This is a genomic window from Mycobacterium sp. RTGN5, from assembly GCF_033804465.1.
In the GTDB taxonomy this organism is placed as follows: Bacteria; Actinomycetota; Actinomycetes; order Mycobacteriales; family Mycobacteriaceae; genus Mycobacterium.
The window spans coordinates 1-865751 of record NZ_JAPZLA010000002.1; the positions used below are offsets into that span (position 1 = coordinate 1).

Genomic DNA, 865751 nt, shown 5'->3' on the forward strand with positions numbered 1-865751 from the left:
CACCTGGTCGGGATTGACCACCCGGTTGACGCGGTAAATACCCGCCTCGACCGGCACCCAGCTCAGCAGGTGCAGCAGAAACCGGGGGGTGATCGTCTCCAGCTGGGGGACAGTCTTAGTGGCATTGGCAAGCTGCCGGGCAGCCGCACCACCAAGAGCCTGCGATTCATTCTCGGCCGACGTCATGGGTCCTCCACTTCTTGGGGTCGGCGCCAATCATCGTCGGTATTTCCGCGGCGTGCACAGGGTTGGACGTCAGCGTGATGCGAAGTCGGTTGCGAGTTTGACAGCAGGGTGCCGTATGGTATTGGCATGCAACAGCCCGCATCGCCGCGCCTCGGTTACACGCGCTGCTTTGATGTGCGCTTCTGTTGTTGTTGATTCTTCTGACGCCGTAACTCCCTGCGCTCAGCCCGCCGCCTTCTCGGCGTGATCGCCTGTGCGCTTCGACGTACTCAGAGAGATCAACCCCGATGTCATCCCTGTCTTTGTTTGCACCCGCACCCGCGCACGTTGCTGTCCGAGGTCGGACGCAGCCGGCCCCGGCCAACCTGTCGCGAATGACCCGCTACCGGGGCGGCACCTACTCGCACACCGTCGACACCATCGTGTTCGCCGACGGCACGACGGCGCGTACCGACCTGATCCGCCTCAACCCCAACATCGAGGCGTACTCCCTGGACTTCGCCGGCATCGCGCCCACCAGGCCGTCGCGCTACCGCGCCGATACCTGGGCGGCCGTGCCGCACCTGCGGGCCCGCGCCTACGAGGCCGAAGTCGCCTGGATCCTGCGCAATTCCTACCCGGCCATCTCGACCACGCAGCTCAGCCGTGACCTCAGGGCGGCCGGCTACGCGCTGGGCTCACGCAACATCAGTGAGCACGAGGCGATCGCCGGCACCCAGGCCGCGATTTGGTACCTCACGAACGGGCTGGAACTGGACAATCGGCCGCTGAACATCCCGGCCCGCACCACCGAGCGCGCCGGCGAGGTGCGCGTCGAGTTCGAGGGGGAGCGCCAGCTCGCCGGGTACGCGGCCGATGTCGTGAGCGCCTCGGGCGCGGTGCTGACCCTGCAGAAGTCCCGTGACGGCGAGGTGTGGGACGACGTCGCGGCTTCCCGGGTGACGTTGCCGGCCGGCGGCGGCCGAATCAGCAAGTCGCTGGGCGTCGGCGCCACCGTCGCTCACCACCGCCACGGACGTCCGGGCGGGGGCTATCGGCACTACCGGCTGGTCGTCGAGGGCGATGCCACCCTCACCGACCTGACCTTCCGGCTCGCGGATTCAGGCCTGTACCGCAACGCCGCACCGGTCGTCCACCTCTACGACTACCTGCTCGCCGGTGCCCGCGCGGCGCGGCGGGCGGCGGTCGCCCCGTCATTGGTCGCCTCCGACGCTGTCGTTGAGGCGGGGTTGGTCGGTCCGTTCGAATTGATCACCGCCGATGCCGCCACGGTCACGGTCGGCGAAGGGCACAGTGTCGTCGATTCCGATGGCGCAGTGATCGTCAAACCTGTTGTGCCGCATCAGCAATTCTTTGTACGGGTGGCGTCCGGCGCCGGCACCACCACGCTGACCATTGAGATCCCTGGCGATCCACGGGGTTTCGGTGGGCGAGTGGTGACCGGGGTGGCCCGCGACGAGGTCGCCGACACCTTCACCCCACTGGCACTCGCGGTTCCGGTCCAGCAGGTCGTCGAGTTCGAGATCGAATGGGCCGGTTGATTATGCCGCGGCGGCCTTGACGGCCCTGCTGACTTCCTGGCGCAGCCGCACGTACTCGGCACTGCGGCGTAGTTCGTCGGGGTCGATGCCGGTACGCGGCAGGTCGACCGAGAGGTCAAGGGCGACTTGGCCCGGACGGTGGGTCAACACCACGATGCGTGATCCCAGGAACGCGGCCTCGTCAGCGCTGTGGGTGACGAACACGGTGGTCCGCCCCGACTCCGCACTCACCTCGCGAATGTCTTCTTGCAGGCGCTCTCTGGTGAGTGCGTCCAACGCGGCGAACGGCTCATCGAGCAGCAGCAGGGAGGTCTCCGGCCGCTCGGATGCCAGTGCCCGCGCGATCGCGACGCGCTGCTGCTGACCGCCGCTGATCTCCCAGATCTTGCGGTGGGCAATATCTTCCAACCCGACCCGGTGCAGAAGTTCGTCGCGTCGCGACGCCCGGCGCTCCCGCGGAGTGCCTGCGTACTTCAGCGCCAGTTCTACGTTGCCGCCGACATTGCGCCACGGGAACAGCCGGGGCTGCTGGAACACCACTCCCGCGGTCTGGCCGGGAACCGGTCGCCGGCCCGACACCGTGATCTCGCCGTCGCTGGGTGATTCGAATCCCGCGATCAACCGCAGCAGTGTGCTCTTGCCGCAGCCCGATGCGCCGACCAGGACCAGGAACGAGCCAGGCTCGACATCGAGATCCACCGGTCCCAGCGCCGTCGTCGAGCCGTAGCGGTGCTCGACATGCCGGATCTGGATACCGCCGTCCTTGTGCGCCCCCGATACCGGGGACGCTTCATCGGCAGCTGCCTTACTGGGTGATGACATCGGGCAAGCCCTGGGTATAGATGGCGTCCTGGAATGTCTTGAGCGGGGCGGCCGTCGGGATCTGCTTCTGGTCGGCGAGGAACTGCGACGCGCTCTGCAGGTTGGCCGCGAGATTGCCGGGGCTGCCCTGGCTGCCCAGCCACTGCGGCGAGGCCACCTCTTGCGGCGTCAGGTAGACGCCCTGCTTGAGCTGCCCCTCGACATCGGCTGGCGACAAACCGATTTCGGCGGCGATCGCCTTGGCCGCCGCGGCGGGGTCGCTGTGGATGACCGTCAGTGCCCTGGCCTGCTGCTTGCGCCAGACGTCGACGACCTCGGGGTGGTCCTTGGCGAATGAGTTCGCCACCGCAGCCAGATCGAGGGTCGGCTTGCCGTCCTTGGCCAGCTGGCGGCTGGTGATCAGGTCCTTACCGGTCTTGCGCAGCTGGTCCAGCGTCGGCAGCCAGGTGTAGGCGGCCGCGATGTCACCGCGATCCCAGGCCGCCAGGATCGCCTGCGGCTGCAGGTCGATCAGCTGAACATCGCTGGGCGACAACCCGTTCTGGGCCAGTGCGGCGAGCAGACTGTAGTGCGCGGTCGACGCGAACGGGGTGGCCACCCGCTTGCCCTTCAGGTCGGCAATGGAGTTGATGCCACTGTCGTTACGGGCGACGAGCGCCTCGTTGTCACCGGCGACGTCGAGCACGAACGCGACGCTGTAGGGGATGTTCAACGGGGCCGACAGTCCGCGGGCGACCGGGCTCGAGCCGAGGCTGCCGAAGTCGAGTTCCTTGGCGATGAACGCGGTGTTGACGTCGGCCCCGGAGTCGAACTTGACCCACTTGATGTTGTAGTCGGGCAACGCGTCTTCCAGCCACCGGTTGTTCTTGACGATCAGGTCGCCGCTGGGGAAGGTCTGGTACCCGATGCGCAGCGTCGGCTTGCCCGCCTGCGAATTCGAGTGATCGACCGAGCAGCCGGCCATGCCGATCATGGTGATGGCGGCGGCAGCCACGGCGATGAGCTTCCTCAGGTTCATACCTTTCCTCTCCAAGGGACGGCGCGACGCTCGACTGAGCGGAGCAGACCGTCGATCACGAGCCCCGAGATACCGATCGCGAAGATGCCGACGAGTACGACGGGGGTGTTGTTGTAATTGCTTGCGTCCTTGACCAGGCCGCCGACACCGGGAATGCCGTTGAACAGCTCGGCGGCGACCACCGAGGAGTAGGCCATGCCGACGGCCAGTCGGATACCGGTGAACGTCTCCGGGAGGGCCGAGGGAATCACGATGTCGCGCACCACATCACGGCGCGAGGCGCCCAATGCTCGGGCCGCCTCGACCAGGCTGACCGGCACGGCCACGACGGCCGCGGTGGTGGCCACCGCGGCGGGAGGCAGCGCCGCCAGCGCCAGCAGAGTGACCTTGGGCGCCTCATCGATACCGAGCCAGATGACCAGCAGGAAGAAGTACGCCAGCGGCGGCAACGCCCGCAGGAAGGTCAGCCACGGCTCCAGCACGCTGCGGAACCACGGGATCGAGCCCATTAACAAGCCGAGTACGACGCCGCCGGCAACACCGATCACGACGCCGGCGAACACCCGGCGCAGGGTCATGTACAGGTGCTCCCAGAGCAGGTAGCCGGCGTATCCGCGCACACCGTCATGCGTGGTCGATACGTCGATGAACGCCCGCCACACCGTGCCCGGATAGGGCACGAAGGTCTGGTTCCAGATCCCGCTCGCCGCGGCCAGCTGCCAGACGATGAAGAACACCAGTAGCGAGAGCAGGGGAAGCGCGACGCGGGTCAGCCACCCCGGAAACCTGCTCGCGCCCGGTGGGCGGGTGGCACCGGGAGGCGCAACGTCGACGAATACGGACACCGCAATACCTTTGCCTGGGCGTTAACCGGCTGTGAATGTCTACGCTCAACGAGAATCAAACTCTGCGCAGGTAGTTGCGCTCACGCCGACGCTAAACCTTTTTCTCCCGTCGGCTCGCGGGAGAGAGTGTTGGCCACCCGTCCCTTTTTCTCACGTCCCAGGAGGCCCTGACCGTGACGCAGGTGCATGATGCCGAGTCCGAGCTGCTGGGGCGCCTGCATGACGGCTCGCTGACCGAGATTGAGGTGGCCTGGAGCGACCCCTTCGGCCACGCCGCCGGAAAACGGATCCCCGCAAAGCAATTCATCGACCGTGCCAAGCACGGATTCGGGTTCTGCGAGGCGGCCTTGGGATGGAACACTGACGGTACCGTGATCGACGGCTTGCGGCTGACCAACTGGGACGACGGCTATCCCGACGTCCTCGCGATCCCCGATTTCTCGACGTACAAACCACTGCCGTGGCGGGCCGGTGTCGGCCACGTGATTTCGGACATCGTCCGCCCCGACGGGACGCCGTCGCTGCTCGACCCGCGTGGGGTGCTGCGCCGGGTGATCGCGCGGCTGGGTTCGTTGGGTTTCACCGCAAAGGTGGGCGTCGAGTTCGAGTTCTATCTACTTCAGCCTGACGGCTCACCCATCCAGAACGACATCCACGCCTATTCGTTGGAGAACGCCAACGGGTTGGATCCGTTGATCTCTGACATTCACGACACCCTCGGCGCCTTCACCCGGCTGGAGGGCGTGCAGACCGAGTACGGCCCGGGTCAGGTGGAGACCAACCTGGTGTACACCGACGCGCTGGCCGCCGCCGACGACGGCGCGCGACTGAAGTATGCCGCCAAGCAGGTCGCCCGCAAGCACGGCAAGGTGGCCAGCTTCATGCCCAAGCCGTTCTCCGAGCACTCGGGAAGCTCGGCGCACCTGCATATTTCGCTATGGCGCGGTGACGAACCCGCGTTCGCCCCAGCGGATGGCGAAGAGGGCGAGCTGACTCTGCTCGCCATTGCCGGCCTGCTCGAGCACCTTCCGTCGATCACCTTGTTCGGGGCGCACTCGGTGAACGCCTACCGGCGCTACACACCGGACTCGTTCGCCCCCGACACGGTGAACTGGAGCCGGGACAACCGCAGCGCGGCCATCCGGTCGCTGGTGGAGGAATCGCCGAGTGCGTCTCGCATCGAATTGCGTTCGGGTGCTTCGGATGCCAACCCGTACTGGCTGATCGCGTCGGCGCTGGCCGCGGTGGTTGCGGGCCTGGAGGCCGGCCGTCCGCCGGCGCCCGCCGGAACGGGCAACCTGTATGGCAAGGGCTCACCGCTGCCGGACTCGCTGGGCACCGCGCTGGCGCTGGCCGAACAGGACGACACGATCCTGGAGATCCTCGGCCGGGATTCGGTGCTCGACTTCGTCGCCATCGCCCGCAGCGAATGGCAGGCCTACACCAGTCATGTCAGTGACTGGGAGCGGCACCGCTACCTGACCACGTCATGAGCGGACCACGGTTTGGGGTGTGGGCCCCGGTCTACGGCAACCACGGCGCCCGCCTGCATCCGGACGATCGGCCGGACGCCAGCTACCGGCGCACCCGCGATCTGCTTGTGCGTGCCGAGAGTCTGGGCTATGACGCGACATTGGTCGCCCAGCACGTGATCCATCCCAGCGACACCGAGAACGACGTCCTGGAAACGTGGTCCACCCTTGCCGCACTCGCCGAAGCCACCGAGCGGATCGAGCTGATCGGGGCGATCAAGCCACTGCTGTTCAATCCGCTGGTGTTCGCCAAGGTGGCGGCCAACATCGCCGACATCTCCGGCGGCCGGTTGTCCATCAACGTGGTCAGCGGCTGGTTCCTGCCCGAACTCGAGGCACTGGGTATCGATGCGCTGGCCCACGACGACCGTTACGCCTACACCCAGGAGTGGCTGCAGACCATTCTGGACCTGTGGAGCGGTAAGCATGTCGACATCGCTGGACACGGGGGACAGCAGGCCTTGGTGCGGCCGGTCCCGACGCATGTCCCACCGGTATACGTCGGCGGCGAATCGGAGCCGGGCCGGGCGCTGGGCGCCTCGCACGGCGACGTGTATTTCATCAACGGAAGGCCTCTTGCCGACACCACCGCGCTCATCGAGGACCTGCGGGCCCGGCCGCGCGACCGCGGGCAGCTGCGATTCGGCTTGTCGGCCTTCGTGATTGCGCGCCCCACCGAAGCCGAGGCAAAGGCCGAGGAGGCACACCTGCAGGCGCTGATCGATGCCGAATCGCGGCCCGAGATCTCCAGCGGCACCGACCCGAACACCGCCATGTACAAGGTGCTCGCCAATACGCAACGGGTCGGTTCCAACGGCGGCACACTCGCCGGCCTGGTCGGCAGTTACGAGCAGGTGATCGAGCGGATCGACGCCTTCCACGCGGCCGGGATCGAATTGTTCATGCTGCAGTTCCAGCCGATCGAGTCCGAGCTGGACCGCTTCGCCGACCACATCATCAGCCATTACCGCTGAAAGGCTGTCAAACGCCCATGACCGCACAGACTTCTGAAGCATCCCGGCCGGTGGCGCCGCGTCCGAGGTTCACCAGTGAGCCGCTGGACGGGACGCCGGCCGAGCGTCTGGACCGGCTCACCGCGGTGGTCGAGGACCTGCGCCAGAGCGATGCCGCCGCCGAACGGGACCGGGTGCTGCAGTACGACGCCGTCGAGGCGATCCGCCGCACCGGTGCGCTGACCCTTCGGGTGCCGGCCCGCTACGGCGGCCCAGGTGGCTCGGTGCGTGATGTGCTGACCGCGGTCATCCGGATCGCGCGCGGCAGTTCCAATGTGGCGCAGGCACTTCGGCCGCACTTTGGGTTCGCCGAGCGCCTGCTGAGCAACCGCGCCACCGAAGCCGAGCGCGAGGAATGGTTCCCGCGGGTCAACGCCGGAGTGATCCTTGGCAACGCGATCACCGACGCGAAGGGCAAGTCGCCTGCGGGTGCGGACACCACACTGCTGGCCGACGGCGCCGGCGTGCTGCGGCTCAACGGTTACAAGTTCTATTCCACCGGAACGCTTTTCGCCGACCTGATCGCGGTCTCGGCCAGCGACGCCGAGGGCAGGGACCTGCAGGCGATCGTCCCGGTCGACCGCGCCGGGGTCGAACTGTTCGACGACTGGGAGGGCTTTGGCCAGCGCACCACCGCCAGCGGTGGCACCCGGTTCACCAATGTCGAGGTCCGCCCGCACGAGGTGACCACCGTGTCCGACGGCAAGCACCTGGGCCACAGCACCGCGTTCCTGCAGCTGTATCTGGCCGCGGTGGCCGCCGGTATCGCGGCGGCCGCCCGTGACGACGCCGTCTGGTACGTGCAGAACAAGGCGCGGCCGGCATCGCATTCGCTGTCCGACACCGCCGCCGGTGATCCGTTCACATTGCAGGCGGTCGGCGAGATCGCCGCGAACGCGTCCGCCGCCGAGGCGCTGGTACTCACCGCTGCCGACGCGCTCGACGCGGTGGTGGACTCCGGTCGTACCGGCGATGGCGACGAACTTGCCCGGGTGGCGATCGTCGTCGCCGAAGCGCAGCTGATCGCCGAGAGGCTGACCCTGGCCGCGGCCGAGCGGCTCTTCGACACCGGCGGGGCGTCGGCCACGGCGCGCTCGCTCAACCTCGATCGGCACTGGCGCAACGTCCGCACGGTCGCCACCCACAGTCCGCTGGCCTACAAGGCCCACGCGGCGGGCAACTACGTGGTCAACGGCGCGTGGCCGCCGGCCAACGGCTACTTCTGATCACAGGCTGCCGATGTCGTCGGGCACGTCGACGGCATACTCCTGCAACGTCTCCAGCGGGACAACCTCCAGGGTCCGTTCGTGGGTGCAGGCCAGCACCACCGGCGCGGCATGGCCGTCGGTGTGGGCGCGCAGCCAGTTCAGCGCCGTGACGCACCACCGGTCGCCCGGCGTCAGACCGGGGAACCGGTACTGCGGCATCGGGGTCGCCAAGTCGTTGCCGATCGAGCGCTGGTGCTCGAGGAACTCGGCGGTCACGACCGCACAGATCGTGTGCCGGCCGGCATCCTCCGGGCCCGTCGAACAGCAGCCGTCGCGATAGAAGCCCGTCATCGGCTCGGTTCCGCACGGTTCGAGGGGACCGCCCAGCACGTTGCGATCAGCCATGGCGTCAGTATCCCGTGCTGCGGGAAGCGATGCGGCTCGTCAGCGGTTATTAACGGCAATGGTCAATGTCCTGAGGGGCCGAGATGGCGAACTGACCGCCGTGGCGTCATTGCTGCGGCGGGCCAGTGGCGAGGGCCGAGGCGCGGTGATCTGCCTACGCGGTCAAGCCGGCATCGGGAAGACCGCCCTGGTACAGGCCATCTCCACCCAGGCGGCCGACGCCGGCTTCGCCGTCGGATTCGGCAAGGCCGAGGAACTCCATCAGATCGCGGCGGGTGCGCCGCTGCTGGTTGCGCTGCGTTCGGGGCCGAACCCATTGCTGGACGCCGATGGTTTCGCCGACCTCGCGCCACTGCACCACCAGCCGTTGTGGCTCGTCGACCGCATCGCCTCGCTGCTCGCTGATGTCTCCGCGCGCACACCCGTCCTGATCGTGATCGACGACGTCCAGTGGGCGGACCCGGTAACCCGCTTCGCCCTCGACACATTGCCGAGCAGGCTGACCGGATCCCCGGTGGTGTGGCTGGTCGTGAGCCGCGACGTCGCAGACACCGGGGCCGACACCGTCGACGGCGTCGAACGGCATCGGCTGGTGCTTGGCCCGCTGAGCGACGTCGCCCTCGACGTGCTCGCTCACGACTACCTCGGTGGCCCGGCCGAGGGCGTGACCCGTAGGCGCTTGCATGCCGTGGGCGGTAACCCGTTCCTGGCGGTGCAGCTGCTGACGGGAGCGGCGGCCGCGCGTGCTGCCGGGTTGGCCGCCGACGACATTCCGGCCTCCTTTGCGGCCGCGATCGACGCTCGGCTGCGCTCGCTCGGTGGGCGCACTGGTGAGTTGGTGGAGCTGGCCGCAATCTGGGGCCGGCCGCTGGACCTCTCCGACGCGGCCGAATTGCTCGGCGAATCCGCCATCATGGTGATCGCTGCGTTGCGCAGGGAAGCCCATGCCCGCGGCTTGCTGGGCGACGATCGCGACCACATCGTCTTCGCGCACGACCTGATTCGCGAAGCGGCGTATCAGAATGTGCCCGCGTCGGCGCGCCGTGAGCTGCATCTGCGGTGCGCCAAATATCTGGTGGCGTCGGGCAAGGGCGTGGTGGCCGCCGCGCCGCACGCGCGCGCCGGGGCCAGGTTCGGGGATCTCGAGGTAGTCGAGATTCTTCGCGGTGCCGCCGCCCAGACCTCGCTGACCATGCCGGCGGTGGCCGCGCCGCTGATCGTCGAGGCCTTCTCCTTGCTCGGCCCTGAGCACACGCAGCGATTGGAGATCGGCGAGCAGTGCGCCGAGATCCTGATCCGCGCCCAGCGCGGAAATGACGCCGTCGCCGTCATCGACACGCTGCTCACCGCGACATTCGACACCGATGCCCGGGCTCACCTGCAATCACTTGCTGCCCAAGCACTTTGGTTGACAGGTCAGCTGGGCGAGATTGACCGGCGCCTCGTCGACGCGAGGGCTCGGCCCGCGTTGTCCCCGCGCCTTCACGCCCGTCTTGCGGCGGTCGAGGCGCTGGTGCTCACTCGTGCCGGCACCGCGCAAGAGGCCACTGCGGCCGCCGAGGCGGCGCTGTTGCGGGGACGTGCTCTCGGTGACGAACGCACCCAACTTCTGGCCTTGCAGGCACTGGCCGAGGCGGGCACCGCGGAAGGCAGGCACGCGTCTGCGCGCGGGCACTACCGGGCGCTGCGCGCGCTGGGCGGCACCACGTATCTGGCCGGTGAGATCTTGGCGTTGCAGCAGCTTGATCGCTTCGCCGAAGCCGAAGAGCTGCTGACCCGGGCCGATCAAGGCGAGCACGGGAGTCCCGGCGAGTACGGCCTGCCGTCGCTGGTGTTCGCTCAACTGTTGCAGGACTTCAAGCTTGGACGGCTGGCGGAAGCCGAAGCCGGCGCCCTGACGGTGATCCACCTGTGCGACGAGATCGGCACCTACGTCCACAAATTCGAGGCGTGGCTGATCGCCAGCATCGTGGCGGTCATCCGCGGCGATCTGGCCTTGGCGCGGCAACGGCTGCACTCGGCCGAGGAGGCCGGACCCACCGACGATGCCGTGCGCCAACCGCCGGTGCTGTTGATCAAAGCCCGCATCGCCGGTGCGGAAGGCCGGTTCGAGGAGAGTGTGCGAATCTTCAAGCCGCTGATGGCAGCACTGGCACAGTCCCGGTCGTGGTGGCCGAGGAATCCGGAGCTGCTGCGCGTGCAGGCCGGTATCGCCGTCGCCGCAGGCGACCACGAATTCGCCCGCGAGACAGTCGAACGCGCGAAGCTCGCGGCCGAGCGCAACCCCGGTGTCGCCAGTTTCGAGGGAGTGGCACTGCATGTCGAAGGATTCGTCGCGCGCGACCCGGCCACCCTGCGCAGCGCGGTCAAGATCCTGCGCGAGTCGCCGCGGTCGCTGCTGTTGGCCGGAGCGCTGGCCGACTACGGCGCCCTGCTGGTCGACAAGGGCGACCGGCACACCGGAGTCGCGGTGTTATCGGAGGCACACGACGTTTTCGCCGGGCTCGGTGCGCACCACTACCTCCGCGGTGTCGAACGGAATCTGAGCCGGGCCGGCGCGCCCGCCGACGAGCGGGAGGCCCTGACCAAGGCGGAAGAGCGGGTGGCGCAGCTGGTGAGTGAGGGCCACACCAACCAATCCGTGGCCTCCACACTCGGTGTATCGGTCCACACCGTCAACACCCATCTACGTGCGGTCTTCCGCAAAATGGGGGTTCGGTCGCGGGTGCAGCTCGCCAACGCGATGAGCACCAAGACGTCCCGAGGCCACTGATTCCGTAGCGGCTGCTCGCTGACGATCTCATCAATTCGTGCGATGGTCAGGCAAACTTACCCGGCAGTAGGTTCCGATTGTCAGTACAAACCTCAACATTTCGGGACCCCTCATGCAACGTGTTGTTCGTTCCTCCGTCACGGCTGGCGTGGCGCTCCTCGGTGCCGGCGTCATTGCCGCCTCGCCGATCGCGCCACCGGTGCCTAACCTCCACCTGCCGGCGATCCACTTCGACGCGACGACGCTCGCGGCGGCGGTCAGCCCGATCGACGCCTACAAGGCGGTGTTCCAGGCCGCGGCCGCCAACCTCCAGGCTCTCGCCGACGCAGGCGATCCCGGCGAGGTGATCAAGCAGATCGCCGCCAATCAGGTGGCCAGCCTGACCGACCTTGGGACGGCACTGGGCGCCCTAGGTACCGGTCTGTTCACGGCACTCTCGGCCACCACCCCCGAGCTGTTGAAGACGGTGGTCACGTCGCTTGCCGCGGGCAATGTCGAAGCGGCGACCAACGCCCTGCTCACTGTCCCGCTGGCAGTCGGCCTGCCGCTGATCAACTTCCTGCCTGCCGTCGAGAAGTTCATCACCCAGCCATTCCAGAACCTGCTCAACGTGGCCGGGGTTTTCCGTGATCCACTCCAGGATGGCCTCTACGTCGTCGGCCTACTCGGACCGGTCATCACCGGTCTCAGTGCCACCGGCGCGGCCATGCAGAACGTGATCGATGCAGTGCACGCCGGCGATCCGCAACAAGTCGTGAACGCGCTCCTCACCGGCCCGGCGACGATCATCGGCGGCATACTCAACGGCGGGTTCGGCCCCGACCTGGGCCCGCTGGTCGGCAGTGACTTCCCCGTGCTGGCCGGTGGCCTGTTCAGCCTCGGCGGGTTGGATCTCTCGAACGGCATCGTGCTCAACGTGGGCGGCCCGATCGCAGCCCTGCAGACGCTGGCACACCAGATCGCCAACGCGCTGAAGCCGCCGGCAGCCGTCACCGCGGCAGCGGTCCACACCAAGGCCCTGCCCGCCGCGTCGACGACGACCGAGACGCCGGCGAAGACCGACACCTCGGCGACGACTGACACGCCTGCCAAGGCTGACACGCCTGCCAAGACCGACACGCCTGCCAAGACCGACACACCGGCCAAGGCTGACGATGACGCAACGGCCACGCCGAGTGTTACGCCCGCTGCGGCGGCAAAGCCAGTGCGGCACAAGCCCTCTGCGACCTCCGCGACCTCGGCTGCCAACGACGGCAACGACGGCAACGGCGGTAACGGTGACTCGGCCAGCGGCCCGAAGCACCCGCACAAGGCAGACCACCACAGTCACAAGGCCCACTAGACGCCAGGGGGCAGGGGGTCCCTCCTCACTCAGTGGGGAGGGACCCGCTGTCCCGGCCACGCCGCCATCCGCGATACCCGCGGTGCGCGGCGAATGCCCCGATGATCGCGGTGATGCACCAGACCCCGAGCGCGACGTAGGCCAGCGGTGAGGACAGATCCGAGATCGACGACCCCAGTGCGGTGTAGACGAACGCCCGGGGTGCCGAGCCGATAAAGGCCCCGATCGCCATCTGCCACAACGGCATTCCAAAAGCGCCGAACGCGTAGGACGCCATCGCGTCGGAGATGCCCGGCACGAACCGCTGGCCCACGACCGCCCATAAGCCACGGCGCTGGATCTGGCCGTCGATGCGCGCCGACCAGTCCGGCCCGAGCAGGACCCGTGCACTATCCCGCCCGGCACGCCTGCCGAGCAGCGCGGCGATCAGCGCCGTCGTCACCGCCGAACCCAAAGTCACGAACGTGCCGAGCAGCGGACCGAAGAGCACGCCGCTGCCGGCGGCCAGCAGCGGGCCAGGGACGAACACCGCGGCCAGGAGCGCCGAAACCGCCAGGTAGACCAGGGGAGCCAGCGGCCCGGTCGCGGCCACCGCATCACGAACCTGCCCCACGTCGATCACCCGGGACACCGCTACCAGGTAGAACAGTCCCAGCAGGAACGCGACGAAAAGCCCAAGCCGCAGGATGTGAGGCCACCGGCGGGCTACCGGCGGATCGGCGTTTTCGGCCATTCAGTCTTTGTAGTAGACGATTTGGTGACTGGTGGCCAGTAGCCGCGCGTCGCGACCCCAAATCTGCGCGGTCTGGTCGAAGTAGCCGCGCGCATAGCGTTGGGCGTGCGCAGTGGCCAGGAGGTAATCGGTGCCCTGGGCGGCCAGTTCCGCACCGTCGACATGGAAGTAGGTCGTCAGCGAGATCGTGCCGGCCGGCAGCATTCGCCCGCGGCGCAGAAACACCCTCGGGTAGAACACGTCGCTGAGCGCGGTGAGCGCGGCGAAGTCGAGCGCCCGGGCCGGACGTTGGCGCACCCACAGCGTTGTGGTGGACGACGTACTCTCGGCGGGCTCGGTCGGCAGTCCACCGTCCACATAGCGCATGTCGTAGTTACGCATCCACGGAACGGGCCCGGGAAGCGTTGCGTGCGCCATGGTTTCGGGGTCCGGCGCGGACGGCATCGTGGCCTCGGTGTCGGACCAGGCGTCTCGGCGGACGCCGAAGACGGCGGTCGCGGTGGTGGTCAGCCCGTGCCCTTGGGCCACCTCGGCGGTCCAGTGCTGATTGGACCGGTTGGTCCGCGCCGCGCGCACGGTGACGTCGAAACTGCCGTCGGTGACCGGGGCCAGGTAGTTGACCGTCAATGCGACGGGCTCACCGATCCGCTCGGGGTGCCGCTCGATCGCGCGGATGATCGCCGCGGCCGTCACCCCGCCGAACGGGCCGACCATGTTCGCGTACTCCGGGGTGGTCTGGCCGACGTACTGTCCGATCCCGTTGTCGGCCAGGTCGATTGCGGAATCGAACGAATGCAGGGTGGTGGTCATCGCATCTTCTTTTCGGGGATCGTCTTTCCGGTCTCGGCAAGTCGTGCGCCCGGCCCGGGTCGGGGCTCGGTGTCGTAGGCGGTCAACGGGGTCTGATCGGCGCGACATCGCAGCGTCAGTTCGACGGGATGCCCGCAATCCCGGTGCACGACCTCAACCGGGGGGCCTGCGGAGTCGGCCTCCCATTTGTCGCCCCACTGCATCAACGCGATCACCGCGGGCAGCAGATCGCGGCCCTTCTCGGTCAGCCGGTACTCGTGGCGTTCCCGTTGGCCGGGTTCCTGATACGGGACCTTCCGCAGCACGCCGGCGGCGACGAGGGTGCTGAGCCGGTCGGTCAAGACTTGGCGGGGGCAGCCGATGCGGGTCTGGAACCGCTCGAAGCGCCGCGCGCCGTAGAACGCCTCACGCAGGACAAGAAGTGCCCATTTTTCGCCGACGACGTCCAGTGCCCGCTTGACCGAACAGTTTTCGGTGCTGATCTGGTCGCGGACGGCGGACATGACCGCGAGCCTAGCAGAGTCTGAATTACAGACTTAGATGACCTGTGAACGTCACTCACGACGTTCGAGGTGGGACTAGACCAGCGTGGACTTCAGCGAGGATAGGTCGGTCTTCATCAGGATGACGTTGTAGTCGCCCCAGATCGACATGTTCCAGTACAGGTTGCTGTCGTCGGGATTGCCGTTGTTGTCGACCAACTTTCCGGTGCCCGACCACGGGTGGATCATCGGCGCGTACAGCCCCGGGTACGCCGCGGAGGTCGCCACCGTGATCGGCGTGGACCACTGGCCGTTGGGCTCGTCGGCATAGCGCAGCTTGACGTTGTTATTGCCGTCGCCGTACATCATCACGTACTTGCCCAGGTAATCGTTGTACTGGACGGACATCTCGCTGACATTGCCGCCGGTCTTGGCGCCGAAGAGGCCGCCGAGCATTCCGCCCAACACGTTGGGATTGTTGGCCCAGTCGATGATGGGTCCGAAAAGGCCTGCGGAATGGGTGGAATCGCCGATGATCGGGGTTGCGGCGACGGGCTTGCCGGTCACCCAATCGTTTCCGTTCCAGTACTGGTACTTGGCGAGATTGTCGACGTCGTCGACCCCGACCCGGGACAGGTATGCCGAGCCGGCGCGTCCCGACGGCGTGCCGAATGCGTACAGGTACTGGGTGTCTCCCTCGGCGACCTGGTCGGCGGGCTCAAGGACGTAGGCCGACTGCTGGAAGTTCTGGTTGCCCGGGACGTAGGCCCTCGACGAGCCGAACCAGCTCGCCGACCGGATCGTCGAGGGCAGCAGGGTCCACTTGTCGGTGGCGGCGTCGTACGTCGAGATCGCCGCGTAGTTGGTGGTCCATCGGCCCGGGGTGTCCCAGGACTTGACCGACATGTAGCTGACGTACTGCTGGTTCTTCACCGAGATCGCCGAGGTCGGGATGATCGTCACCTCGGAACCGAAGAACGGGGACAACGCACCCCTGGAACTCGGGATGAACTGGTAGGCGTAACCGGTCGGCAACAGGGTCAGGCCGTTGGACAGGTTCTTGTCGGTGCTGAGCAGCAACACGTTGGAGCGCCAGTCGCCGGTCATGTTCGGCCCGCTGAAGGTGTCGCCGAACGCCAGCTGGATCTTGCCGGTCAGCCCGTTCTCCCACATGACGCCCACGTCGGTGCCGTAGATCCCGAAGCCGGCGGTGTTGTTGGTCTGGGGCCACCGCGTGTTGTTGGCCTGTCCCGTCACCCAGCCGACCGGGGCCGAGCTGATACTGCTCGGCTGAGAAGTCACCACGGCGGCGGCCGGTCTGGTGGCCGCTGCGGGCGCGGTCTCGCGGCGGCCCGATGTCGCCACGGCCGACAGGGCGGCTACGGCGGGGGAGTCCGTGACAGGGGAGTCCGTCTCAGGGGAGTCCGGGGACGGGAGCTTGGTGACCGCCCGCGGCGCCGTGGGCTTCGCGCTGCGCGCGGGGGCCTTGTTCGAGGTTCGTGCCGACGATGCCGCAGGCTTGCTCGACTTCGCCGATGAGCTGTGCGCCGACGAGCTATGCGTCGCTGAGCCCGAGTCACCGGAACCGGAGCTGTCCGCCCAGGCCGCACCGGCACCGGCGAGGATCGCCACGCCTACTCCCAGGCCCACCGCCAAGCCGCCGATCCGACCCACATACGCCGAGGCATTATTCGTCGAACTCATCACTATCTCCCCTTGGTAATGAGCTGACGGTACCCCATCTGGCAAACCTCATGGCTCACTCTGGCCACGAGCCTGCAAACAAATTCCCCGGTCAAACGATTGCGAGAAGCCAGTGCGGCTATACGATCACGGTCCACTGGGCCCGACGTCGGCGAATCGTGACGTGACTGTGATTTCGCCGCGAGGAAACTCCGCTGATTGCCATTTCTGTGAATACCTGGCACGATCTCGTTTGAACAGGCATTCAAGCCTATCTAAGGCCCCCGGCGAGGGCGAGTTCGCCGCTTCTGAAAAGGAACCTCATGACTTCGCCCTCCCTTCGTACCCGTATCGCCGCAGTTGTCGGCGGCGCCGCACTCATCACGATGGCTTCGTTCGTCGCGTCGTGCAGCAAGAGCGAGGACAAGACGCCTCCCTCCACCACGACGACGACCGTCTCAACGACGCCGTCAAGCAGCCCGTCGGCAACGCCCACCGAGAAGGTGCTGAGCCCCACCGATGGCAACAAGTTCTCACCCTCGGTGCTCGCGCCGCCGGCGCCGACCCAGGACGGTGGCAACCACCATCACGGCCTCAACTGATTGAGGTGAGCTCCCGCGCGATCGCGGCGTGATAGCGATCGATGTTGGCGGGGTTGACGATTCGGAAGAATCCGTCGGGCATCGGCGCGTCCTTCGGCGCCTCGATGGTCATCGTTCGGGTGAACAACGTGATGCCCTCGCCGGGCGTCGTGAAGTGGTACTGGACGGTGATCCGCCCGTCCATGCCGCCGTTGCCCTCGCGATCGTGGCCGAGCCGGCCCACCGAGTTGAACACCCACAGTTTGGGCCGCACGGCGATGGCCAGATGCCAGGTGAAGATGCGGTCCCCGTCGGGGCCGCCCTCTTCCCAGGTGTCGCCGATCGCCAGCGGCAGCGTGTCGAGCTTGCCCACGTAGTTGCTTCCGGGATACGTCTTGGTCCAGTTCGCCGGATTGGTGACGAAGTCGTAGAGCGTCTCCGATGACTGGCTGAAGGCCGTCTCCGAGCTCGTGGTCACGATGCCCAATTGCGTTGCCTTTCTTGTCTGCTGTGTGGGCAGTTTACACATTCACACAGATTTGTAACTGTGCGGTAGGCGCTGGCGGTATGGTCCAACGGTGCGTTCGGCTATGCGCTTCGGCGCCCATGTAGGCCGCGGTGTGCGGCGCCTTGCCCTCGACAGTGCATTGGGGGCCACGAGGTCGTTCCCGCGGCGGATCGGAGACCTCACGCCTGAGGCGCTATCGACGATCCTCGGTCGGCGGGTCGATGAGGTGACGCACCTCGACGGTGCGGCAGGAACGTCGAGCCGGGCGCGGCTCGGGCTCAGCGGCGATGGCCTTCCGCCATCGGTGTTCGTGAAGATGTCGGCCGCGGGTGCGGGTATCAGGATGCTGGGCGAGCTGGCCGGTCTGGGGGAGACGGAGGCGCGGTTCTACCGCGAGCTGGCACCCGAACTCGGTGCAGGCGTTCCGCGCTCGTATGGCTCGGCGTTCGACAGCCTGACGGGTCGCTTCGTCGTCGTCCTCGAGGACATGACCACCTCGCCGTGCCAGTTCCCGGACACCCTGCACCCGCTGGCAGGCGATCAGATGGCACAACTCGTCGAAGTCTTGGCCGGACTGCACGCGACGTTCTGGGGTCGATTGCCGCAAAAGCGCGGCGGCGGTGGGCAATTCGGCTGGCTGCTGGCCCCCTCGGACGATCCGGCCAATCTCATGACGCCGTCGGTGATGCGGCTCTCGGCACGCAGACTAGCGGACGTGACCGCGATACCGGTGGGCGCGGGCCGCTACATCTGGGAGAACTTTGCCGCCGCCACCGCTGCGATCGACAGCGGGCCGCACACGGTCTTGCACGGCGACTCTCACCCAGGGAACACCTACTTCCGCGACGGCCGGGCAGGCCTGCTGGACTGGCAGGTCGTCCGGCGCGGCCATCCCGCCCGCGATCTCGCCTACGCGATCGTCCTCGGCACGCCGGTCAGTGACCGGGGAGGTGTCGAACGCGATCTACTCGACGTCTATCGCGGCGCACTGGCCGCCCTCGGCGGCCCGGAGCTGGATCGTGACGAACTGTGGACGCGCTACCGGCAAGCCGTTGTGCACCCGTATGTTTCGGGCTTGGCAACCGCGGGCCTTGGTGGGATGCAGGACGACGGTGTCGCCCTCGAGGGCTTACGGAGAGCGGTGACGGCGCTAGAGGAAATCGATACCGTCGCCGCGCTGCAAGAAGTGCGCTGAGGCTACTTGGAGCAGTTGATCGTGACGTAGGCGATCCCCTGGCTGCCTGCCGACCCCTGGGTGTTGATGTCGGTCACGGTGCACTGCGACAGCCCGCCGTTGGGGACGCCGTTCTCGTACTGCAGCGAGACATCGAAACCCGCGGCGTCGAGGTCACGGATAGTGGCGGCAGCCGACTCCGAGCCAGGCTCGGGGATGCTGGGTGGATCGGCAACGGCCAACGGGGCCAGCACAATCGACGCTCCGATACCAAGCAGCAGCGGTGCGACGTAGCGCAGTTCGAGCGACATCAGGGTCCTTCCTGGACGGCCGGCCTACAGGGCTGTCGTCAAGGATGACAGCAAAGTCATGGCCGGACTTGCCACTGTGCGAACGGGAGCTGAACAGGTTCCGAACAGCCGACGACCCGTCCGGTCAGGTTGGCTGCGACGGCGGCGGCGAACCACCAGGCGCGCCGGCGTCCACCGACGGCCGCTCCGCCGATTCCGCTGGCGACGGCCACGGTTGCGGCAGCGGGCGCTGACGCACCCGCTGGGGCCACCAGAACCACTTCCCGAGCAGGGCCGCGATGGACGGTGTCATGAAGGAGCGGACCACCAGCGTGTCGAACAACAGGCCAAGGGCGATCGTCGTTCCCACCTGGCCACCGACCCGCAGCGGGCTGGCTGACATCGAGGCCATGGTGAAGGCGAACACCAAGCCTGCCGACGTCACCACCGAACCACTGCCGGCCATCGCCCGGATGATTCCGGTGTTCAGCCCCGCATGGATCTCTTCCTTGAATCGGGCCACCAGTAGCAGGTTGTAGTCCGAGCCCACCGCAAGCAGGATGATCACCGCCATCGCGAGCACCAGCCAGTGCAGCGGTTGACCGAGTATGTGCTGCCAGAGCAGCACCGAGAGTCCGAACGACGCGCCAAGCGATAGCACCACCGTGCCCACGATCACCCCGGCGGCCACCACACTTCGGGTGATCACCAACATGATGATGAAGATCAGGCACAGCGCCGAGATCCCGGCGATCATCAGGTCGTAGTTGGCGCCCTGCTGCATGTCCTTGTAGACCGACGCGGTGCCGCCCAGGAAGACCTTCGAGCCCTCGAGCGGGGTGCCCTTGATCGCTTCGAATGCGGCGTTCTTGATCTTGTCGATGTGCGAGATGCCTTCTGGCGTCGCGGGGTCTCCTTCATGGGAGATGATGAACCGCACCGCTTTTCCGTCCGGCGAGACGAACATCTTCAGGCCGCGCTTGAACTCCGGATTATCGAACACCTCGGGCGGCAGGTAGAACGAATCGTCGTTCTTCGACGCGTCGTACGCCTGCCCCAACGCGGTCGCGTTCTGCTGCATGGCGTCCATCTGATCCTGCAGGCCACCCATCGTGGACTGCATCGTCAGCATGGTGGCCTTCATGGTCTTCATAGTCGCGATCATCGGCGGCATGACCTGGACCATCTTCGGCATCAGGACGTCGAGCTTGTCCATGTCGACGACGAGTGCCCCGAGATCGTCACTGAGAGTGTCGATTCCGTCGAGCGAATCGAAGATGGACCGCATCGCCTGGCAGAGCGGGATGTCGTAGCAGTGCGGTTCCCAGTACAGGTAATTGCGGATCGGCCGGAAGAAATCGTCGAAATTGGAGATGTTGTCGCGGATTTGGTTGGTGTCGGCGACCATCTGCTTGGTCTTGCCGACCATGCTGTGCGTGATACCGACCATCTCTTTGGTCAGCGCGAGCATGCGCTCCATGGTGTCGATGGTGACCTGTAGCTCGTCACCCATCTTCAACATGTCCTTCATCCGATCTTGGAGATAGGACATGTTCATCGTCTGGTTGGTGCCCTGCATGCTGATGATGAAGGGGATCGAGGTGTGCTCGATCGGGGTGCCAAGCGGGCGGGTGATCGTCTGTACCCGACCGATGCCGGGAATATGGAAGATCGATCTGGCGACTCGGTCGACCACCAGCATGTCGGAGGGGTTCCGCACATCATGGTCGGTTTCGATGAGTAGCAGCTCGGGATTCATCCGGGCTTGGGGGAAGTGCCGATCTGCGGCCGCGTAGCCCTGGTTGGCGGGGATGTCGCCGGGCAGGTAGTAGCGGTCGTTGTAGTTGGTCTTGTATGTCGGCAGCGCCAGCAGACCGATCAAGGACAATGCGATCGAGGCGACGAGAATCGGTCCGGGCCAACGGACTACCGCGGCTCCGACGCGCCGCCACGTGTGGGTGTTCATCTTCCGCTTCGGTTCGAACATTCCGAACCGGGCGCCGATCGAGATCACGGCGGCGCCAAGGGTCAGTGCCGCAAACACCACGACCAACATGCCGATGGCCAATGGGAAGCCGAGCGATTGGAAGTAGGGCAGTCGGGTGAAGTGCAGGCAGAAGGTAGCGCCCGCGATCGTCAGGCCCGAGCCCAGAATCACGTGCGCCGTGCCGTGATACATGGAGTAGAAGGCCGTCTCGCGGTCCTCGCCGGAAAGCCTGGCCTCGTGGTAGCGGCCTATGAGGAATATCGCGTAGTCGGTGGCCGCCGCTATCGCCAGAGTCGCCAGCAGATTGACCGCGAATGTCGACAGGCCGATGAGCTCGTAGTGGCCGAGGAAGGCGATGACGCCCCGGGCCGCGGTGAGTTCGGTGAACACCATGACCAACACGAGGATCACCGTCGTGATGGACCGGTAGACCAGGAGCAGCATCACGAAGATCACCGCGATCGTGATGCCCTCGATCATCTTGACGGCCGAGTCGCCCGCGTTGTGCTGATCGTGACTCAATGCCGTTGGGCCGGTGACGAAGACCTTGATTCCGGCCGGTGGCGGATTGGCATTGACGATCTTGGTGACCGCGTCGATCGATTCGTTGGCCAGGGCCTCGCCCTGATTGCCCGCCAGATAAATCTGGACGTAGGCGGCCTTGCCATCGGCACTCTGAGAACCGGCGGCGGTCAGCGGATCGCCCCAGAAATCCTGGATGTGCTCGACGTGCTTGGCATCCTCGCGAAGCTTCTGGATCAAGGTGTCGTAGTAGTGATGCGCCTCGGGGCCCAGCTCCTGGTCGCTTTCCAGCAGGACCATCGCGCTGCTGTTGGAGTCGAACTCCTGGAAGGTCTTGCCGACCTGCTTCATCGCCAGCATCGATGGCGCGTCCTCGGGAGCCAACGACACGGTGTGCTCTTGGCTGACCTGCTCCAGCGAGGGCACGGCAACGCTCAGGACGACGACGAGCCCGAGCCAGAGCAGCACGATCGGTACCGAGAACGCCCGGACGAACCGGGGGATGAGTGGGTTCTTCTTGGGCGGGGCCTGGAGGTCGGTCATGCGGACTTCACCAGGCAGAAGGTCTGGGCGTTGACACCGCTTGAGGTCTTCTCATCCTTGAGCACGTCGTCGACCAGGATGCGGCAGCCGATGGTGTCGGTGTCGCCTTGGGCGACGATGTTGGCGCTGGCAGCCGGGGCGGTTGTGGTCAGCGTGAGCGACCACGGCAGCGTGACGTCGCGGGCGATCTGCGGCTGAGCGTCGAGGTCGAGGTAGTTAATCGTTGCCACCGCGCCCTCGGGGCCGAAGATCTGATACGTCACCTCTTTGGGATTGAACGGCTTGGTGTCGTTGGCCAGGCCGCTGCCGGGACGGGTGAGTTCGGTCTTGCCGAAGACGCCGTGCAGCCGGAGGACGCCGAACGCGGCGAGGGCTACCACGAGCACGATGACCAGCGGGATCCACGCCCGCTTCAATGCCTTGACCATTGGACTCCCCGACGAGACTACGAGGCCGACACGGACAGCGCGATAACTCCTTCAGCGCTGTTCGTGAGCGCGGCCGTCCGTCTCATCTCAACCCCATTTTCTTCGTGTCTGGTCGCGACAGCTTAGCTGATTTAACTGAGAGATTAGCTCACTTAACTGTTCGGGACGATACCCCCCGCCAGCTTCGGCAATCGACTCCCCTCGGCGGTTCGTGCCCGAGGTCACATCATCCCCGAAGTGAGATTCGGACGTCACCCCGGGCGAATCTGAGGGATGCCGCTTGCGGTGGTGCTTAGCTGTCCTACAATCTTGCCCATGAACGTTACGAGGCTTGCCATGGCCGCCGTTGCGGCCGTCGCGGCGCCGATCGTCCTGGCCGCGCCGTCGCACGCCGATCCCGACACCGATTTCGCCAACACGCTGCACACCTTCGGGATCTACGGGCCTCGTGACTACAACGCGTGGATCGGCAAGATCACCTGCAAGCGCCTGGCCACCGGCCTGGACAAAGACACCTACACGTCCGCCAAGTTCATCCTGACCAACCTGCCGTTGGGCAGCGACCAGGGTCAGGCGATCCAGTTCCTCGGCGCAGCGATCGCCACGTACTGCCCGGATCAGGTCGGCGTCCTGCAGCGGGCGGCCGTTCAGTAGTTCGCGATGGCCGGCCCCGTCGATCGCGTCCTCAGCGAGGACGTGCCCGGCGCCCCCGACGACGTTCGGGCCCACTACGTCGATCTGAACAACATCAAGGACGTCCACCCGTTGGTGGTGTCGGTCGAGAGCCTCTCGCGGACCGATACCGGTGACGGCTATGTCCAGGTTTATCGCGTGCGTGACCGCATCCCACTGGGTGCGCTGACGCTGCCGATCACCTACACGGCGCGCCTGGAGGTGCCCTCAACCGGCCCGGTGCTGACGCAAGCCCGCCAGTTCCCGGCGGTTCAGCTGGACTCGGTGGTCTCCTTCGAGCCGATACCGGGCGGAACCCGGCTGACCGAACGCATCCGGTTCGCTGCGCCGTGGCCACTGCTGGCTGTCACCGTCCGCCAAGCAGTGGACGCGCACAAAGAGATGCTGGCCGGCATCCGCCGGCATTTTGAGGCTGCCGGCTAGCCTGCGGTTTTGCCGTTGTCGACGTTGTAGACCGAGCCGTGGATGGTGACGGCGTCGTCGCTGGCCAGGAACGCGATCACCTTGGCGACGTCGACCGGCGCCATCATCCCGCGGGGCGCGGCGATCCGCATGATCAGGTTCCAGTCCGCGTCGTCGGGGGTCTTGAACTCGGTCACCTGCGGAGTCAGCATCCCGCCCGGACAGATCACGTTCACCCGCAGCTGTTCCTTGGTGTACTCGATCGCCAGGGCCTTGGTCATGCCGACCAGTCCGTGTTTGGCGGCGCAGTACGCCGCCGAGTAGACCTCGCCCTCGATGCCGGCGATCGACGCCACGTTGACGATATTTCCGCCGACCTCAAGCAGGTGCGGCAGCGCCGCCCGGATCAGGTAGAACGGGCCGTTGAGGTTGACCGCGAGGTCGTAGTCCCAGTCCTCATCGGTGACCGATGTGGTGTTCCGCATCTGGTGAAAGCCTGCCGCGTTCACCAGCACGTCGAGCCTGCCGAATCGCTCGATGCACTGGGCGACGGCGTCCTTGCAGGCCTGCGCGCTGGTGATGTCGACCGACGCGTACGCCCCGCCGGGAACCGATTCGAACACCGTCGCCATCCGGTCGGTGTCGCGCGCGATGCCGAATACGGTGGCGCCCCGCTCGGCGAACAGCTGCGCCGTCGCGGCCCCGAGGCCCGACGATGCGCCCGTCACCAGCGCGACTTTTCCATCCAACTGTGTCAAGGCCCGACCCTTTCTCAAGGGGCTAGGCGTGTACGTCCTTGAGCCCCACTGCGTTGCGCACTCCCGAGCAGTTGTAGCACCCGACACATCCCACGCAGTCAGTGCATCGGGCGCAGCCGATGCAACCCGCGCAGCGACGGCACGCGAAACATGCCAGGCAGCCCACACACTCACGCAACCGCACCGAAAAGACGGTGAGCGCGCTGCCCGCGACGACGGCGCTGCCCGCGGTGGCGACCGACCCGGCGACGACGGCGCTGCCCGCGGTGGCGACCGACCCGGCGACGACGGCACTACCCGCGGTCGCGATCGCTCCGGCGATGAACGCACTCCCGACAGTGGCGATCGAGGTGCTGACCGCGGCGCTGTCGAACGTGCTGATGGATCCGGCGACCACCGCGCTCCGCACGGTGGTGATCGATCCGGCGACGACCGAACTGTCGGCGGTCGAGACCGAGCCGGCAATCCCCGGCGATTCGAGTGGATACGTGGCGAGTGATTTCACGGGTCGAGCATGTCAGCTCGCGCGCGGTCGCGCCGGTGGTACGGCCGCCCGGACCGTTGATTGCAAGAGCATCCTGCTGGGTATCTCCAGCGGGTGCCCCGTAGACCGATGCGTACCGTCCCGGGCGCCGCCGACCACGTCGTGGTGGTCGGTGCCGGTTTGTCCGGGCTGTCGGCCGCACTCCACCTGGCCGGCCGAGGCCGCTCGGTCACCGTGGTCGAGCGCCATTCGTTCCCGGGCGGACGCATGGGCCAGGCCGATATCGCCGGCTATCGGATCGACACCGGGCCGACCGTGCTGACCATGCCCGACATCATCTCCGAAGCGTTCGCCGCGGTCGGGGCATCGATGACCGACCATCTGGACCTCATGCCCGTCGAGCCCGCCTACCGGGCCACCTTCGCCGACGGCAGCGCGCTGGACGTGCACCCCGACGCCGCCGCGATGGCCACCGCAATCGAAGACTTCGCCGGTCCCGAGCAGGCCGCCGGTTATCTGCGGCTGCGCGACTGGCTCACCGAGCTATACCGGCTGGAATTCGACGGGTTCATCGCCGACAACTTTGACTCCCCACTGTCGCTGCTGACCCCGCAGCTGGCCCGCCTGGCTGCCATCGGCGGCTTCCGCGGCTGGGCGCGGATGGTCAGCAAGTTCATCACCGATGAACGGGTGCAGCGGATCTTCACCTTCCAGGCGCTGTACGCCGGTGTGCCGCCGCAACGGGCGTTGGCCGCGTACGCGGTGATCGCCTACATGGACACCGTTGCCGGCGTGTACTTTCCGCGCGGAGGTATGCGCGCGGTGCCCGAGGCGATGGCGGCTGTGGCCGCGGAGGCGGGAGTGACGTTCTGTTACGGCGCGGGCGTGACCGCGCTGGAGCGCACCGGCTCGCGGGTGACCGCGGTGCGCGTGGGAGATGACCGAATTGCCTGTGACGCCGTGATTCTCACGACCGAACTGCCGTTGACCTATCAGTTGTTGGGGCGCACACCGCGGCGCGCGATCAAGGTGCGCCCGGCGCCGTCGGCGGTGGTGGCTCACGTCGGCGTGCCTGCGGTCGGCGAGCGGCTCGCGCATCACAACATCAGCTTCGGGGGCAAGTGGGCAGGCACGTTCGACGAGATCATTCGGGATGGGGTGCTGATGAGCGACCCGTCGCTGCTGGTGACCCGGCCGACCGCGGGGGATCCGAGCCTGGCTCCGCCAGGGCGTGACCTGCTCTATATTCTGGCGCCCACACCGAATCTTGAAGTGGGCGTGGTTGATTGGGATTCGATTGGGCAGGCCTATGCCCATGAGGTGGTGGCCACCGCAACCGCACGGCTGCTGCCCGGGGTGGACGCCGAGATTCTCGAGGTCGTCACACCCGCCGACTGGGCCCGCCAGGGCATGGTCGCGGGCACCCCGTTTGCGCTGGCGCACACGTTCGCCCAGACCGGTCCGTTCCGGCCCGCCAACACGGTTCGCGGCATCGACAACGCCGTGCTGGCCGGCGGATCGACGGTGCCGGGTGTGGGCATGCCCACCGCGTTGATCTCCGGACGGTTGGCCGCCGACCGGGTCACCGGGGTCGTTCCCGAACACTCCGGCAAGCGCACGATCGTCAACTCCGAAAGTAGATAGCGATGATCCATACCGAGTTGCACGCCGCCGGGATCGACGATGTCCAACTGTGCGAGTCCTACCGGTACTGCCGGCGTCTCAACGCCGAGCACGGCCGGACCTACTTCCTGGCCACCCGGCTGCTGGCGCCATCGCAGCGGCCGGCGGTGCACGCGCTGTACGGGTTCGCCCGTTACGCCGACGACATCCTCGACGATATGGACGGCGCCAGCACGGCCGACCGCGAGCAGCGACTTGACCGGTTGTCGGCCAAGTTCTTCAGCGGTACGGCCGACGAGACCGAGCCGGTGCTGGCCGCGGTGCTGCATACCGCGCGCACCTACCGGATCCCACTGGATCTGTTCGACGATTTCTTGACGTCGATGCGGATGGACCTGACCGTCACCGACTATCCTGACCGTGCGGCGCTGAACCACTACATGCGCGGCTCGGCCGCCGTCATCGGTTTGGAGATGCTGCCGATCCTCGGAACGGTCGGGGCCGCGGGCGAAGCCGCACCGTACGCCGAAGCACTGGGCCGGGCTTTCCAGTTGACCAACTTTCTGCGCGATGTCGACGAGGATTTGGAACGCGACCGGGTCTATCTGCCGGCCGACGAACTGGCCGCGTTCGATGTGGACCGCGACGTGCTGATGTGGTGCCACGAACACCGCCAGACCGATGTCAAGGTCCGGCGTGCCCTGTCCGCCCAGCACGACGTCGCCCGCGCCGTCTACCGGGAGGCCCGCAAGGGCATCGCATTGCTCGCACCGCAGTCGAGACCCTGTGTGGCAACAGCGTTCACGCTCTACTCGGAAATCCTCGACCGCATCGAGGCCATCGACTTCGCGGTGTTCAGCCAGCGCGCCTCGGTGGGCGTCGGACGGCGGCTGCGGGTCTTCGGCTCCGGCCTGATCCGGGCCCGTCGTGCCCGCGGATACGGTGCGGCCGCCTGATGGATCGCTGGCAGTACCTGATCGTGCTGGGCGCCTGCCTGCTGATCACCGCACCGTTGGAGATCTTCGGCTCCGGGGTTTACCGCCAACCGCGGCGGCTGCTGTTGTCGGTCGGCCCGGTGGCGCTGGTGTTCGTCGTCTGGGATGCGATCGCGATCGCCGGGCACGTGTGGACCTACAACCCGCGCTATATCAGCGGCATCGACGTCGGGTTCTCGATTCCGTTGGAGGAGCTGCTGTTCTTCATTGTGATCCCGGTGTGCGGCCTGCTGACCTATTCGGCGGTCAGCGCGATGCTCGCGACGTTGCGCGGGCGCCGATGACCGGGCTCGGCTACACACTGCCCGCCGTCGTCGCGGTCGTCGTCGTGGTCGCGGCGGAGCTGGCGGTCTTGCGCACCGGACTGTTCGGCAAGGTCGAATACTGGATCTCGATGGCCATCGTGGTGGGATTCCAGGTGATTGTCGACGGATGGCTGACGAAGTTGTCGGCACCGATCGTCGTCTACAACGAGCAGCACAGCATCGGGGTGCGGTTCCCGTGGGACATCCCGGTGGAGGACTTCCTGTTCGGCTGGGCGATGGTCACCGCTGTGCTGCTGCTGTGGGAACGGCAGCGGCCCCGCCCCAACAACGACGATCGGGATCGACGATGTCGCTAGACGTTCCCGGTGCGTTCGACATCGGAGCCCACGCCTACGACAAGCTGGTCGGCGCAAATCCGGGCTATCACGACCACCTGCGAATCTCGGCGCGGCGGATGCGAATTCCACACGGCGGCCAGGGGATTCGTCTGCTCGATGCCGGCTGCGGGACAGGGGCGTCGACGGCCGCACTACTGGAAGTGGCGCCGCACGCCGAGATCATCGCCGTCGACGCCTCGGCGGGCATGCTGGCCGAGGCGGCCGCGAAGCCCTGGCCCGAGACGGTCCGGTTCGTGCACAGCTCGATCGAGGCCATCACCGAGGCCGGGGTGCACGGCCCGTTCGACGGCATTCTCGCCGCGTATCTGTTGCGCAACCTCGCCGACGCCGACGCTCAACTGCTGGCGTTTCGTCAACTCCTTCGTCCGGGCGGGACGCTGGCCGTACATGAGTACTCGGTGCGGGATTCGCGTGCCGCCACGGCGATCTGGAATGCGGTCTGCTGGGGAATCATCATTCCGTCCGGCTGGCGGCAGACCCGGGACAGCACGCTCTACCGACACCTGTGGCGCAGCGTGAACAACTTCGACGGAGTCGGGTCCTTCCAACGGCGCCTGGCCGCAGCGGGTTTCACCGGTGTGCACAGCGAGACGATGAGTGGGTGGCAGCGCGACATCGTGCACACTTTTTTGGCGGACGTACCGCGATGATCGACGGCCGCCGCGTCACGCACCCGGGCCCCAGCGGGGAGTCCCACACCAGGGCTCTCCCGCGCAAGCCGCATGTCGTTGTCGTGGGGGCGGGCATCGCGGGGCTGGCAGCGGCGACCGGGCTCGCCGAACGCGGTGTGTCCGTTGAGGTCCTGGAACGCCAGGAGTATCTCGGTGGACGGGTCGGTGGCTGGACCGATCAGCTGGGTGACGGCACGCTGGTGGCGAACAACCGCGGCTTTCACGCCTTCTTCCGCCAGTACTACAACCTGCGCGCGCTGTTGCGCCGCGCCGACCCCAACCTCGACCGGCTGCGGGCGGTTGAGGACTACCCGCTCATCGACGGCCACGGTCGTCGTGACACCTTCCGGGGGTTGCCGAAGACCCCGCCGTGGAACGCGCTGGCCTTCGCGCTGCGCAGCCCCACGTTCCGGGTGCGCGACCTGGTGCGGATCAACGCCGTCGCGGCCGCCCCACTGGCCGCGGTGTCGGTCCCCGAGATCTACCAACAACTCGACGACCTGGACGCCGAAACGTTCTTGACCGACATCAACTTTCCGGCCGCCGCCCGCCACCTCGCCTTCGAGGTGTTTGCGCGTAGCTTCTTCGCCAAACCTGAGCGGCTCTCGGCTGCCGAGTTGGCGACCATGTTCCATATCTACTTCCTCGGTTCCAGCGAAGGTCTGGTCTTCGACGTCGCCGAGTCGAACTTCGACACCGCACTGTGGGAACCGTTGGGCCAGTATCTGATCGGCCAGCGGGTGCGGTTGCGCACCGAAGTATCCGCGGAATCGGTGAGTGTCGGCGGAACCAGGGTGCTGCAGGTGCACGACTCGACCGGACGGACCATCGACGCCGACGGCGTGGTGCTGGCCACCGATATCGCGGCGCTGCAAAAAATCGTGGCTGCCTCGCCCGGGCTGGGCGACGACGGCTGGCGCAGACAGGTGTGGCGGTTGCGGACCGCGCCGCCCTTCGTCGTACAGCGGCTCTGGCTGGACCGACCGGTCGACGCCGGCCGGCCGGCATTCCTCGGGACTGGTGGCCTTGAGCCGATCGACAACATCAGCGTGGTCAGTAGCTACGAGTCCCAGGCCGCGGAATGGGCGCGCGCACACCATGGTTCGGTGCTCGAGGTGCACTCGTACTCGGTGGGCGAACCCCCCGACGTCGAGGAGCTGCGTCAGCGCATGATGACCCGGCTGCACCAGCTGTACCCGGAGACCGCGACGGCAGCCATCGTGGGGGAGACGATGTTGGTTCGCGAGGACTGCCCGCTGTTCAGCCCGGGCGCTTTCGCCGACCGGCCGACGGTCGATACCCCGGTCGCCGGTTTGATGCTGGCCGGCGATGGGATCCGAATCGACCTGCCGGTGGCGTTGATGGAGCGCGCGGCCACCACGGGTTGGTCGGCGGCGAACCGATTGCTGGCCGGCTGGGGGCTGGGCGGACATACGCTGCACACCGTTCCGGTGCGGGGCCGCTCACCAGTCCTGCGCTGGCTTGCCAGCCGGGAAAGGCGTGCATCATGAGCCTGCGATCTCGGATGAAAACCATTCCGCTGCAAATAATTCCGAAAGCGGACTGGGCGCGCCAACGACCCACCTACCTCGACGCCCAGCCGGCGGTGATCGACGCCGCGCTGCGGCGCGCCGAGGAACGGCCCAGCGGCAATTGGTATGTATTCGCCGCAAGCACCGATATTCGCACCGACCGGCCCTTCGGCATTCGGGTCGGCGGGACGGATGTCGTGGCGTGGCGCGATCAACAGCTGGAGTTGCACGTCGGGCCGGCGACCTGCCCGCATCTCGGCGCCGACCTCGCAGGCGGAAAAGTGGACTGCGGCGCCCTGATCTGCCCGTGGCACGGCCTGCGGCTCGACGGCGGTCGTGAGTTCGGCTGGAAGCCGTTGCCCGCCTTCGACGACGGCGTGCTGGCGTGGGTTCGGCTCGACGCGCTCGGAGGTGAACCGGCACTGGATGCCCCGGTGATCCCGGCCCGCCCCACCGGGGCGCGGCTGGCGGCGGTGGCCCGGGTGGAAGGTGTCTGCGAACCGTCCGACATCATCGCCAACCGACTCGACCCCTGGCATGGCGCATGGTTCCATCCGTATTCGTTCACCCAGCTGGAGGTGCTCAGCGCACCGCCGGTCGATGCCGGCGAGGAGGCCGACCGATTCCTGGTGGCGGTGACCTTTCGGATGGGACGCCTGGGCGTGCCGGTGATCGCCGAATTCACCGCACCGGGACCACGAACCGTCGTCATGCGGATCGTCGACGGCGAGGGCACCGGCAGCGTCGTCGAGACTCACGCCACCCCGGTCGGGCCCGGACGGGACGGGCGCCCGCGAACCGCGGTGATCGAAGCCGTCGTCGCGCAATCCGACCGCACGGGATTCCACCACTCGCTGCGCGCTGCACCCCTGATCACCCCGTTGATGCGCCTGGCGGCCGCCCGGCTGTGGCGCGACGACCTGGCCTACGCCGAGCGTCGATTTGCGCTGCGCGACAGCGCTTCCGGCTAGTCGGTGGGTGTCAGGATCGTCTTGCCGGGCAGGTGGCCCGCGTCGGCGGCGTCGTGTACGGCAGCGATGTCGGACAGCGGTCGGCGCTCCGCGACGTCTATCCGCAGGTGTCCGGCGTCGACGCGGGCGACCAGGCCGGCCAATTGCGCGGCGTCGCTACGGACAAAGATCCGCTGTGCGCGCAGCCCGCGCTGAGGATCTTCGGGGCCCGATGTCATTGTGCCGACGAAGAATCCGCCGTCGGCGACGACGCCTGCCAACGCCGCCGTCTGTTCCGGTGTGGTGCTGACCAAGTTCAGCACCACATCGAAGAGCTGTCCGTCGAGCGTCAGCGGTGTCGCGTCGTAATCGATGTAGTCGATCAGCCGGTCGGCTCCGTCGCGGCGCAGGCGCTCCGCGCTGGACTGCTTCGTTGTCGCGGTGACGATCGCACCCGCTTGCTTGGCGAGTTGGACCGCATAACCGCCGACCGCTCCGCCGGCACCGTTGATCAGGATCGTCTGCCCGGCCGTCACGTTCGCAATGTCGAACAGGGCCTGCCAGGCCGTCAGCCCAACGGTCGGCAACGCCGCGGAATCGGCCAGTGCCACCGTCTGCGGTGCCGGCGCCAGTACCTCGGCCGGAGCCAGTACGTATTCCGCGGCCGCACCGTCCGCGACCATGGGAAGCAACCCCACGACGGCGTCGCCGACATTCCATGTATCGACCCCGTCGCCGAGTTCGACGATGGTGCCCGCGACATCGATGCCCGGCACATGCGGGAAGCTGATCGGGAAAACCTCGGACAGGTAGCCGCCGCGGATACCGGCATCGACCGGGTTGAACGACGTTCCTGCCACCTGCACCAGAACCTGCCCCGCACCGGGCGTGGGGCGCTCGATGTCGGTGTACTCCAGAACATCGCTGCCGCCGTATCGGTGGTAAATCGCTGCTTTCATGATGACCTCCTGAATTGGTTGCTTCGATATCGAAGCAGTTACACAAGCGGTAACTTGCTTCGAGTTCGAAACATTCCCGGGTACCATGAGTGGATGGCCAAGGCACTCCAGCCCTCGCAGATGCGCACGTATTTCGCCCTCACCGAGGCGGCCAGCCTGCTTCAGTACGCGGTCCAACAACAGCTGCAGTGCGAGGGCGGGCTCAGCTACGTGCAGTTCGAGATCTTGGCCAAGCTCGCCGACGCCGACCGGCCGCTCACCATGACCGAGCTGGCCGACGGGGTGGTCTACAGCCGCAGTGGCCTGACGCATCAGGCCGGTCTGCTGGAGTCTGAGGGGCTCATCACCCGGCAGGCCAGTACCGTCGACCAGCGGGCCACCGTCGTCCACATCACCGACACGGGCCGAGCCCGTCTCGCGAAAGTGTTGCCCGGCCATATCGAGGTCGTCCGCGGCCTCTTGTTCGGCTCGTTGTCGGATCGGGATGTGCGTACCCTCGGCGACCTCATGAGCCGCGTTCGAGACCACATGCGCGACGGGCCACCCCGCTCGGCCGCGCCGCGGAAAAGCCGCACTTCCAAGGACCGGGACAAGTGACCTGATGCCGCGCGACGCGCGGTTAGTCTCCAGCCATGGCGAAGCGAATCGTGATCTGGGGTACTGGTTTTGTCGGCCGGATGGTCATTCCCGAAGTCGTGGCGCACCCCGAGTTCGAGCTGGTTGGGGTCGGGGTCAGCAATCCGGCCAAGGTCGGCGTCGATGTCGGGACGATCTGCGATATCCCCGAAATCGGCCTTGCGGCTACCGATGACATCGACGCGCTGATCGCGCTGAAGCCCGATGCGCTGGTGCATTACGGGCCGACCGCGGCGCACGCCGACACCAACATCGACCTGATTTCCCGGTTCCTGCGGGCCGGTATCGACGTGTGCTCGACGGCGATGACGCCGTGGGTGTGGCCGAAGATGCATCTGAATCCGCCGAACTGGATCGACCCGATCACGCAAGCCTGCGAGGCGGGCCAGTCGTCGTGCTTCACCACGGGCATCGATCCCGGCTTCGCCAACGACTTGTTCCCGCTGACGCTGATGGGCCTGACCTCCCAGGTGCGCCTGGTCCGCGCCTCGGAGCTGCTGGACTACACGAACTATGAAGGCGACTACGAGTTCGAGATGGGTATCGGCCGCGAACCTGAGTTCAAGCCGCTGCTGGAGAATTCCGACATCCTGGTGTTCGCCTGGGGTGCGACGGTGCCGATGATCGCCCACGCCGCCGGCATCGAGCTCGACGAGATCACCACCACCTGGGAGAAGTGGGTGACCCCGACCGAGCGCAAGACCGTCAAGGGTGTCATTGCGCCCGGCCACGTCGCGGCGGTGCGGTTCACCATCAATGGCATCTACCAGGGTGAAACCCGGATCCAGCTGGAGCACGTCAACCGCATCGGTCAGGACGCCGCGCCGGACTGGCCGTCGGGCACCCAGGACGACGTCTATCGAGTCGATATCCAGGGCACCCCCAGCATCTTCCAAGAGACGGCGTTTAGGTTCACAGACGGCTCCGGGCGCGACGCCGCGGCCGCGGGCTGCCTGTCGACCGGATTGCGCGCGCTCAACGCGGTCCCGGCCGTCAACGACCTGCCCCCGGGCTGGGTCACCCCGCTGGAACTGCCCCTGATCCCGGGGCGCGGCACGATTCGCTGAGTAACGTCCCGGGCACCCAGACCGACATCTTTGGAGAATCCGAAGAACGGCGCTGGGGCTACCCGCATGCCTACTTTGCAGGCTGGGGGAGCCCGGATTGGACGACATGACAGACCCAACGAGGCCAGCAGTCGGCCTGTCGGTCGGCGCAACCACATTGTCCGCGGTCACACCGGATAATTCAGTCACTCGTGCCCCGGTAGTCACGCTGCCCGGCGGCGTGGTGATCAATGATTTCGTCGACCGCGTCGGTGACCCGGTCGGCATCGTCGCTTCCGACGGATCGGTCCATCACGCGGCGACTTTGCTGGCCGATGCGCTGCGGTCGCTCGCCTACGCCGCGACGTCGGGCCGGCCGCTGCCGCCGGCCGCCGCGATCACCTACCCCGCGCACTGGCGCCCCGCGGCCGTCGAGGCGTTGCGCGCGGCGATCCGGCAGATCCCCGAGTGGGCGACCGACGAGCCGCTGCTGATCCCGGACACCACGGCCGCGCTGACCGCACTGGCCGCCAACCCCGGGCTGCCGACCCGCGGTGTGATCGCGCTGTGCGACTTCGGTGGCAGCGGGACGTCGGTGACCCTGGTCGATGGGGGCACACACATTGCGCCGACGCTGCGCCACCACGACTTCTCCGGGGACCTCGTCGACCAGGGCCTGCTGGCCCACGTGGTCGCGGAGCTCTCCGCCGGCGGAGAGCTCGACGTCACCGGCACCTCGGCGATCGGGTCGCTGACCCGGCTGCGGGCTCAGTGCCGGGCGGCCAAGGAGCGGCTGTCGACTACCACGGTCACCGCCCTGCCCGCCGAATTGCCCAACTTCCGCGGCGACGTCCGGCTCACGCGCACCGAGCTCGACGACGCGATGGGCCGCGCCCTTGGCGAGTTCGTCGCCGTCCTGCAGGACACCTTGGAACGGGCCGGCGTGCGGCCCGCGGACCTGGCCGCGGTCGCCACGTTCGGCGGAGCGGCCGCCATCCCGGTGATCACCACGGCGCTGTCCGAGCACCTGCGGGTTCCGGTGATCACCACCCCGCGCCCGGGCCTCACCGGTGCGATCGGTGGCGCGCTGCGCGCCGCGCGGGGACCGGCCGACGACAGCGCCACCGCGATGGCCCCGGCGCCGGTCGTGCTCGCGGCGCCCGTTGCGCCGTTCGAACAAGCCCCCGCGACCGGTGCCGCCCTGGCCTGGTCGCAGGCGCCCGACGTGCCGGACCTGGCACCGCTGGCTGAGCCGATGCCGGTGAAGGAACCCGTCGCGCCCATCGCCCGACCCATGCTGGATTTCGAGCCCGATCCCGTCGATCCCGCGAGTGCCAAGGAAAGCGCGCCGGCCTGGTATCGGCGGCCGATGCCAGTGGTGGCCGCCGCCCTTGGGGTGATCCTCCTGGCCGGTGCCGGAACGGCGGTGGCGCTCACCGCCGACAGCAGCGTCGCTCCCGTCACGCCCACGCCGAGCATCACCTCCACGCCGCAGGCCGCACCGGCGCAGGCGCCGGCCCCGGCGAGTGGCGACCCGTCCTCGGCACCCGTTTCGAATCAGGCGGTGCAGCAGGCACCCGCAGCACCGGTGCAGCAGGCGCCGGCCCCGGTGACGGTGGTGCAGCAGGCTCCGCCGCCACCGCCGGTCACGGCTGAGGCGCCGCCACCGCCGCCGCCGGTCACCGAGACTCAGACGACGACCGTCGTCACCACCGAGGTGTCCACGCCGCCACCGGTGACCGAAACCCAGACTGTCGCGCCACCGACGTACTCGCAGCCGCCCCAGCAGCCGCGGTTCATCCCGACGATTCCACCGATCCCGACAATTCCGGGTCTGCCGCAGATCTTCGTCCAGCCGCCGTCAGGCTGAGCGGCGCCGCTTGGCCAGGACCACCATGGCCAGCGGGATCGACATCTGGGCGGGTGCCGCCGCCAGCTGCGCGGCCACCGAGGCCTCCAGTTGCTCGACGAACTCTCGGCGTCGCTTGCTGCGCCGGTCGCGCCCCCGGTCGGGGTCGGGGTCCACATCCACCGCGGCAGCCAGGATCGGAAATATCGAAGCACGAAGGAACTCAGCCCAATTCGCGCCGAAGGCTCGTTCGTCCTTGTCGCTCTGGAATTGCGACCAGAACCGGTCGTCGCCGTCCACCATCTCGAGGTGCTCGATTTCGAGGCCTTCGAATCGGCCCGAAGGGGCGAACGGCGCCCGGAAAGCCTTCTCGTCGCGGCCAGTCGACGGCATCGACATCCGGCGCACCTCGTCGGCGGTGACCAGGCCGTCGTCGACGAATTGGGCCAGGGCCGACATGATCGCGTCGAACGCGGCCTTGAATCCCGAACTGCCATCGGGTTCCAAGCCGACGGTCAGCACCACCAACCGGCCCCCTGGCGCCAGTTCACGACCGCGGAACGCGACGAAATCCCGCCAGTCCTCGGCGGCCTGGCGAGCGTAGGCGCGGCGGGCTTCGTCGTCGGTGCTGAAGGAGATCTCCACGTGATCGGGGATCGGCGTGGGCACCTTGCGGAGCCAGTGGATGGCCCATGAACTCCAGCCCAGCGCGATGCTGTCCGAGGGCAGGATCTGGGCGTAGAACGAGCGGCCCACCACCGAGGCGTAGGTCGCGGAGTCCTTCTTGAGGTAGCTGTCCTGGTCATCGGCCAGGGTGGAGAACAGCGTGGTGAAGTCGTTGCCGGGCACATCGGTGTGCGCCACCAGGATGGCGTGGTCGGAGCGAGTGCGCTTGCGGATGGCGGCGATTGCCGCACTGATCGGTAGCAGCGAGTTGTAGCCCGTGGCCGCACCATAGTCGGCAATGGCGATGGGTTGCGGCGCCCGGGGGATGGCGACGTTGCGTGCTGCTTCTTCGAAAAGGATTGTGGCAGGACGCAATCCAGCCGCTTGCAGTCGCGAGGATTCGGTGTAGGTGTGGCTGTCCACCGGTATTGGACGCACCACGATGCTGGACTCGCGCATGTCAGTTCTTGCGACGGCGGTGCAGCAACAGTCCGACCACGATTCCCACGACCAGCATCGCGGTCAGCAACAGCCACATCGGGTATTCGACGCTGATCCACAGGACGTGCACCCGCTGGCGCGCGCGGTTCTGGGCGATGAATATCGCTGCCAGCACCACCAGGGTGATGGCCAGCCAGTAGCGCAGGGCGAAACGTCGCACGCTACCGCCGGTGGGCTTGGCGACTTCCTCTGGCGACATGACAACCTCCCGTTCCGTCAGGAGATTGACGCTAGTCGCTGTCCGCTAATTCGTCGGATAACTCACGCCGGTGAGCTGTTCGGATAATTGCCACAGGCGCCGGCAGTCCTCGGCATTGGCGGCGCGGTCGGTGATCTTCGCCTCGGTGACCCCGCCGCCGGCGAACTCCTGGAAGCCGCGAGGGCCGTAGAACTCGGCCCCGTGGGCCTTCGGGTCGGCGGCCGCATACAGCACCGGCACGATGCCTTCGTCGACCTCCTGCCACATGAATGGCATGTAGCGCCAGCTGAACTGGTAAAAGCGGGCCATTGCCGTCGGCTTCTCGCGACCGTGCGACGGCCCACTGATCTGCAGGTTGGTTTTGCACAGGCCGGGGTGGGCAGCGTTGGACATCAACCCCCATCCGAGCCGGCGGCTGAGCCGGTCGAGTTCGAGCGCGAACATCAGCGTCGCGATCTTGGACTGTCCGTAGGACAGGTTGGCCGAGTAGGTGCGCTCGAAGTTGGGATCGTCGAAGTTGATCCGGCCGAAGCGGGCGGCGAGGCTGCTCAGGGACACCACGCGGGGACTGTCGGCGGCGCGCAGCAGCGGCAACAGATGAGCGGTCAGCGCGAAGTGGCCCAGATGGTTGCTGCCGAATTGCAGCTCGAAACCGTCGGCGGTGGTGTCCCGCTGGGGCGGCTGCATGACGCCGGCGTTGTTGACCAGGATGTCGATCGGCCGCCCTTCAGAGTTGAGTTCTTCGCCGAGCGCGGCGACGCTGGCCAGCGATGACAGGTCGAGGTTCTTGATGGTCAGCTTGGCGTCGGGGACCTGCGCGCGGATCTCGGCGATCGCCGCCTCACCTTTGGTGCGGTTGCGGATCGCCATGACGACATCGGCGCCGGCGGCCGAAAGGCGCTTGGTGACGCCGAGGCCCAGCCCGCTGTTGGAGCCGGTGACGACGGCGAATTTCCCGGAGAGGTCAGGGATGGTCAGGGCGAGATCAGTCATGTGGGCGACGCTAACAGAACAACGGTCTGATAACAAGAGAACGGAGGTCTGCTAAATTGTCGCTGTGAACTCGACGTTCCAGCGCGCCCGGCGACCCGAGCAGTTGGCCGCCCGGCGCTCGGCGATCCTGGCGGCGGCTCGCGGCGCGCTGGCCGAGCGGGGTGTCGACGAGATCACCCTGCGCGATATCAGCGAACGGGTCGGCCTGGCGAAGTCCAATGTGCTGCGCTACTTCGACACCAGGGAAGCGATCTTTCTCGAGGTGCTCGACGAGGAGTGCCGGGGCTGGCTGACCGATCTGGAGAACCGGCTCGGGCCGCCACGAGCACGAAAGTCCGGGTTCACCAACGAGATTCGGATGGCGGACATCCTCACCGACACGCTGGTGGAGCGACGGCTGTTGTGTGAGCTGCTCGGCGCGATGGCCGGTGTGCTGGAACGCAACATCGCGGGGGACTTCGCCCGTGACTTCAAAATCCGGGCCATGGGAAGCATCGCGGCGTTGTCCGATCTGGTGGGTCGCCAGCTGCCGTGGCTGTCCGAGGAATTCGTGGCATTCTTCGGCGAGGGGGCATTGAGCCTGGTGGCTGGCATGTATCCGTTCTCAGTGCCCACCGATGCGGTGCGTCAGGTGATCGGCGAGCTCGGGTTTCCCGATCCGCATGAGCGGTTCGTCGGCGGCCTCCGAACCGGCCTGTCGACCTGGCTGATAGGCGCAGCGGCACAAAGCCCGGCGTGACACACTTTCGGCCATGGCCGGCGCCAGAAGTGTCTCCCGCATCCTGACGATCTCCGGGATTCTCATGATGGTGGTCGGCGGCGCCGGCTTCATCCTGGTGATGATCCTGAACGCCTTTGTGCTCGACGAGTTCGACGCTTACGGCGAGGTGCCCATCCCGGGCTCGGGGCAGGTGCAGCTGCCTGCCGGGCAGGCGCAGATCAGCTTTCACACGTCGGTGACGGGTTCCCCGTCGAGCGGGTTTCCACTACCTGCCCTCAAGCTGAGCATCATCCCGCCCGAGGGCGTCGCCGATCCGGTGCTGACCGAAAACCACGGCACGCTAACGACTATCAACAGCGACACCCACATGCGGATCTGGACCGCGGAGATCCCCGCAGCCGGGACATACAAGATTCGCACCGACGGGCCGGTGGGCGGCTACATCAATCCGCAGCTGGCTTTCGGCAAGGAGGGCGGCAGTGACTATCTGCACTTCGTGTTCTTGGGGGTGCTGGGTCTCGGGCTGCTGGATCTGATCGTGGCACTGTTCCTGCGCAAGAGGAGCGGCGGTGACCGGACCGTGGCGCCCGTGCTGAATGCACCACTCGATGCCTATACGCCCTACACGCCTGCGTCCTACACGCCTGCGTCCTACACACCCACGGACCAGGGTGTTCGCCTGGAGCAGCTGAAAACCATTGCTGCCCTGCGTGATTCAGGAGCTTTGACGCAGGCCGAGTTCGACGCGGAGAAACGCAGGATCCTCGGCGAGTAGGGCGTCTACACTCGGCACACGTGAAGGCTGTCAGCTGTGTGCACGGGACGCTATCGGTGATCGACCTGCCGGCGCCGGAGCCCGCCGAGGGCCAGCTGGTGCTCGATGTCGCGAGTTGTGGCATCTGCGGATCGGACCTGCACGCCAAGGATCATGCCGACGAGCTGGCCGGGGTCACGGCGGAGATGGGCTACCGCGACATGATGCGTAGCGACACCCCCGTGGTGATGGGCCACGAGTTCTCCGGCGAGGTTGCCGAGCGTGGGCGCAAGACACCAAAGGCCTTCAAGGCCGGGACCAGGGTGGTGTCCTTCCCGCTGGTTCGCGCCCATGGCGGCGTGCACCCCACCGGCCTTTCCCCGCGTGCTCCTGGCGGGTACGCCGAGCAGGTTCTGGTCCAGGCGGCCATGACGTTCGCGGTGCCCAACGGTCTGTCCCTGGACGTCGCGGCGCTGACCGAGCCGATGGCAGTCGGGCTGCACGCGGTACGCGTCAGCGAGATCAAGAAGCGTGACACCGCGATCGTGATCGGCTGTGGGCCAGTTGGTTTGGCGATCATCTGCCAACTGAAGACGCTCGGGGTGAGCACCATTGTCGCCAGCGATTTCTCGCCGGGACGGCGGGCGCTGGCCGCCCGCTGCGGCGCGCACGTCGTCGTTGATCCGAAGGTGGACTCGCCGTACGCGAAAGCAGGGTTCCCGCCGGCCGACGCCCCGGCCCTGTACGAGTTCGGTATGAGCGCCATGGAGAAGCTGCGGAAGTTGCCCGGGTGGCAGCACGTCTACCGCGCTGGCGACGCGTTGGGTGCCGCCGGACCGAAGCGGCCCGTCATCTTCGAATGCGTCGGCGTGCCAGGGGTGCTCGACGCGATCATCGCGGCGGCCCCACTGAACTCGAGGGTGCTCGTCGCCGGGGTGTGCATGGGCGCAGACCAGCTGCGGCCATCGATGGCCAATGTCAAAGAGGTCGACCTGCGGTTCGTGTTGGCTTACACCCCACTGGAATTCCGCGACACCCTGTACATGCTCGCCGACGGCAAGCTCGATGCCTCGGCGTTGGTGACCGGCAAGGTCGGGCTTGACGGGGTGGCCGCGGCCTTCGACGCACTCGGTGATCCCGAGGTGCACGCGAAGATCCTCATCGATCCGCGCAGCGCCGCAACGGCGCCTTAGCTGCCCTTTTTCACCCAGTCGTCGTAGTTGACCAGCTCGTCGCCGATACGGGTGGTATCGCCGTGGCCGGTGTAGACGACGGTATCGGCGGGCAGCTTACCCAGCTTGTCCTTGATCGACCCGAGGATGGTCGGGAAGTCGGAGAACGACCGGCCCGTCGCGCCGGGGCCACCCTGGAACAGGGTGTCGCCGGAGAAGACCGCACCCAGCGCCGGGGCGTACAGGCAGGTGGAGCCGGGGGAGTGCCCGGGGGTGGCGATGGCGTGCAGTTCGATACCGTCGGCCTTGAAAATCTGGCCGTCCTCGATGGTGTGGAACGGCTTGTCGCCGTGCGTCATTCGCCACAGCATGTCGTCGGCCGGATTCAGCAGAACCGGGGCGTCGAGATCGGCCGACAGCTGCGGTGCGACGGTGATGTGGTCGTTATGGCCGTGGGTGCACACCACCGCGACGACGTGCCGGTTGCCGACGGCGTCCTCGATGGCCTTGGCGTTGTGGGCGGCGTCGATGACGATCACCTCAGAGTCGTCACCGACGATCCAGATGTTGTTGTCGACTTCCCAACTGCCACCGTCGAGTTCGAAGGTGCCGCTGGTGACCACCCGCTCGATGCCGGCCATCAGAGCACGACCACCGAGCGCAGGACCTCACCGGCGTGCATCTTGTGGAAGGCCTCTTCGATGGCGTCGAGTCCGATGCGTTCGGAGACGAATTTCTCCAGCGGCAGGCGGCCCTCGCGGTACAGGCTGATCAGGGTGGGGAAGTCGCGTTCGGGTAGGCAGTCGCCGTACCAGGAGGACTTCAGCGAGCCGCCGCGGGAGAAGAAGTCCACCAGCGGCATCTCGAGTTTCATGTCGGGGGTTGGAACACCCACCAGGACAACGGTTCCGGCGAGGTCGCGGGCGTAGAACGCCTGCTTCCAGGTCTCGGGCCGTCCGACGGCGTCGATCACCACGTCAGCGCCGTTGCCGTCGGTCAGATCCTGGATGGTCTCGACCACGTCGAACTCTTTGGCGTTGATGGTGTGGGTGGCGCCGAACTCGCGGGCCCAGTTCAGCTTCTGATTGTCGGTGTCGATGGCGATGATCTTCTTCGCCCCGACCAGGGCGGCCCCGGCGATCGCGGCGTCCCCGACGCCGCCGCATCCGATCACGGCGACGGTGTCGTCACGGCCGACGTTGCCGGTGTTGATCGCAGCTCCGAGCCCGGCCATCACGCCGCAGCCGAGCAGCCCAGCCACGGCGGGGTCGGCCTCGGGATCGACCTTGGTGCACTGTCCTTCGTGGACCAGGGTCTTGTCGGCGAAGGCGCCGATGCCCAGTGCGGGTGTCAGTTCGGTGCCGTCAGTCAGCGTCATCTTCTGGGTGGCGTTGTGGGTGTTGAAGCAGTACCAGGGGCGGCCGCGTTTGCAGGCCCGGCACTGACCGCACACCGCGCGCCAGTTCAGGACCACGAAATCACCCGGCTCGACGTTGGTGACACCCGCGCCGATCGACTCGACGGTGCCGGCGGCCTCGTGGCCCAGCAGGAAGGGGTACTCGTCGTTGATGCCGCCCTCGCGGTAGGTCAGGTCGGTATGGCAGACGCCGCACGCGATGACCTTGACCACCACCTCACCGGGACCGGGGTCGGGGATGACGATGTCGACCAACTCGACGGGCTGTTTCTTGGATCGCGAGATCACACCGCGCACTGTCTGGCTCATGGGCCAAACATTAGCGCGACGGATGTGGAATGCGCCGTGCCGGTCTCGGTCGGAAGCTACGGTGAAGGCTTGCTCACCGTGAGGGTAGAAACCCAGACCGACCTGCTGGTCATGGCCCGTGCCGCCCAGCGCGGCGGCGACTTCGAAACCAGCTATGCGGCGTTCTCCCGGGCCGGTGCCGTGGGCCCGCTGGCCGTCGACGATCTGGACGCGCTGGCGATCGCCGCGGGGACGCGCGGCCACAGCCGTGAGGCCATGCGGGTCGGCGAACTCGTCTACGTCCGGCTCACCCGAACCGATCCCAGTGCGGCGGCGGGGAAGGCGGTCGAGCTCGGTGCGGCGTGGTTGTCGCGGGGTGAGTGGGCCGTCGGCCAGAGCTGGATCCGCCGGGCGCGTGGCTTGCTTGCCGGTGCGCCCGAGAGCCCCGTGCTGGTGAAACTGACGTATCTGGAAACCGTGCTGGCGGTGCTCACCGACGACGTCGAGCTCGCGGCGGAGCGCGCGGCGATATTGCGGGACATGTCCCTGGTGGGTAGGCAGACCGCGGCGGCAGGCGAGGCGTACTACCAACTCGGCGAGGTGCGGCGGCGCCGCGGTGACGTCGACGGGGCGTTCGCGGCCTATGCCAGGGCCCATGAGTTGGGGGTCACGCCGCAGCCCGGCGAGGCGTTATTGCGCTGTGCGCTGGGCGATGTGGAGGGGGCGCGTTCCGCGGTGCGGGCGGCGATCGCGGCGGCCGACTCGGGTGATCTGCCCCGGCTCCTGCGGGGTGCGGCCCAGATCGCCTTGGCGGCAGGCGATCTCGACGAGGTCGAGGGCTGTCTGCGGGAGCTGGAGTCCGCCGGTGCCGTCGACAACCTGCTGCGCGGCGCGGTGCTGGTGCGTCGCGGCCGCCACCGCGAGGCGCTGACGGTATTACAGGCGGCGTTGCGGGAGTCGGGGTATGAGAACGCCGAGGCCTACGAGTGGATGGGGCAGGCGCGCCGCGGTCTCGGCACGGCCATCTGAGGCCGGTAGCCTGCTCTGGATGTCCACGCCACTCGATCTGATCGCCGATTGGCCCGTACCTGCGGCAGCTGCTGCGGTGGTGGGCAGCGCCGGAGTGATCGCCGAGTACGGCGACACCGCCGCGCAGTTTCGGCTGGCCTCGGTCACCAAACCCCTCGCGGCGCGCGCGGCTCAGGTGGCTGTCGAAGAGGGTGTGGTGGAGCTGGACACCCCGGCGGGCCCACCGGGCAGCACTGTCCGGCATCTGCTGGCGCATGCCTCGGGGCTCTCGATGCATTCCGCCGAGGTGATGGCCGAACCCGGCAAGCGGCGGGTCTACTCGAACTACGGCTTCCAGGTGTTGGCCGAGGCGATCGAGGCGAATGCGGGCATCGAGTTCGGCCGCTATCTGGCCGAGGCGGTCTTCGAACCGCTGGGCATGGGGGGCTCGCGCTTGGAGGGTGGCGCGGCGGCGGCCGGCTATGGCGGGGTGTCCACGGTGGCCGATCTGGCGGCTTTCGCGCAGGACCTGCTGGCCCCGCGGACGGTGTCGGCGCAGCTGCACGATTGCGCGACCAGTGTGCAGTTTGCGGGTCTGAGTGGGGTGTTGCCGGGATTTGGGGTCCAGAGGCCCAACGACTGGGGTCTGGGCTTCGAGATCCGGGACGGGAAGTCACCGCACTGGACCGGGTTTGCTAACTCACCGGGGACCTACGGTCATTTCGGTCAAGCGGGCACGTTCCTGTGGGTGGACCCGGAGCGGGCATTGTCGCTGGTAGTGCTCACGAACCGGGATTTTGACGAGTGGGCCAAGCCACTCTGGCCGGCGATCTCTGATGAAGTTCTGAGAGTGTACGGAGCGAACTAGCGCAACAGGGGCCCCACAAGGCACAATAAGCACGTACGACACAACCGCATCTTCGGAAACACCAGGTCGTTGGGGAAGACGTCCCTCGTGAAACCGAAGGAGAAGGTTATGCGTGCGTCGAACCAGTTCGCCGATGCGACGACTGGCGTGGTGTACATCCATGCCTCTCCCGCAGCAGTGTGCCCACATGTGGAGTGGGCGCTTTCGTCGACCCTGAATGCCAGGGCGAATCTGAAGTGGACCCCACAGCCGGCCATGCCCGGGCAGTTGCGTGCGGTGACCAATTGGACGGGTCCCGTCGGTACCGGGGCGCGGCTGGCCAATGCGCTGCGCTCGTGGTCGGTCCTGCGGTTCGAGGTCACCGAGGATCCCAGCGCCGGCGTTGACGGTGAGCGGTTCTGCCATACCCCGCAGCTGGGTCTGTGGGCTGGGGCGATGAGCGCCAACGGCGACATCATGGTCGGCGAGATGCGGTTGCGCGACCTGATGGCCTCGGGTGCCGACACGCTGGCGGCCGAGCTGGACTCGGTCCTGGGCACGGCCTGGGACGAAGCGCTCGAGCCCTACCGCGATGGCGGCGACGGCGCCGAGGTCAGCTGGCTGAGCCGGGGAGTCGGCTAGAAACTCTCTCCGCGAGCAGACGCAAACTCGTATGAATCCGGCGCGAATCGTACGAGTTTGTGTCTGCTCGCGGGAGTCGGCTAGTACGTGACGCTGGTATGCGTTTGGTCGATGACCGTTCCGCCGAACCGCTGGATGTCCTTGTTGATGCTCTTGAGCGCGCTGCCCGCCGTCTTCACCAGCGTGTCAAACGATTTCGAGGCTTGTACGTACGTTGCCCCGTCATGATTTCCGACACCAAGAGTGTTTCCCAGTGCCGTGCCGGTCAGTTTGGTATCCGTCCAGGCGATAGCGCCTTTATCGGTGTTGGATGCGTCGTACGACGCCCACGCCGCCTGTTGGGACCAGTTGATGAGTTTGTCGCCCTTGTCGACAATCGCCAGCACGCTCTTTTTGGAGCCAGCCTGCACTCCCAGATCCGAGAGCGTCTTGGACAGCGGTGAACCATAAGTGACGACCGTTGTGACAGCGTCTTTGTGCTTTCCTGTCGCGGCGTAGTTCTGCATTTGAATCCCACCGCCGCTGAACCCGACCAACATGATTTCCGTCGGCTTCCACTCGTCATACATGGTGTCGATGAAGTTAGTGACCCCTGGATTCACGGAACCGAATGCGACGGCGTCAAACGAGGCCGCAAGGTCGGGGCTGTCAAGGTTGATCCCCGACACGTAGACCACCATCCGCTTGGTCTTTTTATCGGAGCCCAAGACCAGCTGCGCACTGATGACATCGCTGCCGTGCATGTTCGTGAACAAGGTTTGGGCACTGGGCGCCAAGGCGATCGGCGCGACCTTTACCGTGACCGGCACGCTCGTGATGCCACCGTGTGCGTCATTGATGGTGACGGTGAAAGCGTCGGTCTTGACTGCCGTGCTCGCATTCGCCGCCCCCGCATCCAGGCGTGCCTGTTCGGTCGGGGTGTAGGTAAACGAGCCGTTCGCGCCCATCACGACGGACCCCTTCAGCGCCCCAGATGCGCTGAAACTCAGGGAGTCTTTGTCGGCGTCGGTGGCAGAGACCGTGACGGTGATCGCCCCGGTGGCCGGATCCGCTGTTCCCAACTTCGGGGTGGCCTTGCTCGGCGCCGTGTTCTTCGGGCTGATGTTCACGGTGATGGGCAACGTGACGGTGTCGCCCAGGCTGCTGGTCATCGTCACCGTGAAGGTGTCGGTCAAGTCGGCCGCGGTCGCGGTTCTCGCCGAGGCGGCGTGCCTGGCGGCCGCGGTGGGGGTGTAGGTGAGTGCGCCGGTGGTCTTGTTGATCGTGACCTTGCCCTTGGCTGGCACCGTCGCCGTGAACGTCAGCTTTGCATTGCCCGGATTGACCACCGTGAACTTGCCCGTGATGGCACCGGTTGTCGCGTTCGGCGCGCTCAGTGCAACCGAGGCGCCGGTGGTTTCGAGCACCACCACCTGATTGCTACTCCAGTTGGCGACGTACACCCGCTTGCCGTCCGGGCTGACTGCCACAGCGGGCAATTGATTGCCTGTGCCGACTGTAAAGCTGTTGGTAACCGCGCTCGTTGCGGTGCTGATCACCGACACCGAATTGGCGTTCTCATTGGCGACGTACACGCGCTTGCCGTCCGCGCTGATCGCCACAGCAGACGGGCTATCGCCGACCGTGATCTTGGTCGCGACGGTGTTGGTCGCGGTGTTGATCACCGATACCGAATCCTCGTCCCAACTGCCGACATACACGCGGGTTCCGTCGGGGCTGACCGCCACACCGGTCGGGACCTTTCCGACCGCGACGGTGGCGGCGACGCCATTGGTGGCGGTGTTGATGACCGAGACCGTGTTGCCGTAGTAATTGGCGACGTACACGCGGGTGCCGTCGCGGCTGACCGCCAAGTCTTGAGGTCGGCTGCCGACCGCGATTGTGGCGACGCCGTTGGTGGCGGTGTTGATGACCGAGACCGTGTTGCTGTTCCAGTTGGCGACGTACACGCGGGACCCGTCGGGGCTGACCACCACCCGCACGGGGTTGTCGCCGACCGGGATCGTGGCGGTGACGGTGTTGGTGGCGGTGTTGATCACCGACACCGCATCGGCGTTTCCGCTGGCGACATAGACGCGGGTGCCGTCCGGGCTGACGGCCAACCCTTCGGAGTGTTGGCCGACTGCGATTCGGGTGACCACAGCATTGGTGGCGGTGTTGATCACCACCACCGAGTCGCCGTAGTAGCCGCTGGTGACGTACAGGCGAGTGCCGTCCGGGCTGACCGCCACACCCGCTGGCATCGAGACCGCGATCGGGGCGATGGGCCCGGTGGGGTTTGCCGCCGCCGCAGTCGGTGTGGCTGCCCGAGTGGCGCGCGCGGACAGCAGAATGGGCGGAGCCGGTTCTGTTGCTGCCGAAAGCTTTTCAGGTATCTGCGTGGTGCGTCGTGCCGACAATCGCGGCGTGGTCGCTGAACTTGATCTGGCAGTCGATGGACGAGCCTTGGCGGACGGCTTCTTATCCGCCGTCGCCGCGTGCGCCGACGTTGTCCTGCTCGACGTCCCGGAGTCACCCTCGTCGGCGTGGGCCATCCCCGTTCCGTTGGCCAACGCAACGCCCATACCGAATGTGATTGCTCCGGCCCCCAGCCAGCGATACGGAATCGCTTTCCGCGGCATACGGCGCTTACCCGACATCGAGTCCCCCAACCCTGATCCAACGGATAGCCGGCGATGCGCCGTTGCTATCGAGTCCATGCAGGAACTTATCAGCTAATCAGCAGGATTGAGGAGTGTGTCAAAGAAGGTTGCTCGGTGTCCGTAGTCGCGGCTACCGCCTAACCTGAAGACATGGTCCATCTCCGCGTCGAGAAAACGATCTACGCGCCGCCCGAAAAAGTCTTCGCCTGGCTGGCTGACCCGGTGAACCTGAAGTCAGCCCCGCTGACCGTCACGGCGGACTGGGCGAAAGACTCGCCGGCTCCAGCGGGCCTGGGTGCCATCCGCACCGGCTTCGCGATCGGCCTCTGGTTTCGCGAGGAGATCACCGCCTACGATCCGCCGCACAGTTACAGCTACCTGATCATCAAATCGGTCCCCGCCTTCGATCATGAGACCGGCACGCTGACCTTCACTCCGGACGGCGACGGCACCCACGTCGACTGGGTGAGCACCTACACCCATCCGGCGAAGGGTGGTGGCAAGGCGATGGAGGCGCTCACCTCACGGCTGCTGCCGTGGAATTTCAACGCGATTCTCGACGGCTGCGCGAAGGCGTTGGAGCGCTAGGCCGTTCGGCCGTCAGTTGTTGGTATCGGGGCAGGACAGGTCGACGTAAACGCTGCCCGGGTTCTGCTGGCCTGCCATCACCATGAGGTGGCCGTCCGACATCATCACGGTGAGGCCGTGGATGCCGCTGACCGTACATCTGTTGAGCGCCATCCCCGACGGCATGTTGTACATCACGTTGTAGCCCTGGTCCTGCAACATCTTGGTGACGTCGGCAGCGTTGGTTGAGTCGGCGACCGCGGTGCCGGCCGCGGCCAGCGTTGCCGCCGTCAGCGCACAGACGACAGCTGCCGTGAGGGTGATTCTCTTCATGCGTCGGGCTCCAATTGTTGGGAAGCGCGGTCGGGCCAGACGGTCAGCCTTCGGCCGAATCGTATCCAGGCAAACGCCGCCCGACGCTCGCAGCGTTGACTGTTAAGACTTCCGTCAGAGTCTCGCCGCTTAGCGCGGCCCAGCTGGCCGGCACAGAATCTTCAATGCACCTGAAACCGCGGAGATCTCGGCGGGAAGCGGGCACACATAGTCGCCGTCGGCGTAGGCGTTGATGCCGGGGGAGTCGACGGTGATCGTGCGGGCCCGGTCGGTGGTCACCTGGGGAAGGTTCACGTGGGTGCCCTTGAAGACCGTCGGGAACAACCGGATCAGCTTCGTGCGCGACGAGGAATGCACCATCGTGATGTCGAGCATTCCGTCGCAGTGATTAGCTCCCGGCGTGATCAACATGCCACCGCCGTAACTGCGAGTGTTGCCGAACGCCGCCAACGTCAGGTCGGTGACGATCTCCCGCTCGCCGTCGAGCACCAGCCGAAATGGCAACGGCCGCAACTGGGAGATCTCCGCGACGAGCGCGACGTTGTAACGCATCCGGCCGTGTGGCCAGCTCATCCGGTTGACGCGATCGCTGACCAGCGAGTCGAATCCGGTCGCGGCCACCGTCCCGAACCAGGTGCTGGACCCGTCGGCGCCCTTGATGAGCCCGAGGTCGACGGTTTCGGTGTGCCCGGCGGCGATGATGTCGACGGCCGCCACCGGATCGGCCGTCGGCAGCCCGTATTCGCGAGCGTGGTCGTTACCGGTCCCGGCCGGTACGATCCCTAGCGGAATGTCGGTGCGCGCCAACGCCTGCAGCGCCAAGCGGATCACTCCGTCACCGCCCACCACGACCAGTGCATCGGTCTCGCGGGTCAGCGCGTCATCGACCAATTCGCGGGCGTGGGCGGCATCGCGGCCGATGATTCCGGTCACGTTGATCCCGAGCTCCTGGAAGCGAGCCACCGCCAGCTCCCCGGCATGCGGCGCGTTGCCGTGACCCGACTTCGGGTTCGTCAGGACGGTGACGTGGGAAATCACGGAATCAGCTTGCCTGGGTTCAGAATCCCCGCCGGGTCGACAGCTTGCTTGACGGCCCGCAGTACCTTCACGCCGAGCTCACCGATCTCCGCGCCCATCCATGGTCGGTGATCAGCCCCGACCGCGTGATGGTGGGTGATGGTGCCGCCGGTGCGCGAAATCGCATCGGAGGCAGCAACTTTAGCGGCCAGCCACTGCGCGGCGACGTCACCGCGCTGGCCGGCCACGACGGTGAAGTACAGCGATGCCCCGGTGGGATACACATGCGAAATGTGGCACATCACCAACGCGGGCGTGCCGCTTTCGGCAAGCGATGAGGTCAGCGCCTCGGTGACCGCGGCTTTCAGCGTGGTCAGGTTGGCCCACGTGGTGGCCGTCTCCAAGGTCTCGCACAATGCGCCGGCGGCCAGCAGGGAATCGCGCAGATACGGTGCGTCGAAACGGCCGTGCTCCCATGCCCGCGCCGGGGCCTCGCCCAGCGAGGTGCCGCCCTGGGCTTCTAACACTGCGCGGGTTTCGGCGTGCCTGCTCTCGGTGTGTGCGGCGCTTCCCTCGAACAAGCTGAGCGCCAGGCACCCGCCGGTGATGCTCTGCTCACCGATGTTCCCGGTGGTCGCCAGGTTCACGCCGGTCTCGGCCTCGTCCGACAACCTCAGCACGGTGGGCCCGGTGCCGATCTGGGTCACAGCGCGAAACGCGGCCGCGCCGGTGGCGAAGTCGGGGAACGACCACGCCTCGTAGCGCACCGTCTCCGGGACCGGATGCACCCGCAGCCGAACCCGGGTGATGACACCGAAGACACCCTCGGACCCGGAGAACAGTTCCCGCAGATCGGGCCCGGCGGCGGTCTCCGGCGCTCGCCCGCCGAGGTTCAGGACGCCGACCGGGGTGACCACCGTCAGCCCCCGAATCATGTCGTTGAACCGGCCATACCCGGCGGAATCCTGCCCCGAGGAGCGGGTGGCTGCGTACCCGCCGATGGTGGCGAACCGGAAGCTCTGCGGGAAGTGCCCCAGCGAGAAGCCGTGCTCACCCAGCAGGCGCTCGGCATCCGGCCCGGTGACGCCGGCACCCAGTTCCGCCTGCATCGACGTCTCGTCCAGCGAATGCAGTGCGTCGAGCCGGCGCAGGTCCAGTGAGATGACGGCGGCGAAATCGCCGCGGATCGGGTCGAGTCCGCCGACCACGCTGGTGCCGCCACCGAACGGCACCACGGCGATGCCGTGCTGCGAGCAGTAGCGCAGCACGGTCGCGATCTCGTCCTCGCTACCCGGAAGCAACACCGCATCCGGCGCATCCTGGTGGGTCTGCTTGCGGCGCAACAGATCCAGTGTCGATTTGCCGCCGGCATACAACAGCCGGCCCTGGTCGTCGGTACGGATGTAGTCGGCACCCACGAATTCCGCGAGTGCATCGCGGTGCACCTCCGCCAATCCCGACGGGCGCACCTGCACCTCGGCGATCGACGGCGCGGGGACCTCATTTACGGTCACGCCGAGTGCCTGCTCGAGCAGTGTCCGAATGCCGTCGGAGAGGGGCTTGGCGGCAGCGGGGTCACCCCAGGCGTTCCAGGCCATCGGGGGAACCAGGGTGCGGGCATCGTTGCTCATGCGTTACAGTATTACAGATGCTGTCAATTAGTAACGACGAATCGGTGGACATCGGCGACCGGATCATGGCCGCCGCGGCCAGCTGTGTCCGCGACTTCGGCGTCGAGCGGGTCACCCTGGCCGAGATCGCCCGACGGGCGGGCGTGAGCCGTCCAACGGTGTATCGCCGCTGGCCAGACACCAATACGATCGTGGCCTCGCTGCTCACCGACCGGATTACCGGCGCCTGGCGCGCGGTCCCGGCGACCACCCCCGGCCGCACCGGCCTGGTCCAGCGGATCGTCGAGGTGGCCCGCCGCCTGCGCGACGACGAACTCATCACCTCGGTTCTGAGATCCGCCCCCGACCTGGCGATGGTCTACATCGCCGGACGCCTGGGCACCAGCCAGCAGATCCTGATCGACCTGCTCGTCGACGCCCTGCGCGTTGCCCAAGTCGACGGCAGCGTCCGGGCCGGCGACGTCCGACGGATGTCGGCGATGGTGCTGCTCATCGGGCAGTCCACGATCCAGTCCGCCCAGATCGTCGAACCCATCCTCGACGGCGACGCACTGAGCGTCGAGCTGTCCCGTGCCCTGAATGGATACCTCGCCCCATGAGTGACCTCACCGCCCTCAGCGCCGCCCGGCGCACCATCGAACTGACCGAGCTGGGTGACGACGGCCGCGTCGACGTCGTCGTCATCGGCGGCGGCATCACCGGGGCCGGCATCGCACTCGACGCCGCCAGCCGCGGCCTGTCCGTGCTGCTGGTCGAGAAGCACGACCTGGCCTTCGGCACCAGCCGCTGGAGCTCCAAGCTGGTCCACGGCGGCCTGCGTTATCTGGCCACCGGCAACGTCGGCATCGCACGGCGCAGCGCGGTCGAGCGTGGCATCCTGATGACCCGCAATGCCCCGCACCTGGTGAGCGCCATGCCGCAGCTGGTTCCGCTGCTACCGTCCATGGGTCGCACTCAAAGAGCTTTGATACGAACCGGTTTCGTGGCCGGTGACGCGCTGCGCGTATTGGCCGGCACCAAGTCCTCGACCCTGCCACGATCCCGGCGCATCGGTGTATCGCAGGCCCTGTCAATGGTGCCGACCGTGCGCCGCGACGGCCTCGACGGCGGCCTGCTCGCCTACGACGGGCAGCTGATCGACGACGCCAGACTGGTCGTCGCGGTCACCCGCACCGCCGCTCAACATGGCGCTCGGATCCTGACTCGGGTGTCCGCGGTGAGCGCCACCGGCACCTCGGTGCGGCTGCGCGACGAGCTGACCGGCGACTCGCTCGAGGTGACCGCCCGCGCGGTCATCAACGCGACCGGCGTGTGGGCCGGCGAGGTCGATCCCGCGATCAAGCTGCGCCCGAGCCGGGGCACCCACCTGGTGTTCGATGCCGCGTCGTTCGGCAATCCGACTGCCGCGCTGACCATTCCGATCCCCGGCGAGATCAACCGGTTCGTGTTCGCGATGCCCGAGCAGCTCGGCCGCGTCTACCTCGGGCTGACCGACGAAGACGCCCCCGGCCCGATTCCCGATGTGCCCGAACCGACTCCCGCCGAGACCAGCTTCCTGCTTGACACCGTCAACACCGCGCTGGGAACCGCGCTGACGAACGCGGATGTCAAGGGTGCGTACGCCGGACTGCGTCCGCTGATCGACACGGGGGAGGGCCGGACGTCAGATCTGTCGCGCGAACACGCCGTCATCGAATCGGATTCCGGGGTGTTCAGCATCGTCGGCGGCAAGCTCACCGAGTACCGGCACATGGCTGAAGATGCCCTCGACCGCGCGCTGACGGCCCGGTCGATCACCGCCCAGCCGTGCCGCACCCGCAATCTGCCGCTGGTTGGTGCGCCCGCCAATCCTGTTGCCACACTGCGTACGACGAGTCATCTGCCCAGTTCTCTGGTCGCCCGATACGGCGCCGAGTCGCCGAACGTCATCGCTTCGGCGCGCTGCGACCGGCCGACCGACCCGGTCGCCGACGGTATTGACGTCACCCGGGCGGAATTCGAGTTCGCCGTGACCCACGAAGGCGCCTTGAGCGCTGACGACATCGTGGACCGGCGCACCCGCATCGGGCTCGTCGAGGCCGACCGGGACCGGGCGCTGGCCGTGGCCGAGGACCTGCTGGCCCGCGCCTGACTCAATACCGGACGGCACTCTGCAGCAGCGGGGGATAGACCGTCGACGGCTCACCGTCCACGGTGGTGCCGGCGAACTGCAGCATCGAGCGGGTCGTCCCGTTCACGTCGGCCGGGTAGTTGAGCGTCGGCGCGGACACCTCGTCGAGCCGACGCACCTGCTCGGGGGTCAGCGTGACGTCGACGGCCGCCAGGTTGTCCTCGAGGTGCGCCATCCGCCGCGCCCCCAGAATCGGTACGACGGTGCCCTGCCGGGCCCGCAGCCAGGCCAGCGCAACCGCGGCCGGCGTGGTGCCGACCTCGTCAGCGACGGCGGTGACCGCCTCGATGACCACGAACTCGTCATCACTGGGGCCGCCGACATAGCTGGCACGGACCGAATCGTCGACGGTCGCTCCGCGGCGGTACTTGCCGGACAGGAACCCGTTCTTCAGCGGACTCCACGGCACCAGCGCCATGCCCTGGTCGAGCGCAAGCGGGGCGAGCTCACCCTCGACGGTGCGGGCCAGAAGCGAATACTCCACCTGCAGGGCGATCAGCGGTGTCCAGCCGCGCAACACGGCCATGGTCTGGGCCTGGGCGGTCACCCAGGCCGGTGTGTTGGAGAAGCCGATGTAGCGAACGGTGCCGGAGCGAACCAAGTCGTCGAGGGTGCGCAGGGTCTCCTCGATGGGTGTGTTGCGATCCCAGTTGTGCAGCCAGTACAGATCCAGATAGTCGGTATTCAAGCGGCGCAACGTTTCTCGCAGCTGGCCGAGGATCGCGGTGCGTCCCGCGCCGCCGCCGTTGGGGTCACCGGGATGCAGATTGGCGAAGAACTTCGAGGCCAGCACGACCCGGTCGCGGCGACCAGGGCGGGCACCGAACCAATCGCCGAGGATCTTTTCCGAGTGGCCGTTGGTATAGAAGTTGGCGGTGTCGACGAAATTGCCGCCGCGGTCCAGGTAGGCGTCGAGGATCCGCTCGGACTCCTCGACGCTGGAGCCGGCGCCCCCGGCGTCTTCGCCGAACGTCATCGCGCCGAGGGCGAACGGGCTGACCCGCAAGCCGGACCGGCCAAGGGTGACGTAGTGATCGAGTGGCATGAATCGCTCCTTGGTAGATGTGTCTGACATATCCATCAAAGGCGAATACACAGCTCAGAGGTAGACCAATGCGATCCAACTCTTGCATGATCCGATTAACTTTGATGGGATCTAGGCATGGATGCCCGTGCGGATCAGTTGGCCGAGATGCGCGCATTGATCGCGGCTCATGTCAGAGCGGACCTGCAGACCCCGATCGACGGGCTGCTGTTATCCGAGGCGGCGGCATCGACAACGCCGGACTATTCGCTGACCGAACCCCTGGTTGTGGTGATGGCTCAGGGCGGCAAGCGCCTGCTGCTCGGCGATGAGGTGTACGAATACCGCGCGGGGCAGTGTCTGGTCGTGACGGCCGATCTGCCGGTGACCGGGCACTTCCTCGACACCGCGGATGGCGCCCCGTCGTTGGGGATGGCGTTGGTGCTGCGGCCCGCTGTGGTCGCCGGGTTGGTGTTGCAGGCCCCGGCCGCGCGCTGGGCCCGTGGCGCGGTCGCGCATTCGGCGATGTCGACCGCCGATGCCGACACCGAGCTACTCGACGCGGTGATTCGGCTGCTGCGACTGCTCGAAAAGCCCTCGGATGCAACGATTCTGGCGCCCCTGATCGAGCGCGAGATCATCTGGCGGCTTCTGACGGGGCCGCAGGGGGAGACCGTGCGGCAGATCGGCTTGGCCGACAGCAACCTGTCTTACGTCAGCCGGGCCATCGGCTGGATCCGGGAGAACTACGCCGAACCGATGCGCATCGATGAGCTGGCCCAGGTGGCCGGGATGAGCCCGTCGACGTTCCACCGGCACTTCCGGGGGGTTACGGCCATGAGCCCCTTGCAATTCCAGAAGCGGATCCGGCTGCAGGAGGCGCGCTCGATGCTCGTCACCGCGCCCGGCGACATCGCGGGCATCGGGCATCGCGTCGGCTATGACAGCCCGTCGCAATTCACCCGCGAGTACCGCAGGCTCTTCGGCGCTCCACCGGGGCAGGACGCCATGCGCATCCGCGCCCACGCCGAAGGCCTACAGCGTGCGGTGATCTAGCCAGCCAACCCAGCGCCGAGATCGACGAAATGGCGCGATCTACTCGCACTTTTCCGCCCAAACGTTGGTTTGGGCGCAACCGAATCAGAGCGGGATGTTCTTGTGCCGTCCGCGCCGGGCCGGAGCCTCGGCGAGCGCCTGGGTCAGCTTGCTGCGAGTGTGCGCCGGGTCGATCTTCTCGTCGACCACACCGATCTCGACCGCACTGTCCACGCCGCCGGCGATCCGCTCGTGTTCGGCGGCCAATTCCTCGTGCAGGGCTTCGCGCTCGTCATCGGGTGCGGCGGCCAGCTTCCTCTTGTGCAGAATGCCGACCGCAGCTTTGGCGCCCATCACGGCAACCTCCGCGTCCGGCCAGGCGAACACCTTCGTGGCGCCCAGCGACCGCGAGTTCATCGCAATGTAGGCCCCGCCGTAGATCTTTCGCGTCACCAGTGTCACCCGCGGAACATTCGCCTCACCGAAGGCGTGCAGCAGCTTGGCGCCACGGCGCACGACCCCGCCCCACTCCTGGTCCACGCCGGGCAGATAACCGGGCACGTCGACGATGACCACCAGCGGGATGCCGAAGGCGTCACACAGGCGCACGAAACGCGCTGACTTCTCCGCGCTTTCAGAGTTCAGGCAGCCGCCAAGACGCAGCGGATTGTTGGCGATGACGCCGACCGTGCGGCCGGACAGCCTGCCCAGACCGACGACGATCGACGGCGCCCACTTGCCCTGGAATTCCTCGAACGGAGTGTCCGCGTCCAGCAGTGCCTCGACCAGCGGGTGCACGTCGTAGGCGCGACGGGGCGACGCCGGCAGCAGCGCGTGCAGGTCGGTGTCGCCGGCCTCGGCCTTATCGCGGTCGAAATGGCCCTGCTGGGAGAACAATCCGATCAACCGGCGAGCGCGCGCGTAGGCGTCCAGCTCGTCGGTGGCGACGATGTGGCACACACCGGACTTCTTGTGGTGGGTGTCCGGACCTCCGAGGGAGGCCATGTCGACGTCCTCACCGGTCACGCTGCGCACCACGTCGGGACCGGTGACGAACACCCGGCCCTCCGCCGCCATGATGACGACGTCGGTCAGCGCGGGACCGTAGGCCGCGCCGCCGGCGGCGAAGCCGACCACGACCGAGATCTGCGGGATGTAGCCCGACGCGCGGATCATGGCCTCGAAGACCAGTCCCACCGCATGCAGCGCCTTGACGCCCTCAGCGAGCCGGGCGCCACCGGAGTGCCAGATGCCCACGATCGGGGCCTGCTCCTCGATGGCGGCGTCGTAGGCATTGACGATGTGCTGGCAGCCCTCGACTCCCATGGCGCCGCCCATGACGGTGCCGTCGGTGCAGAAGGCGATGGTGCGCACGCCGTTGACGGTGCCGGCCGCGGACAGCACACCGGACCGGTCACGCTCGTGCAGCAGCTCCACGCTGCCGTCGTCGAAGAACGTGGACAGCCGCAGCAGCGGGTCACGCGGGTCGAGCGATTCGCCGACCGTCTCAGGGGCGATAGTCGTCATCTGAACCTCCTATGTGCGCACGGGATATCAGTTGGCACTGTCAACACTGTTCGTGTTGTCAGTACTTCCCGAAGGCGATCGCCACATTGTGACCACCGAATCCGAACGAGTTGTTGATCGCATACTGGTAGTTGCCTGGCCGGGGTTCGCCGGCCACCACGTCCAGATCGATCTCCGGATCGAGGTTGCGCAGGTTGAGCGTGGCCGGCACGACGCCGTCCCGCAGTGCCAGCACGGTGAGGATCGACTCCACCGCACCCACGGCACCCACCGAGTGGCCCAGCGCCGATTTGGGCGCGTAGACCGCCGGCCGATGAGTGCCGACCGCATTGTTGATTGCCTTTGCCTCCGCGACATCGCCCACCTGGGTGCCTGTCGCGTGGGCGTTGATGTGGTCGATGTCGGCGGGCTGCAAACCCGCGAGCTGGATTGCCCGCGTCATTGCGTGACCCGCCTGTTCGCCGTTGGGGTCGGGCGCCACGATGTGGTACCCGTCCGAGGTGATGCCCGCGCCCATGATGCGGGCGAGGATGTTGGCCCCGCGCGCCTTGGCGTGTTCCTCGGTCTCGATGACCATCATCGCGCCGCCCTCACCGAAGACGAACCCGTTGCGATCTTTGTCGAACGGCCGGCAGGCGCCGGCCGGGTCGTCGTTGGTGGTGGACAAGACAATTCGCATCTGAGCGAATCCCGCGATCGGCACGGCCTCGATCTTGGTCTCGACGCCACCGCATACCGCGATGTCGGCTTCGCCGAGAACGATCTGTCGCCATGCCTGCGCGATGGCTTCCGATCCGGAGGCGCAAGCCGAGACCGGAGTGATGACCCCGGCCTTCGCCTTGAGCTCCAACCCGACGGCCGCCGCGGCGGCGTTGGGCATGTACATCTGGACTGCCAGCGGTGATACCGCCCGCAGGCCTTTGGCGCGCATCGCTTCGTAGGCGAATAGCAGTTCTTCGGTTGAGCCGATCCCGGTTCCGAGCGACACCATCAACCGTGTGGAATCCACCTCCGGTGAGCCGGCGCTCTGCCAGGCCCGCCGGCTGATGACGGTGGCCATCTTCTGCAGGTAGGACATCCGGCGCAGTTCCACCCGCGTCAGCTCACCGTCGAATTCCTCGAGCAGGTGCCCCCCGATGCGGACTGGCAGGTCGTACATCTCGACGAACTCGTCTTCGAGAAGCCGGATGCCACTTTGACCGTCCAGCAACCGTTTCCAGGTGCCTTCGGCGTCGGATGCCAGGGCGGTCGTCATCGCTACTCCGGTGACGACCACGTCGGGAAAGCCATTCCCCGTTGACAATTGAGTCAACCCTGTCATTGTTTCCTGCTAGTCCTTCCCCCCGGAACGGTGTCAGTAACGCCCGAACGCCAGCGCTACGTTGTGCCCTCCAAACCCGAAGGAGTTGTTGATCGCGTACTGGTAGTCGCCATAGCGCGGTTCGCCCGCGACGACGTCCAGATCGATCTCCGGATCGGGTGTTTCGTAATTCAGTGTGGGCGGGATGACGCCGTCACGCAGGGTCAGCACCGTGAGGATCGACTCCAGCGCACCGACCGCACCGATCGAGTGGCCGAGCGCACCCTTGGGGGCGTACACCGCGGCGTCCGCGACACCGGCGACCCGAAGCGCGTTGGCTTCGGCGGTGTCACCGATGGGAGTGGCTGTTGCGTGGGCGTTGACGTAGCTGATGTCCTTGGGGGACAGGCCTGCCGTCTCCATCGCACGCTTCATGGCCGCCCCGGCCCGGAGGCCGTCCGGCGCCGGCGCCACCATATGGAAGCCGTCCGACGAGATGCCCGCACCGAGCAGCCGGGCTAGCGGCTTGGCGCCGCGGGCCTTGGCGTGCTCTTCGAGCTCGATGACCATCATGGCGCCGGCCTCGCCGAACACGAATCCGTCCCGGTTCTTGTCGAACGGGCGGGACGCGCCTTCGGGATTGTCGTTGTTGGTCGACATGGCCCGCATCATCGAGAACGCCGCGATCGGCAGCGCCTCGATGACACCTTCCACTCCGCCACAGACGGCGAAATCGGCGTCACCCATGACGAGCTGCCGCCAGGCGTGCGCGATGGCCTCCGACCCCGACGAGCACGCCGACACCGGGGTGATGACCCCGGCGCGAGCGCCCAGTTCGAGGCCGACGACCGCGGCGGCACCGTTGGGCATCACCATTTGAACGGCGAGCGGGGACACCTTGCGGGGCCCGCCCTCGTTCATGGCGTCGTACATTTCGACGATTTTCTCGCCGCCGCCGATACCGGTGCCGATCACGACCGAGAACCGGTCGGGATCCACGTCGGGCGTGCCTGCAGCTTCCCAGATTCGCTTGCTGAGGTACTTGCCCATCCGTTGGACATACGACATGCGTCGCAGGTCCAACCTGGTCATCTCGTCGTCGATGGGCTCCTTGAGGTGTCCACCGATTTTCGCGGCCAGGTCCCACTTGTGGACGAATTCGTCATCGAGTGCGCGGATTCCGCTTTCGCCCGCCAGCAGGCCCTTCCACGTGCTCTCGATATCCGACGCGATGGAAGTCGTCGCCGTAACGGCCGTGACTACGACGCTGGGGAAATTGCCGTTAGCAGTGGAAGGCCTGCTCATTCTGCTGTGAACTTATCTCGCAGGGCGGCAGCAGCCTCCGGGTTCTCTTCTTCGAGCTTCTGGATGTAGGAGACGACGTCACCGACGGTGCGCAGACCGGCGAGGTCCTCGTCGGGGATCTTCACGCCGTACTTGTCCTCGGTCTGCACGGCGATCTCCACCATCGACAGCGAGTCGATGTCCAGATCGTCGACGAACGACTTCTCCGGGGTGACCTCGGAGGGCTCGATACCGGTGACTTCTTCGATGATCTCGGCGAGACCGGCGATGATTTCATCCTGAGAGGCGGCCACAGTGGCTCCTTCGTAATTTGTTGTGTTACTGGATAAAACGTGTGTTTTACATGGTTGTCCTGGACGGGCCGGCCCCTCAGAGCTCGGAGAGTCCGTCCAGATCTGCGGGTGTCTTGACGGCACGCGTCGCGACTCCCCGAAGTTCTCGTTTGGCGATCCCGGCCAGAGTTCCCGCGGGCGGGAATTCCACGATCGCCGAGCCCTCTGTGTTCTCAAAGAGCTTCCGCATGGTTTCGGTGCACAGATCCCAACGCACCGGGCGGGTCAATTGCGCGACGAGCTTCTCCATCGCGTCTTGTGCTGAAGCTACCGGCTGGCCGTCGGCGTTGCTCAGCAGTGTGGTGGTCGGTTCGGCGGTAGCGACCTCGGCAGCCGCGGCGGCATAACCGTCGAGTGCGGAGGCCATGTAGTGCGTGTGGAAGGCGCCGGCGGTGGCCAGCTGGCGCACCCGGGCCTTGGCCGGCGGGTCCTCGGCCAGCTTCTCCAGCGCCGCGAGCGCTCCGGCGGCCACGATCTGGCCTGCGGCGTTGCGGTTGGCGGGCACCAGGTCGAGGGCCTCGAGGCGGGCCAGCACCTCGGCCTCGTCGCCGCCAAGGATGGCCGACATGCCGGTCGGCTCGGTGGCGCAGGCCTTGGCCATCTCGGCGCCGCGAACGGCGGCCAGCTTCACCGCGTCGTCGGCGGAGATGACGCCGGCGATCGCGTAGGCCGCGATCTCGCCGACGGAGTGGCCTGCGACGACGGTCGTCTTATCGGCGAGCAGGCCGCGCTTGACCAGTTCGGCGTTGGCGAGCAGCGTGGCCGCCACGACCAGGGGCTGAGTGACCGCGGTGTCGGTGATCTCGTCGGCAGTCGCGGTGGTGCCCAGCTGGGCCAGATCGAGGCCAGCGATGTCAGACCAGGTCTTGATCTGGTCTGAGGCACCAGGCAGCTCGAGCCATTCGGCGAGCATGCCGGGCGTCTGAGATCCCTGGCCTGGAGCCAGCAATGCGATCACGGATTGAGCCACTCTTTAAGAGAACATTGTGAAACCGGTTTTGCACGGTGTAAGAGATTATGAACCTTGTCTTATGTTTTTGTGGGGTCTCCACAAAAGTGCATGTGATGCGACTCCGCCGATACCTTGCCGCGATCTACCTGCGGTCTTAATTGACCCCCGCGGTACCGACCAACGGCGGTGTGAGCTGGGCAACAGAAGTGTTTGCCGTGGTGTGGATGGCCGCTGGGTAACCCAGCCGGCCCACGGTCGACGCCACTCGCAGGACGTACGCATCACGCGGCAGAGTGGGATCACGGCCGGTGAAGTCGGCGATCCGCCGCAGGCGGTAGCGGACCGTATTTGGATGAACGAACAGTTTTCTGGCGCAAGCTTCGATCGCTCCGCCGCTGTCGAGATAGGCGTCCAACGTCTCGGTGAGCGCCGGTCCGGCATCGGCCAGCGGTCGCATGATCTCGGTGTGCAGCGCGGTGATCGCCGAGGGATCGCCCAGAAGTGCGCGCTCGGGCAACAGTTCTCGGGCCAGGACCGGTCGGGGTGCGCCCGTCCAGCCGGCGACGGCGTTCATCCCCGAGATCGCCTCACTGGCGCTGTGGTGGGCGGCGCTGAGCATCGGCGCGGTCGGTCCGATCACCACCGGACTGTCGGCGAAGGCGTTGATCAGGTCGTTGAAAAATCGATCGGTGGGCCCGAGCGGGCCGGAGATGATGCCGATGAGCCAGGTGCCGTGCACGTCGGCCAGCGCGCCCCGGCCGTGCCGCGCGGCGATCTCGCGGACGTCCTCGCTGGCCAGTTCCTCCCGGCCGGGTGGCGGGGTGCCGACCACGACCGTCGCCGGGGCGGTGGTGTCCCAGTTCAGCGCGGCGGCCCGGGATAGCAGTTCCTGCCCGGTGTCGCCGCGGACGACGGCGTCGACGACGCTGGCCTCCATTCGGCTGTCCCATGCGCCGCGAGCCTCAGCGGCGTCGGCGTAGGAGGACGCCGCGGCGAAGGCCAGGTCGCGGCTGTAGCGCAGGATGCCGACCGACAAGGCGATGCGTTGCTCTTCATTACGGCCCAGGGCGGGCACGGCAGCCTCGAAGTTCTCCATGCTCACGCGCACCATGTCGACGGTCTGGGCCAGCGCGATGCGACGGGAAAGTTCCTGGGGGACCAGGGCGAACGCCTCGGCGGTATAGCCGACGTTGCTCTGTGGCTTACGCACCCATTCGGCGAAGTTGACCACCGCGGTTTGCAGCACGAGTTGGACGCTGGCGCGCTGGGAGGCCTCCAGTTCGCTGAAAAACGGCAGGTGCTCGGTCATGGCCGCCACTGCCTCGCTGGCCAGCCGCCCGGAGTGCTGCTTGAGCCGGCGCAGCGTCGACTCCGGCACGGTCTCCAACAACTCCAGGGGAGACCGTGACGGCTCAAGCGGGGTGTTGTCGATCATCCCTAAAAGCTACGCCGGGTTTCTGGATGTTCCCACCAAACGCGCGGGGCGCGAACGCCCCGATTCGGCGGCCTAGGCGCTGCCGGTGTCGACGAACGAGACCTCCGCGGCCAAGACGTCGTCGATCCGGTACTCCTTCGCCGCGGCGATCGCCACCGACGGGTCGATCTCCCCGTCGCGGGCCAGCGCCTCCAGCACCGCCACCACCACCGACTCGGCGTCGGTGTTGAAGTAGCGCCGCGCCGCGGGCCGGGTGTCGGAGAAGCCGAACCCGTCGGTGCCCAGCGTGACGTAGGTGTTGGGCACCCACGCCCGGATCTGCTCGGGTACCGCGCGCATCCAGTCCGATACCGCGACGGCCGGGCCCGCGGTGTCGGCCAGTGCCTGGGTCACGTAGGGCACCCGGGCTTCGCGGTCCGGGTGGCGCAGCAGGTCCTTCTCCACGGCGACCCCGTCGCGGTTGAGTTCACCCCAGCTGGTCACCGACCAGACGTCGGCGGCGACGTCCCAGCGCTCGGCCAGCAGGTCGGCCGCGCGCAGTGCCTCGGGCATCGCCACCCCCGACGCCAGGATCTGCGCGACGCTGCTGCGCTTCTGGGCGGCGGCGCGATAGCGGTAGATGCCCCGCAACAGCCCCTCGGGGTCGAAATCCGCCGGTTCGGCCGGCTGGGCATAGGGCTCGTTGTAGATGGTGACGTAGAAGAAGATGTTCTCCGGGTTCGCGCCGTACATCCGCGCCAGGCCGCTCTCCACGATGTAGGCGATCTCGTAGGCGAATGCCGGGTCGTAGGCCACCACTGCCGGGTTGGTCGACGCCAGCAGCAGCGAGTGCCCGTCGGCGTGCTGGAGGCCCTCACCGGTCAGCGTGGTGCGCCCGGCCGTCGCGCCCAGCACGAAGCCGCGGGCCATCTGGTCGCCGGCCGCCCAGAGCCCGTCGCCGGTGCGCTGGAACCCGAACATCGAATAGAAGATGTAGATCGGGATCATCGGTTCGTTGTGCGTCGAGTACGAGGTGCCGACCGCGGTGAACGACGCCGTCGAGCCGGCCTCGTTGATGCCCTCGTGCAGGATCTGGCCGATTTCACTTTCCTTGTAGGCCAACATCAATTCGGCGTCGACGGCGGTGTAGAGCTGGCCGTTGCGGTTGTAGATCTTCAGGCTCGGGAACCAGGAGTCCATGCCGAAGGTGCGTGCTTCGTCGGGGATGATCGGCACGATCCGGTGCCCGATCTCCTTGTCCCGCAACAGTTCTTTGAAGGTACGCACGGTGGCCATGGTGGTCGCGACCTGTTGCTGGCCGGACCCCTTCTTCAGCGCCTTGTACACGTCGCGCGGCGGCAGGGTCAGCACCTTGGCCTTGGTGCGCCGCTCGGGCACGAAACCGCCGAGCGCGCGGCGCCGGTCGATCAGGTAGCGGATCTCGGGCGCCTCGGGGCCGGGGTGGTAGTACGGCGGCAGGTACGGGTTCTCTTCGAGCTGGGCGTCGCTGACCGGGATCCGGATGGCGTCGCGGAAGTCCCGGAGATCTTGCAGCGCAAGCTTTTTCATCTGATGGGTGGCGTTGCGGCCCTGGAAGTGGGCGCCCAGCGAGTAGCCCTTGATGGTCTTGGCCAGGATCACCGTGGGCTGGCCCTTGTGCTCCGTGGCGGCCCGGTAGGCGGCGTACACCTTGCGGTAGTCGTGGCCGCCGCGCTTGAGGTTCCAGATCTCGCTGTCGGTCATCGGCTCGACGAGCGCCTTGGTGCGTGGGTCGCGGCCGAAGAAGTGGTCGCGCACGTAGGCGCCGTCGTTGGCCTTGTAGGTCTGGTAGTCACCGTCGGGCGTGGTGTTCATCAGGTTCACCAGCGCGCCGTCCTTGTCGGCGTGCAGCAGGGCGTCCCACTCGCGGCCCCAGACCACCTTGATGACGTTCCAGCCGGCACCCCGGAAGAAGGACTCCAGTTCCTGAATGATCTTGCCGTTGCCGCGCACCGGTCCGTCGAGGCGCTGCAGGTTGCAGTTGACGACGAAGGTCAGGTTGTCCAGGGCTTCGTTGGCGGCCACCTGGATCAGGCCGCGGCTTTCCGGCTCGTCCATCTCGCCGTCGCCGAGGAACGCCCACACGTGCTGATCGGCGGTGTCCTTGATGCCGCGGTCCTGCAGGTAGTGGTTGAACCGCGCCTGGTAGATGGCGTTCATCGGGCCCAGGCCCATCGACACCGTCGGGAACTCCCAGAAGTCGGGCATCAGCCGGGGGTGCGGGTAGGACGGCAGCCCGCCGCCGGGATGGCTGTGCTCCTGGCGGAAGCCGTCGAGCTGGTCGGCGGTGAGCCGGCCCTCGAGGAAGGCGCGGGCGTAAATGCCGGGGGAGGCATGGCCCTGGACGAACACCTGGTCGCCGCCGCCCGGGTGGGCCTTGCCGCGGAAGAAGTGGTTGAAGCCGACCTCGTAGAGCGCGGCCGAGGACGCATAGGTGGAGATGTGTCCGCCGACGCCGACGCCGGGGCGCTGCGCGCGGTGCACCATGACCGCGGCGTTCCACCTGATCCAGGCGCGGTAGCGGCGCTCGACGTCTTCGTCGCCGGGGAACCAGGGTTCCAGCTCGGTGGGAATGGTGTTGACGTAGTCGGTTGAGGTCAGCGCGGGGATCGCGACGCGCTGTTCACCGGCGCGCTCCAGCAGGCGCAGCATCAGGTAGCGGGCGCGGGCCGGGCCCGAGCGGGCCAGAAGTTGGTCGAAGGACTCCAGCCACTCGGCGGTCTCCTCGCTGTCGATATCAGGCAGATACGACGCGACGCCTTCGCGGATCACTCGGACTCGATCGGAATCGCTTTGACTGCTTGAGTTTTGAGCCAGATCGTGGCGCGCGAACTCGGTGGTCAACTTCAGCTCCTTAGTAGCTGGTGCAGGTTTTGCACCATCTGCCCCCTATCGTGCCGCACTTGGGGCCCTACCGACGAGTAGTGAAAGTCGGGGCAGGTGAATCTCTTGCACGTGCCGACCGGGGCAGTCACCCGGTAGCCTTCCGACCTGTGCTGATCAGAACTGCCCGCGGGCTGCGGATCGGCGGTCTGCTGGTCGGCAGTGCCGCGGCGGTGATGGCCGCCGTCGTCGGCTGCACCTCCGTCACCGGGGGCCACGGGGGGGTCAATGCCAACGACGCACCCGCCTACCGGACCTCGATGTCGGTGTCGGTCTCGCAGTCGTCGGCATCTTCCAGCGCCCGCGAGTCCGAACGCCAGGCATCGCTGACCACGCAGGCCATGCACGACACCTGCGAGACGTTGTCCACCTCCAGCGCCGATGCCATCGACGCGGTCAACTCGTACGTAAAGGCCTTCAACCAGGCTGCTCCCGAGCTGTCGGGCACCGAGGGTCCGGCGGTGGATTCGCTCAACAAGAGTGCCGATGCCGTCGCCGCCAGCATCACCGACGCCATCCCTGACGAGCTGAAGGCGGCGTTCAAGGACTGGGTCGACGGTGCCCACGCGACGGCCCGCGCGATTCTCGCTCACGCAGGGCCCGGAGAGTTCAACCAGACCATCCAAAGTCTCAACGACACCAGGTCGAATGCACTGAGCTTGTGCGACGCGACGTATTGATTCCTACCGCACGGCGAGTAATCCGCACTGTCGTGCGACGATAGGCCTAGAAAGCCGACCCTGAATTGAAGGAGGTTCCGACGGTGGTCGCGGAGGGTGGCCCCCCGAGCTATGCCCACAAGCTGGGCATCGAAAAAGGTCAGGTCGTTCAGGAGCTGGGCTGGGACGAGGACACCGACGACGACATTCGTGTCGGCGTCGAAGATGCCAGCGGCGGGGAACTGCTCGACGAAGATGCCGACGAGGTCGTTGACGTGGTGCTGCTCTGGTGGCGTGACGATGACGGTGACCTGGTCGATCGACTGATGGACGCGATTACGCCGTTGGCCGAAGATGGCGTCATCTGGGTGCTGACGCCCAAGACCGGTATACCCGGCCACGTGCTTCCCGCCGAGATCGCCGAATCGGCGCCGACCGCGGGATTGATGCAGACGTCCTCGGCGAATCTGGGGGACTGGAGCGCAAGCCGCTTGGTGCAGCCGAAATCGAAGGCGGCCGGGAGGCATTCGTGACAGTTGGGGTCGGATCACCTGCCCCTGACTTCACGCTGAAAGACCAGAACGGTCAGCCCGTCGCGCTCAGCGACTTTCGCGGTGCCAAGAACGTGCTGCTGGTGTTCTTCCCGCTGGCGTTCACCGGGATCTGTCAGGGCGAGCTCAACGAGATTCGCGATCATCTGGCCGTCTACTCCAACGATGACACCGTGACGTTGGCGATCTCCGTCGGCCCGCCGCCGACGCACAAGGTGTGGGCGACGCAGAGCGGGTTCGAGTTCCCGGTGCTCTCCGATTTCTGGCCGCATGGCGCGGTCGCGCAGGCGTACAGGGTGTTCAACGCCGATGCCGGCATTGCCAACCGCGGCACCTTCGTGATCGACCACGCCGGGATCGTGCGGTTCGCCGAGTGCAAGCAGCCTGGTGAGGCGCGCGATCAGGCGGTCTGGGTGCAGGCACTGGCCGCGCTGACGGCCTGACCAGGATTTCCCTGCACCGGCGCCCGCCGTGTAACCTGCCCGGGCACGGGCGCGTAGCTCAGTGGTAGAGCTCTGGTTTTACACACCAGCGGTCGGCGGTTCGATACCGTCCGCGCCCACCATTCTTTCGAGGCGTCCGCTCGGCAACGAGTGCGTCACCTACCGCACAGTGGCCGGCCGAGCTCGCGCCGTTCTAGTGCGCGGTGGTCTTCGCGGTGGTTGCGTTGCAACTCGCACTCGGTGTCCTCCAGCGCGTCCCGCGCGTGGAGAAGTCGCTCCAGCAGATCGTCGATCTCATGTTTGGCTAGGAAGCTCATGATGGGCAAAAAGCTGATCAAGGACAGGACGGTCCACCCGAGGTTGCCGGAATCTGGCGGATGCGGCGTGAGCATTTTCCGGGTGAATTTTGCTAGTCCGGGCCGTCTCCGCAGACAGATTGAATTATTGACCATGTAATCAATTTGCTCATTGGGGACTTAATCTGCCCATTTTGGGACTTCTGTCCCTAACATCGAATTAGCCTGCAGGTGTTCTCTAGAACCGGGTTGGGGCCTCGGAGGAAATCGTGAACGCATCAGCATGCATCGGTCGGATAGGAGGCCTGGCCCTGGCCTTGGGCGTCGGAGCCGTGGTGGCCTCGAGCCAAGGGGTGGCGTGGGCGGTGTCCCCGCCCGACTCCAGTGCCGCGGACTCCCCGCCGTCGGCGCCGGCTACGAAAGCAGGGCCGACCTCGGCGCCGGCCTCGACCGGCACAACGGCCACGACCGGCGCGACCGGCATCGGAAAAAAGGGTGCGTCGTCGGCGACGTCCGAGCGTCAAGCCGGCAGCGGTGCCGCGCTGACCGACTCGGCGGTCAAAGACGCCATGGACCGGTTGTCGCACCTACTCGATGTCCCCGCGCTTCGTGCGCCCAGCCCGCGTACTGAGGCGCGCCGCACGACGTCTCGGCCGGCCAAGCCAACGTCGAAGAACACCAACGCAGAACCGAAGCCGACATCGGCACCGTCGGTGTCGAAGCCTGCTGCTGCGGCCGTGACGGACACGGCTGCGGTCGCGAAGAACGCCGTCGACACGGTCGGTGATGCGGTCACGACGCTCACCAAGCCGGCGGTGACGAAGATGTCGTTGACCGTCGCGTTGCCAACCGGATCGCCGGCCGAATCTGCGGCCCCCGCTCCGGTCGCCCTGAGCGCCCCCGCCGGACAACCGGCTGCGGTGAGCGCGCCGCGGCTGGTCACCGGGTTACTCGCCGCTCTCGGGTTCGGGCCGCTCGCCGGCAACAGCCCACTGGCGCCGGCCCAGCCGCCGGTGTTGTGGGGTCTGCTGGCGTGGGCGCGGCGGGAGTTCACCCAAACCATCACACGCCTCGGCAGCACCACACCGACCAGCAGCACACCGGTGGCTACCGCGGCCTATAGTTCCGCACCGCTGCTTGCGGCGGCCGTGACGGCCCCGGTCACTACCCGGGTCGGCTGGGTGACCGGCCCCAGCAGCCTGAACAACACGCCCACCCGCTTCGGGGTCTACGGCACCGACGTCGGCACCATGTGGGACAACGGCGTCACCGGCGACAACCCGGCCACCACCATCGTCGAGCAGCGCGAGGTTCTCATCGCGTTCGGCGACACGTTTAGCGGCCCCAATATGTCGGGCAACTGGCGGAACAACGTCTTGTTCCGCAGTGCCGACAACGTCCTGTCCAACGGGCTTTATGTGCCGGACGGGATCATCCACGATCCGGGCGCCTACAGCGGCTCGCCGATGACCTACCCCAATTTCTCTCGAGAGATCATCGGCAAGTACGGCTACGCCGTCGGGCCCGAGGTCACGATCATCCCGACAGCGGGCATTTCGGTCCCCGGGGCGGGCGTGAACGGGGCCACCCGGCAGTACGTGAACTTCATGTCCGTGCGGTCGTGGGATTCGCCGGGGCGCTGGACGACGAACTACTCCGGCATCATCTACTCCGACGACAACGGACAGAACTGGACTGTCGTACCGCGGTCATCCATTCGGACGGCGGCATCGGGCCGATCGACGGTCCCGTACGTCTCGGGCAACCAGAACTTCCAGCAGGGCGCCTTCGTCAAGCCGCCCGCGGGATCAGCGGACGCCGTCGCAGGCTACGTCTACTCGTACGGCACCCCCGCGGGACGCGGCGGGACCATCTACCTGTCCCGGGTCAACGAGAAGCAGATCCTTGATCAGACCCAGTACGAGTACTGGAACGGGTCGGGCTGGACTAAGGGCATACCGTCGGCGGCCAAGCCGATCCTGCCCGGGACGACGACCTCGTCGTTCTTCGGATTGTTCAAGACCACAACGTATCCCAGCGCCGGTGAGATGTCGGTGCAGTACAACACGTATCTGAACAAGTATGTGATGCTCTACGCCGATGGGAAAAACAACATCGTGATGCGAACCTCCGACACGCCGCAAGGAGAATGGTCGGCACCGAAGACAGTGGTGACCTCGACGCAGTACCCGGGTCTCTACGCGCCGATGATCCACCCATGGTCGGGCACCAGTCTGTTGTCGAAGCCCGATGGAACACCGGAGGACCCCCAGTACCTCTACTGGAACCTGTCTCAGTGGAACGAGTACAACGTGGCCCTGATGCGCACGGATCTCAGCAGGGTGTAGCCATGCGGCATAAGGCAATTGGTGCTACGGCGGCACTCGCGGTGGTTCCGCTTCTGGTTGCGCCGGCCGGGCACGCGGAGGTGGGTGTGCCGAAACTCGACGGCCCGTGTTCGGCTGAGCAGTCCGGGGCGATGACCGCACTGCCGGACGGCGCGACGTTTCTGTCGTGTCTCGGTGGCGCGGGCGCCGGTTACCGATGGCGGGCGGTTGAGTCGCCCTTCGCGCCCAGCACTCGGTGGTTGAGCTACGGACGGGCGCTGAAGTTACATGGAGAGGGACTGCGGAATCCGCAGATCCAGGCGGGTGATTGGATCGGCGTCCCGCAGGACCCCGACAGCCGGTGCAGGGCGGAGCAGGAAGCCGTCGTCAGCGCGGGCGAGGTGGGACCGGCGCAAGTCGCCACCGGTGAGAGCGGGCAGCCACTGTCGTTGACGGTGGTGCACAGCTTGTTTTCCATAGAGCTGACCGGGAAACTGCTTGTGGACCAAGCAGGCCGGCTGACCCGGTCCCGGGGTCAGTGCAGTCCGAGGTTCACGTTGCCGTCGTCCTCGGCCGACGCATTACGGCTCGGGGCCGCCAGGATCTTCATTGACTACCGCCGAGGCAGCGCCGCCGTCACCAACGACGGCGGTGACGCCGATGCGGTGCGGCTTCAACTCCATGCGCAACGCCTCGGGCAGCCCGAAAGCGCCGAATTTCATTGCGCTGTAAGCACTTAACGCGGTTTGGCCAGCGCCCCCGCGCATCGATTCGATGCCCGCTTTCTTGCGGTCCCTGCTGAGGTTGACCGGATGGTGCTGCGGTTCACCGACGCGCGTGGACAGCGATGGGAACGCACCGGCACTCAGTCGGCGCAGCGCATCGACCCGTAACCCGCACGGACTGAGTTTCAGGCGTTGGCGTGCGGGTATCGACCACCAGAACCACATCCGACCGAGGCGCCCAATCCTTACTTGAACGATCTCAACGCCCTTCGAGGTGCTGCCATTGGAGGTGTCACCTCCACACTCTCCACACTCTCCGGCAACGTCGGCGGCGGCGAGGAACCTGCCGACATCACCTCCGGGCCGACAGGGGCAGGCACCCAACCGAAGCTGCCGCAGTCTTTAATCAGTTCGGGCACCCGGTAATCCCGGCGGCGTGTGGGTCGCCGGCTAGTCGGTGGCACTACCGCGTCAGATCGATGTCCGTACCGATGCCGTGTTCGTGAGCGCGGGCGATGACGAGCCTGGCAGTGACAAGATCTTGCAGTCCGATGCCGACGGATTCGAACAGGGTGATCTGGTCATCGGCGGTGCGGCCGGCAGCCAAGCCGGCGATCACGGCGCCGAGTTCGGTGCTGGCGTCCTCGGCAGTGATCGCGCCCTCGGCGATGGCCAGCAGGACGGCTCCAGATTTGGCCATCACAGTCGGATGGCTGTCCACGACCAGGCGTGCGCGCCGCATGCCGGCCGCATCGACCTCGCGATGGTCGGGCCGCGGCGGCGCACCGACGGCGTTGACATGTTGACCCGCCCGCAGCCAATCTCCCTGCAGGATGGGGTCACGCGATGGCGTCAGGGTGCAGACGATGTCCGCGGCCGCCACCACCACTTCGGGTGACCGGGCTTGGGTGACGGTGACTCCCAGGCCTTCGGTCGCGGCCCGGAAATTCTGCACCGTGGCGTCATTGCGGGACCAGACCACGATTTCCGTGATGTCCCGGACGGCGGCGATGGCGTGTGCGTGTTGGATCGCCAGATTCCCGGCTCCGATCAGACCGAGAACACGTGCAGACCTGGTGGCGAGGTGATCGGTCGCGACGGCGCTCGCCGCTGCCGTGCGTATCGCGGTGATCGCACGCCCGTCGAGGATGGCGACGCACTCACCGGTCACCGCGGAGGTGACCATGATCGTGGAGCGCTGTGTTGGCCTGCCGTGCTGTCGATTTGCGGGCAGATCGCACAGAAGCTTCACCGACACCCGATCTCCCGAGGCGGCCTCCATGGGGATGGCGGTGCCCTCGGATGGCAGGCGCAACGCGTGCGGCGCCGGGTTGAGGCATTCACCGGTTGCCAGTCCGGCGAACGCCATCTCCACCGCTTTGTGCACGTCGGCCCGATCGAGCAGCCCACTGATCTCCGAGTGCGTGAGGATCAGTGTCATCGCGCCGACGCCGTCGCGCCCTGCTCGATGCGGTCGACGATGGCGGTGTCGATCAGCTCAGCGAACGTGGGTGCGCGACGAACCATATTCTCGTCCTGCAGGATTCGCGTCCACCTCTCGGTCGCCCCCGCGTCGATGCGCACGGTGTCCCAGGTGTGGGAGCCGAGCATCCGGCCACACGCCCTGCGCAGCGGTGCCGTCGGCGTCTTGGGCCAGTGCGCCGCCATCAGCGCGTGCAGGTCCGACAGCTCCACCGACTTCATCAGGTCCATCGATTCCTGCAGGGCCGAGGTGAACGCGACCAGCTGCGGCGTCAGCTCCGCGAAACGGTCTGTGCGGCAGTAGTACACGCTGTTGGGGCCCAGGCCACCGGTCTGGGTGTATTCCTCGGCGATGTAGCCGGTGCCCCGCTCGGCGACGATCTCGGCGTTCACCAGATCGAGGACGATCGCGTCACCCACGCCGGCTTCGAAGAGTTCGACGTACATCGGCGACGACAGATCGCGCAGGAACGTGATCGAGGCCGGGTCGACGCCCGCTTCGCGGATCAGTCCCGCGGTGAACGCATACGGGGCGCTGCCGCCGATTCCTGGTGCCAGGACGGTCTTTCCGATCAGGTCGGACCAGGTGAAGTCCTCGGCCGGTCCCCGGGTCACCAGCGCCTTGGGGAACTGGTGGTTGACCTGAGCGAATACCGTCAGCTTCCGCGGGGTGTTCCAATACATGGCAGGCACCCACAGCCCGCCGAGGGCGACATCAGCGGCGCCGCTGTCGAGGTCGTCGAGGACCCCGGTCCAGGGATCACGGGCCGTTGCGGTCAGCGTGAGCCCGCGATCGGCGAACAGACCGAGCGATTCGGCGTAGTACTGGGGCAGGTAGTTGGGTGCGTGTGCGGTGGCGGAGATGTTGAGGTTCAACATGTTCGGCATCCTTTCTGGTGGGGTCCCGTGGGGGGATCAGGCCGCCATGGCAAGGGCGGGCTTTTCGGCAACTGCCTCAAGTGGCTTGCCGAAGGTCTCGGGTCCGAAGCGGGCGGCGACGACGAGCAGGACGTACATGACCGCGATCATGATGAATACCCCTGCGACACCGGCACGGTCGAAGAAGAACAGTGCGGCAAATGGCATGACGGCGCCGGCGACGTTGCCGATCCCGTTGACCACAGAGGTGCCCATGGCGCGCACCGAGGTGGGGAACAGCTCCGGTGACCAGACTGAAAGCATGGTGTTGAGCATCATGGTGAAGAACTGGAAGATCATGCCCAGCACCAGGATCAGCGCGGTGGAATTGGCGAACGACGCGAAGCAGATGGCCGAGATGCAGCCCAGGACGGCGGCGACGCTGACGGTCAATCGTCGCGGAGCCTTGCCCGCCAGGTAGGACGCGGCACAGGCACCGAACAGCGAGCCGATGTTCATGATCATGGTGAACGCCAGCGAGTCCGACAGTGAGTAGCCGCGCGACACGAGCAGGATCGGCATCAGGAAGAGCAGCGTCACCTGAGCTCCGAACGACATCCACGAGGCGGCCCCGATCGCTGCGGTGCGCTTGAGGTTCTGCCCCTTGAACACCTCGATGTAGCTGGACTTGACCCTGGCGGGAATGTCTGCGGCAGTGACGAATTGCTGGGTGATGCCGGGCTTGCGCAGACTCGCGATGCTCCCGCCTGCAAGCCGGGTGAGGCTCTTGTTCGCGTCCTCGACCCGGCCCTTGGACAGCAGGAAGCGCGGCGACTCCGGCAGGTAACGGCGGAAGAAGACGACGAGCAGGGCGGGCACGGCCAGGATGACGTAGGTCCAGCGCCATGAGGTGTCGTTCCCTCCGAGTACTCCGTTGAGCGGTCCCAGCACCAGCCAGAAAAAGCCGAAGGAGGCGATGTTGCCGACGCCGCCGGAGGAGATGTTCAGCGTGGCGAGCAATGAACCGCGGTGACGGGTCGCGACGATCTCCGCGAGAATCGCAAGCCCGACAGTGAATTCGCCACCCAGCCCGATGCCGACGATGAAGCGGCTCGCCAGCAGCATCTCGTAGTTGACCGCCACGGCGCTGATCAGTCCGCCGAGGGTGTAGACCAACAGGTTCAGGCTCAGTGCGGCGCGGCGCCCCCAGCGGTCGGCGATGTAGCCGCCAATGAGGCGCCCGGCCAGGCCACCGAGGACGGTGGCGGTGTTGATCATGGTCAGTTCGGCATTTCCGATCCCGAAGGAATCTTTCAGTAGGGGCCCCATCGCCCCGGTCGAGTTCTGCTCGAGCGAATCGAAGAACAATCCGGCCATCAGCAGCAGGATCAGGGCGGCCTGCACACGGCCGAAGCCGATGCGGTCCAGGGCCGCGGTCAGACCCGGCGATGCGGCGTCGTCCGCGGTGTCAAGGGGGACGGGGGCGGCTGAGCGGGTGAGGGACATGGTGGGCTCCAGGTGTGATCGGTGAGATCATGCTGGAACTCTTTGTATACGAAATCTGTTACGTGACGATTTCCCATCAGGGGATTTTCGTTACGAACACGATAACTTGCCTCAGATTGTAATACAACCCAGGGATTACTAGCCGTCGCCGAACTTCTGCGCGAAGTACGCCTCGTCGCGCTGGAGATGCTCATCCATGAGGTAACCGGCCTGAACCATCGACCCGTTGAGGATTGCGATCACGAGCACCCGGTGGTCACTGATCGATGCGTCTGGGTTGTGGCCCAATCCCCACTGCACCCGGCGGTTCACGCTCGCCAGCATCTCCTCGAGCTGCCGATTACCTGAGGCCGCCGCAACGAGTTCGTGGAACGACCGCCCCGATGCGTGGCCGTCGTGATCGCTTTCCCCTGCGGCGGCCGCCAGCTCGTCGGCGACCGTGCCGCCGCGATTTTTGGCGGCCAACTGAGCGGCGAGAATCTCCAGGCCGCGCCGGATCTGCAACAACTCCTTGCTGTCCTGGACCAACGTCTCCGATACCGTCGCGCCGCGATAGCGCACGATCGTGACGAAACCCTCGGACTGCAGCCGGTTCAGCGCCTCTCGGACGGGAACACGCGACACCCCATACCGTTTGGCGATCGCATCCTCGACCAGACGTTCACCCGGGGCCAGCCGGCCCGCCAGGATTTCTTCCCGCAACTCATGGGCAACCGAATCACCCGTCGACTCCACCCGCACCTCCGAGCTGCTCATGGGCTCGAACTTACAGCGGTAGCATCCGAATCATGCGGCTCGATCACGTGGTGTTGTGGACCAAGGACTCCGCCGCGGCCATGGACTTCTACACGCGGGTGGTCGGACTTGAGCCCGTGCGCTTCGACGAGTTCCGGTCCGGGGAGGCGCCGTTCCCCAGTGTGCGGGTGTCCCAGGATTCGATCATCGACCTGTCGCCGATCGCCAACGCCGCGGGCACCGAGACCATGACCCGCGTCGCCGGCAGCGCCGGGCATCCCGTCAACCACGTGTGCCTGGCGATGACCAAGTCCGAATACGACGCGCTGGATCAGCGCCTGCAGGCCGAGGGGATCGACACCGGTGCCCGGCTGGCGCCCACCTTCGGTGCCCGCGGGTGGGGGCCGGAGGGCCTCTATTTCCCCGACCCGGACGGCAATGTCATCGAGGCCCGTTACTACGACGACTAGTGCCTATACGGCGATGAGCGGGCGAACGATCGTGTCTTCGTCGACCGGCTGGTACGGACCTGGCTTGCGAGCAGGCTTGCCGCCTGGAAAGGCCAACCGCAGGATGGTGCGCTGGACCGAGCCGAGCTGGCGTCCGAACCTGCCGCTGTTGTAAGGCAATTCGTAGCGTTCGCAGAGGTCCTTGACCTTGGGTGCGATCTGGGCGTAGCGGCTCGACGGCATATCCGGGAAGAGGTGGTGCTCGACTTGGTAGCCCAGATTCCCGGACAGGACGTGAAACACCGGCGAGCCTTCGATGTTGGCGGCGCCCAGCAGCTGCCGCAGGTAGAAGTGCCCTTTGGTCTCGTCCTCCACCTCGTCCTTGCTGAAGGTGTAGGTCTGATCGGGAAAGTGGCCGCAAAAGATGATCGAGTACGACCACACGTTGCGGATGATGTTGGCGGTGAAGTTCGCTTTCAGGGTGGACTTAAAGCCTCTTCGGCCCGACAGCGCAGGAAAGGCGATGTAGTCCTTGACGATCTGGCGCCACGCCTTGTGCCCCATACCGCGGAGTTCGCGACGCACCTGTTCCTTGCTCTTGTCGCCAGCCCTGATGGCCTTGTGGTCGAGGTCGTGGGCGGCGACGCCCCACTCGAAGAAGGCGGCGAGAATCACGTTGTAGATCGGCTGGAAAAGATAGACCGGATGCCATTTTTGATGCGGGTCGATCCGCATGATCTCGTAGCCGAGATCCTTGTCCTTGCCGCGAATGTTGGTGAAGGTGTGGTGGACGTAGTTGTGCGAATGCTTCCACGCCTCCGGAGTCGACGCGCTGTCCCAATCCCATGACGCGGAGTTGATATTGGGATCCTGCATCCAATCCCATTGGCCGTGCATGACGTTGTGTCCGATCTCCATGTTCTCCAAGATCTTCGCGATGGAGAGCACGGCGGTGCCCAGCAGCCAGGCAGGCCGATAGCGGGACCCGAGCAGGATCCCGCGCGAGAGCAGTGCCAGTTGGCGGTGCAACGCGATGATGGTGCGTATGTAGTGCGCGTCGCGGTCGCCGAGGCTGTTGAACACCTCGTCGTGGATTGCGTCGAACTCCTTGCCGATCGCCTCGATCTGCTCCTCGCTGAGGTGTGCGATCGGGCTTGCAATCATCGATTCGGGCATTCGAGGCTCCTAGAGGTCGAGGGTGATGTCGCCATCGGGGGCATTCACGCAGGTTCGAATCTCGGTACCCGCTCGGGTGACGTCCCCGGTCCGCAGGTCGCGTACCGAGCCGTCAGTGAGCGTGGCGGTACACGTGTGACAGATCCCCATCCGGCAGCCGTAGGGCAGTACGGCGCCTGCGTTCTCGCCCGCGACGAGAATTGCTGTTGCACCGTCACATTCGGCGCTGATCTCACTGCCGGTGAAGGTGATGTTGCCACCCTCGCCGGTCGCCCCAGTCAGCAGCATGTGCTCGAAAGACTCCATGTGAAGCCGTTCCGGCACGCCCGCGGTGTCGAAGTGCTCCCGGATCGCGTCCAGCATCGCGCCGGGACCGCACGCGTAGGTTTCGCGCTCTCGCCAATCTGGACACACCTCGTCGAGGGACGCGGGCTTCAGCCGGCCCTCTTCGCTGGTCGCTCGCTGGATGACCCGGTAGCCGTCGTGCCGCTCGGCGAGTGCGGCGAGGTCGGCTGCGAAGATTGCCTCGGATTGTGTTCGCGCAGAATGAATGTGGAGCGCATCCGGAAAGTCGCCACTGCGGCTGAGGGAACGCAGCATCGCCATGACCGGCGTGACACCGCTGCCGGCGGTGACGAACAGCAGCTTCGCCGGGCTGGCAGGCAGCGTGAACTCACCTTCGACGCTGCCGAGAGTCACGATCGACCCGGCGGCCTGCGTGCTGCTCAGGAACCTGGAGACGACCCCGTTGTCGGTGCGTTTGACGGTGATCGTGATCTGTCCGTCGGGACGCGCGGCATCGCTGCTCAACGAGTAGGCGCGCCACTGCCGCTTGCCCTCGACGTCGAAGCCGATCCGCACGTACTGCCCTGCCTTGTGGCCCACCCACCGGAACCCCGGGGTGATGAACACCGTCACGGCATCATCGGTCTCCCGATGGACGCGTTCGATGCGGCCGCGCCGTTCGACAACCGACCACAGGGGGGTAATGAGCTCGAGATAGTCGTCGATCTTGAGCGGCCAGGTGAAGTAGCCCAGTCCGCGGACGGCGAGTCGGGCCAGTCGTGGCAACGCAACTTCGGATCCGCGCTCCGGCATGGTGGAGCCTTTCGTGATCGGGTGTCTGACGGCGAGCGTCCCTGGGCAAGAAAGTGCGCCGCGTCACACTGTTACCCGACCGTATAGCAGGCCAAACACCCGAGAGGGCGGTTCGCTACCGTCTGCTCACACCCCGAAGGTCAGTGACCCATTCCCGGCATGTTGGCCGGCATCGGCTGGCCCAGGGTCGGCACGACGGTATTGGCCACATTCGTCGGGTCGACCACGCCGCGGAAGCAGCCCACCGAGTACGGGAACTCGCTGTTGAGTACGTAGTGGTAGATGTTCTGGACCTTGCCGTCCCACAGCACCGGCGACGTCGTCCCGTGGCATTCATCCAGCTGGGCATTGGTGATCTCTTTGCCGTCGGCGCCGCGCGGTCCGAAGATGCCGAACCCGTCCAAGGCGTAGCCGAGCAAGGGGGAGGGGCCGCTGGTCCCATTGGGCAGGCACTTCCACGAGAAGGCGTGCAGATGATATTGCTGGCTGTAGGGGTGCCCGAAGCATTGATCCAGCGGCAAGATCGAAATCGGGTTGTACCAAGCAGTTCCGGAAGCATTCGCGATTTCTGCGTGCCACACCGTGCCGGTGAGCGTGACGCCGGTGATCAAGTACTGGATTGCCTGCGGCGTACTGAGGTACTTGGGCGCGATCGGCACTTTGAGATCGAGGTTGTACGGCGAAACACCAATGGCGGCGGCATTCGGATAGGGCTGCCCAAATCCGGGCGTACCCGGAGTGGTGTTAGTACCGCCCGGTGCTCCCGCGTAATAGGGATAGGCCGGGGTGCCGGATTGAACCGGCCCGAATTTCCCCATCGGGGTGGACGGCAGGCCGTTGCCTTTGAAGTAGCGATAGTTCTTGTCCGAGGTGACCTTGAAAACGCTGCCGCGCGGATCGATATCCTTGGCTGACACCGTTCCCGCCACAGTCGGCAGCTTGGCGACCGCGATCGAATTGTCGGACGCATTCACCCACGGTTGGGTACTGGTCTGCAATGTGGTGCCCGGGGGGATCACCACTGAGAAGAGTTGTCCGCCAACGTAAATTCCGCCCTTTTGCGGGGTGAAGATACTCAGATTGGGGGCGGAATTGCCCAACGTGTTCGGCGCCACGGCCGAGGCCAGCGCGGCCGCCGAGGTGGCCGCCACCAACATTCCGGCGAACAATGCGGCGACCGCGCTCTTACTGCGAATCATCATGTGTTCCTTTCGATTTATTCGCTGATCACCGACACCGCCCCCGACAGGGTGGTGATGTAGACGTTTCCGGCGTTGTCGCCGGTCGGGCTGACCGCCACTCCGTAGGCGAAGGCGCCGAGGTCGATGTTGTTGATGACCACCCCGGCGGGGTTGATCACCGACACCGTGCCGTCTGCGCCGTTGGTCACGTAGACGTAGCCGGCGGAATTGACCGCGACCGCTTGCGGATTGGCGCCGACGGCGATCGTCTTGACGACGTTGCCCGCAGCATTGATCACCGACACCGTGCCGGCGCCGCTGTTGGCGACGTAGCCGTAGCCGGCCGAATCGACCGCCACCCCTTGCGGATTGGCGCCGACGGCAATCGTGTCGACGACCGTCCCGGCGGCGTTGATCACCGACACCGTGCCGCTGGTGTAGTTGGTGACGTAGACAGTGCCGGCTGAACTGATCGCGACCCCACTGGGGCTATCGCCGACGGTGATGGTGTTGACGACGTTGCCTGCGGGGTTGATCACCGAGACCGTGCCGTCCACGTTGTTGGCGACATAGACAAAGCCGGTAGAACTCACGGCCACCGCACTCGGGCTGTTTCCGACCGCGATGGTGTTGATCAGGGCGCCGGTGGAGTCGAGCCACGAGACGCTGTTGTCGCCGCTGTTGGCGACGTAGATGTCGCCGTTACCGCCGACCGCAACCCCATTTGGGCTGTTGCCCACCGTGATACCGGTGACCACGGTGCCGGTCGGGGTGATGTAAGGCAGCATCCCGCCGAAATCGGCGAGGTAGATATTGCCCGCGTTGCCGGCACCGGCACCCGCCGCGCCCACTCCACCGAGGAAGCCACCGACATCGATCGTCGACACCGTGAACGTGGATCCGGCACTACCGTCGGCGCCGCCGCCGCTGCCGCCCGCCCCGACAATCCGGGTGACCTCACCCGCGCTGGAGCCAGCGGCCCCGGCACTACCGCCGTTGCCGCCGGTACCGCCATCGCCGCCCTTACCGCCCGTGCTCACCGACGTGGTCGCGGCGTCGGTGGTGTAGACGCTGCTGTTGCCGCCGTAGCCACCGGCCCCACCGGTGGCGAACGCGCCGCCGGCGCCGCCCTGGCCGCCCGCACCCGCGGTGGCGTTTCCGCCGTCGCCTCCGCCGGTCGAACCGGTGTTGGCGCCGCCGCCGAAGCCACCGTCGCCACCGCTGGCGAACAACGCACCCGAACCGCCCTGCCCACCGGTGCCGCCGATCGCGGCGCCACCGCCATCGGCCTTCGCGCTGCCGGCAATACCGCCTGCGCCGCCGGCACGGCCGAGTGCGCCGGCCTGACCGCCGTCGCCGCCATTACCGCCGGTGGCCGTGGCGGTATCGCTGATCAACGACTCCGCGAAGCCGCCCGCACCACCCGCGCCGCCGCCGGCTCCGATCGATCCGCGACCGCCGTCGCCGCCACTACCGCCCGTCGCGGACTGGTTGGCGACTGCCAAGCCACCGGCTCCGCCGGTCCCGCCCGCGCCACCGGCGAACACGGCGCCGAAGATGCCGCTGCTGCCGCCGTCGCCACCATTGCCGGCAATCGCCACCCCTTCGCCCAGGTTGATCGCGCCGTTCCCCGAGAACGGCAGGTCCGCGTTCCCTCCGGCCCCGCCCGCGCCGGCCCACAGCACCGACCCGCCGCGGCCGCCTGAGCCGCCGGTGGCGGTTCCTGATCCCGTTGTGCCCGTGCCGAATTCGCCGATGTTGGCCGACGCTCCGCCGCCACCGGTTCCGCCCGCGCCGCCGTTGCCCCAGGTGGCGTCGCCGCCGGCCCCGCCGTTGCCCGCGGTAGCGGCGCCGAAGGTGCTGAATACGACGCCCTCCCAGGCGCTTCCGCCGACCCCGCCGCTGCCGGCCAACAAGCCACCCCGGCCGCCGTTGCCGCCGTTGCCGCCGGTCGCGGTGCCCGCCGCCCCGTCGGCATCGACGCCGTCCCAGTTCTGGGTGGCACCGCCGCCGCCACCGCCGGCGCCGCCGTTGCCGAACAGTCCCGTCCGGCCCGCGTTGCCGCCGTTGCCGCCGGTGGCATAGCCGTTGACCCCGAAGGACACATAGCCGCCGACACCGCCGCCACCGCTGTTGCCCGAGAGCAGGCCGCCATTGCCGCCATTACCGCCATTACCGGCTTTCGCCCCAAACCAATTCGCGCTGCCGTTGTCGGCTCCGCCGTACCCGCCGTTGCCGCCGTCGCCCCCCAGTAAGCCGCCATTGCCGCCGCGCCCGCCATTGGTGGCCGCCGACGTCAACAACCCCGTGGTGCTGTCGTAGACGGCATCGGTGCCGTTGCCACCGGCCCCACCGGGACCGAACAGCATGGCACTGCCACCGTGGCCGGCGCTGCAGGCCGGACCCATGCACCCCGCGGCGCCGCCTGCGCCATTGCCGGGTGTGAACACAGTGCCGAAGAACAATCCGGCGTTGCCGCCGTTTCCGCCGTTGTATCCATTACCGCCGGAACCGAGGAGCAGACCGCTATTTCCGCCGTTGCACGAGATCACCCCGGTGCACTGCACATCCGAGGAGCTGTAGCTGTAGCCGTTACCGACCAACAGCCCCGCATTCGGGTGATTGGCGGTGCCATTGGACACGAAGATCGAATAGATGGCGTTCACGATCAAACCCGGTTGCCATGCCGGCAGTGCCGAAGCCGAGGGAGCGCGGAAAACCTTTGGGATGCTCGGCTTTTGGGATGTGATGGTGGACTGTCGCGCCGGACGGCTCATCGAAACCGGTTTTTTACCAGTGGCTTTGGTTGCCGGCTTCGGCTTGGCTGCGTGTGATGTGCGGGCGCTGTCGGCATGAGTGTCAGGGCGAGTGTCTGCGGTGGCGATACCCGCCCCGCCGGTCAGGGCCGCGCCGGCCAACGCCGCGCCGATCCCTAGGCCCAGGGCGCTGGCCCCGAGCCAGGCTCGACGGGTAGCGGGAATGCTGGATTGATCCATGGATGGAGCCTTTCCGGCAACAGCAAATTCACATCTCTTGCACAGATTTTAGGAATTTGCGTGGATGAAAGCCGGAAGCGACGCGCCGTTACTTTGTTCCGCAATGCGGATTAAATCGGAAATGTTCCGTAATGCGGATTTATTTGCACGGGAAATGCATTTGAATTTAAATAGACGGCGCAATGCCTTGTTGTGGTGATGGGTTGCCGCAGCTGTTCGATGGCGTGGTCGACCAGCCCGGTGCGGCAGGATAGCGCGGTGAGCCGCTACGAGCACGACCTGTCGCTCGAACTGGACGGTGCCGTCGAAGTGCCCCCCGCGGGGCGGGTCGCCGCTGGCGCCGTCCTGATCGTCGCGGTCGTGCTCACCGCCCTGAATCTGCGCCCCGCTGTCACCAGCGTCGGGCCGGTCCTCGGCGATATGCAGCGCGCGCTTGGCGCCTCAGCCATCTGGGCCGGTGTCCTGACGACGCTTCCTGGACTGTGTTTTGCGGGTGCGGGATTGGCGGCAGCGAGACTGTCCCGCCGGTTCGGGCTGGGCCGGTCGATCAGCATGGCGCTGGCCGTTCTGATCCTCGGGCTGCTGGTTCGCGTGCTCGACGGCCCCTATGTCGTCATCGGTGGCACGTTGGTGGCGACAGCGGGAATCGCGGTCATCAACGTCCTCATCCCGGTGGTGATCAAGCAGTCGTTCCCCGCTCGACTCGGGTTGATGACAGGCATCTACACGGCGGCGCTGCAGGGTGGCGGCGCGCTGGGTTCGGCGATCACCCCGCCACTCGAGAACGTCTTCGGTGGGTGGCGGCCGGCACTGGTCGCCTGGGCCGCGCTGGCCGTGGTCGCGCTGGTGGCCTGGCTTATCGCCGCGCGTCGCGTCGACGGTGGCACCGAGGATGCGGCGGGTTCGGGGGAGCACCGCTCGCTGTTGCGCAGTCGGCTGGCGTGGACCGTGACGCTGTTCTTCGGGACGCAGTCGATGCTGGCCTACATCATGATGGGCTGGTTGCCGGAAGTGTTCATCGACCACGGCGTGAGCAAGAACTCCGCCGGGCTATTGGTCGGTCTGCTCTCGGTGATCGCCGTGCCCATCAGCCTCATCCTCGCGCCGATGGCGGCTCGTACCACCCACCAGAGTGGCTGGATCGTCGCCCTGGGCGCCTGCGGTGTCGCCGGCGTGGTGGGGCTACTCGTCGCTCCGGACTACAGCCCACTGCTGTGGAGTGTGCTGGTCGGCATTGGCATGAGCGTGTTCTCGCTGGCACTGACCGTGATCGCGTTGCGGTCGCGCACTCCCGAGGACACCGTGCAGTTGTCGGCCATGGCACAGGGCTACGGCTATCTGTTGGCCGGCATCGGCCCATTCCTGTTCGGAACGCTCCACGATGTGACCGGCGGTTGGACGGTGCCATTCATCATGGTGCTGGCCGTCTACGCGGTGCAGATCGTGTTGGGCGTGCTCGCCGGCCGTAACCGCTACGTCTGAGTCACCGCTGTTTTGGGGGTGCGGTCGATCAGCAGGCTCACGAGCTCCGGCCGGTTGTAGTGTCCGCGGGCATCCATCTTCGACTTGCGGGCGTCGATCACGGCGAAATCCAGGTCTGCGATGACGTGGCCTTCACCGCTTCGCAGCGGCTCACCCAATAGCTCACCCTGGGGCGACACGATCGCGGTGAAACTCCCGCCCGAGATGGGGCCGATCGGTGTTCCGGTATCGGCCATGATTTGCGCCTGTTGGTCCGGGTCGAGCCACCCGGTCGCATTGACGACGAATGCGCCCGATTCGAGTGCATGATTTCGGATGCTGACTTCGGCTTGTTGGGCGAACAATTCGCCGCCGAACGATCCGGGGAACATGCTCGAGTGAATCTGCTCGCCGTCGGCGATCAGCGCGTACCGAAACAGCGGGTTGTAGTGCTCCCAACATGCCAGCTGCCCGATGCGGCCGACGGCGCTGTCCATGGCCTCTAGGCCGGATCCATCGCCTTGTCCCCAGATCATCTTTTCGTGATAGGTCGGCGTGAGCTTGCGCCTGCGCTGGATAAGCGTGCCGTCGGAGTCGAACAGCAGCTGGGTGTTGTACAGCGTGCCCTGGTCGCGTTCGGTCACACCGATCGATACCACCATCGCGGCCTGCCTGGCGGCGTCGGCGAGCGCATGGGTGGCGGCCGATGGGATGGTCACCGCCTGCTCCATCAAACGCAGTTGCTCGCGGCCCATTTCGAAGGGCCGCTGCACGAAGGAGAAGTACGGGTAGTACGGCACAATTGTTTCGGGGAAGGTCGCGAACTGCACGCCCAGCGTGCCGAGCTCCTCGATCTTCGCAACGACCTTCTCGACCGTCGCTTCGCGACTGTAGAGCACCGGACTCATTTGTACCGCAGCGGCTTTCACGGTAGTCATCATTGCCGCCTTCCCAGCTGGGTATTGCTTGCTTGACTTAGCTGTCAACATCCAACGTAGTCGCGTTCATTCCGTGACCGCCTGCAAAACCGTGCACAACGTGTCCAGCGCACCCGCCCAGGCGCTGTCCGTCGGGGTCGCGTAGCCGATCACCAAGGCATCGCGTTCGGGCACTTCGGCGCCGCACACGTCGAACCGGAAGTCGGCAAGGCCCTTGATGGCCAATCCTCGTGCGGCGGCTGCCCGTACGGCCGCGATTTCGGTCCCTCGTGGAAGTTCCACTACCGCTTGCAATCCCGCGGCGAGGCCAGTCACCTGCACGCGTGGGGCGCGGTGCGCGAGCGCTGCCACCAATTCGTCGCGGCGGCGTCGGTATCGCAGCCGCGTCGACCGGATGTGACGGTCGTACGCCCCGGTCGAGATGAAGTCGGCGAGGGTCAGCTGCTCGAGTGCGCTGGACCAGTCGACATCTCCCTTGGCTGCCAATATCGCCGGGATCAGTGCTGCGGGCGGCACCATCCATGCGAGTCGAAGCCCGGGCGCCAGTGACTTACTGGCTGATCCGAAGTACACCACCCGGTCCGGATCCAAGCCCTGCAGCGCGCCCACCGGCTCACGGTCGTACCTGAACTCCCCGTCGTAGTCGTCCTCCAACAGCATTGCGTTGGAGTGGCGGGCCCATTCGACGGCCGCGTTACGGCGCTCGGGCTGCAGCGCCACGCCGGTCGGATATTGATGGGCCGGGGTCAACAACACCGCGCCAACTCCGCCGGCGTTGGCAAGGTCGTCGATCCGCGCTCCGTGTTCGTCCACTGAGACGGGTGTGACCGCAAGTCCACTGTCGCGCAAGATTTCCCGGTACATCTCGAAGCCGTATGCCTCGACCGCCACCGCTCGGGTCCGTCGCGCCTTCAGTGCCTGCGCCACGAGCGTCAGCCCCTGGTGGAACCCCGCGCAGATGACCACACCCGCGGGCTCGACGTCTACGCCGCGTGCCCGCGCCAGGTAGTCCGCAAGTGCCGTGCGCAGTTCCAGCCGACCGAGCGGATCGCCGTAGCCGAACGCCTCGTGCGGCGCGGTCGTGAGTGCGCGACGCGCAGCGCTGAGCCACTTCGTGCGGGGGAACTCCGCGAGGTTCGGCGCTCCCGGCAGCAGCCCGTGTGCGGGAAAGCGAAGCGTTGGAACCGCCTCAGTAGCAGCGGGCGTGGCGCGCCGCGGGCGGGCGCGGTTCGCGACGCGGGTCCCCGAGCCCTGGACAGCGACCAGCCATCCCTCCGCGGTCAGATCGGCATACGCGTCGGCGACGGTGTTCCGGGCGACCCCGAGGTCGGCGGCCAATGAACGCGAGGACGGGAGGCGGCTGCCCGGTGCCAACCGCCCTGTCCGCACTGCGTCCCGCAATGCGCGGGTCAGGGCATCCCGCAATCCGGGCCCCGTCACGTCGAGATGCAGGTCGAGGCCGGTTCGAGGGGCCTGGCCGGATCGCAAAGTGGCCCACTGTTCCGTCATGGAAGTGGACTATATCCCTAAGCCAATTGCGCCGTAGCTTTGAAGCATGAGAACCACGCTGATCCACCTGAACGCCATCCTGCTGGCCGCCGTGGCCGCGGGTGCCATCGCTGCCGCGCCGAGCGCGCACGCCGGGCCGCTGCCCGTGTTGTGCGTCATGGGGAACCCGTGCCAGTCGCACGTCAACGCCGAGGTCGTCAACTGGAACGGTGGCTCGCGATGACGCGCATCTTTGTCGCGGGCGCCTCCGGGGTCATCGGCAGCCGAGTCGTCCCGCTGCTCGTCGAAGCCGGCCACACCGTCGGCGCGATGACACGGTCGTCCGCGAAGGCGGACCGGCTCGCGGCACTCGGTGCGCAACCGATCGTGTGCGACGTGTTCGACCGCCCGGCGCTCTTCACCGCCGTGCGCTCGTTTTCGCCCGACGTCCTCCTGCACGAATTGACCGATCTGCCAGACGATCTCGACCAATTACCAGCGGATTCGCTTCTCAACGCGCGGATCCGGTCGGAGGGCACCCGCAATCTGCTCGACGCACTCGACGGGCTGCCCCAGCCGAAAGTCGTGGCTCAAAGCGTCGCGTGGACGATGCGTCCCGGTGCCGAGGCGGACGCGGTTGCCGAACTCGAGCGAGCCGTGCTCGCCGTCAACGGGGTGGTGTTGCGTTACGGCCTGTTGTACGGCCCCCACACGTATTTCGAGGCCGCGCTACCCGATGGTCCGCGGGTGCACATCGACGTGGCGGCGGCTCGCACCGTCGACGCCCTCGACGCCGACACCGGTATCGTGACGATCGTCGAATGAGCCGCCAAGCGGGCGGCGGATGGACATTCGCGAGTGCGGCCCTCACTTTCGGTGCGGTCTATCTCGCCGCGGGGGCACTGATGCCGTTGATGGTGGTGTACCGGGAACGGTGGGCGCTTTCGGCAGCGGCGATGACGCTCGCGTTCGCCGTCTTCGCGGTCGGGTTTCTGGCCGCAATCCTGACTCTTGGATCGCTCTCGGACCGGATCGGGCGGCGTCCCGTGCTGATTGGGGCGCTGCTGATTCAGATCGGGTCGATCGTCATGTTCCTCGTCGCCCCGAGTGTCGGCTGGGTGATCGGTGCGCGCGTCGTGCAGGGCTTCGCCACCGGCGTCGCCACGCCCGCGTTCACCGCCGCGCTCGTCGAACTCGCCCCGTCGGGACGAAAGCCGTTGGGCGCGATGATCGGAAGTGTCAGCTTGACCGGTGGCCTCGCCGTCGGATCCTTGCTGGCCGGCCTCATTGTCCAACTGTCCGCGCATGCGAATGCCGTCATCTTCCTTGCGCTCGCGGTCATCACGGGCGGCGGAATCGGGGCCGTTGCCAGCTGGCGTGAGCCGCTCGCCCGGGCTGCCGGTGTGAAGCGCGAGCGCGGGCCGCGGTTGGCCGTTCCGCATGGTGCGCGAGCCGAATTCACCGCGGCCGTGCCGGTGCTCGCTTCGGTGTGGATGGTCTCTGGTCTGTCCGGAGGTATCGCACCGAGTCTGGTGCGCAGCGTCTTCGGGGTGAACAGCGGTCTGCTCAACGGCTTGTCGGGTTTCGTCGCTCCGGCGGCGTCCGCCGTCGTGGGCGTCGCCGTCGTGCGTGCCGAGCCGCGGCGCGTGATGGTTATCGGCATCCTGACGTCGGTCGTCGGGACCGCAGGGATTGTCGTCGGCGTCTTGACGGGACAACTGGCCACCATGATCGTCGGGCAGGCCATCGCCGGCGTCGGCTTCGGTGCGTCGTTCACCGCCGCCCTGCGATTGATCATGCCGCTGGCGAAGGAGCACGAACGGGCCGGGCTGGCGGCCGCGATCTATCTGGTCTCCTACACGGCGTTCGGCGTACCGATGGTGCTCGCGGGACAGGCGACCAGCGCGTACGGGACGGGGCCGACGATCGTCTGGTTCGGAGTGGTGGCGTGCGCCTTGGCGCTAGTTGGGTTGCGGCACAACGCCAAGTAGCTCGTCGAACGCCCTTTGCATGCAGTCGGCGTAATTGCCAGGGTCGGGCAGCGCGCTGCGGTCGGCGGTCGCGCCGATCGAGATCGTGCCGTTGTAGCTCGCCACGACGTGGAACAAGTTCATACCCCCGATGAGAGGGCCGAGTCCGGTGACGCGATGGAGTCGGGCACCGGCGAAATAGATCGGCTCACGCGGACCCGGCACGTTGCTGACCGTAGTGGCGGCGATGGCCGGTGCGGAGAACGGCAGGGCCGTTGCGGCCTTCACGGTGAGCCCGAGCAGCGTGGTGGGCACCACGCCGACCAGGTCCATCAACCGAGAATCGCCCTCGGGATTCGCATTGTCGCGGAATGTCGACGTCTCCTCGACGATCGTTTCCAATCGTTCCAGCGGGTCTGCGATCGAGGTTCCCAGCGGATGCAACCTGCCGAAAAGCCGGTTGCCACCCGCACCCCGCTCGTCACCGGTCCGAATGGACGCCGGGCACGCCGCGAGGAGGCTTTCGTCGGGCAGTTCACCGTGACCCTGAAGATAGTGGCGAAGCGCGCCGCCGACGTAGGCGAGCGTGACGTCGTTGATTGTTGCCCTGGGCACGCAGGCCTTGATGCGTGTGAAGTCGGCGAAATCGTGGAAGCGAGCCTCGAACACCCGGTGCGGGGTTACCGACCCGTTGAATCGAGTCGCGGGGGAGAGCAGTGAGCCACTTCCCGGTCCCAGTGTCGATGCCACGCCGGACGCCAAAGCGCCGGGCAGGGTATGCAGGCGACGGATCGCCTTGAACGCACTCGGGATCAATACCTTGGTGGCGCGCAGCGGATACAGCGCGACGTTGGTCGCCGTACGAACGATGAGGTCCGACGTCGACGGGAGTGGGCCCGGTTCGAACCGATGAGCCGGCGGTGCAGGGCGCGGGGCATCGGCGGCGAGATCGTGCATGGCGGCCATCAATTCGACGCTTTCCATGCCGTCGACAACGCAGTGATGCAACTTGAGCGAGACGGCGAAAGACCCCTTGGGCACGCCAGGGACGGCATTCAGACCCTCGATGACCGTCATCTCCCACGGCGGGCGGCGGAGATCGATCTGGCGCCCATGGAGACGTGCGACCTGGATGCACAGTTGGCGCCAGTCGCCGGGTTGGGGGAGCGCGATGTGGCGCACGTGGTACTCGAGATCGAAGTCCGGATCATCGACCCAATACGGCATGTGCAGGCCGCCGGGCAGCTCGGTCAGCCGCCGACGGAAGGTCGGCGCAAGGTGCAGTCGGGCGTTGATCTCCTCAAGGATCCGCTTGAAGGTGACCTTGCCGTCCGGCGCGGTCGACTGGTCGTAGATGAGCAGCATTTGAATCTGCATGGGAGTTTCGGGACGTTCGGCGCGCAGCATCATGTCGTCGGTCCAGCTCAACTGCTCCACGGGGCGCCCTTCTGATCGCGCAGTGGTTAGCCAAAACCATCACATTGGAAACAACGGCCAGATCGAAGCCGGCCCGGCCTTACGCTACAGCGATGCGGACAGTGCGGTCCTACGCCCGGTGGGCGATGAGAGCCAAACCAGGTGACTACGTGATCGCGCTCGGCGCCGCGTCGGCGTCGGTTCCGCTCATCGGGCGTCATCTCGAGGTGCTCGCCGGGTTTGCGGCCCTTGGCGTGGGTGGTCGACGCTATGTATCGAGCGTCGGCGCCGGCATGGCACGGGCACGATTGGCCTCTTTCAGCGCAGAGGAGCGAAATGCCCAGCGCACGTTCACACCTGGGCTGTTGAGTGACGCGTTGGACGGTGTCGTCGCCGCTGAGGAGCTTGCCCAACCGTGGCCCGCACACCGGGAGCGCGCACCGTTCTTGAAGGCTGCGGGCCAGCGGCGCTACGTGTACCGCTCGTCGGTGCGTTATGGCGACCACCCAGGTCAGCTCCTCGACGTTTGGCGAAGCCACGATCCGGCCGCCCTCCAGAAACCGGCGCCCGTGCTGGTCTTCGTCCCCGGCGGCGCCTGGGTCTTCGGCCGCCGTGAGCTGCAGGGCCATGCGCTGATGGCGCATCTGGCGCGGCGAGGGTGGGTGTGTCTGTCAATTCAGTACGGGTCGAGCCCCCGACACCGCTGGCCACGCCAGATCACCGACGTCAAAGCCGCAATTGCCTGGGCCCGGGCCAACGCACAGCAGTTCGGGGGTGACCCGAGTTTCGTCGCCGTCGCGGGGTGCTCGGCGGGCGGTCACTTGGCCACCTTGGCCGGTCTGACGAACGGCGACCCGCAGTGGCAAGCCGATCTTCACGCGGACGCCGACACCTCGGTCGATGCTGTGGTCAGCGTGTACGGCCTGTACGACTGGCACGACCGCAGCACGCCCGAGCGCGACCGCTTCTTGGAGTTCCTCGAGCGTGTGGTGGTGCAGCGTTCGCAGGCTCGTCGTCCCGAGGTCTTTCGTGCGGCGTCACCGATGGAGCGCGTGCACTCGTCGGCGCCACCGTTCCTGGCGGTCCACGGGAGCAATGACGGCTTGATCCCCGTCGGAGAGGCTCGCGCCTTCGTCGACCGGCTACGGTCGGTATCCGAGTCATCCGTGTGCTACATCGAATTGCCCGGCGTGGGACACGGTTTCGACCTCGTCGACGGCACGCGCACGGCGCCTGTGGTGGCCGCCATCGGCCGCTTCCTCCACCACGTCCACCAGGACCGAATCGACGGCACGGTCACTTCGGCCATCTGAACGGAGTCTTGGTGGGGGCGTTGTTCACGGAGTGGTCGCGCTCCATCGGTATCGACGTGCCGATCGTCAACGCTCCGATGGGCGGTGTCGCCGGCGGTGCACTGGCCGCGGCGGTCTGCAGGGCCGGCGGCCTTGGCATGATCGGAATGGGCAGTGCCGGTAGCGCCGACCGACTCACCGTGGAGCTTCGCCACGTGTCAAAGCTGGATCTTCCCTTCGGGATTGGTCTGGTGGACTGGGTGGTCGCCAGCCGGCCGGACCTTCTTACGACTGCGCTGGCCGCCGCCCCCACGCTGCTATGCATCAGCTTCGGGGAGACCTGGGGCTGGGTGCGACGCGCACACGATGCGGGCGTGATCGCCGCGACCCAGGTGAGTGATCTGGCCAGCGCCGAACGTGCGGTCGAGGCGGGCGTCGACGTCGTCATCGCCCGCGGGGCCGAAGGCGGTGGTCACGGCCAGCCGCTCGTCGGCGTGTTACCGCTGCTGACTGCGTTGCTCGATGCTGTGCCCGTTCCGGTGTTGGCGGGCGGGGGGATTGGGTCCGGACGCGGGCTGGCCGCTGTTCTCGCGGCAGGTGCATCGGCGGGCTGGCTCGGCACGGCGTTCTGCGCGTGTACCGAATCGCTGCTGTCCGATAAGGCACGCGACGCGATGCTGGCGGCGGCGGACACCGACACCGTGCTCACCCGGGTCTTCGACATCGCCCAGGGATATCCCTGGCCGCCGCAGCTGCCAGAACGCGTGCTGCGGAACAGCTTCAGCGATCGGTGGGACGGTGACGAGCATTCGCTGAGAGTCGATTCCGGCGCAGCCGCGGAGTTGGCACAGGCGATCGCGGCCGAGGATTACACGGAGGCGCCGATCAACGCCGGCCAGGGCGTCGGGTCGCTGACCACCGTCCAATCCGCCGCCGAGGTGATCGACCACCTGAGTTCGGCTGCGGCTGAATGTCTTTCGCGACCACCTACGCCGGGTTGAACGCCCGCTTGGGGATGGTCAGCGGCAACTCCACCGAGCTCACCAGGCCCGGTTCGGCGGCCACCACATAGGGCACCGCGTTGACCACACGCATCGCGGTCGCCACCATCGCGCCGGCGCCTGATGTCATCGATTCGATGCCGGCCTTCTTGCGGTCCCGCAGTGTGACGTCGAACGTGCAATCGATATCCGGTGTGCCGGTGACGACGACGCGATATCCCAAGGCATTGGGCAGCGTCGGCCAGTGCGGCGCGATGTCGGGAGCCAGCCGGGTGACGTGTTCGATGACGATGGCTTCGTGCCCGTCGACGATGCCGATCGCCTGCATCCGCAGCGCGCCGCAGGTGCCTGCCTCGACGGTACCCATCGCGACCTCCAGCGTCCGCTCCGTCACCGCGCGGTCGAATGTCTCACGCACTTCCTGCAATTCGACGCCAAGCGCCTCGGCGACCATGCGGATCTGCCCGTGCCATTCGCCGGCGATCGCACCGGGGAAGCTGATCCACGGCGTGTAGTCCAGCGGCCGGCCGAATCCCAGTGCGTCGCTCATGATGTCGGGCACGCCGTAGTCGTCGTACATGCCGATCTCGTAGCAGTGGATCTTCTCGATCTGTGACGACTGTGTGGTGAGGACCAGCGGCAGATAATCTGCCGCGAACCCGGGCTCGATCCCGGATGCGTACAACGTGACCTGGCCCTGCTTGGCCGCGGCCGCGAGCTGATCGCGCCATTCGGCTGGTTCGTAGGCATGCGGGTTGACCAGCCTGGTGGTGCTCGTCGTGACGACGTTGATTCCGGCGCTGAGCAATTTCACGTAGTCGGGGATATGGCCGGCATCGCGCTCGGGTCCGCTGGCCCCATAGATCACGCAGTCGGGCTTCAGTGCGATCAAGGCATCGGCGTCGGTGGTGACGGCCAGACCGATCGGTTCTCCGTTGGCCAACTCACCGGCATCCATGCCGTCCTTCTCCGGCGAGTGCACCCAGACACCGACGAGGTCGAGGTTGGGGCGTTCGTGGATGGCGCGGATCGCGATCGACCCGATGCCGCCCGTCGACCACACCGCTACCCGGTATTGGCTTTCAGTCACAACGACCTCCGAAACCTAACGTTTGATCCGGAACGTAACAGTCGTCCGCTGGCATGGTCAAGGAAGTGGTCGAACTGTAGCGGCGTGGAACAAAGGTTAGGTTAAAGTGGGTGGCGTCCACTCAGATCGGGAGCAACCCTCGATGTTCACCCTGCGGTTCGACATGCGCACACCGGCCGGTTCTGCGCCTCCCGCTGACCTCTATGCCGCCGCGATCGAGATGTGTGAGTGGGCCGAGGACCGCGGTGCGGTGGTCGCCGTGCTGTCCGAGCATCACGGCACCGAGGACGGCCACCTGCCCGCACCTCAGCTCTTGGCATCGGCGATCGCGGCCCGTACCAAACGGCTCGCGATCCTGCTGGCCGCGGTTCCCATCACGTTCTGGGATCCGGTCCGGCTCGCCGAGGAGGTCAGCGTTCTGGACATCATCAGCAAGGGCCGGGTCTCCTACGCGTTCGGCATCGGTCACCGGACCGAAGAGTACGAACACTTCGGCATCGACCCGCATGGGCGCGGAAAGCTGGCCGATGAGTCACTGGCGCTGCTACGGGCCCTGCTGCAGGGGGATCCCGTCGACCATGACGGCCGACGCATCCACGTGACACCGCCGCCGGCGACGCCGGGCGGTCCCTACATGTGGATCGCCGGTGGCAGCCAGGCGGCAGCGCGGCGGGCGGCACGATACGGGCTCGGTTTCATTTCTCAGACTGCAACGCCCGGGCTCAAGGAATTCTACGAGAACCAGTGCCGAGCAGGAGGATTCGAGCCCGGACCGGCGCAGTTCCCCGTCATCGGGGCACCGACCACCGTCTTCGTCGTCGACGATGTCGACGCCGCGTGGCAGGAGCTGGGTTCGTACCTGTTGCACGACGCGACGATGGCCGCGTCGTACCGCCACGGAGACGACTCGGTGGCCAGCATCTCGCGTGCGGCGACCGTCGCCGAGTTGCGTGAGGCGGGCGGCGCCTACCGGATCATCACGACCGACGAGGCGACCGAGTACGTCCGCGGCGGCCGACCACTTCCGCTGCTGCCGCTGTGCGGTGGAGTGCCGCCGGACGTGGCATGGCCGTATCTCGAGCGCGCCGCGACAGCAAGCCAGCGTGCATGGCCACCGCAGGAGGAGCAGTGAGCGCACCACTGAAAATCGTGGTCTGGTCGACCGGTGGCGTGGGCTCGATCGCCATCGATGCGATTCGGGTCAGGCCCGATCTCGAGCTGGTCGGGGTGTGGGTGCATTCTCCTGAGAAGGTTGGCAAAGATGCGGGGGAGTTGGCCGGTGGCGATCCGATCGGGGTAGCGGCAACCAACGATGCCGCTGAACTCATTGCGCTGCAGCCTGATTGCGTCGTGTACGCCGCGAGTGGCCCCGATCGCGATGCCGGTGCGGTACCCGACTACCTGACGCTGCTCGAGGCCGGCATCAATGTGGTGTCGACGTCGTCGACCAGCCTGGTGTATCCGCCCGCGTATTACTCGCCGGAGTGGCGCGATCAGTTGGAGCGGGCCGCTACGGCCGGCGGCGCGTCGTTCTACGCGTCGGGCATCTTTCCCGGCTTCGGCTCCGATCAGCTGGCGCTGCTGCTGTCGACGCAGTCCAAGACGATCCGGACGGTGACAGTCACCGAGGTGGCGCTCAACGATCACTATCCCGTCGCCGACGTGATGATGAACGGGATGGGCTTCGGCCACCCGCTGGACTTCGAACCTCTGCTCAAGACACCCGGCTTCATCGAGATGGCGTGGCGCGCACCGATCTACCTCATCGCGGCCGGACTGGGTGTCGACGTCGACGAGGTCCGGGGAACGTTGGACCGGCGGCTGACCGACCGCGATATCGAGGTGGCGTTCGGCACCATCAAGGCCGGGACCTGCGGCGCGGTCAGCACCCGGGCGGCCGGCGTGGTCAACGGCCGTGAGGCGATCATCGTCGAGCACATCATCCGGATGGCACGCGATGTCGCGCCCGACTGGCCTGCATCGGAGTTCGACGCCAGCTACCTCGTGGACATCGAGGGCGATCCCGACATCCACTGCTCGATGAACGTCGGTGCCGCAGCAGGCCACGGCGCCGGGCATGCGGCGATGTCGGCAACGGCCATGCGGGTCGTCAACGCGATTCCGTACGTGGTCGCCGCACCCGCGGGTCTCTTGAGCTCACTGGACTTGCCGAACACCCTGCCGCGCCACGCGATCGTTGACGACGGCTGAGGGGCTCGGTAGGGTCTGAACAAAAATTAGGTTTAGCACTCGACGGGCAGAAATAATGGCTGACACACGTTTTGAGCCGAAGATGATGATCGACGGCAAGCTCGTCGACGGCGAGTCCGGCACCTTCGCCAACATCAATCCCGCGACCGAGGAGATCCTCGGGGAGGTGGCCGATGCGTCGTCAGCGGATATGCACCGCGCCATCGACGCGGCGCGGCGGGCCTTCGACGACACCGACTGGGCGACCAACCACGCCTTCCGGCAGAAGTGCCTGCTGCAATTGCAGGAAGCAATCGAGGGCGAACAGGAGGAGTTGCGCGAGGAACTCATCCGCGAGGTCGGTTGCCCGCGGGCCATCACCCACGGACCGCAGCTCGATGCGCCGCTGGCTGATGCGCTGCGGTACCCGGTCCAACTGATCGACGAATACGCCTGGGAGACCTCGTTGGGTGACACCGTCGTGTCGGTCACCGGTGTCAACACCACCCGCAAGGTCTGGCGTGAACCGGTCGGCGTCGTCGGCGCAATCGTCCCGTGGAACTTCCCGTTCGAGGTCACCATCCAGAAGATCGGTCAGGCGCTGGGGACCGGTAACACCATGGTGCTCAAGCCGGCGCCCAACACGCCGTTCAACGCGACCCGGCTGGGCCGCCTGATCGCCGAGAACACCGATATCCCGCCGGGCGTGATCAACGTTGTCACCGCGTCGGATCATTTCGTCGGCGAGGAACTCACGCTGTCGCCGAAGGTCGACATGATCTCGTTCACCGGATCGACGGTGGTGGGCCAGCGGATCATGGAAAAGGGCGCCGCGACGATGAAGCGCCTGTTCCTGGAGCTCGGCGGCAAGTCGGCGACGATCGTTCTGGAAGACGCGGACTTCGCGCTCGGCTGCATGATGGGCATCGCCCCCTGCATGCACGCCGGCCAGGGCTGTGCCAATCCCACCCGGTTGCTGTTGCCCCGATCCCGCTACGACGAGGGCGTGGAGATTCTCCGCGGCATCTACGAAGGCGTCGCCGCCGGCGATCCGCAGGACCCGGGCACACTGTGTGGCCCGGTGATCTCCGATCGGCAGCGCAGCCGCATCCGCGGCTACATCCAGAAGGGTGTCGAGGAGGGCGCAACCCTGCTCGTCGGTGGCGCCGAGGCGCCCGACGGGCTCGACAAGGGATATTTCGTCAGGCCAACGCTTTTCGTCAATGTCGACAACTCCATGACCATCGCGCAGGAAGAGATCTTCGGCCCGGTGCTCTCGGTGATCCCGTTCGACGACGAGGACGACGCGGTCCGCATCGCCAACGACAGCCCGTACGGCCTGGCCGGCAATGTCATGGCGGGCTCCCTTGATCGAGCCCTGTCGGTGGCCAGGCGACTGCGGGCCGGGTTCATCGGCTTGAACGGCACCGCCGGTTATGGCGCCGACACCCCGTTCGGGGGATACAAGGCCAGCGGTGTGGGTCGGCAGAACGGCACCGCTGGCTTCGACCAGTACACCGAGATCAAATCGGTTGCCTACCCAGCGAATTGAGGAGTTCTTGTTTTGACCGATTTCGATGTCGTGGACTTCTTCACCGACGAAACACTGGTACCCGACCCGTATCCGTACTTCGACCACCTGCGGTCGAAATGCCCGGTAACGCCGGCGACCGCCTTCAACGTGCTGGCGGTGACCGGTTACGAGGCCGCGCTGAGTGTGTACAAGAACCCGGCGTTCTCGTCGTGCGTATCGGTCGCGGGACCGTTCTCGGGTATGCCGATCACCCCCGGTGAGACCGATGACGTCACCGAACTGATCGAGCAGCACAGCGCCAACGTGCCGATGGCCGAACACATCACGTCGCAGGACCCGCCGCTGCACACCCGCACCCGCAGCTTGATGAACACCTTGATCACGCCCAAGCGCCTCAAAGAAAACGAAGACTTCATGTGGCGGCTGGCCGATCAGCAGCTGGACACCTTTATCGCCAAGGGGCAGTCTGAATTCCTGGCTGATTTTGCAAAGCCCTTCTCGCTGCTGGTCATTGCCGACCTCCTGGGTGTGCCGGCACAGGACCATGAGGACTTCACCGCAGTATTCGCCAATGAGACCGTCGGTGAAATCGGCAAAGATGCGCCCGCGTCGCACAATCCGCTGGAGTGGCTGAACGAGAGGTTCCACCGCTATCTCGACGAGCGCAGGCGCGCGCCGCGCGAGGATGTGCTGACCGGACTCGCGCTGGCGAAGTACGAAGACGGTTCGACACCCGATCTCGCGGATGTGGTGAATCTCTCGACCTTCCTCTTCGCTGCCGGAAGCGAGACGACGACGAAGCTCGTGAGCTCGGCGGTGCGATTCATCGGTGACAACCCGGGATTCGAAGAATCGCTGCGCGAGGACCGCAGCAAGATCCCCGCGTTCCTCGAAGAGACTCTGCGGATGGAGAGCCCGGTCAAGGCGCACTTCCGGATGGCGCGCACCACCACGACGATCGGAGACGTGACGGTCCCCGCCGGAACGACCGTGATGTTGTTGCCGGGCGCCTGCAACCGGGATGCCGAGAAGTTCGAGCGGCCGCACGAGTTCCGCCCTGACCGGCCGAATGTGCGCGAGCAGATCGCGTTCATCCGCGGCGTGCACTCGTGCCCGGGTGCACCGCTGGCCAGGGCCGAGGGACGAATTTCGCTGAACCGGATCCTGGATCGCATGAAGGACATCAGAATTTCAGAATCCGACCACGGTCCCGCCGAGAACCGGAACTACCAATACGAGCCGACGTTCATCATGCGCGGGCTCAGCGAGCTGCACATCACGTTCACGTCGAGGGAGACAGAATGACCGGAAAGCTAGAAGGCAAGGTCGCATTCATCACTGGCGCGGCCCGCGGGCAGGGCCGGGCGCACGCGATCGCGATGGCCAGGGAAGGTGCCGACATCATCGCTGTCGACATCTGCCGGGACATCCCGTCCAACCCGTACCCATTGGCCACGCCCGACGACCTGGCCGAGACCGAGCGCTCGATCAAGGAGCTCGGCCGTCAGGTCCTGGCCACGGTCGCCGACGTCCGCGAGCGCCACGAACTGCGCGACGCCGTCGAGGCGGGCGTGGCGAGCTTCGGCAAGATCGACATCGTCGTCGCCAACGCCGGAATCCTGCCGATGGCCATGGGACGCCCACACGACGCCATGGCGTTCGTCGACGCCAGCGATGTGGACCTGCTCGGCGTGATGAACACCGTTGCCGTCGCGGTGCCGCACCTTCCCAACGGGGCGTCGGTGATCGTCACGGGCTCGACGGCGGGCATGATCCGGGGAACCACCGACAATCCGAACATGGGACCCGGTGGCCGTGGGTACGGCTGGAGCAAGCGGGTGATCATCGAGTACGTCGAAGAAATGTCACTGGCGCTGGCCGACAGGATGATCCGGGTCAACGCGATCCACCCGACCAACTGCAACACCCATCTGTTGCAGAACGATGGGATGTACAGCATGTTCCGGCCCGACCTGACCCAAGCGGGCAAGCAGGCCACCCGCGAGGACGCCGAGCCGCTGTTCACGCTGTTTCAGGCGATGCCGATTCCGTACATCGAACCCGAGGACATGGCCAACCTCAGTGTGTTCCTCGCCAGCGACGACAGTCGCTACATCACCGGGCAGCAGATCCGGGTGGACGGTGGCTCACTGCTCAAGTGGCCCAACGGCCCAGGCGGATAACAATATCCGGGGGATAACAATATCGGGGGATAGCGGTACTCAGCCGGGCCGGTGCAGAAAGCCGTGCAGGGTCGCCTGCACCAGCTCGTCGATGATCGCCTCCCGCGAAGGAGGCTTGTTCCCGAAGAAGGTCGAGCGCAGTGCGACCATGCCGACGATCATGGCCACGGTCGAGTGCGCCGGCAGATCCGGCTGATTCGACCGCAACCCGCGCAGGCTCATACCTTCGGCGCTGATCTGGCCGAGTACGGACAGTGCCCGCCGGATGTCGGCGATGCCGGCCGCCTCGATGTCCTCCTCGCTGAGCCCTTCGGAGGCCACGAGGGTCAGCACCAGTCCCTGATGCTCGACGAGAACGTCGTAGAGCGGTCCGATGAACTGGCGCGACAGTTCTTCCTCGTCGGTGTCCTCGGGAACCACGGACTGCCAGGTCTGCCGGAACTCGTCGAGGAAGCTCGTGAACGGCACGACGAGGGCTTCCCGGAACAGACCCGCCTTGGAGCCGAAGTGCCGGAACAGCAGATATTCACTGACGCCGGCCGACTCGGCAATTTCCCGGGTGGTGGTCGCGCGATAGTCCTTGCGCGCGAACAGATCACGTGCGGCGTCGAGCAGCAGCCGACGCGCTTCACCGCGCGCCCGCCGGCCGGCCTGGGTCTCGGCGGCGCTCTGCTTCTTGACGGCTTTTTGCTGGGGCACCGGTTTTCACCATAGTCGGGCCTTGACCACTGCCAATGTAATAGTGTCCACTATTACTAACGGTGAAAGGGGCCAATGTGGGCGCCGTAATCATGCTCGGCACGCTGTTGGGTCTGATCGTGCTGATCTTCGGCGTGGTCGTCTACTTGGATCCGGAAGCACGGGATCCGGAAGCACGGGATCCGGAGGCACGGGATCCGGAAGCACGGGACCGATGAACACCGGTCTGACGCCGGTGATGATCGCCGGCCTCTCGTTCGCCTATATCGGCGGCGCGGTGCTGCTGGCCGTTGGTGTCTATTTGAGCGTCCGTCGTGGCCGAATCCACCCGCTGTTGCTGGTCTCGATCTCGGCGATCTCATTTTCGTGGATCGAGGCGCCCTATGACTGGGCGATGTACGCGCAGTTCCCGCCCGCGCTCCCGCGCATGCCCTCGTGGTGGCCGATGAACGTGACCTGGGGTGGCGGATTGCCGTCCTCGGTGCCGATCGGTTACATCTCGTACTTCGTGTTCCCGGCGCTGATCGGCGCCGCCATCGGCCGCTGGCTGGTCGGGCGATTCGGGTGGCGTCGACCGCAGACGCTGCTGATCACCGGCTTCGCGGTCGGGTTCTCCTGGGCACTGTTCTTCAACGCGGTGGTGGGCGCCCAGCTCGGCGTCTTCTACTACGGCTACGTGATTCCCGGGCTGGCGATCTTCGAAGGCACCAAACACCAGTACCCGATCTACGACTCCATCGCGATGGGCATCCAGATGATGGTGTTCGCGTACCTGCTCGGACGTACGGATGACCAGGGCCGCAACGTGATCGAGGTGTGGGCCGACAAGCGCTCGTCGAGCAAGATCGGCGCCGGGGTGCTGTCGGTCGTCGCCGTCGTGATCGTCGGACACCTTCTGTACGGTGCGGTCTTCGCGCCACACCTCGCGACGAAGCTGGGTGGTTACGTGACCGTCGGCCCAACCGAGCAGCTCTTCCCTGGCGTTCCGAATCAACCAAGATAGGTCTGCATCATGAACAGCGAGATAACTGTCGAGTTGTACTATGACCCTTACGATTACACGATCGACGACAACCCGTACCCGGTGTGGCGGCGGATGCGCGAAGAAGCCCCGTTGTACTTCAACGACAAATACGGCTTCTATGCCCTGAGCCGATACGACGACGTGTCGCGTGGCCTGATGGACTGGGAGACCTACCGATCGGGCCGGGGCACGACTCTGGACATCTTGGCGAGCGGCATCGAGGTGCCGCCGGGAATCCTGTTGTTCGAAGACCCGCCGGTACACGATCTGCACCGCCGCCTGCTGTCCCGGGTCTTCACCCCGCGCCGCATGCTCGCCGTCGAAGACATGGTGCGTGAGTTTTGCTCGGGGGCACTCGAGCCCCTCCGGGACAGTGACGGTTTCGACTTCGTCGCCGACCTCGGCGCGTTCATGCCGATGCGGACGATCGGCTATCTGCTCGGCATTCCCGAGGAAGCCCAGCAGGCCATTCGTGACAACAACGACACGTTGATCACTGTGGGTTCCGAATTGGGAGATGTCAGCCCGACGGTCTTCCAGGATGCGATTGCGATGTTCGTCGAGTACATCGAGTGGCGGGCGGCCCATCCCTCCGACGATCTGATGACCGAACTGCTCAACGCCGAGGTCGAGGACCCGGATGGGACCCGACGCCCGCTGGAGCGCACCGAGGTTGTCGCCTACACCGCGATGATCGCCGGCGCGGGTAACGAAACCACCGCCCGGCTGATCGGCGCCATGGGTGAGTTGCTCGGCGAATCCCCCGAGCAGCGGCACGAACTCGTCGCCGATCCGTCGCTGATCCCGTCCGCGGTGGAGGAGGCGCTGCGCTATGAGCCGCCGTCTCCCGTCCAGGCGCGTTACGTGGCAAAAGATGTCGAGCTGTACGGGCAGACGGTGGCCGAGGGGTCACACATGCTGCTGGTCAACGCGTCGGCGAACCGGGACGATTCACGATTCCCCGACCCGGACCGCTTCGACATCCACCGCACGGGTGGGCACCTGAGCTTCGGGCAGGGGCTGCACTTCTGCCTCGGGTCCGCGCTTGCGCGACTCGAAGCGCGGGTGGCCATCGAGGAGGTCCTCAAGAGGTGGACCGACTGGGACGTGGACTACGAGAATGCCAGCAGGGGACGAACATCCAGTGTCCGGGGTTGGGCACGGCTGCCGGTCAGGACACGGTAGCCAGCCGGCGATTGAGCCGCCGTCGTACCGTGAAGAACGGTATCGTCCAGCCGAGCCACGCGCCAAGACCTGCGGCGAACCACAGGTAGTGATCCTTGTTGCCGTCAAAGACGCTGTCCTGCAACGGCTGTAGCGAGATAAAGATGATCGGTGTCCAGATTCGATTGGCGATGATGGACAACGCCAGCGTGGCGCTGAGGATCATCTGACGGCGATGCTCGCGGAATCGGCGCTGCCGTGCCGCGAGGTATCCGGTCGTGGTGAACCACAGCCACAGGCAGGCCAGCATGACGTTGCTCACTGCGAGGAACGGCCCGAACGGGGTTGCCGCTCCGATGACCAGGCCGCAGACGGCTGCCGGGATCGCGCCGAGCACGTACACGCGGCCACACCGGCGGTGCAGGACCGGATGCCGGTCGCGCAATCCGGGCCAGATCTGCACGACGGCCATGATCATCGCCACCGCGGCGAACATCACGTGCCCGACCAGCAGTGGGTAGTGCAGCGCGAACGTTGCCGGCACCCGGGTGTGGCCGGTGAAATAGGGCGGCAGGGAGAACGCGAGGAATGCCACGACGACCAGGGAGAGAACTTTTGCGTATGCCATACGCAAAAGCGTACGCTATACGCATTCGCGATGTCCGTCGGTTAGGCTGACTGCGATGCCCGACCGAAAAGCCCCCCTGAGCCGCGAGCGCATCGTCACCGCCGCGATCGAACTGGCCGATGCCGACGGAATCGGTGCGTTGTCCATGGCCAGGCTTGCCGAGCGCCTTGGCTGCGGCACGATGTCGCTGTACCGGCACATCGCCAACAAAGACGAATTGGTCGTGTTCATGCTCTCAGCCGCATCGGGGCCGCCGCCGACCCTCGCTGATGGCGCGGATTGGCGTGCCGCCCTTAGCGATTGGGCCTGCGGGTTGTGGGACGTCTACCACCGGCATGTGTGGATCCTGGCCGCATCGGCCGGCGGGCCGCCGGCCGACCCTGGCCAGTTGGCCTGGCTTGATGCCGGCCTGGCCGCGCTGAGTAAAACGGGTATGGGTGAGCGCGACAAGCTGGCCGCCGTCCTGGCGGTGCTGCACTTCGTCCGCGGCGCCGCGGCGCTGGCGATCGAGGCACCCACCGAAGGCCCCGACTACCCCGGTCTGTTGCGCAGTGTGATTGACCCGAGCCAGTTGCCCGCGTTGGCGTCGGCGCTGGACGCAGGCGCCTTCGACGACGGCGACGAAAGCCACGTCGGGGAGTTCCGCGCTGGGCTCGGCCAACTCCTCGACGGCATCTCGCTGAAGGCCTGATCAGCCCGCGGGCTGGTAGATCGACTTCAGCTCCAGATAGGCGCCAAGCCCCTCGGGCCCGAGTTCTCGGCCCAGTCCGCTGGCCTTCACACCGCCGAACGGGGCGGTCGGATCGGGCAGGTAATGGTTGATCCCGACGGTCCCCGTGCGCACGCCCTTGGCGACCGCCAACCCACGCTGCGGATCGGTGGTCCACACCGAGCCGCCAAGGCCGTAGGCGTTGGCATTGGCGATGCGCACCGCGTCCTCGTCGTCGTGGTAGCCGATGACCGTGAGCACCGGCCCGAAAATCTCCTCCCGGGCGATCGGGCTGTCGTTGGACACGTCGGCGAAAACCGTAGGCGCGACAAACCATCCGGTGTCCAGCCCGCTCGGGCGGCCGCCGCCGGTGGTGAGCCGCGCCCCACTGTTCTTGGCGGCGGCGATGGCGGATTCGACGCGGTCGCGCTGGCGGGCACTGACCAGCGGCCCGATCTGGGTGGCCGGATCCAGTGAATTGCCGACGGTCAGGGAATCCGCCAACGCCGTCACGACATCGACGACCTCGGCGTAGCGGGACTGCGGCGCAAGGATTCTCGTGCCGATGAAGCAGGTCTGCCCGTTGTTGAGCAGCGTTGCGGCGAACAGCTTCTCGCCGATCACGCCAAGATCCAGGTCGGCGTCGTCGAGGATGATCGCCGCGGACTTGCCGCCGAGTTCCAGCGTCACTCGCCGCAGCAACCCACCGCACACCGTGGCGATCTCCCGACCGACCTGGGTGGACCCGGTGAACGCCACCTTGTCGATGCCGGGGTGCGCCACCAGATAGGCGCCGGTGTCGCGCCCGCCCGGCACCACGTTGATCACCCCGGCCGGGATGTCGGACTCGGCGACCGCCTCGGCGAACAGGACGGCGTCGAAGACTGTCTCGGGCGCGGGCTTGATCACGAACGTGCAGCCCGCGGCGAGCCCGGGGGCGTACTTGAACGCGCTGAGCACCTGCGGGAAATTCCACGGCACAATCGCGCCCACAACGCCCACCGGGGTGCGGGTGATGGTGGTCTGCCCACCGAGCAGCCCGGGACGCTCGGTGCTGAACGGCTCGGTGCGGGCCAGCTGCGCGTAGTAGCGCAGCAGCACCTGGGGGAAGACCGCCTCGAGTTGGCCGGCGATCGCGACCGGCATGCCGTTTTGCGAGCTGACCGCCCGAGCGATCTGCTCACTACGCCGATCGAGGGCGTCGGCAAGGGTTTCCATCGCCGCGGCCCGTTTGTCCGCCGGCCAATTCGGCCAGCCGTCGGGTGCTTCGAAGGCGGCCCGGGCCGCGGCGACCGCGGCATCGATATCGGCGTGGACGCCCGCGGCAACAGTGCCCAGCCGCTGCCCGTCGTTGGGGGAGACCATAACGAGCTCTTCGCTCGAGCTCGGTGTGGTCCACCGGCCGCCGATCAGGAACGTGTCGAAGTGGGTGCTCATAGGGCCACAAGGTATTCACCGCGGTGCTGCAGTGTTATGGCCTTGCCCCGCAATGCGCCCGAACGAGCGCCCGAAATATCCCTTCCGGGAGCCCCGGAAGGGATATGTCGAGTGAGTGTGGCGTTACGGGGCGTAGCAGCGCTCGTCGCCGTTGATGTTGATCCAGCAGTTGGGGCTGATGAAGTGGGCGTTGGGGCCGGGAACGTTCACCACGCAGTTGGGGCCATCGAGGTGGAAGCCGATCCCGCAGCCGTCGGCTGCGCTTGCGGTGGGGGCGAAGCCCAGGCCCAGGGCCAGTCCGCCGGCGGCGACGACACTGGCGAAGAGTCCTGCAGCACGCTTGGTGATTTGTGCAGTCATCATGTCCTCCGAGGTTTTTGGGCCTGCCCTGATTGAGCGAGGCACGAGACGAATACTGCGCTCGCCTACCTGGCTCGTCTGTCCGCCAAGTGGACCGTGTTCCGGCGGAATTGCGCATCCACCGAATGGGGGACGGCATAACATACTTGGGCAGGCGAGCAACGGGGGTGGCCATGCGCACAGCGACTTATATCGGCGGAATCGGTGGCTTTGCCGTGGCACTGGGCGTGGGCGCAGCGGTGACCGCGGGCTGCGGCGTCGCCTCGGCCGATGCGGCTGATTCCGGCCCGTCGGCCAGTCGCACCACGTCGAGCGCCCACTCGGCCGCCAACCGTTCGCCGCGGCCGAAAGCCAAGACTGCGGCACCTAAGACCGCGAAAGCGGTGTCCGACAATGGGTCCCGAACCCGGAAGCTTCCCGCGGTAAGCACAGCCGCCGTCGCCACCGCACCCGTCACCACCAAGGAGGGCTGGGTCACCGGCCCGAACACCCTGACGCCGAGCCGATTCGGCATCTCCGGCACCGACGTCGGCGTCATGTGGGACAACGGCATGACCGGCGCCAACCATCAGGTGCTGATGATCTTCGGTGACACCTTCAGCGGCCCGAGCATGACCGGTGCCTGGCGCTCCAACGTGCTGTTGCGCACCACCGATCCGATCACCCGGACCTTCGCCCCGGGGTCGACGACCAATCCATTCGCCGGATCCCCGTTGAACTCGGCCGGGATGTCCAAGCAGGTGATCCCGGGCAACGCACGGTATCTCGGGCCGTTCGGCTCCGAAGTGACGATCATCCCCACCGCAGCCATCTCCGTGCCCTACGACAATCAGTACGGCGCACGGCAATACGTCAACTTCATGTCGGTGCGGTCGTGGGATTTCGGCGGCGCATGGACCACCAACTACTCGGCGATCGCCTACTCCGATGACAACGGCCAGAACTGGACGGTCGCACCGCAGACCATTCGCGCGGCCAGCTGGCTGCGGTCGAGCACGCCATTCGCATACGGAAATCAGAACTTTCAGCAGGGCGCCTTCGTCAAGCCGCCCCCCGATTCTCCCGACGCCGGATACGTCTACTCCTACGGGACCCCGTCGGGCCGGCTGGGCTCGGCGTACGTCTCCCGGGTCAAGGAGGCCGACATCCTGGACCTGACGAAATACGAGTACTGGGACGGCGGCACGTGGGTGGCCGGTAAGCCCGGCGCCGCGGTCCCGATCCTGCCTGCGACCCGCAGTAACCAGTACGCCGGCGGAATCCTCGGCCAACTGGGCCTGTTCTTCGGCGGCTTTGTGGCCGGCATATTCGGAGTCGGCGGCCCCAGCGGGCACGTCAGCGAGATGTCGGTGCAATACAACACGTATCTGAACAAGTACGTGGCGATGTACTCCAGCAGCGTCGGCAGCGTGGTGATACGCACCGCCGATTCGCCGGAGGGCACCTGGTCGGCCGCGACGACGCTGGTGACGTCGTTGCAGTACCCGGGTCTCTACGCCCCGATGATGGACCCGTTGTCCACCGGCCAGGACATCTACTGGAATTTGTCGATCTGGGGCAACTACAACGTCCAGCTGATGAAGACGACGCTGCCTTAAGCGGCAGGTGGGGCGAAGAACTCCAGCGTGATGCCGTCGGGGTCGCGGAAGCTCAGCCCGGAACCGTAGTGCGCCTCGACGATGCCACCGTGGGCGATGCCCAACTCCTCGAGCCTGGCCTGCCACTGCGCGAGCTCGGTGAGATCCGCGCAGCCGAACCCGATGTGGTCCAGCCCGATGTTGTGCTCACTGAACGGCTGATCCGACGGGGCGGTGGTGTGCTGGTGCAGCCCCAACAGAGTGCCGTTGTCGAGTAAGAACACCGAGTGATGGAACCCGGCGTCGGTGTCCTCGTCGAGCACGGGATCCGAGCCGATGAGCGCGCGGTACCACGGCACGCTGACCGAGAGATCACGCACCGTGACCGCGACGTGGGCAAGGGTGGGAAAGGTCATGGTGGTCCCTATCTGTCTGCCGTATCAAAGTCGAGTACTCGACTACTGGCGGCTAGAGCATCCAGCGCGCCTAGCGTTCGATTATGTCCGACACCAATCCGTCGGGGGACGCATATCAGGAGGGTGGGCTTCGCTCTGTTCGCCGGGGCCGGAATGGCCGCCGCCGACGGACACAACGTGGTCAACCCGGACGGGACGCTTGGGGCCGCCGATGGCAACAACAGCTACGGATATGACATGGCGCCCGTATGACATGGCGCCCGCGGTCCAGTCCCGCGTCTCATCGTCGTTTGGGCCTGGAAGTAACTTGCCGTCGGCTTCGTATCCCGAGGGCGGCTCGTATCCCGAGGGCGCTTCGTACCCGGCTGGCTCGTCGTGGCCGGGCAACGACTGGGGCGCTGGGGACGGGTAGAGCTTGACGTCAACAGCAGGTATGGCGGGGATGATCGGCTAGGTGTGCGTGCTGGCCGGGCTCGGCGCCGCTGACCGCGCCGGTGAACGCGGCCAGATCGATGCGCTCACCGCTGAGCCAGGTACCGCTCACTTGTGCCTTCTCCGCCAGCTCGGTGGGATCCACCGCGTAGGGATCCGCGGTCAGCTCGGTGAAGTCGGCGAGCTTGCCGACCTCCAATGACCCGATCAGCTTGTCCCGGTGCAGGGTTCGCGCCGCGTTGATGGTGTGGGCGCGCAGCGCCTGGTCGAGGGTGATCGCCTGGTCGGCGCCGTGGACGTTGCCGGCCCGGGTCCGTCGCGTCACCGCGGTCTGGATGTTGAGTACCGGCGTGGGCGGTGACACCGACCCGTCGTTGTGCAGTGAGACCACCGCGCCAGAGGCCACCGCGTCGGCGAACGGCGCCCACCGGCTGCCGTGCTCATGGTCGAACATCTGGCCGTCCAGCAGTTCGCCCCAGTAGTAGTACTGGAACGGCGCCATCGAGACGTGCACGCCCAGCCGCGCAGCCCGGTCGAACAGCGAGCGAGTACCCGCCCCAAGATGTTCGAGCCGCCAGCGGTGATCGGTGCCGATCAGGTTGTGCCGCACCAATGCATCCTCGTAGGCGTCCAGGGCCAGCTCGATGGCCAGGTCGCCGTTGGCGTGGAAGGCCATCTGCCAGCCGGTGGGTGCGGCGATGTCGAGGATCGCGTCGAGCTGCTCGCGGCTGTAGTTCATCGACTGCACCCCGCCGGCCACCCTGGGGTCGATGCCTGCGGTCCTGGTGGCCTGGGTGCTCAGGTACGGGAACGAGATGGCGATGTTGCCGATCCACGGCGAGCCGTCGGTCCAGAGTTTGACACCCTGCTTGACCAGTAAAGTCTCTGCGGCAGTGAAGGTTTCCGCATCGTTATAGGTGCCGGTGGTCGACATCTCCCACATGCTGATCCGCAACGGGCAGGACGGTGCGGCGGCCAGCGCCTCATAGGCGGCCTTGAGGTTCGGGTCGTAGGTCATGTCCGACGTCGACGTGTAGCCGCCGCGGGACATCCAGGCGTAGTACTCGGCGGCACTGACCAACGGGTTGCCCAGCTCGGCAAGGATCGGTCCGGCGACGGCGATCAACACCGGCGTCTCGAAGCCCTGGCCGTCGAGGCTTCCGTCGGGGTTGCGGCTGAAGTGACCGCCGGTCGGATCGGCAGGGGGACTGGTGTGCCAACCGTTGCGTTTCATCACCGCGCTGTTGAAATACACACCGTGCCCGGAGTTGTCGGTCACCACCGCGACTCGGTCGCCGAAGATGCGGTCGAGTTCCGGCGCCTTCGGCGACGGGCGCTTGTGCAGCAGTGCGTCGAATCCGGCGAACAGCAGCGGCGTGCTCGGGTCTGTGTTGGCGATGGCGTCGGCGAAGATGGCTTCGACATCCGGCCAGGTCGGGGCGTCCCACGGCGCGATGGAGCGGGCCGGTGGTTGGGTCGCCACCCCACTCATAACCGGATGGCTGTGCGGCTCAACAAGTCCCGGTAGCAGGGCGGCCACGCCGGTATCGATCAGCTCCGCATCGGGGTGATCCTCGCGGCACTCCGCGACCGAACCCACCGCCACGATCCGGCCGTCCGACACTGCGACGGCCTCCGCGCGTGGACGCGCGGGATCCATCGTGATCACTGTCCCGGCCGTCAGAATCTTCGTCGACATGTTCCCCCTCGCAACGACTTCCGGTGTGTCAGACGATCCGCTGACCCCGGCGGGCCCTGGCCCGCATATCCCACAGATACAGCTGATAACCGAAGATCCAGGCCTGGTGCGGGATCAGCTTGTCGGCGAGCCGCAGGGCGGCGAGCAGCCATTCGAACCGGCGCTGTTGGTCGGTGCCCCACGGTAGGCGCATCATCGAGCGGAACTCGGGCGGCAGGAAACCGGTGGTCGCGAACAAGTTGAACCGGCCCAGCGTCGCCCGCACCGGCCAGGGCATAAACGTCATGGCCGCAACGCCTTTGAGATGCTCGCGCACCGGCGGGTCGATCGCCAGGTCGTCAAGGGATCGCTTCCAGTACTCGTCGAAGGCCGTCCGGTCGGCCGGCCACATGCTTTCCCGCACCTGCAGTGTGGTGCCGAGCCGGCTCGCGTCGGCATACACCGCGTCGGCCGCGGCATCATCGAGCGGGCCGTAGAGGTACTCGTGCTGATCGATGTAGTAGCGATACAGGCAGGCCGCCACCCACAGCTGCAGCTGCGGATCGAAGGCGCGGTAGGACACCGGGCTGGCCGGGGTCGAGCGGACCTGAGCATGGGCGGTGTCCACGGCGGACCGGATCAGCGCGCGGTCGGCGTCGGTTCCGATTGTGGCCGCGGCCAGATAGGTGCCCGTGGTGCGCGCTCGTTTGATCGGATGCTTGTAGACGTTGCCGCTGTCGACCGGGCTCTCGAGGACGCCGTAACCGACGCCGGGATGGGCCAGCTGCATAATCACGTTGGCCGCCGGCGCCAGCGCCGCGGCCGGATTAAGCAGGTCGGAGACCCGCGTCGGATGTCGCGTCATCGCGGCCTCATTGGGGCAGTACATCACGTGTGAGAGAGTGCCGGGGTGTTTGCGCGCAGACGGTGGCGGGGTGTCGGCATCCTGGCGGCCCAGCTGGCCGATGTGGCTCTCGGCGACCCGGCACGTGGTCATCCCGTTGCGGGGTTCGGTTGGTGTGCAGCCGCACTCGAACAGCTGACCTACCGCGACAGTCGAGCCGCCGGCGCGTTGCATACCGGTGTGCTGCTTGGCGGGCTTGCCGTCGCCGGTGCGCTGACGCAGCGCGGCGCCACGGGGCCACGACTGGCGGTAGCGACGGCCTCGGCCACCTGGGCGGCACTGGGCGGAACCACGCTCGGCCGCACCGGCGACCGGCTGGCCGACCTGCTGGCCGCCGGTGACATCGATGGTGCCAGGGCGCTGCTGCCGTCGCTGTGCGGCCGCGACCCGTCGGCGCTCGACACCGACGGGCTGGCCAGGGCGGCACTGGAATCGGTGGCCGAGAACACCTCCGACGCGCACGTCGCGCCGCTGCTGTGGGCGGCCGTCGGGGGAGTGCCGGGTGTGATGGTGTACCGCGGCGTCAACACTTTGGACGCGATGATCGGCCATCGCTCTGCGCGCTACGACCGGTTCGGTTGGGCGGCAGCACGTTTGGATGATGTTGCGAACTATGTGGCGGCCCGGGTGGGTGGTGTTCTGGTGGTGATCTGCGCGCCGCTGGTCGGCGGTTCACCGGCCGGCGCGCTACGGGCCTGGCACCGTGACGCGGCGCGGCACCCCAGCCCCAATGCCGGCGTGGTGGAGGCGACCTTCGCCGGAGCGCTCGGGGTGCGCCTCGGCGGCCCGACCCAGTACCACCATCAGCTGGAGATCCGCCCGACGCTCGGGGACGGCCACATTCCCGGCATCGACGACCTGCGCCGCGCGGTGCGGCTCTCGCGGGCCGTTCAGGCCGCCGCGGCGGTGGTGGCGATCGGCCTTACTGCCGTCGGCCGTAGCGGTCGGCGAGCTTGTCCTCGACGGTGACCGGGGCCGATGACGGTTTCTCGGCGGCGGCCGCTGAAGCTGTTGCCTCTCGGCGGCGGGCGCGGATCTCGGAATAGGCGAAGTAGCCCAGCCCGATCGGGGCCACGATCCCGAACGCGATCCACTGGATGCCGTACGACAGGAACGGTCCAGGGTCAAGGTGCGGCATCTCGGCGACACCGAGAACGCCTGGCTGGTTGTCCACCAGCTGCAGATAGGAACCCGCCACCGCGACCCCGGTGGCCGCTGTCACCTCGGCGGTGTCGATGGCATAGACCTGCGTGAAGCCGTCCTCGCGGAACGGCGGCTTGTCGGTCGGCGCGGTCTCCGAATCGCGCAGCAGCGCGGTGATCGTCACCGTCCCGGTCGGCGCCGGTGCGATCTCGGGCACCTTGTTGCCCTGCCTCGGAAGGACGTATCCCCGGTCCACGAGCACCGTTGGACCGCCGTCGACGATGAACGGCATCAGCACGTTGAAGGCGGGTGCGCCGCCGACCACCCGCAACCGGGCGAGTGCCTGGGCGGCTGGCACATAGTGCCCGGTGGCCGTGACCCTGCGCCACTGCGCGTCGGGTGCCGACGAATCTTGATGCGGCAGAACCGTTGTCACCGCGACCGGAGCCGCTTTCAGTGAGTTCTCGATCTGCGAGTTCTCCCGGTTGGTCTTGGTGTTCTTGCCCAGCTGCCACGGCGCCAGCACGGTGAAGCACAGGTAGGCGAATGCCACCACCACCAACGCCAGGGCCAGCCAGCCCGGGCGCAGCAGGAACGTCCACCGTTTCATCAGCCGGTCAGACCTTCGCCGGCCAGCTGCTCGTCGACCCAGGCGTGCAGGCCGGGCAGGGCCGCCTGGATCACGGTGAACGTCTCCTCGAAATCGGCGTGGCTGCCGTAGTACGGGTCTTCGACGTCGTCGGCGTGCTTGCCCGACCGCGGGTCGAACGACCGCAGTAGCCGCACCCGCTCGGGCTCCACCCCGAGGTGGGTCAGCATCCGCACGTGGTTGCGGCCAAGGGCGATCACCAGGTCGGCCGCCAGGTGGTCATCGCCCACCTCCGCTGCCGAGTGATCGGTCGGGTAGCCGTGCTGGCGCAGGACAACGTTGGCTCGCTCGTCGGCTCCATCTCCGACATGCCAGTTGCCGGTGCCGGCGCTGCTCACCCGAACCACGTGGGCGAGGCCGCGCTGGTCGATCTGGTGGGCGAACATCTTCTCGGCCATCGGCGAGCGGCAGATGTTGCCGGAGCACACGAACGTCACATGCACGAGCTGAGTCTCAGACACCGAGCACCTCGCGCAGCGCCGACACCGTCGGCACATGGGCGGCCGCGGCCTCGGCGGCGTGCGGCTCGAGGAAGTCGGTCGCGCCGTAACCCCACCCCACGACGACGGTGTCGATCCCGTGCTCGGCGGCGCCCTCCACGTCGTGGGCGCGATCACCGACCATCAGCACCCGTTCAGGCAGCGGATGCAACTGGCCCAGGGCGTGCGCCACCACGTCGGCCTTACTGGATCGCGTGCCGTCGACACTGGCGCCGGCGATCACGTCGAAGTACCTGGCCAGCCCGAAGTGCTCGAGGATGCGCTGGGCGGTCGGCTCGGCCTTGGAGGTGGCCACCGCAAGCCGCACCCCGGCCGCCTGCAGGTCGCCCAGCAGCTGCGGAATGCCGTCGAACAGGCTGTTCATCGCCCAGCCCCGGCTGGTGTAGTCGGCGCGGTAGGCCGCGATCGCCTCGTCGGCGCGCTCACCCAGACCCAGGCCGGCCAGGGTCTGATGCATCGGTGGGCCGACGATCCGGCCGACCAGGTCACCGGGGGGCACGTCGGCGCCGATCGCGGCTAACGCGTGCCGGAAGCTGGCCACGATGCCCTCGGCCGAGTCGGTGAGGGTGCCGTCGAGATCGAAGATCACCAACTGCGGGCGGGTGGCGGAGGCCGTGCTGGTCACCGCTCCATTGTTGCCGATCGCCGCGCACTACTGTTCTTGGCGTGGTGGTGACGACGCGATGAGCGTGAAACTGGCAGAGGTCATCGCCGTGCTCGACGCCGCCTACCCGCCTGGACTGGCCCACAGCTGGGACTCGGTCGGCCTGGTGTGCGGCGACCCGGACGACGCCGTCGACTCCGTGACCGTGGCCGTCGACGCCACCGCCGAGGTAGCGGCCACGGTCGGACCGCGCGGGCTCCTGCTGGCTCACCACCCGCTGCTGTTGCGCGGGGTGGACACGGTGGCGGCCAGTACCCCGAAAGGCGCGCTGATCCACCGCCTGATCCGCGACGATGCCGCGCTGTTCACCGCCCACACCAACGCTGACTCGGCCAATCCGGGCGTGTCCGACGCGCTGGCCGAGGTACTCGGGCTGACGGTCGACGCCGTGCTCGACCCGGCCGCCGGCCAGGACCTCGACAAATGGGTGATCTTCGTGCCCGTCGCCGACGCCGAGGCGGTCCGCGCGGCCGTGTTCGCCGCGGGCGCGGGTCACATCGGCGACTACTCACACTGCAGCTGGAGCGTCGCCGGCACCGGCCAGTTCCTGCCGCTCGACGGCGCGTCACCGGCCATCGGCGCGGTCGGATCGGTGGAGCGGGTCAGCGAGGACCGCATCGAGGTGGTGGCGCCGGCCCGGCTGCGCGCCCAGGTGCTGGCCGCGATCCGCGCCTCGCACCCGTACGAGGAGCCGGCGTTCGACGTGGTGTCGCTCGCCGCGCTGCCGTCCGGTGTGGGGATCGGCCGGATCGGAACCCTGAACGAACCGCTGCGGTTCGCCGATTTCGTCGCCAAGGTGGGCGCGGTGCTGCCCCAGACCACCTGGGGAGTGCGCGCGGCCGGTGACCCGGATGCCTCGGTGACGCGGGTGGCGGTGTGCGGCGGGGCCGGCGATTCGCTGCTCGGTGCGGCGAGCGCCGCCGGCGTGGACGCCTACGTGACGGCCGACCTGCGCCACCATCCCGCTGACGAGCACCGGCGCGCCAGTGGCGTCGCACTGGTCGACGTCGCACACTGGGCCAGCGAGTATCCGTGGTGCGGGCAAGCCGCCGCGCTGCTGCGGAATCATTTCGGCGCGGCGCTGACGGTCGGTGTTAGCGACCTGCGCACCGACCCGTGGAATATCGATGTTTCGAAAGGCATGCCGTGAAAGCTGAATTGGCACAGCAACGTTCGCTCCTGGAGCTGGCCGAGCTGGATGCCGAGCTGGCCCGGCTGTCCCATCGGGCGGCCAACCTGCCCGAGCAGCAGAGTTACGACACCGTGCGAGCCGACCACCACGAGGCGGCGGACCGGCTGGCCGCACTGGCCATCGCGCTGGAGGATGTCGACGCCCAGGTGACGCGGTTCGAATCCGAGATCGACGGCGTGCGCCAGCGTGAGGACCGTGACCGCAAACTTCTCGATTCCGGCACCACCAATCCCAAGCAGCTCGAGGAACTCCAGCACGAACTGGGGACCCTGGAGCGCAGGCAGTCCAGCCTGGAGGATTCGCTGCTCGAGGTGATGGAGCGCCTCGAACAGCTGGGCGGCGATCAGACCCGTGAAGTGGCGACAATCGATGCCCTGCAGGCTGATCTGACCGCCGCGGAGCGAGCCCGCGACGAGGCCATTGCCGAGATCGAGCGGGTTCGTAACGGGCAGGCAGCCCGTCGGGAGCAGATCGTGGCCTTTCTGGATTCGAGCCTTGTCCAGCTCTACGAACGCCAGCGGAAGGTGTCGGGCGCCGGTGCGGCACGGCTGCTTGGCAGGCGATGTGGGGCGTGCCGCATCGAGCTCGATCGCGGTGAGATGGCCAGGATCTCGGCCGCGCCGGAAGATGACATCATCCGCTGCCCGGAGTGCCAGGCGATCCTGTTGCGTGTCGGCGGGGCATAGGCGTGAAGGTACTCATCGAGGCCGACGGCGGATCTCGGGGTAACCCCGGCCCGGCCGGCTACGGATGTGTGGTCTGGTCGGCCGATCACCAGAACGTGCTGGCCGAGCACGGCGCGGCGATCGGGATCACCACCAACAATGTCGCCGAGTACCGCGGGCTCATCGCGGGACTGGAGGAGGCCCGTGGCCTCGGCGCCAATGAGGTTGGCGTGTCGATGGATTCGAAGCTCGTCGTGGAGCAGATGGCTGGTCGCTGGAAGGTCAAGCACCCTGCGATGGCCGAGCTGCACCAGCAGGCGCGGGCGCTGGCGTCGACCTTCGATTCGGTGACCTACCAGTGGATTCCGCGCGAGCAGAACTCGTATGCCGACCGGCTGGCGAACCAGGCCATGGATGCTGAGGTCGCTGCCGCCGAGCCGACTTCGCACGCGGTCGCCGTGCCGCCCGCGGTCTGGACCGGTAATCAGGGCGCGCCCACTCGCATGCTGCTGTTGCGGCACGGGCAGACCGAATTCTCCCGCGAGCGCCGCTATTCCGGTCGCGGCAATCCCGAACTGACCGAGACCGGTCGCGGCCAAGCCGATGCCGCGGCGCGCTATCTGGCCACGCTCGGCGGCATCGACGCGGTGATCACGTCGCCGCTGCGGCGCGCGCACGACACCGCCGCGGCCGCCGCGAAGGCACTCGGCCTTGACGTCACGGTCGACGACGACCTGATCGAAACGGATTTCGGCGCCTGGGAAGGGCTGACGTTCGGCGAGGCCCGCGAACGCGACCCAGACCTGCACGGGCACTGGCTGCGCGACACCAGCCTGCGCCCGCCGGACGGCGAGAGTTTCGACGATGTGCAGCAACGGGTTCAGCGCTTGCGTGCTCGGATCATTACCGAGCATGCGGGCAGCACGGTGCTGGTGGTGTCGCACGTGACGCCCATCAAGACGCTGCTGCGATTGGCGCTGGACGCCGGCTCCAGCATTCTGTACCGGCTGCACCTGGACCTGGCATCGCTGAGCATCGCGGAGTTCTATCCCGACGGCAATGCTTCGGTGCGCCTGGTGAACCAGACGTCGTATCTGGACTGAGCCCTACTGCCGCAGATGCACTCGTTCGCCGTGTGGGCCGAACAGGATGATCGCCTCCACCGGGCCGTCGACGGTGCCGAACCAGTGCGGCGTCCACGTGCTGAACTCCACCGCCTCGCCGGCGTCGATGACGAAATGCTGCTCGCCCAGGATCAACTGGAGGCGACCGGAGAGCACATAGAGCCACTCCTGGCCCTCATGGGTGGGCAGTTCGGCCGGCGGCGTGCGCCGCCGCGCGCTGATCCGGATCTTGAAAGCTTGCGGCCCGGTCCCGCTGTGACGGGTCAGCGGCCAGTAGGTGACCAGGTGGCGGGTGTGCGACGGGGCGCGCACCCGCGGGTCGACGGTCTCCGGCGCCCCGAGCAGCTCGTCGGTGCTGACCGACAGCGCCGCGGCCAGCCTGGGCAGGTGGTCAAGGGCCAGGCGGCGCTTACCGGACTCCAGCCGACTCAACGTCGACACGTCGATACCGGCGCGGGTTGCGACATCCTCAAGGGTCAGGCAGAGCCGGCCGCGTAGTTCGCGCAGCCGCCTGCGCACCCTCAGATCGACGTCGTCGTTTGCCTGCATGGCAAAAGACCTTGCCACCATGGCCCGGCGTCGGCAAGCTCGGGACATGGACACCGATCACCACACCCACTGGGAAACGCGCTACGCGGAGAAGCCGCGAATCTGGAGCGGACGACCCAACGCCCGCCTCGCCGAGATCGTCGGCGGGCTGACCGGTTCGCGCGCACTCGATGTGGGCTGCGGTGAAGGCGGCGACGCGATGTGGCTGGCCGAGCACGGCTGGCACGTCGTCGCCGTCGACGTCTCCACCACGGCGCTGGCCCGCGCCGCCGAAGACGCCGAATCACGAGGAGTGCTGGGGCGCATCGACTTCCAGCAACACGATCTGACCAAAACCCTGCCGGACGGCCCGTTCGATCTGGTGTCGGCGCACTTCTTCCACACCACCCTGGAGATGGACCGGCTCGCGATCCTGCGCCGCGCCGCCGCCACCCTGACGCCAGGGGGCACGCTGCTGATCGTCGATCACGGGAGCGCCCCGCCCTGGGCGTCGGAAGAGGTACACCACCACGAATTCCCGCCGGCCGACGAGGTACTGGCCGGCCTTGCCCTTGACGACACGCAGTGGGAGACGGTGCGGCTGGGGCCGGTCGAGCGTGACGCGGTCGGGCCCGACGGTCAGCAGGCCAGCATCGCCGACAACGTGATCCAGTTGCGGCGTAAATGAGCTACCGTGTTCAGGCGAACGAGTTGGCCGGGCGGCCGCGGCTCACCTCCGGGTGAGTCGAGGAAAGTCCGGACTTCACAGAGCAGGGTGATTGCTAACGGCAATCCGAGGTGACTCGCGGGACAGTGCCACAGAAAAGAAACCGCCACTCACGCCTGATATTTGGGCCGCGGTGGTAAGGGTGAAACGGTGCGGTAAGAGCGCACCAGCATCCCGGGTGACCGGAATGGCTTGGTAAACCCCACCCGAAGCAAGGCCAAGAGGCCGCACCTGGTGCGGTTGCGCAGGCGTTCGAGGGCTGCTCGCCCGAGCCTGCGGGTAGGCCGCTCGAGGCACCCGGCGACGGTGTGCCCAGATGGATGGTCGCCGCCGCTCTGCCACGGTTACCCGGGGTAGGACGGGACAGAATCCGGCTTACAGGCCAACTCGTTCGCCCATTAGCCGTCTCGACCTACTTGGGCGGGACGGTCGCGTCGTAGATCCGCTCTGCCAGATGCCAGGCGACGCTCTCCAATGTCGTTTTCGTGCGTTCGTCAGCGAAATCCTCAATGGCCTTGACCAAGGTTGTATCAACGGCCTTGGCGAAAGGGATAAAGCCGATCAAGTCGCCACCGAGGTCCTTGAGTTCGTCGTAGATCTGGTGTTTGTTTCTGCTGGCGATCGCGCGACCGAGCTGAGCTAGATCGATGCCGGTGCTTATCGCGGCGAGCCCGTCGCCGACCAGCGGAATCCACCCGAAGTACGTATTGAACTTCTCCCATTGCTTCTCCCAGGAGGAGTCTGCAGCACCGTTCCGATACTCCCATTCGTCTTCTGAGTAAGTAGTGACCCTGAGCGACCTACTGAGCTCACTTGAGTGGTACTCAGCGTCAAGGGCTTTCGCTGTATAGATGTAGGTGACATCGGAATCAAGGTTTTCGTCGGTGAACTCGTCACCGAGGCTATGCAATGTGGCGACCGCTTGGCCGTCGCGGTAGATGAGATAGCTGACGACTCGATTGTCGTGTTTGGCTCTCGTTAATGTGATGACGACCGAGTGATCCGTGATTTTGGTCGAGGTAATCCCCGGTACGGGTAGCGGCGCGACTTCGCCTCCGCCACCACCTGGGGGCGGCTCGCCGCCTCCGCCGCCCGTGGTGCCGGTCGTTGTGACGAGGATGGCGGCACTTTCGTCGCTGTAGTTGCCTGCGGCGTCAAAGGCCTGCGCGCTGTAGGAGTATTCGGTTCCCGGGGTGAGGTCGGTATCGACGAAGCTCTGACCGGCCTTGATGGGTGCGACATTGACCTGTAGGCCGTCTCGGTAGATGTCATAGCCGTCGACCCCGACGTTGTCCGTACTACCGGAGACATGCAACGTCGCAGACGTCGTCGTGATGGTGCTGGCGGTGATGGTCGGCACGGTCGGCGGCTGAGCGTCCGGGGGCGGTATTTTCACCAAAAGTGCTGCACTATCCAAGCTTTCGTGCCCAGCGGCATCGACAGCGCGAGCGGTGTAGACGTAGGTCGTACCTTGTTCGACTGCGGTATCGACGAACGTCGTCCCGGCCGAAACCACCAACCCGTTGGCTTTCCAGATAGTGGTTCCGGCAGGTACTTGACCGTTTTCGTCGGCGGTGACGCGATAGAAGTTGTATCCGACGACCCCGACATCGTCAGTGCTTCCTGACGTTTTCAGCGTAACGCTCGAGGAGGTGAGCTTCGAGGTCGTGAGGGTGGGGGCTTTCGGCGCCGTGATATCGCCACCGGGAAAGACCGGCACGATGTTTTTAGGGAGGATGACGACCGTATACGAACTTTGCCAGCTCGGGTCCGTGGCAGACGGCATCGCAAACGTGAAGCCGCCGTTGCCATCGGGGGCGAGCGCAAAAATGGGGGCGGGGTGGACGATGGCGTCGCCGATGGTGAGCTGTTTCCCGCCGCTGATGGCCGAAGCGTCCGTGGGAGATGTCGCCACCAGGTACGCGGTGTAGTTGGACGGGGCGTAGGTCAGATGCAGCGCTAGAGCCCTGTTTTTCAGCTGAGACTGGACGAACGCGTTTTGTGAGTACGGCGTGGTGTAGGTGTATGCCGTCTGAGTTTCGTCGAAGTTATCGAGATACGTGTTCTTGAACGTCCATGACGTGTCGTCCAGCGTCGCTGGAACATTGCCTTGGAATGTGCCCGCCGTCGGAAGCGAGATGTAGCCGCCGTACTTGGCCACATCAGATACCAGCTGACTCCACGAGCTGACCGTGATCGTCGTCGTGGCGGCTGCCGGGGCCGCTGCCGCAATGCGGTCGCTGTCATCGGTTTGGCGGCGGGCGACGCCCATCAGTGCGAAAAGGGCCGACGATTGAGCGGGGGCGCCAGTGCCGGAAGCCGGCAGTGCGGACACGGCGTTCAGCGCGGTGACGCGTACCACCGCCCGGGCTGCGTTGGGCGCTTGTGACACCGAGATTGATTGTGGAGTGACAGGATCCGCCACACTGGCCGCCGTCACCACGGTGGCGCCGCTGGGCTTCCTCGGTCCCTTGTTCGACTTGACGCTGCCTCCAGCGGGGGTGCGACGCGTGGAGTCAGCGTTGGCTCCATGCCGCGGTCGTGCTCCGGAGGACGAACCGGCCGATGATGACGACCCTGAGGCGGACGAATTCGAAGTCGATGAGCCAGTCCCTGAATCGCCGTCGTTAGCCCACGCCGGAGCCGCTACGACGGTCCCGACCCCCAACATCACGGCCAATACGCCGACGCGACCGACGTAGCGAGAATAGTGCATATTTCCCCCGAAATATTCGTTGCTGTAGTCCGGTCGCCGTGTCGATTCGCAAGGTTCAGCAAACTACGAATCGACGTGCGGCAACCGTGCCAATGCATGGTTGACAGCTGATACTAAGCACAGGAAGCTCACAGCAGAAGGATATATCGACCGGCACGTCAAAACTGCTTGCGTTTGGCGGGTAGGCAATCGCCGAACGTGAGCGTGCATTTGTTCGCTGCGAAGGCCGCTAGTGCGACCTCTTGAACGTCTTCCGCAAGGCGTTCAGCGCGTCGTCGAGCTGTTCGCGGCACCTGTTCGCCAGGTCGTCCTCGAGCTGGTAGAGCAGGCCGTAGGTGAACGTGTCCTCGCCGGCCGCGTGCGCCACCAACGACTGCTGGACGAGGTGAGTCCGGCTGACCGTACTGTCCTGGTGATCGCCGAGCAGGGTCTGGATGGTCTTGGCCCGATCCGACACCTTGGGCTCACCGGTGGCAGCGGCGACATAGCGAAGTCGCTTGGCGCCTTTGCGGATCCGGTGCAGCGCCTCGTCGCGATCCTCGGTGGCCTCCGCGGCGTTCTTCGCGGCCTTGCGCACCCGCTTGTAGGCCGAGTCGATGTTCACCGGCTTCGGCTCTTCGCCCGGCGCGGCTTCCGGCGGCTGCGCGGCCACCAGCGCCTCCAGGGCGTCGAGCAGCCGGAAGTAGCGGGGCGATCGCATCGCGGACAACGAGCGCCGTAGACCGGACTGGTAGTTGCGCTGCGCCCCGTCGACCAGACGCTGGTACACCGGACCGCGGATCAGCTCGTCGGGCAGGTCCTTCAACGTCTTTTCGTAGCGTTCGGCGAGCACCTCGGCGTCGCGGGCGACGCCCAGCACACCGGCCAGCGCACGCAGCTCGTCAAGGATCCAGGCATCGTCGCTCAGCCCGAACGTGTCCTCGGAGGCCTGCAGCAGGCTGCGGATCTTGCGGGTGGTCACCCGCATCTGGTGGACGGAGTCGTAGGTGTCGGCCCGCACGGCGCGATCCCACACCAGCAGCTCGTCCACCTGCTCGGCGACCGCCCGGTGCACCGGATCTGAGGACGCCTCTAGCTCCTCGGGTGGCTCCGGGAGCGCACCGGCGGTGTCGAGCACCTTCGCCAGCTTGGACCCGTGCCCGGCGGGCGCCGCACCGGCGTCCAGCAGCCGGTTGCCGAGCCGCTGGAGCACGTCCCTGGCACCCTCGATCTCGCCGTCGACCAGCTCAAGCTCCCACTCGTGCCAGCGCAGTTCCTCCCCGGCTTCGCCGTCGACCACTCCCAGCGCCCACGCGCTGACCTGGTCGTCGCAGAACTCGGCCAGCCCCGATCCGTCAGTGCCATAGAGCATCACCACGTTGCGGGTCGTGGCGATCCGCGCGACCGGCGCCAGCGGGCGGTCCCGCACGATCGCCAGCACGATGTCGAGCAACTCCTCGGGCACCGCGGTGTCGTCAGCCTCCGCGGAAGTGTCCAGCGGCGCGTGGACCTCGGTTCGGGCGTCGGGCCCGGCGGGCAGTTTCAGATGCCACCCCGCGTCAGGTCCGCCGGTGCGGCGGCGCAGGGTGATCCGGTGATCGGCCAGGTCGCGGTCGGGCGTGTCGAAATACACCGCGTCCAGTGACTGTGCCGGTTGCCGTTCCACTCGAGTTACCGCGGCGAGCCCGTCGAAGGAGGGGAACACCGTGCCCGCGGGGACATCGAACTTGCGCTCCACCTCGACATGGCGATTTCCAGAACCCATTTTCACAGGGTGTCATATCCAGGTGAACATGATGTCGCGGTCGCCTGGTGCTGCGTCGCCGAACCGATCGAGCAGGATCGGAGAAGCGCTCCGTCGGCGCCCGGCCGCGCCGTCAGCTGGCCAGCTGACCGGCGAACTCGCCGGCCTGGTCCCATGCGTGGCGCTCGGCGCTGAATGCCTCGGCCTGCTGGGCCCGGAATTCGGCGATGCCGCCCGCGTTTTGGGTCAGGAATTGCTGGTAGCCCGCCATCGAGAAGGTGCCGTCGGTGATCTCGACGTCGCCGCGGCCCGCGGCCATGTCGGCCCGCAGATCCAGTAGCTCCTCGGCGCTGACCGGATAGAATCCGATCCGGTCGAAATAGCGCAACAGCCAAGGGGTTCCGGGCTCGAAGGAGCGCGAATCCTGCGGATGGCGGTGATTCCACACCTGCGTGGTGCGCCCCACGAACTGGTAGCCGCCCGGACCCTCCATGCCGTAAATGCACAGATATGCGCCGCCGATCCCGACGGCGTTCTCCGGTGTCCAGGTGCGCGCCGGGTTGTATTTGGTGGTCACCAGCCGGTGGCGCGGGTCGAGGGGAGTGGCCACCGGCGCCCCGAGGTAGACGTCGCCGAGGCCGAGCACCAGGTATTGCGCGTCGAAGACGATGTCGTGCACCTGCTCGACGTCGGCCAAACCGTTGATCCGCCGGATGAATTCGATGTTCCACGGGCACCACGGCGCGTCGGCGCGCACCCCGTGGATGTAGCGCTGGATCGCCTCGTGGGTGGCGGGATCGTCCCAGGACAGCGGCAGGCGCACGCTGCGGCTGGGGACGACGAGTTGGTCGGTGGCGGGCAGGGACTCCTCGGTGCGGGCCAGCAGGTCCACCAACTCCGGTGTGCTCAGGACGGCGGGATCGAACTGCACCTGCAGCGAGCGCACCCCGGGGGTCAGCTCGGTGACACCGGGAACCGCACTGGCCGAGAGGGATTCGTAGAGCACATGCACCCGTGCGCGCATGGCCAGGTCGAGCACCATGGGGCCGTACTCGACGAGCACCCCGCCGTCGCCGTCGCGGCGCACGGTCACATCGGTGCCTTCGGTGCCGACGAATCGGGTCAGCACGCCATCGTCGGCGTCGCTGGAGGTGGAGATCACCAGCGGCATCGATGCCCGCCGGTTGGCGTCGATACTGCCCAGCGCCGGCGCGCGGTCCGCGCGGACCGGCACGAATCGGACGGTGTCACCGGGGGCCATCTGCCCGAGCTTCCAGCGATCGCCCCGCACCACGGTGACCGGGCAGACGAACCCGCCGAGGCTGGGCCCGTCGGGACCGAGCAGGATCGGGGTGTCGCCCGTGAAATCCAAAGTGCCGACGCAGTAGGCATTGTCGTGGATGTTCGACGGGTGCAGTCCGGCCTCACCGCCGTCGGTGCGGGCCCACTGCGGCTTGGGGCCCAGCAGCCGCACACCCGTGCGATCGGAGTTGAAGTGCACCGTGTAGTCCGTGCCGACGATCGTCGCCATATCGGCGCGGGTGAAGAATTCCGGTGCGCCGTGCGGGCCTTCGGTGACGGCGACCTGCCAACGGTGGCCGATCGCCGGCTGCTCATCGATGGCGGCGCGGGCCGGCCGGGCCGACGCCGGGCCCGCATCCTCGCCCGCGGCCAGCAGGTCACCCTCACGCAGTGGGCGGCCGTCGTGACCGCCGAAGCAGCCAAGGGTGAACGTCGCTGAACTGCCCAGGTATTCGAGCTCCTGCAGGCCACCGGCGATCAGCACATAGCAGCGCATCCCCGGCCCGGGAACCATACCGACGTCCAGCACGCCGCCGGCGGGAACGGTGATCGACTGCCACATCGGCACCGGCGTCCCATCAACGGTCACGGGGGCGGCCGCACCGGCGACGCAGACCCGGCCACCATCGGGAAACCGCAGTGCCGGACCGGCTTTCGTGCACTCCAGGCCGGCGGCACCCTCGGGGTTGCCGAGCACCCGATTGCCGACCCGGAACGACAGGTCGTCCATCGGCCCCGACGGCGGCACGCCGATATGCCAGTAGCCGACGCGGCCGGGCCAATCCTGAACGGTGGTCAGCATTCCCGGCCGCACCACCTCGACTGATCTCATGAGGCTGTTATCACCATCCGCACCGGAGTGGGGTCGAATCCGTTGCACGGGTTGTTGATTTGGGGGCAGTTGGACACCAGCACCAGAGTGTCGGTATCGGCGCGGACCGTCAGTGACTTGCCCGGCGCCGACAGGCCGTCGACGATCCCGAGTGTGCCGTCGGCCTCGACGGGCACGTTCATGAAGAAGTTGATGTTGGAGACGATGTCGCGCTTGCCCATTCCCCACCTGGCGGCCTCGGCGAGGAAGTTCTCGGCGCAGGCGTGCTGGTGCACGGTGTGGTGGCCGTAGCGCAGCGTGTTGGACTCCTTGGAGCAGGCGCCGGCGATGGTGTCGTGATTGCCCACCTCGTCCGCGACGATCGTCACCAGGGCCCGGCCGTCGGCGGCCCGCAACACCGAGCCGGTGCTGAGGAAGATGTTGCGCTGCGCGGCGATCGTGGCCTGTGCGCTGTAGCGCCCGGTCGGGTCGGCCCGGTCACCGTCGACGGCGTAGAACAAGGTGTCCACCGCCTGGTTGCCGTGCAAGTCGATGATCTGCAGGGACTGGCCGGTGCGCAGGATCGCCGACCACGGTGTGCAGGCCGCGACGACGTCATCGGAAATCATTGTGCCGCCGCCCAAGTGGATTCGGTGTTGAACAGGGCCCGGGAGTATTCCGGGTCGGTGTTGACCGGAACGGACAGTTCCTCGTCGGCCCGCCAGGCCACGATGTCCAGCGCGGTCGTCGCGGGCTCGGGATCAAGCGGATGGGCGGTGTTGACCACCGCGACCACGACGGGCAGATGGATCAGCAGTTCGACGGCGGCTCCCGGCCCGGCCGAGCCGGTGAACGTCAGCGCACCGGAATCCTCGACCCGGACCCCCTTGAGCAGGGTCGCCGACGGTGCGACGTCGCGAATGTCCATGCCGTGCTTGATGACTGCCAGCAGCATCTTCTGTTGGCCGGCCTGCGGCAGGCCGCATAGCAGGTCGTGTTGGCCGGAACTGTCGGCGACGATCGTCGCCAGCAGGCGGCCCTGGTCGGACAGGAGCGGATGGCCCACGCCGAGGTACGCCTGCCATGGCACCTTCATGGTGTCGGCGACATTGAGCCGCTCCCAGGACGCGTCGGCGCGGAACAGCAAGAGGTGCGCGCAGGCGCCGCCATCGGGATCGGACAGCCGCAGGCGGGTGCCCCGCCCGAGCACTCGGGAGACGTAGGACTCGGCAGGCACGGCCTCGGACCAGACCAGGCGGGTGCCGTCGACGCCGTCGGGCAGGGTGGGCACGCGCATGCTGGCGCCGCTCGCCTGAGACCGCGCGTGCGAACGGGCACCGTCGGTTGACGCGGTGGTCATCTCGTCACTCCTGTCCGGGCCGGCGCCCGATTAACTGTCAACTGAAAGTTTTCCCAGGGGGCGTTCCCTGTGGGTGTCGCCGGTGTAACGACTGGGTTGACTGTATTTCTATCAAATGACAGTTATTTGTGCAGCGGGTGACGTGGCTGGTGAATGCGACAATGGCCTATGCGCAGTGCGGGCCACGAGGGGCGGGGCCGTCCCCGGCTCGAACAATCCCGTCGACCAGGAAACACCGCCCGCGAAGAGATCCTGGACGCTGCCGCCGAACTGTTCACCAAGATCGGCTACGCCGGAACCTCGACGCGACGGATCGCGGAAGCCGTTGGCATGCGCCAGGCCTCGCTGTACCACCACTTCGCCACCAAGGACGACATCCTGGATGCATTGCTGGCCGGAACCGTCGACGAGGCGCTGCGACTGGCCGGTGAGCTGCTGGCCCAGGACGGCTCGGCCGGTAAACGACTGCACGCCCTGGTGGTCGCGGATTGCTCGCAGTTGTGTTCCAGCCGCTGGAATCTCGGCGCGCTGTACCTGCTGCCGGAGCTGCGCGTCGACCGGTTCGCGCAGTTTCGCGCCAATCGCGAGGAGTTGCGCCGCCGCTACCGGCAGCTGGCGGCCCAGGTGATCGCGGAGTGCGGCGGGATCCCCGACGCCGACGACCTTCCGTTCCGCCTGGTGGAGTCGGTGATCAACCGCCGTTCCGACGACGAGGCCTGCACACCGGAGACGCCGAGCGTGATCGCCGATGCCGCCCTCCGGATCCTGGGCTGGCATTGCTAACGTTCCGGCCGTGAGCGACTACCAGACCTTGTCCTTCGAGCAGACCGGCCCGATCGCGCGGATCGTGCTGGACCGGCCCGACGCCGCCAACGGCATGAACGACGTGATGACCGCCGAGCTCGCCCAGGTCGCGGAGCGCTGCGATGTCGCCGAGACCAAGGCCGTCGTGCTCACCGGAGCCGGCCGGTTCTTCTGCGCCGGGGGAGACCTCAAGGCGATGGCGACCTCTCCGCTCGGTCCGGGCCGCTTCGTCAAGGGCATCGCCGACGACCTGCACCGTGCCATCTCGATCCTGGCCCGGATGGATGCCGTGCTGATCACCGCGGTCAACGGCGTGGCCGCCGGGGCCGGCTTCAGCCTGGCTGTCGCGGGTGATCTGGTGCTGGCCGCCGACACCGCGTCGTTCACCATGGCCTACACCAAGGCCGGGCTGAGTCCGGACGGCAGCTCGTCGTATTACCTGCCGCGGATCATCGGCGTGCGACGGACTCAGGAACTGATGCTGACCAACCGGACGCTGAAAGCGGCCGAGGCCGCCGACTGGGGGCTGGTCAACGAGGTGGTGCCCGCCGCCGAGCTGGCGACCCGCGCACAGGCGCTGGCCGAGCAATTCGCTTCTGCGGCAAAGGGTTCCAGCGGTGCTGTGAAGAAGCTCATGTTGGCCACGTTCGGCAGCGGTCTCGAGGAGCAGATGGAACTCGAGGGCCAGCTGATCGCGGAGTGCGCCGACAGTGCCGACGGCCGCGAGGGTATCGACGCGTTCCTGAACAAGCGCGCGCCTAAATTTACCTGACGTCGAGATCGACGAAATGGTGCGATCTACTCGCACTTTCGCGCCCATTTGTCGGTTTGGGCGCAGGGGATATTAGAAGCTGTGCTCCTCGGCCGGGAACGTACCGGTCGCCACCTCTTCGGCGTATTGCGTTGCCGCGCGGCGTAATTCGCCGCCGACGTCACCGAATCGTTTGACGAACTTGGCGGTTTTTCCGCTGGTGAGCCCGGCCATGTCCTGCCAGACCAGCACCTGCGCATCGCAATTGGGCCCGGCGCCGATGCCGACGGTCGGAATCGTGAGCTTGCCGGTGATCTGGGTGGCCAGCTCGGCGGGCACCATCTCCATCACCACCGCGATGGCGCCGGCCTCCTGGACCGCGATCGCGTCGTGAATGGTCTGCTCGGCGGCATCGCCACGGCCCTGGACGCGGAAGCCGCCCATGCCGTTGACACTCTGCGGGGTGAACCCGATGTGGGCGACCACCGGAATGCCGGCGGCGCTCAGCGTGGCGATCTGCTCGGCGACCCGTTCGCCGCCCTCGAGCTTGACCGCATGCGCGCCGGTTTCCTTCATGAAGCGGGTCGCGGTTCGCAGCGCTTGCTTGGGCCCTTCTTCATAGGTACCGAACGGCAGGTCGGCGACGACCAGCGCGTGCTCGGCGCCTCGGACCACACCGCGAACCAGGGGGATGAGCTCGTCGATCGAGACCGACAGGGTGGTGTCGTAGCCGTAGACGACGTTGGCGGCGGAATCGCCGACCAGGAGAACCGGAATCCCGGCCTCATCGAAGGCCCGGGCGGTGGAGTAGTCGTAGACCGTGAGCATCGCCCACTTGTGGCCTTCGGATTTCCACTTCAGCAGGTGGTGGGTGCGAACCTTGCTGCGCGAAGCAGTCGGAGTACTACAGCCACCGTAGACAGTCTGTTCAGACATCTTTGTCCCTTGAGTTTGTCTCTGTCGATCCTCGAGGCCCATCCGGGTCCCCGGGTTCGTCTGACGGGTTCAAGTGTGCCACCGCGGGCGGCAAAGGTGAACGGACAGTGAAGTGGACTTTCTCACACCTGTCACACGGCCACCGACATACCATCGGCGGCATGGTGCAACACCTGCAGCGACTCAGCGGACTCGACGCAAGTTTCCTCTACCTCGAAACCCCTTCCCAGCCATTGCATGTGTGTTCGGTACTGGAGCTCGACGCGTCCACGATCCCGGGTGGCTACACCTTCGAACGGCTGCGTGACGAGCTGAGCTTGCGGGTCAAGGCGATACCGAGCTTCCGCGAGCGGCTCGCCAACAGCTTCCTCAACCTCGACCATCCGGTGTGGGTGGAAGACGAGCACTTCGACATCGACCGCCACCTGCACCGCATCGGATTACCGGCGCCGGGCGGTCGCGTGGAGCTCGGCGAGATCTGCGGTCACCTGGCGTCACTGCCCCTGGATCGCCGTTACCCGCTGTGGGAGACCTGGGTCATCGAGGGCGTCGGAGGCACCGACGCCCGCAACGGCGGACGGCTTGCCGTGCTCACCAAGGTTCACCACGCCGCCGTCGACGGAGTGACCGGCGCCAACCTGATGTCGCAGCTGTGCAGCACCGAACCCGATGCACCCGCACCGGAGCCGGTCGACGATGAGTTCGGCGCGACGAACCAGCTGCGCATCGCGCTGGGCGGGCTGGGCAACTTCGTCACCCGGCCCCTGCACCTGGCCACCAAGGTGATTCCCGCAACGGTCAGCACCGTCGTCGACACCGTTCAGCGCGCGGTCGGCGGCCGGGCGATGGCGGCCCCGTTCGCGGCACCGCAGACCAAGTTCAACGCCAGCATCACCGCGCACCGCAACGTCGCGTTCGCCGAACTCGACCTCGAGGACATCAAGACCGTCAAGAACCACTTCGGGGTCAAGGTCAACGATGTGGTGATGGCCCTCGTCGCCGGCGTGCTGCGCCACTACCTTCTCGACCGCGACGAACTGCCCGAGTCGTCACTGGTCGCCATGGTTCCGGTATCGGTGCACGACCGCTCCGACCGGCCCGGCCGCAACCAGGTATCCGGCATGTTCTCCAAACTGGAGACTCAGATCGAGGATCCGGCCGAGCGGATCAGGGCCATCGCGGCGGCGAACACCACCGCCAAGGAGCACAGCTCGGCGATCGGGGCGACCCTGCTGCAGGACTGGAGCCAATTCGCCGGCCCGGCCATCTTCGGCGTCGCGATGCGGGTCTACGCCCGCAGCCGGCTGACCGAGGCCCGGCCGGTGCACAACCTGGTGATCTCCAATGTGCCCGGCCCGCAGATCCCGCTGTACTTCCTGGGCGCCGAAGTGACCGCGATGTACCCGCTCGGGCCGATCTTTCACGGCTCGGGTCTCAACATCACGGTGATGTCACTGAACGGCAAACTCGACGTGGGCCTGATCGCCTGCCCGGAACTGTTGCCGGATCTGTGGGATCTGGCCGACGACTTCGCGGTGGGGATGAAGGAACTGCTCGACGCCACCAAATAGCCGTCCCCGGCGGGTCGGTGTGCGAGGCACCGCAGCCGTACATGGCAGCATGTTTGCCATGAGGCTCTACCACCGACCACGCGCTATCCGCACCGCGCTGGTGCTCCCCGCCGTGGCCGCACTCGTCGCGAGCGCCGGCTGCAGCACCATCGTCGGGGGAACGGCCGCGATGGCCGGACCGCAGATCGGGCAACCGGTGCAGTGGGGTCCGTGCCCGGCAGTCGGCGGCGGTGGTGGTAACTCGTTGCATATCACGAAGGGTGCGCAGTGCGGCAAGATCGCCGTGCCGGTCGACTATGCGAAGCCCGACGGCGACGTCGCCGTCCTCGCGTTGATTCGGTTCCCGGCGACCGGGCCGAAGATCGGCTCGCTGATCATCAACCCCGGCGGTCCCGGCGAGTCGGGTGTCGCGGCTGCCGTCAGCATTGTGGAGAACCTGCCCGCCTCGGTGCGGCAGCACTTCGACATGGTGGGCTTCGACCCGCGCGGGACGGGTTCCTCCACCCCGGCGCTGTGGTGTAACTCCGACGCGGACAACGATCGGCTGCGCGCTGACCCGCAGGTGGACTACAGCCCCGAAGGGGTCGCCCATATCGAGGGCGAGACCAAGGCCTTCATCCAGCGCTGCGTCGACAAGATGGGCAAGGACTTCCTGGAAAATGTCGGCACCGCCAGCGTCGCCAAGGATTTGGACGCGCTGCGCGCGGCCGTCGGCGACGACAAGCTGACCTTCCTCGGCTACTCCTACGGCACCCGGATCGGCTCGACCTACGCCGAGGCCTATCCGGACAAGGTGCGGGCGATGATCCTCGACGGCGCCATCGACCCCAACGCCGATCCGATCCAGGCCGACCTCGACCAGGCCGCGGCCTTCCAGCAGGCCTTCGACAATTACGCCGCCGACTGCGCGAAAGATCCGAGCTGCCCGCTGGGCACCGATCCGGCCAAGGCCGTCGACGTCTACCGCAGCCTGGTCGACCCGCTGGTCGACAAGCCCCTGCCCGCCGCCGACCCGCGCGGTCTTGGCTACAGCGACTCGATCATCGGCACGATCATGGCGCTGTACTCGCCGAACCTGTGGCCGCTCCTGGCGCGGGGCCTGACCGACATGACCAACGGCCGTGGGGATGGCATGCTGACGCTGGCCGATATGTACATGCGCCGCGACCCGCAGGGTCACTACACCAACGCCACCGACGCGCGCATCGGGGTCAATTGCGTCGACCAGCCGCCGATCACCGACCGCGACAAGGTGATCGCCGAAGACAAGAAGATGCGTGAGGTCGCGCCGTTCATGAGCTACGGCGACTTCACCGGACATGCCCCGCTCAGCACCTGCGCGTTCTGGCCGGTGCCGCCGACCAGTACGCCGCACGCGATTAACGCGACTGGTCTTCCGCCGGTGCTCGTGGTGTCCACGACCAACGACCCGGCGACGCCGTATCAGGCGGGGGTGGACCTGGCCAAGCAGCTCGGCGGAGCGCTGCTGACGTACACCGGAACCCAACACACCGTCGTCTTCCAGGGCAACACCTGCGTGGACAATTACGCCGCCGCCTACCTGGTCGATCTGAAGCTGCCCCCACCCGGCGCGACCTGCTGACGCCAAACACTAGGCGCCACAACGCTTCTACGCCGGCGTCACGAATCGTTACCGACGTGGCGTGCATCTGAGATCGGAGTGTGACCGCCTCGCTGCCGCGCCGATCGCGCAGCCATGCGACGATGGCTGCCATGGGACGCGCGAGTCGGATCGGCTCGGCGCTCTTCTTCTGCACCGTGCTGGCGGTCGCTGTCGCGGCCCCGCCGGCCGCTGCCACGCCGAACGCCGGGCCCGGTCAGACGTCGGCGCCGCAGGTCACGTGGGGAAGCTGTCAAGGCTTCCTCGGTGACGGTGCCCGTGACATCCCCACCGCGCAGTGCACGACGGTGCCAGTACCGATCAGCGACGCGGATCCCGCTGGGCCGCAAGCACAGTTGGCCGTCATCAAGATTCCGGCCACCGGCGAGCGCATCGGCGCCCTGTTCGTCAATCCCGGCGGCCCCGGTGCCTCTGCGGTCGACTCGGCCGCCGGCATGAGCTATGCGCTGGCGGGCAGCCCGATCGCCGAACACTTCGACCTCGTCGGGTTCGACCCGCGCGGAGTCGGCTACTCGACGCCATCGGTGCGCTGCCGCACCGATGCCGAGTTCGACGCATGGCGGCGCAACCCGATGGTGGACTACAGCCCCGCCGGGGTGGCCGCGATCGAGAAGATCAACAAGAACTTCGCCAAGGAATGCGCCGACAAGATGGGCGCGGCGTTCCTGGCCGGCGTCGGAACCGATTCGGCCGCAAAGGATATGGACACCGTCCGCCAGGTCCTCGGCGACGACAAGATCAACTACCTCGGGTTCAGCTACGGCACCGAGCTAGGCACCGCGTACATGGAGAAGTTCCCGGACCGGGTGCGCGCGATGGTGCTCGACGGGGCGATCGATCCCGCGCAGGACACCGTGGCATCGATCATCCAGCAGATGACCGGCTTCCAGGTGGTGTTCAACGACTACGCCGCGGACTGCGCGAAATCGGCGGGCTGCCCGCTGGGCACCGACCCGGCGCACTGGGTCGACCGCTTCCATCAGTTGGTCGATCCGCTGGTGACCAAGCCCGGCCCGACGTCGGATCCGCGCGGGCTGGGTTATCAGGACGCGCTCACCGGGACGTTCAACGCCCTCTACACACCGCAGTACTGGAAGTTCCTCACCAGCGGCCTGCTGGGGTTGCAACGCCAGACCGATGCCGGCGACCTGTTGATGCTCGCCGACGAGTACGACGGCCGTAATCCCTACGGGCATTACAGCAACGGGCAGGACGCGTTCAACGCCGTCCGCTGCGTCGACGGCCCGACCCCGACCGATCCGGCGGTGTGGGCCGATATCGACCGGCGTACCCGCGAGCTGGCTCCGTTCCAGGCCTACGGTCAGTTCACCGGTTTCGCGCCGCGCGACCTGTGTGCGTTCTGGCCGGTACCGCCGACGTCGGCGCCGCACCCGGCGGTTCCCGCCCCGCCCGGCAGCGTCGTCGTGGTGTCCACGACGCACGACCCGGCCACTCCGTACGAGGCGGGGGTGAACCTCGCCCGCGAGCTGGGCGCACCGCTGGTCACCTTCGACGGCACCCAGCACACCGCGGTGTTCAACGGCAATGAGTGCATCGACGGGGCGATCGTGAAGTACCTCGTCGACCTGACGGTTCCGGTCAACCTGTCCTGCTGAGTCAGCGGCCGCCCTGCGGAACGACGTACGTGGGTTGGTATGGGTTCTGGCCCGCGTCGATGGCCTTGGCCTTCAGAAAGTCCTCCACCGACGGGAATCCGGCGATCTCGGCTTTTTTCTGCAAGGCCTGCTGTTGGGCCAGCTCGGTCTGGGCCCTCGCGGTTATCACGTCCGCGTCAGCCTTGGCCTTGGCGGCCTCGGCGTCGGCGACCCCCTTGGCGCGGGCCGCGTTCGCCTGGGCGATGGCCTGCTGCTCGGCGACAATGGCCTCTTTGAGTCCCGGGTCCACCGGGTCGGGCTTCATCACCGTCACCGCGAAGTTGGAGAAGTACTCCTGCCCGTTGGTGCGGGCCCGGGTGGCTTGGGGCAGGGTTTCGCGCAGGGCCTTCTGGAACTCCACCCGCACGGCCTCGTCGTTCCAGATCTGCCGCCAGGTGTACTTCTGGGCCACAGACACCAGGGTGTTCTCCAGAGGCTGACCCACCACATAGCTCAGCAGACTCTTCCAGCCCTGACTGACCGTGCCGTCGCTGTTGAGCCAGCCGGAGTATTTGGTGCCGAATTCGCGGTGGAACTCCTTGAGCTTGTCGCAGTCGTTGGTCAGGTCGAACGTGACCGAGACGGGAACCTTCAACTCGGCTGGGGCTGAGGCGTTGGAGACCACCAGCGTCGCAGGGGCCTCCGCGTCGGGCCGGTCGAGGGCATCCCAGGAGATCTGGCGCGACGGGTAGAGGTAGACCTTGAATCCACCCGGCGGGTTGAACTCGGAGGTTTCGGGGCTGATGCAGCCCTCCACCTTCGGGTCGGTGGGGATCATGAAGTAGTCGTCCACCTTGACCGCTGTCGTGCCCGCGCCCACCTGGGTGCTGCAACCGCTCAAGACGATCCCGCCCACGATGATCACCGCCGCCACACCGCCGATGGCGATTAATCGACCTTTCACGTGTCTTCCGCTCCTCGGTTGAAGATGATTTTGTTCAGTCTTTCCTGGTGCTCGGCTTCGTGGCGTTCCTGCTCACGTTTGAGCAAGTCGCGGGCGTGAGCCCTGCGCTCCCGTGTGGAAAGGAATATCAGCGGATTGTCGACGCCGCGCAGTGTCTTCCTGAGTTGGTGGATGTAGAGCCCCATGGCGATGATCACGATGCCGGCGATGAGAAGAATGGGGATGACCGCCTTCATCGGGTCAGTATGTCCGAATGTCGGCAATCGGCCTGCTGATGCGGCTTTTACCGTTTGCGTAACACGGAATTAACACCCGCTGCATACGCTCGCGTCATGGACCGCCAGAAGGAATTTGTGCTGCGCACGCTGGAGGAACGGGATATCCGATTCGTCCGGTTGTGGTTCACCGACGTGCTCGGTTACCTGAAGTCGGTTGCGATCGCTCCCGCCGAGCTTGAGGGCGCCTTCGAAGAGGGGATCGGCTTCGACGGTTCCTCGATCGAGGGCTTCGCGCGCGTCTTCGAATCCGACACCGTCGCCCGCCCGGATCCGTCGACCTTCCAGGTGCTGCCGTGGACCACCAGTGCGGGCCAACAACACTCGGCCCGGATGTTCTGCGACATCACCATGCCCGACGGCTCACCGTCCTGGGCCGATAGCCGCCATGTGCTGCGCCGCCAGCTCGCCAAGGCCAGCGACCTCGGGTTTTCCTGCTACGTGCACCCCGAGATCGAGTTCTTCCTGCTCGAGCCCGGGCCCTACGACGGCTCGGTGCCGGTGCCCGCCGACAACGGCGGCTACTTCGACCAGGCCGTGCACGACTCGGCCCCCAACTTCCGCCGGCATGCCATCGACGCCCTGGAGCAGGTGGGCATCTCGGTCGAATTCAGCCACCACGAGGGTGCGCCCGGCCAGCAGGAGATCGACCTGCGCTACGCCGACGCGTTGTCCATGGCCGACAACGTGATGACGTTCCGCTACATCGTCAAGGAAGTCGCGCTCGCCGAAGGGGTGCGGGCGTCGTTCATGCCCAAGCCGTTCTCCGAATATCCCGGCTCGGCCATGCACACCCACATGAGCCTGTTCGAGGGCGAGACCAACGCGTTCCACGGCCCCGACGATCCGCTGCAGCTTTCCGATGTCGCGAAGTCGTTCATCGCGGGCATCCTGGAGCACGCCAGTGAGATCAGTGCCGTCACCAATCAGTGGGTGAACTCGTACAAGCGGCTGGTGCACGGCGGCGAGGCTCCGACCGCGGCCTCGTGGGGTGCGGCCAACCGCTCGGCGCTGGTGCGGGTGCCGATGTACACCCCGCGCAAGGCCTCCTCACGGCGCATCGAGGTGCGCAGCCCCGACTCGGCATGCAATCCGTATCTGGCGTTCGCGGTTCTGCTGGCGGCCGGGCTGCGCGGCATCGAGAAGAACTATGTGCTGGGCCCACAGGCCGAGGACAACGTGTGGACGTTGACTCCAGAGGAGCGCCGCGCGATGGGCTACAAGGAGCTGCCGTCCAGCTTGGGCATCGCGCTGGCCGAGATGGAGAACTCCGAGTTGGTCGCCGAGGCCTTGGGCGAGCACGTCTTCGACTACTTCCTGCGCAACAAGCGCGCGGAGTGGGAGGAGTACCGCAGCAACGTCACGCCGTACGAGCTGAAGGCCTACCTGTCTCTTTAATAGGCGTGCGCTACCGTCGTGCACGTGGCGAAACCAGCGACGCAACGCCCACGCGTTCCCAGCGTGGGCCGGCTCGGTCTGGTCGAACCCTCCGCCGCCGCTGACCTGACGAGGCTCGGCTGGGACACCGACGCTCACGTGGAACTGCTGTGGTCACTGTCGCGGGCGCCGGACGCCGACGTAGCCCTGCAGACGATGAGCCGGTTGGCCGACGCACTGGGCGGTGACTGGCCGCAGCTGAATTCCGCTCTAGTCAAGGACCGCGGCTTGCGCGGCCGGTTGTTCGCGGTGATCGGCTCGTCGCTGGCCCTTGGCGATCATCTGGTCGCCAACCCGCAGTCATGGCATCTGCTCGAAGGTGCGGTGACACTGCCCGGGCCTGCCGCGCTGCGTGGTCAATTCGACGCCTGCATCGCCGAATTCGGTACCGCCCCAGCTGCGATCATGCCCCGGCTGCGCGTCCTGTACCGCGACCAGCTGTTGGTCCTGGCCGCACTCGACGTGGCGCCGACCGTCGAGAACGAACCGGTGCCTGCGTTCTCCACCATCGGCGAACATCTGTCGGACATCGCCGATGCCGCGCTGGATGCCGCACTGAAGGTGGCGATCGCGACGGTCTGCAAGGAGGGCACGCCGGCCCCGCGCCTCGCGGTGATCGCGATGGGCAAATGCGGTGCGCGGGAACTGAACTATGTCAGCGACGTCGACGTCATCTTCGTCGGCGAGGACGCCGACCCGGTGACCACCCGGGTAGCCGGCGAGATGATGCGGCTGGCGTCGGACACGTTCTTCGAAGTGGACGCCGCGCTGCGCCCCGAAGGCAAGCAGGGCGCCCTGGTGCGGACCCTCGACTCGCACGTCGCGTACTACCAGCGGTGGGCCAAGACGTGGGAATTCCAGGCGCTGTTGAAAGCCAGGCCTGCCGTCGGTGACGCCGAGCTGGGGGAGCAGTACATCGCCGCGCTGATGCCGATGGTGTGGACCGCCTGCGAGCGTGAGGATTTCGTGCCCGAGGTGCAGGCGATGCGCCGCCGGGTGGAAGCGCTGGTGCCGGCCGACGTGCGGGACCGCGAGATCAAGCTCGGCACGGGTGGGCTGCGCGACGTCGAATTCGCTGTCCAGCTCCTGCAATTGGTGCACGGCCGGACCGACGAGTCGCTGCACGTGGCCTCGACGGTCGACGCGCTCGCGGCGCTGGCGGCCGGTGGTTACGTCGGACGTGACGACGCCGCGAACCTGACTGCGTCGTATGAATTCCTCCGACTACTGGAGCATCGGCTGCAATTGCAGCGCCTCAAGCGAACTCACATGCTTCCCCCCGCCGAGGACGAAGAGGGACTGCGCTGGCTGGCCCGCGCGGCGCACATGCGTCCCGACGGCACTCACGACTCGCTCGGCGTGCTGCGCGAGGAGATCAAGCGGCAGAACGTTCGGGTATCGCGGTTGCACGCCAAGCTTTTCTACCAACCGCTGCTGGAGTCCGTCGGCCCGTCGGTCGGGCTCGCACCGGGCCTCACGCCGGCCGCTGCCGAGCGTCAGCTCGCCGCGCTGGGGTACGAAGGTCCGCAGAGTGCGCTGACCCACCTGAGCGCGCTGGTCAACCAGAGCGGCCGCCGCGGTCGAGTCCAGTCGGTGCTGTTGCCCCGGCTGCTGGACTGGCTTTCGGACGCCCCGGACCCGGACAGCGGCCTGCTGGCCTACCGGCGGGTCAGCGAGGCGCTGTCCGAACAACGTTGGTATCTGAGCACTTTGCGCGACGAGAGCGCGGTCGCCAAGCGGCTGATGCAGGTGCTGGGCACCTCGGCCTACGTGCCCGAGCTGTTGATGCGGGCACCGGAGGTGATCCAGCAGTACGCCGACGGTCCTGGTGGCCCCAAGCTGCTCGACGTCGACCCCGACGCCGTTTCCCGGGCGCTGATCGCTTCGACCGTGCGGCACGCCGACCCGGTGCGGGCGATCGCGGCCGCGCGGACCCTGCGTCGTCGGGAACTGGCCCGGGTGGCGTCCGCGGATCTGCTGGGCATGCTGGAGGTCCGCGACGTCTGCAGCGCGCTGACGTCGGTCTGGCTGGCGGTGCTGCAGTCGGCGCTGGACGCGGTGATCCGCGCCAACACCCCCGACGACGGGGTGACGCCCGCGAAGATCGCGGTGATCGGGATGGGCCGGCTCGGCGGTGGGGAGCTGGGGTACGGCTCGGACGCCGATGTCATGTTCGTCTGCGAGCCGAACTCCGGCGTCGAGGAATCACGCGCCGTCAAGTGGTCGGTGACGATCGCCGAACAGGTGCGGACGCTACTCGGAACACCCAGTGCCGACCCGCCTTTGGAGGTCGACACCAATCTGCGCCCCGAGGGTCGTCAGGGTCCATTGGTACGCACCCTGGCTTCGTATGAGGCCTACTACGCGCAGTGGGCCCAGCCGTGGGAGATCCAGGCGTTGTTGCGGGCCCACGCGGTGGCCGGGGACATGGACCTCGGGGACCGCTTCCTGCTGATGGTGGACAAGACGCGATACCCGGCAGGCGGGGTATCCGCCGAAGCGGTGCAGGAAATCCGGCGGATCAAGGCCCGAGTGGATGCCGAGCGGCTGCCCCGCGGCGCCGATCCCAACACCCACACCAAGCTCGGCCGCGGTGGATTGGCCGACATCGAATGGACGGTCCAGCTGCTGCAGCTGCGCCATGCCCACCACGTCCCGTCGCTGCACAACACCTCGACACTGCAGACACTGGACGCCATCGGCGCCGCCGAGCTGCTGGGTGAGGACGATGTCGACCTGCTGCGCCAGGCCTGGCTGACGGCGACGAGCGCGCGTAACGCGCTGGTGCTGGTGCGTGGCAAGCCGACCGACCAGCTGCCCGGTCCCGGGCGTCAGCTCAACGCGGTCGCGGTTGCGGCGGGCTGGCACTGCGACGACGGCGGGGAGTTTCTGGACAACTACCTGCGGGTGACGCGGCGCGCAAAAGCCGTTGTGCTCAAGGTATTCGGAGGTTAGGCAGCGATGGACTTCGAGTTTGGCGTGATCAGCGCCGACGAACACGACCGGATCGGGGCGCTTCACGAGCCGCTCGCCGAGGCGATACGCAGGCTCGTCGACGCCAGCCTGCACAGCGGTGCCGACGAGGAGACGATCATGGCGGCCCGGCAAACCATCGGCGAAGTCACCGAGATGCTGGAGCGCACTCCGACCGACCGGCCACGGGTACTGCGGCACGAGGAAACCGGCCTGCCCGTGGTCTGGCGCAATCCGGCCGTGGGACGGCACAATCCGCTCGCGCCGCCGATGAACACCCACCATGAGGTCGACCGGGTCTGGACTGAGTTCACCCTCGGGCCGGTCTACGAGGGGCCGCCGGGTTTGGTGCACGGCGGCATCTGCGCGCTGCTGCTCGACCAGCTCCTCGGTGAGGTCGCCACCAATCAGCTCAGCAAGCCGAAATTCACCGGCACGATCACGCTGAAGTACCTGCGTGGGACGCCGCTTGGGCCGTTGCGGGGCGACGCCTGGGTAGAGCGCGCCGAGGGTTACAAGACATATGCGCGCGGAACGCTCAGCGACGCACAGGGAATCACCGTAGAAGCAGAAGGAGTTTTCATCATGCCGGCGTGGGCGAGGGACGTTAACCAGTGAAGTTCTATGTCAGTGTTGCGTTCCTGGAGACCAGCGAGATCATCGAGATCGCCAAGGCCGCCGACGAGTTGGGTTACGACGGGCTCGGCATTCCCGACCATGTGGTGAACCTGGAGACCCTGGCCACCCCATACCCGTACACCAAGAACGGCGAGCGGCGCTGGCAGCCGTTCACCGACTGGCCTGACCCATGGGTGTTGGTCGGCGCGCTGGCACAGGCCACGAGTGAGATCAAGTTCGTGACGACGGTGTACATCCCGGGGATGCGCGATCCGTACTCGGCCGCCAAATCGATTGGCACCGCGGCGTATCTGGCCAACGGTCGGGTGGAGCTCGGCATCGGTGTGGGCTGGTGCGAGGAAGAGTTCACCCTGATGGGCCAGCAGTTCGCCAAGCGGGGCAAGCGCACCGACGAGATGATCGAGCTGATGCGGGCGCTCTGGCAGCCGGGCTGGACGGAGTTCAACGGCGAGTTCTATCAGACCCCGCGGCTGGAAATGATGCCGACGCCACCACACATCCCGATCTACAGCGGGGGACTGTCCGATATCGCCCTGCGGCGCGCGGCGCGCCTTGACGGGTGGATCGGCGACTTGATCAGCCTGGACCAGGCCATCCTGCGGGTCGAGAAGCTCCGCGCGCTACGCGCCGAAAGCGGCTTGACGATGGACGGTTTCGAGATCCTGACACCGCTGACCGATGCCTTCACCATCCCGCACTACGAGCGGGCGGCGTCGGCGGGCATCACCGGGATCGTGACGATGCCGTGGATGTTCTACTCCGGCCCGGACGCATCGCTTGCCGAGAAAATCGACGGCATGCGGCGGTTCCGTAAGGATCTGGCGCTGGACGCCTAGCGCCGGCCGCGGGCGGCATCCAGCGCGTAGGCGCCACCGCCGGTGAACACCAGCAGCAGGAATCCGAAGCACAATGCGACGGCCAGCTCGCCGCCGTTGACGATCGGCCAGAAACTGATCTCGATGTGTTGGGTGAAATAGGCGAAAGCCATTTCACCGCACGCGATGAACGCGGCGATCCGGGTGAAGAACCCGACGGTGATCAGCGTGCCGAGGATCAGCTCGATGATGCCGGCGTACCAATAGGGCCACGCACCCACCGGGGCAGGGCCGCCACCGGGTGCGATCGGCCAGCCGAAGATTTTCGAGAGGCCTTCGAACAAGAACAGCAGTCCGAAGATGATCCGGAACAGGCTAAGGGCGGCAGGTGCATTACGGTCGAGGCGCGCGTCGAGTCTCTGCGTCATGGGGCCAACGATACTGTCCGGACCGCGGTCGGAATAGGGTTCGGACCTGCTTCTCTGTGGACCAGCCAGTAGGTGCCTGTGAAGATGCTTGCGGGCGGGTTTGTTGACGCCGGCGGCTATTAGGGTTCAGCCCGTGCCGGGATACACCGTCGCCAGAATGAAGCGACGCATATCAGTTCGCGGCATTGTCATGTTCGTTTTCAGCGCGGTCGTGGTTGGCCTGGCGGTCGCGACATTGCGGTATCACCCCGCCCCGCCCGCCGAGGCGCCCCTGTCGCCACCGCAGATGTCCACGGCCGTCGCGGTTCCGCCTCCGCCGACAATGCATGCTCCCGCCGCGCCGCCGACCGTCAAACCCGTCGCCGGACCGCCACCGACGGCTTATCCCGCAAAGACCAAAACGCCGTAGCACCAACGCTTTCCGCCACAAAGACGAAACCGCCCGCACCGCGTTGCGGCACGGGCGGCGTTGGAAGTTTTGATGACTCCCAGGAGTACGGCGAGCGCGGTAAGGGGCACCCCCCACCCCCTCAAGCGGCCCATGAACTTAGGACCAGTCGCGTTGTTGCGTCAGTCGACAGTGAAGATCCGCGATGCGGTGGGCGATGTCTTCTCGAACCAATCGCATGCGTTCGATGCCGTTGATTCCGCGTTCGGATGGCTCGTCGGTGTCCCAGTTCTCAAATCGGGTTCCAGCGACTGGCTCGACGTGGGCTTCGCGCCCGAGGGTCACCACGATGTCGACGTGGCGGACGAGTTCTGGGTCGATGGGCTGGGGTGTCTCTGCGCTGATGTCAACTCCCACTTCGGCAAGCGACTCGGCGGAGAGTTTGTTGACTTTGCTGCCTGGCTTGGTGCCAGCAGAATGCACGTCCACAGCGTCACCGGCGATCTTGCGCATGAGTCCGGCGGCCATCTGGGACTTGCCCCCGTTCTTGACGCAGACGAACAACACCGACGGCGTGCGCTCGGATGAGGCCATCAGGCAGCGGGGGTGATGCCGAGTTCGGCGAGAAGCTGGCGCACACGCGCTTCGACGGTGTCGCGGATCGGTCGGACGGCGTCGATGCCTTGCCCAGCGGGGTCCGGCAATTCCCAGTTTTCGTAACGCTTTCCGGGGAAGAACGGGCAAGCGTCCCCACACCCCATGGTGACCACAACGTCGGCGGCCTGAACGATCTCGTCGGTCCATGGCTTGGGGAACTCGCGGGTGATGTCGATGCCGATCTCGGCCATGGCGGCCACGGCGGCGGGGTTGATCTCGTTGCCCGGTTCCGATCCGCCCGACCAGGCCACGCCTTGCTCCCCGGCGAGGTGGTTGAAGTATCCGAGCGCCATTTGGGAGCGGCCTGCATTGTGGGTGCACAGGAACAGCACGGTGGGTTTAGTGTCGGTGATCTTGCCTTCGACGCGGGCAAGGGCGGTGAGGCGTTGGCGTGCCCAGCGTTCGGCAAGCAGTGGCAAGAAGTTGGGGATGGTGGCGCGACCGGCGAACTGGTCGTAGGACGAGTGCAGGAATCGTTCGATGGTTTCGATGCCGAAGTGCTCGCCGAAGTCGGTGTGCAGGCGGGTGGCTGCCGTCTTCAATGCACGCTGCTGGTCGATGGACAGGTTGCCGCGAGCGTGGGCGGCCAGGGACGCGGGGCTGTCGGTCATGGTGTGCTCCTATCGTGCGTGGCGGTCGATGATGTTGCCTGGTTAGCGAAGCGGGGTCGTAAGGCAAGGGAGACGTAGACCAGGGCGACGAGGACGGGCACCTCAATCAGCGGGCCGACCACTCCGGCGAGCGCCTGTCCCGAGGTCGCGCCGTAGGTGGCGATTGCGACGGCGATGGCGAGTTCAAAGTTGTTGCCCGCTGCGGTGAATGCCAACGTGGTGGTGCGCTGATAGCCCAGCCCGAGCAGAGCGCCCAGTACGTAGCCGCCGCCCCACATGATCGCGAAATAGGCCAGTAGAGGCAGGGCGATCCGGACAACGTCTAGCGGGCGGCTGGTGATCTGATCCCCTTGCAGTGCAAAAAGAATGACGATGGTGAACAGCAGGCCATAGAGCGCCCACGGTCCGATCCTCGGTAGGAACTTCGCCTCGTACCAGTCGCGGCCTTTTGCTTTCTCCCCGAGCCGTCGGGAGAGGTATCCGGCGAGCAGGGGGATGCCGAGAAAGATGAGCACCGACTTGGCGATCTGCCACGGCGAGGTGCTGATGGTGGTCTGTGACAGGCCGAGCCAGCCGGGCAGCACGGACAGGTAGAACCAACCGAGGACGGCGAACATAACGACCTGGAACACCGAGTTGAGCGCGACGAGGACGGCGGCGGCTTCGCGGTCGCCACAGGCGAGGTCGTTCCAGATGATGACCATCGCGATGCAGCGGGCAAGGCCAACGATGATGAGGCCCGTGCGGTACTCGGGCAGGTCGGGCAGCAACAGCCACGCCAGCGCGAACATCAGCGCGGGACCGAGCACCCAGTTCAACAGCAAGGAGCTAAGGAGCAGCTTGCGGTCGCCGGTGACGGTATCGAGCCGGTCGTAGCGAACCTTGGCCAGGACCGGATACATCATGATCAACAACCCGAGCGCAATCGGCAGCGAGATGCCGTCGACTTGGACCTTGTCCAATGCGGTGTTCAGCCCTGGTACGAGGCGACCCAGAAGTAGACCGACCGCCATGGCGATGCCGATCCACACCGGCAGGAATCGGTCTAGCAGCGAGAGCTTCCCGACGACCGCGGTCTCTACTTCGGTTGCGGCAGGGGAGTTCACGATCTCAGCAGCAGGCGTTAGTAGCGGGTGATTTCTCGGCCTCGGCGTCGGCGGCGGCGGTGCCGCCACAGCAGACGCCACCCTCGGCGGTGCCGCCCTCAGAGTGTTCGGGGCTGTTGCCGAAGGTGTCGGAGTCGGCGAGGACGGTGTAGACCTCCCATTTTTCGCCGGCGGGTCCGGTGACCCACACCTTGTCCTGGGTGGCGAAGCAGCAGGTGGTTCCGATCTCCTCGTCGGTGAACAAACCTGCGTCGGTGAGGCGGGCGATCTCAGCGTGGACGGTCGCACTGGACTCGACCTCGACACCAAGGTGGTTGATGGTGCCGCCCTTGCCGGGGTTCTCTAGCAGGACCAACTTCAACGGCGGCTCGACAATCGCGAAGTTCGCATAACCCGGCTTCACCTTGGCTGGCTCGGTATTGAACAGCTTCGAGTAGAACGTGATGGCTTCGTCCAGGTCATCGACGTTGAGGGCAAGTTGAGCGCGGGACATGACGGCTCCTACCTATGTGGCTTATGTCGAACTATGGATAGCACTGATGATGCCACCTCTTCGATGTATGTCAATACCTGTGGCAAGATGGCAGGTATGCCGAAGACGTTGCCCGTGGTGGATATGTCCGCGCCGGTGTGCTGCTCGCCCATGGCCGCCGGCCCCCTCGACAACGAGGCGGCATTGGAGATCGCATTGCGGCTCAAGGCATTAGCGGACCCCGTTCGGGTCAAGTTGGTCTCGCTGCTGTTCAGTTCAGACGCTGGGGAGGTGTGCAGTCGCGACCTCGCGGCAGCGGTCGAACTAAGCGAATCAACGGTGAGTCACCACCTCACCCAGTTACGAACGGCGGGCCTGGTCGAATCCGAACGTCGGGGGATGAACGTCTACCACCGACCGCGCCGAGAATCGCTTATCGCGCTCTGCACGGTGCTCGACCCCAACTGCTGCCGCTAGGTCACTTCGGCATCCCTCGGCCAACACGCGGTAGACCGTCGCCCGCGATACACGCATCCGCCCGCGCAAACGCTGGACACCTACGGGCACTTGTGGCCCGACGCAGACGAGTCCACCCGCTCGACAATCGGTGGAGTGATTGCCGAACGGATGGACTCGTATCGAACCCCTGCGGACCAACTGCGGACTAGCAGCGCCGATTAAGGCCATATCTGCTGTTCAGCGAGTTAGCCGGCTTAGACGTCGTAGTACAGCGCGAACTCGTACGGGTGAGGCCGGATCTGCACGGGCAGGATCTCGTTCTCACGCTTGTAGGCGATGTAGGTCTCGATGAGATCCTCGGTGAACACGCCACCCTCGGTGAGGTATTCGTGGTCCTCTTCGAGCCGGTCGATGACGGCCGACAGCGAGGTGGGCGCCTGCGGGATCGCGGCGGCCTCGTCCGGCGGCAACTCGTAGAGGTCCTTGTCGACCGGGGTCAGCGGCTCGATCTTCTTCTTGATGCCGTCGATACCGGCCATCAACATCGCCGCGAACGCCAGGTACGGGTTGCCCGAGCTGTCCGGGCAACGGAACTCGAGGCGCTTGGCCTTGGGGTTGTTGCCGGTGATCGGGATACGCACACAGGCAGAGCGGTTGCGCTGGCTGTACACCAGGTTGATCGGAGCCTCGTAGCCAGGCACCAGGCGCTTGTAGGAGTTCACCGTCGCGTTGGTGAACGCCAGCAGTGACGGCGCGTGGTGCAGGATGCCGCCGATGTAGTGCCGGGCGATGTCCGACAGACCCGCGTAGCCGGCCTCGTCGTGGAACAACGGCTTGCCGTCCTTCCACAGCGACTGGTGGGCGTGCATGCCCGAACCGTTGTCGCCGAACAGCGGCTTGGGCATGAAGGTGACCGTCTTGCCGTTGGCCCACGCGGTGTTCTTGATGATGTATTTGAACAGCAGCACATCATCGGCCGCGTGCAGCAGCGTGTTGAACTTGTAGTTGATCTCGGCCTGGCCGGCGGTGCCGACCTCGTGGTGGCCGCGCTCCAGCGTGAAGCCCGCGTTCTGCAGGTTCGTGGCCATCTCGTCGCGCAGATCGACGTAATGGTCGTAGGGAGCGACGGGGAAATAGCCACCCTTCGGGCGGACCTTGTACCCCAGGTTCGGGCTGCCGTCGGCCTCATAGGGCTCGCCGGTGTTCCACCAACCGGACTCGGAGTCGACCTCATAGGAGGTGCCGTTGATCTTCGAGTCGAAGGTCACCGAGTCGAAGATGTAGAACTCTGCCTCGGCACCGAAGTAGCAGGTGTCGGCGATGCCGGTGCTGGTCAGGTAGTTCTCGGCCTTGCGGGCGACGTTGCGCGGGTCGCGCGAGTAGGCCTCGCGGGTGAACGGGTCGTGGACGAAGAACTGGAGGTTCAGCGTCTTCGCCTTGCGGAACGGGTCGATACGCGCGGTCTCGGGGTCCGGCAACAGCATCATGTCGGACTCGTGGATGGACTGGAAGCCGCGCACCGACGAGCCGTCGAACGCGAGGCCGTCCTCGAACACGCTCTCGTCGAACGCGGAGGCGGGGATGGAGAAGTGCTGAACCGAGCCGGGCAGATCGCAGAAGCGGATGTCGACGTACTCGACCTTCTCGTCTTTGATCAGCTTGAACAGGTCGTCAGCGTTCTTTTCTGCCACTTACTAATCTCCTTCGGTGCAGCCGGTTTTTGCGCAGGTCTCGGCAATGGGTTTGTTAACCCGCGGTTGACGCTATGAAGTTGATGTTGCCTGCCCATCAAGCGCATGTTGCGCCGACGTTACGCATCCTAGGTGCAGGCACGACGCTGGGGCCTGCCGCAGGCCCGCATATCCTGGGGCCATGGCGCGTGAGATCGGATCCTGGCTGTCCGGACCGGAAGGGGCAAGCCCCGGAGCCGAGGAGGGATGGCCCGGTCAGGACCTCGGTCTGCCGGAATCCGGTCCGGGTTCGCTGGCCCGGATGGGCCGGCGGTTCCTGGCGCTGCTGATCGACTGGTTCATTGCCTACGGGCTGGCCGCACTGGGCATGACGGTGGGCATCCTCAGCATCTCCACGCTGTCCACGGCGGTGTTGGCGATCTGGTTCGTGCTGGGTGTGCTGTCGCTGCGGCTGTTCGGCTTCACTCCCGGGCAGTACGCGCTCGGCTTGATGGTGGTTCCGGTCGATAACCGCCAGCACGTGGGCAGCGGGCGGGCGATCGTGCGGGGCCTGTTGCTGTCCCTGGTGATTCCCGGGCTGTTCACCGACGCCGACGGCCGCGGCCTGCAGGACAAGTTCACTGCGACGGCGGTCGTTCGCCGCTGAGGTTCGTCGAACTTTAGACCTGGTGGCGGACCTGACCGTTCATCATCGTCATGGTGATGGTGGCCCGGTGGATGTCGTGCGGGTCGACCTCGAAGATGTTGGTATCCAACACGATGAGATCAGCCCGCTTGCCCACCTCGACCGAGCCGACTTTATCGTCGAGCCGGATCTGGTAGGCCGCACCCATGGTGTTGGCATGCACCGCCTCGGCGACGCTGAGTCGCTGATCGGTCGGCGCCAGCACGGGTGCGTTCGCTTCGCCGATCAGCTGACGGGTCACCCCGATCTGGATGGACTCCAGCGGCTTGTAGGTGGAGAAGTACCCCGCCGCCGGCCAGTCGGTCCCCAGTGAAATACGGCCACCGGAGCGCAGGATGTCCTGCGTCCGATAGAACAGATCCTGCCGTGGCTTGCCATAGCGCGCCGCCATGTTCAGCACCGTGTCGGGGTCGGCCGACATCCAGTTCGCCGAAAACTGGCCGATCACACCGAGTTTGCCGAACCGCTGACTGTCGGGATCCTCGACGTACACCAGATGGGCGATCGTATGCCTGCGGTCCCGGGGTGGGTTGGCCGCGATCGCCGCCTCGATGGAATCCAGCGCCGTGCGCGCCGTGTGTTCACCGCACGCATGCACGTGCACGTCGAACCCGGCGGCGTCGACCTCCCGGACCAGTTGGCGCCACTGATCTTCGGTGAACGGGGATGCGCCGATCGAATCCGGCTTGTCCGCATACGGCTCGATGAGCCACGCCGTGTAACCACCTTGCGTGCCGTCACCGATGACCTTCACCACGCCGACGTTGACCAGCTCGGTCGAGATCCGGTTGCGGATATCGGTCAGCTTGGCCACCGCGTCGTCGACCGGCGGGGATTTCACGCTGTAGGACGCGACCACCCGGAACGGCAGCGCCCCGCGCTGCTCCAGGTCGGTGTACAGGCTGATGATGGCGCCCTGGTCCTCACCGATCGGCGGCACCCCGGCATCGAAGACCGAGGTGATCCCCGCGGCCGACGCCTTCGGCAGCCACGTCTCCAGCAGCGTCTGCATCGAATGCGCTGAGATCGGGTCGACGGCGTTGACCAGGCTCAGCACGGCATCGACTTCGAGGATGTAGCCGGTCGGGTCGCCGTGCTCGTCGCGGGCGTAATAACTGAAACCGGGAATCGGATCAGGGGTGTCCCGGCCGACGCCGGCCTTCTCCAACGCCTTGCTGTTGGCCCACATGCTGTGACCGTCGATCGCGAAGAAGAACCCGGGCCGGTCGGGCAGCACCCGGTCCAGCTCGCCGCGGGTAGGCCCGTCGGGCCCGAACATGTCGACGCGCCAACCGAATCCACGCACTGGACCGTCGGGATGTTCCTTCGCGTATGCGGCGATCGCAGCCAGCGCGTCCGCACCCGTGGGCACTTGAAGGTCGACACCGCTGGTCAGGAACGCGCCGAGGAACGGGTGGATGTGACCCTCCACGAACCCCGGCAATAGCAGGTTGCCTTTGAGGTCGACGACGTGCGTGTCGGGGCCTGCGAGCGCCATCGCGCCGGCGTCGTCCCCGACATAGGCGATCGTGTTGCCCGTGACAGCCACCGCCTGCGCCCACGGCTTGGCGGGTGACACGGTGTAGATCCGGCCGCTGCGGAACACGAAGTCGGCGGTTGTGCGGCCCACCGCCGCGGGCGGCTTCGCACACGCCGCACCTGTCGCCGCGACGGCCGTCACCGCCACGGCTCGCAGCGCCGTCCGCCGCGTCAGAACTCCGGAACCGAGAGCGCTGAAGTGCGGCGCCCACTCACATGCAGTACACAAAACGGCCCCCCAAGCCCGTCAGCGTCGCCGCACCGTGCGTGCCACGCCCTTCATCTTCGCCTGCGCGGGCAGCGGCCCCTTCGGCATCGCCGCCGGACCCGCCCGGGTGCCCAGCGCGGCGAGCTTGGACTCCAGCACGTCCATCTGCTTGACGGTGATGTTGGCCGGCAGCTTGGTCAGATGCCGCTCCAGCTTGGACAGCGGCACCTCGCCCTCGCCGTTGCCGACGATCACGTCGTAGATCGGGATGTCACCGACCAGCCGCGCGGTGCGCTTCTTCTCCTGCGCCAGCAGCGGCTTCACCCGCGCCGGGGAACCCTCGGCGACGAAGATCACGCCGGGACGGCCGATCACCCGGTGCACGGCGTCGAAGTGACCGGTGGCCGCGACCCCCGGGGTCACCCGCCACTTGCCGCGCAGGTTGTCCAGGGCCCAGGCCGCCGCACCGGTCTGACCCTCAGCCTTGGTGAACACCGACTTCTGCGCGCGCCGGCCGAAGATGATGAACGCCACCAGCGCGCCCAGCACCACGCCCAGCGGGATCAGCATGTACATGGTGAACCCGCCGACGACAACGCCGGCGGCCACTGATGCTCCCAGGATCAGCACGAACGCACCGATCATGTAGGGCAGCAGCCGCTTGTCTTCCTTGCGCTGCATCTGGAACGCCTGCCACAGCTGCTTGCGGCGCTGCTTGGCAGCGGCCTTGCTGGCAGCCTTTGCCTCGGCCTTGGCTGCCTTGTCTTGCGCAGCGTTGCGGGTTTTCGCCATAACTACCAAGAATACGGGCCCGCGATCAGCGTGACGCCGCGGTCACCGCGTGAGCTTGTGCGCCGCCGCTGCCTGCTGATACAGCCGGCCGGCACGGTAAGAGGAGCGCACCAGCGGTCCGGACAGCACCCCGGCGAATCCCAGCCCCTCGGCGTAGGTGGCCAGGTCGACGAACTCCTCGGGCCTGACCCACCGCTCGACCGGGTGGTGACGCAGCGACGGGCGCAGGTACTGGGTGATCGTGATGATGTCGCATCCCGCGCTGTGCAGATCGGTCAGCGCGGTGTGCACCTCGTCGATGGTCTCGCCCATGCCCAGGATCAGGTTGCTCTTGGTGACCAGTGCGGCCTCGCGGGCGGCGGTCAGCACATCGAGGCTGCGCTGGTAGCGGAAGGCCGGACGGATCCGCTTGAAGATCCGGGGCACCGTTTCCACGTTGTGCGCGAACACTTCCGGCCGCGAGTCGAACACCTCGCGCAGCAGCTCCGGCTCGCCGTTGAAGTCCGGGGCCAACAGCTCCACCCCGGTGGCCGGGTTGAGTTCCTTGATGGCGCGCACCGTTTCGGCGTACAGCCACGCCCCGCCGTCGGGCAGGTCATCGCGGGCCACCCCGGTCACCGTCGCGTAGCGCAAGCCCATCGCGGCGACGCTCTCGGCGACCCGCCGCGGCTCGTCGCGATCGAGCTCCGCGGGCTTGCCGGTGTCGATCTGGCAGAAATCACAGCGCCGGGTGCATTGCTCGCCGCCGATGAGGAATGTCGCCTCGCGGTCTTCCCAGCATTCGAAGATATTGGGACAGCCGGCTTCTTCGCAGACGGTATGCAGACCTTCGCGCTTGACCAGTGCTTTGAGATTCGTGTACTCGGGGCCCATTCGCGCCCGGGTCTTGATCCACGGCGGCTTGCGCTCGATCGGCGTCTCGGCGTTGCGAACCTCCAGGCGCAGCAGTTTGCGGCCTTCCGGAGCCGCTGGGCCGGCGACATCGGACCGAGCGGGAACTGTCACGTGGTCAATGTTACGGGCAGGCGGCCGTCCAGTGCGTCACACACCGTCTCGGCCACTCGGGTACGGACGTCCTCGACACCGACGGGCCGGCCCAGTTCCGCCGTCAGCGAAGTCACCCCGGCGTCGGCGATTCCACACGGCACGATCGTCGAGTACGCCTGCAGGTCGCAGTCGCAGTTCAGGGCGAACCCGTGCAGCGTCGTCCCGCGGGCCACTCGAATGCCGATCGCGGCGATCTTGCGGGCCGGGCGAGCACCCTCGGCAGGCAGCCACACCCCGGAGCGGCCGTCCACCCGACCGGCGTCGACCCCGAAGTCGGCACACACGCGGATCAGCGATTCCTCAAGGCGCCGAACGAAATTCACCACATCCAATGGTTCGGCCAGGCCGATCACCGGATAGCCGACCAGCTGTCCGGGGCCGTGCCAGGTGATCTTGCCGCCGCGATCGGTGTCGATGACGGGTGTGCCGTCCATCGGCCGTTCGTGGGCTTCGGTGCGTTTACCCGCGGTGTAGACCGCGGGATGCTCCAGCAACAGCAGCGTGTCCGGTCCACCGGCCACCCGGGCGTCGGCCACCTCGCGCTGTAATTCCCAGGCCGCCAGGTAGTCGATGGTGCCCAGCTGGCGCACCTGCAGGTCCGCTGAGCTGGATCGGATTGACTGCCGCACCTCCTCGACGCTACTACGCAGAGGTGGACGCGGTCGCGTACGCGAGCGCCTCGCCGATGGTGTTGTGGTGGAAGACGAACCCGGCCCGCTCCAGCGCGGCGGGGATGGCCCGCTGCCCGTCGAGCAGCCCCTCGTCGGCGAACTCGCCGAGCAGAGTGCGCAACGCGAACCCGGGCACCAGCAACGCCGTCGGCCGGTTCAGCGCCCGGCCCAACGCCGCGGTGAACTCCGAATTGGTCACCGGCGCCGGTCCGGTGAAGTTCACCGGACCGGACAGGTCGTCGTTGTTGATCGCGAACAACAGCCCGCGGATCTCGTCCTCGAGGCTGATCCACGGCATGTACTGCCGCCCGCTGCCCAGCCGAGCGCCCAGGCCGAGGCTGAACAGTGGACGCAGCCGAGCCAGCACCCCGCCGCCGGGGGACAGCACCAACCCTGACCGGGCCAGCACCACGCGCGCACCGGCGTCCTCGGCGGCCAGCGCCGCGGACTCCCAGTCGATGCAGAGCCGGGAGAGGAAACCCCCTCCGGCAGGCGCGGTTTCGTCGACGACGCGGCCGCGGGTGTCGCCGTAGTAGCCGACCGCGCTGGCGTTGATGAGCACCGGGACGCCGGCGTCGGCGACGGCGGCGGAGATCACCTCGGTGGGACCGATGCGGCTGTCGCGCAGGCTCTGCTTGAACGCGCCCGACCACCGTTTCTCGCCGACGTTCACCCCGCACAGGTTGATCACGGCGTCGACGCCCTCCAGGCCGGCGGGATCGAACTCGCCGCTGTCGGGATTCCAGTGCAGCTCGTCGCCGTTGGCCGGTGCCCTGCGCACGATGCGCACCACACGGTGGTCGGCGGCACGCAGCGCTGACACCAACGCCGAACCAATGAGGCCGGATGAACCGGCTATCGCAACGACGAGCCCCTCTACCGGTTGGCTCATAGCGTCACAGGCCTAGGTCGGCCTCGAACGCCCCTTCTTCGAGCCGCCGCTTGATGGTGGTCAGGAAGCGGCCGGCGTCCGCGCCGTCGATCAGCCGGTGATCGTAGGTGAGCGGCAGATAGCAGATGGATCGAACACCGATCGACTCGTTGCCGAGGTCGTCGACGATTACCCGGGGCCGTTTCACGATCGCGCCGGTGCCCAGCATCGCGGCCTGCGGCGGCACCAGGATCGGGGTGTCGAACAACGCGCCCTGGCTGCCGATGTTGGTGATCGTGAACGTGCCACCGGAGAGTTCATCGGGTTTGAGGTTGCCGCTGCGGGCCCGGTCGGCGATGTCGTGGATGGCGCGCGCCAGCCCGGCCAGCGAAAGGTCACCGGCGTTGTGCACCACCGGCGAGAGCAGACCCTGCTCGGTGTCCACTGCGAAGCCGAGGTTCTCGGCGTCGTAGTAGGTGATCTCTTTGGTGTCCTCGTTGTAGCTGGCGTTGATGTTCGGATGTGCCTTGAGCGCATCGATCACCGCGCGGGCGATGAACGGCAGGTAGGTCAGGTTGACCCCTTCCTGCTCGGCGAAGGTGGTCTTCGCCTTGGCCCGCAGCGCCACGATCTTGGTCATGTCGACCTCGTGGGTCTGCGTCAACTGCGCAGTGGTCTGCAGCGATTCGCGGGTCTTCTTGGCGGTGATCTGCCGGATCCGGTTGGCCTTTTGCGTGGTGCCGCGCAGATGAGCCAGGGGCGACGGTGCCGCCGAGGCAGCCGGGGCGGCGGCCGCCGGTGCCGCGGCTGCAGGAGCGGCGGCGGGGGCCTTCTTGGCCTCAGCGGCGGCCAGCACATCCTGCTTGCGAATGCGACCGCCGACGCCGGTGCCCTTGACGCTGGTGAGGTCAATCTCGTTCTCGACGGCCAACTTTCGTACCAGCGGGGTGACGTACGGGCTGCCGTCGCCTGCGGCACCCTCGTCAGCGGCCGCCGGCGCCTGCTTGGGCTCGGGCGTGGGTTCCGGCTTGGGCTCGGGCTTCGGTTCGGGCTTGGGCTCGGCCTTCGGTTCCGGTTTGGGTTCGGCCTTCGGCTCGGGTTTAGGTTCCGGCTTCGGTTCGGCCTTGGGTTCCGGCGCGGCACCGGCTTCGCCGACCTTGGCCAGCTCGCCACCGACCGCGACGGTGTCGTCCTCCTCGGCGGTGATGCTGATCAGCGTCCCGGCCACCGGTGAGGGGATCTCGGTGTCGACCTTGTCGGTGGACACCTCGACCAGGGGCTCGTCGACGTCAACCGAGTCGCCGACCTTCTTCAGCCACCGGGTCACGGTGCCCTCGGTGACGGACTCGCCGAGTTCGGGCATCACCACTGAGGTCGAGGACCCCGACGACTCTGCGGCCGGCTGCGCGGCGGGTTCGGGCTCAGGTTCGGATTCGGGCTCGCTCTCTTCGGCGGCCGGCTCCGGCTGGGCGGCTGGCTCCTCGGCGGGCTTCTCCTCGGCAGCCGGGGCGGGCTCCGAGGAGGCCTCCTCGCCGGCTTCCCCGATGATCCCGAGTTCGCCACCGACCTCGACGGTGTCGTCCTCCTGGGCAACGATCTTGGTCAGCACGCCCGACACCGGCGAGGGGATCTCCGTGTCGACCTTGTCGGTCGAGACCTCGAGCAGAGGTTCGTCGACCTCGACGGTATCGCCCTCTTGCTTGAGCCACCGGGTGACGGTCCCCTCGGTGACGCTCTCACCGAGTGCCGGCATCTGGACGGAGACGGCCATTGTGTTGACTCCCTCGAACGGTCAGTCGTGCGGGTCGGGCTTATGGCATACCACAGCGTCGTATACCCATCCTGTCATTGCCGAGCCACTCACATGCACTCAGGGCGAGGTGTGTTTTCTCTGGCACCATCGATGGAAAGAACCACTGAGAGGAGTGCGTGGGAGTTGGGGCTGTTCGACAGGTTCCGGCCCGGTAGCCGGGGCGAATCAGATGTTGCCGCCGACCAAAAGCATCTGCGGGATTGGGCCGCGCTGCGCACCGGGGTCGAGGCATTCGTCGAGCCCAAGACCAGCGTCACGCCGTTGACCATCGTGCTGGTGGCCGCCGACGGTGAGTGGACCCGCCGCCCCGCAGGCGGCCCGGCCGGTGCCCGCAGGCTCGGCGAGCAGCTCGCCATACCCGTGTACGACGTGCAGAAAGTCGGGTATCCGCAGCGGATGCGCGACTATGACGCCCGACGGCGGATCGAACGCCGTCGTGAACGAGATCGAGATCTGGAGTCCTGATGACCATGCGTTATGTCGACAGCAACGACGGAACCCGCCTCGCGGTCTACGAGGAGGGCAACCCGCAGGGACCGACCCTCGTCCTGGTCCACGGCTGGCCCGACTGCCATGCGCTGTGGGATGGCGTGGTGCCGCTGCTGGCCGACAAGTTCCGGATCATCCGCTACGACAACCGGGCCGCGGGCGCGTCCTCGGGACCCAAGTCATTCTCGTATTACACGATGGCCCATCTCGCTGACGACTTCGCCGCCGTGATCGCCGAACTCAGTCCCGGGCAGCCGGTGCACGTGCTGGCCCACGACTGGGGATCGGCCACCATGTGGGAGTACGTGGCCCGCCCCGAGGCCGCCGACCGGGTGGCGTCCTTCACCTCGGTGTCCGGCCCCGGCGCCGATCACTTCAGCCGCTATGTCCGCGACGGCCTCAAGCGGCCGTACCGGCCGAAGTTGTTCGCCCGCGCGCTGTCTCAGGCCGCCCACCTCAGCTACATGTCGGCATTCTCGGTACCGGTGCTGGCCCCCGCGCTGATGCGAGCCGCCGCCGCGCCACTGAAGCTGATGCTGACCCGGGGCATCCCCGTCGAGCAGCGGCACTACGGACAGACCTACACCGCCGATGCCGTCAACGGCTTGAAGATCTACCGCGCCAACTTCTTTCACTCGCTGCTTCGCGTCCGCAACGACCGCTACGTCGAGGTCCCGGTGCAGGTGATCGTCAATCTCGACGACCCGTACGTGCGGCCCCACGTCTATGACGACACCGCCCGCTGGGCGCCGCGCTTGTGGCGCCGCGACATTCGCGCCAAGCATTGGTCGCCGTTCTCCCACCCGCAGGTGCTGGCCGCGGCGGTGACCGAGCTGGCCGAACACCTCGACGGCAAGCCGGCCAGTCGCGCGCTACTGCGCGCCCAGGTCAACCGGCCGCGAAAGCAGTTCGGCGACAAGCTCGTATCGGTCACCGGTGCGGGCAGCGGCATCGGGCGCGAGACGGCGCTGCTGTTCGCCCGGCTGGGTGCCGAGGTGGTGGTCAGTGACCTCAACGAGGCCGGTGTGAAGAAGACCGCCGCGGACATCACCGCAGGCGGCGGCGTCGCGCACTCCTACGTGCTCGACGTCTCGGACGCCGACGCCGTCGAGGAGTTCGCCCAGCGCGTATGCCGTGACCACGGCGTGCCCGACGTCGTGGTGAACAACGCAGGCATCGGCCAGGCGGGCTCATTCCTGGACACCCCCGCGCAGGAGTGGGATCGGGTGCTCGACGTGAACCTCGGCGGCGTCGTCAACGGCTGCCGGTCGTTCGCCCAGCGGATGGTCGACCGCGGTCTCGGCGGGCACGTCGTCAACGTGTCCTCGATGGCGGCGTACGCGCCGCTGCAGGCCATGAACGCGTACTGCACATCGAAAGCGGCGGTGTACATGTTCTCCGATTGCCTGCGCGCCGAATTGGATTCCGCCGGAATCGGATTGACGACCATCTGCCCGGGCGTGATCAACACGAACATCATCCATACCACCCGCTGGGATGCGCCCGAGGGCAAGGCCGGTGCGGTGGCGGCGCGGCAGAAGCAGGTCGCCGCCGGGTTCGACAAGCGCGGCTACGGCCCGGAGAAGGTGGCCAAGGCGATCGTCGACTCCGTCGTGAAGAACAAGGCGGTCCGGCCCGTGGCACCAGAGGCCTACCTGCTGTACGGCACGTCGCGCATCGCCCCGCAGGTGATGCGCAGCACCGCCCGCCAGAAGCTCATCTAACGCTCGCTCTACCAGCTAGCAGGTAGAGCGTTATGGCGGCCTGCGGTGATGCCAGTCGCGAGCTCGGCTGCCAGGGTCGAGCCATGACCGAGACCACGCGCACCCGCTTGGCGCTGCCGTGCTTCGACCTCGACTCCGCGCTGGCCAAAGTGCAGGCCGCCGAGGACTCCTGGAACACCCGCGATCCCTGGCATGTCGCACTGGGCTTTTCGCCGGATTCGGTGTGGCGCTACCGCGACACCTTTGTCACCGGACGTGACCAGATCGTCGACTTCCTGATCGCGAAGTTTCGGCGCGAACACTCCTACGCATTGCGCACGGGACTGTGGGCGTTCCACGACAACCACATTGCCGTGCGGTTCCAGTACGAGTGGCACGACGAGGCCGGGCAGTCGTGGCGCAGCTACGGCAACGAACTGTGGGAATTCGACGCCCACGGTCTCAACTGCCGCCGCGAGGCCTCCATCAACGAGGTGCGCATCGGCGAGGAGGAGCTGCGCATCTTCAGTCCGCGTCCCCCCGCGGAGCACGGTATCGATTTTCCGCTGCACTAGCCGTTGGGACTTCCCGCTGCGCTAGCCGTTGGCGGCAATGTCCTCCAGGACCGCGAACATCGTCCGCGTCGGCACCCCGGTGCCGCCCTTGCCGGTGTATCCCCACGGGCCGGACGTGTTGTACGCCGGCCCGGCGACGTCGATATGCACCCATTGCACGTCTTCGGCGACGAACTCACGCAGGTAGACCCCGGCGACCAGCATGCCGGCGAACCGCTGCGCGCTGACGTTGGCGAGGTCGGCCACAGAGGACTTGAGGTCGTCTTTCAATTCGTCGGGCAGCGGCATCGCCCAGCCGTTCTCGCCCTCGTCCTGCGAGATCCGGGCCACCCGGTCGCGGAAGTCGTCGCTGCCCATCACGCCGGGGATCCTGGCGCCCAGCGCGACGGTCTGGGCGCCGGTCAGCGTCGAGGTCTCGATCAGGTAGTCCGGGTCGTCCTCGCAGGCCCGCACGATGGCGTCGGCCAGGATCAGCCGCCCCTCGGCGTCGGTGTTGAGCACCTCGACGGTGATCCCGCCGTACTGGGTCAGCACGTCACCGGGACGTTGCGCCGTCGATGACGGCATGTTCTCGGCCATCGGCACCGTGGCGATCACGTCGATCGGCAGCCCCTGCTTGGCGGCCAGCACCACCGTGGCGATCACCGCTGCGGCCCCACCCATGTCCGAGGTCATGTGGTGCATCGAGGCGGCCGGCTTGATCGAGATGCCTCCGGTGTCGAATGTGATGCCCTTGCCAACCAGCGCGACGGTTTTGGCCTTCTTGCCCTTACCCCCGCGGTGAGTCAGTCGCACCAGCCGCGGTGGGCGGGACGAGCCCTTGCCCACGCCGATGATGCCGCCGAAGCCGGCCTTGGCCAGCGCCTTGTCATCGAGTACCTCGACCTCCAGGCCGACCGCCTCGCCCAAAGCCTTGGCGCGCTTGGCGAATTCGCCAGGGAACAGGTGGCTCGGCGGGGTGTTGACGAAATCGCGGGCGGTGGCCACTGCGGTCGCGATGTCGGTGGCCCGTGCCGCGTCCTTCTTGGCGCCGGCCGCGGTGCTCAGCGCGACGATCTTGCCAAGGGCCGCTTCCTTCGGCGCGGTCTTGGCGCTGCGGAATTCGGTGAACCGGTAGCTCCCCAGGATCAGCCCCTCGATCGCGGCCTCCAGGTGCAGCTCGGTCAGCGTGGTGATCACGGTCTCCACTCCGGACAGCGACCGGGCCGCCACCCCGGCCGCGCGCCGGATGACGTCGGCCGGCCACTCGTCACGGTCGGCACCGAGCCCGACGGTCAGCACGCTGCCCACCGCGAGCGACGGCACGTGCAGGCGGGTGACCTGCTCGGGGCCGCCCTTGGCGCCCAGGGCCCGCAGGCTCACCTGGATTTCGCCGATGGCCTCGGCGTCGAGGAACGGGCCGCCGACGACCGTGGCGGAGCCGTCGCCGTCGGGGTCGGTCACGACCGGGACGATCAACACCGCACCCAAGGCGCGCTTGGGCAGCGTGGTCGCGACGGTGACGGTGGGGGCTAGGTAGCCGGCTTCAGTGCTCACGAGGATTCACACTAATCGCGGGGGATTAGTGTTGTTGGCCGTGACCGACACATCAGGCCTGCTGCATGGGCCGCTCGACAGTCAGCACCGCGCGCTGGGCGCCACCTTCGCGTCGTTCGGAGGCTGGCTGATGCCGGTGTCCTACGCCGGAACGGTCGGCGAGCACACCGCCACCCGCGAAGCCGTCGGCCTGTTCGACGTCAGCCATCTGGGCAAGGCGCTGGTGGTCGGCCCCGGCGCCGCGGACTTCGTGAACTCCGCCTTGACCAACGACCTGCACCGGATCGGCCCCGGCAAGGCGCAGTACACCCTGTGCTGCACGCCGGACGGCGGGGTGATCGACGACCTCATCGCCTATTACGTCAGCGACGACGAGATCTTCCTGGTGCCCAACGCCGCCAATACCGCCGCCGTGGTCGAGGCCTTGCAAGCGGCTGCGCCACTTGGCATTTCGATCACCAATGAGCATCGCTCGTATGCCGTACTCGCCGTCCAGGGCCCCCGCTCCGCCGATGTGCTCGCCAAGCTTGGCTTGCCCACCGACATGGACTACATGGGCTATGCCGACGCCACGTACTCCGGTGTGCCGGTGCGGGTCTGCCGCACCGGGTACACCGGCGAGCAGGGCTACGAGCTGTTGCCGCCGTGGGACTCCGCGCCGGTGGTGTTCGACGCCCTGGTGGCCGAGGTACAGGGCGCCGGTGGACAACTCGCCGGGCTGGGCGCACGCGACACCCTGCGCACCGAGATGGGCTACCCCCTGCACGGCCACGAGCTGTCACTGGACATTTCGCCGCTGCAGGCCCGCTGCGGCTGGGCGATCGGCTGGAAGAAGGACGCGTTCTGGGGCCGCGAGGCCCTGCTGGCCGAGAAGCAGGCCGGCCCGCGCCGTCTGCTGCGCGGCCTGCGCGCGACCGGCCGGGGCGTGCTGCGTCCCGATCTGAGCGTGCTCAATGGCTCCGAGACGGTGGGCGTCACGACATCGGGCACGTTCTCGCCGACGCTGAAAGTCGGTATCGCGCTTGCCCTCATCGACGCCGACGCCGGAATCGACGACGGTGCCCTGGTCAACGTCGACGTCCGCGGCCGCCCATTGGAGTGCGAGGTGGTCAAGCCGCCTTTCGTCGAGGTCAAAACTCGGTAGCGGCGGGCAGGAGCGAAGCGACCTGGGGAATTGAGTAGCGGCCCGGTCTACAATTTCTGCTATGACAGACGGTCCCCTCGAGTTCACGGTTGAGCGCAACGCGAATCCGGCGAGCGACGAGGTACGGGCTGACATCCTGGCCGATCCAGGCTTTGGCCGGTTCCACACCGACCACATGGTGTCGGTGCTCTACACCGACGAACTGGGGTGGCATGACGCGCGCGTCATGCCGTACGGCCCGATCGAGCTGGATCCGTCGGCCATCGTCCTGCACTACGCGCAGGAGATTTTCGAGGGCCTCAAGGCCTACCGGTGGGCGGACGGAGCGATCGTGTCGTTCCGTCCGGAGGCCAACGCGGCGCGGCTGCGCAGCTCGGCGCGGCGGCTGGCGATCCCGGAGCTGCCCGAGGAGCTGTTCGTCGAATCCCTGCGTCAGCTGATTGCCGTCGACGACCAGTGGGTGCCGCCCGCCGGCGGCGAGGCGTCGCTGTACCTGCGGCCGTTCGTGATCGCCACCGAGCCCGGCCTGGGGGTACGGCCGGCCACCGAATACCGCTACCTGGTCATCGCCTCACCGGCCGGCGCTTACTTCAAGGGCGGGATCAAACCGGTCAGCGTGTGGCTGTCCACCGAATACGTGCGCGCCAGCCCGGGCGGCACCGGTGCGGCAAAATTCGGCGGCAACTATGCCGCCTCGCTGCTGGCGCAAGCCGAAGCGACCGCGCACGGCTGCGATCAGGTGGTGTGGCTCGACGCGATCGAACGCCGCTACATCGAGGAGATGGGCGGGATGAACCTGTTCTTCGTCTTCGGTAGCGGCGGCTCGGCACGGCTGGTCACCCCGGAGCTGTCCGGCTCGCTGCTGCCCGGGATCACCCGTGATTCGCTGCTGCAACTGGCCAGCGACGCCGGCTACGGCGTCGAGGAACGCAAGATCGACGTCGAGGAATGGCGCAAGGGCGCGGCCGCCGGGGAGATCACCGAGGTGTTCGCCTGCGGCACCGCAGCCGTCATCACCCCGGTCTCACACGTCAAGTACGGCGACGGCGACTTCACCATCGCCGACGGGCAGCCCGGTGAGGTGACGATGGCGTTGCGCGACACGCTCACCGGCATCCAGCGCGGCACCTTCGCCGACACACACGGCTGGATGGCCAGGCTCAGCTAGCCAGGCCCGCCCGCACGGTGTTACGTCCCGACCCCTTGGCTGCATAGAGCGCCTCGTCGGCGCGGGCCACCCACGACGTCACATCGTCCTGCCGGGTGGCCTCGGCGACCCCGATGCTCACCGTCACCGCGCCGGCGTCGATGAACGGGGTGTCCGCGATCGTGGCGCGAATGTTTTCGGCGATGCGCACACCATCCGGTAATGCGCAGTTACGCAACAGGATGACGAATTCCTCACCGCCCCAACGGGCCACCATGTCGGTATCTCGACTGACGGCAGCCAGGCGCCGGCCAAACTCGACGAGGACCCGGTCACCGGCCTGATGCCCCCGGGTGTCGTTGATGGTCTTGAAGTTGTCGACGTCGAGCATCAACAGCGACAGCGACTGGCCATCGTCGTGGGACGCGCTCAGGTCGGCGGACAGCAGCTCCTCACCGTGGCGCCGGTTCCACACGCCGGTCACCGGGTCGGTGACGGCCAACCGCCTCAGCTCGGCCTCGAATACCTTGCGTTCCGTGATGTCCCGGGTGACGCCGAGGATTTCCAGGACCCGCCCTTCCTGATCGAGGTGGGGGATGACCTGCATCTCGGCGGACACCTTTGAGCCATTCTTGTGAAAGAACTCGTGTTCCAGACGAAAGGGCGGCAGCTCGGTGCCGTTCTCGGCCGCGGCAAGCGCGCTGCGGAAGTACTTCCGAACGCTGTCGGCGGATTTCGGGGGATAGAACTGCTCGAGTGACTGGGTCATCGTCTCCTCCACGGTGACCCCGCGCAGCCTTTCGATGGCGGGACTGACGTAGGTCACGGTGCCGTTCACCGCCGCTGTCCACACCACGTCCCAGGCGTTTTCGACGAGGAGGCGGTAGCGCTCCTCGGACTGCCGGAGTTCGGCCTCCACGGCATGCAACTGGGTCACGTCGCGGGTCGCGCCCTCCAAGACCACTGAGCCGTCCTCGCGCTGTCGCGACCGGATGAATGTCCGTCCGTAGACCGGGCTCCCGTCTCGGTGTCGCCAGCTCAGTTCGATGTTCGTCTCTTCGCCAGGGGCCAGCGCCAGGAGCTGCTCAAGCAGATCCATCTGTGCGGCGTTGATCCCACCCAGCACGACCTCGGGGTTGGCGGCTGCTTCGGCCGCCGTCCAGCCGAGCAGGTTCTCGGCGGCGCCGTTGAGGTATTCGAAAGCCAGGTCCGGTTTCACTCGCAAGGCGAAGAACACCGTTGCGCTGCTGTTGGCCAACTGCTCGAACCAATGCGAATCGGGCGTCCCGTCCGATATGCCCATTGGCCACCCCCTGCCTATGCCCGAATCTAATTCGGTTTGCTGGCCCCGCGCCGCAATTCGGGCAGATCGCCGTCAGGCACGGGCCACCAGACCGATGATCACCCATGTCGTCGTCAGCTCGATCACCGCGCCCAGCACGTCGCCGGTGATACCGCCGAACCGTCGCACACAATGAGCCACCAGGATTGCGGCCAGCCCCAGCGCGACCAGCACCACCAGCGGTCCCTGCCACACCCTCGGCGTGGCCACCGTCGCGAGCCCGGCCACGAGCAGGCCCCAGACCAGCACAACCGCCAATGGTTGACTGCCCGCGACCTGTTTGCCCAGCACGCTGCCGTCGGCCGCGGGCACTCCGCGCCGGCACGCCAGCACCGCGGCCACCCGCCCGGTAGCCAGCGCGGTCACGACCGCGAGCAGCCCGGTCCAGCTCGACGGTGCCGTGGCGAACGCCAGCGCCTGGGCGGCCACCACCACGACGACGGCCGCGACGCCGAACGGGCCTGCCGTTCCGTCCCGCATCACCTGCAGTGCGCGTTCCGGCGGTCCGTAGCAACCCAATCCATCGATCGTGTCGGCGAGCCCGTCGATGTGCAGGCCCCGGGTGGCGAGCAGCAGCACGGCGACGGCCAGTACCCCGGCCAGTGGGTTGTGCGCACCGAAGGCCCACGCACCGCCCCATAGCGCCGCGGCGGCGAGCGCGCCGAGCGTCGCGCCGACAATCGGCAGCGCCGTCATCGTCGAACGGCCGACCACCTCACCGTGCAGTGGGACCGGCAACACCGTCCCGAAGGCGAAAGCGGTTGCCAGCGAACGAAACACAGTCAGTCCGACGCGCGTTCGGAGACGCCGGCGCCCTCGAAGGTGGCCATCGACGCCAGCGTCGCGACGGCCGCGCGCAGGATCGGCAGCGCCACCGCGGCGCCGGTGCCCTCGCCAAGGCGCAGGCCCAGATCCACGATCGGAACCAAATCCAGATGGGCCAGCGCCAGCGTGTGCGCCGGCTCGGTCGACCGATGCCCGGCCTGCCACCAGGCCCGCGCCCCGGGCGCCATGCGATCGGCGACCAGCGCCGCAGCCGTGACGACCACGCCGTCGAGCAGCAGGGGAGTGCGCCGCACCGCGGCCTGCGCGCAGAACCCGGCCATCGCGGCCAGGTCCGCGCCGCCGCAGGTGCGCAACAGCCCGACCGGATCGGGGCGAAACTGCCTGGCCCTAAACATCGCATCGCGCACCGCCGCCGTCTTGCGCACCCACGCGGCGTCGTCGATACCCGTGCCGCGGCCCACCACCGCCACCGGCTCGGTGTCGGTGAGCGTGGCGATCAACGCCGTCGCGGCGGTGGTGTTCCCGATGCCCATGTCACCGGCGATCAACAGATCCGCACCGGCGTCGACCTCGGCGTCGGCCAGCTGGCGGCCGGCGTCCAGCGCGGCGACAACCTCCTCGGCGCTGAGCGCATCCTCGAGGGCGATGTTGCCGCTGGAACGACGAACCTTGTGCGCGCCGATTGCCTCGGTCAGCGGCTGCTCGCAGTCCACCGCGATGTCGACGACGCGTACCGACGCGCCCGCGATGCCGGCCAGCACGTTGATCGCCGCGCCGCCGGCGTCGATGTTGGCCACCATCTGCGCGGTGACCTCCGGCGGGTAGGCCGACACCCCCGTGCGGGCCACCCCGTGGTCACCGGCGAACACCACCACCCGGGCGTGCTCGAATTGTCTTGGCGGACAGAGTCCTTGGCAGCTGGCCACCCACACCGAGAGATCTTCGAGCCGGCCAAGGGCGCCGGCCGGTTTGGTGAGAATGTCCTGTCTGCGCTGTGCCGCCGCTGCGGCACTGGAGTCTGGCGGTGTGACCGCGGGGAAATCCATCAGTTCAACGCCTTCGTCGGTTTGACCCAGACCGGTAGTCCCGCAACCACCAGGACCACCTGCTCACAGCACTGGGCGAGTCGTTGGTTGAGTGTGCCGAGCTCGTCTGTGAAGCGCCTGGCAGACGCGGTCGCGGCCACCACGGTCAGGCCCACCTCCGGGCTGACCAACGCCAGCGGGGCAGAGAATCCGTCGACGGCGCCGACCAGCTCGTCGACGTCGGCGGCCACCGAACCGCCATCCCACCCGCGGCGGTCCAGCGCGGCGGTCAGCCAGCCGCCCAGATCGTCGACCAGGGTCGCGGTGTGCGGACCGTCGCGCAAAAGTGCCGCCACATCAGTGGTTTCAACGGTGCTCCACGATGCCGGCCGCCGATCGCGATGCTCGGCGACCCGCTGCGCCCAGGCCGGATCGGCGTCGGCGGACGCACCGGTGGCGACATAGCGCACCGAGGACTCGCCGGCCATGATCTCTTCAGCCCATCGTGACTTGCCCGACCTGATTCCGCCGAGCACCAGCGTGCGCACTCCGTCTGGTCGGCTCAGGCGACCTTGGCGCCGCGGTCGACCTGCGGTCGCGGTGCGCGCATACGGCGGATTTGGGAAGCGCGGCCCGCCGCGTACATCCCCAGCTTGAACGAGCCTTCGCTGTTATCCGGGTACTTGGCGTTGACAGCCCTGTTGACCTTGCGGCCCAACAGGACTCCGTCGATCGCCATGACCAACATCAACACCAGCATCGCCGGGGAGATGAACAGCTGGACCTGCGGCACGGCGAGCATCACGAAGATCAGGCCCAGCGCGGCGGGCATGAACAGGCCGAGGACATTGCGCCGCGAGTCGACGATGTCGCGCGCATAGCGTTTCACCGGACCTTGGTCGCGGGGGAGCAGGTAGGCCTCTTCGCCGGCCATCATCCGCTCGCGCCGCTGGTTCATCGCGGTGCGCCGCTGAGCCTTGTCGGCCTGGCGCTCCTCTTTGGTCAGCGTGGCGCGCATCTCCTTGCGACGCTTGCGTGCCTCGCCCGATGTCATCGGTGCCGGGGCGACCGGCCCGCGGCGCTTGGCGGACTCGTTGCGCTTCGGGGTCGGCTTGCCCTTGGGTGCGGTGGTGCCCCCCAATACGACGGGTTCGTCGGCGTCGATTGGTTCGGCGTTGGCGTCGCCATCGTCTTTCTTGCGGCCCAGCAGCTTCACGCGTGCCAGGTTACCCTGCAGGAATGCGGGTGCTGATCGCGCCGGACTGTTACGGCGACAGCCTGACCGCCGTCGAAGCCGCCGAGTCCATCGCCGCGGGTTGGCGCCAAGCCCGGCCGTCCGACGAACTCACCCTGGCGCCGCAGTCCGACGGCGGCCCTGGCTTTGTGGGCGTGCTGGCCAGCCGACTCGGTGAGGTTCACCACACCCGGGTTTCCGGTCCGCTGACCGACGTCGTCGATGCCGAATGGGTGTATGACCACGAGACCTCGACGGCCTACATCGAGTGCGCGCAGGCCTGCGGTCTGGCGCTGCTGGGCGGCCCGCCGACCCCGGACACCGCGGTCGCCGCGCACAGCCACGGGGTGGGCCAGCTCGTCGATGCCGCGCTGGATGCCGGCGCGAACCGGATCGTCGTGGGCCTGGGCGGCAGCTCCTGCACGGACGGCGGGCGCGGGCTCATCGAGGCGCTCGGTGGTCTTGCCCAGGCCAAGGAGAAGCTGACCGGCATCGAGCTGATCGCCGCCACCGACGTCGAACACCCGCTGCTGGGCCCGATGGGCGCGGCGCGGATCTTCGGCCCTCAGAAGGGCGCCGACCCGGCGACCGTGGAGCTCCTCGAGCAGCGGATGACGGCGTGGGGGGCCGAACTCGACGCGCTGGCCGGTGACACGGTCAGCCCGCAACCCGGCGCGGGAGCGGCCGGGGGATTAGGTGCCGCACTGCTGGCACTTGGCGGCCGGCGCGAGTCCGGGGCGGCCGTCATCGCTGAATTCACCGGGCTGGCCGGGGACATCGCTGCCGCCGACATGATCGTCACCGGAGAGGGCCGGTTCGACGACCAGTCCCTGCACGGCAAGGTGGTCAGCGCGCTGGCCGGCGGCGCCCTGACCCGCGGCATCCCGGTGCTGGTGCTCGCCGGGCAGGTCACCCTGGGGCCGGCGGTGCTGGATGAGGCGGGGATCACCGCCGCGCACGCGATCGCCGACTACGCCGGGTCGGTGCAGGTCGCGATCGACGACGCCGCCAACCAGCTCACCGGACTGGCCCGCCGGACCGCAGCCGGGCTCGGGGAAGCCGGGGCCGTCGCATCAACTCGGGAATAGTGCCCGGACAAGGTACCGTTGACCAGGTGGGCTAACACCTCACGGCAACCCACACAGACATCAGCTTTTAGGGAGACGCAATGACTGTTTCCGATCAGTCGACCACGACCGAGACCCACGGCGCGGTCCTGACCGACGCGGCGGCCGCCAAGGCCAAGGCACTGCTGGACCAGGAGGGCCGCGACGACCTGGCGCTGCGGATCGCCGTCCAGCCCGGTGGCTGCGCCGGCCTGCGCTACAACCTGTTCTTCGACGACCGCACCCTCGACGGCGACCTGATCAGCGAGTTCGGCGGCGTCAACCTGACCGTCGATCGGATGAGCGCGCCCTACATCCAGGGCGCCACGATCGACTTCGTCGACACCATCGAGAAGCAGGGCTTCACGATCGACAACCCCCAAGCCACCGGCTCCTGCGCCTGCGGCGACTCGTTCAATTAAGCAGCTCTTCCACTCGCCCCGTTTTTTGCGACGGCCGTCCAGTCAGTACTGGGCGGCCGTTCGCAATAGATACGAGCAGACCAGCAGCTGATTGCCCTGCCGCAGCAACTGCGCCACACCCTGCTCCTCGCCGCGACTGCCGCGTGAGCCCGATGACGCCACCTTGATGGTGAACAACACCTGGGCCTGGTAGTTCGACCACGGCACGATCGAATCGATCGAGGTCACCTCGGCCCCGGAGAACTGCCTGCGGAACGCATCGCTGGCCAACCGCGCCAGCGCCAGATCGGACTTGCGGTCCTTCACCCCGTCGTACATGCCGCACAGGTTGTTGCGTGCGACGGCCTCGGTATCGCCCTTGGACAGCGCGGTCAGGTAGTTCGTGATCGCCGTCTTGGCCGACGCCTCGGTGAATCCGCCGGCCGCCGTCGTGCTCGCCGGCCCGGTGCGGATGAGCAGGACCGCCGCCACGATGACACCCACCAGCACCAGCGCGACCAGGCCCAGCCACAGCCCTAGGCGCCGGCGCGGCTTCGGGTACGCCACCGGTGGCGGCAACGCCCCCGGGTACACGCCGGGGTAGGGGCCTTGGGTGGGCATTCCTGGCCGGCCGTACGGCTCGTCGGGATACGGCTCGGCCCCGACCTGCTGATGCGGCGGAATCGGGCCAGCCATCGATAAGTCTCCCTGGGATCTTCGCGGAGGCCGAAACTTCAAGCACCCGCCGCAGCGGGGCCGATGCCGGGCCATATAGTCGGCTCTTGTACGCAGGCTAGCGCACCGAGCGTGCTAGTCCCACTAGCGAATGAAGGGCGGGCACAACGTGGCGATCGCGGTGACCGGATCCATTGCCACCGACCACCTGATGCGGTTTCCCGGGCGGTTCTCCGAACAGCTCCTGGCAGAGCATCTGCAGAAGGTGTCGCTGAGCTTCCTGGTCGACGATCTGGTGGTGCATCGCGGCGGCGTCGCGGGCAACATGGCCTACGCGATGGGTCTGCTCGGTGGCAACCCGACGCTGGTCGGCGCTGTCGGCTCGGACTTCGACGAGTACCGGCAGTGGCTGGAATCGCACGGTGTGGACACCTCCCACGTGCTGGTGTCGAAGACCGCCTACACCGCGCGGTTTGTCTGCACCACCGATGAGGACATGGCCCAGATCGCGTCGTTCTACCCGGGTGCGATGTCAGAAGCCCGCGATATCAAGCTTGCCGATCTCGTAGAGCGAAGCGGCGCACCGGAATTGGTGATTGTCGGCGCCAACGACCCGGAGGCGATGTTCCTGCACACCGAGGAGTGCCGCAAGCTGGGTCTGGCGTTCGCCGCCGACCCCAGCCAGCAGCTGGCCCGGCTCTCCGGTGACGAGATCCGCCGGCTCATCGACGGCGCCACGTATCTGTTCACCAACGACTACGAGTGGGACCTGTTGCTGCAGAAGTCCGGCTGGTCGGAAGCCGAAGTGATGAGCCAGATTCAGCTGCGCATCACCACGCTGGGCCCCAACGGGGTCGACCTCGTCGGCCGTGACGGCACTTTCATCCACGTCGATGTGGTGCCCGAGACGCAGAAGGACGACCCGACCGGTATCGGCGACGCCTTCCGTGCCGGATTCCTCACCGGCCGCGACGCCGGCCTGAGCCTGGAACGCGCCGCGCAGTTCGCGTCGCTGGTCGCCACCCTGGTGCTGGAAGCGCCGGGTCCGCAGGAGTGGACCTGGGACCGCAACGCCGGGATCGCGCGCATCAGGGACGCCTACGGTGACGAGGCGGCCGACGAGATTGCCGCGGCAATCGCTTAGAGCTGGACGGGGTACTGCGGTTCGCTGATCGTCGGCACCACGCTCTTCTCGACGAAGATCGCGTGCCACAGCATGAAGATCAGCACCGTCCACAGCCGTCGGCTGTGATCGCTGTCCCCGGCGCGGTGCGCATCGAGCATGGCGCGCACCGCGGGGATGTCGACGAGATGGCCGGCCTGCGAGGCGTCGATCATGCCGTAGGCCCAGTCCATCAGCTCGCCCGCGCGCAGCCAGTGCCGGATCGGCACCGGGAAGCCAAGCTTGGCCCGGTTCAGCACGTGCGGCGGCACGATCGGCTCCAGCGCGCGGCGCAGTGCGTACTTGGTGGTGGTGCGGGTGATCTTCTGGTCGTAGGGCAGCCGGGAGGCCACCGCGAACACCTCGGGGTCCAGGAACGGCACCCGCAGTTCCAGCGAGTTGGCCATCGTCATCTTGTCGGCTTTGACCAGGATGTCGCCGCGCAGCCAGGTGAACAGATCGATGTGCTGCATCCGGGCGACCGGGTCCCAGCCGGCCGACTCGGCGTAGACCGGTGCGGTGACGTCGGTGTGCGTCCAGCCCGGATCGAAACCGGGCAGCACAGCGCGCAGCTGCTCGTCGGAGAAGCTGCGGGCGTTGCCGTAATAGCGCTCCTCGAGGGTCAGCGAGCCCCGATGCAGCAGGCTCTTGCCGCGCATGCCTTCCGGCAACGGCCGCGACGCCCGGCCCAGCGACTTGCGGACCGGCCGGGGGAGATAGTCGAAAGGCTTGAGCGACAACGGTTCCCGGTAAATCGTGTACCCGCCGAACAGCTCGTCGGCGCCCTCGCCGCTCAACACCACCTTGACGTGTTTGCGGGCCTCCCTGGCGATGAAGAACAACGGCACCAGCGCCGGGTCGGCAACGGGTTCGTCGAGATACCAGACGATTTCGGGCAGCGCGGCCACGAACTCGGCCTGGCTGACCACCTTGGCCACGTGCCGCGCGCCGATCGCCTCGGCCGACGCGACGGCCACGTCGACCTCGGAGAAGCCTTCCCGCTCGAACCCGGTGGTGAAGGTGATCAGGCGCGGATTGTGCCGGATGGCCAGCGCGGCGATCGCGGTCGAATCGATACCGCCGGACAGGAACGCCCCGACCGTCACATCGGCGCGCATGTGCTTGGCGACCGAGTCCTCCAGGACCGCGGTGATCTCGTCGTAGCGGTCCTGCTCACGCCCCGCCACGAAGGGGGCCGCCGAGAACCGGGGGACAAAGTAGCGGTGGACCCGTGGCTGCTCGCCGGGGCGGATGACCGCGTAGCAGCCCGACTCGAGCCGGCGGATGCCGCGGTGCAGCGTCTCGGGCTCGGGCACATACTGCAGCACCGTGTAGTGCTGCAGCGCCCGCACATCCAGCGACTCGTCGAAGCCGACGTCGGCGGCCAGGCCGAGTAGGCACTTCTTCTCACTGCCGACCGCGGTGCCCGCCGACCCGGTGGCCATGAACAGCGGCTTGATGCCGAATGGGTCGCGGGCGCAGAACAATTCCTGGTTTGTGGTGTCCCACAGCGCGAACGCGAACATGCCGCGCAGCCGGCTCAGCGCCGCGGTGCCCCAGTGGTGATAGGCGGCCACGATCGCCTCGCCGTCGCCGTCGGTCGCGAACACCGCGCCGAACTCGGACTGCAACTCCGCACGCAATTCCAGGTAGTTGTAGATCTCGCCGTTGAACACCAGGACGTAGCGGTCGGGTTCATCCGGCGGACCCCAGCGCAGCGGCTGATGGGAGTGGGCGATGTCGATGATCGAGAGCCGGTTGAACCCGAGCACAACCCGGTCGTCCGACCAGGTTCCGGGCTCGTCGGGCCCCCGGTGGCGCATGAGATGCGACGCGCCCGCCACGGCTTCCACGATGGGCGGGGTGACGGCGACTGCGGGGTCTGTAACCAGGGCCAGCAGTCCGCACACCGGGCCTAGTATGCCGCAACCCAGCGATCAACCGGGCTGGGTGTTCGGGTGTGGTCTACGCTGCGTAGTATTCGTTTCGCGAAAAGTTCCCGCGAGCAGGAGGCGCCTACGTGAAGACCCGCGGTTCCCGAATTCGGGTACTGGCGTTAGCCGTCACCTTCGGTGCGCTGGCGCTCGCTCTCAGCGGGTGCAGCTACGAGGAAGTGTTCGGCCTGGGCTGGCCCAAGGGCATCACCCCCGAGGCGCAGACCAACCGCGACTTGTGGGTCTGGTCGGTCATCGCCGCGTTCGCGGTCGGCATCATCGTGTGGGGCCTGACCTTCTGGGCGATGGCTTTCCACCGCAAGAAGAAGGGGACGCCCGACGACGCGGAGCTGCCTCGCCAGTTCGGCTACAACATGCCGCTGGAGTTGGCGCTCACGATCATCCCGTTCCTGATCATCTCCGTGCTCTTCTACTTCACAGTCGTCGTGCAGGAGAAGATGATGCACCGGGATCCCAATCCCGAGGTCGTCATCGACGTCACGGCCTTCCAGTGGAACTGGAAGTTCGGCTACCAGAAGATCGACTTCAAGGACGGCACGCTCGACTACGACGGTGCCGACGCGGCGCGCAAGGCCGCGATGGTCTCCAAGCCCGAGGGTGTCGACGCCCACGGCGAGGAGAAGGTCGGCGCGGTGCGCGGCCTGAACCCGCAGGACCGCACGTACCTGAACTTCGACAAGGTCGAGACGCTGGGCACCAGCAACGAGATCCCGGTGCTCGTGTTGCCGGCCGGCAAGCGCATCGAGTTCCAGATCGCCTCCGCCGACGTCATCCACTCGTTCTGGGTGCCGGAGTTCCTGTTCAAGCGTGACGTCTTCCCGAACCCGGAAGCCAACCACACCGAGAACAAGTTCCAGGTCGCCGAGATCACCGAGACCGGCGCGTTCGTCGGGCGCTGCGCGGAGATGTGCGGCACGTACCACTCGATGATGAACTTCGAGGTCCGGGTGGTCTCGCCCAACGACTTCAAGGCCTACCTGCAGGCGCGGACCGCCGGCAAGACCAATGCCGAGGCACTGCAGTCGATCAACCAGTCACCGGTGGCCACCACCACCCACCCGTTCGACACCCGTCGGGGCGAGCAAGTGATCCCGCAGGCGAGCAAGTAGGGGACCGCAGATGCATATTGAAGCCAGGCTCTTCGAAATCCTGACCGCCTTTTTCGTCCTCGCGGCGATCGTTTACGGCGTGCTCACCGCGATGTTCCAGTACGGCGGCATCGAGTGGGCCGGCACCACCGGGCTGGTGCTCACCGCCGGTCTGTCGCTGCTCACCGGCACCTTCTTCCGGTTCGTGGCGCGTCGCCTGGACACCCGCCCCGAGGACTACGAGGACGCTGAAATCAGCGACGGCGCAGGGGAGTTGGGTTTCTACGCGCCGCACAGCTGGTGGCCCATCCTGATTGCGCTGTCGTTTTCGACCGCCGCGGTCGGCGCCGCTCTGTGGCTGCCCTGGCTGATCGCGGCCGGTGTGGTCTTCGTGATCGCGGCGGTGTGCGGTCTGGTGTTCGAGTACTACATCGGACCCGAGAAGCACTGAGCGACTCGGCGTAGGTCACAATCGAGATATCACTTCGCGCCAACGGTGTGCTGCTCCCTACCCTGCCTGCCCGGTTGGGTAGGGTCTTGCCAGGGCAACGGGAGCCGTGGGCACGCTACGTGCCAGTCCTTGGCCCGCGTGCCGCGGTGATGTAGTCGAAAGAGGACAGGCGAGCATGAGCGGGCCGAATCCGCCGGATGAGGAGTCGGGCGACCGGGGTGAGACACCCACCGGTACCGGCTTTGAGGCCTATTCCGCGCCGGAATCCGAGCAGTACACCGCCGGTCCCTTCGTCGCGCCCGACCCCGCGCTCTACGACTACGACACCTACGACGCGGGTACCGAGTACCTCGAAGAGGCTCAGCCGCCGAGGTGGCCGTGGGTTGTCGGGATCACCGCGATCGTGGCCGCCGTCGCGCTGGTGGTGTCGGTGTCGCTGCTGGTGACCAGTACAGACAGCAACAAGCTGGCCACCCCGGCGACCACCACGACCGTCAAGCCCCCGCCGGTGCAGGACGAGATCATCACCACCACGCCGCCACCGCCGCCGCCACCCCCGCCGGTGACGACCGAGGAGCCGCCACCGCCGCCCCCTGAGACGGTGACGGTGACCACGGAACCCCCACCACCACCGCCACCACCACCCCCGCCCGCGACGACGGAGGCACCACCACCCGTGACCACGACGACGGCACCGCCGCCCCCGACCACCACGACGGCGCCCGCCGGCCCGCGTCAGGTGACCTACACGGTCACCGGGAGCAAGGCCCCCGGCGACATCATCTCGGTGACTTACGTCGACGCCTCGGGTCGCCAGCGCACCCAGCGCAACGTCTATATCCCGTGGTCACTGACGGTGACACCGATCTCGCAGTCCGATGTCGGCTCGGTCCAAGCGTCCAGTCTGTTCCTGGTCAGCAAGCTGAACTGTTCGATCACGACCAGCGACGGCGTGGTGTTGTCGTCGAATCAGAACAACGCCGCGCAGACTAGTTGCTGATGGCACACGAATCAGAGCTCCCGCTGGCCGGGGCAACGGATGAGGATCGGCGATCACCGGAGACGGTGGACCGCCTGCTGGTGGGTGTGTGTGGCGCAATCTGGCTGGTGCTGCTGGCGGTGACGGTCGTGGCGATCGTCGCGCTGGTCGACATGAGCCGCGGCCACACCGCGGGCAACGACGGCTCGCGCACCCCATGGCTGCTCTACAGCATCATCGCGGTGTCGGCGCTGATCATCGTCGGCGCGATCCCGCTGCTGATCCGGGCCAGGCGCACCGCACTGGCCGATGTGCGGTTCACCCCGCCCAAGCCGCCGGCCCCGGCCGCAGCCGCTCCGGCGGCCCCTGCGCGCGGCAAAGAGGCGCCGACGGAGAAGCTGAAGGTGTTCGGCTCGACGGTGGACCCGTATGAGCGCTATCAGCCCGATTTCGCCCAGTCGTCGGCGTCCCGGCGGGCCGATCCGCTGATTCCGGCCACCGAGCTGGACCGGCTGTGGCTGCGCTGCACGTCCATGCTGGGCGGCGCGATCGGTCTGGCGCTGGTCGGGGTGTCGACCGCAACCTATCTGCTGGCGGTGGACAACGACAGCGCGGCCTGGGTGGCGCTGGGCCTGGCCGCGGTCATCACCATCGCCATGCCTGCTGTCCCGGTGACCTACCTGCGCCAGCTGCACGGCCAGGTGGAGGAGCCGGAGTAGTTTCTGCGCCGAGTGTGCGGCGAGATCGCAATGGCACGTTCGATCGCGATCTGTGTGCACACTCGATGCCTACACAACGAAAGAACCCCCGAGCCTGGCGGCCCGGGGGTTCTTTCGTTGTGTGCCTCTAGTGGTGCTGGCCGTTGCCGTTGCCGTTCGACTCAGCGTCCTGCCATTCGCGCAGTGCGGTGAGCGCCCGGTGCTCGGAGGCGTGTGCGGCCTCGTTGAGCGCAGCATCCTCGGACAAGGGGTCCGCGGTCAGGAAGCTGCCGTGGCCGGTCTGGCCGCCGGAGCCCAGCTTGTTCATCCGCTTGGGCAGTGCCGCCCCCTGGTAATCCAGCGGGATCGGGTGGCCGTGGTCGTCGACCGGGCCCAGCGGCTGGTGCAGCTCGATGTAGGCACCGTGCGGCAGCCGCTTGAGGATGCCGGTCTCGATGCCGTGCTCGAGCACGTCGCGGTCGCTGCGCTGCAGCCCGACTGCCCACCGGTAAGCGATGAAGAAGATCAGCGGCGGCAACACCAGCGAGCCGATGCGGCCGATCCACGTCGTCGCGTTCAGCGAGATATGGAACTTCAGCGCGATGACGTCGTTCATCGCGGCCAGCGTCCAGACCATGTACAGCGAGATGGCCATCGCGCCGATCGCGGTGCGTGTCGGAGCGTCACGCGGGCGCTGCAACAGGTTGTGGTGCGCAGTGTCCCCGGTGAACTTCTTCTCCAGGAACGGGTACGCGATCAGCAGCCCGAACACGATGCCCATGGACATCGCGACCCAGAACGCCGCGGGGATGGTGTGGTGCCAGAAGTACAGCTCCCACGGCGGGAAGATACGGGCCAGGCCTTCCGTCCACATCATGTAGAAGTCGGGCTGGCTGCCGGCCGACACCTGGGACGGCTTGTAGGGGCCGAGTTGCCAGATCGGGTTGATCTGCAGCAGACCGCCCATCAGGCCCAGGATGCCGGTGGTCATCGCGAAGAACGCGCCCGACTTCACCGCGAACACCGGCATGACGCGCACGCCGACGACGTTCTTCTCGGTGCGCCCGGGGCCGGGGAACTGGGTGTGCTTCTGGAACCACACCATCCCCATGTGAACACCGATGAGCGCCAGGATGATGCCCGGGAGCAGCAGGATGTGCAGGGCGTACATCCGGGGGAGCATGGTGCCCACCGTGCTGCACTGGTAGCCGAGTCCGCCGCAGGGGAAGTCGCCACCGAAAAGTGCCCAGTGCAACCAGGTTCCCATGATCGGCACGCTCATCGTGATCGACGAGAGTGCCGCACGCAGGCCGATGCCGGAGAGCAGGTCGTCGGGCAGTGAGTAGCCGAAGTAGCCCTCGAACATGGACAGGATCAGGAGCAGCGAGCCGATCACCCAGTTGGCCTCGCGTGGGCGACGGAACGCGCCGGTGAAGAAGATGCGCGCCAGGTGCACCATGATCGACGCGGAGAACAGCAGCGCCGCCCAGTGGTGGACCTGCCGCACGAACAGGCCACCGCGGACCTCGAAGCTGATGTCGAGGGCGGACGAGAAGGCCTTGGACATCTCCATGCCCCGAAGGGGTTGGTAGACACCCTGATACGTGACTTCGGCCATCGACGGATCGAAGAACAGCGAGAGGTACACGCCGGTCAGCAGCAGCACGATGAAGCTGTACAAGGCGATCTCGCCCAGCAGGAACGACCAGTGCGTGGGGAAGACCTTGTTCAGGATTCCGCGCCGGACCGCCGCCGACGGGTGGTAGCGAGAATCGATCGCGTCGCCCTGCTTGGCCAGGGCATCACCGAGTTTCGGGCTCATGATGTGCGCTCCCAGAATGCGGGTCCGACGGGTTCGGCAAAGTCACCGTTGGCGACCAGATACCCGTCCTCGTTAATCGTGATCGGCAACTGCGCCAGTGCGCGCGCAGCCGGACCGAAGATCGGCCGTGCGAAATGCAGTGCGTCGAACTGCGATTGGTGGCACGGGCACAGGATGCGGTAGGTCTGCTGTTCGTACAGCGAGGCCGGGCAGCCCAGGTGCGAGCAGACCTTCGTGTAGGCGAACAAGTCACCGAAGTTGAAGCTCTCCTGGCCCGCACGCTTGACCACCTTGGCCATGTCGACCGGCTTGATGCGGATCAGCATCACCGGGTTGCGCACGCCCATCGCGATTTCCGAGAGCAGCTCGTGGCTTTCCACGGTGGTGCCGTCGCCGTCGCTCTCGCGCCACGGGAACACCGTCTCCATGCCGCCGGCGTCGACGTCCTCGGGCCGCAGCCTGACGAACGGTGACTGGCCCGGAAGGCCGGTTGACCGAGCGAGGTAGATGGTCTCGCCGGCGTACCGCGGCGTCCAGCCCGAGGTCCACAAGATCGCCTTCTTGCCCTCGGCGGTGGGAACCACCGGCTTCCACGGGTTCTTGATCAGGCCGCCGATGAACGCCACCAGCGTGCCCGCGCCGAACGCGCCGAGCCCGATGCCCAGTGACAGCCCAACCAGCTTGCGCCGCTTGATCGTCGAGCCTTCCAGCCCATCGGTGAGGTTGGCGACCACCGTCTTGCGCTCGATCTCCGGGGAGCTCCCGTCATGGCGGTCCTGGACGGTGATCTCTTCGGGGATGAACCTCTTCTGGAAGAGCACCGCGCCGATGCCGATCGCCAGGATCGACAGGCCGAACGTGAGCCCGTACATCGGGGTGGCGAGGTTGTACCAGAACGCGCCGTCGGAGTCGTCCGGCGTCCATTCCCACGGCCAGAAGATGAACACCACCAGCAGGGCCAGGCCGAACAGGCCGCCCAGCAGCAGCCAGATCGCCACGCCGCGCTCGGCGCGCTTCTCGGCTTTGGTGCCCTCGACCGGCCAGCGCGGCTCCTTGAGGATGATGTCGACGCCGTCGAGCTTGCCGCCGAGCTCGAGGAGCTCCTCGCGTGACATCGCAGCGAGCTGTTCGTCGCTCGGCCGGTTCACGTCACTCATGATGATCTCGCTCCGATCCACAGAGCCACCGCGATCGCGGCGACCATGCCGATAATCCAGATCGCCATACCTTCGGACGACGGTCCGAAGCCACCGAGGCCGTAGCCGCCGGGATCCGGCGCGCGGGTCGCCATGCGGACATAGGCGACGATGTCGCGCTTCTCCTCGGGCGACAGCTGGCGGTCACCGAACTTGGGCATGTTCTGCGGACCGGTCAGCATGGCGGTGTAAATCTGCGCGGGTGTGGCTTCCTCGAGGTCGGGCGCGTACTTGCCCGACGACAGTGCGCCGCCCTTGCCGGTGAAGTTGTGGCACGAGGCGCAGTTGAGCCGGAACAGGTCGCCACCGCGGGCGACGTTGTTGCCGAGCAGCGAATGGTCGGCGACCTGGCCGTTGGCATCCCGCGGAACGAGCGGGCCGCCACCGTTGGCCTGGATGTAGGCGCCGAGCGCGTCGATCTGCGACTCGTCGAAGATCGGGTCCTTGCGCGCGGCCTGGGCTTCGCCGCGCATCGCCGGCATGCGGCCGGTGGAGACCTGGAAGTACACCGCGGCTTCCCCGACGCCGATCAGGCTGGGACCGCGACCCTGCTCACCCTGGAGATTGGCGCCGTGGCAGGTGATGCACGAGGTGTCGAACAACTGCTTACCGGTGCGTAGCAGGGCCGACTGTGATTCGTCGGCGACCGCCACCTGTGGTGTAGGCGTCAGCGTGGCGGCCAGGCCGCCCGCGAGTCCGAGGCCGACCAGCAGCAGCACCCCGCCGGTCAGGCGGCGACGAAGCCGGCGACGCGACTTGTCGCTTATCGGTTCCTTCACCCGCGCCGATCTCTTGAGCATCGAACCCCTTCTCATCGGATGAAGTAGATCGTCGCGAACAGGGCGATCCACACGATGTCGACGAAGTGCCAGTAGTAGGACACGACGATGGCAGCGGTCGCCTGAGCGGGCGTGAACTTGCTCATCTTCGTGCGCAACAGAAGAAGAATGAAGGCGACCAGACCGCCGATGACATGCAGGCCGTGGAAGCCGGTCGCGAGGTAGAACACGCTGCCGTAGGAGCTACCCGGGATGGTCGTGCCGTGAGTGACCAGGTGGTAGTACTCGTAGGCCTGGCCGGCGACGAAGAAGGCGCCCATGAAGAAGGTGATGACGTACCAGCGGCGCAGCCCGTAGACGTCACCGCGCTCGGCTGCGAACACACCCATCTGGCACGTGAACGACGACGCGATCAGCACCAGCGTCACCGGAACCGCCTGATACAGGTTCAGTTCCGTTGGCGGCGGCGGCCATACGCCACCGGACTGGGCACGGGCAGTGAAGTACATCGCGAACAGCCCAGCAAAGAACATCAACTCACTGGAAAGCCACACGATGGTGCCAACACTGACCATGTTCGGCCGGTTCAGCGAATGTACGCGCGATGTGATCGCAGTTCCCGAGGTGCCAACAGCGCTCGTCACATCAAGAAGTATGACGCTTTGTAGTTGTTGAGGTACAGCCAGGGGCCGAATTCGTCAGAACTGTCGGCGAACCGGGCTGTGGAGGGCCCCGTTGGCATGGGAACATCGGCGCGTGACTCTCCGCGTTTCCCAGCCCGGCGCCGACGCGCCGAATTCGTCATGGCCGCAGGTCCTGGACCGGTTGACGGCCAGCCTGGAACTCGAACCGGGGCAGGCGAGCTGGGCGATGGACCAGATCATGACGGGGGTCGCGACACCGGCGCAGATCGCCGCCTTCGGCGTGTCGATGAAGATGAAGCGCCCGACGCCGACCGAGGTGCGTGAGTTGGCCGACACGATGCTGCGTTTCGCGCGCCTGGTGCCGACCGACGTGATCGGCACCGACACCGTCGACATCGTCGGCACCGGCGGCGATCGCGCCAACACCGTGAACCTCTCGACGATGGCGGCGATCGTGGTCGCCGCCGCCGGGGTGCCGGTGGTCAAGCACGGCAACCGCGCCGCGTCGTCGAAGAGCGGCGGGGCCGACATGCTCGAGGCGCTCGGCGTGCGCATCGATCTGGGCCCCGATGAGGTGGCCCGCAGCGTGCAGGAGGTGGGCATCGGGTTCTGCTTCGCGCCGGTGTTCCATCCGTCCTACAAGTTCGCCGGACCGCCGCGCCGCGAGATCGGCGTGCCGACGGTGTTCAATCTGCTTGGGCCGCTGACCAATCCGGCCAGCCCGCGGGCGGGGCTGATCGGTTGTGCGTTCGGCGATCTGGCCGAGGTGATGGCCGGGGTGTTCGCCGCGCGCCGCTGCAGCGTGCTCGTGGTGCACGGCGACGACGGTCTCGACGAGCTGACCACCACGACCACCAGCACCATCTGGCGGGTGCAGGCCGGCACCATCGACAAGCTCACCTTCGACCCGCTGGGATTCGGTTTCGCGCGGGCCCGCATCGAGGAACTGGTCGGCGGGGAGGCCGAGGAGAACGCCCAGGAGGCGCGCAGTGTGCTCGGCGGCGCGCAGGGACCCGTGCGGGACGCGGTGATCCTCAACGCGGCCGGCGCGATGGTCGCCCACGGCGGACTATCCAGCCACGCCGAATGGCTGCCGTGCTGGGAGGACGGGCTGGCCCGCGCAGCCGAGGCGATCGACTCCGGTGCCGCCGAGCAACTCCTGGCGCGTTGGGTGCGGTTCACGCAGCAACTCTGAGTCGAGCTGTTCGGCGGCCAGCCGCGCGGAGCGCGCGGTGGCCGCCCACTGCGCCCACGGTCCTGCTGAGTGCAGCGGTGAGGCCAAACCCGTTGTGGCGCTGACAATGCGAACGCCTGCAGTGTTGAGCCACCGCGCGATCAAGGCAGTCTCCTCGACCAGCGCCCCGCCGAGGGGCGCTGGTCGAGGGAGGATGCTTTGCGCGCAGGTCTGCAGGGCTTCGATCACGGGCATCGGTGGGACGCGGCGTGGGGCGACTCCCGCGGCGGCGAGCTGCCCATGACGCACGATCGCCAGCTGCCAGCCGCCGGCGCCGTCCGGCGCGGCGGCAATGAGCTCTTCGATAGCGGTCAGCGCGCGCAGCCGCTGCCCGCGCCACAGCACGTCGACGCCCGCCGCGATGTGATCGCGCAGCCGCGCGGCGCTTTCATAGCGGGCCCGCCCGGCCAGCTCGGCCACCTGGTCGACCGCCGCGCTCAGCGCGCCGTTGTCCAGCCCGGCGATCAGCGCGGCCGCCCGCAGCGGTGCGGGTGCGTAGTCGGCGGCGGCGATGCCGCGCGGTGCGGGACAGGGGGAGACCTCGCGATCGGGACAGGACGGCCCATGCTCTGCCGCGCGTCCGATGCGTGCGGTGCAGGTGCGCACCCCGGTGAACCGGGCCACCAGCTCGGCGGTGTCGGCGGCGTCGGCCCGCGACCGGAACGGGCCGATCGCGCGATCGTGCCGCGGCTCGCGGACAACCGAGAGCCGGGGGAATGCCTCATCGGTCAGCACCACCCACCACCAGCGGTGCGGGAAGCGGGAGCGGCGGTTGTAGGGCGGGGCGTGCGCGGCCAGCAGCCGCAGCTCGCGCACCCCGGCCTCCAGCGGGTGGGCGCATTCGACGTGGTCGACCTTGGTGGCCAGGCCCACCATCTCCTTCATCCGCCCGCGCGGGTCGGCGCCGGTGAAGTACTGGTTCACCCGGCGGCGCAGATCGGTGGCGGTGCCGACGTAGAGCACCTCGCCGGTCGGCCCGCGGAACAGGTACACCCCCGGCCGCCGCGGCAGGTCGCGGGCCAGAACCCCCTTGCCGCGTTGGGCATTGGAGATGTTGGGCAGGTACCCACGCAGATCGGTGAAGGTGTGCACGCCCTGATTGCCGACCCGTTCGATCAATGCGTGCAGCACGTCGACGGTGGCGCGGGCGTCATCGAGGGCGCGGTGGTTCGGCTGGGTGGCGGAGCCGACGAGGGCGGCCAGCGTGGCCAGCCGCACACTGGGTGCCTCCTCGCGGGTGAGCACGCGACGGGCCAGCTTCACCGTGCACAACACCGGCGGCCGCGGCCATCCGATGCCGCACTGTTCGGCGGCTGAGCGCAGGAAGCCGATGTCGAAGCCGGCGTTGTGCGCGACGAGCACGGCCCCGTGGGCGAACTCCAGGAACATCGGCAGTACCGCGGCGATGGTGGGCGCGTCGTGCACCATCGCGGTGGTGATCCCGGTCAGCTGGACGATCTGCGGCGGGATGGACCGCTGCGGGTCCACCAGGGTGGCGAACTCACCGAGCACCTCGCCGCCGCGGACCTTGACCGCGCCGATCTCGGTGATGGCGTCGCGGGACCCGTCGGCCGATGCGGTGGCGCGCCCGCCGGTGGTCTCCAGGTCGACGACCACGAACGTGACGTCCCGCAACGACACGTCGGCGGTCGGATCGACGTCGGCGAAGCTCAGCTGCGCATCACCCCGGTGCGCAGCACCGGAAACCGCATCAGCAGACCCCACCACAGCTGTTGACGGTAGGCAGCCCCACCGACAGGACGTCGGTGCCGCGCCGACTTGTCGGGGGTCGCAGTTAGCGTGCGGCCAACACGATGAGAGAGGAGACCCGTGATGGAAACAGATCCAACCGAACCGGTTGTCATCGACTGCGACGACTGCGCCGTGCGCGGGCTGGGCTGCCGCGACTGTGTGGTGAGCGTATTGCTCGGAATACCGGAGACTTTGCTGGAAGATGAGCGGGCGGCCCTGGAGGTGCTGGCCGAGGCCGGTTTAGCTCCGCGTTTGAGGCTGGTGCCGATCCACCGGCACGGGGGTTCGGGGCTGGCGAGCTAGGGGCCTGATAGGTTGGATGGCAGGTTGTGACTGGTGAGCCGGGTGAGGCTGAGAGTCTGTTGAGAACTCTGGCCCTGGTTGGACAACGCCGATGCCATTTCGTAACCTGTTCGAGACCTAAGGCACTCGATGCAATAACCATCGACGGCACTTAAAGGATGCGTAATCTTGAGCTTTGACCGCAGGTACCTGACTAAACGCGTTTTCAAACGCCCTCTAGTAGGTGGAATTGCCGGGCTCACGATCTTTGCGACGGTTATCTCCGGCTCGGTGCATGCCGACCCCGCCCAAGACGGTGTGGCAAAGCTGAATGAACTGTCACGACAGGCAGAACAGCTCACGGAGTCGATGCATTCCGCTCAGCTTGATCTTGACAAGAAGCTGCAAGCAGAGGGTGCCGCGGAAAAGAAGCACACCGACGACATCGCCGCCGCTGACGCCGCTAAAACCCAGTTGGCTACCTACCAGGTCGCGGTCGACAAATTTGCTGTCGCGGTTTACATGGGCGGCAGCACGGATGGCCTCAGTGCCATCCTGACCGCTGAGTCGCCACAGGGCCTGATCGACAAGCTGACCGTGCAGCGTGCGATGGCCACCGAGATGTCCGCCCAGATGCAGAACTATCGACGGGCCAACGACGACCTTCGCCAGGCCGAGGCCGCCTCGGCCAAGTCGGCGGCCGACGCCAAGACCGCCGCCGAACAGGCCGCGGCAGTGCGCGCCGACCTGCAGCGCAAGCAATCCCAACTGCAGGTGCAGATCACGGCTGTGAAGTCGCGCTACCAGACTTTGACCCCGGACCAGCGGACCGCGCTGGCCGCTCCCGGACCGGTACCGCCGGCCGACATCGTGGCGCTGGGTGCACCCGCCGGCCTGCCGCCGCTGGCCGACGCGCCACCGCCGCCGCCCGACGCCTTGCCGCTACCCGACGCCCCGCCGCCACCGGACGCAGCCCAGGTCATCCCGATGGCCGCCGTGCCCGTCCCCGAGCCAGGCAGCGACCAGGGTGCCGTCGCGGTGCAGGCCGCCCTCACCCGGATCGGCGATCCCTACGTCTGGGGTGGCTCGGGTCCCAGCCAGTTCGACTGCTCCGGTTTGGTGATGTGGTCCTTCCAGCAGGCCGGCATCTTCCTGCCGCACTCCAGCCAGGCGCTGGCCGCCGGTGGTCAGCCGGTGTCCATGGACCAGATGCAGCCCGGCGATGTCGTCAACTACTACTCGGACGCATCGCACTCGGCGATCTACATCGGTGACGGGATGATGGTCCACGCCTCGACGTTCGGCCAGCCGGTGCGCATCGCCCCGGTGAACAACGCCCCGATCTACAACGTCCGCCGCTACTGACCGACCCCGGCGGCGCCGGCTCACGGCCGTCCTCGCCGCCGTCTTGGTCGCGGAACTGCTCGCCGCATCGGTCCTGATCGCCACGCCGTCGGCGACGGCACCGTCGCCGCCCGTGGCGGTTCCCACGCCGCAAATGGCGGTTCCCGCGCCGGCCCCCCTCGTCGTTGGTGACGGTCGTACCGTGCGGCTGATCAGCCTGGGCGGTGCCCACACCGACGGCCTGCTCACCCGGATCGCCGGCGACATCGGCGGCGCCGTCGGCGCCGTCGAGAAGTTCTGGGGCACCGACTGGGACCGCGAGATCGTGGTGATCGCCACCGACTCCCAAGCGCAGTTCGTCGCGCAGGCCGGCCTCACCCCGAACGGCAACTGGGCGGACATCGCGGCGGTGTCGGTCGCCGACCACGTCGACTTCGAACACCATCACGCCAGCGGGCAGCGGATGGTGTTCGCGCCCGGTGCCGTCACCATGAGCGACGGATCGCTACGAATTGTGTTGACCCACGAACTGTTTCACCTTGCCGCCCGCGCCGACACCGCGCTGGACGCGCCGCGCTGGCTTCTCGAGGGGGTGGCCGATTTCGTGGCACGGCCGCCAACGCCGCTGCCGCCGGACGCCGCGGCGGATACCGCACTGCCCGTCGACGCCGACCTGGACGTGGCCGGAGCGCAGCGCGAGCGGGGCTACGACCGCGCCTGGTGGTTCGCCAGGTTCGTCGCCGACAGCTATGGCACTGACGCGCTGCGCCGGCTGTACGTCGAGGCCTGCGGGCCCGGTCACGGCGACTTCGATACCGCGGTGCACCGCGCACTTGGCACCGACACCGCCGGGCTACGCGCCCGCTGGGCGCAGTGGCTGACCCGCTAGCGTAAGTGGCGATGACGCGAGTCCTGCTGGTCACCAATGACTTTCCGCCCCGCCGTGGCGGCATCCAGTCCTATCTCGAGCAGTTCGTCGGCAGGCTAGCGGACACCGGCGAGCACCAGCTCACCGTCTACGCCCCGCAGTGGAAGGGCGCAGACGACTATGACCGGGCGGCCGGCTACCGGATCGTGCGCCATCCCGGCACGCTGATGCTGCCCGAGCCGGGGGTCGACCGCCGGATGCGGGCCCTGATCGCCGAGCACGGCATCGAAACCGTGTGGTTCGGCGCCGCCGCGCCGCTGGCGCTGCTGGCCAACCGGGCCCGTGGCGCGGGTGCGCGCCGGGTGGTGGCCAGCACCCACGGTCACGAGGTGGGCTGGTCCATGCTGCCCGTCGCGCGCTCGGCGTTGCGGCGGATCGGCGACGACACCGACGTCGTCACGTACATCAGCCACTACACCCGCGGCCGCTTCGCCTCGGCGTTCGGCCCGAATGCCGCCCTGGAACACCTGCCGCCCGGCGTCGACTCCGACCGGTTCCGGCCGAACCCGGCGGTCAGGGCCGAATTGCGCGAGCGTTACGGCCTTGGCCAGCGGCCGACGGTCGTCTGCCTGTCCCGGCTGGTGCCACGCAAGGGCCAGGACATGCTCATCAAGGCGCTGCCCGATATCCGCCGCCGGGTCGACGACGCCGTCCTGGTGATCGTCGGGAGCGGACCCTACGCCGAGGACCTGCACAAGCTGGCCGACAAGGTCGGGGTGCGCGAGCACGTCGTCTTCACCGGAGCGGTGCCGAGCGCCGAACTGGCGGGCCATTACGCGATGGCAGACCTCTTTGCAATGCCTTGCCGCACAAGGGGTTCCGGTCTGGACGTGGAGGGCCTGGGCATCGTGTTCCTGGAAGCGTCGGCCGCCGGGGTGCCGGTGGTCGCCGGTGATTCTGGCGGCGCCCCCGAGGCCGTCAAGCAGGGCGAGACGGGCCGGGTGGTCGACGGCCGGTCGGTCGAGCAGATCGCCGACGCTGTCTCGGGCATCCTCAACGATCCCGCCCTGGCCGCGCGGATGGGGGAGACCGGCAGGGGCTGGGTCGAGACGGACTGGAGCTGGGCCGCGCGCACGGCGCGGCTTTCCGAACTCCTGCGTGCGGTCGATCACACCGTGTGACGATGTGCCGATGAGCTCGACCCGAGTCGCTGCGCTCGGCGGTGTCCTGGCCGCCGTGGCGGCACTGCTCGCCCCGACCGGGGTTGCGCGGGCCGACGACTGCCCTGACGTCGAGGTGATCTTCGCCCGCGGGACCGGCGAGCCGCCCGGCGTCGGGCGGGTGGGCCAGGCTTTCGCGGATGCGCTCGCGCCGCGGCTGGGTGGGCGGACCATGGACACCTACGGGGTGAACTACCCGGCCAGCCTGAATTTCCTCGCGGCGGCATCGGGTGCCAACGACGCGGCTGCCCGCATCGCGGACATGGGCGGCCGGTGCCCGCAGACCACGCTGGTGCTTGGCGGGTTCTCTCAGGGCGCGGCCGCGGTGTCGATGCTCGCCGGGGTGCCACCGGTCGGGCAGCGGATCGGCAGTATCGGCTCAGCGCCGCCGTTGCCGCCGGCCGGCGCCGGTCAGGTCGCCGCGGTCGCGGTGTTCGGCAATCCGGGCGCACGGTTCGGCACACCGCTGTCGACCACCGGTCAGTTCGCCGGCCGCGCCATCGACGTGTGCAGCGGCGGTGACCCGATCTGCTCGCCGGGACGCGATCGCGGTGCTCACAGTGCCTACGAGTTGCCGCCATACCCCGACCAGGCGGCGGGGTTCGTGGCCGGGCTCCTCTAGTGGCCTGACTCTTCTGGGCGGCTCAGCAGTTTCACGGGTTGCCCGGCTACCCTCGCCCGAGTGCTGGCCGGCCCTGACCTCGACCTCCGCGCCGGGGTATCCCGGCCGGTGGGCGGGCGACTCGACTCGCTGACCGGGCTGCGGGCGCTGGCGGCCCTGCTGGTGGTCGGCACTCACGCGGCGTTTGCGACCGGCAAGCTGACCCACGGCTACATCGGCTTGGTGTTGGCACGGCTTGAGGTCGGCGTCTCGATCTTCTTCGCGCTATCCGGCTTCCTCCTGTTTCGCCCGTGGGTCCTCGCGGCGGCCGACCGGACGGCGGCACCGTCGGCGCGGACGTACGCGCGACGCCGGCTGCGCCGGATCATGCCCGCCTACGTGGTGACCGTCTTGCTGGCGTACGGCGTCTACTCGTTCTATTCGACCGGTCCCAACCCCGGCCAGACCCTGGCGGGCCTGATCCGCCATCTCACGCTGACCCAGACCTACACCGACAACTATCTGGTGACCTACCTGCACCGGGGCTTGTCGCAGACCTGGAGCCTGGCCGTGGAGGTGGCGTTCTACGCCGTGCTGCCTCTGCTGGCCCATCTGCTGCTGGTGGTGCTGTGCGGTGATCGGTGGCGCCCGGCCCGGCTGCTGGCCGGTCTGGCCGCGCTGGCCGCCATCAGTCCGCTCTGGCTGATCGTGCTCGACACGACCGATTGGCTACCGAACTCGGCCGGGATGTGGCTGCCGGCGCAGCTGGCCGCGTTCGCGGGCGGGATGGCGGTGGCGGTGCTGAACGTGATGGGGGTGCGCTGGCGCGCCGGGCTCCTCGTGCCCGCCGCGGTGGTGCTCTACCTGGTGGTGTCCACCCCGTTGGCGGGCGCGGTCACGATGGGACCGGTGCCGATGTGGCAGCCGCTGGCCAAGGCGCTGTTCTATGCCGTGATCGCGACGCTGGTCGTGGCGGCGCCGACGCTCGGCGGGCGCGACATGTTCGGCCGGCTGCTGAGTAGTAAGCCCATGGTGTGGCTCGGTGAGATCTCCTACGAGATCTTCCTGCTGCACGTGCTGGTGATGGCGGTCGTGCTGGGCGCGGTGCTGGGCTGGCCGTTGTTCACCGGCTCACTGCCCGGCCTGTACCTGGCGACGCTGGGCGTCACGATCCCGTTGGCCTGGCTGCTGCACCGGCTCACTTCGTATAGATCGCCTCGATATCGGCGGCGAACTTCTCCGCAACCACGTTGCGCTTGACCTTCAGCGTCGGCGTCAGCTCACCGGTCTGGACAGTGAAGTCGCACGGCAGAATCCGGAACTTGCGGATCGACTCCGCATGCGACACATGCTGATTGGCGTTCTTGATGGCCAGTTCGATCTCGGCGACCAGATCGGGATCCTCCCGCAGGTCGGCGACCGAGGCGCCGGCCGGCTTGCCGTGATGGGACTTCCACACGTCGAACGCCTCGGGGTCGATGGCGATCAGCGCGCCGATGAACGGCTGGTTGTCGCCGACGGCCATCGCCTGACTGATGAGCTGATGGGCCCGCAACGCATCTTCGAGCACGGCGGGGGCGACGTTCTTGCCGCCCGCGGTCACGATGATCTCCTTCTTGCGGCCGGTGATCGCCAGGAAGCCGTCGGCGTCCACGCTGGCCAGGTCGCCGGTGTGGAACCAGCCGTCGATGATCGCCTCGGCGGTGGCCTTCTCGTTACGCCAATAGCCGTCGAACACCACGCCACCCTTGACCAGCAGCTCGCCGTCGTCGGCGATCGCCATGGCGTTGCCAGGCACCAGCTTGCCGACGGTGCCCACCTTGAGCTCGCCGATCCGGTTCACCGTGATCGCCGCGCTGGTCTCGGTCAGCCCATAGCCCTCGTAAATCGAGACTCCGACACCGCGGTAGAAGTGACCCAGCCGCTTGCCCAGCGGCGCACCACCGGAGATCGCGGCGTGGCAGTCGCCACCGAGGGCGGCACGCAGCTTGCCGTAGACCAGCCGGTCGAACACGGCGTGCGCGAGCTTGAGCCCCAGATTGGGTGAGCCGGTCGCCAAGGCCTCGCTGTACGCGATCGCCGTCTTGGCGGCGAGCCCGAAGATCCGGTCCTTGCCGCTGTCGCGGGCATTCAACTCCGCTGTGTTGTAAACCTTTTCGAACACCCGCGGCACCGACACCACGATCGTCGGCTTGAACACCTGCAGCATCGGAACCAGGTTCTTGATGTCGCTGGTGTAGCCGAGGGTCACCTTGTTGGCGAAGGCCGTCATCGACAGGGCGCGCGCCAGCACGTGCGCCATCGGCAGGAACACCAGGAGGCGTTCGTTCTGACGCAGCAGCGTCGGGAAACACGTTGTGGCACCGCAGGTTTCGGCAAGCAGGTTGGAGTGGGTCAGCTGGACGCCCTTGGGCCTGCCGGTGGTGCCCGAGGTATAGATCAGCGTCGCCGGATCGGTCGACCGCAGCTGCGCAAGCCGGCGGTTCAGCTCCGCGGGGTCGGCGCCGGCCGCGGCCTCGGCCAGCTCGTCGAGCGCGGTCGGACCCGATGACTCGATGCGCAACGTGGTGCGCAGTGCCGGCAGCGCGTCGCGCAGTTCGGAGACCGTCTGGGCGTGTGCCTCGGTCTCGGTGACCACCAGCACCGCACCGGAATCCTCCAGCACCCAGCGGACCTGCTCAGCTGAGGACGTTTCGTAGATGGGGACGGTGACGCCGCCGACCGACAGGATCGCGTAGTCGAGGATGACCCACTCGTAGCGGGTCGCCGACAGGATCGCCACCCGGTCACCGGCCTGCACACCCGCAGCGATCAATCCCACCGCCGCGGAGCGGATCTGGGCGGCCACCTCGGCGCACGTGACGTCGGTCCAGGCGCCGTCGACGAGGCGCTGCAGGATCACATAATCCGGATCGGTGCGCTCGTGGTCGTACACCGAGCTGACGACATTGTCGTGTTCACCGATGGTGAACGACGCCGGAACGCTGTATTCACGCATGCCAACCAGCGTAGTCAACGGGCGGCCGGGCACCTCGCGGGTCCGATATGTGAAGCTAGTGCCCATGAACAGCATCCAGGTCGCTGACGAGACGTTCGTCGCGGCCGATCCGGCGGCGGTGGGGCGTGCGGTCGCGGATCGGGCGAGCTGGCGGAAATGGTGGCCGGATCTGCGGCTGGAGGTCGTCGAGGACCGCGCCGACAAAGGCTTGCGGTGGACCGTCACCGGTCCGCTGACCGGCACCATGGAAATCTGGCTGGAGCCGGTGCTCGACGGCGTGCTGCTGCACTACTTCCTGCACGCCGAACCGGCCGGCGTCGCGGCCTGGCAACTGGCCAAGATGAACCTGCCCAAGCTGACCCATGAGCGGCGGGTCGCGGGAAAACGGATGGCGTTCGAGGTCAAATCCACGCTGGATGCGGCACGCCCGGTGGGCGTCGCACCCCGGCACTGATATCGGGTCACACCCTCGGCCGGGAGGGTACCGTTTGTGGCCGAGGGAGCGCGATCGTCTCGGGTCGCGCAGCGCAAAGCGACGGGAATTGGCAACAGTGGCTGACAAGACGGCGCAGACCATCTACATCGAGGCGGATCCCCGCACGGTGATGGACGCCATCGCCGACATCGGGGCATACCCGCAATGGGTCTCGGAGTACAAGGAGACCGAGGTTCTCGATTCCGACGAACAGGGTTACCCACTGACCGCCCGGCTGTTGCTGGATGCCGCGGTACTCAAGGACACGATGGTGCTGTCCTACACCTGGCCCGCCGACCGCAAGTCGGTGCGGTGGTCGCTGGTCTCGAGCTCCCTGCTGCGGGCACTCGACGGCGCATACACGTTGGCTCCCAAGGGTTCTGGAACCGATGTCACCTACGAGCTTGCGGTGGACCTGGTCATACCGATGATCGGGCTGCTCAAGCGCAAGGCCGAGCGACGGCTGACCGACACCGCGCTCAAGGACCTGAAGAAATGGGTCGAGGGCTGAGTGACCCCCGGTGACGCCCCCGCCGATGCGGGCCTGACTGGCCAGGCCCGGATCAGCTTCTTCGTCGGCAAGGGCGGGGTGGGCAAGTCGACACTGGCCTCGGCGACGGCGGTGCGCGCGGCGCTGGCCGGCGAACGGGTGCTCGCCGTGTCCACCGATCAGGCCCACTCATTGGGCGACGTCCTCGGTGTTGCGGTACCGCCGACCGGTGCGCGCGCGCCGGTGCGGATTCTCACCGAGGAGGGCACCGACGCCGTCGGCGGCGGCCACCTGGACGCTCTCGCCCTGGACACCCTGGCGTTGCTGGAGGGCAGGTGGCGGGCCATCGCGCCGGTGCTCGCCGCCAGATTCCCGAACTCCGACCTCAAAGATGTTGCCCCGGAAGAACTTTCCGCATTGCCAGGCATTCAGGAGGTGCTGGGCCTTGCCGAGGTGGCCGCATTGGCCGACTCGGGCCGATGGGACTACGTCGTCGTCGACTGTGCCTCGACCGCCGACGCGATGCGGATGCTGACGCTGCCCGCGGCGTTCGCGATGTACCTCGAACGGGCCTGGCCCCGGCATCGCCGGCTCAGTGCGGCCCTCGACAGCGCGCACAGTGCGGCCACGGTAGCGGTGATCGAAGGGATCAGCGGCGGGGTCGAAGGGTTGTCCGCCCTGCTCACCGACGGGCAGCGGGTCACCGCCCATCTGGTGCTCACCGCGGAGCGGGTGGTGGCAGCCGAGGCCGTGCGTACCCTGGGCTCGCTGGTGCTGATGGGCGTGCGGGTGGCCGAGCTCTTCGTCAATCAGGTTCTGGTCCAAGATGATTCATACGAGTACCGCAACCTGCCTGAGCATCCCGCCTTCGACTGGTACTCCGAGCGGATCGTCGAACAGCAGTCGGTGCTCGACGAGCTCACCGCCTCGATCGGCGACATCCAGCTGGTGCTGGCCCCGCACCTGGCCGGCGAGCCGATCGGGGCCAAGGCACTGGGGCAGCTGCTCGACAGTGCACGCCGGCGAGACGGCTCGCCGCCGCCCGGACCGCTGAAGCCCGTGGTGGATCGCGAGTCGGGCTCTGGAGTCGATGCGATCTACCGCATGCGGCTAGAGTTGCCGCAAATCGATCCGGGAACCCTGTCGCTGGGCCGGGTCGACGACGACTTGATCATCGGCGCCGCAGGGATGCGACGCCGCGTGCGACTGGCGTCGGTTCTGCGGCGGTGCATCGTGATGGACGCGGCGCTGCGCGGTACCGAGCTGACCGTGCGCTTTCGACCCAACCCGGAGGTGTGGCCCGCGTGAACGGCGCGCATCCCGACCTGGGGCCCGAACTGCGTGCGCTGGCCCAGGCGATCCTCGACCGTCTGGACCCCGCCGTCCGAGCCGGCGCCGCGATGACCGCAGGCGCCGCGCCGGGCAAATGCCAGCAGGTGTGGTGCCCGGTGTGTGCGCTGGCTGCGCTGGTCAACGGTGAGCAGCATCCGCTGCTGACCGTCGTCGCTGAACACAGCGTTGCGTTGGTGACGATGATCCGGGCGATGGTCGCCGAGGACGGCGCCGGCACGCCAGGGCCAGACGGTGCGCCGCCCGATGAGCCCGGCCCCGCTGAACCTGGCCACGATGGGTCGGGCCCCGGGCCGAGCCGCTACCAACACATCCCGGTCAGCGTCGAGGAGTGACGCTCCGCGGGGCCTAATGATCCGATGTGAACCCGGCGTGAGCTGTGGTCGGTGTCCGCAGGCCTGGGTAGAGTTAGCCCAAAGCGCGTGACCGATCGGGAGGCCCCATGTGGTACTGGCTGTTCAAGTACATCTTCATGGGCCCCTTGCTGGCCTTGCTCGGTAGGCCGAAAATTGAAGGGCTGGAATACGTTCCGAGTTCCGGCCCGGTGATCTTGGCCAGCAATCACCTGGCGGTGGCGGACAGCTTCTACCTGCCGTTGGTGGTCAGCCGGCGGATCACGTTCCTGGCCAAGTCCGAATACTTCACCGGTACCGGCATCAAGGGCTGGTTCATGCGGTGGTTCTACACAGCGGCCGGTCAGGTGCCGATCGACCGTACCGATGCCGACGCCGCCGAGGCCGCGCTGAACACCGCCGAACGAATACTGACTCAAGGCAAGCTGCTCGGCATGTATCCCGAGGGCACCCGCTCACCGGACGGCCGGCTCTACAAGGGCAAGACCGGCCTGGCCCGGCTGGCACTGGAAACTCAGGTTCCGGTGATTCCGGTCGCGATGATCGGAACCGACGTCGTGAACCCGCCCGGATCGAAGATGTGGCGCTTCGGCCGGGTGACAGTGCGCTTCGGCAAGCCGATGGATTTCTCCCGGTTCGACGGCCTGGCCGGCAACCGGTTCATCGAGCGCGCCGTCATCGACGAGGTCATGTACGAACTGATGGAGCTCTCCGGTCAGGAGTACGTCGACATCTACGCCGCGACGCTCAAGAACGCAGACCCTAAGCCGGGTGGACCAGGTCAGCCACCGGCGCGGTTCCCGGAGACCGCCGCGGGCTAGCGCCCGCCCTGACCACGGTCAGCCCCGCGACGACGATCACCGCGAGCGCCCACCACACGTAGGACATCCCGAGTAGCTGGCGCCACCAGGACGCCGTCTCCTCGTGGTGTTTGGGCAGTAACTCCAGCGGGACCCAGATCATCAACACCACGCCGGCGGCAGTGACCAGGCCCAGCGCGATATTGCGGCCGCGGTAGGCGATCACCGCGCCGGTGACGACCGTCGGCAGCGCCCACACCCAGTGGTGCGACCACGACACCGGCGAGACCACCAGCCCGAACAGGGCCACGCACATCAGCGCCAGCGCAGGCTGCTGAGCGATCAGTACCCGCCGGACCGCCCAGATCGTCAGGGCCAGCGCGGCGAAGCACGCCAGCGTCCACAGGACGAAGTGGGTGCTCTTGTCCAGGCCCAGCCGGGCGAGCGCGCCGGCGATGTTCTGGTTGGTGTTCAACGCCGCACTGCCGATGCGGTCGGTGTGAAGGATCGTCTTGGTCCAGTACTCCGCCGAGTCACGCCAGGCCAGTGCGCAGCCCACCAGGCTGGCGGCGACGAACGTGCCGACCGCGGTCAGGGCGGCGCGGCCGTCGCGGCGCAGGAGGAAGTACAGCAGGAACACCGCCGGCGTGAGCTTCAGCGCGATCGCGATACCCAGCAGGATTCCGCGTGGCCAGGGCGTGCGCCGGGGCAGGCAGTCCGCGATGACCAGCGTCATCAGCACCACGTTGATCTGGCCGAAGTCGAAATTGGCGCCGATGGGCTCGAGGTACATCACCGCCAGCGCCACGATGGCGGCCGCCAGCCAGGCGCGACGCAGCCACGCCGGCTCGCGGGTGACCGCCGAGGCCGGCCACACCGCCAGGCGGGTCAGCACGATCCAGGTGGACAGCAGCACCAGGATCACCGTGATGACCGTGATGGCGACACTGGCCACCGGCAGCGACATCCAGGCGAACGGGCTGAACACGATGGCCGCCAGCGGGGGATAGGTGAACGGCAGGTCCAGCCCGGACAGGGTGTGGAACATCGCATCGCCGGCGTACAGCGGCCGTCCGTCCAGCCAGGCCTGCCCGCCCATCCGGTAGACCTCGATGTCGATGCGGTAGGGGATCTTCCCGAACAACAGCCAGCCGGCGTTGAGCAGCAGCGCGACGATCGCGACCTGCGTCACCCGCCACCCAGCGGTCAGCCAGGGCCTCGCCACACTGCCCACAACGGGCAACCGCCGGATACTCATGTCCCGACAAGAGTATCGGGGCCGCCCGACGCGCCGGGCGCTATCCCGGCCGTGCCGCCCCGATCGACGGCCATCGGGCGTATCTTCTGACCCCGTGCCCTTCCACCTGCACTTCGACGTCGTCGCCCCCGGGCGCGTGCCGCTGATGTGGTGTCTGATCGCGTTCATCCTGACGTTCTTCGTCACCCGGACGATCGTGCGGTACATCCGCCACAACGCCGGCAACGTTGGTCCCCGCAAGTGGTGGCAGCCACGCAATATCTCCGGCCACGGCGGACTGCACATCCACCACGTCGTGATCGGCATCGTCTTGGTGATGATCTCCGGGGTCAGCATGGTGACGTTGTCCGTCGACGGTGGAATTGTCGAATTCACCGCTGCGGCAATCATTTTCGGGATCGGCGCGGCCCTGGTTTTGGACGAGTTCGCGTTGATTCTGCATCTGGAGGACGTGTACTGGGCCGAGGATGGCCGCGCGTCGGTGGACGCGGTGTTCGCCGCGGTCGCCGTCGCTGGCTTGTTGATCATGGGGTTCAACCCGTTGTCGTTCTTCGACGTCGGGATCTGGCGCGCGGACAATTCCATCGCAGCCCGCACCGTCGTCGTCGTCCTCGCGGCACTGACCCTGGCGCTGGCGGTGGTCGTGCTGCTCAAGGGCAAGGTCTGGACCGGCCTGGTCGGCATGTTCATCACGCCGCTGCTGTTCGTCGGCGCGATCCGGCTGTCCCGGCCACACGCGCCCTGGGCGCGCTGGCATTACCAGGACAAACCCCGCAAGATGCACCGGGCGCTGGAGCGCGAACGCTATATGCGCAGGCCCGTGGTGCAGGCCAAGCTGTGGCTGCAGCACATCATCGCCGGTGAGCCGACCTTCCCGGCCGATGCCGAGGTGGATGCCGAACTCGACCGCGAGATTCATGCGGCGCCTCCACCGCCTGCTGTTGACGCCGAGCCGCAGGTCTCGACGGGATAGGGTGCGGCAAGTGCGGTTCTTCTACGACACCGAGTTCATCGACAACGGCCGGATCATCGACCTGATCTCGATCGGGGTGGTGGCCGAGGACGGGCGCGAGTTCTACGCGATCTCCACCGAGTTCGACCCCGAGTCGGCGGGCAAGTGGGTGCGCACCAACGTGCTGCCGAAACTGCCGAGCCCGTCGTCGCAGCTGTGGCAGTCGCGGCGCCAGATCCGGGAGAATCTGGAGGAGTTCTTGCGCATCGACGGTGACGAGCCGATCGAGCTGTGGGCCTGGGTGGCCGCCTACGACCACGTCGCGCTGTGCCAGTTGTGGGGACCGATGACGAGCCTGCCGCCCCAGATCCCGCGGTTCACCCGTGAACTGCGCCAGTTCTGGGAAGAGCGCGGCTGCCCGCGGATGCCGCCGCGGCCGCACGACACCCATGATGCGCTCGTCGACGCCCGTCACAACATGCGCCGATATGTGCTGATGACCACCGGCGTTGACCTTGGGGTCGCCTCCACGGACACCACTTCCCGCAGGTAGCCGCTGCGCGCGGGTGTAAAAAGCGCTTTCGCGGCCCGTTACCATAGACGGGTGAACTGGACCGTTGATGTACCCATCGAACAGCTGCCGTCGCTGCCGCCGCTGCCCGCTGATCTGCGCGGACGGCTCGATGCGGCACTGACGAAGCCGGCGCTGCAGCAGCCCAGCTGGGATCCTGAGCAGGCCGCCGCGATGCGTACCGTCCTGGAGAGTGTGCCGCCGGTCACCGTGCCGTCGGAGATCGAGAAGCTGAAGTCGCAGCTGGCCGATGTGGCCCTGGGCAAGGCCTTTCTGCTGCAGGGCGGCGACTGCGCCGAGACCTTCGTCGACAACACCGAACCGCACATCCGGGCCAATATCCGCACGCTGCTGCAGATGGCGGTCGTGCTCACCTACGGCGCCAGCATGCCGGTGGTCAAGGTGGCCCGCATCGCCGGGCAATACGCCAAACCGCGCTCGTCGGACACCGACGCGCTGGGGCTCAAGTCGTACCGCGGCGACATGGTCAACGGTTTTGCACCGGATGCCGCTGTGCGCGATCACGATCCGTCACGGCTGGTGCGGGCCTACGCGAACGCCAGCGCCGCGATGAACCTGGTGCGGGCGCTGACGTCGTCGGGACTGGCGTCGCTGCACGCGGTGCACGACTGGAACAGGGAGTTCGTCCGCACCTCACCGGCGGGTGCCCGCTACGAGACGCTGGCCGGTGAGATCGACCGTGGCCTGCGCTTCATGACGGCCTGCGGTGTCAATGACCGAAACCTGGACACCGCCGAGATCTACGCCAGCCACGAGGCGCTGGTGCTGGACTACGAGCGCGCGATGCTGCGGATGGACGCTGAAGCTGTTGGCGGGCCCAAGCTGTACGACCTGTCGGCGCACTACGTCTGGATCGGGGAGCGCACCCGCCAGCTCGACGGCGCCCACGTGGCCTTCGCCGAGGTGATCGCGAACCCGATCGGCGTCAAGATCGGTCCGACCACCTCACCGGAACTGGCGGTGGAGTACGTCGAGCGGCTCGACCCGAACAACGAGCCCGGTCGGCTCACGCTGGTCAGCCGGATGGGCAACGGCAAGGTGCGCGACGTGCTGCCGCCCATCATCGAGAAGGTCCAGGCCTCCGGCCATCAGGTGATCTGGCAGTGCGATCCGATGCACGGCAACACCCATGAGAGCTCGACGGGCTACAAGACCCGCCACTTCGACCGCATCGTCGACGAGGTGCAGGGCTTTTTCGAGGTGCACCGGGCCTTGGGCACCCATCCCGGTGGCATCCACGTCGAGATCACCGGCGAGAACGTCACCGAATGTCTCGGCGGCGCGCAGGACATCTCCGATTCCGACCTGTCCGGCCGCTACGAGACGGCGTGCGACCCGCGGTTGAACACCCAGCAGAGCCTGGAGTTGGCGTTCTTGGTCGCGGAGATGCTGCGCGACTAACCGATCAGGCCACCCAGGTTGGTCCCCAGCGTCCAGCCTGCGGCGGCCACCCCGCCGGTGAGCAGCAGCACGATCAGCATCCAGAACACCACCGCCCGCCGGGCGCGCTGGCGTTCAAAGATGAATTCGCCGATCTCGATCCCAGCGAATTCACTTGCCGCGACTGGGCTTTCGTCCTCGACCGGAGTGGGCTCCCAGTCTTGCGGATCGCGGACGAGCTGCCGCGTGGGGTTCGGGGGGACCGGTGCGGGCGCGGCGGCGCGATAGTCGTCGGTGGGCCGGCTGTGAAAGGCCGTGGCGGCGGTGTGCTGGGCGGAGTTCTTCGGCGCAGGCACCCGGAACTTCGGTAGGGCCAGTTCGTGGCTGATCGCATCGAGGTCCTCGGCCATCTCCGCGGCGTCGGCGAATCGTTCGTCGGCATTGCGGGCGGTGGCACGCGCGATGAACTCGTCGAACTGGCGCGGCACTCCGCTGATCGCGGTACTGGGCAACGGCACTTCGTTGTCCATCCGCTGATAGGCCACGGTCAGCGGGTTGTCGCCGGTGAATGGTGTTGTGCCGGTGATCAACTCGTAGGCCAGGACCCCGACGGCGTAGACGTCACTACGGGCGTCGGCGGTGCCGCTGCTGACCTGTTCGGGGGACAGGTAGGCCGCGGTGCCTAGGATGACACTGGTCGAGGTGATACCGGCTTCGGCCACCGCGCGCACCAGGCCGAAGTCGACGAGCTTGACCTCGCCGTCGTCGGAGATCAGCACGTTCTCGGGCTTGACGTCGCGGTGCACCAGCCCGGCGTGATGCGCGGTGGCCAGACCGCCGAGCACCGGGCGCAGCACCGCCGCCGCGGCGTGCGGGGGCATCGGGCCACGCTCGCGCAACAGCTCGCGCAGCGTGCCGCCCTCGACCAGCTCCATGACGAGAAACGGATGGCTGCCATCCAGGCCCTGGTCGTAGACGGCGACCAGGCCCGGATCCTTCAACCGGGCCACTGCGCGTGCTTCGCGCTGGAAGCGGGTCAGGAACTGGCTGTCGCTGGCGTAGCGCGCATCCATCACCTTCAGCGCCACCGGCCGGTCCAGGCGGATATCCAAGCCGCGGTACACCGTCGACATTCCGCCGGTGGCGATCTTGGCGTCGACGCGGTACCGGCCTTCCAGCAGCACGCCGTTGAGTGGGTCCGACGTCACCGCCACATGGTATGCCGTGCCAGTCGGCCCTCGGTCTTACACCTGGGGGGGTCTTACACTGGGGGGGTGAGCAGCATTCCGGCCGGCAAGGACGTATTGGATCCCGACGAGCCCGTCTACAACCTTCCCGAAGTCGCCGAGTTGTTGCGCATCCCGGTGACCAAGGTGCACCAGCACTTACGCGAGGGCCATCTGGTCGCGGTGCGACGCGGCGGCGTCCCGGTGATCCCCAAGGCCTTCCTCAACCAGCACGGCGAGGTGGTCAAGAGCCTGCCCGGGTTGCTGGGCGTCCTGCGCGACGGCGGTTTTCACGACACCGAGATCCTGCGCTGGCTGTTCACCGCCGATCCGTCGCTCACGGTGACCCGCGACGGGTCACGTGAGGCGATCAGCAACGCCCGCCCGGTTGATGCGCTGCACGCGCATCAGGCTCGCGAGGTGGTCCGGCGCGCCCAGGCCATGGCTTACTGAGCGAATACCAGGCGGCCACGGCGCAGGCGGTGGCCAGCAGCACGTGGATCCACGAGTACATGCCGTGCGAGCCGTCCGGCTTGAAGATCACCATGATCCAGGTGGAGAACCCCGCGATCAGCGCGATCGCCGCGCGGGACTGGGCCAGTGCCGACATCACCGCCAGCGGCCAGGTGTAGTACCACGGCAGAGCGGCGGGCACGAACAGCACCACCATCAGCATCGCCCATGCGATGCCCATCAGCGCCTCGCGGTCGTCGTGACGAAACCGCCACCACAGCAGCGGAAGTGACACCGCGATGACGATGATCCCGGCGATGCGGGTGACCTCGAGGACGGCGTAGAAGTTCACCGGCACGAACAAGCTGCCAACGGCGTTGGTGAGGTTGGCGATCGCGGTCGGGATGGTCAGCCAGTTGATGATCTTGACCGAGCCGGCCAGCGCTGTCAGCCAGCCCAGACCCACCCCGGCCACCCACGACAGCACCGCGAACACCGCGATGAAGATGGCCACCGATGCCGCCGATGCGGTCGTGAAAGCCCTTATGGCAGAGGGGTCCCCCCGAGACTTTTGCAGGTGTCGCATCCACACCCACACCATGAACGGCAGCGCCAACACGGCGGTGGCTTTCACCGCGACCGCGATGGCGATCAGCGTCGCGCCGGCGGCGTGATGGCGGGCGAAGGTCAGCGCGATGCCGGCCATCATCAGACCGACCATCAGCATCTCGTTGTGTACACCACCCATCAGGTGAATGATCACCAGCGGATTGAGCACGCAAATCCACAGGGCCACCGCGCCATTCGCGCCGATATGACGGGCCACCCGCGGTGCCGCCCAGATCAGCATCGCTAATCCGGGCAGCATGCACAGCCTCAGCAGCATCGTGCCGGCCACCACGTGGTCGCCGACCAGGCTGGTGACGAATCGAGCCACCAGGATGAACGCCGGTCCGTAGGGCGCGGTGGTGGTCGTCCAGATCGGGCTGACGTTGTCCAGCAACGAGTTCTGGTTCTCCACCGGTCCGACGGCGTAGGGGTCGAGGCCGTCGCGCAGCAGCGCGCCCTGCGCCAGATAGGAGTAGGTGTCACGGCTGAACAGCGGAACGCTCAGCAGCAGCGGCGCCAGCCAGAAGCCGGTCGTCGCGATCATCGAGTACTCGCTGACCTCGGCGTCCGGGCTTGACTCATCCCCGGGTCGCTGCGCTCCTGCCCGCCGGCCCACGCGGCGGCCCACCCACAGCCAGGCCACCAGCATCACCACCACGCCGCCCCACAGCAGCACCGACGACACCACAAGGCCGTGGCCGAACCGCAGCCAGGACAAGTGGATCGACTCGAGCAGCGGGTCGTGCTGGCGGGTACTTCCGGCACCCAGCCCGCCGAGCGTGATCAGTATTGCGCCGAGGAAACCGAGCAGGGCAGGCCTGCCCTCGTCGCCGGCGGTGAACGCCGCCAGGCGCGCGAGACCGGCCCGGGGTTTCGGTGGGGTGGGTGCAAAAGCGGACATAGGCCTACGCCGACCGATTCGCGGCCAATCTGGCGAGCTCGGTCAGGCCGGCCTTCGCCGGCGCATTGATCGGTGCGCTCTCCAGCAGGCCAAGTGCGCGGTTGGTGAGCAGTTCGATGCGGGCCTCCACCGCGGCCAGTGCGCCGACCGACTCGATGACATCGCACAGTTGGCGCACCGCGGCGTCGGTGAGCTCGGTACCGATGCCGGCCCGCAACCGCTCGGCGGCGGTCGGGTCGGAGGCGGCGGCCCGCTCAACGGCCTCGGCCAGCAGCACGGTGCGTTTACCGGATCGCAGGTCGTCGCCCGACGGTTTGCCCGTCACGGCGGGATCCCCGAAGACGCCAAGGACGTCGTCGCGCAGCTGGAATGCGACACCCAGGTCGGTGCCCAGCTCGTAGAAGACACGTTGCACGTCGGGCCGGTCGGCGGCGGCCGCGGCGCCCAGCTGCAGTGGACGCGAGATCGTGTACGACGCGGTCTTGAACGTGTTGACGTTCATCGCCGACTCGATCGACTCGGCGCCGCTGGATTCGGCGACGATGTCGAGGTACTGGCCGCCAAGGACCTCGGTACGGATGTCGGACCACACCCGCTGGACGCGGCGCTGGCCGTCGACGGGCAGATCCACCCCGGCGACGATGTCGTCGGCCCACACCAGCGACAGGTCGCCCAGCAGGATGGCCGCCGACCGGCCGAACTGCTCGGGGGAGCCCCGCCAGCCGCGGCTGCGGTGCAGTTCGGTGAAGTGGACATGGGCCGTCGGCCAGCCGCGCCGGGTCGCCGAATCGTCGATGACGTCGTCGTGGACCAGTGCGCAGGCGTGCAGCAGCTCCAGCGCCGAGAACAGCAGCAACATCCCGTCGTCCACGACCGCGTCGGGCTCGGCGGTCACCGCGCGGTAGCCCCAGTATGCGAACGCGGGCCGCACGCGTTTGCCACCGCGCAGGACGAAATCCTCGAGAGCGGCGATGAGCCCGTCGTAGTCGGTGCCGATGTAGGCGGCGTCGGCGCGACGCCCTGCCAGGTAGTCCCGCAGTTGATCGGTGACGGCGCCGGCCAGCTGGCTAGCCGACGGAGCTGTTGCTTCGACGCTCAGCGCGGCGCCCCTTTCTGTGTACGAGGTGGTGGGTTAACCCAGAGTAGAGCGTCGGCTAGCTGTCGACCTGGTCGGAGTTGGCGAATCGCGGTGAGCGATCGCGACTCACCCACGCCAATGTCCCGATGACACTGCAGACCACCAGCGCGCCGAGCCCGAGCCACATCGCCGCGCCGGTGAACGAGCGTGTGCTGGGATCGGTGTAGCGGGCCTGGGCGCTCATCGTCGAAACGACACCCGGCTTGAGCTTCCACTCGACGACATCGGTGTCGATCCGGTCGCCGTTGGTCGAGGTCACCTCGCCGGGGAAGGAGACCGTCAACTCCACGTCGGCGTCGGGGTCGCTGACGCTGGTCAGGTCGACCCGGCCTTCGAGGATCACCAGATTGCCCGCCCGCCGCAGCGAGATGTCCACTCCGGCCGCCTCACGGTTGAGGTTGGCCAGCTGCGGCACCTCGGAGAACGTGAGGTTCGAGAACACCGCCTGGGAGCCGACGAAGTCGTCCGTGTCGTACTTCGACACCGAAATCTTCTGGCTGAAGGGCACATTGAGATCGAACTGGGGTCCCTGATCGTTGGAATCGCGCGGTTTTGCCGCCGCGAGGATCTGCCCGGAGACCTGGTCATCGGGCGACACGGTGATCGAGGCGTGCACGCGCACGCAGCCGACCGCCAGGGGCGCCACGAGGAGCAGCAGCAACGCCACGGCGCGGAAGCGCAGGCGGCGGGATCGGTCGCGCACGTGGGTATCGTGCCAGATTCGGGCTAAAGCGGGAGGCTACGGCCCAGAATGGCGAACGCGCGCGGGTCGCCGGCGAAGTGGTAGCCGCGGATCACGTCATTGAATCCCAGCCGCCGATACAGCCGCCAGGCGCGGTTGGCCTCACCGATGATCTCCGGGGTGGACAGCAGCACGTGGGCTTCGCCGCGGCCGGACAGCAGCCGGCGGGCGAGCGCCTCACCCAGTCCGCGGCCCTGGGCACTCGGGTGGATGTGCAGCTCGGTGAGCTCGAAGTAGTTGCTCATCAACTGGCCGACCTCGTCGGCAGGCATACCGATCCGGTGCAGACCCGCGACCACCTGCTGTTGCCACCACTGGTCGGGGGCACCGCAGTAGCCGTAGGCGATGCCGAGCAGGGGAGCGCCATCGAGTGCCTCGGGGCCGGCCTCCTCGCCGGTGGCGCCGTCTGTCTCGACCGCCGCGACCGCCTTCCAGCCCTGTCGACGGGTGTGTTCGAGCCACATCGCCGCCCGCTGGCCCTCGGTGCCGCGGGGGTAGCGCATGGCGTCGACATACACGGTCAAGGCGTCGTGAAGGCGCTGCGTCATGTCGTTGGGCGACAGATCGATGAGGAAAGTCGCCAACGCGTCGGTGTCCTTCTTCGTCTGGGGATCGGTCATGGGTGTACGGCCATTATCGGGGCAGTCCCGGGCGGCGTTCACAGGTGAGGTGATGACGAGCCCCTTACGTGATGATGGCGGGAACAGAACAACCCCTGGACACAGCTACAATCGGGTGGACCAACTAGGTGGTACGGCGCACCTTCAGCTCGTATCATTTGGTTAGTTGCCCCGGTAATCGCTGGGCAGCCAAGTTTTATCGGAATCGTGACCGGCCGCGTCGGCAAGGAGGGACGAATGCCACTCTCCGATCATGAGCAGCGCATGCTCGATCAGATCGAGAGCGCACTCTATGCCGAGGACCCCAAGTTCGCCTCGAGCGTACGAGGCGGAACTCTGCGGGCTCCCTCCACGCGTAGACGGCTGCAGGGCGCCGGCCTGTTCGTGATTGGCCTGGCGATGCTGGTCGCCGGCGTCGCGTTCCGAGCGACCATGATCGGCAGCTTCCCGATCCTGTCGGTGGTCGGCTTCGTGGTGATGTTCGGTGGCGTGGTGTTCGCGATCACCGGCCCGCGCGTCGCCGGCGGGCGGGACAAGTCCGGCCCGTCCTCCTCGGCCGGCCCGCGTCAACGCAAGGCCAAGGGCGGTGGCGGATCGTTCACCAGCCGCATGGAGGATCGCTTCCGGCGTCGTTTCGACGAGTGAGCGAACACTTTTCGCAGACGGGGTAGCCGAACGGCTGCCCCGTTTTTGTTTGCCTCGACCCGCCGCGCGACGCGCGCAGACCGGGTGTCGATGTGGCACGTCGGGGCAGACGCCCCACCCCGCCCCACTGGTCGTTGACCTGGCGTTTCGTCGATATCGGCGGTCCTTCTGGGGCGCGATGCGCGGTTTTGGTGGCAGAAAGTGGAGGAGACTGCCCGAAACCGGACCGTTATGTGGAGCAAAGTGGGGGATTGTGGGGTAGTGTGGCGTCTAACGGAGCGACGGCTCCAAGGGGCTGGGGCCCCAGTAGGTGCGAAGGGATGTGCACAGCATGTTTCTCGGCACGTACACACCCAAGCTCGATGACAAGGGGCGGTTGACACTGCCCGCCAAGTTCCGCGACGCACTGGCAGGAGGGTTGATGGTCACCAAGAGTCAAGATCACAGCCTTGCCGTCTACCCGCGTGCGGAGTTCGAACAGCTGGCCCGGCGCGCTACGCAGACCTCGCGCAGCAATCCGGAGGCGCGTGCGTTCCTGCGTAACCTCGCGGCCGGCACCGATGAACAGCATCCCGACACACAAGGTCGGATCACGCTGTCCGCGGACCATCGGCGCTACGCCAACCTGTCCAAGGACTGCGTGGTGATCGGTGCTGTCGACTTCCTCGAGATCTGGGACGCCCAGGCCTGGCAGGAATACCAAGAGACCCACGAAGAGAACTTCTCCGCGGCCAGCGATGAAGCACTCAGCGACATCATCTGAGCTGGCCGCCCAGCCGGAGGTAGCCCGTGCACCGTGGCCTCTGCCCGAACCGACCCTGACGTACTTCCCCAACGCCAGGTTCGCCGTCCCGGGCAGGGACCTCGATGCAGGGGCGCACCCTGACCACCAACTCGGAGGTCCCGTCGTGGTTGACGAATCCGACCCCAAATCCGGTCATGGGGGGCACGTCCCCGTCCTGCTGGATCGCTGCGTCGAGATTCTGGCTCCCGCACTGGCCCGACCGGGCGCCGTCCTCGTCGATGGCACCCTTGGCGCAGGCGGGCACGCCGAACGCTTCCTGACTCAATTCCCCGAGCTCCGGCTGATCGGCCTCGACCGTGACCCGGGCGCGCTGGCGATCGCCGGGGCGCGGCTGGCCCCGTTCGCCGATCGAATCACCCTGGTCCACACCCGGTACGACGGCATCGCCGACGCGCTTGCCGAGGCCGGTTGCGCGACAACGGATTCGGTTGACGGCGTGCTGCTCGACCTGGGCGTGTCCTCGATGCAGCTCGACCAGGTCGAGCGCGGATTCGCCTACTCCAAGGACGCTCCACTGGACATGCGGATGGACACCGACGCCCCGCTGACTGCCGCGGTCATCCTCAACACCTACAGCCGCGCCGAATTGACCAACATCCTCCGCCGCTTCGGCGAGGAGAAGTTCGCGCACCGGATCGCGGGCCTGATCGTGCAGCGCCGCGAGCAGGCGCCGCTGTCCACCACCGGCGAGCTCGTCGAGATCATCTACCGCGGGATTCCGGCACCGGCCCGGCGTACCGGTGGCCACCCCGCCAAGCGGACGTTCCAGGCGCTGCGGATCGCGGTCAACGCCGAGCTGGATTCACTGTCCGAGGCCCTGCCCGCCGCGCTGGCCGCGCTGCGCCAGGACGGACGCATCGTGGTGATGGCGTATCAATCGCTGGAGGACCGAATCGTCAAGACCACGTTCGCGGCGGCGACAGCCTCCCGGTCCCCGGAAGGTCTGCCGGTCGAATTACCCGGCTACGAGCCGGAATTCAGCGCGATCATCCGCGGCGCCGAGCGCGCCGACGCGGACGAAATCGAACGTAATCCGCGCAGTGCGCCGGTCCGGCTGCGGGCAGTGCAACGTGTGATGCCGGGCAAGCCGCGACGGGGAGGGAACAGCTGATGAAGGTCGGGCGTAAGCCGGCGGGTCCGGGAGATCGCGGAGCAGCCAAGGGCGAAGTCAAAAAGGACAAGAAGGCGCCTGCGCCGAAGAAGTCCGGCGCCAAGCCGGCGAAGGCGACCGCAGGCACGGCCACGGTGCGGCGCCGCGGCGCCGATACTCCGGCGCGCAGCGGACGCGCGACGGCTCGCCGCCCCCACGAACCGCGCGGGCTGCGGCAAGGCCCGCAGACCGCGCCCGTCGCCCGGCCGGCCGAACGCCCGGCACGGGCCAAGAACGTCAGCCAGGCCAAGGCCCGCGCGAAGGCACGTAAAGCCAAGGCCCCCAAGATTGTTCGGCCGCCATTACGCGATCGGCTGATCGCCCGACTGGCCACCATCGATCTGCGCCCGCAGACGCTGATGGCGAAGGTCCCGTTCGTGGTCCTGGTCATCGGGTCGCTCGGTATCGGGCTGGCCTTCACGCTGTGGCTGTCCACCGCTGCCGCGCAGCGGTCCTATCAGCTTGGCGCCGCCCGCTCTGTCAACGAGGCGCTCTCGCAGCAGAAGGAAGCCCTCGAACGGGACGTGCTTGAAGCCGAATCCGCGCCCGCGCTGGCCGAGTCCGCGCGCAACATGGGCATGATCCCGTCCAAGGACACCGCCCACCTGGTGCAGGACCCGACGGGCAACTGGACCGTGGTCGGCAAGCCCAAGCCCGCCGAGGGCGCGCCGCCGCCGCCGCTGAACAACAAGCTGCCCGACGCCTTGCCGCAGCCCCCCGCCGCGCCGGCGCCGCCCGCTGCCGCCGCACCGAAGCCGGGCAGTTCGCCAGAGGTTCCCGTGCGTGTCGTACCCACACCGCTCGGTGGGCTGCCGTTCAATAGTGCAGTGACCCTGCCACCTGGCGCCCTGACCGTTCCGCCCGGCACGGTTCTGCCGCCGAATGCACTGGCATTGCCCGGTGTGGCGCCGTTGCCCGGCGTGCTGGCGACGGCCCCGCTCGCGGTCCCGCCGGCCGGCGTGCTGGCTGTGCCCGCCCAGGCCCCGGCCGCGCCGGCCGCCCCGGTTGTCGTTCTCCCGCCCGCGCCCGCTCCGGCCGACGCGCCGCCGGCCCTGACGCCTGATCTTGCGCCCGCCGCGCCTGTCGCGCCCGCCGGGATCGGGCAGTGAGCCGTCGGGACAAGTCCGACAAGGCCACCGGACCCGCCAAGGCCACGCGGCCGCGCAGCCGGGTGGTCAAAGCCCAGCCGGATACCGGGCAAGGCCGGTCGGCCAAGGCGCGGCGCACCCGCGAAGCGACTGAAAGCGGCAGCCGGACAGCGTCATTCCTGTTTCGCCATCGGGCAGGCAATATCGTCATCTTCATCGCCCTCGCGGTCGCCGCCGCCCAGCTGTTCAATCTCCAGGTGCCGCAGGCCGCCGGCCTGCGCGCCGAGGCCGCCAGTCAGCTCAAGGTGACCGACGTCGAAAAGGCCGTTCGCGGCAGCATCGTCGACCGCAACCTCGACAAGCTCGCGTTCACCATCGAGGCAAGGGCGCTGACCTTCCAGCCGACCAAGGTGCGCAAGCAGCTGGCTGAGGCCAAGGAGAAGTCGCCCGCCGCACCGGATCCCGACAAGCGCCTGACTCAGATCGCCACCGAGGTCGCGGCCAAGCTCAACAACAAGCCCGACGCGGCCACCCTGCTGAAGAAGTTGCGCAGCAACGAGACCTTCGTCTATCTCGCCCGCGCCGTCGATCCGGCGATCGCCAACGCCATCACCAAGAAGTACCCCGAGATCGGTGCCGAACGCCAGGATCTGCGCCAGTACCCCGGTGGTGCGTTGGCGGCCAACCTCGTCGGCGGCATCGACTGGGACGGCCACGGCCTGCTCGGCCTCGAGGATTCGATGGACTCGAAGCTGTCGGGCACCGACGGCTCGATCACCTACGACCGTGGGTCCGACGGCGTCGTCATTCCCGGCAGCTACCGCAACAAGCACGACGCGGTCAACGGCTCGACCGTTCAGCTCACCATCGACGACGACATCCAGTACTACGTCCAGCAGCAGGTCCAGCTGGCCAAGGACGCCTCCGGCGCCAAGAACGTTTCCGCGGTGGTTCTGGACGCGAAATCCGGTGAAGTGCTGGCCATGTCGAATGACAACACCTTCGACCCCAGCCAGGACATCGGGCGCCAGCAGGACAAGCAGATGGGCAACCTCTCGGTCACGTCGCCCTACGAGCCCGGTTCGGTCAACAAGATCATCACCGCCTCGTCGGTGATCGAGTACGGGCTGTCGAACCCCGACGAGGTGCTGCAGGTTCCCGGGTCGATCAACATGGGCGGCGTCACCGTCGCCGACGCCTGGAACCACGGCGTGATGCCGTACACCACCACCGGCGTGTTCGGGAAGTCCTCCAACGTGGGCACCCTGATGCTGGCCCAGCGCATCGGCCCGGAGCGCTACTACGACATGCTCGGCAAGTTCGGGCTCGGCCAGCGCACCAACGTTGGGCTGCCCGGCGAGAGCCCCGGCCTGGTTCCGCCGATCGACCAGTGGTCAGGCAGCACGTTCTCCAACCTGCCTATCGGCCAAGGTCTTTCGATGACCCTGCTGCAGATGACCGGCATCTATCAGACGATCGCCAATGACGGGGTGCGCATCCCGCCGCGGATTGTCAAGGGCACCGTCGCCTCCGATGGCACCCGCACCGAAGAGCCGCGCCCCGAAGGCATCCGGGTGGTCTCGCCCGACACCGCGCGCACGGTGCGCAACATGTTCCGCGCCATCGTCCAGCGCGACCCGATGGGATACCAGCAGGGCACCGGACCGGCCGCGGCCGTCGACGGCTACCAGATCGCAGGCAAGACCGGCACCGCACAGCAGATCAACCCGGCCTGCGGCTGCTACTACAGCGACGTCTACTGGATCACCTTCGCCGGCATGGCGCCCGCGGACGACCCGCGCTACGTCATCGGCATCATGATGGACGCCCCGCACCGCGCCGCCGACGGCACGCCCGGCTCGTCGGCCGCGCCGCTGTTCCACAACATCGCCGCGTGGCTGCTGCAGCGGCAGAACATCCCGCTGTCGGCTGATCCCGGCGCGCCGCTGATCCTGCAGGCCACATAACCGGTTGGCCCCGGTTGCTCGGTAGGGTTACCACCCGATGACCAATGCCTTGCGGCCCCGCACCACACCGGCGCTGAGCCTGCCGACGCTGGCCGCCCGGGTCGGTGCAGTACCCGTCGCAGGCGGTGTCGCTCCCGAGGTACCGATCACCGGCGTAACCCTGCGCGGCCAGGATGCACTGGCCGGGGACCTGTTCGCTGCTCTGCCCGGCTCGTCGTCGCACGGCGCCGAATACACCGGTACCGCCATCGAGGGTGGCGCCGTCGCGGTACTCACCGACGCCGAAGGCCTGGCCGTCATCCACCGCCGCCTCGGCAACCCCGCGCCGATCCCGGTCCTGGTGCATCCGGCACCCCGCTCGGTGCTCGGTGAACTGGCGGCGGCGGTCTACGACCACCCGTCGGACCGGGTGGTGGTCCTCGGCGTCACCGGCACGTCCGGCAAGACCACCACGAGCCACCTGATCGAGGCCGGTCTGCAGTCGGCCGAACGCACTCCCGGGCTGATCGGCACCGTCGGCGTCCGGATCGCCGGGGCCGATGTCCCGAGCGCGCTGACCACCCCGGAAGCCCCTGCCCTGCAGGCACTCCTGGCCGTGATGGCCGAGCGCGGCGTCGATACCGCGGTGATGGAGGTCTCCAGCCACGCACTCGAACTGGGCCGCACCGACGGAATCCGCTTCGCTGCCGGCGGATTCACCAACCTGTCCCGCGACCACCTCGACTTCCATCCCACGATGGCGGCCTACTTCGAAGCCAAGGCGCGGTTGTTCGACCCGGCCTCACCCGCGCACGCCGCCGTTTCGGTGATCTGTGTCGACGACGACGCCGGCCGCGAGATGGCCCGCCGCGCCGCGGATGCGGTGACGGTGTCGGCCGAGGGCCGCCCGGCGAACTGGCGGGCCGAGGACGTGGTGGTGCTCGACGGCGGCGCGCAGGAGTTCACCGCGGTCGACCCCGCCGGTGTGCACCACCGGCTGCGGATCCGCCTGCCGGGCCGCTACAACGTCGCCAACGCGCTGCTGGCGCTGGCGATGCTGGACGTCGTCGGGGTGTCGCCGGAACAGGCCGCGCCCGGGCTGCGCGACGCCTCGGTGCCGGGCCGGCTGGAACCCGTCGAGCGCGGTCAGGACTTCCTCGCCGTCGTCGACTACGCGCACAAACCCGGCGCCCTGCAGGCGGTGCTGGAGACCCTCAAGCCACCGCAGGGCCGGCTCGCGGTGGTGTTCGGCGCGGGCGGTGACCGTGATCCCGGCAAGCGAGAACCCATGGGCCGCATCGCCGCTGAGCTCGCCGATCTGGTGGTCGTCACCGACGACAACCCCCGCAACGAGAAACCCGACAGCATCCGGGCGGCCATCCTGGCCGGAGCCGGTCTCGCCGAGCGGGCCGAGATCGTCGAGATCGGGGACCGGCGCGCGGCGATCCGGCACGCCGTGGCCTGGGCCCGCGGGGGAGACGTGGTGGTGATCGCGGGCAAGGGGCACGAAAAGGGGCAGACCGCGGCCGGGCAGACCCGGCCGTTCGACGATCGTGCGGAGCTCGCGGCCGCCCTCGATGAGCGGGGTGCGGGCCGATGATCGCGCTGACGGTCGCTCAGATCGCCGAGATCGTCGGGGGAGAGCTGGCCGACATCACCCCCGAGGAGGCCGCCCGGCGCACGGTCACCGGAACCGTCGAGTTCGATTCCCGGGCCGTCACCGCGGGCGGACTGTTTCTGGCGCTGCCCGGCGCGCGCTCCGACGGCCATGATTTCGCCGCGGGTGCCGTCGAGGCCGGGGCCGCGGCCGTGCTCGCCGCGCGGCCCGTGGGAGTGCCCGCGATCGTGGTGCCTCCTGCAGCGGCCACCGACGCCGAGGCCGGGGTGCTCGAGCACGATGTCGACGGCTCGGGCGCGGCCGTGCTGGCCGCGCTGGCCAAACTCGCCGCGGCAGTCGCGACCGAATTGGTCGCCGGCGGGCTGACGATCGTCGGGGTCACCGGATCGTCGGGCAAGACGTCGACGAAGGATCTCATCGCCGCGGTGCTGCGGCCGCTGGGCGAGGCGGTGGCCCCACCGGGCTCGTTCAACAACGAGCTCGGGCATCCGTGGACCGTGCTGCGCGCGACCGAGAACACCGACTATCTGGTGCTGGAGATGTCCGCGCGCCATCCCGGCAATATCGCCGCGCTGGCGGCGATCGCCCCGCCGTCGATCGCGGTGGTGCTCAACGTCGGCACCGCCCACCTCGGGGAGTTCGGTTCGCGCGAGGTCATCGCAGCCACGAAAGGTGAACTGGTAGAAGCGGTTCCAGCCTCAGGGGTAGCGATCCTCAACGCCGACGACCCGATGGTGGCCGCGATGGCGCAGCGCACCGCCGCGCGGGTGGTCCGGGTCGGGCAGTCCGAGAGTGCTGACATCCGCGCCGTCGACGTCGAACTCGACGATCTGGCCCGGCCCCGCTTTCGGTTGGTGAGCGCGGCAGGCACCGCCGATGTGCAGTTGGCCGTGCACGGCGAGCATCAGGTCGGCAATGCGCTGAGCGCGGCCGCGGTGGCGCTCGAATGCGGGGCGACCCCCGAGCAGGTGGCCGCCGCGCTGGCCACCGCCGGCCCGGCATCGCGGCATCGCATGGAAGTGCACACCCGGGCCGACGGCGTGACCGTCGTCAACGACGCCTACAACGCCAATCCCGACTCGATGAAGGCCGGTCTGCAGGCGCTGGCGGTGATGGCGCGGTCCAATGCGAGAAGGCGCAGTTGGGCCGTGCTCGGTGAGATGGCTGAGCTGGGGGACGAGGCGATAACCGAGCATGATCGTGTCGGGCGACTCGCCGTGCGCTTAGATATCAGTCGACTCGTCGTCGTCGGAACCGGGAGGACCATGAACGCCATGCACCACGGGGCGGTCATGGAGGGATCCTGGGGTTCGGAATCCACCATGGTCGACGACGCCGACGCTGCCTTGGCATTGCTGCAGGCCGAGTTGGCGCCCGGTGACGTTGTCTTGGTCAAGGCGTCGAACGCGGCCGGGCTCGGGGCACTGGCCGAAGCGCTGCTGGGTGACCCCTCATGAGACTGATCCTGATTGCCGTCGGCATCGCGCTGGCGGTGTCGATCCTGCTGACCCCGGCGCTGATCAAGCTGTTCACCCGTCAGGGCCTTGGCCACGAGATCCGCGAGGACGGCCCGCCGAGCCACAAGACCAAGCGCGGCACGCCGTCGATGGGCGGCGTGGCGATCCTCGTCGGCATCTGGGCCGGTTATTTCGGTACCCACCTGGTCGGCCTTGCGCTTGGCGGGGACGGTCCCTCGGCCTCCGGGTTGCTGGTGCTCGGCCTGGCCACCGCCCTGGGTGCGGTCGGCTTCGTCGACGACCTGATCAAGATCCGGCGCTCGCGCAACCTCGGCCTGAACAAGACCGCCAAGACCGTCGGGCAGCTCACCGCGGCGGTGCTCTTCGGCATCCTGGTGCTGCAGTTCCGCAACGCCGACGGGCTGACCCCGGGCAGCCCGGAGCTGTCCTATGTGCGGGAGATCGCCACCGTCACCCTGAGTTCGGCGGTGTTCGTCTTGTTCTGCGTGGTCGTGGTCAGCGCGTGGTCCAACGCGGTGAACTTCACCGACGGTCTGGATGGGCTGGCCGGCGGCAGCATGGCCATGGTCAGCGCCGCCTACGTGCTGATCACGTTCTGGCAATACCGCAACGCGTGCGCCACCGCCCCCGGGCTGGGCTGCTACAACGTGCGCGACCCGCTGGACCTGGCGGTGCTGGCCGCCGCGACCGCCGGCGCGTGCATCGGGTTCCTGTGGTGGAACGCCGCACCGGCCAAGATCTTCATGGGCGACACCGGATCGCTGGCGTTGGGCGGCATGATCGCGGGACTGTCGGTCACCAGTCGCACCGAAGTGCTGGCGGTGGTGCTGGGTGCGTTGTTCGTCGCCGAGGTGACCTCGGTGGTGGTGCAGATCCTGGCCTTCCGAACTACCGGGCGCCGGGTCTTCCGGATGGCGCCGTTCCACCACCATTTCGAGCTGGTCGGTTGGGCCGAGACGACCGTGATCATCCGGTTCTGGCTGCTCACCGCCATCGCCTGCGGGCTCGGTGTGGCCTTGTTCTACGGCGAGTGGCTGTCGGCCATCGGCGCCTGACATGCAGCCCGGTCTGCAGGACCTGACCTCGGGGGCGCAGGTGCTGGTGACCGGCGCCCGCGTCACCGGGCGGGCGATCGTGGCGGCGCTGGCCTCCTTTGACGTGCATATCACGGTCTGCGACGACAACCCCGAATTGTTAAAAGCGTTGGCGGTCAACGGTATTCATACACTCACGCCCGCCGAGGCGGTCGCCGCGATGGACGGCTTCACGCTGGTGGTCACCAGCCCCGGTTTCCCGCCGGTCGCGCCGGTACTGGCCGCGGCGGCCGCGACCGGTATCCCGATCTGGGGTGACGTCGAGCTGGCCTGGCGCCTGGACGCGGCGGGCCACTATGGGCCGCCGCGGCGCTGGCTGGTGGTCACCGGCACCAACGGCAAGACCACCACCACCTCGATGCTGCACGCCATGCTGGTCGCCGACGGCCGCCGCGCGGTGTTGTGCGGCAACATCGGTGACCCGGTGCTCGACGTGCTGGCCGAGCCGGCCGACCTGCTGGCCGTGGAACTGTCCAGCTTCCAGCTGTTCTGGGCGCCGTCACTGCGCCCGGAGGCGGGCGCGGTGCTCAACGTCGCCGAAGACCACCTCGACTGGCATGGCGGTTTCGACGCCTACGCCGCGGCCAAGGCCGGGGCCCTGACCGGGCGGGTGGCCGTCGTCGGACTCGACGACGCGCCGGCGGCCGGGCTGCTGCCGGCCGCGCCCGCGCCGGTCAAGGCCGGCTTCCGGCTCGGCGAGCCGGCCGCCGGTGAACTGGGCGTGCATGAGGGGATGCTCGTCGACCGGGCGTTCGCCCGCGACCTCCAACTCGCCCCGATCGCCTCGATCCCGGTCGCCGGCCCGGTTGGGGTGCTCGACGCGCTGGGCGCGGCCGCGCTGGCCCGGGCCGTCGGCGTCGCACCCGCCTCGATCGCGGCGGCGCTGGCCGGCTTCCAGGTCGGCCGGCACCGTGCCGAACGGGTCGCGGTCATCGACGGCGTCACCTACGTCGACGACTCCAAGGCCACCAATCCGCATGCCGCCCAGGCGTCGGTGCTGGCCTACCCGCGGGTGGTCTGGGTGGCCGGCGGCCTGCTCAAGGGCGCTTCTGTCGACGCAATGGTCACCCACGTCGCGGATCGGCTGGTCGGGGCGGTGCTCATCGGCGGCGATCGCGCGGTGGTTGCCGAGGCGTTATCGCGACACGCACCCGATGTCCCCGTCATCGAGGTTGTGACACGAGAGGATGCAGTGGTGCATGAGACCACTGTTACTCATGAGACTCGAGTGGTCGACGCCTCCGGGCCCGGCCTTGGTGCCCGGGTGATGACCGAGGTCGTTGCCGCTGCCGCCAGCCTGGCCCACACCGGTGACACGGTGCTACTGGCTCCTGCCGGCGCATCGTTCGACCAGTTCGCCGGCTACGCCGACCGTGGCGACACGTTCGCCGCCGCCGTGCGCGCCGCGGCCCGGTAGCCGCTGTGGCCAACATGCTGTCCCGGCTGCGCCGTCGCGGCCCGGCCGACACCGCAGACGCAACCGACGCCGCAGACGCCGAGGACGGCGCCGAGGTCGAGGCCACTACCGAGCCCGTCGCCGCCGCGCAGCCCGCCAAATCCCGGTTCCAGGTGCCGCTGAAGTTCGGTGCGTGGCTGGGCCGGCCGATGACGTCGTTCCACCTGATCATCTCGGTGTCGGCGCTACTGGTCACCCTCGGGCTGACCATGGTGTTGTCGGCCTCGGGCGTGCACTCCTACGACGAGGACGGCTCACCCTGGGCGATCTTCGGCCGCCAGGTCCTGTGGACCGTGGTGGGTCTGATCGGATTCTGGGTCGCGCTGCGGGTGCCGGTCAGTTTCCTGCGAAACACCGCGTTCGCCGCGTTCGCCGTCACGATCGTGCTGCTGGTGCTGGTGCTGATCCCCGGCATCGGCCACGAATCCAACGGTTCCCGCGGCTGGTTCGTCTTTTTCGGCCTGTCGATGCAGCCCTCGGAGCTCACCAAGATCGCGTTCGCGATCTGGGGCGCGCACATCTTGGCGACCCGGCGCCTGGAGCGGGCGTCGCTGCGGGAAATGCTGATCCCGCTGATCCCCGCCGCGGTGATCGCCCTGGTGTTGATCGTCGCCCAGCCCGACCTCGGCCAGACCGTGTCGCTGGGCATCATCCTGCTGGCCTTGCTCTGGTATGCGGGTCTGCCGCTGAAGGTGTTCGTGAGCTCGCTACTGGCGGCCGTCGGTGCGGCCGCGGTGCTGGCGGTCTCGGAGGGCTACCGCTCGGACCGGGTGCGGTCCTGGCTGGACCCCGGCGCCGACGCCCAGGGCTCGGGCTACCAGGCTCGGCAGGCCAAGTTCGCGCTGGCCAACGGCGGTGTGTTCGGTGACGGGCTGGGCCAGGGCACCGCGAAATGGAACTACCTGCCCAACGCGCACAACGACTTCATATTCGCGATCATCGGCGAGGAGCTGGGCTACGTCGGTGCCTTCGGGATGCTGGCCCTGTTCGGGCTGTTCGCGTATACCGGCATGCGGATCGCCAAGCGCTCGGCTGACCCGTTCCTGCGGCTGCTGACCGCCGCCGCCACCATGTGGGTGATCGGCCAGGTGTTCATCAACGTCGGCTACGTCATCGGCCTGCTGCCGGTTACGGGTATTCAGCTCCCGCTCATCTCGGCGGGCGGAACATCAACGGCGACAACGCTATTCATGATCGGACTGATGGCCAACGCCGCCCGTCACGAACCTGAGGCGGTGGCCGCCCTGCGCGCCGGCCGCGAGGACCGGGTGAATCGCGTGCTGCGGTTGCCGCTGCCCGAGGCCTACGTGCCCTCGCGGGTGGAGGCGCTGCGCGACCGGATGCGGACCACGGGCGGCAAGCCCGCCCGGCCGGGCGCCAAGGCCGCCAAGAAACCGGCCCGCACATCCCAGCCGACCCGCGAACGTGCGCCTTCAGCTGCCAAAACCGGGAAAGTACCTGCAAAAACCCGGACGGCCCAGCGACCCACCCGGCGCTCAGGGCATCATGGTGACGCTCCGCGTAACAGCGCGCAGCAGCCGAATGAGGGAAGCAGCCGCGCACGGGGCTCCCGCAGATTGGAAGGTCAGCGTTACGGGTGAGTGTCTCGGGGGTCGGCGGCGGTGTGAAACGCGGCGACTCGGGCAGCAAGAGCAGTGATGGGAACGCCTCGGTGTCGGTTGTCCTTGCCGGTGGTGGCACCGCCGGACATATCGAACCCGCCATGGCGGTTGCCGACGCACTGAGGGCGCTGGATCCGACCATCCGCATCACCGCGTTGGGCACCCCGCGCGGGCTGGAGACCCGGCTGGTGCCCGATCGCGGCTACGACTTGGAACTCATCACGCCCGTGCCACTACCGCGCAAACTCAACGTCGACCTCGTGCGCCTGCCGATCCGGGTGCGCCGGGCCGTTCGGGAAACCCGGGCCGTGCTCGACGGCGTCGACGCCGACGTGGTGATCGGCTTCGGCGGTTACGTGGCTGTTCCTGCCTACTTGGCGGCGCGTCGGCGCATTCCGGTCGTCGTGCACGAGGCCAACGCACGCGCCGGTATCGCCAACAAGCTCGGTGCCCGCAGCGCCCGCAGGGTCCTTGCCGCCGTGCCCAACTCGGGATTGCGGCACGCCGAGGTGGTCGGCATGCCGGTGCGGGCATCGATCACCTCGCTGGATCGTGTGGCACTACGGGCCGCCGCCCGCGAGCACTTCGGCTTCGCCGAGGACGCCACGGTGCTGCTGGTGTTCGGCGGCTCGCAGGGCGCCGCCTCGATCAACCGCGCGGTATCGGCCGCCGCTGCCGACCTGGCCGCCGCGGGTGTCTCGGTGCTGCACGCCCACGGTCCCAAGAACACCCTCGACCTGCCGACCCCGCAGCCCGGCGACCCGCCGTACGTCGCGGTGCCCTACCTGGACCGGATGGATTTGGCCTACGCCGCCGCCGACCTGGCGATCTGCCGGTCCGGGGCGATGACGGTGGCCGAAGTGTCCGCGGTGGGACTGCCCGCGGTCTACGTGCCGCTGCCGATCGGCAACGGTGAACAGCGGCTCAATGCGCTGCCGGTGGTCAACCCCGGCGGCGGCCTGCTGGTCGAGGACGCCCAGCTCACCCGGGAGTTCGTCGCCCGCGAGGTGGCCGGGCTGATCACCGATGGAGCACGGCTGCAGGCGATGACGGTGGCCGCCGCGCTGGTCGGCCATCGCGACGCCGCGCAGCGGGTGGCCGAGGTGGCCCTGGACGTGGCGCGCACCAGGAAGCGCCGGCGATGAGCGCGGCGAAGGGACCCAAGGGGTTGCCACCCGAGTTGCAGCGGGTGCACATGGTCGGCATCGGCGGCGCCGGGATGTCCGGTATCGCCCGGATCCTGCTGGACCGCGGGGGCATGGTGTCGGGATCCGACGCCAAGGAGTCCCGCGGAGTGGTGGCGTTGCGGGCGCGGGGCGCCGCGATCAGCATCGGCCACGACGCGGACAATCTCGACCTGCTGCCCGGCGGTGCCACCGCGGTGATCACCACCCACGCCGCGATCCCGAAGACCAACCCCGAGCTGGTCGAGGCGCGCAGGCGCGCGATTCCGGTGATCCTGCGGCCGGTGGTGCTGGCCAAGCTGATGGCCGGCCATCGCACCCTGATGGTCACCGGCACCCACGGCAAGACCACGACGACCTCGATGCTCATCGTCGCGTTGCAGCACGCCGGGCTGGACCCGTCCTTCGCCGTCGGCGGTGACCTGGGGGAAGCCGGCACCAACGCGCACAACGGCAGCGGCGACAGCTTCGTCGCCGAGGCCGACGAGAGCGACGGCTCGCTGCTGGAGTACACGCCCGATGTGGCGGTGGTGACCAACATCGAGGCCGATCATCTGGACTTCTTCGGCAGCGAGGAGGCCTACACCGCGGTGTTCGACGCGTTCGTCGAGCGGCTTTCGCCCGGCGGCGCCCTTGTGGTGTGTGCCGATGATCCCGGTTCGGCCGCCTTGGCGGAACGCAGTGCAGCCCTTGGGGTTCGGGTGCTGCGCTATGGCGAGGGCCCGGGTGGCGACCTGGCCGGCGCATTGGTCGACTGGGAGCAGCACGGCACCGGCGCGGTGGCCCACGTCCAGCTCGCCGGTGAGTCCCACCAGCGGGTGATGCGGCTGGAGGTGCCCGGGCGGCACATGGCGCTCAATGCCTTGGCGGCGCTGCTGGCTGCGGTCGAGGGCGGCGCCCCGGCCGATGCGGTGATCGACGGGCTGGCCGGTTTCGAAGGGGTGCGACGGCGTTTCGAGCTGGTCGGCACCGCCGACGGGGTGCGGGTGTTCGACGACTATGCCCATCACCCCACCGAGGTCAGGGCCGCGTTGACCGCGTTGCGGGCAATCGCCCGCCAGGACCGTACCGGCCACCCCACTGTCACGAGTGCTCGCAGCATCGTCGTGTTTCAGCCGCACTTATATTCGCGGACAAAGACTTTCGCGCGTGAGTTCGGCCATGCACTGGACACTGCGGACGAGGTATTCGTGCTCGACGTGTATGCGGCGCGCGAGCAGCCGCTGGCCGGGATCAGCGGGGCGAGCGTGGCGGAGCATGTCAGCGTGCCGGTGCATTACGTCCCCGACTTCTCGGCGGTGGCCGCGCGGGTTGCGGCTGCGGCCCGTCCGGGTGACGTCGTGGTCACCATGGGTGCCGGCGATGTGACGATGCTCGGCCAGGAAATCCTGACGGCATTGCACGACAAGGGGAACCGATGACTGACGATGGGCCCGAGGGCCCGCCGGAGTCGCCCCCCGAAGAGCCCCCCATCATGCCCAAACCGACAAACGGCAGCGAAAGTGCGAGTGAAGACGTGCAAAACGTCGATCTCGACGACAAAGAAGAAGCAGAACCAGAGGATCCCGAGGGCCCCCGCCGGCGGGAACGCCGCGAGCGCGCCGAGCGGCGCGCGGCACAGACCCGCGCGACGGCGATCGAAGACGCTCGCCGCGAGGCCAAGCGCCAGGTCCGCGGTGCGACGGTAGAGGCCCCGAAGGCCTTGGGCAAGAGGGCAGTTCGCGGCCTGAAGCTGCTTACCTGGCTGATCGTGCTGACCATCGTCAGCGTCGCGCTGGGGTTGATCCTCTATTTCACCCCGGTGATGTCGGCCCGCTCGCTGGTGATCACCGGGATCGGTGCGGTCACCCGCGACGAGGTCGTCGACGCGGCCAAGGTCAAGATCGGCACCCCGTTGCTGCAGATCAACACCGACCAGGTGGCCGACCGGGTGGCCGGCATCCGGCGGGTGGCTAGCGCGCGCGTGCAGCGGGAGTATCCGTCGACACTGCGGATCACCATCGTCGAGCGCATCCCGATCGTGGTGAAGGACTACCCCGACGGTCCACACCTGTTCGACCGCGACGGCGTCGATTTCGCGACCGCACCGCCGCCACCGGGGCTGCCGTATATCGACGTCGACCACCCGGGTCCGACCGACCAGCCGACCAGGGCCGCACTCGAGGTGATGACGGCGTTGCGTCCCGAAGTCGTGGGCCAGGTCAGCAGGGTGGCCGCGCCCTCGGTGGCGTCGGTGACGCTGACGCTGACCGACGGCCGCACGGTGGTGTGGGGGACGACCGACCGCACCGAGGAGAAGGCCGAGAAGCTGGCCGCGCTGCTCACTCAGCCGGGACATACCTACGACGTCTCCAGCCCAGACCTGCCGACCGTCAAGTAGCACGCCGTAACCCGCACGCGCGACAAATTCGCCGCGACACGTCGGCGCGCCTCCCCAATCCAGCACCCGCCGGTCATACCGTTCTGTTTGCGCGGAACTACTTGACATAACTCTAAGCCTCTGGTTGAGGTTGAGGGTTTGCCCAGAAGATCCGCAAGACCCGATCCCCACTTGGGAGGAAGACAGACGATGACCCCCCCGCATAACTACCTCGCCGTCATCAAGGTCGTTGGCATCGGCGGCGGCGGCGTCAACGCCGTCAACCGAATGATCGAGCAGGGCCTCAAGGGCGTGGAGTTCATCGCGATCAACACCGACGCCCAGGCGCTGTTGATGAGCGACGCCGACGTCAAGCTCGACGTCGGTCGTGAATCCACCCGTGGCCTTGGTGCCGGCGCCGACCCTGAGGTCGGTCGCAAGGCCGCCGAGGACGCCAAGGACGAGATCGAGGAGCTGCTCCGCGGCGCCGACATGGTGTTCGTCACCGCAGGTGAGGGCGGCGGTACCGGTACCGGCGGCGCACCCGTGGTGGCCACCATCGCCCGCAAGCTCGGCGCACTGACCGTCGGCGTGGTGACCAGGCCGTTCTCCTTCGAGGGCAAGCGCCGCTCGAATCAGGCCGAGAACGGCATCCAGGCGCTGCGCGAAAGCTGCGACACCCTGATCGTCATCCCGAATGACCGGCTGCTGCAGATGGGCGATGCGCAGGTCTCGTTGATGGACGCCTTCCGCAGCGCTGACGAGGTGCTGCTCAACGGCGTGCAGGGCATCACTGACCTGATCACGACTCCCGGCCTGATCAACGTCGACTTCGCCGACGTCAAGGGCGTCATGAGCGGCGCAGGCACGGCGTTGATGGGTATCGGTTCGGCCCGTGGCGACGGGCGGGCACTCAAGGCCGCCGAGATCGCCATCAACTCCCCGCTGCTCGAGGCCTCGATGGAAGGCGCCCAGGGCGTGCTGCTGTCGGTCGCCGGCGGCAGCGACCTCGGTCTGTTCGAGATCAACGAGGCTGCCTCGCTGGTCCAGGAGGCCGCGCACGCCGAGGCCAACATCATCTTCGGCACCGTGATCGACGATTCGCTCGGCGACGAGGTCCGAGTCACCGTGATCGCCGCCGGCTTCGAGTCGGCCAGCCCGAGCCGCAAGCCAGTGGTTGGCGCAACGTCGGCCGGGGCCAACGGGATCGTTCCCGGCGCGGCCGGCAAGCTCAGCTCCTCGCTCTTCGAACCGATCGATGCCGCGAGCGTGCCGGTGCACACCAATGGCGCGACGGTGAGCATCGGTGGTGGCGGCGACGACGGTATCTCCGACGACGACGTCGACGTGCCGCCGTTCATGCGGCACTGACCTCGCCCTCACTGCGCCGATACTGGGTTTGTGACTGTTCGCATCCGCCGCGTGACCACCACCCGCGCCGGTGGTGTCTCGGTGCCGCCGTTCGACAGGTTCAATCTCGGTGACCACGTTGGCGACGATCCCAAGGCGGTCGCGGCCAACCGCAAGCGGCTGGCCGCCGCGATCGGGCTTGCCGACGACCACGTGATCTGGATGAACCAGGTACACAGCGACCACGTCGTGGTCGTCGACGAACCCCGCACCGACTCTGTCGATGACACCGACGCCCTGGTCACCACCACATCGCGACTGGCACTGGCCGTGGTGACCGCGGATTGTGTTCCGGTGCTGATGGCCGACAGTCGCGCCGGCGTGGTGGCCGCCGTGCATGCCGGCCGGGTCGGCGCCGCCGACGGTGTGGTGCTGCGGACCCTGGAAACCATGCTCGCCAAAGGCGCACGCGCCGCAGATATCTCGGTGCTGCTGGGTCCGGCCGTCAGCGGCGCCAACTATGAGGTGCCCGCGAAGATGGCCGCCGACGTCGAAGTCCGGCTGCCCGGCAGCCGCACGACCACCGCACGTGGCACGCCGGGACTGGACCTGCGGGCCGGACTCGCGCGGCAACTAAAAAGCGCGGGGGTGCAGGCGATCGACGTCGACCCGCGGTGCACGGTGGCCGACAAGAATTTATACAGCCACCGGCGGGCCAACCCGACCGGCCGGCTGGCCTGTCTGGTGTGGATGGAATGACGGACGCGGCGACTCGGGACACCGATCTCGCGACCGCCCTGGCCGCGCTGCGGGACCGGCTGTCGGACGCCGCACAGGCCGCCGGCCGTGACGTCGACGACATCGAGCTGCTGCCGATCACCAAGTTCTTCCCGGTCACCGACGTCGCGATCCTGTGGCGGTTGGGCTGCCGGGCGTTCGGCGAATCCCGCGAACAGGAGGCCTCGGCCAAGATCGCCGAGTTCGGCGAGCTCACCGGCGCGACGGACGTGCGCTGGGACATGGTCGGCCAGATCCAGAGCAACAAGGCTAAAGCCATTGCGGCATGGGCCGATACGGTGCACTCGCTGAGCACTGCCAAGGTGGCGGCCGCACTGGATCGCGGCGCCGCGCAGGCGATCGAGGACGGTATCCGGACCGCACCCGTGCGGGTGTTCGTTCAGATCAGCATCGATGGGGACACCTCACGCGGCGGGGTGGACGTCGGCGATCCGGACGCCGTCGACGCCCTGTGCGCCGAGATCGCCGACGCCGGCGCGCTGAAGTTGGTTGGGCTCATGGCTATCCCGCCGCTGAGTACCGATCCCGACACCGCGTTCGCAGCCCTGGCTGCCGAACATCGCCGTGTTTTGCACAACCACCCCGATGCGACAGAGCTGTCCGCGGGGATGTCCGGTGACCTGGAAGCTGCAGTGCGACACGGTTCGACGTGTGTGCGTGTCGGAACCGCGCTTATGGGACAACGTCCTCTAACGTCTCCCTGAGTAGTCACTCCAGTCACATCTTCATCACAGACACCGAACTTCACGCACATTCAGAAGGGTCCAGGATGAGCACTCTCCACAAGGTCAAGGCCTACTTCGGCATGGCGCCTTCGGACGATTACGACGACGAGTACTACGACGACGACGACCGCGGCGCCGCCCGCGGTTACGCCCGCCGTGAGCGCGTCGCCGACGACGAGTACGAGCGCCCGGGTCGCTACGACGACCGTGAGCCGCGCTTGGCTCGCGAGTACGACGACCCGCGCGACGCCGACTACGCGCCGACCGGTGGCTTCCGCGCCCAGTACGGCGACGAGCCGCGGTTCCGCCCGCGCGAGTTCGAGCACACGCACGACATGCCGCGTGCTTCTCGCTTCGGCGCCCTGCGCGGCTCGACTCGCGGCGCGCTGGCGATGGACCCGCGCCGGATGGCCGAGGTCTTCGAGGCCGGCAGCCCGCTGTCGAAGATCACCACGCTGCGTCCCAAGGATTACAGCGAGGCCCGCACCATCGGCGAGCGTTTCCGCGATGGCCAGCCGGTGATCATGGACCTGGTCTCGATGGACAACGCCGATGCCAAGCGGCTCGTCGACTTCGCCGCCGGCCTGGCCTTCGCCCTGCGCGGGTCCTTCGACAAGGTGGCCACCAAGGTGTTCCTGCTGTCGCCGGCCGACGTCGATGTCAGTGCCGAGGAGCGCCGCCGGATCGCTGAAGCGGGTTTCTACAGCTACCAGTAGCCGGGCTGGCGGCTGCCGGTCGGGACTAATAGGTAGGCTGACGACGTCGCGCTGGGTCCAATCCAGCGATGTCGCCAATGTCACATCCGCTGTTGATTAAGGGCCGGCTCTAGTTGTCGCTGTTCTTCGAAATTCTCGGCTTCGTGCTGTTCGTCTTCTGGCTGCTGCTTATCGCGCGGGTCGTCGTCGAGTTCATCCGCTCGTTCAGCCGAGACTGGCACCCCCGTGGATTCACCGTCGTGGTCCTCGAATTGATCATGACGGTCACCGACCCACCGGTGAAGCTGTTACGTCGACTTATCCCACCGTTGACGATCGGCTCTGTCCGGTTCGACCTGTCGATCATGGTCTTGCTGCTGGTGGCGTTCATCGGAATGCAGCTGGCCTTCGGCGCGGCCGCCTGACACACCGGCAGGCGATCGCAAGAGTCGGCACGGTAACCGATTGAGCCGTGAATCGCGATTAGCCACGCCGCGTACGTGGTATCGAAAGATTGAAATTAGCTCTTAATTATCGGCCTCCGAGGCAACCGACGGTTCTGGTGTGACAGGATGGGCGCCAGTTACAGTACGGAACGAACGTTTGACGCGTTCTACGCTTTGCAGACCGGTTTGACCGCCCAGACCCGAGGGGGCAGATGATGCCGCTTACACCGGCCGACGTGCACAATGTGGCATTCAGCAAGCCGCCCATCGGCAAGCGAGGCTACAACGAGGATGAGGTTGACGCCTTCCTCGATCTGGTGGAGAACGAGCTGACTCGTCTCATCGAAGAGAACTCCGATCTGCGCCAGCGGGTCGCCGAGCTCGATCAGGAGCTGGGCAGCGCACGCGCCGGAGGCGCCGTACCGCAACCCACCCAGGCGATTCCGCTCTACCAGCCGGAGTCGCAGCCGGAACCGGAGCCCACGCCGGCCCCCGCTCCGCAGGCTGCCCCGCAGCCGGCGCCGAGCCCGGCCGCCAGCGAGGAGCAGGCCATCAAGGCCGCTCGGGTGCTGGCCCTGGCCCAGGACACCGCCGACCGGTTGACCGGCACCGCCAAGGCGGAGGCCGACAAACTGCTGGCAGACGCCCGCGCGAACGCCGATCAGATCGTCTCGGAGGCTCGCCACACGGCCGAGACCACGGTTGCCGATGCCAAGCAGCGTTCCGACGCGATGCTCAGCGATGCGCAGACCCGCTCGGAAACCCAGCTGCGGCAGGCGCAGGAGAAGGCCGACGCCCTGCAGGCCGACGCCGAGCGCAAGCACACCGAGATCATGGGCACCATCAACCAGCAGCGCACTGTCCTCGAGGGACGGCTGGAGCAGTTGCGGACGTTCGAGCGCGAATACCGCACCCGGCTCAAGACCTACCTGGAGTCCCAGCTCGAGGAGCTCGGGCAGCGCGGGTCGGCCGCACCGGTCGACTCGGGTGCCAACAGCGACGGCGGCGGGTTCAACCAGTTCAACCGGGGCAACAACTAATCGCTTGTCGACCGGAGGTTGATCGATGCTGATCGTTGCCCTGGTGCTGGCGGTGATCGGCCTCGCAGCCCTGGTCACCGCGGTTGTCACCAGCAATGAGCTGGTCGCGTGGGTGTGTATCGCGGCCAGCGTGATCGGCGTGATCCTGCTGATCGTCGACGCGATCCGGGAGCGGCAAACCCGCCGTGACGCTGAGGCGGGTGCGGAGACGCCGGCGGTGGACCCCGAGACCACCGAATCATCGGCTACTGCCGAGACCACCGCCTATTCGGAAACCGATGAGACGGTCGACTCCACGTACTCGACGTTCGACGCCGACTATCCCGACGACCCGGTCGCCGAAGTACCGGTCGAGGCGGTCGACGAGGATCCGGCCGACGCCGTCGACGACGCAGCCGTTGAGCCCGAGGCGGAGCCCACCGAAGAGCCGAAGGAAGAGCCTTCCGGCGAGTCCGGCTCACGCTGATCTTTTCGTCGCCCCTGCGGGACGCTGCTTCAATTCTTTACCCACGGGTAAAGGGCACCCATGGGCATCCAATACGCCAGCGTCGTCGACCATCCCATCGACGAGGTATTCGCCTGGCACTCCCGTCCCGGCGCCATGCGGCGGCTGATTCCGCCGTGGCAACCGATGCGCGTCGTCGCCGAGACCGAATCGCTGGCCGACGGGCGCGCGGTCCTCGGCCTGCCAGGCGGGTTGCGCTGGGTCGCCCGGCACGATCCGGCCGGCTTCGACCCGCCGCACCAGTTCGTCGATGTGCTGTCCTCAAACGGCGTGATGACCCTGCCGCCACGAATTATCGGCTGGTGGCGCCACACCCACCGGTTCAGTGACGCCGGTGCCGGCACCACGGCGGTGCACGACGAGGTCGACACCACGGTGCCGGGCGCGGCACTGCGCGCGACCTTCGCCTATCGGCATCGCCAGTTGGCCGACGATCTCGCCGCCCACCGGGACGCCGCGCAGGCGGGTGCGAGTGGGTTGGCCGTGGCGATCACCGGCTCGTCCGGTCTGGTCGGGACCGCGCTGACCGCCCTGCTGAGCACCGGCGGCCATCGGGTGATCAAGCTGGTGCGTCACGATCCCGTCCGGCCTGATGAACGGCGTTGGGAGCCAAACGATCCCGCGGCCGACCTCTTCGACGGCATCGATGTCGTCATCCATTTGGCGGGCGCCACCATCGCCGGACGGTTCACCGACGCCCACCGCAGGGCGATCCGCGACTCGCGCATCGAACCGACCCGGCGGCTGGCCGAATTGGCCGGCACGTCGGGCGGCGTGCGCGCGTTCGTCAGTGCCTCGGCGATCGGCATCTACGGCTACGACCGCGGTGACGCTGTGTTGTGCGAGGACAGTGCCCGCGGTGACGGCTTCCTGGCCGACCTGGTCGCGGACTGGGAGGCGGCCAGCGAACCCGCGGCCCGCGCCGGGGTGCGCACCGTCTGCGTGCGCACCGGGATCGTGCAAGCCGCCCGCGGCGGCACCCTGCGGCTGATGCGGCCGTTGTTCGCCGCGGGCCTTGGCGGTCGGCTGGGCAGCGGCCAGCAGTGGCTGTCCTGGATCGGTCTCGATGACCTGCTCGATGTCTACTACCGCGCCGCCTACGACGACAGGCTGACCGGGGCCGTCAACGCCGTCGCGCCAAATCCGGTGCGCAACAGCGGATATACCAAGGCGCTGGCCGCGACGATGCATCGGCCCGCGGTGCTACCGGTGCCGTCGATCGGTCCGCGAATACTGCTGGGCGCCCAGGGTGCACGCGAACTGGCCGAGGCCGATCAACGCGTCCTGCCCACCACACTGCAGCGCCTGGGCCACCGATTCCGGCAACCGATGGTCGAGGACGCACTGGCGCACCAGCTTGGCCACGACCCGAACTGACTAGTCCCGCGCCCAGGTCACCGGCAGGTGCGCGGCCTCGCACAGCCGCGCCGTCTCCTCGGCGGCCAGATCACCGCGGGCGATCATCACCCCGACGCGGCGGCGGCGCATCGCGGTGAGCAACAACTCCGGTAGATCGTCGACCGCATGGCGGGATTCCATGGTGAGCAGCACACCGAGGTCGTGGCCGCCAAGACGGTCCAGCGCGTCGAATACCCGGATGACGTCGGCGGGGTCCCGGACGCACGACAGCGCGACGATGTCGGCGAGCTCGATCGCCACGGCGAGGTCGGCCAGGTCCTCGTCGGTCACCCCCGAAATTGGCAGGTCGGTGTCCGGCGCGGCGATTTCCTTGGCGGCGAACAGCTTTGCGGTGCCGTGCGAGGGGTGGTTGATACGGACGTCGATCCTGGCCGCCTTGACGGCGACCACCTCGCCGCCGAGCACGCCGTCGTCGAACACGATCCGGTGGCCCACTTCGGCGTTGTCGAACAGCTCGGGCAGCGTGCACCCGATCCGGGGCGATCGGTCGTCGTCGACCGGCGCCGGTGTGCAGTCGCGGGTCAGCTGCACGATGTCGCCGGCGGCCAGCAGGATGCTCTGCTCGACGGCGGGTAGCTCGCCGAGCTTGGTGGAGTCCTTTTTCCCGGCCTTCAGCCGGGTCCCAGTGCCCAGGTAGGTGGTTTTCTCGGTGCTGACGACGAATCCGCCGGGGGCGGCCGCGGCGAGCAGCAGCCGCCGCTTGGATCCGCGGGTGTCGCGCAGCGTGAGTTCGTCACCCTCGGTGCGGTGGGCCAGCCACTTGGCGTCGACTGGCAGCGTGGTCAGGCCGGGCTCGGGTGGGCGCGACGGCCGTTTCGTCGAGGTCAGCCAGCCCCGGCCGGCGGCCACCACCTGGCCGTGTGCGTTGCGGGTCGGCTGCAGTCGAACCACGCGCGGACCCGGCGCCAAGGGGCCGGTACGCAAGGTGCGGCCGCCGATCCGGGCGATCCGAGCCCCGGGATCGTCTACCGGCCAGGTTTCCTGGGCGACATCCGCACACCCGGGGTCGGCGACGGTCCAGCCGTGGCCGCGCATCGCCGCGATCGCGGCCGACACCCGCCGCATTGTCGCCTGGATGTGGGCACCGCTGCCCAACGAGGACAGCCCGAATCCCGTCAGCCGATCCTGCACATCCCGAAGGTCGACCTGCCGGAGCGCCCAATAATGGACTAAATTGATTGCACTGCACCGGTTTTCAGCAGCCACCTGGGCCGTCCACGGATGCCATCGGGATTCGGCGTCGGCCAGCCGGGCCATCAGCGCGTCGACTTCACCCTGAAGTCGATCCAAGTGCTGCGCGGCGTCGGGCATGGCGGGCACGCTAGTCACCTGACGTTGCGAGTGGGTGAACGGTTAGGGCCACACGACATGCCCATGCCTGGTGGCGCTGTGCTATCTTCGCCGGATGCATAAGCTGTGCTGTTCAGCGGCAATTGTCATGTTGCTGGTGGCGGGTTGTTCGGGGGCGAAGCACACGGCTGACGCGCCGAAGGCGTCCACCAGCGTGGCGTCGTCGGCGCAGCCCGCGCCCGCCCCCGCGTCGGCATCGGCGCCCGCTCCGGCCCCGGGCAAGCCGGTGTCCAACTGGGGATGCCGTGGGGTGGATCCCGTAGCGCCCGACGTGCTTCCCGCTGCCCCGGTGCGCCCGAAGGCCAAGAACGGATCTGGCTCGACGGGTGAGGTCTTCGGCGACCCGGAGGCCGCCAGCCGCTACTGGGCACAGCAGAGTCAGAGCGATTGCGGTTTGATGGCGACCCGGCTGGCCATTGCCGAGCTCACCGGCGAGGCGCCGACCGAGGCGCAGATGATCGATCTGGCGAAGAAGACCCCGAGCGAGTGCAGCCCGGGTGAGCCGGTCTACGACGACAGCTTCGATCCGTCGGACGGTGGCACCGGGCACGGCACGTGTACGACGGATCTTGCGCTGCTGCTCAAGCATTACGGCGTCGCATCGCAGTACACCAGTGACAGCGATGCCGGCGTTCCCACCGGTCTGAAGGCCCTCGAGGGGTACCTCGGCGACGGCAAGCAGGCCATCGTGTGCGTGAGCTCCGCGGTGATCTGGGATACCGACGGCGACCGCAGCCGGTGCGGGCATCTGGTGACGGTGGCCGCCATCGACACCGGCGAGGACGTCGTCTATCTCGGCGACAGCGGTGGCGACGACACCCAAGGCGAGACCGTCAGCATCAGCACATTCGAAACCGCCTGGGCGACAGGCGGTCACGAGATCCTGCTGGCCGGCTAGCCGGCGACCTTATCGAGGAAGCCCCGCACCAGCAGCCGCAGCCGGCGCGCGGCGTCGTCGACATGGGTGGTGGTGTCCACGCGCAGGTCATCGGCGCGTAGCCCGAGCCGGACGAGATCGCCGCCGTCGCGGTTGCGGTCGTCGTCGATCCACAGCTCCAGCAGCTTGTGGTCGAGTTCGGGGTGGAACTGCAGACCCATCGCCCGCCCCTGGATGAAAGCCTGTGTGGCGCGGTCATTTCGGGCGATCACGGTGGCACCCGGCGGGGGAGTGAAGCGGTCGAAGTGCCACTGGAACCACGGCCCGTCGTCAGGCACCAGATCGGGGTCGCTGCTGTGGACCTGGTGCCAGCCGATCTCCGGGTCGGTGGAGCGAGCCACCGAACCACCAAGCGCGGTGGCCACCAGCTGGCCGCCGAAGCACACGCCGAGCACGCCGACGCCGGCGTCGACCGCGCGACGCACGGTATCGATCTCTCCTGCCACCCACGGCAGCGTTTCGTCGTAGACCGCCCACCGCGAACCCAGCGGCACGATCACGTCGTACCGGGTCGGGTCGGGGAAGGTGACATCGAGCGCCGGGTCGCTGGCTCGCGCCGCCGGAACCACCTCGAATGTGTCCACGTCGAAACCGAGTTCGGTGAACGTCTCGCCGAGCAAGGCCTCGGGCGCGATCGGATCGTTGTAGATGAAAAGGACCTGACGGGGCACCCGATTACGGTACGGCAGGAGTGCCGCTATACGCAGTCCGAGGCGCCGTCGACGACCAGTACCGCGCCGTTGATGTAGCTGCTCTGCGCCGTGCACAGGAACGCGATGGCGGCGGCGACCTCGCCGGGGGTGCCCATCCGCCCCGCGGGGATGTGGGCGATTTCGCTCGCCATGATCTCCGGTACGGCATGCATCGGCGCGGTCATCGCGGTCTCGATGGTGCCCGGCGCGATGGCGTTGATCCGGATTCCGTGCTTGGCCCACTTGACGGCAAGGTTGCGGGTGACGTTGATGACGCCGGACTTGGCGGCCCCGTAACCGGGGACCATGGTGACCGCACGCAGCGCGGACATCGACGCCAGGTTCACCACGCTGGCACCGCCGGCGGCGGTGGACGCCTTCAGCGCGCGGCGCAGCGCCACGGTGAGCCGGTAGGGCCCGGTGAGGTTGAGCGCGACGGAGGCGGCGAACCCGTCGGGCGTTGACTCGTCGAGGCCACCGGGGAAGTTGGCGCCGGCGTTGTTCACCAGGACGTCGAGCGCGGAGATGCTCTGCGCCAGGCTGTCAATGGATGCATTGTCGGTGAGCACAAGTTGCCGATACGTCATCCCGGACAGGTCGGTGTCGTAGTCGGCGGCAGTGGGTTTGGTGCCGGTGACGATGACGTCGGCGCCCGCATCGCGAAACAGCACGGCGAGGGCATGCCCGATGCCGCTGGTCGCCCCGGTGACCAGAGCCTGGGTGCCGGTGAAGTCGAAGCTGAGCTGGGCGGTCATGTGTACCTTTCGATCTGCTTGGTCAGCCAGGCGGTTTCCCAGAAGTTGACGCTGCCCGCGACGAGGTCCTCGTGGGCGGCTTTGAGCACTGCTCGCGCCCCGGCGTTCTCGGGCTCGGCCTGGGCGACGAGCTCGGCGAGGTGGATGGCCTCCAGCGGGCGACCTTGCGCCGCATGGGTTCGGGCGCGTTCGGTCAGGGCGTCGGCGCCGGCCAGCTCCACCAGGTCACTGCTGACGGCTTCTGGTCCTACCGTGTACAACTCGGTGGTCGAACGATGGTGAAACCAGCCGGAGTAATTCTCCCAGATCGCGCGGACATCCCAGGCGAGCTTGCCGTAGCCCTGGCCGACCTCGAGATGCTCGGGCAGCGTGATTTCCCGCATCAGGGTCCGAACGTCCTTGCCGGCGTTCATCCCTGCGATGGTCTCGTCGTGCAGGTACTGCACGGCGTCGCGCAGTCTGGTCAGCTCGGCGTCGATCAGCTCCGCCCCGACAATGGGGTCGAAATGCCCGGTCAATAGCACCTCGGGCCGCAGGGCGCGGACGCGTTCGATGGTGTCGATGACCGTCAGTGCATCCCGATAGCGGTCGCCGCGAATCGTGACGAGGTTCGGGATGTGCCCGAAGACGGGCCCGAAGGTGTTGCTGCACAGGCAGACCCGCTCATCGGGTAGCCAGACCACCATCGAGTCGGTGGTTTCCCCGCCGGGGGTCGCGATCAGCTCGAATCGCCGGTCGCCGACTGTCAGCGACAGCCGGTCGTCGACCACGATGTCGGCGGTCGCGGTGCTCTGTGCGGGCAGCTTCTTGCCGAAGCGCTGCTGGATCGCGGCGATGCCGCCGGCGAGCCTGCCGGAGAAGGCGAAGGCGCTGCGATTGGCGCGGTAGGGCAGCAGCCGCTCGTTGTCGTCGCGCCAGTGTTCCCAATTGGCTTGTGCGACAACCTTGGTATCCGGGTCACGCAGGGTGTCCAGGCCGCCGACGTGGTCGTAGTGGCCCTGGGTGATCAGGATGTAGCGCACCGGCGAGGAGTCGACGGCGTCGAACACGGTCCGGTGCACCTGGCTTTCGAAACCCATGCCGGTGTTGACCACGACGCGGCCGTCCGAGGTGGTCAACAGGTAGGAGTTGGTCAGTCCCGGTGAGCACCAGATCCCGGGTGCGACTTCCTCGGCCCGTTCGGCCGAGGCGGGCTGCATCGCGTCGGCGCCGGGGCGGCTGCGATAGATGGGTTCCACAGTGACCTCTAAATCTCGGGGCGGACGTCGAAACGGTCGAAGTAGAAGGCGAACCGGGAGCGCAACTCCTGCGGCTCGACGCCGAAGTGACGTCTCAGGTCGTAGGGGATACGGCCCTTGGCGCCGCGACGGTTGTCATCGATGTAGGCCTGGAATCGCTTGGCCACCTTGGGCGGAATGTCGATGCCTGCACACTGGTAAAAGTTGGCAAGGACCGGCATCTCGTTGCCGTTGAGGTGATGGAATCCGATGTCGACGCTGCGCTCAGCGGGCACCAGCTCGCGGTCGCGTACACAGGCGCTCAACAGGCGGTGGATCCGGTCACTCCAGTACTCGACCAGCCAGTCCGGGTCGATGCTGGTGCGGCGCAACCGGTCCGAGTACGCCATCATCGTGATGGCGGATTGGATCACCGCGACGGGGTCGCGGTGGGTGAAGGCGACGGTGGCGTCGGGGAACGTGGACATCAGCGGTCCGAGCTGTTCGGCGTGCTGCGGTGATTTGAGCACCCAGGTTCGCGGACCGCGCAGAAACGTCAGCGCCTGTAGAACTTTCTTGAGGTAGGCGTAGTGCCGGGTGTGGTCCAGACCGAGATAGAAGTCGCGCCAGCCAGGAACGCGCGCGTGCCACTCGAGTACGTAACCGGCCATGTCGAGGTCGAGCAGCTCGACCTCCTCCTCGATGGCCTCGGGGAAGCGGTCGTGCATCGCCGCCACGTACGGGGTAGTGGCCATCAGCGCTTCGTGCTCGGCCTTGACCCGGGCGTAGCGGGGGTCGATGCCGAACACGTCGGGTCCCTGCCCGAGCGCTGGAATCGGGTCTTCGCTCTCCCAGTAGGGCAGTGCGCGCCGGCGGGGATCCTCGGCGATCAGGTTCACCAGGTGCGTCGTCCCCGAGCGGGGCATGCCGACCACGATCAGCGGTCGCTCGATCGGGATCGCTTCGATCTCGGGATAGCGCTTGAGTAGATCGGTCAGCGACAGCCGGTTGCGCAGCTTGCGAACCACCCTGGCGCGCAGGCTACTTCGGATGAGTTGGCGCAGTCCGGTGTCGGACTCGATGGCGGCGATGTGCGCGGTCAGCCGGTCGGCGAACCCGTCGTCGTCGGCCAGGTCGTCGGCCCCGGCCGCCTCCACCGCTTCGGCGAGCATGGCGTCGACGTCGAAGGCCACCTCGCGCGACTCGGTGTAGTCGAGGATCTGGCGCTGGGTATCGGTCAGCACCGGGGCAGTCAGGTCATCGAGGTTCAGGGTCTCCATTGATGACTGAGTCGCCACGTCCACGCACCTTGTTTATGTCGAATATTCGACGTACCGTTCGGCAATATGACGCTCAACGTAGACCCTGCCAAGACGGCGGGTCAAGCGTCTTCACCGCCCACCGGGCGGGTGATCGCCGTGATGGAAATGCTCGGCGCCGACCCCGGCCGGCAGTTCTCGCTGGCCGAGATCTCCCGCAGCCTCGACATCAGCCGGGCCACCGGCCACGCCATCCTGGCGACGCTGGTCGCCCACGAGTGGGTGACTCGCGACCCCCGGTCTGCGCGGTATGCCTGGGGGCCGGCCATCGCCAGCCTGGCCAAACCCGCGGATCTGTTCCGCGGGGAACTCGAGGACCTGGCGGCCGCCACCGGCATGCAGGTGTATCTGGCCCGTCGCGAGGCCAACAGCCTGGTCATCATCGACCTCGCAGGCGAGAGCCTGGCGGCGCCCCGGATCGGGCGGGGGACCAGGACGCCGTTCGTCGCACCCTTCGGCCGGGACTACGTGGCCTGGTCGAATCCGGACGCTCAGCAAGCGTGGCTCGAGGCGATCGGCCAGCCCAGCGATGCGCTACGAACGCGAATCTCCGCCGTGCTCAACGAAACTCGTCACCGTGGGTTCGTCGTGGAGCGGCTCACCCGGGAGTATCTGCGGGTCTACTCGGCATTGGAGGCGCTGAGCCGCGACGGCGAGGTGGACGCGATCACCGCGCAGCTAGCCCGGGCGTTCGCCGACCTCAGCGTGATCGACGTTCTGCCAGGCGAATTGGGCAAGGGCGCCACCCACAGCATCGCCACGGTCTCGGCGCCGATCACCAATGCCGACGGCGCGGTGATCATGTCGGTCACCGCCGCGCCGTTCGCCACGCTGGACTCGCGGGCGATCACCCACCTCGGCGAGCGGGTTCGCCTGGCCGCCACCGCGATCGGCGAGCGGCTGAACCGCTACGGCGATCAGGCCTGACGGTTACGCCCAGCCGTCGGCGCGCCAGCACACCCAGTCGATCTCGACGAGTGCGCCCACGGCCAGCCCGGTGGTGCCGACGCAGGTCCGGCTCGGGAGCCGGTCGGGAAACCACGGCGCGTACGCCGCATTGAACGCGGCGTAGTCGGTCCAGTCCATTAAAAATGCCCGGACCGACACCACGTCGGCCAGCCCGCCGCCACACAACTCGGTGACCCGCAGCAGATTGGCCAGCACCTGATCGGTCTGGGTGGCCACCTCGTCACCGACCAGCGACCCGGTCGTATCGGTCGGCATCTGCCCGGTGACATAGAGAGTCTGGCCGGCCGCCGTCGCGTGCGAGAACGGCGCCACGGCTGGCGGGACGCCGTCGGCCGGCGTGAATGTGTAGGCCTTGATACCGCTCATGCCGCTGGATTGTGCCAGCGCGGGAAGCAGCGTTTGTCGATTCGGCCGTGTACGCCCTGACGCTGGTCGACCACCTGGGTGACGGTGAAGTCCACGGCCACCGACATGAACGAGTACGCGTCGGCGCGGGACAAGCCGAAGTGGCGCTCCAGCAGCTGCAGGGTGCGCAGCGTCGCGCACTTCATCGCCGCGTCCAGGCTGTCCCCGAATCCGTGCACCAGCAGCTCGGTCGCGGTCTCCAACACGGGCACCGTGAACGGCATATCGCGGCGAATTGTCAAGCGCAGCAAGCCGTTCAGCGACGATTCCAGCGCGGTCCCGCTGACCTCACCGTCGCCCTGCGAGACGTGCGGATCACCGATCGACAGCAGTGCGCCGGCCACCTGCACCGGGTAGTACATCCGGCCACCGGCACCGATACGCCAGTTGTCGACGTTGCCGCCGTGATCGCCCGGCGGCACCGAGGACACCCGCACCGGATCGGCAGGCGCCACGCCCATGGTGCCGAAATGCGGCCGCAGCGGCACCACAACACCGGGCAGCGCAGGTTCGCGGCGGGCGGGATCGGGCGTGACGATCGTGCCGGGCTCGTTGGCCAGCGGGGTCGCCGTCCAGTCGTAGCCGAACAGCGCGCGCCCCAGCAGCGCCTCGACGTCGAGCTCGTAGACGGTGACCCGCTCGACGGGAATCTCGTTGTACAGGTAGCCCCAATGGCCGGCGAGGTTGGAGCCATACGGCAGGCGCGGGGTGGCCTCCAGGATGTCGACCTGCAGCACGTCACCCGGTCGCGCGCCGGTCACCGCGATCGGCCCGGTGAGGATGTGCGGTCCTGGTCCGCGCTCGTCCACCTCGGCGAACACCCGCGAGATCTGCGCGTCCATCAGCAGGTCGGGGGCGTCACCGGCGTGATGGGTCAGCGTCTCGATCGCCACCAGGTCACCGGAATCGACAGTGAGCGCGGGTGCCTGTCGCGGGTCGAAGTAACCCCAATGCACCGTCTGGGCCGTGGCCGGAAGGTGGTGCACTGTCATAAGCGTCAGATCATGCCAGCGCATCCGGCGCGGCGCGCGGCGAGAATTACCCGGTTCACAAGGCGTGGTAGCGACGCTCGGGCCGCCCCGCCCCGTACTGCAGTCGCAATCCGAGAGCGCCGGTGCTCAAGAAATGCTCGAGATAACGGCGCGCGCTGACCCGGGAGATGCCCACCAGGTCAGCGCATTCGGCTGCCGACACCTCGCCCGCCCCGCGCACCGCGGCGAGCACAAGCTGGCCCGTCTCGGCGCCGAGCCCCTTGGGTAGCGGCGGTGGTTCACCGGGGGCCGATGAGCGCCGGAAGAGCGTATCGACGAAGCTCTGGTCGATGCCGTGGTCGGCGCCAAGCGCATCGGCGCGAGCGGCGAAGGACGCCAATTTCGTGCGCAGCTGTTCGAACTCGAACGGCTTGATCAGATAGTCGGCGGCGCCGCCGTCAAGGGCCCCGCCGACGGTGTCCAATTCCCGTGCCGCGGTGATCATGATGACGCCAACGGGGTCGCCCTCGGCGCGCAACGTCTGCAGCACCTGCAGGCCCGTCATATCGGGAAGGTAGACGTCGAGCAGGATGAGGTCGGGGCGTAGCGTGTGCGCGGCGTCGAGTGCGGCCCCACCGGTATGGGCCACGTCTGCGGTGTGGAATCCGTCGACGCGGTCGACGAAGCGGCGGTGGATGTCGGCGACCATGAAATCGTCGTCGACCACGAGAACCTCACGCATCGGTCACCGACTCGACTCGGGGCAACCGCGCGATGAACACGGCGCCGCCAACGTCGGCGTCGCGGACTTCGGCGGTGCCGCCGTGCTGGGCAGTGATCAGTCTGACCAACGCGAGGCCGATCCCGCGGCCACCGGGGACCTCGGGTTTGGATGTCACACCGCGGGAGAAGATCTGGCTGCGTTGGTCTTGCGGCACACCGGGTCCCGAGTCGGCGACCGTGATGACGAGCCCGTCGGCGTCGTCGACGCGTACCGTCACGCGAGCTGCGGCCGTCCCTTCCGAAGCGTCGACGGCGTTGTCGATCAGATTGCCAAGCACGGTGATGACGTCGGTCGCGAGCGCGGGATTCAGTGCTGCCAGGTGCGATTCGTCGGCCAACTGCAGCGACACGCCGCTCTCGGCGGCCAGTGTCGTCTTGGCGATCAGAAGTGCGGCCACCGCCGGATCTGAAATGCGCTGTGTCACAGCATCACTGATCTCCGCCCGGCGACGGGTCAGCGCACCGACCAAATCGCGCACCGAGTCGTACTCGCCAAGCTGCACCAGCCCGGAGATGGTGTGCAGCTGGTTGGCGAACTCGTGGGTCTGGGCCCGCAGTGTGTCGGTCACGCTCTTGTGCGAGGACAACTGGCCCTGCATGGACGCCAGTTCGGTGCTGTCCCGCATCGTGGTCACCGTCCCGATCCGCTGACCCTGGCTGGTCGCCGCCCGCCGGTTGAGCGCCAGCACCCGGTGCGGGGTGGCGATGACGACGTCGTGCCCATCCTCACCGGAGAGCAGGAAGTCGGCCACCGCCGGGTCGATGCCGGCGTCGCGCACCCTGCGGTGGACGGCGTCGGCGCCTATCCCGAGCAGCTCCTGGGCACTGTCATTGACCACGGTGATCACCCCGTCGGTGTTCACCCCGATCACGCCCTCACGGATGCTGTGCAGCAAGGCTTCCCGATGCTCGGCCAACCCGGCGATCTCGGCGACCTCGAGTCCGCGGGTGTGTCGTTTGATCCGCCGCGACAGCAGCCAGGAAGCGACCAGCCCCAGTGCCGCACCGAGGCCGAGGTAGGCGAGCAACCGCTCACTGGCTCCGCTGAGCTGTTGCCACACCGAGGGATAGGGCTCGCTGACCGATACCACCGACAGCACCCGGCCGTCGGTGGCCAGGATCGGCACCTGACCGACCAGCGCGTGGCGGCCGTCGACGTCGAGGTCGCCGGACCAGGCCCGGCCCTCGACGACCCGGCTGGGACCGAAATCGACCTTCCGCCCGACCCGCGCGGGATCCGACGACACCCGCACCACGCCGGCCGGATCGATCAGCTCGGCCATGCCCGCCCCGGACAGCGCGACCGCACGGTCGACGTCGGGTGCGAGTAGTTGTGCGGCGAACGGGTCGGTGTAGCGATCCCTGACGAGCGGCGTCGAGGCGACGTTCTCGGCGACGGCGATCATGCGCTGCCCGCGCACGTCGCTGAACTCCTTGGTCGACTGGGCGATCGACACCGCCGCCACCGCGATCAGCACGACCGCCACCACGAGCAGTTGGAACACGAGGAACTGGCCCGCGAGGCTTCGGCCGCTACGCACCAGCGATGACCACAACGACCACAACTTCCTCTGCGTCCGAAAGAGTGACTCCCGTCACTTCCTCGACCAGTATTGCTGAACATCACAGGTGGACGACCTTTTCCCACAATGAGACGGAGTCGAGGCGATGGTGCGACGAAGCGCGAAGCGGTTGGCGGTGATCGCCACCGTGCTGGCCATGGCGCTGGTGCTCGCCGGCTGCGGCGTCACCCGAGGCGGTGATCCGTCCGGTCTGCACCGGCTGCGGATGATGGTGCCGAACAGTCCCGGAGGCGGCTACGACCTGACCGCAAGGACGGCGGTGAAGATCATGGAGGACCAGGACATCACCGGCCGCGTCGAGGTGTTCAACGTGCTCGGCGCCGGCGGCACCGTAGCGATGGCCCGGCTCATGAACGAGCGGGGTAACGACGACCTGATGATGACGATGGGTCTGGGCGTCGTCGGCGCCACCTACACCAACGGGTCCAAGATCAAGGCCTCCGATGCGACGGCCATCGCCAAGTTGATCGAGGACCCCGGGGCGATCTTCGTCCCCGCCGATTCGCCGTTCAAAACGGTGGGTGACTTCGTCACGGCGTGGAAAGCCGATCCGAGCAAGGTCACAATTGGCGGGGGCTCCTCACCGGGCGGCCCCGATCACCTGTTCCCGATGGAAGTCGCGAAGAAGGTCGGCGTCGACCCGAAACAGGTCAACTTCATCACCTACGACGGCGGCGGCGACCTGTTGACCGCACTGCTCGGCAAGAAGATCACCGTGGGAACCTCCAGCCCGGGCGAGCTCATCGACCAGATCGAGGCGGGCCAACTGCGGGTGCTCGCGGTGTCCAGCGAGAAGCGAGTGGACGGCATTGATGCGCCGACCCTCAAGGAAGCCGGCATCGACCTCACGTTCGCCAACTGGCGTGGTGTCCTTGCGCCACCCGGTATTTCGGACAATGCCAAGCGCGACATGGTCAAAGCGCTCGAAGACATGCACGGCACGCAGCAGTGGAAAGACGCGTTGGTCAAGAACGGTTGGACAGACGCCTTCGTCACCGGTGCGGACTTCGAACAATTCCTCAAGGACCAGGACAACCGGGTCTCGTCGACTCTGACCGAATTGGGGCTGCTGTGAGCATTGATGACAGACAGACGGAGGAACCGGCGGCGGCGCGCACGGTCGACTACGCGCAGTACATCGTGGTCGCCGTCCTGGTGATCGTCGGCGGATTCCTGGTCTACAGCGGACTGACTCTGGACGAGGGCTTCGCCAAGGTGGATCCCGTTGGGCCCAAGTTCTTTCCGTTGATCATCGGAGGCGCCGCGCTGGCGCTCGCGGTGATCCTGGCGGTCGCGATCCCGCGCGGCAGTATGGGCGAGGCCGACGCCGGTGAGGACATCGATCCCGAGGCGCCGGGGGACTGGCGCACCGTCGGCCTGCTGATCGGGCTGTTCGTCGCAATGATCCTGCTGGTCAATCCGGTGGGCTGGGTGATCATGAGCGCGCTGTTCTTCGCCGGTGCGGCAACGGTTCTGGGCAGCAGGCACTACGTGCGCAACGTCGTCATCGGCGTTGTCCTAGCACTGGCCAGCTTCTACGCGTTCTACTCCGGGCTCGGAATCCCGCTGCCCGCCGGCATCCTGGACGGAATCCTCTGATGGACAACTTCAACTGGCTGATGCAGGGTTTCGCCGAGGCAGCGACCCCGATGAACCTGCTCTACGCCGTGATCGGGGTGCTGCTGGGCACCGCGGTAGGTGTGCTGCCCGGTATCGGACCGGCCATGACGGTGGCGCTGCTGCTTCCCATCACCTACAACGTCAGTCCCAGTGCGGCATTCATCATGTTCGCCGGCATCTTCTACGGCGGCATGTACGGCGGATCCACCACGTCGATCCTGCTGAACACACCGGGGGAGTCGTCGTCGGTGATCACCGCCATCGAGGGCAACAAGATGGCGAAAGCGGGCAGAGCCGCGCAGGCTTTGGCGACCGCGGCCATCGGCTCGTTCGTCGCGGGCACCATCGGCACCGTGCTGCTGGCCGCGTTCGCGCCCGCGATCTCGCGGTTCGCGGTCACCCTTGGCGCGCCGTCGTATCTGGCGATCATGCTCTTCGCGCTGGTGGCGGTCACCGCGGTGCTGGGCTCGTCGAAGTTGCGCGGCGCCATCTCGCTGGTGCTCGGCCTGGCGATCGGCATCGTCGGCATCGACTTCCTGACCGGCCAGCCGCGGGCGACGTTCGGTATCCCACAGCTCTCTGACGGCATCGACATCGTGGTGATCGCGGTCGCGATTTTCGCTGTGGGAGAGGCGCTCTGGGTGGCCGCACACCTGCGCCGGCGCCCGACCGAGGTGATCCCGGTCGGCCGGCCGTGGATGGGTCGCGATGACTGGCGGCGGTCCTGGAAACCGTGGTTGCGTGGCACCGCGTTCGGCTTCCCCTTCGGTGCGCTACCCGCCGGCGGCGCCGAGCTGCCCACGTTTCTGAGCTACATCACCGAGAAGAAGCTGTCCAAGCACCCCGAGGAGTTCGGGCGGGGCGCCATCGAAGGCGTGGCCGGACCCGAGGCGGCCAACAACGCCTCCGCCGCCGGCACCCTGGTGCCGATGCTATCGCTGGGCCTGCCGACCAACGCCACCGCCGCGGTCATGCTCACCGCCTTCGTCTCCTATGGAATCCAGCCCGGCCCAACACTGTTCAGCAAGGAGCCGCTGCTGATCTGGACGCTGATCGCCAGCCTGTTCATCGGCAACTTCCTGCTGTTGGTGCTCAACCTGCCGCTGGCGCCGCTGTGGGCCAAGCTGCTGCGCACGCCGCGGCCGTATCTGTACGCGGGCATCCTGTTCTTCGCCACGCTCGGGGCGTTCGCGGTGAACGTCCAGCCGCTGGATCTCGCACTGCTGCTGCTGTTCGGACTGCTCGGCCTGATGATGCGCCGGTTCGGCCTTCCGGTACTGCCGCTGATCATCGGCGTCATCCTGGGCCCGCGCATCGAACGCCAATTGCGTCAGAGCCTGCAGCTGGGTGGGGGCGAATGGTCAAGCCTGTTCACCGAGCCGGTCGCGATCGTGACCTACGTGTGCATGGCGGTGCTGCTGATCATCCCGCTGGTGCTGCGGCTCATGCACCGCGACGAGGAGACCTTGCTGATCGTCGAGGACGACAAGGATCAGAGAGAGAAGGCACAGACGTCATGATCGTCGTGGGATATACCAACGACCAGTTCGGCATGGCGGCGGTGGACGCCGGTATCGCCGAGGCAGCCCTGCGCGATACCGATCTGCTGGTGGTCAACTCGACACCAGGGGACTCCTACGTCGACGCCGCCTTCGCCCAGCCCCGGCAGGTGCGCCAGATCGAGGAACGCCTGCAGGACTGCGGGGTGCGCTACGAGCTGTCACAGCCGGTCGGGGTGTACGCCGCTGACGCGCTGCTGCAGGCGATGGAGCGCCCCGATGCCGAGCTCCTGGTGATCGGACTCAGACACCGCAATCCCGTCGGCAAACTGCTGCTCGGAAGCGTCGCGCAACAGCTACTGATGGAATGCCCGAAACCTGTGCTCGCGGTCAAGCCTGGCTAATGCCGAATAATGGCGGTCATGAGCGTCTCGTTGCTGGTGTGGGTGGTCACGTGCGCAGTGATTCTCGGGTTGTTCGTCTTCGACTTCTACGCGCATGTCCGCGTCCCGCACGAGCCGACGTTCCGCGAATCGGCCCTCTGGTCCTCGGTGTACATCGGCCTGGCGGTGGTGTTCGGGCTCGTCGTGTGGTGGCTATGGGGTGGCCAATTCGCCGGTGAGTACTTCGCCGGTTACGTCACCGAGAAGGCGCTCAGCGTCGACAACCTGTTCGTCTTCACCGTGATCATGGGGACGTTCGCGGTGCCGCGGGAGTTCCAGCAGAAGCTGCTGCTGCTCGGCATCGTGGCGGCCCTGGTGATGCGGGCCGGGTTCATCGCGGTCGGCGCCGCGGCGATCAGCACGTTCAGCTGGGTGTTCTACCTGTTCGGAATCTTCTTGGTGCTCACCGCAGTCAAGCTCGCGAAGGAGGCCGGTCACGAGAAGGAGGTCGAGGAGAAACGCGACAGCCGGATCATCGCGCTGGTGCGCCGGCTCGTGCCGACGACCGACGACTACGACGGCGACAAGTTCCTCACCACGCTCGACGGCAAGCGGGCCGTCACGCCGATGTTGTTGGCGCTCATCGCCATCGGATTCACCGACGTGCTGTTCGCGCTGGACTCGATCCCGGCGATCTACGGCCTGACCGAAGAGCCCTACATCGTGTTCACCGCCAACGCGTTCGCGTTGATGGGGCTGCGCCAGTTGTACTTCCTGATCGGTGGTCTGCTGGACCGGCTGGTGTACCTGTCCTACGGACTGTCCCTGATCCTGGCGTTCATCGGCGTCAAGCTCGTGCTGCACGCACTGCACGAGAACACCTTGCCGTTCATCAACGGCGGCGAGCACGTTGCGGTGCCGGTGATCTCGACGGGGATGTCGATCGGCGTGATCGGCGTGGTGCTGCTGGTCACCACCGTGGCCAGCCTGGCCAAGACGCGGGGCCGGGCGAGCGCGCCATAACGGCCCTGATCGTCAACGGGTCAGGCCTGCCACCTTGAGCAGTTCCGGGCGACGAAGCACCATCGCGATCCACAGCACGACGCCGAACAGCACGGCGAACATGGTGTGGGTGAGCAATGGCGCCTCGATGCGCATGTTCGCCGTGACCGCCCCACCCAGGTAGGCCGTGATGCCCAGGGCGCCCAACACCGCGGTGCGTGGGATTGCGTACACGATCAGGCATGCGCTCAACACAATTCCCATCACGAGGGCTTGACCGGCGGGGAAGCCCAGCGCCGTGGTGCCCTCCTTGACCTGCGGCAAGCCGGCCAATTTGCCGATGGCATCAAACGCCAGGAAGCCACCGACCAGCACGCTGATCGCGATGCCGAATTTGTTCGCCAGACTGCGTCCGGCTGGCGCACCGGTGACGGGGACGGTGGTGGCGGAACTGACGTTCATGACGAACTCCTGTCTGATGGTGAACTGATACCTTTCAGACCTTCAGCGTGGTGAGAACTCATCGCGGCCGAATGTTCGAGCCACCGGCCAGCCCGATCGAATTGCGTCGGTCAGCGTCCAGAACGAAGCACCCAGCAGCACAATATCCTTCAGAAGAAACTCGGCGAGCAGTGTGATTGCCGGGAAGTCGCCACCCGCGGGCTCGCTGATGCCCGGGGTGGTGAACAGGAAACTGATCGTCGAGACGAACAACACAATCGATAGCAGGCTGCCGAGAATTGAAGTACGCGGCGCGATCGGTTTTATCCCCAGCAGTACCGCCGCACTGACCTCCATGATCCCGAGCAGTACCGAAAAGGTGTACTCGGGAAAGATGCCATAGAGCCAGCCCATGAACGGGCTGTGTGCGACCAGTGGCGCGATCTGGTGAGCCTCGTAGTGGGCGAACTTCAGCGCACCGATCCAGCCGATGACGATGACGAGTCCGTACCGCAGTAGCCCAGCGGCGACGGCGTCTGCCGCGGGGAGCGTGCGCACCGCGGTACGAGCCAGATCTGCTTTGGGAGTGGTCATTTCAGCGTCCTTAAGGTTGATGAGTTCGGTCATGATGAGTTGTGTGTCGGGGCGCGAACGGTTCGATGGGACGACCGGCCCACAATCGCCTGCTAGCGGCCAGCGACCAGATGGCATCGGTCTTGGCCAGGTTCTGAATTCCGGGCAGTGCAACATCTTTCAGCGCACTGACGTGGTGAGGTCTGCCATGCCTTGAATGTATGCTGAGACGACTGGTACAAATAGACGGAAAAGTCTCGTATTTCTGTCTGAAAGTCTCATCATGGATGTGGTCAGTCGCTTGCTGGACCTGGCACAGCTCGGTGCCAGTGTCGATAGGCGCTGTCTGTTGAGCCGCACCACGCGGATGGATGTCGCGCCATACCCCGAGTTGCGGGCACCGTTCCACGTCCTGCTCGAAGGCGAGTGTCAACTGGAGGTCAACTCCACGGTCCTGCAGATGCGGCCGGGAGATGTCGTGCTCATTCCGAGCGGGGCTCCCCACCGCGTGGTTACGCCGGGAGGTGGTCGCCTGCGGGGCACGGTGGAGACCGCCGGTGATGCGCTCATCACAACCCAGAGCGGGCACGGTGGACCCGCAGTCATCGACTTGTTCTGTGGGCATTACACATTCGATGCGGGCGCGGGTGCAGTGTTGTTCCGCAGCCTGCCTGATCCGCTGCACGTCTCCTTGGGCGCCGACAGCGACGAGATGCTGGCGACGGTGAGTGCCATGATGCGCGCAGAGGCGCAGCGCGAAGGGGCGGGCACGGCCGCGATCCTGTCGGCTCTGGCGACGGTGCTCCTGACGATGGTGCTCAGGTCCGCGACGAATGCCACCACGAAGACCGCTCTGTGGACCGCGGTAGCCGATCCGCGTATCGCAGAGACCATCGAGCGCGTTCTCCTGGAGCCGGGTGCCGACTGGACCATCGATCGACTCAGTCGCACGGCCGCCATGTCGCGGGCGACGTTCCTGCGTCACTTCGGACGGGAAACGGGCATGACCGTCGGCGCTTTCCTGGTGCGCGTGCGGGTGATGGCTGCGGCTGAACTCCTCGAGTCCAGCGACGCCACGGTCGCCGCCATCGCCGGTCAGGTCGGCTATCAGTCCGAGTCGGCATTTGCCCGTGCCTTCCGCGCCGAGGTCGCGACGACGCCGGCACGCTTCCGGCGCGATCAACAGCGGCGGCGGCAGGCCAAGCTGACCTAGAGCGCCTGCCGCACACAGTGACGGAGCCAGCGATGCGCCCCGTCGGCGTCGTGCCGAGGATGCCATGCCATGCTGATCGTCAACGGGGGTAGGTCGAGGGGGATCTCAAAACTGGTGAGGCTCAACGCTTCTATCGCGTACCGGCCCAGTCCGGCCGGCATCATGGCGACGAGGTCACTGCTGCGGACGAGGAACAGCCCGCCTGCGGGGGTGGGTGCGCAGACCACGACGCGTCGTTGCAGGCCGTGTTCGGCGAGCAGTTCGTCGACCGGCCCGCGGAGCCGCCCGCGGCGCGAGAACACGACGTGCTCGGCATCGGCGAAGCGTTTGACGGTGATGCGCCGTTTGGGAAGGGGATGCCCGGCGCGGACGACGCCGATCATGCGTTCGGTGACCAGATCCTCGACGCGGATCTCCGGGTCGACGTGATTTGTCTGGCCGACCTCGAGGTCGACGCTGCCGTCGCGCAGCGAGTGGGTGTCCTCGTGGCTTTCGCCGACGAATCGCAGGACCACGTCCGGAGCTTCGGCACGCACTCGTGTCAGTAGCCGCTCGGCGAGAGTGCTGAGCATTCCGATGTCGCCGATCTGCAACGAGAAGGTGCGCGACAACCGGCCAGGCTCGACGGTCTCCGGTGGCGCGAAAAGCGCTCGGGCACGGTCGATCACATCGTGGACGTCGGCCTGCATCGCCAGCGCGCGGGGCGTGGGCACCATCTGCCGACCCGCCCGCACCAGCACGGGATCGTCCAGCCTGCGCCGTAACCGGGCCAGCGTGCGACTCATCGCGGGCGCGGAGGTGTGTAGCCGCTCGGCGGCCAAACCCACACTGCGCAGCTCGAGCAGCGCGTCGAGTGCCAGCAGCAGGTTCATGTCGAGGTCGCTCGTGGATTCCATTTCTGATAACTCCTTCCTATCAATGATGCACTGGAGGTAATCCAGACTCAAGGATACGTTGGGGTCATCACCCTGATTGGAAGGAACCAACTATGACCAATTCCCTCACAACCCGTCCGATTTCCGTTGTCCTGCAACGTCTCCTGTCGACCGAGCAAGCGAATGACGAGGCCGTCGTCGCGGCGGTGCTCGACGGGCCGAGTTCGCCATGGGACCTCGATGCAGGTCAGCGCGCCGAAATATTCAAAGACGTCTACATGTCCGTATCCGGTGTTGGCGGGCAGCTGCTCTACCTGCTGGCCAGAGCGACCGGTGCGCGCAACATCATCGAATACGGCACGTCGTTCGGAGTGTCCACGATCCACCTCGCGAGCGCGGTCCGCGACAACGGCGGCGGCCGGGTCATCACCACCGAACTACAGAAGGACAAGGCCGACGCCGCGCTAGGCAACCTCGCCGATGCCGGTGTCGCCGATCTCATCGAGCTGCGATTGGGCGACGCTCGCGAGACGCTGACCGAAATCCCGCAGGCGCCAGACCTGGTGCTGCTGGACGGCTGGCCCGATCTGGCGCTCGATGTGCTGCGGGTGCTGGAACCGAATCTGCGCGCCGGCACCCTGATCCTGATCGACGACGTGACCGCTGACTTCGGCCGCGACGTGCACGGGGAGCTGCTGGCCTACCTTGCCGATGAAGCGAACGGCTACGCGACGATGACGCTGCCGATCGCCGACGGCATTCAAGTGGCCGTCCGGCTGTAAATGCGGCCGAGCCGGGTTCATCGCGGTCGGCGCCAAACGCGCCGTCACGCCGATGTTGTTGGCGTAACCTCCACCCGTAGTCCTCGGAATGCACGGCACCAAGCTTTGCAACAGGACACTCAGTCCACGGGGAGACTGCGATGGGTTGCTTCACGCATACCAGTCGGTTCAGGGCATTTGCCGTCGTGTTGGGGATATCCGCAGCAATTGCGGCTGCGCCTGCGATTTGCTACGCCGACACACCAGATAAAGCGCCCGGCGGCTCGCCGTCACAATCCGCTGATGCCTCGGCTTCCGCCCCGAAGCCCGCCGGGACAAAATCCGCGCGTGGGTTGACGGGCGCATCGGACGCCTCGTCGAAATCCTCCGTGGCAAAGTCCCCGCGAGGGTCGACCCGCGCGTTGAAGCCCCCCGCGGCAAAGTCCCGAGGTGGGTCGGCCGCGTCGACGTCGTTCGGTGCCCCGGTGACGGATAGCACTGCACCACAAGAGGACACGACGACAGCGGATCCGGGCACCACGCCGTCGGGCGGACAAGGGCGGGCAGTGCCTCGAGCCCTGTCCACGCCGTTGGCGCACCTTCTCTTCGATGCGCCGGCCGCATCCGCGATCAGCGGCAAAGCCTTGGCAGTGCCCGCGGCGGCCGTCCTGGCTCCACCGGTGATAACCGGGATCAAAGAGGGCGTGGCCGCCGTCATCAGTTGGTTGAAACAACGGGTGATCACGCCGATCGCAGAGTTCGTGCAAGGCACGCTACTGCTGGTGCGCCGCTGGTTCGACCACCCCAAGCCGGTCTCCCCGTCGATCGGCGTTGACTTCAGCCTTGGGCTTGCCAGTGACCCCCCCACGTATACGGACGCGGTGAAAGCCCTCAGAGCCCAGGGCATCACGAGCATCCGCATGTACACCATCGACTTACAGGCACTGGCCGCGATCAAACAACTGATCCCCAATGCGAACGTCACGGTCGAAGTCTCCAACCAGGTAGTCGCCCACATGGCGGCCGACCCCACCTACGCCAACTCGGTGCTGGAGACGTTGCAACCCTATAAATCGATCGTTAAGACGATCGTGATCGGCAACGAAGTCGACGCGGTACCGCCAGAAGAATTCGGCGGCCTGCCGACGGTCACACAAGCCGTCATCAACATGCAAAACGCGGTCGCCGCTTACGACCTTCCCTACACCGTGACGTGTTCGTTCACCTACTCCATCATCGCGAATTCCTACCCGCCGTCGGCCAGCATCCTCAACCCGAACATGCCGGGGTTGACCGAGTTGCTCAAGCAGTTGAAGGGCTACGCCGAGCTCGACATCTACCCGATGCTTGTTCTTGCAGCCCAGCCGCAGGACGTCCCCCTGGACTACGCGCTGGGCCAGGCGGCGAACCCGGTGGTCGACCCCGTCAATGGCGTTTCCTACAACAGCCTGTTCTGGGCGCAATACGACGGGGCGAAATGGGCATTCCAGAAAGCGGGCATCAACATACCCATTTATGTAGGGGAAACCGGATGGGCGACAGACGCGACCCCATCCGCTGATTACGCCACCGTCAAAAACGCTCAGACCTACAACCAAAACCTGATCAACACCCTGCTGACCACGGGGTCACCCGCGTTCCATGTGAAGGATTTCCCGACCTATCTCTTCGAGTTCTCAGACGAAGACCTCAAGCCGGGGGGGTCGACCGAAAAATACTTCGGCTGGTACGCGATCGACAACGGCAAACTCGTGCAGAAGTATCCGCTGAACCTGCGGCCCAAGACCAAAGTTGGTGTGTAGGAATTGGTTCGCGCCCCAGCGTGACGTTGCGGAAGCGCACCGGAACGGCTGTCTAGCTGCGGCGACGTGACCGCCTGTAAATAGAGGGTGTCCGAGGGGGGACTTGAACCCCCACGCCCGTTAATAGGGCACTAGCACCTCAAGCTAGCGCGTCTGCCATTCCGCCACTCGGACCTCACCCCTGGGACAGCCCAGGGGCAGCTAAGGCTAACGGATCGAGGTCCCCAGCCCAAAACCAGCCCCAACGGGCTCGAAACCTTCGCCGAACGTAACGCCAGGGTGACGTTCGGCGCCGAATCGCGCCCTGGCGTTACGTTCGGCGCGTGGGAACCTGAACTAGGCCGCGGGCAGCCGTCCGGAGATCTGGCCGGCGATCGCGCTGGCCGCCACCGTCGGGCCGTCCAGGCTGCATGCCTCGACATCCACCGCGACATTGCTGTGCACGGTCAACGCCCGCTGGCACGCCCAGCGCTGCGGGCTCTGCTGCACCCGCGACACCGCCAGCACGTCGTTGTCGGTGCTGGTCTGGCCGACCGACCACACCTGGGGCGGCCCGATCGGCTGCGCGTAGTTCAGCTGCCGGTCGGAGCAGGCCGCCCAGCCCAGCTGCGATGCGGTGAAGAAGTCTGCGGCGGCTTGCGCACTGGGGAACGCCACCACGGCCTGCACGGCGTAGTGGGACCACTCCGGCGCGGTCGGCGGGTCCCGCAGCACCTGGCCGTGAACGGCCGTCGATCCGCTGCTCGCGTAGACGCCCTGCTGCGCGGCACCGGCAATGGCCAGGCAGTTCACGTCGGCGAAGTGGGCACTGTCGTTCCAGGCCTTGCTGACGTCGGTGGTGACGACGACGTCGTCGCTGGACAGTGCCGCACCGACGTCGGGAGCCGACAACAACAACGTCGGCAAGGCGTCCGGGCTGGTCAGCGGCACTTTCCCGGCGGGCATCGCGGTCCCCGTCGTGATGGCTGAACAGCCACTGACCGACAGGCACAGCGCCATGGCGATCACGGGGAAGCGGGGGGTCACCCGGTAAATCAAACCCTATATCGGCGTGTTGCGCGAGTGGTTGAAGGGAAACTTGTGATAATGCCCGACCTCCGCACCCGCGGGCCTGCCGCGCCAGTGGTAAGCATGGGGACTGTGACTCAACCCGTCGACGAGGTGGTCGATCTCGTCAGCTCCCTGATCCGGTTCGACACCTCCAACACCGGTGAGCTGTCGACCACCAAGGGTGAGGCGGAGTGTGCCCTCTGGGTTGCCGAGCAGCTGTCGGCGGTCGGGTATGCCACCGAGTACATCGAGTCCGGCGCACCGGGCCGGGGCAATGTCTTCGCGCGCCTTCCCGGGGCCGACTCCAGCCGCGGCGCGCTGCTGATCCACGGCCACCTCGACGTCGTCCCCGCCGAGCCCGCGGACTGGAGCGTGCATCCCTTCTCCGGCGCCGTCGCCGACGGTTATGTCTGGGGTCGCGGCGCGGTCGACATGAAGGACATGTGCGGCATGATGATCGCCGTCGCCAGACACTTCAAGCGGGAGGGCATCGTCCCACCGCGCGATCTGGTCTTCGCCTTCGTCGCCGACGAGGAGCACGGCGGCACCTACGGCGCGCAGTGGCTGGTGGACAACCGGCCCGACTTGTTCGAGGGCATCACCGAGGCCATCGGCGAGGTGGGCGGCTTCTCACTCACGGTGCCGCACAAGGATGGTGGGGAACGCAGGCTCTACCTGATCGAGACCGCCGAAAAAGGGCTGTCCTGGATGCGGCTGACGGCCCGCGGCCGCGCCGGTCACGGCTCGATGGTGCACGACGACAACGCCGTCACCGCCGTCGCCGAGGCTGTCGCCCGGTTGGGTCGTCACCAATTCCCCTTGGTACTCACCGATTCCGTGGAGCAGTTCCTCACCGCGGTCGCCGAGGAGACCGGCTACAACTTCGACCTGGACTCGCCCGATCTCGACGGCACGATCGCCAAACTCGGTGGTATCGCCCGCATCGTCGGTGCGACGCTGCGCGACACCGCCAATCCCACCATGCTCAAGGCCGGCTACAAGGCCAACGTCATCCCGCAGACCGCCGAGGCCGTCATCGACTGCCGGGTGCTGCCCGGCCGCAAGGAAGCCTTCGAGCGCGAGATCGACGAACTCATCGGCCCCGACGTCACCCGCTCCTGGGAGCGTGACCTGCCGTCCTACGAGACCACGTTCGACGGCGACCTCGTCGACGCGATGAACGACGCACTGCTGGCCGTCGATCCGGAAGCCCGGACCGTGCCGTACATGCTTTCCGGTGGCACCGATGCGAAAGCCTTTGCCCGCCTTGGTATCCGCTGCTTCGGATTCATCCCGCTGCGACTGCCGCCGGAATTGGACTTCGCGGCGCTGTTCCACGGCATCGACGAGCGGGTACCCGTGGACGCGCTGGAATTCGGCGTCCGCGTGCTCGAGCACTTCTTGAAGAACTGCTGACCACCCTACGAAAGGAAGCCCGTCACATGGCATTTCCCTACAACCCCTACGAATTCCTGCCTGAACTGCGCGGTTTCACGCTGACCAGCACCGACTTCGCCGATGGTCAGCCCTGGAGCAACGCTCAGGTCAGCGGGATCATGGGCGCAGGCGGCGAGGACGTCTCGCCGCAGCTGAGCTGGTCGGGCTTCCCGGAGGAGACGCAGAGCTTCGCCGTCACCGTCTACGACCCGGATGCCCCCACCGCCTCCGGCTTCTGGCATTGGGCGGTGGCCAACCTGCCGGCCACCGTCACCGAATTGCCCTCCGGAATCGGTGATGGCTCGCTGCTGCCGGGTGACGCCCTGACGCTGGTCAACGACGCCGGTATCCGCCGCTTCCTCGGCGCCGCCCCGCCCGCCGGACACGGCTATCACCGCTACTACGTGGCTGTGCATGCGGTGAAGGTGCCGAAGCTGGAACTCTCCGAGGATGCCAGCCCGGCCTATCTCGGGTTCAATCTGTTCATGAACTCCATTGCCCGCGCGGTCATTCACGGCACCTACGAACAAAATTAGGCTCGTCGTCGCGTTGGCGGCCATCGCGTTGGTGGCCGGCTGCAGTACGGCGGTCGAGGGGAAGCCTCAAGCGACGACACCGGCACTGGGTCCACCGGCGCCGGTAACGTGGGCGCCCTGCCGCATCCCCGACGGAGCTGCCGACTCGGAAGTTCCGGCTGGTGCCCAATGCGGCGAGGTCGAGGTGCCTGTCGACTACGCAGTAGCGAATGGCGATGTCGCGCGCCTGGCGCTCATTCGGTTTCCTGCGACCGGCCCGAAGGTCGGCTCACTTGTTGTCAATCCGGGCGGGCCGGGAGCCTCAGGTGTCGACGCGGCCATCAAGCTGGTGAAGTCGCTGTCGCCGCAAGTCCGTCAGCGGTTCGATTTTGTCGGATTCGACCCCCGCGGAGTCGGCTCGTCGACTCCGGCGTTGTGGTGCAACTCCGACGCGGACAACGATGCGAATCGTGCCGACCCGCAGGTGGACTACAGCCCCGCGGGTGTCGCCCACGTCGAGAACATCGAGAAACAGTTCGCGGGGCGTTGTTTGGACAAGATGGGCGCGGACTTCCTGGCCAATGTCGGGACACTCAACGTCGCCCGAGATCTCGATCGGATCCGGGTGGCGCTCGGCGACGAGAAGCTGACCTACCTGGGTTATTCGTATGGTACTGAAATCGGCTCGACCTATGCCGAGGCATATCCCGACAAGGTGCGGGCGATGATTCTCGACGGTGCCGTCGACCGCAATGCCGATCCGATCCAGGTCAGCATCGACCAGGCGGCGGCCTTCCAGAAGGCATTCAACGCCTACGTCGCCGATTGCGTCAACGACGCCGGTTGCCCGCTCGGCACAGACCCGGCCACAGCCGCCGACGTCTACCACCACTTGGTGGACCCGCTGGTGGCCAAGGCCGCTGACACCGTCGACCCCCGGGGGCTGGGCTACAGCGATGCGATCACCGGAACGCTGATGGCGCTGTACTCGCCGACGATGTGGTCGACTCTCAGCTACGGGCTGACCGAGCTGGCCGATGGGCGTGGCGACGTGCTCCTCAGACTGGCCGACGCATACTTCAATCGCGACAAGCACGGCCACTACACGAACTCCAATGACGTTCAGAACGCCGTCAATTGCGTCGACGCACCCCCCAACACCGACCGTTCTAAGGCCGTCGACAAAGACCGGCAGCTGCGACAGGTGGCACCCTTCGCCACCTATGGGCAGTTCACCGGCAACGCGCCCCTGGGCATCTGTGCGTTCTGGCCGGTGCCGCCATCCAGCGGCCCGCACGCTGTGTCCGTGCCGGGCCTTCCGCCGGTATTGGTGGTCTCCACCACCGGAGATCCGGCGACGCCGTATCAGGCGGGTGTCGAGCTGGCTGGGGAGCTGGGGGGACGCTTGTTGACCTACGACGGCACGCAACACACTGTGGTCTTTCACCGGCAAGCCTGCGTCGACAATTACGTGGCGGCCTATCTCATCGATCTCGCACTGCCGCCGAAAGACGCCACGTGCTGACCAGGGCACTAGGCCGCCGACCCGACCGCCTCGCCCAGTGAACCGAAGCCGCCGGCGCGCAGCCGCGCGGCGATGCCGTCGTGAATGTTCTTGGCCCACAAGCCACCGCCGTAGATGAACCCGGTATAGCCCTGCAGCAGTGACGCTCCGGCGGTGATGCGCTCCCAGGCGTCGTCGGCGGTTTCGATGCCGCCCACACTGATCAGGACTAGGTCGCCGCCCACCCGGCCGTACAGCCGGCGCAGGACCTCCAGCGCCCGCCGCGCCACCGGCGCGCCCGAGATCCCGCCGGTCCCAAGGTCGTCCACACCGGGCGTGCGCAGACCGGCACGGGAGATCGTGGTGTTGGTCGCCACGATGCCGGCCAGCCCCAGTTCCACGGCCAGGTCCGCGACGGCGTCGACGTCCTCGTCGGACAGGTCGGGAGCGATCTTCACCAGCACCGGGGTCGACGTTTCCGCCAGCACGGCCGACAGGATCGGCCGCAGGGATTCGACCGCCTGCAGGTCGCGCAGTCCTGGGGTGTTGGGGGAGCTGACGTTGACCACCAGGTAGTCGGCCAGCGCGCCGAGAAGCCTTGCGCTGGCACGGTAATCGTCGGCGGCCTGCTCGGGCGGGGTGACCTTGGACTTCCCGATGTTCACCCCGATGGGCGCCTCGGGGTGGTGGCGGGACAGCTGCGCTGCCAGCTGCCCGGCGCCGTGGTTGTTGAACCCCATCCGGTTGAGTAGTGCGCGGTCCTCGGCTAGGCGGAACAGTCGCGGCTGGGGATTGCCCGGCTGCGGCTGGGCGGTCACGGTGCCCACTTCGGCGTAGCCGAATCCGAGTGCGTCCCAGGTGTTCAGGCCCAGGCCGTCCTTGTCGAAGCCGGCGGCCAGCCCGAGCGGACCGGGGAACCGCACGCCGAACACGGTGCTGGCCAGCACCGGATCCTGCGGGGCGAGCCGGCGGCGCAGCGTTCTGCGGGTCAGCGCGGTGGCGGTGGCGGCGCGCAGCGAAGCGAACACCAGCGTGTGGATACGTTCGGGGGGCACCAGGAAGAATGCCCGCCGCAGCGCTGTGTACATCACAGCCCGGGCTGGTCGGCGGTTGGGGTGTTCAGTCGAGATTTCTTGCGCCGCAGCAGAACTCGCCGACTTCCATCGGTGTAGAGCCGCACCCTGGTCAGTTCCCAGCCGCGGTATTCGGCCTCGATGGACAGCCGCGTCGAGGCGGTGACGCGGGTGACGTCCGGCGGCAGCCGCAGGGGGATCCACTCGTAGTCGTCGGACAGGTCGACTTCCCAGCTCGCCGGCATCCGGCCCCGATGCGCCGCACTCACCGGGCACCGGCCGCGTTGCGGATCACCTGCACGCCGGCGCCCGTCGCCGACACGACATACAGAGTGTCGGACGTGTCGTCGAAAGCCAGCGAGTTCGGTTGCTGCACGGTCGGGTAACGCACCTTTTCCACAGGGATACCAGTCGTTAAATCGTAACCAACAACCATGTTCGACGCGGTTTGAGACACCCACGCCAAATTCCGCGACCCGGCCAGACCGTACGGCGTCTGCGGAACCGGGTAGGCCTGCCGCTCGATCAGCGGGTCGACACCGAACACCAGCAACTGGCCACCGCGGGTGTCGGTCACCAATACCCGGCCCATCGGGTCGGCCACCAAACTGGTGGCCCCTTCGCCGGCGCGCAGCGCCTGCTGGGTGTGGCCGTCGCTGTTCAGCGATGTTACCGACGTCTGCCCGCGATCGAGGACGACGGCGTTGTTCCCCTCGGTGACGATGGCGTCGACGCGCGCGAAGATCTTCACCTTCTCGGACACCGCGGTCTCCGAACCCAGCGTGTAGGCGGTGCCGTCGGCGCTGCCGAGGACCAGCCGGCCGTCGGCGCGCCGGGCGATCGCGGTGAAGTCGGTGTCGGTCTCGTCGTTGATCGACACCGGTGTCGCGGCGCCCGCCGCCAAATCGACGGTGAAATAGCCACCCCGGGTCGACAGATAGGCCGACCCCTGGTCGTCACCGGCGAGCGCGGTTGCCGGGCCGGGCAAGGTGAGCTCGCGGGTGCCCCCCGAGACCGCGAACAGGGTCAGTGTCGCCGGCGCTTGCGGGTCGGCACCGGGGGCCAAAACCGCCAATGACCCGGTGCGTTCGTCGAAAATGGCGGCTTCAGGGCGGCCGCCCATCGGCAATAACTCGCCGGCCGGCTGGGTCGCCGGCGGCAGGGACAGCGCTGGAGTGGCTGGCGGGATGGTCTTTGGCGGAGTGGTGAGCGGGTTCGACGAGCAGCTGGCCGTGACCACGGCGAACGCCAGCAGAACCATGGTTGACCTGCGCAAACCGGCTCTGTTTACGAGCATTGTCAACGGGTAGCCCCTGGGCGTGTTCACGATCGAGCGATCAAGTCGCCCCCTGTCGATCAGGAAGTCTAGGCGTGCGGGGTGGAGACAAATTGACTACTTTGTCTTCTCTCGGCCCGTAACCCGCGTTATGGTGTTCTGATGACGTTGGCCGTGTTTCCCGAGTCCGACAGGCGCGAGTTTGCTATCGAGGACATTTCCACTGGCGTATTTGCCAGCGGATTTGGTCACCTCGGCGATGGCCGCAGCTTTTCGTTCCAGGTCCACCGCGGTCAGCTGCTGGTCGAGGTCTACCACCCTCGCCTCGCCGGCCCGGTGCCCCACGAAGAGGACGTGGTAGCGACCGCGTCCCGCAGCCTCGTGGACTTCGATGTCGACGACGAGCGCAGCCTGAGCGCTGCCGTGCGTGATGCCGTGGCGGCCGCCCAGCCGGTGGCCCGCCCGGCGCGCTGAACCGCCAGGACTATCCAGTACGGTCGGCGGCGTGGAGCCGATGTCGTGGTTGCAGGTCGTCGTCCTGTCGATCGTCCAGGGGCTGACGGAGTTCCTGCCCATCTCGTCGTCGAGCCACCTCGCGATCGTCTCGCGGGTGTTCTTCTCCGCTGACGCCGGTGCGTCCTTCACGGCGGTGTCCCAGCTGGGCACCGAAGTTGCGGTCCTGGTGTATTTCGCCCGCGATATCGGGCGGATTCTCAAGGCCTGGTTCAACGGGCTGTTCGTGAAATCCCACCGGGACAACATCGACTACCGGATGGGTTGGTACGTCATCATCGGCACGGTGCCGATTGTGGTGCTCGGTGTGGCGTTCAAGGAGGTCATCCGCGGCGAGATCCGCAACCTGTGGGTGATCGCCACCGCGATGCTGGTGTTCTCCGCCGTCATCGCCGCCGCCGAGTACTTCGGCAAGCAGGCCCGCCACGTCGAGCAACTGACGTGGAAAGACGGGCTGCTCGTCGGTCTGGCGCAGTGTCTGGCCCTGGTCCCCGGGGTATCCCGTTCCGGGTCGACCATCAGCGCCGGCTTGTTCCTGGGGCTCGATCGCGAGCTGGCGGCGAGATTTGGCTTCCTGCTTGGTATTCCGGCTATCTTGGCGTCGGGACTGTTCTCGCTGCCCGACGCCTTCCATCCGGTGACCGAGGGGATGAGCGCCACCGGTGCCCAACTGGTGGTGTCGGTTCTGATCGCGTTCGTCGTGGGCTACGCGGCGATCGCCTGGCTGTTGCGGTTCGTCGCCAACCACGCGATGTACTGGTTCGTCGGCTACCGGGTGGTGCTGGCGCTGGTCGTGATGGCGTTGCTCGCGTCGGGCGTGGTGGCGGCAGCGTGACCGTCATCCTCCTGCGGCACGGCCGCTCGACATCCAACACCGCACACACCCTTGCCGGCCGCACCGAGGGCGTCGAACTCGACGAAAAAGGGCAGGACCAGGCGCAGGCACTGGTCGGGCGGGTCAAGGGCCTGCCGATCAAGGCCGTGGTGCGGTCCCCGCTGCTGCGCTGCCGGCTCACCGTGGAGCCGCTGGCCGCCGAACTCGGCCTGGAGCCGGTGATCGATGAGCGGCTCGTCGAGGTGGACTACGGGCAATGGACGGGTCTTGCGCTCAAGGATCTGATGAAGGAGCCGCTGTGGTCGGTGGTTCAGCAGCAGCCGAGCGCGGCCGTCTTCCCCGGGGGCGAGGGCCTGGCGCAGGTGCAGGCGCGTGCGGTGGCCGCGATCCGCGAGCATGACCGCCGACTCACCGAAGAGCACGGCCACGATGTGCTGTGGATCGCCTGTACGCACGGTGATGTGATCAAGGCGATTGTCGCCGACGCGCTGGGTGCACACCTCGACAGCTTCCAGCGAATCACCGCCGACCCGGCTTCGATGAGCGTGATCCGCTATACGTCGATGCGCCCATATGTGGTGCACGTCAACCACACCGGAGCCGAACTGGCATCGGCGCTGTCCGCGCCACCACCCGCCGCCGACGACAAGTCCGCCGACGACGCCGTCGTGGGCGGGTCAACCGACTGACCGAGCGCTGCTCGCGCCGGATTACGGCTCAGCTGCTTCTGCCGGTATTTTGGAAATAACATGGCCCGCGCAATTCACGTCTTCCGCACACCCGACCGATTCGTCGCCGGGACTGTCGGGCAGCCCGGAAACCGGACCTTCTACCTGCAGGCTGTGCACGACAGCAGGGTGATCTCCGTCATTCTGGAAAAACAGCAGGTCGCGGTGTTGGCCGAGCGGATCGGGGCGCTGCTCGTCGAGATCAACCGCCGGTTCGGCACGCCGCTGCCCCCGGAGGCCGACATCGACGACCTCAGCCCTCTGGTCACTCCGGTCGACGCGGAGTTCCGGGTCGGCACGATGGGGCTGGGCTGGGATTCCGAGGCACAGACCGTCGTTGTCGAACTGCTGGCGGTCTCCGAAACCGAATTCGACGCCTCCGTCGTGCTCGATGACGCCGAGGAAGGCCCGGACGCGGTGCGGGTTTTCCTCACCCCCGAGTCGGCCCGGCAGTTCGCCTCCCGCTCGACCCGCGTCATCTCGGCCGGCCGTCCGCCCTGCCCGCTCTGTGACGAGCCGCTCGATCCCGAGGGGCACATCTGCGTGCGTACCAACGGTTATCGGCGTGGCGCACTGGGCGGCGTGGCCGAAGACGATTTGGACTCGTGACGGGCCCCGACGAGGCGTCGGCCCGCGAGGCGTTGCGCTGCGGTGAACTGACGCTCCTGGGGCGTATCCGCTCGGCGAGCAACGCCACGTTCCTCTGCGAAGCGACCAGCTCCGAGGAGGCCGTGCACTGCGTGTACAAGCCGGTCGCCGGTGAGCAGCCGCTGTGGGACTTCCCGGACGGCACGCTCGCGGGCCGTGAGCTCGCATCCTATCTGGTGTCGACGGCATTGGGCTGGAACATCGTGCCGTACACCATTATTCGCGACGGGCCGGCCGGCCCCGGCATGGTGCAGCTATGGGTCGATCAGCCCGGGGACAGCGACGAGAGCCAACCGGACGGTCCTGATCTGGTCGACATCTGTCCGCCGGAATCGATTCCGCCGGGCTATCTTTCGGTCCTGCACGCCTACGACTACGCAGGCAATGACGTCACGCTGGTGCACGCCGATGATCAGCGGCTACGGCGGATGGCGATCTTCGACGTCATAGTCAACAACGCCGACCGCAAGGGCGGCCACATCCTGACCGGCGTCGACAACCAGGTGTACGGCGTCGACCACGGGGTGACGCTGCACGTCCAGGACAAGCTGCGCACGGTGCTGTGGGGCTGGGCCGGAAAACCGATCGATGACGAGACGCTGGCGTCGGTCGCCGCCCTCGGCGAGCAATTGGCCGGTCCGCTGGGTGACGAGCTGCGTGAACACATCACTGCCGCCGAGGTCGCCGCATTGCGCAAACGCGTCCGCGCGCTGCTGAGCGACCCGGTGATGCCCAGCGCCGATCGGCACCGGCCGATTCCCTGGCCGGCCTTCTGAGCCTCGTCCCGCGGGGCGACCGTCCCCGCTGATCATGATTCGGCGATACTGACCTGATGAGCATGACCGATGCGGCGCTGGCCGCCGACCTCGCCGAGGAGGCCGGCCGGCTGCTGCTATCGGTGCGTGAGGACGTCGGTTTCGACTTTCCGCCCGCGCTGGGCGACGCCGGGGACGTGCGGGCCAATGCGCTGATACTTCGCCGCCTGCGCGCGGAGCGACCGGGCGACGCGGTGCTCTCCGAGGAGGCGTACGACGACCTGAAACGGCTCAACGCCGACCGGGTGTGGATCATCGACCCGCTCGACGGGACGCGTGAGTTCTCGATGCCGGGGCGGCCGGACTGGGCGGTGCATATCGCGCTGTGGCAGCGCACCGGAGCCGCTGGGCCGGCGACATCGGACCTGGGCGGGCCGGACGGCAGCATCACCGACGCCGCAGTCTCGCTGCCGGCGATGGGCGAGCTCTACCGGTCGGACACCGTGACGGCCCCGCCGCCGCCTCTACCCGGACCCATCCGGATCACGGCCAGCTCCAACCGTCCGCCCGCGGTGCTGTGGCGGCTACGGGATCGCCTCGACATCGACTTCATCCGGATCGGCTCAGCCGGTGCGAAGGCGATGGCGGTGGTGCGCGGCGACGCCGACGCCTACATCCACGCCGGCGGTCAGTGGGAGTGGGACTCGGCCGCACCGGCCGGTGTGCTCCAGGCCGCGGGCCTGCACGCGACCCGCATCGACGGGGCCCCGCTGCGGTACAACCAGCCCGATCCCTACCTGCCGGATCTGCTGATGTGCCGGGCGGAAGTGGCCGATCTCCTGCTTGACGCCATGTGGCTGGCCAGTTGAGGGAATGGATCTGCTCACTCCGTTGTCACTGTGTGAGCAGACGGCCCGCCCCCTCACCACCCGGAGTGCAGTGAACAGCGAACCCCTTAGAGTCGAGGCCATGCAGTCGTGGCCGGCCGTCGACACCCCGCAGCTGCCCGGCCGTGGGCCGGCATTGCGTCTCTACGACACCGCTGACCGCCAGGTGCGCCCGACCGCGCCCGGGGAGACCGCGACGATGTACGTCTGCGGGATCACCCCCTACGACGCGACCCATCTGGGCCACGCGGCGACGTATCTGGCCTTCGACCTCGTGCACCGGGTCTGGCTCGACGGCGGCCACCGTGTGCACTACGTGCAGAACATCACCGACGTCGACGACCCGCTGTTCGAGCGGGCCAATCGGGACGGCATCGACTGGCGCGAACTCGGCGCCAGGGAAACCCAGCTCTTCCGCGAGGACATGACCGCGCTGCGAGTGTTGCCGCCACACGACTATGTCGCGGCCACCGACACCATCGGCGAGGTCGTCGAGCTCGTCGAGAAGATGCTGGCTTCCGGGGCGGCCTACTTGGTGGACGACGCCGAGTACCCCGACATCTACTACCGCACCGACGCCACCACCCAATTCGGCTACGAGTCCGGTTACGACCACGAGACCATGACGCGGCTGTTCGCCGAGCGCGGCGGCGACCCGGACCGTCCAGGCAAGGCGGATCCGCTCGACGCGCTGCTGTGGCGGGCGGCCCGCCCCGACGAGCCGAGCTGGCCAGCCTCGTTCGGCCCGGGCAGGCCGGGCTGGCACGTCGAGTGTGCGGCGATTGCGTTGAACCGCATCGGGTTCGGTTTCGACGTGCAGGGTGGCGGTAGCGACCTGGTCTTCCCGCACCACGAATTCTCCGCCGCGCACGCCGAAAGTGTCACGGGTGAACGCAGATTCGCGCGGCACTACGTGCACGCGGGGATGATCGGCTGGGACGGGCACAAGATGTCCAAGAGCCGCGGGAACCTGGTGCTGGTATCGGGCTTACGTGCGCAGGGAGTGGACCCCGCTGCCATCCGGCTGGGCTTGCTGGCCGGGCACTATCGCAGCGACCGGTCCTGGAGTGATGCGGTGCTCGACGAGGCCAACGCACGGCTACACCGCTGGCGGGCCGCTACCGCACTGCGCGCAGGCCCGGATGCCAACGACGTCATCGGACGGCTGCGCCAGTACCTGGCCGACGATCTGGACACTCCCAAAGCGCTTGCCGCCGTTGATGGTTGGGCTACCGACGCACTGGAGTACGGCGGCCACGACGACACCGCGCCCGCCGCGGTCGCAGCGGCCGTCGACGCGTTGCTTGGTGTGCCGCTCTAGGAGCTACAGCGCGACGACGCCGTAGCTGCCCACCTGCTTGCTGAGGAAGCGCAACTGGTCGGTGGCCGAGCCCAGGGTCTGGTCGATGGCTGTCAGTCGCGCGGCGTAGTGCGCGACCGGGTATTCCGCGGTGACGCCGATACCGCCGTGCATCTGGATGGACTCTTGCAGAATGTGGCGTCCCGAGCGTCCGATCTGCAGCTTGGACCGGGCGGCAACCACCGGATCGAGCCGGCCGTCGGTGATGCACATCGCCGCGTAGTAGTTCATGCTGCGGGCCAGTTCCAGCGAGACGTACATATCGGCCGCCCGCTGGGTGAGCGTCTGGAATGTCTTGAGCGGCACGCCGAATTGCTTGCGCGCGTTCAGGTACTCCGTCGTCAGTCGAATGGACTCGTCCATGGCGCCAACGGCTTCGGCACACAGCGCTGAGGAGTACCGAATCAGCGTCGCGTGGATGCGCTCGCTGACGTCGCCGTCGCCGAGCTGTTGTGCGGGGGAGTCGGTGAAATCGATCTCGGCGCCGCGCAGCCCGTCGAACGTCCGATATGTACGGCGCGTGGTTGCCGAGGCATCGACGAGGAAGGCGCCCACGCCGCCATCAGGAAGGCCGGCGGTGACCACGATGACATCGGCGCTGTCGCCGGCCAGCACGGGGTTCTTGCGCCCGGTGATGGTCCAGCTGTCACCGGCTTTGGTTGCACGGGTGGACAACTCGTCCAGTCCACGCAACCCCTTCTCGGCGTGGGCCAACGCGAGCAGCTTCTCGCCTGCGGCGACCTCGTCGAGCAGTGCGCGCTGTTCGTCGGAGCCGAGATCGGCGATCAGGCCGCCCGGGATCAGCGCGGCGGTGGCGACCGGTTCGGGTGCCAGCCGGCGACCGATCTCGGTCATGACGACCATGACCTCGATCTGGCCGGACTCTTCGGGGTCGAACCCGAGGCCGAGGATGCCGATCTCGGCGAGCTGCCGCCACACGTCGCGGCTCCAGCCAAGTTCGGAGTCGACGACCTTGTTGCGGCTCTCGGTGTCATAGGCGCGGGAGAACACCTCGCGAGCGGTGTCGCGCAGGAGTTCCTGTTCGTCGGTCAGATCAAAGTTCACGGCCGGCCCTCACAATCCCAGGATCGTCGAAGAGATGATGGTGCGCTGGACCTCGTTGCTGCCGCCGTAGATCGAGGTCTTGCGGTAGTTCAGGTATTTCGGCGCGGCATGCTGCGCCCAGAGCGGCGATTCGATGTCCGCACCGCCGTCGAACGGCAGCGCATCCGGTCCGGCGACCTCCACCGCCAGCTCGGTGATGGCCTGCTGCAGCTGGCTGCCCCGGAGCTTGAGGATCGAGGACGCGGGGTTCGGCTTGCCGGTCGCTTCGTCGCCGCTGACCCGCAGCTGCGTGAGTTCCAGTGCGAGCAGCTCATTTTCGATCTCGGCGACCTTCGCGGCGAACAGCGCATCTTCGAGCAGGCTGCCGGTGCCGACCTTGGTCTGCGCGGCGTGTTCCTTGACGTCGGCGAGCCACAGCTTGGTGGTGCCGATGCGCGCGATGCCGGTGCGTTCGTTGGACAGCAGGAACTTGGCGTAGGTCCAGCCCTGGTTCTCCTCGCCGACGAGCTGGTTGACCGGCACCCGAACGTCTTCGAAGAAGACTTCGTTGACCTCGTAGCTGCCGTCGATCAGCTTGATCGGCCGGATGGTGATGCCCGGCGTGGACATCTCGACGAGGATGAACGAGATCCCGGCCTGCTTCTTGGGCGCGTCGGGATTGGTGCGGGCCAACACGAAGATCCAGTCGGCGAACTGCCCCAGCGTCGTCCAGGTCTTCTGCCCGTTGATGACGTACTCGTCGCCGTCACGGATCGCGGTGGTCCGCAGCGAGGCGAGATCCGAACCGGCCTCCGGCTCGGAAAAGCCTTGGCACCACCAGATGTCGAGGTTCGCGGTCGGGGGCAGGAAGCGTTCCTTGATCTCCTGCGAGCCGAAGTGGGCGATCACCGGTCCGACCATGCTGGCGTTGAACGCCAGCGGCTCTGGCACGCATGCCAAGCGCATCTCGTCGGCCCAGATCTGGCGCTGCAGTGGCGTCCAGTCCTTACCGCCCCATTCCACAGGCCAGTTCGGCACACCCAGGCCGGCCTCGTTCAGGATCCGCTGCGTCGCGACCGGGTCGTCGGGGTAGCGCATGGTGTCGGTGCGCGCCCGCTCGCGGATCTCGGCTGGGATCTTGGTGGTGAAGAACTCGCGCAACTCGTCGCGGAACTTCGCGTCCTCGTCGCTGAGGGCCAGCTTCACGAGCGCAACCTCGATTCAAGTTGTTACTGGGCAGTATCCACTGCACGTTATCGCAGCCCGACCAACCAGTCGGCAGGACCACCCTTTGACGGGCGATTTGTGTCGGTGGGCCGGGATAGAATTCGAACATGCGTTCGATAGATGCGGCATTGGATGCTCTCGACGCCGCGGTCGAGCTCGTGGGGGCCGCTGATATCGAGGAGCTGCCCGCACCGGAGCGGTTCGCGCCGATCGAACGACTGGAAGGCGCGGTGCGTCGTCTAGTCGCGGTGTCGCACACCCAGATCACCCATCTGGAGCGTTACGAGGGCTGCCCGCCGATCCCGATCGTGTTGGCTGATGTGTTGCGGATCAGCCGGACGGCCGCCAACCGGCGGGTCCGTGATGCTGAACAGTTGACGGCGCGCACCACGTTGACCGGCGACCCGTTACCGGCCTTGCTCCCAAACACCGCCTCGGCGTGGGAGGCCGGGGACCTCGACGGTGAGCATGTGCAGGTGATCCAGAAGTTCTTCCGCGACCTGCCCGACCATGTCGGCCCGGTCGACGTCGACAAGGCCGAGAAGTCCTTGGCCGAGCACGCCCGGACGTTGCGGCCCGATCAGCTGGCGAAGGTCGCCGACCGCCTCGCCACTCACCTCAACCCCGACGGGAAATTCTCCGAGGAAGACCGCGCCCGAAAGCGCGGCTTCCTCTGGTGCGGGGGTCAACGCGCCGATGGCATGAGTGTGGGAAAGCTAACCGCTGCACCCGAACTGCGCGCGATGTTGGATGCGTGGCTGGCGAAGTTCGCCGCACCACAGCCCGACGATCTGCGCAGTCACGCCCAACGCCAACACGACGCACTCTCCGAGCTGGTAGATGGTCGGCTGGGAGATCCGAAACTGGGCCAGCACAACGGGTTACCGGTTACCGTCATCGTCACTACAACCCTGCAGGAATTGCAGGCCGGGGCCGGCCACGCGGTCACTGCGGGCGGTACGTTGGTCCCGATCTCGGACCTGATTCGCATGGCTACTCCGGCGAACCCCTATCTGGCGGTCTTCGACGGTGTCACCGGAAAGTCACTGTGGCTGGGCAGATCCAAACGCTTGGCCTCAGCCGATCAACGCATCATGTTGCTAGCCAAATACCGTGGCTGCACCGCACCCGGCTGCACCGTCAACGGCTATAACAGCCAGGTCCACCACGCCACCAAAGACTGGAAACACGGCGGCACCACCGACATCGACCACCTCACGTTGGCGTGCAAATGCGACAACCTGCTGGTCGAAAACGACGGCTGGACCACTCAACAACTCCCAGGCGGCAACACCCACTGGACTCCACCACCAGGCGTCCCACTGCGCGGCGGCACCAACGACTTCCACCACCCCGAACGCCTACTCGGCGACCAGGACGACCCCTGAGGCTACTGGCCCCGGTAGCCGGGACCGCGCCTGCGCAGGTACCGCTCGAACTCGGCGGCCAGCGTATCCCCGTCCACCTTCGACAACGCCTCGTTCATGTCGACGTCGGCATCTCCGCGCTGCTCGAGGGAGGCCACGTACTCGGCGATCTCCTCGTCGTCGGCGGTCATCTCGGTGACCGCCTGCTCCCACTCCTCGGCCTGGACAGGCAGGTCGGCCAGCGGCACCTCGATGTCGAGCACGTCTTCGACGCGGCGCAGCAGCGCGACGGTGGCCTTCGGATTGGGCGGCTGCGACACGTAGTGCGGCACCGCGGCCCAGAACGTCACCGCCGGGATGCCGGCCGCCACGCAGGCGTCCTGGAACACTCCGGCGATACCCGTCGGACCCTCGTAGCGGGTTTCCTCGAGGCCGAAGAACTTCGCCGACTCGGGGGAGTAGGCCGCCCCCGACACCGGGACGGGCCGAGTGTGCGGGGTATCGGCCAGCAGCGCGCCGAGAATCACGACGGTGTCCACGTTCAGCTTGTCGGCGATCGCCAGCAGTTCCGCACAGAACGTGCGCCACCGCATATTGGGCTCGACCCCGTGCATCAGCACGATGTCGCGGTCCGATCCCGGCGGCCGGCAGTGCGATATCCGCATCGAGGGCCACACCAGTTCGCGCGTCACACCGTCGACCTGCCGGATCACCGGGCGATTCACCTGGTAGTCGTAGTAGGCCTCGTCGTCGATCTCGATGAGCGTCTCGGCTTCCCAGATGGCGTCGAGGTGCTCGAGCGCGTCACTGGCGGCGTCACCGGCGTCGTTCCAGCCTTCGAAGGCCGCGACAATGATCGTGTTCTGCAGTTCGGGCAGATCCGGGCCTTTCGCACCGCTGAAGTTCGACGGGGTCACGCGTTCAGCGTAAGGGGTGATTGGCCGCGACGAGCCTTCTCGGACCGACTGCGCGTCGAGACGAAATACGTGCGGCGGCAATCTGGTTAATCTCCCTGTGGTGGCGTTGACCTAGGCGTCCAGACGTCGATCGGGTGACGACGTAGACTTTTCTGGTCGAGAGGCGTTGCAACGGACATTCTCGGAGGGCCTGGGGCCCTCCCTGGTATCCGCCACGCTCGGCAGAGTTAAGGACGCCTTCCGCTACCTACGGAAGGAGTGCCCTGTGAACGCCGCTAAGCCAGATCTGCCTGGGCCGAATATCCGCCCGGACTGCACCGATGAGCTGACCGCAGCTCTGCGCCAGCGGATCATGGTGATCGACGGCGCGATGGGCACGGCGATCCAGCGGGACCGGCCGGACGAGGACGGATACCGAGGCGACCGGTTCAGCGAGTGGCCGACCGCCCTCCAGGGCAACAACGACCTGCTGACCCTGACGCAGCCGCAGATCATCGAGGGAATCCACCGCGAGTACCTCGAGGCGGGCGCCGACATCCTGGAGACCAACACGTTCAACGCGAACGCGGTCTCACTCTCCGACTACGACATGCACGAACTGGCCTACGAGCTCAACTACGCCGGCGCAGCCCTGGCCCGTAAGGCCGCCGACGAGTTCAGCACCCCGGACAAGCCCCGCTACGTCGCCGGCGCCATCGGGCCGACGACGCGTACCGCGTCGATCTCGCCGGACGTCAACGACCCCGGAGCCCGCAACGTCTCCTACGACCAGCTGGTTGCTGCTTACCTCGAAGCCGCCAACGGCCTGGTCGACGGTGGTGCCGACCTCCTCATCATCGAGACGATCTTCGATTCGCTGAACGCGAAGGCGGCGGTGTTCGCCGTCGAGACGCTGTTCGAGGAGCGTGGACGCCGCTGGCCGCTGATCATCTCGGGAACCATCACCGACGCGTCGGGCCGGACGTTGTCCGGTCAGGTCACCGAAGCGTTCTGGAATGCGATCCGGCACGCGCGGCCGCTCGCGGTCGGCCTCAACTGTGCCCTTGGCGCACCGGAGATGAGGCCCTACATCGCCGAGGTGGCGCGGATCTCCGACACGTTCGTCTCCTGCTACCCGAACGCCGGCCTGCCCAACGCCTTCGGCGAGTACGACGAATCCCCGGAGGCTCAGGCCGGCTACATCGCCGAATTCGCCGAGGCCGGCCTGGTCAACCTGGTCGGCGGGTGCTGCGGAACGGCACCGCCACACATCGCCGAGATCGCGAAGGTCGTCGAGGGCAAGTCACCGCGCGAGCTGCCGGAGATCCCAGTGGCCACCCGACTCTCGGGCCTGGAGCCGCTCAACATCACCGACGATTCGCTGTTCGTGAACATCGGTGAGCGCACCAACATCACCGGCTCCGCCCGGTTCCGCAACCTGATCAAGGCCGAGGACTACGACACCGCCCTGTCGGTGGCCCTGCAGCAGGTCGAGGTCGGTGCGCAGGTCATCGACATCAACATGGACGAGGGCATGATCGACGGCGTCGCCGCGATGGACCGGTTCACCAAGTTGATCGCCTCCGAGCCGGACATCAGCCGCGTCCCGGTGATGATCGACTCCTCCAAGTGGGAGGTCATCGAGGCGGGCCTGAAGAACGTGCAGGGCAAGCCGATCGTCAACTCGATCTCCATGAAGGAGGGCGAGGAGAAGTTCATCCGCGAGGCACGGCTGTGCCGTAAGTACGGCGCCGCCGTCGTCGTGATGGCCTTCGACGAGCAGGGGCAGGCCGACAACCTGGAGCGCCGCAAGGAGATCTGCGGGCGCGCTTACCGGATCCTGACCGAAGAGGTCGGCTTCCCGGCCGAGGACATCATCTTCGACCCGAACTGCTTCGCGCTGGCGACCGGTATCGAGGAGCACGCGACCTACGGGATCGACTTCATCGAGGCCTGCTCCTGGATCAAGGAGAACCTCCCCGGCGTGCACATCTCCGGCGGCATCTCCAACGTGTCGTTCTCGTTCCGGGGCAACAACCCGGTCCGCGAGGCGATCCACGCGGTGTTCCTGTTCCACGCCATCAAGGCCGGTCTGGACATGGGCATCGTCAACGCCGGTGCGCTGGTGCCCTACGACTCGATCGACCCCGAGCTGCGGGAGCGGATCGAGGATGTCGTCCTGAACCGTCGCGAGGACGCGGCCGAACGACTCCTGGAGATCGCGGAACGGTTCAATAGCTCGGAGAAGGCCGACGATCCGGTCGCCGCGGAGTGGCGCAGCCTCCCGGTCCGCGAGCGGATCACGCACGCCCTGGTCAAGGGCATCGACGCGAACGTCGATGCCGACACCGAGGAATTGCGGGCCGAGATCGAGGGCGCCGGTGGTCGCCCGATCGAGGTGATCGAAGGCCCGCTGATGGACGGCATGAACGTCGTCGGAGACCTCTTCGGCGCGGGCAAGATGTTCCTTCCCCAGGTCGTGAAGTCGGCCCGGGTGATGAAAAAGGCTGTCGCGTATCTGCTGCCCTACATCGAGGCGGAGAAGGAGCAGAACGGCACCGCCGCAAGCAAGGACACCAACGGCACGATCATCATGGCGACGGTCAAAGGCGACGTCCACGACATCGGCAAGAACATCGTCGGAGTTGTCCTGCAGTGCAACAACTATGAGGTGATCGACCTCGGTGTGATGGTGCCCGCCCAGAAGATCCTGGACGCGGCCAAGGAGCACAACGCCGACATCATCGGTCTGTCCGGTCTGATCACCCCGTCGCTCGACGAGATGGTCAACTTCGCCGTCGAGATGGAGCGTCAGGGCCTGCAGATCCCGCTGCTGATCGGTGGCGCCACCACCTCGCGCGCGCACACGGCCGTGAAGGTGTCGCCGCGTCGGTCCGGTCCGGTGGTCTGGGTCAAGGACGCGTCCCGCTCGGTTCCGGTCGCTGCCGCGCTGCTCGACGACAAGCAGCGTCCGGCCCTGCTGGAGGCCACCGAGAAGGATTACGCATCCCTTCGTGAACGGCACGCCCAGAAGAGCGAACGGCCGATGCTGACGCTGGAGAAGGCCCGCGCGAACCGCACGCCGATCGAGTGGGACGGCTACACGCCGCCGGTGCCCGCCCAGGGCGTCGGCGTTCGGGAGTTTCTCGACTACGACATCGCGGAGCTGCGCGAGTACATCGACTGGCAGCCATTCTTCAACGCCTGGGAGATGAAGGGCCGCTTCCCCGACATCCTCAACAACCCGGTCTCGGGCGAGACGGCCCGCAAGCTGTACGACGACGCCCAGGAGATGCTCGACACCCTGATCAAGGAGAAGTGGCTGACGGCCAACGGGGTGATCGGGTTCTTCCCCGCGAACGCCGTCGGTGACGACGTCGAGGTCTACACCGACGAGTCCCGCACTGAGGTGCTGCGCACGTTGCGCAACCTGCGCCAGCAGGGCGAGCACCGGGATGGCATCCCGAACCGGTCGCTTGGCGATTTCATCGCCCCCAAAGAAACGGGCCTCCGGGACTACGTCGGCGCCTTCGCGGTCACCTCGGGGCTCGGCAGCGCAGACAAGATCGTCGAGTTCAAGAAGGCCAACGACGACTACAACGCGATCCTGCTGGAGTCGATCGCCGACCGGCTGGCCGAGGCGTTCGCCGAACGGCTGCACCAACGAGTCCGCAAGGAGTTCTGGGGATTTCAGCCCGACGAGCAGCTCGACAACGAGGCGCTCATCGCGGAGAAGTACTTAGGCATCCGCCCAGCTCCGGGCTACCCGGCCTGCCCGGAGCACACCGAGAAGGCGACGCTCTGGGAGTTGATGGACGTCAAGGAGCGCACCGGCATCGAGCTGACCGAGTCGATGGCGATGTGGCCTGGTGCCGCCGTCAGCGGCTGGTACTTCTCGCATCCGCAGTCGCAGTACTTCGTGGTCGGCCGGATAGCCCAGGACCAGGTCGCCGACTACGCGAAGCGCAAGGGCTGGACCCTCAAGGAAGCCGAGCGCTGGCTCGGCCCCAACCTGGGCTACAACCCGGAAGACTAGGTTCTGAAGTACAGCTTTCCGCGGAACTGGAGCAGCAGGGCGATGGTCGCTGTCCAGCCGGTCTGGTGACTGGCTCCCAGCCCCCGGCCGGTGTCCCCGTCGAAGTACTCGTGGAACGGAATCAGATCACGCCAGTGCGGGTCGGTCTGGAAATACTCGTTGTCCCCGAACACCGCTCGCCGGCCAGTCTCGTCGCGGACCAAGAGGCCGCTGAGTTGCCGGGCCAATCGGTCGCCCACTTCGTGCAGGGAAACCTCGTCGGCCGAGCCCGCCGGATCGGGAACGCGGTAGGTGTCGCCGAGGAACCGGGCGTAGGAGTTGAGCGCTTGCACCATAAGGAAATTGGTCGGCAACCAGACCGGCCCGCGCCAATTGGAGTTGCCGCCGAACATCCGGCTGCGTGACTCGGCCGGCTGATAGTTGACGACATAATCCGCACCGTCGGCGTGGTAGGTGTACGGGTGGTCGCGATGATATTGCGACAGAGAGCGAATTCCGTTGGGGGAGAGGAACTGTTCAGGGTCCAGTACCCGCTCCAAGATCTTCGTGAGCCGGTCCTGGTGGACGACGCCGATCATGAGATGCGTGCCGTCACCGCCGCTCATCACCAACTGAACATCGTCGGCGGTGTGCTCGTAGGTTCGCGCCAGCGCTTCCAGACAGTATTCGATAGTCGATACCACTTCAGTCGCACTGAGGGGAATGGCAATCGCCGCGAACAACGGGACGATCGCCTGAATGGAGAACACTTCCAGCGATCTGCTTGTGCCATCCGGCATCTCGATGACGTCGTGGTAAAAGTTTGTGCCGTCGTTCCAGAAACTGACCCGATAGGTGCCCTTCTCCAGCGAGTTGGCGACCAGCCACGCATCCCACACCCACCGGTTGAACATGTCGGTGTAGCTCGGATCCTGGTGGGACAGTTCGATCGCCATCTCCAACAGGTGGAATATCAGTGCCGCCATCCACGCGGTGCCGTCGACCTGAGCGAGTTCACCACCGGTCGGGAGCGGCTCGTCGCGGTCGAACACCCCGATGTTGTCCATGCCGAGGAACCCGCCGCCGAACACGCCCCGGTTCGTGTCGTCCTTCTGATTCAGCCACCACATCGCGTTGAGGGTCGCCGACCGGTATGCGGTGGCCAAGAAATCCCAGTCCCCGACACCCGTGCGCAGTTGGTCGAGTTGGTAGATCTGCCAGGCCGCCCAGGCGTGCACGGGTGGGTTGGTATCGCCGAACTTCCATTCGTACGCCGGGATCTGGCCGTGGGGATGCTGTGCGGTGGAATCGTGCAGCACGAGCACTTGCGCCTTGGCGAACTCCGGATCGATGAGCGCCATGGCGAGGCAGTGGAACGCCAGATCCCAGGCGGCGAACCAGGGATACTCCCACGCGTCGGGCATCAGGATGACATCACTGACGGCAAAGTGTTGCCAGTCCCTGTTGCGGCCGGCCCAGCGTTCACGCGGTGGTTTCGGCTGTGCCGGATCGCCTTTGAGCCAGCGCCGCACGGCATAGTTGTAGAACTGCTTGCACCACAGCAATCCGGCGAATGCCTGACGCTGCACCAGCAGTTCATCGTCGCTCAGGTCCGTTGCGGCGATCTCGAGGTAGAACTCGTCGGCCTCGCGTTGACGGTCTGCCAGCACCACATCGACGCGGCCGGGCGGATCGGCCGCCTCGGTGGCGGCGAAACATACAGTGACGGTCAAGGTTTCGCCCGATTGCAGCGTCGTCGAAACGTGCGCGGCGACCTTGCTGCCCTCGTCCGCGTCGACGGCTTCGGAGATCCCGTTGACGACGTAGTCGTTGATACCGTCCTTGGTGGTGGCCGATGTGTTGGCCGATCCGAACAACAGGCGGTTGTTGGTCTCGTTCTCGCAAAACACCAATCGCGGAGTGTCCTCGGCCGACGTGGTGACCGTGAACCACCGCTGGCCGAGCTTCGGGTGCCAGGTGCGGGCCGCGCCGTCACCGCAGGCGGTGATCCGCGGCCGTAGTTGATCCGGGTCCCACGACCAGGTGTTGCGATACCAGAGCTGGGGAAGCACGTGGATCGGTGCGGCGTCAGGCCCCCGGTTGGTCACCGTGATCCGGCAGTAGACGTCCTCGGGGCCGTCCTTGGCGTAGGCCACGTCGACGTCGAAATAGCGTTGCTCCAGCCATTGTTCGCGCAGTGCGTCGAACAATTCGTACTCGTCATCCTCGGGTCCGCGCTGCTGATTGGTGTGCAGCAGGTCCTCATACGGAAACGGGGCTTGCGGATACTTGTAGACCATGGACGCGTAGGCGTGGGTGGGCAGGTTGTCGGTATAGAACCAATAGTCCTTGACGTCCTCGCCGTGGTTGCCCTCCTCGTTGGCCACCCCGTAGGGCCGCTCCTTGAGGATGGTGTCGCGTCCGTTCCACAGCGCGACACCCAGACAGATGGTCTGCTCGTCATCACACCAGCCCGCGAGGCCGTCCTCACTCCACCGATACGCCCTGCTGTGCGCGTGGTCGAACGGGAAGTACGCCCACGCGTCACCGTCGGCGCTGTAGTCCTCCCGGACTGTGCCCCAGGCGCGCTCGCTCAGGTAGGTTCCCCAGCGGCGCCACGGCGACAGCCCGGCGTTAGCCTCGTCGAGGCGGTTCTGCTCGGCTGTCACTTCTGCGCTGGCAGCCAGGGTTCACGCCAGGCGGGGAATCCGGCGACCAATGCGTTGGCCCCCGACGGTCCCCACGAACCCGGCTGATAGATCTCGACCGGCGGCGGAGATTCCAGTAGCGGCTCCACGACCCGCCAGGTCTCCTCGACGCCGTCCTCCCGGATGAACTGGCTGGAATCGCCATGCATGGCATCCCCGAGCAGACGCTCGTAGGGTTCGGGTGCGTCGGCCATTTCGTCGGCGAACACCAGGCAGAGGTTGACGGCGCGAGTGGCGTCGGCACCGGATTCTTTGGCCTGCAGCACGAAATCCACGCCGGGGCTGGGATCGATCCGGAAGATGAACTCGTTCTGCTCATTGATCTTCGGCAGGAACGGCAGTGCCGGCGGTCGCTTGAAGATGATCCGAATCTCGGTGGCCCGCACCGGAAGCGCCTTGCCTGCCCTGATGAAGAACGGCACACCCGACCAGCGCCAGTTGTCGATATAGAGCTTCAGCGCGGTGAAGGTCTCGGTTTGGGAGTCTGGCGCGACACCGTCGACGTCCAGGTAACCGGCGTACTGGCCGCGCACGTAGTGCTTGGGGTCGACGGGGCGGATCGACTTGAACAGCTCGACCCGTTTGTCCCGGAAGCCATCCGGTCCGCCGCTCGACGGTTCGGCCGCGATCAGCCCGATCAGTTGCAGCAGATGGTTTTGCACGACATCGCGTAACGCGCCGACCGGATCGTAGAAGTGGCCGCGATCGTCGACTCCGAAGTTCTCGGCCATCGTGATCTGCACGGCCTCGATCCGGTCGCGATTCCATATTGGCTCGATGATCGAGTTGGAGAACCGGATGTAGCGGATGTCCATCGCCGGTTCCTTGCCAAGGAAGTGGTCGATGCGGTAGATCTGCCACTCTTGCAGGTGGGCACTCAACTGATCGTTGAGCGCCTTGGCCGACGAAAGGTCATGCCCGAAGGGCTTTTCCACCACCACCCGGGCGTTCGCGGTGAGACCGGCGCCGGCCAGGCCGTCGACTACCCGACCGAACAGGAACGGCGGAATCTCCAGATAGAACACCGGATTCGTGCACCCGGTGATGGCTGCGGCCACCTTGTCGTAGGTCGCCGGCTCGGCGAAATCACCGGACACCATCGACAGCCGGGCCGCGAATCGCGCGAAGACGTCGTCGTCCACCGTCTCGCCGGTGGCCTCGATGGCGGCTCTGGCGTGTTCCCGCAGCGTGTCGGCGGACCAATCGTCAAGCGCCACGCCGACGATCGGGCAGTCGAGCAGTTTGCGCCGCTCCAACCGGTACAGCGACCGGAAGGTCATCTTCCTTGCCAGGTCTCCGGTGATGCCGAAGACCACCAGAACATCGGCGGCAGCGAGCTTTTGAGTGCTCACCGGCATCACTTCTTCTCCGCGTGGCCGCCGAACTCGCTGCGCATGGCCGAACAGATCTGGTCGGTGAACGCGCCGAGCTCGCGGGATTGGAAGCGCTCGTAGAGCGCGGTGGTGATGACCGGGGCGGGGATACCTTCATCGACAGCGGCGAGCACCGTCCACCGTCCTTCGCCGGAATCGGATACCCGGCCCGAGAACTGGTCGAGATCGGGGGAGGCGGCGAACGCGTCTGCGATGAGGTCGACCAGCCAGGATCCCACCACCGATCCGCGGCGCCAGACCTCGGCGACCTCGCCGACGTTCATGTCGTACTGGTAGGCCCAGGGATCGCGCAGCGGGGTGGTCTCGGCGTCGATCACGCGATCCACCTTGCCGGCATTGGCGTGCTTGATGATGCTGAGCCCTTCGGCGATGGCCGCCATCATCCCGTACTCGACACCGTTGTGAACCATCTTCACGAAGTGCCCGGCGCCGTTGGGGCCACAGTGCAGGTAGCCCTCGGGCGCGGTGCCGACCGCGTCCGCCGCCCGGCTCGGGGTGGGTTCAGCGGTGCCGATCCCCGGCGCGATGGTGTTGAAGATCGGATCGAGGCGGTTGACCACGTCGGTCTCTCCGCCGATCATCAGGCAGTAGCCGCGGTCCAGCCCCCACACGCCGCCGCTGGTACCGACATCGACGTAATGCAGACCACTCTCGGCGAGCTTCTGCGCCCGGGTGATGTCGTCGCGGTAGTACGAGTTGCCGCCGTCGATCACGGTGTCCCCGGGCGCCAGCAGCGGGACGAGGGCATCGAGGGTCGAGTCGACGATCGCGGCGGGCAGCATCAGCCAGATGGCACGCGGACCGTCGAGCTTGCCGACGAACTCGTCGAGGGTGGCGGCGCCGGTGGCGCCTTCGGCTGCCAATTCGCTGACTGCTGCGGCGTTCACGTCGTAGACGACGCAACTGTGTCCGTCCCGCATCAGCCGTCGAACCAGGTTCGCCCCCATCCGTCCCAAGCCGATCATGCCGAGTTGCATCGGTGCCGCACTGACCACGTTGTTTCCCCTTAAGTGTGTGGTCGCCACCCTAGTGGAGCAAACTGTCAACGATTCGAAGTCAGCACATGTTGCATGGCACAATCGTGCGGTGCGAGCGGTCTTGTGGGATATGGACGGCACCCTCGTCGACTCCGAAAAGCTGTGGGACGTCGCGATCAACGAGCTGTACTCCCGGTATGGCCGAGTGCTGGCCCCCGAGGTCCGCGATGCCACGGTGGGCGGTTCGGCCGACGGCGTGATCCGAATCGTGTTCGACGATCTGGGTCTGGACCCGGACCCGGAGCGGATGGCCGAGGTTGCCGACTGGATGCACGACTATGTCGGTGAATTGTTCACGACCGGGCTGCCGTGGTGCCCCGGTGCCCGGGAACTGCTCGACGCGCTCCTGGCCGCCGGCGTGCCGATGGCATTGGTGACCAACACCCGCCGAGAACTGACCGAGAACGCGCTGAATAGCATTGGCAGACAATATTTCTCGGTCACCGTCTGCGGTGACGAGGTGCCAGAAGGCAAGCCCGCCCCCGACGTCTACCTGCGTGCAGCCGAACTGCTCGGTGTGCCCGCAGGTGATTGCCTGGCGATCGAGGATTCGGTCACCGGCACCGCGGCCGCCGAAGCGGCGGGCTGCCCGGTGTTGGTGGTGCCCAACGAGGTCGAGGTACCCGACTCCCCGCGCCGGCACCACGCGTCGTCGCTCGCTGAGCTGAGGCTGCCGCAGCTGCGGCAGATCTACGCGGACTTGCAGCTCGGCCTCGGCGAACGCTCGGCCTGAACCGCTGATTTCGTCGGGCGATACTGCCCGATCGCGGCACTCAATTGTGCAATCGTGGAACTCGACAGACAGACCTCACGCAGTGTTGCGAAAGGAAGCCTCATGGCTGGTCAGGGTCCCCCGGCCGACGACTCGACGTCGGTGATTAGCGACGACGATTTCTCGTCGGGCAAGAGCGCCGTCAGGATTGCCTCGGTCGCCGCACTCGGCGGCCTGCTGTTCGGCTACGACAGCGCCGTGATCAACGGCGCGAACGACGCCATCCAGAAGATCTACGGTATCGGTGACATCGAGCTGGGAATCGCCGTGGCTTCCGCGCTTCTCGGCGCCGCTGCGGGCGCGATGACGGCGGGCCGGATCGCCGACCGTATCGGCCGCATCGCGGTGATGAAGATCGCCGCCATCTTCTTCCTGATCAGCGCCATCGGCACCGGTCTGGCTCCAGGGCCGGACTCGATGGGGTCGGCAGGCATCTGGTGGATCGTGGCCTTCCGGGTCATCGGCGGCATCGGCGTCGGCATCGCTTCGGTGATCGCACCCGCTTACATCGCCGAGACCTCCCCGCCCAGTATCAGGGGCCGGCTGGGCTCACTGCAGCAGCTTGCGATCGTGTCCGGCATATTCCTGTCCTTTGCCATCAACTGGGTGCTGCAGCGCATCGCATGTGGATCGGCGAAGGATTGCACTGCGCAGCAAGAACTTTGGCTTGGCATGGGCGCCTGGCGGTGGATGTTCATCGTGATGGCGGTGCCGGCAATCGTCTACGGATTGCTTGCGTTCACCATCCCGGAGTCCCCGCGCTATCTGGTTGCCACTCATAAGATTCCGGAAGCTCGCAAGGTGCTGACCACGCTGCTTGGCGGCAAGAACCTCGAGATCACCATCAGCCGGATCCAGGAGACCCTCGAGCGCGAAGACAAGCCATCGTGGCGTGACCTCAAGAAGCCGACCGGTGGCCTCTACGCCATCGTCTGGGTCGGCCTCGGGCTGTCCGTCTTCCAGCAGTTCGTCGGCATCAACGTGATCTTCTACTACTCCAACGTGCTGTGGCAGGCCGTCGGGTTCAGCCCCGACGATTCGGCGAAGTGGACGGTGATCGGCTCGATCGTGAACGTGGCGACGACGCTGATTGCCATCGCGTTGATCGACAAGATCGGGCGCAAGCCGCTGCTGCTCATCGGTTCGTCGGGTATGGCCGTCACGCTGATCACGATGTCGATCATCTTCGCCAACGCCGTCCTCGGCGCCGATGGAAAGCCGAGCCTTCCGGGTGCCTCCGGCGTGATTGCGTTGATCGCGGCGAACCTGTTCATCGTCGCGTTCGGGATGTCGTGGGGTCCGGTGGTCTGGGTGCTGCTCGGCGAGATGTTCCCCAACCGCATCCGGGCCGCCGCGCTGGGTCTGGCCGCGGCCGGCCAGTGGGCGGCGAACTGGTTGATCACGGTGACGTTCCCCGGACTGCGTGAGCACCTGGGTCTGGCGTACGGCTTCTACGGGCTGTGCGCGATCCTGTCGGGAGTGTTCGTGTGGAAGTGGGTCATGGAGACCAAGGGCGTCTCGCTGGAGGACATGCACGCCGAGGTGCTGCACGTGGACAAATCCGCGCCAGCCTGACCCGCTAGGGCACGTCGGTGTACTGCCAGCTCACCCCGGTGTTCGAGAACGTGAACCCCTTGCCGGTCTGCTCGCTCACACAGGAGATGCCGACGTCCTGCTGAGTGTTGCAGTGGAATCCGGCGGCCGCGAGGATCTTGTTGAACGGCAAGGTCTTCGTCGTCCCCGACGGTTGCTTGACCTGATCGGCGGGCACCGCGGCGAATTGAGGGTCGTCGAGTGTGCGCACCACGATGGAGTTGGGGGCGACGTTCTGCCCGGCCTCGTCGGTCACGGTCTGAGGCGCACCCGTGACGCCGATGCGTCCGGTGCCGGTGCTCGACTGACAGCCGGCCCACGTGCGGGGCACGATCACACAACGCCAGCTGCCGCTCGGGCTGGTGAAGTAGTAGCCCGAGCGGACGTCGTCGGTCCTGGTGTAATAGTCGAACGCATTGACCAATTTGTCGTTGCTGGGCCGCACTAAAGATGTCGTAGGAGTCGCCGACGCCGTTTGCTGGCCGGTCTCGCTGGTGGTGACGATCGGATTCGAGCAGGCGGTGAGTGCGAGGGCGACGGCACCCACCATCGTCGTTGCCCGGGATCCTCGCACGAGACGCCAGACTAGTCCCTGACCGGAAACCGCCGTGACGGCGCGTCGGCCCGCATGGAACAATCGCAGGCCGTGAAGACCTTCGAGGATTTGTTCGCTGAACTGGGGGAGCGTGCCCGCACTCGACCCGCGGGCAGCGCCACCGTCGCCGCGCTCGATGCCGGCGTGCACACCCTCGGGAAGAAGATCCTCGAAGAGGCCGGTGAAGTGTGGCTGGCCGCCGAGCACGAATCCGACGAGGCCCTGGCCGGAGAGATCAGCCAGCTGCTGTATTGGACTCAGGTGCTGATGGTCGCGCGCGGCCTGACCCTCGACGACATCTACCGAAAGCTCTAGGTGACTGCCATGTTGCGTGTTGCCGTCCCCAACAAGGGCGCCCTCTCCGAATCCGCCGCCGAGATCCTGTCGGAGGCCGGCTATCGACGCCGCACCGACCCGAAGGACCTGACCGTCATCGACCCGGTCAATGGGGTCGAGTTTTTCTTCCTGCGGCCCAAGGACATCGCGATCTACGTCGGCTCCGGTCAGCTCGACTTCGGCATCACCGGCCGGGACCTGGCCGCCGAGGCTGACGCCCCGGTGGACGAGCGGCTGGCCCTCGGCTTCGGGTCCTCCACCTTCCGCTACGCCGCCCCGGCCGGCCGGGAGTGGACCGTCGCGGATCTGGCCGGCAAGCGGATTGCCACCGCCTATCCGAACCTGGTCCGGAAAGACTTGGCTAGCAAGGGAATCGAAGCGACGGTCATCCGGCTCGATGGTGCCGTCGAGATCTCGGTGCAGCTGGGTGTGGCTGACGCGATCGCCGACGTGGTGGGCTCCGGACGCACGTTGCGGCTGCACGATCTGGTGGCTTTCGGTGACTCGCTGTGTGATTCGGAAGCGGTGCTGATCGAGCGGGCCGGCAACGGCGACGATCCCAACCGGGCCGCACGCGACCAATTGGCCGCGCGCGTACAGGGTGTGGTGTTCGGCCAGCTGTATCTGATGCTCGACTACGACTGCCCGCGTTCGCTACTCGATCGCGCCACCAAGATCACTCCCGGCCTGGAGTCGCCGACCATCGCGCCGCTGGCCGATCCGGACTGGGTGGCGGTGCGCGCACTGGTGCCGCGGCGTGTGGTGAACGCGATCATGGACGAGCTCGCTGCCATCGGGGCCAAGGCGATTCTGGCTTCCGACATCAGGTTCTGCCGCTTCTGACGTTGGCCCGGCCCGCGGCGCGACTGCGTGTTAGCGTCCCTTTAGTTTCCGCCGGCCCGAAGGACCGCCATGACGCACGTTCTCGTTCTGTTGTTGGCCCTGCTGATCGGCGTGGTCGCCGGTCTCCGTGCCCTGACGGCCCCCGCAGTGGTGGCCTGGGGAGCGTTTCTGGGGTGGATCGACGTCAGCAACAAATGGTCGGAGTGGGTGGCTCACCCGATCACCGTGACGGTGCTGACCGTGCTGCTGTTCGTGGAGCTCGTCACCGATCAGCTGCCCAAGACACCCAGCCGCAAGAGCACTCCCCAGTTCGCCACCCGTCTGCTCACCGGTGCGTTCGCCGGCGCGGTCATCGGCAGTGCCTTCTTTCACACGTTCAGCTCGGTGGGCGCCGGCATCATCGGTGCCGTGCTGGGCACCCTTGGCGGCTATGAAGCACGCTCGCGGCTGGTGGCCGCCAACGGCGGTCGTGACCTGCCGGTCGCGATCGCCGAGGATGTCATCGCGGTGGGCGGTGGATTCCTGGTCGTCTACCTGACCAGCCTGCTGTGACGGCAACCCATTTCGATGCGATCGTCGTCGGCGCGGGGCAGGCCGGTCCGGCACTGGCCGGAAGACTGACGGAGGCGGGCCAGACCGTCGCGGTGATCGAGCGCAAACTCGTGGGCGGAACGTGCGTCAACTCCGGATGCATCCCCACCAAGACGCTGGTCGCCAGTGCGCACACCGCCCACAGTGCACGCCGAGGGGCCGACTACGGGGTGTCGACCGGCGATGTGTCCATCGACATGGCAAAGGTCAAGGCGCGCAAGGACGGAATCGTGCTCGGGGATCGCAGCGGCGTCGAGTCGTGGATCGAAGGGATGCCCGGCGGCACGCTGATCCGCGGCCACGCCCGCTTCGAGGATCCGCACACCATCCGTGTCGGCGACGACGTGCTGACGGCCAACCGGATCTTCCTCAATGTCGGTGGCCGCGCGGTGGTGCCGGATCTGCCCGGCCTGTCCGACATCGACTACCTGACCAATGTCGGCATCCTCGAACTCGACACGGTGCCCGAGCATCTGATCATCGTCGGTGGCAGTTATATCGGACTGGAATTCGCCCAGATGTATCGCCGGTTCGGCGCTCGGGTCACCGTGCTCGAGCGGGGTCCGCGCCTGACGCCACGCGAGGACGCGGACGTCTCGGCGGCCATCGAAGACATCCTCACCGCCGAAGGCATCACCGTCATCACCGGGGCTGACGGTCTGCGATTCACCAAGCGGGACAACGGCTTCGAGGTGACCCCGTCCGACGGTGCGCAGCCCATCGCCGGCTCACACCTGTTGGTGGCCGTGGGGCGTCAGCCCAACACCGATGACCTGGGACTGGAGCTGGCGGGAGTTGAGGTCGACGGCCGTGGTTACATCGTCGTCGACGACCAGTTGCGCACCAGCGCCGAGCACATCTGGGCGATGGGGGACTGCAACGGCAAGGGCGCCTTCACCCACACCTCCTACAACGACTTCGAGATCGTGGCCGCCAACCTGCTCGATGACGACCCGCGGCGGGTCAGCGACCGCGTGCCCACCTATGCCCTCTACATCGACCCGCCGCTGGGCCGCGCCGGCATGACCGTCGCGCAGGTCCGCGCCTCGGGGCGGCGGGCGCTGGTCGGCAAGCGGCCGATGACCAAGGTCGGCCGTGCGGTGGAAAAGGGTGAGACACAAGGCTTTATGCAGATCGTCGTCGACGCCGACACCGAAGAGATCCTCGGTGCGGCCATCCTCGGTGTCGGTGGTGACGAGGTCATTCATTCGATCCTCGACATCATGTCGGCCAAGAGGCCCTACACCGCGATTTCGCGGACCATGCACATCCACCCGACCGTCAGCGAGCTGGTGCCGACGATGCTGCAGGAGATGACCCCGCTCAGCTAGTGGTGCTCGCCGACGCGAGTCCGGCCAGGAGCTGACCCGTCACCGTGGCGACGCGTTGTCCGAGGTGCTCGCAGGTCCGTGCGTCGGCATCGTGCACGGCCGATGAGTCGGCGTCGACGTCGGTCGAGGCCCCGGCACCCAGCCAGAAGCCGAGTCGGTTCAGTTCGAATTCGCTTGCGCCGCTGGTGTTCCACCCCGCCGTCAGGCCAAGGTTGACCCAGTGCATGTGATGTTGGGCGGCGAACACGGCCAGGGCGCTGAGGGTCTGCAGCTTGTCCCCGGCCTTGGAGCCGGAGTTGGTGAAACCAGCGCCGACCTTGTCGCGCCAGGTGCCCTCCATGCAGCGCCTGCCGGTGCGCTCGGCGAAGGCCTGAAAGCCCGCCGACACATTGCCCATGTAGGTGGGGCAGCCGAAGATGATGGCGTCGGCGGCGTCGAGCGCCACCCAATCCCGATCGCCGACGGCGTCGACGGCGATCAGCTGCACGGCCGCGCCGGTCGACTCGGCTCCGCGTCCGACGGCCCGCGCCAGGGTCGCGGTGTGGCCGAAGCCCGAGTGGTATGCCACCACGACCCGGGGCGTCACCATCCTTGCCCGCCGTATGCGCTCTCGGCCACCTCGCGGTACCGCTCTTCCCAGTCGGGTATCTCGGTGGAAGACAGGTGGGCCTCCAGGCGATCCAGATAGGCATGGGTGCCGGGCCGAAAACCGTTGGCGCTACGGACTCCGAGTCCGCGATGACTGAACCGCAACAGGGTGCCCGGGGGATCGGAGTCGTCGGGCTGCAGCTCGTACCGCACGACGCCGGGTTCGACGATCCGCTGATTCCATTCGTGCTCGAATACATGCGGCGGGTCCCAGACCAGAATTCGTCCGGTCATCCGTTTGTTCTCGGCGGGAATCGGCGGTGCGGCGGGCACCATCTCGACGGTGCCGCCTTCGCGGCCGTCGATCGTGGTGTCACCCATCCACTGGCCGCGTTCGGCCGGATCGGTGATGGCTGCCCACACCCGCTCGATGGAATGCGGCAACCGGCGCTCGAAAGTCAGTACGGCCCGATCATTCTCGATGCTGATGCGGCCCTCACGGGTCGTCATGAGTCCTCCTGTGCGTCGTTCAGGTGTCGTTCGAGGGCGTCGAGGTGACTGGTCCAGAACTCGCGGTACTGCTCGATCCAGCTGTCGATGGCGACCAAGCCGTCCGCGCGCAGCGCATAGATCCGGCGCTGGGCATCGGGCCGGACCTCGACGAGGCCGACCTCGCGCAGGATGCGCAGGTGTCGCGACACCGAGGGCTGGGTCAAATCCGGCAGTGCCGCAACGAGTTCACCGGCGGTGCGATCTCCCGACGCCAGGGTGTCCAGCAGCACCCGGCGACTCGGTTCGGCGATCGCCTCAAAGACGTCCACTCCGCCAGTATTACATCTGCCGTATATACGCGCAAGCGAATATTAGCGGCGCTGCACCAACAGGGTCTGCGCGGAGGTACCGATGTACCCGTCGCGGTCGAAGAGCTCGGCCGTTGTCACGCCGATGCCGTCCGGGCCGATCGACCCACGCGCGCGGACGGCAAAATCGCTGCCGGTCGGTGCTCGGTGCAGGTGGACGGCAGTGTCGGTGTTCATGTAGATGAATTTCTGCGGATCAATCGCTGCGCCAATGCCATTGGCGGAATCGACCACCATTGCCAGCCGCTGCAGCGCGGTCGTCGGCTCGTCGTCGACCAGGTTGGCACCGGGCCTTATCCAGTACACCGTTGCCCCTGCGGACTTGTTGTATTGCGGCCGCCACTGCACCGAATCGATGTAGCCGCCGGCATCTTTCCAGTGCAGTTCCAGCGGGGCGGTCGGCCCCTCGACCAGTGGTGGGTAGCGGTCGGTCGCCGCGTCGGCGGTGTCCGAGGTGGCCAGCGCCCATGCGCTGACCCGGGCCACGGCTCGCTGTTGCCCGTCCGGGCGCGCGGCGGACATCTCGGCTGACAGCAGCGCGATACGGCTGCCGGGCCGGTCGACCCTGGCCTGCACCCGCACCTCGGTCACCGGGATGGCGCCAAGGATGTCCAGATTCAGGCGCCCGATGCGCATCCCGTCGCTCATGATCTCTTCGATGGCCTTGGTTAACAACGCCAAAGGTGGTGAGCCGTGCTGGATTTCGGGTGTCCAGTTGCTGCGGGTGTGGTCGGTGGACGCGAAGAGCTGGGCGTCGCCGTCAGTACCCAGTCGCCGGAAATAACTGCTCACGCGGCCGGCTCACCCAGCTCCACGGGCCAGCCCGGGTAGGGCGGCGGTGTGCCGCCGTAGGCCGGGCACAGCGACTGGTGGCTGCACCAGTTGCACAGCCGCGACGGCTTCGGTGGGAAATCTCCTGTGGCGCCGGCGGACTGGATCGCCCGCCAAATCGCCATCAGCGTCTTCTCGAAGCGCAGTAACTCGTCGAGCTCGGGGGTGTAGTCCAGCACCTGGCCGTCAGCCAGGTAGATCAACCGCAACCGGGTCGCCAGCACGTCGCGGGAGCGCAGCAGTGCCACGGCATAGAACTTCATCTGGAACAGTGCCTTGAACTCGGCCATCGCCCACGCCGCGGACGGCGCCTTGCCGGTCTTGTAGTCGACGACCCGGAGCTCGCCCGTGCCGGCCACGTCGATCCGGTCGACGAAGCCACGCAGCAGTGTGCCGTCGGCGAGCTCGACCTCGATGCGCTGCTCGCAACTCTGCGGGTCGAACCGGGTCGGATCTTCGAGCCGGTAGTAGCCGGTCAGCAAGGCCCGCGCCTCGGTCAGCAACGTGGCGCGCTGCTCGTCAGTGAAGCCGTCCGCGAGATCGGGGTGCTCGGCCAGTACCCGGTCGGCGGCCGAATCGACCAGCGACAACGCGGTCTGCGGGCCACGCTCCGCAGCCGGCATGCCGTAGAGCTGCTCAAGGGCGGCGTGCACCACCGATCCACGCAGCTGCGCGGTCGACGGCGGCTCAGGAAGCCGGTCGACCGCCCGGAAGCGGTACAGCAGCGGGCACTGCTTGAAATCGGCGGCCCGCGACGGCGACAGCGCGGGACGCGGTCGATCCGCCTGATCAGACATAAGTCGCAGCTTAAGACGCCTGCCCGACAAGCAGACGGCACGTCGCACGGTGAGTCGGCTGTGGCAGGCTGAACGGCTGTGACCGACGACGCTGCCACTCCGCGAACGACCGGTCCCTTCGTCATCGGGGACCGCGTGCAGCTCACCGACCCCAAGGGGCGTCACTACACGATGCTGCTGAATCCGGGCAGCGAGTTCCACACTCACCGCGGCGCGATCGAGCACGACACGGTGATCGGCCTGCCGGAGGGCAGTGTGGTCAAGTCGACCAACGGCGACGCGTTTCTGGTGCTCCGGCCGTTGCTCATCGACTACGTGCTCTCGATGCCGCGCGGCGCCCAGGTCATCTACCCCAAGGATGCCGCCCAGATCGTCCATGAGGGCGATATCTTCCCCGGCGCCAGGGTCCTGGAGGCCGGAGCCGGTTCGGGGGCACTGACGTGCTCCCTGCTGCGTGCCGTCGGCCCCGGCGGCGAGGTGATTTCGTACGAGGTGCGTGACGACCACGCCGTGCACGCCCAGCGCAACGTTGCGACGTTTTTCGGGCAGCAACCGGAGAACTGGCGATTGATCATCGGCGACATCGTCGACTCCGACCTTGCCGAGGCCTCCGTCGATCGGGTCGTGCTGGACATGCTGGCGCCGTGGGACGTGCTCGACACCGTCGCCCGGCTGTTGATCCCCGGCGGCGTACTGATGATCTACGTGGCGACCGTGACTCAGCTGTCCAAAACCGTTGAGCTGTTGCGCGAACAGCAGTGCTGGACCGAACCGAGGGCCTGGGAGTCGCTGCAGCGCGGCTGGAACGTCGTCGGCCTCGCGGTACGCCCGCAGCACAACATGCGTGGCCACACCGCGTTCCTGATCTCGGCGCGCCGGCTTGCCCCGGGCACGGTCACACCCACCCCGCTACGCCGCAAGCGCCAGGCGCCGGCCTGATAGCCCAGCGCTAGTCGTCGCTGCGGTGTAGCCCGCGCCTCACCGAGAGCAGCTCGACCTCGGGACGCGCGGCCACCAACCGTTCGGCGGCGTCGAGCACTTCGACGACGTGCGCGCGATCGCCGGCCACGACGGCCACCCCGATGCCGGCTCGTCGGTGCAGGTCGGGGGAGCCGGTCTCGGCGGCGGAGAGCGTGAATCGTCGCCGCAGTTCGGCAATGATCGGGCGCACGACGGCCCGTTTGTCCTTCAACGAGTGGACGTCACCGAGCAGGACGTCGAATTCCAGCCAGCCGATCCACATTCAGCGTGGCGGGGTCGGGATCGGGCTGGGGCCGGGCGGGCTGGTGGGACTGGCGCCGCCTCTGGCATTGCCGAAGGCCAGCAGCATGTTCGCCGTCTCGCGCGACAGCTGCCAGGCGCCTTTGTCCTGGCGGAACTCCATCGGGAAGGTGAAGTTGCCGGGGTTGGCGGGATTCGACGTCGTGACGTTGATCGAAGCCAGGGCGTCACCCGGTTGGCGATCCGACCACCGAATTTCGCTGGCGGTGAACGTCAGTGGGCTGAAGCCGCCGTCGCGCAGCGCCGCCGCGAACGTGTCGATGGTCGCGGCATCGTCAGGCGTGGTGGCCTCCACGAGCTGCAGCTTGTCGGAGCCTTTGACCGCCGGATCGGCCATCCGGTAGAGCACGTCGGTCAGCGCGTCGGGACTCGGCAAGGCCGCCGCGGTGGGCTCCGCCGGTGCCAACGACGTCGACGACTGCTCGAACGGGCTCTGAGTCGACTTCGACTCGACGTGCTCAGAACACCCCGAGAGGCTGAGCGCCGCCACGATCGTGACGGCGCTCAGAACTCCGAACGGGGGATAACGCATCCAGTGGCGACTCAGCTGGCGCCGGACATCAGCGCCATGGCCGACTGCTTCGTCAGCTGCCAACCGGTCGGGCTCGGGCCCGTAATGAACTGAATGTTCTGGGTGGCGGTTTGGCCGTTGGCCGCGGTCGCGGTGACGTTAGCCGTCGCGGTCGGGCCTTCCTGATCGATATCCACCACATTGAAGCTCAGCGGGAACAACCCCTTGGCCGAGGCGTTGTTGAACGCCCGGTCTGCGCCGATGCCCTCGATGCGCCCCAGGCCGCCCTGAATGTAGGAGGCCTTGACGCCCGAGAACGATCCGCCGCCCTGGAGGCCGTCGAGGGTGGCTACGAGCTGGCCTTGGAGCTCAGGAGCGGGCGCCTGCGGCAATGGTGCGCCGAAGACGACGGGCTGAACCGCCGGGGCCATCGGCGAGCTAAATGCAACCGACGTCACACCGGCGGCGGCACCGCCGACGATCGCGGCGGCGGCAATGCCCGTGGCTAGCAGTTTTACAGTCACGGCTGTCCTCTCGTTCGACCCGACTCGTTAGAAAGATTAACAGTGTTGCCAGTGTGTCGAAATTCCCCGAACGCACATGATCGAGGATCGGCCGGTAGCGTTGAGGTATCCGCCGCACCAACTCTCGGGTGCGGGAGAGGAGCGCAACATGAGCGAGGCACAAGACCCCCAACTGTCGAGCGAGGATGCTGCCGAACTCGAGGAGCTGCGCCGAGAGGCGTCGGTCCTTCGTGAGCAGCTGGAGAACGCAGTGGGACAAGGCAGCGCCCGCAGTGCTCGTGACGTCCATCAGCTCGAGGCCCGCATCGACTCCCTGGCGGCGCGCAACGCCAAACTCATGGACACCCTCAAAGAAGCCCGCCAACAGTTGCTCGCGCTCCGCGAGGAGGTCGACCGGCTGGGTCAACCGCCGAGCGGATACGGCGTTCTGTTGGTTGCCCACGACGATGACACCGTCGACGTCTTCACCTCGGGCCGCAAGATGCGGCTCACCTGCTCGCCCAATATCGATGTCAAGTCGCTGAAGCAAGGCCAGACGGTCCGCCTCAACGAGGCCCTGACCGTGGTCGAGGCCGGCAACTACGAGTCCGTCGGCGAAATCAGCACCCTGCGCGAAATCCTTGCCGACGGCCACCGCGCGCTGGTGGTCGGCCACGCCGACGAGGAACGCATCGTGTGGCTGGCCGAACCGCTCGTCACCCAGGAAGATCTGCCGCCGGAGATCGCGGCCGGCCTCACTGAAGCCGAGTTGGACAAGCGCCCGCGCAGGCTGCGCCCCGGGGACTCGCTGCTGGTCGACACCAAAGCCGGCTACGCGTTCGAGCGCATCCCCAAGGCCGAGGTGGAGGACTTGGTCCTAGAGGAGGTGCCCGACGTCAGCTACGAGGACATCGGTGGCCTGACCCGGCAGATCGAGCAGATCCGCGACGCCGTGGAACTGCCGTTCCTGCACAAGGACCTCTACCGCGAATACGCGCTTCGCCCGCCCAAGGGTGTGCTGCTCTACGGTCCGCCCGGCTGCGGTAAGACGTTGATCGCCAAGGCTGTTGCCAATTCACTGGCCAAGAAGATGGCCGAGGTGCGTGGCGACGATGCTCGCGAGGCGAAGTCGTACTTCCTCAACATCAAGGGCCCGGAACTGCTGAACAAGTTCGTCGGCGAGACCGAGCGCCACATCCGGCTGATCTTCCAGCGGGCCCGCGAAAAGGCTTCCGAGGGAACGCCGGTCATCGTGTTCTTCGACGAGATGGACTCCATCTTCCGCACCCGGGGTACCGGCGTGAGCTCGGACGTGGAGACGACGGTCGTGCCCCAGCTGCTCTCCGAGATCGACGGCGTGGAGGGGCTGGAGAACGTCATCGTGATCGGTGCCTCCAACCGCGAGGACATGATCGATCCGGCGATCCTGCGGCCCGGCCGCCTGGACGTGAAGATCAAGATCGAGCGGCCGGATGCCGAAGCGGCACTGGACATCTTCAGCAAGTACCTGGTCGAAGATCTGCCGGTGAACGTCGATGATCTGGCCGAATTCGGCGGCGACCGCGGACTGTGCATCAGGGCGATGATCGAGAAGGTCGTCGACCGGATGTACGCCGAGATCGACGACAACCGTTTCCTGGAAGTCACCTACGCCAATGGTGACAAGGAAGTCATGTACTTCAAGGACTTCAACTCGGGTGCGATGATTCAGAACGTCGTGGACCGGGCCAAGAAGTATGCGATCAAGTCAGTCCTGGAGACCGGGCAGAGGGGTCTGCGGATCCAGCACCTGCTCGACTCGATCGTCGACGAGTTCGCCGAGAACGAGGACCTGCCCAACACCACGAATCCTGATGACTGGGCGCGGATCTCGGGCAAGAAGGGCGAGCGGATCGTCTACATCCGCACGCTGGTCACCGGCAAGAGCTCGAGTGCCAGCCGCGCCATCGACACCGAGAGCAACCTGGGCCAGTACCTCTAGGCGCACTGGCCCCAGGTCGCCTCGACGTCAGTGCCCGCAGAGGTTCGTGGCTGCTGCGCTGTAGAAGAACGCGGCATCCTTCGGCTCGACGCCGTCGGTGGTGTTATCCGAGATCGTCTGCATCGTGGTCGCCTGGGGCACGCCGGCGGCGATGTCGCTGCAGATGTGCTGTCCCACGGCCACCGCGGTAGCGGCCGGCCCGGTCCAGCCGTCGTTGGCGAGCACCTTGATGAACGAGTCCTGGTCGGCAGCGGCCGGTGCGGCGAGTGCCATGCCAAGTCCCAGTGCGGCAATACCAGTGATCAGAAATTTCTTCATGTCGGTTTCCTTTACCCCGAAGTTGCGCTTCTGCCGAATCTGGCTGCGCAATATCGCCGCAGTTTATGGGAAGAAACGCCTTACGGGAGCGATATCGTCGTCCGCGTAAGTTTGTTACAGGGCACTATTTGAATTCAAAATTACAGTAATGAATTCAAAATTCAAGCGAGTAGCTGTTGGCGAAATTGTCCTGGGTGACGTGCGCGTCTCGGGTCGTGGTGTCCACCCTGAGCCGCTCCGTCAGCGTGCGGGTTTCATAGCGCCAGCCGTCCGGCAGTGTCAGGCGTGCGGCCAGGTCCGGCAGACTGGCGACGCTGAGGCCGGCGTCGACGCCTTGGCTGTAGGTCTGCATGACCCAGCGCCGCCCCTGCGGGTCGACGAGCTCGAAAACCGGCCGCCCGGCGTCGAAATTGAACACCGTTTTGCGATCCACCTGGTTGACGCTGTACGGAGCGGGACTCATCGACGACAGCTTGACCGTGGCCTGCCGCATCATGTCGATACCGCCGAAGGTCTTGGTGTCCGGCTGTCCCTGCGCATCCTTCTCGATGCTGCTCATCAGCCAGTGCCGCGGTCCGTTCAACAGTGCCGCGATCGCGCCGTGTTCCTTGGCGATCGCCTCGGCGTCGAGCTTGTCCCACAGTTCGGCGGGGCAGTCGTTGAGGGGAAAGCTGCAGTAGACGCTGGCTTCCGGGCCGTCCTCGCCCGCGGTGACCAGCAGCACTTCCCCGTAACGCCGATCGAACACGTCATTGCGCTCTGTCATCGCCTGTCTCCATCTCCAGATACGCGTCGCGGCCGGCCAGGCTCACCGCGACATCGGCGATCAACGGGTCGAAGAACCGCTGCCGGTACAGCGGGTCGACGCTGGTGCTGACGGTGAAGTACAACCCGGACAGCACCGCCACGAACAGTGAAGTGTGCACCACGGTCTGGGGGATCGGGACGTGGATACCGAACCATGTTCCGGCACAGGGCGGTTCGCCAACGGGGCAGGACTGCTCGGACGACCACAACACGGTGACGTCGTCGGGGATCGCGATCGTTCCCAGCGCCAGGAAAAACGCGAACAGCCCGGTGGTGAAGAACACCACCTGGATCGCCTGCGCGACGACCATCACCGCAACGACGTTCGCCTGCTCGGCCAACGACAGTGGCGTGCGGGCCGGGTCGGATTCTCCTGCGAGCGGGGTGTCGGCCAGCAGCGTCGCGGTGTCGCGCTGACCGGAGCGATCATCGCGCAGCGCCTTCACCTCGTCGCGAATCGTCACCACCATGAACACGATTGCCACCAGCGAGAGGAAACCGATTGTCTGCCAGAGTCGTTCGCGGGTCATTCGGGCCGACAACTGCCACAGTTCACCGGTGAAATACACCACAACGGTCAGCATCAGTAGGGGGAGCGCTCGGCTCATCAACGTCCCGAGCGCACCGAACTGCACCCAGGCAAACCGGAACGCCCACAAGACAATCGACCCGATGCCGAGATAGGTCAGCCACACCGCAACGACCGCGACGATGCCGAAACCGGCGACCTCGGCGGCCGTCAGGCCGGTCCACCCGCGGTCGGCCAGCGGGAAGCCGATCACGAACAACGCCATCACGACCAGGGCGGCACTGCGCCGCCCGGCCTCACTGCGCGTCGTTCCCGCCTGGTGCAGCAGGTACAGAACGAAGGGCGCCGCGGTCAGCACCACGGCCATGATCGCCAACCGCACGACGGTGCCGACCTCGGCGCTGCCGTCGCTGAAATCGGCGATCAAGGCCGTCACGGCGATCAACGCTCCGATGCCGCTGACCACCGGCGCCGAGCGCACGATCAAGGCCCGCGAGCGCACCCGTCGGGTCAGCACCAGCGGCAGACCCCGGCCCAGGAACCACTCGTGGACTTCTCGCGTATCGGCGGTCATGTCAGCGGCCCTTGCGGGTCGAGCGGTACCGGTCTCGCGCCACCAATGTGCGGCGCAAATCCGCCAGCAGCGGGTCGAGGAATTGTGAGCGATATTCCTTGTCGGTCACCGCCTTTGCCGCCAAATACATGAATGTGATGGCGGTCAGCATCATCGTCGTTTGAATGAGGGGATCGGGAATGGGCAGTGTCATGCCGAGGATGTGGCCGTCGTTGCTGCCCGCGCCGCGCGTCCACGAATCCAGCAGTGGCGGGCTGACGACGATCAGCCCGAGCACCAGGAAGATCGAGCCGGTGGCCACCGCAACGGTCAGCACCTGACCCACTTGTGAGGCGGCGACGACGAACACCACATTGGCGCGTTCGGTCCGCGACAGCAGATCGGCGCCGGGCTCGTCGGCAATGCCTTCGAATGGCGTGCCGGCCAGGCGATCCTGGTCCTCGATCGGGGGCTCGGGTGCCTCGAGGATCGGGCGGACGCGCTCCAGCGTGCTCGAGATCAGGAATGCCGAGGCGATCAGGAACAGGAAGCCGAGGGCCAGCCACAGTCGTTGGCGGCTGACGATCGCTGCCATCAACCAGACATAGGTGTTGAAGAACACCAGGAACGTGAGCAGCACGACCGGCAACGCCCGGACGAACATGCCGCTGGCCAGCGCGAGGTTCGACATCGTGTCACGGGCTGCCCAGCCCAGAATCGAGCCGACGCCGGAGGCCGTGGCCACCACGATGACGCCGATGGCGATCGCCGACATGACCAGATTCACGAACACCCGCGGGCTGGGACCGCCGAAAACGCAGCCGAGGACGATCACCGCCAGACAGACGTTGGCAGCAGCCACCCGCTTGAGCGGGGTACTGATCCGCGCCACCAGCCAGCCGGCCAGTCCCGCCACCGGAAGCACCAGGACCACCAGCGCGAGCAGGAATCCCTCGGTGACGGTCGGATGGCCGTCGATGTCGATGGTGTGCTTGCCCGACAACGCCACCACCAGAATGGAGTTGGCGGCGATCACCGACAAACCAGCCAGCGCGGGAGCCGAGCGACCCCACACGCGCCGGATCAGGGCGCCGCGGCGCACCACCGCCGGAAGTCCTCGAACCAGAAACCACCGCTCTTCGGCGTAGCGGTCGGGTGATGTCATCGTTGCGTGGCTCCGATGTGGAGACTCTTTCTACGGACGCGGCGGGTGAGGTCACCCTAGCGGGAAGTCTCCTTATCCACGCGCGAGGCGCGCGACACCACCTGTCCCAGGCCCCGTAGGCTGGCGGCCATGCACAGGATCATCGGGACCGAGGTCGAATACGGCATCTCTTCGCCGTCCGATCCGACTGCCAATCCGATCCTGACCTCGACGCAAGCGGTGCTGGCATACGCCGCGGCCGCAGGTATTCAGCGCGCCAAGCGCACCCGTTGGGATTATGAGGTGGAGTCACCGCTGCGCGACGCGCGAGGGTTCGACCTCAGCCGGTCCGCGGGGCCGCCGCCGGTGGTCGACGCCGACGAGGTCGGCGCCGCCAACATGATCCTGACCAACGGCGCCCGGCTCTACGTCGACCATGCTCACCCGGAGTACTCGGCTCCCGAGGTCACCGATCCCATGGACGCGGTGATCTGGGACAAGGCCGGCGAGCGGGTCATGGAGGCCGCGGCCCGGCACGTCGCCAGCGTGCCCGGCGCGGCCAAGCTGCAGTTGTACAAGAACAACGTCGATGGCAAGGGTGCCTCCTACGGCACGCACGAGAACTATCTGATGAGCCGCCAGACACCGTTCTCGGCGATCATCTCGGGGTTCACGCCGTTCCTGGTGTCCCGTCAGGTGGTCTCGGGTTCGGGCCGGGTCGGTATCGGGCCCTCCGGTGACGAGCCCGGTTTCCAGCTATCCCAGCGTGCCGACTACATCGAGGTCGAGGTCGGGCTGGAGACCACCCTCAAGCGCGGCATCATCAACACCCGCGACGAGCCGCATGCCGATGCCGACAAATACCGGCGGCTCCACGTCATCATCGGCGACGCCAACCTCGCTGAGACGTCGACGTATCTGAAGGTGGGCACCGCGTCGCTGGTACTCGATCTGATCGAGGAAGGCCCCCAATTCGGCCTGGATCTCTCGGATCTGGCGCTGGCCCGCCCGGTGCATGCAGTGCACGTGATCAGCAGGGACCCGTCGCTGCGGGCCACGGTGGCGCTGGCCGACGGCCGCGAGCTGACCGCGCTGGCCATGCAGCGCATCTACCTGGAGCGGGTGGCCAAGCTGGTCGACGCCCGGGACCCTGATCCGACCGCCTCGCGGGTCGTCGAAACCTGGGCGCACGTGCTTGACCTGCTGGAACGCGATCCGATGGAGTGTGCGGAGCTGCTGGACTGGCCGGCCAAGCTGCGGCTGCTGGAAGGCTTCCGGCAGCGGGAAAACCTCGGCTGGTCGGCGCCGCGCCTGCATCTGGTCGACCTGCAGTACTCCGATGTACGGCTCGACAAGGGTCTCTACAACCGGCTGGTGGCGCGGGGATCGATGAAACGTCTCGTCACCGAGCAACAGGTGATCGATGCCGTCGACAACCCGCCGACCGACACCCGGGCGTACTTCCGCGGCGAATGCCTGCGCCGGTTCGGTGCGGACATCGCGGCGGCGAGCTGGGACTCGGTGATCTTCGATCTGGGCGGGGATTCGCTGGTGCGCATTCCGACTCTCGAGCCCCTGCGAGGCAGTAAAGCCCACGTGGGTGCCTTGCTCGATTCGGTCGACACCGCAGCGCAACTCGTGGAACAACTCACGACCTGACATTCGTTAGAGGGAGCATTACCGGACTCGACCGGTAGTGTGAAGGGACCGGCGGCCCGGCCGAATGGCACGACACAGTCGCCGATAACGAGCAGGAGGCAGCGATGGCTCAAGAGCAGACCAAGCGCGGGGGCGGTGGCGGCGAGGATGACGACGTCTCCAGCAACGGCGCCGGCGGCCAGGAGCGTCGCGACAAGCTTGCCGAGGAGACCGACGACCTGCTGGACGAGATCGATGATGTCCTGGAGGAGAACGCCGAGGATTTCGTGCGCGCATATGTCCAAAAGGGCGGACAGTGACCTGGCCTTTTTCCGATCGCCTGGCCACTAGTTCACCCCTTACGGATCTATCCTCGTTTTCCGATTTCCTGCGACGGGAAGCTCCGCAGTTGCTGCCGACCAGCACCGGCGCGACCGGTGTGCTGCCCGGTGACGCGCTGCCGCATGGCACCACGATCGTCGCGCTGAAATATCCGGGCGGGGTGCTGATCGCCGGTGATCGCCGCTCGACGCAGGGCAACATGATCGCCGGCCGCGACGTGCAGAAGGTGTACATCACCGACGACTACACAGCCACCGGCATCGCCGGCACTGCGGCCATCGCCGTCGAGTTCGCGCGGCTGTACGCGGTCGAGCTGGAGCACTACGAGAAGGTCGAGGGCGTCCCGCTGACGTTCCCCGGCAAGGTGAACCGACTCTCGACTATGGTGCGCGGCAATCTCGGTGCGGCACTGCAGGGATTCGTCGCACTGCCGCTGCTGGTGGGTTACGACCTCGACGATTCGAACCCGGTGGGCGCGGGGCGGATCGTGTCGTTCGACGCCGCCGGCGGCTGGAACATCGAGGAAGAGGGCTACCACTCGGTCGGCTCCGGCTCGATCTTCGCCAAGTCATCGATCAAGAAGCTGTATTCCGCTGTCACCGATGCTGATTCGGCGTTGCGGGCGGCCGTCGAGGCCCTCTACGACGCCGCCGACGACGACTCCGCGACCGGTGGTCCGGATCTGGTGCGCGGCATCTTCCCGACCGCCGTCACCATCGAGGCCGAAGGCGCCGCCGACGTGCCCGAGCAGCGGATTGCGGCGCTGGCGCGTGAGGTGATCGAAAAGCGTTCCCAGACCAACTCATTCGGGCCCGGCAGTGGCCCCAGCAACGAAGCACCGCGGGTGGACTAAGTGAGCTTCCCATATTTCATCTCGCCTGAGCAGGCGATGCGTGAGCGTTCCGAACTTGCGCGCAAGGGCATTGCCCGGGGCCGCAGCGTGGTCGTGCTCGCTTACGACTCCGGCGTCTTGTTCGTGGCGGAGAACCCATCGCGGTCACTGCAGAAGGTCAGTGAGCTCTATGACCGGATCGGCTTCGCGGCCGTCGGCCGGTTCAACGAGTTCGACAACCTGCGCCGGGGCGGTATTCAATTCGCCGACACCCGCGGCTACGCCTACGACCGTCGCGATGTGACGGGCCGTCAGCTCGCCAACGTCTACGCGCAGACCCTCGGGACGATCTTCACCGAGCAGGCCAAGCCGTACGAGGTGGAACTGTGTGTGGCCGAGGTGGCCCACTACGGCGAAACGAAACCCCCTGAGCTGTACCGCATCACCTATGACGGCTCGATCGCCGACGAACCGCATTTCGTCGTCATGGGCGGCACTACCGAACCGATCATCACCGCGCTCAAGGAGTCCTACACCGAGAATCCCGCACTTGGTGATGCGGTCCGGATCGCCCTCGAAGCGTTGCAGGCAGGCATCAACGGCACCGGCAGCACCAGTAGCGGCAGTAGCGCTACGCCGGCCGCCGAGCCGCGCGTGCTGAGCCCCGCCACACTCGAAGTCGCCATCCTGGACTCCAAGCGGCCGCGACGGGCGTTCCGGCGGATCACCGGCTCGGCGCTCGATGCGCTTCTGCCCAAGGCCGACGCCGCCCCTGCAGATGAGCCTGCCGCAGGGGAAGACTCCTGACTCAACTCGTCATCGGGGCCAGTGGGTTCCTCGGCTCGCATGTGACGCGCCAGCTGGTCGCCAGTGGCGCTGACGTGAGAGTGATGGTCCGCAAGACCAGTTCGACGAAAGGTATCGACGACCTCGACGTCGAACGGCACTACGGCGACATCTTCGACGACGAGGCGCTGCGTTCCGCGATGAACGGCTGCGATGTCGTCTATTACTGCGTGGTCGACGCCAGGATGTGGTTGCGCGATCCGGCCCCGCTGTTCCGGACGAATGTCGAGGGCCTGCGCCACGTGCTGGACGCCGCCGTTGACGCCGGGCTGAGCAAGTTCGTCTTCACCAGCACCACAGGCACATTGGCGATCGGCGACGGTAAGCCCGTCACCGAGGCCGACCCGCACAATTGGACCGGTGGCGGCCCGTACATCGAGGCCCGGGTCCAGGCCGAGGACCTGGTGCTGAGCTACGCCCGCGACAAGGGGTTGCCCGCCGTCGCGCTGTGCATCTCGACCACCTACGGGCCCGGCGACTGGCAGCCGACGCCACACGGCTCGCTCGTCGCGCAGGTCGCTGCCGGTCGCTTCCCGTTCTACCTCGGTTTCTCCTCGGAGGTCGTCGGCATCGAAGATGCCGCGCGCGCAATGCTTCTCGCGGCCGAGCGAGGCCGGGCAGGGGAGCGGTACATCATCTCCGATCGGTACCTGAGCACCCGCGAGGTGCACGAGATCGCCGCTGACGCCGTCGGAGCCACCCGGCCGCGCATCAAGATTCCGTTGCCGCTGCTCTACGCCGGCGCCCACGCCAACGACCTCGCGTCCCGGCTGCTGCGCCGCGACCTGCCCTTCGCGGTGGCCGGAATTCGGATGGCGCAACTGATGTCGCCGCTGGATCACAGCAAGGCCGAGCGTGAACTGGGCTGGCAGCCGGAGCCCGTGGCGGAGTCGATTCGCAGTGCGGCAAGGTTCTTCGTCGAGCATGGGTAGTCGGTTGCGGGCGGCAGCGGTCATGGCGGCGATGGTTGTCGTGCTGGGCGGCTGCGCCGGCAAATCCGATTCGCCGGCTTCCGAGTCACAGGCCACCGTGTCGGTCGCTGAGGCTGAGGCACCGGCCGAGGATTCGCCGGCCAAAGAGTCTGACGCTACCCCGGATCCGGCCGACGCGCCGGTGCCGGACATTGACGAGTCCGCTTATGTCAGTGGTGGATTCGCTGCCGAGGGAGCCGGGGGACTGGGCACCATTGGCTACGGATGGGCCGACGACTCCGGTTCGGTCATCGGCCACCTGACCGTCGACCATCTGGCGCGCGACACCAGCACCCCGGACGCGGTGGAAACCGGTCAGGTGGAATTCACGCCCACCAAGAACTTCCCGATGCCGTCCAACCCGCAGGTTCCGGTGCTGAAGACGACCGGCAACGTCGACGTGGCCGTCATCGGCCCCGTCGACGACAAGCTGGCGCCCGTCGTGGAGCTGTCGGACGGCACCCGGCTGATCGCCACCGATTATGCGGAGGCAGGCGAAATCACGGTGGGACAACGTGTTTGCCACAGTGGGCAGAACGAGCTGACGGCGACGTTGCACGAAGTCTGTGGTCACGTGGTCGATGTCGGTGCGACGTCGCACTGCGCACCCAACAAAGGATCCAGCACCTGCGTGGTGTCGGTGCGTAGCGACCGGTCCGACGGATATCCCGGCGACCATGGCGATTCGGGCGCCGCGGCGTACACGTACAACCCGAACGGGACGATCACCATCGTCGGCACGTACAAGAGCGCGAACGGCGGCGACGGAACCGGACAATTCGAACCGACGTATGCGGCGATCGAATCCTTCGGTGGCCATCCCTACACGACCAGGGATTTGCCCCGCTAGCAAGTGATTTCAGCTGGCTGCCGTCGGGTGGTCGGTAGAAAGTATGCGGATGACGTCCAGCACGTTCGTACCGTCGAGTTGCAGGCTCTTGTCGATGAGTTGGGCGAAAGTGTCCGCAACGTTCTGATCGCTGACCCGCGACGCGAGGATGTCGCCGAGTTCCCGGCCGTTGGCGATCAGGTCGGCGGGTATAGGCGGCGCGGGCGTCGCGCCGGCGGTGGGCTCGAGGGCGGTCGCCTTCGCCACGACGTACGTCACATCCAACACGAATCGGAGAACCCTGCTCCGGAGTTGGTTGTCCTCCTTGAGGATCCGGGTGAGGTCTCGTGTCGCGTCGACATCGAGCTCGTCAAGTGTCCTCGCGATCGGCGAATCGGGGAAGCGACGGTGCATGTTGCAGAGCGGAAAATAGAGAATATTGGCTTCGGTGGAATTCTCGGATGGTTCGTCGGGCGACGACACATGTTCCGTGAACAGCGATTGCATGACCCGAGGTGGTGGCGCACTGGAGGCAGGGGTGACTTCGCCACCCGAACTTCGGCAGGCGATGACGTCCGACATGTCGTACACCCGCATTCCATTCAGCTCGCCGCCTACGCAAATGCCGATGAGCGGTGGTTCGATAGGCATTTCTTGTCCCCCTTCGGTTGTTGTGTGGGTTGTCAGAATCCGAGATTGTCAATGGCTCGCTGTGCCTGCTGGCGGCGGAACTCGCCAATGAACGGCGGGAGCGGATTGACCAGAACCTGGAGTCCGCCCTGCGACGTCGTCAGGACGTCGATGACGTCGACGTTGCCGTTGCCGGTCTGGTCTATCCCCGTCGGAATGCTGGCGATGAACACCGCGCCGTCGGGCACCTCTGGGTGAACGGGGTCGGCGCTCCCGCGCCAGAATGCTGTTGCGAGCCCGTTGTAGACTCCGTTGGCGATCTGGCCGCTGGCAATGCCGCTGGCGGTCACCCGATGCCAGTCCAGAGCTGCGATAAGGGTTTTCGCTGCCGGTGCGGTGAATGCGGGCAGCCAGACCAGACTGAATCGCAGACGCATCGTGATATCGAAATCGGTATCCGGCAACAGTCCGTTGTCGCGGAATCCATGAAGTGCGATCGTCACGAGCCGAGGCGAAGCGGCCCAGAAGCCGTAACTCCACGGTGACACCTCGACGATTTCGGTTTGGGGATGCAGGCCGAGACTCTGCCCCGCCCGGTGAACACCGTCATCGACGAACTTCCGAAACATGGTGCGGAGCCGGTCGGGTGAAAGATTGGCCACTACAGCCTCTTTCACACCGTCGGCAGTGGCGATCATCGCGCCGTTCTGGAACAGCGACCACGCCACTTTGGGATTGTCCGCTGGATAGAGACCCGGGACCCGATAGGTGTCGGCGACAGGGTAGCCGAGCGGGCCGTTTTCCCACCCGGCCGCCGCCCATCGGGCACGGACCAGACCGGTGATGATCATCGGACCGGTATCGGGGGTCCAGTAGATGGAGCCCATCTCAAAGTGGTTGTAGCGGCCAATGCCGTCGGGAGTGCCCGTCTCGTCCGTCGTCGGCAATCCGAGCTGCCCGATACCGTTGGCGGACTTGTATTTGGCCAGAATGTCACCGTGAACTTCGTGTGCTCCAGTCTTATTGCTGAAGTAAATGTTGTGGTCGGCGTAGCGAATGACGAAGCCACTGCCTGCGGTGCGCAATGAACCCCGCGGTGCGCCGGCGCCGATTTCGGCCGCCTTGCGCGTGATCTGCTTCTCGGCTTCCTCGCGGCGCATGGCCTCTTCCAGGAGGCTGCCGACATCGATGGCCTGCTTGAATATCTCGTCCGATGCAGTGAGCCAGGATGGTGAGTCGAGGACTCGGATCCCGCCGCGAACATCGATGTGATCGGTGCCTGCGCCGCCCTCGAGCACGACGGGATCCCGAAAGTCGCGCAATGTCTTGAGATGTGCGGACAGGCCTTCGAAGTGGACGCCTCGGAGTTGATCGCTGAGTTCGACGGCTTCGTGCAGCGTCGAGGCAAGGTCCGCGTCATCGGTGGCGGTCGCGAGGGCGGTCGCGAGAGCCGTTCCTTCGTCGATGAGGCGGTCCGCCGAGACGGAGTCGTCGGCCGTGCCGTCTGCCCGACCGGTCGTTGCCTGCGCCGCCAGCCAGGATGCATCGAGGACGAGCTGAGTGAACTGTGCCTTCAGCTCCGGTGTGCTGTCGAGGATGGGCGCGAGTGCGTCATAGTAGGCGGAATCGAGCTTGTCCAAACATCTGATCAGGTTCGATGCCCGGGCGTCGTCGCGGACTGTGCGTAGCGGCAGTGCCAACAGTGCGGCTGCGACCTCTCCTTGGTCGTGAACGAGTGACGCGGCGGCAGCGAGCGTCAGGCGAAGTCGGCCACCGTTCGACCTCGCGATGCGCACAGAATTGCCTCTTGCCCAACTTGTTTCAGTCGGAACGTTGTTCTTGGCTTCCGTGGTTGTCATCAGATGATGATGGCTCGCATCGGTGGTGGGTCGACAGAGTAGGGGGCTACTCGAATCCTCGGTTCGTCGACTGAGTAGTCGATGTCGGACACCTGATGGAATCAGCTCCTCACGCGAATGCCACGTCGGTCGCCGGTGATGACCGCCAAGATGTTGTGCCACGCGTCGGACGGCTCGTTGATGACGTCGCTGTGTGCCGAGGGCCCGGCCATCGGCGCACCCGTGAGGCGGCGTCCGGTATCCAACTGGATGACCCCGGGCATCTGGTCCGGGTCTGCGCCGTGCGGCCCGAACGGGATGCCCTGCACCAGGGCGATCGGATCGCCGGGCGCCGTCATGGAAAATCGCAGCACCGCGGGGTTGCGGTTGTGCCAGTCCGACGGATCATGAACTCCCACACCGGCTCCGGCGGCCTCGACGTAGACCACCCGATCGGCGGTCAGGCCAAAAAGTTCGGCAGTGCCCAGGATCGACCCGCCGTAGGAGTGCCCAACGTAGGTCACCGGGATTCCCCCCGCCCGTCGTTCCACATCCTCGCTGAACGCCACCAACCGCGGAGCCATCTGCAAGGCATGGCGGGGGTCGGCCGCGTCGGCGACACCGGCGACCAGCGGGCCCGTCGGGAAATGCCCGCCGAGGTAACTGATCATCGCCACGTCGCCGCCGGAGCCGGCGACGAATCGCCGTGCGGTCGCGACATCGTCGGCTGAACCGTCGAAGGTGGTGTTCAGCCCTGGCACCAGCACCGCCAGCGCGTGGGCCCGGCCGAGGTCGCCGGACAACTCGATGAGGGATTCCCGCTCGGGGTCGAACGCCAGGATCTGTCGCGGCACCCGGCGGGCGCGGTCCAGCGGATCGGGGACGTCGGCGAGCAGCGTCTCGTAGTACTCGACGAGGTGGCGGGCGTTGCGGTCATAGCCGGCGATGGTTGCGGCCCGCAGTGCCGGATCGACGTGCATTGTCGCCCAGAGTCGTTCGGCGTCGGCGGGGTCCAGGGTGGGCGCGACGGCGGCGCGTAGCTTCACCTCCTCGGGCGCAGCGAGGGTGCGGCGTTCGTCGAGGATCGCGTTGGCGATGTTGATCCGGTTGGCCGCGATGCGCATCTCCCAAGGCACACCATCGGTGTTGCCGACCTCGTGGGGCCTCTGTTCGATCAGGCGCTGCCGCTGGGCCTCCGACATCGCGGCGATCTGACCGGCGATGCTGTCCTGGCTCATGTGCGGCCAGTCGGCGACCGGATTGCCGGAAGCCCCGGCCGGCCGGACCGCCGCGGGGGCGAGCGCCGCGGCGTCGAACGCCGCGTCGATCGCCCCCGCGGCTTCGGCGTCGGCCGCGCCGAGCGCGCTCAGCGCGCCCTGCAGTACGCGAGTCAGCTCGGCTGCGCGCTCATCGAGCATCGCCAGGGCCGCCGAGTCCGAACCGCCGCTGCAGATCACCAGCAGCCCCGACGATTCCGACGGCCGCCCCACCGTCCCGTCGTCGGCGACCGGGCAGCTTTCGCCGCGAGCATCGGCCAAGACCGCCAGCACCCGGTCCCGGCGGCGACCGATGACGTCGGCAGCGTCCCGGGCTTCCGCGGCGGCCAGGATCAGCGCCCGGCACATCCGGCGCAATCCTGCGGCGGTCGGACCGATGGCGTGGCGGGCCGCAGCCGCGGCGGACCCGGTGAACACTCCAGAGGTGGCGGCCATCGCCTCGTCGACGGCGTCGGCCTGGGCCTGCAGCCGGCCCGCAGCGCTGTCCCACTCGTCGGCCAGTTCGGTCAGCGCCTCCGGTCGCCAGGTGAGCACCTGGGCGACAGTCAGGTGGGTCACTGCGGTGGGAGTCGTTCGGCGCCGGCGATGTCGGCGGCGGCCAGTTCGTCGACCGATCGGCGGGCGGAGCAAACCCAATCCTGTACGGCCGCACCGAGTCGGCGCACTTCAGCGGTGACACGCCGGGGCGTATCCACATTGCCCAGCGCAGAACCCGGTAATGCCTCGAGACCGGGTATCGGGATGGCCGCAAGTTCGTCAGCGCTGCGGGTCAGGCGGTCCGTGAGCGCCCTCAGCGTGGCGATATCGACGGCGACCGGCTCGGGCACGGCTCATGCTGGCACGCCACGCCGAACGGCGTTCTCAACAATCCACAGGCACTCCGAACGCGTTTCGCTGACCGCTTGGCCACCACTGGCGCAAACCAACCAGTAGGCTCGGTGTCGTGCAGCGCAGAATCATGGGCATCGAAACCGAATTCGGTGTCACCTGCACGTTCCACGGCCATCGCCGGCTCAGTCCGGACGAGGTAGCCCGGTATCTGTTCCGCCGGGTGGTGTCGTGGGGCCGCAGCTCGAACGTGTTCCTACGCAACGGTGCGCGGTTGTACCTCGACGTGGGTAGCCACCCGGAGTACGCCACCGCCGAGTGCGACAACCTGATACAGCTGGTCACTCACGACCGCGCTGGTGAACGGGTGCTCGAAGACCTGCTCATCGACGCCGAACAGCGCCTGGCCGACGAGGGCATCGGCGGCGACATCTACCTGTTCAAGAACAACACCGATTCGGCGGGGAACTCCTACGGCTGCCACGAGAACTACCTGATCGTGCGCGCGGGGGAGTTCTCCCGGATTTCCGATGTGCTGTTGCCGTTCCTGGTCACCCGCCAGCTGATCTGCGGCGCCGGCAAGGTGTTGCAGACACCCAAGGCCGCCACGTTCTGCCTGTCACAGCGCGCCGAACACATCTGGGAAGGGGTGTCCAGCGCGACCACCCGATCCCGCCCGATCATCAACACCCGCGACGAACCGCACGCCGATGCCGAGAAGTACCGCCGGCTGCATGTGATCGTCGGCGACTCCAACATGTGCGAGTCCTCGACCATGCTCAAGGTCGGCACCGCCTCGCTGGTGCTGGAGATGATCGAGGCCGGTGTGGCGTTCCGCGATTTCTCGCTGGACAACCCGATCCGCGCCATCCGCGAGGTCAGCCACGACCTGACCGGCCGCAGGCCGGTGCGGCTCGCAGGCGGGCGGCAGGCCAGTGCGCTGGACATCCAGCGCGAGTACTACGCCCGCGCGGTCGAGTACCTGCAGACCCGCGAGCCCAACACCCAGATCGACCAGGTCGTCGACCTGTGGGGGCGTCAGCTCGACGCGGTCGAGAGCCAGGATTTCGCGAAGGTGGACACCGAGATTGACTGGGTGATCAAGCGCAAGCTGTTCCAGCGCTACCAGGATCGCTACAGCATGGAGCTGTCCGACCCCAAGATCAGCCAGCTCGACCTGGCGTACCACGACATCAAGCGCGGCCGCGGCGTGTTCGATCTGCTGCAGCGCAAGGGTCTGGCGACCCGGATTACCACCGACGAGGAGATCGAGGCCGCCGTCGACACCCCGCCGCAGACCACCCGGGCCAAGCTCCGTGGCGAGTTCATCAGCGCCGCTCAGGAGGCCGGCCGCGATTTCACCGTGGACTGGGTGCACCTCAAGCTCAACGACCAGGCGCAGCGCACCGTGTTGTGCAAGGACCCCTTCCGCTCGGTGGACGAGCGGGTCAAGCGGCTCATCGCCAGCATGTGACAAGCGCGCCGCACGAGCGACGCGTTTATCCCGGCTAAGGTCTTCCGAGTGGCGACATCCAAGGTCGAGCGGTTGATGAATCTCGTCATCGCGCTGCTGTCCACTCACGGCTACATCACCGCCGAACGCATCCGCTCTCATGTGGCCGGTTATGCCGAGAGCCCGAGCGACGAAGCGTTCTCCCGGATGTTCGAACGCGACAAAAACGAGCTGCGTGACCTCGGCATCCCGTTGGAGACCGGCAGGGTCTCGGCGTTCGACCCCACCGAGGGATATCGCATCAACCGCGACGCCTACGCGCTGCCCGACGTCGAGCTGACCGACGAGGAGGCGGGCGCCGTGGCGATCGCCACCCAGCTGTGGGAGTCGCCCGAGCTGATCACCGCGACCCAGGGTGCGCTGCTGAAATTGCGTGCCGCCGGCGTCGACGTCGACCCCGATGCCGCCGTCGCGATCACCACCGCCGCGGGCCCGACCGGGCTGCGCGGATCCGAGGATGTGCTGGGAAACCTGTTGGCGGTCATCAATTCCGGCCAGGCGGTGCAATTCCGGCACCGTTCCCTGCCGACCGATCCCTATACCGAGCGCACCGTGGAGCCGTGGGGCGTGGTCACCGACAAGGGCCGCTGGTACTTGGTCGGCCATGACCGGGACCGCAACGCCACCAGGACGTTTCGGTTGTCCCGCATCGACGCCGATATCAAAACCGTTGGGGCGCCGGGATCGGTGACCCGGCCGGACGGCGTCGACCTGCGGGCGATCGTCGCTCAGGTCATCAGCGAGGCGCCCAGCGGGGTGCAGGCTTCGGTGTGGGTGGCCGATGGCCGCGCAACGTCGTTGCGCCGCAACGGCAGATCGGCCGGCGCACGCACTATCGGAGGGCGTGCCGGAGAAGTCATCGAACTCGACATCGGCACCCGCGACCGGCTCGCCCGCGAGGTCGCGGGCTACGGAGCCGACGCCCTGGTGCTGGACCCGGCCGCACTGCGCGACGACGTGGTGGCGCGGCTGCGAGCACAGGCGGGAGAGGGCGCATGACACCGGTTTCCACGCGTTTGGTGCGGCTGCTGAACATGGTGCCGTACCTGAAGGCCAACCCCAGCATCACCTACGACGAGGCCGCCGCCGATCTCGGCGTGAGCCGCAAGCAACTCCAGCAGGACCTCGACCAGCTCTGGATGTGCGGCCTGCCCGGCTACGGCCCAGGTGACCTGATCGACTTCGAATTCTCCGGGGACACCATCAAGGTGACGTTCTCGGCGGGCATGGACGAGCCGCTGCGGCTGACCTCACCGGAGGCCACCGGCCTGCTGGTGGCGCTGCGCGCGCTGATCGACATCCCCGGTGTGGTCGACCCGCAGGCCGCGCTGTCCGCGATCGCCAAAATCGAGTCGGCGGCGGGCACCGTCAGCCACGACCACACCCACGCCGCCGCCGCGGTGCAGGAACGGGCACCCATCGAAAGTGAGACGGCCGCAGCGGTCCGCGCGGCGGTCCGCGACGGTCGCGCGCTGCGCATCGAGTACTACTCGGCGTCGCGGGACACCCTGTCCAGCCGGATCGTCGACCCCATCCGGGTGGTGCTGGTCGGCGATCACAGCTATCTGAACGCCTGGTCACCCGACGCCGACGGGGTGCGACTGTTCCGCTTCGACCGCATCGTCGAGGCGACCGTGCTCGACCAGGCCGCCGTCCCGCCTGAGCCGGCCGTGCAGGCACCGCCGGACACCTCCTTGTTCGACGCCGACCCCTCTCTGCCTGCCGCGACCCTGCTGCTGGCCCCCGCGGCGTCGTGGATGCTCGAGTACTACCCGATGCGGATCGTCGAAGAGCTGCCCGACGGCTACCACAAGGCCGTCATGACCTACGCCTCCGAGGAGTGGATGACCCGGGTGCTGCTGGGATTCGGCGCCGACGTCCGGGTGTTCGAGCCCGAATCGTTGGTGACCCGGGTGCGCCAGGGGGCGGCGTCGGCGCTGGCCGCCTACGCCGAGCTCACCGGCTGACCTGCATCCCGGCTCGTCAGGGGGCCGGTGGGGTAGCATCGAACCAACTTCTGGAGGTGACCAAATTGGGTGCTCTACAACCGTGGCACTGGCTGATTCTCATCGCCGTGGTCGTGCTGCTCTTTGGGTCGAAGCGGTTGCCTGACGCTGCTCGCTCGCTGGGCAAGTCGATGCGCATCTTCAAGTCAGAGGTCAAGGAGCTGCAGGCCGAGGGCAAGACGGATACTCCCGTCACGCCCGCGCAGCCGCCCACCCAGGTTCAGTCCGAGCGCGTCGAGGCACCGGTGACACCGCCGGCCCAGAGCCACACCGACGCCAAACCGGCCTGAATCCGACCACGATCAGGCGCTCGTGCGCCGTAGTTAGACGCTGCCGTGCGCACCCCTAAAATCCTGTCGCGGCTCGACCCGCGACAGCGCAAAAGCCGCACCAATCCCGACGGGACGATGTCGCTTGTCGACCACATCCGGGAGCTGCGGACCCGCCTGCTGATCTCGATCGGCGCCATCGCGCTGACCACCATCATCGGCTTCCTCTGGTACAGCCACGGCTTCCTCGGGGTGGAGAGCCTGGGTGAATGGTTGCGCGAGCCCTACTGCTCGCTGCCGCAGTCGGCGCGTGCCGATATCAGCGCCGACGGCGGCTGCCGGCTGCTGGCGACCGCGCCCTTCGACCAGTTCATGCTGCGACTCAAGGTCGGTCTGACCGCAGGCATCGTGCTGGCCTGCCCGGTGTGGCTGCACCAGTTGTGGTCGTTCATCACCCCCGGCCTATACCGCAATGAGCGCCGCTTCGCGTCGGTGTTCGTCTTCTTCGCGGCACTGCTGTTCATGTCCGGCACGGTGCTGGCCTACTACGTCCTGTCCAAGGCACTGCACTTTCTGCTGACGGTCGGCAGCGACGTTCAGGTCACCGCGCTGTCCGGTGACGAATATTTCGGCTTTCTGATCAACCTGCTGCTGATCTTCGGCGTCAGCTTCGAATTCCCGCTGCTGATCATCATGCTCAATCTGATCGGCATGCTGCCGTACACCAAGCTCAAGTCGTGGCGCCGCGGCCTGATCTTCGGGGTGTTCGTCTTCGCCGCGTTCGCCACGCCCGGCTCCGATCCGTTCTCGATGCTGGCACTCGGCCTGGCGCTGACGGTCCTGCTGGAGTTCGCGATCCAGATCGCCCGTCTCAATGACCGGCGAAAAGCCAAGCGGGAAGCGCAGGCCGAGATTCCCGACGACCAGGCCGCACCCATCGAGGCGCCCACTCCGGTAGCCGCCCCGGCGTCGTTCGCGGCACAGCATGACGACATCACCTGAGTTGGGCTCCCAACTCAGGGAGTTCACCGAGCTGCTGCCGTTTCGGCTCGATCCGTTCCAGTCGCAGGCGTGTGAGGCACTCGAACGCGGCCACGGCGTGCTGGTGTGCGCACCGACCGGTGCGGGCAAGACGGTCGTCGGCGAGTTCGCCGTACATCTGGCGTTGGCGGCGGGCCGAAAGTGCTTCTACACCACGCCGATCAAGGCGCTGAGTAACCAGAAGCACAACGATCTGGTGCGCCGCTACGGCGCGGAGAATATCGGCCTGCTGACCGGTGACCAGTCGATCAACGGCGACGCGCCGGTGGTGGTGATGACCACCGAGGTGCTGCGCAACATGCTGTACGCCGGATCTGATGCGCTGCATGGACTTTCGCATGTGGTGATGGACGAGGTGCACTTCCTGGCCGACCGGATGCGCGGCGCGGTGTGGGAAGAGGTGATTCTGCACCTGCCCGAGGATGTGCGGCTGGTCAGCCTGTCGGCCACGGTCAGCAATGCCGAGGAGTTCGGTGGCTGGATCCAGACCGTGCGCGGCGACACCACTGTCGTCGTCGACGAGCACCGGCCGGTGCCGCTGTGGCAGCACGTGCTGGTCGGCAAGCGGATGTTCGACCTGTTCGATTACGACGGCGAGGGAAAGCAACACCTCGTCGACCCGGACCTGATCCGGCACATCGCGCATCGCCGTGAGGCCGAACGGCTCACCGATTGGGAGCCGCGACGGCGCGGGCAGGGACGGCCGAACGGCCGATCGAGCCTGTATCGCCCGACGGCACGCCCCGATGTGATCGCCTCGCTCGACCGCGAGGGGCTGTTGCCGGCCATCACGTTCATCTTCTCCCGCGCCGGCTGCGATGCCGCGGTCAAGCAGTGCCTGCGCAGCCCGCTGCGGCTGACCAACGACGAGGACCGCAAGCGAATCGCCGAGGTAATCGACCGCCGCTGTGGCGATCTCGCCGTTTCCGACCTGGTGGTGCTCGACTACTACGAATGGCGTGAGGGCCTGCTGCGTGGGCTGGCCGCTCACCACGCCGGCATGCTGCCGGTGTTCCGGCACACCGTCGAGGAGCTGTTCACCGCCGGTCTGGTCAAGGCCGTCTTCGCGACGGAGACGCTGGCGCTGGGCATCAACATGCCGGCCCGCACCGTGGTGCTGGAGAAGCTGATCAAGTTCAACGGCGAACAGCACATGCCGCTGACGCCGGGGGAGTACACGCAGTTGACCGGGCGTGCGGGGCGGCGCGGGATCGATATCGAGGGCCACGCCGTCGTGCTGTGGCACCCGGATGTGGAGCCTGCCGAGGTCGCCGGGCTGGCCTCGACGCGCACGTTCCCGCTGAAGAGTTCGTTCGCGCCGTCGTACAACATGACGATCAACCTGGTGAACCAGATGGGCCCCGAGCAGGCCCACGAGCTGTTGGAGCGATCGTTTGCGCAGTTCCAGGCCGACCGATCGGTCGTCGGGCTGGTCCGCGGTGTCGAGCGCGGCGAGAAGATGCTCGGCGAGATCGCCGCCGAGATGGACTGGGACCGCCGGGCGAAGCCCGACCGCGAGCCGGCCATCCTCGACTACGTCCGGCTGCGGGCCAAGATCAGCGAGCGGGAGCGGGCGCAATCCCGGGCGTCGCGGCTGCAGCGCAGGCAGGTCACCGCCGATGCGCTGGCCGCGTTGCGTCGCGGCGACATCATCAACATCAACCAGGGGCGCCGCGGCGGGTTAGCCGTCGTGCTCGAGCCGGCCAACGACCCGTCCGATCCGCGTCCGCTGGTGTTGACCGAAAACCGTTGGGCCGGAAGGGTTTCCTCTGCTGACTTCGCCGGAATTACGGCACCGCTGGGGTCGATGTCGCTGCCCAAGCGGGTCGAGCATCGCCAGCCGAGGGTGCGCCGGGACCTCGCCTCAGCGTTGCTTTCGGCGTCGACCGGGCTGATGGTGCCGTCCGCCCGTAGACGACGTGGCGAGAGCGACGAGCCGGCCGACCTCGACCCGGAGCTGCTGTCGCTGCGCGAGGCGATGCGCAAGCATTCCGTGCACGGGCTGGCCGACCGGGAAGCCAAGGTGCGCATCGGTGAGCGCTATCTGCGGGTGGAACGCGACAACGAGCAGATCCGCAACAAGGTCACTGCGGCGACCAATTCCCTGGCCCGCACGTTCGACCGGATCGTGGGGCTGCTGACCGAGCGCGGGTTTATTACCTTGGGGCAGGAGCGCAGCGACCCGGGGATGGACGGAGCCAAGGGCGATGGAGATCCAAAGGTGACCGCCGACGGCCGGCTGCTGACGCGGATCTACAACGAGAGCGATCTGCTGGTGGCCGAATGCCTGCGCACCGGAGTCTGGAAGGGGCTGGCACCGGCCGAGTTGGCCGCGGCGCTCTCGGCGATGGTGTTCGAAACCCGGGGCAGCGACGGCCCCACCCCTGCGCACGCGATCGACATGCCCACCCCGAAGGTGCGCCGCGCCCTGGTCGAGACGCGGCGGCTGTCCGCGCAGTTACGCGCCGACGAGAATCGGCACCGGATCACCCAGACCCGCGAGCCCGACGAGGGATTCGTCCCCGCTGTGTACCGCTGGGCGACGACCGGCGACTTGGCTGCCGCCCTGGCCGCCTCCGATGTGGCCGGTGGCGGCACGCCCCTGCCCGCGGGGGACTTCGTGCGGTGGTGCCGCCAGGTGCTCGATCTGCTCGACCAGGTGCGCAACGCCGGGCCGGAAGCCGGTCTGCGGAGCACCGCGAAACGCGCCATTGACGACATCCGGCGCGGCGTCGTTGCTGTTGATGGCGGGTAGGCTCGTGCAAACGCTACGGTGGGAGCGGCGAATCGCTACCAGATCAAGGAGAGACGATGAGCGGACCGCAGGGTTCTGACCCAAACCCCTGGCAGGGCCAGCCCGCCCAGGGTCAGGATCAGCCCGCCCCCGGCTCCGAGCAGCCCACGCCGGCGTGGCAGCAGCCGGATACATCTGGCGGCGAGACCCCGGCCTGGCAGCAGCCGACCGGCGAGCCGCCGGCGTGGCAGCCGCCCGCGTACACCCCGCAGCAGTACCCGCAGTACGGCCAGCAGCCGACGCAGGGGTACCCGCAGCAGCCCTACCAGGCGCCGGCCGAATACAACCCGGGCGCCTACGGCCAGCCGGGCCAGTACGGCCAGCCGGGCCAGCCAGGTCAGCCCGGCCAGTACGGGCAGCCGCAGTACGGCCAGTACCCCCAGCAGCCGGGCCAGTACCCGCAGCAACCGGGCCAGTACCCGCAGCAGCCGGGCGATCCCAACCAGCCCGGGCAGTACGCGCCCTACCCGTCCGGCGGCGAGGAAGCCGCCAAGAAGTCGTCGGCCGTGATCTTCACCGTCATCGGTGTGCTGGCCGCGATCGTCGTTGCCGTCGTGCTGGTGCTCGGCTTCTGGAAGCCCGGCTTCTTCGTCACCACCAAGCTGGACATCGGCAAGGCACAGGGCGGCGTGCAGCAGATCCTCACCGACGAGACCAACGGCTACGGCGCCAAGAACGTCAAGGACGTCAAGTGCAACAACGGCGCGAACCCCACGGTCAAGAAGGGTGACACGTTCACCTGCGAGGTGAGCATCGACGGCACCAAGCGCCAGGTGACGGTGACGTTCCAGGACGACAAGGGCACGTACGAGGTCGGCCGGCCGAAGTAGCTAGTCGGGGAGCGCGTCGAGCGCTTTCTGCAGGCGTCCGATCGACGAACCGACGCCGTACGCGTGGGCCAGTTCGGCAACGCGGGCGGGGTCGGCGGCCGAAAGCGGTAGCCGATCGTCGGCAGTGGACAACTCGACGGGCGCATCGCGGGCCACCAGCACCACCGGACCGGCCGCCTCGATGTATTCGGTGGCGGCCAGCAACTTGGCGCGAAAAGCCTTGGACAGCTTGGATTTCGGGTCGTGCGCGGCCGCCAAGATAGCTTCCAGCGAGCCGTACTGAGCGAGCAGCGTGGCCGCGGTCTTCTCCCCGACACCGGGGACTCCGGGCAGCCCGTCGGACGGATCACCGCGCAGCAGCGCCAGCTCGGCGTAGGCGGGCCCGGCCCGGTGGACCGGCACGCCGTAGCGCTCGGCGACCTCGGCCGGCCCGAACATCGTCGCGTTGGCCAAACCCCGGCCCAGATACAGCACCCGCACCGCGACCGGGTCGTCGCCGACCAGCTGCAGCAGATCGCGGTCACCGCTGACGACCACGACGGGATCGCGTTTTTCGGCAACGGCCAGCGTGCCAAGCACGTCGTCGGCCTCGAAGCCCTCCGCGCCCGCGGTGGCGATCCCGAACGCGTCGAGCAGCTCCATGATCATGTCGACCTGTGGGCTCAGCGCGTCCGGCACTTCCTCCAAATCCGCTTCACCGCTGGGCTTTTCCTGAGCAACCCGATGGGCCTTGTACGAAGGGATCGCGTCCACCCGGAACTGCGGGCGCCAGTCCAGATCCAGGCAGACCACCAGCCGGCCCGGACGTTCCCTGGTGATCAGCGTCGCCACGCTGTCGAGGAAACCGCGCAGGGCATTGACCTGCCTGCCGTCCGGCGCGGTGATCGACGAGGGAACGCCGAAGAACGAACGAAACCACATGCTGGCGCCGTCGAGCAGCAACACCGGTGCAGACATGCCAGCCATCCTGCCAGTAGCGTTGGCGTATGTCGTTCGCCATCGAACGGATCGATCACGTGGTGCTCAACTGTCGTGACGTCGACGCGGTCGCCGACTGGTACGTCCGCGTCCTCGGCATGCGCCGCGAGGTGTTCTCCGGCACCAGGGTGGCACTGCGATTCGGCGATCAAAAGCTCAATCTGCGGCCCACCGGAGCACCGGACTGGCACACCGCGGAGGTGGATGCCCCCGGATCGGTGGATCTGTGTTTCATCACCACGGCCCCACCCGACGACGTCGCGGCTGCGTTGCGTGACGCCGGGGTGGAGATCACCGAGGGTCCGGTCACCAAGAACGGTGCGCTGGGTCCGATGACGTCCTACTATTGCCGCGATCCCGAGGGAAATCTGGTCGAGATCGCGAATTACCCTCGGCCATAACGGAATACATAGGATCCGGCGGTGATCGGTTTGTCGCCTGCGCCTTCGTCATAGATCGTGGCGCGCACCGCGACGGTACCGTCGGCGCCGAGGATCGGATCCGCATCGACGCGGAACGGGCCGAATTTGCCCCGCGCCAGGAACATCACATGCGAGCTGACGCCCTGCAGCTGATCGGTGCCCACCAGCGTGGCCGCTGCGTCCAGGGCGGCGGTCTCCAGCACCACGAACTGCGGTCCGATGTGCAGCGCGGCATCCGGAGAGGCCACCTCGACGGACAATTCGGGCAGTGCCCAGACCCCGCCGGGCCTGCGGGCGGCGCCGAACACCTGCCAGAGCGGCGGCAGGTCAGGGGAGTCGACGACCTCGATGGGGTTGAGTTCCATCTTCCCCAGCCCCTCGGGCGGTACACCGATGCTGATGCCCTGGCCCTCGTTGAGCGCCAGCACCCGAGTCGGGTTGTCGGCGTCCACGATCCGGGACCGGCTGTAGGACATCTGCCTGCCGCGCTTGAGGTCCTCGGACTGGATCTCGATGCGGCGCACGTCGCGGCCGGGATCGAGCACCTGGATGGACACGACGACCGGGTTGGGCACCGCCTCACGATCGGAGACCAGCCCGCTGTCCGGTGAGACGATGCCCAGCACCGCCAGGAACAGCCCGCCCGTCGGATTGCGCATGTCGTGGCGGATCGCGACGGTGTCTTGCGCGCCCACGTCCATCGACGAGTAGCTGCGCCCCAGGTAGCGGTAGCTGAGCAGGCCGCCCCAGCGCCGGTTGAGTTCGGCGGCGTAGGCCGCGGGGTCGTCGGTGAGCTCACGGATGTCGCGCAGCATCGCGTCATCGTATGCCTGCCGCTAGCCTGGCTGGCATGAGCGCGAGCCGTTTCAGCAGCGATGTTTATGCCCGCCGGCTTGCCGCCGCAGCAGCCCTGGCCGCCGATGCCGATCTGGCCGGGCTGGTCATCACTCCCGGCTACGACCTGCGGTACCTCGTCGGCTCGGCGGCCCAGACCTTCGAGCGGCTGACCGCGCTGGTGGTCCCGGCGACCGGCGAGCCGATGATGGTCGTACCCCGCCTCGAGCTGGCCTCGCTGAAGGAATCTGCCGTTCTCGATCTGGGTCTGCTCGTGCAGGACTGGGTGGACGGCGAAAACCCCTACGACATCGTCGCGGTCGCGCTCGGCGGGCACGCCCGCGTCGCGGTCACCGACTCGATGACCGCGCTGCACCTGTTGCCGCTGGCCGAACGATTCGGTTCGACCCCGGTACTGGCCACCGACGTGTTGCGCTCGCTGCGGATGGTCAAGGATCCGGCGGAGATCGACGCGCTGCGCAAGGCGGGTGCGGCGATCGACCGGGTGCACGCCCGGGTGCCGGAATTCTTGGTACCCGGCCGCACCGAAGCCGACGTCGCCGACGATATCGCCAAAGCCATTGTGGCCGAGGGGCATTCATCGGTGGCTTTCATCATCGTCGGCTCCGGTCCGCACGGTGCCGACCCGCACCACGAATGCTCCGAGCGGGTGCTGGAGGCCGGCGACATCGTCGTCGTCGATATCGGCGGGCCCTACGCTCCCGGCTACAACTCCGACTGCACCCGTACCTACAGCCTCGGCGAGCCCAGCGCCGAAATCGCCGAACAGTACGCGGTGTTGCAGCGCGCGCAGGCCGCTGCGGTCGCGGCGGTGCGTCCCGGCGTGACGGCCGAGCAGGTCGATGCGGCCGCCCGAGATGTGCTGGCCGACGCCGGGCTGGCCGAGTACTTCGTGCACCGCACCGGGCATGGCATCGGGCTCTCGGTGCACGAGGAGCCCTACATCGTGGCGGGCAACGATCTGCCGCTGACCGAGGGGATGGCGTTCTCCGTCGAGCCGGGTGTCTATTTCCCGGGCCACTGGGGCGCCCGCATCGAGGACATCGTGATCGTCACCGCCGACGGCGCGCTGGCCGTCAACACCGGCCCGCACGAGCTGACAGTGGTGCCGGTCTAGCTCTTCGAGTGATCCAGCAGCCCCGAGGAGCCGAGCACCCGGGTGACGTGCACCTCGATGACGACACGCTTCGGGTTGACCCGCGGGGTGCGGTAGCGCTGGGCGTACCGCAGCTCGGCGTCGCGGACGGCCCCGGGATCGCGATTCACACTGGCTGTGCCCTCGAGCGATAGCCAGCGTGCGCCGTCGACCTGGGACAGCACGCCGACTGCGGATCGCTCGGCGTTGATGGCCTTTTGCGAGCCGTCGCTGGTGATGACGCGGGCGATGTGGGTTTTGGGATCGAAGGTGAAGCCGACAGCCACCACGTGTGGTGAGGTGTCCGAGCGCAGGGTTGTCAGCATCGCGAGGTGGCGTTCGGTGAGGAAGGCCAGCGCGTCGCTGGTCAGCCGGGTCGTTGAGTTGCCCATCGGAGTCGAGGCTACTGCAGTGAATAATCACAGCCGTGAATGACACGGGGGCCGGTCCGGTCGTGATTTTCGGCGGCCGCAGCGAGATCGGCGTCGAAGTCGCCGAGCGGTTGGCGTCCGGCGCCACCGTGGTGCTTGCTGCCCGGCGTTCCGATCAGCTTGACGAGCAGGTCAGTGCGGTGCGCGCCGCGGGAGCGACGGCGGTGCACGCCGTCGAGTTCGACGCCGACGACCTTGCTTCGCACGGCCCGCTGATCGAGCGGCTGGTGGCCGAGCACGGCGCGATCGGCACCGCTGTGCTGGCGTTCGGGATCCTCGGTGATCAGACCCGCGCCGAAGCCGACGCGGTCCACGCCGTCGCGGTCGTGCACACCGACTACGTGGCTCAGATCAGCCTGCTGACCCACCTGGCGTTGGCCATGCGTGCAGCAGGCGCGGGATCGCTGGTGGTGTTCTCCTCGATCGCCGGGGTGCGTGGGCGGCGCGCCAACTATGTCTACGGCTCGGCTAAGGCCGGGCTCGACGCCTTCGCCAACGGGCTGGCCGACGCGCTGCACGGCAGCGAGGTGCGGCTGCTGGTCGTGAGACCCGGGTTCGTCGTCGGGCGGATGACGCAGGGCATGGACCCGGCGCCGCTGTCCCGCACACCCGCCCAGGTGGCCGACGCGACCGTCCGCGCGCTGCGTAAGGGCCGTCGCCGGGTCTGGGTACCCGCGCCTCTCGCGCTGCTGGCTTTCGCGTTTCGGATGACGCCGCAGTTCGTGTGGCGGAGGATGCCCCGGTGAGCCGGATCATCGTCGTTGGCATCGGCGCCGACGGCATGGCCGGGCTGGCGCCGGTGCCGAGTACCGAATTACGCCGGGCGACAATCATTTACGGATCTCGGCGGCAGCTGGATTTGCTCGATGACACTGTCACCGCGGAACGCAGGGAATGGGGCAGGCCGTTCCTGGACGGGCTGTGTGCGATTCGCGACACCGATGAGGACGTGCACGTGGTGGCCAGCGGCGATCCGATGCTGCACGGCGTCGGCGCCTCACTGATCCGCGTCTGCGGAGCCGATCGGGTGACGGTGCTGCCGCACGTGTCGAGTGTGACGCTGGCCTGCGCCCGGCTGGGTTGGTCGGTCCAGGACACCGAGGTGATCAGCCTGATGAATGCGCGGCCGCACGCCGCGGTGCGCCGCGGCGGCCAGGCGATCGTGCTGTGCCGCGACGGTTCGGAGCCCGGCGCGCTGGCGACCGTGTTCGCCGATGCGGGCCTGGGTGACTCGCGGATGACGGTGTTGGAGCAGCTCGGCGGTCCGGCCGAACGCAGGCGCGACGGCACCGCCCAGGACTGGGCCAGCGCACCGCCCGGCGGCGTCGATGATCTGAACGTGGTCGCCGTCCGCTACCTGCCCGACGAGCGTCTGCTGTCGGTGCTGCCTGACGACGCGTTCGCCCACGACGGGCAGCTCACCAAACAGTCGATGCGCGCGGTCACATTGGCGGCGTTGGCACCCCGCCCCGGGGAGCTGTTGTGGGATGTCGGCGCCGGTTCGGGAAGCATTGCTATCGAGTGGTGTCGAAGTGGATCAGCCTGCGCTGCGGTGGCATTCGAGCGCGATGAGCAGCGGCGTGCCCGGATTGTCGCGAACGCCTTCACGTTCGGGGCGAACGTCGAGGTGCGCGGCGCGGCACCCGAGGCGTTCGCCGACGCCGACTTGACCGACGACGGCGTCACCGGTGTGCCGGATCCGGCGGCGATCTTCATCGGCGGTGGGCTCACGACACCTGGGCTGCTGGACGCGTGCCTGCAGCGACTGCCCAGCGGCGGTCGACTGGTCGTCAACACCGTCACGGCAGAATCCGAAGTCGTTCTTCTGCAATACTATTCGAAGCTCGGCGGCCAGCTGCGACGCTTCCAGCACTATCGTGGCGAGGCGGTGGGTGGCTTCACCGGCTGGCGGCCCGCCATGCCCGTCACCCAGTGGGTGGTACGCAAGCCATGACGGTCTACTTCATCGGCGCCGGGCCTGGCGCGGCTGACCTGATCACCGTGCGTGGTCAGCGACTGCTGCAACGCTGCCGGGTGTGCCTGTACGCCGGCTCGATCATGCCCGAGGACTTGCTGGCCCTGTGCCCCGACGACGCCAAAGTCGTCGACACCGGTCCGCTGACTCTGGAGCAGATCATCTCCGAGCTGGCCGACGCCGACGCCGCCGGCCACGACGTGGCGCGGCTGCACTCCGGGGACCCCTCCATCTACAGCGCGCTGGCCGAGCAGTGCCGCCACCTTGATGCACGCGGCATCGACTACGAAATCGTCCCTGGCGTGCCGGCATTCGCGGCCGCCGCCGCGGCGCTCGGGCGCGAACTCACAGTGCCGGGAGTGGCGCAGACCGTGACGCTGAGCCGGGTATCGACGCTCTCGACCGCGATGCCCGACGGCGAGGATTTGATCACCCTCAGCCAGCCCGGCGCGACGCTGGTGCTGCACCTGGCTGCGCACCGGATCGACGCGATCGTGCCGCAGCTGCTTGAGGGCGGCTACCGGCCGGACACCCCGGTCGCCGTCGTCGCCTTCGCCAGCTGGCCGCGGGAGGTCGTGCTGCGCGGCACGCTGGCCGATATCGCCGGGCAGATGCACGACGCGCAGATCACCAAAACGGCGGTGATCGTCGTCGGCGATGTGCTTGCCGCCGAAGGGTTCACGGACAGTTACCTGTATTCCTCGGGCCGGTCCCGGGGAAGCAGGCACTGATGCGGATCCTGCTGCTGGGCGGCACCGGGGAGGCGCGCGCGCTGGCGACCCGGCTGCACCCGGACTACGACATTGTCAGCTCGCTTGCCGGACGGGTGCCCGACCCAGCGCTGCCGGTCGGACCGGTCCGCGTCGGTGGCTTCGGTGGTGTGGCGGGTCTGCGACAGTGGTTGGACGACAACGAGATCGGTGCCGTCGTCGACGCCACCCACCCGTTCGCGGCGACCATCACCGCACATGCCGCCCAGGCGTGCGCCGAACTGGGAATGCCGCACCTGGTGCTGTCCCGTGCCGCCTGGGAGGCCGCTGGCGCGGTGCGGGTGGCCTCCGACGTCGAGGCCGCGCACGTCGTTGCCGACCAGCACTATTCGCGGGTGTTCCTCACCACCGGGCGCTCCGGGGTGGCCCCGTTCACCTCGAGCCACGCGTGGTTCCTGATCCGGGTGGTGACGCCACCCGATGCGGTGCTGCTGCCGTGCAACCACGAGGTGCTGCTGTCGCGGGGGCCATACGACTACGCCGATGAATGTGCACTGTTGCGGGACAACCGAATCGACGTGCTGGTGACCAAGAACAGCGGGGGAGAGCTGACCGAGGCCAAGCTCAGAGCGGCGGCCGACCTGGGCATTGCCATTGTGATGATCGACCGGCCGCCGCTGCCGACCGGAGTCGACGTGGTCGGCACGGTGGACGAGGCCGTCAACTGGGTACGACGGCTGTCCTAGGCGTCCGACGCGACGTCGGATTCGCGGCTTTTCGACGCCGCGGCGTCGGCTTCGCGGGAGTAATGCGGGTCGGTCGCCAGCCGGCTCTTCCGGCGGCCGTGGATGAAGTAGACCACCAGACCGATCACCATCCAGATGCCGAACCGGATCCACGTCCCAGCCGGCAGGTTCAGCATCAGGTAGAACGCCGTCAGTACGGCGAGCACCGGCACTACGGGCACACCCGGGCACCGGAACGCGCGCTCGAGATCAGGCCGGGTGCGCCGCAACACGATCACGCCGATGGCCACCAGCACGAAGGCGAACAGGGTGCCGATGTTGACCAGTTCGGCCAGCGCCGTCAACGGCACGAAGGTGGAGATCAGGGCGACCACGATGCCGGTCAGCAGGGTGGTGCGCACTGGGGTGCCGAACCGCGGGCTGACTTTCGCGAACGTCGCGGGAAGGAGGCGGTCGCGGCTCATCGCGAAGAACACCCGGCTCTGGCCGAGCATGAGGATCATCATGACCGTCGTCAGCCCGAGCAGGGCGCCGACCGAGATGACGTTGGCGAAGCCGGGATGACCGACCGACCGGAACGCCTCCGCCAGTGGGGCGTCGACCTTGATGTCGGTGTACTTGACCATTCCGGTGACCACCAGCGACACCGCGACGTAGAGGATGGTGCAGATGCCCAGTGAGGCGAAGATGCCGATCGGCATATCGCGCTGCGGCTTCTTGGTCTCCTCAGCCGCGGTGGCGACGATGTCGAATCCGATGAAGGCGAAGAACACCAGCGCGGCGCCGGTGAAGATGCCGCTGATCCCAAACGCACCCGGGGCCAGGCCGATGTCCTGCAGAAGCGACGGGGTGGCCGCGCCGCCTGAGGCCGCCGGCGAGCCGGACGGCGGGATGAACGGCGAGTAATTGGCGGCCTTGATGAAGAACGCGCCGGCCACGATGACCAGCAGGACGATGGCCACCTTGATCACCACAAACACGAGGTTGACCTGTGAGGAGATCTTGATCCCGAGGCAGAGGACAGCGGTGAGGATCAGCACGATGGCCGCAGCGACAAGGTTGTGCCCGTCGCCGTAGGCGAAGTCGGGAATGGTGATCCCGATGCCTTTCATCACGTCGGCGAAGTAACTGGACCAGCCGACGGCCACCGTGCTCGCGCCAAGGCCCAGTTCCAGGATCAGGTCCCAGCCGATGATCCAGGCGACGAGCTCGCCGAGGCTCGCGTAGGAAAAGGTGTATGCCGAGCCCGCGACCGGCACGGTGCTCGCGAATTCGGCGTAGCACAGCGCGGCCAGCGCGCAGGCGATGCCGGCGAACACGAAGGACAGCGCGATGGCCGGGCCGGCTTTCTCGCCGGCGGCTTCTCCGGTGAGGACGAAGATGCCGGTCCCGATGACCACGCCGACGCCGAACACCGTCAGCTGCAGCGGCCCCAGTTCCTTGCGCAGTTGATGTTCGGATTCCTCGGTGTCGGCGATGGACTGTTCGACCGACTTGGTGCGTGTGAGATTCATGGCGCTCCACCCGTTGCGTACGTGCCCCGCTATCCAGGCAACTGACAGGTGGGGCGGCTGGGGGAGAAGTGCCCGTGTTGACGCAGAAGCAAACCGGCCGGGATCGTCAGCTCGGATAGCGCCGCGGGGTGAACACCGTGTCGCCGTACCACTGCGTCTGCGACGAACCGACGATCAGCAGGCATCGCATGTCGACATCGGCCGGATCCAGGTCGCCCAACCGCACGATCTTCACCGATTCGCGCGGCCCGGCGATGTCGCGGCCGATCACCACCGGGGTGCCCGGTTCGCGGTGTTCCAGCAGCAGGTCTCGCATGGCCGCGACCTGCCAGGTGCGGCTCTTCGATGCCGGGTTGTATACCGCCAGAACCAGATCGGCCTGTGCAGCCGCCGATAGCCGGCCCGCGATGACGTCCCACGGCTTGAGCCGGTCCGACAGCGAGATCACCGCATAGTCGTGACCCAGCGGAGCACCGACCCGGCTGGCGACCGCCTGCGCGGCCGTCATCGCCGGGATCACCCGCACCGCAACATCCGGCCACTGTTTGGCTTCCTCGAGCACGGCGGTGGCCATCGCGAACACCCCGGGATCGCCGGAAGAAATGACCGCGACCGCGCGGCCCTGCTCGGCCAGTTCGCACGCCAGCCGCGCCCGCTCCGGTTCGTCGGTGTTGTCGCTGGGATGACGACGCTGCCCTGGCTGCGCGGGCACCCGGTCCAAGTACGGTCCGTAGCCGATCAGGTCGGTGGCCGCCGCCAGCTCCTGGCGGCTCTGCGGCGTCATCCAGTCCACGTCGCCGGGACCAAGGCCCACCACCGCGACGCCACCGATGGCCGGTTTCACGCGACCACTTCTGCCTAATGTCGCCGACCCTCCGGCTCCGCCCGGCAGGATCGCCAGCGAGAAGTACGGCACGCCGGCCGCGTCGACCTCGGCGGCCGGCAGCACCCGCTGCGCGTCGGTGCTGGCGCGTTCGACGTAGAACGCCTCGTCTAGCCGTCCGGCCATCGAAAGCGCTTCCCGCACTTGGGGATATGAGCGGCCGAGTTTGAGTATCACCGCCGCGTCGGCGTCGGCGAGGCGACGGGCCAGCTCGCGCACCGGCATGGTGCCCGGCAAAATCGAGAGCACCTCGTCGCCGGTCACCAGGGGAGTGGCGATCGCCGCCGAGGCGGCGCTGACCGACGTCACGCCAGGGATGATCACCGCGCTGAACCGCTCGGTCAGCCGGGTGTGCATGTGCATGTAGGAGCTGTAGAACAGCGGATCGCCCTCGGCCAGCAACGCGACATCGCGCCCGGCATCCAGATGTGCGGCGATGCGCTCGGCCGACTCCCGGTAGAAACCCTCCATCGCACCCGCGTAGCCGCCGGGGTGCTCGGTGGTCTCGACGGTCACCGGATAGGTCAGGTGTTCCTCGATCTGGCCGGCGCGCAAGTAGGGCTCGGCGATGCGCCGCGCGATGCTGCGGCCGTGCCGGGCGCTGTGATAGGCCACCACGTCGGCGGCGCCGATGATCCGTGCGGCCTTGACCGTCACCAGTTCCGGATCGCCCGGGCCAAGCCCGACGCCGTAGAGAGTCCCAGTCATTCGCGTTCACTCGCAATCGCATTCACCGCGGCGGCGGCCATCGCGCTGCCACCCCGACGACCCGTCACCACCAGGTACTCCATCCCGCGCGGTCGGTCGATCAGCTCCTGCTTGGACTGCGCGGAGCCGACGAACCCGACTGGTCCGCCCAGCACCGAGACCGGCCCGGGCACCCCGTCGTCGATCAGCTCCAGCAGCCGGAACAGCGCGGTCGGCGCGTTGCCCATGGCCACCACCGCTCCGGTAAGCCGGTCGGCCCACAGCTCCACACCCGCCGCCGAGCGGGTGTTGCCGCGGCGCTGGGCCAGCTCGGCCGCCCGCGGATCGGCCACCAGGGACACCACCTCATTGCCCGCAGGCAGGCGTGCGGCGGTGATACCGGCCGCGACCATCGACGAGTCGCACAAGATCGGCGCCCCTGCCAGCAGGGCGGCGTGCGTCGCAGCGACCACGCCGGGCGTGAACGCGACATGCTCGGCGACGTCGACCTGCCCGCAGGTGTGGATCAACCGGACGACCACACGCGCGACATCCTCGGGGAACGCCGTCAGATCGGCTTCGGCGCGAATCGTCGCGAACGACTGCCGGTAGATCTCGGCGGCGTCGCGGATGTAGTCGAGCACGCGATCACCCTACGACCTACCGCGATGCTGGTCGGAACCCCTCCGTGGTCGCCACGAACACCTGCCCGGTCGGCGGGCTGCCGCACGCCCGCTCGCAGCCCACGTAGTGCACGTGCCCGCCCGCCCGTCCATCTACGCCTTCGCTTGCCACCCGGGTCGCCTCGGCCCGCACGTCCGCCAGCGACTTCTCGCATCCTGGGCTGCCCACACAGGAACTGATGTCCAGCCACGGCGAGCTCTCGTCGAATACCAGCCCCATCGGGGCGAGCACCCGCAACGCCGTGTCGGCCACCCCGTCGGACATATCGCACACCAGCAGGGAGCGCCACGGGGTGATGACCACCGGCGCGTCGATGGCGGCAACGAACTCGGCCTGCCGCGCGGTCAGCACGCCCAGGGGGACCGCCGCGCCCAGCGCCACTCCGCCGTCGTCCTGGGCGATCCAGCCGACCGGCGGGCGCACCACCGGCGGGTACGTCGTTCCAGCGGGCGCTGTCACGTCGAAATCCGACACCAGCGCGGATGGATCATCCAATTCCGCTATCCGCCAAGACTTTCCACGGACCTCGACGAACCGGCGGGCGACCGTGAGCAACGCGACGACCACCTCGCTCGTCGCGAGCCGGATTCCGGTGTCGCGTCCTGCCAGGAGCAGCGCCACACCGTCGGGCACCACATGCGCACCGACGTCGGCGCCCAGGCCGGAGATGTCACCGCGGCCGTCGTCGATGCCGAACAGGAACCGGCCCGGTAGACGCGCCAGGTCGGGGTCGGCCCGGATGGCGATGTCCAAATCGGTCACCCACGGCCGCACATCGGCCAGCCCGCCGACCCGGCCGGACAGCGGGGAGGCGACGATATTGCGCACCCGCTCGTGGGTCGGTGAGGGCAGCAGGCCGGCCGCGGCCGCAGCGTCGGCGACCGCCGTCGCGTCCCGCACCCCGCGCAGCTGCAGATTGCCCCGCACAGTCAGCTCCAGCGTGCCGTTACCGAACTCGGTCGCGGTGTGCGCCAGTGCTTCCAGCTGTGCGGCAGTGATCATCCCGCCCGGCAGTCGCAACCGGGCCAGCGCGCCGTCGGCGGCCTGGTGCACCTGCAGCGCACCGGGGCAGGCGTCGTCGTCGCGCATTCGCTCCACCCGTCCACCGTACGGGCGTATGTTCGGGCAATGTCTGGGACCAGGCAGGCGAAGGTGCGGGTGGCCGCACTGGTCACCTCGGTCCTGCTGCTCGGGGTGGCTTTGCGTGGGCGTCTGCCTGGGACGCAACCGGCCCACCGCGAACCACCGACTGACAACACGGCGGGCCTGCTGGGGATGCTGGCCCTGGTGGTCGCCTGCCTTCTGGTGATCATCGTGTCGATCGTGGCGTCGCTGCGCGACCCGCGGCGAGCCAAACAGTCTGCGCGCTACGAGGTCCCGGGCGGTGGGATCGGTGGGGTGCGACGAAGTTGGCGCTTCGTGCTGGTCATCGTCGCCGTGATCCTGGCCTGGCTGCTGGTCGTCGCGCTGCTTGCGCAGCTGCGTCTGCCGCAACTTCAGGGCGACCCGCCGGCGGCGCCGCCAAACGCACCGCCCGGCCCCATGCCGCCGGGTCGGGGGAGCGCCCCGCGTCCACCGGCTCCCGAGCCGGGCGGCCCTGACCCCGTCTACTGGTACCTGATGTTCGCCATGGGCGCCTTGCTGGTGGTGGTCGTCGTGGGCATGGTCGTGCTCCGGGTTCGCGGCCGCCGTGGTGCGGCACCGGCCCCCCTCGTCGCGGGTGACCCAGACCGGGAACCGGTGCCGCCGGGGCCGGGATCGCTTGCGCTGGCCGCCGAGCGAGGTCTGGCCGAGGTCGGTGACCTCAGCCGTGAACCGCGGGAGGCCATCATCGCCTGTTACGCGGCGATGGAACACGCGCTGGCCAGCGCTCCTGGTGCGGCGCCGCAGGAGTCGGACACCCCCTCGGAGGTATTGGCCCGCGCCGTCGAGCATGAAGCGATCCAGGCCGGCAGCGCAACCGAACTCGTCACCCTGTTCGCCGAGGCCCGATTCAGCACCCACGTGATGAACGAGGGGCATCGCGAAGCCGCCGAGCGCGCTCTTCGCCTCGTTCTCGACGAGCTGAGGAGCCCGGTGTGATCAGGCTCGTGGCGGGTGGGCTGTTCCTGGTCGCGGGGGCCGAGGTCCTGGCGCTGGTCCTGGCCGCCGGCAGGTGGGTGCTGCCGTTCGCGGGTTTGGCAGTGGCGGTGTTCCTGCTCGCGGCCCGATTGAGTTTTGAAGGGGCACAACAACGTCCGCTGGCCGAGGGTGGAGCAGACGATCCCGCAGAAGCGTTGCGGCGCTGGCGGTCTCGCACTGAGGCGACGATTCAGTGGGCGGATTCCACCCGGGGCGACTGGGACCGGCACCTGCGGCCCCGGCTGGCGCGCGAGTTCGTGCTGGCCACCCGTCAGCGGGATCCGGTGGCATTACAGGCAACCGGGCGCATCGTGTTCGGCGAGGACCTGTGGGGCTGGGTGGACCCCAACAATGTCGCGCGCGGCGGTGGCCGCGAACCCGGACCGGGGTACGCGACGCTCGAGGAGATCCTGCGACGGATGGAAGACCTATGACGATGCCGGCGCCGGCGATGACGGCCTACTGCGAAGCGGTGCTCGACGAAATCGAGCGTGCGGTGGTCGGCAAGCGCGCCGCGCTCACGCTGATCCTGACCACCGTGCTGGCCGGCGGGCACGTCCTGATCGAGGATCTGCCCGGGATGGGCAAGACACTGATCGCGCGGTCGTTCGCCGCGGCGTTGGGGCTGAACTTCACCCGGGTGCAGTTCACCCCCGACCTGCTGCCCGCCGACCTGCTCGGCTCCACTATCTACGACATGCAGTCCGGCCGTTTCGAGTTCCGGCCCGGCCCGATCTTCACCAATCTGGTGATGGCCGACGAAATCAACCGAACCCCGCCCAAGACGCAGGCCGCACTGCTGGAGGCCATGGCCGAGCGACAGGTCAGCATCGACGGTGAAACCCACCCGCTGCCTTCCCCGTTCATCGTGCTGGCCACCGACAACCCGATCGAGTACGAGGGCACCTACCCGCTGCCGGAAGCTCAGCTCGACCGCTTCGCTGTCAAGGTCGCCCTGAAGTACCTCACCGAAGCGGAGGAGGCGTCGATGTTGCGCCGCCGCATCGAGCGAGGTTCGGCAGAGGCGACGATCAACCAGGTCGTGGACGCCAAAGACCTTCTGGCCATGCGGGAATCGGTGGAACGGGTATCGGTGCACGACGACGTCCTGCACTACGTCGTCTCCGTGGCGACGGCAACTCGCAGCCACCCGCAGGTGGCCGTCGGCGCCAGCCCGCGGGCCGAACTCGACCTGGTCCAGCTGGCCCGCGCTCGCGCGCTGGTGTCCGGCCGGGACTACGTGATCCCCGAGGACGTCAAGGCGCTGGCCGTGCCGGCGATCGCCCATCGGATCAGCCTGCGCCCGGAGATGTGGGTGCGCAGCGTGCACGGCTCCGACGTGGTCGAACAACTGCTGCGGCGGCTGCCGGTACCGCGGGCGCGCGGTCAGGGGCAGTGATGGATTCGGAAATAGATCAAGGCCGCCATACCGAGGCCGTATTGCATTGGAGCGCATCGCCGTTGACCAGGGCGATCGCCACGTGTGCCGGTGTCGCGCTGGCGGTGGCGGTGATCGGGGCACGCTGGCAGCTGGTCGCGTTCGTGGCACCGATGCTCGGTGTGCTGGCCTCGATCGGTTGGCAGCGCAAGCCGTCGACGGCATCGGTGCTGGGCCGCCCGGCGATGACGCGGTGTTTCGAGAACGAGCGGGTGCAGCTGAGCGCGGAGCTGGCCGGGGAGTCGACCGGGGCGGCGGCGACGCTGAAAGTTTGTGCGGTGCCGGGTTTGCAGACGGAGGTGATCGGGGGCGACGACGCCGGCATGACGGTGTCCGCCGAAGCATCGCGCTGGGGGCGTTACCCGCTGAGCACTCGGGTCGACGTTGTCGCGGCCGGCGGGCTTCTCACCGGCGCCGCGATCATCGAGGCCACCGATCTGTTCGTCTTCCCGGTCGCGCCACCGCAGTCGACCGGGATTCCGCGCACCGAACTGCCGGACCGGCTCGGCACCCACCTGACCCGTCATATCGGCCCCGGGGTCGAATTCGCCGACATTCGCCCCTATCTGCCCGGCGATCAGCTCCGCGCGGTGAATTGGGCGGTCAGCGCGCGCCGCGGCAGCCTCCACGTCACCGAACGGCTGACCGACCGCGCCGCCGACGTGGTGGTGCTGGTCGACATGAGTGCCCAACCGGCCGGCCCGGCGACGGCGGTCACCGAGCGGGCGCTGCGCGGCGCCACGCAGGTGGTGCAGACCGCACTGCGCAACGGTGACCGGGCCGGCATCGTCGGGCTCGGTGGTCGTCGACCCCGCTGGCTGGGTGCCGACATCGGCCGTCGCCAGTTCTACCGGATACTCGACGCTGCCCTCGGCGTGGGCCGCGAATACCAGGACACCGCAGGAACATTGGCGCCGCGGGCCGCCGTGCCACCCGGTGCGGTCGTTGTCGGTTTCTCGACGATGCTCGACACCGAGTTCGCACTGGCGCTGATCGACCTGTGCAAGCGGGGACACACCGTCGTGGCAGTCGACGTGCTGGAGGGCTGGCCGTTCCCCGACAGCGACGACCCGATCCTGGAACGGATGTGGGCGCTGCAGCGCTCGGCGATGTACCGCGACATGAAGGTGATCGGCGTCGACGTGGTGTCCTGGCCCGCGGCAGTCACCCTCGATCAGGCGATAAGCCTGGTGCCCGACCGAGCCCGGCGCTCCTCGTGACATCCCGGCGGCTGTTGGCAGCGGGTTTCGGGGTGGTGATGGCCGGTGCGGCCGCCGTGGGCGCCGACGCGCGGGGGCTGATCGCGGTGGCCGTGGCTCTGATCGCGGTGCTGGCCGGGCTCTACCTGCGGGTCGCCGCCACCGCGGCCGTGCTCGCGGTGATCTGCGCGGTCGCGCTCACTGATCCGCAACCGATGGGGGCCGCGGTCTCGGGAGTATGCGCGGCGGCGTACCTGGTGCTGACGCACGCTGCGGTGACGCGACCGACGGCCGTGGGGATCGTCGGCTTCGCGGCTGTCGGGATCGTGGCGACCACGTTGCCGTCGGGGCTGTCGTGGCTACCGCTGCTCGCTCCGGTGGCCGTCGTCGCCGTCATGGGCGTTGCGCTGAGCCCGTTTCTGCGTGCCGAGGACTAGCCGACCGGAACCGGCTGAGCGGCAACCACATCGGCGGCCACCACGTCGGAGTAGTGCGAGGCGTCGCCGGCGATGACCCGGCTGCGCCCGCCGTGAACGTCAACCGGGAGGTCGCCGGCCAGCGTCACCCGGCGCAGGAATCGCGGCTGGTCGTCGTAATCGGCCACCCCGTAGTGCTGGGTGGCACGGTTGTCCCACACCGCGATGTCGCCGAGTTGCCAGTTCCATCGGACAGTGTTCTCCAACCGGGTGATCCGGTTCTGCAGCAGCGCGAACAAGCTCGCCGACTCGCTGCTGCCGAGCCCGACGAACCGTTTGACGAAATGGCCCAGCACCAGCACCCGCCGGCCCGTCTCCGGATGAATCCGCACCACCGGATGCTCGGTCTCGTAATACGCGGACTCGAATTCGTTGCGGTATTCCCGGGTTTCGTCGGACACCGTGTCGCCGTGACCGTCCACGTAGTCGTAGAGGTTGGTGTGGGTGGCCCAGAGGTTCTCGGCGAGCGCCCGCAGCGGCGGGGGCAGCTGGTCGTAGGCGGCCTCGGTGTTTGCCCACACCGTGCTGCCGCCATATGCGGGCAGGGTCACCGCGCGCAGCAGCGATGCCTTGGGCAGCCGGTCGACGAACGTGACGTCGGAGTGCCAGGAGTTGGCCTTGTCGTAGCGCGAATCGATGGGCAGCACGGTGTCGCCGCGTGACGTGACGGTGGGGTGGGCGATCGTCGGCACCCCGAGCAGGCCGGCGAACGCCACCTGGCCGTCGTCGTCGAGGTGATGCTGATCGCGGAAGAAGATGACCTTGTGTTCCAGTAGCGCCGCGCGGATTTCGTCGACGGTGCTGGGGTGCAGATCGCCGCCGAGGCGCACCCCGGAGACCACCGCGCCGATGTTGGCGCCGAGCTTGGAAACGTCGAGGGAGTTGGACATAACGTCGATGGTCTCGGCGCACCGCCGCGCCGTACACCATTGCGCTAGCCACGATCCGAATAGGGCGCGACGCTGGCCATACGGTACGAATGGTGGGTGTCTCCCACCGTGTTGCTGCTGTCGACGTCGGATACCGACCTGATCACCGCCCGCGCCAGCGGCGCGGACTACCGGTGGGCCAACCCCTCGCGGCTGATCGACGGTGAGCTGACAGAGCTGCTCGACGCGGCCGACCTGGTGGTCGTGCGGATTCTGGGCGGCTATCGGGCCTGGCAGGACGGTATCGACGCGGTGGTGGCCAGCGGGCGGCCGACCATCGTCGTGACCGGCGAGCAGGCCCCCGACGCCGACCTCATGGAACGCTCCACGGTGCCCGCCGGCATCGCCGTGCAGACCCACATCTACCTGGCGCAGGGCGGGGTGGAGAACCTGCGCCAGCTGCATGCGTTCGTGTCCGACACCGTGCTGATGACCGGACTCGGCTTCAACCCGCCGTCGGCCACCCCGACCTGGGGGGTACTGGAACGGGCGAGTGACGCCGCCGAGGGGCCGACGGTCGCGGTGCTGTACTACCGGGCCCAGCAGCTGGCCGGCAACACCGGCTACATCGAGGCGCTGTCCGCCGCGATCGAAGAGGCCGGTGGCCGCGCACTCCCGGTGTACTGCACCTCACTGCGGACACCCGAACCCGAACTACTGGAACTGCTCGGCACCGCCGACGCCATGGTGGTCACCGTGCTGGCCGCAGGCGGCGCCCGCCCCGCGACCGTGGGGGCCGGCCACGACGACGACCATTGGAATGTCAAACACCTTGCCGCCCTGGATGTTCCGATCCTTCAGGGATTGTGCCTCACCAGCTCGCGGGCCAACTGGTCGGATAACAACGACGGTATGAGTCCACTGGACGTCGCGACCCAGGTTGCGGTGCCCGAATTCGACGGGCGCATCATCACGGTCCCGTTCTCGTTCAAGGAGATCGACTCCGACGGCCTGATCTCCTATGTACCCGACCCCGAGCGGTGCGCCCGGGTGGCCGGCTTGGCGGTCAAGCACGCCACCCTCCGCCGCGTCGCGCCGGCCGATAAGAGGCTGGCACTGGTGTTTTCGGCCTACCCGACCAAGCATTCGCGGATCGGCAACGCGGTCGGGCTCGACACCCCGGCCAGTGCCGTGGCACTGCTGCATGCGTTGCGCGATGCCGGCTACCGCATCGGCGATATCCCCGGCGTCGACGCCTCCGACGGCGACGCCCTGATGCATGCGCTGATCGAACGCGGTGGCCAGGACCCCGACTGGCTCACCGAGGGCCAGCTGGCAGGCAACCCGATCCGCATCCCGGCCGCGCACTACCGGGAGTGGTTCGCGACGCTGCCCGCCGAGCTGACCGACGCGGTGGTCACCCATTGGGGTCCGGCACCGGGTGAGTTGTTCGTCGACCGCACCCACGACCCGGACGGCGAGATCGTCGTCGCCGCAATCCAATCCGAGAACGTCGTGATCCTGGTCCAGCCGCCGCGCGGGTTCGGTGAGAACCCGGTGGCCATCTACCACGATCCCGATCTGCCCCCGAGTCACCATTACCTGGCGACCTATATGTGGGTGCGACACGGCTTCGGCGCACATGCCGCAGTGCACCTGGGCAAGCACGGCAACCTGGAATGGTTGCCCGGAAAGACGGTCGGCATGTCGGCGGCCTGCGCCACCGACGCCGCACTCGGTGATCTGCCGCTGATCTACCCGTTCCTGGTCAACGACCCGGGGGAGGGCACCCAGGCCAAGCGCCGCGCGCATGCCACCCTGGTCGACCATCTCATCCCGCCGATGGCACGGGCCGAAAGTTACGGCGATATCGCCCGCCTCGAACAGCTTCTCGACGAGCACGCCAACATCGCCGCGCTCGACCCGGGCAAGCTGCCGGCGATTCGTCAGCAGATCTGGACGCTGATGCGTGCGGCCAAGATGGACCACGATCTCGGCCTGGCCGAACGGCCCGAGGACGACTCCTTCGACGACATGCTGCTGCATGTCGACGGCTGGCTCTGTGAGATCAAGGACGTCCAGATCCGCGACGGCCTGCACATCCTCGGTGTCGCTCCGGCCGGTGAGGCGCAGCTCGACCTGGTGCTGGCGATCCTGCGGGCGCGTCAGCTCTTCGCAGGCGAACAGCACCTGCCCGGCCTGCGCCAGGCTCTCGGGCTCGCCGAGGACGGCACCGACGACAGGGTCACCGTCGACGCGGCCGAACAACAGGCCCGCGCCCTGCTGGCCGGGCTTCAGGCCACCGGCTGGGACGCCGGGCGCGTCGCCGAACTGACCGACGACGAGGGCGTCGCGGCGATCCTGCGGTTCGCGGCGACCGAGGTGGTGCCGCGGCTGGCCGGTACGGCCGCGGAGATCGATCAGGTGCTGCGCGCGCTCGACGGCCGGTTCATCCCCGCCGGTCCGTCGGGTTCCCCGCTGCGCGGTCTGATCAACGTGCTGCCCACCGGGCGCAACTTCTACTCCGTCGACCCCAAGGCGGTCCCGTCCCGGCTGGCCTGGGAAACCGGTGTGGCGATGGCTGATTCGCTGCTCGCGCGCTACCGCGCCGACCACGGCGACTGGCCGCGATCGGTCGGCCTGTCGGTGTGGGGCACCTCGGCGATGCGCACCTCGGGCGACGATATCGCCGAAGTCCTTGCGCTGCTGGGTGTCCGGCCGGTGTGGGACGACGCGTCCCGTCGCGTCATCGACCTGGAGGCTATCTCGCTGGCCGAGCTGGACCGCCCCCGTATCGACGTGACGGTCCGGATCTCCGGGTTCTTCCGCGACGCCTTCCCGCATGTCGTGACGATGCTCGATGATGCGGTACGCCTGGTGGCCGGGCTCGACGAACCGGCCGAGCAGAACTTCGTGCGCGCCCACGCCCAGGTGGACCTCGCCGAACACGGTGACGAAAGACGCGCCACCACACGCATTTTCGGCTCCAAGCCCGGTACCTACGGGGCCGGCCTGCTGCAGCTGATCGACAGCCGCAACTGGCGTGACGACGCCGACCTGGCTGCGGTCTACACCGCATGGGGCGGGTTTGCCTACGGGCGCGAACTCGACGGCATACCGGCCGCCGAGGACATGTCCATGCAGTACCGCCGAATCGTGGTGGCCGCCAAGAACACCGACTCTCGCGAGCACGATATCGCCGACTCCGACGACTACTTCCAGTACCACGGCGGCATGGTCGCGACCGTGCGGGCGCTCACCGGTCAGGCGCCGGAGGCCTATATCGGCGACAACACCCGTCCCGACGCGGTGCGTACCCGCACCCTGTCCGAGGAGACCACCCGCGTCTTCCGGGCCCGCGTGGTCAATCCGCGGTGGATGGCCGCGATGCGCAGGCACGGCTACAAGGGCGCCTTCGAGATGGCCGCGACGGTGGACTACCTGTTCGGGTATGACGCCACCGCGGGCGTGATGGCCGACTGGATGTACGAGCAGCTGACCGAGAAGTATGTGCTGGACCCGGAGAACCGCAAGTTTATGGACGAGTCCAATCCCTGGGCGCTGCACGGGATATCGGAGCGGCTGCTCGAGGCCGTCGGCCGCGGCATGTGGGAGAACCCCGATCCGGCCATGCTCGACGGTCTGCGGCAGGTGCTTCTGGAGACCGAGGGCGACCTCGAAGCACGATAGGTTGGCTCCTATGGCACTCACATTCGCCGACGTCGTCAAGGCGAAGTACATCTCACTGACCACGTTCACCAAGGACGGCCGACCCAAGCCCACCGCGATCTGGGTGGTGCGCGACGGGGACGCCGCGCTGGTGATCACCGAGAAGAACGCCTGGAAGGTCAAGCGGATTCGTAATACCCCGCGCGTGACGGTGGCGGTCTGCGATATGCGCGGCAATGTCAAGAGCGACGCCGTCGAGGCGGTGGCGAGTGTGCTCGACGAATCCCAGACCGAACGCGTCTATCAGGCGATCGGCAAGCGCTACGGGATCGTCGGCCACGTCTTCAACTTCTTCAGCAAGCTGCGCGGTGGTGCCAAGCGCACGATCGGCCTGGAATTGCGGGCCGCCTGAGGCTGATGCTTCGAAACGTCAACCAACGGGAACAGGCACGCATGGCCAACACGGTGCTGCCCCCGACCTTCCCCGACGTTTCCCAAGCGAAGTATCTGCTGCTCACCACGTTCACCAAGGACGGCACACCCAAGCCCACGGCCATCTGGGGTGTGCCCGACGGTGACCGTCTGCTGGTGATCACCGACCGGGTGTCCTGGAAGGTCAAGCGGATCCGCAACACCCCGCGGGTCACCATCGCCGAGTCCCATGCGCTGGGAAAGCCGAAGGGCGACGCCGTCGAGGCGACCGCCCGGGTGCTGCCGGATTCGGAGACCCGCGACGTCTACAACATGGTGCTGCGCCGCTACTGGCAACACGCGGCATGGTTCTATCTGCACAGCCTGGTCCGCGGCGGCATCGACAAGGTGCACGTCGCGCTCGAGATCACTACGCCATAGAAACTCACAGGGCCATAGAAACCCACAGGCTGTTATCAGGCTCATCGGAACCGGTGGCCGCGCCGGCTCGTTGCTCTTGCATGGTGATGCGGACGTTTTTCCTCTACGCCGTGGTCGAGCTCGCGGTTCTGGCCGCGTTGACCTGGTCTCTTGGGCTCGGGTGGACGCTGCTGATCCTGCTGGCCACCTCGGTGGTCGGCGTTGCGTTGGCCGGTTCCCAGGTCAAGCGGCAGCTCCTGCGCCTGCAGCGCACCCGCACCGACCCGCAGGGCGCCGTGGCGGACAGCATGCTCCTCGCGTTGGGCACCGTCCTGGTATTCATCCCCGGCCTGGTCAGCACCGCGCTCGGTGCGTTGATGCTGCTGCCGCCGACCCGCAGTGTGGTGCGCCCACTGGCCGGGATGTTGCTGACTCGCGGCATCGCCCGCCGGGTCGCCGTCGTCAACCTGACCGTGCCGGGCTATCCCGGCCGCGGGGACTACATCGACGGTGAGGTCGTCGAGGACCAGGTCTCCGCACCCATTCACGACGCCAACATCGTCCCGCGCCCGACGGCCTATCGCGAGTTCTGACCGGAGTGTTCTGGCCCCGCCAGACCGGGGCAGACTGATCCACCGTGACCACACTGCTGCTGAACGGGCGCATCCATAGCCCGTCGCATCCCGACGCCACCGCGATGGCGGTGCGCGACGGCGTCGTCGCCTGGCTGGGCAGTGACAGCGTGGGAGGTTCGCAGTTCGGTGATGCGCAGGTCGTCGACCTGCAGGGCGCGTTCGTGTCACCCGCTTTCGTCGACAGCCACATCCATCTGACCTCTACCGGCCTGCTCATGACCGGTCTCGACCTGACCTCGGCGACCTCCAAACAGCACTGCCTGACCCTGGTCGCCGAGCACATGGCGGCCCACCCCGGCCAGCCGATCTGGGCGCACGGCTGGGACGACACCGGCTGGGCGCGTGACGACGCCCCGAGCACCGCGGAGCTCGACGCCGTCGCCGGCGCGGCGCCCGCCTACCTGGCCCGCGTCGACGTCCATTCGGCAGTGGCCTCGACCGCGCTGCGTGACCTGGTCCCCGGGTTGCCTGCGGTCGCCGGATACGACCCGCACCGGCCGCTGACGGCCGACGCCCACCACCTGGTCCGCAGCGAAGCCAGGCGGCTGCTCACCGCGCAGCAGCGCACCGACGCCCGGCGGGCCGCACTCGATGCGGTGGCCGCCGCGGGCATCGTCGCCGTGCACGAGTGCGCCGGACCCGACATCGGCGGGACCGACGACTGGCAGGAGCTGCGCGCCACCGAGCACGGCGTCGACGTCATCGGCTACTGGGGCGAAGCGGTCTCCAGCGCTGCCCAGGCCAGGGCGCTCATCGAGGCGACCGGCGCACGGGGATTGGCAGGCGACCTGTTCGTCGACGGCGCGCTGGGCTCACACACTGCGTGGCTGTGCGAGCCGTACACCGACGCGCCGGACAGCACCGGAAACTGCTACCTGGACCCCGACGGCATCACCGACCACCTGACCGCCTGTACCGAGGCCGGGGTGACGGCCGGATTCCACGTGATCGGCGACGCCGCGGTGCGTGCGGTGGCCGACGCCGTGGCCGGTCTCGTCGAGCGGTTCGGTGCGCCCGCCGTCGCCCGCTGCGGGCATCGGCTCGAACATCTGGAGATGGTGACCGCCGAGCAGGCAGCCACGCTCGGCCAGTGCGGGATCACCGCCAGCATGCAGCCTAATTTCGACGCGCTGTGGGGCGGCGGCGACGGCATGTACGCCCGCCGTCTCGGTTCCGGCCGAGCCGCCCTGCTCAACCCGTTCTCGCTGTTAGCATCGGCAGGCGTGCCTATGGCGTTCGGTTCAGATGCCCCGGTGACCAGCATCAATCCCTGGGCAACCGTGCGTGCGGCGAGCCACCATCAGACCCCCGGAAGTGCGATCTCCGTGCGTGCGGCCTTTGCCGCCGCGACCAGAGGTGCGTGGCGGGCCGGCGGTGAGCGCGACGGGATCAGCGGCACGCTGGTGCCCGGCGCCCCGGCGTCGTACGCGGTGTGGGAGGTCCACAATCTCGATGTGACTGCCCCGGCCGACAGCGTCCAGCGGTGGTCCACCGACCCGCGCTCGCGGGTGCCCGCGCTGCCGCGACTGGATCCGGGCGATCCGCTGCCGCACTGCCGGCAGACCGTCCATCGAGGTGTCGTGCTCCATGGCTAGCCGGCTGCTGAAATGGTTCAGCACCGCATTCCCGCCGCGGATGATGCGGCTGCTGTGCGCGGTGACCGCCGGGCTGCTGCTGTGCATCAGCTTCCCGCCGATCGGCTGGTGGTGGTCGGCGGTGGTGAGCTTCGCGATGTTCAGCTGGGTTCTGGTGCACCCCAAGACGACACCGGCCGGCGGGCTGGGCTACGGGTTCCTGTTCGGCCTCGCGTTCTACATCCCGCTCATTCCCTGGATCAGCGGGCTGGTGGGCCCGGTGCCGTGGCTGGCACTGTCCGCCATGGAGGCGCTCTTCCCGGCGTTGTTCGGCCTACTCGCTGTCGTGGTTCGGCGACTGCCGGGCTGGCCACTGTGGCTGGCCCTGATGTGGGCACTGCAGGAGTGGCTGAAATCGACGGTGCCGTTCGGTGGATTCCCTTGGGGCGTAGTCGGTTTCGGGCAAACCAATGGGCCGTTCCTGTCGCTGGTCCAGCTCGGCGGAGTGCCGCTGTTGTCGTTCGGGATCGTCCTGATCGGCGCGTCGCTGGCCGCGCTCACGTTGGAGATCGTGCGCTGGTTGCAGCGCAGCGACGCCACGGAGACGGCCGAGCACGCATCGCTGCCCGGCGTGCTGCTGCCGGGGCTGTGCATCACCGCGGTCCTGCTGACCACCGCGGTCGCCGCCCCGCAGGTACGCCGCGCCGCCGGCGGTGCAGGCAACGAGCCGACGGTCACGGTGGCCGCGATCCAGGGCAACGTCCCGCGACTGGGCCTGGACTTCAACAGTCAGCGTCGCGCCGTCCTGGACAACCACGTCCGTCAGACCGTGCAGTTGGCCGAGGACGTGCACGCAGGAAAGGCGCCGCAGCCGCAGTTCGTGATCTGGCCGGAGAACTCCTCGGATATCGACCCGTTCACCAACTCAGACGCCGCCCAGCAGATCAGTGTGGCCGCGCAGGCGATCGGCGCGCCGATCCTGGTCGGCACCGTCGTCGCCCGCCCGGACTGGACTCCGGAGAACCCGGCGGCGTCGAACACCGCCGTCGTCTGGGATCCGGTCACCGGGCCGGGGGAGCGCCACGACAAGCAGATCATCCAGCCGTTCGGCGAGTACATGCCCTGGCGCGGCTTCTTCCGGCACCTCTCGTCGTTCGCCGATCGCGCCGGCTACTTCGTGCCGGGGACCGGATCGGGCGTCGTGCACGCCGCCGGGGTGCCGGTCGGGGTGGCGACCTGCTGGGAGGTCATCTTCGACCGGGCGCTGCGCGAGTCCGTCCGCAACGGCGCGCAAGTGCTGGCGGTGCCCACCAATAACGCGACCTTCGACGAGAACATGAGCGAACAGCTGCTGGCGTTCGCCCGCGCCCGAGCCGTCGAGCACGACCGGTACGTGGTGGTGGCCGGCACCACAGGGATCAGTGCCGTGATCGCGCCGGACGGCCATGAGGTGGCCCGGACCCAGTTCTTCACGCCGGCCTATCTCGATGTCGCGGTGCGGCTGAAGACCAGCGAAACCCCGGCCACCCGGTGGGGGCCGCTGGTGCAATGGGTGCTGGTCGCGGCCGCTGTTGCCATTTTGATGGCCGCGATACTGCACAATGGTTGGTTCATGCGTCCGATTCGCCGCAGAAATCGGGAACGGGACGCAAGCAGCATGTCCGGGGGCGGAGACGATGACGACAACCCGCCAGAGCAGGGCGAATCATCCTCCGCACTGGCCGGACAGCACGACGAAGGAGAGTCATGACCGACCGGGGCAAAACGGGCGCTGAGCTTCCCAGCCAGCGCACCCTGGTGATCATCCCCACGTTCAACGAGCTGGAGAACCTGCCGCTGATCGTGGGTCGCGTCCACACGGCTCGCCCTGACGTCCACGTGCTGATCGTCGATGACGGCAGCCCCGACGGCACCGGCGAACTCGCCGACGAGCTGTCGCTGGCCGATCCCGACCGGGTGCATGTGATGCACCGCAACGCCAAGGACGGCTTGGGCGCGGCGTACCTCGCCGGGTTCGCCTGGGGACTGGGCCGGCAGTACAGCGTGCTGGTGGAGATGGACGCCGATGGCAGCCACGCTCCCGAACAGCTCTATCGCCTGCTCGACGCGATCGACAATGGCGCCGACCTGGCCATCGGCTCGCGGTATGTCCAGGGCGGAACGGTCCGCAACTGGCCCTACCGGCGGCTGGTGCTGTCCAAGACCGCCAACACCTATTCGCGGGTCCTGCTCGGCGTCGACATCCACGACATCACCGCGGGTTACCGCGCCTACCGGCGCGAGGTGCTGGAGAAGATCGACCTGTCGGCGGTCGACTCCAAGGGCTACTGCTTCCAGATCGATCTCACGTGGCGCACGATCAACAGCGGATTCACCGTCATCGAGGTGCCCATCACCTTCCGCGAGCGCGAACTCGGGGTCTCAAAAATGAGCGGCTCGAACATTCGCGAAGCGATGGTCAAGGTCGCTCAGTGGGGCGTCGGCGGGCGCATGGACCGCGCCCGCGGCGTCGTCCGCTAGATCAGCTTCCGCGGCGCTTGGACTTGATCAGGTCCATACGCTCCTTGAGCAGCTCCTCGAGCTCCTCAACCGAGCGGCGCTCCAGCAGCATGTCCCAGTGGGTGCGGGGCGGCTTGACCTTCTTGGGCTCGGGCAGGTCGCCGTCGATAAGCGTGCCCTCCAGGCCGTTCTTGCAGGGCCAGGAGCCGGGAATCTCGGCGTCGTCGGCGAACGGAACTTCGAATTCCTCGCCGTTGTCGGTGCGGTACCGCGCGATCTGACGCGGCGCCAGGTCGTGGTTGCGGTCGGTCTCGTAGCTCACGGCTCCGAGCCGGCTGCCTCTCAGGACACGATCAGCCATCGTCAACTCTCCTCAGTGTCTATCCAGGGCCGGGGCCCTCTATGAAGTCCGGATAGTGAACGCAAGACCAATCACTGCGGTTCCCGACTCGACCCCCCATGATACCGGGAGCATTGGGTCAAGCCGTCTACAGTCACAAGGCGTGACGCGTCGTACCCGCTCTCAACCGTGCCGGTGGTGCGGCCGCGAGGTGGCCGACGCCGGGATGGGCCGGCGCAGGCAGTACTGCCGGCAGTCGTGCCGGCAGCGCGCATACGAACAGCGCGCCCTGGTCAAGGGCAGCGACATTCCCGAGGACGCGGTGGTGCTCTCCGCCGATGAGGCCGCCGAGCTGTCCGATCGGGTCTATCAGGTGCGGTGCGCCGCCGAGGACGTCGCCACCGCCGTTGACGAGGGCGCGGCCACCCACGAATTGCGCGAATTGTGCGATGCGCTGGTCCAGGCGGCCAAGGCCGCCGACGGGTGGCGCTGACGTTCTAGCGAGGAGTCACACATGTTGGCATCGATCGTGACCGGCCCCGGCACCGCCGAAGTCGTCGACACACCACGCCCGACGGCCGGCCCGGCCGACGTGCTGGTCAGGATGCGCGCCTGCGGCATCTGCGGATCCGACAGCCTCTACATCGCCATCGGCGGCCTTCCGCCCCGGCAGGGACACACTCCGCTCGGCCACGAGCCGGCCGGCGAGATCGTCGAAGTCGGTGCCGACGTCACGGGCTTGCGGGTCGGCGATCACGTCGTGATCAACCCGATGGCTGCGCCGTCCAACATCATCGGCAACGGCGGTGACAGCGGCGCGCTCGCCGATTACCTGCTCATTGAGAACGCCGTCCGGGGCGTGAGCCTTGAGGTGATTCCGGACCACATCCCCTGGGAGGTGGCCGCGCTCAACGAACCGATGGCGGTCGCGCGGCACGCCGCCAACCGCTGCCGACCCAAGCCGACGGACAAGGTCGTGATCTTCGGCGCCGGACCGATCGGCCTTGGCTCGGTGCTGGCCTTCAAAGCGCTGGGGGTCAGCCATATCATCGTCGCCGACGTCATCCCGGCGCGACTGGACACGGCGCTGCAGATCGGCGCCGACGCCGTCATCAACTCCGCCGACGACGACATGCTCGCCAGGCTCGTCGAACTGCACGGCACCGGCGAAGCCATGTTTCCCGGCAAGGCCGGCACCGACATCTACCTCGACGCGGCGGGCGTACCCGCCGTCATCAACACCGCACTGGCCGCCGCCAAGAAAGGCGCCACCCTCGCCGTCGTTGCCGTGCACAAGGAACCGGTGCCCATTGAATTCATCAACGTCATGAGCAACGAGATCACCATCCTCGGCTCGATCGGATACCCCGACGAAATATTCGCCGTGACAAGCGATCTCGTCGCAAACTGGGAGACCTACCGGCTGATTGTCAGTCACACGGTGCCGTTCGGCAACGTCGACGAGGCGCTGAGACTGGCGTCCACCCCGGGCGCGGCGGACAAGGTGGTCGTCACGTTCGGCGATGACGCCTGACGGCGCACAGGGATTTCGCAGCTAAGATCGGGACGTGCCCCCGGAGTCATCTCCATCGGTGCCCGCCGACTCGGGCGTCTGGCGCTTCGACGACTTCGTGCTGGACACCCCCAATTACGAACTCCGTTCCGGCGATACGGTGATCCGGGTCGAACCGCAGGTCTTCGACGTCATGGCGCAGCTGGTCGCCCACCACGAACGGGTGGTCACCAAAGAGGAACTGTTCGATTCGGTGTGGGGCGGCAAGTTCGTCGGTGAGGCGGCGCTGACCAGCCGGATCAAGGCGGCCCGCCGCGCACTCGGTGACGACGGGGAGTCCCAGCGGTACATCCGGACCGTGCGTGGCCGTGGCTATCGCTTCGTCGGGACGGTGGCGACGACGATTGAACCGGCCGTGCCGGTGGTCGCCGCGGCGCCACCCCAGCACATTTCGTTCTGCCGGGCCAGCGACGGTGTGCGGCTGGCCTACGCCACCGCAGGGCAGGGGCCGCCGCTGGTGCGGGCCGCCAACTGGATGACGCATCTGGCCTACGACATCGAAAGCCCGGTGTGGCGGCACTGGGTCAACGACCTGTCCGCGGAGCACACCTTCATCCGCTACGACGAACGCGGCTGCGGACTTTCGGATTGGGAGGTGGGGGAGTTCAGCTTCGAGGACTGGGTCGCCGACCTCGAGTCCGTGGTGGATGCCGTTGGACTGCAAAGCTTTCCGCTTCTGGGGGTGTCGCAGGGCGGCGCGGTGGCGATCGAGTACGCGGCCCGGCATCCGGAAAAGGTGAGCCACCTGGTGCTCTGCAGCGCGTATGCGCGCGGACGTGGAGTGCGCGCGGCCAGCCCCGAAGAGCAACGCGCCGCGGAACTGGACCTCGATCTGGCCCGGGTCGGCTGGGGTCGCGACGATCCCGCGTTCCGCCAGGTTTTCGCCGCCCAGTTCCTGCCCGACGGAAGCCGCGCGGACTGGGCGGACTTCGACCAGTTGCAGCGGCGCACCACCTCGCCGGAGAACGCTGTGCGGTTCCTGACCCAGTTCGCCGGTATCGACGTGCGGGAAGCGGCGCAACAGGTGCGGTGTCCGACGCTGATCATGCATTCGCGCAATGACCACCGGGTGCCGATGCGGTTCGGTGAAGAGCTCGCGGAGTTGATCGCCGGATCCCGGCTGGTGTCGCTGGCCAGCAACAATCACCTGCTGACCGCTGCCGAGCCGGCCTGGCAGGTGTTCTGCGACGAGGTGCGCCGGTTCCTGGCGTCGTGATGGGCACCGTCGATCTCCACCCAATCTCCATACATTCTCCAAGTACCGGAGCGGTCGTTGATCGATGCTGGTGACATGAGAAAACACGTACGCACCCTGTTGGCCGGCGTTGTTGCGGCGGTCGCCCTGGGCACCGTCACCGCCTGCTCCGGCGGGTCCGGCACCACCGCGAACTCCCCGACACCCTCGTCGAGCGCTGCGGTCGTCAAGGACTTCCCCAAGTCCGCGCACTACATCGCCGACATGCCGATGGCCGACGGTCAGACAATGACCATCGGGGTCGCGGTCGAGGGCGACAAGATCGCCGCCTACGCCTGCGACGGCAGCAAGGACGAGGCGTGGTTCTTCGGCACCCAGAAGGACGGCTCGCTGGACATCACCTCGAAGTACCAGGACACGCTGAAGGCGTCGTTCAACGGAACCGCCGTTGTGGGGCAGCTGAACATCGGCGAGGTCAACTACGCCTTCACCGCGGCCTCGGTGCCGTCGCCGTCGGGGATGTACACCGTCGCGGCCAATGGTGTGCGTGCCTCCTGGGTGGTCCGCCCCGATAACACCATCACCGGTGTGCAGTTCAAGAAGTCGAACGATTCCGATACCGCCGACCTGGTCCAGGCCAATGAGCAGCAGTTCCGCGACCAGGTGCGGCAACGGCGCCTGTCCCGGCTGTTGCAGGCTGCTCCGCCGCTGGAGTTCGGCACGTGGCGCTCGACCGTCAACGGCGTCCCCGTGACGGCGACCCTGGTCAACGGGGACACCCGGTTGGGCTGAGGCCGGCGTCGGCCGATGGGCCCGCCCGGGACCTGGTCCTGGGCGGGCCTTCTTTTGGTCACCGCGACTCAAACCCTTAACTGCTTGGCGTCTCGTTCCTAGGGTCGATGGACGCGACAACAGTGCGGTGTCGCATGCCCATCGCCAGCCACCCACGTGCCACCCAGGGGACTCCACATCGTGACCACGCCCGCCACGCCGGTCCTTCCGGTAGGCACCCGCGCGCCGGTGCAGCGGCGACAGCAGCGGACGTGGGCGATCGTGCGGTGGGCCTCGCCGGTGATCTTGCTGGTGCTGTGGCAGGTGGGCAGCGCAGTGGGGCTGATATCCCAGGATGTCCTGCCCGCGCCCTCGCTTATCGCCGAGGCCGGGCTCGAGCTCATCCGCAACGGTCAGCTTGTCGACGCCCTGCACGTCTCCGGCGTGCGGGTGGTGCAGGGGCTGCTGTTGGGCGGGGTGATCGGGATCGGGCTGGGCACGGCGGTGGGCTTGTCGCGATGGACCGAGGCGACCGTCGACCCACCCATGCAGATGCTGCGAGCGTTGCCGCACTTGGGTCTGATCCCGCTGTTCATCCTGTGGTTCGGTATCGGCGAGCTGCCCAAGGTGTTGTTGGTGGCCCTCGGCGTCAGCTTCCCGTTGTACCTCAACACATTCTCGGCGATCCGGCAGGTCGACCCGAAGCTATTCGAAACCGCTGACGTGCTTGGCTTCTCGTTCCGTCAGCGGTTCACTCACATCATCCTGCCCAGCGCGGCCCCGCAGGTGCTGGTGGGCTTCCGCCAATCACTGGCGATCGCCTGGCTGACGTTGATCGTCGCCGAGCAGATCAACGCCGACAAGGGCATCGGCTACCTGATCAACAACGCTCGTGACTTCCTGCGCATCGACATCATCATCTTCGGCCTGATCGTCTATGCGTTGCTTGGCATCACGACCGACGCCGTTGTCCGCGCACTGGAACGTCGAGCATTGAGGTATCGGGCATGACCGTGACATCCGAGCGCACAACCGGGGTGGCCGGCGAGCTTCGACACATCGACAAGTGGTACGGCGAGCAGCACGTGCTGAAGGACGTCTCGCTGACCGTTGGCGCCGGCGAGATCGTTGCACTGGTGGGGCGCAGCGGATCCGGGAAGTCCACGGTGCTGCGCGTGCTGGCCGGGTTGTCGCGCGAGCACTCGGGCGAGCGGCTGGTCGCCGGTGCGCCCGCGCTGGCCTTTCAGGAGCCGCGGCTGTTCCCCTGGCGCACGGTGCGGACCAACGTCGGATACGGGCTGACCCGGTCACGTTTATCCCGCGCTGAGGTGACGGCCCGGGCCGAGCAGGCACTGGCTGATGTCGGGCTGGCCGAACGTGCCGACTCCTGGCCGCTGACGCTGTCCGGTGGTCAGGCGCAACGGGTTTCGCTCGCGCGGGCTTTGGTGGGCGAGCCGCAGCTGCTGCTGCTGGACGAGCCCTTCGGCGCGTTGGACGCGCTCACCCGGCTCAGCATGCACGCGCTGCTGCTCGAGCTGTGGCGCCACCACCGCTTCGGCGTCCTTCTGGTCACCCACGACGTCAATGAAGCTGTCGCACTGGCCGATCGGGTGCTGGTCTTGGACGCCGGCGAAGTCGTGTACCAGACGGACATCACCGATTCGCGGCGGCCGCCGGGCAGCTCGTCGACCGCGACGGACAACCACCGGACCGAGTTGCTTCAGCAACTCGGAGTTCATCTCTGACAGGAGCAAGGTTGAATCTCAGGGTATTTCGCCGCTTATTGGTCGCGCTGGCCGTAGTAGGCCTGCTGCTGACGGGTTGCGTGTCGCGCCAGCAGAACACCGGTGCGTCACAGGCGCCCTCGACGGTGCCGCTGTCCGACCTGTCCGGTCTGGTCCTGCAGGTCGGTGATCAGAAGGGTGGCACGGAGTCCCTGCTGCGTGCCGCCGGCGCGCTGGACAATCTGCCGTACCAGATCGTGTTCTCCACCTTCACTTCCGGGCCGCCGCAGATCGAGGCGGCGACGGCGGGCAAGATCGATTTCGCCATCACCGGCAATACCCCGCCGATCTTCGGCGCCGCGTCGAACGCGAAGGTGAAAGTGGTCTCCGCCTACAACGGTGGTGGCATTGGTGATCAGATTCTGGTGCCCGCGGATTCGCCGATCACCTCGGTGAGCGACCTGCGCGGCAAGAGCATCCTGGTGGGCAAGGGCAGTTCGGCGCACGGCAACGTGCTTGGGCAACTGGACAAGGCGGGCCTGACCCCTGCCGATGTGAAACTGGTGTTCCTGCAACCCGCCGACGCGTTTTCGGCGTTCCAGGCCGGCCAGGGCGACGCGTGGGCGATCTGGGATCCCTTCACCGCGCAGGCCGAGCAGCAGCTGAAGGTCCGGAGCATCGCCCAGGCCAAGGGGGTGACCAACGGGTACTGGTTCGGGGTGGCCTCGGATGCGGCGCTGGCCGATCCGAAGCGCAACAGCGCATTGGCCGACCTGGTGGTCAGGTTCGCGAAGGCTGGTAAGTGGGCTCAGGATCACCCGCAGGAGTGGGCCGAAAAATACGCTGCCGCAGTGGGATTGGATCCGAAGGCCGCCGAGGTATCGCAGGGCAGGAGCCTGCGGTTGGCGACGGCCCTGAGCGACGAAGTGATAGCGTCGGAACAGAAGATTGCGGATCTGTTCGCCAAGTCGGGTCAGATCCAGTCCGCGCCTGATTTCTCGAAATGGGTGGACCGTCGCTATGCCGGCGTGCTCGAGCCCGTTCTCATCAGCGCCAACTAAGGAGGGCGACTTGCCTGCAAAGTTCTTTTGGTTCCTGCCCACCAACGGTGACAGCCGGTCGATCGTTGGCGCGTCGCACGCGTCGGCGCACCACACGATTCCGGACGGGTACCGCGCACCGACCCGGCGGTATCTGGCGGAGGTGGCCAGGGCCGCTGACCGGCTCGGCTTCGAAGGGGTGCTGACGCCGACCGGAACATGGTGCGAGGACGCCTGGTTGACGGCTGCGTCGCTGTTGGCCGAGACCGAGCGACTGAAGTTCCTGGTGGCGTTTCGGCCCGGCCTCGTGCCGCCGACCCTGGCCGCACAGCAGGCCGCGACGCTGCAGCGGTTCTCCGATGGCCGACTGCTGCTCAATATCGTCAGCGGCGGCGACGACGTCGAGCAGCAACGATTCGGCGACTGGCTCGGTCACGACGAGCGCTATGCGCGTACCGGCGAGTTCCTGGAGATCGTCAAATCGGTGTGGAGCCAGGAGTCGTTCGACTTCGACGGAGAGCATTACAAGGTTCGCGACGGTCGGGTATCCGAGCCGCCGAACCCGTTGCCGGCGTTCTACTTTGGCGGCTCGTCGCCCGCGGCACTGCCCATCGCAGCAGAGTATAGCGATGTCTATCTGACCTGGGGTGAGCCACCGCAGGCGGCGGCGGCCAAGATCAACGAGGTACGCAAGCTGGCCGAGGCGCGTGGTCGCAACCTGCGCTTCGGCATCCGGCTGCACACGATCACCCGCGACACGTCGGAGGCTGCGTGGGCGGTGGCCCAGGAGCTGGTGAACGAGCTGTCCCCGGAGCAGATCGAACAGGCCACCAAGTTGCATGCCAGTTCGGAGTCCGAGGGGCAGCGCCGGATGACCGCGCTGCACGGCGGGCGCATCGACAAGCTGGAGATCTATCCGAACCTGTGGGCCGGCGTCGGCCTGGTCCGCGGGGGAGCCGGTACCGCGTTGGTCGGCAGCCACGAAGAGGTCGCCAACTTGATCTATGAGTACCACTCGGTCGGGTTCGACGAGTTCATCCTGTCCGGCTATCCGCACCTGGAAGAGGCCTACTGGTTCGCCGAGGGCGTCTTCCCGATCTTGCGCGCCAAGGGAGTACTCGCCGCCTGAGTCACTCTGTGCGGACCTCGGTCTGGCTACCTGAAGATGCCGAACACCCCGCCGACCGACCCGACCACGGCCGCACCGAGGTGACCGAAAACCGTCATCCCGGCCTTGACGGTTTCCACCAGTGTTTCCCCAGGGTGGGTGGCCGCGTATCTCAACGTTCCGTCGGGGTCACTCCAGTCGGTGTGCGCAGCGAGATTGACGGTATAGGACGACGTGGTTACCGCCGCACCCACGAGATACAGCAGCGGATTACCGCCCTTGGCTGCTGCTGCCATGATCGTGTTTCCGGCCCCTTCTAGCCCCGACAGTGCCAAGTCCCAGACATCCACGTTGTACCCGGAGACGACGGCGCCAAGAAAGTTGATCACCGTCGATAGCGTCTTCACCCCGAGAATGCTCGACAGGTCCGACAGGTTGGTGATGAGCGTCTTGAGCGATTGGCCTTTGAGAATGGCATTGAGCTTGGTAATGAAGGGATTTGCCGATTCATACGTCATCAAAGGAAGCCCGGACGCCCCGGTATCGATCACCGAAACCGTGTCGTCGTCCCAATTTGCGACGTACACACGACCGTCACCCGGGTTGACCACCACACCGAACGGTCCGCGCCCGACGGCGATGGGATCACCGAGCACCGCGCCGGTCGCCGTGTCGATCACGGAAACCGTGCCGTCGCCGGTATTCGCAACGTAGACGCGGCTGCCATCCGTGCTGACGGCCACACCGGACGGTTCGTAACCAACCGGGAAATACGCCACCACGGTGCGGGCGGTCGGGTCGATCACCATCACGTGGCGGGCACCCAAAACCGTGACGTACACGCGTTTACCGTCCGGGCTGACTGCCACACCGCGACCAGCGGGGTTGCCGTAACTTTCCACCATCATGCTGGTGCCCGTGTCGACCACCGAAAGGCCATCGCCACCCATCGACGTGACGTAGATGCGCCCGCCATCTGGGCTCACCGCCACACCGAAGGGATAGTCGCCCACAGCGATTGGATCACCGACGACAGTGTTGGTGGTCGCGTCGATCACCGAGACCGTGTCGCTGCCCCAATTCGCGACGTAGACGCGTGTGCCATCTGGGCTGACTCCCAAACCGGCGGGAGCGTAGCCGACGGCGATGGGTTCGCCGACCACGGTGTTGGTGGTCGCGTTGATCACCGAGACCGTGCCGTCGCCCCAATTCGTGACGTAGACGCGTTTGCCGTCTGGGCTGACTGCCACACCGGATGGTTCGTCGCCCACAGCGATTGGATCACCGACGACAGTGTTGGTGGTCGTGTCGATCACCGAGACGGTGCCGTCGGCCCGATTCGTGACGTAGACGCGTTTGCCGTCTGGGTTGACCGCCACGCTGGATGGTTCGTCGCCGACGGTGATGGGATTGCCGACCACGGTGCTGGTCGCCAATGTCGTCGGGGTACGGGCGCTGTGCGCGGACTGCCGCACGGATGCCGCCAGCACCAACAACGCTGACGCCTGCTTGGGTGCCGCGGGGTTGGGGGCGGGTTGAGGATCCATCGTCTGCACACCTGACGGAGCAACCACGGTCAGGGTCGCGTGCTCGGTCAGAGCCTGAACGGACTCGGCGGCACTGGGCGCGAATGTCGACTGTCTCGAAGCGAGCCTCTGCGTCGGACCACCCGTCGAGGGTTCAGATGACCTTGTGGTGCGGGCGGCAAAGTAGGAATCCCTATGTTTCCCAAGAGGATTCGGCCTTGGTTCGGCTGGTGCGCTCACTACTCCGGCGCCTCGGCGGGAAGCACCGCCGCCGGGCTCCGACGCTTTCCCGCGGTGGGTATCGCCTGGACCTGCATTGCTGGCTGAACCTCTGGAGCTAGGGGAATCCTCCGCGTGAGCGACTCCGGTCCCGCCGGCCAGCGCCACCCCCAACCCCAAAGTGACCGCACCCGCACCGAGCCACTTGTACGGGTCGCGCAATGGCCGACGCGGCTCCTCGCCCCGACCCCTCGACGCCCGCATCTGGCCATTCGGCCGATGTTTGCCCACCCCGGCATCCCCTTTGCAGTCCACCCTGCTACGACGCTGTCAATGCGCTGTGAAACCGCTGAGCGCAGCGTAACTGTATATCAGCAAGCGAATTTATCTGCTCCCGAATGCAGCGCGTTCGTAACCTCCGCTATTATCTGCGTATGAATGCAGATAAGCAGCTGGCTGACGACCACGCTCTTCTGGTCGTGGAGGTCTTCCGGATGCTGGCCGACGCCACCCGCGTGCAGCTGCTCTGGGCGCTGATCGACGGCGAACTCAGCGTCAACGATCTCGCCGAATGCGTTGGCAAGCCACCGCCGTCGGTGTCTCAGCACCTGGCCAAGCTAAGGATGGCCCGGCTGGTGCGCACCCGCCGCGAGGGCACCCAGGTCTTCTATCGGCTAGAGAACGATCACGTCCGCCAACTCGTCGCCGATGCGGTCTACAACGCCGAGCATGCCGCCGGCGGGACTCCCGCCCATCATCGCGGTGTCCGCGAACTGTCGGCCCGGGGGAGCGCCTGATGGGTCACGCGCACGATCACAGCCACGACCATGCCGGCCGCGTCGACGATGCGCTGCGTGACAGCGCGGCAGGCATCCGGGCCGTCAAGATCAGCCTGCTCGCACTCGGCATCACCGCGACGATCCAGGTGGCGATCGTCGTCGTATCGGGATCCGTTGCGCTGCTGGCCGATACGATCCACAATTTCTCCGACGCGCTGACCGCGATCCCGCTCTGGATCGCCTTCTCGCTGAGCCGGCGCAGTGCGTCACGTCGCTACACCTACGGTCTTGGCCGTGCCGAAGACCTGGCCGGTTTGTTCGTCGTCGGCGCCATCGCCGTCTCTGCTGTGGTCGCCGCGGTTCAGGCCATCGACCGGCTGATCCACCCTGCACCGATGTCGCACCTCGGCTGGGTGGCCGCAGCCGGACTTGCGGGATTCATCGGCAACGAGATCGTCGCCGTGTACCGGATGCGGGTCGGCAAGCGGATCGGGTCGGCGGCGCTGCGTGCCGACGGGATGCATGCCCGTGCAGACGGTTTGACCTCGTTGGCCGTGGTGCTCGGGGCAATCGGAGTGGCACTTGGCTTTCCGGCGGCCGACCCGATCATCGGCCTGCTCATCGCCGCGGCGATCCTGTTCGTGATGGTCGTCGCGGCGCGTGACGTGTTCGCGCGGCTGCTCGACAGCGTCGATCCCGAGCTGGTCGACGTCGCGTACCACACGCTGGGTGACCAACCAGGAGTCCTTGGTGTGCAACGTGTTCGGATGCGTTGGGTAGGACTACGGCTCGATGCTGACGTCGAACTCGACGTCGACCCGCAGCTGAGCCTTCGTCAGGCGCACGACCTGGCTCATCACGCCGAGCACGCGCTCACCCACGCCATCCCTAAACTGGACACCGCCGTCGTGCATGCCTACCCCGCGCACACGCACTAGGTCCACGCCATAGAGTCCACCCCATGACGGGAACCGAGACCTCGGGTGTGCGGATAGGGATATTGGGCGCGGCGCACATCGCGCCGATGGCCCTGATCAATCCCGCCAAACAGAACACCGAGGTGGTCGTCGGTGCGGTCGCGGCGCGTAATCCTCAGCGTGCGCGGGCCTTTGCCAAAAAACACGGCATTGCCACGGTGCACGACAGCTACGAGGCGCTGCTCGCCAACCCCGATATCGATGCCATTTACAACCCGCTGCCGAACGCGCTGCACGGCCGCTGGACACGGGCGGCGTTGGCTGCCGGCAAGCACGTGCTGTGTGAGAAGCCGCTGACGGCCAACGCAGCCGAGGCTCGCGAAATCGCTGCGCTGGCAGAAGAATCGGGACTGGTCGTGATGGAGGCCTTCCATTATCGCTATCACCCGCTGACATTGCGGATCGAGGAGATCATCGCCTCGGGGGAGCTGGGCACTCTGACTCGGGTGGAAGCCACCCTGTGCTATCCGCTGCCCAAGTTCTCCGATATCCGCTACGACTACGCACTGGGCGGGGGAGCGATGATGGATGCCGGTTGTTATACGGTGCACATGGCCCGGACGTTCGGTGGGGAGCCGCCGGAAGTCGTTTCGGCACAGGCGAAACTGCATGACCCGCGAATCGACCGCGCCATGACCGCGGAGCTGCGATTCCCCAGCGGTCACACCGGTGGAGTCCATTGTTCGATCTGGTCGTCGGACGTGCTGAGGATGAGCGCCCGGGTGATCGGCGAGCGCGGACACCTGCACGCGATCAATCCGCCGATGCCGCAACTGGGACACTGGCTCTCGGTGCGCGCCAACGGCGCTAGGCGAGCCGAACGATTCGGCCGCCGCACGTCCTACGCCTACCAGCTCGATGCTTTCGCGGCCGCGGTGCTGCGCAAGGGGCCGGTGAAGACGCCACCGCAAGACGCCATCGAGAACATGGCGGTCATCGACGCCATCTACCGCGCCGCCGGCCTTCCGCTGCGGGAGCCTGCCTAGCAGATGTACTGGATACCGATTCCCGGCGGCGGCGTCACCGAACGCGCGCAGGCGTAGGCGTCGACGCCGTCGGCGGACAACCGCACCGCTGATTGCTTGGCGTAGTTCACGCAGAACAACGCGCTCGCATCGGTTCGGCACCGATAGTCACCGAACGACAGTGAAGTGTCCAAGGGCAATTCGCGGCCCTGCCCGTTCGCGAAGCGCCCCGGGTCGCCGTGCGCCGAACCGACCTGAACGCTGCCACCGTCGAAGTCGACCCAGCCGCCCTTCCACTGGCCGTAGACATCCTGCGGCCGCGGCGGAGGATTGGTGAACTCCACCAAGCAGGCCAGCGCCGGGGAACCGTGCTTGGCATCGGTCATGCAGGTCGTGCCGACCGGCGTCGTGAACGCGATGTCATCGCCGAGATCGGTCGTGACCGAGCCGCGCAACGCAATGTGGTACTGAGCGGCATCGATCGGAGGCCCTCCTTCGATCCACTTGATCGCCTCCGCGATCGGCACTCCGCCCGCCGGCGCCGGTGTCGACGAGGTCGCGGGCGGCGTCGACGACGCTGACGTGCTCGCGCGCGACTGGGTGATCGGGGTCAGTTGGGTCTGCTTCGCCTGGCCGCCTGTGGCCCCGGAGCAGCCCGCGACCAGCAGCAACGCGCTGAGCAATACGGCAATCCGCATCACGACAGGCTAGCGGCACCGAGACGTCCCGCTTGTCAGGCACGTCGAGCGGGCAGATGTTCGCTACCGTCGTGTGATGCACGAACACACCGTCCGCGCCACCACCGGCAGCGGCGTCGTCGAGGGCTTCACCCGAAACGGGGTGAACAGGTGGCGTTCGATTCCCTACGCCCGCCCTCCGGTCGCGGCCCTGCGGTTCCGCGCGCCGCAGCCCCCTCAGCCCTGGCGCGGCGTCCGGTACTGCCATGGTTTCGCCAACTGTGCCCCTCAGCAGCGGCGCTACACGATGTTGGGCGTGGGCAAGTACCAGCCGATGGGCGAGGACTGCCTGACGCTCAACGTCGTCACCCCGCAGTGGGCGGGTGCCGAGCCGGATCACGAGCCGCTGCCGGTCATGTTCTTCATCCACGGCGGCGGCTACCTGATGGGCAGCTCGGCCACCCCGCTGTATGACGGCGCCGCGCTGGCCCGCCGTGGCTGCGTCTATGTGTCGGTGAACTATCGGCTTGGCGCGCTGGGCTGCGTGGATCTCTCGGCGCTGTCGACGCCAGACACCCCGATCGACAGCAACCTGTTCCTGCGCGACCTCGTCATGGCCCTGCGTTGGGTGCGCGACAACGTCGGCGCCTTCGGCGGTGACCCCGGCAATGTGACGATCTTCGGCGAGAGCGCGGGCGCGCACGCGGTCGCGACCTTGCTGGCCGTACCGGACGCCGAAGGGCTTTTCGCCCAAGCCATTTCCGAAAGCCCGGCCTCGGGATTGGTCAGTGGCCCGGAGACGGCCGCCAAGATCGCCGGAAAGTTCGCCGCCCTGCTCGGGGCCGGTGCCGACGACGGCGCCGAAACGGTGATGCGGGCCCGGCCCAGGGACCTCGTCGACGCGCTCGACACCCTGCTTGTCCGCAGCCTGGACGATATGGATGGCGCGTTTTCCCTTGGCCCGACCTTCGGTGACGACGTCCTGCCCGACGACCCGGTCGCCGCGATGCGCAGGGGCGCCGCGCACAAGGTACCGCTGATCGTCGGCACCAACGCCGACGAGGGAAAGCTGTTCACCCGATTCATGAAGCTGCTGCCGACCACCGAGCCCGCGATCGAACGGCTGCTGTCGACTGCCGATCCGCAAGCGCGAGAACGGATCACCGCCGCTTACCCGGGCTACCCACGGCCGGCGGCCTGCGTCGCGCTCGGCGGTGACTTCGCTTTCGGGACGGCCGCCTGGCAGATCGCCGAGGCGCACAGTCTCCACGCGCCGACCTACGTATATCGCTACGACTACGCCCCGCGGACCCTGCACTGGTCAGGCCTCGGCGCCACCCACGCGACCGAGCTGCTGGCCGTTTTCGACATCTACCGCACCCGATTCGGGTCGGCGCTGACCGCGGCCATGGACCGGCGCTCGGCGCTGAGGGTCAGCCGCGACGTGCAGACCCGCTGGCGCAGTTTCAGCCGCACCGGCGTGCCGGGCGACGACTGGCCGCGCTACACCGATCCGGAACGCCCGGTGCTGGTGTTCGATCGGCGGACCCGGGTCGAACATGACCCGAACGCCCTTCGCCGCACGGCGTGGGAAGGCTTTTCGCTCGCCAGCCGCTAGCCTGACCAGGCTCAATTGACACCCGTCAAGAAATGGCTGGAAAACCTTTCGTCCGGCCGCCGATCTGACTTAGGTTGGTCGCGTGCAGACCAACGACATCGTCATCGAGCGCCCGAGTGACCTGACCGCAGATTGGCTGGCCGCGGCCCTCGGGGTTCCGGTGACCGGATTCACCGTCGACCGCATCGGTACCGGCCAGATGAGCGAGTGTTATCGGATCGGACTGACCTACGGCGACGGCACCGGCGGTCCCGACTCGGTGGTCCTCAAGGTCGCTGCCACCGATCCGATGAGCAGGCAGACCGGTCTCGCACTGGGGCTCTACGAGCGGGAGGTGAAGTTCTACTCGGACGTGGCGCCACGCCTGGGCGGCCCGGTCGCCGAGTGCTATCACACCGCGTACGACCCCGAGACGGGCATTTTCGCGCTGTTGCTCGACGATGCCGTGCCCGCCGAGGTCGGCGATGAAATCCGTGGTGCCACAATCGATGACGCGGTGCTGGCGCTGACCGCGCTGGGCCGCTTGCACGCCCCGGTGATCGGTAGCGAGAGCCTGGCCGATGCGGAGTGGCTCACCCGTGCGGCACCGCTGAACCAGGCCTTGGTCGGTCAGCTCTATGCCGGCTTCGCTGACCGCTATGGCGATTCGATGACCCCGGATCAGCGGCTGGTGTGTGAACGACTGGTGGCGAGTTTCGACGCCTACCTGGCCGCCGAGTCGGAGTCCGACCGAATCAAGGGCCTGGTGCACGGCGACTACCGGCTGGACAACATGCTGTTCGGCCGCCCCGGGTCCCGGCGCGACCTCACCGTGGTGGACTGGCAGACCGTGACGTGGGGCCCGGCGATGACCGATGTCGCCTATTTCATCGGCTGTGCGGTCGCCATCGAGGACCGTCGCACTCACTACGACGAGCTCTTGCGCGCGTATCACCAAGGGCTTGGCCCTGATTCGCCGGTGACTCTCGACGATGTGCGCGACGGGGTGCGGCACCAGAGCTTCGCCGGCGTGATGATGGCGGTGGTCTCGTCGATGCTCGTCGAGCGCACCGACCGTGGCGATCAGATGTTCTTGACCATGCTCGACCGGCACACCACTCACGTGCTCGACACCGGTGCGCTCGACATCTTGCCCGAGGGAGAGGTTCCGCAGGCGCTGACACCCGACCCGGCCGACGAGGGAGCGCATGAGCCGGGTGACGAACCGCTCTGGAACGAGAGCTGGTACTGGGATTTTGCCGACCCATCGCAAGGTGTCGGCGGCTGGATCCGGCTCGGCCTGGTGCCCAATCAGAACGTCGCGTGGATCAACGCCCTGGTGTGCGGCCCGGACATGCCGACCGTCGCGCTGGTGAATTTCGAGGCGCCGCTGCCCGCCGATCCCGCGGTCGCCAAGGCCGACGGCGCCGAACTGCGCCACGGTGCGATCACTCCGCTGCAGTCCTATCGCGTCGAAGTTCGCGGTACCGCACAGGAATACGACGATCCGTCGGATCTGTTGCTCGACGAGCCGGGCCGGCCGGTGGACCTGGAGATGGACCTGACCTGGACGTCGGTGGGCATCCCGTACGCGTACCGCATCACCACGCGTTACGAAATCCCGTGCACCATCACCGGAAGCGTCACGATCGCCGGGCGTGTCTACGAGTTCGAGGCGGTCCCGGGCCAGCGGGACCACTCCTATGGTGTCCGTGACTGGTGGAGCATGGACTGGGTGTGGAGCGCGCTGCACCTCGAGGACGGGACACACCTCCACGGTGTGGACCTCCGCATCCCGGGCATGGGTCCGATCAGCGTCGGCTACGAGCAGCGCTCCGGCGAGGCTGTCACCGAGACCACGGCCGTCACCGCCGAGGCGACATTCGCCGATGACCACTTACCGGTGACCACCAGCATTGTCTACGAGCCGGGCCCGATTCAGACGACCGTCGACATCCGCGGCCACGCACCCGTTCGGCTGATCGGACCTGAGGGTCAGATCAGCTTGTTCCCGCGGGCCTGGGTCTCCGTCGAGACCGCCGACGGCAGAACTGGCGTCGGCTGGGTGGAGTGGAACCGCAACCTCTGAGGTTCTCCGGTTACAGCCGCGCGGAGTTGTCGTCGAGTTCGTTGCGACGCAAGGCCATCGGGGTGGCCACGGGGAGGTCGCCACCGGCGATGACCTGTCGCGTGATCGGCGTGAGCGACTGGAACAAGCGCTCCACCGCTGCGTCGTCCAAGGCGCTCAACGCGCTCAACGCAATGGTGTCGGTGCGCAGTTCGATGTGATCCTTCAGCGTCCGCCCGGCAGGTGTGAGAGTGCCTGCTGGCGTGAGCAATCCACGTTCGCCGAGGGACTGCACGCATGAATCCCATTCGTCGTCGGAATAGTCACGGGTGCGCTTGATGAAATCGGCCGGTACCGCGCCGGCGGCGACGTGGAAGACATTGGACTCACGGCCGTTGATGCCCTCGCCCACCAGAATCGCCACGTGGCCGTCGCCGCGGTGCTCGCGCAGCAGCGTCGTCGCGTGCCAGAGGCTTGCCAGTGGGGTCTCGGGCCAGGGGAGTGCCAGGTTCGCCGCGAACAGTGGCCGGCCATCCGGCGGTGCGGTGCGGGCTGCCAGGGCCGCGAGTTCAGCGGCCTCGGCCAGACCCGGTGTCTCGTCGCTCAGCCCGTAGCCACGCAGTGCGGCCACTGCGGTGTCCAGCCGCACCTGGACCATGTCGGCCGGCGTGGCGATATCCCAGATCCCGGGCACCGCCTTGTGTACCCGCTCGGCGGAGAAGTTGTAGAACACCGCGGTGACCACGTCGCCCGGCACCGGGCCCAGCGGTGCGGCACGGCCGGCAAAGTACCCGCGCCAGAACCCGACGAATCCCATGGCGTCCAACACGGTTCGCACGCCGGGCGCGAAGTAGGTGATGCCGTGAACCGGTTCATAGCGGTCGAAGAAGCGGCGCGCCAGCTCAGGTGTTCTGCTCACTCTCGTAGTGAACCATCACCGATGAACCCCTGGTGGCGAAGGTCCCTTGGTATCTTGCACGCGGAGTGCGGGAACCCGCAGCGCCGGCACATTCTGGGAGGTCATGATGCTTTCGACAACGGGGCTCCCGCGGCTCGGTGCCGCATTGACGGCGGCGGCCCTAGCCGGCGCGGTGCTGGCCGGTTGCTCGTTTAACGTCAGCACCGGCGTCTCGGTGTCGAAAACCGACCTCGAGAAAGACATCTCGCAGCGGCTGGAAAAGGCCGGGGAGAAGCCGCAGACGGTGACGTGTAAGGACGACCTCAAAGGCGAGGTCGGCAAGACCACCCGCTGCGAGGTGGTGCTCAGCAGCGACAACAGTTTCGAACCCGTCATCACCGTCACCAAGGTCGAGGGCACCACGGTCAGCTACGACATGACGCCGGCGCTGTCGAAGACGCAACTGGAGAAGGGCGTATCCGGTCTCCTGGCCAAGTCCGCCAATGTCGCGGTCGACTCGGTCAACTGTGAGAGCGGCCTGGACGGCAAGGAGGGCACCGAGACCCACTGTGACGTCACGGTCAGCGGCGTCACGACCAAGCGCACTGCCGTCGTCACCAAGGTCGAGGGTCTGATGCTGTACTTCAACGTGCTGCCGATACTGGAGAAGGCTCAGGTCGAGAGCTCGCTGCTGGATCAGCTTGCGACGCAGCTGGGTAGCCGCCCGGATTCCGCGAACTGCACCGGTGACTTGGAGGGCAAGGTGGGCAACTCCGTCACCTGCACGGTGGTGGCCGGCTCGGAGACCCAGGACTTCGCGTTGACCGTTACCGCTGTCAATGGTGACCGGATCGACTTCAACTACAAGCCTGCCGAGTGAGGTCAGGTCGGCCGCGGGGATAGGTCCTCGGCCAGGGCGGCCGCCGCTTCGTCGATGATCGCGCGCATGGCGCGTTCGGCGCCGGCCTCGTCGCGTAATCGGACCGCCCGCGCCACCTCGTCGTGCAGCGCGATCGCAGCCGGGTTGGGCCGGGTCGGCATCATGCCGTGATGGGTTCGCCCGGCGAGCACCTCGGCCACCACGTCGTTGAGCGCACGGAACATCTCATTGCCACTGGCCTCCAACAGTGTCCGATGAAAGACTTTGTCCGCCAACAGGTATGCATCCAAATCGCCCGAGCGACCATGGACCACCATGTCCGATACCGCGGCCGCCATGATTCGACACTGATGCGGGTCGGCACGGCGCGCGGCCAATGCGGCAGCCGCGGGCTCGAAACCGCGCCGCAACTCCGATAACGACATGAGTTGCACGGCACGATCGCCGGCGTCCAGTCGCCAGCGAATCACCCTGGGGTCGAACACGTTCCACTTGACCGCTGGTTGGATCGTGATGCCCACCCGCCGGCGGGGAGCGACCATCCGCATCGACTCCAGCACCCGGATGGCCTCGCGGGCCACCGAACGGGACACGCCGTGGTCGGCACTGACACCGTCGAGCGTCAGCACCTGGCCGGGTTGGTAACGCCCGGAGACGATCGCCTCGCCGAGCGCGGTCAGCACATTGCTGTGCAGTTCGCTCACCATTGGCTCCGATGTCACGGATACATCCTGTCATAGGCATGGCAGGCGGTTTAAAAAACCGATCCATTACGTCAGAGTGTTGCAAAAGTATGATCATTGAGGAATGCTGTGTGGCATGGCCCACAGCAGGGTAGACGCAGGCATGGCCTCACCCATCGTCGTCATGGGGGTGTCCGGCTCGGGGAAATCGACCGTCGGCGCAGCGCTCGCCCAGCGGTTACGCGTCCCCTTCGCCGACGCCGACGACTTCCACCCGCCGGCCAATATCGCCAAGATGACCGACGGCCACGCATTGGATGACGACGACCGCTACCCGTGGCTGGAGGCCATCGGTGCGTGGCTCGCCGACCACCGCGACGGTGGTGTGATGAGCTGCTCGGCACTCAAACGCAAGTACCGCGACCAGCTCGGGCAACACTGTGCCGATGTCAGGTTCCTGCACCTGAGCGGAACCGAGGACGTCATCGCCCGCCGGCAGGCAAGCAGGCCCGGTCATTTCATGCCCGCGGCGTTGCTCACCTCGCAGTTCGACACCCTCGAACCCCTCGACACCGACGAACACGGAATCAGCATCGATGTCGACCAGAGCATCGATGCGATCGTCGACACCTACGTAACCCGGGTTGAAGGAGAAGGACGCCGATGAACCTGAACGCCACCCTGCTGGCCGAAGCGCCCAAGTTAGCGACACCGGTAGCTCCCGGTTGGCAGCTGATCCTGGCGTTCCTCGCGGGCATCGCGGTGATCGTCCTTCTGATCACGCTGGCGCATCTGCACCCGTTCCTGGCGTTGATCTTTGGCGCCTTGACCGTGGGTATCGTCGCCGGCGAGAACCTGGAGAAAGTGCTGAAGTCGTTCTCCGACGGCTTCGGCACCACCGCCGCCGGAGTCGGCATCCTGATCGCACTGGGCGCGATGTTCGCCAAGCTCCTCGCCGATTCGGGTGGCGCTGACGAGATTGTCGACACTATCGTCGGGCACGCCTCGCCGCGGGCCCTGCCATGGGCGATGGCACTGGTGGGCGCCATCATCGGCCTCCCGATGTTCTTCGAGATCGGTCTGGTCCTGCTGATGCCGGTCATCTACCTGGTCTCGCGGCGCTCGCAGCTCTCGCTGATCACGGTCGGAATCCCGGCACTGGCGGGACTTTCCGCAATGCACGGTTTCGTGCCGCCGCACCCGGGGCCGCTGACCGCGATCAGTTTGCTGCACGCCGACCTGGGCTTGACGCTGGCTCTCGGTGTGGCGGTGGCGATTCCGACGATCATCGTGGCCGGACCGTTGTTCGGCAAACTGGCCGGGCGCTGGGTCGTCGTCGAGGCGCCCGACACGTTCGGGTCCGGTTCGGCCGCGCTGGGACCTGAAGGCGAAGTGCTTCCGGACCAGGATCGTGGAGCTCGCCGGCCGTCGTTCGGGGTGACGATGTTCAGCGTGCTGCTGCCCGTCGTGCTGATGCTCGGCAAGGCGCTCGTCGATATCTTCATCGACGACGAGAATCAATGGTTCCGAATCACTTTCGACGTCCTCGGTACGCCGCTGGTGGCGCTGCTGATCGCGGTCATCGTCGGCATCTTCACCCTTGGCGGCGGTTCCGGCATGTCCCGGGCCGCGGTGATGAAATGCGTCGAGTCGGGCCTGCCTCCTGTGGCAGGCATCATCCTGATCGTCGCCGCGGGCGGCGGCTTCAAGCAGGTCCTCGTCGACAGCGGGATCGGCACGCTGCTGGCCGATTGGGCCAAGAGCGCGAACATCTCGGTGATCCTGCTGGCCTGGGTGCTCGCCGTGTTGATCCGGCTGGCGACCGGCTCCGCGACGGTGGCCACCATCACCGCCTCGGCACTGGTGCTCCAGTTGGTGGATGGCCTCAGCAGCGGCCAGGTGTCGCTGGTCGTGCTTGCCGTCGGGGCCGGGTCGCTGTTCTTCTCCCATGTCAACGACGCCGGATTCTGGTTGGTCAACCAGTATTTCCGGATCAGCGTGGGTCAGACCATCAAGACCTGGTCACTGATGGAGACGGTCTTGTCGGTCACAGGTCTGGCCGTCGTGCTGCTGCTCAGTCTCGTGATCTGAGCGCAGCGCTTACCCTTTGACGACCTGTGTGCCGCCGGCCAGTTCGTCGTGCTTGCCCTGCTTGGTCGGGCTGTTGTTGATCGTCACCGCGATGATGATGTAGGCGATCAGCGCCAGCAGGCTACCCAGCCAGGGAATGACCGACAGCAGTGTGAACGAGTTGCGGATTGCTGACTGCTGCAGCGTCGGCTTGGGTGCGCCGCCGGGGCCGTGGACACTGAGACCCAGTATCTTCTTGGCCGGCGTCGCGCCAAGCGTCACCTCGAATGCGACGAAGTAGATGAACGTCAGCAGACCCGAAAACAGGCCTGTGACAAGGATATTGCTCGTCGCGTTGAGAACAAGGGCTAGCAGGAACGCCACGATCGCAACGAGGATCCCGTCGATCAGACGTGCGCCGAAGCGCACCCCCAGTCCGCCGGGCTGGCCACCGGTCGGTACCGGCGGCGGGTAGCCGCCGTACCCCGGCTGGCCGTACGGCTGTGGCGGGGGATAACCGGGCGCACCAGGAGGTGGCGGGGGATAACCGCCGGCCGGACCTGGCGGGGGCGGAGGCGGGTAGCCACCGGCCGGACCTGGCGGTGGTGGCGGATAACCGGGCGGACCCGGCGGCGGAGGGGGATTACCTCCGGGCGGACCGTACGCGTTTGGGTCGTAGTCACCCGTGGTCATAGATCGCTCCTCCCGCTGACGTCAGTCCGGCCAATCTACCCTGGCGGCCGGACCCGGCAGCGGCTTCACCGCGGCGCGATCCGAAAGGTCAGTACTTGGCTAACTTCTTGGCCTGTTTCTTGGCTTGCTTGTTGGCCTTCTTCGCGCGGGCACGCGTGGTATCGACCAATTCGCCGCCTTGATCCCTGGCTACGTCGGCGAATTCGACGCCGCGCTCGCGGGCGACGTCGGCGAATTCCGCCCCGCGCTCGCGGGCCACGTCGGCGAACTCGGCGCCGCGCTCGCGGGCCACCTCGGCCAGCTCCGCCCCTCGTTCGCGGGCGATCTCGGCGAATTCGGCCCCGCGCTTGCGGGCGGTCTCCAGCAGCGGGGCGGTGCGCTCACCGGCAGCCACCGCCAGTTCGCGGCCGCGTTCCGCGCCGACCTGCAGACCGTGGCCGACCTTCGGGCCCACCTTGTCCAGCAGATCGCTGTCCAGCAGGCCATGGCTCGATCCCGGCAGCCCGGCCGAGACAGCATCGCTGACCTTGCGCGCCGCACGGCGTCCACGCCAGCCCAATGACGGTTTGCCTGCGGTGTCGGCCGAGGCGATGATCAGCCCGCCGAGCAGGCTGAGATCGGTCAGGAACGCGCGGCGCTTCTCGGCCTTGAGCTGTTGGTCGGGCTCGTCCCAGAACATGTGCGCGCCGAGGTTGGCCGGAATCACCGTGCCCGCCAACGCCGCCGAGGCAAGCCGGGGCAGTCGTCCGGACGCGAGCAGCAGCCCGCCGCCGATCTGGACCGCCGCAGTGATCCTCGCGAATGTCTCCGGGTCGCTCGGGACGCTGGAGCCGACCGGGTCGGGCAGCTTCTGCAAACCTTCGAGAGCGGGCCGGGCGGCTTCGGCGGCCGGCTTCGGGCTTCTCAACGCTTCGAAACCCTGGCCGATGAATACCGCCGCCAACATGGGTCGGGCAACTCTGCGAATCAACATGGCGGCGGAGTTCCCTACTGACTACGTGGTCAAACCCGACCGCGCCCAGCAACAGCAGGCTGGCCAATGTGGATTGAAACGTCAGGTCAGCAGCAGACGGGCCGAGGCCTCCAGCCTCGTGGCGATCTCGGTGTACGACGCATATCCCATGCCGGCCCGCACCAACGCGCCGGCATAGAGCTGTTCAAGAGACTCAACGACGTTCGAATCGCATTGCGTACCAAGGGCAGAGGTCAGCCGCTGATGGATGTCGCGGCCGATACGGAAGCGCAGGTGTTCGACGTCGGGATCCTTGCCCAGCAGGGCGGTCGTCACGGCGCCGGCAAGTTCGGGCTCATCGGCGACCAGTAGTGCGATGTGCCTGAGCACCGCCACCACGCGCTCGATCGGGTCGGGCGAATCGTCGGGTGGGACCGGCGTCGAGGCCAGCCGGCGCCAGAACACTTCGGCGACCAGATGTTCCTTGGACGAGAAATAGGTGTAGGCGGTTGCTGCGCCTACCCCCGCCTCGGCGGCCACCATCCGGATCGTCAGACCAGAGAATCCTTCTCGGCTCAGCACGTCGACCGCGGCGCGGCCCAAGCGGTCGACCGTAGCGGCCTGCTTTGCTGTCAACCGGCGTCGCGTCGATTCCAGAGCTACCGGATCAGACACATGTCCGGACGCTACTACAACCCACCAGCAGCGACAAGGTGCGCGCTGGCCATGGACCATCCCGACGCGTTAGGTTCGGAACATGAGCCGCACCGACACTACCGCCGCAGCGCAAACTTCCCGCCTTTTCGAATTGGCCGAGCAGATTGTGGGCTTCATGCCTCTCGACGAGGGGGGCGCGCTCTACGACGCGGCCATCCGCTACCTGGACGCCGGGATCGCCGTCGAGATCGGCACGTACTGCGGCAAATCCACCGTCATGCTGGGTGCCGCCGCCGCGGCGACGGGCAGTGTGCTCTACACCGTCGACCATCATCACGGATCCGAGGAGCATCAGGCGGGCTGGGAATTCCACGACACGACGATGGTCGATCCGGTCAGTGGCCGGTTCGACACGCTGCCCACCTTCCGCCGGACGCTGGACGCCGCGGGCCTGGACGACACGATCGTTGCGGTGGTGGGCAAGTCGCCGGTCGTGGCCCGCGGCTGGCAGACCCCGCTGCAGTTTCTCTTCATCGACGGCGGGCACAGTGAGAGTGCCGCGCAGCAGGACCTCGAGGGCTGGGCCAAATGGGTGGCGTCGGGCAGCGCGCTGGTCATCCACGATGTGTTCCCCGACCCCCGCGATGGTGGCCGGCCGCCCTTCAACATCTATTGCCGCGCTGTGGAATCCGGTCATTTCACCGAGGTCAGCTCGATGGGTTCGCTGCGGGTGCTGGAGCGCACTGCCGGAGCGGCGGGCGAGGATCCCTTCAGCGCCTGACGCATTCACAGTCGTAGTTGCCCTCGAGGCCGCGCGGCAGGTCGGCGGAACGGAAGATGGCGCTGCCGCCGGTGGTGACGGACAGCGCGTCGGCGGCGAGGATCACCGCTGCCGCCGTCCACGTGGTCCGCTCGACCGGCCAGCGCTTGCCGTCGGCGAACACCAGCCCGGTCCAGTAGGAGCCGTCCCGCTCGCGCAGGTGTTGCATCGCGGCGAATTGGGTGACGGCTCGCCGCCGATCGCCCATCGCGTCCAGCGCCATGACCAGTTCGCACGTTTCGGCCCCGGTGACCCACGGCCGGTCGTCAACGCAGCGGATGCCCAGGCCGTCGACCACGAAATCGTCCCAGCGCTGGGCGATTCGGGCGGCGGCCGCTGAGCCGCGCAACGCACCACCGAGAATCGGGTAGTACCAGTCCATCGAGTGGTGGGGCTTCTCGGTGAAGGCGTCGGGATGTTCGGCGATGGCGTGGCCGAGTCGGCCCAGCGCCACTTCCCATTCCGGCTGCGGCTCGTCGAGGCGCTCGGCCAGCGCCACCGCACAGCGGATGCTGTGGTACACGCTGGCGCAACCGGTCAGCAATGCCTCCGGAAGAACGCCGGATGGGCTTCGCGCCCAATAGATTTCACCGGTACCGGCCTGCAGGCCGAGGACGAAGTCGATGCCTGCGCGAACCGTTGGCCACATGTGCTCGGCGAACTGCAGATCGCCGGTCACCAGGAAGTGATGCCACACCCCGGCGGCGATGTAGGCACAGAAGTTGCTGTCGCTGTTGGCATCTTCGATCACGCCGCGGCGGTACTGGATGGGCCAGGAGCCATCGGCGCGCTGCTCGCGGCGGCACCATTCGTAGGCCGCGCGGGCGGGTTCACGCAGGCCGGCGGCGGTCAGGGCCATGGCGCACTCGATGTGATCCCACACGTCAGTGTGCCCGGTCTCGGACCACGGGATCTCGCCTGAGGATTCCTGCACGGCCGCAATGGATTCCGCCGTCTGGCGGCATTGCTGCGGCGTGAGGATGCGGGGGACTCCCGGCACACCCTCGAGATCAGACTGGCGGGGCATTCGTGATCGGCTTCTCGAAGTAGAGGGCGACGCTCTTGCCGACCAGCGGATTGAGCGCGGCTTCGGCCACCCTGGTCAGGGCGGGCCGGGACATCATGTCCCACACCAGCAGCTGGTGATACGCCTTGACTGCTGGATGATTGGGCTTCTCCACGCCGACAGCGCATTTCAGCCACCAGAACGGGGAGTGCAGCGCGTGGGCGTGATGGGAGTGGGTGAACGTGAGCCCGCCGCGAACCAGCTTGGCCTGCAACTCGTCGGCCTTGTAGATGCGGATGTGCCCACCCTCGTTGGCGTGGTATTCGTCGGACAGCAGCCAGCAGATCCGTTCGGGCAGCCACCGCGGAACGGTCACCGCCAACTTGCCGCCTGGCTTGAGGACCCGGATCAGCTCGGCGATGGCGGCATCGTCCTCGGGGACGTGCTCGAGGATCTCGGAGGCGATCACGCAGTCGAAGCTCTCGTCCGGATAGGGCAGCGCCAGCGCATCACCGACCACGACCTGCGCCTTGGCTGATTCCGGTGCCTCGCCGGCTTCACCCATCGCCTGCAACAGGGTGTCGACGTCGGCAAGTCCAGCGGCGTCCATATCGAAGGCGATGACGTCGGCGCCCCGTCGATATGCCTCGAAGCTGTGCCGTCCGGCACCGCAGCCGACATCGATGACCGCGGTTCCCGGTCCGACCGCGAGCCGGTCGTAGTCGACGGTCAGCATGACTCGTCCACCGCCTCGACGGCGTCGGTGACGCGGCCGGTTCGCGCGATGGCCTGCTCGTAGACGCGGACGGTCTGGGCGGCGACCGACTCCCAGCTGAACACGTCGAGCGCACGACGCCGGCCGGCGGTCCCGAGCCACTGCCGGCGCTCGGGGGACTCCAGCTGCCTGCCAAGCGCCGCGATCAGCTCGTTGACGTCACCCGGTGTCACCAGATCGGCGCATTCGCCGTCGACGCCAAGCACCTCGGGCAACGCGCCGGCCCGGCTGGCCACGATCGGTGTACCGCTGGCCATGGCCTCGACCGCGGGCAGGGAGAAGCCTTCATAAAGCGATGGAATGCAGGCGATCTCGGCGGAGGCGAACAGCGCCGCCAAGTCTTCGTCGGACAACCCGCTGGTGGTGTGCACGATATCGCTGATACCGAGCTCGGCGATGAGCTTCTCGGTCGGCCCGTTGGGCTCCAGCTTGGCCACCAGCTGCAGCTCCAGGTCGTGCTGGGCGCGCAACTTCGCCACGGCGTGCAGCAGGTGCCCGATGCCCTTGAGCGGGCGGTCCGCGCTGGAAATCGCGATGATGCGGCCCGGGACCCGCGGTCGGTCAGACGGCTTGAACAACTCGGTGTCCACCCCGAGCGGGACGACGCGAAGCTGTTGGGGGCTCACCCCGAAGTCGTCGGCGATGTCGGTGGCTGACGACGTTGACACCGTCAACAGATCCGGAATGTTCTGCGCGACCCTCTTCTGCATCTGTGCAAAGCCATACCACCTGTGCACCAACGGCTTTCGCCACCATTTGGCGGCAGCCAGATCGAGCAGACGGTCGCGGGTGATCGGGTGGTGCACGGTGGCCACGACGGGAAGGCCCATCTCGGCGATCCGCAGCAAGCCGGTGCCCAGGCATTGGTTGTCGTGCACGATGTCGAATTCGTCGAGACGCGCGGACAGCAGCCGGGCGGCCCGCAGGCTGAACGTGCGAGGTTCGGGGAAGCCCGACGTCCACATGGTGGCCAACTCGAGCGCATCGATGCGGTCGCGGATCTCACTCGGTCGCGGCACCCGGAACGGATCGGGCTCACGGTAGAGGTCGAGGCTGGGCACCTCGGTCAGCCGAACCCGCGGGTCGAGGATCTCGGGGTAGGGCTGGCCGGAGAAAACCTCGACGTCGTGGCCCAGTTCCACCAGTCCGCGACTGAGGTGCCGAACGTAGACGCCCTGCCCGCCACAGTGGGTTTTGCTGCGGTAGGACAGCAACGCAATCCGCATCTTCATACTCCTGCAACGTCCATGACCGATACGGCCGAGTAACCCACCGGGCTCGCATATGTCATCGTGAAACTCGCAAATGTCATCGTTAAAAAGGCCGGACACTGTCGGCGAGCTGTCTGGACATGTGTCTGGACTATAATTCGCTTAGCTACATACTGCAACGTAAGTGCCCGGTACCTACCCTATGCCAGGACTCGTTTCTCTGGTCATGCGCTATGGCTGGGAGACATTTTCCGGCCGTGTGTACCGGTGTCGCTGCCGTTCCTCGACGGTACTGTCGGGCTGGTGCACGGCGGTGACAAACCTTTGCTGATTGGTTGTGGCACAACGCTTTCCAAAGCCATGCGCGTCACGGAAGGCGGTCAGATCACTGGCGACCTGGTGATGACACACCATCATTTCGACCACATCCTCGGCTCATCCGGCTTCGGTACGGCCGTCCAATATTCCTCTGCGGCGGTCGCCGAGGGCCTCCGTCAGCCGATTCACCAGCCGGTGGACAGCACCCGGTCGAGCATGTCGACGAAGAAATCGGCTGATTCCCTGGTGATGCACATCGGGGGTTTGACCTTCAGCACGTTCTGCCGGTCGCCGGTCGGCTGGACGATGACACCGAGCTCACGAAGCCGTTCGCAGATCGCCGCCGTCTCCTCGACGGCGGGTTCCAGCGTCGTCCGGTCGCGCACCAGCTCGACGCCCATGTACAACCCGCTGCCGTGCACGGTGCCGATCAGCTCGTGGCGGGTTGCCAGCTCGTCGATACGGGTCTTGAGGTGGTCGCCGACGGTCAGGGCGTTGCGCTGCAGACCCTCCTTCTCGAGCAGGTCGAGCACCGTCAGGCCGACCACGCAGGAGACCGGGCTGCCGCCGGCCGAGGAGAAGAAGTAGCCCTCGGTGCGGTATCTCTCGGCGATCTCGCGGGTGGTGATCACTGCCCCGAGTGGCTGGCCATTGCCCATCGCTTTCGCGACGGTGACGACATCGGGCACCACGTCCTGCTGCTGGAAGCTCCAGAACCACCGGCCGGTGCGGCCGTAGCCGACCTGCACCTCGTCGGCGATGGCCAGGCCGCCGCCGGCACGCACCGCCGCGTAAACGGCTTTGAGATAGCCGTCGGGCAGCGCCATCCCGCCGGCATTGCCGTAGAACGGTTCGCAGATGAACGCCGCGGGCGGATTTCCTTGTGCGGCAAGCTGTTCGATGATCTCGACGGCCTCGGGAGCGTAGCGCGCAGCGTCCGGTCCGCGATGCTCGCCGCGGTAGGCATTGGGCGAGGGGACGGTGTGCACCCACTCCGGCCGGGTGGCCAGTGCGTTCGGGTTGTCGGCCACCGACGTCGACACGGCGTCGGTGGCGTAGGTCCAGCCGTGGTAGGCCTCGGCCACTGCGACCACATCCTGGTGGCCGGTCGTGGCCATCGCCAGCCGCAGCGCCAGATCGACGGCCTCCGAGCCGGAGTTCACCAGGAACACGGTGTCCAGCGGGTCGGGCAGGGTGGCGGCCAGCCGCTCGGAGAGCGCCACGACGGCGCCGTAGTTGAATCGCGAATTGGTGTTGAGTCGACGCCACTGCCGGGCAACTGCGTCCGCGAGCGCCGGATGGCCGTGGCCGACAAGAGCGACGTTGTTGACCATGTCGAGGTAGCTGCGGGCGTCGTTGGCCAGCATGTGCTCGCGCCAGCCGCGCTCGATGCGGGGCGGGTTGAGGTAGTAATGCTCCTGGACGGTGGCGAAGGAGTCCGCGCGGCGGCGCCACAGTGCCTCGCTGTCGTCGGCCGCCGGGGCCTGCGGCGCCAGGCCGAGCAGCACGCCGGGGTCGTCGACCAGGCTCAACCAGCCCGCGGCGTATTCGGCCCGGACGAAGTCGGGAACCATGAGGTCGGGCAGTCTGCGGCACTGGACCCAGACATGGCCCTCGACGGTGCCCAGCCCGGTGCCGGCGGCCACGCTCTGGCCCGGCTGCACGTGCTCGTTGACGCGCAGAGCCCCCCGCAGCTGCAGGGATCCTGCGGTGCCGGTGAGGGTGACGGAGTCGGCGGTGACGGCGTCCACCACACCGCTCCACGGCGCGGCGATCGGCATCGGCGTGGCCGGCCACAGGTCGATGCCGGTGCCGACGGTGGCCGCGGACTGCGGGCTCAGCGGCACCGACCGGGTCAGCCGCGGCTGACCGAACGTGCTGACCACCGCCGCGGCGCCGTCGGCGAGCGCCTCGGCGACAAGGTCGCTCTCGCAGGCGTCCGCCAGCCAGCGGCCACTGTCCATTGCGTCGGATTCGGCGGACAGGTCCAGCCGCGCGACGGAACCGGGTGCCAGCCCGCTGATCAGCGGGGCTTCCACCGGGAGCGGATCAGCGGCATGCGCGGCACCCAGCGCGGCACGGATCTGGGCGGTCATCACCTCGCTGGGCACCTCGATGGCGCGTTCGAAGATCCGCCACTCCCACTCCAGGGCGCTGGTGGCGTAGTCGTTGTCGGCGTCGATCGCGGCTTGGTGGATCCCGCTGACGACCAGCACTGCGGCGCGCAGCACGACCAACGGCCACAGGGCCTCGATCTCTGCCGGACCCAGCGGGCGCACGGCGTGGAACGCGGCGATCGCGGGCAAGGTCGCGGCGGGTTCGCCGCCTTCGTGGCGCAGCAGCGACGAGACCGTGATCGCCAGCTCGCCCACGGTCCAGGACCGGGTCAGGTCGCCGAGGTCGATGACGCCGTCGGGGAACGAGCCGGCGCACACGACGTTGTCGTCGGTGATGTCGCCGTGGATCACCTGGACCGGCAGGTCCTCACTGAGGTCGGCGACCGCCTGCCAGGCCGCCGCTGCCGCGGACTCGACGACATCTCGGCGCGCAATGTCGGTGACGTGCGCGGCGAGCACCTCGACCGTGCGCTGGGCGTGGCGCAAATCCCACTGCAGCACGCGGTCGACGCCGTCGTGCTCGAAGCTCGTCAGGGCGCGGACCGTACGCCCGGCCAGCGCGCCCAGCGCCGCTGCCCGGGCGGGGGTGACGTACTGATCGCCGCTCATGGTGCCGCCGGCCAGGAAGGCGATGATGCGGGCATAGAGCACCGTGCCGTCGTCGCCGCGCAGCTCGGCGATCGGCGCGACCCCGGCGAGCTCGACGTTCGTCGCTGTGCGTACGTCCGGCTCGATCTGCCCGATGTGGGCCGCGGCGGCGTCCTGGGCTTCCAGTTCGATGCGGGAGAAGGCCGGGTTGGCGACCTTGAGCACCCCGATCGGGTCGCCGTCGGGGGTGCTCAGCAGGAAGTTGGCGTCCTGCTGGCTGCCCAGCGGGGCGACCTGCGCGTCGATGCCGAACTGGGTCTTGGCGATGTCGCGGGCCTGCGCCGGGGTGAGCGCCGGCACCGGAAGCTCCTCGGCTTGGAAAAAGTCGAACAGTGTCATGGCGAACTCACTGTACTGCCGGGCGGACCCGGTAGTACGGCGTCGGATCTGCCGATACGGTGGGCTGATGCGGGCGCTGATCGTCGTCGACGTGCAGAACGATTTCTGCGAGGGGGGATCGCTGGCCGTGGCCGGGGCCGGCGCGGTGGTGCGCGCGATCAACGCGTTGTTGGCCGACAACCACGGCTATGACCATGTGGTGGCGACCAAGGACTATCACGTGAACCCTGGGCCGCATTTCGCCGATCAGCCCGACTATGTCGACACCTGGCCGCGGCATTGCGTGGCCGGCACCACCGGTGCCGATTTCCATCCGGAGCTGAACACCGCACCGATCGAAGCGGTGTTCCACAAGGGTGCCTATACCGCCGCCTACAGCGGCTTCGAAGGCGACGCCGACGACACCTCGCTGACCGATTGGTTGCGTGCCCGCGGTGTCGACGAAGTCGATATTGCCGGGATCGCCACCGACTACTGCGTACGCCAGACCGCGGCCGATTCCACCCGTGCCGGTTTCAAAACCCGTGTCCTGGTGGATCTTACGGCCGGGGTGGCACCCGGTTCGACCGCCGACGCGCTGGACGAGATGCGAGGTCGCGGCGTCGAATTGGTGCGCAGCGCGTGATGCCGGAACCGCGCTCGGCTCTGCTCGACGCCGTCGACCGTTCCCCGCTGATGGCGGCCGACCACGACCGTGCGGGCTGGGTGGGCTTGTTCACCGTCGACGGCCAGGTCGAGGATCCGGTCGGCTCCCGGCCGCATGCGGGGCCAGTGCGGATCGGCCGGTTCTACGACACGTTCATCGCACCGCGCCAGATCGTCTTCCGCCATGAGGCCGATATCGTCTCGGACACAACGGTTATCCGCGACGTCGTCCTCGAAGTCGGGATGGGGCCGGTGGTGACGATGCGGATCCCGGCCGTGCTGCGTTACGACCTGCGTGAGGAGGCGACGCAGTGGCGGATCGAGCGTCTGCGCGCCTACTGGGAATTGCCGGCGATGGTGGTGCAATTCGGTGGCAACGGGTTGGCCGCAGGCCCTCAGGCGCTGGAACTGAGCCGCGCCCTGATCCGCAATCAGGGGCTGCGTGGATCGCTGGGATTCGCGGCGGGTTTTCGCGGTGCCCGGTTCCGGGGCAAACGGACGGTGCGAGCGTTTCTCGACGCTGTCGTCGCCGGTGACGAATTGCGGGCCTGGCGGTCGCTGGCGCCGGGTGCGCTGATCACCCGTGGCGAGCGAAACCCGTTGAAATTCGGCACATTCAGTGACGAGTTGACGGGAATGCCCTGGACCAAGCTGATCGGCGCCGGTTCGTCGGTGACCGCGTCGTTGCGCGGACCGCGGCCGGCAGTGCTGATCGCCGAACTCGGTACAGGCGGTCGCGTGATCACCCGGCTTCGCTATTTCGCCGAGTGACTAGCGCAGCATCTCGGCCAGCACGGCTGCCTCGCTGCGGTCGACGTCTTTGGTTGCGGTGAGCAACGTCAAAGTGCCGTGGCCGGCGAACTGGCGCAATTCGTCGAACACTTCCGCGCGCCGAGGGTCGGTCAGCTCCTCGCGATAGCGCCGAGTGAATTCCTCGAACAGCGTCGGATCGTGGTGGTACCAGGTACGAAGTTCGTTCGATGGTGCAACGTCTTTGCACCAACGGTCCAGATGTGCGCGGTCCTTGCTGATACCGCGGGGCCACAGCCGGTCCACGAGCACCCGGGTGCCGTCGGCCGGGGTGGGCTCGTCATAGATCCGCCGAAGCCGCACCTCATTGCCCGCTGCGTTCGCCATGACGACAAGGTTGCGCTACATCCGTGAGAAGCGGGCCAGGACGAAGCAAAAGGCGCCGTAGGCGGCGAAACCAATCGCGGCCATGATCAGCAGTGCCTTGCCGAAGGGTGCCTCGCCCAGGCTCTTGACCGCCGCGTCCAACCCGGCACCTTTGGTGGGGTCCGTGGTCACCGTCGCCACGACCAGCAGAACCCCGGCGCCGCCCAACACGATTCCCTTCGCGGTGTAACCGGCGATGCCCAGTGGAGTGATCAGCGGCCCGCCGCCGGTCACCGTGAGATCCTTCTCGAACTTCGTCGACAACCCCTTGTAGACGTGGTAGCCGCCGACGCCGATGATCACCGCAGCGGCGATCAGCAAAACGCCCTTGCCCCAGCCGGTTTGGAGCAGCCGGGCGGTCAGGCCGGCGTTCTGCTCGCTGTTCGATTGTCCACCGCCGCGGGCAAATCGCACCGCCGCGAGGGCAATGCCCCCGTAGATGACGGCGAGGCCGACCGACTTGGCCCGGTCGAAGACGTCGTGGGCGCCGTTGTGTTCCTGCCCCGGTTCGCTGGGATGCGAGCCGACGACCGCTTCGGCGATTCGCCATAACGCCAGGGCGATCAGGCCGCCCGCGGTCAGCCAGAGCGCGACCGCGCCGGCGGGCTGGGCCGACAACGTCGCCAGCGCACCTGACTGGTCGGCGTTGCCTGCCGAGCCGAAGGCCAACCGCACGATGATGTAGGCGATCAGCAGATGCAGGACGCCGCTGATGCTGTACCCGGCTCGCGCGGCGAGTTCGAATCCTCTACTGCCGGTGGCCGCCCGCACGGCGCCGTGTACCGCATTGTCAGCCATGACGACCGGGCTACCCCGGCGGAGCGACGGGAAAACCCTGCGGAGTGGCACCGGTCACCGGGCACGACCTCCGAGGGCGTACGCCAGGCACCAGCATCGGAACGCTGTTCCGGTAGACCCGGTAGCTGTCGCCCAGTTCCGCAACCAGGTCGCGCTCCTCGAGCTTCAGGGCGATCAGGATGTAGCCCGTTGTGCCGATCGCGAACAGCAGATGACCCGCGGTCATGACCGGCGTCGCCCAGAAGGCGATGAGGAACCCCAGCATCAGCGGGTGACGCACCACGCGGTACAGCAAGGTCGCCCGGAAGCCCGTCGCCCTGCTCGGTGAGCCCAGCCAGGCCGCGAAGACCTGACGCAGCCCGAACAGTTCGAAATGGTTGATCATGAACGTGGCGGCCAATACCGTGGCCCAGCCGGCCGCGAACAGTGCCCACAGCAGCACGCGGACCGCTGGCTGGTCGACCTGCCAAACCACGGCAGCCATCGTTCGCCACTGCCAATACATCAGCAGCAGAACAAGACTCGCCAGCAGGACGTATGTGCTGCGTTCGATGACCGGTGGCACGAACCGGGTCCACCACCGTTTGAAGGCGGGCCTTGCCATCACGCTGTGCTGGATGGCGAACAACCCCAGAAGCGCGGTGTTGATCAGAAGCGCCACCCCGAAGGGGGCGCCGTCGATGCCGTGATCGACGGTGCGCGGCACCACGATGCCGCCGACGAATCCGATGGCGTAGCAGAAGGAGACGAGGAAGACGAGGTAACTCACGACCCCGTAGCCCACGGCCAGGATCCGGAGTGTCCGCGACGACGCGGACGAAGGATTGGTTGTCATACTCTCGATACTTGCTGCGGATGTCCCCGCGATCATGGGGCATCCGCCTCAACTATCGCGCTTCGGTCAGCCCGTGGCGCAGTGCGTACATACTCGCGCCGATGCGGTTGGAGACACCGATCTTGGCGTAGGTCCGTTCGACGTGATTGCGGGCGGTCTTCTCGCTGATCACCAAGGCGGTGGCGATTTCCTTGTTGGAGGCGCCGCGTGCCACTAGGCACAGCACTTCGATCTCGCGGGGTGTCAGGCCGTCGGGTCGGGTCCCGGGGCGCCGTGTTCGGTGGCCGGCAGCATGCAGGACGGCCTCGGCGGCGACCTCGTCGAGCCCGCCATCGCGCACTCGGTCCCGAACTCGCCGCGCGGCCGCAGCCGGATCCATCGCTTCGCGGTACGGCCTTGGCTCCAAAGCTGATTGGTAGGCGACGGCAGCGGCAAGTATCCGGTCGGGCATGCCGAGGGCGGCACCGGGCAGGCTGCGCGGATAGCCTGTGCCGTTCACGCACTCGTGGTGGTTGCCGGCGATCTGGGCGACCTGCTCGAGTCCGTTGATCCGGCTCAGAATGCGGGTGGTGAGGTACGGGTGCAGGCGCATGCGCTCGAATTCGGCCGCCGACAACGCCGACGGCTTGGACCAGACCTGGTTGGAGACACCGATGCGGCCCAGATCGTGCACGTGGCCGGCCCGGCGAACCAGGGTGACCGTCTCGGCGCCCAAGCCGGCCCGCTCGGCGGCGTCGCCGGCCAACTGCGCGACCGCGCGTGAATGGCCAAGTGTGAACGGGCATTTCAGATCGACGAAATCGCCGAGGGCCACCAGCATGTCGTCGAGCGACTGCTGCTGTAGCGGCTGGTGACGGTCTGGGGCGCACGCCAGCGCCGCCTCCCACACCTCACCGGCCTGCGGGCCTGCCAGAATCGCCTCGGCGTCGGCGGTGAAGACGGCGACCACCAACGGGTCGAACTGATGCCCACTGCGTTCGGTGACCATGTCCACCGCGGCGCTCACCCCACCGGTGCGGTGGTGCACCTCGGCCATGTCGGCGAGCTGGGCCACCCGCATTTCGATCGGGATGTCCTCGCCGCGGACACCGCCGGGCAGTCCGCGCCCGTCGTAACGTTCGAAGCTGAACCCCAACGCGTCCTGAACTCCTGACCCGAGACCCATCCGGTCGGCCAGCAGCGCCGCCGAGGTGCAATGCGAATGGATCAGCTGCGACATGTTGCCGCGGGCGTTGACGAACATTGTCGCGATGGAGGTCAGCCGCTGGGTGAGGGGTTCGCCGCGGCCGATGTTGGCGGCCAGGAAGCGAAAGTAGGGCAGCCCCGCCCAGTCCACGTGATACGAGTCCCGGCGCACCGAGATGTCGTCGCCGAACCACTGTGCGAATTCATGGGAATCGGCGTGACAGCCGATCCACATGACCAACGTCGCGTAGTAGATGCAATCGCGTTGATCACGGTCGAGGCCCAGCCGGTCGGCGATGCGGGTTCCGATCAGCGCGGCGCGCAGCATGTGCTCGGCGGGCTGGCCCAGGCCCAGGTCGATCGCCACCGAGAGCGCTGCCAGCAACTCGGCGCGGCTGGGCGCTCGCGGTGGAGGACCGGTTCTCGGCGCTGCCACGCGCTCGATTGTGCTCCCTAACACGCGGCGCGGGGTTCTGTTGCCGCGGTGTGCCGGGCCGATATGTGGCGGCGCGGATCGAAGCTGTCGAAACGCGCGGTACCGATCACGCACAGGCCGCGTTGTGGGAGCCGGAAATCGGCCAGCCGACTCTGAGTGGCCAGTCGGGCGACGGTCCCGAGGCTCGATCCGTCGAGGACGGCCCGTGAACGCCGCACCGCCCAGATTTGGCGCGGCGCGATCCGGAAGCCCTGACCATTGGGGGCGTCGCCCGTCAGCCGCATCCCGCCGGTGCCCAACAACGGACCGGCGACCCGGCCCAGGCCGGCCAGGACGGTCGGGTTGGCCCAGGCCCACTCGGGCAGGGCCTGCCCGATGCGGCTAACCGCCCGGGTGGCCGTAGTACTGCCGATACCCACCGTCCACCGGAGTAGCCCCGGAATGCCGATGGTCAGTGACCACGGATCACTCCACGTCGCGGTGATGTCACACTGCACCGCGGGAACCGTTGTCGCCGAACTGAAGTAACGGGAACAGCTCTGCTCGGCGGGTGTGGTGGCGTAGAACGTCCACCGGCCGTCGGGGTCGCAATGCCAGACCGAGCGGTAGGCGGGGGAGAACGACGACGCGGGGAAGTCGCGGTAGGCCAGATAGTGCCCGGTGTCGAAGGGCAGGCCCATGATGCCGAACCCCCTGACCCGGTCGTCGGTACCGGCAGGCAGGTCCGGTCGAGCGGTGATGGTGCGTACTGCGTCTTGGGGTGTGCTGATCGTTGTCATACCCCAATGCTGGCGTCGGGCACGGGGTCCGGTCATGGGGCAGCTGCCCCAAATCTAGGGCCGACGAGACGGCGTCGGTCGCCGAACGTAACGCCACGGCGGCGCTAGGGCCGATTTTCCGCCCTGTGGTTACGCTCGGCCCCTAGGTCTGCGGCTTTTTGCGCAGGGTCTCCCAATCGTGCTCGTCCTCGAGCTTGGCGATGAGGCCGCGGGTGCGTTCTTTGAGCAGCAGGGTCATCCCGACACCGATGAGGATGGCGACGACCAGCGCGATCCAGGAGAACCGCGATAGCCACTTCTCGGCGGCCAAGCCGAGGTAGTAGACCACCGCGGTGGTGCCGCCTGCCCAGCACAATGCTCCGGATGCGTTGGCGGCCAGGAACTTCGCGTAGGGCATGTGCAGCGCGCCGGCCAGCGGCCCGGCCAGAATCCGCAGCAGCGCGATGAAACGCCCGAAGAACACCGCCCACACGCCCCACCGGTCGAACAGCTGCTTGGCCAATGCCACGTGGCCGGGGCCAAAATGCTTCGGGAAGCGTTTGCCGAGCCGCTCGAACAACCCCATCCCGAATTTTCGGCCGATCGTGTACCCGATCGTGTCACCGATGATCGCACCGATGGTGGCCGACGCACCCACCCACAGCGGGTCGATGTCGAGGGTATGCCGCGAGGCCAGCAGTGCCGCACTCACCAGTGCGATCTCGCCCGGCAACGGAATGCCAAGGCTTTCCAGGCCGATGATCAGGCCGACGACCAGGTACACCGCCAGCGGTGGGATGGATTCCAGTAGCGAGTCGACCGTCACCCGCCAAGAATGCCGTATGGACCGCTGTTACCGGCGCGAACGGACGTGTTCGCGTGTCGGACTCAGGTGACGCGCTTGCGCCGGTACAGCGTTCCGAGGGCCAACAGGATCAGGCTGGCCACCAGGATCGCGGTGGCGAGCACGTTGATCTGAGGTGGCACAGCGGCTTTCACCGCCGCGTTGACGTACAGCGGATAGGTCACCGTCGAGCCGCTGACGAAATAGGTGATGATGAAGTCGTCCAGGGACAGCGCGAACGACAAACACGCGGCAGCGACGATGCCCGGCACGATCAGCGGCAGGGTCACCTTGAAGAAGGTCCGGGTCGGGCCGGAGCCCAGATCCAGTGAGGCATCCTCGAGTGTCCAGTCGAAGCCACGGATCCGTGCCCGCACGGTCATCGCGATGAAGCTGATCTCGAAAGCCACGTGGGCGATCAGGATCGTGACGTAACCGGTGGCCCAGCCCAGGTCGAGAAACAGGGTGAGCAGCGAGGCGCCCATCACGACCTCGGGCGACGTCAGCGGCAGCACGAGGAAGGTGTCGAATGCCTTGCTGCCGCGAAACCGTTGGCGGACAAGAGCAATCGCGACGAGTGTGCCGAGCACGACAGCGATCAGCGTCGAAACCGCGGCGACGTTCAGGCTCAGCTTCAGCGCGTCGGTCAGGGCCGGATACTTGAACGGATCGGCCCAGTTGTCGAGCGTGAAACCCTGCCAGGTGTAGTTGAACTTGCCGGCCGGCTTGTTGAACGAGAAGACGATGATCACCAGGATCGGCAGGAACAGGTAGAGCAGCACCAGCCCGGCGATGAACCGCAGGGCGATATCGCCAAGCTTGAACGTCCCCCGAATATTGCGGCCTGGCTTGGCCAGTCCACCATGATCGAGGGTCTGCGCGATCGCGGCCCCCGCCTCGGTCGTCATACGAGGTCCTCCGTGCCGAGTGCCTTCGTATAGAGCAGGACGCCAACCAGGATCAGTGCCATCAGCACGAAGCTCAGCGCGGCGGCGGCCGGGTAATCCTTGACGACCAAGAACTGCTTCTGAATGACGTTGCCGATCATCCTGGTTTGGGTGCTACCGAGGTAGTCGGCGTTGATGAAGTCGCCGACCGACGGGATGAACACCAGCATGCTGCCCGCCAGAACGCCGGGCATCGCCAGCGGCATGATCACCTTGCCGAACATCCTGCGGTTGGTCCCGTACAGATCGCGGGATGCCTCCAGCAGGCGGGCGTCGATCTTCTCCAGGCTGACGTACAGCGGCAGGATCATGAAGATGATCCAGTTGTAGGTCAGGCCGCCGATGACCGCCCAGCCGGTCGACAGCAGGCGCCCTTCGGACGGCAGCAGCCCGACCGTGCCCAGCGTGTGGACCACCCACCCGTCGTCGGCCAAGATCGTTTTCCACGCCAGCGTGCGGATCAGGAACGTGACGAAGAACGGCAGGATCACCAGACCCAGTAGCAGGTTCTTGTAGCGACCCGCTTTGAAAGCGATCACATACGCCAGCGGGAAAGCCAGCAGCGCACACAACACGGTGGCGGTCAACGCGTAGCCGAAGGAGCGCAGGATCTGCTCCTGGTACGTGCTCAGCGCCTCACCGTAATTGGCGAAATCCCACGCGAACGTGAGCTTGGGCATGTAGATCGAGCCGCCCATGGTCGACAGCGATGTCCGGAACAGCGACACGAACGGCACCACGTAGAAGACCGCGAGGTACGCAAGTGCGGGCAGGATCATCAGGTAGGGAGCGAGTTTGCTCCGCTGCCGGTTGCTACTGGCTACTCCTGCCATCGCGTCAGCCGCCGGTGACTTCGGCGTAAGCCTTGTTGAACTCCGCGGTCTGCTCGTCGGTGAGCGCAGCCCAGGTCTTCAAATTGTCGAGGGTGGACTTCGGCGGGTTGATCAGCGGATTGGCGGCCAGGCCCGGATCGATCTTGTTGAGCTCATCGGTCATGTCCGTCAACACCGGCACGTACTGGGTGTGCGCGATCAGCTTGGCGTAGTTCGCCCGGTCGTAGACGTAGTTGATCCACGCCTCGGCGGCCTTCTGGTTCTGCGTGGTGTACGGGATCACCATGGTGTCGACGAACGTGGTCCCACCGGAGGCAGGCACCACGAACTTGAGGTCCGGGTTGTCCTTCTGCAGCTGGACCACGTCACCCGAATATGCCTGGGCGATAACGACGTTGCCGGAAGCCAAGTCATCGGCGTAGTCGTTGCCGGTGAACCGGCGGATCTGTCCGTTGTCCTTCTGCTGCTTGATCAGACCGACCGCCTTGTTGACGGAATCGCTGGTCGGGTCCTCCACCGAGCCGCCCTGCGAGAGCATGATCATGCCGAGGCCGTCCTGGGTGTCGGCGAGCAGGCTGATCTTGCCCTTGAACGCCGGATCCCACAGGTCGTCGATCTTGGTGATTTCGCGTTTGGTCGCCGCCTGGTTGTAGGCCAGGCCCACCATGCCGGACATGTAGGGCGCGCTGAACTTGCGGCCCGGGTCGGCCTTGGCGTTGAGCAGATCGGGGCGCATGTTCTTCTTGTTGGTCCAACGGCTTTCGCTGATTCCGTTGAGCCAGCCGAGTCCGTTGAGCCGGGCCGCAAGGAACTGGGTGGGTACCACCAGATCGGCGCCGATGTCTTGCTTGCGCGACAGCGGCTCCTTGTTCTTGGCGAACCACTCCTCGTTGTCGTTGAAGTCCTCTTTGTAGTCCACCGTCAGGCCGGTCGCGGTCTGGAACGCGGCGACGAAGCCGTCGGCCATGTACAGCGGCCAGTTAGAGATGCGCAGGTTGCCTTTGGCGGGGGAGCCGTCGTCGGACGGGGCGGCGGGTCCGCTGGAACTGCTGCTCGAGTTGTCCGACTTGCTACACGCGGCGAGGAAGGACGGTCCAAGGACCAGCGCGGCCGCGGCAGCGGCACCGCCACCGATGAACCGGCGTCGGGAGGACAGCGAAGCGAGGATCCGAGGGTCGATCTCTGTGGCCATTTGCCGTAGTGCCTTTCGGTGGGGGAAGTTCGGTGGACGAAGCGGCAGAGCAGGACTACGGGAATGGTCTAGGAGTCGTCGAGCATCTCCTCGAGGTCTTCGGTCGTCGGGATATCGGCCGCAGGCAAGACCAGCGAGGCTTCGGGGGCCCAGGCCACGAACACGTCGTCACCGGGACGCAGCAGGGGCAGATCCTGCTCGGGTCCGACATGGGCCAGGATCGGGGAGCCGTCGGCAGCGGCCAGCGACAGCCGCAGCACCGGTCCCTGGAATGTCAGGTCGACCACCTTGGCGGGGACGGTCGCGACATCGCCGGTCGGCTGGTCCATCGACACCCGGACCCGCTCGGGCCGGACCATCAGCGTGGCCTGACCGCCGGGCTCGATGGTGGTGTCACCGGGGCGGGCCTTGAGGGTGGCGCCGAGCACCTCCACCTCGACGTAGTCGCGGTTGGTGCGGCCGGTCTGGCGACCGTGCCAGAGGTTGGCCTGGCCGATGAAGCCGGCTACGAACACCGTTGCGGGTCGGTCGTAGATCTCGGTCGGGGTACCGATCTGCTCGACATTGCCCTGGTTCATGACCGCGATCCGGTCGCTCATCGTGAGCGCTTCTTCCTGGTCATGGGTCACGTAGACGAACGTGATGCCGACCTCGCGCTGGATGCGCTTGAGCTCGAACTGCATGACATGCCGCAACTTGAGGTCCAGCGCGCCGAGCGGTTCGTCGAGCAGGAGGGCGCTGGGGTAGTTGACCAATGCCCGGGCCAGGGCGACGCGCTGCTGCTGGCCGCCGGAGAGCTGGGCGGGCTTGCGCTTGGCGAAATCGGTGAGCCGAACGATCTCGAGCATCTCGTCGACGCTCTTTTTCACCGTCGCCTTGTCCTTCTTCTGGCTGCGCGGTCCGTAGGCGACGTTGTCCCACACGGTCATGTGGGGGAACAGGGCGTAGTGCTGGAAGACCGTGTTGACGTTGCGTTTGTTCGGCGGCGTCCGCGAAACGTCAACGCCTTCGAGGCGAATCGCGCCTTCGGTGGGCTGCTCGAAGCCCGCGATCATGCGCAGAGTGGTGGTCTTCCCGCAGCCGGATGGGCCGAGCATGGAGAAGAATTCGCCTGCGCCGATGGAGAAGTCGGCGTCGGCGACGGCGATGTAATCCTCGAAGCGCTTGACGACGTGGTCGATCTCGATGACCGGCGCGCCGGTGGTGCGCTTGGATCCGGTTTTTCCGGTGGTCTGCTGGGTGGCGGTGGCGCCGGTCTCGGTCAGGGCCCGTCTCCTTATGTCCCGCGGGCCGACGAGCACTGCGGCCTGACGGCCCCGCCCCTAAACGATCGCGGATTTGCGTGGTCTTCGCAACCGATTCCGCAACGAAATATGAATTTCTCGATGGAATCGCTCGTCACGACCCCGGTTGGGACACGGCTTTCGATTGGACGGGAGCGCCTGAGGGGTGGCTCAGGGCCGTTTCTGGGTCGGATCGTAGCGCCGTTCAGGCCGTCGTGAGCGCTGGCGCGATAATCAGGCCGTCGTGAGCGCCCGCGCGATAACCAGCCGCTGGATTTGGTTGGTTCCTTCGAAGATCTGGGTGATCTTGGCTTCGCGCATGTAGCGCTCGACGCGGTAGTCGCGGGTGTAGCCGACACCGCCGAGCACCTGGACGGCGTCGGTGGTCACCTTCATCGCGGCGTCGGTGGCCACCAGCTTGGCGACGCTGGCCTGCTGTGAGTAGGGCCGGCCGGCATCGCGACGTCGCGCGGCATCCAGATAGGTGGCCCGGGCGCTGGATACCGCGGCGGCCATGTCGGCGAGCAGGAAGCCCAGCCCCTGATGGTCGATGATCTTGCGGCCGAACGTCGTTCGGTCGTTGGCGTAGGCGCAGGCATCGTCGAGTGCGGCTTGCGCAATTCCCACGGCCACGGCCGAGATACCCAACCGGCCCGAGTCCAGTGCGCTGAACGCGATCTGCAGGCCTTGACCCTCGGCCCCGATTCGACGGCCGGCGTCGATCGCGGCGTTGTCGTAGAACGCCGAGGTCGTGGGGATTGCGGCCAGGCCCATCTTCTCCTCGGGCTTGCCGAAGCTCAGCCCCGGTTGGTCGCTCGGCACCAGAAAGCAGGAGATACCTTTTGACCCCTCCCCGGTACGAGCAAAAAGGGTGTAGAAATCCGCCCGCCCGCCATGGGTGATCCACGCCTTCGAGCCGTTGATGACGTAGTTATCCCCGGTCGGGACCGCCGCGCAGCGTAGCGCTGCCGCATCTGAACCGGCCTGGGGCTCGGAGAGGCTGTAGGCGCCCATCTGCTCACCGGAGAGCATTCCCGGCAGCCAGCGTTCGCGCTGTTCGTCGGTGCCGAACGCCAGCAGCGGATGGCACGACAGGCTGTGCACGCTGACCGCCACCGCCACCGCGGCCCAGCTCGCGGCGATCTCCTCGAGGACTTGCAGATAGACCTCGAAGGGCTGACCGCCGCCGCCCCAGTCCGCGGGTTGCGGCAGGCTCAGCAGTCCCGCCGCCCCGAGTTGAGCGAACACACCGTCGGGATAAGTCTCGCTGCGCTCGTGTTCGTCGACGATCGGACTGAGCACCTTGTCGGCGATATCGCGGGTCAGCGCGATGAGATCCGCGGCGTCCTGGTCGGGCAGTAGTCGGTCGACGGGCATGAGCAGCCTCTCGAATCGGTGCTGATTAACGCTGAATAGATACTGAAAATAGTACTGACTTACATCTATCAGTACTATTCGGTGAATGGCCACCCGCAGCTCCCCGGCGTTCGGGACCCGACGCCGCGGCGAGTTGTTCGACGCCTTGTTGGCACTCTTTCTCGCCGAGGGCTTCGCGCACCTGACCCTCGACGACATCGCCGCCCGGCTGCGTTGTTCGAAGGGAACGCTGTACACCCTCGCCGTCAGCAAGGAGCAGCTGGTCCACGCGGTCACCGTGCACTTCTTCCGGGGTGCGACCGACGCTGTCGAGCACCGCGTCGCGCAGGTGAGCGGCGCACGTGAGCGGATCACCGCCTACCTCACCGCCGTCGGCACCGCGCTCGAAGTCGCCTCCGACCGGTTCATGGCGGATCTGGACGCGTTCGCGCCGGCCCGTGCGGTCTACGAGCAGAACACCGCGATCGCAGCCCGTCGCGTCAGTGAATTGATCGCCGAAGGCGTTGTCGCAGAGGAATTCCGGGACGTACACGCGGCGTTCGCGGCGGATCTGGCCGCGGCCATGATGGTGCGTATCCAGCAGGGGATCGTGCGCTCAACCGCCGGTCTGGACGACGCGGCCGCCTACCGAGAACTGGCGGCGATCCTGACCGCAGGCATCAACGCCTGACTGCCACGTGAGCCTGACTGCCACGTGAGCCTGACTGCCACGTGAGCCTGACTCACATGTGGGCGCCGCCGTCGATGCGGACCTCAGTGCCCGAGACGAAGTACGCGTCGGGGCTGCCCAGCATTGCGACGACATTGGCAACCGCATCCGGCTGGGCGAACATCTCGCCCTTGGGCAGCGGCAGCAGTGGTGCGACCCGGCCGAACAAGCTGTAGTCGACATCGTCCGGCAAGCCAGGGCCGACGCTCTGCTTCGACTCGCCGGTCCCGTCCGTCATTCCCGATGAGATCGACCCCGGCTGCACCGAGTTGAAACGGATGCCGTCCTTGGCGAACTCGGCGGCCAACGCGTGCGTCATGGCTTGGACGCCACCCTTCGACGCGGCGTAGGCCGACATATAAGGATGAGCGAAGGCAGCCGATGTCGAGCTGAAGTTCACCACGGCCGGCACAGTGCCGGCGCGCAGCGCCGGAATGGACTCCCGGGTCACCAGGAACGTGCCGACCAGGTTCACCCGCAGCACTTGCTCGAATGAGGCGAGCGTGGTGTCGAGGAAATGGTCCGATCTCAGGATGCCCGCGACATTCACCAGTGTGTCGAGGCCGCCGAGGCTGGAGATCGCTTCACCGACACCGGCTTTCACCGACTCTTCGCTGCCCACATCGATGACCACGGTGCTCAGCCGGTCACCGGCGTCCCCGGCCTTGGCCGTGGTGTCCTTCAAGCCGGACTCGCTGATGTCGGCGGCCACCACCCGGCCGCCTTCGCCGAGAATGCGCAGTACACAGGCCTGGCCGATGCCGGAACCGCCGCCGGTGATCAGCACGCGACGATCGGTGTAACGCTGCAAAGTCGCCATGGCGGGTCAGCTCCTGCTTCGGATCGGGGACAGCGGCCTCGATCATTGTGGGCCGCGGTCATTCGCACATGAGGGTGATCCCGCTGACCGGGAGCCGGCCGCAGTGACCCGTGGGTGGTGCGGTCCACTCTTCCTTCGTGAACGCCGTGCCCGGAATGCTGACTGGCCCAATGGAGTCGACGACCGGGCAGGCAAAAACGAGACACTTCAGCCCAAGTCGTCTCGAAGTAACAGGGCGAATCAAGGACACCACCAGTCACATGTCTCGATTGCCGAGATTCGCTACCGTGCGGGCGGTAAGTGCACTAATCTGCGTTGGCGTCGTTGTAACACGTTCCAGTTTTGGGCTGGTTGGTGCCATGGCGCTGGGTCGATGACCACGACGACGTTGGAGGTTTTTAAAACACCCATGGCGAATCGCACAGCAGATCGGTGGTCGACGGGCATTTCGTTGAAGAGTGCTGCGGGTCCGATGCAGGCTATTGGCGGGTTGTTTGCGATGTCGGCGGACGCGGTGCGGTTTGTGTTCCGGAAGCCGTTTCAGTGGCGGGAGTTTTTGGAGCAGTCGTGGTTTGTGGCGCGGGTGTCGTTGGCGCCGACGTTGTTGGTGGCGATTCCGTTCACGGTGCTCGTCTCGTTCACGCTCAATATTTTGTTGCGGGAGTTGGGTGCTGCTGACCTCTCGGGTGCTGGTGCCGCGTTTGGTGCGGTGACCCAGGTCGGTCCTCTGGTGACGGTGTTGATCGTGGCCGGTGCGGGGGCGACGGCGATGTGTGCGGATTTGGGGTCGCGCACGATCCGTGAAGAGATCGACGCGATGGAAGTTCTGGGGATTAATCCGGTGCAGCGGTTGGTGACCCCGCGGATGCTGGCCTCGGGTCTTGTTGCACTGCTGTTGAATTCTTTGGTGGTGATCATCGGGATTTTGGGTGGTTACGTCTTCTCCGTCTTTGTCCAAGACGTCAATCCCGGTGCGTTCGCCGCGGGGATCACCTTGTTGACCGGGGTGCCCGAGGTCATCATCTCGTGTGTGAAAGCGGCCCTGTTCGGGCTGATCGCCGGGCTGGTGGCCTGCTATCGCGGCCTGACGATCACCGGTGGTGGCGCCAAGGCGGTGGGTAACGCGGTCAACGAGACGGTGGTGTACGCGTTCATGGCCCTGTTTGTGGTCAACGTCGTGGTGACAGCCATCGGCATCCGGATGAGCGCACGGTAGGGCGAGGATCACTAGTGGCGTCGTTGCAGGCTTTGTATCCGCGGATCGCGCGTCAGGCGCGTCGACCGTTGGGGACGTTTGGTCGTATTGGTGACCACACGATTTTTTATGGGCGGGCGATCGCGGGGACGCCGCACGCGACGATCCATTTCCGTAAGGAGATCATCCGTTTGATCGCGGAGATCTCGATGGGTGCGGGCACGTTGGCGATGATCGGCGGCACCGTGGTGATCGTCGGATTTTTGACCCTGGCTGCCGGTGGCACGTTGGCGGTGCAGGGCTACTCCTCGCTGGGCAATATCGGCATCGAAGCGTTGACCGGGTTCTTGGCGGCGTTCATCAATGTGCGCATCAGTGCCCCGGTGGTCGCTGGGATCGGGTTGGCCGCCACCTTCGGCGCCGGGGTGACCGCGCAGCTCGGGGCGATGCGGATCAATGAGGAGATCGACGCCCTGGAATCGATGGGCATCCCACCGGTCGAGTACCTCGTGAGCACACGGTTGGTGGCCGGGATGGTGGCGATCACCCCGTTGTACTCGATCGCGGTGATCCTGAGCTTTGTCGCGTCGCAGTTCACGACGGTGGTGTTGTTCGGTCAGTCCGGCGGCTTGTATGACCATTACTTCAACACGTTTTTGAATCCGATCGACTTGCTGTGGAGTTTCTTGCAGGCGGTGTTGATGGCGATCACGATCTTGTTGATCCACACCTACTTCGGCTACTTCGCCACCGGCGGCCCCTCAGGAGTGGGGGTGGCCGTGGGTAACGCGGTACGGACCTCCCTGATCGTGGTCGTCTCGGTCACCCTGCTGGTCTCCCTGGCCATCTACGGCTCCAACGGCAACTTCAACCTGTCCGGATAGGGAGAAGAGCCCGATGAAATCAGGTAGCGCGCGCATGGTCGCCGGTTTGGCGACCGTGGTAGCCATCGCCGCGATCGTCGCGTTGTCCGTTGGGCTGTTCCAGGACAGCTTCACCAAAACCGTTCCGGTAACGGTGGTCTCCGAGCGTGCCGGCCTGGTGATGAACCCCGACGCGAAGGTCAAGCTCAACGGTGCGCAGGTGGGCAAGGTCTCGTCCATCGAGTTGCTGCCGGACGGCAGAGCCGCGCTGCACCTGGCGTTGAACCCCGGCCGGATCAACGACATCCCCGCCAACGTGACCGCGGACATCACCTCCTCCACGGTGTTCGGTTCGAAGTTCGTCGATCTGAATCCGCCGACTGACGCGTCCCCGAAGAACATCCAGGCCGGGCAGGTGATCGACGGCAAGCACGTCACCGTCGAGGTCAACACCGTGTTCCAGCAGCTGGTTTCGGTGCTCTCGCAGATCGAGCCCACCAAGCTCAACCAGACACTCGGCGCGATCGCCAAATCCCTGGACGGGCGTGGTGACAAGTTCGGCCAGACCCTGGTGGACCTCGATACCGCGCTCGCCAAGCTCAACCCCAGCCTGGACACCCTCAACCATGAATTGGCCGTCGCCCCAAAGGTGTTCGATGCCTACGGCGACGTGTCCAATGACCTGCTGTCAACGGTCAAGAACGCTGCCAAGATCAGCGACACCATCGTCGATCAGGACCAGAATCTGGACGCACTGTTGGTCAGTGCCATCGGCCTGGCTGACGTCGGCACCGAGGTGCTGAGCGAAAACAAGGATCCGCTGGCCAACGTGGTGCATCTGCTGGTGCCCACCACCGACCTGCTCAACAAGTACAGCCCAGCGCTGACGTGCGGTATTGGCGGTCTGGTTCCGCTGGCTACCGGCCCCGGCCTGCCGCTGCCGGGCGCGGTTCTGTTGCAGTCGTTCTTCCTCGGCCGTGAGCGCTACCGGTATCCGGCCAACCTGCCCAAGGTCGCCGCCACCGGTGGCCCGCAATGTACCGACATGCCAAAGGTGCCATTCGAGACCAGCCCGCCGTTCGTGGTCGCCGACATCGGCGCCAACCCCGCCCAATACGGCAACCAGGGCATCTTGCTGAACTCCGACGCACTCAAGCAGGCGCTGTTCGGCCCACTGGACGGGCCGCCGCGCAACACCGCACAGATCGGACAACCGGGATGACCGCGCTGTGGAAGACCTTGGTCAAGGTCGGCGTGTTCGGCGTCGTGATGATCTTGTTCACCGCGGCACTGTTCGCGATCTTCGGCCAGTACCGGTCGGGTTCGGACAACTCCTACTCGGCCGTCTTCGCCGACGCGTCGAGCCTGAAGTCCGGAGATTCGGTGCGGGTGGCCGGTGTTCGCGTCGGCACGGTCAGCGACGTTGCGCTGCAACCGGATAACAAGGTGGTCGTCGATTTCGACGCCGACCGCAAGGTCGTCCTGACCTCGGGGACCAAGGCGACAGTGCGCTACCTCAACCTGGTCGGCGATCGGTATCTGGAACTGGTCGACAGCCCGGGGTCGGCGAAGATCCAGCCGCCGGGAAGCCAGATTCCGCTGGATCGTACCGAGCCCGCGCTGGATCTTGACCTGCTACTGGGTGGCCTCAAACCTGTGGTGCAGGGCCTTAATCCGCAGGATGTCAACGCGCTGACCAACTCAATGATCCAGATCCTGCAGGGCCAGGATGGCAACATCGACTCGTTGTTCTCCAAGACGACGTCGTTCACCACCGCGCTGGCCGATAACAGGCAAAACGTGCAGCAGGTGATCGACAACCTCAACACGGTGGTCACCACCATCAGCAAGGACGGCGACAAGTTCTCCGGGGCCGTCGACAAGCTGGAGAAGCTGATCACCGGGCTGGCCGCGGATAAAGACCCCATCGGGCAGTCGATCACCGCGTTGGACAACGGCACCGCCTCGCTGACCGACCTGCTCACCCAGGCGCGCACACCGCTGGCCGGCACCGTCGACCAGCTCGGCCGGCTCGCTCCGCTGCTGGATCAGGACAAGGAACTGCTGGACATCTCGATCCAGAAGGCGCCGGCGAACTACCGCAAGGTGGTGCGGCTCGGGTCCTACGGCAGCTGGATCAACCAGTACCTCTGTGGCCTGTCCCTGCGCGTCAGTGACCTGCAGGGCCGCACCGCCTACTTCCCCTGGATCATTCAACACTCTGGAAGGTGCGCGGAGCCCTAATGCTCAAATATCGTGGGTCCTCGCTGATCAAGTCGGGCTTTATCGGCCTGGCTCTGATCGTGCTCGTCATCACCATCGGGCTGGCGCCCGAGAAGCTGGTGTCGCTTGCCACGTCGATCCGGCATCAGGCGCTGTTCACCGAAGCCGGTGGACTACAGGCGGGTAATGACGTCAAGGTGTCCGGTGTCAAGGTCGGCACCGTCTCGGATGTGTCCTTGCAGCACGGCAAGGCGCTGGTGACCTTCATGGTCAAAGGCTCCGTTCGGCTTGGCGCCGACAGCAGCGCCCATATCCGTACCGGAACGCTGCTGGGGCAACGGATTCTGACGCTGGAGTCCAGCGGCAAGGGGACACTTCGGGCGGCTGACGTGATCCCGGCGTCGCGTACCGGATCGCCGTACTCGCTGAGCGAGTCGCTGTCCGACTTCGCGGGCAACACCGCCGAAACTGACACCGCGGCGATCAATCAATCGTTGGACACTCTGTCGGACACGCTCGATCGCATCACCCCGCAGCTGGGCCCGACCTTCGACGGGATCAGCAAGTTGTCGCGAATGATCAATGAACGCAACGACTCACTGGGCAACCTTCTCAAGAGTGCGGCCAATGTCACCGGCATCCTCTCGCAGCGCAGCGCACAGGTGAACACCCTGCTGCTCAACGCCAACGACCTGATCGGTGTCCTGCAGCAGCGCCGGTACGCCATCGTGAACCTGCTGGCCAGCACCTCCGCCCTGTCGAGGACGCTGAGCGGGATCGTGGCCGACAACGAGAAGGACCTGGCACCAGCCTTGGAGAAGATCAACTCGGTCACCGCGATGTTGGAGAAGAACAACGACAACATCACCGCGGCGATGAAGGGCCTGGCCAAGTTCCAGCTGACCCAGGCCGAAGCCGTCAACAACGGCTTCTACTACAACGCGTTCGTCGCCAACCTCAGCCCGGCGCAGCTACTTCAGCCCTTCTTCGACTACGCGCTGGGCTTCCGGCGCGGTACCGATGCCGGGCAGCCGGCCGACAATGCCGGACCGCGTGCGGAAATCCCGTTCCCGTACAACGGGGTACCGCAACCTAATGAGCGATGGGGACAACCATGAAGTCTCGCAGGCCGCTGACGGTCATCGTGGCCGCAGTGCTGGCGGTAGTGATTCTCGGTGGAATCGCGCTGCTGGTTCGGCAGGTGTTCTTCAAGCCCAACACCATCACCGCGTACTTCACCAGCGCCACCGCGATCTATCCCGGTGACCAGGTGCGGGTGGCCGGGGTCAGGGTCGGCACGATCGAGTCCATCGACGCCCAGGGCACGAAGGCCAAACTGGTGTTGTCGGTGGATCGGAAAGTGCCCATCCCGGCCAACGCCGAGGCAGTGATCGTCTCGCAGAACCTGGTCGGCGCCCGCTATGTGCAGCTGACCCCGCCCTACGAGGACAAAGGGCCCACCATGGCCGACGGTGCGGTGATCGGTCTTGACCGCACCGCGATCCCGGTGGAGTGGGACGAGATCAAGACCCAGTTGATGCGCCTGGCAACCGATCTCGGGCCGTCCGCCCCCGGGCAGACCACGCCGGTCGGGCGCTTCATCGATACCGCGGCCAACGCCCTGGACGGTAATGGCGAGAAGCTGCGGGACGCGATCGCGCAGCTGTCCGGGGTCAGCAAGGTGCTGGCCGACGGCAGCGGCAACATCGTCGACACCATCAAAAACCTGCAGACGTTCGTGACGGCGTTGCGCGACAGCAACACCCAGATCGTGCAGTTCCAGGACCGCCTGGCGTCCCTGTCCAGCGTGGTCGACGGCAGCCGGTCCGACATCGACGGCGCACTGACCAACCTGTCAAGCGCCGTCGTCGACGTTCAACGATTCATCGCCGGTACGCGCAACCAGACTGCCGAGCAACTGCAGCGGCTGAGTAGCGTGACCAAGAACCTCGCCGACAACAAGCTCGTCGTGGAGAACCTCCTGCACGTGGCACCCAACGCAATTGGCAACGCCTACAACATCTATAACCCCGACTCGCAAAGTGCGTTGGGTGGATTCGCGCTGGCGAACTTCTCCAACCCGCTGCAGGTGGTCTGCTCGGCGATCGGTGCCATTCAGAACGCAACTGCCGATACGACCGGCAAGGAATGCGCCCAATACCTCGGGCCGGCCCTGCGGCTGCTCAACTTCAACTACCTGCCGTTCCCGTTCAACGCCTATCTGGGCAAGTCCACCAGCCCGGACAAGCTGATCTACACCGAGCCAGGGCTGGCCCCCGGCGGTGCTGGTGCGACCCCGCCGGGCTACGAGATTCCGCCCTCGGTGTCGGCATACACGGGCTACAACGGCGACGTGCCGGGGCCGGCCGGCTGGGGTGGCCCGCCGAATACGTACCACGGCTCCTACGCCCCCAACGGTTTGCCTGCTGATCCGTCACCCGGGATCTTCCCCGGCGCGCCGATCCCGCCGGGCGTCCCGGTCGGGCCTGCGGCTCCGACACCATCGAACCTGGATGGCATCCTGCTTCCGGCCGAATCGGCACCTCCGGCGCCGGCTGAAGGGAATCCGCCCTCATGATGCGTCGTGGTTCGGTGCAGCGTCTCCTGGTGACCGCGTCCTGTGTGGCGGTGACGGCGACCGGCTGCAGTTTCGGTGGCCTGAACTCCCTGCCCCTGCCGGGCACCGCCGGCCACGGCAAGGGCTCGAACACGTATCACATCGAGATCGCCAATATCGGTCAGCTGGAATCGAATTCACCGGTGCTGGTTGGCGACGTCGTCGTGGGCAGTGTCGGCGCGCTGTCGGTGGCCGATTGGCATGCCGATGTCGAGGTGTCGGTGGAACCCGGTGTGGTGATCCCGGCCAACGCAGTGGCGTCGGTAGGGCAGACCAGCCTTCTTGGCTCGATGCATCTGGCGCTGAATCCGCCGCTGGGTCAGGCGCCCACCGGAGTTCTGCAGCCGGGAGCGACCCTTGGCCTCAACCGCTCATCGACCTACCCGTCGACCGAGCAGACCCTCTCGGCGCTGTCGGTGGTCGTCAACGGTGGGGGACTGGGCCAGATCGGCGACATCATCCACGAGTTCAGTGCGGCGCTGGGCGGCAGGACGGACCAGGTCCGCGACTTGCTCACGCAGCTCAATGATTTCGTCGGTCTGCTGGCTACTCAGCGCGACAGCATCAACGAGGCGGTCAACTCACTGAACCGGCTGGCCGGCACGTTTGCCGGCCAGCAGGAAGTCCTGACCAACGCGCTCGACCGGATTCCGCCCGCGCTCGATGTCCTGGTGAAGGAGCGTCCGCGCATCACGACCGCGCTGGAGAAGTTCCGCGATTTCTCCAACTTGGCCACCGGCCTGGTCAACGACACCAAGACTGACTTGGTCCGCAACCTGCAGAACCTCGAACCCGCGCTGAAGGCACTGGCTGACGTCGGTCCCAAGTTGGACACCGCGCTGGCCTACCTCCCGACGTTCCCCTACACCCAGCAGGTGATCGACCGCGGTATCCGCGGTGACTACCTCAACCAATTCATCATCTTCGACTTGACCGTGCCGCGGTTGAAGAAGACCCTGATGCTCGGTACGCGGTGGGGCGACGAGAACGCCAAACTCGTTCCGGCACCGGGGGATCCGTGGTACGCGACGTACACCTACGATCCGCTGCACGCTCCGTTCAGCCCCGCGCCGCCGCCGACGCAGGTGGCCGATATCGATACCGGGATGCCCCCAGAGCCGGGCCAACCGGCGTCGCTGGCCGCCGCCACGCAACCGGCGCCGAGTATGGGCTCTGATCCACAGCCGGGCCCGGTCTCCGGTCCACTGCCCGGCCCGGCCCCAGAGCCGGCGCCACAGGACGGGGGTAACTGATGCTGACTCGGTTTGTCCGCAATCAGCTCATCATCTTCACGATCGCGTCGGTGGTCGGTATCGGCGTCATGGTGGTGGCCTACCTGCAGGTGGGGACCTTGCTCGGTATCGGGAAGATGACGGTCACGCTGCAGCTGCCCAGAACCGGTGGGCTCTACCAGTTCTCGAACGTCACCTTCCGCGGTGTCCAGCTGGGCAAGGTCACCGAAGTGCGGCCGACCCGTACCGGTGCCGAAGCCACGCTGTCGCTGGATACCGATCCGAAGGTGCCTGCCGACCTCGAGGCACGGGTGCTCAGCGTGTCGGCGGTCGGTGAGCAGTACGTGGATCTGGTGCCGCACACCGATTCCGGACCGTATTTGCATGATGGATCGGTGATTCCGGTTGCGCAGGCCAGGATTCCGCAGGCCGTCGGCCCGATGCTCGACCAAACCAATACTCTGCTCAAGAGCATCCCGACCGACCGTCTGACCGATCTGCTGAGCAGCGCCTACAAGGGCCTGAACGGCGCCGGTGATGACCTCACCACGCTGAACGATTCCGCGTCACGGCTTGCGGCGGCTTTCAGCAGTAGTGCCGACCAGACCCGCACGTTGGTCGAGGACAGCCGGCCCCTGCTGGACGGTCAGCTGGCCTCCACCGATTCGATCCGTACCTGGGCGCAGAGCCTGGCCGGGATCACCGACCAGCTCAGCACCAACGACCCGCAGTGGCGCGGCATCTTGGCCAACGGCCCCGGTGCGCTCGATGAAGGGTCGGCGTTGCTGAACCAGGTCAAGCCGACGTTGCCGGTGCTGCTGGCCAGCCTCACGACGTTGGGACAGGTGGGGGTGACCTACAACCGGAGCCTGGAACAGTTGCTGGTGTTGCTGCCGCCTTACATCGGCTCGATCCAGGCGGTTGGCTCACCGCTGAACAACCCGACGGGTATGACGTTGGGCGACTTCACGTTGACGATCAGCGATCCGCCGCCCTGCACGGTGGGCTTCCTGCCGCCATCACAGTGGCGTTCACCGGAGGACCTGTCCGACGCCGATACCCCCGACGGGTTGTACTGCAAGCTTCCGCAGGACTCACCGACTGCTGTCCGCGGCGCCCGCAACTACCCGTGCCAGGCCGAGCCCGGTAAGCGTGCTCCCACGGTGGAGATCTGCGATAGCGACAAGCCGTTCGAGCCGCTTGCCATGCGTCAGCACGCGACCGGGCCCAGTCCGATCGACCCGAACCTCATCGCGCAGGGCATCCCGCCCGACGACCGGACCACGTTCCAGGACCACATCTACGGTCCGCTGGCGGGGACGCCGCTGCCGGCCGGACCGGTTCCGGCCCCACCGGCTAATCCAATCCCACCCGTTGGCGGATTCACCGGGCCGGTGGGTGTTCCGAATATCGCGCCGACCGATACCGGTGGCGGCCCGGGCGTCGCGCCGAGCGCCTTCAAGCCGGGCGCGCCCGGTGGGCCATCGGTGGCGATCGCCACCTATGACCCGGCAACGGGGCAGTACTCGACACCGGATGGAAACGTGGCTCGCCAGACCAATCTCGTGCAGTCCGGTGAGGATCGTTCTTGGCAGGATCTGCTGCCGACGACATGACCACAGCTGAGGGGAGAGGCCAGATGCGTACGTCACGAGTGTTGATCAGCGTCGCGGCGCTGACCGCTGCCGCGGTCGTCGGCGTCGTGGACCCTGCGACCGCGAGCGCCTCCGATCGGTGGGCGCTCAACGGTACGTTCGTCGCGACGTCCAACGGCGAGTGGGCCACCAGCAACGATGTCTTCCACGATGAGCGCAGCGTGCGCAGCATCTGGACGATCTCGTCGCAGTGCAGCTATCCCACCGAGTGCACCGGCACCGTCAGCAGCGACGCGGGCTGGACGGCTCCGATCTTCCAGACCGGCGGGGATTGGCGGGTCAAGCGGGTGATCCAGGACTGGATGCCCTGCCAGGACGGCACCAGTGCACCGGGATTACAGGTGATTCGGTTCCACGGCTCCAGTCCCGGCGGCGATCAGACCGATCCCAGCTCCAACATGCTGGTCGGCCAGGACTCGACCACCGGTCAGTCAGGAGCGTGTGGGCACAGCCTGGCGCTGTTCATCAACATGCCGTTCAAGCTGGTCAAGCAGACCTGACGTCGCCGGCCATGTCGAGGGCGGCGAGATGGCTGAACAACATCGACGCGCCGATCGGGTTTCCACCGCCGGGATACGTCGTTCCGCTGACCGCAGCCATGGTGTTGCCCGCCGCATACAGGCCGGGGATCGGCTGACCGGCCTCGTCGAGCACCCGGGCCCTGGCATCGGTGCGCAGACCACCCTTCGTCCCGAGATCGGACAGGCCGAACGTCGCGGCGTGGAAGGGCGGCGTGTCGATCGGAACCATTGGTGATTCGCCCCCGGAAAAGGCCCGGTCGTAGGCTTCGTCGCCGCGGCCGAAATCGGTGTCAGCCCCGCTGGCGACCATCGCGTTGTAGCGGGCGACCGTTTGTTCCAGGCTCTCGGCAGGCACCCCGATCACCTCGGCCAGCTCCGCCAAAGTGTCTGCGCTGCGCCATAATCCGGCGGCACGGTATTCCTCGGTGTCCACCATCGAGACATTGGTCGCCTGAACCGGCGGAACCTCGCCGTCACGATTGTCGTAGACCATCCAGAACGGGACATCGAGCCGGCCGGCCGCCATCTCGGCGATGATCTCCCGGCCGATCCGGTCGTATGCCGCAGACTCGTTGACGAACCGCTGGCCGGCCTGATTGACGAAGATGCCGCCGGTGAACCACAGTGCGAATGCCGAGCGACCGTCGGGGTGGGTCAGGCCCGGCGACCACCACGCCTGATCCATCAGATCGGTGGCCGCACCGGCGCGGATCGCCGCTTCGAGCGCTGCGCCGGTGCTGCCGGGGCCGCCCATGCTGTCGGCGGGCGTGCCGGGCACCCCGTAGGACTCCCGCAGCGCGGGGTTGTGCTCGAATCCGCCTGCCGCCAACAACACTCCGCGCCTGGCGCCGATCCGGACCGGGTTACCGTCGCGCTGCACAACGGCACCGACCACGCGCCCGCCGTCGGTGATGAGGTCGGTCAGCTGGGCGTTGCGGTAGACCGCGGCGTCCGGGTAGCCGGCCAGTGCGGCGAGAAACCGACCGATCAGGGCCCGGCCACCGAACAGCTTTTCCGGTGCAGGTGTGCCGAGGCGGTCGTGGTCGAGTGGCCCGCGCACGAATCCGGCGTAGGGGCCCAACTTCTCACCGCGGACCGGTGCGGCCACGATGTGGCGCATTCCGTCGCCGCGGGAGTCCGGCGCCTTGCCGAAATAGTCCGGCCACGGCAGCACGGAGAAGATGAAATTCTCGTCGCCCTCCAGGTATTCGATCAGGCCCGGGCCCCGGCGAATGTAGGTCTCCTGCAGTTCCAGTGGGGTGCGGTCACCGATGACGGCGTGAAAGTAGTTGAACGCCTTCTCGATCGTGTCGTCGCTGCCCGCGCGCTGCAACACCGGGTTGCACGGGAACCACATGCCGCCGCCGCCCGAGTAGGCGGTCGTCCCGCCGAAGAAGTCGGTCGCCTCCACCAGTGCTACCGACAGGCCCTCGCGGGCGGCGGTGTACGCACCGGTGATGCCGCCGCCGGAGCCGGCCACGATGACGTCAACGGTCTCGTCGAATGAGCTGTCCTGCGGGGTCATCGGCCTCCCTTGGTCTCCTGGCACCTAACTGTTGCCGGTGACCGGGACCGACGCAACAACCACTCCCGGTGAGCGAGTGTCAGAGCGTGACGCGCTCCCGACTGGGTCGGGCGTTGCCCGTATCGGCGTCGAAGAAGTAGGTCCTTTCCGGCGGCAGTTCGAGACCGATACGGCTGCCCGCCGGCAAGTCGGTGCCCGCCGGCGCATGAACGATCACCCGCGTGGTAGCCGCGTCCCTGCTGTCGACGAGCGCGGTCACCAGAACATGACTGCCGAGCGGTTCGATGAAATCGACCCGCGCGGGCAATAGCCCGTCGGCGTCGCGGTTGTGCAGTTGCAGATGCTCTGGACGAACGCCGACTGTCACCGGACCGTCGGGCGTCGATACCGCGATCACGGCCGCGTCCCCGACGTGCAGCACCCCCGATCGCACCTCTGCCGCAATGAGGTTCATCGGGGGACTGCCCATGAACGCCGCGACGAAGGTGTTGGCCGGGCGGTGGTAAATCTCGTCGGGAGTGCCGATCTGTTGAATCTCGCCGCCGGCCATCACACACAGCCGGTCGCCGAGCGTCATCGCCTCGATCTGGTCATGAGTGACATAGATCGAGGTGACGGGCAGTTCACGGTGCAGTCGCTTCAGATCACCGCGGACCTGATTACGTAACTTGGCGTCGAGATTCGACAGCGGTTCGTCGAGCAGGAATGCCTGTGGTTGGCGCACCAGCGCGCGGCCCATGGCGACGCGCTGGCGCTGACCTCCAGAGAGCTGTCCGGGCTTCCGGTCGAGCAGTTTGTCGATCTCGAGGAGCGCGGCTGTCTCGCGGACCCGACGGTCGATCTCGCTACGTGGTGTCTTGCGCTGCCGCAGCCCGTAGGCCAGATTGCGATAGACCGACATGTGTGGATACAACGCATAATTCTGGAACACCATGGCAATGTCACGCTCGCCGGGCGCAAGCCTGTTGACGATCGCATCGCCGATCCGGATCTCTCCGGACGTCGGCTTGTCAAGCCCCGCAAGAAGTCTCAGTGCGGTACTTTTCCCGCACCCCGACGGCCCGACGAGGATCAGGAACTCCCCGTCGGCCACAGTCAGGTTGAATTCTTTGAGGGCATCGACACCGCCCGGATAACGCCGCGTGACGCCGCGGAACTCCACTTCCGCCATGTTCAGCCTTTCAGTCCGGTCGACGCGACCGATTGCACGAAGAAGCGCTGCGCCCCGATGAACACCAGCAGCATCGGCAGCAGGCTCATTACGTTGGCCGCCATCAACATCGGCCACTTGACGTGATGTGCGCCTTGGAAGTAGCTGAGCCCCAAGGGAATTGTCATCTGATCCTGCGAGGTGATGACGATCAACGGCCACAGGAAATCGTTCCACGATGTGAGCACGGTGAGTGCTGCCAACGTCGATAGTGCAGGCAACGACAGTGGCAGGATGATCTTGAACAGCACGCCGATTCGCGACGTCCCATCGACCCGGGCCGCCTCTTCCAACTCGACGGGGACCGTCATGAAGAACTGCCGCAGGAAGAAGATGCCAAAGGCCGTCGCCAGGTTCGGTAGCATCAGCGCACCGATGTGATCGATGCCCAACCCCTCCCAGACGTTGTCACCGAACCACTTGACGATCAGGAAAACCGGAATCATGGTGACCTGGAACGGCACCATCAACGTCGCCATCAGCGTGACGAACAGCGCTCCGCGGCCGAGGAATCGGACCCGCGCGAACGCGTAACCCGCCAGGCTGCACACCACAAGATTGCTCACCAACACCACGGATGTCACCATCGCGCTGTTGATGAAGAAGTGGCCGAACGGCGCCGCGTCCCACGCCTCGATGTAGTTGGAAAGCTGCGGACTGTGCGGGAACAGCACTGGCGGAAAGTGATTCGCCTCGCCTTCGGTCTCCAATGACGTGACGAGCATCCACAACAACGGCACGAGCAGGACGAACGTCAAGGGAATCAGGACCAGATGCCACGGGCTGAACGGCAGCCGCCAACGACGCGCCCGTCCCGGCTCGGCCGTGTCCAGCCGCACGGGAGTGAGAAGGTCGCTCATGAGTGCACATGCCTTCGGGCGAGCCGGAACTGAACAGCCGTGACGATCAGGATGACGACGAACAATGCGTAAGCCATCGCTGCCGCATAGCCGGCGTCGAACTGCACGAACGCTCGGTCCCACAGGTAGTAGACGATCACCGTGGTCGCGCGCAACGGACCGCCCCGCGTCGTCACGTACACCTCGTCGAACAACTGCAGCGCGTTGATCGTCAGCCAGACGACGAGAAAAAGATTTGCAGGCGCGAGCAGCGGCACGGTGATGGTGCGGAACCGGGTGAACGCCGATGCGCCGTCGATAGCGGCCGCTTCATGCAACTCCGCTGGAACACCCTGCAGCGCAGCCAGATACACGATCACCGAGAAGCCGGTCCAGCCCCAGACTGTCATCGCTACGATCACGTACAGCGCCTGTGACGGGGAGGCGAGGAACGGCTGCGACGAGACGCCCACCGCATTCAACGCGGCGTTGACCAGCCCGTAGTCGCGGTCGGTCAGCCACAGGAAGATGATCCCCTGCGAGATCGTCGACACCGCCATCGTGACGTATGCGGCCGTCCGATACACCGAGATGAACCGCACCGAACGGTTCAGCGCCGCTCCGACGAACAGCCCCACCAGCATCGTGCCCGGCACGAACAACGCCGTGTAGATGATGGTGTGCTTGATCGCCTCCACGAAGATCGGATCGTCAGCCAGCTTCTTGTAGTTGTCGAACCCCACCCACGGCGTCTCGGCGCTGAGCAGGTCGGACTTCTGGAACGACAATTGCAGCGACATCAGCACGGGGAGCAGTCCGAAGACCCCGATCAGGATGGCCGCCGGGCTCACCAGCGCCCATCCGGACACGGTATCTGTGCGGCTCAGCCGCCGAAGCAGTGCGGGCATCGACTCCCTACTTCTCTGCCAACTTCGCGTCAGCGGCCTCGGCGGCGGTGTCCAGAGCGGCTTTGGGTTGGTCTTTGCCGAGCATCACAGACACGATCGCCTGGCCCAGCGCCTCCGAGACTGCCGGGTACTGCTCGACTTGCGGTCGCACCTGCTTCACGTTCTTGAGGTTCTCGACGAACGCCGCGGTGCCGGGGAGGTTCTTGTCGAGCCCGTCGAGCACGGCCTTGTCGTCACCGACCGAGGCGCGGATCGGCAGGTCGCCGGTGCCCTCCGAGAACTTCTTGACCTGTTCCGGCGCCGACAACCACTTCAGGAAGTCGATGGCAGCGGCTTTGCGCTTGTCGCCGTTGTTGAACACCACCCAGTTATCGGGGCCGGCGATCGTCTGATGTCCGCCGTTCGAACCGGGATAGGTGGGCATCACCTGCACTCCGTACTCGATGTCGGACAGCTGGGACAGATCCCAAGGGCCGGTCACGAGCATTCCGATCTTGCCGCTGTTCATCAACTTCGGCCCGTTCTCGTTGGTGGTGTCAAGGTACAGCGACTTGTCGGCCACAGCCATCTGCTGCAGTGTCGTCAGCGCCTTGATGCCCGCCTCGGAGTTGAACGTGGCCTTGGTGTTGTCCGGCGAGAGGATATCGCCGCCGGCCTCCCAGAGCATCGGAAGGTAGTGCCACACAGTGTCTTCGCTACCATCGGCGGGGATCAGCCAACCGAACTGTCCCTTGCTCGGGTCGGTCAGCTTGGCGGCCGCGGCCCGAAAGTCGTCCCAGGTCCACTCCGGCGAGGGCGGCGCGACGCCGGCGTCGGCGAAGAGCTTCTTGTTGTAGACGATCGCCAGGTTGTCGACAAGTGCGGGCACGCCGACGACCTTGTCGCCGACGGTCGCCGCCTTGCGTTCGGCCTCGTAGAAATCGTTCCAGTTCCAGTCGGGCTTCTTCACTTCGTCGGCCATGTTGACCAGCGAGGGGATCTTGGCGATGTTCGGCGACCAAGATCCGAACATGTACGCGATGTCCGGTGCGCTGTTACCGCGCACCGCGGTGAGAACCTTTTGCAACACAAGGTCGTTCGACGAGTACAGCTCGGACACCTTGACGTCCGGATGTTCCTTGTTGTACTGGTCGACCAGGCCCTTGAACACCTCGCCCTCGGTGTCCTGGTAGCCGTGCCACACGGCGATCTCGGTGGGGCCCGATGATCCGCCTCCGCCACCGCAGGCGGCGAGGACGCCAACAAGGACGGCGGTCAGGGCGATGCACAACCTACGTCGAATCACGGTGACACTCCTTGATTGGCGGTTTCTCGGGCGGGCGTGGAGCGTAATGCTGGGGGCAGCAGATCGCCGTGGGCGACGGTCAGCTCGTCGCACAGGTTCCAAATCTGATCGACGGTCAGTGTCGCCGCGGTGTTCGGATCGACCATTGCCGCGGCGCGCACCAGGCGCGGATCTTCGTCGACCGCGGCTCGCACGGTGAGATCCACCGGTCCGAGGAAGCCTCGGTTGAGAGCCGCGCACTGCGGAGGGAGGTCGCCCACCTTCATCGGGTGCGCACCGAGCGCGTCGAGAAGTGTCGGCACCTCAACGGCAACCCTGTTGGGCAGGTTGGTGATCAGCCCGTCGTTGACGACGTTGGCGGAGATCACGCGTGGGGTGCCTGTCTCCAGCGAGTGGATGACCTGAGGCGCGTACTCCGTGGAGCTGGTGTCGATGGCAAGCGATTGGGTGTCTGCCAATTCAGCTCGCACGCGGGCGTATTCGGCCAGGTTTGCCTCGCTGATAGCCACGTACTCGCCCACGTTGATGCGCAGCCGTTCAATCTCGGCGGGATCATGCAGATACCAGCCGACGTATTCGCTGCTGTGCTCGCTGGTCTCGGTGGGGTAGTAGCCCAGCCGTCGATACATATCGACGCGCACCCGTCTGAGTAGTTCCGGGTCGGTGGCGATGCGTTCGTCGAGGAGCGGATAGAGGTTCTGGCCGCCGCGTTCCCACCGCAGCACCCACGCCTGGTGGTTCACGCCTGCCGACCAGTACGACACCTCGTCGTAGGGCACGTCGATGAGTTCGCACAGGCCGACCATCGTCCAGTACACCGAATGGCACAGACCGAGGACCTTGAGCTTGGGCGCGACCGCGTGCAGGAACGTTACGTTCATCGCCATCGGGTTGGTGTAGTTCAGCAACCAAGCATCGGGGCACAGCTCGGCCATGTCCCGCGCGATGCCGGCGAGGACCGGGAATGTCCGCAGCCCGCGGAAGATTCCGCCGACGCCGATCGTGTCGCCGATCGTCTGCTTCAATCCGTAGCGTGCCGGTATCTCGAAATCGCGGACGGTGGCTTCGTGCATGCCGACCTGAATGACGTTGATGACGTAGTTCGCCCCGTCGAGGGCGCGGCGGCGGTCGAGGGTGGCGATGATCTCGGGATGGGCGCCGGCCGCGTGGGCGGTCGCGCGGGCGATCGCCTCTGCGGTCTGGAGTCGCTCGCCGTCAATGTCGTGCAGCACGACCCGCGTTGAACCCAACTCCGGGAACGACAGGATGTCACCGAGCAGTTCTCGGGTGAACTCAACGCTGCCTGCGCCGATGATGACGACGGTCGGCTTCACCGGGCGGCCCGACCTTCGGTGCTCGCCGGACGGTCGCCGACCACGGCTTCGGACAGCGCCTCGCCACGCTTCTCGTCGCTGTAGACCATCAGCGTCGAGCCGATCAGGGCCAGCGCGATGCCGATCGCGCCGTAGAGGGTCGGCAGAGTTTGATAGGCGATCAGCGAGATGATCACGGTGAGTGCGGGCGCCAGCGCGTTCGTGGTCGGGGCCACAATCGAGGCCTTGCCCCGGGCGAGCGCCATCACGAGAAACAGCGCGCCGACGGCGTTGAGTACCTGGGTGATCGCGGTCAACGCAGGTGCCTGCCACGGGAAGTCGATGGGGATGCCACCGAGCATGATGAGCGCGACCGGTATCAAAGCGAGGCCGCTGATGGTCATCCAGCCGAACGTGGTGGCTTCGTTGACCCCGATCGTCGCGGTCTTGCGCATGAAGTACGCCTGCACGCCCCAGGCCGCGCAAATCAGGATCGACAGCAGCAGCCACGGTCCCGATGAGTTCTCCGATTCGCCGCCGGTGATGGTGAACATCACGATGGCGGCCAGTGCCAGGATAAGGCCGACCACGGCCAGCGGTGAAATGCGTTCGCGCAGTAGCACCATTGCCATGATGACGGTGATCGCGGGAGAGATCGAGACGATCGGGAAGATGAGGTAGGCCGGTCCCATTGTCAGCGCCTGGAACAGAATCAACTGGCCGCCGGCGCCGGTCAGTCCGATGAGCAGGCCATAGATCGTCGCGGCCGGGCGGCGATCCCACCTCTGACCGCGAAGGATGAACGCAGCGGGAATGATCATCGTCAGCGCCCAGATGCAGTAGATCATCTCGTCGGGATAGCCGTACTTTGACGACGGCAGGGCCGAGAATGCGCCCCAGACACCCCAGAACAGAATGAGCAGGGTCGCGTAGAAGATCCAGCCGCGGGTTCGGGCTGTGGTGGTAGTGGCATTGGTCATGGTGACGTCACCTCGTCGGGTTGTTGTCGGAAAGGTGTTGCACGGCAGCCATACTCAGCGGATGGCCGCTGTGCTTGGCGGCGTAGAGCGCACCGCCGACTGCGGGGTCCAGCCGGGGAGTGTTCAGGTCGTACTTAGCCGACGTGTCCTGCAGTGCGGTGACGAACTGGCGGAGGAAGCCCTCGTTGGAAAACATTCCGCCCGAGTAGGACACCGGGACGGATTCCTGATCGGTGAACCCGATCAGCGTCCGCGTCGTTTCGATCAGCGTGACGAGCTCATCGACCGCCGTCGACAAAACTCGCGACGACGCCTCGTCGCCGGCCTCCGCGGCCTCACAGACCGTCGTGGCCAGTGCGGCGATCTTGCTGCGGTTTCCCTTCCATGTGTCGATCACCAGGCTGACGACATCGAGATCGCCGGTAACCTGCAGGCGCTCCTTCATCAATCCGTGCAGTGGACCTTTCGGCAGCCTGCCGTCGCTCATCCGGGAGAACGTGTTGAGCGCCTGCGCCGCAATCCAATACGCAGATCCCTCGTCGCCGAAGAGTTCACCCCAGCCGCCCACGCGGTGGCCGACGCCCTGGCGTTCGCCGTAGGTCATCGACCCGGTGCCGCTGATGACATTGATGCCGTCCTCGCCGGCGAGCGAGCCGGCCCACCCGCAGACCATGTCGTTGTCGCAGCTGTAGCGATGGTGGCCGAGCACACCGGCGGGCACGGCGTCCAGCGCCGCGATATCACCGCTGGCCTCGCCGTACCCGGGAAGGCCGAAGAAGGCCGCGTCGATTTCGGCGGGCGTGATGCCCGCCTGCGTGCAGATGTCCGTAACACCCTGCGCGAGTGACTTTTCGACGATCTCGAAGCCGTCGTTGAAGTAGTAGGACGTCGGTGCGGTCGCGCGGGCGATGAGGTGCCCGGCGTCGTCGATGAGGGCGAAGGCGGTCTTCGAGCCACCGCCGTCGGCGCCGAGATAGCGGGCCATCGTCATGCTCCGTTCTGTGTCATCGGGTAGATGGTGACACCCTGGACGACCCGGTTGACCTCGCCGGAGGGGAAGGGATTGTCGGGGGTCTTTCCGTGTTCGAGCGCCGTGAACAGCGCAAGGTACTGGGCGAACACCAGAAACGGGAGGGCGGCAAGCGCGTCATCCAAGCCGTCGAGCCCCGGCAGCACGACGGCGGGACCAAGGTGCTCGGGAAGGGGCTCTGTGGTGATCACCATGACGGCGTCCTCGCCGAGCTGGGCGCGGATCTCGGTGACGATGTCAAGGTCGTAGCGGCGGGTGTAGGGGTTACTGGAGACGTACACGACGGCGAGTGTGTCGCCGTCGAGCGCGGACTTCGGTCCGTGCCGAAAACCGAGCGGTGAATCGAAGTACGTGACCACGTCACCGGCGGTCAGTTCCAGCATCTTCAGGGCGGACTCGCGCGCGAGCCCCGCCAGTGCTCCGCTGCCGAGATAGAAAAACCGCTGCTTCTTGGCTCGCGCGAGTGCCGCGATGTCCTGCTGTAGACCGACGACCTGCTCAGCCGCGCCGGCTAGCGCCTCGACGTCGCGGTCGGTCCCGGGCCCGAGCAGCAGCAGACATGTCAGCAGCATCGATGTCAGGCTCGACGTCATCGCGAAACCGGTGTCATTGGTGCGTTCCGGCATGTAGACGACGCGTGAATTGGTGCGGCCGGCGTGCGCCCGGCCCAGCTCGCCGGCGGGGTCGCAGGTCAGGATGAGATGTGCGATGTCATCGACGAGTTCGTCGGCAAGCGCGGTGGTGGCCAGGCTTTCCGGACTGTTGCCCGAGCGGCCGAAGGACACCATCAATGTCGGAGTATGCCGCTCCAGGTGATCGAGCGGGCTGGCGACGATGCTCGTGGTCGGGATCGCTTCGACGCGGCGGCCGAGGTGGCGCCGCACCGCGGCGGCCGCGATCTCGCCGATAAAGGCTGAGCTTCCGGCGCCGGTCAGGATGACCCGGAGGTCGGGACGCGCGGTGACCTCGTTGATGAACTGGGTGACCGCGGGATCGGTGAGCCGGGCGACCTCACGCCATGCGCCCGGCTGTTGTCCGATCTCGAGAATCGTTGCCCCGCCTGCTTCTTGGGCGGGGATGGTTTTCGTCATTCGGTCACTCCACTCACGGCTCGGGCGTAAGGCCGCATCGCGTCGCGGACTCGATCGATCACCAGCGACGACGCGGTCGGATCGAGTTCGCCGGCGCGGATCCGGTCGTACTGATTGGGTAGGAATTGGCTGACGAGCGGCATGGGTATGCCGACGCTGTCGAGGTTGTCCAACAGGGCCCGGCGCGCAGTCTCGACCTCGTCGTCGGCCCAGTAGTAGCGAAGCCGGTCGCTATAGCTGTACCGTCTGGCCGCCTTCTGGCTCTGCGGGTCTCCGTCGTAGTAGCCCTGCCAGTATTCGGGGTTGGCGAGCATACGGCGCTCGATGACCTCGATCAGGTTGGACCGTGCCGGCTGCGGCAGGAGTTCGTCCTCGATGTGGGAGAGCGCGAAGAGCGCCTCGCGCATCGCGAAGGTCAGTGCCGGTCCGACTTTCAGCACGGCCCAGTGGTCTTCGACGAGCTCTCGTAATTGTGCGGGCCGCTGATAATCGGTGGAGTGAGCCTCGAAGACCAGGTGCGGCTCGTCATCGAGGATTCGCCGTAGCGCCACGGTGGCATCGCGCTGGTAGTCGATGACCTGAAGGTGGTCGAACTCGACGCCGGGCTGGACCACCAGTCCTATCACCCTGGGCCACACGTGGTCGAGGCCCGACTCTCGAAACGCCGTGCGATGCGCAGTGATCGTCTGGCGTGCACGATCCGCGGGTGTGGGTGTCAGGGTGGCAAGGGTTTCGTGCGCTCCACCGGGCACCGGCACCTCCGTGCCGATGACGTACATCGGCGGGTCGGAGCCCTTGCGATGCGCGCAGTCCTCGGCCACCCTCATCAGGCGGGAGGCCCGCCGGGCGACGATCTCGTCGTCGAGGACATTCGGGTCGTCGGCGCACGACATGCTGCAGTCGAGGTGGATCTTGTGGTAGCCGGCCTCCACATAGGCGGCGATGAGCGTGTCGGCCTTGGTCATTGCGGCGTCGGCGGTTTCACCTTGCCAGCGGTTCGGGCCGAGATGGTCGCCGCCAAGCACGACGCGTTCGCGTGGGAATCCGCAGCGATCGGCGATGCCGAGAACGACATCGCGGAACTCGGCCGGGCGAAGTCCGGTGTAGCCGCCGAACTGGTCGACCTGATTCGAGGTGGCTTCGATGAGGACATGACTGCCGTCGGAGGCGGCCTGCGCGATGGCCGCCTCGACGACGGTGGGGTGCGCCGAACACACCGAATAGACGCCGACCGCCTCGCCGGATTTATGCCTGCGGATCGCGTCGGCGAGCGAGCTCACCCGGCGCCCGGACATTTGCAACATTGCTCGATCATGGGAAGCTCGCTCAGAGTGCGCAACGCAATGGCGTCAAGTGATCACTAAAACTGATCGTTTGACCAGCGCACCGGCCTGCGAACCGAAGGAGGCAATGCCGTGTCGACCAGGCGCACCGATCGGATGCGTGAGGTGCTGTCACTACTGCGCGAGCGCGGCGAGGTCGACTCGCAGGCGTTACGTGCCGAGTTGCGGGTATCGGCCGCGACGCTGCGGCGCGACCTCTTCGAGCTCGAAGATCAAGGCCTCCTGGTCCGGACGCACGGCGGGGCCCGCGCCCTCGACCCCAGCGACAGCGAGATTCCAGTCCGGTTGCGTGATCACCGGACGATCGCCATCAAACGGCGGATTGCCCAGCATGCCGCCGCGCTGGTGCCTGCCGGTCCGCAGGCGGTGGCGCTGACCGGCGGGATCACGACGGGTGAGGTCGCACGATCGCTGAAAGGCCGGCCCCAGATGACGATCGTCACGAACTCCCTGACGATCGCCGCTGATTGCGCCGTCGACGCGCACATGAAGGTGATTGTGACCGGCGGTCTGGTGCGGGCGAACTCGCTGGAAGCGGTCGGCCCCATGTCTGAGCACGCATTTCAGGTGATCAACGTCGGCACCGCAGTCCTTGGCGCCGATGGGATGTCGGCGGAGGTGGGGGCGACCACGTTCGACGAGGCTGAAGCGCGCACCGCAATGGCCATGGCCGCCAGCGCGCAACAGGTCGTCGTCGCCGTCGACGGCTCCAAGATCGGCAAGGTCACGCTCGCAAAGATGGTGACACTCAACGAGATCGATCACTTGGTGACCGATTCCACCGCCGACCCGGTTCAGCTGGAGCGGATCGTCGCGGCTGGGGTGCACGTACACGTGGTCGAGGTGGGCGACGACTGAGGCGACTATCCGTGGATCGCGGCAATCAGGGCGGACACTGACTCGGCGACCGCATCGCGCGCGGGCGAGAGGTAGCGGCGGGGATCGTTGACCTTCGGGTCGGCGGCCAAGTAGGCGCGCACCGCGTCGGTGAACCGGACGTTGAGCAGCGTGCCCACATTGATCTTGGTGATTCCCGCCTCGACGGCCTTACGTAGATCGGTGTCGGCGACACCTGAAGAGCCGTGCAGCACAAGGGGAACCGATATCGCCGCCCGCAGGCGCTTGATGAGCTCGAAATCCAGGGCGGCACTGCGCTCGGACATCGCGTGGGAGCTGCCGACCGCGACAGCCAACGCATCAACGCCGGTGGCTGCGACGAACTCGGCCGCCTCGTCGGGGTCGGTGCGCACGCCCGGCGCATGCGCACCGTCCTTTCCGCCGACTTCGCCGAGTTCGGCCTCCAGGAACAAGCCCTCTCGATGTGCCCACTGCGCAGCGGCTTTGGTGGCCGCGACGTTGGCGGCATAGTCCAGGGTGGACGCATCGAACATGATCGACGAAGCGCTGGTGGCGGCGCACGCATGCAGAAGCTGTTCATCCTCCACATGGTCGAGATGAACCGATACGTCGACTGCCGCCGCTGCGGCCACGGCGCTGGCAGCAGCGGCGATCGGCGCCAGATTGCCATGGTGGAATTTGACGGCGTTCTCGCTCAGCTGCAGAATCACCGGCCTACCAACGTGTTCGGCTCCGGCGACGATGGCCTCGGCGTGTTCGAGCGTGATGACGTTGCAGGCAAGCACTCCCGATCCTTCGCGGTAAGCGGCGGCGACGAGATCGGCGGTTCGGGCGAGCGGCATCTGCCTGTCCTATCAGCGGGGTGCCCCCGTGTCCAGCACGGAGCCGGGGACGGGCCCGGCGGACGGCGCGTCGCGCGGGTGAATGAACACACCTTCCGCGCGGACGGTAACGCCGTCTGCGGTGACCAATTGCCCGACGGCGTAGGTCTTCGCGCCGTCTACTCGGTCGACGTGAGCCTCGGCCCGCAGCTGCCCGAGTCGCGTCCCCAGCTCGTAGCGCAAAGTGAGCGTTCCGGTGACCGCTGGCCGGCCGGGTTTGTGTGCGGTTGCGCCGAGCACGTGATCCAGCAGTAGCGCGCAGATTCCACCGTGCACATGACCGGGTGGTCCTTCGTAGGCCGCGCCCAGAATGACGTCGGCCCAGACAGTTCCGTCGGCTTCGTGGTGGACCACGAGAGGGGGAGCCAACGCGTTGCGCAGTCCGATGACGGCGTTGCCCCATGCCCGCGGTCGCCCGTCGCTGTCCTGTTGGACGCCGAAAGATCCGGGGATGAGGGTGTCGCTCAATTCATCAGCCGCGGCATCGATTTTCGCTTTCGCCGAGGCGATGCCGTCGGGGCCGGATTGACTGCGGATGGTGACATCGACGAGCCGGCGAACGGAGTCGGTGAGTGCCGCGTAAAGCGCCTCGGGGTGCATCCGCCAAGGTTGGTGGCAGTGCCGGCCGCTGTGCAACGCGGCGTCCCAGCCAGCGGTTGGTAGAGGCGAAACCGTGTGACCTGGATTGATACCCTGAAACGGTGACTGAACCTGAGCCTGCGACCAAGCCGCCGCTGTCGGCGACTGGATGGGCACTGCTCGGGATGCTCTCGTACGAGACCGAACTGTCGGGTTATGACATCCGCAAGTGGATCGACTGGAGCATGCGCTACTACTACGGCAGCCCGGCCTTCAGTCAGATCTATTCCGAGCTGAAAAAACTGGAGAAGCTGGGTCTACTCACCTCGCGGCTGGACGACGCCGCTACGCGTAACCGCCGCCTCTACAAGATCACCGCAACCGGCATGGAGGCTGTCACCCGGTGGGCACGCGAAGCCCCGCTGGAGCCGCCGTCGCTCAAACACCCGGCGATCTTGCGGGTGACGTTGGGACATCTGAGTGATCCCGCCGCGCTCAAGCAGATGCTTCAAGACCACATCGCTTATATCGACGATATGCAACGTAGTGCCGCCAAGGAAGCCCGATGGGCTGCCGCCGATCCGTCATGGGCGTACGCCAAGATCGCGCTGGACTGGGCAGAACGCTACTACGCATCCGAACGTGAGCTCACATTGAGATTGATCAAAGATCTCGACGAGGCGGAGGCCAACTTCCCGAAAGTCGGTGAGGGCGCCAAGATTCCGTGGCCGGATCCGGCCTATTGGTATGAGATCGAGCGGAGAGCCGACGCCGAAGACGTCGACTAGTTCGCCGCGTCGAGGGCGGCGAGGTAGCCGTAAACAAGTCCTTGCGCGATCGTCGCACCAGCGCCGGGGTAGGTCTTTCCGAACGCGTTGGCCGCAGTGTTGCCGATCGCGTACAGCCCATCGATGACAGTCCCGTCTTCACGGAGCACGCGGGCGCGCTCATCGGCACGCAGACCACCGCAGGTACCCAAGTCGCTGAGCACCATCTTGACGGCGTAGAACGGTCCCTTGACCAGCGGCCGCAAATTGGGGTTCGGGGTCACCGTCGGGTCGCCGTAATAGCGGTCGTATGCACTGCGGCCGCGTTCGAAGTCGGGATCCTCGCCGGCGAACGCGTTCTCGTTGAACCGGGCCACCGTCGCGCGGAGGCCATCGACAGGAACACCCATGTTGGTGGCCAGCTCACTGAAATCGTCTGCCCGAACAGCGATTCCGGCGTCATACCATGTGCGCGGGATGGGCATGCGGGGGAACAGTTCCGCGGCGAAGACGTAGCTGTTGCGATACTTCTGGTCGAAGATGATCCACATGTTGTCCACCGGTGTTCCCGCGGCTTCGAGCTGGAGAAGTCGCTGCCCGAAACTCATGTAGTCGGATGATTCGTTGGCGAATCGCTGACCGTTCTGGTCGACGATGAACGATCCGGGCAGTGACCGCTCGGCCAGCATCACCGCCGGGGCCGCACCCGGCAGGGGCGCGACAGCGGGGAACCACCACGACTGATCCATCAGCGCGATGTCCGCGCCCATGTCCTGGCCGATCCGAATCGCATCGCCGGTATTGGATTCCGCACCGAGGCTGAGATTGCTTGCAAGGCTGTCTGATTGGAACTTCCACCGCATGTCCATACTGTGGTCGAAGCCACCAGCGGCGAGCACGACGCCGCGCCGTGCGGTGATGGTGACGGTCTTGCCGCCGTGCTCGACGATTGCGCCGGTGACGCTGGTTCCGTCGGTGACCAACTCGGTAAGGGCGGTGTTGAGCCAGATCGGGATCCCGGCACGAATCGCTCCGGCGAAAAGACCAGCGGCCAAGGCCTGGCCGCCGGCGGCGTAACGCCGGCCGAGTGCCAGGCCCCCGACGCCCTGCGCAAGCCGCTTGACGATGGTGGGCAACCCCTTGCGTGGCACCCGGCTCATGAGGTTCATCCAGCGGTAGTCCGCGCCGGTGGTCGGCATCGGAATGCTGGCCTCCATGATGCCCGGACGTAGATCGGGTAGGTACTCGCCAAGCATCGCGGTGTCCAGCGGACGGCATTCGCACGTCCGGCCGGCGGCCGATCCACCGGGTGCCTCGGGGTGGTAGTCGGAGTAATCCTTGGCCCAGAACAGTTTCATCGGCGTGGTGCGGCGCAGCATGGCGATGGTCGCGGGCAGGCCTTTGACGTAGGCCGTCGAGCGCTCTTGCGGGGCGGAGCCGGCGACGACGGCATCGAGGTAGGTCTGCGCCCGGGCCGCGGAGTCAACGCCACCGCATTCCTCGATCACCGCGCTGGCGGGTAGCCACAGCGCGCCGCCGGATCGGGCTGTTGAGCCGCCGACGTAGGACGACTTCTCGACAACGAGAACGGACAATCCCAGCTCGCGGGCCGCCAGTGCGGCGGCGAGCCCGGTACCTGATCCGACGACGAGAAGGTCCACTTCGGCGTCTGTGATGGCAAGTCCGGCGGGGACGGTGTCGTGGCTGGTGAGGGTCACAATTGCTGACGATAGGGCCGAGTGCCCGGATTTCGATTCCGGCATCCCTTTCAGCGGAACGCGTGCCTCTGTGGCGTCATCATGCGAAGTTCAATGGACATCAGCCCGCGAATCCATCGATCGAAGGACGGACGCACAATGACGACGCATTCTGAGGCCGACGACGTTCGGCTGATCGACGCCGGCTCGGTGCCCACCCGGTTTGCCCGAGGTTGGCATTGCCTCGGCTTGGTCCGGGATTTCGAAGACGGAAAGCCACACCAAATCAATGCTTTCGGTCAGAAGTTGGTGGTGTTTCGTGGCGAGGACGGCGCAATCAGCGTGCTCGACGGGTACTGCCGGCACATGGGCGGCGACTTGTCGCAGGGGACAGTCAAAGGCAATGAGATCGCGTGCCCGTTCCATGACTGGCGTTGGGGAGGCGACGGCCGATGCAAGTTGGTCCCGTACAGCAAGCGGACGCCGCGTTTGGCGCGTACCGCGGCGTGGCCAACCCTGCAGCAGGACGGCATGTTGTTCGTGTGGAACGACCCCGAGCGGAAACCACCGTCAGCGGATGCCACGATCCCACGTATCGCGGGTGCGACGAGCGACGAGTGGACCGATTGGCATTGGTACACAACGGTGGTTAATACGAACTGCCGCGAGATCATCGACAACGTCGTCGACATGGCGCACTTCTTCTACATCCACGGATCGCTGCCAACGCATTTCAAGAACATCTTCGAGGGCCACGTGGCAACGCAGTATATGAACAGCGCGGGCCGTCCCGATATCGGGGAACCTGGTGAAACTCAGATGTTGGGCACGACTTCGGTGGCGTCCTACCACGGTCCGTCGTTCATGATCGACGATTTGACGTATCACTACACCGACGTTGACCATCACACCGTCCTGATCAACTGCCACTATCCCATCGACGCTAATTCCTTTGTGTTGCAATATGGAATCATCGTAAAGAAGTCGACTGAGCTGCCTGATGATCTTGCCATGCAAACAGCGATAGGGCTCGGAGACTTCGTCAAGATGGGCTTCGAGCAGGACGTCGAGATCTGGCGCAACAAGACTCGCATCGACAATCCGCTGCTGGTGGAAGAGGACGGACCGGTGTACCAGCTGCGTCGTTGGTACGAGCAGTTCTATGTGGATGCGGCGGACGTGACGCCAGACATGGTGGACCGCTTCGAATTCGAGCTTGACACCACCCAGCCGACCGCGGCGTGGATGAAGGAAGTGGAAGCTAATATCGCCGCCAGGGCCTCGGCGTCCGGACCGGTGGGATGACGATGGTCATCCGTCCGGATAACCGTCTCGCCGACGCGCCGATGGTCCCGGTCGACTGTCGGCGCTGCGGAGCCGGCGTGCAGGTACGGAAAAGCAGCTGGAATCAGACCAGTGTGCAATGGACAGGCCCCGCGCTGGATCGATGTGAAGAGCGTTGCACTGCAGTCCAATTAGCGGGCGATGGCCGTCACCGTCTCTTTCTGTCCTGCCATGCGCTCAGCGAATCGATTGTTAACGCGGTACGGGCCGGAACCGTCCCGGTGGTCGACCCCTAAGAGTCAAAGATTTCAAGGGGGCCGACGTACCCCCGGTTGGCTTTGATCCGTTCGGCTAGGAGCCAGCGGCCATCGGCGCTTCGGTGCCAGCTGTCGTGGTAGTCGCCCAGCGTGTAGAAACGCACTGACGGGTCGGCAGTCGAATTGAGATGAACGTCGCGGATATAGGCCCTGCTCGTCGCGACGTCACCGGCGACATCGACCACGACATTGCCCAGCAGATGCTGGGTCGGGCCACAGCTGTCGAGATATCCACGGATCAGGCCGATGATCGCGGCGCTGCCCGCCACGCGTCCTGTTCCAAAGTCGCCTTCTGCATCGTCGGTGAGGATCTCGGCCATCGTCGCCCAATCGCGATCGTCCATCGCTCGTGCGAAGAGGATCAGCGCTCGCTCGATATCGCGCTCATCGCGCAACAGTGTCAGCGAATCTGAATTCATATTCGCTTTCCTATCACGCTCAGGCGAACTGAAAGGCGCTCACCGGCGCGTCCTCTGGGTAGCTGGTCGGTCCGCCGAGGTCGTAAGCGGCGTTGAGCGCCCCGATGAACTGTGGATCGTGCAGTGGTTCGCTCGGCACGTCGAGTGTGATGCCCTTGCCTTTGAGGTCGTCGACCATCATGCCGATCGCCCGCTCGATCGTGATGTCGTCGGACCCATCCATGTTCTTCTTGAGTTCATCGAAGTCGCTGAACACTTCTGCCGACCAGTGCACGAGGAACCGTAATTCGTCGGTGCGATGCCGGGCGATGACATCCTCACCGTTCTTCAGCAGCCATTGATCGCGGTCCGCGGGGTCGCCGGCGAACGCGGTGTCGAATGCCAATTTGGCTGGAACTTGTTGATTCAGTGGGCCATTCGCTTCGCCGCGATGCACCATCATCTCGTTCTGCACGATGACGGCCCGGTTGTTGATCGGGGGGAGAACCCGGGCGGGAGGTTTGAGCGGACCGTCGGGCCAGTAGGTGAAACCCGACCCTTCATCGAGCGAGAACCAGGTGATCACCTGCGCCATCTTGATCAGATACTCGGTGAACAGGCCGGACTTTCCCATCACGCTGCACAACCAGGTCGGGGCGTTCTCATGGCGCACCCCGCGGAAGCTGGGGGAGTCGAGGTGGCCTGGGTCGCGGTTGGCGCACGGCCCATTGATGTTGAACAGCATCATCTCTGGCTTGGCGTACTGGGCGTTCCAGTAGCTCTTTGCGTGCTCGATGAAGCCTGCGTTGTAGAAGCAGTCATGCAACTCGGGGTAGAGGACCGTCCCGTAGTTGGCCAGATAGCCGCGGAACGTCGGGGTCAGGAACAGGTCCAGTGACGGAGTAAATCCCTCGGGGAACGCACCGCTCATGGTGGCCATCAATTCGTCGGCCGACGCGAAGTGTTGAGCGATGATGAGTTTCCAAGGGCCCTCGGCGTGTACGACGTCGAGCAGCCGCTGTCGCTGCTCGTCGGTGTAGACATTGCTGATCTCGCGCGGCGGGGCGACGGGACGCAGGACATCGGACAGTTCGAGACGCCGCTCATCGGTCAGCATGGTTCTCTCCTTCAGTGGTGAGGTTGTCGCAGAGTTGGTGGGCGAACTTCGCCCGGAGCAATGCGCCGATCTCGGCCATCGCCAAGCGGCCGCGTGCAGTCGTGTCGGAGCGCATCAGAAAGCCGTGGTACACCCCGGGATAGCGGGTCAGCGTGGTCTGCACACCCGCATCGCGCAACCGGTGTGCATAACGTTCTCCCCAATCCCGGATCGGGTCGCACGCGCCGGTGACGACGATGGCCGGTGGCAGTCCGGTGAGATCGCCGGCATAGGCCGGGATCTGATAGGCATCGTGGGGCGATCCGGCGTGGCCGTCGACCAATTCGTGCATGTACACGATGTCGTCGTGGCGCAGCATCGGCGCATCCGGCATCGAGGTGATCGACGGTGCACTCATGTCCCTGTCCAAGCCGGGGTAGAGCAACACTTGCGCGCAGATTCGGGGTCCGGCGTGATCTCGGGCCGCCAGCGCCACGGCAGCGGCCAGCGAGCCGCCCGCACTGTCGCCCACGATCGCCAGCCGGCGGGTGTCCAGGTCGAGGTCATCGCCACGGTCGGCGACCCATTCGGCGGCCGCGTAGGCATCCTCGAACTGCGCCGGTGGTGGCGACTCTGGCGCCAGGCGGTATTCCACGGCGACGACAGCAGCTCCGCTGGCGTGGGCCAACTCGCGCGCCAGCGGTTCGAACGAGTAATTGCTGCCCATCACCAGCCCGCCGCCGTGCAGGTAAACCAGTACCGGAGAACGGGACTCGGTGGTGGGGCGATAAAGGCGAAGCGGGATCGGGCCAGCGGGTCCCGGTGCGGTCAGGTCGTCAATTCTGACCATTGGCGCCATTTTGGGCCGCGGCGCGGATTCGAGGCCGGCCCGCACGGCGGCCAATCCCCTGGCACGCATCGGAGTTACCTCACCGAAGGACGCGACGCGCTCGGCGGCATCGGGATCGAGTTGGGGGATACGCATGTCAGCTCTGGGTGGGCTCGTACCGGCGTCGAGTACGCAACTGGGGAGCCTCTTGGGTGGTCAGGACGCGTGCCCGCTCCGCCATCGCCGATCCGACGTACTCGGGTTGGGTGAGTAGGTAGAAGCGGCCCTCGGCGGCTTGCTCGAACACGGCTGCGGCGGCGGCCAGCGGGTCCATCGCGTCGGCCTTGATGTCGAGCATGGCGGTGCGTTGGGCTTCGGCGGCGCTGGTGTCTCCGGACTGCACGCCGCCGGCGGACTCGAAGATATTGGACACCACCGCGCCGGGCAGCACCGCCTGAACGTGAATGTGATGATCGTGGCCGGCCGACTGGACTTCGAGATGTAAGCACTCGGTGAGTGCCAGCACGGCATGCTTGCTCACGATGTAGGGCGCCTGCAGGGGAATCACCGCAACCCCGCCGACCGAGGACAGGTTCCACACCCAGGCAGGTGCGCTGGTGGCCATCATCTTGGGGAGAAACGCCCGGATGCCGTGGAAGACGCCGCTGATGTTGATGTCCAGCACCCGTTGCCAATTGGCGACCGGGGTGTCCCAGAGGTAGCCGAACTGTTCGATTCCGGCATTGTTGACCAACAGTCGCACGTCGCCCAGATCGCGGTAGATGTCGTCGGCCAGCGCCTGCACGGCCTCGGCGTCGCGGACGTCGCACACCGCATCGATCGCGGAACCGCCTGCCGCAGTGAGTTCTTCGCGAAGCGCCGCCACTGCCGCAGCATCGACGTCGGCCAGCACCACTGTCATGCCCAGTCGGCTGGCGTGGCGGGCGATCCCGGCACCGATGCCGGCACCGGCACCGGTGATCACCGCGACGCCGCCGGCGAAGGCCTCGCGGGCGTTCACGCCGACTGGGTGCCGGCGGCCGCAGCGGCGTGCTGAGCGAACGGCACCGAATCCTCGGCGTCGAGCACCACGGTCATGGAGGTGAACACAAATCCGTCGGTTGAGCGTCGGATGCCGGCATCGACAACACCGCTGGACACGGCGAACGGGATGTTGTTGGTGATCTGATTGACGAACAGATAGAACCGGACCGTCGTCACGTCACCGTTGGTCCCGGTCCGGAAGATGTTGGTCGCATGGTGACGGCACGGGTATGGGTTTTCGCTGCGATGCTCGATCAGCCAAGCGAGTGTCTCGGCGCCGCCGTGCAACTCGGCAGCCAGCAGATGCTCGAACGGGCAGTTGCCGGAATCCGAGCGGCTCAGATAATCCATCTCGTCGCCGACACGGGCGCCGACCTCGCCGAAGTGGCCCTGGTCGTAGTGAAACCAGAACCCGGCGATGAACTCTTGAACCTCGGACAACGTGATGTCAGCGCTCATACGCGGCAGTCAACCTCGATGAGGCGCCAGCAACACTACTGGTGACCGTTGAGTGGAACATCGGGCAGGCTGAACCGTTCCCGGAGGTCGCGTTTGAGAAGCTTCCCGCTGGGGTTCTTCGGCAACTCGCTGACGAAGAAGATGTGTTTGGGAGTCTTGAACCCGGCCAGGTGCTTCCGGCAGTGGGCAATCACGTCGTCCTCGGTCACCTCGGCGCCCGCGCGGGAAACGACCGCGGCCACCACCGCTTCCACCCACACGGGATGCGGCAACCCGAACACCGCGGCCTCCTCGACGCCGGCGTGCAAGTAGAGCACTTCTTCGACCTCGCGGCTGGCGACATTCTCGCCGCCCGTCTTGATCATGTCCTTCTTCCGGTCCACGACGTGGAGAAACCCGCCGCCGTCGTAGAAGCCGAGGTCTCCCGAGTGGAACCAGCCGCCTCGGAACGCCTCGGCGGATTTGAGCGGGTCATCGAGGTATCCGAGCATGAGATGCGGACTGCGATAGGCGATCTCGCCGATCGTCCCGGCGGGCACGGGTGTGTCGGTCTCGTCCAAGATGACGGTTTCGACGTTGAGCACGGGGTGCCCAGCGGCACCCGCGTGGGTCTCTTGGTCTGCCGGTCCCAGTGCCGAGGCAAGTGGCGCGACTTCGGTTTGTCCGTAGAAGTTCCAGAGCTGGAGGTCGGGTAAGCGATGGCGGATTTCGTGCAGGATCTCCGTTGGCATCGCGGACGCCCCGTAATACCCCTTGCGCAGGCTCGACAGATTCACCTGATCGAACACCGGGCTGCGCAACAGGCTGATCCACACCGTGGGCGGTGCGAAATAGTTGGTCACCGCGTAGCGCTCGATGGTGCGCAACACCAACTCCGGATCGGGGCGGGGGAGCAGGATGCTCGTCGCGCCGAGGTACACGTCGGTCGCGAGGAAGTTGTCCAGCTGTGCGCAGTGGTAGAGCGGCAGCGAGTGGATTTCGACGTCGTCGGCGCTCATGGATCCCGCTGTGATGGTGCTGACGTACTGCCACATCAGACTGCGGCTGGTGTGCATGACGCCCTTGGGCCGTGATTCGGTGCCGCTGGTGTACATCACTCTCAGCAGTTGGTCATCGTGCACCTCGGGCGTCGGTGGCGATGACGTGGTGGCCAGGCACTGTTCGAAGTCGGTCCAGCCGGGTGGCGCCGGCGACTCGGCGGTGGTTATCGCGATGCGCGTCGAGACGTCCCCGCCGTGGCGCATCGCGTCTTCGGCGACGGCGATGAAGTCGGCTTCGACGATGAAACCTGTTGCACGACAGTGATTCAGGATGTACGCGATCTCCTCGGCGGTGAGCATGAAGTTCAAGGGCACGAGTACAACCCCCGCCCGCGCCGTGGCAAAGGCCAGTACCGCATACTGCCAACAATTACGGGCCAGCAGTGCTACCCGGTCACCGGCGCCCAACCCGCTGTCTCCCAATGCCGCCGCGGCCCGGTCGACGAGCTCGTCGAACTCGGCGAACGTCAATGTCACCTCACCGTCGATGATCGCGACCTTGTCGGGTTGGCGGCGAGCGGAGCGCCGCGGAATGTCTCCCAAGCCGTGACTGCGGGCAGAGCGAACGAGGTCCTCGAGGCTCACACCGAGGCCTGGGTTCGCTTGGGGTCCAAGCCAAGATCCCGCCCGATGATCTCCCGCATGATCTCCGAGGTTCCGCCGTACACCCTGGTGACCCGAGCGTCGATGGAAGCGCGAGCAATGGGATATTCGCGCATATAGCCGTAGCCGCCGAACAACTGCTGACAGCCGTCGAGTACCCGAAACTCCATTTCGGTCGCCCACAGTTTGGCCTGTGCGGCGTCGGCAGGAGTCAGCAGGCCGGCGTTGAGCGCGATGACGCAGCGGTCGATGAACGACTCCGCAACCGCAACCTCGGTCGCGGCATCAGCCAACGCGAATCGGGTGTTCTGCAAGGCGCCGATCGGCTTGCCGAAAGCGACGCGCTCGCGAACGTAGTCAATGGTCCACTGCAGCGCTGCGCGGGCACGGCCCAGACTGCCCACCGCGATCTGCATGCGTTCCTGGGGCAGGTTGCGCATCAGGTACTCGAATCCTCGGCCCACTTCTCCGAGAACGTTCGCCTTGGGCACCGCCACGTCGGTGAAGGACAGCTCCGAGGTGTCTTGGCAATGGAGTCCGAGCTTGTCGAGGTTGCGGCCACGTTCGAAACCGGGCATCCCGCGCTCGATGACCATCAACGTCAACCCCGTGTGGCGATCCGGGGACGTGCGCACCGCGGTGATCACCAGATCGGCGTTCTGGCCGTTGGTGATGAACGTCTTTGCACCGTTGACGATGAAGTGATCGCCGGCGTCGACGCCCCTGGTGCTAATGGCGGCGACGTCAGAGCCCGCCCCTGGTTCGGTCATGGCGATCGCGGCGATCGACTCGCCCCGGACGAAGCCGGGCAGCCATCGTTCTCGCTGTGTCGGGTCGCCGACCTCGGCGAGGTAGGGCAGGCAGATGTCGTTGTGCACCGCGAAGCTCAAGCCGACGTTCCCGGCGTGGGCCGCCATGCAGCGCTCGATGAGGATCTGGTTGTAGCGAAAGTCCTTGGTACCCAGGCCGCCGAATTGTTCGGGAGCGGCGAAGCCGAGCAGACCGATGGCGCCTGCGGCCGCAAAGATCTCGCGGGGTGCGATACCGGCGTCTTCCCACGCCTCGATGTGGGGGGCGATCTCCTTGGCGGCGAAGCTGCTGGCCAACTCGCCGAAGGCGAGGTGATCGTCGTCGTAATGCACGCGCTGCATGGGCGGAACCCTAAGCCGGGGGACAGCTGCTGCCGTTCAGTCTCCCGCTGAGTAGACAGGAGGATCGCCGCCGTTGTGCGGCTCTTCGATACTCGAATGTCATGAGCACTGGATCATCGCTGCGGGACCACTTACTGCAGGCCGACCCCGGCGTTCTGGTCGCAGTGCTGGCGCAGATGACCGGCGACGCGTCGGTGATCGACCGGTATGGAACCAAGATCGACCACGTTCCCGACCCGCCGGAAAAAGCCGGTCGGACCGATCAGGTCACGGCGCAGGCGCTGGCGGAGGACATCATGTCCGCGCTCGATGAGCCTCGGCGACCCGACTCACCCGCCACCGACGACCGCGAACTGTTCGCTCGGCTGCTGCCCATTGCGTTGGGCAGCGCCGTCGACGACGAACAGATCGACCTGTTGCTCGAGCAGGGTGGGTTTCGGCCGTCGCAGCCCACACTGCCACGGACGACACCGATTCCAGCCACGACCACGGTGGCGATCATCGGCGCGGGCATCGCCGGTATCGCCGTGGCGCTCGCCGCCGCCGCTGAGGGCGTGCGCTTCGCGATCTTCGACCGCAACGCCGAAGTCGGTGGAACCTGGCTGACCACAACGTATCCGGGTATCGGCGTGGACACCCCCTCGGCCTATTACTCCCTGTCGCGGGAAGTGAACCCGGACTGGTCGAGCTATTATCCGATCGGCGCGGAATACCAGGCCTACCTGGTGGGGTTGGCCGACAAATATGACCTGCGCCGCCACATCAGGTTCGGCACGGAAGTGGAAGCGCTGCACTGGGACGAAGAACGTCAGCAGTGGCAGATCCGGTCCCGTACCGGCGATGGCACCGAGAGCGTCGACTATGCCAGCGTCGTGGTCACCGCGGCCGGGTACCTGAATCGCCCCCGCTTCCCTGATGTGTTGGGCCGCGACACGTTCACCGGCATCAGTGTGCACTCGGCGCACTGGGACCACACCCTCGATCTCGCGGGAAAGAGAGTGGCGGTCATCGGCGCGGGCTGTACCGCCGTGCAGATAGTCGACACCTGCGTCGACGACGTTGACCACCTCACGGTGTTTCAGCGCCAACCGCACTGGGTGGCGCCACGCAAGCGGCTGTCCGATGAGGTCCCCGAGCACCGGCGCTACCTCGGCCGGGTGCTGCCCTTCTACGCGATGTGGCACCGGCTGAAATCGTATTGGGGCACCGCCGACAACAACTACCCGATCATCCTGCAGGACCCCGAGTGGTCCAAGACCCACCTGTCGATCTCGCCGGCCAATGACGTGCTCCTGAAGATGTGCCAGGAGTACATCGACCGGACCTTCGGCGCTGGAACCGAATTGGCGCGCAAGGTCACCCCGGATTTCGCGCCCTATGGCAAGAGGATCATCCGCGATCCCGGCGGTTACTACGCCGCGTTGACCCGTGACCATGTCGACGTGGAAGCCAGTGAACCCGCCGAGGTGAACGCCGACGGCATCGTCACCGCCGACGGCCGGCAGATCGACCTCGACGTCATCATCTATGCCACCGGCTACCACCTGGACTTCCTGTCCACGGTCGACATCCGTGGCCGCGACGGCAAGACGCTTGCGCAGGAATGGGGCGACAGTCCGCGCGCCTACCGCGGCGGCACCGTCGCGGGGTTTCCGAACCTGTTCATCACCTCCGCGCCCAATTACAGTCCTGGCCATGGGGCAGGCGCCAATTTCTCGATGGAGCTACTGGCGCATTTCATCCTGGAGTGTCTCCAACTGATGGCGCTTCGAGGCGCGACCACGATGGAAGTCACCCAGCGCGCCTACGATGACTACGTTGCCGAGGTCGATGAGGCGATGCAACGCACCGTCTGGTGCCACACGCCCAACGCGCACACTTACTACCGGTCGCAATCCGGACGCGTCGTCGTGGCGACCCCGTATCGGCTGGTCGACCTGTGGCAGCAGCACCGGGCCCCGCTCGAAGACGATTTCATCCTTCAATGAGTCGGATCCTCGCCGGGAGAACGGCATTGGTCACCGGAAGCAGCCGGGGGATCGGACGGGCGATCGCTCAACGACTGGCCGCGGAAGGAGCCACAGTCGCGGTGACGGCCCGTGCCAACACGCCCTCGCTCTCGGTACGCTCGGGGGTCAGCGAGGCGGTACCGGGCACCATCGACGAGACAATCGAGCTCATCGAAGGGGCCGGGGGCAACGCCTTCGGGCTGACTGCTGATCTCGAAGACCCCGCGATGCGCGACGGCTTGGTCGACGAGGTCGTGGCGCGCACCGGCCGCATCGACATCGTGGTCAACAACGCCGGCTTTGCCGACTACGGGGTGGTCGAAGACCTGCCCCTGCAGACGTTCGACCGGACCGTCGAGCACTACCTGAAGGTCCCGTTCGTGTTGACGAAAGCCGCAGTGCCACACATGCGTCGACAGGGTGCGGGCTGGATCGTCAACATCGGCTCGGTCACCGGGATAGCCCCTGTCCGGCCTTACCGCGATTACAACAAGACTGCCGGTGACGTGATCTACGCGGCGTGCAAGGCTGCACTGCACCGCTTCACCCAAGGCGTGGCCGCGGAGCTGCTTGACGCCAACATTGCGGTGAACTGTGTCGGCCCGTCGACGGCGGTGCGGACCCCAGGGGCCGCATCACTGATTCCCGACAGCTTTCCGACCGAGCCGGTGGAATACCTGGCCGAGACCGTGTTGGCGATGTGTCATCTGCCGGCCGAGGAACGAACGGGCCTCGTGGCTTTCAGCCTGCACTACCCGTGGTCTCAGCAGCTGCCAGTGCGCTCGCTCGACGGAGTCACGGTGTTACCTCCGTTGGCGCCGCCGGACACGGCGAACCCGAACATCCTGCCCGCTGGAATTTAGGTCCGGCCTGCCAACAGCACCGGATTCGTCAACTCGCAGAAGCTATGACACACCCGGTCCCGGACAATCATCTCGGTGGTTTCGGGGTCAAACCAGCGATCGACCACCGCCCAGTGGACGGGATGCATGAGATAGGGACCCATCAGACCGTCCACATCGGTGAACTCCTGCTCGAAGACATGGGTCCAGCCCGTCGTGCCGACCGGGTCGTCGACTCGGCTCAGCTGCCACGCCACGATCGTCGGCACGTAACGCGGCATCATCGCCAGTTCGCGCTCGAATGCGGCGAGATCGTCGGCGGACACGTCCGGTGGCACGCGTAAGAGCAGCGTTCGGTACACCGTGCCGTTGCCGCGACGCAGCGGTGTTCCCCGGTAGGTCACGCCGTTGACGCGCGTGATCGCCGGGTCGCTCAGCATGTCATCGAAATCGCTTTCATCCCAGGCGCACTGGTCACGAAACCGTAAGTGCACCAGGATATCGCCGCCGTTGCGCGATCCCGGCAACGTTGGTTGCACCAGCGCCTGCAGCGGGGCACTGGCGTCGGCGGCCGTCCGCAGCGCGCTGAGTATGCGCTCCCGTTCGGACTCGACAACATCGAGCAATCGCGTGACGCCCACCACGGCGTTGCCGCTGGGCGCGTCAGGCAGAGGTGCAAGAGGCTCGGCGTCATCCAGGTCGTCGGCGCGCGACGCGACACTGCGGCTGCGCTCGACGACGAGATCTGCGATCTGCTCCCACCATTGAGCCACCGTGGGATCGGGTCGCCCCTGCCAGGTCATCTGCCACCAGGCTTGCGGGCTGGGCAACGACCACGTGATCGTGACGACGTTGGAACGGTCGTCGAACCGGATTGGTGGGCTGACCAGAACATCACGCAGATCCATCCCGCGCTCACGGGCCCCGGGGGCGTAGCCGGACAGGTAGGCGTCGATGAAAGCTTGTGCGCACCCGGGGGCGGTGACCACCCGATCGATGACGAACACCTCAGCCATGGCTGAGCACGTCACCAAGCAAGCTGCTGGCCTCCCGGCGTGCTCGGTGAGCGAGGTCGAGCATCGGCATCGTCATGAAACCGTGCACGCCGCCGTCGAATTCACATCGGGTCGCCGACACCCCGGCGGCAGTCAAGGCGTTTGCGTAGGCGATGCCCTCGTCGCGCAACGGGTCATGTCCTGCGACCACGACGACGGCCGGCGGCAGTCCGGTCAGGTCGGCGTGCAGCGGTGCGGCATACGGATGCCGGCGATCGTCGGCCGCAGGCACGTACTGATCCCAATACCATTGCAGCGCCGGACGCGGGTTGTAGAAACCGTTGCCGAACAGCCGGTAGGAATCGGTGTCGAAATCGGCCGCGATCACCGGGTAGAGCAGCAGTTGGGCGGCGATATGTGGGGCGCCGCGATCGCGTGCCATCACCGTGGTGACTGCCGCGAGGTTGCCGCCGGCACTGTCCCCGCCGATCGCAATTCTGGTGGAATCGCCGCCGAGTTCATCCGCGTGCGCCGCCGTCCACTCCGTGGCGGCTAGGACGTCTTCGGCTGCTGTGGGCCACCGATGCTCGGGCGCGAGCCGGTAGCCAACCGAGACCACCACGGCGGGAATGAGATTGGCCAAGCTGCGGCACAGCCCGTCGTGGCTGTCCAGGTCGCAGAACACGAACCCGCCACCGTGGGCGTAGACGAGTATCGGCAAGGGTTCAGTCGCCGCGGGCCGGTACACCCTGACGTCGATCTTGCCGTCGCTGACATCGACCTGATGGTCGGCGACCTGGGATACCGGCTCGGGGTTCTGGTTGGGCACGAAGCGGGCGCGGATCGCCGCGCGGGCCTCGGCACCGGTCATCGTGTGCACCGGCGGGAAACCCGCGTCGAGGGTCTCGATCAACCCGGCGATCTGAGGGTCGAGGGTCACGCCGGCTGCAGGGTCGCCGAATCCCGCCGCGCGAGCGGGCGCCGCGGTTGCAACGTGGGGGCGACGCGACCGGCCCCCTCGTCAGCGCTTCGCCAGATGCCCATTGCGGTCATCCGCACCGGAGCGACGAGTCTGCGGTCGAAGGCCATCCGATTCATCGGGCCGCACACGGAAACCGCGGCCACCGCGTGACCGGCCGGGCCGATAGGCGCAGCGACACAACCGAACCCGGGCAGTGATTCTTCCCGCTCGAAGGCCGCCCCGTGCGCGCGTACCTTGGCCAGCTCGGCCGCCAGCTGAGCGGTGGAGGCGATCGAGAACCGGGTCCTTCGGTGGGACAGGTCGATCTCCGTGGCGCCGTTGTCGGCCAGGATTGCTTTGCCGACCGCCGTACAATGCGCCGGCTGGCGGCCGCCGACCCGGGTGGGGATCGCCGCTCCCATCTGGTCGCCGATCTTTTCCAGATAGACCACGTCCGAACCATCCAAGACCGCCAGGTGCACCACCAGCCCGGTCGCCCGGTGCAGATCGCGCAATAGCGGTATGGCGGCACGATGAATGCGGTCCTGGTGCAGCGCCAGCGACCCCAACTCGACAAGGCGCATGCCCAACTCGTAATCGCGGCCGTCGCGGCGCAGCCAGCGCAGCGCGACCAGACGCTCGAGCATGCGGTGCGCGGACGACCTTGGCAGCCCGGTGCGGCGGACGATCTGCGCCAGTGTCAACCGGCCGGGTCCGTCGAAGGAATCCAAGACCAGCGAAATCCGATCAATGACGGCGCTGGGCGTCTCGCCCGACTTCTCGACAGCCATTGTCATGAGGGCCTCCTACATCGACAGCATGCCAACCAGGCATATGACTATTAGTAATATAGTTTTAGCACAGTGGTGTGGCCGCTGTCACATGAAACGCAGGGCGAAGTTGGCCGTCGCAGACGGCCGGGAAGGCGAGAGAAGGACTGCGAGTGGAGGCTATGCGTGCGCGGCAGCGCGACCGGCGCGCCGGCCGTAGAAGCTGCCGTCGCCCAGTGAGATGCCACTGGCGTAGCCCCATGCGGCCAGTCCGGCAGTGCAGCGTCCCGCCGCGAACAGCCCGGGGATCGGCTCGCCGTTGACGTGCAGGACCTCACCGTCCAATGAGGTCAGCAGTCCGCCGAGGGTGAAGCCACCGCAGCTCGCCCGCAGGTCGATCGCACCGACCGGGGTGCCGACCGGCTTGATCCACTCCGGCTTCTTGTGCAGCAAGGGATCCTCGCCGCGCGCGGCCGCCTCGTTGTAGGCGCCGATCGTCGCTTGCAGCGAGCCGACCGGCAGGCCGATCTCGGCCTCGAGCTCGGCGATCGTTTCGCATACCCACGTCGCGGGTCTCTTCAGAAACGGCGTGGCCGACGTCGCCGCCATCGCTGCGTCGTGGGCGTCGCTATCGATGATCAGGTAGGCGGTGTCTTCCTGCCGGTACAGCGTCAGTTGCCCGATCCGGCCGGAGTACATGTCCTCGGGGACGTAACGCTGACCGAGGCCGTTGACGAGCACGCCGCGCACGGTCTGTTGGGGATCGATCAGGAATGCCACCTCGGTGGCATCCATGTGCGCGAGATCCGCACCCAGCGCCTGCGCCATTCGGATCGCACGCCCGTCGTGTTGTTCGATCGACGCGGCCGGGCGTCCGGCGATTCCCGGTGCGAACTGCTTGACCATCGACTCGCTGTAGGCGAAGCTGCCCGCGGCCAGCATGACGCCGCGCCTGGCGCGCACCCGCACAGTTTCGCCGTACTGTCGCGCCAGCACTCCCGCCACCCGGCCGTCGGATTCGACGATCAGGGTCTGTGCGCGCACGTCGTAGACGGCTCGCACGCCGAGCGACGTCGCGGTCTCGACCAGTGGCTTCATCAACATGAAGCCACCGCTCTTCTCGCCGGCGACCTTTCCGGTCATCTGCGGAATATGCCCGCGTGGAGCGGGTTCGGCGATCGTATTGAACGGGTAGGCGTTTTCACCGCCGGTGAACATCAGACCCTGGTCTCCCGGTGGCTCCCATCCGGGCTCGCCCCAGAACTCCGGTTTGAACGGCACACCGCAATCCGTGAGCCAGTCGAAGTGCGCGAGACTGCCCTGGCAGTAGTCCGCAATGCGGGCCTCATCGGACCCCGGACCCATCGCGACGTTCAGAAACGCCGCCATGTTCTCAACGGAATCGTGGAAGCCACAAGCCTTCTGGATCGGGGTGCCACCCCCGAGGTAGAGGAACCCGCCCGCCATCGACGCGGCGCCGCCCCACGAGCCGGTGCGCTCGAGAACCAGCACGTCGGCGCCCGCCCGCGCTGATTCCACGGCCGCTGCCGCACCCGCGATGCCGTAGCCGACGATGACCACATCGGCCTCGTGGTCCCACTTCTCGATCGACGATGCGGCAACTGGCGTGACGTCATCCTCGACGGTCATGGGCGCATGGCCGCGGGCAGGTCCGATACCCACTGGTGGCCCCAGTAGCTGTCGGCGGTGATTTCCTCAGCGGTGTAATACGTTTCGTCGACCCGCATTCCTTCGGTGCCGAACTCGATGTCCCAGTCGCCGGGGGAGCGCACGTAGAACGACACCATCTTGTCGTTGGTGTGCCTGCCCAGCGTCGAGGACAGCTGGAAGCCGTCCCTGTTGACGCGGTCCAGCGCCTGGCCCACCGCGTCGAGCGTGTCGACCTCGACCATCATGTGGATCAGGCCAGGGTCACGCAGCGTCATCGCGGGGCACAACGCAAGGCTGTGGTGACGCTCGTTGATACCGAGGAACCGGACCCGAATCGGACCGAACTCCGGCGGGGCCGGCACCCGGAACGCGCCGCGGGATACGAATCCCAATACCTCGGTGTAGAAATCGAACAACCCTGGCACGTCGAGCGCGGGCAGCACGACATGTCCGAGACCCTGCCCTCCGGTGACAAACCTCGCGCCGAACGGCGTCACCACGGGACTGTGGTCGAGGACGGCGCCGTGGAACACCTCGGTCGAGGTGCCCGCCGGATCATCGAATGCGATCACCTCTTCGACCCGGCGTGCATCGGCCTCGGCCTGCGAGAGTTCTTTGACCGGCACGCCCGCCGCGTCCAGCGCCGACTTGACCCGCTGCAACGCCGCGCGGTCGCGGACCTCCCAGCCGACGGTGACGATCCGGTCGGCGTCCCCGGGCACGACGATGATCCGCGCGGCGCGTTCGTCCATCCGCAGATACAGGGCGTCGGCATCAGGGCCGGAGCCTTCGGCGAAGCCGAGTACGTCGAAAGCGAATTGTCGCCACCGCGGGATGTCGGCCGCCGCAATCGTGACGTAACCGAGGCTCTTGAGGTCGCCCATCAGATCATCGTGAGCCGATCCGCCGTGAGCGGCGGTGCCGAATCCCGGTCAGTGGAAAGCTGTTGCGCTGACTGTGTTCAGAACTCGATGTGGAGATCGTCGGAGACGGGCCTGGCCTGGCAGCCCAAGATCAGGCCGTCGGCGAGGTCGTCAGCCTCGAGGATGTCGCAGGATGCCATGTTCACCTCGCCGCGGACCACGGTCGCCGCGCACGACCCGCAATGGCCCTCCTTGCAGGAATGCGGCACATCGATGCCGGCGGCGATCATGGTGTCGACCAGGGTCGCGTGTCTGGGCCACCGCAACCGGTGGCGTGCTCCGTCCAGGTCGATCTGTGCGGTAGCGGCGTCGCTGTCGTATTCGACGTCGGTCATGGCGCAGATTGTGGCGCAGATTTCCCGCCGCCCACGTCGCGGCGCCCGGTGAACGGGAAGCATGCCGCACGGGTGCGGGTGGACCACCTAGCGTTCGGCCCGTGAGCAGTGAATCGAAGACTCATGTCGATGTTGTGGTGGTGGGGGCCGGATTTGGCGGTCTGTATGCCCTGCACAAGTTCCGCTCGCGGGGACTGTCGGTGCTGGTATTCGAGTCCGCGCCCGACGTGGGCGGTACCTGGTACTACAACCGATACCCAGGCGCCCGCTGCGATGTCGAAAGCGTGGACTACTGCTATTCGTTTTCCGATGAGTTGCAACAGGAGTGGACGTGGACCGAGAAATACGCCACTCAACGTGAGATCTTGGCCTACATCAACTGGGTCGCCGACAAGCTTGATCTGCGCCGGGACATCGCCTTCCGCACCCGTGTGACGAGTGCGGTACTCGACGAGCAGACGTTGCGGTGGACCGTCACGACCGACGCCGGAGACAGCGTCGAGGCGACCTTCGTCGTGATGGCCACCGGCCCGCTGTCGGCGGCGATCACTCCCGACTTCACGGGGTTGGACACCTTCGGTGGCGAGATCTACCACACTGCGCACTGGCCGCACGACGGCGTTGATTTCACCGGTAAGCGTGTCGCTGTGATCGGCACCGGATCCTCAGGTGTCCAATCCATTCCGATCATCGCCGAACAAGCCCAACAGCTGTACGTCTTCCAACGGACCCCCAACTACAGCGTGCCGGCAGGCAACCGGCCGTTGACCGCCGATGAGGTCGCCGACATCAAGGCGAATTACGCCGAGCGACGGCGGGTGTCGTGGCGCAGCGGCGGTGGTTCACCGCATGTCGCGCATCCGAAGCTGACGATGGACGCGACGCCGGAGGAGCGGTGGGCAGCGTTCGAAAAGCGTTGGGAACTCGGTGGTGTGCTGTTCTCCAAGACCTTCACCGATCAAATGGTCTCACTGGAAGCCAACGAAGAAGCCCGTAAATTCTACGAAGCCAAGATCCGCTCCGTCATCGACGATCCGAATCTTGCTGAGTTGCTCATCCCGGACGATCATCCGATCGGCACCAAACGAATTTGTACGGACTCCCAGTACTTTGAGACGTTCAACCGACCCAACGTCGAGCTGGTGAGCGTGCGGAAGACGCCGATCGAATCGATCGACCAGACGGGAATCGCTACCTCCGAGGCCCACTTCGACATCGACGCGCTGGTGTTGGCCACGGGCTTCGATGCGATGACCGGCACGCTTGCCAAGATCGACATCGTTGGCCGCGGTGGCCGAAAGTTGGTCGACGACTGGGCCGACGGACCGCGCACCTACCTGGGCCTGGGTACCGACGGATTTCCGAATCTGTTCCTGGTGTCGGGACCGGGTGCGCCTGCGGTCTTGGCGAACATGGTGTTGCATGCCGAGGCACATGTGAATTGGATTGCCGATGCCATCGGCTACGTCGACAACCACGGCTGCGCCGGGATCGAACCGACCGCCGAAGCCGTGGACGCCTGGATCGCCGAATGTGCGCAGCGCGCTGAGGCAACGCTGTTCACACAAGCCAACTCCTGGTACATGGGCGCGAACGTGCCTGGCAAGCCACGGCAGTTCATGCTCTTCATCGGCGGTTTCGGGGTCTATCTCGATATCTGCAACGAGGTGGCTGCCGCCGGATACAAGGGCTTCGAGCTGATCAAGGGCTCGTCATGACGGGCCTGCTGAACAAGGTTGTCCTGGTCACCGGTGCGGGCCGCGGCACGGGTCGAGTGCATTGTGAGCGCTTCGCCGACGCGGGCGCCGACGTCATCATGCTCGACCATGGTGATGCCGCCGACGACCTGCGCGGGGTGGCTGAAGGATTACGGCAGCGGGGCCGGCGCGCCGTCATCGCGACGGCCGACGTCACCGCCCTCGCCGAGGTCGCCGCCGCAGTCGATGCCGGCATCGAACAGCTGGGTCGCCTGGACGTCATCGTGGCCAACGCGGGCATCCACGCTTCCGGCGGACCCGCCTGGCAGATCAGCGCTCAGGAATGGCAGCGCACCATCGACGTCAACCTCACCGGTGTCTGGCACACGGTCAGGGCGGGCGTGCCCCATATCGGCTCCGATGGCGGCTCCGTGGTGATCATCAGTTCCACCAACGGATTACGAGGCGCTGCCGGCACGGCGCACTACACAGCCAGTAAGCACGCCGTGGTGGGGCTGGCCCGCACGCTCGCCAATGAACTGGGGCCCAGAAATATTCGCGTCAACACCGTGCACCCGGGAGCGGTCGCAACCCCAATGGTGCGAAATCCCGCAACATACAAGCGGTTACGGCCCGACCTCCCCAACCCCACCGAGGCCGATGCCGCCGAGGTCCTCACCGCGCGAAATTTGCTCCCCGTGCCGTGGGTGGAGCCCGTCGACGTGGCCAATGCCGTCGTATTCCTGGCATCGGATCACGCCCGCTACATCACCGGCAGTCAACTTGTCGTCGACGCCGGCCTCACTCAGAAGACCACATGACCGGGCGGCTGGCGGGTAAGACCGCATTCATCACCGGGGCGGCCCGCGGCATCGGTCGGGCGCAGGCAGTTCGCTTCGCTGAAGAAGGTGCGGCGATCATCGGCGTGGACGTGTGCGGACCGATCGAGTCGGTCCACGTGCCGGCCAGCACTCCAGCTGACCTCGACGACACCGTGCGGCTCGTGGAGCAGGCCGGGGGACGCATCGCCACCGACATCGTCGATGTGCGCGATCTGGATGGCTTACGAGCAGCTGCCGACCGCGGTGCCGACCGCTTTGGTGGGATCGACATCGTCTGTGCCACAGCGGGAATCACTTCACGCAGCGCCGCAGTTGAGATGACTGAATCAACCTGGCGCACAATGCTTGACGTCAACCTCACCGGAGTGTGGCATACGTGTACGGCCGCCATTCCGCATCTGATCGCCCGCGGCTCGGGTTCGATCGTGATGGTCAACTCGATCGCCGGGTTACGGGGTCTGATGGGTGTCGCCCATTACACCGCTGCCAAACACGGCATGGTCGGGTTGATGCGCAGCTTGGCAATTGAGCTGGCGCCGCATGGGGTCAGAGTCAACTCGGTGCACCCGACCAACGTTGACACACCCTTGATCCAGAACGACGTCGTCCGCGCTGCGTTTCGGCCCGACCTGAGCCGGCCGCCGACCAAAGAGGAATTTGCCGAGGCCGCGACCGGGATGAACATGCTCGCCGTGCCGTGGGTTGATCCTCTGGATGTCGCGAATGCCAGCTTGTTCCTGGCCTCCGACGAGGCCCGCTACATTACCTCTGTCAGCCTTCCAGTCGACGCCGGCAGCACGCAACGCTAGGCGCGGCACCTATCCGAGAGACACGAGATGACTGCACTCGATAGTGACGTGGTGACCTACGAAGTCGTCGGCGGGACGGCGCTGGTGACGATGAACAGACCCCGCTATCGCAATGCCCAGAATTCCGTGATGACCTACGCACTTGATGCGGCGTTCCAACGTGCGGTCTCCGACGATGCCGTGCACGTCATCATCCTCGCCGGTAACGGTGATCATTTCAGCGCCGGGCACGACATCGGCACACCTGACCGCGACCACCACGTCTCCTACGACAACAAGGCAGCGTTGTGGTGGGATCACGTCGACAAAGAGGGCGGCGATATGCGCTATGCCCGCGAAGTCGAGGTCTACCTGGGGATGTGCCGCCGGTGGCGTGAGATTCCCAAGCCCACCATCGCCATGGTTCATGGGGCGTGTATCGCCGGTGGCCTGATGCTGGCCTGGGTCTGCGACATGATCATCGCCTCCGAGGACGCGTTCTTCTCCGACCCTGTGGTGCGGATGGGGATTCCGGGCGTCGAATACTTCGCCCACCCTTGGATTTTGGGTCCTCGCTTCGCCAAGGAGATGCTGTTCACTGGTCAGAAGTTCGGTGCTCAGCGGGCCTATGAGGTCGGGATGGTCAACAGTGTCGTCCCGCGGGAGGAACTTCGGGACGCGACGCTGCAGGTGGCCGAGCGCATCGCGACGATGCCGAGATTCGGTCTCGCGCTTGCTAAGCGGGCGGTGAACCAATGCGAGGACCAAATGGGATTGCGCAACGGCATGGACGCCGTGTTCGGACTTCACCACTTCGCCCACGCGCACAACGCCGAAGTCGGTCAAGACTCCCTTGGCGGCCTCGACGCCAAGGCGATGGCTTCTGATTACCCGCCGGCGGCCGAGCGGCCGGCGCGTCGGCCGTAGAAGCTGCCGTCACCGAGCGAGATCCCGCTGGCGTAACCCCATGCCGCGAGACCGGCGGTGCAGCGCCCGGCCGCGAACAGGCCAGGGATGGGCTCACCGCTGACATGCAACACCTCGGCCGAAAGGCTGGTGCGCAACCCGCCGAGGCTGAAGCCGCCGGTGGCATGCCGCAGATCGATCGCACCGATCGGGCTCCCGAGCGGGCGCAGCCACTGGGGTTTCTTGTGTAGCAACGGGTCCTCGCCGCGGGCTGCGCCTTCGTTGTAGCGCGCCACCGTGTCCTGCAGACTCCCGGTGGGAAAACCCATCTCGGCCTCGAGCTCGGCGACCGTCTCGCACACCCACTTCGGCTTTCGCAGAATCAGCTTCGGCGTCTGTGAGGCCAGGGCCTCTTCCTGGGCCTGCTCATCGATGATCAGGAAGGCTTTGTCGTCCTGGTAGTAGAGCGTGTGCTGGCCTGCGCGGCCCGGGTAGGTGTCCTCGGCGACATAGCGCTGCCCTCGCGCGTTGACGAGGATGCCGCGCACCAGCTGCTGCGGATCGACGAAAAATGCGACCTCGGTGGCATCGGTGTGAGCCAGGTCGGCGCCCAGTGCCTGGGCCATCCGAATGCCCTGTCCATCATGGTGTTCCACTGCAGAGACGGGCCGCCCGGCGATACGGGGTGTGAATCGGGCCATCATCGATTCGTTGTAGGCGAAGCTGCCGGTGGCCAGTACGACGCCGCGGCGAGCGCGGATCGTGATGTCGGTGCCGTACTGGCGTGCGGTGATGCCGACTACTGTGCCGTCGGACTCGACGATCAGTGACTGCACGCGCACGTCGTACACCGAGCGCACACCCAGCTCGATCGCGGTCTCCACGAGCGGCTTCATCAGCATGAATCCGGCGCTTGCCTGGCCCTGCTTCTTGTTGTGCATCTTCGGCACGTGCCCGCGCGGCGCCGGTTCGGCGATGGTGTTGAACGGGTAGGCGTCCTCGCCGCCGCTGTACATCAGTCCCTGGTCGCCCAGCGGCTCCCAGCCGGGCTCGGCGAAGAACTCCGGTTTGAACGGAACGCCGCAGTCCACCAGCCACTCGTAGTGGGCCACACTGCCTGCGCAATAGTCGGCGATGCGCTCCTTGTCGGCGCCCGGGCCCATCGCCACGTTGAGGAAGGCGGCCATGTTTTCCACCGAATCGTGGAAACCGCAGGCCTTTTGCAGCGGTGTGCCGCCGCCAAGATAGATGAAGCCACCGGCCAATGCCGCCGCGCCACCCCAGGCGCCCGATCGCTCGAGCACCAACACGTCGGCGCCCGCGCGCGCGGCCTCGACCGCCGCGGTCGCCCCGGCGATCCCGAAACCGGCGATCACCACGTCGGCCTCGTGATCCCAGCTGGCTACCGAAGCCGCGGGGACGGGGTGGACGTCGGCGCTCACGTCAGGGCCGCATGGCGGCAGGCATGTCGCCTACCCACTTGTGGCCCCAGTAGCTGTCCGCGGTGATTTCCTCAGCGGTGTAATGACTTTCGTCGACCCGCATCCCGCCGGTACCGAATTCGATATCCCAGTCGCCGGGTGCGCGGACGTAGAACGACACCATCTTGTCGTTCGTATGGCGGCCCAGCGTCGACGAGAGCTGGAACCCTTCCGCAGCGATGCGGTCCAGAGCTGCCCCCACCGTGTCGAGCTCGTCGACCTCCACCATCATGTGGATCAGTCCCGGATCACGCTGGTGCATGGCCGGTGCGATCGCCAGGCTGTGATGGCGTTCGTTGATGCCGAGGAAGCGGATCCGGATCGGGCCGAATTCTTTCGGCAGGGGGACCCGGAACGCTCCCCGGGACACGAAACCCAGTACCTCGGTGTAGAAGTCGAACAGACCGGGCGCGTCGAGAGCGGGCAGCACGACGTGACCCAGACCCTGATCGCCGGTGAGGAACCGGGCGCCGAACGGGGTGACGACGGGGCTGTGGTCGAGGACCGCGCCGTGGAACACCTCGAGATGCGTGCCGGCCGGGTCGTCGAACGCCACGACCTCCTCGACCCGGCGGTCGTCGGCTTCGGACTGGGACAGTTGCTTGTACACCACCCCTGCACCGTCGAGGAGCTTCTTGACCTGTTCGAGTGCGGCGTGGTCGCGGACTTCCCAGCCGACGGTGGCGATCCGGTCACCATCGCCGGGTACCACGATGATGCGGGCGGCACGTTCGTCCATCCGCAGGTACAGCGCCGAAGGATCCGGTCCCTTGCCCTCGGCGAATCCCAATACGCCGAAGGCGAATTGGCGCCAGCGGTCGATGTCCGCGGTGTGGATGGTGACGTAGCCGAGGCTCTTGAACAGGCTCACCAATCCGCTCCTGTCAGATCATCGCCCGTAGCGGACCCTGCGGTTCGACGCCGAACGAGCTCAGCGCGGCCGCGTGGTACGTGGTGCCCGGCACGTGGATGGCGTGCGCCATAGCGGTGTGGGCATCGCGCCAGTAGCGCTGCAGCGGCTTGTCCATCCGCATGGCGTTGCCGCCGGAGCGGGCGAAGATCTCGTCCACCGCGCTGACCGCCCGCCACACCGCGCGGACCTGGGTGCGTCGACCCGCCGCACGATCGGCGAACGACACCTCCTGGCCCGAATCCACCATGCCGTAGATCCGGTCCACGTTGGCCAGGAGCTCCTGGCGGGCGGCGTTGATGTCGGCGGCAGCCTCACCGATCGCGTACATCACGTACGGGTCATCCTTGATGGCGGTGCCCGCCGCGCTGACCCGCTCACGCTGGTAGTCCAGATGCGCGGCCAGCGCGCCCTCGCAGATACCGATGGCCGCCGAGGAGATACCCAGCGGGAACATCGTCGACCACGGCATCAGGTAGAGGGTCTCGGTCATCCCGGCCTCGCGCTGGGCCGTGCCGTCCATCACCTTGAACGCGTCCATCACGCGGTAGTCCGGTACGAAGGCGTCCTTGACGATGACGTCCTTGGAGCCGGTGCCACGCAGCCCGACGACGTCCCAGGAATCCTCGACGATGGTGTAGTCCTTGCGCGGCAGGATCATGTGCAGCATCTGCGGCGGCATCTGGATCTTGCCGTCGGCGTCGCTCTTGATCGCGCCGAGGAAGATCCAGTCGCAGTGGTCGGTACCGGAGCTGAACTGCCACCGCCCGTTGAAGATGTAGCCGCCGTCGACCGGCTTGGCGATGCCCTGCGGGGCGTAGGGGGAGGCGACCCAGGTGTTGACGTCGTCGGCCCAGATCTCCTCCGCCACCCGCGGGTCGGCGTAGGCCAGCTGGTAGGGGTGCACCCCGACCACACCGTTGATCCACCCTGCGGCGGGGTCGAGTGCGGCCACCGCCATCACGGTCTCGGCGAACTCGCGCGGATGTACCTCCAAGCCGCCGAACTTCGCGGGCTGAAGCAACCGGATATGGCCGGTGTCCTTCATCGTCTTGACGGTCTGGTCGGTGAGTTTGCCGATCTTCTCGGCCTCAACTGCCTGCTCGCGCAGCTGATCGGCCAGCTGCATTGTCGTGTCGAGCACCGAAGCGGTCATCATCATCCTTAGTCCAGGTCTGGGCTGTTGGTGTCATCCTGACCCCGCGAGACGGTCAGTATCGGGCAATGTCCCGATGAGCGGGGCAATTTAGCCGGTGTCGACCTACGCTGCTGGGCATGAGCGCAGGCGACGATGCACTCGACGTGGTGGTGGTCGGCGCCGGATTCGCCGGGCTGTACGCGCTGCACAGGTTCCGTCAGCAGGGGCTTTCGGCCAGGGTTTTCGAGGCGGCTCCCGATGTGGGCGGCACCTGGTATTTCAACCGGTACCCGGGGGCGCGGTGTGACGTCGAGAGCGTCGACTACAGCTACTCGTTCTCCGACGAGCTGCAGCAGGAATGGACGTGGACCGAGAAGTACGCCGCCCAGCCGGAGATCCTGGCCTATCTCAACTGGGTCGCCGACAAGCTCGACCTGCGTCGTGACATCACATTCCGCACTCGGGTGATATCCGCGGTGCTCGACGAAACCACCCTGCGCTGGTCGGTGACGACGGCGGATGGGCGTGCCGTCACGGCCCGGTTCGTCGTGATGGCCACCGGGGCGTTGTCGTCGGCCATCACACCGGCGTTCGAGGGTCTCGAGAATTTCGGCGGCGAGATCTACCACACCGCGCACTGGCCGCACGAGGGTGTGGATCTCACCGGCAAGCGGGTGGCGGTCATCGGCACGGGTTCCTCAGGCATTCAATCGATTCCGATCTTCGCAGAGCAGGCCGAGCAGCTATACGTTTTCCAGCGCACCCCGAATTACAGCATCCCGGCGGGCAACACCGCGCTGACGCCCGACCAGGTGGCCGAGGTCAAAGCCACCTACCCCGAACGCCGGCGGGTATCGATGCGCAGCGGTGGCGGATCGCCCTATGTCGGCACGACCAAACGGACTTTTGAGGTGTCGGCCGAAGAACGGCGCGATGCCTTCGAGAAGCGTTGGCAGCTGGGCGGTGTGCTGTACTCCAAGACATTTCCCGACCAGTTGACCGATCAGGACGCCAACGACGAGGCGCGCCGGTTCTGGGTCGAGAAGATCCGCGCGGTCATCGACGATCCGCAGGTCGCTGAACTCCTGATCCCCGACGATCACCCGATCGGGTCGAAGCGAATCTGCACCGACTCCAACTACTTTCAGACGTTCAACCGGCCCAACGTGACCTTGATCAGCGTCCGCCGCACCCCGATCGAGTCGATCGACGAGACCGGTATCACCACCTCCGACACCCACGTCGACCTCGACGCGATCGTGTTCGCCACCGGATTTGACGCGCTCACCGGCTCATTGGGCAAGATCGACATCGTCGGGCGCGGGGGAGAGCGGCTGCGCGATGACTGGGCCGAGGGGCCCCGCAGTTATCTCGGGTTGGGCGACGACGGTTTCCCGAACCTCTTCGTGATCACCGGCCCTGGCGCGCCGGCGGTACTGGCCAACATGGTGCTGCATGCCGAGTCGCATGTGGATTGGGTCGCCGACGCCATCGGCTATCTCGACGAACACGGGTACCTCGGCATCGAGGCGACACCGGAGGCCGTCGAGAACTGGCTCGCCGAACTCAATCAGCGCGCCGCGACCACCTTGTTCCCGCGAGCCAACTCCTGGTACCTGGGAGCGAACGTGCCCGGCAAGCCAAGGGTTTTCATGCTGTTCATCGGTGGCTTCGGTGTCTACAACGACATCTGTGCCGAAGTCGCCGCCGCAGGATACAAAGGCTTCGACCTGATCAAAGCCCCTGAGGCAGGTTAGTCCCGCTGCAGGAAGCCCATCACCGTGTTCTCGAAGGCCTGCTTGGCCTCGATCATCACCCAGTGCCCGCAGTTCGGGAACACGTGCAGCTCGGCGTTGGAGATGGTGCGCATCGGGATCAGCGCCATATCCAGTGGGCTGACCCGGTCGTCGCGGCCCCACGTCAGCAGGGTCGGCGCCTTCACCTTGTGCATGGTGGCCCAGGGCAGCGGGAAATCGGCATTGCGCATCATCTTGGTCATCGCCGCGAATGCGGCCTTGCCGTACATGCGGCGTGCGCTGGCCAGGGTCTCGGGGTCGGTGGCCAGCTCCCAGCGCTCCTCGATGAGCTGCTCGGTCACCAATGCGGGGTCGTAGACCATCGAGTTGAGCCAGTCGACGAGCCGCTGCCGAGTGGGGTCCTCGGTGAATTCCTGCAGCAGTCGGATGCCCTCACTCGGGCCAGAGCTGAAGATGTTGGTGCCGATGCCGCCGATGGTCACCAGCTTGCCGATCCGGTCGCGATGATTGATCGCGAAGTTGATGCCGACGCCGCCGCCCATCGAATTGCCGATCACGTCGACTCGGTCCAGGCCCAGGGCGTCGACGAAGGCCGGCACCGCCGCCTGCGCGTCCAGCATCGGGTGCCCGCCGAAATCGTCGCTGACCCCGAAACCTGGGAATTCCAGCACCAGGCACCGGTAGTGCTCGGCGAACAATGCCAGGTTGCCGCGGAAATTGCGCCAACCGGTGACGCCGGGTCCGGAGCCGTGCAGCAGCAGCAGAACGGGGCCCTCGCCCGCCTCGTGGTAGCGCAGAACGCCCTTCTCGGTGGAGATCTCGCGCCGCGTGCCCTCGTAAGTCGTGTCCACGGGTGCTATCCGAACACCGCCGCCGCCGGGATGGCAACCAGACGTACCGGTGGGCGGGCCGCGACATCAACAAATTCACCATTGGCCACAGCAGTCTCATTGGTCACATCGTGCGGTAATCTGCTCGGTGACCCGTGCCTTTCGGGTCGTGGCGGGCGAAGGGATGCCTATGACGCAGATGTCTGAACAAGACGCTGCCGAGGCGCTCACCGAGCAGTCCGCAGTCCCGCCGCGAAAGCGGCTGGAACGTTTCCGCCGTCGCCGACTGCTCGCGCACGTCAGCATCATGTCCAAGCTGATCCTGATGATGGTGCTCTGCAGCATGCTGGCGTCGGCGGTGATCGGTGGCATCGCTTTCCACGCAGGGCGCAGTTCGATACGTGAAGCCGTGTTCAATCGGCTCACGGAAGTCAGGCAATCGCAGACCCGATCTCTCACGGCTCAGGTCTCCGACCTGAGAAATTCTCTGATCATCTACACCCAGGGTGGGGTCGCCCAGAACGCACTGGAGGCGTTCACGGCCGGGTTCAACCAGCTGAACAATGCCGAGGTCAACCCGGCTCAGTGGCAGAGCATCACCGACTACTACAGCAACACCTTCGTCAAAGAGGTTGAGCAATACAGCGGGACCAAACTGGATGCGGGCGCACTGCTGCCGGCAACGCCCGCCGAGCGGTATCTGCAGGCCAACTACACCGCGCTGCGGCAGAACGACGACTACGCGATCTCCATCAACGACGCTCACGACGGCAGTCAGTGGTCGGCCGCAAATGCCCGCTACCAAAACTTCTTTCGGCAGATCGTGACGAGGTTCGAGTTCGAAGACGCGTTGCTCATCGACGACCGCGGCAACGTGGTCTACAGCGCCTACAAGGACGTCGATCTCGGGACGAACATTCTCCGCGGGCCGTATGCCGGCTCCAAACTTCATGAGGCGTACTTGAAAGCTATGTCGGCCAACGCCGTCGACTATGTCGGCTTCACCGACTTCGAGTTATATCAGCCGGCCGAAATGCAGCCGACGGCATGGATGGTGGCGCCGCTGGTCAAGGATGGCCGCTCCGAAGGCGTTCTGGCGCTGCAGTTCCCGATCACCAAGATCAACCGGCTGATGACCTTCGACAAGCAGTGGCAGCAATCGGGTATGGGCGACACCGGGGAGACGGTCTTGGCCGGCCCGGACGACTTGATGCGCTCGGATTCGCGGCTGTTCCTGGAGAATCCCGAGGAATACAAGGCTGCCGTTGTCGCAGCCGGGACCCCGCCGGACGTCGCCGATATGGCGATCCGGCAGGGTGGCACCACGCTGATCCAGAAGATGACGTCGGAGGCCACTGGCAGAGCCCAGCAGGGCGAGACGGGCACCGTCATCACCAAGGACTATCTCGGCCAGGACACACTGCAAGCCTATGCGCCGCTGGTGATCAAGGACTCCGACCTGCACTGGTCCATCGTCGCGAAAGTGACCACAGACGAGGCGTTCGCCCGCGAGTCGACGTTCACCAAAACGATGGTGCTGGTGACGACGGGGATCATCTTCTTGGTCTGCCTACTGGCGATCTACTTGGCGCAGATATTCGTCCGGCCGATCAGACGCCTGGAGGCCGGCGCGCAACGGGTCAGTGCCGGCGATTACAACGTCGCCATCCCGGTTGACACCCGTGATGAAATCGGTGATCTGACACAGGCATTCAATGAGATGGGCCGGAGTCTGACGGTCAAGGAAGACCTGATCAACCAGCAGCGTAAAGAGAACGACGAACTCCTGCACTCGCTGATGCCCAAGGCGCTCGCCGAGCGCTATAAGCAGGGCGAGGAGACCATCTCCGTCGAACATCCGAATGTCACCGTCATCTTCGCCGACATCATCGGGCTCGATCGGCTTCAGGCCGAACTGGCCCGTGAGGAATCGCTGACGCTGGTCAACGAGCTGATCCGCCAGATCGACGCCGCGGCAGACACTCTCGGGATGGAGACGGTCCACACCGTGCGTAACGGTTACCTCGCCAGCTGTGGGCTCACCGTTCCGAGACTGGATAATGTCCGCAGGACAGTGGATTTCGCGTTGGAGTGTCAGCAGATCGTCGAGCGGTTCAACAGCGAGACCGGCAACGACCTGCGGCTGCGTGCTGGCATCGATACCGGCGCTGTCAGCAGTGGGCTCATGGGTCGGCCATCGGTTGTCTACGACATGTGGGGCGCCGTCGTCAATCTCGCACATCAGATCAAAAACGGCTCGCCCCAACCGGGCATCTACGTCACGTCCAGCGTGTACGACGTCCTGCAGGAGTCCATGGGATTCGATTCGGCGGGCAACGTTGTGGTCGACGGTGAGGCGCAACCGATCTGGCGACTGTCGGAGCGGCGCTGATGGCCGAAGTGTTCGCCTCGTCGTGGTTCTACTGGGCGGTCGGCATTGCGTTCGGCCTGCCGCTCGGCTTGGTCGTGCTCACCGAATGGCAACATGCGTTGCAGCGCAGGCAGAGTGCGCTGCTGCGGCCGGTGACGATCCTGCGCAACTATCTTTTCCCATTGGCCGCGCTGCTGTTGTTGATGCTGGAGGCCAATCAGATACCGGCACAGGCCACCTCGGTGCGGGTGGTCGGCACGCTCGTCGCTTTCATGGTGCTCGTGCTGATGCTGTCGGGGGTTAACGCGGCGCTGTTCCAGAGCGCGCCCGACGGATCCTGGCGCAAGCGCATGCCGTCGATCTTCCTCGACGTTCTGCGCTTCGTGTTGATCGCCGTCGGCCTCGCCATGATCTTCGCCTACATCTGGGGCGCCAACGTCAAAGGGTTGTTCACCGCGCTGGGAATCACGTCGATCGTCGTCGGTCTGACGCTGCAGAACTCGGTTGGCCAGATCATCTCCGGGCTGCTGATGCTCTTCGAGCAGCCGTTCAAGATCGGGGACTGGATCGAGACGCCCCAAGCCAAGGGCCGGGTCGTCGAAGTCAACTGGCGCGCCATCCATCTCGAGACCGGCACCGGACTGCAAATCACCCCGAACTCCGTGTTAGCGAGTGCCTCGTTCACCAACCTGAGTCGCCCGGAGGGGAAACACACGGCCGAGGTGATCACCGTGTTCGCCCATGAGGATCCTCCCGAGCGGGTGTGCGCCATGCTGACCCGAGCCGCGTCGGAACTTCCGCTATGCGATCCGGACCGCAGCCCCAAGACTGTGCCGTTCGGTGGACTGCAGTACAAAACAAAGATCCCGCTGAAGTCGCCCGCTGAGGACGGTAAGGCGAAAGCGATGTTCCGGCGCTGGATCTGGTATTCGGCCCGCCGGGAGGGTCTGCATCTTGACGAGGCCGACGACACGTTCTCGTCTCCCGAACTCGTCGATGAGGGCATCACCAGGGTTGTCGGTCCGACCTTGCGGTTGAGTCGTGACGACCATGAGGAGTTGGTCGAGCACGCGCGGATTGAGTTTTACGGCGACGGTGAGCGGATCCAGCGGGCCGGCGAGGTTCCTGGCGGGATGATGTTCGTTCTGTCCGGCACTGTCCAGATGACGGCCAATCTCGACGACGGCTCCGAGGTCATCGCGTGGACTCAAGACGAGGGTTCGTTCATGGGCCAGTCCACGTTGACCCGTCAGCAGGCGCTCGGATCCGCATACGCCGTCGGCGAAGTCGCGGTGGTGTACGTCGGGCGGGACATGATCGCCGATCTGGTGCAGCGCAATCCGCTGCTGCTGCAGGAACTGGGCCGAACCATCGATGAGCGGCGTGCCCACGTGCGTCGGGCGATCGACCAGGCGACCGACGCCGATATCGATTGAGCGCCATGGCTTCTGCCGCCGCGTATGACCTGGTGGTCGTCGGAGCCGGCATCGTCGGTCTGGCGGTGGCCCGGGAGTGGACCATGCGCCGCCCCGCCGACTCGGTGGCCGTCCTCGAGCGCGAGGACGGGCCGGCACGCCACCAGACCGGCCACAACTCCGGGGTGATCCACGGCGGCATCTACTACCAGCCGGGATCGCTCAAGGCCCGGTTGTGCGTCGAGGGCGCCCGCCTGATGTACGAGTACTGCGAGCACAACAGCATCAGCCATGAGCGATGCGGCAAGCTGATCGTCGCGGTGTCTCCCGATGAATTGGGCCGGCTCGACGACCTCCAAGCCCGCGGCATCGCCAACGACGTGCCGGGACTGCGGCGGATCGGGGCGCAGGAGATCGCCGAGATCGAGCCCAATGCCGTTGGGCTGCAGGCACTTCATGCACCCAATACCGGAATTGTCGACTACCCAGCGGTAGCTCGGGCGCTGGCCGGCGAACTCGCGGCGGCGGGCGTCACGGTCCGCTTCGGCACCGCGGTCAACGCGATCGACGGCGCCGAGAACCCGGTCGTCCACACCGCCGAGGGGTCGGTGCGTGCGCGGACCGTCATCGCATGCGCCGGGCTGTGGGCCGATCGACTCGCCCGCCGGGCCGGAGCGCCGCGCGAGCCCCAGATCGTGCCGTTCCGCGGCGCCTACCTCGGGCTCAAACCCACCGAGCAACCGAGGCTGAACGGGATGATCTATCCGGTGCCCAACCCCGAGCTGCCCTTCCTGGGGGTGCACATCACCAAGCACATCACCGGCGATGTGACGCTCGGGCCGACCGCCATGATGGTCGGCGCCCGCGACGCATACGCGTTGCGCCGGTTGAGTGTTCGGGACTCCTGGGAGACGCTGACCTGGCCCGGCACCTGGCGGGTGGCCCGCCGGTACTGGCGGGTGGGCGTCGACGAGGTCCGGATGGCTGCCAGCCGTCGGGCGTTCGTCACCGCGGCCGCACGCTATATGCCGGGCCTGACGCCCGCCGACCTTGACGGCAGTTCGCACGCCGGGGTGCGCGCGCAGGCGGTCGGCCGGGACGGCACGCTGGTCGACGACTTCGTCGTCTCCCGCGACGGCCACATCTCACACGTGCGCAACGCGCCGTCGCCGGCCGCGACCTCGGCGTTTGCGCTGGCCCGCGAACTGGTCGACCGGGTCACCGGCTGATCAGTCGTCGATCGGGGTGACGATCAAATCAGCGACGAAGCGGGTCAGCAAGCGATCGAACTCGTCCAGTTCGGCCGCCGTCCAGCCGGACAGGGCGCGCTGCAGGTGGTCTCTGCGATCGTCGAGCAGTTGTTCGGCGACGCGACGCCCCTGTTTGGTGACAGCGACCAGCGCGACCCGGGCATCGGTCGCGTCCGGCTTGCGCGTCACCAATCCCGCGTCGGCCAGTGCGGTTACCTGCCGCGTCGCCATCCCCACATCCATGTGCGCGCCGCGCGCCAGCGCGCCCATCGGGAGCGGACCGTTGTCGATCAAAACCCGTAGCAGTGTGTAGGTGGGCTGGGTGAGGGCCACACCGGCGGCGGTGGCATGCCGGGCGAACACGGACCTGCTGCTAATCAGGCGCACGGCCTGGGTCAGCGTTCGGCTGATCGAGTCGAGCGCGTTCGCCCCGGGCGAAGAAGTCACAGCGGGTCCGTTTTCTACGAGGGTCAGCAATGTTGATACCAGCCCGGCGGTCCCGCGGCGCGGTTGGTGTCGTTGAATGCCAACCATGACCTCACACCCGGTGCGCCTGGGGGCCGCCCTCTCCGTGGGGTCGATGGCCAGCGCCCAACTCGGCCTTGCGGTCGCGGTGGGGCTGATCGACCGGATCGGGGCCGAGGGAGCCGCGTGGCTGCGCCTGGCCTGGGCGGGGGTGCTGTTCCTGGTGGTGGTGCGTCCGCGGCGCGCCGCGTTCACCCGCACCACGTTCGGGATCTGTGTGCTGCTCGGCATCGTGACGGCCCTGATCAGCATGTTGTTCATGGCCGCGTTGGCCCGGATCCCGATGGGAACTGCCAGCGCGCTGGAGTTTCTCGGCCCGCTGGGGGTGGCGGTGGTCAGCGGCCGTGGCCGGGGCCGCTGGGCGTGGCCGGCGCTGGCCGCCGCGGGTGTCGTGGCGCTGACGCAACCGTGGCAAGGCCGCATCGATGTGGTCGGGGTGGGGTTCGCGCTGACCGCGGCGGTGTGCTGGGCGGCGTACATCCTGTTGACGCAACGCGTTGGCGACGGGGTGAGTGGGCTGCAGGGTCTGGGGGTGTCGATGCCGGTGGCCGCCCTGGTGGCGACCGCAGCGGTCGGTCCCTTCGTGGTGCACCGCATGACCCCGGACATGATTCTCATCGGGCTGGGCCTGGCGCTACTCGTGCCGATCGTGCCGTTCACCCTCGAGCTGCTGGCGCTACGCCGGCTCAACACCGCGGCGTTCGGAACGTTGATGAGCCTTGAACCCGCGTTCGCGCTGCTGATCGGTTTCCTCGTCCTGCATCAGGTCCCCGGCCCGGCGGGAATCGTCGGCGTCGCCCTCGTCGTGGCGGCGGGAATCGGTGCGGCGCGCGGCGGTAGCAGACTGCCGGCGCCCGTTCCTCCCGGATAACGCCTGCGGCTCAACCCCATTCGTGGTTCATCGCGCGGGACTGGGTGACGTCTTCGGAATCCATCGGCCGCAGCGGCGAGCGGGTGACGGCGATCAGCAGCATCGCGGCACCCGCGGTGATCGCGCCGAGCGCGAAGATGATGGTGAAACTGCTTTCCGGGGTGTGACCATGCTGCGACCGGCCCAGCAGCACCGCGACGATCGCCGCGGCGATCGAACTGCCAATGGTGCGCGCGATCGCGTTCATGCTTGTCGCGACACCGGTCTCGTCGGCGTCGACTTCGCGCACCACCAGCGCCGGCAGTGCGCCATAAGCCAGGCTGATGTAGGCGTTGGCCAGCACCCCGGCCGCGATCACCTGCCAGGGTTGATCGTGCAGCGTGGCCAGCAGGACGAACCCGGCGACCCCGGTGGCCGCGCCGACGAGCAGCACCGTGCGGGCGCCGAAGCGGTCGATGTAGCGGCCGCTGGCGACAGCGGTGAGGAAGCCGGCGAGTGCGCCGGGCAACAGGAACACGACACTGGCGCCCAGCACGCTCGCGCCGAACCCGTAGCCACTGCCCGCCGGCGCTTGGACGAAGTCGGTCAGACCCAGGAACGCGAAATACAGACCCGTCCCGACCAGCACGGTCGCCAGGTTGGTCAGCAGGATCGGGCGGCGAGACAGCATCGTCGTCGACACCAACGGCTGGCGGCACCGACGTTCCCACCACCACCAGATACCGAGCACGACCAGACCGCCGCCCAGGCTGCCGATCGTGCCCGCCGAACCCCAACCCCAGGCGTGGCCCTGGGTGATCGCCAGCAGCACTGCGGACAGGCCCAGCGCGAGCCCGGCCGCGCCGGCCCAGTCGACCGTGCCCTCGGTGCTGCGCGGGCGGCCCGGCACGACCAGGAGTACGGCGACGATCACCAGCACGGTGAACGCAGTCGTCAACCAGAACACCCGGCGATAGCCGGCGTCACCGCGCATCAACAGACCGGTGACGACCAGGCCCATGCCGCCGCCGAACCCGAGCGACCCGGACAGCACGGCCATGGCGCGCATCAGCCGGTCTGCGGGCAACTCCTCGCGCATGATGGACACCCCGATCGGGTAGAGGGCGTAGGACGCCCCCTGCAGTACCCGTGCCACGATCAGCAGTGGAAGCGACGATGTCAGCGCGGCCAGCAGCGATCCGCCGAGCACGACCACGAGCACCGCCAACAGCACCCGCTTCTTGCTGTACAGGTCGGCCAGCCGGCCGATCAGCGGTGTGCTGGCCGCGGCGGCCAGCAGGTTGGCGGTCACGGCCCAGCTGACGTCGACGGGGGAGGCGTTCAGCTGCCTGGAGATCACCCCGAGCACCGGCACGACACCGGTCTGAAGGACCGCGACGGTCAGTGCGACGACGCTGAGGGTGGCTATCAGGAGCCCGGGGCGCTGATCGCCGATGCCACGCGTCTCGAGATCCGACACGTGACCTCCGTCCTGATTGCGTGCGCCGACCCGTTGATTATGCGGTCTAAGCATCCCAGTACTGACACCGGACTGCGCTATGCGAGGATGCCCGGATGGCCACCCGACCGGCGCATTTCATTTCCGATCCCGACGGCATGTTTCATCCGACGGAGAACGCGCGAAGCCGTTGGGGTACCGACATGCTCAACGGCCCGGCCGTGGTGGGCCTGGCGGCGTTCAACCTGGAGCAGCGCTTCGGAGTGCCCGAATTTTTGCCGGCTCGCCTCACTGTTGACCTGTTCAAAGCCGCCAAACGGGTTCCGACGATCGTCCAATCGCGGCTGGTCCGTGACGGCCACCGGGTTCGCAACAGCGAGTGCGACGTCATCCAGGGTGACGTGATCGTCGCCCGCGCCACGCTGGTGCAGTACCGCTTGTCCGAACCGCCGGCTGGGGAAGAGTGGGTTGGAGAGGCGTTGTTCACGCCGCCGCCCGAAACCGAGGCGCATGCGTTCATGATCGGCAGCGACGATGTCGGCTGGAGCCCGGGTGGGGGTGTTCACCAGAACACGTCACGCAAGCGCGTCTACCACAGCCCGATCGACGTGGTGGCCGGCCACGACATCACCCCGTTCGTCCGCACCGTCATCGTCGCCGAGGCCACCAGCCTGGTCAGCAACATGGGCACCAAGGGCATCGGCTACATCAACGGTGACCTCACCGTCGCGCTAAGCCGGCTCCCGCAGTCGGAAAGCATTGGTGTGCAAGGCGATTCACACTGGGTATCGGAAGGGGTCTCGGTTGGCACCGGAACGCTCTTCGATGATGCGGGCCCGTTCGGAACCGGTCTGGTCACCGCGATCGCCAACCCGGCGGCTCAGATCGACTTCACCGGCTTTGATGCGATGCCGAAGTTGAGCATCTGACTCAGAGCAGGGTGCGCAACTGATCGTGCGGCAGCGCGGGGGAGCGGTGCCCGTCGCGGCCGACCATGTCGGCGTTGACCACCAATGCGTTGAGCACGGCCTCTTCGACGCTGTGCACGACCGCGGCGTAGATGTCGTCCATCCGTCCCCAGGGTAGAAACGTCAGCCGGCCGAACTCGTCGTCGGCGACCTCGCCGATGGGGAACCGGCTCGCCAGATCCGGGGCGTCGGCGGTGGAGAAAGCCAAGAAGATGTCGCCGGAGAAGTGGCTGCCGGTGGTGCCGGTGCGCGCCAGGCCCAGCGGCACGCGCCGGGCAAGAGCCTTGCACTGGCCGGGCAGCAGCGGTGCGTCGGTGGCGATCACCGCGATCACCGAGCCTGCACCGGGCGGTGGGCGGTTGAGGTCACGTTCGAACCAGTCGCCGTCGAGCGGGTTGTCGGCGGTCAAGTCGGGTCCGACGTGGCGTCCGGCGATGGTAAGTTCTTGGCGCGCACCGAAATTGGCTTGCACGAAGGCGCCGACGGTGAAGGTGTGGCGGCCGTAGCGCACTACGCGAGATGCGGTGCCGTTGCCGCCTTTGAACTCATAGCAATTCATTCCGGTCCCGCCGCCGACCGAACCCTCCGGCACCGGGCCGCCGGTGGCGTTGTCGAGCGCGGCCTCGGCATGTTCGGGCCGCACGTGACCACCGTTGATGTCGTTGAGGTAGCCATCCCAGGTTTCGGCGCACACCGGCAGCAGCCACTGGCGTGCCAGGATCGGGTCCACCCGGTTGATCCAGGCGATGACACCGGTGTGGCAGGCGCCGACGGCGTGCGTATTCGATAGCAGGACAGGCAAATTGAAGGCGCCCGACTCTTCGATCCAGGTTGTTCCGGTCATCTCACCGTTGCCGTTGAGGGAGAACCAGCCTGCCGCACAGGGCGCTCCGAGCCCGGCCCGGCCACGGGGGAGGATTGCCGTCACTCCGGTGCGCACCGGTCCCTGGCCCACCGTCATCGCCCCGTCACCGGTGACCAGCGTGGTCACCCCAACCTCGACGCCGGCCACGTCGGTGATGGCGTTGAGTGGGCCTGGTTCGCCGAGAAACGGGATGCCGAGTCCGCGGGCACGGGGCCGGCCGTCGGCGGTGAATGCCGCTGGGGACGTCATCGGCCGACCCTACTGTCGGTCGGCGGTGGGCTCTACTCCAACCAAAGACCGTCGTGGCCCAGAAAGACAACGGACGCCGGGGAAGGTTTTTGGACCTTCCCCAGCGCCGCCTACGCCCGCACCACACCCCCCAGTAGTGGTGCGAACCATCAGGCGATTCCGGCGCCCCCGCGGAATCCGTGTCTCGACTGATGTTGATGCCAAAACTATCGGGCGCCGGACCACCCGCGCACGCGTAGTGCACTACTCGATTTCAGCCTTTTCTCAGGTTGACTACCTGTCGCAGCGGAGAGTCCGCGACCGGGGCATGATCGTCGGTGGCCGGCAGGGAGACGAACGGAGATCCGATGACAGGGCGCGCGGACGTGTTGATAACAGCCGAGGCGCTGGTCAACCGCTTGGCGGCCGGAGAACCGGTGGCGGTGCTGGACGTGCGCTGGACCCTGAGTGAGCCGGACGGGCGCGACCACTACCTGCAGGGACATCTCCCCGGCGCGGTGTACGTGTCCTTGGACGACGACCTGACCGACCACGAGGTCTCCGGCCGTGGCCGCCACCCATTGCCGTCGGGATCCGCGGTACAGGCAGCCGCCCGGCGCTGGGGGATTCGCAACGGCGTTCCGGTGGTGGTCTACGACGACTGGAACCGGGCAGGTTCCGCGCGAGCCTGGTGGGTGCTGACAGCGGCCGGCCTGACCGACGTACGCATCCTCGACGGCGGCTGGTCGGCGTGGAAGGCCGCCGGCGGCGCCATCGAAACCGGCCCGGTCGACCCGGCCCCTGGCGACGTCACCGTCGTGCACGAGGACCTGTACGCCGGGGCGTTACCGACGTTGACGGCCGACGAACTCGACCGAGGTCCGCTGCTGGACGCCCGAGCACCCGAACGGTTCCGCGGCGAGGTCGAACCGGTCGACCCGCTCGCCGGCCACATACCAGGGGCGCGCAACCTGCCCAGCACGATGCTGCTCGGCGACGACGACACGTTCGTGGCTCAGGCCGCGGTGGACGAGCTGCTCAACGAACGCGGAGTCGACGCCGGCGTCCCGATCGGGGTCTACTGCGGTTCGGGGATCACGGCGGCCGTCGCTGTCGCCGCCCTGACCGCCGCGGGCCGCGATGCTGCGTTGTTCCCGGGTTCCTGGTCGCAGTGGAGCTCCGATCCCGACCGGCCCATCGCAACCGGTGCGCAGTAGCAATGGAGACGCTCCGGGTCTACCTGCGGATTCAGGCGATGTGCCTCATCTTCGGCATCGTTGGCCCCATATTTCTGGGTGTGTACTTCGCCGCCCAGCCAGACCTCTCGCTGAGGTGGATGTATTACTGGGGGCTGGTGATCACCGCGATCGATGTATTGGTGGCGTTGGGCCTCACCGATCAGACCATGCGAGCCCGTGAGGTCACTCGTGAGCAGCAGGAGGCGCGGTCAAAGTGACGAGTCGGGGACCGTTCGACGGCAAGGCCGTGATCACCGGGGCCGGTAAGTCCCAGGTCGGACGGCGGCTGGGCCGCACCGGACTGGAGCTGACGCTGGAAGCGGTGCTGCGCGCGATCGACGACGCCGGTCTGGCCGTCGATGATGTCGACGGCATCGCCAGCTACCCGGGCGCCGTCGCGGGCAACCCGGGATTCTCCGGCGCCAACGTCACCGACGTGCGCACGGCGCTGGGGCTGCGCAGCCGCTGGTACATGGGTGGGCTGGAGACGGCGGGCCAGATCGGACCGGTGATCGAAGCATGTATGGCGGTCACCCTCGGCCTGGCCAACCATGTCGTGGTGTTCCGGTCGGTATGGGAGTCGACGGCGGCGCAGCAGTCCGGTGGCGGCCACGCGTCGGTGCTGCTGGGCGGTGGTGGGAAGTTGCCGCCCCAGATGGAGTGGACCGCGCCGTTCGGCGCGTTGTCGGCGGCCAATTGGCTGGCGATGCCCGCGCAGCGCTACATGCACGACTTCGGGCTCACCCGTGAGCAACTCGGCGCCATCGCGCTGAACGCCCGGCGCAACGCGGGCTTGAATCCCGATGCGGTGTACCGCGACCCGATGACGATGGAGGACTATCTGAACGCGCGGATGATCTCGGAACCGTTGTGTCTCTACGACTGTGACGTGCCCTGCGACGGGGCCACCGCCGTCATCGTGTCCCGCCGGGATGCCACCGGCGGCTTGCCTCGCCACCCGCTGACGGTGGAATCCGTCGGCCCCGGGATGTTCGAAAGGCCAACGTGGGAACAGCGATTCGACCTCACCACGATGGCCGCACACGATTCGGCGGCCACCCTGTGGGAGACCACCCAACTGCGGCCCGGTGACGTCGACATGGCTCAGCTCTACGACGGGTTCAGCTTCCTGACGGTGATGTGGTTGGAGGCGTTGGGATTCTGCGAACACGGCCAGGTGGGTGAGTTCATCGAGGGCGGGGAGCGCATCGCGCTCGACGGGAAGCTGCCGCTGAATACCAGTGGTGGCCAACTGTCGGGCGGTCGTCTGCACGGGATGGGCTTCCTGCACGAGGCCTGCGTGCAGCTCTGGGGAGAGGGCGGCGAGCGCCAGGCTCCTAGCACTCCCGAGGTCGTCGCGGTCGGTGTCGGCGGGGGTCCCGTCGCGGGTTCGATGCTGGTGAGCAGCCGATGAGCTATCAGCGACCGGATTTGCGGCTGGCGCCCAGCCCGACAGCCGAATCGGCGGCGTTCTGGACCGGTGGGCGTGACGGGGATCTGCTGATCTCACGCTGCCACGCGTGCGGGCAGTTCTTTCACCCGCCCGGACCGGCCTGTTGGCGTTGCCGAAGCTTTGATGTGGCCCCCGAGAAGGTGTCCGGGCGGGCAACAGTCGCGGCATTCACCGTCGACCGGCAACCGTGGATTCCGGGATTCGAGCCGCCCTACATCGTCGCGATCGTCGAGATCGCCGAGCAACCCGACGTGCGGCTGACCACCAACGTGGTGGACGTCGAACCGGACGACATGCGCATCGGGCTCGAGGTGGAAGTGTTCTTCGAGGATTGGACGGGGCTATCCGGCGGGGAGGACACCCGCGTGTGGATTCCGTTGTTCCGGCCCGTAACCCGCTGACGGGCCGAGCTTAACCGTTGTCAGACAACGGGATTGGGGTCAGTCGCGAACCCAGACTGAGATGTATCCGAGGGGGATTCCGGTGCGGGTGGCGATGCATTCGCGGGCGGCCAGTTCGACCTTGTCGCGCGCTGTCGCCTCTGCGGCGTCATTGATTTCGGGAATCCGGATCACCCAGCGATTGGTGTCGAAACGGATTTCGATCTCGAAACACTGACCGGCCATCGGCCGCAGTGCGGAATGGGTGCGAAGACCCCGTTGCGGGCGGGTAGAGAAGCCGCGAGTTCTGTAATGAGTACGCATCTTCAGGCTTTCCGGAACGATTCTGGGCCGCGGGAAAAGATACTCTCCACGGCGCGGAATGCAAAATCGCGACAATCTGTGGCCAAGATGGAGAAATGGCGGGGCGTGCCGCCGGGCGATCGATTGTCACGAAGGCGATCACATTGACGAGGATGCGCTGATCGCGCTCATTGATGCGGCGGTGGAATTCAACCTGTCATCGGGATCGCGGTCCCGAAAGCGGGGGTAGGCGCTCGGTCAAGACTCTGGGCCGAGGGGGCGGCCCAAGTGGTAACCGAGGCGCATTTCGTAGTCGCCCGGCTGATTGCGTCCGGCGGCCAGCGCGGCCGCGAGCCGACGCTGGGAGCCCGGCCACTGAAACGAGCTCAGGTAGATCTCGAGCGACGACATCAAGTCCTCCGGCGATGGCGACGTGTAACGGTTGATCTGGCGTTTGACAGCCGCAATGGATTCCTTGTCGTAAGAAGCGATCCGGCTGGCCAGTGTGTCCACCAGCGAATCGAGCTCTGCGTCATCGACGGTCCGGTTGACCCAGCCGTACCGCTCTGCCAAATCGCCCGGGTAGTCGTCGCTGGATAGCGCAACTTCCAGCGCCCGGCCCCTGCCCATCAGGCGGGGAAGGTGTTCCAGGCCGCCGCCGCCGGGCAGATTTCCGCTGGCGGTTTCGGGCTGGCCGAAGAGCGCCCGCTGGCTGGCGAAACGCATGTCCATCGCCAGTGTCAGCTCATTACCGATGCCTCGCACCCGTCCGCGAATCTTCGCGATGGATGCCACAGGCAGGTCCGAAAGGCGGGTGCTGGTGTCGATCGTCAACGGAAACCCGGTAACCCCCAGGCTCTTGGGTGTTTCCGCGACGCGGGAGGTGTCGTAGTGATTCAAGAAGTAGTCAGGATTGGCCGACTCGAACACCACCACCCGCAACTCACTAGCTGCTTGCATCTGATCGATCAGCTCAGGCAGCTCGACGAGCATCTCCGGAGTGACAAGGTTTATCGGTGGGTTGTCGAAGGTGACCCTCCAGAGTCGCTCGCTTTCGACGCCGACCGAAAAATGAGTCCACTGCTGGCTTTTCATCTCGCCACTCGTTTCATTCTGAATGTCTACAGACGGGCTCGGCGGAACACAGCAAGTTCGTCAAATGTGTCCAGATCCAACCCAGGAACTACCCAGGTATCGACCCTACGATTGCGGCCGGTGCCCGCGATCGGCCACCGGCGAGTACGCAGCTTCAGGGGATGCGAAAGCAGGTGTTCGTGGGCAGATTCGTCGGAGTGGGCGCGGCTGCAACCGCGCTTCTGTGCCTGAGCCATGGGGTGGCCGGCGCGGAACCGCTGCCGGTCGGCGATGTCACGCAGTCCACGGATACCGATGACGGTTGGCATTTGAGCGCAACGCTGACCCGAATGACCATCAATTCGGTTCCCAACATGGCCGCGACCGCCTTCACCAGAGAGGGTTTCGTCACCGGAAAGGTGGTGGCGACGATCGGCGGCAACGGGGCGATTCCGGTCAACTCAGGCACCGTCATCCTCGGCCTGCAGCTGGGCTGCCAAGTGGATCTCAGTGAGGGCGGAAGCCTCAATGCCGGTGGGGATATCGGCATCACGCCCGGCTTCAACCATGGCGACCCCTTCGACGACATCGGGCCCTACGCGGACCTCAACGCCGGTGGGTCGATCAATCTGTTGCCCGGCAACATCACGAACATCGGGTTGGGCAAGAAGTCGCTCAAGGGCCGCATCGGCGAGATCGTCGTCAACGATGCCCACGTCAAGGTCGACGGCTGCGGCGGTCCGGTCGCCATCCGCTTCTTCGCGACGGCGATGATCGACACGGACAGGTCCGACGACAGCGTGAACGCCTACGGCGACATCCTGACACTGTGAAACGCCTGCTCGCCGCCCTGTCGCTCGTCGGGTGCCTGGTTGTCGGCCCGGTCGGCCCGGTCGGCCTGGCCCACGCTGACTGCGACACCCCCGGTGACTTCGGAGCGGGGGCCGGGTGCGCGCCGCCCGGGTCCGACTCGTCCGAAGGCGGCAGCAGCACCCAGAGCTGGCCGCCGACGTCGGTCGACTGGCCACCGCAGTTCGACTCCGCCCTTGGCAGCGGGGACAACGAGAAGTCGAAGACGCCGCCGATCGTCATGCCCGACGGGATGGCGGCGCAATCATCGGGCGCGGCGCCGAAGCCGATCGTCGGGGCCGGGTCAGCACCCGAGGCGAGCACGAGCTCGAGCACAAGTACGAGCACCACGCCGACGCCGATCGTGGTGCCGGGCAGTTGACCTCAGCAAACTGAACCCACGGTGGACGATGCATCGATACGCTGCTTGGCTATAGGTGCTCAAACGGGGGCGGGCAATGTCGACAGCACGGTTGGCGGGGTACATCGGGGGCTTGACGGTCGCCCTCGGAGTCGGGCTTGCCATCGGGACCGCGAGTGCGCAGGCCGCGCCGGCGGGTTCGTCGGACAGCGCGAAACCACACAGCGGTGCGGCGACCAGCCCGTCAGGGCCCAAGGTCGCCGTCGCGCGCCGAGCGCCTGCGGCCGGAGTTAATCAGAACCGCACGAAGCGATCAGCGGCAGCGCCGGGTAGACCGGCTGCTGTTGCGCAGACCGCTCGCCGGGAGGGCAAGGCCACTGCGGCTACATCGTCGGCGGCTTCGACGCGACACCCGCTGCGGGACCTGATCGTCACCTTCAAGAACACCCAATTGGCCCTGCCGTTGCAGATGGTCTTCTTCGTCAAACAGGTTGCCGGCAATGCGACATTCACCGAGAACACGGTCTACGACTTACACAATGTCGACCAGTACGACTGGAACAAGCTGACCGGCATCTCGTTCACGTTCTGGCATCCGGACGACAACGCCATCATGATCGCCTGGCGCTACAACGTCGATACCCAGATGTTCGAGATCGGCCCGTACTACAACATGGACTTCGCCAGGATCATGCCGACCGACGACGAGATCATCTCGGTTCCGGTTGATGCGACGTTCACGTTCTCAGCCGACTACCACGGCATCACGCTGCAATACGGAGATACCGTGGTGTACAAGCCGATTCCGGCGGGTCTGCATCCGAATCAATTGTCCGCCTTCCGGATCAACAGCTGGTTCGGCGGGACGAGCCGGGCACCCAGGACCATCTCGTACTACATGCATTTGAAGCCGTGGTGGAAGACCTTGTGATGCGGGCGCGCTCGCTAGTTGCGCGCGCTAGGGGGACAGATCGCGGGCTGCAGTCCTAGCGAGTTGGCCATGGCGTTCTGGTTCTGACACGCGTTCACCCCCGAGTCTGGTGGGCTGTTAGGGCCCTGGCTCGCCGGGCATGTGGTGGGTTGCAGGCCGATGGCGATCGGCATGGCGCTTTGGTTTTGGCAGGCGGTCATTCCGGAATCGGGTGGGGTGATCGCGCCTTGGGTGGTCCGGCATGTGGTGGGTTGCAGGCTGATGGCGATCGGCATGGCGCTTTGGTTTTGGCAGGCGGTCATTCCGGAATCGGGTGGGCTGTTCGGGCCCTGGCTCGCCCGGCACGTGTTCGGCGGCAGGCCCAACGAGCTGGCCATGGCACTTTGGTTCTGGCAGGCGTTGATTCCGGAATCGGCCGGGCTGCTCCCGCCCGGAGCGCTCTCCGACTGGTCCTTGTCCGGCGAGCTCGTCGCGTCCGGAGCGGCACCCGGACTACTGGGGGCCGAGGTGCTCGTCGACCCGGTGTCATCCGGGGCCGCGGTCTGACTGGTGCTGGAGGAGGGGGTGGTGCACGGCGGAGGGTTGTAGCCACCTCGTTGAAAACAGCCGGCCACGGCGGTGCCGGTCGGCGGGACGGCTCCGACGATGCCGCACCCGATCGCGACTGCGGCGATAGCCAACGCAACTGCACACCGACTCCAAAACCGCTGCCGCATCAATGGTGTGGGCAATTATCTAGATGTTGTCGTTGAGGACCCGATAGCGTCGCACGCTGAATCGCCAGACCCCATCGATGCGGCGGAGCTCGTCGTCATAGGCCCCGATCAGCTGACGTGACGTCCCGTCGCGAAGTTGCAGGGTTTCCAGACAATAGGAGCGCGTGGTGGCGGTCGCGCCATCGACGACGATCGACCCAACCTGTGTCATGAACACCATCTGCGACAACATCTTCCAGATGCCGTGCCAGTGCTGCCCCAGTGCTTCGATACCTTCGCATTCGCCGCCGTCACCGAATCGGGCACCGTCTTCGGTCCAGCAATCCAGATAGTCGTCCAGGGCTTGGCGGGTGACCGCGTCGCTGTAGCTGTCGAATCGTTCGCGGATGCTGAGGCGATCCTCAATGGGGCCGCTGAACACGAGGCTGCTCCTTCCGCCGGCCGGGGGATTTAGGTGGCGAGGTGATCGGCCGCGGGCACCTCGGTCCGTTGCATGCTGCGCAGGCTGCTCTTCACGAATTTTCGGAGCACTTCGTGACGTTCGGCATTCGATTCCCGGTTTGTGGTCAGCAGCGCGTAGAGGCCCACGAGAAAGAATGCCGCACTGGAGTAGGCGTCGACGTCGTCGTAGAGTTCGCCGCGGTGTCGCGAGCGCTCGATCTCGGCGGCAAGAAGGACGAAAGTCGGATGTTGTAACCAGTTTTCTTCTTGCGGCAGGGTCGGGGAGAAGTACAGGCCGGTGACATCACGAAAAAGCGCCAAGCCCCATTGCTTTTCGAGGGCCAGGACAAGCCGGATGATCTCGTTGAGTACCGCGGGCAGGTCGTGCGGCGTGTCGAGAAACCGGCTGAGTTCCTCGGCCAGACGATCCTCATCACCACGAATCAGCTCGAGCAGAACGTGTTCCTTGGTCGGGAAGTGGAAGTAGAAGGTACTGCGCGACACACCCGCCGCTTCGACGATGGCGTTGATGTCCGCGGAGCTCGTCCCGGCGCGCTGGAACTCCTCGATGGCGGCGCCGAGCACGCGGGCACGCGTTCTGCGTCGTTGGGCTTCGCGGCCCGTTGAGCTGTCTCGCACCCGACCATTGTGCCGCATTCATTGAACTATGTCACTGAAAAATCCGCCCGACCACGCACGTCATCTGGGGATTATGCGCATTTCGTTGTCAGATGACAGTGAACGTGTTAGACCTAGACGGTGTCGATGAACACCCGAGGTCAACGAATCCTGTTGTGGACGACGCCCCCGGCGGCCGCTCTGCTGTTGCTTGGCTACCTGTTGTTCCCGATCTTCTCGCCGCCGTTGTCACCGACGATGACTCCGGAAGAGGTCGCCGCGTTTTTCCGGGACAACACCACGGGCATCCTCGGCGTCGTGATTCTCTGCAACCTGCTTGCGGCGTCGCTGGTTCCGCTCTTCGCCGTCACCGCCGTGCAGATATCCCGCACCGGAACGTCGAGCAGCGTCTTCACCTATGCCTACATCATCTGCGTCGGAATCGGCACCACGGCATTCATCCTCGCCGACTACTGCTGGGGGGTCGCCGCATTCAGGCCCGACCGCGACCCGCAGCTCATCAGTCTGCTGAACGACATGGCCTGGTTCTTCTTCATCGCACCGGTCGGCACGATCATCGTGCAGAACCTCTGCCTTGCGGTAAGCATCTACCTCGATGAGCGCCCGGACCCCATCTTTCCCCGCTGGATGGCGCATTTCAGTGTCGTCATCGCCGTCCTGCTGATTCCGAGCGCCTTTTCGATTCTCTACAAGTCGGGTCCGCTCGCGTGGAACGGCGCCGTGTCCTTCACGCTGCGGCTTGTCGTGCTGGCGACCTTCGTCGTGGTGACGTTCCTGGTGCTCCTTCGCGTCGTCAATCGCCAGGGTTCCGAGCGCGAGGTCCTTGCGTGAGCGACGGGCGGCGCAAGAACCGGAAACTCGATCAGTGGATTGCCTTTTGGATCGTCCCGTTCTTCTTCAACCTGTTCGGCATCGTGTTTGTCCCGCTGAGTTGGATGATGCCGCCCCGATCGCCGAGTGCCTCCACGCCGCAGATCGTCGAGTTCATGCAGTCGCACAATCTGCTCATCGCGTGCGCAATCTTGACCCTGTCGTTCGGCCTGGCGCCCGTGACGAACGCCGTGTATCTGATCCAGGTCAAGCGCATGTCGGTCAGCCCGGTGTTTCGGTACTCGATGATGGTCGGCTCCATGACGGGCGCCATTGTCGGCATGCTCTTCCCGATGTTCTGTTTCGGTCTCGGCGCATTCCGCTCCGGGTACGCGCCGGCGACGCTGGAAATGCTCTACGACTTCGGCTACCTGGCCTACATCGGATCCCTGGGATGCTTCTGCGTGATGTGGATGTGTTTTGGGCTGGCTATCCTGCTCGACCAGAACAACGTCCTGCCGAAGTGGCTTGGCTATTACACGATTTGGCAGTACGTCACGGAGCTCATTGCGGCGCCAGTCTGGATTTCCAAGTCCGGCCCCTTCGCATGGAACGGGCTGATGACCTTCTGGTTCGCGATGGTGCTCTATGTGTCCTGGCAGATCATCGTTTATGTCTGCATCTACCGAGCCATCAAGAAGCAGCCTGACGAGGAGCTCGAGAACGCCTGGCTTAATGGCGAACTGGTGTCACCGGATCCCCGGCTGGGAGCGCACGCGTGACCGACCTTGCCGAAGGCCCCATCGGGGGCATCGACGCCGCGCAGCCAAACGGTAAAGCGCGCAATCACATTCCTGGCGAGCCCAGCATGTGGTTCTTCGTCATCGGCGACCTGTTTATCTTCGGCGTCTACTTCATCGCCTACATGTACTACCGCCAGCAGGACCACGAGTTGTTCTTGCAGAGCCAGGCGCGGCTGAACCTGGACATCGGCGCGATCAACACCGTCGTCCTGCTCACCAGTTCGCTCTTTGTTGCGCTGGGCACGTCGGCTGCCCGAGCCGGCAAGACGGCGGACGGTGTTCGGCTCTTCGGTATTGCGCTGGCCTTCGGTGCCGCCTTCCCGCTGTTCAAAGTGTTCGAATACGTGCCCGAGATCATTGCCGGCTCGACGCCGGGCACCAACCTGTTCTTCATGTACTACTTCGTGATGACGGGCATGCACCTGTGTCACGTTCTCCTCGGCCTGGTCATCCTCAGCTTCGTCATCCGAAACTTGAAAGGATCTGCACCGCCGAAGATTTCATTTGTGGAGACCGGGGCAACCTACTGGCACATGGTCGACATTCTGTGGCTTGTTCTGTTCGCGTTGCTTTACTTGATGAGGTGATCCGTGACGTCCTACATCCGTAATCCGCTCACGATCGTGTGGGCGTTGCTCACGCTGGTCACCGCCGTGTCATGGTTGACCGCACGCGACGGTGGCGCAGCGCACGTGGTCAACCCGACCGTAACTGTCATCGTGCTGTTGATCGCGGCGGTGAAAACGCAACTGGTGATCTGGCATTTCATGGAAGTGCGACGCGCGCCGGTGTGGTTGCGGGTGACCACGATGAGTTGGCTGGTAGCCCTTTTCGCATTCCTGCTGGGTTTCTACTTCGCGTTCCGGTAGGCAGCCAGCGTTCCTGGGCAGTGTCCCGTTTACTTTTACGGTGCCAAATGTAAATCTGTACGGGTGGAACCACGGTTGACCTTCGGGGATCTCGACGACGATTCCAAACCACTGGCGATACTGGTGCACGGCTTTCCCGACACTCCGCACACCTGGCGGTTCCTGGGGCCCGCGCTGGCCGACGCCGGGTATCGCGTGGTCGCACCGTGGTTGCCTGGATATCGAGAGCCGGCCACAGGCCCGGTCAGCGTCGGAACCTATGTGCGACACGTCTTCACGGTGCGCGGCGACCATCGGGGCGACGAACGGTCAATTCTCGTCGGCCACGACTGGGGCGCCAACGCCGGCTACGGCGCGGTGGTCTGCGAGCCCGCCGCGTTTCGGCGGTTCGTCGCACTCGCGGTCCCGCCAACGGCGGCGCTGGGCAGTGGGCTGTTCAGCTACCGGCAGCTCAGGCGCTCCTTTTACATCTGGTTCATTCAGCAGGTGGGGTTGGCGGAGTTCGCGCTCCTGGAAGCGGGGTTCTGGGAGTCGTTGTGGTCGGACTGGTCACCCGGTTACGCCTGCGAACAGGACATCGCGATGTTGCGCGACTACGTCACCGCTGAGACGATCGGGGGAGTGCTCGGACCCTATCGGGCGTCGTTCAATGCGGACTTCGCCGACGCGGCGACCGTAACCGAGGCCTCAGCGACGATGCAGTCGCCACCGGTTCCGACGTATTACCTACATGGATCCGCCGACGGGGCGATCGGCGCGGAACTTCTCGCCGACGTGGCGGCGCACCTACCGGCACCGGCGTCGAAGTTCGACCTGGTTGATGGTGCGGGGCACTTCCTGCACCTGGAACAGCCAGAGTTGTTGGCGACAAAGATCCTCGCCTGGCTAGCCGACTGAGACCGAAAGTCCACGTTTGCGTTTGACCTCGATCCCGGCGGCGTAACGCAGCTCAGCCAGGAACCGAGCCCTGTCGTGTCCGCGTACGAGGTAGTGGCACACGGCAATCCGAACCACGGCCGCAGCCGCCAGGTCGGCGTCCTTGCCGGTCATGATGTTGCGCATACCTTTCTCCATCATCGGCAGCACCCGCGTCATCTGTCCGATCGAATATTCGGGCTCGAGTTCGACCAATAGCTCATGGGAGTGCGAGAACTGGTAGTCGACGATGAACTGAAGCGCCGCATCCACCCGGTCAGGCCCACGAAGCCCGGCCGTGGCTGCGGCCATCTCGGCTGCGAAGTTGTCCTGCTCGTACAGCGCGAACGCGTCCAGCAGACCTTCCTTCGAGCCGAAGTAGCGGTACACCGTCGGGCGTGACACTCCGGCCTCGGCCGCCACCTCCAGGAGCTGCAGCTTGCTGGCGCCCCGTCGCGACACCACGGCGTAGGTCGCATCGAGGATTCGCTTACGAATCGAGTGCTCACTCTCGGCAGGCACGGGGTTGGCTCCTCATCTGCTTTACACAACATGGTGCAAATGTCACACTAGACCGGGTTAGCTCTGATGTCTCGTTACCGCGTTCGAGAAACCGAACTCACCAATGTTAAGCCGCTTCGGCGCGATGGAGTTGCAACCGCATGACAGACCTGGTCATTCGTAAGATCCGCTGGGACTTCGACGCGACCGTGCCGTTCCTGTGGCAACCGGCCAATCCGAACTTCGGCATGTTCTGCAACGTCTTCACCTTCATCGCTGTGCCCTTCGAGCGGTATCTCATCAAGGCGCTCAGTCAGGGACAGGCCAGATTCGACGAGTCACCCGCCATCGCCGCCGAAGCCGACGGATTTCTGCGCCAGGAAGCACAGCACGCCTCGGCGCACCGCAAGCACATGAATGCCCTCATCGCGCAGTACCCGGGTCTGGAGCGGGCCTACGACGACGCGACCCGCTGCTTCGACGATCTCATCGCTGAGCACCCTGTGGAGTTCCATGCGGCCTACGTCGCCAACCTCGAGGCCACCTTCACGCCGTTGTTCAAAGTGATTCTGGACAACCGGGATTCACTGTTCAGCGGATCCGATCCGCGAGTCGCTTCATTGATGGCGTGGCACTTCGTGGAGGAGATCGAACACCGCAGCTCCGGACTCATCCTGTACCGCCACCTCGGCCCGGATCCGTGGTATCGCGTGCGTCATGTCCGGGCGACGTTTCGCCATATCGGCGAGGTCGCCGCCGCGATCGCGCGGACCGTCGACGACGTCATTCCCGTGGCCGACCGGGTGGTGTCGGCGGAGCAACTGATGTCGGTGGCGCTGCTGGTCGACGAGTTCAAGTACCGCGGACCTGGCGGCCGACGGCGATCGGCGCGGCGCAGCGGACCACCCACGATCTTCAGCGCCGTGCCGACCAATCATCTGGCGAAGATGGTGTGGCGTCTCGCGTTGTCGCAGATGCCGAATCACGACCCCGCCCATCAACCGTTGCCCGGGTGGGCCGACACCTGGATGTCGGAGTACGCCCGGGGGACCGATATGACGGCGTTCACCCCGCGATGACTCGCTTACATTCGAGGAAGACATGATCGGATGTGGTGTTACGCTCGTTTACATATCGCATCCAATATGTCACACATGAAAATCTGGTGGTGAAGCTTGGCGCGGAGAAGGCCGACAGTCGCAGTCATCGGCGCGGGGCCCGGTGGTATCGCGATGGGCACGCTGCTCGCCGAGGGCGGCTACGACTTCACGATCTTTGATCGCAGTGCCGGCTTCGGCGGAACATGGCGCAACAACACCTATCCGGGTGCGGCGTGCGACGTCCCATCGCACTTCTACTCGTACTCCTTTGCGCTCAACCCCAGATGGTCCAAGACCTACGCCAACCAGCCCGAGATCCTGGCCTACCTCGAACGCGTGGCCGCCGCGCACCGACTCGGCGACTATTTCATCGGGAATACGAGGGTGACTACGTTGTCGTGGTCGGACACAGCCAACGAGTGGTCGGTGGTCACCGAGAGCGGCTCCGTCTACACCTTCGACGTCGTGGTCAGTGCCGTCGGGATGCTCGATGTCCCCAACATCCCGGACATTCCGGGTAGGGACGTGTTCGGTGGCCGCGTCTTTCACTCGTCGGCATGGGACCACTCGGCATCGACCGCGGGTGAACGCGTCGCATCAATCGGGACCGGCGCCAGCGCGGTCCAGTATGTTCCGGCCATCGCTGCCGCGACCGCCCATCTCACCGTCTTTCAGCGCACCCCGATCTGGGTGTCACCGCGCTTCGACGAACCATTCACCGATGAGCAACAGAACCTGTTCGAAAGCGACCCCGCCGAGGCGCGCAAGCTACGCGATGCTGCTTTCGAGCAGTACGAGGCGGCCGATTTCGCCGCAGCCGGGCAGCAAACCGAATACTCCACCAACCTGGCTCGCGACTATCTGCACCGGAAAATCACTGATCCGGAACTGCGAGCCAAGTTGACACCCAACTATCCCGTGGGATGTAAGCGCCCGCTGCTCTCGCGGGATTGGCTGCCGACATTCACCCTGCCGAACGTCAGCCTGGAGACCACGCCAATCGAAAGCTTCACCGAGCGCGGCCTGCGCACCGTCGACGGAGTCGAGCATCAGGTCGACACGGTGATATACGGCACCGGCTTTCGTGCCGCCGACTACCTCGCGAGCCTGGAGGTCCACGGACGCGGTGGCAACCGCCTGCACGACGACTGGTGCGACGGTGCGGAGGGTTACCTCGGAAGCGTGGTGCCCGGGTATCCGAATCTGTTCACGCTGTATGGCCCTAACACCAACGGTGTCACGTCGATCATCTACATCTTGGAAGCGCAAACGGCCTACATTAGGCGGCTGTTAGACGTCATGGATAAGCACGGGCTTCGCAGCGTTGAGGTCAAGCGCGAGGTGCACGATCGATACAACGCCGAGATCCAGTCGGCGATGGCCGGCACGGTCTGGCTTGCCAACTGCAACAACTACTACCGGCACCCGAACGGCAAGATCGTCACGCAATTTCCGCACAGCGGAAAGGCGTTCGCTGAACTGCTGGCCAACATACAACTCGAAGACTACGAAATTGTCACTGCCGACACGGCTTTGACCACACATTGATCGAGGACGACAGTGCGCGCAATCCACCACACCGCAATCATCACCACCGATATTGACCAGGCAGTGCGATTCTGGCGAGATGGGCTTGGGCTGACGCCAATGCTCGATTACACCTTCACCGGTGACTGGCCGACCCTGTTCGGCGTTGATGCCAGTGCGTTGCGCTCAATCTTCCTTGGAGATCCGGACAACCCCGATGCGGGGATCGTCGAGCTCGTGCAGTTTGTCGATGCCGAGCTGACCTCAGCCGCATCGGATTCCGCTCCGGGTCCGGGATTCTTCCTGGTGTCCCTACAGCGTGATGTCGAACCGACGCTGGCCGCGCTGGCGGGGCACGGATTCACCGACGGGGTGCGCCGGATCTCGATGCCGGCGCCCGGCGGCAAGAGTGTGGCCATGGCCGTGATCACGGCGCCCGACAATGTCCGCGTCGAGCTGATCGGGGACCCCACGTGACCACAGTGGTGACCGGAGGTGCGTCCGGTATCGGTGCGGCAGTGGTGACACGCTTGCGTTCGGCCGGCGACAAGGTCGTGGTGTGGGATGTGGCCGACGGTGAAATCACCTGTGATATCAGCGATCCCGTGTCGGTCACCGACGCCATGAAGCAAACCATTGCAGATGTCGGCGCCCCCGAGCGTTTCATCAGCTGTGCTGGTATCGGAGCGTCGGGACTGCTGCTGGAGCAGAGCCCCGAGGATTGGCGGCGCGTTCTCGACGTCAACCTGACCGGTACGTGGCTCGCGATGCGGGCCGGCGCAGGCGCAATGATCGAGTCGGGGATCGGCGGCTCGATCGTCGCGGTGTCGAGTATCAGCGGGACCCTTTCCGATCGGGACATGGGCGCCTACTGCGTCTCGAAAGCGGGCATTGACATGTTGATTAGAGTGGCCGCCGCCGAATGGGGGGCATTCGGCATCCGAGTCAACGCGATAGGCCCAGGGGTGACCCGCACCCCGATGCTGGCCAAGCCCGAGGGGCTGCCCGGTTGGGTCGAGGGGCTTACCGAGCGCACCGCCCTCGGACGTCTCGGCGAAGCGGACGATGTCGCGGAGGCGATCGTCGCGCTGTCGGAGATGTCCTGGGTGACAGGGCAAACCCTGTTCGCGGATGGTGGGCTTGCCCTGCAGAGCCCGATCGATGCCTATGGACAAGTGCAACGCCTGAACGCCGGGAGGAACCAATGAGCCATGATGTGGTCATTCGCGGAGGAACCGTTTTCGATGGAACGGGAACTCCTGGGCGCAGCGCTGATGTGGCGATCACCGACGGCGTCATCACCGAGGTCGGTGCCGTGACGGAGCGTGGTCGCCGCGAGATCGATGCCGACGGGGCGATCGTCACGCCTGGGTTCGTCGACATCCACACGCACTACGACGGACAGGTGACGTGGGACAACCGCCTGCAGCCGTCTTCGGCGCACGGTGTCACCACCGCGCTGATGGGCAACTGCGGCATGGGATTTGCTCCGGTGCGCCCGTCCGACCATGGGCAACTGATCGAACTGATGGAAGGCGTCGAAGACCTGCCCGGCCCCGTTCTGCACGAGGGTTTGCCGTGGACGTGGCAGAGTTTCGAGGAGTACCTCGACGCCATCGACAGCCTGCCGCACGACATCGACGTGGCGACCCAGGTCACCCACGATCCGCTCCGGCTGTTTGTGATGGGACAACGTGGCGCCGACCGCGAGGCCGCGACAGTCGACGAGATCACCGAGATGGGCCGGTTGGCGGCGGCGGGAATCCGTGCTGGCGCTTTGGGATTCAGTACCTCGCGCACCGAATGGCACAAGACCAGCCGGGGTGAGCAGACACCGTCGGTACGCGCCGAGATCAATGAGCTCGTTGGCATCGCCAAGGCGATCGGCGCGACCGGAGCCGGTGTGTTCCAGGTGGTGTCCGACCTCAAAGGCTTCGACCACGAGTTTGCGGTGATGTTCGAGATGATGCGGGTGTCGGGGCGACCGCTGTCGCTGTCGGTCATGCAGCACGAGCCGGGGGAGAGCTACCGGCAGACGTTGGCCGCCATCGAGCGGGCCAATGCCGAGGGTCTGTCGATGACCGCCGTCGTCGCACCGAGGGCCATCGGCGTCCTCGTCGACTTCCGCGGCACCTACAACCCCTTCGTCCTGTCGCGGTTCTTTCGCACCGGGCCCGATCTCCATGATCCCGAGGTGAAAAGGCGGATCCTCGCCGAAGTTGCCGAACGTGGTGGTCTGCGCGCGCCGTTGCAGGATATCTTCGAACTCGGCGACCCTCCGCAGTACGAGCCGGCACCCGAAACATCCGTCGCGGCAACGGCGCAACGTGAGGGTCGTGATCCTGCCGAGGTGCTGTACGAGATCATGGTCGAAGGGCCGGCTTACATGCCGGTGTTCAATTACCACGGCGGGAACCTCGATGTGGTGCACGAAATGTTGTCGCACCCCAACGCGTTGCCCGGCCTGAGCGACGGTGGAGCGCATGTGTCGACAATCTGCGATGCGAGCTTCTCGACCACGCTGTTGACCCATTGGGGCCGCGATCGCGGGCACAACCAGTTCGACCTTGCCTGGCTCATTCAGCGCCAGTGCCGGGACACGGCTCATCTGGTCGGGCTGGGCGACCGTGGTGTTCTGGCACCCGGATACAAGGCCGACGTCAACGTGATTGACTTCGAAAATCTCACCGCGCGGGCCCCACGGTTGGTCGCCGATCTGCCGGCCGGCGGACAGCGGGTGCTGCAATCCGCTGATGGGTATCTGCACACATTGGTGAGCGGGGTTGAGACCTACACTCGCGGCGAGCCGACCGGTGAGCTGCCGGGTCGGCTGGTCCGGGGAGCTCGCGGGCAATCGTCACTGTGACGAAATGGGCTGTGCCCGTGGGCTTTTCACGGTTCGATATCAGAGCTGGCTGGCCTCGATGACTGCGCTGGTGAACTCTTGCGGGGCCTCCTGGGGAACGTTGTGGCCGATGCCGGGCAGGATGCGATGGGAATACCTGCCCGAGAACTGATTTCGGTACGACGTGCCGTCGGCAGCGGGACCGTCGAAGTCGCTGGCGACGGTGATGGTCGGCACGGTGATAACCGGCCGTGCAAAGAGGCGCTGCTCCAGTGCGTCGTACTGAGGCTCACCGGCAGCCAGGCTCAGACGCCATCGGTAGTTGTGGACGACGATGGCGACGTGGTCGGGGTTGGTGAACGCTTGGGCGGTGCGGTCGTAGGTGGTGTCGTCGAATTTCCACTTCGGTGAGGCGTTCGTCCACATGAGTTTGTTGAAGTCACGGGTGTTTTGGCGGTAGCCCTCGACGCCACGCTCGGTCGCGAAGTAGTACTGGTACCACCATCCGTACTCGGCCGCTGGCGGGAGTGGCTTGAGGTTGGCCTGCAGATTGGTGATCAGGTATCCACTCACGGCCACTAGTGCTGTGCAGCGCTCTGGCCAGAGTGCCGCGATGATCGCCGCTGTGCGTGAGCCCCAGTCGAAGCCGCCGATGATGGCGCTCGGGATGTGCAGCGCATCCATCAGCGCGATGATATCCAGCGCCACGGCCGATTGCTGTCCGTTGCGAAAAGTGGTGGCTGACTTGAACGTGGTTGTGCCATAGCCCCGGAGATACGGCACTATCACCCGATAGCCTTGGGCGGCAAGCGCCGGAGCGACGTCGACGTAGCTGTGGATGTCGTAGGGCCAGCCGTGCAACAGGATGACCGGCTTACCGTCGGGCGGACCGTCTTCGGCGTAACCGATATTCAGCAGGCCGGCATCGACTTGCTTCAGTGAAGCAAAGGTCGTGTGGCTCGTGGACTTTGACGGGGGAGACGGCTTTGGCGACGCGCATGCACTCAGCGACGCGGTCGCCACCGTGATACCCGCGAGTTGGCCAAATGTCCGACGGCTGATCACGGGCCAAGTCTAGGGCGCGTCGGAAGCCTGGGGGCTGCGCGGTACATAAACGTCACAGTGACGAATTGAGGGCGTGGGGCTGATGTCGGTCCGGGACGGAATCTGCTCTGCCTCATGGCGTTTCGATGAGCCGACCGATGGTGAAGGTGTCGCGGGTTGCCGTTCGGCCAAGCTGGGCGAGGGTTGATCGACCGGCGTCATGTCGACTGACTCCGGCGCCACATCGACGACCCGCAGAATCGCGACAACCGGCGAGCGTTGACTGGCGGAGTGCTGTGGCACGGTGGATCGGCCACTTCGCTAACTCGACGGGGGAACGCCAGGGATTCCTGACGTGCATCACCACGGTGGGCTGGGACGGTATAAAAACGTCACAGTGACGAATTGAGGACGTCGGGCTGGATGCTGACAGGAGCGGAATCAGGCCCCTCTCATAGCCTTTCGATGAGCTAGTCAGTTGCGATGGCTGCCGTGGCGTGGCGTGGCGCATCGGCCGTCCGCGAGCGGCTGCCGATGGCCGCGTCAGCGGTGAATCGGTGAGCCCGTCGGCGCGGGGAGGTGGTCGGCGGCACGAAGTGAACCGACTCGGGTGCGGATCGAGTATCCGCAGGTACATGTTTTGCCGATAAGCCACGTACATGTTTTGCCGATAAGCCACATTATGTCAAGTTGGATGGATTGCAGCGCACCCCCGCTGAACTGGCGTTGTGCGCACGGGTATCTCAGGCATGGTGGCTCGCGGGCCAACGATCCATCAGTTCGGTCATGGGTGCGGACGTCTGCGCGCTCGGCCCGAAGTGGATCGTCACCTCGTCGGCCCCCGCCGACTCGTAGGCGTGCAGGCGATCGAGTAGTTCTGCGACGCTCTCGTGGCTGCTTTCTCGCGAGAGCATGATGCCTGCTGAGATCCGGCGCGGTGCGGACAATCGATCCAATTCCTCGCGCTTGGTGCGGAATTCCTGCGGGGTGAGTCCAAAAGCCTGCCAGCGGTCGGCGACGCGCGCTGCGCGGCGGAACGCGGGTCCGGTCATGCCGCCGACCATGACGGGAACCGGCGCGGTCGGCCGGGGCTCGAAGACACCGGCGCCCGACCCGAAGAACCGGCTCTCCGCAGGCGTCTCGCCCCGATGCAACGCCTGAATCAGGTCGATCGTCTCGTCGGTCCGCGCGCCCCGTTCGGAGAACGGCACACCGAGGGCGTCGAACTCGCTCGCGTCCCAGCCGACGCCGACACCGAAGACGACCCGCCCCGGCGCCAACCGCTCCAGTGTGGACAGCTGCTTGGCCAGTAGGACTGGCTCCCGCAGCGGCACGATGATCACCGTCGTTCCCAACGTCACCCGGCTGGTCACCGCGGCCACGTGGGACAGCAGCATCAAGGCCTCGTACACGCCGCCGTAGACGTCGCCGTATGGCTCCGGCGGCAGCAGGTGGTCGGGCACCCAGACACCGGCGTACCCCAGCTCCTCCGCCAGGCTCGCTTGCGTCGCGATCGACCGGGGGTCGACGCCGGCCTCGTCGTTGGACAGAGCGACGCTCAATTTCATTCCGTGACAACTCCGTTCGGAGTGGACGGGCCGCGACGACGTGGGCTGCGCTGATCTGGTCTCATGCGTCGAATGCTAGAGTCTGACATCTATGTCAAGGTCAACCCCTGCGCCACGGTCGGCGTCAACGGCCATCTCCATTGGTGAGCTGTCGGCGAGGTCGGGCGCTTCTCCACGGATGCTCCGCTACTACGAGCAACAGGGCTTACTGAACCCCGTCCGCGCCGACAACGGCTACCGCCGATATTGCTCGGACGCCGTGACCACAGTGGCCCAAATCCGTGGATTGCTCGACGCAGGCCTCCCCACGGACGCCATCCGTCAGATCCTCCCCTGCGCGCACGGGAGCGAGCCGACGATCGACCCGTGCCCCGAGATCCTGAGCGCACTGGCGCACGAGAGGGAACGGCTCGACGAGCGCATCCGGCACCTGTCCGCGAGCCGGGACACGTTGGACCGCTATCTCACCGCCACCCATGCGGCGCTGCACCAAGACTGAACTCGATGGAGACGAATAGGGTGCTGTCCACGTCGAGGACAACAGCGCACGCTGACCACGGGTGGCCAGGCGAAGATTACCGCACGAACAGCCGACGGACGGTGTTCGGCCCGAGACAGCGTTTAGCGCACCGGTGGAGAGATTCCGGTTGGCGTGCAACAGGTTCGGATCTGCGGACAATCCGTCTGTTGTGCTGCTGCACGGCCGGCCCGGGCACCGCTCGCTCATCGATGCCGCCTACCCACAGGGAACGTCCAAAGCGCACTGCACGTACCGGGCCGTAGACTCCGTTGAATGTTGCGGTACGTGTCGACCCTGGTTGCCGGCGTCGCCCCGCTAGTGCTCGTATCGTGCAGCGGCGCTCAGTACGGCACACCGTCACCGAGCCCCATGGCCGCGTCGAGCGCAGTCGTGCAGTCGACCTCCTTGGGGCCGGCCCCAGGGCAGCCATGCCACCTCGTAGCCGTGCGCGACCTCATCGAGTGGCACGAATCCAGCCACCTGCCTAGCGTTGATGGCTCGACGGGTCCACCACCCTCGGCCGTCAAGTTCGGCAACGTTAATCTCGTGGGCTGCAAAGATTCGCTCGACGGGTGGGTGAAAGAGCACTCAAGCACCGAAGCCGACATCGCAGCAGGGTTTCGGGACTGCTACGAAATTGCGTGGGCTGATGACAATCCCGGTTACGACGTTCACGCCTTGCCGGCGCCGCGTTTGAAGAGTGTTCTTTTGCAGGCGGGCAACGACTGCTAGCCGCCAGCTTGGCGCCTCCTCCCCCGACCACCTGCCACCTCAGGTCCGATGACATCGTCAAAGGTGCCGGATACCCATGACCAGGAACACCGCAGCGGCTGTCCACATGATGAGGGTCAGCATCAACCGGTGGTGGATTTTCACCCACGCGTTGACCCGATCGACAAACGCACGGGTGGCATCCGGCGCCACCCGAAGGCAGGCAAGCGGGATCAGCGCGGCCGAGAATTCGCCCAGGTTGAAGACGATCAAGGCAGCCAGCCGCGGTCCAGCTGCCGCGTCCGCGGCGAAGATCGCCGCCATCGTCGCCAGGTAGTGTGCGCCGGGCAACGCGGTACAGAGCGCCAACGTGACCGGCAGCCACACCGAGTCACCTCGCAGCGTGTTCTGAATTCGATCAGGCAGGCGAGCGAACAACGGCACCTGCGCGAGTCCGTCGATGTCTCCCACCTCGGATGCCGGTTCCGGCGACTTGCCGAACGTGGCCATCAGCCAGCCGCTCAGCGCGGCGATCAAGCCGACGGTGAAGAGGATTCCCGCGACAACGATTTCCGCCTGTCCGGGGATGGTGCGCTGCGTTCCCAACAGCGCTCGACCGCCGGCCAGAACGGCCTCGCCGATAACGATATTGAGCGTGAAACCCACCGCGAAGTAGATGGCAAGCGGCCTCACCGGGCTCGGCCGCGTCAGCAGGAATGCGCCCACGCCGACCCGCAATGGATCGATCGTCCCCACTAATCCCATCAGCAGAACGGTGCTCCACACGGGTTACCCACCTCCTGCCCGCTTGAGCTTGCTGTGGTCGGACCCCGGCGAAGAACCTTAACGCGCGATCCCCCTGCTCCTGCCGTGCCGTGGTATGTCCGAGTCGTACGAGAAGGTTACGGGCGGCTTGCGGTCATGCGCGCACGTGAGTGCGGCTCGCGCGACATCGAGCAGTTGTTCACCGCGACGCTCACCAGGGTGGACACTATGACGTGGCCCTTTCTGCAACAGTGTTCAAAGTCGAACTTGGCGTCTCTGATGTCGATCACGGTTACTACGCCGATCACACGCTGACCGTGGCCCGTCATCCCAGTGAGACCGATGAGCGGATGGTGGTGCGGTTGTTGGCGTTTGGGCTGCGCGCACACCGGCTCAGCGGCGTCGACGGCGAGTTGGCGTTCGGGGCGGGCCTGTCCACCCCTGGTGTACCGGACTTGCGGCTCACGGACTACACGGGCCGGATCCTGGAGTGGATCAACGTTGGCCAGCCTGACGAACGCGCTTTGGGCAAGGCGGCCAGCCAGGCCGACCAGGTGCTGCTGTTCCCGTTCGCCGCCGGCGTGGCCACCTGGTGGCGCACCGTGGGTCCGAAAGTGGCGGGACTGCCGAACCTGTCGGTGTTGCAGATACCGCACGCACCGGTGCAGCAACTGGCGCAGACTGTCGATCGACGGGTCTCCGCACAGGTGATGGTGATGGAAGGTCAGGTCACGATGACCGTGGGCGAAGTCGACGTCACCTTCACGCCCGAGCCGTTGGAGTGAACGTCTGAGCCTGAGATGGCCGACCCCTCCCCTCTCACTACATGGCGGACTGGGGGCTTGCGGGAAGGCCCCGTATCGGCGGCACAATCGTCCGGCCATGAACTTCGACGGACGGAGGACGGTCGTGACGAGCACGCCAACACCATGGAGGGATGATGCCGGAATTGAGCCCCGTCGCCGAATTCGACTTCATCATTGTGGGAGCAGGCAGTGCGGGCTGCCTGCTCGCCAACCGGCTCAGCGCCAACCCTGATCACCGGGTGCTCCTGATTGAGGCAGGCGGAAAAGACAACTACTTCTGGATCAAGATCCCGGTGGGCTACCTGTACACAATTGCCAACCCCCGCACCGACTGGTGCTTCGCGACCGAGGCCGACCCCGGTCTGGCCGACCGCAGCATTCACTACGCGCGGGGCCGCGTGATCGGCGGCAGCTCGTCGATCAACGCCATGATCCATATGCGCGGACAAGCCAGCGATTACGAACTGTGGGCGAAGGCCACCGGTGACGATCGCTGGCTTTGGGATGGCCCGGACGGTGCCGGCCAGACTCTGTCGATCTATAGGGAGTTGGAAGACTACTTCGGCGGAGCCGACGAGTGGCACGGTGTCGGTGGTGAGATCGCTGTCGAGCGACCACGGGTGCGCTGGAAGATCTTGGACGCCTGGCAGGCCGCCGCTGCCCAGGTGGGCATTGCCCCGATCGACGAGTTCAACCGCGGAGACAATTCCGGCAGTGCGTACTTTCATGTCAACCAACGGCGCGGCCGTCGCTGGTCGATGGCGGATGCTTTCCTGCATCCCGTCGCCCACCGACCCAATCTCACCGTCTACACCCACACCCAGGCATTGCAGCTGCTGATGGACGACCAGGTCCACGAAGATCAGCGTCACGGTGCCTGGATCACAGCTCAGCGCCGCGCCACCGGTGTGCGGCTGCTCAAAGATGGCCAGATCTTCGACGTCCAGGCCCGCCGAGAGGTGATCCTGAGCGCCGGAGCGATTGGGTCACCACAGCTCATGCAGGCCTCGGGTCTGGGCCCGGCCGGGCTACTCACCCAGCATCAGGTGCCGGTGGTCGTCGATCTGCCGGGAGTGGGTGAAAACCTGCAGGACCATCTGCAGCTGCGAACGGTCTACCGGGTGCGGGGCGCCCGGACCGTCAACACGCTGTACCGCAATTGGATCACCCGTGCAGGCATGGGACTGCAGTACCTGCTGCTGCGCTCAGGACCCATGACCATGCCGCCCTCCACGCTGGGCGCTTTCGCCAAAAGTGATCCCGCACTGGCCAGTCCCGATTTGGAGTGGCATGTGCAGCCCTTGTCGTTGGCCAAGTTTGGCGAACCGCTGCATCCTTTCGGAGCGATCACTCCCTCAGTCTGCAATCTGCGCCCCAGCTCGCGGGGTCATGTGCGCATCGCCAGCGCGGATCCGTTGACCTACCCGAAGATCCTCTGCAATTACCTGTCCACTGACGCCGATCGTGACGCCGCCGTGTTCGGCCTCCGGATGACCCGGCAGATCATGGCGGCGCCGTCCCTGGCCCGCTACTGCCCAGAAGAGTTGCTTCCTGGCGCGCAACTGGTGAGCGACGAAGACTTGCAGAACGCGGCAAGTGAACTCGGTACGACCATCTTTCATCCGGTGGGCACCTGCGCGATGGGAGCCTTCGATACACACGGCCTGCCGGGGTCGGCCGCCACGGTGCTCGACACCGACTGTCGCGTGTACCGCGTCGCCGGGCTTCGAGTGGCTGACGCGTCGGCGATGCCCACCATCACCTCCGGGAACACCAACGCGCCGGTCATGCTGATCGCCGAACGCGCGGCGCGGGCGATCCTGGGATGAGGCGGTCGGAGACCGGTCAACAGATGCGCGGGAGCTGCTCCCCGAGTTCTCGATCGATGACGCGGGTTGTGCCGAATGGCGTGTTGGTCACGGCCATACCGGGGTGCTCGGCGACGACGCGGCCGATGACCGTCGCGTTCGCCCCCTCTGGCCGAGCCCGCATAGCGGCGAGCACCGCAGCACTGTGCAACGGATCGACGAAGGCCACCATCTTGCCCTCGTTTGCGACCTGAAGGGGATCCAGCCCCAGAAACGAGCACGCCGACGAAACCGTCTCCGGCACCGGTATTTTCACCTCATCTAGTTCCACCCCGACCGATGCGGCTCTCGCGATCTCGACGACCGAGGCGACCAATCCGCCCCGCGTCGGGTCGCGCAGCGCATGCACCGCGCCGGGTGCGCCCGATGCCGCGCAGGCGGCCAGCATCGCCGCGACGAGTCGGTGCAGTGGCGCGCTGTCGGTGGTGACGACGGTGCCGAAGTCGATGCCTTCACGCACGCTCATGATCGCCACACCGTGCTCGCCAAGGTTTCCAGACACGATGATGTGGTCACCCGGGCGCGCCTTCTCGGGCCCGATGTCGACACCCGGTGGCACGACGCCGACACCAGCGGTGTTGACGAAAAGCAAGTCGGCACTGCCCTTCCCGACGACCTTGGTGTCCCCCGTGACGATCGCGACGCCGGCGTTCGACGCAGCCTTGCCCATGGTCTGCGCGACGGCTCCTAGCACCTCGAGCTCGAGCCCCTCCTCGAGGATGAAACCCGCAGTGAGCCCGAGCGGCTGGGCACCGCTGCACGCCAGGTCGTTGATCGTGCCATTGACGGCGAGGTCGCCGATGTTCCCGCCGGGAAAGAACAACGGCTGCACGACATAGGAATCGGTGGTCACCGCGATCCGGCCGGCAGGGACATCCAACAGCGCCGAATCGCGTCCCGCGCCAGCCATCGAGCCAAAGGCGGGCAGGAACAGGTTTTCGATCAGCTCTTCGGAAAGCACACCCCCGCCGCCATGCCCGAGCACGATGCGCTTGGTCTCCCGCAGTGGCAGCGGGCACACCCAGTCCGCCGGGTCGATCGTCACGGGCGACTCAGGCATGTGCCGGTGCCTCCAACCGACGGAACTGGTAATACGCCGCGCACGCGCCCTCACTGGATACCATCGTCGCGCCCAGCGGAGTGCGTGGCGTGCAGGACTTTCCGAACGCCGGGCACTCGTTGGGCTTGAGCAATCCCTGGAGGACCTCGCCGCTGTGGCATTCGGCGGACTCCTCGACCTGCAGGTGCCCGACGCCGAACTCACGTTCCGCGTCGAACGCCGCATACCGGGGTGAGAGCGTCCAGCCCGATTTCGGGATCATCCCGATACCGCGCCAGGGCCGGTCGGTCACGACGAAAACGTCGTCCAGGGTCTGCTGCGCGACCACGTTGCCCGCGTCGTTGACCGCACGTGGATACGCGTTGCGCAGTTCGGCCTTACCATCCTCGAGCAGGTCGACTAGTTGGCGCACTCCTTCGAGCAGATCCAGCGGCTCGAAGCCCGACACCACGATCGGCACGCCGTACTCCTGCACCAGCGGACCGTATGCCGAGGTCCCCATCACCGTGCACACGTGGCCGGCGCCGAGGAAACCCTGCACGCGGTTGGTCGGCGAACTCAGGATCGCCGTCATGGCGGGCGGTACGAGCACGTGGGAGACCAGAAGGTAGAAGTTCGTCAGGCCGAGTCGCTGCGCGTGGACAACCGACATCGCGTTCGCCGGTGCGGTGGTCTCGAAGCCGACGCCGAAGAACACCACTTTCTTGTCCGGGTTGTCGGCGGCAATCCTGGTGGCGTCCAACGGCGAATAGACGATGCGCACATCACCGCCGCGCGCCCGCACGCTGAACAAGTCCTGATGGCTGCCGGGCACCCGGAGCATGTCCCCGAACGAGCAGAAGATCACGTCGTCGCGGCCCGCGATCTCCAGTGCCCGGTCGATCATCTCCAACGGTGTGACACAGACGGGGCAGCCGGGCCCGTGGATGAATTCAACGGCATCGCCGAGCAGCTGATCGATGCCGTTGCGAATGATCGAATGCGTTTGTCCACCACAAACTTCCATGATTGTCCAGGTCCGGGTGGCGCGGCGTTTGATCTGCTCGACCAATGTCCGTGCGGCCACCGGGTCGCGGAATTCGTCCAGATACTTCATGCCGGATCCCTCCTACTCTGTCCGTCTGCACCAGCGAGTTCCTCCTGGAGCACCCCCAGGTCCTCAAACATCTTGAGCGTCGCGTTGGCGGATGCCTCGTCGAGGCGGGTGATTGCGAAACCCGCGTGCACAATCGCGTATTCGCCGATCCGCATGTCCGGCAGATAGGCCAGGCACACTGTTTTCGTGGTGCCGCCGAAGTCGACGGTCGACATTCGGGTACCGGCCTCTTCCCAGATGTCGATCACCTTGCCGGGGATTCCTAGACACATCCGCTGATTCCTTTCTGCCGTGAGCTCGATGTCGCCGCGATAACGGCCTGCCCCAACGCCAACCCACCGTCGTTGCACGGCAGGACGGCATGCGTCAGCACCTCGAACCCGTTGCGGGTCAATGCCTTCCCGAGGCCGTCGAGCAGCAGGCGGTTGACGAACACACCGCCGGTCAGCCCGACGGTGCCGATATCGGCCCGCCCGGCGCACTCGGTCACCGCCGTGACCGTCGCCCGGATCACCGCGTCGTGGAAGCCGGCGGCGAGATCGGCCACCTCGACTCCCCCGCGCAGACCGTCGACGAGGCCTGCGATGACCGGGGCCGGGTCGAGCACACCGGCTTCCACCCCGAAGTCCAATCCCATGGGCCGGCCGCCGCGGGCCACCTGTTCGAGTTCCACGGCCGCTTGACCCTCATAAGTCACCACCTGGCAGACGCCGATCAGGCTGGCCACCGCGTCGAATAGTCGTCCCATGCTGCTCGTCGACACGCATCCAATGCCTCGCGGAAGCTGTTGGCGGAGAATGTGGATGCCGGTATCGCCGACCGCGTTCACCGCGGGCAACCGGTCATCCCAGTCGATCCCGGCGCGGTTGAGCAGGTCCAGTGTTATCCGCGCGGGATGTCGAGTGGCAGCGTCGCCGCCGGGTAACGCGAATGGTTTCACGTGTCCGACCCTGGTGAACGCCGACGGCTCTGAGATCGCGAGAAGCTCACCACCCCAAATGGTTCCGTCGGTGCCATAACCTGTGCCGTCGTAGGCGACGGCCACGATCGGCGTACCGAGGCGGTCGTGCTCGGCCAGCAGCGATACTGCATGGGCGTGGTGATGCTGCACCCGCACGGTTGGACGTCGCTGTCGCAGGGCCCACTTCGTGGTCGCATAGGACGGATGCAGGTCGCAGGCGATCAGATCGGGCCGACGGTCGGTCATGAACGCCAGATGCCGGTAGGCCGATTCGAAGCAGGACTGGGTGCGCGGATTGGCCATGTCGCCGAGGTGGGACGACAGATGTGCGCGACCGTCGGCGGACATCAGGCAGAAGGTGGTCTTGAGGTCTCCCCCGGTCGCCAGCACCACCGCCGGCGACCGGACGCCGCGTACCGTCACGGGCAGCGGCGCGTAGCCACGCGAACGTCGAACCGGGGCCACCGAACCGTCGGCTGCCAACGTCACCACGGAGTCCTCGCACGGCACGTGAATCGGGCGGTCGTGGGTGAGAACGCCGTCGGCCAGCCCATCGATCCAGCGGATATCGCTGTCGCGGTACACGATCGGCGACCCGCCAACATTGGCCGAGGTCATCACCAGCGGGCAGGGACCGAGTCGGTCGAACAGCAGGTGGTGCACCGGCGAATAGGCCAGCATCAGCCCGATATCACGCAACCCGGGTGCGACGGCCGCCAGCACCGCCCCGTCGCGTCCCGGCAGCAGCACGATCGGCGCGGAAGGCGACGACAACTGCTGCCCCGCAGCAGCATTGACCATCGCGAAGTGTCTGCCCGCCGCAAGGTCGGCGACCATCACCGCGAACGGCTTGGCGGGCCGATTCTTTCGCCTGCGCAGCATCGCGACGGCGTCCGCATCGTCGGCGCGGCAGGCCAGGTGATAGCCGCCGATACCCTTGACAGCGACGATCAGGCCGCCATCGAGGGCCGCCGCGGCGGCGGCCAGCGGATCACCCGCGCCTGGCCCCGACCACGACAGCGTCGGACCGCAGTCGTGGCAGGCGATGGTCTGGGCGTGGAACCGGCGGTCGGCGGGGTCGCGGTACTCGGCGGCGCAGGTTGCGCACATGTCGAATTTCGCCATCGTCGTGGTCGGCCGGTCATACGGCAGGTCGGTGATCACCGTGTAACGCGGCCCGCAGTTAGTGCAGGTGATGAAGGGGTGGCCGTAGCGGCGGTCGCCGGGTGCGCGTAGCTCGCGCAGGCAGTCGGCGCAGATCGCGATATCGGGCGGCACCAGCGTGCGCAGCTGCTCGCCGGGGTCGCGGCGGCTGTCGACGATCGCGAAGCCCGGCTCCCCGTTCGGCGCGATTGTCGTCACGGTGACGTCGTCGATACGCGCCATCGGCGGCGGACGGCGGCGGATCGCGGTCACGACGGCATCGACCGCTTCAGCTGCGCCTTCCAACTCGCAGTGCACCGAACCTGCGTCGTTGTAGACGAATCCGTGTACGCCGTGCTCGATCGCCGCGCGGGCGACGGCGGGCCGGAACCCGACGCCCTGCACGACGCCGGTGATGGCGAGCCGTAGTCGCACGCTCGCCGCAGATACGCTCGGACTGCTCCTCATGAACCTCCTGAGCAGCGTTGACCGCCTGCGTCAGATGGGCTGTTGACACGGGCCGGTCAACTCAGGCTAGACCCGACAATCGGTGACGACAATCACCATTCGACGCAGAATGGGGGCAGCATGGCTGTGTGCACGAACTCTCGTTGTGTCAGGCCATCGCCGGTGTGGTCCGCCCACACGCCGTCGGCAGGCACGTCGATATCGTCCGGGTCCAGGTCGGCGCCCTGCGCCAGGTGGTGCCGGAATCGCTGGAATTCTGCTGGTCTCTGCTGCGCGAACACGAAGGCATGCCCGATGCCGAACTCGAACTCGAGTTCGTCGCGGCCGAGGTGGTATGCCGGTCCTGCGGACAACATTGTGAGATCACGTCGAAATGGTCGGTGCTGTGTCCGCTGTGCGACAGCGCCGATGTCGAGGTCGTGCGCGGCAAGGAATTTCAGGTGACGTCACTGGACGTCACCTGATTGAGCGAGAGGTCTCACGGTGGGCAGATTCCATCGCCACGACGACGGCACGACACACAGCCACGAGCACGCTGACGACGGCCACGACCACGACCACGGCGACCACAGTGGTTACTCGACCGGTTCGCAACGGGTCGACGTGCTGGAGTCGATCTTCGCCGAGAACGACGTCAGGGCCGATTTCAACCGGGAAATGTTCGAGACCAACGGTATTCGAGCGCTGAACCTAATGAGCTCACCCGGTTCGGGCAAGACCACCGTGCTGGGTGCGACCCTCGACGAACTCGCCGGACAGCTCGCGGTCGGGATCGTCGAGGGCGATATCGCCACCGACCTGGACGCGGCGAAGCTCGCCGGCCGGGGCGCGCAGATATCGCTGTTGAACACCAACAACGGCTTCGGCGGGGAGTGCCATCTCGACGCGCCGATGGTCAACCGGGCACTGCAGGGCCTCGACCTGCGCGCACTTGACCTGGTGATCATCGAGAACGTCGGCAATCTGGTCTGTCCTGCCGAGTTCGATGTGGGCGAGCACGCTAAGGCGATGGTCTACTCGGTCACCGAAGGGGAGGACAAACCGCTCAAGTATCCGGTGATGTTCCGGTCGGTCGACGTCGTGCTACTCAACAAGATCGACCTGGTGCCCTACCTCGACGCGGACGTCGACCAGTACATCGCCCACGTCCGCGAGGTCAATCCGGCAGTGACCATCCTGCCCGTCAGCGCGCGCACCGGGGCGGGGATGCAGGCGTGGTTCAGCTGGCTGCGCCGGTTCGTCGCTGGCACACCGGTTTAGCGAAATCTGTTGCACACCTTGGCGATAGCACCGCCGGCGGGGCGTCTGCGAAGTGGCCGCCACGTCAATATCGGCGAGCCGCTCCTGAGAAGACAGTTAGACCTTCTGGCACGTCCTCTGGAAGTTATTGACAACGACGTGTGACCTGGGCCACTCTGGAATTTAGCGACGCGCAAGTGGGCCGAAGGGCGACTCCTGCGCCGTAGGGACCCCAGCCCGGTCCCGGGAAGCTTCAGCATGCTTACCGAAGCAGCAATCAAAGCGGAACAGACATTGATCCACGTTCTCTGGATCAACGCCGGACTGAGTTGTGATGGTGATTCGGTCGCACTGACCGCCGCCACTCAGCCCAGCATCGAGGAGATCGCGCTCGGCGCTCTTCCCGGACTCCCCCAGATCGCCGTGCACTGGCCTCTGATCGACTTCGAATGTGGACCCAACGGCGGCTCCGACGATTTCCTGGAGTGGTTCTTCAAGGCCGACCGTGGCGAGCTGGAACCGTTTGTCCTGGTCGTCGAGGGGTCGATACCCAACGAACAGCTGCACAACGAAGGCTATTGGTGCGGATTCGGCAACGACCCCGCGACCGGACAGCCGATGACCACCAGTGAGTGGCTCGATCGACTGGCGCCGAAGGCCACCGCGATCGTCGCGGTCGGCACCTGCGCCACCTACGGCGGAATCCACGCCATGGCGGGGAATCCGACCGGTGCGATGGGTGTCCCGGATTATCTCGGCTGGGACTGGAAGAGCAAGGCGGGCATACCGATTGTCTGCGTGCCCGGCTGTCCGGCCCACCCCGACAATATGGCGGAGACCCTGACCTATCTCCTCTACATGGCCACCGGTCAGGCACCGATGATCCCGCTCGACGAGGCCCTGCGGCCGAAGTGGTTGTTCGGGAACACGGTTCACGAGGGGTGTGACCGGGCCGGCTACTACGAGCAGGGTGATTTCGCGACGGAGTACGGGTCGCCGAAATGCATCGTCAAGCTGGGCTGCTGGGGTCCGGTCGTCAAATGCAATGTGCCCAAACGTGGTTGGATCAACGGCATCGGCGGCTGCCCCAACGTCGGCGGCATCTGCATCGGCTGCACCATGCCCGGTTTCCCGGACAAATTCATGCCCTTCATGGATGAGCCCCCGGGCGGCAAGATCTCGACCACGGCGTCTGGCCTGTACGGGTCGGTGATCCGCAACCTGCGCCACGTGACCGGGCGGACGGTGGACAAAGAGCCTAAGTGGCGCCACAAAGGCCGGGAACTCACCACGGGTGCGCGTCGAACCTGGTAGTTCGCGCTTCTGCCTGCTTTCGAAAGCCCCGCTGGCAGAGGTATTTCAGTAGTCAATAGAGAGCGAAGTCTGATGACAACGATCATCCCCGAACCGTCCCACGTGAAGAGGGATCCCGGTTCCCTGGTCGAAATGGCGTGGGACCCGATCACCCGGATTGTCGGCAGCCTCGGCATCTACACCAAGATCGACTTCGAGAACCGCGAGGTGGTCGAGTGTCACAGCACCTCGTCGATCTTCCGCGGCTATTCGATCTTCATGAAGGGCAAGGATCCGCGCGACGCGCACTTCATCACCAGCCGCATCTGCGGTATCTGCGGTGACAACCACGCCACCTGTTCGTGCTACGCGCAGAACATGGCCTACGGCGTCAAACCCCCTAACCTCGGCGAATGGATCGTCAACCTCGGCGAGGCCGCTGAATACATGTTTGACCACAACATCTTTCAGGAGAATCTGGTCGGGGTGGACTACTGCGAGAAGATGGTGTCCGAGACCAACCCCGCGGTGCTGAAGAAAGCCGAGAACGCCCTGGCGCCCAACTCCGAGGCACACGGGTACCGGACCATCGCCGACATTATGAGATCCCTCAACCCCTTCACTGGTGAGTTCTACCGCGAGGCGCTCCAGGTCAGCCGGTGGACCCGAGAGATGTTCTGCCTCATGGAGGGCAGGCACGTCCACCCGTCGACGCTCTACCCCGGCGGGGTCGGCACCGTCGCGACGATCCAGCTGATGACCGATTACATGACCCGGCTGATGCGCTACGTCGAGTTCATGAAAAAGGTCGTGCCGATGCACGACGACCTCTTCGACTTTTTCTACGAGGCGCTGCCGGGTTACGAGGAGGTCGGCCTGCGACGCACCCTGCTGGGCTGCTGGGGCTCCTTCCAGGATCCTGACGTGTGCAATTTCGCGTACAAGGACATGGAGAAGTGGGGTAACGCCATGTTCGTCACCCCCGGGGTCGTCGTCGACGGCAAGCTGGTGACGCATTCTCTGGTGGACATCAACCTCGGCATCAGGATCCTCTTGGGCAGTTCGTATTACGACGACTGGACCGATCAGGAGATGTTCGTCAAAACCGATCCGCTTGGCAACCCGGTCGACCGCAGGCACCCCTGGAACCAGCACACCAATCCGAAGCCGCAGAAACGCGACATGGACGACAAGTACAGCTGGGTGATGTCACCGCGCTGGTTCGACGGCACCGACCACCTGGCGCTCGACACTGGCGGCGGCCCACTGGCCCGGCTCTGGTCGACGGCGCTGGCGGGCCTGGTCGACATCGGTTACGTGCAGTCCACCGGTCACAGCGTGAAGATCAACCTGCCCAAGACCATCCTCAAGGGCCCGGTCGAGCTGGAATGGAAGATCCCCGAACACGGCAGCAACACGCTGGAACGCAACCGAGCCCGCACCTACTTCCAGGCGTATGCGGCGGCGTGCGCGCTGCATTTCGCCGAGAAGGCGTTGGTGGAGATCCGTGCCGGGCGGACCAAGACGTGGGAGAAGTTCGACGTTCCTGACGAGGCCATCGGCTGCGGATTCACCGAGGCAGTCCGCGGCGTCCTGAGTCATCACATGGTGATCAAGGACGGCAAGATCGCGAACTACCATCCGTATCCGCCCACCCCGTGGAATGCCAACCCGCGTGACAGCTACGGCACACCGGGACCCTATGAAGATGCGGTACAGGGCCAGCCGATCTTCGAGGAGAACGACCGGGAGAACTTCAAGGGCATCGACATCATGCGCACGGTACGAAGTTTCGACCCTTGCCTGCCGTGCGGTGTGCACATGTATCTCGGAGAGGGAAAGTCGCTCGAGAGGCTGCATTCGCCGACCCAGTCGGTCACCGGGGAGTGAACGACGACGCGCGCTGGCGCACCGCCGGCGATCGCATCCAGACCCTCCTCGATGCCAGTGCCGCAGGGGGTCCGGTCGCCCGTGAGCGCGCCGAGCAGTTGGTCCGTGAGATTGTCGACCTTTACGGCGCCGGGCTGGCACGGGTGCTGGAGATCGCGGCACAACGCGATCCCGCAGCGGTGGAACACTGTGCCACCGACGATTTGGTGGCGAGCCTGATGCTCGTGCATGGACTGCATCCGCACGACGTGCACCGCCGGGTCGCCGACGCGCTCGACAGCGTCCGGCCCTATCTCGGTTCGCACGGCGGCGATGTCGACCTGCTCGAGATCACCGGTGCGACGGCGCGGCTCAGATTCACCGGCAGCTGCAAGAGCTGCCCGTCGTCCGCGGTCACGTTGGAGCTGACGGTCGAAGACGCCGTGCGCAGCGCCGCGCCCGAGATCAGCGAGATCGAAGTCGTTGCGGCCGAACCGAGTCCGGTATCGACCGTGATCCCGGCCGAATCCCTGCTCAGCAGGGTGCACGCAGAGGGCCACGCTGGTGCAAGCTGGCATCCGGTGCCCGATCTGGCGGACCTGCACAGCGGCGAAGTCGGCGGGTTCATGGTGGCGGGAACCACCGTTCTCGCCTGCCGGATCGACGACGAACTGTTCGCTTATCACGACCGGTGCGGTAGCTGCAACGCCTCGTTGGCCGGCGCAGCGTTGCACCGGCGGATGGGCGCGGGCATCAGCGGACTGGTGCTGCGATGCCCCCGCTGCCGCGCTCATTTCGACATCGTCCACGCCGGCGCGGGTATCGACGCCGACGCGGGCCCCGAGGTGCATCTTGACCCCATCCCGCTGCTGGTGCGTGACGGCGTGCTGTCGATGGCGGTCCTGGCAACGCCTTCGGCGGTGATGTGATGGACAGCGCGTACGACGTGCTGGCTCGCATCCGGGCCACCAAGGTGCCGCAGCCGGCCGGGGAACGCTGCGAGATGTGTTCGGAGGATATCGCCGACGAACATCAGCACGTCGTGAATGTCGAAGGCCGACAGCTGATGTGCGTGTGCCGCGGCTGCTATCTGTTGTTCACCGACAGCACCGCGCAGTTGCGGTACCGGTCGGTGCCCGATCGCTACCTGCACTTCCCCGATCTCGCGCTGGGACGCCTGGAGTGGGAGGCCCTGCAGATTCCCGTCGGGCTGGCGTTCTTCTTCCGCAACTCGGCGCTGGACAAGACTGTCGGGTTCTATCCGGGACCGGCGGGCGCCACGGAATCCGAACTGGACCTGGACGCCTGGTCGCTGATCACTACCGCGGACACCAGGCTGGCGATGATGGCCGATGACGTCGAGGCGCTGCTGGTGCGGGTGCCCGACGACTCGAGCCGGGACGCGGACCCCGAGTGCTACCTGGTCCCCATCGACGCCTGCTACGAGTTCGTCGGCAGGCTACGGATGCTGTGGCGCGGCTTCGACGGCGGCCAGCAGGCGCGCGCCTACATCGACGAATTCTTCGAGCAGATCACCGCGCGCTGCCGCGAAGTCAGCAGGGAACGCGCGTCGTGACAGAGGTGACGTTCGCAGTACTTGACGTGGCCCCCGAACCGTACGCGGTGAGCCCGCACCTCACCGCGCGGATCACCGTAGTGGCCGACGAGCCCGTGCATGCCGTTGCGTTGCGGTGTCAGGTGCGCATCGAGCCGCTTCGTCGCCCGTACAGCGATGACGAGGCTGCCGGGCTGGCCGATATGTTTGGCCCGCGCGAACGGTGGGCCAACACCCAGCGCACCTTTCTGTGGCAACACACCGCGGCTATGGTGCAGGGTTTCACCGGCAGCACCCAGGTGGCTCTGCCGCTGGAATGCACCTACGACTTCGAGGTGACCGGGTCGAAGTACCTGCACGCGCTGCGCGAGGGAACCATCCCCCTGCAATTCCTGTTCAGCGGCACCATATTCCGCCCACCCCTGGCGAACGGGCAGCGCGGCTTCGCCGTGCAGCAAGTGCCGTGGGACCAGGAAGATCAATACGACATGCCAGTAAGGGTCTGGCACGAGCTCATCCACCAGCATTACCCCAACAGCGGCTGGGTGCGTCTCGGCCATGACACAGTGACCGCTCTGACCGCCTACAAATCCGAGCGGGGCATGCTGGACGTCGATGAGGCGGTCATCTCGCTGCTGGCGGGCGCGCGAGCCGGAGATTTCCGGTGACCGCGGGCTGGGATCGTGCCCGCACCATCGCCGACGCAGTGCTCTACGAGGGGTATCTGCTCTACCCGTATCGAGCGTCGTCAGCCAAGAACCAGTCCCGTTGGCAGTTCGGGGTTTTGGGCCCGCCGGGAGCAGCCGAGGCGGCGTTCGGTGAGGACGACACGCTGTCGGCGCAATTCCTGATCGAGGGCGATGCGACGATCACGCTGGTGGTCAGGTTCCTGCACCTGCAGCGGCGTGCTGTCGAGAAGCACACCGACGACGGGCGTTATGAATCGGTCGATGAATTGACCGGTACCGGAAGCTCCTGGCTGACCTGGGATGAGGCGGTGGAGTCGGAGTTGACCTTCGGGCCGCTCGACCTCGGCGACGGCGGGCAGACGGAGACGTTCCAGGTGGTGGCCCCGGCGGCCAGCGCCATCGAGGAGGTCGACGGTGGCCGGCTCATCCGCTCCCGGCGCGCGCTGCACGGACGCCTCACGGTGACAAGCGAACCCGATGAGGGGTTGTGGCGGGTCACGACCGTGCTGCGCAACACCACCAGGCTGGCAGGCGATGTCGCCTGCGACAAGGACGCCGTTATCGCCGCGTCGATGATCGGCACCCATCTCATCGTCAACGTGGGAGGCGGGCAACTGGTCTCACTGCTCGACCCTCCTGACTCGGCAGCAGCGGCGATCGCGAGGTGTCACCAGCACCGGTGCTTCCCGGTGCTGGCCGGGCCGCCGGGTGACCATGCGCTGCTGCTGATCTCGCCGATCATCCTCTACGACCATCCCGAGATCGCCGAACAGAGCGAGGGCGCCCTCTACGACTCGACCGAGATCGACGAGATCCTCACGCTGCGGGTGATGACGATGACCGACGAGGAGAAGGCACAAGCCCGTGCCACCGACCCGCTGGCTGCCCAGATCATCGACCGCTGCGATGCGATGTCACCTGAGGCGATGCAGCGGTTGCACGGTGTGCTTCGTGACCCGCACGCCGGCCTGATCCCCGAGGTCCCCGAGGGCGTCGACTGGTGGGATCCGATGGCCGACAACGCCGTTGCGCCCGACATCGACGCCGTCCTGGTCAACGGGGTCCGGGTCGCACGCGGCAGCAAGGTACGGCTGCGACCGTCCCGGCGGGCTGACGCCCAGGACATGTTCTTCGCCGGCCGGGTCGCCACCGTCACCTCGGTGCACGAAACCGTCGACGGTGATCAGCAGGTCGGGGTGACGGTCGACGACGACCCGGCGGCCGATCTGCACGACTGGTACGGGCGCTATCTGTACTTCGCGCCCGACGAACTCGAGCCGTTGGAGTCGAGCCTGGAGTCACACAGTGAGAGGAGTTCGACATGGCAACAATAGGGTGGATAGCGACCATCGCGGTCGGCGTCGTCATCGTCGGCGGCGTGGTGGTGGGCGTGGGTTCCGTCCCCGACATCCGCCGCTACCTCAAGATGCGGAGCATGTAGCTACGCCCCGCATCCTCGTCGCCGGTATCGGCAATATCTTCCTCGGAGACGACGGCTTCGGCCCCGAGGTACTGCGGCATGTGGCGGCACACCCGCCCGACGAACGAGTCCGCGTCACCGATTACGGTATCCGCGGCATGCACCTGGCCTATGACCTGCTCGACGGGTGGGATGCGCTGGTGCTGGTCGATGCCATCCCCGACCGCGGCGCGCCGGGCACCGTCCGGGTTTTCGAGGCTGATCACGAAACACTTTCCACCCCCGGTGGTTTCGATGCCCACAGCATGGATCCCGGTGCGGTGTTCGCCAGCCTCGCCGCCCTCGGCGGCACCGCGCCCCGCACCGTGGTGATCGGCTGCGAAGTGCAGAACGTCGAAGACGGGATCGGCTTGAGCGAAGCGGTGAACGCCGCCGTGCCGGAAGCCGTGCGCGCGGTGCAGACTGTGGTGACGATGCTGCGGGAGGGCTGAGCGATGTGCCTGGGAATTCCGGGTCAGGTGATCAGAATGCTGGACGGCTACGGTGATCAATTGGCGCTGGTCGATGTCGCAGGCGAGAACCGCAAGGTCAACATCGGCATGCTGCCCGAAGAGACGTTCCGCCCAGGCGATTGGGTGATCATCCACATGGGTTTCGTGGTCGAGAAGACCGACAGGGCCGGCGCCGACGAGGCGATGGCCGGCCTCCGGCTGATGGGGTCGGGCCTCGACGAACAGGGGCAGCCGTGACCGCGGTGTCCGAAACGCCACTCCCCGGCCGGGAGTTGTTCGCCAGCTATGCCTTTCCGCCCAACGAGCTGGGCTACTGCGGGCCACCCGATTCGTCGGTGCTGCTCAGCGGTCACGGCCCGGCCGCCATCGACCGGCATGCCAAGGGTTTCGACGGCGCCTGGCCCTACCTCGAGCAGATAGCGGCGGCCTCGGGCCGCGACGACCCGCTGGACCAGGAGGTGGTTCGGGCCTACTGGGTCGGCGGCCCACTGCTCGCGCGGGTGGACGGGCACCGCATGCTGGAGCGGTTGCGAACGGCGCTGCCCGGCCAGCCCACCGGTCTGCTCGACGCTATCGATAGCCACTCGGAGGTGTTGGCCCACCACAGTTTCCACGTGTTCGCGGTGTATCCGTGGGTGCGTTTCCTTGATGCCGATCCCAGTCATCCCCTGCGGATTCTGCAGTCCTGCCGGATCCGCTGGGGCGTCGTAGATTCCGTCGATGACGACCATGTCGTCATCACCTCGCCGCCGGTCCGCTACGACCGTGGCCTCCTCGTGCTCGGCGACCCGGTGCCGGAACGGGTCCGGTGGCGCCGCCACGACGGGGTGTCACTGGCACCGCGACCGTCACTGGGTGCGACGGTGACCGCCCACTGGGACTGGGTGTGCGGCACCATCGACGGGCCCGAGCGAGAAGCGCTGGCCGCTGCCACCCGCTCGACCCTGAACCTGGTTAACCGGGTGCGCGGCTAGCGGAGACCACAGCGCATGCGCCACAACAGGAACGAGGACTGACACGATGAGCATCACCCTCCCGGCGTTCACGCCGGCGCAGGAGAGCCTATTTCTCACACTCGGTGGCAGGGCGCTGGACAGCCGCCTGCCTCGCCCGTTTCTCGGTGACACCATGGCCGACGAGATCCTCACTACCGTCGGCTACGACCTTGCTAGGTTCCCGTCACTGAACAACAAGCTGCTGGATGCCAAGTCCAAAGTTTTCGACATCGCCGTGCGAGCCAAGAGACTTGACGAGGTGGTGCGCCGGTTCGTCGTTCAGCACCCGAATGCGATCGTGGTGGATCTGGGCGCGGGCCTAGACAGCAGGGTGTTCCGCGTCGGTCCCCCACCCACGGTCGGGTGGTACGACATCGACTTCCCTGTGGTTGACGGGCTGCGGCGACAACTGCTGCCGCATGCCGCCAACGCCCACAGCCTCGGCGCGGATCTAACCGATCCAGACTGGCTCGACGACATCCCCACCGACCGGCCGGCCGTCATCGTCGCCGACGGCCTCAACGCATTTCTCACCGAGGAAGCCTTCATAACCTTGCTGAACCGACTCATCGGCCACTTTCCCAGCGGAGAGCTGGCATTCAACCTCTACACCACCTACGCCATCTGGGCACTCAAGCACACCCGCGGTCTGGCCGCCATCGCCGACGGTGTCCTCAATCCCGGATTCAACGATCCCCGCCAACCGGAACGCTGGGCAGCTGGACTCAAGCTCGTCGAAGAGATCTTCCTCACCCGTGCCCCCGAAGTCGCAGAGTTGCCGCTGGCCGTCCGGATGACCTCTCGGCTCGCGGCACCGAGCGCGACCGTGTCGCGAATGGTGGGTACGGTAGTGGTCCGTTACAGCTTCTGAGGGTAAGTACGCGAAGCCTTTCCACGCCCGTCGCCCACCGGCCGAGGCACTCAAGAGATTAAGCCCCTGTCAAGCACGACAAACGGCGGGGAACTAGGGCCGCCGCCAAACTTGCGACGCCCGTCTCAGTCGCAGTCCCGGATGCGGCTCTTGGTTAAAGTGCGCCACTCCCCCTGTCGCTCAGGCGTTCTGGTGTGCTTCGTCCCAGGCACCGAAACCGCCCAGGATGTCGCTCACGTCGGCGAAGCCGCGCTGCCGTAACAAGCTGGCCGCCACCGAGGATCGGTAGCCGCCGGCGCAGTACACGACGGTCGGCCTCCCGGCGTCGAGCTCGCGCAGCCGTGCGGGCAGCTGACCCACCGGGATCGCAATCGCATGAGGAATGGAGCCAGCCGCCACTTCGCCGGGGTTACGGACGTCCACGATCTGCAGGTCCGTCATCTGTGCGGCGCGCTCGTCGAATGCCTTGGCCGTCAACCGCGATGCCATCACAACATCGTCCTCGTGGGCGAGCATCGCTCGGTAGGGGTCGACGACGAAGCCGATCACCCGGTCGAAACCGATCCGGGCGAGCCGGTTCTTCCCTTCGAGTTCCTGACCGGGTTCGGTGAACAAGACAACGTCGACATCGGCGGGCAGTACCGAGCCGGCGAACTCGGCGTAGCGGCCGTTGAGGCCGATGTTGATCGCGCTGCGCAGGTGCCCTAGGGCGAACTCCTCGGGGGTACGGCCGTCGACCAGCACGGCGCCGCCGTCGATCGCGACTCGGGCTTGGTCGTAGGTCATCGGCGTCGGCATCTTGGTCTCGTCCAGTAGGTCGCGGTGCTTGCGATTGAGGATGGCGTCGTAGGCGAAATAGCCCGGCGTGGGCGGTTGACCTTCGGTGACGATGTTCAGGAACGTCGCCTTGTCGGGAGCCCGCAGTGCGTAGTTGGTCGCCTTCTGGTCGCCGATCGTCGACCAGAGATCGGTCGACAGATTCTTGCCGCACGCCGATCCTGCCCCGTGGGCCGGATAGACCCGGGTGGCGTCCGGCAACGTCATCAGCTTGTTGTGCAGCGAGTCGTAGAGCTTGTCGGCAAGTTCCTCGCGGCTGAACCCGATCGAGGCCAGCAGGTCGGGGCGACCCACATCGCCGATGAACAGCGTGTCGCCAGTCATCACACCGTAGGGAACGGTATCCCCCGAATGCTCGTAGACCACCACGCTCATCGACTCCGGAGTGTGTCCAGGAGTGTGGCGAAACTCCAGCGCCACCTCGCCCAGTGAATACCGTTCGCCGTCGGCGACACGCATCGACTCGAACTCGGTCTCAGCGACCGAGGAGTAGACGATCCGCGCGCCGGTCGCCTTCGCTAGTTCGAGGTGACCCGACAGGAAGTCGGCGTGGAAGTGGGTCTCGATGACCAGTTCGATGGCCAGGCCCTGGTCCTTGGCATCGTCCACATACTCCGCGACGTCGCGTTGTGGGTCGACAACGACTGCGCGGCCGGTGGTTTCGTCACCAATCAGATAGGACGCGTGCGAAAGGCAGTCCAGGTAGTACTGGTGGAAAATCATCGTCGTTGCCCTCTACTCGTTGTTCGGCAATGCCATCCTGGCATATACCCCCATGGGTATGTCAAGCACCCGCAGGGTTGTCCGTATTCCCGTCTTGACAATACCCACTGGGGTATGTCTAGCATGGCTTGGTATATACCCCCGGTGGTATTCACCTTGGAGGCTTTGGTCACCGCCGCATCGTCGAAAGGGCCTGCCGAATATGATCGCCCTGACAATCGCACTCGCCGTCGTGGTCGGCATCTCGCTGGGATTGCTTGGCGGAGGCGGATCCATCCTGACGGTGCCCTTGCTCGTCTATGTGGCAAGCGTGGAACCCAAGCACGCCATCGCGACATCGCTGTTCGTGGTCGGGGTAACCAGCGCGCTGGCTGCCATCACCCACGCGCGGGCCGGGAGGGTGCGCTGGCGAGTGGCGGTGACCTTCGGTCTGGTAGCCATGGCGGGTGCCTACGGCGGGGGCTTGCTGGCCCGGCTCATCCCTGGAACCGTTCTCCTCGTTGCGTTCGCAGTAATCATGGGCGCGGCGGGTCTTTCGATGCTGCGCGGACGCAAGAACACCGCTCCTACCGACAAGCCCATGCCGGTAATCACGAACGCAGCCCTCGGCATCGTCGTCGGCCTGATCAGCGGACTCGTTGGCGCCGGTGGCGGTTTCCTGCTGGTTCCCGCCCTGGCGCTGCTAGGCGGCTTGTCCATGCCCGTCGCTGTGGGCACCTCTTTGGTGATCATCTCGATGCAATCGTTCGCAGGCTTCGTCGGGCAGCTGTCGACTGAGCACATCGACTGGCGATTGGCCGCTGTCGTCACCGCCGCCGCGGCAGTCGGCGCCCTCGTCGGCGGACGCCTCGTGACTTTCGCCAACCCCACCACGCTGCGCACCATGTTCGGATGGTTCGTCCTGTTCATGGCCTCGCTGATCCTGACCGAAGAGGTCGATCCAACAGTCGGCGCCGGCACGGCGGTCTTGACGCTCGCCGCCGCCGGAACCTCAATGGCCTGCTTGAGATACGGGCACTGTCCGCTACGTCGGATCTTGGGGCGCGAACCTGCTTCCGCCGCCGCAGCTTGAGCGTGGGAATCGGTGGTCATATACCCCGGTGGGTACAGTTGTCATCACTGAAACACTGACGAAAGGACCGTGATGGTTGGCGATGAAGACAGCATCGCGGCAGTACTGAATCGCCTGCGCCGCGCCCAAGGACAGCTCGCTGGTGTCATCTCGATGATTGAGCAGGGCCGCGACTGTAAGGATGTCGTGACTCAGCTCGCCGCGGTGTCGCGCGCGTTGGATCGAGCAGGGTTCAAGATCGTTGCCACCGGCATGCGGGAATGCCTGACGGGCGACACCGCCGACGGCAAGCAACCGCTAACCGAAGCGGAATTGGAAAAGCTATTCATGGCGCTGGCATGATCGGTTAGTCAGCCGCCGGGAGAGTGGGCTTAGGCAAGCCGTTGATGGGCCTCGTGTTCGAGGCGCCATAGCGCGATCCCACGTAAACGTGGGTCAGCCAGAGTGATTCGGAGTTCTTCAACGATGGCCGCGATGGTGTCGCGAGTTACTCCCGGATATGTGATCGTCAGCTGCGTAATCAGCGCGTCGGTCGCCGCGTAGTCGATCGCTTGCACACTGCGGTTGTCGCCTAGGTGTTCGGCCGGATCAGATCCGTGCGCGCCTTGCCTCTGTTCGACGGTGTGCGCATCGTAGGCAGCAATGATGTGCTCAGCAGTGGCGTCAGGATGATGCCGCGCCACCATGCTTATCGCTGCAGAGGTTGCCCGCCCGACTGTCGAACCATCGCCCGGCGGCTGTCCGCACGTCAGGGCGCGATTCAGCAGTAGTTGAAATGCAAGGTCGAGATCGTCGGACGAGTCGGGCACCACAACACAACACTACGGGTCGCTCATTATCGGCACGTGACAGATATGTGCCCGCGCGGGAACGTCAAACAGTCTGTGCTGCAACAGTTGATTTCGCTACATGGAGGTAACGTCGACCCACCTTGATATCGCCCCGTATCTAGCGGCCGGTATCCCCCCAATACCGACATACCGTTGTCGCGACACTGTCTGATGCTGGTGTCATGAACAAAAACGTGAACACGATGGATACGAACTCGGTTGCTGCGGATACGGCACTCGGGCTGTGGTTGGAGATGTGGAACACGGACAGTGAGATCGCGCGCCGGATCTGCAGTGAGGATTTCCGGATTCACTTCTTGATTTCCGAGCCGGATGGGTCGAACCCGGCCGACGACGTGCTGGGCGCCGACAGTTTCGCTCGGTTCTTGGATCGGTATCGCGAGCAGCATCCGGATGTGGTCTTTACCGAGGTCGAGCGGGCCGTGGACGGTGTACACGGCCGGATGCTGTGGAACGTTCAGGATGGGGCGCTTGCCGCGGGCGGGATCGACGTCTTCGACTTCACCGACGATGGGTTGATCCGCGAGGTGTGGTCGACGACCGGGACGCGCCCGCACCTCACCTGAGACCGGGGAGACTCACAGTCATGAGGAGAGCCGAGCGGTTGTACGCGCTGGTGGATCTGCTGCGCGGATCACGCCGGCCGTTGTCGGCCGCTCGGCTCTCCGAAGAATTCGAGGTCTCCAAGCGCACGATTGAGCGTGACATCCAGTCCCTGCAGCTCGCGGGGGTCCCGATCTATGCCGACCACGGGGCGTCGGGCGGGTATTCGATCCTGCGGGAGCATTCCCTGCCACCGCTGAATCTCACGGTGCCGGAGTCACTCGCGGTGCTCGCGGGGCTTGGCTTGCTGGAGAACTCGCCGTATGGTGCGGCGGCGCGTCGGGCGCGCGCGAAAGTTCTCGCGATCAGCCGGGAGGATCAACTCGCGCCGGTCGACGAGGCGTTGGCGTCGATATTCGTCATCGACGCCCAGTCGCCGCCCGAGGCGGCGGTCTCGTTGATTCCCGAGGCGATCGCCGCGCGCCGAGTCGTGCGATTGGACTACACCTCCGAGGACGGCGAGACCCACACCACCCGTGACGTGGAGGCGATGGGTCTGCTGCGCGGAGGTGATTCGTGGATGTTCGTGGGATGGTGTCGGCTGCGCGAGGGCATCCGCGGATTTCACCTCGACCGCGTTCGACACCTGGAGATGACTGGAGAGGTGTTCCCCGAACGCGATTCGGCGGTGCTGGATGCGGATCTCTCGCGGTGGCGCACTCGACGGCTCGGGTGACAGCCCGACTGAGACCGGACACCCACGCTGCCGACGAAACTCGTCGAAGTTCACATCCGTGCGCCAGGATGTATCGGTGAGCGAACGTATCGAGGTTCAACGAATCATCCCCGCGCCTGCCGCGGACATCTTCGCGGTGCTCTGCGATCCGCAAGGTCACGTCGCGATTGACGCCACCGGCATGCTGCAGGACGCAGACGGGCAGTCGGTCCATGCCCAAGGCGACAGCTTCGTCGTGCACATGGACCGCGAATCGCTCAACGATTATCCGTTGGGCAAGTACGACGTCACGGTATCGATCACGCAGTTCGAACAGGACCGGCTGATCGCGTGGACGATCTTCGGCCAACTGAAGCCGAACATCGGGCACGTGTACGGCTACCGGCTAGAGCCCTCGGCTGACGGTACGGAGGTCACGTCGTTCTACGACTGGTCCGATATCGATCAGCATTGGCGCGACGCGAAGATCTTCCCGATCGTCGGCGAGCCGGCACTGCGCGCGACGTTGGGCATCCTCGACCGGGCCGTGCGCCGAGGCTATCCCCTGTCGTCAACCTAGAAGTCTGCTCGCACACCGCCGAGGCTTCGCAAAGATGTCTGGCCTAGCGACTATCCTTTCGGCGGCACACCCGTGCTTGCCGAGTGGGTAGCCGGCGGGGCCTGCGTTTCGGTCCTCCCGTCCCCCGGCCTTGACGACGAAGGACGAGCAGTGAGTTACACCGCGGCTGACATCACCGAACTCGACGATGTCCAGCACACGCGCCTGCGCCCCGCGGTCAACCTCGGGCTGGACGTGCTCAACACCGCGCTGCGCGAGATCGTCGACAACGCGATCGAGGAAGTCGCCGAACCCAGCCACGGTGGGACGTGCGTCACCATCACCTTGCACGCCGACGGCTCGGTCAGCGTCGCCGACGACGGCCGTGGCCTGCCCATCGACTCCGACCCGGTGAACGGGAAGAACGGCATCGTCAAAACGCTGGGGACGGCCCGGGCGGGCGGCAAATTCTCCGTACACACCGACGCCACCAGCACAGGTGCCGGACTGAACGGAATCGGCGCTGCCGCAGCGGTTTTCATCTCCGCGCGAACAGACGTGACGGTGCGCCGGGCCGGCAAGACCTACCTGCAGAGTTTCGGCGGCGGCTACCCCGGGGTGTTCGACGGCAAGGATTTTGACCCGGACGCGCCGTTCACCCGCGCCGACACGCAGAAGCTCCGTGGCGCCGGCAATCGCAAACCCGATGCCCACGGCACCACGGTGCGCATCCTGTTCGACCCAGTCGTGGTGCCGGATTCGACCGTCGACATCAACGAGGTCCTGCTCCGGGCGCACGCCGCTGCGCGGATGTCCCCTGGGGTCCACCTGATTGTCGTCGACGAGGGCTGGCCTGGCGACGTCGTCCGGCCTGAACTGCTCGAACCGTTCAACGGCCCCTGGGGCAGCGAGACTCTCCTGGACCTCATGTGCGCCGCCGTCGGCACTCCCGTCCCCGGCGTGCGTGCCGTGGTGGAGGGCCGCGGCGAGTACACGACCGGCCGTGGCCCTACCCCATTCCGCTGGTCCCTGACTGCCGGGCCCGCCGAACCGGCCACGGTCGCGGCGTTCTGCAACACTGTGCGCACCCCCGGCGGGGGATCCCACCTGACCGCCGCCGTGAAGGGCCTATCCGAAGCACTGGCTGACCGTGCGTCCCGCATCCGCGACCTGGGCCTGGCCAAAGGCGAAGACGGCCCGGAGGCGCAGGATTTTGCGGCGGTGACCGCGCTTGCTGTGGACACTCGCGCGCCCGATGTGTCCTGGGACTCGCAGGCCAAGACTGCGGTGTCGTCGCGCTCACTGAACGTCGCGATGGCCCCGGATGTGGCACGCAGCGTCACGATCTGGGCGGCCAACCCCGGCAACAGTGACGCGGTGTCGCGGTGGACGCAGCTGGCACTGGAGGCCGCCAGGGCGCGGCGCAGCGCCGAGGGTGCCAAGGCTCGATCGCGGGCGGCGTCGAAGGCCAAGGGACTAGGAACGAATCTGTCCTTGCCGCCGAAGCTGCTGCCCAGCCGGGAAAGTGGCCGCGGGTCCGGTGCGGAGCTGTTTCTGTGCGAGGGCGATTCAGCGCTGGGCACCATCAAGGCGGCGCGCGATGCCACCTTCCAGGCGGCCTTCCCGCTGAAAGGCAAGCCGCCCAACGTCTATGGCTTCACTGTGAGCAAGGCGCGGGTCAAGGACGAGTTCGATTCGATCGAACGGATCCTGGGGTGTGGAGTGCGGGACAACTGTGATCCGGAGTCGTGCCGGTACGACCGGATCTTGTTCGCCTCCGACGCCGACCCCGATGGCGGCAACATCAACTCGAGCCTCATCTCGATGTTCCTGGACTTCTATCGGCCGCTCGTCAAGGCCGGCATGGTTTACGTGACCTTGCCGCCACTGTTCGTGGTCAAGGACGGTCAGCAGCGGATCTACTGCCAGGACGAGTCCGAACGTGATGCCGCGGTGGCTCAGATGAAGGCCACCTCCAAGCGCAAGGTCGAGGTGCAGCGGAACAAGGGCCTCGGCGAGATGGACGCCGACGACTTCTGGAATACCGTGCTGGATCCTCAGCGGCGCACCGTGATTCGGGTGCACCTCGATGACGGCGACCCGAAGCTGCACCACACCCTGTTCGGTGGGCCGCCAGAGGGCCGGCGCACGTGGATGGCCGATATCGCCTCCCGCGTGGACATCTCGGCGCTCGACCTCGACTAGGAAGAAAGTACATTGACCGCCACACTGGACCTTCCTGAGCAGAATCCCGACCTGGTCCTCGACCAGAGCGCCGACGACTACTGGAACCACTACCAGCTGACCTTCGCGCTCTACAGCGTCAGCGACCGTGCCATCCCGTCCGCCTTCGACGGACTCAAGCCGGGCCAACGCCGCCTGCTGTACCAGATGTACGACTCCAGATTGCTGCCCGGCAACAAGCCGCAGAAGTCCTCCAAGGTCTGCTCGGCCGTCACCGGCAACCTGCACCCGCACGGCGGCGCCTCGATGTACGGGGCAGCCGCGTTGATGGCCGCCGAGTTCCAGCGCGTGAAAGTCATTGACGGGCAAGGCGCTTTCCCCCGCATCCAAGGCGACATCCCTGCCGCTGACCGCTACACCGAGATGCGGCTGTCGGCACCGGGTGCGGCACTGACCGCCGAGCTTGCCGACCATGCCGTGCCGATGGTCTCGACCTTCGACGGCGAGTGGATCGAGCCGACAATGTTGCCCGCCCAGTGGCCGGTGTTGCTCTGCAACGGTGCGGTCGGCATCGCCGAAGGCTGGGCCACCAAGGTGCCCGCACACAACCCGCGCGAGATCATGGCCGCCTGCCGGGCACTGCTGAAGACCCCGAACATGACCGACGACCGGTTGGTGAAACTCATTCCCGGCCCTGATTGGGGCTGCGGCGCCACCGTGGTCGGCGCGACCGGGTTGCGGGAGTACATCACCACCGGGCGCGGCCAGTTCACGGTGCGTGGCACGGTGTCGGTCGAGGGAAAAAACGTCATCGTCACCGAGCTGCCACCCGGTGTCGCGAGTAACACCGTGCAGGAAAGGATCCGGGCCCTCGTCGAGTCGGGCGAGATGTCCGGGGTGGCAGACATGTCGGACCTGACCGACCGCCGCAACGGGCTGCGCATCGTGGTCACCGCCAAACGCGGCCACGATGCCGAAACGATCCGTGAGCAGCTGCTCGCCCTGACGCCGCTGGAGGGCACGTTTGCCGCCAGTCTGGTCGCGCTCGATGAGGACCGGGTGCCGCGCTGGTGGTCGGTGCGGGAACTGATCGGCGCTTTCCTGCATCTGCGCGATTCGGTGGTGTTGCGGCGCAGCGAGTATCGGCTAGACAAGGTCACCGACCGGCGTCACCTGGTGACCGGCCTGATGCAGATCCACCTCGACATTGATGCTGCCGTCGCGGTCATCCGCGGATCCGACACCGTCGATGAAGCACGCACCGGGCTGCAGGAGCGATTCGGGATCGATGCCGTACAGGCGGATTATGTTCTGGCTCTGCAACTTCGGCGTCTGACGAAGCTCGACGTCATCGAGCTGCGGGCGGAGGCCGAGAAGCTGGACGCCGAATTCCTCGAGCTGACCGAATTGGTGTCGAATCCCGATGCGCGTCGGGTGGTCATCGACAGCGAGCTCGTCGAGACCGCGAAACTGTTCAAAGGCGCCGAATTCGACCGTCGCACGGTGCTGGACTTCGACGCCACCCCGACCGCATCGAGTACCGACGAAGACGGCGTCCGTGAGCGTAAGTCCAACGCCGCGTGGCGACTTGACGATCGCGGCGTGTTCTCCGACAGTCACGGCGAGCTGCTGACCTCGGGACTGGGCTGGGCGGTGTGGACCGACGGGCGAATCAAGTTCACCACCGGCAGCGGTCTGCCCTACAAGATCCGTGACATTCCGGTGGCGCCGGACATCACCGGGCTGGTGCGGTCGGGGGTGCTCGCGCCCGGATCGCATCTTGCCTTGGTGACGCGACGCGGGAAGGTGTTGCGAATCGACCCCGCCGCGGTGAACCCACAAGGCGCGGCGGGCAACGGTGTTGCCGGAGTGAAGTTGGCGGCCGACGGCGACGAAGTGATTGCCGCCTTGCCCCTCACGTGTGAGAACGGTGAGGCCATTCTGTCGATATCCGAAAAGGGCTGGAAGGTAACCGAAGTCGCCGACATCCCGGTCAAGGGCCGCGGCGGCGCCGGCGTCGGCTTCCATCCGTTCGTCAACGGCGAGACTGCGCTGCTTGCGGCAGCGGTCTCCCCCGCCGGGTTCATCCGCGGTAAGAAGGCCGTGCCGGCACAGAAACGCGCCAAGGCATCGGTCAAAGGCTCCGGCAGCGACATAACACCCGCTACATAGTCGGCCGGGCCCCCAGCGGATGCGGCTCGGACGCGAAGATATTCAGCCCGAGCACGCGGGACAGGTAGGCCGTGGCGCGCTGTCCACGCACGCTGTTGCCCGCCACGTCCAGGGGTGGTGAGTAGGTGCCAATGCCCGCCTTGCCGGGTGCGATCGTGACCAGGCCGCCGGCCACCCCGGATTTGCCGGGCAGGCCGATCTCGAAAAGCCATTCCCCGGAACGCTCGTAAGCGCCGTTGGCCGCCAGGATTGCCAGCGTGTCGCGGCATACCCCCGCCGATACCACGCGTCGCCCGGTGAGCGGGTTGACTCCACCGTCGGCCAGGGTTGCACCCATCACCGCCAAGTCCGCAGCGGTTACGCGTAACGCACACTGCCGGGTGTAGACGTCGACGACGGCCAGCGGATCCTTTTCGATGCGTCCATAGCTTTCCAGCAGTCGTGCAATGGCGCGGTTGCGTTGGTTGGTCTCTGATTCCGATTGGTACACCGCCTGATCGAGCTCGAGGGACCGGCCCGCGAACTCCGATAGCCCCGCCACGATGGTGTCCCACTGCTCATCTGGAGTGCTTCCGGGTACCAGCGCGGTCGTTGCGATGGCGCCGGCGTTGACCATCGGATTCATCGGGTGGCCCTCGTTGAGCTCGATGGCGATCACCGAATTGAACGGCAGGCCAGTGTTGTTCACTCCGATCCGATCGGCCACTACCTCGTGGCCGTATGCCTCGCAGACCAGCGCATACACGAACGCCTTGGAAATCGACTGAATGGAGAACTCGACGCCGATGTCACCCGCGGAGTGCACGCCACCATCTGTCTCGACGACACAAACCGCGAACCAGGCCGGATCGGCCTGCGCCAACACCGGAATGTAATCGGCGACCGCCCCGTCAGAGTCCGACTTGCAGCGTTGGTACGCGGCCTCGACCAACGATTGCACCTCGGACCGCGCTGGCAAGTTCCCCGTGTAGGCGTGTTGCGTGACGTCGCCGACCCGGACATCCACCTCCAGGCCCCCTTCCCGTGCCGAGCCGCCAAGAAGCGGACACGACGAAGCCTAGGCACCATCGCACCTAGTGTCTGGAAGACGGCCGTGCCAATCAGCTGGGCTGCACAGGGACGATTTCAGTGCGTGCGACGGCTTGCTCACGATCCACGGACAATGCGGTCCGGCGCGGATCAGCCATATAGCGGTCCACCGCCTCTTGCGACGCCCATTCGAACAGCTGGATCTCCAACGGCCTACCCCCGGCAGCACGCCGGCCAGACTCCCACGGCGGCACACGATCCCGCTGCGCTGGCCTTACTGTGGACGACGTGGATTGGGAGTTCGAGGCCGAGGTGTTCCAGTGGCGTGGTCCTGCCCCGTACTTCTTCGTCGCCACGCCCCCGCACGTCGACGACTTCCTGCGCGCCAACCTCGGCGAGCTGACCTACGGCTGGGGTGTCATCCCCGCCCGGGTACGGATTGGTGACACCGAGGTGACGACATCACTGATCCCGAAGGACGGCGGATATCTGGTACCGCTGAAGCTGGCGATACGCCGTCCCGAAGGTATCGACGACGGCGATGCCGTGCGGGTCCGGCTGCGAGTCGGCCAGTAACCAAGACCTGTCCCACTGCCTACAGTTTCTTCGAGATTGTCGAGACTGACATCGCGCGCTGTCATATGTTGCGACGACGGATAGCAACGACGGCGGAAGACCAAGGGGACATCGATGCTGATGCGTCGTTTCGGGTTGGCCACGGTGGCGCTCGGTGTAGGACTCGCCGCCGCGACTGGGCACACCGTGGCGTGGGCCGACGACGGCCATTCCGATTCGTCGAACCACAGTGTTGGTCATCCGGGTTCGAAACAATCCTCCGCCGGACCCAAAAGGGCGACGAGTGGACATCGTCCGCAGAGCAAGCAGGCGGGAGTCGTACCGCCCGCAGGGTCGGTGTCCGGTGCTTCTGACGGTCGGAAATCCGTTGGCGCCCAGCCGAATGCGATTCTCACGTACCCAAGGGTGGCAGCCACGACTGCGGCGCAAGTCAAGGTTGCCGCGCCCACCACGTCGGCAACACCAAGCCCCCCTGGGCCGGTGTCGCCGATCGCCCAAATCGCTGCCCTCCCGGGCCGCGTCATCAACGCCGTGCTGCAAACGCTGGGCTTCACCATCTCCGCCACGGGCCCGAAGAGCCCGTTCAACTTTGCCCCGCTTGACGACGCGTTGTTCGCAGCATTCCGGAGGTTGGAAGACGCGGCGGGATTGTCCAGGATCCCGACTGTGCAGCCGGTGCTGTTGCACCAGACGTACGACGGTCCCACGGATGCGAAGACGCCAACGGTGGCGCAGTTCCTCAACGCCGCGTCGGCCGAGTACGTGCTGGGCGGCACGCCGGGCGGGTTGCAGCCCTTCACCGTCAACGGTGTCCCGATGAGATCCACCAACCTGCTGTCGGGTGAATCCGCGCAGGTGTGGGTGACGCCGCAGCAGCAGATCATCATCGCGTATCAGGGCACGACGGGCGGCACCAACCTGCTCTTCAATCCGCTCATCGCCATCAGTCAGCTGATCGCCGACACTCAGGTGATCGTCACCCACACCACTCCCCAGGCGTTCACCGACTCGCTGGCCTTCGAGCGACGGGTGGAAGCTGCGGCCGCCGAGCAGGGATACAGCGTCGACGATCTCTTCGTCACCGGGCATTCGCTGGGCGGGTGGGAGGCCGAGTACGTCGCACAGCAGGCGGGCCTGAGCGGCATCGGATTCGAGAGTCCCGGTATCAACACGGTCGTGGCCGGCAATGGCGCTGACTCGGGGTTTGTGAACATCGAGACGTACGGCGATCCGGCGGCATACCTGGCCACCGATCTGCCGGGGTTGCAACCCTTCATGCCCGCCTATCAGGCGGGAGGGGGAAGTAAACCCCACTACGGCTCGATCGTGTTGATCGGCAACCCGGATGCCATCGCGCCGCTGCTCAATTCCTCGGCACTCTGGGGCACTGGTCCTATCGGAGATGCCATCTTCCTGGCCGACTTCTTCGGCAATTTCTTCGAGCACCATCTGCCGGGTATGCAGGCCTACAACCTGGGAGTCAGCCTCGATCCCGGTGTGGTGCCGTGGCTCGGGGCGACGATGGGTCCCGTGCTTGCGTACGAAGACTTGACGATTCCTCAACTAAAGGTCGCGGCCTCACAAGCGGGGCAGTTGATCACGCCGTAGTACGGTTCGGCCAACGGAAACTGGTTTGAAACTGACCAACCCGGTAATTCTCCCGTGTACGGCAGTGCATCAACTGCCCCATACGGATCGGATTGATCATGATTGTTCTTGGCATCGTCCTCCTCCTGATCGGCTACTTCACTGGCATCTCGATCCTGTACACCATCGGCGGCATCCTCGTGTTAGTCGGCGTCGTCTTGTGGATTTTGGGCGCAGTCGGGCGCCCCGTTGGCGGCCGAAAAGTCTGGTTTTAGCGCCGCGCAACGAACAATGCGGGCGTAACTAGCTGAATTGCCCTGGCGCCGAATGGCCGTGTGACTAAGCATGTTTGGTGCTGTGGCATCTGGCGTCAGCAACCGCGCCGCATCCCGCGCAGATGCAAGCAGAGGATGACGGGGCGTGCTGATCCAGGATCATTCACACGACAACCAATAATGGGCGTTCAATCGGCGCCGGCCTCGGGGCCGGCGCCGATTGGGCTCTTCGATCCCTGGCCCACTTCCTGTGCGTCCCTATGTGCGAGCTGTGGCTTGATAAGAGTTCGGTCGCGGCGCCGGGTGTGCTGGGCAAGTCCGCGTAGATTTTAGTTGTGCTTAGTAAGCGCGGCGGGCAGGCCGAGAGGCCTGGGTCGACCACCACTTAAGCATCGAATATCGCGTGGTCGGGAGCGACGCAACCACGGCTTTTGGTCGTTGTCAGGAGGTCGGCATGACGACTCTCAGTCCCCCACCCGTTCGCGAGAACATTCTGCAGTTCGCCGAGGCGGCGGAGCCCGACCCGCCGTCGGGGTGGCGCAGGCTCATCCCCCGCTCGCGCCGCGGCAAGCGGGCCGCCGCGGCCGGATTGGTCGTGGTACTCGTCGCGGGTGTCCTGGGCGCAACGTACGAGACCTCGCCAGGAGGCACTCTCTGGGGTGCCGAGAAGGCGATCTTTCCCGAGCACTCACAAGATGTCGCTCTGGCCGCCGTCGTCAACGATCTGAAGCAGGCACAGGACATCCTCGGCAGCGGGCAGCAACCGACACCCGATCAGCTGACCGGCGCTCGAACCTCACTCAATCACGCCAAACAGGACTTGGACTACCTGTCGCCGTCGCCTGAGCAGGCCAGCCTGCAGAACCTGTATTTGCAACTGACGCAAGAACTTCTGCAGAACACACCCGATTCGGTGCAACAACTTCCCGCGCTGCCTGCACCACCTCCGGTCGCCGACCTGGGCGATCCATCGCAGTTACCGGATGTGGCGCTGACGAGCGCGACCGCACCCAGCTGGGGATACCCGATCTCGGATGAGTCGGGGACCGTCGGACCTGACGACTTCGTCCCGCCACCGCCAGGTGTTCCGGACGCCCCTTTGGGCGACTGGCCGCAGCCCTACGCGCCGCCGCTGACACCGAACCTCCAAGACCTGGGTTACTTCGACCCGTCCTGGGGACAGCTCTACGGATACAACCCCGGCAACTGGTACAACTACGACCTCAGCGGCTACAACCAGTACGGCTACGACTTCCTCGGCTTCGACCGATGGGGCTACGACCGCTGGGGCTATGACAGGTGGGGCTATGACCACCGCGGCTACAACTGGGGTGGCTATAACTGGGCCGGCTACGACCGAAACGGCTGGGATCGCGACGGCCGCAACGACTGGGGCCAACGCCGTGATCACCTCGGTGATCCCCGCGATCAGAACTGGTACAACGGCCACCACCCGTACGAGCAGTACTACCAGTGGAAGTTCCAGAACAACGACCCGGTTTACCACCGCACGCAGTGGGACCAGGCCCACGGATTCAACCCGAACCAGTACCAGAACTGGAACATGAACCGGGACTGGCACAATCCACGCAACCGCGACTGGGCACCGCTGCCGACTAGTAAGTCGATCACCGACGTCGACGTGCGCGCCTCGTCTCCGGTGGTGAACCTGAATGCCTCACTGACACAATTCATCTCCACCGACAAGGTGACGAATTCGGGACCGTCAGTGAAGGACCTCGCGAGCAAATCCACCCGCGACTTCACTCGGGAGCTCGCTCCGCGGGTCACCATCCCGACCGGGTTGCAGCCGGTGTCGCCAGCCATGCAGCGGCTTGCCACACCTGCGCCGGGCCACCAACCATCCATGGCACCACCGGCTTTGACGGCACCCGCACCGGCAGCGCCGCCGTCGAAAGTGTCTCCCGGGTTCACCGCGCCCAAGCTTTCGCCCGTGCCGGCTTACACCCCGCCGAAAGTCGGCCAACCGCAAGGAAGATCCGAGCCCGCACCGGCCAATACAACGCCGGGACGGGGTCCCAATCCGTCCTCGGGACGGACGGCGATCCCGCCCAAGGCTGACTCGCCGAATCCCGCGGCGGCCCCGCCGGCCGACCCAATACCGGCGACCCTCCCTGCCCCGGTGGTGGCTCCTGCACCCGAGGACTCGACGCCGCACCAGGCCAATCAGGTGCCGCGGGCACCGGAATTGCGCGACCGCACAACGACACCGGCGCAAGAAAAGCCACCCCAGCAGCGGGCCGCACCGCAACAACCCGCGCAGGAGGCTCCGGCGCCCCAGGCGCCGGTCCGGCAAGCACCCGTCCACCAAGCTCCTGCGCCGCGGGCGCCGGAGCAACCCGCCCGAGAGGCACCGCCAGCACACGAGGCGCCCGCTCCTGCCCCGCGCCCTGCGCCTGAGCAGCATTCGGCGCCTGCACCGCCGGCGTCCAAGTGCTCAATGCCAATGTGTCGATGACGACACTCCTGCGGCGGTGTACGACCGGAAGGGAGCGATAGCCTGTCTGCAGGAGGTTGAGTCTGATGGAGCCGACACAGAGGCCGCCGAGCGCACCGGTTTTGCTGTACGACGGTGTATGCGGTGTGTGTAACAGCGCCGTGCGCACCATCCTTCGATCCGATCACGACGGATCCATGCGGTTCGCTGCCCTCGACAGTGACTTCGCCCGCGCGACCACCTCTCGCCACCCGGAACTGGTCGGTCTGGATTCCGTCGTCTACGTTCGCAACCCTGGACAACCGGACGAGGTGGTGTACATCCGTTCTGCGGCGCTGTTGCAGGTCGCCAGATACCTCGGTGGCTGGTGGCGACTGACGTTGGCGGCATATGTGATCCCGCCACCGGTGCGCGATTGGCTTTACGACCGGTTCGCAGCTGTGCGCTATCGCATCGGCGGCCGGCACGACACCTGTCCAATTCCGTCAGCCGAAGTCCGAAGCCGATTCCTCGATACCGCCTCCGGCTGACGAGTTAGGCAGCGGTATGACAACATTCGTCATCGATGCGCAGGTGGCCATCGACCTCGCCGCTGGCGGGGCCACTATTCCGCCGGAGCACAGCCTGGTGGCTCCCACGCTGATGCGCTCGCAGGTGCTCGCCCTCGTGTATGGATCGGTGCGCCGCGGCGAGATCGATGAACGCGCCGGCCGGACGATTCTCGACGATTTCCGTGGACTGCGGATCCGGCTCCTCGGTGACCGATCCCTGCAGGACCACGCCTGGCGCATAGCCACCAAGCTGAACTGGCCGGACACCTATCGGGCCGAGTACATCGCCTTGACGCAGCTTCAGGCGGATGCGCTGGCCACCGCGGACACGGAACTCGCCGCTGCGGCGCGCGCCTTCGTCGAAACCGTCTCCCCCGCCGATATTTTGCGGCCATAACGTAACGGTCCGAACTCAGACCGGACACGACCAGCGTGGGAACACTGATACCAGCAGTCACATCGTTAACATCACGCGATGCACGATTGGCCCCCGACTGCCGGCCTCCGGCGATCACGTCCGGTTACCCGGCGTGACGCGCTGCGCTACGCCACGGCGTTGGCCGGTCTGGGTGCGGCGTCGTTGGGTTCCGGCACGCCCACGGCGGCGGCCGCCGCGCCTCCCACGCTGATCGATTTCGCCGCCAAACAGATCCCCGCGCAGGACATCCGCGCTGCCGGCCACTCCGGGGTGGTCAACTACGTGTCCATGTCGCGTCCTGGCTCGACGTTTGGCGCCAAGCCGATCACTTTGCCCTACGCCCAGTCACTGACCGCCGCGGGCTTGGTGATCGTGAGCAACTACCAATACGGCAAGCCAGGAGGGACGGCGCCGTCGGACTTTCTGCGCGGCTATGCCGGTGGGATTGCCGACGCGCGCACGGCCTGGCAGCTGCATACCGCGGCGGGCGGCGGCCAGAGTGCACCGATCTTCTTCACCATCGATGAGGACATCAACCGCGACACGTGGAGCCGCGTTGCGCTGCAGTGGTTTCGCGGAATCAATTCGGTGCTCGGGGTCCAGCGCACGGGGATCTATGCGGGCATCGATGCGTGTGAGTGGGCCGCGGTCGACGGTGTTATCGGGAAGTCGAGCACGCCTGGGCGCTGGTGGGCCTGGCAGACCAAAGCCTGGTCCGGCAATCGGGTCCACCCCGGTGCCGTTCTCTACCAGCGCGTGGTGGCCACGGCGTCGAATCCGGGCCCGCTGGTCGGCGGACTCGAAGTCGATGTCAACGACGTCCTGGCCTCCGATGTCGGCCAGTGGAATCTGCATCGCTGACCGCTAGGCCAGCAGCGCCACCACCGCATCGGCCAACGTCGCACGGGCAATCTCGAGATCCGAGGTGAAGCCGATCTGTCGTTCGTTGCTCAGGCCCCGGATCGCGGCGGGCAGTAGACACCGGACGCGGTACAACTTCTCCGGATCGAGGTCGAGCCCGTCCATCAGGTAGTCGAAGCCCTGAATCCAGTCGAGTTCGCGAGCCGCAAATGCGGCAGCCGTTCGCGGATATTCGACCGCGATATCGGAACGGCGTGCCGGCAACGAGGTACGCAGCGCCGTGAGCGCCCGCCCCTCGGTGGTGTCCAGATAGTTCCAGACTGAATCGATGACAGCGTCCACCCGTTCGCGCAACGTGGGGGTGCGCGTCGGCCGGGTATCCGGATTAGAACTCCAACTGCGGGAATGGATCTCGGTGATCACTGCTACCCACAGGCCGTCGAGGTCGCCGAATTGATGTTGCACCGTTCCCCAGGTGACCTCCGCGTCTTTGGCGATGCGGTTGGCCGACACCGGCTCGCCTCCGCTATCGGCCAGGCAGCGGATAGCGACGTCGAGCAGACGCGCACGGGTCTGGAGGCCGCGCTTGTTCAGCCGGGTGCCCGCCGCCGACTGGGTTACCTCGGAGGGAACCGTGGCTTCCCACTGTTCCCGAGCGCGATCGGCCTGCGCGGCGGCTGATCTGTCAGATCTGGTCAGGCGAACCTCCCCGGATTCGCCGCTACAGCCCGACGCAGCGGCGGGCGCGCGTCCCGGTATGCCTGAACGACGGGTGCGAGCTCGTGCGGACTGGCGCCGTGCATGATGACCGAGTGCACGCCCAAATCGTATTGTCGAGCAATGGTTTTCGCGCAGTCCTGCGGCGATCCCTTGGCCACCGAATCCAGCCAATCGGCGGGGATCAATTCGGCGATTCGCTTCAGCGTATCGACCGACGCGCTGGCATCGATGGGTCCAGCGGTTGCCGCGTCGGTGAATAGCTCGGACTGCCGGATGCCGTCCCACGTCGACCGATCCCAGCCGTTGGCAGACACCAGCACGTCTGGGTAGGCCTGCAAGTACGTCGCCAGCCGGCCGACCCCACGACGCAGCTGGTCTTCCGGCGGCAACGCGTCGGGAACTGTCGCCAGGCACGCCCAGATCCGGACGCTGTCGGGATCCTTGCCCGCGCGTTCGGCTCCCCGGCGCACCGCAGCCACTGACGCCGTCGTTGCCTCATCGGAGAAAAAGGTATGCAGCACAACGAAATCGCCGATCTCACCCGCGAGTTCCATGGTCTTGGGGCCAACCGCGACCAACCCGATGGGTGGTCCGTCGGCCAATCCGCTCACGTGGCGCAGCAGCGGCCACTTCCCTGCTGGGCCGTCGTGGTCGATGATCGTTTCGCCGCCCCAAAGCCGTCGCAGGATCGTGAAGAAGTCGCGTAGCCGAGCCTCGGTCACCACTGGAAGACCGATCGCCTGCCAGTAGGCCGCCATTCCGCGTCCGAACGCCATGGCGAACCGGCCCTCCGTCAGCGCGTGCATCGTTGATCCGACTGTCGCAGTGACGGTGGGATGGCGGGTCTGATAGTTCGTCGACGGGGCGATGCCCAGGGTCGTGCTGCAACCTGCGAGTGCGCCGGACAGCACGCCCGCGTCCTTGACAGTGAACCGTTCACCGATGTGGCAGGAACCCAAACCGAGCGCCTCCGCCGTGCGAGCCTCAGGGAGGACCACCCGGACATCTGCAGGGTGCCTGGTCACGGCGTAATAGCCGAGTTCGTTGAGCTGGCCGCTAGTGCTCATGATTGCCTTCCGTGCGGTGGACGTCTAGCACTCTCACCGCCGAGACGGCAATTGTCAATGAACCTTCTCAATAACTTGTGAGTTCTCACAGCCCACCGATACGCCTCGTCGAGCTACTTGCTAGCTGATCGTCCTACGTTGGGACTACACGGGAAGGCGCAGCGTGAAATCTAGGCAACGAGCGACCAACGTAGCTTTCGTACCGGTCCTGATGTTCGGATTGCTCTGGGGTGCAACAGGAGTGGCGAACGCGGCCCCGAGTAGTTCGGGCTCCTCATCCAGCGGGTCCAGTGGTGGCAGCAGTCCCAGTGGTTCGGGGCCGTCGGCGTCATCGCCAATACTGCCCACCGATTCAGGGCCATCGTTGTCGACGAGTGGGGGTTCGGCACAGAGCGGCGCGTCGCCAGGCTCGGCCAGCGCTCCGGACTCAGCGCCCAGCGGACCTCAAGGGGCGCCAGGCCCAGGCGTGCCTGATGGCGGACCACCCCATGGCGGATACCCGGGGCAACCCGGACGGGGGCCGGGCAACCGCCCGCCGCCCGATCACCTGCCCCAACCGATTGTGGAACCACCGCTGCCGGACATCGACACTCCAGAGGTTCCGCCCACCTGCGACCGCCGGCCCGGGGACGCACCGCCTCCACCCGGCGAGCGGGGTTGTCGGCAATAGCCTCACGCGCTGTAGCGCTCACCCAACTTGGTCAACGTGGCCTCGATGCCGCTCGCATTGCTCTTGGCGAAGCCCGTCCGCTCGTAGTACTTCAACGTGTCTTTGATCGGGCCGGTGTCGCGATAGTCGAACGTCTCCGTCACCCGGGTCAGAGTCGGTGTGAGAGAGGCGAATTCCCACCGCCACCGATGGCCGAATGGGTGGCGCCACTCGAAGAGTTCGTCGGGTTTGACGGCGGTGACGGTGCTCGTGAGCCGGTAGGGCACCCCGTACATCTTCATCGCCGTTGTGAATTTCGTTCCGGTGACTACCTGGTCTGCGCACTTGATGTTGTCGCGGACGGTGCCCGAACCGTCCAACTCGTGGTGGCGGCGAGGATCAGCGACCATGGCGAATAGTTCGGCCGCGGGGGCGTTGACTTCTATCGAGCGGCTGACTTGGTTGGGTCCCGCGTCAACGATGGTGACGGGCATGATCGGCCCTTCTGTTCACGAGCCGTAAGTCGGCGTCGTCGTATGCAAAAGATACTCGCCGCGCACAGAGTCCACCCCACTCTTTGGTGTCGGCTGAGCACTCGCTAGCGTCAGTTGGACATACGAACGGAGGGTCACATGGCCGAGCGCATTCCGATGGTCGACTACCTGGTGCTCGACGATGGTGAACCCCATCTGGTCGCACATGAGTGCGTGGCATGTGGTGCTCGGTTCTTTGACCGGCGCAATGCCTGCGCGAGCTGCTTCGCCACCGAATTCTCGACCGTCCCGGTGGCGACCGAAGGCACCGTCCGAACGTTCACCATCGTCACCTTTGCCGCGCCGGGTGTGCCTGTCCCCTTCGTCGCCTCCGTGGTCGACTGCGACGGCACCCAGGTACGCGCCAACCTCGTCAACATCGAGCCGGACCCCGCACACGTTCAGGACGGTATGAAGGTGCGCCTGAGTACCTACTCGCTCGGCGCCGACGCGAACGGAACCGAGGCAATCGGCTTCGGCTTCGAGCCGGTCGCGTGATGTCCCCACTGTTGAGCCCTGCCAAGGAGATGCGATGAGTGCCAGCGACGAAATCTGGATCCTCGGTATCCGGATGACCAAATTCGGCAAGCACGCCGACAAGGACACCATCGATCTGGCCGCCGAGGCGGCGACAGCTGCCCTCGCCGACGCCGGCGTCACCATGGCGGACATCGGCGTGCTGGCTGCCGGCAACCTGATGAACGCCAGCGCCGGGATCGGCCAGCAGCTGCAGAAGCAAATCGGCCAGACCGGCATCCCGGTGTACAACGTGGCCAACGCGTGCGCCACCGGCGCCACCGCACTGCGGACGGCGATCATGGCGGTCAAGGCCGGCGAGGCGCGCTACGGCATGGCTGTTGGTGTGGAAAAGCTTTCCGGCGCCGGACTTCTCGGTGCGGGTGGCCGAAAGAAGGACGACGCTGATATCTGGTCGCCGGCGGGCCGATTCGGTGCCGTCGCGCCGATCGACGGGCGTATCGGCACGGAGTCCATGCCCGGCGTGTTCGCCCAGATTGGCACGGAGTACGGCCACAAGTACGGCGGCACCAGCTTCGAGCTCTTCGCCAAGATCAGCGAAAAGAACCATGCCCATTCGACATTGAATCCGCTGGCCGCCTACCAGAAGAGGTTCACGCTCGAACAGATCATGAACGACGTGATGATCGCCTACCCGAATACCCGGCCAATGTGTTCGGCCAACTGTGACGGCGCCGCCGCGGCGATCGTGTGCAACGGTGAGACACTCAAATCCTTGTCGCTCGAACAACGTCGGCGTGCGGTCAAGGTATCGGCCTCGGTGCTCACCTCCGACCCCTACGAAGCGGGCTGCCAGGTACTGCCGAACGTCAACACGCTGACGCGCAACGCCGCCGTCACCGCTTACGAGCAGGCCGGCGTGCCGCCCAAGGACCTCGACCTGGTCGAGTTGCACGACTGCTTCGCAACAGCGGAATTGGTCCACTACGACAACCTGATGCTGTGCGAAGAAGGCGGCGCCGCCGACTTCTTCAACTCCGGCGCCACCTGGCGTGACGGCTCGACGCCGGTCAACGTCTCCGGTGGTCTGGAGTCCAAGGGACACCCCATCGCGGCAACCGGCATCGCCAATATCTGGGAGATCTGTCACCACCTGCGCGGTGAGGCCGGCGATCGGCAGATCGAAAACGCCAAGGTCGGCTTGGCCCACGTCATCGGACTCGGATCGGCATGCGGCGTCCACATCTTGGAGAAGTCCGCCGCCTAAGCGGGTACGAATGAGGCATGACATCTGCCAACGCACGCCCCAAGGTACTCATCATCGGTGGCGGGTTTGGTGGCCTGTTCTGTGCCCGGCGGTTCGGCCGCGTCGACGTCGACGTGACGCTGTTGGATCGTTCTGCGTGCCACGTGTTCCAGCCGCTGCTCTATCAGTGCGCGACGGGAACGCTGAGCATCGGTCAGATCAGCCGATCGCTGCGCGAGGAATTGGAGCATCACCGCAACGTCACCACGTTGCTTGGCGAGGCTATCGAGCTCGACCCCGACGCGCGACGCGTCACAGCCCGTCGTCCTGACGAGACGGTTTTCCACCTCGACTACGACTACCTGATCATCGCGGCCGGCATGCGCCAGTCCTACTTCGGCAACGAACATTTCGCCGCCTGGGCACCGGGCATGAAGACGCTCGACGACGCACTCAGCATCCGCCGCCGAGTGTTCGCCGCGTTCGAGATCGCCGAGACCTTGCCGCCCGGTCCCGAGCGGGATCCGTGGCTGACGTTCGCCATCGCCGGCGCGGGTCCCACCGGTGTCGAATTGGCCGGGCAGATCCGGGAATTGGCCACCCGTGCGCTGGCCAACGAGTTCCACAGCATCCAACCGGAGGACGCACGAGTGCTGCTGTTCGACGGCGGCGACCGGGTGCTCAAGGGCTTCTCGTCAGGGCTGTGCAAAGACGCATCGCGGGTGCTCGAAAAATTAGGTGTGGAGCTGAAGCTGGGCACTCATGTGACGGACGTCCGGCGCGATGGTGTGAGTGTGTGCCCCAAGGGCGGTGGGCCCAGCATTGATTACCCCACCCGTACGGTGCTGTGGACCGCCGGTGTCGAAGCCGTGCCTTTCGCGCGGCATGCCGCAGAAGTGTTGGGCGCCAAGAGCGATCGATCGGGGCGCATCGCGGTGGACGCCGACCTTTCGGTGGCGGGGCGCCCCAAGGTGTTCGTCATCGGCGACCTCGCCGGTCGCGATGGGCTACCGGGCGTCGCGGAGAACGCTATGCAGGGTGGCCTGCACGTGGCCGCCTGTATCAAGCGTGATCTCGGCAGCACCACCCGCAAGGCCTACCGCTACCGCGACCTCGGGTCGGCGGCGTACATCAGCCGCGGCCATGCCCTGCTACAGGCCGGGCCGATCAAGCTCACCGGCGTCATCGGGTGGCTGGGTTGGGCGTTCATCCACATCGCGTTCCTCACCGGCGTGCGCAACCGCTTCAGCACCGTCGGCACGTGGATTACGAGCATCGCGCGCGGCGATCGCAGCGATCGGACGTTCATTCTGGGCTCATCCGGGCATCCTCACGAGCCCTACACCTGGGGTCCGATGTCAGGCCTTCCTGACCGGAGACGGCACGGCGAGATCGGTGAGCGCGGAGGCCCGCCCGAATAGGTGGCCTTGCGCCAGTGTGCATCCGGCCATGAAAACCGTCTCGGCCTGCTCGGTGGTTTCGATCCCTTCGGCGATCACGGTGAGGCCCAACGCCTCACACAGGCCGATGACCGAGCGGTACAGCGTGAGGTTTCGCCCGGGCTCGACGCCCATCGCGAGGCCACGGTCGAGTTTCACCACCTGCACCGGCAGCTCGTGCAGGTAGGTCAAGGAGTTGTAACCCGCACCGAAGTCGTCCAAGGCCACTCTCATGCCGAGGTCGGTCAAGCGTCTGATGGCGGCCGCGCCGTCGGCGAGATCAACAATGGGAACCGTCTCGGTGATCTCCAGGACCAGTCGGTGCGCCGGTAGCCCATGCCGGGCGAGTATGCGGCTGACAGCACGTTCGAATTCGACGCTGCCGAGTCGTGCGGCACCGATGTTGATGTGCACGTCCAGATCCAGGCCCGAGGCTTGGATCTGCGAACAGGCTAGATCGAGAACCATGGCATCGAGTTGGGCGCCCATGCCATTTGCTTCGGCCAGTGAGACGAAGGTCTGGGGCGGAATCTGTATGCCACTGGGGGTCTTCCATCGGGCAAGCGCCTCCACCGCGACCGGGATGCCTTGTGGGAGTGTCACTATCGGCTGGTATTTGAGCTCAAACCCGGGCGGGATGCCCCCGTTCGCGTGCCGCAGCGCCGTCGGAAAATCCTCCGACATGCGGAACGTCGGCCGGTAGACCACGGCGGTGTCTTTGCCCAGCCGCTTGCCGGTGTACATCGAGTTGTCAGCCTGCCTGAGCAGATCGTCGGATGTCGGTGGAAAACCGTCAGCCCCGGGACTCACCAAGCCCATGCTGGCACGCACCCGCACGGACGTCCCGTGCACCGAGAACGGACTTCGAAGTGCCACCCGCAGCTGGTCGGCCACGATTTCGGGCGCCCCGACGACACCGGCGATCAGAATGGCGAACTCGTCTCCGCCGATCCGCGCCAGCATGTCGCCCGGTCCAAGACACCCGTCCAGGCGTGCGCTGATCGCGCACAACAGCTCGTCGCCGGCGGCGTGCCCAAACTGATCGTTGACCTCTTTGAAGTCGTCGATGTCGACGAAGATCAAGACGAAGGGTCCGTCGCGGATCGCCTCGTCCAGCCGTTGTCCCAACAACACTCGGTTGGGTAGGCCGGTCAATGCGTCGTGGTGAGCCTGATGGGCCAGCCGGCGCTTGGCGTCGACGAGCTGCGCGGTCAACATCCGCTGGACCCGCATCGCCACCACGTAGCGCGTCGCGACAAGCAATGCCATCGCCAGAAATATGCTGATGAAGATGGGGTCGATGCTGCGCCCGATGAGCACGTGGAACGTGAGCAGTGCGGTGCTGCCCATGAATCCCACATAGGGCAGTGTCAATTGCGCCCAGTTGGTCGGCTGTTCCGTCTCGTCGTGGTCGGGTCGGGTCCGTGGCGGGAATTCGAGCAGACTCAACGTGATCAGCAGCGGAGCGATAACGAATCCGCTGGCGACCCACGGGTCGAGCGCCGTCACCGCGACATTCCGGAAATAGGCGAGCAGCCGGTCCGAGGAAGTCAGGGTCATCACCGCGGCTGCCAGAAACATGTAGTTCGCCCGACCCGGTCGGTACCGCGGATACCACATCGCGAGCAGCACCGCGCCCACCACCACGACGAGCTCGACAGCGGCGATACCGACGACGACGGCGGTGTTGGTGGACCGCGGCAGCGCGGCGCCGTCCATGGCGCCCGACCGGGCGACGTACACCAGATGTGAAAACGCCAGCGCCGCCAGCAAGCCGTCGAGAACGGTGGTGACGACTCCCGGCCATACCCGTACCCGCCTCTTGGTGTTGCCTTGGTGGCCAGAGCGCACAAGAAGCACCATTGCCGTACCGAACAACAGACCGGCGAGAAAGTATCCGGCGACTGCTGCCGCTGGCGCGTCATGGTCGGCCGCGTGACCCAGCCGCGAGAGGAGCTCGGCGGTCAAGAACGCGGCTATCGCGGCGAGTAGGGACACTCGCCACCACCGCGACAGGCCGGTTACTCGGCGCGCGACCACGAGCCCGACAACTAATGCGACAACGCACAGGTTTGCTTCGAGGGCGAACTGAACGCGTTGCGCTGTCTGCTCTCCCCACAGACCGAGCGCGTTCAACCCTGCCGCGGCGACGACGACGGCAGATAGCCCATAACGCAAGCGGCGGCTCTCAGACGACAACGCGCCCCCTCCAGCCCGCGATGTTGACGTCCAAATATCCTGGCAGAAGAGTTTCGCGGCTGGACCGTTATCGCCCAACTAAATACACCCGGTGTTGACGCGGTGCGGTACCAATCTGGGCACTAGCTGGACGAGATGCGAAATCCACTCCCCTGCAACGTTATCCGCTGCGGCGTAGGTATCTCCCGAGTAGGACGACGATTTCGTCTTCGAGTTCGTCGAGATCGACGGGGAGCTCCGTCGTGACGAGTCGGTGTACGAGCGATTCGATCGTGGTCACCACCACGTGTGCGGTGAGGCGGCTGCTGGATGGCACGCTCGGATGCGCTTCGAGCAGAGCGGCGGTGCCCTCGACTGCCTGCCGCTCCAATTCGTGTATGTGGGCCAAGAAGTTCGGCGCGCGCGGCGCTTCCTCGAACAGCACTCGGTGCAGTCGCGGATTGTCGCGGTGGTTGTCGATCGTGGCGCGGACGAATACACGTAGGGCGTCGTCCAGATTCGCGGGCAATCCGGTGAGGGTCCGCTCGGCGATCAAGCGGGCGCCGGCGTCGGCGTGGGCCTGCATCAACGCCCGCAGCACGGCGTCTTTGTTGGGAAAGTATTGGTACAGCGAGCCGATCGACACCTCCGCGCGCTCGGCGATGCGATTGGTGGTCCCCGCGGCGTAGCCGTATTCGGCGAAAACCTGAGCCGCCGCGTCCAGGATGCGCTGCCGGGTCTCGGCGGCCCGACGTTGTTTTGGCTGCTTGCGCTGGCGGAAGCGGTCGGAGGGAGCGATCGTCGGCCTCCCCGGGAAAAGCGAGTAGTCAGCCAGCGTCATCACCGGCAGACTTAGGCTAACCTAACTCGCTCGAAGGAGTGCCGAGAATGCGGACCATTCGCCACGAAACCATCCTGCCAACAACCGCAGAACGGGTGTGGCCGGCCATGCTCTCCCCCACGACGTTCCTCTATGTCTGCAAGGGCCTCTTCGGAGTACCCGCGCTCGCCGGGCGCGCGGAGTCATTCCGCGAAGGTGAACGCGGAACCGCCTGGCTCTTCGCCTTCCATGTCATTCCCGCCTACCGTCACACGATCGAAGTCCTCGATGTCGACGCGGCCTCGCGCACGGTGCGCACCCACGAGCGCGGCGGCCTTCTCGCGGCGTGGAATCACACCCTTCACGTCGAGACCATCGACGACGCCACCTGCCGCTACGTCGACACCGTCGACATCGATGCCGGAAACGTGACGGTCCTGGTGATACCCGTCGCCAATGCGATATTTCGGCACCGCCAACGGCGTTTGCGAAGGCTCGTGCGCCAGCATCTCCTGCCCGAGGGCACCGCCTATGCTCGCCGCGGTGTTGAGCTTTGCTGAGCAGTCGCCTAGCATAGGCACGACGACACGCTCGGTGCGGGGGGCCAGCACTGAGGAGGTTGGTCCGTGAAGCGACTCAACGGCATGGACGCCATGCTGCTCTACAGCGAGACCCCGACCCTGCACACCCATACGTTGAAAGTGGCCATTGTCGACGCCGCCGACTACGACGGGGTGTTCGACTTCGCGGTGTTTCGCCGCACCGTTGAAGAGCGATTGCATCTGCTCGAACCGCTGCGCTATCGGCTACTGGAAACCCCGGGGCGCCTTCACCATCCGATGTGGATGCAGGATTGCGATGTCGACCTGGACTACCACTTGCGCCGGGTCACCGTTGCGGCTCCGGGTGGGCGTCGGGAGTTGGACGCACTGATCGGTGACATTGCCAGCACGCCCTTGGATCGGCGGTACCCGTTGTGGGAGTTCCATTTTGCCGAAGGCATGGCGCGCGGCCGCTACGCCTTGATCGGCAAGGTGCACCACACCCTCGCCGACGGCGTTGCTTCGGCCAATCTCCTGGCGCGGCTGATGGATTTGGCCGGCGAGTCGATTCCGGCGACGCAGCGCTCCCCCGAGTGCGACCCGCCGTCGAACACCGAACTGGTTCAGGCCGCGTTGGGCGATCACTTACACCAAGCGGGCGACCTGCCTGCGCTCATCAAAGACGCCGCAACGGGATTCGCCCGCCTGCGTCGGCGCCAGCGGGAGCGTCGCGGCCAGGTGCAGTTAGCCAAGCCCTTCGCCGCGCCGGTGACGTTCGTCAACCACGTGGTGTCACCGGTACGCACCTTCGCCACCGCCACGCTGGCGCTCGCGCAGATCAAGGAGACCGCCAAGCGGCTCGACGTGACCTTCAATGACATCGTGCTCGCGGTGGCCGCCGGTGGCCTGCGAGAGCTGCTGCTGCGCTACGACGGGGGCGCGGACGAGCCGATCGTGGCGGCGGTTCCCGTGGCAACCGACAAGTCCGCGGACCGGATCACCGGCAACGAGATCGGCGGGCTGTCCGTCTCGCTGCCGGTCCATCTCGCCGATCCGCTCGAGCGGGTGCGGCTCACCGCTGTGGCCAGTCGACGAGCGAAGGAGGACTACGAGCTTCTCGGGCCCTCCGTGCAGGGCCGGATGATGCAATACCTACCAACGGCGTTTGCGCCAGCGGCATTTCGGTGGCAGGCGCGTCGCGCCGCACACAATCGCATCATGAACGTCGCTGTGTCGAATGTGGCGGGTCCGCGCCAGCGCGGCAATATCGGTGGCGCCCCGGTTAGCGAAATCTACTCAGTGGGAGTGCTTTCGGCGGCCAGCGCGTTCAACATGACGGTCTGGAGTTATGTCGACCAGCTCGACATCGCAATCCTGTCAGACGATCAGACCTTCACCGACATTCATGAGGCGACCAACGCGATGGTCCGGGCGTTCGCCGACATCCGCTCCGCCGCTGGCTTCGCCGACGGGGTGTGCACTGTCAGTACGGCGATGCCGCCGGCCACCGTCGCTAGCTAGCCGAGGATCGGCAGCCGCCGTTGTCGCGCAAGCCGTTTGAGCGCCTCAGTCATCACCGATCGCACATGCGCGTCCACCTCGGCGATATCGGGGTCTGACCCGAACTGCGCGGTGATGTCGATCGGTTCGAGCACTTCGGTGACGATTTTGGCCGGCAGCGGCAGATTCGGCGGTATGAGAACGCTGAGGCCGAATGGAAAACCGACGCTCACCGGGAGGATGTCCACGCGTGCCTTTGTCAGGCCCAGCCGCTTGGCTAACCAGTTCCCCCGAGTGAGGAACAACTGGGTCTCCTGGGCGCCGATCGACACCGTCGGCACCAAAGGCACGCCGGTTTCGAGCGCAGTGCGGACGTAGCCGGTGCGGCCGTCGAAGTCGATTTCGTTCTGCGTGAACGTCGGCCGGTACGAGTCGTAATCCCCGCCGGGAAATACCAGCACCACCGCGCCGGAATGCAATGCGGTGGCGGCGTTGTCGCGGCTGGCCTCGATCACGCCCAAGCGGCGCAGCACGCCGTCGAGCGGTCCGATGAACACCCCATAGTGGGCCAGCGTGTAGAGCGGGCGGTCGTAGCCGAATCGGCCGTAGAACTCCGGCGCGAAGATCAGCACATCGGGTGTGAGCATGCCACCGGAATGGTTGGACACCACCAGGGCGCCGCCGGCGGGCGGCATGTTCTCCAACCCGCGCACTTCGGCGCGGAAATACCGCCGCACGATCGGTGACACCACTTTGCTCACCTGCGCGGTGAACGCTGGATCCCATTTGGCGGTCTCGTTGTCGACTGCGTCGTCGCTCATAGCTTCCCCTGGACGGTCTTGTGCCGTTCCCGCTGGTGGCCCGCCTCCCCGCTGGCCACCCGCACCAGCGGATATGTGACTTGCTGAAAGCGAGAATACCATATCCGCTGGTCCAGCCCAAGGTGCGGGCGTTCCGCTTCAGGTCTTGGGGGCGCGGAATGCGGGTACGGGAAGTGCGTCGACCGCCACTTCCTCAACGCGCCCCGTGCGCCCGCGATCGCCGGCGAGGCGAAGTGCACGTCCCTCGGGCTCCTCGTCCGATTTCGGCGTGTCAGCGAAGGCGACTTCTTGATGCACATGGATCAGGTCGCCAGTCTCAGACCGGACGACGAACGCTCGAACGGTTGCTTCGACGCTGTTTGTGGACTCGCTCATTTCGACCTCACCCCCAGGAAAATAGTGTCAGCGTCCCTTCGATGGACGCGTCGTAGGCCCGCGCAGTGGCGATCAGGCCGAGAAACTGCGGCACGAACAGCCGGGCAGCGTAGCTACCGAACGTGTCACCCCCGAAGCTGACGACTTCGAACCGCCCGGAGTCGTCGAACTGAGAGATTTCGGAGACACCGAACTCGGATTGACCGTCGCCCGCGACGTACTTTGTTGTGCACTGGATCCAGACTGCGCTTCCCGACTCCCATGGGTTGGATATCGACTGAGTCCCAGAGTGGTAGCCGGAACCCCCGACGGATAACGTGCCGGGCGAGAAAATATTGCGAACCGTCATGGGAACCCCCTCGGGGAGCCGCTAGTCATGTGGGAGACGATGGATACATCGTCTGCTCAACCCGGCTACTCCACACGAGTAGCGGCATACTGCAATCCTCTCGGCGACTACTCGCATGCCGGCGGCCCGCCCAAGGGGCCGGCTCCAACCGTCAAGAAAGGCAACGGAAATCATTGCCTGAATACCGACATCTGCTCTAGCGCCGCGGATACTCTCGGCGGATGCGCGCCCAGGCATCCACCGCCGCAGTTACGCGCCTGGTGGTAGCGCTGTCGTTTGGCGTCATCGGTGTGACGGTGGTGCAGACGCTGATGTTTCCGCTGCTTCCGGTGCTCCCGGCTTTGTTGAAAACGAGTGCGTCGGACGCGTCATGGGCGATTACGGCGACTCTGCTGACAGCCGCGGTGGCGATGCCGGTTTTCGGGAGGCTCGGTGATCTGTACGGACCCAAACTCATGCTTCTCGTGTGTGCAACCCTGCTCATCGTGGGTTCCGTGGTTGCCGCCCTGGCGAATTCATTGATCCTGCTGGTCCTAGGCCGCGGGCTGCAGGGATGTTCGGTGGCGATTCTTCCCCTCGGTATCAGCGTCATACGGGCAGCGGTACCTCCCCGCTCGGTGGGTTTGGCCATTGGGGTATTCAGCGCATCCGTTGGCATCGGCGGTGCGCTGAATTTGCCGCTGTCGGCGGTGATTGTCGACAACCTCGACTGGCATGCCCTGTTCTGGTTCTCCGGGGCCTTGGGCGTAGTGGCGCTGCTGGGTTTCGCGCTGTTCGTGCCGCGAGTCCCGGCTAGCGCACACAACAAGTTCGACCCCCTGGGCGCCGTTTTGCTCTCTGCTGGTTTGGTGGCGCTACTGTTGCCGGTTTCCAAAGGCGCCAGTTGGGGCTGGACGAGTGGTACCGCTCTGGGGTCATTTGGGGCATCGGCGGCGATCTTTGCGGTCTTCGCGTGGTGGCAGTTGCAGACGTCGTCGCCGTTGGTCGACCTTCGGATGAGCATCCGTCGGCCAGTGCTGATCACGAACGTGGCGACGATTGCGCTCGGCTTCGCCATCGTGTCGATGCTGGTGACCCTGCCGCAACTACTTGAGCTTCCAAGGCAGACGGGCTATGGACTCGGCCAGTCGCTGCTGAACACGGCGCTGGTGATGGCGGTCAACGGAGTCACGATCATGGCCGCCTCACCGATGGCCGCGGTCATTGCGGCGAGATTGAGTGCGAGGGCGGCGCTGGGTATCGGGGCGGCGATCATGGCGGTCAGCTACCTGCTCGCGGCCTGGCTGCTGCACACCGTGTTGCAGGTGCTGCTGTGTACCGCGGTCGCGGGTATCGGGGTCGGACTTTCCTTCGCGGCGTCCGCGATGTTGATCACCGCGGCTGTGCCGGCATCGGAGACGGCCGCTGCCAACGGAATCAACCAATTGGTGCGCATGTGCGGGCAGGCCGCGGGTAGCGCGGTGGCCGGTGCGGTGTTGGCGGCCATGACCATGCCGTTCGCCGGGGCCGAGTTGCCATCGTTGGCGGGGATCCGCACAGCCATGCTGCTTGCCGCGGCCGGCAGCGGGCTAGCCGCAGCGTGCGCAATGCTGATACCGCACGGCAGGCTCCAAAGTCACACCGCGACAGGGAAGATCATCACGTAGGCGGCAAGGCAGGCGATGCTGAAGGGTGGCAGTTTGCGTTGGTGTAGCGCGGTAAATCCAGTATGCATGATCGCGCCGAAGATGAAGGCTGCGTAGTAGATGGGGAGATACGGGGTGGCCAGTCCGATCGGCAGTATCGCTTCGCCCACGATGGTTGCCCACGCGACGACCGCCCATCGGCGTCGGCACACCTCGGGTGGGGCCAGGATGAGATGGTTCACCATCAATTTCGGCAGGTGATACTCCCAGTGCCGCAACAGGGGTCGGTTCAGGTAGAGGGTCCGGCTCAACTTGACCAGCGTGGTGCCCGATCGGAATTGCACCAGGCGCAGCTTGGTATAGGCGCTGGCCCAATACATTTGGGTAAGGACCACCAGCGTTATCCATTTCGGCCACACCCAGGTGGTGGCGGCGTCGACGAGATTGTTGCGGCAGTCGTTCTCGAGCAGGCATGGGAGTTGATCGGGCCGCAGAATGCCACTGGAACCGCCATCGACGCAGAGGATGGCGCACATCAACATCAGGAAGACCGTGTGGTACTTCCAGTCGTAACCGATTTCCAAGGCGAACCATACGGCCAGCACGAGAGCGCAAATCTGTGGTGCGATGCCGAGGAAAAGGCCTGCGGCTGCTACCCATTTGGCTATGTAGGCAACCCGGTAGAAAGTGATGCTGCGAAAAGGCCCACGTGGATGAGCTTTTACATAACAGAACCGTACGTAACTCCCTTCGTCGAGATAGTGCCATGCGCCGCAAAACTGTTCAGAGATGAACTTCCAGAGGACCGCGACCGCAATAGCAATCCGAAAGATGTTGCTGGGGAGAGCGGGTACCCGCATGTCGAATGCTGTGCTGACGGCATCAATCCACCAGATACCCATCGACCACTCTCATCTCGTATGTCCCTTGAGCGTCGTCAATGAACACTCGGCCGTGGACATGCATAGACTTCACGTCGCGCAGATAGTCCAAGAACCGTTGCGCGCCAGCCTGGGTCAGGCTCAGATCCATACTGATCGCGTAATCCCAGAAATTGATCTTCTGCCCTGAACCGGTCGGCGTCTCAGCTGTTAGATCGAAATAGCAGTAGGACGGGTCGGAGAACATCGGCCAGGAAAACACCATGTCACTACGAGTGATAAAACCGGCGATGAACATCCGCACCAGCAGTCCCGCAGTCACGACGCAGGTGACAATGGTGAGTGCCGTCGACATGCTGACGTTCTCTTCCGTTATGGCCGATTCCAGCTGTCCGGGCAGCATATTCCCCGCATACCGCTGGTGAGGGCAATCGTGGTGATCTGATGCTCGCGGTCGGATGGATGCGCGACACTACGTGGCATGGCTGTTGAGCGTCGGCGACGCGGGGTATCGGCATTCGAGTCGGTCGCAGGCAGCTATGCGGCAAGCCGTCCAGGCTATCCCCCGCCTCTGTTCGAGGCGATCGAAGAATTGACCGGCAGCCCGCTGCGCGGCGCTCAGGTCGTAGATGTCGGTGCCGGAACAGGAATCGCGACCGGGCTCTTGTTGGAGCGCGGTGCACGGGTGGTCGCTGTAGAGCCTGGGGCCGCCATGTCCAACCAACTCCACCAGTCGTTGCCCGAGGTTCCCTTAGTGCGAGCAGTCGGCGAAGTGTTGCCGGTCAAGTCCGCGAGCGCCGACATGATCACCTACGCGCAGTCCTGGCATTGGACAGACCCGACGCAATCTGTGCCCGAGGCGGCGCGAGTGTTGCGGCCCGGTGGCGCATTGGTGTTGTTCTGGAACATCATTGATCCCGACGTCGAGTGGGTTGTCGATCAGGAACGGCGGATGCTCGCGTGCGCACCGATTCCCCCGTTCCCGGGAGTGCATCCCGGTTATCTTGCCCCCGGCGTCACGGTCCCCGACGTCCTACGGCGCTGCCATCCGAGTGCGAATCCGCTCAGTCGTCGTCTGCACTGGACCCGGCTCACGTCCCTCGACAATCATGTGACGTACCTGGCCAGTCAGTCGAATATCGCGGGCCTCCCGCCCGACATTCGCCGCCGGTTCATTGACGACGAACGAGACTTGTTGCTCAACGCGTTTCCCGACGGAGTCGTCGAGGAGGCCTACGCGGTGGAGCTGGTCGTCCTCCCTATCTGAGTCTGGCCACGATCAAACTCTGTCCCCCAATCGGTGGACATCCGATTCAGCCCCCGTGGGGGCCATTCGCCCGACAGACGCCAGCCCCGTCTCTTGGCACAGTTATCACCAGGCCGGAGACACCGACCGAGAAACGAAAAGAGAAGAAAATGGCTCACGCCACCAAGATCGTGCTGGCAGTCTTCGGAGTCCGCCAGGGTGCGGCGAACACCGAGCGCCACCAGCTCGCCTGCTCCTAAGCACCGCAGACCAAGCCCCGCTTCGGCGGGGCTTTGTCATGTCAGGGCCGTATCAGGGCATCAGCTAGTACTGACCGAGCGGCCGGCAGACATTGGTTATCGGATTCCAGTACTGGCCGGGGTCGCAGCCCAGTGGCACCGGTGATACCGGCGGCCGGCACACATTGGCGCCCGGGTCCCACCAGTCGCCGTTCTGGCAGTTCAGGGGCACCGGTCCGGCCGGCGGTTGACACACGTTGGCGACCGGATCCCACCACTCCCCGTTCTGACAATTGAGCGGATCCGCCGAACCGGCTGCGGGGGCCACTAATGACAGAGCGGCGATCGGGGCAAATGCGGCCGCCAGGATTGTTGAGCGACGTATGAGCTTCACCATGACCTCAGCCTGCCCCGTTCAGGGCGCTCTCAAACCGCGACATGCAGTCGAAACAACTCGCAGCTACGGTTTGTCTGGACAGTTTCGAGAGGAGTCGGCGATGAGCACGCAGACCCGTGCGACCTATCGCACCATGGCCGAGGGCACCGCGGAAGATTACGCGCTCATCGATCGAGCCGAGGCGGCCAACAACGCAGGCCTGGTGCCCCGCGTCCTCAAACTGGTCGAAGCACTCGCCGACGGCGAACAGGCCTATCCGGTCACTCGGCTGGAGCACACGCTGCAGTCGGCCACCCGGGCCTACGACGACGGCCGCGCTAAGGAGTACATCGTCGCGGCGCTGCTGCACGACATCGGTGACACCTACGCGCCTTTCGCTCATGGCGCTTTCGCATCAGCTGTCATCGCACCGTATGTGTCGGAACGCACGGCCTGGATCGTCAAGGTGCACCCCGAATTTCAGCAGTACTACTACGCGCCGCACTTGGGTGGTGTGCGGGACGCCAGGGACAAGTACCGCGGGCACCCGTGGTTCGACGATGCGGTGGAGTTCTGCGAGAAGTACGACCAGAACTGTTTCGACTCGCGGTTCGAGCACCGGCCGCTTGAGTTCTTCGCTCCGATGGTCGAGGAGATCTTCGCTCGCGAACCCTGGTCGCTAGCGCGCTAGAGCCGCTGAATGGTGATGCGCGCGTTGATGTGCCACACCGAGTTGTTCTCGTTCACCTGTAAGTAGAGACCCTTCACGTCTTCGCCCACCTGGTGCTCGACAACAAGTTTGGCTTCGTCGGTGACGTTCAGGAACGTGTCCATGAAACTCGGGAGTGCATTGGCGTCGCTGCCCGTTCCGACCGAAAGTGCCTTCGAGTTGCTGGCGTTGATCACATCGGCGGTCGGGACGGTATCCGGCGGCAGGGCGTCCTTGAGATAGCGAAGGCGCGCATAACCGGCCGGCGGCGCCAACACCGTCGGGATGACGGTCGGATTCGCCGGGTCGACGTAGTTGACGAGGGACATGGCGGTGACGTGGTAGCGGCCAGGCTTGAGGGTCACAACGCCGGTCTGGTCGTCGAGGCTGATGTTCTTGCCTTCCTCGACTTCCCGCTTGTTGAACACGCGGGTGTTCCAGCCGGCCACCATCGGCTTGCTCGATAGCGAGAACTCCCCGTAGACCGCGTAGTCCAGCGCAGCCGGCTCGTGGCTTCGGCTACACGCCGCGACGCCCACGGCACCTGTGGCTAGGGCGACGACGGACACGATCGAGGCGAGTGAACGGGATCCGATCATCCGGACATGGTGACCGACGTCCAGAGGTGCTGCACTCGATTAAGCAGAAAGCGCTCAGTTGCCCGGATCGACGTTGGCGGCCGCCTGCACCAGCGTGGCCGAGGGTGCGGGCAGGCCCAGCTTGCTCACCACGAAGTCGGCTGCCTGGTCGGCCATGCCATTGGTCTTGTAGGTGCTGTGGGCGGAGCGATCCAGGCCGCCGGGGTAGCAGACCGGGTCGCCGGTCGCGCACAGCTGGATGGTCTTGCCGACATACAAGTCGCCGATCGCGATCGGCGGGGCGCTGCGGTCAGCGAGGCCGAGGAACCAGTCGTCGGGAGTGCCGAAGAGCGCGACGGCGGCAACATGCGAGGCGACGGACGCAGGCAGTGGGCCGGAGATGCTGGCGGGCAACGCGATTCCGGCAGGCACGGTGCTCGACGTCGTGTAACCCGCGACCGCGGCCCCCTGCGAGTAGCCGCCGAGCACGATCTTGGTCGCCGGGCACTCTGCGCTGATCGCCTGAATCTTGTTGGCCGCGTCGGCGACACCGTCCACGGCCTGGCCGAAGTTCAGCGATGCCGGGTAGTTCACCCCGTAGGCCTCGACTGCCTTACCCGGCAACCGCGCGTTCAGAGAATCGACAAAGGACTGTCCGGTGGCACCAACGCCGGGCGCCTCGAAGGTGCCACGGGCGAACACCACCTCGACCGCGGCGCACGAGCCCTCGGCGGCGTTGGCGGTTGCGGCGGGTCCTGCGACGACCCCGATCGACGCGAGTGCGACGAACATCGCCGATTGCATGACCTTCGCGGTGCGGGCCCGTCGTCCTGTGTTCATGCTTGCTATAAGTGAGAAGCCGTGACCTGCGATTCCAGCAATGTCAAGTGATCTATCTCACCCGAGAAAAGGTGCCATCTGGGGATGCTCGGCGCCTCGTGGAGCGTTTGTTTCGGGCCACAACGGGATGCCGGGGATTCAATTAGGTTGGTTTAGTAATCCGCGCGCCCGGGGTAGTCGGTTTGCATGCAAAAAGCGAAGCTCTTGAAGCTCACACCAGTTCTGTTCGCGGGTGTTGCTGCTGCTGGAATCGCAGCTGCGCCCCTGGCTTTCGCCGATCCGGCACCGGGTTGCTACAACCCGGACGGCACGCCGTGTACTCCCTCCGCAGGCCCGCAGGGCGCGGGCGCCGAGATCCCCGGCGGGCCGGGAGCCCAGGCGGGCGCTGACGGCCGTGTCTCTGCCGGAATCCCCAACGGTCCGTGGGCCGTTGCCGGTCCTGGCGGCGGTGTCGCGTGCGTGCCGGGTGGTCCGTGCCGGACCATCAACCTTCCGGGATAGCCACCAAAGCCGTTGAGGCTCTTTCCGATCCGGTCGGGCTAGGAGTCGTACGCCCGCAGCAATGCGCGCGTACGGGCCCGACCCTCGGGGGACGGATCGAACGGCGCGGCAACGTACTCGTCAACACCTGCCGCGCCTAGTTCGTCGAGCCGACCCCGGACGGTGTCCTCGTCGCCGATGATCGCGGCATCCTCCGGACCTGCGTAACCCTCGCGATCCAGCATCGCGCGATAGGACGGCAGGTGGCCGTACATGGCGAACTGTTCGGCTGCCTGCTTGCGCGCGGTGTCGACGTCGTCGGTGACGCTGATCGGCAACGATGCGGCAACGCGCACCGCGCCTTCACGTCCGGCGTCGGCGGCGGCCTGCCGCAGTGCCGGGCCGACATGCTCGGCCAGTGTCTTGGGTCCGGTCATCCAGGTGCAGGTGCCCGACGTGCGTTTCCCGGCGATCTTCAGCAGCTGCGGACCCAGCGCCGCGATATAGACGTCGGGCCGCGGCGCCCCGGCGATCATCAGCGCACCGCGGGTGGTCACCGTCTCCCCTTCCGCCGCGGCGGGCTCACCGGCGAGCAACGGCAACAGCCCGTCCAGATATTCGTTGAGCCTGCGCACCGGCTTGTCCCAGGGGATGCCCCACATCCCCTCGGTGACCGCCTGGTGGGTCATGCCCAGCCCGAGTATGAAGCGGCCACCCGAGGCGAGGCTCACCGTCAGGGCGCGCTGCGCCATCAGCATCGGGTGCAGATTCTGGATCGGCACCACGCCGCTGGCCACCTCGATCGTGTCGACTTCGCGCAACGCGATCGCCAGAACCGTGAGAAGGTCTGGCTCGTAAGGCAATTGGCTCATCCACACGCGTTTGAAGCCTTCGTTGCGCAGCATCGCGAGATTCGCGATCGTCACATCGATCGGCGATCCACTGCCTGACCCGCTGAGTTGCCCAAACATACTGACCTGCATGTCCCCCAGCATGCATCGTGTCGTTTCATTCGTGGTGATTTTCGGCTAGCACGCTGCTCAGCGGGGTTTCACAGCAGAAAGACAACGTTCGTGTGTTTGCTTGGACCTGCTACGGTGCACGCCGCCACCGCACGGCGGGTGCTGGTGCAGAGAGGCCATGACAAGGGCGATGGATATGCAGGACGTGAGTCGGCGTCGGTTGTTGGTGCTCGCCGCGACCGTGGTGGCAGGCGGGGCCGTTACCGCAGCTGACTTCGTCTTTGACCGGCCTGGCCGCGCCAATGCGGGCTCCCCGAGCCCCGCTCCCCGCGTGCTGACCGCGACGGCGCCGGCGGCACCGGCCCCATCGAGACTGCTCCCTCCGCCCGACCCCCGCCACCGGGTGCGTCTCCCCGGCAGTGGTGTGCTGAGCCGACTACCGGCAAACGACAACACCATGGCTCTGACCCTCGACGACGGGGTGAACAGTGAGGTGGTCGCCCGCTACATTCGCTTCGCCAGCGACACCGGGGCTCGGTTGACGTTCTTTCTCAACGGGGTCAACAAGTCCTGGACCGAGAACCGGGGCGCGTTGCGGCCACTGGTCGACTCGGGGCAGATCCAGCTCGGCAACCACACCTGGTCACATCCCGACCTCACCACGGTGTCGGCGTCGCGAATTCGCGACGAACTCAGCCGCAACGATCGCTTCATGAAGGACACCTACGGCGTCGACGCCGCGCCCTACTTCCGGCCGCCCTACGGCAAGCACAACTCCGCGGTCGACGCCGTCGCGGCGGACCTCGGCTACACCGTTCCCACCCTCTGGTCGGGATCGCTGGCCGACTCCACTGTCATCACCGAGGACTACATCGTCACGATGGCCAACCAATACTTCACGCCCCGGGCGATCGTGCTGGGCCATCTCAACCACCTGCCGGTGACCCACGTGTACGGACAACTCGTCGACATCATTCGCGCGCGCAACATCCGGATGGTCACCCTCAACGACGTGTTCCTGCCCCGGGGCTGAGGGCCTAGGCGCTGACGGTCGCCGATCCCACGATCAGGGGGTGCACGATCGCCGGCATCCCTCGCCACACTCGAGCGTCGGCCACGACGGTGAACCCGCAGCCGCGCATCAGCTCCGCGGTCGGGCGGTTGCACACGCACCCGCCCGCGAAGCCGCGCCATGGTTTCAACAGTGCGTCCTGGCACGCCGCCAGAAAACGCGAACTCGCCCGGACGTGCTCGATGAACAACAGCCGCCCGCCGGGGCGCAGGATGCGTGCGATCTCCGCTAGCGCCCGCTCCGGGTTGTCGACCGTACACAACACGAGTGTCGACACGACGGTGTCCACCGACGCGTCGGGGAACGGCAGGCTTTCGGCGGGGGTATCGACGATCCGCGCCGCCAGGCCTCGCCGACTCAGTTTCCTGGTGAGTTTGCGTCGCATACCGGGTTCCGGCTCGGTGAGCACAAGTTCGGTGAGTCCCTCGGGATAGTGCGCCACGTTCAGTCCGGTCCCCGCCCCGATCTCCACCACGCACCCAGACGCGTCGGCCACCAAGGTCCGGCGGCGGCGTCGCATGCCGACCACCTCCCCCAACCAGACAAACGGGTCGTACACCAGCGCCATCACGCGCAACCACGCCGAATACGACGTACTCGACGGCCGGTGAGTGCTTGTTTCGTTAGCAGCGGTCTCGGTCATTCCGGGAACCTACGAGCCCGAGAGCCGTCGGCGCATCCCGCACGGCGGCCATCTTGGCGGGATGGCCCATTCCGGCTATACGAGACCCAGACGCGCGGCCTGGGCCACGGCCGCCGTCCGCGACGTCGCGCCGAGCTTGCGCCGGATGTTCGCGACGTGGCGGTGCACGGTGTGCGGGCTCAGCTGAAGCTGCTGGGCGATTTCGCGGTCGCCGAGACCGTGTGCGACACAGGCGAGGACCTCACGTTCGCGATCCGACAACAGGACCGGTTCGGACGGGTCCGAATCGGTGGCGGGTGGTTGATGCGGTGCCAGCCCCTGGCGGCAGGCACGGACGACGGAATCGACGTCGCCGTGCCACGGGAAGTGCGGGTGGCCGTGCAGTGGGATGAACGTCGCGCCGGGAATCGCGGCTGCGACTTCACGGCCGAGCCGGTAGGGCATGGCACGGTCGTCGCGGCGATGCACGACAGTCGCCGGCGCGCGGACGAGGGGAAGGTGCGCACGAACGTCCAGCCGATAAACCATGTCCAGCATTGCGGCGGCAGTCTCCGCGGTCGCCGACTCGCGCTGCAGCCGGGTGAAGCGATCGTGTTCTGCCGGCTCGGCACTGCCGAGGAAGATGTCGCTGAGCATCCGCGCACCCAGTCCCCAATGGGCGCGAACCGCCCCCACGATCGCGTCTCCGACCCCGGGCGCGGTGATCACGTCGCCGTGGGGGTACGACCCGTACAGCACCAAACGTTCGACGCGCTCCGGGAACGTCGCGGCGAACGCGACGGCCGTGCAACTGCCGGATGAGCCACCGATGAGCGAGACCCGATCGAGCGCGAGCTCATCGAGGAGTGCACTGAGCGTTGCGACGTCACTGTCGAGGGTGAGATCGGAGTCGTGCACGTCGCGGTCCGACATCCCAACCCCGAGCCGGTCGTAGCGGATCAGGGTGTAGCCCTCCGCGATGCCTGCCCAGAATCGCCTGACATCGGCGCTTTGCCAGTCCAGTTCGAGATGACTCACCCACCACGCGGGCGCCACCAAAGGCGGGCCGTCCCCGCGCACCTCGTACGCCAGACGCCGGTCGCCGACGGGCAGGAATCGAATCTCGGACTTGTCGAGCATCGCCTGCGAGCGTACGACGCCGGAGTGGCTGCAGCCCGTGAAACTAGGGCCAGAGCTGCGTGCGGTCCCAGCCGCCGTCGACCCGGCTGTAGGACAGCCGGCGGTGCCGGCGATCCGGTGAGCCCTCCCAGAACTCGACCTCGTCGGGGCGCACCGCGTAGGACGTCCATTCATCCGGAACGTAATCGGGCTCGTCGCTGAGGCGGTGGTGGGCCTTGGCGATTTCGTTGTCGAGTTCGCCGGCGTCATGCATCGGCTGGCTTTGGCGCAGCGTCAACGCCATTGCCCGCGATCCCAAGGGGCGCGCGCGAAAGTCGTCGGCGCTTGCCGCTGCTCCGTCGCTGACGACAGTGCCGACTACCCGGACCTGCCGCACCAGCGCGGGCCAGTAAAAGGTCAGTGCGGCAACGGGATGGGCGGCGAGGTCGCGACCCTTCTGGCTCACCGAGCTGACCGCGAAATGCCACCCGATGTCGTCGACCGCCTTCAGGATGAGCACCCGGGCGCGCGGCATGCCCTGCGCGTCGACGGTCGAGATGGTCATCGCGTGCGGCTCGGGAACTCCCGCGTCGACGGCCGTGCGCAGCCATGCCGTAAACAGCGAAATCGGTTCGGCGGGAGCCTCATCGACCTCGAAACCACGGCCGGTCCCCGACAGGACCGGCAAGGCCCGTAGGTACGCACGTCCGCCGTCGTCATCAGACCAACCGTCGTTGCCCACCGTCTGACCGTAGCGTGCCCTCTGGTGCTCAGGGCAGTGCCCGGAGCCCGGCACCGGTGAGCACATAAGCCGAAGGCAGGGTCGTCGGGTCCGCCTGCACCAGGCTGACCAGCGACGTGCCTGCGATCTCCGGTGTCAGCACCTCGCCCAGCTGCTGGAGGTAGGCCTCTTCGCTCTGGCCGGTGCGGGCGGCGTATCCACGCACTCCTCGCCTGCCGACGTCCCCGTGCGGCGTCATTCGCGGCATCACGGTCGTCACGGTGACGTCCAGGCCCGCAGTCCGGAACTCCTCCTGGGCGTATTCGGCGATGAATCGTTGGGTGGCCTTCGATCCGGCGTATCCGCCGCTCGCAGGCGATCCGTTCAGAGCCGCTCCGCTGCTGATCACCACTACCCGGCTGCCAGCAGGCAATGGCTTCAGCAGGGCTTCGCGCAGCCAGGTGAACGCGATCTTGACATCGCTGTTCCAGTTGACCGAGAACGTTTCCCACGTGTGGTGCTGCAACGGGCGCACCACTGGATTGGCGCCGGCGACAACGACGAGGACGTTCGGCACGTAGCGGTCGAGCAGGTCCCACGCCGCAGTGGGATCCGCGGCGTCGACAACCTCGGCGTGGATGTTGTCGTCAGTGGCCGACAGGTCGGCAAGGGCCGGTCCGCTGCGCGCGACCGCGATCACCGACGCGTCGGCCTGCGCGAAAGCTTGCGCGATTCCCCGACCCAACCCTCGGCTCGCACCGACCACAACGGCCGTCTGGCCTGATAATTCGTTCATTTCTGGTGTCCTCCAATTCGATGTTGGTGCGCTGCTATCGGGCGGGCTCGGTGTTCAACAAGCCCGCGTACTGCCGCTCAAGCTCCTTGGCCACACCCGCGTGCCAGCTCGGCGCAACGGATTGCGACATCGGATCGGGAAAGATCTCCTCAGCGCCCTGATCGACTCCGTCGAAAATGGCCCGCGCCACCGATTTCGCAGATGCCTTCGGTATGTCGAGGCCTCGGGACATGTCGGTGTCGACCGGGCCGGTCAACACTGCGTGAACACGAACCTGACCGTGCAGAAGTGCCCGCAGAGACTGAGTCATGTTGAATGCGGCCGCCTTCGAGATCGAATAGGAGGGAATGAGTGGCATCGGCGCCACTGCGTTCAGTGACAGGTTGTTGACGATGGCTCCCCGCGCATCCGCAAGCAAGGGCAGAAACGCTTGCGTGACGGCATGTGCGCCAAAGAGGTTGACGGCGAGGTGTTCCTCGAGCACGGCGCGGTCGCTCAGATCGTCATAGCGTGCCACACCGGCGTTGTTGACCAAGATGTCGAGAGATCTGACCTCCTCGACGGCGTGCTGGATCTGACCGGCATCGGTCACGTCCAACCGCAGGGGTGTCACCCGCGGGTCCGGGTGCGCCACCGGCTGGCGCGCGGCCGCGTATACCCGCACCGCGCCACGGCTCAGGGCCTCCTCGACCAGCGCTGCACCAATCCCGCGGTTGGCACCGGTCACCAGAACTGTCTTGCCTGAAACGGTCATGCATCCTCCTCGGTTATCTACCTGTCGAAGATGCAGACGCAGCGTTGTCGTGAAATTGGGCCCACATTTAGCGCCCAGTTCGGGACGTTCCCGACGTCCATACTGAAAGGCGCGATGCACAACCGCGCACATACCCGACGAAAGAGTGGTGACACGGGTGGTGACAACCGACCTGATCGCTAAGGCGCGCGCCGGCGACGGCAACGCGTTCCGGGACCTGACCGAGCCGTACCGTCGCGAGCTACAGGTGCACTGCTATCGGATGCTCGGATCGGTGCACGACGCTGAGGATGCGTTGCAGAACACGATGTTGGCCGCCTGGCAAGGTCTCGACCGATTCGAGGGTCGGGCCTCGATACGGACCTGGTTGTACCGAATCGCCACGAACCAGTGCTTGAGCGCGCTTCGTTCGGTCAAAAGACGCCCGGCCAAGGAGTGGAACATTCCGAACATCGAACTGCCCCCACCGACCCAGCTGGGCGAAATCGTATGGCTTGAGCCATATCCTGACGCTCTCCTGCCCGCTGACGCCTTCGTCGCGCCGCTCGGACCGGAGGCCCGCCTTGAACAATCCGAAGCCATCTCACTGGCATTCATCACCGCATTGCAGGTCCTGCCCGCCCGCCAGCGTGCCGTGCTGATTCTTCGCGAGGTTCTCGGCTATCACGCCGTGGAGGTGGCCGACATGCTCGACACGACCACTGAGTCGGTGACCAGTGCCCTCAAACGGGCCCGCGCTGCCCTGCGGCGGCATCTGCCAGCCGAGGACGAACAGCCCGTGGCGCCGGATTCCCCGGCGGAGCGGGCTTTGGTCGCGAACTTCGTCCGCGCATATCAAGCCGGTGATGTCGACGCTCTGGTCGCCCTGCTCACCGAGGACGTCCGACTCTCCATGCCGCCAATCCCGCTCGAATACCACGGCCGCCCAGCCGTGGCCGACTTCTACGCCACCATGTTTCATCGCGGCCGTCGCTACGACCTGATATCGACGCAGGCCAACGGCCAGCCGGCATTCGGGGCCTATCTCCACTCCGGTGACGGTGGCATCCGCCATGGGGCCGGATTGCTGGTCCTCACCCTGCGTAGCAGCCGCATCAGTGCACTGACCCGTTTCGACAACGACATGCTTCCCCTGTGCGGGCTGCCGCACTCCCTCCCGGCCGTGGTTACCGGGGCGGATCGCCCTTCCAGAGAAAGCTGTTGACGTACTTGCCCAGATCCTGGGCGAGTTCGAGATTGGCGCCCGATGGCACCCCGGGCCCGTCGCCGGGGCCGAACTTGCGGTACGGGCCGACGGCGGCGCCGACGAGAGCAAGGTCGTTCTTCACCGCCACCATCACGACAATGCGCGTTCGCGTCACCGATGTGCCGCCCTGCGGGTAGACATCCAGGACCTGACCGAAGCCGAGCTGGTAACCCACTGTGGTGTTGGGCAATACGTAGGCCACCGTCGCGTCGGGTTGTTTGTCTCTGAGAATGTCGTCCATCACGTCCTCGGCCGAGCGGCCCTGGGCGGGAACGCTGAAGAGTTCCATCACCCCGCCGTCGCCGCCCGTGTACGCCGCGGACACGCCGTCGTCCTCCATCGTGACGTTGTAGGCCGAACCTGGTGCCGGGTAGGACACCGAGAACTCGCCATCGGCCGAGACGAAGCGCGGATTGGCCTGCACCGGCATCCCGGCCGGTGGCCGTCCGCAATCCGGTGGGCAGCTGTAGCGAACCGTCGGCCCGGCAGCCACCACCCATGCCGCCGTCGAGGCACCGACCAACACAGTCAGGCTGACGACCAGGGTCAGCATCATCCGGGGCAGCGAGGTGAACCGTTGCGGGCCAGCCGTATACGAGCCGGACTGCACTGAGTAGCCGGGGAAGAGCTCAACGGGCTGCGCTGTGGTGGGGGCGCTCATCGCTCCACCAACTCGATGTGCGGCTGCGGCCGGTCCTGTCGACGGGCCGCTCGCGAGGTCTGCGAGGACGCGTGGGAGGCAACGCCGCACGCAGGACAGAACTTGGTGTCGGGCACCACATGCTGGCACCACATGCACAGGATCGGCAGCTCCGGGTAGGTGACGGCGTGTTCCTCCCGCAACATCATCAGTTGCAGGCCGACGCGTAGCGCGACGAGCGCCGCGACCGCGAACACCACGTGCACCGCGAACTGGACATACGGGGGTAGCCGATAGGCCTCGGCCAGGCCGACGCAGGCGTACGCCGCCGCGCCGACAACCACACCGAGACCGCCGACCGCCAGCACTCCACGGCGATCGGGGCCGTCGCGCCTGGCGTACCACAGGCCGGCGCCGACGAGGCCGCTGAGCGCTAAGCCCGTCAACGGTTCGGTGATGCCCCGAACGCCGGCCTGGAGAAACATTTCCGCGATGGGTAGATCGCCCGTCACCGTGGCATCGCCGATCTGCGGAATCAACCTGGCTATGTCCGTGGCGATCGTGAATGCGGTGGCACCCACTAGGCCAATGACGAAGCCGTGCAGCGATTCTCGGACGGGACTTCTGGCCAGCCGGACGACGATCGCGGGGAGCTGCATCGCCAGCAGCGCCCCGAACGGAATGACCACCGCGTCGAGCACCAGGCGCGTCGTCGGGACTTGGGTACCCAGTCCAAGGCTGTAGGTCTCCTGCACGATGGCATCGGTCAGGGTTACCCAACCCAACCCGGCGGCAACGCCGAGCGCGGCGGTCAGCGCCCAGACCCAGGCCGGCAGATCGGCCAGCAGGCGGGATTCGACCAGGTAGATCGCCACCAGTATCGGTGGCGCGAAGACGGCCAGGGCCAGCATCGGTACGTACCACTGCAGCACGCAGAAGGCGATCAGCACAGCGACGACGAGCAGGAGGCCGAGCCGGAACGCGCGGCGTGAGCGAAGCGGTAGGTGCGGGAACAACGAGCTGACGATCGAGGGCTGTAGGACGTTTTCGCCCGGTGCGGCAGCGTAGGCGCTGACCCGCAGTGGCCCGGGGCGATCACCTGGAGCCAGGGATAGCCGGGCGCCGCAGCGTGCGCAGAATCTGCCGGCCGGGACGTCATGCTGGCACGCCGAGCACGGCATCGTCGCGATGGGAGCCGGGTCGTCAGGATGTTCGGTCATCGCGCACCCCGTTGTGCCTCAAGGATATTGCGGGCCAGGTTGTCGACGTCGGGGCTGCCCAATCCGGTCACCATGTCGTAGCCGGGCTGAGATACCGCGACGGCATTGGTGCCCAACGTGATGTCATGAAACCCGGGTCGGGTCGCACCGGCCTTCAGGCGGTACAGCATCGGGTTAAGCTCGCCCAGCGGTCGGCCGCCATTGGCCACCAGGAACTGGTTCATCACCGCGGCGATGCCGGCCCAGATCGGGGCGGCCTGCGATGTGCCACCGCCGACCACCAGCTGCTGGCGCTGCACGATGATCGCACCGGTCGAGCTGTCGGCAACCGCGGAAATATCGGGCGTCAGCCTGCGTACGGTGTTCGTCGTGCTGGAAATGCCTGCCTGCCAGGGTGGCCGGTCGAAGAGGCTGGAAACCCCACCCCCGCTCCCCTGGGTAAGCGGGCCGTCACTCCAGGCCTGCTCGCTCAGCCACCGGTAGTTCTCGTCGGTCGACAACGTGGTGCCGCCCACGTTGGTCACCTCGGGCAGGGATGCGACGGCGTCGAGCCCGACATCTGCGGGGCCCGGCGGTGCCGACCAGTCGTGCCCCCGTTTGCATTCCAGGCCGGCGAGGTCACCGCTCGCGTCGAATACCGTTGTGCCGTGGGCGAGCGCGGTGGAAATAGCGCTGCGGATCGGGGCGAGGTCGGCAGCGGTGATGAGCCTGTCGCAGCCCCACCCGATCGACAACGTCCATATGGCGCCGGGGAATTGCCGGTCCACCGACTGCATCAGCTCGGCGATCTTGACGTAGGTACTCCCGCCGGCGACGGTTGACCGTGAGTTGACGAGGACCTTGCGGGCGTCCGGCGCTATCGCGTGCGCGACTTGCAGATCCATCGTGGATTCGCCGGTGCGTTGTTCGGGCATGCCGCCGACGATCTCCGGGGTGAATTTCGGCAGTCCAAACGTCGCGGTGAACATGTCGAGGTCCGTCTGATCGAATCCGTCGAACCCGAACACGGCGATCGTGGTGCCCTTGCCGGTGTAGCCGGCTTCGGTCAGTGGTCGCACGTTGTACGTCGTCCGCAGCGAGTCCGGGGGCAGGCTGTGGTCGGGCACGTCCAACGGACGGAACGACGGGCTGTTCGAGTGGTAGGGACTGTAGCTGAGGATCCTGCCCAGTCCCGCGACGGTGTCTGTCAGCGATGCGGGAACGGCGGGCTGTTGGGGCGAGGCGTAGAACACCTGCCCGGCCCGGCCGCGGTAGTCGCGGACGGCCACCCGCAACGCCGCGGCGACGTGGGCGGGCGGCCCCTGCACCACCGCCCACCGATCGCCGGTCTGCCACCGAACAGAGAGGCCATTGGCCGCCGCCCATTCTTCGAGCCGATCGGGCCGCTGCGGACTGTTGAGTTCGGCGGTGAGCTCGACCGTCTGTGCCTGCGAGTCACCAAGATTCGTCGAAATCGCGAGGAGGGTGGCGAATGGACCCGAAATGGGTGGCGGCAGCACCCAATCCGAGTGGGGCCGCAGCTGGAACCCGGCAAAGACAAGTGCTCCAGCGGCTATCAGGGCGAGCGAAACCCGCAGTGGTCGTACGGATCGTCCCATCGGTACGTGTGCTCCCCTCGACACATCGCCGGCCAGTGAGTACGCGAACGAAACTCTAGTCGACGAATTAGCCGGTCAGGCAGCCCAACTCGTACAGTGCGGCGGGAATCTTGGCGTCGGCGGGTGCCGGGGTGGTCGTCGCGTTCGTGCCGCACACCTTCTGCTTGTCCTGATTCACCCACTGGGCGCCTTGCTGCTGGAACACCAGCGTGGTGGGTGCCCCCATCTCGGGATTGGCCTTGCTGGACCACAAGCCGCTCGTCACCGCCCAGCCGTCGGCGCACTTCACGTCGTCGATCCGGTAGATGTTGTCGTTCGCCACGGCCTGTGCGGCTTTGGTGGCGGCGTCGGCAAGTCCGGCCTTCGTGCAGTCGGTCGCCGATGCGGTGCTCGAGGTGACGGGTGCGTTCGACGTGGCCGACGCGGTGACCGTGGGTTTTGTGGAGGTGCTGGTCGCCGATGGCGTATTCGACGCTGATGGGGAGCATCCTGGCAGGCCTGCGGCGGCAATGCCGCCGAGTGCAACGACGACGCCGAGCCGGCGGACAGTACGGTTCACGATTGCGCTCCCCTTGGTATCTGCTGAAATAGCTGACCGCTAGGGACTATAACCACCGGTGCCCAAGATAATTGGAGCATCGCTCCAATTATCTTGGGCACCAAGACAAATTGTCAGGACTGCATCTGGCCGAGGGTGACCTGCACGGTTTGTGATGCCCCCGAGGGGTCGCTGTAGGTCAGCGTGACGTTGTCGCCGGGCGCCTTCGAATGAATCGCGGCGACAAGCGACTCCGGGCCATCGATCACGTGGCTGTCGACCTTGGTGATCACCGCACCCTTCGGCAGGCCCGCCGTCGCCGCCGGGCTGCCGTCCGCAACCCCGGCGATCAGCGCGCCCCTGGCGCTCTCGTCCGAGCTGAGCTGAACGCCCAGCGAGGCGTGCTGGACCGTGCCGGTGGAGATCAGTTCGTCGGCAATGCGTTTGGCCTGATCCACCGGAATGGCGAAGCCAAGCCCGATCGAACCGCTTTGGGCTGCCTGCGAATCCTGCCCGCCGCCAAGGGATGCGATCGCCGAGTTCACACCGATCAGGTCGCCATTCATATCGACCAGCGCGCCACCGGAGTTCCCCGGATTGATCGCCGCATCGGTCTGGATGGCGTTCATCACCGAATGCTGACCGCTCTGTTCGTCACCGGTTGCGACCGGACGGTCCAGCGAGCTGACGATGCCGGTGGTCACGGTGCCCTGCAGGCCCAACGGTGAGCCGACTGCGACGACGTTCTGCCCCACCTTCAGGTCCTTCGAGGAACCGATGGTGATCGGGGTCAGTCCGGACACGCCTTGCGCCCGAACCACCGCGATGTCGTCGGCCGGGTCAGCGCCCACGACGGTGAACGGCACGGTCCGGCCGTCGGAGAACGTCACGGTCGCTTCGACACCGCCGTTGGTCCGGCCAGACGGCCGGGCACTCGGACCGTCCTGGCCGTCATCGCCGGGCCCAACCTCGGCAGGCATCCGACCCTGGCCGCCCGCTGCCTGCGCGGCGGCCGCCACGACATGGTTATTGGTCAAGATCAGCCCGTCGGAACTCAGGACGATCCCGGATCCTTCCTCGCTCTGCTGCCCGCTGCTGATCTGCAGTTTCACCACACTGGGCAGCACCTTGGCGGAGACCTGTTCGACCGATCCGGCGGGCGCCTGGCCGGTTGGCTGGGCAGTGACCGCCCCGGTCGCCGGCGCCGGTGCTCCGGCGGCGATCGGTTTGGGTGCCGCCACTGTGGCGGCCGGCTGCCCGACATGGTCGACCACGACGACGGCGGCGGCGCCGGCAACCATGGCGATAGCAGCCGTCCCGCACACCAACACGCCGGCACGGGATTTCGTCCGTTGCCTCGGATTTTGCTGTGATGCCGGTCTCACAAATTGGCCATGCATATCGGTGTGCGGTCCGTACGCGGGCGGGTACGCCTGGCTTGTATTAGAAGAATTGTAATAATTCTGATAGCTGGACTGATCCCATTGGTTTGAATGTGTGTGGTTCACAGCATCTTTCGGACGCCATTGCTGGTTGTTCTCGTGTGGCGCATTCCCTGACCGGTAGCTCATCGCGTTCGACTTCTCTTTCTCATAACAACTTAATGTTTGCGCCAGTTGCGCCCTAAATGCAGTGTGCCTTCGCCGACTGAGGCTTTGCTGAGAATTAGTTCAACTCTGCCCAAGACTTTTTAGTCGATCAAATATGGGTGCCGGTGAACCGACGTCGGGCAACGCGGCTGTAGCGTGGCGACCGTGAATTCCTCCCGTGTGCCCTCCGCCGTCGCGCTGGCAGCCTGCGCCGCGTCGATCGCCTTGACGCTGGCCGCATGCGGCTCCGACACCAGCACTCCGTCGGCGAGCAAGACCTCCACCGCCCCAGCCGTGGCGTCCTCGGTGACCCAGGCGGCCGGCCCGGATTCCACCTGCCCGACGACACCACCCGCGAATGCGGGCACTCCCGAGTGGACGTTGCCAGGGGCCACCGGCAGCGTCGCGGTCACCGGATCCACCGATACCGCCGCGCCCGTCGTCACGGTGACCGCACCGTTCAGCGTCACCGCGACCCAGGTGCACACGCTGCAGGCCGGCAACGGGCCCGTCGTCGCCCCGACAGCGTCGGTTTCGGTCTGCTACATGGGCGTCAACGGACGCGACGGGACCGTGTTCGACAGCAGCTATCAGCGCGGCGAGCCCGCAGACTTCCCGCTCGACGGGGTTGTGCCGGGCTTCCAGAAGGCCATCGCGGGTCAGAAGGTGGGATCCACAGTCGGTGTCGCCATGGTCTCCGCCGACGGCTACCCGGACGGGCAGCCCAGGGCCGGGATCCTTCCGGGCGACACCCTGGTCTTCGCGATCAAGATCCTCAGCGCCTCATAGCGGGCGGTTACGGCAGGCAGGTTCCCTGCAGGCCGTTCACCAGCGCGTAGATGTCGTCCTTCTTCTGGTCGGCATAGTCGATGGCGGTCCACGTGGACGGTTGCGGCCAGGCGTTGGACACCGTGGGCCCGTAGTTCCCGTAGCCCCCGGAGCCATAGCCATACCCGGAGCCACCGGAAATCACGAAGAGCGCTCCGACGGCGTCGCGCATGTCGTCGGTGGCACGGTGTAGATCGACTAGCGCCGGCGCCAGCCCCGGGACGATGCCGGGGCCGTTGACGTCCTCCATGTAGTGAACGCCATGGCTGATCATGGCGAGTTTCACGTTGGTGTCGCGTTGTTGTGCGGCGCCGCTCGCGTAGGGCGAGCTGATGACGATCCGCACGCCGCCGATGCCGGCGTTGATGTCGTTGTCGAGGCTTTCCCGAACCTGGCCGAGCACGCCGCAGGGCACGCGGACCGGGTCTGCCGCAGCCGCCGGCGCGAAGCCGATCGATGCGCATGACGCGACCGCCACGAGGGCGCCACCGAGGCGCGAGCGGCTATTTACCGTTGATTGTGTTTGCTTCATCTTCCACCTGTGCATCCGGGCATCGTCATTGATGCCTGTATATAGGTGGAATTGACGGCTGTGTTACGCCGCCCAGAAATTAGCTCGGGAGCTACACCCAGTTCCAGATGGACATGTCGCCCTTGGGGTAGTTCATGCAGACGTCGGTGGCCTTGGCGACGACGCCCTTGTTGTTGAAGAACAGCTTGGCCCAGTTGCCCCAGCGGGTCGCGACGAACTCGTAGTAGACGTTGGTCGCGGTGTCCTCGGAGTACTGACGGCGAGCCACCGGATCGAGCGAGAAGAACCAGTGAATGCGGTCGAAGGCGATCTGCTGCACCTCTGGCGGCCGGTTGCTGCGGTCGATCATGTAGCGCTCGAAGTACACCGGGCTGGTGTCGCGTGCCGCGGCCATGTACTGCTCGGTGTCGCACGCAGTGATGATGATGCGATGCGGGATCGGAAAGTCGTCGCTGGCGTCGGCGCCGGCCGGTCCGGCCGAGATCAGACTCGCCGCCGCCACTGCGCTCAACGCCATTCCTGCGAGCTTTGCGCGACGCTTCAAACCGGTCATCGTTCTCCTGCCCTAAACCATTAAGCGGACTAACTATATAGCGGTCCACTGCGCAGTATCCACCCTAGGTCCGCGCCGGACTGTGTTTGTGACGAGTGTGACTTTCGCTGCGGAAAGTGTCAGCCGCCGTTGGTGACCGGGTTCGACGACAGCGTGATGAAGCCGTCGTTGATCCACACGCCCCAGCGGCCGCCCCACATATGGGTCCACACGACGGGGCGCCCGGCCCAGACTTCTGCCGGCTTGCCCGGCGCCCAGTCGGGCGCCACCTCGCCGACATTCTGGTCCGGCGGCGGCGGGTCAGCGCTGGCCGGCGCGATGCCGATCGCGAGTCCAACAGCGAGTGCGCCGACGGCGGTCAAAGCGGTCTTGATCAAGGCCATGAGCCGACTCCCACATTCAGACGTCATCGAAGATACTTAGCAAATATAACCAGCATCAGGCGCGGATAATCCCCTACCCCGCCAAAACGTGGGACGCGGCGTGCCGCTACGGAGTCGGGGCAGGTGTGGCAGTAATCGGGGCCGGCTGCGCGGACCCATTGAATTCGTACCCGGGCGGCGGGGGCCCGCCGATCGAGTAATAGCCCGGCGGCAGGGCGGGAGTCCCGGGCGGCGGGGGCTTACCCGGGCCAAACTCGCTCGGGGGCGCCTCCGAACCAGGCGCGGTGTACGACTTGAATCCGGGCGGTAGCGGCGGCGGGGCGCCCGCCCCCGGCGGCGGCGCGACGGAGCCGCTGGCCGATGCGGACTCGTCGGGCCCGTAATACGGGTCCCGGACGTTATGCCACATGTCTTTGAGCGACCCAAGGACGCCGGGCGTGTTCTGCGAGCCGTAGCCCGGGTTGGCGATCTCGGGCACTGAGGGCGGTGCGCCCGGCGGCGGCAGCGCGGGTGCCGGTGCCGCCGCGGGGTCGACAGGCACGGAGACTGGCTGGCCTGCTGGAACCGCTGCCGGATCCGATGGCACTGGGATGGGTGTCGGTGTCATCGGGTCGGCCGCAGCGGTGGCGGACCCGGCAAATGCGGTGCCGAAGGTCAAGCCTGCGACCAGAAATGCGCGCACGAATGGCGCGGTGCGAAACCCATCAGTCATCAATCCGGCAGTCCTCTCCATCACGCCAGGCGTACGGGCATCGTCGCATATATCGGCGATCGCTGTGCCGGGAGAAAACCCAGTACCTGGAGCAAACCCTGTCTACTCCCGTCCTATCGCCCGCGCGAGCCGGGCCGTTTCAAGGCCCCCTGGGCTCCCCTGCGCTCCCCCGGTGCCCGCCGAATCTCGCCGGGCACCCGGGGACGGCGATCAGACGACCTTGGTGCTTTCGGTGCCGGGGGCGCTTTCGGTGCCGGGGGCACTTTCGGTGCTTGGGGCGCTGCCGGTGGCCGATCCCTTGAGGTGGCGGGTGACGAAGCCGATCGACGTGAGCGCTGCGACGACACCGATCACACCCCACAAGACGATCGGGAACACCAGCGCGCCGAAGACGAAGTCGTAGGTCAGCGCCAGGTAGATCGACCAGATGACCCGGTAGATCGACCAGAACGCCAACAGGCCTGTGCTGATGCCGATGGCCAGGCTGTATTGGCGGTCGACGCGATCGATCTGCTGCGCGATGGGAGTCGGGACGATCTTCATTGGTTCTTCCTCTCGTTACTCGCCGCCTCTGTGGCGTCGTTGCGAGAAGTAAAGAACCGAAGATCGCCTACCGATCCCAACTAGGGGCTTGCTACAGCTCGTCGGAGAAGTCGGCGCTGAGCCAGCGATCCGGACGGAACGTGAACAGCACGTTGACGTGGCCGTCCATGCTCTGAACGAACTGCCGGGCGCCCTCCTCACCGAGGTAACGCACCGCGATCTCCTCGAGAACCTTCGGCGGTGTCGGGTCGGTGACGTCGGCAACCGAGGCTTCGACCACCACGTATTGGTACGGCGGTTCCTCGTTTTGCACTACCAGCGCGACGGCCCCCGCTTGCTTGATCAGCCGTGCCTTTCGGGACGAGCTGCCGGTGGTGATCCGGATGTTCCCACCAGGCGTGTAGTCGTACCAGATCGGCACGCTGGCCGGCGGCCGGCCGTTGGTAGCGGCGACAGACAGGACCGCCACATGTTTGGCGGCCAGGAATTCCTGCCGCTCGGACTCGGTCAATTCTCTGGGCATACAGCGGCAAACCTTTCGCTCCGGCGGCCTATTCCTGATGAACCTAGTGCTGGGGCACCCCGGTGTACTCGGGATTGGGCGGTACCGCGAGCGCGATCCCGATCCGGTTGGTCGCCCCGATGAATGCCGCGATCGAGATCGCCTCAAGGATCAGGTGGTCGTCGAGGCCGAGCCTGCGCAGCGCGTCGAAGTCGTCGTTGCGGATGGACTGTGGGTTGTTGTTCACCGCGATCGCGAGATCGGCCAGCCCACGCTCACGATCGGTCAGTTCGTGCACCTGGTGGTGGTCGATGGCCACCCGCTGGCCGAATGACCAGTCGCCGGCCACCTTGCCCAGCTTGTTCGCGTGATTGGTATGGCAGTACGCGCACCGGTTCTCCCCTGAGACGACCGTCGCGATCACTTCACGTTCGCGTGCGGTCAAGCCGCCGCGTCCGTCGGTGCCAAGCAGCGGAAGCAGATAGCCGTTGAGCCGGCCCAGATCGTCTTCGTTCAAGGAGAGCGCTCGGAACCAGTTCGAGGTCAATCCTTCGTCGCGTTGCTGGTGGGTGAAGAAGCCCTTGACCGCCTGATTGCTCAGTGCGTCGACCTCGGGGACCTCGAGGCGGGAGATTCGCCCCGGGGCGAGGCTGGTTGCAGGGTCAGCGGTAGTCGTCATGGATCGACTGTGCCGTCAACGGCACGGCTGCCCAATCCTTTTGTGAAGGCAGACTCGAACTCTTGCGACATCCCTTCGACCGTTCGCCGGTTTGTCGGGATCGTTCGGTAGGGTCTCGGCGTGACTTCGAGCTCAACCCTCAAATCTGTAAATGCCCGTCTTGCTGAGGAACTCGCGGTGGCCGAGACTCAGGTGATCGCCGCCGTCCGGCTGCTCGACGAGGGGGCGACCGTGCCCTTCATCGCCCGCTACCGCAAGGAAGTCACCGGCAGCCTCGACGACGGACAGCTACGCGACCTTGAGGAGCGGCTGCGGTATCTGCGCGAGCTCGACGAGCGGCGCGACGCGGTGCTGGCTTCCATCCACGAGCAGGGCAAGCTGACCGACGAACTGAGGGCGGCGCTGCTCACGGCCGATACCAAATCCCGGGTCGAGGACATCTACCTGCCGTACAAACCCAAGCGGCGTACCAAAGCTCAGATCGCCCGCGAAGCCGGTCTCGAGCCGCTCGCCGATCGGCTGCTCGCCGACCCAGCCGTCGTCCCCGAAACCGCGGCCGCCGAGTTTCTCAACGCCGATCTCACCGACGCCGCGGCGGCACTCGACGGTGCCCGGCACATCCTCATCGAGCGGGCCGCCGAAGATGCCGAGCTGGTCGGCGCGGTCCGCAGCAAATTCTGGGCCGAAGGCGCGCTGCGGACCGCACCCCACTCCGAGGAGTCTGCGAAAAGCCCAGCGGCACAGAAGTTCCGCGACTACTTCGAGTTCTCCGAGCGGCTCGAGGGTATGCCGTCGCACCGGGTGCTGGCGGTCATGCGCGGCGAGAAAGAGCAGGCCCTTGCGTTGCGCTTCGACGGCGGCAGCGACGATGCCTACGAGGTGATGGTCGCCCAGTCGCTGGGGGTGGACATGTCCGCCAAGGCGGCGGCAACACAGTGGCTGGCCACCACCGTCCGGTTGGCTTGGCGTACCCGGCTGATGATCTCCGGGGCGGTCGACGCGCGGATGCGGTTGCGCCAGCGCGCCGAAGACGACGCGGTGGCGGTGTTCGCCAAGAACCTCAAGGATCTCCTGCTGGCGGCTCCGGCCGGTACTCGCACCACGCTCGGGCTGGACCCCGGCTTCCGCACCGGCGTCAAGGTCGCCGTCGTCGACGGCACCGGCAAGGTGCTCGATACCTGTGCGATCTACCCGCATCAGCCTCAGCGTCAATGGGATTCGGCCAAGGCGGCATTGGCGGCTTTGGTCGCGCGCCACGGCGTCGAGCTGATCGCCATCGGCAACGGAACCGCGTCGCGCGAGACCGACGCACTGGCCACCGAACTCATCGCCGATATCCGTCCGGCCGGTGCGGGGGCGCCGGTGAAGGCGATGGTCAGTGAGGCCGGTGCCTCGGTGTACTCGGCGTCCGCGTACGCCGCCCGAGAGCTGCCGAGTCTGGACGTGACGGTGCGTGGCGCGGTGTCGATCGCACGGCGGTTGCAGGATCCGCTTGCCGAACTGGTGAAGATCGAGCCGAAGTCGATCGGTGTCGGTCAGTATCAGCATGACGTCACCCCGGGCACGCTCGCGCGCAGTCTCGACGCGGTGGTGGAGGATGCCGTCAACGCCGTGGGTGTCGACCTGAACACCGCGTCGGTTCCGTTGCTGGCGAAGGTGTCTGGTGTGTCGGAGTCGTTGGCCGAGGCCATCGTCGCGCACCGGGAGAAGACCGGACCGTTCCGAAGCCGTAGCGCACTGCTGAAGGTTGCGCGGTTGGGCCCCAAGGCTTTTGAACAATGCGCGGGATTCCTGCGGATTCGCGGCGGCGACGACGCGCTCGACGCGTCGGGTGTGCATCCCGAGGCCTATCCGGTGGTCCGCCGAATCCTTGATCGCTCGGGCATCGCACTGGCCGAACTCATCGGCAACGAACGGTCGCTGCGTGCGCTTCGGCCGGCGGACTTCGCCGATGACCGATTCGGGGTGCCGACGGTGACCGACATCCTCGCCGAGCTGGAAAAGCCGGGACGCGATCCACGCCCCGCGTTCTCCACCGCGACGTTCGCCGCCGGCGTGGAGAAGCTGGCCCATCTGAAGGTCGGCATGGTGCTCGAAGGTGTCGTCACCAATGTCGCAGCCTTCGGCGCCTTCGTCGATGTCGGTGTGCACCAGGACGGTCTGGTGCACGTGTCGGCGATGTCGGACAAATTCGTCTCCGACCCACACGAGGTGGTGCGATCCGGTCAGGTGGTGCGGGTCAAGGTCCTCGAGGTCGATGTAGACCGCCAGCGGATCGGGTTGACCCTGCGCCTCGGTGATGAACCAAAGCGCGAGCAGGCCAAGCGCACCGAGCGCCCTGCCGCCACCACCGGCCGCGGTGAGCGCCGCCAACCCGCACGTCGCAACGACGGCGGCAGGCGCGAGAGCACCCCGTCCGCCGGCTCGATGGCGCAGGCACTGCGCGACGCCGGCTTCGGCCGGTAGGGGCCTCTCCCCTGCTAGGTTCGGCTTGGGGAGGCGCCATGAGTGACAAGGTCGCATACGCCAAGAAGACCGTGACGTCCATGGACGGCACCACGATCGGCTTTCGTCAGCTCGGCCAGGGCCCTGCGATCGTGATCCTGCACGGCGGCGCGCTTGCATCGCAGCATTATCTGAAGCTCGGTGCCGCACTGGCCGACAGGTTCACCGTCTGCATTCCCGACCGGCGTGGGCGCGGGATGAGCGGCCCCTACGGCCCGAACTACAGCATCGCCAGTGAGGACGAGGACCTTGCGGCGGTCGTGGCCGAGACCGGCGCCGAGTGTGTATTCGGGACGGCGGACGGCGGGCTGTTCGCGTTGCACGGCTCGGCCTCGATCCCGGCGATCCGCAAGGTGGCCGTGTTCGAGCCCGTCATCTTCGTCGGCCAACCCGACCTGCCGGCGTTCAAGGCCACCATCGGCCGCGGTGAGGCGCTGATAGCCAAGGGCGACGTCGCCGGAGCAATGTCGAGCCTGGCCGTCGATTCGGCCAATGATCCTCGGATGCACACGGTTTCAGCTCCCTACCGGCTGATGAGCCGCGTCCTGGCCGCGCCACTGGTCTGCCGCCTGCTGCTGTCGCTTGATGCACTGGCAGCGCGCGGTGACACCGTCGCGCTGCGCGATCTGGTGCCGGCATTGATCCCCGAGCTGCGGCAGGTCATGGCGACCGAGGGCACCATCGACTTCTACCGCACCGTGACAGCGGAATGTCTGCTGATGTGCGGCAGCGACGCGCCGACTCTGTTCACCGGCACGCTGGACGCTCTAGAGGGCGTGCTGCCGAACGCGCGCCGGGTCGAGCTGGCGGGGCTGAACCACGGGGCGGCACAGGATCAGGCCGGCGACCCCCGCATGATGGCCGACCAACTGCGGCAATTCTTTTCGTAGTCCAGACGAGCGCACGAAATACCGCCGGAAAAAGTTCACCTGTATTAACGATTGCCAGCGTTCCCGCAGCCGATGCGCAATTAGTTGTCAGATTCGCCGGCATTCCTGGGAATTCTCAGGCTCCACTTACGTTGTGCTTCTTAAGTTTTCATACAATCACGACTGACGTGAACTTATACGGATAGCCGTCGATTATTTCATGTTCCTGTGCGATATTTCACGCGCAGGATGAAACGGAATTTTTTTGCGGCCTCCGGTGCGTTACAGCGCGCATGACAGATACAGATTTTTATCGCTCACTGAACTCGATTGGCACCCCTCGACACGGTGATCCCCGTGTCGCGGGTACCGCCGTCGCGTTCACGACCAATCGTTACGACCAGGACGAGGTGGCCAACGCGCTCACCGAGTTCGCCGAACCCGGGTTCGCCCGCTTCGCCCGGACCAGCGGCGTCGAATACCGCAACCTCGCGCTGCCGGTGGACCGCTACCCGAAGCTGGGCGGGTTCACCGAAGCCAATGCGGCGTACCTCGAAGTTGCCGTCGAACTCGGCGAGCAGGCGGTGCGCCGCGCCCTGGACGAAGCGCACCTGCGCCCCGACGAGGTCGACGCCATCCTGACCGTGTCGAGCACCGGTGTGGCGGTGCCGACCATCGATGCCCGCATCGCCTCCAAGCTGGGGCTCCGATCCGACGTCAAGCGCATCCCGCTGTTCGGCCTCGGCTGTGTGGCCGGTGCCGCCGGGATGGCGCGGCTGCACGACTACCTGCGCGGTTTTCCCGACCACGTCGCCGTGTTGCTCTCCGTCGAGCTGTGTTCCCTGACGCTGCAACGTGACGACACATCGATTCCGGCGCTCATCGGCGTCTGCCTGTTCGGCGACGGCGCGGCCGCGGTAGTCGGCACGGGCGCCGATCGGGCTCCTGCCGGACTCCCCCTGCAGCCGGGCCCGCAGATACTGGCGACACGCAGCGCACTGTTGCCCGACACCGTCGAGGTCATGGGATGGAATGTGAGCTCCAGCGGATTTCAGCTCGTCATGTCGCGCGACGTTCCGAAGATGGCCGACGACCATCTCGGCGAGGAGGTCGACCGGTTCCTCGCCGACCACGGGCTGACGACCGCCGACATCACGACCTGGGTGTGTCACCCGGGCGGGCCCAAGGTGCTCGAGTCGATCACCAACGCGGTCGGCATGCCGGCCGAAGCGTTGCGGCACAGCTGGGAATCCATGCGGGACAACGGAAACATGTCGTCCGCGTCGGTGCTCGACGTCTTCAACCGAACTCTCGCGGAAGCTCCTGCGGCGGGCTCGCTGGGAGTGATGCTGGCAATGGGGCCTGGCTTCAGCTTCGAACTGTTGCTGCTGAGCTGGTGAAGGAGATGGCAATGTTTTACTACCTGTTCATTGCTCTGATCGGCGTCGAACGCCTCGTCGAGTTGGTGGTGTCGCGGCGCAACGCCCGATGGTCCTTCGCTCAAGGCGGCCGAGAGTTCGGCCGTGGCCACTATCCGGTGATGGTCGGGATGCACACCCTGCTGCTGGTGTCCTGCATCGTCGAAGTGGCGACGACGCACCGGCCGTTCCTGCCCTGGCTCGGCTGGCCGATGGTCGGCGTGGTGGCGCTCAGCACCGCCCTGCGCTGGTGGTGTGTGTCGACGCTGGGTAAGCACTGGAACCCGCGCCTGATCGTGATCAAGGGTGCGCCCCTGGTCGACGGTGGCCCGTATCGCTGGCTGCACCATCCCAACTACACGGCGGTGGTTGCCGAGGTGGCCGCACTGCCGCTGGTGCACTCCGCCTGGGTGACGGCGATCGTGTTCAGCATCGCCAACGCCTTGGTGCTCACGGTGCGCATCCGTGCCGAGAACGTGGCGCTGGGCTATGCCTGAGAACTAGCTGAAATTGCCCGGCAGGTAAGAGCCCATGGATTGCAACCACTTTCGGCCATAAACGGTGTTACTTTGGCACCCGTTGGACCTGTGCACGGTCACGAGGGGGCTTTCCATGAGCACTGCCGCAGAACGCGCCGATCAGCTGGCGCTGGTTGCCCGGCTCAAGTCGGCCTATCCCGAATTGCCGGACGCTCCCACTCCGGATCTGCTCGATCATGCACGGTTCGTCGCCTACATGAAGCCGGTGCACGACGTCGGCGGCGAGCCGGATGCCCCGATGAAGTACGAGAACAAGGATTACGAGTACTGGGAGCACATGACCTATGTCATTTGCGAGGTACTCGCGTGGCGCGGCATCTGGCTCTCGGAGGAACGGCGACGGATCGGGAACGTCGACGTCCAGCGTGCCGTGTATCTCGGGTTCCCGTACTACGGCCGTTGGCTGCTGTCTGTGGCGCGGGTGCTGATCGAGAAGCATCACATCGGTCTGACCGAACTCACCGAGCGGATGGCCGAGGTCAAGGACCGCTACGCCGGCGGGCTGGAAGGCAAGACCCTCAAAGCCGAGCCGAAGTCCGAGGGCGACGGATCGCAGGTCAAGCGCAACAGCCACATCGTGCACGCGCAGGGCAAGGGCGATCCTCAGGTGTACGCGGGCAAGGCCGGCGCGGCGAAGTTCAAGGTCGGCGACCCGGTCGTCGTCCGCGAACTGCCGGTGCTGTTCTATACCCGCACACCCGAGTACGTCCGTGGGGCCCGGGGTGTCATCGACGCGGTGGCCTACGAGAGTCCGGCCGCCGAGGACGAAACCTGGGACATTCCCGACGCGAAGCCGGAATGGTTCTACGTCGTCAAATTCAGCATGTCCGAGCTGTGGGACGACTTCAACGGTCCCGAGGTCGACAGCCTCCGGACCGAGATTCCCGAGCACTGGCTCCAAGCCGCCCACTGAGCCCGCCGCCCTCACCCCGGAACGGAAGTACATGTCTGCACACGACCACGACCACGACCACGACCACGACCGGACCGTCAAACCGATGGTCGACGAGATCACCGACTTCGAGGTACTCGAGATCGCGTTGCGCGAATTATGTATCGAGAAAGGCATTTTCACCGCCGAAGAGCACCGCCGGTTCACCGAGTTCGCCGAGCAGATCGGCCCGACTCCGGCCGCCCGACTGGTCGCCCGTGCCTGGCTGGATCCCGACTTCAAGGCGCTGGCGCTGCGCGAGCCGATGACGGCCAGCAAGGAAGTCGGCGTCGACTGGCTGGAGCCGACCGGCTTCGGCACCCCCAGCGATTTCACCGCCTTCCAGATCCTCGAGGACACACCGACCCTGCACAACGTGATCGTCTGTGCCCTCTGCTCCTGCTACCCGCGGCCGATCCTCGGCAACTCCCCCGAGTGGTATCGCACGCCCAATTACCGTCGGCGCCTTGTGCGTTGGCCCCGCCAGGTGCTGTCGGAGTTCGGCCTTTACCTCGGCGACGACATCGAAGTCCGGGTCCAGGACTCCAACCAGAAGCACCGGTTCATGGTGATGCCGATGCGCCCCGAGGGCACGGACGGCTGGACCGAAGACCAGCTGACCGAGATCCTCACCCGCGACGCCCTGATCGGCGTCGCCCTGCCGAAACCCGGGGTGACCACCAACGTCATCACCGATACCCGTCCCGCGATGCACCCGGTCGGCGAATGAACCCCGACACGCTGCAGCAGATCGTCGAACGCAATCAGGTGTGGCCCGAGATGGCGGCCAAATACGGGGTGGAAAACCCGGTGCCGCCGTGGAAGACCAGCCTCGACGGGCTGTGTGACGCGCTCGACCACGCCGCCTGTGACGCCGATGTCCCGTCCTTCAAGGAGCGGCGCGACGAGGAAGATGAGCTTTCGGCCACCGTCTACTCCGAGCTTCCTTACCCGGAGAACCAGCTTGTCGCGCTGGCGCATTCACTGCTGGCCAGGGGTGTCATCTCCGAAGATGAACTGCAGCAACGGCTTTCCGTTGTTCGCGCCCGTCTGGAGTCCTGACTCACTGCGCGGGTGTCCCCCAATCGGTGGACACTGCATTCATCCTGTATTCCAGCCGATCGGTGGACAGTCCGCCACGTCGTTGCGCGTCATAGTTGCTGGTGAGCCGTCAAGCAAGCGGCGGCTCCCCAAAACAAAAGGATGGCAACGGTGAACAGCAGCATGGATTTGTCGGAACGTACGGCAGCGGCTTCCGGCGCGATCGGTATCCGCCCGGCATATTTCGTTCAGCAAGCCAACGGGAGCTTCCGGCCGACGACCTCGGCCGCGGCCTCGTGGAGCGACGGTGTGCTCAGCGGTCAGGCGATCGCCGGACTCGCGGCGTCGACGCTGGAGCGCAAATACGGCGCCGTCGGATACCTGCCCGCCCGGCTGACCCTCGATCTGCTCAAGCCGGCCCGAGCCGTCCCGACGCACACCCAGACCCGGCTGATTCGGCACGGGCACCGGATGCGCACGGCCGAATGCGACATCATCCAAGACGATTGGATCGTCGCGAGGGCGACGCTGTTGCAGTATCGCCAGACGAACACGTCGGTCGATGAGCAATGGGAGTCCGCGATGACTGTCATCGCGCCGGATGCGGGAGAAAACTATCCCCTGCATGTCGACGGTGACGGAACCGGTTGGAGCCCGATGGGCTTGCGGCACCAGAGCACTGGGCGCAAGCGTGCCTACTACGGCGGATTGGACGCGGTGGCCGGCCTGGCTGCCACACCGTTTGTGCGGTCCGCGGTCGTCGCCGAAGCGGCCGCCAATCTGGTAACCGACATGGGCGCCAGCGGAATCGGTTACATCAACGGTGACCTGACCGTGGCACTCACACGGCTGCCGCGCGGCGTGTTCATCGGCGTGCAGGCCGACACTCACTTCTCGGAGAATGGGGTGTCCGTGGGTAGCGCGACCCTGTTCGACGACGGCGGGGCATTCGGCAGCAGCATGGTGACCGCGATGGCCAATCCGGCGCCCCGCATGGACATCGGCGGTTAGAGCCGTCCGAGTGAGAGGTTCGTCGAGGCCGCGTCGGGGGCGGCCTCGACGGGCATAACTAGAGTGCAGAAATGAGCCTCGTCACCTACCAGCTGGACGACCACGTCGCCACGATCACCCTCAACCGCCCCGAGGCCCGCAACGCCATCAACGGCCCGCTCCGTCAGGAGATCAACGCCGCATGGGACCGGTTCCGTGACGAGGAGGCGGCCTGGGTCGGAATCCTGACGGCCACCGGTGACGTCTTCTGTGCCGGCGGTGACCTCAAGGACGGCGAAGGCGCGGTAGGGACTTTCGGCGGGACCTTCTGGGAGAAGCCGACCATCAACAGCTTCGAGTCGGGCATGGAGTTGTTCAAGCCGACGATCGCCGCCGTGCACGGGCCGTGTGTCGGCTACGGACTGACCGGAGTGTTGTTCTGCGACTTCGTGATTGCCTCGACCGACGCTACTTTTCACTACCCCGAGGTGACGTTGGGCGTCCCCACCATCGTCGGTGCCGTCCGGCTGCCGCATCGCGTCGGCTGGGCCAACGCCATGGAGCTTCTGCTCACCGGCAAGCCGATCAGCGCCCAGCGCGCCAAGGAGATCGGCTTGGTGTGGAAGCTCGTCGAACCTGAGGACCTCCAGGCAGAAGCGCAGGCGTGGGCCAGGACCCTCACCGAGGCCGCCCCCTTGGCCCAGCGGGCCACCAAGGAAGTGGCCTGGCGTACCGCGAACATGGGCTGGATCGAGTCGGTGCGCTTTGGCGAGGTGATGCGCAAGGTGGCCGGTGCCACCGAGGACGTGGCCGAAGGCTTGCAGGCCTGGCGGGAAAAGCGCAAGCCGCAGTGGCGGGGCCGCTGAGCGCCCCTTACTGGGGTGCCTCGGGTACCGGCGTGTGCAGCCAGCGCTGGTAGATCCCGGCGAACGTGCCGTCATGCAGCGCGCCGGCCAGCCACGAGTCGGTTTGGCCGGCGATGGGACTGCCGTTGGGCAGCAGGTAGGCCTTGGCCTCCGAGGTGAACGGCTGCTCCGGGTGTTCGGCCACCAACCCCGGGTGCAGCGAGGACTGGTAGATCGCTTCCACCGCATCGGTGACCATCACGTCGGCGTTGCCCGCCGCGAGCTGATCGAAGATCGTGGTGTTGTCGGCCCAGATCGCGATCTGAGCATCCGGAAAATTCTTCCGGGCGAATTGTTCGTTGGTGCCGCCGCTGTTCTCGATCACCCGCACGCCGGGCTGGTTGATGTCCTGGATCGACGAGAACCGGCCTGCGTTGGCGGGCGCCACCACCGGGGTCTTTCCGCTGGCCAGGTAGGGCGAGGTGGCGTCGGCGACGCGGCGCCGATCGGGTGTGTCGGTGATCCCGCCCACGGCGATATCGCACATGCCGGGCGAGGTCAGGTCAGCCATGAGCGTCGGCCAGGTGGTCGCAACGAACACCGGCTGTCGCCCGAGATGGGCGGCCAGGTCGTTGGCCATGTCGATGTCGACGCCGCTGTACTGCCCGGTCGCCGGATCGCGGTAGGTCAGCGGCGGGTAGTCGCCGGTGGTGCAGACCTTCAGCGCGTGCGGGTCGCCGCCCGCCGCGGCCGGCGGTGCGACCGCACCGGAGACGGCGATGGCCGTGACGAGAGTCAGTGCGCCAAAGTTCAACGGCCACATGCGGTTCGTGCACCCGCGGTCCATCACCGCAGTGTAGGCGGTTATCGTGAGTGCGATTTCGACCACGACAACCGCGGGGAGAGCATGCCGAGCTGGATCGCGGACTTGGTCCGGCTCGACGGCGGCGGGCAGACATTTCACACCTCGGCGACATTCGGGGTGGGGCCCCGGTTGTACGGCGGGTTGATCGCCGCGCAGGCGCTGGCTGCCGCGGCCGCCACGGTGGATTCGGGCCGCTTGCCGCAATCGCTGCACGCGTACTTCATCAAGGGCGGCCGGATCGGCGTCGACATCGAGTTCACCGTCGAGATCACTCGCGACGGCCGCTCCTTCAACACCCGCCGGGTCACCGCCGTGCAGGACGGCGCGGCGATCTTCGAGATGATGGCGTCATTCCATCAGCCGGAGACCACCACCGACTGGCAGCGGTCAGATCTCCTCGCGGTGGAACTGTCGGACGCGACAATAGTCACAAACCTGCCGGTGCGATGGGCCGATCACTTCGAGATCCGGGTCGCGCCAGGGCAGCACGGTCACGACGACTGGCCGTTCCAACCGTTCTGGTTTCGGACCCGCGAGCCGCTCGAAGACGATCCGATACTGCGGGCGTGCGCGCTGACATTCATCTCTGACCTGGGGCTGGTGTCCTCGGCCCGGCCACCGGGAGGTGGGCGTCCCAGCCCGGGCGGCGCGGCCAGCCTCGACCATGCGCTGTGGCTGCACCGGCCCACCGATCTCCATCACTGGCACCTGTACGACGCTTCTGCGGTAAGTCACAGCGACGCGCGGGGTTTGGCACGGGGGTCAATTCACCGTGGTGACGGTACCCTGATCGCCAGTGTCGCCCAGGAATCGCTTTGGCGAACCTGACGCCTCTGTATTGCGTTGCTATGGCATGGGAACTCGACGGTGGTGTCCGAGTTGGGGCAACAGCTCAGCCACTGGTGAAACAACGGTGTTTAGCCGAGACCCGCTGCGGGAACAAACTCGCATTCGGCCGCGTTGTCGCGACGTCGAGTGCGGTAAGAACGAAAGGCACGGACCATGACGGTTGATTATGACGCCCCTCGCCGGACCCAGGCCGAGCCTGAGGAAGAGTCGCTGGAAGACCTGGCGGGGCGGCGCAAGGATACGGCGACGGCCGTTATCGATGTGGACGAGGCTGAGGCGGCGGACTCCTTCGAGTTGCCGGGCGCAGACCTGTCCGACGAGGAGCTCACTGTTCGGGTGATTCCCAAGCAGGCTGACGAGTTCACCTGCACCAGCTGCTTTCTGGTGCACCACCGAAGCCGGCTTGCCGATGCTTCGAGCATGACCTGCACCGACTGCGCCTGACGGCGGGCTGATCCGACCGCTGTGGTCGGATCAGCCAGTGCAGGAAACCGAGTCGTGCCGGTGATTCCGTGCGCCGCAATTCAGCTGCGCGACAACAACTCTGAACTCGTATCCGCTGCCGCCCACCCCTGAGGGGCGTGCCGCTCGCCGACACATAGTCGACGCGACCAGCACACCCCCGGGGGCTTAGGCGATGACGCGGACGAGGTAGGGAGTCATATCCTTGGCGCGCACTGCGGACACCGCCACGACGGTGTCGGTGACCTCGAGCATCTGCTGGTTGCCGAGGAACATCGCCACGCTCTGGGTGCCGTCGGGTCCATAGAAGATCAGGTCACCCGGCAGCGCCTGGTCGGCGGTCACGTGCTGGCCCACCTTGTACATGTCGCCCGACGAACGCGGCAGCTTGGCGCCGACGCCGGCGAAGATGTACTGGATCAGCCCAGAGGAGTCGAATCCGACCACCGCCGCGCTCGGTCCCTTGCCCAGGGTGGGCCCGTTGATGTCGCCGCCGGCCCAGGCATAGGGCACGCCGCGCTGGGCGAGCCCACGCTGGATCACCAGCTGGACGTACTGATCCCGGCTGACCGGTGCGGCGGTCGCCGCCGGGGCCAGCAGGCCGGGAATGGCGAGCAGCATCATCAGGCTGATCGCCAGGGCATACACGCGCTTCTTCATCATGTTCATTTCCACCTTCCGGGCGCCTCTGAGCAAAGCTCCGTCCCGATCACAGAGGTCACTTCTGTAACTTCTACAGCAAATCGCTGACAGCCGTTGACCACGGTTGAGGCCTGAACAGGGCTTTTAGCCAAACCGTGACGTAACAGTGTCCGAAGTGGTGTGCAAAGTTGCCCGATTGGTTGCGATCGCCGACGCGCGCCAGCAACCTTGCCTGACGTCGGCTTACGGACGGCTCACTGCCGCCGGTCACGCACCCGGTACGTCGACGGCCACGACTTGCGCGAATCGTCGCCAGTCAGCGCGATGCCCATGCCGCCCACCTTGACGTTGTAAGCCTCTTTGCCGGCGCCGACTTCGCGGTTGGCGTGCTCCTGCGCCAGGTAGTACAGCTCGTCGATGGCGGCCTCGCTGTAGGCGACGAATGACGTCTCACGAACCACGTCGTCACTCGGGGTCATCTTGTCGGGCAGGATGCGCGACGCCAGCGCCGCCAGTCCCATGAAGGCGAACGGGATGACCCAGTAACAGACGAACGACAACGGGGTCTTGGTGTCGAGGATGGTCGCGTCGCCCTGCACGATCGGCGGGATCGCCGAGGACACCGTCATACCCGCGAAGGCGGCGATCCAGATCCACGTCAGCAGTGCGGTGATCTTTTTGAACAGATCGCTCTTGATCACCTCGTCGGGGCGACCGGCCGAGGCGAACTCCCGCACGAATGGCTTGCCGACCAGTGCGCCCACCAAGGCAATCAGGAAGATCCCCGCGTTGCTCAGGGGCTGCATCCACTGCTCCATGAATGACTGGCTCGTCACGAAGGTCAGGATCGTCAGTACGGAGAACGTTGCGACAGCGCCGATTTCGAAGGTGAGGCCGGGCGCCTTCTTGGTGCGACCGATCACCAGCCCGATGACGGCGATACCGAGGGCGACCAGCACGGCCGTCTCGAACGGGACGTTACCGACCAGAACCCAATAGACGATCCACGGCGCGAAGCCAACCAGAATGCCCACGGTGGGCCAGTCTATGGCGGCGCGTTGGGCGACTGCTCAGCGGCGCCCCGGTGTTCGGCCTGCTGCCAGCGGGTACCCCGAATCGTGAGCACAACGAGCCAGCGCCAATTGGGTGAGTCCGACAGTCCGATCGAGGACGAGTTGGAAGAGGCGTTCAACCGCATGGTTGACGAGGGCAGCCAGCGCCTTCACCGCAGCTGGCGAGAAGTACTGGTCACCGGGTTCTTCGGCGGTACCGAAGTCGCGATCGGCGTACTGGCCTACCTGTCGGTGTTGAACGAAACCCACAATCAGCTGCTGGCCGGCGTGGCCTTCTCGATCGGCTTCCTGGCCCTGCTGCTCGGTCGCAGCGAGTTGTTCACCGAGGGCTTTCTGGTACCGGTTGCCACCGTGGCTGCCAAGCGCGCCAGCCTCGGCCAGCTGGCGAAACTGTGGAGCGGCACGCTGCTTGCCAACCTCGTCGGCGGCTGGTTGATCATGGCGCTGATCATCACGGCATTGCCCAAGCTGAAAGCGCAAACGATCGAGTCGGCAGAGCATTTCGTCACCGCGCCGCTGTCTGTGCAGAGCCTGGCGCTGGCGGTGCTGGGCGGCATGGTGATCACGTTGATGACGCGCATGCAGCATGGCACCGACTCGGTGCCCGGCAAGATCGCGGCCGCCGTGGCGGGTGCGTTCGTGCTTGCCGGCCTTGCGCTGTTCCACTCGATCTTGGATTCGCTGCTGATTTTCGGCGCGCTCGCCACGGGTGAGGCGCCGTTCGGCTATCTCGACTGGCTGGGTTGGTTCTGGTACACGCTGGTCGGCAACATCGCCGGCGGCCTGGTGTTGGTGACGATGCTTCGGCTGGTGCGGAGCAAGGAGCGAATCAAAGACGAGCGCAAGGACGCTGACGATCCAGCCGCGAGTTGATCGCCCACGAGCTTGCGGTTACTCCCCCGCCGCGTTGAGGATCAGCACCGCGACGTGCAATGACGTCCGCGACTCCGCGTCGTCGAGGTCGAGGCCGATGATGCGCGCGAGAGCGTCCAATCGCGAATACAGGGTCGGCCGTGACATGTGCAGCGTCCTGGCCAGCTCGGCCTTGTTGCCGCCGGCGTCCAGGAAGCGCCGCAACAGATCGAACGCCTCGTCGCCGTGTTTGGCGCGGTAGGCAAGCAGTCCGGCCAGTTCCGTCTCGGCGAAGGCCTGCACGCGTGGATCGGTACGGATCAGTGCCAGCAGACCGCGCAGCCGCACATCTGATGCGCGATGAAATGCCTTGTCATGCAACGGCATCGACATCGCAACCTCGGCGACGTGTCCTGCTTCGCGCAGACCGCCCACCGCATCGACCAGCCTGCTGGACTCCGGTCCCACTCCGATCGTGCAGTCGCCGACGCCATCCAGGCGGATGACTGACTCGCGGATCGCCGCGCACACCTCGTCGAGAGTGCTGGTCCGCTGCGGCGCCAACACCAGGTCGACCTGCCCGTCATCGCGGGTGGCCGCCAGGCCGGTATGCCCGGCGGCGCGCACCGTGTGCATGATCGCGTCCAACGTCCGCACCCGCCGCTGAGCGACCGCGACCTGATCGGCGCCGGCACTTTCGCGAACCCGCACCGCCATCGGCACATACGTCAGTGCCGGGCGTAGTCCGAGTGCGTGGGCGCGGGCGGTCGCCTCGGCTTCGTCGGTGATCCGGCCGCGGCGCAGATCGTCGACAAGGCCGCTCTGGGCGCGAAGTTCGAGCGAGCTGCGGTTCTGCTCGACCATCCGGTGCAGGGCCAGGGCCTGGGCGGCCCGCTCCAACGTCATCACCGCCCGCCCGTCGGTAGCGACAAGCGGGGCGATCAACCGGCCCCATTCCTCGCGATACGGGCCGACCGGGCAGGCCGTCCACGTGTGGCCGGCGGTCAGCCGGGAGCGACGCTCCCAATCCGCCAGCAGGACCGGAGTCGAGACGCCCCAACCGTCGAACGCCAGCACCTGTCGGTTGAGGTCCTCCAGCACCACCGCGGTGCCCAGCATCTCCGCCGCGGCGCTGACGATCTGGTCGACGGAGGCGCGGCGCATGCTCAGCGCGGTGAATGCCTCGTGCACCCGCTGCCCGTACGCCACCTCGGCGTACTGGTCGGCGACGATTCTGCGGTGAACCTCTTCGGTGACGTCAATGAAGCGAACCGGTCGGTGCAGGACGATCACCGGCAGCGAGAGCGTCATGCCGATATCGCGAACCGATTCCGGGAGCGCGTCGATGTGAAGGCCGAGCTCGATCACCACGCCGGTGGCGCCGGCGTCGGCCAACCCGGGCAGGTATCCGTCGCGCCGGGCCGGATCGGCCAACGGCTGGCCGGTGGTCAGGACCAGCTCCCCGCCGGTCAGCAGGCCGGACAGGTCGGCCAGATCGCTGACGTGCACCCAGCGCACCGGTTGATCCATCGGCCCGGTGCACACGACCTCCGGCTCACCACCGCGAATCGATGGCAGCTCGAGGATGTCGGCGAGCGTCAGCTGCATTTACACAGTGTATGAGTACAGCGGTCATTGCTTACACTTCGTCGGTCCTGCGCGGCGCCAACCGCCCGCAGAATCGACGTATGACTCTCACCGCGCCCAACACTCGCGTTCGCACCATCGCCCACTGGGCCGGCGGGAAGAACTTCGCCGGCGGCAGCGATCGCACCGCCCCCGTCACCAACCCGGCCACCGGACAGGTCACCGGTCAGGTCGCACTGGCCGACGTCGCCGACGCCCGCGCTGTCATCGATGCCGCGGCCGCGGCGTTCCCGGCGTGGCGCGACACCTCGCTGGCCAAGCGCACGACGGTGCTCTTCGCGTTCCGTGAGCTGCTCAACGCTCGCAAGGAGGAGCTCGCCGCGATCATCACCGCCGAACACGGCAAGGTGCTCTCCGATGCGCTCGGTGAGGTCAGCCGCGGCCAGGAAGTCGTCGAATTCGCTTGCGGCATATCACATCTGCTCAAGGGCGGAATGACCGAGAACGCCTCGACCAACGTCGACGTCGCCTCGATTCGGCAGCCGCTGGGCCCGGTCGCCGTCATCAGCCCGTTCAACTTCCCCGCGATGGTGCCGATGTGGTTCTTCCCCATCGCCATCGCCGCCGGAAACACTGTGGTGCTCAAGCCTTCTGAGAAGGACCCGTCGGCCGCGCTGTGGATCGCGAATCTGTGGGCCGAGGCCGGGCTTCCGGCCGGCGTCTTCAACGTGCTGCAGGGTGACAAGGTCGCCGTCGACGAGCTGCTGACCAACAAGGCCATCAAGGCCGTCAGCTTCGTCGGCTCGACCCCGATCGCGCAGTACGTCTACTCCACCGGCACCCAGCACGGCAAGCGCGTGCAGGCCCTGGGCGGAGCCAAGAATCACGCGGTGATCCTGCCCGACGCCGACCTGGACCTGGCTGCCGACGCGATGGTCAACGCCGGGTTCGGCTCGGCGGGCGAACGCTGCATGGCGATCTCGGCGGCCGTGGCGGTCGGCCCGATCGCCGATGAGCTGGTCGCCAAGATCGCCGCGCGCACAACGTCGCTGAAGATCGGTGACGGCACCCGCAACACCGACATGGGCCCGCTGGTCACCAAGGCCCACCGGGACAAGGTGGCCTCCTACATCGATGCCGGTGAAGCCGACGGCGCCACCATCGTCGTCGACGGCCGGGAGATCGAAGTTGACGGCGACGGCTCCGGGGGCTTCTGGCTGGGCCCCACCCTGATCGACAACGTCACCCCCGAGATGAGCGTCTACACCGACGAGATCTTCGGCCCGGTGCTCGCGGTGCTGAGGGTGGACACCTACGACGAGGCATTGGCGTTGATCAACTCCAACCCGTACGGCAACGGCACCGCGATCTTCACCAACGACGGTGGCGCCGCCCGGCGTTTCCAGAACGAAGTCGAGGTCGGCATGGTCGGCATCAACGTGCCGATCCCGGTTCCGACCGCCTACTACAGCTTCGGCGGCTGGAAGAGTTCACTGTTCGGTGACACCCATGCGCACGGCACCGAAGGCGTGCACTTCTTCACCCGTGGCAAAGTGGTCACCACGCGGTGGCTCGATCCCTCCCATGGCGGCATCAACCTCGGCTTCCCACAGAACAACTGAGCACAACTGAGCTCGAAAGAGGCACGCATGACGACAACTGCTCCCCACGTCCTCCCCAACGGCCAGGACCTCGACACCGCCCGTGCCGAAGCCGCCAGGGCCTACGAGTTGGATCGTCAGCACGTCTTCCACTCCTGGTCGGCGCAGGCGCAGATCAAGCCAATGACGCTGGTCGCGTCGGAGGGGTCCTACGTCTGGGACGGCGACGGCAACAAGCTGCTCGACTTCTCCTCCCAGCTGGTGTTCACCAATATCGGCCACCAGCATCCGAAGGTCGTCGCCGCGATCGCCGAGCAGGCGGCCAAGCTCTGCACGGTCGCGCCGCAGCACGCCAACGCCGCCCGGTCCGAGGCGGCCCGGCTGATTGCCGAGCGAACCCCCGGTGACCTGAACAGGGTGTTCTTCACCAACGGTGGCGCCGACGCCGTCGAGCACGCGGTCCGGATGGCCCGCCTGCACACCGGCCGCTACAAGGTGCTCTCCCGCTACCGCTCCTATCACGGCGGCACCGACACCGCGATCAACCTCACCGGTGACCCGCGGCGCTACGCCAACGACTACGCCAGTTCCGGCGTGGTGCACTTCAACGGCCCGTTCCTGTACCGGTCGTCGTTCTTCGCCGAGAACGAGCAGCAGGAATCCGAGCGTGCCCTCGACTATCTCGAGCGCCTGATCCAACACGAGGGCCCGGCGACCATCGCCGCGATCATCCTGGAATCGGTGCCGGGCACCGCGGGCATCATGGTGCCCCCGCCCGGGTACATGGCCGGCGTGCGGGAGATCTGTGATCGCCATGGCATCGTGTTCATCGCCGACGAGGTGATGGCCGGGTTCGGCCGGACCGGAAAGTGGTTCGCAATCCAGAACTTTGACGTGGTGCCCGACCTGATCACCTTCGCCAAGGGTGTGACATCCGGGTACGTGCCGCTCGGTGGCGTCGCGATCAACGACGCGATCTATGCGACGTTCGCCGATCGCGCCTACCCCGGTGGGCTGACCTACTCGGGGCACCCGCTGGCCTGCGGCGCCGCGGTGGCGACGATCAACGCCATGGAAGACGAGGGCATGGTGGCCAACGCCGCGCGACTCGGCGAAAAGGTGCTCGGCCCGGGGTTGCAGGAGCTGGCTGCCCGCCACCCGTCGGTGGGCGAGGTCCGCGGACTGGGCGTGTTCTGGGCGCTCGAGCTGGTGGCCAATCAGCAGACCCGCGAACCGCTGGCGCCCTACGGCGGCTCGAGCCCCGCGATGAACGAGGTGCTGGCCGCCTGTAAGTCCGGCGGTCTGCTGCCCTTCGCCAATTTCAACCGGATCCATGCGGTGCCGGCCTGCAACATCAGCGACGACGAGGTGGCCGAGGGCCTGGCGATCCTGGACAAGGCGCTGGACGTCGCCGACTGATACGTGACGGGCTGATTAATACGGGGTCGTGTGCTGGGTCAGGACGAACAGCATCAGCCCCAGGCACAACAGCACGTTGATCGCGATCAGAATCGTGACGACGAGGATGAACCCGCGCACGGCATGTCGTTGTGCGCGGCCACGTTTGGACCGGCGCTTCTCGCTGAGCAGCTGCGTGGCGGTGAGCGCGAAGCTGACGTCGACCAGCTCGTCGTCGGTGGCCGTCCCGCCCATGGCGATCTGCTGCAGACGCTCCGGCGGAATGCCGACCCCGACGCCGGCGAAGTTGCGGCTCATCCGTTTGAGCTGCCGCGGACTGGTCGTTTCAGCGCGAGGAAGCCGAGGATCGGACCAGTCGGTCATAACCTTCGGACTCTAATCCCGGCTACGCCAGAGCGCGCGCGAAATGCCGGGGCCGAGTGCGCCGTTCAGAGTCCGGGCTGATCCTCGATGATGCCCAGCCAGATCTGGGCCACATCCATCGCCACCTTCTCGCTGATGAACGCGTGCTGGGTGCCGGTGTAGATGTCGCGGAACCCGCGCTCCAGGCGGCTGCCCTCCCGGATCGACGTGGTGCCGGCGGCCAGATGCGCCCACTCGGCGGCCTGGCGCGACACGTCGGTCGCGTACACCGCGGCCACGCGCATGTCGGCACGCAGTGCCGGGGTGAGGTCATCTCCGCCGGCCACGGCAGCCTCGGCGGTGCCGAACGCATCCAGCACCAGCAGCCGCGCCGCACGCCACGCGGCGACGTGATGGGCCAGATCCTTCTGGAAGGTCGGCCGGCTGGCCAGTGAGGCCATGTCGCTCATCCGGAACTTGGTGGCGGCCAGCTCCTCGACATCGTCGAGCATGCTCTTGGCGATCCCGAGCGCCCACGATGCATGACCGGCCGCCGTCACCGGCATCAGCCCCATCCGGGTAGCCGGCGAGCTGCCCCGGTACGGGACCCGCGAGAACAGCGGGAACGTCCGGCTGGCGGGCACGAACACGTCGTCGACGCCGTAGTCGTAGGAGCCAGTTCCCTTGAGTCCCTGGACGTGCCAACCGTCCTTGAAGTCGACGTAGGCACGCGGGATCACCGCCACCAGCATCTCGGGCATGCCTTCGGCCGCCCAGCGCATCTCACCGTCGTCCATCGGGAAGAACCCGGCGCAGACGTACTCGGAGTGACCGGTGCCCGACCCGAAACTCCACGAGCCGGTCACCCGGTAGCCGCCGTCGACCGCGGCACCCTGGCCGTTGGGAAAGAACTGCCCGCCCAGCGTGACGCGGTTGTCGTTGGCAGTGAACACCTCCGCGAAACCCTCGTCGGGCAGATAAGCCGCGGCGGCGAACGACGACGGCAGATTGGCGATCCCGATCCACCCGAAGGACCCGTCCTGCCACGCCATCTCGATCCAGGTTTCGATCATCTCGGTGAACGACGGCTCCACGCCGCCCGCCGCGACCGGGTTGAACGACTGCATCAGCCCGCTGGCCCACATCTCTTCGACGACCGCAGGGGCGATGGTGCGCAGCCGCTCGGACTCACCGGCCTGCGCCGCCACCAGCTCGCGCATACCGCGCGCCAATCCGACGAGCTGATCCCCCGATTGCACTGTCGACGTCAATGTCTTTTCCGATCTTGCGGCGGTACGCGGCAGTGAACAACTCCGTAGTGAACACTTTCGAAAGAATGTATAGCCCCGGCTGGGTCGGCGACGACCGTTTACCAAACGACCGCGTTTGCTCGGCGCGCGGCGCACACGTTGATGCGCGATAGTTCACGGGAGCGACTCGTGGACCTCGCCTTGCCGAAATGCGGCGGTGCCAGACTTCGGGTCCTCGTACGGACCGAGAAGCGGTCTGGTCTGGGAGCAGGAGAAACGCAATGACGGATGTCGTGAGCAACGCCCCGGGGGACGTCACCGGCGAGGCCGCCCTGCGACCCCACGAGCACAGCCGCACCGGATTATCGGCGGATGCGTTGCGCCGCGCGATCGCCGATCACCTGGTCTATTCGATCGCCCGGCCGCCGAGCGTGCTGACCACTGAGCACTACTACCGCGCGCTGGCTTTGGCTGTTCGTGACCGGATGCAGCAGCGCTGGATGGCCACCACTCAGGATCTCCTGCACGGCCCGGCCAAGGTGACCTGCTACCTGTCCGCGGAATTCCTGATGGGGCCTCAGCTCGGCAACAACCTGCTCAACCTGCGCATCGAGAAGGAGGCCCGCGAAGCGTTGGCCGCCCTTGGCCAAGACCTCGACGTGATCATGGAGTGTGAGGAGGAGCCCGGTCTGGGCAACGGTGGCCTCGGCCGGCTGGCCGCCTGTTACCTGGACTCGCTGGCCACCCTGCAGCGCCCGTCGATCGGCTACGGAATCCGTTACGAATTCGGCATTTTCGACCAGGAGATCCAGGACGGCTGGCAGGTCGAGAAGACCGACAACTGGCTGGTCGCCGGCAACCCGTGGGAGATCGACAAGCCCGACGCGAGCTACCTGGTGAACTGGGGCGGGCGCACCGAACAGTACGAGGATGTGGCAGGCAATCACCGGGTGCGCTGGATCCCGCGGCGGGTGATCAAGGGCGTCTCCTACGACACCCCGATCCAGGGCTACGGCGTGAACACCTGCAACACGCTGACCCTGTGGAGTGCCCGGTCGATGTCCTCGTTCGCGCTGGACGCGTTCAATACCGGGGATTTCTACAAGGCGGTCGAGGACGAGGTGCTCTCGGAGAAGATCTCAAAGGTCCTCTACCCCAACGACGAACCCGAGGCCGGTAAGCGCCTGCGGCTGCAGCAGCAGTATTTCTTCGTCAGCTCGTCGCTGCAGGACATCCTGCGGATCCACCTCGAGCGGGCCCGGCTGCCGCTGACAGCACTGCCGGACAAGTGGGCGATCCAGCTCAACGACACCCACCCGTCGATCGCGGTGGCCGAACTGATGCGGCTGCTCCTCGACGAATACCACATGGCGTGGGACGAGGCCTGGGAGATCACCGTCGCGACCTTCGCCTATACCAACCACACGCTGCTGCCCGAGGCGCTCGAGACCTGGCCGCTGGGGATCTTCGGTGAATCCCTGCCCAGGCACCTGGAGATCATCTACGAGATCAACGACCGGTTCCTCGACGAGGTCGCGGCCACGTTCCCCGGCGACGAGGACCGGGCCAGGCGGATGTCGCTGATCGGTGAAGACGGCGGCAAGAGTGTGCGGATGGCGCACCTGGCCACCGTGGGCAGCCACGCCGTCAACGGTGTCGCTGCTCTGCACTCAGAATTGCTGAAAGCCAGTGTGCTGAAAGACTTTTACGAGATGTGGCCGGAGCGGTTCGGCAACGTGACCAACGGCGTCACCCCGCGTCGGTTCCTGGGTCTGTCCAATCCGGGGCTGCGCACCCTGCTCGACGAGACCGTCGGCGAAGGGTGGTTGTCCGACCTGGAACAGTTGCGCGGCCTCGAGTCCTACGTTGACGATCCGGCGTTCCGGGAGCGTTGGCGAGATATGAAGCGCGCCAACAAGAGTCGCCTTGCCGAATATGTGCATTCCGCGACCGGCATCGAGCTCGACCCGACGTGGATGTTCGACGTCCAGGTCAAGCGGATCCACGAATACAAGCGCCAGCACCTCAACGTGCTGCACATCATCACGCTCTACAACCGGCTCAAGCGCAATCCGGGATTCGGGATCGCGCCACGTGCGTTCATCTTCGGTGGCAAGGCCGCGCCGGGCTACTTCATCGCCAAACGAATGATCAGGCTGATCACCGCCATCGGCGCCACCATCAACAACGATCCCGACGTGAACCGCTACATGCGGGTGGTGTTCCTGCCGAACTTCAACGTCAAGAACGCCCACCTGATCTATCCGGCGGCCAACCTGTCCGAACAGATCTCCACCGCGGGCAAGGAAGCCTCGGGCACCGGGAACATGAAGTTCATGATCAACGGGGCGTTGACCATCGGGACACTGGATGGCGCCAACGTCGAGATCCGCGAAGAGGCCGGCCCCGAGAACTTCTTCCTCTTCGGCCTCCCCGTCGACGAGGTGGAACAGCTGAAGGCCGACGGATACCGGCCCACCAGCTTCGTCGAGCGCGACCCCGAGCTGGCCGAGGTGCTCGAACTGATCGTGCAGGGCACGTTCACCCACGGCGACACCGAGGTGCTGCGACCACTGGTCGATAACCTGCTGCACCACGACCCGTTCCTGGTGCTTGCCGACTATCGCTCCTACGTGGATTGCCAGGCCAGGGTCAGTGCCGCCTGGGAGGATTCCGACGCCTGGTCGCGGATGTCGATCCTCAACGCGGCGCGCAGCGGCAAGTTCTCCTCCGACCGCGCGATCGCCGAGTACTGCGATGAGATCTGGCACGTCGGCGCGATGCCGGTCAAGCTGTAGCTCCGGACGGACGGGTGCCGGGCGCAAGGTCCTAGTCTGGGGAGATGATCCCCGCCGGCCGCATCACCTCGATTTGGCGCTATCCGGTCAAGTCGATGCTGGGAGAGCAGCTCGCCGAAGCCCAGATCGGCGAGCTCGGTCTGCATGCCGATCGCACCTGGGCCGTGCGTGACGTCGAACTCGACGCGACGACCAGCGCCAAACGGCTGCCCAGTTTGCTCTGGCTGACGGCCCGCTACGCACAGACCCCGCCGCCGGACGCCGGGCCGGGCCACGCGCCAGACGTCGTCATCACCTTCCCCGACGGCACCGAGGCCACGAGCTCCGATCCCGGTGTGCACCAAGCGCTGTCGCGCTACCTGGATCGCGAGGTGGAACTGCACCCGCTGCCGCCGATCGATCGTCGCGACCAATACCGCGGACCGATGGCCACGAAAACCGACCTGCGCACGATCTTCGGCCTCGAGGACGGCGAACCGCTGCCCGACCTGTCGATGTTCCCGGTCCGAAAGCTCGCCGAGATCAGCCGCTACGCCACACCGGTCGGCAGTTACGTCGACGCCTACCCCGTCCACATCATCACCGAGCAGAGCTTGGCCACCATGGCCGGGCTGGCACCGGATTCCGATTTCGACCTCCGGCGATTCCGGCCGACGATCGTGGTGGACTCCCCCGGTACCTCGCCTCATCCGGAGTGGGACTGGTGTGGTGGCATGTTGGCTGCCCCGCACGCCGAACTGCAGCCGCTGATCCCCACGATCCGCTGCGTGATGCCGTCCCACGAACAGCCCGAACTCAAGCGGGACAAAGAGATCACCCGCATCATCGCCGCCCATTCGCGGCGCTGCCTCGGTGTCTACGGCAACATCACCCGAGCTGGCCGCATCGCGGAAGGTGATGCGCTGCAACTGGATCCGCCGAATCGCTCGGCGATCGGCGCCACCGCCGGGTCGGGTGCGACGAAAGTGAAACGAGCCGTCATGCGGGCGGTGTCCGCCGCCATGCCAACCGGGAAAAGGAGCTGACCATGCGTCACGCCGTGGGTGTAGTGGGTGTGCTCGTCGCGCTCTTCGGATCGCTGTGGGCGCTGCAGGGATTCGGTGTGGTTCAGGGCAGCCCGATGAGCAATACCACGACCTGGTCGGTCATCGGACCGATCGCCGCACTGATCGGTGTCGGCCTGGCCGTCTGGGCCTGGCGCCCCCGACGTTAAGCCGCGTTTCTACAGAAGTTGTTGCGCGACACTCAGACGCCGGCGCCACCACGTGATCCGCTCGGCGTCGTCGAGCGAGAACTCCGCGATGCGCGCGGCATCGGGCGCCGGCGCCGTCGGAGCCACCGGCAGATAACCCTCGACCGGAGTCAGCGCCCGGCCCGGCGAGACCATGTCGCCGGCCAACACCGCGGCGGTGCCCAGCCCGCAGGCGAACGGAACCTCAGGCAGCGCACCGGCCAGCGCCAGTCCCCCGGCGAGCCCGATGCTGGTCTCCGACGCCCCGGATGCCGCCGAGACCACGCACGGCAGATCGCAGCGTTCGGCGAACCGCAAAGCCCGCCGCACACCTCCGAGCGGCCCGACGCTCAGGACCGCGATGTCGGCGACCTCTGACAACGCCGGTCCGGTATTGCCGAGGGCGGCCACGTCGACCGCCACCCGCACGTCGACGCGGCCGCGCACCGCCGCCAGCTCCGCGGTCGTCGCGCATGGCTGTTGGACGAACTCCAACCCGCCGGCAGCTGCGTCCAGAACCGGAATCGTCGCGACGGCGGTGTCGACATCCCAGGCTTGCTCGACCAGGCAGCGGATCGCGCCGTCGGGCCCCAGCGCGTCGCGTACCGCCCCGAGTCGAGCCACATCCTCGGGCTGCCCGGTGACGTGAACATCGGCCGCAAGGCAGCCGCTGCCCGCGACGATGGCTGCGGCCTCCTGCGGGTCGACGGCGGGCACCACCACCGCTACCGCGACTCGGCCGCGCACGGGGTCGGGCCAGCCGACGGTGCCGCCCTCGATCGCCGAGGTCAGCCAGCGAGCGGCCGCCAGATCATCGCTCGTGCGGGGCGGGCAAAACTCGCCCCACCCCTGCGGTCCCTCGATCAGCATTCCCTCGCAGGCGGTGAAGCCGCGGTAGGAGTCGCGAACCGGGATGGCGAAGGCTCGTGCGCCCTCGAAATCGATCAGTGCTTTCACTGGATTAGCGGGCGGACCCCGCCGGCGACCAGTAGGCCAGCATCTCCGCGAACGTCTCGAAGGCCGGGCGGGACATGCCGTAGGTCGCCTCGAAGTGGATGCTCAACGGGAACCCGAGATCGGCCACACCGTCGACGACCCGCTTGTACAGATCGACCAGCAGGCGGCGCTTGACGTCGGGTTCGTTGCCCGCCAGCGTGCGCACGAAATCCTGCTCGGCCGCGACGGCCGCGTTGCCCGGGTCCTGGATCAGCCAGTTGATCAGCCCGACCCGGCTCTCGACCTTCGGCACGAAGCCGAACGACAGCAGGATCTCCGGCCGGAATTCGGTGGTCGCGGCGAACTCGGTCAGGAAGCCGACAATCGCGTCGGAGTAGAGCAGCTGGGTCATGCCGTAGGTGGCGCCGCGGCCGCATTTGAAACCGAACCGGCCGGCTTCGCCCTCCCTGGTCGGGATCAGGATCGCCCCTCTGTTGGGCACGACGTCGCGATAAATCGTCAGCGCGTCGGTCGGTGCGACGCCGGCACCCTCGCCGTCGTTCATGGTGCGCGGGACGCCGACGAAGGCGATGCCTTCCATGCCCGCGTCGAGCAGTTCGGTCAACCGTCCGCCCAGCGTCTCTTCATTCAGGAACGCGGTGACTTGGGTGCACAGGCCGCGCACCCCGGGTAGTTCCGGCGTGATGCGCGTCCAGTAGTCGAGCACGTCGAGCTTGGGCTTCATCTCGATCGGCCGGTCGTCGTCCTCTTCGATCATCCCGGGGATCATCACGTGGCCGATGCGGCCCTCCAGGCCGGTCTCCGCGGAGAACTGCACGACCTTGCGCGCCTCCTCCAGAACCTCGTCCGGAGTGCGATCGGTATTGGGCGGCACGAGTTCGAGCGCGACAGTGTTGAGGGGCACGAAACTGCTCCTGACAAGACGACTGGGTCCCCGGGGTGCGAGCCGGGATGGCCGCCGGACGCGATCCGCCGATCACCCTACAGAAAGCCCGGTCGTGGCCCCACGTCGCGCCGAGGGCGCGATCTGCAAAGCGCGTTGCGCAAACCCGTGAGAGGGTAGCTTTCGGTGTGGTATCGCCGTTGTGGCGAGGCCATGGTCGAGGGGTCAGCAATGAGGGGTCGGAATCGAATCCGTGGGATCTGCGCGGTGGCGTTGACCGCCGTCGGCATTGTCATGTTCACCGCGTGTGGCGCCAAGGGCGCCGAGCCTGCCTCCACGACGAGCCCCTCCGTGTCGCCGACGAGCAAGAACACGCTGCCCGGCCCGAACAACTTCAGTCCATCCCCGATTGCGCCGCTGAACCCCACCGCGAGCCCAGGCAGCCAGGTCGCGCCACGCCCTTGAGCAGGCGCTTCCGGCCCACTCTTGACTGATTCCAGAAAAGGGACGACTATCTCATCGTGACCTCCACGTCGGATCTTGCCGACCAGCTGCGGACAGCGCAGCTGCGGGTCACCCGCCCCCGCGTCGCGGTGCTCGAGGCCGTGCATTCCCACCCGCACGCCGACACCGACACGATCTTTTCCGCGGTGCGCGCCGGCCTGCCCGACGTGTCGCGCCAGGCGGTCTACGACGTCCTGCATGCATTGACCGCCGCCGGGTTGGTGCGCCGTATCCAGCCCTCTGGCTCGGTCGCCCGCTACGAATCGCGCGTCGGTGACAACCACCACCACGTGGTCTGCCGATCGTGCGGTGTCATCGGCGACGTCGACTGTGCCGTCGGCGACGCACCGTGTTTGACGCCGTCTGATTACAACGGTTTCGTCCTCGACGAAGCCGAGGTCGTCTATTGGGGCCTGTGCCCTGACTGCACATCGAAGGAACCTTCCTGATCACACACGTGATCACAGCCCAATCACCCAAATGAAATATGGAATGGAAAGGGACAAAGTGTCCGAGAGCGAAAATCCGGTCATCGACGCGCCGCAGCCGAAAGCCCATGGGCCGCGGACCAATCAGGACTGGTGGCCGGATCAGGTCGACGTCTCCAAGCTGCACCCGCACTCCCCGTACTCCAACCCGCTCGGCGACGATTTCGATTACGCCAAGGAGTTCGCCAAGCTCGATCCCGAGGCGGTGAAGGCCGACGTTCTCTCGGTGATCACCACCTCTCAGGACTGGTGGCCCGCCGACTACGGCAGCTACGCCGGCCTGTTCATCCGGTTGAGCTGGCACGCCGCAGGCACCTACCGCATCTTCGACGGTCGCGGTGGCGCCGGGCAGGGCTTGCAGCGCTTCGCCCCGCTGAACAGCTGGCCGGACAACGCCAACCTGGACAAGGCTCGCCGCCTGCTGTGGCCGGTCAAGAAGAAGTACGGCAACAAGCTCTCGTGGGCCGACCTGCTGGTGCTGGCCGGGAACGTCGCGCTGGAGTCCGCAGGCTTCCAGACGTTCGGCTTCGCCTTCGGGCGTCCCGACGTGTGGGAGCCCGAAGAGGTGCTGTTCGGCGAAGAAGACGAGTGGATGGGCACCGACAAGCGCTACTCCGGTGAGCGCGAGCTGGCCGACCCGTACGGCGCCACCACCATGGGCCTGATCTACGTCAATCCGGAAGGGCCCGAAGCCAATCCGGATCCGCTGAAGGCCGCCATCGACATCAAGGAAACCTTCGGCCGGATGGCGATGGACGTCGAGGAGACCGCTGCGCTGATCGTCGGCGGCCACACCCTTGGCAAGACCCACGGTGCCGGCGACGCCGCCCACCTGGTGGGCCCGGAGCCTGAAGGCGCCTCGATCGAGTCGCAGGGCCTTGGCTGGCAGTGCCCGTTTGCGGGCGGCAAGAGCGGCAGCACCGTCACCAGTGGTCTCGAGGTCGTGTGGACGGACAAGCCCACCGAGTGGAGCAACCGCTTTCTCGAGATCCTGTACGGCTACGAGTGGGAACTGGTCAAGAGCCCGGCCGACGCGTGGCAGTTCCAGGCCAAGGATGCCGAAGCGATCATCCCCGATCCGTTCGGCGGCCCGAACCGCAAGCCCACGATGCTGGTCACCGACGTCTCGATGCGGGTCGATCCGGAGTTCGGCGCGATCACCCGCCGCTGGCTGGATCATCCCGAGGAGCTCAACGACGCGTTCGCCAGGGCCTGGTACAAGCTGCTGCACCGCGACCTCGGTCCGATCAGCCGCTACCTCGGTCCGTGGGTTGCCGAGCCGCAGCTGTGGCAGGACCCGGTTCCTGCCGCCACCGGTGGGCTGATCGACGACGCCGACGCCGCCAAGATCAAGAGTGCGGTGCTGGCTGCGGGCCTTTCGGTGCCGCAGTTGGTGAAGGCGGCGTGGGCCTCGGCGTCCAGCTACCGCACCACCGACAAGCGCGGTGGCGCCAACGGTGCGCGGGTTCGCCTTGAGCCGCAGAAGAACTGGGAGGCCAACGAGCCGTCCGAGCTCGCCAAGGTGCTGCCGGCGCTGGAGAAGGTCCAGGCTGACTTCAACGCCGCAGGCGGCAACCAGGTTTCGCTGGCCGATGTCATCGTGCTTGCGGGCAACGCCGCGATCGAGAAGGCCGCCAAGGACGGCGGCGTCGAGGTCACGGTGCCCTTCACCCCGGGCCGCGGCGATGCCTCGCAGGAGGAAACCGATGTGGAGTCGTTCGCGGTTCTCGAACCGCGGGCCGACGGTTTCCGCAACTACGCGCGGGCCGGCGAGAAGCGTCCACTGGAGCAGCTCCTGATCGACAAGGCGACCCTCCTCGGTGTCACCGGCCCCGAGCTGACCGTGCTCATCGGTGGCCTGCGGGTGCTTGGCGCCAACCATGGCGGCACCAAGCACGGGGTGTTCACCGACAAGGTGGGCGTGCTGTCGACCGATTTCTTCAACAACCTGCTCGACATGGGCACGGTGTGGAAGGCGTCGGAGACCTCCGAGAACGTCTACGAGGGCACTGACCGCGCGACGGGTGCTGCCAAGTGGACGGCGACCGCCGCCGATCTGGTGTTCGGCTCGAACTCGATCCTGCGTGCGGTGGCCGAGGTCTACGCCCAGGACGACAACAAGGAGAGGTTCGTCAAGGACTTCGCCAAGGCCTGGGCCAAGGTGGCCAACGCCGACCGGTTCGACATCTGATCTGAGCAGTAAGCGAAACCCCGCGGGCATTGCCCGCGGGGTTTCGTTCGTTCTAGCGGCAGCCGCCGGCGCTGACCCAGCGGCCGTTGTAGCCCACGCAACCGCTGACGGGCGGCGGAGGTGGAGGCGGCGGCGGATAGTCCTCGGGCAGCGGCGCGTAATAGGACGGCGGCGGCACATAGGGCGCCATCACGTCGGACAAGTTGGCGCAGCCACTGACGGAGACCCGCCGGCCCGCCGAGGCGCACACGTCGGCGTGCGCCTCACCACTGGGCGCGACGGTCACAAGCGCGGCGGGAACGCCGGCCAGCGCCAGCACCGCCGCCCCGGCAACACCGTAGGTTCGCATCGAATGTCGTTTCATCCGTGGCTCCCTCCCCTGTTTCGGAGCGTGCAGCGGACTATACCCACGCCCACTACGTGACGACCGCGCTTCAGGGGCGGTGCCGGCGCGCGCGGCGCAGCCTGACCACGGCGGTGGCCGCGATCAGGACCGCCAGCGCGACGACCCAGGGCCAGGCGCTGGTGCGATAGACCCAGCCCGCTACGGTGCCCTGGAGCCGGCCGGCCGCGGCGATGATCGGGTCGGCGGGATTGCCGTCAGCACTGAACAACCGGATCTCGTAGAGGCCGTAGTAGCTGACATAGAGACCCACGGCGATCAGCACCACACCGCTGATCCGGCTGACGTAGGGCAGCAGCTGGCGCATCCGATCGACCAGTGCGGTACTGGTCAGGGCGATCCCGACCGCGAGCACGCCGACCACCAACGCCAGGCCCGCGGCATAGGCCGCGTACACGAGTACGCCGCTGGTCACCGAACCGCTGCGCAGAGTGCTGCCGGTGACCGCGAGAAACGGTCCGATGGTGCACGACAGGGAGGCAATGGCGTAACCCACCCCATAGCCGAACATCGAACCCAGCCGCGCCGTCGGAGCCCACCGCCCGGTGGACCCGACCGGATTCCAGGTCAGTTCGCGGCCGGCCAACAGCCAAATGCCAAGGGCGACAAGGCCGATACCGATGACGATGGTGGCATAGGGCAGGTAGCGCTGCACGACGCTGGCGACCGGCACCGTCAACAGTCCGAACACGCCGAACACCGCGAGGAATCCCAGTGCCATCGCGGCGGTGGCCGCCAGGGCGCGACCCACCGCGGCCGTCCGGCTCGGGTCCGCGCCCTCGCCGCGAACGACGAGTGTCAAGTACGCCGGCAGCATGGCGAATCCGCATGGGTTGAGCGCGGCGACCATCCCCGCGGCCAGTGCCAGCCCGGTCAAGTTTGCATCCACGGGTGGGCTCAGGACGCCAGTGCGTGCACCCGGTCGCTGAGCTCCTGCTCCGACATCGCCGACGTCGGGTTGTTCACGAACGTCGACGTCCCATCGGGACGAAGGAACACATACGCGGGTTGCCACGGCACGTTGAACCGCGCCCAGATCGACCCGTCCGCATCGTTGAGGTTGGTGAAGTTCAGGTTGTACCGCGACACGAAGTTCTCCATCTGCCCCACGTCGGAACGTGCGGCGACCCCGACGAAGGTGACCTTCGGGTTCGCCGCCGCCACCTGGCTGACATTCGGGGCTTCCTGGTTGCAGAACGGGCACCACGGGGTCCAGAACCACAGCACCGCCGGCTTGCCCTGCAGGCTGGCGCCGTTGAACGGGGCTCCGCTCAGGGTTGTGCCGGTGAAGCCCAGCTGGTCCTCGGCGGCGGCGATCGGCGGCGTGGCGACTCCGACGGTGAGCGCGGCCATCAGCACGGCCAGGGCCTGGAACACGCGGTGCAACCAGAGTTTCATGGCATGGCCTCCTGGCCGTCGGGGTGGACTGCTCTTGATGTCACGTTTACCCGAGGCCATCCGGTTCAATCTGGGCCCCTTGACACTTTACGTGACGTAACGGAACATAATGTGCCATGACAGCCCCGGATCGCGGCATCCAGTCGGTAGGTCCGGAGCCCGTGCGCGGTCGCCCCCGAGACCCGCGCACCGACGAAGCGATCATGACGGCCACCCGCCGATTGCTCACCGATGTCGGCTACGACCAGGTGTCGATGGAATCGATCGCACGCGCGGCCGGGGTGAGCCGCCCGACCGTCTACCGGCGTTGGCCGTCCAAGGCGCACGTGGTCTTCGAGGCCGCATTCGGTGCTGACGTCGGCGGTGCCGCGTTGCCACGCTCGGGTGACTTCGAGACCGATCTGCGCGAGTTCGTTCGCGGTGCGGTGACCTTCTGGCGCGAGCCGGTGGTCGAAGCCGCCACCATGGGCATCCTTGCCGAACGCCGCCGTGACGCCGAATTGCACATCCGCACACAGCAATTGCTCGACGACAGGATTCGCGGCGAGCTGGCCGACCTGGTCCGCGCCGGCGCCGAACAAGGCGTGGTGCGCGCCGACATCGACACCGACACGCTGTTCAACGTGCTGGTCGGGACCACTTTCTACGGCGCCCTCGTCGATGGGCGCGACGACACCGACCACCTGGTCGACAAACTCTGCGCCCTGGTCATGCAGGGCGCGCAGGCACGAGAGAAGGAATGACATGTCCCACGACGAACTATCCACGGCCTTTCACGAACTGCTCGACGAGCTCGGCTCGTTCGAGCGCAAGTTCCTGGCCGCCGATCCCCCGCTCGAGGAAGCCGACATCCTCGACGGGTATCGACTGACGTTCAGCCTGCTGCGCGTGGCAGTCGACACCTTCGTGTGGGGTGACACGGCCAATCCCCGGTTCGTCGACGTCATCGGGCCGTATCTGCGGTGGGGCGGCGACAACTCGGATGCGTTTTACCAACTCGCCCCGATCGACCCCAATCGCACCTACCGGGTCACCGGAAACCGGGGTGACTCCGTCTACCTGTCGATCACCGTCTACGGCGGACCGGACGACGGTCACTACAGCGATCGCATCGTCGGCACGATGAACGACCGCTCGCTGGAGTTCGACGACGAGGGCAACTTCGAGTTCATCATCAGCCCCGACCCGCAGCCGGGCGCCTGGCTGAAGCTCGAATCGGATGCCGTTGTCGCGCTGACCCGCGACTACCTGGAGAACCCTGAAACCGACCGGCGGGTGCAGTGGAAGATCGAGGCCGTCGACCCGCCCGCGCGCAGGCAGGACGACAACCGGGCCGACCTCATCCGGCGGCTGCGGTGCGCCAAGACGTGGCTCGCCGATCAGTGCTCCTTCATCCCCGTCCGTGTCGACCCGCCCAACGAGATCGCCGAACCGTATCCGGTGCCCCAGCAGACCTTTGGCTGGGCTGCGGGCGACGCCGCCTACGCGATGGGCGCCTACGAACTTCAGCCCGGCCAGGCGCTGATCATTGACGGCACGTCGCCGGAATGCGTGTTCTGGAACCTGTGCCTGTGGAATCCGTTCCTGCACACCTACGACTACAGCTACGAGCGCGTCACCATCAACTGTGCGCACATCACCTACGAGGACGATGGCTCGTGGCGAATCGTGGTGAGCGACAGCGATCCCGGCCATCCCAACTGGGTATCGACGGCCGGGCGGACCAAGGGGCTGATCTGGCTGCGCTGGTTCCTGCCCGAGGAGACGCCGAAGCGGCCGATCTGCCGGGTCGTCGACATCGCGGAGGTCTCGGCATGACCGCGGGCGTGCAGCGGCCGGCGCCGATCAGGTTCACCGACCTGGCCAACCCGGTGTTCCCCGAGGCGGCCCAGCCGATGCGCGAGGCGCTGGCGGGCTACGGGTCGATCTTGGACTTGACCTCAGAGGCGTTGCTGGCCACAGCAAGTGAGCGCACCGGGCTCGACGGTTGGGGCGACGACAGTTTCCGTGAACGCCTCGACGTCCTGACCGGCTCGCTGCGCGAGGAGACCGGGCTGTCCGACGTCGGTGTCGCCGTGGTCTTCGAACAACTAGTCGGCAATCTGGTCAACCGGCTTCGATTCGAGGCGCTCGTCGCCGAGCATCCCGAGATCGAGGACGTCGAAATCAAGCGGCCGATCATCATCTGCGGTCTGCCCCGCACCGGTACGACTCACCTGCACAACCTCATCGCCGCCGACCCGAACCTGCGCTATCTGTCGTACTGGGAGAGTTTGGAACCCTTCCCCGCCCCGGGCGAAGAGGACTCCGCACGCCGCGATCGATGTTCGACCGGGCTGGATTTGGTCGACACCTCGATGCCCGACTTCAAGCGGATGCACGATATGACCGTCGACCATGCACACGAGGAAATTCAGCTGCTGGCCAACGACATCTCCGGCATGCTCTTCGAAACCACGTACCACATCCCGACATTCGCAGCCCACTACAAATCCCACGACCAGGGACCGTCATACGCCTACCTCAAGCGACAGTTGCAGGCCATGCAGTGGCTGCGGGGCGGCACTCGCTGGGTGCTCAAATCCCCGCAACACCTCGAGCAGTTCCCCACCCTGTACGCCACCTTCCCGGACGCGACATTTGTTGTGACGCATCGTGATCCAGTGGAGGTGACGCGCTCGATGCTCACCATGATCGTCTACGCATCCCGAATGGCCTGCGCGCAGCCCGATCCCGCCAAGATCGCGCGATCCTGGTTCGACCGCGCCGACGACCTGTTCAACGGATGTCTGCGCGACCGCGACGTGCTTCCGGTTGATCAGTCGATCGACGTGCGGTTCACCGACTTCATGGCCGACGAACAGGGCACGCTGTCGGCGATCTACGAACTGGCCGACCAGCCCTACGGCGACGACGTGCGCACCGCGATGGCCGGCTTCATCGCCGCGCATCCGCGCGGACGCTACGGCGAGGTGATCTACGACCTCGCCGACGTGGGACTCGACGCGGGCGAAGTAGCCGAGCGGCTCGGCGCGTACCGGGACCGGTTCATCGGCTGAACGCTCGCAACTCGGCGTAGGCCTCGACCAGTGCCGCGATGGGGAACCGCCGATTACGGCCACTCGGGTTGGGCAGCACCCAAGCCGCAGCACCGGCGACGGTATCGGCTTGCAGCCCCCAATTCACCGTCTTAGTGCCGAGTACAACCGATATCGCCGGCTTTCCCAGGAACGCCAGCACGCGTGGAGAGGCCGCACGCATCTTGGTTTCGAAGGATGAAAGTGCCTGCTGGATCTCGAGTGCGGATACCTCACGTGCCGCTGATGTCGGCCGCATTACGACGGCGGTTATGCCGCAACCGTATTGCAGAAGTCTGCGCTCCTCGGTAGGCGCCAATTGCCGGTCGGTGAAGCCGGCCAGGTGGATGGCCGACCAGAACCGATTGGTGGGACTGGAGAAGTTGTATCCGTCGGACTGCGCCGTCAGCGCCGGATTGATCCCGCAGAAGACGACGTCTAGACCGCTGGCCAGAATGTCTGCCTCATAAGTCCGCATCAACAAGAAGTGAAGCATGCGTTGGACAGGCCCGGGCTCTGGTGCCAGGCTCGAAGTGGATCCAACCGACGACGAACGGAGCACCATGACGGACGCGACGAACGCGGGAGCAGCCGGCACCATCTCTATTGGGGAGCTGACGGTAAACCGACTCGGCTTCGGATCGATGCGGCTCACCGGCAAGGGCGTCTGGGGCCCGCCAGATGATCACGATGAGTCGATTCGCGTGCTGCGTCGCGCGGTCGAACTGGGCGTCAACTTCATCGACACCGCCGACTCCTACGGGCCGTACATCGCCGAGGAGTTGATCCGCGAGGCCCTACATCCCTACCGGGACGACGTCGTGATCGCCACCAAGGCAGGGCTCCTCCGCACGGGGCCGGATGTGTGGATACCGCTCGGCAACCCCAGCTACTTACGGCAAGAAGTCGAAATGAGCCTGCGCCGACTCGGCGTCGATCGCATCGATCTGCATCAGCTGCACCGCATCGACCCGAACTTCCCGCTTGAGGACCAGGTCGGCGAACTCGCTAAGCTGCAGCAGGAGGGCAAGATCCGGCACATCGGACTCTCCGAGGTCGACGTCGACCAACTCAAGGCCGCTCAGAAGGTCGCATCCATCGTCTCGGTGCAAAACCTCTACAACCTCACGACCCGCACGGCCGAAGCCCTGCTCGACGAGGCTGAAGCCCAAGGCATCGCGTTCATTCCGTGGTTCCCGCTTGCTGCCGGTCCACTCGCCGAAACCGACGGTCCCCTCGGCTCGTTGGCGGCCGACCACGGTGCCAGCCCGTCACAACTCGCGCTGGCCTGGCTACTGAAACGCTCGCCGGTGATCGTGCCGATCCCCGGCACTTCACGCGTCGACCACCTCGAACCGAACGTCGCCGCCGCGGGGATCGAGCTGACCGAGGAGGAATTCCAGGCCATCGACGCGGCGACCGCCGGAAAATAGCGCCCTCAGTGTGAGCGGGAGAGCCGGGCCAGCCGCGTGCGATCGACCAGCGTGCAGCCGTGCACCTCGGCGAGTTGTTCGGCGGCCCGGGTGTAGCGGTGGTTGGAGACCACCATCGTCGCGCTGCAATCGTGCACAGCTGCGCCGGCCACCACCTGCTGCACGGCGGCGCCGTTGACCACGCGGCTCTGCCGTTTGCACTGCACTGCGGTGCGGATACCGTCCCTGGTAACGATCAGATCGACGCCGAAATCCCCAGTCGCCCTTGTTAGCTCGACGGCGTAGCCGAGGCCACGCAGTACGGCGGCGACATAGCGCTCGAATTCCACGCCGGTCATGGCATCCACGGTGGCCTGTCCGGTGGCGCGGTACAGCGCATCGCGCCTGGCGCTTCGGCGATGGTCGAGCCAGGCGAGCAGGGCCCGCCACGCGCATACCACTGCGGCCACCGCACTGACGGCGGCCAGCGCCCACGCCACCGTGTTGAGCTGGCCGATGAAGGCCAACAACGCTGTCGTGACAACCCACAGTCCCAGCCACTGCAGTGCCGTCCTGGCCGCGGCCGCCTCTTCGCGCACGGCGCCACCGTAGCGGCGGGCACTGACAGGGAATCGGGCCACCAGGCACAGCGGCCAAATCGTGACCCGTTCGCATCGAGTTTGGCGCAACGGCCGCAATACAGTGCTCAGATGCTCGCGATTCTCCGCTTCAATTTCGCCTCGCCCGGAGGTGAACCCGGTGTGCAGGGTGAATTGCTCTCCGCCGCATTGGAGTTGGCACAGTTCGGCGACCGGCACGGGATCGCCGCGGTCAGCGTCGACGAGCACCATGCCACGGGACACGGCTGGAGTTGCAACCCGGTGATGATCGCGGGGATGTTCCTGGCCCGCACGGCCAACATCTTCGCCAGCATCGACTGTGCGCTGGGGCCGTTGTGGAACCCGGTCCGGATGGCCGAGGACATCGCGCTGATCGACGCGATGAGCCGCGGGCGCCTGCACACCACCGTCGGCCTTGGCTACCGGGAAGTGGAATACGAAGCCCTCGGGGTGGACTTCGCCCGCCGCGGCGAACTGATGGATCAGCTACTGGAAACCATGCTGGCGTCCTGGACCGACGGCTCGGGTGTGGTGTCGGGAACGTGGACCAAGCCGCATCCACCGCTCTATGTCGGCGGCGGAGTGCGGGCCACTGTCCGGCGCGCGGTGCGGTTCGGGTTGCCTCTGAGCCTGCCCGACCACCGGCCCGACCTCGCCGAGTACTACACCGAGCTGTGCCGCGACGCGGGCCAGCGGCCGTTCGTGCTGATGCCGCCCGCGGTCAACCACGGGATGATCTACCTGCATGAAGACCCTGAGCGGGCTTGGGCCGAGCTGGGCGAGCACATTCTGTGGGAGGCGGTCACCTACGGACGGTGGTCTGATGGTCGGTCGCGCTCCCTGATGCATCTGCCCGGAGTGCAGACCCTGGCCGAAGTGCAGGCCTCAGGCAGGTACCGATTCCTGACTCCCGACCAGTTGATCGATGAGGTGCGGGCGTCGGCAAACTACGGCCCGGTCGTCATGCATCCCCTGGTTGGAGGCATGCCAGTAGAGGAGGCATGGAAGTCGGTAACTCTACTTACGGACGAGGTCCTGCCGGCCCTGCGTTAGCCATTTTCGTGGTCGAGGTTGCCCGATTTCGGACTCCGGTCCGAAAGTTGGGTTCTTAACAGAGTTTTAGCCGCAGCTCCCGGTCACCTTAAATTTGCGGCATAGCGTTTGGGTCAGGTTGAGGCAGCCGATAGGCCGCCACACACGCAACAGGACCGAAATGAGGCAGCCCATGACGAGCTTCACGTCGCGGTACGGAAACCCCACCGTCGATTACAAGGGCGCCCATATCCGAGCACACTCCCGCCACGTGGCCACGGTCGTCGCGGTCAGTGGACGCGTCGATTCCGCCAACGTCGACCACATCGCCGATTATGCGAAGAAGCTGGTCCTCGCCGACAAGCCGTTCGTTCTGGACCTGTCCGGCGTGAGCTCGTTCACTCCCGAAGCGATCCGTTTGCTGTGCGACATCGACGACATCTGCAACTCGGTGGGTGTCGAGTGGGCCGCGGTAGGTAGTGACGCGGTGAACCGCCGTCTGCGCCGGGACAGCGACGTCGTCTTCCCTGTCGTCGGCACGGTCGCCGAGGCCGAGCACGAATTCGACGACGCGATCCTCGATCGCCGCCGGTTCCTGCTGCCGCTGCTGAGTAAGACCGCTTAATTGGATTCAGCGTCGACGGTTAGGTCGGCTATGCGTTACCGGGTTACCCTGGTTGACGTGCGTCTATTTACAAGTGTGATCGCCGCCGGTGCGCTGGTTGTTGGAGCCGGCGCGGGTATCGCGGCAGCGGACCCCACCACGACCCCGGTGCCGGCACCGGCGACTTCCGACGCACCCACAGGTCCGGCCCCCGGACCGACCACATCTCCGGCCTCCCCTGCACCGACGTCGTCACCCGCGGCGACGCCGTCACCTGGAGCGACACCGTCCGCGGCTCCGCCGGCCGGCGGGCCCAAGAGCTCGATGGACGCGGACGGCACCTACAAGGTCGGCGTCGACATCGTGGCGGGCACCTATGCCACCGCCGGGCCGGTCGAAGGTAGCGCCTGCTACTGGAAGCGGGTCGGCGGACCCGACGGCCAGACCAACCTGGACAACGGGATTACCAAGAAGCCGCAGATCCAGCAGATCGATCCCGGTGACGCCACGTTCAAGACCGACGGCTGCCAACCGTGGACGCTGACCGATGCCCAGCCGCCCGCTACCCCCGGGCCGCTGATGTCACAACTTCAGCTGCGCCACTATCTCGATCAGCTCAACGGGGCGTCCGGCGCGTCCGGCAACCCGCAGCTGCCGCCTTACTGATTTCACCGTCTCGCTAGGTCGCGCCCACGCCCCAATGCAGCACCCGTGAGGTGACCAGCACCAGCCCGAGCGACACGACGGCCACCACGACCAGGCCGATGACCGCCACCACCAGCGGCCGCCACCCGGTACGGGCCAGCTCGCGGAAGTTGGTGTTGAGCCCGACCCCGGCGAACGTCAGCAGGAACGCCCACTTCGACACATTGCCCAGGTTGGCGACCTGCCCCTTGCTCAGCAAGTGGGCCGTGGCAAGCGCCGACACCGCCAGGAAACCCAGCACGAACTTCGGGAACTTCTCCCAGACGAACTTCGCCTTGGCGCCGAAGCCGGGGGCGATCTGGTCGGCCTCGCCTTTCGAGGCCCAGTACAGCGCGAAGCCCAGCACCACGAACCCGATCAGCGCGTTGCGCACGGACTTCACCAACACCGCGAGCTTGCCGGCCTCGTCGGAGAACAGGTAACCGGTGGCGGTGGTCTCGGCGGTGTTGTCCACGGCCAGACCGGCCCACAATCCGAACTCGTGGTCGGACAGGCCCAGCGCGTGGCCAAGCACCGGCAGTGTGAACAGCGCGACGGCGCCCAGCGCCAGGATCGCCGCGATCGCGTAGCTGACATCGGAGTTGCGGGCCCGGATCGCGCCCTTGGATGCCACGATCGCCGACACCCCGCAGATCGAGGTGCCGATGGCCAGCAGCGAGCCCAACTTGCCGGACAGGCCGAACAGCTTGGCGGCCAGCAGGATGACCCCGCCTGCGATGGTCATGTCCAGCAGGATCTGCACCAACGAGATCCCGCCCAGCTTGACGATGTCCCCCAACACGAAGCGGGCGCCAAGGGCGACGATGCCGATCTTCAACCAGAACTCATAGGTCTGCACGCCCGGCTTGAAGATCCGGTGCACACCGACGGTGTTGGTGATCAACAGGCCGATCACGATGGCCCACAACACGTACTCGATATCGGGAACGGTCCAATGTTCCTTTTTGGCAAGCAGATTCCACCAGATCTGGGCGTACTTCCCCAACAGGCCGATCGCGATCAGCAGCAGTACGCCCGGCACATAGTCGAGCAGGTTGCGGCTGGTGAAGATCGGCTGTTCTTCGTCGGTCTGTACGACGTCAGTTGTGCTCATGCGATCACCACGGAATCTTGGGAAGGACACCTGCGACGGCGAGGACGACGAAAACGCCCGCCACGATGGTTGCCCACCAATCGACGCCAATGCTGAAACGGTCCTGGCTGGTGTCTCCCCCGCCGGGCTCTCTGGATTCGGCCACGGTTATCTCCCCGCTCGTGTGCGCATGTACGTCGCCGATGTTGGCGATTGCGCGCGGGCCTGACCAGCAATGCGCTCGTGATGATTTGAGGTGGCCGCCGCTATTTGGCGGTGGTCGGCGTCGCCGGCAGCGGCGGTGGGCAGGAATCGTGGTCCTGCAGCTCCTCGCCGCCGGCGCCGTTGTCCGCGTCGGCCCGGTCGGCCAGGATGACGAAGCCGGGGCGGCCTGCGGGGTCGGTGGCGCCGACCACTACCAGCGTGTGCGATCCCATGTCGGCACGCGCACCCTCGAGACCGTCGGCGAGCAGAACGAACGGGTCGGCGTCCAGATCGGTGCCGCCAACCGTCATCGCCCAATAGGTGTGGCCGACCAGCGGGACCGGAAGCGGCGCCCACGCCGGCCCGATGGCGCCGGCCGCCGCACGCAGCGCGTCGTGGACGTCGGCACGCAGGCAGTCGATGTGGATGTGCAACTGGTTCTGGGTGCGCGCCACTGCCGAGTTGACCGCCAGGCTCATCCAGTCCCGCGCGATGGTTCCGCCGGCCTTCTGCTCGACGAACGACCGAGCCTGCCAGGCCGCGACGAAGTAGTTCGTCGTTCCGGGGTCCAGCAGCTCGGGGCTCTCGATCCCGGCGATGCGGGCGGTGGGGATCAGCAGATATTGCCGCTCGCCCACCAGATCTTTGAGCACCGCGGACCCGCGCTCTTCGCCACCGCTGATATCGACCCGGGAACACGGCGCCGGGTCGTGCTGCTGCTGTTCGTCGACAACGCACTTGTCGTGGACGATCGTCCACAGAGCATTCGGGTCGGCGTGGGCGGTGGCCGAGCCGAACACACACAGAGCCAGTGCCGCTGCCAGCGGTGCGCTGCCGCGCATGTGTCGCACGGCCACACCCTACGACCGAGGTGCGCTCCCAGCTCGCTGGCGCCCCAAAACCGCATCTGCGGATCTACGCGGGGGTATTGGCCGCAGGTGCGGATCCGATCGGCTACGATTCGGCCGTGCCGATGCTGCGGGTCCGGGAAGCCGCCGAGTTGCTCGGCGTCAGCGACGACACGATCCGGCGGTGGATCGAGGACGGCGACCTCCCTACCGGCAGTGACCAATCCGGTCGTAAGACCGTCGACGGGGCCGCGCTCGCCGCCTACTCCAGCAAGAACGCCGCAGCGGCTCCCAAAGACCCACTGTCCGTTGCTAGCTCGGCGCGCAACCGGTTCGCCGGGCTGGTCACCAGGGTCGTGACCGACACCGTGATGGCCCAGGTGGAGATGCAATGCGGTCCGTTCACCGTCGTCTCGCTGATGAGCACCGAGGCGGTGCGGGAACTGCACCTCGAACCGGGGAGCGTCGCGGTGGCCGTCGTCAAGGCCACCACGGTGATCGTCGAAACGTCAGGAGAATCATGATCAGCAGGTTGATGCCGGTACTGGCCGCCGGTCTCCTCATCGCTGCGAGCGCAGGCTGTGGTTCCTCGTCGCAACCGTCGTCGTCGACGCCGTCACAAGGCCAGCAGAAGATCATGGTGTTCGCCGCCGCGTCGTTGAAACAGACCTTCACCGCGATCGGCGATCAGTTCAGCAAGGACAATCCTGGTGCCTCGGTGGAGTTCTCGTTCGCAGGCTCCTCGGATCTGGTGACCCAGCTGACCCAGGGCGCCCACGCCGACGTCTTCGCCTCCGCCGACACCAAGAACATGGACAAGGCGGCCAAGGCGGGTCTGTTGGCGGGCTCGCCGGTGAACTTCGCGTCCAACACTCTCACGATCGCCGTCGCGCCCGGAAATCCCAAGGGCATCACCGCATTTAGCGATCTGGCCAAGCCGGGCCTCAACGTCGTGGTGTGCGCACCGCAGGTGCCGTGCGGATCGGCCACCCAGACCGTCGAGACCAAGACCGGGGTGAAGCTGACTCCGGTGAGTGAGGAATCTTCGGTCACCGACGTGCTGAACAAGGTGACCAGCGGTCAGGCCGACGCCGGTCTGGTCTATATCACCGATGCCGCGGGCGCCAGCAACAAGGTCACCGCGGTGTCGTTCCCCGAGGCGGCCGGCGCGGTCAACACCTACCCGATCGCCACGCTCAAGCAAGCCGGAAACTCAAGTTTGGCAAGCAAATTCGTCGATCTGGTGACCGGTCCGGCGGGCCAGACGATCCTGACGAAAGCCGGTTTCGGCAAGCCCTGACAGGTCTTGTGGCAGGCTCGAAGCCGTGGACCTGCCGCGCCCTGAGACCGACACTCCGCACCTGGCTGACGTGGTGCCGTCGGTCCTGGCGGCGATGGGGGTTGCCGGATTCGAGCCCCGCATCCCCCTACCTGAGCCCGCGGCCGGGGCCTGCGTCCTGCTGATCGACGGCCTCGGTGCCGAGCTGCTCGACGCCCATGCCGAGGACGCCCCGGTGCTGGCCGGCCTGCGCGGCCGGACCCTGCATGTGGGGTTCCCGTCCACGACCGCAGCCGGGCTCGCCGCGGTGGGCACCGGCCGGACGTCGGGTGGCCACGGCATGGTCGGCCTATCCTTTCGCCTGCCCGACGTCGGCGTCATCAACGCGCTGCGCTGGCGTCCGCACCCGTGGGGCGAGGATCTGCGAGACACGGCGGTACCGGAGGAAATCCAGCCGCTGTCAACCACTTTCGAGCGTGCGGCGTCGGCGGGCGTCGCGGTCAGTGTGGTCTCGGGCGCCGAATTCGCCGGCTCGGGGCTGACCAGGGCGGTGCTCCGTGGCGGACGCTACGCCGGCGTACTCGGGTTGGGTGACCTGGCGGCCGAAGTCGAGGCCGCGGTCGCCGGCGGCGGCTTCTGCTACGGCTACCACGGTGACCTCGACCTGCTGGGCCACCTGTATGGACCGGGCTCGCCGGCCTGGCGGTTGGAGCTGCGGCAGGTGGATCGACTGGTGGAGTCCGTCGTCGACGGTTTGCCGCCCGGCGGCCTGCTCGCTGTGGTGGCCGATCACGGCATGGTGGCCGTCGACGGCGCCGCCACCGTCGACCTCGACAGTGCCGCAGCACTGCTCGACGGCGTGGCCGATATCGGGGGCGAGGCGCGCGCCCGTCACGTCTACGTACGCAACGGCGCCGCCGCCGACGTTCTCGCGGCGTGGCGGGAGTCGCTGGCAGACCATGCCTGGGTGGTATCCCGGGACGAGGCGATCGCCGCCGGCTGGTTCGGCGGCGCCGTCGATGACCGGATACGGCCGCGCATCGGTGACGTCGTGGCCGCCGCCAAAGGCCGGGCCGCGTTGGTACGCCGCACGGTGGAGCCCATGGAGTCCGCGTTGGTCGGCCAGCACGGGTCGTTGACCAGCGCCGAACAGCTCGTGCCGCTGCTGCTGGCCTACGGCTGAGCGGCGTCCTTCGCGGTCAGCAGATCGTCGGCGGGTGTATCCCAGCGGTCGAGGTTGACCGCCGTCGACAGCGGGCGGCGGCGCAGCGGCCCGTGCCTGCCCCGTGGCCAGCCGACGACAACGTGGCCGGCGATCAGCCAGCCGTCGGGCACCCCGACGGCGTCGCGCAGCAGGTCGGCTCCCCCGTACGAAGCCCACGCGGTTGGGCATGCCCCGAGGCCCTGTGCCCGGGCGGCGAGCAGGAAGTTCTGCATCGCCGGGAAAATGGAGCCGCCGAGCAGCAGCTCCGAGGCGGTCGGATAGTGCTGCTGGGCGAACAGCACTGAGGTGAATTCGCCTGCGCGATCATGCAATTCATAGGTGGCACGATTGTTGCGGGCTTGCCTGTCGGTGTCATCGGGTGCGGGCCTGCTCATCCCGTACACCGGCTCGATGACTGCCAGCGCACGCGCCGCCGCTTCGGCGACGACCGCGCGCTGCTCGGGCGAGCGCAGCACCACGAACCGCCAGCCCTGCGCGTTCGCCCCCGAGGGCGCCCACGTGGCGGCTTGCAGGCAGCGGCTCAGCGTCGCGTCGTCGACAGGCTCGGAGGTGAACCGCCTGATGGTTCTGGCGGTCGACATCACGTCCCAGATATCGCTGCTGGTGGCGTTCACCACGCAGACTCGCGAAGCCGGGCCTTGTGCCGATACATGTCAATGTCGGCCTTGCGGATCAGTTCCTCGGCATCGTCGGTCTGGCCCCAGGTCCATCCCATGGATGCGGTGACGTGGAATTTGTTGGCGTTGACGGCGTAGTCACCAGTCATGGCCGAACCGACAGTCGAGGCCAGGTCGGCGACGTCGGCGATGCCAGCTGCGTCGAGGACGAGAACAACGAACTCGTCACCGCCGAGGCGGTACACCGAATTCGGTTCTGGTACAGCGTGACTCATCCGTCGGGCGACTTCGACGAGGACGTCGTCGCCGGCCGCGTGCCCGTGCAGGTCGTTGACCTGTTTGAAGCCGTCGAGGTCCATGAAGATCAGCCCGAGCGGGGCGGCCGGCTCGCTCGCCCGATACCGCTCGACCCGGGTGACCAGGGCGTGCCGGTTGTGCAATCCGGTGAGCCGATCGGTCGCGACCAGCCGGGCGAGCTCGGCTTCGGCCACCCGGCGGGCCGTCACATCCTGGAATTGGGCAATGATCACGTCCTCGACGCCGTATTCATGCCCGGGTGCGAGGACCGCGTTGCGTTGCACCCAGATCGTGGTCCCGTCGGGGCGGACGTAGCGATGCTCAGCCGAGATTTGTGTGACTTCGCCCGCGACGAGCGCCCGGTGTTCCTCGACCGCCGCGTCCAACTCGTCGGGATGGACGAAATCGCGGTAGGTGAAGGCGGCGAGTTGTTCGGCGGTGCAACCGACGAGTTGGCACAGTGCGGGATTCAACATCAACGCTCGGCCGCTGGTGGTCAGGACTGCCTCGCCGAACGGCGCGTTGGCCATCCTGAGTTGGAAGAGCCGTAGCGCCTCGTCGCGGGCCCGCTCGGCCGCGACGCGTGCCGTCACGTCGATGGCCTGGACGATGAAGCCCCGCACCTCGCCGTCGACGACGTCGGGGATATAGGAGGCCTGGAAGTTCCGTCGTGTCCGACGAGTGTCCATCAAGGTGGATTCGAATAGCTGCGGCTCGCCGTTGAGGGCGCCCGTGACATGCGGTTGAATTCGCTCGAACACGGCGTCGCCGACGATGTCGTGCATATGTTTGCCGCGAATTTCCTGGGGCGTGAGGCCGACGTAGTCGAAGTACGCGTGGTTGGCAAAAACGTTGCGCAACTCCAGGTCCCAATAGCCGATCATCGCCGGGAGGCTGTCGAAGAGCAGGCGGAGTCGGCGAAACTCTTCGGCAGTGTCGATCGGTTCGTCAGGCGCCACGACATCCCTCGGGTTGCTGCGCTGTGCGGGAGTGCCTGGATGCGTCAAACACTGGCTGTCCAACTTACCGTGCCGCTTGGTTGCCGAGATCGGCGCATGTCCCGCTACGGTCTGGGTCGTGATCGTTCTGCTTCCGCCGTCGGAGACCAAGCGCACTGGCGGCGACGGACCCCCGCTGCGGTTCGGTGAACTCGGCAGTCCTGCCCTCGACCCGCTACGCCGGGACCTGGTCGACGAGCTCGTCGCGCTGGCCGCCGATCCCGCCGCGTGCCGTCGCGCGTTGGGTATCTCCCCCGCGCAGGATGCCGAGATCGAACGCAATGCCGCCTTACTGGGCTCGCCGACGCTGCCGGCGATCCACCGCTACACCGGCGTGCTCTATGACGCCCTGGACGTGGAGTCGCTCCGGGGCGCCGCCGCTGCCCGCGCGCATGCTCGGCTGGCCGTCGGCTCTGCCCTGTTCGGGCTGCTTCGAGCCGACGACCAGATTCCGGCTTACCGGCTGTCGGCCTCGTCGAAGCTCCCAGGAAGTGCGACCCTGGCATCCCGGTGGCGTCCCGTCCTGGAGCCGGTGCTCGCCGAGCTGGCCGCCAGCGAGCTGGTCGTCGATCTGCGCTCGGGGTCCTACGCCGGGCTGGGCAAACTGCCCGATGCGGTCCGCGTCGACGTCCTCGCCGAGCATCCCGACGGCCGCCGCACCGTCGTCACGCACTTCAACAAGGCCCACAAGGGGCGACTCGCCCGGGTGCTCGCGTCGAGCCGGTCCGAACCCGGCGACGCAGCCGCCGTCGCCACCGTGGCGCGCCGGGCCGGCATGCAGGTCGAACGAAGCGGCAACGAACTCACCGTCATCGTCGCCGCGTGACCGGTGTCAGGATGGTGGGCGTGAACACCCGCTGGCAGAAGTCGACAGCACCGCGCGGCGACGACTACGACGCCCGATGGAAATCGCTGGCCGAGGCCGGCCAGAACATCCACGGTGAGGCGGATCTGGTCGAAAGCCTGCTGCGTGAATCGGGTGGCAAGACGGTCCTCGATGCGGGCTGCGGCACCGGCCGGGTAGCCATCGAACTCGCCAACCGCGGCGTCTCCGTGGTCGGCGTCGACGCCGACGCCGGGATGCTGGCCGCGGCGCGGGCCAAGGCACCCGAGTTGCGTTGGGTCGAGGCGGATCTCGCCGACCTGACGGCGGCGGGAGTCGACCGCGTCAACCTCGTTGTGCTGGCCGGCAACGTGATGATCTTCCTGGAACCGGGCACTGAGGCACGGGTGCTCGCCGGGCTGGCGGGGCGGCTGACACCGGGTGGACTGCTGGTTGCCGGGTTTTCCGTGCGCCCCGATCGCCTGTCGCTGCAGCGGTACGACCAGGCGGCCGAGGAGGCCGGCCTGCTACCGGTGGTGCGCTGGGCGACGTGGGACCGCAAGCCGTTCGACGGCGGCGATTACGCCGTATCGGTGCACCGGTTGCGCCGTTCGCCACGCTGACGGAACTGTCGCGGGCGGAAAAACTGAGAAAACCGGGGGTGGCCAGTGCAGAAAGTGGTCGGTAAGCTCGTTATCCGGCGCCAGTAGCTTCACTACGAATTCTTTGCTGCCGAGTCTGCTCTATCGGTGCGATCAGGGAGGGATTGCTTGATGCGATCGGCGTTCTCGGGCCGTCCCGCGAATCAGTACTACACCCTCACTGCGTTGCTGGCCTCCCGAGGCGCGCAGACCTACACCTCCCGGGTGATCGCCGGGTGCGTCTTCACCCTGGGCCTGGTGACGCTGGGGACGATCGGCAGTTCGGCCAGCCTGCAGTGGCCGAACACCCGGATCCTGCTGGTCGCGGTCGCCATCCTTTGCTTTGTGTCGACGTTCATCTGGCTGCGGCATCGCTGGCCGACCCGGACCGAATCGGGCGTGCTGGTCGCCATCGCGGCGATCGCCATCCCGATCGGGACGATCGCCCCGGTCATCCCGATGTACGGACTGCTCGGTTCGACGTCGTTCGCGTTGGTCATCGGCTACACCGCTCTCTTTCACGGCCCGCGGCTGCTGGCCACCGTCCTGACCATCGCCGTCGCCACCCTGATCTACCTCGGCGCGCGGATGGTCAGAGTGGATCTCCCGCTCGCCCTAGCCGGTGTCGCGTTGATGCTGCTGGTGTACGTTTTCGCCGCGTTCTCGTGCCGGCTGGTGGTCTGGCTGACCGGAACGGAGGACGACGCCGACGCCCTCGAACCGCTCACCGGGCTGTTGAACCGCGACGCCTTCTATCTGCAGACCGCGACGCTGCTGGCCTCCCGTAACCGCGACGACGATCGCTACCTGGTGATCGGCGTCGTCAACATCGACAGCTTCGCGGCCATGGTCTCCGTCGCCGGCAATCGTGGTGGCAACCGGGCGCGGATCGCGGCCGGGCAGGCGCTGCGCGAGACGGTCCGCCGCGATGCGATCGTTGGCCACGTCGGCGACGCGGAATTCTTTGTCGCGGACTGTTTCACCACTCCCGACTCGTCACCGTTGATCGAGCGCATCCGCGGTGCGATCGCGGCGACGCCGGCCGGGATGACGGCCAGCATCGGAGTGGTCAGCACGCCGCTGCGTCCGCTCGTCGAGCATCCACCCAACGAGATCCTCGACGAGATCGTGGCGCTGGCCACCACAGCGATGTACGAAGCGCGCCGGGCCGGTGGCAATCAGGCCCGCTACGTGGTGCGGCCGAGTCTGAGCATCTCCGACGACGAGACCGACGGATACGACACCCCGCTGTTGTGAGCGTCAGCCGGGCGCGGCAGGTGATTCGGGGTCGATCTCCACGCCGTAGGACGTGATCGAGGCGATCTCGGTGCCGGCGAATTGGCAGATGTGGCAACTGGACACGATGGTGATGCCGTCGGGCCGTTGGTATCGGCCGAGTACCTCCACGACGACGGTGTCGTCCTGCTCGACGGTCAGGCACCGGTCCCAGGTCGCGACCGTTGCGGCCAGGCCGCCCGCCGTCTCGCGGCACGTCGCGGTGACCGCGTCGGCACCCTGAAGCACCGAGAAGCCGACGATCGTCCACTGGACGTCACGGGCCAGATGCGGCAGGGCCTCGTCGAATCGGTGCTGTGCGAAGGCGCGCGCGATCTCCGCCCGGTCACCAACCTCGGTCATGTCCGCTCCTGTCCCACACCCTGCTGTCGAGGCTAACGCCAAGCACGCGAAGCTGGCCCACGTCGGCCCGATCGCGGCGGTAGTGTCTGGCCAATGAGCCACGGCCATGACCACAAACCCGAGCGTGAACTCCCACCCGGTATGGCCGAACAGCTGGATCTGCCGTATTCCGGAATGGTCTCGTTCGGGCAGCGTCCCTTCCTGACCGAGGCCGAGCAGCTGGACAGCTGGAAGCCGGATGTGGCGATCGTCGGGGCGCCGTTCGACATCGCCACCACCAACCGGCCCGGCGCCCGGTTCGGCCCGCGGGCAATCCGGTCCACCGCCTACGAACCCGGGACCTATCACATGGATCTCGGGCTGGAGATCTTCGACTGGTTGGAGGTCGTCGACTTCGGCGACGCCCATTGCCCGCACGGCTCCACCGAGGTGTCGCACGCGAATATCAAGGAGCGGGTGCACACCATCGCCTCGCGTGGCATCGTCCCGGTCGTCCTCGGCGGCGACCACTCGATCACCTGGCCGTCGGCCACCGCGGTCGCCGATGTGCATGGCTACGGCAATGTCGGGATCGTGCATTTCGACGCTCATGCCGACACCGCCGACATCATCGACGGGAACCTGGCCAGCCACGGCACGCCGATGCGCCGGCTGATCGAGTCGGGGGCCGTGCCGGGGACGCATTTCGTCCAGGTCGGACTGCGCGGCTACTGGCCGCCGCAGGACACGTTCGAGTGGATGCAGGAACAGGGCATGGTCTGGCACACCATGCAGGAGATCTGGGAGCTGGGCTTCAAAGAAGTGATGAAGCGAGCGGTCGGCGAAGCCCTTGCCAAGGCCGACAAGCTTTACGTGTCAGTCGATATCGACGTTCTCGATCCTGCCCACGCCCCCGGTACCGGCACGCCCGAGCCCGGCGGAATCACCAGCGCCGACCTGCTGCGCATGGTCCGGCAGCTGTGCCATGAGCACGACGTCGTCGGTGTCGACGTCGTCGAGGTCGCCCCGGCCTACGACCACGCCGAGCTGACGGTCAACGCCGCGCACCGGGTGGTCTTCGAGGCACTGGCCGGGATGGCGGCGCGTCGCCGCGACGCGGCGGGCGCCAAACCGGGGCCACCGTCGCCGTTGGCCACGTAGGGGCTCAGTAGTCGGATTCGGCGGCCAGGATCTCGGCCAGGTAGGCGTCGGGTCCCGGTTCGGCCAGCCGGTTGCGGGCGAATAGACGGACCCGCTCGCGGGCTTCGGCGGCCTCGGTGGTCTCGGCCCCCACAACGACGGTGGTCGCCGACCAGTCCTGATCCCACGCATTGGCGATGGCCGCCGGCTGTCCCGTCGCATCGACGAGTTCGACGCTGGCCCGCCCCGATGCGTCGAGCGCGCCGGAAGCGGTAAACCCGTTGCAGCGCAGTGCGATCGGGATTCCATCCGGTGATCCGGGGCCCACTACGGCGACGTGCAGCACGGCTTTGGCTCGATCGCCGTCGGCGGTGACCGCCCAGCTGACGGTGTCCTCCGCGGCATCGAACACGCCGCCGGGAACCGCGGACCAGGCCATCGACGAGACACCTCTGGCGATCAACCCGGCAGGCGCAGGCCCGGTGTCGGTGCCGGCGGCCAGCGCGTAATCGTCGCGGTGCGCGGCGGCCGGCGCCGGTGATGCCGCCAACCCCTCGACCGCGTCGGCCAATTCGGACCAGCCCGGGGCGTCGACGCCGACGTCCTGGGCCAACGCCACGCAGCGGACCACCAGGTCCACCACCCGCGGCTCACCCAGCTGCAGATGCAGGGTCAGCACGGCCGCGTGCGGGGCCAACAGCGCGCCGATATCGGCGTCGAGGGCGTCCTCCCCCACGAACTCCTCGGCACCCCCGGTCGCCAGTGCAATCTCGGCATCGAGCAGCGTCGCGTCCAGACCGGCGATGCCGTCCCGGATGCTGGCCGGCCACCACCGTCGCAGCCAGTGCCCGATGGCGAGCCGGCGCAGCCCGTCCAATGCGCCGTGGTCCACGTTGACATCCGAAAGATCCACTCCGGCAGCCTGTTCCGGCGTGCGTGCCGCGGCGGCGGCTACCGCACGGTGGCCGGACTCGCCCAGTACCCGCCACAGCCAGTCGGCGCGGTCGGCGTCGGTCAGGGTGATCTGGGCCTGCGTCTGGGTTTCGTCGACGGTCCACGCCAGCACCGCGCCGTCGACCTCCACTACCGCCACCAACGGCACCGGGGCAACCGCGGGACCGATGCGCCACAGTCCGGATTCGGCGACCAATCTCATTGCATCACCTGGACTTCCAGCATGGACTTGATCCGTTGGCGATGATCGAGGCTGACTGAACGGGCGACACCCTCCAGCAGGGTGCGCAACTCGTCGACGTCGTCACAGGGTTCCTGCCAGACGTCGCGGCCGTGCAGTCGCGCCCACAGCCGACTCAGGTACGGCCGGGCGAAACTGGCCAGATCGTCGACCACCTGACGCTGGCGCGGATGAAGCGGCGCGGCATCGGCCAAGGCGCGGCGCGCGTGCAGCACGTAGGCCTCCTTGCGCAGCCTGGCCTGAATCGTCGCCGCCAGCTGATACCGGCTCACGGCACGTTCGTCGAGCGGGGCCAGCTGGCCGGCGACCTCGATACCGGCCACCAGTGCGGCCTGCTTGTCTTCGCCGAGGAAACCCCAAGGGGCGCAGGCACGGTCGACCTCTTCGGCGCACAGCAGCGGTACGTCCGGAAGCTCGTCGCGATCCAGCGCTCGCCGCAGCGTCGCGCGGACCCGGTCCACCACGCTGCGGTCCAGCGGTCGGTCACGATCCGATCCCCCGGACAGCGGCGGCGGGCACAGCGGCAATGCCGACGTCAGCCCGAGTTCGCGGATCGACCACGGCAGTGCCGACGGGTGCGTCCGTGCCTGGCTGCCCAGATTGTGCGGGGTCGCGTCGGCGATCAGTGCCGACCACACCCGTTGGCGCGCAACGGTCGCGCGATGGCCCTCGGCGGGGCCCAGCACCGTGGTCAAACCGGCCAGGAAAGGTCCGGTGATGCTGCCGTCGGCGTGCACATCGGCCCAGCTGCGCTGCAATTGCGCGGACAGCACGGCGAGCACCTGCGGTGAGGCCACGAGCTCGTTGAGCACCTCGACACCGGTGCGGTCGCGGTCGTCGTGCACGGCGCGCAGCGTCGCCGACGCCGTCTGAACGCCACCGTCACCGGGCGCGCCGTTGGTAACCGCGAGCTCGAAACAGACAGGGAAATAAAGGTCCTGGGCATTACCGGCGGTGATGCGCAGCCGACGCCGTTCGGCCTTCATCAAGTCAAACCACGCCGCTGTCGAACGCAATCGGTCGGCCTGGCCGCCGATCTCCTCGGCCATCTGGGCGGCCACATCGGTGTCGACGAACGGGGCGGAGTACGCGGGATTGCTGCGCAGCCGCAGGACCAGCGGGTCCAGGATCCGTTTCACCGTGCGGCGTAGCGGGCCGCCGTCGTCGCCGCTGAGGATCTCCACGCCGGGCCCGATCGCCCGCCAGGCACGGTCGATCACCGCCCGCCGCGGCTGCGACGTGCCGACGGCGGTGACCGTGTCCGAGCTGGCGCTCATCCGGTCAGGATAGAGGCACCGCGAAGTTGGGTTCGGTAGCCGGTGACGGTAGGCACGCTGCCCACTATGTCTGATGCACTGCTGGGCGCCATCGCCGTCGTCTCCGCCATCGCCCTCGCCTCGATCATCGTCGCAGCCGGCCTCGCCGGCCAGCCGCCGCGAGCGCCCCGTCCCCGCCGGGCGCGCTGCCCCCGATCGATCGGCGTGGGCACCGTCCAAATGGTGGCCGAGGCCGACGATCCTGTCATCGTCATCGAGGTGGAAAGTGTTGCCGGCCAGCGCTTCACCGGACGGCTGTGCCACGGTCACGATGATCCGGTGGTGTCGGCGCTGCGTCCCGGGGTGATCGTGCTGGTGTCGTTCGACCCGGCCAGCCGCAAAGAGCTCTCGCTGGCCGATGACGCCGTGGCAATGCGGGCCGCTGTCGACCGCACGCTGCTGCGCCAGGGGGTGCTCACCGGTGATCAGCTGGATGTGATCCGGTTCGGTACCCGCTCGTGCGGTGTGGTGACCGGGATGCGGCCCACCGGCCGTGCGCGCGCCGACTACCGCGAGGTTGAACTGGACCTCATGGTCGCCCGCCCGGGCGGGGGCCAGTTCCCGGCCCGCGAAACCACGCTCGTGCCCGAGGCCGCGCTGACCAAGGTCTCCCCCGGCAGCATCATCGACGCCTACTACCTGCCAGAAGATGAGTCCGCGATCGCGGTGTGCCTGCCCCCGGCCTGAGCCGCTCATGGTCACCGGGCACCCCCGACCGCGAACGTGACCACCGCGGCCCAGTACAACGGGCTCGCGGTGGTATCGCCGTCGCGCCAGCGGCGCATCTGCTCGCGCTGCCAGCGGTTCAGGCTCAACACGGCGTCGTCGGCCTCGTGCGCGTCGTCGACGGCGATGACAACCTGTGCCATCGGATCCTCGGTGCGGGCGGTAAACCGGCGGTAGCCGGCGGTCGTCGGCAGTGACCACAGCGTTGCGGTCACCAGTTCGCTCCCGCAGAGCACCATCGCGGCGACCAGTCCGGTCGCCTCGTCGAACTGATAATCGCCGCCGGAGCCGCACGCGAGCAGAGCCACCCGGGGCGGCACCGGCAGCTGTGCGGCCATCAGATCCGAGGCCAGCAGCGGGCGGTGGTCCCCCACCGGTTCGGCGGCGCCATCCGCCGCGGACGTGCACGCCAGATGCAGGGCGGCGCGGTCGGCGTAGCCGTGCGCACGGTCGGCGGCGCTGGCGTGTCCGACGAACAACAATCGGCTCGGGGCGCGCTCAAGAAGCGCGGCCAGCCAGCTCCGGTCGGCATCGCTGCGGCGGAACAAGTCCACGGCGGCGCCGACCTCAGGCAGCACCGGACGGTGTGTGCGGAGCTCGTCGAAATGGCGGGACAGCGTGCTCTCACTCGACGGCCGGCCCAAGACTGAGCCGAGAGGTGAATCCGGTCGCTGACCCGGAACCCGCGGGTCGAGCACGAGAAGTGCTGGAGCGGTGTTCCTTTCACGCCAGCCCGCTGGTGTACGCGGTGCGTGGACGATGTTGGGTGGCACCGCCATCACGACGTCGACCATCTCCATAAGGCGATAACCCTCGGTGACGCTGGCGATGTCGACGAGCTGCCACGGGATGCGCGCGGCGTTGGTCCCTTTGAAGGTGATCGCCGACTTGCGGGCAGCGACCAGTTCCTCGGGACTGGGGCCGGTCAGCGGGAGCGCGAGCAGACCCCACGGGATGCGCGCCAGTCGCGCACTCGGTGAGATGAACAGCACCGGCCGCGGATCGGCAACACAGTCCATTTCCCGGGTCGCTTCGCTCCTGCCCTCCGCTTCGGCGATCAGTTCCCACGCTGGCGCCGATATCAGCAGCACACCCAGGATGTAGGCGAGCGTCAGTTCGCCGTCCGCGGTGGCGAACGGTCCGCGGGTCAGGGCCCGGTCGAGCGCTTCGGTGAGGCTTTCGTCGCCGTCTGGGTCGGGCAGCGCTCCTTGGAGTTCCTCGAGCGCGGCCAGCAGGATTGGCTCGTGCACCACCCAGGTGACCGTGCGATCGGGCTGGCCGACGATGCGCAGGCTGGCATACGTCGCCACCCCGAGATCGGCGAAGCGCAGCACGAATGCGGTTGAGTCGGTGCTCATGGCCACGTCGACCAGACGGGGCCGCCGGACGTGATGGCCTGGCCGTAACGGTTCTGCGCCAGCATCCGGTAGCGCGCCAGGATGGGTGTGCCGCCGGGATCCATCTGCAGGGCAGGAAGCGGACCCAGCGTCGTGAGTGTCAGCGCGTCGACGGAGAGCCCGCCGGCAGCCAGTGCCTCCTCGGCCAGGGTTTCGACGGGAACGGTCACCGTCGCAGGGGCGTCCCATCCGCCGGCTTCGCCATGCGGCTCGTTGGCGAAAGTACCTCGCGCGCAGTGATATTCGATGAGTTCGCTGAGAAGGGCGTCGTTCTCCCACTCCCATGCCACCGAGAAGGCGCCGGCCAGCATGCGCGCTGAAACCTGCGAGGCCCATCGCCAGCGCGCGTCGGCGTCGGTCATCGCGTAGCGCACGGAGTCGACCGCCAGGGCCGCGGGAATCTTGAGTTCGGCGGCCTTCTCCAGCTTGGCCAGGGCGCTGCGGTGGCGTTCGCTCCCGCTGTCGAATCGTGTGACCCCCAGCGAGGTCACCTGGCGTTCCTGGATCTGCTGCCAGCTGTCCGACGGATCGCCGATGCCGTCGAAGTTCAGGTCGGCCAGGGCGTCGGCGCGCCAGATCGAGCCGAGGTGGTCGTCGAGGCGGGCATATTGCAACCAACTCGATCGGGGCCAGCTGTCCAGGAATGTGCGGGCCTCGGCCACCTGTTCGACCGCGTCGGAGAAGCGGCCGCGGAACACCGAGATCCAGCTGCGCTGCATCAAGATGCGGTGGATGTAAAGCGGGCGGCCCAGTTCTCGCCATTGCGTTTCGGCGTGCCCCCAGGATTCGTCGGCTTCGGCCAGCCAGCCGACTCCCAACCGGGTGAGCCCGAAGTACAACCAGCACCGGGCGACGTCGTTGGCGCGGGAGTGCTCGGCGATCACCGGATAGGCGGACCCGACCAGTCGCTCGGTGGACTCGTGGTCGCCCCGCATCCAGGTGGCCGCGGCCGTCTCGAGTTCGGCTCGCGCCCAATACAGTCCCCAGTCCCGGCGTTGCGCCCGGGCGCCCGCCCGATGCAGCCACTGGTCCCCCTCGGCCAGCCGGCCGGTCTCGACACAGAACCGGCCGTACGCGATACCGGCGGCGACCAGTAACTGGTCGGCCTCATCGGTGCCATCGGTCAGTTCGTCGACGATCGGAATGATGTTCTGCCACAACTCCGCTGCCGGAACGTGCAGATCGTCGTCACACAGCGCCGTCGCGCACAGCACGCCCGCCAGGGTCGACAGGTGGCGCTGTTCGGCTTCCAGGTCGCCGAACCGGTGGGCGGCGTCGTCGTCGCGCAGGGCCGTGAGTTCCCGTGCGGCCTCTTCGTGTTCCCCAGCGGCCGCGGCCAGGCCGGTGCGCAGGAAGCGGGCCCGCAGGGTGTAGCGGGCAACCATTTGGTCGACCTCGGCGTACTGGGCCAGGCAATCGGTCATCCGTTGGAGGCACTCGCGGGTGCCGTCGTATGCCGTTCTGGTGAGGTAGATTTCGCCGAGCTGGGCGAAGGCCTCGAGCGCCAGGTCGTCACGATCTTCGCGTTCGATCTCCGGCATCAGCGATAGCAGGAGCTCCTTGGCCGCCTCTTCCTTTGCGGCGAGTGCGAGCTGGCGCGCCCGCTGCAGCTCACCGGTAATGGACACGGCTGGATCATAAGTCGGCTGACGCAGAGGATGGAGATAACGCCGAGACGGCGGACGTGCTCGGCACGTCCGCCGTCCCTTGCCCGGGATGCTGATCACCTCACTTGCAGGTGACGGTGATTTCGAACTTCTTGCTGATCATGCCGGCCATGGGGTTCTTCATGTCGGCGCCGGCGGCTTCACCGGTGATCGTGTAGGTGCTGCCGTCGACCTTCACGTCAGCAGAACCGGTCTTCATGCCCATGTTGTCGCTCACCGCGAGTGCGTTGCCATCGACGACCATCCCCAGGGACTGCAGCTTCGGTGGTTGACCGTCGGTCATGACCACACCGAGCCCCTGCTGACCACCCACCGCCCCGCTGGCGATATTGATCGTCCCGCCCTGCTTCACGCACGTCACGCTGTTGAGGTCCAGGCCCTGTAGGTCGTTTCCCTCGACCTTCACCGAGGTCTTCCCGCCGGAGGCGACGGCGACGCTGGGGGCCGAACCCGTCGCCGAGCTGGTGCCCTTGCTGCTGCTGTTGTTGTCGGAGCAGGCCATCAGCACCATGCTGCAGCCGAGAACGCCGACACCGACCGCGAGAATTCGCTTCACCTGTGTTCCCTTCGTTCGCGCGGCGCCTTGGTGGCACCGTCACGAGCCAAGTACAGGCGGTGGCCGTGGCTACCGATCCCAAACTTTTCGCGCGGAGTCGTCGATTTCGGCGCGCTTTCGTTCGCCCAGCGGCGGTTTGCGCGCCGAAATCAGGCTTTGGCGAGCTGCTTGTCCGCGTAGCGCTGCGCCCATTCCTTGCGGGAGCGGATGGACACGTCGACGTCGGTGGCCTTCGCGCGCAGCGCGGCCACCGTGGCGTCCTTCTTTGCGGTACGGGCGAACGGATCCCAGCCGAAGAACCGGGACGAGTTCTCCCAGGTGATCTTGTTGATATCGGAATCCGAGGCACCCGCGGCGTCCAACTCGGCCAGCACCTGCTCCGGGGCGTCGGGCCAGAAGCAGTCCGAGTGCGGGTAGTCGCACTCCCAGGCGATGATGTCGATCCCGATTTCGTGGCGCAGTTTCAGGGACGTCTTGTCGGTGACGTAGCAGGCCAGCGAATGCTCACGGAACACGTCGCTGGGTAGCTTGTCGCCGAAGTCGCGGCGCAGCCATTTCTGGTTGGAGTAGTGCCGGTCCGAGCGATCCAGGTAGAACGGGATCCAGCCGATGCCGCCCTCGGAGAAGGCGAACTTCAAGTCCGGGTAGTTGCGCATCGCGGGACCCCACAACAGATCCTGCGCGCACATCGCCGAGATCTGGGTGGCCAGGATGATCAGGTTGTCGATCGGCGCATTGGGGGCCATGCTGATCGCCCCGAACCCGGTGCCGATGTGCAGACACATCACCACGTTCTCCTCGGACAGCGTCCGGAACACCGGACCCCAGTACTCGTCGTCGTGGTAACTCGGCAGGCCCTCCAGGTGGGGCAGCTCAGGCATGGTGACCGCACGGCAGCCCTTGGCCGCGACCCGGCGGATCTCGGCGCACATCCCCTCGGGCGTCCACGTCGGCAGGATCGCGATCGGGATGAAGCGGTCCGGGTAGGAACCCGCCCATTCGTCGATGTGCCAGTCGTTGTAGGCCGACACCATCACCAGGGTGACGTCCTCGCGCGTCATGTTGAGGTGCCGCGCGGAGAAGCCGGTGAACGTGGGGAAGCACATCGAGGCCAGGATGCCGTTGCGGTTCATGTCCCGGACCCGCTCGTGCACGTCGTAGACGCCGGGGCGCATCTCAGCGAAACCGGCCGGGTCCCGGCCCCACTCCTCGGGCGGCCAGGACACCACGGCGTTCAGGCCGCTGACGCCCTGCGGGCGGCCCTGGTACATCCACTGGTCGACGCCCTTGTCGTCGGTGACGACGATCGGCGCCTCGGCCTTGTACTTGGCGGGGAGGTGGTTGAGGAACATGTCCGGGGGCTCGACCACGTGGTCATCGATGCTCACCAGGATCAGGTCGTCGACGTTCATGGCTTAAGTTGTACCCTCGATAATCGTGACCGTCTCCGCACATTCGGCCAGAGACTTGGCCCAATCGGCCAACATCGCGCTGGGCGCTCGACCGGCCAACATCGGCCAGGTCGAGCTGCGCCGCGGCGGACGCGTCCTGGCCGGCAGTTATCTCTACGAAGGTGAGCTGCTGGTCACCGGCTGGCATTTTCACGACGTGCACCAAATCGAGTACGCGATCGGCGGGGTGGTCGAGGTCGAGACGGCGTCGGCCCATTACCTGCTGCCGCCCCAGCAGGCGGCCTGGATTCCGGCCGGCCTGGAACACCAGGCGACCATGAATCCGTCCGTCAAGACGCTGGCGGTGATGTTCGACCCGGAGCTCATCCCAGGCGCCGGCGACCGGGCCCGGATCCTGGCGGTGTCTCCGCTGATCCGGGAGATGATGCTGTACGCGCTGCGCTGGCCGATCTCCCGGGCCGACGGTGACGACACCTCCGACTCGTTTTTCCGCACGCTGGCCAATCTGGTGGTCGAGGCGCTGGATCATGAAGCGCCACTGAGTCTTCCGAGTTCGGACGACCCGGTGGTCGCGGCGGCGATGGCCTACACCAAAGAGCACCTGCAGTCGGTCAGCCTGCAAGAGGTCTGCCGGGCGGTGGCAGTCTCCGAACGCACACTGCGTAGGCAATTCCAGAACGAAGCCCAGATATCCTGGCGCACTTATCTTTTACATGCCAGGATGCTGCGGGCGATGGCGCTGTTGGCCGCGCCCACTCAGAGTGTGCAGCAGACCGCCACCGCTGTCGGCTTCGACAGCATGGGCTCGTTCACCCGGGCCTTCAGCCAGTTCTGCGGAGAGACCCCGTCGTCATACCGACGACGCGTCACCAGCACTGGCGTGTGAGTTGACCGCGCTCCGGTCCGAGCGTTCGTGCCAGCGCAGGCGCAACAACAACAACCCGCGGTGCGCTTCGAACCCCAGCGACAACGGGTGTCGCCAAGGGGCCGATCGTGATCGCCGTGTTTGTGTCACGACTCCACTGTGCCAGCCGGCCGGCAGGTGCCGCCGCGCCACACGCCCCGATGTGCCGCTTGTCACCTGAAGTTCGTTGTCTGTCAAGAATCCTCGCCGCCCACAGCCCCGCGGATCTCCTGGCCGGCCCGCTTGGCCGACTCGCCGACGTCACCGCGCGCAGCGACCGCAGTGGCGCGCAGTCCTTCGACATTACGGTCGAACACCTCGCGGACATTGTCACCCTGTGCGGCGGCCGTCGCCACCGCGAACGCGCTGTCGAGGGCCGAACCTGCCACGGTGCCCTGGGCGGAGGCCAGCGAACCCGCGACCTCGCCCGCGTATCCGAGGACCGCGACCGGGAGCGTGGCCTGATGGCCGATGTAGTTGGTGACGGCTGCCCGTAGCCGGCCGCCAGCCTCGCCGAGCACATCCTGCACGCCTGCGCCGGTGCGCTCCCACGCCGACGAGATGGTTTCGCCGGCTTGGATGGCACCCGCGAACGTTGCCGGTGCGTGGACGATCGCGGTGGTGACATCGGTTGCAGCGTCGATCAATTGGCTGCCGAGCGCCTGACCGGCGGCGATCTGGCGCTCGAGAACGTGGCGGATGACGATGTTCATCCGCGGTTCCTCGGCGACCTCGACGGGCGAAGCGGCGGAGACTGTTTCGGACTCGGTCGTGGATTCAGACATGCGCCCAGTCAACTCGCGTGGGCCGACCAGACGATATCGGCGAAGTGACGTACGGGATTCTGACAGGCAAAGAGACGGGAGCCCGGCGTCCGGCGGCTACCAGGATGCAACCAGCTATCCGCCAGCTTGTTGCCAGAATGTGGCCCTATTCTCAGGTTTCGCGTCCCGGCGACTGTGACGCGCCATGTTGGTGCCTGCGCTGGAGGTCACTTTTATGACGAACTTCATTCGAATCGGATTCGGAACCGTCGCCCTTGGTGCGATGTCTCTCACCCTTGGATCCGCGGTGGCGCTGGCCGATGATTACGCCGGAAAGTCGTACGCGGACGCCTCTTCGGCGATCAGCAGCGCCGGGCAAAAGTCCGTCATCGCCACCTCTGTCGGCGACGGAGTCAGCCAGAGCGACTGCGTGGTGACGCACTCGCAGAAGGCGCCCTGGCTCAAGGGCGACAACTTCTCCCCCGTCACCGACACCGTGCTGCTGTACCTGAACTGCGATGCCAAGCTCGCGAAGGCGGGCAAGGCCGGCAACTCGTTGGCCAGCCCCGAGGGCCAGACCGAGAAGGCCGCCGAGGACGAGCAGGCCGCGAAGGATGCCGCCGCAGCGCAGGCCGCCGCCCAGCAGAACGAAGCCACCCAACTGGTTTCACCCGGCGGTAACTGACGATCTCGCGCCCCGGCTTGCCGCCGGGGCTCCCGGCGGCGAGGATTCCGTGGCAATGGATGCCAAACACGCCGCCGAACTCGCCGATCTCGACGCCATCGGGCAGGCGGCGCTGGTCGCTTCCGGGGAACTGTCGGCCGTCGAGCTTCTCGACGCGGCGATCACCCGGACCGAGGCCGCCCGCGGGCTCAACGCCGTCATTACCGACCTCTTCGAACGCGGGCGAGATCAGGCCGCCGCCCTCGATCAGTCCGGAACTCTGCGCGCCGGTGCGGCCGGCCCGGTAGCCGGAGTTCCGTTCCTGCTCAAGGATCTTGGCGCATCGTTGGCCGGCGCGCGGGAGGCAATGGGTTCGCGAGCGCTGCGCAACCACGTGGCGACCCAGACGGCCTGGATCGTCGATCGTTATCTGGCCGCCGGCCTGGTGGTGTTCGGCAAGACCAACACCCCCGAATGGGGCAACCACTGCACCACCGAGCCGGCGTTGTTCGGCCGCACCGCCAATCCGTGGTCGCCGGACATCACGCCGGGCGGTTCGAGCGGCGGGTCGGCTGCTGCGGTGGCCGCCGGCGTCGTGCCTGCGGCCTCCGGTGGCGACGGGACCGGGTCGATCCGGGTGCCCGCGGCCTGCTGTGGTCTGGTCGGGCTCAAGCCGCGGCGGGCGCGCACCTCGTTCGCGCCGTCCGGGCACCTGCTGGAGGGTCTGGCTGTCGAACATGCGCTGACGCGCACGGTCCGCGACAGCGCCGCCCTGCTGGATGCGGTGACCGGCGGCGCCCCAGGCGATCCGTACAACGCTGCGTTACCGGCCCAGTCATTCTTGAGCGCCGTGGGTCAACCGCCGCCACCGCAGCGGATCCTGATCGCAACCCAGTCCCCCTTCCCCGCCCCGCAGACCGATCCACGGGTGGTGGCCGCGGTCGAAACTGCCGGGCGCGCACTGGAATTGATCGGCCATCACGTCGAGCCGGGAGCGCCCGGTTTCGACACCGATGCCGTCGCCAACGCGATCGCGGTACTGCACAACGTCAGCAATGTGCAGCTGTACAACTACGCCACGTCGCACCTGGGTCGTGCGCCGCGCGAGGACGAATTCGAGCCCAGCAGCTGGGTGATGATGCGGGAAGGCTTCAGCACGTCGGGCGTCGACTATGCCGGCGCCATCGACACCATCCATGCCCAGACCCGTCAGTTCGTCGCAGGCATGGCGGCCCACGACGTGCTGCTGGTTCCGACGCTGCTGGCGCCGCCCCCGGCCTATGGCGTTCTGGATCAACCCCGCGGCACCACCCGGGCGTTCTTCGACGTCGAGTTCGCCCACACCGGCTGGACCACGATGGGCAACGTAACCGGCTGGGCGGCCATCTCCCTGCCTCTGGCGGTCACCGAGGACGGCTTGCCGATCGGGGTTCAGTTGCTGGCACCCGACGAGACGGTCCTGCTTCAGCTGGCCAGCCAACTCGAACAGGCCATTCCGTGGGCACAGCGACGACCGCCGGGATGGCTCGGCGCGCCCCTGTCCTGACGGTTGTGCCTTTGGATGAACCGCGCAGTGGCCGTCGACCGCGTGACACACTGTGGCCATGGTTGTCTCTATTGCGCGTCCGAAGCTGGAAGGCAATGTCGCGGTCGGTGAGGACCGTCAGATCGGCTTCGCCGAATTCGGCAGCGCTCAGGGGCGGGCCATTTTCTGGCTACACGGCACCCCGGGGGCCAGGCGCCAGATTCCGATGGAAGCCAGGGTGTTCGCCGAACAGAACCACATTCGGCTGATCGGGATCGACCGGCCGGGGATCGGGTCGTCGACCCCATTCCAATACGAGAACGTCCTGGCCTTCGCCAGTGACTTGGCGATCATTGCCGACATCCTCGGCGTCGACAAGATGGCGGTTGTCGGCCTATCCGGCGGCGGCCCGTACACGCTGGGTTGCGCGACTGCGATGCCTGACCGCATCGTGGCCGCCGCAGTGCTCGGCGGGGTGGCGCCGACCGTCGGTCCGGACGCCATCAGCGGCGGGTTGATGAAGGTGGGCACGGCCGCTGCTCCGCTCATCGAGCTCGCCGGAGCGCCGCTGCGGTTGGCGGCCGTCAGTCTGATCCGGTTGATCAAGCCGGTGGCCGAGCCTGCCCTCTACATCTACGCCGGGATCTCCCCCGAAGGCGACCGCAAAATGCTGGTCCGCCCGGAATTCAAGGCGATGTTCCTCGACGACCTGCTCAACGGCAGTCGCAAGCAGATGGCGGCGCCGTTCGCCGATGTCGTGGTGTTCGCCCGGGACTGGGGGTTCCGGCTCGACGAGGTCAAGGTGCCTATTCAGTGGTGGCACGGCGACCGCGACCACATCGTGCCGTTCGCGCACGGCCAGCACGTGGTCGCCAGGCTGCCCGACGCCGAACTCCACACGCTGACCGGCGAGAGCCACCTCGCGGGTCTTGGCCGCGCCGAGGACATCCTGCGCACCATGCTCGAGCTCTGGGATCGCGCCGAATCCACAACCTAGTGCGGCGAATTCGGTTCGCCGGCTAGTGGGTCTATGCGCCCAGCTGGCTCTTGATCAGCCCGTCCTGCTTCTGGCCGAACTCGGTGACCAAATCATTTGGCACCGGATCCCCGACAGGGCCGGAGAATTCAAGGGCCGAGGCCGCATTGCCCTCGGTGAAATACAGAACACTGAGCGACCGCGTGCCATCCGGTGACTGCCCGGTGATCAGCTGTCCGTTCTGTCCCACCGGAACCGCGACGGTCTTCGAATTGGTGACCGGTGTGGCGGCCTGGGCCGAACTGATGGCACCCGCGGCGGCTCCTGGATCGCCCAGCACCCAGACCGTGTCGGTGATCGTGCGTCCGTCGCGATGGGTGTAGACCGTCGTGGCACCGGGCTGGCCGCCGGGATTGAGGACCGGCGGGGCCGCGGTGTAGGCCAGCGAATCGGTCACCACGTTGGGGTCGATGAGCAAAACGGTGTAGTCACCGGGATCGGCTGCAGCCAGGCCTGCGCCAAGTGACATACCGGCCGAAAGCAGCGCTGCGGTGGTCAAACCGCCGAGACGACGAGAGTTCATAGCGAATCTTCCATTCGGGAAAGTTGTTTACTGGCGGGTCAATTCGTCGGAACGCTCTATCCGCACGGGTAGCAGCCGAAGCCACGCCATCCGTCGCGCCAGAAAAAGCCTGATCCGCAACCCATGTTGCCCGTGCCGCCCTGGCAATCGAGCGCGGAGATAATGGGCGAATTGCTCGGACCAGATGGCGTTGCATTGTTGGTAGAGGCCGCATTAGCGGTGACCGCACCGGAGAGTGAGCCGACGATCATGCTCGCGGCGGCAATACCCATGACGAATTTTCGCATTGAAGCTCCCCCAATTTGGGTCGCGCGGAATGGGACTTTCTCACGCTACGACAGGTCATGAATCCGAACAGCTAATTCGGATGGTTTGTTCGCCACCGTTTCGGCTCCTTGGCCCGTCGGTAATGCCTAATGCCCCCATAGGCGAGGGCCAGAAGTCCCTGTTGGCCGGGTAGTGGCGCGGGAGAAGCTGATTGGCGTAACCGGGGCCACTGAATGCAACTGAATGCCACTGATCGACGCTGACTGCCACTGACCGACACTGAAAGGTCTAGCCATGAATGACACCCTCGCCGAGCGCAGTTACGCCTGGCGGATGATCCGCACCGCGCGGTTGTCCCAATCCACCGCAGTGCATGCCGACGGCGCCGATATCGTCACGGTGCTGAGCGAAGCCCTCGACGCCGGACTGGGCCGGGCCGAGATCATCGTCGAACTGGCCGACCTCGGGGCGCGGATGTTCGCGCTGTGCAATCCGGAGCTGGTCGAGGGCGAAGCCGAAGTCTGCCCGGCCTAACTCGTCAGTCCGAGAAGGGTGCGCCGCAGCAGGTGCATGGCCACCGTGGTGGATCGCTCGCGGATGTCGGCGCGCTCCCCCGGCAGCCGCACCGGCCGGGTCACCGTGGTGCCGTCGGCCAGCATCACGCAAAACCACACGGTCCCCACCGGTTTGTCCTCGGTTCCGCCGCCGGGTCCGGCGATGCCAGTGATCGCAACCGCGGTGTCGGCGCCGAATCGGCGCAACGCCCCCGCAGCCATGGCCTCGGCGACCTCCTGTGACACCGCGCCATTGGCGTCGATCAGGGCCGGATCGACGCCGAGAACGTCCACCTTCGCCTCGTTCGCGTAGGCCACGACCGCGCCCGCGACATATGCCGACGATCCCGGCTGATCGGTGAGGCGAGCCGCCAGCAGGCCGGCGGTGCATGATTCCGCCGTCGCGATGCGCCTGCCCGCCAGCAGTCGGGCGACCTGGTCGTCGATCAGCGAACCATCTTCGGAGAACACCATTTCCCCGTGCCGAGCCCGCACCAGATCCATCAGCTGCTGATAGACCGCGGCGCTGTGCGGCTCGTAGCGGGTGACCATTTCCACTTCGCCGCGGCGTAGGCAGGTGGTGACCTCCAATTCGGTGAAGCCCGGGATGCTCTCGGCCACGCGCAACGTTTCGGCCAGCCCGGACTCGGCGAGGCCGAACATCCGCACAGTGTCCTGGCGATAGACGGTCCGTCCGGCGATCGCCTGCTGGACGGCGTCGTCGGCGATGGCCGCCGGCCACATCGCCTGAAGTTCACGCGGCGGTCCCGGTAGGACCAGCACGGTCGGCGTGCCGGGGACCACGACGCCGGGCGCGGTCCCGACCGGGTCGAGGATGTGAGCGTCGACCGGAACCATGGCCTGCTTGCGGTTGGCCGCGAGCACGGCGTCGAAGTCGACACCGGTGAACCGGGCCATCAGATTCTTCAGGATGGCGGCGATCTTGGCTTCCAGATCGGTGTCGAGTGTCAGGTCGCGACCGCAGAAGCGGGCCACCATCTCGACGGTCATATCGTCGGCAGTGGGTCCCAGTCCCCCGGTCGTGACGATCAGGTCGACGCCCTCGCCGGCCAGGAACCGCAGCTGGGCCTCGATGTCGGCTGCACGGTCACCGCAAATGGTGATGTGTGCCAATTCGACACCCAACTCCAACAGCCGGTCGGCGACCCAGGGGCCGTTGCGGTCCGCGATGCGTCCGGTGAGAACTTCGGTGCCGGTGATGACGATTCCCGCGCGCACACTCATACCGAGCGAGATTACGCAGGGACGCTTTAGGTCACGGGATCGGGACTTAGCCCGGTGGTCTGTCCGAGCGCTTGCAGCCAGGCGTTGGTGTCGTTGACGTAGAAGCCGATCTCGCCGGCCGCGGTACCGATCACCAGGTGTGTCCGGCCGCCCACGACGCTGCCCTTGAAAACCTTCGCCAGGTGCAGCCCGGTGATGGTGTCGAGCGGGACGCTGATCGTCGTTCCGGTCAGGGTCAGGAAGACCAGGCGCCTGCGGGTCAGAGCGATGCGACCGTTGTTCTTCACCCCGGGATAACCGGGAGCTGTCGCACCTCGGTAGTGACCCTTTTCGAGTGGCCGGATGATGGTTTCGGCAGCCAGCTCGGTGTCGAGCTGTCCGGCGCCGGCGCGGTACTTGCCCCAAAAGATGAGCACGATCGGCAGCGCAATGAGCGCAAGCACGACAGCGATGCCGACGACCAGGAGGATGACCTGTATCGCGATGTTCATGTCGTCAGCGCGGCGCCGCGCCGGGAGCCCGGACCACAAGGGGCACAGCAGGGAACGCGGCCGCCATCTCGGAGCGTGCCCTGCGCAGGGCGCTGGTGCCGTAGCCCTTCTTCCGATGATCGGGGTGGATCCAGATCCGGACGTTGACCTCGCCGCCGAGCAGCTCGCCGAAGACCATGCCCACCTTGTCGTCGCCGTCGATGGCGACGAACCAGGCCGCTTCTTCAGCGCTCAAACGGTCACGCGCCGAACCGATTTCGTCATCCAGGTTGCCGGCGGGCGCACCCGAACCGTCACCGGCGGCACCGATTTCCTGGGTGCGGGTGGCGAAGATGTCGCGGTCGGTCTCATCCGAGAACGGCCGAAGCTGCAGGCTCTCGTCCGAGCTGGCCGGGCGTTCCCCGAGCGTGAACGACAGCTGGCTGTTCAGGTCAGAGAGCTCGGCGGTGATGCGGTCGCGGGAATCCTTGGTCACCTGCGCGAAGGACAGCCCCAGGACGGCTTCGGTGCCCAGCTTCGAGGTACCGAGCAGCGTGGTGATGGCGTCCACCGCGGAGGCCCGATCTTCCGAGTCGACGATGACGTCGAGCACTTCGTGGCGGCGTTCGAGCGCGTTGAGCAGAGCATCGGCAATCTCGCGGCGGGCAGCAGCGCGGTCGAGGTCAGTCATGGGAGTAAGCGTAGTTCGGTGGGCTGAGTTCGGCGGGGGTCCGGAGCAAAGTCCGCGATCGACGTGCACCGATCGTCGCCAAGGTGCCGTGCGCGCCCGAAGTGCGCATCATTGAGGGGTCCGCACCCGCGCGGTGCCGGATGCGGCTCGCGCACCGCCGCTCTGCCAAGATGAACGCGCGGCAGATGATCGGTTGCGCTGGGGTGTCCCGTCGCAGATCTCGACAGAGGAGTTTGGGGACGGTGGCGAAGACCTTCGGGACGATCTTCGTCATCCTGCTCTTGCTGGCGTGCGCGGGTGATCTGCGGGTGTTCAGCGGGCCGCAGCCGCAGCCGGCCCAGGACATCGAGCTGGCCGACGGCTGGCGGCTCACCTCGGCACAGGACCTGCCCGACGACGGCGCGGCGATCTCTGCGAATAGCTACGACGCCGCGGCCTGGCACCCGGTACGCCGGATGCCCGCCACCGTCCTGGAGACCCTGCAGGACGACGGGGTCTACCCGAACCTCTACTACGGCAAGAACCTGCTCGAGGACGTCCCGCAGAACCTGTACAAGCAGGACTGGTGGTATCGCACCACGTTCACCGCGCCCGGCGACTACCCCAACTACCTGCTGGACTTCCCAGGGATCAACTATCGCGCCGAGGTCTGGCTCAACGGCCACCGCGTTGCCGACAGCCGACAGGTCGTCGGCATGTACAACGACCACCAACTCGACGTCAGCCACTGGATCAAGCCGGGCCAGCCCAACACCCTGGCCGTGCGGGTCACCCCGGAACGGGCCATCCAGGACGTCAACGGCGTCGAACTTGCCGACAGCTGGTACGACTGGATCAACTGGCGCTACCTGGGCTACCAGGGGCCGGACAAGAACGCCGCCAACGGCAACTCCTTCGTGCCTGACCGCAACGCCGGGATCTGGAAACCGGTGTACCTCAAAACATCCGGGCCGGTGTCGATCGGCGACGCGACGGTCAACACCGAGCTTCCCCTGCCCGACACCGACAGCGCCCGGCTGACGGTCTACGCGCCGTTGCGCAACTACTCCGCCGACAAGGTGCGCGGTGTGCTGCGGGTCACCATCACCCGCGACGGCAAGGCGCCCATCCACGTCGACGAGCCCGTCTCGCTGATGCCCGGCGAGCAGCGTGAGATCACGCTGAGCCCGGATCGGTTCGCGGCGCTGGTCGTCGACCACCCGGACCTGTGGTGGCCCTACACGATGGGCCGGCCCGATCTCTACGACCTGAAGCTGGAGTTCGTCCAGAACGGTACGGCGACAGAGACCTCGAGCATCAAGTTCGGTATCCGCACCATCACCCAGGGTCGCGACTCCGACGACACCTTCGCCGACCTGGGCACCGGCGGCAACTTCTACCTTCAGGTCAACGGCAAGAACTTCCTGGTGCGCGGCGCCACGTACACCCCGGACCTGCTCTACAAATACGACCCCGACCGCGACGCGGCGATCCTCGGCTACGTCAAGGACCTCGGGCTGAACATGCTGCGGCTGGAGTCCAAGATCTCCTCGCAGCGCTTCGTCGAGATGGCCGACGAACTCGGCATCCCGCTGATGTACGGCTGGATGTGCTGCAACCAGTGGGAGAAGTGGCAGCAGTGGGACGACGAGGATCGTCGCGTCTCGCAGGAGAGCATGCGATCGCAGATCGCGATGCTGCGCTCCCACGCCTCAGTGTTCGTGTGGGCCAACGGTAGTGACGGCCGGCCGCCGGCCGAGGTGCTGACCGACTATCACCAGATTCTGTCCGACCTGCACTGGCAGAACGCCACCGTCGACACGGTGTCGTCGCTGAATCGGGACGCCAACGGCCAGCAGCTGTGGGACGGCATCCAGATGGCCGGTCCCTACACGTGGCGTCCGCCGTCGTATTGGTTCAGCGGCCAATACGGGGCGGCCCGCGGATCGTCGGCCGAACAGGGCGACAACGAACACATCCCGCCGTTTGCCAGCCTGCAGAAGTTCATCCCGCCCGACAAGCTGTGGCCGATCAACGACACCTGGTTCTTCCACGCCGGATCGGATCCACAGAACTCACGGCTGGCCAACGTCCAGCGCGTCATCGATCGCCGCTACGGTCCGTCGACCAACGCCAGGATGTTCGCCGACAAGGCTCAACTGGCGCACTACGAGGCCACCCGCGCGCAATTCGAATCCTTCGCCGCCAACGGCTGGGACGGCCACAAGATGACGATCTACTGGATGCTCAACAGCCACTGGCCGTCGTTCTTCGGCAATATCTTCGACTACTACCTGCGGCCCGGCGGCGCCTATTACGGCGCCAAGAAGGGTCTGCAGCCGCTGTCGGTGGTCTTCGACTCCTATGCCACCGGCAATCACCGCCAGGCCAGGGTGACCGTCGTCAACCAGACTCCCGACTCGCGCGAGAATCTGCGCGTGCGGGTGCGCACCTACGACCTGAAGGGCGCCCTGCGCGATGACCGCGCATCCGACGACATCAGCGTCGATCCGGGTGGGGCGGTCGCGGCGATGACCCTGCCGCCCGGGCCGGCCGACTCCCCCGTGTTCTTCGTCCGCGCCGAGCTCCTGGACCCGGCGGGCAATGTCCTGGCCAACAACGTGTACTGGCAGTCCCGGCAGGCCGACGATGTCGGGCCGCCCGCAAACGACGCGGCGTTCAACGCCAATCAGGTCAGTTGGGCCGATATGACCGCACTGAACTCGATGGCCAAGGTGCCGTTGGACGTCACCGCCACCAGCAGTCAGGATGCCGGGCGCGACGTCACCATCAGCCTGCACAACCCGACGCGTGCGATCGCGTTCTTCGAGCGGGCCGAATTGCTGACGAGTCCCCTCGACGACGAGATTCTGCCGATCGAATACGACGACAACTATGTGACCGTGTTCCCCGGCGAGACGGTTCAGATCAAGGGCCGGGTGCCCGACTCAGGACCGGCCCCGAACTGGGTCAGGGTCACCGGATACAACAGCACACCGGTGGTCGTCCAGGTCCGCTAACCCGCAGGCGGCGGGCCACGGGACGATCCCGTTTGCTCGCGTGCCCTACATTCGGTTCTAAGCCGACAGCCCACACATCGGCAGCCTCACCAGAGTTCGGAAGGGACGGATCTTGCTGCAGCACGCGCTCGTCGTGGCAGCCGCCCTTGCCGGTGCGGTGTTCGCCGCCGTCGGCATTGTGGTGCGTCAGCGGGCCACCATGGACGTGCCCCGCGATCAGGGCGTCAGCACCGTGATGTGGTCCACCCTGCTGCGCCGCCCTCTGTGGTGGGCCGGTACCGCCTCGGCGGTAATGGGGTACGCATTCCAGGCGGTCGCGCTGGCCTACGGGTCACTGTTGCTGGTCGCCCCGCTCATGGTGTCGGCGCTGCTGTTCGCGTTGCCGCTCAGCGCCCGGCTGGCCCACCGCCGGGTGTCCCGCGCCGAGTGGGGCTGGGCCTTTCTGCTCACGGTCGCGCTGGGGGTGTTCGTGTCTCTGGCCCGCACCAAGCCCGGCGACTACGACGGTGCGCAGCTGCCGGCCGTGATCGTCGCCGGGATCAGCCTGTTGTTCGTGGCCGGCTGCCTGCTGGTGGCGCTGCGGCTGTCGGACTGGCGGCGCGCGATCCTGCTGGCCGTCGGTGTCGGTGTCTTATTCGGTGTGGTGGCGGTGCTGACCAAACTCGTCATGCACATCGTGCGTGAGGGCGACATGGTGCGGCTGATGACCACGCCGGTGCTGTACGTGGTCATCGCCGTCGGGGTCATCGCCACCCTGCTGCAGCAGTCGGCCTTCCATGCCGGGTCACTGCGCGCCTCGGTCCCGGCGATGCTGGTGCTCGAGCCTTTAGTTGCCGTGTTGCTCGGCGAGGTGGTCCTTGGCGAACATCTGGCGGTCAGCAAGCCGGCCGCGGTGGTGCTGGCCATCGCTGTCGTCACCATGGCTACCGCGACCATCGCACTCGGGCGCGACGAGGGTGCCTGGGAAGAAGAGCTGGAAGCCAAGGCCAAGACCCGGGTTCCCGACGACGGTTAGCCCCGCCCAGCCTTATTCCACCCAGCCTTATCCCACCCAGCCTCAGCCCGCCCACGGGCCGACGCCGCCGACGGAGTCGATCCGCACCCGGGTCAGATACCCCGGCGGTGCGTCATCCGGCGGGAACGGCACGCCCTCGGCCGTGATCATCACCTTGGCGAGTTCCCGCAGAAGCTCGGGTGCGCCGCCTTCGACGATGCGGGCGGTGCCGGTCACCGACAGATATGGCCGCATCACCTGGCCGGGTTCGGTCGACACGATCGTCAGCGCGACGCGCCCGTCCCGGCGCACATTACGGACCTTCTTGTGCTCGCCGAGGTGAGCGGTCACCAGCTCGTCACCGTCCTCGCCGGACTGCAGCACCACCCACACCACCGACACCTGGGGACTGCCGTCCGGGTTGAGAGTGACCAGCGTGGCGTCCGCCCCGGGGCCGATCAATGCGCGAGCCTCTTCGTTGAGCTTCATGTGCCTGTGCAACACCGTTCGACACGAGGCATTCCCGCGCCGCGTGGTTGTATGGCTGCCGTGACGGTCCTTGCCATCGACCAGGGCACCTCGGGCACCAAAGCGATCGTGGTGGACCCGGCCGACGGTCTGGTCGGCCTGGCCGAGGTGGCCGTCCATCCGCGGTACCTGTCGGGTGGCGGTGTCGAGCAGGACCCCGACGAACTGCTGGAGTCGGTGCTGTCGGCCGGGCGTTCGGCCGTCGCGCAGGCGCGCCGGCCCATCGACGCGGTGTCGCTGGCGAATCAGGGTGAAACGGTGCTGGCTTGGGATCCCGGCACGGGCCGGCCGCTGACCTCGGCCATCGTCTGGCAGGACCGTCGCGCCGAGGGGTTGTGCGCCGAGCTCGGTGGGCACGCCGAGACGATCGCCGCCCGAACCGGCCTGGTGCTCGATCCGTACTTCTCGGCGCCCAAGATGAGCTGGCTGCGCCGCAACGTCGAAACCGGCGGCGTCGTCACCACATCCGATGTCTGGCTGCTGCACCGGCTCACCGGAGAGTTCGTCACCGACGCCACCACCGCCAGTCGCTCGTTGCTGGTGGAACTCGGCGGCCGCGACTTCGACGGCGCGCTGCTGAGCCTGTTCGGCCTGGCCGGCGAGCGGCTGCCCAGGATCGTCGCGAACGACGAAATCATCGGTACCACAAGTGCTTTCGGAGGTGATATCCCCGTCGGCGGGGTGGTCGTCGACCAGCAGGCAGCGCTGCTGGCCGAAGGCTGCCTGCAGCCAGGGATGGCCAAGTGCACGTTCGGCACCGGCGCGTTTCTGCTGTCCAATTGCGGTGCCGACCCGGTTCGCTCGTCGTCAGGACTGACCACCTCGGTGGCGTGGCGGATCGGCGGCGCCGACACGTTCTGCGTCGACGGCCAGGTCTACACCGCCGCCTCGGCGGTGCGGTGGCTGTCGTCGCTGGGGGTCATCGCCGGCGCCGAGGAGCTCGACACCGTCGCGGCCCCCGACTCCGACGGCGTGCTGTGTGTGCCCGCGCTGGCGGGTCTGGCCGCGCCGTGGTGGCAATCTGGTGCTACCGCAACGCTTTCGGGCATGACGCTGGCGACGGGCCGCGGACATCTGGTCCTCGCCGTGCTGCAGGGCATCGCCGCGCAGATCGCCGAGCTGGTGGCGGCCATCGGTACCGACACGCGGGCCCCGCTGACCCGGTTGCGTGCCGACGGTGGCCTGACCCAGTCGGTGGTGCTGATGCAGGCCTGCGCCGACATCCTGCAGGTGCCTGTCGATGTCTACCCGTCCGCGCACGCCACCGCGCTGGGCGCGGCCGCGCTGGCCCGGCTGAGCCTTGACCCCACCCAGACGTTGGGCGATGTCGTCGGGCCGTGGCGTGCCGCGGCCAGTTTCGAACCCCGATGGAGCGCTGACCGCGCTGACGAATTCCGTTGTGCCTGGCGGGAACTGGCTGCGACCACCTACCGGGCAACGACATGAGCACCGACTACGACGTGGTGGTGATCGGCGCCGGCATCGTCGGCTCGGCGATCGCCCGTGAACTCGGTGGACGCCGGCTGTCGGTGGCCCTGGTGGAAGCCCGCGACGATGTCGGCGACGGCACCAGCAAGGCCAATACCGCGATCCTGCACACCGGATTCGACGCCAAGCCCGGCACCCTCGAGTCGCGGTTGGTTCGGCGCGGTTACGCACTGCTCTCGGACTACGCCACTGCCACCGGCATCCCGGTCGAGCGCACCGGGGCGATCCTGGTGGCCTGGGACGACGAGCAGCTGGATGTACTGCCCACACTCAAGGCGCAGGCCGAGGCCAACGAGTACCGGCACTGTGAACTCATCGACGCCGCAACGGTATACGAGCGGATACCGAATCTCGGGGCGGGCGCGCTCGGCGGGCTGGCCGTACCCGACGAGTCCATCATCTGCACCTGGACCGTCAACCTCGCGTTGGCGACCGACGCGGTGAATCGTGGTGTGGCACTGCACCGTGGCTGTGCCGTGCAGTCCGTCGATGTCGGCGAGGCCACCACCACGCTGCACACCTCGGCCGGCCCGCTCACGGCGCGATGGGTCATCAACGCGGCCGGACTGGGCGCCGACCTGATCGACGGACAGTTCGGCTTCGACCGGTTCCGCGTCACCCCGCGCCGCGGCGAGCTGATCGTCTACGACAAGCTGGCCCGCCCGCTCGTCGACACCATCGTGCTGCCGGTACCCACCGCACGGGGTAAGGGCGTTCTGGTCAGCCCGACCATCTACGGCAACGTGATGCTGGGCCCGACATCCGAGGACCTGGCCGACCGCACCGCGACCGGCACCAGCCGCGACGGCCTGAAATCGTTGCTGGACAAGGGCAGTCGGCTGATGCCGCGGCTGCTCGACGAGGAGATCACCGCCACCTATGCCGGTCTTCGCGCCGCGATCGACCACAGCGACTACCTCATCGACGCCGACCCGGCGCAACGCTATCTGCTGGTCGGCGGCATCCGCTCCACCGGGCTGACGGCCGGCATGGCCATCGCCGAACATGTGATTGACCTGCTCAGCCAGGCCGGCCTGGGCGCCGATCCCCGAGCCGACATGCCGGATCCGCCCCGGATGCCCAACCTCGGCGAGGCGTTCAAGCGGCCCTACCAAGACGCGCAGGCGATCGCTGCCGACCCCGCCTACGGGCGCGTCGTCTGCTTCTGTGAACGGGTCACCGAAGGCGAGCTGCGCGACGCGTGCCGGTCGGTGATCCCGCCGGCCGGACTCGACGGATTACGCCGACGGACCCGGGTGATGAATGGGCGTTGCCAGGGGTTCTTCTGCGGCGCCGAAGTGCAGCGTCTGTTCGAGGCACTGCGATGACAGTCGGCGTCGTTATCGTCGGCGGCGGCCCGGCCGGACTGACCGCGGCGGCCGCACTCGCCGGCCGTCACAACGTCGTTGTCCTGGAACGGGAATCGGTCGCCGGCGGCATCCCGCGGCACAGCGACCACCTCGGCTACGGCATCCGCGACCTGCGCACTGTGCTGAGCGGCCCGCACTACGCGCGGCGGCTGGTGGCGCAGGCGCTGACCGCGGGTGCCGATATCCGCACCGATGCCATGGTCACCGGCTGGGCGGGTGAGCAGGCGCTGGAGGTGACCTCGCCGCGCGGCCGGGAGGTCATCGAGGCGAGTGCGGTGGTTCTGGCGACCGGCGCGCGTGAAAGACCCAGGCCCGCAAGGCTGATCGCCGGGGACCGGCCGGCCGGGGTCTACACCACCGGACACCTGCAGAACCTGGTCCATCTGCACGGGCGCGGGGTGGGCCGGCGTGCCGTCATCGTCGGCGCCGAACTCGTCAGCTATTCGGCCGTTCTCACCCTGCGCCACGCCGGGTGCCGCACCGTGCTGATGACCACCGAGCATCAGCGCCCGGAGTCCTACCCGGCGTTCACCCTCGCCGCGCGGGCCGGGCTGGGGGTCCGAGTGGCCACCCGCACCAGGGTGACCCGGATCATCGGCGCGCCGACGCTTCGGGCCGTTGAGATCGAGAACGCCGACACCGGGGCGCGGCGAATCATCGACTGCGACACGCTGATTCTGACCGGCGACTGGGTCCCCGACCACGAGCTGGCTCGCTTGGCAGACCTCGATATCGATCCGGTCGGTGGCGCCCCGCTGGTCGATACGGCCTTGCGTACCAACCGAACCGGTGTGTTCGCCATCGGCAATCTGGTGCACCCGGTGGATACCGCCGACGTCGCCGCCCTCGACGGCCGCCACGTTTCCGGTGCGGTCCACGCCTATCTGGCCGGGCACCGCGCACCCCGAGGTGGCGTGCGGCTGGTCGCCGAGGCGCCCCTGCGGTGGATCAGCCCGGGTGTCCTGCGCCCCGGTGACGGCGCTCCCCCGCGTAACCGACTGCTGGCCTGGACCGACACGCTGCTGCGCAGCCCGGTCGTCACCACCCGCCAGGACGGGGCGGTGCTGGCCAGCAGGCGGCTGCCGTGGGCGGCCTCGCCGGGCCGGATGTTCCGCATTCCGGCCGGGATGGTGGCCGGTGCCGCCCGTGACGGCGGACCGGTGACGGTGACGGTGCGCGCTGAGTCGATCCCCGGGTCGCTCCGCTCTCCCCCTCGCCTTCGGCCGGGCGGTACCCCCAGCCCGCCGCCGAAATCGGCATAGTGGTGGGGTGACGTTGTCATCGGATCCACTCGCGCAGATCGCCGGTAGCCCGCCGGGGCCGGCGGTCGGGGCGTTCTTCGACCTCGACGGCACCCTGGTGGCCGGATTCACCGCGACCGCGCACGCCAGTGACCGGGTCCGCCGCGGGCAGGCCAGGGTCGGCGAGATCATGGGCGTGATCGAGGCCTCGCTGCGCTACAAGCTGGGCCGCATGCAGTTCGAGCGGCTCTTGGGCCGCGCAGCGGGTTACCTGCGGGGCGAGTCGCTGGTCGAGCTCGATGAGGTCGGCGAGCGGCTCTACGTCGAACAGGTCGCGGCCCGGGTGTACCCGCTGATGCGCGAGGTCGTGTCCGCCCACCTGGCTCGCGGGCACACCGTCGTGCTCAGCTCGTCGGCCCTGACCATCCACGCCGAGCCGGTGGCCCGTGCGCTGGGCATCAGCCACGTGGTGTGCAACACCTTCGAGCTCGACGCCGACGGTCGGCTCACCGGGGCCATCAACAAGCCCATCGTATGGGGGCGACAGAAAGCCGCTGCGGTGCAACAGTTTTGCGCGGCCAACGAGATCGAGTTGGCGGGCAGCTACTTCTATGCTGACGGAGACGAGGACGGCGCGCTGATGGCGCTGGTCGGCCACCCACGGCCCGTCAACCCGCGGCCGGGCCTGGCGGCGAAGGCCGCCGCCAACGATTGGCCGGTGCTGCGATTGAGCATCCCCGGCCGGCGCAGCGGCGCGGCCCATGTGGTCGGCCACTTCCCCGCGCTGGGCCGAGCCGCCCTAGGGGCGGCATTCGGGTCCCTGGCGCTGCGAGCCCGCAGGCGCGACTAGGCCAACCGGTCTAAGGCATCGCGCGGTGCGGGACGTCGGTGATCAGACCGCCGTCGACGACATACTCCGAACCGGTGGAGAACGACGACTCGTCGCTGGCCAGGAACACAATGAAGGTGGCCACTTCCTCCGGCCTGCCCGGGCGGCCCAGCGGGGCGCTGACCATGTCATCGGGCAGATGCTTGGTCATCGGCGTGCGGATGAAGCCGGGGTGCACCGAGTTGACCCGGATGTTGTCCGGCGCCAGCTCCAGCGCGGCCGATTTCGTCAGTCCGCGGAGGCCCCACTTGGACGCGACATAGGCGTGCACCCAGGAGGCGCCGCGCATGCCCTCGATGGACGACACGTTGATGATCGAGCCGACGCCGGCCTCCTTCATCGACGGCAGCACCGCTTGGATACCCAACAGCGCGCCGGTCAGGTTCACGTCCAGAACCTTCTTCCACCGCTCCACGTCGAGCGACTTCAGCGGCGCCACCTGGACGATGCCCGCGTTGTTCACCAGCACGTTGACCTTGCCGAACTCGGAGATCGCAGTCTCGACGGCGGCCTTCCACTGATCGGCTTCGGTCACGTCGAGATGCACGTAGCGGGCGGCGTCGCCCAGCTCGTCGGCCAGCTCCTTGCCCTTGTCGTCGAGGATGTCCCCGATCAACACCTTGGCGCCCTCGGCGACGAGCATCCGCGCGTCAGCGGCTCCCATCCCCTGTGCGCCGCCGGTGATGATGGCCACTTTGTCGTCTACGCGTCCCATGAGGCGTCAGGCTACCGGTAGCGCCACCCGCGAGGTAGAACCTGTTCCAGTTTCGGCGCCGAATGCGCATACTGATCCCACCGCAGCCCCGAACGTCAGGAGATCTCATGGCCATCCGCGTTGCCCACATCGGCACCGGGAACGTCGGCCGGATAGCGCTGTCCGAGTTGATCGAGAACCCGAGCTTCGAGCTCACCGGGGTGTGCGTGTCCGCTGACGAGAAGGTGGGCAAGGACGCGGGCGAGTTGGCCGGACTGGATGTGAAGACCGGCATCCTCGCCACCAAGGACCTCGACGCCGTGCTGGCCACCGGACCCGAATGCGCCGTCTACTGCGCGATGGGCGACACCCGCATGCCCCAGGCCATGGAGGACGTTCGCAAGATCCTGGCCGCCGGCATCAACGTCGTCGGCTCGGCCCCGGTGGTATTGCAGTTCCCCTGGGGATCGATGCCCGACAAGTACATCGAGCCGCTGGAAGAGGCTGGGCGCCTTGGCAATTCCAGCATCTACATCAACGGGGTCGACCCGGGCTTCGTGACGGATCTGATTCCGCTGGCCATCGCCAGCACCTGCCAGAACATCCAGCAGGTGCGCTGTATGGAGATCGCCGACTACGCCACCTATGACGGCGCCACCGTGATGTTCGACGTCATGGGGTTCGGTAACTCGCTCGACGACGTGCCGATGCTGTTCCTGCCCGGCGTGCTCGGCATCGCCTGGGGCTGCGGCATCCGCCAGCTGGCCGCCGGGCTGAACATCGAGCTGGACTCGATCGCCGAGAGTTACGAACGTGAGCCGGCCCCAGAGGCTTTCGACGTCGCCGCCGGCCACATCCCGAAGGGTGGCGTGGCCGCGGTGCGCTTCGAGATCAAGGGCATGGTCGGTGACCACGCCGCGATCGTCGTCGAGCACGTCACCCGGCTGCGTGAGGATCTGCGCCCGGACTGGGCGCAACCGGCCCAGCCCGGCGGCTCCTACCGGGTGGAGATCACCGGCGAGCCCTCCTACGTCGTCGACATCTGCCCGACGAGCAAGAAGGGCGACCACAACTACGCCGCCATCGCGGCCGGCGCCGGTCGCATCGTGAACGCCATTCCCGCGGTGATCGCCGCCCCGCCTGGCATCCGGACCACGCTGAACCTGCCGCTGGTGTCCGAAGTGGGGTTGTTCACCAAGCCGTAGGGCCGGCGCTCGTGGTAGCGGCCTACGGGCGATAACCCGGGACGATGAGGGTGCCCGGGTAGTTCACGTAGTACGACAGGCAGATCGGGCTGTGCCGGCAGGCGATGAGTGCCCCGGCGTCGGGGGCCGCGCCGATCACCTGAGTCTTGCGCGGCGGCAGGCCGCAGTTCGTCACGTACGGGTTGAGCGGGACGATGCCATTCGTGCAGCCGGGCGCGGCGGCGGCAATCGGCGTGGCGACGGGCGCGAGCGTCATGGTCAGCGCGGCGGCAGTCAACGCTAGCCTCAAGAATTTCATGGCGGACCCCCGCTACGCAGACATCAAACGCTACTCCTGTGCGGGGCCGACGACCGCTACCTCACGGCGGCAGAAGTGCCGAATTTTGGCCGATAGCCATTCGTCAGCTCTCTGATGGTGGATACCTGCAAATCACACATCACCGGCGTACTAAACTAGAACACGTTCCAGTCTGCGCACGCCCCCGCTTGAAGGAGCCGGTTTATGCACACTGCCCTTTGCGACGAGCTCGGTATCGAGTTCCCCATCTTCGCGTTCACCCATTGTCGTGACGTCGTCGTCGCCGTCAGCAAGGCCGGCGGCTTCGGGGTCCTCGGTGCGGTCGGCTTCACGCCCGAGCAGCTCGAGATCGAGTTGAAGTGGATCGACGAGAACATCGGCGACCACCACTACGGCGTCGACATCGTCATCCCCAACAAATACGAGGGGATGGACTCCGGGCTGTCCGCCGACGAGCTGGCCAAGACGCTCGTCGACATGGTGCCGCAGGAGCACCTCGACTTCGCCCGCAAGATCCTGACCGATCACGGCGTCCCGCTCACCGCGGAGGACAACGAGAGCAGCCTTCAGTTGCTCGGCTGGACCGAGGCCACCGCGACCCCACAGGTCGAGGTCGCACTCAAGCACCCCAAGATGACGTTGATCGCCAACGCGCTGGGCACCCCGCCGCCGGACATGATCAAGCACATCCACGCCGAAGGCCGTAAGGTCGCCGCGCTGTGCGGCTCCCCCAGCCAGGCGAAAAAGCACGCCGATGCCGGCGTCGACATCATCATCGCCCAGGGCGGTGAGGCCGGCGGCCACAGCGGCGAGGTCGGCTCGATCGTGCTGTGGCCGCAGGTGGTCAAGGAGGTCGCACCGGTGCCGGTGCTGGCCGCCGGTGGTATCGGTAGTGGTCAGCAGATCGCCGCCGCGCTCGCGCTCGGGACGCAGGGGGCATGGACCGGCTCGCAGTGGCTGATGGTCGAGGAGGCCCACAACACCCCCGTCCAGCAGGCGGCCTACATCAAGGCCGGCAGCCGCGACACGGTGCGCAGCCGCTCGTTCACCGGCAAGCCGGCCCGCATGCTGCGCAACGACTGGACCGAGGCCTGGGAAAACCCGGACAACCCCAAGCCACTCGGAATGCCGTTGCAGTACATGGTTTCCGGGCTCGCGGTCTCGGCGACCAACAAGTATCCGAACGAGACCGTCGACGTCGCGTTCAACCCGGTCGGTCAGGTGGTGGGTCAGTTCACCAAGGTGGAGAAGACCTCGACGGTGATCGAGCGCTGGGTGAACGAGTACCTGGAGGCCACCGGCCGGCTCGAGCAGATCAACGAGGCAGCAGGCGTCTAACCAAACGTAAGTGAGTGTGCCGTCAGGGTTCTCACCCTGGCGGCACTCTTGCGTTTAGCTGGCCGGGTAGAAGTCGTTTCCGTTGCCCCAGTCGCCGGAATGCATGGACCCCGGCTGCCAACCCTGGGCACCAAGGCAGAGCATGGGCAGGCCGTCGGGCGACTGGGCTGCGGCCTGCGACCCGGGACACGGCGAGCCGACGGCTTGCACGCCGTAGATCTTGGGCGACAGCACCCAGAAGCCCACACCTTCGGGCGGCCGGTCCATGCCGATCGGCGACTGCCCCGGAATCCAGTGGCACGCCAACGGCTCGCCACCGGGGCCACGGCCGAACACGAACCGGTCCCACTGATAGCAGGGTGCGCTCAGGTAGGCCTCGTAGTTCATCCCGGGCGGGTCACCCGGGAACGGCCCATGGGGCTCGTCGGCGGCGGCAGTTGGCGCCATCGCGAACGCGGTGCCTGCGACGGTTGCTGCGATGACGAATTCGCGGAGCATGCGCTGAGCCTAACGGCTGTGGCAGGTGTGCTTCGGGGGAAACCGGAAAGGCGCGCGAGTTAGCACCTATTGTGACGGCACCGCAGATTTTGCCCTTTGCTGACCTCTCCGCCCGCACCGAAGCTTGCTAAGCTGCGGCGATTGCGTCGTCGGGGGTGACGAAGACGACGGGAGACGTTCCGTGGCAAGGGCATGTCGTGCCTTTTGTGCTGCCGACTCGATGATGATGACACCGGCCCGCGGGGTCCGGCATAGTGTTGTGCTGACCGCATCGCAGGTTGCCGCCACCGAAATTGGAACCATCGTCGAGAAGCACAAGGAGTTGCGCTGATGGCAGAGGCCCAGTTCCGGGTCGCGGTGGTAGCCGATCGGGAGTCACCGCACGTTGTCGCCTCCGGTGAGATCGACCTGGCCAATGTCGGCGAATTCCAGGACGTGATGTCGAAGGCCGCGGCGGATTCCGCCACGCTGACCGTCGACCTCGCCGACGTCAGCTATTGCGATAGTGCCACGGTGCGCGCTCTGTTCGGCCTGGCCGCCACGACCGAGCTCACGATGATCGTGGCCGCCGACGGGCCGATCAAGACACTGCTGGCGATCTCGGGCCTGGACCGGGTGGCCATCGTCGTCACCAAGGAGTGAGCCGAACACCATGCCAGCCCCCGAGTTCCACCCGCGCGACCTGTCCCAGCAGGGTGAGTTGTTCGAGCGGATCCTCGAACGTGTCCATCTCGACCTGCCGGATGCCATCGGGCTGGCGATCACCGTGCACGACCGGCGCCTCGACGAGGACGAGATGACCGTGCTGGCCGCCCGCGGCTACGGCGGTGAAGTCGCCGAGGCCCAGTTGGCCGGATTCGGTGGTCCGGTCGTCGATGCGTTCATCCATCAGGTGCCGGTGCTGAGCCTGGATCTGTGGGCCGACGAGCGCTGGCCGGGGTTGAGCCTGCCGGCGATGGAGGCCCGGATACCCGAGCACGGTGCGGCCTGGCGGGAGGTCCGCGGCTCGGTCGCGGTGCCCGGAGTGTGGAAGGCCGACGGCACGGTCGTGTTGTCCTGCGTGTTGGATCGGCCGGCCACTGCCGGTACGGTGACCACCCTGATCGGCTACGAACAGCTGGTCTCCGCGGCGATGGTGTCGGCCGGCGCCGAGGACGGCGGTACCGCGACCGCCGACATGCTGGCAGTGCTGCAGTCCCGCGGCGCCATCGAGCAGGCCAAGGGCGCGATCATGGGGCGCTTGGCCTGTGATGCCGATACCGCGTGGGCGACGCTGCGCCGCGCCAGCCACGAATCCAACGTGAAGTTGCGCGCGCTTGCCGTCGCACTGGTGGAGCACATCAGTGGTTCACCGGCCGAGCAGCCGGTGGCCGGGTCACCAATCGTGCCCGATGACCAGGCCAAGCGCGCCGCCGGTCTGTTGTGGGCGGTGCTCACCCACGATTCGACACCGATCGAACCGGTGAGCTAGCGGCGCTGACGCGCATCTAACGGCGATTACTCGCCGAAACGCCGCTGCACCAGCGCCGGAATCGCCGCATGAGGTGGTTCGCTTAGGCCATGTCCGCTCACGATCCGCGCTCCGCCTCACCGTCGTCGAATTTGTTGCCCTGGCTGGGGGTCGGCGGGGTCATCGCGGCGGTCGGGCTGGTGATCGGGGTGACGGTGACAACCGGCGCATCGGACACCCTGCCCGTCGCGCAGGCGGCGCCCACCACCTCGACGACATCCGAGTCGGCTGCCACCACGTCTGCCACTGCCACCTCGTCCGCCACCTCTTCTGCCACGACGTCGGCCACGACAACGACGTCGACTGCGCCCACGTCATATAAGGCCGACTCGCGCGGCTATGTGGATACCCTCGCGCGCTGCGACGACAACCAGACCTTGATGGCCTACGGCCGCACCAGCAAGTCCCTGGTGGTGATCTGCGTGCACGCCGACGGTGGTCTCGAGTACCGCGGCGTGCGGCTGTCCGACAACGCTCCCCTGCATCTGCCGATCACCCGCAGCTCCGACGGCACCCTGGTTGCGTCCAATGACGGTGTCACCTACGCAGTTTCACCCACTCAGATCCTGGTCTCCTCGGGCGACGACGTCATCTACAAGGATTCGTGGATCGAGTTCAAGGAAGCCAGCTTCTCGCAGTCGGGCACCTCGTCGAGCGCGACCACCTCGGGCAGCGCGACGACGACGGTGAGCACGACGACGGTGACGGTGACGACCTCGGCCACCCCGACCACGACAAAGCCGGCTGGCTAACCAACTCGTTAGGTGTTGCGGCCGCCGTTGACGCCGAGGATCTGGCCGGTGATGTAGCTGGCTTCCTCGGAGATGAAGAAGGCGCAGGCCGCGGCGATGTCCTCAGGCCGGCCCATCCGCCGCACCGGGGTGGCGTCGATGGTGGCCTGGATGTCGCCCATGTTCCCGCGGGCTTCGGCCTTGCGCAGCATCGGGGTATCGATAAAGCCCGGCGGGACGGCGTTGACGGTGATACCTGCCGGGCCGTATTCCAGCGCAAGGCTTTTCGTCAGGCCGTTGACACCAGACTTGGCCGCCACGTAGGCCGACATGTACGGAACTCCGGAGTGCGTGCTCGAGGAGGAGATGTTGACGATGCGGCCCCAGCCGGCCTCGATCATGTCGGGCAGGACGGCCTGGATGGTGTGGAAGACCCCGTGCAGATTGATGTCGACAATGTTCTTCCACTGCTCGAAGGACAAATCGAGAAACCGACGAAACGAATCCTTGCCTGCGGCGTTGACCAGGATCGTGACCGGTCCCAGCGCGGCGTGGACTTCGGCGAGCGCGGCGTCGATCTGCGCGCGATCGCTGACGTCAGCAATGTAGGAGAACTCGCCCTCAGCCGGATTCAGGTCGAGGATGGCGACGCGGTAGCCGTCCGAGCGCAGCCGAGCGGCAATGGCCGCACCGATCCCCGAACCGCCACCGGTCACCAATGCCGTCTTCGTGGTGGACACAAGCGTCCCCTTTCCGGCGGCCGCACCGCCTGATGAACCAAAACTGTTGGTATTACGACGTTCGTCGAGGCGTGCGTAGCCCCAGTGCGCGTCGGCCGGCGTCGAGGAGTTGGCCGTGCAGCCACTCGTCGTCGGTTGCGCGTTTGGGATCGGCTGAACCGGCGATCCCGGCGAACACGAATTGCGCCCGGATGAACCCGGCCGGGCCGGGATGGACGTCGGCGAGGAGGGCCATCTGTCGCGAGATGATCTGCGTCCACTCGCGGTTGGCCTTCAACACGGTGTGCACGCTCGGATCGGCCGCCAGGACCGAGACCAGCATCGGACTCTGAACGGCCAGCCGGGCGTAGCCGTTGATCATGCGCTCGGCACGGGCGTGTACCCCCCGCTGCTGCTCGGCGTCATCGACCACCGCGGCCACCTTGTCGATGATCGGCTCGAGGATCGCCGTCAAGAGCTGCTCACGGGTCCGAAAGTGGTGGTAGATAGCGGCTTTGGTGAAGCCGAGCTCGTCGGCGATCATCTGCAGCGACGTGCCGGCGAAGCTGTGCCGGATAAAGAGCGCAATGGCCGCGTCGATGAGCCGTTGCCGGGTGTCGGGGGCGGGCGTCGTGCTGACCGCAGCGATTGCGCTCATCATCAGCTCCCTTCGCCCAGCTTTACGATCGGCTAGTAAACTACCATACGATCGACTAGCATCTCCCTAGCCGATCGTATGGCGGCTTCCGTGCCCTGAAGGGACCCCCAGTGACTGATGTCGACAGTGTGAACTTCTTCAAGGATCGCGATGTGGTCGCCGATCCTTATCCCTACCTGGAAGCTCTCTACGACCGCTGCCCGGTTTCCCGGGAGCCGCATCACGGCGTGTGGATGGTTACCGGCTGGGAAGAGGCCACCGAGGTCGCCGGCGACGCCGACCGCTTTTCGTCCTGCATCGCGGTCACCGGCCCCTTCCCCGGCTTCCCGGTCCCCGTCGAAGGCCGCGACGACGTCGCCGAACTCGTTGCCGCACATCGGGATGAGCTGCCCTTCAACGATCAGTTGCCGGCATTGGATCCCCCCGTGCACACCGATCACCGGGCCCTGCTGATGCGGCTGATCACGCCCAAGCGCCTCAAGGAGAACGAGGACGCGATGTGGACGATGGTCGACCGCTGCCTCGACGATTTCTTGGTCGGTGGGAGCGGGGAGCTGATTTCGGGTTTCGCTCAACCGTTCACGCTGGTGATCATCGCCGACCTGCTGGGTGTGCCCGACAATGACCGCGACGAGTTCGTCAAGGAGATGGCGAGCGGCGCGCACCACGGCGGCGGCATCGGCAGCGTCAAGGGTGAAGCTCTGGCGAAGTCGCCGCTGGAATTCCTCTACGACAAGTTCGTCGACTACATCGAGGACCGTCGTGCGAATCCCCGCGGTGACGTGCTCTCGGAGATGGCCGCGGCGACCTTCCCCGACGGCTCGACGCCCGATCCGGGCGATGTGGCTCGCGTCGCGGCCAACCTCTATTCGGCCGGCCAGGAGACCACGGTGCGGTTGCTCAGTGCCGCGCTGCAGGTTCTGGGCGATCGCCCCGACATTCAGGCGATGCTGCGTGCGGACCGCTCCAAGGTCGGCAACTTCATTGAGGAGTCGCTGCGCTTCGAGGGCCCGGTCAAGGGTGACTTCCGGCTGTCCAAGGTGCCGGTCACTCTCGGCGGGGTCGACGTGCCGTCCGGCTCCACGCTGATGGTCGTCCAGGCCGCGGCCAACCGCGACCCGCGCCGTTTCGCCGATCCCAACACCTTCGACCCGGCGCGGTCGAATGCTCGGCAGCACATCGCCTTTGGCCGTGGTATCCACTCCTGCCCGGGTGCCCCGCTGGCCCGGGCGGAGGCGCGCGTCGCGCTGGAACGGCTGCTGGATCGCACCACCGACATCCGGATCAGCGAGGAACATCACGGCCCCGCCGATGCGCGCCGCTACAACTATGTGCCCACCTACATCCTGCGTGGGCTCACCGAATTGCACCTGGAGTTCGACCTGTCATGAAAGCCAGCATTGACGACGCGCGCTGCCGTGGACACGGCGTGTGCACCACCATCTGCCCGGAAGTCTTCGCCATGACCGACGACGGCTATGCCGAAGCCATCGTCGACGAGGTGCCCGACGAGCTTGCCGACAGCGCCCGGGAGGCGGCCAGCGCCTGCCCGGAGAACGCCGTCGTCCTCGACTAGTAGTTGACGATCGAGCGCCAATAGTCTTCAGGTATCTCGACATTCGCGCGCATGACCATCGCCAGCCCGGTGGCCATCGCGACACCGAGCAGCCCCAGCCACAGCCCGGCCAGCCCGATCACCACCCAGATGGCTACGGTCAGCGCGGGCCAGGGTGACACCAGGGCCAGTAGTGGCGCGAGGAAGAACCCGGTGCCGACGAACCACGACGAGCCGGCGCGGTCGGACTTGAGCACGAAGCGAAGCCAGCTGGGGACCGGGGATGGATCGCTGTTCGTCATGGTGTCCACGCTCCCCCTCAGAGGTAGGCGAAGCAATTACCTCTGAGGTAGTGGCATCGCGCATCGGCGTGGGCGATGCTGGTGCAGTGGGCGGTACGGGGTTCGGTGAACTACTGCGTGGCTGGCGGCGCCGGCGGCGACTCAGTCAACTCGACCTCGCGCTGGAGGCGAACGTGTCGGCTCGGCACGTCAGCTTCGTCGAGAGCGGGCGCTCGGCGCCGAGCCGCGCCATGGTGCTGCGCCTGGCCGACGCGCTGGCGGTACCGCCCCGCGAGCAGAACCAATTGCTGCTCGCCGCCGGATTGGCACCGGCGTACGCCGAACGCGGCGTCGACGATCCCGGGATGGCGGCAGTGCGGGCCGGCATCGACCGGGTGCTGGCCGCCTACGACCCGTACCCGGCTCTGGCCGTCAACCGCGGCTGGGATGTGCTGCACGCGAACCTCGGCACCTCGACCCTGCTGGACGGGGTGGCGGCGCATCTGCTCGAGACACCCAACGCACTGCGCATCGCACTGCACCCCGACGGCCTGGCACCGCGGATTCGCAATCTCGGGCAGTGGCGGCACCATCTGCTGAGCCGGCTGCGCCGCGAGGCCGGCGCCGGTGGTTCCGCGGAGCTGCTGGCCGAGATCGAGTCCTACCCCGGCGGTGAAGACGGATCGACGGACCTCGGCGGGGTCGCGGTGCCGTTGGAGCTCTACCGCCTCGACGGGGTGCTGCTGACGTTCATCTCCATGGTGACGACGTTCGGCACGGCGCTCGACCTGACCGCGGCAGAGCTGAGCATCGAGGCGTTCCTGCCCGCCGACGACGCCACCGCCGACGCGCTGCGGCCGTCGTCAACGCCGTTGTAGAACACGTTTCAGTTATTAGTTTCCGAAAGGTACTGTCGAGCGCTCCGTGCGTGGTGTAGGCATGGATCACCGGGCACTAGATCACGTCGTATGGAGGTCGCTTTTTATGCCAAGTCCGAACCTGCCCCCTGGTTTCGACTTCACCGATCCCGATCTGAACCACGAGCGGCTGCCCGTCGAGGAACTCGCCGAGCTGCGCCGTACTGAGCCGATCTGGTGGAACGAGCAACCGAGAAATGTCGGCGGCTTCGACGACGACGGGTACTGGGTCGTCAGCAAGCACAAGGACGTCAAGGAGATCTCGCGGCGCAGCGACGTGTTCTCCAGCCTGGAGAACACCGCCCTGCCCCGCTACCCGGACAATGCGGCCGTGTCGCACAAGGACACCGGCCAGTTCATCCTGCTGAACATGGATGCGCCGCATCACACCCATCTGCGCCAGATCGTCTCCCGCGCGTTCACCCCACGGGCCGTCGAGACGTTGCGTGAGAATCTGCGAGAGCGCGCCCAGGCGATCGCCAAGGCCGCAGCGGCAGAAGGATCCGGCGACTTCGTCGAGCAGGTTTCCTGCGAGCTGCCACTGCAGGCCATCGCCGACCTCATGGGTGTTCCGCAGGACGAGCGCAAGAAGCTGTTCGACTGGTCCAACCAGATGGTCGGCGAGGCGGATCCCGAGTTCGCCCGCAATGATCCTCTCGGTGCTGCCGGCGAGCTGATCATGTACGGCATGCAGATGGCCGCCGACCGGACCGCCAACCCCCGCGACGATCTGGTGACCAAGCTGGTGCAGGCCGATGTCGAGGGAGGCAGGCTCTCCGATGACGAGTTCGGCTTCTTCGTGATCTTGTTGGCGGTGGCCGGCAACGAGACCACCCGCAACTCGATCACCCACGGCATGACGGCCTTCACCGATTTCCCGGACCAGTGGGAGCTGTACAAAGCGCAGCGCCCGAAGACCGCGGTCGACGAGATCGTCCGATGGGCCACTCCGGTGACGTCATTCCAGCGGACCGCCCTGGAAGACACCGAGCTCAGTGGGGTCGCGATCAAGAAGGGGCAGCGGGTGGTGATGTCCTACCGCTCGGCCAACTTCGACGACGAGGTGTTCGAGGATCCGCTGCGCTTCAACATCTTTCGCGATCCCAATCCCCACGTCGGATTCGGTGGTACGGGTGCGCACTACTGCATCGGCGCCAACCTGGCCAGGATGACGATCGAGCTGATGTTCAACGCGATCGCCGACCACCTGCCCGACCTGACCGCGCTCGCCAAACCGGAGCGGTTGCGGTCGGGCTGGCTCAACGGCATCAAGCACTGGCAGGTCGACTACACGGGAGCGAGCGCCGGCAAGTAGGAGCCGTCGATACAGTCGAGGCGTGACAGACACAGCCTGGACACTGACCGCTGCCGAGGGCGAACTGCAGATACTGACCGGGGTCGGCGGCCCGGCCGCCAAGATGGGGCACCGGCTCACCATCGCCATGGCGTCCTGGCGCGCCGACGTGCAGTGGCGCGGCAAGCAGCCGACCGCCGTTGAGCTGGTGGTCGACGTGGATTCGCTGCAGGTAGTCAAGGGCGAGGGTGGCGTCACGCCGCTGTCCGGGCCGGAGAAGGGCGTGGTCCGCTCGAACGCGCTGAAGGCGCTCAACGTCAAGAAGTATCCGCAGATCACGTTCAGCGCTGAGGACATCAGCCAGACCGCGGCCGGCTACGCCCTGGCCGGCACCGTCGAGATTCACGGCACGTCGCGGCCGCAGACCGTCGACCTGGCGGTCGACGACTCCGGCGGTGTCTGGGTGATGTCGGCGTCAACACCGGTGCTCCAGACGGACTTCGGGGTCAAGCCGTATTCGCTGTTCGTGGGCTCGCTGAAGGTCGCCGACGAGGTGAATGTGCGGTTCACGGCCCGTCACCCCAAGTAAGCCAGCGCCGAGATCGACGAAATGGCGTAAGCCACTCGCAAAAGTGCGCCCGTTTGTCGGTTTGGGCGCTGGATAACTGGTATGACCACTTGACCTCTGGCCGCTGGGTCGGCATGCTGGGGCCATGGCATTGCAGCCGGTGAACCGGCGTTCGGTCCCCGAAGACGTCTTCGAGCAGATCCTCGCCGACGTGCTCAGCGGCGAAATGCAACCTGGTGAGTCACTGCCCTCCGAGCGCAGGCTGTCGGAGGTCCTCGGGGTCTCCCGCCCGGCGGTCCGCGAAGCGCTCAAGCGAGTCGCCGCCGCCGGTCTGGTTGAAGTCCGCCAGGGTGACGCCACCACCGTTCGCGACTTCCGTCGCCACGCCGGACTCGACCTGCTCCCCCAATTACTGCTGCGCAACGGCCAACTCGACGTCTCGGTGGCCCGCAGCATCCTTGAGGCTCGCTTGCACAACGGTCCGAAGGTGGCCGAGCTGGCCGCCGAACGCCGCCCGGCCGAGCTGGCTGACCTGCTCGAGGAATCGATTGCCGCGCTGGCGTCGGCCGAGGATCCGCTCGAGCAGCAGCGGCATGCCCTGACCTTCTGGGATCACGTGGTCGACGGCGCCGACTCGATCGCATTTCGGTTGATGTTCAACACATTACGAGCCGCCTACGAACCGGCGCTGCCTGCGCTGGCCACACTGATGGCCGCCGAGGTCGGGCAGACGCAGGCATACCGCACGCTGGCTCGGGCCATCGTGGCCGGCAAACCGGCGGCCGCGGCCACTGCCGCCCGTCACCTTCTGGAACCTGCGACCACCGCCCTGGTCGCGGCATTGAACGCGCTGGAGGGATAACGATGAGTGCACAGACGAACACCCGCCGCGGCCTCACCCTGACCGATGCCTGCCGCGAGTTCTGGCGACATCCCACGCCCTGGTTATTCGTGGTGGCGTTGACGGCCGCCGTGGCCGCCCGGATCGCAGTGGGCGACTGGCAGCTCACCGATGCGGTGGTGCCGTTCGCGATCGCCGCGGGTTTTCCGTTGTTGGAGTGGACGATTCACGTCTTCATCCTGCATTGGCGGCCGCGCCGGATCGGCAAGATCACGCTCGACACGCTACTCGCCCGCAAGCATCGCGAGCATCACGTCGCCCCGCGTGACGTGGATCTGGTGTTCATCCCGTTGCAGTCGGCGGTCGGCGCGGTGGTGGCGGCGGTGGCCATCGCCCTGTTGGCATTCCCCCGCACCGGTATGGGTCTGACGTTCCTGGTCGTGATGCTGACCCTCGGGCTGGCCTACGAGTGGTGTCATTACCTGGTGCACACCGACTACAAGCCGAAAACCGCTGTCTACCGGGTGATTTGGCGGGACCATCGGCTACACCACTTCAAGAACGAGCACTACTGGTTCGGTGTGACCACACCGGGCACCGCCGACCGGGTGCTGCGAACCTATCCCGATGCAGCGATGGTGCCCGCTTCCCCCACTGCGAAGAACCTGCACGCATGAAAACCCCACGCATGAAAACCCCACGCATGAAAACCTCTGGGGCAGTTAGGCGTTGATGGTGATCGGGTCGCCGATGTGCACCTGGTTGAAGTACCACGAAGCGTTGTCTGGGCTCAGGTTGATGCAGCCGTGGCTGACGTTCGCGTAGCCCTGTGAGCCGACCGACCACGGTGCGGAGTGCACGTACACCCCACCCCAGGTGACCCGAACGGCATCGTTGACGGTGAGCTTGTAGCCCTCCGGATCACTGAGCGGGATGCCGATGGTGCGAGAGTCCATGATTACCGTGGACTGCTTCTCCAGGGCGGTGAAATTCCCCACCGGCGTCTGGTGCTTGGGTTTGCCCATCGACGCGGGCATCTGACGAGCCACCTGGCCGTCGATGCTGACGGTGAACGTGTGCGCCGAGATGTCGGCCACGCCCAGCACGATGGAGCCGGTGCCGAAGGTTCGCGGAATGCCACCGGCCATCATGGTGATCTCCGAATGCGCGGGCCAGTACTGGGACGGCACGAACTGAACCGTCTTGTCGTCGACCCACTCATAACGTCCGGGCACATTGGCCGGCGTCGTGACGGTGATCGATTGCTGGGCGCCCCAGCGATCGATCACCGGCTTGTTGAACGTCACGGTGATCGGCATGGCGACACCCACGACCTGGCCGTTGGTGGGCGCAACGGAGGCGATGGACGCTCCGTCGATCGAGGGGGCGACCGCGGCCACGCTGGTCTGCACCGAAGTCGTCATCGCCAGCACCGCAATCCCTGCGGCGGCAAATGCTCGTCGAACTGCTCTGGCCATGTATACCGTCCTCGCGTGGGCGATCAGCAAAGGCCTAGTCTAAATGGTCGGCACCGATGCGCCCGCCAAACATGCGGGGACGTGAGGGTTATCCGCCGTGCAACCGGTCCCAGATGCGCTCCCGCAGCGACTGCTTGGGTTGCACAGCGGGCGGGGCGGGCGGGTTGATGACGGCAGGAAACGGCGGTGCCACAGCGGCCGGCGGCGCGGCGGCGGGGTCGAGCGGCACATCGGCGGGCGGGGCCTCGGGCGGCGGCATGTTCATCGTCATCGCGACGACCGGCGCTGCGTCGAAGGTCGGTTCGGCTTCCGCCGGCGCGGCAGGCGGGGCCTGTGCTTCGTCGGGGGCCGAGAGCTCGTGTGGGGCCGAGGCAGGAACCGGGGCCTGGGGTGCGGTCTCGGGCCGCAGCGCGGGTGTCTCGGCGGTGTTCACCACGTCACGGTGTTCGGAACGCGTCCCGTGGTTCGGCACCAGTTCCAGACCCACCGCCACTGACGCCGACACTACGAACGCCACCACGCCCCCGGCCAGCAGTGCTGTCGCGCCGCGCATGGCCTTCGATTCGTTCCGGCGGTTGGCCGGTGGGGCCGGCAGGGCGAACAGCGCATCGTCGAACACTCCGATGCCGTTCACCGAGGCCAGGGCCGCACCGCGGGCCAAGGCCAGCTCTGCCTCTGCTGGTGCGAACACCTGGATGCCCAGGATCTCTTCGAGGCGGCGGGCGATCGATTCGAAGCCGTCCCCGGAGCCGAGCAGCACCAGCCCGTCGGGGTGCCATTCGCTGCTGGTCAGCATGTCGGTCAGCCAGCCGATCAGGTCATCGTCGGTTTCCAGGTCGTAGCTGATCGCGGTCTGTACGGCGCCCTCGTGGGCGTCGACGACTAAGGCGACGACGGCATCCGGCTCGACGACGCACACTGCGGTCACGTCAGATCCGATCACCTGCCCGATGCCGCGGGCGAAGGCCTCGGTGGCTTCCGGCAACCGGATGGGGATCACGTTCTCGAATCCGGAGTCGGCCAGCGAGTCGAGCAGCAATGAGGCTTCGACCGAGGCGTCATCGCTCCAGGTCACCCCGATGGACTGCAGACGCTGACCGCCGACGATCGCCTGGGTGCGTGACAGCGCCTCGGCGACGAACTCCGACGTCGTGACCGGGCTGAACCCGCCGCGGCGCACCTCGAACGTGTCGTGCCCCTTCGTGGCGCCGTCGACCCCGTCACCTTGGACAAGAACGAGTCCGACAGTGGTCGGGGTCATCGACAGTCCCAGGACCGTGTCCAACTGAAGTACTCCTCTCCGGTCCTGACTTCGCCGGCCGCACACAGCACGCGCGCAGAGGCATAAACACCTGGTGCGATACGTCGCGCTGGAAGCGCCGGAAGAGAACCGGTACTGCGTGGTCGTCTTCGATCTCCGTGGAGCCTACCCGCAGTCGGCTATACCGGCGAACGAGCACCGTGTGGTCCCGGTCAGGAGACGATCCGATAACGCTCAGTTCTGCCGGGGCGGCAGCGCGGCCACCATCGGGGTGTCCACGCCAACCGGGCCGAGCTCATAGGCCCCGCCCGGGTTCCCGATCGGGGCGTCGCGGCCCGGCAGGATTTCGCTGAAGAAGGCGGCGTTGTCGGCGAGGAACTTCGTCTCGTTTTCAGGCAGGTCGCTATCGAAGTAGATGGCGTCGACCTCGCAGAGGATCGTGCAGGCACCGCATTCCACGCATTCGGTGGGATTGATGTACATGGTGCGGTCGCCCTCGTAAATGCAGTCGACCGGGCATTCCTTCACGCAGGCCTTGTGCTTGATATCGACACACGCACTGCTGATCACGTAGGTCATGTCCGCAGCTTATCTGTGACTCGGCGTACCACACACGAGGGAGAAGGCCCCCGGAACAGGGACCAAAGTCCCCGGCTGGCGGGGACTCGATCGCACTCAGCGCACTGTGGCGGTGACGTCGACCCAACCGGTCGGGTCGGTCCGATGGTCGGTGGTGTCCCGGCATTCGCCGTAGATCTGCATCGTGGCTCGGTCGGTCTGGTCGGTATTGCGGAAGTAGATGGCGGTCACGCCGTCGCGGGTGAAGGCCCGGCCACCGGGGTGACGGTTCGGCGGCATCGCCTCGGTCCAGCCCTTGGCCGTCATCGCCGCCGCGATCGACCCGAAGTACTCCCGCGTGGCCATGACGCCCGGCACATCGAAGTTGAGGTAGACCGCGCCCTGGTAGGGCGGTTCGTCGGCGTTCTTGCACGACATCAGCAGATAGCTTGCGCTGACACCCTTCAGGTTGCCGGCGATCTCCCGGGCCGGCTCGAGGACTTGGCGTTTGGCCTGCTCGTCGGTCAGCGGATGCGCGACCGGATCGACCGCCTCACCGCGCAGATCCCGAAACCGGTGCATCACAACGAAACTCAGCCCGAACACCAGACTGACGAGCAGTGCGGCTGCGATGAGCAGCACTGCGGGTTTGGAGCGAAGGCCGGTCGCGGCAGACATCAGATCAGGACAACGGCGTGCAGCTGTAGGGCCGTTGATCGAAGAAGTGCACGGCGGGCATGCCGTCGACGTAGGTGTATTCCACGCCAGGACCCCAGGTGGTGCCGGGGACCACCCACGGCGGGACACCGGCCGGGTAGGCGACGGTGATATCGGTGAAGAACGCCGCGTTGTCCGGGCAGCCGGCCCGGCCGGGCGCGGGATTCCACGCGCGCACCACGATCGGGTTGTACAGGTGCGGCCCCCGCGCGCAGTTCGGTTGGCACTGAACGGAATTGTCGGTGCTGGCGCCCGTGGCGCCGTCGGCTCCCCATGAACTCCAGGTCATGTCTTCCATGATGCTGGTGGAGTCGCATCCGTAGACCACCCGCTGCGGCTTCTCCTGCAGTGGCTGGCTCGGGTCGTAGCAGCTGCCGAACATGTACACCGTCGCGCCCGGGTCGGCCACTGCAAGGGGGCCGGGGACTCCGGGGACAAACCCCAGGCCGGACGCCATCATCGCCAGTGCCGCGCCACCGATTGACCCTGCGCGCACCATTGCATCTCCTCACCGACACTGACGACGCGCGCATGCTAACACCCAGGTAAGGACCAATGGCCCTACGAGATGTGGGCCTTCGACTCGCGACGCCACCAGGGCAGAGCCCATAACGTCAACGTCGACATCGTGTTTGTGGCGCACACCGGGGGATGCGCCGAGGTGTTACCCGTTCACCCTCAGGTGGTGAGGCGAAGGGCTGGCAGCGAGCTGTCAGCCCTTGGCCAGGGTGAACTGGCAGATGTCGGTATAGCCATCGCGGAACAACTCAGCGCAGCCAGTCAGGTATTTCATGTAGCGGTCGTAGATCTCGCGCGACTGCAGGTCCACGGCCTCTTCCTCGTTGGCCTCCAGCGCCGCGGCCCACAGGTCCAGAGTGCGCGCGTAATGCAGCCGCAGCGGGTGAACCCGATTGACGTTGAAGCCCGCGCGAGCGGCGTGCTCTTCGACATCGGTCACCTTGGGCAACCGGCCGCCGGGGAAGATTTCATCCATGATGAATTTGAAGAACTTCAAGTGCCGCATCGTGATTGGCATTCCGCGCGCGGCGAAATCCTCGTCACTCGGGAGAACGATGGTGTGGAGCAACATCACTCCATCGGCGGGCAATGCCTCGTAGGCCATCTTGAAGAACGCGTTGTAGCGATCGGATCCGAAATGCTCGAACGCACCGATGGAGACGATCCGGTCGACCGGCTCGTCGAACTGCTCCCAGCCTTCCAGCAGGACCCGCTTGGACCGGGTGCTCTCGGACTCGTCGAACAGCTGTTGGACATGCAGCGCCTGGTTCTTGCTGAGCGTCAGCCCGACCACGTTGACGTCGTACTTCTCCAGGGCGCGCATCAACGTGGCGCCCCAACCGCAACCGACATCCAGCAATGTCATGCCCGGCTCGAGGCCCAGCTTGCCCAGTGACAGATCGATCTTGGCGATCTGTGCCTGCTCCAGCGTCACATCATCAGGCTCGAAGTAGGCGCAGCTGTACGTCTGGGTCCTGTCCAGGAAGAGCCGATAGAAGTCGTCGGACAGGTCGTAATGGTGCTGCACGTTGTCGAAACGCGGCTCCATGTACTGGGCTTGTTCGGCGTCAGCCGGTGTCTCTATCAAAATGGCGTCCTGTTCTTGCGTCGCACTCCGGCCCGCCCCCGCAAGACCGGCCACACTCCCCGGGTGACCTAACCCGGGTAGCCTACGTGACTCAACCGCGAAGTCCCCACTTGAGCAAACTGTGAAGCCGCTAAGGGACGACTGTTATGCGGAATTTCCGGCGGCGTCGTCCTTGCCGTAAATGGGTTTGCCTTCGTCGTCGAGCCAATCGTTGATGGCGGTACCGGTAATGGTGTTGTCGGAACCGGGCAAAACGGCGGTAGGCCGGTCCTCGTAGGACTTCATCATTTCTTTCGCCTTGGCCTTCGCACTCTCATCCGGCACCGGCTTCTCGGCCACGCCTTGCTGATCGGGGGCCTGGTCGGAAGGCCTTTCGGAGCTTGCGGGAGTGCTCACGATCGGAGTCCCTTCTCGTCCGGTAGGGCGATGTCGAGGATGGGGTAGAGCAGGTCATTGATGCTGTCGAAGGGACTGCCCAAATGTCAGCTTCACCAAACCGTGATGATCAATCCAGCAACGCGACGAGCGGCGAAAAGGCCGTCCGAGTGCCACTCGCGCCGCTTTTCAGGCAAAGTTGAGCTATGGATGCAAAGCTTCCGCTTCGCCGCGGCCGCCGGCTGATGACCGTGCTGGCGGCCCTTCTGCTGGTGCCGGGTCTGTTGGCAGGTCCCGCGCACGCCACGCCGGCGCTCCTGGGCCCGGCTCCCCTGGCGCCGCTCGACCAGTCCGCGGTGCTCGGGCTGGTCACGCCCGGCCTGGTCGACATCAACACGACGCTGAACTATCAGAGCGCCGTCGGGGCGGGCACGGGCATCGTGCTCGACCCGAATGGTGAGGTGCTGACCAACAACCACGTCATCGAGGGCGCCACCGGGATCACCGCGACCAGCTTGGCCAACGGGCGCACTTACCCCGTGGACGTCATCGGGTATGACCGCACCAGTGACATCGCCCTGGTCCGGTTGCGCGGGGCCAGTGATCTCCCGGTCGCGTCAGTGGGCACCTCGTCGGGCATCGCGGTGGGCGACCCGATCGCGGCGATCGGCAACGCGGGCGGAGCCGGTGGCGCGCCGAGCTTCTCGCCGGGCGACATCACGCAATTGGGCGCCTCGGTGCGCGCCTCCGACGAGTCCGGTGGCGGGACCCGGGAACTCACCGACCTGATCCGGGTGGCCGCCGACGTCCGGCCCGGCGACTCGGGTGGTCCGCTGGTCAACGCGGCCGGCCAGGTGGTCGGGGTCAACGTCGCCGCCACCCTGACCTACCGGATGGGCAACGTCCGCGGCGGCGAGGGCTTTGCCATTCCGATCGACCGGGCACTCGGTATCGCCAATGCGATCCGATCCGGGGGCGGCGCCGGCGTGCACATGGGTGATACCGCCTTCATCGGTGTCGGCATCGCCGACGCGAACGACGGCGGCCCCGCTGGAGCCGTTGTGCGCCAAGTACTTCCGGACACTGCCGCTCGTGGGGTCGGTCTCGCGCCTGGCGACGTCATCACGACGGTGGATGGGGTCGCCATCAATAGCGCCACCGATCTGTCCAACGTCATGGACGCCCACCACCCCGGTGACACCATCCAGCTGAACTGGGTGGACCGTGAGGGTAATCCGCGCAGCGCGCCGGTGGTGCTCGGCGCGGGGCCGGTCGGCTGATCTCAGGTGTGCAGCTCGGCCCGTAGCTGCATGAACCGGAACAGGCCGGGACGTCCCGCCACCGCTTCGTAAGCGCCCACCAACTCGCCGATGAAGTCGGCGCGCTCGGCCTCGGGGACGTGGTCGGTCCAGGCCGTGCAGCCCACCGTGCACCACGCGGTGAATTGCTCGGCGGACTCGAAATCCCACTCGCGATCGCGCACCGTCAGCGAGTCGACCCGAAGGCCGCAGCGCTGCGCCAGCTCACCGAATGCGGCAGGATCGGGATGCACGAACGGCGCGCTGAAGCCGGCGAAGTACGGGGCCCAACGGTGGCCGCGGGCCACCTGCATCGCGGTGGACTCGATGCTGGGGCGCGCACTGCCGCAGACCATCTGGATCAGGGCCCGGCCGCCCGCGCGCAGTGCCCCGGCAATACCGGCGAGCGCGTCGCCGAGCTGTGGAACCCAGTGCAGCGCATTGAACGAGACCACCATGTCGAAGCTGCTGCCGAACGGCAGCCGGCACGCGTCAGCACACACGAACACCGGCCCGGCCGGTGCCGGTGGGTCGGCCTGACCGGCGGTGGCCACCATTCTCGGCGACGCGTCGAGGCCGACGATGTACCCGCGCGGAAGGCGATCGGCGATCTCGCGGGTGAGGAAGCCGTCGCCGCAGCCGATGTCGAGCATCCACTCGCCGCCGTCGACGACGAGTTCGGCAAGGGTCTCGGCGGCCACCGTGCGTTGCAGGCTGCTGACCCGGATGTAGTCCCGGCCGCTCCAGTCCGCCACCGACACAGTTAACGTCAAGGCGGTATCGACGGCAATAGCGAGGATGGAACCCATGACCACTGCCCTGGCGCGCGGCGCCGCAACGATGATGACGATGCTCGCCATCGCGACGGCCGCACCGGCGCGGGCTGATTCACCCGAACCGCTCTACAACCTGGTCGACGCTGCGGCGCAGCGCTTGCAGACCGCTGATGCGGTGGCGGCCAACAAGTGGCTGACCGGCGGCCCGATCACCGACCCCGCCCGCGTCAAGGTGGTGTTGGATGCGGTATCCAAAGACGCCGAAACTCGTGGTGTGACAACCGATTACGCCACCAGTGCGTTCACCAATCAGATCAACGCCACCGAGGCGATCGAGTACGCCCGGTTCGCCGGCTGGAAGTTCGACCCGGCCAGTGCGCCGAGTACGGCGCCGGACCTGTCGGCGTCCCGGTCGGTCATCGACGGGCTCAACCACCAGATCGTCGAGCAGTTCTCGGTGCAGTGGCCGCTACTGAACTCCCCGGGCTGCGGTCCCGCGCTGGCCGCGGCCAAGGGCGTCGTCGCCGGCGAGCGGCAGTTCGACGATCTGTACCGCACGGCGCTGGACGTCGCCACCCGGTCATACTGTCCCGCAAGCTAATTCGCGGGGTGCGGATTGCCGAGATACGGGAAGACGTCGAGTGTGTCGGTGTGCGGAGCGAGCCCACTGGGTGGGCAGTCACCTTTGGTCAGGAACGCCAGCCGGTAGTCGATGACATCGTCGGTGAACACCCGGCCGTTGGGGTATTTCGCCGGCTTGGCCGGGTCGAAGTGGAGCATGTCGGGCAGGGTGCCCTCGCGGTCGATCTCCGCGACGGCTTCCTCGTCGCTGTAGCCGCCGGTGTGCCCCATCAGGTGGACGAACTGTGCCGTCCAACGGTCCCGGTCGTTGACCGGCACGCTGGCGTTGTACTCGAGTTTGGTGTCGTCGGTGTTGAAGAAACTGCTCACCGACGGGTGACCGGCGCGGTCGACGTGGTTCAGTTCGCCGTCCTGCTTCAGGCTGCACCGGCCCCAGATCCGGATGTCGGGGTTGGCGCCGAGTTCGGCGGTCGGCAGTTCGATCGCGATCGAGAACACGTTGGCGCTCAGATTGGAGTCGACGCCGGTCCACGGTGACGTGCCGCCGAGGTGCGGCGCGGTGAAGTTGCGACCGCCGGTGATGTCGAACAGGTTCTTGATGCCGTCGAAGTCGAAGAAGAAAGCGTCGCTGCGCGTACCCGCGGCGAACGTGTAGTCCCCGGACTGATGGACGTTGGCGGTCGGGCCGAATGACACCTCGACAGCGTCGAAGATCTTCTCGCCCACCGGAAGTGGTGATTCCGCCTCGTCGCCGACGACCTTGAACACATCGACGGTCTGGCGCCCGTCCTCGGGTGTCGAGAAGATGAAGCTGAAGGCGATGTTGTTGAGCAGATCCCCGTCGTTGTCGACCGCCAGCCGGTAGATGGCGTCGGGGTGCAGCGCATCGGCGTTCGGGTTGGCGTTGAGGATCAGCACCGTGCGGGTCGGGTCGGCGGGAGCCTGAAACGCATACAGGTCGCACAGATCCAGTCGCTGATCGCCCAGTGGCGGGCCGAGATTCAGGCCGGTGAAATGATTCGACATCGCAAAACTCCTCGGCCACGGGACGTTCGGTATGACATACCTGAGCGGTACTCTGCCGGATCAATTCTGCCGGGGCAACAACTCGTCGATGAAACGGTCGATGAACTCGTCAGTCGGGGTGTCGCCGACGGGCCGGATGACGAACTTGCTGAGCCCCGCGGCGATGAGACCGTCGATCTGCCGGTGCAATTGCGACCAGTCCCCTGCGACGAGTTCGGCCGGATCGACGTCGGGTCTGCGGGTGCGGATGGCGGCGGCGATCTCGTCGCGCAGGCCACCGTCGGCGACACCGAGGCTCAGGCCAAAGTGATCCGGTTCGATCGCACGGCCGGCCTCGGCGGCGGCGGCCTCGATGCTCTCCCTGGCGACACGCGCCTCGGCCGGGGTGAGGAAGCTGCCGAGCCAGCCGTCGGCGAGGCGCCCGATCCGGCGGAACGCCGCCGGCGCTGACCCACCGAGCCAGACGTCGACCGGTACCGGTGGGCGGATGCCCAGCGACACGGCGGTGAGCGCAAAGAACTGGCCGGAGAAGGTCACCTCGTCACCGGTGAGCAGCGCGCGCAGCACTTCCAGTGACTCGTCGAACACCGCGGCGCGCTGGCCGTCGGGGACGGGAAACAGATCCCATTCCGCCGGTGACGCCGGCCGCAGGCCGAACGCGGGCAGCACCCGTTTGGGGCCGAGGGTGGCCAGCGATACCAACGCTTTGGCGACCAGGACCGGGTTGCGGCCGGGCAACACCGCCACCGATGTGCCGACCTTGAGGCGCTCGGTCCGGCCCAGCGTGTAGGCCATGCCCGCGAAGGGGTCGACGGATGGGGTGTAGACCAATTCCGAGAACCAGATTGAGTCGACGCCGGCGGACTCCAGCCGGTCGACGATGCCACCCAGTTCTTCGACTGTGGATCCCAAACTCACGCCGAACCGAATCTTCACGTCGCTCACCCCCGCCACGGTAGCCCTGCCGGAGATCACGACACAGCCACGGATGTGCACGGTTTCGGGGGTTGCGAACCTTAACCTATGGGTGTGACGCATGTTACGGATGTGGCTTCTGGGACCGGCAAGTGGCCGAGGTAACCCGGCGCCAGTTCGTGATCGGACTGCTGGCTTCGGCCAGCCTCGTCGGGACGTCGAGCGCGATCGCGATGTCCCAGACCAATTCGCCGGCGGCAGGTGTCAAGGCTCCCCCGCCGCCGATCGGGGCGGCGCCGCTGCTACCCCCACCCCCGCCGACGGACCGGGTGCCACTGCCCGGCGGCGGTGAGCTCACCAAGCTGCCCGGCAAGGGCGACCTGCTGGCACTCACCGTCGACGACGGGGTGAGCTCCGAGGTGGTCCGGCTCTACACCCAACTCGCCAAGGACACCGGAATCCGGCTGACGTTCTTCGTCAACGGCGTCTACGACTCCTGGCGCGACAACGCCGCGCTGCTACGCCCGCTGGTCGACTCCGGCCAGATCCAACTCGGCAACCACACCTGGTCGCACCCCGACCTGACGACGCTGCCCAAGGATCAGGTTGCCGACCAACTGCGGCGCAACGATCAGTTCCTGCGCAACACGTTCGGTGCCGACGCCACACCGTATTTCCGGCCGCCGTACGGCAGCCACAACGATGACGTGGACAGTGTCGCCGCCGATATGGGGTACCGGGTTCCGACGTTGTGGGCGGGATCGCTGGCCGACTCCACGCCGGTCGCCGAGGACTTCATCGTCAAGATGGCCGACCAGTACTTCATCCAGCAGGCCATCGTGATCGGCCACCTCAACCATCTGCCGGTCACTCACGTCTACCCCGCGCTGGTGGACATCATCCGGTCACGCAATCTGCGCACGGTCACACTCAACGACGTTTTCCTGCAGCCGGAGATCCCGCACGTCACCTCGGCGTAGATTCCCAGTCATGGAAGGCTCCGTGACCGTGCACATTGCTGCACCGGCAGACAAGATCTGGAATCTCATCGCCGACATCACCAAGACCGGCGAGTTTTCGCCCGAGGTGTTCGAGTCCGAATGGCTCGGCGGCGCCACCGGACCGGCACTGGGGGCGAAGTTCCGCGGCCACGTCCGCCGCAACGAGATCGGGCCGGTGTACTGGACCACCTGCCGTGTCACCGCCTGCGAGCCGGGACGCGAATTCGGGTTCGCCGTCCTGGCCGGCGATCGTGCGCTCAACAACTGGCACTACCGTCTCGATGCAAAAGGCGACGGCACCGACGTGACGGAATCGTTCCGGCTCGCCAAGTCTGCGCCGATGCGGGTGTTCTGGTTGTTCGGCGGATATCTGCGGGGCCGGCGCAACCGGCGGGACATGCGCACGACGCTTGAACGAATCAAGAAAGTCGTTGAGAACGACTGAATCTCGGCCACAGCCGCCGACCCGTTTGATACAACCGGTGCATGGGTCGATGGTCACGCGAAGAAATTGAAAAGGCGTTCGAAGAACACAAGCAGGTTGTCGTCGGGATCGGCGAGAGCTGGGACTGGGGTCGGTTCGCCGACCAGTTCACCGAAGACGCCACCTATGTCGAGCACTCCTACGGAACGTTCACGGGGCGTGAAGCGATCCGCAAGTGGATCGTCGGCACCATGAACACTTTTCCTGGCACCGAGATGCCGTTCTTCCCTGCGACCTGGCATTCCATCGATGTCGACAAGGGCTGGGTGATCTGCGAATTCCAGAACCGGATGCGCGATCCCGGCGATGGAAGCATCCACGAGGAGCCGAACCTGTCGGTACTCAAGTACGCGGGTGACGGGCTGTGGAGCTATGAGGAAGATGCCTACAACCCGATGAACTTCATGCCGATGGTGAAGGGCTACATCGAGGCGTCGAAGAAGCTCGGCACCATCTCCGATGACGCGGTGACGTTCGCCAAGAACATGGGCTGGGATCTGGCCTGAGACGGCAAGTCTCACTCACCGGGATGTTTGAGTCCCGCACCGCATAACGGGATCACGACGTCGCCGTTGGCGAGCCGTTCGCGGACGAGCTGCCAGCCCGGCCCCGTTCGGTTCGGGGCGCCTGCCGCCGCGGCGTAACAGACTGCCGCCGTGGGCTCCACGAAAAGGCCTTCGCTTCGTGCCAACGCCCGGCGCCCGGCAATGACGGCGTCGTCGTCGACGGTGACGATCGTGCCCCCGGAGGCCCGCACGGCGGCCAGGATCTGATCGGCGCGCGGCGGTGCGGTGATCGCAATGCCTTCGGCCACCGTTGGCGCGGTGGGGTACTCGGTGCCCTGCCACGCAGCGGCCAGCGGTGCGCAGCCGGCCGCCTGGACTGCCAGTAGTGCCGGCAGCCGCTCGGCCAGTCCGGCCGCGACCAGCTCGCTGAACGCCAGATAGCAGCCCAGCAGCAGTGTCCCGTTACCGACCGGGACCAGCACCGCCGAGGGCAGCGTCTCGCCGCTTTGGCGCCAGATCTCGTAGCCGTAGGCCTTCACTCCGTGCATGAAATACGGGTGATAAACGTGACTGGCATAGAACACCCCGGGCCGATCGGCGATCCGCGCGGCCGCCGCGGCGGCATCGGCACGACTGCCAGGGACCAGGTTCAGCTCGGCGCCGTGGGCCCGGATCTGTGCGAGTTTCTCCGGCGAGGTCGACGCCGGTACGAGCACCTCGCAGTCGATGCCGGCCCTGGCGAAATACGCAGCCGCCGCCGTGCCGGCATTGCCACTGCTGTCGACCACGGCTTTCCCGACCCGAAGCTGTGCGGCCAGCGAAGCCAAGACCGCCGCTCCGCGATCTTTGAAAGATAATGTCGGACTGAAGAATTCGAGCTTGAAGCGGACCGCGGGCAGGGTTTGGGACCGTACGAGCGGGGTGTCGCCCTCACCGAGGGTGATCGATGGGTCGACTACCGGCTGCCACTGCCCGCCGACATCGAACACCCCGCCGCAGGGGCAGCGCCACACCAGCTCCGCGACGTCGAATTCCCGTCCGCACGAACGACATACCAGTGGTGGGAGGTTCACGGCTCGATGCCTTTGCGCTCGTCGATCACGAACATGACCAGCGTGACGAACAGGACGGCGGTCGGCAGCCAGATCGCATGCACGCCCCACGCGTGGGTGGCGAAGGCGCCGACTAGCGCGCCACCGGTGAAGAACAGTGTGAGAGCGGCGTAGATGGTGAAGGCGCGCCGTGCCGTCGCGTCGTGGTCCACGAACCCGGTATAGCCCGACTCCACCAGTCGCATCAGGTTTCCGGTGGTGGCCACCGGCAGGTACACGAAGTCGCCGATAGTGCGGAATAGCCCGATCTGTATTGCCGCGACGAACGAGATCGGGACGGTCACGTAGGTGTGGGCCACCGTCGTCGGTACGAAGCCGATCACGAACAGCACGATGACCTGCAACAGCATGGTCCAGCGCATCGGATGCTTGAGGTGCCGCTCGATCCGGCCCGACTTCAGGTGGGAGGCCAGCCCGACACCGGCGATGAACGCCAGCAGCGGCCAGACATGGGCCAGCGCGCTGGTCAGCTTGCCCTGACTCATGTTGAGCGCGAAGAAGATGACGTTGGCCGTCTGCACGTTCGCGAACACCCCACCGCGGGCCACGTAGGTGTACGCGTCGAGGAACCCGTTGGCCATCGTGAGCAGCAGGCCGAACCGCACTGTCGTCGAGGTGCGCGTCATCGTGTCAGCTAGCTTGCCTGAATCCGGAAACGATGACGACCGTGGGCGACGGACTCTACTGTCGTCGGCATGGGCATCGCCACGCGAGAAAACGGTCAGACGCCACCCGAGATGGCACTCGAGGACATCAATCTGGGCACCTTCGAGTTCTGGATGCTCGACGACGCCGTTCGCGACGGCGCGTTCGCAACCCTGCGTCGCGAGGCCCCGATCAAGTTCTTCAACGAGGTCGCGATGGAGGGGATGGTGCAGGGCCAGGGCCATTGGGCGTTGACGAAGCTCGATGACGTCTTCTATGCCAGCCGCCACCCCGAGATTTTCAGTTCCTACCCCAACATCACCATCGCCGATCAGATCCCGGATGTCGCGGAATACTTTGGCTCGATGATCGCCCTTGACGATCCGCGGCATTCCCGACTGCGCAATATTGTGCGCACCGCGTTCACCCCCAAGGTCGTGGCGCGCACTGAGGAGTCGGTGCGCGAACGCGCCGAGCAGCTGGTGTCGGCGATGCTCGCCAACCATCCCGACGGCAACGCCGAACTGGTCTCGGAGCTGTCCGGGCCGCTGCCCCTTCAGGTCATCTGCGACATGATGGGCATTCCCGAAGAGGACCACGACCGGATCTTTCACTGGACCAACATCATCCTCGGTTTCGGTGACCCCGATCTGACCACCGATTTCGACGAGTTCCTCAAGGTGGCATTGGACATCGGCGCCTATGCAACCGCGCTGGCTGAGGATCGCAGGGCCAACCCCCGCGAGGATCTGACCACCGCGCTGGTGGCGGCCGAGGTCGACGGGGAACGGCTGACGTCGGCCGAGATCGCCTCGTTTTTCATCCTGCTGGCCGTCGCAGGCAACGAGACCACCCGCAACGCGATCAGCCACGGCGTGCTGGCCCTGACGCGCTACCCCGAGCAGCGCCGCATCTGGTGGGGCGACTTCGAGGCAGTCACCGACACCGCTGTCGAGGAGGTGGTGCGATGGGCATCGCCGGTGATCTACATGCGCCGCACCGTCACTCGCGACATCGAGCTCAGCGGGGTCAAGATGGCCGAGGGTGACAAGGTCACCATGTGGTACTCGTCGGCCAACCGCGACGAGGACAAGTTCACCGACCCGTGGCGCTTCGACGTGACCCGCACGCCCAATCACCATGTCGGGTTCGGCGGTGGCGGCGCGCATTTCTGCCTGGGCGCGAACCTGGCCCGCCGCGAGATCGCCGTGGTATTCGAGGAGCTGCACCGCCGGATACCGGATATTCAGGTGACCGAGGAGCCGGCCATGCTGCTCTCGGCGTTCATTCACGGGATCAAACGGCTGCCGGTCAGCTGGGGCTAGCCCTGAGGTGGTGGCGCCGGCGGTGCCGCGCTCGTAGCGTAGGTGAGCATGAGGCAACGGCTGCATTGGCTTGCGATGCACGGGGTGGTCCGCACGGTCGCCAACGTCGCGGCGCGCCGCGGTGATCCGCAAGCCCGGATGGTGGCTGACCCGGCGGTGCGCGCGGACCCGGTGCCGTTCTACACCGAGCTGCGACCGCGGGGGCCGATGATCCGCACCCGCGTTGGCTACCTCACCGTCGATCACGCCGTGGCCCATGAGTTGTTGCGCTCCGACGATTTCCGGGTGATCGTGCTCGGCGGCAATCTGCCTGCGCCGGTGCGCTGGCTGGAGCGGCGAACCCGCGACGATCTGCTGCACCCGCTGCGCCCGCCGTCGCTGTTGGCGGTCGAGCCACCCGAGCACACCCGCTACCGCAAGACCGTCTCGTCGGTGTTCACCAGCCGTGCGGTGAGCGCGTTACGCGATCGGGTCGAGGACAGCGCCGCCGAGTTGCTCGACGGGCTGGCCGCCGGTCCCGGCGTCGTCGACATCGTCGAGCGGTATTGCTCGCAACTGCCGGTCGCGGTGATCGGCGACATCCTCGGTGTGCCCGACGCCGACCGGCCGCGCATTCTGGAGTTCGGTGAGCTTGCCGCTCCGAGTCTCGACGTCGGCCTGTCCTGGCCGCAATACCGGCGAGTGCAGCACGGTCTGGCCGGGTTCAACCGCTGGCTTTCGGCGCACCTGCGGCACCTGCGCGAGCATCCCGGCGACGACTTGATGAGCCAGCTGATCGCGGCATCCGAGGACGGCGCGCACCTGAACGAGGCCGAGCTGCAGGGCGTCGCCGGACTGGTGCTCGCCGCGGGGTTCGAGACCACGGTGAACTTGCTGGGCAGCGGAATTCGGCTGTTGCTTGGGTCCCCCGACCAGCTTGCCCGGCTGGCCGCGGATCCGTCGTTGTGGAGCAACGGCGTCGAGGAGATTCTGCGGCTGGAGTCGCCGGTGCAACTCTCAGCCCGGGTGGCGCTCACCGATACCGAGGTGGCGGGCACACCGGTGAAGGCCGGCGAGATGGTGGTGATCTATCTGGCTGCCGCCAACCGCGACCCCGCGGTGTTCGAGGATCCGGACCGCTTCGATGTCGGCCGATCCAATGCCGGTAAGCACCTTGCCTTTTCGGGCGGCAGGCATTTTTGTCTGGGGGCGGCGCTGGCACGGGCCGAGGGTGAGGTCGGGCTGCGCCGGTTCTTCTCGCACTTCCCCGAGGTGCAGCTGGCCGGGCTCGGTAGCCGGCGCGACACCCGGGTGCTGCGCGGCTGGGCCGAGCTACCGGTCAGCCTCAACTCGGCCTCGTCCCCCGGACGCCCAAACCGACATTTCGCCGAGAAAGTGTGAGCAGATCTCGGCAAAACGTCGGGTTCGGCGAAGGCTAGGACTTGTGCTCGACGTGCTCGACCCGCGGATCGAGCGAGTCAGCCTCTGACCACTTCTCGTCCAGCTCCTCGCGTCGGGTGGATGCCACGTCGCGGTGCTTGGCGGCATTCTCCTGCAGGCGCGCAGCCTCGGCGACCTTGGCCTCGGCTTCGGCTTGGGCCGCACGGGCTTTGGCCTCGGTCTCGTCGGCCAGTGCCTCCCGGCGCTGCACCTTGACATGCTCCTGGCGGACTTCGTCACGGATCTCGTCGGCCTGCGCCGTTCGGCGGCTGATCTGGCGATTACGTCCAACCCAGACCAGCGCTCCGATGACGATCAGTGCCGCAACCACGGCGATGACAATCCACACGGTGTTCGTGGCCATCCTCGGCTCCATTCATTGAGCGGGCCGCCGATGCGGCACCGTCAATTAGCGGCGTTCCCGTCACGGCCGTGCGCCAAACCGCTCAGAGCCGTCAGCATTCCCGCGGCCGCCCGTGGCCAGGTAAATGTCTCGGCCCGCCGCCGCGCCCCGAACCGCCGCTGATGCTCGGGACGGCCCATGACGCCACTGATCGCAGTCGCGATCGCGCGGGGATCGTTATCGGCACACGCCCCGCTATCGGAGGTCAGGATCTCGGTCAGCGCCGAGGTGCGTGACACCACCGCTGGAGTTCCGCACGCCAGCGCTTCCAGTGCGGCCAGGCCGAACGTTTCATGCGGGCCGGGCGCCAATGCGACGTCGGCGGTAGCCAGCAGCGTCGCGACCGCAGTGCGGGATTCGATGAACCCGGTGAAGTCCACCGGCAACCGCGCGGCCTGCCGCTGCAGTCGGCTCCGCATGGGTCCGTCGCCTGCGATCACCAAACGGGCGTCCACACCCGAATTGCGTAGGGCGGCAAGGGCATCGATGCTGCGGTCGGCGCGCTTCTCCACCGACAGCCGGCCGCAGTGCACCAGCAGCGTCTGTTCAGGAGCGGCCCAGCGGCTACGGGTGAGCGTGCAGAACCGGTTGGGGTGAAACATGTCGAGGTCCACACCCAGCGGCACCGTCATCACGTTGGTGGCGCCGATCCGGTCGAACTCTTCACGGGCAAAGCTGGTGGTGCACAGCACCGTGTCGTACATGGCCGCGGTCCGGCGGTTGGCCATGTCCGCGATCCGGCGAGCCAGCCACGTTGGCATGATCTGGCCGGTCAGCCGGTCGAGGCGCTCATGGGAGATCATCACCGTCGTGACGCCCTGCCGTGCTCCCCACCGGCCCAGGGACCGCAGGGTGAACCGGTCGGACACCTCGATCGCGTCGGGCGCCAGCTGCTCCAGCAATGCGGTCACCGGTGCGGGCATCACCGCGCGGTATCCCCCGGTGAACGGAATCTGCCTGGCGGGCATAGTTATTCGCGTGACACCGCTGGGCAGTTCGGTGTGGGCCGCGCCGGACCCCGGAACAATCAGGAAGACTTCGTGTCCGGCGGCGCAGTATTCGGCGCCGAGCCGGTCGACGGCGGTGCGCAGGCCACCCGATCGGGGACCGTAGAAGTTCGCGACTTGCGCGACCCTCATCATGGCCGTATCTGAACCCGTGCCGGTGTGCGCATGGCGACGCCCGCCCCTCGGTGTCCTGAACACGCGGTGAACAGCCACAACTGGACTACCGTTGGTCACGTGCAGATTTCGGCAGTGTTCCAGGCGGCGGCGCGCGCGTTCAACCGGGGTGCCACCACCCTGATCACCTCACCGACGTGGGGCCGCGTCATCGGACTGGGGCTGACCACAATCCGCTACACGGGCCGCCGCAGTGGCCGCACCGTCGAGCTGCCGGTCGGGTATCGCCGCAAAGGCGGGGACATCCTGATCGGGGTGGCCATGCCCGACGGCAAGAAATGGTGGCGGAACTTCACCGGTGAGGGCGCCCCGCTGACCATCCTGCTTGCCGGCACCGAGCGACCCGGTCACGCCGTCGCGACCAGGGACGCCCGTGGCCGCGTGACGGTCACGGTTCGTCTTGCGCCGAGATCGACGTAATGGCGCGATTTACTCGCACTTTCGCGGCCAAACGTCGGTTTGGGCGTAACCGAGGCCGCTAAAGGTTCCGAGAAAACCAGTCCTGCAAGCGAGTCCACGCATCGGCGGCCGCGACCGGGTTGTAGCGCGGCCCGCTGTCGTTGAAGAACGCGTGGTCGGCGTCGGGTTCGACGACGAGGTTGTTGACCGCACCGGCTTGATCCAGCGCTGCCTTGGCGGCCGGCTCGGACGAGGTGACGCGTTGGTCGAGCGCGCCGTACAGGCCGAGCACGGCGGTGTTCTTCGACCCGGCGAAGTCTGGATTGTCGGGCAGCGGACCGTAGAACGGCACCGCCGCCGCCAGCCGTGGCTCACCGGCGGCCAGCAGCCGCCACACCAGCCCACCGCCGAAGCAGAAGCCGACGACCGCCAGCTTCTGGCCCGGCGATCGGCGCGCCAGTTCGTCGAGACCGGATTTGAGATCGGCGATGAACCGCTCAGGCGGGATATTGCCTAACGCGGCGGTCGCCGCAGCCGGGTCGGTGAAGGTAGCGGTGCCACCTTCCTCGGAGAGCAGGTCGATGGCCAGTGCCGAATAGCCGATTCCGGCCAACCGGCCGGCGACCGAACTCACCCAGTCGTTGAGGCCCTTGTTCTCGTGGATGACAAGCACGGCTCCGCGCGGTGTGGCGGCCTGCGCCCAGCTGCCCTGCAGTTGCCCCTTCGGCCCCGTCCAGGTGATCGGTGTGGTCGGAAGCGCGCTGGCCATCCCCGGCGGCGGTGAGGCCGACGTCGGCGCGGACGGTGATGGCGACGGTGAGGACGCCGCGGTCTTGGGTTTGTCGGTGGCGCATGCGGCGATCAACGCGCCGGCCGCGGTGGTACTCACGCCAAGCAATGCCAGGCGCCGCAGTGCTTCTCTGCGGCTCAGCAGGCCGTCGACGTGATCGGTGGCGATCTCTTCGGCGATGTAACGCTGTAGTGGAGTCACCCACGCGAGTATGCGCCAGTTGGGTAAGCGTGAGCTGTAGGCATGATCGTCAAGGGAGGTGGTCGGCATGGCAGAAAACCAGGTACTACCCGGTTCTGAGGCGTTCGAACGGGTGGTCGCGCTGCTGGACTATCCGATGTTCGTCGTGACGACCCGGGTCGGCGATGAGCGTGCCGGCTGCCTGGTCGGGTTCAGCAGCCAGGTGTCGATCAACCCGCCGCGCTTTCTGGTCGGGCTGTCCAAGCGCAACCACACCTACCGGGTCGCCACGGACGGCGCGACGCACCTGGCCGTACACCTGCTGGCCAAAGGACATCGGGAACTCGCACGGCTGTTCGGCGGCCAGACCGGTGACCAGATCGACAAGTTCAGTCGCTGCGAGTGGTCCGACGGCCCGGAGGGGCTGCCGATCCTGACCGACGCCGCCGCCTGGTTCGTCGGCCGCATCCTCGATCGGTTCGATCTGGGCGATCACGTCGGGCACCTGACCGAGCCGATAGCCGGCGCTGCACCCGACCAGTTCGGAGACCTGGTCACGTTCGCCGACGTCAAAGACCTGGAGCCGGGCCACGAGGCCTGACTAGCCTGGGGCTGTGGCGTCGACCGACCGACTGAAGGACCGGATTGCTGTGGTGGCCGGCGCAACCCGCGGCGCCGGCCGCGGAATCGCTGCCGCACTGGGCGAGGCCGGGGCAACCGTCATCTGCACCGGCCGGAGCAGCATGACCGGCCGGGGCGGATCCGACTACGACCGACCCGAAACCATCGAAGGCACCGCCAAAATCGTCGATGAGCTGGGCGGAACCGGCGTGGCCATTCAAGTCGACCACCTAGCCCCCGACCAGGTGCGGGGGCTGGCCGAACGGATCCGGGTCGACTACGGCCGGATCGACGTACTGGTTAACGACATCTGGGGGGCCGAGATTCTCAAGGGTCCCCCACCGACGTGGAATCGCCCGATCTGGGAACACGACATCGACGACGGGCTGCGCATCCTTCGTCTTGGCATCGATACCCACCTGATCACCTCGCACGCCCTACTCCCGCTCCGGGTTATGCGGCCAGGGGGTCTGCTCGTCGAAATCACCGATGGCACAGCCGAATACAACGCGCGCAACTATCGGCTGTCGGCGTTCTATGACTCGGTGAAATCCGCGGTCAACCGGATGGCCTACGCGCTCGGACACGAGCTGACGCCCTACGGCGCGACCGCCGTGGCGGTCACACCGGGGTGGCTGCGCTCGGAGATGATGCTCGAGAACTACCGCGTCGGCGAGCAGAACTGGCAACAGGCGCTGCAACCGGATCGTGCCGACGGAGGACCGACCGCGCCGCCGGGCTTCGCCGAGTCGGAGTCGCCACGCTACGTCGGCCGGGCGGTCGCCGCGATCGCGGCGGATGGGCATCGATCGCGCTGGCATCAGCGCTCGGTCACCGCCGCTGAGCTGGCCCGCGAGTACGGCTTCACCGATATCGACGGCCGGCAGCCGGACTCTTGGTCGCACCCTGAGTAAACAGATCCAAGAAAGTGTCCACTAAATCGTTGACACCTGTCCTGGCGAACGGTTCTATTGACGCTCGTGAGCTACGACACGATCATCCGCAACGGCCGCTGGTTCGACGGGACGGGTGCACCCTCCGGAATCCGGGACATCGGCATCCGGGACGGGCGCGTCGCCGTCGTCAGCCTGCGTCCGCTCGACGTGACCGGCTGCGCCGACGTCGTCGACGCAGGCGGCAAGTGGGTGCTGCCGGGAATGGTCGACATCCACACCCACTACGACGTCGAGGTGCTGGGCGGCCCCGGTCTGACGGAGTCGGTGCGCCACGGCGTCACCACCATCTTTATCGGCTCCTGCTCGCTGTCGACCATCCACGTCGATGGCAGTGAGGCCGGCGATCTGTTCGGCCGGGTCGAGGCGATCCCCCGCGAACACGTCATCGCCGCCGTCGACGGCGCCAAGACGTGGAAGACCGCCGAGCAATATGTCCAGGCATTAGAGGCGCGGGCGCTTGGCCCGAACATCGCGGCCTTCATCGGTCACTCGGATATGCGCACCGCCGTCATGGGATTGGACCGCGCCACCCAGAAAGATGCGCGCCCCAACGCAAGTCAGCAGTTCGAGATGGAACGGATGCTCGCCGAGGCGCTAGACGCCGGCTTCGTCGGGATGTCCTCGATGCAGCTGCTGTTCGACAAGATCGACGGTGAGACCTGCCGCTCGCGCACGCTGCCGTCGACCTACGCCAAGCCGCGCGAGCTGCGCCGGCTCAAGGCGCTGCTGCGCAAGCGCGGCCGGGTTCTGCAGTCCGGTCCGGACATCCAGAACCCGATGAATCTCGTATCCCAAGTGGCACAATCACTTCCGGTTCTGCGGGACAAGCTCAAGACCAGTCTGCTGTCGGCGGCCGACGTCAAGTCCAACCCCTACGCCATCTGGCTCTTGGGCCCGCTTGCCAAGGCGGCCAACAAGTTCGGCGGAGATTTCCGCTGGCAACACCTGCCGGTTCCGTTCGAGGTCTACGCCGACGGTATCGACCTGGTGGTGTTCGAGGAGTTCGGCTCGGGAGCCGCCGCGCTTCATCTGCGTGACGAGGTCGAGCGCAACGCGCTGCTCGCCGACGAGAACTACCGGCGCCAGTTCCGTAAGGACTACGAGACCAAGTACGGGGTGCGGGTCTGGCAGCGCGACTTCTTCGACGCCGAGATCGTCGGCTGCCCTGATGAATCCGTGGTCGGCAAGTCCTTCGGACAGGTCGGCGCGGATCGTGGCGGGGTGCATCCGGTTGATGCGTTCCTGGACCTCGTACTCGAGCACGGCACCAAGCTGCGTTGGCGCACCACCATCTCCAACCACCGCCCCGAGGTGCTCAAGAAGCTGGCCAAGGACCCCGGCATTCAGATGGGCTTCTCCGATGCGGGTGCGCACCTGCGCAATATGGCGTTCTACAACTACGGACTGCGGCTGCTGCGCCACGTGCGCGACGCTCAGCGCAGCGGACGTTCGTTCATGTCCGTCGAGCAGGCGGTGCATCGGATGACCGGCGAGCTGGCCGACTGGTATCAGATCGACGCCGGCCACCTGCGCGTCGGTGACCGCGCCGATCTCGTGGTGGTGAACCCCAATCACCTAGACAGCCACCTCGACGACTACGCCGAGCAATCCGTCGAGCAGTACGGGGGCCTGTCCCGGATGGTCAACCGCAACAACGACGCTGTCGAGCTGGTGCTGATCGGTGGACGTGCGGTGGTCCGCAACGGCGAACCGACCGATGTGCTCGGTGCGCAACGCACCGGAAGTTTCCTGCGGGTGGGCCGGACGACGCCGGCGCCGGCAACGACACCGGCAACGACGACAACGACGGAATCGGAGCTGGCCCATGTCAATTGACACCTCGGCAGTACCCACTGAGGTCGCCCAGACCGTGCTGGGTATGTGGAAGGCGCTGTCCAATCGTGACTGGGAGACGCTCAAGACGTTCCTGTCCGACGACTGCATCTATGTCGACATGCCGGTCGGTCCGATCGCGGCCGCGCGGGGTCCCGAGGACATCGTCAAGCGGCTGAAGATCGGGCTGGAGCCGTTGGCCGGCTACGAGAACCACGACGGTGTTCTGGTCAGCAATGGCGTCGACACGATGTACGAACACTCCGAGACGTGGACGTTCAAGACCGGCGAGCAGGGCGTGCTGAACTTTGTCACGGTGCACAAGGTCGAGGGCGGCAAAATCACGTTGTGGAAGGACTACTGGGACATGAACGGGCTGACGGGCTTCGCCCCGCCCACCTGGCTTGAGGACCTTGCCCAGGCCGACATGTCGTGGATGTTCGACGCCACCGGGTTGATCTGAGACTCAGGGCTTATTGGTCGGGCGCGTCTTCGTCCGCGCCGTGCGGCGCTGCTGCACCGCACGGAAGGAGGCGACGTAATCGACGGCAGCCGTGGCGATGTACCGGAACGGATCAGGACTGCCCGTCGCGTGCGTGAGCATGGTGCCCCCTTGGTGAGCGATGACCAAGACGGCGGACAGGTGACGGGCGTCGGCCGTGTCGATCAACTCACCGCTCTCAATCATGCGGGTCAGACCGGCATGGAACAGCTCCAACCAGCGGTCGTACCCGGAGGCTAGATCGTCGAGCACCCCCTCGTCCGCTTCCAGGAGTTCCCCGGCGAGTGATCCGTACACACACCCGCCGCGCAGGTACACGGTGTCGATATCGGCGATACACGCCTGCGCCCAGGTCTGCAGGGCTGTGATGCTCGACAGCTGGCCGAGCTCCGGTCTGGTGTGCCATGCGACCACGTCGTCGGTGCGGGCGGCGATCACCTGACGGGTCAGATCGCGCTTGTCCGCGAAATAGTGAGCCAACTGCGAGCCGCTTGCACCAACGGCTGTCCGGACGTCGTCCAGGCTTGTGCCGTTGACACCTCGATCGAAGATCAATTCTGCGGCGCCTCGGACGATGCGGGCGCGGGTGGCCAACCCCTTACCCGTGAAGCGGGGAGGACCGGATTCGTCAGACTGCTGTGGTGGTGTCGGGCGGCGGCGCGGCCGCCGCGCTTTACGCACGACCCGTTCTGCTGGGTCGGCGGCGAATAGACGCAGGTAGTTCACCAGGAAGCGGACGGTGTCGGCCAGCGGCCATTCTTGTCGGTAGGCGAACGTCAGGCTTCCCGAGCCTTGATGACCGGCGACGAAGATGTTGGCCAACTGGCGAGGATCTGCGGCGGGCACCAGCGTGCCGCTATCTCTCATTCGGCTGAAAGACTGTTCCAGCAGGTCGATCCAGCGGCCGTAGCCCAGGGCCAAAGCTTCGCGGGTGGACTCATCGGTCTTGGCCAGCTGGCCGGCCAGGGTGTGATAGGTCGGGGTACCGGTGTAACCGATGCGCCGCAGATACTCGACGTTCTGCGTGGCCCAGCGTTCCCAGTCCGCAAAGGTGTCCAGGCCGCCCAGCTTGGGCTGCTGGTGAAAATCCAGCACCACCTCCATCTGGCGGCCGATGACGGCACGAATGAGGGTGGGCTTGTCGGTGAAATAGTGGGTGAGCTGAGACCCGCTCACCCCGGCTGTTTGCCGGACAAGATCGAGGGTCAGGCCTGAGACACCCTGAGCCAGAAGAACATTGGCTGCCGCCTGCAAGATGCGCTCGCGGGTTGCGCGTCCCTTTGCGGTGAAAGCATCCACACCCGTGGCATCTGCACTGGCCATTTGCCAGCAAGATTACTCCGAGGTGCATCGGCTGGTGGTCCACATGGTGTCCCGGGGCAATTCGGCGAGTCGGAGTCGGCCCACGGTGGCCGCCCGCCGTAGCGTGACGGCCACCGTGAACACCCCGGAAACTTAGGCAGCGCCGCGGTGTCGGCCGGAACCGGCCTTGCCGCCGCCCTTTTCGCCATGAGCGCTCGAGGCGCCGCTGGCCTTCTTTCCACTGCTGGTCTTACCGGCTGACGGTGCCTTCGTCGACCCGTGGGCCTTCGGGGTACCAGTCGCAGCACCCGACGACGCTGCTCCATCAGAACCTGCGGTTCCCGCGGTGGAATCATCAGTCTTTGCCGCCAACTTCTTGGCCGCAGCTGCCGCAGGTGGAGTCGGGGCAACGATGGCGTCGGCAATGGCGTCCCGCAACTTCAGCAGCGCCGCGATCGGCCCGCCGCCGCCGACTCCGTCGAGCGGGGTCAGCAGGCCGGGCGTCATGTCATTGCCGTTGAGGAATGCGTTGACCAGCTTTGCCGGTGCATTGATGAATTCGCTTGCCGCCGTCTCGAGATCGCCGGCGCTGGCCGCATCCAACACGGCTTGTGCACTGTCGCCGAACTGCGTGATGGTGGCGTAGATCGGTGAGATCACCGCGATACCGGTCAACAGCAGGTTCACCCCGCCGAGTGCGCCGATGACGTTCGCGACGTTCTGCACGGCGGTCTGGATAATCGGGATCGCCGCGCTGATCGGAATGACCGCCAAAAATACCGGCGGCAGGAGTGCGGTACCCCAGATCGTCTGCACGGCGTCGGCGATATGGCCGGCTGCGACCTGAGTGGCGGCATCGAAGAAGCCCTGCGGAATTGCGGCAAACGTGGACACCGCTTGACCGATGAACGTCGATGCCGTGTCCGCGATCGTGCCGGCGTTCGCCAACAAGTTCGAGGCCAGCTTGCTCAGGATGGGTGTCGGATCGGTCTGCACCTGAGTTCCCAAGGCGCTCAGATTGGTGAAGCTCGTCCCGATGACCTGCACCCATTCTTCGATCGGGTTCACGAACGCCGCCATCTGCACCTCAGCGGACCGAAGCGAGGGTAGCTGGACGGCTGACGAATACGTCACGATCGGAGTCAGCGCGATCGCGCTTGCACCGACGAGAGCGGCTCCCGCGGTGACTGTTCGATTGAGGGCTAGCTGCATGGTGTGCTCCTTCGGGTATTCCACGGACCCCCCAGAGTGGGAACCTACCCGCGAGTAAGTAGGCGAGTTATGTCTTTTTCGAAAAATGGTCGCCCGCGTTCGGCAACTGCTCATATTGTGAATTTGGTGGGGATTGTCTGGGCAAATGCTGTGTACGCCAACCTCATTGAATGCTGTGAGTTGTTAACGCATGCGGCAATTAAATGGCGACAGTGACGGCGCGCATTCACTTGAGTCCCATGGGTAATTAGCTAAATAAATGGGTTCAGTGACGGAATCGCCAGTTCGGATTGACGGGGGTCGCGGCGATCCGGGCGGGGAACTCGTCGACTGCGACCTGCCCTTTCAACCGCCCGGTCGGTAGCCATCGCCGGCGGCCACCGATGGCGGCGCCGCACAGGTAATGAGTTTGCTGTAATGGCGGCTCGGTGGTCGGGACAAACTCAACTCGACAAGGGGGTCGCGGCGCTAGGCTGATCGGGCCGGTAGAGCCGGCCCGATCATCAGGAGACAGAGATGCGGAAGATCGTCATTGCGCCGGCTATCGCGTGCGGACTGCTCAGCGCGACGATCCCGCTCGCCCCGCAGGCGTCAGCCACCTCGTGCCACTCGGCGAGCTGCGTGCCGAATGTGGCGCAGAACGTTGTCGGCGGCACGCCGTGCACGCCGAGCCCCTCATTCGTGTTCGGAATGGACGCACAGAACGGAACGCTGATCTGCGCGGCCAGCGGTGTGTGGGTGCCGACCGGCCCGCTGGTCGGTGAGGCTCAGAATGCGCTGCCCTGCACGACACCCGGTGCCACCGCGCAGGAGCGGATGGCAGCCAATGACCTGCACATCAAAGTGCCTGGCGTACCGCTGCAATGCTCAGGCGCGCCCGGCATTTCGAGATGGATCCACTTCCCCCCTGCCTGATCAACCGAGCCGGTAGATCCGTCGGGCATTGTCACGCCCGATCAGATCGACCACCCGGATCGCGTCGCCTTCGCTCCACTGCCCCCGGGTCACAAACCCGGTCAACACCGCGGCCGTCCCTGCGCGCCACAACGCCGAACCCAGATAGTGCAATTCGGCGGGGCCGAAGGCATCCGAGGAGTAGAGGATCTTGCGAAACGGCGCCAACTCGAGGGTCCGCGCGATGAACGCCTCGGCGCGGGCGCCGAGATGGTTGATGCTCAGGCCGACGTCGAGGTACACGTTGTTGAACGCCTGGGCCAGATAGCCGGCCTCCCGTTCGTAGGGATAGCAGTGCAACAACACGATCGGCGTCGTGCCCGACTGACGCAGAAAGTCCAGCAGCAGCATCGGATTGGTCCGGTGCAGATCGCAGTCGCGATCGCCGAGGCCGACATGGAACTGCAGGGGCTTGCCCAGCCGAAGCGCTTCGTGCATGCCGAATCGCAGGAGAACCCGGTCGGTCAGCCGCACTCCCCCGGTATCGCGCCAGCGGGCCGCGGCGTCGGTGACGGCTCGTTGGTCGGGTTCGGACAGGTCGCCGTCGAACCCACCGCGATACGCCAGCACGGTCTTCGTGGCCACCGCAGTCTTGGTGCGCTCGTGCAGGATCCGTCGGAACGCATCGGCGTAGTCACCCGGGGCTGCCGCTGCCTGCTCGGCCACCTGCTCGAGCCGGACGATCTCGCCGACGGCACCGCCGGATGCGCGCGACACCTCGGGCAGCCCGGCGATCGCACCGGGCAGTCCCGTGTCGACCAGCCAATCACTGACCCCGGCGGCCGGGAGGAATACCCGTGCCAGCTGATCTTCGGTGAATTCGCGGCGGCGTTCCCAATAGCTCTGCGGATCAACATGTACGGGCAAGCCGAGCAGGGGCGCGCAGTGCGCTCGCACCGCGAAGCCGAGCTGAGTGTCGAACCCCGAATCGAAATCGGCCAGCGGCCCGATGTTGGCCTCGTTGAGGCCGTTCTCGAACCGCCGGAGATCACCGGACGTCAGCCAGTAACCGTGTACGTGGTTGTCCACCAGGCGCACACCGCTGATGTGGTCGGCCAGGGCAGACACATCAGCGGACACACACACTCAAATGCTCCATGCCATCCGGAACTTCTCGGTCAGCGCTTCGGGGTCCAGATGCGAGTATGTCTCGTGTTCGTAGCGGCGAACGGCGACCAGCACGTTGACGGCCGCATCGCCGAGGATCGCCCGCAGCCGCGCCGAGCCGTCCAACGCGGCGATCAGCTCGGCCTGGTCGGCGCTGAGCGCCACCGTGCCCGCCACGGCGCGCTCGTCGTCGGACAGGGTGGCCGGATCGACCGGCGTCTCCGGCGGCAGCGCGGCGCTGTTCTCGATCCCGTCGAGCGCCAGCCCCAGGATCGCGGCGGTGGCGAAATACGGGTTGGCCGACGGGTCGACGACCTTGACCTCCACGTTGGCTCCGTACGGGTTGCCGTGCGTGCCACGCACGAAACGCACAGCCGCCTCGCGGTTCTCGGTGCCCCAGCAGGCGTATGCGCCGGCCCAATTGCCCGGCTTCATTCGTAGTCCGGACACGATCGAGCCACAGAAGATCAGCTGCGCCTGCGGCAGTCCACTGATGATCCCCCCGATCGCGCGCTCCCCCTCCGCGGTCATGCCTTGCGCGCCGGTACCGCCGGAAAAAACCGGCGAGTCGTCGCGCAGCAGCGAAAAGTGTTGATGTGCACCTGAACCGACGCTTCCGGCGAAGGGCAGCGGGGACAGGCTCACCCGGAGCCCGTACTTGCGGGCCACCCGGCTGATGATGATCCGGGCCAGGATCAACTGGTCGGCGGCGGCCACGGGAGACCGCGGCGCCAGTGAGATCTCGAACTGATTGATGCCGTACTCGGGATGGAACTGCTCGATGCCCACCCCGGCGGCACCCGCGGCGACGGTCACCTCCCGGATGAAACCCTCGTACTCCAGCACACCGGCGAGGCCGTATTGCGCCCACAGGTTGCCCGGCAACCGGTTGCCGTCGGGATCGACGAGCAAGAACTCGATCTCGTGGCCGACCTCAGCCCGTAGTCCTGCCTGGGCCAACCGGGACTCGATGCGCGTCAGCGTGCCGCGTGCACACGCGGGGATCGGGTTGCCGTCCTGATCGAAGAACGATGCCGGCGCCCACGCCAGACCGTCGCCGATGGTGCGCAGTGCTTCCAGATCGATCCGGATCCGTTGATCACCGACGACGCTGATGCCCTCGGTGAACGCGATCCCGGCGCGATCGATGGCGAATCCGTGGGTGACCGGACTGAATCCCAGCCCCGCATCAGCGAACGCGTTGAGCCGGCGGACCGGCACGGTCTTGGCGTGCGTGAGCCCGGCGGCGGTGACGACCGTCCCGACGACGGTGTCCACGCCATCGATTTCCAGTTGGGCAGCCGGTGTGGTCATGGCAGCTATTCTGCCGACCACACCCCCAAGTTGCGCCCGATAGCCGCTATGCGCGGCTGGGCAGAGTCAGCTTGCAGCTCTGCCCGATGTCCAGCGTGCTGAGCATGCGACCCATGCCGATCCACATCGCGCACGACAACGTCAGGTCGGCCAGCAGCTCGTCGGAGAACTGCGCGTGGGCCCGATCCCAGAAGTCCTCGTCGTACTTGAGGTTCACGTGGTCGGTGCCGAACCGGTGGGCGAACTCGGCGGCGACGCGCTCCTGTTCGCTGTAGCCCGGCCAGGTCTGCCATTCCAGGGCGTGGTCGTAGAGATCCTCGTCGACTCCCGCAGCGGGGCCGTCGGCGTCGCGGGTGTTCTGGCACAAGACGCATTCGTTGTCGTGAGCGATCACCGCGCGGGCGAGCTCCCGCACCCGCATCGGCAGACGGTTCTTGTCGCTGTAGACCGCACCACTGAAGCCGGCCATCGCCGTTCCGATATCCGGGGACTTCACGATCCAGCCAGCGACGTCGTCTTCAGCGAAGTTTCCGATTCGGCTCATGGCGCGATGGTACGCCGGGCAACGCGAATCTGGAACGTGTTCTAGTTTTTTGCGCAGAGGTTTCGGTCAGCTTGGCGGGCGCGACACGCACTGCGCGGAGTACAGCTCGACGCCCAGTTTGTCCATCAGCTCGAGCTGGGTCTCGAGGTAGTCGATGTGGTGCTCCTCGTCGGCCACGATCTCCTCGAAGAGGTTGGCGGTAGTGGAGTCCAGCTTCTCGCGGCACAGGACGATCGCCGGCTTGAGGCGGCCCACCACCTCGTATTCGATCGCCAGATCGCTTTCGAACTGCTCGCGCAGGGTCTGCCCGACGCGAAGCGAGCCCAGCCGCTGATAGTTGGGCAGGCCGTCGAGCAGCAGGATGCGGTCGGTGATGGCCTCGGCGTGCCGCATCTCGTCGAACGACTCGTCCCGGGTGTGCTTGGCCAGCTCGGTGAATCCCCAGTTGTCCTGCATCTTCGAGTGCAGGAAGTACTGATTGATCGCGGTCAATTCGCTGGTGAGCTGCTCGTTGAGCAGGCGAAGAACGTCCGGGTCCCCTTGCATGAAATGAACCCTAATGCAGGGCCGTCACGGGTCTCGCGAACTTTGACCTACCGGGGTGTTGTAGGACGGCCTAACTAAGGTTAGTCTCCACTAACAAGTCCGAGCGGATGCCGTCCTGCGATGAGAGGGAAGCGCTGATGTATGTGTGCCTCTGCGCGGGGGCGACCAGTGCAACCGTCAAAGATGTTGTTGCCGGCGGAGCATCTACGTCCAAGCAGGTCGCCGCCGCCTGTGGCGCCGGCGGCGATTGCGGCCGGTGCCGACGCACCGTGCGAGCCATCATCGAGCAGCACTTCGCCGCAACCGCTGCTGAGGCGCCGTGCCGGCAGTGCACCGGCAATGTTTTCTGCCAGCTGCATACGGCCGGCTCTTCCCGGCGTTCCGCGGCGCGGGCCAGCTGACCGCCCCACCGATCTTTAAGGCTTGCCGCGGTGAAAGTCCGCCAGCGCCTCGGCATTGGCGGCCGCGCCCATCAACTTCTCGAAGAACGCGTTCTCCCGCGCGGTCGCGTCGGCGATCCCTGGACGCAGCGGTTCGACCATTGTCTGTTTGACCGCGATGAGGCTTGAAATAGGCCGGGAGGCAAGGACTTCGGCGTGCTTGCGGGCGTCGGCGAGCAATTCGTCGGGTTCGCTCACCCGCCAGACCAGGCCCATGCGCAGCGCCTCGGCGGCGTCCGCCCACTCCGACGACATCAGCAGCCACGCGGCGTTCTGGCGACCGATCAACTGCGGCAACAGGTATGACGAGGCCGCCTCGGGGGCAACTCCCAGGCTGGTGAAGGGGCACTTCAGTCGCGCCGTCGAAGACATGAACGCCAGGTCCGCGTAGCCGAGGATCGTCGCGCCGATGCCAAGGCCGACACCGTTGATCGCACAGATCAGCGGCTTGGGGAACTGGCTCAGCGCGGTGATGAGGCCGGGGAATCCGTGTGCGCCTTGGACAAAGTCGGGATCGGTGATGCGGGCCTGCATATCGCCAAGATCCTGGCCTGCACTGAACGCGCGACCGGCGCCGGTGATCAGGACGACGGCGACCTCCGGATCGTCAGCCGCGGCCAACAGCGCTTCGGCGGTCGCATCGTAGAGCGCCTCGTTGAACGCGTTGAGGGCCTCCGGGCGATTGAGGGTGATCGTGCGGACCCGGTTCTCGTCTTCGATGAGGAGCGTCACGCGCGGAAGCCTAACCAGGTGACGATGTGCGATGGGCGGAGAGGCCCGGCAGCTGGGACTAGCCGCCTTCGTCGTCTTTCGGCAGGAAGCATTCGGGGTGGTGATAGGTGTTGACGCCGCCGCGGAGCGGCACGCCTGGCGGTGGACTCCATTCGGTGTTGCCGTTGGGCAACTGCTGCGTGGTCCAGCCGTCGTTCTCCACCAAGAGGTTGTCGCATTTACAGGCGAGGGTGAGGTGGTCGATGTCGGTGGTGCCGCCGTGTTTCCAGTCTTTGGTGGCGTGATGGACCTGGCTGTTATAGCCGTTGACGGTGCAGCCGGGTGCGGTGCAGCCACGGTATTTGGCTAGCAACATGATGCGTTGATCGGCTGAGGCCAGCCGTTTCGATCTGCCCAGCCACAGTGACTTTCCGGTGACCCCGTCGAAGACCGCCAGATAAGGGTTCGAGGGCGTAGCCATGCGGATCAGGTCCGAGATCGGGATCAGCGTGCCGCCGGCGGTGACGGCGTGTCCGGCGCCGGCCTGCAGGTCCTGCAGGGTGGTGGTCACGATGACAGTGACGGGTAACCCGTTGTGCTGGCCCAGTTTCGGATCGCCTAGCCGACCACCTACCAGCTCGGCGAGCGCGTCGTGTTGGCGTTGGCTGTGACTGCGTAGATCGTCGGGCTGTGGTGCGGCGAATTTGGCCAGCCAGGCGTCCAGCATTGCGCGCAACTCCGGGGTGGCGGTCAGCTTTCCCACACTCATGCCGTCGGCGCGCTGTCCCCCGCACCAGAGGAAGCCGCGCTTGCGGGCGCGGTCTTCCTCGGAGAACTTCCCGTCGGGGTTGAGGTGGGTGGCGAGGCGGTCGGCGACCTTCTCCAATTGATCGGGCCGCAAGTTCTGGGCGTGCTCGGCCAGGGACTTCTCGGCCTTCTCGATTTCGACCGGGCCGACGTGTTCGGGCAGGTCGCGGAAGAACTTCTGGATCACCTGCACATGCTCACCATCGAGATCGCCGGCCTCCCACGCCTTCGCCGTGTTCGGCAACAGCGGTGGCAGTGCCTGGCCGGTCAAGGTGGTGCGCGGTGTCAGCCGTTCGGCATCACGGACCCGGCGCTTGGCCGCAGGACGGCTGATCCGCAACACATCAGCCAACACGATCGGGATCGGTGGACAACCCTCGTACCGCTCGAGGCGGGTGGTCTGGGAATGCGAGATCGCGACCTGCCGACGGATCGCAGTTTCCAGTCGCCGGAGGGCCTCGAAGCGTTCCGGTGCGGGTAGTTCCTCGATGCCGGTAGCACCCAACAATTCGACCGCGGCGTCGAGCGTATCCAGCGCCGCCGTGATCGAACTCATGTTCGAATTCTATGCCAGGGTGGCGACAAAAAATGATCTCGGCGAGCACTCTGTGGATGAACCCCAGACTGTGGAAAACCCTGCACCGCTTCGGGCTTCGGGCGTGGTCTGCCGACCCTATTGCCAGATAGCCCTACCCGTTGGAGTAGACGCGGGTCGGTGCGACCAGGACAGCGACGCGGCCCTGCTCGGCCATGGTCTGGTCGTATTCGGCCCAGTTGTCATGGGTGCCACCGCAAGCGGTGAACACCTCACGCAGCAGCAGCCGCAACTGGTCTTGGCCGCCCAGCCACCCCGGTCTATCGTCGGGACCCGCCAGCTCGGCGCGGCCCTCCACGGTCGCCCACTGCCAGCCGTCGCGGAAGGTCAGCGTCACCGCCGGCCGCGCCCGCAGATTCGCCAACTTGACCCGCCCGTAGGTGACGAACGCCAGCACCGGCTCGCCGGTGGCCGGGTGCGCCAGGATCCCGGCGTTGATCAGCGAGGCCTGGATGGTGTCGTCGGCGCGCAGGGTGGAGACCACCGCCAGGCCCTGGTCGGCCTGGGCCAGCGCGACGGCCTCGTCCAGCGTGGTCATGCCGGTCCGGCCTGGAATGGGCTCCGGTAGGGGTAGCGGCTGGTGGGCACCGCGTCGATGTTGACGTTGGCCCCGAATGCCGCTGTGCTGGCGACCATCTTCTCCATCCGGTCCTGCAGGTCGGCGTCGTCGGCGGCGCCGAAGAAGGCGTGCAGGCTGCTGACTGCCTCGATCGGGAACAGCTCTTCGACGATCGCGTTGATCACCGGAGCATTTTCGGTGAGCGCGCGCACCACGTAGTTCTGGACGTAGGCGAACGTCGACTGGGTGGCGGTCGCCACCGGTGTGTGGTTGCCGTGCCAGCGGGCCAGCCAGGTCGGCTCGTCCATGTCCGCCGGTCGCCGCAGCAGCGCCATGTTGGCCAGCCCCGGTGCGCGCTCCCCGAGCGGTGTGGGCGGCGGAGGAAGCGGGACCGACTCGGTGACCAGGTAGGCGGCGATCTCCTCGGCCTGGTGGCCGAGCAGTTCCAGCGCCATGAGGACCTGATCGCCGTAGTACTGCTGGGTCCACAAGCTGACCAGCGCCTGCACCGGCGGGTCCAGGACCGTCAACGTCATCATCGAATCGCGGACATCGCGATCGCGGACGTTGATCGTCAGCCCGGGTAGACCCAGGGCGAGCAATTCCTGGGCCACCGGACCACGCAGGTTCTCGGCCCACTCGTCGTCGGCGGCGCTGGTGCGCAGCGTGACAATCACCTTCTCCATGACGCCGAACCTACCCGCCGGCCCGGCGTAGGCTGGCGCGCCTCAGGGGATCGAGAAGTGGTCTCCTCGTGGTCAGGGAGGACCGATGGCGAAATCCTCGCCGCAGCGCAGCAAGGCCAAGTCCCCGAAGACGCCCTCCCCCGGACCCGAGGCGCCGGCAGTGCGCCGCGACGTCCTGCCCATCCCGGACACCCGGCACGTCGGGCTGACCACCTATGACGCCAAGGATCCCGACACCAGCTACCCGCCGATCACCACGCTGGAGCCCCCGAAGGGCGCGCCCAACGTCGTGATCGTGCTCATCGACGACGTCGGCTTCGCCGGTGCCTCCGTCTTCGGCGGTCCCTGCAAAACCCCCGTTGCCGAGCGGCTGGCCGGAAATGGGCTGAAGCTCAACCGGTTTCACACCACGGCATTGTGCTCCCCCACCCGCCAGGCATTGTTGACTGGACGCAACCACCACTCGGTCGGTATGGGCGCCATCACCGAGATGGCCACCTCGGCCCCGGGGAACAGCAGCATCCGTCCCAAAGACAAGGCGCCGATCGCCGAAACCCTTCGGCTCAACGGGTATTCGACCGGGCAGTTCGGCAAGTGCCATGAGGTTCCGGTCTGGGAGGTCTCCCCGGCGGGGCCGTTCCATCAGTGGCCGACCGGTTCGGGCTTCGAGTATTTCTACGGGTTCATCGGCGGCGAGGCCAATCAGTACTACCCGGGCCTGTACGAGGGGACCACGGCGGTGGAGCCGCCGCGCACCCCGGCGGAGGGCTACACCCTCACCGAGGATCTCGCCGACCATGCGATCACCTGGGTGCGCCAGCAGAAGGCGCTCATGCCCGAGAAGCCGTTCTTCATGTACTTCGCCCCCGGCGCCACCCATGCCCCGCACCACGTGCCGGCGGAATGGTCGGACAAGTACCGCGGAAAGTTCGATCAGGGCTGGGATGTGTTGCGGGAAAAGATCTTCGCCCGACAGAAGAAACTGGGCGTGATTCCCAAGACGGCCGAGCTGACCGCCCGCCACGACGAGATCCCCTCCTGGGACGAGATGTCCGACGAGCTCAAACCGGTGCTGGCCAGACAGATGGAGATCTATGCCGGCTTCCTCGAACAGACCGACTACGAAATCGGTCGGGTCGTCGACGCGCTGGAGGACCTCGGCGTGCTCGACGACACGCTGATCTACTACATCATCGGTGACAACGGGGCATCTGCCGAGGGCACACCCGTCGGCTGTTTCAACGAGATGGCCGTCCTCAACGGTATGGCGGGTATCGAGACCACCGAGTTCCTGTTGTCCAAAATCGACGAATTCGGCACCCCGGATGCCTACAACCACTACGCGGTCGGCTGGGCGCATGCCCTGTGCACGCCGTACCAGTGGACCAAGCAGGTGGCGTCACACTGGGGCGGCACCCGCAACGGCACCATCGTGCACTGGCCCAACGGCCTGTCCGACACCGGCGGGCTGCGCAACCAGTTCCACCATGTCATCGACGTCGCACCCACCATCCTTGAGGCCGCTGGAATACCGGCGCCGTTGAGCGTCAACGGTATTGCGCAGGCACCGATGGAAGGGGTGAGCATGCTGGGCACGCTGCGCGACGGCGCAGCGCCGGAATCGCACGTCGTGCAGTACTTCGAGATCATGGGCAACCGCGGCATCTACCACAAGGGCTGGACGGCGGCCACCAAACATCGCACGCCATGGAAGGCCGACACCCCGCCGGCGTTCGACGATGACGTCTGGGAGCTCTACGGTCCCGACGACTGGACCCAGGCCCGCAATCTCGTCGCCGACAACCCGGAGAAACTGGCTGAACTGCAACGGCTTTGGCTCATCGAGGCGGTCAAATACAACGTCGTTCCCCTCGACGACCGGTCCTTCGAACGCATCAACCCCGACATCGCCGGGCGCCCCCAGCTCATCCGCGGCAACAGCCAGTTGCTTTTCAACGGTATGCGGGTCAGTGAAAACTGCGTGCTGAACCTCAAGAACAAGTCGCACTCGGTGACGGCCAATGTCGTCGTCCCCAAGAGCGGCGCCGCCGGGGTGCTCATCACCCAGGGCGGCCAGGTCGGTGGCTGGGCGCTCTACGTGCACGACGGGCGGCTGAAGTACTGCTACAACTTCTTCGGCATCCAATATTTCTACGTCACCGCCGACACGCCGCTGCCGAAGGGCAAGCACCAGGTGCGGATGGAATTCGCCTACGACGGTGGCGGATTGGCCAAGGGGGGCACCGTCACCCTGTACCACGACGGCACGCCGGTCGGCAGTGGCCGGGTGGAGATCACCATCCCGATGGGCTTCTCCGCCGACGAGGCCTGCGACGTCGGGCGGGACACCGGTTCACCGGCTTCGCCCGACTACGGGCCGGCGGGCAACGGCTTCACCGGGCAGATCGACTGGGTGCAGCTCGACATCGGCGACGACAACCACGACCACCTGATCACCGCGGCGGACCGGGTCAAGCTGGCGATGGGCAAGCAGTAATCAGTCGCGCAGCCAACGCGGCGTGATGAAGACGCCCTCGGCCTCCACCGTGATGCCTTCGGCGTCGGAGATATAGCCGGAGGCAAAGGTTTTCACGCCGTCGACGCGGGTGATCTGAGCTTCCGCATGCAGCGGCCCGAGCGGGCAGGCCCGCAGATACCGGACGGTGATGCTGCCGGTGAACCGCGGCTTGCCGTCGGGACTGGCCGCCTCACCGAGCACGTGATCCAGAATCAGCGCCGACACTCCGCCGTGCACATGCCCTGGTGGACCTTCGTAGGCCGCGCCGAGATGGAAGTCGGCCCAGCGCCGGTTGTCCTCGTCGCGGTGGATCACCAGCGGCGGGGCGGTCGGGTTGCGCAGGCCGATGACGGCGTTGCCCCAACTGATGCTCTGTCCCGAGGGGGTCCGTTTCACCCCGAAGGCGCCGTCGATCTGATCGCTGCGAAGCCGGGCCGTCGCCGCGTCGATGTCGGCCTTCACCGCGGCGACAGTCTCGGCGTCCACCTGGGTGCGGATCGTCGCGTCGACCAGCTCACGCACCGAGATGGCCAGCGGCTCATAGATGGCCCGAAGCCGTTCGATGTCCTCAGCGGACAGGTCCTCGACGGTGAATTCCAGCACTCCAGCACTAGAGCACGGGGCCGCCGCGGTGTCGAACCGGGGTCTCGTCGCGCGGCTAACACGATTGACACATAACCGACCTCCAGTTGGAACGCGAGCGTCGACAATCCTCTTAGCGACGGATAAGCGACGGAGTAGTCGGCTCGGGTCGCGCCATGCTGTCCCGACGCGCCAGGAGGCCTGCCGATGAGCACTGACGTCACCGAACCCGCACCACCAGCTCCGAGCGAGTTGAAGATCCCCTGGTGGACTCGTGGTGATCTCAACGCGTTCTTCGGGCTCGGCTTTAACATCCTGGTCAACGTCCTGACCCTGACGACACTGATGATCGGCGTGATCAAGATGCCCGCGGACGACGTGCTGGGCACCGTGCTGCCCGCGCTGGGTGTGGCACTGGTGCTGGGCAACCTCTACTACACGTTCCTGGCGCGACGGCTGGCGCGGCGGGAGAACCGCACCGACGTGACCGCGCTGCCGTACGGCCCCAGCGTGCCGCACATGTTCATCGTGGTCTTCGTCGTCATGCTGCCGGTCTATCTGGCCACCAAGGACCCCATCGAGGCGTGGAAGTCCGGCCTGGCCTGGGCGTTCATGATCGGCATCATCGTCATCATCGGCGGATTCGTCGGTCCCTACATCCGCAAGCTCACCCCGCGCGCGGCGATGCTGGGCACCCTGGCCGGCATCTCGATCACGTTCATCTCGATGCGGCCGGCCGCCCAGATGTGGGAGGCCGCCTGGATCGGCCTGCCGGTGCTGGCGATCATCCTGATCGGTTTCTTTACCGACGTGAAGCTGCCGGGCAACATCCCCGTCGGCCTGGTGGCGTTGTTGGTCGGTACCGCGATCGGGTGGGCCGGCGGGTACATGTCGGCACCCGATGTCGGCCAGGCCGTCTCCGACATCGCGATCGGAATTCCCGACCTTCGGATCGACCTGCTGATGTCCGGGCTGGCGCATCTGGCTCCGCTGCTGGGCACCGCGATTCCGTTGGGCGTCTACAACTTCACCGAGGCCATGAGCAACGTGGAGAGTGCGGCCGCCGCCGGGGACAATTACAACCTGCGCAGCGTGCTGATCGCCGACGGCGCCGGTGCGGTCATCGGGTCGGCGTTCGGCTCGCCGTTCCCGCCCGCGGTCTACATCGGCCATCCCGGGTGGAAGGACGCCGGCGGGCGGGCCGGCTACTCGCTGGCCAGCGGGGTGGTCATCGGCCTGCTGTGCTTCTTAGGTCTTTTCGGGGTGCTGGCCGCGCTGCTGCCGGTGCCTGCGATCGTGCCGATCCTGCTCTACATCGGGCTGCTGATCGGCGCCCAGGCCTTCCAGGCCGTGCCTCGGCTGCATGCGGTGGCGGTGGTGGCCGCGCTGCTGCCCAACCTGGCGCAGTGGGCCAGCGGCCTGATCGACAACGCGCTCAACGCCGCAGGGACATCGGCGTCCAAGGTCGGCCTGGACGCGCTGGGCAACGCCGGTGTGGTCTACGACGGGCTGCAGACCCTCGGCGAGGGCGCCATCCTGGTCGGGCTGCTGCTGGGCACCATGGTGACGTTCATCCTGGAGAAGAAGTTCCGCTACGCCGCGCTGGCCGCGGTGGTGGCCGCGGCGCTGTCGTTTATCGGATTGATTCACGCGCCCGAGATCGGGTGGGCGGCCAATCCGCAAGCGGCGCTTGGCTATCTGTTCTTCGCGGTGGTGTGCCTGGCGTACTCACTGCTGCCCGGCGCCAAGGAGCCGGTCACCGTCGACGAGGCCGATATCGTCGCCGGCCACTAGGCGGGGTCAGTCCGGGACGAAGGGGACGTCGACGCCGTCGGCGAGCACGATGTAGATCCGTCGCCACGGGTCGTCGTCCACCAGGCGCCACTGGTGGCCCGATCCGACGGTGTCCTCGGCCAGCAGCACGTCGCCGGGATTCAAGGTGAACTCCTCGGCATCGCGGGTGGTGAACGTCAAGGTTCCGGCGAGTGTGACGACGAGCTGGCGCACCGGCGCGGTGTGCCAGGCCAGCGTGCCGCCGGTGGCGGTCTCCTCCACTGTCACGTGGACCGAGGACATCGCCGCCGACACCAGGTCGTCGTTGCGGCCCGGCACCAGATCGAGGCGACCGATCTCGATGTGGGATTGCTGATCGGTTCCGGTGAACAAACGCACGCAGCGAATCACGGTGTGCACCCTTTCGTTCGGCTCGGTTGCAACGCTATCCGGACCTGCCGCGCTCACCTAGGGTGTGCAGCATGGCGGTTCCGCTCGGCGACACCGAGCCGTACTACGACCTCGGGGCCTACCACCGGCCCGTCGACACCCCGTCGCCGCAGGCGCAGGTTTGGTTCGACCGCGGACTGGTATGGGCGTACGCCTTCAATCACGAAGAGGCGATCAGCTGCTTCGAGCGGGCGCTGGCACTCGACGCCGACCTCGCGATCGCCCGCTGGGGCATCGCGTATGCCATCGGGCCCAACTACAACAAGGCCTGGGACGCTTTCGACCCCGTCGACCTCGCGGCCTCCCTGGCTCGGGCACGGATGGAACTGGACCTGGCCGCCACGAGCCGTGCCAGCGCCGTCGAGCAGGCCCTGATCGCGGCGCTGGCCACCCGATTTCCCACCGCCGATCCCGACGACGCCGAGGCGCTGGCGGCCGGACATGCCGCCTACGCCGACGCGATGGCCGCCCTGGCGCAGACCTATCCCGACGACGTCGACGTGCTGGCGCTGGCCGCCGACGCGCTGGTGAACCTCACCGCATGGGCGTTGTGGGACACCACAACCGGCGAGCCCGCCCCGGGATCGCGGGTGGTGGAAGCCAAACAGTTGATGGACCAGGCGTTGAGCACCGAGGCGGGCCGCGCGCATCCCTTCGTGCTGCACCTGTACATCCACGCGATGGAGATGTCGGCGCATCCCGAGGACGCGCTGCCCGCCGCCGATCTGCTGCGCGGCCTGGTGCCCGACGCGGGCCACCTGCAGCACATGCCGTCTCACATCGACGTGCTGTGCGGAAACTACCGAGACTCGGTGCTGGCCAACCAAACCGCGGTCGCCGCCGACCGGCGCTTCGTCGAACATGCGGGGCCACTGAACTTCTACTCGCTCTACCGGGCGCACGATCTGCATTTCATCGTCTACTCGGCGATGTTCGCCGGCCAGTCCCAGATCGCGCTGCAGGCCGCCGACGAGTTGTCCGGGCAGTTGAGCCCCGAGCTGCTGGCCATCGAGTCGCCGCCGATGGCCGACTGGTTGGAAGCATTCGTTCCGCTGCGGGTGCACGTGCTGATCCGGTTCGGCCGCTGGGACGAGCTGATCGCCGAGCAACTCCCCCTTGACGCCGAGTTGTATTGCAGTACAACGGCAACCATCCACTACGGGCGTGGCGTCGCGCACGCGGCCAAGGGCCAGTTGGCGCAGGCCGCCGCGGAGCGCAACGCGTTCGTGCAGGCGTACGCCCGCGTCCCGGATTCGCGCTATCTGTTCAACAACACCAGCCGTGACATCCTCGCGGTGGCGGCGGCCATGCTCGACGGTGAAATCGCTTACCGCAACGGCAATTTCGACGACGCATTTGAACATCTGCGGCGCGCGATCGCACTCGACGACGCATTGCCCTATGACGAACCGTGGGGCTGGATGCAGCCCACCCGCCATGCCTACGGCGCGCTGCTGCTGGAGCAGGGTCGGGTCGACGACGCGGCCGCGGTGTACGCCGCCGACCTCGGCCTTGACCCGACGCTGAGCCGGCCGTGTCAGCATCCGGGCAACGTGTGGAGCCTGCACGGCTATCACGAATGCCTGCAGCGGCTGGGGCGCACCGCCGAGGCGGTGATCATCGCGCGGCAGCTCGAACTGGCCAAGGCCCGAGCCGATGTCCCGATCCTGGCGTCGTGCGCATGCCGGCTGGAGGTGCTCGAGATCGCGGCCGACGATTGTTGCCACTGATATCGGCCGACGTAACCTCAACACGTGCACGACGGCTCACCACCCCCCTCGCCGGTCCTTCCGTCGCGCCGCGGCTGGCCGCAGGCCGTCGTGCATTTCGTCGGCACTGCCCCGGTGACGTTCACCTGGCTGGCGGTGCTGTTCCTGACGACACTCGCTCAACATCTACTGCCCCGCTGGCACCTGCTCGAGCTGCTGCGTAAGGACTCGACCAACCTGCACCACCTCGCCTCCGACCCGATCCGCGTCTTGATCACCAGCCTGCTGTGGCTCGACGGCGCCGCCTGGTGGCCTTACCTGGTGATGTTCTGCCTCTTCCTGGCACCGGCCGAGCGGTGGCTCGGCCACCTGCGCTTCGTGATCGCCGGGCTGATCGCCCACATCGTCGCCACCTACGCAAGCGAGGGCTTCCTGTACTGGCAGATTCAGGAGGCGATGATCTCCCCGCGCTACCTCGACGCCCGCGACATCGGGGTCAGCTACTTCGCCGTCGGCATCATCGGCCTGTTGACCTATCGCATTGCGCGTCCGTGGCGCTGGCTGTACCTGATCGTCACACTCGGCTATTGCGTCGCAGCGGTGTTGATCACTCCGAGGTTCACCCCGGTCGGCCACTTGATCGCCCTGCTCATCGGGCTTGCGTGTTACCCGCTGGCCCGCAGTCGTCCCGGCTCGCCGGTGGATCCACTGCGGCTGCTGCGCCTTTGGCGCTTCCGGCATCCGCCGACTCCGGTTGCGTAGAGTGAGACAGCGTGGCGCTCGACGAGCAGGACCTGCGGTGGCTCGGCCGCTGTGTCGAACTCGCCCGCAGCGCACTGCAGGCCGGTGACGAGCCGTTCGGCTCGATCCTTGTCGACGCCGACGGTGCAATCCTGTTCGAGGACCACAATCACGTCGCAGGCGGTGACGCCACCGCCCATCCCGAGCTGGCGATCGCGCAGTGGTCGGTGACCAACCTGTCGCCCGAGCAGCGCGGCCGCGCCACCGTCTACACCTCCGGTGAGCACTGCCCGATGTGTGCGGCCGCACATGCATGGGTTGGCTTGGGCCGCATCGTTTTTGCAGCCTCCGGTGCGGATCTGACCCAGTGGCTGACCGACTGGCATGCGCCGCTACCGCCGGTGGCCGCGCTGCCGATCACCGCGGTCGCCCCGCACCTGACGGTCGACGGTCCGGCGCCGGACTACCGCGACGAGATGATGGCACTCTACGCAGCGAAGTTCCGGCCATGAGCGGGCCGGACTGGGTACGCCACGCGATCTGGTGGCACCTCTACCCCCTGGGATTCGTCGGCGCTTTTCCCAACGACGAACCGCCCGGACCCGGCGAACACCGCCTGCGCCGCATCGTCGACTGGCTCGACTACGCCGTCGAACTCGGCACCTCGGGTATCGCGCTAGGCCCGGTCTTCGCGTCCCGCACCCACGGCTACGACACCACCGACCACTTCCGCATCGACCCACGCCTTGGCGACGACGCCGACTTCGATCACCTCATCGACGAAGCCCACCAGCGCGGGCTGCGGGTGCTGCTCGACGGTGTGTTCAACCATGTCGGAACCGATTTCGGCCGTTACCGCCGTGCCGTCGATGACGAAGATGCCGAGTCGATCGGCTGGTTCCACGGCCGCCCAGGCCGGTTCCACAGCTTCGAGGGCCACGGCGAGCTCGTCACCCTCAACCACGGCAGCCCTGCCGTTGTCGACTACACCGTCGACGTGATGAACCATTGGCTGGGCCGCGGCGCTGACGGCTGGCGCCTCGACGCGGCCTACGCGGTGCCGGAGGCATTCTGGGCGCAGGTGCTTCCCCGGGTCCGCGAAGCCCATCGCGACGCGTGGTTCGTCGCCGAGGTCATTCACGGCGACTACACCGCGTTCGTCGACGGTTCCGGCGTCGACTCAGTGACCCAATATGAGCTGTGGAAGGCGGTCTGGAGCAGCCTCAACGACGGCAATTTCCACGAGCTGGACTGGGCGCTGCAGCGCCACAACGACTTTCTCGCCCGCTTCGCTCCCCTGACGTTCGTCGGCAATCACGACGTCACGCGCATCGCCAGCCAGTTGGAACGCCCCGAGCATGTGACGCACGCGCTGGTGCTGCTGTTCACCACCGGCGGCGTGCCCAGCATCTACGCCGGCGACGAGCTCGGATCCCACGGTGTCAAAGAGGAGCGGGCCGGCGGCGACGACGCGGTCCGGCCCGAGTTCGGCCCGCCGCCGCCGCAGCCGGACGCCGCCGGACGCGAAACCCTGAACCTGCACCAGTATCTGATCGGGTTGCGCCGGCGAAACCCGTGGTTGCAGGAAGCGAAAACCACTGCGCTGCAACTGGACAACCGCACCTATGCTTACGAGACCCGCAACGGTGACGACGCGCTGATCGTCGCACTCAACATCGCCGATTCGCCGATGCGCCTGCCGGTCGCCTCGCTCATCGGCGGACAAGCGCAGCTGGTGGGTGGCACGGCGGCGCCGCCGGAGGAGATCGTCAGCGACGTGGTGGTACCGCCGCAGGGCTGGCTGGTGCTTCGGCCCACTTAGCTGGTGCTGTGTCCCACTTAGCTGGTGCTGTGTCCCACCTAGAGCAGTTCCACGGTCAGCGGGTCTTGCTCGCCGTCGTAGAACTTGTCCAATACCACCAGGAAATCGGCATTGTCGGTGGTGGCCTTGGCGAACAGCGTCATCGACGAACACACCTTCAGGTTGTCCGGCCAGGGGAAGATCTCTTTGATCGAGGCGCCTTCGATGGCGGCCAGCAGTTGGGCGCACTCACGCAGCCGCGCCCCGAGCACCGGATGGGCCAGGTAGGCCTGCGCCTCGGCCATCGATTTGATGCCGTAAAGCCTTGCTGTCGAACTGCTTCCGAGCTCGGCGAGTTGCGGGAAAATGAACCAGATCCAGTGGCTGTGTTTGGTGCCGGCTCGCAGTTCGGCGACAGCCCGGTCGTACATGCGATCCTGGGCGTCGACGAAGCGTTGCAGGTCGAACGGGTCATCCATTCCTCCACCGTATCGTTGCCGGGGCGTGACCGTCCCGTTATTGGCGACTAATTCAAAGTTGTTGGGGTGCACCTAGATCCCGAGTCCGGCACGTCTCCTGATCGTTAGCGAACCGCGACTTGGCGCACCGCGGCGCGTACCGAGTCGGCAGTGCCGTGCGTGTTTAGCTACCTGCGCACAGCACTTCTCCGCTTGTGAAACGCTTATGAAAGGTGATGGTTTCCGTCATGAAGATCGTCGAGATGATGCGAGGCACATGGTTGCGCCGCCTGGCGGCAGCCGTTGCGGCCGCACTCTTTCTACCCGGCCTAATCGGCGTTGTCGGCGGGTCGGCGACAGCGGCCGCCTTCTCCAAGCCCGGACTGCCGGTTCTCTACCTTGATGTCCCGTCGGCCGCAATGGGCCGAAATATCCGAATCCAGTTCCAGGGCGGTGGCCCGCACGCGGTGTACCTGCTCGACGGTCTGCGCGCCCAGGACGACTACAACGGCTGGGACATCAACACCCCGGCGTTCGAGTGGCTGAACGGCTCGGGCCTGTCGACGGTGATGCCGGTCGGTGGCCAGTCGAGCTTCTACACCGACTGGTACCAGCCGTCGCAGGGCAATGGTCAGAACTACACCTACAAGTGGGAAACGTTCATGACCCAGGAACTGCCGGCCTACCTGGCCGCCAACTATGGCGTCGACCCCAACGGCAATGCCGTCGTCGGTCTGTCGATGGCCGGTAGCGCGTCACTGACCTACTCGGTCTACTACCCGCAGAAGTACACCTACGCCGCATCACTGTCGGGCTTCCTGAACCCCTCCGAGGGCTGGTGGCCGATGCTGATCGGTCTGGCGATGAACGACGCGGGCGGTTTCAACGCGCAGAGCATGTGGGGTCCGTCGTCTGACCCGGCATGGCGCCGCAACGACCCGATGGTCAACATCAACCAGCTGGTCGCCAACAACACCCGGGTTTGGATCTACTGCGGCACCGGTACGCCGTCGGATCTGGACACCTCCGGTGGTGGCGGCAACCTGATGGCCGCGCAGTTCCTCGAAGGCTTCACGTTGCGGACCAACAAGACCTTCATGGACAACTACCTCGCGGCTGGTGGACGCAACGGCGTGTTCAACTTCCCGACGAACGGCACGCACAGCTGGGGCTACTGGGGATCGCAGCTGCAGCAGATGATCCCGGATATGCAGCGGGTTCTGGGGGCCACCCCGTCCGCTGGCTGATCCAACGCAACAAACCACAGCGAGCCTGTCGCCACCCCCCCGGCGGCAGGCTCGCTGCTTTGTGTCGCCATCCGCCGAAACGCGGGGAACAAAGCGGCAGGCACCAGGGTTGAGCCCATCAGACTGAACTTTGGAGGACTGATGGCTGAAGCCAAATCTGTGCCGGTGCTTTTTGTCAGCGACCCGATCGTGCTGCCCGGAATGGTGGTTCCGATCACGCTCGACGATGCCGCCCGCGCTGCGGTCGACGCAGCTCAGGCGACCGACTCCGGCCAGCTGCTCATCGCGCCGCGCCTGGACGATCGCTACCCCACGTACGGCGTCTTGGCATCGATCGTGCAGGTGGGCCGGATTCCGGGAGGCGGCGCCGCCGCGGTGGTCCGGGGTGAAAGCCGTGCTCATATCGGGTCGGGCACAACCGGACCCGGTGCGGCGCTGTGGGTCGAGGTGGAGGAAGTGACCGAGGGCGAAATAGCCGAGGACACCAAGACCCTGGCCGGGGAGTACAAGAAGCTCCTGCTGGCGATGCTGCAGCGCCGTGAGGCCTGGCAGATCGTCGACGTGGTCAACAAGATCGCCGATCCGTCGGCGTTGGCCGACACCGCCGGCTACGCCTCGTACCTGACTGACGTGCAGAAGCGTCAGCTGCTGGAGACCGAGGATGTGGCCGAGCGGCTGCGCGTGCTCATCGGCTGGACCGGTGACCTGCTGGCCGAGGTCGAGGTCAACGACAAGATCGCCGAGGACGTCCGCGACGGTATGGAGAAGACGCAGAAGGAATTCCTGCTGCGCCAACAGCTCAATGCCATTCGTAAGGAGCTCGGCGAAGGCGAGCCCGACGGTTCAGATGACTACCGTGCTCGCGTCGAATCTGCTGACCTGCCCGACAACGTCCGCGAGGCGGCGCTGCGTGAGGTCGGCAAGCTGGAACGCTCCAGCGAGCAGAGCCCCGAGGGCGGCTGGATCCGCACCTGGCTGGACACCGTCCTTGACCTGCCGTGGAACTCGCGCACCGAAGACTCGACCGATCTGAAGGCGGCCCGGGAAATCCTCGACGCCGACCACCACGGGCTGGACGACGTCAAGGACCGCATCGTGGAGTACCTGGCCGTGCGTTCCCGTCGTGCCCAACGCGGCCTGCAGGTCGTCGGTGGACGCGGGTCGGGTGCGGTGATGGTGCTGGCCGGCCCGCCAGGAGTCGGTAAGACGTCGCTGGGTGAGAGCGTGGCCCGCGCGCTGGGCCGCAAGTTCGTTCGCGTCGCCCTGGGCGGCGTGCGCGACGAGGCCGAAATCCGCGGTCACCGGCGCACCTACGTCGGCGCGCTGCCCGGCCGGATCGTCCGTGCGATCGGCGAGGCCGGTTCGATGAACCCGGTCGTGCTGCTCGACGAGATCGATAAGGTCGGCTCGGACTACCGTGGCGACCCGTCGGCCGCCCTGCTGGAGGTCCTGGACCCGGCGCAGAACCATACGTTCCGCGACCACTACCTCGACCTGGATCTCGACCTGTCCGACGTGGTGTTCCTGGCCACGGCCAACGTGATCGAGAACATCCCGTCCGCGCTGCTGGACCGCATGGAACTGGTGTCCATCGACGGCTACACCGAGGACGACAAGGTGGACATCGCCCGCGACTACCTGCTGCCACGGCAGCGGGATCGGGCGGCGCTGACCCCCGAGGAGGTCACGGTGACCGACGCGGCACTGCACAAGATCGCCGCGGACTACACCCGGGAACCCGGTGTCCGTCAGTTCGAGCGGCTGCTGGCCAAGGCCATGCGCAAGGTCACCACCAAGTTGGTGGACGGGCTGACCAGCCTCACCATTGATGAGCCCGACCTGGTCGGGTACCTGGGCCGGCCGCGGTTCATGCCGGAGTCGGCCGAGCGCACGGCGGTGCCGGGCGTGGCGACTGGCCTGGCCGTGACGGGACTGGGCGGCGATGTGCTCTACATCGAGGCCGGGTCGACCGAGGGTGAGCCGGGTCTGCAGCTGACCGGTCAGCTGGGCGACGTGATGAAGGAATCGGCGCAGATCGCGCTGTCCTACGTCCGTAGCCACGCTGAGCAGCTGGGTGTGGATCCCAAGGCGCTGAACCGGAAGATCCACGTGCACGTGCCGGCCGGCGCGGTGCCCAAGGACGGTCCGTCCGCCGGTGTGACCATGGTGACCGCGCTGGTGTCCATGGCCACCGGACGGCAGGTTCGCTCGGACGTCGGGATGACCGGCGAGGTCACCCTGAACGGCCGGGTGTTGCCCATCGGCGGCGTCAAGCAGAAGCTGCTCGCCGCTCAACGTGCCGGGCTGTCAACGGTTTTCATCCCGCAGCGCAACGAGGCCGACCTGGACGACGTGCCAGCTGAGGTGCTCGCGGCGCTGACCGTGAGGCCGATGACCGATGTCGCGGAGATCGTGGCACTGGCGCTCGAGCCGGTGGCCGAGGTGGCCGCCGCGTAGCCCGTTCTTGCGATTTCGGCGCGCAAACGTTCGCCTAGCGGCGGTTTGCGCGCCGAAATCGCTAACGTCACCCCATGGCCTACGACGAAGATCTGGCGAACCGGCTGCGTGAACTGCTCGCCACCGAACGCGGCATTGACGAGAAGCGGATGTTCGGCGGCCTGGCCTTTCTGATCAACGGGAACATGGCGGTCGCGGCGAGCGGGCACGGTGGCCTGATGGTGCGGGTGCCGCCCGAGGAGACCGCGGCTCTCGTCGCCCGTGACCACGTCGAACCGATGATCATGGCGGGGCGAGAAACCCGCGGCTGGGTGCGGGTCGGCGACGACGGTGTCCGCACCACCCGGCAATTGACGAGCTGGGTCACCCTCGGCGTCAATTACGCGAAATCCCTGCCGCCGAAATAACCTTCGCTGCACGGCCTGGCCGGAATAAATCGCGCGCCGTCCCGCTTGTCGCCTGCATGACCTTTCCCGTACGCGTTGCCGTTCAGATTCAGCCGGCCGAGACCCCTGACTACGCCACTTGGCGGCAGGCCGTCCTGCGCGCCGAGGAGATCGGGGTGGACGTCATCTTCGGCTACGACCATTTCCATGCGCCGTTCATCGAGTCGATCATCGACGCGAAACCGGTGCTGGCCGAGGTGCAGCCGGATGTGAACAACTTCGAAGGCTGGACCGCGCTGGCATCCTGGGGCGAGATCACCACGCGCGCCGAACTCGGGCTGCTGGTGGCGGGGATCGGCTATCGCAATCCCGACCTGCTCGCGGACATGGCACGCACCGTCGACCACATCAGCGGTGGGCGGGCGATCCTTGGCGTCGGCGCGGGATGGTACGAGAAGGATTACACCACTTACGGTTTCGACTACGGAACGGTCAAATCCCGGGCCGACCTCTTCGACGAGGGACTGCTGCGCATCGAGCACCGGTTCGGGCTGTTGCACCCGGCACCGCTGCGCAAGATCCCGATCCTGATCGGTGGATCCGGGCCCAAGCGCACCTTGCCCGCCGTCGCGCGCCACGCCGACATCTGGCACACCTTCCTGCCCATCGACTCATACCGCGAGGCCAGCGCGCGTGTCGCGGAGCTGGCCGCCGGGTTCGGGCGCGCGGACAGTGACATCGAGCGGTCGACGTTCTGGACCGATCCGCAGTCTGCGGACGACTATTTGGCCGCAGGAGCGACGCTGTTCCACACCGAGGTCCGCGCCTCCGAAGGCAAGTACGACCTCAGCACGGCGGAAAAGATGATCGACTGGCGCGACACAAAGCGCTGATCACAGCGGCGTCAATTTTGCGAGGCCTCGCGGTGAAAACTGACGCCGTTTCACTAAATTGAGCCGGGGGTATCGCCTCGCTGTATGGACGATTGGGAGGCTCGGGATTTCGTACGGCGGCTCCGCAAACATGCGGGCACAACCTATGCCGCCGAAGCCGGAATCACCTTGCGGGACGCCCCGATGCCGTTGTTCCAGTTATTGGTGCTGTGCATGCTTGCCAGTAAGCCGATTGACGCCGGCATCGCGATGCAGGCTGCCAAGGAGCTGTTCGGGGCCGGACTGCGCACTCCGAACTCGGTGCTCACCGCCGACCGGCCGACGATACTCGAGGCATTCGGGCGGGCGCGCTACGTGCGCTACGACGAGAGTTCGGCGACGCGACTGACCGAACTCGCCAACCGGGTCGACAAGGACTATCGCGGTGACCTTCGCATGCTGGCCCGGATCGGCAAGCCCGATGTGCGGGCCGCCAAGGTGTTGCTCAAGCAGTTCACCGGTATCGGCGAGACCGGAGCCGACATCTTCCTGCGCGAGGTGCAGGACGTATGGCCTTGGGTGAGGCCGCATTTCGATAAACGAGCACTGGACACCGCCGGTGAACTCGGACTGCCCCACGATCCTGACGGATTGGCCGCACTCACCGGTCGAGCGATCGCACCGCTAGCCGCCGCGCTGGTGCGTGTCTCCCTTGACGACGATTTGCGTGAGCTGGTCGGCTCGGTGCGCGCGTAGCGGTCACTGGTCGAGGAGTCGCTTTCGGGCCGTGGCGAATTCGGCATCGGTCAGATCACCACGGTCTCGCATGGTCTTCAGCGTGTGCAACCGTTCGGCGACCTCAGGTTCGAGATCGGTGGGCTGTGGCGCGGCCCGCAGTATCGGCTCGTCTTCGATGAGCTCGATGATTTCTGGCCGCTCCGGGTCGATGCGAACCACCACCCGGTCCTCGGACTCGGGGACCTCGCCGAGGATGAACGTTCCGGTCACGCGTGCCTCGTAAGAGGCTGCGCCATCGGATGGTTCGACACTGAGCCGCAGGACGCGGCGGCCGGCGTCCTTGTTGACCACGACGTTGAACACCGGCCTGATGACCTCGAGAACCACACCGGTGCCGCGCACGCCGTCGCGGCGCAGCCGATCCACTTCTGCGGCCCGCAGGACCAGCCACGTTGCATAACCGGCGACCAGCACCGTCCACCCAACCAGCCACCACAGGGACAGCGGCGCTGTCCAGTCGGCAGCCCACGGCACGATCGACGCTATGAACCAGCCGAGCAGCACCGGGCGCGGTGACCGGCGCGAAATCATCAGGAAGACAACGAACTGTGCGACGTACCCGACGAGCCAGACAGCGAGCACCCGTCCCGTGCCCGCCGCGGAACCGATGTGGTCGAGCATGCGGCTACCGATCAGGGCCGGCACCACGATCAGTACGCACCACAGCGCCGAGAGGGTTGCGATCGTCCGCCACATCACCGGGACACGGTATACCTCCGTCACGCCCCCACGACTTCGCAGTCCTTGGCAAGCACGGTGATCAGTCCGGCCGAACCATCCACACGGACCCGCATGCCCGGGCACAGCCGCGCGGAGCCGTCGGCGATATTGGCCACGAACGGCACCCTGAGCTCGGTGGCGGCCCGCGTCACGTCGGCCAGCGTGGCACCGCCGTCGGTGAGCACCGCGGCGGGTGTGCCCAGCAGCGTGACGGATTCGATGTCGGCGGTGGTGATGACGGCGATGTCCTGGGACTGCAGGTCGGCTTCGTCGGCCGAGTCGATCACCCGGATGGTGCCCTCCACGACGCCGGGAAACAGCCCGGTTCCGTGCAGCTCGTCGGCGACTTGGGCGACAACAGGGACGGCCACGGGCATCCACGTCGTGTCGATGACCGCGGGTAATCGCATGGCCTGCAGTCGCTCTCGCTCGGCGATGCGGCGCTTGATGCGCAGCCGGCTGTCGGCGGGCGGGGCAAGGGCTTCCTCGACGGTCAGGTAGAAGACCTCGTCGAGCGAGGCCAGCTTGTCCTCGGCAACCAGCCGGCGGCCCCATTCCCGTACCGCAAGCCGCAGCTGGTGGGTGAAACGCATGGTGGTGTCGTAGGCCAGCGCCCGGCACGCCTGCGCGCCGGGCAGCGTCGGCTCGTCGTCTCGCACCGGTGAACTCGGCACCCGCGCGGCCGCTGCGATCACCGCGTCGGGCCGGTCGGACAGCACCGAGGCCGCCAGCTCGGCCGCACCCGGCCCGCGATGCCCGACGTGGGCAAGGGCGGAGTCGAATGCCGCTGCGAGCATGGGTGCCGCGGTGCGCGCGGCCGCCACGTCGCCGGCTTCCAAGGCGCCCCGCGCATAGGGGTGTGCGCGCAGTACCCGCGCCAGCGAGTCGATCTCGGAGCGGATGCTCGCCGTCTCCCCCGCGACGTCCAATTGCGCCGGTGCCACCTCGGCGAGCAGCACCGCATGCGCCGTCAATACCCAGCCTTCGTGAATTCTGTTGCGCAGAAGACGGATTCGGGCGTCAAGCTGCGCGTCACGGAGCAACGCGAGTTTCGCGGTGTCGCGCCGTTCGGCGTCGAACGCGTCGCGGTAGGCGCGAAAATGTCGGCCGTACATCCGTGCTGAGGACGTCAGGCGGGTCGTCGACTTGGCGCCGGTGATCGACGCCAACAGCCCGGGGGTTGCCGTCGGCTCGTCGGCCCCGCGCAGCCGCTGCGATAAGACGGCAGCGCGGGCGGGAAGTCGAGGTTCGGCCGCGGCGAGCGCCGACGCGCCGAGATAGATCCGATGGCCGAAGACCGCGACCAGCCGGCTTTCCCATTCGGCGGCCACCGGGTCGCGCAGATCCAGCAGCTGGGACAGGGCCCGCCCGGCGGTCCGCAGGCCGGTCAGGTGCAGGTCCAGCGACATCGGGGTGAGGGGCCCGGCGGTGGTCTCGCGCAGCGGGCTGGCGACGAACATCGGGAAGCGTGGGTCGATGCGGTCGTCGAATTCGCCGTCGGCACCCTCGGTTGTGGCGCCGTGCATGTCGTCGGCGCCCGCTCGTGGTACACCCGAGACCGGCATCGGGATTCGACCGGGCGCCGCGACGGCACCATTCGGGCCTACCCTTCGGCCTTGCAGGCCGCGCACGGTATCCATGACGGTTTCAGTGGCACCCCAACCACATTCAAACTTCCACTCCCGGCGGAGTGCGGTCAGATCCAGCGGCGGGCACAGCCGGGGCCAGCCGGGCACACCGCGCACCTTGGGCCGCGGGTCGATGCCGCCGAGGATCCGATGGGCCGAGACCGCGGTGGTGGTGTCGGTGGCCAGGTCGACCACGCCGGTGCGCTCGGTGCCCACGGCGAGGACCAGAAACCGGATCAGGTCGTCGACGTGCAGCACGTGCACCGGCCCGGTGGCGTCGGTGTCCAGCAGTGCGGCCACCGAGCGGCACACCAGCGCATCGGCTTGGCGGCCCAGCGGTGCGGCGATGCGCACCACCAGGTTCGGCGCCCAGCACGTGCTGACGAGGTCCTCGGCCTGCTGCCAGGTGTCCGGTGCGAGCAGCGACGGCGACGGGAAGACGACCCGGGCACCGCCGCGGGCGGCGGCGTCGCAGACCCGGGCGACATCAGCCTGTCGTGTGGTGGCGCGGCCCTCGACCGCCAGGTGGACGACGACGTCGGCCGACTCGGCCAGCCGATACAGGATGGGGTGGGTCAGGGCGGCGCACACGAAGTCGACGCCGGGATCGAGGTCGCGGTGCGGGCGCTCGGCGATGCCGTACACGTCGTGGCCGGCCGCAAGCAAGCTCTGGGCAAGGGCGCGCCCCAGTTCTCCGGTGACCTCTGTCAGCAAGATCTGCATACCAGGCCCTACTTCCCCCCTTGCTTTGACGAGAATAGGCAGGTCCAGGGGAAAATATCGACCTTTGTCAGCTTGCCTAACGAGTCAGGCCAGAGTGGCCCGGCCGTCGGCGTGCACCCGCACCGTGGCGCCCGCGATGTCCTCGACCACGGTCACCGCGGCCGCCGCGGGATCGTCGATGAGGGCCATCGCACGGGCGTCGTCGCTGGTCCGGACCGTCAGGAACGCCTTCTCCGGCTGCCCGTCACGGTCGAACGGCGTGGTCCAGGACTCCACCGTGCCCTCGCCCTCCCATTCGACGAGTGCCGGGCGGGTGGGCTCGCGGTCGACTTCGGCCTGGACATCCTCCCAGCGGAAGGCGGCCGGCGGCGGGGTGGCGCTGTAGACGCCGAAGCTGTGCTTGGTGAGGTAGCCGCCGTTGGCGGTGATCAGGCCGTGGGCGGCGGGGTTGGCGCGCAACAGATCGGCCATCGTGGCGATCGAGTGCATGACGTAGTTGTTCCACGGCCCGCCTGCGAAGGTGAGGCCGCCGGTGACGGTCAACGGCCGCTGCGGGTCGTCGGTGGGCAGGCCGAGTTCATGGGCGGCCACCTGCACCGCCGACGGGAAGCATGAGTAGACGTCGATGTGGGCGAGGTCGTCGACGCCGACGCCGGCCAGTTCGAGGGCGCGTCGGCCGCCGATCCGGATCGCCGGGGAGCGATGCAGTTCGTGGCGTTCGGCCACGGCGTAGGTGTCATGGGAATCCGTCCCGGCGTACGGGAAGACCCACTGATCGCGCGGGATCTGTAGATAGGTGGCCTTCTCCGCCGAGCACAGGATGACCACGGCGGCCTGGTTGACCATGTTGTTGGAGTTCATCAGCTTGGGATAGGGCCAGCTGATCATGCGGTTGTCCGGGCTGGGCTGCCCGATGTGCTCGGCGCTGCGTGCCTCGCGGCTCCACGCGTGCGGATTGCCCGCAGCCACCTCGCTGAATCGTGCCCACAGTGTGGCGATGCGGCGTTGGTGCTCCTCGACGGTCTCACCGTTGGCGATCCGCAGCGCTTGCTCGAAGAGTGGATAGACGAACGAGGGCCGGTCCAGGCCGATGCGCTCTTCGGCCGGGCCGGACATGGGCACGTCCTCGCCGCCAGGGGGCACCGGCACCGTGTCGTCCTGGCGGGTCCAGTCCGGCTTGATTCCCTTGGCGCGCAAGCGCATCCGAGTGCGCCAGGTTTCACCGCCGGCCAGCAAGACGGCATCGGCGCGACCGTTCTGGATGTCCAGGCAGGCCTGGTTCACCAGTGACTGCGGCGTGTTGCCGCCGACCCCGGTGTAGCGAGTGGCGGCCTCGGGCGCACCGATGCGCTGACCTAGCAGCAGACCGGGGTCGCGGTAGCGCCACGACAGCAGGTTGACCACCCGAATCGCGTCGACGGCCTGCAGCACCCGCGGATCGGCGGCTTCCCTGGCCGCGGCGGCGATCAGGTCGACGGGTTCGATGTCGGCGTCGTCGTGTTGGTTGACCTGTCCGGCCCCGACAAGTACCGGCGTCCGAGGATCCATCGACGATCCCTTTCTGTAAACCCGACGCCGCTCTTGACGCCTGTCAAAAGCTAGCATCGTCGCCATGACGGTGGTTCTGGTGCATGGCAATCCGGAGACCGACGCGATCTGGGGACCGTTGGTCGCCGCACTCGGTCGCGACGACGTGGTGCGGTTGTCGCCGCCGGGATTCGGGGCTCCGTTGCCCGCGGATTTCCCGATGACGTTCCTGGCCTACCGGGACTGGCTGGAGACGGAGCTGGAACGTTTCGACACCCCCGTCGACCTGGTCGGCCACGACTGGGGCGGCCTCCACGTGATCAACCTCGTGATGCACCGCCCGGAACTGGTGCGCAGCTGGGCCAGCGATGTGCTGGGCATCCTGCACCCCGACTATGTCTGGCACGACATGGCGCAGGTGTGGCAGACGCCAGAAGCCGGGGAAGAACTTGTCGAGGTCATGATCGGCGGTTCGGTCGAGGACCGGGCCGCGCAGCTCACGATGCTCGGGATTTCCGAGCTCGTCGCCACCGAATTGGCCGTCGCGCAGGGTCCGGAGATGGGCCGGGCCATCCTGGCGCTGTACCGCTCGGCCACCCAGCCGGCGATGGCGGAGGCGGGGTGGTCGCTGGGCAACGCCATGGCCCGGCCCGGGCTGTCGTTACTGGCCACCGACGACACCTACGTCGGCAGCGATGAGCTGCGCCGGGATGCCGCCGCGCAGGCGGGCGCCCGCACCGAGGTGCTCGACGGTCTCGGGCACTGGTGGATGCTCCAGGATCCTGCTCGGGGCGCGCAGGTGCTCACCGATTTCTGGCTCTCGCTGAGCTAAACCCTGGCGCGCCGGGGTTTGGTTAGGGGGACGACGGGTACGTGGAAGTGTCCCCCTAACAAGGAAGTGAGGGCCGCATGCCTCTCGGAGCGAGAACGATTTCCAGGGCCACGATGACGTTGGTCGGCGGGGCCGCAGTGCTGACGTTGGCCGTTGGTTGCGGCGGCAGCGGCGACTCCGGCAAGAGCTCGACATCGACGACAACCACAACGCCGACGACGACGTCATCGCTGGTAACGACCACGACCAGCCCGACCGACACGATGGCTCCCGGCGGCACCGGCACTGCGCCCGGCGGCGTGACGGGCACGGCCCCCGGTGTCGAGGGCGGCGCCGGACCCGGCGGTGTCAGCGGATCGGCCCCAGGTGTCGACGGCGGCGCGGGACCGGGCGGTGTCAGCGGATCGGCCCCAGGTGTCCAGGGCGGCGCGGGACCCGGCGGTGTCAGCGGATCGGCCCCAGGTGTCCAGGGCGGCGCCGGACCCGGCGGTGCCGGCGGTTGCGTCAACGGCGTCGGGTGCATTGGAACCGGCGGCTAATCCCACCTAGATCCAGTGGCCACTTGTGGCGCGTTTCCGACCAAGCGCGTCGCAGGTGGCCACCTCAGGTTTGCGCAGGCCCGACCCGGTAGATCGACTTGAGTTCGAAGAACGCGTCCAGCCCTTCTGGCCCGAGTTCGCGGCCGATGCCGCTGGCCTTCACCCCGCCGAACGGCGCACGGAAATCCAGCTGATAGTCGTTGATTCCGATTGTCCCGGTACGCACCGCCCTGGCGACCTCGGTGGCCCTTTCGTCGTCGGTAGACCACACCGTCCCGGCCAGACCGAACTCGCTGTCGTTGGCCAATGCGATGGCCTCGTCGTCGCCGTCGTACGGGATCACCGCGAGTACCGGGCCGAAGATCTCTTCCTGGGCGATGCGGTCGGCATTGTCGACGTCGGCGAACACCGTCGGCGCGACGAACCAGCCACGCGTCTGGTCGGCCGGAACCGAGCCGCCCGCAACGAGTTTCGCTGAACTGTTCTTGCCTGACTCGATATAGCCCAGTACCCGATCGCGCTGACGGGCGCTGACCAGCGGGCCGATGTCGGTCGAAGTATCCAGCGGGTCACCGACTTTCAGGCCGGCGACCATGTCGGCGAGCGCCTCCAGCACCTCGTCGTAACGTGACCGCGGCGCCAGAATCCGCGAACTGAGGTGGCAGGTCTGCCCGTTGTTGACGAACGAGGCCGTGCGCAGCCCCTTCATGGTGGCGGCCAGATCGGCGTCGTCGAGGATGATCGCCGCTGACTTGCCGCCCAACTCGAGGGTGACCGGCCGCAGCAGCCGCCCGCACACCTCGCCGATGGTGCGCCCGGCCGCCGTCGACCCGGTGAACGTGACCTTGTCGACGCCGGGATGGGCCACCAGGTAGGCGCCTGCGGCGGCACCACCGGGCACGACGTTGAGCACACCCGGGGGCAGCCCGGCCTCCGCGGCGGCCTCGGCGAACACCAGGGCGTCCAACGCCGTTTCGGGGGCGGCCTTGAGCACCACGGGGCACCCGGCCGCCAATGCCGGCGCCAGCTTGAACGCGGCCAGCGCCTGGGGGTAGTTCCACGGCACGATCGCGCCCACCACCCCGATGGCCTCCCGGCGCACCACGGTGTGCCCGATCATGCTCGGGCGGATCTCCTCGATTGGTGTTTCGGTGATCAGCTGGGCGTAGTAGCGCACCAGCGCGGCAGGGAAACGGCCATTGGCCCCGCGGGACAACGACATCGGCATGCCGTTCTCCCTGGTCACCAATTCGTCGGTGCCGCGAGCGCGTTGATCCAGTGCGGCGGCGAATGCGGTCAGCACCTCGGCGCGGTGATTGGGTGAGGCGGACTGCCAGGCGGGCAACGCCGCCCTGGCTGCAGCCACCGCGGCGTCGATCTCGGATTCGGTGGCGCTGGCGCCGTCACCCAGCGCCTCGCCGGTGGCCGCCTCGATCACCGGCTGCGCTGCCTTGGCGATCAGGAATTTGCCGTCGATGAAAACCTGTGCCGCCGTGCTCATCTGGTGACTCCTGTGGTCTCGGGATCGGCGACGGGTACGAATAGCACCCCGTCATCGATCAACTGCTCGATGTCATCGCCGGCCATGCCCAGCACGTCTCGGCACACCTGGCGGGTGTCGGCGCCGGGAAGCGGGGCCGGGCGTTGCGGGGCGGGCGGTATGTGGCGGTAGGGCGCCGGTCCGGCCTCGGTGGGCAGCGGCACGTCGAACAGCGGATGGACCATGTCGCTGAACACATTTCGCAACCGAAGCTGTGGGTCGTCGTGCAGATCGGTGGCCCGGTACATCGGGCCGGCGGGAACACCGGCGGCCTGCAGCGCCTCGGCGGCCTGCACCGGCGACCGATCCCGCACCCACGCCGCCAGCTCGCCCTGGCCGATCAGCGTCTCGACCGCGCGCCGATCGGCATCCGACCGGACGGACACGACACACCATTCGTCGTCGCCGGCGCACGGCAGCACCAGGTGCATGGTGGGATCCGGATCGACCTGCTGCGTGCCGGTGGCCGCCGCGGCCAGCGTGACATACAGCGTGTCGAGCTGGTTGATCACCGCTTCGGCCTGGGACACGTGGATACGCGCACCGATGCCGTCGCGCTCGCGCCGGATCAGCCCGGCCAAGGCGCCGATCGCACTGATCCGCCCCACGACATGATCGGGGAAGATGGTCGTCGCGTCGTAGAACGCGTGCCGCGCGGTGGGCGCGGGCGGCTCCTCCGATGTCCACAGCCGGGTCACCCCGATGGTGGCGCGCACCAGCGGGCCGTAGCCCATGCGCTTACTCCACGGGCCGGTGTCGCCGAACGCGCTGCTTTCGGCGAGCACCAGACCGGGATTGAGCTCCTGCAGCCGGTCGAAGGAAAAGCCCAGTGCGGGCAGGGTTCCCGGCTTGAAGTTGGCGAACACGGCATCCGATGCGGAGACCAGGCGGCTGAACAACTCGGCGCCGGCCGGGCTGCGCAGCTCAAGGCCAAGACCGAGGTTGTTGCGATGCGCACGGGCGAACGACTCGCTGATCTGCTGATCCGGGCCCTTCTGGCGCAGCCCGTCGGGATAGCTCGAGCTCTCGACCTTGATCACCTCGGCGCCCAGGTCGGCGAACAGCCTGCTCAATTCCCCACCCGCGACGATGACGCCAAGGTCCAGGACTCGAATGCCTTCCAGCGGCCGCCCGCCCACCGTCCGGATCGCACGCGGGCTGAATCGTGTTGATTCCCAATGGGTGTCGTCGTCACCGAGCGTGGGTGCCGGAGTGCGGTAGCCCGCGTGGCTGCCGTCGACCACCCAGTAGCCCACCGGCACCCGGGCCGTGACGCCGGGCGCCAACTCGGTATCGACCAAGGCTCCGACCGCGGCGAGGTGCTCGGAACCCAATGCGTGCGACGGGGTCAGCACGGCCGCGATCGGCACTCCGTGTGCCTGGCCCTCGGCCACCAGTTGCTTCATCGTCCGGTCGGCGAACAACGTCGCCATCAATTGGCTCAACTCGCCGAATGCTCTGCTGCGCGCCGCGATCGAGTCGAAGCGAGGATCCTGGAACTGTTCGGGCTCCCCCAGCCAGGCCCGCATGCCGTGCCACTGCCGCGGCGCAAGGACGCACAGCCGCACGTAACCGTCCTGGCAGGCGAAGATCGGGTAGGAGTCCTGGTTTCTGGGCCGGCCCCGCCACCGTTCAGCGGCGTTTCGGGCGGTCGCGGCCTGACCCTGCGTGCCGAATGCCGGATCCAGCGTCACGACCACCGCGTCGAAGCGGGAGAAGTCGATGTAATCGCCTGTTCCACAGCGTAATCGGTTGAAGTATGCGACCAACACGGCCCAGGCCGCCTGCACCGCCGCGGTGGCCGAAGCGATGCCGTCGGGGGGCAGCACCGGGGTACCGGACGCCGGACCCGACCGCGACAGGGCCGACGACATCGCATAGAGCACCGCGTCGGTGGCGTGCCAGGACGCGTGCGGACCCTGCGTCCCGAAATCGGTGACCGACATGGTGACCAACTGCGGAAACTGGTCGGCCAGGGCGGCGCACGACGTGCCGAACGTCGCCGTCAGTCCGGGTGTGCCGCTGTCGATGACGATGTCGGCGCCCGCGACCAGCTCGAAGAACAGCCGGCGGCCGGCATCCCCAGATGGGTCGAGCACAGTGCCGCGCTTGTTCGCGTTGTGCAGAGCGAATGGGACGCTGACCCCGTCCAGGGTGGGCCGGACATGGCGTGCTGGGCTGCCGCCGGGCGGTTCGATCTTGACGACGTCGGCGCCGAGGTCGGCCAGCAGACGGGTGACCCCGTCGCCCGTCTCGTCGCACAGATCCAGCACCCGCACCGAGGAGAGCAACACCCCGCCAGCGTAGTAGAGCGGCCCGTGAACAAATGGTGCCCCGCAGGCACGCCCGCGCCGATCGGAGTTGTATGGGGGCATGGAGTCCACAAGCGAAGAGACGATCGCCCAACTCGACGGCTGGTGGCGCGCCGCCAACTACCTCTCCGTCGGTCAGATCTATCTGCTGGACAACCCGCTGCTGCGCACGCCGCTGAGCCGCGAAGACGTCAAGCCCCGACTGCTCGGGCATTGGGGCACGACCCCGGGATTGAACTTCCTCTACGCGCATCTCAACCGCGCCATCTCGCAGCGCGAGCAGTCGACCATTTACGTCACCGGGCCCGGCCACGGCGGTCCCGGGCTGGTGGCCAACGCCTACCTGGACGGCACCTACTCCGAGACCTACCCGGACATCACCCAGGACGCCGAGGGCCTGCGCCGGCTGTTTCGCCAGTTCTCCTTCCCCGGCGGCATCCCGTCGCACGTCGCGCCCGAAACCCCGGGTTCGATCCACGAAGGCGGTGAGCTCGGCTACGCGCTGTCGCATGCCTACGGCGCGGCCTTCGACAATCCGGACCTGCTGGTGGTCGCCGTGGTCGGTGATGGCGAGGCCGAGACGGGTGCGCTGGCCACCAGCTGGCATTCCAACAAGTTCGTCAACACCGCCAACGACGGCGTGGTGCTGCCGATCCTGCACCTCAACGGCTACAAGATCGCCAATCCGACGGTCCTGGCGCGCATCCCCGAAGACGAATTACGCAGTCTGATGGTCGGATTGGGACATCAGCCCTACTTCTTCGAGGTGCCCGACGACGGTTCGGCCGACCACACCGATGCGCATCGCCGGTTCGCCGCACTGCTGGACGAGGTGCTCGACCGAATCGTCGAGATCAAGTCTTCAGCCGGCGACGAGCGGCCGGCCTGGCCGATGATCGTGTTCCGCACCCCCAAGGGGTGGACGGGTCCCGCCACCATCGACGGCAAGAAGACCACCGGTTCGTGGCGTGCGCATCAGGTCCCGCTGGCCAGCGCCCGCGACACCCCCGAACACCTTCAGGTGCTGGCCGAGTGGCTGGCGTCGTACCGGGCCGAGGAACTGTTCGACGCCGACGGCAAGCTGGATCCGCACATCGCCGCACTGGCGCCGCCCGGTCAGCTGCGGATGAGCGACAACCCGCACACCAATGGTGGCTTGCTGCTCAAGGATCTGCGGCTGCCGGACTTCCGGACCTTCGGCGTGGATGTGCCCGCGCCAGGGGCCACCGTCGCCGAGGCGACCCGCGTGCTCGGACAATGGCTGACCGAGGTGATCCGGCTCAATCCGGACAACTTCCGGATCTTCGGACCCGACGAGACCGCGTCCAATCGCCTCCAGCCCGTCTTCGAGGTGACCGACAAGCAGTGGAACGCCGAGTTCGTCGGCCCCGAGGTCGACGAGCATCTGGCCCGCGCCGGCCGGGTGATGGAGATGCTCTCCGAACACCAGTGCCAGGGCTGGCTCGAGGGGTATCTGCTGACCGGTCGGCACGGGCTGTTCAACTGCTACGAGGCGTTCATCCACATCATCGACTCGATGTTCAACCAGCACGCCAAATGGCTCAAGGTCACCAACCACATTCCGTGGCGACGGCCGGTCGCTAGCCTCAATTATCTTTTGTCCAGCCATGTTTGGCGCCAGGACCACAATGGCTTCAGCCATCAGGACCCGGGTTTCATCGACCACGTCGTCAACAAACGCGCTGAGGTCGTGCGGGTGTACTTGCCGCCGGACGCCAACACCTTGCTCTCGACCTACGACCACTGCCTGCGCTCACGCCAGTACGTCAACGTCGTCGTCGCCGGTAAGCAGCCGGCTCCCACCTTCCTCACCATGGAGGAGGCGATCGCGCACTGCACCCGCGGTCTGGGTATCTGGGAGTGGGCCGGCAACGAGACGGTCGGATCCGAACCCGACGTGGTGATCGCCGCGGCAGGCGACGTGCCGACGCTGGAGGCGCTGGCCGCCGTCGACCTATTGCGTCAGCACCTGCCCGAGCTCCGGGTGCGCTTCGTGAACGTGGTGGACCTGATGCGGCTGCAGGACGAGACCGAGCATCCGCACGGGCTGTCCAACCGGGCGTTCGACGGGATCTTCACCTCGGACAAGCCGGTCATCTTCGCCTATCACGGCTATCCGTGGCTCATCCATCGGCTGACCTACCGCCGCAGCAACGACACCCGCATCCACGTCCGCGGCTACAAGGAGGAGGGCACCACCACCACGCCGTTCGACATGGTGATGCTCAACGATCTGGACCGCTTCCACCTCGTCATCGACGTCGTGGATCGAGTCCCGGGCCTGGGTTCCGCGTGCGCCACCCTGCGCCAGCAGATGGTCGACAAACGGCTGGCCGCCCGCGAGTACACCCGCGCCTACGGCGACGACATCCCTGAGGTGCGCGACTGGGTGTGGCCCGGTGCGCGCGGCGCACAGATAACTGGGTCCGTCGATGCCACCGCTGCCACCGGCGGGGACAACGAATAACAACTGAGCTGGCCATTTGCCAGTCCCAGGTATGCTTGCCCGGTTATGTCCGAGCAGAGCGCGGTGGCCGCGCAGCCCCACTTCGCGCCGCTCGATGTCGCCGGCCTTCCGGCTCCGGTGGCACAGCTGGCCGCACTCCACCATTTTCGGATCTACGCCGACATCGGCATCGTCGTCATCGTGCTGGCGATGACCAACCTGCTCGCGCACTTCACCACGCCGTGGGCCAACGTCGCCGTCGTGCCGGCCGCCGCCGTCGGCCTGGTGTTCCTCGTGCGCTCACGCGGATTGGGCTGGACCGAACTGGGTCTGGGCCGCGAGCACTGGAAGTCGGGCGCCTTCTACGCGCTGGGCGCGGTGCTGTTGGTGCTGACCGTGATCGCGGTGGGCGCGCTGCTGCCCTGGACCCGGCCGATGTTCCTGAACAACCACTACGCCACCCTGTCGGGTGCGCTCGTCGCGTCGATGATCATCATCCCGTTGCAGACTGTGATTCCCGAGGAGCTGGCGTTTCGCGGTGTGCTGCACGGCGCGCTGGACCGGGCCTGGGGCGTTCGCGGGGTGGCGGCCGCCGGGTCGCTGCTGTTCGGCCTGTGGCACGTCGCCACGTCGCTGGGGTTGACCAGCAGCAATGTCGGTTTCACCCGACTCCTGGGCGGCGGCGTGTTCGGCATGATCGCAGGCGTGGTCATGGCGGTGCTGGCCACGGGAGCCGCCGGATTCGTGTTCACCTGGCTGCGGCGCCGCAGCGGCAGCCTGATCGCGCCGATCGCGCTGCACTGGTCGCTGAACGGCCTCGGCGCACTGGCCGCCGCGTTGGTCTGGCACCTGTCGGCGTAAGTCAGCCGCGGCGGCTGCGGCGCGCCCGGAATTCCCGGTTCTTCAGCTTGTTGCCGCACGTGGCCATGTCGCACCAGGTCCCGCCGTGATTGCGGGATCGGTCGTAGAACGCCCACTGGCAGTCCTCGTTGCCGCAAGCCTTGAGATGACTCCAGGTGCCGTCGCGTTGGGCATCGGAGACCACCAGCAGCAGCGAGAGCAGCCGTCCGTCCAGGGAATCGCTGTCGGCCGCCACCTGCAGCGTGCCGTCGGAACCGAGGTGAACCCGGGCGCCGGCCGCACCGGCGAGTTGGCGCAGCGGATTCAGCTGGTCATTGCTCGGCGATGGACCACCCGCGTTGTGCACGAGCAACGCGCGCAGCGCCTCCCGCAGCTCGCGGATGGTGCGTAACTCGTCGGGAGTGGGAACGCCGCCGGGCGGCAGCAGTGCCTGGTCCTGCAGCCAGGGCTGCGCGTCGGTGGCGAGCGCCAACCGATCCGCACCGGACTCCAAGTCGACGGTGTTGACCAGCGCTTGTATCCGAGTCAGCGGCTCGGGTGCGGGCTTGCCCTCGGTATCCCCGAGCCACTCCGCAGGGGCCTGCGTCATGTCAGCCAGCGTAGGAGTTAGTGACCAGTAAATCAACTTGACTGGTCATGCGTGACCGGTGTAGCGTTTTGGTTGGTCATAAGAGAGGGCGACGAGGCCCGTCTCGGAACAGGAAAAGCCCATGGGGCCCAACGAATTTCAAGATAGCATCCGGCTGCCGGGCGGATTCGACGCCCCCACGTCGGCCGACCTCCTCGATAGCGCGGCGCTCAGCTCCCGCGTGAAGGCGCGACTTTTCGCCGGCCGGCTCGACCGCGAAGTCGAAGTGGGCATCGCGCCGCTGCCGGGAAGCTCACTGGCCGTTCACGTCGCGCGCCTGACCTCTGCCGGGGAGCGCGAAGCCCTTGCCCACACACTGATGCAGGCGTTGGCCGAGCTCCGTCGCGATCGTCGGCTCTTCTCCGCGCGGATTCCCGTTCACCCGCAGCGGCTGGCCGGCTGCCGCGGCGTGATCGACGACATCACGTTGCTGCTGCATTCGCCGCGCCCGGTGCGCGCGCGGGGCATGGCCCGGCTGCGGCTACTGCTCTCCGATGGAGCCGGGCCCCTGTACCGCAACGGGCGGGGCAGCCTGGCTGCCGAGCTGCGCGGCGTGCTGGCCGCTCTCTAGGTCGCTACGGCAACAGCACCGCGGCGCCCGCGATGCGCCCCTCGGCCAGGTCGGTCAGAGCCCGATCGGCTTGTGCGAGTGGATATTCCGGAGTGGTCACCTCAATGCGATGACGGCCCGCGAAGGCCAGGAACTCGCGGGCGTCGGCGCGGGTGTTCGATGTCACCGACCGAATCTGGCGTTCCTGGAACAGATGTCGCTGATAGTTCAGCGCTGGGATATCGCTGAGGTGGATGCCCGCGATCGCCAGGGTGCCGCCACGATCGAGTGCCTCCAGCGCAGGCGGCACGAGGTCGCCGACCGGAGCGAACAGGATCGCCGCGTCGAGCTTGACCGGCGGCGGGTCGGCCGCCCCCTGTGCCGAGGCGACGCCCAGGCCCAGCGCGAGTTCGCGGGCATTGGCACCTCGGGTCATGACATGGACCTCGGCGCCCTGCGCCAGCGCGACCTGAGCGGTGATGTGAGCGCTGCCGCCGAACCCGTACAACCCCAGCCGTCCCCCTTCCGGCAACTCGGCACGTAACAGTGACCGGTAGCCGATGATCCCGGCGCACAGCAGCGGCGCCAGCTGGCTGTCGGTGTAGCCGTCGGGCAGCCGGTGCACGAAAGCGGCCGGGACAGTGGTGAAATCGGCGTATCCGCCGTCCGCATCCCAGCCGGTGTAGAGCGAGTTCGGGCACAGATTTTCCGCCCCACGCCGGCAGTAGTCACACACCCCGCAGGTGTGGCGCAGCCAGGCGACGCCGACCCGATCCCCCACCGCGAATTCGTCGCCGGCAGCCGATCCGATCCCGACGACCTCGCCGACGACTTCGTGTCCGGGTGTCACGTGTGGGCGGTGTACCGCGAGGTCTCCCTCGGTGACATGGAGGTCGGTGCGACACACACCGCAGGCGCGCACCGCCACCAGAAGTTCGTCGGGCGCCGGCCGCGGAATCGCTGCGCTGGCGTCCAGCTCCAGCGGCTGAGTGCGCATCGGCCCGGGCCGGCGTACCCGCCAGGCGCGCATCGTTGTCGTGGCCATCTGTCCATCGTGCAACGCGCCCGGGCGGTGCGTCGGGGCGAGCTAGGTCTTGCGGACCTTGGCGACGATCCAGAGCAGGATCACCGATCCGAGGATCGCGGTGAACAGGGTGAACCACCACCCGCCCGCCGCGGTGTCGAGGAAGAAGCTCAGCAGGAACCCGCCGACCAGCGCGCCGATCACCCCGATGACGATGTTCACCAAAATGCCCGAGCCACCGCCCTTGACGATCTTGCCGGCGATCCAGCCCGCAAGGGCGCCGATGATGATGTAGCCGATCCAGCCGACGCTGGTGAGCGTCGTTGAACGGGCGAGGATTTCAGTAGCTGCCACCATGTCCATGACGGTCTCCTCGGTGTCGCTGGCCAGCGTGAATGCTGGCCGCTATCCCTTTGGTATACCGCTGTCAGGTAACAATTGGCCGGTCGATACGGCCACGATCATCTACTGACCGGGTGTCATCCCGGGAACAGGTCCCTCCACCGGGACGGGAACGCCGAGCGGAATCCGGCCACCCGCTGTCGGCGGCGGGGCCACCGGGGCGTTGGGATCGGCGGGCGGCGCCTCCGGCGGAGGCGGCGGGGCGTAGGGCCGGATCGACTCGGCCAGCGCCTTGGCGGCCGCCGGATCGATCGGATCCTTGGCAGTGCCCAGCCAGACCACGAACCAGCGCTGATTGCGCTGATCGCGCGGGGCGTTGGGGACAGTCGTACCGACCACGCCGGCCCAGATCTGGCCGTTGGGCTTGGTGGTGTCGGTGAATTTCACCTCGTAAGAGGAGAAATTGCCCGGCATGTCACCGGCCTGCAGGGCGCCGCTCTGCTGGTTGATCCGGACGCCGGGGAACGGCATGAAGAATTCGCCCATGTCCGAGCTCAGCCGGATCGCGGCCTTGCTGTTGTCCTGCTCGGCACCGGCGAACAGCTTCAGGTCCAGCCGACCGAGGATGACGCTCGTGTCGTTGGCGGTCGGGGCGGGCTGGCCGTTCTCGGCCGGAGCGGTCTGCTTGCTCAGCAGCGCCTGGCCGTAGTTCAGGCGTGACGCATCGGAGACGATCCAGCCCGCAGGAAGCAGGTAGCTGAACCCGCCCGTCGTGTTCGGGACGCGGCCGGGCTCCAGCGGCGGCGGGGCCGGCGGCGCGTTCGGGTCGAGCGGTGGCGGGGGTGGCGCGTTCGGATCCACCGGTGGCGGGGGCGGCGCGTTCGGATCCACCGGTGGCGGAGGCGGCGCGTTGGGATCGAGCGGCGGCGGGGGCGGCGCGTTGGGGTCCACCGGTGGCGGTGGCACCTCGGTGGCCGGCGGGGCGGCGGGGGCCGCCGTCGTGGGTGTCGGCGTCGCGGGATCCGCGAAGGCCAACGGTGATGGCAACGCGATCGTGACGGCGCTGGCGGCGGTCACGGCGGTGACCGCAAACGCCGTCCACCGGCCCGGGCGTCGCGAAATCGGGTCCGACTGCGTCATGGCGATGAACCTACCGTGTTACAGCCGTGACGCAAGTGTGGCCTGCTCACGATGTGGCACCCATGCCGACTGTGGCCGGGTCACAACGTTCCTGTGCGTGCCGCCGCGTGCAAGCCAACCTCCTGCGCCTTGACCGTGAACCACACCTCGTCGCCGGCGGCCAGCCGGAGGCCGGCCGCCGACTCCGCGGTGATGTCGGCGGCCAGTCCGGGCGCGCCGTCGGATTGCTCCGCCGCGCGCACCCGCACTCGCGCGCCGTCAGCGTCCAGCTCCGCGACGCGGATCTGGACACTGTTGCGCGGGCTGCCGTGCGGCAGGTCGCGGTACACCGCGACCGCCGCCGGGGAGAACACCGCGACCAGATCGCCGTCGGCGATCCCGGCCACCGTGTCCAGGGCTTGCCGGCCATGCCACAGCGTGCCGTCGGCGGCCCGCAGGCATTCGGGGCCGCCGCGAACCCCGCGCACCACGTTCACGCCCGCGATGCGGGCGCCGAACATGCTGCGCGGCGCGGCCAGCACGTCGGCGACCGAACCGATCTCGGCGACCTGGCCGTCCTCGAGCACCAGCACCCGGTCGGCCATCGTCAGCACGTCGAGCAGATCGTGGGTGATCAGCACCGTCGCGCGGCCGTCGGCCGAGGACACCCGGCGCAGCAGCGCCCGCACCGAGGCCGCCACCGCAACGTCGAGCCCGGCCAGCGGTTCGTCGAGCAGCAGCACTTCCGGGTCGGACGCGAGCGCCCGGGCGATCGCGACCCGCTGGGCCTGCCCCCCGGACAGCTGCCCCGGTTTACGCCCCGCCAGCTCGGTCAGCCCGACTTCCTCCAGCCAGGTCGAGGCGCTGGCCCGCGCCGCGGCGCGGCCCGCCCCGCGACTGCGTGGCGCGAATTCGATGTTGGCCTGCACGCTCAGATGTGGGAACAGCAGCGGGTCTTGCATCAGCAGGCCGACCCGGCGGTCATGGGTGGCCACCTGGATACCTGCGGCGGTGTCGGTCAGTGCCCGCCCGCCGAGGCGCACCACGCCCGCGTCTGGTGCCAGCAGCCCAGCGATCACGTGCAGCGTCGTCGACTTCCCCGCTCCGTTGGGACCGAGGATCGCCAGCACTTCCCCCGGCGCGACCTCGAAGGACACCTCGAACCCACGCTCGGCCACCGCCGCGTGGAACTGCAGCTCAGCCATCGTTGGTCCAGCCGGACAACCGCCGCACACCGAGCCCGAGGACGACGACCGCGGCGACGGCGACCAACAGAATCGACAGCGCCACCGCCGCGTCCGGGTCGCTCTCGCGCTGCAGATAGATCTCCAGCGGCAACGTCCTGGTGACGCCTTGGCGGGACCCGGCGAAGGTCAGCGTGGCGCCGAACTCCCCCAGCGACCGCGCGAAGGCCAGCACGGATCCCGACACCAGGCCGGGGGCCAGCAGCGGCAGTGTCACCCGCCACCACACGGTTGCCGGTTTGGCCCCCAGCGTCGCCGCTACGACGTCGTAATCGGCCCCGGCGGTGCGAGCCGCACCCTCCAGCGCGATCACCAGGAACGGCAGCGAGACGAACGTCTGGGCCAGCACTACCGCGGTCGTAGTGAAGGCGATCCGGATCCCGGCCGCCTCCAGGTAGCTCCCGAGCAGACCCAGCCGTCCGAACGCGTACAGCAGCGCGATACCGCCGACCACCGGCGGCAACACCAGCGGCAACAAGATCAGCGGGCGCAGCGCCTGCACGATGCGCCCGTCGCTGCGCGCGAGCACCATCGCCATCGGCACGCCGAGGATCAAGCAGAAGGTGGTGCTGGCCGCCGCCGTGCGCAGGCTCAGCAGCAGCGCGGCCTGAGACGGTGTGCTGGTGATCAGCGACCAGAAATGCGTCCAATCGACTTTGACCGCCATGGCCACCAACGGCAGCACCACGAACGCCGCGCCGAGCACGGCCGGTAGGTAGACCCAGCGAGGCAGCGGGGGCTGCGTTCGGTGTGCCCGGCCGCGTCTCACCCGTCACACCCTAGGGCGACGCGACACGCCGTGTCCTGGTCGTGTCGGTACCACATTGGCCGAATTAGCTACCGTCCAGTAACATTTCCCTCCGATCGACACCAACGCGGATGGGATCGCCCCCAGCGGGGTGCACGAGGAGGTCAAAGACGATGGACGTGCTGGTCACTGGTGCTGACACCGAACTGGGGCGCACAGTCGCGGAGGGCTTCCGCGACGCCGGCCACAACGTCGTCATCAGCGGCGCGCGCCGCGACGACCTCGAAGTAGCCGCCAAGGAACTCGATGTCGACGCCATCGTGTGCGACACCACCGACCCCGAGGCCCTGGCCGAGGTGCGACTCCAGTTCGCGCATCACCTGGACACCATCGTTCACGTCCCCGCCCCCGCCTGGATCGGCGGCGACCCCCGCGCCTACACGCTGGCCGACACCGCAAGGGCGTGGCGCACCGGGCTCGACGCCACCGTGCTCTCGGCTGTGCTGCTGGTGCAGAACATCGGTGATCACCTGCGTTCCGGCGGTTCCATCGTGACGGTGGTGCCGGACAACCCGCGCGACGGCGGCGTCGACGCCGCAGTCAAGGCGGCGTTGTCGAATTGGACTGCGGGACAAGCGGATTACTTCGGCACCCGCGGCATCACTGTCAACACGGTGGCCTGTGGACGCAGCGCGGAGCCGTCCTACGACGGGCTGTCCACCACCCCGCCGTCGGTGGCCGCGGAGATCACCCGGCTCTCGCTGTTCCTGACCACGCCGGCCGCCCGGCACATCACCGGCCAGACCGTGCACGTCGGCCGGGGCGCGCTGGCCAACTTCGGCTGACAGCGCTTTACCTGACGTTCGCCGACGGGTACTAACGTCACTTGAGTGACGATTCGACTCGCCCTGCAGATCCCGAATTTCTCGTACGGCACCGGTGTCCCCGAGCTGTTCCCGACCGTTATCGCCCAGGCCCAGGAGGCTGAGGCGGCGGGATTCGACTCCGTCTTCGTGATGGATCACTTCTACCAACTGCCCGCCCTCGGTGCGCCCGAGGAGCCGATGCTGGAGGCCTACACCGCACTTGGCGCGCTGGCCACGGCCACGCAGCGAGTGCAGCTGGGCACGCTGGTCACCGGTAACAGCTATCGCAACCCGACGCTGCTGGCCAAGGCGATCACCACGCTGGACGTGGTGAGCGCCGGCCGGGCCGTTCTTGGCATCGGCACCGGCTGGTTCGAGCTCGAGCACGACTCGCTGGGCTACGAGTTCGGCACGTTCACCGACCGGTTCAACAAGCTCGACGAGGCGCTGGCGATCATCCTGCCGATGCTGAGCGGCGAGCGAGTGACCGTGGACGGCACGTACTACCGCACCAACGAGGCGTTCGCGATCCCGCGCTTCCGCGACCACATCCCGCTGATGATCGGCGGCACCGGCGAGAAAAAGACAATTCCGCTGGCGGCCCGCCATTTCGATCACCTCAACCTCGTCTGCGGATTCGACGAACTGTCCCGCAAGATCGCGGTGGTCAAGGAAAGCTGCGAGGTCATCGGCCGGGACCCGAGCACTCTCGAGACCAGCATGCTCGTCTTCGCGATCGTCGACGAAAACGTCACGGAAGATTTCATCCCGGCCGACGTCAAGCAGCGCATGGTGTACGGCAGCCCGGAGCAGATCACCGAGCAGATCAAGACCAAGGTCCTCGACGCCGGCGTCGACGGCGTCGTCGTCAGTCCGGTCACCAACCTGGACGGCTACCACCCCGGCCGGGTCACCGCGCTTGCCGAGGTCTTACGCCCGGTTCTGGGCGTCTAGCCGCCAGGGGTGGCATACATCACCTGCTCTGCCCGGGGACCGACGCGAAGTCTGTCGGCCGGGCGACTACCGTAGTAAGTGTCCTGTGCATGCTTTGAGGAGCAGAAATGACCCATCCTGGTGCAACTCCAACGGATAAGCACAAGGTCGTCATCATCGGTTCGGGGTTCGGCGGCCTGAATGCCGCGCAGAAGCTCAAGCGAGCCGACGTCGACATCAAGCTGATCGCCAAGACCACCCATCACCTGTTCCAGCCGCTGCTGTACCAGGTGGCGACGGGCATCATCTCCGAAGGCGAGATCGCCCCGCCCACCCGGGTCATCCTGCGCAATCAGGAGAACTGCCAGGTGCTGCTCGGTGAGGTCACCAATATCGACCTGGCGAGCAAGACCGTCGACTCGATCCTGCTGGGCCACACCTACCGGACCCCGTTCGACACCCTGATCGTCGCCGCCGGTGCCGGGCAGTCGTACTTCGGCAACGACCAGTTCGCCGAGTGGGCACCCGGCATGAAGACCATCGACGACGCCCTGGAACTCCGTGGCCGCATCCTCGGCGCATTCGAGCAGGCCGAGCGGTCCAGTGACCCCGAGCGCCGCCAGAAACTGCTGACCTTCGTCGTGGTCGGCGCAGGCCCGACCGGTGTCGAGATGGCCGGGCAGATCGCCGAGCTGGCCGATCACACGCTGCGTGGCGCGTTCCGCCATATCGACTCCACCCGGGCACGGGTGATCCTGCTGGACGCCGCACCCTCGGTGCTGCCGCCGATGGGCGAAAAGCTCGGCAAGAAGGCGCAGGACCGGCTCGAGAAGCTTGGCGTCGAAATCCAGCTCAACGCGATGGTGACCGACGTCGACCGCAACGGGATCACCGTCAAGCGTCCCGACGGCACCATCGACCGCATCGAGGCCGCCACCAAGGTGTGGTCGGCCGGTGTGTCGGCCAGCCCACTCGGCAAGATCATCGCCAACCAGTCCGACGCCGAAATCGACCGCGCCGGACGGGTCAAGGTGGGGCCCGATCTGTCGATTCCCGGGCACCCGAACGTGTTCGTGATCGGCGATATGGCGCTCGTCGACGGTGTCCCCGGCATGGCGCAGGGCGCTATCCAGGGCGCCAAGTACGTGGCCAACCTGGTCAAGTCGGAGCTCAAGGGCGCCGATCCGGCTGCCCGCCAACCGTTCAGCTACTTCGACAAGGGCTCGATGGCGACCGTGTCCCGGTTCAATGCGGTGGCCAAGATCGGCAAGATCGAGTTCGCCGGATTCTTCGCGTGGCTGGCGTGGCTCTTCCTGCACCTGGTCTACCTCGTCGGCTTCAAAACGAAGATCGCGACCATGCTGTCGTGGACCACGACATTCCTGGGCCGCGGCCGCAGTCAGCTGACGATTACCGAGCAGCAGGCGTACGCGCGCACCAGAATTGAGCAGCTGCAGGAAATCGCGGCGACGGTCGAGGACGAGAAAGCCGCCAGCTGACCCAGCGGTGTTGGCTGGGAATCGCCCGTGAGCGGCGCGGAAATCAACGCGTTGGGGCACTGGTGCCCTAGCATGATCAGCGACGACAGTTCCATAACGAGGGGGCCCGAATGACATCCAATCGTTCTGTGCGACGCGCAGCTGCGGCAGCGCTTGGCGCCGCTGCGGTGTTGCTCAGCGTGGCTGGGCCCGCTGCTGCCGACCCGCCGCCCAACTGCACCACCGCAGACATGACCGGAATCATGGCGGGCGTATCGGCGGCGATGTCGGACTATCTGTTCACGCATCCCGACGTCAACGGGTTCTTCAGCGGCCTGCAGGGCCTGCCCAAGGCTCAGGTCACCAGCCAGACCCAGCAGTACCTGAACGCCAACCCGGGCATTCGCGCCGACCTGGAGGGCATCCGCCAGCCGTCGACCGATTTCCGCAGCCGCTGCGGCCTCATCCAGCGTCCGCTGGCCCCGGGCATCGTCTAGCACCGCTTCGGCGTGGCCCGGCGCCGTTTCAGCGGCGCACCCTAAGGTTGTCGGCGTGGTCGTAAAGCCCGACGAGATCGTCTACCGCGTGCTGCAACGACTCCCCACCCGCATGCTTTCGCTGCGCACCATCGTGATCGTCGCGGCGCTGTCCGTGGTGATCCTGGTGCTGACGCTGGGCACCTGGGTGTGGGTGGGTGTCACCAACGACCAGTACAGCCAGCTCGACCGGCGGCTGGATTCCGTCAGCAGCCTTGGCGACGTCAGCTCGCTGCTGACCACCGCAGGGCCCGGCGGGGCCGGCTCGCCCACTCCCGACGGAAACCTGGTGCGCACGATCCGGGTCGGGGCGATGGCGATGTCGGTGCCCACCGACGTGGTACTGCCCGCACTGAGCGACGGCTATGCCAACACCGCCATCGACGGTGTCGAGTACCGGGTGCGCACCTTCTCGGTGGGCGGGGCCACGATCGCCCTGGGCGCCCCACTGGCCGAGACCCAGCGCCGGATCGCCGAACTGCACCTTCGAGTGCTGTTGATCTGTGCCGGGGTGATCGCAGGCACCGTGGTGATCGGCTGGTTGATCTCACTGATCATGATCAACCCCTTCCGGGTGCTGGCCCAGCAGGCCCGCGCGATCAACGCCCAGTCCAACCCCGACGAGGTACAAGTGCGCGGGGTCAAGGAGGCGGTGGAAATCGCCGAGGCCGTCGAGGGCATGCTGGCCCGGATCGGCGACGAACAGGCTCGCACCAAGGCCGCCCTCGAGTCCGCCCGCGACTTTGCCGCCGTGGCTTCCCATGAGCTGCGGACCCCGCTGACCGCCATGCGAACCAACCTCGAGGTGCTCTCCACCCTGGATCTCGGGCCCGAACAGCGCACCGAGGTGATCGGCGACGTCATCCGCACGCAGAGCCGCATCGAGGCCACGCTGACCGCCCTGGAGCGACTCGCCCAGGGCGAGCTGACCACCGCCGACGACTTCGTGCCGTTCGACGTGACTGAACTGCTCGACCGGGCCGCCCACGACGCCGAACGCATCTACCGCGACCTCGAGGTCTCGCTGGTCCCGTCGCCCGCGGTGCTCATGGTGGGCCTACCGGTCGGGCTGCGGCTGGTCATCGACAACGCGATCGCCAACGCCGTCAAACACGGTGCCGCCACCGAAGTCCAGCTGTCGGTGTCCAGCTCCGCCGATGGCGTGCAGATCACGATCGACGACAACGGCAGCGGGGTGCCCGAAGAGGAGCGCGCAGCGGTGTTCGCGCGGTTCTCCCGCGGCTCCACCGCATCGCGGTCGGGATCGGGCCTTGGACTGGCCCTGGTCGCTCAGCAGGCCGAATTGCACGGCGGCACAGCCGCGTTGCACGCCAGCCCGCTCGGCGGTGCCCGGCTGGTGCTCAACCTCGCTGGTTCGCGCGACTAGAGCCGGGCGCCCTGCCAGGTCGAGATGCTGCCGCCGGCGGCCAGTGTCAGGGTGATGCCCGCGGCGTCCTCGGCCGGCTCGGGGTAACGCAGTTCGCTCACGCAGGCCAGCGGAGTGCCAAGCGCGTCGTCGGCCACCGCGCCCGGTCCCAGCTCGACCCGGTGTCGCAGCAGCGGCGTGCCGGCCACGTCGGCCCGCATGGCGCCGCTCCAAAAACCCTCGCGCTCACCGGTTCTGCCGATCTGTACCCGCTCCCGGATCCGCAGCCGGGACGTTTCGGCCAGACAGACCGTGAGCTCACTGAGATGGCGGGCATTGGCGGCCACGACGGTCGGCTCGGGATCGACGTCCAGCTCGCCGTCGGTCTCGATGTGCCAGCATGCCTGCGACTGTGTGGTCGCTGCGCCGGGCAGTGCCACCGTGGCCGCGACACTGCGAAGGCGCAGTCGCGCACCAGGTTCCACGATCAGCCGGATCGAGATGGTGTCCCCACCCAAGGGGGTGGCCGCCGCCGACACCAGGTGCACGGTGTCGGGTTCGGTGTGCCGTGCGGCCAGGCCGCCGCGGCACTCGATGCGGGGCAGCCGCCCGGGCTGGGCCACCACCAGGACGTCGGAACGCATTGCTCAGGCCGGCTGGTCGACGCGCAGTTGCTCGCGCACCCACGACAGGACCGGGGATGCCGCGGGATCCTCGGTCAGTGAGATCAGCACGGTCGGCCTGCCCTCGCGTACCTTGGCCGCGTCGGTGCGCATCACGTCAAGGTCGGCACCGACCAGCGGCGCCAGGTCGGTCTTGTTGACCACCAACAGATCCGAGAACGTGACGCCCGGCCCGCCCTTGCGCGGCACCTTATCCCCGCCGGCCACGTCGACGACGAAGATCTGCACGTCGACAAGTCCGGAGGAGAACGTCGCGGTCAGGTTGTCGCCACCCGACTCGACCAGGATGAGGTCCAGCCGTTCGTGGCCGGCGATCAGGTCGTCGATCGCGTCGAGGTTGGCGGTGATGTCGTCGCGGATCGCGGTGTGCGGGCAGCCGCCGGTTTGCACGGCCGCGATCCGGTCGTCGGGCAGAACCGCATGGCGGCGCAGGAAGTCGGCGTCCTCGGTGGTGTAGATGTCGTTGGTCAACACCGCCAGCGACAGTTCGTCGCGCAGCTGGCGGCACAGCGCAGCCACCAGCGCGGTCTTGCCCGAACCGACCGGGCCACCGATCCCGATGCGCAGCGGTTCCCCAGGCAGGCGGGTGCGCTTCGGCCGGTCGGTATGGGCGTGCGGTTGGCCGTCAATGAAATGTGGAGGCATACAAGCTCTTTCAGGAGACGAACAGGGGACGTTCTCGTTGCGCATGGCGCTGCGCCACTTCATCGAGCAGCGGGTCGGACAGGTCGGCAAGCGCGGTGGCGGCCAGCTCGGCGGTTTCTTCGCACAGCTGCGCCAGATCGAAGGTCAGCACCGCGACATCGGCGGGATCCAGCGCGAGCAGCCGCTGTGCGGCGGTCGCGGAGCCGGTCATCGTGGTGTACACCAGCGACAGCGCGGTCTGCTCGGGCTGCAGTCCACTGGCGGCGCCGACGCGGCCTGCGGTCACCGGCAGATGCGGGCGGGGGCCGAGTGCGTCCCACTGTGCGGCTGGCCAGACGCGACGGGCCAGCCGCAGCAGCCCCCGGCCCTGCGCGCGGGAGGCCTGCCGGGCTGCCGGTGCCGGTGTGCGGGCATCGGTTTCGGCATCGGCGGCGGCCACCGTCAGGTCGCCGCGGTGCACGGCGGCCGCGATGGACGCCGTGACCAGACCGCTGGTGCGGATCCGGCGGCGCAGGTAGGCCTCCAGCGTGGTGAGGTCGGTGACCAGCCCGCTGGTGATCGCCTCCTCCACTCCGCCGGAGTGCACGTGTCCCCCGGTCGGCAACCGCGAGTCGGCGAGGGTCAGCAGTGTGGTCAGGGCGGCCATCAGAACGTCATCAGAACAGGAAGTAACGCTGAGCCATCGGCAGCTCGGTCGCGGGTTGCTCGGCCCAGACCTCGCCGTCGATGCGCACGGTGAAAGTGTCGGGATCGACCTCGATGCGGGGCCGGGCGTCGTTGAGTGGCATCTGCGCCTTGCCGACGGCACGCACGTTGCCCACCGGCACCAGGCGGCGGCTGACCGCGATCCGGTCGGCCAGCCCGTCCTCGATGGCCTGCGGGGCGACGAAGTGCAGCGAGGTGGCCGCTGCCGCGGCGGGTGCCGCCCCGAACATCGGGCGCGGCAACACCGGCTGCGGGGTCGGAATGGAGGCGTTGGCGTCGCCCATCGCGGCCCAGGCGATCATCCCGCCCTTGACTACCGCGTGCGGGCGCACCCCGAAGAACGCCGGTTCCCACAGCACCAAGTCGGCCAGCTTGCCAACCTCGACCGAACCGACCTCGTGGTCGAGACCATGGGCGACGGCCGGGCAGATCGTGTACTTCGCGATATAGCGGCGCACCCGGTGGTTGTCCGCCGCACCGTCGCCCTCCAAGGCTCCACGTCGGCGCTTCATCACGTGCGCGGTCTGCCAGGTGCGCAGCACCACCTCACCGATGCGGCCCATGGCCTGGGCGTCGCTGCCGATCATCGAGATCGCCCCGATGTCGTGCAGCAGGTCCTCGGCGGCGATGGTCGACGGCCTGATGCGGCTCTCGGCGAACGCCAGATCCTCAGGCACGCTGGGGTTCAGGTGATGACAGACCATCAGCATGTCGAGATGTTCGTCGAGGGTGTTGATGGTGTGCGGCCGGGTCGGGTTGGTCGAACTGGGCAACACATAGGACTCGGCCGCGACGGTGATGATGTCCGGTGCGTGCCCCCCGCCCGCCCCCTCGGTGTGATAGGCGTGGATATTGCGGCCCTTGATCGCGGCCAGGGTGTCTTCGACGAAGCCGGCCTCGTTGAGGGTGTCGGTGTGGATGTTGACCTGTACCCCGGCGGCTTCGGCCACCGTCAGGCAGGCGTCGATCGCGGCGGGGGTGGTCCCCCAGTCCTCGTGCAACTTGAAACCCGCTGCTCCCGAACGCAACTGCTCCCACATCGCCTCGTGGCTGACGGTATTGCCCTTGCCCAGTAGCGCGATGTTCAGCGGCCAATGGTCCAGCGCTTCCAACATGCGGGCCAGATGCCATGCACCCGGCGTCACAGTGGTGGCCTTCGAGCCTTCGGCGGGCCCGGTGCCGCCGGCCACGATCGTGGTGATGCCGCCGCCGATGGCCTCCTCCATGATCTGCGGGCAGATCAGGTGCACGTGGCAGTCGATGGCCCCTGCGGTGACGATGCGGCCGTTGCCGGCGATGATCTCCGTCGACGGGCCGATCACCAGATCGGGGTGCACGCCGGACATGATGTCGGGATTGCCGGCCTTGCCGATGCCGACGATGCGGCCATCACGAATGCCGATGTCCGCCTTGATGATTCCCCAGTAATCGATGATCACCGCCCCGGTGATCACGGTGTCGGGTGCGCCGTCGGCGCGGGTGGCCCGGCTCTGGCCCATCGATTCGCGCAGCACCTTGCCGCCACCGAACACCGCCTCGTCGCCGGCCAATCCCGGCCCGCCGCTGCGGTCCTCGGTGATCTCGACGATCAGGTCGGTGTCGGCGAGCCGGATCCGGTCGCCGGTGGTGGGGCCGAACAGCGCGGCGTAGCGGGCCCGGGACAGCTCGGTCATTCAGCATCCAGCTTTCCGGGTGGGTTCAGGCTCAGGCCGTGCACCTCGCGCAGGCCGCCGAGGGGCACCAGGTGAACCCGCTGCGCCACACCGGGTTCGAAGCGCACCGCGGTGCCCGCGGGAATGTCGAAGCGATGCCCGTGGGCGGCCGTGCGGTCGAAGGACAGCGCGGCGTTGGACTGCGGCAGGTGCACATGGCTGCCGACCTGCACCGGCCGGTCGCCGGTGTTGACGATCTCCAGTTCGATGCGTGGAGCGCCGGCATTGATCTCGATGTCGCCGTCGCCGAGGAAGACCTCGCCCGGAATCATGCTGTCTTCCACAAACTCACAGGACGGGGGCTCACGGGATCGGGTGGTGGACGGTGACCAATTTGGTGCCGTCCGGGAACGTCGCCTCGACCTGCACGTCGTGCAGCATCTCCGGCACGCCCTCCATCACGTCGTCGCGGGACAGGACCTCGCGTCCGCTGATCATCAGCTCGGCCACGGTGCGGCCGTCGCGCGCACCCTCCAGGACGTGGTCGGTGATGAGCGCGACCGCTTCGGGATGGTTGAGCCGCAGACCGCGCGCCTGCCGGCGGCGGGAGAGGTCGGCCGCATAGGAGATCAGCAGCCGGTCGGTTTCATGCGGTGAGAGTCGCATAGAGCGCGATCCTGCCATGGCAGGACGGGATCAGCAGGGCGGCGGGCGCCCTTACGCCTGCGGCGGCTCGGGCTCCAGGTTCTGCAGGCGCACCTGGCCGCGGGCGACCAGCCGGTCCTTGTCGTCGCGAATGGTCACCAGCCACAGCTGCTGCCTGCGGCCGCGGTGCACCGGTTCGGTGGCTCCGTAGACGGTGCCGCCGGAGATCGCCCGCAGGAAGTCGGTGTTGTTGTTGACGCCGACGACGTTGCCGCCGCCATTGGCGGCCAGCCAGACGAAGGCCGACGTGCTGGCCATCGACTCGATCATCGAGCAGTACACCCCGCCGTGGACGATGCCCATCGGCTGCAGCAGCTTGGGCTGGACTTCCAGCTGCGCCTTCGCGCCGTCCGGTGTCAGCTCGGTGAACACCAGGCCAAGCTCGTTGTCGAACGGGGCGGAGAAGGCGATCTGCTCGATCGGCGACTGCTCTGATTGCACGCATCTGTGTCTACACCAGGCAGGTGCCTGAGATGAGGGACGGGCCCCGCGCATAAAACGCGGGGCCCGTCCTCAGCACGGACCGTGGTGTCTCTGCAGCCCTCAGGACATCCGGCTCGGTCCGTTCGTCTTTGTTGGTATCACCATAGGCAAGGCTTGCCTAAGTCACAAGACCTACCCCGTTCGGCGCAGTGTTCGCACCGGAAGGCCGAAGCCGCTGAGGGCGTCGAGCACCAACTGGCCGCGGCGCATGCACGTGACCTCGCCACTGCCGGTCAGCACGGGGACCTGGGTGGCGGTGATGACCACCGCCGAACCAACCATCCGCCACATCGCCGCCGGCGTGACCGAGCCACGGCTGAGCTCGTGCAGATACTCGAAGATCGGCTCCAGCGAGCGGTGGGAGCGGTGTGCTGTCCACGTCGCCAGCGCGAGCTCGTTGGGCAGCCGGACCACGCCGGTCAGCGCGGGATCGTCGGGCAGCACCCGAAGCGTCGGGTCCACCACCGCGGTCCAGTCGATCGCGCCCTCGGAGTCGACGTGCATCCAGAGGTTGCCCGGCCCGGTGTCCCATACCCGGCCCTCGAGCACGAAGAGCGTGACCGCCCGGCCCAGCACGGCGTGGGTGAACGTGGCAGCCAGCTGGGTGGCGACGGCGCGGCGGTCGCCCAGCTCGGCGACGGCGGCCTCGAACATGTCGGCCAGCCGGCTCGTTGTCCGCACCGAGTCCAGTGCCCACCAACGGCGTCGGGATACATCGGCCATGACTGCCACCCCGTGCACCCGCGGGGAATCCGGGCTCAGCGCGCGTACGCGGCTGCTGGATTCGTGCAGGGGCAGCATGCGGCGAATGGTCATTCCGTCGATCAACGGGTCAACCACGGCTGTGGTCACGGACACCTCCTCGATTACAGTTAGGTGAGCCTAACCATAAGAGGCGTAGGAAGGTTAGCATTGCCTAATGTGAATGCCGTCACAGTTGGCTCAACGGTTCGGCGGCCTGTCCTGCGGTTACCAGCCCCAGGACCGGGGCGGGGGAACGCATCGGGGCCGCCCGGAGTTGATCCGGAAAGTTACATACGACGCCCGGTAGTAACCGGGAGTACTCTGGCTTCACTGCTACGAAATGAACGGAAATAGCCAAGTTGACTCGTCTCGGCGAACTTGAACGCGCGGTGATGGACCACTTGTGGGCAGCTGGTGAGCCGTTGACGGTTCGTCAGGTCCATGAGGCCCTCTGTACCGAGCGCGATCTCGCCTACACCACGGTGATGACGGTCCTGCAGCGGCTTGCGCGCAAGAACCTGGTATCCCAGATCCGTGATGACCGGGCTCATCAGTACGCACCGGTGCACGGTCGCGACGAACTGGTCGCCGGCCTGCTGGTCGACGCGCTTGATCAGGCATCCGATTCCGGCGACCGGCAGGCGGCGCTGGTGCACTTCGTCGAGCGGGTCGGGGTCGACGAGGCAGACGCCTTGCGCCGCGCGCTGGCGGAATTAGAATCCAGGCACCGTTCAACCTGGCCCGCTGGCGGCGCACCCAGCGTCTGAGGGACACTGTCAGCGTGTCCGCGCTGGCCTTCACCTTCCTCGCCTTGATGCTGGTTGGTCCTGTGCCTGCGCTGCTGGCCCGAGCGTCTTGGCCACTGCGCGCGCCGCGGGCGGCGATCGTGCTGTGGCAGTCGATTGCGGTGGCCGCGGTCCTGTCCGCTTTCAGCGCCGGGCTGTCGATCGCGAGCCGGCTGTTCGTCCCTGGCCCCGATGGGCGCCCGACGGCGACGATCACCAGTGAGATCGCAGTGCTGGGCTGGCCGTTGTGGCTGGCATATGTCCTGGTGTTCGCCGTAACCCTGTTCATCGGTGCCCGGCTGCTGGTCGCCGGCGTTGAGGTTGCGGTAGCCACCCGGCGCCGCCGGGCGCACCACCGGATGGTGGTGGATCTGCTCGGTGAGTGTCGGCACGGTGTGAGCGGGTTGCGGGTGCTGGACGTGGCCGAACCACTGGCCTACTGCCTGCCCGGGGTGCGCAGCCGGGTGGTGCTCAGCGAGGGCACCCTGGCGGCGTTGAGCGACAACGAACTAGCGGCGATCCTCAGCCATGAGCGTGCCCATCTGCGCGCGCGCCACGATCTGGTGCTCGAGGCGTTCATCGCCGTGCATACCGCCTTCCCCCGCTTCGTCCGCAGCGGCAGCGCACTGAACGCGGTGCGGTTACTCGTCGAGTTGCTCGCCGACGACGCGGCGGTGCGGACCGCCGGACCCACTCCCCTGGCCCGCGCCCTGGTGGCCTGCGCGTCGGGACGCACGCCAAAGGGTGCGCTGGCCGCGGGCGGCCCTACGACGGTGATCCGGGTGCGCCGGCTGTGCGGCCGGGGAAACAGTCTGCTGCTGTCGCTGGCCGCCTACGCCACCGCCGCCGCGGTTCTCGTGGTGCCGACGGTCGCGGTCGCGATGCCGTGGCTGACTGAGCTGCATCGGTTGTTTCTGTCTTAAAACTGTTCTGCCACAATAAAATTCACACAATCGAAAGGCGCCAGATGAGCTCACCGCAGACGAACGGTACCGCACAGATCGGTGTTACCGGATTGGCGGTGATGGGCTCCAACATCGCGCGCAACTTCGCCCACCACGGCTACACCGTCGCGTTGCACAACCGGTCGGTCGCCAAGACCGATGCCCTGATCGCCGAGCACGGCTCCGAGGGCAGCTTCGTGCGCGCCGAGACGATGGCCGAATTCGCCGCCGCGCTGGAACGGCCGCGCCGCGCGCTGATCATGGTCAAGGCCGGCGATCCCACCGATGCGGTGATCAACGAACTCTGTGACGTCTTCGAGCCGGGCGACATCATCATCGACGGCGGCAACGCGCTCTACACCGACACCATTCGCCGCGAGAAAGCCGTGCGCGAACGCGGCCTGCACTTCGTCGGCGCGGGCATCTCCGGCGGCGAGGAAGGTGCCCTCAACGGGCCCTCGATCATGCCGGGCGGTCCCGCCGAGTCCTACAAGTCGCTGGGCCCGCTGCTCGAGGAGATCTCCGCGCACGTCGACGGCGTTCCCTGCTGCACCCACATCGGCCCCGACGGCGCCGGCCACTTCGTGAAGATGGTGCACAACGGCATCGAGTACTCCGACATGCAGTTGATCGGCGAGGCCTACCAATTGCTTCGCGACGGGCTCGGCAAGACCGCACCCGAGATCGCCGACATCTTCGCCGAGTGGAACAAGGGCGACCTGGACAGCTACCTCATCGAGATCACCGCCGAGGTGCTCAAGCAGACCGACGCCAAGACCGGCAAACCACTGGTCGACGTCATCCTCGACGAGGCCGAACAGAAGGGCACCGGCCGCTGGACGGTCAAGTCCGCGCTCGACCTCGGGGTGCCGGTGACCGGTATCGCCGAGGCCGTGTTCGCCCGGGCGCTGTCCGGCTCGGTCGCTCAGCGCAAGGCCACCACCCGACTGGCCTCCGGCGACTTGGGTGAACGCCCCACGGACGCAAAGCAATTCATCGACGACGTCAGCAAGGCGCTGTACGCGTCGAAGATCATCGCCTACGCCCAGGGCTTCAACCAGATTCAGGCAGGCAGTGCCGAGTATGACTGGAACATCACGCTCGGCGACATGGCCACCATCTGGCGCGGCGGCTGTATCATCCGGGCCAAGTTCCTCAACCGCATCAAGGAAGCATTCGACGAGGATGCGCAGCTGGCCACGTTGATCTCGGCGCCGTACTTCCGCGACGCCGTCGAGGCAGGCATCGACAGCTGGCGTCGGGTCGTGGTCAAGGCCACCGAACTCGGCATCCCGGTCCCCGGCTTCGCCTCCGCGTTGTCCTACTACGACGCGCTGCGCACCGAGCGGCTGCCCGCGGCACTGACCCAGGGTCTGCGCGACTTCTTCGGCGCGCACACCTACGGCCGGACCGACGCCGATCCCGCCGCGCGCTTCCACACCCTGTGGAGCGGCGACCGCACCGAGGTCCAGGCCTAGCCCCAGTATCCTGAGGTACGTGCAGTTTCTCGACGGCCAGCGGCCCCCGTACGACCTGACCTACGACGACGTCTTCATCGTCCCTAACCGGTCCGACGTCGCCTCCCGGTTCGATGTCGACCTGTCGACCGCCGACGGCACCGGCACGACGATCCCGGTCGTCGTGGCCAACATGACCGCGGTGGCCGGGCGGCGGATGGCTGAGACGGTCGCCCGCCGCGGCGGGATCGTGGTGCTGCCGCAGGACCTGCCGATCGAGGCCGTCAAGCAGACCGTCGACTTCGTCAAGAGTCGCGACCTGGTGGCCGACACCCCCGTCGTCCTTGCGCCCGACGACTCGGTCTCCGATGCCGTCGCGCTGATCCACAAGCGAGCTCACGGCGTCGCGGTGGTGGTGTTCGAGGGCAGGCCCGTCGGCCTGGTCACCGAGGCCGCCACCGCGGGTGTCGACCGGTTCGCCCGGGTGCGTGACATCGCGGTCACCGACTTCGTCAGCGTGCCGGTGCACACCGAACCCCGCCAGGTGTTCGAACTGCTCGAGCACGCGCCGGTGGACGTGGCCGTGCTCACCGACGCCGACGGCGCACTGGCCGGGGTGCTGACCCGCATCGGCGCGGTGCGCGCCGGCATCTACACCCCCGCCGTCGACAGCGCAGGCCGGCTGCGCATCGCCGCGGCGGTGGGGATCAACGGCGACGTGGCCGCCAAGGCGAAGGCGCTGGCCGAGGTCGGCGTCGACGTCCTCGTGGTCGACACCGCCCACGGCCACCAGTTCAAGATGCTCGACGCGATCAAAGCGATTTCGTCGCTGGACCTCGGCATCCCGCTGGCGGCGGGCAACGTCGTCTCCGCCGAAGGTGCCCGCGACCTGATCGGGGCCGGAGCATCGATCGTCAAGGTGGGCGTCGGCCCCGGCGCGATGTGCACCACCAGGATGATGACCGGCGTCGGCCGCCCGCAGTTCTCCGCGGTACTCGAATGTTCCTCAGCTGCACGGGAACTCGGCGGGCACGTGTGGGCCGACGGCGGGGTCCGCCATCCCCGCGACGTGGCATTGGCCCTGGCGGCCGGTGCCTCCAACGTGATGATCGGGTCGTGGTTCGCCGGCACGTACGAATCGCCCGGCGACCTCATGCGCGATCGCGACGGCCGGCCCTACAAAGAGAGCTATGGCATGGCCTCCAAGCGCGCGGTGGCCGCCCGCACCAGCGCCGACGGCGCCTTCGACCGGGCCCGCAAGGCGCTGTTCGAGGAGGGCATCTCGACCTCGAGGATGGCGCTGGATCCCGACCGCGGCGGTGTGGAAGACCTGCTCGACCACATCACCTCCGGGGTCCGCAGCACCTGCACCTACGTGGGCGCGGCCACCATCGCCGAGCTGCACGAGCGGGTGGTGGTGGGCGTGCAGTCGGCGGCCGGCTTCGCCGAAGGGCATCCGCTGCCTGCGGGCTGGTGAGCCGGGGTGCGGCGAGTAAGGGCGCTAACATAGGGATTTGTTTGCCCCATCGAGGAAGGGATCCCGTGCCGCAGGCACCCATCGAGGCCCCCGCGGATCGGGCTGCCTGTGATGAGCGGTTCGCAGACGATTCCCCTGGGGACGATTCCGGGGCAGAACCTTCCACTAGTCGGCCGGGCGCAGGGCCCGGCGAGTTCAAGGCAGTGAGGGCACGCGCCCGGTGACCGTCATGTTCACGTTGTTGAGCGTGTTGGCGATCGTCGTGCTGACGCTCGGAACGGCACTGTTCGTGGCCGCCGAGTTCTCGTTGACCGCCCTGGAGCGCAGCACTGTCGACTCCAACGCCCGCACCGGCGACCGCCGGGACGGCCTCGTTCAGCGCGCCCACCGCACATTGTCGTTCCAGTTGTCCGGCGCGCAGCTCGGGATCTCGATCACCACCCTGGCCACCGGCTACCTCGCCGAACCGGTGCTGGCACGGTTGTTCGACCCGGTTCTGGAGTTCCTTCACGTGCCGGACCGCGCGGCGACGGGGATCGCGCTGGCGCTGGCCATCCTGATCGCCACCTCGCTGTCGATGGTGTTCGGCGAGCTGGTGCCCAAGAATCTGGCGGTGGCGCACGCGGTGCCGACCGCGCGGGCGACAGCCGGATTCCAGCTGGCGTTCTCCACCGTGATGACACCGGCGATCAGGGCCACCAACGGCACCGCCAACTGGATCCTGCGCCGCCTGGGCATCGAACCGGCCGAGGAGCTGCGTTCGGCGCGCTCTCCCGAGGAACTCGGTGCGCTGGTTCGCAGTTCGGCTCAGCACGGTTCACTCGACGAGGCCACCGCGGCGCTGGTCAATCGGTCGTTGCAGTTCGGCTCGCGGATCGCCGAAGAGTTCATGACACCGCGCACCGAGATCGAAGCGCTGGAGTCCGACGACACGGTCAGCGATCTGGTGACGGCCTCGTTCAACACCGGCTTCTCCCGCTTCCCCATCGTCAACGGCGACCTGGACGAGACCATCGGCATCGTGCACGTCAAGCAGGTGTTCAGCGTGCCCGCCGCCCAGCGGGCAACGACGAAATTGATGACGCTGGCGATCCCGGTGCTGACCGTGCCGTCGAGCCTTGACGGTGACGCCCTGATGGCTCAGCTGCGCACCCACGGATTGCAGACCGCGATGGTGGTCGACGAATACGGCGGCACCGCGGGCATGGTCACGGTGGAGGACCTGATCGAGGAGATCGTCGGTGACGTCCGCGACGAGCATGACGACTCCACGCCCGACTTCCAGAAGTCCGGTCTGGGCTGGCAGGTGTCGGGCCTGCTGCGCATCGACGAAGTGGCCGAGGCGACGGGGTTCCGGGCGCCCGAAGGCGAATACGAAACCATCGGCGGACTGGTGCTCGAGAAGCTGGGTCACATCCCCGAGACGGGTGAATCGGTGGAACTGACCGCCTTCGACCCCGACGGCCCGTTCGACGATCCGGTCCGCTGGCGCGCCACCGTCGCCGAGATGGACGGCCGCCGCATCGATCAGCTGGTGCTGACCGACCTGGGACGCCCCAGCGACAGCGGGGAGCACTGATGGGTGCCGACGTCCTGGGTGTACTGCTGACGATCGTGCTGCTGGGCGCCAACGCATTCTTCGTCGGTTCCGAGTTCGCATTGATCTCGGCCCGCCGCGACAAGCTGGAAACCCTTGCCGAACAAGGCAAGCGGAGCGCGGTCACGGTGCTGCGGGCCGGTGAGCAGCTGTCACTGATGCTGGCCGGCGCCCAGCTGGGCATCACGGTGTGCTCGATCCTGTTGGGTCGGGTCGGCGAGCCGGCGGTGGCCGGGTTGCTGGAGGACTCGTTCGATCTGGTCGGGGTGCCCGACGCGCTGCTGCACACGGTGTCATTCGTGGTGGCGCTGGCCGTCGTGGTGATCCTGCACGTCCTGCTCGGCGAGATGGTGCCCAAGAACATCGCGATCGCCGGTCCGGAGAAGACGGCGATGCTGTTGATGCCGGCCTATCTGCTGTACGTGCGATGCGTCCGGCCGTTCATCGGGTTCTACAACTGGGCGGCGAACAGCACGCTGAAGGTGTTCGGTGTCGAAGCCAAGGACGAACTCGACGTCACCGTCTCCACCGTCGAGCTGGCCGAGATGATCGCCGAGTCCCGCTCCGAGGGCTTGCTCGACCCCGAAGAACACATGCGACTGACGCGGGCGCTGCAGATCCGCAACCGTGTCGTCAACGATGTGGCCGTCCCGCTCAGCGAAATCCGCGCGATCCCGGTCGCCGGGCCCGGTCGCGGACCCACGGTCAGCGCGGTCGAGCAGGCGTTGCGCGAGACGGGCTACTCCCGCTTCCCGGTGGTGGGTGCCGACGACAGCCTGATCGGCTATCTGCACATCAAGGATGTGCTCAGCCAGATCGACGACCCCGATTCGGTGATCGACGTCTCGGTGGTGCGTCATCTGCCCCGGGTCGCCGCCGATATGGCGCTGCCCGATGCCCTCTCGCAGCTGCGCCGGGACAACAGTCACCTGGCGCTGGTGACGGGCACCGACGGGGCGGTGTGTGCGATGGTCGCGCTGGAAGATCTCGTCGAGGACCTGGTCGGCACGGTGCGCGACGGGATGCACCGTGACTGACGTGCTCACCGAGCACGAGTGGACGGCCAGGGCGGCGACCCACCGAACCCGGGTCGAGACCTTCACCGGCCCGCACGGCCGTCGGGCGCAGCGTGGTGAGGCGCACCCGGTGTGGGATTTCCTGTTCAGCTACTACAGCCTGCGCCCCCGCCAGCTGCGGGTCTGGCACCCCGGCTACGGCACCACACTCGCGGGATCCGCGGCCGCCGAGTACCTCGACCGCGCGGGCTACACGGCGAGTGCGGACGGCGTCACCGTCAGCGCGGACTACCTGCGTTCGCGGTTGGACACCGTCGGCTTCGTCGCCGACCTGCTGCGGGCCACCGAAGACCGCGCACCACAATTCGGCTGCTTCGGCATGCACGAGTGGGCGATGGTCTACCGCACCGACGCGGTTCGGCACGGCCGGCTGCCGCTGCGGCTGGGCGCGGCCGGCACCGATGCCGTGGTCGAGTCGATGCCGTTGCGCTGCACCCACTTCGACGCGTTCCGGTTCTTCACCGACGCGGCCGCGCCCCGCAACCGCGGCGTGCCGACCCGGGCCGACCAGCGCGACTGGGAACAGCCGGGGTGCCTGCACGCCAACATGGACCTCTACAAGTGGAGCTACAAGCTCGGCCCGCTGGTCGACTCGCAGCTGCTGGTGGACTGTTTGGAACTGGCCGCCGAGGCGCGCGAGCTGGACATGCGCGCCAGCCCCTACGATCTGACGAGCCTCGGATTCGAGCCGATCGCCGTCGAGGAACCCGCCGGACGAGCCGAATACGTGCGTCGCCAGACACTCATCAGCGAACGCGCGGCACCCTTGCGCGCGGCACTGTGGCGGACGTGCGAACGACTGCTGGCCTGTGACCGGCGCAACTGCGCCTACGACAGCTTGTCGGAGGGGTTCCTACCTGCGGGTAAGATGAATTGATTTGCCGTGAGGGAGGACAGATGACCGAACGAGTGTCCGTGGGCAATCTGCGTGTGGCGCAGGTGCTGTACGACTTCATCACCAACGAGGCGCTACCCGGCACCGGGATCGACCCCGACAGCTTCTGGTCCGGTGTGGACAAGGTCGTCGCCGACCTCACTCCCCAGAATCAGGACCTGCTCGCTCGCCGCGACGATCTGCAGGCCCAGATCGACAAGTGGCACCGGCAGCGGATCATCGGCGGTATCGACGCCGGTGAGTACCAGCAGTTCCTGCGCGATATCGGCTATCTGCAACCCGAGCCCGCGGACTTCACCATCACCACCTCCGGTGTCGATGACGAGATCACCACCACCGCGGGGCCGCAGCTGGTGGTTCCGATCCTCAACGCCCGCTTCGCGCTGAACGCGGCGAACGCCCGTTGGGGCTCGTTGTACGACGCGCTCTACGGCACCGACGTGATCAGCACCGACGGCGGCGCCGAACCGGGCAGCAGCTACAACAAGGTCCGCGGCGACAAGGTCATCGACTACGCCCGCAACTTCCTCGACCAAGCGGTGCCGCTGGCCGACGGCTCCTGGGCCGACGCCACCGGAATCAGCGTCACCGAGAGCGCACTCGAAATCGCCTTGGGCGACGGGACATCCACCGGCCTGGTCAGCCCGGAGAAGTTCCTCGGCTACACCGGCGAACTCGGCTCCCCGGCGTGGTCGGTGCTGCTGGTCAACAACGGCCTGCACATCGAGGTCCTGATCGACCCGGAGTCCCCCATCGGCAAGACCGATCGGGCCGGCATCAAGGATGTCGTGCTGGAGTCGGCGATCACCACGATCATGGACTTCGAAGACTCCGTGGCCGCCGTCGACGCCGACGACAAGGTGCTCGGCTACCGCAACTGGCTGGGCCTGAACCGCGGCGATCTGGCCGAAGAGGTCAGCAAGGGCGGCAAGACCTTCACCCGGGTGCTCAACGACGACCGCACCTACAAGACTCCCGACGAGGGTGAATTAACCCTGCCCGGCCGCAGCCTGCTGTTCGTCCGCAACGTTGGACACCTGATGACCAACGACGCGATCGTGGACGCCGACGGCAACGAGATCTACGAGGGCATCCAGGACGCGTTGTTCACCAGCCTGATCGCCAGCCACGGCCTGCGGGCCGAGGACGGCAGCCCGCGCCGGAACAGCCGGACGGGCTCCATTTACATCGTCAAGCCCAAGATGCACGGGCCTGACGAGGTCGCCTTCACCTGCGAACTGTTCAGCCGCGTCGAGGACGTGCTTGGCCTGCCGCAGAACACCATCAAGGTCGGCATCATGGACGAGGAACGCCGCACGTCGGCCAACCTCAAGGCCTGCGTCAAGGCCGCCGCCGACCGGGTGGCGTTCATCAACACTGGCTTCCTGGACCGCACCGGCGACGAGATCCACACCTCGATGGAAGCCGGCCCGATGATCCGCAAGGGCGCCATGAAGACCCAGCCGTGGATCTCGGCCTACGAGGACCAGAACGTCGACGTCGGCCTGGCCACCGGGTTCTCCGGCCGCGCCCAGATCGGCAAGGGCATGTGGGCCATGACCGACCTGATGGCCGACATGGTCGAGCAGAAGATCGGCCAGCCCAAGGCCGGTGCCACCACGGCGTGGGTGCCGTCCCCGACGGCGGCGACGCTGCACGCGATGCACTACCACCTCGTCGACGTCTACAAGGTGCACAAGGAGCTGGCCGGAGAGTCCCGCACCACCCTCGACGAGTTGCTGACGATCCCGCTGGCTCAGGAACTGGCCTGGTCGCCGGAAGAGATCCACGAAGAGGTCGACAACAACTGCCAGTCGATCCTGGGCTACGTGGTGCGCTGGATCGATGCCGGTGTCGGCTGCTCGAAGGTGCCCGACATCCATGACATCGCGCTGATGGAAGACCGTGCCACACTGCGTATCTCCAGCCAGCTGCTGGCGAACTGGTTGCGTCACGGCGTCATCACCTCCGACGATGTTCGGGAGAGCCTGCGCCGGATGGCCGCGGTGGTCGACGAGCAGAATGCTCACGACCCCGAATTCCGCCCGATGGCACCGGATCCCGATGGCAGCATCGCCTTCCAGGCAGCTCAGGAGCTGATCCTGGCCGGCGCCGCGCAGCCCAACGGCTACACCGAGCCGATCCTGCATCGGCGTCGCCGGGAGTACAAGGCCAGCGCCGGCGCCTGACCGCAAGCCCGCACCGCACGACCGTTCGACGAAAGAGGATCAAGCACCGCCATGGGCAGGCACAGCAGACCCGGTCCCGGGGAGTCCTTCGGCGAACAGGACGAGCCTGCTGACGTGCCGGACAGCCCGACGGCCCGATTCGCCCGGCCCGGTGACGATCTCGCCGACGGGGACACGGGCGACGATGCCGGTGATGCCGGCTACGAGCCGTCACCGCTGACCGACACCGCTCGCCGGCGGGCCGCCGTCTTCGAAGGTGGCCACCGCAGCGAGACCGGCCGTCGCGGCGTGAGCCTCAGCGTGATCGCCGCCCTCGTCACCGTGGTGGTGGTCGTCGGCGCGGTGATCCTCTGGCGGTTCTTCGGTGACGCGCTCTCGCACCGCTCGACCGATGCCGCTTCGAAATGCCTGGCCGGCGCCGTCAACGTCGGGGTGGTCGCGGATCCGTCGATCGCCGCCGACGTCAGCAAGTTCGCCGAAAGTTTCAACGCCGTCGTCACCCCGGTCGGCGATCGCTGCGTGAAGATGGTTGTGACGGCGGCCGATTCGGACCGCGTGGTCGACGGGTTTGTCTCCAGTTGGCCCGGTGATCTCGGCGAGCGGCCGGCTCTGTGGATACCTGCCAGTTCCAATGCCGAGGCACGACTGCAGGCCACCGCCGGTAAGGAGGTGGTCAGCGACGCCCGCTCGCTGGCCAGCTCGCCGGTGGTCCTCGCGGTGCGCCCGCAGCTCAAAGACGCGTTGGCTCAACAGAGTTGGGCGGCGTTGCCGGGCCTGCAGAACAACCCCACGGCACTGGACGCGCTGAACCTGCCCGGTTGGGGTTCGCTGCGGCTGGCGCTGCCGACCGCAGGCAACGCCGACGCCACCTATCTGACCGCCGAGGCCGTCGCCTCCGCGTCGGCTCCGGCGAACGCGCCGGCCACCGCGGGCCTTGGTGCCGTCAACGCGCTGGTCGCCGGTCAGCCCAAGCTGGCCGACAACACCGCCGACGCAGCATGGAAGGCGCTACTTGGCGCCGGTGACGCGGCCGGTGCGCCGGTGCATGCCGTGGCGACCACCGAGCAGCAGCTGTTCGGCCGGGCATCGGCACCCGACGCCAAGAACACCGTCGCGGAATGGCTGCCCTCGGGGCCGGTAGCGATCGCCGACTACCCCACCGTGCTGCTGTCCGGAACGTGGCTGTCCAGCGAGCAGGTCAGTGCCGCCAGCGAATTCGCCCGGTTCATGCGCAAACCCGAGCAGCTGACCGCCTTGGCGAAGGCCGGTTTCCGGGCCGAGGGCACCACCCCGCAGGGCAACGACGTCGTCACCTTCCCTCAGCTGGGTGCGCCGGTGTCCATTGGCGACGAGTCCGAGCGGGCCACCCTGGCCGCGGCGCTGTCCAGTCCGGCCACGGGGTCGGCCACCACGATCATGCTGAACCAGGCGATGAGCGCCGACGAGGGCGGAAAGTCACGGCTGGCCAATGTGGTGGCCGCGCTGAACAACCGCATCGGTGCGCTTCCGCCGAACGCCGCCCTAGGGCTGTGGACGTTCAACGGAGTCGAGGGCAAGTCGGTGGTGCCGATGGGACCGCTGACGGACCAGATCGACGGGCAGCCGCGCTCCGCAGCGTTGACCGGCATGTTGGCTGGTCTGTCGCCGTCCGGAAGCGGTGCGGTGTCGTTCACCACGCTGCGCCTGGCTTACGGCGAAGCACTGGCCAACTTCCGTGACGGACAGTCCAATTCGATGCTGGTGATCACCCAGGGTCCGCACAGCGACCAGACGCTGGACGGTCCCGGCCTGGTGCAGTTCGTCAAGTCGGTCGTCAATCCGGCCAAACCGGTGGCGATCAACATCATCGACTTCGGCGACGACTCCGACCGGGCGACCTGGGAGGCGGTTGCGCAGACCTCGGGCGGTGCGTATCAGAACGTCGCCACATCGGACTCGCCGGATTTGGCGAGCGCGGTCAGTCAGCTGCTGTCCTAACTGAGGCGCAGTAACTGCTGTGCGCCGGCGGTGAATTCGTCGGGTACCTCGATCTGCGGGTAGTGGCCGATGCCCGGCAGCTCGATCACCTCGGCGGCGGGCCGCAGCTCGCGCAGGCCGGCCAGCACGTTGGTGGTCGCGACGGGATCACCGGTGGCCCAGAGGAATCCCAACGGCTTGTCCCAGTCACGCACGGCGCCGTGCCAGCGTGGCGCGAAGCGCACCCGCTCGTTGAGGTAGGCGCACAGCAGGTTCAGGATCCGGTGGCCGTCGTCGCGGGCCAGCAGTGCCCACTGGGCCTGTGCCTCATCGTCGGACAGCGGGTGTGCGGCGCTGAACAGTCGGGCGAAGCCGCGCAGGAAGCCCCGTTTATTGGTCAGCCGCGCGAGGATCGGGCCCAACGGGCCGCGCAGGATCTTCTGGCTCGGCCGCAAGCTGGCTCGCTCGATGATCACGCTGCCATTGGTGAGCACAGCCCGCTGAATCTCGAAGGGCAGCACGCCGGAGACGTCACGGGCCAGCAGTTCGGTGGCCACCGAGGTGCCCATGTCATGGGCCAGCAGCACCACCGGGCCGGGTGCGACGTCGGCAACCACCTGCTGCACGATATCGGCCTGCTCGAGCAGGCTGTAGCGATGCGGGCGGGGTTTGTCGGACAAGCCGAAGCCCAGGAAGTCCAGGGTCAGCCAGGCGCGGTCACCGAGACGATCGACGACCCCGCGGAAGTCGTAGGAGCTGGATGGGAAGCCGTGCAGCAGAAGGACAGCCGGTCCCCGACCCGATTGGGATCGGACGAATACCGACCCTGCGCTGGTGGGCAGCATCCGTCCACCCTCTTGCCACTGGCGAACGCTGGCGGGCAGCACGAGGGTGACGCTATCAGCTGTCGGACGAATCCCGTTCGCCGTCAGGCTCTTCGACGTCGTTGCGCCGGCGTCTCCGTGACTGCACGAAAGCGATCACGCCACCGACGGCCAAACCGGCGATCCCCGCGTACAGCATCGATCTCGTGGAGTCCGATCCACCGGATTCCGCCGTGGCGGCGGCCACTGGGCTACCCAACAACCAGAAGGTCAGGGCCGTCAACGTCGTCACGACGACGCGCAGCGTGAGAGTCACCGGGCTCCTTCCATCAGGCCGCAGGCACGGCCGAGTCTACGTTTCGGCGTAACGAATGCCTTTTGTCTTGCGACAATGACCACATGTCAAAGAAATTTGCAGCGATTCTGCTGAGCGTGGCCGCAATGTCGGCAATCCCTGTGGTGATCGCTCCGGCGGCTCAAGCCGATGTATGCGGCGATATCGGTGGACGGCGCGTGAACGTCGGCGGATGCACCCCGGGTATCGCCGGCGACGCCGTCGACGCGGCGGTGGCCGGTGACTGGGTGCGCTACGGCTTCCCGGAAAGCTACGCGTACGCCCTGGTTCCCTCCTTCCCCGGAGAGGCGCCGTGTATCTCGCCGACCGGGCTGGAGTACTACACCCCTGGCGCGGAGCCCTGCTACGCCCCGTAGCTGAATCCCGCCGTGTTCTAGGCGTATGCCTCCACAGGCGGGCATGAGCACACCAGGTTGCGGTCGCCGTACGCGCCATCGATGCGGCGCACCGGCACCCACACCTTCGGGCGGAAGTGCTTACCCAGCGGGTAGGCCGCCTGCTCGCGGGTGTACGGGTGCGTCCACTCGTCGACCAGCAGGCACTCGGCGGTATGCGGCGCATTACGCAACGGGTTGTCCTCAGCCGGCCACTCCCCCGAACCGACCTTGTCGATCTCGGCGCGGATGGCGATCATCGCCTCGCAGAACGCGTCCACCTCGGTCAGGCTCTCGCTCTCGGTCGGCTCGACCATCAGCGTGCCCGCCACTGGGAAACTCATCGTCGGCGCGTGAAAACCGAAGTCCGCCAACCGCTTCGCCACATCGTCGACGGTGACGCCGGTGGCCTTGGTGATGCCCCGCAGATCGAGGATGCACTCGTGAGCCACCATGCCGCTCTCGCCGGTGTACAGCACCGGGTAGTACTCATCGAGGCGACGGGCGATGTAGTTGGCTGACGCGATCGCCGTCAGCGTGGCGTTGCGCAGCCCGTCGCCGCCCATCATCCGGATGTAGGCCCACGTGATCGGCAGGATCGACGCTGAACCATAGGGTGCCGCCGACACCGGGTGCCCCTTCGGCAGCTCCTCGGCCAGCGGGTGCCCCGGTAGGAACGCGGCGAGGTGCGAACGCACCGCCACCGGCCCGACGCCAGGACCACCGCCACCGTGCGGAATGCAGAACGTCTTGTGCAGGTTCAGATGGCTGACGTCGCCGCCGAACTTGCCCGGCCGGGCCAGCCCCACCAGAGCGTTGAGGTTGGCGCCGTCGATGTAGACCTGCCCACCGGCGTCGTGCACCGCCGCGCAGACGTCGGCGATGTCGTGTTCGTACACCCCGTGCGTCGACGGGTAGGTGATCATCAACGCGGCCAGCTTGTCGGCATGCTCGGTCACCTTGGCGCGCAGGTCATCCAGGTCGACGTCGCCGTTCTCCCGGCAGGCCACCACGACTACCCGCATCCCGACCATCGCCGCCGACGCGGCGTTGGTGCCGTGCGCGCTCGACGGGATCAGGCAGACATCGCGGGCGGTGTCGCCGCGGCCCACGTGGTAGTCGCGGATGGCCAGCAGGCCCGCATACTCACCCTGCGATCCCGCGTTGGGCTGCAACGAGATTGCGTCATATCCGGTCAGGCCGGTCAGCCAGGTCTCCAGGTCGGCGATCAGCTTGCGCAGTCCAGGAGTGTCGCCGGCCGGCGCGAACGGGTGCTGGCGGCCGAACTCGGGCCAGGTGACCGACTCCATCTCGGCGGCAGCGTTGAGCTTCATCGTGCAGGAGCCCAGCGGAATCATGCTGCGATCCAGTGCGATGTCCTTGTCGGCCAGCGTGCGCAGGTAGCGCATCATCTCGGTCTCGGTGCGGTACCGGTGGAACGCCGGATGGGTGAGGAATTCGCTTGTCCGCGAATCGATCTCAGGGCCGGTGTACTTCCCGGCGGCGGATGCGCCAAAGGATTCGAGGACCAGTGCGACGTGTGCGGCGGTGGTGGCCTCGTCACAGGTGACCGACACGTGGTCGGCGTCCACCCGCCAGATGTTGATGCCGCGGCCCTTGGCCTCGGCCTGCACCGCGGCGGCCCGGTTCGGGACATGCACCAGCACGGTGTCGAAGAAGCTGTCGTGCACCACGTCGACGCCGGCCGCACCCAGGCCGGCGGCCAGCGACCGGGCATGGCCGTGCACGCGTCGGGCGATCCCGGTCAGTCCTTCCGGACCGTGATAGCTCGCGTACATCGCCGCCATCACCGCCAGCAGCACCTGCGCCGTGCAGATGTTGGACGTCGCCTTATCCCGGCGGATGTGCTGCTCGCGGGTCTGCAGCGACAGCCGGTACGCGGGTGCGCCATCAGCGTCCACCGACACCCCGACCAACCGGCCGGGCAGCTGGCGGGCGTGCTTGGAGTGCACCGCAAGGAAACCGGCGTGCGGACCGCCGAATCCCATTGGCACACCGAATCGTTGGGCACTGCCGAACGCCACGTCGGCGCCGAACTCGCCGGGCGGGGCGATCAGTGTCAGCGCCAGCAGGTCGGTGCCCAGCGCCACCAGCGCGCCGCGCTCGTGGGCCGACTCGACCAGCTTCGACCAGTCGGTCACCCGGCCGCTGGCACCGGGCAGCTGCGCGATGACACCGAAGAATTCACCGTCGGGCAGCCCGTTGCGCAGATCGGTGGTGACGATCTCGATGCCCAGCGGCTCCGCGCGGGTCGCCAGGATCGCCGCGGTCTGGGCGAACAGGTCTTCGTCCACCGCCAGCCGGTTGGCCGGTCCCCGCGTCGCGCGGTGCATCAGGGTCATCGCTTCGGCGGCGGCGGTGGCCTCGTCGAGCATCGAGGCGTTCGCGAGATCCAGCCCGGTGAGGTCGGCGATCATGGTCTGGAAATTCAGCAGCGCCTCGAGCCGGCCCTGGCTGATCTCCGGCTGATACGGCGTATAGGCGGTGTACCAGGCCGGGTTCTCCATGATGTTGCGCAGCAACACCGGCGGAGTCAGCGTGTCGTAGTAGCCCTGCCCGATCATCGAAACGCCGATCGTGTTGGTGTCGGCCAATGCCCGCAGCTCGGCCAACGCCTCATGCTCGCTGGCCGCGGCGGGCAGGTGATCGAGACCGGGTGCCAAGCCATCGGCGAGTGCGTCGAGGATGCCGGCCGGCAATGCCTTGGCCGCCAGCTCGTCGAGTGAGGCGACCCCGATGACCTCAAGCATGGTCGCTAACGCATCGGAATCCGGTCCGATATGACGATCGGCGAACGTGGGCTGGGTGTGATCGGACACTGTGTGATCGGACACTAGGGGGCTCCTGACTCGGGCGGACGCAGCCGTCAGCGGCGTCCTCTCCCTCTGTCGTCCACCCAAAACCGGGCGCCTGAGAGATTCGGCTTTAGGGCCTTTCCCCATGGGCGGGCAACCGAGGTCACCGCTTTCCAGAGGCATCGTGGCCAGGCGCGGTCCTGGGGCCTGAGAGGTTGACGGAGAGGTGTTGCTCCTTCGGCGTTCGTGACTGGCAGCCACGAAGCTCTCCCGCGCGCGGGCGATACGCCGCCGATTCTAGCCGATCTTGCGGTCGCGGCTCTTCCGCCGCGAGGCCAGCTCATCCTCCGGCGAGGCGATCGATTCGCCGCCGTCGGCACGCTCGCCCGGGAAGTCCGCGATCGCGCCGGAGAGCTCGCGCATCGCGCCGCTGACCGCGATACCGAATACGCCCTGCCCACCCTGCAAAAGATCGACGACCTCTTCGGCCGAGGTGCACTCGTAGACCGTTGTGCCGTCAGAGAACAGCGTGATGTTGGCCAGGTCCGAAACACCGCGCTGACGCAGATGGTCGACGGCAACCCGGATGTTGTGCAACGAGATGCCGGTGTCGAGCAGACGCTTGACGATCTTGAGGACCAGGATGTCCTTGAAGGAATACAGCCGCTGGCTGCCGGAGCCGGCTGCGCCGCGAATGGACGGCACCACCAACGAGGTGCGGGCCCAGTAGTCCAACTGGCGGTAGGTGATTCCGGCGATCTGGCAGGCGCTGGGCCCGCGATAGCCGACGAGTTCGTCGGGCACCGAATTATCGGGGAACAGACCGGGCTGGACCGCCTCACCGACCGGTGTGCCGGCGGCTGAATCCGCCTCGAAAGAACCAGACGTCGCGCCGGCAAGGTCTAACTGTCCCTGACGTGGCTGCTCGCCCACGATGCTTCCTCTCGCCGTTCGAACTATGGCCCGTTAACCGCTTCACCAACCGCGTAAGCCCTGCGTCCGAGTTCATCAGCATACGCTTGTCGACGGGCAGTCGTGCTCGTCGTCGTGATGAAAGTATGGCTGCCCTTGGGCGTGCTCCGCGGCATCCGTCGCGCGTGTCGAACCGGTCCCGCCCAAGTGAGACGCATCCGTGATCTTGGTCTTCACCAGCCACGGGTGGGCATACCCGGTCAGGTCGCCTTGAAATCGTCGGGAGAGACGCTGTCGAGAAACTCCTTGAATTTCTCGACTTCGTCCTCGCGGACGGCGCCGGTGGACTCGTCGTCGCCCTCGTCGGGAATCAGCAGCCCGGCCTCGGCCAGCACCGCCTCCTCCACATAGATGGGCACACCCATCCGCAGTGCGATCGCCACCGAGTCCGACGGCCGAGCCGACACCTTGATGTCGCGGTCGAAGATCAGGTCGGCGTAGAACGTGCCTTCCTGCAAATCCACGATGCGCACCTCTTTGAGCGAATGCCCAAGTGCGCCAATGAGATCTCGGATCAGGTCATGGGTGAGCGGCCGCGCCGGCTCGACACCCTGCTGTTCCAGGGCGATCGCGGTGGCTTCGGACTGGCCGATCCAGATGGGCAGGTAACGGTCGCCGTTGGATTCCCGCAGCAGCAAAACCGGCTGGTTCTGGGGCTGCTCAACACGGATGCCGACGACACGAACCTCACCCATTTATGTCTGACCTCCGCGCTCCCGTTGCCGTCATCCGGAGTCTAGTCCTCAGCGGTCGAGAACGTCTCGTACAGCGGACTTGATCAGCGACGTGTGCAAGGTGATGGCCAGGGCCGCCACTTCGCGCGCCAGGTCGTCAGCGCGGTCGCGGGCACCGGTCTTCGTCGCCTTGCCCACCGGGCCGGCGATCTGTGCGATCAGGTCGGATTGCCGGTCGGCCGCCGACCGGAATGCCCGCAGGTGTCGCGGTTCGACGCCGTACTCCCCCAGTGCCCGCGCGCACTGCGCGATGACCACCGAATGCTCGTCGAACAGCCCGCCCGGGCCGGTGGTGATGACGCCCGCCTTGCACAGCGCGACCACCAATTCCTCGTCGACCCCGGATCGCTCCAGCAGATCCTCGCGGCTCAGGCGAACCTGGGTGCGCGCGGCGTCTTCGGCGCCGTCTGATTCATCACCGGAGATCGTCACCAAACGCGGTCCGGCGTAAGGCGATCCGGCGTGCGGCAGTTGGCCGTCCGGTAGCGCGTCGAGCTGCGCCTTGATGACTTTCAGCGGCAGGTAGTTGTCGCGCTGCGCGGTCAGGATGAACCGCAACCTCGCACAGTCGTGGGCGGTGAATCGCCGATATCCCGATGCGCTGCGCTCCGGCGTGACGAGACCTTCGGCTTCCAAGAACCGAATCTTGGAGATCGTCACGTCCGGGAAGTCCGGTCGCAGCAGGTCCAGGACCGCTCCGATAGACATCCCGGCAAGCGCGGGAGTATCGGGCGCGCTCACTAGCTTCCTGGACCGCCTTCGTCGTCGGACGGCTTCGGACCGGTCAGGAACACCAGCCGGAATTTGCCGATCTGTACCTCGTCGCCGTTGGCCAGCGTGGCCGAGTCGACGGGCTCCCGGTTGACGTAGGTGCCGTTGAGGCTGCCGACGTCGACGACCTGGAATTCGTTGCCGTCCAACCGGAACTCGGCGTGCCGACGGCTGACGGTCACGTCATCGAGAAAGATGTCGGAGTCTGGATGGCGGCCGGCCGACGTCGTCGCCTGGTCGAGGAGGAACCGCGAGCCCGCATTCGGTCCGCGCTTGACCACGAGCAGCGCCGAGCCGACCGGGAGGCCTTCGACCCCGGACACCGAGCTATCGCTGCTGGAGCTCGCCGGGGCATCCAGTTCGTTGAGAAAGTCGGCACGGAAGACGGATGTCGTCTCCACGGTGACTTCCTCAGACGCCTGGTCCGCCCCAGAGTTCTGGTCCTTGTCCGTCACCCGCTGCTCCTCACTGGCTGCCGTGGCGATACTTGGCGGGGTGCCCGCACAAGGCGCCCGTCCGCCTCCACCATCACTTACGTCGACCGTACCGCGCAGTGGTCGCCGTTGTGCCCACCACCGCCGGATCGGCGGTTGGCAGGCACCCTAACAATGTCATTCCGTCACTGTGCCCCGATAGGCGTCCGCATCGAGCAGCGCCGCCAACCCCTGGTCGAGCGTATCGCCGTCGACCTGCAAGTCCAACAGCCACCCCTGACCATAGGGATCGGAGTTCACCAACCCGGGGTTTGCCTCCAGATCGCCGTTGACCGCAATCACTTTGGCGGTGACGGGGGCGTAGAGATCCGAGACGGACTTGGTCGACTCGACCTCCCCGAACGACTCGCCGGCCGCGACGTTGCTGTCGACGTCGGGTAGCTGCACGTACACCACATCGCCCAGCGAGGACTGAGCGAAGTCGGTGATGCCGACCCGCACGGTGTTGTCACCGGTGCGCTGCACCCACTCGTGTTCGGCGGTGTAGTGCAGGTCGGCTGGGATTTCGCTCACAGTGCTCCTCGGTGTCGATCGCTATTTGTCGGGCTGCTCATTTGACGGGCTGAGCGTATTGGCGGGCTTTCGGTTGCCGCAAGGTGGTGATCTCCACCCGGTCGGACTGCGAGACGGTCATCTGCCCGCCCACCCGTTCGACGCTGTCGACGGCGCCACCCGGGATATTCATCGCCGCGGCCAGGGTGGGTGGATCACCAATGGCCAGAACAGAATACGGCGGGCTCAAAGTTTGCGCGTCGATCTCCAGTGCGCCTGCGCTGCCGACCACCCAGCTGTCGACGCCGATCCGCACGGCGCGCTGCCCGGAACGGATCTCCATCGCTTCGGCTCCCGCGGCGCGCAGTTCGTTGATGACGTCGAGCATGGTTTCGGGGGCGACGCCGGGTCCGGGATCGGCGATGGTGATGGTGACGCCCGGCCCGCTGGCGCCGACGGTGCCGATCAGGATCGACAGTGCGGCCAGCCTGGCCTGCGCGTTCTGGATGGCCGCCTGGTCGCTGCTGCCCGCGGTCTGCATGGCGGCGAGGTTGCGCTGGAGCTCGGCGACCTCGGTGTTGAGCGCGGCCTCGCGCTGCTGCAGCGAGCCCAGCAGGACCAGCAGATCGGCCGGACGCGCGGTGTCCAGCGCGTCGCCGGACTCGGTTTGCCGGACCTGGGTGGCGATGCCGACGCCGAGCACCACGCACAGCAGCACGCCAAGGACACCGAACACCAGCTGCGTGCGACTTTGGGGCCGTCGCACCGGGGGTGGTGCGGTGCCGGGCAGTTCGTGGCGGCCGTGCTCGGTCGCCCCGTCCTCCCCCGCGTCCTGCCCAGCCTTGTCGGTCACCTCAGGCCCCGAACAGCTTGCGGCGCAATGCCGCGGCATTGCCGAAGATGCGGATGCCCAGCACCACGATGATCGCCGTCGAGAGCTGGGTGCCCACGCCCAGCTGATCGCCCACGTAGACGATCAGCGCGGCGACGAGCACGTTGAACACGAACGAGACGACAAACACCTTGGCGTCGAAGATCTTCTCCAGGTAGGCCCGCAACCCGCCGAACACCGCGTCGAGCGCGGCCACGACGGCGATCGGCAGGTAGGGCTGGACGACCTCGGGGACGCTGGGGTGCAACACCAGGCCCAGCACGATGCCGACGATGAGGGCGGCGATTCCAATCATTGGTGCCGAACCATTCCTTACCTACCTAGGGCCCGATCTGCTTGGCAAATTTAATCTCTCGTACTGCGCCAGCGGGTAACGACAGGCCGTCGCCGTTGACCACGCTCACCCCGACACCGTAGGACGCCTCCAGCAGCCGCAGCCGCTGCAGGCCGCCGCTGTGGTCGAAGGTGTCCCGCATGTCGTTCGGCGGGCCCACCGCGAGAATCGTGTACGGGCTGCTGATCGGATGATTGTCGACCAGGATGGCGCCACCCGCTTGGCGGATCGTCACGTTGGGACCCATCCGCACACCGCCCACCGAGATCGCCTCGGCTCCACTGGCCCACAGCGAGTTCACCACGAGCTGCAGATCGCGATCGAGGATGACCTGGCGGCTGCCCGCCACCCGCTGGTTGGCGACGTCGGACAGACCCCGGCCCATCCCAGGGTCGGTGACCGTGATGGTCAGGCCGGGTCCGATGACGGCGGTGGTGGCTGCCGCCAGACTCAGCGCATCCAGCCGGCTGAGCAGGTCTTGTCCGGTCGCGTCGTCGCGCAACTGACGGCGCTGGATGTCGTCGGCCTGGGTGGCCAGCTCATCGCGACGGCGGGTGAGCCGGTCGGTGGTGCCCTCGGCGGATCGCACGCTGGCGGCGAGCACCTGCTGAGCGGCGTTGACGCCGGGAGCGGTGGTCCGCGCCTGCGCCACCGCGGCGGCGAACACCGCCGCGATCAGCAGGGCGGCCAGGGCCTGCCACGCGTGGGTGGCGACGGGTCGGCGGGAGTGCCCGGCGCGCTCGCGTTCGGCGGCGGCCGCGGCATAGCCGGGGTCGAGGTGGTCGGTCAGCAGCGATCGCAGTAGCCCCGGCAGCGGGATCAGCGTCGGCCGCTTTGTGTGGCGTTCGCTGCGGCCGGCCAGCGGGTCGTAACCGCCCAGCGCGCTGTCAGGCGTGGGCATCGCTGACGCCTGCCTTGGGCAGCGTGGTCACCACCAGGCGTACCTGCAGCAGGTAGAGAACCGCGGACCACAGGTACATGCCCACGCCCCAGATCAGGAATCCCCAGCCGCACGCGCCGATCACCCGGCTCCACAACGCGTCCCACTGCCCCAGCAGCACCAGCGGGAAGCCCGACATCAGCGCGAACGTCGCCGCCTTGCCGATGTAGGTGACCGGCAGTGCTGTCAGCCCGCGGCTGCGGACCACCGGCAGCGTCGCGGCCAGCACCAGGTCGCGCCCGATCAGCGTGCCCACCAGCCACCACGGCACGACGCCTGCCGCGCCGAGGCCCAGTGGAACGGTCACCATGTAGACCCGGTCGACCAGCGGATCGAGCAGCTCGCCCAGCCGCGACGACTGGTTGGCCACCAGCCGCGCGATCTTGCCGTCGGCCCAGTCGGAGAACCCGCCGAACATCAGGATCGCCACGGCCCAGCCGTACGCGTGGGTGACCAGCAGCAGATACAAGAACACCGGCACCAGAACGAGCCGGATCACCGACAGGACGTTCGGGATCGTGAGCACCCGATCGCCAAGCGGCTCCGTCATGAGGAGAACCTAACGGAAAACCCCGGGCAGGCTCAGCGCGGACAACGTGTCGTCGTTGAGCGGGTTGTCGTGGACCATGTAGGTCCATGTCGAGGTCGGGCGGGCCAGTTTCGACAGGTCCAGGCCCTGCTCCTCTTCGAGGATGTTGGCTGTCTCGAACGTCTGCTGGGATGCCTCGATCGCATCGGCGGCCAGGTTCGCGAACGCGTCGACAGCCATCCGGTGGAACTCGTCGAGCGGGTTCTGCCGGCCCAGCGCCCGCAGGTGGATGCTCTCCCGGATATCGGCCAGGTAGGCGAGGTGATCGGCCCAGCCTCGGTCCAGGTGGAAGAGCATGATCTGGCGGCAGATCGTCTCCAGCTGCTCCTCGCTGGATTTCTCGGCCAGCTCCTCGTAGCGGTCCGGCGACAGCTCCTTGAGCTCGTTGCGGGGCGCCGACGTGCTCAGCAGGGTGTTGCGGCGTTCCACGATGATCGCGCGCTGCTGGGCGATGAGCTGGTTGTAGCGCCAGGTGTTGGCGTGCACGTCGAGCAGCCGGCCCTCGGCCACCCGCTGGGCATGGTCGAGCAGGGTGCCGGCCTTGGGGCTGGTGATCTGCCCGGCGTCGTCGGCGTCGGTGGGCAGCTTGCCCGCGTCCAGATGCGCGACGACGACGTCGTCCTCCCAGCTGGCGAAGAACACCGACGAACCGGGGTCGCCCTGGCGTCCGGCCCGGCCGCGCAACTGGTTGTCGAGTCGTTCGGTGAGGTGCCGCCCGGTGCCGATGACGTGCAGCCCGCCGAGCTCGGCGACCTTATCGTGGTCGGTTTCCTCCGACCCGCCCAGGCGAATGTCGGTGCCGCGGCCGGCCATCTGGGTGGAGACGGTGACCGTGCCGAGCTTGCCGGCCTCCGCGATGACGGCGGCCTCTTCCTCGTCGTTCTTGGCGTTGAGCACGACAGCCGGGACGCCGCGGCGGATCAGCCGTTCGTGCAGTTCCTCGGATTCGGCGACGTCATGGGTGCCCACCAGGATCGGCTGGCCGGTGGCGTGCACCTCGATGATGTGCTCCATGATCGCCTCGATCTTGGCCGCCGAGGTGATGTAGACCCGGTCGGCGGCGTCCTCGCGGACAAGGGGCGCATTCGACGGGATCGGTGAGACCCCCAGCTTGTAGAACTGGCGCAGCTGCTCGCCGGCGGCCAGCGCGGTACCGGTCATCCCGCACACCGTCGGGTAGCGGTTGATCAGCGCCTGCACGGTGATGGTGTCGAGGACCTCGCCGGTTTCGGTGGTCTCGATGCCTTCCTTGGCTTCGACCGCCGCCTGCAGGCCGTCGGGCCAGCGCTGCAGCTGCGCGATCCGGCCGCGGGAGGAGTTGATCAGCTGCACCGCGCCGTCGCGGACGATGTAGTGCACGTCACGCAGCAACAGCACATGCGCGTGCAGGGCGACGTTCACCTCGGTCAGCGTGGTGGTGACGTGCTCCTCGGAGTACAGGTCGATGCCGCCGAGAGCGGCTTCAAGTTTCTTGGCACCCTCTTCGGTGAGGTGGACGTTGCGGCTCTCGGCATCGGTGTCGTAGTCGGTACCGGCCGCCAATTCGCCTACCAGGCGGACGATTTCGACCTTCGGGAGCTCGCGGTGTGTGGTCCCGGCCAGCACCAGCGGCACCAGTGCTTCGTCGACGAGCACCGAGTCGGCCTCGTCGATCAGGGCGACATCGGGGTTGGGCGACACCAGATCGGCGTCGTCGGTGACCAGCTGGTCGCGCAGCACGTCGAACCCGATCTCGTTGACCGAGGCGTAGGTGACATCGCATTTGTAGGCCGCGCGGCGCTCGGCGGCCGTCGACTCGGCGGTGATCCAGCCGACGGTCAGACCCATCGCCTCGATCAGCGGAGCCATCCACTCGGCGTCGCGGCGGGCCAGGTAGTCGTTGATGGTGACGACGTGCACGTTGCGCCCGCCCAGCGCGTAGCCGGCGGCGGCGATGGCACCCGAGAGGGTCTTGCCCTCACCGGTGGCCATCTCGACGACATCCCCGGCGAGCATGCGCAGTGCACCGAGCAGCTGTACGTCAAAGGGGCGCAGGGTCGTCGTCCGCTCGGCGGCTTCCCGGGCGATCGCCAGGAACTGCGGGACGTCGGCCGCGGCGGCGAGGTCGCCGAGTTCGAGCAGTTCAGCCGCCTTGAGCAGCTGATCGTCGTCGAGGCCCTTGGCCTTCTCGTCGAACTCGGCCGATGCCGTCACCTCGGCCATCGACTCGGCTTTGGTCTTCTCGGTGCTGGCACCCAGCATGCGCCAGAAGCCCCGGCTGATACGGCCAGGTCCGGCAGTGCTGCTCTTGCGATCTTTTGCCACGGGTCAACGGTACCGTCGGCGCCATGACCGATGTCGACGTGCTCGTCGCCGGTGCCGGACCGATCGGGCTGACCGCGGCCCTTGAGCTCACCCGTCACGGAGTGCACTGCCGGATCGTCGACCCCGTAGTCGAACCGCCGCTGTATGCGAAAGCCATTGGCGTGCAACCTCGTACCCTCGAAATCTTCGAGGGAATGGGCCTGCTGCACCGATTTCTGGACGCGGCGATCCCGCTGTACGGCCAGCTCATCTACGTTAACGGCGCACGGGTGGCCGAACTGGACATGAGCGTGCCCGCCGATGTGCCGTTCGGATTCGTCGGCATCCCGCAGTACGCCACCGAGCACATCCTGGCCGACGAGCTGGCCGCCCTCGGGGTGCAGGTCGAGCGCGGTGTCCGGCTGGACACTTTTGACCAGGACGCCGACGGGGTGACGGCCACGCTGAGCAGCACAGAGACCGTGCGGGTCAAATACCTGATCGGGGCAGACGGCGCACACAGCGCGGTGCGCAAGGCGCTGGGTCTGTCTTTCGAGGGTGGTGCGTTCACCGAGCAGTACATGCTCGGGGACGTCGAGGTCGACTGGTCGCTGCCGCGTGGGCACGTGGTGCGCAGCATGAAGCAGACCGACGGGGTCACCGACGACATCCTGGTGGCGGTTCCGCTGCCCGGCCGTCGGCGCTACCGGGTGACGATGCTGGTGCCCGACGAACTCACCTCCGGTGAGCGCAAGCCCGAACTGCAGCACCTTCAGGCGGTGCTCGACCGGCTGTCGCCGGAGCCGACGACGGCGACCAACCTGCGCTGGTCGTCGGTGTTCGGGATCAGCCACCGCATCGTCGACAGGTACGGCAGCGACCGGGTGTTCGTGGCCGGCGACGCCGCCCACATCCATCCGCCGACCGGCGCGCAGGGCATGAACACCGGCATCCAGGACGCCCATAACCTGGCCTGGAAGCTCGCCCTGGCACTGCAGGGTGTCGCCTCGCCCGGCCTGCTGGCCAGCTATGACGCCGAGCGCAGAGCGGTCGGCGAAGAGGTGGTCGGGCGGACCGTGCGGCACGCCCAGCAGGGCATCGGCGCCGGTGAGGTCGATCCCGACTTCATCTTGCGCCGCGAGGCCCAACTGCTGATCGACTATTCCGACAGCCCGATCGTGGCGGCAACCGAGCGCGCCGATGGTCTGAACGCGGGCCGGCGTGCCCCCGATGCGGCGGGCCTGACCCGGGCGGCGGTGACCGGGCAGGTCCGGCTGTTCGAGGTGTTGGACCGCCGCAGGCACACCACGCTGATCTATGCCGGCGCCGGGGCGGCCGACCTACCCGGGCTCGAAGCCCTCGCGGCGGCTGCGGTCGAGGCGGCACACGGCCGGATGGACGTGTATCTGGTGGCCGACCCGGACGCCGCCGTCGCCGAGACCGAACTCGCGCTGATCCGCGATTCCGCAGGCGAGTTCGCCGCGAGGTACCGGCCGGGCGCCTGCGCGGTCTTCGTTATCAGGCCCGACGGCTATCTTTGCTTCACGGAACGTGACTCATACACCGGCGCGGATCTGAAGGCGGCGGTGAAGCTCACATTTAGCTAGTCATCTGACCCAGGCGCGCGCGTTAGCCGGGATGCAAGGGTAGGTTCGCCGGAAAGCCACACGGATCGGTCGTCGTGCGTGACGCCGACGCAGGAGGAGAAACGCGTTGGAGAAGTTCACCCCGTCCATGGACTGGGGACACGAGCTCGTCCCGTCCCTGATCTGGATTTCCAAGGCGTGGGCGATCAGCGCCGTTCTGACCCTGGTGGTGCTGTTTCTGCTGGCCCGCTACACCGTCTGGGGTCGCCAGTACTGGCGGATCACCGGTGATTACTTCAAGGGCCGGCAGAGCCTCGTGGTCTGGATCTGGCTTGCCGTGGTGTTGCTGTCGACGATCATCTCGGTGCGTCTCGACGTGCTGCTCAGTTACTACAGCAATGACCTGTACACCTCGCTGCAGGTGGCGTTCCAGGGCGCCGGCGGCGGCAATGACGAAGTTCGCCAGTCCGGTATCAAAGGCTTCTGGGCAGCGCTGATCCTGTTCGGCATCCTGGCGACCATCTACATCACCCGGGTGATGCTCGACATCTACCTGATGCAGCGGTTCATCATCCGCTGGCGCGTGTGGCTCACCGACCGGCTCACCTGCGACTGGCTCGACGATCACGCCTACTACCGCACCCGCTTCACCGACAGCGATATCGACAACCCCGACCAGCGGATCCAGTACGACATCGACCTCTTCACCGCCGGGGTGGGCACCTCGCCGAACCAGCCGATGATCGGCAGTTCCAGCACGCTTCTGTTCGGGGCCATCAACTCGTTGGTGACGGTCGTTTCGTTCACCGTGATCCTGTGGAACCTGTCCGGTCCACTGACGTTCCTCGGCGTCACCCTGGGCCACGCCTTGTTCTGGGTGGTGCTGGTCTACGTGGTGTTCGCGACGATCATCGCGTTCTGGATCGGCCGCCCGCTGATCAAGCTGAGTTTCCGCAACGAGCTCACCAACGCCGTATTCCGCTACGCACTGGTCCGGCTGCGTGACGCCGCCGAGGCCGTCGGCTTCTACCGAGGCGAGGATGTCGAGCGAACCCTGCTGCGCACCAAGTTCGCCGCGATCATCGCCAACTACCGCCGGTATGTGAACCGCACCATCGCGCTGACCGGCTGGAACCTGTCGATGAGCCAGATCATCAATCCGCTTCCGCTGGTGATCCAGGCGCCGCGGCTGTTCTCCGGCGCGATCGATCTCGGTGACGTCACCCAGTCGTCCAGCGCATTCGGGTCCATCCACGATTCGCTGTCGTTCTTCCGCAACGCCTACGACTCGTTCGCCGCCTACCGTGCGGCCATCATCCGTCTGCATGGGTTGGTGGACACCAACGCCGAGGCGCGCGAGCTGCCGAAGCTGACCACCGTTGCCAGCCACGACGGCTCGGTGGAGCTGCGGCAGGTGGAGGTTCGCAAACCCGACGGCAGCCAGCTGGTCGACCCGATCGACCTGCGGCTGGAGCCGGGCGAGACCCTGGTGATCACCGGATCCTCGGGGGCGGGCAAGACCACCCTGCTGCGCAGCCTGGCCCAGCTCTGGCCCTACACCTCGGGCACCCTGTGCCGCCCCGACGACCACGACACGATGTTCTTGTCGCAGATGCCGTATGTGCCGTTGGGTGATCTGCGCACGGTGGTGTCGTATCCGGCGGCCACCGGCGATATCAGCGACGACCAGTTGCAGCGGGTGCTGGCCAACGTCGCGTTGTCCCACTTGGCCATCCGCCTCGACGAAGTCCAAGACTGGGCCAAGGTGCTCTCCCCGGGAGAGCAGCAGCGCATCGCGTTCGCTCGCGTGTTGCTGACCCGGCCGAAGGCGGTCTTCCTCGATGAGGCCACCTCCGCGCTCGACGAGGGTCTGGAGTTCGCCCTCTACGAGATGGTCCGCAGTGAACTGCCGAACACCATCCTGGTCAGCGTCAGCCACCGCAGCACCGTTGAGCAGCACCACGCCAAGCATCTCGAACTGCTCGGCGGCGGCGAATGGCGGCTGGGCAACGTCGAAGGCAACGAACCCGTCACGGTGTAGTCGCCGTGACGGGCTAAGGCCTTCTGGCGGTCAGCCTTTCGCGGTCGCGGCGGCGTGCGTTCCGGCGCGGCGACCGAAGAACGAGCCCTCCCCCAACTGGGTGCCGCTCGCGTAGCCCTTGCCGTCCTGGGCGATGTTGGATGCGCAGGCCCCGGCCGCGTACAGACCATGGATCGCGCTGCCGTCGGCGCGCAATACCTCGCCGTTGATATCGGTGGCCAGACCGCCGACGGTGAACCCGGAGTACATCGCCTTGCCCAGTGTCAGGTCGAAGGCGCCCCAGGGTCCCTTGTCTTGCGGCGCAAGGAATTCCGGCTGCTTGTGGAACTCCGGGTCCTCGCCGTTGGCGGCGTGCTTGTTGTAGTTGCTCAGCGTCTCGACCAGATTGCCCGTCGGGATGCCCAGCGCCGCCTCCATCTCTTCGACGGTCTCCCACCCGTCGATGAAGGTGATCAGCGGGATTTCCGGGCGCTGCATGTGCGCCTCGTCGACGATCAGGAACGCCGCGCTGTCCGGCTGGTCCATCACGTAACCCGAAGTGCGCGAATGGTACCCGTCCTCAGTGACGAACCGCTTGCCGAACTTGTTGACGATGATGCCGGTAAGCAGGATGGACGGCGGGTAGACGGGGGCGGTGATGAACACCTGGTCCATATGCTTAGTGGCGCCACCCACCGACTCGCCGAGCCGGATGCCCAGCCCGTCGTCATAGGTGTTGCCAAGCACGAACGGCTTTTCGGCCAGCTTGGGAGTGAACTCGGCGACCATGTCGGGATTCATCACGAACCCGCCGGCCGCGATCACCACCGACTTCGCCCGGATCGACCCCGTCTCGTTGAAGCGCTTCCACGCCACCCCGACGACGGAATCGTTGTCCACGACGAGGTTTGAGGCGCCGGTCTCGTAACGGATCTGGACGCCCAACTCGGCGGCCCGCTTGAGCAACAGGTCGATCACCATGGCCGCGCCCTGGGTGTCACCCGGAACCGGGACCTTGTGACCGCGCGGGGCAGGCACCGCCATGTTCTTGTACGGCCACACCTTCTCGTTGCCGGTGAACATCAAGCCTTCGGTATTCGGCTGAATGACAGCCTTTTCCGGGTAGTAGGTGCGCTCGAAGGCGACCCCGAGCTCTTCGAGCCAGTTGAAGTGGTCGACGCTGCCCTCGCAGTAGGCGCGGATCTTATCGAGTTCGGGTTCGCGGGACACCGCGACGAGGTACTTATACATTTCCTCGACGCTGTCGCTGTGACCGGTGGCCTGCTGCACGGCGGTGCCACCGCCGAGGTAGAAATGCCCGCCCGCCATCGAGGTGGTGCCGCCTGCCACGGCGGCCCGCTCGAGCACCAGAACTCGCGCACCGGCCGCCGCGGCGCTGACCGCAGCACAGCCCCCGCCGATGCCGAACCCGATCACCACGACATCGACGTCGTCGGACCACTCGGTCACTGCTGAGGCGTCGACGGTCGTGGGGATGTCCAGGCCACTCATTGCTGCTCCTTTTTCACATAGTCGTAGAAAGCGCGGATCGTGTCAGAGACGTACGCGATCTCTAGGTAGGGCACCCCGGCGGTCGGGGCGGCCAGGTAGGCGAACAGCATGCCCCCCGGCATCGAGCCGCGGGCGACGACCGGGGCCGTCGCTTCGGCGTCCGCCAGCGCGGCCTCGAAGGCCTCAGCATCGGCAACCTCCACACAGATGTGGTGCAGGCCGGGGCCGCTTTCGTCGAGGAACTCGGTGTAGATGTTCTCACCGCGGGTCGGCGCGATGAGCTCCAGCTGGGTGTCGCCGGCGTAGCTCAGCGAGATGTCGGCGTGGTAGTCGGCGGGCGCGCCGCGGTGCACGCAGGTGTCCGGCCCGAAATGCACGTCGGGCATTCGTATCCATTTCCTGGCCCCGAGCAGCGTCGTCAAGACCGCTTCGGTCGCGTCCAGATCGCGGGTCACCCAGGCGATCTGGACAGGTGTCTGGCTAGTCATCGGTTTGAGGATATCCCCGGCCTGCCGGTGTGGCTAGAACGTGTTCTAGTTTTGCGGTCCCGCCGTCAATAGGTCGAGGGCAAGGCGAATCTGTTCGTCGAACAACGCACCTGTATCGCTGAACGTGTCGGTGCCGTACTGACCGAAGATCTCGAGGCTGACAGCGCCGACCATCAGGGCCCAGACTGCGGTGCATCGGATCACCAACGCGTCGTCGCCGGGGAACCCGAACTCGTCGCGCACCCGGACCAGATCGGCCGACATCGGTTGCGCGGCATGGTGTTCGGTGAGCGCAATGTCTCCGGTGATCACGCCGCTGGCGACCGCGTCGAAGAGCATGCCGATCACCCGGGTGCCCGGTCCGGTAGTCAGTTCGGCAGGGGCCTGGTAGCCGGGCACCGGAGTGCCGTACAGCAGCGCCCAGTCGGCCGGCTGGTCGGTCGCCCACTGCCGCAGCGCGTGGGCGATCGTCGCAACGTCGGCTCGCCAGCCGGCGTCGGTGCCGGCCCGGGCCCGCCCGACGGCGTCGGCCAGGTCGGAGTACGCGTCGACCAGGAGCAGGGTCAGCAGGGCGTCGCGGCTCGCGACGTAGCGGTACACCGCCGACGACACCATGCCCAGTTCGCGGGCGATCGCGCGCACCGACAGCCCGGCCGCGCCGGCCGTGGCCAACTGCTGTCGTCCCAGCTCGACGATCTGCGTCTCGATGCGCTGCCGCGACTCCTCCCGCTTGCCCATGCGCCGAGTCTCGCACATTCGAGATCACCGCTCTTGCTTTTACTGAGCGTGGCTGGCATTCTCAAAACAAGAGCACCGCTCTCCATCCTGAAAGGACCGATCGATGAATCAGCACTACGACCGCCCGAACGCCGCCGCACGTGCCTTCAATGCCGTCATCCGACGGCTCGCCGAGGCGGGCGTCAGCATCGCCGGCACCCGCGCGCTGCGGGTGCGTGGCCGCAAGTCGGGGACATTGCACAGCGTGGTCGTCAACGTGCTGCGTGTCGACGGCACCGACTACCTGGTCTCGCCCCGCGGGAACACCCAGTGGGCGCGCAACGCCAGGGCGGCCGGGACCGTTGAGCTCGGGCCGCGCTGGCGGCACACGCCCGTTGCGCTCACCGAGATCGCAGACGATGACAAGCCGGCACTGCTCAAGCGCTATCTGGATCGGTGGTACTGGGAGGTCAAGGGACACGTCGCCGGTTTGACGCCGGACTCGAGTGCCGATCAGCTGCGTGCGGCTGCCCCGGTGATCCCGGTGTTCGCCCTGGCGGGCTAGTTCGCGTTGGCGTCCTGGGCCGCGGCCACGTTGACCACGCCGATGTCCGCACTGGCCTGCTGGCTGGTGGCCACCCAGGACACCGCCGCGGGGAAGGTGCCCCACGTGCTGTTGAACAGCCCGATGATCACGGCCTTGTTGCCGCCGACCGGCTGGTACACCGGGCCGCCGGAGTCACCCTTCTGGCTCACCACGCCGTTCTCCATCGTGAACCAGCCGTTGTTGACCCGCTCGATCGAGCCGCAGCTCTCGCCGGTGACGACCCCGAAGTGGCAGACCGGCTGGCCGGCGGCCATCGCCGGGGCGGCTTCGGCGACCAACTGACGGCCGCCGGGCAGGATGTTGTTGACCACGACGTCGGCGGCCAGGGTGATCGTCTCGTAGTCCGAGATCACCTGGTCGGTACGCACGACGGTGCCGTCGGGGGTGTTGTCCTGGGACGTCGAGACCGTGCCGATGAAGTGGCCATCGCGGTCGGTGACCGGCCCGTCGGCGCGGCAGTGGCCGGCCGAGTAGGCGATCCGCGCCGCCGGGTCGACGTAACCGAGCGTGCAGACATTACTGGCCTGGCGAATCTCCATCCCGGGCGAGACCACCACGCCGGGCGTCGCCTGAGCCGCCGGTGCCAGCGTCGCGGACACGGCCAGAGCCGCAGCGGCGACGAGAATGCCCCCCTGAGAAAAACGCCTCTGAGAAAAACGCGACACGGTACACCCCGATCGGTCGGCGACACATCAAGGACGCGCCGCGAAAGTATCTCGACTGTGTATCGGCGCCGATTTCAAATCGTTACCAACGAACAAACACGTACCCGGCGTGTCGCCGCGGCAATCCCGTCAGGAGGGGTTAAGAGTCGAACCCCAGGCCCAGCCGGTCGAGGGTGCGCAGGAACACGTTGCGCTTACCGGCGTGGTGATCGGCCTGGTTGAGTGACCACCGGGTGGCCTGAATACCGATGCTGGCCGCCGGTTCGGGCGGGAACGGCAGCGGTTTGCGGTTGACCATTTCCAGCTCGGTGCGCTCGGTGGGATGTCCGTCGAGCAGGTCGAGGCAGACGTCGGCGGCGAAACGGGCCGCCCCGACGCCGAGCCCGGTGAACCCGTTGACGTAGGCGATCCGGCCGCGCCCGGCCAGCCCCCAGTGCGCACAGAACCGGGTGTTGGTGTCGATCGCGCCGGCCCAGCGGTGGCTGAACCGGACATCGTCGAGTTGGGGGAACGTGATGAAGAAGTGCGCGGCGAGCGTGCGGTAGGTCTCGGCCCGGTCCTCATAACTCGGGTCGACGCGACGGCCGAAGTGGTAGACGGCGTCGTAGCCGCCCCAGACGATCCGGTTGTCCGCCGCGAGGCGGTAGTAGTGGAACTGGTTGGCGCTGTCGCCGATCCCCTGCCGGGATCGCCACCCGATGCGGTCCAGCTGATCCGCTGTCAGTGGCTCGGTGGCCAGCACGTAGTCGTACACCGGAATGGTGTGCAGCCGGTTGCGCTTGAGCAGGCTGGGAAAGACGTTGGTGGCCAGCACAACCTGGTCCGCCTCGATCACGCCGGCCCGCGTGCTCACCGCAACGCCGGCGCGCTCACGGTCCACCGACAGCGCCGCGGTGTGCTCGAAGATCTGCACGCCGGCCTGCGCGCACGCGCGGGCAAGCTCGAAGACCAGCCGCGCTGGATGGACGATCGCGCAGGTTTCGGCAGCGAACAGCCCACCCTGATACGTCGGCGAATCCACCTCGGCGCGGACCGCCGCCTGGTCGAGGAACTGTCCGTCGCCATCGTCGGCACCCTCGCGCAACCACTCCACCTGATGCGGTTCGGTGGCCACGGTCAACATTCCGGTGCGTTCCCAGTCCACCGCCATCGCGTACTTCGCGATATCGGCTTGCATACCGTCGAGGTTGGCCAGGCCGAGCTTCTCCAGCTGGTCGAATTCGGTTGGCCAGCGGGATTTTCCGTTCTCCGCGCCGTGGGTGATGCTCGCTTCGACGAAACCGCCGTTGCGTCCGGATGCCGCCCAGCCCACCCGTTCGGCCTCGATCAGTACCACCCGCGCGCCGGGATTGCGTTCGATGGCGTGCAGCGCCGACCACAGGCCGGCATATCCGCCGCCGACCACGAGCAGGTCGCAGCTCAGCCCGCCGGTCAGCGTCGGATATTCGGGGCGGGGGATGTCCAGCCACATCGATCCGAACGACGTCGACTTCAGCGCCCGGGCGATCAGATCGGGGTCGACTCGGCGATCGAATACGGTCTGCACCTTCGCATGGTGCCACGGCACGGCGCGCTACTTGGCGAATCGCGCCAGCAGAGGCCCGACGGTGGCCAACACGAATACGTATGGCGTGGCGATGGATCCGATCGCGGCGACCGACGTGCCGGCCAGCCCGATGATCACCAGGGAGAACTCGCCGCGGGCGATCAGCGCGGTCCCGGCACGCAGCTGGCCGGGCCGCCCCACGCCGTCGCGCCGGGCGGCGTACACCCCGGTCGCCACCTTGGTGACCGCCGTGACCGCGGCGAGCAGCGCGGCCGCGGGCAGCATCGGCACCAGATCTTTGGGGTCCACCGACAATCCGATCGCGAGAAAGAACACCGCCGCGAACAGGTCACGCAGTGGCGTCAGCACGGCGCGGGCCCGTTCGGCGGTCTCCCCCGTCAGCGTCAGCCCGACCAGGAACGCGCCCACCGCCGCCGACGCGTGCAGGTGTTCGGCCAGCGCGGCCACGATCAACGTCAACCCGAGGATGCGCAGCAGCAGCTGCTCGTCGTCCGGGTGAGCGATCAGCCGTCCCACGTGATGGCCCCAGCGGTAGGACGCCACGAACGCCGCGCCCAGCGCGACGACGGCAACGCCCATCGACAGCAGCGCCTGCCACCAGGTGCCGCCGGCCGCCAGCACGGCCAGCAGCGGCAGGTAGGCCGCCATCGCGAAATCCTCGAGCACCAGGACCGACAGCACCGAAGGGGTTTCCCGGTTACCCAGCCGGCCAAGGTCGTTCAGCAGCCGGGCGATCACCCCGGACGAGGAGATGAAGGTGATGCCTGCCATCGCCAGGATGCCGACGAAGTTCAAGCCGAGCAGCCAGCCGGCGACCGCACCCGGGGTGGCATTGAGGACCACGTCGACGCCCGCGGACGGCAGATGGCGCCGCATGCTTGCGGCGAACTCACCGATCGAGAATTCCAGGCCCAGGGTGAGCAGCAGCAGCACGACGCCGATCGAGGCGCCGGTGGATACGAACGCTCCGGCCGCGGGTACCGGTGCGATACCGCCGGTGCCCAGGGCCAGCCCGGCCAGCAGATACAGCGGGATCGGTGACAGCGCGAATCGGCGGGCCAGGGAGCCCAGGATCGTCAGGGCCGTGAGGATGACGCCGAGCTCGAGCAGGAGCGCCACCGACACAGCCACGGGGGTCAGCCTTGGTCGACGATGCGCCGGACGCCGGAGATGCCGTTTTCGGTGCCGATCACCACAAGGACGTCGTCGGCGTGCAGTATCTCCGCGGGTCCCGGTGAGGCCAGTACCTCTTCGTCGCGCACGATCGCCACGATGGACGCGCCGGTGCGGGTTCGGGCCTTGGTATCGCCCAGTGGGCGGTCGACGAACGGCGAGGTCGCCACGATCTCCACCTGACCGGCGTCCAGGCCGGGCACCTCCTTGGTGAGGTCGGCGAAGCGTTCCACCAACCGTGGGGCGCCCAGGATCTGGGCCAGCGCGTCGGCTTCCTCGTCGGTCAGCCGGAACACCGGGCGGGCCTGATCGGGGTCGGCGCCGCCGTAGACGACGACTTCGAAATCACCGCTGCGACGGGCGATCACGCCGATGCGTTTGCCGTCGGCGTTGTCGAACTCGTAGCGCAGCCCGACGCCGGGCAGCAGGACTTCTTTGACCTCCATGGGCTCCATCCTCGATGACGGCACCGCTGTTGGTGACTACCTTGTGGACACCGTAGTGGATTGCGCGGCGACAGTGGGCGCCCAGCCGGGCGGCCCGAAGACGTAACCCATGCGATCGCGCCAGCGGCTTGCCGCGCGCACGTCGTGGGCGATCGCCACGTACTCGCGGGTCTGCAGCTTCCAGATGTTGAACGTGTTGACCGGCTTGGTCAGCCCGTAGTGCGGGCGGAACAGTTCGGCCTGAAACGACCCGAACAGCCGATCCCACAGGATGAAAATGCCACCGTAGTTCTTGTCCAGGTATTCGGGATCCATGCCGTGATGCACCCGGTGGTGCGACGGTGTGTTGAACACGAATTCGTATGCCCGGGGCAGCTTGTCGATGCGCTCGGTGTGCACCCAGAACTGGTAGATCAGGTTGATCGAGAAACCGGTGAACACCATCCACGGCGGAACGCCCAAGAGCGGCAAGGGAATCCAGATGATGATCTCGCCGCTGTTGTTCCACTTCTGGCGCAGCGCGGTCGCGAAGTTGAAATACCGGCTGGAGTGGTGTGCCTGATGGGTGGCCCAGATCAGCCGCACCCGATGCGCGATGCGGTGGTAGGCGTAGAACAGGATGTCCACCCCGACGATCGCGATCACCCAGGTGTACCACTGCGTCGCCGACAGATGCCAGGGTGCGACGTAGGCGTACAGCGCCGCGTAACCGAGCAGGGCCAGGAACTTCCAGGCGCCCATCGTCGCCACCGACACCAGCCCCATCGAGATCGAGTTCCAGGCGTCGCGACTGAGGTAGGAGCCGGACGCGGGCTGGTCGGCCTCGTCGGCCAGCTGCTCGAGCTTGCGTGCGGCGGTCCACTCGATGATCAACAGCAGTAGGAAGAACGGGATCGCGGCCAGCACCGGGTCACGCATCTGCGGCGGTAGAACGGACAACCATTCTCCGATTCGGTCCACTGCATACCTCCGACGTGCAGTCTAACGCCAGGTCAGCGGAAGCTGAGCACCTCATCGCCCCAGGCCAGCCGAATCTGGCGGTCCAGGTCGTCGACGACGCGGTCGTCCCTGTCGATGACCAGTGTCGCGCGGTCGTCGCTGCGGTAGGGCGCCCACTGTGGTTGACCCACCGGCACGTTGGGGTCGCCGGTCGCCGCAAACCTGGTCCACCGGGTACGCATGCGCTCCGACAACGCCTCGCCGGTCTTGAGCCCGCCGAGTTTGAAGGTCACGTCGCGGGAACCGGAAACCAGGTTGCCCCACACATAGATCAGTTCGGTGGCATGCGCTGCGCCGAGCCGGATCATCTTGAAAATCGGTGTAGCCCAATCGAATCGGTACAGATAGACCGGGGCGATGGCGCCGTGCCCTTCGGCGAACCACACCGTGGGCATCCGGAAGCCCATGTCGCTGGCCACGCCAAGGCTGCGGGCACGGGCCCGCCGGGCCGGGTAGGCCGTCCCGATCTGCTCGGGGGTGGGCAGCTGCAGACCGGGCTGGTCATCCGCGATCTCGTTGAACATCGTGCGAATTGCCTTGGGCGCGATGGGCATCAGCGGTGAGCGCATGAACCGGAACAGCGCGGCCTCGTCCTTGTTGGTGCCGATCAACAGCGGCACCGGGTGCGTCTTGCCTGCGCGGGCCAGCGTCACCGGATAGTCCGGGACAAGGTCGCCGTCCACGGTCGGTGCGAACGCCAGCCGTCCCGGCGTGGCTGTCGGGACGTGGTCGAACACCTGCATCGATGCGTCGACCAACGCCTGCACGGGCGCCCGGTGGGCCTCGGCGGCGGTCATGCCGAGACGGTCGAGCAGCATCTGGGCGACCGCACCGGCGCGACTGGTGTCGTAGATCGACGTGGCGGGCGAACTCTGGGCGATCGCGCGCGAGAACAGTCCGGCGGCCTGGGGCACGGCCAGCAGTGTCGTGACGATCCCGGCCCCGGCGGACTCGCCGAACAGCGTCACCCGGTCCGGATCACCGCCGAAGCCGGCGATGTTGTCCTGCACCCAGCGCAGCGCCGCCAGCACGTCGCGCAGTGCGACGTTGCTGTCGAAGCCGGCCGAGGAGAGATCGATGAAGCCCAGTGCGCCGAGCCGGTAGTTGATGGTCACGACGATGACGTCGGAACCCTCGGCCAGCACCGATCCGTCGTAGAGCGGCTGGCTGCCGGAGCCGAAGATGTAGGCCCCGCCGTGCACCCACACCATCACCGGCATGGGCTGGGGGTCAGCAGCGCCACGATCTGATGGCGCCCACACGTTCAGGAACAGGCAGTCCTCGTCGGCGCGGGTACCCAGGCCCATCGGGATGGGGCTGTGCGGCTGCGGGCTCACCGGTCCGAACGCCGTCGCGTCCAGGACCTCGGTCGATGGCTCTGGAGGCACCGGTGCACGCCAGCGCAGGTCCCCGATCGGGGCGGCGGCGTAGCGAATGCCCTTCCACGTCTTGACCTGGCCGTCGTCGGCGCCGCGGACCGGGCCGTAGCTGGTCGCGACGACCGGCCGGTCGACGACCTCCCGAATATTCGCTTCCGTACTCATCCCATCCACGTTACCGACGGGTAACGGCCACCGCCCCGTCACCCTGCTCACCGCGGGCGGCAGCTATGGCGGCGACCACAATCCCCCACCCGGCTATCCTGACCAGGCTGATAGCCGATGGAGGTGCCGAGCGTGCGGAAGTGGGCGCTGCTCCTGGCCGCCATCTGCGTCGAGGTCACCGGCACGTTGTCGCTGCGGGCCTCTCAGGACCACCGGATCTGGCTGATCGTCGTGGCGGTCGGCTATCTCGCCTCGTTCTACTTCCTCGCGCTAGTGCTGCGGGCAGGCATGCCGATCGGGGTGGCCTATGGCGTCTGGGGCGCGGTGGGAACCGCGGCGACGGCGGCGCTGGCCGCGGTGATCTTCGGTGACCCGTTCACCACACCGATCATCGCAGGCATCGGGCTGATCATCGCCGGGGTGCTGTTGGTCGAACTCGGTTCACGGCACCAGGAGACCCCGCCATGATGTGGCTGACGTTGGCGGGCGCCATCCTCGTCGAGGTGTGCGCGACCCTGTCGTTGCGCGCCTCGGACGGCTTCCGCAAAAAGGTGTGGATCGTGCCGATGGCGATCGGCTATCTGGTGTCGTTCACGCTGCTCTCGGTCACGCTCTCGCTGGGCATGCCGGTCGGCGTCGCCTACGGCGTCTGGTCGGCGGCCGGTGTGGCGCTGATCGCCGTGATCGCACGGGCGCTGTTCAAAGAACCGCTGACCCCGCTGATGGTGGCCGGCATCGGGCTGATCATCGCCGGTGTCCTCACGATCGAGCTGACGGGTTCCGCGGGCTGAGCGCCCGCGCCAACGCCACCGCCGCCAGCCCCGCCACCACAACGCTGAGCAGCCCCACCCGCAGTGACACCGCGTCGGCGATCGCGCCGACGATGATCGGTGAGCCCAGGAAACCCACGCGCATCAGCCAGGTCAGCACCGTCAACCCCGTGCCGGGGCGCAGACCCGGAAGCTCGTCGGCGGCGTGCATCGCCCCCGGCACCAAGGTGGCCGAGCCGAATCCGGCCGCGGCGAACCCGGCGATGGTGCCGGGGACGCTGGGGAAGGCCAGCGCGGTCCCCATGCCCAGCGCGATGATCACGCCGCCGGCCCGGGCCACCGCACATTGCCCCCATCGGTCGACCATGCGATCGCCCAACGCCCGGCCGATGAACTGGAAGCCCACGACCGCGACGTAGCCGAGCGCGGCGATCGCGGCGGGAGCCGACAGGGAGTCATGCAAATACAGCGTGGCCCACGAACTACCCCCGTCCTCGACGACGGCGCCCGCGATCGCGACGGCCACCAGCGCGGCGAGCACGAGGTACACGGTGCGGCCGGCTCGGCTGCCCGGCGCGGCCCCGTCGTGCGGATGAGGTTCGGCATGGTCGGCACCGGGCAGCAGGAAGCGGTACCCGATCAGGCAGACCGCGCTGAACAGCAGACCCGACGCGCACAACTGCGCTGACCGGGGAATGCCGAGATAGATTGCGCCCGCGCCGATCAGACCACCCAGCACCGCGCCCGACGACCAGACCGCGTGCAGCGAGTTGATGATGGACCGTCCGTAGGCGCGCTGAAGCCGCAGCCCGTGCACGTTCTGGGCGACGTCGGTCACCGAATCGGCCGCCCCCGCGCAGAACAGCGCCGCCGCCAGCGTCACGCCGCTGGGTGCCAGCCCGGCAGCGAGGACGAACACCGCGATCATCACGCTGCAGGCCACCGCGACCACCGCAGAGCGGTAACGGCGGATCAAGGCGGCCGCGGTGAGACCGGACAGCAGCGCACCCGCCGAGAACGCGGCCACCGCCAGGCCGAAGGCGGTGTTGGACAACCCGAGGTCCGCCTTGATCTCGGGATAGCGCGGCAGCAGGCTGGCGAACAGCGCGCCGTTGGTCAGGAACAGCGCCGCCGTCGCGACCCGGGCTCGGCGGTAGCGCACGTCGAGTTCGGGGGTGCCCACGTGAGGCGAGGTTACGGGTAACCAAGCAAGATGGCAGCCATGACTGACTCGTCGCTCTCCGAACTGGCCCACCGGTTCGGGGTGGCCACCGACTATCACGACTGGACGGGACGGCTCGAGGCGGTCGACGAGGCCACGCTGGTGGCGGTGCTGGCCGCGCTTGGTGTCGACGCCGGCACCGAAGAGGGTCGCGCAGCGGCACTTTCGGCCGAGGACGCCCGGTACTGGTCGCGGTCGCTTCCGCCGACGATCATCGGCCGTGGCGGCACCGAGACGTCGTTCTGGGTTCACGTCAGCCACGGCGAGCCGGCGCACGTCTGGGTTCGGCTCGAGGACGGCACGGTCCGCACCGGCGTGCGGCAGGCCGACAATTGGACGCCGCCATTCGATCTGAACGGCCGGGTGGTGGGTGAGGCGACCTTCGTGCTCCCGGCGGATCTACCGCTGGGCTATCACCAGGTCCATCTGCGCTCGGGCGGTCAGGAGTCCAGCACGCCGCTGATCATCACCCCGGCCTGGCTGGGGCTGCCCGCGCGACTCGGTGCGCGCCGCACCTGGGGGCTGGCCACCCAGCTTTACAGTGTGCGCTCGAAGAACTCGTGGGGTGTCGGGGATCTCGGTGATCTCGCCGATCTGGCGGTCTGGGCCGGGGCACGCCACGGCGCCGGGTACATCCTGGTCAACCCGTTGCAAGCCGCCGCGCCCACCCAACCGATGGAGCCCTCCCCCTACCTGCCGACGTCACGGCGGTTCACCAATCCGCTGTACCTGCGGGTCGAGAACGTCCCCGAATTCGCCTTTCTGCCCAAACGCGGTCGGGTGTGGAAATTGCGTGCCGCGGTCCAGGGGCGCGCGCGCAAGGTCGACACCATCGACCGCGATGCCTCGTGGGCGGCCAAACACGGTGCGCTGAAAGCGATTTACCGAGTACCCCGGTCGGCGGGCCGCCAGCTTGCCTACGAAGCGTTCAAGGAGCGGGAAGGCCGCGCCCTCGACGACTTCGCCACCTGGTCCGCGCTGGCCGAGAAGTACGGCGGCAACTGGCACGAGTGGCCGGAAGCGCTGCGGCACCCGGCCAGCCCCGAGGTACTCGAGTTCGCCGAACGGCACAGCGCCGCCGTCGACTTTCACCGCTGGCTGCAGTGGCAACTCGACGATCAACTCGCCGCCACCCAGTCCCAGGCGGTCCGCACCGGGATGGCGCTGGGCATCATGCACGACCTGGCCGTCGGTGTGCATCCCGACGGTGCCGATGCCTGGGCGTTGCAGGATGTGCTGGCGCTCGGCGTCACCGCGGGCGCGCCGCCCGACGAGTTCAACCAGCTGGGTCAGAACTGGTCACAGCCGCCGTGGCGCCCCGATCAACTCGAAGAGCTTGGCTACCAACCATTCCGGGAGCTGATCCAGACGATCCTGCGGCACGCGGGCGGCGTCCGCATCGACCACATCATCGGGTTGTTCCGGCTGTGGTGGATTCCGGCGGGCGCGTCGCCGACCAAGGGCACCTACGTGCGCTACAACCACGACGCGATGATCGGCATCGTCGCGCTGGAGGCCTACCGGGCCGGCGCAGTCGTCGTCGGCGAGGACTTGGGCACCGTGGAGCCGTGGGTGCGCGACTACCTGCGTGCGCGCGGCGTGCTCGGAACGTCGATCCTGTGGTTCGAGCTGGATCGCGACGGGGGCGGCGGCCCGCTGCAGGCCGAGCGGTGGCGCGAGTTGTGCCTGTCCTCGGTGACCACCCACGACCTGCCGCCGACGCCGGGCTATCTGGCCGGCGAGCACGTACGGCTGCGCGACGAGCTGGGCCTGCTCACCCGGCCCGCGGAGGACGAGCTGGCCGACGACCGGGCCGAGCAGGCGGCGTGGCTGGCCGAACTGCGCCGGGTGGGCCTGCTGGGCGCAGATCCCGACGAGGAACAGGTGATCCTGGGCCTGTACCGGTATCTGGCCCGCACCCCGTCGCGGCTTCTGGCGCTGGCACTGACCGACGCGGTGGGCGATCGCCGCACCCAGAACCAGCCGGGCACCACCAACGAGTATCCGAACTGGCGGGTTCCGCTGACCGGACCGGACGGCGCACCGATGCTGCTGGAGGATGTGCTGACCGACCCGCGGGCGCAGGCGCTGGCCGCCGCCCTGCATGCGGCCACCGTGCCGCGTCCGGAGTAGCGGTGCCGAAATACAGTGCGGGCGTGCTGTTGTACCGGGTCGCCGACGGGGTCACTGAGGTGCTGATCGGCCACCCCGGTGGACCGTTCTGGGCCCGCAAGGACGACGGCTCGTGGTCGATTCCCAAGGGCGAGTACGAGCCCGACGAGGATCCGTGGTCGGCCGCACAACGCGAGTTCGCCGAGGAACTGGGTTGCGCAGTCCCCGACGGTCCCCGGATCGCCTTCGATGCGGTCAAGCAGCCGAGCGGGAAGGTGCTGACGGTGTTCGCCGTAGAAGCCGACCTGGACGTGACCGATGCGCACAGCAACACCTTCACGCTGGAATGGCCCAAGGGGTCGGGACGGCTGCAGGAGTTTCCCGAACTGGATCGGGTGGGCTGGTTCCCGGTGGCGCACGCGCGACGGAAACTACTGAAGGGGCACGTCGTGTTCCTGGACCTATTGATGGCTCAGCTGACGGGACTCAGCGAAGGCGATCCGGGTCCGGAGGGTTAGCCTCACGACGTGAAGTTCGCCGTCGTCGCTCCCGTCGCGGCCGGGGTCACCGCGGACCCGGCGTGGATGGGCGAATTCGCCCGCCATCTCGAGGCGTGTGGTTTCGAGTCGATCGTCGCAGTCGAGCACACGGTGCTGGTGACCCAGTACACCAGCGTGTATCCCTACGATCCGTCCGGACGGGTCGAGCTCACGCCGGCCGGCCCGGTGCCCGATCCGCTGGATCTGCTGGCGTTCCTGGCCGGTCAAACCACGACATTGGGGCTGGCGACCGGCGTGCTGGTGCTGCCCAATCACCATCCGGTGGTGCTGGCCAAGCGGGCCGCGACGGTCGACGTCCTCTCCGGCGGACGGCTGCGACTGTGCGTCGGAGTGGGCTGGCTGCGCGAAGAGGTCGAGGCCTGCGGAGTCGATTTCGACACCCGGGGCCGGCGCGCCGACGAACAGATTCACGTGCTGCGCGAGCTGTGGGCCGATAACCCCGAAGGGATCAGCCACCACGGCGAATTCTTCGACTACGACCACGCCATGTCCTACCCGAAACCGGTTGCCACCCATGGTGTTCCCATCCATGTCGGTGGACACAGCCGGCTCGCCGCACGCCGGGCGGGACGCCTCGGTGACGGCTTTCAGCCGCTCGGGGTGGCCGGCGGGGAGCTCGCGACACTGGTCGAGGTGATGCGGGTGTCAGCCGAGGAGGCGGGCCGCGACCCGGATGCGCTGGAGCTGTCGCTGGGCCACCTGGTCACCAAGGTCGACGCTGACCGCGCGGGCCGGCTGGCCGAGGTCGGTGCGCAGCGGCTGGTGCTGGCGATGCCGTCGGTCGCCGACATCGACGAGGCCAAGGACATGCTGTCGGCGTGCGCGGAGCGACTCGGGTTGCAGCCGTGAGCTTTTCGACAGCGGATCGCTTCGCGCTGTCGGATCTGGTGCATCGGTACGCCGCCGCCGTTGACGATCAGGATGGCGAGACGGTGCTCGGGTTGTTCATCGGCGACGGCGAATTGGTGCTGCCGGACCCGCCGGATGTGCTGACCCCGGTGCGCCGCCACCAAGGACTGGACGCCATCGGAGCAGCGCTGGCCGCAGCGACCAACGTCGGGCGGACACATCACGCCATCGATTCGGAGGTCTACACCGGCGACTCGAATCCCGATCTGGCACAGGGGCGTATCGCGGCAACCGCACATCATTGGAGCCGGCGCGACGAAGGGATCGTCGACCTGGTGTGGTACCTGCGCTACGACGACGAGTACGTGCGCGGCGAGTCGGGTTGGCTGGTGGCCCGACGGGCCCTGACGATCAACGCGATCGAGACGCGTCCCACCCGCCGCCTGCGCTAGCGCGCGTTCCTATCGAACCCCCGCGGCGGCTTCGGCGAGCGCCTCGGTGGCTGCCTTGCGGCGCATCTCGATGACGCCGCCGATCTGGCGTGCCAGCCGCGGATTGTTCTGCACCACCGCGTTCATGGCGTCGCGGGGCACCGACACGATGGTGGTGTCGGTCAGCGCGAACACCCCGGTGATCATCCGCTGGCGGGTCAGCGACGTTCCGCCGATGTACTCCCCCGCGTCGAGGGTGCCCAACGACAGCTCGCGGCCATCCTCGGCGTAGACCATCATCCCGACCGATCCGGCGGTGATGAACCCGACCGCGTCCGGAACGCTGTTGGTCGGCTGGATGATCTCGCCCTCGGCGTACAGCAGCTGGCTGCTTTGTCCCGCCAACGTCGCGACCGCATCCTCCCCCAGTCCCAGCGCGGCCGCGATCCGATGCAGCTGAGCCTCCACGTAGGTCGTGGCGATTGCGGGGTCGGGCCTCGCCTCGTCGAGATGCAGCCCGGCCCGCTGGCCGGCATACCAGGCCCGATGCATCAGCAATGCCTTGGTTCGCCCCTCGTCGGCCGGCGAGAGGATCGGCACTGACACCTTGTACTTGGACTCGCCCAGCGCGACTACTTTGGGCGGCAAACTCGCCAGCCGGGTCGGCAGGCCGTTGGCCACCGACAGCAGCGCCGCCGCCACGTCACCCGGTGCGTCGTCAGGACAGAAGGTCAACGTAGCTGTCGCCTGGTAGGAGGCACCCTGGACCCGGCTGAGGTTGGTGAACGATCCGGTGGCCAGCGTCGCGTTCGGCACGATCTGGATACCATTGCCGGTATCGATATGTGCGGCGCGCCAATTCACTTCCACGACACGGCCTTTGGCCTCATCGGTATCGAGCCAGTCACCGATGCGGAACGGCTGCTCGAACAGCAAGAGCAACCCCGCGATGACCGGGCCGACCGCGGTCTGCACCGCCAGGCCGATCACGATCGACGTCACGCCGACAGCGGCCACCAGCCCGCCGATATTGGCGCCCCAGACCCACGACAGCAGCATTGCGACGCCCAGGATGATGAGCACCAGCCGGCCCAGGTCGATGAAGATCCCCGGCAGGCGTTCGCGCCAGCTGCCGGCCCGCGCCTGTCCGAACAGCGCGGCGTTGGCGCCGGACAAGAGCAACAGCATGATCAGGAAGCCGAAGACCGTCGCGGCGATCTTCGACCACGTGGCGTCGATGTCGGCCTGCTCCAGTTGCGAGATCAGCAGGTAGACCGCACACGCGGGAAGCACCCAGTTACGCAGCAGGGCAACTGGTTTGGCGTAGGAGCTGCCGCGGCGCGCCAGGAACCCCTGCAGTTCGTTGAGCAGCAGCAGGGCCAGCGGTAACCCGATGATGACAACGAGCGCCGGCCAGAACCACGGTTGCGAGGTGAAGGCGTTCATGCCGACTGCCGTGTTCCGACGTCCAGTCGCCATACGGTTTCGTTGCCCTCGGCCCCGCTGAGCGTGCCGGCATCGGTGAACGAGTAGATGCCGACCACCGCTTCGTGCACCCGGTCGCTGACGAACACGCCTGCTGTCTTGGTCGACGCGTGGACTCGGTTGGCCAGGTCGACGGCCTCACCCCACAGCGCGTAGATCTTGGAACGCTGACCGACCAGACCGCTCGTGACGGGTCCGCTGTCGATCCCGGCCCGGACCGCCAGCCGCGCGTCGTGCTGGTCGTTGAAACGGGTGACGATCTCGGTGAGCTCGTTGGCGAAGGCAATCGTGCGGCTGGCGTGGTCGACGCGCGGCACCACGAGACCGCAGGTGGCCAGCAGTCCGTTGTCCTGCATGCTGCGAACCTGCTCGACGCCGTGTCGTTCGGCCGCCCCGTCGAAGGATTCGACCAGCGAATTGAGCATCGCGACCGATTCCCCGGATGGCATCGAGCGGGAGAATTCGTCGAACCCGAGCAACTGGATATAGATCACCGAGACGTCGCGGTAATGCGTGCTGATGTTCTCCTCACCGTCGCGGTAACGCCGCGCGACCGATTCGGGCATGAGGCTGGCGAGCAGGTCGTCGTTCTCGCGCCGCTGCTCGTCGATCAGCAGTTGCTTGGTCTGCAGGCTGGCGCTCATATCGTTGAAAGACGAAGCCAGCTCGCCGATTTCATCTCGGGCGTGGACCGGAACCGATATCCCGAGCTCACCGCCGGCGACCCGGCGCACCGCGGCGCCCAGGCTCTTGATCGGCCGGGTCAGGATCCGGCTGAAGAGCAACGCCAGCAGTGAGACCACCAGAACGATCGCCGCCGTCGACAGTGCGATGTTGCGCGCGAACGTGTCCACCGGCGCCAGTGCCTCGGCTTTGTCGATCTTGGCCACCAGCACCCAGTCCAGACCGGGGATATCCAGCGGTGAGTAGGCGACCAGCGCCTCCGGGCCGATGTAGTCGCGGGCGGTGGTGACCCCGGTCTCGCCGGTCAGCGCGCGGTTGACCGCGTACTTGTCCACCGGCTGCAGCAGCACGCTGCCCTTGACGTCGACCTGGCGTTGGGCGACCTCGTCGGGGGTCCCGTCGGCGATCACCTCTTCGGCGTAGTGCTTGGGGTCGGTCAGCAGCTCCCGGGACACCGACCGCATCAGTTTGTCCGGGCCGGCCAGATACGTCTCACCGGACTGCCCGAGGCCGTCGTCGACCCAGTGGCCCTGCCCGGTCATCACATCGTTGATCGAGTCGAGGGACAGTTGCAGGGCGAGCACGCCGGCGATGACGCCGTCCCGGCCGATCGGCGACAGCACCCATTGCGTCGGTTTCCCGAACGAGGGGGAATATCGCTCGAAGTCGCTGATGAAGGTCTGGTCCACCGAGGTCGCCTGCAGCGCTTGGCGGTAGGTACGCGCAAGGACCGTCGTGCTGTAGGGACCCTTACCCAAGTTCGTGCCGAGGTCGACGCCCTTGTATGCCGTGTAGATGACATTGCCCTGGGCGTCGAGGATCATCGCGTCCTCGAACTTGAATCGCTGGGTCAGGTCAGCGAAGAACGGCTGATAGCGGTCATTGATCGCCGACCAGGCGCTCGAATCACCCGCCGACATCACCTTGATCGCCGCCTCATCGTCGCCCTTGGCCGGAACGGTGTACGCGTTCTGCAAATACGTCGCCGCATTGCTGGTCGGCTGGAACAGGGTGGCGTCCACGGGTTGCCCGGTCTGCTCGGCCAGGGTGGGGCCGAAAATGGTCGAGTAATAATTGGCCACCGCTTGCTGGGCGCCCGGCGGCAGCGGCGTCGTCTGAAGTTCGTTGAACGCCTTGCTGAATTCGTTGGCCGCGGAGATCGTCTGCGTGCCGTGGGTGACGATCGACGCCGCGTCGGTGACCTCCGTGTAGAAGGCCTTGATCTCCCGCGCGCGTGACTCCCGCAACTGGGTCAGTCGCTGGAATTCGGCGTTGCGCAGCGACGTGGTGCCGGAGGCGTATCCGATGGCACCGGCGATCACGACGGAGACGATGCTGACCGCGAGCAACATGATCAGCAACTTCGACTGGAACCCCAGCGATCGCACCCGGCCACCTCGTGACAGCGCACCCGACAGTCGGACCACGTAGGACCCCCACTCGCTAAATACGGCATCGCCGCTGATCGAGCGGATGTTAGCGCATCTAGGGGAACCGAGGAGTCAGTTGCGGGACTGCAGCGCCTGCTGGCCGAACGTGCCGACCTGCGCGGAGCCTTCCGGCAGCACCAGCTCCCCGCTGTCCAGCCGAGACCTCAGGTAGGCGAAGGTCTGTGCGGTCTGAGCGAACAGGTGCTCCCCGGCCACCAGCGCCGCCCGGGCAGGGCCGTCGGCGAACTGTGGCAGCGGCTGCACGACGGTGTGATAGTCGACGTTGAAGAACAACGGGAACGAATAGCGCTCCTCCTTGACCTTGCGCACCCGGTGCGAGGTGGCGACGAACGCGCCGTTGGTCCACAGCTCGAGCAGGTCACCGACGTTGACGACGAACGTGCCGGGGATCGGCGGCACGTCGATCCACTCGCCGGCGCCGTTGAGTACCTCGAGCCCAGGGGCGGTCGGCTTGAGCAAGGTGAAGCACTCGTAGTCGGTGTGCGCCCCGATGCCCTGGGCGTCTTCGGCCTCCGGGTTGTGCGGGTAGTAGATCAGCCGCAGCTGGCTCGGCGTCTTGGTCGCGTGCCGAGTGAAGGTGTCAGGATCTTCCGACAGCGCTACCGCGAACGCCCACAACAGATCCTGGCCGACGTCCAAGACTGCTTGGTAGTACTCGGTGACGGTGTCGGCGAAACCGGGAATGTCGGGCCACACGTTGGGCCCGAGCATCGGGTTGCCGGCCAGATGATCGGGGTCGTCGGCGGGCAGATCCAGCGCGGTGTCGAAAGCCTCCTTGAAGTCCGGCTTGTCGCCGTAGAAACCCTCCTCACCTACCGGCACGTAGCCGCGGTGACAGGTGGACAGCCCGATGTAGGACGCCATCTTCTGATCCGTTGGCAGCGCGAAGAACTGTTTGGTCGCCGACAACAGCTTCTCGAACAAGTCGTCGCTGACGCCGGTGCCGGACACGTAGAAGAACCCGACCTCACGCGCCGCCGCGCCGAGTTCGGCTGCCACCCGGTCCCGCTCGGTGCGATCCGGCGATCGCAAACCACTGATGTCGATGACGGGTACCGATTGGAATGCCCCACTCACAGTGCCACGCTTCCTTCGCTTTCCTTGATCTCCCAGACGATGTCGTCGTCGACTCGTAGCTGCCCTGATGCCAATCGGGGGGCCACAACCGTGCCCACCCGCGACGAATCGGCGGACACCGTTATCCGCCAGGAACTTCCGGTGACCACACCGAGTGAGACGTCCGCTGTGCTGCCCCACCGATAGGCCCAGCCGAAGCGCTCCCCCACCCGCACCAGCACCCCAGCCGCGTCATCGGGGCCCGAAACAACCAACCCCCAGCACGGTTCCACCGGCCCCGACTCACGCTCCCAGTGTTCGCTGTAGTCGGCGTGCACCCCGACCTCCACAAGGGTGTCGCCGGCCCAGCTCATCCGCCCCGCGTCGGGCAGCCCGGGCGGCTGCATGTCCACCAGCCTGGCCCACTCGAAGACGTCGAGGCGCTGGTCGAGCTGGCCGGCGAAGCCCGCGCCGGCGCCACGCACATCGACGAACAGCGAAAGCCCCTGCAGCCAGACAACATTCGTCCCGGTATCACGAGAGCCATCGGCCTCGATCAACAACGTCCGCCGCCACAGCCCGGCGCATTGTGCGATCGCGGGCGTCACAGTGCGGCCTCCCACCGGTCCCGAAGCCGGGCCAGCCCAGCCTCGGTGGGCCGCCCCAACGCCCTCACCCGGGCGATGCCACCGTCGGGGTAGGCCTGCACCCGGATCGCGGTGATCGCGGCCGCGTCCACCACGAAGACCTGGCGGGCGTCCGCGAGGAGCCGGGTTCGGGGCACCACGACCTCGTCGAATGACAATGCCCACCAGGGCCGCCCGGCGCTGGGCCGATCGCGGGTGCCACGCACACACACTTCGCGGGAGGCGTTGAACACGAAATACGACGTGTCGATCTCGACGCGGTCTAGATCGGTTGGCGTCAAGAACGAGATGGTCACCGCGTCGTGGGTATCAGGGCCGATGTCACGCCGGCGCCGGGCCTCCCAGCCCGCCCCCATGTCGTGCGGCCGGTCGGCCGAGATGAGTGCGTGCGCGTCGGAGTAGAACGTGTCGCTGCAATGTTCAAGGCGCCCGCCCTGCTCGGCACCCGACACCTCGACCGTCACACCCGTCCACAAGGCCGGGTCGGGCACGGGATCACCGTGCGCACGCAGCCTGGCCACGCCGCCATCGGAAGCGATCACCAACTTGAGGTGGGTGTACCGCCGAGGGTCGGTGACCGCGATCGGGTTGTGCGCGTCGGCCTTCAGCGGTGTGGCCGGCGCCAGCGGCCGCCAGTCCACGCCCGCATCGCACGGGTCGTCGGCGGCTGCCAGCGTGGCGCCGTACAGCGTGCAACCCGTGGGATGGTTGCCGGTGAAGAAGCGGGTGTCGACGTCGATGGTGCGCAGCCGGCCAGGGACACCGAGCCGGATGATGGCCCAGTCCCCGTGCGGCGCGTGCCTGCGGGTCTCCCAGCCGTCGACCACCTCACCGCGCAGGTCGAACGTTCCGGGCACGAAATTCGGTTCGGCCGGGTCGATCAGGCGTTCCTTGAAACCGAACGATTCATCGCTGGCCGCGACGACGCTGCCGCCGACAGTGCGGCAAGCCAGATCCAGACCTGCATCCCGCTCGATAGTCATAATCCCAACGCTTTCGACAGCGGCCAGTGTGTGCGCGGGTTGTCCGGTCCCGGTGCGAACGTCCCGGTCTTGCTGGTGGACAGACCCAGCCCGACCAGCATCTGGGCCAGGCCAACGGCTGCGGCAACCCCGTCGACGGCGGGCACGCCGAGCGCGTCGGTGATCGCGCCGGTTACCCCGGCCATACCGGCACACCCCAGGCAGATCACGTCGGCGCCGTCCTCGGTCACCGCCCGTTCGGCTTCGGCGACGATCGCCTTGACCGCGCCGTCCGGATCCGCGTCGATCTCCGCGGTGCCCAACCCGCATGCCCGTACCGACGCACAGTGTGCTGCCAGCCCGGCCAGCAGCAGCCGGTCCTCGATCGGGGCGATCGAACGGGCCAGGGTGGTCACCACGGAGAACCGCCGGCCGATCAGATGTGCGACGTGCGCGGCGGATTCGGCGATATCGAGCACCGGAACGTCGAGCATCTCCTGCAGCGCATCCTTGCCGTGCTCGCCGAATCCCGCCAACACCACGGCGTCGGCGTCGAAAGTCCCGCTCGCCAACCGGGCGGCGATGGCGTCCATCACCCCGACCGCGGACAGGTAACTCTCCGCCGCGGAGTCGATCGCGGCCGCTCCGAAAGATGGTTGGGTGGTGAGTATTTCAGTTCCCGGACCGGCGGCGGCCCGGGCTGCGGCGTCGATCTCGGCGCTCATCGTCGCCGACGTGTTGGGATTGAGTACCAGGATCTTCACGCCGGCTCCCGCATTCCCGCGCACAGCAGTTCGCCGTGGGTGTCCTCGTCCATCACCCGGCCGCTGCGCCACATCTGGCGCACCGCGCCGTTCAGCGCGACACCCTCATAGGGCGTGATCGGATGGCGGTGGTGTAGATCGGTGCCGCGCACGATCCAGGCCGCGTCGGGGTCGAACACACAGAAGTCGGCGCGCTTGCCCGGCGCAATGACACCGCGGTCGGTCAGGCCGGCCAACGCGGCGGGTGCCTGCGCCATCCACCGGCACACGTCGGGCAACCCGAACCCGGCGCCAACGGCTTGGGTCCACAACGCGGGCAACGCGATCTGCAGCGAGCTGATCCCGCCGAACGCGCGGCCGAAGTCGCCGCCGTGCAGATCCTTGTGCTGCGGGGCGCACGGCGAGTGGTCGGAGACCACCATGTCCAGGGTGCCGTCGGCCAGGGCCGCCCACAGCAGGGCGCGGTTGTCTTCGCCGCGAATGGGTGGGCACACCGCGAACTCCGTGCCACCGTCCGGAATGCTCTCGGCGGCGAAAGTCAGATAGTGCGGACAGGTTTCGGCGGTGACGGGCAGCCCCGCGCGTTTGGCCTCGGCGATCAGCGGCAGCACCGCCGCGCTGGAGACGTGCACGATGTGGGCCCGCGCGCCGGTATCGGCGACGGCGTCGAGCACGATCCGAACCGCGTCCTGCTCCGCGGCATCGGGACGCGATCGCAGGAAGTCGCCGTAGTCGCGGCCTACCGGTGGTGGGCAGCCGGCCAGCACGCGCGCACTCTCGGCGTGCACCAGCAGCACCGAATCCAGCGCGGCGACAACCGCCATCGCCCCGCGGAATTCGGCCACGTCGAGCGGTGGGAAGTTCGGGTTACCCGACTCGGACAGAAAGCATTTGAACCCGAGCACCCCGGCCGCGGCCAGTTCGCCGAAGGAGCCCAGATTGCCGGGCACGATGCCGCCCCAGAACCCGGTGTCGACGCGGCACACCCCCGCGGCCGCGGCGCGTTTGGCGTCCAGTGCGGCAACCGTCGTCGTCACCGGGTCACTGTCCAGCGGCATGTCCACGACGGTGGTGATACCACCGGCCAGCGCCGCCGCGGTCGCGGTGGCGAATCCCTCCCAGTCGGTGCCCGGATCGTTGATGTGCACGTGGGTGTCCACCAGGCCCGGCAGCAGCACAACGTCGGGTTCCAGGACGGTCTGTTCAACGGAATCGAAAACCGCGTCGATCTCGCGAACGACCCGAATCATGCCGTCCGCCAGGCCGATTGCAGCCGAGCGGACCGTGCCGTCGATCACCGCGCGCCGGGCGCGAAGGACGTGCTCGACGGCGGGCCCGCTCACCGCGGCCGCACCGGCCCGAACCGCTCGTCGAGCCGCTGGGTCAGTTCCGGCCAGACGTGCGGGTCGTGGCCGGGAACCAGCTCGTACCCCAACTCGGCGGCCAGCTTCTTCAGCCGTCGGATCGGCTCTATGGTCTCGGCCGGGTCGACGTCGATGAACCCGCCGATCGGCAGCTCGTGCTCGATGTTCTCGGTGAGATCGGCGGCGTCGAACGCGAACACGAAACCCCCACCGCCCACCGACGGGTCGAGCTCCACGACGAAGCTCTGATGCCCGGGTGTGTGCCCGTAGGTGGGTACCGCGGTGATACCGGGTGCGATCTCGGCTTCACCGTCGGCAAGCACCCAGTCGATACGCGGATCGTCGAAGTCCACCCGGATGATCGCATTGTGTTCGGGCTCAGGATGATTCGACAACCCGTACTCCAGCTCGCGGCGCTGCGCATGCACCGGAACCTTGCCGGCGAACAGCTTCACGCCGCCGGCATGGTCGTGGTGCAGATGCGACAGCGCCACGAGGTGGATGTCGTCGACGTCGATGCCGATGTCGTGCAACGACTCCTCGATCGGCTCGCCCGGTCCTGGGAGCACCGGGATGTACTCGACGGTCGGGAAGAACCGCCGGTACAACGCCGGATCACGGATCAGCGCGGTGTTGAACCCGGTGTCGAGCAACACCCAGCCGCCGTCGGTCTGCAACAGCACGCCCGGCACCGGTTCCCGCATCCGCAGCTCCGGTGGCGACCCGTACACCGACACCGACTTGGGCAATTCCTCCCAGCCGAGAGTCAGCAGGACGATACGGCGAACTTTTCCGTCTCCCAGGACCATTCGGGTCAGCCTACCGACAGCGCGGCCAGCCGAAGCGAGTTCGGATTGGTCACCACGTGGGCCTGTTCGACCCCCTTCAGCCACGGCTGGGCGACCATGAAGTCGTCCACGTCGGCGATGTTGAGCCAGCAGCCCGTTTTGACCGCTTCCTCGCCTGCGGTGGAGAAGTCCGGGTCCGAATCGTTGGGCAGACCCTTGTTCAGAGCCTCGGTGACCGCCGGCGCCGAGCACCCGAAGAAGTTCAGGCCGCCATCGGCATCCCACGAGATATGCCCCCAGGTGTACGGCGACGGCGCATCCGGCCACCCCAGATAGGTCATGATCTCCGGCGCGGACTGCCCGTCGCTGCCGACCCAGCCGTAGATCTCCGACGTCGGATAGGCCTGCACCTTGGCGTTCAGGCCGGCCGCCGCCAACTGCGTCTGAATCAGGTTGCTGATCAACTGGTTATCCGGGTTGCTGGAGTCGTAGCCGATCGTGACGGACTTCTGGTCGGCAGGCAGTCCGCCGGCGACACCGGACAGCACCGACGGATCGTGCGCCACATTCTGCTTGCCGAACTCGGCGGCCATCATGTTCGGCGGGTAGATCTGCTCGGCCGTCTTACCGCGCCCGAAGTACGTCTGCTTGACCAGTTCGTTGGTGTCGATGGCCTGCAATACGGCGGTGCGATTCTTGGGGTCGGTCATCATGCCCTTGCGCGGGTTGATGTACACGTAGTTCGACATCATCGTCGGCAGCGAGTAGTGCGAGTACTTGTTGTCGTTGAGGTACTGCCCCACCGCCGAGGACGGCAGGTCGTGCAGGATCGCGGCGACCTGACCGTTGTTGAACTGCAACTGCTGTGCCGACACGTCGGTGATCACCGGCAGCTCGACCTTCTCGAAATACGGCTTGGTGCCCCAGTAATCGCCGAAGGCGGTCAATTCGTACTTGGAGCCGACCTCGGCGGCGGTCAGCGTGTACGGGCCGGTGCCCAGGTCGTGGTTGGTGAGATAGCCCTGAGCATTGTCGGTGCCGCCGTTCGTCTTCAGGCCTTCCGGGCTGAGGATGCGGGGTCCGTACGGGCACGCCAGGTAGTCCAGGAACGCCGAGTTGGGCGCCTTGAGCGTGACGGTGACGCCGTAATCGCCCTGGGTTGTCACCGAGTCGATGTCGGTGACCATGTACGCCGGGCCCTGGTTCACCGCCGCGCGTCTGTCGAACGAGGCCTTGACGGCGGCGGACGTGAACGGGGTGCCGTCGTGGAACTTGACGCCCTCGCGCAGTTTGAACGTGAACACCTTGTTATCGGGCGAGGCATTCCACTCGGTGGCCAGCAGCGGTTCGAGTACCGGCTTGTCGGTGCCCCCCTTGTACTGCAGCAGGCCCTCGTAGGTGTTCGTGGTCAGCAAGAGCCCCTGGCCGGCGTAGTAGACGTCGGGGTCCGGCGGCTGGCCCGGGTCCTGCAGGAACGACAGGTGCAGCACCTTGTCGGTCGGTGCGGCGTTAGGTGTGCCGCCCGACGAGTTGGATCCGCCACCGCACGCGGAGGCGACGAGCAGGACCGCGGTGCCTGCGGCCAGGACGGCGAATGGGCGGAAACGTTTCATCGGGTGGCTCCTTCGAGGACGGGTGCGCCGAGCTGCTCGAACGCGGCGATGATCTCGTCGCCGGTGCGCATCGCACCGGCCTGTAGGTACTCCATGGCATCCAGCGCGGCATCGTGCCGATAGACCGACGATCCACCGACGCAATCGGTCACCACCCGGACATAGAAGTCCCGCTGGTGCGCGTCGGCGAACGTGTAGTGCACGCAGACGTCGGTCAGGCCGCCGATGAGGATCAGCGTTTCCGCCTTCAGCCCGGACAGCACGATCTCGAATTCCGTTCCGATGAAACCGGAATAGCGCCGCTTGACGAGATGGAACTCGTGGTTGGGGCCGTTGAAATCGGGCAGCAGCCTCGGGTGCAGCGGCGTGCCAGCCCTGCCCTCGACGCAGTGCTCTCCCTCGTCGCCGTCGAGTTCACGGCCGAAGTCGATGCCGCTGGGCCGGTGCACCTCCTGGAAGAACACGATGGGGATTCCCGAGGAGCGGGCGGCGGCGATCAGCCGCTCGGCCAATTCGATCCGGTCGTCATAGCCGGGCATGTGCGCGATGCCGACCTCGGCGGCGGGCATGCCGCCGCTTTCTTGCATGTCGACGACGACCAGAACCGGATTGCCCACGATCAGTGGCTGTTTCGGCACCTACTTATCCTCCTGTTGCTGCGATGCGGGGGTCTGCGGCGGCCTGGAGAAGATCCACGGCCGTATTGATGAAGACGTAGAGGGCGCCGAGCATCAGCGTCACTCCGGCGATCGCCGGGAAGTCGGCGACCGGGATGCTCTGGGCGATGTACTGGCCGATGCCCGGCCAGCCGAAGACCTGCTCGACCACCAGCACGCCGGAGAACATCAGGCCGATCTGCAGGCCGGTCATCGACAACGCTGAGCCGATGCAGTTGCGCAGCACGTGACCGGCCACGATCCTGCTCTCCGACAAGCCTTTTGCCCGTGCGGTGCGTGCATAGTCGCTGTCCATATCGGTCAGCAGGCTCGAGCGCAGCACCCGGCCGATCGCCACCGCCGGGCCAAGCGCCATCACCAGCGCCGGCAGAATCAGGTGGTGCAGCGCATCGGTGACGACGTCGAAGCGACCGCTGAGCAGACCGTCCACCGTCAGCAATCCGGTGGGCCCGGTCGGCGGGTTGCTGATCCCGGTGCGGCCATTGGCCGGCACCCAGCCCAGCTTCTGGTAGAACACGATCAGCCCGAGTATGCCGAGCAGGAACATCGGCGCCGACGCGCCGGTGAACAGGATCGCCCGCAGCACAGCCGATCCCCGCCACTTCAAGGTGGTGCTGAATGCCAGCAGTACGGCCAGCAGCAAAGCGATACCGAGGCCGTAGAGCGCCAGTTCCAGGGTGGCCGGGAAGAAGCTGCCGAGATCGGAGGCGACGGCGTGGCGGGTCCGGTAGGACGTCCCGAGGTCACCGTGCACCGCCCCGGTGAGGTAATGCCAGAACTGGGTGAAGATCGGGTCGTTGAGGCCGAGCGCTTCCCGGCGTGCGGCGACCGCTGATGCCGAAGCCTGTGCGCCCATCTGGGCCTTGACCGGATCCAGCGGCGAAATGTGTTGCAGCACAAACATCACCGCGGTCAGTGCGACGAGGATCGCCGCGGTGGCGCCCAGTCGGGAGACGATGAATGTTCTCATTCCAGGCCTCCTAGCTCGTCTTCATCAGGTTGCGCAGGCTGTCGCCGGCGATGTTGCCGATCACCGCGAGGACCAGCACCCCGAGGCCGGGCATCACCGGAACCCACCACTGCTGCAGGAAATAACTGAGATTGCGTGCGGCGTCGGCACCGAGCTCGGGAGCCGGGGCGGATTGGCCGAGTCCCAGGAACGACAGCGCGGCCAGGGTGAGGATCAGCGTGCCGAGGTCCAGGCTGGCGGCCACCAGTGCGTTGGGTACCGCGCCGGGCAACAGGTGACGCACCGCCACTCGGATCGGTCCTACGCCGGCCAACCGGGCGGCCTCGACGTGCGGTCGCGCGGCCAGCCGGGCGATCTCGCCGCGAACCAACCTGGCGTAGAACGGCCACCACACGACCGACACCGCGATCAACGTGTGGATGAACCCGGGTCCCAACGCGGCGACGACGGCGATCGCGAGGACCGGTGCAGGCAGCGAGAGGAACCCGTCGGTGATGCGCATCAGGGTCGCATCCACCCAGCCGCCGGTGGCCCCGGCGATCAGCCCGACCACGCCGCCGATCAGCAGCCCGACCCCGACCACCACCAGCGCCGCGAACCAGCTGGACCGCACACCGAACAGCACCCGGCTCAGGATGTCGCGCCCCACGCTGTCGGTGCCGAGCAGGAAGCCGTCCTTGCCCGGCGCCTGCAGCGGCATGCCGACCGGAATCAGTGGATCGTGCGGAGAGAGCACGGGCACGGCGACCGCGATCAGGGTCACCAGCAGGATCAGTGACACCCCAAGCCAATTCAGGATCAGCGCACGGTCTCCTGCTAGTGCCGCCATCCGCTTCTCGCGGCTGCGCAGCAGCGCCGGGGCGGGCATCGCGATGGCCATCAACGCGCCTTTCGTTCGATACAGGCGACCTGGTGCGGGCTACCAGGTATGCCTTCCAGCCGCACGTCGAGTTCGGTGTCGCTGCACGTGTCGATCGCGATGGGGCACCTCGGATGGAAGGCGCATCCCGTCGGCGGGGACAGCGGGCTGGCCGGTTCGCCGGCCAGCACCCGGCAGTCGCGGCCCAGGTCGGGGATCGCGTCGACCAGCGCCTGGGTGTACGGGTGGGTCGGGCGCCCGATCACGTCTTCGGCGGGACCGATCTCGACGATGCGGCCCAGGTACATCACCGCGATCCGGTCGGCGACCACCCGCGCCACCGACAGGTCGTGGGTCACGAACACCACCGACATGTCCAGTCCGCGGCGCAATTCGCCGATCAGGTTGAGCACCGAGGCCGCCAGCGACACGTCGAGCGCACTGGTCGGCTCGTCGCACAGCAACACCTGCGGCGGGATCACCGTGGCCCGCGCCAGCGACACCCGCTGGCGTTGGCCGCCGGACAACTGGGCGGCCCGGGATTTGACGATTTCCTGCGGCAGGCCGACCCGTTCGAGCACCGCGGCGACGGCGTCCTTGCGTTCGGCGCGTGACATCGTCGTTCCGCGGAGCCGCTCACCGATCAGCTCACCCACCGACAACCACGGCGTCAGTGACGCGCCGGCGTCCTGAAAGACCATCTGCGGGCGTTGGTTTCCGGCCAAAGCGACCTCGCCGGTGGTCGGCTTCTCCAAGCCGGCGATGATCCGCAGCAGCGTCGACTTGCCCGAGCCGCTCTCCCCCACCAGGGCTACAGATTCGCCGTGCGCGACGGTCAGCGACACACCGCGCAGCGCCTGCAGTTTGCTCTGCCTGGCGCCCGAGCGGTCCAGCCAGCGCCTGCGCACGGTGAATGCCTTGGTGACGGTGCGGGCGTCGACGGCGGCGGGCTGCTCAACGTCTATCTCGGCGCGATCGGCGAATGCTTCGGTCTCGGCGGCGACGATCCCGGCCAGCTGGGCGCGCATCTGCTCGGGGGCAATGATGCAGGCGCTCACCCGATTCCCGGCGACGATCACCGGATCCGGTGGTGTGGCCGAACATTCGGCGTGGGCCAGTGCACACCGCGGCACGAATGCGCAGCCGGGCAGCGGGGTGGTCGGGCTGGGCACCTGGCCGGCCATCGCGGCCAGTGGACGGTCGCGTGCCGTGTCCAACGTCAGCCGCGATTGCAGCAGACCATGCGTGTAGGGGTGCGCGGGCGTGGCAAGAACGTCTGCGGTCGGACCGATCTCGGCGATCCGCCCGGCGTAGAGCACGGCGATGCGGTCGGCGATCTGCGCCGCGACTCCGAGGTCGTGGGTGATCAGCACGATGCTGCAGCCGATCTCGCTGCGCAGCCGCTGCAGCAGGGCCAGCACCTGAGCCTGCACGGTGACGTCGAGTGCGGTGGTCGGCTCGTCGGCGATGATCAGCTCGGGGTCACCGGCCACCGCGATCGCGATCATCACGCGCTGCCGCAGGCCACCGGATAATTCGTGCGGGTAGGCCCGCATCCGCCGCTCGGGCTCCGGGATGCCAACGGCGGTCAGCAGTTTCAGCGCCTCTTCGCTGCTGCCTGCCACCTCTTCGACCTGCTGGCCGATTCGCATGGTGGGGTTCAGCGACGTCATCGGGTCCTGGAACACCGCGCCCAGGTCCAGCCGCCGGACCTTGCGCAGCTGCTTGGCCGCGCCGGTGAGCATGTCGGTTCCGCAGACCTGGACGCTGCCGCCGGTCTTGGCTGCCCCGAGCAGGCCGAGCATGCTGAATCCCAGCACGCTCTTGCCCGATCCGGATTCGCCGACCAGGCCGACGATCTCGCCGGGGGCGATGCTCAGTGACACGCCACGCAGCGCGTGCACGTCCTTGCCATTGCGACGGAACGTGACGCGCAGATCTTCCACCGCCGCGACCACGTCGCCGGCCGGCGTCGTCGCCGGAGCGTCAGGTCGTAGCGCAACACTTGCGGCGCTCGCCATGCGGAATCTCCCCGAGGGTCTCAAAAGGTCACGAGGATGAACTCACCGGTGAGCCATCAGCCTGTCGATTGACAGTTTTGCGGGCGCGATGTCGCGGTGGGTGTCGCTGGCGTAACCAAACCTTGCCGTCGCGTAACCGATAGGTATCGCGCGTTTCTGTCGTGTGACAGAAAATGCCCGGGTCTGTCTTTTCGCAGGTGATGTGGGTCAACATCAGATTCATGGAGACAACGCGGGCGGGCCGTCCGCGCTTGACCGAACGGCGCAGGCCCGGCACGACCGCCCGGGAGGAGATTCTCGACGCCGCGGGGGAACTGTTCACCACCCGCGGTTATGCGAGCACGTCCACCAGGGCGATCGCTGAGGCGGTCGGCATCCGGCAGGCCTCGCTGTACCACTACTTCAAGACCAAGGACGAGCTGCTGTCGGCGCTGCTGCATCAGACCGTCACGCCGACGCTGGCGTTCCTGTCAGCCGTGCAGGAGGCCGACCCGTCGGCAGCGCAGTGCCTGCACGCCCTCGCCGCGTTCGACGGCGCTCAGCTGCTGACATCGCGATGGAACCTGGGCGCCCTCTATCTGCTGCCCGAGCTACGGGAAGCCCGGCTGGCGACGTTCTGGACCGAACGCGAGCGGCTGCGGCTGGCCTACCTCGACGTCAGCCGGACCATCCTTGGCGCGACGGGGGTCGCCAGTGACGCCGCCGACCTGCCGTTCCGCCTGGTCGAGTCGCTGGTGAACATGTGGACGCGGGACCCGCAGCCCGATCACGCCACGCTGGCCGGCCACGTCGCCGACGCCTGTCTGCGGGTACTCGGCGTCACCGACGACGGTCTCGGCGGTCTGCGGGCCAGCACACAGCACTACCTGGCCCGCTACGGCGAGGCCGACGGACGGAAAGACGTGGGAGTGGGCGTCGGCTGACCTCTAGGATCGGGCCATGCCGCTAGCCGAAGGTGAGACATTCGCCGGCTATACGATCATTCGACTTATCGGCGCGGGCGGGATGGGTGAGGTCTACCTGGCCCAGCATCCCCGGTTGCCCCGCCAGGATGCCCTCAAGGTGCTGCCGTCCTCGGTCAGCAGCGACACCGAATACCGCGCCAGGTTCGACCGCGAGGCTGATATCGCGGCAACGCTCTGGCACCCGCACATCGTCGGTGTCCACGACCGCGGCGAGTTCGACGGGCAGCTGTGGATCGCGATGGACTACGTCGACGGCACCGACGCCGCCGAGCTGCTGAAGACCTTTCCCACCGGCTTGCCGCAGCGGGAGGTGCTCAACATCGTCTCCGCGGTCGGCGAGGCGCTGGACTACGCGCATCAACGGCATCTGCTGCACCGCGACGTCAAGCCTGCCAACATCCTTGTGTCGAAGCAGGACACCGGCGAGGAACGAATCCTGTTGGCGGACTTCGGCATTGCCCGCTGGGACAATGACGCCAGCGGGCTCACCCAGACCAATATGACCGTCGGCACCGTGTCCTACGCCGCCCCCGAGCAGCTGATGGGCCGCGACCTGGATGGGCGGGCCGACCAGTACGCGCTGGCCGCCACCGCCTATCACCTGCTCACCGGAAGGCCGCCGTTCCAGCACTCCAACCCCGCGGTGGTGATCAGCCAGCATCTGTCGGCATTGCCGCCCAGCGTGGGCGAGCACCGCCCCGAGCTCGCCAACCTCGACCCGGCGCTGCGCAAGGCGCTGTCCAAGGATCCCGCCGACCGCTTCGACCGGTGTGTGGATTTCGCGCGTGCCCTGGCCCACCACATCACCACGCCGCTGTCCGGTGACGGCCTGACCGACACCGATGCCACCCACCTGACGCCCATCGCCGACGCCGCACCGGGCGGCGGCGAAGCCGGACCACCGGCCCACAAGTCCTGGTTGCGGCCGGCGATCCTGATCCCGGTACTGCTCGTGCTGCTGATCGCGGTGGCCGCGGCGTTCATCGCCGGGCGTGATCGCGGTGAGACGGTCGCCGACGTTCACACCAGCACCACGGTGGCTACGACGACGGCGACCACCAGCGTCGTCCCGCTACCGCCACCGCCGCCGCCTTCCACCACGACGACCACCACGACGGCGACAACCACCAGCACGCCGACCGATACCGTCACCGTCGAGCCGACGCCCACCGCGGTCATCGGGTCGGATTGCACCGAGGCGGGCGCCACCGGCACCACCGCCGACGGGGCCACCGCCTACTGCACGCAGCTGCAATACACCAACCGCTACCTCTGGTCGGTCCATCAGGACGTGATCCCCAACCCCGTGGTGACGTCGTCTCCGACGACCGTCCCGCCGACCGAGGCTGAGTCGCCGGTTCGGGTCTGTATGCAGGAAACCGGGCACTCCCGGTTGCGCTGCGCCGCGGAGATCCTGCGCGGCAACGGCGGCTGATTGATGTGATCTGCGCCCAAACCAACAAACGGGCGCACTTTTGCGAGTGGAACGCACCAAAACGTCGAGTTCGGCGCGCACTGAAACATTCGGAGGCGCTTGTGACGATAGAGGTCGCAAGAGGCTGGTGGGATCCGCTCGAAGAGCGACCTCGAAGGTCCCTGGGCTATGTTCGACCGGAGACACAGACGGAGGTTCGAGTGAAGACGCTCATCCTGGCAGCCGCCGGAGCGCTTGCCGCAGGCTCGGCAGTAGCCGCCCTCAGCATGGGGTCCAGCAACGCCGACCCGAACGCCGGCGGAACGATGAACATCCTCGGCGAACCGTATTACAAGGCGGTCGCCATCCTGCACGCCCAAGGTGTTTCGTCGGTGTTCGGCGGCTCCGTGGGCAGTGATGTGCCCCAGGCTAAATGCATCGTGCAGAGCCAGAAATACCTGGCCAGCGGCAAGATGTCACTGATGCTCAACTGCACGAAGGCCGCCCAGCCCGATGCCCCGCCGCCCGGCTCAGGTGGCGCTTTGCCGTCGGCGCCGATCCCGGCCGACGGCGGCAGCCGCCCGACACCCGGCGCGCCCGGCGTCGTGACAGTGACGCCGACTCAGGTCGGCTGATCACCCCGCTCGGCTAAACTTCCGGACAGCCACTGCCGGGAGGTTCCGCCCATGCTGCGCCCACGTCATTTCGACCATGAGATCGATCCTGGCCGGGTACAGATCCAGGCCCGCAAGGTCGACTTCGACGTCTCCGACGCCCCGTTGCACTGGATTCCCGGCCATCCCGTCGCATCGAATGTGATCGGGCTGCTCAACCTGGTGCTTCCGGTGGCCGAACGCTGGTTCGTCGCCACCTACAACGAGGCGTTGCCGCTGGTGAAGGATCCGCGGCTGGCCGAGGACATGCGCGGGTTCATCGGTCAGGAGGCCACCCACGCGGACGTCCACGAGCAGGTCCTGCAGGAATTGATGGTCGCTCGCGGGGTGGATCCTGAGCCCATCCTGCGCCAGCTCGACTATGTCTTCGGCCAGGTTCTCTCGCCAAGCACGTCGAGTGATCCGCAGCGCCGGCTCAACCACCTGTGTGATCGGCTGTGGCTGATCGCGGCCATCGAGCACTACACCGCCGTGCTCGGCGACTTCGCCCTCAACAGCAGCTGGGACGACTACGGTGCCGATCCCACCCTGGTCGACGTGTTCCGCTGGCACGGCAGCGAAGAGGTCGAGCACCGCAACGTCGCCCACGACGTCGCGGTCTACTTCCACGACAGCTATCTCGACCGGATCCGGTCGATGGGCATGGCGGGGATGTTGATGGCAGGCTTTTTCAACCGCGGCATCTGGTATCTGTGCCGCACCGACCCCAGCCTGAACATGAGCTGGTGGCGGATGCAGCGGCTGCGGGCCAACGACTCCAAGCGCGGTCTGCTGCCCAAGTACCGCAAGCTGTTCGGCTCCACGACGTTGACGTATTTCCGGCCGAACTATTCGCCGGAGGACGTCGGCTCCACGGCACAGGCGGTCGCCTACCTGGCCAGCTCGCCGGCCGCCCGCGCCGCGCACCTGTGAAACCGCTGGCCCGCTTGCGTGCCGTCCCGCCGAGCGCGTCGGGACGGACCCGCCACGACGTTCCCCTCAGCGTCGCCGATGCGGCCATCAGCACGCTGTGGGCGATCAGCGGTGCGATCCGCAAGCCGGCGGCTCCCCCGGGCCGCGACCACACGCTGACGCTGCAGATCGTCGACCGCCACGTGGTCGCCCGCGATCAGAACGTCGTCGCGCTGACACTGGCCGCCCCCGACCGGCAGCCGCTGCCGCCCTGGCATCCCGGAGCACACCTGGACATCCACCTGCCCAGCGGACGGATTCGGCAATACTCGCTGTGCGGCGAGCCGGGCCTGCGCACCTGCTACCGAATTGCGGTGCGGCGCATCCCCGATGGTGGTGGCGGCTCCATCGAGGTGCACGACGGACTCGCCGTCGGAGCGACGGTGACGAGCAGCGGCCCGCGAAATGCGTTCCCGCTCACCGTTCCTGGCTACGGCTCCCCCGCACAGCGCCTCCGGTTCATCGCCGGTGGCATCGGCATCACCCCGATTCTGCCGATGCTCGGGCTCGCCGAGCGCCTCGGTGTCGACTGGTCGATGATCTACGCCGGACGCAGCGAGGAATCGATCCCCTTCCTCGATGAGGTGCGCCGGTTTGGCTCGCGGGTGCAGATTCGCACCGACGACGTGCACGGGGTGCCCACCGCCGCAGACCTGCTGGGCGACTGCCCGGACGGCGTCGGGGTGTACACCTGCGGCCCGGCGCCGATGCTGACCGCCATCCGTGCGGCGCTGGTCGGACGTGACGACGTGGAACTGCATTTCGAGCGGTTCGCCGCCGCGCCGGTGGTCGACGGCACCACCTTCACCGCGACGGTGGCCTCGACAGCGGTGACGGTGACGGTCCGGCCCGACGAGACACTGCTGTCGGCGCTACAGCGTGAACACGTGGCCGCACCGTACTCCTGCCAGCAGGGCTTCTGCGGCACCTGCCGAACTCGGGTGATCAATGGTGTTGTGCAGCACCGGGATACGCTGCTCACCGAGCCGGAACAGGCCGCCGGGATGATGCTGACCTGTGTGTCGCGCGCGCCAGAGGGTGGTCATCTGGAGCTGGACCTGTAGTCAGTCGGGCGAGAACTGCGCATCCGGTTGATTGGCCAGCCCCATCGACACCACGGTGCGCGGGAACATCAGGTCGGTGAGGTAGGCCAGCCCGACCGCCCAGCGGTTGACCGCGCGCGGAATCGCATACAGGTGATAGGCACGGGTGACGACCTTGGCCGGCAGGCCGGACAGCGGGATGTTGAGGGGGTTGGCGACGGCTTTGCGCGGACCGAGGTCGACGACCAGCCCCATGTTGCGGTGCCGGTAGTCCTTCGCGGTGCCGATCCCGAGGCTGGCGGCGACGTTGCGGCCCAGCGCCTTGCCCTGCCGCACCGAATGCTGTGCGGTGGGTGGGGTGATCGTGCCCGGCTGGGTCAGATCGGGGACCGCGGCCGCGTCGCCGGCGGCGAAGACGTCGGGATGGCCCGGCACAGATAGGTCCGCACCGACTTTCAGCCTGCCCTTCTCGGTTGGCAGCCCAAGGGTCGCGATCAACGGCGCGGCGGCCACCCCCGTCACCCACGCCACGGTTCGGGTATTGAGACGCGAATCATCGCTGAGCACAACGTGATCCGCATGCACTTCCTTCAACGTCAAGCCGAGTCGCACCTCGATGCCGCGGGCATGCAGAACTTTCCTCGCGGCCTTGCCGAGTTTCTCGCCCACCTCGGGCATGACCTGCTCGGCCAGGTCCATCAACACGAAGCGCACCGAATCGGCGTCGAATCCCATCTGCTTGGCCGCGGCGTCGGCCAACGCACGCAGCTGCGCCACCAGCTCGGTGCCCGAATACGACGCGCCCACCACCAGGATCGTGCGCCTGCCCGCGGCCACCTCAGGATCGTCGTCGATGCTGGCCAGCTCGAGCTGCTCGAGAACGTGGTCGCGCAGATACAGCGCGTCGGCGGCGGACTTGAGCCCGCGGGCGTAGGTGGTCAGGCCGGGAATGTCGAACACCCGGGTCACGGAGCCGGGGCTGAGCACCAGCCGGTCCCAGGCCACCTCGTGGATGCGGTTCTCCGGATCGGTGTAGCTCAGCGTGTGCGCTGACAGGTCGACGCTGTCCACGCTTCCCCTGATCGCCCGCACCCCGGGCAGCGTGCCCGCCAACGGCACCGTCACGAACCGGGCGTCGACCACACCGCCCGCCACGTCGGGCAGCAGCGGTGTGTACAGCATGTAGTCAATCGGCGAGATGATGGTGACCTTGACGGCACTGTGGTGCCGGCGAAGCTGCCGCTGCAGTCGTCGCGCGCACTCGAAACCGGTGAACCCGCTGCCCACTATCACCACAGACGTCATCAACGTCCATTTATACCCTGGGCCGCGGATTACAAACGTACGCAATGACTCTTGCGCCGCACCGTGCGGACCGAGCAGGATGGGTAGCCCTATGCCACCTTCTTTGGGGCCACGTTCCCTGGGCCTTGCTCGCTGGGATCTCCTGCGGCCACTGGACATGTTGTCCTCGGTGTGGTCGTCGTCGGCCGTGAGCTCCGGGGCCGCGGTGGCGTATCGGACCCTGTTCATGACCGTCAAGCGATTGGTGGTGGGTCGCACCCTGACCGTGCGGCTCGACACCGGGGACATCACGCTGACCGTCACCGAATTCGACTCCCGCCTCGACGTGCGCCGGCTTGCCGTCGGCCAGCTCAACGACGTGCGGCTGGCCGCCACCGATATCCGTTGGGATGAACGGTATTTCGAACGCGCCTCCGTGGTCCTGCACAATGTCCATCTGCAGCCGGGAATGCCACCGGTGTTGGTGGCCGCACCGGTCGAGGTGAGTATGGACGTCTCGACGCATGCACTTGACGAGGTGTTCTCCGACGCGCTGCCCCGCTTGTCGGGCCAGGTGGACGACGACGGCGTCGCCCGGCTGCGGTGGGCTCGTCGCCCCGGACTCGGCAGTGTGGAAGTCGAGGTGGAACTCGACGGCTCCACCCTGTGGCTGCATCCCCGGGCCGTCCGAACCCGCCGGCGCCGATGGCCACTGCCGGCCAAGACACCGGCCTATCCGGTGCGCTTGCCCGAGCTGGCCAGCGGGCTGACCTTGACGAGTCTGTCGTTCGGGCCCGGCGCTCTGCGCCTGACCGGAAGTCTCCCGGAATGGCGCGCCGAGGTCCCTACGGGGCGCATCGAGGACGTCCTCACCCAGCTCAGCGCGGTGGGCCTGCCACTGAATCTCACCGGCAGGCCCCGTCGCGACTAGTCCCAGGCAGACGCGACGGCCTCGACGACGTCGATGACTTTCGCTTTTTGCGCTCCCGGGCTGTCGATCTCGTCGGCGACGTAGGCCGCGACGAAACGGCGGATCTCGGCGTCGACTCCGGCGACGAGCCGAATTATCTCGCCGCGCATCGATTTCGACGTCACGTTGACGGAGATGTCGGAGGACCGCGGCTTGGCGACGTCGATCACCAGCAACAGTGGCTCGGCCGCCCGCGCGGTGGCCCGCAACGCGATGTCACCGTCGACCGTGAACCGCTGCTTGTCCACGCGCAGATCGACGATCAGCTCGATCACCAGCGGGATGCGGACGTTGAAGGTGATGGTGTCCCCCACGCTGCGCCGGGCGACCGGTTGCTGGATCTTCACCTTCGCGGTGACCTTGGCCAGCCCGCCCGGCCCCTGCGCCATCGGGCCCATCTCGAACTCGCCACCGGCGATCTCGGCGAATGCCGCCGCAACACGCTCCTCGGTCACCGCTACCTCGAAGAATCGGCGACCGAATTCCTCGTAGGTGACGAAGCTGTGAGTGTGCATAGAGGTCTACGGTCTCACGCCGGAGGTCGACCGCAGGGCGCGGACCGGTAACGAATCGGCTCAGCGCGCCGCGATCGCGTGCCACGCCAGGTCGGCGATGACGTCGGAGTAGCTCTCTTCGATCGGGTCCTTGGTGTAGAGGGCGCGCACGTTGATCGGCGCCAGCACCAGCTGCATCGCCGCGATCATGTCGATACCCTCCCGAATCTCGCCGCGTTCGGCGGCCCGATCGAACACCGAGCGGATGCCGGCGAACCGCCGCATCCAGAACTCCATCCGGGTGTCGTCGGCGAATGCAGCGCGGTCGTCGACCACCATCGCGCGGAGCAGACTGCGGCCGGTGCCGGTATTGACCTGACGGGCCACGGCGGCGGCCAACGCCCGCAGATCTGTGCGCAGGGATCCGGTGTCGGCCGGGGTGAGAATCTCGTCGCTCCAAAACAGCAGCGCATCGAGGGCAAGCTTGCGGCCATCACCCCAATATCGGGTGACCAGCGCCTCGTCGATCTTGTGGCGAGCGCACATCGTGGGGATGTCGAACCGCTCCAGTCCCCACCGGGTCAGCTCGTCGTAGGCTGCGGCTAATACGGTTCGGCGGACCTCTTCGGGTACATCGGCGGCTACGTATTCCGAATCGGTTCCGATTGCTCAACCTCCTCTTCCGTGCGCCGGGCTCCACTCACCAGTCAACCACTGGCACCTGTGCACCACGACGGGATCACAGGGGTGAACTGGTACGCGCGTGTGCCAGCCGCTCAGAACACCCCGAGGTGCCGAAGGGTGTCGCCGTAGGCGTTGACGTCGGCGGCGAACAGCTCCGGTTGTTCGAATGCGGCGAAGTGTCCCCCGTTGTCCTGCACGCTGTGGTGCACCAGGTTGTAGCGCCGTTCCGCCCACACGCGGGGGGTTTGCAGTAGCTCAAAGGGATACACCGCATAACCCGTTGGGACGTCGACACGCCCATCCCAGTCGCTCAGCGCGGAGGTGCCTGATCGGCTCGCCTCGCAATACAGTCGCGCCGCCGACGTTGCCGTTCCGGTCAGCCAGTACACCATCAGGTTGTCGATGAGCCGATCGGTGCGGATCGGCATTCCCGTGCTGATGTCGCACCAGGCATGGAATTTCTCCAGAATCCAGCCCGCCAAGCCGAGCGGTGAATCGTCGAGTCCGTAGCCAAGCGAATGTGGTCGGGTGGCTTGAATCTGCATGTACGCGGTTCCGTCCGCGATCCGTTCGGCCGACGAAACAATCGCTGCCAGCTCGCTTTCCGTCACTCCATTCATCGCCTCGGCGGGGTCACCGTCGAACGGCGCGAACAGCATGTTGGTGTGGATGGCTGCCACCCGCGGCGCAAAATGCTGCCCGAGATGCCGGACGACGAGTGCGCCCCAGTCGCCGCCTTGCGCGAGGTACCGGTCATAGCCGAGTTGGGACATCACGTCGTCGACAGCGGCGGCGACCTTCGGAACGTCGACGCCGCGTTGTGTCGTCGGACCCGAGAACCCGTAGCCCGGCATCGAGACGACGACCACATGGAAACGGTCGCGCAGCAGCGGTAGTGCATCGAGGAATTCGACGATCGACCCCGGCCACCCGTGCACCAGTGCCAAGGGAATCGCGTCGGCATTTTCCGAGCGCACGTGCAACAGATGCACCCGCTGATCGGCGGCGGTCGCGATATGCGAACCCCAGTGATTGAGCTCGGCTTCCGTCGCCCGCCAGTCATAACCGTCACGCCACCGCTCGACGACGGTCCGCAAAAAGGCCTGCTCGGTTCCGTAATCCCACCCGCATCCCGGCAGCTCAGCCGGCCATCGCGCGCCGTCGAGGCGCCGTCGCAGGTCGTCAAGAACCGACGCGGGCACCGCGATGGGAAACGGCGTCACCGTCGATGTGTTGGTCATCGTGCCTCCAGTGTGTGGCGTGCCCCGTTATCGTGCTGATGACTTCGATTGCGGGAGAACAGACTTTGCCGACCGATGATCACATAGCGAACACATCATCCTTGCGCCGGGTGATCACGGGCGCGTCGATCGGGAACGCCGTGGAGTGGTACGACTTCGCGATCTACGGCTTTCTCGCCACGATCATCTCGGTGAAGTTCTTCCCTACGGGCAATGAGACCGCCGCACTGTTGAACACCTTCGCAATCTTCGCCGCGGCCTTCTTCATGCGGCCGCTGGGCGGCTTCTTCTTCGGCCCGCTCGGTGACCGCATCGGCCGGCAACGGGTCCTGGCCCTGGTGATCCTGCTGATGTCGGGCTCGACGCTGGCGATTGGTCTGCTGCCCACGTATGCCTCCGTCGGCGTGCTGTCCCCGCTGGGACTGTTGCTGCTGCGCTGCCTGCAAGGGTTCTCCGCGGGCGGCGAATACGGCGGCGGCGCGTGCTATCTCGCCGAGTTTTCCGCCGACCGCCGGCGCGGCGTGGTGGTGGCGTTCCTGGTCTGGTCGGCTGTGCTGGGTTTCCTGCTCGGTTCGGTGACCGTGACGCTGCTGACGACCGTCCTTCCCGACGGCGCGATGGAGAGCTACGGATGGCGGATTCCGTTCCTGCTGGCCGGTCCGCTGGGATTGGTCGGCCTCTATATCCGGCTGCGGCTGGAAGACACCCCGGCGTTCGCCGAGCTGTCGGAGGCCGACGAGGTCGCCGCCTCACCGTTGCGGGAGGCCGTCACCACGGCGTGGGTGCCGATCCTTCAGGTGATCGGCTTGATGATCATTCACAACGTCGGCTTCTACGTGGTGTTCACCTATCTACCAACGTATTTCATCAAGACCCTGCATTTCTCCAAGACCGCCTCGTTCGTCTCGATCACCACGGCCAGCGTCGTCGCGCTGGTGCTGATCCTGCCGTTGGGTGCGCTGTCGGACCGGATCGGGCGACGGCCGTTGCTGATCGCCGGGGCGGTCGGTTTCGCGGTGCTGGCGTATCCGGCGTTCCTGCTGCTGAATTCGGGTTCGCTGGTCACCGCAATCCTCGCCCACTGCCTGCTTGCCGCAATCGAAGCGGTGTTCGTCTCGGTGTCGCTGGTCGCCGCCGCCGAACTGTTCGCCACCCGGGTGCGTTACAGCGGACTGTCGATCGGCTACAACGTGTCGGTCGCGGTGTTCGGCGGCACCACACCGTATGTGGTCACGTTGCTGTCCGCACGCACCGGCAACGACTACGCCGCAGGCATTTACGTGGTCATCGCCGCGGTGGTGTCGCTGGTCACGGTGCTGACGCTGCGCGAGACCGCCACCAAACCGCTACAGACCCTGGGAGTTACAGTTCCAGCAGCACCGTGACCGGGCCGTCGTTGACCAACGCGACCTGCATGTCGGCACCGAAGACCCCGGTTTCGACGTGGGCGCCCAGCGCGCGCAGGGTATCGGCGAACACCGTGACCAGCGGCTCGGCCACGACACCCGGCGCGGCCGCGTTCCAGGTCGGCCTTCGCCCCTTCACCGTGTTGGCATACAAGGTGAACTGACTCACCACCAGGATCGGCGCATCGATGTCGGCCGCCGACTTCTCGTCATCGAGAATCCGCAACTGCCACAGCTTTTCACCCAACCGACGGGCAATGTCATCGGTGTCGGAATGGGTGACACCGACCAGAGCCAGCAGGCCCTGGCTCGGTGGCCGGATTTCGCCGACCACCTCGCCACCCACCGACACCGACGCCGACGTCACCCGCTGCACCAGCACTCGCATGAGTGCCGATGTTAACCGCCGCTACTCCGCGGTGGCCGGTGCGTAGCCCAGCACGGACTTGGACTCCAGGAATTCGTCGAACCCCTCTTCGCCCCACTCGCGCCCGTTGCCGCTCTGCTTGAAGCCACCGAACGGCGCACTGATGTCGAACGCGTGGTTGATGGTCACCGCGCCGGCCCGGATCCGCCGCGCCAGAGCCCGCGCCTGGTCGATGTCGGCCCCCGAGACATACCCGTACAGGCCGTAATCGGTGTCGTTGCCGATCTCGATGGCTTGATCCAGGTCGTCGTAACCGAGGATGCACACCACCGGTCCGAAGATCTCCTCGCGGGCGATCGTCATGTCGTTGTTGACATCGGCGAACACCGTCGGGCGCACGTAGTAGCCGGTGGACAACCCGTCCGGGCGGCCGGGGCCGCCGGCGACGACGGTCGCGCCCTCGTCGATACCCTTCTGGATCAGTCCCTGGACTTTGTCGAACTGGGTGCGGGAGGCCACCGGCCCGATCGCCGAATTGTCCGACAGGTCACCCACTTTGACGCCTTCAGCGGTCGCCTTGGCAACCGTCACGGCTTCCTCGAGCCGGGTCTTCGGCACCAGCATCCGCGACGGCGCGTTGCAGCTCTGGCCGGAGTTCACCATCATCACCGCGATGCCGGAGGCGACGCTCTGCGCGAAGGCCTCGTCGTCGAGCACGATGTTCGGGCTCTTGCCACCGAGTTCCTGGGCGACCCGCTTGACCGTCGGTGCGGCGTTGCGGGCGACTTCGATTCCGGCGCGGGTGGACCCGGTGAACGACACCATGTCGATGCCGGGGTGGCTCGACAGCGCCGTGCCCACACCGGGGCCGTCGCCGAAGACCATGTTGTACACACCGGCAGGCAGCCCGGCTGCGTCGACGACCTCGGTGAAGATCTGGCCGGAGAACGGCGCGACCTCGGATGGCTTGAGCACCATGGTGCAGCCCGCGGCCAGCGCCGGGAACACCTTGCAGGCGATCTGGTTGATCGGCCAGTTCCACGGTGTGATGAGCCCGCAGACGCCGATCGGTTCCTTGACTACCATCGTGGCGCCGTGCGGCTCCTCGAAGGAGTAGTTCTTCAGCACGTCGATAGCGGTGGCGAGGTGCGCCACACCCATCATGACCTGCGAGTTGGATGCCAGCGACGGTGGCGCACCCATCTCCTCGTGCACGGCGTCGGCGAGGTCGCCTGCGCGCTTCTGATACTCGGCCAGAATGGCCTGCAGGACGTCGAGGCGTTCCTCGCGAGTGGACTGCGACCAGGCGCCGAACGCCTTGCGGGCGGCCTTGACCGCCTTGTCCACGTCGGCCTCGGAGCCGATGGCGATCTTGCCGGCGACCTGCTCGAGTGTGGGGTTGTCGACGTCGAGCGTCCGCAGCTCGACTGGGTCAACCCACTGGCCATCGATGTAGAACTTCAGGTATTCACGCATGGACACATCTTCCTCAATCTCAGCGGGTTATTGGGTGCCTTCGGCGTACCAAGTCCTGAATCGGTCGTACTTTGGCATTTCCTCGGAGTTGGCCTTCGGGTCGATGCACACGTGCACGACACCGACCTTGCCACTGGCGTAGGCGCGAGCGATCGCCGGGCCTATCTCGTCTTCCTTCTCGACATACTCGCCGTGGCAACCGAAACCCTCGGCGATCTTGTCCATCCGGACGTCCTTGCTCCAGTGCACACCGGGCTGCGGGGACGGCTGTTCGAATGTGCGCTTGTAGACGCCCACTTCGAGGCCCCACTGGTGGTCCACACCCACCACGCACACCAGCGGCAGGTTCAGCCGCGCCGCGGTCTCCAGTTCCGCGATGTGGAACAGGAAGGCCGAGTCACTGGTGAGCAGCATGACCGGGCGCTTGCCGCCCTCGGCGACCGACGCGCCCACCGCGTACGGAAGCCCCGTGCCCAGGTGCCCGAAGTTCTGATTCCAGATCACGTCGCGGGGTTTGGTCTGCGAGTACGTCCACTGGAAGATCACGGTCGCGCCGCCGTCGCGCACCATGATGCCGTCCTCGGTGTACTCGTCGAACGCCTTGGTGGCTTCGACGACGTAGCGCGCCGGGTGGATCGGCGAGCGTCCGGACGGTGCCTCCTCGGCCACCCGCGCCAGCTCGGCGGCGTCGGCCTTCACCAGCGCGTCGAGGTTCGCCGACGGAGCGCGCGGGGTGTCGCGAAGCGCCTCGACCAGCTGCGGCACCACGCCGCGCAGATCGCCGACCAGCGCCACGTCGACCGGCCGGTTGACGCCGATGGCGGTCGGGTCCTGCTCGACGTACACCCATTTGCGGGTCGCGTTGTTGGCCGCCCAATGCTGAGTTCGGCCGTAGTGCATGGGCTCTCCGAGTTCGGTGCCCAGTGCGACGCACAGGTCGGATTGCTCGACGGCCTCGTTGGCGGCCGGCGAGAACAGGTACGGGAAGGTCCGGTCCTGCAGGCCGGGGATGAACGACGTGCCACCGGAGGTCTGGATCACCGGGCAGGCCATCAGCTCGGCCAGCTCCTTGACCTCCTGCTGAGTGCGCGAGGTGTGCACCCCGTGGCCGACCAGCAGCACCGGGCGCTCGGCTTCGCGGATCAGCCGCACGGCCTCGGCCACCTCGCGGCTACCGGCGCCCTGATTGACCAGCCGGTAGCTGGACGGCGCGGGCGCCGCGTCGACGTCGAGTTCTTCGAGGATCACGTGGGACGGGAACTCGACATAGGTCGGACCCGGGGTGCCGGACATCGCCTTGCGGATGGCCTCGTGGATGATCTCGTCGGTCTGATCGGCGTACTCGATCGAGCTGCTGTACTTCACCGATGCCGCGAAAAGCGGCTCCTGCTGGACGAATTGAATGCGGCCACGCCGCACCCGGCGCTCAGTGACGCGGGCCCGCTGGCCGCCGAGGAAGATCACCGGCGAGTTCTCGACGAGTGCGCACTGGATTGCGCCGGCGATGTTGGCCATACCCGGGCCGAGTGTGCCGATGCACAGGCCCGGCTTGCCCGTCATCCGCGACGCCGCCTCGGCCATGAACCCTGCGCTCAACTCGTGGTGCGGTGCCACCACCGACCAGCCGCGTGCGTCGGCTTCGGTGAACATGTGCACAAAGTTCGGGTCAGGAATGCCGAACAATGTATTGACACCCTCGGCCTCGAACAGGTCGAGAATGCGCTTGTAAACGGGTACACCCATGCGAAACTCCTTGATTGCTTTACAGATAACGGTGGGAAAGTTCTTTGCGGTACGAGGCGGGCGAGCCGAACAGCGAACGATTCAGCGCGGCCCGCTTGAGGTAGACGTGGATGTCGCTCTCCCACGTGTAGCCGATGCCACCGTGCAGTTGCATGGCCTTGCCGACGATGTCGACGGCAGCGCTGCAGGTGTACGACTTCGCCATCGCCGCGGCCACACTGGTTTCGGGCCGATCGGCAGCGACGGCTTCGACTGCGGCACTGACCAGTTGGCGCGAGACCGCGATCGCCACATGCATGTCGGCGCAGGCATGCTTGACGGCCTGGAATGACCCGATAGGCCTACCGAACTGCTCGCGCACCTTCACGTAGGCGACTGTCGCGGCGAGCATGGCCTCGGCAACCCCGAGACTGTCGCAGGCCACCGCGACGGCCGCCCGGTCACGCAGGCGGCGGGTCTGGGCGTGCGGATCCCCGGCGAAGCGGTGCACTTCGGCCACCCCGCCTGCGGTCACGGCGGCCAGCCTGCGCGTCTCGTCGAGCACGGGCTGTGGGGTGACCGTCATATGTGCCTCGACCACCGTGTCGCCGTCGATCATCAGGATCCGGTCGGCGCCCTCGGCGTCGGGCACGAACTCGAACGGCGCGAAGGCGACGGCCACCCGGGTGGCGCCGGAGGCGATGTCGGTCAGCAACCTGTCCCGAGTGGCGCTGGGCTGCAAGGCGTTCACCACTCCGACGGCAAGCACGGCACTGCCGAGAAAGCTGTTGGCGCTCGCCGCGCGGCCGATCTCCTCGCAGACGACAGCCACCTCGGCGAAGGTCGCCCCGGCGCCGCCGAGTTGCTCGGGCACCTCGAGCCCGACCCACCCCGCGGCGGCGAGCATCGGCCATGCGACCGACCTGTCCTTGGCGAGCAGGTCACCCGCCACCGAGCGCAGCTCGGCATGGAATTCATCGAATTCTCCTGCCATCAGACTCTGCCTGACTCTCGTGGCAGGCCGAGGCCACGTTCGGCGATGATGGTGCGTTGGATCTCGCTCGCGCCGCCCGGAATGGTCCACTCCCAGGAGCCGATGAAGTCCAGCAGCCACGATCCGGACTCCCAGCCGCTCGAGGCCGGTTTGGTGAGTTGGGTGTGCGCGGCCATGCCACCGATCTCGGTCCCGAAATCGGTCATCCGCTGCAGCAATTCGCTGTAGAACAGTTTGACCACCGAGGCATCGGCCGGGCCGACCGAGCTGGTCTCGCTGCGCTGCACCAACTCCCGGCACAGTCCACGCAGGCCGGCGATCTCGATCTCGAACTGCGCCAGCCGGTCGGCGACCAGCGCATCGTCGATCGGCTGGCAGGCCTGCACGAGCCAGCGGAAGCCCGCATTGCCCAGCCGCTCGGCCAGTTCCAGCATGGTCATTCCCCGCTCGGCACCAAGCGTGGCCTGCGCGACCTGCCAGCCCTGATTCTCCGCGCCGATCAGATTGGCGGCCGGGATTTCCACCCCGTCGAGGAAGATCTCGCAGAAATGCGATTCGCCGACGGCGTTGCGGATCGGTCGCACATCGACGCCCGGGCTGGCCATATCGAGCAGGAAGTACGAGATGCCGTGCCGCTTTGGAGCCTCGGGATCGGTGCGGGCCAGCAGCAGGCACCAATCAGCGTGCAATCCGCCACTGGCCCAGAGCTTCTGCCCATCGACGATGAACGTGTCGCCCACCCGTCGTGCGGTGGTGCGCAGGCTGGCCAGGTCGGATCCGGCCTCGGGCTCGGAGAACCCCTGGACCCAGATCTCGCCGTCGAGGATCGCGGGGAGATGGCGCCGCCGTTGTTCGTCGGTTCCCGCCACCAACAGGGTGGATGCGGCGTGATGGATGCCGACAAACGCCAGCACCAGCCGCGGAGCGTCATGGGCGGCCAGTTCGGAATACAGCACGATCTGCTCATCTACCGGCATGCCGCCGCCCCACTCGGCCGGCCAGTGCGGCACGGCGAAGCCTGCGGCGTGCAATTCGGCGAACCAGCCCTTCTGGAACGCCGCAAATTCCGCATCCGTGGCTCCGGTTTGGGTTTGCCGCCAGTCGGACGGAATGTGCTGCACACACCACGCGCGCACACGCTCGCGAAACTCGTCGAGTGCCGCCGTCATGAGGCCGTGGCCCGCAATTGATCCATCGTCCGTGCGACCGCTACTCCGTCGTCGAACGACGGCGTGATCTGAGTTCCGGTGCGCAGCGCCTCGGCCACCTCAGCCAGAAATGACGACAACGCAGGCGGCGGCGACCGCCGCGGGGCGGGCGGAAATTCGAATGTCTCCGGATCCTCACCGGGCCGGTGGACGACGAGCGTCGTGTCGGCCGTCAACTCGATGGAGCCGGCGCTCCCCGTGAGCGTGGCCCGCGGGGTCGTCGGCACGGCCGCGGCGAAACCGGTGTCATGGGCTGCCGTGCAGCCGTTTTCCAGCACGAACCACGCCGAATACGCGTCCTCAGCGGTCGCCTCGGGCGGCGATCCCTCGATCCGGGTGACTCCCCCGCAGGCGGTGACCTCGCTGGTGAACAGCCACCGGGTGTAGTCGATCAGGTGCGATCCGTAGGCGCCGATCCAGCCGCCCCCGAGTTCGCGGTCGTTGATCCAGCCGTACTTGCGGCCGCGCAGTCCGCTTCCGAAGAAGGTCCAGCTGAGGTGCGCAGGAGTGCCGATCGCCCCGGAATCCGCCAGCTGCTTGGCCCTGGCCCACGACTCGTTGAAACGGAACTCGAAGTTCAGAAAATTCAGGATGCCTGCCTCGTTGGCGCGATCCCGCATGGCAACCGCCTCGTCGGCGTTTCGCCCGAACGGCTTGTCGCATAACACCGGATGCCCATTGTCGATCGCCGCCATCACGTGATCGAGATGCATGAACGGCGGCGAATGCACCGACACCAGGTCGACGTCGGACGCCAGTGCGCCTTTCACTGCCGCATCGTCGCGGGGGCTCACCACCTCGACGTCGAAACCAAGCGCCTGATATGCGGGGGCGGCGGCGTACTTGCCGAACCCGGTGCCAATGACGACGACCCTCATACGAACAGCCCTTTCAGTCCAGCCCCGCCCACGCGTCGGGTCAGCAGATCCCGTGTCGCGGAAAGGCCCAACGGGAGACGCCGCAACGGCTGGCTATAACGCGAGAGCCAAGACAGAGTCGTTTCGTCGCAGAAGCCGACCGCACCGTGCAGCTGGTGGCACACCCGGAAGACGACCTCGGCCGCCTCGATGGCCGACATCCGCAACGCCAGTGCGTCATTCAGCGCATCATTCTGGGCGTCGGCGCCGCCGCTCCCGACGCTCCACAGTGTGTACTTGGCGAGGATGTCCAACCCGCTGCGCTCGACCTCGGCGTCGGTGAGCTGGAACTGCACGCTCTGAAAGTCCGACAGTGTCTTACCGAACTGCTTGCGCAGGCTGACGTGCGCGATCGTCAACTCGATCGCCCGGTCCAGCATGCCGAGCAGCGTCCAGCACTGCAGTGTCAGCGCAAGGGCGATGTCTCCCGCGCCGTTCTTGTCGATCGCCGACAGTTGCAGCTCGGTGACGAATGCCGGCCCCTCCGCGGGGTGGCCGGTCACCCTGCTCCTTGCACCGTCCAGTGTCACAGCGGCCCAGCGGGAGTCGAGTCCGGCCAGCGCGGCCGATGGCCGGGTGTCTGCCACGACCACCAGGCCGTCGACGTCGAGGTCAGTGGGTGCGGCCAGACGCTCGGCCACCGGGTAGGGCAGCGCCCAGTAGCCTGCGCTGCGGCACAGAGCAGCGGCGGCTTCCAGTCCGTCTGCGTCGGTGCGCGGGTCGAGTTCCCATGCGCCGAGTCCGGCGAGGATCGGGCCGACGAGCGACTCCCGGCTGTCGGGCTTGGCCTCGGCCTGCTGCACCAGCTGGTCACCGGCTGCCGCCTCGAAGGCCCGAAGTGCCTGATGCCCAAACTCTTTGGCATCCTCGCTGAGGTCCAGCACCATCCCTGTCATTTCGCGGCCGCGAGGAGTGAGCGGGACAGCAGGATGCGCTGCATCTCGATGCTGCCGGAAGACACGGTCGAGGCCTGCGAGTACTTCCAGTGGTCGTCGACCTCGTCGAGGAACCATCCCGCCCGCGCGTCGTCGTGTGACACCGCGGCGGCGATGTCCATCAAGACCTCTGCGCTGTCCTGATCCAGCTTGGTGACCGCGATCCGGTACGCGGCGGCGTCGCCGGGTTTGACCCGCCCCGTGCTCTGGAGTTCCACGATGCGATAGGCCATCAGACGCGCACGGCGGCAGTGCGTCAACATCCGCACCCAGCGACCGCGCAGTTCGGCGGGCAGTTCGTTCCACCGGTCGCCGAGCACCGTTGGTGCCGCCGCGAGCAGGCGTTCGCACCGTGCGTAACGGGCGATTCCGACCCGCTCGAACGAGGTCACCTCCTGCACGATCGACCAGCCCTCATCGACCGTGCCGAGCACGTCGGCCTCGGTGACCCGCAATTCGTCGAAAAACACCTCGTTGAGGTGGTGCGGGCCCATCATGCAGCGGATGGGTCGGACCTGGATGGCCGGATCGTCCATCGGCACCAGGAAGATCGTCAGACCCTGTTGCTTCTTCTCGCCTCGCGTGGTCCGGGCCAGCAAGAAGCACCACTGCGCCATCGTGGCGTAGGACGTCCAGATCTTCTGACCGCTCACCAACCAGCCGTCACCATCGCGGCGGGCCGTGGTGCGCAATGAGGCCAGGTCGCTGCCTGCCTCCGGTTCGGAGAAGCCCTGGCACCAGATCACTTCGCCACGTGCAATGGGCGGAAGATGCTTACGTTGCTGCTCTTCGGTGCCGTGCCGCATGATGATCGGCCCGACCCAGTTGACGCCCATGTACTGGGCACCGCGCGGCTCGTGATGGGCCCACATCTCCTCGCGAACCACGGTCTGTTCCCACACCGAGGCGCCGCGCCCGCCGAACTCCTGCGGCCACGCCAGGCAGAGCAACTCCTGCTCGGCGAGTGTCCGGCAAAACTGTTGCGCGACTGCCAGATCCGCGGGGTCATCGGTGAACGCCCCGAGAAAGTCGTCGGGCACATGCTGTTTCACCATGTTCCGCAGTTGTGAGCGCAGCGCCGCTGCCGGGGCACCCATGTCGAAGCTTAGGCTCATACGCCGCTCCTCCTCATCGCTCGTGCCTCGCTCTGCATCGGTCGCCGGCGGGCCTCATGCGCTCTCCACGCTCTCCACCTCGGCAAGCCCCAGCTCTGCCAGCACACTTGCGGTGTCGGCTCCGAGTTCAGGGGCGGGCCCCGCGATCCGGCCCGGCGTTCGGGAGAACCAGGTCGGCACACCCGGCATCCGGACCGGGCCCTGCGCGGTGGGCACCGTCTCGAAAAACCCGACGGCATTGAGCTGTTCGTTGTCGAACAATGCCTGCGGCGTATTCAGCGGTGCGGCCGGAATCTCCAGTTCGACGAACAACGTCAGCCACTCCTCGGTGGTCCGTTCGGTCAAGGTCTGCGCGACCAGTGAGTACACGGTGTCGATGTCGGCGGCGCGGGCCTTGAGCGTGGCGTAGCGCTCGATGTTCCAGGCGGGCTGAACCGCTTTGATGAAGCTGGCCCAATGTCTGTCGTTGTAGATCAGCGCCGAGATGTAGCCGTCCTTGGTCCGATACGGCTTGCGGTTGGGTGCCACGGTCCGGTGATACATCGCCGGACCCAGCGGCGGGTCGAACATGGCGCCGTTGGCGTGCTCGACCAGCATGAACGAGGCCATCGTCTCGAACATTGCGACCTCGACCTCCTGGCCCTCACCGGTGCGCTCACGGTGGAACAACGCCATCGTCGTCGCGTACACCGCGGTCAGCCCGGCGACCTTGTCCGCCACGATGGTCGCGACATAGTTTGCCTCACCGGTCAATTCGGCCTGCACCGCAGGCAGGCCGCACTCGGCCTGAATGGTGTCGTCATAGGCGGGGCGGTCGCGGTCGGGCCCGCGCCGGCCGTAGCCGTAGCAGTTGGTGTAGACGATCTCCGGCTTGATGGCGGCGACATCGTCGTAGCCGAACCCGAGTTTCGTGATCGCCTTGGCGCGCATCGAGTGGATGAACACGTCGGCTCCGGCGATCAGCGCTCGCAGCGCGGCCCTACCCTCATCAGACCGAAGGTCCAGCACGACACTGCGTTTGCCGCGGTTGACGTTGACGAATACCCCGCTCATACCCGGCGCCGGACCGACCGACACGTAGCGGGTGTCGTCGCCGGCGGGCGGCTCGATCTTGATGACGTCGGCACCCATATCGGCCATGATCTGGGTGCAGTACGGACCCATCACCATCGCGGTGAGGTCGATCACCCGCACTCCCGTCAGCGGGCCGGTGCTGTTCATGCTCTGCCCCTTGCCATCCCGAAGCTGTGCCCGATGTGAGCACTGTGCCCGTCGGGTACCACCGGGAAGACCCGCTGGTCGCTGATATCGCGGATCTCCTCGATGCGGGCGCCCACCTGGTCGACGGTCCACTCCGGCTGGTAGACGCCGGCGGACTCCACGACGGCCACCCGGGCGACCCGGCCTGCGATGGCGGTGAGGATCTCGCCGGTGACCGAACACGATTCGTGGGCCAGCCAGCCGACCACCGGGGCGACGAGATCGGCACCCATCGGCGGATAAGCGGACGTGTCGATGCCTTCGGCCATCCGGGTCACCGCTGCCGGAACGATGACGTTGCAGCGCACCCCGTGCTCAGCACCCTCCAGTGCGACGACGTTCGACAGCCCGATGACCCCGGCCTTGGCGGCGGCGTAGTTGGCCACCTTGTGGTTGCCGTACAGCCCGCCGATCGACGATGTCAGGACCACCCGGCCGTATCCGGCCTGGCACATCACCGGAAACGCCGCTCGCACAACGTGGAACGCGCCGCGCAGATGGACGTCGAGCACCGCGTCGAAGTCCTCGACGGTCATCTCGGCAAGCGGCGCGTGCCGGACGATCCCGGCATTGTGGATCAACACGTCGATGCGGCCGTACCGATCGGTTGCGGCCGCGACAATCGCCTGGCCGCCGGCCGGCGTCGCCACCGACTCTGTCGATGCGATCGCCTCCCCGCCCGTCGCGATGATCTCGTCGACGACCTGCTGGGCCGGCCCGCTGTCGTCACCGTCGCCGCTCAGCGCTCCGCCAGGGTCGTTGACCACGACGTTGGCTCCGAGCCGAGCGAGCAGCAGCGCGTACTCGCGGCCCAGTCCCCTGCCGGCGCCGGTGACGACGGCGACGCGATCGTCGAATCGTGCCTGCGTCGTGTCGAATCGTGGTCGTGTCATCTAGTGCCCGAGCTCCAGGCCGTCGAGATCGCCCTTGGCGCGCCATTCGGCGATCAGATCCTCGAAGGCGTAGAAGCCGGGCGAATAGAAGTCGCCGAGGAACGACCCGTTGCCTTCCCCGCCGCCGCGGCCCTCGTTGTTGTAATAGCCAGGCGTGCAGGACAGTTCGAACGCCGAATTGTCGATCGACAGTTCGCGAACGGTCGCAATCCAGCCGTCCTGGCCCTCCTGGCTCGGCTCGACGGTGATCGCACCGCGCTTCTGCGCCTCGGCGATGATGTAGGCGATGTGTTTGGCCTGCTGCTCGAACATCGCGGTGGTGTTGGCCGATACACCGCCCTGCAGGAAACCGGTGAAGAACTGGTTGGGGAAGCCGCGGCTGGTCATGCCGTGCAGCGTCTGGTAGTTGTCCTTCCAGTATTCGAAGAGCGACAACCCGTCGCGGCCCTCAATGGTGTCGATTGCGTAGCGCCTGCTGATCTCCGTGGAGATCTCGAAACCGCTCGCAAAAATGACGCAATCAACCTCGTACTCAACGCCGTTGGCGACGATCCCCTTCTCGGTCAGCCGCTCCACACCTTGGGATTCGGCCACGTCGATCAGCGTCACGTTGGACCGGTTGAAGGCGGTCAGATACTCCTCGCTGGAACACGGCCGCTTGCACATGAAGCGGTAGTACGGCTTGAGCGCCTCGGCGGTGTCGGGATCGTCGACCAGGCCTGCGATGCGCTGACGCAGGCGCTCCATGATTTTGTAGTCTTCTTCTTCCCGGAACGCCATGATCTGCTCGATGCCCACCGATGCGGGATCCTCGCTGCCCGCGATGCGCGCGGTGAGGTTGCGTCCGAGTTCGGTCCAGAAATCGCAGACCAGGTCCGGCTCGCCGAACACCACGCCGACGAACGGCGACCAGTTGTGGAAGTTGCGCTTGCGTTCCTCCTGCCAGCCGGGCTGCAGTGAGTCGGCCCACTGCGGATCGGTTGGCGTATTGGCCCGCCCATCGACCGACGACGGTGTGCGCTGGAACACGAAGAGTTGCTTGGCATCTCGACCGAGGTGCGGCACCAGCTGGACCCCGGTGGCCCCGGTGCCGACCAGCGCGACCCGCTTGTCGGCCAGCTTGGCCAGGCCGCCGTCCGCGTCACCGCCGGTGTAGTCGTAATCCCAGCGTGCGGAATGGAACACATGCCCGCCGGCATCGCGATAGGCCTTGATACCGGGGATGTTCGGCAGCTTCGGGCGGTTGTACGAGCCTTGCGCCATCACGACGAACCGGGCCCGGATGTCGTCACCGCGATCGGTGCTGATCCGCCAGCGGTTGAGCTCATCGTCCCAGCGCAGCTCGCGGACCTGCGTGGAGAACAGCGCCCCGTCGTACAGGCCGAAGTGCTTCCCGATATTGCGGCAGTGCGCGAAGATCTCGGCGCCGTCGGCGAACTTCTTCGACGGCATGAAACCGAGCTCTTCGAGCAGCGGGATGTAGCAGTAGGCGTCGTTGTCGCACTGAATCCCCGGGAACCGGTTCCAGTACCACACCCCGCCGAAGTCGCCCGCCATCTCGATGACCCGGACACCCTCGACGCCTGCCTTTTTCAGGTACGCCCCGGTCAGCAGCCCGGCGAACCCACCACCGAGGACTACGACGTCGGCGTCTTCGGCGAGCGGATCACGCGCTGTCACCGTCGTGTAGGGGTCGACCTCGTAGAAGTCCGCATAATCGCCCTCAAGCTCCAGGTACTGCGCGGATCCTTCTGGGCGCAGCCGCTTCTCCCGCTCGACGCGGTACTTCTCCCGCAACGCGTCGATGTCGACATCGGTGGGTGTCTGGGTGGGGCCGCAGTCCGCGGTCATCAATCGTTCTCCTTTGCGAGCGCGCGGGGTGCCCCGGTGCCCATGTACTTCGACAGCTGGTAGTGCAGGTTGACGGTGCTGCGCTCGCGATACGGATTGGGTTGCGTGCCGGGGAAAGCAAACGATTTCATCCCCTGCTGCACCGCCGCCATATTGGAGAAGTCCTGCGGTAGCACGCTGCGCCACCGTGGATCGCCGACCGGGGTGTACTCCCAGTCTGCTTGTGGCTCGGCCCCTTTGGGATAGAGCTCGAACACCGACACCTCGAAGATGCACTTGTCCGGGTCATAGCCCGGGTCGGGGCGCGCGCCGTAGCACAGCGCGCTGGTCAGCCCCTGCCCGATCTGGAAGTTCGGGAACAGCTGCCAGGCGGTTCCGCTCTGGCCGAGGATGTCGGCGGGGATCGTCGGCCACACCACGCCACGGGCCTCGTCGTCGCGGCGCGCCGACGCAAGCCAGTGCTCGAGCACTTTGCCTGCCGGAGTGTCCTCAGGCAGTTCGTCCACCAGTCGCAGCGCGGCGTTCACCAGCGTCTGTGTGGTGGTCGCGTTGGTCTCCTCCATCGTGTACACCTGCATCTCCGCGGTCGAGATGCGCGGGTCGCCGGTGCCGAGTCGGATCTTCGACTTGGTCTCGGCCATCTCCTCGGGTGCGTCATAGCCGATGTTGCTATGCCGGCCCTGTGCCTTGGCCCAGCCCTTGAATTCACCGAACTTGTTGAATTCCGGATGCGTGGTGAAGACGTGGTAGGTCTCGTTGAACGCCTCGAGGGCGACCTTCCAATTGCAGTCGAAATGCACCCATTTGCGCCACTTGCAGCGCATGTTCTCCAGCCCGAACGGATCGAGGATCTTGGCCGCCGGGAAAAGGTAGTCGGCCAGCGGTTCGCAGTCGGGGTCCATGTTGATCCACAGCCAGCCGCCCCAGGTGTCGACCTTCACCGATCGCAGTCGGGTGCTGGCCGGGTTCAGCGCACCCTTCCAGTCGGCTTCCTCACGGATGTGCGTGCAGGCACCGTCCAGATCGTAGGACCAGCCGTGGAATCCACAGACGAATGACTTACGGGCCCGGCCGACAGCCTGTTTCGCGCCGGGCGGGGTGTCGACGAGCCGTCGGCCGCGGTGCATGCAGACGTTGTGGTGAGCCGCAAAGGTGTCCGCGCCCGTCCGCACCACGATGATCGAGTCGTCGAGGATGTCGTAGGTCAGATAACTGCCGACCTCGGGCAGTTCCTCGACCCGGCCGACCTGCTGCCAGACCTTGCGCCACAGCTTGTCGCGTTCGGCGCGGGCGTACTCCGGCGAGATGTACGCCTCCACACCGATGGTCACCGGTTCGGTCAGCTCTTCACTACTGTCCAGATCGCCCATCGCCAACTCCTTTCAGGGTCTTCTGATTTCGTTGCGGAAGTCGCCGTCTTTGAGAAACAGCGACGTGTTGTCCGCGCCGACGTGGCTCCACCGCAGATCCAAACCCCCGTCGACGAGCAGGGTTTGGCCGGTGATGTAGCTCGACAGGTCGGACAAGAGGAACAGGATCGCGCCGGCTTGCTCCTCGGGACGTCCGCGCCGCCCCATGGCGATCGCGGCTTTGTCCCGATCGGCATCGGCGTCGACGTAGGCGTGCGACGCCGCGGTCTCGGTGACCCCGGGCGCGACGGCGTTGACCCGGATATCGTCCAGCGCCAGCTCCAGCGCCATGGTTCGGGTGGCCGCCACGATCGCCGCCTTGGCGGTGCCGTAGGCGATGTGGAAAGGCGCAGTGTTCATCCCGCTGATCGACGACACCGACACGATCGAGCCCGGCCCGCCGGCCGACCGGATCTCGGCGGCCACCGCCTGGCTCATGAAAAACATGGTCTCGAGGTTGGCGGTGAACAGCTCACGCCAGTCGGCGCGGCTGACCCGAGTGGCGGGCATCCACGTCGAGGGCGCCGCACCGCCGGCGATGTTGACCAGTCCGTGCAGCCGCCCCTCGGCCCGGCGCACCGCGTCGAGGACCGTGGCGATCCCGGCATCGGTGGCAGCGTCCGCGGCGACCGGCACGATCGGCAGCCCGCCGTCGACCAGCGGCCCGACGTGTTGGTCGAGGTTGTCTTGTGAGCGGCTGACAGCGACGACGGTGGCGCCGGCCCGGGCCACCATCTCGGTCACGGTCGTTCCGATGCCGCCGCCTCCGGCGCCCGACACCACCACGATGCGGCCGTCGAGTCTCAGGAGATCCGCCATGACCCACTTTCGTTTGCAGCAGTATTGTCCGGACAAATAGTTGGACTCTGCTGACTGGAGAACATGATTCCGCAGCAGTTATAGCACCGTCAAGGGGGTCCATGAAGATAAGTCGAGACTATTGTCTGGACTAGGTCGGCTTGGTACGGTCACGCCAATGACATCGCAGCAGGATGGGCGCTTCACCCTCGCCCAGCCCCCGGTCCTGGCGGACGGGTGGCGGATTGACCGCCGCACAAGGCCAAGCCGGCTCTTCGGCGCCAACGGCCTGCGCACCGGTCCCGACGGCCGCGTGTACATCGCCCAGGTGACCGGCAGCCAGATCAGCGCACTGGACATCGACACCGGCTCGGTCGCCACCATCAGCGCCAAAGGCGGCGACATCATCGCCCCCGACGACGTCGCGTTCGATGACGCCGGAAACCTCTACGCGACCGAGGTGATGGACGGCCGGGTCAGCGTCCGGGCCTCCGACGGAACCACCCGGGTGCTGCGCGACGACCTGCCCTGCGCCAATGGCATCACCGTGCACCGCGGCCGGTTGTTCATCGGCGAGTGCCGCGAGGGCGGCCGGCTGCTGGAGCTGGATCCGGCGAACGGCCAGACCCGCATTCTGCTGGAGAACGTGCCCTCGCCCAACGCCATGGAGGTCGGGCCGGACGGGCTGCTCTATTTCCCCGTGATGGGTGCCAACGAGATCTGGCGCATCGGTCCCGACGGTGGCAGTCCCGATGTGGTGGCGACGGGTCTCGGCGTGCCCGATGCCGTCAAGTTCGACTCCAAGGGGTTCCTGGTCTCCACCCAGGTGCACAGCGGTCAGGTACTGCGGATCGATCCGCGCACCGGCGAGCAGACGGTGTTGGCCAATCTCAGTCCGGGACTGGATAACCTGACCTTCGTCGATGACCGGCTGTTCGTCTCGAACTTCACCGGTGAGATCACCGAGGTCCTCGACGGCCTGCAGACCCGCGCGGCGCTGCCAGGCGGACTGAACTGGCCACTGGATCTCACGGTCGGGCCCGACGGCGAGCTGTACGTCGCCGACGGCACCTATTTCTACGAGCTGCGCACCGACGGCACCCTGCGCACCCTCGGCATGCTGTTCAGCCCCGGTTACCCCGGCTTCATTCGCGGTGTTGCCGCGGCCGGCCCTGGCGAGTTCGTGGTGACGACCTCGGGTGGTCAGGTGGCGCGGTTCCGCCCGGCCGAGGGTGAAAGTGATTTCCTCGCTGACGGATTGGATCAGCTCTACGGCGTCGCGCTGGGCCCGCGGGGAATCGTGGCGGTCGAACAAGGCACCGGCCGGCTGCTGTCGGTGGACGCCGGGCGCACCGAGGTGCTGGCGACCGGCCTGGACACCCCCGTCGGGGTGGCGATCGGACCCGACGGCAACCCGCTGGTCAGCGAGCGCGGCAGGGTCGTCAGGCTCAACGGCGCCACCAATGAGCCCGTGGTCGACGGATTGGGTTGCCCCCAGGGCATTCTGGTCTCCGGCGACCTGCTTTATATCGTCGACACGGACACCAAGTCGCTGATCGAGGTGGATCTCGCCAGCGGGGTCCGCACCACCATCGCCGCAGGCCTTCCGGTCGGCGCGCCGCCCGGGGTCACCCCCAAGCCGCTGCGCGGTATGCCACCGTTCTCGGGGCCGCAGGGCCCGTTCGCGGGGATCGCCGCCGGACCCGACGGCACCTTGTATGTCTCGGCGGATTCGGACGGCAGCGTGCTGGCCTTCCAGCGGACGGGCTGAGATGACGCACGCCGAGTCCGGGGATCACCGCTATATCCAGGTGGCCCGCACGCTACGCAAGGAGATCGTCGACGGCATCTACCCTGTCGGTTCCCAACTGCCCACCGAACACGAGCTGTGCCAACGGTTTTCAGTAAGCCGTTACACCGTTCGGGAAGCGCTGCGCCGCCTGCGCGAAGACAACCTGGTGTCGTCGCGACCGCGGGCGGGCACAATGGTGGTGCCTCGGCCGTCGTCACACTCCTACGTCCAGGACGTCGTGTCGATCAACGACCTGCTGGCCTTTGCCACCGGTGCCCGGTTCGCCATCGAGTCGACCGCGATGGTCACCGTCGATGACGAGCTGGCGCAGCGCAGCGGCCTCAAGGTCGGCGAACAGTGGCTGGCGGTGCGCGGATACCGCCGCGCCGAGGGCGCTGACGCACCGGTTTGCCGGACGGAGTACTACATCAACCGCGCGTTCGCCGCGGTCGGCCGGATGCTGCAGAACCACACCGGGCCGATCTTCCCCCTCATCGAGGATCTGTTCGGAATCAGCATCGTCGAGGTGCGCCAGGAGATCTCGGCCGTGCAGGTCGGGGTTGAGCTGGCGGATGCGCTCAAGGTCGAGCCGGGCACGCCCGCGCTCGAGATGCAGCGCACGTACTCAACCTCGGACGGCGAGATCGCGCAGGTGACGGTGAACACGCACCCCGGCGCCCGGTTCCGCCACTCGATGACGATGCGACGAGTCAAGGGCTAGCGGGCGTGCGTACCGCACAGCGGGATTCCGAGCTGGCCGCCCAGTCCTACGCAAGCGGGCTGTGGGTGCGGGAAACCTTGGCCGACGCCCTGGCCACGGCCGCCCGAGACACCCCGCGCCGGGAGGTCCTCGTCGACGGCTCGGTGCGCCTGAACTGCGAAACGCTGCACACCCGGGCCAACGAGCTGGCCGCCGCGATGTCAGCCCGCATGGCTTCCGGCAGCGTGGTGTCGTTCATGCTGCCCAACTGGCACGAGGCGGCGATCGTCTATCACGCTGCAACGGTGGCCGGCATGGTGGCCAACCCGATCCTGCCATCGCTGCGCGATCACGAGCTGGCCTTCATCCTCGCCGATGCCGACGTCCGAATGATCTTCATCCCCGCCGAATTCGGCGGCCACGACTATGCGGCGATGCTGCAGCGCGTCACGACGGGGATGCCGTCGCCGCCCACGGTCGTCGTGGTGCGTGGTCAGCCACAGTCGGGACAGGTCCGCTTCGACTCGCTCGAGGCTGAGGCGCCCGCGCTGCCCGCCACACTGGACCCCGACGCGGTCCGGATGATCCTCTACACCTCTGGCACCACCGGACGGCCGAAAGGTGTTCTCCACAGCCAGAATTCGATCCATGCGTTGATACGCCAGCTCGGCGAGCAGTGGCGGGTCGAGCCTGGGTCGGTGTATCTGGTGCCCTCCCCCATCGCCCACATCGGCGGGTCGATCTACGCCTTCGAATTCCCGATCCTGCTGGACACGACCGCGGTGCTGATGGACCGCTGGGATCCCGACGCCGCGGTCGCGCTGATGGTCGGTGAGCGGTGCACGCACATGTCCGGCGCGACACCGTTTCTGCAGCATCTGCTGGGCGCCGCCGAGCGGGCCGGCACCCACTTGCCGGACCTGAAGGTGTTCATCTGCGGCGGCGCCTCGGTGCCACCGGCGCTGATCCGCAGCGCCGCCGGCTATTTCGACAGCGCCGTCGTCACCCGCGTGTACGGCTCGACGGAGGTGCCCGTCATCACCGTTGGCGCAGACGGCGACCTCGATCATGCCGCCGACACCGACGGTCGGCCCGGAATCGCCGACGTCGTGATCGCCGGGGACGGCGAAATCCGTGCCCGCGGACCGCAGATGCTGCTGGGCTACCTGCATCCCGAGGATGAGGCCGAAGCGTTCGACGCGGACGGCTACTTCCGAACCGGCGACCTCGGCCACTGGGTGGACGACCATTTTCTCGTCGTCACCGGGCGAGCCAAGGACATCGTGATCCGCAACGGGGAGAACATCGCGCCCAAGGAAGTCGAGGACGTGCTGCTCGGCCACCCCGACATTCGCGAGATCGCGATAGTCGGGATTCCTGATCCGCGTACCGGCGAGCGGGCGTGTGCGGTGGTGGTCGCCGACACTCTGCCGGGGCCGGGCATCGCCGATCTGCGAGACTTCCTGCAGGCCACCGGTGTCGCAAAATTCAAATGGCCCGAACAGGTCGCCGTCTGGGACTCGTTGCCCAAAAATGACGCGGGCAAGATACTCAAACATCGGATCAGAGCAAGGTTGGTCGAGGCGGATGGGTGACATGCAGGTAGCGGTGGTGACCGGCGCGAGCAGCGGAATCGGATTCGCCTGCGCCACACAACTCGCCGGGATGGGAATGGCCGTCGTCGGGACCGGACGCGACACCGAGCGCCTGACCGGACTAGCCGACGCGATCGGTGATCCCGACCGGATCGCCACCCTCGCCGTCGACCTCACGGATGACGATGCCCCACAACGCATTGTCGACCTGGCGGTTTCCCGGTGGGGCCACATCGACTTCCTGATCAACAACGCCGGGCTCGGCAGCCCCAAGCCGTTGCACGAAACCGACGACGAGACACTGGATTACTTCCTCGGTGTGATGCTTCGTGCCCCGTTCCGGCTGGCTCGCGACGTGATCCCGCACATGCGGCCAGGATCGGCGATCATCAACATCACCTCGACCTTCGCGGTGGTCGGCGGCCTTCGCGGTGGCGCCTACTCCGCCGCCAAAGGCGGCCTGACCGCATTGACCACACACATCGCGTGCCAGTACGGCGCACAGGGGATCCGCAGTAACGCGGTTGCCCCCGGGGTGACAGTGACCCCGATGGTCGAGCACCGCCTCGAAGACCCGGGATTCAAGAAAATGCAGACCGAGATGACGCCACACACCCGGTTGGGGCGCGTCGAGGACATCGCCGGCACGGTGGCGTTCCTGTGTTCCCCCGCAGGCAGTTTCATCAACGGGCAGACCATCGTCGTCGACGGCGGCTGGAGCTCCACGAAATACCTGTCAGACTTCGGGCTGTCCTCGGAGTGGGTCGCGCGGTGAACCTGTTCGCCACCCTCGATCAGGCCGCCGCTCGATTCGGAGACCGGGGTGCGGTCTACCGCGGTGAGCAGCAGCTCCACACCTGGGATGAGTTGCGGGAGCGCGCATTGCGGCTGGCTGCCTCATTGCGCCGCACGTACGCACCGGGGCAGCGGATCGCGATCGCCAGCGAGAACCGGGCCGAGATCGTCGAGTTGTTCTACGCGGTGTGGGCCGCCGAGTGCGTCGTCGTCCCGGTCAACTTCAAGCTGCATCCCCGCGAGATGGTGCAGATCCTCGAAGATTCTGGTGCCGCAACCGTATTCGCCTCACCGAAGATCGCAGCCGAGCTGGCGCCGCAGTCCCCCGTCGTCGTCGAGCTGATCGGTGGGCCGGACTACGAGCAGCTCTTCAGCCCGCCGCCCGCGGCGATTCCCTCGACGGACCCCGCCACGCTGGCCTGGCTGTTCTACACCAGTGGTACGACTGGCCGCTCGAAGGGCGCGATGCTGTCGCACCGCAACCTCATCGCGATGGCAGTGTCACACCTGGCCGACATCGACTCTCCCGATGAGAACTGCAGCCTGCTGCACGCCGCCCCGATGTCACACGGGTCGGGGCTCTACATCGTCCCGTATGTCCTGCGCGGTGCCCGCCAAGTGGTGCCCGCATCGGGAGTCTTCGATCCCGACGAGTTCCTCGACCTGTGCGATCTGCATCCGGGATCGTCAGCGTTCCTGGCGCCCACCATGATTCAGCGCCTCGTCGGTACCGGACGCAACGCGCCGGCCGCGCTGCGCACGATCGTCTATGGAGGCGGCCCGATGTACGTCGACGGCCTCAAGAAGGCGATGGCGGCGTTCGGTCCGATTTTCGCCCAGATCTATGGTCAGGGCGAAGCGCCGATGACGATCACCGGACTACGCCGTGCCGATCACGAGTCGGACGACGACGCGGTCCTCGGCTCGGTGGGCTATCCACGCTCCGGGGTCGAGGTGGCGGTGCTTGGCCAGGACGGCGCGCCGGTCGAGCCGGGCCAGATCGGCGAGATCGCCTGCTGTGGCGATGTGGTGATGTCCGGTTACTGGAACAACGCCGACGCGACCCGCGCCACCCTGAAGGATGGCTGGCTCTACACCGGCGACATGGGCTCCTATGACCAGCACGGGTACCTGACGCTGCGGGATCGCTCCAAGGATGTGGTGATCAGCGGCGGCAGCAATATCTACCCGCGGGAGGTCGAAGAGGCGCTGCTGGAGCACCCCGGTGTGACCGAGGCATGTGTGGTCGGCGCCCCGGATCCCGAGTGGGGCGAGGCCGTCGTGGCATTCATCGTGGGCTCGGCCGCCGACGGTGCTCTCGACGCTCACCTGCTGGATCGGATCGCCCGGTTCAAGCGCCCCAAGCGATATGTCTTCGTCGACGAGCTGCCCAAGAACAGCTATGGCAAGGTGCTCAAGCGGGAATTGCGCGCCCGGCTCGGGTAACGACATTCTCCTCTGCATAGAATGCCGCTATGTCCCAGGATTACCGCTTCCTCACCTATGAAGAGCTCGATGACGGCCGCATCGCGCGCATCATGCTCAACCGGCCCGACGCGCGCAACGCTCAGAACCGCGGCCTGCTGGTGGAACTCAACGAAGCGTTCCTGCACGCCGAAGCCGACGACAAGGTCCGAGTGGTCATCCTGGGCGGTCATGGCCCGATGTTCTCCTCCGGCCACGACCTTGGATCCGCGGTGTCGCGCGCCGAGTACACGCCGGGGCCGGACCAGCACCCGAGCTTCCAGGGGAATGGCGCCACCCGCGAGGGTGCGGAGAAACTCATGCTGCAGGAATGGCAGCACTTCTTCACCAACACCCGCCGCTGGCGCGACCTGCGCAAGATCACCGTCGCGCAGGTGCACGGTGACGTCTACGCCGCCGCGCTGATGCTGATGTGGGCGTGTGACCTGATCGTCGCCGCCGAGGGCACCCGATTCGCCGACGTGGTGGGGACCCGGCTGGGCATGTGCGGTGTCGAGTACTTCGCCCACCCGTGGGAGTTCGGCCCCCGCAAGACCAAGGAGCTGATGCTCACCGGTGACGCGATGGAGGTCGACGAGGCCTATCAGCTGGGCATGATCTCGAAGGTTTTCCCGGAGGCCGAACTCGCCGACAAAACGCTGGCATTCGCCCGCCGGATCGCCGAAGTGCCGACCATGGCGGCGCTGCTGGCCAAGGAGGCGGTCAACCAGACCGTCGACAACATGGGCTTCTACAACTCGCTCAATGCCTGTTTCACCCTGCACCAGCTCAACCACTCGCACTGGGCACAGGTGCACGAGGAGGGTTGGCCGGTGGGCCTCGAGGAAGACGGCCTGCCGAACTGGAAAACCGCTCCGCCGATCGTGCCCGCGGTCAAGGATCAGGTCCGCGCCGAGGGCTGAGCTCACCTTCTTTCTTCGCCGGCTGTGCGGTCTCAACCGCGCGGCCGGCGTCGTATTTGCACGCCAGATCGCGATCACGGCAAAGCACCGTTTTCACCTCACCTGAATCGATCAAGTCATTACATACGCATCACGGCTGCGCTCGCGCAGTTCGCCGGCCCACTCGCAGCTGTGTAACGGCTGATAAAGCCGAGTTGCCGAAAGATGCTGGTATAGCGTTTAATTCACAGACCGCGCAAAGCCGCAGCATCCGATTAGCTTCTGATTTCTCACTGAAACTGTTAGGTGCGCCACACCATTTCACGAAAAGTGGTGGAAAGCACAGACTTTGGTATGTGCGCAAATTAGTTGTTAGCTTTTGCCACATGTTTGCAATCGCGACCTTGATGAGTCTGATCAGTCAGGTGTCAGGCACGCCGTACATCCCCGGTGGGGACAGTCCGGCTGGCACCGACTGCTCAGGGCTGGTCTCCTGGGTGTCCAATGCGGCTACCGACAGGCCCGTATTCGGCAGCCGGTTCCACACCGGCAATGAGGAAGCCGCCCTCCTCGCCCGCGGCTTCCACTATGGAACCGCTCCGAACTCGCTCGTGATCGGCTGGAACGGCGGACACACCGCTGCCACCCTGCCCGACGGCACCCCGGTCTCCAGTGGCGAGGGCGGCGGTGTGCGGGTCGGTGGCGGTGGCGCCTATCAGCCGCAGTTCACCCACCACATGTACCTGCCAATGCCGGCCGACGACATGCAGGATCCGCTGGCGCCGCCGCCCGACGCCCCGGCACCGGATGCTCCCCCGCCGGATGCGCCCGTGTTCGTCGACGCCGCGTTCGACGCGCCACCGCCCGCGGATCAGCCGCTCCCGCCTCCCGCCGGTGACATGGTGCCCGCAGGTGCCGAGATGGCACCGCCGGCAGGCGATCCCGTTCCCCAGCCCGCCTAAAAACCCCACGCTTCAGAAGTCTTGCGGCACTCAGGCTTCCGCATCGAGGCTCAATGCCCCCTCCGGGCAGGCGGCCACGCCGTCCCGGGTGCGCTGTTCGTCCCCCGGCGCGACGTCATGGTCGGCGAGGATCGAATAACCCATGTCGTCGATCGGGAACAGATCGGGGTCGACTCCATAGCACTGTGCATGGCCCACGCATCTGGACCTTTCGAGACGGACCCGCATCGGATCAGGCTAGCCGCGATCGTCAGGGGTTGATTGTGTTCTCGCCGACCTGACGGCCCCACACGTATTCGGTGAGCAGCGGCTGGCCGAGTTCGAAGTGGTTGTACGGCGCCAGCGAGGCGCCGTCGTCGACCACCAGGTAAGGCGCCGGCCAGAAATTCCTGTCGACGGTCTGCCAGCACCCTGGTGCACCGCCGGGCCCGCCCCTGCCATTGGTTCGCGGCAGATTGTCCGGATAGACATAAGGATTGGGCGCGCCAAGGATCTCGGTCATCGTGGTGAGCGAGTATCCGTTGCCGCCGAAGGCATCCAGCGCAGCCGGTGACACCTCGGCGATATTGCGGATGCTGCAGAAGAGCTCCGGGCTGTACGTGTCGAGCAGACGGCTACTGGTCACCAGGTCGGCCATTGCGCGCACAAAATAGGGACTGCCCCGTTCGAAGATGTCGGCACCGGTATTGCCGAACCCGATGGAGGCCAGCAGTGCGGCGTCGATGTCCTTCTGCTGGGCGTTCAGCGAGTGCGCGGTGATGACCAGGTTGTCGAGCGCGTTCCACAGGTCCGGGCTGGCCTTGGTGTAGACATCAGCCAGATCGGCCAAGCGCTGGACGTCGCGACGGATCTGCGGCATTTGCGGATTGACGTCGTCGAGCACCGCGTTGCCGTTGACCAGGGATTGCCCGAACTTGGTGCCCAGACCATTCAGTGCCTCGGCGGTCGCCGACAGCGTGAGGTTGAGCTTGACCGGGTCCACCTTTTCGGCGATCGAGGTGACCGTCTCGAACAGCGTATTGAACTCGGTGGTGACCGAGGAGGCATCGATGACGTCGGAACTCGTCAGCCGATTGGTGGCCGGGTTTTTCGGCGTCGACAGCGCTACGTACTTATTTCCGAATACCGTGCTGGCCTTGATGTCGGCGTGCACGTTTGCCGGGATGCTTGCCAGATAGCGGGGGTCGACGTCGAGCGTCACCTTCGCCATCATCTTTCCGTCGCGCTCAGCCGAGGCCACCTTGCCGACGCGGCCGATGATCACGCCGTTGTACGTGACCTTCGATCCCGCATCCATCACCAGGCCCGCCCGGCCGGACATCAGCGTCAGCGCCACCCGCGGGGACAGGTCACCGCGGAATTGCAGATAGATCACCGTGACAACGCCAATGATGAGGGCCAGGAACGCAATGCCTGCGGCCTTGAGCGGGGGCCGGTCGCGCCGCGTGCTCATCGCAGCGCCCAGCTGTCGGGGTCGTCATCGGCCGGCCAACCGCCGGACATATCGCCTCCTTGACCCCGACTCTCGAGTGAAAAGGACCCCCGTCACACTGACCGTTGGTCAGTGACGTGGACCACAGGAATGTACCCGATTTTGTATCCGAGGAGAACGGCATCGGTGCAATTCGCCGCAATGGCGGTTGGGGCCTTAGGCTTTCGCTGCCGTCAATAACCGGACGGCTGCGCGGTAGATCGTGGACCCTGTTGGTGCACAACACATTTCGGAATCAGATCCAAACCACTTCGCCAGCGGCCCAAACGACGCCGCGAGGGGGTCCGCCACATTTGCTGGGTGCTCGGCTCGCACTGCCCCGGCCGCCAGGGTGCGCCAAACCCACTCCAGCCAGCGGCGGAGTCGGGATAATCGAAGTCGCCGCCCGGGGGCTGTCGCCGGCGGGAACCTGCTCAGCGAGGAGCGTGAGATCCATGTCCACCATCGAAGCGGACTCAACGACCCAGTCACCGTTCGACCGTGAGGTCACCGAGGTACAGCGATACTTCGACAGTCCGCGGTTCGAGGGGATCACTCGGCTCTACACCGCACGGCAGGTTGCCGAACAGCGCGGCACGATCCCGGTGGACCAGACCGTCGCTCGCGAGGCCGCCACCGCCTTCCACAAGCGCCTGCGCGAACTGTTCGCCGTCAAGAAGAGCATCACGACCTTCGGCCCGTACTCGCCGGGTCAGGCGGTGACCATGAAGCGGATGGGTATCGAAGGCATCTATCTCGGCGGCTGGGCGACGTCAGCCAAGGGCTCGACCACCGAGGACCCCGGTCCCGACCTCGCGAGCTACCCGTTGAGTCAGGTGCCCGACGAGGCTGCCGGCCTGGTGCGCGCATTGCTGACCGCCGACCGCAACCAGCAGTACCTGCGCCTGCAGATGACCCCTGAGCAACGCGCAGCACAACCCGCTGTCGACTACCGCCCGTTCATCATCGCCGATGCCGACACCGGTCACGGCGGAGATCCGCACGTGCGCAACCTGATTCGGCGGTTCGTGGAGGCCGGTGTGCCCGGCTATCACATCGAGGATCAGCGCCCCGGCACCAAGAAGTGCGGCCATCAGGGCGGCAAGGTGCTGGTGCCGTCCGACGAACAGCTCAAGCGCCTCAACACCGCTCGTTTCCAGCTCGACATCATGAATGTGCCGGGCATCATCGTCGCCCGCACCGATGCCGAGGCGGCCAACCTCATCGACAGCCGGGCCGACGAGCGCGATCAGCCGTTCGTGCTCGGCGCCACCAATCTCAAGGTCCCGCCATACAAGTCCTGCTTCCTGGCCATGGTGCGGCGGTTCTACGAGGCCGGCGTCACCGAGCTCAACGGACATCTGCTCTATGCACTGCCCGACGGCGAATACGCGGTGGCCGACGCGTGGCTACAGCGTCAAGGCATCTTCGATCTGATCGCCGCGCAGGCCGCCGCCTGGGCGGACGGCCAGGAACGTTCGCTTGACGCCCTGTTCGACAAGGTCGAGTCGACGTTCATCGACGCCTGGCAGGACGACGCCGGGCTCGACACGTATGGCGACGCGGTGGCCGAGCTGCTGAAGTTCCGCGAGGGCGAAGGCGAACCGCACGAGATGAGCGCCGCCGATTGGCTCGCGTTCGCCAAGACGGCGTCGCTGTACGCCGCCCGCGAAAAGGCCCGCGAGTTGGGCGTGGATGCGCCGTGGGACCCCGAGCGCGCCAAGACCCCCGAGGGCTACTACCAGGTGCGCGGCGGAATCCCATACGCGATTGCGAAATCCCTTGCGGCAGCGCCCTTTGCGGATCTGCTCTGGATGGAGACCAAGACCGCCGACCTGGCCGACGCCCGCGAGTTCGCCGAAGCGGTCCACGCCGTGTATCCGGAGAAGATGCTGGCCTACAACCTCTCCCCCTCGTTCAACTGGGATACCACCGGGATGAGCGACGAGGAGATGCGCGCCTTCCCAGAAGAGCTGGCCAAGATGGGCTTCGTCTTCAACTTCATGACCTACGGCGGCCACCAGATCGACGGTGTCGCCGCAGAGGAGTTCGCCACCGCCCTGCGCCAGGACGGCATGCTGGCACTGGCCCGCCTGCAGCGCAAGATGCGACTGGTCGAGTCCCCTTATCGCACACCGCAAACCCTGGTCGGCGGTCCGCGCAGTGATGCGGCGCTTGCGGCGTCCTCGGGCCGTACCGCGACCACGAAATCGATGGGCAAGGGCTCCACCCAGCACCAGCATCTGGTGCAGACCGAGGTGCCCAAGAAGCTGCTCGAAGAGTGGCTGGCGCTATGGAGCGAGCACTATCAGCTCGGCGAGAAGCTGCGGGTCCAGCTGCGGCCACGCCGCGCCGGCGGCGAGGTCCTCGAGCTCGGCATCTACGGCGCCAGGGAGGACGGCGGCGAGGAAGAGCTACTGGCCAATGTGCTCGTCGACCCGATCAAGGACCGGCACGGCCGCAGCATTCTCACGGTGCGCGACCAGAACACGTTCGCCGAGAAGCTGCGCCAGAAGCGCCTGATGACGCTGATCCACCTGTGGATGGTGCACCGGTTCAAGGCTGACGCCGTCTATTACGTCACGCCGACCGAGGACAACATCTACCAGGCCGACAAGATGAAGGCGCATGGCATCTTCAGCAATGTCCACAAGGATGTCGGCGAGATCATCGTCGCCGACGTCAACCAGGACCGGATCGCCGAGCTGCTGGAGCCTGACCAGGCCGCACTCAAACGGCTGATCGCCAAAGAGGACTAGCTCGATACGACGAACGTCGAGTTGTTGTTGGGAAATCGGCCGTCGCCCGACAACAACTCGACGCTCGGCGCAGCGAACTGAAAGCCCAACAGTATCGGTACGGATTCGGTTGGGTGAACGGAAAGTGAACACGCAGCTCAGGGCGTTGATTCGGGGTCGATTTCAGTCCCGGCGCAAAGTCTCAGGGCAGGCGCGACAGCAACATCCCATACCGTCGATAGCCCGTCTCACGCCCGGTCCGACACCGGACGGAAGATAGCGAACGGTATTCATTCGCCGGAATTGTCCAGGTAGAGTGCCGCCCGTGGGCAAACACCGGTTAGCCAAGCCTCGGCGCCGTTGGTCGGTCGCCGTGGTCGCGCTCGCCGCACTCCCGGTGGCCGGCATTCTGACCGCCAGCTCCGGCGGGCTGCCCAACAAGGTGGCGCCTGCGAGCCTGGAGTGCTGCGCCGAACTCGTGGCCGCCGGACCTCTCAACCTCGGCGCCGCACCGATCGGCGCGCACTACGTCGTCATGACCCAAGCCGATCTGGTGGCGAGCAGAAGCGCGGTCAATCGCACCACTCTGCATGCGCTGCCGGCGGGCGCCGGTATCGAACAAGGCCTGCAGATCAAGACGATCCTGGCCGAACGTCTCGTCAGCGCCTACTTCCCCGAGATCCACAACATCGGCGGGGTGCGGCCGGACTCCTTGAAGTGGCACCCGATGGGAATGGCCATCGACGTGATGATCCCGAACTATCAAAGCCCGGAAGGGAAAGAGCTGGGCGACCGTATCGCGGCCTTCGCTCTGGACAACGCCGACCGGCTGTCGCTGAATCACGTGATCTGGCGGCGCATCATGTACGACAAGGGTGGGAAGCCCTTCCTGATGGGGAATCTCGGCTCTGACGATGCCAATCACTACACTCATGTGCACATCGCCACCGACGGTGGCGGCTATCCCACCGGTGGCGAGAGTTATTTTGGCTGATCCCAAGCATTTTGGCGCGCTTGCCCTTCTGCTGAGCGGTGCGCTGATCGCAGCGCCGGTCGCACATGCGGACGAAGCATTCTGGGGCGGCACGTACAAGATCACCTTCCACACCGACCAGAAGTCGGGCACCAGCATCGCGGCCTCGCAGCAGGAGACGGCCTACACCTCCTCATACAAGATCACGACGGACTGTTCATCGGGCACCTGCATCGCCTCGTTCCTCGACGGCCCGACACCCAAAGACAATGCCGCGCAATCCACCACGTTCGCGTGGACCGGTTCGCAGTGGACGCGGTCCAACAGTTGGCGCTGGGACTGCACACTGCCGGACGGCACGATCACCTACGACCAGGCCAACTCGGTGACCACCTATCAGCCACAGCCGGACGGTTCGCTGGCGGGGACGTTCCAGACCACCATCGACGATGGTGCTTGCCAGGGCACGGCCATCATCCCGGTGACCGCGACCCCCTCTTCCTCCTGACCTGAAATTCGCATGACGGCAGCACCGCGAGTTGGCTACCGTCGGCGCTCGTGACGGATGTTGTCGAGATTGACGCGAGCCAGACAACTCGGGCGGCGGAAGCAATGTTGACGCTGCGGCCGCGTTGGCAGACCTGCGATGGGTCTGCGCCGAGGCTCAGAAACTGGATTGCGAAGCGATCCACTTGGATTCCGGCGTGGGTGCAGACCGGGCCGCAGCCCATCGTCTGTACATGAGGAATCGTTTCACGATCACCGCGCACCATTTCGCTCGCGAAACCATGACCTAGTCTGTCGTTATGCGCATGCTGAAGGTGTCGACGCTGGTCACGGCGATCGCGGTGGCGGCGACTCCCGGCATCGCGGGAGCCGCACCGAAGAACTACTGCGCCGACCTCAAGGGCGTCGACAATGGCCAGGCCTGCCAGATCCAGCAGACTGACCCCTCCTACCAGGTCAGCATCAGCTTCCCCAGCGGCTACCCGGACCTGAAATCGGTCGCCGATTACGTCAGTCAGACCCGGGACGGGTTCGTCAACGTGGCCAAGAGCTCCAACCCGCTCAACATGCCCTACGAACTGGACATCACCGCGACTAGCTACACCTCGGCGCTCCCGCCCCGTGGCACCCAGTCCGTCGTCCTGCAGAACTACGAGAACATCGGTGGCGCGCACCCGCAGACGTCGTTCAAGGCATTCAACTGGGATCAGACCCTTCGCAAGCCGATCACCTACGACACACTGTGGCAGCCAGGCGCCGATCCGCTGAAGGTGGTCTTCCCGATCGTGATGACCGAGCTGCAGAAGCAGACCGGCCAGCCGATCTTCGTCGACCCGGTCACGGGCATGGACCCGGCCAGCTATCAGGACTTCGCGATCACCAACGACGGGGTGATGTTCTTCTTCAGCCAGGGCCAACTGTTGCCCGAGTCGGCCGGTGCCACCCAGGTGCTGGTTCCCCGCGCGGCGATCGACGCGCTACTGGCGTGAGCTCACCGGTGGCGTGACACACGCCACCGCGCTCCACATCTTGTTGCCCGGATTGCGCGGATCGGGCTGCGGCAAGCGGGCCGCCAGCGCCATCAGTGGCGGCAGTCGGCGAAACCGGCGGGCGGCCGTCATCAGCGATTCCGCTTCGGCGATCGACCAGCCGAGGTCTTCGAAGAAGGCCAGCCCATTCGGCGGGGCGAACTTGATCGGCGCGTTGCGCATCATGCCGGCGGTCCTGTTGTTCATCGTGGTCTTGACGCCTCCAGCGCCGAAATCGAAGGTCCACCAGCCGATCTCGGGTCGCTGAAGCGCGCGGGACAGACCGATGACATCCGCCTCTGCCAGATACATCAGCAGGCCCTCGGTCAGTACGAAGGCCTTGGTGGCACCGGCCAGCGCTTCGTCCAGGAAGGCGTCGCGGGCACTCGGATCGGACAGGTCGACGGCATGACGCGACAACCGGCAGCGTGGGGTCTGGTCGGCCAGTAGCTGCTCTTTCTCGGCGACCAGCGGCGCAAGGTCGGCCTCGACCCAGAGCAGGTCTGCCGGCAGCTCGAGTCGGTAGGGACGGGTGTCGAGACCGGCGGCCAGGTTCAGCACCCGATCGCATCCCTGGCTGATGGCGTGGGCGATGAGGTCGTCGATGATTTTGGTGCGGGCGACCAGCCACCAGCCGTGGCGGATGCTGCGCGGCGCGGCGGCGACGATCGCATGGCCTCGCTCGCCGGCCAGCCGTTGAGCCAGCGGGTCGTGAAACAGGGCGTCGGGTCGTGCCGATTCCGTGGCGCGATGTGCGGTCACCCAGCGGGCGGTGTCGGAGACGTTCGAGACCAGCGAGTCCATAGCCACAGTGTCACAGACCGCCGGCTCAGAAGACCGGCAGGTGCGCCGCGGCCACCAGCGGCAGACGTCCGGCGCTTCGGGTGCGGCCTTCGTCCATCGCGGAGATGCCCCAGAAGGACGCACCATAGGACGCGTCGATCGGGGTCAACGGTGTCGCGCCGCCGAAGCTGCTGCCGGCCCGCTCAAGCCAACGTGTGATTCGAGTCTTCATGGCGAACCTCTTCGTTTCGATGTTGTCGTTGGCACTGACTCTCCTGGGTCGCGAGCCCGGGTGGCATCGGGTGACTGGTGGATGCGCGGGATGAATCGCATGTCCACCGATCGGGGGACTTCGCGCCTGCAGCGGGAAACGATGTTGTGCTGCCATGCTGTTTTCATGCCCCGACTCCCCCGCCGGATCGCATCGGATCTCAACGCGAGGCTGCGCAGCCCCGAGACTGCCGCAGTGGTGGCTGGGCTGGAGAACAAGCTGACCGAGCGGCGCCGCGACTACAAGATGCAGTCCGGGGCATTCCGCGGTGTCCGGGTGGTCGTCTACCGCGGATTCGTGGCCGACGACGTAGCCAAGGTTCGGGTCCGGGTGATCGAGACTCCAGAGCTGCCCGGCGATAGCCGCATCCCGTACTGGGAGGTGGCGCAGAGCAATCTGCGCCGGCACGCCGCGCTGTCGATCGTGGGCGCGGAGGTGGAGTTGCGGGTCGGCCGGCACCGAGCCACCGAGGTCACCGACAGCCACGGCTTCGCAAACTTCTCGCTGCCGGTACCGAAGCTGCGCACCGGTTGGCATGCGGCCGAGGCAGTTGCCGCGGGAGTCGGTGACGACGAGCAGGCCGTCGGTGCCGGATGGGTGGTCAAACCATCGCTGGCCGCGCCGTTCCTGGTGATCTCCGATATCGACGACACGATTCTGCTCACCGGCTTGACTGAGGGCCTGACCATGGTGGCCCGAACACTGCTACGAGATGTGGAGCAGCGCAGCGCGATTCCCGGGATGTCGGCGCTCTACCGCGGACTGGCGCGGGGCATTCCCGGCCGCAGCGGAAAACCCCGCGCGGAGCCGGCGTTCTTCTATGTGTCCACCGGAAGCTGGTCGTTCTACTCGATGTTGGAGCAATTCGTCGAACTGCGCGCCTTCCCGCCGGGGCCGATGTTCCTCACTGACTGGGGTCCGACCGAGCGGTATTTGCGGCGCAGCGGTGCCGAGCACAAACGTGCGGCGGTCCGGCGACTGTTCGAGGCGTATCCAGGCATGCGTTTCGTGCTGATCGGTGACAGCGGCCAGCGCGATCCGCTCATCTATGAGGAGATAGCCCGCGAGTTTCCCGGCCGGGTGCTGCTGGCCATGATCAGACAGGTCGGTACCGCGGCCGACGAGCGCAACACCCTGCTACAGGACCACACCGAAACCCTTCAGGGCGAAGGTATTCCGCTGCATCTGGTGGCCGACGCCGCGCAGGCCGCGCAACTAGCTGCCGACCTCAAGCTCTGCGCTGCGGACACGGTGGCGGACGCCGTGGCTGAGCTGGACGAATCCTGAGCTACCGCGAATTCGCCCACGCGACGGCAAACGCACTCGCCACCGAGATCACCGTCAGGGGAATCCCGAATCGGACGAATGTCCCGATGCTGTAGCCCCCTGGCTTCATCACCATCAGATTGGACTGGTGGCTGAACGGATTGAGGAACGTGAACGAGATGCACGTGCCAATCAGCGTCAGCAACAGAATCGGATCCAGGCCGGTGGCACCGGCCACGGTCAGCGCCACCGGCGTGAGAATCGCCGCGGCCGCCGCGTTGGTGACGACGTTGGTCAACACCGTGGTGACGATGGCGATGACCAAGATCACCAGTGCGGTACTGCCGGTCGAAAGCGTCAGGATCGCCGACGAGATGTGGTTGCCCAGACCGCTGTTCACGACGATCACACCGAGACCGATCGAACCGGCGATGATCGCGAGGATGTTCCAATTCAGTGCCCGCACGGCCGAGCGCGGAGTGAGCACCTTCGTAAGGACCATCAGCGTGGCCCCGGCGACGGCAATCAACTCGATCGGCGCCATGTTGAATGCCGCGGTCGTGATGACACCAAGCAGGATCGCCAGCGCGATCCATGTCTTTGCGGTCTGCGGCGCCGTACCGGCGACCCGCTGCCATAGGCCGACCAGTGGGTGGTCGGCGAGGACATCGGCCGAACTCGTTGTGACAAGGCACATCTCCCCCGGTAACGCCGGTGTGTCGCGCAGCAGTTTGGCCGACTGGGCGGCGACCACCTGCACATCCTCGTCTTCTTCGAGATCGCGTACGCTCGCCGCCTCGTCGGTGGCGATGGAGACCAGGTAGAGAGCCTGCGCGGCGTGGCCGAAACGTGGGCTGGCCCAAAGCATCCGGACACCGGACTCGGTGGCGCGGTAGACGAGCACGTCACCGGTCTGCACGACGCTGTCAGGCCCGACGAAGTCGCCCCAACGCTGAATCTCCACCAACTCGAATTCGGGGGTGTCGCGCACGCCGAGCTCGGCGGCAGTGCGGCCCAGCGCATTGGCGCCTGCGGCGACCGGAATTTCAGCGCGCCAATCCAATTCGGGCTCACCGCGGGTGGCCTGGCCACGCAGCATCAGCGGTGCGGCGATCACCAACACCACCCAACCGACCAATGCCACGGGCACGGCAATCGGGACGAACGAAAACATTTTGAGGTCGACGCCCGCTGGTGCGGCCAACCCGGCGATCAGCAGATTTGAGCTGGTGCCGATCAACGTGGCCGAACCGGCCAGGGTGGTGGCATGCGCGATGGGCAGCAGGACCCCACGCGCGGGCACGCCCGACTGCTGCTCGAGCTCCTTGGTCGCGGGGATCAGCATGGCCACGATCGGGGTGGTGTTGATCAGCGCGGAAACGACCCCGACCGGTGGGATGAGGCGACGCAACACCTGCCCGGCGGACTGCACCCCGGCCAGCAGGCGGTAGGTGACACGGGTGATCACCCCGGTTTGGAGCACACCCTTCGCGATGACGAGCATGGCCGCGATGGTGATCACCCCGCCGTTGCTCAATCCGGCGAACAACTCGCCGGGGGTCGCGATCCCGGCGATGCCAGCAACCACGAGCGCGCAGATCAACGCCAGCACCGCCGGTTGCCGCCCGGTCGTCATCACGATGAGTGTGCAGATAACGATCACCGCGGCGAGGATGGTCATCACTGCATTCTGACGTTTACCACTTCCTGCGGTGTAATCTTCCGTCCATCACTGACGAGAGTGGGGGCACGAAATGTCAGATCCAGATTGGACACAACCCGCGGCATTGGCCATCCCGAAAGAGGGCTACTTCGAGCTGGAACGCGGACGGTACGGGCCGGTCTTTCCCCGGACGCCCGCGTGCTACGGGTTCTCCATCATCGCCAAGGTCAAAGAGGGCCGCGAGGAGGCGCTCCGGGCCTACGGAAATCAGATCCAGGAGACGATCGCCGCCAGCCCCCATGCCCTCGCCCCGCTTCGGCTGCACTATCTGCGGTGGGTTCTGTTCGACGTCGGCTCGGGGTTGCACTTCCAGTACCAGGGCATCTTCGACACCGACTTCGACAAGTACACCGAAGATGCGGTGCAGTTGTTCAGTCAGACCGGTATCACCACAGCGTTCACGAATCTCGAAGGGTTCCCGGAGGATTGGAAGGAGAACCCGGCGTCATTCGTGAAATTCGTGCGTGACCATCAAGTCCCCAGCTTCTTGGAGTACGGCGAATACCCTTACGTCACCGCCGACGAGATCAAAAAGGCGTTGCGGCTCAAGGACGCATTCTCGACGATGCTGGACCAGATGCAATGACCTCGGCGCCGGGGCCAGCGCTGGAACTCGACGACATCCAGCACATCATGTTGACCCGCACGCCGGCCATCACCGGCCGCTACGAGTTCCTGACCTTCGACACAGCGGCCGGCGGCCGGGCCTGGCTGACTGAATTGCTCGACAAGGTGCAATCGGCCGCGGACGTACACGCGACGATGGACAGCTCGGATCGCTGGGTCACGTTGGCCTTCACCTGGACTGGGCTGCGGGCGTTGGGGGTGCCCGAGGAATCGCTGGCGTCCTTCCCCGACGCGTTTCGGGAAGGGATGCCCGCCCGAGCGGGGATCCTCGGTGACACCGGCACCGCTGCGCCGGAGCATTGGGTGGGCGGGTTGGCCGGCGACGATGTGCACGCCATCGCGATCCTGTTCTCCCGCACCGACGAGCAGTGCGCGCGCTCCATCGAGGAACACGACAAGCTGCTTGCACGGACCGAGGGCGTACGGAGCCTGTCGTACCTCGACCTCAACGCCAGCCCGCCATTCAACTACGCCCATGACCACTTCGGCTTTCGCGATCGGCTGTCGCAGCCGGTCATGAAGGGCTCCGGAGAAGAACCGACGCCGGGCTCGGGCGATCCGCTGGAACCAGGTGAGTTCATCCTCGGCTATCCAGACGAGAACGGACCGGTGATCGACCTACCCGGTCCGGAAGTGTTGTCCCGCAACGGAAGTTACATGGCCTACCGGCGACTGGCGGAGCATGTCGGCCTCTTCCGTGACTACCTGCGTGCCAATGCCGACACCCCGGAGGGCGAGGAACTGCTGGCCGCAAAGTTCATGGGCCGCTGGCGCAGCGGTGCGCCCCTGGTGTTGGCGCCGGACAAAGACGATCCCGAGTTGGGTGCCGATCCGATGCGCAACAACGACTACAACTACAAGGAGATGGACCCCCTCGGTTATGCGTGCCCGCTGGGATCCCACGCGCGCAGACTCAATCCACGCGACACCGCCCACTACATGAATCGTCGCCGGATGATCCGGCGCGGTGCGACGTATGGGCCTGCGCTGCCGGACAACGCCCCCGACGACGGAGTGGAACGCGGCATCGCCGCGTTCATCATCTGCGCCGACCTGGTGCGCCAGTTTGAGTTCGCCCAGAACGTCTGGATCAACGACAAGACGTTCCACGAGCTGGGTAACGAGCACGACCCCATCTGCGGAACCCAGGATGGCACACTGGATTTCACCGTCCCCAAACGGCCGATCCGCAAGGTTCACAAAGGCATCCCGGCGTTCACGACGCTGACGGGTGGGGCGTATTTCTTTCTGCCCGGATTGAACGGCCTGCGCTACCTCGCCACACTCGGCACGTAAAGGGGTCATCATGCGGGCACGCACCTACAACCAGAGTCACGTCGCACGCACCCACGATGGGCGCCGCCGAGTCAGCATCTACTGGACCTGGAGCTATCCGTGGGAATCCCAACGGGATCCGGCGGAGATCTACAACCGCTTCTCGACCATCACCGAGGTACGCAACGTCGCCTGGCCCGCGTACGAAACACCCGAGTACGCGGCGGCCAACTTCCTGCAGGGCATCGCCGGAACGCTCGAGCTGTTCCACCGGTCCACGCTGTCGTTCCAGGAGATCGCCGAGGAGGCCACTGGGCATCCCGTGGCGGTGTTCCAGCGCATCGACCAGGCCGGCTACCGGCTGCCGATCGACGAACGCATCCTGGCCGATACCGACACTCTGATGGTGTTCGGGCTCGACCACCTGCTCTCCGAACAGGACGCAGCGCCTGAGGAGATCGCCGCCATCGAGCGTTGGCTGCAGCGGGAGGGCACCTGCCTGGTCCTCGCGCCGCACCACGACGTCGGCTTCACCGACGACTTCGCCCAGCGCCAAATGGAATACGAACACCACGGCGATCGGCTGGTCCCCCGCCAACAACGCTTCAGTCAGTACACCCGCTCACTGATGAAGGCACTGGCGGTGCCGGTGCACAACACCTGGGGTCTGCGTCCCGCAGTGACCGAAGGCACCCAGGAGATCGCACCGCTCACCGGCTTTCGTGATCTCGACTCGTCCCGGCTGCTCGACAACGTGACGACGTTCAACTTCCATCCGCACCTGCCGCACTATGAACTGACCGCACCCGAAGGGCCGGAGCTACGGGTCCTGGGCCGCCAAAAGGTCGACCCGAACCGGCCGCATCCGTTTACCCAAGCGGGCAATTCCGAGTTCAACGCGCTGATCTGGATGCCCCCATCCGGAACGCGCGCCGGCGATATCGTCCTCATCGACTCGACGCACTTCACCACCTTGTTCGGTGGGACGGACAGCCTTCGGAATCTGTGGCACAACCTGGTCACGATGGGCTGATTTCGTCGATTCCAGGAAATTCACAGGCCCGCTGGTAATCTCCGGCCTGAGCCGCCTAATGGGCGCGGCCGGATGGGGAGAGCAACGACATGGACTCTGCACGCACCGGAATGGTCGTCCCACTCACCGCGGCCGCTTTGGCGCTCGGATTGGTCCTCGCCGGCTGCGGTAAGGACGAGTCGTCAACGACGTCATCGGCATCGGCATCGGCATCCACTAGCTCGTCGACGTCCGCCGCCGCCTCGGCGACCAGCAGCGCTTCGAGTGCGCCGGCAACGCCGGGCGCCACACCGAATTATGCGTCGCTGCTGATGAAGGTCGAGGACATTCCGGCCACCCCGGACGGGCCTTTCACAGCCGTTGGCGAGCCGGTGTTGAGCACGGACCAGCCGAAGGACATTTCCCAGACCTTCAAGTCGGGGACCAACGCCATCATGTCGTCGGTCGTCATCAGCGCGACCGCCGCCGACGCCCAGCAGTGGAACAGCGCAGTCCAGGCGAGCCTGCCGACCCACCAGACCGGCACACCGGTGCCGGTGCCCTCGGTCACTCCCGACGCCACCCTCACCAGTGGTACGTCACTGGACGGCAAGAGCGCCAAGGCTGCGCTGCTGTTCACCGTGGACTACACATCGGTGATGATGTTGTTCGCCAGCGCGGACGGTGACACCAACCCGGTACCGCAGGATTTCGCCGAATCCGTCGGCAAGGTCCAGGCTGCGGCGATCCAAGCAGCGCTGCCCGGCCTGAAGTAAAGATCAGAGGTCGCGGCGCAGGAGGACAGCTCCTGCGTTGGCGGAAACGATTTGGACAGAAGCGATTTGGTCGATCGGTATCGAGGTGCTGCCTTCTAACGATGCCGATATGCCGGTGTGCGCCGTCCAGGTTGCCAGCTGGACATGGCTACCGTCGCGCCCCACCGCGATCATCGCCAGCTTGCTGTCGTCACCGTTGTAGTCGGTGTCCGACTGCGCTCCGGTGTAGCTGCAGTTGACGTCGATGCGAGTACCCCATGCGCGGCTGCTGAGAGTGACTGTGGCAGTGAGTGGTACCGGTGCGGTCGCTGTCATCGTGAGTGCCGAGCCCGCGGCTTGCTGGTGCACGGGATCCGTGGCCACCGGGTTGGATCCCATCGCGACGAAGACGCCGATCGCCAGCGCCGCGGCTGCTGCCAGCGTCCAGGTCAGCGCGCGCGAGCGACGCCGGTGCGAATTCACCATGGCCAGTACCTCGTCCCGAAGGGGCGGCAATCCGAGATGAGGCCCGTGCTCATCGATGGTGTCGACGTAGGTGCGGTCGATCTGCGACAGGAGCGCCGGCACACCGCCGAGCTCACCGACAGCGTCGGTGCACGGCTGGCAGGACCGCAGATGTGCCTCATACTCGCGACGTTCTGGAGCCGATAGGGAGCCCAGCACATACGCCGCATCCCACAGTGCGTACCCGTGGGTGCCGCCGGGCGAAGGCGAGCCGTCAAGCGTGGTCATCACGTCACCCTCGACGCCATTCCCTCGATCAGCCGGGTGATCAGCATGAGGACGAAACTGTCGAAGTCGCCGCGGAAGCGCGGAGCATCAGTCACGAACGGACGCTGCATCGACATGCCTAGCAGCACGGTTTCCATCAGCCGCACCGACTCGTCGATCAAGTCGTCTGGCGCGTAGGCGCCGGTAATCGTGCGGAGCAATTCGGCGAATTGCTGACGCTGCGCGTCGCGAAAGTCGAGGTATGCGGTCCGCAGGAAATCGTTGTGGTTGGCCGCGGCCCCGAATTCGACGACAAAGGTGACCGTGTCGAGGTTGTCGATGAACAGGGTGTACAGCAGACCGGCCGCGTCAGCCAGTCCATCGGGCACCGACGCGGCATGCGTCAGTTGGGCTTCGGCCGTGGCGAACAGTTGCTTGGCCACGTCGTTGATGGCCGCGTCGAACAGCTTCTCTTTGGTCTCGAAGTGATAGTGCAGCAGCGTCTGGGACACCTTGGCCGTGGTCGCAATCAGCCGCATCGACGATTTCTCGTACCCGTAGGCACGGAAGCACTCCACAGTCGCCTGCAGAATGCGCTGTCGGGCGTCGGCGGGCGTGACCTCAGGTACCCCGGCACCGTCGTGCGCCGAAACCGCTGGTGTCAACATCGACGCTCCTTGTTCTCCGATGACGTTCTCCCTGATCACTCAGTCAGTGTCCCCCCTAGTGTGAGACACGAGTGACGAGACGGGTTGGTTCAGCAGGAGACCAGGAATCTCACAAGTTCGCAGCGTATTGGCGAATTCCGGCTACGAGGACGATGCGGTCAGCTCGCCGGAATGCAGTTTGAGTACCCGGCGAACCTTGGCGGTACGACGTAGCGTCCTGCCCCAAGCCACCGCGAACGCGGTGAGGACCAGCACCAGCAAGGCCACGAGCCACGGATAGCCGCCGTGCCCGTGCACCCACATGACCACGGTGCTCTGGATCCGCCCGGCGATGGAGATCACCGGGTCATCCGGAGCGGCGGCGCCGTTGAAGATGCGGATCTCATAGACACCGTAGTAAGCGACGTACAGCCCGACGATCAGGACCAGAGCGCCACCGATCCTGTTGGTGTACGGCAGGATTCGGCGCATCCGATACATTCCGATGGGGTTGGCGAACGCGGCGGCGATGGCCAGCACACCGACGATCAGCGACATCCCCGCGGCGTAGACGAGGTAAGTCAGCAGGCCATCGACGATGAGACCGGTGCGGAAGCTCGCCGCGGTAACGGCCAAGAAGGGCCCGATGGTGCAGGACAGCGACGCGATCGCGTAGCCGATCCCATAGCCGAACATGGAGCCACCGCGCACCGTCGGCGCCCATCGGCCACTCCGGATGACCGGATTAAGTCCCGGCAGGTGTCGACCGGCAAGTGACCAGATACCCAGGCCGACGAGCACGACGCCAATCACCACGGTGACGTACGGCAGGTATTGCTGGACGGCCGAGGCGGCGGACACGGTGAGCAGGCCGAAAGCGCCGAACACGGTCATGAAGCCCAACACCATCTCGATGGTGGCCACAACGGCGCGGCGAAGCGCGCTGAGCTGGCCGGTCGCATCGCCGCGCACCACCAGGGTCATGTAGACGGGCAGCATCGCGAAGCCGCACGGATTGAGTACTGCTACCAATCCGGCGCCGAAGGCCAGTCCCATCAGGCTTTGTTCCACGATGCGCGGTGCTCTAGCTCATCCCGATGTCACTCTGCCGGTCTCCGCATCACATGCCCCTATCTCTTGGCGGCCCGGAACGTCGTCTGGGTAAGACACGAGCGAAGGCGCTCACGGGTTCAACGAAGTTTTATTCGGTACAGGTAACGCTCTCGACCTCCAGAAATCATCCATCTACTCCGCTGCCAGCCCCGGGGCGGCACTCGCCCGTAAGGGTCGCTACTCGGCGTCGAGGTACTGGCCCACCCGGGCCAGCGCCTCGGCGAAGGCGTCCACCTTTTCCTCACGCTTCTCGTTGGCGGGCTGGGCAGCACCGCGAGCACCTTCGGCCTCCACTCGGGCCGCACCCTGACGCCGCAACAGGCTGAAGTTCTTCTCTCGCGCTTGCCTGAGGCGACTCTGCAGTTCCTTCAACTGCTTCTCGTCCATGCGAGCCAGCGCATCGGGATCGCTCTCGGCGATCAACGAGTTTTCCTGCGGGGTCAGGTTCACGTGGTGGTTGCTCACCGTAGATACATAGCCTGCGCCGGCCGGGTCTATGCAACGAATCGCCGAGCACCTCGCCGAACCGTCACGACGGAGCCACGTCCAGTTCACGTTGACCGCGGCAGCGACTACATCATTTGACCCATGCCTGCGCGTCGGGACCACATAATTCGCCCGAAGTGCCGCCCCTGGGGGGGCGCCATACGTTGACCACCATGAACACCACGACAACCCTCAAGGGCATCAAGAAGCTCGCCGTTTACAGCGCCCTTTTCGGCGGCGTGGGCGCCGCCGTTCTCGGTGTCGGTTCCGGCCTGGCACACGCCGACTCCGCGCTAGGCTCGGTCGGCGCCGTTCAGATCGTTCAGCAGGCTGAGCCCTCGCGACAGGACGGAGATCAAGAAGTCGTTCGACGGGGCACCGTTATCCCGGTGCACGGAGACGACGAGCACGCTGGGGTCGGCTTTCACATCTCCGCGCCCGCGCGCGCGGCCCACTGAATCGCAGGATGAGACCAATGACAAAAGCACTTGCAACCAATGAGCCCGGTGACGAATTCTGCGAAGACTGCGGCTACGAACCGGAACTGAAGCGAACTCTGAATGGCTTTCAGGTGTTTGCCATTTCGTTCGCTTCCCTATCGGTGGCCGTCGCCATCTTCGCCACCTACGACGACGTGCTGCGCGACTCCGGCCCGGTCGGGATCTGGCTGTTCCCGATCGTTGCGATCGGACAGATTCTGGTGGCGTTGGTGTACGCGCAATTCGCCGCCCGCATACCACTGAGCGGCTCCTCGTATGCGTGGGCGTCGCGACTGGCCAGCCCGAAGGTCGGCTGGGCGTTCGGCTGGCTCGCTGTCCTTGCCGCCGTCGCCGGTCCCGTGACGATCGACAACGCGCTAGCCAGTCAATGTCTGATGCCACTGTTCAACATGGAGCCCAATGAGACCACCGCCCGGGTGATCACCGTGATTGTCTTGGTGATTCAGTTCATCCTTGCGATAGCCGCGACGCGGATCGTCGGTTGGGTTAACTCGCTGTCGGTCGGCGTCGAACTAGCCATCTTGGTGGTGATTGGCGTCGCGTTGACCGTCGCAATTTTGGTGACCGGCCATGGTTCACCGGCCAACCTCTTCTCGCGCGGCATTACCGAAGGCGCCCCAAACTATTTCGCCATCGGCGGCGGTTTGATGGCCGCATCGATCATGGGTCTGTCCACTCTGGTCGGTTTCGAGACGGCGTCGAATATGGCTGAGGAAGCCAAGAATCCGACCCGAAGCGTGCCCCGGGCGATCATCGGATCGGTGACGGCCGCCTCGGTACTGGGGATGCTGTTCGTCATCGTGCTGACCATCTCGATCACCGATATGGCTAAAGTCTCCAACAGCGAATCGCCGGTAGCCGAGATCATGAACCAGCGCTTCGGGGCCGGCTTTGAACGGCCGCTGCTGGCCGCCATCTCGCTCGCGTTCTTCGGAGCCGCTCTGGTCAGTATGGTCTCGGGGGCCCGCTACATCTACGCCATGTCACGCGACGGGCGCTTCCCCGCCTACAAGGTGATGCGCCGGGTCAATTCGCGCACCCGGACACCCATCCCGGCGACAACGGTGGTACTCGCGGTCGGCGTCATCCTCATGGCTCTCATGCCGGGCGGCGCACTGCTGCAACTGATTATGGCCGGCGCGATCGTCACGATCCTGTCCTATCTCCTCACGGTCGTTCTTTACCTGGCGACGCGCCACAAACTCGAACACAAGCCGGGCGGCTTCGACCTCGGACGCTGGGAGTGGCCCGTCGCGATCAGCGCCCTTGCCTGGGCGGTCATTTCGTTGTTCATCGTGATCTCCACCTCCCCGACATTGACGCCCATCGTGTTCGCCTTCGGCCTCTCCGCGGCGGGCGCGCTGTACTTCGTCTACATGTTGAAGTTCAACCCCAAGGTGCTCGAGGACCAGCCCGGCGATGCCAACACGCTCGCCGAGGTGGAGCAATCATGAACACTCAAGCCCTTACCGGCCGGGTGGTTCGTCCCGACGACAGCTACTACCCCGAGGCCAGCCAAGGCTGGAATCACTTCTTCACCCACAAGCCCGCAGCGGTCGTGTTCGCCCATGAGACCCAGGATGTGGTCAACGCCCTGGCGTGGGCGCGCCACAACGGTGTCCCGTTCCGCGTCCGAAGCGGCGGGCACGCCCTAGAGGGGTGGTCCGGCCTCGACGGCGGAATCGTGATCGACGTCAGTGCGCTGAAGTCGGTGACGATCGACGGAGCGGCTCAAACAGCCACCGTCGGCGCGGGACTCAACCAAATGGAGGCGGTCCTCGGGCTGGGCGCGGCGGGATTCGCCGCACCCACCGGAACCGAAGGCAGCGTCGGGCTCGCCGGGGCGACACTCGGCGGAGGTTTCGGCCTGCTCACGCGCAAGTTCGGGATGGCATCGGACAATCTGTTGGCGGCCGAGGTCGTCGTCGCATCGGCCGACGGTGGGGCCGAGGTGGTGACCGCCGATGAGCAGAACAACCCGGACCTACTGTGGGCGTTGCGTGGTGCCGGCAACGGAAACTTCGGCATCGTCACATCACTGACCTACCGGATTTATCCACTGGCACAGGCGGTCTACGTCGTCGCGGAGTGGACCGGGCTCGACGACCTGGACGCGGTATTCGAGGCTTGGCAGCGCTCCGCTCCTTATGTCGACGACCGGCTCACCAGCCAGCTCGAGACCGAGGGGGGCAGATTCGCTCTGCACGCTGCTCTCGCGCCGGGCTCGGAAGACGAAGCACTGCAGTTGCTTTCGCCGATGTTGTCCATTGGAGGTCCCGATGTCGTGGTGCAGGACGGGACGTGGCCCGACATCTACACCGGCTTTCAGATCCCGATCGAGGAAGATCCGGCGAACTGGAAGTTCAATTCGCAGTTCATCACCGAACCGCTGCCGCCCGAAGCGATACGCGTCATCCGTGCGTTCCTGGCGAAGGCGCCGGAGGGGTGCAACTACTTCACCAACGCCTTCGGCGGCGCGGTGCGCACCAGTGAGCCGTCGGGCGGGTCGGCATTCGCGCACCGTGACGCGTTGTACTACGCCGAACCCGGGGCCGGCTGGGGTGTCCGGGGCGGCGAACCCGTGTCCGCCGAGCAGACGGCGTCAGTCCTCGGGTGGGTCGCAGAGTTCTCCGAGGCGATGGGGCCCTACGTCAATGGCGCGTACGTCAACGTGCCCAATGCCGGTATGGCGGACTGGGAGCACGCCTACTGGGGGTCCAACGTCGATCGGCTGCGCAAGATCAAGGCGGCCTACGACCCGGACAACGTGTTCTCCTACGAGCAGAGCGTTCGGCCTGCCTAGCCGCCGTTGACAAGTTCCGCGAGGAACGCGGGCAACCGGCCTGCGCCGAAGTCGTAGAACCGCGCCCAGAGCGGCTCGATCGAGATACGCACCATCTGCGGATAGGTCGATTTCACGCTCTCTTCGAACTCGGCCAGTTCGGCTCCGTCCATCGAATTCCGCGCCGACTCGAGGTACTCCTCGGTGACACCGTCAACGGTCTCCAATGTGGCGAGGCCACGCACCAGCAGTGCCTTGGCCTCTTCCGGAGTGGAGCCGCCGTCGATGGTCAGGGCAACCTGCGGACGGGACGCAAGCGCGCGGGCCTTTGGAGAGGTCGGCGCCGTCGAGACGACGATGCGCTCCCGGGTCCAGTGGAACCCGACCGGAATGACTCGAGGGAAGCCGTCGTGCCCGTTGTAGGCCAGCCGAGCCATCGCGCCAGAGAGCAGCTGCTGTGCGCCTGGGTGGCCAAGCTCGCGAGCCAACTCTTGTGTATCCATCACACCGATACTCCTACCCGAATCGGGCGAGGATCAGTCCGTGGGCTGCAGCGGCCGCGGGCCGTATAGCTTCGCGCGGTAATTCTCGTAGGTGCGACGGCCAACGAGCTGCCAGAGGACTCGTGCGGGCGCAGGCACGCCCGCGAGGAATCGGTCCCGGTCGTGTGCGGACACTCCCTCAAGCAGGAAGCCCGCGAAGGCCAATCCGAGGATGGGATGAGTACGCAGAATTGCCGCACCACGCGCGATGGCCTTGGCCCATTCAGCCGGCGTGACGTATTCCTCGATCAACGGCACAACGTCGCGTTCTTCGTCGTCCAGATGTAGGTCGACAAGTCCAACCAGATCTGCGACAGCCGCCTGTAGTTGTTCCGCCGACTCTGAATCAGCTGCCTTCGCCCACCGCGCACTCGCGGCCTGCGCCGCGGCGACGCCGGCATCGATGTTGCGGTGCTCGTCCTCCATCCGGGTGATGTCGGCGTCATGCATCGGTACGCGAGCGTGCAGCTTCGGCCAGATGAGATCGTCTTCAGCAGCGTGATGGTGGTGCAGCACCGTGACGATGAAGTCCAGATGCACGTCGACGACCGTGGCTCTTTTCGCGTCCCCGTCGCAGACGGCGCTGATCAGCGCTGGGATGTTATGCAATTCGTTGCGGAAGGCGCGGTGCACCATGGGCATGTCGAACGCGACCGTCGAAGTCATGCTGAGTAAGTCTTCGCCGGATGAATGCGCGACACATGCGTAGTCGACTACTTCATTCGTGTTCACAGCGAACAGATAACTTCATCCAATCCAGCTACTAAGAACCAAGCGCCTCATGAGATGCATGACAAACAAACGATTGACCACGTCGGTAATGATGGCCGGGGCTGCGAGCATCGCGGCCCTCGTACTCGGCGGCCACATCATTCCCGTCAACGACGACGACGGGTGGAGCGTCAACGACCAGGGGCAAACCTCCGGCGACACCTTCCTGCAGAATGCGCAGGACCAGAGCACCGCCTGACGTCACGAGCGTGCGACGATCTGGGATATGACGACATCAGATGCGCTACGCCAGTCGCGGATTCCGCTCGCGAACGGGCAAGGGGCCATGCCTGCCGCCGGCTTCGGCACACTCATCCCCGATCTAGCCGACACCAAGAGATCCGTCAAAGATGCTCTTGCAGTTGGCTTCCGACATTTTGACTGCGCCGAGCGCTACCGCAACGAAGCCGCGGTGGGTGAGGCGATAGGTGAAGCCTTCGCGGCGGGAGCCGTCGAACGGGAACAGGCCTTCATCACCACCAAGCTGTGGAACACCAACCATCGTCCGGACCGGGTTAGGCCGGCCTTCGATGCGAGTCTGCGCCGCCTGCAACTCGATTACCTCGATTGCTACCTGATACACACGCCCTTCGCCTTCCGCCCGGGCGACGACCAAGACCCACGCGATGAGACCGGCGCGGTGATCTACGACGACGGCGTCACGCTGGAGCAGACCTGGCAGGCGTTGGAACGCCTGGTCGACGACGGTGATTGCAGATCGATCGGGCTCTCGGACATCACCTTGGAGAAACTGCAGGAGATCGTCGCGACCGCGCGCATCAAGCCCGCCGTCGTACAGGTCGAATCGCATCCCTATCTACCCGAGTGGGAGCTGCTCGACTACTGCCGGCAGCAGGACATCGTGCTGCTGGCCTTCGCCCCACTGGGGCACTCATCGACGCCGAATCTGTTGCAGGATCCGGTGATCGAGACCATCGCGGCAGAACTGCACATGACCCCGGCGCAGGTCGCGCTGTCGTGGGCCGCGCAGCGCGGTACCGCGTTCCTGACCACTTCGAAACGCCCCGATCGCATCCGGGAGAACTTCGAGATCTCACCGCTGCCGGAGGAAGCCATGTCGGCCATCCGCAACGACATCACCACGAACATCAGGTTCAATACCGTGGTGCACACGGGCGTACCGGGGTTCATTCCAGGGAACAGCACCCCTGCCTAAACGTCGTCGCACGACACATTGGTGCAGGACAATCACTAGGTGCAGCTGTCGCAACACCTCGTAGGCCCGACGCTCATCATCATCTGTCTGCTGATGGTGCTTGGCGCCGCGGCCGTCTACTGGTCGACCGCACTGGGTTCAGCGTGGACGGTGCCGCGCGCTGCCGTGCGCGCCGTGCTTCAGCTGGCCGCCGTCGCCGCCATTCTGACCGCCGCACTTCGCAACCTATGGACATCACTCCTGGTGCTGGTGGTGATGTTCGTGGCCGCGGCGTTCACTGCAGCGCGACGCAGCCACGCCAACCGGTCCTGGTTGCTGGCGGCAGCGCTTGCGACGGGCATGATTTCGGTAGTGCCGCTGCTGCTCGCGTCCGGGCTTGTACCCATCACCGGCATCGCCATCGTGCCCATCGCCGGAATCCTCCTGGGCAGCACCATGACTGCCACCTCGGTTGCTGCACGGCGTGCACTCGACACCCTCGGTATCCGTGCCGGCGAGGTTGAGGCGTTGCTCAGCCTGGGATTCCGCGACCGGCACGCGCGGATGGAGATCATCGGCCGCACTGCCGCGGACGCGCTCCTGCCGAACCTCGACCAAACCAGGACGGTGGGTGTGGTGACACTTCCCGGCGCCTTCGTGGGTGTGCTGCTGAGCACCGGGTCGGCGATGCAAGCCGGCGCGGTCCAGATACTGATCCTGCTGTCCATCCTGCTGTCCCAAACATGCGCGGTCGCGGTCACGCTCGAGCTGATCGCCCGAGGCAACATCACCCGCGGTCACGCGTAGTGGTGCGGTACGTGCGCGCACTGCAGCCGAACCATCGTCGACACGATCGGCTGAGCACGCTCTGCTCGGCGTAACCAAGCTCGCGGGCGAGATGCGAGAGGCTGATGTCGGTGTCGCGCAGATAATGCTCGGCGGTTTCGCGACGCACGCCGTCGATGAGATCGGCGAACGTGGTGTGCTCCGCGGTCAGGCGGCGATGCAGTGCCCGGGGATGCAGATCGAATTGCGCCGCAATCAATTCCAGGCTCGCGGTGCCGGTCGGCAGGAGTTGGCGGATCATTCTGCGCACCGACTGCGTCATGCCGGGCTCGCGTGTGGTGATCCCGCTCAGGTACTGCACCACCGCGTGATGGGCGAACGAGTCCTGGTTCAAGGAGCGCGCCAGAGCGGCTGTGCGGAAACTGAAGCCGGCAATGGGTTCGGCGAAGCGTGGTCGGCACCCGAAGTACCTCAGATAGTCGGCGGTTGCGGTGAGCGGCTCGTGCGGGAGGTGCACCGACAACGGGATGTACTGGTCGCCGAGTAGGAACCGCAGCACCTGCAGCGACACCCCGAGCGATAGTTCGGTGGTCTGTGCGTGCGGCGGCGGGCGCTCGATCAGGATCTCGAACGCGTAGAACGACTGGCCGCTCTCAGCACCCGGGGTGAGGTGCGCGGAAATGGCCGGGCTGTAGGCACCGAGGAACGTTTCCACGATCGTGAAGGCGTCGCCGACGGTGGCTGCGGTCCGCGCGGCAACGCCGAGCGGCCCCAGGATCTCGATGCCCTGCCGCAGTGCCAACCGCCGTCCGAAATCGGGAGTCGCCGTGGCCGTCGCCGCGGTCTCGACGGCCACGATCAGGCTGCGGTACGGCAGAAAGATCTCGTGCTCGCCGACGTCCTGGGGTCGGATGCCCGCGGAGCGCAGCAGGCCGACCGGCTCGCCACCGAGTTCTTCGACCAGGCGCGAATACCCCGACAGCGCCGTCCCACGTACCACCGACATGTCAACAAATGTCAAATAATCGTCCGCAACTGTCAAGACCTGGACGGTCTCGGTGCCGCATCCTCAGAGTCATGAGCTTTGACACCGTGATCCGCAACGGGCGCTGGTTCGACGGCAGCGGCGCTCCCTCGGCCATCCGCAACATCGGCATCCGCGACGGCCACGTCGCCGCCATCAGCGCGCAGCCGCTGGACGAGACCGGCTGCTCCGAGAGCATCGACGCCGACGGCAAGTGGGTGCTGCCCGGCCTTGTCGACATCCACACCCACTACGACATCGAGGTGCTCGGCGCCCCGGCGCTGTCGGAGTCCCTGCGTCACGGAGTGACGACGGTGCTGGTCGGTTCGTGTTCGCTATCGACCGTTCACGTTGACGGCGACGACGCCGGTGACCTGTTCGGCCGAGTGGAAGCCATCCCCCGCGAACACGTGATCAACACGATCGACCAGCACAAGACCTGGAGCACCTGCGAGCAGTACATCGCCGCCCTGGAGGCGCGGCCGTTAGGTCCCAACGTCGCGGCGTTCATCGGCCATTCGGACATGCGGGCCGCCACGATGGGACTGGACCGCTCGACCCGTCAAGAAGTGCGGCCCACGTCCGCCGAGCAATCCCGCATGGAGCAGATGCTCACCGAGGCGCTCGAAGCCGGATTCGTCGGAATGTCATCGCAACAGCTGCTGTTCGACAAGCTCGATGGCGAGATCTGCCGCTCCCGCACGCTGCCTTCGACGTATGCCAAACCGCGGGAACTGCGCCGGCTCAAGTCGATCCTGCGCCGCACCGGACGAGTCCTGCAGGCCGGTCCCGACATTGCGAACCCACTGGACGTCACCTCCCAGGTCCTGCAGTCGCTCGGCATCGTCCGCCGGCCGTTGAAGACGAGCCTGCTCGCCGCCGCCGACGTCAAGGCCAACCCGCTGGTGATCTCGGCGATGGGCCCCGGGGCGCGGCTGATCAACATGCTCGGCGGTGATTTCCGCTGGCAGCACCTGCCGGTGCCCTTCGAGGTGTACGCCGACGGCATCGACCTGGTGATCTTCGAGGAGTTCGGCTCCGGTGCCGCCGCGATGCATCTGAAAGAACAAGTGGCCCAACGTAATGAGCTGCTGCGCGACGAAGAATACCGACGGCAGTTCCGTAAGGACTACGACAACAAGTTCGGGCTTCGCGTGTGGCACCGCGACTTCTTCGACGCCGAGATCGTCGAGTGCCCCGATGACTCGGTGATCGGAAAATCGTTCGGGCAGGTCGGAATTGACCGTGGCGGCCTGCACCCCGTCGACGCGTTCCTCGATCTGGTCGTCGAGCACGGGACCGCACTGCGGTGGCGCACCACGGTGTCCAACCATCGCCCTGAAGTGCTCAAGAAGATGGCCCGGCAGCCGGGCATCCAGATGGGCTTTTCCGATGCCGGTGCGCACCTGCGCAATATGGCCTTCTACAACTTCGGGCTGCGACTGCTGCGCCACGTGTACGACGCACAGAAAGCCGGCACGCCGTTCATGAGCATCGAGGAGGCGGTGCACCGGCTGACCGGTGAATTGGCCGACTGGTATCAGCTCGACGCCGGCCACCTGCGGATCGGCGACCGCGCCGACCTGGTGATCGTCGACCCGGAACGTCTCGATGAGTCGCTGGACAGCTACCACGAGGAGACGGTCGCGCAGTACGGCGGACTGTCCCGGATGGTCAATCGCAACGACGACACCGTCAGCGCCGTGTTCGTCGGCGGCCGCGCGGTGGTCCTCGATGGGCAGCCCACCGACGTGGTTGGCACCCAGCGCACAGGTAGCTTCCTGCGCGCCAACACGGCGACTCGTGCGACAACGGCCGCAGTCGGCCTGTCGGCGTGATTGGCCGCATTTCCGCTGGTTAGCGCCAAGTACGGCCCTCCCAGCACCGCGCCCGCATTCGACGGACGTTTGGCATGTTGGTCATCGGGAACGCTTTGCCGGTGAGTCCACCGTCAAACCACGACCTCGCCGCTCGAATGGCCGAACTAGCGAGATCGCTGGCAGAAGAACGGACCTTGGCGGCGGTTCTTCGGGAAGTGACGTCCACCGCCGTCGACCTCATCCCCGGAGTCGATACCGCGGGCATTCTGTACGTCAAAAAAGGCGGCCAATTCGATTCCGTCGCCGGCACCTCCGAGCTACCGCACACCCTCGACGAGTTGCAGATGAAATTTGACGAAGGACCGTGCCTGCATGCGGCGCTCGCGGACACGATCGTCCAGACAGCCGATTTCCGCACCGAGACGAGGTGGCCGCAGTATTCCGCTGCCGCCGTCGAACTGGGCGTTCTCAGCGGCCTTTCGTTCAAGCTCTATACGTCCGGTCGGACTGCGGGTGCGCTGAATCTCTTCGGTTTCCAACCAAACGAGTGGGACGGCGATGCGGAGACTGCCGGAAGTGTGCTGGCCGCCCAAGCGGCTGCCGCGCTCATCGCCGCCCAGCACGAAGAACACCTCCAAGCGGCGCTACTGACGCGCGACCGCATCGGCCAGGCCAAGGGCGTCATCATGGAGCGCTACCGAGTCGATGATGTGCGGGCGTTTGAGATGCTGCGTCAACTGAGCCAGGAATCGAACACCAAACTCATCGAGGTCGCCGCACGCGTGATCGACAGCCGCTAGAGGTCAGCGGCCACCGCATCAGCCATTGGCACGTGTCGTGGTGCGTTCCGGCGTAGTGTCAAACCAGGTTGATGTCACAGCCGCCGGGAAGCGTCAAGGACGCACGGGGCCGACCAACACCTCGTGCGCAGGTTTTAAGCCGTTAGAACCAGTTTGATGCGGGCCCTCTATGTTGCCCGATCTACTGATGGAGTTCGACATGCACGCCATGACCGCAATTCAACGCCGCTCTGGCCCCACCGATTCGGGCCGCCGGGAGCATCGCCAACGACTCCGGATCTCTGTTGACCGCATCAGTTCGTGCACCGTCATCACAGTTCACGGCGAGGTCGACGCGGCGAATGCCGGCGACGTGTCCAAATATGTGGTGGACCAGCTGGCAGGCTGCTGCCAACTGCTGTTCGACCTGGGCGAGTTGGATTTCTTTGGCATAGAGGGTATTTCAGCCCTACACAAGATCAACGCCGAGTGTGCGGATCGCGGTATCCCCTGGTTGCTGGTTGCGGCGGGCCGGGTCTCCCGGGTGCTTCGCATCTGCGACCCCGAAGGCGTGTTGCCTACCGCGGGCAGCGCCCCGGCAGGGTTGACCGCGTTGGACAAGTCTCGGCACCTCCGCCTGTTGTAGTGCCGCGCGCTGACCATTGCGAGGAGAACTGATGCTGCTCGACGGCGTGAACCTTATCGCCACGATCTCCAAAGCTGTTGAGCGACTTGATATCTTCTACTCCAGGGCGAGGTTCTCGTCGCGAAAGGCAGCGAGTGAACCGGCGGACCAGTCCCGGTCCCGATCGGCCAGTGCTAGATCTTGAAATGCGTTCACTGACATCGCTTTACCGGCGTGCTCAGCCGTAGGTCGGCTTTTCACCCTGGCGGCGCGCTATTCGCGGGTATAGGCTGATCACAGGTTGAGCGCACAGCCCCCGGACGCGTTTGCCGCGGGGCCGGAACTCCCTTTCCCACCCGGGCGCCACTAGCTTCCCGTCATTCACGTTCCGCGTCTCATGTGTATGGGCATCATGCATGGGCACAACAGGTTCGCGACAGGTGATCGGGAGGCTTCGATGACGACTTTGTCGACGGGAAACGGATTTCCCAGCGTCGTGGTGACCGGCATCGCATTGACCACATCACTCGCAACCGACGCGGAAAGCACCTGGCAGGCATTGCTGAACGGTCAGAGCGGCATCCGGACACTTGACGATCCCTTTGTCGAGGAATTCGATCTGCCCATCCGGATTGGCGGCCACCTGCTCGAGAATTTCGACGGCGAACTGAGTCGGGTGGAGTTGCGTCGCCTCGGTTACGTACAGCGAATGTCGATCGTGCTGGGTCGGCGAGTGTGGCAGGACGCCGGTAAGCCCGACGTCGACACCGATCGACTGGCGGTATCGATCGGCACCGGTATGGGGGCGACCGAGGAACTCGTCATCGCCTATGACGATGTGCGCGCTCGGGGTATGGCGGCCGTCTCACCGTTGGCGGTCCAGATGTACATGCCAAACGGTCCGGCCGCCGCGGTCGGACTTGACCACGGCGCGAAAGCCGGTGTGATGACCCCGGTCTCGGCGTGTGCATCCGGGGCGGAAGGCATCGCGCAGGCCTGGCGCCAGATCGTGCTCGGGGAAGCCGATATCGCGATCTGCGGCGGGGTCGAAACGAAGATCGAAGCGGTGCCGATCGCCGCGTTCGCGAAGATGCGGATCGTGATGTCCAAGAACAACGATGACCCCGCGGGGGCCTGTCGTCCCTTCGACAAAGACCGCGACGGCTTCGTCTTCGGTGAGGCCGGCGCGCTGATGGTGATCGAGACCGAGGAACACGCCAGAGCCAGGCGCGCCAACATCCTGGCCCGGTTGATGGGCGCGAGTATCACCTCCGACGGGCACCACATCGTCGCCCCCGATCCAACGGGGGCGCGCGCCGCACACGCGATGACCAGGGCGATCCAGCTAGCCGGTCTCACCCCGGCCGACATCGACCACGTCAATGCGCATGCCACGGGCACGACCATCGGCGACGTCGCGGAAGCCAAGGCGATCAACCGGGCGGTTGGAAATGAGGCCGCGGTGTATGCCCCGAAGTCGGCTTTGGGCCATTCGGTGGGGGCGTCCGGTGCGCTGGAAGCGATTCTGACGGTACTTGCGTTGCGCGACGGCCTGGTCCCGCCGACGCTCAACTTGAAGAATCTCGACCCGGAGATCGATCTGGACGTGGTGTCGGGCGGACCACGCCCCGGCAATTACGAGTACGCGATCAACAACTCGTTCGGGTTCGGCGGCCACAACGTGGCATTGGCCTTCGGGCGGCCGTGAACGCTCCGTGGTCGAACACGGCTGGCCGTCTCAGGTCGCCTGTGCCGGCGTCCGGGAAGCATCGAGCGCGGCCAGTAACTCGGACAGCGGCGCGGTAGCGATCCCGATGGCCGCGTCTCCGATCCCGTACGGGAGCACCAGGGTGTCGGCGTGGACGAGCGCACCGCAGGAGTAGACGACGTTGGGGACATAGCCGTTCTGCTCGTCAGGCGCGGGGGTCAGCAGCGGCCGGCGCAGGCGACCGAGTACCCGGGTGGGGTCGTCGAGGTCGAGCAGTATCGCGCCAATGCTGTAGGTACGCATCGGCCCGACCCCGTGAGTCAGCACCAGCCACCCTTTGTCGGTTTCGATTGGTGGGCCGCAGTTTCCGAGCTGAAGGGTCTCCCACACCTCGATCGGCTGCTGGCAGGGCGATGCACTCGGCCACACCGATAGGTGATCGGCGAAGGCCACCGTGTTGGTCTCGCGGTCGGATCGTGACATCGCGGCGTACTTTCCGCCGATCCGACGGGGAAACAACGCCAGTCCCTTGTTCGCCGCGGCACGCCCGACCAGCGGTGCCGAGGTGAAGGTCCGGAAGTCGTTGGTCGCCAGTAGCTGTTGGCTGATGTGGGATCCGTCGTAGGCCGTGTAGGTCGCGTAGTAGGTCACCGAGTTGTCGGTATCAACGAAACGTACGAACCGAGCGTCCTCGATGCCCGCCTGCTCGGCCGCCATCGAGGGCCACAGCACACGCTCGGAAAGATCTACGTCGTCAGGGAATTCGATGGTGTACGAGCGTCCGGCGATGCCACGCAACAAGTCGATGGTGGCCCGCGCGCGACCGCGGGTGCTGAGGTGGGAACTCAGATCCTTGAGTCGCTCGTCGAGGTCGGATCTGGTGAAGCGATCCCCGAGTGCGTTGAGCACGTAGCCGGCGGCCTCGCCGACGTTGGCGAGCCGGTCGAGCTCAACACGAAATGTCGCCCCGTCGAGGAGCGCGGATCCGATGTGTCCGGTCGCAACGAACGGGGATGGGTCGTCGATGTCGGCGTGGCCGGCGGCGTTGACGACGCCGGTGCGGAACCCGATCGAGGACAGGTGTCCTTCGCCAATTCCCCTGACGCTGAGCACGAATCGCAGGCTCCCCGCCGCGACACCTGTTTGGTCGGGGTGGGCCACGATGCTGGGGTTGCACAGCGCAGCCCCTTCGATGGCGTACTCGCTGGTGAATGTCGCACCGAGCAATAGCATGCGCTCGTCAGAAATCTCACGGTCGGGATCCAATCGGTCCGCGAGTTCATGGGCGTTCCGGCGGAATGTGCCCGCGAGATCACGGTGACGACTGTCGAAGCGAGTCTTGACATCATCGAGGGCTGACTGGACGTCGTCGGCGGACAGCGCGAGGATGCGCGCGAGCACGAGTCCCGCCCGAGACTCCTGCAGCTCGAACCCCTCCTGGCCTGGGACGAAGAGCCGAGTGATCACCCGCGCTGGGTCGGCGGTGACCCGCTGCACGCTGCGCGTGACGGGCACGGTTTGGGTGAACGTCATTGCAAGGCGGGCAAGAAGCACCGTGCGTGCTGCAAGGTCGAGATGACCGCCAGGGTCGACTCCGCGCCCTGGTTGAGGTTCACACCGTCTGCGTGCAGGCCGTCGAAGCCGCCACCGGTCGATGAATCCCACATTGGCTGTCCCCCGTCATTGGCGCCGGCGAACCAGGCTGCGGCGGAGCGGATTCCCTCGGCCCACAGCGACCGCGCATCGATCGTTGCGGCACGCGCACAGGCGTCGGCCAGGGTGGACACCTCAATCGACTGCTGGTCGAACGCAGGGCGACTGTCGTCTGGCCCACGCCCCCCAACAGGGGTGGGTGAAAGGTGGTCGCCTGCTGTCTCATAGGCCAGCAACCACTCCAACAGATCGAGACCACGCTGCCGCAGATCCGTGTCATCGAGTGCGACGCCGGCCGCGATCATCGCCTCGGGAAGGATCGCGTTCGCATACGTGAGTCGTGATTCCGGCCACGGCCAGTCGGCATCGCGGTCGCCTCTGGCGACCGCGGCGGCGTAGTCGGCGAGCAGTGTGCGCGCCGCCGAATTTCGTGGCTCGACGCTAAGGACCTCGGCGGCCCCAATCGCGGCGAACGCCATGGCCCGCGGCCACTGCGATCTAGCCTTGGCGGCGCGCTCGAACTGAATCACGGCCAGCTTGCGGACGAGGCTCACGTCGCTGTTGGCTGCGGCCGTGCCGAGCCCCCAGATGCACCGGCCCCAATGATCGCCCGTCGTTGGTTCGTCGAGCCAATGTCCGGCTTTGTCCATCCGGTTGCGGCAAGCGCCGTTATAGGACTGCGCCTCGTTGAGGAACTGCAGGGCCTTGCCTGCGAGACCGTTCACTGGGCCCGACGACTCGGGCTCGCGAGTGGTGACGACGAGCACCCTGGCCATGTCATCGGTGCAGTAACCGTGCTCGCGACGAGGTTCGGTCAGCAGGGCGTGCTCGAAGGTGGCCTGGTGATCCGTCATGCGCAACAAATGGGCGAACGACGGCGTGGGCGCAGTGCCGGTCATGTCAGTGCCAGGCGCGCGCCGAGCAGCCTTTGGGCCAGAGCCACATAGGTGTTGGCGACGATCGGCCAGGCCATCGTCGGGGCCAGTTCCCGAGACTCCGCGGCCATGGATCCCGCAACTCGAGGATCCGTCAGCAATCGGTGCAGCGCAGTGACCATCGCGTCGGGATCGTCGTGAGCGACGACGGTGCCCGCACCGCTACCGAGCATCTCGACCGCGTGAGGAAAGGCGGTGGCGACGATTGGACGCCCGCTGGCCACGGAGTCGACCAGCACACCGGAGGTGACTTGATCCCTGGAGTCGTATGGGAGCACGACGACAGCGGCGGACTGGACGAGCGCGATGACGTCTGCAGAGCTGCGGTAGACGGGATCGAAGGACACCGCCGCGGCAACGCCGAGGCGCCGCGCCTGCTCGACAAGGGCTTCGCGATACGCCTCGCCCTGGCAGGCGAGCACCTTGGGGTGGGTTCGGCCGGCGATCAGATACCGCGGCTGGCCGGGGAGATCCTTGAGCGACACCATTGCGTCGATGACCCGCTCGATGCCCTTGCCGGGTCCCAACAGGCCCCAGGTCAAGATCACGGGTCGTCTTGGACGCCGCTGGGTGGCGGCGCCGGGGACCGTGGCCCCGTGAGGGATCGTGACCACCTTGGCGCGGTCGACGGCATAACCGGCACATAGCCGGTGCCTGGCCGTCTCGGACATGACTACCACTTGGTCTGCGGCCTCCGCCACCGCTTCGAGTACCGAACGCTGATGCGGCGTCGGATCTTTGAGCACCGTGTGGGCGACAACGACCGATGGGACGCGCAAGCCGGCCATGATGTGCAGGACTTCGTCGCCATCCGGCCCGCCGTAGATGCCGTACTCGTGCTGGATGACTGCAATGTCACTCTGGTTCAGCAGTTCCGAGCATTCCGCGACGGACGTCGGGGAACCATTGACGAGTTCACCGATGACATTGCTTCGCGCAGAAGGGAACTCGTCGGCTACGCGCACCACAGTGACGTCGGCGCCCTTGGCTTCCAGTCCGTCGGAGAGTGCCGCGCTGAACGTCGCGATCCCACACGGCGTCGGTGGGTGCGTGCTCAGTATCCCGAAACTAGGGATGCGCGAAAAATGTTGCACTCCACGGGGAGAAAGCAACGGCTGCAACAACGATAAAGCATTCAAAATTATCCCGACTGAGCGGTAATACAGTGCATCCGGCGTGAGCGGACGCTCGGCCAGGTCAGCGTCAGAAGCTGAGCCATTCCAGACTGGCTGGGGGTACCAGCACCCATCAGGCTACACCCATACCGCCTTAAAGGCGTGGTCGAGCGCCAGCCGGTCGCCAATGAACCGCTGATCAGCGGGCGGCGTAGATGCGCGCGTCCCACCCTGCCAACTGCAGGGACGTCGATGTCGGTGTGGCCGGGGTGTCGGGGAGGTTGCCGAGCAGCAGGCCGGCGCCGATCCACTCGGCGCCGATGTCAACAGTCCTGGGATGGCGACCGCAATTGGCGATCACGAGGATTGCGCTTTCCGGCGTGTGTCGGGTGTACGCCCAGATTTGTGGGTCGTCGGCCATCAGCGGCGTCACGTCCCCGTGCACGAGGATCGGCAGATTGTGACGGAGGCGAATCAGCGCCTGGTAATGGGCGAAGACGGAATCCTCTGCAGCGAACTGTGATTCCGCATTCAGCCAGGCGTGGTTCGGGTTGACCGGTAGCCACGGATCACCAGTCGTGAATCCTGCGTTGCGTCCCGGGCCCCATTGCATCGGCGTGCGGGCGTTGTCGCGGCTCATCGCGGCCAGGCCGGCGAGCGCAGCAATCGCGTCGCCGCCCCGTTCGAGCACACCCGTGTAGTAATTCACGGCCTCGAGGTCGTGGTGGTCGTGCACACTGCGGAACGGGTAGTTCGTCATTCCGAGTTCTTCGCCTTGATAGACGAACGGGGTGCCGCGCATGCCGTGCAGAATCGTTGCGAGTGCCTTCGCCGAGGCGGCCCAGTAATCCGGGTCGTCATCACCGAACCGGGACACAACGCGAGGCTGGTCGTGGTTTTCCCAGTACAAGCTGTTCCAGCCGGTTTCGGCCAATGCGGCCTGCCATCGGTCGAACGCCCTCTTGAGGGCCACCAGGTCGAGTCCCAGATACTCGAACTTGTTTGCCGGGCTCTGATCCACGGACACGTGCTCGAATTGAAAAACCATGTTGAGCTCACCGCGGGCCGGATCGGTATACAACCGCGCCTGGTTGGGCGTCACCCCGGGCATTTCGCCCACTGTGATGAACTGGCCATCGCGACTCGCGAAGACCTCGTGAGTCAGCTCGGCGAGGTACTCGTGCACATGCGGGCCGTCGACGAACTCATCAACGGCGATGACGAACCGTTGGCCAGGGATCGTCGGCGCGTCCGGGAGTCCCGGGGTTTTGGAGATGAAGTTGACGACATCCATTCGGAAGCCGTCAACACCCCGATCGAGCCACCAAACCATGATGTCCTGCATGGCTTTTCGTACCTGAGGATTCTCCCAGTTCAAGTCCGGTTGTTTACGGTCGAACAGGTGCAGGTAGTACTGGCCGGTGAGCTGATCCCACGTCCACGCCGGTCCGGAGAAGAACGAGCCCCAATTGTTGGGCTCCCCCGCCGTACTGGCGTCGCGCCAGATGTACCAATCCCGCTTCGGGTTATGCCGAGAGGAGCGTGACTCGACGAACCACGGGTGCTCGTCGGAGGTGTGGTTGACCACGAGGTCCATCACGAGCTTCATTCCGCGTTCGTGGACCTGTGCGAGCAGCGCATCGAAGTCGGCGAGCGTGCCGAACAGTGGGTCGATGTCGCGGTAGTCGCTGACGTCGTAGCCGTTGTCGGCCTGCGGTGACGGGTAGATCGGTGACAACCAGATGACATCAACCCCCAGCACCTGTAGGTAGCTGAGCCGTTCGATGATGCCACCCAGGTCGCCGAACCCGTCGCCGTCCGAATCGGCGAAGCTGCGGGGATAGATCTGGTAGACGACCGCAGACTTCCACCACGCGGCGTACTGCGGCGTCATCGCCGATTGCCGAGGATGCCGCGGTAGACGGTGACGTACTTGTCGATCATGGAGTGGACCGAGAATCGTGCGGCGGCGCGCGAGGCAATCTCGTGCCGGTCGAGCTCACCAGCAGCGGCAACAGCGGTGACCGCCGATGCGACGTCCCCGACGAGATAGCCGGTGACAGCGTGCTCGATGAGCTCGTGCATCGACCCTCTCGCGTAGGCGATGACCGGAGTACCACAGGCCATCGCCTCGACGACGCTGTAACCGAAGGGTTCGTCGAAGTCGATCAGGTGCAGTAGCGCGTGCGCACCACCGAGTACCTCGGCACGCATCGAGGCGTCAACGGCACCGACGTAACGCACCCGCTCCCCATCGACATGTGGTGCCACCTCGGTGCGAAAGTAGTTTTCGTCCTGGATGATCCCGGCGATGACGAGCCGGCGACCACATCGGCGTGCGACCTCGATCGCGTGCGCGGTGCCCTTGTCAGGATGGATCCGTCCGAAGAACAACAGATGGTCGCCGGGCCCGGGGTGCACCGCGAACCCGCCGATGTCGATGCCGTGGTGAATGGTGGCGGCGTAATGCAGATTCGGGTGCCGATCTGTGTCGCTGATCGACACGTAAGCGGTTGTGCTGTCGTAGCGTTCATAGACGGGAACGATCCGATCAGATGAAAACCCGTGGATCGTGGTGACCACCGGGGTCGAGACGAGATCGCTGTAGGTGAGCGGCAAGAAATCGAACCCGTTGTGGATGATGTCGAACTCATCGGCCCGTTCGAACACCGACGCGATATGCAAGCACTCGACGACTTTCGCGTCGATCGTCGGATCCTCAGACCAGCCGCATGGCGCGACGGCGTGCAGGCTGGCCGTCGTGATCGAGTCGGCGGTGGCGAAGAGCGTTACGTCGTGCCCGTCGGCCACAAGACCCTCGGTGAGCAACGAGGCGAACTGTTCCCAAGGTCCGTAGTGACGAGGTGGAGTACGCCACGCAATCGGCGCGAGCACGGCGATGCGCATCGGATCGGTCACCGGGCCTCGATATGGAATGTGGATGCGTTGAGGCTACGCCGCCCTGCCACTCACGTAACCCGCGACCGCAGCAGCGGCAGACCTGGGCCGTCGAGTTGGTCGAAGGCGACGGCGCGTCCGCAGATTGCCAGCATCACTGCCACTCCCGGACCGTGGATCGCTGCGCCGCTGCCCCAGCTCCGGCCGGTGTCCGCGTCGTGTAGCGCGATGCCACGTAGTCTCCGCTGCGGAAAAAAGCCGAACTGCGTTGGGCTGGTCAGGAAGTCGAGTACCCGGGCGACATACGCCGGATCGGGCTGGTGCGGGATTCCCAGTGGAATACGTATGTCGGCGCCATGGACGAACACGTCGGTGAGACCCGACAGCGGGCCGGTCAGCGGCGGGCTGAGCCGATGGTCGGCTCGACAACGTAGGGTCTGAGCAATCTCGGCGGCGGATGCTTGCGCCCGGCGACGGGCCAGTGCGTCGATGCCCCGATCGATGCTCGCGTGCCGAATGCCGCTGGCGATGAAGCCCCAGAATCCGTCGGCGAAATCACTGACCAGATGCGCGGCAACGGTTTTGACATCCCACCCGGCACACAGACTTGCGGTGGCAAGCTGGTCGGCATTGAGACTGTCGATCAAGGTGGCGATGGCCCGCCGTTCGTCGGCCACCGCAGCGAATACCCGCTCACGTTCTGTTCGGCTCAGCCGCACAGAAGCAGACTACCGCTCGGCGTGCCGAGTCAGCCCGGGAAGCTGCAGCACACCGAGATCGAGGTGTGTCTTCAGTCCCGGTGGGGCGGCACATACCGCGGGAATCGCGTTGACAGCGGACATCGCGGTCCAGGCATAACCGGGATGCGCGATGTCACCGTTCTCATCCGGCTCGCCCTGCAGGGTGATCTCTGTGGACGGATCCCCTTTGATGACAACGCGATACCGGTTGGTGCCCCATGCCCACCGCGGTTCGATGACGTCGTCACCCATCGTGTAGAGCGCATGAAACTGCACCAACGGGTTGCCGGCGCACCACGCCGTCCACGTGTGATGTTGAGCGGCCACCGTTCCCGCGGGGATGACGCCGCGCAGATCCGGGACATCACTGTCGGGGGTTCCGGCGTACTCGATGTCGGTCGTGGCGACCGCAGTCTCAACCTCGGAGGTCATATCGTCGATGGATTCGCCGAGTCCCTGCGCGACCATCGCCATCGACTGCGCGAAGTACGGCAGTGACGATCCCAGAAGGCTTGGCTGAGAATGGAATACCTCTGGGGTGAGCCCAAAGCCCATCAGCTGAATGTATTTGGAGGGATAGTCGCTGAAGTTGACGACCTCGGATACCTGGACCTGATCGACGCGGCTGACCAAGCGGGAGGTGATCAAGGGCAGCAAGTCGCCGGCGAAGCCCGGGTGGATCCCACCGGCGTGGTAGGACACGCCACCGTCGAGACAGGCCTGCTCGATTCGTTCGGCGTCGGCGGCGGTGATGTCGGTCGGGTAATAGACGCCCGCGGTTGTGACGACGTTCTTGCCGGATCGCAACAGCCTGCACACCATGTCGGTGTCGGGCCAGATCGGCGTGTAGAACACGCAGTCGGCGTGCATCGCGACAATCGCTTCGGGGTCATCGGTGGCAGTGACGCCGGTGGGCCCGTAACCGGCGATGTCGCCGGCATCTTTGCCGACCTTGTCGGGGTCGTAGACGAGCACGCCGACAAGCTCGAAGGCGGGGCTGGTGATGAAATGCCGCAGTGCGGCCTTGCCCACGCTGCCGGTCGCCCACTGAATCACGCGGTACGGTCGCTCGCTCACGCTTGTCCCCTGACATCGATGTCGGCAGCTCTGAACGACAGAAACTGTAATAGTTACAGTACGGCCGCCACCGCGCACACAACGAGACCCTCCCCTGGTTTCATCCAGGAGAGGGCCTCGGTGAGGAAATCGTTTACCGCTGATCGAAGCCGGGCGAGGCGTAGAGGAGCTTGCCCACTTCTTGCCCGAGTGCGCCGCGATGGCGGGCGGCGCCTCCGAGAATCCCAGCCGAAACGAAAGGCAGAATGCCTGCTAGCAGGGGGTTTGTCTGTCCGCCGATCGGTGGACACGCGTCACTTGCCCTTGAGGCTTGACTCCTGCCGGGACTGCCGACGACCATCAATCCAGGTATCAATACCAAACTTTGCGGCCGCCGATCGCGCGTCCCGTCTGGCCGAGCACCAGCAAAACTAGACCGACCACAACCAGGATGCCGCCGATCGTGTACAGGATTGGGATCGGAATCAGATACCCAACAATGATGAGGATGACGCCGAGAACGATCACTACTGCTCCTTTAGTTTATTGTCGATAGCGACAACAGGCAGTTACCCCGTTGGTGCACAAACCAATCCGGGATCGTCGGATCGCGACAAAGTAGTCACTCTCGTGCATCTTCCCTGGGTGGCCCGCCACGACCGCCACTTGCAACTACGCTCATCTCGACAGATCGAGTTTGCCTCGTCGGGGGGACATCGTCATGACCGAACAACCCGGTGCTGGGACGGCGCCTCCTCCGGACGCCGAGGAGCCGAGTGCCGGGCGGGTGAGTCGACGTCACTTGCTCGGCGGTGCTGGGCTGCTCGGTCTCGGTGCCGCTGCCGGCGCCGCGGCCGCCACCGTCATACAGCGGAAGAGCCCCGGCGCAACCGGACCACCGGCCGGCGGGCCAGACCCGCACCCCGCCGCCCCGGCCAGCGCGAGGCGGCCGAACCAGCCGCTGAACATCATCCTGATCATCCGCGATCAAACACGGTTCGACTTGCCTGCCGCCGCGGGCTACACCACCCCAGCCCTGGATCGCCTTGCCCAGCAAGGGATTACCTTTCGCAACCACTACGTCGCCTCGGCGATGTGCACGCCCTCGCGGGCAGCGTTCTACAGCGGGCATCCGCCGCAGGTCAACGGCGTCTTCGACCAGATGGAGACCGGCTGGGTGCCGAACCTACGGCTGGACCAGCCCAACATGGGTTCGATGATGAAGAAGCTCGGCTACCAGACCGCGTTCTTCGGCAAGTGGGAAATGGAAGCCGACATCATCCCGCCCAAGCCAACGGTCAACTACAGCGAAGCGCTCCAGCCCTATGGATTCGACATCTACCAACCTGACGGCGACAAACCCGGCGCGCCCAATCAGGGCTACGACACCGATGTGTACACCGCCGGCGAAGGCGTCCGCTGGTTGCGCGGCAATGTGCCGAAGCTGCGCGAATCCGGGCAGCCCTTCTTCTTGGTGATGAGCTACCTGAACCCGCACGACATCATGTACGCCGACGCCAACGTCCCGGGAACACCTCAAGTGCAGCAGGCCATCTCGAAGGACGCGATCGTCACTCCCCCAGCCAATGCGTTGTACAGCCAGCGCTGGAACACCGCTGTATCACCGACCCTGCAGGAATCGCTGTCGGCACCCGGCATGCCACCGGCGCTTGGCGAATACAACACCGGCTGGGAGGGGGTACTCGGCACCATCCCCACGAATCGCCCCGACATGTGGCAGGTCTTTAACGACTACTACCTGAACATGATTCGTGACACCGACCTCAGCCTCCAACAACTCGAGGACGGTCTCGACGAGCTCGGTCTGTGGGACGAGACGGTGGTGATCTTCACCGCCGACCACGGCGAAATGGCGGGCGATCACGGCGGCATCCGAGGCAAGGGACCGATGGCCTATGAGGGCAACTCCCATGTGCCGTTGATCGTCGTGCATCCCGACCACGCCAAGGGCCAGTCGTCGGACGTGGTCACCAGCCACCTGGATCTGATGCCGTCGTTGCCCGGGCTTGCGGGGGTGCCCGAGGAACAGCGACGGGCCGCCGTGCAGGGATTGCCCGGTCACGACATCTCCGGGGTGCTGGCCACCGCGGAGACCGCGAACCCCCAAGCCATCCGCCCCGGCGCCTTGTTCAACTACGTCGGCCCGCTCACGATCGACGCGAACTATTGCGTGGCGGGGATGAAAGAACTGCTGCAGAACAAGCCGGCGCCGCCGTTGACCGATCTCCAATCCAAGCTGGACAAGCGCGGATTCATGAGTTTTGCCTTCGACGGACAGTACAAGTTCGCGCGCTACTACGCCCCCGCGAAGTTCAACACGCCGACAACGATGGAAGAGATTCTGCGGGACAACGACATTCAGATCTTCGACCTGAAAAGCGATCCGCTCGAGGCACACAATCTTGCCCTGGATCCGGAGAAGAACTCCGATCTCATCCTGCGGATGAACACCTTGCTGAACGAACTGATGGCCAAGGAAGTGGGCACGAACGACGGCCGCTTTCTGCCGCAGGAGATCCGTCCCAAGCCGCAGTGAGCGAAAGGCGAGATGTCAGAATCGCGTCACTGGTTCCCGCCGAAACCCGTGATGTACTGGATTCGACATGTACACGCTGGCGCTGATCGGTTTCCTTGGCGGGTTGATCACCGGCATCTCGCCGTGCATCCTCCCGGTCGTCCCGGTGATCTTCTTCTCCGGCGCGCAGACCGGCCGACCCGATGAAGCCGCTTCGCGGGCTGGGCAGGCCGGCGGTGTAGCGACGGCGGTCCGGCCCTCACGTTCCCTTTCTGAGACCCTGCGGCCGTACCGGGTGATCGCCGGGCTGGTGCTGAGCTTCAGTGTGGTCACCCTCGCCGGGTCGGCCCTGCTGTCGCTGCTGCATCTTCCGCAGGATGCGATCCGCTGGCTCGGCATCGCCGCCCTGACCGTGATCGGCCTGGGTCTCATCTTTCCCCGGTTCGAAGAAGTGTTGGAGAAACCGTTCGCGCGCATTCCGCAATGGAATGTCAGTCAGGGCCGCAGCGGATTCGGCCTCGGCCTTGCCCTGGGCCTGCTGTTCGTGCCGTGCGCGGGGCCGGTGCTCGCGGCAATCGTGCTGGCCGGCGCGACGGGGTCCGTCGGCATCCACACCATTGTTTTGACGGTGTCGTTCGCGATCGGGACTGCGATCCCGCTGCTTGTTTTCGCCCTTGCCGGACAACGGATTTCCGAGCGTGTTGGCGCTTTCCGGCGCCGTCAGCGTCAGGTCCGCATCGCCGGTGGGGTCGTGATGCTCGCGTTCGCCGTCGCGATCGCGCTGAACGTACCCGCCACGCTGCAACGCCTCGTGCCCGACTATACGAGTGCGCTGCAGAACCGGGTGGGCGGCTCGGATCAGGTCGCCCGTGAGCTCGACCTTGGCGGGCCGATCAGTGACCAGAACAGGGAGCTGTCCAACTGCACCAATGGCGCGCCGCAGCTTGAAAGTTGCGGTCAGGCACCGGATATCACGGGCATCACCAGCTGGTTCAACACCCCGGACAACACGCCGCTGAACCTCAAGAACCTACGTGGCAAGGTCGTCCTGATCGACTTCTGGGCCTACTCCTGCATCAACTGTCAGCGCGCCATCCCCCACGTCACCGACTGGTACGCCAAGTACAAGGACGCGGGCCTGGAAGTGATCGGCGTCCACAGCCCGGAGTACGCCTTCGAAAAGGTTCCCGGCAACGTCGTCAGCGGCGCCGCGGACCTGGGCATCACCTACCCGGTCGCCCTCGACAACAAGCTGGCGACGTGGACGAACTACCGAAACCGTTATTGGCCAGCCGAATACCTGATCGACGCGAAGGGCACGGTCCGTCATATCAAATTCGGTGAGGGCGACTACAACGTCACCGAGAATCTGATCCGACAGCTTCTCACCGACGCCAAACCGGGTGTGACGCTGCCGCCGCCCAGTGACTTCGCCGACAACACACCGCAGGCCGGCCTGACCCCGGAGACGTATTTGGCGGCGGGACGAGTGGCCAACTACGGCGGCGGCGGAACCTACGCAGCGGGCACTGCCACCTTCGACTTTCCGGCCACGCTCGCTGATGACACCTTCGCCCTGCGCGGACCCTTCACGCTGGATTCCCAGGGCGCCATCGCCAACTCCGATACGTCCAGCATCGCGTTGAATTACCACGCCAAGGACGTGTACCTGGTGGTCGGCGGCCAAGGCACCCTGACGGTCATCCGCGACGGCAAGAGTGAAGACATCCCGATCACCGGCGCACCAACCTCGCACCAGATCCTCAACGCAGATCAGGTCGGCAGCGGACACCTGGAGGTGCGGCTCAGCAAGGGTTTGCAAGCGTTCTCATTCACGTACGGCTGAAGCAGAGGAGTCAGGTCTCGATGGTGGCGATTCAGATCAGGACGGTTGCGGCAATCGGCTGCGTCGCAGTCGCGGTTGCGGGCATGTCCGGGTGTTCGAGCAGCGGCAAAAGCGGCTCGTCATCCTCGGCTGCCCCGGCGATGACCGGCCCCGCCATGACCGGACCTGCGATGACCGGACCTGCCATGACGGGACCAGCCATGACCGGTCCGGCAGCCGCGGATCCGGCCGCCGCCCTGGTCGGCTCGGGGTGTGGCTCGGTGTCCGGGATGGCACAGGTTCCGGTGGTGACCGCGGCGTCGAACAACCCCGACCTCACCACGCTCACCGCTGCCCTGTCAGGCAAGCTGAACCCCGGCGTCAACCTCGTTGACACTCTCAACGGTGGCGAGTTCACCGTGATCGCACCGACCGACGATGCCTTCAAGAAACTCGGCCCGGCCACCCTGGATCGCCTGAAGAGCGACGTCCCGCTGTTGACCAGCATCCTGACCTACCACGTGATTCCCGGCCAGCTCAGCCCGCCATTGGTGGCGGGGACCCACAAGTCCGTCGAGGGCGCCGATGTGACCGTCACCGGTGCCGGCGAGACACTCAAGTTCAACGGGTCCGGCCTGGTGTGCGGTGGAATCCAAACCGCCAATGCGACGGTCTATATCGTTGACACCGTGCTGATGCCGCCAGCGAAGTAGACACCTTGTTAAGGCATTGCGGCACAGGGACTTACGTCGCGCGGAAGTTGAGGGCGACGCCGTTCATGCAGTAACGCAGGCCGGTCGGCTGGGGGCCATCGTCGAAGACGTGGCCAAGGTGGCCACCGCACTGGCGGCAGAGCACCTCGGTGCGTGACATGCCAAGGCTGTCGTCCTTGTTTTCGAGGACGGCGTTATCGAGCGCTTTGAAGAAACTTGGCCACCCGGTGCCACTGTCGAACTTCGTCGTCGACGAGAAGTTGTCCAGCGCGCAGCCAGCACAGCTGAACACCCCGGCCCGGTGCTCGTCGTTCAGGGGGCTGCTGAACGGTCGCTCGGTGCCTGCTTCGCGAAGGACGTCGTACTGCGCCGGGGTCAAGAGCTTCTTCCACTCCGCATCGGTGTGGGTCACCGGGAAAACCTCCGTCGACTTGTTCGGCGGTGCGGCGCCGGCGAGATCGCGGAGCGACCCGCAGCCGGCGGCAGCGCCAAGCAGCACGGTGCCGAACAACATGGTGCGTCGGGTAAGCATGTCTTGACGGTAGGCCCAAATCTGCCCGCAGCGGTGCACAGTGGGTCTTACCAATCCGTGACGACTGTCTGTGGTCAGCCCTCAACAGCCGATTCGGGAGGACACTCAAGGAGTGACACGCAGCAAGTGGGTAAGCCTCGCAATCGGACTAGTGCTCGTGGTGGCCGGTGCCGCAGCAGTGTTCATCATTGGGCGACAGACGATTCCGATGATGACTGCCGCCAAAGAGTCCGTCGCAGTCCCAGCACCCGAGGTCGACGAACCAGCATCGGCGGCGGGCGCGACCGAGACGGCAGTGCTTGCCGGCGGCTGTTTCTGGGGTGTGCAGGGCGTCTTCCAACACGTCAAAGGCGTCACGCAGGCCGAATCCGGTTACGCCGGTGGCGATGCGCAGAGCGCGAACTACGAGACGGTCAGCACCGGAACCACCGGGCATGCCGAATCGGTCCGCATCACCTACGACCCACACCAGGTCACGTTCGGTGAACTCTTGCGGATCTACTTCTCGGTGGTGCAGGACCCCACCGAACTCAACCGTCAGGGTCCGGATACGGGCACTCAATACCGGTCGGCGATCTTCGCGCAAAACGACACCCAGAAGCGAGTCGCGGAGGCGTACATCGCCCAGCTGACCAAGGCGGCCGTGTTTCCCGGCCCGATCGTCACCACGGTGTCACCGAAGGCGGACTTCTACCCCGCCGAGGAACACCACCAGGACTTCCTCAACTCGAACCCGACGTATCCGTACATCGAGATCAACGACATGCCGAAGGTCAACGGGCTCAAAGAGCTGTTCCCTGACGTCTACCGCGACCAGCCCGTGCTGGTACTCGCCGGACACTGACTGCCAGCCCTCGACAGCAGGGCCGCACTAGACCTGGAGGAATATCGCGTGGTGCCGATGGAGGCCTTCCAGCAGGGCGATGTGTACATCGACTACCCGTACGAGGACGCGAAATTCCGCTACGAACACGCCACCAGCCGGGTTTTCGGCCGCTTCAACAACAATGAAGAAGTCGAACTTGGTTACACCAACGAGCTGTTTCGCGACGCGATGCGCTCAGGCGCGCAAATCGACCGCGAGCAGTACTTCGGCGAGTGAACGGTCAGCGACCGTTTCACACCGCGGCGCAACGATGTTCAGGCGACGGCGCCGGGGCGAGCCTTGGATTGCCGTGGCCCCTGCGCCTTTTCGGTCGCACTTGAGCGCTGGCGCGGCAGGTCCCTAGCCACCATCGCCGCTCGGCGCTGCGAAATCGGCAGTGTGGGTGACGCCGCCTCGGCATCCTCCATCCGCTGCCGGATGCCCGCGATCGCCCGGCTCAAGATCCTGGAGACATGCATCTGCGAAACGCCGATCTGCTCAGCGATCTGCGATTGGGTCATGTTCTCAAAGAACCGCAGCACCAACACAGTTCGATCGCGTTCCGGCAATGCCGCGAGCAGCGGACGGACCGTCTCGACATCCAGGACCCGGTCGATGTTGACATCGACGGTCCCCAATCGTTCGCTCAGCGGCCGCTGCCCGTCGTCGCTCCGCACCGGGACGTCGGTCGATTGCGTGGCGTAGGCACTCGCGGCGATCAGACCGTCGACGATCTCTTGGCGGTCCATCCCTAGGTGCTTGGCGAGTTCGGTGGCCGTCGGTGCCCGCCCGAGCGTCTGGGAAAGTTCTGATCGACCCCGATTGAGCTGCACGGTAAGGTCTTTGAACCGCCGCGGGACCTTCAACGACCAGCTGTGGTCGCGGAAGTATCGGCGCACCTCCCCCATCATGGTGGGCACCGCGAACGACAGGAAGTCGGAGCCAGCCTCGACATCAAACCGCTTCACCGCCTGCATCAGCCCGACACGGGCGACCTGGACGAGGTCCTCAAGTGGCTCACCGCGATTGGCGAAGCGGCGAGCGATGTGGTCAGCCAGCGGCAGGCATCGCGCAATGATGGCGTCGCGCTGTCGTTGGAATGCGGGGGTATCTGCGTCCAATGTCGCGAGGAGGCGGAACATCGCCAGGACGTCCGCGTATTCGGACTCGCGCTCGGCAGTGGGTTGACGCATGAAGGGTCCTCGTTCCGTTACCGGGTGGCTTTATCAACACGTCCGGCTCGGTTGTGAACCTGAGTGTCTGTTCCCGATTTGACGCGGGCTTAAACGCGGCGGCGACGTGTTCGGTTATCCCCCCCGGCCGACCCTTACCAAGCACTAACCACGTAATCCTTCAAAAAGCACCCGTGCACATCTTCCCCGGCCTCCCCGCGGACAATCGGGTCATACACTCGCGCCGCTCCGTCCACCAGATCCAACGGTGCGTGGAAACCCTCCTCGGCCAACCGCAGCTTGGTCGGGTGCGGACGCTCATCGGTGATCCAGCCGGTGTCCACCGCCGTCATGAGAATCCCGTCCTGCAACAACATCTCCCCCGCGCTCGTCCGAGTCAGCATGTTCAGCGCCGCCTTGGCCATGTTCGTGTGCGGATGCCCGGGTCCCTTGTAGCCACGGCCGAACTGCCCCTCCATAGCCGACACGTTCACCACGTACTTACGCCGCGCCGACGACGCTGCAAGAGCACCGCGCAGCCGGCTCACCAGAATGAACGGCGCAGTCTGGTTGCACAGCTGCACCTCCAGAAGCTCCATTGCGTCGACCTCGTGCACCTGTTGGGTCCACGAATTCACCGAGGCGGTGTCCGGCAGCAGACCACCCGCGTCAATCGCCACACCGGCAGCGATACGCTCCGGCGAGGCACTGCCGGCGACCAGGGCCAGCTCGGTGACAGCGTGCGGCGCGGGGTGCTCACCGAGGCTGCCGGCCAGCGCGTGTGGATGGGCATCACTGACATGGTCGAACGTGATCACCTCGACGAGCTCCGGCGGCGGGGTGCGTTCGGCCTCCACCAGCGCGGCGTACGACCCCGGCGGGCGTCGCACCGTCTGCGCGGCATTGTTGATCAGGATGTCAAGCGGCCCCTGCGCCACCATCGTGTCGGCCAACGCAACCACCTGGGCCGGGTCGCGCAGATCAATACCCACCACCCGCAGCCGGTGCAGCCAGTCGGCGCTGTCGGGCATCGCGGCGAAGCGGCGCACCGCATCGTTCGGAAAGCGGGTCGTGATCGTGGTGTGCGCGCCATCACGCAACAGCCGTAACGCGATGTACATGCCGATCTTGGCCCGCCCGCCGGTAAGCAGGGCGGTACGGCCGGTCAAGTCGGTGCGTGCCTCGCGCTTGGCGCGGCTGAACGCGGCGCAATCAGGACACAGCTGGTGGTAGAACGCGTCGACCACCGTGTAGTGGTTCTTGCAGATGTAGCAGGGCCGCGAACGCAGCAGCGTGCCTGCAGACGCCCCGACCGCATTGGACACCAGCGGCAGACCGTGGGTTTCATCGTCGATACGCCCGGGTGCTCCGGTGGCGGTGGCGGCAACCACCGCACGGTCAGCCGTGGCGATCTCGTCGCGCTTGGCGTGCCGGCGGGCCTTTTTCACCGACTTGTAGATACCCGCGACAGCACGCCGCACCGCCACGGCATCGGGGTGTTCGGGAGGCAGCGACTCGACCTCGGACAGCACCTGCAGGCACAGTCTGAGCTGGCCGGGATCGATCGCATTCACGCTGGAAGGGTACGACGTCGGTGTCGCGCTCTGCAGCTTCGCCATGGCGGCCAACAATTGCGAGTTGAGCGAAGGGGACCGTTTCGGAGTTTCAGCCGTCCCTGATGTATCGTTCCCTGGCGTCCATCGGGTGGTTTCCGGCGGACACGCGGGCTGTGGCGCAGCTTGGTAGCGCACCTGACTGGGGGTTAGGGGGTCGCAGGTTCAAATCCTGTCAGCCCGACCATGAAAGAAACTCGCCGGCGAAGCCGAGCGAGTTTTTTCTTGGTCTGGGGACGAGATGCAGCACCGCGGTCTTGGACCTCGTGCCACGCGAGGCATCTATACCGTCAACAACCGGTACAGCCCGATCAGGCCGACCACCACGATCACCGCCCGCAGCACGTTCGGCGACAGCCGTCGTCCATAGTGCGCGCCCAGCCACCCACCGATCAGCGACCCGGCCGCGATCAACCCCGCTGCCTCCCAGCTGACCCGGTCGAACGCCACCACCGTGTAGCCCACCGCCGCGACGATGTTCACCAGTAGCGACAGCAGGTTCTTGGCGGCGTTCATCCGCTGCATGTCCTCGGGCAGCAGCGCGCCCATCACCCCGATCAGCAAGATCCCCTGCGCCGCGGTGAAGTAGCCGCCGTAGATCCCGACCGCGAATGTGCCGGCCACCAACGCCACCATCCGCTTCGGCGACACGTGCTCCGCCGACTGTCCCGTCACCTCGGCCCGCTTACGCGCATAGGCCTGGATCCGCGGCCCGATCACCACCAGCACCAACGCCAGGATCAGCAGCACCGGCACGACCTGGGTGAACACCTTCTCCGGCAGATGCAGCAGCAGAAAGGCCCCGATAGCGGCTCCCACCAGCGATGCCGGGATCTGCCAGCGCAGCCGATCCCACTGCCCGCCGAGTTCCTTGCGGTACCCCCACGTGCCCGTCACACCCCCGGCCACGAGGCCGATCGCGTTCGACATCGTCGCCGTCACCGGCGGAAAGCCCAGTGCCACCAGCGTCGGGAAGGTGATCAGCGTCCCCGAGCCGACCAGCGAGTTGATCGCGCCCGCGGCCATCCCAGCCAAGGCGATCACGATCATGTGGGTGACAGACACCAAAAAACCCTATCCGGACAACCTGCCAACACCGCCGCCGGGCAGAGCACCCACCAAAGGCCAAGAACCACAACGTGATACACCACACACCACCACGCAAGGCGCACGACCAATAGCCTCGTTGCCTATGAGCGAGATACCGACCACCGACGAGGCGCTCGCCGCGCTGACCATGCCCCTGCTCGACGCGATGATGACCCAGCGGGCCATCCGGCGGGTAAAGCCCGACCCGGTCGACGACGCCATCGTCCTGAAGTGCATCGAGCTCGGACTGCGCGCTCCCACCGGCTCCAACGGCCAGAACTGGGAATTCATCGTCGTCAAGGACCAACGCGTCAAAGACAGGCTCGGTAAGCGCTACCGCCAAGGCTGGTCGCTCTACGGGGCGATGGGCGAGCGCATGGCCAAGGGCGACGAGTCGATGCTCAAAATCCTGCGATCCGTGAAATGGCAGGTCGAGCACTTCAGTGAGATCCCGGTTCTGGTCATCCCGTGCTTGCGCGGTGGCATGCGCCTGCCCTACATCCCGACCCCGTTCGTCGGCGAATCGTCCTTCTTCGGGTCGATTTACCCCAGCGTGCAGAACCTGCTGCTCGCGGCCCGCGCGATGGGGCTGGGCGCGTCCCTGATCACCATGCCGCTGATGAGCGTCACCTCAGCGCGCAGGACTCTGGGCCTACCGCTGTCGGTGACCCCGGTCTGTGTGATTCCGCTGGGCTGGCCGAAGGGACGCTACGGCCCGACGACTCGGAAACCGGTCGAGGATGTCGTGCACCTCGACTCGTATGGAAAGCGCTGGCTCAAGGCCTAGCGGTGGACGCCGCCGCCCGGATCGCCGCCGGCAGGACCGCCATGGTTGTCGCCGCCATTCCAGCCCGGTTCGGCCACTTCCTGCTCGGTCAACACGTCACTCGTGTCGGGGATGACCGACGGCGCGCAGTTCATCGAGAAGCTGTCCTCGGTGTCGGTCTCCGAGCAGGCCAGCACCCGGGGCGCCGCCCCGTCGATGGCGCCGGTGAACACGGCGACCGCGGGCGCGGTGGCGATCATCAAGCCGGCGATCCCATAAACCAGTCGCCGGGCGGTCAGCGAAGACGCAGCAAACTCCATGCCTGGCAATCTACTGCCCGGGACCCGGGAATTCCCGCTGAACCCGCCGATTAACGCGGCTTGCCCTTGCGCTTTTCCCGCACGCGGACGTTGATCCGGATCGGGCTGCCCTCGAAGCCGAAGGTCTCCCGCAGCCGGCGCTCCAGGAATCGCCGATAGCCAGCTTCCAGGAAACCGCTGGTGAACAGCACAAACGTGGGCGGACGTGCGGTCGCCTGAGTGGCGAACAGGATCCGCGGCTGCTTACCGCCACGCACCGGCGGCGGCGTGGCCGCGACGATGTCCTTGATCCAGGTGTTGAGCTGTCCGGTCGAGATCCGGGCGTCCCAGGACGCCAGCGCGGTTTCCATCGCGGGCACCAGCTTCTGCACCGACCGACCGCTCTTGGCCGAGATGTTCACCCGCGGCGCCCACTGCAGCTGCGCGAGTTCGCGGTCGATCTCCTTGTCCAACAGGTAGCGCCGATCCTCGTCGACCAGATCCCACTTGTTGAACGCCAGCACCAGCGCCCGGCCCGCCTCGATCACCATCGTCAGCACCCGCTGGTCCTGCTCGGTCAGCGGCTCCGACGCGTCGATCAACACGACAACCACCTCGGCGGCGTCGATCGCGCTGTGCGTGCGCACCGACGCGTAGAACTCGTGCCCGCTGGCCTGCGCAACCCGCTTGCGCAACCCGGCGGTGTCGACGAAACGCCAAGTCTTGCCACCTAATTCGATCATCGAGTCCACCGGATCGACCGTGGTGCCCGCGACATCGTGCACAACCGAGCGTTCGGCGCCTGCCAGCCGGTTCAGCAGCGAGCTCTTGCCGACGTTCGGTTTGCCGACCAGCGCCACCCGTCGCGGCCCGCCGGGCCCAGGAGCCACCTCCGAGGCGGTGGGCAGTGCGGCGACGAGCTCGTCGAGCAGATCGGCCACCCCGCGACCGTGGATCGCGCTGACCGAATACGGCTGCCCCAACCCCAGCGACCACAGTGCCGCCGCGTCGGACTCGAGCTTCTCGTTGTCAACCTTGTTGGCCGCCAAGAACACCGGCTTACCCGCGCGGCGCAGAATCCGGGCCGCAGCCTCGTCCCCGGCGGTCGCGCCGACCGTCGCATCGACCACCAGGATGACCGCGTCGGCGGTCTGCATCGCCACCGAGGCCTGATCGGCCACCAGCTGCTGCAGACCCTTCGCATCAGGCTCCCAGCCGCCGGTGTCCTGCACGACGAAGCGGCGCCCGATCCAGGAAGCGTCGTAGGACACTCGGTCGCGGGTCACCCCCGGCAGGTCCTGAACAACGGCTTCACGCCGGCCCAGGATCCGGTTCACCAATGTCGACTTGCCGACGTTCGGCCGGCCCACGATGGCCACCACCGGTGGCGGCGCGAACGCTTCGCTGTCCTCGCCTTCGACACCCTCGTCGCTGAATTCCCAGTCACTTTCGTCAAACCAGGTACCGTCGTCGCTCATCGCACTGCCCCACTTCGCTGTTCGACCAGCTGCAGCAAGTGAGCCACGACTTCGGCCTCGGTCATCTCGCTGGTATCGACAATCACCGCGTCATCGGCCGGACGCAGCGGTGACACCGCACGCGTCGAGTCCAGATGATCGCGGCGCTGCACATCGGCCAGCACCGTTTCGTAATCGTCGGCCAACCCGACCGCGACGTTCTGATCGTTGCGCCGGCGAGCCCGCGTCTCCGCCGAAGCGGTCAGGAAGATTTTCACATCGGCATCCGGCAGCACGACGGTGCCGATATCGCGGCCCTCGACGACGACATTCTCTGGCCCGGAAGCCAATTCCTGCTGCAACGCCACCAGCCGGGCACGCACCTGAGGCACCGCCGACACTGCCGACACCGCACGGGTGACCTCGTCACCGCGGATCTCGGCCGAAACGTCCTCGCCGCCAAGGTAAGCACGATCGACGTTCGGATCGTCGCCCACCGACAACGGCACATCGGCGGCCGCAGCGATCGCCTCAGGATCGGTCAGGTCGACCGCGGCGCGCAGTATCGACAGCGTCACGAGCCGGTACATGGCCCCGGTATCCAGGTAGTGGGCGTTCAGCGCACGTGCCAATCCCCGTGACACCGAAGACTTTCCGGTTCCCGCCGGGCCGTCGACCGCGACAACGACACCACTCACAGACCTACCGCCTTGTACAGTTCGCCAACTTCCTTACGGGTCAGCGCACGGATGCTGCCCGGCCGCTGCTCGCCGAGAGTCACCTCGCCGATGCTGACCCGCACCAGCGCCTCCACCGGATAGCCCACGGCATCCAGCAGCCGCCGCACAATGCGCTTGCGCCCCTCATGCAGAGTCACCCGCAACAACGTCTTGCCTGGCACCGCATCGACCACCGCAAAGTCGTCGACCGATGCGGGGCCGTCCTCCAGCGTGACACCCGCACGTAGCGTCTTGCCCAATCCCTTTGGCACCGAGCCGGTTACCGTCACCAGATACGTCTTGGGCACCTCGTACGAGGGATGCATCAGCCGATGCGCCAACTCGCCGTCGTTGGTCAGCAGCAACAAGCCCTCGGTATCGGCGTCCAGGCGCCCCACGTGGAACATGTTCTTGTTGCCGCGGACTCGGTGCTCCACCAGATCGCCGACGCACGGCCGGCCCTGATCATCCGACATCGTCGAATGCATGCCCAGGGGCTTGTTGAGCGCCAGATACATCATCGTGTCGTCCAGGACGACGCGCGATCCGTCCACCCGGATCTCGGCGGTGGCCGGATCCACGCGGGTACCCATTTCGGTGACGATCCGCCCGTCGACTTCGACCCGACCGTCCAGGATCATCCGCTCGGCGACCCGCCGCGAGGCGATTCCGGCCTGCGACAAAACCTTCTGCAGGCGTACACCTTCTGGTTCAGGCATCAGTGTCCACATCGAAAGAGACGTTCGGACCGGAGCTGCCGCCAGCGGACAGCCTGGCGAAACGTGGTTCGTCGTCCAAGTTTTCACTCATCTCGTCGATCACGTCGACGTCGGGAAGCAGCGGTGCGATATCGGGAAGGTCGGTCAGCGACGAGAGCCCGAGCCGCTCAAGGAACAGCTCGGTGGTGGCGAATGTCGTTGCGCCGCTGTCCTCATCGGCGCCGGCCTCGGTGATCAGCCCGCGCGCCACCAACGTTCGGATCACCGCGTCGACGTTGACGCCACGCACGGCACTGACCCGCGCCCGGCTGACCGGCTGGCGGTAGGCCACCACCGCCAGCGTCTCCAGCGCGGCCCGGGTCAGCTTCGACCGGGACCCGTCCAACAGCAGCCGCTCCACATATGGTGCAAGCCGGGCCCGGGTGTACATCCGCCAGCCGCCGCCGGCCTCACGCAGATCGATACCGCTGTCGCGGGCCGCCAACTCGGCGGCCATCAACTCCAATTTGGCGGTGATGCGATACACCGGCTGCTCGGTCACGGTCGCCAACGTGTCGGCGTTGACCGGGGTGTCCACCACCAGCAAAAGAGCCTCCAGCACCCGGCCCAGTTCGTCGTCGTCCAGATCGGCGTGGGCGACGTCGATATCCAGGGCCAAGTCAGGTACTTCTGCTGCGTCCTCGGTCATGCTTGGTTCTACTCTTCTTCCCACTCGGATCTGACCAGCTCGTCGTCTACCTGCCGGTCTCCGGTCCAGGAAACCTGGAGCACACCAAGCGGTTCTAATTGCTCAAATGCTACCGTCCTGGCCCGATACAGTTCGAGCAGCGCCAGGAAGCGCCCGACGATCTGGATCGGCTCCTCGCAGTCGGCCACCAATTCCTTGAACGACGCCCATTGCCCCACCCCACGTGCGGACAGGAATTCCAGCAGCCGCTCGGCTTGCTCGGGCACCGACACCTGCTGGACGTGCAGATGCTCGGTGGCGACGACGGGGACCGGCCGTGGGGTGAACGCGGCGGCCGCGATTTCGGCGAAGCTTGCGGCGTCGACACCCAGCATGACCTCGGGAAGGAGCTCGGCGAACCGGTCCTCGAGCGCGACGGCGCGGGGGTAGCTCCGCAGCGCCGCGGCTTCCAATTCGGCGAACATCTCGGCCACATGCTTGAACGCGCGGTACTGCAGCAGCCGGGCGAACAACAGGTCCCGTACCTCTAGCAGCGCCAGGTCCTCCTCGTCGTGCACCTCCCCGGAGGGCAGCAGACGGGCAGCCTTGAGATCCAGCAACGTGGCGGCAATCACCAAAAACGTGGTGGTTTCGTCGAGCTCGAGCTCGGGCCCGATCTCACGGGTGTAGGCGATGAACTCGTCGGTCACCTGATGCAACGCGACCTCGGTCACATCGAGGCGGTGAGCGAAGATCAGCTGCAACAGCAGATCGAACGGACCCTCGAAGTTGGTCAGCGTGACACGGAAGCCCTTTGCGGGCGCCGGCTGTTCGGTCACTTGCCGAAGCGGTCGATGACCTCACGGGCCAGCGATCGATATGCCTGTGCGCCAGTGGATTTCGGCGCCCACGTGGTGATGGGTTCGCCGGCGACACTGGTCTCGGGGAAGCGCACGGTGCGGCTGATCACGGTGTCGAACACCAGGTCGCCGAAGCGTTCAAGGACACGCGCCATCACCTCGCGGGCGTTGACCGTGCGGTTGTCGAACCGGGTGATCAGAATCCCGCTGATCGACAGTCGCGGGTTGAGTCGCTCGCGCACCTTCTCCACGGTGTCGGTGAGCAGCGCCAGCCCGCGCAGCGAGAAGTACTCGCATTCGGTCGGGATGACCACCCCGTCGGAGCAGGCCAGCGCGTTGACGGTGAGTAGGCCCAGCGAGGGCTGGCAGTCGATCAACACGTAGTCGTAGCGGTCGAGCACGGGGTGGAGCGCGCGGGCCAGGGTCTGCTCGCGGCCGACCTCGTTGACCAGCTGGATCTCGGCGGCCGAGAGGTCGATGTTGCTAGGCACTAGGTCCAGGTTCTTGACCCGGGTGTTGATCAGCACCTCGTCGATGCTCACCCGCGGCTCGATCATCAGGTTGTGCACCGTGTGGGCCAGCTCGTAGTGCGGCACGCCCAGCCCGGCGGAGAGCGCCCCCTGCGGGTCGAGGTCCACCAGCAGCACCCGGCGGCCGTACTCGGCCAGCGCCGCCCCCAGGTTGATGGTGGACGTGGTCTTGCCGACGCCACCCTTCTGGTTACACATCGAGATGACCTTGGCCGGCCCGTGCGAGGTCAGCGGCTGTGGTTCGGGAATGTGGCGGGGCGGGCGGCCGGTGAGACCGACAGGGGAATCGTCTGCCTCGTCGGTCACGCCGTGCCCCCCGTCAGCAGGCGATTCGGCGGCGTGGCGAACATCCGCGAAAGTCTAACGGTGTGTCGGCGCTGCGAACTGCAGACCCGCGACATCACGCGCGCGGATGTGCGCCGGCCCAGACCTCGCGCAGCGCGTGGACGGTGACCAGGGTGTAGATCTGCGTCGTGGTGACCGAGGCGTGTCCGAGCAGTTCCTGGACCACGCGGACGTCGGCGCCGCCGTCGAGCAGGTGGGTGGCGAACGAGTGCCGCAACGTGTGCGGCGACACCCCCGCGGAGATGCCGGCACGCTCGGCGGCGTCCTGCAAGACCTGCCAGGCGCTCTGCCGGGACAGCCGCCCACCGCGTGCATTGAGGAAAATCGCCGGCGTGGAGCGTCCCCGGAGTGCCAGCTCGGGGCGGCCCCGGACCAGGTAGGCGTCCAGCGCCGCGATCGCCGGCCGCCCGACGGGCACCAGCCGTTGCTTGCCGCCCTTGCCGCGCAGCAGCACCGACCGGGCTTCGGTGTCGACATCGTCGACGTCCAGCCCGACCGCCTCGGAGATCCGGGCGCCGGTGGAATACAGCAGTTCCAACATGGCGCGATTGCGCAAGGTCAGCGGCCCGTCCGACGGGCTGTCCCCGCCCGCGCCGTCGAGCAGGGCCAGCACCTCGTCGAGGCTCAGGCTCTTGGGGAGGCGACGACTGGGCGTTGGCGGCTTGACCGCCCTGGCCACGTCCACGCCGATGATTCCTTCCGCGGCGGCGAACCGGTGAAACCCGCGCACCGCGATCACGGCCCGCGCCGCCGAGACCGCTGACAGCGGCACCGCGCCGGCGTCGGGGTCGCCGCGGCGCAGCGCCACCAGGAAGTCGCTGACGTCGTTCTCGGTGACGTTGGTCAGGTCATCGATGCCGCGCAAGGACAAGTGCTCGACGTAGCGGCGCAGGTCGCGCCGATAGGAGCTGATGGTGTTGGCCGCCACGCCGCGCTCGATGGTGAGGTGGTCGAGGTAGCCCTGGAGCTGGGCATCCAATGCGGTTCGGAGGGCAGGAGCGGAGCGACCCGGGATATCGGCGGAGAACGTGGTCACGCGCGGGCCTTCCCGGCGGCGAACGCGGTGGGCCGATCGGGGAACGGCGCACCGACGGGCCGCAGCGACGTGTCGTCCACGATTGCCGCGTGCGCGGCCAGAATGCCCGCGACCGCAGTGGAATTCACGATCTCACCGGACATCACCTGCAGCACGGCGTCGGCGATGGGGACCCAGTGCAGTTCCATGTCGGCTTCTTCGTCGTGGCCCTTGGGACGCCCGACATCGGTCAGACCCCGGGCCAGATATACCCGCAGCGCCTCATCGCTGAAGCCCGGCGAGGAAATCAGATCAATCAGTACTTCCCAGCGCTCGGCGGTGAATCCGGTTTCCTCGCGCAGCTCGCGTGCTGCGGCGACCGCCGGGGCCTCCCCTGGTTCGTCGAGCAACCCGGCCGGCAGCTCCCACAACCGGCGCCCGATCGGATGGCGGTACTGGTAGACCATCGCGACCCGGTCGGCTTCATCGACAGCGGCGACCGCGACCGCACCGTAGTGTTCGACCACCTCCCGCTTGGCAATGTTGCCGCCGGGCATGCGAACCTGATCGACTCGCAGAGCGAGAATGCTTCCGCGATAAGCGGTTTCGGAGGATACGGTCTCGAAGTCGTGCTCAGCCACGAGATGAATGCTCTGGAACCTGGTCGGCCGGCGACTGCGCCGAGTGCTCCTTGCCGTTGGGGTGCTGTTCGGGAATCTCCACCGGCAGGCGTTCGGCCGCCTTGTAGTCGATCGCCGCACCGATGAACGAGACGAACAGCGGATGCGGACGAGTCGGCCGGCTCTTGAGCTCCGGATGCGCCTGCGTGCCGACCAGGAACGGATGGACCTCGCTGGGATATTCCACGAACTCGACCAGGTGACCGTCCGGCGAGGTCCCCGAGAACCGCAGCCCGCTCTGTGCGATCTGATCGCGGTAGGAGTTGTTGACCTCGTAGCGGTGCCGGTGCCGCTCGGAAACGTGCGTGGACTGATAGGCCTCGGCCACAATCGATCCAGCTTCCAGGGTTGCCGGGTAGGCGCCCAGCCGCATCGTGCCGCCCAGGTCGGCCTCACCGGCCACCGCGTCACGCTGATCGGCCATCGTCGAGATCACCGGATCCGGTGTGCTCTCGTCGAATTCGGCCGAGTTGGCTTCGGTCAGCCCCACCGAGCGGGCCGCCTCGATCACGATGCACTGCAAGCCAAGGCACAAGCCGAGGACCGGAAGCCCGCGCTGGCGGGCATGGCGGATCGCCCCGATCTTGCCCTCGATACCGCGAATACCGAACCCGCCGGGGATCAGCACGCCATGCACATCATCCAGCGCGGTCGACGCACCGCTGTCGGTCTCGCAGTCGTCGGAGGCCACCCAGCGCATCTCCACTTTGGCGCGGTGGGCGAAACCGCCGGCGCGCAGGGCCTCGGCGACCGACAGGTAGGCGTCGGACAGGTCGACGTACTTGCCCACCAACGCGATTCGCACGGTCTCCCGGGGATCGTGCACCCTGCTGAGCAGATCGTTCCACTGGGTCCAGTCGACGTCGCGGAACGGCAGGCTGAGCCGGCGCACCACGTAGGCGTCGAGCTCCTCGCGGTGCAGCACCTTGGGAATGTCGTAGATCGACGGCGCGTCGGGGGTGGAGATCACCCCGTCGATGTCGACGTCGCACATCAACGCGATCTTGTTCTTCAGCGGCTCAGGCACGTCGCGGTCGCAGCGCAGGATCAGCGCGTCGGGGCTGATACCGATGCTGCGCAGCGCGGCGACCGAGTGCTGGGTGGGCTTGGTCTTCAGCTCGCCCGACGGCGCCAGATAGGGCACCAGGGAGACGTGCAGGAAGAAGCAGTTCTCCCGGCCGACCTCATGGCGCACCTGCCGCGCGGCCTCCAGGAACGGCAGCGACTCGATGTCGCCGACCGTGCCGCCGATCTCGGTGATCACCACGTCCGGGCGGGCGCCCGACGCGTCGGGTTCGGCCATCTCCAGGATGCGGCGCTTGATCTCATCGGTGATGTGCGGGATCACCTGAACGGTGTCGCCGAGGTACTCGCCGCGGCGCTCCTTGGCGATCACCGTCGAATAGACCTGACCGGTGGTCACATTGGCCGAGCCGGACAGGTTGCGGTCCAGGAACCGTTCGTAGTGACCGACGTCGAGATCGGTTTCCGCGCCGTCCTCGGTGACGAACACCTCGCCGTGCTGGAACGGGTTCATCGTTCCCGGATCGACGTTGAGGTAGGGGTCGAGCTTCTGCATCGTCACCTGCAAGCCACGCGCGGTCAACAACTGACCGAGACTGCTTGCGGTGAGCCCCTTGCCGAGGGACGAAGCAACTCCGCCACTGACGAAGAGGTGCTTGGTAGCGGTCTGCGGGTGCTTACGCAGTGGTGGCAAAACCAACCTCCGTGACAACGCGGCAGGGGATCGCTGTGAACTAGCTGGGGCCTGCCGACCCACGGAAGTTCACCCTAACACCGACCCCGACAAGGCGGCGCTAACACGCCAGTGGGCTGCGTTACGTCTGAGTTGCCTCTGGGCCCTACGGCGTTGCCTTTGGCCCTACTGCGGGAGTGTGATCGATGAGGCGCCGGGCCCGATTCCGAACTTCCCAGCCGGTGCGCCGTTGATCAGGCTCTGCAGGGCCAGCACCGTAGTGATCCGGCCCGACTCGACGTTGATGTCGTCGACGGTGGTCACATCGGCGGCCATCCCCGCATCGGCGCGGGCCACCGCGATCGCAGCGGTTCCGCCGGCGGAACCGTCCCGGCCGGCCAGCACCGTCCCGGCCCCGTGCGGGGCCATGGCCGCGGCGAAGCGTGCGACCGTCGAACCCTGGTTTCCGGCATCGTCGCCCAGTGCTCCCCCGGTGACGACCACCGCGGTGTTGGCCGCGCCGATGTGATCGCCGGGGTACGTCAGGAAGCCGGTGTCACGCAGTGCCGCCAGCACGGTGTCGCGCTGCGGGTCGTCGGCGGGCCTGATCTCGGGCTTGCGGTTGATCAACAGCGCGATGCCGAGCAGATCTCCAGCCTGGGATCCCTGGTCCACCATCGTGGTGCTCAGCTGTGCGCCGGCGGGCACGATCGAGGAGTTCACCACCGAGCGCAGCTTCTCCGCGGAGTTCGCATCGACGAACTGCTGGGTCAGCGCGATCGTCCCGGTGACGGTGCCGCCGGCCTGGCCGACGATGCGGCTCATCGCCGCCACGTCGTCGTTGTCGGCGTCTGGGGTGCGGATCAGCACCACCGACTTGCCGGCCAGTGCGTCGCGCACCATGCGGCCCGACATCTGGGTGTCGAAATCATCAGCGGCACCCAGCTTTTCATTCACCGCGTTGCGCTGATCGGTAAGCGTGGTGATCTGCTTGTTCAGATCCGACTTTTCGGCGCGCAGCCCGGACAACAGCGTGTCCGAGAGCACGCCGGAGCCCAAGACCACCCCGACGGCCAGCGCAAGGAACACTGCGGCCAGCGAAATGGCATGTTGGCGTAGCGAAATCACAGCGGTGAGCCTTTCTGCCCTACGCCTAGGTCAGCCAGCTCTGCACCCACAGCGAGAATTGGTTCCAGTAGGTCACGATCCAGTCGATGACAAATGTGTCGGCCCGCGACACCCACAGCGCGGCGATGATGGCGAACAGAACCGCCAAGATCAGCATGGCGATAGCGCCGCCGGAGATGTGGTTGCGGTACAGCGTGGCAACGGCTTTCGCGTCCACCAGCTTCTCGCCCACCTTCAGCCGGGTGAGGAAGGTCGACGGGTTGCTCTGCTGGCGAGAGCGGTCGAAGAACTCTTCGATGCTGGCCGAGTGACCCGCGGTGACGATCAGTGCGGCTCCGTGATGATCGACGAGCAGCAGCGCCAAATCAGCGGCCGAACCCGCGGCGGGGAACGTCATGGCGCCGATGCCCAGATCCTGGATGCGCTCCAGACCGTTGGCGTGTCCGTCGGAGTCGGCCGGTAGCACCACCTGCGCGCCGCTCTTGAGCACGTCGGCGCTCATCTGGTCGGGGTTGCCGACGACCAGCTGCGGCCGGTAGCCGCACTTCTGCAGGATGTCGGCGCCGCCCTCCACGCCGACCAGCACCGGCTGGTACTCCTTGATGAACGGCTTGAGCGCCTTGAGATCGTCCTCGGCGCCCGGTCCGTCGGCCACCACCAGGACGTGGCGACGGTAGACGTCGACGTCGATCTCCGGGATGCCGATGCCGTCGATCAGCAGCGGGCTCTCACTGCGGATGAACTCGATGGTGTTGCCGGCGAAGGCCTCCAGGTGCGCGACCAACCCGGTCTTGGCGTCCTGCATGAGGTCGGCGATCTCTTCGTCGCTGCGCTCCACACCGTGGGCTAGGCGGCGGTCGCCCGCGTACACGCCGCCGTTGTGCAGCCGGATCTTCGCGCCGTCCTTGATCTTCTTGAAGACCTCGTCGCCGGCGCTGTCGATCAGCGTGATGTTGTTGGCCACCAACACCTCCGGGCCGAGGTTCGGGTAGCGGCCCGAAATCGACGGGGAAGCGTTGACGACACCGGCGATGTTGGCGTCGACCAGAGCGTCAGCGGTCATGCGGTCCAGGTCGAGGATGTCGAGCACGACGATGTCGCCCGGGCCGATGCGGCGCAGCAGGCGGTCGATGTCGCGGTCGACGCGGGCGGTACCCGTGACGCCTGGTCGTGCACCGGTGTTACGCGAGAGAAGCGCTGACATCTTCATGGGCCGATTCTGTCGGCGCCCGGGGCCATATCAGTGGAGGCGCGCCGTAACAACAGCCCCACAAGTCACATTTTGTCACAGGAGTAACACGGTTTGGCCCCGGCGGGTACGGTCAGCGGATGCCGCTGATGCCGTGGAAGAGCGGACTGCTCGTCGCGCTCGGCGTGGGCGCGGCGCTGGTCAGCGGCGCCGGCGTCGCCCACGCCGATTCGTCCGGCGCCGCCTCCTCACCCAACGGGTCCAGCGATTCCGTCCACTCCGTCGCCCAATCGCGCTCGGCCGCGGTGCACACCGCCAAGAAGCCACCGCGCGTCACGGTCGCGGGTCGGCTCGACACGATGCGGCCCACTCCCCCAACACCTTCCGAGCCGATACCGGGGCCGGTGATGGTCGAGGCGTTGGCGTTGGCTCGCCGCGACCCCGGAAGATTCGCCGGACCGGCTTCGCATCGCCCGGGCTGGGCCGCCCCCAACGAGGCCACCTCCACTCCCTACGGCGATATCGGGAAATGGATGCTGGGGCGCACCGGCAAGCTCGCCGACTGGCCCAGCTCCGCCTATCCCTTCAAGACCTTCTACCAGCCGATCAACGTCATCATCATCGACTCGACGTCGACCACCGCCGCGGCGTCAGCCCAGAAGCTCACCGCCGCGCTGTCCGCAGCCGGGTTCCCACCGCAGCCGATCCACTCCACCGGGTATCGGGGCGCCATCGACGGCGTCGTCTACGGCCAGCAACCCACCGGACCCCAAGAGGCGTTCTCCAACGCGAACTGGCTACTGGTCAACGACCACGGCCGTGTGTTCGGCCCCGCACCCGACGCCGCAGGCACCGGCTTCGTGTGGACCGCGTCGTTCAGTCGCGAGGCGCCCGGGCTGTACTACCTGACCCCCACCCACATCTATGTGTCGTTCGACAAGGCCCGCGACGCGGTGCGGAAGGGGTTGGTGGGCAGCGGAGCGACCGACCTGGGTCTGGTCGACCTCGACAACACGTTGGCTGGGCGAACGACGACCACCGGGGACCACGACGGCTACGCCGTCGTCATCGGCCTCAACTGAGTCGATTCCCCGGTCGCTACGCTCCTGCCCGCCGGATTTTGTCCTCCTGCGCGGCTTCCAACAGCTCGCGGGCGTGTGCGCGGCCGGTGTCGGATTCGCCGAGCCCGGCCAGCATCCGTGCCAGCTCGGCGACCCGCTGTTCGGTATCCAGGCGGCGGACCTCGCTGGTGCCATTGCCTGCGCTGTCGACGACGAGATGGCTGTCGGCGTAGGCGGCGACCTGCGGCAGGTGGGTGACGACGATGACCTGGTGACTGCGGGCCAGTCGCGCCAGCCGGCGACCGATCTGGACCGCGGCACGGCCGCCCACTCCGGCGTCGATCTCGTCGAACACCATCGTCGTGCCCTCGGCCGAGGCAGCCAGCACCACTTCCAGCGCCAGCATGACGCGGGACAGCTCGCCGCCGGATGCGCTCTTGTTCAGCGGCAGGACGTCGGTGCCGCGGTGGGCGGTGAACCCGAACTCGACGAGGTCGATACCTTCACCGCCGGCGTGCACGGTCTCGCCGGACGGCAGCCGCAGGGGCGCACTGTCGTCGTCGCGGGCCGGCATCAGCGACACCGCCACCGTGAAGTCGGCGTGGGTCATGGCCAGGCCGGTCAGCTCAGCGGTGATGGCCTTCGCCAGACCCTTGGCCGCCTTGGTCCGCACTTTGGACAGCTCCAACGCCGCGGTGGCGACCTGGCCGGCCAGTTCGTCGACCCGGCGACCCAGCCCGGCCAGCGCATCCTCGGAGACGTCGAGCTGCGCCAGCCGATCCCGGGACTGCTTGGCCCACGCCAGCACACCGTCGACGTCGGCGGCGTACTTGCGGGTCAGACTGCGCAGCTCGCCCTGGCGAGCGAGCTTGGTCTCCAGCGCGCTCGCGTCGCCGGGCAGGTCGCCCAGGAAGTTGCCCAGCTCGCGGGCGACGTCACCGACGACGGTCAAGGAGTCCGCGAGCTGACGAGCCATGGCGGTCAATACCGGGTCGTCGGTGGACTGCAGCAGTGCCACCGCTCGACCCAAAGTGTCTGTCGCCGAATGAGGTTCGCCGGCAGCGAGGTCATCCACCGACAGACTGGCGCGGGCACCGGCGACCGCCTCGCGCAGCGAGTCGAGTTCGGAGAGCCGGCGGATGTCGGCCACCAGCGACTCGTCCTCGCCCGGCGCCGGGTCGACGCCGTCGATCTCAGTGAGCGCGAACTTGAGCCGGTCGGCTTCCTGAGCCAGTTCGCGGGCGCGGTTGGTCCGGTCGACGAGGTCGCGGCGGGCCACCTGCCACTGGTCGCGCACTTTCCGGTAGCGCTCGAGTTTGGTATCGACGCTTGCGAAGCGGTCCAGCGCGGCGCGCTGCTCCTCGGGACGCATCAGTCGCAGCTGGTCGTTCTGCCCGTGCAGGGTCAGCAGCCCGGTGGTGAACGTGGTCAACGATTTGGCAGGCACACTGCGACCACCCAGGTAGGCCCGCGACGGCCCGTCCCGGTTGACGGTGCGCAGGGCGATGATGCTGCCGTCGTCGTCACGATCCGCGCCGGACGAATCGAGGATCTCGTCGATCTGGGCGGCGGTCGCGTCATCGAGTTCTGCCGTGGCGAAGCGGCCTTCGACGACGGCCCGCTCGGCACCCGACCGCACCCGGGTGGCGTCGGCTCTCGCCCCGCCCAGCAGGTGCAGCCCGGTCACCACCATGGTCTTGCCGGTGCCCGTCTCGCCGGTGAGCACGGTCAGCCCACGATCGAACTCCGCGGTCGCGGCGCTGATCGCGCCCAGTGACTCGATTCGGATCTCAGCCAGCATCGGCGATTCACTGCCCCCGCCAGCCGGTGACCGGCAGGCGGAACTTGCGCACCAACCGGTCGGTGAACGGCGCACTGTCCAGCCGCACCCATTTCAGTGGCGTCGTGCACTTGGTCACCTCGAGGCGCCCACCGGCCGGCACCCGCATCTCGCGGCGGCCGTCGCAGTACACCAGCGCATCATGGCTGTCGTCCTCGATCTCGATGGCGATCAGCGCGGTTGGGCTGGTGACCATCGGACGGGCGAACAACGCGTGAGCATTGTTGGGCACCACGAGAATTGCCTCCAGATCCGGCCACACCACCGGACCACCGGCTGAGAACGCATACGCGGTGGAGCCGGTCGGGCTCGACACCAACACACCGTCACAGCCGAAGGACGACACCGGCCGGCCGTCGATTTCCAGCACGACGCCGATCACCCCGAGCCGCGCACCCTTCTCCAGGCTGGCCTCGTTGAGCGCCCAGCCGCGGGCGACGACCTCGTCCTTGGAGCGGACGGCGATGTCCAGCGTCATCCGCTCCTCGACGCGATAGTTGCGGGTGACGATGTGGTCCAGGACCGTGTCGATGACCTCGGCTTCGGCCTCGGCCAGGAAACCGATACGCCCGAGGTTGATTCCCAGCACCGGGATTTCCGCGTTGCGGGCCAGTTCGGCGGCCCGCAGGAACGTGCCGTCGCCGCCGAGCACCAGCACCAGTTCGCAGCCGACCGCGGCGTTGGCGTCCGCGTCCACGACTTCGGTGCCTGCCCCACCGCTGTGCACCTCGGCCAGGTGCTGCGCACTGCGGTCGACGGCCTCGGCGGAGAGCACCCGCAGTCCGATCCCGTTGTCGCCCAGCACCTTTTCCACCCGGCGAGCAGTTTCGGTGGCCTCGTCGCGGCCAGTGTGCACGACGAGCAGGATCACCCGCTCAGACGTCATTGCGGTCCTTCCGCGACGGCGCGGCGTACCGCGACGTCCAACTCGTCTCCATGTAGCCCGCGTGCAGTGTCGGCGCGCAACCACAGGAAGTATTCGACATTGCCCGACGGCCCGGGCAACGGGCTCGCGGTCGCGCCAACAGTCTGCCAGCCGAGCTCGTCGGCGCGGGTGGCCACAGCCAGCACCGCGGCGCCACGCAGCTCCGGATCAGACACCACGCCGCCTGCGCCAACCTGTGCTCGTCCGACTTCGAACTGTGGCTTCACCATGGGAACGATATCGGCGTCGGCTGACGCGCATGCGGTCAGTGCGGGCAGGACGGTGGCCAGCGAGATGAACGACAGGTCGGCGACGACCACCCCGGCGGCCCCGCCGATGGAGTCCGGGGTGAGGTCACGCACGTTGGTGCGTTCGATGACGGCCACCCGCGGGTCCGACCGCAGCGACCAGGCCAGCTGCCCGTAGCCGACATCCACAGCCACCACCTCGGCTGCCCCGCGATCCAGCAGCACCTCAGTGAAACCGCCGGTGGAGGCACCCGCGTCCAGGCAGCGCCGACCGGTCACGTCGATGCCGAAGGCGTCGAGGGCGCCGATCAGCTTGTGGGCGCCGCGGGACACCCAGGTGCGCTCGTCGCTGGCGTCGACAGTGAGGTTCGCGGTCACCGCGACGGCAGTCGCGGGTTTGACCGCCCGCATCCCGTCGATACTGACCCGGCCGGCGTCGATGAGTTCGGCGGCTTGCTGCCGCGACCGTGCCAGTCCTCGCCGGACCAGCTCAGCGTCAACCCGGGCACGCCGCGTCATACGCGAACTCAGCCCTTCTCCACCGATTCCAGCGCATTGACCAGGATCTGGTGCGCTTCCTCGAGCTGTCTTCCAACCGCGTCGATATCGACACCGGCGCCGTCGGCGCTGTCCTGGTCGACGCTCGGCAGCTGCGCAAGCACGGCGTCGATTTCGGTGCGGATCTGTGCGGGGTCGGTACTCATATCGCCGTTCACGCTAGCCGATCGGCCGTCTTCAGCAGGGACCAGCGCTGCAGCGCGGCGCGTGCGGTGTCATCACCCGCGTGCACCTCGAGGCGGCGCCCATCGCTGGTTGAATCCCACACCGCTCGCGCGGTGGCGCGAACCACCGAGAGCCCGTCTCCCCCCGGGTCAACCCCGGCGGACACGACGGTGGCCACTCCGTCTGCCACCTCAACCCGCCAGGCCGCCTGCTCAGCGACCGCAAGGCTGTCGGCTCCGGCGTGCAGATCCCGAAGGTCGGCACCGATGTAGGTGGGACGCTGATCCGGTGTGGCGTGAACCGCCTCGGCTGCGGTGCTGACTCCGCACAACACCATCAGGCTCGGCAGATCCGTAGCATTGGCGCCGGCGATGTCGGTGTCGAGACGATCACCGACCACCAGCGGGTCGTCAAAAGAACCGCGCGCCAGCGCATCTCGCATCAGCGCAGGCGCGGGCTTACCAGCCACCTGCGGTTCGGCATCGGTGGCGGTTCGCAGTGCGGCGACCATCGAGCCGTTTCCTGGCAATAGTCCCCGCTCGGTGGGCAGCGTGCGGTCGACGTTGGCGGCCACCCACAGTGCGCCGGCCCGGATCGCCAGAGCGGCCTCGGCCAGATCCGCCCAGCCGGTGGCGGTCGAATGCCCTTGCACGACGGCGACGGGCTCGTCGGCGAATTCACGCACCGGCCGAAGACCGACGGCCTCGATTTCGCCGGCCAACGCGTCGGTGCCGACGATCAGCACCTTCGACCCGGGCTCGAGCTGTTCGGCAAGCAAGCGTGCCGCGCTCTGGGCGCTGGTGACCACATCGTCGACGTCGGCGGTGAAGCCGAGCTCACGCAGATGGGCGGCGACATCGTCAGCCGCACGTGAGGCGTTGTTGGTGACGAACAGCTTGCGGGTGTGTGCCGCATCAAGGGCGGCGACGGCACCCTCGGTCGGCTCATGGCCGCGAAACACTGTTCCATCCAGATCGAGCAGCAGGCAATCATGCTGCTGCGCAAGGGTTGTCACGTCAGGCCAACTCGCCGACCCGGTCTTCGGCGTCGGTGACACCGTCGAGGTCGGCGGCGGCGGCATGGATGAACCACTGCAACGCATCGTCGCCGCGGTCGAGAGCCAGCAGCGTTTCGGCGTAGGCGTAGAACAGTCGTGCGGCCGTGGAGCCGGTGCGCGTCGGGTCCGGCTGCGGACTGGTCAACACGGCCAGGGCCTGTTCGAGCTGGCCGAGATCGGAGCGGGCACCGGCGGCAACGATCCGCAGCTCGTCGGCATCGTCACCGGTGAGCTGTGCGGCCTCGGGGCTGCGGGCCAGCTCGATGGCACGTTCGGGCCGGCCGACGCCGCGTTCGCAGTCGGCGATCAACGGCAGCAGCTGAGACTTGCTGCCCATCCGCCGTGCGGCACGGAACTCCGAGAGCGCCTGCGCCCAGTCGCCGCACTGGTAGGCAGCGATACCGACCGCCTCGCGAACGGCCGCGATCCGCCCGGAGCGCGCCCGGGCCGCCTGGGCGTGCTCGAGGGCCGCCTGGGGGTCGTCGTCGAGCAGCTCACCCGCTGCGACGAGGTGTCGGGCCACCGTGTCGGCGGTCGACTTATCCAAAGTTGAAAGCTCGCCACGTATTTCAGGCGAGAGCTGCTTAGCCTCGACGGTCGATGGAATGGCGGGAGCGGGCGGGCGCTGCGTGCCATCCTCGCCGCCGGAGGTGTGCTGAGGCTGGGCCTGTCGGGCTCGACCCGGACCCGAGCGGTGCGGGGCGCTAGGGCCCCGGCGATCGCGGCCGCCCGTAGCGCCGGCTCCCGCGGGACGACGGGGCGGACGCCCGCCGGAATTGCCTTGCCTGTCATCGACCACCTGTAAAGGATACGGGCACCGGTCATACCGCCACAATTCGGATATTCGAATTGCACATAATGGAATTCAGATAGAGAAAAGGAAACGCCCCCCGATTTCTCGGGGGGCGTTTCACTAAATTGTGTTCGGCGGTGTCCTACTTTTCCACCCTTTTGGGTAGTATCATCGGCGCTGGCTGGCTTAGCTTCCGGGTTCGGGATGGGTCCGGGCGTTTCCCTGCCGCTATGGCCGCCGTAACTCTATTCACTCGTTGTTGAGTGTGAATCTAGTTTTGGTGGTGGGGTGCAGTGGTTTGACTGCTTGTGGAGTGTGGTTGCGGGCGTTGATGTGCGTCTTTTACTTTTTCCGATTCAACTTGGTTAGTTGTTTTGGTTGTTGT

General features: G+C 66.6%; 861 protein-coding genes, 3 tRNA genes, 1 rRNA gene, 1 other RNA gene, 8 pseudogenes and 1 riboswitch. Of the genes and pseudogenes, 443 read left to right on the forward strand and 431 right to left on the reverse strand.

From position 1 onward, the window contains the following. Positions 1 to 186 (reverse strand): annotated as a pseudogene (locus SLQ31_RS12545) (hypothetical protein); the annotation flags it as partial. A 287-nt stretch (positions 187 to 473) separates the two neighbouring features. Between SLQ31_RS12545 and SLQ31_RS12550 the strand changes: the two are divergent. Continuing rightward, entirely contained in the window at positions 474 to 1727 is a 1254-nt protein-coding gene (locus SLQ31_RS12550; RefSeq protein ID WP_319433105.1) for a thioester domain-containing protein, read from the forward strand. Here the strand turns inward: SLQ31_RS12550 and SLQ31_RS12555 are convergent, their stop codons facing one another. From SLQ31_RS12555 to SLQ31_RS12565, 3 genes are read right to left on the reverse strand one after another with little or no spacing between them, the layout of a single operon-like run. Then, a complete protein-coding gene (locus SLQ31_RS12555; RefSeq protein ID WP_319433106.1) occupies positions 1728 to 2549 on the reverse strand; it encodes an ABC transporter ATP-binding protein in 822 nt (273 codons plus the stop codon). It abuts the gene before it with no gap. Further along, positions 2533 to 3567, reverse strand: coding sequence for an ABC transporter substrate-binding protein (locus SLQ31_RS12560; protein WP_319433107.1), 1035 nt, complete (start codon positions 3565 to 3567; stop codon positions 2533 to 2535). The genes SLQ31_RS12555 and SLQ31_RS12560 overlap by 17 nt, the downstream gene beginning before the upstream one ends. After that, a complete protein-coding gene (locus SLQ31_RS12565; RefSeq protein WP_319433109.1) occupies positions 3564 to 4412 on the reverse strand; it encodes an ABC transporter permease in 849 nt (282 codons plus the stop codon). Before SLQ31_RS12565 ends, SLQ31_RS12560 begins: the two co-directional genes overlap by 4 nt. A 167-nt stretch (positions 4413 to 4579) precedes the next feature. Here SLQ31_RS12565 and SLQ31_RS12570 point away from each other — a divergent pair, with 167 nt between their 5' ends. The 3 genes from SLQ31_RS12570 to SLQ31_RS12580 are packed head-to-tail and all read left to right on the forward strand — an operon-like array spanning position 4580 to position 8183. Then, positions 4580 to 5905, forward strand: a complete 1326-nt coding sequence (locus tag SLQ31_RS12570) for a glutamine synthetase family protein (RefSeq protein WP_319434594.1) — start codon at positions 4580 to 4582, stop codon at positions 5903 to 5905. Continuing rightward, positions 5902 to 6918: an LLM class flavin-dependent oxidoreductase gene (locus SLQ31_RS12575; protein WP_319433111.1), complete on the forward strand. Its 1017-nt coding sequence runs from the start codon at positions 5902 to 5904 to the stop codon at positions 6916 to 6918. The genes SLQ31_RS12570 and SLQ31_RS12575 overlap by 4 nt, the downstream gene beginning before the upstream one ends. Before the next feature lie 17 nt (positions 6919 to 6935). Beyond that, a complete protein-coding gene (locus SLQ31_RS12580; protein ID WP_319433112.1) occupies positions 6936 to 8183 on the forward strand; it encodes an acyl-CoA dehydrogenase family protein in 1248 nt (415 codons plus the stop codon). Here SLQ31_RS12580 and SLQ31_RS12585 read toward each other — a convergent pair whose 3' ends face one another. Continuing rightward, on the reverse strand, positions 8184 to 8570 hold the full coding sequence (locus SLQ31_RS12585; RefSeq protein WP_319433114.1) for a DUF2237 domain-containing protein: 387 nt from the start codon (positions 8568 to 8570) through the stop codon (positions 8184 to 8186). It abuts the gene before it with no gap. A gap of 58 nt (positions 8571 to 8628) precedes the next feature. On the opposite strand from SLQ31_RS12585, the gene SLQ31_RS12590 reads away from it, so the two are divergent. Together SLQ31_RS12590 and SLQ31_RS12595 are read left to right on the forward strand one after the other, a co-directional pair. Further along, positions 8629 to 11343: an AAA family ATPase gene (locus SLQ31_RS12590; protein ID WP_319433115.1), complete on the forward strand. Its 2715-nt coding sequence runs from the start codon at positions 8629 to 8631 to the stop codon at positions 11341 to 11343. Between the two features lie 112 nt (positions 11344 to 11455). Beyond that, complete coding sequence (locus tag SLQ31_RS12595; RefSeq protein WP_319433116.1) at positions 11456 to 12685, forward strand: hypothetical protein; 1230 nt, start codon at positions 11456 to 11458, stop codon at positions 12683 to 12685. Positions 12686 to 12710: 25 nt separating this feature from the next. Here the strand turns inward: SLQ31_RS12595 and SLQ31_RS12600 are convergent, their stop codons facing one another. The 4 genes from SLQ31_RS12600 to SLQ31_RS12615 all read right to left on the reverse strand — a co-directional run bounded on the left by SLQ31_RS12600 (position 12711) and on the right by SLQ31_RS12615 (position 16414). After that, the gene (locus SLQ31_RS12600; RefSeq protein WP_319433117.1) at positions 12711 to 13418 is read right to left on the reverse strand and encodes a TVP38/TMEM64 family protein; all 708 of its coding nucleotides are present in this window, start codon (positions 13416 to 13418) and stop codon (positions 12711 to 12713) included. After that, the gene (locus SLQ31_RS12605; protein WP_319433119.1) at positions 13419 to 14228 is read right to left on the reverse strand and encodes a thioesterase family protein; all 810 of its coding nucleotides are present in this window, start codon (positions 14226 to 14228) and stop codon (positions 13419 to 13421) included. Continuing rightward, a complete protein-coding gene (locus SLQ31_RS12610; protein ID WP_319433121.1) occupies positions 14225 to 14731 on the reverse strand; it encodes a helix-turn-helix domain-containing protein in 507 nt (168 codons plus the stop codon). The genes SLQ31_RS12605 and SLQ31_RS12610 overlap by 4 nt, the downstream gene beginning before the upstream one ends. 75 nt (positions 14732 to 14806) lie before the next feature. After that, positions 14807 to 16414, reverse strand: a complete 1608-nt coding sequence (locus tag SLQ31_RS12615) for a DUF4185 domain-containing protein (RefSeq protein WP_319433122.1) — start codon at positions 16412 to 16414, stop codon at positions 14807 to 14809. Between the two features lie 302 nt (positions 16415 to 16716). Here SLQ31_RS12615 and SLQ31_RS12620 point away from each other — a divergent pair, with 302 nt between their 5' ends. Beyond that, positions 16717 to 16995, forward strand: a complete 279-nt coding sequence (locus SLQ31_RS12620) for a hypothetical protein (RefSeq protein ID WP_319433123.1) — start codon at positions 16717 to 16719, stop codon at positions 16993 to 16995. Here SLQ31_RS12620 and SLQ31_RS12625 read toward each other — a convergent pair. After that, positions 16988 to 17461, reverse strand: a complete 474-nt coding sequence (locus SLQ31_RS12625; RefSeq protein ID WP_319433125.1) for an SRPBCC family protein — start codon at positions 17459 to 17461, stop codon at positions 16988 to 16990. The genes SLQ31_RS12620 and SLQ31_RS12625 overlap by 8 nt on opposite strands. Positions 17462 to 17564: 103 nt before the next feature. On the opposite strand from SLQ31_RS12625, the gene SLQ31_RS12630 reads away from it, so the two are divergent. Beyond that, on the forward strand, positions 17565 to 18677 hold the full coding sequence (locus SLQ31_RS12630) for an aminoglycoside phosphotransferase family protein (protein WP_319434596.1): 1113 nt from the start codon (positions 17565 to 17567) through the stop codon (positions 18675 to 18677). 2 nt (positions 18678 to 18679) lie between these two features. On the opposite strand, the gene SLQ31_RS12635 is transcribed toward SLQ31_RS12630, so the two are convergent. From SLQ31_RS12635 to SLQ31_RS12645, 3 genes are all read right to left on the reverse strand, one after another. Next, positions 18680 to 18967, reverse strand: coding sequence for a hypothetical protein (locus SLQ31_RS12635; protein ID WP_319433126.1), 288 nt, complete (start codon positions 18965 to 18967; stop codon positions 18680 to 18682). Positions 18968 to 19091: 124 nt separating this feature from the next. Beyond that, entirely contained in the window at positions 19092 to 21998 is a 2907-nt protein-coding gene (locus SLQ31_RS12640) for an MMPL family transporter (protein WP_319433127.1), read from the reverse strand. Beyond that, complete coding sequence (locus SLQ31_RS12645) at positions 21995 to 22426, reverse strand: MmpS family transport accessory protein (protein WP_319433128.1); 432 nt, start codon at positions 22424 to 22426, stop codon at positions 21995 to 21997. The genes SLQ31_RS12640 and SLQ31_RS12645 overlap by 4 nt, the downstream gene beginning before the upstream one ends. 315 nt (positions 22427 to 22741) lie before the next feature. Between SLQ31_RS12645 and SLQ31_RS12650 the strand changes: the two genes are divergently transcribed. Together SLQ31_RS12650 and SLQ31_RS12655 are read left to right on the forward strand one after the other, a co-directional pair. Continuing rightward, positions 22742 to 23080, forward strand: a complete 339-nt coding sequence (locus SLQ31_RS12650; protein ID WP_319433129.1) for a DUF732 domain-containing protein — start codon at positions 22742 to 22744, stop codon at positions 23078 to 23080. Positions 23081 to 23086: 6 nt separating this feature from the next. Then, on the forward strand, positions 23087 to 23542 hold the full coding sequence (locus SLQ31_RS12655) for an SRPBCC family protein (protein ID WP_319433130.1): 456 nt from the start codon (positions 23087 to 23089) through the stop codon (positions 23540 to 23542). Here the strand turns inward: SLQ31_RS12655 and SLQ31_RS12660 are convergent. Continuing rightward, positions 23539 to 24279: an SDR family oxidoreductase gene (locus SLQ31_RS12660; protein ID WP_319433131.1), complete on the reverse strand. Its 741-nt coding sequence runs from the start codon at positions 24277 to 24279 to the stop codon at positions 23539 to 23541. The genes SLQ31_RS12655 and SLQ31_RS12660 overlap by 4 nt on opposite strands. 22 nt (positions 24280 to 24301) lie before the next feature. Continuing rightward, complete coding sequence (locus tag SLQ31_RS12665; protein ID WP_413642280.1) at positions 24302 to 24697, reverse strand: hypothetical protein; 396 nt, start codon at positions 24695 to 24697, stop codon at positions 24302 to 24304. A 195-nt stretch (positions 24698 to 24892) separates the two neighbouring features. Here SLQ31_RS12665 and crtI point away from each other — a divergent pair, with 195 nt between their 5' ends. The 7 genes from crtI to SLQ31_RS12700 are packed head-to-tail and all read left to right on the forward strand — an operon-like array spanning position 24893 to position 31219. Further along, the gene (gene crtI, locus SLQ31_RS12670; RefSeq protein ID WP_319433132.1) at positions 24893 to 26407 is read left to right on the forward strand and encodes a phytoene desaturase family protein; all 1515 of its coding nucleotides are present in this window, start codon (positions 24893 to 24895) and stop codon (positions 26405 to 26407) included. A 2-nt stretch (positions 26408 to 26409) separates the two neighbouring features. Continuing rightward, positions 26410 to 27342: a phytoene/squalene synthase family protein gene (locus tag SLQ31_RS12675; protein WP_319433133.1), complete on the forward strand. Its 933-nt coding sequence runs from the start codon at positions 26410 to 26412 to the stop codon at positions 27340 to 27342. Then, positions 27339 to 27665: a lycopene cyclase domain-containing protein gene (locus SLQ31_RS12680; RefSeq protein ID WP_319434598.1), complete on the forward strand. Its 327-nt coding sequence runs from the start codon at positions 27339 to 27341 to the stop codon at positions 27663 to 27665. Before SLQ31_RS12675 ends, SLQ31_RS12680 begins: the two co-directional genes overlap by 4 nt. Continuing rightward, positions 27662 to 28003 (forward strand): lycopene cyclase domain-containing protein, encoded by a 342-nt coding sequence (locus SLQ31_RS12685; RefSeq protein WP_319433134.1) that lies wholly within the window; start codon positions 27662 to 27664, stop codon positions 28001 to 28003. The genes SLQ31_RS12680 and SLQ31_RS12685 overlap by 4 nt, the downstream gene beginning before the upstream one ends. Next, positions 27994 to 28695: a class I SAM-dependent methyltransferase gene (locus SLQ31_RS12690; RefSeq protein ID WP_319433135.1), complete on the forward strand. Its 702-nt coding sequence runs from the start codon at positions 27994 to 27996 to the stop codon at positions 28693 to 28695. The genes SLQ31_RS12685 and SLQ31_RS12690 overlap by 10 nt, the downstream gene beginning before the upstream one ends. After that, complete coding sequence (locus SLQ31_RS12695) at positions 28692 to 30227, forward strand: FAD-dependent oxidoreductase (protein WP_319433136.1); 1536 nt, start codon at positions 28692 to 28694, stop codon at positions 30225 to 30227. The genes SLQ31_RS12690 and SLQ31_RS12695 overlap by 4 nt, the downstream gene beginning before the upstream one ends. Next, positions 30224 to 31219 carry a DUF5914 domain-containing protein gene (locus SLQ31_RS12700; protein WP_319433137.1) on the forward strand — a complete coding sequence of 332 codons (996 nt, stop codon included), beginning with the start codon at positions 30224 to 30226 and terminating at the stop codon, positions 31217 to 31219. Before SLQ31_RS12695 ends, SLQ31_RS12700 begins: the two co-directional genes overlap by 4 nt. On the opposite strand, the gene SLQ31_RS12705 is transcribed toward SLQ31_RS12700, so the two are convergent. Beyond that, positions 31216 to 32157: an NADP-dependent oxidoreductase gene (locus SLQ31_RS12705; RefSeq protein WP_319433138.1), complete on the reverse strand. Its 942-nt coding sequence runs from the start codon at positions 32155 to 32157 to the stop codon at positions 31216 to 31218. The genes SLQ31_RS12700 and SLQ31_RS12705 overlap by 4 nt on opposite strands. A 93-nt stretch (positions 32158 to 32250) precedes the next feature. Between SLQ31_RS12705 and SLQ31_RS12710 the strand changes: the two genes are divergently transcribed. From SLQ31_RS12710 to SLQ31_RS12720, 3 genes are all read left to right on the forward strand, one after another. Then, on the forward strand, positions 32251 to 32754 hold the full coding sequence (locus tag SLQ31_RS12710; RefSeq protein WP_319433139.1) for a MarR family winged helix-turn-helix transcriptional regulator: 504 nt from the start codon (positions 32251 to 32253) through the stop codon (positions 32752 to 32754). A 35-nt stretch (positions 32755 to 32789) separates the two neighbouring features. After that, positions 32790 to 33860, forward strand: a complete 1071-nt coding sequence (locus SLQ31_RS12715; RefSeq protein WP_319433140.1) for a dihydrodipicolinate reductase — start codon at positions 32790 to 32792, stop codon at positions 33858 to 33860. Between the two features lie 106 nt (positions 33861 to 33966). Beyond that, a complete protein-coding gene (locus tag SLQ31_RS12720) occupies positions 33967 to 35709 on the forward strand; it encodes an Hsp70 family protein (RefSeq protein ID WP_319433141.1) in 1743 nt (580 codons plus the stop codon). Here SLQ31_RS12720 and SLQ31_RS12725 read toward each other — a convergent pair. From SLQ31_RS12725 to SLQ31_RS12735, 3 genes are read right to left on the reverse strand one after another with little or no spacing between them, the layout of a single operon-like run. After that, positions 35701 to 36813 (reverse strand): SAM-dependent methyltransferase, encoded by a 1113-nt coding sequence (locus SLQ31_RS12725; RefSeq protein WP_319433142.1) that lies wholly within the window; start codon positions 36811 to 36813, stop codon positions 35701 to 35703. The genes SLQ31_RS12720 and SLQ31_RS12725 overlap by 9 nt on opposite strands. A gap of 1 nt (position 36814) precedes the next feature. Next, the gene (locus SLQ31_RS12730; protein ID WP_319433143.1) at positions 36815 to 37054 is read right to left on the reverse strand and encodes a DUF1049 domain-containing protein; all 240 of its coding nucleotides are present in this window, start codon (positions 37052 to 37054) and stop codon (positions 36815 to 36817) included. Between the two features lie 45 nt (positions 37055 to 37099). After that, positions 37100 to 38047 (reverse strand): SDR family oxidoreductase, encoded by a 948-nt coding sequence (locus tag SLQ31_RS12735; RefSeq protein ID WP_319433144.1) that lies wholly within the window; start codon positions 38045 to 38047, stop codon positions 37100 to 37102. A gap of 64 nt (positions 38048 to 38111) precedes the next feature. Between SLQ31_RS12735 and SLQ31_RS12740 the strand changes: the two genes are divergently transcribed. From SLQ31_RS12740 to SLQ31_RS12750, 3 genes are read left to right on the forward strand one after another with little or no spacing between them, the layout of a single operon-like run. Further along, on the forward strand, positions 38112 to 38786 hold the full coding sequence (locus SLQ31_RS12740; protein WP_319433145.1) for a TetR/AcrR family transcriptional regulator: 675 nt from the start codon (positions 38112 to 38114) through the stop codon (positions 38784 to 38786). Between the two features lie 13 nt (positions 38787 to 38799). Further along, positions 38800 to 39543: an SHOCT domain-containing protein gene (locus SLQ31_RS12745; RefSeq protein ID WP_319433146.1), complete on the forward strand. Its 744-nt coding sequence runs from the start codon at positions 38800 to 38802 to the stop codon at positions 39541 to 39543. 20 nt (positions 39544 to 39563) lie between these two features. Continuing rightward, the gene (locus tag SLQ31_RS12750; protein ID WP_319433147.1) at positions 39564 to 40715 is read left to right on the forward strand and encodes a zinc-binding dehydrogenase; all 1152 of its coding nucleotides are present in this window, start codon (positions 39564 to 39566) and stop codon (positions 40713 to 40715) included. On the opposite strand, the gene SLQ31_RS12755 is transcribed toward SLQ31_RS12750, so the two are convergent. Together SLQ31_RS12755 and SLQ31_RS12760 are read right to left on the reverse strand one after the other, a co-directional pair. After that, positions 40712 to 41335, reverse strand: a complete 624-nt coding sequence (locus tag SLQ31_RS12755) for an MBL fold metallo-hydrolase (RefSeq protein ID WP_319433148.1) — start codon at positions 41333 to 41335, stop codon at positions 40712 to 40714. The two genes, SLQ31_RS12750 and SLQ31_RS12755, sit on opposite strands and share 4 nt — an antisense overlap. After that, positions 41335 to 42420 (reverse strand): S-(hydroxymethyl)mycothiol dehydrogenase, encoded by a 1086-nt coding sequence (locus SLQ31_RS12760; RefSeq protein ID WP_319433149.1) that lies wholly within the window; start codon positions 42418 to 42420, stop codon positions 41335 to 41337. Before SLQ31_RS12760 ends, SLQ31_RS12755 begins: the two co-directional genes overlap by 1 nt. 69 nt (positions 42421 to 42489) lie before the next feature. Here SLQ31_RS12760 and SLQ31_RS12765 point away from each other — a divergent pair, with 69 nt between their 5' ends. The 3 genes from SLQ31_RS12765 (at position 42490) to SLQ31_RS12775 (ending at position 44896) form a co-directional block, all read left to right on the forward strand. Further along, on the forward strand, positions 42490 to 43428 hold the full coding sequence (locus tag SLQ31_RS12765; protein ID WP_319433150.1) for a hypothetical protein: 939 nt from the start codon (positions 42490 to 42492) through the stop codon (positions 43426 to 43428). Between the two features lie 19 nt (positions 43429 to 43447). Beyond that, positions 43448 to 44275: a serine hydrolase domain-containing protein gene (locus tag SLQ31_RS12770; RefSeq protein WP_319433151.1), complete on the forward strand. Its 828-nt coding sequence runs from the start codon at positions 43448 to 43450 to the stop codon at positions 44273 to 44275. A gap of 108 nt (positions 44276 to 44383) precedes the next feature. After that, positions 44384 to 44896, forward strand: a complete 513-nt coding sequence (locus SLQ31_RS12775; RefSeq protein WP_319433152.1) for a DUF3145 domain-containing protein — start codon at positions 44384 to 44386, stop codon at positions 44894 to 44896. Positions 44897 to 44976: 80 nt separating this feature from the next. Here the strand turns inward: SLQ31_RS12775 and SLQ31_RS12780 are convergent, their stop codons facing one another. Beyond that, positions 44977 to 47517: a beta-propeller fold lactonase family protein gene (locus tag SLQ31_RS12780; RefSeq protein ID WP_319433153.1), complete on the reverse strand. Its 2541-nt coding sequence runs from the start codon at positions 47515 to 47517 to the stop codon at positions 44977 to 44979. Between the two features lie 171 nt (positions 47518 to 47688). Here SLQ31_RS12780 and SLQ31_RS12785 point away from each other — a divergent pair, with 171 nt between their 5' ends. After that, positions 47689 to 48126, forward strand: coding sequence for an SRPBCC family protein (locus tag SLQ31_RS12785; RefSeq protein ID WP_319433154.1), 438 nt, complete (start codon positions 47689 to 47691; stop codon positions 48124 to 48126). A gap of 12 nt (positions 48127 to 48138) precedes the next feature. On the opposite strand, the gene SLQ31_RS12790 is transcribed toward SLQ31_RS12785, so the two are convergent. From SLQ31_RS12790 to SLQ31_RS12800, 3 genes are all read right to left on the reverse strand, one after another. Next, entirely contained in the window at positions 48139 to 48438 is a 300-nt protein-coding gene (locus SLQ31_RS12790; protein ID WP_319433155.1) for a hypothetical protein, read from the reverse strand. A gap of 129 nt (positions 48439 to 48567) precedes the next feature. Continuing rightward, positions 48568 to 49476, reverse strand: coding sequence for a diacylglycerol kinase (locus SLQ31_RS12795; protein ID WP_319433156.1), 909 nt, complete (start codon positions 49474 to 49476; stop codon positions 48568 to 48570). Then, a complete protein-coding gene (locus SLQ31_RS12800) occupies positions 49473 to 51053 on the reverse strand; it encodes an FAD-binding oxidoreductase (RefSeq protein ID WP_319434600.1) in 1581 nt (526 codons plus the stop codon). Before SLQ31_RS12800 ends, SLQ31_RS12795 begins: the two co-directional genes overlap by 4 nt. Before the next feature lie 50 nt (positions 51054 to 51103). Between SLQ31_RS12800 and SLQ31_RS12805 the strand changes: the two genes are divergently transcribed. After that, positions 51104 to 51685 carry a helix-turn-helix domain-containing protein gene (locus SLQ31_RS12805; RefSeq protein ID WP_319433157.1) on the forward strand — a complete coding sequence of 194 codons (582 nt, stop codon included), beginning with the start codon at positions 51104 to 51106 and terminating at the stop codon, positions 51683 to 51685. Next, positions 51682 to 53217: a glycerol-3-phosphate dehydrogenase/oxidase gene (locus SLQ31_RS12810; protein ID WP_319433158.1), complete on the forward strand. Its 1536-nt coding sequence runs from the start codon at positions 51682 to 51684 to the stop codon at positions 53215 to 53217. Before SLQ31_RS12805 ends, SLQ31_RS12810 begins: the two co-directional genes overlap by 4 nt. A 1-nt stretch (position 53218) precedes the next feature. Here SLQ31_RS12810 and SLQ31_RS12815 read toward each other — a convergent pair whose 3' ends face one another. Then, positions 53219 to 54301 carry an aldo/keto reductase gene (locus SLQ31_RS12815; protein ID WP_319433159.1) on the reverse strand — a complete coding sequence of 361 codons (1083 nt, stop codon included), beginning with the start codon at positions 54299 to 54301 and terminating at the stop codon, positions 53219 to 53221. 117 nt (positions 54302 to 54418) lie between these two features. On the opposite strand from SLQ31_RS12815, the gene SLQ31_RS12820 reads away from it, so the two are divergent. Further along, on the forward strand, positions 54419 to 55336 hold the full coding sequence (locus SLQ31_RS12820) for an AraC family transcriptional regulator (protein ID WP_319433160.1): 918 nt from the start codon (positions 54419 to 54421) through the stop codon (positions 55334 to 55336). 84 nt (positions 55337 to 55420) lie between these two features. On the opposite strand, the gene SLQ31_RS12825 is transcribed toward SLQ31_RS12820, so the two are convergent. From SLQ31_RS12825 to aceE, 7 genes are all read right to left on the reverse strand, one after another. After that, positions 55421 to 56842 carry an acyl-CoA carboxylase subunit beta gene (locus SLQ31_RS12825; RefSeq protein WP_319433161.1) on the reverse strand — a complete coding sequence of 474 codons (1422 nt, stop codon included), beginning with the start codon at positions 56840 to 56842 and terminating at the stop codon, positions 55421 to 55423. A gap of 58 nt (positions 56843 to 56900) precedes the next feature. Next, positions 56901 to 58163 (reverse strand): 3-oxoacyl-ACP synthase KasB, encoded by a 1263-nt coding sequence (kasB, locus tag SLQ31_RS12830; RefSeq protein ID WP_319433162.1) that lies wholly within the window; start codon positions 58161 to 58163, stop codon positions 56901 to 56903. Between the two features lie 33 nt (positions 58164 to 58196). Then, positions 58197 to 59447, reverse strand: coding sequence for a 3-oxoacyl-ACP synthase KasA (gene kasA, locus SLQ31_RS12835; RefSeq protein ID WP_319433163.1), 1251 nt, complete (start codon positions 59445 to 59447; stop codon positions 58197 to 58199). Then, complete coding sequence (gene acpM / locus SLQ31_RS12840) at positions 59444 to 59740, reverse strand: meromycolate extension acyl carrier protein AcpM (protein ID WP_319433164.1); 297 nt, start codon at positions 59738 to 59740, stop codon at positions 59444 to 59446. Before acpM ends, kasA begins: the two co-directional genes overlap by 4 nt. 76 nt (positions 59741 to 59816) lie before the next feature. Next, positions 59817 to 60737, reverse strand: a complete 921-nt coding sequence (locus SLQ31_RS12845; protein ID WP_319434602.1) for an ACP S-malonyltransferase — start codon at positions 60735 to 60737, stop codon at positions 59817 to 59819. A 148-nt stretch (positions 60738 to 60885) separates the two neighbouring features. Continuing rightward, complete coding sequence (locus tag SLQ31_RS12850; RefSeq protein ID WP_319433165.1) at positions 60886 to 62166, reverse strand: PucR family transcriptional regulator; 1281 nt, start codon at positions 62164 to 62166, stop codon at positions 60886 to 60888. 72 nt (positions 62167 to 62238) lie between these two features. Beyond that, on the reverse strand, positions 62239 to 65028 hold the full coding sequence (aceE, locus tag SLQ31_RS12855) for a pyruvate dehydrogenase (acetyl-transferring), homodimeric type (RefSeq protein WP_319433166.1): 2790 nt from the start codon (positions 65026 to 65028) through the stop codon (positions 62239 to 62241). A 149-nt stretch (positions 65029 to 65177) separates the two neighbouring features. On the opposite strand from aceE, the gene SLQ31_RS12860 reads away from it, so the two are divergent. From SLQ31_RS12860 to SLQ31_RS12875, 4 genes are all read left to right on the forward strand, one after another. Beyond that, on the forward strand, positions 65178 to 65747 hold the full coding sequence (locus SLQ31_RS12860; protein WP_319433167.1) for a hypothetical protein: 570 nt from the start codon (positions 65178 to 65180) through the stop codon (positions 65745 to 65747). An 83-nt stretch (positions 65748 to 65830) separates the two neighbouring features. Beyond that, positions 65831 to 66259, forward strand: coding sequence for a DUF3052 domain-containing protein (locus SLQ31_RS12865; protein WP_319434604.1), 429 nt, complete (start codon positions 65831 to 65833; stop codon positions 66257 to 66259). Next, the gene (locus SLQ31_RS12870; protein WP_319433168.1) at positions 66256 to 66720 is read left to right on the forward strand and encodes a peroxiredoxin; all 465 of its coding nucleotides are present in this window, start codon (positions 66256 to 66258) and stop codon (positions 66718 to 66720) included. The genes SLQ31_RS12865 and SLQ31_RS12870 overlap by 4 nt, the downstream gene beginning before the upstream one ends. Positions 66721 to 66767: 47 nt before the next feature. Beyond that, positions 66768 to 66842 (forward strand) — tRNA-Val (locus SLQ31_RS12875). Between the two features lie 33 nt (positions 66843 to 66875). Here the strand turns inward: SLQ31_RS12875 and SLQ31_RS12880 are convergent. Continuing rightward, complete coding sequence (locus SLQ31_RS12880; protein ID WP_319433169.1) at positions 66876 to 67112, reverse strand: hypothetical protein; 237 nt, start codon at positions 67110 to 67112, stop codon at positions 66876 to 66878. Positions 67113 to 67285: 173 nt separating this feature from the next. Between SLQ31_RS12880 and SLQ31_RS12885 the strand changes: the two genes are divergently transcribed. Together SLQ31_RS12885 and SLQ31_RS12890 are read left to right on the forward strand one after the other, a co-directional pair. Next, positions 67286 to 69364 carry a DUF4185 domain-containing protein gene (locus SLQ31_RS12885; protein ID WP_319433170.1) on the forward strand — a complete coding sequence of 693 codons (2079 nt, stop codon included), beginning with the start codon at positions 67286 to 67288 and terminating at the stop codon, positions 69362 to 69364. 2 nt (positions 69365 to 69366) lie between these two features. Beyond that, positions 69367 to 70083, forward strand: a complete 717-nt coding sequence (locus tag SLQ31_RS12890) for a hypothetical protein (RefSeq protein WP_319433171.1) — start codon at positions 69367 to 69369, stop codon at positions 70081 to 70083. A 448-nt stretch (positions 70084 to 70531) separates the two neighbouring features. On the opposite strand, the gene SLQ31_RS12895 is transcribed toward SLQ31_RS12890, so the two are convergent. From SLQ31_RS12895 to SLQ31_RS12910, 4 genes are all read right to left on the reverse strand, one after another. Further along, on the reverse strand, positions 70532 to 71509 hold the full coding sequence (locus SLQ31_RS12895) for an ornithine cyclodeaminase family protein (protein ID WP_319433172.1): 978 nt from the start codon (positions 71507 to 71509) through the stop codon (positions 70532 to 70534). Next, on the reverse strand, positions 71506 to 72429 hold the full coding sequence (locus tag SLQ31_RS12900) for an ABC transporter substrate-binding protein (RefSeq protein WP_319433173.1): 924 nt from the start codon (positions 72427 to 72429) through the stop codon (positions 71506 to 71508). Before SLQ31_RS12900 ends, SLQ31_RS12895 begins: the two co-directional genes overlap by 4 nt. 36 nt (positions 72430 to 72465) lie before the next feature. Then, a complete protein-coding gene (locus SLQ31_RS12905) occupies positions 72466 to 73914 on the reverse strand; it encodes an MFS transporter (protein ID WP_319433174.1) in 1449 nt (482 codons plus the stop codon). 138 nt (positions 73915 to 74052) lie between these two features. Beyond that, complete coding sequence (locus SLQ31_RS12910; protein WP_319433175.1) at positions 74053 to 74670, reverse strand: GntR family transcriptional regulator; 618 nt, start codon at positions 74668 to 74670, stop codon at positions 74053 to 74055. 32 nt (positions 74671 to 74702) lie between these two features. On the opposite strand from SLQ31_RS12910, the gene SLQ31_RS12915 reads away from it, so the two are divergent. Beyond that, the gene (locus SLQ31_RS12915; protein ID WP_319433176.1) at positions 74703 to 75119 is read left to right on the forward strand and encodes a VOC family protein; all 417 of its coding nucleotides are present in this window, start codon (positions 74703 to 74705) and stop codon (positions 75117 to 75119) included. A gap of 3 nt (positions 75120 to 75122) precedes the next feature. On the opposite strand, the gene SLQ31_RS12920 is transcribed toward SLQ31_RS12915, so the two are convergent. From SLQ31_RS12920 to SLQ31_RS12935, 4 genes are all read right to left on the reverse strand, one after another. Then, a complete protein-coding gene (locus tag SLQ31_RS12920) occupies positions 75123 to 76274 on the reverse strand; it encodes an acyl-CoA desaturase (protein ID WP_319433177.1) in 1152 nt (383 codons plus the stop codon). Positions 76275 to 76283: 9 nt separating this feature from the next. Then, positions 76284 to 77372, reverse strand: a complete 1089-nt coding sequence (locus SLQ31_RS12925; RefSeq protein WP_319433178.1) for a ferredoxin reductase — start codon at positions 77370 to 77372, stop codon at positions 76284 to 76286. Positions 77373 to 77512: 140 nt separating this feature from the next. Continuing rightward, a complete protein-coding gene (locus SLQ31_RS12930) occupies positions 77513 to 78571 on the reverse strand; it encodes a YHYH protein (protein WP_319433179.1) in 1059 nt (352 codons plus the stop codon). A gap of 17 nt (positions 78572 to 78588) precedes the next feature. After that, entirely contained in the window at positions 78589 to 81219 is a 2631-nt protein-coding gene (locus tag SLQ31_RS12935; protein ID WP_319433180.1) for an NHL repeat-containing protein, read from the reverse strand. On the opposite strand from SLQ31_RS12935, the gene SLQ31_RS12940 reads away from it, so the two are divergent. Together SLQ31_RS12940 and SLQ31_RS12945 are read left to right on the forward strand one after the other, a co-directional pair. After that, positions 81209 to 81409 carry a hypothetical protein gene (locus SLQ31_RS12940; RefSeq protein ID WP_319433181.1) on the forward strand — a complete coding sequence of 67 codons (201 nt, stop codon included), beginning with the start codon at positions 81209 to 81211 and terminating at the stop codon, positions 81407 to 81409. The genes SLQ31_RS12935 and SLQ31_RS12940 overlap by 11 nt on opposite strands. A 359-nt stretch (positions 81410 to 81768) precedes the next feature. Next, complete coding sequence (locus SLQ31_RS12945; protein WP_319433182.1) at positions 81769 to 83031, forward strand: MFS transporter; 1263 nt, start codon at positions 81769 to 81771, stop codon at positions 83029 to 83031. On the opposite strand, the gene SLQ31_RS12950 is transcribed toward SLQ31_RS12945, so the two are convergent. Continuing rightward, on the reverse strand, positions 83022 to 83948 hold the full coding sequence (locus SLQ31_RS12950) for a nitrilase-related carbon-nitrogen hydrolase (protein WP_319433183.1): 927 nt from the start codon (positions 83946 to 83948) through the stop codon (positions 83022 to 83024). The genes SLQ31_RS12945 and SLQ31_RS12950 overlap by 10 nt on opposite strands. Positions 83949 to 84014: 66 nt before the next feature. Then, positions 84015 to 85457, reverse strand: coding sequence for a PLP-dependent aminotransferase family protein (locus SLQ31_RS12955; RefSeq protein WP_319433184.1), 1443 nt, complete (start codon positions 85455 to 85457; stop codon positions 84015 to 84017). Positions 85458 to 85503: 46 nt separating this feature from the next. Between SLQ31_RS12955 and SLQ31_RS12960 the strand changes: the two genes are divergently transcribed. Genes SLQ31_RS12960 through SLQ31_RS12970 form a run of 3 tightly spaced genes read left to right on the forward strand, consistent with a single transcriptional unit; the run spans position 85504 to position 87427 of the window. Next, the gene (locus SLQ31_RS12960) at positions 85504 to 85680 is read left to right on the forward strand and encodes a hypothetical protein (protein ID WP_319433185.1); all 177 of its coding nucleotides are present in this window, start codon (positions 85504 to 85506) and stop codon (positions 85678 to 85680) included. Next, positions 85677 to 86261: an NAD-dependent epimerase/dehydratase family protein gene (locus tag SLQ31_RS12965; protein ID WP_319433186.1), complete on the forward strand. Its 585-nt coding sequence runs from the start codon at positions 85677 to 85679 to the stop codon at positions 86259 to 86261. The genes SLQ31_RS12960 and SLQ31_RS12965 overlap by 4 nt, the downstream gene beginning before the upstream one ends. After that, positions 86258 to 87427, forward strand: a complete 1170-nt coding sequence (locus SLQ31_RS12970) for an MFS transporter (RefSeq protein ID WP_319433187.1) — start codon at positions 86258 to 86260, stop codon at positions 87425 to 87427. Before SLQ31_RS12965 ends, SLQ31_RS12970 begins: the two co-directional genes overlap by 4 nt. Here SLQ31_RS12970 and SLQ31_RS12975 read toward each other — a convergent pair. Then, a complete protein-coding gene (locus tag SLQ31_RS12975; RefSeq protein WP_319433188.1) occupies positions 87398 to 88843 on the reverse strand; it encodes a wax ester/triacylglycerol synthase family O-acyltransferase in 1446 nt (481 codons plus the stop codon). The two genes, SLQ31_RS12970 and SLQ31_RS12975, sit on opposite strands and share 30 nt — an antisense overlap. Positions 88844 to 88935: 92 nt before the next feature. On the opposite strand from SLQ31_RS12975, the gene SLQ31_RS12980 reads away from it, so the two are divergent. Further along, entirely contained in the window at positions 88936 to 90135 is a 1200-nt protein-coding gene (locus tag SLQ31_RS12980) for an alpha/beta hydrolase (protein WP_319433189.1), read from the forward strand. Between the two features lie 11 nt (positions 90136 to 90146). After that, complete coding sequence (locus SLQ31_RS12985; protein WP_413642014.1) at positions 90147 to 91115, forward strand: NAD(P)H-dependent flavin oxidoreductase; 969 nt, start codon at positions 90147 to 90149, stop codon at positions 91113 to 91115. Here SLQ31_RS12985 and SLQ31_RS12990 read toward each other — a convergent pair. Beyond that, positions 91102 to 92205, reverse strand: coding sequence for a dihydrodipicolinate reductase (locus SLQ31_RS12990; RefSeq protein WP_319433190.1), 1104 nt, complete (start codon positions 92203 to 92205; stop codon positions 91102 to 91104). The genes SLQ31_RS12985 and SLQ31_RS12990 overlap by 14 nt on opposite strands. A 142-nt stretch (positions 92206 to 92347) precedes the next feature. Between SLQ31_RS12990 and SLQ31_RS12995 the strand changes: the two genes are divergently transcribed. The 5 genes from SLQ31_RS12995 (at position 92348) to SLQ31_RS13015 (ending at position 98112) form a co-directional block, all read left to right on the forward strand. Beyond that, positions 92348 to 93337, forward strand: coding sequence for an LLM class flavin-dependent oxidoreductase (locus SLQ31_RS12995; RefSeq protein ID WP_319433191.1), 990 nt, complete (start codon positions 92348 to 92350; stop codon positions 93335 to 93337). Next, positions 93334 to 94416 (forward strand): dihydrodipicolinate reductase, encoded by a 1083-nt coding sequence (locus SLQ31_RS13000; protein ID WP_319433192.1) that lies wholly within the window; start codon positions 93334 to 93336, stop codon positions 94414 to 94416. The genes SLQ31_RS12995 and SLQ31_RS13000 overlap by 4 nt, the downstream gene beginning before the upstream one ends. Positions 94417 to 94498: 82 nt before the next feature. Beyond that, a complete protein-coding gene (locus tag SLQ31_RS13005; RefSeq protein ID WP_319434607.1) occupies positions 94499 to 95947 on the forward strand; it encodes an aldehyde dehydrogenase family protein in 1449 nt (482 codons plus the stop codon). Between the two features lie 12 nt (positions 95948 to 95959). Then, positions 95960 to 97234 (forward strand): cytochrome P450, encoded by a 1275-nt coding sequence (locus SLQ31_RS13010; protein WP_319433193.1) that lies wholly within the window; start codon positions 95960 to 95962, stop codon positions 97232 to 97234. Further along, positions 97231 to 98112 carry a mycofactocin-coupled SDR family oxidoreductase gene (locus SLQ31_RS13015; protein WP_319433195.1) on the forward strand — a complete coding sequence of 294 codons (882 nt, stop codon included), beginning with the start codon at positions 97231 to 97233 and terminating at the stop codon, positions 98110 to 98112. The genes SLQ31_RS13010 and SLQ31_RS13015 overlap by 4 nt, the downstream gene beginning before the upstream one ends. A 39-nt stretch (positions 98113 to 98151) precedes the next feature. On the opposite strand, the gene SLQ31_RS13020 is transcribed toward SLQ31_RS13015, so the two are convergent. After that, a complete protein-coding gene (locus SLQ31_RS13020) occupies positions 98152 to 98811 on the reverse strand; it encodes a helix-turn-helix domain-containing protein (protein ID WP_319433197.1) in 660 nt (219 codons plus the stop codon). Positions 98812 to 98888: 77 nt separating this feature from the next. Here SLQ31_RS13020 and SLQ31_RS13025 point away from each other — a divergent pair, with 77 nt between their 5' ends. The 3 genes from SLQ31_RS13025 to SLQ31_RS13035 are packed head-to-tail and all read left to right on the forward strand — an operon-like array spanning position 98889 to position 101020. Then, positions 98889 to 99029, forward strand: coding sequence for a hypothetical protein (locus SLQ31_RS13025; protein ID WP_319434706.1), 141 nt, complete (start codon positions 98889 to 98891; stop codon positions 99027 to 99029). Beyond that, entirely contained in the window at positions 99026 to 99814 is a 789-nt protein-coding gene (locus SLQ31_RS13030) for a spirocyclase AveC family protein (protein WP_319433199.1), read from the forward strand. Before SLQ31_RS13025 ends, SLQ31_RS13030 begins: the two co-directional genes overlap by 4 nt. Before the next feature lie 9 nt (positions 99815 to 99823). After that, positions 99824 to 101020 carry a cytochrome P450 gene (locus tag SLQ31_RS13035; protein WP_319433201.1) on the forward strand — a complete coding sequence of 399 codons (1197 nt, stop codon included), beginning with the start codon at positions 99824 to 99826 and terminating at the stop codon, positions 101018 to 101020. On the opposite strand, the gene SLQ31_RS13040 is transcribed toward SLQ31_RS13035, so the two are convergent. Beyond that, positions 101007 to 101627 (reverse strand): DUF2306 domain-containing protein, encoded by a 621-nt coding sequence (locus SLQ31_RS13040; RefSeq protein ID WP_319433203.1) that lies wholly within the window; start codon positions 101625 to 101627, stop codon positions 101007 to 101009. The genes SLQ31_RS13035 and SLQ31_RS13040 overlap by 14 nt on opposite strands. A gap of 55 nt (positions 101628 to 101682) precedes the next feature. Here SLQ31_RS13040 and SLQ31_RS13045 point away from each other — a divergent pair, with 55 nt between their 5' ends. After that, on the forward strand, positions 101683 to 102318 hold the full coding sequence (locus SLQ31_RS13045) for a TetR/AcrR family transcriptional regulator (RefSeq protein WP_319433205.1): 636 nt from the start codon (positions 101683 to 101685) through the stop codon (positions 102316 to 102318). On the opposite strand, the gene SLQ31_RS13050 is transcribed toward SLQ31_RS13045, so the two are convergent. Beyond that, complete coding sequence (locus SLQ31_RS13050; protein WP_319433207.1) at positions 102319 to 103773, reverse strand: aldehyde dehydrogenase; 1455 nt, start codon at positions 103771 to 103773, stop codon at positions 102319 to 102321. Between the two features lie 123 nt (positions 103774 to 103896). Beyond that, positions 103897 to 104133, reverse strand: a complete 237-nt coding sequence (locus SLQ31_RS13055) for a hypothetical protein (protein WP_319433209.1) — start codon at positions 104131 to 104133, stop codon at positions 103897 to 103899. A gap of 173 nt (positions 104134 to 104306) precedes the next feature. On the opposite strand from SLQ31_RS13055, the gene SLQ31_RS13060 reads away from it, so the two are divergent. Next, on the forward strand, positions 104307 to 105731 hold the full coding sequence (locus SLQ31_RS13060; protein ID WP_319433211.1) for a DUF4185 domain-containing protein: 1425 nt from the start codon (positions 104307 to 104309) through the stop codon (positions 105729 to 105731). On the opposite strand, the gene SLQ31_RS13065 is transcribed toward SLQ31_RS13060, so the two are convergent. After that, positions 105728 to 106126 (reverse strand): VOC family protein, encoded by a 399-nt coding sequence (locus SLQ31_RS13065; protein WP_319433213.1) that lies wholly within the window; start codon positions 106124 to 106126, stop codon positions 105728 to 105730. The two genes, SLQ31_RS13060 and SLQ31_RS13065, sit on opposite strands and share 4 nt — an antisense overlap. Before the next feature lie 123 nt (positions 106127 to 106249). Here SLQ31_RS13065 and SLQ31_RS13070 point away from each other — a divergent pair, with 123 nt between their 5' ends. After that, positions 106250 to 106378 carry a hypothetical protein gene (locus SLQ31_RS13070; protein WP_319433215.1) on the forward strand — a complete coding sequence of 43 codons (129 nt, stop codon included), beginning with the start codon at positions 106250 to 106252 and terminating at the stop codon, positions 106376 to 106378. Between the two features lie 169 nt (positions 106379 to 106547). Here SLQ31_RS13070 and SLQ31_RS13075 read toward each other — a convergent pair whose 3' ends face one another. Both SLQ31_RS13075 and SLQ31_RS13080 read right to left on the reverse strand, forming a co-directional pair. Continuing rightward, positions 106548 to 108257, reverse strand: a complete 1710-nt coding sequence (locus tag SLQ31_RS13075; RefSeq protein WP_319433217.1) for an amidohydrolase — start codon at positions 108255 to 108257, stop codon at positions 106548 to 106550. A gap of 28 nt (positions 108258 to 108285) precedes the next feature. Then, entirely contained in the window at positions 108286 to 109101 is an 816-nt protein-coding gene (locus SLQ31_RS13080; protein ID WP_319433219.1) for an oxygenase MpaB family protein, read from the reverse strand. A 45-nt stretch (positions 109102 to 109146) separates the two neighbouring features. Here SLQ31_RS13080 and SLQ31_RS13085 point away from each other — a divergent pair, with 45 nt between their 5' ends. Then, complete coding sequence (locus tag SLQ31_RS13085) at positions 109147 to 110109, forward strand: cobalamin biosynthesis protein (RefSeq protein WP_319433221.1); 963 nt, start codon at positions 109147 to 109149, stop codon at positions 110107 to 110109. Here the strand turns inward: SLQ31_RS13085 and SLQ31_RS13090 are convergent. The 3 genes from SLQ31_RS13090 to SLQ31_RS13100 are packed head-to-tail and all read right to left on the reverse strand — an operon-like array spanning position 110063 to position 112057. Beyond that, positions 110063 to 110893: an SURF1 family protein gene (locus tag SLQ31_RS13090; RefSeq protein ID WP_319433223.1), complete on the reverse strand. Its 831-nt coding sequence runs from the start codon at positions 110891 to 110893 to the stop codon at positions 110063 to 110065. The two genes, SLQ31_RS13085 and SLQ31_RS13090, sit on opposite strands and share 47 nt — an antisense overlap. Beyond that, complete coding sequence (locus SLQ31_RS13095) at positions 110893 to 111393, reverse strand: low molecular weight protein-tyrosine-phosphatase (RefSeq protein ID WP_413642021.1); 501 nt, start codon at positions 111391 to 111393, stop codon at positions 110893 to 110895. Before SLQ31_RS13095 ends, SLQ31_RS13090 begins: the two co-directional genes overlap by 1 nt. Next, positions 111386 to 112057, reverse strand: coding sequence for an HAD-IA family hydrolase (locus SLQ31_RS13100; RefSeq protein ID WP_319433226.1), 672 nt, complete (start codon positions 112055 to 112057; stop codon positions 111386 to 111388). The genes SLQ31_RS13095 and SLQ31_RS13100 overlap by 8 nt, the downstream gene beginning before the upstream one ends. A gap of 58 nt (positions 112058 to 112115) precedes the next feature. Between SLQ31_RS13100 and SLQ31_RS13105 the strand changes: the two genes are divergently transcribed. From SLQ31_RS13105 to SLQ31_RS13115, 3 genes are read left to right on the forward strand one after another with little or no spacing between them, the layout of a single operon-like run. Beyond that, complete coding sequence (locus tag SLQ31_RS13105; protein WP_319433228.1) at positions 112116 to 113246, forward strand: Nif3-like dinuclear metal center hexameric protein; 1131 nt, start codon at positions 112116 to 112118, stop codon at positions 113244 to 113246. After that, on the forward strand, positions 113243 to 113974 hold the full coding sequence (locus tag SLQ31_RS13110) for a zinc ribbon domain-containing protein (RefSeq protein ID WP_319433230.1): 732 nt from the start codon (positions 113243 to 113245) through the stop codon (positions 113972 to 113974). Before SLQ31_RS13105 ends, SLQ31_RS13110 begins: the two co-directional genes overlap by 4 nt. Positions 113975 to 113976: 2 nt before the next feature. Continuing rightward, on the forward strand, positions 113977 to 115056 hold the full coding sequence (locus SLQ31_RS13115) for a bifunctional RNase H/acid phosphatase (RefSeq protein ID WP_319433232.1): 1080 nt from the start codon (positions 113977 to 113979) through the stop codon (positions 115054 to 115056). A 3-nt stretch (positions 115057 to 115059) separates the two neighbouring features. Here the strand turns inward: SLQ31_RS13115 and SLQ31_RS13120 are convergent, their stop codons facing one another. Further along, positions 115060 to 115626 (reverse strand): XRE family transcriptional regulator, encoded by a 567-nt coding sequence (locus tag SLQ31_RS13120; protein ID WP_319433234.1) that lies wholly within the window; start codon positions 115624 to 115626, stop codon positions 115060 to 115062. Positions 115627 to 115672: 46 nt separating this feature from the next. Here SLQ31_RS13120 and SLQ31_RS13125 point away from each other — a divergent pair, with 46 nt between their 5' ends. After that, positions 115673 to 116293 carry a class I SAM-dependent methyltransferase gene (locus tag SLQ31_RS13125; RefSeq protein ID WP_319433236.1) on the forward strand — a complete coding sequence of 207 codons (621 nt, stop codon included), beginning with the start codon at positions 115673 to 115675 and terminating at the stop codon, positions 116291 to 116293. 19 nt (positions 116294 to 116312) lie between these two features. Continuing rightward, an RNA gene (rnpB, locus tag SLQ31_RS13130) (RNase P RNA component class A) lies at positions 116313 to 116726 on the forward strand. Positions 116727 to 116744: 18 nt separating this feature from the next. Here the strand turns inward: rnpB and SLQ31_RS13135 are convergent. From SLQ31_RS13135 to SLQ31_RS13155, 5 genes are all read right to left on the reverse strand, one after another. Next, positions 116745 to 118724: a hypothetical protein gene (locus SLQ31_RS13135; RefSeq protein ID WP_319433238.1), complete on the reverse strand. Its 1980-nt coding sequence runs from the start codon at positions 118722 to 118724 to the stop codon at positions 116745 to 116747. A 553-nt stretch (positions 118725 to 119277) separates the two neighbouring features. Further along, positions 119278 to 120792 carry a CYTH and CHAD domain-containing protein gene (locus SLQ31_RS13140; protein WP_319433240.1) on the reverse strand — a complete coding sequence of 505 codons (1515 nt, stop codon included), beginning with the start codon at positions 120790 to 120792 and terminating at the stop codon, positions 119278 to 119280. A gap of 112 nt (positions 120793 to 120904) precedes the next feature. Continuing rightward, positions 120905 to 122905: a 5-oxoprolinase/urea amidolyase family protein gene (locus tag SLQ31_RS13145; protein WP_319433242.1), complete on the reverse strand. Its 2001-nt coding sequence runs from the start codon at positions 122903 to 122905 to the stop codon at positions 120905 to 120907. After that, positions 122902 to 123513 carry an urea amidolyase associated protein UAAP2 gene (locus tag SLQ31_RS13150; RefSeq protein ID WP_319433243.1) on the reverse strand — a complete coding sequence of 204 codons (612 nt, stop codon included), beginning with the start codon at positions 123511 to 123513 and terminating at the stop codon, positions 122902 to 122904. Before SLQ31_RS13150 ends, SLQ31_RS13145 begins: the two co-directional genes overlap by 4 nt. After that, positions 123510 to 124244 (reverse strand): DUF1989 domain-containing protein, encoded by a 735-nt coding sequence (locus tag SLQ31_RS13155; RefSeq protein WP_319433244.1) that lies wholly within the window; start codon positions 124242 to 124244, stop codon positions 123510 to 123512. Before SLQ31_RS13155 ends, SLQ31_RS13150 begins: the two co-directional genes overlap by 4 nt. A 153-nt stretch (positions 124245 to 124397) precedes the next feature. Here SLQ31_RS13155 and SLQ31_RS13160 point away from each other — a divergent pair, with 153 nt between their 5' ends. Together SLQ31_RS13160 and SLQ31_RS13165 are read left to right on the forward strand one after the other, a co-directional pair. Then, a complete protein-coding gene (locus tag SLQ31_RS13160) occupies positions 124398 to 125027 on the forward strand; it encodes a TetR/AcrR family transcriptional regulator (RefSeq protein WP_319433246.1) in 630 nt (209 codons plus the stop codon). A 10-nt stretch (positions 125028 to 125037) separates the two neighbouring features. After that, positions 125038 to 125820 (forward strand): enoyl-CoA hydratase/isomerase family protein, encoded by a 783-nt coding sequence (locus SLQ31_RS13165; RefSeq protein WP_319433248.1) that lies wholly within the window; start codon positions 125038 to 125040, stop codon positions 125818 to 125820. Between the two features lie 72 nt (positions 125821 to 125892). Here the strand turns inward: SLQ31_RS13165 and panB are convergent, their stop codons facing one another. Next, positions 125893 to 126735 carry a 3-methyl-2-oxobutanoate hydroxymethyltransferase gene (gene panB, locus SLQ31_RS13170; protein WP_319433250.1) on the reverse strand — a complete coding sequence of 281 codons (843 nt, stop codon included), beginning with the start codon at positions 126733 to 126735 and terminating at the stop codon, positions 125893 to 125895. A 173-nt stretch (positions 126736 to 126908) separates the two neighbouring features. Between panB and SLQ31_RS13175 the strand changes: the two genes are divergently transcribed. The 3 genes from SLQ31_RS13175 to SLQ31_RS13185 all read left to right on the forward strand — a co-directional run bounded on the left by SLQ31_RS13175 (position 126909) and on the right by SLQ31_RS13185 (position 131564). Then, positions 126909 to 128306, forward strand: a complete 1398-nt coding sequence (locus tag SLQ31_RS13175; protein ID WP_319434608.1) for a wax ester/triacylglycerol synthase family O-acyltransferase — start codon at positions 126909 to 126911, stop codon at positions 128304 to 128306. A gap of 58 nt (positions 128307 to 128364) precedes the next feature. After that, the gene (locus SLQ31_RS13180) at positions 128365 to 129909 is read left to right on the forward strand and encodes an alpha/beta hydrolase (RefSeq protein ID WP_319433252.1); all 1545 of its coding nucleotides are present in this window, start codon (positions 128365 to 128367) and stop codon (positions 129907 to 129909) included. Positions 129910 to 130031: 122 nt separating this feature from the next. Beyond that, positions 130032 to 131564: an alpha/beta hydrolase gene (locus SLQ31_RS13185; RefSeq protein WP_319434610.1), complete on the forward strand. Its 1533-nt coding sequence runs from the start codon at positions 130032 to 130034 to the stop codon at positions 131562 to 131564. 1 nt (position 131565) lies between these two features. On the opposite strand, the gene SLQ31_RS13190 is transcribed toward SLQ31_RS13185, so the two are convergent. Beyond that, on the reverse strand, positions 131566 to 132507 hold the full coding sequence (locus tag SLQ31_RS13190; RefSeq protein WP_319433254.1) for an SPFH domain-containing protein: 942 nt from the start codon (positions 132505 to 132507) through the stop codon (positions 131566 to 131568). Next, positions 132504 to 132743, reverse strand: coding sequence for a hypothetical protein (locus SLQ31_RS13195; RefSeq protein WP_319433256.1), 240 nt, complete (start codon positions 132741 to 132743; stop codon positions 132504 to 132506). The genes SLQ31_RS13190 and SLQ31_RS13195 overlap by 4 nt, the downstream gene beginning before the upstream one ends. A gap of 96 nt (positions 132744 to 132839) precedes the next feature. On the opposite strand from SLQ31_RS13195, the gene glnA (SLQ31_RS13200) reads away from it, so the two are divergent. The 4 genes from glnA (SLQ31_RS13200) to SLQ31_RS13215 are packed head-to-tail and all read left to right on the forward strand — an operon-like array spanning position 132840 to position 138667. After that, on the forward strand, positions 132840 to 134180 hold the full coding sequence (gene glnA, locus SLQ31_RS13200; protein WP_319433258.1) for a type I glutamate--ammonia ligase: 1341 nt from the start codon (positions 132840 to 132842) through the stop codon (positions 134178 to 134180). Positions 134181 to 134204: 24 nt separating this feature from the next. Beyond that, positions 134205 to 137174 carry a bifunctional [glutamine synthetase] adenylyltransferase/[glutamine synthetase]-adenylyl-L-tyrosine phosphorylase gene (locus tag SLQ31_RS13205; protein ID WP_413642030.1) on the forward strand — a complete coding sequence of 990 codons (2970 nt, stop codon included), beginning with the start codon at positions 134205 to 134207 and terminating at the stop codon, positions 137172 to 137174. A gap of 6 nt (positions 137175 to 137180) precedes the next feature. Beyond that, a complete protein-coding gene (locus SLQ31_RS13210) occupies positions 137181 to 137810 on the forward strand; it encodes a PaaI family thioesterase (protein ID WP_319433263.1) in 630 nt (209 codons plus the stop codon). Then, the gene (locus tag SLQ31_RS13215; protein ID WP_319433265.1) at positions 137807 to 138667 is read left to right on the forward strand and encodes a TIGR03619 family F420-dependent LLM class oxidoreductase; all 861 of its coding nucleotides are present in this window, start codon (positions 137807 to 137809) and stop codon (positions 138665 to 138667) included. Before SLQ31_RS13210 ends, SLQ31_RS13215 begins: the two co-directional genes overlap by 4 nt. On the opposite strand, the gene SLQ31_RS13220 is transcribed toward SLQ31_RS13215, so the two are convergent. Then, positions 138664 to 139074 carry a DoxX family protein gene (locus tag SLQ31_RS13220; RefSeq protein WP_319433267.1) on the reverse strand — a complete coding sequence of 137 codons (411 nt, stop codon included), beginning with the start codon at positions 139072 to 139074 and terminating at the stop codon, positions 138664 to 138666. The two genes, SLQ31_RS13215 and SLQ31_RS13220, sit on opposite strands and share 4 nt — an antisense overlap. A 157-nt stretch (positions 139075 to 139231) precedes the next feature. On the opposite strand from SLQ31_RS13220, the gene SLQ31_RS13225 reads away from it, so the two are divergent. Next, positions 139232 to 139483, forward strand: a complete 252-nt coding sequence (locus tag SLQ31_RS13225; RefSeq protein WP_319433268.1) for a hypothetical protein — start codon at positions 139232 to 139234, stop codon at positions 139481 to 139483. A gap of 138 nt (positions 139484 to 139621) precedes the next feature. Here the strand turns inward: SLQ31_RS13225 and SLQ31_RS13230 are convergent, their stop codons facing one another. From SLQ31_RS13230 to SLQ31_RS13245, 4 genes and pseudogenes are all read right to left on the reverse strand, one after another. After that, the gene (locus SLQ31_RS13230) at positions 139622 to 140056 is read right to left on the reverse strand and encodes a low molecular weight phosphatase family protein (protein WP_319433269.1); all 435 of its coding nucleotides are present in this window, start codon (positions 140054 to 140056) and stop codon (positions 139622 to 139624) included. After that, positions 140056 to 140730 (reverse strand): arsenate reductase ArsC, encoded by a 675-nt coding sequence (locus SLQ31_RS13235; RefSeq protein ID WP_319433271.1) that lies wholly within the window; start codon positions 140728 to 140730, stop codon positions 140056 to 140058. The genes SLQ31_RS13230 and SLQ31_RS13235 overlap by 1 nt, the downstream gene beginning before the upstream one ends. After that, positions 140730 to 141836: pseudogene (gene arsB / locus SLQ31_RS13240) on the reverse strand (ACR3 family arsenite efflux transporter); the annotation flags it as partial. The pseudogene arsB and the gene SLQ31_RS13235, both read right to left, overlap by 1 nt. Positions 141837 to 141840: 4 nt before the next feature. Continuing rightward, on the reverse strand, positions 141841 to 142329 hold the full coding sequence (locus tag SLQ31_RS13245; RefSeq protein WP_319433273.1) for an ArsI/CadI family heavy metal resistance metalloenzyme: 489 nt from the start codon (positions 142327 to 142329) through the stop codon (positions 141841 to 141843). A gap of 96 nt (positions 142330 to 142425) precedes the next feature. Here SLQ31_RS13245 and SLQ31_RS13250 point away from each other — a divergent pair, with 96 nt between their 5' ends. Continuing rightward, positions 142426 to 142785 carry an Rv2640c family ArsR-like transcriptional regulator gene (locus SLQ31_RS13250; RefSeq protein WP_319433275.1) on the forward strand — a complete coding sequence of 120 codons (360 nt, stop codon included), beginning with the start codon at positions 142426 to 142428 and terminating at the stop codon, positions 142783 to 142785. 236 nt (positions 142786 to 143021) lie between these two features. Here the strand turns inward: SLQ31_RS13250 and glnA (SLQ31_RS13255) are convergent, their stop codons facing one another. After that, complete coding sequence (gene glnA, locus SLQ31_RS13255; RefSeq protein WP_319433277.1) at positions 143022 to 144458, reverse strand: type I glutamate--ammonia ligase; 1437 nt, start codon at positions 144456 to 144458, stop codon at positions 143022 to 143024. 181 nt (positions 144459 to 144639) lie between these two features. Here glnA (SLQ31_RS13255) and SLQ31_RS13260 point away from each other — a divergent pair, with 181 nt between their 5' ends. Further along, positions 144640 to 145104 (forward strand): RDD family protein, encoded by a 465-nt coding sequence (locus tag SLQ31_RS13260; protein ID WP_319433278.1) that lies wholly within the window; start codon positions 144640 to 144642, stop codon positions 145102 to 145104. A gap of 13 nt (positions 145105 to 145117) precedes the next feature. On the opposite strand, the gene SLQ31_RS13265 is transcribed toward SLQ31_RS13260, so the two are convergent. Genes SLQ31_RS13265 through sucB form a run of 6 tightly spaced genes read right to left on the reverse strand, consistent with a single transcriptional unit; the run spans position 145118 to position 152042 of the window. After that, positions 145118 to 146911: an amidohydrolase gene (locus SLQ31_RS13265; RefSeq protein ID WP_319433281.1), complete on the reverse strand. Its 1794-nt coding sequence runs from the start codon at positions 146909 to 146911 to the stop codon at positions 145118 to 145120. A gap of 18 nt (positions 146912 to 146929) precedes the next feature. Further along, the gene (locus SLQ31_RS13270) at positions 146930 to 147682 is read right to left on the reverse strand and encodes a DUF4191 domain-containing protein (protein ID WP_319433283.1); all 753 of its coding nucleotides are present in this window, start codon (positions 147680 to 147682) and stop codon (positions 146930 to 146932) included. Between the two features lie 42 nt (positions 147683 to 147724). Beyond that, on the reverse strand, positions 147725 to 148687 hold the full coding sequence (gene lipA / locus SLQ31_RS13275; protein ID WP_319433285.1) for a lipoyl synthase: 963 nt from the start codon (positions 148685 to 148687) through the stop codon (positions 147725 to 147727). After that, positions 148684 to 149358: a lipoyl(octanoyl) transferase LipB gene (gene lipB / locus SLQ31_RS13280; RefSeq protein ID WP_319433287.1), complete on the reverse strand. Its 675-nt coding sequence runs from the start codon at positions 149356 to 149358 to the stop codon at positions 148684 to 148686. Before lipB ends, lipA begins: the two co-directional genes overlap by 4 nt. A 13-nt stretch (positions 149359 to 149371) precedes the next feature. Then, complete coding sequence (locus SLQ31_RS13285; protein WP_319433289.1) at positions 149372 to 150292, reverse strand: TIGR01777 family oxidoreductase; 921 nt, start codon at positions 150290 to 150292, stop codon at positions 149372 to 149374. A 4-nt stretch (positions 150293 to 150296) separates the two neighbouring features. Continuing rightward, on the reverse strand, positions 150297 to 152042 hold the full coding sequence (gene sucB / locus SLQ31_RS13290; protein ID WP_319433291.1) for a 2-oxoglutarate dehydrogenase, E2 component, dihydrolipoamide succinyltransferase: 1746 nt from the start codon (positions 152040 to 152042) through the stop codon (positions 150297 to 150299). A gap of 165 nt (positions 152043 to 152207) precedes the next feature. Between sucB and SLQ31_RS13295 the strand changes: the two genes are divergently transcribed. The 3 genes from SLQ31_RS13295 (at position 152208) to SLQ31_RS13305 (ending at position 154851) form a co-directional block, all read left to right on the forward strand. Beyond that, the gene (locus SLQ31_RS13295) at positions 152208 to 152549 is read left to right on the forward strand and encodes an oxidoreductase (RefSeq protein ID WP_319434612.1); all 342 of its coding nucleotides are present in this window, start codon (positions 152208 to 152210) and stop codon (positions 152547 to 152549) included. Beyond that, positions 152549 to 154297 (forward strand): SDR family oxidoreductase, encoded by a 1749-nt coding sequence (locus SLQ31_RS13300; protein ID WP_319433293.1) that lies wholly within the window; start codon positions 152549 to 152551, stop codon positions 154295 to 154297. Before SLQ31_RS13295 ends, SLQ31_RS13300 begins: the two co-directional genes overlap by 1 nt. 83 nt (positions 154298 to 154380) lie before the next feature. After that, on the forward strand, positions 154381 to 154851 hold the full coding sequence (locus SLQ31_RS13305; RefSeq protein ID WP_319433295.1) for a nuclear transport factor 2 family protein: 471 nt from the start codon (positions 154381 to 154383) through the stop codon (positions 154849 to 154851). A gap of 21 nt (positions 154852 to 154872) precedes the next feature. On the opposite strand, the gene SLQ31_RS13310 is transcribed toward SLQ31_RS13305, so the two are convergent. After that, the gene (locus SLQ31_RS13310) at positions 154873 to 156387 is read right to left on the reverse strand and encodes a leucyl aminopeptidase (protein ID WP_319433297.1); all 1515 of its coding nucleotides are present in this window, start codon (positions 156385 to 156387) and stop codon (positions 154873 to 154875) included. 40 nt (positions 156388 to 156427) lie between these two features. On the opposite strand from SLQ31_RS13310, the gene gcvT reads away from it, so the two are divergent. Further along, positions 156428 to 157531, forward strand: coding sequence for a glycine cleavage system aminomethyltransferase GcvT (gene gcvT / locus SLQ31_RS13315; protein ID WP_319433299.1), 1104 nt, complete (start codon positions 156428 to 156430; stop codon positions 157529 to 157531). A 61-nt stretch (positions 157532 to 157592) separates the two neighbouring features. Beyond that, positions 157593 to 158699, forward strand: a complete 1107-nt coding sequence (locus SLQ31_RS13320) for a branched-chain amino acid aminotransferase (RefSeq protein WP_319433301.1) — start codon at positions 157593 to 157595, stop codon at positions 158697 to 158699. On the opposite strand, the gene SLQ31_RS13325 is transcribed toward SLQ31_RS13320, so the two are convergent. The 5 genes from SLQ31_RS13325 to SLQ31_RS13345 form a co-directional block, all read right to left on the reverse strand. Further along, positions 158692 to 159981, reverse strand: coding sequence for a diguanylate cyclase (locus tag SLQ31_RS13325; protein ID WP_319433303.1), 1290 nt, complete (start codon positions 159979 to 159981; stop codon positions 158692 to 158694). The two genes, SLQ31_RS13320 and SLQ31_RS13325, sit on opposite strands and share 8 nt — an antisense overlap. A gap of 72 nt (positions 159982 to 160053) precedes the next feature. Further along, positions 160054 to 160800, reverse strand: coding sequence for an adenosylcobinamide-GDP ribazoletransferase (locus tag SLQ31_RS13330; RefSeq protein WP_319433305.1), 747 nt, complete (start codon positions 160798 to 160800; stop codon positions 160054 to 160056). Between the two features lie 2 nt (positions 160801 to 160802). Then, positions 160803 to 161852 (reverse strand): nicotinate-nucleotide--dimethylbenzimidazole phosphoribosyltransferase, encoded by a 1050-nt coding sequence (gene cobT, locus SLQ31_RS13335; protein ID WP_413642039.1) that lies wholly within the window; start codon positions 161850 to 161852, stop codon positions 160803 to 160805. Continuing rightward, positions 161852 to 162379, reverse strand: coding sequence for a bifunctional adenosylcobinamide kinase/adenosylcobinamide-phosphate guanylyltransferase (locus tag SLQ31_RS13340; RefSeq protein ID WP_319433308.1), 528 nt, complete (start codon positions 162377 to 162379; stop codon positions 161852 to 161854). Before SLQ31_RS13340 ends, cobT begins: the two co-directional genes overlap by 1 nt. A 14-nt stretch (positions 162380 to 162393) precedes the next feature. After that, the gene (locus tag SLQ31_RS13345; RefSeq protein WP_413642041.1) at positions 162394 to 163047 is read right to left on the reverse strand and encodes a DUF3043 domain-containing protein; all 654 of its coding nucleotides are present in this window, start codon (positions 163045 to 163047) and stop codon (positions 162394 to 162396) included. A 23-nt stretch (positions 163048 to 163070) separates the two neighbouring features. Between SLQ31_RS13345 and SLQ31_RS13350 the strand changes: the two genes are divergently transcribed. Both SLQ31_RS13350 and SLQ31_RS13355 read left to right on the forward strand, forming a co-directional pair. Then, positions 163071 to 164153 (forward strand): glycerate kinase, encoded by a 1083-nt coding sequence (locus tag SLQ31_RS13350; RefSeq protein ID WP_319433310.1) that lies wholly within the window; start codon positions 163071 to 163073, stop codon positions 164151 to 164153. Between the two features lie 80 nt (positions 164154 to 164233). Beyond that, entirely contained in the window at positions 164234 to 164593 is a 360-nt protein-coding gene (locus SLQ31_RS13355) for an iron-sulfur cluster assembly accessory protein (RefSeq protein ID WP_319433313.1), read from the forward strand. A gap of 42 nt (positions 164594 to 164635) precedes the next feature. Here the strand turns inward: SLQ31_RS13355 and SLQ31_RS13360 are convergent, their stop codons facing one another. After that, a complete protein-coding gene (locus SLQ31_RS13360; RefSeq protein ID WP_319433315.1) occupies positions 164636 to 165268 on the reverse strand; it encodes a hypothetical protein in 633 nt (210 codons plus the stop codon). A 148-nt stretch (positions 165269 to 165416) separates the two neighbouring features. On the opposite strand from SLQ31_RS13360, the gene SLQ31_RS13365 reads away from it, so the two are divergent. Further along, positions 165417 to 166391 (forward strand): carbohydrate kinase family protein, encoded by a 975-nt coding sequence (locus tag SLQ31_RS13365; RefSeq protein ID WP_319434618.1) that lies wholly within the window; start codon positions 165417 to 165419, stop codon positions 166389 to 166391. On the opposite strand, the gene asnB is transcribed toward SLQ31_RS13365, so the two are convergent. After that, the gene (asnB, locus tag SLQ31_RS13370) at positions 166388 to 168319 is read right to left on the reverse strand and encodes an asparagine synthase (glutamine-hydrolyzing) (protein ID WP_319433317.1); all 1932 of its coding nucleotides are present in this window, start codon (positions 168317 to 168319) and stop codon (positions 166388 to 166390) included. The genes SLQ31_RS13365 and asnB overlap by 4 nt on opposite strands. A gap of 110 nt (positions 168320 to 168429) precedes the next feature. Between asnB and SLQ31_RS13375 the strand changes: the two genes are divergently transcribed. From SLQ31_RS13375 to SLQ31_RS13390, 4 genes are all read left to right on the forward strand, one after another. Further along, positions 168430 to 169473 (forward strand): cytochrome c oxidase subunit II, encoded by a 1044-nt coding sequence (locus tag SLQ31_RS13375; RefSeq protein ID WP_319433319.1) that lies wholly within the window; start codon positions 168430 to 168432, stop codon positions 169471 to 169473. 10 nt (positions 169474 to 169483) lie between these two features. Further along, positions 169484 to 169903 carry a cytochrome c oxidase subunit 4 gene (locus SLQ31_RS13380; protein ID WP_319433321.1) on the forward strand — a complete coding sequence of 140 codons (420 nt, stop codon included), beginning with the start codon at positions 169484 to 169486 and terminating at the stop codon, positions 169901 to 169903. Positions 169904 to 170078: 175 nt separating this feature from the next. Further along, on the forward strand, positions 170079 to 170903 hold the full coding sequence (locus SLQ31_RS13385; protein ID WP_319433323.1) for an MmpS family transport accessory protein: 825 nt from the start codon (positions 170079 to 170081) through the stop codon (positions 170901 to 170903). Next, positions 170903 to 171601 (forward strand): DUF2561 family protein, encoded by a 699-nt coding sequence (locus SLQ31_RS13390; RefSeq protein ID WP_319433325.1) that lies wholly within the window; start codon positions 170903 to 170905, stop codon positions 171599 to 171601. The genes SLQ31_RS13385 and SLQ31_RS13390 overlap by 1 nt, the downstream gene beginning before the upstream one ends. Before the next feature lie 127 nt (positions 171602 to 171728). On the opposite strand, the gene SLQ31_RS13395 is transcribed toward SLQ31_RS13390, so the two are convergent. From SLQ31_RS13395 to SLQ31_RS13410, 4 genes are read right to left on the reverse strand one after another with little or no spacing between them, the layout of a single operon-like run. Continuing rightward, positions 171729 to 173402 carry a cytochrome bc complex cytochrome b subunit gene (locus SLQ31_RS13395; RefSeq protein WP_319433327.1) on the reverse strand — a complete coding sequence of 558 codons (1674 nt, stop codon included), beginning with the start codon at positions 173400 to 173402 and terminating at the stop codon, positions 171729 to 171731. Beyond that, the gene (locus SLQ31_RS13400) at positions 173399 to 174559 is read right to left on the reverse strand and encodes a ubiquinol-cytochrome c reductase iron-sulfur subunit (RefSeq protein ID WP_319433330.1); all 1161 of its coding nucleotides are present in this window, start codon (positions 174557 to 174559) and stop codon (positions 173399 to 173401) included. The genes SLQ31_RS13395 and SLQ31_RS13400 overlap by 4 nt, the downstream gene beginning before the upstream one ends. Next, positions 174556 to 175398 carry a cytochrome c gene (locus SLQ31_RS13405; RefSeq protein ID WP_319433332.1) on the reverse strand — a complete coding sequence of 281 codons (843 nt, stop codon included), beginning with the start codon at positions 175396 to 175398 and terminating at the stop codon, positions 174556 to 174558. The genes SLQ31_RS13400 and SLQ31_RS13405 overlap by 4 nt, the downstream gene beginning before the upstream one ends. An 11-nt stretch (positions 175399 to 175409) precedes the next feature. Continuing rightward, the gene (locus SLQ31_RS13410) at positions 175410 to 176021 is read right to left on the reverse strand and encodes a heme-copper oxidase subunit III (protein ID WP_319433334.1); all 612 of its coding nucleotides are present in this window, start codon (positions 176019 to 176021) and stop codon (positions 175410 to 175412) included. A 112-nt stretch (positions 176022 to 176133) separates the two neighbouring features. Between SLQ31_RS13410 and trpD the strand changes: the two genes are divergently transcribed. Then, entirely contained in the window at positions 176134 to 177216 is a 1083-nt protein-coding gene (gene trpD / locus SLQ31_RS13415) for an anthranilate phosphoribosyltransferase (protein ID WP_319433336.1), read from the forward strand. Here the strand turns inward: trpD and SLQ31_RS13420 are convergent. Continuing rightward, positions 177154 to 178983 (reverse strand): annotated as a pseudogene (locus SLQ31_RS13420) (DEDD exonuclease domain-containing protein); the annotation flags it as partial. The gene trpD and the pseudogene SLQ31_RS13420 overlap by 63 nt on opposite strands. Before the next feature lie 105 nt (positions 178984 to 179088). Between SLQ31_RS13420 and SLQ31_RS13425 the strand changes: the two are divergent. The 6 genes from SLQ31_RS13425 (at position 179089) to SLQ31_RS13450 (ending at position 184582) form a co-directional block, all read left to right on the forward strand. Then, positions 179089 to 179310, forward strand: a complete 222-nt coding sequence (locus SLQ31_RS13425; protein WP_319433338.1) for a hypothetical protein — start codon at positions 179089 to 179091, stop codon at positions 179308 to 179310. A 168-nt stretch (positions 179311 to 179478) separates the two neighbouring features. Beyond that, complete coding sequence (ripC, locus tag SLQ31_RS13430; protein WP_319433340.1) at positions 179479 to 180654, forward strand: peptidoglycan hydrolase RipC; 1176 nt, start codon at positions 179479 to 179481, stop codon at positions 180652 to 180654. A gap of 55 nt (positions 180655 to 180709) precedes the next feature. Next, complete coding sequence (locus SLQ31_RS13435) at positions 180710 to 181522, forward strand: hypothetical protein (protein ID WP_413642285.1); 813 nt, start codon at positions 180710 to 180712, stop codon at positions 181520 to 181522. An 11-nt stretch (positions 181523 to 181533) separates the two neighbouring features. Next, entirely contained in the window at positions 181534 to 182682 is a 1149-nt protein-coding gene (locus SLQ31_RS13440) for a glycosyltransferase family 4 protein (RefSeq protein ID WP_319433342.1), read from the forward strand. A 10-nt stretch (positions 182683 to 182692) separates the two neighbouring features. Further along, entirely contained in the window at positions 182693 to 183343 is a 651-nt protein-coding gene (locus tag SLQ31_RS13445) for a cutinase family protein (protein ID WP_319433344.1), read from the forward strand. A gap of 60 nt (positions 183344 to 183403) precedes the next feature. After that, positions 183404 to 184582 (forward strand): acyltransferase, encoded by a 1179-nt coding sequence (locus SLQ31_RS13450; RefSeq protein WP_319433346.1) that lies wholly within the window; start codon positions 183404 to 183406, stop codon positions 184580 to 184582. Here the strand turns inward: SLQ31_RS13450 and SLQ31_RS13455 are convergent. Then, on the reverse strand, positions 184521 to 186320 hold the full coding sequence (locus SLQ31_RS13455) for a long-chain fatty acid--CoA ligase (protein ID WP_319433348.1): 1800 nt from the start codon (positions 186318 to 186320) through the stop codon (positions 184521 to 184523). The genes SLQ31_RS13450 and SLQ31_RS13455 overlap by 62 nt on opposite strands. Positions 186321 to 186384: 64 nt before the next feature. On the opposite strand from SLQ31_RS13455, the gene SLQ31_RS13460 reads away from it, so the two are divergent. From SLQ31_RS13460 to SLQ31_RS13480, 5 genes are all read left to right on the forward strand, one after another. Next, positions 186385 to 186774, forward strand: coding sequence for a polyketide cyclase / dehydrase and lipid transport (locus tag SLQ31_RS13460; RefSeq protein WP_319433350.1), 390 nt, complete (start codon positions 186385 to 186387; stop codon positions 186772 to 186774). Positions 186775 to 186871: 97 nt separating this feature from the next. Beyond that, complete coding sequence (locus tag SLQ31_RS13465) at positions 186872 to 187306, forward strand: SRPBCC family protein (RefSeq protein ID WP_319433352.1); 435 nt, start codon at positions 186872 to 186874, stop codon at positions 187304 to 187306. Further along, positions 187307 to 188593, forward strand: a complete 1287-nt coding sequence (locus SLQ31_RS13470) for an ArsA family ATPase (protein WP_319433354.1) — start codon at positions 187307 to 187309, stop codon at positions 188591 to 188593. Then, positions 188590 to 188970, forward strand: a complete 381-nt coding sequence (locus SLQ31_RS13475) for a hypothetical protein (protein WP_319433356.1) — start codon at positions 188590 to 188592, stop codon at positions 188968 to 188970. The genes SLQ31_RS13470 and SLQ31_RS13475 overlap by 4 nt, the downstream gene beginning before the upstream one ends. 107 nt (positions 188971 to 189077) lie before the next feature. Further along, a complete protein-coding gene (locus SLQ31_RS13480) occupies positions 189078 to 189809 on the forward strand; it encodes a lysophospholipid acyltransferase family protein (protein WP_319433358.1) in 732 nt (243 codons plus the stop codon). Here the strand turns inward: SLQ31_RS13480 and SLQ31_RS13485 are convergent. Beyond that, complete coding sequence (locus SLQ31_RS13485) at positions 189751 to 191046, reverse strand: glycosyltransferase 87 family protein (RefSeq protein ID WP_319433360.1); 1296 nt, start codon at positions 191044 to 191046, stop codon at positions 189751 to 189753. The two genes, SLQ31_RS13480 and SLQ31_RS13485, sit on opposite strands and share 59 nt — an antisense overlap. Before the next feature lie 145 nt (positions 191047 to 191191). Between SLQ31_RS13485 and SLQ31_RS13490 the strand changes: the two genes are divergently transcribed. Genes SLQ31_RS13490 through SLQ31_RS13500 form a run of 3 tightly spaced genes read left to right on the forward strand, consistent with a single transcriptional unit; the run spans position 191192 to position 193991 of the window. Continuing rightward, complete coding sequence (locus SLQ31_RS13490; RefSeq protein WP_319434622.1) at positions 191192 to 192019, forward strand: hypothetical protein; 828 nt, start codon at positions 191192 to 191194, stop codon at positions 192017 to 192019. A 10-nt stretch (positions 192020 to 192029) separates the two neighbouring features. Next, positions 192030 to 192551, forward strand: a complete 522-nt coding sequence (locus SLQ31_RS13495) for a polyadenylate-specific 3'-exoribonuclease AS (RefSeq protein WP_319433362.1) — start codon at positions 192030 to 192032, stop codon at positions 192549 to 192551. Between the two features lie 51 nt (positions 192552 to 192602). Continuing rightward, positions 192603 to 193991, forward strand: coding sequence for a class II 3-deoxy-7-phosphoheptulonate synthase (locus SLQ31_RS13500; RefSeq protein ID WP_319433364.1), 1389 nt, complete (start codon positions 192603 to 192605; stop codon positions 193989 to 193991). Here the strand turns inward: SLQ31_RS13500 and SLQ31_RS13505 are convergent. Beyond that, positions 193988 to 195184: a protein kinase domain-containing protein gene (locus SLQ31_RS13505; RefSeq protein WP_319433366.1), complete on the reverse strand. Its 1197-nt coding sequence runs from the start codon at positions 195182 to 195184 to the stop codon at positions 193988 to 193990. The genes SLQ31_RS13500 and SLQ31_RS13505 overlap by 4 nt on opposite strands. 60 nt (positions 195185 to 195244) lie before the next feature. Between SLQ31_RS13505 and SLQ31_RS13510 the strand changes: the two genes are divergently transcribed. Next, positions 195245 to 195649 (forward strand): Rv2175c family DNA-binding protein, encoded by a 405-nt coding sequence (locus SLQ31_RS13510; protein ID WP_319433368.1) that lies wholly within the window; start codon positions 195245 to 195247, stop codon positions 195647 to 195649. Here SLQ31_RS13510 and SLQ31_RS13515 read toward each other — a convergent pair. From SLQ31_RS13515 to SLQ31_RS13530, 4 genes are all read right to left on the reverse strand, one after another. After that, a complete protein-coding gene (locus SLQ31_RS13515; RefSeq protein ID WP_319433370.1) occupies positions 195567 to 197159 on the reverse strand; it encodes an alpha-(1->6)-mannopyranosyltransferase A in 1593 nt (530 codons plus the stop codon). The two genes, SLQ31_RS13510 and SLQ31_RS13515, sit on opposite strands and share 83 nt — an antisense overlap. Before the next feature lie 4 nt (positions 197160 to 197163). Then, a complete protein-coding gene (gene idsA2, locus SLQ31_RS13520; protein WP_319434624.1) occupies positions 197164 to 198222 on the reverse strand; it encodes a bifunctional (2E,6E)-farnesyl/geranyl diphosphate synthase in 1059 nt (352 codons plus the stop codon). A gap of 91 nt (positions 198223 to 198313) precedes the next feature. Beyond that, entirely contained in the window at positions 198314 to 199000 is a 687-nt protein-coding gene (locus tag SLQ31_RS13525; protein WP_319433372.1) for an LppM family (lipo)protein, read from the reverse strand. Positions 199001 to 199023: 23 nt separating this feature from the next. Next, positions 199024 to 199623, reverse strand: a complete 600-nt coding sequence (locus SLQ31_RS13530; protein WP_319434626.1) for a GNAT family N-acetyltransferase — start codon at positions 199621 to 199623, stop codon at positions 199024 to 199026. 273 nt (positions 199624 to 199896) lie between these two features. Here SLQ31_RS13530 and SLQ31_RS13535 point away from each other — a divergent pair, with 273 nt between their 5' ends. The 21 genes from SLQ31_RS13535 to SLQ31_RS13635 all read left to right on the forward strand — a co-directional run bounded on the left by SLQ31_RS13535 (position 199897) and on the right by SLQ31_RS13635 (position 223040). Continuing rightward, positions 199897 to 200304 (forward strand): DUF3040 domain-containing protein, encoded by a 408-nt coding sequence (locus tag SLQ31_RS13535; protein ID WP_319433374.1) that lies wholly within the window; start codon positions 199897 to 199899, stop codon positions 200302 to 200304. Positions 200305 to 200635: 331 nt separating this feature from the next. Next, positions 200636 to 201067, forward strand: a complete 432-nt coding sequence (gene mraZ / locus SLQ31_RS13540) for a division/cell wall cluster transcriptional repressor MraZ (RefSeq protein ID WP_163699067.1) — start codon at positions 200636 to 200638, stop codon at positions 201065 to 201067. Beyond that, on the forward strand, positions 201042 to 202220 hold the full coding sequence (gene rsmH, locus SLQ31_RS13545) for a 16S rRNA (cytosine(1402)-N(4))-methyltransferase RsmH (protein WP_319433378.1): 1179 nt from the start codon (positions 201042 to 201044) through the stop codon (positions 202218 to 202220). The genes mraZ and rsmH overlap by 26 nt, the downstream gene beginning before the upstream one ends. After that, complete coding sequence (locus SLQ31_RS13550; protein ID WP_319433380.1) at positions 202220 to 203368, forward strand: hypothetical protein; 1149 nt, start codon at positions 202220 to 202222, stop codon at positions 203366 to 203368. Before rsmH ends, SLQ31_RS13550 begins: the two co-directional genes overlap by 1 nt. A gap of 62 nt (positions 203369 to 203430) precedes the next feature. Beyond that, complete coding sequence (locus SLQ31_RS13555; protein ID WP_319434628.1) at positions 203431 to 205314, forward strand: penicillin-binding protein 2; 1884 nt, start codon at positions 203431 to 203433, stop codon at positions 205312 to 205314. Between the two features lie 37 nt (positions 205315 to 205351). Continuing rightward, a complete protein-coding gene (locus SLQ31_RS13560; RefSeq protein ID WP_319433382.1) occupies positions 205352 to 206893 on the forward strand; it encodes a UDP-N-acetylmuramoyl-L-alanyl-D-glutamate--2,6-diaminopimelate ligase in 1542 nt (513 codons plus the stop codon). Then, the gene (locus SLQ31_RS13565; protein ID WP_319433384.1) at positions 206890 to 208368 is read left to right on the forward strand and encodes a UDP-N-acetylmuramoyl-tripeptide--D-alanyl-D-alanine ligase; all 1479 of its coding nucleotides are present in this window, start codon (positions 206890 to 206892) and stop codon (positions 208366 to 208368) included. The genes SLQ31_RS13560 and SLQ31_RS13565 overlap by 4 nt, the downstream gene beginning before the upstream one ends. Next, a complete protein-coding gene (gene mraY / locus SLQ31_RS13570) occupies positions 208365 to 209444 on the forward strand; it encodes a phospho-N-acetylmuramoyl-pentapeptide-transferase (RefSeq protein WP_319433386.1) in 1080 nt (359 codons plus the stop codon). Before SLQ31_RS13565 ends, mraY begins: the two co-directional genes overlap by 4 nt. 1 nt (position 209445) lies before the next feature. Then, entirely contained in the window at positions 209446 to 210900 is a 1455-nt protein-coding gene (murD, locus tag SLQ31_RS13575) for a UDP-N-acetylmuramoyl-L-alanine--D-glutamate ligase (RefSeq protein ID WP_319433388.1), read from the forward strand. Between the two features lie 14 nt (positions 210901 to 210914). Next, the gene (gene ftsW / locus SLQ31_RS13580; RefSeq protein WP_319434630.1) at positions 210915 to 212540 is read left to right on the forward strand and encodes a putative lipid II flippase FtsW; all 1626 of its coding nucleotides are present in this window, start codon (positions 210915 to 210917) and stop codon (positions 212538 to 212540) included. 23 nt (positions 212541 to 212563) lie between these two features. Continuing rightward, positions 212564 to 213706 (forward strand): undecaprenyldiphospho-muramoylpentapeptide beta-N-acetylglucosaminyltransferase, encoded by a 1143-nt coding sequence (gene murG, locus SLQ31_RS13585; RefSeq protein ID WP_319434632.1) that lies wholly within the window; start codon positions 212564 to 212566, stop codon positions 213704 to 213706. Further along, complete coding sequence (gene murC / locus SLQ31_RS13590) at positions 213703 to 215166, forward strand: UDP-N-acetylmuramate--L-alanine ligase (protein WP_319433390.1); 1464 nt, start codon at positions 213703 to 213705, stop codon at positions 215164 to 215166. The genes murG and murC overlap by 4 nt, the downstream gene beginning before the upstream one ends. After that, positions 215163 to 216125: a cell division protein FtsQ/DivIB gene (locus tag SLQ31_RS13595; RefSeq protein ID WP_319433392.1), complete on the forward strand. Its 963-nt coding sequence runs from the start codon at positions 215163 to 215165 to the stop codon at positions 216123 to 216125. Before murC ends, SLQ31_RS13595 begins: the two co-directional genes overlap by 4 nt. Before the next feature lie 189 nt (positions 216126 to 216314). Continuing rightward, positions 216315 to 217475 (forward strand): cell division protein FtsZ, encoded by a 1161-nt coding sequence (ftsZ, locus tag SLQ31_RS13600; protein ID WP_319433394.1) that lies wholly within the window; start codon positions 216315 to 216317, stop codon positions 217473 to 217475. 30 nt (positions 217476 to 217505) lie between these two features. Next, the gene (pgeF, locus tag SLQ31_RS13605) at positions 217506 to 218213 is read left to right on the forward strand and encodes a peptidoglycan editing factor PgeF (protein WP_319433396.1); all 708 of its coding nucleotides are present in this window, start codon (positions 217506 to 217508) and stop codon (positions 218211 to 218213) included. Continuing rightward, positions 218210 to 218956 carry a YggS family pyridoxal phosphate-dependent enzyme gene (locus tag SLQ31_RS13610; RefSeq protein ID WP_319433398.1) on the forward strand — a complete coding sequence of 249 codons (747 nt, stop codon included), beginning with the start codon at positions 218210 to 218212 and terminating at the stop codon, positions 218954 to 218956. The genes pgeF and SLQ31_RS13610 overlap by 4 nt, the downstream gene beginning before the upstream one ends. A gap of 65 nt (positions 218957 to 219021) precedes the next feature. After that, entirely contained in the window at positions 219022 to 219693 is a 672-nt protein-coding gene (locus SLQ31_RS13615; RefSeq protein ID WP_319433401.1) for a cell division protein SepF, read from the forward strand. Between the two features lie 113 nt (positions 219694 to 219806). Further along, positions 219807 to 220097 (forward strand): YggT family protein, encoded by a 291-nt coding sequence (locus tag SLQ31_RS13620; RefSeq protein WP_319433403.1) that lies wholly within the window; start codon positions 219807 to 219809, stop codon positions 220095 to 220097. A gap of 236 nt (positions 220098 to 220333) precedes the next feature. Next, entirely contained in the window at positions 220334 to 221158 is an 825-nt protein-coding gene (locus SLQ31_RS13625) for a DivIVA domain-containing protein (protein ID WP_319433405.1), read from the forward strand. A gap of 25 nt (positions 221159 to 221183) precedes the next feature. Then, positions 221184 to 221624 (forward strand): hypothetical protein, encoded by a 441-nt coding sequence (locus SLQ31_RS13630; protein WP_319433407.1) that lies wholly within the window; start codon positions 221184 to 221186, stop codon positions 221622 to 221624. A 60-nt stretch (positions 221625 to 221684) separates the two neighbouring features. Beyond that, on the forward strand, positions 221685 to 223040 hold the full coding sequence (locus SLQ31_RS13635) for a TIGR01777 family oxidoreductase (protein ID WP_319433408.1): 1356 nt from the start codon (positions 221685 to 221687) through the stop codon (positions 223038 to 223040). On the opposite strand, the gene SLQ31_RS13640 is transcribed toward SLQ31_RS13635, so the two are convergent. Beyond that, positions 223041 to 224393 (reverse strand): pyruvate kinase, encoded by a 1353-nt coding sequence (locus SLQ31_RS13640; RefSeq protein WP_319433410.1) that lies wholly within the window; start codon positions 224391 to 224393, stop codon positions 223041 to 223043. 94 nt (positions 224394 to 224487) lie between these two features. Here SLQ31_RS13640 and SLQ31_RS13645 point away from each other — a divergent pair, with 94 nt between their 5' ends. Then, entirely contained in the window at positions 224488 to 225330 is an 843-nt protein-coding gene (locus SLQ31_RS13645; RefSeq protein ID WP_319433412.1) for a hypothetical protein, read from the forward strand. Here the strand turns inward: SLQ31_RS13645 and SLQ31_RS13650 are convergent. The 4 genes from SLQ31_RS13650 to SLQ31_RS13665 are packed head-to-tail and all read right to left on the reverse strand — an operon-like array spanning position 225327 to position 229313. Then, positions 225327 to 226040: a type 1 glutamine amidotransferase gene (locus SLQ31_RS13650; protein ID WP_319433414.1), complete on the reverse strand. Its 714-nt coding sequence runs from the start codon at positions 226038 to 226040 to the stop codon at positions 225327 to 225329. The genes SLQ31_RS13645 and SLQ31_RS13650 overlap by 4 nt on opposite strands. Before the next feature lie 26 nt (positions 226041 to 226066). Next, positions 226067 to 226816: an SDR family oxidoreductase gene (locus tag SLQ31_RS13655; protein WP_319433416.1), complete on the reverse strand. Its 750-nt coding sequence runs from the start codon at positions 226814 to 226816 to the stop codon at positions 226067 to 226069. Further along, the gene (locus SLQ31_RS13660; RefSeq protein WP_319434634.1) at positions 226813 to 228015 is read right to left on the reverse strand and encodes an alkyl sulfatase dimerization domain-containing protein; all 1203 of its coding nucleotides are present in this window, start codon (positions 228013 to 228015) and stop codon (positions 226813 to 226815) included. Before SLQ31_RS13660 ends, SLQ31_RS13655 begins: the two co-directional genes overlap by 4 nt. A gap of 47 nt (positions 228016 to 228062) precedes the next feature. Next, positions 228063 to 229313: a sulfotransferase gene (locus SLQ31_RS13665; RefSeq protein ID WP_319434636.1), complete on the reverse strand. Its 1251-nt coding sequence runs from the start codon at positions 229311 to 229313 to the stop codon at positions 228063 to 228065. 66 nt (positions 229314 to 229379) lie between these two features. On the opposite strand from SLQ31_RS13665, the gene SLQ31_RS13670 reads away from it, so the two are divergent. Beyond that, the gene (locus SLQ31_RS13670) at positions 229380 to 230279 is read left to right on the forward strand and encodes a helix-turn-helix domain-containing protein (RefSeq protein WP_319433418.1); all 900 of its coding nucleotides are present in this window, start codon (positions 229380 to 229382) and stop codon (positions 230277 to 230279) included. A gap of 3 nt (positions 230280 to 230282) precedes the next feature. On the opposite strand, the gene SLQ31_RS13675 is transcribed toward SLQ31_RS13670, so the two are convergent. Genes SLQ31_RS13675 through SLQ31_RS13690 form a run of 4 tightly spaced genes read right to left on the reverse strand, consistent with a single transcriptional unit; the run spans position 230283 to position 234021 of the window. Continuing rightward, positions 230283 to 230687, reverse strand: coding sequence for a RidA family protein (locus SLQ31_RS13675; RefSeq protein ID WP_319433420.1), 405 nt, complete (start codon positions 230685 to 230687; stop codon positions 230283 to 230285). Beyond that, complete coding sequence (locus SLQ31_RS13680) at positions 230684 to 231718, reverse strand: acetamidase/formamidase family protein (RefSeq protein ID WP_319433422.1); 1035 nt, start codon at positions 231716 to 231718, stop codon at positions 230684 to 230686. Before SLQ31_RS13680 ends, SLQ31_RS13675 begins: the two co-directional genes overlap by 4 nt. Before the next feature lie 55 nt (positions 231719 to 231773). Then, on the reverse strand, positions 231774 to 232439 hold the full coding sequence (locus SLQ31_RS13685) for a response regulator (protein WP_319433424.1): 666 nt from the start codon (positions 232437 to 232439) through the stop codon (positions 231774 to 231776). After that, positions 232432 to 234021, reverse strand: a complete 1590-nt coding sequence (locus tag SLQ31_RS13690) for an ATP-binding protein (RefSeq protein WP_413642060.1) — start codon at positions 234019 to 234021, stop codon at positions 232432 to 232434. The genes SLQ31_RS13685 and SLQ31_RS13690 overlap by 8 nt, the downstream gene beginning before the upstream one ends. 127 nt (positions 234022 to 234148) lie before the next feature. Between SLQ31_RS13690 and SLQ31_RS13695 the strand changes: the two genes are divergently transcribed. From SLQ31_RS13695 to SLQ31_RS13715, 5 genes are read left to right on the forward strand one after another with little or no spacing between them, the layout of a single operon-like run. Continuing rightward, positions 234149 to 235138 carry a Bug family tripartite tricarboxylate transporter substrate binding protein gene (locus tag SLQ31_RS13695; RefSeq protein ID WP_319433428.1) on the forward strand — a complete coding sequence of 330 codons (990 nt, stop codon included), beginning with the start codon at positions 234149 to 234151 and terminating at the stop codon, positions 235136 to 235138. Then, a complete protein-coding gene (locus SLQ31_RS13700; RefSeq protein WP_319433430.1) occupies positions 235135 to 235662 on the forward strand; it encodes a tripartite tricarboxylate transporter TctB family protein in 528 nt (175 codons plus the stop codon). Before SLQ31_RS13695 ends, SLQ31_RS13700 begins: the two co-directional genes overlap by 4 nt. Then, on the forward strand, positions 235662 to 237203 hold the full coding sequence (locus tag SLQ31_RS13705) for a tripartite tricarboxylate transporter permease (protein WP_319433432.1): 1542 nt from the start codon (positions 235662 to 235664) through the stop codon (positions 237201 to 237203). The genes SLQ31_RS13700 and SLQ31_RS13705 overlap by 1 nt, the downstream gene beginning before the upstream one ends. Beyond that, positions 237200 to 237586 (forward strand): universal stress protein, encoded by a 387-nt coding sequence (locus SLQ31_RS13710; RefSeq protein WP_319433434.1) that lies wholly within the window; start codon positions 237200 to 237202, stop codon positions 237584 to 237586. The genes SLQ31_RS13705 and SLQ31_RS13710 overlap by 4 nt, the downstream gene beginning before the upstream one ends. 18 nt (positions 237587 to 237604) lie before the next feature. Beyond that, on the forward strand, positions 237605 to 238588 hold the full coding sequence (locus SLQ31_RS13715) for a TerC family protein (protein ID WP_319433436.1): 984 nt from the start codon (positions 237605 to 237607) through the stop codon (positions 238586 to 238588). A 12-nt stretch (positions 238589 to 238600) separates the two neighbouring features. Here the strand turns inward: SLQ31_RS13715 and SLQ31_RS13720 are convergent, their stop codons facing one another. Both SLQ31_RS13720 and SLQ31_RS13725 read right to left on the reverse strand, forming a co-directional pair. After that, positions 238601 to 239029 (reverse strand): DoxX family protein, encoded by a 429-nt coding sequence (locus SLQ31_RS13720; RefSeq protein WP_319433438.1) that lies wholly within the window; start codon positions 239027 to 239029, stop codon positions 238601 to 238603. 42 nt (positions 239030 to 239071) lie between these two features. Further along, a complete protein-coding gene (locus tag SLQ31_RS13725; protein WP_319433440.1) occupies positions 239072 to 239602 on the reverse strand; it encodes a YkgB family protein in 531 nt (176 codons plus the stop codon). Between the two features lie 262 nt (positions 239603 to 239864). Here SLQ31_RS13725 and SLQ31_RS13730 point away from each other — a divergent pair, with 262 nt between their 5' ends. Next, complete coding sequence (locus SLQ31_RS13730) at positions 239865 to 240794, forward strand: AraC family transcriptional regulator (protein ID WP_319433442.1); 930 nt, start codon at positions 239865 to 239867, stop codon at positions 240792 to 240794. Here the strand turns inward: SLQ31_RS13730 and SLQ31_RS13735 are convergent. Continuing rightward, the gene (locus SLQ31_RS13735) at positions 240791 to 241690 is read right to left on the reverse strand and encodes a LysR family transcriptional regulator (protein WP_319433444.1); all 900 of its coding nucleotides are present in this window, start codon (positions 241688 to 241690) and stop codon (positions 240791 to 240793) included. The two genes, SLQ31_RS13730 and SLQ31_RS13735, sit on opposite strands and share 4 nt — an antisense overlap. Positions 241691 to 241782: 92 nt before the next feature. On the opposite strand from SLQ31_RS13735, the gene SLQ31_RS13740 reads away from it, so the two are divergent. Both SLQ31_RS13740 and SLQ31_RS13745 read left to right on the forward strand, forming a co-directional pair. After that, complete coding sequence (locus tag SLQ31_RS13740; RefSeq protein WP_319433446.1) at positions 241783 to 242451, forward strand: O-methyltransferase; 669 nt, start codon at positions 241783 to 241785, stop codon at positions 242449 to 242451. Positions 242452 to 242915: 464 nt separating this feature from the next. After that, positions 242916 to 244232, forward strand: a complete 1317-nt coding sequence (locus SLQ31_RS13745; protein WP_319433448.1) for a glycosyl hydrolase family 17 protein — start codon at positions 242916 to 242918, stop codon at positions 244230 to 244232. Between the two features lie 88 nt (positions 244233 to 244320). On the opposite strand, the gene SLQ31_RS13750 is transcribed toward SLQ31_RS13745, so the two are convergent. Both SLQ31_RS13750 and SLQ31_RS13755 read right to left on the reverse strand, forming a co-directional pair. Next, positions 244321 to 244406: transfer RNA gene (locus SLQ31_RS13750), tRNA-Leu, on the reverse strand. 162 nt (positions 244407 to 244568) lie between these two features. Next, positions 244569 to 245258, reverse strand: a complete 690-nt coding sequence (locus SLQ31_RS13755; protein WP_319433449.1) for a sensor domain-containing protein — start codon at positions 245256 to 245258, stop codon at positions 244569 to 244571. Between the two features lie 105 nt (positions 245259 to 245363). Here SLQ31_RS13755 and SLQ31_RS13760 point away from each other — a divergent pair, with 105 nt between their 5' ends. Genes SLQ31_RS13760 through SLQ31_RS13770 form a run of 3 tightly spaced genes read left to right on the forward strand, consistent with a single transcriptional unit; the run spans position 245364 to position 248759 of the window. Then, the gene (locus SLQ31_RS13760) at positions 245364 to 246698 is read left to right on the forward strand and encodes a M20/M25/M40 family metallo-hydrolase (RefSeq protein ID WP_319433451.1); all 1335 of its coding nucleotides are present in this window, start codon (positions 245364 to 245366) and stop codon (positions 246696 to 246698) included. 26 nt (positions 246699 to 246724) lie between these two features. Further along, complete coding sequence (locus SLQ31_RS13765; RefSeq protein WP_319433453.1) at positions 246725 to 247255, forward strand: YbhB/YbcL family Raf kinase inhibitor-like protein; 531 nt, start codon at positions 246725 to 246727, stop codon at positions 247253 to 247255. Beyond that, complete coding sequence (locus SLQ31_RS13770; RefSeq protein WP_319433455.1) at positions 247215 to 248759, forward strand: alpha/beta hydrolase; 1545 nt, start codon at positions 247215 to 247217, stop codon at positions 248757 to 248759. The genes SLQ31_RS13765 and SLQ31_RS13770 overlap by 41 nt, the downstream gene beginning before the upstream one ends. 8 nt (positions 248760 to 248767) lie before the next feature. Here SLQ31_RS13770 and SLQ31_RS13775 read toward each other — a convergent pair whose 3' ends face one another. From SLQ31_RS13775 to SLQ31_RS13785, 3 genes are read right to left on the reverse strand one after another with little or no spacing between them, the layout of a single operon-like run. Then, on the reverse strand, positions 248768 to 249826 hold the full coding sequence (locus tag SLQ31_RS13775; protein WP_319433457.1) for a quinone-dependent dihydroorotate dehydrogenase: 1059 nt from the start codon (positions 249824 to 249826) through the stop codon (positions 248768 to 248770). Continuing rightward, positions 249826 to 250080, reverse strand: a complete 255-nt coding sequence (locus tag SLQ31_RS13780) for a DUF5703 family protein (RefSeq protein WP_319433459.1) — start codon at positions 250078 to 250080, stop codon at positions 249826 to 249828. The genes SLQ31_RS13775 and SLQ31_RS13780 overlap by 1 nt, the downstream gene beginning before the upstream one ends. Beyond that, positions 250077 to 251108, reverse strand: a complete 1032-nt coding sequence (locus SLQ31_RS13785; protein WP_319433461.1) for a hypothetical protein — start codon at positions 251106 to 251108, stop codon at positions 250077 to 250079. The genes SLQ31_RS13780 and SLQ31_RS13785 overlap by 4 nt, the downstream gene beginning before the upstream one ends. A 141-nt stretch (positions 251109 to 251249) precedes the next feature. Here SLQ31_RS13785 and SLQ31_RS13790 point away from each other — a divergent pair, with 141 nt between their 5' ends. The 7 genes from SLQ31_RS13790 to mshC all read left to right on the forward strand — a co-directional run bounded on the left by SLQ31_RS13790 (position 251250) and on the right by mshC (position 256774). Continuing rightward, positions 251250 to 251561 (forward strand): hypothetical protein, encoded by a 312-nt coding sequence (locus tag SLQ31_RS13790; protein WP_319433462.1) that lies wholly within the window; start codon positions 251250 to 251252, stop codon positions 251559 to 251561. 40 nt (positions 251562 to 251601) lie between these two features. After that, a complete protein-coding gene (locus tag SLQ31_RS13795; protein ID WP_319434638.1) occupies positions 251602 to 252435 on the forward strand; it encodes an undecaprenyl-diphosphate phosphatase in 834 nt (277 codons plus the stop codon). Continuing rightward, positions 252432 to 253124: a histidine phosphatase family protein gene (locus SLQ31_RS13800; RefSeq protein WP_319433464.1), complete on the forward strand. Its 693-nt coding sequence runs from the start codon at positions 252432 to 252434 to the stop codon at positions 253122 to 253124. The genes SLQ31_RS13795 and SLQ31_RS13800 overlap by 4 nt, the downstream gene beginning before the upstream one ends. A gap of 60 nt (positions 253125 to 253184) precedes the next feature. Next, entirely contained in the window at positions 253185 to 253772 is a 588-nt protein-coding gene (locus tag SLQ31_RS13805; RefSeq protein WP_319433467.1) for a DUF3090 domain-containing protein, read from the forward strand. Further along, positions 253769 to 254587 (forward strand): SCO1664 family protein, encoded by an 819-nt coding sequence (locus SLQ31_RS13810; RefSeq protein ID WP_319433469.1) that lies wholly within the window; start codon positions 253769 to 253771, stop codon positions 254585 to 254587. The genes SLQ31_RS13805 and SLQ31_RS13810 overlap by 4 nt, the downstream gene beginning before the upstream one ends. 56 nt (positions 254588 to 254643) lie before the next feature. Beyond that, positions 254644 to 255435 carry a 3'(2'),5'-bisphosphate nucleotidase CysQ gene (locus tag SLQ31_RS13815; protein WP_319433471.1) on the forward strand — a complete coding sequence of 264 codons (792 nt, stop codon included), beginning with the start codon at positions 254644 to 254646 and terminating at the stop codon, positions 255433 to 255435. Positions 255436 to 255535: 100 nt separating this feature from the next. Next, positions 255536 to 256774: a cysteine--1-D-myo-inosityl 2-amino-2-deoxy-alpha-D-glucopyranoside ligase gene (mshC, locus tag SLQ31_RS13820; RefSeq protein ID WP_319433473.1), complete on the forward strand. Its 1239-nt coding sequence runs from the start codon at positions 255536 to 255538 to the stop codon at positions 256772 to 256774. 3 nt (positions 256775 to 256777) lie between these two features. Here the strand turns inward: mshC and SLQ31_RS13825 are convergent, their stop codons facing one another. Both SLQ31_RS13825 and SLQ31_RS13830 read right to left on the reverse strand, forming a co-directional pair. Next, entirely contained in the window at positions 256778 to 257878 is a 1101-nt protein-coding gene (locus SLQ31_RS13825; protein ID WP_319433475.1) for an acyl-CoA dehydrogenase, read from the reverse strand. A 9-nt stretch (positions 257879 to 257887) separates the two neighbouring features. Then, entirely contained in the window at positions 257888 to 259063 is a 1176-nt protein-coding gene (locus SLQ31_RS13830) for an acyl-CoA dehydrogenase family protein (RefSeq protein ID WP_319433477.1), read from the reverse strand. A 128-nt stretch (positions 259064 to 259191) separates the two neighbouring features. Here SLQ31_RS13830 and SLQ31_RS13835 point away from each other — a divergent pair, with 128 nt between their 5' ends. After that, positions 259192 to 260472, forward strand: a complete 1281-nt coding sequence (locus SLQ31_RS13835; RefSeq protein ID WP_319433479.1) for an HNH endonuclease signature motif containing protein — start codon at positions 259192 to 259194, stop codon at positions 260470 to 260472. Positions 260473 to 260474: 2 nt separating this feature from the next. Here SLQ31_RS13835 and SLQ31_RS13840 read toward each other — a convergent pair whose 3' ends face one another. Next, the gene (locus tag SLQ31_RS13840; protein WP_319433481.1) at positions 260475 to 261368 is read right to left on the reverse strand and encodes a PAC2 family protein; all 894 of its coding nucleotides are present in this window, start codon (positions 261366 to 261368) and stop codon (positions 260475 to 260477) included. 352 nt (positions 261369 to 261720) lie between these two features. Between SLQ31_RS13840 and metH the strand changes: the two genes are divergently transcribed. Next, positions 261721 to 265383 (forward strand): methionine synthase, encoded by a 3663-nt coding sequence (metH, locus tag SLQ31_RS13845; RefSeq protein ID WP_319434640.1) that lies wholly within the window; start codon positions 261721 to 261723, stop codon positions 265381 to 265383. Here the strand turns inward: metH and SLQ31_RS13850 are convergent. Genes SLQ31_RS13850 through gnd form a run of 3 tightly spaced genes read right to left on the reverse strand, consistent with a single transcriptional unit; the run spans position 265380 to position 270441 of the window. Continuing rightward, positions 265380 to 268031, reverse strand: coding sequence for an MGH1-like glycoside hydrolase domain-containing protein (locus SLQ31_RS13850; RefSeq protein WP_319433483.1), 2652 nt, complete (start codon positions 268029 to 268031; stop codon positions 265380 to 265382). The two genes, metH and SLQ31_RS13850, sit on opposite strands and share 4 nt — an antisense overlap. Further along, positions 268028 to 269428: a glucose-6-phosphate dehydrogenase gene (zwf, locus tag SLQ31_RS13855; protein WP_319433485.1), complete on the reverse strand. Its 1401-nt coding sequence runs from the start codon at positions 269426 to 269428 to the stop codon at positions 268028 to 268030. The genes SLQ31_RS13850 and zwf overlap by 4 nt, the downstream gene beginning before the upstream one ends. Beyond that, entirely contained in the window at positions 269428 to 270441 is a 1014-nt protein-coding gene (gene gnd / locus SLQ31_RS13860; RefSeq protein WP_319434642.1) for a phosphogluconate dehydrogenase (NAD(+)-dependent, decarboxylating), read from the reverse strand. Before gnd ends, zwf begins: the two co-directional genes overlap by 1 nt. 109 nt (positions 270442 to 270550) lie before the next feature. On the opposite strand from gnd, the gene SLQ31_RS13865 reads away from it, so the two are divergent. Both SLQ31_RS13865 and SLQ31_RS13870 read left to right on the forward strand, forming a co-directional pair. Beyond that, entirely contained in the window at positions 270551 to 271234 is a 684-nt protein-coding gene (locus SLQ31_RS13865) for an HAD family phosphatase (RefSeq protein WP_319433487.1), read from the forward strand. A 102-nt stretch (positions 271235 to 271336) separates the two neighbouring features. Beyond that, the gene (locus SLQ31_RS13870) at positions 271337 to 272848 is read left to right on the forward strand and encodes a sugar porter family MFS transporter (protein WP_319433489.1); all 1512 of its coding nucleotides are present in this window, start codon (positions 271337 to 271339) and stop codon (positions 272846 to 272848) included. A gap of 4 nt (positions 272849 to 272852) precedes the next feature. Here the strand turns inward: SLQ31_RS13870 and SLQ31_RS13875 are convergent, their stop codons facing one another. Beyond that, complete coding sequence (locus SLQ31_RS13875) at positions 272853 to 273440, reverse strand: hypothetical protein (RefSeq protein ID WP_319433491.1); 588 nt, start codon at positions 273438 to 273440, stop codon at positions 272853 to 272855. A gap of 54 nt (positions 273441 to 273494) precedes the next feature. On the opposite strand from SLQ31_RS13875, the gene SLQ31_RS13880 reads away from it, so the two are divergent. From SLQ31_RS13880 to SLQ31_RS13895, 4 genes are all read left to right on the forward strand, one after another. Further along, positions 273495 to 273776 (forward strand): phosphoribosyl-ATP diphosphatase, encoded by a 282-nt coding sequence (locus tag SLQ31_RS13880; RefSeq protein WP_319433493.1) that lies wholly within the window; start codon positions 273495 to 273497, stop codon positions 273774 to 273776. Between the two features lie 9 nt (positions 273777 to 273785). Next, the gene (gene hisG / locus SLQ31_RS13885) at positions 273786 to 274640 is read left to right on the forward strand and encodes an ATP phosphoribosyltransferase (protein WP_319433495.1); all 855 of its coding nucleotides are present in this window, start codon (positions 273786 to 273788) and stop codon (positions 274638 to 274640) included. Positions 274641 to 274709: 69 nt separating this feature from the next. Next, positions 274710 to 275192: a DUF4126 family protein gene (locus SLQ31_RS13890; protein WP_319433497.1), complete on the forward strand. Its 483-nt coding sequence runs from the start codon at positions 274710 to 274712 to the stop codon at positions 275190 to 275192. Further along, positions 275189 to 276562 (forward strand): FAD-containing oxidoreductase, encoded by a 1374-nt coding sequence (locus SLQ31_RS13895; protein ID WP_319433499.1) that lies wholly within the window; start codon positions 275189 to 275191, stop codon positions 276560 to 276562. The genes SLQ31_RS13890 and SLQ31_RS13895 overlap by 4 nt, the downstream gene beginning before the upstream one ends. Here SLQ31_RS13895 and SLQ31_RS13900 read toward each other — a convergent pair. From SLQ31_RS13900 to SLQ31_RS13920, 5 genes are read right to left on the reverse strand one after another with little or no spacing between them, the layout of a single operon-like run. Continuing rightward, complete coding sequence (locus SLQ31_RS13900) at positions 276555 to 277151, reverse strand: flavodoxin family protein (protein ID WP_319433501.1); 597 nt, start codon at positions 277149 to 277151, stop codon at positions 276555 to 276557. The genes SLQ31_RS13895 and SLQ31_RS13900 overlap by 8 nt on opposite strands. Continuing rightward, complete coding sequence (locus tag SLQ31_RS13905) at positions 277145 to 277660, reverse strand: SRPBCC family protein (RefSeq protein ID WP_319433503.1); 516 nt, start codon at positions 277658 to 277660, stop codon at positions 277145 to 277147. The genes SLQ31_RS13900 and SLQ31_RS13905 overlap by 7 nt, the downstream gene beginning before the upstream one ends. Then, positions 277657 to 277971: a metalloregulator ArsR/SmtB family transcription factor gene (locus tag SLQ31_RS13910; protein WP_319433505.1), complete on the reverse strand. Its 315-nt coding sequence runs from the start codon at positions 277969 to 277971 to the stop codon at positions 277657 to 277659. Before SLQ31_RS13910 ends, SLQ31_RS13905 begins: the two co-directional genes overlap by 4 nt. A 42-nt stretch (positions 277972 to 278013) precedes the next feature. After that, a complete protein-coding gene (locus SLQ31_RS13915) occupies positions 278014 to 278802 on the reverse strand; it encodes a thioesterase family protein (RefSeq protein WP_319433507.1) in 789 nt (262 codons plus the stop codon). After that, positions 278799 to 279638 (reverse strand): RecB family exonuclease, encoded by an 840-nt coding sequence (locus SLQ31_RS13920; RefSeq protein ID WP_319433509.1) that lies wholly within the window; start codon positions 279636 to 279638, stop codon positions 278799 to 278801. Before SLQ31_RS13920 ends, SLQ31_RS13915 begins: the two co-directional genes overlap by 4 nt. Positions 279639 to 279716: 78 nt before the next feature. Between SLQ31_RS13920 and SLQ31_RS13925 the strand changes: the two genes are divergently transcribed. Beyond that, the gene (locus SLQ31_RS13925; protein ID WP_319433511.1) at positions 279717 to 280577 is read left to right on the forward strand and encodes a tRNA (adenine-N1)-methyltransferase; all 861 of its coding nucleotides are present in this window, start codon (positions 279717 to 279719) and stop codon (positions 280575 to 280577) included. Positions 280578 to 280587: 10 nt separating this feature from the next. Here SLQ31_RS13925 and SLQ31_RS13930 read toward each other — a convergent pair whose 3' ends face one another. Genes SLQ31_RS13930 through SLQ31_RS13940 form a run of 3 tightly spaced genes read right to left on the reverse strand, consistent with a single transcriptional unit; the run spans position 280588 to position 281954 of the window. Continuing rightward, complete coding sequence (locus SLQ31_RS13930; protein WP_319433513.1) at positions 280588 to 280881, reverse strand: DUF503 domain-containing protein; 294 nt, start codon at positions 280879 to 280881, stop codon at positions 280588 to 280590. Continuing rightward, positions 280882 to 281451, reverse strand: coding sequence for a hypothetical protein (locus tag SLQ31_RS13935; protein WP_319433515.1), 570 nt, complete (start codon positions 281449 to 281451; stop codon positions 280882 to 280884). It lies immediately after the preceding gene. 11 nt (positions 281452 to 281462) lie between these two features. Continuing rightward, positions 281463 to 281954, reverse strand: a complete 492-nt coding sequence (locus SLQ31_RS13940; protein ID WP_319433517.1) for a hypothetical protein — start codon at positions 281952 to 281954, stop codon at positions 281463 to 281465. Between the two features lie 148 nt (positions 281955 to 282102). On the opposite strand from SLQ31_RS13940, the gene arc reads away from it, so the two are divergent. Next, a complete protein-coding gene (gene arc / locus SLQ31_RS13945; protein WP_319433519.1) occupies positions 282103 to 283914 on the forward strand; it encodes a proteasome ATPase in 1812 nt (603 codons plus the stop codon). A 27-nt stretch (positions 283915 to 283941) separates the two neighbouring features. Here the strand turns inward: arc and SLQ31_RS13950 are convergent, their stop codons facing one another. From SLQ31_RS13950 to SLQ31_RS13965, 4 genes are all read right to left on the reverse strand, one after another. After that, positions 283942 to 284232, reverse strand: coding sequence for a DUF732 domain-containing protein (locus tag SLQ31_RS13950; protein ID WP_319433521.1), 291 nt, complete (start codon positions 284230 to 284232; stop codon positions 283942 to 283944). A 154-nt stretch (positions 284233 to 284386) separates the two neighbouring features. After that, positions 284387 to 284998 (reverse strand): hypothetical protein, encoded by a 612-nt coding sequence (locus SLQ31_RS13955; protein WP_319433523.1) that lies wholly within the window; start codon positions 284996 to 284998, stop codon positions 284387 to 284389. After that, a complete protein-coding gene (locus SLQ31_RS13960) occupies positions 284982 to 286142 on the reverse strand; it encodes a hypothetical protein (protein ID WP_319433525.1) in 1161 nt (386 codons plus the stop codon). Before SLQ31_RS13960 ends, SLQ31_RS13955 begins: the two co-directional genes overlap by 17 nt. Before the next feature lies 1 nt (position 286143). Next, a complete protein-coding gene (locus SLQ31_RS13965; protein ID WP_319433526.1) occupies positions 286144 to 287286 on the reverse strand; it encodes a hypothetical protein in 1143 nt (380 codons plus the stop codon). Positions 287287 to 287415: 129 nt separating this feature from the next. On the opposite strand from SLQ31_RS13965, the gene dop reads away from it, so the two are divergent. The 6 genes from dop (at position 287416) to SLQ31_RS13995 (ending at position 292744) form a co-directional block, all read left to right on the forward strand. Continuing rightward, entirely contained in the window at positions 287416 to 288924 is a 1509-nt protein-coding gene (gene dop, locus SLQ31_RS13970) for a depupylase/deamidase Dop (protein WP_319433527.1), read from the forward strand. 104 nt (positions 288925 to 289028) lie between these two features. Continuing rightward, a complete protein-coding gene (locus SLQ31_RS13975) occupies positions 289029 to 289223 on the forward strand; it encodes a ubiquitin-like protein Pup (RefSeq protein ID WP_319433529.1) in 195 nt (64 codons plus the stop codon). Beyond that, on the forward strand, positions 289220 to 290098 hold the full coding sequence (gene prcB / locus SLQ31_RS13980) for a proteasome subunit beta (protein WP_319433531.1): 879 nt from the start codon (positions 289220 to 289222) through the stop codon (positions 290096 to 290098). The genes SLQ31_RS13975 and prcB overlap by 4 nt, the downstream gene beginning before the upstream one ends. After that, entirely contained in the window at positions 290099 to 290884 is a 786-nt protein-coding gene (prcA, locus tag SLQ31_RS13985) for a proteasome subunit alpha (protein ID WP_319433533.1), read from the forward strand. Further along, on the forward strand, positions 290881 to 291855 hold the full coding sequence (locus SLQ31_RS13990; RefSeq protein WP_319434644.1) for an NAD-dependent epimerase/dehydratase family protein: 975 nt from the start codon (positions 290881 to 290883) through the stop codon (positions 291853 to 291855). The genes prcA and SLQ31_RS13990 overlap by 4 nt, the downstream gene beginning before the upstream one ends. After that, the gene (locus tag SLQ31_RS13995) at positions 291848 to 292744 is read left to right on the forward strand and encodes a hypothetical protein (protein ID WP_319433535.1); all 897 of its coding nucleotides are present in this window, start codon (positions 291848 to 291850) and stop codon (positions 292742 to 292744) included. The genes SLQ31_RS13990 and SLQ31_RS13995 overlap by 8 nt, the downstream gene beginning before the upstream one ends. Before the next feature lie 9 nt (positions 292745 to 292753). On the opposite strand, the gene SLQ31_RS14000 is transcribed toward SLQ31_RS13995, so the two are convergent. The 4 genes from SLQ31_RS14000 to SLQ31_RS14015 form a co-directional block, all read right to left on the reverse strand. Beyond that, positions 292754 to 293374: a hypothetical protein gene (locus tag SLQ31_RS14000; protein WP_319433536.1), complete on the reverse strand. Its 621-nt coding sequence runs from the start codon at positions 293372 to 293374 to the stop codon at positions 292754 to 292756. Between the two features lie 32 nt (positions 293375 to 293406). Continuing rightward, complete coding sequence (locus SLQ31_RS14005; protein ID WP_319433538.1) at positions 293407 to 295212, reverse strand: hypothetical protein; 1806 nt, start codon at positions 295210 to 295212, stop codon at positions 293407 to 293409. Between the two features lie 101 nt (positions 295213 to 295313). Beyond that, positions 295314 to 297026, reverse strand: coding sequence for an alpha/beta hydrolase (locus SLQ31_RS14010; protein ID WP_319433540.1), 1713 nt, complete (start codon positions 297024 to 297026; stop codon positions 295314 to 295316). Continuing rightward, positions 297023 to 297295, reverse strand: coding sequence for a hypothetical protein (locus SLQ31_RS14015; protein ID WP_319433542.1), 273 nt, complete (start codon positions 297293 to 297295; stop codon positions 297023 to 297025). Before SLQ31_RS14015 ends, SLQ31_RS14010 begins: the two co-directional genes overlap by 4 nt. 116 nt (positions 297296 to 297411) lie before the next feature. Between SLQ31_RS14015 and pafA the strand changes: the two genes are divergently transcribed. From pafA to SLQ31_RS14050, 7 genes are all read left to right on the forward strand, one after another. Then, positions 297412 to 298770, forward strand: a complete 1359-nt coding sequence (pafA, locus tag SLQ31_RS14020) for a Pup--protein ligase (protein ID WP_319433544.1) — start codon at positions 297412 to 297414, stop codon at positions 298768 to 298770. A gap of 48 nt (positions 298771 to 298818) precedes the next feature. After that, on the forward strand, positions 298819 to 299808 hold the full coding sequence (locus tag SLQ31_RS14025) for a YafY family protein (protein ID WP_319433546.1): 990 nt from the start codon (positions 298819 to 298821) through the stop codon (positions 299806 to 299808). Beyond that, entirely contained in the window at positions 299805 to 300776 is a 972-nt protein-coding gene (locus SLQ31_RS14030) for a YafY family protein (protein WP_319433548.1), read from the forward strand. Before SLQ31_RS14025 ends, SLQ31_RS14030 begins: the two co-directional genes overlap by 4 nt. A gap of 65 nt (positions 300777 to 300841) precedes the next feature. Further along, complete coding sequence (tatA, locus tag SLQ31_RS14035) at positions 300842 to 301105, forward strand: Sec-independent protein translocase subunit TatA (RefSeq protein WP_319434646.1); 264 nt, start codon at positions 300842 to 300844, stop codon at positions 301103 to 301105. Positions 301106 to 301222: 117 nt separating this feature from the next. Next, the gene (gene tatC, locus SLQ31_RS14040) at positions 301223 to 302086 is read left to right on the forward strand and encodes a twin-arginine translocase subunit TatC (protein WP_413642292.1); all 864 of its coding nucleotides are present in this window, start codon (positions 301223 to 301225) and stop codon (positions 302084 to 302086) included. Further along, the gene (locus tag SLQ31_RS14045) at positions 302070 to 304880 is read left to right on the forward strand and encodes an RNA helicase (protein WP_319433552.1); all 2811 of its coding nucleotides are present in this window, start codon (positions 302070 to 302072) and stop codon (positions 304878 to 304880) included. Before tatC ends, SLQ31_RS14045 begins: the two co-directional genes overlap by 17 nt. 56 nt (positions 304881 to 304936) lie before the next feature. Beyond that, the gene (locus SLQ31_RS14050; RefSeq protein ID WP_319433553.1) at positions 304937 to 305749 is read left to right on the forward strand and encodes a DUF4333 domain-containing protein; all 813 of its coding nucleotides are present in this window, start codon (positions 304937 to 304939) and stop codon (positions 305747 to 305749) included. On the opposite strand, the gene SLQ31_RS14055 is transcribed toward SLQ31_RS14050, so the two are convergent. After that, entirely contained in the window at positions 305750 to 306706 is a 957-nt protein-coding gene (locus SLQ31_RS14055; protein ID WP_319433555.1) for a 5'-3' exonuclease, read from the reverse strand. Positions 306707 to 306735: 29 nt separating this feature from the next. Between SLQ31_RS14055 and SLQ31_RS14060 the strand changes: the two genes are divergently transcribed. Next, positions 306736 to 307128, forward strand: a complete 393-nt coding sequence (locus tag SLQ31_RS14060; protein ID WP_319433557.1) for a VOC family protein — start codon at positions 306736 to 306738, stop codon at positions 307126 to 307128. Here the strand turns inward: SLQ31_RS14060 and SLQ31_RS14065 are convergent. Next, positions 307113 to 307964, reverse strand: coding sequence for a hypothetical protein (locus tag SLQ31_RS14065; protein WP_319433559.1), 852 nt, complete (start codon positions 307962 to 307964; stop codon positions 307113 to 307115). The two genes, SLQ31_RS14060 and SLQ31_RS14065, sit on opposite strands and share 16 nt — an antisense overlap. 35 nt (positions 307965 to 307999) lie before the next feature. On the opposite strand from SLQ31_RS14065, the gene SLQ31_RS14070 reads away from it, so the two are divergent. After that, a complete protein-coding gene (locus SLQ31_RS14070; protein ID WP_319433560.1) occupies positions 308000 to 309121 on the forward strand; it encodes a Xaa-Pro peptidase family protein in 1122 nt (373 codons plus the stop codon). Here the strand turns inward: SLQ31_RS14070 and SLQ31_RS14075 are convergent. After that, on the reverse strand, positions 309118 to 309531 hold the full coding sequence (locus SLQ31_RS14075; RefSeq protein WP_319433561.1) for a PPOX class F420-dependent oxidoreductase: 414 nt from the start codon (positions 309529 to 309531) through the stop codon (positions 309118 to 309120). The genes SLQ31_RS14070 and SLQ31_RS14075 overlap by 4 nt on opposite strands. A 35-nt stretch (positions 309532 to 309566) precedes the next feature. Between SLQ31_RS14075 and SLQ31_RS14080 the strand changes: the two genes are divergently transcribed. Genes SLQ31_RS14080 through SLQ31_RS14095 form a run of 4 tightly spaced genes read left to right on the forward strand, consistent with a single transcriptional unit; the run spans position 309567 to position 313001 of the window. After that, a complete protein-coding gene (locus SLQ31_RS14080) occupies positions 309567 to 310316 on the forward strand; it encodes an SDR family NAD(P)-dependent oxidoreductase (RefSeq protein WP_319433563.1) in 750 nt (249 codons plus the stop codon). After that, the gene (gene cbiE / locus SLQ31_RS14085) at positions 310313 to 311524 is read left to right on the forward strand and encodes a precorrin-6y C5,15-methyltransferase (decarboxylating) subunit CbiE (RefSeq protein ID WP_319433565.1); all 1212 of its coding nucleotides are present in this window, start codon (positions 310313 to 310315) and stop codon (positions 311522 to 311524) included. Before SLQ31_RS14080 ends, cbiE begins: the two co-directional genes overlap by 4 nt. After that, positions 311521 to 312276 carry a precorrin-4 C(11)-methyltransferase gene (cobM, locus tag SLQ31_RS14090; protein ID WP_319433567.1) on the forward strand — a complete coding sequence of 252 codons (756 nt, stop codon included), beginning with the start codon at positions 311521 to 311523 and terminating at the stop codon, positions 312274 to 312276. Before cbiE ends, cobM begins: the two co-directional genes overlap by 4 nt. Next, positions 312276 to 313001 carry a cobalt-precorrin-6A reductase gene (locus SLQ31_RS14095; RefSeq protein WP_319433569.1) on the forward strand — a complete coding sequence of 242 codons (726 nt, stop codon included), beginning with the start codon at positions 312276 to 312278 and terminating at the stop codon, positions 312999 to 313001. Before cobM ends, SLQ31_RS14095 begins: the two co-directional genes overlap by 1 nt. Here SLQ31_RS14095 and SLQ31_RS14100 read toward each other — a convergent pair. The 4 genes from SLQ31_RS14100 to cobG all read right to left on the reverse strand — a co-directional run bounded on the left by SLQ31_RS14100 (position 312998) and on the right by cobG (position 317867). Continuing rightward, positions 312998 to 314515: an amino acid permease gene (locus SLQ31_RS14100; RefSeq protein WP_319433571.1), complete on the reverse strand. Its 1518-nt coding sequence runs from the start codon at positions 314513 to 314515 to the stop codon at positions 312998 to 313000. The two genes, SLQ31_RS14095 and SLQ31_RS14100, sit on opposite strands and share 4 nt — an antisense overlap. 106 nt (positions 314516 to 314621) lie before the next feature. Then, positions 314622 to 316106, reverse strand: coding sequence for a precorrin-2 C(20)-methyltransferase (locus SLQ31_RS14105; protein WP_319433573.1), 1485 nt, complete (start codon positions 316104 to 316106; stop codon positions 314622 to 314624). Then, positions 316103 to 316729, reverse strand: a complete 627-nt coding sequence (locus tag SLQ31_RS14110) for a precorrin-8X methylmutase (RefSeq protein ID WP_319433574.1) — start codon at positions 316727 to 316729, stop codon at positions 316103 to 316105. Before SLQ31_RS14110 ends, SLQ31_RS14105 begins: the two co-directional genes overlap by 4 nt. Before the next feature lie 16 nt (positions 316730 to 316745). Continuing rightward, positions 316746 to 317867 carry a precorrin-3B synthase gene (gene cobG / locus SLQ31_RS14115; protein WP_319433576.1) on the reverse strand — a complete coding sequence of 374 codons (1122 nt, stop codon included), beginning with the start codon at positions 317865 to 317867 and terminating at the stop codon, positions 316746 to 316748. Positions 317868 to 317897: 30 nt separating this feature from the next. On the opposite strand from cobG, the gene SLQ31_RS14120 reads away from it, so the two are divergent. Genes SLQ31_RS14120 through SLQ31_RS14140 form a run of 5 tightly spaced genes read left to right on the forward strand, consistent with a single transcriptional unit; the run spans position 317898 to position 321964 of the window. Next, positions 317898 to 318851, forward strand: coding sequence for a DUF4129 domain-containing protein (locus tag SLQ31_RS14120; RefSeq protein WP_319433578.1), 954 nt, complete (start codon positions 317898 to 317900; stop codon positions 318849 to 318851). Beyond that, entirely contained in the window at positions 318848 to 319324 is a 477-nt protein-coding gene (locus tag SLQ31_RS14125) for a hypothetical protein (protein WP_319433580.1), read from the forward strand. The genes SLQ31_RS14120 and SLQ31_RS14125 overlap by 4 nt, the downstream gene beginning before the upstream one ends. Continuing rightward, positions 319321 to 320289 (forward strand): MoxR family ATPase, encoded by a 969-nt coding sequence (locus SLQ31_RS14130; protein WP_319433582.1) that lies wholly within the window; start codon positions 319321 to 319323, stop codon positions 320287 to 320289. Before SLQ31_RS14125 ends, SLQ31_RS14130 begins: the two co-directional genes overlap by 4 nt. Beyond that, positions 320289 to 321548 carry a DUF58 domain-containing protein gene (locus SLQ31_RS14135; RefSeq protein ID WP_319433584.1) on the forward strand — a complete coding sequence of 420 codons (1260 nt, stop codon included), beginning with the start codon at positions 320289 to 320291 and terminating at the stop codon, positions 321546 to 321548. Before SLQ31_RS14130 ends, SLQ31_RS14135 begins: the two co-directional genes overlap by 1 nt. Beyond that, on the forward strand, positions 321545 to 321964 hold the full coding sequence (locus tag SLQ31_RS14140; protein WP_319433586.1) for a hypothetical protein: 420 nt from the start codon (positions 321545 to 321547) through the stop codon (positions 321962 to 321964). The genes SLQ31_RS14135 and SLQ31_RS14140 overlap by 4 nt, the downstream gene beginning before the upstream one ends. Here the strand turns inward: SLQ31_RS14140 and SLQ31_RS14145 are convergent. Further along, the gene (locus tag SLQ31_RS14145) at positions 321961 to 322893 is read right to left on the reverse strand and encodes a TauD/TfdA family dioxygenase (protein WP_319433587.1); all 933 of its coding nucleotides are present in this window, start codon (positions 322891 to 322893) and stop codon (positions 321961 to 321963) included. The two genes, SLQ31_RS14140 and SLQ31_RS14145, sit on opposite strands and share 4 nt — an antisense overlap. 96 nt (positions 322894 to 322989) lie before the next feature. Between SLQ31_RS14145 and cobN the strand changes: the two genes are divergently transcribed. From cobN to SLQ31_RS14180, 7 genes are all read left to right on the forward strand, one after another. Further along, on the forward strand, positions 322990 to 326562 hold the full coding sequence (gene cobN / locus SLQ31_RS14150; RefSeq protein WP_319433589.1) for a cobaltochelatase subunit CobN: 3573 nt from the start codon (positions 322990 to 322992) through the stop codon (positions 326560 to 326562). 10 nt (positions 326563 to 326572) lie between these two features. After that, positions 326573 to 326953, forward strand: a complete 381-nt coding sequence (locus SLQ31_RS14155) for a PPOX class F420-dependent oxidoreductase (RefSeq protein ID WP_319433591.1) — start codon at positions 326573 to 326575, stop codon at positions 326951 to 326953. A gap of 56 nt (positions 326954 to 327009) precedes the next feature. Beyond that, entirely contained in the window at positions 327010 to 327393 is a 384-nt protein-coding gene (locus tag SLQ31_RS14160; protein ID WP_319434648.1) for a PPOX class F420-dependent oxidoreductase, read from the forward strand. Positions 327394 to 327473: 80 nt separating this feature from the next. Next, positions 327474 to 327965, forward strand: a complete 492-nt coding sequence (locus SLQ31_RS14165; protein ID WP_413642092.1) for an FxsA family protein — start codon at positions 327474 to 327476, stop codon at positions 327963 to 327965. A gap of 44 nt (positions 327966 to 328009) precedes the next feature. After that, positions 328010 to 329602 carry an amidohydrolase gene (locus SLQ31_RS14170; protein WP_319433595.1) on the forward strand — a complete coding sequence of 531 codons (1593 nt, stop codon included), beginning with the start codon at positions 328010 to 328012 and terminating at the stop codon, positions 329600 to 329602. Next, entirely contained in the window at positions 329595 to 331331 is a 1737-nt protein-coding gene (gene lnt / locus SLQ31_RS14175; RefSeq protein ID WP_319433597.1) for an apolipoprotein N-acyltransferase, read from the forward strand. Before SLQ31_RS14170 ends, lnt begins: the two co-directional genes overlap by 8 nt. Continuing rightward, the gene (locus SLQ31_RS14180) at positions 331328 to 332101 is read left to right on the forward strand and encodes a polyprenol monophosphomannose synthase (RefSeq protein WP_319433599.1); all 774 of its coding nucleotides are present in this window, start codon (positions 331328 to 331330) and stop codon (positions 332099 to 332101) included. Before lnt ends, SLQ31_RS14180 begins: the two co-directional genes overlap by 4 nt. Before the next feature lies 1 nt (position 332102). Here the strand turns inward: SLQ31_RS14180 and SLQ31_RS14185 are convergent, their stop codons facing one another. After that, positions 332103 to 332441, reverse strand: coding sequence for an RNA polymerase-binding protein RbpA (locus SLQ31_RS14185; protein WP_319433601.1), 339 nt, complete (start codon positions 332439 to 332441; stop codon positions 332103 to 332105). Positions 332442 to 332583: 142 nt separating this feature from the next. Between SLQ31_RS14185 and SLQ31_RS14190 the strand changes: the two genes are divergently transcribed. The 8 genes from SLQ31_RS14190 to SLQ31_RS14225 all read left to right on the forward strand — a co-directional run bounded on the left by SLQ31_RS14190 (position 332584) and on the right by SLQ31_RS14225 (position 339852). Next, positions 332584 to 332913, forward strand: coding sequence for a hypothetical protein (locus SLQ31_RS14190; RefSeq protein ID WP_319433603.1), 330 nt, complete (start codon positions 332584 to 332586; stop codon positions 332911 to 332913). Positions 332914 to 332934: 21 nt separating this feature from the next. Beyond that, positions 332935 to 333954 carry a zinc-dependent alcohol dehydrogenase gene (locus tag SLQ31_RS14195; protein WP_319433605.1) on the forward strand — a complete coding sequence of 340 codons (1020 nt, stop codon included), beginning with the start codon at positions 332935 to 332937 and terminating at the stop codon, positions 333952 to 333954. 34 nt (positions 333955 to 333988) lie between these two features. Continuing rightward, positions 333989 to 335209, forward strand: coding sequence for an alpha/beta fold hydrolase (locus tag SLQ31_RS14200; protein ID WP_319433608.1), 1221 nt, complete (start codon positions 333989 to 333991; stop codon positions 335207 to 335209). Positions 335210 to 335284: 75 nt separating this feature from the next. Beyond that, on the forward strand, positions 335285 to 335980 hold the full coding sequence (locus SLQ31_RS14205; RefSeq protein WP_319433610.1) for a hypothetical protein: 696 nt from the start codon (positions 335285 to 335287) through the stop codon (positions 335978 to 335980). 180 nt (positions 335981 to 336160) lie between these two features. After that, positions 336161 to 336970, forward strand: coding sequence for an ABC transporter permease (locus tag SLQ31_RS14210; RefSeq protein ID WP_413642097.1), 810 nt, complete (start codon positions 336161 to 336163; stop codon positions 336968 to 336970). Further along, positions 336967 to 337704: an ABC transporter ATP-binding protein gene (locus SLQ31_RS14215; protein ID WP_319433612.1), complete on the forward strand. Its 738-nt coding sequence runs from the start codon at positions 336967 to 336969 to the stop codon at positions 337702 to 337704. Before SLQ31_RS14210 ends, SLQ31_RS14215 begins: the two co-directional genes overlap by 4 nt. A gap of 11 nt (positions 337705 to 337715) precedes the next feature. Next, positions 337716 to 338744 (forward strand): ABC transporter substrate-binding protein, encoded by a 1029-nt coding sequence (locus SLQ31_RS14220; RefSeq protein ID WP_319433614.1) that lies wholly within the window; start codon positions 337716 to 337718, stop codon positions 338742 to 338744. Between the two features lie 10 nt (positions 338745 to 338754). Continuing rightward, complete coding sequence (locus SLQ31_RS14225; protein WP_319433616.1) at positions 338755 to 339852, forward strand: LLM class flavin-dependent oxidoreductase; 1098 nt, start codon at positions 338755 to 338757, stop codon at positions 339850 to 339852. Positions 339853 to 339878: 26 nt separating this feature from the next. On the opposite strand, the gene SLQ31_RS14230 is transcribed toward SLQ31_RS14225, so the two are convergent. Continuing rightward, the gene (locus tag SLQ31_RS14230; RefSeq protein WP_319433618.1) at positions 339879 to 341378 is read right to left on the reverse strand and encodes a YncE family protein; all 1500 of its coding nucleotides are present in this window, start codon (positions 341376 to 341378) and stop codon (positions 339879 to 339881) included. Between the two features lie 632 nt (positions 341379 to 342010). On the opposite strand from SLQ31_RS14230, the gene SLQ31_RS14235 reads away from it, so the two are divergent. From SLQ31_RS14235 to SLQ31_RS14245, 3 genes are read left to right on the forward strand one after another with little or no spacing between them, the layout of a single operon-like run. Next, complete coding sequence (locus SLQ31_RS14235) at positions 342011 to 342373, forward strand: metalloregulator ArsR/SmtB family transcription factor (protein WP_319433620.1); 363 nt, start codon at positions 342011 to 342013, stop codon at positions 342371 to 342373. Beyond that, the gene (locus SLQ31_RS14240; RefSeq protein WP_319433622.1) at positions 342373 to 343293 is read left to right on the forward strand and encodes a cation diffusion facilitator family transporter; all 921 of its coding nucleotides are present in this window, start codon (positions 342373 to 342375) and stop codon (positions 343291 to 343293) included. The genes SLQ31_RS14235 and SLQ31_RS14240 overlap by 1 nt, the downstream gene beginning before the upstream one ends. A gap of 23 nt (positions 343294 to 343316) precedes the next feature. After that, complete coding sequence (locus SLQ31_RS14245) at positions 343317 to 344318, forward strand: Gfo/Idh/MocA family oxidoreductase (protein WP_319433624.1); 1002 nt, start codon at positions 343317 to 343319, stop codon at positions 344316 to 344318. Here the strand turns inward: SLQ31_RS14245 and SLQ31_RS14250 are convergent. Next, positions 344315 to 344995 carry a hypothetical protein gene (locus tag SLQ31_RS14250; RefSeq protein ID WP_319433626.1) on the reverse strand — a complete coding sequence of 227 codons (681 nt, stop codon included), beginning with the start codon at positions 344993 to 344995 and terminating at the stop codon, positions 344315 to 344317. The two genes, SLQ31_RS14245 and SLQ31_RS14250, sit on opposite strands and share 4 nt — an antisense overlap. Before the next feature lie 76 nt (positions 344996 to 345071). On the opposite strand from SLQ31_RS14250, the gene SLQ31_RS14255 reads away from it, so the two are divergent. Both SLQ31_RS14255 and SLQ31_RS14260 read left to right on the forward strand, forming a co-directional pair. Further along, positions 345072 to 346592, forward strand: a complete 1521-nt coding sequence (locus tag SLQ31_RS14255; protein ID WP_319433628.1) for a carboxylesterase/lipase family protein — start codon at positions 345072 to 345074, stop codon at positions 346590 to 346592. 82 nt (positions 346593 to 346674) lie between these two features. Continuing rightward, positions 346675 to 348660, forward strand: coding sequence for a phosphotransferase (locus SLQ31_RS14260; RefSeq protein WP_319433630.1), 1986 nt, complete (start codon positions 346675 to 346677; stop codon positions 348658 to 348660). A gap of 10 nt (positions 348661 to 348670) precedes the next feature. On the opposite strand, the gene SLQ31_RS14265 is transcribed toward SLQ31_RS14260, so the two are convergent. Then, positions 348671 to 349558 carry an SCO6745 family protein gene (locus SLQ31_RS14265; protein ID WP_319433632.1) on the reverse strand — a complete coding sequence of 296 codons (888 nt, stop codon included), beginning with the start codon at positions 349556 to 349558 and terminating at the stop codon, positions 348671 to 348673. Positions 349559 to 349664: 106 nt separating this feature from the next. Between SLQ31_RS14265 and SLQ31_RS14270 the strand changes: the two genes are divergently transcribed. Continuing rightward, positions 349665 to 350417, forward strand: coding sequence for a DUF4333 domain-containing protein (locus SLQ31_RS14270; protein ID WP_319433634.1), 753 nt, complete (start codon positions 349665 to 349667; stop codon positions 350415 to 350417). 2 nt (positions 350418 to 350419) lie between these two features. On the opposite strand, the gene SLQ31_RS14275 is transcribed toward SLQ31_RS14270, so the two are convergent. Next, complete coding sequence (locus SLQ31_RS14275) at positions 350420 to 351124, reverse strand: FadR/GntR family transcriptional regulator (protein WP_413642294.1); 705 nt, start codon at positions 351122 to 351124, stop codon at positions 350420 to 350422. Between the two features lie 139 nt (positions 351125 to 351263). On the opposite strand from SLQ31_RS14275, the gene SLQ31_RS14280 reads away from it, so the two are divergent. Together SLQ31_RS14280 and SLQ31_RS14285 are read left to right on the forward strand one after the other, a co-directional pair. Next, the gene (locus tag SLQ31_RS14280; RefSeq protein ID WP_319434652.1) at positions 351264 to 351767 is read left to right on the forward strand and encodes a gluconokinase; all 504 of its coding nucleotides are present in this window, start codon (positions 351264 to 351266) and stop codon (positions 351765 to 351767) included. Then, on the forward strand, positions 351764 to 353191 hold the full coding sequence (locus tag SLQ31_RS14285) for a gluconate:H+ symporter (protein ID WP_319433638.1): 1428 nt from the start codon (positions 351764 to 351766) through the stop codon (positions 353189 to 353191). The genes SLQ31_RS14280 and SLQ31_RS14285 overlap by 4 nt, the downstream gene beginning before the upstream one ends. A 9-nt stretch (positions 353192 to 353200) precedes the next feature. Here SLQ31_RS14285 and SLQ31_RS14290 read toward each other — a convergent pair whose 3' ends face one another. From SLQ31_RS14290 to SLQ31_RS14300, 3 genes are all read right to left on the reverse strand, one after another. Then, entirely contained in the window at positions 353201 to 353863 is a 663-nt protein-coding gene (locus tag SLQ31_RS14290) for an RDD family protein (RefSeq protein WP_319433640.1), read from the reverse strand. A gap of 88 nt (positions 353864 to 353951) precedes the next feature. Continuing rightward, positions 353952 to 354836 carry a DoxX family protein gene (locus SLQ31_RS14295; RefSeq protein ID WP_319433642.1) on the reverse strand — a complete coding sequence of 295 codons (885 nt, stop codon included), beginning with the start codon at positions 354834 to 354836 and terminating at the stop codon, positions 353952 to 353954. Positions 354837 to 354917: 81 nt separating this feature from the next. After that, the gene (locus tag SLQ31_RS14300) at positions 354918 to 355490 is read right to left on the reverse strand and encodes a TetR family transcriptional regulator (RefSeq protein WP_319433644.1); all 573 of its coding nucleotides are present in this window, start codon (positions 355488 to 355490) and stop codon (positions 354918 to 354920) included. 82 nt (positions 355491 to 355572) lie between these two features. Between SLQ31_RS14300 and SLQ31_RS14305 the strand changes: the two genes are divergently transcribed. Continuing rightward, on the forward strand, positions 355573 to 356253 hold the full coding sequence (locus tag SLQ31_RS14305) for a class I SAM-dependent methyltransferase (protein WP_319433645.1): 681 nt from the start codon (positions 355573 to 355575) through the stop codon (positions 356251 to 356253). Here SLQ31_RS14305 and SLQ31_RS14310 read toward each other — a convergent pair. The 3 genes from SLQ31_RS14310 to SLQ31_RS14320 are packed head-to-tail and all read right to left on the reverse strand — an operon-like array spanning position 356243 to position 359299. Then, positions 356243 to 357319, reverse strand: coding sequence for a prenyltransferase (locus tag SLQ31_RS14310; RefSeq protein WP_319433646.1), 1077 nt, complete (start codon positions 357317 to 357319; stop codon positions 356243 to 356245). The two genes, SLQ31_RS14305 and SLQ31_RS14310, sit on opposite strands and share 11 nt — an antisense overlap. Beyond that, on the reverse strand, positions 357303 to 358034 hold the full coding sequence (locus SLQ31_RS14315) for a class I SAM-dependent methyltransferase (protein ID WP_319433648.1): 732 nt from the start codon (positions 358032 to 358034) through the stop codon (positions 357303 to 357305). Before SLQ31_RS14315 ends, SLQ31_RS14310 begins: the two co-directional genes overlap by 17 nt. Beyond that, positions 358028 to 359299: a glycosyltransferase family 4 protein gene (locus tag SLQ31_RS14320; RefSeq protein WP_319433650.1), complete on the reverse strand. Its 1272-nt coding sequence runs from the start codon at positions 359297 to 359299 to the stop codon at positions 358028 to 358030. The genes SLQ31_RS14315 and SLQ31_RS14320 overlap by 7 nt, the downstream gene beginning before the upstream one ends. Positions 359300 to 359587: 288 nt before the next feature. Here SLQ31_RS14320 and SLQ31_RS29490 point away from each other — a divergent pair. Further along, positions 359588 to 359761, forward strand: a pseudogene (locus SLQ31_RS29490) (MBL fold metallo-hydrolase); the annotation flags it as partial. Between the two features lie 26 nt (positions 359762 to 359787). Here the strand turns inward: SLQ31_RS29490 and SLQ31_RS14325 are convergent. Next, on the reverse strand, positions 359788 to 362706 hold the full coding sequence (locus tag SLQ31_RS14325) for an aminotransferase (RefSeq protein ID WP_319433652.1): 2919 nt from the start codon (positions 362704 to 362706) through the stop codon (positions 359788 to 359790). A gap of 67 nt (positions 362707 to 362773) precedes the next feature. Between SLQ31_RS14325 and SLQ31_RS14330 the strand changes: the two genes are divergently transcribed. Both SLQ31_RS14330 and SLQ31_RS14335 read left to right on the forward strand, forming a co-directional pair. Continuing rightward, complete coding sequence (locus SLQ31_RS14330; protein ID WP_319433654.1) at positions 362774 to 363331, forward strand: nicotinamidase; 558 nt, start codon at positions 362774 to 362776, stop codon at positions 363329 to 363331. Beyond that, positions 363328 to 364122 (forward strand): ketosteroid isomerase family protein, encoded by a 795-nt coding sequence (locus tag SLQ31_RS14335; RefSeq protein ID WP_413642107.1) that lies wholly within the window; start codon positions 363328 to 363330, stop codon positions 364120 to 364122. The genes SLQ31_RS14330 and SLQ31_RS14335 overlap by 4 nt, the downstream gene beginning before the upstream one ends. On the opposite strand, the gene SLQ31_RS14340 is transcribed toward SLQ31_RS14335, so the two are convergent. The 11 genes from SLQ31_RS14340 to SLQ31_RS14390 form a co-directional block, all read right to left on the reverse strand. Continuing rightward, positions 364123 to 364488, reverse strand: coding sequence for a DUF488 domain-containing protein (locus tag SLQ31_RS14340; protein WP_319433658.1), 366 nt, complete (start codon positions 364486 to 364488; stop codon positions 364123 to 364125). It abuts the gene before it with no gap. Between the two features lie 15 nt (positions 364489 to 364503). Beyond that, positions 364504 to 365325: a DUF1206 domain-containing protein gene (locus SLQ31_RS14345; RefSeq protein ID WP_319433660.1), complete on the reverse strand. Its 822-nt coding sequence runs from the start codon at positions 365323 to 365325 to the stop codon at positions 364504 to 364506. Positions 365326 to 365335: 10 nt separating this feature from the next. Then, complete coding sequence (mddA, locus tag SLQ31_RS14350) at positions 365336 to 366160, reverse strand: methanethiol S-methyltransferase (RefSeq protein ID WP_319433662.1); 825 nt, start codon at positions 366158 to 366160, stop codon at positions 365336 to 365338. Positions 366161 to 366212: 52 nt separating this feature from the next. Further along, the gene (locus SLQ31_RS14355; protein WP_319433663.1) at positions 366213 to 367781 is read right to left on the reverse strand and encodes an HD domain-containing phosphohydrolase; all 1569 of its coding nucleotides are present in this window, start codon (positions 367779 to 367781) and stop codon (positions 366213 to 366215) included. Positions 367782 to 367798: 17 nt separating this feature from the next. Further along, positions 367799 to 368560 carry a hypothetical protein gene (locus SLQ31_RS14360; RefSeq protein ID WP_319433665.1) on the reverse strand — a complete coding sequence of 254 codons (762 nt, stop codon included), beginning with the start codon at positions 368558 to 368560 and terminating at the stop codon, positions 367799 to 367801. Between the two features lie 142 nt (positions 368561 to 368702). Then, positions 368703 to 369365, reverse strand: coding sequence for a DedA family protein (locus tag SLQ31_RS14365; protein ID WP_319433667.1), 663 nt, complete (start codon positions 369363 to 369365; stop codon positions 368703 to 368705). 62 nt (positions 369366 to 369427) lie between these two features. Then, the gene (locus tag SLQ31_RS14370; protein WP_319433669.1) at positions 369428 to 370291 is read right to left on the reverse strand and encodes an ABC transporter permease; all 864 of its coding nucleotides are present in this window, start codon (positions 370289 to 370291) and stop codon (positions 369428 to 369430) included. After that, positions 370288 to 371163 carry an ABC transporter permease gene (locus SLQ31_RS14375; RefSeq protein ID WP_319433671.1) on the reverse strand — a complete coding sequence of 292 codons (876 nt, stop codon included), beginning with the start codon at positions 371161 to 371163 and terminating at the stop codon, positions 370288 to 370290. The genes SLQ31_RS14370 and SLQ31_RS14375 overlap by 4 nt, the downstream gene beginning before the upstream one ends. A 4-nt stretch (positions 371164 to 371167) precedes the next feature. Further along, positions 371168 to 372355, reverse strand: a complete 1188-nt coding sequence (locus SLQ31_RS14380; RefSeq protein ID WP_319433673.1) for a spermidine/putrescine ABC transporter substrate-binding protein — start codon at positions 372353 to 372355, stop codon at positions 371168 to 371170. A 68-nt stretch (positions 372356 to 372423) separates the two neighbouring features. Then, positions 372424 to 373542, reverse strand: coding sequence for an ABC transporter ATP-binding protein (locus tag SLQ31_RS14385; RefSeq protein ID WP_319434654.1), 1119 nt, complete (start codon positions 373540 to 373542; stop codon positions 372424 to 372426). A 330-nt stretch (positions 373543 to 373872) separates the two neighbouring features. Further along, the gene (locus SLQ31_RS14390) at positions 373873 to 375015 is read right to left on the reverse strand and encodes an acyl-CoA dehydrogenase family protein (protein WP_319433675.1); all 1143 of its coding nucleotides are present in this window, start codon (positions 375013 to 375015) and stop codon (positions 373873 to 373875) included. A gap of 85 nt (positions 375016 to 375100) precedes the next feature. On the opposite strand from SLQ31_RS14390, the gene SLQ31_RS14395 reads away from it, so the two are divergent. Beyond that, a complete protein-coding gene (locus SLQ31_RS14395) occupies positions 375101 to 375685 on the forward strand; it encodes a TetR/AcrR family transcriptional regulator (protein ID WP_319433678.1) in 585 nt (194 codons plus the stop codon). Positions 375686 to 375737: 52 nt separating this feature from the next. Here the strand turns inward: SLQ31_RS14395 and SLQ31_RS14400 are convergent, their stop codons facing one another. Then, positions 375738 to 376544 carry an SDR family oxidoreductase gene (locus tag SLQ31_RS14400; protein WP_319433679.1) on the reverse strand — a complete coding sequence of 269 codons (807 nt, stop codon included), beginning with the start codon at positions 376542 to 376544 and terminating at the stop codon, positions 375738 to 375740. 409 nt (positions 376545 to 376953) lie between these two features. On the opposite strand from SLQ31_RS14400, the gene SLQ31_RS14405 reads away from it, so the two are divergent. From SLQ31_RS14405 to SLQ31_RS14445, 9 genes are read left to right on the forward strand one after another with little or no spacing between them, the layout of a single operon-like run. After that, on the forward strand, positions 376954 to 377760 hold the full coding sequence (locus SLQ31_RS14405) for an ABC transporter permease (RefSeq protein ID WP_319433681.1): 807 nt from the start codon (positions 376954 to 376956) through the stop codon (positions 377758 to 377760). Between the two features lie 14 nt (positions 377761 to 377774). Continuing rightward, positions 377775 to 378623 (forward strand): ABC transporter permease, encoded by an 849-nt coding sequence (locus SLQ31_RS14410; RefSeq protein ID WP_319433683.1) that lies wholly within the window; start codon positions 377775 to 377777, stop codon positions 378621 to 378623. A gap of 13 nt (positions 378624 to 378636) precedes the next feature. Then, entirely contained in the window at positions 378637 to 379824 is a 1188-nt protein-coding gene (locus SLQ31_RS14415) for an MCE family protein (protein WP_319433685.1), read from the forward strand. Further along, positions 379821 to 380846, forward strand: coding sequence for an MCE family protein (locus SLQ31_RS14420; protein ID WP_319433688.1), 1026 nt, complete (start codon positions 379821 to 379823; stop codon positions 380844 to 380846). Before SLQ31_RS14415 ends, SLQ31_RS14420 begins: the two co-directional genes overlap by 4 nt. Continuing rightward, a complete protein-coding gene (locus tag SLQ31_RS14425; protein WP_319433690.1) occupies positions 380846 to 381943 on the forward strand; it encodes an MCE family protein in 1098 nt (365 codons plus the stop codon). The genes SLQ31_RS14420 and SLQ31_RS14425 overlap by 1 nt, the downstream gene beginning before the upstream one ends. Beyond that, complete coding sequence (locus SLQ31_RS14430) at positions 381940 to 383403, forward strand: MCE family protein (RefSeq protein WP_319433692.1); 1464 nt, start codon at positions 381940 to 381942, stop codon at positions 383401 to 383403. The genes SLQ31_RS14425 and SLQ31_RS14430 overlap by 4 nt, the downstream gene beginning before the upstream one ends. Further along, the gene (locus SLQ31_RS14435; RefSeq protein ID WP_319433694.1) at positions 383400 to 384695 is read left to right on the forward strand and encodes an MCE family protein; all 1296 of its coding nucleotides are present in this window, start codon (positions 383400 to 383402) and stop codon (positions 384693 to 384695) included. Before SLQ31_RS14430 ends, SLQ31_RS14435 begins: the two co-directional genes overlap by 4 nt. Next, a complete protein-coding gene (locus tag SLQ31_RS14440; RefSeq protein ID WP_319433696.1) occupies positions 384695 to 386290 on the forward strand; it encodes an MlaD family protein in 1596 nt (531 codons plus the stop codon). The genes SLQ31_RS14435 and SLQ31_RS14440 overlap by 1 nt, the downstream gene beginning before the upstream one ends. Before the next feature lie 23 nt (positions 386291 to 386313). After that, positions 386314 to 386829, forward strand: a complete 516-nt coding sequence (locus SLQ31_RS14445; protein WP_319433698.1) for a hypothetical protein — start codon at positions 386314 to 386316, stop codon at positions 386827 to 386829. On the opposite strand, the gene SLQ31_RS14450 is transcribed toward SLQ31_RS14445, so the two are convergent. From SLQ31_RS14450 to SLQ31_RS14495, 10 genes are all read right to left on the reverse strand, one after another. Next, entirely contained in the window at positions 386816 to 388375 is a 1560-nt protein-coding gene (locus tag SLQ31_RS14450; protein WP_319433700.1) for an FAD-binding protein, read from the reverse strand. The two genes, SLQ31_RS14445 and SLQ31_RS14450, sit on opposite strands and share 14 nt — an antisense overlap. A 79-nt stretch (positions 388376 to 388454) precedes the next feature. Continuing rightward, positions 388455 to 389546, reverse strand: a complete 1092-nt coding sequence (locus SLQ31_RS14455) for a sn-glycerol-3-phosphate ABC transporter ATP-binding protein UgpC (RefSeq protein WP_319433702.1) — start codon at positions 389544 to 389546, stop codon at positions 388455 to 388457. Between the two features lie 2 nt (positions 389547 to 389548). Continuing rightward, positions 389549 to 390445: a carbohydrate ABC transporter permease gene (locus tag SLQ31_RS14460; protein ID WP_319433704.1), complete on the reverse strand. Its 897-nt coding sequence runs from the start codon at positions 390443 to 390445 to the stop codon at positions 389549 to 389551. After that, positions 390442 to 391332, reverse strand: a complete 891-nt coding sequence (locus tag SLQ31_RS14465) for a sugar ABC transporter permease (RefSeq protein WP_319433706.1) — start codon at positions 391330 to 391332, stop codon at positions 390442 to 390444. The genes SLQ31_RS14460 and SLQ31_RS14465 overlap by 4 nt, the downstream gene beginning before the upstream one ends. Positions 391333 to 391339: 7 nt before the next feature. Continuing rightward, positions 391340 to 392617 carry an ABC transporter substrate-binding protein gene (locus SLQ31_RS14470; protein ID WP_319433708.1) on the reverse strand — a complete coding sequence of 426 codons (1278 nt, stop codon included), beginning with the start codon at positions 392615 to 392617 and terminating at the stop codon, positions 391340 to 391342. After that, positions 392614 to 393951: an alpha-glucosidase/alpha-galactosidase gene (locus tag SLQ31_RS14475; RefSeq protein WP_319433710.1), complete on the reverse strand. Its 1338-nt coding sequence runs from the start codon at positions 393949 to 393951 to the stop codon at positions 392614 to 392616. The genes SLQ31_RS14470 and SLQ31_RS14475 overlap by 4 nt, the downstream gene beginning before the upstream one ends. After that, complete coding sequence (locus tag SLQ31_RS14480) at positions 393948 to 394910, reverse strand: DMT family transporter (protein WP_319433712.1); 963 nt, start codon at positions 394908 to 394910, stop codon at positions 393948 to 393950. Before SLQ31_RS14480 ends, SLQ31_RS14475 begins: the two co-directional genes overlap by 4 nt. A gap of 7 nt (positions 394911 to 394917) precedes the next feature. Continuing rightward, positions 394918 to 395895, reverse strand: coding sequence for an N-acetylglucosamine kinase (locus SLQ31_RS14485; protein WP_319433714.1), 978 nt, complete (start codon positions 395893 to 395895; stop codon positions 394918 to 394920). Between the two features lie 2 nt (positions 395896 to 395897). Further along, on the reverse strand, positions 395898 to 397031 hold the full coding sequence (locus tag SLQ31_RS14490) for an SIS domain-containing protein (RefSeq protein WP_319433716.1): 1134 nt from the start codon (positions 397029 to 397031) through the stop codon (positions 395898 to 395900). Continuing rightward, on the reverse strand, positions 397028 to 398335 hold the full coding sequence (locus SLQ31_RS14495) for a D-tagatose-bisphosphate aldolase, class II, non-catalytic subunit (RefSeq protein WP_319433718.1): 1308 nt from the start codon (positions 398333 to 398335) through the stop codon (positions 397028 to 397030). The genes SLQ31_RS14490 and SLQ31_RS14495 overlap by 4 nt, the downstream gene beginning before the upstream one ends. Before the next feature lie 111 nt (positions 398336 to 398446). Here SLQ31_RS14495 and SLQ31_RS14500 point away from each other — a divergent pair, with 111 nt between their 5' ends. Continuing rightward, entirely contained in the window at positions 398447 to 399232 is a 786-nt protein-coding gene (locus SLQ31_RS14500) for a DeoR/GlpR family DNA-binding transcription regulator (RefSeq protein ID WP_319433721.1), read from the forward strand. A gap of 5 nt (positions 399233 to 399237) precedes the next feature. Here the strand turns inward: SLQ31_RS14500 and SLQ31_RS14505 are convergent, their stop codons facing one another. Further along, positions 399238 to 400074 carry a class II fructose-bisphosphate aldolase gene (locus SLQ31_RS14505; RefSeq protein WP_319433723.1) on the reverse strand — a complete coding sequence of 279 codons (837 nt, stop codon included), beginning with the start codon at positions 400072 to 400074 and terminating at the stop codon, positions 399238 to 399240. A 12-nt stretch (positions 400075 to 400086) separates the two neighbouring features. Further along, positions 400087 to 400713: a PaaI family thioesterase gene (locus SLQ31_RS14510; protein WP_319433725.1), complete on the reverse strand. Its 627-nt coding sequence runs from the start codon at positions 400711 to 400713 to the stop codon at positions 400087 to 400089. A 101-nt stretch (positions 400714 to 400814) separates the two neighbouring features. Here SLQ31_RS14510 and SLQ31_RS14515 point away from each other — a divergent pair, with 101 nt between their 5' ends. Next, positions 400815 to 401480: a helix-turn-helix transcriptional regulator gene (locus SLQ31_RS14515; RefSeq protein ID WP_319433726.1), complete on the forward strand. Its 666-nt coding sequence runs from the start codon at positions 400815 to 400817 to the stop codon at positions 401478 to 401480. On the opposite strand, the gene SLQ31_RS14520 is transcribed toward SLQ31_RS14515, so the two are convergent. Next, the gene (locus SLQ31_RS14520; protein WP_319433728.1) at positions 401477 to 403177 is read right to left on the reverse strand and encodes a 3-ketosteroid-delta-1-dehydrogenase; all 1701 of its coding nucleotides are present in this window, start codon (positions 403175 to 403177) and stop codon (positions 401477 to 401479) included. The genes SLQ31_RS14515 and SLQ31_RS14520 overlap by 4 nt on opposite strands. A gap of 138 nt (positions 403178 to 403315) precedes the next feature. Between SLQ31_RS14520 and SLQ31_RS14525 the strand changes: the two genes are divergently transcribed. Then, positions 403316 to 404461, forward strand: a complete 1146-nt coding sequence (locus SLQ31_RS14525; RefSeq protein ID WP_319433730.1) for a Rieske 2Fe-2S domain-containing protein — start codon at positions 403316 to 403318, stop codon at positions 404459 to 404461. A 2-nt stretch (positions 404462 to 404463) separates the two neighbouring features. After that, a complete protein-coding gene (locus SLQ31_RS14530) occupies positions 404464 to 404736 on the forward strand; it encodes a ferredoxin (protein ID WP_319434656.1) in 273 nt (90 codons plus the stop codon). Here the strand turns inward: SLQ31_RS14530 and SLQ31_RS14535 are convergent. Genes SLQ31_RS14535 through SLQ31_RS14565 form a run of 7 tightly spaced genes read right to left on the reverse strand, consistent with a single transcriptional unit; the run spans position 404733 to position 411377 of the window. After that, positions 404733 to 405161: a nuclear transport factor 2 family protein gene (locus SLQ31_RS14535; protein ID WP_413642297.1), complete on the reverse strand. Its 429-nt coding sequence runs from the start codon at positions 405159 to 405161 to the stop codon at positions 404733 to 404735. The genes SLQ31_RS14530 and SLQ31_RS14535 overlap by 4 nt on opposite strands. 34 nt (positions 405162 to 405195) lie before the next feature. Next, positions 405196 to 406272: a hypothetical protein gene (locus tag SLQ31_RS14540; RefSeq protein ID WP_319433734.1), complete on the reverse strand. Its 1077-nt coding sequence runs from the start codon at positions 406270 to 406272 to the stop codon at positions 405196 to 405198. Then, a complete protein-coding gene (locus SLQ31_RS14545; protein WP_319433736.1) occupies positions 406259 to 407236 on the reverse strand; it encodes an alpha/beta hydrolase in 978 nt (325 codons plus the stop codon). The genes SLQ31_RS14540 and SLQ31_RS14545 overlap by 14 nt, the downstream gene beginning before the upstream one ends. A gap of 1 nt (position 407237) precedes the next feature. Next, positions 407238 to 408101, reverse strand: coding sequence for an SDR family NAD(P)-dependent oxidoreductase (locus SLQ31_RS14550; RefSeq protein WP_319433737.1), 864 nt, complete (start codon positions 408099 to 408101; stop codon positions 407238 to 407240). After that, the gene (locus SLQ31_RS14555) at positions 408098 to 408583 is read right to left on the reverse strand and encodes a polyketide cyclase (RefSeq protein WP_319433739.1); all 486 of its coding nucleotides are present in this window, start codon (positions 408581 to 408583) and stop codon (positions 408098 to 408100) included. The genes SLQ31_RS14550 and SLQ31_RS14555 overlap by 4 nt, the downstream gene beginning before the upstream one ends. Positions 408584 to 408618: 35 nt before the next feature. After that, entirely contained in the window at positions 408619 to 410166 is a 1548-nt protein-coding gene (locus SLQ31_RS14560; RefSeq protein ID WP_413642124.1) for an acyl-CoA synthetase, read from the reverse strand. Between the two features lie 38 nt (positions 410167 to 410204). Continuing rightward, positions 410205 to 411377 carry an acyl-CoA dehydrogenase family protein gene (locus SLQ31_RS14565; RefSeq protein WP_319433743.1) on the reverse strand — a complete coding sequence of 391 codons (1173 nt, stop codon included), beginning with the start codon at positions 411375 to 411377 and terminating at the stop codon, positions 410205 to 410207. A 101-nt stretch (positions 411378 to 411478) separates the two neighbouring features. On the opposite strand from SLQ31_RS14565, the gene SLQ31_RS14570 reads away from it, so the two are divergent. Together SLQ31_RS14570 and SLQ31_RS14575 are read left to right on the forward strand one after the other, a co-directional pair. Then, positions 411479 to 413365 (forward strand): NAD(P)/FAD-dependent oxidoreductase, encoded by a 1887-nt coding sequence (locus SLQ31_RS14570; RefSeq protein WP_319433745.1) that lies wholly within the window; start codon positions 411479 to 411481, stop codon positions 413363 to 413365. Further along, positions 413362 to 414249 carry an SDR family NAD(P)-dependent oxidoreductase gene (locus SLQ31_RS14575; protein ID WP_319433747.1) on the forward strand — a complete coding sequence of 296 codons (888 nt, stop codon included), beginning with the start codon at positions 413362 to 413364 and terminating at the stop codon, positions 414247 to 414249. The genes SLQ31_RS14570 and SLQ31_RS14575 overlap by 4 nt, the downstream gene beginning before the upstream one ends. On the opposite strand, the gene SLQ31_RS14580 is transcribed toward SLQ31_RS14575, so the two are convergent. The 6 genes from SLQ31_RS14580 to SLQ31_RS14605 form a co-directional block, all read right to left on the reverse strand. After that, entirely contained in the window at positions 414246 to 414872 is a 627-nt protein-coding gene (locus tag SLQ31_RS14580; protein ID WP_319434658.1) for a Dabb family protein, read from the reverse strand. The two genes, SLQ31_RS14575 and SLQ31_RS14580, sit on opposite strands and share 4 nt — an antisense overlap. A 364-nt stretch (positions 414873 to 415236) precedes the next feature. Then, complete coding sequence (locus SLQ31_RS14585; RefSeq protein ID WP_319433749.1) at positions 415237 to 416163, reverse strand: alpha/beta hydrolase; 927 nt, start codon at positions 416161 to 416163, stop codon at positions 415237 to 415239. Further along, positions 416160 to 416981 (reverse strand): IclR family transcriptional regulator, encoded by an 822-nt coding sequence (locus tag SLQ31_RS14590; protein ID WP_319433751.1) that lies wholly within the window; start codon positions 416979 to 416981, stop codon positions 416160 to 416162. The genes SLQ31_RS14585 and SLQ31_RS14590 overlap by 4 nt, the downstream gene beginning before the upstream one ends. Positions 416982 to 417134: 153 nt before the next feature. Further along, positions 417135 to 418604, reverse strand: a complete 1470-nt coding sequence (locus tag SLQ31_RS14595; RefSeq protein WP_319433754.1) for an FAD-dependent oxidoreductase — start codon at positions 418602 to 418604, stop codon at positions 417135 to 417137. Further along, the gene (gene bphC, locus SLQ31_RS14600) at positions 418601 to 419509 is read right to left on the reverse strand and encodes a biphenyl-2,3-diol 1,2-dioxygenase (protein WP_319433756.1); all 909 of its coding nucleotides are present in this window, start codon (positions 419507 to 419509) and stop codon (positions 418601 to 418603) included. The genes SLQ31_RS14595 and bphC (SLQ31_RS14600) overlap by 4 nt, the downstream gene beginning before the upstream one ends. A 77-nt stretch (positions 419510 to 419586) precedes the next feature. Continuing rightward, positions 419587 to 419883: a 2Fe-2S iron-sulfur cluster binding domain-containing protein gene (locus tag SLQ31_RS14605; RefSeq protein ID WP_319433758.1), complete on the reverse strand. Its 297-nt coding sequence runs from the start codon at positions 419881 to 419883 to the stop codon at positions 419587 to 419589. Between the two features lie 101 nt (positions 419884 to 419984). On the opposite strand from SLQ31_RS14605, the gene SLQ31_RS14610 reads away from it, so the two are divergent. From SLQ31_RS14610 to SLQ31_RS14625, 4 genes are read left to right on the forward strand one after another with little or no spacing between them, the layout of a single operon-like run. Next, positions 419985 to 421601, forward strand: coding sequence for an NAD(P)/FAD-dependent oxidoreductase (locus tag SLQ31_RS14610; protein WP_319433760.1), 1617 nt, complete (start codon positions 419985 to 419987; stop codon positions 421599 to 421601). Beyond that, positions 421598 to 422401: a mycofactocin-coupled SDR family oxidoreductase gene (locus SLQ31_RS14615; protein WP_319433763.1), complete on the forward strand. Its 804-nt coding sequence runs from the start codon at positions 421598 to 421600 to the stop codon at positions 422399 to 422401. The genes SLQ31_RS14610 and SLQ31_RS14615 overlap by 4 nt, the downstream gene beginning before the upstream one ends. After that, positions 422398 to 423231 (forward strand): mycofactocin-coupled SDR family oxidoreductase, encoded by an 834-nt coding sequence (locus tag SLQ31_RS14620; RefSeq protein ID WP_319433765.1) that lies wholly within the window; start codon positions 422398 to 422400, stop codon positions 423229 to 423231. Before SLQ31_RS14615 ends, SLQ31_RS14620 begins: the two co-directional genes overlap by 4 nt. A gap of 27 nt (positions 423232 to 423258) precedes the next feature. Further along, positions 423259 to 424137 carry an enoyl-CoA hydratase gene (locus SLQ31_RS14625; protein ID WP_319433767.1) on the forward strand — a complete coding sequence of 293 codons (879 nt, stop codon included), beginning with the start codon at positions 423259 to 423261 and terminating at the stop codon, positions 424135 to 424137. On the opposite strand, the gene SLQ31_RS14630 is transcribed toward SLQ31_RS14625, so the two are convergent. From SLQ31_RS14630 to SLQ31_RS14640, 3 genes are read right to left on the reverse strand one after another with little or no spacing between them, the layout of a single operon-like run. Further along, positions 424098 to 425558 carry an FAD-dependent oxidoreductase gene (locus SLQ31_RS14630; protein ID WP_319433768.1) on the reverse strand — a complete coding sequence of 487 codons (1461 nt, stop codon included), beginning with the start codon at positions 425556 to 425558 and terminating at the stop codon, positions 424098 to 424100. The two genes, SLQ31_RS14625 and SLQ31_RS14630, sit on opposite strands and share 40 nt — an antisense overlap. 1 nt (position 425559) lies before the next feature. Beyond that, entirely contained in the window at positions 425560 to 426468 is a 909-nt protein-coding gene (gene bphC, locus SLQ31_RS14635) for a biphenyl-2,3-diol 1,2-dioxygenase (protein ID WP_319433770.1), read from the reverse strand. A 13-nt stretch (positions 426469 to 426481) separates the two neighbouring features. After that, on the reverse strand, positions 426482 to 427663 hold the full coding sequence (locus SLQ31_RS14640; RefSeq protein ID WP_319433772.1) for an acyl-CoA dehydrogenase family protein: 1182 nt from the start codon (positions 427661 to 427663) through the stop codon (positions 426482 to 426484). A 119-nt stretch (positions 427664 to 427782) separates the two neighbouring features. On the opposite strand from SLQ31_RS14640, the gene SLQ31_RS14645 reads away from it, so the two are divergent. Next, a complete protein-coding gene (locus SLQ31_RS14645) occupies positions 427783 to 429402 on the forward strand; it encodes an NAD(P)/FAD-dependent oxidoreductase (protein WP_319433774.1) in 1620 nt (539 codons plus the stop codon). On the opposite strand, the gene SLQ31_RS14650 is transcribed toward SLQ31_RS14645, so the two are convergent. After that, positions 429399 to 430253 (reverse strand): alpha/beta fold hydrolase, encoded by an 855-nt coding sequence (locus SLQ31_RS14650; RefSeq protein ID WP_413642131.1) that lies wholly within the window; start codon positions 430251 to 430253, stop codon positions 429399 to 429401. The genes SLQ31_RS14645 and SLQ31_RS14650 overlap by 4 nt on opposite strands. 178 nt (positions 430254 to 430431) lie before the next feature. On the opposite strand from SLQ31_RS14650, the gene SLQ31_RS14655 reads away from it, so the two are divergent. Genes SLQ31_RS14655 through lhgO form a run of 3 tightly spaced genes read left to right on the forward strand, consistent with a single transcriptional unit; the run spans position 430432 to position 435247 of the window. Beyond that, positions 430432 to 432624: an adenylate/guanylate cyclase domain-containing protein gene (locus tag SLQ31_RS14655; RefSeq protein WP_319433776.1), complete on the forward strand. Its 2193-nt coding sequence runs from the start codon at positions 430432 to 430434 to the stop codon at positions 432622 to 432624. Next, a complete protein-coding gene (locus SLQ31_RS14660; RefSeq protein ID WP_319433778.1) occupies positions 432624 to 434039 on the forward strand; it encodes a mechanosensitive ion channel family protein in 1416 nt (471 codons plus the stop codon). Before SLQ31_RS14655 ends, SLQ31_RS14660 begins: the two co-directional genes overlap by 1 nt. A 5-nt stretch (positions 434040 to 434044) precedes the next feature. Continuing rightward, positions 434045 to 435247: an L-2-hydroxyglutarate oxidase gene (lhgO, locus tag SLQ31_RS14665; protein ID WP_319433780.1), complete on the forward strand. Its 1203-nt coding sequence runs from the start codon at positions 434045 to 434047 to the stop codon at positions 435245 to 435247. Here lhgO and SLQ31_RS14670 read toward each other — a convergent pair whose 3' ends face one another. Next, a complete protein-coding gene (locus tag SLQ31_RS14670; RefSeq protein ID WP_319433782.1) occupies positions 435248 to 435715 on the reverse strand; it encodes a MarR family winged helix-turn-helix transcriptional regulator in 468 nt (155 codons plus the stop codon). It lies immediately after the preceding gene. An 85-nt stretch (positions 435716 to 435800) separates the two neighbouring features. Here SLQ31_RS14670 and SLQ31_RS14675 point away from each other — a divergent pair, with 85 nt between their 5' ends. Further along, on the forward strand, positions 435801 to 436664 hold the full coding sequence (locus SLQ31_RS14675; RefSeq protein ID WP_319433784.1) for an EamA family transporter: 864 nt from the start codon (positions 435801 to 435803) through the stop codon (positions 436662 to 436664). A gap of 10 nt (positions 436665 to 436674) precedes the next feature. Here the strand turns inward: SLQ31_RS14675 and SLQ31_RS14680 are convergent, their stop codons facing one another. Beyond that, the gene (locus SLQ31_RS14680) at positions 436675 to 438123 is read right to left on the reverse strand and encodes an MFS transporter (protein ID WP_319433786.1); all 1449 of its coding nucleotides are present in this window, start codon (positions 438121 to 438123) and stop codon (positions 436675 to 436677) included. Between the two features lie 95 nt (positions 438124 to 438218). Between SLQ31_RS14680 and SLQ31_RS14685 the strand changes: the two genes are divergently transcribed. Beyond that, the gene (locus SLQ31_RS14685) at positions 438219 to 439031 is read left to right on the forward strand and encodes an acyl-CoA thioesterase domain-containing protein (protein WP_319433788.1); all 813 of its coding nucleotides are present in this window, start codon (positions 438219 to 438221) and stop codon (positions 439029 to 439031) included. Position 439032: 1 nt separating this feature from the next. On the opposite strand, the gene SLQ31_RS14690 is transcribed toward SLQ31_RS14685, so the two are convergent. Next, positions 439033 to 440184, reverse strand: coding sequence for a P1 family peptidase (locus tag SLQ31_RS14690; RefSeq protein WP_319433790.1), 1152 nt, complete (start codon positions 440182 to 440184; stop codon positions 439033 to 439035). A 347-nt stretch (positions 440185 to 440531) separates the two neighbouring features. On the opposite strand from SLQ31_RS14690, the gene SLQ31_RS14695 reads away from it, so the two are divergent. Genes SLQ31_RS14695 through SLQ31_RS14710 form a run of 4 tightly spaced genes read left to right on the forward strand, consistent with a single transcriptional unit; the run spans position 440532 to position 443255 of the window. Then, positions 440532 to 441380, forward strand: coding sequence for a sulfurtransferase (locus SLQ31_RS14695; RefSeq protein ID WP_319433792.1), 849 nt, complete (start codon positions 440532 to 440534; stop codon positions 441378 to 441380). A 2-nt stretch (positions 441381 to 441382) separates the two neighbouring features. Further along, positions 441383 to 441619: a hypothetical protein gene (locus tag SLQ31_RS14700; RefSeq protein WP_319433794.1), complete on the forward strand. Its 237-nt coding sequence runs from the start codon at positions 441383 to 441385 to the stop codon at positions 441617 to 441619. Next, positions 441616 to 442815, forward strand: coding sequence for a thiolase family protein (locus SLQ31_RS14705; protein ID WP_319433796.1), 1200 nt, complete (start codon positions 441616 to 441618; stop codon positions 442813 to 442815). The genes SLQ31_RS14700 and SLQ31_RS14705 overlap by 4 nt, the downstream gene beginning before the upstream one ends. Continuing rightward, on the forward strand, positions 442812 to 443255 hold the full coding sequence (locus SLQ31_RS14710) for a Zn-ribbon domain-containing OB-fold protein (protein ID WP_319433798.1): 444 nt from the start codon (positions 442812 to 442814) through the stop codon (positions 443253 to 443255). The genes SLQ31_RS14705 and SLQ31_RS14710 overlap by 4 nt, the downstream gene beginning before the upstream one ends. 39 nt (positions 443256 to 443294) lie before the next feature. Here the strand turns inward: SLQ31_RS14710 and SLQ31_RS14715 are convergent, their stop codons facing one another. Together SLQ31_RS14715 and SLQ31_RS14720 are read right to left on the reverse strand one after the other, a co-directional pair. After that, positions 443295 to 443480: a long chain fatty acid-CoA synthetase Faa4p gene (locus SLQ31_RS14715; RefSeq protein ID WP_319433800.1), complete on the reverse strand. Its 186-nt coding sequence runs from the start codon at positions 443478 to 443480 to the stop codon at positions 443295 to 443297. Positions 443481 to 443795: 315 nt separating this feature from the next. Beyond that, positions 443796 to 444632, reverse strand: a complete 837-nt coding sequence (locus SLQ31_RS14720) for an enoyl-CoA hydratase/isomerase family protein (protein WP_319433802.1) — start codon at positions 444630 to 444632, stop codon at positions 443796 to 443798. 227 nt (positions 444633 to 444859) lie between these two features. On the opposite strand from SLQ31_RS14720, the gene SLQ31_RS14725 reads away from it, so the two are divergent. From SLQ31_RS14725 to SLQ31_RS14740, 4 genes are all read left to right on the forward strand, one after another. Then, positions 444860 to 445444 carry an MspA family porin gene (locus tag SLQ31_RS14725; protein ID WP_319434662.1) on the forward strand — a complete coding sequence of 195 codons (585 nt, stop codon included), beginning with the start codon at positions 444860 to 444862 and terminating at the stop codon, positions 445442 to 445444. Then, the gene (locus tag SLQ31_RS14730; protein WP_319433804.1) at positions 445441 to 445842 is read left to right on the forward strand and encodes a hypothetical protein; all 402 of its coding nucleotides are present in this window, start codon (positions 445441 to 445443) and stop codon (positions 445840 to 445842) included. Before SLQ31_RS14725 ends, SLQ31_RS14730 begins: the two co-directional genes overlap by 4 nt. 76 nt (positions 445843 to 445918) lie before the next feature. After that, positions 445919 to 446752, forward strand: coding sequence for a hypothetical protein (locus SLQ31_RS14735; RefSeq protein WP_319433806.1), 834 nt, complete (start codon positions 445919 to 445921; stop codon positions 446750 to 446752). Positions 446753 to 446923: 171 nt separating this feature from the next. After that, positions 446924 to 447298 (forward strand): hypothetical protein, encoded by a 375-nt coding sequence (locus tag SLQ31_RS14740; RefSeq protein ID WP_319433808.1) that lies wholly within the window; start codon positions 446924 to 446926, stop codon positions 447296 to 447298. A gap of 189 nt (positions 447299 to 447487) precedes the next feature. Here SLQ31_RS14740 and SLQ31_RS14745 read toward each other — a convergent pair whose 3' ends face one another. Both SLQ31_RS14745 and SLQ31_RS14750 read right to left on the reverse strand, forming a co-directional pair. Then, on the reverse strand, positions 447488 to 447889 hold the full coding sequence (locus SLQ31_RS14745) for a nuclear transport factor 2 family protein (protein ID WP_319433810.1): 402 nt from the start codon (positions 447887 to 447889) through the stop codon (positions 447488 to 447490). Positions 447890 to 447918: 29 nt separating this feature from the next. Further along, the gene (locus tag SLQ31_RS14750; RefSeq protein ID WP_319433812.1) at positions 447919 to 448566 is read right to left on the reverse strand and encodes a TetR/AcrR family transcriptional regulator; all 648 of its coding nucleotides are present in this window, start codon (positions 448564 to 448566) and stop codon (positions 447919 to 447921) included. Positions 448567 to 448674: 108 nt separating this feature from the next. On the opposite strand from SLQ31_RS14750, the gene SLQ31_RS14755 reads away from it, so the two are divergent. From SLQ31_RS14755 to SLQ31_RS14775, 5 genes are all read left to right on the forward strand, one after another. Then, on the forward strand, positions 448675 to 449379 hold the full coding sequence (locus SLQ31_RS14755; RefSeq protein WP_319433814.1) for a hypothetical protein: 705 nt from the start codon (positions 448675 to 448677) through the stop codon (positions 449377 to 449379). Next, positions 449376 to 450140 carry a hypothetical protein gene (locus SLQ31_RS14760; RefSeq protein WP_319433816.1) on the forward strand — a complete coding sequence of 255 codons (765 nt, stop codon included), beginning with the start codon at positions 449376 to 449378 and terminating at the stop codon, positions 450138 to 450140. The genes SLQ31_RS14755 and SLQ31_RS14760 overlap by 4 nt, the downstream gene beginning before the upstream one ends. Then, positions 450137 to 450748, forward strand: a complete 612-nt coding sequence (locus SLQ31_RS14765; protein ID WP_319433817.1) for a cytochrome c oxidase subunit 3 family protein — start codon at positions 450137 to 450139, stop codon at positions 450746 to 450748. Before SLQ31_RS14760 ends, SLQ31_RS14765 begins: the two co-directional genes overlap by 4 nt. Before the next feature lie 3 nt (positions 450749 to 450751). Next, complete coding sequence (locus SLQ31_RS14770; RefSeq protein WP_319433819.1) at positions 450752 to 451030, forward strand: cytochrome C oxidase subunit IV family protein; 279 nt, start codon at positions 450752 to 450754, stop codon at positions 451028 to 451030. A 63-nt stretch (positions 451031 to 451093) separates the two neighbouring features. Then, entirely contained in the window at positions 451094 to 451927 is an 834-nt protein-coding gene (locus tag SLQ31_RS14775; RefSeq protein ID WP_319433821.1) for an alpha/beta hydrolase, read from the forward strand. Here SLQ31_RS14775 and SLQ31_RS14780 read toward each other — a convergent pair. Continuing rightward, positions 451916 to 452467, reverse strand: coding sequence for a helix-turn-helix domain-containing protein (locus SLQ31_RS14780; protein ID WP_319433823.1), 552 nt, complete (start codon positions 452465 to 452467; stop codon positions 451916 to 451918). The genes SLQ31_RS14775 and SLQ31_RS14780 overlap by 12 nt on opposite strands. A gap of 140 nt (positions 452468 to 452607) precedes the next feature. On the opposite strand from SLQ31_RS14780, the gene SLQ31_RS14785 reads away from it, so the two are divergent. The 5 genes from SLQ31_RS14785 to SLQ31_RS14805 all read left to right on the forward strand — a co-directional run bounded on the left by SLQ31_RS14785 (position 452608) and on the right by SLQ31_RS14805 (position 457939). Further along, positions 452608 to 453525 carry a metal-dependent hydrolase gene (locus tag SLQ31_RS14785; RefSeq protein ID WP_319433825.1) on the forward strand — a complete coding sequence of 306 codons (918 nt, stop codon included), beginning with the start codon at positions 452608 to 452610 and terminating at the stop codon, positions 453523 to 453525. A gap of 96 nt (positions 453526 to 453621) precedes the next feature. After that, positions 453622 to 455094, forward strand: coding sequence for an NAD(P)/FAD-dependent oxidoreductase (locus tag SLQ31_RS14790; protein ID WP_319433827.1), 1473 nt, complete (start codon positions 453622 to 453624; stop codon positions 455092 to 455094). Positions 455095 to 455106: 12 nt separating this feature from the next. Continuing rightward, the gene (locus tag SLQ31_RS14795; RefSeq protein ID WP_319433829.1) at positions 455107 to 455550 is read left to right on the forward strand and encodes a VOC family protein; all 444 of its coding nucleotides are present in this window, start codon (positions 455107 to 455109) and stop codon (positions 455548 to 455550) included. 8 nt (positions 455551 to 455558) lie between these two features. Then, positions 455559 to 456281, forward strand: coding sequence for an SDR family oxidoreductase (locus tag SLQ31_RS14800; protein WP_319434664.1), 723 nt, complete (start codon positions 455559 to 455561; stop codon positions 456279 to 456281). Further along, positions 456278 to 457939: an N-acyl-D-amino-acid deacylase family protein gene (locus SLQ31_RS14805; RefSeq protein ID WP_319433831.1), complete on the forward strand. Its 1662-nt coding sequence runs from the start codon at positions 456278 to 456280 to the stop codon at positions 457937 to 457939. Before SLQ31_RS14800 ends, SLQ31_RS14805 begins: the two co-directional genes overlap by 4 nt. A gap of 39 nt (positions 457940 to 457978) precedes the next feature. Here SLQ31_RS14805 and SLQ31_RS14810 read toward each other — a convergent pair whose 3' ends face one another. Next, positions 457979 to 458926 (reverse strand): alpha/beta fold hydrolase, encoded by a 948-nt coding sequence (locus SLQ31_RS14810; protein WP_413642300.1) that lies wholly within the window; start codon positions 458924 to 458926, stop codon positions 457979 to 457981. 779 nt (positions 458927 to 459705) lie between these two features. Then, positions 459706 to 460530, reverse strand: a complete 825-nt coding sequence (locus tag SLQ31_RS14815; RefSeq protein WP_319433834.1) for a TIGR03619 family F420-dependent LLM class oxidoreductase — start codon at positions 460528 to 460530, stop codon at positions 459706 to 459708. 91 nt (positions 460531 to 460621) lie between these two features. Between SLQ31_RS14815 and SLQ31_RS14820 the strand changes: the two genes are divergently transcribed. Together SLQ31_RS14820 and SLQ31_RS14825 are read left to right on the forward strand one after the other, a co-directional pair. Then, complete coding sequence (locus tag SLQ31_RS14820; RefSeq protein ID WP_319433835.1) at positions 460622 to 461029, forward strand: MerR family transcriptional regulator; 408 nt, start codon at positions 460622 to 460624, stop codon at positions 461027 to 461029. Positions 461030 to 461494: 465 nt separating this feature from the next. Next, positions 461495 to 461782, forward strand: a complete 288-nt coding sequence (locus SLQ31_RS14825; protein WP_319433836.1) for a hypothetical protein — start codon at positions 461495 to 461497, stop codon at positions 461780 to 461782. A gap of 57 nt (positions 461783 to 461839) precedes the next feature. On the opposite strand, the gene SLQ31_RS14830 is transcribed toward SLQ31_RS14825, so the two are convergent. Next, the gene (locus SLQ31_RS14830) at positions 461840 to 462547 is read right to left on the reverse strand and encodes a GAP family protein (RefSeq protein ID WP_319433838.1); all 708 of its coding nucleotides are present in this window, start codon (positions 462545 to 462547) and stop codon (positions 461840 to 461842) included. Between the two features lie 212 nt (positions 462548 to 462759). On the opposite strand from SLQ31_RS14830, the gene SLQ31_RS14835 reads away from it, so the two are divergent. Beyond that, complete coding sequence (locus tag SLQ31_RS14835; protein WP_319433840.1) at positions 462760 to 463311, forward strand: YaeQ family protein; 552 nt, start codon at positions 462760 to 462762, stop codon at positions 463309 to 463311. A gap of 155 nt (positions 463312 to 463466) precedes the next feature. Further along, a complete protein-coding gene (locus tag SLQ31_RS14840) occupies positions 463467 to 465161 on the forward strand; it encodes a GMC family oxidoreductase (RefSeq protein WP_319433842.1) in 1695 nt (564 codons plus the stop codon). 16 nt (positions 465162 to 465177) lie between these two features. Here SLQ31_RS14840 and hypE read toward each other — a convergent pair whose 3' ends face one another. Genes hypE through hypF form a run of 4 tightly spaced genes read right to left on the reverse strand, consistent with a single transcriptional unit; the run spans position 465178 to position 469928 of the window. After that, complete coding sequence (gene hypE, locus SLQ31_RS14845) at positions 465178 to 466260, reverse strand: hydrogenase expression/formation protein HypE (protein WP_319433844.1); 1083 nt, start codon at positions 466258 to 466260, stop codon at positions 465178 to 465180. After that, the gene (hypD, locus tag SLQ31_RS14850) at positions 466253 to 467356 is read right to left on the reverse strand and encodes a hydrogenase formation protein HypD (RefSeq protein WP_319433846.1); all 1104 of its coding nucleotides are present in this window, start codon (positions 467354 to 467356) and stop codon (positions 466253 to 466255) included. The genes hypE and hypD overlap by 8 nt, the downstream gene beginning before the upstream one ends. After that, a complete protein-coding gene (locus SLQ31_RS14855; RefSeq protein ID WP_319433848.1) occupies positions 467353 to 467628 on the reverse strand; it encodes a HypC/HybG/HupF family hydrogenase formation chaperone in 276 nt (91 codons plus the stop codon). The genes hypD and SLQ31_RS14855 overlap by 4 nt, the downstream gene beginning before the upstream one ends. Then, a complete protein-coding gene (gene hypF, locus SLQ31_RS14860) occupies positions 467619 to 469928 on the reverse strand; it encodes a carbamoyltransferase HypF (protein WP_319433850.1) in 2310 nt (769 codons plus the stop codon). Before hypF ends, SLQ31_RS14855 begins: the two co-directional genes overlap by 10 nt. 128 nt (positions 469929 to 470056) lie before the next feature. On the opposite strand from hypF, the gene SLQ31_RS14865 reads away from it, so the two are divergent. The 13 genes from SLQ31_RS14865 to SLQ31_RS14920 all read left to right on the forward strand — a co-directional run bounded on the left by SLQ31_RS14865 (position 470057) and on the right by SLQ31_RS14920 (position 480371). Then, positions 470057 to 470392 carry a hydrogenase maturation nickel metallochaperone HypA gene (locus SLQ31_RS14865; protein WP_319433852.1) on the forward strand — a complete coding sequence of 112 codons (336 nt, stop codon included), beginning with the start codon at positions 470057 to 470059 and terminating at the stop codon, positions 470390 to 470392. A 19-nt stretch (positions 470393 to 470411) separates the two neighbouring features. Further along, positions 470412 to 471188, forward strand: a complete 777-nt coding sequence (gene hypB, locus SLQ31_RS14870) for a hydrogenase nickel incorporation protein HypB (RefSeq protein WP_319433854.1) — start codon at positions 470412 to 470414, stop codon at positions 471186 to 471188. Positions 471189 to 471425: 237 nt separating this feature from the next. After that, positions 471426 to 472481 (forward strand): hydrogenase expression protein HypE, encoded by a 1056-nt coding sequence (locus tag SLQ31_RS14875; RefSeq protein ID WP_319433856.1) that lies wholly within the window; start codon positions 471426 to 471428, stop codon positions 472479 to 472481. Positions 472482 to 472553: 72 nt separating this feature from the next. Next, positions 472554 to 474350: a nickel-dependent hydrogenase large subunit gene (locus SLQ31_RS14880; RefSeq protein ID WP_319433858.1), complete on the forward strand. Its 1797-nt coding sequence runs from the start codon at positions 472554 to 472556 to the stop codon at positions 474348 to 474350. Then, on the forward strand, positions 474347 to 475258 hold the full coding sequence (locus SLQ31_RS14885) for a NifU family protein (protein WP_319433860.1): 912 nt from the start codon (positions 474347 to 474349) through the stop codon (positions 475256 to 475258). The genes SLQ31_RS14880 and SLQ31_RS14885 overlap by 4 nt, the downstream gene beginning before the upstream one ends. After that, positions 475258 to 475905, forward strand: a complete 648-nt coding sequence (locus tag SLQ31_RS14890; RefSeq protein ID WP_319433862.1) for a DUF5947 family protein — start codon at positions 475258 to 475260, stop codon at positions 475903 to 475905. The genes SLQ31_RS14885 and SLQ31_RS14890 overlap by 1 nt, the downstream gene beginning before the upstream one ends. Beyond that, positions 475902 to 476552: a DUF6084 family protein gene (locus SLQ31_RS14895; RefSeq protein ID WP_319433863.1), complete on the forward strand. Its 651-nt coding sequence runs from the start codon at positions 475902 to 475904 to the stop codon at positions 476550 to 476552. The genes SLQ31_RS14890 and SLQ31_RS14895 overlap by 4 nt, the downstream gene beginning before the upstream one ends. Continuing rightward, positions 476549 to 477907, forward strand: a complete 1359-nt coding sequence (locus tag SLQ31_RS14900; RefSeq protein WP_319433865.1) for a hypothetical protein — start codon at positions 476549 to 476551, stop codon at positions 477905 to 477907. The genes SLQ31_RS14895 and SLQ31_RS14900 overlap by 4 nt, the downstream gene beginning before the upstream one ends. Continuing rightward, entirely contained in the window at positions 477895 to 478014 is a 120-nt protein-coding gene (locus SLQ31_RS29495; RefSeq protein WP_413642147.1) for a DUF6893 family small protein, read from the forward strand. The genes SLQ31_RS14900 and SLQ31_RS29495 overlap by 13 nt, the downstream gene beginning before the upstream one ends. Before the next feature lie 11 nt (positions 478015 to 478025). Continuing rightward, positions 478026 to 478484 carry a hydrogenase maturation protease gene (locus SLQ31_RS14905; protein ID WP_319434666.1) on the forward strand — a complete coding sequence of 153 codons (459 nt, stop codon included), beginning with the start codon at positions 478026 to 478028 and terminating at the stop codon, positions 478482 to 478484. 3 nt (positions 478485 to 478487) lie between these two features. Beyond that, the gene (locus tag SLQ31_RS14910) at positions 478488 to 478742 is read left to right on the forward strand and encodes a HypC/HybG/HupF family hydrogenase formation chaperone (protein WP_319433867.1); all 255 of its coding nucleotides are present in this window, start codon (positions 478488 to 478490) and stop codon (positions 478740 to 478742) included. After that, on the forward strand, positions 478739 to 479479 hold the full coding sequence (locus tag SLQ31_RS14915; RefSeq protein ID WP_319433868.1) for a DUF6390 family protein: 741 nt from the start codon (positions 478739 to 478741) through the stop codon (positions 479477 to 479479). Before SLQ31_RS14910 ends, SLQ31_RS14915 begins: the two co-directional genes overlap by 4 nt. A 46-nt stretch (positions 479480 to 479525) precedes the next feature. Then, positions 479526 to 480371: a class I SAM-dependent methyltransferase gene (locus tag SLQ31_RS14920; protein WP_319433870.1), complete on the forward strand. Its 846-nt coding sequence runs from the start codon at positions 479526 to 479528 to the stop codon at positions 480369 to 480371. 180 nt (positions 480372 to 480551) lie between these two features. Here SLQ31_RS14920 and SLQ31_RS14925 read toward each other — a convergent pair whose 3' ends face one another. Continuing rightward, positions 480552 to 481931 carry an MBL fold metallo-hydrolase gene (locus SLQ31_RS14925; protein WP_319433873.1) on the reverse strand — a complete coding sequence of 460 codons (1380 nt, stop codon included), beginning with the start codon at positions 481929 to 481931 and terminating at the stop codon, positions 480552 to 480554. Between the two features lie 202 nt (positions 481932 to 482133). On the opposite strand from SLQ31_RS14925, the gene SLQ31_RS14930 reads away from it, so the two are divergent. Both SLQ31_RS14930 and SLQ31_RS14935 read left to right on the forward strand, forming a co-directional pair. Then, on the forward strand, positions 482134 to 483003 hold the full coding sequence (locus SLQ31_RS14930) for a sulfite exporter TauE/SafE family protein (RefSeq protein WP_319433875.1): 870 nt from the start codon (positions 482134 to 482136) through the stop codon (positions 483001 to 483003). Positions 483004 to 483075: 72 nt separating this feature from the next. Continuing rightward, complete coding sequence (locus SLQ31_RS14935; protein ID WP_319433877.1) at positions 483076 to 483345, forward strand: metal-sensitive transcriptional regulator; 270 nt, start codon at positions 483076 to 483078, stop codon at positions 483343 to 483345. Positions 483346 to 483374: 29 nt separating this feature from the next. Here SLQ31_RS14935 and SLQ31_RS14940 read toward each other — a convergent pair whose 3' ends face one another. Next, positions 483375 to 483815 (reverse strand): hypothetical protein, encoded by a 441-nt coding sequence (locus SLQ31_RS14940; protein WP_319433879.1) that lies wholly within the window; start codon positions 483813 to 483815, stop codon positions 483375 to 483377. Positions 483816 to 484015: 200 nt separating this feature from the next. On the opposite strand from SLQ31_RS14940, the gene SLQ31_RS14945 reads away from it, so the two are divergent. The 5 genes from SLQ31_RS14945 (at position 484016) to SLQ31_RS14965 (ending at position 490027) form a co-directional block, all read left to right on the forward strand. Continuing rightward, a complete protein-coding gene (locus tag SLQ31_RS14945; protein ID WP_319433881.1) occupies positions 484016 to 484420 on the forward strand; it encodes a nuclear transport factor 2 family protein in 405 nt (134 codons plus the stop codon). 20 nt (positions 484421 to 484440) lie between these two features. After that, positions 484441 to 485133, forward strand: coding sequence for a helix-turn-helix transcriptional regulator (locus SLQ31_RS14950; RefSeq protein WP_319433883.1), 693 nt, complete (start codon positions 484441 to 484443; stop codon positions 485131 to 485133). A gap of 76 nt (positions 485134 to 485209) precedes the next feature. Beyond that, entirely contained in the window at positions 485210 to 485692 is a 483-nt protein-coding gene (locus SLQ31_RS14955; protein ID WP_319433885.1) for an SRPBCC family protein, read from the forward strand. Positions 485693 to 485842: 150 nt separating this feature from the next. Beyond that, positions 485843 to 487876 carry a toprim domain-containing protein gene (locus tag SLQ31_RS14960; protein ID WP_319433887.1) on the forward strand — a complete coding sequence of 678 codons (2034 nt, stop codon included), beginning with the start codon at positions 485843 to 485845 and terminating at the stop codon, positions 487874 to 487876. A 12-nt stretch (positions 487877 to 487888) separates the two neighbouring features. Next, a complete protein-coding gene (locus tag SLQ31_RS14965) occupies positions 487889 to 490027 on the forward strand; it encodes a DNA gyrase subunit A (protein WP_319433889.1) in 2139 nt (712 codons plus the stop codon). Here the strand turns inward: SLQ31_RS14965 and glsA are convergent. Then, a complete protein-coding gene (gene glsA / locus SLQ31_RS14970; RefSeq protein ID WP_319433891.1) occupies positions 490020 to 491033 on the reverse strand; it encodes a glutaminase A in 1014 nt (337 codons plus the stop codon). The genes SLQ31_RS14965 and glsA overlap by 8 nt on opposite strands. A gap of 311 nt (positions 491034 to 491344) precedes the next feature. Here glsA and SLQ31_RS14975 point away from each other — a divergent pair, with 311 nt between their 5' ends. The 7 genes from SLQ31_RS14975 (at position 491345) to SLQ31_RS15005 (ending at position 497782) form a co-directional block, all read left to right on the forward strand. Beyond that, positions 491345 to 491632, forward strand: a complete 288-nt coding sequence (locus SLQ31_RS14975) for a DUF1905 domain-containing protein (RefSeq protein ID WP_319433893.1) — start codon at positions 491345 to 491347, stop codon at positions 491630 to 491632. 405 nt (positions 491633 to 492037) lie between these two features. Further along, a complete protein-coding gene (locus SLQ31_RS14980) occupies positions 492038 to 493240 on the forward strand; it encodes a hypothetical protein (RefSeq protein WP_319433895.1) in 1203 nt (400 codons plus the stop codon). 98 nt (positions 493241 to 493338) lie between these two features. Continuing rightward, positions 493339 to 493494 (forward strand): hypothetical protein, encoded by a 156-nt coding sequence (locus SLQ31_RS14985; RefSeq protein WP_319433896.1) that lies wholly within the window; start codon positions 493339 to 493341, stop codon positions 493492 to 493494. 454 nt (positions 493495 to 493948) lie between these two features. Beyond that, positions 493949 to 495973: a hypothetical protein gene (locus tag SLQ31_RS14990; RefSeq protein WP_319433897.1), complete on the forward strand. Its 2025-nt coding sequence runs from the start codon at positions 493949 to 493951 to the stop codon at positions 495971 to 495973. Between the two features lie 65 nt (positions 495974 to 496038). After that, positions 496039 to 496482 carry a thiol-disulfide oxidoreductase DCC family protein gene (locus SLQ31_RS14995; protein WP_319433898.1) on the forward strand — a complete coding sequence of 148 codons (444 nt, stop codon included), beginning with the start codon at positions 496039 to 496041 and terminating at the stop codon, positions 496480 to 496482. Between the two features lie 16 nt (positions 496483 to 496498). Next, positions 496499 to 496900: a type II toxin-antitoxin system VapC family toxin gene (locus tag SLQ31_RS15000; RefSeq protein ID WP_319433900.1), complete on the forward strand. Its 402-nt coding sequence runs from the start codon at positions 496499 to 496501 to the stop codon at positions 496898 to 496900. Between the two features lie 78 nt (positions 496901 to 496978). Beyond that, positions 496979 to 497782 (forward strand): DUF1906 domain-containing protein, encoded by an 804-nt coding sequence (locus SLQ31_RS15005; RefSeq protein ID WP_319433902.1) that lies wholly within the window; start codon positions 496979 to 496981, stop codon positions 497780 to 497782. Positions 497783 to 497785: 3 nt separating this feature from the next. On the opposite strand, the gene SLQ31_RS15010 is transcribed toward SLQ31_RS15005, so the two are convergent. The 3 genes from SLQ31_RS15010 to SLQ31_RS15020 all read right to left on the reverse strand — a co-directional run bounded on the left by SLQ31_RS15010 (position 497786) and on the right by SLQ31_RS15020 (position 500712). Then, positions 497786 to 498295: a TetR/AcrR family transcriptional regulator gene (locus SLQ31_RS15010; protein ID WP_319433904.1), complete on the reverse strand. Its 510-nt coding sequence runs from the start codon at positions 498293 to 498295 to the stop codon at positions 497786 to 497788. 182 nt (positions 498296 to 498477) lie between these two features. After that, on the reverse strand, positions 498478 to 499569 hold the full coding sequence (locus SLQ31_RS15015; RefSeq protein ID WP_319433906.1) for a TIGR03857 family LLM class F420-dependent oxidoreductase: 1092 nt from the start codon (positions 499567 to 499569) through the stop codon (positions 498478 to 498480). Between the two features lie 672 nt (positions 499570 to 500241). Then, positions 500242 to 500712 (reverse strand): SRPBCC family protein, encoded by a 471-nt coding sequence (locus SLQ31_RS15020; protein ID WP_319433908.1) that lies wholly within the window; start codon positions 500710 to 500712, stop codon positions 500242 to 500244. A 138-nt stretch (positions 500713 to 500850) separates the two neighbouring features. Here SLQ31_RS15020 and SLQ31_RS15025 point away from each other — a divergent pair, with 138 nt between their 5' ends. Genes SLQ31_RS15025 through SLQ31_RS15035 form a run of 3 tightly spaced genes read left to right on the forward strand, consistent with a single transcriptional unit; the run spans position 500851 to position 503895 of the window. Further along, positions 500851 to 501249 (forward strand): Zn-ribbon domain-containing OB-fold protein, encoded by a 399-nt coding sequence (locus SLQ31_RS15025; protein WP_319433910.1) that lies wholly within the window; start codon positions 500851 to 500853, stop codon positions 501247 to 501249. 34 nt (positions 501250 to 501283) lie between these two features. Beyond that, on the forward strand, positions 501284 to 502495 hold the full coding sequence (locus SLQ31_RS15030; protein WP_319433912.1) for a thiolase family protein: 1212 nt from the start codon (positions 501284 to 501286) through the stop codon (positions 502493 to 502495). Positions 502496 to 502512: 17 nt separating this feature from the next. Continuing rightward, the gene (locus SLQ31_RS15035; RefSeq protein ID WP_319433914.1) at positions 502513 to 503895 is read left to right on the forward strand and encodes an NAD(P)/FAD-dependent oxidoreductase; all 1383 of its coding nucleotides are present in this window, start codon (positions 502513 to 502515) and stop codon (positions 503893 to 503895) included. Here the strand turns inward: SLQ31_RS15035 and SLQ31_RS15040 are convergent. Both SLQ31_RS15040 and SLQ31_RS15045 read right to left on the reverse strand, forming a co-directional pair. After that, positions 503833 to 505911 (reverse strand): putative bifunctional diguanylate cyclase/phosphodiesterase, encoded by a 2079-nt coding sequence (locus SLQ31_RS15040; protein WP_319433916.1) that lies wholly within the window; start codon positions 505909 to 505911, stop codon positions 503833 to 503835. The genes SLQ31_RS15035 and SLQ31_RS15040 overlap by 63 nt on opposite strands. Before the next feature lie 361 nt (positions 505912 to 506272). Next, entirely contained in the window at positions 506273 to 506932 is a 660-nt protein-coding gene (locus SLQ31_RS15045; protein WP_319433918.1) for a TetR/AcrR family transcriptional regulator, read from the reverse strand. 47 nt (positions 506933 to 506979) lie between these two features. Between SLQ31_RS15045 and SLQ31_RS15050 the strand changes: the two genes are divergently transcribed. Together SLQ31_RS15050 and SLQ31_RS15055 are read left to right on the forward strand one after the other, a co-directional pair. Next, positions 506980 to 507471, forward strand: coding sequence for a hypothetical protein (locus SLQ31_RS15050; RefSeq protein WP_319433920.1), 492 nt, complete (start codon positions 506980 to 506982; stop codon positions 507469 to 507471). A 66-nt stretch (positions 507472 to 507537) separates the two neighbouring features. After that, positions 507538 to 508974, forward strand: coding sequence for a wax ester/triacylglycerol synthase family O-acyltransferase (locus SLQ31_RS15055; protein WP_319433922.1), 1437 nt, complete (start codon positions 507538 to 507540; stop codon positions 508972 to 508974). On the opposite strand, the gene SLQ31_RS15060 is transcribed toward SLQ31_RS15055, so the two are convergent. The 3 genes from SLQ31_RS15060 to SLQ31_RS15070 all read right to left on the reverse strand — a co-directional run bounded on the left by SLQ31_RS15060 (position 508971) and on the right by SLQ31_RS15070 (position 510498). After that, positions 508971 to 509774 carry a lysophospholipid acyltransferase family protein gene (locus SLQ31_RS15060; RefSeq protein WP_319433924.1) on the reverse strand — a complete coding sequence of 268 codons (804 nt, stop codon included), beginning with the start codon at positions 509772 to 509774 and terminating at the stop codon, positions 508971 to 508973. The genes SLQ31_RS15055 and SLQ31_RS15060 overlap by 4 nt on opposite strands. Positions 509775 to 509912: 138 nt before the next feature. Further along, on the reverse strand, positions 509913 to 510149 hold the full coding sequence (locus SLQ31_RS15065; RefSeq protein WP_319433926.1) for a hypothetical protein: 237 nt from the start codon (positions 510147 to 510149) through the stop codon (positions 509913 to 509915). Between the two features lie 7 nt (positions 510150 to 510156). After that, positions 510157 to 510498, reverse strand: coding sequence for a hypothetical protein (locus SLQ31_RS15070; RefSeq protein WP_319433927.1), 342 nt, complete (start codon positions 510496 to 510498; stop codon positions 510157 to 510159). A 221-nt stretch (positions 510499 to 510719) separates the two neighbouring features. Between SLQ31_RS15070 and SLQ31_RS15075 the strand changes: the two genes are divergently transcribed. Beyond that, positions 510720 to 512144 carry an MFS transporter gene (locus SLQ31_RS15075; protein ID WP_319433929.1) on the forward strand — a complete coding sequence of 475 codons (1425 nt, stop codon included), beginning with the start codon at positions 510720 to 510722 and terminating at the stop codon, positions 512142 to 512144. On the opposite strand, the gene SLQ31_RS15080 is transcribed toward SLQ31_RS15075, so the two are convergent. Then, positions 512114 to 513025, reverse strand: coding sequence for a hypothetical protein (locus tag SLQ31_RS15080; protein ID WP_319433931.1), 912 nt, complete (start codon positions 513023 to 513025; stop codon positions 512114 to 512116). The two genes, SLQ31_RS15075 and SLQ31_RS15080, sit on opposite strands and share 31 nt — an antisense overlap. After that, positions 513006 to 513407: a hypothetical protein gene (locus SLQ31_RS15085; RefSeq protein WP_319433933.1), complete on the reverse strand. Its 402-nt coding sequence runs from the start codon at positions 513405 to 513407 to the stop codon at positions 513006 to 513008. Before SLQ31_RS15085 ends, SLQ31_RS15080 begins: the two co-directional genes overlap by 20 nt. A gap of 78 nt (positions 513408 to 513485) precedes the next feature. On the opposite strand from SLQ31_RS15085, the gene SLQ31_RS15090 reads away from it, so the two are divergent. After that, a complete protein-coding gene (locus SLQ31_RS15090) occupies positions 513486 to 514271 on the forward strand; it encodes a class I SAM-dependent methyltransferase (RefSeq protein ID WP_319433935.1) in 786 nt (261 codons plus the stop codon). A gap of 715 nt (positions 514272 to 514986) precedes the next feature. After that, positions 514987 to 515556, forward strand: a complete 570-nt coding sequence (locus tag SLQ31_RS15100; RefSeq protein WP_319433939.1) for a metal-dependent phosphohydrolase — start codon at positions 514987 to 514989, stop codon at positions 515554 to 515556. Here the strand turns inward: SLQ31_RS15100 and SLQ31_RS15105 are convergent. Beyond that, positions 515553 to 516173: a hypothetical protein gene (locus SLQ31_RS15105; protein ID WP_319433941.1), complete on the reverse strand. Its 621-nt coding sequence runs from the start codon at positions 516171 to 516173 to the stop codon at positions 515553 to 515555. The genes SLQ31_RS15100 and SLQ31_RS15105 overlap by 4 nt on opposite strands. Positions 516174 to 516227: 54 nt before the next feature. After that, the gene (locus tag SLQ31_RS15110; RefSeq protein WP_319433943.1) at positions 516228 to 516992 is read right to left on the reverse strand and encodes a cutinase family protein; all 765 of its coding nucleotides are present in this window, start codon (positions 516990 to 516992) and stop codon (positions 516228 to 516230) included. A 204-nt stretch (positions 516993 to 517196) separates the two neighbouring features. On the opposite strand from SLQ31_RS15110, the gene SLQ31_RS15115 reads away from it, so the two are divergent. Continuing rightward, entirely contained in the window at positions 517197 to 517493 is a 297-nt protein-coding gene (locus tag SLQ31_RS15115) for a hypothetical protein (protein ID WP_319433945.1), read from the forward strand. Positions 517494 to 517531: 38 nt separating this feature from the next. Here the strand turns inward: SLQ31_RS15115 and SLQ31_RS15120 are convergent, their stop codons facing one another. Continuing rightward, positions 517532 to 518455 carry a TIGR03564 family F420-dependent LLM class oxidoreductase gene (locus tag SLQ31_RS15120; RefSeq protein WP_319433947.1) on the reverse strand — a complete coding sequence of 308 codons (924 nt, stop codon included), beginning with the start codon at positions 518453 to 518455 and terminating at the stop codon, positions 517532 to 517534. A gap of 184 nt (positions 518456 to 518639) precedes the next feature. Between SLQ31_RS15120 and SLQ31_RS15125 the strand changes: the two genes are divergently transcribed. Next, on the forward strand, positions 518640 to 519467 hold the full coding sequence (locus SLQ31_RS15125) for a polysaccharide deacetylase family protein (RefSeq protein ID WP_319434668.1): 828 nt from the start codon (positions 518640 to 518642) through the stop codon (positions 519465 to 519467). A 4-nt stretch (positions 519468 to 519471) separates the two neighbouring features. Here the strand turns inward: SLQ31_RS15125 and SLQ31_RS15130 are convergent, their stop codons facing one another. The 5 genes from SLQ31_RS15130 to SLQ31_RS15150 form a co-directional block, all read right to left on the reverse strand. Then, positions 519472 to 520149, reverse strand: a complete 678-nt coding sequence (locus SLQ31_RS15130; RefSeq protein WP_319433949.1) for a class I SAM-dependent methyltransferase — start codon at positions 520147 to 520149, stop codon at positions 519472 to 519474. Positions 520150 to 520224: 75 nt separating this feature from the next. Continuing rightward, on the reverse strand, positions 520225 to 521268 hold the full coding sequence (locus SLQ31_RS15135; protein WP_319433952.1) for an alpha/beta fold hydrolase: 1044 nt from the start codon (positions 521266 to 521268) through the stop codon (positions 520225 to 520227). Positions 521269 to 521311: 43 nt separating this feature from the next. Then, positions 521312 to 521989: a pyridoxal 5'-phosphate synthase gene (locus tag SLQ31_RS15140; RefSeq protein WP_319433954.1), complete on the reverse strand. Its 678-nt coding sequence runs from the start codon at positions 521987 to 521989 to the stop codon at positions 521312 to 521314. A 28-nt stretch (positions 521990 to 522017) separates the two neighbouring features. Then, entirely contained in the window at positions 522018 to 522764 is a 747-nt protein-coding gene (locus SLQ31_RS15145; RefSeq protein ID WP_319433956.1) for an SDR family oxidoreductase, read from the reverse strand. A gap of 34 nt (positions 522765 to 522798) precedes the next feature. Continuing rightward, a complete protein-coding gene (locus SLQ31_RS15150) occupies positions 522799 to 523518 on the reverse strand; it encodes an SDR family NAD(P)-dependent oxidoreductase (RefSeq protein WP_319433958.1) in 720 nt (239 codons plus the stop codon). 157 nt (positions 523519 to 523675) lie between these two features. Here SLQ31_RS15150 and SLQ31_RS15155 point away from each other — a divergent pair, with 157 nt between their 5' ends. Then, positions 523676 to 524722 (forward strand): sigma-70 family RNA polymerase sigma factor, encoded by a 1047-nt coding sequence (locus tag SLQ31_RS15155; RefSeq protein ID WP_319433960.1) that lies wholly within the window; start codon positions 523676 to 523678, stop codon positions 524720 to 524722. Here the strand turns inward: SLQ31_RS15155 and SLQ31_RS15160 are convergent. The 5 genes from SLQ31_RS15160 to SLQ31_RS15180 form a co-directional block, all read right to left on the reverse strand. Further along, positions 524685 to 525425, reverse strand: coding sequence for a hypothetical protein (locus tag SLQ31_RS15160; protein WP_319433962.1), 741 nt, complete (start codon positions 525423 to 525425; stop codon positions 524685 to 524687). The two genes, SLQ31_RS15155 and SLQ31_RS15160, sit on opposite strands and share 38 nt — an antisense overlap. Beyond that, positions 525422 to 526624, reverse strand: a complete 1203-nt coding sequence (locus tag SLQ31_RS15165) for a zinc ribbon domain-containing protein (RefSeq protein WP_319433964.1) — start codon at positions 526622 to 526624, stop codon at positions 525422 to 525424. The genes SLQ31_RS15160 and SLQ31_RS15165 overlap by 4 nt, the downstream gene beginning before the upstream one ends. Further along, positions 526621 to 528222, reverse strand: a complete 1602-nt coding sequence (locus tag SLQ31_RS15170; protein ID WP_319433966.1) for a S53 family peptidase — start codon at positions 528220 to 528222, stop codon at positions 526621 to 526623. The genes SLQ31_RS15165 and SLQ31_RS15170 overlap by 4 nt, the downstream gene beginning before the upstream one ends. 67 nt (positions 528223 to 528289) lie before the next feature. Then, positions 528290 to 528781, reverse strand: coding sequence for a hypothetical protein (locus tag SLQ31_RS15175; RefSeq protein ID WP_319433968.1), 492 nt, complete (start codon positions 528779 to 528781; stop codon positions 528290 to 528292). A gap of 113 nt (positions 528782 to 528894) precedes the next feature. Then, positions 528895 to 530088, reverse strand: coding sequence for a S1C family serine protease (locus tag SLQ31_RS15180; protein WP_413642302.1), 1194 nt, complete (start codon positions 530086 to 530088; stop codon positions 528895 to 528897). A 417-nt stretch (positions 530089 to 530505) separates the two neighbouring features. Here SLQ31_RS15180 and SLQ31_RS15185 point away from each other — a divergent pair, with 417 nt between their 5' ends. Next, positions 530506 to 531138, forward strand: a complete 633-nt coding sequence (locus SLQ31_RS15185) for an FKBP-type peptidyl-prolyl cis-trans isomerase (protein ID WP_319433972.1) — start codon at positions 530506 to 530508, stop codon at positions 531136 to 531138. 7 nt (positions 531139 to 531145) lie between these two features. Here SLQ31_RS15185 and SLQ31_RS15190 read toward each other — a convergent pair whose 3' ends face one another. From SLQ31_RS15190 to SLQ31_RS15220, 7 genes are all read right to left on the reverse strand, one after another. Next, positions 531146 to 531655, reverse strand: a complete 510-nt coding sequence (locus SLQ31_RS15190; protein ID WP_319433974.1) for a hypothetical protein — start codon at positions 531653 to 531655, stop codon at positions 531146 to 531148. A 145-nt stretch (positions 531656 to 531800) separates the two neighbouring features. After that, entirely contained in the window at positions 531801 to 532262 is a 462-nt protein-coding gene (locus SLQ31_RS15195) for a DUF5078 domain-containing protein (RefSeq protein WP_319433976.1), read from the reverse strand. A 119-nt stretch (positions 532263 to 532381) separates the two neighbouring features. Then, a complete protein-coding gene (locus SLQ31_RS15200) occupies positions 532382 to 532645 on the reverse strand; it encodes a hypothetical protein (protein WP_319433978.1) in 264 nt (87 codons plus the stop codon). Positions 532646 to 532751: 106 nt separating this feature from the next. Next, entirely contained in the window at positions 532752 to 533357 is a 606-nt protein-coding gene (locus SLQ31_RS15205) for a hypothetical protein (RefSeq protein WP_319433980.1), read from the reverse strand. Positions 533358 to 533567: 210 nt separating this feature from the next. Continuing rightward, positions 533568 to 533900, reverse strand: coding sequence for a hypothetical protein (locus tag SLQ31_RS15210; RefSeq protein WP_319433982.1), 333 nt, complete (start codon positions 533898 to 533900; stop codon positions 533568 to 533570). Between the two features lie 91 nt (positions 533901 to 533991). Then, positions 533992 to 534423 (reverse strand): pyridoxamine 5'-phosphate oxidase family protein, encoded by a 432-nt coding sequence (locus SLQ31_RS15215; protein WP_319433984.1) that lies wholly within the window; start codon positions 534421 to 534423, stop codon positions 533992 to 533994. Between the two features lie 43 nt (positions 534424 to 534466). Continuing rightward, positions 534467 to 535081: a peroxidase-related enzyme gene (locus SLQ31_RS15220; RefSeq protein ID WP_319433986.1), complete on the reverse strand. Its 615-nt coding sequence runs from the start codon at positions 535079 to 535081 to the stop codon at positions 534467 to 534469. A gap of 120 nt (positions 535082 to 535201) precedes the next feature. Here SLQ31_RS15220 and SLQ31_RS15225 point away from each other — a divergent pair, with 120 nt between their 5' ends. The 9 genes from SLQ31_RS15225 (at position 535202) to SLQ31_RS15265 (ending at position 544240) form a co-directional block, all read left to right on the forward strand. Further along, on the forward strand, positions 535202 to 537547 hold the full coding sequence (locus SLQ31_RS15225) for a Tex family protein (RefSeq protein WP_319433988.1): 2346 nt from the start codon (positions 535202 to 535204) through the stop codon (positions 537545 to 537547). A 38-nt stretch (positions 537548 to 537585) separates the two neighbouring features. Continuing rightward, on the forward strand, positions 537586 to 538476 hold the full coding sequence (locus tag SLQ31_RS15230; protein ID WP_319433990.1) for an alpha/beta fold hydrolase: 891 nt from the start codon (positions 537586 to 537588) through the stop codon (positions 538474 to 538476). Between the two features lie 272 nt (positions 538477 to 538748). Then, the gene (locus SLQ31_RS15235; RefSeq protein WP_319433992.1) at positions 538749 to 539855 is read left to right on the forward strand and encodes a type III polyketide synthase; all 1107 of its coding nucleotides are present in this window, start codon (positions 538749 to 538751) and stop codon (positions 539853 to 539855) included. Between the two features lie 11 nt (positions 539856 to 539866). Then, on the forward strand, positions 539867 to 540370 hold the full coding sequence (locus SLQ31_RS15240) for an isoprenylcysteine carboxyl methyltransferase family protein (protein WP_319433994.1): 504 nt from the start codon (positions 539867 to 539869) through the stop codon (positions 540368 to 540370). A gap of 115 nt (positions 540371 to 540485) precedes the next feature. Beyond that, positions 540486 to 541325 (forward strand): SH3-like domain-containing protein, encoded by an 840-nt coding sequence (locus SLQ31_RS15245; RefSeq protein ID WP_319433996.1) that lies wholly within the window; start codon positions 540486 to 540488, stop codon positions 541323 to 541325. Positions 541326 to 541356: 31 nt separating this feature from the next. Further along, on the forward strand, positions 541357 to 542073 hold the full coding sequence (gene scnC, locus SLQ31_RS15250; protein ID WP_319433998.1) for a thiocyanate hydrolase subunit gamma: 717 nt from the start codon (positions 541357 to 541359) through the stop codon (positions 542071 to 542073). After that, the gene (locus SLQ31_RS15255) at positions 542070 to 542405 is read left to right on the forward strand and encodes a thiocyanate hydrolase (RefSeq protein WP_319434000.1); all 336 of its coding nucleotides are present in this window, start codon (positions 542070 to 542072) and stop codon (positions 542403 to 542405) included. Before scnC ends, SLQ31_RS15255 begins: the two co-directional genes overlap by 4 nt. 162 nt (positions 542406 to 542567) lie before the next feature. Then, positions 542568 to 543395 carry an acyl-CoA thioesterase domain-containing protein gene (locus SLQ31_RS15260; RefSeq protein ID WP_319434002.1) on the forward strand — a complete coding sequence of 276 codons (828 nt, stop codon included), beginning with the start codon at positions 542568 to 542570 and terminating at the stop codon, positions 543393 to 543395. A gap of 71 nt (positions 543396 to 543466) precedes the next feature. After that, positions 543467 to 544240, forward strand: coding sequence for an enoyl-CoA hydratase/isomerase family protein (locus tag SLQ31_RS15265; protein ID WP_319434004.1), 774 nt, complete (start codon positions 543467 to 543469; stop codon positions 544238 to 544240). A 7-nt stretch (positions 544241 to 544247) separates the two neighbouring features. On the opposite strand, the gene SLQ31_RS15270 is transcribed toward SLQ31_RS15265, so the two are convergent. Then, positions 544248 to 545066, reverse strand: a complete 819-nt coding sequence (locus SLQ31_RS15270) for a transporter substrate-binding domain-containing protein (RefSeq protein WP_319434006.1) — start codon at positions 545064 to 545066, stop codon at positions 544248 to 544250. Between the two features lie 60 nt (positions 545067 to 545126). On the opposite strand from SLQ31_RS15270, the gene SLQ31_RS15275 reads away from it, so the two are divergent. Both SLQ31_RS15275 and SLQ31_RS15280 read left to right on the forward strand, forming a co-directional pair. Then, positions 545127 to 545912 (forward strand): acyl-CoA thioesterase, encoded by a 786-nt coding sequence (locus SLQ31_RS15275; protein ID WP_319434008.1) that lies wholly within the window; start codon positions 545127 to 545129, stop codon positions 545910 to 545912. A 174-nt stretch (positions 545913 to 546086) separates the two neighbouring features. Beyond that, positions 546087 to 546377 carry a DUF4193 domain-containing protein gene (locus SLQ31_RS15280; RefSeq protein ID WP_108054403.1) on the forward strand — a complete coding sequence of 97 codons (291 nt, stop codon included), beginning with the start codon at positions 546087 to 546089 and terminating at the stop codon, positions 546375 to 546377. Positions 546378 to 546569: 192 nt separating this feature from the next. On the opposite strand, the pseudogene ripD reads toward SLQ31_RS15280, so the two are convergent. After that, positions 546570 to 547055: pseudogene (gene ripD / locus SLQ31_RS15285) on the reverse strand (NlpC/P60 family peptidoglycan-binding protein RipD); the annotation flags it as partial. Positions 547056 to 547291: 236 nt separating this feature from the next. Then, positions 547292 to 548071, reverse strand: coding sequence for a hypothetical protein (locus SLQ31_RS15290; protein ID WP_319434012.1), 780 nt, complete (start codon positions 548069 to 548071; stop codon positions 547292 to 547294). Positions 548072 to 548155: 84 nt separating this feature from the next. Between SLQ31_RS15290 and SLQ31_RS15295 the strand changes: the two genes are divergently transcribed. After that, complete coding sequence (locus tag SLQ31_RS15295; RefSeq protein ID WP_319434014.1) at positions 548156 to 548983, forward strand: formate/nitrite transporter family protein; 828 nt, start codon at positions 548156 to 548158, stop codon at positions 548981 to 548983. 18 nt (positions 548984 to 549001) lie between these two features. On the opposite strand, the gene SLQ31_RS15300 is transcribed toward SLQ31_RS15295, so the two are convergent. Next, positions 549002 to 550570 (reverse strand): PucR family transcriptional regulator, encoded by a 1569-nt coding sequence (locus SLQ31_RS15300; RefSeq protein WP_319434016.1) that lies wholly within the window; start codon positions 550568 to 550570, stop codon positions 549002 to 549004. 80 nt (positions 550571 to 550650) lie between these two features. Here SLQ31_RS15300 and SLQ31_RS15305 point away from each other — a divergent pair, with 80 nt between their 5' ends. Together SLQ31_RS15305 and SLQ31_RS15310 are read left to right on the forward strand one after the other, a co-directional pair. After that, entirely contained in the window at positions 550651 to 552171 is a 1521-nt protein-coding gene (locus SLQ31_RS15305; protein ID WP_319434018.1) for a CoA-acylating methylmalonate-semialdehyde dehydrogenase, read from the forward strand. 27 nt (positions 552172 to 552198) lie between these two features. Next, the gene (locus SLQ31_RS15310) at positions 552199 to 553569 is read left to right on the forward strand and encodes an aspartate aminotransferase family protein (RefSeq protein WP_319434020.1); all 1371 of its coding nucleotides are present in this window, start codon (positions 552199 to 552201) and stop codon (positions 553567 to 553569) included. 15 nt (positions 553570 to 553584) lie between these two features. On the opposite strand, the gene SLQ31_RS15315 is transcribed toward SLQ31_RS15310, so the two are convergent. After that, complete coding sequence (locus SLQ31_RS15315) at positions 553585 to 553932, reverse strand: hypothetical protein (RefSeq protein ID WP_319434022.1); 348 nt, start codon at positions 553930 to 553932, stop codon at positions 553585 to 553587. Positions 553933 to 553997: 65 nt separating this feature from the next. Continuing rightward, entirely contained in the window at positions 553998 to 555131 is a 1134-nt protein-coding gene (locus tag SLQ31_RS15320; RefSeq protein WP_413642304.1) for an acyl-CoA dehydrogenase family protein, read from the reverse strand. Positions 555132 to 555442: 311 nt separating this feature from the next. Here SLQ31_RS15320 and SLQ31_RS15325 point away from each other — a divergent pair, with 311 nt between their 5' ends. From SLQ31_RS15325 to SLQ31_RS15335, 3 genes are read left to right on the forward strand one after another with little or no spacing between them, the layout of a single operon-like run. Next, on the forward strand, positions 555443 to 557959 hold the full coding sequence (locus tag SLQ31_RS15325; RefSeq protein WP_319434026.1) for a glycogen/starch/alpha-glucan phosphorylase: 2517 nt from the start codon (positions 555443 to 555445) through the stop codon (positions 557957 to 557959). A 44-nt stretch (positions 557960 to 558003) separates the two neighbouring features. Beyond that, entirely contained in the window at positions 558004 to 558984 is a 981-nt protein-coding gene (locus tag SLQ31_RS15330; protein ID WP_319434028.1) for an MOSC domain-containing protein, read from the forward strand. 2 nt (positions 558985 to 558986) lie between these two features. Beyond that, a complete protein-coding gene (locus SLQ31_RS15335; RefSeq protein WP_319434030.1) occupies positions 558987 to 559172 on the forward strand; it encodes a hypothetical protein in 186 nt (61 codons plus the stop codon). A 9-nt stretch (positions 559173 to 559181) separates the two neighbouring features. Here the strand turns inward: SLQ31_RS15335 and SLQ31_RS15340 are convergent, their stop codons facing one another. Together SLQ31_RS15340 and SLQ31_RS15345 are read right to left on the reverse strand one after the other, a co-directional pair. Continuing rightward, complete coding sequence (locus SLQ31_RS15340) at positions 559182 to 560147, reverse strand: enolase C-terminal domain-like protein (RefSeq protein WP_319434032.1); 966 nt, start codon at positions 560145 to 560147, stop codon at positions 559182 to 559184. Between the two features lie 4 nt (positions 560148 to 560151). Continuing rightward, complete coding sequence (locus tag SLQ31_RS15345) at positions 560152 to 561051, reverse strand: mycobacterial-type methylenetetrahydrofolate reductase (RefSeq protein ID WP_319434034.1); 900 nt, start codon at positions 561049 to 561051, stop codon at positions 560152 to 560154. A 210-nt stretch (positions 561052 to 561261) separates the two neighbouring features. Here SLQ31_RS15345 and SLQ31_RS15350 point away from each other — a divergent pair, with 210 nt between their 5' ends. From SLQ31_RS15350 to katG, 3 genes are read left to right on the forward strand one after another with little or no spacing between them, the layout of a single operon-like run. Further along, on the forward strand, positions 561262 to 561495 hold the full coding sequence (locus SLQ31_RS15350; protein WP_319434036.1) for a hypothetical protein: 234 nt from the start codon (positions 561262 to 561264) through the stop codon (positions 561493 to 561495). A 56-nt stretch (positions 561496 to 561551) separates the two neighbouring features. Continuing rightward, complete coding sequence (locus SLQ31_RS15355; RefSeq protein WP_319434038.1) at positions 561552 to 561983, forward strand: Fur family transcriptional regulator; 432 nt, start codon at positions 561552 to 561554, stop codon at positions 561981 to 561983. A gap of 31 nt (positions 561984 to 562014) precedes the next feature. After that, positions 562015 to 564213 carry a catalase/peroxidase HPI gene (gene katG / locus SLQ31_RS15360; protein ID WP_319434040.1) on the forward strand — a complete coding sequence of 733 codons (2199 nt, stop codon included), beginning with the start codon at positions 562015 to 562017 and terminating at the stop codon, positions 564211 to 564213. A gap of 52 nt (positions 564214 to 564265) precedes the next feature. Here the strand turns inward: katG and SLQ31_RS15365 are convergent, their stop codons facing one another. From SLQ31_RS15365 to SLQ31_RS15375, 3 genes are all read right to left on the reverse strand, one after another. Beyond that, entirely contained in the window at positions 564266 to 564577 is a 312-nt protein-coding gene (locus tag SLQ31_RS15365) for a hypothetical protein (RefSeq protein ID WP_319434042.1), read from the reverse strand. A gap of 70 nt (positions 564578 to 564647) precedes the next feature. Then, positions 564648 to 565505, reverse strand: coding sequence for a cytochrome c biogenesis CcdA family protein (locus SLQ31_RS15370; RefSeq protein WP_319434044.1), 858 nt, complete (start codon positions 565503 to 565505; stop codon positions 564648 to 564650). 8 nt (positions 565506 to 565513) lie between these two features. Beyond that, positions 565514 to 566014: a protein disulfide oxidoreductase gene (locus SLQ31_RS15375; RefSeq protein WP_319434046.1), complete on the reverse strand. Its 501-nt coding sequence runs from the start codon at positions 566012 to 566014 to the stop codon at positions 565514 to 565516. 116 nt (positions 566015 to 566130) lie between these two features. On the opposite strand from SLQ31_RS15375, the gene SLQ31_RS15380 reads away from it, so the two are divergent. From SLQ31_RS15380 to SLQ31_RS15390, 3 genes are read left to right on the forward strand one after another with little or no spacing between them, the layout of a single operon-like run. Further along, positions 566131 to 566757, forward strand: a complete 627-nt coding sequence (locus tag SLQ31_RS15380; RefSeq protein WP_319434048.1) for a helix-turn-helix domain-containing protein — start codon at positions 566131 to 566133, stop codon at positions 566755 to 566757. A 1-nt stretch (position 566758) separates the two neighbouring features. Next, entirely contained in the window at positions 566759 to 567832 is a 1074-nt protein-coding gene (locus SLQ31_RS15385) for a DUF1214 domain-containing protein (RefSeq protein ID WP_319434050.1), read from the forward strand. Next, positions 567829 to 569073, forward strand: a complete 1245-nt coding sequence (locus tag SLQ31_RS15390) for a sulfotransferase (protein ID WP_319434052.1) — start codon at positions 567829 to 567831, stop codon at positions 569071 to 569073. Before SLQ31_RS15385 ends, SLQ31_RS15390 begins: the two co-directional genes overlap by 4 nt. Here SLQ31_RS15390 and mug read toward each other — a convergent pair. Continuing rightward, entirely contained in the window at positions 569063 to 569569 is a 507-nt protein-coding gene (mug, locus tag SLQ31_RS15395; RefSeq protein ID WP_319434054.1) for a G/U mismatch-specific DNA glycosylase, read from the reverse strand. The two genes, SLQ31_RS15390 and mug, sit on opposite strands and share 11 nt — an antisense overlap. Before the next feature lie 85 nt (positions 569570 to 569654). Here mug and SLQ31_RS15400 point away from each other — a divergent pair, with 85 nt between their 5' ends. Continuing rightward, positions 569655 to 570524, forward strand: coding sequence for an aldo/keto reductase (locus tag SLQ31_RS15400; RefSeq protein ID WP_319434056.1), 870 nt, complete (start codon positions 569655 to 569657; stop codon positions 570522 to 570524). 5 nt (positions 570525 to 570529) lie between these two features. Here SLQ31_RS15400 and SLQ31_RS15405 read toward each other — a convergent pair whose 3' ends face one another. After that, entirely contained in the window at positions 570530 to 571102 is a 573-nt protein-coding gene (locus SLQ31_RS15405; protein ID WP_319434058.1) for a restriction endonuclease, read from the reverse strand. 111 nt (positions 571103 to 571213) lie between these two features. Between SLQ31_RS15405 and SLQ31_RS15410 the strand changes: the two genes are divergently transcribed. From SLQ31_RS15410 to SLQ31_RS15420, 3 genes are all read left to right on the forward strand, one after another. Next, complete coding sequence (locus SLQ31_RS15410) at positions 571214 to 572176, forward strand: LLM class flavin-dependent oxidoreductase (RefSeq protein ID WP_319434060.1); 963 nt, start codon at positions 571214 to 571216, stop codon at positions 572174 to 572176. 172 nt (positions 572177 to 572348) lie between these two features. After that, on the forward strand, positions 572349 to 572780 hold the full coding sequence (locus SLQ31_RS15415) for an STAS domain-containing protein (protein ID WP_319434062.1): 432 nt from the start codon (positions 572349 to 572351) through the stop codon (positions 572778 to 572780). A 57-nt stretch (positions 572781 to 572837) separates the two neighbouring features. Beyond that, complete coding sequence (locus SLQ31_RS15420; protein ID WP_319434064.1) at positions 572838 to 573425, forward strand: hypothetical protein; 588 nt, start codon at positions 572838 to 572840, stop codon at positions 573423 to 573425. Between the two features lie 13 nt (positions 573426 to 573438). On the opposite strand, the gene SLQ31_RS15425 is transcribed toward SLQ31_RS15420, so the two are convergent. The 3 genes from SLQ31_RS15425 to SLQ31_RS15435 all read right to left on the reverse strand — a co-directional run bounded on the left by SLQ31_RS15425 (position 573439) and on the right by SLQ31_RS15435 (position 575582). Then, complete coding sequence (locus SLQ31_RS15425; protein WP_319434066.1) at positions 573439 to 574557, reverse strand: YeiH family protein; 1119 nt, start codon at positions 574555 to 574557, stop codon at positions 573439 to 573441. A 4-nt stretch (positions 574558 to 574561) separates the two neighbouring features. Next, complete coding sequence (locus tag SLQ31_RS15430; RefSeq protein ID WP_319434068.1) at positions 574562 to 574702, reverse strand: hypothetical protein; 141 nt, start codon at positions 574700 to 574702, stop codon at positions 574562 to 574564. Positions 574703 to 574802: 100 nt separating this feature from the next. Continuing rightward, positions 574803 to 575582, reverse strand: a complete 780-nt coding sequence (locus tag SLQ31_RS15435) for a CDP-diacylglycerol diphosphatase (protein ID WP_319434670.1) — start codon at positions 575580 to 575582, stop codon at positions 574803 to 574805. A 125-nt stretch (positions 575583 to 575707) separates the two neighbouring features. Here SLQ31_RS15435 and SLQ31_RS15440 point away from each other — a divergent pair, with 125 nt between their 5' ends. Genes SLQ31_RS15440 through SLQ31_RS15450 form a run of 3 tightly spaced genes read left to right on the forward strand, consistent with a single transcriptional unit; the run spans position 575708 to position 578050 of the window. Further along, the gene (locus SLQ31_RS15440; RefSeq protein ID WP_413642306.1) at positions 575708 to 576112 is read left to right on the forward strand and encodes a TOBE domain-containing protein; all 405 of its coding nucleotides are present in this window, start codon (positions 575708 to 575710) and stop codon (positions 576110 to 576112) included. Further along, positions 576109 to 576888, forward strand: a complete 780-nt coding sequence (gene modA, locus SLQ31_RS15445; protein WP_319434070.1) for a molybdate ABC transporter substrate-binding protein — start codon at positions 576109 to 576111, stop codon at positions 576886 to 576888. Before SLQ31_RS15440 ends, modA begins: the two co-directional genes overlap by 4 nt. A gap of 25 nt (positions 576889 to 576913) precedes the next feature. Beyond that, positions 576914 to 578050 carry an alkaline phosphatase family protein gene (locus tag SLQ31_RS15450; protein WP_319434071.1) on the forward strand — a complete coding sequence of 379 codons (1137 nt, stop codon included), beginning with the start codon at positions 576914 to 576916 and terminating at the stop codon, positions 578048 to 578050. Here SLQ31_RS15450 and SLQ31_RS15455 read toward each other — a convergent pair. After that, positions 578041 to 578673: a nitroreductase family protein gene (locus SLQ31_RS15455; protein ID WP_319434674.1), complete on the reverse strand. Its 633-nt coding sequence runs from the start codon at positions 578671 to 578673 to the stop codon at positions 578041 to 578043. The two genes, SLQ31_RS15450 and SLQ31_RS15455, sit on opposite strands and share 10 nt — an antisense overlap. A gap of 29 nt (positions 578674 to 578702) precedes the next feature. Further along, positions 578703 to 579965 (reverse strand): diguanylate cyclase domain-containing protein, encoded by a 1263-nt coding sequence (locus SLQ31_RS15460; protein ID WP_319434073.1) that lies wholly within the window; start codon positions 579963 to 579965, stop codon positions 578703 to 578705. 118 nt (positions 579966 to 580083) lie between these two features. Between SLQ31_RS15460 and yaaA the strand changes: the two genes are divergently transcribed. From yaaA to SLQ31_RS15475, 3 genes are all read left to right on the forward strand, one after another. Further along, positions 580084 to 580830 carry a peroxide stress protein YaaA gene (gene yaaA / locus SLQ31_RS15465; RefSeq protein WP_319434075.1) on the forward strand — a complete coding sequence of 249 codons (747 nt, stop codon included), beginning with the start codon at positions 580084 to 580086 and terminating at the stop codon, positions 580828 to 580830. 11 nt (positions 580831 to 580841) lie between these two features. Continuing rightward, positions 580842 to 581450 (forward strand): class I SAM-dependent methyltransferase, encoded by a 609-nt coding sequence (locus SLQ31_RS15470; protein ID WP_319434676.1) that lies wholly within the window; start codon positions 580842 to 580844, stop codon positions 581448 to 581450. Between the two features lie 150 nt (positions 581451 to 581600). After that, entirely contained in the window at positions 581601 to 582725 is a 1125-nt protein-coding gene (locus SLQ31_RS15475; protein WP_319434077.1) for a GGDEF domain-containing protein, read from the forward strand. A gap of 3 nt (positions 582726 to 582728) precedes the next feature. Here the strand turns inward: SLQ31_RS15475 and SLQ31_RS15480 are convergent, their stop codons facing one another. Continuing rightward, positions 582729 to 583106: a nuclear transport factor 2 family protein gene (locus tag SLQ31_RS15480; protein WP_319434079.1), complete on the reverse strand. Its 378-nt coding sequence runs from the start codon at positions 583104 to 583106 to the stop codon at positions 582729 to 582731. Between the two features lie 93 nt (positions 583107 to 583199). Here SLQ31_RS15480 and speB point away from each other — a divergent pair, with 93 nt between their 5' ends. Next, on the forward strand, positions 583200 to 584246 hold the full coding sequence (gene speB, locus SLQ31_RS15485; RefSeq protein ID WP_413642182.1) for an agmatinase: 1047 nt from the start codon (positions 583200 to 583202) through the stop codon (positions 584244 to 584246). Positions 584247 to 584250: 4 nt separating this feature from the next. Here the strand turns inward: speB and SLQ31_RS15490 are convergent, their stop codons facing one another. Both SLQ31_RS15490 and SLQ31_RS15495 read right to left on the reverse strand, forming a co-directional pair. Continuing rightward, positions 584251 to 585381 (reverse strand): hypothetical protein, encoded by a 1131-nt coding sequence (locus SLQ31_RS15490; RefSeq protein ID WP_319434081.1) that lies wholly within the window; start codon positions 585379 to 585381, stop codon positions 584251 to 584253. Beyond that, positions 585378 to 586697, reverse strand: a complete 1320-nt coding sequence (locus SLQ31_RS15495) for a hypothetical protein (protein WP_319434083.1) — start codon at positions 586695 to 586697, stop codon at positions 585378 to 585380. Before SLQ31_RS15495 ends, SLQ31_RS15490 begins: the two co-directional genes overlap by 4 nt. Positions 586698 to 586763: 66 nt before the next feature. Between SLQ31_RS15495 and SLQ31_RS29500 the strand changes: the two genes are divergently transcribed. Next, complete coding sequence (locus SLQ31_RS29500) at positions 586764 to 587423, forward strand: hypothetical protein (RefSeq protein WP_413642184.1); 660 nt, start codon at positions 586764 to 586766, stop codon at positions 587421 to 587423. An 11-nt stretch (positions 587424 to 587434) separates the two neighbouring features. Here SLQ31_RS29500 and SLQ31_RS15505 read toward each other — a convergent pair whose 3' ends face one another. The 4 genes from SLQ31_RS15505 to SLQ31_RS15520 all read right to left on the reverse strand — a co-directional run bounded on the left by SLQ31_RS15505 (position 587435) and on the right by SLQ31_RS15520 (position 592494). Then, a complete protein-coding gene (locus SLQ31_RS15505) occupies positions 587435 to 588820 on the reverse strand; it encodes a CHAT domain-containing protein (RefSeq protein ID WP_319434085.1) in 1386 nt (461 codons plus the stop codon). Beyond that, complete coding sequence (locus tag SLQ31_RS15510) at positions 588817 to 590487, reverse strand: hypothetical protein (protein ID WP_319434087.1); 1671 nt, start codon at positions 590485 to 590487, stop codon at positions 588817 to 588819. The genes SLQ31_RS15505 and SLQ31_RS15510 overlap by 4 nt, the downstream gene beginning before the upstream one ends. 100 nt (positions 590488 to 590587) lie before the next feature. Next, entirely contained in the window at positions 590588 to 591082 is a 495-nt protein-coding gene (locus SLQ31_RS15515; RefSeq protein WP_319434089.1) for a lipoprotein LpqH, read from the reverse strand. Positions 591083 to 591231: 149 nt separating this feature from the next. Then, positions 591232 to 592494 (reverse strand): amidohydrolase family protein, encoded by a 1263-nt coding sequence (locus SLQ31_RS15520; RefSeq protein ID WP_319434091.1) that lies wholly within the window; start codon positions 592492 to 592494, stop codon positions 591232 to 591234. A 25-nt stretch (positions 592495 to 592519) separates the two neighbouring features. On the opposite strand from SLQ31_RS15520, the gene SLQ31_RS15525 reads away from it, so the two are divergent. After that, entirely contained in the window at positions 592520 to 593380 is an 861-nt protein-coding gene (locus tag SLQ31_RS15525; protein WP_319434093.1) for a helix-turn-helix transcriptional regulator, read from the forward strand. A 212-nt stretch (positions 593381 to 593592) separates the two neighbouring features. On the opposite strand, the gene SLQ31_RS15530 is transcribed toward SLQ31_RS15525, so the two are convergent. Further along, entirely contained in the window at positions 593593 to 594183 is a 591-nt protein-coding gene (locus SLQ31_RS15530; protein WP_319434095.1) for a hypothetical protein, read from the reverse strand. A gap of 214 nt (positions 594184 to 594397) precedes the next feature. On the opposite strand from SLQ31_RS15530, the gene SLQ31_RS15535 reads away from it, so the two are divergent. From SLQ31_RS15535 to SLQ31_RS15545, 3 genes are read left to right on the forward strand one after another with little or no spacing between them, the layout of a single operon-like run. Next, positions 594398 to 594847 (forward strand): hypothetical protein, encoded by a 450-nt coding sequence (locus tag SLQ31_RS15535; RefSeq protein ID WP_319434097.1) that lies wholly within the window; start codon positions 594398 to 594400, stop codon positions 594845 to 594847. Between the two features lie 55 nt (positions 594848 to 594902). Continuing rightward, positions 594903 to 596372 carry an amidase gene (locus tag SLQ31_RS15540; RefSeq protein WP_319434099.1) on the forward strand — a complete coding sequence of 490 codons (1470 nt, stop codon included), beginning with the start codon at positions 594903 to 594905 and terminating at the stop codon, positions 596370 to 596372. Positions 596373 to 596430: 58 nt separating this feature from the next. Beyond that, a complete protein-coding gene (locus tag SLQ31_RS15545) occupies positions 596431 to 597348 on the forward strand; it encodes an alpha/beta hydrolase (protein ID WP_319434101.1) in 918 nt (305 codons plus the stop codon). A gap of 31 nt (positions 597349 to 597379) precedes the next feature. Here SLQ31_RS15545 and SLQ31_RS15550 read toward each other — a convergent pair whose 3' ends face one another. Beyond that, on the reverse strand, positions 597380 to 597910 hold the full coding sequence (locus SLQ31_RS15550; protein WP_319434103.1) for a hypothetical protein: 531 nt from the start codon (positions 597908 to 597910) through the stop codon (positions 597380 to 597382). A gap of 56 nt (positions 597911 to 597966) precedes the next feature. Next, on the reverse strand, positions 597967 to 598197 hold the full coding sequence (locus tag SLQ31_RS15555) for a hypothetical protein (RefSeq protein ID WP_319434104.1): 231 nt from the start codon (positions 598195 to 598197) through the stop codon (positions 597967 to 597969). Positions 598198 to 598471: 274 nt separating this feature from the next. Between SLQ31_RS15555 and SLQ31_RS15560 the strand changes: the two genes are divergently transcribed. Continuing rightward, complete coding sequence (locus SLQ31_RS15560) at positions 598472 to 598711, forward strand: hypothetical protein (protein WP_319434106.1); 240 nt, start codon at positions 598472 to 598474, stop codon at positions 598709 to 598711. Here the strand turns inward: SLQ31_RS15560 and SLQ31_RS15565 are convergent. From SLQ31_RS15565 to SLQ31_RS15575, 3 genes are read right to left on the reverse strand one after another with little or no spacing between them, the layout of a single operon-like run. Beyond that, entirely contained in the window at positions 598708 to 599976 is a 1269-nt protein-coding gene (locus SLQ31_RS15565) for a competence/damage-inducible protein A (RefSeq protein ID WP_319434108.1), read from the reverse strand. The two genes, SLQ31_RS15560 and SLQ31_RS15565, sit on opposite strands and share 4 nt — an antisense overlap. Before the next feature lie 26 nt (positions 599977 to 600002). Continuing rightward, the gene (locus SLQ31_RS15570) at positions 600003 to 600467 is read right to left on the reverse strand and encodes a hypothetical protein (protein WP_319434110.1); all 465 of its coding nucleotides are present in this window, start codon (positions 600465 to 600467) and stop codon (positions 600003 to 600005) included. 4 nt (positions 600468 to 600471) lie between these two features. Next, positions 600472 to 601137 carry a GNAT family N-acetyltransferase gene (locus SLQ31_RS15575; RefSeq protein WP_319434112.1) on the reverse strand — a complete coding sequence of 222 codons (666 nt, stop codon included), beginning with the start codon at positions 601135 to 601137 and terminating at the stop codon, positions 600472 to 600474. Positions 601138 to 601379: 242 nt separating this feature from the next. On the opposite strand from SLQ31_RS15575, the gene SLQ31_RS15580 reads away from it, so the two are divergent. Together SLQ31_RS15580 and SLQ31_RS15585 are read left to right on the forward strand one after the other, a co-directional pair. Further along, positions 601380 to 604136 carry a glycosyl hydrolase 2 galactose-binding domain-containing protein gene (locus tag SLQ31_RS15580; protein ID WP_319434114.1) on the forward strand — a complete coding sequence of 919 codons (2757 nt, stop codon included), beginning with the start codon at positions 601380 to 601382 and terminating at the stop codon, positions 604134 to 604136. Positions 604137 to 604248: 112 nt separating this feature from the next. Beyond that, positions 604249 to 605151, forward strand: coding sequence for a DMT family transporter (locus SLQ31_RS15585; RefSeq protein ID WP_319434116.1), 903 nt, complete (start codon positions 604249 to 604251; stop codon positions 605149 to 605151). A 42-nt stretch (positions 605152 to 605193) separates the two neighbouring features. Here SLQ31_RS15585 and SLQ31_RS15590 read toward each other — a convergent pair whose 3' ends face one another. After that, positions 605194 to 605619, reverse strand: coding sequence for a PPOX class F420-dependent oxidoreductase (locus SLQ31_RS15590; protein ID WP_319434118.1), 426 nt, complete (start codon positions 605617 to 605619; stop codon positions 605194 to 605196). A gap of 51 nt (positions 605620 to 605670) precedes the next feature. Here SLQ31_RS15590 and SLQ31_RS15595 point away from each other — a divergent pair, with 51 nt between their 5' ends. The 4 genes from SLQ31_RS15595 to SLQ31_RS15610 are packed head-to-tail and all read left to right on the forward strand — an operon-like array spanning position 605671 to position 610607. Continuing rightward, the gene (locus tag SLQ31_RS15595) at positions 605671 to 607104 is read left to right on the forward strand and encodes an FGGY family carbohydrate kinase (RefSeq protein ID WP_319434120.1); all 1434 of its coding nucleotides are present in this window, start codon (positions 605671 to 605673) and stop codon (positions 607102 to 607104) included. Continuing rightward, on the forward strand, positions 607101 to 608474 hold the full coding sequence (locus SLQ31_RS15600) for an NAD(P)/FAD-dependent oxidoreductase (protein WP_319434122.1): 1374 nt from the start codon (positions 607101 to 607103) through the stop codon (positions 608472 to 608474). Before SLQ31_RS15595 ends, SLQ31_RS15600 begins: the two co-directional genes overlap by 4 nt. Then, the gene (locus tag SLQ31_RS15605; protein WP_319434124.1) at positions 608471 to 609778 is read left to right on the forward strand and encodes an NAD(P)/FAD-dependent oxidoreductase; all 1308 of its coding nucleotides are present in this window, start codon (positions 608471 to 608473) and stop codon (positions 609776 to 609778) included. Before SLQ31_RS15600 ends, SLQ31_RS15605 begins: the two co-directional genes overlap by 4 nt. Positions 609779 to 609785: 7 nt before the next feature. Beyond that, the gene (locus SLQ31_RS15610; protein ID WP_319434126.1) at positions 609786 to 610607 is read left to right on the forward strand and encodes an HAD-IB family hydrolase; all 822 of its coding nucleotides are present in this window, start codon (positions 609786 to 609788) and stop codon (positions 610605 to 610607) included. 10 nt (positions 610608 to 610617) lie between these two features. Here the strand turns inward: SLQ31_RS15610 and SLQ31_RS15615 are convergent, their stop codons facing one another. Further along, on the reverse strand, positions 610618 to 611361 hold the full coding sequence (locus tag SLQ31_RS15615) for a glucose 1-dehydrogenase (RefSeq protein ID WP_319434128.1): 744 nt from the start codon (positions 611359 to 611361) through the stop codon (positions 610618 to 610620). Positions 611362 to 611468: 107 nt separating this feature from the next. Between SLQ31_RS15615 and SLQ31_RS15620 the strand changes: the two genes are divergently transcribed. Continuing rightward, on the forward strand, positions 611469 to 612545 hold the full coding sequence (locus SLQ31_RS15620; protein ID WP_319434129.1) for a diacylglycerol kinase: 1077 nt from the start codon (positions 611469 to 611471) through the stop codon (positions 612543 to 612545). Positions 612546 to 612567: 22 nt separating this feature from the next. Here SLQ31_RS15620 and SLQ31_RS15625 read toward each other — a convergent pair whose 3' ends face one another. Next, positions 612568 to 612843, reverse strand: a complete 276-nt coding sequence (locus tag SLQ31_RS15625) for a hypothetical protein (RefSeq protein WP_319434131.1) — start codon at positions 612841 to 612843, stop codon at positions 612568 to 612570. Between the two features lie 204 nt (positions 612844 to 613047). Between SLQ31_RS15625 and SLQ31_RS15630 the strand changes: the two genes are divergently transcribed. Beyond that, the gene (locus SLQ31_RS15630) at positions 613048 to 614181 is read left to right on the forward strand and encodes a nitronate monooxygenase family protein (protein ID WP_319434133.1); all 1134 of its coding nucleotides are present in this window, start codon (positions 613048 to 613050) and stop codon (positions 614179 to 614181) included. A gap of 54 nt (positions 614182 to 614235) precedes the next feature. Here the strand turns inward: SLQ31_RS15630 and SLQ31_RS15635 are convergent, their stop codons facing one another. Beyond that, complete coding sequence (locus SLQ31_RS15635) at positions 614236 to 614679, reverse strand: hypothetical protein (protein ID WP_319434135.1); 444 nt, start codon at positions 614677 to 614679, stop codon at positions 614236 to 614238. 330 nt (positions 614680 to 615009) lie between these two features. On the opposite strand from SLQ31_RS15635, the gene SLQ31_RS15640 reads away from it, so the two are divergent. After that, positions 615010 to 615321, forward strand: coding sequence for an STAS domain-containing protein (locus tag SLQ31_RS15640; protein ID WP_319434137.1), 312 nt, complete (start codon positions 615010 to 615012; stop codon positions 615319 to 615321). A gap of 10 nt (positions 615322 to 615331) precedes the next feature. Continuing rightward, complete coding sequence (locus SLQ31_RS15645; protein ID WP_319434139.1) at positions 615332 to 616150, forward strand: ANTAR domain-containing protein; 819 nt, start codon at positions 615332 to 615334, stop codon at positions 616148 to 616150. A gap of 97 nt (positions 616151 to 616247) precedes the next feature. On the opposite strand, the gene SLQ31_RS15650 is transcribed toward SLQ31_RS15645, so the two are convergent. Further along, positions 616248 to 616502 (reverse strand): hypothetical protein, encoded by a 255-nt coding sequence (locus SLQ31_RS15650; RefSeq protein ID WP_319434142.1) that lies wholly within the window; start codon positions 616500 to 616502, stop codon positions 616248 to 616250. Positions 616503 to 616530: 28 nt separating this feature from the next. Between SLQ31_RS15650 and SLQ31_RS15655 the strand changes: the two genes are divergently transcribed. Beyond that, complete coding sequence (locus SLQ31_RS15655; protein WP_319434144.1) at positions 616531 to 616941, forward strand: hypothetical protein; 411 nt, start codon at positions 616531 to 616533, stop codon at positions 616939 to 616941. A gap of 8 nt (positions 616942 to 616949) precedes the next feature. On the opposite strand, the gene SLQ31_RS15660 is transcribed toward SLQ31_RS15655, so the two are convergent. Together SLQ31_RS15660 and SLQ31_RS15665 are read right to left on the reverse strand one after the other, a co-directional pair. Continuing rightward, positions 616950 to 617660: an SDR family NAD(P)-dependent oxidoreductase gene (locus SLQ31_RS15660; RefSeq protein WP_319434146.1), complete on the reverse strand. Its 711-nt coding sequence runs from the start codon at positions 617658 to 617660 to the stop codon at positions 616950 to 616952. A 52-nt stretch (positions 617661 to 617712) separates the two neighbouring features. Next, a complete protein-coding gene (locus SLQ31_RS15665) occupies positions 617713 to 618297 on the reverse strand; it encodes a helix-turn-helix domain-containing protein (RefSeq protein WP_319434148.1) in 585 nt (194 codons plus the stop codon). 110 nt (positions 618298 to 618407) lie between these two features. Here SLQ31_RS15665 and SLQ31_RS15670 point away from each other — a divergent pair, with 110 nt between their 5' ends. Further along, positions 618408 to 619688, forward strand: a complete 1281-nt coding sequence (locus SLQ31_RS15670; protein WP_319434150.1) for a cytochrome P450 — start codon at positions 618408 to 618410, stop codon at positions 619686 to 619688. After that, positions 619685 to 619873 carry a ferredoxin gene (locus SLQ31_RS15675; RefSeq protein ID WP_319434152.1) on the forward strand — a complete coding sequence of 63 codons (189 nt, stop codon included), beginning with the start codon at positions 619685 to 619687 and terminating at the stop codon, positions 619871 to 619873. The genes SLQ31_RS15670 and SLQ31_RS15675 overlap by 4 nt, the downstream gene beginning before the upstream one ends. On the opposite strand, the gene SLQ31_RS15680 is transcribed toward SLQ31_RS15675, so the two are convergent. Next, positions 619870 to 620154: a hypothetical protein gene (locus SLQ31_RS15680; RefSeq protein WP_319434154.1), complete on the reverse strand. Its 285-nt coding sequence runs from the start codon at positions 620152 to 620154 to the stop codon at positions 619870 to 619872. The two genes, SLQ31_RS15675 and SLQ31_RS15680, sit on opposite strands and share 4 nt — an antisense overlap. A 50-nt stretch (positions 620155 to 620204) precedes the next feature. Between SLQ31_RS15680 and SLQ31_RS15685 the strand changes: the two genes are divergently transcribed. The 5 genes from SLQ31_RS15685 to SLQ31_RS15705 all read left to right on the forward strand — a co-directional run bounded on the left by SLQ31_RS15685 (position 620205) and on the right by SLQ31_RS15705 (position 624430). Further along, complete coding sequence (locus tag SLQ31_RS15685) at positions 620205 to 621011, forward strand: helix-turn-helix transcriptional regulator (RefSeq protein ID WP_319434156.1); 807 nt, start codon at positions 620205 to 620207, stop codon at positions 621009 to 621011. A gap of 106 nt (positions 621012 to 621117) precedes the next feature. Further along, positions 621118 to 622365 (forward strand): cytochrome P450, encoded by a 1248-nt coding sequence (locus tag SLQ31_RS15690; protein WP_319434158.1) that lies wholly within the window; start codon positions 621118 to 621120, stop codon positions 622363 to 622365. A gap of 22 nt (positions 622366 to 622387) precedes the next feature. After that, on the forward strand, positions 622388 to 622933 hold the full coding sequence (locus SLQ31_RS15695) for a YceI family protein (RefSeq protein ID WP_319434159.1): 546 nt from the start codon (positions 622388 to 622390) through the stop codon (positions 622931 to 622933). A 124-nt stretch (positions 622934 to 623057) separates the two neighbouring features. Further along, positions 623058 to 623774, forward strand: a complete 717-nt coding sequence (locus SLQ31_RS15700) for a FadR/GntR family transcriptional regulator (protein WP_319434161.1) — start codon at positions 623058 to 623060, stop codon at positions 623772 to 623774. A 2-nt stretch (positions 623775 to 623776) separates the two neighbouring features. Beyond that, on the forward strand, positions 623777 to 624430 hold the full coding sequence (locus SLQ31_RS15705) for a sterol desaturase family protein (protein ID WP_319434163.1): 654 nt from the start codon (positions 623777 to 623779) through the stop codon (positions 624428 to 624430). A 45-nt stretch (positions 624431 to 624475) separates the two neighbouring features. On the opposite strand, the gene SLQ31_RS15710 is transcribed toward SLQ31_RS15705, so the two are convergent. The 7 genes from SLQ31_RS15710 to SLQ31_RS15740 all read right to left on the reverse strand — a co-directional run bounded on the left by SLQ31_RS15710 (position 624476) and on the right by SLQ31_RS15740 (position 629769). Next, positions 624476 to 625231 carry a L,D-transpeptidase gene (locus SLQ31_RS15710; protein ID WP_413642198.1) on the reverse strand — a complete coding sequence of 252 codons (756 nt, stop codon included), beginning with the start codon at positions 625229 to 625231 and terminating at the stop codon, positions 624476 to 624478. Positions 625232 to 625319: 88 nt separating this feature from the next. Further along, positions 625320 to 626492, reverse strand: coding sequence for a hypothetical protein (locus tag SLQ31_RS15715; RefSeq protein ID WP_319434167.1), 1173 nt, complete (start codon positions 626490 to 626492; stop codon positions 625320 to 625322). 234 nt (positions 626493 to 626726) lie between these two features. Continuing rightward, a complete protein-coding gene (fdxA, locus tag SLQ31_RS15720) occupies positions 626727 to 627071 on the reverse strand; it encodes a ferredoxin (RefSeq protein WP_319434169.1) in 345 nt (114 codons plus the stop codon). 96 nt (positions 627072 to 627167) lie between these two features. Further along, the gene (locus SLQ31_RS15725; RefSeq protein WP_319434170.1) at positions 627168 to 627728 is read right to left on the reverse strand and encodes a hypothetical protein; all 561 of its coding nucleotides are present in this window, start codon (positions 627726 to 627728) and stop codon (positions 627168 to 627170) included. Between the two features lie 4 nt (positions 627729 to 627732). Continuing rightward, on the reverse strand, positions 627733 to 628266 hold the full coding sequence (locus tag SLQ31_RS15730) for a hypothetical protein (protein WP_319434173.1): 534 nt from the start codon (positions 628264 to 628266) through the stop codon (positions 627733 to 627735). A 213-nt stretch (positions 628267 to 628479) separates the two neighbouring features. Further along, positions 628480 to 629334: a cyclopropane mycolic acid synthase family methyltransferase gene (locus SLQ31_RS15735; RefSeq protein ID WP_319434174.1), complete on the reverse strand. Its 855-nt coding sequence runs from the start codon at positions 629332 to 629334 to the stop codon at positions 628480 to 628482. Positions 629335 to 629517: 183 nt separating this feature from the next. After that, on the reverse strand, positions 629518 to 629769 hold the full coding sequence (locus SLQ31_RS15740) for a hypothetical protein (protein WP_319434176.1): 252 nt from the start codon (positions 629767 to 629769) through the stop codon (positions 629518 to 629520). Positions 629770 to 629954: 185 nt separating this feature from the next. Between SLQ31_RS15740 and SLQ31_RS15745 the strand changes: the two genes are divergently transcribed. Further along, positions 629955 to 631028 (forward strand): S1C family serine protease, encoded by a 1074-nt coding sequence (locus SLQ31_RS15745; RefSeq protein WP_319434178.1) that lies wholly within the window; start codon positions 629955 to 629957, stop codon positions 631026 to 631028. A 2-nt stretch (positions 631029 to 631030) separates the two neighbouring features. Here SLQ31_RS15745 and SLQ31_RS15750 read toward each other — a convergent pair whose 3' ends face one another. After that, complete coding sequence (locus tag SLQ31_RS15750; RefSeq protein WP_319434180.1) at positions 631031 to 631855, reverse strand: methyltransferase domain-containing protein; 825 nt, start codon at positions 631853 to 631855, stop codon at positions 631031 to 631033. Between SLQ31_RS15750 and SLQ31_RS15755 the strand changes: the two genes are divergently transcribed. After that, positions 631854 to 632423 (forward strand): chorismate mutase, encoded by a 570-nt coding sequence (locus SLQ31_RS15755; protein ID WP_319434182.1) that lies wholly within the window; start codon positions 631854 to 631856, stop codon positions 632421 to 632423. The genes SLQ31_RS15750 and SLQ31_RS15755 overlap by 2 nt on opposite strands. On the opposite strand, the gene SLQ31_RS15760 is transcribed toward SLQ31_RS15755, so the two are convergent. Together SLQ31_RS15760 and SLQ31_RS15765 are read right to left on the reverse strand one after the other, a co-directional pair. After that, a complete protein-coding gene (locus SLQ31_RS15760) occupies positions 632420 to 633430 on the reverse strand; it encodes a DUF4331 family protein (protein WP_319434184.1) in 1011 nt (336 codons plus the stop codon). The genes SLQ31_RS15755 and SLQ31_RS15760 overlap by 4 nt on opposite strands. A gap of 60 nt (positions 633431 to 633490) precedes the next feature. Next, the gene (locus SLQ31_RS15765) at positions 633491 to 634366 is read right to left on the reverse strand and encodes a TIGR03854 family LLM class F420-dependent oxidoreductase (protein WP_319434680.1); all 876 of its coding nucleotides are present in this window, start codon (positions 634364 to 634366) and stop codon (positions 633491 to 633493) included. A gap of 131 nt (positions 634367 to 634497) precedes the next feature. Between SLQ31_RS15765 and SLQ31_RS15770 the strand changes: the two genes are divergently transcribed. Genes SLQ31_RS15770 through SLQ31_RS15780 form a run of 3 tightly spaced genes read left to right on the forward strand, consistent with a single transcriptional unit; the run spans position 634498 to position 636336 of the window. Continuing rightward, complete coding sequence (locus tag SLQ31_RS15770) at positions 634498 to 635325, forward strand: polysaccharide deacetylase family protein (RefSeq protein ID WP_319434186.1); 828 nt, start codon at positions 634498 to 634500, stop codon at positions 635323 to 635325. Positions 635326 to 635335: 10 nt separating this feature from the next. Further along, the gene (locus SLQ31_RS15775) at positions 635336 to 635791 is read left to right on the forward strand and encodes an SRPBCC family protein (RefSeq protein ID WP_319434188.1); all 456 of its coding nucleotides are present in this window, start codon (positions 635336 to 635338) and stop codon (positions 635789 to 635791) included. Positions 635792 to 635832: 41 nt separating this feature from the next. Continuing rightward, positions 635833 to 636336 (forward strand): nuclear transport factor 2 family protein, encoded by a 504-nt coding sequence (locus tag SLQ31_RS15780; RefSeq protein WP_319434189.1) that lies wholly within the window; start codon positions 635833 to 635835, stop codon positions 636334 to 636336. An 11-nt stretch (positions 636337 to 636347) separates the two neighbouring features. Here SLQ31_RS15780 and SLQ31_RS15785 read toward each other — a convergent pair whose 3' ends face one another. Together SLQ31_RS15785 and SLQ31_RS15790 are read right to left on the reverse strand one after the other, a co-directional pair. Beyond that, a complete protein-coding gene (locus SLQ31_RS15785; RefSeq protein WP_319434191.1) occupies positions 636348 to 637409 on the reverse strand; it encodes a pyridoxal-phosphate dependent enzyme in 1062 nt (353 codons plus the stop codon). Then, positions 637406 to 638074 carry a YoaK family protein gene (locus SLQ31_RS15790; RefSeq protein WP_319434193.1) on the reverse strand — a complete coding sequence of 223 codons (669 nt, stop codon included), beginning with the start codon at positions 638072 to 638074 and terminating at the stop codon, positions 637406 to 637408. Before SLQ31_RS15790 ends, SLQ31_RS15785 begins: the two co-directional genes overlap by 4 nt. A gap of 69 nt (positions 638075 to 638143) precedes the next feature. Between SLQ31_RS15790 and SLQ31_RS15795 the strand changes: the two genes are divergently transcribed. Further along, on the forward strand, positions 638144 to 639418 hold the full coding sequence (locus SLQ31_RS15795; protein WP_319434195.1) for a cytochrome P450: 1275 nt from the start codon (positions 638144 to 638146) through the stop codon (positions 639416 to 639418). A gap of 48 nt (positions 639419 to 639466) precedes the next feature. Continuing rightward, positions 639467 to 640798 (forward strand): cytochrome P450, encoded by a 1332-nt coding sequence (locus SLQ31_RS15800; protein ID WP_319434197.1) that lies wholly within the window; start codon positions 639467 to 639469, stop codon positions 640796 to 640798. A gap of 34 nt (positions 640799 to 640832) precedes the next feature. Here the strand turns inward: SLQ31_RS15800 and SLQ31_RS15805 are convergent, their stop codons facing one another. Both SLQ31_RS15805 and SLQ31_RS15810 read right to left on the reverse strand, forming a co-directional pair. Continuing rightward, a complete protein-coding gene (locus SLQ31_RS15805) occupies positions 640833 to 641201 on the reverse strand; it encodes a hypothetical protein (protein WP_319434199.1) in 369 nt (122 codons plus the stop codon). 41 nt (positions 641202 to 641242) lie between these two features. Beyond that, the gene (locus tag SLQ31_RS15810) at positions 641243 to 642379 is read right to left on the reverse strand and encodes a glycosyltransferase (protein ID WP_319434201.1); all 1137 of its coding nucleotides are present in this window, start codon (positions 642377 to 642379) and stop codon (positions 641243 to 641245) included. A gap of 102 nt (positions 642380 to 642481) precedes the next feature. Between SLQ31_RS15810 and SLQ31_RS15815 the strand changes: the two genes are divergently transcribed. Then, the gene (locus tag SLQ31_RS15815; RefSeq protein WP_413642205.1) at positions 642482 to 642841 is read left to right on the forward strand and encodes a hypothetical protein; all 360 of its coding nucleotides are present in this window, start codon (positions 642482 to 642484) and stop codon (positions 642839 to 642841) included. A 58-nt stretch (positions 642842 to 642899) separates the two neighbouring features. Here the strand turns inward: SLQ31_RS15815 and SLQ31_RS15820 are convergent, their stop codons facing one another. Then, positions 642900 to 643811 (reverse strand): dienelactone hydrolase family protein, encoded by a 912-nt coding sequence (locus tag SLQ31_RS15820; protein ID WP_319434203.1) that lies wholly within the window; start codon positions 643809 to 643811, stop codon positions 642900 to 642902. A 67-nt stretch (positions 643812 to 643878) separates the two neighbouring features. Between SLQ31_RS15820 and SLQ31_RS15825 the strand changes: the two genes are divergently transcribed. The 4 genes from SLQ31_RS15825 (at position 643879) to SLQ31_RS15840 (ending at position 647663) form a co-directional block, all read left to right on the forward strand. Then, positions 643879 to 644391 (forward strand): flavin reductase family protein, encoded by a 513-nt coding sequence (locus tag SLQ31_RS15825; RefSeq protein WP_319434205.1) that lies wholly within the window; start codon positions 643879 to 643881, stop codon positions 644389 to 644391. Between the two features lie 13 nt (positions 644392 to 644404). Beyond that, positions 644405 to 645325: an SDR family oxidoreductase gene (locus SLQ31_RS15830; protein WP_319434207.1), complete on the forward strand. Its 921-nt coding sequence runs from the start codon at positions 644405 to 644407 to the stop codon at positions 645323 to 645325. A gap of 66 nt (positions 645326 to 645391) precedes the next feature. Beyond that, positions 645392 to 647203 (forward strand): N-acyl-D-amino-acid deacylase family protein, encoded by a 1812-nt coding sequence (locus SLQ31_RS15835; RefSeq protein ID WP_319434209.1) that lies wholly within the window; start codon positions 645392 to 645394, stop codon positions 647201 to 647203. Then, positions 647193 to 647663 carry a limonene-1,2-epoxide hydrolase family protein gene (locus SLQ31_RS15840; protein WP_319434211.1) on the forward strand — a complete coding sequence of 157 codons (471 nt, stop codon included), beginning with the start codon at positions 647193 to 647195 and terminating at the stop codon, positions 647661 to 647663. The genes SLQ31_RS15835 and SLQ31_RS15840 overlap by 11 nt, the downstream gene beginning before the upstream one ends. Before the next feature lie 3 nt (positions 647664 to 647666). Here the strand turns inward: SLQ31_RS15840 and SLQ31_RS15845 are convergent, their stop codons facing one another. The 3 genes and pseudogenes from SLQ31_RS15845 to SLQ31_RS15850 form a co-directional block, all read right to left on the reverse strand. Further along, complete coding sequence (locus tag SLQ31_RS15845) at positions 647667 to 648569, reverse strand: TetR/AcrR family transcriptional regulator (RefSeq protein WP_413642309.1); 903 nt, start codon at positions 648567 to 648569, stop codon at positions 647667 to 647669. A gap of 261 nt (positions 648570 to 648830) precedes the next feature. Further along, positions 648831 to 649025, reverse strand: a pseudogene (locus SLQ31_RS29505) (TetR/AcrR family transcriptional regulator); the annotation flags it as partial. A gap of 132 nt (positions 649026 to 649157) precedes the next feature. Beyond that, positions 649158 to 650216 (reverse strand): hypothetical protein, encoded by a 1059-nt coding sequence (locus SLQ31_RS15850; RefSeq protein ID WP_319434215.1) that lies wholly within the window; start codon positions 650214 to 650216, stop codon positions 649158 to 649160. Positions 650217 to 650732: 516 nt separating this feature from the next. Here SLQ31_RS15850 and SLQ31_RS15855 point away from each other — a divergent pair. Further along, a complete protein-coding gene (locus tag SLQ31_RS15855) occupies positions 650733 to 651131 on the forward strand; it encodes a hypothetical protein (RefSeq protein ID WP_319434217.1) in 399 nt (132 codons plus the stop codon). Here SLQ31_RS15855 and SLQ31_RS15860 read toward each other — a convergent pair whose 3' ends face one another. The 4 genes from SLQ31_RS15860 to bfr all read right to left on the reverse strand — a co-directional run bounded on the left by SLQ31_RS15860 (position 651132) and on the right by bfr (position 654681). Continuing rightward, entirely contained in the window at positions 651132 to 652250 is a 1119-nt protein-coding gene (locus tag SLQ31_RS15860) for an amidohydrolase family protein (RefSeq protein WP_319434684.1), read from the reverse strand. A 6-nt stretch (positions 652251 to 652256) separates the two neighbouring features. Next, positions 652257 to 653591 (reverse strand): glutamine synthetase family protein, encoded by a 1335-nt coding sequence (locus SLQ31_RS15865; protein ID WP_319434218.1) that lies wholly within the window; start codon positions 653589 to 653591, stop codon positions 652257 to 652259. Positions 653592 to 653637: 46 nt separating this feature from the next. Then, on the reverse strand, positions 653638 to 654135 hold the full coding sequence (locus SLQ31_RS15870; RefSeq protein ID WP_319434220.1) for a carboxymuconolactone decarboxylase family protein: 498 nt from the start codon (positions 654133 to 654135) through the stop codon (positions 653638 to 653640). A 66-nt stretch (positions 654136 to 654201) separates the two neighbouring features. Then, the gene (gene bfr / locus SLQ31_RS15875; RefSeq protein ID WP_319434222.1) at positions 654202 to 654681 is read right to left on the reverse strand and encodes a bacterioferritin; all 480 of its coding nucleotides are present in this window, start codon (positions 654679 to 654681) and stop codon (positions 654202 to 654204) included. Positions 654682 to 654818: 137 nt separating this feature from the next. Here bfr and SLQ31_RS15880 point away from each other — a divergent pair, with 137 nt between their 5' ends. Then, positions 654819 to 655082, forward strand: a complete 264-nt coding sequence (locus SLQ31_RS15880; RefSeq protein WP_319434224.1) for a bacterioferritin-associated ferredoxin — start codon at positions 654819 to 654821, stop codon at positions 655080 to 655082. Positions 655083 to 655097: 15 nt separating this feature from the next. Here SLQ31_RS15880 and SLQ31_RS15885 read toward each other — a convergent pair whose 3' ends face one another. The 4 genes from SLQ31_RS15885 to SLQ31_RS15900 form a co-directional block, all read right to left on the reverse strand. Beyond that, positions 655098 to 655853 carry an enoyl-CoA hydratase/isomerase family protein gene (locus tag SLQ31_RS15885; protein WP_319434226.1) on the reverse strand — a complete coding sequence of 252 codons (756 nt, stop codon included), beginning with the start codon at positions 655851 to 655853 and terminating at the stop codon, positions 655098 to 655100. 58 nt (positions 655854 to 655911) lie between these two features. Further along, entirely contained in the window at positions 655912 to 657195 is a 1284-nt protein-coding gene (locus SLQ31_RS15890) for an HNH endonuclease signature motif containing protein (protein WP_319434228.1), read from the reverse strand. Between the two features lie 133 nt (positions 657196 to 657328). Then, the gene (locus tag SLQ31_RS15895) at positions 657329 to 657772 is read right to left on the reverse strand and encodes a TIGR03618 family F420-dependent PPOX class oxidoreductase (protein WP_319434230.1); all 444 of its coding nucleotides are present in this window, start codon (positions 657770 to 657772) and stop codon (positions 657329 to 657331) included. Beyond that, positions 657769 to 658479, reverse strand: coding sequence for an EthD domain-containing protein (locus SLQ31_RS15900; RefSeq protein WP_319434232.1), 711 nt, complete (start codon positions 658477 to 658479; stop codon positions 657769 to 657771). Before SLQ31_RS15900 ends, SLQ31_RS15895 begins: the two co-directional genes overlap by 4 nt. Positions 658480 to 658564: 85 nt before the next feature. Between SLQ31_RS15900 and SLQ31_RS15905 the strand changes: the two genes are divergently transcribed. Continuing rightward, positions 658565 to 660976 carry an arylsulfatase gene (locus tag SLQ31_RS15905; RefSeq protein ID WP_319434234.1) on the forward strand — a complete coding sequence of 804 codons (2412 nt, stop codon included), beginning with the start codon at positions 658565 to 658567 and terminating at the stop codon, positions 660974 to 660976. On the opposite strand, the gene SLQ31_RS15910 is transcribed toward SLQ31_RS15905, so the two are convergent. After that, positions 660977 to 661600, reverse strand: coding sequence for a PaaI family thioesterase (locus tag SLQ31_RS15910; protein ID WP_319434236.1), 624 nt, complete (start codon positions 661598 to 661600; stop codon positions 660977 to 660979). A 186-nt stretch (positions 661601 to 661786) separates the two neighbouring features. Between SLQ31_RS15910 and SLQ31_RS15915 the strand changes: the two genes are divergently transcribed. Next, positions 661787 to 663373 carry a regulator gene (locus SLQ31_RS15915; RefSeq protein WP_319434238.1) on the forward strand — a complete coding sequence of 529 codons (1587 nt, stop codon included), beginning with the start codon at positions 661787 to 661789 and terminating at the stop codon, positions 663371 to 663373. Between the two features lie 6 nt (positions 663374 to 663379). Here the strand turns inward: SLQ31_RS15915 and SLQ31_RS15920 are convergent, their stop codons facing one another. Beyond that, positions 663380 to 663751, reverse strand: coding sequence for a hypothetical protein (locus SLQ31_RS15920; protein ID WP_319434240.1), 372 nt, complete (start codon positions 663749 to 663751; stop codon positions 663380 to 663382). 83 nt (positions 663752 to 663834) lie between these two features. Here SLQ31_RS15920 and SLQ31_RS15925 point away from each other — a divergent pair, with 83 nt between their 5' ends. The 4 genes from SLQ31_RS15925 to SLQ31_RS15940 are packed head-to-tail and all read left to right on the forward strand — an operon-like array spanning position 663835 to position 668074. Beyond that, positions 663835 to 665532, forward strand: coding sequence for a tetratricopeptide repeat protein (locus SLQ31_RS15925; protein ID WP_319434241.1), 1698 nt, complete (start codon positions 663835 to 663837; stop codon positions 665530 to 665532). A gap of 24 nt (positions 665533 to 665556) precedes the next feature. Further along, complete coding sequence (locus SLQ31_RS15930) at positions 665557 to 666273, forward strand: rhomboid-like protein (protein ID WP_319434243.1); 717 nt, start codon at positions 665557 to 665559, stop codon at positions 666271 to 666273. A gap of 11 nt (positions 666274 to 666284) precedes the next feature. Next, a complete protein-coding gene (locus SLQ31_RS15935; protein ID WP_319434245.1) occupies positions 666285 to 666764 on the forward strand; it encodes a nucleoside deaminase in 480 nt (159 codons plus the stop codon). Then, the gene (locus SLQ31_RS15940) at positions 666761 to 668074 is read left to right on the forward strand and encodes an alpha-amylase family protein (RefSeq protein WP_319434247.1); all 1314 of its coding nucleotides are present in this window, start codon (positions 666761 to 666763) and stop codon (positions 668072 to 668074) included. The genes SLQ31_RS15935 and SLQ31_RS15940 overlap by 4 nt, the downstream gene beginning before the upstream one ends. A gap of 38 nt (positions 668075 to 668112) precedes the next feature. On the opposite strand, the gene SLQ31_RS15945 is transcribed toward SLQ31_RS15940, so the two are convergent. Then, positions 668113 to 668532, reverse strand: coding sequence for a DUF1810 domain-containing protein (locus SLQ31_RS15945; protein WP_319434249.1), 420 nt, complete (start codon positions 668530 to 668532; stop codon positions 668113 to 668115). A 227-nt stretch (positions 668533 to 668759) separates the two neighbouring features. Between SLQ31_RS15945 and SLQ31_RS15950 the strand changes: the two genes are divergently transcribed. The 5 genes from SLQ31_RS15950 (at position 668760) to SLQ31_RS15970 (ending at position 674229) form a co-directional block, all read left to right on the forward strand. Further along, a complete protein-coding gene (locus SLQ31_RS15950) occupies positions 668760 to 669758 on the forward strand; it encodes an alpha/beta hydrolase family protein (protein WP_319434251.1) in 999 nt (332 codons plus the stop codon). 141 nt (positions 669759 to 669899) lie between these two features. Next, positions 669900 to 672215, forward strand: coding sequence for an endopeptidase La (lon, locus tag SLQ31_RS15955; RefSeq protein ID WP_319434253.1), 2316 nt, complete (start codon positions 669900 to 669902; stop codon positions 672213 to 672215). A 74-nt stretch (positions 672216 to 672289) separates the two neighbouring features. Beyond that, a complete protein-coding gene (locus tag SLQ31_RS15960; protein WP_319434255.1) occupies positions 672290 to 672622 on the forward strand; it encodes a TfoX/Sxy family protein in 333 nt (110 codons plus the stop codon). A 56-nt stretch (positions 672623 to 672678) separates the two neighbouring features. Further along, positions 672679 to 673494 carry an LLM class F420-dependent oxidoreductase gene (locus SLQ31_RS15965; RefSeq protein WP_319434257.1) on the forward strand — a complete coding sequence of 272 codons (816 nt, stop codon included), beginning with the start codon at positions 672679 to 672681 and terminating at the stop codon, positions 673492 to 673494. Between the two features lie 84 nt (positions 673495 to 673578). Next, on the forward strand, positions 673579 to 674229 hold the full coding sequence (locus SLQ31_RS15970; RefSeq protein ID WP_319434259.1) for an endonuclease: 651 nt from the start codon (positions 673579 to 673581) through the stop codon (positions 674227 to 674229). A gap of 3 nt (positions 674230 to 674232) precedes the next feature. Here SLQ31_RS15970 and SLQ31_RS15975 read toward each other — a convergent pair whose 3' ends face one another. From SLQ31_RS15975 to SLQ31_RS15985, 3 genes are all read right to left on the reverse strand, one after another. Then, positions 674233 to 674994 carry an SHOCT domain-containing protein gene (locus tag SLQ31_RS15975; RefSeq protein ID WP_319434261.1) on the reverse strand — a complete coding sequence of 254 codons (762 nt, stop codon included), beginning with the start codon at positions 674992 to 674994 and terminating at the stop codon, positions 674233 to 674235. After that, the gene (locus SLQ31_RS15980; RefSeq protein ID WP_319434263.1) at positions 674991 to 677342 is read right to left on the reverse strand and encodes an NAD-dependent epimerase/dehydratase family protein; all 2352 of its coding nucleotides are present in this window, start codon (positions 677340 to 677342) and stop codon (positions 674991 to 674993) included. The genes SLQ31_RS15975 and SLQ31_RS15980 overlap by 4 nt, the downstream gene beginning before the upstream one ends. Positions 677343 to 677426: 84 nt before the next feature. Beyond that, a complete protein-coding gene (locus SLQ31_RS15985; RefSeq protein WP_319434265.1) occupies positions 677427 to 678890 on the reverse strand; it encodes an acetyl-CoA acetyltransferase in 1464 nt (487 codons plus the stop codon). Between the two features lie 64 nt (positions 678891 to 678954). Between SLQ31_RS15985 and SLQ31_RS15990 the strand changes: the two genes are divergently transcribed. Together SLQ31_RS15990 and SLQ31_RS15995 are read left to right on the forward strand one after the other, a co-directional pair. Then, a complete protein-coding gene (locus SLQ31_RS15990; RefSeq protein ID WP_319434267.1) occupies positions 678955 to 679701 on the forward strand; it encodes an alpha/beta fold hydrolase in 747 nt (248 codons plus the stop codon). Between the two features lie 77 nt (positions 679702 to 679778). Further along, on the forward strand, positions 679779 to 680240 hold the full coding sequence (locus SLQ31_RS15995; protein ID WP_319434269.1) for a hypothetical protein: 462 nt from the start codon (positions 679779 to 679781) through the stop codon (positions 680238 to 680240). A 64-nt stretch (positions 680241 to 680304) separates the two neighbouring features. Here the strand turns inward: SLQ31_RS15995 and SLQ31_RS16000 are convergent, their stop codons facing one another. Together SLQ31_RS16000 and SLQ31_RS16005 are read right to left on the reverse strand one after the other, a co-directional pair. Continuing rightward, on the reverse strand, positions 680305 to 681741 hold the full coding sequence (locus SLQ31_RS16000; RefSeq protein WP_319434270.1) for an aldehyde dehydrogenase: 1437 nt from the start codon (positions 681739 to 681741) through the stop codon (positions 680305 to 680307). Then, a complete protein-coding gene (locus SLQ31_RS16005; protein ID WP_319434272.1) occupies positions 681738 to 684074 on the reverse strand; it encodes a CoA transferase in 2337 nt (778 codons plus the stop codon). The genes SLQ31_RS16000 and SLQ31_RS16005 overlap by 4 nt, the downstream gene beginning before the upstream one ends. Positions 684075 to 684153: 79 nt before the next feature. On the opposite strand from SLQ31_RS16005, the gene SLQ31_RS16010 reads away from it, so the two are divergent. Both SLQ31_RS16010 and SLQ31_RS16015 read left to right on the forward strand, forming a co-directional pair. Next, positions 684154 to 686580: a phosphoketolase family protein gene (locus SLQ31_RS16010; RefSeq protein ID WP_319434274.1), complete on the forward strand. Its 2427-nt coding sequence runs from the start codon at positions 684154 to 684156 to the stop codon at positions 686578 to 686580. 45 nt (positions 686581 to 686625) lie between these two features. Next, entirely contained in the window at positions 686626 to 687420 is a 795-nt protein-coding gene (locus SLQ31_RS16015; protein ID WP_319434276.1) for a CPBP family intramembrane glutamic endopeptidase, read from the forward strand. 1 nt (position 687421) lies between these two features. On the opposite strand, the gene SLQ31_RS16020 is transcribed toward SLQ31_RS16015, so the two are convergent. Then, complete coding sequence (locus SLQ31_RS16020; RefSeq protein WP_319434278.1) at positions 687422 to 688009, reverse strand: CGNR zinc finger domain-containing protein; 588 nt, start codon at positions 688007 to 688009, stop codon at positions 687422 to 687424. Positions 688010 to 688130: 121 nt separating this feature from the next. Here SLQ31_RS16020 and SLQ31_RS16025 point away from each other — a divergent pair, with 121 nt between their 5' ends. Beyond that, the gene (locus SLQ31_RS16025; RefSeq protein ID WP_319434280.1) at positions 688131 to 688619 is read left to right on the forward strand and encodes a hypothetical protein; all 489 of its coding nucleotides are present in this window, start codon (positions 688131 to 688133) and stop codon (positions 688617 to 688619) included. 4 nt (positions 688620 to 688623) lie between these two features. On the opposite strand, the gene SLQ31_RS16030 is transcribed toward SLQ31_RS16025, so the two are convergent. The 5 genes from SLQ31_RS16030 to SLQ31_RS16050 all read right to left on the reverse strand — a co-directional run bounded on the left by SLQ31_RS16030 (position 688624) and on the right by SLQ31_RS16050 (position 693096). Continuing rightward, on the reverse strand, positions 688624 to 689643 hold the full coding sequence (locus tag SLQ31_RS16030; RefSeq protein ID WP_319434282.1) for a zinc-binding alcohol dehydrogenase family protein: 1020 nt from the start codon (positions 689641 to 689643) through the stop codon (positions 688624 to 688626). A 42-nt stretch (positions 689644 to 689685) separates the two neighbouring features. Beyond that, positions 689686 to 689985: a GlsB/YeaQ/YmgE family stress response membrane protein gene (locus tag SLQ31_RS16035; protein WP_319434284.1), complete on the reverse strand. Its 300-nt coding sequence runs from the start codon at positions 689983 to 689985 to the stop codon at positions 689686 to 689688. A gap of 102 nt (positions 689986 to 690087) precedes the next feature. Further along, positions 690088 to 691104 (reverse strand): APA family fibronectin-binding glycoprotein, encoded by a 1017-nt coding sequence (locus SLQ31_RS16040; protein WP_319434286.1) that lies wholly within the window; start codon positions 691102 to 691104, stop codon positions 690088 to 690090. Positions 691105 to 691184: 80 nt separating this feature from the next. After that, positions 691185 to 692288 (reverse strand): sulfate/molybdate ABC transporter ATP-binding protein, encoded by a 1104-nt coding sequence (locus SLQ31_RS16045; protein WP_319434287.1) that lies wholly within the window; start codon positions 692286 to 692288, stop codon positions 691185 to 691187. Continuing rightward, positions 692281 to 693096 carry an ABC transporter permease gene (locus SLQ31_RS16050; protein WP_319434289.1) on the reverse strand — a complete coding sequence of 272 codons (816 nt, stop codon included), beginning with the start codon at positions 693094 to 693096 and terminating at the stop codon, positions 692281 to 692283. Before SLQ31_RS16050 ends, SLQ31_RS16045 begins: the two co-directional genes overlap by 8 nt. A 152-nt stretch (positions 693097 to 693248) precedes the next feature. On the opposite strand from SLQ31_RS16050, the gene SLQ31_RS16055 reads away from it, so the two are divergent. The 5 genes from SLQ31_RS16055 to SLQ31_RS16075 all read left to right on the forward strand — a co-directional run bounded on the left by SLQ31_RS16055 (position 693249) and on the right by SLQ31_RS16075 (position 698275). Then, positions 693249 to 693920 carry an SDR family oxidoreductase gene (locus SLQ31_RS16055; RefSeq protein WP_319434291.1) on the forward strand — a complete coding sequence of 224 codons (672 nt, stop codon included), beginning with the start codon at positions 693249 to 693251 and terminating at the stop codon, positions 693918 to 693920. Positions 693921 to 693965: 45 nt separating this feature from the next. Continuing rightward, positions 693966 to 694895: an LLM class F420-dependent oxidoreductase gene (locus SLQ31_RS16060; RefSeq protein ID WP_319434293.1), complete on the forward strand. Its 930-nt coding sequence runs from the start codon at positions 693966 to 693968 to the stop codon at positions 694893 to 694895. A gap of 107 nt (positions 694896 to 695002) precedes the next feature. Next, entirely contained in the window at positions 695003 to 696373 is a 1371-nt protein-coding gene (locus SLQ31_RS16065) for an NAD(P)/FAD-dependent oxidoreductase (protein WP_319434295.1), read from the forward strand. A gap of 110 nt (positions 696374 to 696483) precedes the next feature. Beyond that, the gene (locus SLQ31_RS16070) at positions 696484 to 696849 is read left to right on the forward strand and encodes a heme-binding protein (protein WP_319434297.1); all 366 of its coding nucleotides are present in this window, start codon (positions 696484 to 696486) and stop codon (positions 696847 to 696849) included. Positions 696850 to 696961: 112 nt separating this feature from the next. After that, the gene (locus SLQ31_RS16075) at positions 696962 to 698275 is read left to right on the forward strand and encodes a HAMP domain-containing sensor histidine kinase (protein WP_319434685.1); all 1314 of its coding nucleotides are present in this window, start codon (positions 696962 to 696964) and stop codon (positions 698273 to 698275) included. On the opposite strand, the gene SLQ31_RS16080 is transcribed toward SLQ31_RS16075, so the two are convergent. The 8 genes from SLQ31_RS16080 to SLQ31_RS16115 all read right to left on the reverse strand — a co-directional run bounded on the left by SLQ31_RS16080 (position 698272) and on the right by SLQ31_RS16115 (position 703979). Continuing rightward, positions 698272 to 698898 (reverse strand): urease accessory protein UreD, encoded by a 627-nt coding sequence (locus tag SLQ31_RS16080; protein ID WP_319434299.1) that lies wholly within the window; start codon positions 698896 to 698898, stop codon positions 698272 to 698274. The genes SLQ31_RS16075 and SLQ31_RS16080 overlap by 4 nt on opposite strands. A gap of 3 nt (positions 698899 to 698901) precedes the next feature. Then, on the reverse strand, positions 698902 to 699582 hold the full coding sequence (ureG, locus tag SLQ31_RS16085) for an urease accessory protein UreG (protein ID WP_319434301.1): 681 nt from the start codon (positions 699580 to 699582) through the stop codon (positions 698902 to 698904). A gap of 10 nt (positions 699583 to 699592) precedes the next feature. Continuing rightward, entirely contained in the window at positions 699593 to 700228 is a 636-nt protein-coding gene (locus SLQ31_RS16090; RefSeq protein ID WP_319434303.1) for an urease accessory protein UreF, read from the reverse strand. Between the two features lie 10 nt (positions 700229 to 700238). After that, positions 700239 to 701960 carry an urease subunit alpha gene (locus SLQ31_RS16095; RefSeq protein WP_319434305.1) on the reverse strand — a complete coding sequence of 574 codons (1722 nt, stop codon included), beginning with the start codon at positions 701958 to 701960 and terminating at the stop codon, positions 700239 to 700241. Continuing rightward, the gene (locus tag SLQ31_RS16100) at positions 701957 to 702271 is read right to left on the reverse strand and encodes an urease subunit beta (RefSeq protein WP_319434307.1); all 315 of its coding nucleotides are present in this window, start codon (positions 702269 to 702271) and stop codon (positions 701957 to 701959) included. Before SLQ31_RS16100 ends, SLQ31_RS16095 begins: the two co-directional genes overlap by 4 nt. Before the next feature lie 31 nt (positions 702272 to 702302). Further along, positions 702303 to 702605, reverse strand: a complete 303-nt coding sequence (locus tag SLQ31_RS16105) for an urease subunit gamma (RefSeq protein ID WP_319434309.1) — start codon at positions 702603 to 702605, stop codon at positions 702303 to 702305. Positions 702606 to 702656: 51 nt separating this feature from the next. After that, positions 702657 to 703085, reverse strand: a complete 429-nt coding sequence (locus SLQ31_RS16110; protein ID WP_319434311.1) for a PaaI family thioesterase — start codon at positions 703083 to 703085, stop codon at positions 702657 to 702659. A 174-nt stretch (positions 703086 to 703259) separates the two neighbouring features. After that, on the reverse strand, positions 703260 to 703979 hold the full coding sequence (locus SLQ31_RS16115) for an iron reductase (protein ID WP_319434313.1): 720 nt from the start codon (positions 703977 to 703979) through the stop codon (positions 703260 to 703262). Between the two features lie 242 nt (positions 703980 to 704221). Here SLQ31_RS16115 and SLQ31_RS16120 point away from each other — a divergent pair, with 242 nt between their 5' ends. The 9 genes and pseudogenes from SLQ31_RS16120 to SLQ31_RS16160 all read left to right on the forward strand — a co-directional run bounded on the left by SLQ31_RS16120 (position 704222) and on the right by SLQ31_RS16160 (position 716268). After that, positions 704222 to 704638, forward strand: a complete 417-nt coding sequence (locus SLQ31_RS16120; protein ID WP_319434687.1) for a BlaI/MecI/CopY family transcriptional regulator — start codon at positions 704222 to 704224, stop codon at positions 704636 to 704638. Positions 704639 to 704652: 14 nt separating this feature from the next. Beyond that, positions 704653 to 705579 carry a M56 family metallopeptidase gene (locus tag SLQ31_RS16125; protein WP_319434315.1) on the forward strand — a complete coding sequence of 309 codons (927 nt, stop codon included), beginning with the start codon at positions 704653 to 704655 and terminating at the stop codon, positions 705577 to 705579. 44 nt (positions 705580 to 705623) lie between these two features. Then, complete coding sequence (gene gndA / locus SLQ31_RS16130; protein WP_319434317.1) at positions 705624 to 707078, forward strand: NADP-dependent phosphogluconate dehydrogenase; 1455 nt, start codon at positions 705624 to 705626, stop codon at positions 707076 to 707078. 19 nt (positions 707079 to 707097) lie between these two features. After that, positions 707098 to 708534: a GuaB1 family IMP dehydrogenase-related protein gene (locus SLQ31_RS16135; RefSeq protein ID WP_319434319.1), complete on the forward strand. Its 1437-nt coding sequence runs from the start codon at positions 707098 to 707100 to the stop codon at positions 708532 to 708534. A 229-nt stretch (positions 708535 to 708763) separates the two neighbouring features. Then, entirely contained in the window at positions 708764 to 710113 is a 1350-nt protein-coding gene (locus SLQ31_RS16140) for a hemolysin family protein (RefSeq protein ID WP_413642312.1), read from the forward strand. Next, entirely contained in the window at positions 710113 to 711168 is a 1056-nt protein-coding gene (locus SLQ31_RS16145) for a hemolysin family protein (RefSeq protein WP_319434322.1), read from the forward strand. The genes SLQ31_RS16140 and SLQ31_RS16145 overlap by 1 nt, the downstream gene beginning before the upstream one ends. Then, entirely contained in the window at positions 711161 to 712084 is a 924-nt protein-coding gene (locus SLQ31_RS16150) for a 3-methyladenine DNA glycosylase (RefSeq protein ID WP_319434323.1), read from the forward strand. The genes SLQ31_RS16145 and SLQ31_RS16150 overlap by 8 nt, the downstream gene beginning before the upstream one ends. A gap of 20 nt (positions 712085 to 712104) precedes the next feature. Continuing rightward, positions 712105 to 714319: pseudogene (locus SLQ31_RS16155) on the forward strand (malate synthase G); the annotation flags it as partial. A gap of 23 nt (positions 714320 to 714342) precedes the next feature. After that, the gene (locus tag SLQ31_RS16160; RefSeq protein ID WP_319434325.1) at positions 714343 to 716268 is read left to right on the forward strand and encodes a substrate-binding domain-containing protein; all 1926 of its coding nucleotides are present in this window, start codon (positions 714343 to 714345) and stop codon (positions 716266 to 716268) included. On the opposite strand, the gene SLQ31_RS16165 is transcribed toward SLQ31_RS16160, so the two are convergent. Next, positions 716265 to 717134, reverse strand: coding sequence for an alpha/beta hydrolase (locus tag SLQ31_RS16165; RefSeq protein WP_319434327.1), 870 nt, complete (start codon positions 717132 to 717134; stop codon positions 716265 to 716267). The genes SLQ31_RS16160 and SLQ31_RS16165 overlap by 4 nt on opposite strands. A 13-nt stretch (positions 717135 to 717147) precedes the next feature. Next, positions 717148 to 717387, reverse strand: coding sequence for a hypothetical protein (locus tag SLQ31_RS16170; protein ID WP_319434329.1), 240 nt, complete (start codon positions 717385 to 717387; stop codon positions 717148 to 717150). 83 nt (positions 717388 to 717470) lie between these two features. On the opposite strand from SLQ31_RS16170, the gene SLQ31_RS16175 reads away from it, so the two are divergent. After that, positions 717471 to 717782: a hypothetical protein gene (locus SLQ31_RS16175; RefSeq protein ID WP_319434331.1), complete on the forward strand. Its 312-nt coding sequence runs from the start codon at positions 717471 to 717473 to the stop codon at positions 717780 to 717782. 17 nt (positions 717783 to 717799) lie between these two features. On the opposite strand, the gene gcvP is transcribed toward SLQ31_RS16175, so the two are convergent. The 11 genes from gcvP to secA2 all read right to left on the reverse strand — a co-directional run bounded on the left by gcvP (position 717800) and on the right by secA2 (position 729075). Continuing rightward, positions 717800 to 720640 carry an aminomethyl-transferring glycine dehydrogenase gene (gene gcvP / locus SLQ31_RS16180; protein ID WP_319434689.1) on the reverse strand — a complete coding sequence of 947 codons (2841 nt, stop codon included), beginning with the start codon at positions 720638 to 720640 and terminating at the stop codon, positions 717800 to 717802. Positions 720641 to 720801: 161 nt separating this feature from the next. Then, a riboswitch (glycine riboswitch) is annotated at positions 720802 to 720899 on the reverse strand. A 14-nt stretch (positions 720900 to 720913) separates the two neighbouring features. Then, positions 720914 to 721549 (reverse strand): MerR family transcriptional regulator, encoded by a 636-nt coding sequence (locus SLQ31_RS16185; protein WP_319434333.1) that lies wholly within the window; start codon positions 721547 to 721549, stop codon positions 720914 to 720916. A 239-nt stretch (positions 721550 to 721788) separates the two neighbouring features. After that, positions 721789 to 722283 (reverse strand): bifunctional nuclease family protein, encoded by a 495-nt coding sequence (locus SLQ31_RS16190; protein WP_319434334.1) that lies wholly within the window; start codon positions 722281 to 722283, stop codon positions 721789 to 721791. A gap of 48 nt (positions 722284 to 722331) precedes the next feature. Next, positions 722332 to 723063 (reverse strand): MerR family transcriptional regulator, encoded by a 732-nt coding sequence (locus SLQ31_RS16195; protein ID WP_319434336.1) that lies wholly within the window; start codon positions 723061 to 723063, stop codon positions 722332 to 722334. Further along, on the reverse strand, positions 723063 to 723548 hold the full coding sequence (gene garA / locus SLQ31_RS16200) for a glycogen accumulation regulator GarA (RefSeq protein ID WP_319434338.1): 486 nt from the start codon (positions 723546 to 723548) through the stop codon (positions 723063 to 723065). The genes SLQ31_RS16195 and garA overlap by 1 nt, the downstream gene beginning before the upstream one ends. A 156-nt stretch (positions 723549 to 723704) precedes the next feature. After that, complete coding sequence (gcvH, locus tag SLQ31_RS16205; protein ID WP_319434340.1) at positions 723705 to 724100, reverse strand: glycine cleavage system protein GcvH; 396 nt, start codon at positions 724098 to 724100, stop codon at positions 723705 to 723707. A gap of 37 nt (positions 724101 to 724137) precedes the next feature. Next, positions 724138 to 724971 (reverse strand): DUF881 domain-containing protein, encoded by an 834-nt coding sequence (locus SLQ31_RS16210; RefSeq protein ID WP_413642229.1) that lies wholly within the window; start codon positions 724969 to 724971, stop codon positions 724138 to 724140. Continuing rightward, positions 724934 to 725266, reverse strand: a complete 333-nt coding sequence (locus SLQ31_RS16215; protein ID WP_319434342.1) for a small basic family protein — start codon at positions 725264 to 725266, stop codon at positions 724934 to 724936. The genes SLQ31_RS16210 and SLQ31_RS16215 overlap by 38 nt, the downstream gene beginning before the upstream one ends. A 25-nt stretch (positions 725267 to 725291) precedes the next feature. After that, positions 725292 to 726206 (reverse strand): DUF881 domain-containing protein, encoded by a 915-nt coding sequence (locus tag SLQ31_RS16220; protein ID WP_319434344.1) that lies wholly within the window; start codon positions 726204 to 726206, stop codon positions 725292 to 725294. Further along, positions 726193 to 726795, reverse strand: a complete 603-nt coding sequence (locus tag SLQ31_RS16225; protein ID WP_319434346.1) for a CDP-alcohol phosphatidyltransferase family protein — start codon at positions 726793 to 726795, stop codon at positions 726193 to 726195. Before SLQ31_RS16225 ends, SLQ31_RS16220 begins: the two co-directional genes overlap by 14 nt. 9 nt (positions 726796 to 726804) lie before the next feature. Next, a complete protein-coding gene (gene secA2 / locus SLQ31_RS16230) occupies positions 726805 to 729075 on the reverse strand; it encodes an accessory Sec system translocase SecA2 (RefSeq protein ID WP_319434693.1) in 2271 nt (756 codons plus the stop codon). An 86-nt stretch (positions 729076 to 729161) separates the two neighbouring features. On the opposite strand from secA2, the gene SLQ31_RS16235 reads away from it, so the two are divergent. Continuing rightward, a complete protein-coding gene (locus SLQ31_RS16235; protein WP_319434348.1) occupies positions 729162 to 730724 on the forward strand; it encodes an FAD-dependent monooxygenase in 1563 nt (520 codons plus the stop codon). A 127-nt stretch (positions 730725 to 730851) separates the two neighbouring features. After that, positions 730852 to 732744 carry an ABC transporter ATP-binding protein/permease gene (locus SLQ31_RS16240; RefSeq protein WP_413642314.1) on the forward strand — a complete coding sequence of 631 codons (1893 nt, stop codon included), beginning with the start codon at positions 730852 to 730854 and terminating at the stop codon, positions 732742 to 732744. Positions 732745 to 732774: 30 nt separating this feature from the next. On the opposite strand, the gene SLQ31_RS16245 is transcribed toward SLQ31_RS16240, so the two are convergent. The 3 genes from SLQ31_RS16245 to SLQ31_RS16255 are packed head-to-tail and all read right to left on the reverse strand — an operon-like array spanning position 732775 to position 735461. Beyond that, the gene (locus SLQ31_RS16245; protein ID WP_319434353.1) at positions 732775 to 734235 is read right to left on the reverse strand and encodes an FAD-binding protein; all 1461 of its coding nucleotides are present in this window, start codon (positions 734233 to 734235) and stop codon (positions 732775 to 732777) included. Further along, positions 734232 to 734723, reverse strand: coding sequence for a VOC family protein (locus SLQ31_RS16250; protein ID WP_319434355.1), 492 nt, complete (start codon positions 734721 to 734723; stop codon positions 734232 to 734234). The genes SLQ31_RS16245 and SLQ31_RS16250 overlap by 4 nt, the downstream gene beginning before the upstream one ends. 45 nt (positions 734724 to 734768) lie before the next feature. Continuing rightward, a complete protein-coding gene (locus tag SLQ31_RS16255) occupies positions 734769 to 735461 on the reverse strand; it encodes a TetR/AcrR family transcriptional regulator (RefSeq protein WP_319434357.1) in 693 nt (230 codons plus the stop codon). A gap of 103 nt (positions 735462 to 735564) precedes the next feature. On the opposite strand from SLQ31_RS16255, the gene SLQ31_RS16260 reads away from it, so the two are divergent. Then, a complete protein-coding gene (locus SLQ31_RS16260) occupies positions 735565 to 736005 on the forward strand; it encodes a nitroreductase/quinone reductase family protein (protein ID WP_319434359.1) in 441 nt (146 codons plus the stop codon). Here the strand turns inward: SLQ31_RS16260 and SLQ31_RS16265 are convergent. The 6 genes from SLQ31_RS16265 to SLQ31_RS16290 form a co-directional block, all read right to left on the reverse strand. Beyond that, on the reverse strand, positions 736002 to 736646 hold the full coding sequence (locus SLQ31_RS16265) for a hypothetical protein (RefSeq protein ID WP_319434361.1): 645 nt from the start codon (positions 736644 to 736646) through the stop codon (positions 736002 to 736004). The genes SLQ31_RS16260 and SLQ31_RS16265 overlap by 4 nt on opposite strands. A 205-nt stretch (positions 736647 to 736851) precedes the next feature. Next, positions 736852 to 738258, reverse strand: a complete 1407-nt coding sequence (locus SLQ31_RS16270) for an FAD-dependent oxidoreductase (RefSeq protein ID WP_319434363.1) — start codon at positions 738256 to 738258, stop codon at positions 736852 to 736854. A 27-nt stretch (positions 738259 to 738285) separates the two neighbouring features. Then, a complete protein-coding gene (locus SLQ31_RS16275; RefSeq protein WP_319434365.1) occupies positions 738286 to 739410 on the reverse strand; it encodes a cation:proton antiporter in 1125 nt (374 codons plus the stop codon). Positions 739411 to 739415: 5 nt separating this feature from the next. Further along, positions 739416 to 739898: a cation:proton antiporter regulatory subunit gene (locus tag SLQ31_RS16280; protein ID WP_319434368.1), complete on the reverse strand. Its 483-nt coding sequence runs from the start codon at positions 739896 to 739898 to the stop codon at positions 739416 to 739418. Positions 739899 to 739934: 36 nt separating this feature from the next. Then, positions 739935 to 740816 (reverse strand): sterol desaturase family protein, encoded by an 882-nt coding sequence (locus tag SLQ31_RS16285; protein ID WP_413642316.1) that lies wholly within the window; start codon positions 740814 to 740816, stop codon positions 739935 to 739937. Between the two features lie 74 nt (positions 740817 to 740890). Beyond that, positions 740891 to 742441, reverse strand: a complete 1551-nt coding sequence (locus SLQ31_RS16290; protein ID WP_319434372.1) for a carboxylesterase/lipase family protein — start codon at positions 742439 to 742441, stop codon at positions 740891 to 740893. A 132-nt stretch (positions 742442 to 742573) separates the two neighbouring features. On the opposite strand from SLQ31_RS16290, the gene SLQ31_RS16295 reads away from it, so the two are divergent. Continuing rightward, complete coding sequence (locus SLQ31_RS16295; RefSeq protein ID WP_319434695.1) at positions 742574 to 742909, forward strand: DMT family transporter; 336 nt, start codon at positions 742574 to 742576, stop codon at positions 742907 to 742909. Then, a complete protein-coding gene (locus SLQ31_RS16300; protein ID WP_319434696.1) occupies positions 742909 to 743232 on the forward strand; it encodes a multidrug efflux SMR transporter in 324 nt (107 codons plus the stop codon). Before SLQ31_RS16295 ends, SLQ31_RS16300 begins: the two co-directional genes overlap by 1 nt. Here the strand turns inward: SLQ31_RS16300 and SLQ31_RS16305 are convergent. Continuing rightward, the gene (locus SLQ31_RS16305; protein WP_319434374.1) at positions 743201 to 744394 is read right to left on the reverse strand and encodes an MFS transporter; all 1194 of its coding nucleotides are present in this window, start codon (positions 744392 to 744394) and stop codon (positions 743201 to 743203) included. The genes SLQ31_RS16300 and SLQ31_RS16305 overlap by 32 nt on opposite strands. A 30-nt stretch (positions 744395 to 744424) precedes the next feature. On the opposite strand from SLQ31_RS16305, the gene malQ reads away from it, so the two are divergent. Genes malQ through SLQ31_RS16325 form a run of 4 tightly spaced genes read left to right on the forward strand, consistent with a single transcriptional unit; the run spans position 744425 to position 748406 of the window. Continuing rightward, positions 744425 to 746566, forward strand: coding sequence for a 4-alpha-glucanotransferase (gene malQ / locus SLQ31_RS16310; RefSeq protein ID WP_413642236.1), 2142 nt, complete (start codon positions 744425 to 744427; stop codon positions 746564 to 746566). Between the two features lie 2 nt (positions 746567 to 746568). Next, the gene (locus SLQ31_RS16315; protein WP_319434378.1) at positions 746569 to 747063 is read left to right on the forward strand and encodes an NUDIX domain-containing protein; all 495 of its coding nucleotides are present in this window, start codon (positions 746569 to 746571) and stop codon (positions 747061 to 747063) included. A 9-nt stretch (positions 747064 to 747072) separates the two neighbouring features. After that, the gene (locus SLQ31_RS16320; RefSeq protein WP_319434380.1) at positions 747073 to 747954 is read left to right on the forward strand and encodes an LLM class F420-dependent oxidoreductase; all 882 of its coding nucleotides are present in this window, start codon (positions 747073 to 747075) and stop codon (positions 747952 to 747954) included. After that, positions 747951 to 748406, forward strand: a complete 456-nt coding sequence (locus SLQ31_RS16325) for a nuclear transport factor 2 family protein (protein WP_319434382.1) — start codon at positions 747951 to 747953, stop codon at positions 748404 to 748406. Before SLQ31_RS16320 ends, SLQ31_RS16325 begins: the two co-directional genes overlap by 4 nt. A 9-nt stretch (positions 748407 to 748415) precedes the next feature. Here the strand turns inward: SLQ31_RS16325 and SLQ31_RS16330 are convergent, their stop codons facing one another. The 13 genes from SLQ31_RS16330 to SLQ31_RS16390 all read right to left on the reverse strand — a co-directional run bounded on the left by SLQ31_RS16330 (position 748416) and on the right by SLQ31_RS16390 (position 763726). Further along, positions 748416 to 749831, reverse strand: coding sequence for a mechanosensitive ion channel family protein (locus SLQ31_RS16330; RefSeq protein ID WP_319434384.1), 1416 nt, complete (start codon positions 749829 to 749831; stop codon positions 748416 to 748418). After that, positions 749828 to 751942 carry an adenylate/guanylate cyclase domain-containing protein gene (locus SLQ31_RS16335; protein WP_319434387.1) on the reverse strand — a complete coding sequence of 705 codons (2115 nt, stop codon included), beginning with the start codon at positions 751940 to 751942 and terminating at the stop codon, positions 749828 to 749830. The genes SLQ31_RS16330 and SLQ31_RS16335 overlap by 4 nt, the downstream gene beginning before the upstream one ends. Before the next feature lie 114 nt (positions 751943 to 752056). Then, positions 752057 to 753082, reverse strand: coding sequence for an isopenicillin N synthase family dioxygenase (locus tag SLQ31_RS16340; RefSeq protein WP_319434389.1), 1026 nt, complete (start codon positions 753080 to 753082; stop codon positions 752057 to 752059). Beyond that, positions 753079 to 753669, reverse strand: coding sequence for a hypothetical protein (locus SLQ31_RS16345; protein WP_319434391.1), 591 nt, complete (start codon positions 753667 to 753669; stop codon positions 753079 to 753081). Before SLQ31_RS16345 ends, SLQ31_RS16340 begins: the two co-directional genes overlap by 4 nt. Then, entirely contained in the window at positions 753666 to 754691 is a 1026-nt protein-coding gene (locus tag SLQ31_RS16350) for an allantoicase (RefSeq protein WP_319434393.1), read from the reverse strand. The genes SLQ31_RS16345 and SLQ31_RS16350 overlap by 4 nt, the downstream gene beginning before the upstream one ends. Beyond that, the gene (locus SLQ31_RS16355; RefSeq protein ID WP_319434395.1) at positions 754688 to 755434 is read right to left on the reverse strand and encodes an aspartate/glutamate racemase family protein; all 747 of its coding nucleotides are present in this window, start codon (positions 755432 to 755434) and stop codon (positions 754688 to 754690) included. The genes SLQ31_RS16350 and SLQ31_RS16355 overlap by 4 nt, the downstream gene beginning before the upstream one ends. Further along, positions 755431 to 756777, reverse strand: a complete 1347-nt coding sequence (gene allB, locus SLQ31_RS16360) for an allantoinase AllB (protein WP_319434397.1) — start codon at positions 756775 to 756777, stop codon at positions 755431 to 755433. The genes SLQ31_RS16355 and allB overlap by 4 nt, the downstream gene beginning before the upstream one ends. After that, positions 756774 to 757607, reverse strand: coding sequence for an N-acyl homoserine lactonase family protein (locus tag SLQ31_RS16365; RefSeq protein WP_319434399.1), 834 nt, complete (start codon positions 757605 to 757607; stop codon positions 756774 to 756776). The genes allB and SLQ31_RS16365 overlap by 4 nt, the downstream gene beginning before the upstream one ends. A gap of 5 nt (positions 757608 to 757612) precedes the next feature. After that, positions 757613 to 759199, reverse strand: coding sequence for an ABC transporter substrate-binding protein (locus tag SLQ31_RS16370; RefSeq protein ID WP_319434401.1), 1587 nt, complete (start codon positions 759197 to 759199; stop codon positions 757613 to 757615). Beyond that, the gene (locus SLQ31_RS16375) at positions 759196 to 759837 is read right to left on the reverse strand and encodes a cysteine hydrolase (RefSeq protein ID WP_319434402.1); all 642 of its coding nucleotides are present in this window, start codon (positions 759835 to 759837) and stop codon (positions 759196 to 759198) included. Before SLQ31_RS16375 ends, SLQ31_RS16370 begins: the two co-directional genes overlap by 4 nt. A 4-nt stretch (positions 759838 to 759841) precedes the next feature. Further along, positions 759842 to 760846, reverse strand: coding sequence for an ABC transporter permease (locus SLQ31_RS16380; RefSeq protein WP_319434404.1), 1005 nt, complete (start codon positions 760844 to 760846; stop codon positions 759842 to 759844). Positions 760847 to 760856: 10 nt separating this feature from the next. After that, a complete protein-coding gene (locus tag SLQ31_RS16385) occupies positions 760857 to 761726 on the reverse strand; it encodes an ABC transporter permease (RefSeq protein ID WP_319434406.1) in 870 nt (289 codons plus the stop codon). Next, complete coding sequence (locus SLQ31_RS16390) at positions 761726 to 763726, reverse strand: ABC transporter ATP-binding protein (RefSeq protein ID WP_319434408.1); 2001 nt, start codon at positions 763724 to 763726, stop codon at positions 761726 to 761728. The genes SLQ31_RS16385 and SLQ31_RS16390 overlap by 1 nt, the downstream gene beginning before the upstream one ends. A 221-nt stretch (positions 763727 to 763947) precedes the next feature. On the opposite strand from SLQ31_RS16390, the gene SLQ31_RS16395 reads away from it, so the two are divergent. The 5 genes from SLQ31_RS16395 (at position 763948) to SLQ31_RS16415 (ending at position 768794) form a co-directional block, all read left to right on the forward strand. Next, on the forward strand, positions 763948 to 764649 hold the full coding sequence (locus SLQ31_RS16395; protein ID WP_319434410.1) for a helix-turn-helix domain-containing protein: 702 nt from the start codon (positions 763948 to 763950) through the stop codon (positions 764647 to 764649). A 16-nt stretch (positions 764650 to 764665) separates the two neighbouring features. After that, positions 764666 to 766126, forward strand: coding sequence for a serine/threonine-protein kinase (locus tag SLQ31_RS16400; RefSeq protein WP_319434413.1), 1461 nt, complete (start codon positions 764666 to 764668; stop codon positions 766124 to 766126). A 200-nt stretch (positions 766127 to 766326) separates the two neighbouring features. Beyond that, positions 766327 to 766740, forward strand: coding sequence for a hypothetical protein (locus tag SLQ31_RS16405; RefSeq protein ID WP_319434415.1), 414 nt, complete (start codon positions 766327 to 766329; stop codon positions 766738 to 766740). A gap of 51 nt (positions 766741 to 766791) precedes the next feature. Further along, the gene (locus SLQ31_RS16410; RefSeq protein WP_319434417.1) at positions 766792 to 767691 is read left to right on the forward strand and encodes a metal-dependent hydrolase; all 900 of its coding nucleotides are present in this window, start codon (positions 766792 to 766794) and stop codon (positions 767689 to 767691) included. Beyond that, entirely contained in the window at positions 767688 to 768794 is a 1107-nt protein-coding gene (locus tag SLQ31_RS16415) for a PDR/VanB family oxidoreductase (protein WP_413642245.1), read from the forward strand. Before SLQ31_RS16410 ends, SLQ31_RS16415 begins: the two co-directional genes overlap by 4 nt. Here the strand turns inward: SLQ31_RS16415 and SLQ31_RS16420 are convergent, their stop codons facing one another. Then, the gene (locus SLQ31_RS16420) at positions 768795 to 770078 is read right to left on the reverse strand and encodes an NAD(P)/FAD-dependent oxidoreductase (protein WP_319434420.1); all 1284 of its coding nucleotides are present in this window, start codon (positions 770076 to 770078) and stop codon (positions 768795 to 768797) included. 157 nt (positions 770079 to 770235) lie between these two features. On the opposite strand from SLQ31_RS16420, the gene SLQ31_RS16425 reads away from it, so the two are divergent. After that, complete coding sequence (locus tag SLQ31_RS16425) at positions 770236 to 770988, forward strand: hypothetical protein (protein WP_319434700.1); 753 nt, start codon at positions 770236 to 770238, stop codon at positions 770986 to 770988. Here the strand turns inward: SLQ31_RS16425 and SLQ31_RS16430 are convergent. The 3 genes from SLQ31_RS16430 to SLQ31_RS16440 all read right to left on the reverse strand — a co-directional run bounded on the left by SLQ31_RS16430 (position 770985) and on the right by SLQ31_RS16440 (position 773446). Continuing rightward, on the reverse strand, positions 770985 to 771542 hold the full coding sequence (locus SLQ31_RS16430) for a hypothetical protein (protein WP_319434422.1): 558 nt from the start codon (positions 771540 to 771542) through the stop codon (positions 770985 to 770987). The genes SLQ31_RS16425 and SLQ31_RS16430 overlap by 4 nt on opposite strands. Before the next feature lie 60 nt (positions 771543 to 771602). Then, on the reverse strand, positions 771603 to 772067 hold the full coding sequence (locus tag SLQ31_RS16435) for a TetR-like C-terminal domain-containing protein (protein ID WP_319434424.1): 465 nt from the start codon (positions 772065 to 772067) through the stop codon (positions 771603 to 771605). A gap of 230 nt (positions 772068 to 772297) precedes the next feature. Continuing rightward, positions 772298 to 773446, reverse strand: coding sequence for an epoxide hydrolase family protein (locus tag SLQ31_RS16440; protein ID WP_319434426.1), 1149 nt, complete (start codon positions 773444 to 773446; stop codon positions 772298 to 772300). A 38-nt stretch (positions 773447 to 773484) separates the two neighbouring features. Between SLQ31_RS16440 and SLQ31_RS16445 the strand changes: the two genes are divergently transcribed. Further along, a complete protein-coding gene (locus SLQ31_RS16445; RefSeq protein WP_319434428.1) occupies positions 773485 to 774831 on the forward strand; it encodes an MFS transporter in 1347 nt (448 codons plus the stop codon). On the opposite strand, the gene dtd is transcribed toward SLQ31_RS16445, so the two are convergent. From dtd to SLQ31_RS16510, 13 genes are read right to left on the reverse strand one after another with little or no spacing between them, the layout of a single operon-like run. Beyond that, the gene (gene dtd, locus SLQ31_RS16450; protein ID WP_319434430.1) at positions 774809 to 775240 is read right to left on the reverse strand and encodes a D-aminoacyl-tRNA deacylase; all 432 of its coding nucleotides are present in this window, start codon (positions 775238 to 775240) and stop codon (positions 774809 to 774811) included. The two genes, SLQ31_RS16445 and dtd, sit on opposite strands and share 23 nt — an antisense overlap. A 21-nt stretch (positions 775241 to 775261) precedes the next feature. Further along, complete coding sequence (locus SLQ31_RS16455) at positions 775262 to 776695, reverse strand: aldehyde dehydrogenase family protein (protein ID WP_319434432.1); 1434 nt, start codon at positions 776693 to 776695, stop codon at positions 775262 to 775264. Positions 776696 to 776722: 27 nt separating this feature from the next. Further along, entirely contained in the window at positions 776723 to 778438 is a 1716-nt protein-coding gene (locus SLQ31_RS16460) for a thiamine pyrophosphate-binding protein (RefSeq protein ID WP_319434434.1), read from the reverse strand. A gap of 19 nt (positions 778439 to 778457) precedes the next feature. Then, positions 778458 to 779411 (reverse strand): acyl-CoA dehydrogenase family protein, encoded by a 954-nt coding sequence (locus tag SLQ31_RS16465; RefSeq protein WP_319434436.1) that lies wholly within the window; start codon positions 779409 to 779411, stop codon positions 778458 to 778460. Beyond that, positions 779411 to 780580, reverse strand: a complete 1170-nt coding sequence (locus SLQ31_RS16470; protein WP_319434438.1) for an acyl-CoA dehydrogenase family protein — start codon at positions 780578 to 780580, stop codon at positions 779411 to 779413. The genes SLQ31_RS16465 and SLQ31_RS16470 overlap by 1 nt, the downstream gene beginning before the upstream one ends. Then, positions 780577 to 781497 carry a Gfo/Idh/MocA family oxidoreductase gene (locus SLQ31_RS16475; protein ID WP_319434440.1) on the reverse strand — a complete coding sequence of 307 codons (921 nt, stop codon included), beginning with the start codon at positions 781495 to 781497 and terminating at the stop codon, positions 780577 to 780579. Before SLQ31_RS16475 ends, SLQ31_RS16470 begins: the two co-directional genes overlap by 4 nt. After that, positions 781494 to 782423 (reverse strand): acyl-CoA dehydrogenase family protein, encoded by a 930-nt coding sequence (locus tag SLQ31_RS16480; protein WP_319434442.1) that lies wholly within the window; start codon positions 782421 to 782423, stop codon positions 781494 to 781496. The genes SLQ31_RS16475 and SLQ31_RS16480 overlap by 4 nt, the downstream gene beginning before the upstream one ends. 5 nt (positions 782424 to 782428) lie before the next feature. After that, a complete protein-coding gene (locus SLQ31_RS16485; protein WP_319434444.1) occupies positions 782429 to 783586 on the reverse strand; it encodes an acyl-CoA dehydrogenase family protein in 1158 nt (385 codons plus the stop codon). 54 nt (positions 783587 to 783640) lie between these two features. Then, positions 783641 to 784807, reverse strand: coding sequence for a CoA transferase (locus tag SLQ31_RS16490; RefSeq protein WP_319434446.1), 1167 nt, complete (start codon positions 784805 to 784807; stop codon positions 783641 to 783643). After that, positions 784804 to 785739 carry an SDR family NAD(P)-dependent oxidoreductase gene (locus SLQ31_RS16495; protein WP_319434448.1) on the reverse strand — a complete coding sequence of 312 codons (936 nt, stop codon included), beginning with the start codon at positions 785737 to 785739 and terminating at the stop codon, positions 784804 to 784806. Before SLQ31_RS16495 ends, SLQ31_RS16490 begins: the two co-directional genes overlap by 4 nt. Then, a complete protein-coding gene (locus tag SLQ31_RS16500) occupies positions 785740 to 787590 on the reverse strand; it encodes an NAD(P)/FAD-dependent oxidoreductase (protein WP_319434451.1) in 1851 nt (616 codons plus the stop codon). Then, positions 787590 to 788960: an aromatic ring-hydroxylating dioxygenase subunit alpha gene (locus SLQ31_RS16505; protein ID WP_319434453.1), complete on the reverse strand. Its 1371-nt coding sequence runs from the start codon at positions 788958 to 788960 to the stop codon at positions 787590 to 787592. Before SLQ31_RS16505 ends, SLQ31_RS16500 begins: the two co-directional genes overlap by 1 nt. Positions 788961 to 788972: 12 nt before the next feature. After that, positions 788973 to 789818: an SDR family oxidoreductase gene (locus SLQ31_RS16510; RefSeq protein WP_319434455.1), complete on the reverse strand. Its 846-nt coding sequence runs from the start codon at positions 789816 to 789818 to the stop codon at positions 788973 to 788975. A 157-nt stretch (positions 789819 to 789975) separates the two neighbouring features. Here SLQ31_RS16510 and SLQ31_RS16515 point away from each other — a divergent pair, with 157 nt between their 5' ends. From SLQ31_RS16515 to SLQ31_RS16545, 7 genes are all read left to right on the forward strand, one after another. After that, a complete protein-coding gene (locus SLQ31_RS16515) occupies positions 789976 to 791568 on the forward strand; it encodes an SMP-30/gluconolactonase/LRE family protein (RefSeq protein WP_319434457.1) in 1593 nt (530 codons plus the stop codon). A 1-nt stretch (position 791569) separates the two neighbouring features. Continuing rightward, positions 791570 to 792310 carry a GntR family transcriptional regulator gene (locus SLQ31_RS16520; protein WP_319434459.1) on the forward strand — a complete coding sequence of 247 codons (741 nt, stop codon included), beginning with the start codon at positions 791570 to 791572 and terminating at the stop codon, positions 792308 to 792310. 5 nt (positions 792311 to 792315) lie between these two features. Further along, complete coding sequence (locus tag SLQ31_RS16525; RefSeq protein WP_319434461.1) at positions 792316 to 793884, forward strand: AMP-binding protein; 1569 nt, start codon at positions 792316 to 792318, stop codon at positions 793882 to 793884. After that, the gene (locus tag SLQ31_RS16530; RefSeq protein WP_319434463.1) at positions 793877 to 794659 is read left to right on the forward strand and encodes an SDR family oxidoreductase; all 783 of its coding nucleotides are present in this window, start codon (positions 793877 to 793879) and stop codon (positions 794657 to 794659) included. Before SLQ31_RS16525 ends, SLQ31_RS16530 begins: the two co-directional genes overlap by 8 nt. Next, a complete protein-coding gene (locus tag SLQ31_RS16535) occupies positions 794644 to 796125 on the forward strand; it encodes an AMP-binding protein (protein ID WP_319434465.1) in 1482 nt (493 codons plus the stop codon). The genes SLQ31_RS16530 and SLQ31_RS16535 overlap by 16 nt, the downstream gene beginning before the upstream one ends. Before the next feature lie 29 nt (positions 796126 to 796154). Next, positions 796155 to 797066: an enoyl-CoA hydratase gene (locus SLQ31_RS16540; RefSeq protein ID WP_319434467.1), complete on the forward strand. Its 912-nt coding sequence runs from the start codon at positions 796155 to 796157 to the stop codon at positions 797064 to 797066. A gap of 365 nt (positions 797067 to 797431) precedes the next feature. Continuing rightward, positions 797432 to 798007 carry a peptidoglycan endopeptidase gene (locus SLQ31_RS16545; protein ID WP_319434469.1) on the forward strand — a complete coding sequence of 192 codons (576 nt, stop codon included), beginning with the start codon at positions 797432 to 797434 and terminating at the stop codon, positions 798005 to 798007. A 30-nt stretch (positions 798008 to 798037) separates the two neighbouring features. On the opposite strand, the gene SLQ31_RS16550 is transcribed toward SLQ31_RS16545, so the two are convergent. Further along, entirely contained in the window at positions 798038 to 798235 is a 198-nt protein-coding gene (locus SLQ31_RS16550) for a ferredoxin (RefSeq protein ID WP_319434471.1), read from the reverse strand. Positions 798236 to 798257: 22 nt separating this feature from the next. Next, entirely contained in the window at positions 798258 to 799460 is a 1203-nt protein-coding gene (locus tag SLQ31_RS16555) for an MCE family protein (RefSeq protein WP_319434473.1), read from the reverse strand. A 473-nt stretch (positions 799461 to 799933) separates the two neighbouring features. Between SLQ31_RS16555 and aceA the strand changes: the two genes are divergently transcribed. The 4 genes from aceA (at position 799934) to SLQ31_RS16575 (ending at position 804685) form a co-directional block, all read left to right on the forward strand. After that, positions 799934 to 802237 carry an isocitrate lyase ICL2 gene (gene aceA / locus SLQ31_RS16560; protein WP_319434475.1) on the forward strand — a complete coding sequence of 768 codons (2304 nt, stop codon included), beginning with the start codon at positions 799934 to 799936 and terminating at the stop codon, positions 802235 to 802237. A 304-nt stretch (positions 802238 to 802541) separates the two neighbouring features. Then, positions 802542 to 803210, forward strand: coding sequence for a hypothetical protein (locus tag SLQ31_RS16565; protein WP_319434477.1), 669 nt, complete (start codon positions 802542 to 802544; stop codon positions 803208 to 803210). Further along, the gene (locus SLQ31_RS16570; RefSeq protein ID WP_319434479.1) at positions 803203 to 803697 is read left to right on the forward strand and encodes a hypothetical protein; all 495 of its coding nucleotides are present in this window, start codon (positions 803203 to 803205) and stop codon (positions 803695 to 803697) included. The genes SLQ31_RS16565 and SLQ31_RS16570 overlap by 8 nt, the downstream gene beginning before the upstream one ends. A gap of 298 nt (positions 803698 to 803995) precedes the next feature. Beyond that, positions 803996 to 804685, forward strand: a complete 690-nt coding sequence (locus SLQ31_RS16575; RefSeq protein ID WP_319434481.1) for an esterase — start codon at positions 803996 to 803998, stop codon at positions 804683 to 804685. Here SLQ31_RS16575 and SLQ31_RS16580 read toward each other — a convergent pair. Further along, complete coding sequence (locus SLQ31_RS16580) at positions 804674 to 805528, reverse strand: SAM-dependent methyltransferase (RefSeq protein ID WP_319434482.1); 855 nt, start codon at positions 805526 to 805528, stop codon at positions 804674 to 804676. The two genes, SLQ31_RS16575 and SLQ31_RS16580, sit on opposite strands and share 12 nt — an antisense overlap. Before the next feature lie 25 nt (positions 805529 to 805553). Then, positions 805554 to 805739: a hypothetical protein gene (locus SLQ31_RS16585; protein ID WP_319434483.1), complete on the reverse strand. Its 186-nt coding sequence runs from the start codon at positions 805737 to 805739 to the stop codon at positions 805554 to 805556. A 165-nt stretch (positions 805740 to 805904) separates the two neighbouring features. On the opposite strand from SLQ31_RS16585, the gene SLQ31_RS16590 reads away from it, so the two are divergent. Continuing rightward, the gene (locus SLQ31_RS16590; protein ID WP_319434485.1) at positions 805905 to 807065 is read left to right on the forward strand and encodes a phosphatase domain-containing protein; all 1161 of its coding nucleotides are present in this window, start codon (positions 805905 to 805907) and stop codon (positions 807063 to 807065) included. A gap of 1 nt (position 807066) precedes the next feature. On the opposite strand, the gene SLQ31_RS16595 is transcribed toward SLQ31_RS16590, so the two are convergent. Beyond that, positions 807067 to 808725: an SLC13 family permease gene (locus SLQ31_RS16595; protein WP_319434487.1), complete on the reverse strand. Its 1659-nt coding sequence runs from the start codon at positions 808723 to 808725 to the stop codon at positions 807067 to 807069. 73 nt (positions 808726 to 808798) lie between these two features. Here SLQ31_RS16595 and SLQ31_RS16600 point away from each other — a divergent pair, with 73 nt between their 5' ends. From SLQ31_RS16600 to SLQ31_RS16615, 4 genes are all read left to right on the forward strand, one after another. Further along, positions 808799 to 809353, forward strand: a complete 555-nt coding sequence (locus SLQ31_RS16600; RefSeq protein ID WP_319434489.1) for a hypothetical protein — start codon at positions 808799 to 808801, stop codon at positions 809351 to 809353. Then, positions 809350 to 810690: a peroxidase gene (locus tag SLQ31_RS16605; protein ID WP_319434491.1), complete on the forward strand. Its 1341-nt coding sequence runs from the start codon at positions 809350 to 809352 to the stop codon at positions 810688 to 810690. Before SLQ31_RS16600 ends, SLQ31_RS16605 begins: the two co-directional genes overlap by 4 nt. 10 nt (positions 810691 to 810700) lie before the next feature. After that, positions 810701 to 811702, forward strand: a complete 1002-nt coding sequence (locus tag SLQ31_RS16610; RefSeq protein ID WP_319434493.1) for a hypothetical protein — start codon at positions 810701 to 810703, stop codon at positions 811700 to 811702. An 89-nt stretch (positions 811703 to 811791) separates the two neighbouring features. Next, entirely contained in the window at positions 811792 to 812457 is a 666-nt protein-coding gene (locus SLQ31_RS16615; RefSeq protein WP_319434495.1) for a hypothetical protein, read from the forward strand. A 3-nt stretch (positions 812458 to 812460) separates the two neighbouring features. Here the strand turns inward: SLQ31_RS16615 and SLQ31_RS16620 are convergent, their stop codons facing one another. The 4 genes from SLQ31_RS16620 to SLQ31_RS16635 form a co-directional block, all read right to left on the reverse strand. Beyond that, positions 812461 to 813189, reverse strand: coding sequence for a zf-HC2 domain-containing protein (locus SLQ31_RS16620; RefSeq protein ID WP_319434497.1), 729 nt, complete (start codon positions 813187 to 813189; stop codon positions 812461 to 812463). Beyond that, entirely contained in the window at positions 813189 to 813836 is a 648-nt protein-coding gene (locus tag SLQ31_RS16625) for a TetR/AcrR family transcriptional regulator (protein WP_319434499.1), read from the reverse strand. Before SLQ31_RS16625 ends, SLQ31_RS16620 begins: the two co-directional genes overlap by 1 nt. Before the next feature lie 141 nt (positions 813837 to 813977). Further along, on the reverse strand, positions 813978 to 814886 hold the full coding sequence (locus SLQ31_RS16630; RefSeq protein ID WP_319434501.1) for a cytochrome c biogenesis CcdA family protein: 909 nt from the start codon (positions 814884 to 814886) through the stop codon (positions 813978 to 813980). 219 nt (positions 814887 to 815105) lie between these two features. After that, complete coding sequence (locus SLQ31_RS16635) at positions 815106 to 815393, reverse strand: hypothetical protein (RefSeq protein ID WP_319434503.1); 288 nt, start codon at positions 815391 to 815393, stop codon at positions 815106 to 815108. Positions 815394 to 815587: 194 nt separating this feature from the next. Here SLQ31_RS16635 and SLQ31_RS16640 point away from each other — a divergent pair, with 194 nt between their 5' ends. Genes SLQ31_RS16640 through SLQ31_RS16650 form a run of 3 tightly spaced genes read left to right on the forward strand, consistent with a single transcriptional unit; the run spans position 815588 to position 818717 of the window. Beyond that, positions 815588 to 815872 (forward strand): hypothetical protein, encoded by a 285-nt coding sequence (locus SLQ31_RS16640; protein WP_319434504.1) that lies wholly within the window; start codon positions 815588 to 815590, stop codon positions 815870 to 815872. Positions 815873 to 815889: 17 nt separating this feature from the next. Next, on the forward strand, positions 815890 to 817368 hold the full coding sequence (locus SLQ31_RS16645) for an APC family permease (protein WP_319434506.1): 1479 nt from the start codon (positions 815890 to 815892) through the stop codon (positions 817366 to 817368). Continuing rightward, on the forward strand, positions 817365 to 818717 hold the full coding sequence (locus SLQ31_RS16650; protein WP_319434508.1) for an FAD-binding oxidoreductase: 1353 nt from the start codon (positions 817365 to 817367) through the stop codon (positions 818715 to 818717). Before SLQ31_RS16645 ends, SLQ31_RS16650 begins: the two co-directional genes overlap by 4 nt. Here the strand turns inward: SLQ31_RS16650 and SLQ31_RS16655 are convergent. Together SLQ31_RS16655 and SLQ31_RS16660 are read right to left on the reverse strand one after the other, a co-directional pair. After that, positions 818714 to 819199, reverse strand: a complete 486-nt coding sequence (locus SLQ31_RS16655) for a pyridoxamine 5'-phosphate oxidase family protein (protein ID WP_319434510.1) — start codon at positions 819197 to 819199, stop codon at positions 818714 to 818716. The genes SLQ31_RS16650 and SLQ31_RS16655 overlap by 4 nt on opposite strands. 33 nt (positions 819200 to 819232) lie before the next feature. Further along, positions 819233 to 819904, reverse strand: coding sequence for a hemerythrin domain-containing protein (locus tag SLQ31_RS16660; protein WP_319434512.1), 672 nt, complete (start codon positions 819902 to 819904; stop codon positions 819233 to 819235). A gap of 124 nt (positions 819905 to 820028) precedes the next feature. Between SLQ31_RS16660 and SLQ31_RS16665 the strand changes: the two genes are divergently transcribed. The 3 genes from SLQ31_RS16665 to SLQ31_RS16675 are packed head-to-tail and all read left to right on the forward strand — an operon-like array spanning position 820029 to position 821972. Further along, the gene (locus SLQ31_RS16665; RefSeq protein WP_319434513.1) at positions 820029 to 820208 is read left to right on the forward strand and encodes a hypothetical protein; all 180 of its coding nucleotides are present in this window, start codon (positions 820029 to 820031) and stop codon (positions 820206 to 820208) included. Between the two features lie 27 nt (positions 820209 to 820235). Further along, the gene (locus tag SLQ31_RS16670; RefSeq protein ID WP_319434515.1) at positions 820236 to 821186 is read left to right on the forward strand and encodes an aldo/keto reductase; all 951 of its coding nucleotides are present in this window, start codon (positions 820236 to 820238) and stop codon (positions 821184 to 821186) included. Between the two features lie 39 nt (positions 821187 to 821225). Next, on the forward strand, positions 821226 to 821972 hold the full coding sequence (locus SLQ31_RS16675) for an ABC transporter permease (RefSeq protein ID WP_319434517.1): 747 nt from the start codon (positions 821226 to 821228) through the stop codon (positions 821970 to 821972). Here the strand turns inward: SLQ31_RS16675 and SLQ31_RS16680 are convergent. Further along, the gene (locus SLQ31_RS16680; protein ID WP_319434519.1) at positions 821953 to 822957 is read right to left on the reverse strand and encodes an AraC family transcriptional regulator; all 1005 of its coding nucleotides are present in this window, start codon (positions 822955 to 822957) and stop codon (positions 821953 to 821955) included. The genes SLQ31_RS16675 and SLQ31_RS16680 overlap by 20 nt on opposite strands. Positions 822958 to 823028: 71 nt before the next feature. On the opposite strand from SLQ31_RS16680, the gene SLQ31_RS16685 reads away from it, so the two are divergent. The 4 genes from SLQ31_RS16685 (at position 823029) to kasB (SLQ31_RS16700) (ending at position 827907) form a co-directional block, all read left to right on the forward strand. Then, a complete protein-coding gene (locus tag SLQ31_RS16685; RefSeq protein WP_319434521.1) occupies positions 823029 to 824813 on the forward strand; it encodes an N-acyl-D-amino-acid deacylase family protein in 1785 nt (594 codons plus the stop codon). Positions 824814 to 824914: 101 nt separating this feature from the next. Further along, the gene (locus SLQ31_RS16690; protein WP_319434522.1) at positions 824915 to 825595 is read left to right on the forward strand and encodes a GAF and ANTAR domain-containing protein; all 681 of its coding nucleotides are present in this window, start codon (positions 824915 to 824917) and stop codon (positions 825593 to 825595) included. A 187-nt stretch (positions 825596 to 825782) separates the two neighbouring features. Further along, complete coding sequence (locus SLQ31_RS16695) at positions 825783 to 826220, forward strand: STAS domain-containing protein (protein ID WP_319434524.1); 438 nt, start codon at positions 825783 to 825785, stop codon at positions 826218 to 826220. A 436-nt stretch (positions 826221 to 826656) separates the two neighbouring features. Further along, positions 826657 to 827907: a 3-oxoacyl-ACP synthase KasB gene (gene kasB, locus SLQ31_RS16700; RefSeq protein WP_319434526.1), complete on the forward strand. Its 1251-nt coding sequence runs from the start codon at positions 826657 to 826659 to the stop codon at positions 827905 to 827907. A gap of 30 nt (positions 827908 to 827937) precedes the next feature. Here the strand turns inward: kasB (SLQ31_RS16700) and SLQ31_RS16705 are convergent, their stop codons facing one another. From SLQ31_RS16705 to SLQ31_RS16740, 8 genes are all read right to left on the reverse strand, one after another. Beyond that, positions 827938 to 829440, reverse strand: coding sequence for a glycoside hydrolase family 130 protein (locus tag SLQ31_RS16705; RefSeq protein WP_319434528.1), 1503 nt, complete (start codon positions 829438 to 829440; stop codon positions 827938 to 827940). Next, on the reverse strand, positions 829437 to 830459 hold the full coding sequence (locus tag SLQ31_RS16710) for a glycosyltransferase (protein ID WP_319434530.1): 1023 nt from the start codon (positions 830457 to 830459) through the stop codon (positions 829437 to 829439). The genes SLQ31_RS16705 and SLQ31_RS16710 overlap by 4 nt, the downstream gene beginning before the upstream one ends. Further along, complete coding sequence (locus tag SLQ31_RS16715) at positions 830456 to 831589, reverse strand: glycosyltransferase (protein ID WP_319434532.1); 1134 nt, start codon at positions 831587 to 831589, stop codon at positions 830456 to 830458. Before SLQ31_RS16715 ends, SLQ31_RS16710 begins: the two co-directional genes overlap by 4 nt. A 220-nt stretch (positions 831590 to 831809) precedes the next feature. Next, a complete protein-coding gene (locus SLQ31_RS16720; protein WP_319434534.1) occupies positions 831810 to 833504 on the reverse strand; it encodes an alpha-glucosidase in 1695 nt (564 codons plus the stop codon). Continuing rightward, positions 833501 to 834529: a glycosyltransferase family 4 protein gene (locus tag SLQ31_RS16725; protein WP_319434536.1), complete on the reverse strand. Its 1029-nt coding sequence runs from the start codon at positions 834527 to 834529 to the stop codon at positions 833501 to 833503. The genes SLQ31_RS16720 and SLQ31_RS16725 overlap by 4 nt, the downstream gene beginning before the upstream one ends. 50 nt (positions 834530 to 834579) lie before the next feature. Continuing rightward, positions 834580 to 835227, reverse strand: a complete 648-nt coding sequence (locus SLQ31_RS16730) for a maleylpyruvate isomerase family mycothiol-dependent enzyme (RefSeq protein WP_319434538.1) — start codon at positions 835225 to 835227, stop codon at positions 834580 to 834582. A gap of 9 nt (positions 835228 to 835236) precedes the next feature. Continuing rightward, positions 835237 to 836325: a dihydrodipicolinate reductase gene (locus tag SLQ31_RS16735; RefSeq protein ID WP_319434540.1), complete on the reverse strand. Its 1089-nt coding sequence runs from the start codon at positions 836323 to 836325 to the stop codon at positions 835237 to 835239. A gap of 351 nt (positions 836326 to 836676) precedes the next feature. Continuing rightward, on the reverse strand, positions 836677 to 836832 hold the full coding sequence (locus SLQ31_RS16740) for a DUF6131 family protein (RefSeq protein ID WP_319434542.1): 156 nt from the start codon (positions 836830 to 836832) through the stop codon (positions 836677 to 836679). Between the two features lie 193 nt (positions 836833 to 837025). On the opposite strand from SLQ31_RS16740, the gene SLQ31_RS16745 reads away from it, so the two are divergent. Further along, entirely contained in the window at positions 837026 to 838861 is a 1836-nt protein-coding gene (locus SLQ31_RS16745; RefSeq protein ID WP_319434544.1) for a sulfatase-like hydrolase/transferase, read from the forward strand. 67 nt (positions 838862 to 838928) lie between these two features. After that, positions 838929 to 840686, forward strand: coding sequence for a cytochrome c biogenesis protein DipZ (locus SLQ31_RS16750; RefSeq protein WP_319434546.1), 1758 nt, complete (start codon positions 838929 to 838931; stop codon positions 840684 to 840686). Between the two features lie 31 nt (positions 840687 to 840717). Here the strand turns inward: SLQ31_RS16750 and SLQ31_RS29510 are convergent, their stop codons facing one another. After that, entirely contained in the window at positions 840718 to 840888 is a 171-nt protein-coding gene (locus SLQ31_RS29510) for a hypothetical protein (protein ID WP_413642320.1), read from the reverse strand. Between SLQ31_RS29510 and SLQ31_RS16755 the strand changes: the two genes are divergently transcribed. After that, positions 840842 to 841378 carry a fasciclin domain-containing protein gene (locus tag SLQ31_RS16755; RefSeq protein ID WP_413642270.1) on the forward strand — a complete coding sequence of 179 codons (537 nt, stop codon included), beginning with the start codon at positions 840842 to 840844 and terminating at the stop codon, positions 841376 to 841378. The genes SLQ31_RS29510 and SLQ31_RS16755 overlap by 47 nt on opposite strands. 31 nt (positions 841379 to 841409) lie before the next feature. On the opposite strand, the gene msrB is transcribed toward SLQ31_RS16755, so the two are convergent. Further along, positions 841410 to 841910: a peptide-methionine (R)-S-oxide reductase MsrB gene (gene msrB / locus SLQ31_RS16760; RefSeq protein WP_319434550.1), complete on the reverse strand. Its 501-nt coding sequence runs from the start codon at positions 841908 to 841910 to the stop codon at positions 841410 to 841412. A gap of 112 nt (positions 841911 to 842022) precedes the next feature. On the opposite strand from msrB, the gene msrA reads away from it, so the two are divergent. Next, a complete protein-coding gene (gene msrA / locus SLQ31_RS16765; protein ID WP_319434552.1) occupies positions 842023 to 842754 on the forward strand; it encodes a peptide-methionine (S)-S-oxide reductase MsrA in 732 nt (243 codons plus the stop codon). 48 nt (positions 842755 to 842802) lie between these two features. Beyond that, complete coding sequence (locus SLQ31_RS16770) at positions 842803 to 843012, forward strand: hypothetical protein (protein WP_319434554.1); 210 nt, start codon at positions 842803 to 842805, stop codon at positions 843010 to 843012. Positions 843013 to 843197: 185 nt separating this feature from the next. On the opposite strand, the pseudogene SLQ31_RS16775 reads toward SLQ31_RS16770, so the two are convergent. Then, positions 843198 to 843968: pseudogene (locus SLQ31_RS16775) on the reverse strand (SigB/SigF/SigG family RNA polymerase sigma factor); the annotation flags it as partial. Between the two features lie 134 nt (positions 843969 to 844102). Beyond that, a complete protein-coding gene (locus SLQ31_RS16780) occupies positions 844103 to 845521 on the reverse strand; it encodes an SDR family NAD(P)-dependent oxidoreductase (protein WP_319434556.1) in 1419 nt (472 codons plus the stop codon). 149 nt (positions 845522 to 845670) lie between these two features. Between SLQ31_RS16780 and SLQ31_RS16785 the strand changes: the two genes are divergently transcribed. Further along, a tRNA-Pro gene (locus SLQ31_RS16785) sits at positions 845671 to 845747 on the forward strand. A gap of 95 nt (positions 845748 to 845842) precedes the next feature. Here the strand turns inward: SLQ31_RS16785 and SLQ31_RS16790 are convergent. Next, positions 845843 to 846625, reverse strand: a complete 783-nt coding sequence (locus tag SLQ31_RS16790) for a sulfite exporter TauE/SafE family protein (RefSeq protein ID WP_319434558.1) — start codon at positions 846623 to 846625, stop codon at positions 845843 to 845845. Between the two features lie 127 nt (positions 846626 to 846752). On the opposite strand from SLQ31_RS16790, the gene SLQ31_RS16795 reads away from it, so the two are divergent. Further along, positions 846753 to 847436, forward strand: a complete 684-nt coding sequence (locus SLQ31_RS16795) for a nitroreductase family protein (RefSeq protein ID WP_319434559.1) — start codon at positions 846753 to 846755, stop codon at positions 847434 to 847436. Here the strand turns inward: SLQ31_RS16795 and SLQ31_RS16800 are convergent. From SLQ31_RS16800 to steA, 12 genes are all read right to left on the reverse strand, one after another. Next, a complete protein-coding gene (locus tag SLQ31_RS16800; protein WP_319434561.1) occupies positions 847433 to 847735 on the reverse strand; it encodes a hypothetical protein in 303 nt (100 codons plus the stop codon). The two genes, SLQ31_RS16795 and SLQ31_RS16800, sit on opposite strands and share 4 nt — an antisense overlap. 50 nt (positions 847736 to 847785) lie before the next feature. Next, positions 847786 to 849192 carry a ribosome biogenesis GTPase Der gene (gene der / locus SLQ31_RS16805; protein WP_319434563.1) on the reverse strand — a complete coding sequence of 469 codons (1407 nt, stop codon included), beginning with the start codon at positions 849190 to 849192 and terminating at the stop codon, positions 847786 to 847788. After that, positions 849189 to 849869: a (d)CMP kinase gene (gene cmk / locus SLQ31_RS16810; protein ID WP_319434565.1), complete on the reverse strand. Its 681-nt coding sequence runs from the start codon at positions 849867 to 849869 to the stop codon at positions 849189 to 849191. Before cmk ends, der begins: the two co-directional genes overlap by 4 nt. Next, on the reverse strand, positions 849866 to 850609 hold the full coding sequence (locus SLQ31_RS16815; protein WP_319434567.1) for a pseudouridine synthase: 744 nt from the start codon (positions 850607 to 850609) through the stop codon (positions 849866 to 849868). Before SLQ31_RS16815 ends, cmk begins: the two co-directional genes overlap by 4 nt. After that, entirely contained in the window at positions 850602 to 851297 is a 696-nt protein-coding gene (scpB, locus tag SLQ31_RS16820) for an SMC-Scp complex subunit ScpB (RefSeq protein WP_319434569.1), read from the reverse strand. Before scpB ends, SLQ31_RS16815 begins: the two co-directional genes overlap by 8 nt. An 8-nt stretch (positions 851298 to 851305) precedes the next feature. Further along, complete coding sequence (locus SLQ31_RS16825; RefSeq protein ID WP_319434571.1) at positions 851306 to 852115, reverse strand: segregation/condensation protein A; 810 nt, start codon at positions 852113 to 852115, stop codon at positions 851306 to 851308. Beyond that, positions 852112 to 852972: a ParA family protein gene (locus SLQ31_RS16830; protein WP_319434573.1), complete on the reverse strand. Its 861-nt coding sequence runs from the start codon at positions 852970 to 852972 to the stop codon at positions 852112 to 852114. Before SLQ31_RS16830 ends, SLQ31_RS16825 begins: the two co-directional genes overlap by 4 nt. A 94-nt stretch (positions 852973 to 853066) precedes the next feature. Continuing rightward, the gene (xerD, locus tag SLQ31_RS16835) at positions 853067 to 853990 is read right to left on the reverse strand and encodes a site-specific tyrosine recombinase XerD (protein ID WP_319434702.1); all 924 of its coding nucleotides are present in this window, start codon (positions 853988 to 853990) and stop codon (positions 853067 to 853069) included. A 53-nt stretch (positions 853991 to 854043) separates the two neighbouring features. Beyond that, a complete protein-coding gene (locus tag SLQ31_RS16840; RefSeq protein ID WP_319434575.1) occupies positions 854044 to 854667 on the reverse strand; it encodes an NUDIX hydrolase in 624 nt (207 codons plus the stop codon). Then, positions 854660 to 856414, reverse strand: coding sequence for a CTP synthase (locus SLQ31_RS16845; protein ID WP_319434704.1), 1755 nt, complete (start codon positions 856412 to 856414; stop codon positions 854660 to 854662). The genes SLQ31_RS16840 and SLQ31_RS16845 overlap by 8 nt, the downstream gene beginning before the upstream one ends. A gap of 174 nt (positions 856415 to 856588) precedes the next feature. Further along, a complete protein-coding gene (locus SLQ31_RS16850) occupies positions 856589 to 857530 on the reverse strand; it encodes a copper transporter (RefSeq protein WP_319434577.1) in 942 nt (313 codons plus the stop codon). A gap of 25 nt (positions 857531 to 857555) precedes the next feature. Then, positions 857556 to 858740: a putative cytokinetic ring protein SteA gene (steA, locus tag SLQ31_RS16855; RefSeq protein ID WP_319434579.1), complete on the reverse strand. Its 1185-nt coding sequence runs from the start codon at positions 858738 to 858740 to the stop codon at positions 857556 to 857558. Between the two features lie 119 nt (positions 858741 to 858859). Here steA and SLQ31_RS16860 point away from each other — a divergent pair, with 119 nt between their 5' ends. After that, a complete protein-coding gene (locus SLQ31_RS16860) occupies positions 858860 to 859801 on the forward strand; it encodes a hypothetical protein (RefSeq protein ID WP_319434580.1) in 942 nt (313 codons plus the stop codon). Positions 859802 to 859817: 16 nt separating this feature from the next. Here SLQ31_RS16860 and recN read toward each other — a convergent pair whose 3' ends face one another. The 7 genes from recN to rrf form a co-directional block, all read right to left on the reverse strand. Next, the gene (recN, locus tag SLQ31_RS16865; RefSeq protein WP_319434582.1) at positions 859818 to 861581 is read right to left on the reverse strand and encodes a DNA repair protein RecN; all 1764 of its coding nucleotides are present in this window, start codon (positions 861579 to 861581) and stop codon (positions 859818 to 859820) included. A 7-nt stretch (positions 861582 to 861588) separates the two neighbouring features. Then, on the reverse strand, positions 861589 to 862506 hold the full coding sequence (locus SLQ31_RS16870) for an NAD kinase (RefSeq protein WP_319434584.1): 918 nt from the start codon (positions 862504 to 862506) through the stop codon (positions 861589 to 861591). Beyond that, positions 862503 to 863312: a TlyA family RNA methyltransferase gene (locus SLQ31_RS16875; RefSeq protein WP_319434586.1), complete on the reverse strand. Its 810-nt coding sequence runs from the start codon at positions 863310 to 863312 to the stop codon at positions 862503 to 862505. The genes SLQ31_RS16870 and SLQ31_RS16875 overlap by 4 nt, the downstream gene beginning before the upstream one ends. A gap of 8 nt (positions 863313 to 863320) precedes the next feature. After that, positions 863321 to 863497 carry a hypothetical protein gene (locus tag SLQ31_RS16880; RefSeq protein ID WP_319434588.1) on the reverse strand — a complete coding sequence of 59 codons (177 nt, stop codon included), beginning with the start codon at positions 863495 to 863497 and terminating at the stop codon, positions 863321 to 863323. Positions 863498 to 863505: 8 nt separating this feature from the next. Beyond that, positions 863506 to 864531: an HAD-IIA family hydrolase gene (locus tag SLQ31_RS16885; RefSeq protein ID WP_319434590.1), complete on the reverse strand. Its 1026-nt coding sequence runs from the start codon at positions 864529 to 864531 to the stop codon at positions 863506 to 863508. A 1-nt stretch (position 864532) separates the two neighbouring features. Beyond that, positions 864533 to 865372 (reverse strand): tetratricopeptide repeat protein, encoded by an 840-nt coding sequence (locus SLQ31_RS16890; protein WP_319434592.1) that lies wholly within the window; start codon positions 865370 to 865372, stop codon positions 864533 to 864535. A 123-nt stretch (positions 865373 to 865495) separates the two neighbouring features. Beyond that, positions 865496 to 865608: ribosomal RNA gene (rrf, locus tag SLQ31_RS16895) — 5S ribosomal RNA — on the reverse strand. Between the last annotated feature and the right edge of the window lie 143 nt (positions 865609 to 865751).

Excerpts from the sequence above, each read along its gene's own strand:
- SLQ31_RS13075 (WP_319433217.1), bottom strand. The coding sequence starts at position 108,257 with ATGTCGACGAAGATTCTGACGGCCGGGACAGTGATCACGATGGATCCC.
- SLQ31_RS15025 (WP_319433910.1), top strand. The coding sequence starts at position 500,851 with ATGGCCGAGCGCATTCCGATGGTCGACTACCTGGTGCTCGACGATGGT.
- SLQ31_RS15615 (WP_319434128.1), bottom strand. The coding sequence starts at position 611,361 with ATGGGACGCGTAGACGACAAAGTGGCCATCATCACCGGCGGCGCACAG.
- SLQ31_RS13805 (WP_319433467.1), top strand. The coding sequence starts at position 253,185 with ATGGCCCGCGCAATTCACGTCTTCCGCACACCCGACCGATTCGTCGCC.
- SLQ31_RS16430 (WP_319434422.1), bottom strand. The coding sequence starts at position 771,542 with ATGCACACTCACAGCTTCGTCACCTACGAGGAATTCGGTCGCCGATTC.
- SLQ31_RS13880 (WP_319433493.1), top strand. The coding sequence starts at position 273,495 with ATGGAACAATCGCAGGCCGTGAAGACCTTCGAGGATTTGTTCGCTGAA.
- SLQ31_RS15890 (WP_319434228.1), bottom strand. The coding sequence starts at position 657,195 with ATGAGTTCGATCACGGCGGCGCTGGATACGCTCGACGCCGCGGTCGAA.
- SLQ31_RS14030 (WP_319433548.1), top strand. The coding sequence starts at position 299,805 with ATGACACCGGTTTCCACGCGTTTGGTGCGGCTGCTGAACATGGTGCCG.
- SLQ31_RS15895 (WP_319434230.1), bottom strand. The coding sequence starts at position 657,772 with ATGACCACGCTGGACGAGGCCGTCGCGCTGGCCCAGGCCGACCAGGGC.
- SLQ31_RS15690 (WP_319434158.1), top strand. The coding sequence starts at position 621,118 with ATGCCAAGTCCGAACCTGCCCCCTGGTTTCGACTTCACCGATCCCGAT.
- SLQ31_RS14120 (WP_319433578.1), top strand. The coding sequence starts at position 317,898 with ATGTCTGGGACCAGGCAGGCGAAGGTGCGGGTGGCCGCACTGGTCACC.
- SLQ31_RS13905 (WP_319433503.1), bottom strand. The coding sequence starts at position 277,660 with ATGACGACCCGTGAGGGCCGCATCAGCATCGAGAATGATCGGGCCGTA.
- SLQ31_RS16330 (WP_319434384.1), bottom strand. The coding sequence starts at position 749,831 with ATGAACGCCTTCACCTCGCAACCGTGGTTCTGGCCGGCGCTCGTTGTC.
- SLQ31_RS15080 (WP_319433931.1), bottom strand. The coding sequence starts at position 513,025 with ATGGGTATCTGGTGGATTGATGCCGTCAGCACAGCATTCGACATGCGG.
- SLQ31_RS15260 (WP_319434002.1), top strand. The coding sequence starts at position 542,568 with ATGGATTTGTCGGAACGTACGGCAGCGGCTTCCGGCGCGATCGGTATC.
- SLQ31_RS13225 (WP_319433268.1), top strand. The coding sequence starts at position 139,232 with ATGAAGCGACGCATATCAGTTCGCGGCATTGTCATGTTCGTTTTCAGC.
- SLQ31_RS16190 (WP_319434334.1), bottom strand. The coding sequence starts at position 722,283 with ATGGGTGAGGTTCGTGTCGTCGGCATCCGTGTTGAGCAGCCCCAGAAC.
- SLQ31_RS16660 (WP_319434512.1), bottom strand. The coding sequence starts at position 819,904 with ATGACTTCGACGGTCGCGTTCGACATGCCCATGGTGCACCGCGCCTTC.
- katG (WP_319434040.1), top strand. The coding sequence starts at position 562,015 with ATGAAATATGGAATGGAAAGGGACAAAGTGTCCGAGAGCGAAAATCCG.
- SLQ31_RS13185 (WP_319434610.1), top strand. The coding sequence starts at position 130,032 with ATGGCTGCCATGGGACGCGCGAGTCGGATCGGCTCGGCGCTCTTCTTC.
- SLQ31_RS16395 (WP_319434410.1), top strand. The coding sequence starts at position 763,948 with ATGGAGACAACGCGGGCGGGCCGTCCGCGCTTGACCGAACGGCGCAGG.
- SLQ31_RS16300 (WP_319434696.1), top strand. The coding sequence starts at position 742,909 with ATGTGGCTGACGTTGGCGGGCGCCATCCTCGTCGAGGTGTGCGCGACC.
- SLQ31_RS13400 (WP_319433330.1), bottom strand. The coding sequence starts at position 174,559 with ATGAGTGACGTGAACCGGCCGAGCGACGAACAGCTCGCTGCGATGTCA.
- SLQ31_RS14555 (WP_319433739.1), bottom strand. The coding sequence starts at position 408,583 with ATGAGCGCTGACATCACGTTGTCCGAGGTTCAAGAGTTCATCGCCGGG.
- SLQ31_RS13140 (WP_319433240.1), bottom strand. The coding sequence starts at position 120,792 with ATGGGTTCTGGAAATCGCCATGTCGAGGTGGAGCGCAAGTTCGATGTC.
- SLQ31_RS13625 (WP_319433405.1), top strand. The coding sequence starts at position 220,334 with ATGCCGCTTACACCGGCCGACGTGCACAATGTGGCATTCAGCAAGCCG.
- SLQ31_RS14645 (WP_319433774.1), top strand. The coding sequence starts at position 427,783 with ATGAGCGCAGGCGACGATGCACTCGACGTGGTGGTGGTCGGCGCCGGA.
- SLQ31_RS15730 (WP_319434173.1), bottom strand. The coding sequence starts at position 628,266 with ATGGTGCGCGCAGGGTCAATCGGTGGCGCGGCACTGGCGATGATGGCG.
- SLQ31_RS12675 (WP_319433133.1), top strand. The coding sequence starts at position 26,410 with ATGATCCATACCGAGTTGCACGCCGCCGGGATCGACGATGTCCAACTG.
- malQ (WP_413642236.1), top strand. The coding sequence starts at position 744,425 with ATGGCAGCCATGACTGACTCGTCGCTCTCCGAACTGGCCCACCGGTTC.
- SLQ31_RS14285 (WP_319433638.1), top strand. The coding sequence starts at position 351,764 with ATGAACCTGAACGCCACCCTGCTGGCCGAAGCGCCCAAGTTAGCGACA.
- SLQ31_RS16040 (WP_319434286.1), bottom strand. The coding sequence starts at position 691,104 with ATGACGCAGTCGGACCCGATTTCGCGACGCCCGGGCCGGTGGACGGCG.
- SLQ31_RS16380 (WP_319434404.1), bottom strand. The coding sequence starts at position 760,846 with ATGAGAACATTCATCGTCTCCCGACTGGGCGCCACCGCGGCGATCCTC.
- SLQ31_RS14290 (WP_319433640.1), bottom strand. The coding sequence starts at position 353,863 with ATGACCACGGGTGACTACGACCCAAACGCGTACGGTCCGCCCGGAGGT.
- SLQ31_RS15255 (WP_319434000.1), top strand. The coding sequence starts at position 542,070 with ATGAACCCCGACACGCTGCAGCAGATCGTCGAACGCAATCAGGTGTGG.
- SLQ31_RS13040 (WP_319433203.1), bottom strand. The coding sequence starts at position 101,627 with ATGGCATACGCAAAAGTTCTCTCCCTGGTCGTCGTGGCATTCCTCGCG.
- SLQ31_RS14875 (WP_319433856.1), top strand. The coding sequence starts at position 471,426 with ATGCTTACCGAAGCAGCAATCAAAGCGGAACAGACATTGATCCACGTT.
- SLQ31_RS13890 (WP_319433497.1), top strand. The coding sequence starts at position 274,710 with ATGACGCACGTTCTCGTTCTGTTGTTGGCCCTGCTGATCGGCGTGGTC.
- SLQ31_RS13485 (WP_319433360.1), bottom strand. The coding sequence starts at position 191,046 with ATGAGTATCCGGCGGTTGCCCGTTGTGGGCAGTGTGGCGAGGCCCTGG.
- SLQ31_RS13380 (WP_319433321.1), top strand. The coding sequence starts at position 169,484 with ATGCATATTGAAGCCAGGCTCTTCGAAATCCTGACCGCCTTTTTCGTC.
- SLQ31_RS12780 (WP_319433153.1), bottom strand. The coding sequence starts at position 47,517 with ATGCCGCGGAAAGCGATTCCGTATCGCTGGCTGGGGGCCGGAGCAATC.
- SLQ31_RS16420 (WP_319434420.1), bottom strand. The coding sequence starts at position 770,078 with ATGACGTCTGTGGTGATAGTGGGCAGCGGGTTCACCGGTTTCGAGTGC.
- SLQ31_RS14485 (WP_319433714.1), bottom strand. The coding sequence starts at position 395,895 with ATGGCCCGCTATCTCGGCGCCGACGGCGGTGGCTCGAAGACCGCCTTC.
- SLQ31_RS12920 (WP_319433177.1), bottom strand. The coding sequence starts at position 76,274 with ATGCCCGAATCGATGATTGCAAGCCCGATCGCACACCTCAGCGAGGAG.
- SLQ31_RS14420 (WP_319433688.1), top strand. The coding sequence starts at position 379,821 with ATGACCGCGCTGTGGAAGACCTTGGTCAAGGTCGGCGTGTTCGGCGTC.
- SLQ31_RS12640 (WP_319433127.1), bottom strand. The coding sequence starts at position 21,998 with ATGACCGACCTCCAGGCCCCGCCCAAGAAGAACCCACTCATCCCCCGG.
- SLQ31_RS14215 (WP_319433612.1), top strand. The coding sequence starts at position 336,967 with ATGACCGTGACATCCGAGCGCACAACCGGGGTGGCCGGCGAGCTTCGA.
- SLQ31_RS13030 (WP_319433199.1), top strand. The coding sequence starts at position 99,026 with ATGAACACCGGTCTGACGCCGGTGATGATCGCCGGCCTCTCGTTCGCC.
- SLQ31_RS15385 (WP_319434050.1), top strand. The coding sequence starts at position 566,759 with ATGTCCCACGACGAACTATCCACGGCCTTTCACGAACTGCTCGACGAG.
- SLQ31_RS16640 (WP_319434504.1), top strand. The coding sequence starts at position 815,588 with ATGAACACCACGACAACCCTCAAGGGCATCAAGAAGCTCGCCGTTTAC.
- SLQ31_RS12760 (WP_319433149.1), bottom strand. The coding sequence starts at position 42,420 with ATGAGCCAGACAGTGCGCGGTGTGATCTCGCGATCCAAGAAACAGCCC.
- SLQ31_RS16505 (WP_319434453.1), bottom strand. The coding sequence starts at position 788,960 with ATGGGCGATCTGGACAGTAGTGAAGAGCTGACCGAACCGGTGACCATC.
- SLQ31_RS16290 (WP_319434372.1), bottom strand. The coding sequence starts at position 742,441 with ATGAGTACGGAAGCGAATATTCGGGAGGTCGTCGACCGGCCGGTCGTC.
- SLQ31_RS15535 (WP_319434097.1), top strand. The coding sequence starts at position 594,398 with ATGACGAACTTCATTCGAATCGGATTCGGAACCGTCGCCCTTGGTGCG.
- SLQ31_RS14145 (WP_319433587.1), bottom strand. The coding sequence starts at position 322,893 with ATGTCCAACTCCCTCGACGTTTCCAAGCTCGGCGCCAACATCGGCGCG.
- SLQ31_RS29510 (WP_413642320.1), bottom strand. The coding sequence starts at position 840,888 with ATGGCTGGTCCCGTCATGGCAGGTCCGGTCATCGCAGGTCCGGTCATG.
- SLQ31_RS15120 (WP_319433947.1), bottom strand. The coding sequence starts at position 518,455 with ATGCAGGTCAGTATGTTTGGGCAACTCAGCGGGTCAGGCAGTGGATCG.
- SLQ31_RS15160 (WP_319433962.1), bottom strand. The coding sequence starts at position 525,425 with ATGAGCGCCCCCACCACAGCGCAGCCCGTTGAGCTCTTCCCCGGCTAC.
- SLQ31_RS16280 (WP_319434368.1), bottom strand. The coding sequence starts at position 739,898 with ATGGAGGTCAAAGAAGTCCTGCTGCCCGGCGTCGGGCTGCGCTACGAG.
- SLQ31_RS13920 (WP_319433509.1), bottom strand. The coding sequence starts at position 279,638 with ATGTCTGATCAGGCGGATCGACCGCGTCCCGCGCTGTCGCCGTCGCGG.
- SLQ31_RS12710 (WP_319433139.1), top strand. The coding sequence starts at position 32,251 with ATGGCCAAGGCACTCCAGCCCTCGCAGATGCGCACGTATTTCGCCCTC.
- ftsW (WP_319434630.1), top strand. The coding sequence starts at position 210,915 with ATGCTGTCCCGGCTGCGCCGTCGCGGCCCGGCCGACACCGCAGACGCA.
- SLQ31_RS14540 (WP_319433734.1), bottom strand. The coding sequence starts at position 406,272 with ATGCTGACCGATGAGCGGCGTCTCGAACTGTCCGATGTCCTGCGTCCC.
- SLQ31_RS15755 (WP_319434182.1), top strand. The coding sequence starts at position 631,854 with ATGACCACTGCCCTGGCGCGCGGCGCCGCAACGATGATGACGATGCTC.
- SLQ31_RS13660 (WP_319434634.1), bottom strand. The coding sequence starts at position 228,015 with ATGCAGCCCGCCTCGGCCGAACGGGCCGAGGAAGTCGCACCCGGGATC.
- SLQ31_RS16145 (WP_319434322.1), top strand. The coding sequence starts at position 710,113 with ATGGGTGCCGACGTCCTGGGTGTACTGCTGACGATCGTGCTGCTGGGC.
- SLQ31_RS15310 (WP_319434020.1), top strand. The coding sequence starts at position 552,199 with ATGACGACAACTGCTCCCCACGTCCTCCCCAACGGCCAGGACCTCGAC.
- rsmH (WP_319433378.1), top strand. The coding sequence starts at position 201,042 with ATGAAGCACTCAGCGACATCATCTGAGCTGGCCGCCCAGCCGGAGGTA.
- SLQ31_RS16480 (WP_319434442.1), bottom strand. The coding sequence starts at position 782,423 with ATGGTGCTGGACCTCAGCGAGGATGCCAAAGAGTTTGGGCATCAGGCA.
- SLQ31_RS15625 (WP_319434131.1), bottom strand. The coding sequence starts at position 612,843 with ATGAAATTCTTGAGGCTAGCGTTGACTGCCGCCGCGCTGACCATGACG.
- SLQ31_RS15435 (WP_319434670.1), bottom strand. The coding sequence starts at position 575,582 with ATGCGCGGCAGCGCACCGCTGGCAGCGGCACTGGCTCTGTGTGTGTTC.
- SLQ31_RS13105 (WP_319433228.1), top strand. The coding sequence starts at position 112,116 with ATGAGCGTGAAACTGGCAGAGGTCATCGCCGTGCTCGACGCCGCCTAC.
- SLQ31_RS15020 (WP_319433908.1), bottom strand. The coding sequence starts at position 500,712 with ATGCCCGTCACCATCGTTGACGCGGGACCCAACCAAGTCAGCCGCTCG.
- zwf (WP_319433485.1), bottom strand. The coding sequence starts at position 269,428 with ATGCCGGTGAGCACTCAAAAGCTCGCTGCCGCCGATGTTCTGGTGGTC.
- SLQ31_RS15495 (WP_319434083.1), bottom strand. The coding sequence starts at position 586,697 with ATGAGCGCCAGCTCGGACACGGTCACCGCCGTCGGCACGTCGCAGCCG.
- SLQ31_RS16475 (WP_319434440.1), bottom strand. The coding sequence starts at position 781,497 with ATGAGGGTCGTCGTCATTGGCACCGGGTTCGGCAAGTACGCCGCCGCC.
- SLQ31_RS14100 (WP_319433571.1), bottom strand. The coding sequence starts at position 314,515 with ATGAATCTCACACGCACCAAGTCGGTCGAACAGTCCATCGCCGACACC.
- SLQ31_RS14815 (WP_319433834.1), bottom strand. The coding sequence starts at position 460,530 with ATGAAATTGAGCGTCGCTCTGTCCAACGACGAGGCCGGCGTCGACCCC.
- SLQ31_RS15015 (WP_319433906.1), bottom strand. The coding sequence starts at position 499,569 with ATGAGCACTAGCGGCCAGCTCAACGAACTCGGCTATTACGCCGTGACC.
- SLQ31_RS15065 (WP_319433926.1), bottom strand. The coding sequence starts at position 510,149 with ATGAGCGAGTCCACAAACAGCGTCGAAGCAACCGTTCGAGCGTTCGTC.
- SLQ31_RS14735 (WP_319433806.1), top strand. The coding sequence starts at position 445,919 with ATGTCGACAGCACGGTTGGCGGGGTACATCGGGGGCTTGACGGTCGCC.
- SLQ31_RS13090 (WP_319433223.1), bottom strand. The coding sequence starts at position 110,893 with ATGAAACGGTGGACGTTCCTGCTGCGCCCGGGCTGGCTGGCCCTGGCG.
- SLQ31_RS15965 (WP_319434257.1), top strand. The coding sequence starts at position 672,679 with ATGACCTTTCCCGTACGCGTTGCCGTTCAGATTCAGCCGGCCGAGACC.
- SLQ31_RS14750 (WP_319433812.1), bottom strand. The coding sequence starts at position 448,566 with ATGCGGCACAATGGTCGGGTGCGAGACAGCTCAACGGGCCGCGAAGCC.
- SLQ31_RS15905 (WP_319434234.1), top strand. The coding sequence starts at position 658,565 with ATGGCGAAATCCTCGCCGCAGCGCAGCAAGGCCAAGTCCCCGAAGACG.
- SLQ31_RS16655 (WP_319434510.1), bottom strand. The coding sequence starts at position 819,199 with ATGGATACACAAGAGTTGGCTCGCGAGCTTGGCCACCCAGGCGCACAG.
- SLQ31_RS14785 (WP_319433825.1), top strand. The coding sequence starts at position 452,608 with ATGACAGACCTGGTCATTCGTAAGATCCGCTGGGACTTCGACGCGACC.
- SLQ31_RS16465 (WP_319434436.1), bottom strand. The coding sequence starts at position 779,411 with ATGGCAGGAGAATTCGATGAATTCCATGCCGAGCTGCGCTCGGTGGCG.
- SLQ31_RS14320 (WP_319433650.1), bottom strand. The coding sequence starts at position 359,299 with ATGCGGATTGCGTTGCTGTCCTACCGCAGCAAAACCCACTGTGGCGGG.
- SLQ31_RS13250 (WP_319433275.1), top strand. The coding sequence starts at position 142,426 with ATGCCGAAGACGTTGCCCGTGGTGGATATGTCCGCGCCGGTGTGCTGC.
- SLQ31_RS16065 (WP_319434295.1), top strand. The coding sequence starts at position 695,003 with ATGACCCATCCTGGTGCAACTCCAACGGATAAGCACAAGGTCGTCATC.
- SLQ31_RS12695 (WP_319433136.1), top strand. The coding sequence starts at position 28,692 with ATGATCGACGGCCGCCGCGTCACGCACCCGGGCCCCAGCGGGGAGTCC.
- SLQ31_RS15475 (WP_319434077.1), top strand. The coding sequence starts at position 581,601 with ATGCGATCGGCGTTCTCGGGCCGTCCCGCGAATCAGTACTACACCCTC.
- SLQ31_RS16540 (WP_319434467.1), top strand. The coding sequence starts at position 796,155 with ATGTCCCAGGATTACCGCTTCCTCACCTATGAAGAGCTCGATGACGGC.
- SLQ31_RS12810 (WP_319433158.1), top strand. The coding sequence starts at position 51,682 with ATGAGTGACCTCACCGCCCTCAGCGCCGCCCGGCGCACCATCGAACTG.
- SLQ31_RS12790 (WP_319433155.1), bottom strand. The coding sequence starts at position 48,438 with ATGAAGAGAATCACCCTCACGGCAGCTGTCGTCTGTGCGCTGACGGCG.
- SLQ31_RS14045 (WP_319433552.1), top strand. The coding sequence starts at position 302,070 with ATGACGACATCACCTGAGTTGGGCTCCCAACTCAGGGAGTTCACCGAG.
- SLQ31_RS12650 (WP_319433129.1), top strand. The coding sequence starts at position 22,742 with ATGAACGTTACGAGGCTTGCCATGGCCGCCGTTGCGGCCGTCGCGGCG.
- der (WP_319434563.1), bottom strand. The coding sequence starts at position 849,192 with ATGAGCGACGACGGTACCTGGTTTGACGAAAGTGACTGGGAATTCAGC.
- SLQ31_RS15330 (WP_319434028.1), top strand. The coding sequence starts at position 558,004 with ATGATCCCCGCCGGCCGCATCACCTCGATTTGGCGCTATCCGGTCAAG.
- SLQ31_RS14660 (WP_319433778.1), top strand. The coding sequence starts at position 432,624 with ATGGCCGAAGTGTTCGCCTCGTCGTGGTTCTACTGGGCGGTCGGCATT.
- scpB (WP_319434569.1), bottom strand. The coding sequence starts at position 851,297 with ATGACCGAGGACGCAGCAGAAGTACCTGACTTGGCCCTGGATATCGAC.
- SLQ31_RS15100 (WP_319433939.1), top strand. The coding sequence starts at position 514,987 with ATGAGCACGCAGACCCGTGCGACCTATCGCACCATGGCCGAGGGCACC.
- dtd (WP_319434430.1), bottom strand. The coding sequence starts at position 775,240 with ATGCGAGTGCTGGTGCAGCGGGTGACGTCGGCGTCGGTGTCGGTGGGT.
- SLQ31_RS15810 (WP_319434201.1), bottom strand. The coding sequence starts at position 642,379 with ATGAGGGTCGCGCAAGTCGCGAACTTCTACGGTCCCCGATCGGGTGGC.
- SLQ31_RS13285 (WP_319433289.1), bottom strand. The coding sequence starts at position 150,292 with ATGAGCCAACCGGTAGAGGGGCTCGTCGTTGCGATAGCCGGTTCATCC.
- SLQ31_RS12915 (WP_319433176.1), top strand. The coding sequence starts at position 74,703 with ATGCGGCTCGATCACGTGGTGTTGTGGACCAAGGACTCCGCCGCGGCC.
- SLQ31_RS16590 (WP_319434485.1), top strand. The coding sequence starts at position 805,905 with ATGCCCCGACTCCCCCGCCGGATCGCATCGGATCTCAACGCGAGGCTG.
- SLQ31_RS16010 (WP_319434274.1), top strand. The coding sequence starts at position 684,154 with ATGGAGTCCACAAGCGAAGAGACGATCGCCCAACTCGACGGCTGGTGG.
- SLQ31_RS16800 (WP_319434561.1), bottom strand. The coding sequence starts at position 847,735 with ATGGAGTTTGCTGCGTCTTCGCTGACCGCCCGGCGACTGGTTTATGGG.
- SLQ31_RS13195 (WP_319433256.1), bottom strand. The coding sequence starts at position 132,743 with ATGAAGGCGGTCATCCCCATTCTTCTCATCGCCGGCATCGTGATCATC.
- SLQ31_RS13685 (WP_319433424.1), bottom strand. The coding sequence starts at position 232,439 with ATGCGTGAGGTTCTCGTGGTCGACGACGATTTCATGGTCGCCGACATC.
- SLQ31_RS16500 (WP_319434451.1), bottom strand. The coding sequence starts at position 787,590 with ATGACCGCGGACTGCGGCCCCACCCAGACACCCACCGATGTCGACATC.
- SLQ31_RS16365 (WP_319434399.1), bottom strand. The coding sequence starts at position 757,607 with ATGGTCCTGGGAGACGGAAAAGTTCGCCGTATCGTCCTGCTGACTCTC.
- SLQ31_RS14370 (WP_319433669.1), bottom strand. The coding sequence starts at position 370,291 with ATGACGACCGAGGCGGGGGCCGCGATCGCGCAGACCCTCGATCATGGT.
- SLQ31_RS13675 (WP_319433420.1), bottom strand. The coding sequence starts at position 230,687 with ATGAGCGGTATCAAGGCCTACACATTCACGCCGGCCGACGGCGTCCCG.
- bphC (WP_319433756.1), bottom strand. The coding sequence starts at position 419,509 with ATGGGCGACCTCAAGAGCCTCGGTTACGTCACGATTGCGGCGGCCGAC.
- SLQ31_RS14985 (WP_319433896.1), top strand. The coding sequence starts at position 493,339 with ATGATTGTTCTTGGCATCGTCCTCCTCCTGATCGGCTACTTCACTGGC.
- SLQ31_RS15540 (WP_319434099.1), top strand. The coding sequence starts at position 594,903 with ATGGATGCCAAACACGCCGCCGAACTCGCCGATCTCGACGCCATCGGG.
- SLQ31_RS15205 (WP_319433980.1), bottom strand. The coding sequence starts at position 533,357 with ATGACTGATGGGTTTCGCACCGCGCCATTCGTGCGCGCATTTCTGGTC.
- SLQ31_RS16645 (WP_319434506.1), top strand. The coding sequence starts at position 815,890 with ATGACAAAAGCACTTGCAACCAATGAGCCCGGTGACGAATTCTGCGAA.
- SLQ31_RS12775 (WP_319433152.1), top strand. The coding sequence starts at position 44,384 with ATGCGTGCGTCGAACCAGTTCGCCGATGCGACGACTGGCGTGGTGTAC.
- crtI (WP_319433132.1), top strand. The coding sequence starts at position 24,893 with ATGCGTACCGTCCCGGGCGCCGCCGACCACGTCGTGGTGGTCGGTGCC.
- SLQ31_RS16070 (WP_319434297.1), top strand. The coding sequence starts at position 696,484 with ATGACATCCAATCGTTCTGTGCGACGCGCAGCTGCGGCAGCGCTTGGC.
- glnA (WP_319433258.1), top strand. The coding sequence starts at position 132,840 with ATGGACCGCCAGAAGGAATTTGTGCTGCGCACGCTGGAGGAACGGGAT.
- tatC (WP_413642292.1), top strand. The coding sequence starts at position 301,223 with ATGTCGCTTGTCGACCACATCCGGGAGCTGCGGACCCGCCTGCTGATC.
- SLQ31_RS13180 (WP_319433252.1), top strand. The coding sequence starts at position 128,365 with ATGAGGCTCTACCACCGACCACGCGCTATCCGCACCGCGCTGGTGCTC.
- kasA (WP_319433163.1), bottom strand. The coding sequence starts at position 59,447 with ATGAGCAGGCCTTCCACTGCTAACGGCAATTTCCCCAGCGTCGTAGTC.
- gndA (WP_319434317.1), top strand. The coding sequence starts at position 705,624 with ATGAGCTCACCGCAGACGAACGGTACCGCACAGATCGGTGTTACCGGA.
- SLQ31_RS16620 (WP_319434497.1), bottom strand. The coding sequence starts at position 813,189 with ATGACCACGCTTGACGGCTCGCCTTCGCCCGGCGGCACCCACGGGTAC.
- SLQ31_RS12560 (WP_319433107.1), bottom strand. The coding sequence starts at position 3,567 with ATGAACCTGAGGAAGCTCATCGCCGTGGCTGCCGCCGCCATCACCATG.
- SLQ31_RS15210 (WP_319433982.1), bottom strand. The coding sequence starts at position 533,900 with ATGAAGATCGTCCCGACTCCCATCGCGCAGCAGATCGATCGCGTCGAC.
- SLQ31_RS14445 (WP_319433698.1), top strand. The coding sequence starts at position 386,314 with ATGCGTACGTCACGAGTGTTGATCAGCGTCGCGGCGCTGACCGCTGCC.
- SLQ31_RS13670 (WP_319433418.1), top strand. The coding sequence starts at position 229,380 with ATGACGCTCAACGTAGACCCTGCCAAGACGGCGGGTCAAGCGTCTTCA.
- SLQ31_RS13965 (WP_319433526.1), bottom strand. The coding sequence starts at position 287,286 with ATGACATCACCCGACCGCTACGCCGAAGAGCGGTGGTTTCTGGTTCGA.
- SLQ31_RS16575 (WP_319434481.1), top strand. The coding sequence starts at position 803,996 with ATGCGCATGCTGAAGGTGTCGACGCTGGTCACGGCGATCGCGGTGGCG.
- SLQ31_RS14180 (WP_319433599.1), top strand. The coding sequence starts at position 331,328 with ATGACCGACCGGGGCAAAACGGGCGCTGAGCTTCCCAGCCAGCGCACC.
- SLQ31_RS13765 (WP_319433453.1), top strand. The coding sequence starts at position 246,725 with ATGGCATTTCCCTACAACCCCTACGAATTCCTGCCTGAACTGCGCGGT.
- SLQ31_RS13320 (WP_319433301.1), top strand. The coding sequence starts at position 157,593 with ATGACAGACGGTCCCCTCGAGTTCACGGTTGAGCGCAACGCGAATCCG.
- SLQ31_RS16240 (WP_413642314.1), top strand. The coding sequence starts at position 730,852 with ATGGACTGGGGACACGAGCTCGTCCCGTCCCTGATCTGGATTTCCAAG.
- SLQ31_RS14095 (WP_319433569.1), top strand. The coding sequence starts at position 312,276 with ATGCGGATCCTGCTGCTGGGCGGCACCGGGGAGGCGCGCGCGCTGGCG.
- SLQ31_RS16410 (WP_319434417.1), top strand. The coding sequence starts at position 766,792 with ATGCTGCGCCCACGTCATTTCGACCATGAGATCGATCCTGGCCGGGTA.
- SLQ31_RS16435 (WP_319434424.1), bottom strand. The coding sequence starts at position 772,067 with ATGTGCGCTCGCCACAAGATCGACGAGGCGCTGGTCACCCGATATTGG.
- SLQ31_RS15640 (WP_319434137.1), top strand. The coding sequence starts at position 615,010 with ATGGCAGAGGCCCAGTTCCGGGTCGCGGTGGTAGCCGATCGGGAGTCA.
- SLQ31_RS14360 (WP_319433665.1), bottom strand. The coding sequence starts at position 368,560 with ATGACAACGATCAGCACACCCCAAGACGCAGTACGCACCATCACCGCT.
- SLQ31_RS13975 (WP_319433529.1), top strand. The coding sequence starts at position 289,029 with ATGGCTCAAGAGCAGACCAAGCGCGGGGGCGGTGGCGGCGAGGATGAC.
- SLQ31_RS13235 (WP_319433271.1), bottom strand. The coding sequence starts at position 140,730 with ATGACCGACAGCCCCGCGTCCCTGGCCGCCCACGCTCGCGGCAACCTG.
- lnt (WP_319433597.1), top strand. The coding sequence starts at position 329,595 with ATGGCTAGCCGGCTGCTGAAATGGTTCAGCACCGCATTCCCGCCGCGG.
- SLQ31_RS16215 (WP_319434342.1), bottom strand. The coding sequence starts at position 725,266 with ATGATTGGAATCGCCGCCCTCATCGTCGGCATCGTGCTGGGCCTGGTG.
- SLQ31_RS16105 (WP_319434309.1), bottom strand. The coding sequence starts at position 702,605 with ATGCGACTCTCACCGCATGAAACCGACCGGCTGCTGATCTCCTATGCG.
- SLQ31_RS15970 (WP_319434259.1), top strand. The coding sequence starts at position 673,579 with ATGGACGATTGGGAGGCTCGGGATTTCGTACGGCGGCTCCGCAAACAT.
- SLQ31_RS14310 (WP_319433646.1), bottom strand. The coding sequence starts at position 357,319 with ATGCCCCGCCAGTCTGATCTCGAGGGTGTGCCGGGAGTCCCCCGCATC.
- SLQ31_RS15795 (WP_319434195.1), top strand. The coding sequence starts at position 638,144 with ATGGGCATCGCCACGCGAGAAAACGGTCAGACGCCACCCGAGATGGCA.
- SLQ31_RS14070 (WP_319433560.1), top strand. The coding sequence starts at position 308,000 with ATGAGCGCGAGCCGTTTCAGCAGCGATGTTTATGCCCGCCGGCTTGCC.
- SLQ31_RS14130 (WP_319433582.1), top strand. The coding sequence starts at position 319,321 with ATGACGATGCCGGCGCCGGCGATGACGGCCTACTGCGAAGCGGTGCTC.
- SLQ31_RS16020 (WP_319434278.1), bottom strand. The coding sequence starts at position 688,009 with ATGACGCAGGCCCCTGCGGAGTGGCTCGGGGATACCGAGGGCAAGCCC.
- SLQ31_RS14820 (WP_319433835.1), top strand. The coding sequence starts at position 460,622 with ATGTCAAGGTCAACCCCTGCGCCACGGTCGGCGTCAACGGCCATCTCC.
- SLQ31_RS13390 (WP_319433325.1), top strand. The coding sequence starts at position 170,903 with ATGGCACACGAATCAGAGCTCCCGCTGGCCGGGGCAACGGATGAGGAT.
- SLQ31_RS16880 (WP_319434588.1), bottom strand. The coding sequence starts at position 863,497 with ATGAGTACCGACCCCGCACAGATCCGCACCGAAATCGACGCCGTGCTT.
- SLQ31_RS13455 (WP_319433348.1), bottom strand. The coding sequence starts at position 186,320 with ATGCGTGAATACAGCGTTCCGGCGTCGTTCACCATCGGTGAACACGAC.
- SLQ31_RS12980 (WP_319433189.1), top strand. The coding sequence starts at position 88,936 with ATGCGGACAGTGCGGTCCTACGCCCGGTGGGCGATGAGAGCCAAACCA.
- SLQ31_RS13080 (WP_319433219.1), bottom strand. The coding sequence starts at position 109,101 with ATGACGCGACATCCGACGCGGGTCTCCGACCTGCTTAATCCGGCCGCG.
- SLQ31_RS15940 (WP_319434247.1), top strand. The coding sequence starts at position 666,761 with ATGAGCGGGCCGGACTGGGTACGCCACGCGATCTGGTGGCACCTCTAC.
- SLQ31_RS15470 (WP_319434676.1), top strand. The coding sequence starts at position 580,842 with ATGGTGGGCGTGAACACCCGCTGGCAGAAGTCGACAGCACCGCGCGGC.
- SLQ31_RS15700 (WP_319434161.1), top strand. The coding sequence starts at position 623,058 with ATGGCATTGCAGCCGGTGAACCGGCGTTCGGTCCCCGAAGACGTCTTC.
- SLQ31_RS14195 (WP_319433605.1), top strand. The coding sequence starts at position 332,935 with ATGTTGGCATCGATCGTGACCGGCCCCGGCACCGCCGAAGTCGTCGAC.
- SLQ31_RS14400 (WP_319433679.1), bottom strand. The coding sequence starts at position 376,544 with ATGGCGACTTTGCAGCGTTACACCGATCGTCGCGTGCTGATCACCGGC.
- SLQ31_RS14715 (WP_319433800.1), bottom strand. The coding sequence starts at position 443,480 with ATGGCCGGTCAGTGTTTCGAGATCGAAATCCGTTTCGACACCAATCGC.
- ureG (WP_319434301.1), bottom strand. The coding sequence starts at position 699,582 with ATGCCTCCACATTTCATTGACGGCCAACCGCACGCCCATACCGACCGG.
- SLQ31_RS12705 (WP_319433138.1), bottom strand. The coding sequence starts at position 32,157 with ATGAAAGCAGCGATTTACCACCGATACGGCGGCAGCGATGTTCTGGAG.
- SLQ31_RS15520 (WP_319434091.1), bottom strand. The coding sequence starts at position 592,494 with ATGAACGTCGACGACCTGATCCTGGTGAGCATCGATGACCACGTGGTC.
- SLQ31_RS14855 (WP_319433848.1), bottom strand. The coding sequence starts at position 467,628 with ATGTGTCTAGGAATCCCCGGCAAGGTGATCGACATCTGGGAAGAGGCC.
- SLQ31_RS13795 (WP_319434638.1), top strand. The coding sequence starts at position 251,602 with ATGTCGTGGTTGCAGGTCGTCGTCCTGTCGATCGTCCAGGGGCTGACG.
- SLQ31_RS14640 (WP_319433772.1), bottom strand. The coding sequence starts at position 427,663 with ATGACCGCTTCGGTGCTCGACACGACAATGCAGCTGGCCGATCAGCTG.
- SLQ31_RS13950 (WP_319433521.1), bottom strand. The coding sequence starts at position 284,232 with ATGAAGAAATTTCTGATCACTGGTATTGCCGCACTGGGACTTGGCATG.
- SLQ31_RS14155 (WP_319433591.1), top strand. The coding sequence starts at position 326,573 with ATGGCACTCACATTCGCCGACGTCGTCAAGGCGAAGTACATCTCACTG.
- SLQ31_RS15215 (WP_319433984.1), bottom strand. The coding sequence starts at position 534,423 with ATGCCCAGAGAATTGACCGAGTCCGAGCGGCAGGAATTCCTGGCCGCC.
- SLQ31_RS15130 (WP_319433949.1), bottom strand. The coding sequence starts at position 520,149 with ATGACCGAGACCGCTGCTAACGAAACAAGCACTCACCGGCCGTCGAGT.
- SLQ31_RS15365 (WP_319434042.1), bottom strand. The coding sequence starts at position 564,577 with ATGAAACGACATTCGATGCGAACCTACGGTGTTGCCGGGGCGGCGGTG.
- SLQ31_RS13740 (WP_319433446.1), top strand. The coding sequence starts at position 241,783 with ATGACCAATTCCCTCACAACCCGTCCGATTTCCGTTGTCCTGCAACGT.
- ftsZ (WP_319433394.1), top strand. The coding sequence starts at position 216,315 with ATGACCCCCCCGCATAACTACCTCGCCGTCATCAAGGTCGTTGGCATC.
- SLQ31_RS15145 (WP_319433956.1), bottom strand. The coding sequence starts at position 522,764 with ATGAACGAATTATCAGGCCAGACGGCCGTTGTGGTCGGTGCGAGCCGA.
- SLQ31_RS13145 (WP_319433242.1), bottom strand. The coding sequence starts at position 122,905 with ATGAGATCAGTCGAGGTGGTGCGGCCGGGAATGCTGACCACCGTTCAG.
- SLQ31_RS16795 (WP_319434559.1), top strand. The coding sequence starts at position 846,753 with ATGAGCGAGATACCGACCACCGACGAGGCGCTCGCCGCGCTGACCATG.
- SLQ31_RS12965 (WP_319433186.1), top strand. The coding sequence starts at position 85,677 with ATGACGCGCATCTTTGTCGCGGGCGCCTCCGGGGTCATCGGCAGCCGA.
- SLQ31_RS12700 (WP_319433137.1), top strand. The coding sequence starts at position 30,224 with ATGAGCCTGCGATCTCGGATGAAAACCATTCCGCTGCAAATAATTCCG.
- SLQ31_RS16860 (WP_319434580.1), top strand. The coding sequence starts at position 858,860 with ATGCCGCTGATGCCGTGGAAGAGCGGACTGCTCGTCGCGCTCGGCGTG.
- SLQ31_RS15985 (WP_319434265.1), bottom strand. The coding sequence starts at position 678,890 with ATGGATCCTCGGACGCCGGTACTTGTCGGGGCCGGACAGGTCAACCAA.
- SLQ31_RS12615 (WP_319433122.1), bottom strand. The coding sequence starts at position 16,414 with ATGAGTTCGACGAATAATGCCTCGGCGTATGTGGGTCGGATCGGCGGC.
- SLQ31_RS15575 (WP_319434112.1), bottom strand. The coding sequence starts at position 601,137 with ATGACTGACCTCGACCGCGCTGCTGCCCGCCGCGAGATTGCCGATGCT.
- SLQ31_RS12605 (WP_319433119.1), bottom strand. The coding sequence starts at position 14,228 with ATGACCACCACCCTGCATTCGTTCGATTCCGCAATCGACCTGGCCGAC.
- SLQ31_RS14950 (WP_319433883.1), top strand. The coding sequence starts at position 484,441 with ATGAGGAGAGCCGAGCGGTTGTACGCGCTGGTGGATCTGCTGCGCGGA.
- arc (WP_319433519.1), top strand. The coding sequence starts at position 282,103 with ATGAGCGAGGCACAAGACCCCCAACTGTCGAGCGAGGATGCTGCCGAA.
- SLQ31_RS16750 (WP_319434546.1), top strand. The coding sequence starts at position 838,929 with ATGTACACGCTGGCGCTGATCGGTTTCCTTGGCGGGTTGATCACCGGC.
- SLQ31_RS15275 (WP_319434008.1), top strand. The coding sequence starts at position 545,127 with ATGCCGAGCTGGATCGCGGACTTGGTCCGGCTCGACGGCGGCGGGCAG.
- SLQ31_RS12800 (WP_319434600.1), bottom strand. The coding sequence starts at position 51,053 with ATGGCCTGGAACGCCTGGGGTGACCCCGCTGCCGCCAAGCCCCTCTCC.
- SLQ31_RS13210 (WP_319433263.1), top strand. The coding sequence starts at position 137,181 with ATGGACTTCGAGTTTGGCGTGATCAGCGCCGACGAACACGACCGGATC.
- SLQ31_RS15490 (WP_319434081.1), bottom strand. The coding sequence starts at position 585,381 with ATGAGATTGGTCGCCGAATCCGGACTGTGGCGCATCGGTCCCGCGGTT.
- SLQ31_RS15035 (WP_319433914.1), top strand. The coding sequence starts at position 502,513 with ATGACATCTGCCAACGCACGCCCCAAGGTACTCATCATCGGTGGCGGG.
- SLQ31_RS12715 (WP_319433140.1), top strand. The coding sequence starts at position 32,790 with ATGGCGAAGCGAATCGTGATCTGGGGTACTGGTTTTGTCGGCCGGATG.
- SLQ31_RS14840 (WP_319433842.1), top strand. The coding sequence starts at position 463,467 with ATGCCGGAATTGAGCCCCGTCGCCGAATTCGACTTCATCATTGTGGGA.
- SLQ31_RS16815 (WP_319434567.1), bottom strand. The coding sequence starts at position 850,609 with ATGCCTGAACCAGAAGGTGTACGCCTGCAGAAGGTTTTGTCGCAGGCC.
- SLQ31_RS14280 (WP_319434652.1), top strand. The coding sequence starts at position 351,264 with ATGGCCTCACCCATCGTCGTCATGGGGGTGTCCGGCTCGGGGAAATCG.
- SLQ31_RS13230 (WP_319433269.1), bottom strand. The coding sequence starts at position 140,056 with ATGGCCTCATCCGAGCGCACGCCGTCGGTGTTGTTCGTCTGCGTCAAG.
- SLQ31_RS15825 (WP_319434205.1), top strand. The coding sequence starts at position 643,879 with ATGGCAGAAAACCAGGTACTACCCGGTTCTGAGGCGTTCGAACGGGTG.
- SLQ31_RS15050 (WP_319433920.1), top strand. The coding sequence starts at position 506,980 with ATGCGGACCATTCGCCACGAAACCATCCTGCCAACAACCGCAGAACGG.
- SLQ31_RS12595 (WP_319433116.1), top strand. The coding sequence starts at position 11,456 with ATGCAACGTGTTGTTCGTTCCTCCGTCACGGCTGGCGTGGCGCTCCTC.
- SLQ31_RS14605 (WP_319433758.1), bottom strand. The coding sequence starts at position 419,883 with ATGACCGACGTCGAATACGACAGCGACGCCGCTACCGCACAGATCGAC.
- SLQ31_RS15565 (WP_319434108.1), bottom strand. The coding sequence starts at position 599,976 with ATGAGTGTGCGCGCGGGAATCGTCATCACCGGCACCGAAGTTCTCACC.
- bfr (WP_319434222.1), bottom strand. The coding sequence starts at position 654,681 with ATGCAAGGGGACCCGGACGTTCTTCGCCTGCTCAACGAGCAGCTCACC.
- SLQ31_RS14065 (WP_319433559.1), bottom strand. The coding sequence starts at position 307,964 with ATGCTGCGCGACATCCGTGAGCTCACCGACGACCCCGCGGCCTACGCC.
- modA (WP_319434070.1), top strand. The coding sequence starts at position 576,109 with ATGATCAGCAGGTTGATGCCGGTACTGGCCGCCGGTCTCCTCATCGCT.
- SLQ31_RS14330 (WP_319433654.1), top strand. The coding sequence starts at position 362,774 with ATGCGGGCGCTGATCGTCGTCGACGTGCAGAACGATTTCTGCGAGGGG.
- SLQ31_RS14740 (WP_319433808.1), top strand. The coding sequence starts at position 446,924 with ATGGCGCTTTGGTTTTGGCAGGCGGTCATTCCGGAATCGGGTGGGGTG.
- SLQ31_RS15550 (WP_319434103.1), bottom strand. The coding sequence starts at position 597,910 with ATGAACTCTCGTCGTCTCGGCGGTTTGACCACCGCAGCGCTGCTTTCG.
- SLQ31_RS16585 (WP_319434483.1), bottom strand. The coding sequence starts at position 805,739 with ATGAAGACTCGAATCACACGTTGGCTTGAGCGGGCCGGCAGCAGCTTC.
- SLQ31_RS16460 (WP_319434434.1), bottom strand. The coding sequence starts at position 778,438 with ATGGGTGTACCCGTTTACAAGCGCATTCTCGACCTGTTCGAGGCCGAG.
- SLQ31_RS12590 (WP_319433115.1), top strand. The coding sequence starts at position 8,629 with ATGGTCAATGTCCTGAGGGGCCGAGATGGCGAACTGACCGCCGTGGCG.
- SLQ31_RS14325 (WP_319433652.1), bottom strand. The coding sequence starts at position 362,706 with ATGACACTGTTCGACTTTTTCCAAGCCGAGGAGCTTCCGGTGCCGGCG.
- SLQ31_RS16545 (WP_319434469.1), top strand. The coding sequence starts at position 797,432 with ATGTTTGCAATCGCGACCTTGATGAGTCTGATCAGTCAGGTGTCAGGC.
- SLQ31_RS13160 (WP_319433246.1), top strand. The coding sequence starts at position 124,398 with ATGCGACAATGGCCTATGCGCAGTGCGGGCCACGAGGGGCGGGGCCGT.
- SLQ31_RS13125 (WP_319433236.1), top strand. The coding sequence starts at position 115,673 with ATGGACACCGATCACCACACCCACTGGGAAACGCGCTACGCGGAGAAG.
- SLQ31_RS13060 (WP_319433211.1), top strand. The coding sequence starts at position 104,307 with ATGCGCACAGCGACTTATATCGGCGGAATCGGTGGCTTTGCCGTGGCA.
- SLQ31_RS14425 (WP_319433690.1), top strand. The coding sequence starts at position 380,846 with ATGCTCAAATATCGTGGGTCCTCGCTGATCAAGTCGGGCTTTATCGGC.
- SLQ31_RS14695 (WP_319433792.1), top strand. The coding sequence starts at position 440,532 with ATGACAGGGCGCGCGGACGTGTTGATAACAGCCGAGGCGCTGGTCAAC.
- SLQ31_RS16350 (WP_319434393.1), bottom strand. The coding sequence starts at position 754,691 with ATGACTATCGAGCGGGATGCAGGTCTGGATCTGGCTTGCCGCACTGTC.
- steA (WP_319434579.1), bottom strand. The coding sequence starts at position 858,740 with ATGAAGATGTCAGCGCTTCTCTCGCGTAACACCGGTGCACGACCAGGC.
- SLQ31_RS13725 (WP_319433440.1), bottom strand. The coding sequence starts at position 239,602 with ATGACCACTCCCAAAGCAGATCTGGCTCGTACCGCGGTGCGCACGCTC.
- SLQ31_RS13050 (WP_319433207.1), bottom strand. The coding sequence starts at position 103,773 with ATGAGCACCCACTTCGACACGTTCCTGATCGGCGGCCGGTGGACCACA.
- SLQ31_RS14000 (WP_319433536.1), bottom strand. The coding sequence starts at position 293,374 with ATGCCTATCGAACCACCGCTCATCGGCATTTGCGTAGGCGGCGAGCTG.
- SLQ31_RS13005 (WP_319434607.1), top strand. The coding sequence starts at position 94,499 with ATGATGATCGACGGCAAGCTCGTCGACGGCGAGTCCGGCACCTTCGCC.
- SLQ31_RS12655 (WP_319433130.1), top strand. The coding sequence starts at position 23,087 with ATGGCCGGCCCCGTCGATCGCGTCCTCAGCGAGGACGTGCCCGGCGCC.
- SLQ31_RS16255 (WP_319434357.1), bottom strand. The coding sequence starts at position 735,461 with ATGGGCAAGCGGGAGGAGTCGCGGCAGCGCATCGAGACGCAGATCGTC.
- sucB (WP_319433291.1), bottom strand. The coding sequence starts at position 152,042 with ATGGCCGTCTCCGTCCAGATGCCGGCACTCGGTGAGAGCGTCACCGAG.
- SLQ31_RS15030 (WP_319433912.1), top strand. The coding sequence starts at position 501,284 with ATGAGTGCCAGCGACGAAATCTGGATCCTCGGTATCCGGATGACCAAA.
- SLQ31_RS13015 (WP_319433195.1), top strand. The coding sequence starts at position 97,231 with ATGACCGGAAAGCTAGAAGGCAAGGTCGCATTCATCACTGGCGCGGCC.
- SLQ31_RS12620 (WP_319433123.1), top strand. The coding sequence starts at position 16,717 with ATGACTTCGCCCTCCCTTCGTACCCGTATCGCCGCAGTTGTCGGCGGC.
- SLQ31_RS13705 (WP_319433432.1), top strand. The coding sequence starts at position 235,662 with ATGGACAACTTCAACTGGCTGATGCAGGGTTTCGCCGAGGCAGCGACC.
- SLQ31_RS16075 (WP_319434685.1), top strand. The coding sequence starts at position 696,962 with ATGCTTTCGCTGCGCACCATCGTGATCGTCGCGGCGCTGTCCGTGGTG.
- SLQ31_RS13935 (WP_319433515.1), bottom strand. The coding sequence starts at position 281,451 with ATGCGTTATCCCCCGTTCGGAGTTCTGAGCGCCGTCACGATCGTGGCG.
- SLQ31_RS16400 (WP_319434413.1), top strand. The coding sequence starts at position 764,666 with ATGCCGCTAGCCGAAGGTGAGACATTCGCCGGCTATACGATCATTCGA.
- SLQ31_RS14405 (WP_319433681.1), top strand. The coding sequence starts at position 376,954 with ATGGCGAATCGCACAGCAGATCGGTGGTCGACGGGCATTTCGTTGAAG.
- SLQ31_RS16160 (WP_319434325.1), top strand. The coding sequence starts at position 714,343 with ATGGGCAGGCACAGCAGACCCGGTCCCGGGGAGTCCTTCGGCGAACAG.
- SLQ31_RS15375 (WP_319434046.1), bottom strand. The coding sequence starts at position 566,014 with ATGAAACTCTGGTTGCACCGCGTGTTCCAGGCCCTGGCCGTGCTGATG.
- SLQ31_RS14910 (WP_319433867.1), top strand. The coding sequence starts at position 478,488 with ATGTGCCTGGGAATTCCGGGTCAGGTGATCAGAATGCTGGACGGCTAC.
- SLQ31_RS13870 (WP_319433489.1), top strand. The coding sequence starts at position 271,337 with ATGGCTGGTCAGGGTCCCCCGGCCGACGACTCGACGTCGGTGATTAGC.
- SLQ31_RS15990 (WP_319434267.1), top strand. The coding sequence starts at position 678,955 with ATGACGGTGGTTCTGGTGCATGGCAATCCGGAGACCGACGCGATCTGG.
- SLQ31_RS16445 (WP_319434428.1), top strand. The coding sequence starts at position 773,485 with ATGACTTCGATTGCGGGAGAACAGACTTTGCCGACCGATGATCACATA.
- SLQ31_RS14305 (WP_319433645.1), top strand. The coding sequence starts at position 355,573 with ATGAGCCGCACCGACACTACCGCCGCAGCGCAAACTTCCCGCCTTTTC.
- SLQ31_RS16100 (WP_319434307.1), bottom strand. The coding sequence starts at position 702,271 with ATGATTCCGGGCGAGGTCTTCCTCGGCGACGGCGACATCGAGATCAAT.
- SLQ31_RS14945 (WP_319433881.1), top strand. The coding sequence starts at position 484,016 with ATGAACAAAAACGTGAACACGATGGATACGAACTCGGTTGCTGCGGAT.
- SLQ31_RS14595 (WP_319433754.1), bottom strand. The coding sequence starts at position 418,604 with ATGACCGTCGAGGATGACGTCACGCCAGTTGCCGCATCGTCGATCGAG.
- SLQ31_RS15195 (WP_319433976.1), bottom strand. The coding sequence starts at position 532,262 with ATGACCGGTTTGAAGCGTCGCGCAAAGCTCGCAGGAATGGCGTTGAGC.
- cobM (WP_319433567.1), top strand. The coding sequence starts at position 311,521 with ATGACGGTCTACTTCATCGGCGCCGGGCCTGGCGCGGCTGACCTGATC.
- SLQ31_RS15280 (WP_108054403.1), top strand. The coding sequence starts at position 546,087 with ATGACGGTTGATTATGACGCCCCTCGCCGGACCCAGGCCGAGCCTGAG.
- SLQ31_RS15455 (WP_319434674.1), bottom strand. The coding sequence starts at position 578,673 with ATGTCGACCGCCAGAACCATCAGGCGGTTCACCTCCGAGCCTGTCGAC.
- scnC (WP_319433998.1), top strand. The coding sequence starts at position 541,357 with ATGTCTGCACACGACCACGACCACGACCACGACCACGACCGGACCGTC.
- SLQ31_RS15000 (WP_319433900.1), top strand. The coding sequence starts at position 496,499 with ATGACAACATTCGTCATCGATGCGCAGGTGGCCATCGACCTCGCCGCT.
- SLQ31_RS14685 (WP_319433788.1), top strand. The coding sequence starts at position 438,219 with ATGGCCACCCGACCGGCGCATTTCATTTCCGATCCCGACGGCATGTTT.
- SLQ31_RS12685 (WP_319433134.1), top strand. The coding sequence starts at position 27,662 with ATGACCGGGCTCGGCTACACACTGCCCGCCGTCGTCGCGGTCGTCGTC.
- SLQ31_RS12610 (WP_319433121.1), bottom strand. The coding sequence starts at position 14,731 with ATGTCCGCCGTCCGCGACCAGATCAGCACCGAAAACTGTTCGGTCAAG.
- SLQ31_RS13440 (WP_319433342.1), top strand. The coding sequence starts at position 181,534 with ATGACGCGAGTCCTGCTGGTCACCAATGACTTTCCGCCCCGCCGTGGC.
- SLQ31_RS15945 (WP_319434249.1), bottom strand. The coding sequence starts at position 668,532 with ATGGATGACCCGTTCGACCTGCAACGCTTCGTCGACGCCCAGGATCGC.
- SLQ31_RS14315 (WP_319433648.1), bottom strand. The coding sequence starts at position 358,034 with ATGCTGACCGTCGACTACGACCGGCTCGCGGTCGGACCGGGAACCGCG.
- SLQ31_RS16595 (WP_319434487.1), bottom strand. The coding sequence starts at position 808,725 with ATGACCATCCTCGCCGCGGTGATCGTTATCTGCACACTCATCGTGATG.
- SLQ31_RS14480 (WP_319433712.1), bottom strand. The coding sequence starts at position 394,910 with ATGACCAATGCCACTACCACCACAGCCCGAACCCGCGGCTGGATCTTC.
- SLQ31_RS13785 (WP_319433461.1), bottom strand. The coding sequence starts at position 251,108 with ATGCTCGTAAACAGAGCCGGTTTGCGCAGGTCAACCATGGTTCTGCTG.
- SLQ31_RS14270 (WP_319433634.1), top strand. The coding sequence starts at position 349,665 with ATGCTTTCGACAACGGGGCTCCCGCGGCTCGGTGCCGCATTGACGGCG.
- murC (WP_319433390.1), top strand. The coding sequence starts at position 213,703 with ATGAGCGCGGCGAAGGGACCCAAGGGGTTGCCACCCGAGTTGCAGCGG.
- SLQ31_RS16670 (WP_319434515.1), top strand. The coding sequence starts at position 820,236 with ATGACGACATCAGATGCGCTACGCCAGTCGCGGATTCCGCTCGCGAAC.
- SLQ31_RS12725 (WP_319433142.1), bottom strand. The coding sequence starts at position 36,813 with ATGCGCGAGTCCAGCATCGTGGTGCGTCCAATACCGGTGGACAGCCAC.
- SLQ31_RS14055 (WP_319433555.1), bottom strand. The coding sequence starts at position 306,706 with ATGTCTGCACCGGTGTTGCTGCTCGACGGCGCCAGCATGTGGTTTCGT.
- SLQ31_RS12905 (WP_319433174.1), bottom strand. The coding sequence starts at position 73,914 with ATGTCCCTCACCCGCTCAGCCGCCCCCGTCCCCCTTGACACCGCGGAC.
- SLQ31_RS16140 (WP_413642312.1), top strand. The coding sequence starts at position 708,764 with ATGTTCACGTTGTTGAGCGTGTTGGCGATCGTCGTGCTGACGCTCGGA.
- SLQ31_RS16615 (WP_319434495.1), top strand. The coding sequence starts at position 811,792 with ATGGACTCTGCACGCACCGGAATGGTCGTCCCACTCACCGCGGCCGCT.
- SLQ31_RS16470 (WP_319434438.1), bottom strand. The coding sequence starts at position 780,580 with ATGACGGCGGCACTCGACGAGTTTCGCGAGCGTGTGCGCGCGTGGTGT.
- SLQ31_RS14700 (WP_319433794.1), top strand. The coding sequence starts at position 441,383 with ATGGAGACGCTCCGGGTCTACCTGCGGATTCAGGCGATGTGCCTCATC.
- SLQ31_RS15560 (WP_319434106.1), top strand. The coding sequence starts at position 598,472 with ATGAATGACACCCTCGCCGAGCGCAGTTACGCCTGGCGGATGATCCGC.
- SLQ31_RS15410 (WP_319434060.1), top strand. The coding sequence starts at position 571,214 with ATGCTCGCGATTCTCCGCTTCAATTTCGCCTCGCCCGGAGGTGAACCC.
- SLQ31_RS14250 (WP_319433626.1), bottom strand. The coding sequence starts at position 344,995 with ATGCGGATTGCCGTATTGCTCAGCGCGTTGCTGCTGGTCGCGGGCTGC.
- SLQ31_RS14060 (WP_319433557.1), top strand. The coding sequence starts at position 306,736 with ATGTCGTTCGCCATCGAACGGATCGATCACGTGGTGCTCAACTGTCGT.
- SLQ31_RS14465 (WP_319433706.1), bottom strand. The coding sequence starts at position 391,332 with ATGCCCGCACTGCTTCGGCGGCTGAGCCGCACAGATACCGTGTCCGGA.
- SLQ31_RS16745 (WP_319434544.1), top strand. The coding sequence starts at position 837,026 with ATGACCGAACAACCCGGTGCTGGGACGGCGCCTCCTCCGGACGCCGAG.
- SLQ31_RS15085 (WP_319433933.1), bottom strand. The coding sequence starts at position 513,407 with ATGCTGCCCGGACAGCTGGAATCGGCCATAACGGAAGAGAACGTCAGC.
- SLQ31_RS14755 (WP_319433814.1), top strand. The coding sequence starts at position 448,675 with ATGAACACCCGAGGTCAACGAATCCTGTTGTGGACGACGCCCCCGGCG.
- SLQ31_RS15135 (WP_319433952.1), bottom strand. The coding sequence starts at position 521,268 with ATGCTCGACAAGTCCGAGATTCGATTCCTGCCCGTCGGCGACCGGCGT.
- hypD (WP_319433846.1), bottom strand. The coding sequence starts at position 467,356 with ATGAAGTATCTGGACGAATTCCGCGACCCGGTGGCCGCACGGACATTG.
- SLQ31_RS13150 (WP_319433243.1), bottom strand. The coding sequence starts at position 123,513 with ATGATTTCCGATGACGTCGTCGCGGCCTGCACACCGTGGTCGGCGATC.
- SLQ31_RS29500 (WP_413642184.1), top strand. The coding sequence starts at position 586,764 with ATGTCTGATGCACTGCTGGGCGCCATCGCCGTCGTCTCCGCCATCGCC.
- SLQ31_RS14510 (WP_319433725.1), bottom strand. The coding sequence starts at position 400,713 with ATGCACCCCGAGGCGCTTTACGCGGCACTCACCGACTCCGTTCGCCGG.
- SLQ31_RS13490 (WP_319434622.1), top strand. The coding sequence starts at position 191,192 with ATGTGGTGTCTGATCGCGTTCATCCTGACGTTCTTCGTCACCCGGACG.
- SLQ31_RS12820 (WP_319433160.1), top strand. The coding sequence starts at position 54,419 with ATGGATGCCCGTGCGGATCAGTTGGCCGAGATGCGCGCATTGATCGCG.
- SLQ31_RS16210 (WP_413642229.1), bottom strand. The coding sequence starts at position 724,971 with ATGCCGCGGCATTGCGCCGCAAGCTGTTCGGGGCCTGAGGTGACCGAC.
- SLQ31_RS15630 (WP_319434133.1), top strand. The coding sequence starts at position 613,048 with ATGCACACTGCCCTTTGCGACGAGCTCGGTATCGAGTTCCCCATCTTC.
- SLQ31_RS15715 (WP_319434167.1), bottom strand. The coding sequence starts at position 626,492 with ATGACCCCGACCACTGTCGGACTCGTTCTTGTCCAAGGTGACGGGGTC.
- SLQ31_RS12745 (WP_319433146.1), top strand. The coding sequence starts at position 38,800 with ATGGCCGGCGCCAGAAGTGTCTCCCGCATCCTGACGATCTCCGGGATT.
- SLQ31_RS14205 (WP_319433610.1), top strand. The coding sequence starts at position 335,285 with ATGAGAAAACACGTACGCACCCTGTTGGCCGGCGTTGTTGCGGCGGTC.
- SLQ31_RS16515 (WP_319434457.1), top strand. The coding sequence starts at position 789,976 with ATGACATCGCAGCAGGATGGGCGCTTCACCCTCGCCCAGCCCCCGGTC.
- SLQ31_RS16250 (WP_319434355.1), bottom strand. The coding sequence starts at position 734,723 with ATGACTAGCCAGACACCTGTCCAGATCGCCTGGGTGACCCGCGATCTG.
- SLQ31_RS15505 (WP_319434085.1), bottom strand. The coding sequence starts at position 588,820 with ATGAGCACCGACTCAACCGCATTCGTGCTGCGCTTCGCCGATCTCGGG.
- SLQ31_RS12585 (WP_319433114.1), bottom strand. The coding sequence starts at position 8,570 with ATGGCTGATCGCAACGTGCTGGGCGGTCCCCTCGAACCGTGCGGAACC.
- SLQ31_RS16665 (WP_319434513.1), top strand. The coding sequence starts at position 820,029 with ATGACAAACAAACGATTGACCACGTCGGTAATGATGGCCGGGGCTGCG.
- murD (WP_319433388.1), top strand. The coding sequence starts at position 209,446 with ATGCAGCCCGGTCTGCAGGACCTGACCTCGGGGGCGCAGGTGCTGGTG.
- SLQ31_RS12630 (WP_319434596.1), top strand. The coding sequence starts at position 17,565 with ATGCGCTTCGGCGCCCATGTAGGCCGCGGTGTGCGGCGCCTTGCCCTC.
- SLQ31_RS16025 (WP_319434280.1), top strand. The coding sequence starts at position 688,131 with ATGGGGCCCAACGAATTTCAAGATAGCATCCGGCTGCCGGGCGGATTC.
- SLQ31_RS14920 (WP_319433870.1), top strand. The coding sequence starts at position 479,526 with ATGAGCATCACCCTCCCGGCGTTCACGCCGGCGCAGGAGAGCCTATTT.
- SLQ31_RS13790 (WP_319433462.1), top strand. The coding sequence starts at position 251,250 with ATGACGTTGGCCGTGTTTCCCGAGTCCGACAGGCGCGAGTTTGCTATC.
- metH (WP_319434640.1), top strand. The coding sequence starts at position 261,721 with ATGGTGATCGACGGCGCGATGGGCACGGCGATCCAGCGGGACCGGCCG.
- SLQ31_RS15425 (WP_319434066.1), bottom strand. The coding sequence starts at position 574,557 with ATGAGCACAACTGACGTCGTACAGACCGACGAAGAACAGCCGATCTTC.
- SLQ31_RS13405 (WP_319433332.1), bottom strand. The coding sequence starts at position 175,398 with ATGCTCAAGAGATCGGCGCGGGTGAAGGAACCGATAAGCGACAAGTCG.
- SLQ31_RS13065 (WP_319433213.1), bottom strand. The coding sequence starts at position 106,126 with ATGACCTTTCCCACCCTTGCCCACGTCGCGGTCACGGTGCGTGATCTC.
- SLQ31_RS16875 (WP_319434586.1), bottom strand. The coding sequence starts at position 863,312 with ATGACGCGGCGTGCCCGGGTTGACGCTGAGCTGGTCCGGCGAGGACTG.
- SLQ31_RS13305 (WP_319433295.1), top strand. The coding sequence starts at position 154,381 with ATGACCGAGACCACGCGCACCCGCTTGGCGCTGCCGTGCTTCGACCTC.
- SLQ31_RS14430 (WP_319433692.1), top strand. The coding sequence starts at position 381,940 with ATGAAGTCTCGCAGGCCGCTGACGGTCATCGTGGCCGCAGTGCTGGCG.
- SLQ31_RS12720 (WP_319433141.1), top strand. The coding sequence starts at position 33,967 with ATGACAGACCCAACGAGGCCAGCAGTCGGCCTGTCGGTCGGCGCAACC.
- SLQ31_RS13385 (WP_319433323.1), top strand. The coding sequence starts at position 170,079 with ATGAGCGGGCCGAATCCGCCGGATGAGGAGTCGGGCGACCGGGGTGAG.
- SLQ31_RS14995 (WP_319433898.1), top strand. The coding sequence starts at position 496,039 with ATGGAGCCGACACAGAGGCCGCCGAGCGCACCGGTTTTGCTGTACGAC.
- SLQ31_RS16710 (WP_319434530.1), bottom strand. The coding sequence starts at position 830,459 with ATGACCGGCACTGCGCCCACGCCGTCGTTCGCCCATTTGTTGCGCATG.
- SLQ31_RS16425 (WP_319434700.1), top strand. The coding sequence starts at position 770,236 with ATGTTGTCCTCGGTGTGGTCGTCGTCGGCCGTGAGCTCCGGGGCCGCG.
- SLQ31_RS12755 (WP_319433148.1), bottom strand. The coding sequence starts at position 41,335 with ATGGCCGGCATCGAGCGGGTGGTCACCAGCGGCACCTTCGAACTCGAC.
- SLQ31_RS13035 (WP_319433201.1), top strand. The coding sequence starts at position 99,824 with ATGAACAGCGAGATAACTGTCGAGTTGTACTATGACCCTTACGATTAC.
- SLQ31_RS15320 (WP_413642304.1), bottom strand. The coding sequence starts at position 555,131 with ATGCGCGAGCTGGTGGCGGCGCAGGCCGGTGAGTCCGAGCGGCTGCGC.
- SLQ31_RS14675 (WP_319433784.1), top strand. The coding sequence starts at position 435,801 with ATGACCTCACACCCGGTGCGCCTGGGGGCCGCCCTCTCCGTGGGGTCG.
- SLQ31_RS16705 (WP_319434528.1), bottom strand. The coding sequence starts at position 829,440 with ATGACGTTCACCCAAACCGTGCCCGTCACGCGCAGCGTGCAGCGGGTC.
- SLQ31_RS16580 (WP_319434482.1), bottom strand. The coding sequence starts at position 805,528 with ATGGACTCGCTGGTCTCGAACGTCTCCGACACCGCCCGCTGGGTGACC.
- SLQ31_RS15915 (WP_319434238.1), top strand. The coding sequence starts at position 661,787 with ATGAGCACTGACGTCACCGAACCCGCACCACCAGCTCCGAGCGAGTTG.
- SLQ31_RS14375 (WP_319433671.1), bottom strand. The coding sequence starts at position 371,163 with ATGGCAGGAGTAGCCAGTAGCAACCGGCAGCGGAGCAAACTCGCTCCC.
- SLQ31_RS14890 (WP_319433862.1), top strand. The coding sequence starts at position 475,258 with ATGGACAGCGCGTACGACGTGCTGGCTCGCATCCGGGCCACCAAGGTG.
- SLQ31_RS14255 (WP_319433628.1), top strand. The coding sequence starts at position 345,072 with ATGCACGAACACACCGTCCGCGCCACCACCGGCAGCGGCGTCGTCGAG.
- SLQ31_RS13995 (WP_319433535.1), top strand. The coding sequence starts at position 291,848 with ATGGGTAGTCGGTTGCGGGCGGCAGCGGTCATGGCGGCGATGGTTGTC.
- SLQ31_RS15925 (WP_319434241.1), top strand. The coding sequence starts at position 663,835 with ATGGCGGTTCCGCTCGGCGACACCGAGCCGTACTACGACCTCGGGGCC.
- SLQ31_RS15635 (WP_319434135.1), bottom strand. The coding sequence starts at position 614,679 with ATGCTCCGCGAATTCGTCATCGCAGCAACCGTCGCAGGCACCGCGTTC.
- SLQ31_RS16695 (WP_319434524.1), top strand. The coding sequence starts at position 825,783 with ATGGAGTTCGACATGCACGCCATGACCGCAATTCAACGCCGCTCTGGC.
- SLQ31_RS16490 (WP_319434446.1), bottom strand. The coding sequence starts at position 784,807 with ATGAACAGCACCGGCCCGCTGACGGGAGTGCGGGTGATCGACCTCACC.
- SLQ31_RS15170 (WP_319433966.1), bottom strand. The coding sequence starts at position 528,222 with ATGGGACGATCCGTACGACCACTGCGGGTTTCGCTCGCCCTGATAGCC.
- SLQ31_RS15335 (WP_319434030.1), top strand. The coding sequence starts at position 558,987 with ATGCGTCACGCCGTGGGTGTAGTGGGTGTGCTCGTCGCGCTCTTCGGA.
- SLQ31_RS15805 (WP_319434199.1), bottom strand. The coding sequence starts at position 641,201 with ATGGCCACGAACACCGTGTGGATTGTCATCGCCGTGGTTGCGGCACTG.
- SLQ31_RS16235 (WP_319434348.1), top strand. The coding sequence starts at position 729,162 with ATGACCGATGTCGACGTGCTCGTCGCCGGTGCCGGACCGATCGGGCTG.
- SLQ31_RS15350 (WP_319434036.1), top strand. The coding sequence starts at position 561,262 with ATGAGGGGTCGGAATCGAATCCGTGGGATCTGCGCGGTGGCGTTGACC.
- SLQ31_RS15775 (WP_319434188.1), top strand. The coding sequence starts at position 635,336 with ATGGAAGGCTCCGTGACCGTGCACATTGCTGCACCGGCAGACAAGATC.
- SLQ31_RS16245 (WP_319434353.1), bottom strand. The coding sequence starts at position 734,235 with ATGAGTGGCCTGGACATCCCCACGACCGTCGACGCCTCAGCAGTGACC.
- SLQ31_RS15570 (WP_319434110.1), bottom strand. The coding sequence starts at position 600,467 with ATGAACATCGCGATACAGGTCATCCTCCTGGTCGTCGGCATCGCTGTC.
- SLQ31_RS12910 (WP_319433175.1), bottom strand. The coding sequence starts at position 74,670 with ATGAGCAGCTCGGAGGTGCGGGTGGAGTCGACGGGTGATTCGGTTGCC.
- SLQ31_RS13480 (WP_319433358.1), top strand. The coding sequence starts at position 189,078 with ATGTGGTACTGGCTGTTCAAGTACATCTTCATGGGCCCCTTGCTGGCC.
- SLQ31_RS16650 (WP_319434508.1), top strand. The coding sequence starts at position 817,365 with ATGAACACTCAAGCCCTTACCGGCCGGGTGGTTCGTCCCGACGACAGC.
- SLQ31_RS16385 (WP_319434406.1), bottom strand. The coding sequence starts at position 761,726 with ATGGCCATCGCGATGCCCGCCCCGGCGCTGCTGCGCAGCCGCGAGAAG.
- SLQ31_RS16220 (WP_319434344.1), bottom strand. The coding sequence starts at position 726,206 with ATGCCCACGCCTGACAGCGCGCTGGGCGGTTACGACCCGCTGGCCGGC.
- SLQ31_RS16550 (WP_319434471.1), bottom strand. The coding sequence starts at position 798,235 with ATGCGGGTCCGTCTCGAAAGGTCCAGATGCGTGGGCCATGCACAGTGC.
- SLQ31_RS15315 (WP_319434022.1), bottom strand. The coding sequence starts at position 553,932 with ATGACCGACTGGTCCGATCCTCGGCTTCCTCGCGCTGAAACGACCAGT.
- SLQ31_RS14105 (WP_319433573.1), bottom strand. The coding sequence starts at position 316,106 with ATGACTGGGACTCTCTACGGCGTCGGGCTTGGCCCGGGCGATCCGGAA.
- SLQ31_RS16055 (WP_319434291.1), top strand. The coding sequence starts at position 693,249 with ATGGACGTGCTGGTCACTGGTGCTGACACCGAACTGGGGCGCACAGTC.
- SLQ31_RS13260 (WP_319433278.1), top strand. The coding sequence starts at position 144,640 with ATGGCGCGTGAGATCGGATCCTGGCTGTCCGGACCGGAAGGGGCAAGC.
- SLQ31_RS16095 (WP_319434305.1), bottom strand. The coding sequence starts at position 701,960 with ATGACCGAGCTGTCCCGGGCCCGCTACGCCGCGCTGTTCGGCCCCACC.
- SLQ31_RS15415 (WP_319434062.1), top strand. The coding sequence starts at position 572,349 with ATGACGAGCTTCACGTCGCGGTACGGAAACCCCACCGTCGATTACAAG.
- SLQ31_RS13630 (WP_319433407.1), top strand. The coding sequence starts at position 221,184 with ATGCTGATCGTTGCCCTGGTGCTGGCGGTGATCGGCCTCGCAGCCCTG.
- SLQ31_RS14565 (WP_319433743.1), bottom strand. The coding sequence starts at position 411,377 with ATGCAGCGCGTGCATTACGACGACGATCACCTCGCCTTCGGCGAGTTG.
- SLQ31_RS15555 (WP_319434104.1), bottom strand. The coding sequence starts at position 598,197 with ATGCGAAAATTCGTCATGGGTATTGCCGCCGCGAGCATGATCGTCGGC.
- SLQ31_RS14185 (WP_319433601.1), bottom strand. The coding sequence starts at position 332,441 with ATGGCTGATCGTGTCCTGAGAGGCAGCCGGCTCGGAGCCGTGAGCTAC.
- SLQ31_RS15705 (WP_319434163.1), top strand. The coding sequence starts at position 623,777 with ATGAGTGCACAGACGAACACCCGCCGCGGCCTCACCCTGACCGATGCC.
- SLQ31_RS14495 (WP_319433718.1), bottom strand. The coding sequence starts at position 398,335 with ATGTTGCAAATGTCCGGGCGCCGGGTGAGCTCGCTCGCCGACGCGATC.
- SLQ31_RS15300 (WP_319434016.1), bottom strand. The coding sequence starts at position 550,570 with ATGCAGCTGACGCTCGCCGACATCCTCGAGCTGCCATCGATTCGCGGT.
- SLQ31_RS13270 (WP_319433283.1), bottom strand. The coding sequence starts at position 147,682 with ATGGCGAAAACCCGCAACGCTGCGCAAGACAAGGCAGCCAAGGCCGAG.
- SLQ31_RS12940 (WP_319433181.1), top strand. The coding sequence starts at position 81,209 with ATGGCGTTCACGATCAAACCCGGTTGCCATGCCGGCAGTGCCGAAGCC.
- SLQ31_RS16000 (WP_319434270.1), bottom strand. The coding sequence starts at position 681,741 with ATGAGCACGGCGGCACAGGTTTTCATCGACGGCAAATTCCTGATCGCC.
- SLQ31_RS14235 (WP_319433620.1), top strand. The coding sequence starts at position 342,011 with ATGAATGCAGATAAGCAGCTGGCTGACGACCACGCTCTTCTGGTCGTG.
- SLQ31_RS12890 (WP_319433171.1), top strand. The coding sequence starts at position 69,367 with ATGCGGCATAAGGCAATTGGTGCTACGGCGGCACTCGCGGTGGTTCCG.
- SLQ31_RS13055 (WP_319433209.1), bottom strand. The coding sequence starts at position 104,133 with ATGACTGCACAAATCACCAAGCGTGCTGCAGGACTCTTCGCCAGTGTC.
- SLQ31_RS15220 (WP_319433986.1), bottom strand. The coding sequence starts at position 535,081 with ATGACGACTACCGCTGACCCTGCAACCAGCCTCGCCCCGGGGCGAATC.
- SLQ31_RS16530 (WP_319434463.1), top strand. The coding sequence starts at position 793,877 with ATGGGTGACATGCAGGTAGCGGTGGTGACCGGCGCGAGCAGCGGAATC.
- SLQ31_RS12970 (WP_319433187.1), top strand. The coding sequence starts at position 86,258 with ATGAGCCGCCAAGCGGGCGGCGGATGGACATTCGCGAGTGCGGCCCTC.
- SLQ31_RS15105 (WP_319433941.1), bottom strand. The coding sequence starts at position 516,173 with ATGATCGGATCCCGTTCACTCGCCTCGATCGTGTCCGTCGTCGCCCTA.
- SLQ31_RS13960 (WP_319433525.1), bottom strand. The coding sequence starts at position 286,142 with ATGACCGCCGATACGCGAGAAGTCCACGAGTGGTTCCTGGGCCGGGGT.
- SLQ31_RS16225 (WP_319434346.1), bottom strand. The coding sequence starts at position 726,795 with ATGACGGAGCCGCTTGGCGATCGGGTGCTCACGATCCCGAACGTCCTG.
- SLQ31_RS14455 (WP_319433702.1), bottom strand. The coding sequence starts at position 389,546 with ATGGCGGAAGTGGAGTTCCGCGGCGTCACGCGGCGTTATCCGGGCGGT.
- SLQ31_RS16600 (WP_319434489.1), top strand. The coding sequence starts at position 808,799 with ATGTCAGATCCAGATTGGACACAACCCGCGGCATTGGCCATCCCGAAA.
- SLQ31_RS15950 (WP_319434251.1), top strand. The coding sequence starts at position 668,760 with ATGAAGATCGTCGAGATGATGCGAGGCACATGGTTGCGCCGCCTGGCG.
- SLQ31_RS13930 (WP_319433513.1), bottom strand. The coding sequence starts at position 280,881 with ATGTGGATCGGCTGGCTGGAATTCGACGTCCTGCTCGGTGACGTCCAC.
- SLQ31_RS12635 (WP_319433126.1), bottom strand. The coding sequence starts at position 18,967 with ATGTCGCTCGAACTGCGCTACGTCGCACCGCTGCTGCTTGGTATCGGA.
- hypE (WP_319433844.1), bottom strand. The coding sequence starts at position 466,260 with ATGCCTGAGTCGCCCGTGACGATCGACCCGGCGGACTGGGTGTGCCCG.
- SLQ31_RS13245 (WP_319433273.1), bottom strand. The coding sequence starts at position 142,329 with ATGTCCCGCGCTCAACTTGCCCTCAACGTCGATGACCTGGACGAAGCC.
- SLQ31_RS14440 (WP_319433696.1), top strand. The coding sequence starts at position 384,695 with ATGCTGACTCGGTTTGTCCGCAATCAGCTCATCATCTTCACGATCGCG.
- SLQ31_RS14435 (WP_319433694.1), top strand. The coding sequence starts at position 383,400 with ATGATGCGTCGTGGTTCGGTGCAGCGTCTCCTGGTGACCGCGTCCTGT.
- aceA (WP_319434475.1), top strand. The coding sequence starts at position 799,934 with ATGTCCACCATCGAAGCGGACTCAACGACCCAGTCACCGTTCGACCGT.
- SLQ31_RS14050 (WP_319433553.1), top strand. The coding sequence starts at position 304,937 with ATGAGCGGACCGCAGGGTTCTGACCCAAACCCCTGGCAGGGCCAGCCC.
- SLQ31_RS16015 (WP_319434276.1), top strand. The coding sequence starts at position 686,626 with ATGTCCGAGCAGAGCGCGGTGGCCGCGCAGCCCCACTTCGCGCCGCTC.
- SLQ31_RS15980 (WP_319434263.1), bottom strand. The coding sequence starts at position 677,342 with ATGCAGATCTTGCTGACAGAGGTCACCGGAGAACTGGGGCGCGCCCTT.
- SLQ31_RS13120 (WP_319433234.1), bottom strand. The coding sequence starts at position 115,626 with ATGCAGGCAAACGACGACGTCGATCTGAGGGTGCGCAGGCGGCTGCGC.
- SLQ31_RS15845 (WP_413642309.1), bottom strand. The coding sequence starts at position 648,569 with ATGAGAGATAGCGGCACGCTGGTGCCCGCCGCAGATCCTCGCCAGTTG.
- SLQ31_RS12690 (WP_319433135.1), top strand. The coding sequence starts at position 27,994 with ATGTCGCTAGACGTTCCCGGTGCGTTCGACATCGGAGCCCACGCCTAC.
- SLQ31_RS13645 (WP_319433412.1), top strand. The coding sequence starts at position 224,488 with ATGCATAAGCTGTGCTGTTCAGCGGCAATTGTCATGTTGCTGGTGGCG.
- SLQ31_RS15745 (WP_319434178.1), top strand. The coding sequence starts at position 629,955 with ATGGATGCAAAGCTTCCGCTTCGCCGCGGCCGCCGGCTGATGACCGTG.
- SLQ31_RS15675 (WP_319434152.1), top strand. The coding sequence starts at position 619,685 with ATGAAAGCCAGCATTGACGACGCGCGCTGCCGTGGACACGGCGTGTGC.
- SLQ31_RS13565 (WP_319433384.1), top strand. The coding sequence starts at position 206,890 with ATGATCGCGCTGACGGTCGCTCAGATCGCCGAGATCGTCGGGGGAGAG.
- SLQ31_RS13460 (WP_319433350.1), top strand. The coding sequence starts at position 186,385 with ATGAACAGCATCCAGGTCGCTGACGAGACGTTCGTCGCGGCCGATCCG.
- SLQ31_RS12815 (WP_319433159.1), bottom strand. The coding sequence starts at position 54,301 with ATGCCACTCGATCACTACGTCACCCTTGGCCGGTCCGGCTTGCGGGTC.
- SLQ31_RS13515 (WP_319433370.1), bottom strand. The coding sequence starts at position 197,159 with ATGTCCGCTTTTGCACCCACCCCACCGAAACCCCGGGCCGGTCTCGCG.
- SLQ31_RS14620 (WP_319433765.1), top strand. The coding sequence starts at position 422,398 with ATGACCGGGCGGCTGGCGGGTAAGACCGCATTCATCACCGGGGCGGCC.
- SLQ31_RS15305 (WP_319434018.1), top strand. The coding sequence starts at position 550,651 with ATGACTCTCACCGCGCCCAACACTCGCGTTCGCACCATCGCCCACTGG.
- SLQ31_RS14240 (WP_319433622.1), top strand. The coding sequence starts at position 342,373 with ATGGGTCACGCGCACGATCACAGCCACGACCATGCCGGCCGCGTCGAC.
- SLQ31_RS15325 (WP_319434026.1), top strand. The coding sequence starts at position 555,443 with ATGACGGATGTCGTGAGCAACGCCCCGGGGGACGTCACCGGCGAGGCC.
- lon (WP_319434253.1), top strand. The coding sequence starts at position 669,900 with ATGGCTGAAGCCAAATCTGTGCCGGTGCTTTTTGTCAGCGACCCGATC.
- SLQ31_RS15075 (WP_319433929.1), top strand. The coding sequence starts at position 510,720 with ATGCGCGCCCAGGCATCCACCGCCGCAGTTACGCGCCTGGTGGTAGCG.
- SLQ31_RS14245 (WP_319433624.1), top strand. The coding sequence starts at position 343,317 with ATGACGGGAACCGAGACCTCGGGTGTGCGGATAGGGATATTGGGCGCG.
- SLQ31_RS13325 (WP_319433303.1), bottom strand. The coding sequence starts at position 159,981 with ATGGGCATATCGGACGGGACGCCCGATTCGCATTGGTTCGAGCAGTTG.
- SLQ31_RS12895 (WP_319433172.1), bottom strand. The coding sequence starts at position 71,509 with ATGACACTGATCCTCACGCACTCGGAGATCAGTGGGCTGCTCGATCGG.
- SLQ31_RS15595 (WP_319434120.1), top strand. The coding sequence starts at position 605,671 with ATGGCTGCCGTGACGGTCCTTGCCATCGACCAGGGCACCTCGGGCACC.
- SLQ31_RS13710 (WP_319433434.1), top strand. The coding sequence starts at position 237,200 with ATGATCGTCGTGGGATATACCAACGACCAGTTCGGCATGGCGGCGGTG.
- SLQ31_RS14930 (WP_319433875.1), top strand. The coding sequence starts at position 482,134 with ATGATCGCCCTGACAATCGCACTCGCCGTCGTGGTCGGCATCTCGCTG.
- SLQ31_RS14615 (WP_319433763.1), top strand. The coding sequence starts at position 421,598 with ATGACGGGCCTGCTGAACAAGGTTGTCCTGGTCACCGGTGCGGGCCGC.
- SLQ31_RS14590 (WP_319433751.1), bottom strand. The coding sequence starts at position 416,981 with ATGACAATGGCTGTCGAGAAGTCGGGCGAGACGCCCAGCGCCGTCATT.
- SLQ31_RS15590 (WP_319434118.1), bottom strand. The coding sequence starts at position 605,619 with ATGAAGCTCAACGAAGAGGCTCGCGCATTGATCGGCCCCGGGGCGGAC.
- SLQ31_RS14575 (WP_319433747.1), top strand. The coding sequence starts at position 413,362 with ATGAGTCGGATCCTCGCCGGGAGAACGGCATTGGTCACCGGAAGCAGC.
- SLQ31_RS15960 (WP_319434255.1), top strand. The coding sequence starts at position 672,290 with ATGGCCTACGACGAAGATCTGGCGAACCGGCTGCGTGAACTGCTCGCC.
- SLQ31_RS13610 (WP_319433398.1), top strand. The coding sequence starts at position 218,210 with ATGACGGACGCGGCGACTCGGGACACCGATCTCGCGACCGCCCTGGCC.
- SLQ31_RS15165 (WP_319433964.1), bottom strand. The coding sequence starts at position 526,624 with ATGACCGAACATCCTGACGACCCGGCTCCCATCGCGACGATGCCGTGC.
- SLQ31_RS16285 (WP_413642316.1), bottom strand. The coding sequence starts at position 740,816 with ATGCGTGACCCGGTGCTGGCCGCGATCCCGTTCTTCCTACTGCTGTTG.
- SLQ31_RS14340 (WP_319433658.1), bottom strand. The coding sequence starts at position 364,488 with ATGGCGAACGCAGCGGGCAATGAGGTGCGGCTTCGGCGGATCTATGAC.
- SLQ31_RS16755 (WP_413642270.1), top strand. The coding sequence starts at position 840,842 with ATGACCGGACCTGCGATGACCGGACCTGCCATGACGGGACCAGCCATG.
- SLQ31_RS16495 (WP_319434448.1), bottom strand. The coding sequence starts at position 785,739 with ATGACACGACCACGATTCGACACGACGCAGGCACGATTCGACGATCGC.
- SLQ31_RS15200 (WP_319433978.1), bottom strand. The coding sequence starts at position 532,645 with ATGGCCTTGATCAAGACCGCTTTGACCGCCGTCGGCGCACTCGCTGTT.
- SLQ31_RS14525 (WP_319433730.1), top strand. The coding sequence starts at position 403,316 with ATGACGACGCATTCTGAGGCCGACGACGTTCGGCTGATCGACGCCGGC.
- SLQ31_RS13735 (WP_319433444.1), bottom strand. The coding sequence starts at position 241,690 with ATGGAATCCACGAGCGACCTCGACATGAACCTGCTGCTGGCACTCGAC.
- SLQ31_RS15380 (WP_319434048.1), top strand. The coding sequence starts at position 566,131 with ATGACAGCCCCGGATCGCGGCATCCAGTCGGTAGGTCCGGAGCCCGTG.
- speB (WP_413642182.1), top strand. The coding sequence starts at position 583,200 with ATGAGCCACGGCCATGACCACAAACCCGAGCGTGAACTCCCACCCGGT.
- SLQ31_RS13720 (WP_319433438.1), bottom strand. The coding sequence starts at position 239,029 with ATGAACGTCAGTTCCGCCACCACCGTCCCCGTCACCGGTGCGCCAGCC.
- SLQ31_RS15060 (WP_319433924.1), bottom strand. The coding sequence starts at position 509,774 with ATGAGCGACGACGCAGTCGACAACGAGACCGCCAAATGGGATCCAGCG.
- SLQ31_RS15710 (WP_413642198.1), bottom strand. The coding sequence starts at position 625,231 with ATGGCCAGAGCAGTTCGACGAGCATTTGCCGCCGCAGGGATTGCGGTG.
- SLQ31_RS15750 (WP_319434180.1), bottom strand. The coding sequence starts at position 631,855 with ATGGGTTCCATCCTCGCTATTGCCGTCGATACCGCCTTGACGTTAACT.
- SLQ31_RS14655 (WP_319433776.1), top strand. The coding sequence starts at position 430,432 with ATGTCTGAACAAGACGCTGCCGAGGCGCTCACCGAGCAGTCCGCAGTC.
- SLQ31_RS12730 (WP_319433143.1), bottom strand. The coding sequence starts at position 37,054 with ATGTCGCCAGAGGAAGTCGCCAAGCCCACCGGCGGTAGCGTGCGACGT.
- SLQ31_RS15620 (WP_319434129.1), top strand. The coding sequence starts at position 611,469 with ATGGCCATCCGCGTTGCCCACATCGGCACCGGGAACGTCGGCCGGATA.
- SLQ31_RS16485 (WP_319434444.1), bottom strand. The coding sequence starts at position 783,586 with ATGAGCCTAAGCTTCGACATGGGTGCCCCGGCAGCGGCGCTGCGCTCA.
- SLQ31_RS15530 (WP_319434095.1), bottom strand. The coding sequence starts at position 594,183 with ATGTCTGAATCCACGACCGAGTCCGAAACAGTCTCCGCCGCTTCGCCC.
- SLQ31_RS16390 (WP_319434408.1), bottom strand. The coding sequence starts at position 763,726 with ATGGCGAGCGCCGCAAGTGTTGCGCTACGACCTGACGCTCCGGCGACG.
- SLQ31_RS12805 (WP_319433157.1), top strand. The coding sequence starts at position 51,104 with ATGCTGTCAATTAGTAACGACGAATCGGTGGACATCGGCGACCGGATC.
- SLQ31_RS13680 (WP_319433422.1), bottom strand. The coding sequence starts at position 231,718 with ATGACAGTGCACCACCTTCCGGCCACGGCCCAGACGGTGCATTGGGGT.
- SLQ31_RS15790 (WP_319434193.1), bottom strand. The coding sequence starts at position 638,074 with ATGACGCGCACCTCGACGACAGTGCGGTTCGGCCTGCTGCTCACGATG.
- SLQ31_RS14505 (WP_319433723.1), bottom strand. The coding sequence starts at position 400,074 with ATGCCGCTCGCCCGAACCGCCGATCTCGTCGCCGCCGCTTACCGCGAA.
- SLQ31_RS15070 (WP_319433927.1), bottom strand. The coding sequence starts at position 510,498 with ATGACGGTTCGCAATATTTTCTCGCCCGGCACGTTATCCGTCGGGGGT.
- SLQ31_RS15545 (WP_319434101.1), top strand. The coding sequence starts at position 596,431 with ATGGTTGTCTCTATTGCGCGTCCGAAGCTGGAAGGCAATGTCGCGGTC.
- SLQ31_RS15005 (WP_319433902.1), top strand. The coding sequence starts at position 496,979 with ATGCACGATTGGCCCCCGACTGCCGGCCTCCGGCGATCACGTCCGGTT.
- SLQ31_RS12900 (WP_319433173.1), bottom strand. The coding sequence starts at position 72,429 with ATGTTGAACCTCAACATCTCCGCCACCGCACACGCACCCAACTACCTG.
- SLQ31_RS15900 (WP_319434232.1), bottom strand. The coding sequence starts at position 658,479 with ATGGAGAAGGTGATTGTCACGCTGCGCACCAGCGCCGCCGACGACGAG.
- SLQ31_RS14005 (WP_319433538.1), bottom strand. The coding sequence starts at position 295,212 with ATGACAACCACGGAAGCCAAGAACAACGTTCCGACTGAAACAAGTTGG.
- SLQ31_RS14275 (WP_413642294.1), bottom strand. The coding sequence starts at position 351,124 with ATGGTGAGCGAACTGCACAGCAATGTGCTGACCGCGCTCGGCGAGGCG.
- SLQ31_RS12925 (WP_319433178.1), bottom strand. The coding sequence starts at position 77,372 with ATGCCGGAGCGCGGATCCGAAGTTGCGTTGCCACGACTGGCCCGACTC.
- SLQ31_RS14230 (WP_319433618.1), bottom strand. The coding sequence starts at position 341,378 with ATGGATCCTCAACCCGCCCCCAACCCCGCGGCACCCAAGCAGGCGTCA.
- SLQ31_RS15725 (WP_319434170.1), bottom strand. The coding sequence starts at position 627,728 with ATGTCTGCCGCGACCGGCCTTCGCTCCAAACCCGCAGTGCTGCTCATC.
- SLQ31_RS15850 (WP_319434215.1), bottom strand. The coding sequence starts at position 650,216 with ATGCAGCTAGCCCTCAATCGAACAGTCACCGCGGGAGCCGCTCTCGTC.
- SLQ31_RS15605 (WP_319434124.1), top strand. The coding sequence starts at position 608,471 with ATGACAGTCGGCGTCGTTATCGTCGGCGGCGGCCCGGCCGGACTGACC.
- SLQ31_RS15665 (WP_319434148.1), bottom strand. The coding sequence starts at position 618,297 with ATGAGCGCAATCGCTGCGGTCAGCACGACGCCCGCCCCCGACACCCGG.
- SLQ31_RS16090 (WP_319434303.1), bottom strand. The coding sequence starts at position 700,228 with ATGGCCGCCCTGACCACACTGCTGACCCTCGCCGACTCGCGGTTGCCG.
- mug (WP_319434054.1), bottom strand. The coding sequence starts at position 569,569 with ATGCGGACTTATGAGGCAGACATTCTGGCCAGCGGTCTAGACGTCGTC.
- SLQ31_RS14925 (WP_319433873.1), bottom strand. The coding sequence starts at position 481,931 with ATGATTTTCCACCAGTACTACCTGGACTGCCTTTCGCACGCGTCCTAT.
- SLQ31_RS15870 (WP_319434220.1), bottom strand. The coding sequence starts at position 654,135 with ATGAGCCGAATCGGAAACTTCGCTGAAGACGACGTCGCTGGCTGGATC.
- SLQ31_RS13760 (WP_319433451.1), top strand. The coding sequence starts at position 245,364 with ATGGGGACTGTGACTCAACCCGTCGACGAGGTGGTCGATCTCGTCAGC.
- SLQ31_RS15880 (WP_319434224.1), top strand. The coding sequence starts at position 654,819 with ATGTATGTGTGCCTCTGCGCGGGGGCGACCAGTGCAACCGTCAAAGAT.
- SLQ31_RS15780 (WP_319434189.1), top strand. The coding sequence starts at position 635,833 with ATGGGTCGATGGTCACGCGAAGAAATTGAAAAGGCGTTCGAAGAACAC.
- SLQ31_RS16720 (WP_319434534.1), bottom strand. The coding sequence starts at position 833,504 with ATGACGCCGCAGTACGCCGCGTGGTGGAAGTCTGCGGTCGTCTACCAG.
- SLQ31_RS12575 (WP_319433111.1), top strand. The coding sequence starts at position 5,902 with ATGAGCGGACCACGGTTTGGGGTGTGGGCCCCGGTCTACGGCAACCAC.
- SLQ31_RS15480 (WP_319434079.1), bottom strand. The coding sequence starts at position 583,106 with ATGACCGAGGTTGGTGACCGGGCGGAGATCGCGCGCGCCTTCGCACAG.
- SLQ31_RS15240 (WP_319433994.1), top strand. The coding sequence starts at position 539,867 with ATGTTTTACTACCTGTTCATTGCTCTGATCGGCGTCGAACGCCTCGTC.
- fdxA (WP_319434169.1), bottom strand. The coding sequence starts at position 627,071 with ATGACCTACGTGATCAGCAGTGCGTGTGTCGATATCAAGCACAAGGCC.
- SLQ31_RS13535 (WP_319433374.1), top strand. The coding sequence starts at position 199,897 with ATGCCACTCTCCGATCATGAGCAGCGCATGCTCGATCAGATCGAGAGC.
- mraY (WP_319433386.1), top strand. The coding sequence starts at position 208,365 with ATGAGACTGATCCTGATTGCCGTCGGCATCGCGCTGGCGGTGTCGATC.
- SLQ31_RS13615 (WP_319433401.1), top strand. The coding sequence starts at position 219,022 with ATGAGCACTCTCCACAAGGTCAAGGCCTACTTCGGCATGGCGCCTTCG.
- SLQ31_RS15800 (WP_319434197.1), top strand. The coding sequence starts at position 639,467 with ATGAGGCAACGGCTGCATTGGCTTGCGATGCACGGGGTGGTCCGCACG.
- SLQ31_RS13635 (WP_319433408.1), top strand. The coding sequence starts at position 221,685 with ATGGGCATCCAATACGCCAGCGTCGTCGACCATCCCATCGACGAGGTA.
- SLQ31_RS13955 (WP_319433523.1), bottom strand. The coding sequence starts at position 284,998 with ATGACAGAGCGCAATGACGTGTTCGATCGGCGTTACGGGGAAGTGCTG.
- mraZ (WP_163699067.1), top strand. The coding sequence starts at position 200,636 with ATGTTTCTCGGCACGTACACACCCAAGCTCGATGACAAGGGGCGGTTG.
- SLQ31_RS14490 (WP_319433716.1), bottom strand. The coding sequence starts at position 397,031 with ATGACGAAAACCATCCCCGCCCAAGAAGCAGGCGGGGCAACGATTCTC.
- SLQ31_RS15090 (WP_319433935.1), top strand. The coding sequence starts at position 513,486 with ATGGCTGTTGAGCGTCGGCGACGCGGGGTATCGGCATTCGAGTCGGTC.
- SLQ31_RS12555 (WP_319433106.1), bottom strand. The coding sequence starts at position 2,549 with ATGTCATCACCCAGTAAGGCAGCTGCCGATGAAGCGTCCCCGGTATCG.
- SLQ31_RS14690 (WP_319433790.1), bottom strand. The coding sequence starts at position 440,184 with ATGACGTCCCCAGCGGCATTCACCGCCGACGGCCGGCCCCGTGCCCGC.
- SLQ31_RS16625 (WP_319434499.1), bottom strand. The coding sequence starts at position 813,836 with ATGTTGACACCAGCGGTTTCGGCGCACGACGGTGCCGGGGTACCTGAG.
- lhgO (WP_319433780.1), top strand. The coding sequence starts at position 434,045 with ATGGCTTCTGCCGCCGCGTATGACCTGGTGGTCGTCGGAGCCGGCATC.
- SLQ31_RS13730 (WP_319433442.1), top strand. The coding sequence starts at position 239,865 with ATGGATGTGGTCAGTCGCTTGCTGGACCTGGCACAGCTCGGTGCCAGT.
- SLQ31_RS16605 (WP_319434491.1), top strand. The coding sequence starts at position 809,350 with ATGACCTCGGCGCCGGGGCCAGCGCTGGAACTCGACGACATCCAGCAC.
- SLQ31_RS16680 (WP_319434519.1), bottom strand. The coding sequence starts at position 822,957 with ATGTCGGTGGTACGTGGGACGGCGCTGTCGGGGTATTCGCGCCTGGTC.
- SLQ31_RS14380 (WP_319433673.1), bottom strand. The coding sequence starts at position 372,355 with ATGGCCACAGAGATCGACCCTCGGATCCTCGCTTCGCTGTCCTCCCGA.
- SLQ31_RS13445 (WP_319433344.1), top strand. The coding sequence starts at position 182,693 with ATGAGCTCGACCCGAGTCGCTGCGCTCGGCGGTGTCCTGGCCGCCGTG.
- SLQ31_RS16520 (WP_319434459.1), top strand. The coding sequence starts at position 791,570 with ATGACGCACGCCGAGTCCGGGGATCACCGCTATATCCAGGTGGCCCGC.
- SLQ31_RS14625 (WP_319433767.1), top strand. The coding sequence starts at position 423,259 with ATGACTGCACTCGATAGTGACGTGGTGACCTACGAAGTCGTCGGCGGG.
- SLQ31_RS14135 (WP_319433584.1), top strand. The coding sequence starts at position 320,289 with ATGGATTCGGAAATAGATCAAGGCCGCCATACCGAGGCCGTATTGCAT.
- SLQ31_RS14390 (WP_319433675.1), bottom strand. The coding sequence starts at position 375,015 with ATGCCCGTCGACCGACTACTGCCCGACCAGGACGCCGCGGATCTCATC.
- SLQ31_RS15735 (WP_319434174.1), bottom strand. The coding sequence starts at position 629,334 with ATGGAGCCGCGTTTCGACAACGTGCAGCACCATTACGACCTGTCCGAC.
- SLQ31_RS14530 (WP_319434656.1), top strand. The coding sequence starts at position 404,464 with ATGGTCATCCGTCCGGATAACCGTCTCGCCGACGCGCCGATGGTCCCG.
- SLQ31_RS14395 (WP_319433678.1), top strand. The coding sequence starts at position 375,101 with ATGGCCACCCGCAGCTCCCCGGCGTTCGGGACCCGACGCCGCGGCGAG.
- dop (WP_319433527.1), top strand. The coding sequence starts at position 287,416 with ATGCACAGGATCATCGGGACCGAGGTCGAATACGGCATCTCTTCGCCG.
- SLQ31_RS15760 (WP_319434184.1), bottom strand. The coding sequence starts at position 633,430 with ATGTCGAATCATTTCACCGGCCTGAATCTCGGCCCGCCACTGGGCGAT.
- SLQ31_RS14990 (WP_319433897.1), top strand. The coding sequence starts at position 493,949 with ATGACGACTCTCAGTCCCCCACCCGTTCGCGAGAACATTCTGCAGTTC.
- cobT (WP_413642039.1), bottom strand. The coding sequence starts at position 161,852 with ATGGATTTCCCCGCGGTCACACCGCCAGACTCCAGTGCCGCAGCGGCG.
- SLQ31_RS12995 (WP_319433191.1), top strand. The coding sequence starts at position 92,348 with ATGTTCACCCTGCGGTTCGACATGCGCACACCGGCCGGTTCTGCGCCT.
- SLQ31_RS15045 (WP_319433918.1), bottom strand. The coding sequence starts at position 506,932 with ATGACGCTGGCTGACTACTCGCTTTTCCCGGGGAGGCCGACGATCGCT.
- SLQ31_RS12580 (WP_319433112.1), top strand. The coding sequence starts at position 6,936 with ATGACCGCACAGACTTCTGAAGCATCCCGGCCGGTGGCGCCGCGTCCG.
- SLQ31_RS15270 (WP_319434006.1), bottom strand. The coding sequence starts at position 545,066 with ATGGACCGCGGGTGCACGAACCGCATGTGGCCGTTGAACTTTGGCGCA.
- SLQ31_RS16035 (WP_319434284.1), bottom strand. The coding sequence starts at position 689,985 with ATGGACATGGTGGCAGCTACTGAAATCCTCGCCCGTTCAACGACGCTC.
- SLQ31_RS12950 (WP_319433183.1), bottom strand. The coding sequence starts at position 83,948 with ATGACTACCGTGAAAGCCGCTGCGGTACAAATGAGTCCGGTGCTCTAC.
- SLQ31_RS14295 (WP_319433642.1), bottom strand. The coding sequence starts at position 354,836 with ATGTTGATTCGCAGAGTTGCCCGACCCATGTTGGCGGCGGTATTCATC.
- SLQ31_RS13360 (WP_319433315.1), bottom strand. The coding sequence starts at position 165,268 with ATGGCTGGCCCGATTCCGCCGCATCAGCAGGTCGGGGCCGAGCCGTAT.
- SLQ31_RS12785 (WP_319433154.1), top strand. The coding sequence starts at position 47,689 with ATGGTCCATCTCCGCGTCGAGAAAACGATCTACGCGCCGCCCGAAAAA.
- SLQ31_RS15265 (WP_319434004.1), top strand. The coding sequence starts at position 543,467 with ATGAGCCTCGTCACCTACCAGCTGGACGACCACGTCGCCACGATCACC.
- SLQ31_RS15110 (WP_319433943.1), bottom strand. The coding sequence starts at position 516,992 with ATGAACACAGGACGACGGGCCCGCACCGCGAAGGTCATGCAATCGGCG.
- SLQ31_RS13155 (WP_319433244.1), bottom strand. The coding sequence starts at position 124,244 with ATGACCACCGCGTCAACCGACGGTGCCCGTTCGCACGCGCGGTCTCAG.
- SLQ31_RS12825 (WP_319433161.1), bottom strand. The coding sequence starts at position 56,842 with ATGACGACTATCGCCCCTGAGACGGTCGGCGAATCGCTCGACCCGCGT.
- SLQ31_RS13220 (WP_319433267.1), bottom strand. The coding sequence starts at position 139,074 with ATGACGCAGAGACTCGACGCGCGCCTCGACCGTAATGCACCTGCCGCC.
- SLQ31_RS12930 (WP_319433179.1), bottom strand. The coding sequence starts at position 78,571 with ATGATTCGCAGTAAGAGCGCGGTCGCCGCATTGTTCGCCGGAATGTTG.
- SLQ31_RS13355 (WP_319433313.1), top strand. The coding sequence starts at position 164,234 with ATGACTGTTTCCGATCAGTCGACCACGACCGAGACCCACGGCGCGGTC.
- SLQ31_RS15840 (WP_319434211.1), top strand. The coding sequence starts at position 647,193 with ATGTCAATTGACACCTCGGCAGTACCCACTGAGGTCGCCCAGACCGTG.
- SLQ31_RS13425 (WP_319433338.1), top strand. The coding sequence starts at position 179,089 with ATGGAAACAGATCCAACCGAACCGGTTGTCATCGACTGCGACGACTGC.
- SLQ31_RS12645 (WP_319433128.1), bottom strand. The coding sequence starts at position 22,426 with ATGGTCAAGGCATTGAAGCGGGCGTGGATCCCGCTGGTCATCGTGCTC.
- SLQ31_RS13665 (WP_319434636.1), bottom strand. The coding sequence starts at position 229,313 with ATGGAGACCCTGAACCTCGATGACCTGACTGCCCCGGTGCTGACCGAT.
- SLQ31_RS13655 (WP_319433416.1), bottom strand. The coding sequence starts at position 226,816 with ATGACCGCCCAGCTCAGCTTCGACTTCACCGGCACCCAGGCTCTGGTC.
- SLQ31_RS14710 (WP_319433798.1), top strand. The coding sequence starts at position 442,812 with ATGAGCTATCAGCGACCGGATTTGCGGCTGGCGCCCAGCCCGACAGCC.
- SLQ31_RS29495 (WP_413642147.1), top strand. The coding sequence starts at position 477,895 with ATGGCAACAATAGGGTGGATAGCGACCATCGCGGTCGGCGTCGTCATC.
- SLQ31_RS16610 (WP_319434493.1), top strand. The coding sequence starts at position 810,701 with ATGCGGGCACGCACCTACAACCAGAGTCACGTCGCACGCACCCACGAT.
- SLQ31_RS15245 (WP_319433996.1), top strand. The coding sequence starts at position 540,486 with ATGAGCACTGCCGCAGAACGCGCCGATCAGCTGGCGCTGGTTGCCCGG.
- SLQ31_RS14720 (WP_319433802.1), bottom strand. The coding sequence starts at position 444,632 with ATGAAAAGCCAGCAGTGGACTCATTTTTCGGTCGGCGTCGAAAGCGAG.
- SLQ31_RS14075 (WP_319433561.1), bottom strand. The coding sequence starts at position 309,531 with ATGGGCAACTCAACGACCCGGCTGACCAGCGACGCGCTGGCCTTCCTC.
- recN (WP_319434582.1), bottom strand. The coding sequence starts at position 861,581 with ATGCTGGCTGAGATCCGAATCGAGTCACTGGGCGCGATCAGCGCCGCG.
- SLQ31_RS16685 (WP_319434521.1), top strand. The coding sequence starts at position 823,029 with ATGAGCTTTGACACCGTGATCCGCAACGGGCGCTGGTTCGACGGCAGC.
- SLQ31_RS16045 (WP_319434287.1), bottom strand. The coding sequence starts at position 692,288 with ATGGCTGAGCTGCAGTTCCACGCGGCGGTGGCCGAGCGTGGGTTCGAG.
- SLQ31_RS13045 (WP_319433205.1), top strand. The coding sequence starts at position 101,683 with ATGCCCGACCGAAAAGCCCCCCTGAGCCGCGAGCGCATCGTCACCGCC.
- SLQ31_RS14880 (WP_319433858.1), top strand. The coding sequence starts at position 472,554 with ATGACAACGATCATCCCCGAACCGTCCCACGTGAAGAGGGATCCCGGT.
- SLQ31_RS13640 (WP_319433410.1), bottom strand. The coding sequence starts at position 224,393 with ATGCCCGACGCCGCGCAGCACTTGGATCGACTTCAGGGTGAAGTCGAC.
- SLQ31_RS13550 (WP_319433380.1), top strand. The coding sequence starts at position 202,220 with ATGAAGGTCGGGCGTAAGCCGGCGGGTCCGGGAGATCGCGGAGCAGCC.
- msrB (WP_319434550.1), bottom strand. The coding sequence starts at position 841,910 with ATGCTTACCCGACGCACCATGTTGTTCGGCACCGTGCTGCTTGGCGCT.
- SLQ31_RS16370 (WP_319434401.1), bottom strand. The coding sequence starts at position 759,199 with ATGAAACGTTTCCGCCCATTCGCCGTCCTGGCCGCAGGCACCGCGGTC.
- SLQ31_RS12960 (WP_319433185.1), top strand. The coding sequence starts at position 85,504 with ATGAGAACCACGCTGATCCACCTGAACGCCATCCTGCTGGCCGCCGTG.
- SLQ31_RS16870 (WP_319434584.1), bottom strand. The coding sequence starts at position 862,506 with ATGACGTCTGAGCGGGTGATCCTGCTCGTCGTGCACACTGGCCGCGAC.
- SLQ31_RS13560 (WP_319433382.1), top strand. The coding sequence starts at position 205,352 with ATGACCAATGCCTTGCGGCCCCGCACCACACCGGCGCTGAGCCTGCCG.
- SLQ31_RS15235 (WP_319433992.1), top strand. The coding sequence starts at position 538,749 with ATGACAGATACAGATTTTTATCGCTCACTGAACTCGATTGGCACCCCT.
- hypF (WP_319433850.1), bottom strand. The coding sequence starts at position 469,928 with ATGAGGAGCAGTCCGAGCGTATCTGCGGCGAGCGTGCGACTACGGCTC.
- SLQ31_RS14460 (WP_319433704.1), bottom strand. The coding sequence starts at position 390,445 with ATGAGCGACCTTCTCACTCCCGTGCGGCTGGACACGGCCGAGCCGGGA.
- SLQ31_RS16440 (WP_319434426.1), bottom strand. The coding sequence starts at position 773,446 with ATGACCAACACATCGACGGTGACGCCGTTTCCCATCGCGGTGCCCGCG.
- kasB (WP_319434526.1), top strand. The coding sequence starts at position 826,657 with ATGACGACTTTGTCGACGGGAAACGGATTTCCCAGCGTCGTGGTGACC.
- SLQ31_RS16080 (WP_319434299.1), bottom strand. The coding sequence starts at position 698,898 with ATGCGTTCCGACGTCCTGGTGGTGGCCCAGCCCGGGCGGCTGCCCCGC.
- SLQ31_RS15150 (WP_319433958.1), bottom strand. The coding sequence starts at position 523,518 with ATGACCGTTTCAGGCAAGACAGTTCTGGTGACCGGTGCCAACCGCGGG.
- SLQ31_RS14545 (WP_319433736.1), bottom strand. The coding sequence starts at position 407,236 with ATGCGTATCCCCCAACTCGATCCCGATGCCGCCGAGCGCGTCGCGTCC.
- SLQ31_RS13395 (WP_319433327.1), bottom strand. The coding sequence starts at position 173,402 with ATGAGCCCGAAACTCGGTGATGCCCTGGCCAAGCAGGGCGACGCGATC.
- SLQ31_RS15400 (WP_319434056.1), top strand. The coding sequence starts at position 569,655 with ATGACGGACGCGACGAACGCGGGAGCAGCCGGCACCATCTCTATTGGG.
- SLQ31_RS15680 (WP_319434154.1), bottom strand. The coding sequence starts at position 620,154 with ATGACGAACAGCGATCCATCCCCGGTCCCCAGCTGGCTTCGCTTCGTG.
- SLQ31_RS16260 (WP_319434359.1), top strand. The coding sequence starts at position 735,565 with ATGAATCAGCACTACGACCGCCCGAACGCCGCCGCACGTGCCTTCAAT.
- SLQ31_RS13715 (WP_319433436.1), top strand. The coding sequence starts at position 237,605 with ATGAGCGTCTCGTTGCTGGTGTGGGTGGTCACGTGCGCAGTGATTCTC.
- SLQ31_RS15390 (WP_319434052.1), top strand. The coding sequence starts at position 567,829 with ATGACCGCGGGCGTGCAGCGGCCGGCGCCGATCAGGTTCACCGACCTG.
- SLQ31_RS12735 (WP_319433144.1), bottom strand. The coding sequence starts at position 38,047 with ATGACTGATCTCGCCCTGACCATCCCTGACCTCTCCGGGAAATTCGCC.
- kasB (WP_319433162.1), bottom strand. The coding sequence starts at position 58,163 with ATGACAGGGTTGACTCAATTGTCAACGGGGAATGGCTTTCCCGACGTG.
- SLQ31_RS15995 (WP_319434269.1), top strand. The coding sequence starts at position 679,779 with ATGCCTCTCGGAGCGAGAACGATTTCCAGGGCCACGATGACGTTGGTC.
- SLQ31_RS14450 (WP_319433700.1), bottom strand. The coding sequence starts at position 388,375 with ATGACCCCGCAGGACAGCTCATTCGACGAGACCGTTGACGTCATCGTG.
- SLQ31_RS13835 (WP_319433479.1), top strand. The coding sequence starts at position 259,192 with ATGCGTTCGATAGATGCGGCATTGGATGCTCTCGACGCCGCGGTCGAG.
- SLQ31_RS15600 (WP_319434122.1), top strand. The coding sequence starts at position 607,101 with ATGAGCACCGACTACGACGTGGTGGTGATCGGCGCCGGCATCGTCGGC.
- panB (WP_319433250.1), bottom strand. The coding sequence starts at position 126,735 with ATGTCTGAACAGACTGTCTACGGTGGCTGTAGTACTCCGACTGCTTCG.
- SLQ31_RS12880 (WP_319433169.1), bottom strand. The coding sequence starts at position 67,112 with ATGCTCACGCCGCATCCGCCAGATTCCGGCAACCTCGGGTGGACCGTC.
- SLQ31_RS12770 (WP_319433151.1), top strand. The coding sequence starts at position 43,448 with ATGTCCACGCCACTCGATCTGATCGCCGATTGGCCCGTACCTGCGGCA.
- SLQ31_RS14805 (WP_319433831.1), top strand. The coding sequence starts at position 456,278 with ATGAGCCATGATGTGGTCATTCGCGGAGGAACCGTTTTCGATGGAACG.
- SLQ31_RS13595 (WP_319433392.1), top strand. The coding sequence starts at position 215,163 with ATGACTGACGATGGGCCCGAGGGCCCGCCGGAGTCGCCCCCCGAAGAG.
- SLQ31_RS13300 (WP_319433293.1), top strand. The coding sequence starts at position 152,549 with ATGACCATGCGTTATGTCGACAGCAACGACGGAACCCGCCTCGCGGTC.
- gnd (WP_319434642.1), bottom strand. The coding sequence starts at position 270,441 with ATGCAACTCGGCATGATCGGCTTGGGACGGATGGGGGCGAACCTGGTT.
- SLQ31_RS12945 (WP_319433182.1), top strand. The coding sequence starts at position 81,769 with ATGGCGTGGTCGACCAGCCCGGTGCGGCAGGATAGCGCGGTGAGCCGC.
- SLQ31_RS16455 (WP_319434432.1), bottom strand. The coding sequence starts at position 776,695 with ATGCGTGAATACCTGAAGTTCTACATCGATGGCCAGTGGGTTGACCCA.
- SLQ31_RS16510 (WP_319434455.1), bottom strand. The coding sequence starts at position 789,818 with ATGGCGGATCTCCTGAGACTCGACGGCCGCATCGTGGTGGTGTCGGGC.
- SLQ31_RS13815 (WP_319433471.1), top strand. The coding sequence starts at position 254,644 with ATGAGCATGACCGATGCGGCGCTGGCCGCCGACCTCGCCGAGGAGGCC.
- SLQ31_RS12850 (WP_319433165.1), bottom strand. The coding sequence starts at position 62,166 with ATGATCGACAACACCCCGCTTGAGCCGTCACGGTCTCCCCTGGAGTTG.
- SLQ31_RS14165 (WP_413642092.1), top strand. The coding sequence starts at position 327,474 with ATGGTGATGCGGACGTTTTTCCTCTACGCCGTGGTCGAGCTCGCGGTT.
- SLQ31_RS15855 (WP_319434217.1), top strand. The coding sequence starts at position 650,733 with ATGCGGAAGATCGTCATTGCGCCGGCTATCGCGTGCGGACTGCTCAGC.
- SLQ31_RS12600 (WP_319433117.1), bottom strand. The coding sequence starts at position 13,418 with ATGGCCGAAAACGCCGATCCGCCGGTAGCCCGCCGGTGGCCTCACATC.
- SLQ31_RS12955 (WP_319433184.1), bottom strand. The coding sequence starts at position 85,457 with ATGACGGAACAGTGGGCCACTTTGCGATCCGGCCAGGCCCCTCGAACC.
- SLQ31_RS13350 (WP_319433310.1), top strand. The coding sequence starts at position 163,071 with ATGCGGGTGCTGATCGCGCCGGACTGTTACGGCGACAGCCTGACCGCC.
- SLQ31_RS14570 (WP_319433745.1), top strand. The coding sequence starts at position 411,479 with ATGAGCACTGGATCATCGCTGCGGGACCACTTACTGCAGGCCGACCCC.
- SLQ31_RS16030 (WP_319434282.1), bottom strand. The coding sequence starts at position 689,643 with ATGGCCACGACAACGATGCGCGCCTGGCGGGTACGCCGGCCCGGGCCG.
- SLQ31_RS13695 (WP_319433428.1), top strand. The coding sequence starts at position 234,149 with ATGGTGCGACGAAGCGCGAAGCGGTTGGCGGTGATCGCCACCGTGCTG.
- SLQ31_RS16175 (WP_319434331.1), top strand. The coding sequence starts at position 717,471 with ATGTCAAAGAAATTTGCAGCGATTCTGCTGAGCGTGGCCGCAATGTCG.
- mddA (WP_319433662.1), bottom strand. The coding sequence starts at position 366,160 with ATGACAACCAATCCTTCGTCCGCGTCGTCGCGGACACTCCGGATCCTG.
- SLQ31_RS13775 (WP_319433457.1), bottom strand. The coding sequence starts at position 249,826 with ATGTACACAGCGCTGCGGCGGGCATTCTTCCTGGTGCCCCCCGAACGT.
- hisG (WP_319433495.1), top strand. The coding sequence starts at position 273,786 with ATGTTGCGTGTTGCCGTCCCCAACAAGGGCGCCCTCTCCGAATCCGCC.
- SLQ31_RS15230 (WP_319433990.1), top strand. The coding sequence starts at position 537,586 with ATGAGTGACAAGGTCGCATACGCCAAGAAGACCGTGACGTCCATGGAC.
- SLQ31_RS13900 (WP_319433501.1), bottom strand. The coding sequence starts at position 277,151 with ATGGTGACGCCCCGGGTCGTGGTGGCATACCACTCGGGCTTCGGCCAC.
- SLQ31_RS14935 (WP_319433877.1), top strand. The coding sequence starts at position 483,076 with ATGGTTGGCGATGAAGACAGCATCGCGGCAGTACTGAATCGCCTGCGC.
- secA2 (WP_319434693.1), bottom strand. The coding sequence starts at position 729,075 with ATGCTGGGTGCCAGCACCGAGAAGACCAAAGCCGAGTCGATGGCCGAG.
- SLQ31_RS16555 (WP_319434473.1), bottom strand. The coding sequence starts at position 799,460 with ATGAGCACGCGGCGCGACCGGCCCCCGCTCAAGGCCGCAGGCATTGCG.
- SLQ31_RS12550 (WP_319433105.1), top strand. The coding sequence starts at position 474 with ATGTCATCCCTGTCTTTGTTTGCACCCGCACCCGCGCACGTTGCTGTC.
- SLQ31_RS15645 (WP_319434139.1), top strand. The coding sequence starts at position 615,332 with ATGCCAGCCCCCGAGTTCCACCCGCGCGACCTGTCCCAGCAGGGTGAG.
- SLQ31_RS14345 (WP_319433660.1), bottom strand. The coding sequence starts at position 365,325 with ATGGCTGACAATGCGGTACACGGCGCCGTGCGGGCGGCCACCGGCAGT.
- mshC (WP_319433473.1), top strand. The coding sequence starts at position 255,536 with ATGCAGTCGTGGCCGGCCGTCGACACCCCGCAGCTGCCCGGCCGTGGG.
- SLQ31_RS15865 (WP_319434218.1), bottom strand. The coding sequence starts at position 653,591 with ATGACCACACCGGCTGCCCAACTGGAAATCGATGGCGTGGACACCGTC.
- SLQ31_RS14415 (WP_319433685.1), top strand. The coding sequence starts at position 378,637 with ATGAAATCAGGTAGCGCGCGCATGGTCGCCGGTTTGGCGACCGTGGTA.